The 922,746-nt window shown below is 64.3% G+C and carries 708 protein-coding genes, 13 tRNA genes, 1 other RNA gene, 17 pseudogenes and 3 riboswitches (2 of these 742 running past the window's edge); of the genes and pseudogenes, 337 read left to right on the plus strand and 402 right to left on the minus strand.

Annotation, left to right across the window (positions count from 1 at the left end; all coding sequences use genetic code 11):
* The 4 genes from RRX38_RS04160 to RRX38_RS04175 form a co-directional block, all read right to left on the minus strand.
* On the minus strand, positions 1 to 16,317 hold the 5' portion of the coding sequence (locus RRX38_RS04160; protein ID WP_315961655.1) for a non-ribosomal peptide synthase/polyketide synthase. It extends 14,448 nt beyond the left edge of the window; only the first 16,317 of its 30,765 coding nucleotides appear in the window; the start codon lies at positions 16,315 to 16,317; its stop codon lies beyond the left edge, outside the window.
* Between the two features lie 163 nt (positions 16,318 to 16,480).
* Positions 16,481 to 29,449, minus strand: coding sequence for a non-ribosomal peptide synthetase (locus tag RRX38_RS04165; protein WP_315961656.1), 12,969 nt, complete (start codon positions 29,447 to 29,449; stop codon positions 16,481 to 16,483).
* A complete protein-coding gene (locus RRX38_RS04170) occupies positions 29,446 to 58,242 on the minus strand; it encodes a non-ribosomal peptide synthase/polyketide synthase (protein WP_315961657.1) in 28,797 nt (9,598 codons plus the stop codon). Before RRX38_RS04170 ends, RRX38_RS04165 begins: the two co-directional genes overlap by 4 nt.
* A 445-nt stretch (positions 58,243 to 58,687) precedes the next feature.
* The gene (locus tag RRX38_RS04175; protein ID WP_315961658.1) at positions 58,688 to 59,290 is read right to left on the minus strand and encodes a LysE family translocator; all 603 of its coding nucleotides are present in this window, start codon (positions 59,288 to 59,290) and stop codon (positions 58,688 to 58,690) included.
* Between the two features lie 176 nt (positions 59,291 to 59,466).
* Between RRX38_RS04175 and RRX38_RS04180 the strand changes: the two genes are divergently transcribed.
* Positions 59,467 to 60,774: a diaminobutyrate--2-oxoglutarate transaminase family protein gene (locus RRX38_RS04180; protein WP_315961659.1), complete on the plus strand. Its 1,308-nt coding sequence runs from the start codon at positions 59,467 to 59,469 to the stop codon at positions 60,772 to 60,774.
* Between the two features lie 312 nt (positions 60,775 to 61,086).
* On the opposite strand, the gene RRX38_RS04185 is transcribed toward RRX38_RS04180, so the two are convergent.
* Entirely contained in the window at positions 61,087 to 62,784 is a 1,698-nt protein-coding gene (locus RRX38_RS04185) for a cyclic peptide export ABC transporter (protein ID WP_315961660.1), read from the minus strand.
* Entirely contained in the window at positions 62,781 to 63,842 is a 1,062-nt protein-coding gene (locus RRX38_RS04190; RefSeq protein WP_315961661.1) for a TauD/TfdA family dioxygenase, read from the minus strand. Before RRX38_RS04190 ends, RRX38_RS04185 begins: the two co-directional genes overlap by 4 nt.
* 275 nt (positions 63,843 to 64,117) lie before the next feature.
* Between RRX38_RS04190 and RRX38_RS04195 the strand changes: the two genes are divergently transcribed.
* From RRX38_RS04195 to RRX38_RS04205, 3 genes are all read left to right on the plus strand, one after another.
* The gene (locus tag RRX38_RS04195) at positions 64,118 to 65,992 is read left to right on the plus strand and encodes an amino acid adenylation domain-containing protein (RefSeq protein ID WP_315961662.1); all 1,875 of its coding nucleotides are present in this window, start codon (positions 64,118 to 64,120) and stop codon (positions 65,990 to 65,992) included.
* Positions 65,985 to 66,932 (plus strand): syringomycin E biosynthesis L-threonyl-[L-threonyl-carrier protein] 4-chlorinase SyrB2, encoded by a 948-nt coding sequence (gene syrB2 / locus RRX38_RS04200; protein WP_315961663.1) that lies wholly within the window; start codon positions 65,985 to 65,987, stop codon positions 66,930 to 66,932. Before RRX38_RS04195 ends, syrB2 begins: the two co-directional genes overlap by 8 nt.
* Before the next feature lie 61 nt (positions 66,933 to 66,993).
* Positions 66,994 to 68,160: an alpha/beta hydrolase gene (locus RRX38_RS04205; RefSeq protein ID WP_315961664.1), complete on the plus strand. Its 1,167-nt coding sequence runs from the start codon at positions 66,994 to 66,996 to the stop codon at positions 68,158 to 68,160.
* Positions 68,161 to 68,739: 579 nt separating this feature from the next.
* Here the strand turns inward: RRX38_RS04205 and RRX38_RS04210 are convergent.
* Positions 68,740 to 69,645 carry a LysR substrate-binding domain-containing protein gene (locus tag RRX38_RS04210; protein WP_315961665.1) on the minus strand — a complete coding sequence of 302 codons (906 nt, stop codon included), beginning with the start codon at positions 69,643 to 69,645 and terminating at the stop codon, positions 68,740 to 68,742.
* Positions 69,646 to 70,299: 654 nt separating this feature from the next.
* Between RRX38_RS04210 and RRX38_RS04215 the strand changes: the two genes are divergently transcribed.
* Entirely contained in the window at positions 70,300 to 71,595 is a 1,296-nt protein-coding gene (locus RRX38_RS04215; RefSeq protein WP_315961666.1) for a dicarboxylate/amino acid:cation symporter, read from the plus strand.
* Positions 71,596 to 71,642: 47 nt separating this feature from the next.
* Complete coding sequence (locus RRX38_RS04220; RefSeq protein WP_315961667.1) at positions 71,643 to 73,097, plus strand: aspartate/glutamate racemase family protein; 1,455 nt, start codon at positions 71,643 to 71,645, stop codon at positions 73,095 to 73,097.
* Between the two features lie 76 nt (positions 73,098 to 73,173).
* Here the strand turns inward: RRX38_RS04220 and RRX38_RS04225 are convergent, their stop codons facing one another.
* Genes RRX38_RS04225 through RRX38_RS04235 form a run of 3 tightly spaced genes read right to left on the minus strand, consistent with a single transcriptional unit; the run spans position 73,174 to position 78,778 of the window.
* On the minus strand, positions 73,174 to 76,221 hold the full coding sequence (locus tag RRX38_RS04225) for an efflux RND transporter permease subunit (RefSeq protein ID WP_315961668.1): 3,048 nt from the start codon (positions 76,219 to 76,221) through the stop codon (positions 73,174 to 73,176).
* A complete protein-coding gene (locus tag RRX38_RS04230) occupies positions 76,218 to 77,330 on the minus strand; it encodes an efflux RND transporter periplasmic adaptor subunit (RefSeq protein ID WP_315961669.1) in 1,113 nt (370 codons plus the stop codon). Before RRX38_RS04230 ends, RRX38_RS04225 begins: the two co-directional genes overlap by 4 nt.
* Positions 77,327 to 78,778, minus strand: a complete 1,452-nt coding sequence (locus RRX38_RS04235; RefSeq protein ID WP_315961670.1) for an efflux transporter outer membrane subunit — start codon at positions 78,776 to 78,778, stop codon at positions 77,327 to 77,329. Before RRX38_RS04235 ends, RRX38_RS04230 begins: the two co-directional genes overlap by 4 nt.
* A 246-nt stretch (positions 78,779 to 79,024) precedes the next feature.
* On the opposite strand from RRX38_RS04235, the gene RRX38_RS04240 reads away from it, so the two are divergent.
* A complete protein-coding gene (locus RRX38_RS04240) occupies positions 79,025 to 79,423 on the plus strand; it encodes a hypothetical protein (protein WP_315961671.1) in 399 nt (132 codons plus the stop codon).
* A 60-nt stretch (positions 79,424 to 79,483) separates the two neighbouring features.
* Here RRX38_RS04240 and RRX38_RS04245 read toward each other — a convergent pair whose 3' ends face one another.
* Genes RRX38_RS04245 through RRX38_RS04255 form a run of 3 tightly spaced genes read right to left on the minus strand, consistent with a single transcriptional unit; the run spans position 79,484 to position 82,457 of the window.
* Positions 79,484 to 80,095: an aspartyl/asparaginyl beta-hydroxylase domain-containing protein gene (locus RRX38_RS04245; RefSeq protein ID WP_315961672.1), complete on the minus strand. Its 612-nt coding sequence runs from the start codon at positions 80,093 to 80,095 to the stop codon at positions 79,484 to 79,486.
* Positions 80,096 to 80,124: 29 nt separating this feature from the next.
* Positions 80,125 to 81,474, minus strand: a complete 1,350-nt coding sequence (locus RRX38_RS04250) for an MFS transporter (protein ID WP_315961673.1) — start codon at positions 81,472 to 81,474, stop codon at positions 80,125 to 80,127.
* Positions 81,471 to 82,457 carry a cupin-like domain-containing protein gene (locus RRX38_RS04255; RefSeq protein WP_315961674.1) on the minus strand — a complete coding sequence of 329 codons (987 nt, stop codon included), beginning with the start codon at positions 82,455 to 82,457 and terminating at the stop codon, positions 81,471 to 81,473. The genes RRX38_RS04250 and RRX38_RS04255 overlap by 4 nt, the downstream gene beginning before the upstream one ends.
* A 193-nt stretch (positions 82,458 to 82,650) precedes the next feature.
* Here RRX38_RS04255 and RRX38_RS04260 point away from each other — a divergent pair, with 193 nt between their 5' ends.
* Positions 82,651 to 98,649, plus strand: a complete 15,999-nt coding sequence (locus RRX38_RS04260; protein WP_315961675.1) for a non-ribosomal peptide synthase/polyketide synthase — start codon at positions 82,651 to 82,653, stop codon at positions 98,647 to 98,649.
* 2 nt (positions 98,650 to 98,651) lie between these two features.
* Entirely contained in the window at positions 98,652 to 112,181 is a 13,530-nt protein-coding gene (locus tag RRX38_RS04265) for a non-ribosomal peptide synthetase (protein ID WP_315961676.1), read from the plus strand.
* A 111-nt stretch (positions 112,182 to 112,292) separates the two neighbouring features.
* Here RRX38_RS04265 and RRX38_RS04270 read toward each other — a convergent pair whose 3' ends face one another.
* Complete coding sequence (locus RRX38_RS04270; RefSeq protein ID WP_315961677.1) at positions 112,293 to 112,910, minus strand: dTMP kinase; 618 nt, start codon at positions 112,908 to 112,910, stop codon at positions 112,293 to 112,295.
* 441 nt (positions 112,911 to 113,351) lie between these two features.
* Between RRX38_RS04270 and RRX38_RS04275 the strand changes: the two genes are divergently transcribed.
* On the plus strand, positions 113,352 to 114,737 hold the full coding sequence (locus RRX38_RS04275) for a gluconate:H+ symporter (protein ID WP_315961678.1): 1,386 nt from the start codon (positions 113,352 to 113,354) through the stop codon (positions 114,735 to 114,737).
* A gap of 127 nt (positions 114,738 to 114,864) precedes the next feature.
* Entirely contained in the window at positions 114,865 to 115,356 is a 492-nt protein-coding gene (locus RRX38_RS04280) for a GNAT family N-acetyltransferase (RefSeq protein WP_315962633.1), read from the plus strand.
* A 169-nt stretch (positions 115,357 to 115,525) separates the two neighbouring features.
* On the opposite strand, the gene RRX38_RS04285 is transcribed toward RRX38_RS04280, so the two are convergent.
* Complete coding sequence (locus tag RRX38_RS04285) at positions 115,526 to 116,278, minus strand: SDR family NAD(P)-dependent oxidoreductase (RefSeq protein ID WP_315961679.1); 753 nt, start codon at positions 116,276 to 116,278, stop codon at positions 115,526 to 115,528.
* A 102-nt stretch (positions 116,279 to 116,380) separates the two neighbouring features.
* On the opposite strand from RRX38_RS04285, the gene RRX38_RS04290 reads away from it, so the two are divergent.
* The 3 genes from RRX38_RS04290 to RRX38_RS04300 all read left to right on the plus strand — a co-directional run bounded on the left by RRX38_RS04290 (position 116,381) and on the right by RRX38_RS04300 (position 120,263).
* Positions 116,381 to 117,298 carry a LysR family transcriptional regulator gene (locus RRX38_RS04290; protein WP_315961680.1) on the plus strand — a complete coding sequence of 306 codons (918 nt, stop codon included), beginning with the start codon at positions 116,381 to 116,383 and terminating at the stop codon, positions 117,296 to 117,298.
* Between the two features lie 210 nt (positions 117,299 to 117,508).
* Positions 117,509 to 118,717: an MFS transporter gene (locus tag RRX38_RS04295; RefSeq protein WP_315961681.1), complete on the plus strand. Its 1,209-nt coding sequence runs from the start codon at positions 117,509 to 117,511 to the stop codon at positions 118,715 to 118,717.
* Positions 118,718 to 119,201: 484 nt separating this feature from the next.
* Positions 119,202 to 120,263: an SDR family oxidoreductase gene (locus RRX38_RS04300; RefSeq protein ID WP_315961682.1), complete on the plus strand. Its 1,062-nt coding sequence runs from the start codon at positions 119,202 to 119,204 to the stop codon at positions 120,261 to 120,263.
* A gap of 64 nt (positions 120,264 to 120,327) precedes the next feature.
* Here the strand turns inward: RRX38_RS04300 and RRX38_RS04305 are convergent, their stop codons facing one another.
* The 5 genes from RRX38_RS04305 to RRX38_RS04325 all read right to left on the minus strand — a co-directional run bounded on the left by RRX38_RS04305 (position 120,328) and on the right by RRX38_RS04325 (position 128,820).
* Complete coding sequence (locus RRX38_RS04305) at positions 120,328 to 120,861, minus strand: cysteine hydrolase family protein (RefSeq protein ID WP_315961683.1); 534 nt, start codon at positions 120,859 to 120,861, stop codon at positions 120,328 to 120,330.
* 57 nt (positions 120,862 to 120,918) lie between these two features.
* A complete protein-coding gene (locus RRX38_RS04310; protein WP_315961684.1) occupies positions 120,919 to 124,026 on the minus strand; it encodes a multidrug efflux RND transporter permease subunit in 3,108 nt (1,035 codons plus the stop codon).
* Between the two features lie 12 nt (positions 124,027 to 124,038).
* On the minus strand, positions 124,039 to 125,187 hold the full coding sequence (locus tag RRX38_RS04315) for an efflux RND transporter periplasmic adaptor subunit (RefSeq protein ID WP_315961685.1): 1,149 nt from the start codon (positions 125,185 to 125,187) through the stop codon (positions 124,039 to 124,041).
* 64 nt (positions 125,188 to 125,251) lie between these two features.
* Complete coding sequence (locus RRX38_RS04320) at positions 125,252 to 126,673, minus strand: diaminobutyrate--2-oxoglutarate transaminase (protein WP_315961686.1); 1,422 nt, start codon at positions 126,671 to 126,673, stop codon at positions 125,252 to 125,254.
* An 86-nt stretch (positions 126,674 to 126,759) separates the two neighbouring features.
* On the minus strand, positions 126,760 to 128,820 hold the full coding sequence (locus tag RRX38_RS04325) for a TonB-dependent receptor (protein WP_315961687.1): 2,061 nt from the start codon (positions 128,818 to 128,820) through the stop codon (positions 126,760 to 126,762).
* A gap of 254 nt (positions 128,821 to 129,074) precedes the next feature.
* On the opposite strand from RRX38_RS04325, the gene RRX38_RS04330 reads away from it, so the two are divergent.
* The 8 genes from RRX38_RS04330 (at position 129,075) to RRX38_RS04365 (ending at position 167,439) form a co-directional block, all read left to right on the plus strand.
* The gene (locus RRX38_RS04330; RefSeq protein WP_315961688.1) at positions 129,075 to 130,052 is read left to right on the plus strand and encodes a TauD/TfdA family dioxygenase; all 978 of its coding nucleotides are present in this window, start codon (positions 129,075 to 129,077) and stop codon (positions 130,050 to 130,052) included.
* Between the two features lie 8 nt (positions 130,053 to 130,060).
* Complete coding sequence (locus RRX38_RS04335) at positions 130,061 to 133,486, plus strand: condensation domain-containing protein (protein WP_315961689.1); 3,426 nt, start codon at positions 130,061 to 130,063, stop codon at positions 133,484 to 133,486.
* 17 nt (positions 133,487 to 133,503) lie between these two features.
* On the plus strand, positions 133,504 to 134,550 hold the full coding sequence (locus tag RRX38_RS04340; protein ID WP_315961690.1) for a TauD/TfdA family dioxygenase: 1,047 nt from the start codon (positions 133,504 to 133,506) through the stop codon (positions 134,548 to 134,550).
* 85 nt (positions 134,551 to 134,635) lie between these two features.
* Entirely contained in the window at positions 134,636 to 137,698 is a 3,063-nt protein-coding gene (locus RRX38_RS04345) for an amino acid adenylation domain-containing protein (RefSeq protein ID WP_315961691.1), read from the plus strand.
* Between the two features lie 52 nt (positions 137,699 to 137,750).
* Positions 137,751 to 151,691, plus strand: coding sequence for a non-ribosomal peptide synthase/polyketide synthase (locus tag RRX38_RS04350; protein WP_315961692.1), 13,941 nt, complete (start codon positions 137,751 to 137,753; stop codon positions 151,689 to 151,691).
* A gap of 86 nt (positions 151,692 to 151,777) precedes the next feature.
* Positions 151,778 to 161,986, plus strand: a complete 10,209-nt coding sequence (locus RRX38_RS04355) for a non-ribosomal peptide synthetase (RefSeq protein WP_315961693.1) — start codon at positions 151,778 to 151,780, stop codon at positions 161,984 to 161,986.
* Complete coding sequence (locus RRX38_RS04360) at positions 161,983 to 165,780, plus strand: amino acid adenylation domain-containing protein (protein WP_315961694.1); 3,798 nt, start codon at positions 161,983 to 161,985, stop codon at positions 165,778 to 165,780. Before RRX38_RS04355 ends, RRX38_RS04360 begins: the two co-directional genes overlap by 4 nt.
* The gene (locus RRX38_RS04365; RefSeq protein ID WP_315961695.1) at positions 165,781 to 167,439 is read left to right on the plus strand and encodes a cyclic peptide export ABC transporter; all 1,659 of its coding nucleotides are present in this window, start codon (positions 165,781 to 165,783) and stop codon (positions 167,437 to 167,439) included.
* Between the two features lie 74 nt (positions 167,440 to 167,513).
* Here RRX38_RS04365 and RRX38_RS04370 read toward each other — a convergent pair whose 3' ends face one another.
* From RRX38_RS04370 to gnd, 6 genes are all read right to left on the minus strand, one after another.
* Positions 167,514 to 168,443 (minus strand): IS110 family transposase, encoded by a 930-nt coding sequence (locus RRX38_RS04370; RefSeq protein ID WP_315959592.1) that lies wholly within the window; start codon positions 168,441 to 168,443, stop codon positions 167,514 to 167,516.
* 349 nt (positions 168,444 to 168,792) lie between these two features.
* A complete protein-coding gene (locus tag RRX38_RS04375) occupies positions 168,793 to 169,128 on the minus strand; it encodes a hypothetical protein (protein WP_315961696.1) in 336 nt (111 codons plus the stop codon).
* A 161-nt stretch (positions 169,129 to 169,289) separates the two neighbouring features.
* Complete coding sequence (locus RRX38_RS04380; RefSeq protein WP_315961697.1) at positions 169,290 to 171,125, minus strand: glycoside hydrolase family 15 protein; 1,836 nt, start codon at positions 171,123 to 171,125, stop codon at positions 169,290 to 169,292.
* A 35-nt stretch (positions 171,126 to 171,160) separates the two neighbouring features.
* Complete coding sequence (locus tag RRX38_RS04385) at positions 171,161 to 171,979, minus strand: HAD family hydrolase (RefSeq protein WP_315961698.1); 819 nt, start codon at positions 171,977 to 171,979, stop codon at positions 171,161 to 171,163.
* Positions 171,972 to 173,498, minus strand: a complete 1,527-nt coding sequence (gene zwf / locus RRX38_RS04390; protein WP_295474693.1) for a glucose-6-phosphate dehydrogenase — start codon at positions 173,496 to 173,498, stop codon at positions 171,972 to 171,974. The genes RRX38_RS04385 and zwf overlap by 8 nt, the downstream gene beginning before the upstream one ends.
* Entirely contained in the window at positions 173,498 to 174,496 is a 999-nt protein-coding gene (gene gnd, locus RRX38_RS04395) for a phosphogluconate dehydrogenase (NAD(+)-dependent, decarboxylating) (RefSeq protein ID WP_315962634.1), read from the minus strand. Before gnd ends, zwf begins: the two co-directional genes overlap by 1 nt.
* A gap of 293 nt (positions 174,497 to 174,789) precedes the next feature.
* Here gnd and RRX38_RS04400 point away from each other — a divergent pair, with 293 nt between their 5' ends.
* Positions 174,790 to 174,960, plus strand: a complete 171-nt coding sequence (locus RRX38_RS04400) for a DUF6026 family protein (RefSeq protein ID WP_295474695.1) — start codon at positions 174,790 to 174,792, stop codon at positions 174,958 to 174,960.
* Positions 174,961 to 175,048: 88 nt separating this feature from the next.
* On the opposite strand, the gene RRX38_RS04405 is transcribed toward RRX38_RS04400, so the two are convergent.
* Complete coding sequence (locus RRX38_RS04405; protein WP_315961699.1) at positions 175,049 to 175,540, minus strand: GNAT family N-acetyltransferase; 492 nt, start codon at positions 175,538 to 175,540, stop codon at positions 175,049 to 175,051.
* 564 nt (positions 175,541 to 176,104) lie between these two features.
* On the opposite strand from RRX38_RS04405, the gene glgA reads away from it, so the two are divergent.
* The 10 genes from glgA to RRX38_RS04455 all read left to right on the plus strand — a co-directional run bounded on the left by glgA (position 176,105) and on the right by RRX38_RS04455 (position 190,099).
* Positions 176,105 to 177,703 carry a glycogen synthase GlgA gene (gene glgA / locus RRX38_RS04410; RefSeq protein ID WP_315961700.1) on the plus strand — a complete coding sequence of 533 codons (1,599 nt, stop codon included), beginning with the start codon at positions 176,105 to 176,107 and terminating at the stop codon, positions 177,701 to 177,703.
* Between the two features lie 17 nt (positions 177,704 to 177,720).
* Positions 177,721 to 179,535, plus strand: a complete 1,815-nt coding sequence (gene treZ / locus RRX38_RS04415; protein ID WP_315961701.1) for a malto-oligosyltrehalose trehalohydrolase — start codon at positions 177,721 to 177,723, stop codon at positions 179,533 to 179,535.
* Positions 179,525 to 181,603 (plus strand): 4-alpha-glucanotransferase, encoded by a 2,079-nt coding sequence (malQ, locus tag RRX38_RS04420; protein ID WP_315961702.1) that lies wholly within the window; start codon positions 179,525 to 179,527, stop codon positions 181,601 to 181,603. Before treZ ends, malQ begins: the two co-directional genes overlap by 11 nt.
* Positions 181,600 to 184,386, plus strand: a complete 2,787-nt coding sequence (locus tag RRX38_RS04425; protein WP_315961703.1) for a malto-oligosyltrehalose synthase — start codon at positions 181,600 to 181,602, stop codon at positions 184,384 to 184,386. The genes malQ and RRX38_RS04425 overlap by 4 nt, the downstream gene beginning before the upstream one ends.
* Positions 184,387 to 184,403: 17 nt before the next feature.
* Positions 184,404 to 184,760, plus strand: a complete 357-nt coding sequence (locus RRX38_RS04430; RefSeq protein WP_315961704.1) for a DUF2934 domain-containing protein — start codon at positions 184,404 to 184,406, stop codon at positions 184,758 to 184,760.
* A 148-nt stretch (positions 184,761 to 184,908) separates the two neighbouring features.
* Positions 184,909 to 187,080 (plus strand): glycogen debranching protein GlgX, encoded by a 2,172-nt coding sequence (gene glgX, locus RRX38_RS04435; protein WP_315961705.1) that lies wholly within the window; start codon positions 184,909 to 184,911, stop codon positions 187,078 to 187,080.
* 5 nt (positions 187,081 to 187,085) lie between these two features.
* On the plus strand, positions 187,086 to 188,087 hold the full coding sequence (locus RRX38_RS04440) for an acyl-CoA dehydrogenase (RefSeq protein ID WP_315961706.1): 1,002 nt from the start codon (positions 187,086 to 187,088) through the stop codon (positions 188,085 to 188,087).
* Entirely contained in the window at positions 188,084 to 188,854 is a 771-nt protein-coding gene (locus RRX38_RS04445) for a PIG-L family deacetylase (protein ID WP_315961707.1), read from the plus strand. The genes RRX38_RS04440 and RRX38_RS04445 overlap by 4 nt, the downstream gene beginning before the upstream one ends.
* Positions 188,851 to 189,477 carry a class I SAM-dependent methyltransferase gene (locus RRX38_RS04450; RefSeq protein WP_315961708.1) on the plus strand — a complete coding sequence of 209 codons (627 nt, stop codon included), beginning with the start codon at positions 188,851 to 188,853 and terminating at the stop codon, positions 189,475 to 189,477. The genes RRX38_RS04445 and RRX38_RS04450 overlap by 4 nt, the downstream gene beginning before the upstream one ends.
* On the plus strand, positions 189,446 to 190,099 hold the full coding sequence (locus RRX38_RS04455; protein WP_315961709.1) for a glycosyltransferase: 654 nt from the start codon (positions 189,446 to 189,448) through the stop codon (positions 190,097 to 190,099). The genes RRX38_RS04450 and RRX38_RS04455 overlap by 32 nt, the downstream gene beginning before the upstream one ends.
* A gap of 174 nt (positions 190,100 to 190,273) precedes the next feature.
* Here RRX38_RS04455 and RRX38_RS04460 read toward each other — a convergent pair whose 3' ends face one another.
* The 7 genes from RRX38_RS04460 to RRX38_RS04490 all read right to left on the minus strand — a co-directional run bounded on the left by RRX38_RS04460 (position 190,274) and on the right by RRX38_RS04490 (position 197,907).
* Complete coding sequence (locus RRX38_RS04460) at positions 190,274 to 191,314, minus strand: alpha/beta hydrolase family protein (RefSeq protein WP_295474731.1); 1,041 nt, start codon at positions 191,312 to 191,314, stop codon at positions 190,274 to 190,276.
* Positions 191,315 to 191,455: 141 nt separating this feature from the next.
* Positions 191,456 to 192,958, minus strand: a complete 1,503-nt coding sequence (locus RRX38_RS04465; RefSeq protein WP_315961710.1) for a methyl-accepting chemotaxis protein — start codon at positions 192,956 to 192,958, stop codon at positions 191,456 to 191,458.
* 47 nt (positions 192,959 to 193,005) lie between these two features.
* Positions 193,006 to 193,944 (minus strand): transporter, encoded by a 939-nt coding sequence (locus tag RRX38_RS04470; RefSeq protein WP_295474736.1) that lies wholly within the window; start codon positions 193,942 to 193,944, stop codon positions 193,006 to 193,008.
* 39 nt (positions 193,945 to 193,983) lie between these two features.
* The gene (locus tag RRX38_RS04475; RefSeq protein ID WP_295474738.1) at positions 193,984 to 194,514 is read right to left on the minus strand and encodes a flavin reductase family protein; all 531 of its coding nucleotides are present in this window, start codon (positions 194,512 to 194,514) and stop codon (positions 193,984 to 193,986) included.
* A 39-nt stretch (positions 194,515 to 194,553) separates the two neighbouring features.
* The gene (locus tag RRX38_RS04480; protein ID WP_315961711.1) at positions 194,554 to 195,792 is read right to left on the minus strand and encodes a styrene monooxygenase/indole monooxygenase family protein; all 1,239 of its coding nucleotides are present in this window, start codon (positions 195,790 to 195,792) and stop codon (positions 194,554 to 194,556) included.
* A 67-nt stretch (positions 195,793 to 195,859) separates the two neighbouring features.
* The gene (locus tag RRX38_RS04485) at positions 195,860 to 196,663 is read right to left on the minus strand and encodes an SDR family oxidoreductase (protein WP_315961712.1); all 804 of its coding nucleotides are present in this window, start codon (positions 196,661 to 196,663) and stop codon (positions 195,860 to 195,862) included.
* 2 nt (positions 196,664 to 196,665) lie between these two features.
* Positions 196,666 to 197,907 carry a dienelactone hydrolase family protein gene (locus RRX38_RS04490; RefSeq protein ID WP_315961713.1) on the minus strand — a complete coding sequence of 414 codons (1,242 nt, stop codon included), beginning with the start codon at positions 197,905 to 197,907 and terminating at the stop codon, positions 196,666 to 196,668.
* Between the two features lie 293 nt (positions 197,908 to 198,200).
* Here RRX38_RS04490 and RRX38_RS04495 point away from each other — a divergent pair, with 293 nt between their 5' ends.
* Positions 198,201 to 199,253: an AraC family transcriptional regulator gene (locus RRX38_RS04495; protein WP_315961714.1), complete on the plus strand. Its 1,053-nt coding sequence runs from the start codon at positions 198,201 to 198,203 to the stop codon at positions 199,251 to 199,253.
* Here the strand turns inward: RRX38_RS04495 and RRX38_RS04500 are convergent.
* Both RRX38_RS04500 and pcaD read right to left on the minus strand, forming a co-directional pair.
* A pseudogene (locus RRX38_RS04500) lies at positions 199,253 to 199,513 on the minus strand (LysR family transcriptional regulator); the annotation flags it as partial. The gene RRX38_RS04495 and the pseudogene RRX38_RS04500 overlap by 1 nt on opposite strands.
* A 72-nt stretch (positions 199,514 to 199,585) precedes the next feature.
* Entirely contained in the window at positions 199,586 to 200,377 is a 792-nt protein-coding gene (gene pcaD / locus RRX38_RS04505) for a 3-oxoadipate enol-lactonase (protein ID WP_315961715.1), read from the minus strand.
* A gap of 115 nt (positions 200,378 to 200,492) precedes the next feature.
* Here pcaD and RRX38_RS04510 point away from each other — a divergent pair, with 115 nt between their 5' ends.
* A complete protein-coding gene (locus RRX38_RS04510; RefSeq protein WP_315961716.1) occupies positions 200,493 to 200,837 on the plus strand; it encodes an MmcQ/YjbR family DNA-binding protein in 345 nt (114 codons plus the stop codon).
* A gap of 131 nt (positions 200,838 to 200,968) precedes the next feature.
* Here the strand turns inward: RRX38_RS04510 and RRX38_RS04515 are convergent, their stop codons facing one another.
* Together RRX38_RS04515 and RRX38_RS04520 are read right to left on the minus strand one after the other, a co-directional pair.
* A complete protein-coding gene (locus RRX38_RS04515; RefSeq protein ID WP_295474762.1) occupies positions 200,969 to 201,349 on the minus strand; it encodes a DUF1294 domain-containing protein in 381 nt (126 codons plus the stop codon).
* Between the two features lie 38 nt (positions 201,350 to 201,387).
* Positions 201,388 to 202,218, minus strand: a complete 831-nt coding sequence (locus RRX38_RS04520) for an undecaprenyl-diphosphate phosphatase (protein WP_315961717.1) — start codon at positions 202,216 to 202,218, stop codon at positions 201,388 to 201,390.
* 248 nt (positions 202,219 to 202,466) lie between these two features.
* Between RRX38_RS04520 and pnuC the strand changes: the two genes are divergently transcribed.
* Positions 202,467 to 203,030, plus strand: coding sequence for a nicotinamide riboside transporter PnuC (gene pnuC / locus RRX38_RS04525; RefSeq protein ID WP_315961718.1), 564 nt, complete (start codon positions 202,467 to 202,469; stop codon positions 203,028 to 203,030).
* Complete coding sequence (locus RRX38_RS04530; protein ID WP_315961719.1) at positions 203,027 to 203,575, plus strand: AAA family ATPase; 549 nt, start codon at positions 203,027 to 203,029, stop codon at positions 203,573 to 203,575. The genes pnuC and RRX38_RS04530 overlap by 4 nt, the downstream gene beginning before the upstream one ends.
* Here the strand turns inward: RRX38_RS04530 and RRX38_RS04535 are convergent.
* The gene (locus RRX38_RS04535; protein WP_295474773.1) at positions 203,563 to 204,888 is read right to left on the minus strand and encodes a sigma-54 dependent transcriptional regulator; all 1,326 of its coding nucleotides are present in this window, start codon (positions 204,886 to 204,888) and stop codon (positions 203,563 to 203,565) included. The two genes, RRX38_RS04530 and RRX38_RS04535, sit on opposite strands and share 13 nt — an antisense overlap.
* A 387-nt stretch (positions 204,889 to 205,275) precedes the next feature.
* Between RRX38_RS04535 and RRX38_RS04540 the strand changes: the two genes are divergently transcribed.
* Both RRX38_RS04540 and RRX38_RS04545 read left to right on the plus strand, forming a co-directional pair.
* Complete coding sequence (locus tag RRX38_RS04540) at positions 205,276 to 205,542, plus strand: hypothetical protein (protein ID WP_295474776.1); 267 nt, start codon at positions 205,276 to 205,278, stop codon at positions 205,540 to 205,542.
* A gap of 209 nt (positions 205,543 to 205,751) precedes the next feature.
* Positions 205,752 to 206,930 (plus strand): AAA family ATPase, encoded by a 1,179-nt coding sequence (locus RRX38_RS04545; RefSeq protein WP_315961720.1) that lies wholly within the window; start codon positions 205,752 to 205,754, stop codon positions 206,928 to 206,930.
* Positions 206,931 to 207,200: 270 nt separating this feature from the next.
* Here RRX38_RS04545 and RRX38_RS04550 read toward each other — a convergent pair whose 3' ends face one another.
* From RRX38_RS04550 to cobW, 4 genes are read right to left on the minus strand one after another with little or no spacing between them, the layout of a single operon-like run.
* On the minus strand, positions 207,201 to 207,818 hold the full coding sequence (locus tag RRX38_RS04550; protein ID WP_315962635.1) for a vWA domain-containing protein: 618 nt from the start codon (positions 207,816 to 207,818) through the stop codon (positions 207,201 to 207,203).
* Between the two features lie 53 nt (positions 207,819 to 207,871).
* A complete protein-coding gene (locus tag RRX38_RS04555; protein ID WP_315961721.1) occupies positions 207,872 to 208,912 on the minus strand; it encodes an ATP-binding protein in 1,041 nt (346 codons plus the stop codon).
* 3 nt (positions 208,913 to 208,915) lie between these two features.
* Entirely contained in the window at positions 208,916 to 212,680 is a 3,765-nt protein-coding gene (cobN, locus tag RRX38_RS04560; RefSeq protein WP_315961722.1) for a cobaltochelatase subunit CobN, read from the minus strand.
* Positions 212,681 to 212,683: 3 nt separating this feature from the next.
* On the minus strand, positions 212,684 to 213,745 hold the full coding sequence (gene cobW / locus RRX38_RS04565) for a cobalamin biosynthesis protein CobW (RefSeq protein ID WP_295474788.1): 1,062 nt from the start codon (positions 213,743 to 213,745) through the stop codon (positions 212,684 to 212,686).
* A 90-nt stretch (positions 213,746 to 213,835) separates the two neighbouring features.
* A riboswitch (cobalamin riboswitch) is annotated at positions 213,836 to 214,046 on the minus strand.
* Positions 214,047 to 214,102: 56 nt separating this feature from the next.
* Positions 214,103 to 214,319: riboswitch (cobalamin riboswitch) on the plus strand.
* 92 nt (positions 214,320 to 214,411) lie between these two features.
* Here cobW and RRX38_RS04570 point away from each other — a divergent pair.
* The 4 genes from RRX38_RS04570 to cobM all read left to right on the plus strand — a co-directional run bounded on the left by RRX38_RS04570 (position 214,412) and on the right by cobM (position 216,527).
* Entirely contained in the window at positions 214,412 to 214,600 is a 189-nt protein-coding gene (locus RRX38_RS04570; protein ID WP_295474791.1) for a CbtB domain-containing protein, read from the plus strand.
* Between the two features lie 11 nt (positions 214,601 to 214,611).
* Positions 214,612 to 215,310 (plus strand): CbtA family protein, encoded by a 699-nt coding sequence (locus RRX38_RS04575; RefSeq protein WP_315961723.1) that lies wholly within the window; start codon positions 214,612 to 214,614, stop codon positions 215,308 to 215,310.
* Positions 215,294 to 215,704: a cobalamin biosynthesis protein gene (locus RRX38_RS04580; protein ID WP_315961724.1), complete on the plus strand. Its 411-nt coding sequence runs from the start codon at positions 215,294 to 215,296 to the stop codon at positions 215,702 to 215,704. Before RRX38_RS04575 ends, RRX38_RS04580 begins: the two co-directional genes overlap by 17 nt.
* A gap of 76 nt (positions 215,705 to 215,780) precedes the next feature.
* Positions 215,781 to 216,527 carry a precorrin-4 C(11)-methyltransferase gene (cobM, locus tag RRX38_RS04585; RefSeq protein ID WP_315961725.1) on the plus strand — a complete coding sequence of 249 codons (747 nt, stop codon included), beginning with the start codon at positions 215,781 to 215,783 and terminating at the stop codon, positions 216,525 to 216,527.
* Positions 216,528 to 216,595: 68 nt separating this feature from the next.
* Here cobM and nfuA read toward each other — a convergent pair whose 3' ends face one another.
* From nfuA to RRX38_RS04600, 3 genes are all read right to left on the minus strand, one after another.
* Entirely contained in the window at positions 216,596 to 217,189 is a 594-nt protein-coding gene (gene nfuA / locus RRX38_RS04590) for a Fe-S biogenesis protein NfuA (RefSeq protein ID WP_295474802.1), read from the minus strand.
* Positions 217,190 to 217,258: 69 nt separating this feature from the next.
* Entirely contained in the window at positions 217,259 to 218,293 is a 1,035-nt protein-coding gene (locus RRX38_RS04595; RefSeq protein WP_315961726.1) for an acyltransferase, read from the minus strand.
* A gap of 179 nt (positions 218,294 to 218,472) precedes the next feature.
* On the minus strand, positions 218,473 to 220,770 hold the full coding sequence (locus RRX38_RS04600) for a fatty acid cis/trans isomerase (protein WP_315961727.1): 2,298 nt from the start codon (positions 220,768 to 220,770) through the stop codon (positions 218,473 to 218,475).
* Between the two features lie 174 nt (positions 220,771 to 220,944).
* Between RRX38_RS04600 and metH the strand changes: the two genes are divergently transcribed.
* The 4 genes from metH to RRX38_RS04620 all read left to right on the plus strand — a co-directional run bounded on the left by metH (position 220,945) and on the right by RRX38_RS04620 (position 227,683).
* Entirely contained in the window at positions 220,945 to 224,664 is a 3,720-nt protein-coding gene (gene metH, locus RRX38_RS04605; RefSeq protein WP_315961728.1) for a methionine synthase, read from the plus strand.
* A gap of 135 nt (positions 224,665 to 224,799) precedes the next feature.
* A complete protein-coding gene (locus RRX38_RS04610; RefSeq protein WP_295474812.1) occupies positions 224,800 to 225,030 on the plus strand; it encodes a DUF2970 domain-containing protein in 231 nt (76 codons plus the stop codon).
* Between the two features lie 516 nt (positions 225,031 to 225,546).
* Complete coding sequence (locus tag RRX38_RS04615) at positions 225,547 to 227,205, plus strand: nitrite/sulfite reductase (protein WP_315961729.1); 1,659 nt, start codon at positions 225,547 to 225,549, stop codon at positions 227,203 to 227,205.
* Positions 227,189 to 227,683, plus strand: a complete 495-nt coding sequence (locus RRX38_RS04620; protein WP_315961730.1) for a DUF934 domain-containing protein — start codon at positions 227,189 to 227,191, stop codon at positions 227,681 to 227,683. Before RRX38_RS04615 ends, RRX38_RS04620 begins: the two co-directional genes overlap by 17 nt.
* A 166-nt stretch (positions 227,684 to 227,849) precedes the next feature.
* Here the strand turns inward: RRX38_RS04620 and sohB are convergent, their stop codons facing one another.
* The gene (gene sohB, locus RRX38_RS04625; RefSeq protein WP_295474821.1) at positions 227,850 to 228,875 is read right to left on the minus strand and encodes a protease SohB; all 1,026 of its coding nucleotides are present in this window, start codon (positions 228,873 to 228,875) and stop codon (positions 227,850 to 227,852) included.
* A gap of 234 nt (positions 228,876 to 229,109) precedes the next feature.
* On the opposite strand from sohB, the gene RRX38_RS04630 reads away from it, so the two are divergent.
* From RRX38_RS04630 to RRX38_RS04640, 3 genes are all read left to right on the plus strand, one after another.
* Positions 229,110 to 229,427, plus strand: coding sequence for an SCP2 sterol-binding domain-containing protein (locus RRX38_RS04630; protein WP_295474824.1), 318 nt, complete (start codon positions 229,110 to 229,112; stop codon positions 229,425 to 229,427).
* Positions 229,428 to 229,555: 128 nt separating this feature from the next.
* Positions 229,556 to 230,323: an SDR family oxidoreductase gene (locus tag RRX38_RS04635; RefSeq protein ID WP_315961731.1), complete on the plus strand. Its 768-nt coding sequence runs from the start codon at positions 229,556 to 229,558 to the stop codon at positions 230,321 to 230,323.
* A 313-nt stretch (positions 230,324 to 230,636) separates the two neighbouring features.
* Positions 230,637 to 231,416, plus strand: a complete 780-nt coding sequence (locus RRX38_RS04640) for a TSUP family transporter (RefSeq protein ID WP_295473009.1) — start codon at positions 230,637 to 230,639, stop codon at positions 231,414 to 231,416.
* Here the strand turns inward: RRX38_RS04640 and nudC are convergent.
* Both nudC and RRX38_RS04650 read right to left on the minus strand, forming a co-directional pair.
* Positions 231,384 to 232,214, minus strand: coding sequence for an NAD(+) diphosphatase (gene nudC, locus RRX38_RS04645; protein ID WP_315961732.1), 831 nt, complete (start codon positions 232,212 to 232,214; stop codon positions 231,384 to 231,386). The genes RRX38_RS04640 and nudC overlap by 33 nt on opposite strands.
* 27 nt (positions 232,215 to 232,241) lie before the next feature.
* Positions 232,242 to 233,054, minus strand: coding sequence for a crotonase/enoyl-CoA hydratase family protein (locus RRX38_RS04650; protein WP_295473006.1), 813 nt, complete (start codon positions 233,052 to 233,054; stop codon positions 232,242 to 232,244).
* Between the two features lie 317 nt (positions 233,055 to 233,371).
* Between RRX38_RS04650 and RRX38_RS04655 the strand changes: the two genes are divergently transcribed.
* Both RRX38_RS04655 and RRX38_RS04660 read left to right on the plus strand, forming a co-directional pair.
* Positions 233,372 to 234,877, plus strand: coding sequence for an ATPase domain-containing protein (locus tag RRX38_RS04655; RefSeq protein ID WP_315961733.1), 1,506 nt, complete (start codon positions 233,372 to 233,374; stop codon positions 234,875 to 234,877).
* A 344-nt stretch (positions 234,878 to 235,221) separates the two neighbouring features.
* Complete coding sequence (locus RRX38_RS04660) at positions 235,222 to 236,898, plus strand: ATP-binding protein (RefSeq protein WP_410524895.1); 1,677 nt, start codon at positions 235,222 to 235,224, stop codon at positions 236,896 to 236,898.
* A 9-nt stretch (positions 236,899 to 236,907) separates the two neighbouring features.
* Here the strand turns inward: RRX38_RS04660 and RRX38_RS04665 are convergent, their stop codons facing one another.
* The 5 genes from RRX38_RS04665 to RRX38_RS04685 all read right to left on the minus strand — a co-directional run bounded on the left by RRX38_RS04665 (position 236,908) and on the right by RRX38_RS04685 (position 243,606).
* Positions 236,908 to 237,285, minus strand: a complete 378-nt coding sequence (locus RRX38_RS04665) for a response regulator (protein ID WP_295473000.1) — start codon at positions 237,283 to 237,285, stop codon at positions 236,908 to 236,910.
* Positions 237,286 to 237,431: 146 nt separating this feature from the next.
* Positions 237,432 to 238,631, minus strand: coding sequence for a hybrid sensor histidine kinase/response regulator (locus RRX38_RS04670; RefSeq protein WP_315961735.1), 1,200 nt, complete (start codon positions 238,629 to 238,631; stop codon positions 237,432 to 237,434).
* The gene (locus tag RRX38_RS04675) at positions 238,625 to 239,236 is read right to left on the minus strand and encodes a chemotaxis protein CheB (RefSeq protein WP_295472996.1); all 612 of its coding nucleotides are present in this window, start codon (positions 239,234 to 239,236) and stop codon (positions 238,625 to 238,627) included. The genes RRX38_RS04670 and RRX38_RS04675 overlap by 7 nt, the downstream gene beginning before the upstream one ends.
* The gene (locus RRX38_RS04680; protein ID WP_295472994.1) at positions 239,233 to 240,054 is read right to left on the minus strand and encodes a CheR family methyltransferase; all 822 of its coding nucleotides are present in this window, start codon (positions 240,052 to 240,054) and stop codon (positions 239,233 to 239,235) included. The genes RRX38_RS04675 and RRX38_RS04680 overlap by 4 nt, the downstream gene beginning before the upstream one ends.
* Before the next feature lie 48 nt (positions 240,055 to 240,102).
* Complete coding sequence (locus RRX38_RS04685) at positions 240,103 to 243,606, minus strand: response regulator (RefSeq protein WP_315961736.1); 3,504 nt, start codon at positions 243,604 to 243,606, stop codon at positions 240,103 to 240,105.
* Between the two features lie 252 nt (positions 243,607 to 243,858).
* Here RRX38_RS04685 and RRX38_RS04690 point away from each other — a divergent pair, with 252 nt between their 5' ends.
* Together RRX38_RS04690 and RRX38_RS04695 are read left to right on the plus strand one after the other, a co-directional pair.
* Positions 243,859 to 244,224: a response regulator gene (locus tag RRX38_RS04690; protein ID WP_295472990.1), complete on the plus strand. Its 366-nt coding sequence runs from the start codon at positions 243,859 to 243,861 to the stop codon at positions 244,222 to 244,224.
* Positions 244,211 to 245,515: a glycosyltransferase gene (locus tag RRX38_RS04695; RefSeq protein ID WP_315961737.1), complete on the plus strand. Its 1,305-nt coding sequence runs from the start codon at positions 244,211 to 244,213 to the stop codon at positions 245,513 to 245,515. Before RRX38_RS04690 ends, RRX38_RS04695 begins: the two co-directional genes overlap by 14 nt.
* A 55-nt stretch (positions 245,516 to 245,570) precedes the next feature.
* Here RRX38_RS04695 and RRX38_RS04700 read toward each other — a convergent pair whose 3' ends face one another.
* Together RRX38_RS04700 and RRX38_RS04705 are read right to left on the minus strand one after the other, a co-directional pair.
* Positions 245,571 to 246,110: a hypothetical protein gene (locus RRX38_RS04700; protein WP_315961738.1), complete on the minus strand. Its 540-nt coding sequence runs from the start codon at positions 246,108 to 246,110 to the stop codon at positions 245,571 to 245,573.
* Positions 246,111 to 246,276: 166 nt separating this feature from the next.
* Entirely contained in the window at positions 246,277 to 249,123 is a 2,847-nt protein-coding gene (locus RRX38_RS04705; protein ID WP_315961739.1) for an EAL domain-containing protein, read from the minus strand.
* A 338-nt stretch (positions 249,124 to 249,461) separates the two neighbouring features.
* Here RRX38_RS04705 and RRX38_RS04710 point away from each other — a divergent pair, with 338 nt between their 5' ends.
* Complete coding sequence (locus RRX38_RS04710) at positions 249,462 to 249,839, plus strand: hypothetical protein (protein WP_295473015.1); 378 nt, start codon at positions 249,462 to 249,464, stop codon at positions 249,837 to 249,839.
* A 137-nt stretch (positions 249,840 to 249,976) separates the two neighbouring features.
* The gene (locus RRX38_RS04715; protein WP_315961740.1) at positions 249,977 to 250,339 is read left to right on the plus strand and encodes an NUDIX hydrolase; all 363 of its coding nucleotides are present in this window, start codon (positions 249,977 to 249,979) and stop codon (positions 250,337 to 250,339) included.
* 102 nt (positions 250,340 to 250,441) lie between these two features.
* Here the strand turns inward: RRX38_RS04715 and RRX38_RS04720 are convergent.
* The 4 genes from RRX38_RS04720 to RRX38_RS04735 all read right to left on the minus strand — a co-directional run bounded on the left by RRX38_RS04720 (position 250,442) and on the right by RRX38_RS04735 (position 253,295).
* Positions 250,442 to 250,518 (minus strand) — tRNA-Val (locus RRX38_RS04720).
* 150 nt (positions 250,519 to 250,668) lie between these two features.
* Positions 250,669 to 252,132 (minus strand): diguanylate cyclase, encoded by a 1,464-nt coding sequence (locus RRX38_RS04725; RefSeq protein WP_315961741.1) that lies wholly within the window; start codon positions 252,130 to 252,132, stop codon positions 250,669 to 250,671.
* A 269-nt stretch (positions 252,133 to 252,401) separates the two neighbouring features.
* Positions 252,402 to 252,478, minus strand: a tRNA-Val gene (locus tag RRX38_RS04730).
* Positions 252,479 to 252,593: 115 nt separating this feature from the next.
* Complete coding sequence (locus RRX38_RS04735) at positions 252,594 to 253,295, minus strand: peptidase C39 family protein (protein WP_315961742.1); 702 nt, start codon at positions 253,293 to 253,295, stop codon at positions 252,594 to 252,596.
* Between the two features lie 227 nt (positions 253,296 to 253,522).
* On the opposite strand from RRX38_RS04735, the gene RRX38_RS04740 reads away from it, so the two are divergent.
* Positions 253,523 to 253,699 (plus strand): hypothetical protein, encoded by a 177-nt coding sequence (locus RRX38_RS04740; RefSeq protein ID WP_315961743.1) that lies wholly within the window; start codon positions 253,523 to 253,525, stop codon positions 253,697 to 253,699.
* 90 nt (positions 253,700 to 253,789) lie between these two features.
* Here the strand turns inward: RRX38_RS04740 and RRX38_RS04745 are convergent, their stop codons facing one another.
* On the minus strand, positions 253,790 to 254,536 hold the full coding sequence (locus tag RRX38_RS04745) for a TerC family protein (RefSeq protein ID WP_315961744.1): 747 nt from the start codon (positions 254,534 to 254,536) through the stop codon (positions 253,790 to 253,792).
* A 33-nt stretch (positions 254,537 to 254,569) separates the two neighbouring features.
* A complete protein-coding gene (locus tag RRX38_RS04750; protein WP_295472974.1) occupies positions 254,570 to 254,812 on the minus strand; it encodes a hypothetical protein in 243 nt (80 codons plus the stop codon).
* A 132-nt stretch (positions 254,813 to 254,944) separates the two neighbouring features.
* Between RRX38_RS04750 and nhaR the strand changes: the two genes are divergently transcribed.
* Positions 254,945 to 255,841 (plus strand): transcriptional activator NhaR, encoded by an 897-nt coding sequence (gene nhaR / locus RRX38_RS04755; protein WP_315961745.1) that lies wholly within the window; start codon positions 254,945 to 254,947, stop codon positions 255,839 to 255,841.
* Between the two features lie 7 nt (positions 255,842 to 255,848).
* Here nhaR and RRX38_RS04760 read toward each other — a convergent pair whose 3' ends face one another.
* On the minus strand, positions 255,849 to 256,994 hold the full coding sequence (locus tag RRX38_RS04760) for an MFS transporter (RefSeq protein ID WP_315961746.1): 1,146 nt from the start codon (positions 256,992 to 256,994) through the stop codon (positions 255,849 to 255,851).
* 305 nt (positions 256,995 to 257,299) lie between these two features.
* On the opposite strand from RRX38_RS04760, the gene RRX38_RS04765 reads away from it, so the two are divergent.
* Positions 257,300 to 257,584 (plus strand): hypothetical protein, encoded by a 285-nt coding sequence (locus RRX38_RS04765; RefSeq protein ID WP_295472968.1) that lies wholly within the window; start codon positions 257,300 to 257,302, stop codon positions 257,582 to 257,584.
* 233 nt (positions 257,585 to 257,817) lie between these two features.
* Positions 257,818 to 258,468 carry a YceH family protein gene (locus tag RRX38_RS04770; RefSeq protein WP_315961747.1) on the plus strand — a complete coding sequence of 217 codons (651 nt, stop codon included), beginning with the start codon at positions 257,818 to 257,820 and terminating at the stop codon, positions 258,466 to 258,468.
* 2 nt (positions 258,469 to 258,470) lie between these two features.
* Here RRX38_RS04770 and RRX38_RS04775 read toward each other — a convergent pair whose 3' ends face one another.
* Positions 258,471 to 259,283 (minus strand): shikimate 5-dehydrogenase, encoded by an 813-nt coding sequence (locus RRX38_RS04775; RefSeq protein WP_315961748.1) that lies wholly within the window; start codon positions 259,281 to 259,283, stop codon positions 258,471 to 258,473.
* A 222-nt stretch (positions 259,284 to 259,505) separates the two neighbouring features.
* Here RRX38_RS04775 and RRX38_RS04780 point away from each other — a divergent pair, with 222 nt between their 5' ends.
* Together RRX38_RS04780 and RRX38_RS04785 are read left to right on the plus strand one after the other, a co-directional pair.
* A complete protein-coding gene (locus tag RRX38_RS04780; protein ID WP_295472964.1) occupies positions 259,506 to 259,856 on the plus strand; it encodes a hypothetical protein in 351 nt (116 codons plus the stop codon).
* A gap of 218 nt (positions 259,857 to 260,074) precedes the next feature.
* Positions 260,075 to 260,257: a hypothetical protein gene (locus RRX38_RS04785; RefSeq protein ID WP_315961749.1), complete on the plus strand. Its 183-nt coding sequence runs from the start codon at positions 260,075 to 260,077 to the stop codon at positions 260,255 to 260,257.
* Between the two features lie 9 nt (positions 260,258 to 260,266).
* On the opposite strand, the gene RRX38_RS04790 is transcribed toward RRX38_RS04785, so the two are convergent.
* Positions 260,267 to 260,827 (minus strand): hypothetical protein, encoded by a 561-nt coding sequence (locus RRX38_RS04790; RefSeq protein ID WP_295472960.1) that lies wholly within the window; start codon positions 260,825 to 260,827, stop codon positions 260,267 to 260,269.
* Positions 260,828 to 261,167: 340 nt separating this feature from the next.
* Between RRX38_RS04790 and pbpG the strand changes: the two genes are divergently transcribed.
* On the plus strand, positions 261,168 to 262,109 hold the full coding sequence (gene pbpG / locus RRX38_RS04795) for a D-alanyl-D-alanine endopeptidase (protein ID WP_315961750.1): 942 nt from the start codon (positions 261,168 to 261,170) through the stop codon (positions 262,107 to 262,109).
* A 68-nt stretch (positions 262,110 to 262,177) separates the two neighbouring features.
* On the opposite strand, the gene RRX38_RS04800 is transcribed toward pbpG, so the two are convergent.
* A complete protein-coding gene (locus RRX38_RS04800; RefSeq protein WP_315961751.1) occupies positions 262,178 to 263,608 on the minus strand; it encodes an NAD-dependent succinate-semialdehyde dehydrogenase in 1,431 nt (476 codons plus the stop codon).
* Positions 263,609 to 263,689: 81 nt separating this feature from the next.
* On the minus strand, positions 263,690 to 264,547 hold the full coding sequence (locus RRX38_RS04805) for an SDR family oxidoreductase (protein WP_315961752.1): 858 nt from the start codon (positions 264,545 to 264,547) through the stop codon (positions 263,690 to 263,692).
* Positions 264,548 to 264,888: 341 nt separating this feature from the next.
* Here RRX38_RS04805 and RRX38_RS04810 point away from each other — a divergent pair, with 341 nt between their 5' ends.
* The gene (locus tag RRX38_RS04810) at positions 264,889 to 265,224 is read left to right on the plus strand and encodes a hypothetical protein (protein WP_315961753.1); all 336 of its coding nucleotides are present in this window, start codon (positions 264,889 to 264,891) and stop codon (positions 265,222 to 265,224) included.
* Between the two features lie 76 nt (positions 265,225 to 265,300).
* On the opposite strand, the gene RRX38_RS04815 is transcribed toward RRX38_RS04810, so the two are convergent.
* Positions 265,301 to 265,783: an Lrp/AsnC family transcriptional regulator gene (locus RRX38_RS04815; protein ID WP_315961754.1), complete on the minus strand. Its 483-nt coding sequence runs from the start codon at positions 265,781 to 265,783 to the stop codon at positions 265,301 to 265,303.
* Positions 265,784 to 265,922: 139 nt separating this feature from the next.
* Here RRX38_RS04815 and RRX38_RS04820 point away from each other — a divergent pair, with 139 nt between their 5' ends.
* Positions 265,923 to 266,939 carry a 1-aminocyclopropane-1-carboxylate deaminase gene (locus RRX38_RS04820; RefSeq protein WP_315961755.1) on the plus strand — a complete coding sequence of 339 codons (1,017 nt, stop codon included), beginning with the start codon at positions 265,923 to 265,925 and terminating at the stop codon, positions 266,937 to 266,939.
* Between the two features lie 44 nt (positions 266,940 to 266,983).
* Here RRX38_RS04820 and RRX38_RS04825 read toward each other — a convergent pair whose 3' ends face one another.
* Complete coding sequence (locus tag RRX38_RS04825) at positions 266,984 to 267,166, minus strand: DUF2188 domain-containing protein (RefSeq protein ID WP_295472946.1); 183 nt, start codon at positions 267,164 to 267,166, stop codon at positions 266,984 to 266,986.
* Positions 267,167 to 268,458: 1,292 nt separating this feature from the next.
* Here RRX38_RS04825 and RRX38_RS04830 point away from each other — a divergent pair.
* From RRX38_RS04830 to RRX38_RS04840, 3 genes are all read left to right on the plus strand, one after another.
* A complete protein-coding gene (locus tag RRX38_RS04830) occupies positions 268,459 to 268,995 on the plus strand; it encodes a DUF4880 domain-containing protein (RefSeq protein WP_315961756.1) in 537 nt (178 codons plus the stop codon).
* A gap of 69 nt (positions 268,996 to 269,064) precedes the next feature.
* Positions 269,065 to 270,222 (plus strand): M14-type cytosolic carboxypeptidase, encoded by a 1,158-nt coding sequence (locus tag RRX38_RS04835; protein WP_410524867.1) that lies wholly within the window; start codon positions 269,065 to 269,067, stop codon positions 270,220 to 270,222.
* 71 nt (positions 270,223 to 270,293) lie between these two features.
* Positions 270,294 to 271,589, plus strand: a complete 1,296-nt coding sequence (locus tag RRX38_RS04840; RefSeq protein WP_315961758.1) for a leucine-rich repeat-containing protein kinase family protein — start codon at positions 270,294 to 270,296, stop codon at positions 271,587 to 271,589.
* Between the two features lie 85 nt (positions 271,590 to 271,674).
* On the opposite strand, the gene RRX38_RS04845 is transcribed toward RRX38_RS04840, so the two are convergent.
* A complete protein-coding gene (locus tag RRX38_RS04845; RefSeq protein ID WP_315961759.1) occupies positions 271,675 to 272,376 on the minus strand; it encodes a YebC/PmpR family DNA-binding transcriptional regulator in 702 nt (233 codons plus the stop codon).
* 290 nt (positions 272,377 to 272,666) lie between these two features.
* On the opposite strand from RRX38_RS04845, the gene RRX38_RS04850 reads away from it, so the two are divergent.
* Positions 272,667 to 274,538 carry a type VI secretion system Vgr family protein gene (locus RRX38_RS04850; RefSeq protein ID WP_315961760.1) on the plus strand — a complete coding sequence of 624 codons (1,872 nt, stop codon included), beginning with the start codon at positions 272,667 to 272,669 and terminating at the stop codon, positions 274,536 to 274,538.
* Between the two features lie 125 nt (positions 274,539 to 274,663).
* On the opposite strand, the gene RRX38_RS04855 is transcribed toward RRX38_RS04850, so the two are convergent.
* On the minus strand, positions 274,664 to 275,437 hold the full coding sequence (locus tag RRX38_RS04855; protein ID WP_315961761.1) for an enoyl-CoA hydratase: 774 nt from the start codon (positions 275,435 to 275,437) through the stop codon (positions 274,664 to 274,666).
* A gap of 81 nt (positions 275,438 to 275,518) precedes the next feature.
* Positions 275,519 to 276,718 (minus strand): acetyl-CoA C-acyltransferase, encoded by a 1,200-nt coding sequence (locus RRX38_RS04860; RefSeq protein ID WP_315961762.1) that lies wholly within the window; start codon positions 276,716 to 276,718, stop codon positions 275,519 to 275,521.
* Between the two features lie 222 nt (positions 276,719 to 276,940).
* On the opposite strand from RRX38_RS04860, the gene RRX38_RS04865 reads away from it, so the two are divergent.
* Positions 276,941 to 277,405 (plus strand): LEA type 2 family protein, encoded by a 465-nt coding sequence (locus tag RRX38_RS04865; protein ID WP_295473011.1) that lies wholly within the window; start codon positions 276,941 to 276,943, stop codon positions 277,403 to 277,405.
* On the opposite strand, the gene RRX38_RS04870 is transcribed toward RRX38_RS04865, so the two are convergent.
* Positions 277,386 to 277,640, minus strand: coding sequence for a hypothetical protein (locus RRX38_RS04870; RefSeq protein WP_295472929.1), 255 nt, complete (start codon positions 277,638 to 277,640; stop codon positions 277,386 to 277,388). The genes RRX38_RS04865 and RRX38_RS04870 overlap by 20 nt on opposite strands.
* Positions 277,641 to 277,767: 127 nt before the next feature.
* On the opposite strand from RRX38_RS04870, the gene RRX38_RS04875 reads away from it, so the two are divergent.
* Positions 277,768 to 278,085: a YqjD family protein gene (locus tag RRX38_RS04875; protein ID WP_295472927.1), complete on the plus strand. Its 318-nt coding sequence runs from the start codon at positions 277,768 to 277,770 to the stop codon at positions 278,083 to 278,085.
* 309 nt (positions 278,086 to 278,394) lie between these two features.
* Here RRX38_RS04875 and RRX38_RS04880 read toward each other — a convergent pair whose 3' ends face one another.
* The gene (locus RRX38_RS04880; RefSeq protein ID WP_295472925.1) at positions 278,395 to 278,748 is read right to left on the minus strand and encodes a hypothetical protein; all 354 of its coding nucleotides are present in this window, start codon (positions 278,746 to 278,748) and stop codon (positions 278,395 to 278,397) included.
* Between the two features lie 264 nt (positions 278,749 to 279,012).
* Here RRX38_RS04880 and RRX38_RS04885 point away from each other — a divergent pair, with 264 nt between their 5' ends.
* From RRX38_RS04885 to RRX38_RS04915, 7 genes are all read left to right on the plus strand, one after another.
* A complete protein-coding gene (locus RRX38_RS04885) occupies positions 279,013 to 280,080 on the plus strand; it encodes a M4 family metallopeptidase (protein WP_315961763.1) in 1,068 nt (355 codons plus the stop codon).
* 20 nt (positions 280,081 to 280,100) lie between these two features.
* Positions 280,101 to 280,400 (plus strand): protealysin inhibitor emfourin, encoded by a 300-nt coding sequence (locus tag RRX38_RS04890; protein WP_315961764.1) that lies wholly within the window; start codon positions 280,101 to 280,103, stop codon positions 280,398 to 280,400.
* Between the two features lie 209 nt (positions 280,401 to 280,609).
* On the plus strand, positions 280,610 to 281,239 hold the full coding sequence (locus tag RRX38_RS04895; protein WP_315961765.1) for a paraquat-inducible protein A: 630 nt from the start codon (positions 280,610 to 280,612) through the stop codon (positions 281,237 to 281,239).
* Positions 281,236 to 281,850, plus strand: coding sequence for a paraquat-inducible protein A (locus RRX38_RS04900; protein WP_295472917.1), 615 nt, complete (start codon positions 281,236 to 281,238; stop codon positions 281,848 to 281,850). The genes RRX38_RS04895 and RRX38_RS04900 overlap by 4 nt, the downstream gene beginning before the upstream one ends.
* Positions 281,843 to 283,519, plus strand: coding sequence for an intermembrane transport protein PqiB (locus tag RRX38_RS04905; RefSeq protein WP_315961766.1), 1,677 nt, complete (start codon positions 281,843 to 281,845; stop codon positions 283,517 to 283,519). The genes RRX38_RS04900 and RRX38_RS04905 overlap by 8 nt, the downstream gene beginning before the upstream one ends.
* A complete protein-coding gene (locus RRX38_RS04910; RefSeq protein WP_315961767.1) occupies positions 283,516 to 284,130 on the plus strand; it encodes a PqiC family protein in 615 nt (204 codons plus the stop codon). The genes RRX38_RS04905 and RRX38_RS04910 overlap by 4 nt, the downstream gene beginning before the upstream one ends.
* Before the next feature lie 290 nt (positions 284,131 to 284,420).
* The gene (locus RRX38_RS04915) at positions 284,421 to 284,867 is read left to right on the plus strand and encodes a helix-turn-helix transcriptional regulator (RefSeq protein ID WP_315961768.1); all 447 of its coding nucleotides are present in this window, start codon (positions 284,421 to 284,423) and stop codon (positions 284,865 to 284,867) included.
* A gap of 212 nt (positions 284,868 to 285,079) precedes the next feature.
* Here RRX38_RS04915 and RRX38_RS04920 read toward each other — a convergent pair whose 3' ends face one another.
* Positions 285,080 to 286,036, minus strand: coding sequence for a FecR family protein (locus RRX38_RS04920; RefSeq protein ID WP_315961769.1), 957 nt, complete (start codon positions 286,034 to 286,036; stop codon positions 285,080 to 285,082).
* Complete coding sequence (locus tag RRX38_RS04925) at positions 286,033 to 286,548, minus strand: sigma-70 family RNA polymerase sigma factor (protein ID WP_295472908.1); 516 nt, start codon at positions 286,546 to 286,548, stop codon at positions 286,033 to 286,035. Before RRX38_RS04925 ends, RRX38_RS04920 begins: the two co-directional genes overlap by 4 nt.
* Positions 286,549 to 286,752: 204 nt before the next feature.
* Between RRX38_RS04925 and RRX38_RS04930 the strand changes: the two genes are divergently transcribed.
* The 3 genes from RRX38_RS04930 (at position 286,753) to RRX38_RS04940 (ending at position 289,240) form a co-directional block, all read left to right on the plus strand.
* Positions 286,753 to 287,100 carry a nuclear transport factor 2 family protein gene (locus tag RRX38_RS04930; RefSeq protein ID WP_295472906.1) on the plus strand — a complete coding sequence of 116 codons (348 nt, stop codon included), beginning with the start codon at positions 286,753 to 286,755 and terminating at the stop codon, positions 287,098 to 287,100.
* 74 nt (positions 287,101 to 287,174) lie between these two features.
* A complete protein-coding gene (locus RRX38_RS04935) occupies positions 287,175 to 288,395 on the plus strand; it encodes a putative DNA modification/repair radical SAM protein (RefSeq protein WP_315961770.1) in 1,221 nt (406 codons plus the stop codon).
* Positions 288,392 to 289,240: a TIGR03915 family putative DNA repair protein gene (locus RRX38_RS04940; RefSeq protein WP_315961771.1), complete on the plus strand. Its 849-nt coding sequence runs from the start codon at positions 288,392 to 288,394 to the stop codon at positions 289,238 to 289,240. Before RRX38_RS04935 ends, RRX38_RS04940 begins: the two co-directional genes overlap by 4 nt.
* A 199-nt stretch (positions 289,241 to 289,439) precedes the next feature.
* On the opposite strand, the gene RRX38_RS04945 is transcribed toward RRX38_RS04940, so the two are convergent.
* Positions 289,440 to 290,282, minus strand: coding sequence for a PhzF family phenazine biosynthesis protein (locus RRX38_RS04945; protein WP_315961772.1), 843 nt, complete (start codon positions 290,280 to 290,282; stop codon positions 289,440 to 289,442).
* A gap of 112 nt (positions 290,283 to 290,394) precedes the next feature.
* On the opposite strand from RRX38_RS04945, the gene RRX38_RS04950 reads away from it, so the two are divergent.
* Complete coding sequence (locus tag RRX38_RS04950) at positions 290,395 to 291,219, plus strand: NAD-dependent protein deacetylase (protein ID WP_315961773.1); 825 nt, start codon at positions 290,395 to 290,397, stop codon at positions 291,217 to 291,219.
* Between the two features lie 72 nt (positions 291,220 to 291,291).
* Here RRX38_RS04950 and RRX38_RS04955 read toward each other — a convergent pair whose 3' ends face one another.
* Positions 291,292 to 293,652 carry a DNA polymerase II gene (locus RRX38_RS04955; protein ID WP_315961774.1) on the minus strand — a complete coding sequence of 787 codons (2,361 nt, stop codon included), beginning with the start codon at positions 293,650 to 293,652 and terminating at the stop codon, positions 291,292 to 291,294.
* A 176-nt stretch (positions 293,653 to 293,828) separates the two neighbouring features.
* On the opposite strand from RRX38_RS04955, the gene RRX38_RS04960 reads away from it, so the two are divergent.
* Positions 293,829 to 296,426 (plus strand): EAL domain-containing protein, encoded by a 2,598-nt coding sequence (locus RRX38_RS04960; RefSeq protein ID WP_315961775.1) that lies wholly within the window; start codon positions 293,829 to 293,831, stop codon positions 296,424 to 296,426.
* A gap of 107 nt (positions 296,427 to 296,533) precedes the next feature.
* A complete protein-coding gene (locus RRX38_RS04965) occupies positions 296,534 to 296,974 on the plus strand; it encodes a CBS domain-containing protein (RefSeq protein ID WP_315961776.1) in 441 nt (146 codons plus the stop codon).
* 134 nt (positions 296,975 to 297,108) lie between these two features.
* On the opposite strand, the gene RRX38_RS04970 is transcribed toward RRX38_RS04965, so the two are convergent.
* Both RRX38_RS04970 and RRX38_RS04975 read right to left on the minus strand, forming a co-directional pair.
* Positions 297,109 to 297,645, minus strand: coding sequence for a DUF4174 domain-containing protein (locus RRX38_RS04970; protein ID WP_315961777.1), 537 nt, complete (start codon positions 297,643 to 297,645; stop codon positions 297,109 to 297,111).
* Between the two features lie 125 nt (positions 297,646 to 297,770).
* Complete coding sequence (locus RRX38_RS04975) at positions 297,771 to 298,940, minus strand: aspartate aminotransferase family protein (protein ID WP_295472889.1); 1,170 nt, start codon at positions 298,938 to 298,940, stop codon at positions 297,771 to 297,773.
* Positions 298,941 to 299,044: 104 nt separating this feature from the next.
* On the opposite strand from RRX38_RS04975, the gene RRX38_RS04980 reads away from it, so the two are divergent.
* Positions 299,045 to 299,959, plus strand: coding sequence for a LysR family transcriptional regulator (locus RRX38_RS04980; RefSeq protein WP_315961778.1), 915 nt, complete (start codon positions 299,045 to 299,047; stop codon positions 299,957 to 299,959).
* Here RRX38_RS04980 and cysC read toward each other — a convergent pair.
* Positions 299,923 to 300,528: an adenylyl-sulfate kinase gene (gene cysC, locus RRX38_RS04985; RefSeq protein WP_315961779.1), complete on the minus strand. Its 606-nt coding sequence runs from the start codon at positions 300,526 to 300,528 to the stop codon at positions 299,923 to 299,925. The genes RRX38_RS04980 and cysC overlap by 37 nt on opposite strands.
* A gap of 135 nt (positions 300,529 to 300,663) precedes the next feature.
* On the opposite strand from cysC, the gene RRX38_RS04990 reads away from it, so the two are divergent.
* A complete protein-coding gene (locus tag RRX38_RS04990; protein WP_315961780.1) occupies positions 300,664 to 301,230 on the plus strand; it encodes a GNAT family N-acetyltransferase in 567 nt (188 codons plus the stop codon).
* Between the two features lie 130 nt (positions 301,231 to 301,360).
* Here the strand turns inward: RRX38_RS04990 and RRX38_RS04995 are convergent, their stop codons facing one another.
* Together RRX38_RS04995 and RRX38_RS05000 are read right to left on the minus strand one after the other, a co-directional pair.
* The gene (locus RRX38_RS04995) at positions 301,361 to 301,633 is read right to left on the minus strand and encodes a hypothetical protein (RefSeq protein WP_315961781.1); all 273 of its coding nucleotides are present in this window, start codon (positions 301,631 to 301,633) and stop codon (positions 301,361 to 301,363) included.
* 149 nt (positions 301,634 to 301,782) lie between these two features.
* A complete protein-coding gene (locus tag RRX38_RS05000; protein ID WP_315961782.1) occupies positions 301,783 to 303,357 on the minus strand; it encodes a TerC family protein in 1,575 nt (524 codons plus the stop codon).
* A 607-nt stretch (positions 303,358 to 303,964) separates the two neighbouring features.
* Here RRX38_RS05000 and RRX38_RS05005 point away from each other — a divergent pair.
* The 4 genes from RRX38_RS05005 (at position 303,965) to moaA (ending at position 306,907) form a co-directional block, all read left to right on the plus strand.
* Positions 303,965 to 304,249 carry a hypothetical protein gene (locus RRX38_RS05005; RefSeq protein ID WP_295472879.1) on the plus strand — a complete coding sequence of 95 codons (285 nt, stop codon included), beginning with the start codon at positions 303,965 to 303,967 and terminating at the stop codon, positions 304,247 to 304,249.
* Positions 304,250 to 304,388: 139 nt separating this feature from the next.
* Complete coding sequence (locus tag RRX38_RS05010) at positions 304,389 to 305,363, plus strand: class I SAM-dependent methyltransferase (RefSeq protein WP_315961783.1); 975 nt, start codon at positions 304,389 to 304,391, stop codon at positions 305,361 to 305,363.
* A complete protein-coding gene (locus tag RRX38_RS05015) occupies positions 305,360 to 305,755 on the plus strand; it encodes a VOC family protein (RefSeq protein ID WP_295472875.1) in 396 nt (131 codons plus the stop codon). Before RRX38_RS05010 ends, RRX38_RS05015 begins: the two co-directional genes overlap by 4 nt.
* A 153-nt stretch (positions 305,756 to 305,908) precedes the next feature.
* A complete protein-coding gene (gene moaA, locus RRX38_RS05020; RefSeq protein ID WP_295472873.1) occupies positions 305,909 to 306,907 on the plus strand; it encodes a GTP 3',8-cyclase MoaA in 999 nt (332 codons plus the stop codon).
* Positions 306,908 to 307,181: 274 nt separating this feature from the next.
* Here the strand turns inward: moaA and RRX38_RS05025 are convergent, their stop codons facing one another.
* From RRX38_RS05025 to RRX38_RS05055, 7 genes are all read right to left on the minus strand, one after another.
* Positions 307,182 to 307,490, minus strand: coding sequence for a hypothetical protein (locus RRX38_RS05025; protein WP_315961784.1), 309 nt, complete (start codon positions 307,488 to 307,490; stop codon positions 307,182 to 307,184).
* 518 nt (positions 307,491 to 308,008) lie between these two features.
* Positions 308,009 to 308,632 (minus strand): isochorismate family cysteine hydrolase YcaC, encoded by a 624-nt coding sequence (gene ycaC / locus RRX38_RS05030; protein WP_315961785.1) that lies wholly within the window; start codon positions 308,630 to 308,632, stop codon positions 308,009 to 308,011.
* Between the two features lie 71 nt (positions 308,633 to 308,703).
* Entirely contained in the window at positions 308,704 to 310,545 is a 1,842-nt protein-coding gene (locus tag RRX38_RS05035) for an amidohydrolase (RefSeq protein ID WP_315962636.1), read from the minus strand.
* A gap of 133 nt (positions 310,546 to 310,678) precedes the next feature.
* Positions 310,679 to 311,299, minus strand: coding sequence for an antibiotic biosynthesis monooxygenase (locus RRX38_RS05040; protein WP_295478095.1), 621 nt, complete (start codon positions 311,297 to 311,299; stop codon positions 310,679 to 310,681).
* 130 nt (positions 311,300 to 311,429) lie between these two features.
* Entirely contained in the window at positions 311,430 to 312,347 is a 918-nt protein-coding gene (locus RRX38_RS05045; RefSeq protein WP_295478092.1) for a LysR substrate-binding domain-containing protein, read from the minus strand.
* A 207-nt stretch (positions 312,348 to 312,554) separates the two neighbouring features.
* Complete coding sequence (gene poxB, locus RRX38_RS05050) at positions 312,555 to 314,273, minus strand: ubiquinone-dependent pyruvate dehydrogenase (protein WP_315961786.1); 1,719 nt, start codon at positions 314,271 to 314,273, stop codon at positions 312,555 to 312,557.
* 89 nt (positions 314,274 to 314,362) lie between these two features.
* Entirely contained in the window at positions 314,363 to 314,764 is a 402-nt protein-coding gene (locus tag RRX38_RS05055; protein WP_315961787.1) for a helix-turn-helix domain-containing protein, read from the minus strand.
* A gap of 84 nt (positions 314,765 to 314,848) precedes the next feature.
* On the opposite strand from RRX38_RS05055, the gene RRX38_RS05060 reads away from it, so the two are divergent.
* Together RRX38_RS05060 and RRX38_RS05065 are read left to right on the plus strand one after the other, a co-directional pair.
* Positions 314,849 to 315,706, plus strand: a complete 858-nt coding sequence (locus RRX38_RS05060; RefSeq protein ID WP_315961788.1) for an SDR family oxidoreductase — start codon at positions 314,849 to 314,851, stop codon at positions 315,704 to 315,706.
* A gap of 109 nt (positions 315,707 to 315,815) precedes the next feature.
* Complete coding sequence (locus RRX38_RS05065) at positions 315,816 to 316,118, plus strand: RcnB family protein (RefSeq protein WP_315961789.1); 303 nt, start codon at positions 315,816 to 315,818, stop codon at positions 316,116 to 316,118.
* 54 nt (positions 316,119 to 316,172) lie between these two features.
* On the opposite strand, the gene RRX38_RS05070 is transcribed toward RRX38_RS05065, so the two are convergent.
* Complete coding sequence (locus RRX38_RS05070) at positions 316,173 to 316,850, minus strand: type 1 glutamine amidotransferase domain-containing protein (protein ID WP_295478079.1); 678 nt, start codon at positions 316,848 to 316,850, stop codon at positions 316,173 to 316,175.
* A gap of 154 nt (positions 316,851 to 317,004) precedes the next feature.
* Between RRX38_RS05070 and RRX38_RS05075 the strand changes: the two genes are divergently transcribed.
* The gene (locus RRX38_RS05075; RefSeq protein WP_315961790.1) at positions 317,005 to 317,829 is read left to right on the plus strand and encodes an AraC family transcriptional regulator; all 825 of its coding nucleotides are present in this window, start codon (positions 317,005 to 317,007) and stop codon (positions 317,827 to 317,829) included.
* Positions 317,830 to 317,836: 7 nt separating this feature from the next.
* Here the strand turns inward: RRX38_RS05075 and RRX38_RS05080 are convergent, their stop codons facing one another.
* Entirely contained in the window at positions 317,837 to 318,424 is a 588-nt protein-coding gene (locus RRX38_RS05080) for a LysE family translocator (protein WP_315961791.1), read from the minus strand.
* Positions 318,425 to 318,615: 191 nt separating this feature from the next.
* On the opposite strand from RRX38_RS05080, the gene RRX38_RS05085 reads away from it, so the two are divergent.
* The gene (locus RRX38_RS05085) at positions 318,616 to 319,110 is read left to right on the plus strand and encodes a DUF3828 domain-containing protein (protein ID WP_315961792.1); all 495 of its coding nucleotides are present in this window, start codon (positions 318,616 to 318,618) and stop codon (positions 319,108 to 319,110) included.
* A 15-nt stretch (positions 319,111 to 319,125) separates the two neighbouring features.
* On the opposite strand, the gene RRX38_RS05090 is transcribed toward RRX38_RS05085, so the two are convergent.
* The 11 genes and pseudogenes from RRX38_RS05090 to RRX38_RS05140 form a co-directional block, all read right to left on the minus strand.
* Complete coding sequence (locus RRX38_RS05090; RefSeq protein WP_295478068.1) at positions 319,126 to 319,350, minus strand: DUF6555 family protein; 225 nt, start codon at positions 319,348 to 319,350, stop codon at positions 319,126 to 319,128.
* A 292-nt stretch (positions 319,351 to 319,642) separates the two neighbouring features.
* Complete coding sequence (gene norR, locus RRX38_RS05095) at positions 319,643 to 321,193, minus strand: nitric oxide reductase transcriptional regulator NorR (RefSeq protein ID WP_315961793.1); 1,551 nt, start codon at positions 321,191 to 321,193, stop codon at positions 319,643 to 319,645.
* 72 nt (positions 321,194 to 321,265) lie between these two features.
* Positions 321,266 to 322,303: an NADP(H)-dependent aldo-keto reductase gene (locus tag RRX38_RS05100; RefSeq protein WP_315961794.1), complete on the minus strand. Its 1,038-nt coding sequence runs from the start codon at positions 322,301 to 322,303 to the stop codon at positions 321,266 to 321,268.
* A 31-nt stretch (positions 322,304 to 322,334) separates the two neighbouring features.
* Entirely contained in the window at positions 322,335 to 323,438 is a 1,104-nt protein-coding gene (locus RRX38_RS05105) for a DUF1615 domain-containing protein (RefSeq protein WP_315961795.1), read from the minus strand.
* Between the two features lie 39 nt (positions 323,439 to 323,477).
* Positions 323,478 to 324,386 (minus strand): glutaminase B, encoded by a 909-nt coding sequence (gene glsB / locus RRX38_RS05110; RefSeq protein WP_315961796.1) that lies wholly within the window; start codon positions 324,384 to 324,386, stop codon positions 323,478 to 323,480.
* Positions 324,387 to 324,527: 141 nt separating this feature from the next.
* Complete coding sequence (locus tag RRX38_RS05115) at positions 324,528 to 326,915, minus strand: TonB-dependent receptor (protein ID WP_315961797.1); 2,388 nt, start codon at positions 326,913 to 326,915, stop codon at positions 324,528 to 324,530.
* Between the two features lie 345 nt (positions 326,916 to 327,260).
* Entirely contained in the window at positions 327,261 to 327,863 is a 603-nt protein-coding gene (thpR, locus tag RRX38_RS05120) for an RNA 2',3'-cyclic phosphodiesterase (RefSeq protein WP_315961798.1), read from the minus strand.
* Positions 327,864 to 327,954: 91 nt separating this feature from the next.
* On the minus strand, positions 327,955 to 329,019 hold the full coding sequence (locus RRX38_RS05125; protein WP_315961799.1) for a nitronate monooxygenase: 1,065 nt from the start codon (positions 329,017 to 329,019) through the stop codon (positions 327,955 to 327,957).
* A 144-nt stretch (positions 329,020 to 329,163) separates the two neighbouring features.
* Positions 329,164 to 329,688, minus strand: a complete 525-nt coding sequence (locus tag RRX38_RS05130) for a glyoxalase superfamily protein (protein ID WP_315961800.1) — start codon at positions 329,686 to 329,688, stop codon at positions 329,164 to 329,166.
* 194 nt (positions 329,689 to 329,882) lie between these two features.
* A complete protein-coding gene (locus RRX38_RS05135; protein WP_315961801.1) occupies positions 329,883 to 330,749 on the minus strand; it encodes a hypothetical protein in 867 nt (288 codons plus the stop codon).
* Between the two features lie 90 nt (positions 330,750 to 330,839).
* A riboswitch (yybP-ykoY riboswitch) is annotated at positions 330,840 to 331,007 on the minus strand.
* Positions 331,008 to 331,077: 70 nt separating this feature from the next.
* Positions 331,078 to 332,148: pseudogene (locus RRX38_RS05140) on the minus strand (5-methyltetrahydropteroyltriglutamate--homocysteine S-methyltransferase); the annotation flags it as partial.
* Positions 332,149 to 332,519: 371 nt separating this feature from the next.
* On the opposite strand from RRX38_RS05140, the pseudogene RRX38_RS05145 reads away from it, so the two are divergent.
* Positions 332,520 to 333,992: pseudogene (locus tag RRX38_RS05145) on the plus strand (methylenetetrahydrofolate reductase C-terminal domain-containing protein); the annotation flags it as partial.
* Here the strand turns inward: RRX38_RS05145 and dapA are convergent.
* Entirely contained in the window at positions 333,985 to 334,851 is an 867-nt protein-coding gene (gene dapA / locus RRX38_RS05150) for a 4-hydroxy-tetrahydrodipicolinate synthase (RefSeq protein ID WP_315961802.1), read from the minus strand. The pseudogene RRX38_RS05145 and the gene dapA sit on opposite strands and share 8 nt — an antisense overlap.
* A 384-nt stretch (positions 334,852 to 335,235) precedes the next feature.
* Between dapA and RRX38_RS05155 the strand changes: the two genes are divergently transcribed.
* Positions 335,236 to 337,248 (plus strand): DUF262 domain-containing protein, encoded by a 2,013-nt coding sequence (locus RRX38_RS05155; protein ID WP_315961803.1) that lies wholly within the window; start codon positions 335,236 to 335,238, stop codon positions 337,246 to 337,248.
* A 298-nt stretch (positions 337,249 to 337,546) separates the two neighbouring features.
* Here the strand turns inward: RRX38_RS05155 and RRX38_RS05160 are convergent, their stop codons facing one another.
* Positions 337,547 to 338,455, minus strand: coding sequence for a LysR substrate-binding domain-containing protein (locus RRX38_RS05160; protein WP_315961804.1), 909 nt, complete (start codon positions 338,453 to 338,455; stop codon positions 337,547 to 337,549).
* A 113-nt stretch (positions 338,456 to 338,568) separates the two neighbouring features.
* Between RRX38_RS05160 and RRX38_RS05165 the strand changes: the two genes are divergently transcribed.
* Positions 338,569 to 338,973 carry a RidA family protein gene (locus RRX38_RS05165; protein WP_295478034.1) on the plus strand — a complete coding sequence of 135 codons (405 nt, stop codon included), beginning with the start codon at positions 338,569 to 338,571 and terminating at the stop codon, positions 338,971 to 338,973.
* Between the two features lie 63 nt (positions 338,974 to 339,036).
* Here the strand turns inward: RRX38_RS05165 and RRX38_RS05170 are convergent, their stop codons facing one another.
* Positions 339,037 to 340,473: a cytosine permease gene (locus tag RRX38_RS05170; protein WP_315961805.1), complete on the minus strand. Its 1,437-nt coding sequence runs from the start codon at positions 340,471 to 340,473 to the stop codon at positions 339,037 to 339,039.
* A gap of 614 nt (positions 340,474 to 341,087) precedes the next feature.
* On the opposite strand from RRX38_RS05170, the gene RRX38_RS05175 reads away from it, so the two are divergent.
* Together RRX38_RS05175 and RRX38_RS05180 are read left to right on the plus strand one after the other, a co-directional pair.
* Positions 341,088 to 341,573, plus strand: a complete 486-nt coding sequence (locus tag RRX38_RS05175) for a flavin reductase family protein (protein ID WP_315961806.1) — start codon at positions 341,088 to 341,090, stop codon at positions 341,571 to 341,573.
* Positions 341,574 to 341,672: 99 nt separating this feature from the next.
* Positions 341,673 to 342,710 carry an LLM class flavin-dependent oxidoreductase gene (locus tag RRX38_RS05180; RefSeq protein WP_315961807.1) on the plus strand — a complete coding sequence of 346 codons (1,038 nt, stop codon included), beginning with the start codon at positions 341,673 to 341,675 and terminating at the stop codon, positions 342,708 to 342,710.
* Between the two features lie 55 nt (positions 342,711 to 342,765).
* Here the strand turns inward: RRX38_RS05180 and RRX38_RS05185 are convergent, their stop codons facing one another.
* Positions 342,766 to 343,389 carry a LuxR C-terminal-related transcriptional regulator gene (locus RRX38_RS05185; RefSeq protein WP_295478023.1) on the minus strand — a complete coding sequence of 208 codons (624 nt, stop codon included), beginning with the start codon at positions 343,387 to 343,389 and terminating at the stop codon, positions 342,766 to 342,768.
* A gap of 215 nt (positions 343,390 to 343,604) precedes the next feature.
* Here RRX38_RS05185 and RRX38_RS05190 point away from each other — a divergent pair, with 215 nt between their 5' ends.
* The 11 genes and pseudogenes from RRX38_RS05190 to RRX38_RS05240 all read left to right on the plus strand — a co-directional run bounded on the left by RRX38_RS05190 (position 343,605) and on the right by RRX38_RS05240 (position 356,042).
* A complete protein-coding gene (locus RRX38_RS05190; RefSeq protein ID WP_315961808.1) occupies positions 343,605 to 344,129 on the plus strand; it encodes a dimethylamine monooxygenase subunit DmmA family protein in 525 nt (174 codons plus the stop codon).
* Entirely contained in the window at positions 344,126 to 345,052 is a 927-nt protein-coding gene (locus tag RRX38_RS05195) for a PDR/VanB family oxidoreductase (protein WP_315961809.1), read from the plus strand. The genes RRX38_RS05190 and RRX38_RS05195 overlap by 4 nt, the downstream gene beginning before the upstream one ends.
* Positions 345,053 to 345,066: 14 nt before the next feature.
* Positions 345,067 to 346,083 (plus strand): DUF3445 domain-containing protein, encoded by a 1,017-nt coding sequence (locus RRX38_RS05200; protein ID WP_315961810.1) that lies wholly within the window; start codon positions 345,067 to 345,069, stop codon positions 346,081 to 346,083.
* Between the two features lie 24 nt (positions 346,084 to 346,107).
* On the plus strand, positions 346,108 to 347,238 hold the full coding sequence (locus RRX38_RS05205) for an aminomethyltransferase family protein (protein ID WP_315961811.1): 1,131 nt from the start codon (positions 346,108 to 346,110) through the stop codon (positions 347,236 to 347,238).
* 73 nt (positions 347,239 to 347,311) lie between these two features.
* On the plus strand, positions 347,312 to 348,682 hold the full coding sequence (locus RRX38_RS05210) for an NAD(P)/FAD-dependent oxidoreductase (RefSeq protein ID WP_315961812.1): 1,371 nt from the start codon (positions 347,312 to 347,314) through the stop codon (positions 348,680 to 348,682).
* A gap of 8 nt (positions 348,683 to 348,690) precedes the next feature.
* Positions 348,691 to 351,036 (plus strand): DUF1989 domain-containing protein, encoded by a 2,346-nt coding sequence (locus RRX38_RS05215; RefSeq protein ID WP_315961813.1) that lies wholly within the window; start codon positions 348,691 to 348,693, stop codon positions 351,034 to 351,036.
* Between the two features lie 613 nt (positions 351,037 to 351,649).
* Positions 351,650 to 352,231: pseudogene (locus RRX38_RS24950) on the plus strand (methyl-accepting chemotaxis protein); the annotation flags it as partial.
* A 205-nt stretch (positions 352,232 to 352,436) separates the two neighbouring features.
* Positions 352,437 to 353,792, plus strand: a complete 1,356-nt coding sequence (locus RRX38_RS05225) for an ammonium transporter (RefSeq protein ID WP_315961815.1) — start codon at positions 352,437 to 352,439, stop codon at positions 353,790 to 353,792.
* Between the two features lie 48 nt (positions 353,793 to 353,840).
* Entirely contained in the window at positions 353,841 to 354,020 is a 180-nt protein-coding gene (locus tag RRX38_RS05230) for a hypothetical protein (protein WP_295477997.1), read from the plus strand.
* Between the two features lie 370 nt (positions 354,021 to 354,390).
* Complete coding sequence (locus RRX38_RS05235) at positions 354,391 to 355,692, plus strand: ammonium transporter (protein ID WP_410524896.1); 1,302 nt, start codon at positions 354,391 to 354,393, stop codon at positions 355,690 to 355,692.
* A gap of 11 nt (positions 355,693 to 355,703) precedes the next feature.
* Positions 355,704 to 356,042 carry a P-II family nitrogen regulator gene (locus tag RRX38_RS05240; protein ID WP_295477992.1) on the plus strand — a complete coding sequence of 113 codons (339 nt, stop codon included), beginning with the start codon at positions 355,704 to 355,706 and terminating at the stop codon, positions 356,040 to 356,042.
* Positions 356,043 to 356,131: 89 nt separating this feature from the next.
* Here the strand turns inward: RRX38_RS05240 and RRX38_RS05245 are convergent, their stop codons facing one another.
* The 5 genes from RRX38_RS05245 to glnT all read right to left on the minus strand — a co-directional run bounded on the left by RRX38_RS05245 (position 356,132) and on the right by glnT (position 360,946).
* Positions 356,132 to 356,467: a DMT family transporter gene (locus tag RRX38_RS05245; RefSeq protein ID WP_295477989.1), complete on the minus strand. Its 336-nt coding sequence runs from the start codon at positions 356,465 to 356,467 to the stop codon at positions 356,132 to 356,134.
* Between the two features lie 63 nt (positions 356,468 to 356,530).
* Positions 356,531 to 357,853: an FMN-binding glutamate synthase family protein gene (locus RRX38_RS05250; protein ID WP_295477987.1), complete on the minus strand. Its 1,323-nt coding sequence runs from the start codon at positions 357,851 to 357,853 to the stop codon at positions 356,531 to 356,533.
* Between the two features lie 14 nt (positions 357,854 to 357,867).
* Positions 357,868 to 358,551, minus strand: coding sequence for a protein glxC (locus tag RRX38_RS05255; RefSeq protein WP_295477984.1), 684 nt, complete (start codon positions 358,549 to 358,551; stop codon positions 357,868 to 357,870).
* A 13-nt stretch (positions 358,552 to 358,564) separates the two neighbouring features.
* On the minus strand, positions 358,565 to 359,470 hold the full coding sequence (locus RRX38_RS05260; RefSeq protein WP_315961817.1) for a glutamine amidotransferase family protein: 906 nt from the start codon (positions 359,468 to 359,470) through the stop codon (positions 358,565 to 358,567).
* A 141-nt stretch (positions 359,471 to 359,611) separates the two neighbouring features.
* Positions 359,612 to 360,946, minus strand: coding sequence for a type III glutamate--ammonia ligase (gene glnT, locus RRX38_RS05265; protein ID WP_315961818.1), 1,335 nt, complete (start codon positions 360,944 to 360,946; stop codon positions 359,612 to 359,614).
* A 276-nt stretch (positions 360,947 to 361,222) separates the two neighbouring features.
* On the opposite strand from glnT, the gene RRX38_RS05270 reads away from it, so the two are divergent.
* Positions 361,223 to 361,822, plus strand: a complete 600-nt coding sequence (locus tag RRX38_RS05270; RefSeq protein WP_315961819.1) for an XRE family transcriptional regulator — start codon at positions 361,223 to 361,225, stop codon at positions 361,820 to 361,822.
* Between the two features lie 252 nt (positions 361,823 to 362,074).
* Here the strand turns inward: RRX38_RS05270 and RRX38_RS05275 are convergent, their stop codons facing one another.
* Both RRX38_RS05275 and RRX38_RS05280 read right to left on the minus strand, forming a co-directional pair.
* Entirely contained in the window at positions 362,075 to 362,353 is a 279-nt protein-coding gene (locus tag RRX38_RS05275) for a hypothetical protein (RefSeq protein WP_315961820.1), read from the minus strand.
* Positions 362,346 to 363,812: an S-type pyocin domain-containing protein gene (locus RRX38_RS05280; RefSeq protein ID WP_315961821.1), complete on the minus strand. Its 1,467-nt coding sequence runs from the start codon at positions 363,810 to 363,812 to the stop codon at positions 362,346 to 362,348. Before RRX38_RS05280 ends, RRX38_RS05275 begins: the two co-directional genes overlap by 8 nt.
* A gap of 56 nt (positions 363,813 to 363,868) precedes the next feature.
* Between RRX38_RS05280 and RRX38_RS05285 the strand changes: the two genes are divergently transcribed.
* The gene (locus RRX38_RS05285) at positions 363,869 to 364,852 is read left to right on the plus strand and encodes an IS5 family transposase (protein WP_315959397.1); all 984 of its coding nucleotides are present in this window, start codon (positions 363,869 to 363,871) and stop codon (positions 364,850 to 364,852) included.
* Here the strand turns inward: RRX38_RS05285 and RRX38_RS05290 are convergent.
* Positions 364,820 to 365,473, minus strand: coding sequence for a hypothetical protein (locus tag RRX38_RS05290; RefSeq protein WP_315961822.1), 654 nt, complete (start codon positions 365,471 to 365,473; stop codon positions 364,820 to 364,822). The two genes, RRX38_RS05285 and RRX38_RS05290, sit on opposite strands and share 33 nt — an antisense overlap.
* A gap of 622 nt (positions 365,474 to 366,095) precedes the next feature.
* Here RRX38_RS05290 and purU point away from each other — a divergent pair.
* The 12 genes and pseudogenes from purU to RRX38_RS05340 all read left to right on the plus strand — a co-directional run bounded on the left by purU (position 366,096) and on the right by RRX38_RS05340 (position 380,970).
* On the plus strand, positions 366,096 to 366,962 hold the full coding sequence (gene purU, locus RRX38_RS05295) for a formyltetrahydrofolate deformylase (protein WP_315961823.1): 867 nt from the start codon (positions 366,096 to 366,098) through the stop codon (positions 366,960 to 366,962).
* Entirely contained in the window at positions 366,959 to 367,855 is an 897-nt protein-coding gene (gene folD, locus RRX38_RS05300) for a bifunctional methylenetetrahydrofolate dehydrogenase/methenyltetrahydrofolate cyclohydrolase FolD (protein ID WP_315961824.1), read from the plus strand. The genes purU and folD (RRX38_RS05300) overlap by 4 nt, the downstream gene beginning before the upstream one ends.
* Positions 367,846 to 369,087, plus strand: a complete 1,242-nt coding sequence (locus RRX38_RS05305; RefSeq protein ID WP_315961825.1) for an FAD-dependent oxidoreductase — start codon at positions 367,846 to 367,848, stop codon at positions 369,085 to 369,087. The genes folD (RRX38_RS05300) and RRX38_RS05305 overlap by 10 nt, the downstream gene beginning before the upstream one ends.
* 13 nt (positions 369,088 to 369,100) lie before the next feature.
* Entirely contained in the window at positions 369,101 to 369,403 is a 303-nt protein-coding gene (locus RRX38_RS05310) for a sarcosine oxidase subunit delta (RefSeq protein WP_295477963.1), read from the plus strand.
* A complete protein-coding gene (locus RRX38_RS05315) occupies positions 369,400 to 372,306 on the plus strand; it encodes a 2Fe-2S iron-sulfur cluster-binding protein (RefSeq protein WP_315961826.1) in 2,907 nt (968 codons plus the stop codon). The genes RRX38_RS05310 and RRX38_RS05315 overlap by 4 nt, the downstream gene beginning before the upstream one ends.
* 2 nt (positions 372,307 to 372,308) lie before the next feature.
* Positions 372,309 to 372,872: a sarcosine oxidase subunit gamma gene (locus RRX38_RS05320; protein WP_315961827.1), complete on the plus strand. Its 564-nt coding sequence runs from the start codon at positions 372,309 to 372,311 to the stop codon at positions 372,870 to 372,872.
* Between the two features lie 267 nt (positions 372,873 to 373,139).
* Positions 373,140 to 373,913: an IclR family transcriptional regulator gene (locus RRX38_RS05325; protein ID WP_315961828.1), complete on the plus strand. Its 774-nt coding sequence runs from the start codon at positions 373,140 to 373,142 to the stop codon at positions 373,911 to 373,913.
* Between the two features lie 173 nt (positions 373,914 to 374,086).
* Positions 374,087 to 375,175 (plus strand): annotated as a pseudogene (locus RRX38_RS24955) (cache domain-containing protein); the annotation flags it as partial.
* A 129-nt stretch (positions 375,176 to 375,304) separates the two neighbouring features.
* Positions 375,305 to 376,033 carry a methyl-accepting chemotaxis protein gene (locus tag RRX38_RS24960; protein WP_410524897.1) on the plus strand — a complete coding sequence of 243 codons (729 nt, stop codon included), beginning with the start codon at positions 375,305 to 375,307 and terminating at the stop codon, positions 376,031 to 376,033.
* Positions 376,034 to 376,441: 408 nt separating this feature from the next.
* Positions 376,442 to 377,374, plus strand: a pseudogene (locus RRX38_RS24965) (cache domain-containing protein); the annotation flags it as partial.
* 129 nt (positions 377,375 to 377,503) lie between these two features.
* Positions 377,504 to 378,232, plus strand: coding sequence for a methyl-accepting chemotaxis protein (locus RRX38_RS24970; protein ID WP_410524897.1), 729 nt, complete (start codon positions 377,504 to 377,506; stop codon positions 378,230 to 378,232).
* Positions 378,233 to 378,498: 266 nt separating this feature from the next.
* Positions 378,499 to 380,970 carry an EAL domain-containing protein gene (locus RRX38_RS05340; RefSeq protein WP_315961831.1) on the plus strand — a complete coding sequence of 824 codons (2,472 nt, stop codon included), beginning with the start codon at positions 378,499 to 378,501 and terminating at the stop codon, positions 380,968 to 380,970.
* Between the two features lie 107 nt (positions 380,971 to 381,077).
* Here RRX38_RS05340 and RRX38_RS05345 read toward each other — a convergent pair whose 3' ends face one another.
* The 8 genes from RRX38_RS05345 to RRX38_RS05380 form a co-directional block, all read right to left on the minus strand.
* A complete protein-coding gene (locus RRX38_RS05345) occupies positions 381,078 to 382,355 on the minus strand; it encodes an OprD family porin (RefSeq protein ID WP_315961832.1) in 1,278 nt (425 codons plus the stop codon).
* 56 nt (positions 382,356 to 382,411) lie between these two features.
* On the minus strand, positions 382,412 to 383,614 hold the full coding sequence (locus RRX38_RS05350; protein ID WP_315961833.1) for a benzoate/H(+) symporter BenE family transporter: 1,203 nt from the start codon (positions 383,612 to 383,614) through the stop codon (positions 382,412 to 382,414).
* Between the two features lie 105 nt (positions 383,615 to 383,719).
* Complete coding sequence (locus RRX38_RS05355; RefSeq protein ID WP_315961834.1) at positions 383,720 to 385,051, minus strand: MFS transporter; 1,332 nt, start codon at positions 385,049 to 385,051, stop codon at positions 383,720 to 383,722.
* A gap of 121 nt (positions 385,052 to 385,172) precedes the next feature.
* Positions 385,173 to 385,943 carry a 1,6-dihydroxycyclohexa-2,4-diene-1-carboxylate dehydrogenase gene (locus RRX38_RS05360; RefSeq protein ID WP_315961835.1) on the minus strand — a complete coding sequence of 257 codons (771 nt, stop codon included), beginning with the start codon at positions 385,941 to 385,943 and terminating at the stop codon, positions 385,173 to 385,175.
* A gap of 15 nt (positions 385,944 to 385,958) precedes the next feature.
* Entirely contained in the window at positions 385,959 to 386,969 is a 1,011-nt protein-coding gene (gene benC / locus RRX38_RS05365) for a benzoate 1,2-dioxygenase electron transfer component BenC (RefSeq protein WP_315961836.1), read from the minus strand.
* Positions 386,970 to 387,019: 50 nt separating this feature from the next.
* Entirely contained in the window at positions 387,020 to 387,508 is a 489-nt protein-coding gene (gene benB / locus RRX38_RS05370) for a benzoate 1,2-dioxygenase small subunit (RefSeq protein ID WP_295479419.1), read from the minus strand.
* Complete coding sequence (gene benA, locus RRX38_RS05375) at positions 387,508 to 388,863, minus strand: benzoate 1,2-dioxygenase large subunit (RefSeq protein ID WP_315961837.1); 1,356 nt, start codon at positions 388,861 to 388,863, stop codon at positions 387,508 to 387,510. The genes benB and benA overlap by 1 nt, the downstream gene beginning before the upstream one ends.
* 245 nt (positions 388,864 to 389,108) lie before the next feature.
* Complete coding sequence (locus RRX38_RS05380) at positions 389,109 to 390,068, minus strand: AraC family transcriptional regulator (protein WP_295479411.1); 960 nt, start codon at positions 390,066 to 390,068, stop codon at positions 389,109 to 389,111.
* 301 nt (positions 390,069 to 390,369) lie between these two features.
* On the opposite strand from RRX38_RS05380, the gene RRX38_RS05385 reads away from it, so the two are divergent.
* Positions 390,370 to 390,765, plus strand: coding sequence for a hypothetical protein (locus RRX38_RS05385; RefSeq protein WP_295479407.1), 396 nt, complete (start codon positions 390,370 to 390,372; stop codon positions 390,763 to 390,765).
* 76 nt (positions 390,766 to 390,841) lie between these two features.
* On the opposite strand, the gene RRX38_RS05390 is transcribed toward RRX38_RS05385, so the two are convergent.
* On the minus strand, positions 390,842 to 391,168 hold the full coding sequence (locus tag RRX38_RS05390) for a hypothetical protein (protein ID WP_315961838.1): 327 nt from the start codon (positions 391,166 to 391,168) through the stop codon (positions 390,842 to 390,844).
* Positions 391,169 to 391,381: 213 nt separating this feature from the next.
* On the opposite strand from RRX38_RS05390, the gene RRX38_RS05395 reads away from it, so the two are divergent.
* Positions 391,382 to 391,624: a hypothetical protein gene (locus tag RRX38_RS05395; RefSeq protein WP_295479401.1), complete on the plus strand. Its 243-nt coding sequence runs from the start codon at positions 391,382 to 391,384 to the stop codon at positions 391,622 to 391,624.
* 224 nt (positions 391,625 to 391,848) lie between these two features.
* On the opposite strand, the gene RRX38_RS24975 is transcribed toward RRX38_RS05395, so the two are convergent.
* From RRX38_RS24975 to RRX38_RS05410, 4 genes and pseudogenes are all read right to left on the minus strand, one after another.
* Complete coding sequence (locus tag RRX38_RS24975) at positions 391,849 to 392,712, minus strand: methyl-accepting chemotaxis protein (RefSeq protein WP_410524898.1); 864 nt, start codon at positions 392,710 to 392,712, stop codon at positions 391,849 to 391,851.
* A pseudogene (locus RRX38_RS24980) lies at positions 392,704 to 393,771 on the minus strand (methyl-accepting chemotaxis protein); the annotation flags it as partial. The pseudogene RRX38_RS24980 and the gene RRX38_RS24975, both read right to left, overlap by 9 nt.
* Before the next feature lie 547 nt (positions 393,772 to 394,318).
* Positions 394,319 to 394,576 carry a DUF1652 domain-containing protein gene (locus RRX38_RS05405; protein WP_295479395.1) on the minus strand — a complete coding sequence of 86 codons (258 nt, stop codon included), beginning with the start codon at positions 394,574 to 394,576 and terminating at the stop codon, positions 394,319 to 394,321.
* Between the two features lie 152 nt (positions 394,577 to 394,728).
* Positions 394,729 to 395,634 (minus strand): LysR substrate-binding domain-containing protein, encoded by a 906-nt coding sequence (locus RRX38_RS05410; RefSeq protein WP_315961839.1) that lies wholly within the window; start codon positions 395,632 to 395,634, stop codon positions 394,729 to 394,731.
* A 261-nt stretch (positions 395,635 to 395,895) separates the two neighbouring features.
* On the opposite strand from RRX38_RS05410, the gene RRX38_RS05415 reads away from it, so the two are divergent.
* The 4 genes from RRX38_RS05415 (at position 395,896) to RRX38_RS05430 (ending at position 400,068) form a co-directional block, all read left to right on the plus strand.
* On the plus strand, positions 395,896 to 396,858 hold the full coding sequence (locus RRX38_RS05415) for an isopenicillin N synthase family dioxygenase (RefSeq protein WP_315961840.1): 963 nt from the start codon (positions 395,896 to 395,898) through the stop codon (positions 396,856 to 396,858).
* Between the two features lie 11 nt (positions 396,859 to 396,869).
* Complete coding sequence (locus RRX38_RS05420) at positions 396,870 to 397,391, plus strand: hypothetical protein (protein WP_315961841.1); 522 nt, start codon at positions 396,870 to 396,872, stop codon at positions 397,389 to 397,391.
* A 468-nt stretch (positions 397,392 to 397,859) separates the two neighbouring features.
* Positions 397,860 to 398,942, plus strand: a complete 1,083-nt coding sequence (locus tag RRX38_RS05425; RefSeq protein ID WP_315961842.1) for a fatty acid desaturase — start codon at positions 397,860 to 397,862, stop codon at positions 398,940 to 398,942.
* A gap of 202 nt (positions 398,943 to 399,144) precedes the next feature.
* Positions 399,145 to 400,068, plus strand: a complete 924-nt coding sequence (locus tag RRX38_RS05430; protein WP_315961843.1) for a hypothetical protein — start codon at positions 399,145 to 399,147, stop codon at positions 400,066 to 400,068.
* Between the two features lie 196 nt (positions 400,069 to 400,264).
* Here RRX38_RS05430 and RRX38_RS05435 read toward each other — a convergent pair.
* From RRX38_RS05435 to thrS, 9 genes are all read right to left on the minus strand, one after another.
* A tRNA-Pro gene (locus RRX38_RS05435) sits at positions 400,265 to 400,341 on the minus strand.
* Positions 400,342 to 400,433: 92 nt separating this feature from the next.
* A complete protein-coding gene (locus RRX38_RS05440; protein ID WP_295479365.1) occupies positions 400,434 to 400,790 on the minus strand; it encodes a MerR family transcriptional regulator in 357 nt (118 codons plus the stop codon).
* Positions 400,771 to 401,073: an integration host factor subunit alpha gene (ihfA, locus tag RRX38_RS05445; RefSeq protein ID WP_009394049.1), complete on the minus strand. Its 303-nt coding sequence runs from the start codon at positions 401,071 to 401,073 to the stop codon at positions 400,771 to 400,773. Before ihfA ends, RRX38_RS05440 begins: the two co-directional genes overlap by 20 nt.
* A gap of 3 nt (positions 401,074 to 401,076) precedes the next feature.
* Positions 401,077 to 403,455 carry a phenylalanine--tRNA ligase subunit beta gene (pheT, locus tag RRX38_RS05450; RefSeq protein ID WP_315961844.1) on the minus strand — a complete coding sequence of 793 codons (2,379 nt, stop codon included), beginning with the start codon at positions 403,453 to 403,455 and terminating at the stop codon, positions 401,077 to 401,079.
* 27 nt (positions 403,456 to 403,482) lie between these two features.
* Positions 403,483 to 404,499 carry a phenylalanine--tRNA ligase subunit alpha gene (gene pheS / locus RRX38_RS05455; protein WP_295479354.1) on the minus strand — a complete coding sequence of 339 codons (1,017 nt, stop codon included), beginning with the start codon at positions 404,497 to 404,499 and terminating at the stop codon, positions 403,483 to 403,485.
* Between the two features lie 102 nt (positions 404,500 to 404,601).
* Positions 404,602 to 404,958 (minus strand): 50S ribosomal protein L20, encoded by a 357-nt coding sequence (gene rplT / locus RRX38_RS05460; protein ID WP_295479351.1) that lies wholly within the window; start codon positions 404,956 to 404,958, stop codon positions 404,602 to 404,604.
* 29 nt (positions 404,959 to 404,987) lie between these two features.
* Positions 404,988 to 405,182, minus strand: coding sequence for a 50S ribosomal protein L35 (gene rpmI, locus RRX38_RS05465; protein WP_045490380.1), 195 nt, complete (start codon positions 405,180 to 405,182; stop codon positions 404,988 to 404,990).
* A 60-nt stretch (positions 405,183 to 405,242) separates the two neighbouring features.
* The gene (gene infC, locus RRX38_RS05470) at positions 405,243 to 405,794 is read right to left on the minus strand and encodes a translation initiation factor IF-3 (protein WP_295479458.1); all 552 of its coding nucleotides are present in this window, start codon (positions 405,792 to 405,794) and stop codon (positions 405,243 to 405,245) included.
* Complete coding sequence (gene thrS, locus RRX38_RS05475; protein WP_295479346.1) at positions 405,794 to 407,716, minus strand: threonine--tRNA ligase; 1,923 nt, start codon at positions 407,714 to 407,716, stop codon at positions 405,794 to 405,796. Before thrS ends, infC begins: the two co-directional genes overlap by 1 nt.
* Positions 407,717 to 408,049: 333 nt before the next feature.
* Here thrS and RRX38_RS05480 point away from each other — a divergent pair, with 333 nt between their 5' ends.
* Entirely contained in the window at positions 408,050 to 408,358 is a 309-nt protein-coding gene (locus RRX38_RS05480; RefSeq protein ID WP_295479343.1) for a hypothetical protein, read from the plus strand.
* Between the two features lie 157 nt (positions 408,359 to 408,515).
* Positions 408,516 to 408,728 carry a cold-shock protein gene (locus tag RRX38_RS05485; protein WP_295479339.1) on the plus strand — a complete coding sequence of 71 codons (213 nt, stop codon included), beginning with the start codon at positions 408,516 to 408,518 and terminating at the stop codon, positions 408,726 to 408,728.
* Positions 408,729 to 408,800: 72 nt separating this feature from the next.
* Here RRX38_RS05485 and RRX38_RS05490 read toward each other — a convergent pair whose 3' ends face one another.
* Positions 408,801 to 409,133, minus strand: a complete 333-nt coding sequence (locus RRX38_RS05490) for an I78 family peptidase inhibitor (RefSeq protein ID WP_315961845.1) — start codon at positions 409,131 to 409,133, stop codon at positions 408,801 to 408,803.
* Between the two features lie 318 nt (positions 409,134 to 409,451).
* Between RRX38_RS05490 and RRX38_RS05495 the strand changes: the two genes are divergently transcribed.
* A complete protein-coding gene (locus RRX38_RS05495; protein ID WP_295479333.1) occupies positions 409,452 to 409,646 on the plus strand; it encodes a hypothetical protein in 195 nt (64 codons plus the stop codon).
* Between the two features lie 9 nt (positions 409,647 to 409,655).
* On the opposite strand, the gene RRX38_RS05500 is transcribed toward RRX38_RS05495, so the two are convergent.
* The 9 genes from RRX38_RS05500 to RRX38_RS05540 all read right to left on the minus strand — a co-directional run bounded on the left by RRX38_RS05500 (position 409,656) and on the right by RRX38_RS05540 (position 417,463).
* Complete coding sequence (locus tag RRX38_RS05500; RefSeq protein WP_315961846.1) at positions 409,656 to 410,681, minus strand: nucleoside hydrolase; 1,026 nt, start codon at positions 410,679 to 410,681, stop codon at positions 409,656 to 409,658.
* An 87-nt stretch (positions 410,682 to 410,768) separates the two neighbouring features.
* Entirely contained in the window at positions 410,769 to 411,173 is a 405-nt protein-coding gene (gene rbsD / locus RRX38_RS05505; RefSeq protein WP_315961847.1) for a D-ribose pyranase, read from the minus strand.
* Positions 411,170 to 412,090: a ribokinase gene (gene rbsK, locus RRX38_RS05510; RefSeq protein ID WP_315961848.1), complete on the minus strand. Its 921-nt coding sequence runs from the start codon at positions 412,088 to 412,090 to the stop codon at positions 411,170 to 411,172. Before rbsK ends, rbsD begins: the two co-directional genes overlap by 4 nt.
* 47 nt (positions 412,091 to 412,137) lie before the next feature.
* A complete protein-coding gene (locus tag RRX38_RS05515; protein WP_315961849.1) occupies positions 412,138 to 413,142 on the minus strand; it encodes a LacI family DNA-binding transcriptional regulator in 1,005 nt (334 codons plus the stop codon).
* A gap of 1 nt (position 413,143) precedes the next feature.
* Positions 413,144 to 414,139: an ABC transporter permease gene (locus RRX38_RS05520; RefSeq protein ID WP_295479315.1), complete on the minus strand. Its 996-nt coding sequence runs from the start codon at positions 414,137 to 414,139 to the stop codon at positions 413,144 to 413,146.
* On the minus strand, positions 414,136 to 415,686 hold the full coding sequence (locus RRX38_RS05525) for a sugar ABC transporter ATP-binding protein (protein WP_315961850.1): 1,551 nt from the start codon (positions 415,684 to 415,686) through the stop codon (positions 414,136 to 414,138). Before RRX38_RS05525 ends, RRX38_RS05520 begins: the two co-directional genes overlap by 4 nt.
* Before the next feature lie 14 nt (positions 415,687 to 415,700).
* Entirely contained in the window at positions 415,701 to 416,660 is a 960-nt protein-coding gene (locus RRX38_RS05530; RefSeq protein WP_295479307.1) for a sugar ABC transporter substrate-binding protein, read from the minus strand.
* Positions 416,661 to 416,751: 91 nt separating this feature from the next.
* Entirely contained in the window at positions 416,752 to 417,153 is a 402-nt protein-coding gene (locus RRX38_RS05535; RefSeq protein ID WP_315961851.1) for a hypothetical protein, read from the minus strand.
* A gap of 85 nt (positions 417,154 to 417,238) precedes the next feature.
* Positions 417,239 to 417,463, minus strand: a complete 225-nt coding sequence (locus RRX38_RS05540; protein ID WP_315961852.1) for a YgdI/YgdR family lipoprotein — start codon at positions 417,461 to 417,463, stop codon at positions 417,239 to 417,241.
* Between the two features lie 154 nt (positions 417,464 to 417,617).
* On the opposite strand from RRX38_RS05540, the gene RRX38_RS05545 reads away from it, so the two are divergent.
* Positions 417,618 to 417,869, plus strand: coding sequence for a DUF1654 domain-containing protein (locus tag RRX38_RS05545; protein ID WP_315961853.1), 252 nt, complete (start codon positions 417,618 to 417,620; stop codon positions 417,867 to 417,869).
* Between the two features lie 73 nt (positions 417,870 to 417,942).
* Here the strand turns inward: RRX38_RS05545 and map are convergent, their stop codons facing one another.
* The 3 genes from map to RRX38_RS05560 all read right to left on the minus strand — a co-directional run bounded on the left by map (position 417,943) and on the right by RRX38_RS05560 (position 419,300).
* The gene (gene map / locus RRX38_RS05550) at positions 417,943 to 418,734 is read right to left on the minus strand and encodes a type I methionyl aminopeptidase (RefSeq protein WP_315961854.1); all 792 of its coding nucleotides are present in this window, start codon (positions 418,732 to 418,734) and stop codon (positions 417,943 to 417,945) included.
* Positions 418,731 to 418,973, minus strand: a complete 243-nt coding sequence (locus tag RRX38_RS05555) for a ParD-like family protein (protein WP_315961855.1) — start codon at positions 418,971 to 418,973, stop codon at positions 418,731 to 418,733. The genes map and RRX38_RS05555 overlap by 4 nt, the downstream gene beginning before the upstream one ends.
* Positions 418,974 to 419,087: 114 nt before the next feature.
* Positions 419,088 to 419,300, minus strand: coding sequence for a hypothetical protein (locus tag RRX38_RS05560; protein WP_295479289.1), 213 nt, complete (start codon positions 419,298 to 419,300; stop codon positions 419,088 to 419,090).
* Positions 419,301 to 419,603: 303 nt separating this feature from the next.
* On the opposite strand from RRX38_RS05560, the gene RRX38_RS05565 reads away from it, so the two are divergent.
* Complete coding sequence (locus RRX38_RS05565; protein WP_315961856.1) at positions 419,604 to 419,996, plus strand: Fe2+/Zn2+ uptake regulation protein; 393 nt, start codon at positions 419,604 to 419,606, stop codon at positions 419,994 to 419,996.
* Between the two features lie 18 nt (positions 419,997 to 420,014).
* Here the strand turns inward: RRX38_RS05565 and RRX38_RS05570 are convergent, their stop codons facing one another.
* Positions 420,015 to 420,203 (minus strand): hypothetical protein, encoded by a 189-nt coding sequence (locus RRX38_RS05570; RefSeq protein ID WP_295479283.1) that lies wholly within the window; start codon positions 420,201 to 420,203, stop codon positions 420,015 to 420,017.
* Between the two features lie 198 nt (positions 420,204 to 420,401).
* On the opposite strand from RRX38_RS05570, the gene RRX38_RS05575 reads away from it, so the two are divergent.
* Entirely contained in the window at positions 420,402 to 422,213 is a 1,812-nt protein-coding gene (locus tag RRX38_RS05575) for a monovalent cation:proton antiporter-2 (CPA2) family protein (RefSeq protein ID WP_315961857.1), read from the plus strand.
* Positions 422,214 to 422,219: 6 nt separating this feature from the next.
* Here the strand turns inward: RRX38_RS05575 and RRX38_RS05580 are convergent, their stop codons facing one another.
* From RRX38_RS05580 to moaB, 6 genes are all read right to left on the minus strand, one after another.
* The gene (locus RRX38_RS05580) at positions 422,220 to 423,641 is read right to left on the minus strand and encodes an efflux transporter outer membrane subunit (protein ID WP_315961858.1); all 1,422 of its coding nucleotides are present in this window, start codon (positions 423,639 to 423,641) and stop codon (positions 422,220 to 422,222) included.
* Positions 423,638 to 424,693 (minus strand): HlyD family secretion protein, encoded by a 1,056-nt coding sequence (locus tag RRX38_RS05585; RefSeq protein ID WP_315961859.1) that lies wholly within the window; start codon positions 424,691 to 424,693, stop codon positions 423,638 to 423,640. Before RRX38_RS05585 ends, RRX38_RS05580 begins: the two co-directional genes overlap by 4 nt.
* A gap of 19 nt (positions 424,694 to 424,712) precedes the next feature.
* Positions 424,713 to 426,254, minus strand: a complete 1,542-nt coding sequence (locus tag RRX38_RS05590) for an MFS transporter (protein ID WP_315961860.1) — start codon at positions 426,252 to 426,254, stop codon at positions 424,713 to 424,715.
* A 147-nt stretch (positions 426,255 to 426,401) separates the two neighbouring features.
* On the minus strand, positions 426,402 to 427,328 hold the full coding sequence (locus RRX38_RS05595; protein ID WP_315961861.1) for a glycosyltransferase family 2 protein: 927 nt from the start codon (positions 427,326 to 427,328) through the stop codon (positions 426,402 to 426,404).
* An 85-nt stretch (positions 427,329 to 427,413) separates the two neighbouring features.
* Positions 427,414 to 428,607: a gephyrin-like molybdotransferase Glp gene (gene glp, locus RRX38_RS05600; protein WP_315961862.1), complete on the minus strand. Its 1,194-nt coding sequence runs from the start codon at positions 428,605 to 428,607 to the stop codon at positions 427,414 to 427,416.
* Positions 428,608 to 428,610: 3 nt separating this feature from the next.
* The gene (moaB, locus tag RRX38_RS05605; RefSeq protein ID WP_295479262.1) at positions 428,611 to 429,150 is read right to left on the minus strand and encodes a molybdenum cofactor biosynthesis protein B; all 540 of its coding nucleotides are present in this window, start codon (positions 429,148 to 429,150) and stop codon (positions 428,611 to 428,613) included.
* 79 nt (positions 429,151 to 429,229) lie between these two features.
* On the opposite strand from moaB, the gene mobA reads away from it, so the two are divergent.
* Together mobA and RRX38_RS05615 are read left to right on the plus strand one after the other, a co-directional pair.
* Positions 429,230 to 429,847 carry a molybdenum cofactor guanylyltransferase MobA gene (gene mobA, locus RRX38_RS05610; RefSeq protein WP_315961863.1) on the plus strand — a complete coding sequence of 206 codons (618 nt, stop codon included), beginning with the start codon at positions 429,230 to 429,232 and terminating at the stop codon, positions 429,845 to 429,847.
* A 73-nt stretch (positions 429,848 to 429,920) separates the two neighbouring features.
* Positions 429,921 to 430,145, plus strand: coding sequence for a YgdI/YgdR family lipoprotein (locus tag RRX38_RS05615; RefSeq protein WP_295479256.1), 225 nt, complete (start codon positions 429,921 to 429,923; stop codon positions 430,143 to 430,145).
* Between the two features lie 62 nt (positions 430,146 to 430,207).
* Here the strand turns inward: RRX38_RS05615 and RRX38_RS05620 are convergent, their stop codons facing one another.
* Complete coding sequence (locus tag RRX38_RS05620) at positions 430,208 to 431,101, minus strand: pseudouridine synthase (RefSeq protein WP_315961864.1); 894 nt, start codon at positions 431,099 to 431,101, stop codon at positions 430,208 to 430,210.
* A gap of 227 nt (positions 431,102 to 431,328) precedes the next feature.
* On the opposite strand from RRX38_RS05620, the gene RRX38_RS05625 reads away from it, so the two are divergent.
* On the plus strand, positions 431,329 to 432,189 hold the full coding sequence (locus RRX38_RS05625; protein ID WP_410524868.1) for a shikimate dehydrogenase: 861 nt from the start codon (positions 431,329 to 431,331) through the stop codon (positions 432,187 to 432,189).
* Positions 432,190 to 432,235: 46 nt separating this feature from the next.
* Here RRX38_RS05625 and RRX38_RS05630 read toward each other — a convergent pair whose 3' ends face one another.
* Both RRX38_RS05630 and quiC read right to left on the minus strand, forming a co-directional pair.
* On the minus strand, positions 432,236 to 432,904 hold the full coding sequence (locus RRX38_RS05630; protein ID WP_315961865.1) for a TetR/AcrR family transcriptional regulator: 669 nt from the start codon (positions 432,902 to 432,904) through the stop codon (positions 432,236 to 432,238).
* A gap of 110 nt (positions 432,905 to 433,014) precedes the next feature.
* Positions 433,015 to 434,922: a 3-dehydroshikimate dehydratase QuiC gene (gene quiC, locus RRX38_RS05635; protein WP_315961866.1), complete on the minus strand. Its 1,908-nt coding sequence runs from the start codon at positions 434,920 to 434,922 to the stop codon at positions 433,015 to 433,017.
* A 594-nt stretch (positions 434,923 to 435,516) separates the two neighbouring features.
* Here quiC and RRX38_RS05640 point away from each other — a divergent pair.
* Positions 435,517 to 436,845, plus strand: coding sequence for an MFS transporter (locus tag RRX38_RS05640; protein WP_295479244.1), 1,329 nt, complete (start codon positions 435,517 to 435,519; stop codon positions 436,843 to 436,845).
* Positions 436,846 to 436,959: 114 nt separating this feature from the next.
* On the opposite strand, the gene RRX38_RS05645 is transcribed toward RRX38_RS05640, so the two are convergent.
* Entirely contained in the window at positions 436,960 to 437,841 is an 882-nt protein-coding gene (locus RRX38_RS05645; RefSeq protein ID WP_295479241.1) for a DMT family transporter, read from the minus strand.
* Between the two features lie 263 nt (positions 437,842 to 438,104).
* On the opposite strand from RRX38_RS05645, the gene RRX38_RS05650 reads away from it, so the two are divergent.
* Positions 438,105 to 439,364 (plus strand): OprD family porin, encoded by a 1,260-nt coding sequence (locus RRX38_RS05650; RefSeq protein WP_295479238.1) that lies wholly within the window; start codon positions 438,105 to 438,107, stop codon positions 439,362 to 439,364.
* A 103-nt stretch (positions 439,365 to 439,467) separates the two neighbouring features.
* Here RRX38_RS05650 and pcaC read toward each other — a convergent pair whose 3' ends face one another.
* The 9 genes from pcaC to RRX38_RS05695 all read right to left on the minus strand — a co-directional run bounded on the left by pcaC (position 439,468) and on the right by RRX38_RS05695 (position 447,994).
* Complete coding sequence (gene pcaC / locus RRX38_RS05655) at positions 439,468 to 439,857, minus strand: 4-carboxymuconolactone decarboxylase (protein WP_295479235.1); 390 nt, start codon at positions 439,855 to 439,857, stop codon at positions 439,468 to 439,470.
* Positions 439,854 to 441,230 (minus strand): 3-carboxy-cis,cis-muconate cycloisomerase, encoded by a 1,377-nt coding sequence (locus tag RRX38_RS05660; RefSeq protein WP_315961867.1) that lies wholly within the window; start codon positions 441,228 to 441,230, stop codon positions 439,854 to 439,856. The genes pcaC and RRX38_RS05660 overlap by 4 nt, the downstream gene beginning before the upstream one ends.
* Positions 441,231 to 441,274: 44 nt before the next feature.
* Positions 441,275 to 442,624 carry an MFS transporter gene (locus RRX38_RS05665; protein ID WP_315961868.1) on the minus strand — a complete coding sequence of 450 codons (1,350 nt, stop codon included), beginning with the start codon at positions 442,622 to 442,624 and terminating at the stop codon, positions 441,275 to 441,277.
* Between the two features lie 77 nt (positions 442,625 to 442,701).
* On the minus strand, positions 442,702 to 443,304 hold the full coding sequence (gene pcaG / locus RRX38_RS05670; RefSeq protein ID WP_295479227.1) for a protocatechuate 3,4-dioxygenase subunit alpha: 603 nt from the start codon (positions 443,302 to 443,304) through the stop codon (positions 442,702 to 442,704).
* Positions 443,305 to 443,314: 10 nt separating this feature from the next.
* Complete coding sequence (pcaH, locus tag RRX38_RS05675; RefSeq protein ID WP_295479224.1) at positions 443,315 to 444,034, minus strand: protocatechuate 3,4-dioxygenase subunit beta; 720 nt, start codon at positions 444,032 to 444,034, stop codon at positions 443,315 to 443,317.
* 152 nt (positions 444,035 to 444,186) lie between these two features.
* On the minus strand, positions 444,187 to 445,116 hold the full coding sequence (pcaQ, locus tag RRX38_RS05680) for a pca operon transcription factor PcaQ (RefSeq protein WP_315961869.1): 930 nt from the start codon (positions 445,114 to 445,116) through the stop codon (positions 444,187 to 444,189).
* Positions 445,117 to 445,132: 16 nt separating this feature from the next.
* On the minus strand, positions 445,133 to 445,372 hold the full coding sequence (locus RRX38_RS05685) for a glutaredoxin family protein (RefSeq protein ID WP_295479451.1): 240 nt from the start codon (positions 445,370 to 445,372) through the stop codon (positions 445,133 to 445,135).
* An 84-nt stretch (positions 445,373 to 445,456) separates the two neighbouring features.
* Positions 445,457 to 446,542, minus strand: coding sequence for an acyltransferase (locus RRX38_RS05690; RefSeq protein ID WP_315961870.1), 1,086 nt, complete (start codon positions 446,540 to 446,542; stop codon positions 445,457 to 445,459).
* A 243-nt stretch (positions 446,543 to 446,785) separates the two neighbouring features.
* Positions 446,786 to 447,994: an ammonium transporter gene (locus tag RRX38_RS05695; RefSeq protein ID WP_295479215.1), complete on the minus strand. Its 1,209-nt coding sequence runs from the start codon at positions 447,992 to 447,994 to the stop codon at positions 446,786 to 446,788.
* A 339-nt stretch (positions 447,995 to 448,333) separates the two neighbouring features.
* On the opposite strand from RRX38_RS05695, the gene RRX38_RS05700 reads away from it, so the two are divergent.
* From RRX38_RS05700 to dacB, 10 genes are all read left to right on the plus strand, one after another.
* Entirely contained in the window at positions 448,334 to 448,648 is a 315-nt protein-coding gene (locus RRX38_RS05700; RefSeq protein WP_295479212.1) for a YqjD family protein, read from the plus strand.
* A gap of 4 nt (positions 448,649 to 448,652) precedes the next feature.
* Complete coding sequence (locus tag RRX38_RS05705; protein ID WP_295479209.1) at positions 448,653 to 449,045, plus strand: phage holin family protein; 393 nt, start codon at positions 448,653 to 448,655, stop codon at positions 449,043 to 449,045.
* Positions 449,042 to 449,398 (plus strand): hypothetical protein, encoded by a 357-nt coding sequence (locus tag RRX38_RS05710; protein WP_315961871.1) that lies wholly within the window; start codon positions 449,042 to 449,044, stop codon positions 449,396 to 449,398. The genes RRX38_RS05705 and RRX38_RS05710 overlap by 4 nt, the downstream gene beginning before the upstream one ends.
* Before the next feature lie 92 nt (positions 449,399 to 449,490).
* Positions 449,491 to 450,654: an EAL domain-containing protein gene (locus tag RRX38_RS05715; protein WP_295479204.1), complete on the plus strand. Its 1,164-nt coding sequence runs from the start codon at positions 449,491 to 449,493 to the stop codon at positions 450,652 to 450,654.
* Between the two features lie 256 nt (positions 450,655 to 450,910).
* Positions 450,911 to 452,245 carry a deoxyguanosinetriphosphate triphosphohydrolase gene (locus tag RRX38_RS05720; protein WP_315961872.1) on the plus strand — a complete coding sequence of 445 codons (1,335 nt, stop codon included), beginning with the start codon at positions 450,911 to 450,913 and terminating at the stop codon, positions 452,243 to 452,245.
* Between the two features lie 232 nt (positions 452,246 to 452,477).
* The gene (locus RRX38_RS05725) at positions 452,478 to 452,879 is read left to right on the plus strand and encodes a response regulator (RefSeq protein WP_315961873.1); all 402 of its coding nucleotides are present in this window, start codon (positions 452,478 to 452,480) and stop codon (positions 452,877 to 452,879) included.
* 291 nt (positions 452,880 to 453,170) lie between these two features.
* Positions 453,171 to 453,797 carry a response regulator transcription factor gene (locus tag RRX38_RS05730; protein ID WP_295479195.1) on the plus strand — a complete coding sequence of 209 codons (627 nt, stop codon included), beginning with the start codon at positions 453,171 to 453,173 and terminating at the stop codon, positions 453,795 to 453,797.
* A gap of 8 nt (positions 453,798 to 453,805) precedes the next feature.
* Positions 453,806 to 457,417, plus strand: a complete 3,612-nt coding sequence (locus RRX38_RS05735) for a transporter substrate-binding domain-containing protein (RefSeq protein ID WP_315961874.1) — start codon at positions 453,806 to 453,808, stop codon at positions 457,415 to 457,417.
* A gap of 78 nt (positions 457,418 to 457,495) precedes the next feature.
* Positions 457,496 to 457,840, plus strand: coding sequence for a YggL family protein (locus RRX38_RS05740; RefSeq protein WP_295479192.1), 345 nt, complete (start codon positions 457,496 to 457,498; stop codon positions 457,838 to 457,840).
* Positions 457,841 to 458,078: 238 nt separating this feature from the next.
* Positions 458,079 to 459,548: a D-alanyl-D-alanine carboxypeptidase/D-alanyl-D-alanine-endopeptidase gene (gene dacB, locus RRX38_RS05745; RefSeq protein WP_295479189.1), complete on the plus strand. Its 1,470-nt coding sequence runs from the start codon at positions 458,079 to 458,081 to the stop codon at positions 459,546 to 459,548.
* Between the two features lie 246 nt (positions 459,549 to 459,794).
* Here dacB and RRX38_RS05750 read toward each other — a convergent pair whose 3' ends face one another.
* A complete protein-coding gene (locus tag RRX38_RS05750) occupies positions 459,795 to 462,209 on the minus strand; it encodes a diguanylate cyclase (protein WP_315961875.1) in 2,415 nt (804 codons plus the stop codon).
* A gap of 227 nt (positions 462,210 to 462,436) precedes the next feature.
* Positions 462,437 to 464,656 (minus strand): bifunctional 23S rRNA (guanine(2069)-N(7))-methyltransferase RlmK/23S rRNA (guanine(2445)-N(2))-methyltransferase RlmL, encoded by a 2,220-nt coding sequence (gene rlmKL / locus RRX38_RS05755; protein ID WP_315961876.1) that lies wholly within the window; start codon positions 464,654 to 464,656, stop codon positions 462,437 to 462,439.
* 561 nt (positions 464,657 to 465,217) lie between these two features.
* Here rlmKL and rmf point away from each other — a divergent pair.
* Positions 465,218 to 465,433: a ribosome modulation factor gene (gene rmf / locus RRX38_RS05760; protein ID WP_295479445.1), complete on the plus strand. Its 216-nt coding sequence runs from the start codon at positions 465,218 to 465,220 to the stop codon at positions 465,431 to 465,433.
* 120 nt (positions 465,434 to 465,553) lie between these two features.
* Here rmf and RRX38_RS05765 read toward each other — a convergent pair whose 3' ends face one another.
* Entirely contained in the window at positions 465,554 to 466,579 is a 1,026-nt protein-coding gene (locus RRX38_RS05765; protein ID WP_315961877.1) for a quinone-dependent dihydroorotate dehydrogenase, read from the minus strand.
* A 229-nt stretch (positions 466,580 to 466,808) separates the two neighbouring features.
* Between RRX38_RS05765 and RRX38_RS05770 the strand changes: the two genes are divergently transcribed.
* Both RRX38_RS05770 and RRX38_RS05775 read left to right on the plus strand, forming a co-directional pair.
* Positions 466,809 to 468,020, plus strand: a complete 1,212-nt coding sequence (locus RRX38_RS05770; RefSeq protein WP_315961878.1) for a CmpA/NrtA family ABC transporter substrate-binding protein — start codon at positions 466,809 to 466,811, stop codon at positions 468,018 to 468,020.
* A gap of 13 nt (positions 468,021 to 468,033) precedes the next feature.
* Positions 468,034 to 468,609 (plus strand): ANTAR domain-containing response regulator, encoded by a 576-nt coding sequence (locus RRX38_RS05775; protein WP_295479171.1) that lies wholly within the window; start codon positions 468,034 to 468,036, stop codon positions 468,607 to 468,609.
* 165 nt (positions 468,610 to 468,774) lie between these two features.
* On the opposite strand, the gene RRX38_RS05780 is transcribed toward RRX38_RS05775, so the two are convergent.
* The gene (locus RRX38_RS05780) at positions 468,775 to 469,383 is read right to left on the minus strand and encodes a cysteine hydrolase family protein (protein ID WP_315961879.1); all 609 of its coding nucleotides are present in this window, start codon (positions 469,381 to 469,383) and stop codon (positions 468,775 to 468,777) included.
* Between the two features lie 120 nt (positions 469,384 to 469,503).
* Here RRX38_RS05780 and RRX38_RS05785 point away from each other — a divergent pair, with 120 nt between their 5' ends.
* From RRX38_RS05785 to cobA, 6 genes and pseudogenes are all read left to right on the plus strand, one after another.
* The gene (locus RRX38_RS05785) at positions 469,504 to 470,478 is read left to right on the plus strand and encodes a GlxA family transcriptional regulator (protein WP_315961880.1); all 975 of its coding nucleotides are present in this window, start codon (positions 469,504 to 469,506) and stop codon (positions 470,476 to 470,478) included.
* Positions 470,479 to 470,838: 360 nt separating this feature from the next.
* Complete coding sequence (locus RRX38_RS05790) at positions 470,839 to 472,050, plus strand: nitrate/nitrite transporter (protein ID WP_315961881.1); 1,212 nt, start codon at positions 470,839 to 470,841, stop codon at positions 472,048 to 472,050.
* A gap of 9 nt (positions 472,051 to 472,059) precedes the next feature.
* On the plus strand, positions 472,060 to 473,718 hold the full coding sequence (locus RRX38_RS05795) for a bifunctional protein-serine/threonine kinase/phosphatase (protein WP_315961882.1): 1,659 nt from the start codon (positions 472,060 to 472,062) through the stop codon (positions 473,716 to 473,718).
* A 433-nt stretch (positions 473,719 to 474,151) separates the two neighbouring features.
* Positions 474,152 to 475,360 (plus strand): annotated as a pseudogene (locus RRX38_RS05800) (NAD(P)/FAD-dependent oxidoreductase); the annotation flags it as partial.
* A gap of 5 nt (positions 475,361 to 475,365) precedes the next feature.
* Complete coding sequence (locus RRX38_RS05805) at positions 475,366 to 478,086, plus strand: molybdopterin-dependent oxidoreductase (protein WP_315961883.1); 2,721 nt, start codon at positions 475,366 to 475,368, stop codon at positions 478,084 to 478,086.
* Between the two features lie 10 nt (positions 478,087 to 478,096).
* Entirely contained in the window at positions 478,097 to 478,843 is a 747-nt protein-coding gene (cobA, locus tag RRX38_RS05810; RefSeq protein WP_315961884.1) for a uroporphyrinogen-III C-methyltransferase, read from the plus strand.
* A gap of 522 nt (positions 478,844 to 479,365) precedes the next feature.
* Here cobA and RRX38_RS05815 read toward each other — a convergent pair.
* The 8 genes from RRX38_RS05815 to ppsA all read right to left on the minus strand — a co-directional run bounded on the left by RRX38_RS05815 (position 479,366) and on the right by ppsA (position 487,429).
* Positions 479,366 to 480,403: an OmpA family protein gene (locus RRX38_RS05815; protein WP_315961885.1), complete on the minus strand. Its 1,038-nt coding sequence runs from the start codon at positions 480,401 to 480,403 to the stop codon at positions 479,366 to 479,368.
* A 106-nt stretch (positions 480,404 to 480,509) separates the two neighbouring features.
* Entirely contained in the window at positions 480,510 to 481,100 is a 591-nt protein-coding gene (sigX, locus tag RRX38_RS05820; protein WP_315961886.1) for an RNA polymerase sigma factor SigX, read from the minus strand.
* 92 nt (positions 481,101 to 481,192) lie between these two features.
* Positions 481,193 to 482,017 carry a mechanosensitive ion channel family protein gene (locus RRX38_RS05825; RefSeq protein WP_315961887.1) on the minus strand — a complete coding sequence of 275 codons (825 nt, stop codon included), beginning with the start codon at positions 482,015 to 482,017 and terminating at the stop codon, positions 481,193 to 481,195.
* Positions 482,018 to 482,019: 2 nt separating this feature from the next.
* Positions 482,020 to 482,268 (minus strand): CrfX protein, encoded by a 249-nt coding sequence (locus RRX38_RS05830; protein WP_315961888.1) that lies wholly within the window; start codon positions 482,266 to 482,268, stop codon positions 482,020 to 482,022.
* Between the two features lie 94 nt (positions 482,269 to 482,362).
* Entirely contained in the window at positions 482,363 to 483,358 is a 996-nt protein-coding gene (locus tag RRX38_RS05835; RefSeq protein WP_315961889.1) for a zinc transporter ZntB, read from the minus strand.
* A 13-nt stretch (positions 483,359 to 483,371) separates the two neighbouring features.
* A complete protein-coding gene (gene rraA / locus RRX38_RS05840; RefSeq protein WP_315961890.1) occupies positions 483,372 to 483,860 on the minus strand; it encodes a ribonuclease E activity regulator RraA in 489 nt (162 codons plus the stop codon).
* Between the two features lie 100 nt (positions 483,861 to 483,960).
* Positions 483,961 to 484,959 carry an alpha/beta fold hydrolase gene (locus RRX38_RS05845; RefSeq protein WP_315961891.1) on the minus strand — a complete coding sequence of 333 codons (999 nt, stop codon included), beginning with the start codon at positions 484,957 to 484,959 and terminating at the stop codon, positions 483,961 to 483,963.
* A gap of 139 nt (positions 484,960 to 485,098) precedes the next feature.
* Positions 485,099 to 487,429: a phosphoenolpyruvate synthase gene (ppsA, locus tag RRX38_RS05850; RefSeq protein ID WP_315961892.1), complete on the minus strand. Its 2,331-nt coding sequence runs from the start codon at positions 487,427 to 487,429 to the stop codon at positions 485,099 to 485,101.
* 206 nt (positions 487,430 to 487,635) lie between these two features.
* On the opposite strand from ppsA, the gene RRX38_RS05855 reads away from it, so the two are divergent.
* Both RRX38_RS05855 and yfcF read left to right on the plus strand, forming a co-directional pair.
* Positions 487,636 to 488,454, plus strand: coding sequence for a pyruvate, water dikinase regulatory protein (locus tag RRX38_RS05855; protein ID WP_315961893.1), 819 nt, complete (start codon positions 487,636 to 487,638; stop codon positions 488,452 to 488,454).
* A gap of 97 nt (positions 488,455 to 488,551) precedes the next feature.
* Complete coding sequence (gene yfcF, locus RRX38_RS05860; RefSeq protein WP_315961894.1) at positions 488,552 to 489,181, plus strand: glutathione transferase; 630 nt, start codon at positions 488,552 to 488,554, stop codon at positions 489,179 to 489,181.
* Between the two features lie 25 nt (positions 489,182 to 489,206).
* Here yfcF and prpF read toward each other — a convergent pair whose 3' ends face one another.
* The 5 genes from prpF to RRX38_RS05885 all read right to left on the minus strand — a co-directional run bounded on the left by prpF (position 489,207) and on the right by RRX38_RS05885 (position 495,929).
* Positions 489,207 to 490,397 (minus strand): 2-methylaconitate cis-trans isomerase PrpF, encoded by a 1,191-nt coding sequence (prpF, locus tag RRX38_RS05865; protein ID WP_315961895.1) that lies wholly within the window; start codon positions 490,395 to 490,397, stop codon positions 489,207 to 489,209.
* 67 nt (positions 490,398 to 490,464) lie between these two features.
* Entirely contained in the window at positions 490,465 to 493,050 is a 2,586-nt protein-coding gene (gene acnD / locus RRX38_RS05870; protein ID WP_315961896.1) for a Fe/S-dependent 2-methylisocitrate dehydratase AcnD, read from the minus strand.
* 74 nt (positions 493,051 to 493,124) lie between these two features.
* Positions 493,125 to 494,252, minus strand: coding sequence for a 2-methylcitrate synthase (prpC, locus tag RRX38_RS05875; protein WP_315961897.1), 1,128 nt, complete (start codon positions 494,250 to 494,252; stop codon positions 493,125 to 493,127).
* A gap of 79 nt (positions 494,253 to 494,331) precedes the next feature.
* Positions 494,332 to 495,225 carry a methylisocitrate lyase gene (gene prpB / locus RRX38_RS05880; RefSeq protein ID WP_315961898.1) on the minus strand — a complete coding sequence of 298 codons (894 nt, stop codon included), beginning with the start codon at positions 495,223 to 495,225 and terminating at the stop codon, positions 494,332 to 494,334.
* The gene (locus RRX38_RS05885) at positions 495,222 to 495,929 is read right to left on the minus strand and encodes a GntR family transcriptional regulator (protein WP_315961899.1); all 708 of its coding nucleotides are present in this window, start codon (positions 495,927 to 495,929) and stop codon (positions 495,222 to 495,224) included. The genes prpB and RRX38_RS05885 overlap by 4 nt, the downstream gene beginning before the upstream one ends.
* 250 nt (positions 495,930 to 496,179) lie before the next feature.
* Here RRX38_RS05885 and RRX38_RS05890 point away from each other — a divergent pair, with 250 nt between their 5' ends.
* From RRX38_RS05890 to pabB, 5 genes are all read left to right on the plus strand, one after another.
* Complete coding sequence (locus RRX38_RS05890) at positions 496,180 to 496,710, plus strand: ATP-dependent zinc protease (RefSeq protein ID WP_315961900.1); 531 nt, start codon at positions 496,180 to 496,182, stop codon at positions 496,708 to 496,710.
* A gap of 4 nt (positions 496,711 to 496,714) precedes the next feature.
* Positions 496,715 to 498,253, plus strand: a complete 1,539-nt coding sequence (locus tag RRX38_RS05895; RefSeq protein WP_315961901.1) for an inactive transglutaminase family protein — start codon at positions 496,715 to 496,717, stop codon at positions 498,251 to 498,253.
* Positions 498,253 to 499,230, plus strand: coding sequence for an alpha-L-glutamate ligase-like protein (locus tag RRX38_RS05900; RefSeq protein WP_315962637.1), 978 nt, complete (start codon positions 498,253 to 498,255; stop codon positions 499,228 to 499,230). The genes RRX38_RS05895 and RRX38_RS05900 overlap by 1 nt, the downstream gene beginning before the upstream one ends.
* 145 nt (positions 499,231 to 499,375) lie before the next feature.
* Positions 499,376 to 499,891: a hypothetical protein gene (locus tag RRX38_RS05905; RefSeq protein WP_315961902.1), complete on the plus strand. Its 516-nt coding sequence runs from the start codon at positions 499,376 to 499,378 to the stop codon at positions 499,889 to 499,891.
* Positions 499,892 to 500,114: 223 nt separating this feature from the next.
* Positions 500,115 to 501,458, plus strand: a complete 1,344-nt coding sequence (pabB, locus tag RRX38_RS05910) for an aminodeoxychorismate synthase component I (RefSeq protein ID WP_315961903.1) — start codon at positions 500,115 to 500,117, stop codon at positions 501,456 to 501,458.
* Positions 501,459 to 501,580: 122 nt separating this feature from the next.
* Here pabB and thrH read toward each other — a convergent pair whose 3' ends face one another.
* The gene (gene thrH, locus RRX38_RS05915) at positions 501,581 to 502,198 is read right to left on the minus strand and encodes a bifunctional phosphoserine phosphatase/homoserine phosphotransferase ThrH (protein WP_315961904.1); all 618 of its coding nucleotides are present in this window, start codon (positions 502,196 to 502,198) and stop codon (positions 501,581 to 501,583) included.
* A 168-nt stretch (positions 502,199 to 502,366) separates the two neighbouring features.
* Here thrH and RRX38_RS05920 point away from each other — a divergent pair, with 168 nt between their 5' ends.
* Positions 502,367 to 503,101, plus strand: coding sequence for a phosphoadenylyl-sulfate reductase (locus RRX38_RS05920; RefSeq protein WP_315961905.1), 735 nt, complete (start codon positions 502,367 to 502,369; stop codon positions 503,099 to 503,101).
* 72 nt (positions 503,102 to 503,173) lie between these two features.
* On the opposite strand, the gene cysB is transcribed toward RRX38_RS05920, so the two are convergent.
* The 4 genes from cysB to RRX38_RS05940 form a co-directional block, all read right to left on the minus strand.
* Complete coding sequence (cysB, locus tag RRX38_RS05925) at positions 503,174 to 504,148, minus strand: HTH-type transcriptional regulator CysB (RefSeq protein WP_295475046.1); 975 nt, start codon at positions 504,146 to 504,148, stop codon at positions 503,174 to 503,176.
* A gap of 134 nt (positions 504,149 to 504,282) precedes the next feature.
* A complete protein-coding gene (locus tag RRX38_RS05930; protein ID WP_295475044.1) occupies positions 504,283 to 504,771 on the minus strand; it encodes a universal stress protein in 489 nt (162 codons plus the stop codon).
* 78 nt (positions 504,772 to 504,849) lie between these two features.
* The gene (locus RRX38_RS05935) at positions 504,850 to 505,830 is read right to left on the minus strand and encodes a putative 2-dehydropantoate 2-reductase (RefSeq protein ID WP_315961906.1); all 981 of its coding nucleotides are present in this window, start codon (positions 505,828 to 505,830) and stop codon (positions 504,850 to 504,852) included.
* 30 nt (positions 505,831 to 505,860) lie between these two features.
* Positions 505,861 to 506,256 (minus strand): thioredoxin, encoded by a 396-nt coding sequence (locus RRX38_RS05940; RefSeq protein ID WP_295475038.1) that lies wholly within the window; start codon positions 506,254 to 506,256, stop codon positions 505,861 to 505,863.
* A gap of 120 nt (positions 506,257 to 506,376) precedes the next feature.
* Here RRX38_RS05940 and RRX38_RS05945 point away from each other — a divergent pair, with 120 nt between their 5' ends.
* Positions 506,377 to 507,453 (plus strand): 3-deoxy-7-phosphoheptulonate synthase, encoded by a 1,077-nt coding sequence (locus RRX38_RS05945; RefSeq protein WP_295475035.1) that lies wholly within the window; start codon positions 506,377 to 506,379, stop codon positions 507,451 to 507,453.
* A gap of 66 nt (positions 507,454 to 507,519) precedes the next feature.
* Here RRX38_RS05945 and RRX38_RS05950 read toward each other — a convergent pair whose 3' ends face one another.
* Positions 507,520 to 507,813, minus strand: coding sequence for a GNAT family N-acetyltransferase (locus tag RRX38_RS05950; protein ID WP_295475033.1), 294 nt, complete (start codon positions 507,811 to 507,813; stop codon positions 507,520 to 507,522).
* A gap of 531 nt (positions 507,814 to 508,344) precedes the next feature.
* On the opposite strand from RRX38_RS05950, the gene oprI reads away from it, so the two are divergent.
* A complete protein-coding gene (gene oprI / locus RRX38_RS05955; RefSeq protein ID WP_045491971.1) occupies positions 508,345 to 508,596 on the plus strand; it encodes an outer membrane lipoprotei OprI in 252 nt (83 codons plus the stop codon).
* Between the two features lie 103 nt (positions 508,597 to 508,699).
* Here oprI and RRX38_RS05960 read toward each other — a convergent pair whose 3' ends face one another.
* The 3 genes from RRX38_RS05960 to RRX38_RS05970 all read right to left on the minus strand — a co-directional run bounded on the left by RRX38_RS05960 (position 508,700) and on the right by RRX38_RS05970 (position 510,763).
* The gene (locus RRX38_RS05960) at positions 508,700 to 509,677 is read right to left on the minus strand and encodes a L,D-transpeptidase family protein (protein ID WP_295475028.1); all 978 of its coding nucleotides are present in this window, start codon (positions 509,675 to 509,677) and stop codon (positions 508,700 to 508,702) included.
* Between the two features lie 141 nt (positions 509,678 to 509,818).
* Entirely contained in the window at positions 509,819 to 510,100 is a 282-nt protein-coding gene (locus tag RRX38_RS05965; protein ID WP_295475023.1) for a hypothetical protein, read from the minus strand.
* 57 nt (positions 510,101 to 510,157) lie between these two features.
* Positions 510,158 to 510,763, minus strand: coding sequence for an arylesterase (locus tag RRX38_RS05970; RefSeq protein ID WP_315961907.1), 606 nt, complete (start codon positions 510,761 to 510,763; stop codon positions 510,158 to 510,160).
* Between the two features lie 10 nt (positions 510,764 to 510,773).
* Here RRX38_RS05970 and RRX38_RS05975 point away from each other — a divergent pair, with 10 nt between their 5' ends.
* Positions 510,774 to 511,457 carry an ABC transporter ATP-binding protein gene (locus RRX38_RS05975; protein WP_315961908.1) on the plus strand — a complete coding sequence of 228 codons (684 nt, stop codon included), beginning with the start codon at positions 510,774 to 510,776 and terminating at the stop codon, positions 511,455 to 511,457.
* Positions 511,457 to 513,973, plus strand: coding sequence for an ABC transporter permease (locus RRX38_RS05980; RefSeq protein WP_315961909.1), 2,517 nt, complete (start codon positions 511,457 to 511,459; stop codon positions 513,971 to 513,973). Before RRX38_RS05975 ends, RRX38_RS05980 begins: the two co-directional genes overlap by 1 nt.
* A 110-nt stretch (positions 513,974 to 514,083) precedes the next feature.
* On the opposite strand, the gene RRX38_RS05985 is transcribed toward RRX38_RS05980, so the two are convergent.
* Together RRX38_RS05985 and RRX38_RS05990 are read right to left on the minus strand one after the other, a co-directional pair.
* Positions 514,084 to 514,641, minus strand: coding sequence for a thioredoxin (locus RRX38_RS05985; protein WP_315961910.1), 558 nt, complete (start codon positions 514,639 to 514,641; stop codon positions 514,084 to 514,086).
* An 81-nt stretch (positions 514,642 to 514,722) separates the two neighbouring features.
* On the minus strand, positions 514,723 to 515,481 hold the full coding sequence (locus tag RRX38_RS05990) for an OBAP family protein (RefSeq protein WP_315961911.1): 759 nt from the start codon (positions 515,479 to 515,481) through the stop codon (positions 514,723 to 514,725).
* A 249-nt stretch (positions 515,482 to 515,730) separates the two neighbouring features.
* Here RRX38_RS05990 and RRX38_RS05995 point away from each other — a divergent pair, with 249 nt between their 5' ends.
* Positions 515,731 to 516,267: a sterol desaturase family protein gene (locus tag RRX38_RS05995; RefSeq protein WP_315961912.1), complete on the plus strand. Its 537-nt coding sequence runs from the start codon at positions 515,731 to 515,733 to the stop codon at positions 516,265 to 516,267.
* On the opposite strand, the pseudogene RRX38_RS06000 reads toward RRX38_RS05995, so the two are convergent.
* The 5 genes and pseudogenes from RRX38_RS06000 to fni all read right to left on the minus strand — a co-directional run.
* Positions 516,212 to 517,150: pseudogene (locus RRX38_RS06000) on the minus strand (phytoene/squalene synthase family protein); the annotation flags it as partial. The gene RRX38_RS05995 and the pseudogene RRX38_RS06000 sit on opposite strands and share 56 nt — an antisense overlap.
* A complete protein-coding gene (locus RRX38_RS06005; RefSeq protein ID WP_315961913.1) occupies positions 517,143 to 518,636 on the minus strand; it encodes a phytoene desaturase in 1,494 nt (497 codons plus the stop codon). The pseudogene RRX38_RS06000 and the gene RRX38_RS06005, both read right to left, overlap by 8 nt.
* Positions 518,633 to 519,799, minus strand: coding sequence for a lycopene beta-cyclase CrtY (crtY, locus tag RRX38_RS06010; protein ID WP_315961914.1), 1,167 nt, complete (start codon positions 519,797 to 519,799; stop codon positions 518,633 to 518,635). The genes RRX38_RS06005 and crtY overlap by 4 nt, the downstream gene beginning before the upstream one ends.
* Entirely contained in the window at positions 519,796 to 521,070 is a 1,275-nt protein-coding gene (locus tag RRX38_RS06015; RefSeq protein ID WP_315961915.1) for a glycosyltransferase, read from the minus strand. The genes crtY and RRX38_RS06015 overlap by 4 nt, the downstream gene beginning before the upstream one ends.
* Complete coding sequence (fni, locus tag RRX38_RS06020; protein ID WP_315961916.1) at positions 521,067 to 522,107, minus strand: type 2 isopentenyl-diphosphate Delta-isomerase; 1,041 nt, start codon at positions 522,105 to 522,107, stop codon at positions 521,067 to 521,069. The genes RRX38_RS06015 and fni overlap by 4 nt, the downstream gene beginning before the upstream one ends.
* Before the next feature lie 186 nt (positions 522,108 to 522,293).
* Between fni and RRX38_RS06025 the strand changes: the two genes are divergently transcribed.
* On the plus strand, positions 522,294 to 523,199 hold the full coding sequence (locus RRX38_RS06025; RefSeq protein ID WP_295474992.1) for a polyprenyl synthetase family protein: 906 nt from the start codon (positions 522,294 to 522,296) through the stop codon (positions 523,197 to 523,199).
* Between the two features lie 16 nt (positions 523,200 to 523,215).
* Here RRX38_RS06025 and RRX38_RS06030 read toward each other — a convergent pair whose 3' ends face one another.
* Entirely contained in the window at positions 523,216 to 523,683 is a 468-nt protein-coding gene (locus RRX38_RS06030; RefSeq protein WP_315961917.1) for a hypothetical protein, read from the minus strand.
* Between the two features lie 204 nt (positions 523,684 to 523,887).
* Between RRX38_RS06030 and greB the strand changes: the two genes are divergently transcribed.
* Complete coding sequence (gene greB / locus RRX38_RS06035; RefSeq protein WP_295474987.1) at positions 523,888 to 524,361, plus strand: transcription elongation factor GreB; 474 nt, start codon at positions 523,888 to 523,890, stop codon at positions 524,359 to 524,361.
* Between the two features lie 112 nt (positions 524,362 to 524,473).
* Here the strand turns inward: greB and RRX38_RS06040 are convergent, their stop codons facing one another.
* The 4 genes from RRX38_RS06040 to RRX38_RS06055 all read right to left on the minus strand — a co-directional run bounded on the left by RRX38_RS06040 (position 524,474) and on the right by RRX38_RS06055 (position 527,732).
* On the minus strand, positions 524,474 to 525,127 hold the full coding sequence (locus RRX38_RS06040) for a hypothetical protein (protein ID WP_315961918.1): 654 nt from the start codon (positions 525,125 to 525,127) through the stop codon (positions 524,474 to 524,476).
* Positions 525,128 to 525,231: 104 nt separating this feature from the next.
* On the minus strand, positions 525,232 to 525,543 hold the full coding sequence (locus tag RRX38_RS06045) for a class I SAM-dependent methyltransferase (RefSeq protein ID WP_295474981.1): 312 nt from the start codon (positions 525,541 to 525,543) through the stop codon (positions 525,232 to 525,234).
* A gap of 218 nt (positions 525,544 to 525,761) precedes the next feature.
* Entirely contained in the window at positions 525,762 to 526,202 is a 441-nt protein-coding gene (locus RRX38_RS06050; RefSeq protein ID WP_315961919.1) for a DoxX family protein, read from the minus strand.
* 102 nt (positions 526,203 to 526,304) lie between these two features.
* Positions 526,305 to 527,732 carry a transglycosylase SLT domain-containing protein gene (locus tag RRX38_RS06055; RefSeq protein WP_315961920.1) on the minus strand — a complete coding sequence of 476 codons (1,428 nt, stop codon included), beginning with the start codon at positions 527,730 to 527,732 and terminating at the stop codon, positions 526,305 to 526,307.
* A gap of 194 nt (positions 527,733 to 527,926) precedes the next feature.
* On the opposite strand from RRX38_RS06055, the gene RRX38_RS06060 reads away from it, so the two are divergent.
* The 4 genes from RRX38_RS06060 (at position 527,927) to RRX38_RS06075 (ending at position 532,110) form a co-directional block, all read left to right on the plus strand.
* A complete protein-coding gene (locus RRX38_RS06060) occupies positions 527,927 to 528,778 on the plus strand; it encodes a TatD family hydrolase (RefSeq protein ID WP_295474972.1) in 852 nt (283 codons plus the stop codon).
* A gap of 60 nt (positions 528,779 to 528,838) precedes the next feature.
* Entirely contained in the window at positions 528,839 to 530,314 is a 1,476-nt protein-coding gene (locus tag RRX38_RS06065) for a methyl-accepting chemotaxis protein (RefSeq protein ID WP_315961921.1), read from the plus strand.
* A 324-nt stretch (positions 530,315 to 530,638) separates the two neighbouring features.
* Positions 530,639 to 531,568 (plus strand): IS110 family transposase, encoded by a 930-nt coding sequence (locus RRX38_RS06070; RefSeq protein ID WP_315959592.1) that lies wholly within the window; start codon positions 530,639 to 530,641, stop codon positions 531,566 to 531,568.
* 179 nt (positions 531,569 to 531,747) lie between these two features.
* Entirely contained in the window at positions 531,748 to 532,110 is a 363-nt protein-coding gene (locus tag RRX38_RS06075) for an Mpo1-like protein (protein ID WP_295474966.1), read from the plus strand.
* Positions 532,111 to 532,144: 34 nt separating this feature from the next.
* Here RRX38_RS06075 and RRX38_RS06080 read toward each other — a convergent pair whose 3' ends face one another.
* From RRX38_RS06080 to RRX38_RS06105, 6 genes are all read right to left on the minus strand, one after another.
* Positions 532,145 to 532,942, minus strand: a complete 798-nt coding sequence (locus RRX38_RS06080) for a thioesterase family protein (RefSeq protein ID WP_315961922.1) — start codon at positions 532,940 to 532,942, stop codon at positions 532,145 to 532,147.
* 92 nt (positions 532,943 to 533,034) lie between these two features.
* Positions 533,035 to 533,793 carry a CHAD domain-containing protein gene (locus tag RRX38_RS06085; RefSeq protein WP_315962638.1) on the minus strand — a complete coding sequence of 253 codons (759 nt, stop codon included), beginning with the start codon at positions 533,791 to 533,793 and terminating at the stop codon, positions 533,035 to 533,037.
* A gap of 22 nt (positions 533,794 to 533,815) precedes the next feature.
* Positions 533,816 to 535,822, minus strand: coding sequence for a DUF3488 and transglutaminase-like domain-containing protein (locus RRX38_RS06090; protein ID WP_315961923.1), 2,007 nt, complete (start codon positions 535,820 to 535,822; stop codon positions 533,816 to 533,818).
* Positions 535,819 to 536,802, minus strand: coding sequence for a DUF58 domain-containing protein (locus RRX38_RS06095; protein ID WP_315961924.1), 984 nt, complete (start codon positions 536,800 to 536,802; stop codon positions 535,819 to 535,821). The genes RRX38_RS06090 and RRX38_RS06095 overlap by 4 nt, the downstream gene beginning before the upstream one ends.
* Complete coding sequence (locus RRX38_RS06100; protein ID WP_295474956.1) at positions 536,772 to 537,689, minus strand: AAA family ATPase; 918 nt, start codon at positions 537,687 to 537,689, stop codon at positions 536,772 to 536,774. Before RRX38_RS06100 ends, RRX38_RS06095 begins: the two co-directional genes overlap by 31 nt.
* 127 nt (positions 537,690 to 537,816) lie before the next feature.
* Entirely contained in the window at positions 537,817 to 538,095 is a 279-nt protein-coding gene (locus tag RRX38_RS06105) for a hypothetical protein (RefSeq protein ID WP_315961925.1), read from the minus strand.
* Between the two features lie 145 nt (positions 538,096 to 538,240).
* Between RRX38_RS06105 and RRX38_RS06110 the strand changes: the two genes are divergently transcribed.
* A complete protein-coding gene (locus tag RRX38_RS06110) occupies positions 538,241 to 539,269 on the plus strand; it encodes a patatin-like phospholipase family protein (RefSeq protein ID WP_315961926.1) in 1,029 nt (342 codons plus the stop codon).
* A gap of 48 nt (positions 539,270 to 539,317) precedes the next feature.
* Here RRX38_RS06110 and RRX38_RS06115 read toward each other — a convergent pair whose 3' ends face one another.
* The 6 genes from RRX38_RS06115 to kdpF form a co-directional block, all read right to left on the minus strand.
* On the minus strand, positions 539,318 to 540,013 hold the full coding sequence (locus RRX38_RS06115; protein ID WP_315961927.1) for a response regulator: 696 nt from the start codon (positions 540,011 to 540,013) through the stop codon (positions 539,318 to 539,320).
* Between the two features lie 32 nt (positions 540,014 to 540,045).
* Positions 540,046 to 542,694 carry a sensor histidine kinase KdpD gene (locus tag RRX38_RS06120; RefSeq protein ID WP_315961928.1) on the minus strand — a complete coding sequence of 883 codons (2,649 nt, stop codon included), beginning with the start codon at positions 542,692 to 542,694 and terminating at the stop codon, positions 540,046 to 540,048.
* A gap of 74 nt (positions 542,695 to 542,768) precedes the next feature.
* Positions 542,769 to 543,332 (minus strand): potassium-transporting ATPase subunit KdpC, encoded by a 564-nt coding sequence (gene kdpC, locus RRX38_RS06125; protein ID WP_315961929.1) that lies wholly within the window; start codon positions 543,330 to 543,332, stop codon positions 542,769 to 542,771.
* Positions 543,333 to 543,434: 102 nt separating this feature from the next.
* Positions 543,435 to 545,495 carry a potassium-transporting ATPase subunit KdpB gene (kdpB, locus tag RRX38_RS06130; RefSeq protein ID WP_315961930.1) on the minus strand — a complete coding sequence of 687 codons (2,061 nt, stop codon included), beginning with the start codon at positions 545,493 to 545,495 and terminating at the stop codon, positions 543,435 to 543,437.
* Between the two features lie 60 nt (positions 545,496 to 545,555).
* Entirely contained in the window at positions 545,556 to 547,250 is a 1,695-nt protein-coding gene (kdpA, locus tag RRX38_RS06135; protein ID WP_315961931.1) for a potassium-transporting ATPase subunit KdpA, read from the minus strand.
* 10 nt (positions 547,251 to 547,260) lie between these two features.
* Entirely contained in the window at positions 547,261 to 547,350 is a 90-nt protein-coding gene (gene kdpF, locus RRX38_RS06140; protein ID WP_253110809.1) for a K(+)-transporting ATPase subunit F, read from the minus strand.
* Positions 547,351 to 547,673: 323 nt separating this feature from the next.
* Here kdpF and RRX38_RS06145 point away from each other — a divergent pair, with 323 nt between their 5' ends.
* Complete coding sequence (locus RRX38_RS06145) at positions 547,674 to 547,934, plus strand: helix-turn-helix domain-containing protein (RefSeq protein ID WP_315961932.1); 261 nt, start codon at positions 547,674 to 547,676, stop codon at positions 547,932 to 547,934.
* Between the two features lie 37 nt (positions 547,935 to 547,971).
* Here RRX38_RS06145 and RRX38_RS06150 read toward each other — a convergent pair whose 3' ends face one another.
* The 8 genes from RRX38_RS06150 to RRX38_RS06185 form a co-directional block, all read right to left on the minus strand.
* Entirely contained in the window at positions 547,972 to 548,769 is a 798-nt protein-coding gene (locus RRX38_RS06150) for an RHS repeat-associated core domain-containing protein (RefSeq protein WP_315961933.1), read from the minus strand.
* Positions 548,766 to 549,485 (minus strand): RHS repeat-associated core domain-containing protein, encoded by a 720-nt coding sequence (locus tag RRX38_RS06155; RefSeq protein WP_315961934.1) that lies wholly within the window; start codon positions 549,483 to 549,485, stop codon positions 548,766 to 548,768. Before RRX38_RS06155 ends, RRX38_RS06150 begins: the two co-directional genes overlap by 4 nt.
* Before the next feature lie 71 nt (positions 549,486 to 549,556).
* Positions 549,557 to 554,203, minus strand: a complete 4,647-nt coding sequence (locus RRX38_RS06160; RefSeq protein WP_315961935.1) for an RHS repeat-associated core domain-containing protein — start codon at positions 554,201 to 554,203, stop codon at positions 549,557 to 549,559.
* A gap of 256 nt (positions 554,204 to 554,459) precedes the next feature.
* Positions 554,460 to 557,420 carry a hypothetical protein gene (locus RRX38_RS06165; RefSeq protein ID WP_315961936.1) on the minus strand — a complete coding sequence of 987 codons (2,961 nt, stop codon included), beginning with the start codon at positions 557,418 to 557,420 and terminating at the stop codon, positions 554,460 to 554,462.
* 47 nt (positions 557,421 to 557,467) lie between these two features.
* Positions 557,468 to 559,741, minus strand: coding sequence for a hypothetical protein (locus RRX38_RS06170; RefSeq protein ID WP_315961937.1), 2,274 nt, complete (start codon positions 559,739 to 559,741; stop codon positions 557,468 to 557,470).
* A 96-nt stretch (positions 559,742 to 559,837) separates the two neighbouring features.
* Complete coding sequence (locus RRX38_RS06175) at positions 559,838 to 562,270, minus strand: hypothetical protein (RefSeq protein ID WP_315961938.1); 2,433 nt, start codon at positions 562,268 to 562,270, stop codon at positions 559,838 to 559,840.
* Positions 562,260 to 564,677, minus strand: a complete 2,418-nt coding sequence (locus RRX38_RS06180) for a hypothetical protein (RefSeq protein WP_315961939.1) — start codon at positions 564,675 to 564,677, stop codon at positions 562,260 to 562,262. Before RRX38_RS06180 ends, RRX38_RS06175 begins: the two co-directional genes overlap by 11 nt.
* Positions 564,678 to 564,709: 32 nt before the next feature.
* Positions 564,710 to 566,497: a hypothetical protein gene (locus RRX38_RS06185; RefSeq protein WP_315961940.1), complete on the minus strand. Its 1,788-nt coding sequence runs from the start codon at positions 566,495 to 566,497 to the stop codon at positions 564,710 to 564,712.
* A 220-nt stretch (positions 566,498 to 566,717) separates the two neighbouring features.
* Here RRX38_RS06185 and RRX38_RS06190 point away from each other — a divergent pair, with 220 nt between their 5' ends.
* The 5 genes and pseudogenes from RRX38_RS06190 to RRX38_RS06210 all read left to right on the plus strand — a co-directional run bounded on the left by RRX38_RS06190 (position 566,718) and on the right by RRX38_RS06210 (position 577,059).
* On the plus strand, positions 566,718 to 571,682 hold the full coding sequence (locus RRX38_RS06190) for an RHS repeat-associated core domain-containing protein (protein WP_315961941.1): 4,965 nt from the start codon (positions 566,718 to 566,720) through the stop codon (positions 571,680 to 571,682).
* A 290-nt stretch (positions 571,683 to 571,972) separates the two neighbouring features.
* Positions 571,973 to 572,523: pseudogene (locus RRX38_RS06195) on the plus strand (fimbrial protein).
* Positions 572,524 to 572,611: 88 nt separating this feature from the next.
* A complete protein-coding gene (locus RRX38_RS06200; protein ID WP_295470454.1) occupies positions 572,612 to 573,352 on the plus strand; it encodes a molecular chaperone in 741 nt (246 codons plus the stop codon).
* A 39-nt stretch (positions 573,353 to 573,391) separates the two neighbouring features.
* Positions 573,392 to 575,902 carry a fimbria/pilus outer membrane usher protein gene (locus RRX38_RS06205; RefSeq protein ID WP_315961942.1) on the plus strand — a complete coding sequence of 837 codons (2,511 nt, stop codon included), beginning with the start codon at positions 573,392 to 573,394 and terminating at the stop codon, positions 575,900 to 575,902.
* A 44-nt stretch (positions 575,903 to 575,946) separates the two neighbouring features.
* Positions 575,947 to 577,059 carry a fimbrial protein gene (locus tag RRX38_RS06210; protein ID WP_295470450.1) on the plus strand — a complete coding sequence of 371 codons (1,113 nt, stop codon included), beginning with the start codon at positions 575,947 to 575,949 and terminating at the stop codon, positions 577,057 to 577,059.
* 33 nt (positions 577,060 to 577,092) lie between these two features.
* Here the strand turns inward: RRX38_RS06210 and RRX38_RS06215 are convergent, their stop codons facing one another.
* The 3 genes from RRX38_RS06215 to RRX38_RS06225 all read right to left on the minus strand — a co-directional run bounded on the left by RRX38_RS06215 (position 577,093) and on the right by RRX38_RS06225 (position 583,043).
* Positions 577,093 to 578,556: a hypothetical protein gene (locus tag RRX38_RS06215; protein WP_315961943.1), complete on the minus strand. Its 1,464-nt coding sequence runs from the start codon at positions 578,554 to 578,556 to the stop codon at positions 577,093 to 577,095.
* Positions 578,557 to 578,698: 142 nt separating this feature from the next.
* The gene (locus tag RRX38_RS06220; protein WP_315961944.1) at positions 578,699 to 580,891 is read right to left on the minus strand and encodes an autotransporter outer membrane beta-barrel domain-containing protein; all 2,193 of its coding nucleotides are present in this window, start codon (positions 580,889 to 580,891) and stop codon (positions 578,699 to 578,701) included.
* Positions 580,892 to 581,045: 154 nt separating this feature from the next.
* Complete coding sequence (locus RRX38_RS06225) at positions 581,046 to 583,043, minus strand: hypothetical protein (protein WP_315961945.1); 1,998 nt, start codon at positions 583,041 to 583,043, stop codon at positions 581,046 to 581,048.
* A 300-nt stretch (positions 583,044 to 583,343) separates the two neighbouring features.
* Here RRX38_RS06225 and RRX38_RS06230 point away from each other — a divergent pair, with 300 nt between their 5' ends.
* From RRX38_RS06230 to xopAW, 3 genes are all read left to right on the plus strand, one after another.
* Entirely contained in the window at positions 583,344 to 584,093 is a 750-nt protein-coding gene (locus tag RRX38_RS06230; protein WP_295470444.1) for a response regulator, read from the plus strand.
* Positions 584,090 to 585,154 carry a HAMP domain-containing sensor histidine kinase gene (locus RRX38_RS06235; RefSeq protein ID WP_315961946.1) on the plus strand — a complete coding sequence of 355 codons (1,065 nt, stop codon included), beginning with the start codon at positions 584,090 to 584,092 and terminating at the stop codon, positions 585,152 to 585,154. The genes RRX38_RS06230 and RRX38_RS06235 overlap by 4 nt, the downstream gene beginning before the upstream one ends.
* A gap of 107 nt (positions 585,155 to 585,261) precedes the next feature.
* A complete protein-coding gene (xopAW, locus tag RRX38_RS06240) occupies positions 585,262 to 586,005 on the plus strand; it encodes a XopAW family type III secretion system calcium-binding effector (protein WP_315961947.1) in 744 nt (247 codons plus the stop codon).
* A gap of 135 nt (positions 586,006 to 586,140) precedes the next feature.
* On the opposite strand, the gene RRX38_RS06245 is transcribed toward xopAW, so the two are convergent.
* The 8 genes from RRX38_RS06245 to RRX38_RS06280 form a co-directional block, all read right to left on the minus strand.
* Positions 586,141 to 587,190 carry an AI-2E family transporter gene (locus RRX38_RS06245; protein ID WP_315961948.1) on the minus strand — a complete coding sequence of 350 codons (1,050 nt, stop codon included), beginning with the start codon at positions 587,188 to 587,190 and terminating at the stop codon, positions 586,141 to 586,143.
* A gap of 106 nt (positions 587,191 to 587,296) precedes the next feature.
* Entirely contained in the window at positions 587,297 to 588,124 is an 828-nt protein-coding gene (locus RRX38_RS06250; protein ID WP_315961949.1) for a DUF4892 domain-containing protein, read from the minus strand.
* 112 nt (positions 588,125 to 588,236) lie between these two features.
* Positions 588,237 to 589,091, minus strand: coding sequence for an alpha/beta hydrolase (locus tag RRX38_RS06255; RefSeq protein WP_315961950.1), 855 nt, complete (start codon positions 589,089 to 589,091; stop codon positions 588,237 to 588,239).
* Positions 589,088 to 589,903 carry an alpha/beta hydrolase gene (locus tag RRX38_RS06260; protein ID WP_315961951.1) on the minus strand — a complete coding sequence of 272 codons (816 nt, stop codon included), beginning with the start codon at positions 589,901 to 589,903 and terminating at the stop codon, positions 589,088 to 589,090. The genes RRX38_RS06255 and RRX38_RS06260 overlap by 4 nt, the downstream gene beginning before the upstream one ends.
* A 126-nt stretch (positions 589,904 to 590,029) precedes the next feature.
* Positions 590,030 to 590,473: a hotdog fold thioesterase gene (locus tag RRX38_RS06265; RefSeq protein WP_295470434.1), complete on the minus strand. Its 444-nt coding sequence runs from the start codon at positions 590,471 to 590,473 to the stop codon at positions 590,030 to 590,032.
* A gap of 36 nt (positions 590,474 to 590,509) precedes the next feature.
* The gene (gene sixA / locus RRX38_RS06270) at positions 590,510 to 590,965 is read right to left on the minus strand and encodes a phosphohistidine phosphatase SixA (RefSeq protein WP_315961952.1); all 456 of its coding nucleotides are present in this window, start codon (positions 590,963 to 590,965) and stop codon (positions 590,510 to 590,512) included.
* Complete coding sequence (locus tag RRX38_RS06275) at positions 590,962 to 591,252, minus strand: DUF4389 domain-containing protein (protein WP_295470462.1); 291 nt, start codon at positions 591,250 to 591,252, stop codon at positions 590,962 to 590,964. Before RRX38_RS06275 ends, sixA begins: the two co-directional genes overlap by 4 nt.
* An 80-nt stretch (positions 591,253 to 591,332) precedes the next feature.
* Positions 591,333 to 592,358: an NAD(P)H-dependent glycerol-3-phosphate dehydrogenase gene (locus RRX38_RS06280; RefSeq protein ID WP_295470432.1), complete on the minus strand. Its 1,026-nt coding sequence runs from the start codon at positions 592,356 to 592,358 to the stop codon at positions 591,333 to 591,335.
* Positions 592,359 to 592,650: 292 nt separating this feature from the next.
* Between RRX38_RS06280 and RRX38_RS06285 the strand changes: the two genes are divergently transcribed.
* The 3 genes from RRX38_RS06285 to fabB all read left to right on the plus strand — a co-directional run bounded on the left by RRX38_RS06285 (position 592,651) and on the right by fabB (position 596,532).
* Positions 592,651 to 594,564 (plus strand): response regulator, encoded by a 1,914-nt coding sequence (locus RRX38_RS06285; protein ID WP_315961953.1) that lies wholly within the window; start codon positions 592,651 to 592,653, stop codon positions 594,562 to 594,564.
* 221 nt (positions 594,565 to 594,785) lie between these two features.
* Complete coding sequence (gene fabA, locus RRX38_RS06290; protein WP_295470429.1) at positions 594,786 to 595,301, plus strand: 3-hydroxyacyl-[acyl-carrier-protein] dehydratase FabA; 516 nt, start codon at positions 594,786 to 594,788, stop codon at positions 595,299 to 595,301.
* Between the two features lie 10 nt (positions 595,302 to 595,311).
* Positions 595,312 to 596,532, plus strand: a complete 1,221-nt coding sequence (fabB, locus tag RRX38_RS06295) for a beta-ketoacyl-ACP synthase I (protein ID WP_295470427.1) — start codon at positions 595,312 to 595,314, stop codon at positions 596,530 to 596,532.
* Positions 596,533 to 596,725: 193 nt separating this feature from the next.
* Here the strand turns inward: fabB and RRX38_RS06300 are convergent, their stop codons facing one another.
* The 6 genes from RRX38_RS06300 to RRX38_RS06325 form a co-directional block, all read right to left on the minus strand.
* Positions 596,726 to 597,784, minus strand: a complete 1,059-nt coding sequence (locus RRX38_RS06300; RefSeq protein WP_410524869.1) for a GlxA family transcriptional regulator — start codon at positions 597,782 to 597,784, stop codon at positions 596,726 to 596,728.
* 103 nt (positions 597,785 to 597,887) lie between these two features.
* A complete protein-coding gene (locus RRX38_RS06305) occupies positions 597,888 to 598,739 on the minus strand; it encodes an ABC transporter permease (protein WP_315961955.1) in 852 nt (283 codons plus the stop codon).
* Entirely contained in the window at positions 598,736 to 599,590 is an 855-nt protein-coding gene (locus RRX38_RS06310; RefSeq protein WP_315961956.1) for an ABC transporter permease, read from the minus strand. The genes RRX38_RS06305 and RRX38_RS06310 overlap by 4 nt, the downstream gene beginning before the upstream one ends.
* Positions 599,587 to 600,705: a betaine/proline/choline family ABC transporter ATP-binding protein gene (locus RRX38_RS06315; RefSeq protein WP_315961957.1), complete on the minus strand. Its 1,119-nt coding sequence runs from the start codon at positions 600,703 to 600,705 to the stop codon at positions 599,587 to 599,589. The genes RRX38_RS06310 and RRX38_RS06315 overlap by 4 nt, the downstream gene beginning before the upstream one ends.
* A 129-nt stretch (positions 600,706 to 600,834) precedes the next feature.
* Positions 600,835 to 601,686, minus strand: a complete 852-nt coding sequence (locus RRX38_RS06320; protein WP_315961958.1) for a glycine betaine ABC transporter substrate-binding protein — start codon at positions 601,684 to 601,686, stop codon at positions 600,835 to 600,837.
* A gap of 287 nt (positions 601,687 to 601,973) precedes the next feature.
* A complete protein-coding gene (locus RRX38_RS06325) occupies positions 601,974 to 602,126 on the minus strand; it encodes a hypothetical protein (protein ID WP_315961959.1) in 153 nt (50 codons plus the stop codon).
* 117 nt (positions 602,127 to 602,243) lie between these two features.
* Here RRX38_RS06325 and RRX38_RS06330 point away from each other — a divergent pair, with 117 nt between their 5' ends.
* Complete coding sequence (locus RRX38_RS06330) at positions 602,244 to 602,951, plus strand: GntR family transcriptional regulator (protein WP_295470415.1); 708 nt, start codon at positions 602,244 to 602,246, stop codon at positions 602,949 to 602,951.
* 34 nt (positions 602,952 to 602,985) lie between these two features.
* A complete protein-coding gene (locus RRX38_RS06335) occupies positions 602,986 to 603,840 on the plus strand; it encodes a pirin family protein (RefSeq protein ID WP_315961960.1) in 855 nt (284 codons plus the stop codon).
* Between the two features lie 257 nt (positions 603,841 to 604,097).
* Here the strand turns inward: RRX38_RS06335 and RRX38_RS06340 are convergent, their stop codons facing one another.
* Complete coding sequence (locus RRX38_RS06340) at positions 604,098 to 604,826, minus strand: dienelactone hydrolase family protein (protein ID WP_315961961.1); 729 nt, start codon at positions 604,824 to 604,826, stop codon at positions 604,098 to 604,100.
* An 84-nt stretch (positions 604,827 to 604,910) separates the two neighbouring features.
* Positions 604,911 to 606,815 carry a molecular chaperone HtpG gene (htpG, locus tag RRX38_RS06345; RefSeq protein WP_315961962.1) on the minus strand — a complete coding sequence of 635 codons (1,905 nt, stop codon included), beginning with the start codon at positions 606,813 to 606,815 and terminating at the stop codon, positions 604,911 to 604,913.
* Between the two features lie 303 nt (positions 606,816 to 607,118).
* On the opposite strand from htpG, the gene RRX38_RS06350 reads away from it, so the two are divergent.
* On the plus strand, positions 607,119 to 607,388 hold the full coding sequence (locus RRX38_RS06350; protein WP_295470403.1) for a hypothetical protein: 270 nt from the start codon (positions 607,119 to 607,121) through the stop codon (positions 607,386 to 607,388).
* Positions 607,389 to 607,499: 111 nt separating this feature from the next.
* On the opposite strand, the gene brnQ is transcribed toward RRX38_RS06350, so the two are convergent.
* From brnQ to sdhC, 10 genes are all read right to left on the minus strand, one after another.
* Entirely contained in the window at positions 607,500 to 608,813 is a 1,314-nt protein-coding gene (gene brnQ / locus RRX38_RS06355) for a branched-chain amino acid transport system II carrier protein (RefSeq protein ID WP_295470401.1), read from the minus strand.
* 427 nt (positions 608,814 to 609,240) lie between these two features.
* Positions 609,241 to 610,125 (minus strand): succinate--CoA ligase subunit alpha, encoded by an 885-nt coding sequence (gene sucD / locus RRX38_RS06360; RefSeq protein WP_295470399.1) that lies wholly within the window; start codon positions 610,123 to 610,125, stop codon positions 609,241 to 609,243.
* On the minus strand, positions 610,125 to 611,291 hold the full coding sequence (gene sucC / locus RRX38_RS06365; RefSeq protein WP_295470396.1) for an ADP-forming succinate--CoA ligase subunit beta: 1,167 nt from the start codon (positions 611,289 to 611,291) through the stop codon (positions 610,125 to 610,127). Before sucC ends, sucD begins: the two co-directional genes overlap by 1 nt.
* A 193-nt stretch (positions 611,292 to 611,484) precedes the next feature.
* A complete protein-coding gene (gene lpdA, locus RRX38_RS06370) occupies positions 611,485 to 612,921 on the minus strand; it encodes a dihydrolipoyl dehydrogenase (RefSeq protein WP_295470395.1) in 1,437 nt (478 codons plus the stop codon).
* Positions 612,922 to 613,095: 174 nt separating this feature from the next.
* Positions 613,096 to 614,319, minus strand: a complete 1,224-nt coding sequence (gene odhB, locus RRX38_RS06375; protein WP_295470392.1) for a 2-oxoglutarate dehydrogenase complex dihydrolipoyllysine-residue succinyltransferase — start codon at positions 614,317 to 614,319, stop codon at positions 613,096 to 613,098.
* A gap of 41 nt (positions 614,320 to 614,360) precedes the next feature.
* Positions 614,361 to 617,192: a 2-oxoglutarate dehydrogenase E1 component gene (locus RRX38_RS06380; protein WP_295470390.1), complete on the minus strand. Its 2,832-nt coding sequence runs from the start codon at positions 617,190 to 617,192 to the stop codon at positions 614,361 to 614,363.
* Positions 617,193 to 617,449: 257 nt separating this feature from the next.
* Positions 617,450 to 618,154, minus strand: a complete 705-nt coding sequence (locus tag RRX38_RS06385) for a succinate dehydrogenase iron-sulfur subunit (RefSeq protein WP_315961963.1) — start codon at positions 618,152 to 618,154, stop codon at positions 617,450 to 617,452.
* Between the two features lie 11 nt (positions 618,155 to 618,165).
* Positions 618,166 to 619,938: a succinate dehydrogenase flavoprotein subunit gene (sdhA, locus tag RRX38_RS06390; protein ID WP_315961964.1), complete on the minus strand. Its 1,773-nt coding sequence runs from the start codon at positions 619,936 to 619,938 to the stop codon at positions 618,166 to 618,168.
* A gap of 3 nt (positions 619,939 to 619,941) precedes the next feature.
* On the minus strand, positions 619,942 to 620,310 hold the full coding sequence (gene sdhD / locus RRX38_RS06395; RefSeq protein WP_295470383.1) for a succinate dehydrogenase, hydrophobic membrane anchor protein: 369 nt from the start codon (positions 620,308 to 620,310) through the stop codon (positions 619,942 to 619,944).
* Positions 620,304 to 620,678, minus strand: coding sequence for a succinate dehydrogenase, cytochrome b556 subunit (sdhC, locus tag RRX38_RS06400; RefSeq protein WP_056840038.1), 375 nt, complete (start codon positions 620,676 to 620,678; stop codon positions 620,304 to 620,306). Before sdhC ends, sdhD begins: the two co-directional genes overlap by 7 nt.
* Before the next feature lie 364 nt (positions 620,679 to 621,042).
* On the opposite strand from sdhC, the gene gltA reads away from it, so the two are divergent.
* Positions 621,043 to 622,332, plus strand: a complete 1,290-nt coding sequence (gltA, locus tag RRX38_RS06405) for a citrate synthase (RefSeq protein ID WP_295470377.1) — start codon at positions 621,043 to 621,045, stop codon at positions 622,330 to 622,332.
* A 95-nt stretch (positions 622,333 to 622,427) separates the two neighbouring features.
* Here gltA and RRX38_RS06410 read toward each other — a convergent pair whose 3' ends face one another.
* The 9 genes from RRX38_RS06410 to RRX38_RS06450 all read right to left on the minus strand — a co-directional run bounded on the left by RRX38_RS06410 (position 622,428) and on the right by RRX38_RS06450 (position 629,810).
* Positions 622,428 to 623,039, minus strand: a complete 612-nt coding sequence (locus RRX38_RS06410) for an START domain-containing protein (protein WP_295470375.1) — start codon at positions 623,037 to 623,039, stop codon at positions 622,428 to 622,430.
* A gap of 44 nt (positions 623,040 to 623,083) precedes the next feature.
* Positions 623,084 to 623,338, minus strand: coding sequence for a YkgJ family cysteine cluster protein (locus tag RRX38_RS06415; RefSeq protein ID WP_315961965.1), 255 nt, complete (start codon positions 623,336 to 623,338; stop codon positions 623,084 to 623,086).
* Positions 623,339 to 623,453: 115 nt separating this feature from the next.
* The gene (locus RRX38_RS06420) at positions 623,454 to 624,053 is read right to left on the minus strand and encodes a translation initiation factor 2 (protein WP_410524870.1); all 600 of its coding nucleotides are present in this window, start codon (positions 624,051 to 624,053) and stop codon (positions 623,454 to 623,456) included.
* Positions 624,054 to 624,261: 208 nt separating this feature from the next.
* Entirely contained in the window at positions 624,262 to 625,701 is a 1,440-nt protein-coding gene (locus RRX38_RS06425; RefSeq protein ID WP_315961967.1) for a PLP-dependent aminotransferase family protein, read from the minus strand.
* Between the two features lie 228 nt (positions 625,702 to 625,929).
* Complete coding sequence (locus RRX38_RS06430) at positions 625,930 to 626,763, minus strand: OmpA family protein (RefSeq protein WP_315961968.1); 834 nt, start codon at positions 626,761 to 626,763, stop codon at positions 625,930 to 625,932.
* Positions 626,760 to 627,116, minus strand: a complete 357-nt coding sequence (locus RRX38_RS06435; RefSeq protein WP_295470364.1) for a DUF4398 domain-containing protein — start codon at positions 627,114 to 627,116, stop codon at positions 626,760 to 626,762. The genes RRX38_RS06430 and RRX38_RS06435 overlap by 4 nt, the downstream gene beginning before the upstream one ends.
* Before the next feature lie 10 nt (positions 627,117 to 627,126).
* Positions 627,127 to 627,945: a substrate-binding periplasmic protein gene (locus tag RRX38_RS06440; protein WP_315961969.1), complete on the minus strand. Its 819-nt coding sequence runs from the start codon at positions 627,943 to 627,945 to the stop codon at positions 627,127 to 627,129.
* Between the two features lie 185 nt (positions 627,946 to 628,130).
* A complete protein-coding gene (locus RRX38_RS06445) occupies positions 628,131 to 629,060 on the minus strand; it encodes an electron transfer flavoprotein subunit alpha/FixB family protein (RefSeq protein WP_315961970.1) in 930 nt (309 codons plus the stop codon).
* Entirely contained in the window at positions 629,061 to 629,810 is a 750-nt protein-coding gene (locus tag RRX38_RS06450) for an electron transfer flavoprotein subunit beta/FixA family protein (protein WP_315961971.1), read from the minus strand.
* 567 nt (positions 629,811 to 630,377) lie between these two features.
* On the opposite strand from RRX38_RS06450, the gene RRX38_RS06455 reads away from it, so the two are divergent.
* Positions 630,378 to 632,033, plus strand: coding sequence for an electron transfer flavoprotein-ubiquinone oxidoreductase (locus RRX38_RS06455; protein WP_315961972.1), 1,656 nt, complete (start codon positions 630,378 to 630,380; stop codon positions 632,031 to 632,033).
* 39 nt (positions 632,034 to 632,072) lie between these two features.
* On the opposite strand, the gene RRX38_RS06460 is transcribed toward RRX38_RS06455, so the two are convergent.
* Positions 632,073 to 632,978: an AraC family transcriptional regulator gene (locus RRX38_RS06460; protein WP_315961973.1), complete on the minus strand. Its 906-nt coding sequence runs from the start codon at positions 632,976 to 632,978 to the stop codon at positions 632,073 to 632,075.
* A gap of 179 nt (positions 632,979 to 633,157) precedes the next feature.
* Here RRX38_RS06460 and RRX38_RS06465 point away from each other — a divergent pair, with 179 nt between their 5' ends.
* On the plus strand, positions 633,158 to 634,210 hold the full coding sequence (locus tag RRX38_RS06465; protein ID WP_315961974.1) for an NAD(P)-dependent alcohol dehydrogenase: 1,053 nt from the start codon (positions 633,158 to 633,160) through the stop codon (positions 634,208 to 634,210).
* On the opposite strand, the gene RRX38_RS06470 is transcribed toward RRX38_RS06465, so the two are convergent.
* The 10 genes from RRX38_RS06470 to leuC form a co-directional block, all read right to left on the minus strand.
* Positions 634,211 to 635,017, minus strand: a complete 807-nt coding sequence (locus RRX38_RS06470) for an IclR family transcriptional regulator (protein WP_295470345.1) — start codon at positions 635,015 to 635,017, stop codon at positions 634,211 to 634,213. It abuts the gene before it with no gap.
* 66 nt (positions 635,018 to 635,083) lie between these two features.
* The gene (locus tag RRX38_RS06475; protein ID WP_295470342.1) at positions 635,084 to 636,394 is read right to left on the minus strand and encodes an MFS transporter; all 1,311 of its coding nucleotides are present in this window, start codon (positions 636,392 to 636,394) and stop codon (positions 635,084 to 635,086) included.
* A 50-nt stretch (positions 636,395 to 636,444) separates the two neighbouring features.
* Positions 636,445 to 637,593, minus strand: coding sequence for a galactonate dehydratase (dgoD, locus tag RRX38_RS06480; protein WP_295470338.1), 1,149 nt, complete (start codon positions 637,591 to 637,593; stop codon positions 636,445 to 636,447).
* Positions 637,594 to 637,618: 25 nt separating this feature from the next.
* Positions 637,619 to 638,254 (minus strand): 2-dehydro-3-deoxy-6-phosphogalactonate aldolase, encoded by a 636-nt coding sequence (locus RRX38_RS06485; protein ID WP_315961975.1) that lies wholly within the window; start codon positions 638,252 to 638,254, stop codon positions 637,619 to 637,621.
* 1 nt (position 638,255) lies between these two features.
* Positions 638,256 to 639,239: a 2-dehydro-3-deoxygalactonokinase gene (locus RRX38_RS06490; protein WP_315961976.1), complete on the minus strand. Its 984-nt coding sequence runs from the start codon at positions 639,237 to 639,239 to the stop codon at positions 638,256 to 638,258.
* Between the two features lie 215 nt (positions 639,240 to 639,454).
* Positions 639,455 to 640,567, minus strand: a complete 1,113-nt coding sequence (gene asd / locus RRX38_RS06495; RefSeq protein ID WP_315961977.1) for an aspartate-semialdehyde dehydrogenase — start codon at positions 640,565 to 640,567, stop codon at positions 639,455 to 639,457.
* Between the two features lie 67 nt (positions 640,568 to 640,634).
* A complete protein-coding gene (gene leuB, locus RRX38_RS06500; RefSeq protein WP_315961978.1) occupies positions 640,635 to 641,717 on the minus strand; it encodes a 3-isopropylmalate dehydrogenase in 1,083 nt (360 codons plus the stop codon).
* 63 nt (positions 641,718 to 641,780) lie between these two features.
* Positions 641,781 to 642,545: a class I SAM-dependent methyltransferase gene (locus RRX38_RS06505; RefSeq protein ID WP_315961979.1), complete on the minus strand. Its 765-nt coding sequence runs from the start codon at positions 642,543 to 642,545 to the stop codon at positions 641,781 to 641,783.
* Between the two features lie 72 nt (positions 642,546 to 642,617).
* Entirely contained in the window at positions 642,618 to 643,259 is a 642-nt protein-coding gene (leuD, locus tag RRX38_RS06510; protein ID WP_295470323.1) for a 3-isopropylmalate dehydratase small subunit, read from the minus strand.
* A 10-nt stretch (positions 643,260 to 643,269) separates the two neighbouring features.
* Positions 643,270 to 644,694, minus strand: a complete 1,425-nt coding sequence (leuC, locus tag RRX38_RS06515) for a 3-isopropylmalate dehydratase large subunit (protein ID WP_315961980.1) — start codon at positions 644,692 to 644,694, stop codon at positions 643,270 to 643,272.
* Positions 644,695 to 644,841: 147 nt separating this feature from the next.
* Between leuC and RRX38_RS06520 the strand changes: the two genes are divergently transcribed.
* Positions 644,842 to 645,720 carry a LysR family transcriptional regulator gene (locus tag RRX38_RS06520; RefSeq protein WP_315961981.1) on the plus strand — a complete coding sequence of 293 codons (879 nt, stop codon included), beginning with the start codon at positions 644,842 to 644,844 and terminating at the stop codon, positions 645,718 to 645,720.
* A gap of 115 nt (positions 645,721 to 645,835) precedes the next feature.
* On the opposite strand, the gene RRX38_RS06525 is transcribed toward RRX38_RS06520, so the two are convergent.
* From RRX38_RS06525 to uvrB, 11 genes are all read right to left on the minus strand, one after another.
* Positions 645,836 to 646,291: an Hsp20 family protein gene (locus RRX38_RS06525; RefSeq protein ID WP_295470315.1), complete on the minus strand. Its 456-nt coding sequence runs from the start codon at positions 646,289 to 646,291 to the stop codon at positions 645,836 to 645,838.
* 118 nt (positions 646,292 to 646,409) lie between these two features.
* Positions 646,410 to 647,381, minus strand: coding sequence for a tRNA-dihydrouridine synthase family protein (locus RRX38_RS06530; protein ID WP_315961982.1), 972 nt, complete (start codon positions 647,379 to 647,381; stop codon positions 646,410 to 646,412).
* A gap of 28 nt (positions 647,382 to 647,409) precedes the next feature.
* Positions 647,410 to 647,865 (minus strand): acyl-CoA thioesterase, encoded by a 456-nt coding sequence (locus RRX38_RS06535; RefSeq protein WP_295470309.1) that lies wholly within the window; start codon positions 647,863 to 647,865, stop codon positions 647,410 to 647,412.
* Between the two features lie 141 nt (positions 647,866 to 648,006).
* Positions 648,007 to 648,082, minus strand: a tRNA-Glu gene (locus RRX38_RS06540).
* 44 nt (positions 648,083 to 648,126) lie between these two features.
* Positions 648,127 to 648,202, minus strand: a tRNA-Ala gene (locus RRX38_RS06545).
* 50 nt (positions 648,203 to 648,252) lie between these two features.
* A tRNA-Glu gene (locus RRX38_RS06550) sits at positions 648,253 to 648,328 on the minus strand.
* 69 nt (positions 648,329 to 648,397) lie between these two features.
* A tRNA-Ala gene (locus RRX38_RS06555) sits at positions 648,398 to 648,473 on the minus strand.
* A gap of 50 nt (positions 648,474 to 648,523) precedes the next feature.
* Positions 648,524 to 648,599 (minus strand) — tRNA-Glu (locus RRX38_RS06560).
* Between the two features lie 69 nt (positions 648,600 to 648,668).
* Positions 648,669 to 648,744 (minus strand) — tRNA-Ala (locus RRX38_RS06565).
* Positions 648,745 to 648,911: 167 nt separating this feature from the next.
* Entirely contained in the window at positions 648,912 to 650,393 is a 1,482-nt protein-coding gene (gene gltX / locus RRX38_RS06570; RefSeq protein ID WP_315961983.1) for a glutamate--tRNA ligase, read from the minus strand.
* 183 nt (positions 650,394 to 650,576) lie between these two features.
* On the minus strand, positions 650,577 to 652,592 hold the full coding sequence (gene uvrB / locus RRX38_RS06575; RefSeq protein WP_295470305.1) for an excinuclease ABC subunit UvrB: 2,016 nt from the start codon (positions 652,590 to 652,592) through the stop codon (positions 650,577 to 650,579).
* 330 nt (positions 652,593 to 652,922) lie between these two features.
* Here uvrB and RRX38_RS06580 point away from each other — a divergent pair, with 330 nt between their 5' ends.
* The 9 genes from RRX38_RS06580 to RRX38_RS06620 all read left to right on the plus strand — a co-directional run bounded on the left by RRX38_RS06580 (position 652,923) and on the right by RRX38_RS06620 (position 660,540).
* On the plus strand, positions 652,923 to 654,119 hold the full coding sequence (locus RRX38_RS06580; protein ID WP_315961984.1) for an amino acid aminotransferase: 1,197 nt from the start codon (positions 652,923 to 652,925) through the stop codon (positions 654,117 to 654,119).
* Between the two features lie 242 nt (positions 654,120 to 654,361).
* On the plus strand, positions 654,362 to 655,579 hold the full coding sequence (locus RRX38_RS06585; protein WP_315961985.1) for a PepSY domain-containing protein: 1,218 nt from the start codon (positions 654,362 to 654,364) through the stop codon (positions 655,577 to 655,579).
* Positions 655,576 to 656,121 (plus strand): thiamine pyrophosphate-binding protein, encoded by a 546-nt coding sequence (locus RRX38_RS06590; protein WP_315961986.1) that lies wholly within the window; start codon positions 655,576 to 655,578, stop codon positions 656,119 to 656,121. Before RRX38_RS06585 ends, RRX38_RS06590 begins: the two co-directional genes overlap by 4 nt.
* Positions 656,118 to 656,450, plus strand: a complete 333-nt coding sequence (locus RRX38_RS06595; protein WP_295470296.1) for a hypothetical protein — start codon at positions 656,118 to 656,120, stop codon at positions 656,448 to 656,450. The genes RRX38_RS06590 and RRX38_RS06595 overlap by 4 nt, the downstream gene beginning before the upstream one ends.
* Positions 656,447 to 657,025, plus strand: a complete 579-nt coding sequence (locus tag RRX38_RS06600) for a DUF6162 family protein (RefSeq protein ID WP_295470293.1) — start codon at positions 656,447 to 656,449, stop codon at positions 657,023 to 657,025. The genes RRX38_RS06595 and RRX38_RS06600 overlap by 4 nt, the downstream gene beginning before the upstream one ends.
* Positions 657,026 to 657,029: 4 nt before the next feature.
* A complete protein-coding gene (locus RRX38_RS06605; protein WP_410524871.1) occupies positions 657,030 to 657,974 on the plus strand; it encodes a metal ABC transporter substrate-binding protein in 945 nt (314 codons plus the stop codon).
* A complete protein-coding gene (locus RRX38_RS06610; RefSeq protein WP_315961988.1) occupies positions 657,971 to 658,723 on the plus strand; it encodes a metal ABC transporter ATP-binding protein in 753 nt (250 codons plus the stop codon). The genes RRX38_RS06605 and RRX38_RS06610 overlap by 4 nt, the downstream gene beginning before the upstream one ends.
* A complete protein-coding gene (locus tag RRX38_RS06615; protein WP_315961989.1) occupies positions 658,723 to 659,622 on the plus strand; it encodes a metal ABC transporter permease in 900 nt (299 codons plus the stop codon). Before RRX38_RS06610 ends, RRX38_RS06615 begins: the two co-directional genes overlap by 1 nt.
* Positions 659,623 to 660,540, plus strand: a complete 918-nt coding sequence (locus RRX38_RS06620; RefSeq protein WP_315961990.1) for a metal ABC transporter solute-binding protein, Zn/Mn family — start codon at positions 659,623 to 659,625, stop codon at positions 660,538 to 660,540.
* Positions 660,541 to 660,564: 24 nt separating this feature from the next.
* Here RRX38_RS06620 and RRX38_RS06625 read toward each other — a convergent pair whose 3' ends face one another.
* Entirely contained in the window at positions 660,565 to 661,086 is a 522-nt protein-coding gene (locus RRX38_RS06625; RefSeq protein WP_315961991.1) for an SgcJ/EcaC family oxidoreductase, read from the minus strand.
* 167 nt (positions 661,087 to 661,253) lie between these two features.
* Between RRX38_RS06625 and RRX38_RS06630 the strand changes: the two genes are divergently transcribed.
* The 4 genes from RRX38_RS06630 to RRX38_RS06645 are packed head-to-tail and all read left to right on the plus strand — an operon-like array spanning position 661,254 to position 665,906.
* Positions 661,254 to 662,441 carry a sensor histidine kinase gene (locus RRX38_RS06630; RefSeq protein WP_315961992.1) on the plus strand — a complete coding sequence of 396 codons (1,188 nt, stop codon included), beginning with the start codon at positions 661,254 to 661,256 and terminating at the stop codon, positions 662,439 to 662,441.
* Positions 662,438 to 663,103 carry a response regulator transcription factor gene (locus RRX38_RS06635; RefSeq protein WP_315961993.1) on the plus strand — a complete coding sequence of 222 codons (666 nt, stop codon included), beginning with the start codon at positions 662,438 to 662,440 and terminating at the stop codon, positions 663,101 to 663,103. The genes RRX38_RS06630 and RRX38_RS06635 overlap by 4 nt, the downstream gene beginning before the upstream one ends.
* A complete protein-coding gene (locus RRX38_RS06640; protein WP_315961994.1) occupies positions 663,100 to 665,430 on the plus strand; it encodes an ATP-binding protein in 2,331 nt (776 codons plus the stop codon). Before RRX38_RS06635 ends, RRX38_RS06640 begins: the two co-directional genes overlap by 4 nt.
* Positions 665,427 to 665,906 carry a response regulator gene (locus RRX38_RS06645; RefSeq protein WP_295470269.1) on the plus strand — a complete coding sequence of 160 codons (480 nt, stop codon included), beginning with the start codon at positions 665,427 to 665,429 and terminating at the stop codon, positions 665,904 to 665,906. Before RRX38_RS06640 ends, RRX38_RS06645 begins: the two co-directional genes overlap by 4 nt.
* On the opposite strand, the gene RRX38_RS06650 is transcribed toward RRX38_RS06645, so the two are convergent.
* From RRX38_RS06650 to RRX38_RS06665, 4 genes are all read right to left on the minus strand, one after another.
* The gene (locus tag RRX38_RS06650) at positions 665,899 to 666,330 is read right to left on the minus strand and encodes a universal stress protein (protein ID WP_295470267.1); all 432 of its coding nucleotides are present in this window, start codon (positions 666,328 to 666,330) and stop codon (positions 665,899 to 665,901) included. The two genes, RRX38_RS06645 and RRX38_RS06650, sit on opposite strands and share 8 nt — an antisense overlap.
* Before the next feature lie 268 nt (positions 666,331 to 666,598).
* Positions 666,599 to 667,606 (minus strand): tRNA dihydrouridine(20/20a) synthase DusA, encoded by a 1,008-nt coding sequence (gene dusA / locus RRX38_RS06655; RefSeq protein WP_315961995.1) that lies wholly within the window; start codon positions 667,604 to 667,606, stop codon positions 666,599 to 666,601.
* Positions 667,607 to 667,744: 138 nt separating this feature from the next.
* Positions 667,745 to 668,380, minus strand: a complete 636-nt coding sequence (locus RRX38_RS06660) for a LysE family translocator (RefSeq protein WP_315961996.1) — start codon at positions 668,378 to 668,380, stop codon at positions 667,745 to 667,747.
* 95 nt (positions 668,381 to 668,475) lie between these two features.
* Positions 668,476 to 669,012, minus strand: a complete 537-nt coding sequence (locus RRX38_RS06665; RefSeq protein WP_315961997.1) for a glycoside hydrolase family 104 protein — start codon at positions 669,010 to 669,012, stop codon at positions 668,476 to 668,478.
* A gap of 68 nt (positions 669,013 to 669,080) precedes the next feature.
* Here RRX38_RS06665 and RRX38_RS06670 point away from each other — a divergent pair, with 68 nt between their 5' ends.
* Positions 669,081 to 669,296 carry a hypothetical protein gene (locus tag RRX38_RS06670; protein ID WP_315961998.1) on the plus strand — a complete coding sequence of 72 codons (216 nt, stop codon included), beginning with the start codon at positions 669,081 to 669,083 and terminating at the stop codon, positions 669,294 to 669,296.
* A 99-nt stretch (positions 669,297 to 669,395) separates the two neighbouring features.
* Here the strand turns inward: RRX38_RS06670 and RRX38_RS06675 are convergent, their stop codons facing one another.
* Positions 669,396 to 669,692 (minus strand): DUF1654 domain-containing protein, encoded by a 297-nt coding sequence (locus tag RRX38_RS06675; protein WP_295470254.1) that lies wholly within the window; start codon positions 669,690 to 669,692, stop codon positions 669,396 to 669,398.
* A gap of 287 nt (positions 669,693 to 669,979) precedes the next feature.
* Between RRX38_RS06675 and tal the strand changes: the two genes are divergently transcribed.
* Complete coding sequence (gene tal, locus RRX38_RS06680) at positions 669,980 to 670,906, plus strand: transaldolase (RefSeq protein WP_295470251.1); 927 nt, start codon at positions 669,980 to 669,982, stop codon at positions 670,904 to 670,906.
* A 69-nt stretch (positions 670,907 to 670,975) separates the two neighbouring features.
* Here the strand turns inward: tal and rssC are convergent, their stop codons facing one another.
* Positions 670,976 to 671,461 (minus strand): anti-sigma factor antagonist RssC, encoded by a 486-nt coding sequence (rssC, locus tag RRX38_RS06685; protein WP_295470248.1) that lies wholly within the window; start codon positions 671,459 to 671,461, stop codon positions 670,976 to 670,978.
* Positions 671,461 to 672,642, minus strand: coding sequence for a two-component system response regulator RssB (rssB, locus tag RRX38_RS06690; protein WP_315961999.1), 1,182 nt, complete (start codon positions 672,640 to 672,642; stop codon positions 671,461 to 671,463). The genes rssC and rssB overlap by 1 nt, the downstream gene beginning before the upstream one ends.
* A 251-nt stretch (positions 672,643 to 672,893) precedes the next feature.
* On the opposite strand from rssB, the gene RRX38_RS06695 reads away from it, so the two are divergent.
* Complete coding sequence (locus tag RRX38_RS06695; protein WP_295470242.1) at positions 672,894 to 673,193, plus strand: PilZ domain-containing protein; 300 nt, start codon at positions 672,894 to 672,896, stop codon at positions 673,191 to 673,193.
* 14 nt (positions 673,194 to 673,207) lie between these two features.
* On the opposite strand, the gene RRX38_RS06700 is transcribed toward RRX38_RS06695, so the two are convergent.
* Positions 673,208 to 674,137 carry a LysR family transcriptional regulator gene (locus RRX38_RS06700; protein WP_315962000.1) on the minus strand — a complete coding sequence of 310 codons (930 nt, stop codon included), beginning with the start codon at positions 674,135 to 674,137 and terminating at the stop codon, positions 673,208 to 673,210.
* 89 nt (positions 674,138 to 674,226) lie between these two features.
* Between RRX38_RS06700 and RRX38_RS06705 the strand changes: the two genes are divergently transcribed.
* The gene (locus tag RRX38_RS06705) at positions 674,227 to 674,706 is read left to right on the plus strand and encodes a GNAT family N-acetyltransferase (protein ID WP_315962001.1); all 480 of its coding nucleotides are present in this window, start codon (positions 674,227 to 674,229) and stop codon (positions 674,704 to 674,706) included.
* A 57-nt stretch (positions 674,707 to 674,763) separates the two neighbouring features.
* Here RRX38_RS06705 and RRX38_RS06710 read toward each other — a convergent pair whose 3' ends face one another.
* On the minus strand, positions 674,764 to 675,465 hold the full coding sequence (locus RRX38_RS06710) for a VacJ family lipoprotein (RefSeq protein ID WP_295470235.1): 702 nt from the start codon (positions 675,463 to 675,465) through the stop codon (positions 674,764 to 674,766).
* A 176-nt stretch (positions 675,466 to 675,641) separates the two neighbouring features.
* On the opposite strand from RRX38_RS06710, the gene RRX38_RS06715 reads away from it, so the two are divergent.
* Together RRX38_RS06715 and RRX38_RS06720 are read left to right on the plus strand one after the other, a co-directional pair.
* Entirely contained in the window at positions 675,642 to 676,262 is a 621-nt protein-coding gene (locus RRX38_RS06715) for an HAD family phosphatase (RefSeq protein WP_315962002.1), read from the plus strand.
* A 109-nt stretch (positions 676,263 to 676,371) separates the two neighbouring features.
* On the plus strand, positions 676,372 to 676,641 hold the full coding sequence (locus RRX38_RS06720; protein WP_295470230.1) for a DUF4404 family protein: 270 nt from the start codon (positions 676,372 to 676,374) through the stop codon (positions 676,639 to 676,641).
* 57 nt (positions 676,642 to 676,698) lie between these two features.
* Here the strand turns inward: RRX38_RS06720 and queF are convergent, their stop codons facing one another.
* Positions 676,699 to 677,529 (minus strand): NADPH-dependent 7-cyano-7-deazaguanine reductase QueF, encoded by an 831-nt coding sequence (queF, locus tag RRX38_RS06725; RefSeq protein WP_315962003.1) that lies wholly within the window; start codon positions 677,527 to 677,529, stop codon positions 676,699 to 676,701.
* 162 nt (positions 677,530 to 677,691) lie between these two features.
* Between queF and RRX38_RS06730 the strand changes: the two genes are divergently transcribed.
* Together RRX38_RS06730 and RRX38_RS06735 are read left to right on the plus strand one after the other, a co-directional pair.
* Positions 677,692 to 678,366, plus strand: coding sequence for a heavy metal response regulator transcription factor (locus RRX38_RS06730; protein WP_315962004.1), 675 nt, complete (start codon positions 677,692 to 677,694; stop codon positions 678,364 to 678,366).
* The gene (locus tag RRX38_RS06735; RefSeq protein WP_315962005.1) at positions 678,363 to 679,715 is read left to right on the plus strand and encodes a heavy metal sensor histidine kinase; all 1,353 of its coding nucleotides are present in this window, start codon (positions 678,363 to 678,365) and stop codon (positions 679,713 to 679,715) included. Before RRX38_RS06730 ends, RRX38_RS06735 begins: the two co-directional genes overlap by 4 nt.
* On the opposite strand, the gene RRX38_RS06740 is transcribed toward RRX38_RS06735, so the two are convergent.
* The 3 genes from RRX38_RS06740 to RRX38_RS06750 are packed head-to-tail and all read right to left on the minus strand — an operon-like array spanning position 679,706 to position 682,916.
* Positions 679,706 to 680,950, minus strand: a complete 1,245-nt coding sequence (locus tag RRX38_RS06740; RefSeq protein ID WP_315962006.1) for a lipoprotein-releasing ABC transporter permease subunit — start codon at positions 680,948 to 680,950, stop codon at positions 679,706 to 679,708. The genes RRX38_RS06735 and RRX38_RS06740 overlap by 10 nt on opposite strands.
* Positions 680,951 to 680,974: 24 nt before the next feature.
* Positions 680,975 to 681,658: a lipoprotein-releasing ABC transporter ATP-binding protein LolD gene (gene lolD / locus RRX38_RS06745; protein WP_315962007.1), complete on the minus strand. Its 684-nt coding sequence runs from the start codon at positions 681,656 to 681,658 to the stop codon at positions 680,975 to 680,977.
* 7 nt (positions 681,659 to 681,665) lie between these two features.
* Positions 681,666 to 682,916: a lipoprotein-releasing ABC transporter permease subunit gene (locus tag RRX38_RS06750; protein ID WP_295470213.1), complete on the minus strand. Its 1,251-nt coding sequence runs from the start codon at positions 682,914 to 682,916 to the stop codon at positions 681,666 to 681,668.
* Positions 682,917 to 683,017: 101 nt separating this feature from the next.
* Between RRX38_RS06750 and RRX38_RS06755 the strand changes: the two genes are divergently transcribed.
* On the plus strand, positions 683,018 to 683,593 hold the full coding sequence (locus tag RRX38_RS06755) for a PilZ domain-containing protein (RefSeq protein WP_295470211.1): 576 nt from the start codon (positions 683,018 to 683,020) through the stop codon (positions 683,591 to 683,593).
* Between the two features lie 43 nt (positions 683,594 to 683,636).
* Positions 683,637 to 684,359, plus strand: a complete 723-nt coding sequence (locus tag RRX38_RS06760) for a glycerophosphodiester phosphodiesterase (RefSeq protein ID WP_295470209.1) — start codon at positions 683,637 to 683,639, stop codon at positions 684,357 to 684,359.
* Positions 684,360 to 684,401: 42 nt separating this feature from the next.
* On the opposite strand, the gene sthA is transcribed toward RRX38_RS06760, so the two are convergent.
* A complete protein-coding gene (sthA, locus tag RRX38_RS06765) occupies positions 684,402 to 685,796 on the minus strand; it encodes a Si-specific NAD(P)(+) transhydrogenase (RefSeq protein WP_295470207.1) in 1,395 nt (464 codons plus the stop codon).
* A 401-nt stretch (positions 685,797 to 686,197) separates the two neighbouring features.
* Between sthA and RRX38_RS06770 the strand changes: the two genes are divergently transcribed.
* On the plus strand, positions 686,198 to 687,484 hold the full coding sequence (locus RRX38_RS06770) for an MFS transporter (RefSeq protein ID WP_315962008.1): 1,287 nt from the start codon (positions 686,198 to 686,200) through the stop codon (positions 687,482 to 687,484).
* Positions 687,485 to 687,586: 102 nt separating this feature from the next.
* Here the strand turns inward: RRX38_RS06770 and RRX38_RS06775 are convergent, their stop codons facing one another.
* Positions 687,587 to 689,050, minus strand: a complete 1,464-nt coding sequence (locus RRX38_RS06775) for a glyceraldehyde-3-phosphate dehydrogenase (protein WP_295470200.1) — start codon at positions 689,048 to 689,050, stop codon at positions 687,587 to 687,589.
* A 190-nt stretch (positions 689,051 to 689,240) separates the two neighbouring features.
* Between RRX38_RS06775 and mfd the strand changes: the two genes are divergently transcribed.
* The 3 genes from mfd to RRX38_RS06790 all read left to right on the plus strand — a co-directional run bounded on the left by mfd (position 689,241) and on the right by RRX38_RS06790 (position 696,059).
* Complete coding sequence (mfd, locus tag RRX38_RS06780; RefSeq protein WP_315962009.1) at positions 689,241 to 692,690, plus strand: transcription-repair coupling factor; 3,450 nt, start codon at positions 689,241 to 689,243, stop codon at positions 692,688 to 692,690.
* Positions 692,691 to 692,701: 11 nt separating this feature from the next.
* Complete coding sequence (locus RRX38_RS06785) at positions 692,702 to 693,238, plus strand: CsiV family protein (protein ID WP_315962010.1); 537 nt, start codon at positions 692,702 to 692,704, stop codon at positions 693,236 to 693,238.
* 88 nt (positions 693,239 to 693,326) lie between these two features.
* A complete protein-coding gene (locus RRX38_RS06790; protein ID WP_315962011.1) occupies positions 693,327 to 696,059 on the plus strand; it encodes a DEAD/DEAH box helicase in 2,733 nt (910 codons plus the stop codon).
* Positions 696,060 to 696,218: 159 nt separating this feature from the next.
* Here the strand turns inward: RRX38_RS06790 and RRX38_RS06795 are convergent, their stop codons facing one another.
* The 3 genes from RRX38_RS06795 to RRX38_RS06805 form a co-directional block, all read right to left on the minus strand.
* Entirely contained in the window at positions 696,219 to 697,193 is a 975-nt protein-coding gene (locus RRX38_RS06795; protein ID WP_315962012.1) for an aldo/keto reductase, read from the minus strand.
* An 88-nt stretch (positions 697,194 to 697,281) separates the two neighbouring features.
* The gene (ligD, locus tag RRX38_RS06800; RefSeq protein WP_315962013.1) at positions 697,282 to 699,777 is read right to left on the minus strand and encodes a DNA ligase D; all 2,496 of its coding nucleotides are present in this window, start codon (positions 699,775 to 699,777) and stop codon (positions 697,282 to 697,284) included.
* Between the two features lie 14 nt (positions 699,778 to 699,791).
* Positions 699,792 to 700,688, minus strand: a complete 897-nt coding sequence (locus tag RRX38_RS06805) for a Ku protein (protein ID WP_315962014.1) — start codon at positions 700,686 to 700,688, stop codon at positions 699,792 to 699,794.
* Positions 700,689 to 700,943: 255 nt separating this feature from the next.
* Between RRX38_RS06805 and ssuD the strand changes: the two genes are divergently transcribed.
* Complete coding sequence (gene ssuD / locus RRX38_RS06810) at positions 700,944 to 702,089, plus strand: FMNH2-dependent alkanesulfonate monooxygenase (RefSeq protein ID WP_315962015.1); 1,146 nt, start codon at positions 700,944 to 700,946, stop codon at positions 702,087 to 702,089.
* Here ssuD and RRX38_RS06815 read toward each other — a convergent pair whose 3' ends face one another.
* Positions 702,090 to 702,407, minus strand: a complete 318-nt coding sequence (locus tag RRX38_RS06815) for an antibiotic biosynthesis monooxygenase (RefSeq protein ID WP_315962016.1) — start codon at positions 702,405 to 702,407, stop codon at positions 702,090 to 702,092.
* Positions 702,408 to 702,507: 100 nt separating this feature from the next.
* Here RRX38_RS06815 and soxR point away from each other — a divergent pair, with 100 nt between their 5' ends.
* Positions 702,508 to 702,969, plus strand: a complete 462-nt coding sequence (gene soxR / locus RRX38_RS06820) for a redox-sensitive transcriptional activator SoxR (protein WP_295470182.1) — start codon at positions 702,508 to 702,510, stop codon at positions 702,967 to 702,969.
* A gap of 363 nt (positions 702,970 to 703,332) precedes the next feature.
* On the opposite strand, the gene RRX38_RS06825 is transcribed toward soxR, so the two are convergent.
* Entirely contained in the window at positions 703,333 to 703,902 is a 570-nt protein-coding gene (locus tag RRX38_RS06825) for an XRE family transcriptional regulator (protein WP_315962017.1), read from the minus strand.
* A 101-nt stretch (positions 703,903 to 704,003) separates the two neighbouring features.
* Here RRX38_RS06825 and RRX38_RS06830 point away from each other — a divergent pair, with 101 nt between their 5' ends.
* The 7 genes from RRX38_RS06830 (at position 704,004) to RRX38_RS06860 (ending at position 711,265) form a co-directional block, all read left to right on the plus strand.
* Complete coding sequence (locus RRX38_RS06830) at positions 704,004 to 704,921, plus strand: DMT family transporter (protein WP_315962018.1); 918 nt, start codon at positions 704,004 to 704,006, stop codon at positions 704,919 to 704,921.
* Between the two features lie 253 nt (positions 704,922 to 705,174).
* A complete protein-coding gene (locus RRX38_RS06835; RefSeq protein ID WP_315962019.1) occupies positions 705,175 to 708,126 on the plus strand; it encodes a monovalent cation/H+ antiporter subunit A in 2,952 nt (983 codons plus the stop codon).
* Complete coding sequence (locus tag RRX38_RS06840) at positions 708,126 to 708,470, plus strand: Na+/H+ antiporter subunit C (RefSeq protein WP_295470175.1); 345 nt, start codon at positions 708,126 to 708,128, stop codon at positions 708,468 to 708,470. The genes RRX38_RS06835 and RRX38_RS06840 overlap by 1 nt, the downstream gene beginning before the upstream one ends.
* Positions 708,467 to 710,146 carry a monovalent cation/H+ antiporter subunit D gene (locus tag RRX38_RS06845; RefSeq protein WP_315962020.1) on the plus strand — a complete coding sequence of 560 codons (1,680 nt, stop codon included), beginning with the start codon at positions 708,467 to 708,469 and terminating at the stop codon, positions 710,144 to 710,146. Before RRX38_RS06840 ends, RRX38_RS06845 begins: the two co-directional genes overlap by 4 nt.
* Positions 710,143 to 710,631 (plus strand): Na+/H+ antiporter subunit E, encoded by a 489-nt coding sequence (locus tag RRX38_RS06850; RefSeq protein WP_315962021.1) that lies wholly within the window; start codon positions 710,143 to 710,145, stop codon positions 710,629 to 710,631. The genes RRX38_RS06845 and RRX38_RS06850 overlap by 4 nt, the downstream gene beginning before the upstream one ends.
* A complete protein-coding gene (locus RRX38_RS06855) occupies positions 710,628 to 710,906 on the plus strand; it encodes a K+/H+ antiporter subunit F (protein WP_315962022.1) in 279 nt (92 codons plus the stop codon). The genes RRX38_RS06850 and RRX38_RS06855 overlap by 4 nt, the downstream gene beginning before the upstream one ends.
* Positions 710,903 to 711,265: a Na+/H+ antiporter subunit G gene (locus RRX38_RS06860; protein WP_315962023.1), complete on the plus strand. Its 363-nt coding sequence runs from the start codon at positions 710,903 to 710,905 to the stop codon at positions 711,263 to 711,265. The genes RRX38_RS06855 and RRX38_RS06860 overlap by 4 nt, the downstream gene beginning before the upstream one ends.
* A gap of 27 nt (positions 711,266 to 711,292) precedes the next feature.
* On the opposite strand, the gene RRX38_RS06865 is transcribed toward RRX38_RS06860, so the two are convergent.
* Positions 711,293 to 711,760, minus strand: coding sequence for a hypothetical protein (locus RRX38_RS06865; protein ID WP_315962024.1), 468 nt, complete (start codon positions 711,758 to 711,760; stop codon positions 711,293 to 711,295).
* Between the two features lie 290 nt (positions 711,761 to 712,050).
* On the opposite strand from RRX38_RS06865, the gene RRX38_RS06870 reads away from it, so the two are divergent.
* Complete coding sequence (locus RRX38_RS06870) at positions 712,051 to 712,293, plus strand: DUF2789 domain-containing protein (protein WP_295470162.1); 243 nt, start codon at positions 712,051 to 712,053, stop codon at positions 712,291 to 712,293.
* Positions 712,294 to 712,334: 41 nt separating this feature from the next.
* Here RRX38_RS06870 and RRX38_RS06875 read toward each other — a convergent pair whose 3' ends face one another.
* From RRX38_RS06875 to RRX38_RS06890, 4 genes are all read right to left on the minus strand, one after another.
* The gene (locus tag RRX38_RS06875; RefSeq protein ID WP_315962025.1) at positions 712,335 to 713,816 is read right to left on the minus strand and encodes a DUF2235 domain-containing protein; all 1,482 of its coding nucleotides are present in this window, start codon (positions 713,814 to 713,816) and stop codon (positions 712,335 to 712,337) included.
* 199 nt (positions 713,817 to 714,015) lie between these two features.
* On the minus strand, positions 714,016 to 715,701 hold the full coding sequence (locus RRX38_RS06880; RefSeq protein WP_410524872.1) for a methyl-accepting chemotaxis protein: 1,686 nt from the start codon (positions 715,699 to 715,701) through the stop codon (positions 714,016 to 714,018).
* Positions 715,702 to 715,829: 128 nt separating this feature from the next.
* Entirely contained in the window at positions 715,830 to 716,234 is a 405-nt protein-coding gene (locus RRX38_RS06885; RefSeq protein ID WP_295470156.1) for a TraR/DksA family transcriptional regulator, read from the minus strand.
* Between the two features lie 239 nt (positions 716,235 to 716,473).
* On the minus strand, positions 716,474 to 717,268 hold the full coding sequence (locus tag RRX38_RS06890) for a 5-deoxy-glucuronate isomerase (protein ID WP_315962027.1): 795 nt from the start codon (positions 717,266 to 717,268) through the stop codon (positions 716,474 to 716,476).
* 496 nt (positions 717,269 to 717,764) lie between these two features.
* Between RRX38_RS06890 and RRX38_RS24985 the strand changes: the two are divergent.
* Both RRX38_RS24985 and RRX38_RS24990 read left to right on the plus strand, forming a co-directional pair.
* Positions 717,765 to 718,538, plus strand: a pseudogene (locus RRX38_RS24985) (PAS domain-containing protein); the annotation flags it as partial.
* A 108-nt stretch (positions 718,539 to 718,646) separates the two neighbouring features.
* Positions 718,647 to 719,078 (plus strand): annotated as a pseudogene (locus tag RRX38_RS24990) (methyl-accepting chemotaxis protein); the annotation flags it as partial.
* Positions 719,079 to 719,090: 12 nt separating this feature from the next.
* Here RRX38_RS24990 and RRX38_RS06900 read toward each other — a convergent pair.
* The 3 genes from RRX38_RS06900 to RRX38_RS06910 are packed head-to-tail and all read right to left on the minus strand — an operon-like array spanning position 719,091 to position 722,097.
* On the minus strand, positions 719,091 to 720,068 hold the full coding sequence (locus tag RRX38_RS06900) for a lysylphosphatidylglycerol synthase domain-containing protein (RefSeq protein WP_315962028.1): 978 nt from the start codon (positions 720,066 to 720,068) through the stop codon (positions 719,091 to 719,093).
* On the minus strand, positions 720,065 to 721,315 hold the full coding sequence (clsB, locus tag RRX38_RS06905) for a cardiolipin synthase ClsB (RefSeq protein ID WP_315962029.1): 1,251 nt from the start codon (positions 721,313 to 721,315) through the stop codon (positions 720,065 to 720,067). The genes RRX38_RS06900 and clsB overlap by 4 nt, the downstream gene beginning before the upstream one ends.
* A complete protein-coding gene (locus RRX38_RS06910; RefSeq protein WP_295470459.1) occupies positions 721,312 to 722,097 on the minus strand; it encodes an endonuclease/exonuclease/phosphatase family protein in 786 nt (261 codons plus the stop codon). Before RRX38_RS06910 ends, clsB begins: the two co-directional genes overlap by 4 nt.
* Positions 722,098 to 722,313: 216 nt before the next feature.
* Here RRX38_RS06910 and RRX38_RS06915 point away from each other — a divergent pair, with 216 nt between their 5' ends.
* The 6 genes and pseudogenes from RRX38_RS06915 (at position 722,314) to RRX38_RS06940 (ending at position 728,058) form a co-directional block, all read left to right on the plus strand.
* Positions 722,314 to 722,751 (plus strand): hypothetical protein, encoded by a 438-nt coding sequence (locus RRX38_RS06915; RefSeq protein ID WP_295470148.1) that lies wholly within the window; start codon positions 722,314 to 722,316, stop codon positions 722,749 to 722,751.
* A gap of 287 nt (positions 722,752 to 723,038) precedes the next feature.
* Positions 723,039 to 723,578, plus strand: coding sequence for a cytochrome b (locus RRX38_RS06920; protein WP_315962030.1), 540 nt, complete (start codon positions 723,039 to 723,041; stop codon positions 723,576 to 723,578).
* A gap of 97 nt (positions 723,579 to 723,675) precedes the next feature.
* Positions 723,676 to 725,847, plus strand: a complete 2,172-nt coding sequence (locus RRX38_RS06925) for an outer membrane assembly lipoprotein YfiO (protein ID WP_315962031.1) — start codon at positions 723,676 to 723,678, stop codon at positions 725,845 to 725,847.
* Positions 725,817 to 726,560, plus strand: coding sequence for a DUF3142 domain-containing protein (locus tag RRX38_RS06930; RefSeq protein WP_315962032.1), 744 nt, complete (start codon positions 725,817 to 725,819; stop codon positions 726,558 to 726,560). Before RRX38_RS06925 ends, RRX38_RS06930 begins: the two co-directional genes overlap by 31 nt.
* 119 nt (positions 726,561 to 726,679) lie before the next feature.
* Positions 726,680 to 726,769, plus strand: a tRNA-Ser gene (locus tag RRX38_RS06935).
* A 351-nt stretch (positions 726,770 to 727,120) separates the two neighbouring features.
* A pseudogene (locus tag RRX38_RS06940) lies at positions 727,121 to 728,058 on the plus strand (hypothetical protein).
* Here RRX38_RS06940 and RRX38_RS06945 read toward each other — a convergent pair.
* Complete coding sequence (locus RRX38_RS06945) at positions 728,045 to 729,292, minus strand: hypothetical protein (RefSeq protein WP_315962033.1); 1,248 nt, start codon at positions 729,290 to 729,292, stop codon at positions 728,045 to 728,047. The pseudogene RRX38_RS06940 and the gene RRX38_RS06945 sit on opposite strands and share 14 nt — an antisense overlap.
* 468 nt (positions 729,293 to 729,760) lie before the next feature.
* On the opposite strand from RRX38_RS06945, the gene RRX38_RS06950 reads away from it, so the two are divergent.
* From RRX38_RS06950 to RRX38_RS06970, 5 genes are all read left to right on the plus strand, one after another.
* The gene (locus RRX38_RS06950; RefSeq protein ID WP_315962034.1) at positions 729,761 to 731,458 is read left to right on the plus strand and encodes a HEPN domain-containing protein; all 1,698 of its coding nucleotides are present in this window, start codon (positions 729,761 to 729,763) and stop codon (positions 731,456 to 731,458) included.
* A gap of 1,098 nt (positions 731,459 to 732,556) precedes the next feature.
* Complete coding sequence (locus tag RRX38_RS06955; protein ID WP_315962035.1) at positions 732,557 to 734,371, plus strand: hypothetical protein; 1,815 nt, start codon at positions 732,557 to 732,559, stop codon at positions 734,369 to 734,371.
* Positions 734,372 to 734,450: 79 nt separating this feature from the next.
* Entirely contained in the window at positions 734,451 to 734,714 is a 264-nt protein-coding gene (locus RRX38_RS06960) for a hypothetical protein (RefSeq protein WP_315962036.1), read from the plus strand.
* Positions 734,715 to 734,827: 113 nt separating this feature from the next.
* Complete coding sequence (locus tag RRX38_RS06965; RefSeq protein WP_315962037.1) at positions 734,828 to 735,064, plus strand: hypothetical protein; 237 nt, start codon at positions 734,828 to 734,830, stop codon at positions 735,062 to 735,064.
* 77 nt (positions 735,065 to 735,141) lie between these two features.
* Positions 735,142 to 735,513, plus strand: coding sequence for a c-type cytochrome (locus tag RRX38_RS06970; RefSeq protein WP_295470132.1), 372 nt, complete (start codon positions 735,142 to 735,144; stop codon positions 735,511 to 735,513).
* A 3-nt stretch (positions 735,514 to 735,516) separates the two neighbouring features.
* Here the strand turns inward: RRX38_RS06970 and RRX38_RS06975 are convergent, their stop codons facing one another.
* A complete protein-coding gene (locus tag RRX38_RS06975; protein ID WP_295470130.1) occupies positions 735,517 to 735,681 on the minus strand; it encodes a DUF6021 family protein in 165 nt (54 codons plus the stop codon).
* Positions 735,682 to 735,820: 139 nt separating this feature from the next.
* Here RRX38_RS06975 and RRX38_RS06980 point away from each other — a divergent pair, with 139 nt between their 5' ends.
* The 4 genes from RRX38_RS06980 to RRX38_RS06995 all read left to right on the plus strand — a co-directional run bounded on the left by RRX38_RS06980 (position 735,821) and on the right by RRX38_RS06995 (position 738,488).
* On the plus strand, positions 735,821 to 736,282 hold the full coding sequence (locus RRX38_RS06980) for a DUF4124 domain-containing protein (RefSeq protein WP_315962038.1): 462 nt from the start codon (positions 735,821 to 735,823) through the stop codon (positions 736,280 to 736,282).
* 39 nt (positions 736,283 to 736,321) lie between these two features.
* On the plus strand, positions 736,322 to 736,615 hold the full coding sequence (locus RRX38_RS06985) for a DUF6388 family protein (RefSeq protein WP_315962039.1): 294 nt from the start codon (positions 736,322 to 736,324) through the stop codon (positions 736,613 to 736,615).
* A 112-nt stretch (positions 736,616 to 736,727) separates the two neighbouring features.
* Positions 736,728 to 737,417, plus strand: coding sequence for a crotonase/enoyl-CoA hydratase family protein (locus RRX38_RS06990; RefSeq protein ID WP_315962040.1), 690 nt, complete (start codon positions 736,728 to 736,730; stop codon positions 737,415 to 737,417).
* Between the two features lie 99 nt (positions 737,418 to 737,516).
* A complete protein-coding gene (locus RRX38_RS06995) occupies positions 737,517 to 738,488 on the plus strand; it encodes a magnesium and cobalt transport protein CorA (protein ID WP_295470122.1) in 972 nt (323 codons plus the stop codon).
* A gap of 239 nt (positions 738,489 to 738,727) precedes the next feature.
* Here RRX38_RS06995 and RRX38_RS07000 read toward each other — a convergent pair whose 3' ends face one another.
* Positions 738,728 to 739,441: an amidotransferase gene (locus RRX38_RS07000; RefSeq protein WP_315962041.1), complete on the minus strand. Its 714-nt coding sequence runs from the start codon at positions 739,439 to 739,441 to the stop codon at positions 738,728 to 738,730.
* A gap of 728 nt (positions 739,442 to 740,169) precedes the next feature.
* Between RRX38_RS07000 and RRX38_RS07005 the strand changes: the two genes are divergently transcribed.
* Positions 740,170 to 740,541: a rhodanese-like domain-containing protein gene (locus RRX38_RS07005; protein WP_315962042.1), complete on the plus strand. Its 372-nt coding sequence runs from the start codon at positions 740,170 to 740,172 to the stop codon at positions 740,539 to 740,541.
* Between the two features lie 45 nt (positions 740,542 to 740,586).
* On the opposite strand, the gene RRX38_RS07010 is transcribed toward RRX38_RS07005, so the two are convergent.
* The 7 genes from RRX38_RS07010 to RRX38_RS07040 form a co-directional block, all read right to left on the minus strand.
* Entirely contained in the window at positions 740,587 to 741,393 is an 807-nt protein-coding gene (locus RRX38_RS07010) for a transglutaminase family protein (RefSeq protein WP_315962043.1), read from the minus strand.
* Complete coding sequence (locus tag RRX38_RS07015; RefSeq protein WP_295470113.1) at positions 741,390 to 742,349, minus strand: alpha-E domain-containing protein; 960 nt, start codon at positions 742,347 to 742,349, stop codon at positions 741,390 to 741,392. The genes RRX38_RS07010 and RRX38_RS07015 overlap by 4 nt, the downstream gene beginning before the upstream one ends.
* Positions 742,350 to 742,361: 12 nt before the next feature.
* Complete coding sequence (locus tag RRX38_RS07020; RefSeq protein ID WP_315962044.1) at positions 742,362 to 743,771, minus strand: circularly permuted type 2 ATP-grasp protein; 1,410 nt, start codon at positions 743,769 to 743,771, stop codon at positions 742,362 to 742,364.
* Positions 743,772 to 744,204: 433 nt separating this feature from the next.
* Positions 744,205 to 744,543 (minus strand): ribonuclease E inhibitor RraB, encoded by a 339-nt coding sequence (locus RRX38_RS07025; RefSeq protein ID WP_295470109.1) that lies wholly within the window; start codon positions 744,541 to 744,543, stop codon positions 744,205 to 744,207.
* A 194-nt stretch (positions 744,544 to 744,737) separates the two neighbouring features.
* Entirely contained in the window at positions 744,738 to 744,977 is a 240-nt protein-coding gene (locus RRX38_RS07030) for a hypothetical protein (RefSeq protein WP_295470107.1), read from the minus strand.
* A gap of 243 nt (positions 744,978 to 745,220) precedes the next feature.
* Complete coding sequence (locus RRX38_RS07035; protein ID WP_315962045.1) at positions 745,221 to 747,302, minus strand: LTA synthase family protein; 2,082 nt, start codon at positions 747,300 to 747,302, stop codon at positions 745,221 to 745,223.
* A 223-nt stretch (positions 747,303 to 747,525) separates the two neighbouring features.
* Positions 747,526 to 747,717: a PLD nuclease N-terminal domain-containing protein gene (locus tag RRX38_RS07040; RefSeq protein ID WP_295470101.1), complete on the minus strand. Its 192-nt coding sequence runs from the start codon at positions 747,715 to 747,717 to the stop codon at positions 747,526 to 747,528.
* Between the two features lie 172 nt (positions 747,718 to 747,889).
* Between RRX38_RS07040 and RRX38_RS07045 the strand changes: the two genes are divergently transcribed.
* The gene (locus RRX38_RS07045; protein ID WP_295470098.1) at positions 747,890 to 748,816 is read left to right on the plus strand and encodes a ZIP family metal transporter; all 927 of its coding nucleotides are present in this window, start codon (positions 747,890 to 747,892) and stop codon (positions 748,814 to 748,816) included.
* Positions 748,817 to 748,820: 4 nt separating this feature from the next.
* On the opposite strand, the gene RRX38_RS07050 is transcribed toward RRX38_RS07045, so the two are convergent.
* Positions 748,821 to 749,345 (minus strand): hypothetical protein, encoded by a 525-nt coding sequence (locus tag RRX38_RS07050; RefSeq protein ID WP_295470096.1) that lies wholly within the window; start codon positions 749,343 to 749,345, stop codon positions 748,821 to 748,823.
* Positions 749,346 to 749,415: 70 nt separating this feature from the next.
* The gene (locus RRX38_RS07055) at positions 749,416 to 749,943 is read right to left on the minus strand and encodes an ankyrin repeat domain-containing protein (RefSeq protein ID WP_295470093.1); all 528 of its coding nucleotides are present in this window, start codon (positions 749,941 to 749,943) and stop codon (positions 749,416 to 749,418) included.
* A gap of 330 nt (positions 749,944 to 750,273) precedes the next feature.
* On the opposite strand from RRX38_RS07055, the gene RRX38_RS07060 reads away from it, so the two are divergent.
* Positions 750,274 to 750,552 carry a DUF3509 domain-containing protein gene (locus RRX38_RS07060; protein WP_295470090.1) on the plus strand — a complete coding sequence of 93 codons (279 nt, stop codon included), beginning with the start codon at positions 750,274 to 750,276 and terminating at the stop codon, positions 750,550 to 750,552.
* A gap of 101 nt (positions 750,553 to 750,653) precedes the next feature.
* Here RRX38_RS07060 and RRX38_RS07065 read toward each other — a convergent pair whose 3' ends face one another.
* The 4 genes from RRX38_RS07065 to aroC all read right to left on the minus strand — a co-directional run bounded on the left by RRX38_RS07065 (position 750,654) and on the right by aroC (position 754,502).
* The gene (locus tag RRX38_RS07065) at positions 750,654 to 751,346 is read right to left on the minus strand and encodes a helix-turn-helix transcriptional regulator (protein WP_315962046.1); all 693 of its coding nucleotides are present in this window, start codon (positions 751,344 to 751,346) and stop codon (positions 750,654 to 750,656) included.
* A 299-nt stretch (positions 751,347 to 751,645) separates the two neighbouring features.
* The gene (locus tag RRX38_RS07070; RefSeq protein ID WP_315962047.1) at positions 751,646 to 752,170 is read right to left on the minus strand and encodes an acireductone dioxygenase; all 525 of its coding nucleotides are present in this window, start codon (positions 752,168 to 752,170) and stop codon (positions 751,646 to 751,648) included.
* A 73-nt stretch (positions 752,171 to 752,243) separates the two neighbouring features.
* Positions 752,244 to 753,404, minus strand: a complete 1,161-nt coding sequence (locus RRX38_RS07075; protein WP_295470082.1) for an MFS transporter — start codon at positions 753,402 to 753,404, stop codon at positions 752,244 to 752,246.
* 6 nt (positions 753,405 to 753,410) lie between these two features.
* Positions 753,411 to 754,502 (minus strand): chorismate synthase, encoded by a 1,092-nt coding sequence (gene aroC / locus RRX38_RS07080; RefSeq protein ID WP_315962048.1) that lies wholly within the window; start codon positions 754,500 to 754,502, stop codon positions 753,411 to 753,413.
* Positions 754,503 to 754,686: 184 nt separating this feature from the next.
* Between aroC and RRX38_RS07085 the strand changes: the two genes are divergently transcribed.
* Complete coding sequence (locus tag RRX38_RS07085; RefSeq protein WP_315962049.1) at positions 754,687 to 755,676, plus strand: alpha/beta hydrolase; 990 nt, start codon at positions 754,687 to 754,689, stop codon at positions 755,674 to 755,676.
* A gap of 76 nt (positions 755,677 to 755,752) precedes the next feature.
* Entirely contained in the window at positions 755,753 to 756,544 is a 792-nt protein-coding gene (locus RRX38_RS07090; RefSeq protein WP_295470075.1) for a hypothetical protein, read from the plus strand.
* 269 nt (positions 756,545 to 756,813) lie between these two features.
* On the opposite strand, the gene prmB is transcribed toward RRX38_RS07090, so the two are convergent.
* Positions 756,814 to 757,722, minus strand: a complete 909-nt coding sequence (prmB, locus tag RRX38_RS07095; protein ID WP_295470073.1) for a 50S ribosomal protein L3 N(5)-glutamine methyltransferase — start codon at positions 757,720 to 757,722, stop codon at positions 756,814 to 756,816.
* Positions 757,723 to 758,110: 388 nt separating this feature from the next.
* On the opposite strand from prmB, the gene RRX38_RS07100 reads away from it, so the two are divergent.
* The 4 genes from RRX38_RS07100 (at position 758,111) to RRX38_RS07115 (ending at position 760,725) form a co-directional block, all read left to right on the plus strand.
* Positions 758,111 to 758,701, plus strand: a complete 591-nt coding sequence (locus RRX38_RS07100; RefSeq protein ID WP_295470070.1) for a cysteine hydrolase family protein — start codon at positions 758,111 to 758,113, stop codon at positions 758,699 to 758,701.
* Positions 758,702 to 758,786: 85 nt separating this feature from the next.
* Positions 758,787 to 759,344: a Smr/MutS family protein gene (locus RRX38_RS07105; protein WP_295470067.1), complete on the plus strand. Its 558-nt coding sequence runs from the start codon at positions 758,787 to 758,789 to the stop codon at positions 759,342 to 759,344.
* 402 nt (positions 759,345 to 759,746) lie between these two features.
* A complete protein-coding gene (gene folE / locus RRX38_RS07110; RefSeq protein WP_295470064.1) occupies positions 759,747 to 760,292 on the plus strand; it encodes a GTP cyclohydrolase I FolE in 546 nt (181 codons plus the stop codon).
* A 61-nt stretch (positions 760,293 to 760,353) separates the two neighbouring features.
* Complete coding sequence (locus tag RRX38_RS07115) at positions 760,354 to 760,725, plus strand: glutaredoxin (protein ID WP_315962050.1); 372 nt, start codon at positions 760,354 to 760,356, stop codon at positions 760,723 to 760,725.
* An 89-nt stretch (positions 760,726 to 760,814) separates the two neighbouring features.
* Here RRX38_RS07115 and RRX38_RS07120 read toward each other — a convergent pair whose 3' ends face one another.
* The gene (locus RRX38_RS07120) at positions 760,815 to 762,026 is read right to left on the minus strand and encodes a PLP-dependent aminotransferase family protein (RefSeq protein ID WP_315962051.1); all 1,212 of its coding nucleotides are present in this window, start codon (positions 762,024 to 762,026) and stop codon (positions 760,815 to 760,817) included.
* A gap of 83 nt (positions 762,027 to 762,109) precedes the next feature.
* Here RRX38_RS07120 and RRX38_RS07125 point away from each other — a divergent pair, with 83 nt between their 5' ends.
* Both RRX38_RS07125 and RRX38_RS07130 read left to right on the plus strand, forming a co-directional pair.
* Complete coding sequence (locus tag RRX38_RS07125) at positions 762,110 to 762,577, plus strand: MarR family winged helix-turn-helix transcriptional regulator (RefSeq protein WP_315962052.1); 468 nt, start codon at positions 762,110 to 762,112, stop codon at positions 762,575 to 762,577.
* Positions 762,578 to 762,675: 98 nt separating this feature from the next.
* Positions 762,676 to 763,869 carry a benzoate/H(+) symporter BenE family transporter gene (locus RRX38_RS07130; protein WP_315962053.1) on the plus strand — a complete coding sequence of 398 codons (1,194 nt, stop codon included), beginning with the start codon at positions 762,676 to 762,678 and terminating at the stop codon, positions 763,867 to 763,869.
* 342 nt (positions 763,870 to 764,211) lie between these two features.
* Here RRX38_RS07130 and RRX38_RS24995 read toward each other — a convergent pair.
* The 3 genes and pseudogenes from RRX38_RS24995 to RRX38_RS07140 all read right to left on the minus strand — a co-directional run.
* Positions 764,212 to 764,962, minus strand: a pseudogene (locus RRX38_RS24995) (methyl-accepting chemotaxis protein); the annotation flags it as partial.
* Positions 764,948 to 766,051: pseudogene (locus tag RRX38_RS25000) on the minus strand (HAMP domain-containing protein); the annotation flags it as partial. The pseudogenes RRX38_RS24995 and RRX38_RS25000, both read right to left, overlap by 15 nt.
* A gap of 137 nt (positions 766,052 to 766,188) precedes the next feature.
* Positions 766,189 to 767,124: an LD-carboxypeptidase gene (locus RRX38_RS07140; RefSeq protein ID WP_315962055.1), complete on the minus strand. Its 936-nt coding sequence runs from the start codon at positions 767,122 to 767,124 to the stop codon at positions 766,189 to 766,191.
* Between the two features lie 139 nt (positions 767,125 to 767,263).
* On the opposite strand from RRX38_RS07140, the gene RRX38_RS07145 reads away from it, so the two are divergent.
* A complete protein-coding gene (locus RRX38_RS07145; RefSeq protein ID WP_315962056.1) occupies positions 767,264 to 768,268 on the plus strand; it encodes an NADP-dependent oxidoreductase in 1,005 nt (334 codons plus the stop codon).
* Positions 768,269 to 768,284: 16 nt separating this feature from the next.
* Here RRX38_RS07145 and pyrF read toward each other — a convergent pair whose 3' ends face one another.
* On the minus strand, positions 768,285 to 768,983 hold the full coding sequence (gene pyrF / locus RRX38_RS07150) for an orotidine-5'-phosphate decarboxylase (RefSeq protein ID WP_315962057.1): 699 nt from the start codon (positions 768,981 to 768,983) through the stop codon (positions 768,285 to 768,287).
* A 142-nt stretch (positions 768,984 to 769,125) separates the two neighbouring features.
* On the opposite strand from pyrF, the gene RRX38_RS07155 reads away from it, so the two are divergent.
* The 3 genes from RRX38_RS07155 (at position 769,126) to RRX38_RS07165 (ending at position 770,428) form a co-directional block, all read left to right on the plus strand.
* Complete coding sequence (locus RRX38_RS07155; RefSeq protein ID WP_295470043.1) at positions 769,126 to 769,293, plus strand: DUF2897 family protein; 168 nt, start codon at positions 769,126 to 769,128, stop codon at positions 769,291 to 769,293.
* 240 nt (positions 769,294 to 769,533) lie between these two features.
* Complete coding sequence (locus RRX38_RS07160) at positions 769,534 to 770,076, plus strand: exonuclease domain-containing protein (protein WP_295470041.1); 543 nt, start codon at positions 769,534 to 769,536, stop codon at positions 770,074 to 770,076.
* A 70-nt stretch (positions 770,077 to 770,146) separates the two neighbouring features.
* Positions 770,147 to 770,428 (plus strand): pyrimidine/purine nucleoside phosphorylase, encoded by a 282-nt coding sequence (locus tag RRX38_RS07165; RefSeq protein ID WP_295470039.1) that lies wholly within the window; start codon positions 770,147 to 770,149, stop codon positions 770,426 to 770,428.
* A 53-nt stretch (positions 770,429 to 770,481) separates the two neighbouring features.
* Here RRX38_RS07165 and RRX38_RS07170 read toward each other — a convergent pair whose 3' ends face one another.
* Entirely contained in the window at positions 770,482 to 772,248 is a 1,767-nt protein-coding gene (locus RRX38_RS07170) for an ABC transporter transmembrane domain-containing protein (protein WP_315962058.1), read from the minus strand.
* Positions 772,249 to 772,431: 183 nt separating this feature from the next.
* Between RRX38_RS07170 and RRX38_RS07175 the strand changes: the two genes are divergently transcribed.
* The gene (locus RRX38_RS07175) at positions 772,432 to 772,620 is read left to right on the plus strand and encodes a PA1571 family protein (protein ID WP_295470034.1); all 189 of its coding nucleotides are present in this window, start codon (positions 772,432 to 772,434) and stop codon (positions 772,618 to 772,620) included.
* A 188-nt stretch (positions 772,621 to 772,808) separates the two neighbouring features.
* On the opposite strand, the gene pdxB is transcribed toward RRX38_RS07175, so the two are convergent.
* The 3 genes from pdxB to rlmM are packed head-to-tail and all read right to left on the minus strand — an operon-like array spanning position 772,809 to position 775,376.
* The gene (gene pdxB / locus RRX38_RS07180; protein WP_315962059.1) at positions 772,809 to 773,960 is read right to left on the minus strand and encodes a 4-phosphoerythronate dehydrogenase PdxB; all 1,152 of its coding nucleotides are present in this window, start codon (positions 773,958 to 773,960) and stop codon (positions 772,809 to 772,811) included.
* A 42-nt stretch (positions 773,961 to 774,002) separates the two neighbouring features.
* The gene (gene tusA, locus RRX38_RS07185) at positions 774,003 to 774,257 is read right to left on the minus strand and encodes a sulfurtransferase TusA (RefSeq protein ID WP_410524873.1); all 255 of its coding nucleotides are present in this window, start codon (positions 774,255 to 774,257) and stop codon (positions 774,003 to 774,005) included.
* A gap of 54 nt (positions 774,258 to 774,311) precedes the next feature.
* Positions 774,312 to 775,376: a 23S rRNA (cytidine(2498)-2'-O)-methyltransferase RlmM gene (gene rlmM, locus RRX38_RS07190; protein WP_315962060.1), complete on the minus strand. Its 1,065-nt coding sequence runs from the start codon at positions 775,374 to 775,376 to the stop codon at positions 774,312 to 774,314.
* Positions 775,377 to 775,578: 202 nt separating this feature from the next.
* Here rlmM and acnA point away from each other — a divergent pair, with 202 nt between their 5' ends.
* The 4 genes from acnA to RRX38_RS07210 all read left to right on the plus strand — a co-directional run bounded on the left by acnA (position 775,579) and on the right by RRX38_RS07210 (position 782,037).
* On the plus strand, positions 775,579 to 778,323 hold the full coding sequence (acnA, locus tag RRX38_RS07195; RefSeq protein ID WP_315962061.1) for an aconitate hydratase AcnA: 2,745 nt from the start codon (positions 775,579 to 775,581) through the stop codon (positions 778,321 to 778,323).
* 367 nt (positions 778,324 to 778,690) lie between these two features.
* Positions 778,691 to 779,440, plus strand: coding sequence for a CPBP family intramembrane glutamic endopeptidase (locus RRX38_RS07200; protein WP_315962640.1), 750 nt, complete (start codon positions 778,691 to 778,693; stop codon positions 779,438 to 779,440).
* A gap of 112 nt (positions 779,441 to 779,552) precedes the next feature.
* A complete protein-coding gene (locus RRX38_RS07205) occupies positions 779,553 to 781,118 on the plus strand; it encodes a methyl-accepting chemotaxis protein (protein WP_315962062.1) in 1,566 nt (521 codons plus the stop codon).
* A 463-nt stretch (positions 781,119 to 781,581) separates the two neighbouring features.
* Positions 781,582 to 782,037 (plus strand): hypothetical protein, encoded by a 456-nt coding sequence (locus RRX38_RS07210; RefSeq protein WP_295478431.1) that lies wholly within the window; start codon positions 781,582 to 781,584, stop codon positions 782,035 to 782,037.
* 54 nt (positions 782,038 to 782,091) lie between these two features.
* Here RRX38_RS07210 and RRX38_RS07215 read toward each other — a convergent pair whose 3' ends face one another.
* Positions 782,092 to 783,636, minus strand: a complete 1,545-nt coding sequence (locus tag RRX38_RS07215) for an autotransporter outer membrane beta-barrel domain-containing protein (protein ID WP_315962063.1) — start codon at positions 783,634 to 783,636, stop codon at positions 782,092 to 782,094.
* A 975-nt stretch (positions 783,637 to 784,611) separates the two neighbouring features.
* Between RRX38_RS07215 and RRX38_RS07220 the strand changes: the two genes are divergently transcribed.
* From RRX38_RS07220 to RRX38_RS07230, 3 genes are read left to right on the plus strand one after another with little or no spacing between them, the layout of a single operon-like run.
* A complete protein-coding gene (locus RRX38_RS07220; protein WP_315962064.1) occupies positions 784,612 to 786,450 on the plus strand; it encodes a hypothetical protein in 1,839 nt (612 codons plus the stop codon).
* Between the two features lie 60 nt (positions 786,451 to 786,510).
* Complete coding sequence (locus RRX38_RS07225; protein ID WP_315962065.1) at positions 786,511 to 789,453, plus strand: Ig-like domain-containing protein; 2,943 nt, start codon at positions 786,511 to 786,513, stop codon at positions 789,451 to 789,453.
* A 57-nt stretch (positions 789,454 to 789,510) separates the two neighbouring features.
* A complete protein-coding gene (locus RRX38_RS07230; RefSeq protein ID WP_315962066.1) occupies positions 789,511 to 789,939 on the plus strand; it encodes a hypothetical protein in 429 nt (142 codons plus the stop codon).
* A gap of 1 nt (position 789,940) precedes the next feature.
* Here RRX38_RS07230 and RRX38_RS07235 read toward each other — a convergent pair whose 3' ends face one another.
* Positions 789,941 to 790,630, minus strand: coding sequence for an alpha/beta family hydrolase (locus RRX38_RS07235; RefSeq protein WP_315962067.1), 690 nt, complete (start codon positions 790,628 to 790,630; stop codon positions 789,941 to 789,943).
* Positions 790,631 to 790,717: 87 nt separating this feature from the next.
* Here RRX38_RS07235 and ccoN (RRX38_RS07240) point away from each other — a divergent pair, with 87 nt between their 5' ends.
* From ccoN (RRX38_RS07240) to RRX38_RS07315, 16 genes are all read left to right on the plus strand, one after another.
* Positions 790,718 to 792,142, plus strand: coding sequence for a cytochrome-c oxidase, cbb3-type subunit I (gene ccoN, locus RRX38_RS07240; protein ID WP_315962068.1), 1,425 nt, complete (start codon positions 790,718 to 790,720; stop codon positions 792,140 to 792,142).
* Positions 792,143 to 792,152: 10 nt separating this feature from the next.
* Entirely contained in the window at positions 792,153 to 792,761 is a 609-nt protein-coding gene (gene ccoO, locus RRX38_RS07245; RefSeq protein ID WP_295478411.1) for a cytochrome-c oxidase, cbb3-type subunit II, read from the plus strand.
* Between the two features lie 3 nt (positions 792,762 to 792,764).
* Positions 792,765 to 792,953 (plus strand): cbb3-type cytochrome oxidase subunit 3, encoded by a 189-nt coding sequence (locus RRX38_RS07250; RefSeq protein WP_295478408.1) that lies wholly within the window; start codon positions 792,765 to 792,767, stop codon positions 792,951 to 792,953.
* Positions 792,950 to 793,909 carry a cytochrome-c oxidase, cbb3-type subunit III gene (gene ccoP, locus RRX38_RS07255; protein WP_295478405.1) on the plus strand — a complete coding sequence of 320 codons (960 nt, stop codon included), beginning with the start codon at positions 792,950 to 792,952 and terminating at the stop codon, positions 793,907 to 793,909. Before RRX38_RS07250 ends, ccoP (RRX38_RS07255) begins: the two co-directional genes overlap by 4 nt.
* A 321-nt stretch (positions 793,910 to 794,230) precedes the next feature.
* Positions 794,231 to 795,676: a cytochrome-c oxidase, cbb3-type subunit I gene (gene ccoN, locus RRX38_RS07260; RefSeq protein WP_315962069.1), complete on the plus strand. Its 1,446-nt coding sequence runs from the start codon at positions 794,231 to 794,233 to the stop codon at positions 795,674 to 795,676.
* Positions 795,673 to 796,281 (plus strand): cytochrome-c oxidase, cbb3-type subunit II, encoded by a 609-nt coding sequence (gene ccoO, locus RRX38_RS07265; RefSeq protein ID WP_315962070.1) that lies wholly within the window; start codon positions 795,673 to 795,675, stop codon positions 796,279 to 796,281. The genes ccoN (RRX38_RS07260) and ccoO (RRX38_RS07265) overlap by 4 nt, the downstream gene beginning before the upstream one ends.
* A gap of 5 nt (positions 796,282 to 796,286) precedes the next feature.
* Entirely contained in the window at positions 796,287 to 796,463 is a 177-nt protein-coding gene (locus RRX38_RS07270) for a cbb3-type cytochrome c oxidase subunit 3 (protein WP_315962071.1), read from the plus strand.
* Positions 796,460 to 797,467, plus strand: a complete 1,008-nt coding sequence (gene ccoP / locus RRX38_RS07275; RefSeq protein WP_315962072.1) for a cytochrome-c oxidase, cbb3-type subunit III — start codon at positions 796,460 to 796,462, stop codon at positions 797,465 to 797,467. Before RRX38_RS07270 ends, ccoP (RRX38_RS07275) begins: the two co-directional genes overlap by 4 nt.
* Positions 797,468 to 797,652: 185 nt before the next feature.
* Complete coding sequence (gene ccoG / locus RRX38_RS07280) at positions 797,653 to 799,068, plus strand: cytochrome c oxidase accessory protein CcoG (protein WP_315962073.1); 1,416 nt, start codon at positions 797,653 to 797,655, stop codon at positions 799,066 to 799,068.
* A 3-nt stretch (positions 799,069 to 799,071) separates the two neighbouring features.
* Complete coding sequence (locus tag RRX38_RS07285) at positions 799,072 to 799,599, plus strand: FixH family protein (RefSeq protein ID WP_315962641.1); 528 nt, start codon at positions 799,072 to 799,074, stop codon at positions 799,597 to 799,599.
* A gap of 26 nt (positions 799,600 to 799,625) precedes the next feature.
* Positions 799,626 to 802,073: a heavy metal translocating P-type ATPase gene (locus tag RRX38_RS07290; protein ID WP_315962074.1), complete on the plus strand. Its 2,448-nt coding sequence runs from the start codon at positions 799,626 to 799,628 to the stop codon at positions 802,071 to 802,073.
* A complete protein-coding gene (ccoS, locus tag RRX38_RS07295; RefSeq protein WP_295478385.1) occupies positions 802,052 to 802,237 on the plus strand; it encodes a cbb3-type cytochrome oxidase assembly protein CcoS in 186 nt (61 codons plus the stop codon). Before RRX38_RS07290 ends, ccoS begins: the two co-directional genes overlap by 22 nt.
* Positions 802,230 to 802,907 (plus strand): sulfite exporter TauE/SafE family protein, encoded by a 678-nt coding sequence (locus tag RRX38_RS07300; RefSeq protein ID WP_315962075.1) that lies wholly within the window; start codon positions 802,230 to 802,232, stop codon positions 802,905 to 802,907. The genes ccoS and RRX38_RS07300 overlap by 8 nt, the downstream gene beginning before the upstream one ends.
* A 99-nt stretch (positions 802,908 to 803,006) precedes the next feature.
* Positions 803,007 to 804,389: an oxygen-independent coproporphyrinogen III oxidase gene (gene hemN / locus RRX38_RS07305; RefSeq protein WP_295478380.1), complete on the plus strand. Its 1,383-nt coding sequence runs from the start codon at positions 803,007 to 803,009 to the stop codon at positions 804,387 to 804,389.
* Positions 804,390 to 804,490: 101 nt separating this feature from the next.
* Entirely contained in the window at positions 804,491 to 805,225 is a 735-nt protein-coding gene (fnr, locus tag RRX38_RS07310) for a fumarate/nitrate reduction transcriptional regulator Fnr (RefSeq protein ID WP_295478377.1), read from the plus strand.
* Between the two features lie 91 nt (positions 805,226 to 805,316).
* The gene (locus RRX38_RS07315; protein WP_315962076.1) at positions 805,317 to 805,865 is read left to right on the plus strand and encodes an adenine phosphoribosyltransferase; all 549 of its coding nucleotides are present in this window, start codon (positions 805,317 to 805,319) and stop codon (positions 805,863 to 805,865) included.
* A gap of 226 nt (positions 805,866 to 806,091) precedes the next feature.
* On the opposite strand, the gene recR is transcribed toward RRX38_RS07315, so the two are convergent.
* The 4 genes from recR to dnaX all read right to left on the minus strand — a co-directional run bounded on the left by recR (position 806,092) and on the right by dnaX (position 810,428).
* Positions 806,092 to 806,694, minus strand: coding sequence for a recombination mediator RecR (gene recR / locus RRX38_RS07320; protein WP_295475112.1), 603 nt, complete (start codon positions 806,692 to 806,694; stop codon positions 806,092 to 806,094).
* A 62-nt stretch (positions 806,695 to 806,756) separates the two neighbouring features.
* Positions 806,757 to 807,791 carry an NADP-dependent oxidoreductase gene (locus RRX38_RS07325; RefSeq protein WP_315962077.1) on the minus strand — a complete coding sequence of 345 codons (1,035 nt, stop codon included), beginning with the start codon at positions 807,789 to 807,791 and terminating at the stop codon, positions 806,757 to 806,759.
* Between the two features lie 122 nt (positions 807,792 to 807,913).
* Positions 807,914 to 808,240 (minus strand): YbaB/EbfC family nucleoid-associated protein, encoded by a 327-nt coding sequence (locus RRX38_RS07330; protein WP_295475118.1) that lies wholly within the window; start codon positions 808,238 to 808,240, stop codon positions 807,914 to 807,916.
* A gap of 61 nt (positions 808,241 to 808,301) precedes the next feature.
* Positions 808,302 to 810,428 (minus strand): DNA polymerase III subunit gamma/tau, encoded by a 2,127-nt coding sequence (gene dnaX, locus RRX38_RS07335; protein ID WP_315962078.1) that lies wholly within the window; start codon positions 810,426 to 810,428, stop codon positions 808,302 to 808,304.
* Positions 810,429 to 810,599: 171 nt separating this feature from the next.
* On the opposite strand from dnaX, the gene RRX38_RS07340 reads away from it, so the two are divergent.
* Complete coding sequence (locus RRX38_RS07340) at positions 810,600 to 811,337, plus strand: transporter substrate-binding domain-containing protein (protein WP_315962079.1); 738 nt, start codon at positions 810,600 to 810,602, stop codon at positions 811,335 to 811,337.
* A gap of 12 nt (positions 811,338 to 811,349) precedes the next feature.
* Here the strand turns inward: RRX38_RS07340 and RRX38_RS07345 are convergent, their stop codons facing one another.
* On the minus strand, positions 811,350 to 812,072 hold the full coding sequence (locus RRX38_RS07345) for a GNAT family N-acetyltransferase (protein ID WP_315962080.1): 723 nt from the start codon (positions 812,070 to 812,072) through the stop codon (positions 811,350 to 811,352).
* 318 nt (positions 812,073 to 812,390) lie between these two features.
* Here RRX38_RS07345 and RRX38_RS07350 point away from each other — a divergent pair, with 318 nt between their 5' ends.
* The 4 genes from RRX38_RS07350 to dsdA all read left to right on the plus strand — a co-directional run bounded on the left by RRX38_RS07350 (position 812,391) and on the right by dsdA (position 817,630).
* Positions 812,391 to 813,629 carry an MFS transporter gene (locus RRX38_RS07350; protein ID WP_315962081.1) on the plus strand — a complete coding sequence of 413 codons (1,239 nt, stop codon included), beginning with the start codon at positions 812,391 to 812,393 and terminating at the stop codon, positions 813,627 to 813,629.
* Positions 813,630 to 813,701: 72 nt separating this feature from the next.
* Positions 813,702 to 814,613 carry a LysR family transcriptional regulator gene (locus tag RRX38_RS07355; protein ID WP_295475133.1) on the plus strand — a complete coding sequence of 304 codons (912 nt, stop codon included), beginning with the start codon at positions 813,702 to 813,704 and terminating at the stop codon, positions 814,611 to 814,613.
* A 106-nt stretch (positions 814,614 to 814,719) separates the two neighbouring features.
* Positions 814,720 to 816,240 (plus strand): amidase, encoded by a 1,521-nt coding sequence (locus tag RRX38_RS07360; protein WP_410524874.1) that lies wholly within the window; start codon positions 814,720 to 814,722, stop codon positions 816,238 to 816,240.
* Positions 816,241 to 816,271: 31 nt separating this feature from the next.
* The gene (dsdA, locus tag RRX38_RS07365; RefSeq protein WP_315962082.1) at positions 816,272 to 817,630 is read left to right on the plus strand and encodes a D-serine ammonia-lyase; all 1,359 of its coding nucleotides are present in this window, start codon (positions 816,272 to 816,274) and stop codon (positions 817,628 to 817,630) included.
* Here the strand turns inward: dsdA and aceE are convergent, their stop codons facing one another.
* Positions 817,631 to 820,300, minus strand: coding sequence for a pyruvate dehydrogenase (acetyl-transferring), homodimeric type (gene aceE / locus RRX38_RS07370; protein ID WP_315962083.1), 2,670 nt, complete (start codon positions 820,298 to 820,300; stop codon positions 817,631 to 817,633).
* 126 nt (positions 820,301 to 820,426) lie between these two features.
* Between aceE and RRX38_RS07375 the strand changes: the two genes are divergently transcribed.
* Entirely contained in the window at positions 820,427 to 820,876 is a 450-nt protein-coding gene (locus RRX38_RS07375; protein WP_315962084.1) for a MarR family winged helix-turn-helix transcriptional regulator, read from the plus strand.
* A gap of 50 nt (positions 820,877 to 820,926) precedes the next feature.
* On the opposite strand, the gene RRX38_RS07380 is transcribed toward RRX38_RS07375, so the two are convergent.
* From RRX38_RS07380 to RRX38_RS07410, 7 genes are all read right to left on the minus strand, one after another.
* The gene (locus RRX38_RS07380) at positions 820,927 to 821,961 is read right to left on the minus strand and encodes a transketolase-like TK C-terminal-containing protein (protein WP_315962085.1); all 1,035 of its coding nucleotides are present in this window, start codon (positions 821,959 to 821,961) and stop codon (positions 820,927 to 820,929) included.
* A gap of 217 nt (positions 821,962 to 822,178) precedes the next feature.
* Positions 822,179 to 822,275, minus strand: an RNA gene (gene ffs, locus RRX38_RS07385) — signal recognition particle sRNA small type.
* A gap of 156 nt (positions 822,276 to 822,431) precedes the next feature.
* Positions 822,432 to 823,595, minus strand: coding sequence for a putative zinc-binding peptidase (locus tag RRX38_RS07390; protein WP_315962086.1), 1,164 nt, complete (start codon positions 823,593 to 823,595; stop codon positions 822,432 to 822,434).
* A 90-nt stretch (positions 823,596 to 823,685) separates the two neighbouring features.
* Positions 823,686 to 826,046, minus strand: coding sequence for an NAD-dependent DNA ligase LigA (gene ligA / locus RRX38_RS07395; RefSeq protein WP_315962087.1), 2,361 nt, complete (start codon positions 826,044 to 826,046; stop codon positions 823,686 to 823,688).
* A gap of 93 nt (positions 826,047 to 826,139) precedes the next feature.
* Positions 826,140 to 827,012: a cell division protein ZipA gene (gene zipA / locus RRX38_RS07400; RefSeq protein WP_295476969.1), complete on the minus strand. Its 873-nt coding sequence runs from the start codon at positions 827,010 to 827,012 to the stop codon at positions 826,140 to 826,142.
* 237 nt (positions 827,013 to 827,249) lie between these two features.
* A complete protein-coding gene (gene smc, locus RRX38_RS07405; protein ID WP_315962088.1) occupies positions 827,250 to 830,738 on the minus strand; it encodes a chromosome segregation protein SMC in 3,489 nt (1,162 codons plus the stop codon).
* Positions 830,739 to 830,742: 4 nt separating this feature from the next.
* Positions 830,743 to 831,399, minus strand: a complete 657-nt coding sequence (locus RRX38_RS07410) for a GntR family transcriptional regulator (protein WP_295476966.1) — start codon at positions 831,397 to 831,399, stop codon at positions 830,743 to 830,745.
* A 226-nt stretch (positions 831,400 to 831,625) separates the two neighbouring features.
* Here RRX38_RS07410 and guaD point away from each other — a divergent pair, with 226 nt between their 5' ends.
* From guaD to RRX38_RS07425, 3 genes are all read left to right on the plus strand, one after another.
* Positions 831,626 to 832,939, plus strand: a complete 1,314-nt coding sequence (gene guaD, locus RRX38_RS07415; protein WP_315962089.1) for a guanine deaminase — start codon at positions 831,626 to 831,628, stop codon at positions 832,937 to 832,939.
* Positions 832,940 to 833,160: 221 nt separating this feature from the next.
* A complete protein-coding gene (locus RRX38_RS07420; RefSeq protein ID WP_315962642.1) occupies positions 833,161 to 834,225 on the plus strand; it encodes an LLM class flavin-dependent oxidoreductase in 1,065 nt (354 codons plus the stop codon).
* 10 nt (positions 834,226 to 834,235) lie between these two features.
* Positions 834,236 to 835,189, plus strand: coding sequence for an ABC transporter substrate-binding protein (locus tag RRX38_RS07425; RefSeq protein ID WP_295476962.1), 954 nt, complete (start codon positions 834,236 to 834,238; stop codon positions 835,187 to 835,189).
* A gap of 129 nt (positions 835,190 to 835,318) precedes the next feature.
* Here RRX38_RS07425 and RRX38_RS07430 read toward each other — a convergent pair whose 3' ends face one another.
* Complete coding sequence (locus RRX38_RS07430; RefSeq protein ID WP_315962090.1) at positions 835,319 to 837,493, minus strand: TonB-dependent siderophore receptor; 2,175 nt, start codon at positions 837,491 to 837,493, stop codon at positions 835,319 to 835,321.
* A gap of 425 nt (positions 837,494 to 837,918) precedes the next feature.
* Here RRX38_RS07430 and RRX38_RS25005 point away from each other — a divergent pair.
* The 4 genes and pseudogenes from RRX38_RS25005 to RRX38_RS07445 all read left to right on the plus strand — a co-directional run.
* Positions 837,919 to 838,629 (plus strand): annotated as a pseudogene (locus tag RRX38_RS25005) (cache domain-containing protein); the annotation flags it as partial.
* A gap of 273 nt (positions 838,630 to 838,902) precedes the next feature.
* Positions 838,903 to 839,487, plus strand: a pseudogene (locus RRX38_RS25010) (methyl-accepting chemotaxis protein); the annotation flags it as partial.
* A gap of 63 nt (positions 839,488 to 839,550) precedes the next feature.
* Positions 839,551 to 840,372 (plus strand): aldo/keto reductase, encoded by an 822-nt coding sequence (locus tag RRX38_RS07440; protein ID WP_315962092.1) that lies wholly within the window; start codon positions 839,551 to 839,553, stop codon positions 840,370 to 840,372.
* Between the two features lie 143 nt (positions 840,373 to 840,515).
* Positions 840,516 to 841,082, plus strand: coding sequence for a hypothetical protein (locus RRX38_RS07445; RefSeq protein ID WP_315962093.1), 567 nt, complete (start codon positions 840,516 to 840,518; stop codon positions 841,080 to 841,082).
* Between the two features lie 29 nt (positions 841,083 to 841,111).
* On the opposite strand, the gene RRX38_RS07450 is transcribed toward RRX38_RS07445, so the two are convergent.
* Positions 841,112 to 842,086 carry an arsenic resistance protein gene (locus RRX38_RS07450; protein WP_315962094.1) on the minus strand — a complete coding sequence of 325 codons (975 nt, stop codon included), beginning with the start codon at positions 842,084 to 842,086 and terminating at the stop codon, positions 841,112 to 841,114.
* Positions 842,087 to 842,279: 193 nt separating this feature from the next.
* Here RRX38_RS07450 and RRX38_RS07455 point away from each other — a divergent pair, with 193 nt between their 5' ends.
* Positions 842,280 to 842,819 carry a hypothetical protein gene (locus tag RRX38_RS07455; RefSeq protein ID WP_295476950.1) on the plus strand — a complete coding sequence of 180 codons (540 nt, stop codon included), beginning with the start codon at positions 842,280 to 842,282 and terminating at the stop codon, positions 842,817 to 842,819.
* Positions 842,820 to 843,585: 766 nt separating this feature from the next.
* Here the strand turns inward: RRX38_RS07455 and RRX38_RS07460 are convergent.
* The 7 genes from RRX38_RS07460 to RRX38_RS07490 all read right to left on the minus strand — a co-directional run bounded on the left by RRX38_RS07460 (position 843,586) and on the right by RRX38_RS07490 (position 851,581).
* Entirely contained in the window at positions 843,586 to 844,215 is a 630-nt protein-coding gene (locus RRX38_RS07460; RefSeq protein WP_315962095.1) for a LysE family translocator, read from the minus strand.
* A gap of 143 nt (positions 844,216 to 844,358) precedes the next feature.
* Positions 844,359 to 845,750, minus strand: coding sequence for a sigma-54 dependent transcriptional regulator (locus RRX38_RS07465; RefSeq protein ID WP_315962096.1), 1,392 nt, complete (start codon positions 845,748 to 845,750; stop codon positions 844,359 to 844,361).
* Positions 845,747 to 847,501, minus strand: a complete 1,755-nt coding sequence (locus tag RRX38_RS07470) for a sensor histidine kinase (RefSeq protein ID WP_315962097.1) — start codon at positions 847,499 to 847,501, stop codon at positions 845,747 to 845,749. The genes RRX38_RS07465 and RRX38_RS07470 overlap by 4 nt, the downstream gene beginning before the upstream one ends.
* Positions 847,498 to 848,625 (minus strand): GNAT family N-acetyltransferase, encoded by a 1,128-nt coding sequence (locus RRX38_RS07475; RefSeq protein WP_315962098.1) that lies wholly within the window; start codon positions 848,623 to 848,625, stop codon positions 847,498 to 847,500. The genes RRX38_RS07470 and RRX38_RS07475 overlap by 4 nt, the downstream gene beginning before the upstream one ends.
* 4 nt (positions 848,626 to 848,629) lie before the next feature.
* Positions 848,630 to 849,499, minus strand: coding sequence for an alpha/beta hydrolase (locus RRX38_RS07480; RefSeq protein WP_315962099.1), 870 nt, complete (start codon positions 849,497 to 849,499; stop codon positions 848,630 to 848,632).
* Positions 849,496 to 850,890: an aspartate aminotransferase family protein gene (locus tag RRX38_RS07485; protein ID WP_315962100.1), complete on the minus strand. Its 1,395-nt coding sequence runs from the start codon at positions 850,888 to 850,890 to the stop codon at positions 849,496 to 849,498. The genes RRX38_RS07480 and RRX38_RS07485 overlap by 4 nt, the downstream gene beginning before the upstream one ends.
* Positions 850,883 to 851,581, minus strand: coding sequence for an HAD-IB family phosphatase (locus RRX38_RS07490; RefSeq protein WP_315962101.1), 699 nt, complete (start codon positions 851,579 to 851,581; stop codon positions 850,883 to 850,885). The genes RRX38_RS07485 and RRX38_RS07490 overlap by 8 nt, the downstream gene beginning before the upstream one ends.
* A 233-nt stretch (positions 851,582 to 851,814) precedes the next feature.
* Here RRX38_RS07490 and RRX38_RS07495 point away from each other — a divergent pair, with 233 nt between their 5' ends.
* Positions 851,815 to 852,618 carry a MipA/OmpV family protein gene (locus tag RRX38_RS07495; RefSeq protein ID WP_315962102.1) on the plus strand — a complete coding sequence of 268 codons (804 nt, stop codon included), beginning with the start codon at positions 851,815 to 851,817 and terminating at the stop codon, positions 852,616 to 852,618.
* 328 nt (positions 852,619 to 852,946) lie between these two features.
* Here RRX38_RS07495 and RRX38_RS07500 read toward each other — a convergent pair whose 3' ends face one another.
* From RRX38_RS07500 to RRX38_RS07520, 5 genes are all read right to left on the minus strand, one after another.
* Complete coding sequence (locus RRX38_RS07500; protein ID WP_315962103.1) at positions 852,947 to 853,363, minus strand: DMT family transporter; 417 nt, start codon at positions 853,361 to 853,363, stop codon at positions 852,947 to 852,949.
* 2 nt (positions 853,364 to 853,365) lie between these two features.
* Positions 853,366 to 853,740, minus strand: coding sequence for a transporter (locus RRX38_RS07505; RefSeq protein ID WP_315962104.1), 375 nt, complete (start codon positions 853,738 to 853,740; stop codon positions 853,366 to 853,368).
* Complete coding sequence (locus tag RRX38_RS07510; protein ID WP_315962105.1) at positions 853,737 to 854,657, minus strand: arginase; 921 nt, start codon at positions 854,655 to 854,657, stop codon at positions 853,737 to 853,739. The genes RRX38_RS07505 and RRX38_RS07510 overlap by 4 nt, the downstream gene beginning before the upstream one ends.
* Before the next feature lie 115 nt (positions 854,658 to 854,772).
* On the minus strand, positions 854,773 to 855,936 hold the full coding sequence (locus tag RRX38_RS07515; RefSeq protein ID WP_315962106.1) for an HlyD family secretion protein: 1,164 nt from the start codon (positions 855,934 to 855,936) through the stop codon (positions 854,773 to 854,775).
* Positions 855,933 to 857,597: an MFS transporter gene (locus RRX38_RS07520; RefSeq protein ID WP_315962107.1), complete on the minus strand. Its 1,665-nt coding sequence runs from the start codon at positions 857,595 to 857,597 to the stop codon at positions 855,933 to 855,935. The genes RRX38_RS07515 and RRX38_RS07520 overlap by 4 nt, the downstream gene beginning before the upstream one ends.
* Positions 857,598 to 857,813: 216 nt before the next feature.
* Here RRX38_RS07520 and RRX38_RS07525 point away from each other — a divergent pair, with 216 nt between their 5' ends.
* Both RRX38_RS07525 and RRX38_RS07530 read left to right on the plus strand, forming a co-directional pair.
* On the plus strand, positions 857,814 to 858,908 hold the full coding sequence (locus tag RRX38_RS07525) for an enoyl-CoA hydratase/isomerase family protein (RefSeq protein ID WP_315962108.1): 1,095 nt from the start codon (positions 857,814 to 857,816) through the stop codon (positions 858,906 to 858,908).
* 1 nt (position 858,909) lies between these two features.
* On the plus strand, positions 858,910 to 860,061 hold the full coding sequence (locus RRX38_RS07530) for an acyl-CoA dehydrogenase family protein (protein WP_315962109.1): 1,152 nt from the start codon (positions 858,910 to 858,912) through the stop codon (positions 860,059 to 860,061).
* A 73-nt stretch (positions 860,062 to 860,134) separates the two neighbouring features.
* Here RRX38_RS07530 and RRX38_RS07535 read toward each other — a convergent pair whose 3' ends face one another.
* Positions 860,135 to 865,309 carry a dermonecrotic toxin domain-containing protein gene (locus tag RRX38_RS07535; RefSeq protein ID WP_315962110.1) on the minus strand — a complete coding sequence of 1,725 codons (5,175 nt, stop codon included), beginning with the start codon at positions 865,307 to 865,309 and terminating at the stop codon, positions 860,135 to 860,137.
* A gap of 180 nt (positions 865,310 to 865,489) precedes the next feature.
* The gene (locus RRX38_RS07540; RefSeq protein ID WP_315962111.1) at positions 865,490 to 866,050 is read right to left on the minus strand and encodes an NADPH-dependent FMN reductase; all 561 of its coding nucleotides are present in this window, start codon (positions 866,048 to 866,050) and stop codon (positions 865,490 to 865,492) included.
* Between the two features lie 187 nt (positions 866,051 to 866,237).
* On the opposite strand from RRX38_RS07540, the gene RRX38_RS07545 reads away from it, so the two are divergent.
* Positions 866,238 to 866,450 (plus strand): hypothetical protein, encoded by a 213-nt coding sequence (locus tag RRX38_RS07545; protein WP_295476915.1) that lies wholly within the window; start codon positions 866,238 to 866,240, stop codon positions 866,448 to 866,450.
* A gap of 6 nt (positions 866,451 to 866,456) precedes the next feature.
* Here RRX38_RS07545 and RRX38_RS07550 read toward each other — a convergent pair whose 3' ends face one another.
* The 4 genes from RRX38_RS07550 to RRX38_RS07565 are packed head-to-tail and all read right to left on the minus strand — an operon-like array spanning position 866,457 to position 869,092.
* A complete protein-coding gene (locus tag RRX38_RS07550) occupies positions 866,457 to 867,011 on the minus strand; it encodes a GNAT family N-acetyltransferase (RefSeq protein ID WP_315962112.1) in 555 nt (184 codons plus the stop codon).
* Positions 867,012 to 867,024: 13 nt separating this feature from the next.
* Complete coding sequence (gene dnaQ / locus RRX38_RS07555) at positions 867,025 to 867,795, minus strand: DNA polymerase III subunit epsilon (RefSeq protein ID WP_295476911.1); 771 nt, start codon at positions 867,793 to 867,795, stop codon at positions 867,025 to 867,027.
* A 56-nt stretch (positions 867,796 to 867,851) separates the two neighbouring features.
* Positions 867,852 to 868,298: a ribonuclease HI gene (gene rnhA / locus RRX38_RS07560; protein WP_295476909.1), complete on the minus strand. Its 447-nt coding sequence runs from the start codon at positions 868,296 to 868,298 to the stop codon at positions 867,852 to 867,854.
* A gap of 35 nt (positions 868,299 to 868,333) precedes the next feature.
* Complete coding sequence (locus RRX38_RS07565) at positions 868,334 to 869,092, minus strand: methyltransferase domain-containing protein (RefSeq protein WP_315962113.1); 759 nt, start codon at positions 869,090 to 869,092, stop codon at positions 868,334 to 868,336.
* 127 nt (positions 869,093 to 869,219) lie between these two features.
* Between RRX38_RS07565 and gloB the strand changes: the two genes are divergently transcribed.
* From gloB to fabI, 8 genes are all read left to right on the plus strand, one after another.
* Positions 869,220 to 869,999: a hydroxyacylglutathione hydrolase gene (gene gloB / locus RRX38_RS07570; protein WP_315962114.1), complete on the plus strand. Its 780-nt coding sequence runs from the start codon at positions 869,220 to 869,222 to the stop codon at positions 869,997 to 869,999.
* Positions 870,000 to 870,096: 97 nt separating this feature from the next.
* Positions 870,097 to 871,674 carry a lytic transglycosylase domain-containing protein gene (locus RRX38_RS07575; RefSeq protein WP_315962115.1) on the plus strand — a complete coding sequence of 526 codons (1,578 nt, stop codon included), beginning with the start codon at positions 870,097 to 870,099 and terminating at the stop codon, positions 871,672 to 871,674.
* Between the two features lie 111 nt (positions 871,675 to 871,785).
* Positions 871,786 to 873,588: an extracellular solute-binding protein gene (locus RRX38_RS07580; protein WP_315962643.1), complete on the plus strand. Its 1,803-nt coding sequence runs from the start codon at positions 871,786 to 871,788 to the stop codon at positions 873,586 to 873,588.
* Positions 873,585 to 875,432: an extracellular solute-binding protein gene (locus tag RRX38_RS07585; RefSeq protein ID WP_315962116.1), complete on the plus strand. Its 1,848-nt coding sequence runs from the start codon at positions 873,585 to 873,587 to the stop codon at positions 875,430 to 875,432. Before RRX38_RS07580 ends, RRX38_RS07585 begins: the two co-directional genes overlap by 4 nt.
* 1 nt (position 875,433) lies before the next feature.
* Positions 875,434 to 876,507: a microcin C ABC transporter permease YejB gene (locus tag RRX38_RS07590; RefSeq protein ID WP_295476900.1), complete on the plus strand. Its 1,074-nt coding sequence runs from the start codon at positions 875,434 to 875,436 to the stop codon at positions 876,505 to 876,507.
* A 1-nt stretch (position 876,508) separates the two neighbouring features.
* The gene (locus RRX38_RS07595) at positions 876,509 to 877,528 is read left to right on the plus strand and encodes an ABC transporter permease (RefSeq protein ID WP_315962117.1); all 1,020 of its coding nucleotides are present in this window, start codon (positions 876,509 to 876,511) and stop codon (positions 877,526 to 877,528) included.
* Position 877,529: 1 nt separating this feature from the next.
* Positions 877,530 to 879,140, plus strand: a complete 1,611-nt coding sequence (locus RRX38_RS07600) for an ABC transporter ATP-binding protein (RefSeq protein WP_295476896.1) — start codon at positions 877,530 to 877,532, stop codon at positions 879,138 to 879,140.
* An 18-nt stretch (positions 879,141 to 879,158) separates the two neighbouring features.
* Entirely contained in the window at positions 879,159 to 879,953 is a 795-nt protein-coding gene (gene fabI / locus RRX38_RS07605) for an enoyl-ACP reductase FabI (protein WP_315962118.1), read from the plus strand.
* A gap of 159 nt (positions 879,954 to 880,112) precedes the next feature.
* On the opposite strand, the gene RRX38_RS07610 is transcribed toward fabI, so the two are convergent.
* From RRX38_RS07610 to RRX38_RS07650, 9 genes are all read right to left on the minus strand, one after another.
* Positions 880,113 to 881,996: a SurA N-terminal domain-containing protein gene (locus tag RRX38_RS07610; protein ID WP_315962119.1), complete on the minus strand. Its 1,884-nt coding sequence runs from the start codon at positions 881,994 to 881,996 to the stop codon at positions 880,113 to 880,115.
* Between the two features lie 176 nt (positions 881,997 to 882,172).
* The gene (locus RRX38_RS07615; RefSeq protein ID WP_045489741.1) at positions 882,173 to 882,445 is read right to left on the minus strand and encodes an HU family DNA-binding protein; all 273 of its coding nucleotides are present in this window, start codon (positions 882,443 to 882,445) and stop codon (positions 882,173 to 882,175) included.
* A 146-nt stretch (positions 882,446 to 882,591) separates the two neighbouring features.
* Positions 882,592 to 884,988 carry an endopeptidase La gene (lon, locus tag RRX38_RS07620; protein ID WP_295476889.1) on the minus strand — a complete coding sequence of 799 codons (2,397 nt, stop codon included), beginning with the start codon at positions 884,986 to 884,988 and terminating at the stop codon, positions 882,592 to 882,594.
* 231 nt (positions 884,989 to 885,219) lie between these two features.
* Complete coding sequence (clpX, locus tag RRX38_RS07625; RefSeq protein WP_295476887.1) at positions 885,220 to 886,503, minus strand: ATP-dependent Clp protease ATP-binding subunit ClpX; 1,284 nt, start codon at positions 886,501 to 886,503, stop codon at positions 885,220 to 885,222.
* A gap of 105 nt (positions 886,504 to 886,608) precedes the next feature.
* Positions 886,609 to 887,250, minus strand: a complete 642-nt coding sequence (gene clpP, locus RRX38_RS07630) for an ATP-dependent Clp endopeptidase proteolytic subunit ClpP (RefSeq protein ID WP_295476885.1) — start codon at positions 887,248 to 887,250, stop codon at positions 886,609 to 886,611.
* Positions 887,251 to 887,342: 92 nt separating this feature from the next.
* Entirely contained in the window at positions 887,343 to 888,653 is a 1,311-nt protein-coding gene (gene tig, locus RRX38_RS07635) for a trigger factor (protein WP_295476883.1), read from the minus strand.
* A 369-nt stretch (positions 888,654 to 889,022) separates the two neighbouring features.
* Positions 889,023 to 889,107, minus strand: a tRNA-Leu gene (locus RRX38_RS07640).
* Between the two features lie 57 nt (positions 889,108 to 889,164).
* Positions 889,165 to 889,240: transfer RNA gene (locus tag RRX38_RS07645), tRNA-His, on the minus strand.
* Positions 889,241 to 889,276: 36 nt separating this feature from the next.
* A tRNA-Arg gene (locus RRX38_RS07650) sits at positions 889,277 to 889,353 on the minus strand.
* Between the two features lie 298 nt (positions 889,354 to 889,651).
* Between RRX38_RS07650 and folD (RRX38_RS07655) the strand changes: the two genes are divergently transcribed.
* Complete coding sequence (gene folD, locus RRX38_RS07655) at positions 889,652 to 890,506, plus strand: bifunctional methylenetetrahydrofolate dehydrogenase/methenyltetrahydrofolate cyclohydrolase FolD (RefSeq protein ID WP_315962120.1); 855 nt, start codon at positions 889,652 to 889,654, stop codon at positions 890,504 to 890,506.
* A 58-nt stretch (positions 890,507 to 890,564) separates the two neighbouring features.
* On the opposite strand, the gene cysS is transcribed toward folD (RRX38_RS07655), so the two are convergent.
* Together cysS and RRX38_RS07665 are read right to left on the minus strand one after the other, a co-directional pair.
* Positions 890,565 to 891,947: a cysteine--tRNA ligase gene (gene cysS, locus RRX38_RS07660; protein WP_315962121.1), complete on the minus strand. Its 1,383-nt coding sequence runs from the start codon at positions 891,945 to 891,947 to the stop codon at positions 890,565 to 890,567.
* 34 nt (positions 891,948 to 891,981) lie between these two features.
* Complete coding sequence (locus RRX38_RS07665) at positions 891,982 to 893,676, minus strand: glutamine--tRNA ligase/YqeY domain fusion protein (RefSeq protein ID WP_295476876.1); 1,695 nt, start codon at positions 893,674 to 893,676, stop codon at positions 891,982 to 891,984.
* 218 nt (positions 893,677 to 893,894) lie between these two features.
* Here RRX38_RS07665 and RRX38_RS07670 point away from each other — a divergent pair, with 218 nt between their 5' ends.
* On the plus strand, positions 893,895 to 894,398 hold the full coding sequence (locus tag RRX38_RS07670; RefSeq protein WP_295476874.1) for a peptidylprolyl isomerase: 504 nt from the start codon (positions 893,895 to 893,897) through the stop codon (positions 894,396 to 894,398).
* On the plus strand, positions 894,395 to 895,147 hold the full coding sequence (locus tag RRX38_RS07675) for a UDP-2,3-diacylglucosamine diphosphatase (protein ID WP_315962122.1): 753 nt from the start codon (positions 894,395 to 894,397) through the stop codon (positions 895,145 to 895,147). Before RRX38_RS07670 ends, RRX38_RS07675 begins: the two co-directional genes overlap by 4 nt.
* Before the next feature lie 10 nt (positions 895,148 to 895,157).
* Here RRX38_RS07675 and fahA read toward each other — a convergent pair whose 3' ends face one another.
* Genes fahA through hppD form a run of 3 tightly spaced genes read right to left on the minus strand, consistent with a single transcriptional unit; the run spans position 895,158 to position 898,891 of the window.
* Entirely contained in the window at positions 895,158 to 896,453 is a 1,296-nt protein-coding gene (fahA, locus tag RRX38_RS07680) for a fumarylacetoacetase (protein WP_315962123.1), read from the minus strand.
* Positions 896,450 to 897,760, minus strand: a complete 1,311-nt coding sequence (hmgA, locus tag RRX38_RS07685) for a homogentisate 1,2-dioxygenase (RefSeq protein ID WP_315962124.1) — start codon at positions 897,758 to 897,760, stop codon at positions 896,450 to 896,452. Before hmgA ends, fahA begins: the two co-directional genes overlap by 4 nt.
* A 54-nt stretch (positions 897,761 to 897,814) precedes the next feature.
* Complete coding sequence (gene hppD / locus RRX38_RS07690) at positions 897,815 to 898,891, minus strand: 4-hydroxyphenylpyruvate dioxygenase (protein ID WP_295476866.1); 1,077 nt, start codon at positions 898,889 to 898,891, stop codon at positions 897,815 to 897,817.
* Positions 898,892 to 899,143: 252 nt separating this feature from the next.
* Between hppD and RRX38_RS07695 the strand changes: the two genes are divergently transcribed.
* The 4 genes from RRX38_RS07695 to RRX38_RS07710 all read left to right on the plus strand — a co-directional run bounded on the left by RRX38_RS07695 (position 899,144) and on the right by RRX38_RS07710 (position 903,585).
* Entirely contained in the window at positions 899,144 to 899,551 is a 408-nt protein-coding gene (locus tag RRX38_RS07695) for a heme-binding protein (protein ID WP_295476864.1), read from the plus strand.
* A gap of 85 nt (positions 899,552 to 899,636) precedes the next feature.
* Positions 899,637 to 901,316, plus strand: coding sequence for a malate synthase G (locus RRX38_RS07700; RefSeq protein ID WP_315962125.1), 1,680 nt, complete (start codon positions 899,637 to 899,639; stop codon positions 901,314 to 901,316).
* Between the two features lie 59 nt (positions 901,317 to 901,375).
* On the plus strand, positions 901,376 to 902,284 hold the full coding sequence (locus RRX38_RS07705) for a LysR family transcriptional regulator (RefSeq protein ID WP_315962126.1): 909 nt from the start codon (positions 901,376 to 901,378) through the stop codon (positions 902,282 to 902,284).
* Between the two features lie 104 nt (positions 902,285 to 902,388).
* Positions 902,389 to 903,585 carry an MFS transporter gene (locus tag RRX38_RS07710; protein ID WP_315962127.1) on the plus strand — a complete coding sequence of 399 codons (1,197 nt, stop codon included), beginning with the start codon at positions 902,389 to 902,391 and terminating at the stop codon, positions 903,583 to 903,585.
* 8 nt (positions 903,586 to 903,593) lie between these two features.
* Here the strand turns inward: RRX38_RS07710 and RRX38_RS07715 are convergent, their stop codons facing one another.
* Positions 903,594 to 904,610 carry a LacI family DNA-binding transcriptional regulator gene (locus RRX38_RS07715; protein WP_295476857.1) on the minus strand — a complete coding sequence of 339 codons (1,017 nt, stop codon included), beginning with the start codon at positions 904,608 to 904,610 and terminating at the stop codon, positions 903,594 to 903,596.
* Positions 904,611 to 904,866: 256 nt separating this feature from the next.
* Here RRX38_RS07715 and RRX38_RS07720 point away from each other — a divergent pair, with 256 nt between their 5' ends.
* The 6 genes from RRX38_RS07720 to RRX38_RS07745 all read left to right on the plus strand — a co-directional run bounded on the left by RRX38_RS07720 (position 904,867) and on the right by RRX38_RS07745 (position 909,150).
* On the plus strand, positions 904,867 to 905,358 hold the full coding sequence (locus RRX38_RS07720; protein WP_295476982.1) for a gluconokinase: 492 nt from the start codon (positions 904,867 to 904,869) through the stop codon (positions 905,356 to 905,358).
* A gap of 88 nt (positions 905,359 to 905,446) precedes the next feature.
* A complete protein-coding gene (locus RRX38_RS07725; protein ID WP_295476855.1) occupies positions 905,447 to 906,799 on the plus strand; it encodes a GntP family permease in 1,353 nt (450 codons plus the stop codon).
* A 529-nt stretch (positions 906,800 to 907,328) separates the two neighbouring features.
* Positions 907,329 to 907,517 (plus strand): carbon storage regulator CsrA, encoded by a 189-nt coding sequence (csrA, locus tag RRX38_RS07730; RefSeq protein ID WP_045489705.1) that lies wholly within the window; start codon positions 907,329 to 907,331, stop codon positions 907,515 to 907,517.
* Positions 907,518 to 907,718: 201 nt separating this feature from the next.
* Positions 907,719 to 908,117 (plus strand): hypothetical protein, encoded by a 399-nt coding sequence (locus RRX38_RS07735; protein WP_295476852.1) that lies wholly within the window; start codon positions 907,719 to 907,721, stop codon positions 908,115 to 908,117.
* A 2-nt stretch (positions 908,118 to 908,119) separates the two neighbouring features.
* Positions 908,120 to 908,530: a phage holin family protein gene (locus RRX38_RS07740; protein ID WP_315962128.1), complete on the plus strand. Its 411-nt coding sequence runs from the start codon at positions 908,120 to 908,122 to the stop codon at positions 908,528 to 908,530.
* The gene (locus tag RRX38_RS07745) at positions 908,527 to 909,150 is read left to right on the plus strand and encodes a DUF3618 domain-containing protein (RefSeq protein ID WP_295476848.1); all 624 of its coding nucleotides are present in this window, start codon (positions 908,527 to 908,529) and stop codon (positions 909,148 to 909,150) included. Before RRX38_RS07740 ends, RRX38_RS07745 begins: the two co-directional genes overlap by 4 nt.
* Positions 909,151 to 909,190: 40 nt before the next feature.
* Here RRX38_RS07745 and RRX38_RS07750 read toward each other — a convergent pair whose 3' ends face one another.
* The 4 genes from RRX38_RS07750 to RRX38_RS07765 all read right to left on the minus strand — a co-directional run bounded on the left by RRX38_RS07750 (position 909,191) and on the right by RRX38_RS07765 (position 912,854).
* The gene (locus tag RRX38_RS07750; protein ID WP_295476846.1) at positions 909,191 to 909,433 is read right to left on the minus strand and encodes a DUF465 domain-containing protein; all 243 of its coding nucleotides are present in this window, start codon (positions 909,431 to 909,433) and stop codon (positions 909,191 to 909,193) included.
* Positions 909,434 to 909,625: 192 nt separating this feature from the next.
* Positions 909,626 to 911,050, minus strand: coding sequence for a pyridine nucleotide-disulfide oxidoreductase (locus tag RRX38_RS07755; RefSeq protein WP_315962129.1), 1,425 nt, complete (start codon positions 911,048 to 911,050; stop codon positions 909,626 to 909,628).
* A gap of 566 nt (positions 911,051 to 911,616) precedes the next feature.
* The gene (locus tag RRX38_RS07760) at positions 911,617 to 911,883 is read right to left on the minus strand and encodes a DUF1652 domain-containing protein (protein WP_295476842.1); all 267 of its coding nucleotides are present in this window, start codon (positions 911,881 to 911,883) and stop codon (positions 911,617 to 911,619) included.
* Positions 911,884 to 912,371: 488 nt separating this feature from the next.
* Positions 912,372 to 912,854, minus strand: a complete 483-nt coding sequence (locus RRX38_RS07765; protein WP_295476840.1) for a GNAT family N-acetyltransferase — start codon at positions 912,852 to 912,854, stop codon at positions 912,372 to 912,374.
* A 329-nt stretch (positions 912,855 to 913,183) separates the two neighbouring features.
* Here RRX38_RS07765 and RRX38_RS07770 point away from each other — a divergent pair, with 329 nt between their 5' ends.
* Positions 913,184 to 914,134, plus strand: a complete 951-nt coding sequence (locus tag RRX38_RS07770; protein ID WP_410524875.1) for an alpha/beta hydrolase — start codon at positions 913,184 to 913,186, stop codon at positions 914,132 to 914,134.
* Here the strand turns inward: RRX38_RS07770 and RRX38_RS07775 are convergent.
* The 5 genes from RRX38_RS07775 to paaY all read right to left on the minus strand — a co-directional run bounded on the left by RRX38_RS07775 (position 914,122) and on the right by paaY (position 918,589).
* A complete protein-coding gene (locus RRX38_RS07775; protein ID WP_315962130.1) occupies positions 914,122 to 914,328 on the minus strand; it encodes a helix-turn-helix transcriptional regulator in 207 nt (68 codons plus the stop codon). The genes RRX38_RS07770 and RRX38_RS07775 overlap by 13 nt on opposite strands.
* Positions 914,325 to 914,696 (minus strand): hypothetical protein, encoded by a 372-nt coding sequence (locus tag RRX38_RS07780; protein WP_295476836.1) that lies wholly within the window; start codon positions 914,694 to 914,696, stop codon positions 914,325 to 914,327. Before RRX38_RS07780 ends, RRX38_RS07775 begins: the two co-directional genes overlap by 4 nt.
* 80 nt (positions 914,697 to 914,776) lie before the next feature.
* A complete protein-coding gene (locus RRX38_RS07785; RefSeq protein WP_315962644.1) occupies positions 914,777 to 916,714 on the minus strand; it encodes an ATP-binding protein in 1,938 nt (645 codons plus the stop codon).
* A 290-nt stretch (positions 916,715 to 917,004) separates the two neighbouring features.
* Positions 917,005 to 917,928 (minus strand): phenylacetic acid degradation operon negative regulatory protein PaaX, encoded by a 924-nt coding sequence (gene paaX, locus RRX38_RS07790; protein ID WP_315962131.1) that lies wholly within the window; start codon positions 917,926 to 917,928, stop codon positions 917,005 to 917,007.
* Between the two features lie 67 nt (positions 917,929 to 917,995).
* Positions 917,996 to 918,589 (minus strand): phenylacetic acid degradation protein PaaY, encoded by a 594-nt coding sequence (paaY, locus tag RRX38_RS07795; RefSeq protein ID WP_295476833.1) that lies wholly within the window; start codon positions 918,587 to 918,589, stop codon positions 917,996 to 917,998.
* 316 nt (positions 918,590 to 918,905) lie between these two features.
* Here paaY and paaF point away from each other — a divergent pair, with 316 nt between their 5' ends.
* The 5 genes in view from paaF to pcaF are tightly spaced (at most 27 nt apart) and all read left to right on the plus strand, a layout consistent with a single transcriptional unit that may run on beyond the window.
* Complete coding sequence (gene paaF / locus RRX38_RS07800) at positions 918,906 to 919,679, plus strand: 2,3-dehydroadipyl-CoA hydratase PaaF (protein WP_315962132.1); 774 nt, start codon at positions 918,906 to 918,908, stop codon at positions 919,677 to 919,679.
* A gap of 27 nt (positions 919,680 to 919,706) precedes the next feature.
* Positions 919,707 to 920,498: a 2-(1,2-epoxy-1,2-dihydrophenyl)acetyl-CoA isomerase PaaG gene (gene paaG, locus RRX38_RS07805; RefSeq protein ID WP_315962133.1), complete on the plus strand. Its 792-nt coding sequence runs from the start codon at positions 919,707 to 919,709 to the stop codon at positions 920,496 to 920,498.
* A gap of 3 nt (positions 920,499 to 920,501) precedes the next feature.
* Positions 920,502 to 922,022, plus strand: a complete 1,521-nt coding sequence (gene paaH, locus RRX38_RS07810) for a 3-hydroxyacyl-CoA dehydrogenase PaaH (RefSeq protein ID WP_315962134.1) — start codon at positions 920,502 to 920,504, stop codon at positions 922,020 to 922,022.
* Positions 922,012 to 922,455: a hydroxyphenylacetyl-CoA thioesterase PaaI gene (gene paaI / locus RRX38_RS07815; protein ID WP_295476825.1), complete on the plus strand. Its 444-nt coding sequence runs from the start codon at positions 922,012 to 922,014 to the stop codon at positions 922,453 to 922,455. The genes paaH and paaI overlap by 11 nt, the downstream gene beginning before the upstream one ends.
* A protein-coding gene (gene pcaF / locus RRX38_RS07820) for a 3-oxoadipyl-CoA thiolase (protein WP_315962135.1) crosses the window boundary here: on the plus strand, positions 922,452 to 922,746 show its 5' portion. The gene runs 911 nt beyond the window's last position; 295 of the gene's 1,206 nt are visible here — the first part of the coding sequence; the start codon lies at positions 922,452 to 922,454; the stop codon falls past the right edge of the window. The genes paaI and pcaF overlap by 4 nt, the downstream gene beginning before the upstream one ends.

Raw genomic sequence — 922,746 nt, forward strand, 5'->3', positions numbered from 1 at the left:
CGGCAGCAGGTCGGGCGTGATGTGCGTGCAACCCTCGGGGATCAGGTTGGCCGGTACGCTGAACTGCTCTTGCTCGCCGACGGCAGCCGCCAGCGCGGCCAGGGTCGGTTGGTTGAACAGCACCCGCACATCGGCACTCAGCCCCTGTTGGCGCAGGCGTTCGATGAGCTTCACCGCCAGCAGCGAGTGGCCGCCCAGTTCGAAGAAGTGATCGTGGCGGCTCACCCGCTCGACGCCCAGCAGGTCTTGCCAGATCTGCGCCAGTTTCTCTTCCATCTCGCCTTGCGGCGCCTCATAGGCGCGCCGCGCCAGGGCATCGGCGTCTGGCGCCGGCAGCGCCTTGCGGTCCAGCTTGCCGTTGGCGGTCAGTGGCCACTGCTGCATCACCACATAGGCGGCAGGCAGCAGGTGTTCGGCAAGACGCGTCTGCAACTGGCTGCGCAGGCTGGCCGCATCCAGGTCGCCCTCGCCCATCACGTAGGCGACCAGGCGCTTGTCGCCGGGCACATCCTCGCGGGCGATGACCACCGCTTCGCTCACACCTGTGCAGGCTTGCAGCTGCGCTTCGATCTCGCCCAGTTCGATGCGGAAGCCACGGATCTTCACCTGGTCGTCGTTACGCCCCAGGTACTGCAGCTCGCCGTCCAGCGACCAGCGCGCCAGGTCGCCGGTGCGGTACAGGCGGCCCAGGGTCGGGTGCTGAATGAAGCGCTCGGCATTCAGTTCAGGGCGGTTCAGGTAACCGCGTGCGACGCCGGCACCGCCGACGTACAGCTCGCCGATTACCCCTTCCGGCAGTGGCTCGCGGTTGGCGTCCAGCACGTAGATGCTCAGGTCGGCCAGCGGCTGACCGATCGGGCTCACGCCGGCCTGGGCGTCTGCAGGCGTCAAAGCCCGGTAGGTCACGTGCACGGTGGTCTCGGTGATGCCGTACATGTTCACCAGTTGCGTACCGACGTTACGTACCTGTACGTACCAGGGCTTGAGCAGCGCCGTGTCCAGCGCCTCGCCGCCGAAGATCACCTGGCGCAGCGAGTGCGACTGTTCATTGCTGGGCTGTTCATTTCTGGCCTGGGCAGCGATCAGCGAGCGGAAGGCGCTTGGCGTCTGGTTCAGCACCGTCACGCCCCGCTCGCAGAGCAGTGCGTAGAAGTCCTGTGGCGAGCGGCTGACGGCGTACGGCACGATGACCAGCTCGCCACCGTGGGCCAGGGCGCCCCAGATTTCCCATACGGAGAAGTCGAAGGCCACCGAGTGGAACAGCGTCCACACGTCGCTGGTGTCGAAGTTGAACTGTGTCTGGGTGGCGCTGAACAGGCGGCTGACGTTGCCGTGCTCGACCTGCACGCCCTTGGGCAGGCCGGTGGAGCCCGAGGTGTAGATCACATAGGCCAGGTTCGATGCAGCGACTTGCACCTCCGGGTTACTCAGCGGCTGATCGCCCAGTGAATCCATATCGATCAGTGGCGCCGTAGTGTCGAGCAGACCCACCGTCGCGCCCTGCACCAGTACGGCTTTTGGCGCGCAATCCTGCAACTGGTAGGCCAGGCGTTCAGCCGGGTAGTCCGGGTCCAGCGGCACGTAGCCGGCGCCAGCTTTCAAAACGCCCAGCAGGCCGACGATCAACTGCGGACCCCGTTCCAGGCACAGCGCCACGCGGTCGTCGGCGCCGATGCCCTGGGCCAGCAGGTAATGCGCGACTTGGTTGGCCTGAGCATTGAGTTCGCCATACGTCAGGGCCTGCGCCTCGTAGCGCAGCGCGATGGCCTGCGGTCGGGCCAGCGCCTGAGCCTCGAACTGGCGGTGCACCGCCGGGGTGTTGGCACAGGGTTGGGTATCACCGCCCAGGGCCAGCAGGCGCTGACGTTCGCCGGCATCCAACAGGCCCAGTTGCTCAAGGGTGGTGTCGGGAGCGTGTTCCAGCGCATCCACCAGTGCTGCGAGCACTTGCTGCATATAGCCGCAGACTCTGGCAGCACCGATCCGTGCATCGGCCATCACGGTCAGGGCGAAGTCCTGTCCCAGGTCGTCCACCGACAGGCTCAGCGGGTAGTTGGTGCGTTCTTCGCCACTGAGTGCCTGAATGCCCTCCCAGGCGGCCTGGTCGTCGCTTGGCTGACCCTGCAGGTGACGGAAGTTCAGCAAGGCGCTGAACAGCGGTGCCGGCGCGGCCACCCCGCTGCAACGCTGGGCCAGCACCAGCGAGGCGTGTTCGTGGGCCAGCAAGGCGCTGAGCCGCGCATGCGCCTGGCGCACGCCGTCACGCACACCCTGCCCGGTCACTGCCAGGCGCAGCGGCAAGGTATTGATGAACATGCCCAGTGCGCGGCCAGCCCCCTCGCCGGCCTGCAGTCGGCCGAGCAGCACGGTGCCGAAGACGACCTCGTCACGTCCGGCCAGAGTGCCCAGTACACGGGCCCAGGCCAGGTGATACAGGCTGGCGGCGCTGACACCCAGGTAGCGGGCCTGGGCCCGCAGGCGCCGGCCGAGGGCAGGCGCAACCGGCTCGCGGACCTCCTGAATACCCTGGCCGCTGCCCTGCACTTCACTGATACCCAGTGGCAGGGTCGGCTCGTCGATATCGCCCAGTTGTTCCCGGAAGAACGCCTCGTGGGCTTCACGACTGACGCCCAGGCGCGCCTGGGCCACGTAGTTGCGGTACGGCACCTGGGCTGGCAGGCGCTCGCCGTTGCCGGCCATCAGCGCACCGATCTCGGCGCTGAGCAGCCCCAGCGAGGTGGCGTCGTCGACCAGGTGGTGGAAACGCAGCAGGCCCAGCCAGCGGCCTTGCTCGCGGTCTTCGCAGTAGTCGATACGCAGCAGCGGTGCCTGGGTCAGGTCCAGGCGGTGCTGGCGTGGGTCCAGCGCGGCGCACAGCCACTCGGCGACGCTGCCCGGTGCGTCGGGCAAGTCCACCGGCTCCAGGGGCAGCGGCGCCTCGCGCCACACCACTTGCACCGGCTCATCCAGCCCTTCCCAAAGCACCGCCGTGCGCAGGATGTCATGCCGTGCGATGACCCCTTGCAGGGCCTCGGCGAACTGCTGCAGGCGTGCGCGGCTGTCGAAGGCGAACAGCGCGTATTGCAGGTAGGGGTCGCCCTGCTCGGCAATCAGGTAGTGATACAGGATGCCTTCCTGCAGCGGCGCCAGCGGGTAGATGTCCTGCACGTTGGCGGCGCCACCCGGTACCGCCTGGGTGATCCGGTCGATACTGGCCTGGTCCAGTTCGATCAGCGGCAGCAGATCCGGGGTGATCTGCGTGCAGCCGGCAGGAATCAGGTTGGCCGGCACCGTGACCTGCAGCTGTTCGCCGACGGCAGCGGCCAGCGCGGCCAGGGTCGGTTGGCTGAACAGCACCCGCACATCGGCGTTCAGGCCTTTCTGGCGCATGCGTTCGATGAGCTTCACCGCCAGCAGCGAGTGGCCGCCCAGCTCGAAGAAGTGATCGTGACGGCCGACCTGCTCGACACCCAGCAAGTCTTGCCAGATCTGCGCCAGTTGCTCTTCGGTCTCGCCTTGCGGCGCTTCATAGCTGCGCCGCGCCAGCGCCTCGGCGTCTGGGGCCGGCAGCGCCTTGCGGTCCAGCTTGCCGTTGGCGGTCAGCGGCCAATGCTGCATCACCACGTAGGCGGCGGGCAGCAGGTGTTCGGCCAGGCGGGTTTGCAGTTCGCCACGCAGGCTGGCCGCGTCCAGGTCACCCTCGCCCATCACGTAGGCCACCAGGCGCTTGTCGCCGGGCACATCCTCGCGGGCGATCACTACGGCTTCGCTCACCCCAGTGCAGGCTTGCAGCTGCGCTTCGATCTCGCCCAGTTCGATTCGGAAGCCACGGATCTTCACCTGGTCGTCGTTGCGACCCAGGTACTGCAGCTCGCCGTCCAGCGACCAGCGCGCCAGGTCACCGGTACGGTACAGGCGGCCCAGGGTCGGATGCTGAATGAAGCGCTCGGCGTTCAGCTCAGGACGGTTCAGGTAACCGCGCGCCACACCGGCACCACCGACGTACAGCTCGCCGATCACCCCTTCCGGCAGCGGCTCACGATTGGCATCCAGCACGTAGATGCTCAGGTCGGCCAGGGCCTGACCGATCGGGCTGACGCCTGGTTGCTGGGCATCGGCCGGAGTCAGGGCGCGATAGGTCACGTGCACAGTGGTCTCGGTGATGCCGTACATGTTCACCAGTTGCGTACCGGCGTTACGTACCTGTGCGTACCAGGGCTTAAGCAGTGCGGTATCCAGCGCCTCGCCACCGAAGATCACCTGGCGCAGCGAGTGCGACTGTTCATTGCTGGCTTGTGCAGCGATCAGCGAGCGGAAGGCGCTTGGCGTCTGGTTCAGCACTGTGACGCCCCGCTCGCAGAGCAGTGCGTAGAAGTCCTGTGGCGAGCGGCTGACGGCGTACGGCACGATGACCAGCTCGCCACCGTGGGCCAGGGCGCCCCAGATTTCCCATACGGAGAAGTCGAAGGCTACGGAGTGGAACAAGGTCCACACGTCGCTGGTGTCGAAGTTGAACTGCGCCTGGGTGGCGCTGAACAGCCGGCTGACGTTGCCATGCTCGACCTGCACGCCTTTCGGCAGGCCGGTGGAGCCGGAGGTGTAGATCACGTAGGCCAGATGCTGCGGATGGGGCGCGGCGACGCGCGGATTGTCCGTGGGCTGCTCGCCCAGCGACGCCAGGTCGATCAACGGCGCCGACGTCTGCAACAGGCCCGCAGTGCGGCCCTGCACCAGCACCGCTTTCGGCGCGCAGTCCTGCAACTGGTAGGCCAGGCGTTCAGCCGGGTAATCCGGGTCCAGCGGCACGTAGCCGGCACCGGCCTTGAGCACGCCCAGCAGGCCGACGATCAGCTGCGGCCCCCGTTCCAGGCACAGCGCCACGCGGTCGTCGGCGCCGATGCCCTGGGCCAGCAAGTAATGCGCAACCTGGTTGGCGCGGGCGTTGAGTTCGCCATACGTCAGGGCCTGCGCCTCGTAGCGCAGCGCAATGGCCTGCGGTCGGGCCAGCGCCTGGGCTTCGAACTGGCGGTGTACCGCCGGGGTATTGGCGCAGGGCTGGGTGTCGCCGCCCAGAGCCAGCAGGCGCTGACGTTCGGCGGGAGCCAGCAGGCTCAGTTGCTCAACCATCTGCTCAGGCCGGTTTGCCAGGGCATCGACCAGCACCTCAAGCACGTTCTGCAAGTAGTCGCAGACCCGCTGCGCACCGATCGTCTCGGTGGCCAGGGCAGTGATTTCAAAGCCTTCGCCCAGATCATCGACGTTCAGGGTCAATGGGTAGTTGGTGCGTTCATGGCCGCTGAGGGCCTGCATGCCGGCCCAGGCCTGTTCGGCGTGCTGGCCGCTGGCTGCGGCGCTGTGGCGGTAGTTGAGCAAGGCGCTGAACAGCGGCGCCTGGCCCTGGATCGCGCTGCAGCGCTGAGCCAATGCCAGTGGTGCATGCTCATGGGCCAGCAATTGCGTCAGGCACCGATGCGCATCCTGCACCGCCGCACTGACACTGCGGGCGCTGAGGTTCAGGCGCAACGGCAAGGTGTTGATGAACATGCCCAGCGCACGGTCACTGCCCTGCCCGGCGTTGAGGCGGCCGAGCAGTACCGTGCCGAACACCACCTGTTGGGTGCCGGACACACGGCCCAGCAGCACCGCCCAGCCCAGGTGCAGCAGGCTGGCGGCACTGACCCCGAGCTTGCGCGCCTGTTCGCGCAGGCCCGCACTCAAGCTGGCAGGCAATGAGCGTTTGGCTTCTTCGATACCCAGGCCGTCGCCCCGCACGTCGTGCTCGCCGAATGGCAGGGTCGGCTCGCTCACGTCCGCCAGTTGCTCACGGAAAAACGCTTCGTGGGCTTCGGCACTCACGCCCAGACGTGCCTGGGCCACGTAGTTGCGATACGGTGCTGCGGCGCCCAGGCTGTCGCCCTGGCCCAGCAGCAGGGCCTGCATCTCTTCCTGCACCACCGCCAGGGCGGTGTGATCCAGCACCAGGTGATGGAACAGCAGCGTCAGTACCCAACGCCCGGTATCGGCCTCCTCGGCGCAGGCCAGGTGCAGCAATGGCGCGCGGGTCAGGTCCATGCGGTAGTGGCCGGCGTCGAAACGCTGCGCCAGTTGTTCGGCCGCGCTACCGCCGGTGGCGGTCAGGCTGACCCACTCCGGCTCCAGCGGTGCCTGGCGGCACACCACCTGTACCGGTTCGGCCAGGGCCTGCCAGTGCACACTGGTGCGCAGAATGTCATGGCGTGCCACGACCTGCTGCAAGGCCTGAATGAAGGAGTCAAGGCGCGCACGGTTGTCGAAGGCGTACTGCGACTGCAGCACATAGGGGTCACCCTGCTCGGCACTGAGGTGGTGGTAAAGAATGCCCTCCTGCAGCGGTGCCAGGGGGTAGATGTCCTGGACATTCGCCGCGCCGCCGGGAATTGCCGCGACGATGCGGTCGATCTCGGCCTGTTGCAGGTCCACCAGCGGCAGCAGTTCCGGGGTGATCTGCGTGCAACCTGGCGGAATCAGGTTTTCAGGCACGCTAATGTCAGTGCTTGCTCCGACGGCGGCCGCCAAGGCTGCCAGCGTCGGCTGGCTGAACAGCACACGCACATCGGCACTCAGGCCTTGCTCGCGCATGCGCTCGACCAGGCTTACCGCCAGCAGCGAATGGCCGCCCAGTTCAAAGAAGTTATCGTGCCGGCCAACCCGCTCCACGCCCAGCAGGTTTTGCCAGATGGCCGCCAGGGTGCGTTCGGTGTCGGTCTGCGGCGCTTCATAAGTACGGCTGATCACCGCATCGGCGCCAGGCACTGGCAGCGCTTTACGGTCGAGCTTGCCGTTGGCGGTCAGCGGCAGGCTGTCCAGTTGCACATAGGCGCTCGGCACCATGTAGTCAGGCAGCTCGGCTTGCAGATGGTCGCGTAAGGCTTCGATAGCCAGCGTCTGCGTGGCCGTGAAGTAGGCCACCAGACGCTTGTCGCCAGGGCTGTCCTCGCGCAGCAGTACGGCACTGGCTTCGATGCCGCCAAACAGCGCCAGACGCGCTTCGATTTCACCGATTTCGATACGGAAACCACGCAGCTTGACCTGACTGTCGTTACGCCCCAGGTACTCCAGGTTGCCGTCCGCCAGCCAGCGCACCAGGTCGCCGGTGCGGTACAGGCGGCCCAGTTCGGCGTGCTGGATGAAACGTTCGGCAGTCAGCTCCGGCTGGTTCAGGTAGCCGATGGCCAGGCCGTCGCCACCGATGTACAGCTCACCTGCCACGCCCAATGGTGCCAGCTGCTGCTGGACATCCAGGACGTACAGCTGGGTATTGGCCAGCGGCCGACCAATCGGCACGCTGCCCTGCCCGGCTTCACGGATCTCGTTGGTGCTGGAGAAGGTGGTGGCTTCGGTCGGACCGTAGCCGTTAAGCAGGTGCTGCGGCGCACCGTTTTTAAGTACGCCGGCGATCACCGCCGGGTCCAGCACATCGCCGCCAACGATCAGGTAACGCAGGCGGCTGAACGCGCCGTACAGGCTGGCCGCGTATTGATGGAACAGGCCAGCAGTGAGCCACAACACAGTGACCGCCTGTTCAGTGAGCAGCGCGGCAAACCGGCTGCGATCCAGCAGCACATTCTGCTCGACCACCACCACGGCGCCGCCATTGAGCAGCGGTGCCCAGACTTCCAGGGTGCTGGCATCGAACGCCGGGTTGGCAGCGAAGGCCACGCGGTCCTGGGCGTTGAACTCGGCGTAGCCGTTGTTCAGCACCAGGCGGGCAACGGCGCGATGCGGCACCACCACGCCTTTGGGCTGGCCGGTGGAGCCGGAGGTGTACATCACGTAGGCCGCTGCATCCGCAGCCTGTTCAAGGTCGGGGTTGTGCGCCGGCTGACTATCGAGATCCAGCGCATCGATCGCCAGCCACTGACGGGCCTGCGGCAGTGGCTCGTCGGCATAGCCCAGTACGCAAACCGCGTCGCAGTCTTCCAGCATGAACAGCTGGCGCTCGACCGGTGCATGCACATCCAGCGGCACATAGGCTGCGGCGCACTTGAGCACCGCCAGCTGCGCGACCAGCAGGTCAGTCGAGCGTGGCAGCAGCAGTGCCACCTTCGAACCGGGTGTCACACCTTGAGCGATCAGCTCATGGGCCAGCTGATTGGCCAGGGCATTGAGTTGCGCGTAGCTCAGCCGCGCGGCCCCGTCGATTACGGCCAGGGCACTCGGGTTGGCCAGGGCCAGGGTTTCGAACAGACGCTGCAAGGTCTGCTCGCGCGGATAGTCGCTGGCTGCCGGGTTGAAACCCAGCAGATGCCTGCGTTCGGCCTGGGGCAGTGTCGCCAGGTCTTGCAACGGCGTGCCGGGGGCGCGTTCCAGCGCCTCCACCAGATTCTGCACCGCGCAGTCCAGCGCCTCGCAGACCCGCTGTGCACCGATGCTTTCCAACGCCAGGGCAGTGAAGGCAAAGCCTTCGCCCAGGTCATCCACCGAGAGGGTCAGCGGGTAGTTGCTGCGCTCCTGGTTACTGAGCAGCTCGACGCCCTCCCAGGCCGCCTGCAGCTGTGCCGGATCTGCTGCCAGGGCCGTGGCGCTGTGGCGGTAATTGAACAGGGTATTGAACAGCGGCGCCGGTGCCGCCACGCCGCTGCAACGCTGGGCAACGGCCAGTGGCGCGTGTTCGTGGGCAAGCAGCTGGCTGAGGCGCTGGTGCGTGGCCTTGACGGCCTGGCGCAGCGGGCGCTGGTCGATGTCCAGGCGCAGCGGCAAGGTGTTGATGAACATGCCCAGCGCACGGTCGGCGCCGGCGCCGCCCTGCAGGCGGCCCATCAGCACGGTGCCGAACACCACGGCGTCCTGGCCGCTGGCGGTGCGGGCCACCAGGCCCCAGGCCAGGTGCAGCAGGCTCGCGGCACTCACGCCCAGCTGGCGTGCCTGTTGGCGTATGCGCAGCGCCAGGTCGCTGTCCAACACCAGGCTGGCTTCCTCGACCTGGCCACTGGCGGCGGCACTGTACGCCAGGCTTGGCTGGTCGATGTCGCCCAGCATCTGAGTGAAGAACGCTTCATGGGCCTCTTGGCCCAGGCCGGCGCGGGCCTGCGCCACGTAATTGCGATAGGCCGTGGGTGCCGGCAAGGCCGCGCCCTGCCCCTGCAAAAACGCCTGCATTTCTTCACGCACGATTTCCAGCGCGGTGTGGTCCAGCGCCAGGTGGTGGAACCGCAGCAGCAAGGCCCAGCGGTCCTGCTCGGCGTCATGCGCGAAGGCCAGGCGCATCAGTGGCGCCTGGGCCAGGTCCAGGCGTTGCCGGGCGCTGTCGAATTGCGCACGCAATTGCTCGCTGGCCGGTCCATGGCCGGCGACTGCGCTGAAGCTTTCCAGTACCAGTTGCGCCTGGCGCCAGACCACCTGCACTGGTGCCTGCAGGCCCTGCCAGTGCACGCTGGTGCGCAGGATGTCGTGGCGGTCGATGACCTGCTGCAAGGCCTGGGCGAACGTATCGATGCGCGCGCGGCTGTCGACCTGGAACAGCGCCTGCAACACATAGGTGTCGCCCTGCTCGGCGCTCAGGTGATGGAACAGGATGCCCTCCTGCAGCGGCGCCAGCGGGTAGATGTCCTGGACATTGGCTGCACCGCCCGGAATTTCGGCCACGATACGGTCGATCTCGGCCTGTTGCAGGTTCACCAGCGGCAGCAGCTCCGGGGTGATGCGCGTGCAACCGGCGGGAATCAGGTTGTCCGGCACCTGCACGTCGTGGCTGCCGCCCACCGCAGCGGCCAGCGCCGCCAGGGTCGGCTGGCTGAACAGCACACGCACATCGGCGCTCAGGCCCTGTTCGCGCATACGCTCGACCAGGCTCACCGCCAGCAGCGAGTGGCCGCCCAGCTCGAAGAAGTTATCGTGACGACCGACCTGCTCGACACCCAGCAGGGTCTGCCAGAGGCTGGCCAGCTTATGCTCGGTGTCAGTCTGTGGCGCTTCATAGCCCCGGCTGATCAGCGCATCGGCATCCGGCACCGGCAGGGCCTTGCGATCCAGCTTGCCGTTCGGTGTCAGCGGCAGCGCCTGCAGATACACATAGGCCGCCGGAACCATGTACTCCGGCAACTGGCCTTGCAGATGTTCACGCAGGCTCTGGATATCCAGCTGTTCGGCAGCGGTGTAGTACGCCACCAGGCGCAGATCGCCCGGCACGTCTTCACGGGCCATGACCACGGCATCCTGAACACCGTCGAAAGCGGCCAGGCGCGCTTCGATCTCGCCCAGCTCGATACGGAAGCCGCGGATCTTCACCTGGTCGTCGTTACGGCCCAGGTATTCCAGGTTGCCGTCTGGCAACCAGCGCGCCAGGTCGCCGGTGCGGTATAGGCGACCGAATTCGGCATCTTCGATGAAACGCTCGGCGGTCAGGTCGTCGCGGTTCAGGTAACCCCGCGCCACACCGGCACCGCCGATGTACAGCTCACCCGGCACGCCCAGCGGCACCGGCTGGCGGTGTTCGTCGAGCAGGTAGAACTGGGTATTGCCCACCGGTTTGCCGATATGCGGCACGAAGCCATTGGCGCGGTCCATGGCCACCCAGCTGGAATAGGTGGTGGTTTCCGACGGGCCATAGAGGTTGCACAGCCGCTGCACCGAAGTCTCGGCGAAGAGTTTTTCCACCAGCGCGCCTTTCAGCGCTTCACCGGCGACGTTGACGGTATGCACGCCTTCGTTCAGGCCGCCGGATTCCAGCAGCGCCTTCAGCGCCGACGGTACGGTGTTGATCAGGCTGACATTGGCCTCGCGTGCCGCCAGGGCATTCTCGACCACATGCACGCAACCACCGCTGGTCAACGGCGCAAAGCACTCGTAGACCGCCAGGTCGAAGTTCAGCGAGGTGGAGAACAACGTGTTCTTCAGCACCTCGGCTTCAAACGCCTGCTGCGCCCAGGTGAGGAAGTTCACCGCGTTGCGGTGTTCGATCATCACTCCCTTGGGCAAGCCGGTGGAGCCGGAGGTGTAGATCAGATAAGCGAGGTTCGACGAGGTCAGGCCCGGCACCACCGGGTTGCCCGGCACCTCACGGGCCCAGTCAAAGGCATCGAGGTTTACGACCGATCGGTCGCCGAGCAGCTCAAGGGTGGTGTCCTGACCAATAACTGCCGCCGGCTCGCTGTCCTGCAGCATGTAGGCGATACGTTCCGCCGGGTAATTCGGGTCCAGCGGCACATAGGCGCCACCGGCCTTGAGCACGGCGAGCATGGCCACCAGCATCGGTGCGCCGCGTTGCAGGCAGATGCCCACCCTTGCATCCGGCACCACGCCCTGGGCAATCAGGTGCTGGGCCAGGGCATTGGCGCGGGTGTTGAGTTCGGCATAGCTGAGCACCGTGTCACCATGCGCCACTGCTGGCGCTTCTGGCGTCCTCGCTGCCTGCACTTCGAACAGGCCCTGCAGGGTCTGCTGCGCCGGGTAGCTCATCGCCGTGGCATTGAACTGCTCCAGCAGCTGTTGACGCTCAGCCGGCGGCACGATGGCCAGCGTATGCAGCGGCGCTTGCGGGCGCTGCTCCAGGGCCTGGGCCAGGCTGTACAAGGCGGTTTCCAGGTAATTCACCACCTGCTGGGCATCGATGCCCGACTGGGCCAGGATGCCCAGCAGCACGCCTTCACCCAGGTCGTCGACGTTCAGGGTCAAGGGGTAATGGGTGCGCTCCTCACCGGCTACGCCTTCGATCCCGGCCCAGGCCTGCTGGGCTTCGCTGCTGGCCTGAGCCGTCGCGCTGTGGCGGTAGTTGAGCAGCGCGCTGAACAGCGGCAGGCTGGCCGGTACACCGCTGCAACGCTGCGCCAGGGCCAGCGAGGCGTGCTCGTGGGCGAGCAACTCGGTCAGCAGCTTGTGCGTTGCCCGGGCCCGTTCGGCGACCCCGCCGCTGCCGGCATCCAGGCACAGCGGCAAGGTGTTGATGAACAGCCCGATGGCACGGTCGGCGCCTTCGCCTGCCTGCAGGCGGCCCATCAGCACGGTACCGAACACCACTTCGTCGCGCCCGGCCAGCCGCCCCAGTACCAGGCCCCAGGCCAGGTGCAACAGGCTGGCCAGGCTCACGCCCAGCTGGCGGGACTGGTTGCGCAGTTGCCGGGCCAGTGCTGCTGGCAGCAACTGCCGCGCGTGTTGCACCGGGTCGGCCTCGCTGGCTGCGCTGATCAGCCCGAACGGCAGCGTCGGCTCACTGATGTGCCCCAGCATGCGGGTAAAGAACGCTTCATGTTCGGCGTCGCCGGCACTGCGGCGCGCCTGGGCCACGTAGTTGCGATACGGCACCGAAGGCGCCAACTGCGCCTGCTGGCCGAGCAGCCAGGCCTGCATTTCGTGCTGCACGGTCTCCAGCGCCGCATGGTCCAGCACCATGTGATGGAACAGCAGAATGCCCACCCAGCGTTGCTGCAGCGGGTCGTGCGCGACCTTCAGCTGCAGCAGCGGCGCGGTGTGCAGGTCGAGGCGCAGGGTCTGCGGGTTCAGCCGCGCCTGCAACTGTGCCGCCACATCGCCCGCCGCCGGGTCTGTTTCAACCTGTTCGACCTGCAGCACTGCGTGGCGCAGCACCACCTGCACCGGGTGCTCCAGGCCTTCCCAGAACACCGCGCTGCGCAGGATGTCATGGCGCTCGATGACCGCCTGCAAGGCCTGAGCGAAGCGCGTCAGGCTGGCTTCGTCGGCCAGGCTGAACAGCGACTGCAACACATAGGGGTCGCCCTGGCTGGCGGCCAGGTGGTGGTACAGCAAACCTTCCTGCAACGGCGCCAGGGCGTAGATGTCCTGCACATTGGCCACGCCACCGGGCACCTGCGCCAACAACCGGTCCAGGCTGGCCTGGCTCAGTTGCGCCAGCGGCAGCATGTCCGGGGTGATGTGCGTGCAGCCGGCGGCAATGGCATTGGCCGGCACACTCAGGGCCTGCGCCTCGTCCAGCGGCGTGCCCACCGCCGCGGCCAGCGCCGCCAGAGTCGGCTGGCTGAACAGCACCCGCACATCGGCGCGCAGGCCGGCCTGGCGCATGCGCTCCACCAGCGTTACGGCGAGCAGCGAGTGGCCGCCCAGTTCGAAGAAATGATCGAAGCGGCCCACCGCCTCGATGCCCAGCAGTTCCTGCCAGAGCCCGGCCAGGGTCTGCTCGACCGGACCTTGTGGCGCCACATAGGCGCGGCTGGCAAAGGCCTCGGCTGCCGGGGCTGGCAAGGCCCGGCGGTCGAGCTTGCCGTTGGCGTTCAGCGGGAAGGCGTCGAGCAACACGAAGGCGGCCGGCACCATGTAGTCGGCCAGGCGGCCCAGCAGTGCCTCGCGCAGCCCTTGCGGCGTCGGCGTGGCGCCCGGGTGGGCGATGACATAGGCCACCAGGCGCTTCTGCTCGCCGGGGGCATCGCCCTGGCGCGCGACCACCACGGCATCGGCCACGCCGTCGCACTTGAGCAACTGGCTGACGATCTCACCCAGTTCAATGCGGAAACCGCGCAGCTTGATCTGCTCGTCGTTGCGCCCGTGGTATTCCAGGACTCCGTCGGCACGCCAGCAGCCCAGGTCACCGGTGCGGTACAGGCGCGCACCGGGTTCACTGCTGAACGGGTCGGCGACAAATGCCTGCTCGGTCAGATCGGGGCGGTTCAGGTAGCCCAGGGCAACGCCGTCACCGCCGATGTACAGCTCGCCGACCACTCCCACTGGCGCCAGGCGCTGGTGACGGTCCAGCACGTAGACCTGGCCGTTGCCCACCGGGCGGCCGATGGGAATGGTGCCTGGACCGGCCTTGTCGATTTTCCAGGTGGTGGAAAAGGTCGTGGCTTCGGTGGGGCCATAGCCGTTGAGCAGGTGTTCAGGGGCGCCATTGGCCAGCACGCCGGCGATCACCGCCGGATCCAGCACGTCGCCGCCGACGATCAGGTAGCGCAGCTTGGCGAACACCGGGTACAGCCCGGCGGCGTATTGATGAAACAGCCCGGCGGTCAGCCACAGCACGCTCACCGCCTGCTCCTGCAACAAGGCGGCGAAGCGCTCGCGGGCCAGCAACACCGGCTGTGGCACCAGTACCAGGCACGCGCCGTTGAGCAGCGCCGCCCAGGTTTCCAGGGTGCTGGCATCGAACGCCGGGTTGGAGGCGAAGGCCACCCGGTCGCTGCGGTGGAACTGCGCATAGCCGTTGTTGAGCACCAGGCGGGTGATGCCGCGGTGCGCCACCACCACCCCCTTGGGCGTGCCGGTGGAGCCGGAGGTGTACATCACGTAGGCGCTGCTGGCGCCATCGCCCTGCGGCGCCAGGTTGCTGTCGTCGCCCTCTTCCAGCACGGCGGCTTCCAGCACCAGGCAGCGCAGCCCCACGTAGACGGGCGCGGTGCCGACGCTGAGCAGCAGGCGCGCCTGGCAGTCAGCGAGCATCGCCTGTACACGTTCGGTGGGTGCATTGACATCCAGCGGCACGTAGGCCGCACCGCACTTGAGGATCGCCAGCTGGGCCACCAGCAGTTCGAAACTGCGCGCCAGCGCCAGCGCCACCCGCTCGCCCGGCTGTACCCCTTCGGCCAGCAGGCGCCGCGCCAGGCGGTTGGCCCGGCTGTTGAGCGCCTGATAACTCAGCACCACACCGTCGAGTACGGCAGCCGGCGCTTCGGGCTGGCGCCGTGCCCAGCCTTCGAACAGCGCCTGCACGCTGCTGTCGCGTGGGTAGGCCCGGGCGGTGTCGTTGAAGCGCTGCAGCAGCTGCTGGCGTTCCTGCTCGCCAAGGATGTCCAGTGTGCCCAGCTGCGCCTCGGGCTGCTGTTGCAGCGCGCCAGCCAGTTGCTCCAGGGCATTGAGCAGGTACTGGCCGATGCGCTGGCTGCCGATGCGCGCCAGGGCCAGCACGCTGACGATCATCGCGCTGCCCAGGTCATCCACCGACACGGTGATCGGGTAGTTGCTGCGCTCCTCACCGCCGAGCACCTGCAGGCCCTGCCAGGCTTCACGGGCCTGGGCGCTGGCACTTTGTGCGGCGCTGCCGTGGCGATAGTTGAGCAATGAGCCGAACAACGGCGTGGGCGCGGCCACCCCGCTGCAACGCTGGGCCAGGGCCAGCGAGGCCTGTTCATGGCCGAGCAGCGCGGTCAGGCGGCGGTGCGTGGTCTTGACACTGCCGGCCACGCCTTCGCCGTCCAGGCGGATACGCAGCGGCAAGGTATTGATGAACACCCCCAGCGCCTGCGCGGCGCCCTCGCCGCCTTGCAGGCGGCCCATCAGCACCGTACCGAATACCACGTCGTCGCGGCCGGTCAGGCGCCCGAGTACCTGAGCCCAGGCCAGATGCACCAGGCTGGCGCTGCTCACCCCATGGTCGCGGGCCAGCCCGCGCAGGCGCTGCACCAGGGATGCCGGCAACGGCAGTACGGCTTCTTCGATCGGCTCGTCGCTGCCCTGGGCGTCGGCCAGCCCGAACGGCAAGGTCGGTTCATCGACATCGCCGAGCATTTCGTGGAAAAACGCTTCGTGACCCTGGCGTGCGCCGCGTTGTGTCATGTGCGCGACCTGGGCCACGTAATTGCGATAAGGCACCGCCGGCGGCAGGCTGGCCTCGGCGCCCAGCAGAAACGCCTGGGCCTCGGCCTGAACGCGTTCCAGCGCCGCGTGGTCCAGCACCATGTGATGGAACGCCAGCAGCGCCACCCAGCGCCCGGCAGCCGGGTCATGGGCATAGGCCAGGCGCATCAGCGGTGCCTGTTGCAGGTTCATGCGGAAATGGCGGGTATCGAAACGTTCGCGCAGTTGCGCCTCGATCGGGCCATCCGCCGCATCCAGGGTCACGGCCTCGACGGCCAGCTCCGCGCGTTGCCACACCACTTGCATCGGTGCATCCAGGCCTTCCCAGACCAGCGCGGTGCGCAGAATGTCATGCCGGTCGGTCACCGCCTGCAAGGCGCGGGCGAACTGTTGCAGGCGCTCCAGGCTGTCGGCGGCCAGCAGCGTGTGCAGGATATAGGGGTCGCCCTGGGCAGCCGCCAGGTGGTGATAGAGCATGCCTTCCTGCAACGGCGCCAGCGGGTAGATGTCTTGCAGGTTGGCCGCACCGCCGGGCACCTGGGCCACGATCAGATCGATCTGCTCCTGGGTCAGCGCTGCCAGCGGCAGCATGTCCGGGGTGATGCGGAAGGCCGGGCTCAGCCAGTCGCCACCGTGCTCTTCGACCAACTCCAGCAAGCGCGGCTTGTGCAGGCGCAGGCCGGCCACCAGGGCATCGTCGAACCCCTGGTCATCGCCAAGGATCACCAGGTCGCCGTCCTCGTGCTGAAGGCGGATCGGGTGGCCGGAAATGGCTGCCATCAAGTCATTGAAGAGCATCGAAGTACCTGCGCTGTAAAAGTCCCTGGAAAATCGGCGGCATGCCCGATCAGTGGCGAAAAACTAAGGGAAGTGCCAGGGGGCTGTCTGTCACCATAAGCAGGGACAAAAAAGCCACGCCGGGGGTGGCGTGGCTTTTTTTCGAACGCTGCAACAGGACGGATCAGATACGGCGCTTGCGTTGCAGGCTGGGGATCCGCGACGGTGGCACCTGCAAGGCCTGGCTGGGCCGCGTGGCCGCCGCCAGTGCGGCCAGGGTGGACTGCCCGAACAACACCTGGATATCCACCTCCAGCCCCTGGCGTTCAAGCCGTTCGACCAGCGTCACCGCCAGCAGCGAATGCCCGCCCAGTTCGAAGAAGTGGTCATGGCGGCCGACCTGTTCCAGGTTCAGCAGCTCTTTCCACAGCTCCGCCAGCAGGGCCTCGGTTCCCGGTTGCGGCGCCTCGTAGTCGCGGCTTGGGTAAGCCGTGGCGTCCGGGACGGGCAAGGCCTTGCGGTCGAGCTTGCCGTTGGGCGTCAACGGCAGGCTGGCCAGCTGTACATAGGCCGCAGGCAGCATGTACTGCGGCAGCTGCCCGTGCAGATACGCACGCAGTGCTTCTGGCTGCAGCGGCTGCTCGGCGCGCAGATAGGCGACCAGGCGCAGGTCGCCTGGCGCATCCTCACGAGCCATCACCGCCACATCCGACACGCCAGGGTACTGTGCGAGCCGCGCCTCGATTTCGCCCAGTTCGATACGGAAACCACGGATCTTCACCTGGTCATCGTTACGCCCCAGGTATTCCAGGTTGCCGTCCGGCAACCAGCGCGCCAGGTCGCCGGTGCGGTACAGGCGTGCACCCGGTTCGCTGCTGAACGGATCCGCCAGGAAACGCTCGGCGGTCAGCTCGTCGCGGTTCAGATAACCCCGCGCCACACCGGCACCGCCAATGTACAGCTCACCGGCCACACCCAGCGGCACCGGCTGACGATGCGCGTCGAGCAGATAGAACTGGGTATTGCCCACCGGCTTGCCGATGTGCGCGGCAAAGCCATTGGCGCGCTCCATGGCCACCCAGCTGGAATAGGTGGTGGTTTCCGATGGGCCATAAAGGTTGCACAGCCGCTGCACCGAGGTCTCGGCGAAGAGTTTCTCGACCAGCGCGCCCTTCAGCGCTTCACCGGCGACGTTCACCGTGTGCACGCCTTCGTTCAGGCCGCCGGATTCCAGCAGGGCTTTCAGCGCCGACGGTACGGTGTTGATCAGGCTGACATTCGCTTCGCGAGCGGCCAAGGCGTTCTCGACCACATGCACACAGCCACCGGTGGTCAAAGGCGCAAAGCACTCATACACCGCCAGGTCGAAGTTCAGCGAAGTGGAGAACAGCGTGTTCTGCAGCACTTCGGCTTCGAACGCTTGCTGCGCCCAGGTGAGGAAGTTGACCGTGTTGCGGTGCTCGATCATCACCCCCTTCGGTAAGCCGGTGGAGCCGGAGGTGTAGATCAGGTAGGCCAGGTTCGACGAGGTCAGGCCCGGCACCAGCGGGTTGCCCTGATCATCACCTGCCGTCCAGTCAAAGGCATCCAGGTTTACCACCGATCGGTCGCCGAGCAGCCCGAGGGTCGCGTCCTGACCAATCACTGCGGCTGGCGCGCTGTCTTGCAGCATGTAGGCAATGCGCTCGCTCGGGTAATTCGGGTCCAGCGGCACATAGGCGCCGCCAGCCTTGAGCACGGCGAGCATCGCCACCAGCATCGGCGCGCCACGTTGCAGGCAGATGCCCACCCGGGCATCCGCCACCACGCCCTGGGCGATCAGTTGCCGTGCCAGGCGGTTGGCGCGGTCGTTGAGCTGCGCATAGGTCAGCACCAGACCGCCATGCGCCACGGCCTGGGCCGCTGGCGTACGCGCCGCCTGTGCCTCGAACAGGCCATGGATGGTCTGCTCCTGCGGCCAGGGCATGGCCGTGGCGTTGAAACTGGCCAGCCGCTGCAGCTCGGCATTGCCCGGCAGCGCCACGCTGTCCAGCGCGCGCTCCGGTTCGGCGACCATGGCGCGCAGGACGCGCTCCAGGTAATCCCGATGCCGCTCGGCAGTGGCCGGCAGGAACAACGCCGTGGCGTATTCCAGGCTGCCCTGCAGGCAACCGTCGAACTCGCCCAGTTCAAGGGTCAGGTCGAACTTGGCCGTGCCGGTGGGGGCCGGCAGGCTGCTCAGGCTCAAATCACCCAGCGCCAGTTCGCCAGACACCTGGTTCTGCCAGGCCAGCATGACTTGGAACAGCGGGCTGTAGGCCAGGCTGCGCAGCGGTTTGACGCGTTCCACCACATGCTCGAACGGCACGGCCTGGCGCGCCTGTGCCTCAAGGCTCAGGGCACGCACCTGGTGCAGCAGGGTCACGCTGTCGACGCCCTCTTCCAGCGTGACGGGCAGCGCCAGGGTGTTGGCAAACAACCCTATCAGCCCCTCGACCTGTTCGCTGGCACGGTTGGCGACCGGTGAACCGATCACCACCTGGCGCTGGTCGGCCAGGCGCCCCAGCACCACGGCCCAGGCGGCCAGCACGGTCATGTACAGGGTGGCGCCGTGGCGCTGGCTGAAGGCTTTGAGCTGCGCGGTCAGCGCGGCGTCCAGGCACACCGGCAGACGCGCCCCGGCGTAGCACTGGGTGGCCGGGCGCGGCAGGTCGGTGGGCAGGCTGAGCAGCGTGGGCGCCTGGCTCAGGGTCTCTTCCCACCACTGCACCTGGGTCTGCCAGGCGTCGCTTTCCAACAGGCGCTGTTGCCAGGTGGCGTAGTCGGCATACTGCACCGGCAACGCTGGCAGCGGATCGGCCTGGCCCTGTATGAACGCCTGGTACAGGGCGCTCAGCTCCTGGGTCAGGATGCCCAACGACACCCCGTCGGCAATCAGGTGGTGCAAGGTGACCAGCAGCACGTGCTGACGCGCTTGCAGGCGCACCAGGCAGGCGCGCAGCAGCGGCCCGCGGGCCAGGTCGAAGGGCGCGCAGGCGTATTCCTCGCCCAGCGCGGCCAGCGTCGCCTGGCTGTCGGTGCGCTCGCTCCAGTCGAGCTGCTGCAGCGCAAAGCCGCCCGGTGCCGGCACGATGCGCTGCCGGCCCTGTTCGTTGAACACCGTGCGCAACACTTCATGGCGCTCGACGATGCGCTGCAGCGCACGCTCCAGCGCCGGAACGTCCAGCACGCCCTCCAGGTGCAGCGCGACCGGCAAGTGGTAAGCCGCACTGGCCCCTTCCAGGCGCGCCAGGAACAGCAGGCGCTGCTGGGCGAAGGTGAGTGGTGCGTCACCCTGATGCCCGCTGGGCATGATCACCGGCGTCGCCACGCCATGCAGCGGCGCCAGCTGGCGGGCCATGGCCTTGAGCGTGGGCTGCTCGAACAGCGCACGCAGGCTCAGCTCCTGACCCAGCTGCTCGCGCACCCGGGCCAGCAAGCGCATGGCCAGCAGCGAGTGGCCACCCAGGGCGAAGAAGTCATGTTCGCGGCCGACCTGCGGCACTTGCAGCAATGAGGCCCACAAGGCGGCCAGGCGGGTTTCCAGTTCACCCTGCGGGGCCACGTAGTCGGCCACCGCGTCCACCTCGGGCAGCGGCAAGGCGTTGCGGTCGAGCTTGCCGTTGGGCGTCAGCGGCAGGCGGTCCAGATGCATGAAGCGCGTCGGCAGCATGAAGGCTGGCAGCACCCGGCTCAGCGCATCGCGCAGGCTGGCCTCGGCCAGCGGCTGGCCGGTGTACCAGGCCACCAGTTGCAAGTCGCCGGCCGCATCGGGCCGTGCACCGGTCACCGCCTGGCGCACGTCTGGCAGGCCGGCCAGCTGGGCTTCCACTTCACCCAGCTCGATACGGTGGCCACGGATCTTCACCTGGAAGTCGTTACGCCCCAGGAACTCCAGGCTGGCGTCGCTGCGGTAGCGCGCCAGGTCGCCGGTGCGGTACATCCGTGCGCCCGCTACGAACGGATCGTTCAGGAAGCGTTCGGCACTCAGCGCCGCGCGGTTCAGGTAACCCCGCGCCACGCCATCACCACCGATGTACAGCTCGCCCACCCCGCCTTCCGGCACCGGTTGCTGCTGCTCGTCGAGCAGATAGAAACGTGTGTTGGCCAGCGGGCGGCCGATGCTCACCGTGGCGCCCTCGAACCCACCGTCGAGCACCGCCCCGGCCGACGACCAGATGGTCGTTTCGGTCGGCCCGTAGACGTTCCACAACGCCGCCACCTTCGGTTGCAGGCGCCGCGCCAGTTCGCTCGGCAGGGCTTCACCACCGCACAAGGCCTTGAGCCCCGGCGCGCCGGCCCAGCCGCTGTCCAACAGCATGCGCCAGGTCGCCGGTGTGGCCTGCATCAGCGTCGCGGCGCTGTGCTCGATGGCTTCGGCCAGGCGCTGGGCGTCCTGCGCCTGTTCACGGGCCAGCAGCACACAGCAGGCACCGCGGATCAGCGGCAGGTACAGCTCCAGGCCGGCGATGTCGAAGCCCAGGGTGGTCAGCGCCAGCAGGCGGTCGTGGGCCTGCAGGTCGGTCAGCTCGGCCATGGCCCAGAGCAGGTTGACCAAGCCGCGCTGCTCGACCATCACCCCTTTGGGCTGGCCGGTGGAGCCGGAGGTGTAGATCACATAGGCCAGGTGCTCCGGCGCGCGTTCGCAGGCCGGCGGCGTGTCGGGTTGCTGCTGCCAGGTGGCGTCGTCGGCCAGGGCGATCAGCGGGATGCCCTCGGCGGCCAGCGGACCGGCCGTGCCGTCCAGGGTCAGCAGCGCCACCGGCGCGCTGTCCTGCAGCATGTAGTCCAGGCGCTCGGCCGGATAGGCCGGGTCCAGTGGCACGTAGCAGCCGCCGGCCTTGAGGATGCCCAGCAGGCCGACCAGCATCGGCAGCCCGCGCGACACGCACAGCGCCACCGGGGCGTTGCGCCCGTCCAGCAGCGGTTGCAGGTGGTGGGCCAGGCGGTTGGCCTGGCGCTCCAGCTCGGCGTAGCTCAACTGCTGCTCGCCGAAGCTCACCGCGACCTGGTTCGGCGTGCGCTGCGCCTGGGCCTCGAACAGGTCCTGCAGGGTGGCCTGGCGCGGGTAGTCGGCGGCGGTGGCGTTGAATTCGTAGAGCAGGCGCTGACGCGCCGCGCCAGGCAGTACCTGAACCTGCTGCAGGGCCAGTTGCGGCTGCTCTTGCAACGCGTCGATCAGGCTTTGCAGGGTGCACATCAGGTACTGCTGGATGCGTAGCGCATCCACCCCGCCGGTGGCCTGTACCGTGACCTTGAAGCCGCGGCTGCCCAGGTCGTCCACCGCCAGCGACAACGGATACGAGGTGCGTTCATGAGCCTGCAGGCCGGTGATGCCCTGCCAGGCCACATACGCCTGCTCCGAGTCGTCCACCGGGCTGTGGCGATAGTTGAGCAAGGCGCCGAACAGCGGCGCCGGCGCGGCCACGCCGCTGCAGCGCTGGGCCAGGGCCAGCGGTGCCTGCTCGTGGGCGAGCAATTCACTGAGTCGGCGATGCGCCTGCTGCAAGCCGTCGGCAACGCTGGCGCTGCCGGTGTCCAGGCGCAGGGGCAAGGTGTTGATGAACATCCCCACGGCGCGGTCGGCGCCTTCGCCACCACGCAGGCGGCCCATCAGCACGGTGCCGAACACCACATCCTGACGCCCGGCCAGGTGGCCGACCAGCACGCCCCAGGCCAGGTGCCAGAGGCTGGCGGCGCTGACGCCCAGGCACTGGGTCAACTGCCGGGCCCGTTCGGCCAGCGCCGGTTCGCAGGCGTGCTGCACCTCTTGCGGCGTGCCCACGGCAGTGTCCAAGCCAAACGGCAGGGTCGGTTCGCGGACGTCCTGCAGCAGGTCCTTGAAGAACCGCTCGTCCTGCTCGGGCGTAGCACCCTGGCACACCTGGGCGATGTAGTGCCGGTACGGCACCGGCATGGGCAGCTGGGCGGTCGGCTCCAGCATCAGGCGCTGCATTTCCTCGATGACCACGTCGAAGGCCACGTGGTCGAGGATCAGGTGATGGAACACCAGGGCCACCACGAAACGCTGCATGGCGCTATCCCAGGCGGCGTGCAGTTCCAGCAGCGGCGCATGGCGCAGGTCCATGCGGTAGCGGCTGGCGTCGTGGCGCTGGTGCATGCGCGCCACGGCATCGCCCTCGCCGGTCGGCAGTTCGATCACCTCGCAGCGCAGCCGCGCCTGGCGCAGCACCACCTGCACCGGGCGTTCCAGCCCTTGCCAGAACACCGCAGTGCGTAACGCGTCATGGCGTTCGATTACCGCCTGCAAGGCCCGTGTTACCTGCTCCAGGCGTGCCTGGCTGTCGACGCTGAACAACGACTGCAGAATGAACGGGTCACCCTCGGTGGCGGCTGCGTGGTGGTAGAGCAGGCCCTCTTGCAGCGGCGCCAGTGCATAGATGTCCTGCACGTTGGCGGCCCCGCCGGGCACCTGCGCGACGATGGCATCCAGGCTGGCCTGGTCGAGGGTCGCCATGGGCAGCATCGCCGGCGTCAGCCGCGTGCAGCCGGGTGGAATCAGGTTGGCCGGAATCGCCTGCTCCTGTACCTGGCCCAGCGCAGCGGCCAGCGCGGCCACGGTAGGCTGGCCGAACAGCACCTTGACGTCGGCACTCAGACCCTGCTGGCGCATACGCTCAATGAGGGTCACGGCCAGCAGCGAATGGCCGCCCAGGCTGAAGAAGTTGTCTTGCCGACCGACCCTGGGCACGTTGAGCACCTGCTGCCACAGCTCGGCGAGTTGCGCCTCCAGCGGACCTTGCGGCGCCTGGTAGGCCTGCCCGGCCACAGCCTGGGGATCGGGCGCCGGCAGCACCTTGCGGTCAAGCTTGCCGTTGCCATTGAGCGGCCAGTGCTCCAGGCGCATGCACACCGCCGGCACCATGTAATCGGGCAGTGCATCGCTCAACCAGCTGCGCACCGCTTCAGGGGCCAGCGCCTGCTCGGCGGTGTAATAGGCCACCAGCAGCTTGCCGCCCGGCGCGTCGTCGCGCACCACCACGGCGCCCTGGTGCAAGCCGGGGCAGGCATGCAGGCGCGCCTCGATTTCACCCGGTTCGATGCGGAAACCGCGGATTTTCACCTGGCCATCCTTGCGCCCCAGGTGTTCCAGGCGTCCGTCGGCCGACCAGCGGCCCAGATCGCCGGAACGGTACAGCCGTGCGCCCGGCTCGGCACTGAACGGGTCACGGATGAAACTGCGCGCATCCAGCTCGGGGCGGTTCAGGTAACCCTGGGCCATGCCGTCGCCGCCGATGCAGATTTCCCCCGGCAAACCCTGCGGCAGCAGTTGCTGGTGCTCGTCGAGCACGTACACCTGCGTGTTGGCCAGCGGCTTGCCGATGGGCACGAAGTCCTGGTCTGCGGGCACTTCGGTCACCCACTCGGTGGTCGCGTAGGTGGTGGTCTCGGTGGGGCCGTAGCAGTGCACCAGGCGCAGCTGCGGGGCAATCGCCAGCAGGTCGCGGAACACCTGGGCGTCGGCACGCTCACCGCCGCACAGCAGCACGCGCAGCTTGGCCAGGGCCGGGCCGATCAGCGCCACGTACTGGTTGAACACCGCCGTGGTGACGAACAGCACCGTCACTTCATTCTGCGCCAGGGCCTCGGCCAGACGCGGCGGGTCGAGCAACAGGTGGTGGTCGATGACCACGACCTGGCCGCCGTTGAGCAGCGCGCCCCAGACCTCCATGGTGCTGGCGTCGAAGGCCGGGTTGGAGGCGAAGGCGATGCGGTCCTGGCTGTCGAAATCGGCGTAGCCGTTGTTGCGCACCAGCTTGACGATACCGCGCTGCACCGCGATCACGCCCTTGGGCGTACCGGTGGAGCCGGAGGTGTACATGATGTAGGCCGGTGCCAGCGCTGCGCTGGTGCAAGGCGGGTTGTGCGGCGGGTAGCCAGCCAGCTCCAGGGTGTCCAGATCCAGCCGCGGCGCAGCCGGCGCCTCCAGGCTGCTGTAACTGAGCAGCCAGGCCGCGCCGCTGTCACCGAGCATGAAGCTCTGGCGCTCGGCAGGCGCATGGATGTCCAGCGGCACGTACACCGCTGCGCACTTGAGGATGGCCAGTTGCGCGACCAGCAGGTCGAGCGAGCGCGGCAGCAGGATCGCCACCGTGCTGCCGGCCACCACGCCCCGTTCACGCAGGCAGTGCGCCAGCTGGTTGGCCCGGCTGTTGAGCTGGGCATAACTGAGCCGCTCATCGCCATGGCTCGCTGCGGTGGCCTGCGGCCGTTCGGCCACCTGGCTTTCGAACAGCGCCTGCAGGGTCGCTTCGCGGGGGTAAGGCTGGGCAGTGGCGTTGAACGCTTCCAGCAGTTGCTGACGTTCGGCAGCATTGACCACCGGCAGCGTGCACAGCGCTGCCTGCGGTTCGCGGTCCAGCGCATCGGCCAGAGCCGCCAGCGTGGCGCACAGGCGTTGGCCAATGGCTATTGCATCCAGACCTTGCGCAGCCAGTACCGTGACACTGAAGGCTTCGCCCAGGTCATCCACCGAAACGGCCAGCGGATAGTGGGTGCGCTCCTGATTGGCCAGGGCCTCGATACCTTGCCAGGCCTGGACGCTGCTCGCCGAATGGTCCACAGCGCTATGGCGGTAATTGAACAGGCTGTTGAACAACGGCGCCGGCGCGGCAACACCACTGCAGCGCTGGGCCAGCGACAGTGACGCGTGCTCGTGGGCCAGCAGCCCGCTCAGCCGGGCATGGGTGTCGCGCAGCGCCTCGCTCAGTGGCCGGGCGTCGATGGCCAGGCGCAGTGGCAAGGTATTGATGAACATGCCCAGGGCACGGTCGGCGCCCTCGCCGGCCTGCAAGCGGCCCATTAGCACCGTGCCGAATACCACCTGCTCGCGACCGGCCAGTGCAGCCAGCACCCGGCCCCAGGCCAGGTGCATCAGGCTGGCGGCACTGACCCCGCGTTGCCGGGCCTGGGCACGCAAGCGCAGGCTGGTGGCGCTGTCGAGGGGCAGCCGCGCTTCGGCGCTGCCGTCGACCTTCGACACCGGGTGCCCATAGGCCAGGGTCGGCTCATCGATATCGCCGAGCATGTCGCGGAAGAAGGCTTCCTGCGCGGCCTGCCCGGCGCCCAGCCGAGCCTGGGCCACGTAGTTGCGGTACGGCATGGCGGGTGGCAGACGCTCGCCCTCGCCCAGCAGTACGGCCTGCATGTCCTGGCGCACCACCTCAAGGGCCGTGTGGTCGAGAATCAGGTGATGGAACAGCAACAGCATCACCCACTCGCCACTGCCCGGGCAGCGTGCACAGGACAGGCGCAGCAACGGCGGCTGGCTCAGGTCGAAGCGATAGGCACCCTCGCCCTCCTGCGCTTGCAGTCGCTCGGCCAGGGTGGCGTCAGGACCGTCCAGCACCCGGCGCTCGACCACCAGCGTGGCCTGACGCAACACCACTTGCAGCGGCTGCGACAGCTGCTTCCAGAAGACGGCGGTGCGCAGGATGTCGTGGCGGTCGATCACCCGTTGCAGCGCCTGGCAGAAATCGCCGAAACGCTGATCGTCGGCGGCCTTGAAGGTGGCCTGCAGCACATAGGGGTCACGGCCTTCGGCGCTGAGGTGGTGGTAAAGAATGCCCTCCTGCAGCGGTGCCAGCGGGTAGATGTCCTGAATGTTCGCCGCGCCGCCTGGCACCTGCGCGGTGATGCGGTCGATCTCGGCCTGTTGCAGGTCCACCAGCGGCAGCAGTTCCGGGGTGATCTGCGTGCAGCCGGCGGGAATCAGGTTGTCCGGCACCTTGATGTCGGTGCTCTCACCTACGGCAGCCGCCAGCGCGGCCAGGCTCGGCTGGCAGAACAGCACGCGCACATCGGCGCTCAGGCCCTGTTCACGCATGCGCTCGACCAGGCTCACCGCCAGCAGCGAGTGACCGCCCAGCTCGAAGAAGTTGTCATGCCGCCCTACCTGCTCCACGCCCAGCAGGTTCTGCCAGATCGTCGCCAGGGTGCGTTCGGTGTCGGTTTGCGGCGCTTCATAGGCGCGACTCAGCAGCGCGCTGGCATCCGGGGCTGGCAGGGCCTTGCGGTCCAGCTTGCCGTTGGCGGTCAGCGGCAGGCTGTCCAGCTGCACATAGGCACTGGGCACCATGTATTCCGGCAGCTCGCCTTGAAGGTGCTCACGCAGTGCCTCGATGGACACGGGCTGCATGGCGCTGAAATAGGCCACCAGGCGCTTGTCGCCGGGCGTGTCTTCACGCAGCAGGACCACGGCATCCTGAATGCCGTCGAATGCCGTCAAACCTGCTTCGATTTCGCCAAGCTCGATACGGAAACCACGGATCTTCACCTGGTCGTCGTTACGCCCCAGGTACTCCAGGTTGCCGTTCGGCAACCAGCGCACCAAGTCGCCGGTGCGATACAGGCGGCCCAACTCAGGGTGCTGGATGAAACGTTCGGCGGTCAGCTCCGGCTGGTTCAGGTAGCCCACAGCCAGACCATCACCGCCGATGTACAGCTCACCCGCCACGCCCAGCGGTGCCAGCTGCTGCTGGGCATCCAGTACGTACAGCTGGGTATTGGCCAATGGCCGACCAATCGGCACGCTGCCCTGCCCGGCTTCGCGAATTTCATAAGTGCTGGAGAAGGTGGTGGCTTCGGTCGGACCGTAGCCGTTGAGCAAATGCTGCGGTGCGCCATGCTGGAGCACCCCGGCGATCACCGCCGGATCCAGTACGTCACCACCGACGATCAGGTAGCGCAGGCGGCTGAACGCGCCGTACAGGCTGGCCGCATATTGATGGAACAGCCCCGCCGTCATCCACAGCACGCTGACCGCATGCTCGTTGAGCAAGGCCGCAAAGCGGGCGCGGTCCAGCAGCACATTCTGCTCCACCACCACCACGGCGCCGCCATTGAGCAGCGGTGCCCAGACTTCCAGGGTACTGGCGTCGAAGGCCGGGTTGGCGGCGAAGGCCACGCGGTCCTGGGCGTTGAACTCGGCATAGCCGTTGTTCAGCACCAGGCGGGCAACCGCTCGATGCGGCACCACCACGCCTTTCGGCTGACCGGTGGAGCCGGAGGTGTACATCACGTAGGCCGCTGCATCCGCTGCCTGTTCAAGGGCCGGGTTGTGTGCGGCCTGGCCGCTCAGGTCGAGGCGGTCCAGGTCCAGGCGTGGCAGATCGTGGGCAGCAGGCTCGCGGCTATGGCTGAGCAGGCACACCGCCTGGCAGTCCTGCAGCATGAACGCCTGGCGCTCCACCGGCGCATGCACGTCCAGCGGTACATAGGCCGCAGCGCACTTGAGCACCGCCAGTTGCGCGACCAGCAGGTCTGCCGAGCGCGGCAGCAGCAAGGCGACCTTCGACCCCGCTGTCACGCCCTGGCCGAGCAACTGGTGAGCCAACTGGTTGGCGCGGCTGTTGAGCTGCGCGTAGTTCAGCTCAACCTCGCCGTCGATCACGGCTCGGGCATCCGGGCGGGTCTGCGCCTGAATTTCGAACAGGCGCTGCAAGCTCTGCTCGCGTGGGTAGTCGCTGGCTGCCGGGTTGAGTGCCAGCAGTTGCGCACGCTGCGCGGCGGGCAGCACCTCAAGGTCCAGCAATGCCGCCTGGCCGCCCAGTTCCAGGGTCTTGGCCAACTGTTCCAGCACGCCGCCCATGGCAGTTGCCACGCCTGCGGCATCGATGCCGCGCAGCGCTTGCACGGTCAGGCGCAGCGATTGGCCGAAGTCATCCACCGACAGCAGCAACGGATAGTTGGTGCGCTCTTCGGCGCTCAACGTGGTGATGCCCTGCCAGGCCTGCGCGGCAGTCGCTTCGGCCACGGCGGGGGCAGCGGAGTGGCGGTAATTGAACAGGCTGTTGAACAGCGGTGTGGGAGCGGCGACCTGGCTGCAGCGTTGCGCCAGGGCCAGGGGCGCCTGCTCGTGGTTCATCAGCGCGATCAAGGTGCCATGGGTGGCCTTGAGCGCCTGGGCCACGCTCTGTTCGCGCAACACCACGCGCATCGGCAGGGTGTTGATCACCATGCCCAGCAGTTGCCCGCCACGCTGGGCGCGCGACAGGCTGCCCAGCAGCACGGTGCCGAACACCGCCTCGTCACGCCCGGCCAGCGCACCGAGCAGCCGCGCCCAGGCCAGGTGGCACAGGCTGGCGGTGCTGACGCCATGCTGGCGGGCCTGGTGATGCAGGCGCTGGCACAGGGCGGCCGGCAAGTCGTGATGCGCCTCCAGCACATCCTGACCATCGCCCAGCACGTCGTATTGGCCGAACGCCAGGGTCGGCTCGCTGACCTCGCCGAGCATTTGCGTGAAGAACGCTTCGTGGTCCTGTTGCGAGCCGGCGCGCCGTGCCTGTTCTACATAGGCGCGGTACGGCAACGCCGGTGGCAGGCTGGCCCCTTGGCCCAGCAGCAGGGCTTGCATCTCCTGTTGCACTACCGCAAGTGCGGCGTGGTCGATGGCCAGGTGATGGAACAGCAGCGTGGCCTGCCAGCGCTGTTCGGTGCGGTCTTCACCGACCAGCAGGTGCAACAACGGGGCCTGGCTCAGGTTCAGGCGGTGCTGGCGCGGGTCGACCTTGGCGGGCCATTGGCTGGCCAGCGGCTGTTGCGGGTCGAGTTCGGCGCTGATGTCGGTGATCTTCAGGTGCGCCTGGCGCCACACCACCTGCAACGGCGCCTCGAGCTGCTGCCAGTGCAGCGAGGTACGCAGGATGTCGTGGCGGTCGATCACCCCCTGCAGGGCTGCGCAGAACTGCTCCAGGCGCGCCCGGCTGGCCAGGGTGAAGCTCGACTGCAACAGGTAGGGGTCGCCCTGGCGAGCGCTGATGTGGTGGTACAGAATGCCTTCCTGCAACGGTGCCAGTGGGTAGATGTCCTGCACATTGGCGGCACCGCCCGGCACGCTGGCGGCAATGCGGTCCAGCTGCTCCTGGGTCAGCGCCAGATGCGGCAGATGCTCGGGTGCGAGGCGCTCGCAGCCCTCCGGGATGCCCACCGGTTGCAACCCGGTGTCGCCACCCTTGAGGTGCTGCAGCAGCGCCGGCTTGTGCTCCTTGATCAACGCCAGGGTGGCGGGCTCGGCCAATGATTGCTTGCGCCCGCGCACCACCAGTTGGTCTTCGTTCACCGACAGCTCGATGCCCTTGTCTTCCAGTACAGCCATCAGGTCGATCACATTCACAGCACAATCTCCGTCTTTTCCAGCGCCGCGACGTATTGCGCCAGCGTCGGTTGTTCAAACAGCAGCTTCACGTCGGCCTCAAGGCCGACCTGGCGCAGTTTTTCCATCAGGCTCACCGCCAGCAGCGAATGGCCACCCAGGGCAAAGAAGTCGTCGTGGCGGCCTACCCGTTCCACGTTCAGCACTGCGGCCCACAGCGCGGCCATGCTGCATTCGTCTTCACCTTGTGGCGCTTCATATTCGCTTTGCGCCAGGGCGCCGGCCTGCGGTGCGGGCAAGGCCTTGCGGTCGAGCTTGCCGTTGGGCGTCAGCGGCAAGGCCGGCAGATGCACGTAGGCGCTCGGCACCATCCAGGCCGGCAACTCGGCCAGCAGGTGGGCACGCAGGGTTTCCGGTTCCGGCATGCCGGCATCGGTGGTGAACCAGGCCACCAGGCGCAGTTCGCCACTGGCATCCGGCAGCGCGCCGACCACTGCCTGGCGCACCTGGGCCAGGGCAGCCAGGCGGGCTTCGATCTCGCCCAGCTCGATACGGTGGCCACGGATCTTCACCTGGAAGTCGTTACGCCCCAGGAACTCCAGGCTGGCGTCGCTGCGGTAGCGCGCCAGGTCGCCAGTGCGGTACATCCGTGCACCCGGCACGAAGGGGTCGTGCAGGAAGCGTTCGGCACTCAGCGCCGCGCGGTTCAGGTAACCCCGCGCCACGCCATCACCACCGATGTACAGCTCGCCCACCCCGCCTTCCGGCACCGGTTGCTGCTGCTCGTCGAGCAGATAGAAACGTGTGTTGGCCAGCGGGCGGCCGATGCTCACCGTGGCGCCCTCGAACCCACCGTCGAGCACCGCCCCGGCCGACGACCAGATGGTCGTTTCGGTCGGCCCGTAGACGTTCCACAACGCCGCCACCTTCGGTTGCAGGCGCCGCGCCAGTTCGCTCGGCAGGGCTTCACCACCGCACAAGGCCTTGAGCCCCGGCGCGCCGGCCCAGCCGCTGTCCAACAGCATGCGCCAGGTCGCCGGTGTGGCCTGCATCAGCGTCGCGGCGCTGTGCTCGATGGCTTCGGCCAGGCGCTGGGCGTCCTGCGCCTGTTCACGGGCCAGCAGCACACAGCAGGCACCGCGGATCAGCGGCAGGTACAGCTCCAGGCCGGCGATGTCGAAGCCCAGGGTGGTCAGCGCCAGCAGGCGGTCGTGGGCCTGCAGGTCGGTCAGCTCGGCCATGGCCCAGAGCAGGTTGACCAAGCCGCGCTGCTCGACCATCACCCCTTTGGGCTGGCCGGTGGAGCCGGAGGTGTAGATCACATAGGCCAGGTGCTCCGGCGCGCGTTCGCAGGCCGGCGGCGTGTCGGGTTGCTGCTGCCAGGTGGCGTCGTCGGCCAGGGCGATCAGCGGGATGCCCTCGGCGGCCAGCGGACCGGCCGTGCCGTCAAGGGTCAGCAAGGCCACCGGCGCGCTGTCCTGCAGCATGTAGTCCAGGCGCTCGGCCGGATAGGCCGGGTCCAGCGGCACGTAGCAGCCGCCGGCCTTGAGGATGCCCAGCAGGCCGACCAGCATCGGCAGCCCGCGTGGCACACACAGCGCCACCGGGGCGTTGCGCCCGTCCAGCAGCGGTTGCAGGTGGTGGGCCAGGCGGTTGGCCTGGCGCTCCAGCTCGGCGTAGCTCAACTGCTGCTCGCCGAAGCTCACCGCGACCTGGTTCGGCGTGCGCTGCGCCTGGGCCTCGAACAGGTCCTGCAGGGTGGCCTGGCGCGGATAGTCGGCGCTGGTGGCGTTGAACGCGTAGAGCAGGCGCTCGCGCTCGGCGGCCGGCACGATGCCCAGCTGGCTCAGCGCCGGGCTCGGCGCCGCATGCAGTGCTTCGGCCAGGCCGCGCAGGGTCTGTTCGACATAGCCGCACAGGCGCGCCGCACCGATTTCTGCCGGGGCCATGACCGAGAAGGCGAACTGGCTGCCGCCATCGTCCACCGACAGGGTCAGCGGATAGTTGGTGCGCTCCTGGCCTTCGAGCAGGCTGATGCCTTCCCAACCGGCGGTTTCGCCAGCGCTGCCATCCGTGTGACGGTAGTTGATCAAGGCACTGAACAGCGGCACGTTGCCGGCCACGCCGCTGCAGCGCTGGGCCAGTACCAGCGAAGCATGTTCGTGGGCCAGCAAGGCGCTGAGTCGTGCATGGGTGGCGGTCACGCCTTGCAGTGCCGTGTGGCCACCCAGGCTGACGCGCAGCGGCAAGGTGTTGATGAACATGCCCAGGGCTCGGTCGGAACCTTCACCGGCCTGCAGGCGACCGCTGAGTACCGTGCCGAACACCACTTCGCTCTGCCCGGTCAGCGCGCCCAGCACCTGTGCCCAGGCCAGGTGATACAGGCTCGCCAGGCTCACGCCCAGACGCCGGGCATGCTGACGCAGCGCCTCGGCCAAGGCGGCAGGCACCGGCTGGCGGACTTCTTCGATATCGCTGCCGTCGCCTTGTACATCGTGCAGGCCGAACGGCAGGGTCGGCTCGCTGATGTCGCCCAGTTGCTCGCGGAAGAACGCCTCGTGCGCTGCGTGGCTGACCCCCAGGCGTGCCTGGGCCACGTAGTTGCGGTACGGCACCTGACTCGGCAGCGCCTGGCGCCCCTGGCCGGCCAGCAGTGACTGGATGTCATCGCTCATGCGGCTCAGCGAAGTGGCATCGTCGACCAGGTGATGGAAGCGCAGCACGCCCAGCCAGCGGCCGTTTTCGGCATCTTCGGCATAGCCGATGTGGATCAGCGGTGCCTGACGCAGGTCCAGGCGATGCTGGCGCGGGTCCAGCGCGGCGCACAGGCGTTCGGCGACGCTACCCGGTGCGTCGGGCAATTCCACCGCCTCCACGGGCAGCGGTGCCTGGCGCCAGACCACTTGCACCGGCTGCGCCAGGTTCTCCCACTGCACGGCGGTACGCAGGATGTCGTGGTGATCGATGACCTGTTGCAGGGCGCCGGCGAACTGCTGCAGGCGCGCGAAGCTGTCGAAGGCCAGCAACGCATATTGCAGGTAGGGGTCGCCCTGCTCGGCAATCAGGTGGTGGTAGAGAATGCCTTCCTGCAGCGGCGCCAGCGGGTAGATGTCCTGCACGTTGGCCGCGCCGCCCGGCACGCCCTGGGTGATGTGGTCGATGCTCGCCTGGTCCAGCTCGATCAGCGGCAGCAGATCGGGGGTGATCTGCGTGCAGCCGGCAGGAATCAGGTTGGGCGGCACTTCCACCTGCCGCGCCTGATCGCCGCCCACCGCTGCCGCGAGGGCCGCGAGGGTTGGCTGGTTGAACAACACCCGTACATCGGCGCTCAGGCCCTGCTGGCGCATGCGCTCGATGAGTTTCACCGCCAGCAGCGAGTGACCACCCAGCTCGAAGAAGTGATCGTGACGGCCCACCTGCTCCAGTTGCAGCAGCTCGGCCCACAGCCGTGCCAGGGTACGTTCGGCGTCGGTTTGCGGTGCCTCGTAGGCGCGGCTGGCCAGTGCCGAAGCATCCGGGGCTGGCAGCGCCTTGCGATCCAGCTTGCCGTTGGCGGTCAGCGGCCATTGCTGCATCACCACGTAGGCGGCAGGCAGCAGGTGCTCGGCCAGGCGGGTTTGCAGTTCGCCACGCAGGCTGGCCGCGTCCAACACGCCCTCGCCCATCACATAGGCCACCAGACGCTTGTTGCCAGGCACGTCCTCGCGGGCGACGACCACCGCTTCGCTCACACCGCTGCAGGCTTGCAGCTGCGCTTCGATCTCGCCCAGTTCGATCCGGAAACCGCGGATCTTCACCTGGTCGTCGTTACGGCCCAGGTACTGCAGCTCGCCGTCCAGCGACCAGCGCGCCAGGTCACCGGTACGGTACAGGCGGCCCAGGGTCGGATGCTGAATGAAGCGCTCGGCGTTCAGCTCGGGACGGTTCAGGTAACCCCGAGCCACACCGGCACCACCGACATACAGCTCGCCGATCACCCCTTCCGGTAGCGGCTCACGATTGGCGTCCAGCACGTAGATGCTCAGGTCCGCCAAAGCCTGGCCGATCGGGCTGACGCCTGGTTGCTGGGCATCCGCCGGGGTCAGGGCGCGGTAGGTCACGTGCACCGTGGTCTCGGTAATGCCGTACATGTTCACCAGTTGCGTACCAGCGTTACGTACCTGTACGTACCAGGGCTTGAGCAGCGTGGTGTCCAGCGCTTCGCCGCCGAAGATCACCTGGCGCAAGGAATGCGACTGCTCGCTGCTTGCTTGTGCAGCGATCAACGAACGGAAGGCGCTCGGGGTCTGGTTCAGCACTGTGACGCCCCGCGCGCAGAGCAGTGCGTAGAAGTCCTGTGGCGAGCGGCTGACGGCGTACGGCACGATGACCAGCTCGCCACCGTGGGCCAGGGCGCCCCAGATTTCCCACACCGAGAAGTCGAAGGCCACCGAATGGAACAAGGTCCACACGTCGCTGGTGTCGAAGTTGAACTGCACCTGGGTGGCGCTGAACAGCCGGCTGACATTGCCGTGTTCCACCTGCACGCCTTTCGGCAGACCGGTGGAGCCGGAGGTGTAGATCACATAGGCCAGGTTCGATGCCGCGACTTGCACCTCTGGGTTACTCAACGGCTGATCGCCCAGTGAATCCATATCGATCAGTGGCGCCGTAGTGTCGAGCAGACCCACCGTCGCGCCCTGCACCAGTACGGCTTTTGGCGCGCAATCCTGCAACTGGTAGGCCAGGCGTTCAGCCGGGTAATCCGGGTCCAGCGGCACGTAGCCGGCACCAGCCTTGAGCACGCCCAGCAGGCCGACGATCAGCTGCGGGCCGCGCCCCAGGCACAGCGCCACGCGGTCGTCGGCACTGATGCCCTGGGCCAGCAGGTAATGCGCAACCTGGTTGGCCTGAGCATTGAGTTCGCCGTACGTCAGGCACTGCGCCTCGTAGCGCAGCGCGATGGCCTGCGGTCGGGCCAGCGCCTGAGCCTCGAACTGGCGGTGTACCGCCGGGGTCTTGGCACAGGGTTGGGTGTCGCCGCCCAGGGCCAGCAGGCGCTGACGTTCGGCGGATGCCAGCGGGCTCAACTGCTCAAGGGCGCTGTCGGGAGCCTGCTGCAGCGCAGCGACCAGTGCTTCAAGCACGGTCTGCAGGTAATCGCAGACCCGCTGTGCGCCGATTGTGCTGGTGGCCAGGGCAGTGATTTCGAAGCCTTCGCCCAGATCATCGACGTTCAGGGTCAGCGGATAGTTGGTGCGCTCGCGTCCATTCAGGGCCTGCATGCCGTCCCAGGCCTGGGCGCTTTGCAGGCTGTCATCCGCCGCGCTGTGGCGGTAGTTGAGCAAGGCGCTGAACAGCGGCGCCTGGCCCTGGATACCGCTGCAACGCTGCGCCAGGGCCAGCGAGGCATGCTCGTGGGCCAACAGCGCGGTGAGCTGGGCATGCGCCTGGCGTACACCCTGCGCCACGCTCAGCCCCTCGAGGTTCAGGCGCAGCGGCAAGGTGTTGATGAACATACCCAGTGCCCGCTCGGCGCCGGCACCCCCTTGCAGGCGGCCCAGCAACACGGTACCGAACACCACGTCACTGCGCCCGCTGGTGACGCCCAGCACCCGGCCCCAGGCCAGGTGCAGCAGGCTGGCGGCACTGACGCCGCACTGGCGTGCCTGATTACGCAGGGCGGCGCTCAACGCCTCGGGCAGCCGCTGCTTGACTTCCTCGATACCCTGGCCGTCGCCCTGCACGTCGTGCTCGCCGAACGGCAGGGTCGGTTCGCTCACGTCCCCCAGTTGCTCACGGAAAAACGCTTCGTGGGCTTCGGCACTCACGCCCAGGCGTGCCTGGGCCACGTAGTTGCGGTACGGCGCCGCGGTGGCCAGGCGGTCGCCCTGGCCCAGCAGTAGGGCCTGCATCTCTTCCTGCACCACCGCCAAGGCGGTGTGGTCCAGCACCAGGTGGTGGAACAGCAGGTTCAATACCCAGCGTCCGTTGCCGGCATCTTCGGCGCAGGCCAGGTGCAGCAGTGGCGCGCGGGTCAGGTCAAGGCGGTAATGAGCGGCGTCGAAGCGCTGGCTCAACTGGGCCGCGATATCACCCGCACCGGCATCCAGCGTCAGCCACTCCGGTACCAGCCGGGCTTCGCGGCAGACCACTTGCACGGGACTGTTCAGCGCCTGCCAATGCACGCTGGTACGCAGGATGTCGTGGCGCACGACCACCTGCTGCAGGGCCTGGATGAAGGCCTGCAGGTGAGCCTGGCTGGCGAAGGCGTACTGCGATTGCAGCACATAGGGGTCGCCCTGCTCGGCACTGAGGTGGTGGTACAGGATGCCCTCCTGCAACGGTGCCAGTGGGTAGATGTCCTGGACATTCGCCGCGCCGCCCGGAATCTGCGCCACGATGCGGTCGATTTCGGCCTGTTGCAGGTCCACCAGCGGCAGCAGCGCCGGGGTGATCTGTGTGCAACCTGGCGGAATCAAGTTTTCAGGCACGCTAATGTCAGTGCTTGCTCCGACGGCGGCCGCCAGGGCTGCCAGCGTCGGCTGGCTGAACAGCACACGTACATCGGCACTCAGGCCCTGTTCACGCAGGCGTTCCACAAGGCTTACGGCCAGCAGCGAGTGACCGCCCAGCTCGAAGAAGTTGTCATGCCGCCCCACTTGCGCCACGCCCAGCAGGTTCTGCCAGATCGTGGCCAGGGTGCGTTCGGTGTCGGTCTGCGGCGCTTCATAGGCGCGACTCAGCAGCGCGCTGGCATCCGGCGCTGGAAGGGCCTTGCGGTCCAGCTTGCCATTGGCGGTGAGCGGCAGGCTGTCCAGCTGCACATAGGCGCTCGGCACCATGTACTCCGGCAGCTCACCCTGCAGATGATCGCGTAAGGCTTCGATGGCCAGCGGGCTGGCTGCTGTGAAGTAGGCCACCAGGCGTTTATCACCTGGGCTGTCTTCGCGCAGCAGCACGGCATTGGCCTCGATGCCGTCGAACTTGGCCAGGGACGCTTCGATCTCGCCCAGCTCGATACGGAAACCACGCAGCTTGATCTGGCTGTCGTTACGCCCCAGGTATTCCAGGTTGCCGTCCGCCAGCCAGCGTACCAGGTCGCCGGTACGGTACAGGCGACCCAGTTCGGCGTGCTGGATGAAGCGCTCGGCGGTCAGCTCCGGCTGGTTGAGATATTCCACAGCCAGACCATCACCACCGATGTACAGCTCACCTGCCACGCCCAGCGGTGTCAGTTGCTGCTGGTTATCGAGCACATACAGCTGGGTATTGGCCAATGGCCGACCAATCGGCACGCTGCCCTGCCCGGCTTCGCGGATCTCGTAGGTGCTGGAGAAAGTCGTGGCTTCGGTCGGGCCGTAGCCATTGAGCAAATGCTGCGGTGCGCCATGCTGGAGCACCCCGGCGATCACCGCCGGATCCAGTACGTCACCCCCGACGATCAGGTAGCGCAGGCGGCTGAACGCGCCGTACAGGCTGGCCGCGTATTGATGGAACAGCCCCGCCGTCATCCACAGGACGCTGACCGCCTGCTCATCGAGCAGTGCCGCAAAGCGGGCGCGGTCCAGCAGTACATTCTGCTCCACCACTACCACGACGCCGCCATTGAGCAGCGGCGCCCAGACTTCCAGGGTGCTGGCGTCGAAGGCCGGGTTGGCGGCGAAGGCCACGCGGTCCTGGGCGTTGAACTCGGCATAGCCGTTGTTCAGCACCAGGCGGGCAACCGCTCGATGCGGCACCACCACGCCTTTCGGCTGGCCGGTGGAGCCGGAGGTGTACATCACGTAGGCCGCTGCATCCGCTGCCTGTTCAAGGGCCGGGTCGTGGGCGGCCTGGCCGCTCAGGTCGAAGCGGTCCAGGTCCAGGCGTGGCAGGTCGTGGGCAGCAGGCTCGTGGCTATGGCTGAGCAGGCACACCGCCTGGCAGTCCTGCAGCATGAACGCCTGGCGCTCCACCGGGGCATGCACGTCCAGCGGCACATAGGCCGCCGAACACTTGAGCACCGCCAGTTGCGCGACCAGCAGGTCTGCCGAGCGCGGCAGCAGCACGGCGATCTTCGAACCCGCTGTCACGCCCTGACCGATCAACTGGTGAGCCAGCTGGTTGGCACGGGTGTTGAGTTCGGCGTAGCTCCACTGAACCTCGCCGTCGATCACCGCCAGGGCGTCCGGGCGGGTCTGCGCCTGGATTTCGAACAGGCGCTGCAAACTCTGCTCGCGTGGGTAGTCGCTGGCTTCGGGGTTGAAACCCAGGACCTGTTCACGTTCATCCCCGGCCAGCACCGGCACGGCGCACAACGGGGTCTGCAGGTCCTGCTCAAGCGCCTGGGCCAGGCCCTGCAGCGCGTTGTGCATGTGCTCGGCGACCCGCTGCGCCGCTACGCCCGGCGCGGCCAGCACGCTGAGGGCGAAGGTGTCGCCAAGGTCGTCCACCGACAGGGTCAGCGGGTAATGCGTACGCTCCTGCGCTGCCAGGGCCTCGATGCCGTCCCAGGCCGGGTGGGCAGCGGCCTGTTCGGCGTCGGCGCTGTGGCGGTAGTTGAGCAGCGCACTGAACAGCGGTGCCGGCGCGGCCACGCCGCTGCAACGCTGGGCCAACGCCAGCGGTGCGTGCTCGTGGGCCAGCAGCTGGCTGAGCTTGGCGTGGGTACTGGCTACGGCCTCCACCAGCGGCAGGTCACCGAGCTTGATGCGCAATGGCAGGGTATTGATGAACATGCCCAGGGCCCGGTCACTGCCCTGCCCGCCACTCAGGCGGCCGAGCAGTACGGTGCCGAACACCACGTCATCGCGCCCGCTGGCGGCGCCCAGCACCCTGGCCCAGGCCAGGTGGTGCAGGCTCGCCGCACTCACGCCCAGGCGGCGTGCCTGGCTGCGCAAACGCTGGCTGAGGTTTTGGCTCAACGGCAAGCGATGCTCGCTTAAGGCCTGATCGTCGCTGTGCGCCAGGCAATAAGGCAGGGTGGACGCATCGACGCTGCCCAGTTGCTCACGGAAGAACGCCTCATGCGCTGCGTCGCTCACGCCCAGGCGTGCCTGGGCCACGTAGTTGCGGTACGGCACCGGGGCACCCAGGGTTTCGCCCTGGCCTTGCAGCACGGCCTGCATTTCCTGGTTCACCACTTCAAGGGCGGTGTGGTCCAGCACCAGATGGTGGAAGCGCAGCAGCGCGACCCAGCCCTGCGTGCCTGGAACCTGGCTGCACGCCAGGTGCAGCAGCGGTGCGCGAGCCAGATCAAGACGCTGATGCTCGTTGCTGTAGCGTGCCTGCAAGGCGGCAATCAGGTCGTCAGCAGGCACATCCAGCTCAAGGGTCTCCCAGGCCAGCGGCGCCTGCCGCCAGACCACTTGCAGCGGCTGCGACAGCCCTTGCCAGTGCACACTGGTGCGCAGGATGTCGTGGCGCTCGATGACCGCCTGCAGTGCCTGGGCGAAGGCCTGCAGCCGCGCCTGTTCGGCAAAGCGGAAAGTGGCCTGCAGCACGTAGGGGTCACTGCCTTCGGCGCTGAGGTGGTGGTAAAGAATGCCCTCCTGCAGCGGTGCCAGCGGGTAGATGTCCTGAATGTTCGCCGCGCCGCCCGGCACCTGGGCGGTGATGCGGTCGATCTCGACCTGTTGCAGCTCCACCAGCGGCAGCAGTTCCGGGGTGATCTGCGTGCAGCCGGCGGGAATCAGGTTCTCCGGCACCTTGATGTCGGTGTTCTCACCTACGGCGGCCGCCAACGCGGCCAGGCTCGGCTGGCTGAACAGCACACGCACATCGGCACTCAGGCCTTGCTCGCGCATGCGCTCGACCAGGCTCACCGCCAGCAGCGAATGACCGCCCAGCTCGAAGAAGTTGTCATGCCGACCCACCTGTTCCACGCCCAGCAGGTTCTGCCAGATCGTCGCCAGGGTGCGTTCGGTGTCGGTCTGCGGCGCTTCATAGACGCGGCTCAGCAGTGCGCTGGCATCCGGGGCTGGCAGGGCCTTGCGGTCCAGCTTGCCGTTGGCGGTCAGTGGCAGGCTGTCCAGCTGCACATAGGCACTGGGCACCATGTACTCCGGCAGCTCGCCCTGCAGATGATCGCGCAAAGCTTCGATGGCCAGCGGGCTGGCTGCTGTGAAGTAGGCCACCAGGCGTTTATCACCTGGGCTGTCTTCACGCAGCAGCACGGCATTGGCCTCGATGCCGTCGAACTTGGCCAGGGACGCTTCGATCTCGCCCAGCTCGATACGGAAACCGCGCAGCTTGACCTGGCTGTCGTTTCGTCCCAGGTATTCCAGGTTGCCGTCCGCCAGCCAGCGTACCAGGTCGCCGGTACGGTACAGGCGACCCAGTTCGGCGTGCTGGATGAAGCGCTCGGCGGTCAGCTCCGGCTGGTTGAGATATTCCACAGCCAGACCATCACCACCGATGTACAGCTCACCCGCCACGCCCAGCGGTGCCAGTTGCTGCTGGGCATCCAGGACGTAGAGCTGGGTATTGGCCAGCGGCCGACCAATCGGCACGCTGCCCTGCCCGGCTTCGCGAATTTCATAAGTGCTGGAGAAGGTCGTGGCTTCGGTCGGACCGTAGCCGTTGAGCAGGTGCTGCGGTGCGCCATGCTGGAGCACCCCGGCGATCACCGCCGGATCCAGTACGTCACCACCGACGATCAGATAGCGCAGGCGGCTGAACGCGCCGTACAGGCTGGCCGCATATTGATGGAACAGCCCCGCCGTCATCCACAGGACGCTGACCGCCTGCTCGTTGAGCAAGGCCGCAAAGCGGCTGCGATCCAGCAGCACATTCTGCTCCACCACTACCACGACGCCGCCATTGAGCAGCGGCGCCCAGACTTCCAGGGTGCTGGCGTCGAAGGCCGGGTTGGCGGCGAAGGCCACGCGGTCATTAGCGTTGAATTCGGCGTAGCCGTTGTTCAGCACCAAGCGGGCAACGGCGCGATGCGGCACCACCACGCCTTTGGGCTGGCCGGTGGAACCGGAGGTGTACATCACGTAGGCCGCCATATCGGCGGTCTGCCCCAGGCCGGGGTTATGGGTCGGTTGCGCCGAAAGGTCCAGCGCATCCACGGCCAGCCACTGACGCGCCAGGGACAGTCGCTGGTCGGCATAGCCCAGCACGCAGGCGGCGTCGCAGTCTTCCAGCATGAACAGCTGGCGCTCCACCGGTGCATGCACGTCCAGCGGCACATAGGCCGCCGCGCACTTGAGCACCGCCAGTTGTGCGACCAGCAGGTCTGCCGAGCGCGGCAGCAGCAGTGCAACCTTGCTGCCTGGAACGACGCCTTGGCTGATCAAGTGATGGGCCAACCGGTTGGCGCGGCTGTTGAGTTGCGCGTAGCTCAGCTGGGCCATGCCGTCGATGACCGCAAGGGCTTCCGGGTTGCTCTGCGCCTGAATCTCGAACAGGCGCTGCAAGCTCTGCTCACGTGGGTAGTCGCTGGCTTCGGGGTTGAAGCCCAGGACCTGTTCACGTTCAGCGTTTGCCAGCACCGATACACCGTGCAGCGGGGTCTTCAGGTTGTGCTCCAGCCCCTGGGCCAGGCCCTGCAGCGCGTTGCGCATGTGTTCGGCAACCCGCTGCGCCGCCACGCCCGGCGCGGCCAGCACGCTGAGGGCGAAGGTGTCGCCGAGGTCGTCGACCGACAGGGTCAACGGATAATGGGTGCGCTCTTGCGCCGCCACGGCTTCGATCCCTTCCCAGACCGGATGGGCGCCCGCCTGTGCGGCGTCGGCGCTGTGGCGGTAGTTGAGCAGCGCGCTGAACAGCGGAGTCGGAGCGGCCACGCCGCTGCAGCGCTGGGCCAGGGCCAGTGGCGCATGCTCATGGGCCAGCAGCTCGCTCAAGTTGGCATGGGTGTGCTTCACCGCTTCGGCCAACGGCCTGTCACCGACCGCGACACGCAATGGCAAGGTATTGATGAACATACCCAAGGCTCGATCACTGCCCTGCCCGCCGCTCAGACGACCAAGCAGTACGGTGCCGAACACCACGTCATCACGCCCGCTCGCCGCGCCCAGCACCCTGGCCCAGGCCAGGTGGTGCAGGCTCGCCACACTCACGCCCAGGCGCCGAGCCTGGGTGCGCAGGCGCTGGCTCAGCGCCGGGCTCAGGGCCAGGCGATGCTCGCTGAGGTCCTGGCCGTCGTGCTGCGCCAGGCCATACGGCAGGGTCGGTTCATCGACGCTGCCCAGCTGGGCCCGGAAGAATGCCTCATGTGCTTGATCACTCACGCCCAGACGTGCCTGGACCACGTAATTGCGGTACGGCACCGGCGCGCCCAGTGTGTCGCCCTGGCCTTGCAGCAGCGCCTGGATTTCCTGGGTGATGGTTTTCAGCGCCGTATGGTCCAGTGCCAGGTGATGGAATTGCAGCAGGGCCTGCCAGCGCTGGCCGCTGCCCAGCGGTGCGCACAACAGGCGCAGTTGCGGGGCCTGGCCGAGGTCGAAGCTGGCAGCAGCACACGGGATCTGACCTTGTTCGTCAGTGGCCACGGCTTGCAGTTGCAAGCTTGCCTGGCGCCAAACCACTTGCACAGGAACGGCCAGGCCCTGCCAGTGCACGCTGCTGCGCAGCATGTCGTGGCGGTCGATCACCTGTTGCAGGGCCTGGGCGAATGCATTCAGGCGTTCGTGGCTGTCGAATTCGAAGGCCGCCTGACGCGCATAGGGGTCGTCCTGCTCGGCGCTCAGGTGGTGGTAAAGGATGCCTTCCTGCAGCGGCGCCAGGGGGTAAATGTCCTGGACATTGGCTGCGCCGCCCGGAATCTCGGCCACGATACGGTCGATCTCGGCCTGTTGCAGGCTCACCAAAGGCAGCAGGTCCGGGGTGATGCGCGTGCAGCCTTCAGGAATCAGGTTGTCCGGCACCTGCACGTCGTGGCTGCCGCCCACCGCAGCGGCCAGCGCCGCCAGGGTTGGCTGGCTGAACAGCACACGCACATCGGCGCTCAGGCCCTGCTCACGCAGACGCTCCACCAGGCTCACCGCCAGCAGCGAGTGACCGCCCAGTTCGAAGAAGTTGTCGTGACGGCCAACCTGCTCGACACCCAGCAGGGTCTGCCAGATCGTCGCCAGGGTGCGTTCGGTGTCGGTCTGTGGCGCTTCATAGCCCCGGCTGACCAGCGCATCGGCACCCGGCACTGGCAGCGCCTTGCGGTCGAGTTTGCCGTTCGGCGTGAGCGGCAGCGCGTCCAGATATACATAAGCCGCCGGGACCATGTATTCCGGTAGTTGCCCTTGCAGGTTTTCACGCAGGCTCTGGATATCCAGTTGCTCGGCACCGCTGTAGTACGCCACCAGGCGCAGGTCGCCCGGCACGTCTTCACGGGCCATGACCACCGCGTCCTGAACGCCTTGGCAAGCGGCCAGGCGCGCTTCGATTTCGCCCAGCTCGATGCGGAAGCCGCGGATCTTCACCTGATCGTCGTTACGGCCCAGGTATTCCAGGTTGCCGTCCGGCAGCCAGCGCGCCAGGTCGCCGGTGCGATACAGGCGACCGAACTCGGCATCTTCGATAAAGCGTTCGGCGGTGAGGTCATCGCGATTCAAATAGCCGCGGGCCACACCGGCACCACCGATGTACAGCTCACCGGCCACACCCAGCGGCACCGGCTGGCGGTGTTCGTCGAGCAGGTAGAACTGGGTATTGCCTACGGGCTTACCAATGTGCGGCGCAAAGCCATCGGCGCGATCCATGGCCACCCAGCTGGAATAGGTGGTGGTTTCCGAAGGACCGTAGAGGTTGCACAGGCGCTGCACCGAAGTCTCGGCGAAGAGTTTCTCGACCAGCGCGCCCTTCAGCGCTTCACCGGCGACGTTCACCGTGTGCACCCCGTCGTTCAGCCCACCGGACTCCAGCAGCGCCTTCAGCGCCGACGGCACGGTGTTGATCAGGCTGACATTGGCCTCCCGCGCCGCCAGGGCGTTTTCCACCACATGCACGCAACCACCGCTGGTCAGCGGCGCAAAGCACTCGTACACCGCCAGGTCGAAGTTCAGCGAGGTGGAGAACAGCGTGTTCTTCAGCACTTCGGCTTCAAACGCCTGCTGTGCCCAGGTGAGGAAGTTCACCGCGTTGCGGTGCTCGATCATCACCCCTTTCGGCAAGCCGGTGGAGCCAGAGGTGTAGATCAGATAAGCCAAGTTGGACGAGGTCAGGCCCGGCACCACCAGGTTGCCCAGACCTTCACCTGCCGCCCAGTCGAAGGCATCCAGATTGACCACGGCACGCTCACCGAGCAGCGCCAGGGTCGCGTCCTGGCCAATCACCGCGGCTGGCTCGCTGTCCTGCAGCATGTAGGCGATACGTTCCGCCGGGTAATTCGGGTCCAGCGGCACATAGGCGCCGCCGGCCTTGAGCACGGCGAGCATCGCCACCAGCATCGAAGTACCGCGCTGCAGGCAGATGCCCACCCGTGCATCCGGCACCACGCCCTGGGCAATCAGGTGCTGGGCCAGGGCATTGGCGCGGTTGTTGAGTTCGGCATAGCTGAGTACCGTGTCGCCATGCGCCACCGCTGGCGCGTTCGGCGTCCGCGCCGCCTGGGCTTCGAACAGCCCCGGCAGGGTCTGCTGCTCGGGATAGCTCATGACCGTGGCATTGAACTGTTCGAACAGCAGGTGCCGTTGCTCGGCCGGCAGCACCGGCAGCGCCCGCAGAGGCACCTGGGTGCCCTGCTCCAATGCTTCGACCAGCGCTTCCAGTACCGTCAGTACCTGTTCCAACACGCTTTGCGCGTCGATGCGTGGCTCGACCTGTACGGTCAGCTCGAAGGACTCGCCCCGGTCATCCACCGACAGGGTCAGCGGGTAATGCGTGCGCTCGTGCGCTTGCAATACCTCGATGCCGTGCCAGGCCGACGCCAAGGCCAGGTGGTCGGTGCTGTGCCGATAGTTGAGCAGTGCGCTGAACAACGGTGCCGGGGCGGCCACGCCGCTACAGCGCTGGGCCAGGGCCAGTGGTGCATGCTCGTGAATCAGCAGTTCGCTGAGGTTGGCATGGGTGGTCTTCAATGCCGCAGCCAGTGGCATGTCGGCCACCTTGATGCGCAGCGGCAGGGTGTTGATGAACATGCCCAGGGCCCGGTCGCTGCCCTGCCCACCATTGAGGCGGCCCAGCAGTACGGTGCCGAACACCACGTCATCACGGCCGCTGGCGGCGCCCACGACCCGCGCCCAGGCCAGGTGGTGCAGGCTCGCCGCACTCACACCGAGGCGCCGTGCCTCGCGGCGCAGGCGATGGCTCAAGCCTGGCAGCAATGCCTGGCGATGTTCGCTCGGCTCCTGGTTGTCACTCTGCACCAGACCGTACGGCAAGGTCGGTTCGTCGACGTCCCCCAACTGCGCTCGGAAGAACGCCTCGTGGGTTTCGTCGCTGACACCCAGGCGGGCCTGGGCCACGTAATTGCGGTACGGCATCGGCGTAGCCAGGGTGTCGCCAAGGCCTTGCAGCAGCGCCTGCATTTCGTTGCTCACCTCCGCCAGGGCGGTGTGGTCCAGCGCCAGGTGGTGGAAGCGCAGCAGCGCGACCCAACCCTGGCGGCCTGCAGCGTCGATCCCGGCTCGGGCACAGGCCAGGTGCATCAGCGGCGCCAGGGTCAGGTCCAGGTACTGCTGCTCAGTGCTGTAACGAGCCCGCAAGGCGGCCACCGGGTCGCCGTCGGGCTGATCCAGTTCAACGATTTCCGTGGCCAGCGGCGCCTGGCGCCAGACCACTTGCACGGGTTGTGGCAGCGCCTGCCAATGCACGCTGGTGCGCAGAATGTCGTGGCGATCAATCACCGCTTGCAGCGCCTGAACAAAGGCTTCCAGCCGTGCGTGATCGTCGAAGCGGAAGGTGGCCTGCAACACATAGGGGTCGCCCGCCTTGGCGCTCAGGTGATGGTAGAGAATGCCCTCCTGCAGCGGTGCCAGCGGGTAGATGTCCTGAATGTTCGCCGCGCCGCCCGGAATCTGCGCGCTGATGTGATCGATCTCGGCCTGCTGCAGCGTTACCAGCGGCAGCAGCTGCGGAGTGATCCGGGTACAACCGGCGGGAATCAGATTCGCCGGCACCTCGAGGTCGGTGCTTTCACCCACGGCAGCGGCCAGCGCCGCCAGGGTTGGCTGGCTGAACAGCACACGCACATCGGCGCTCAGACCCTGCTCACGCAGGCGCTCGACCAGGCTCACCGCCAGCAGCGAGTGGCCGCCCAGCTCGAAGAAGTTATCGTGACGACCAACCTGCTCGACACCCAGCAGGGTCTGCCAGATGCTAGCCAGGGTGCGTTCGGTGTCGGTCTGTGGCGCCTCATAGCCCCGGCTGATCAGCGCATCGGCACCCGGCACCGGCAGGGCCTTGCGGTCCAGCTTGCCGTTAGGGGTCAGTGGCAAGGCTGCCAGGTACACATAAGCCGCCGGAACCATGTACTCCGGCAACTGGCCTTGCAAGTGTTCACGCAGGCTCTGGATATCCAGTTGCTCGGCAGCGGTGTAGTACGCCACCAGGCGCAGATCGCCCGGCACGTCTTCACGGGCCATGACCACGGCATCCTGAACACCGTCACAAGCGGCCAGGCGCGCTTCGATCTCGCCCAGCTCGATACGGAAACCACGGATCTTCACCTGGTCGTCGTTACGCCCCAGGTATTCCAGGTTGCCGTCCGGCAGCCAGCGCGCCAGGTCGCCGGTGCGATACATCCGCGCGCCCGGCTCGCTGCTGAACGGGTCGGCGAGGAAGCGTTCGGCGGTCAGGTCGTCGCGGTTCAGGTAACCCCGCGCCACACCGGCACCGCCGATATACAGCTCACCCGGCACGCCCAGCGGCACCGGCTGGCGGTGTTCGTCGAGCAGGTAGAACTGGGTATTGCCTACGGGTTTACCAATGTGCGGCGCAAAGCCATCGGCGCGGTCCATGGCCACCCAGCTGGAATAGGTGGTGGTTTCCGAAGGACCGTAGAGGTTGCACAGGCGCTGCACCGAAGTCTCGGCGAAGAGTTTCTCGACCAGCGAGCCTTTCAGAGCTTCACCGGCGACGTTGACGGTATGCACGCCTTCGTTCAGGCCGCCGGATTCCAGCAAGGCTTTAAGTGCAGAGGGTACGGTGTTGATCAGGCTGACATTCGCCTCCCGCGCCGCCAGAGCGTTTTCCACCACATGCACGCAGCCACCGCTGGTCAGCGGCGCGAAGCACTCATAGACCGCCAGGTCGAAGTTCAGCGAGGTGGAGAACAACGTGTTCTGCAGCACCTCAGGCTCGAAGGCCTGCTGTGCCCAGGTGAGGAAGTTGACCGCGTTGCGGTGCTCGATCATCACCCCCTTCGGCAAGCCGGTGGAGCCGGAGGTGTAGATCAGGTAGGCCAGGTTCGACGAAGTCAGGCCCGGTACCACCGGGTTGCCCTGCACCTTACGGGTCCAGTCAAAGGCATCGAGGTTTACGACCGATCGGTCGCCGAGCAGCTCCAGGGTGGCGTCCTGTCCAATCACTGCCGCCGGTTCGCTGTCGGCCAGCATGTAGGCAATGCGCTCGCTCGGGTAATTCGGGTCCAGCGGCACATAGGCGCCGCCGGCCTTGAGCACGGCGAGCATCGCCACCAGCATCGAAGTACCGCGCTGCAGGCAGATGCCCACCCGTGCATCCGGCACCACGCCCTGGGCAATCAGGTGCTGGGCCAGGGCATTGGCGCGGTTGTTGAGTTCGGCATAGCTGAGTACCGTGTCGCCATGCGCCACCGCTGGCGCGTTCGGCGTCCGCGCCGCCTGGGCTTCGAACAGCCCCGGCAGGGTCTGCTGCTCGGGATAGCTCATGACCGTGGCGTTGAACTGCTCGAACAGCCTGTGCCGTTGCTCGGCCGGCAGCACCGACAGCATCTGCAATGGCTGTCGCGAGCCTTGTTCCAGCGCTTCGACCAGGCCTTGCAGTGCGGTGAGCATGTGTCCGAGAACGTGCTGGGCACCCACCTGGGCCTCGACCTGAACGCTCAGCTCGAAAGCTTCGCCGAGGTCATCCACGGCCAGCGTCAGTGGGTAATGGGTGTGTTCCTCGGTGGCCAGGATCTCGATGCCTTGCCAGCCAGCGGCGTCGGCCATGGCCTCGGCCGAGCTGTGGCGATAGTTGAGCAGCGCGCTGAACAGCGGCGTCGGTGCAGCTACGCCGCTGCAGCGCTGGGCCAGGGCCAGTGGCGCATGCTCATGAGCCAGCAGCTCGCTCAAGTTGGCATGGGTGGTCTTCACCGCCTCGGCCAGAGCGACCTCGGCCACGTTGACGCGCAGTGGCAAGGTGTTGATGAACATGCCCAGGGCCCGGTCACTGCCCTGCCCGCCGCTCAGGCGACCAAGCAGTACGGTGCCGAACACCACATCATCACGCCCGCTCGCCGCGCCCAGCACCCTGGCCCAGGCCAGGTGGTGCAGGCTCGCCACACTGACGCCCAGGCGACGTGCCTGGGTCCGCAGACGCAGGCTCAAGCTCTCCGCAAGCCGGGTGCGTTGCTCATCGACAGGTTGGCCCAGGTCGCCACGCGGGACCAGGCCATACGGCAGGCTTGGCTCGGCGAGCGTACCCAGTTGCGCGCGGAAGAAGGCTTCGTGGGCGTCTGCACTCAGCCCCTGACGGGCCTGGGCCACGTAGTTGCGATACGGCACCGGCTGGCTCAAGGCCTGGCCGTGGCCCAGCAGCAGCACCTGCATCTCCTGGTTCACGACCTCAAGGGCAGCATGGTCCAGTACCACATGGTGGAAGCGCAGTACCGCCAGCCAACGCTGATTGGCCTTGTCCTCGGCGTGCACCAGGCGCAGCAACGGCGCCTGGGTCAGGTCGAGGCGTTGCTGACGCGCCAGCAGGCTGGCGGCGACATCCGTCTCGTCGGCGACCAGCGGCGCTGGCTCGACGCTCAGCGCGGCCTGGCGCCAGACCACCTGCACAGGTGCCGAGAGGCCTTCCCAGGCCAGCGAGGTACGCAGCACATCGTGGCGGTCGACGACCTGTTGCAGGGCCTGGGCGAACGCTTGCAAGCGTGCCTGCCCATCGAAAGCGAAAACCGCCTGCAGCACATAGGGGTCACCCTGTTGCGCACTGAGGTGGTGGTAAAGAATGCCCTCCTGTAGCGGCGCCAGGGGGTAGATGTCCTGGACATTGGCTGCGCCGCCCGGAATTACGGCCACGATACGGTCGATCTCGGCCTGTTGCAGGTTCACCAAAGGCAGCAGCTCCGGGGTGATACGCGTGCAGCCGGCGGGAATCAGGTTGTCCGGCACCTTGATGTCGGTGCTCTCACCTACAGCGGCCGCCAGCGCGGCCAGGCTCGGCTGGCTGAACAGCACGCGCACATCGGCACTCAGGCCCTGCTCACGCATACGCTCGACCAGGCTCACCGCCAGCAGCGAGTGGCCGCCCAGTTCGAAGAAGTTGTCGTGGCGGCCGACCTGCTCAACACCCAGCAGGGTCTGCCAGATGCTGGCCAGGGTGCGTTCAGTCTCGGTCTGTGGCGCTTCATAGCCACGGCTGATAACTGCATCGGCACCGGGCACCGGCAGGGCCTTGCGGTCCAGCTTGCCGTTGGGGGTCAGTGGCAAGGCTGTCAGGTACACATAGGCCGCCGGGACCATATACTCCGGCAGTTGCCCTTGCAGGTGCTCACGCAGGTCCTGGATATCCAGTTGCTCGGCACCGGTGTAGTACGCCACCAGGCGCAGATCGCCCGGCACGTCTTCACGGGCCATGACCACCGCATCCTGAACACCGCCGAAAGCGGCCAGGCGCGCTTCGATCTCGCCTAGCTCGATACGGAAACCACGGATCTTCACCTGGTCGTCGTTACGCCCCAGGTATTCCAGGTTGCCATCGGGCAACCAGCGCGCCAGGTCGCCGGTGCGGTACAGGCGTGCACCCGGTTCGCTGCTGAACGGGTCGGCGAGGAAACGCTCGGCGGTCAGGTCATCGCGATTCAAATAGCCACGCGCCACACCGGCACCACCGATGTACAACTCGCCCGGCACGCCCAACGGCACCGGCTGACGATGTGCGTCGAGCAGGTAGAACTGGGTATTACCTACAGGCTTGCCGATATGCGCGGCAAAGCCATCGGCACGCTCCATGGCCACCCAGCTGGAATAGGTGGTGGTTTCTGACGGGCCATAGAGGTTGCACAGCCGCTGCACCGAGGTCTCGGCGAAGAGTTTCTCGACCAGCGCGCCTTTGAGGGCTTCACCGGCGACGTTCACCGTGTGCACCCCTTCGTTCAGCCCACCGGATTCCAGCAAGGCTTTAAGTGCAGAGGGTACGGTGTTGATCAGGCTGACATTCGCCTCGCGTGCCACCAGGGCATTCTCGACCACATGCACGCAACCACCGGTGGTCAGCGGCGCAAAGCACTCATACACCGCCAGGTCGAAGTTCAGCGAGGTGGAGAACAGCGTGTTCTGCAGCACCTCAGGCTCGAAGGCCTGCTGTGCCCAGGTCAGGAAGTTGACCGCGTTGCGGTGTTCGATCATCACCCCCTTCGGCAGGCCGGTGGAGCCGGAGGTGTAGATCAGGTAGGCCAGGTTGGACGAGGTCAGACCCGCCACGACGGGGTTGCCCAGACCTTCGCCTGTAGTCCAATCGAAGCCATCCAGATTTACGACCGACCGGTCGCCGAGCAGCTCAAGAGTGGCGTCCTGGCCAAGCACTGCCGCCGGCTCGCTGTCCTGCAGCATGTAGGCGATACGTTCCGCCGGGTAATTCGGGTCCAGCGGCACATAGGCGCCGCCGGCCTTGAGCACGGCGAGCATGGCCACCAGCATCGAGGCGCCGCGTTGCAGGCAGATGCCCACGCGGGCATCCGGCACCACGCCCTGGGCAATCAGGTGCTGGGCCAGGGCATTGGCGCGGGCGTTGAGTTCGGCGTAGCTGAGCACGGTTGAGTCATGCGCCACGGCCGATGCCGTCGGTGTGCGGGCTGCCTGGGCTTCGAACAGACCGTGCAGGGTCTGCTGCGCCGGGTAGTTCATCGCCGTGGCGTTGAACGCTTCGAACAGCTGGCTACGCTCGGCTGGCGGCAGCACGGCGACGCTGTGCAGCGGCGCATCGGGGTGCTGCAGCGCCTCGGCCAGGCTGTGCAGTGCGGTGTGCATGTAGTCGGCGACACGCTGCGGCGACACTTGCGCCACGGTCTGCACCGTGAGCAGGAAGCCTTCACCCAGGTCATCGACCGAGAGCATGAACGGGTAATTGGTGCGTTCTTCGACATGCAACACCTGCACGCCGGCCCACTGCCGTGCGGCCTCTTCTGCCTGCTGCGGGCTGTGCCGGTAGTTGAGCAGCGCGCTGAACAGCGGCAAGGCCGCCGGAACGGCGCTGCAACGCTGTGCCAGCGCCAGCGGCGCGTGTTCGTGACCCAGCAAGGCGGTCAACCGCGCATGGGTGTCGGCCAGGGCCTGGCGTACCGTCACCTCACCCAGCGCCACGCGCAGTGGCAAGGTATTGATGAACATGCCCAGGGCGCGCTCGGCGCCCTGCCCGCTGTGCATACGGCCCAGCAGCACGGTGCCGAACACCACGTCGTCACGCCCGGCCAGCGCGCCCAGCACCTGGGCCCAGGCCAGGTGATGCAGGCTGGCAGGGCTTACCCCGTATTGGCGTGCCAGGTCGCGCAGGCGCAGGCTCAGCGCGGCCGGCAGCTGAAGCTGGTGCTCCAGCACGCCCTGGCCGTCTCCCTGCACCTGTTGCAGGTCCAGCGGCAAGGTGGGTGTTTCGACATCGCTGAGCATCTCGGTGAAGAACGCCTCATGGCGTGCCTGGCTGACCCCCAGGCGCGCCTGCGCCACGTACTGCCGGTACGGCACCGGCTCGGCCAGGCTGTGTGGCTGCCCGGCCAGCAGCGCCTGCATTTCTTCCTGCATCACCTCCAGTGCCACGTGGTCCATGACGATGTGGTGGAACAGCAGCACCGCCACCCAGCGCTGGTTCGCGGCATCCTCGGCGCACACCAGGCGCATCAGCGGCGCCTGGCGCAGATCCAGACGGCACTGGCGCGGGTCATACAACGCCTGCAATTGCTCGATGACCGGCCCTTGCGCGGCGTCCAGGGCCAGTGTTTCAACGCTCAGCGGTGCATCCCGCAGCACCACCTGCAGCGGCTGCGGCAGGCCCTCCCAGGCCAGTGCGGTGCGCAGGATGTCGTGGCGCTCGATGACCCTGTGCAGCGCCTCGACAAAGGCGTCGAACTGCTCGCGACTGCCTACGGCGAAACTGGCCTGCAACAGATAGGGGTCGCCCTGCCCGGCGCGCAGGTGGTGGTACAGAATGCCTTCCTGCAGCGGCGCCAGTGGGTAGATGTCCTGAATGTTCGACGCCCCGCCAGGCACCTGCCCGGCCAGCGTATCCAGGTGCTCCTGGTTCAGTTCGACCAGTGCCAGCATGTCCGGGGTGATGCGTGTGCAAACAGCAGGAATGCGATTGTCTGGTACCTGCAGTGTCGGGTCGTCACGGCCCACCGCGGCGGCCAGTGCGGCGAGGGTCGGCTGGCTGAACAGCACCCGTACGTCGGCCTGCAGGCCCATGGAACGCAGGCGCTCGATCAGGCGCACCGCCAGCAGCGAGTGGCCGCCCAGGGCGAAGAAGTGATCATGGCGGCCGACCTTGGCCACGCCAAGCAACTCGCTCCACAGTGCCGCCAGCGTAGTCTCCAGCTCGCCTTGCGGTGCCTCGTAGGCCTGGCTGGCAAAAGCGTCTTCGCCTGGCGCCGGCAGCGCGCGGCGGTCGAGCTTGCCGTTGGCCGAGACCGGCATGGCAGCCAGCGCCACCCAGGCAGCCGGGACCATGTAGTCGGGCAACTGCGCCTGCAGGTGGGCGCGCAGCTCGTCAGCGCTGGGCGCGGCAACGCCAGGCTGTGGCGTGAACCAAGCCACCAGCCGTGGGCCGGCCTCAGCGGGCAGTGCCTTGACGGCCACGTCGCGCAGCGCCGGGTGCTCGGCCAGGCGGGTTTCCACCTCGCCCAGCTCGACACGGAAGCCGCGGATCTTCACCTGGTCGTCGTTGCGGCCCAGGTACTCGATCACCCCGTTCTGGACATAGCGGCCCAGGTCGCCGGTCTTGTACAGGCGCTGCGTCGGGTCGTCACTGAACGGGTCGGCGATGAAACGTTCGGCGGTCAGTGGCTCACGGTTCAGGTAGCCGCGCGCCAGGCAGGCGCCGCCAATATGGATTTCCCCGGCGATGCCTTCCGGCACCGGCTGGCCGCTGGCATCGAGCAGGTACAGGCGGGTGTTGCCGATCGGTCGGCCAATCGGCGGCAGGCTGGGCCATTGCGCCACGTCAGCGGGCAAGGTGTAGGCGCTGGTGACGTGCGACTCGGTCGGCCCGTAGTGGTTGTGCAGGCGGCACTGCGGCAGACGCTCGAACAAGGTGCGAATCGGCGCGGTAATGCGCAGCTGCTCACCGGCGGTGATCACCTCGCGCAACTGGCACGGCAAGGCCTGCAACGCCGGGTTGGCCACGAAGGCTTCGGCCAGGGCCTGCAGCGCCAGGCACGGCAGGTAGAGCCGGGCGATCTCGGCACGGCACAGGTGTTCGAACAAAGCCGGGAAATCCAGGCGCAACTCGGCCGGAATCAGCGACAGGGCAGCGCCCTGGCTCAACGCAGTGAAAATTTCCTGGAAGGCCACGTCGAAGCCCAACGCCGCGAATTGCAGCGTGGCAGGCGCATCGCCTGCGCCCTGCCCGGCCTGCCAGTGCAGCAGGTTGACCAGGGGGGCATGGGGCATGGCCACGCCTTTCGGCTGGCCGGTGGAGCCGGAGGTGTAGATCACGTAGGCCAGCGAATCGGCACGCTGGTCCAGGCGCGGCGGATTGGCCGCGCTGTAGGCGGCGAACGCCTCCAGGTCGTCGAGCAGCAGCACCGGGCAAGTGGCCTGCGCCAGGCGCGGGCGCAGCGCCGCCTGGGTCAGCAGCACCTGGGGTGCGCTGTCGCCGAGCATGTAGGTCAGGCGCTCGTCCGGGTAGTCGGGGTCCAGCGGCACGTAACCGGCGCCGGCCTTGAGGATCGCCAGCAGCCCCACGACCATCTCCGGGCCGCGCTGGCAGCAGATCGCCACGCGCTGGTCGGCACCGGCCCCCAGCTCGCGCAAGCGGTGCGCCAGCTGGTTGGCCTGGCGGTTCAGTTGTGCATAGCTCAGGTGCTGACCCTGGAAGCTCACCGCCAGGGCGTCGGGCTGGCCTGCGACCTTCGCTTCGACCAGTTCATGAACCAACTGCCCGGTGGGGTAAGCGCTGGCCGTGGCATTGAAGTCATGCAACAGACGCTGACGGCGCGTCGCCGGCAGGCAGACCAGCTCGGGCAGCGCCACCTCTACGGGCTGGTCCAATGCCTCGATCAGCGACTGCAGCGTCGCGTGCATCATCTCGACCACCTGTTCGGCGTCGATGCCCGGCACCACCTGGGCGGTGAGTTCGAAGCGGTCGCTCAGGTCGTCGACCGACATCGACACCGGATAGTGGGTGCGCTCCTGGCCATCGACCAGCACGCAACCACCCCAGCGGCGCTCGCCCTCACCGGCGGCCACCGCACCGTGGCGGTAGTTGAGCAGCGCGCTGAACAGCGGCGTCGGCGCGGCCACCCCACTGCAGCGCTGGGCCAGGGCCAGCGGCGCATGCTCATGGGCCAGCAGAGCCGCCAGGCGCTCATGGGCCTGGCGTGCTGCGCTGCGCACGCTGCTGGCGGCAGTGTCGAGGCGCAGCGGCAAGGTATTGATGAACATGCCCAAGGCGCGTTCGGCCTGCAGGCCCGCGTGCAGCCGGCCCATCAGTACGGTGCCGAACACCACGTCGTCGCGCCCGGACAGGCGCCCTACCACGATGGCCCAGGCCAGATGATGCAGGCTGGCGGCGCTGACGCCCAGCTCGCGGGCCTGACTGCGCAGGCGTCTGGCCTGCGCAGCGTCGAGGGTCAGGCTGGCCTGTGCGACGGCCTGGCCGTCGACCGGCATCTGCTCCACGCCAAACGGCAGTGTCGGTGCGTCGACATCGCCCAGGGCCGCGTGGAAGAACGCTTCCTGGGCCTGGCGGTCACTGCCCAGCAGGGTGTGCGCCACATAGTTGCGATACGGCACCGAGGCCGGCAGCAAGGCCTGGCGACCTTCCAGGTGCGCCTCGATTTCCTGGCCCAGCAGCCCCAGCGAGGTGGCGTCGTCGATCAGGTGATGGAACAGCAGCACCGCGACCCAGCCGTGGCCGGGGTCTTCGGCCAGGTGCAGCTCCAGCATGGGCGCCTGGCGCAGGTCCAGGCGCGTGTGGCTCGGATCGAGCGCGGCCTTCAGTTGGCCGGCGATGTCACCGTCGGCGGCGGCCAGCGCGTGCTCCCGCACCCGCAGCGGCGCCTGGCGCCACACCACCTGCATGGGCGTGGTCAGCCCTTCCCAGGCAATGCCGGTACGCAGAATGTCATGTCGGTCGATGACCGCTTGCAGAGCACCGAGCAAGCCATCGACCTGCTCGCGATCGGCCAGTCGCAGGGTGCCCTGCAGCAGATAGGGGTCGCCCTGGGTGCTGGCCAGGTGGTGATAGAAAATGCCTTCCTGCAGCGGCACCAGCGGGTAGATGTCCTGAATGTTCGCCGCGCCGCCCGGCACGGCCTGGGCCACGGCATCGAGTTGTGCCTGGCTCAGTTCGGCCAGGGTCAGCATGTCTGGTTGCAGGCGCGTACAGCCGGCAGGGATGCGGTTGGCCGGCACCGCGAACGGCGCACTGTCGGCCACGCGACTGGCCAGCGCAGCCAGGCTCGGCTCGGTGAACAGCGCCCGCACCTCGACGTCCAGGCCCTCGCCACGCAGGCGTTCGGCCAGTTTGACCGCCAGCAGCGAGTCGCCACCCAGCTCGAAGAAGTGGTCGTGGCGGCTGATCGACTCGATGCCCAGCAGTTCGCTCCAAATCCGCGCCAGGGTCTGCTCCAGCGCCCCTTGCGGTGCTTCGAAACCGCCGCGCACGTAAGCCTGGTCATCAGGCTCGGGCAAGGCTTTCTGGTCCAGCTTGCCGTTGCCGGTCAGCGGCAAGGCGTCGAGGGTCACGTAGGCGACCGGCAGCATGTAGTCCGCCAGGTGCTGGGCCAGTTCGGCACGCAGTTCACCCGGCACCAGTACCACCCCCGGTTCGGCCAACAGGTAGCAGACCAGGCGCTTGCCGCCCTGGCCATCGTCGCGGGCGACCACCACGGCATCGCGCACACCCTGGCAACGCGCCGCACGGGCCTGGATTTCCCCCAGTTCGATACGGAAACCGCGCACCTTGACCTGCTGGTCGTTACGCCCCAGGTAGTCGAGCGCACCGTCGTCCAGCCAGCGCGCCAGGTCACCACTGCGGTACATCCGCGCCTGTGCATCGGCGACGAACGGGTCGGCCAGAAAACGTTCGGCGTTGAGTTCCGGGCGGTTCAGATAACCGCGCGCCACCCCCGCGCCGCCCACGTACAGTTCGCCCACCTCACCCGGCGGCACAGGCTGGCCGTGCGGGTCGAGCAGGTACAGGCGCAGGTCGTCCAGGCGCCGGCCGATCGGGCTGCCGCTGCGCAGGGTGTCGGCCTGGCTCAACGGGTAGCAGGTCACGTGCACCGTGGTTTCGGTGATGCCATAGAGGTTGTACAGGTGCGTCTGGGCATTCAGCGGGCAGGCGTACCAGGGAATCAGACTGGCCGGCTCCAGCGCTTCGCCACCGAAAATCACCTGGCGCAGTGCGTGCTCGCGCGGCTGCTGGCCCTGCGCAGCGATCAACTGGCGGAAGGCGCTGGGGGTCTGGTTCAGCACCGTCACGCCGCTGTCGCACAGCAGGTCGTAGAAGTCCGCAGGCGAACGGCTGACCCACTGTGGCACCAGCAACAGGCGCCCACCGTGCAGCAGCGCACCCCAGATTTCCCATACCGAGAAGTCGAAGGCGAAGGAATGGAACAGCGCCCAGGTGTCTTGCTCGGAAAACACCAGCCACGGCGCCGCCGCGCTGAACAGGCGGGTGACGTTGCGATGTTCAACCATCACGCCCTTGGGCAGCCCGGTAGAGCCGGAGGTGTAGATCACATAGGCCAGGTGCTGCGGTTGGACATCGGCACGCTCGGGGTCGTGCTGCGGCTGCTCGGCCAACGCCGGCGCCTGCGGACCGGCAAGCCCGGGCAGGAGCAGGGCCTGCTCCGGCAGCCTGGCATGCACGCTCGGCTCGCTGATCAGCGCCCTTGGCGCGCAATCTTCCAGCATGAAGGCCAGCCGCTCAGCCGGCGCCGCCGGGTCCATGGGCACATAGCCGGCACCGGCCTTGAGCACACCCAATAAGGCGGCGAGCATCCACGGCCCGCGCTCCACGCAGACAGCCACCCGGTCATCGGGTCCTACGCCCTGCCCGATCAGGTAATGCGCCACCTGGTTGGCCTGGGCATTGAGTTGCGCGTAGCTCAGGATGCTGCCTTCATGCAGCAGCGCCACGGCGTCGGGCCGCTCGCGCACCTGGGCCTCGAACAGGCCATGCAAGGTGTGTGGGTTGCTGACGGTCGCCAGCGGCGGATTCCAGGCCTGCAACTGGCGCAGTTCGTCCGGAGTGGCGAGTTCGAAGGCCTGCACGGCCAGCGCTGGCGTCTGTAAGCCTTGCTCAAGCACATGCATGAAGCGCTCGGCCAGCCGCTCGATGTCCTGGTCGCGGAAAAACGCATGGTTGTAGATGAAGTGCAGCCACACCTCGTCGGTGTGCGGGTTGCTGCGAATGTGCAGCGCCAGGGGCGCCTGCTCATGACCATTGCTGGCCTTGATCGAATACGGGCGCGTGTCGCCGAACGCCAGCCGGTGGTCGGTCAACTCATAGGACACCGAGACGTCGAACACCTGGCCACGGCCATCGCGCAACAGACCCAGGGAGCGGTTCAGGTCGCTCAGCGCGAAGCGTTGGGCGCGGTAGTCCTGGCGCAGGGTAAGGGTAATGCCGTCGACCAGCTCGGCAAAGCTCAGCTGCGTGCCGAAACTCAGGCGAACGGCGCTGACCTGGGTGAACAGCCCCACGGTCTCGCGGAAGGTGGCGCTGGAGCGGTTGAGGACCGGCAGGCCGATGACCAGTTCGTCGCGCTGGCGGGCGCGCAGCAGGTACACATAGACCGCCGCCAGCAGCACCTGGAAGCGCGAAGCCTGGCGCGTATTGGCCAGGCTGTCGATACGTGCCAGCAGGCTGGCCGGATAGCGGCGGATCACCTGCCCGGACGTGCTGGGGCGTGCCCCGGCCAAGGGTTCGAACAGGGGTTCGGGCACCTGCCGGTACTTGTCCAGCCAGTAGGCACGGTCGCGCTCGAAGCGTCGCGAGCCACGGTAGGCGGCGTCATCTTCGATGTAGCGCAGGTAGGATGGCGCCTCGCCGGGCAGCGGCGCATCGCTGCTGTAAAGCTCGCCCAGGTCGCGCAGCAGCAAGGCGATGCCCCAGCCATCGAGCACGATGTGATGAGCCTGGACACCGAGCAACGACCGCTGCTCGCCGACTGCCACCCACTGAAGGCGCAGCAGCGAAGAGTCGTGCATCTGGAATGGCTGGCGATGATAACCCTGCAGCCAGGCCTCGGCCGCGCCCTGCGGGTCGCTTTCAGCACGCGTGTCGTGTACCTGCACCTGCACCGGCAGGTGGTCGACGAACGTCTGCGCCGGCAGGCCGTCCTCGCCCTGTCCTTCGAGCAGCACGGTGCGCAACGCCGGGTGACGCTGCACCAGCCGGTCGACCGCCCGCTGCAGCCGCTCGGGGTCGAGCAGGCCGTCGATCTCCACGTGCCCGCAAATGTTGTAGAGCGGTACCTGCGCCTGCACCGCCTGGTCCAGCCAGATGTCTTTCTGGGCCGAGGTCAAGGAGTGAAGGTGATCGAGCGAACGGAACAGATTCATGCGTGAATTCCCATAGCATCGTGGCGGCCAGGCACGTCCTCCACGGGCGGCCCTGTCCCTGTGACGGGGACTTTAATCAGCCGCTGGTAGCGGTGTATGTCACGCAAAACCCGGACAAGCTGTCCCCGGTTCGCTGCGGTGGCTGTCCGGCTTTCCGGTGACAGACAGCCAGGGGCATCGCTGCTCGAATGCCGAAACGGACGCGCATGGGGCGCGCCCTGCAGGAGGCAGGCAGATGAATGATTTCGCAGCGGGACAGTACGTGCGCCTGCGCTCGGCGGTCGAGTCATGCGGGTGCTTGCCGCGCCGCCCTTTGCCAGTCCGCTGGTGGCGTGCGAGTACCAGGACAAACATCGGCGGGTGACTGGCCTCTACGCGGCCAGTGAATTGGTGCAAGCGCCGGCGCCGCGGCAGCGCGCGGCAATCGCAGGCGGATGAGCGTGGCTCAGGCCAGCAACGGCTTGACTGCCACGCTGTAGAGCAGGCCACTGGCGAACAGGGCGATCACCATCGATACGCCCCGGTTCATCCAGAACGTGGCGTGCGCGGAAGTCAGGCGCCCTCCGAACATGGCCCCGAAAGCAACCCAGGCGGCCCCCACCGGCAGGACCACCAGGGTGAACGCGGCCATGAATTCCAGGTAGCTGGCGCCCGTCATGAACGTGCCGGCTGGCGCCACGAACGACGCGAAGAACAGCCCCTTGGGGTTGCTCAGGGTGGCCACGAACAACCCCACCGGCGAGAGTCCCGGAGTGGTGTCTGCGGCGCCTCGGCGTGCCATACCCCACAGCTTGATGGCGATGTAGAACAGAAACCCGACCGCAAAGACTTTGCTCGCGGTGGCCACCCAAGGATGGTCACGGGCGATCCAGTCCAGGGTCAGGCCCCAGACGCTGATCTGCAGCATATAGGCTGCCCATTCCGCCACCACCCAGCGCAGGGCGCGCAGACTCAGACCGCGATTGACGCCGGTCTGGAACAACAGCGAGTTGGTTGGCCCGGGGACGGCCAACACGGCGAACAAGGTCAGGAAGATCGTTTCACTCATGCGCGGTACTCACCTGTCTTGAAATTACAGAGCCGGTATTGAAGCTTCGCTCACCGGCAGTGTCTGGCATGGAAAGCCGGGACAGCCGGGTCGGCGGAAATTGTCCGGTCGCCGGCACTGCCGGAGAATCGAGCTGCCCATGGGGCCTATCTCTTTCGCGCAACGGATGACCGAACATGCCAGAAATCAGCGATTTGTCGAAGGTGGAATCCAACGCCCGCACTTATGCGGCCAGCTTCAAGCAATTGTTCGTCAAGGGCAACGGTATGCGCCTCAAGGATGCCCAGGGCCGCGAATACCTCGACTGCCTGAGCAACGCCGGCACCCTGGCGCTGGGGCACAACCCGCCAGCGGTGCGCGACGCCGTGCTGGAATTCCTGCAGACCGACCAGTTGCAGCAGGCCCTTGACCTGGCCACACCGGCCAAGCACGCCTTCGTCAAGACGCTGTTCGCCACCCTGCCCCCGGCACTGCGCGAGCATGGCAAGGTGCTGTTCTGCGGGCCCAGCGGCTCGGATGCGGTGGAGGCAGCCATCAAGCTGGCGCGCCATTACACCCAGCGCTCGACCTTGCTGGCCTTCCAGGGCGGCTATCACGGCATGACCGCCGGGGCGCTCTCGGCGATGGGCAACCTTAAGCCGAAGTTTCACGCCGCCGCGGTGACCGCCGGTACGCATTTCATGCCCTTCCCCTACCCGCTGCGCTGCCCGTTCGGCACCGACGGCAGCCACACCGAGCAGTTGAGCATCGATTACCTGCGCACGCTGCTGGGCGACCCGGAGAGCGGCGTTCAGCAACCGGCGGCGGTCCTGGTGGAGGTGGTACAAGGCGAAGGGGGTTGCATTCCGGCCTCGGCCAACTGGATGCGCCAGTTGCGCGAGCTGACCCGGGAGCTGGGCATTCTGCTGATCGTCGACGAGGTGCAGACCGGCCTGGGCCGCACCGGCAGCCTGTTCGCCATCGAACATTCCGGCATCGTGCCGGACATTCTGGTGTTGTCCAAGGCCATCGGCGGGGGTTACCCGATGTCGCTGATCGTGTTCGCCGAGCACCTGGACACCTGGACCGCCGGCATGCATGCCGGCACCTTCCGTGGCAATCAGATCGCCATGGTGGCCGGCGCAGCGACCATCGAGCACATCCAGGCCAACGGTCTGGTGGCGCGTGCTGCGCGGGCCGGTGAGCGCTTGCGCGAGGGGCTCGACAGCCTGGCCAGGCGCTACCCGGCGCTGGCCGAGGTACGCGGGCGCGGGCTGATGCTGGGCGTGGAAATCGCCCAGCCCGGCCAGGACGGCCGCCCAGGCCCGGCAGACAAGGCTCTGGCTGCGGCGATCAAGCGTGAGTGCTTTGCCAAAGGCCTGCTGATCGAAACCGGCGGCCGGCACAGCTCGGTGCTGCGCTTGCTGCCGCCGCTGAACATCAGTGATGAGGAGATCGGCCAGGTGCTGGAGCGCTTGGACAGTGCGCTGGAGGCAGCCTGCTGAGGCAGGCTGGAGCGTTTTATCACTCAAGGGCCTTGGCCGCGGAAAGCTTCCCGGCTGAAGCCAATACCGTTCGCTTAAGCGGCATGTGGCCCGGTGGGAGCGGCTTTAGCCGCGAAAGCGCCAGGAAATTCACGGCATCTGTTGTGAACAGGCGATCGCTTCGCGGCTAAAGCCGCTCCTACCCGGCCTGACTGAACAGTATTGCGGCTAAATCCAATACTGGTGAGTTAAGAGCTCTTCGGCTTTTTTTGGAGCGACCTGATCGAAGGGTATCGGGTTCAAGCGCAATGGGCCGTCCGTGGCCCTTTGTGCCTAAGCCTGCCGCTCCTGCAGTGTGCAATCGACATCCGAGACGATCCGTCCACTGTCGAGCTTGATGATGCGGTCGGCCAGCTGGAAGTACTGGTCGTCGTGGGTGATGATCAGCACCGTCTTGCCGCGCCGCTTCAGGTCGGGCAGCAGCTCCTGATAGAAGAAGCGCTTGAACGGCGGATCCTGGTCGGCGGCCCACTCATCGAGCACGTACACCGGCCGGTCCTCCAGGTAGGCACACACCAGCGCCAGGCGTTTCTGCTGCCCGTACGACAGCGCCTTGAGCGTCGAGTAGCCGTGCCCCTGAATCTGCACCTTGTCCGCCAGCCCCAGGGTTTCCAGGTACTGTTTGGCGGTGTCCGGACAGGCGCCGTTTTCATCCGGACCGATCAGCCGGTTGAACAGCTGGAAGTCCGAGAACACCGCCGAGAACAGGTCGCGGTAGGCGCTGCGGTTGTGCTCGTCGACGACTTGGTCGCCCAGTTTGAGCTGGCCATCGCTGGGCACATAAAGCCCGCACAGGACCTTGGCCAGGGTACTTTTGCCGCACCCGTTGCCGCCCACGATGTACACCAGCTGCCCGGGTACCAGCTGCAGGTCGATGGGACCCAGGGCAAAGCCCGCGCTGGCATCGGCGCCCTGGTACTGCACCCGCACACCCTGCAACGAAATGCCCGGCATGCCTTCGCTGCCGGCGACGGCGGGCAGCGAAGGCACGTCCGGCTCGACGGTATGGCCGTGATGCGCATCGATGGAAAAGCCGAACTGCGCCAAGCGGGTACTGGCCACCCGCCCCTGGGCGAGCACCGGCATGGCCCCAACCAGCAGCGATACCGGCCCCATGATGTACAGCACTGCCAGCAGGCTGGCGGTCAGCACACTGGGCTCGAGCACCGCCAGTTGCGGCGCGACGAACAGCAGGCAGCCGATCAGCAACGACAAGGTCAGCTGACCGACGTTGTCGCCCAGGGTAAACCACACCCTTTCGACGAAATTCAGCTGCGCCACACGGGTGGACGACGCCTCGATTGCCGTACGGCTGAACCAGTTGCGGCGAATGCGGTTGAGCTTGAGTTCCTTGAGCCCGAATACCAGCGCATGGGTGTATTCATTGAAGGCGGTGTATTCGTCGCGCATGCGGCTTGACACGCCGATGCCCTTGCCGAAGCAGAAGAAATACAGCACCACGCCGAGCAGCATCAGGCCCAGGGTGAAGGCCAGCACCACCCACGACAGGTAGGCCAGGTAGCCGATACCGAAGACGAACACCGTGGCCTCGACCAGCACCGTGGGAATCACCACCAGCGTGGTGCTGAGCTGGGGAATGTCGGTGGTGAGCATGGTCAGCACATTGGCCGCGCCGCGCCGGTCGACTTCCTCCAGGGGGGTGACGAGGATCTTGCGGCACAGCGCGATGCGCAGGTGGGTCATGATGCGCCGGCTGGCGAGCGCCGGGAAGAGTGCCGCGCCGTTGCGAAACAGCAGCGCCACCACACTCAGGCCGACGAACCAGTACAGCGCCGTAGAGCGGGCGGCGTCATCGTGGATCGCCGTGTTGATTACGTTGACCACCGCGATGGAGGCCACCCCGCTGATCACCCCGGTCAGTACGGTGAACAGGGTCAGCCAGGGGTGGCTGCGCCATAGCAGGCGCAGCAGCGAACCGGGCTTGGCCGGCGTGTCGGCTGCGCTACTCATGACCGCCTCCAGACCTGGTCACGCTCGACCATCTCGCCCATGGCCACGGCGATCAGGCGAGGCTCCTGATAAGGGTCACGGGCATGCGCGGTGAGCATGTTGTCGAGCATCACCAGGTCGCCCTGCCGCCAGTCGAAGCGTACCGCGCAGGCCTCATAGGCCTGGCCGATCAATTCCATGGTGTGGTCGTCGATGGGGCTGCCATCGCCATAGCTCACCAGCCGTGGCAGGCGGCCCTCGCCGAACAGGTCGAGCAGGTCTTCCCGCATGTCTTCACCCAGGCAGTACGGGTGATGCAGTTGCACCTGATTGAAGAACGCCGCCTCGCCGGTAATCGGATGCTGCAGCACGCCAGGGCAATGGGTATGGATCTGCAGGGTGTTGTCGTCGAGCCATTCGAATGGCGTGCCCTGCGCGCGGCAGTGGGCCTCTACCTGCTCGCGCTGCTCGGTGCCGAAGAACTGCTGCCAGCTCGGCTCGACCCCCTCGATGAAGGTGCGGCTGTAACGCAGGCCCTTGCTGGCGAAGGCCTGCGCCACGTCGGCTGGCAGCCGGCGCAGTACCTGGCGGATGTCGGCCAGCGGCGTGGCACCTCCCACCTTGGACGGCAGCTCGCAGTAGAACCATTGCTTGCGCGGCCAGCTCTCCAGGTGCGAACTCTCGTTGTGGTACAGGATCATTTCCCGCTCCGGATAAGGCGTGGAGCGGTACACGTTGCGCCCGCCTTCCTTTTTCGGCAGGTCGCCATAGCCGCCATGCAGGCCTGGCGACAGCGCTTCGGCAAAGGCTTCGAAGGCCGCCACGCTGTCCAGACCAAACCCACGGAACAGCAGCGCACCGTGCTCGCACAGCAGAGCGTCCAGGGCGCAACGCTGTTCGGCGGCCCAGGCGAGAACATCCAGACCTGGCTGCGCGGGCTCTATCACCAGCGGCAAGGTGGCCTGCGGCGACAGCGGCGCAACGCGCACGCGGTCGTCCAGCGCCCCACCTGGTGGTTGCAAGGGCATCGTGCGGCCAGCGTGGCTGACGGTGGACGAGGCATGGGTGTCTGCGGTCATGGGCGGCTCCCGGGCAATGACAAAGGCTCAGGGCGCTACCGCGAAATTCCGGCATGGCGCGCCCAGCAGCCGACGATCTAAGCACCGCCCCAGAGGACTGTCTGTCACCTCAAACCGGGACAGTCGGGTAGCAAAGGTTTGTCCCGGTTTCCATCGACAGACACCCCGAACGCCTGGGTGCTCCAATTCTTCGATGTAAGCAAACCCATACACCCTGCGCCAGGCAAGGTGCCACGGCGTAATGCCCTTTGCGACCCCTACAGGAGCGTTATCGAATGCCGATTTCTCCCCCCACTGGCAGCCCAGGCCACTCCTCCAGCACCCCGTTGCCCAAGTCTGCACTGCTGCACGAGCTGTTCAGCGCCCAGGCCCGGGCCCTTCCCGAGCGTACCGCGGTCAGTGACCAGGACGGGGCCCTGAGCTATGCCGAACTGGATGCCGCGTCTTCGCGCCTGGCCGCTCACTTGCGCGCCGAGGGCGTCAAGGCCGGCACCCTGGTGGGCCTGTGCCTGCCGCGCGGTACGCAGCTGGTCAGTGCCCTGCTGGGCATTCTCAAGGCCGGCGGCGCCTACGTGCCGATCGACCCGCGCTACCCGGCCAAGCGCATTGCCCACATCATTGAGGACAGCGGCCTGCAAGTGCTGATCGGCGATGCCCAGAGCCTGGAGCAACCGCTGCCTGAAGGCATCAGGCTGCTGGGCATCGAGGCGCTGCTGCAGAGCAGCGACAAGCCACTGACGCCTGGTGATGCCCGCGACCCGGCCCAGTCGCCAGCCTATGTGATCTACACCTCCGGCTCCACCGGCACCCCCAAGGGCGTGCAGGTCACCCATGCCAACGCCAGCGCGCTGTTGGCCAGCACCCAGCGCCGCTTCGCATTCAACAGCGACGATGTGTGGTCGATGTTCCACTCCATCGGCTTCGACTTTTCGGTCTGGGAAATCTGGGGCGCCCTGGCGTATGGCGGGCATGTGGCAATCGTGCCTTACGAGGTGTCCCGCTCGCCGCAGGCCTTCCAGGCCTGGCTGGCCAAGACCGGGGTCACCGTCCTCAGCCAGACCCCCTCGGCATTCCGCGGCCTGGACCAGGCCAATCAGCAGGCCCCCGAACCACTGGCACTGCGTTACGTGGTGTTCGGTGGCGAGGCGCTGCCGTCCAGCGTGCTGAAGTCCTGGGTGGCGCGCCATGGCGACGCACAGCCGCAACTGGTGAACATGTACGGGATTACCGAGGCCACGGTGCACACCACCTACCACCGCGTATTGGCCAAGGACCTGGCGAACCACACCAGCGTACCGATCGGCGAGCCGCTGGATGGCTGGGTCCTGCACCTGCTCGACGAACATGGCGATGCCGTGGCGGACGGGCAAGTGGGTGAACTGTTCATCGAAGGCGCAGGCGTGGCACCGGGTTACCTGAACCGTCCGGACCTGACCGCCCAGCGTTTCGTGACCCTGCCCGGCAGCCAGGCGCGTGCCTACCGCAGCGGCGACCTGCTCAGCCGTGACAGCCAGGGCGTGCATCACTACAAGGGGCGCGCCGACCAGCAGCTGAAGGTGCGCGGCTTCCGTATCGAGGCCGGTGAGGTGCAGGCCTGCCTGCAGCGCGACGGACTGATCAGCGCCAGCCATGTCTGCGCCCACGATTACGGCGACGGTGACGTTCGCCTGCTGGCCTATGTGGTGCCGGCCGATGGCGGCGGACAGCTGAGCCCTGCCCTGCGCGAGCGCCTGGCCGCCCTGGCCAGCGAGCACCTGCCCGACTTCATGCGTCCTTCGGCCTACATGGCACTGGCGCAACTGCCATTGACCGACCACGGCAAGATCGACAGCGCCCGCCTGCCCTCGCCGAGCAGCGCCGATCAGCCGGCGGCGCAACCGCAAAGCGACCTTTCGGAACACCAGCGCCGCGTGCTCAAGGTGTGGTCCGAAGACATCGGCCTCAAAGGCATTGGCATCGACGACGACTTCTTCGACTTCGGCGGCACCTCGCTGGCGCTGATCCGCGCCCTGAGCGTTCTGAAAAACCACTACCGCATCGACCTCAACCCCGGTGTGCTGGCCGATGGCGCCACCGCACGGATCCTGGCCCAGAGCATTGAAATGTCACTTGCCAACGCCCAACGTTCGAAGGAGCAAGCCCATGTCTGAAGTCGCTACAGCGCAACGTTTTCACCTCACTGCCGAAGAACGCGCCCAGTTCGAGAAAAACGGTTTCATCGGTCCGTTCACCGCCTATTCCCAAGAGGAAATGAAGGAGATCTGGCGGCGCACCCGCCTGCGCCTGCTCGACCGCAGCCATGCCGCCTATCAGGACCTGGACGCTATCTCCGGGGCCACCAACATCGCCAACTACGACCGCCATCTGGACGATGACTTCCTCGCCGACCACATCTGCCGCGCGCAGATCTGCGACCGCGTGCAAAGCATCCTGGGCCCTGAGGTGATCTGCTGGCGTACCGAGTTCTTCCCCAAATACCCCGGCGACGAAGGCACCGACTGGCACCAGGCCGACACCTTCGCCAACGCCTCCGGCAAGCCACAGATCATCTGGCCGGAACATGAAGACTTCGGCGGCACCATCACGGTCTGGACCGCCTTCACCGACGTGACCATCGCCAACGGTTGCCTGCAGTTCATCCCCGGCACGCAGAACAGCATGAACTACGACGAAACCAAGCGCATGGAGTACTCGCCGGAGCTGGTCAACGCCAAGGAAAAGAACGGCGTGCGCCGCGGCTTCTTCGGCTACGACTATCGTCAGTTGCAGATCGACGAGAACTGGGAACCGGATGAAAGCCAGGCGGTGCCGATCCAGATGAAGGCCGGCCAGTTCGTGATCTTCTGGTCGACCCTGATGCACGCCTCCTACCCGCACAGCGGCGAGAGCCAGGAAATGCGCATGGGCTTTGCCTCGCGCTACGTGCCGTCGTTCGTGCATGTGTACCCGGACTCCGACCACATCGAGGAGTACGGCGGCAAGATCAGCCTGGAAAACTACGGCGCGGTACAGGTGGTCGGTGAGCACACCCCGGCCTACAACCGCCTGGTCACCCACACCACACGCGGCAAGCGCTTCGAGCGCAGCTGACCCCCTCGGCAGGGCCGGCCCCGGCCCTGCCAACTCCTTCTGTTTTTTGCGGAGCTGTCCCATGACCCTGCCAAACGACCCGACCTTGCGGGTGTGCCAGGCAGTGCGCCTGCTGCGCCACCTGGCCCCGAACCTGCCCAGCCCCTTGAGCATCGCCTTCAACCCCGTGCCTGCCAGCCATCTGGAAACCTGTGAACGCCTGGTCAGCCAGGCCTTCGCCGCCTGTGGCGTACAGCCGCTGCGCTTCTGCCATGACGCCCCCGAGCAGCTGTCATCCTTCGAGCTGTTGATCAGTCGGCGCCTGAGCAAGGCTCTGCCGAGCGGCCCCGTGGATACTGGCCCGCACAGCGAGCGACTGATCGCCGAATTCGATTTCAGCCCGCCCCCCGCCGGCCTGCAGGCCTGTGTGATCGACAGTTTCGATGGCGCGCCGCTCAACGCCTACAGCGGCGGCGAGCCCGGCCTGCCAGCCCTGCTGTTGGCCTTGCCCTGCGGCTTGCCTTTCGAACTGTGCCAGGACTGGGTCCAGGGCCTGGCACAGCAGTACCGGGTGCTCACCTGGGAAACCCGTGGCCTGTTCGGCGGCGCCGAAGATTTCGACAGCCTGGCCGTGGATACCGATGCCCAAGTGGCGGATCTGTTTGCCGTGATGGACCATTTCGACCAGCCAGACGCGCACCTGATGGGCATTTGCGGTGGCGCGATGATCGCCCTGTGCGCGGCGGCCAGCCAGCCCGCACGCGTGCGTTCGCTGAGCCTGTGGCATGGCGACTACACCCTGGGCGAGGATGACTGGCGCACCCCGCACCAGCGCAATTTCGAGTGGTTGATGGAAGCCGCAGCCGGCGACCGCGAGGAAGCCCGCGAGCTGCAGAAGCTGTTCGTCGACCCCGCCACACTGATGACCACCCCCGAGCCCATCGCCCACCTGGCGTTGTACCCCTACACCAACGCCGAGCTGTTCTACCGCTACGCACGGCTCAACCATGCTCTGAACCAGACCGACCTGCATGCCGTGCTGCCGAGTATCGAAGTGCCTGCCCTGGTGGTGGCCGGCGACAACGACCAGACCACCCATATCGGTGGCTCCAAACACGTGGCCCGTACCCTGCCCCAGGCGCGCCTGCACATTGAACAAGGCGGCAGCCATGTGGCGTTCTTCGAACATGGCCGACGCTCGCTGCCGGTGGCGTTTGGCTTCATGGAAGCGTTGCTGGCGGCGGCCTGACCCTCCTCCACACCGGGAGCCGCCTCATCCGCGAATCATTTTCGCCGCTGAAGCGGCTCCTACCTTTTTAACGCGGCTAAATCCAATACCGACCAGTTAGACACTCTTCGGATTCTGTTGGAGCTTGCTCGCGAACTCCTCCCAACTGATGTTCAAGCTGGCCCGGCCCCAGGTTTCGCCCTGGCGGGCGACCCACTTTGTTACGGCAAAGTGGGCAAACCACTGCTCCTGGTTTGGCCCCGCCTGCGGCGGGGTTCCCTCCTTCCGGCGCCATTCCAGGGGGCCGGCGCAATGGCCCGTCCCTGGCCCAGTGCGCCTAAGCCGGCATCCCTGCCGGCTTACCCCCTTCCATGACACCTCCACTCGGCCTGCACCGAAGTCGCGTTTGGCGGCGTCTGCAAGTTCTGTGCTTTAAAAAAAGCAAAAGCGACGCCAGACGAGATTCCTCTGGTCTAAAAGATCAGTATTGTGGCTAGCTTCAAGCCTCGGCAGGGCTGACCTTTCGGCGTGTATTGGCAGTCTGGCTCGCTGGAGAAATGCTGGCTGCAGGGCGCCCCTGTCTTCGCCATCATCGGCCCATCAAGGGACATCCCTCTCAAGCGACTTCCACAGCTCGATCATCGTTTGATTGGTGTTGCCGATCGAACGGAACGACCATATCTCCAACTCAGCAGCCCATTCAGGTCCTCCCGCGCGAACGAGTTTGCCGGCCGCGATTTCCTCTTCCACCGCCGACTCGGGTAACCAGGTAATTCCATAGCCCTCGCGCGCCATTCGCATCAGGTGCATGGCCATGTCGGCTTCGTAAAAACGCTGCAGGTCAGGTTGCACCGGTTGGCCATGAAGAATCAGATCGACTACCCGGCCCAGAAACGAGGTCGCGGTATAAGAGAGGTAAGGAATGGGCTGGTGAGGAGATCCAGACAATGCGAATAACGGTTTGCCATCGGCACCGGGGGCTGAAACCGGGAAAAACGCATCAGTGCCCAAGCGAAGCCCCACGAATTTGTCTGGGTCCAGAAGGATGGGCGCGCGTGGATGGCTGTAACCGATCATCAGGTCACAGCCACCTTCTGCCAATGCAATAACGGCTTCCTGAACGTTGGCTGCCAGTACACGGGCCGTGAAATAGCCATTGCGCTGTTGGAATTGAGTGAACCATTTGGGTACGAACGTCATGGACAGTGTATGACCCGCAACCACCTGAATGGATCGTCCAGGCATCCGCTCACCGCGCCGCAATGACGAGCGCAAGTCCATGAATGCAGACAAAGCTTCCCGCCCCTCGTTGCAGAATGTCTGCCCGGCCAGGGTGAGCTGCACCGGGTAGGTCCCCCGATCAACGAGTTCGACGCCCACCCACTCTTCAAGCGACTTGATCCGCCGCGACAACGCCGACTGAGTGATGCAACGCATCTCTGCCGCACGGGAAAAGTTCTTGGTTTCTGCGATCGCTAACAGGTCATCTATCCATTTGGTCTGCATGATGTTCTCGATGGATCCTCGACACGGCGAAAAAATTGCAGCAGGGCTGATTCCGAGCTTTGCACGCGCTGCGCGTCCCTTCCAACTGTCCAACCGGCCGTCGCAGCCTCCGCGCGCAGCCTTCGATGAAATATCGCCGCAGTTACGCGAATATATCGCCTCATTCCGTGAAAATCGCAAACTATGATTTTATGGCATGAAACTATGGCGCATCCTCATCAACTGCTTCATCCGCTTGGCGTAATCTGCACCCATCGCCCCTGTCGAGGTTGTCATGAATACGCTATGTAAGGTCTTTTGTTTTTGCGCCAAAAGCACCGCCCATAGACAGCATGCGCCGTTGCGCTGCGCTCTCCAGCATGCCAGTTCATTACTGACCAAGAAGTTCTGCAGGCCGACCGGATAATCCTTCTTATTTCCCTGATCGGGCTGCTTTGACAGCCATACCGGTCAGTTAGTCGTTATGGGGGCTCGCTCCCAGGGCCTAACTGTGTCGTGAACATGCGGTCGCTTCGCGGCTAAAGCCGCTCCTACCGAGCCCCATAACAACTAACTGAACTGTATTGGCTTTAACTGCGAACCCTGTCCTGGCCAGCGCCATATTTTCAAGGGCGCTGCGAGCTTCGACGCGCCATTAATAATAAAGAGGTCGAAATGAACAACAAGAAACTACCCACCTATATCGCCGTTGCGATTGTCCTTGGCATCGTCGTGGGCTGGGGTTGCAATACGTACTCGGCGTCTCCTGCCGCCGCGAAAGAAATGGCCGCGTACTTCAGCCTGGTCACCGATATTTTTCTGCGCATGATCAAAATGATCATCGCGCCCCTGGTGTTTGCGACCCTGGTCGCGGGCATCAGCAGCCTCGGCAACTCCGGCTCGGTCGGCCGAATCGGGTTGCGCTCGATGATCTGGTTCGTAAGCGCCTCGGTGTTCTCTCTTGCACTGGGCATGTTGCTGGTGAACATCTTTCAACCAGGCGCCGGCCTCAACCTGGACCTTCAGCAAGCTCAGGCCTCCGGCGCCGTCACCGTCAATGCAGGTGACTTCAGCCTCAAGACATTCATAAGCCATGTTTTCCCCCGCAGCATCGCCGAGGCCATGGCCAATAACGAGATCCTGCAAATCGTGGTGTTCTCATTGTTCTTCGGTCTGGCGCTCGCTTACGTCAAACAACAGGGCAACGAAAGGATTGGCGCCCTGGTCGATGATCTGGCCAAGGTCATGTTCCGTATCACCGACTACGTCATGATGTTCGCGCCTATTGGCGTTTTTGCAGCGCTTGCAGCAGCGGTGACCACGCAAGGTATCGGGTTGCTGTTCGACTACGGCAAGCTGATTGGCGAGTTCTATTGTGGCGTTCTACTGCTGTGGGCGGTGCTCTTCGCCGTGGGCTACTTGTTCCTTGGTCGTTCGGTGTTCCGGCTTGGCAAGTTGATCCGCGAACCCGTTCTGCTGGCGTTCTCGACCGCCAGCAGCGAGTCGGCCTATCCGAAAACGATCGATGCACTGGAAAAGTTCGGTGCTTCAAAACGCGTTTCCAGCTTCGTCCTTCCATTGGGTTACTCATTCAACCTTGACGGTTCGATGATGTATCAAGCCTTCGCGATCATGTTCATTGCCCAGGCGTACAACATTGATCTGTCATTTACTCAGCAGGCCCTGATTCTGCTGACCTTGATGGTCACCAGTAAGGGCATGGCAGGCGTAGCACGCGCATCCATCGTCGTCGTCGCCGCCACGCTGCCAATGTTCCACCTCCCCGAAGCCGGTCTGCTGCTGATATTGGCTATCGATCAGTTCCTGGACATGGGCCGTACCGCCACCAACGTGGTGGGCAACAGCATTGCCACCGCCGTCATCGCCAAGATGGAAGACAAGCACGAAAAAGGTGCCTTGCCACAGGCGTCACCGCGATCAGCCATTCAGAGCGATCCTCAGAACGCCTGAAGCGAACATTGTTGAAAGCCCCCCCTTACTGCCTCGTTGAACAGAACATGAAACAGTCGAGAAGAAAATACGCTGGACGAACGCTGGGCATCATCGGCGGCCTTGGCTCGCTTGCCGGAGGAGACCTGTTCTTGAAGTTGCTCAAGACTGAACCGGTGCTTGCTGACCAAGGCCGTTACCATCTCCTTTTCGAGCAGCACCCGTTCAAGGATTTATCCTTGCCATTGAGCGCCGACGCCAGCATGACGTCGCGCAAGCTGTACGTGTTTCAGGTGTGCCAAGGGTACGCACAGAGCGACGCCGACGCCGTGCTGATTCCGTGCTTTGCCAGTCATACCTTCATCGATGAACTCAAGGCGGAACTGGATATCCCGATCGTCGACATGATGCAGGGCTTGAAGTGCCATTTGAGCGCGCTGGCCGAGCCTGGAACGCGCTTGGGTATCCTGGCTTCGGACTATGTACGGGCCGCCGGTTTGTTCGAAAAACATCTTGGGGACGACTTCGAACTGGTCTACCCCTGCGAAGTCAGCCAGGTTGCGTTGATGCAGGCGGTCTACGGCCCGGCGGGTATAAAGGCGGGGTATCTGGATGGCGCGGCAATCGAAATGCTGCACCAGGTATGTCTTGACCTCAAAAGCCAGGGGGTCACGCTTTTACTCCCTGGGATGACAGAGATCTCGCTGGTTGTAGCCGAGCTGCTGCGTCGAGGCATCGACTGTATCGACGTAAACCAGGTCTACGCCGAGTTCGCCACTGCAACGGAGTCGCCCCGGACTGGCCCCAGTTTCAAACTGGGCATCGTCGGAGGTGTGGGACCCGCTGCTACGGTCGATTTCATGGGCAAGGTGGTAAAGAACACGCCAGCAGGACGTGACCAGGATCACATCAAGATGGTGGTCGAGCAGAATCCACAGATCCCCGATCGCACGGCCAACCTGCTGCACAACGCAACGGACCCTACGGTAGCGATGTACTCCACCTGCAAGCGCCTGGAGGACGAGGGCGCTGACGCAATCGCCATTCCCTGCAACACCGCCCACGCCTACGTCGAGCGCATCCAGGATCATCTGCGAATTCCGATCATCAACATGCTGACCGAGACGATCGACTTCATTCAACGAACTTACGGCTCATCCAGGCAAGTCGGCCTGCTCGCCACCTCAGGCACCCTCCAGAGCCGGGTATATCACTGCGCGGCAGAACGTGTGGGCCTGGACTTGCTGGTACCCGACGACGCCGCGCAAGCGCTGGTCATGCGCTCGATTTACGGCGAGCGCGGGGTCAAGGCGGGGCATACCAGTGGACCATGCAAAGATGACCTGCTGACAGCGGCGGCTCATTTGGTCGAGTGCGGTGCCACGATCCTGATCCTGGGCTGTACCGAGTTGCCACTGGTCCTTCCTCAGTCGGATGGCTTGCTTATCGGAACGACCCGTGTGGCGCTGGTCGATCCGACTACCGTCCTTGCCCAGCGCTGTGTCGCCTTGGCTCTCGCCTGATCGAGGCGCCCGGCCGAAGGCACGAAGGTGACTCAAAGCCACTCTCGACGCTGCCAGCCAGGCGCAGTCTTGGTCCCTACCCCTTGCCCAGCCGCCGCTTCAGGCACTGCAGCACGTCGTCCACCCAGGTGAAGATCACCGGTACCACCAGCAGGCTCAGCACGGTCGAGGCCAACAGACCGCCCATCACGATCACCGCCATCGGCTGGCGGAACGCCGGGTCTTCGCCGAAGCCCAGGGCGGTGGGCAGCATGCCGCCGCCCATCGCCAGGGTGGTCATGATGATCGGCCGCGCGCGCTTGTGGCAGGCATCGATCAGCGCGTCGTAACGGCTCATGCCCCTTTCACGGCGCGCGACGATGGCGTATTCCACCAGCAGGATGGAGTTCTTGGTCACGATCCCCATCAGCATCAGGAAGCCGATCACCGACGGCAGCGAAAAGCTCATGCCACACAGGATCAGCGCCAGCAGCGCGCCGCCCAGCGACAGCGGCAGCGCCGAGAGAATGGTCGCCGGTTGCAGGAAGTCGTGGAACAGCAGCACCAGCACCGCATACACGCACAACACACCGATAGCCATCGCCAGGCCGAAGCTGGCGAACAGCTCGGTCATCAGCTGCAGCTCGCCCTGCTCGACGATCTTCACCTGTTCGGGCAGATGCTGCATGGCTGGCAGTTGCCGCGCCTCGGCCATGACATCGCCCAGGTTACGGCCATTGAGTTCCACTGACAGCGTGATGTTGCGCAAGCGGTCCAGGCGGGTGATCTGCGCCGGGCCACTGCCCATGCTCAGCTCGCCCAGCGAGGCGAGCGCCACCTGGCCGTCGCGGCCAGCGACCCGTAGCTGGCCGATCAGCCCCAGGTCGTGGCGCACCGCCGGGTCCATGCGCACCCGCACATCCACCTGGCGCTGCGACAGGTTGATCTTGCCCAGTTGCGAGCTGTATTGCCCGTAGGTGGCCATGCGCAGGGTGTCGGCGATGGCCTGGCTGGTGATGCCCTGTGCCGCCGCGCGCGCCGTGTCCGGATGCATCTGGATCTCCGGGCGTTGCAAGGCGCTGCTGGAGGACACCGCGCCAATGCCGTGAATTTGCCGCAATTGCGGCTCCAGCGCCTGTGCGGTGCGCTCCAGCAGGTCGCCGTCGTCACTGGCCAGTACGATGCTGAGCTTTTCGCCGCTGCTGTCCCCCCCCACATCGACACGTGCGCCCGGGAGGCTGCGTAGCGCCTCGCGCATCTTCGACTCCACCGCGCTCTGCTTGATCGAACGCTGGTCGCGGGGCACCAGTTCGACGGTAAGGACCGCATCGCCGGCGCCGATGATGCCCGCCGCGCCTGAGGCCGAGCTTTTCGCCGAGCCCACCACGCTGAACACATGCGCGACCTCGGGAATCGCCCGCAGGCGCTGGTCGGCCTGCCGGGTGATCTGCGCGGTCTGTTCGAGCGTGGTGCCCGGCGGCAGCTCCAGCATCACCTTGCTGGTGCCACTGTCCTGCGCGGGCAGGAAGCTGGTGGACAGCCAGGGGATCAACCCCAGGGTACCGATGAAGAACAGCGTGACGGCCAGGAAAGTGGCACGGCGCCGGGTCAGGGTCAGGTGAATCCAGCCCAGGTAGCGCCGCATGAGCGGGCCGTCGCGCTCGGACTCCTGGCGGGCCTTGAGGAAATACGCGGCCATCATCGGCGTGAGCACCCGCGCCACCAGCAGCGAAAACAGCAGCGCCACCGAAGCGGTCACGCCGAACTGGCGAAACAGTTTGCCCACCACGCCGCCCATGAAGGCGGTGGGCAGGAACACCGCGACCAGCGTGAAGGTCGTGGCCAGCACCGCCAGGCCGATTTCACCCGCCGCCTCGCTGGCCGCGCGGGCCGGCGGCGTCCCCCCACGCAAGTGGCGGGCGATGTTCTCGATCTCGACGATGGCATCGTCCACCAGCACCCCGATCACCAGCGCCAGGGCCAGCAGAGAGATGGTGTTGAGGGTGAAGCCTGCCAGGTACATCACCCCGAAGGTCGGCAGGATCGACAGCGGCAACGCCGTGGCGACGATCAGCGTGGCGCGCCAGTCGCGCAGGAACAGCCCGACCACCAGCACCGCCAGCAGCATGCCCTCGTAAAGAAGGTGCATCGAGTCGTGGTAGTTGGCCAGGATCGGCCGCACGGTGTCGCTGACCTCGGTGATCTTCACCTGCGGGTGCTGGGCCTGGAAGCTGGCCATCGCTTCGCGTGCGCCCTGCGCCACCTCCACGTCGGAGAAGCCCAGCGAACGGGTCAACTGCACGCCGATCACCGGCTTGCCGTCATGAAAGGCCAGGCTGCTGCGCTCGGCATGGCCGTCGCGGACAGTACCCAGCTGGCTCAGCGGCAACAGTCGCCCGTCGGCGCTGGGAATCGCCAGCCGGGCCAGCGCTGCGGGGTCGTCGATCGCGCCCAAGGTACGCACCGCCTGCTGGCCGCTGCCCAGGTTGCCCTGGCCGCCGGAGTTGTCCTTCTGCATGGCCCTGAGCTGGGCATCGACCTCGGCCACGCTGACACCCAGCCCGGCCATCAGTGCCGGGTCCAGGTCCACCTGTACTTCCCGATCGACCCCGCCGCTACGGGCGATCTGGGCAATGCCGGGGACACTCAGGAGCTTCTTCGCCAGGTCGTTATCGACGAACCACGACAACGCCTCCTCGTCCATCCCCGGCGCTTCGACCACGTAGCTGAGCAACGGCGCGGCACTGGTGGTCAGGCGCGACACCGACGGTGTGTCGAGGTTGGCCGGCAGCCCCGGCATGGCGCTGTCGACGGCGTTGCGCACCTCCATCAGTGCTTCGTCGCCGTCCTTGTCGATCTCGAAGCTGACACTGATGGTCACCGCACCGTCGGTGATCACCGTGTTCACGTGCTTGAGCAGACGCAGCGAGGTCAGGCGGTCCTCGAGCTTGCGCGCCACCTCGGTTTCCAACTGTTCGGGCGCGGCGCCTTCCAGAGAGGCGGTGATCGTCACCACCGGCAGGTCCATGTCCGGGAAGTCCTGGATGGGCAGGCGCTCGAAGCCCAGCCAGCCGAACAGCGTCAGCACGATGAACAGCAGCACACCCGGTACCGGGTAGCGGATCGACCAGGCCGAAAGGTTCATAGGGTGGCGCCTTCGGCTGGAACCACAGTGACCTTCGCGCCGTCGGCCAGGAACGCACCGCCGCTGCGTACCACCGGGGTGTCGGCATCCAGCCCGCTGAGCACTTCAACGGCCTGCTGCTGGCGTCGGCCGAGGGTCACCAACTGCTGCTTGACGTGCTGGTCCGCCCCCACGCTGAAGACATACGAACGCCCGTCGCGCAGCACCACGGCCGAGTCCGGCAGGGTCAGCGCGTCGCGCGTCGGCAGGTCGATCCGGCCACTGGCATACATGCCGGCCTGGGCCGGGCTGCCAACCGGCAGCGCCACATAGACCAGCGCACGGCTGGTCTTGGCGTCCAGCACGGGCGACACCAGGCGCACCTGGCCGGTGACCTGCTGGCCGTCTGGCAACTGCACCCGGGCCACCTGACCGATCCGCACCTGGGACAGTTGCCGGGCATCCAGCTCGGCCTGCCACTCGATGCGATTACCGCGGATCAGGCGAAACAGCTCATCGCCAGCGGCCAGCACTTTGCCCAGCAGCGCCGTGCGCGAGGAAATCACTCCGTCGTCGACGGCCAGGATCCTGGTCTGGCCAAGGTTGATGCGGGTTGCCCGCAAATCAGCCTCGGCGCTGGCCAGCGCAGCCTTGGCCACCGCGACCTGGATGCGGTACTGCTCGCGCTGCTGGTCGGACAACGAGCCGCCCTGCCCCACGACATTCGCGCGGCGGTCGTTGGAGCGGGCTTCCTCCAGATTGGCACGCGCCTGAGCCACGGCGGCCAGCTGTTTCTGTTCCTGGGCCTGAACGGTCTCCGGGGCCAGGGTCGCCAGCACCTGGCCTTTTTTCACCTGGCTGCCGACATCGGCATTCAGGCTGGCGATACGCAAGCCGCTGGTTTCGGCGTTGATCACCGCCTCTTGCCAGGCCGCCAGCGCGCCACTGGCCTGCAACACGCCGGGCCACTGCTGGCGTTGCGGCTTGACCACTTCCACGCTGAGGCTGCTGACCGTTTCGCTCGGCGCATCGTTTTCGGGGGGCGGTGCAGGTGTACAACGACTCGACAGCACCCCCACCAGCACGACGCCGGCAGCGACCAGCAGGCTGTTACGGAGCCAAGGTTTCATGTGCCACCTCCCGGCAACGAAGATGGCTGGCGCGCCAGCGGAGCATCGGGCTGCCAACCGCCGCCCAGGGCTTTGTAGAGATTGATCCAGTCACGCACTTGGTCCTGTTGCAGGGTGATGCGCTGGATGTCGGCTTCCAGCGCCTGGCGGCGCGCCGTTTCGCGGTCCAGCAGGCTGGCATTGCCGGCCTGCCAGTTGCGGTCGGTGGCTTCGAAAGAGGCTTGGTAACCGGCGCTGGCACGCTCGGCCGAGGCTTCGCGGCGGCCACTGGCGTCCAGCCGCACCAGCGCCTGCTCCACCTCCATCACGCCGGTGCGCAGGGTCTGCCGATAGGCTGCGACGGCGGCGGCGTATACCGCTTCGGCGCCACGCTGGGTGGCCAGGCGTCGACCGCCGTCGAGTAGCGGCAGTGAAATGCTCGGCCCCAGGGTCCAGCTACGGTTGGCCTGGCCGATCTGCGCACCGGCGGTGAACGTACCCACCAGGCTCAGGCTGGGCAGGCGGTCGGCCTTGGCGACGCCGATCTCGGCATTGGCGGCGGCCATTTCCCGCTCACGCGAGGCGATGTCCGGGCGTTGCCGGACCAGGTCCGCCGGAATCTGCGTCACCTGCAGCTGTGCAGGCTGCGGCAAGCGGGCCGGTGTCGCGTCGAGCACGCTCCGCAGACGTGGCTCGTTGCCGCCGGTCAGGGCAACCAGACTCTTGACCAGCAGCTGGCACTGCGACTCTTGCTCGATCAGCGCAGACTGGCTGCTGGCGGCACTGGCGTCGGCCAATGCGGCGTCGGCGCTGGAGATCAGGCCAGCCTGCAAGGATTGTCGGGTGGCATCGGCCGTCGCCTGCTGCGAGCGCAGCTGGTCTGCGTAAAGTTGGCTGAGCAACTGGCAACCCCGGTACTGCACGTAATCATTGGCCACCTGCGCCGCCAGCGACACGCGCGCGTCGTGCCAGTCATCCACCCGCGCCTCCAGGCGTGCCTGGCCAGCCTCGTTGTTGCGCCGCAGCTTGCCGAACAGGTCCAGCTCCCAGCTGGCATCCAGGGTCTTGGCATAGCCTGAACCGCCGACCTTCTGCTCGCCCTGGCGCTGGCCGCCACGACCCACCTGGTATTGGCCGTTGACCTGGGGCCAGGCATCGGCCTCACGGCTGCCCAGCGTGGCCCGCGCCTGGGCGATGTTGGCCCAGGCCTGATCCATGCTCGGGCTGTCGGCCTCGGCCATGCGCAGCAGTTGAGTCAGCGCCGGGTCGTTGAATTGCTGCCACCAGTGCTGCAGGCCGCTGACCGAGCCGCCATGCGGCAACGGCGCTTGCCATTGCGGGTCGAGCGCAACCGGCGGACGCTGGTAGTCCGGGCCCAGCATGCAGCCGCCCAGAGCCAGCGCAGTGCAGGCCCAGGCCAATAAAGGCAGGCGTTTGAGAGGGTCGAGGCGGTACGTGAAGGTGCGCATGCGGGAAATTAGACCTGCCGTCTCGGAAGGCGTCTGTCACCAGAAACCGGGACAACCCTGGCACGGCCCGCTCGGGTCTTCTGTCCCGGGTTCAGGTGCCAGACACCTGCAATCAAGGATGATGAACTGGCAGACCTGCGATTCCCAAGACGCACCAATCCGTTGGCCAGCAGTCGAAGCCTTCTGATGCCATTGATGCCACAACGCCGCCATCGGCGCGGCGTGACCGTCCGGAGTTCAGCCCCAATGTCCCAAACCCAAGATGTAGCCCTGCGTTTATGTGAAACCGTCAGCCGCTTCCGGCACCTGGCCGAGCAGCTGCCGCCGCCGGTATGCCTGAGTTTTCTGGCCCGTGAAGGCGAACCAGACCCCGAAGAAGCCAGCCAGAGCGTGCGTGCCACCGAGCGCGCGCTGACCTCGGTGCTGGTGCAGGTGGGCGTGCGCCCGGTGTACTACGTGCACGGCCTGGCGCAGGCGCTGAGCGAAGATGAATACCTGCTCAGCACCCAGTTGTGCCAGGCACTGGATTACGCCTACGCGCACTTCGATGAGCCGGAGAGCTGCAAGACCCTGGCGCGGGTGGTCAAGGCGTTCGATTTCGCCGACGCCGCTGCCGAGCCCAAGCCTGTTCCTGTCGCAGTGTGAGGCGCCACGCCAACGGCCCCGGACAACGTCGTCACTGTCCGGGGCCTGGCAGGACCCTGCTCAGGCGACCATGTGCACGTCGCGGTAGAACTCCATGTACAGCACCGTACGGTGGCCTCGTGAGGCGTTCACGGCGAAATGGTCCAGCGAGCCGTCGAAGATCACCAAGTTGCCATTGGTGCTTTGATTGAAGCTGCCGTTCACGTTGAGGTAGGCGTAGTTCTGCTCCAGTGGCGCATCGACGGTCAGTTGCATGTGCAACAGGCCCTCTTCCCAGGTGCCGGTGTGCGCATGGGTGCCAAGAAACACATTGGGCTCCATGCGCAGCAGCGCGCACAGCTTGATGCCAGGCACCTGGGCCAGCAGATCGAGGGTGCGCGGCATGGCCTCGCGAACGTGGGGAATGGCCTTGTCGTAGGCCACCAGGCCGTACTGGGTCCACTCCGGCATGGGCTGCATGTTGTCGCCCCAGCCCCACAGCCAACCGTATTCACCGCCGGCCTGCATGTGCTGGTCGACCTCGTCGACGATTTCGGTGATCGACTTGCCGACCCGGTTGATGGTCAGTGTAGGGGCGTCAAGGGCCAGGAATTCCTGGCGTATCACTTCCCAGTTGTTGGCCAGGCGCTGCAGGTGCGGAAAGCGGCTGGCGTCATAAAACGAGGGGCGCATCGGGGGTCTCCTTCTCAATGATCAGCGTTCTAGCTGGCCAAGGGTGACTGCCCGGCTTCGGGCTGTCTGTCATGTGAAACCGGTACAGTCCGGCCGAGCCGGCGCATCGCCCGCGAAGCCAGCAGGGCGAGTACCAACAGGCCCAGCAGCGCCCCCAGGCTTACCAGCAGCAGGCCCACGCCACGCCCGACGCCAGTACCCAGCCAGGGTCCCAGGACGGCAGCATAGGCACCGCCCGGCAGCATGGCCGGTTGCAGCCAGTGGTCGACGGCAAAGCCGGCCAGCAGCGTCAGGACACTGGTCGTGGCAATGGTCAGCATGCTGATCAGGGCGAACACGCTGGCGCGACTGGCGGCGCCCAGGTTGCGCATCCACAAGGCATTCACGCAGGCATCGGCAATGCCGGCCACACAGATGGCGACGAACACCAACGGGTAGTAGGCCCAAGGCTGGGCGACCCAGCCCAGGCCCATGACACAGGCGGCCAGTACCGCATCGGCCAGGGTCGCGCTGACCAGCAGGTTGCGCGGCTCACCCAGCACGATCAGCACACCGGCTGCCGCCAGGCCACCCAGCGCCGCCCAGGTGTAGGCCATGCCCAGCGCCTGGCTGCCCAGGGTCGAGAGCAGCAAGGGCGTCATCATCAAGGTGGCCACCGCCACCACGGCACCACGGGCCATGGTGTAGACCAGCAGGCCAAGCAAGGTCCGACGGCTGGCCAGAAACCGCAGCGCCAGGCGCACATGCCCCTGGGCGCTGCCGGTTGTCGGTTCAGGCTCGGGCTTGTCAACCACGACCCGACGCAACCCGGAGAACGCCTTGACCACCAGCAGCGAGCCGGCGCAGTAAGCGATCAGGTCGACCATCAGAATGGTCACCAGCCCCGAGTGGGCCATGATCGCCCCGGCCAGCAAGGGCGCTACCAGCGCCGAAGTGTTCTTGCTCAGGCTGCTCAGCCCCGAGGCCTTGGTGAACTTGCCGGGTTTCACCAGCAGGCTGACTGCCGCCTGGTAGGCCGGCTTGCGAAAGGCACTGACCACTGACGCCAGGGCGTTGAAGGCGTACAGGTGCAAGGGTTGTAGACGATCGGTCCACAATAGCGCCATCAGGCCGAGCAACAGCGTGGCGAGAATCAGGTCGCAGCACAGAATGATCGCCCGGTGACTGAAGCGGTCGGCCAGCCCGCCGGCCAGCGGCAGGAACAGCACGGCCGGCAGGGTCGCCGCCAGCACCGCGTTGGCAAACGCCACGGTCGAGCCGGTGTGGTTGTAAACCCATACGCCCAAGGCGAATTCCATCAGTGCGGTGCCCACCACCGCCAGCGACTCGCCGCACCAGAGCCAGTAGAAGCCGCGCCCCAGGTCGAAACGCCCGCTCATGCCGCCCCCCTTCTCAAGCCGTTGGCCAGGCGCCAGGCCATGGAATAGCCCACGGCGGCGGCCACCAGCGGCGCGTAACGCGAGAACAGGTAGGTGCGCAGTACGCGCCGGGCGATGGGCGAACGGATATCGCCACTGACATGCAAGGGGGTGCGGAAAGTCGCCGCCACCGTGGCGCCATAGGCTTCGTCCAGCGACTGCACGGCGTGCCACCAATACACCGGGATGTACAACGCATCGCCCGGGCCGACCACGGTGCGCAGCGGTTGCAGCGCCTGGGTGCCGGGAAAGCGCTCGGTGTCGATGTCGTACAGCCGCCCGGTGTCTTCGATCACCGGGCGCAGGGCGCGCCAGGCCGCTTCATCGGGCGGCAGGATCAGCACCTCCTTGGCACCCACCACCTGGGCCATGAAGGTCTCGTCGGTGACGTGGAAATGCCAGTCGGTGTAGGAGTCGCGATACAGAAAGCTGCGGTGCGCCGGGTAGGCCAGCGACTTGCCCAGGGTCGGCATGAACGGCAGCCCGCCCACATCGTCCTTCATCGGCTCGATGGCCGAGCCTTCGCTGAAGCGGCAGCTGTCCGCCACCCAGGGCCCGCTGCCGGCCGTCAGGCCAGCAAGAAACTCATGAAAGGGCATGTCGCGGTACACGCTGTTGGCGTAGGCCGTGAGTTCGGCCTTGACCTGCGGGCGCGCCCAGCCGATCACCTCGGGCACCACCTGGGCGCGCACCACCACCGGTTTGTTGTGCGAATGCCGGACCAGGTAATCCAGCGCCTGCCAGCGCTCGAACGCCGGCCAGTGGCGTACCGCATTGCGCACCAGGCAGGGTCGGTTGCGGTTCACGTAATGATGAACGAAGTCGGCGCGGCTGATGCTCAGGGCGTCGATCTCGTCCACCGCGCCACAGCGGGTGTAGTTGGGAAAGCGCGACAGGCTCCAGAACTTGTTCGCCGGCTGCGCGAGCGATTGGGGCAATGACATGTTCGCCTCGTGATGGCTCAGAACGAGGCCCTAGGTATAACAGCCCGCCCGGTCCAGACCCCGGCATGGATGGCCATTGTCCCCGCTTTCCGTGACAGCCATGGCCAGGCGGATGCTCTAGTTTTTTCAGCCACTGAGAAGGGGATTGCCCCCGTCAACCTCCCCGCCTTTGGGCCTACGCAGGTGCTTTGAGATGACCGATACCCCGCGCACGCAAGACACCACTTTCCATCCGCTGGCCTCCGTTCAGCAAGGCATCTGGCTCGATCAGATCGCTCACCCCGGCCTGCCGTACTACAACATCGGCATGTCGCTGGAGATCCGCGGCAAGATCGATGTCGCGCTGTTCGAAAAAGCCCTGGAAATGGTCGCCAACCGCCACGACACACTGCGCCTGAGCTTCAGCCAGGAGGGCGGTCTGGGCCGCCAGTGCGTGCTGCCCGAGGTCAAGGTCAAGCTCAAGCTGGTGGAGTTCAGCGAGGCCGATGACGACGCCGGCCTGGCCATGGCCTACCTGCGCGATGCGTTTCGCCAGCCCTTCGAAAGCCTCACCGGGCAGTTGTGGGAGGCCCAGCTGGTGCGCTGCGGGCCGAATCGCCATTACTGGCTGGCGCGCTATCACCACCTGGTCACCGACGGTATCGGCGTGGCCCTGATCGGCCACGCCGTAGGCACGGCCTACAACGCCCTGCTGGCCGGCAGCGAAGAGGTGCCCGACGGGCATTCCTACCTGGATTTCGTCGCCGACGACCAGGCCTACCTGCAATCGAGCCGCTACGAGCGCGACCGGCAATTCTGGCAGGACACCTTCGCCGAGCTGCCACCGGCCTTGCTGCAACGCCGCGCCGACTACCGTGCCAGTACCCAGGCCGGGCAGCTGGCGCCCAGCGAACAGGTGCAGTGCATGCTGCCGCGCGCGCTGTACAACGCCCTGGGGCAGTTCGCTGGCGAGCACAAGTTGTCGCTGGCCCACGTGCTGATCAGCGTGGTGGCGATCTACTTCAGCCGCACCGAGGGCGTCGATGACCTGGTGATCGGCATGCCGGTGCACAACCGCACCACCGCCAAGGCCAAGGCCACCTCCGGAATGTTCTCGTCGGTCAGCCCCATCCGCCTGGCGGTGCAGCCAGAGGCCACGCTGCTGGAACTGATGCAGGCAGCCAACGCCCAGTTGCGCCGCTGCTACCGCCACCAGCGCTTCCCCATCGCCGACCTGAACCGCCTGCTGGGCCTGGCGCGGCTGGGGCGGCGCCAGCTGTTCGAGGTTTCGCTGTCGTTCGAAAGCCTCGACGGCGACGACCAGTTCGGCGGCACCGCGTCGCGGGTCATCACCATGGACAACGGCTACGAGCAGACGCCGATGGCCATCTTCGTGCGTGACTACCACCCCTTCGAAGACGTGCACCTGGACTTCAACTTCAACACCGCCTATTTCAGCGCCGACCAGGCCCGGCACTTCCAGCAGCGCATCGTGGCGATGCTCGAAGCCGTGCTGGAGCACGCCGAAACCCCGGTGGCGCGCTTCCCGCTGATGAGCGCGGCCGAGCAGCGTTGCGTGCTCGAAGACTTCAACCCCGCGCCACAGCCGTACCCTGCGCAATTACTGGTCCACGGCCTGTTCGAAGAGCAGGTTCGCCAACGGCCGCAAGCCTGTGCGCTGCGCGGCGACACCGGCCCGTTGCTCAGTTATGACCAGCTCAACCGCCAGGCCAACCGCCTGGCGCATCGCCTGATCGCACTGGGCGCCGGCCCCGATGCGCGGGTGGCGGTATGCCTGGAGCGCGGCCCGCAGCTGGTCGTCGCCCTGTTGGCCACCCTCAAGGCCGGCGCAGCCTACGTGCCCGTCGACCCGGCCCTGCCGGCCCAGCGTCAGGCCTACATGCTCGATGACAGCGCCCCCATGGCGTTGCTCAGCACGCAGGCCCTGGCCGACGGGCTGCCCGCCAGCAGCGCACCGCTGATGCTGATCGACACGCTGGATCTGACCAGCCAGCCTGACAGCAACCCCGACGTCGCTGGCCTGACCCCGCAGCACCTGGCCTATGTGCTGTATACCTCCGGCTCCACCGGTATGCCCAAAGGCGTGATGAACGAGCACGCCGGGGTGGTCAACCGCTTGCTCTGGGCGCGTGATTACCACGGTGTGGAGGCCAGCGAGCGGATCCTGCAGAAAACCCCGTTCGGTTTCGACGTCTCGGTGTGGGAGTTCTTCCTGCCGTTGCTGGCCGGCGCCGAGCTGGTGCTGGCGCGTCCCGGTGGTCACCAGCAGCCGGAGTACCTGGCCGACCTGCTGAACCAGGCCGGGGTGACCATGCTGCACTTCGTGCCCTCGATGCTCGAGGTGTTCCTGCAACAGCCTGGCGCCCTGCACTTCCCGGCCTTGCGCCGCGTGCTGTGCAGTGGCGAGGCCTTGCCCCGCGCCCTGCAGCAGCGCTTCGAAAGCCGTCTGCCCGGTGTGGAGCTGCACAACCTGTATGGCCCCACCGAAGCGGCCATCGACGTCACCGCCTGGCAATGCCGTCCCACCGACGCGGGCGACAGCGTGCCCATCGGCCGCCCGATCGCCAATATCCAGATGTACGTGCTCGATGCGCTGCACCAGCCCCTGCCGATTGGCGTGGCCGGTGAACTACACATCGGCGGTGTCGGCGTGGCACGGGGTTACTTCAACCGCCCTGATCTCAGCGCCGAGCGTTTCGTCGAAACGCCACTGGGCCGCTTGTACAAGACCGGCGACCTGGGCCGCTGGCGCGCCGACGGTGCCTTGGAGTACCTGGGCCGCAATGACTTCCAGGTGAAGATCCGCGGTTTCCGTATCGAGCTGGGCGAGATCGAAAGCGCCCTGCTGGCCTGCGAAGGCGTGCGTGAAGCGGTGGTGATCGCCCGTAACGACAGTCATGGCGATAGCGACGGCACGCGCCTGGTGGCCTACCTGTGCGGTGCTCCAGCCGATGCTTCGGCCCTGCGTGCCGCGCTGCTCGAGCGCCTGCCGGAGTACATGGTGCCCAGCGCGTTCGTGGTGCTGGAGCAACTGCCGCTGAACAGCAACGGCAAACTCGACCGCCGCGCCCTGCCCGCCCCCGGCGCCGAGACCCTGGCCAGCCAGGCCTACGCCGCGCCCGAAGGCGACACCGAGCAGGCCATCGCGCAGATCTGGCAAAGCCTGCTGGGCGTCGAGCAAGTCGGCCGCGACGACGGCTTCCTGGCCCTGGGCGGTCATTCGCTGCTCACCGTGCAGTTGCAGGCCCGCCTGCTGCAGGAACTGGGCGTGCAGCTCGACCTGCAGACCCTGTTCGCCCAGCGTTCGCTGCGTGAGCTGGCCACGCGCGTGGACCAGCACATGGGCGAGGCAAACGTCACCGAGCAGCAGGCGATCGTGCGCATCGCCCGTGAACAGCCGATGCCGCTGTCACTGGCCCAGCAGCGCCTGTGGTTTCTCGACCAGCTCGATCCGGCGGCCAGCCTGGCCTACCACATGCCTGCCGCCCTGCATCTGCGTGGCGAGCTGAACGTCGCCGCGCTCAAGCAGGCCCTGGACCGCATCGTCGCCCGCCACGAAAGCCTGCGCGCCCGTTTCCCGAAGGCTGGCAGCGTGCAGTTCGCTCCGGCCGACTGTGGCTTCAGCCTGGTCGAGCACGACCTGCGCGGTCAGCCGGCAGAGGCCGTGGAGCAGCAGCGCGCCGAGGAAGCCCGCACGCCGTTCGACCTCGGCCAGGGTCCTCTGGTACGTGGCCGCCTGCTGCGCATCGCCGATGACGAGCACCTGCTGCTGGTGACCCAGCACCACATCGTCTCCGATGGCTGGTCGGTGGCGGTGATGATCGGCGAGTTCAACCGCCTGTACGCCGCGTTCTGCCAGGGCCAACCGGACCCATTGCCGCCGCTGGACCTGCAATACGCCGACTACGCTGCCTGGCAACAGCAGCAGTTGCAGGGCGAACGCCTGCAACACCAGCTGGAGTTCTGGCAGCAACACCTACGCGGCGCCCCGGCGCTGCTGGAGCTGCCCGCCGACCGCCCACGCCCCGCCGAACAGAGCTACCGCGGCGCGGCCCTGGCCGTGCAACTGCCCGCCGAGCTGAGCCAGCGCCTGCGCCAGTTCAGCCAGCAACAGGGCCTGACCCCCTTCATGACCCTGCTGGGGGCCTGGTCGATCCTGCTGTCACGACTGAGCAACCAGGCGCAAGTGGTGCTCGGCACGCCGGTAGCCAACCGCACCCGCCAGGAAACCGAGGCGCTGATCGGCTTCTTCGTCAACACCCTGGCCCTGCACCTGGACCTGTCCGCACACCGCCGCGTCGACGAGCTGCTGGCGCACGTCAAGGCCACCACGCTCGACGCTTACGAGCACCAGGCGGTGCCGTTCGAACAGGTGGTCGAGGCCCTGCAACCGGAACGCAGCCTGGGTCACAGCCCGCTGTTCCAGGCCATGCTGGTGCTCGGCAACACGCCGCAGGACCAGGCCATCGCCCTGCCGGGCGTCGAACTGACGCCGCTGACGCCAGAAGCCAGCACCACCCAGTTCGACCTGACCCTGGCGCTGAACGACGATGGCGAGACCTTCAGCGGCCAGTTCGAATACGCCACCGACCTGTTCGACGCCAGCACCATCGCGCGCTGGCGCGAGCACCTGCTGTGCCTGCTCGATGCCATGCTGGCGGGCGCCGACCAGCCACTGGCGACCCTGCCATTGTTGAGCAACGCCCAGCGCCGCCAGCTGCTCAACCGCCTCAATCCGCCCGCCACCGCCTTCGTCGAAAGCCTGTGCGCACAGCAGGCCTTCGAAGCGCAGGTACGTGCCCGCCCGCAGGCAAAGGCCCTGGAAGCCGACGGCCAGACGCTCAGCTATGCCGAACTCAATGCCCGCGCCAACCGTGTGGCACACCGCCTGATCGCCCTGGGGGTACGCCCGGATGACCGCGTGGCGCTGCTCGCCGAGCGCAGCCCGGCGATGATCGTCGGCGTGCTGGGCATCCTCAAGGCCGGTGGCGCCTACGTGCCGCTGGACCCCAACTACCCCGGCGAGCGCCTGCAACACATGCTCGAAGACAGCGCACCGAAGGTGCTGCTGACCCAGGCGGCATTGGCCCAGCATCTGCCGACGCCAGCACTGGCCCAAGTGACCCTGGAAAGCTGTGACCAGGGCGACAGCCATGACCCGCAGGTCGAAGGGCTGACCAGCCGCCACCTGGCCTACGTCATCTATACCTCCGGCTCCACCGGCAAGCCCAAGGGCGTGATGATCGAACACCGCTCGTTGTGCAACCAGATCGCTGCCCTGCAGGAGCGCTATGGCCTGAACCCGCAGGACCGCGTGCTGCAATTCGCCAGCCTGGCCTTCGACATGTCGGTGGAAGAGATCTTCGGCGCCCTGTTCAGCGGCGCCACCCTGGTACTGCGCAGCGACGCCTGGATCGCCGGTAGCGCGGCGTTCGCCAGCCTGTGCGAACAACACGCGATCAGCGTGGCCAACCTGCCCACGGTGTTCTGGCAGCAACTGGCGCGTGACAGTCACGTGCCCATGCCCACCTGCATCCGCCAGCTGATGATCGGCGGCGAAGCGGTAAGCAAGCAGGCCGTGGCGCAGTGGTTCCAGCGCAGCGGCCATCGCCCGCAATTGTTCAACGCCTATGGCCCGACCGAAGCCACGGTGAATGCCTCGGTGCGCCTGATCCGCAGCGCCAGCGACGACTTCCGCAGCATCGGCGAACCGCTGCGCAACACCCAGCTGCATGTGCTGGATGCCGCCGGGCAACTGGCGCCGCTGGGCGCGGTCGGGGAAATCCATATCGGTGGCGTGGGCGTGGCCCGCGGTTATCTGAACCGCGAGGAACTGAGCGCCGAACGCTTCATCGCGGACCCGTTCAGCACCGCCCCCGATGCACGCCTGTACAAGACCGGCGACCAGGGCCGTTGGTGCGCCGACGGCACCCTGCATTACCTGGGGCGTAACGACGACCAAGTGAAGATCCGCGGCTTCCGGGTCGAACTGGGCGAAATCGAAAGTGTGCTCGCCAGTTGCCCTGGCGTGCGCGAGGCGGTAGTGGTGGCCAGACCGGCCGAGAGCGGCGGCCAACGCCTGATTGCCTACCTGTGCGGCGAACCAGTGGCCATCGAGCGCCTGCGCGAACACCTGCTGGCGCGACTGCCCGAATACATGCTGCCCAGCGCCTGGGTGCGTCTGGAAACCCTGCCACTGACCCCCAATGGCAAGCTGGACCGCAAGGCCCTGCCCGCCCCTGGCCAGGAAGCTTTTGCCAGCCGCGCCTACGAGGCGCCGCGCGGCGCTCTGGAACAGCGCTTGGCGCAGGTGTGGCAGGACGTGCTGGGTGTGGAACAGGTCGGCCGCCACGACCGCTTCTTCGAGCTGGGCGGCCACTCGCTGCTGGCGGTAAGCCTGATCGACCGGCTGCGCGAACAGGGCCTGCACGCCAGCGTACGCACGGTGTTCAGCACCCCGACCCTGTGGGAAATGGCGCAGAGCATCAATCGTGCACCGCAAACCGCCTTCAGCGCGCCAGCCAACGGCATTCCAGCCGGCTGCACCGCACTGACCCCGGACATGCTGCCGCTGGTGCAGATCAGCCAGGAACACTTGGACAAGCTGCTGGCCGACGTGCCCGGTGGCGCCGCCAACGTGCAGGACATCTACCCTCTGGCGCCGTTGCAGCAGGGCATGCTGTTCCACCATCTGCTGGGGCACCAGGGTGATGCCTACCTGGTGCGCTCGATGATCGAATTCGACAGCCGCGCGCACCTGCAGGCCTTCACCGCAGCGCTGCAGCAGGTCATCGACCGCCACGACGTATTGCGTACCGCCGTGCACTGGGCCGGCCAGGCGCAGCCGCTGCAAGTCGTGCAGCGTCAGGCCACGCTGCCGGTCACCGTCCTGGCCGACCTGGACGGTCTGAGCGCCCGCCAGGCCCTGGAACGGGCCAGCGACCCGCGCAGCCTGCGCCTGAACCTCAACCAGGCGCCGCTGATGCACGCCTGGAGCGCCGAAGAACCCGACAGCGGGCGCTGCTGGCTGGCCCTGCTGGACCACCACCTGATCAGCGACCACGTTTCGCTGGCCATCGTGCTGGAAGAAGTGCAGGCACTGATGCAGGGCCAGGCCAGCGCGCTGCCGGAACCGGTGCCATACCGCGAGTTCATCGCCCATCTGCAAACCTTGCCGGCTGACAGCCACACCGAGTATTTCCAGCGCCGCCTGGCCGATATCGACACGCCCACCGCGCCATTCGGGCAGCTCGACGTACAGGGCGATGCGGCCAGCGTACACGAGGCGCACCGGCGCCTGCCGAACGCACTGGCGCAGCGCCTGCGCAGCTGCGCCCGCCAGGCCCAGCTGACCCCGGCAGTGCTTTTCCATGTGGCCTGGGCGCAGGTGCTGGCGCGCTGCACCGGCCAGCCCGACGTGGTGTTCGGCACCGTGCTGGCCGGCCGTTCGCAGGGTTCGCTGGGCGCCGGTCGTGCCCTGGGCGTGTTCATCAACACCCTGCCGGTGCGCGTAGCCTTGCAGGGCCGTAGCACCCAGGCGTTGCTGGAAGACACCGCCGCCGACCTGGCCGAACTGCTGCGCTATGAACAGGCACCGTTGACCCAGGCGCAGCGTTGCAGCGCGGTCGCCGTCCCGCTGCCACTGTTCACCACCCTGCTGAACTACCGCCACCAGAGCGAAGGCGGCTCGCTGGCCAACGACGGTGCAGTCCTGACCTGGGACGGCGTGCAGGTGCATAGCAACGAAGCGCGCACCAACTACCCGATCGAAGTCGCGGTGGGTGATGAAGGCACAGGGTTCTCCATCAGCGCCCAGGCCGTGGCGGGCATTGACCCGACACAGGTCGCCCAGTACCTGGAGCAGGCCGTGGCTTCCCTGGTCGATGCCCTGCAGCATGACCCGGCACGTCCGGCCCAGGCCCTGGAGGTGTTGCCCGACGCCGAGCGCGAGCAACTGCTGCGCGGCTTCAACCACACCGCCGAGGATTTCGGCGCGGTTCGCCCGCTGCACCAGCAGTTCGAAGACCAGGCCCGCCAGCAGCCGGACGCCACCGCGCTGGTCCATGAGCAGCAATCGCTTAGCTACCGCCAGCTCAACCGCCGCGCCAACCACCTGACTCGCCAGTTGCTCGCCCTCGGCGTGCAGCCCGACGACCGCGTGGCGCTGTGCGCCGAGCGCAGCCTGGAGATGATCGTCGGGGTGCTCGGCGTGCTCAAGGCCGGTGCCGCCTACGTGCCGCTGGACCCGGCCAACCCCGCCGAGCGCATGGCCTTCCTGCTCGCCGACAGCCAGCCCTGCGCCGTGCTGGCCCAGGCCGCGCTGACGCTGCCGGAGGTCAACGTACCGCGCCTGGCCCTGGATACCGCCGAGTCCCTGGCCGCTGCCGACGACTCCAGCTACGACAGCAACCCGCAGGTGCCCGCCCTCACCCCGGAGCACCTGGCCTATGTGATCTACACCTCCGGCTCCACCGGCCAGGCCAAGGGCGTGATGGTCGAGCACCGCTCGCTGTTCAACTTCAGCCAGGTGCTGGCACACACCACCCACAGCCATTGCACGGCTCAGGCGCGGGTGGCCCTGAATGCCGGCTTCTACTTCGATATGTCGCTCAAGGGCATCTGCCAGCTCGGCGCCGGCCACTGCCTGGTGATCGTGCCGCAGCACCTGCGCGCCAGCGGCCAGGAGCTGCTGGACTTCCTCGAAGCCGAGCAGATCCAGGCCTTCGACTCCACCCCTTCGCAACTCGACGGCCTGCTCGCCGCCGGGCTGCTGGAGCGTGAACGCTACAAACCGCGCAGCGTGCTACTGGGTGGCGAGCCGATCAATGCCGCGACCTGGGCACGCCTGCGTGCCTGCCCGAGCATCCACTTCTACAACATGTACGGCCCCACCGAAGGTACCGTCGACGCTAGCCAGGGCTTGGTCGCCGAACTGGGCGAACAACCGAGCATCGGCCGCCCGCTGGCCAACGTGCAGCTCTATGTGCTCGATGCCCAAGGCCAGCCGGCGCCGATTGGCGTGGCCGGTGAATTGCACATCGGCGGCGCAGGTGTGGCACGCGGTTACCTCAACCGTCCGGAACTGACCGCCGAGCGCTTCATCCACACCGCGCTGGGCCGCCTGTACAAGACCGGCGACCTGGGCCGCTGGCGCGCCGACGGCACCCTGGAATACCTGGGCCGCAATGACTTCCAGGTGAAGATCCGTGGCTTCCGTATCGAGCTGGGGGAGATCGAAAGCGCCCTGCTGGCCTGCAACGGCGTGCGCGAAGCGGCGGTGATCGCCCGCGATGGCAAGCAGTTGGTCGCCTACCTGTGCGGTGCGCCAGCCGATGCTTCGGCCCTGCGTGCCGCGCTGCTTGAACGCTTGCCGGAGTACATGGTGCCCAGCGCCTACGTGGTGCTGGAGCAACTGCCGTTGACCGCCAACGGCAAGCTCGATCGCCGCGCCCTGCCCGCCCCCGGCGCCGAGACCCTGGCCAGCCAGGCCTATGCCGCGCCCGAAGGCGACACCGAGCAGGCCATCGCGCAGATCTGGCAAAGCCTGCTGGGCGTAGAACAGGTCGGCCGCGACGACGGCTTCCTGGCCCTGGGCGGTCATTCGCTGCTCACCGTGCAATTGCAGGCACGCCTGCTCCAGGAGCTGGGCGTGCAGCTCGACCTGCAGACCCTGTTCGCCCAGCGTTCGCTGCGTGAGCTGGCCGAATGTGTAGACCAGGCCAGACCGACCGACATCCAGGCCATCGAGCCGATTTCTCGCACTCAACCCGTACCGCTGTCGCTGGCGCAACAGCGCCTGTGGTTCCTCGACCAGCTCGATCCGGCGGCCAGCCTGGCCTACCACATGCCTGCCGCCCTGCACCTGCGTGGCAAGTTGAACGTTGAGGCGCTCAAGCAGGCGCTGGACCGCGTCATCGCCCGTCACGAAAGCCTGCGCGCCCGCTTCCCGCAGGCCGGCAGCGTGCAGTTCGCTCCGGCCGACTGTGGCTTCAGCCTGGTCGAGCACGACCTGCGCGGCCAGCCGGCAGAGGCCGTGGAGCAGCAGCGGGCCGAGGAAGCCCGCACGCCGTTCGACCTCGGCACGGGCCCGCTGGTACGTGGCCGCCTGCTGCGCATCGCCGATGACGAACACCTGCTGCTGGTGACCCAGCACCACATCGTTTCCGATGGCTGGTCGGTGGCGGTGATGATCGGCGAGTTCAACCGCCTGTACGCCGCGTTCTGCCAGGGCCAGGCCGACCCATTGCCGCCGCTGGCCCTGCAATACGCCGACTACGCTGCCTGGCAACAGCAGCAGTTGCAGGGCGAACGCCTGCAACACCAGCTGGAGTTCTGGCAGCAACACCTGCGCGGCGCCCCGGCGCTGCTGGAGCTGCCCACCGACCGGCCACGCCCCGCCGAACAGAGCTACCGTGGCGCCGCCCTGGCCGTGCAACTGCCCGCCGAGCTGAGCCAGCGCCTGCGCCAGTTCAGCCAGCAGCACGGCCTGACCCCCTTCATGACTCTGCTGGGGGCCTGGTCGATCCTGCTGTCGCGGCTGAGCAATCAGGCGCAAGTGGTAGTCGGCACACCGGTGGCCAACCGCACCCGCCAGGAAACCGAGGCGCTGATCGGCTTCTTCGTCAACACCCTGGCCCTGCACCTGGACCTGTCCGCGCACCGCCGCGTCGACGAGCTGCTGGCGCACATCAAGGCCACCACGCTCGACGCTTACGAGCACCAGGCGGTGCCGTTCGAACAGGTGGTCGAGGCCCTGCAACCGGAACGCAGCCTGGGCCACAGCCCGCTGTTCCAGGCCATGCTGGTGCTGGGCAACACGCCGCAAGACCAGGCCATTGCCCTTCCGGGCGTCGAACTGACGCCGCTGACGCCAGAAACCAGCACCACCCAGTTCGACCTGACCCTGGCGCTGAACGACGATGGCCAGACCTTCAGCGGCCAGTTCGAGTACGCCACCGACCTGTTCGACGCCAGCACCATCGCGCGCTGGCGCGAGCACCTGCTGTGCCTGCTCGACGCCATGCTGGCCTGTAGCGATCAGCCGTTGGCCGCGCTGCCACTGCTGACGCCCGCGCAAGCCGAACAACTGCAACAGGCCTTCAGCGGTCCGCAGGTGGCCTTGGACGAGCGCGCCGAGCGCCTGCCGCAACGGGTGTTCCAGGCCCAGGCGGCACGCACCCCCGACGCCCTGGCGGTGGCCAGCGCCACCGAGCGCTGCAGCTATGCGCAGCTCAATGCCCGCGCCAACCAGGTCGCCCACTGGCTGATCGGCCAGGGCGTGGGCCCGGACGACACCGTGGGCCTGTGCGCTGGCCGCAGCGCGCAGATGGTCGCGGGCCTGCTGGGCATTCTCAAGGCCGGTGCCGCCTACGTGCCACTGGATGCCAACTACCCCGCCGAGCGCCTGGCCTACATGCTCGCCGACAGCGCCCCGCGTGCGCTGGTCTGCGATGCCGGCCTGAGCCTGCCGGGCGCCGAGGGTCTGCCGACCCTGGAGCTGGGCAGCGCGGACCAGCAGCAGGCCGCCTGCCACGATCCGCAGGCACCGGCGCCGAGCTTCGGGCAACTGGCCTACGTGATCTACACCTCCGGTTCCACCGGCAAGCCCAAGGGCGTGATGGTCGAGCACCGCGGCCTGCGCAACCTGCTCGACTGGTACCTGCAGGACCTGGCCCTGGATGCCAGCGACGCGGTGTTGCTGGCCTCTTCCTACAACTTCGACCTGACCCAGAAGAACATCCTCGCCCCGCTGATGACCGGTGCCGCCCTGCACCTGGCCGCCGAGCCGTTCGACCCGAGGGCCATCGTGGCGCACATCCACAGTGCCGGCGTCAGCCACCTGAACCTTTCGCCCAGCGCCTTCCGTGCGCTGGTCGAAGCCGACCCCGAGCAACGCATGGCCGGCCTCAAGCGTGTGGTACTGGGCGGCGAGCCGATCCAGTTGAGCGTGCTGGAAAAGCTTGCCCAGCCGCGCCCACAGTTCATCAACAGCTACGGCCCCACCGAGTGCAGCGACGTGGTGGCCTGGCATCGCCTCGACGCCGACCTGGAACACTACCGTGAGCAGCCCATCCCGATCGGCCTGCCGATCCGCAACCTGCAGCTGCATGTGCTCGACGAGCACGGCCAGGTGCTGCCGATTGGCGTGGTGGGCGAAATCCACATCGGCGGCGCTGGTGTGGCGCGCGGTTACCTCAACCGCCCCGAGCTGACCGCCGAGCGTTTCATCGACACGCCGCAGGGTCGTCTGTACAAAACCGGTGACCTGGGCCGCTGGGCGGCCGATGGCATTCTGCACTACCTGGGCCGCAACGATGAACAGCTGAAGATTCGGGGCCTGCGCGTCGAGCCGGGCGAGATCGAAGCGGCACTTGCCAGCCTGCCCGGCGTGCGCGAGGCCGCGCTGGTGGCCCGCGACAGCGCCCAGGGCAAACAGTTGGTGGCCTACCTGTGTGGCGAGCCCGGCGAGCCTGCACAACTGCGCGAGGCGCTGGCCAGCCAGTTGCCGGCGCACATGCTGCCGGCGGCCTTCGTGACCCTGCCAGCCTTGCCGCTGACGCCCAATGGCAAGCTCGACCGCCGTGCGCTGCCCGAGCCGAGCGCCGACGCCTGGGCCAGCAGCACCTACGAGGCCCCGCAAGGGCCACTGGAACAGGCGCTGGCCGGACACTGGCAGGCCCTGCTTGGCGTGCCGCAGGTGGGTCGACACGACAACTTCTTCGCCCTCGGTGGGCACTCGATGATGGCCGTCAGCCTGATCGAGCGGCTGCGCGGCCAAGGCCTGAACGCCGACGTACGCACCCTGTTCAGCGCCCCGACCCTCAAGGCCCTGGCCCAGGCGCTGAGCGACAGCCACGGCCAGCACTTCCGTGCCCCGGCCAACGGCATCCCGGCCGGCTGCACCGCCCTCACCCCGCACATGCTGCCGCTGGTGGACCTCAGCCAGGCGCAGCTCGACCAGTTGAGCGATGCGGTAGCGGGTGGCGCGGCGAACATCCAGGACATCTACCCGCTGGCGCCGCTGCAGCAAGGCATCCTGTTCCACCACATGCTCGGCCAGCAGGGCGATGCCTACCTGGTGCGCTCGCTGCTGGAATTCGACGACCGCACCGCGCTGGACTCTTTCCTGGCGGCCTTGCAGCAGGTCATCGACCGGCATGACATCCTGCGCACCGGCGTGCATTGGGATGGCCTGCCCCAAGCGGTGCAGGTGGTGCAGCGCCAGGCCACGCTGCCGGTGCAGCTGCTGGAACTGCAGGCCGAAGGCGACGCGCTGGAGCAGCTCAAGGCCCGCACCGAGCCTTCACGTACCCGCCTGGACCTGCGCCAGGGCCCGCTGATGCGCGCCTGCATCGCCCGGCAGCCGGGCAGCCAGGGCTGGCTGCTGGCCCTGCTCAACCACCACATGGCCAGTGACCACGTGACCCTGGAAACCGTGCTGGAAGAAATCCACACGCTGCTGCACCAGGCCGACGCAGCACTGCCGCCCGCACAGCCGTTCCGCGACTTCATCGCCCAGGCCCTGGCCACCCCGGCCGAAGTGCACGAAGCCTATTTCAGCGCGCGTCTGAGCGATATCGACACACCGACCGCGCCCTTCGACGAACTCGACGTGCAGGGTGATGGCAGCCAACTGCAAGAAGCCGAGCTGGCGCTGAGCGACGCGCTGAACCAGCGCCTGCGCAGCCAGGCCCAGGCGCTGGGCGTGACCCCGGCGGCGCTGTTCCATGTGGCCTGGGCGCAAGTGCTGGCGCGCTGCACCAGCCTTGACGACGTGGTGTTCGGCACCGTGGTCAGCGGCCGCCTGCAAGGTTCGGCGGGCGCCGAGCATGCCCTGGGGGTGTTCATCAACACCTTGCCGGTGCGCGTGTCGGTGGCCGGCCAGGCTGCCCAGGCGCAGGTGTTGGCGACCCATCAGGACCTGATTGAACTGCTCGCCCACGAACAGGCGCCGCTGGCCCTGGCGCAGCGTTGCAGTGGCGTGGCCAGCGGCGTGCCGCTGTTCACCAGCCTGCTCAACTACCGCCACCAGCGTGATGATCGCCAGCTGCAATGGCCGAGGCTGCGCATTCTCGGCAGTGCCGAGCGCAGCAACTACCCGCTGGCGCTGTCGGTCAACGACCATGGCCACGCCCTGAGCCTGACCGTGCAATGCCTGCCGAGCATGTCGGCCACGACGATTGGCCAGATGATGCTGCAGGCGTTGCAGACCCTCAGCCAGGCTTTGGCCGCCCAGCCCGACCAGCCTCTGGCAGCACTCGACGTGTTGCCGGCCCAGGCCCGCGAACGGGCGCTGACCTGCAGCAACGCCGATGCCGTGGCCTTCCCCGGCGACCCGTGCATCCAGCACCTGTTCGAAGCGCAGGTGCGCCAGACGCCACAGGCCATTGCCGTACAGGCCGGCACCCACTGCCTGAGCTACGTGCAGCTCAACACCCAGGCCGACCAGCTGGCCCGCCAGTTGATCGCCGAGGGTGTGCTGCCCGGTGAGCTGGTGGCCCTCTGTGTGGCGCGCGGCGCGGCGATGATCGTCGGCCTGCTGGGCATTCTCAAGGCCGGCGCGGCCTACGTGCCGCTGGACTCGGCCTACCCTTCGGCCCGCCTGACCGCCATCGTCGAAGACGCGCGACCACGCCGTGTACTGGCCGATGCCCAGGGCCGTGAAGCCCTGGGCAGCCTGCCCGAAGGCAGCCGCTACCTGATGCTCGAACAGGCCCTGAGCAGCGCCCCGCAAAGCGGCCCGGCCGCCCCTGAGAACGGTGCGCTGAGTTCCGCCAGCCTGGCCTACGTGATCTACACCTCCGGCTCCACCGGCACGCCGAAGGGCGTGATGATCGAGCACCGCCAGCTGGTGGCCTCCACCCGGGCGCGCCTGCAGGTGTATGGCAGCTCGGCCGAGCGGCGCTTCCTGCTGCTCTCGTCGGTGGCCTTCGACAGCTCGGTGGCCGGGATCTTCGGCAGCCTGTGCAGCGGCGACACCCTGTGCATCGCCTCGGCCGAACAGGCCCGTGACCCGCTGGCCCTGGCCGAGCTGATCGAGGCCCAGTCGATCACCACGCTGCTGTGCGTACCGTCGCTGGCGCGGCCTTTGCTGGCCAGCCTGTCGCCGGCCTGCAGCCTGCGCGAAATGATCGTCGCCGGCGAGGCCTGCCCCGCCGACCTCGCCCAGGCCTGCGCGGCCCGTGAACCGGCACTGACGCTGTACAACGAATACGGCCCTACCGAAGCCACCGTATGGGCCAGCGTGCACCGCTGCGGCGCCGACGAACAAGGCACGGTGCCGATTGGCCGTGGCATCCCCAATGCCCGCCTGTACGTGCTCGACCCGCAGGGGCGCCCGGTGCCCCAGGGCGTGGCCGGTGAACTCTACGTGGGCGGTGCCGGGGTGGCCCGTGGTTACCTGGATCAGCCGGCGCTGAGCGCCGAACGCTTCCTGGACGACCCTTTCTGTACGGCGGCGCAGGCACGCATGTACCGCACCGGTGACCGGGTACGCCAGCGCCAGGATGGCGCGCTGGAGTTCCTCGGCCGGCTGGACCAGCAGATCAAGCTGCGCGGCCTGCGCATCGAGCCGGGCGAGATCGAGGCACGGATGCTCTGCGTAGCGGGTGTGCGTGAGGCGCTGGTCATCGCCCGGGAAGACACACCCGGCGTACCGCGCCTGGTGGCCTACCTGAGCCTGAGCGGCGAACTGGACGCTGCGCCGACGGCCTTGCGCGAGTACCTCGGCGAACACCTGCCGGCCTACATGGTGCCTGCGGCCTTCGTGGTGCTGGAGCGCCTGCCGCTGAGCCCCAACGGCAAGGTCGACCGCAACGCCCTGCCAGCACCTCAGGGCGGCGACTTCTCCAGCCGCGTGTTCGAGGCACCGCAAGGTGAAACCGAAACCGAACTGGCGCGCATCTGGGCCGAGTTGCTGGGCCTGGAACGCGTCGGCCGCCACGACCACTTCTTCGAGTTGGGCGGACATTCGCTGCTGGCCGTGCAGGTGACCCTGCAGGCCCGCCAGAGCTTCGGCGTGGACGTGCCGCTGCGTGAGGTGTTCGAGCACCCCACGCTCGACGCCCTGGCCGACCTGATCAACACCCTGCAACTGGCGCAGTTCAGCGCTGAACAACTGCTCGAGCTGGAGGGCCAGATGGCCTCGCTCAGCGAAAGTGAACTGCTTGCCCTCGTTTCCAAGGATGCCTGACCGTGACCGACACTACGCAAAGCCTCGACGCCCTCAAACGTGCAGCCCTGCTGCGCCTGCTCAAGCAACGCGGCGCCCAGCCCGAACAGGTCAAGGCCCAGAGCAGCATCCCGCAGGCCGACCGCACGGCGCCCCTGCCTTTGTCGTTCGCCCAGCAGCGCCTGTGGTTCCTCGACCAGCTCGACCCTACGGCGAGCGTCGCCTATCACATGCCGGCGGCCCTGGCGTTGCGTGGCGAGCTTGACCGTGACGCCCTGCAAGCCGCCCTGGACCAACTGGTGGCGCGCCATGAAAGCCTGCGCACCACCTTTGGCCGCGATGGCGAGCAGACCGTGCAGCTGATTGCCCCGGCCGACAGCGGCTTTAGCCTCTGCGAACACGACCTGCGCCACCTGCCTGCGGCCGCAGCGCGTGCCGAGGCCGAGCGTCTGGCCGAGGAAGAAGCCCGCGCCCCGCTGGTCTTGAGCGAAGGCCCGCTGGTGCGCGGGCGCCTGCTGCGCCTGGCCGACGACGAACACCGCCTGCTGCTGACCCAGCACCACATCATCTCCGATGGTTGGTCGACCGGTGTGCTGGTCCAGGAACTGGCGGCGCTGTACCAGGCCCTGAGCCGCGGCCAGGCGCCTGCCCTGCCCGAGCTGCCCCTGCAATACGCCGACTACGCGGCCTGGCAGCGCACCCAGCTCAGCGGCGAGGCGTTGGCCGAACAGGTGAATTTCTGGCGTGAGCGTCTGGCTGGCGCCCCGGCGCTGCTGAGCCTGCCGACCGACCGGCCGCGGCCGGCGGTGCAGAGTTTCCGTGGCGACACCCATGTGTTCGACCTGCCGCCGGCACTGGCCGGAGCCATCCAGCAGCACGCCCAGGCCCGCGCCGCCACGCCGTTCATGCTGCTGATGGCGGCCTGGGCAGTGTTGCTGGCCAGGGTCAGTGGCCAGCAGGACGTGGTGATCGGCACCGTCGCCGCCAACCGCGACCGCCCCGAATGGCAGAACGTGATCGGTTTCTTCGTCAACACCCTGGCGATCCGCGTGCGCCTGGAAGCCGACCCGACCCTCGCCGAGGTGCTGGAGCAGGTCAAGGCGCTGATGCTCGAAGCCGCCGATTACCAGGGCGCGCCCTTCGACCAGGTGGTCGAGGCGCTCAACCCGCCGCGCAGCGCCAGCCACAGCCCGGTGTTCCAGAGCATGCTCTACACCAATGCCGGTGGCGCCGGGGCTTCGCTGCAACTGCCCGGGCTGGAGCTGGAGTTCCTGCCCGCGCACAAGGCCAGCACCCAGCACGACCTCTCGCTGCACATCGACGAAGGCCGTGGGCAGCTGTCGTGCAGCCTGTCGTACGCCACGGCGCTGTTCGAAGCAACCAGCATCGAACGCCTGGCACAACGTTTCGAGAACCTGCTGGAACACTTCACCCAGGCCCCGGACACCCGCCTGAGCCGTCTGGAACTGGACCGCGAGACGCCGCTGCCAGCCATCCAGGCGCTGCCCGAGCATCCGGCGCAGATGCCGCTGTCGTTCCACCAGGAGCGCCTGTGGTTCATCGACACCTTCGAAGCCGGTTACCTGTACCCGGCCAACCCGGTCTACCACAACATTCCCCTGCTGCTGGCCCTGGACGGCGAAGTCGACCAGACCGCGCTCCGCCAGGCCCTGAATGGCCTGCTGGCGCGCCATCCGCTGCTGCGTTGCCGCGTGCATGGCGATGGCGCGCGTGGCTGGCAGACCTTCGAAGGCCCGGCCCAGCTGCCTCTGGCGGTGCTCCAGGCCGCACCTGATGCGCTGCTCGAACAGGCCTTGGCCGAGACGCGCAAACCCTTGCCGCTGGGTGATTCCAGCCTGGTGCGCGCCTGCCTGGTGCAGGCCGGCGAGCGCCAGGCCGTGCTGGCGCTGACGGTGCATCACCTGCTGGCCGACCGCAGCAGCATGAGCGTGCTGCGCCGCGACCTGCTGGCGCTGTACGCGGCGGCCTGTGCCGGTCGTGAAGCCGACCTGCCAGCCCTGACGCATTCGTTCGCCGACTTTGCCACCTGGCAGCGCCAGTTGCCGGCGGCGACCACGGAAAACCTGCGCGCCTGGTGGGCCTACCAGCTGCGCGGCAAGCTGCAGGCACTGGAGCTGCCGCTGATCCGGCCACGGGCGGCGGTGCATGTGTTTGCCGAAGCCACTCATGATTTCCGTGTCGAGGCGGCACTGGTACGCCGCCTGCAGGGCCTCGCCGAGCAAACGGGCTACAGCACCCGAAGCCTGGCGCTGAGCGCCTTCACCGCCCTGCTGCGCCGCTACGCCGGACATGACGAACTGGTGGTGGGCACCAGCGCCGCGTGCCGCAACGAGGCGCTGGCCGGAGTGGTCGGGCCCATCGACAACCTGCTGGTGATCCGCACCCAGTGCCCGGCCGGCACCACGCCGCAGGCCCTTTGCGCGAGCACCGCCGAGACTCTGGCCCAGGCCCTGGCGCACCGCCAGTTGCAATTCGACCAACTGGTGCTGGCGCTGAACCCGGCCAAGGACATGAGCCGCACCGCGCTGTTCGATGTGCTGTTCAACTACCAACAGGCCGAGCCGAGCGAAGTGGTCGCCGGCGTGTCCTTCACGCCGCTGGAAACCAACCTGGGCTACGGCAAGAACGATCTGCACCTGCTGATCGATGACCATGGCCTGTATTGGAACGGCCATCTGGTCTACAACGCCGAATTCTTCGAGCCGGCGTTCGCCGAGCAACTGATGCAGCATTACGTGCGCCTGCTCGAAGCCCTGGTGGACGCGGCGCAGACGCCCGTGGACGACCTGGCGCTGCTCAATGCCGAGCAGCGCCAGCAGCAGGTGCTGGCGTTCAACGACAGCGAAGCGGCCTGGCCCGAACACAGCACGATTCACCAGTTGTTCGAGGAACAGGTGCTTCAGCACCCCGAGCGCATTGCCGTGAACCTGGGCAACGAGCGCCTCAGCTATGCGCAGCTCAACGCCCGGGCCAACCAGCTGGCGCACCGCCTGCGTGCTGCTGGCGTCACCCCGCAAGCACCGGTGGCGGTTGCCTTGCAACGCTCGCAGGGCATGGTGGTGGCGACCCTGGCGGTGCTCAAGGCCGGTGGCGCCTACGTGCCGGTCGACCCCAATGCACCCGCAGAGCGCATTGCCTTCGTGCTGCAGGACAGCGGCGTGCGCCACGCCATCATCGACCCGGCACTGGCCGAGACGGCCGCCCGACTGGGCATCGAAGTGCTGGCGCCGGAAGACGACAGCGCCGGTCCCGCCAGCGTTGAGAACCTGCCCAACCTCAGCGCGCCGGAGCACCTGGCGTACGTGATCTACACCTCGGGGTCCACCGGCCAGCCCAAGGGTGCGCTGCTGGAACACCGCAACGTGGTGCGCCTGTTGCACAACAACCGCGCGCCATTCGACTTCGGCGCGAACGACGTGTGGTCGCTGTTCCATTCGCATGCCTTCGATTTCTCCGTGTGGGAGATGTTCGGCGCGCTGCTGCACGGTGGCCGCCTGGCCCTGGTCCCTGAAGCCCTGCGGCGTGATCCACAGGGGCTGCTGGATTTCCTGCAGGCCGAGCAGGTCAGCGTACTCAACCAGACCCCTTCGGCCTTCGATGCGCTGAGCAGCGTGGCCCTGGAACACCCCGCCACCCTGGCGCACCTGCGCTATGTGATCTTCGGCGGCGAAAGCCTGGAGCCGGCGCGCCTGGCGGGCTTCCATCAGCGTTTTGGCCATGTGGCGCTGGTGAACATGTACGGCATCACCGAAACCTGCGTGCACGTGACCTTCAAGGCCCTGCAACAGGCCGACATCGACGCCGGCATCTCCAACGTCGGGCGGCCGATCCCGACCACCGAGGTGTACGTGCTCGACGACCAACAGCGTCTGCTGCCGGTGGGCGTGGCCGGGGAAATCTGCGTGGGTGGCCTGGGCGTCGGGCGCGGCTACCTGAACCGTCCGGAACTGACCACCGAGCGCTTCATCGACAACCCGCTGCGCCCTGGGCAGCGCCTGTACCGCTCGGGTGACCTCGGCAAATGGCTGGCCAACGGCGAGCTGGTGCACCTGGGGCGCATGGATGCGCAGGTGAAGATCCGTGGCTTCCGTATCGAGCTGGGCGAGATCGAAGCCAAGCTGCTCGCCTGCCAGGGCGTGCGTGAAGCCCGCGTGCTGGCCCGCGACGATGCCGCCCAGAGCAAGCGCCTGGTGGCCTACCTGATCCCGCAGCCGGGCACCACGCTGGCGGTGGCGGCATTGCGCGCGCAACTGGGCGCGACACTGCCGGACTACATGATTCCCAGTGCCTTCGTGAGCCTGGCCAGCTACCCGCTGACCGTCAACGGCAAGCTCGACACCCAGGCCCTGCCGGCCACCGACCTCAACGCCATGGCCAGTGAGTCGTATGCCGAACCCGAAGGGCCGACCGAACAGGCCCTGGCTGAACTCTATGAAGCGCTGCTCGGCGTTTCGCCGGTGGGTCGCAACGACAGTTTCTTCGAACTGGGCGGGCATTCGCTGCTGGCCGCGCAGTTGGTGGTGCGGGTGCGCCAGCAACTGGGCCACGAGCTGATGCTGCGCGACCTGTTCAGCAACCCCAGCGTCGCTGCCCTGGCGCAGGTGCTCGGCGTCACCCAGGCGAGCACCCAGCAAGCCATTGTGCCGACCGATCGCAGCGCGCCGCTGCCGCTGTCGTTCGCCCAGCAGCGCCTGTGGTTCCTCGACCGCCTGGACCCTGGTGCCAGCGCCGCCTACCACATGCGCGCCACCCTGCTGCTGCGCGGCGAGCTGGACCGCGATGCGCTCAAGGCCGCACTGGACCGTCTGGTCGAGCGCCACGAAAGCCTGCGTACCACCTTCAGTTGCCCCGGCGAACAGCCAGTGCAGGTCATCGCCCCGGCCGACATCGGCTTCAGCCTGACTGAGCAGGACCTGCGTGCCCTGCCCTACGAGCAAGCCAGCCAGAGCGCCGCACGCATCGCCGACCATGAAGCGGCCAAGCCTTTCGACCTGGCCCGTGGGCCGCTGATTCGCGGTCACCTATTGCAGGTGGCCGACGATGAGCACGTGCTGCTGGTGGTGCAGCACCACATCATCTCCGACGGTTGGTCGGTGGGGGTCTGCGTGCGCGAGCTGGGGGCCTTGTACCGCGCCTTCAGCCAGCAACAGCCCGACCCGCTGCCGCCCCTGGCGATCCAGTACGCCGACTACGCCGCCTGGCAGCAGCGTACGCTGGGCCATGAGCAGTTGCAGGCCCAGGCGGCCTACTGGCGCGAACATCTGCAAGGCGCCCCGGCGGTGATCAACCTGCCCGGCGACCGGCCACGTCCGGCACGGCAGAGTTTCCGTGGCGGCGATGTACCGGTGCTGATCGAGGCGCCGCTGTACCAGCGCCTGGCGAATGTCTGCAAACAGCATCAGGTCACACCCTTCATGGCCTTGCTCAGCGCTTGGGCGGTGCTGATGGCACGCCTGGGCAACGAGCCGGACGTGGTGATCGGCGTGCCCAACGCCAACCGCAGCCGCGCCGAGACCGAAGCGCTGATCGGCTTTTTCGTCAACACCCAGGCGCTGCGCCTGAACCTGGCCGACAACCCCAGCGGTGCGCAACTGCTGGCCTTGGCCAGGCAGGCGGTACTGGGCGCTCATGAGCATCAGGACATTCCCTTCGAACAGGTGATCGAAGCGCTGCAACCACCGCGCTCGCTCAGCCACAGCCCGGTGTGCCAGGTGGCGCTGTCGCTGGACAACACCCCCGGCCAGGCCGACCTCGCGCTGCCGGGCCTGAGCCTGACGCCGGTCGAGCAGGCGCACCACACCGCGCAGTTCGAACTGATGCTGACCCTGGGGCATGCCGATGGCGGCCTGGCCGGGGTGATCGAATACGCCAGCGACCTGTTCGAGCGCGGCACGGTGGAACGCTTCGCCGAGCACTTCAAGGTGCTACTGACGGCGCTGCTGGATGACCTGCAACGGCCGGTGCTGAACCTGCCGCTGCTCAGCGCTGCGCAGCGCCAGGCCAGCCCGGCCACGGCACAACCCAAGGCCCGCTTTGCCGGTACGCCGCTGCTGCACCAGCGCTTCGAGCGCGCCGCTTCGAGCGCGCCGCACAGCATTGCCCTGAGCTTTGCCGACCAGCAGGTCAGCTACCAGGCGCTGAATCGCCGGGCCAATGCCCTGGCCGAGCAGTTGCTGAGCCACGGCGTGCAGCCTGACGAACGCGTGGCCATCCTCGCCGAGCGCGGCATTGGTCAGGTGGTGGCGATTCTCGCGGTGCTCAAGGCCGGCGCCGGCTACGTGCCAATGGACCCGGCCTATCCGGCCGAGCGCCTGGGTTACCTGCTGGACGACAGCCAGCCGACCCTGCTGCTGGCCGAGCCGGCCTGCCTGAGCGTATTGCCCGGCCACGACGTACCGGTACTGGCCCTGGACAGCAGTGCACCAGAGCCTGGCCCGGCCTACGACCGCAACACCGAACGGCCGGCCCTGCAGCCGCAGCACCTGGCCTACGTGATCTACACCTCAGGCTCCACCGGGCAGCCCAAGGGCGTGCAGGTGGAGCACCGCCAGATCGCGCGGCTGTTCGACGCTTGCGCCGGGCTGTTCGACTTCGGCGCGCAGGACGTGTGGACGCTGTTTCACTCCTTCGCCTTCGACTTCTCGGTCTGGGAGCTGTGGGGTGCGCTGAGCCATGGCGGGCGGCTAGTGATCGTGCCGGCCGAGATGGCCCGCTCCGCCGAAGACTTCCATGCCCTGGTGTGCCGCGAGGGTGTCACCGTACTGAACCAGACTCCGAGCGCCTTCCGCCGCTTCATCCAGGCCCATGAGCGCGCACCGGGCGAGCACGCCCTGCGCGAGGTGATCTTCGGCGGCGAAGCGCTGGAGTTCGCCAGCCTGCGCCCATGGACCGCACGCACGCCACTGAGCCGCACGCGGCTGGTGAACATGTACGGCATCACCGAAATCACCGTGCATGCGACCTTCTACCCGCTGGCCCAGCACGAGATCGACGACGGCGCGCCGAGCCTGATCGGCACCCCGCTGCCGGACCTGTGCCTGCGCGTACTGGATGCCAACCTGCAGCCGGTACCGGTCGGTGTGGAAGGCGAAATCTACATCGGTGGCGGCGGCGTGGCCCGCGGTTACCTGAACCGTGATGCGCTCAGCGCCGAGCGCTTCATCGACGACCCCTTTGCCCCCGGCGAGCGTCTGTATCGCACTGGTGACACCGCGCGCTACGACAACGACGGCGGCGTGGTGTACGTGGGCCGCAACGACTCCCAGATGAAGATTCGCGGCCTGCGTATCGAGCTGGGTGAAATCGAAGCGCGTCTGCTGGCCTGCCCAGGTGTCAGCCAGGCACGGGTGCTGGCCTTCGAATACGCGCCGGGCGACCAGCGCCTGGTGGCGTACCTCATCCCTCACGACGGCGCAGAGCTGGACGCCGCACGGCTGCGCGAGCAACTGGCCGAGCATTTGATGGACTACATGCTGCCCAGTGCCTTCGTGTCGCTGCAGGCCTGGCCGTTGACCACCAACGGCAAGCTGGACCGCAAGGCCCTGCCCGCCCCGGACACCGGTACGCTGGCGCGACGCGAGTACCAGGCGCCACAAGGGCCGGTGGAAACCCTGCTGGCGCAGGCCTGGCAAAGCCTGCTGCGTGTCGAGCAGGTGGGCCGCGACGACCACTTCTTCGAGCTGGGCGGCCACTCGTTCCTGGTCATCAGCCTGATCGAACGCCTGCGCCAGGAAGGCCTGGCCCTGGACGTGCGCACCGTGTTCGCCGCACCGACGCTCAAGGCCATGGCCGCGGCCACGGTGCCGGTCGACACGCAGCAGGCCGCCGCCACGCCGGCGATTCCGGCCGATTGCCAGCACATCACGCCCGACATGCTGCCGCTGACGACCTTGAACCAGGCCGAGATCGAGCAGATCGTCGAGCAGGTGCCAGGCGGGGCCGCCAACGTGCAGGACATCTACCCGTTGTCGCCACTGCAGGAAGGCATTCTGTTCCACCACCTGCTGCAGAGCGAAGGCGATGCCTACCTGATGCGCACCGTGGTGACCTTCGAGCGCCGCGAGCTGCTGGACAACTTCCTGGCCGCGGTGCAGGTGGTCATCGACCGCCACGACATTCTGCGCAGTGCCCTGCGCTGGCAAGGCCTGCCAGCCCCGGTGCAGGTGGTGCAGCGTCAGGCCAGGCTGCCACTGGTGACCCTCGACTGCCCGGCGGGCGACAGCGCCCTGGAGGTGCTGCGCGAGCACACCGACCCGCATCGCCTGCGCCTCGACCTGCAACAGGCGCCGTTGATCGCCGCCTATGCCATTTACGATGAGCCGGGCCAGCAATGGCTGCTGGCGCTGCTGGACCACCACCTGATCAGCGACAACGTGACCCTGCGCCTGATCATGCTGGAGATCCAGGCGGTGCTCGAAGGCCGTGCCGAGCAGTTGCCGCCGTCGCAGCCTTACCGTGACTTCATCGCCAAGAACGCCCAGGTGCCGATCGCCGAGCATGAGGCGTACTTCCGCCAGTTGCTGCATGACGTAGACACCACCAGCGCGCCGTTCGGGGTGCTGGATGTCCACGGCAGCGGCGCTGGCATTCAGCGCGCGGTCCGGCACCTGAACCCGGCGCTGACCCAGCGTGTGCACCAGGCGGCCAGCGCCCAGGGCGTACCGACCTCGGTGCTGTTCCATGCCGCCTGGGGTCTGGTGGTGGCCGCCACCAGCGGCAGCGACGAAGGCCTGTTCGGCACCGTGCTCTCGGGGCGCTCGCAAGGCACCGCCGGCGCCGACCATGCCCTGGGCATGTTCATCAATACCCTGCCGATGCGCCTACGGGTGCGCCAGCACAGCGTCGCGCAGCTGGTGGCCGATGCCTATCGGCAACTTGGCGAGCTGCTGGTGCATGAGCAGGCGCCCCTGGCCCTGGCCCAGCGCTGCAGCGCCGTGGAAGCTTCCGCGCCGCTGTTCACGGTGATCCTCAACTGCCGCCATGGCGAACTCATCGATGCCGACGGCCAACAGCGCGAGCAGCTGGCCGATCAACCCGGGATTCGCTTCCTGGCGTCGGAAACCCGCACCAACTACCCGCTGGAAATTGCCGTGGCCGATGTCGGAGAACAGTTCTCGCTCACGGCTCAGGCGGTCAGCGGCATCGACCCGGCACGCGTGGCCGAGTACCTGGAACAGGCCGTGGCTTCCCTGGTCGATGCTCTGCAGCATGACCCCGAGCGCCCGGCCCAGGCCCTGGAGGTGCTGCCCGACGCCGAGCGCGAGCAACTGCTGCGCGGCTTCAACCACACCGCCGAGGATTTCGGCGCGGTTCGTCCGCTGCACCAGCAGTTCGAAGACCAGGCCCGCCAGCAGCCCGACGCCACCGCGCTGGTCCATGAGCAGCAACAACTCAGCTACCAGCAGCTCAACCGCCGCGCCAACCACCTGGCCCGCCAGTTGCTCGCCCTCGGCGTGCAGCCCGACGACCGCGTGGCGCTGTGCGCCGAGCGCAGCCTGGAGATGATCGTCGGCGTGCTCGGCGTGCTCAAGGCCGGTGCCGCCTACGTGCCGCTGGACCCGGCCAACCCCGCCGAGCGCATGGCCTTCCTGCTCGCCGACAGCCAGCCCTGCGCCGTGCTGGCCCAGGCCGCGCTGAAGCTGCCGGAGGTCAACGTACCGCGCCTGGCGCTGGACACCGCCGAATCCCTGGCCGCTGCCGACGACGCCGACTTCGACAACAACCCGCAGGTGCCCGCCCTCACCCCGGAGCACCTGGCCTATGTGATCTACACCTCCGGCTCCACCGGCCAGGCCAAGGGCGTGATGGTCGAGCATCGCTCGCTGTTCAACTTCAGCCAGGTGCTGGCGCGCACCACCCACAGCCATTGCAGCGCGCAAGCGCGGGTGGCCCTGAATGCCGGGTTCTACTTCGATATGTCGCTCAAGGGCATCTGCCAGCTCGGCGCCGGCCATTGCCTGGTGATCGTGCCGCAGCACCTGCGCGCCAGCGGCCAGGAGCTGCTGGACTTCCTCGAAGCCGAGCAGATCCAGGCCTTCGACTCCACCCCCTCGCAACTCGACGGTCTGCTCGCCGCCGGGCTGCTGGAGCGTGAGCGCTACAAGCCACGCAGCGTGCTGCTGGGTGGCGAGCCGATCAACGCCGCGACCTGGGCACGCCTGCGTGCCTGCCCGAGCATCCACTTCTACAACATGTATGGGCCGACCGAAGGCACGGTGGACGCCAGCCAGGGCCTGGTTGCCGAACTGGGCGAACAACCGAGCATCGGCCGCCCGCTGGCCAACGTGCAGCTCTATGTGCTCGATGCCCACGGCCAACCGGCGCCGATTGGCGTGGCCGGTGAATTGCACATCGGCGGCGCAGGTGTGGCACGCGGTTACCTCAACCGCCCGGAACTGACCGCCGAGCGCTTCATCCACACCGCGCTGGGCCGTCTGTACAAGACCGGTGACCTGGGCCGCTGGCGCGCCGACGGCACCCTGGAGTACCTGGGCCGCAATGACTTCCAGGTGAAGATCCGTGGTTTCCGTATCGAACTGGGGGAGATCGAAAGCGCCCTGCTGGCCTGCGAGGGCGTGCGCGAAGCGGCGGTGATCGCCCGCAACGACAGCCATGGCGACGAGGCCGGTACCCGCCTGGTGGCCTACCTGTGCGGTACACCGCCGGACGCGGCGCAATTGCGTGCCGCGTTGCTCGAACGCCTGCCGGAGTACATGGTGCCCAGTGCCTACGTGGTGCTGGAGCAACTGCCGCTGACCGCCAACGGCAAGCTCGACCGCCGCGCCCTGCCCGCACCAGGCGCCGAGTCCCTGGCCAGCCAGGCCTATGTGGCACCGCAAGGCGAGACCGAACAGGCCATCGCGCAGATCTGGCAGACCCTGCTGGGTGTCGAACAGGTCGGCCGCGATGACGGTTTCCTGGAGCTGGGTGGCCACTCCCTGCTGGCGGTGCAATTGCTGTCGAGGCTGCGCCGCAAACTCGGCGCACGTCTCAGCCTGCGCGAACTGTTCGAGGCACCTACGGTGCGCGGCCTCGCGGCACTGGTCGACGGCACCTCGTCGAGTGACGCCGGCAGCATCCCGCTGGCCAACCGCAACCAGCGTCTGCCGCTGTCGTTCGCCCAGCAGCGCCTGTGGTTCCTCGACCAACTGGACCCGGCAGCCGGCGCGGCCTACCACCTGCCCCAGGCCCTGCGCCTGAGCGGCCCGCTGGACCGCCGTGCGCTGCAGGCCACGCTGGACCGCCTGGTGGCCCGCCACGAAATCCTGCGTACGCGTTTCGAGCGGGTCGACGGCGAACCGGCCCAAGCCATCGCCCCCGCCGACTGCGGCTTCAACCTGGCTTATGAAGACCTGCGCGGACTGCCCGAGGCCGAGCGCGACAGCGCCTTGCAGGCGCTGGGTGAAGCCAACGTCACGCAGCTGTTCGACATGGCGCGCGGTCCGCTGCTGCGTGGCTTGCTGGCGCAGGTGGATGAACAGGGGCACGTCCTGTTCATCACCTTGCACCACATCATTTCCGATGGCTGGTCGAACGGCATCCTCGCCCAGGAGGTCAGCCGGCTGTACGCCGCCTTCGCCCAGGGCCAGCCGGATCCGTTGCCGCCGCTGCCGCTGCAATACGCCGACTACGCCGCCTGGCAGCGCCGCGTGCTCGACGGTGCCGGCCTGGAAGCCAGCCTGGGCTTCTGGCGCCAGCACCTGGACGGTGCCCCGACGCTGTTGAACCTGCCGCTGGACCGCCCGCGTCCGGCCACCCAGAGCTACGCCGGGGGCATCGTCGAGTGCCGCTTCCCGGTGGCGCTGAGTGAACAGCTGCGGCAGTTCAGCCAGGCCCAGGGCAGCACCTTGTTCATGCTGTTGCTGGCTGGCTGGTCGACGCTGATGAGCCATCTCAGTGGTCAGCAGGATGTGGTGATCGGTACGCCGGTGGCCAACCGTTCGCGGCCGGAGCTGGAGCCACTGATCGGCTTCTTCACCAATACCCTGGCGCTGCGGGTCAAGCCGAGTGCCGACACCGCCATCCACGACCTGCTGGCGCAGGTCAAGGCGACCACGCTGGCGGCCTACCAGCACCAGGACCTGCCATTCGAGCAGGTGGTCAGCGCCCTGCAGCCGGTGCGCAACATGGGCCACAACCCGCTGTTCCAGGTGATGCTGAGCCTGAACAACACCCCTGACGCAGCGCTGCAGCTGCCAGGGCTGCAAGTGGCCGGTGTCGAGCGCCCGCACCATGCCACCCAGTTCGACCTGGCCCTGTCGCTGGTCGACCACGGCGACTACATCGGCGGCAGCCTGCAGTACGCCAGCGACCTGTTCGACACCGCCAGTGCCGAGCGCATCGCGGCGCTGTTCGGCACCTTGCTCGAGCACTGGGTCCGCGATGCCGACCAGCCACTCAGCCAGGTGCTGGCCCAGCTGCCGGCGCCGACGCGCAAAGTACACAGTGACGAACCGGCGCTACAGGCCACGGCGCAGCCCAAGCTCTTCGAGGCTCCGCAAGGTCCCGTCGAGCAGGCAGTGGCGGCCATCTGGCAGAGCCTGTTCAACAAGGAGCAGATCAGCCGCCACGACGACTTCTTCCAGTTGGGCGGGATTTCCCTGATGGCCGTGCAAATGGCCTCGCGCCTGCGCAAGGTGCTGGGCAAGCCGGTGGCGGTGCGCGATCTGTTCGTCGAACCGACCCTGGCTGGCTTCGCTCGCACGTTGAGCAGCGAGGCCGAACCCGACCAGCCGAGCAACCTGGTGCCGGTGCGCCCGCAAGGCGCGCAGCGCCCACTGTTCCTCGTGCATCCACTGGGGGGCGAAGTCCAGTACGCCTACGACCTGGCCGTTGCCTTGCCGGACAGCCTGCCGGTCTACGGCCTGGCCGCCAGCGGCTTGAAGGCCGGCGAAAGCGTGCTCAGCGACGTACCGGCCATGGCCGCGCGTTACCTGGACGCCATCGCGCGGGTGCAAGGCAGTGGACCGTACCGCATCGCGGGTTGGTCGGCGGGTGGCCTGATCGCCTATGAGATGGCGCGTCAGCTTGAGGCCAAGGGCCAGGGTGTGGAATGGCTCGGCATCATCGACGCGTCGGCCCGTACCGAAGCCGAGGCCGGGCCAGCCCCCAGCGAGGCGCAGTTCCTCATGGCCTGGCTGCCGCAAGGCATCGCGCCAGAGCTGGAGCAGCGCCTGAAACAGCTGGCCGAGAACGATGCCGTGGAACCCATGCTGGCTCTGTGCAGTGAACATGGGCTGCTGCCCGAAGAACTGCCGGCCGGCATCGACCTGGCGCTGCTGCGCAGCCACCTGGCGGTGGCCTGGGGCATTCGCAAGGCGGTGGGCGCCTACGTGACCCCGCCAAGCAGCCTGAGCGTGAAGCTGTTCCGCGCCGCCGACCAGCCACGCCAGGACCCGACCCTGGGTTGGGCGCAGGTGGTTGGCGAACAGGTGCATGGCGTGGCATTGCCAGGGACGCACAACACCCTGGTGAAGGCGCCTTACGTGCAGGCGCTGGGTGAGGCGATCAGCAAGGTCTTGAGGGAGGCATGACGCGCTGAGTGGTGCTGCCCGGGTCCATGGCGATGGGCTCGGGCAGTTCAGTTTGTGGGGGCGAGCTTGTTCGCGAAAGGGCTGTCAAGGTCGCGGCTACCGCCTGACCGATCAATCATGCCTGCGAATACCGTAGATCTCGGCAACCACCTGTGCCGTGGCTTCTTCGAGGCTGCCTTCGTTACGGCACAGCACCCAGCCGTTCTCGGTCACCGCTCGTTCGAACGCATAGGTGCTCGTCTCGTGCTCCTCTTGCCCATACAGCAAGGTACTGCCCGATCCACGGCGGCGTGCCGACAACCTTGCCCATGAAATATCAGGGTCGGTGACGACGCCGACATGCAGATCCGGAACCCGGACCTTGCGTTCGATGTTCAGTTGCAGAATTTCCGGAAATGGCACCAGCCGCCGAAAGGCGGCATCGGACGGGTACCATCGATCGATCAGGATGATGCTGTCTGCGGGTTGCGTGGCGATCGAGTGCTGGGAAATCCACGCGCGACTGTCTGCCAGGCGCTGGCAGATGCTCAGTTCAGCATCCCGACATGGATTTCTCACCAGCTGGTTCACCAGGGCCATGGTCTGCGCCCTGAAAGGATCGCTCTTCTTCTCGCAAAGCCGGATCACCTTGTGGTTGTCGGCCCTCAGGGCTTTGGTAACGGCTTCCAGTAGCGTGGTTTTCCCCGTGCCCTTGGGGCCATCTATGGAAACGAACAGCGGACGATTCATTTTTCGGGCATCAGTCGGTGGGCTTAGCAGTGTCGTGAATCCTGCCTGGATTTCAAGCGCTTTTGTGGTGGTTGCACAATCAAGACCAGCATCACGCACACTGGAAAAGTGAATCTGCCAGCCGCTTACCTTGACAGCCTCTCATCGCGCGACAAATAATTTGTAAGAATTCATGTATATGACCATATAACAAGGTGAATCGGTCGATGAATGCTCAACACCGCGATGTCCCTTCGCTTCTTTCTGCGTGTCTGCGCGCCCCGCTGCTTCGGCAGATTACCGGTGGCCTGTGGCACTTCAGCCCCTGCTCCTGCGTCCCCAACGCGTGAATACGCCGGTTTCTTGCGGCAACGATGCCGCGCCTGCCGGGCGCTGCGCCGCCCTTCCTATGCCTATGAATGCTGAGTGCCCCCCAAGCGCCAGCCCAACCGAGATCCGTCCATGACTCCGTTAGATATTCAGCTCTTGATGACCGCGCTGGTCAGTGTCCTGGTGCTGGTGGCACTCATCGTTTCGCGCCTGAAGATGCACCCGCTGCTGGCCCTGCTGGTGGTGTCCGTCGGCGTTGGCTTTGCCACCGGCATGGAGCCCGGCTCGATCGTTTCGCACCTAGTCGCCGGTGCCGGCAAGACCCTCGGTGCGGTTGGCGTGGTGATCGCGCTGGGCGCCATGCTGGGCAAGATCCTGGCAGACGCCGGGGTCACCGAGCAGATCGCCGAGGTGATCCTCAAGCGCACCCCGGATCGCATGATTCCCTGGGCGATGATGATGGTGGCCTTCGTCATTGGCATTCCGATGTTCTTCGAGGTGGGCCTGGTGATCATGCTGCCGCTGATCTTCAGCGTGGCGCGCAAGCTCGAAGGGCAGGAGCGCTTCAAGGGGTCGGCCTATGTATATGTCGGGGTTCCAGTGATTGCTGCCCTGGCGGCCATGCACGGCATGGTGCCACCGCATCCTGGTCCGTTGACCGCCATCGCCGCACTGAAGACCTCGGTTGGCCCGACCATGCTCTACGGCTTCCTTGCTGCGGTGCCAGCGATGATTCTGGGCGGCCCGCTGTATGGCCTGTTTATCGCGCCGCGCATGAGCACCCGCCCCGACCAGGCTCTGCTCGACCAGTTCACCCTCGCGGAAAAGGCTGACGACAAGGCCCTGCCCAGCGTGTGGATCGGCGTGCTGGCTGCCCTGCTGCCGGCGATTCTGATGCTGGTGCATGCGGTGGCCGAGATGGTCCTGCCCAAGGGCAATGCCATCCTGCAAATGGCGGCTTTCGTGGGCAATCCGCTGATCGCCATGCTGCTGGGCGTGCTGTTCGCCGGTGCCAGCCTGGTGCTGTTGCGCGGTGGCGACACCGACAAGCTGCGCGCGGCGCTGGGCAAGAGCCTGATGCCCATCGCCTCGATCATCATGATCATCGCTGGCGGCGGTGCCTTCCAGGAGCTGCTGACCAGCGCCAAGGTGGGTGATGCCATCGTGCACCTGACCCAGCAGTCAGCCGTACCGCCGCTGATTCTGGGCTGGCTGATCGCGATGCTGCTGTCGGTGTCGACCGGCTCGGCCACCGTCGGCATCGTCGGCGCTGCCGGGCTGCTGGCCCCGCTTGCCGGTGCCGACCCGACCCTCAACCTGCCACTGCTGGCGCTGTCCATCGGCTGCGGTTCGCTGTTCTTCAACTACGCCAACCATGCCGGCTTCTGGATGGTCAAAGAGTCGTTCGGCATGACCATGAGCGAAGCCACCAAGACCATTTCGGTGGTGCAATCCATCGTCGCGGTGGTCGGCTTGATCGTCGTGCTGGTTCTCAATGCAGTGACGTCCGTCAGCTGAACAGCGGCCACAGGGTGGAAACCGGTGTCTGTTTTCCACCCCGGAGGTCACGTTGGCTACCCTGCTTTCATCTGGGACTGCCCCATGACACGGCGGGCAGTCTGTTTCCCGAGCAGGAGTGCCCATGATGCAAAGTGTCTGTGGTCAGGAAAAAGCGCTGGTGCTGTGCCCCGCGTCGCCCGAGGATCTGGAAGACCTGGTCGCGATCCGTATCGAGGCCATGCGCGAAAGCCTTGAGCGAGTCGGGCGGTTCGACCCGGAGCGAGCGCGTGAACGCTTCGTGAGTGGCTTCGACGTCAACTGCACCCGCCGAATCGAGTTGTCCGGTGAACTGGTCGGTTTTGTCGTGGTAAAAAGCCAGCCGGCCGAGCTGCTGCTTGACCACCTGTACGTGCGACCTCATGTACAAGGCCTGGGCGTGGGTTCTGCCGTGCTTCAGCAGTTGTTCGAAGAGGCCGATGAGGTCGGACTGCCGATTCGGGTAGGAGCACTCAAGGAGAGTGATTCGAATCGCTTCTACGCACGACACGGTTTCGTGTTCGTCGAAAGTGCTGAATTTGACAACTACTATGTCCGACCCAGCTTCGCGAGCCTTGGCAACCGAGCGAGCGGTGCATGACCGCCCCCTTAAGCCGTAGATCCATGCTGTTCGATTAAGCGCTTTGCGGCTTTGTGGCTTGGTGGGAGCGGCTTTAGCCGCGAAAGCGCCGGAAAATTCACTGCATCTGTTGTGAACAGGCGATCGCTTCGCGGCTGAAGCCGCTCCTACCCGGCCATCTGTATTGGCCTTAGATCTGGACCAGGCCACCGTCGACGAACAGCTCGGCACCGTTGACGAACGAGGCGTCGCTGCTGGCCAGGAACACGGCCGCGTTGGCGATCTCCACTGGCTCACCCACGCGCCCCAGCGGCACCTGCGCGGCCAGGTAGTCGAGCAGGCCTTGCTGTTGCGCGGCATCGGGGCCGGCAAGATCAACCAGCCCAGGCGTACGGATGGGGCCAGGGCTCAGGGTGTTGATCCGCACCCCGCGATCCTTCAGATCCAGAATCCAGCTGCGGGCCAAGGCACGTACAGCGGCCTTCGAAGCGGAATACACGCTGAAGGCCGACGTACCCGAACTGCCGGCCGTGGAACCGGTGAGAATCACCGAAGCGCCTGTCGCCAGCAGTGGCAGCGCCTTCTGTACGGTAAACAGCACGCCCTTCACATTGCGGTCGAAGGTGTCGTGATAATGCGCCTCGGTAATCTCGCCCAGCGGCTGCATCGAACCGCCACCGGCATTGGCGAACAGCACATCGAGACGACCGTGGGCCTGGCGAATGCGCTCGTAAAGCGCGTCGAGTTGTTCCAGCGCAGTGGAATCCACTGCCATGCCGGTAGCATTGCCGACTTCGGAGACGGCCTTATCCAGTTCCGCCTGGCGGCGACCGGTGATGTACACGTGGGCGCCCTCTTCTGCAAAGCGTTTGGCGGTGGCCAAGCCGATACCGGTGGTGCCGCCGGTGACCAGTGCGATCTTGCCTTCAAGTTTGTGGCTCATGGTGTTTCTCCCTCAGGGATAGGTCGTGGTGTGGGAGAAGCGTATCGACGAACCGAATGGAGCAAAATAGAATCATCCGAAACTTATCGTTGCAGATTTGAAATGAGCAAACTTCCGGATTTCGAAGGGCTGGCCATGTTCGCCAAGGTCGCTGAAGAAGGTTCCTACGCAGCGGCGGCGCGCTTGATGTCGGTCTCGGTGCCCACCGTATCGCGGGCCGTGGCGCGTCTCGAAGAACGGCTGGGCGGGCGACTGTTCAATCGCACGTCACGCCAGTTGTCGTTGACCGAGTTCGGTCAGCGCATCGTCGAGCAGGCCGGCGACCTCTATCGCCAGGCAGAAGAGATGGAAAGCAGCGCCCAGGAGCTGGCCGTGCAACCCCGAGGGCTGGTACGCCTGGCGGTACCGATGTCGTTTGGCGTGCGTTGGGTCGCGCCATTACTGCCAAAGCTGATGCAGCAGTACCCGGAGCTGACGATCGATCTGCATTTGTCCGACGCCTCCACCGACCTGATTGCCGAGGGGTTCGATGCCGCCCTGCGTATAGCCGCGCTACCGGATTCGTCGCTGGTGGCCAGGCGTATCTGTTCCGTTACCCAGTACCTGGTCGCAGCGCCGGATTACCTGGCGACCCATGGGCGACCGCAACACCCTCGCGACCTGAGCGGACACCCTTGCATGAGCTACGCCTACCGTGCACGCAGTGAGCTGTGGCGCTTTACCCTGCAAGACGGCACTGAAGAGCACGTGCAACCTGCAGGCCCCCTGCGGGTGACCAATTCCGACGCCTTGATTCCACCGTTGCTGGCTGGGCTGGGGATTGCCGAACTGCCGGAGTTCATCGCTCACGAGTACCTGGCCGACGGTCGTCTCGAACATCTGCTACCTGAATGGAGCATGACCCGCGGCGGACTCTACTTCGTCACCCCCTCGGCACGCAGCCGCCCGCGCAAGGTGCAGGCGCTGTCAGACTTTTTCGTCGAGCACCTGGCCAATCCGCACTGGCGTTGGACGCCGTGAAGCCATCGCGAACCGCACAGCACACCGGTTCAGCCCGCCGTCATCGGGGCGGCGCAGGCGGCGGAAATGCACCTGCCCGCCCGCCACACAAAAATGACTGGTTACAACTATTTCAGAAATGTTAAAACCGGATCCAATAAACCGGTCCGCGCTGCTTCTTTAAACATCACCTCGATGCTTCCCACACGGATCTGACCGCAGGCTCTGCCCATGCCCGAAGACCTTTCTCTAAAGCCGTACTCGAACGCTCCCATCGACACCGAGGCAGGTCGCCGCCGATCCCTGGCAGCAGGGAGTCTCGCGCATGCCGTGCACGATGGCCTGACCGACGTCATTTATGTGCTGCTGCCGCTCTGGCAGGCCGCCTTTGGTCTCAGCTACGCGCAGATCGGGCTACTGCGCGGAGCCTACGCAGGCATGATGGCCGGTTTTCAACTACTGGCCAGCCGCGGTGCCCGCCACTGGGGGCGTGAACGGCTGCTGGTGGCCGGCACCGCCTTGGCCGGGCTGGCCTACCTGCTGGCTGCCCAGGCCAATGGCCTAATCTGGCTGGTCCTGGCGTTGATGATCGGGGGGCTGGGCGCGAGCACCCAGCATCCGCTGGCTTCGGCCCTGGTTTCGGACGCCTATGAAGGCAGTGGCCGTACCAAGCAGGCCCTGGCGCAGTACAACTTTGCCGGAGACATCGGCAAGGCCGTCATCCCCGGCATCAGCGGCCTGGCACTGATGTACATCTCCTGGCAGGCCAATGCGCTGCTGCTGGGCGTGCTCGGCCTCGCGGCGGCGGTCGGGTTGTGGCGGCTGATACCCGACGAAGCGGCGCAGGCCGGTAGAGCCAAACAGAAAGCCCTTACTGAAACGCCCGGCTCGCCCGTCGGCCTGGCCGCGCTGATCGCCACCGGAACCCTGGACAGCGGCGTGCGCATGGGCTTTCTGACCTTCCTGCCGTTCCTGCTGCAACTCAAGGGTGCGCAGCCCGAGCATATCGGCCTGGCCTTGGCGCTGCTGTTCATGGGCGGCGCGTTTGGCAAACTGTTCTGCGGTTACCTCGGTGCCCGCCTCGGCCCGGTACGCACGGTGATCTGCACGGAAGTCCTCACGGCGGTGCTGATTCTGCTGGCCATCGTGTTGCCCTACTTCTCGCTGATGCTGGTGATGCCGCTGATCGGCCTGGCCCTGAACGGCACTTCATCCGTGCTCGGCGGCCTGGTGCCGGACTTCACCTCGCGCACTAACCGCGACAAGGTGTTCGCCTGGTTCTACACCGGCACCGTCGGCGGCGGCGCCTGTGCGCCAATGCTCATCGGCGCCATCGCGGATGAAGCCGGGGTGGTCAATGGCCTGGTGACGCTGGCTGGGCTGTTGCTGCTGACCGTGCCACTGGGGCTGTGCATTGCCAGGGGGCTGCGTGGGGCTTGATCTGGGCAAGGGCCAAAACAGCTCGCTAGGCACCCTTCAATTTCTGTTGGAGCTTGCTCGCGAACAGCTCAGCAAAATCCATGCATCTGCTGCGACCATGAGGCAGCCATCGCGAGCAAGCTCGCTCCAACGGTCTGATTGATCGGTATTGGGCCAAACACTTCGTCAGATGCTCGGCCGCTTGCTCTGTCAACACGCCGACCACGACGGCAATGCCGGCGTCCTCCAGCATTCCGACTCCTGCCCCCGCGTTTCGTGGATCGGGGTCAAGCATCCCGACGATTACTTTCTCTATTCCACTGTTGCTCAGGGCTTTGGGCACTTCAGGAACATCGCGCCCGTTAACCAGCCCATGCTGGGAGCGGGTTGCCAAAAGCCACCCGCACCTGTCTAGCATGGCGGTTACAGCCAGTCCGCCCCTCACCCGACCTGAACCTTTCGCGTCTCGCGCTTTCCTAGCAACACCATATTTCTGGAGAAGCCCATGACTCATCTGGCATTGGTAGTCGGCGCCAGCGGCATCGTCGGCAGCGCAACCACGGACCTTCTGTTGGAGAACGGCTGGCAGGTCGCAGCCCTGTCCCGCCGCCCCGCGGCGCGCGTCGGCGTGACCCCGGTGGCCGCCGATCTGCAGGATCCGGCATCGGTGACAGCTGCGCTGAAGAACCTCAAGCCGACCCACGTCTTCATCACCACCTGGTCGCGGCAGGCGACTGAGGCAGAGAACATCAAGGTCAACTCGGCCATGGTGCGTAACGTGCTCGACGCCCTGCGCCCGGCGGGCAGCGTCAAGCATGTGGCATTGGTGACGGGCCTGAAACACTACCTCGGCCCGTTCGAGGCCTATGGCAAGGGCACCCTGCCACAGACGCCGTTCCGTGAAGAACAAGGCCGCCTGGACGTGGAGAACTTCTACTACGCCCAGGAAGACGAAGTCTTTGCCGCCGCCGAGAAAGACGGCTTCACCTGGAGCGTGCACCGCCCGCATACCGTCACTGGCGTCGCGGTCGGCAATGCCATGAACATGGCCACCACCCTCGCCGTCTACGCGACCATCTGCAAGCACACCGGACGTCCGTTCGTGTTCCCGGGTTCCCGCGTGCAGTGGGACAGCCTGACCGACATGACCGATGCCCGTCAGCTGGCCAAGCAGCAGCTGTGGGCGGCCACCACGCCGGCGGCGGCCAACCAGGCCTTCAACATCACCAATGGCGATATCTTCCGCTGGAAGTGGATGTGGGGGCGCATTGCCGAATACTTCGGTCTCGAAGCCGCCGACTTCCCGGCCGCGCCCGCGCCGCTGGAAACGCAGATGGCCGACGACCAGAAAGCCTGGAGCCAGATCGCCGCGGAACATGGCCTACAGGAAAGCGACATCAGCCGCCTGATTTCGCCCTGGCACACCGACGCCGACCTGGGCCGCCCCATCGAGGTGGTCACCGACATGACCAAGAGCCGCCTGATGGGCTTCGATGCCTACCAGGCCAGCGACCAGGCGTTCTTCAACGTCTTCGAAAGGCTGCGCACCCTCCGGCTGATTCCCTGAAGCCAAGCAGTGCCCTCGATCATCGAGGGCACTGTTCTGGAAATCGGGACCTGCAACATTCCTTTCAAAACGAAACTTCTGCACTTGGCTGAGCGCTGATCTGCACCCCGAAACTCTTGATACTCGGCAGCGTCGCGTTGTGATGAGCAATGATCGCAGCGGCCTCGGCATGTGCCTTGTCATGGGTCGTGTGCGCATCGCTGGCCAGCGTCACGTGATAGCCCAGCCCTGCGGCACGACGCACTGTGGTGTCGATACAAAACTCCGTGGCATAGCCGCACACCACCAGTTCCGAGACACCGGCGTGTTTCAACAGTGCATCCAGATCGGTGTTCAGGAAAGAGTCGGGTGTGGTCTTGCGCACGAACTGGTCGCCCGCCAAAACCTCGAGCCCGACATGCAGCTGCCAAGCGTCGCTGCCATGTCTGAAGTGCTGCCCGACAGTCGCTTCGTGCTGGATGAACACGACAGGTACACCCCGTTGCCGGGCCTTAGCCGTGAGCGTATTGATCCGCGCGATGACCTGCGCCGCATTGGCCGGTTGTGGCTCAGGCTCGAACAGACCTTGTTGGACGTCGATGACGATCAGTGCTTTCACTCGGTTTCAGCTCCTGCAAAAAGGCTTTGATTCAGATCTTGCCGTACGCGGCACAGCCTACTCCCCTCGCCGCACCCTCCACCACTCGGCCACGCGCATCACCGAGACGAAGAACACCGGCACGAACAGCACGCCGATCACCGTCGCCGCGAGCATGCCGCCGATCACGCCGGTGCCGATGGCGCGCTGGCTGGCCGCGCCGGCACCGCTGGCCAGGGCCAGAGGTAGCACGCCGAGGATGAAGGCCATGGAGGTCATCATGATCGGCCGCAGGCGCAGCCGTGCAGCCTGCGTGGCGGCTTCGGCCAGGCTGGCGCCCTGGGCATGCAGGGCCTTGGCGAATTCGATGATGAGAATCGCATTCTTCGCCGCCAGGCCGATGATGGTGATCAATCCGACCTTGAAGTACACGTCGTTGGGCAGCCCGAGCAAGGTCACCGCCAGCACCGCGCCGAGCATGCCGATGGGCACGATCAGCAGCACGGCGAACGGAATCGCCCAGCTTTCATAGAGGGCCACCAGCACCAGCAGCACCACGAACAGCGACAGGCCCACCAGCAGCGGCACCTGTTCACTGGCCTGCTGTTCCTGCAACGACAACCCCGACCACTCCAGGCTGAAGCCGGCCGGCAGTTGCCGGGCGATCTTGCGCAGTTCGGCCATGGCCTCGCCGGTGCTGTAGCCGGGCGCCGCTTCCCCCGAGAAACGCAGCGAGGCCGAGCCGTTGTAGCGGCCGATCTGCAACGGACCGACCTGCCATTCGAAACGGCTGAAGGCTTCCAGCGGCACCAGGCGGTTCTGCCGATTGGGCACTTGCAGGCGCAACAGCGCCTCGGGTGTCTGCCGGCTGGCACCATCGGCCTGCACGATGACCCGCTGCATGCGCCCCTGGTTGGCGAACTCGTTGACCTCTTCGGAACCCAGCGCCGCCGACAGCGCAGCGCTGATCACGTCGAAGCTCACGCCCAGGGCTTCGGCCTTGTCGCGGTCGATGCTGACCTTGATCTGCGGCGCATCGGCCAGGGCGTCCTCGCTCAGGTGGTCGATCACCGGCGATTGCTTCACGGCCTCCAGCAACTGCGTGCGGGCCTGCTGCAGCGCCTGGTAGCCCTGCCCGGCCAGGTCCTGCAAGCGCAGGTCGAAGCCGCTGGAAGTGCCCAACCCGTCCACGGCCGGCGGCACCACACTGAGCAGGGTGCCGTCTGGCGTACCTTCGAACGCCTTGTTGGCGCGCCGCGCCAGCGCTTTGCTCGACTCGCCCTCGCCGCGCTGTGACCAGTCCTTGAGGGTGACGTAAGACAGCGCCGCGTTGGCGCCCTCACCGGAGAAGCTGAAGCCCATGATCGCCAGCACATGATTGGTGGTCGGCTGCGCCAGAGCGTAGCGCTCCCAGGCCTTGACCGTGGCGTCGGTGCGCACCGCCGAGGCTGCAGGCGGCAGCTGGATGTCGGTGACGGTGTAGCCCTGGTCTTCGCTGGGTAGAAAGGCGGTGGGCAGGCGCGCGTAAGTGAAGGCCAGCACCAGCAGCAAGGCCAGGTACAGGCCCAGGCTGCGAGCGCTGCGGCGAATGCCAAGGGCGCCCAGGCGTTCATGGCGCTGCGCCAGCGCGGCGAAGCCGTCATTGAAGGCCTGCGCCCAGCGTGGCCTGCGCGCCTCGCGCGTCGGGTAGCGCGGTTTGATCAGCGTGGCGCACAGCGCCGGCGTCAGGCTCAGGGCCAGGAACCCCGAGAACAGGATGGACACCGCCAGGGTCATGGCGAACTGCTGGTAAATCACCCCGACCGAACCGCCCATGAAGCCCAGCGGCAGGAATACCGCCGCCAGCACCAGCGTGATGCCAACGATGGCGCCGCTGATCTGCTGCATGGCCTTGGCGGTCGCGGCCTTGGGTGACAGGCCCTCTTCGCGGATCAGGCGTTCGACGTTCTCGACCACGACGATGGCGTCGTCGACCAGGATGCCGATGGCCAGCACCATGCCGAACAAGGTCATCATGTTGATCGAAAAGCCCAGCGGTGCCATTACCGCGAGGGTGCCCAGCAGACACACCGGCACCACCACTGCCGGAATCAGCGTGTAGCGCAGGTTCTGCAGGAACAGCAGCATCACCAGGAACACCAGCACCATGGCCTCGATCAGGGTGTAGATGACCTGATGAATCGCCACGTCGACGAAATACGAGGTGTCATAGGGCACGCTCAGGCGCATGTTGGCCGGCAGGCTACCGGACAGCTGGTCGAGGCGCTGCCTGATCGCTTCGGCGGTCTGCAGCGCGTTGGCCCCCGGCGCCAGCTGCACCGACATGGCCGCCGCCGGCTTGCCGTCGAGCCGCGCGTCGAAGCGATAGTCCTTGCGCCCCAGCTCGACCCGCGCCACGTCGCGGACCCGCACGCTGGAGCCGTCGTCGTTGGCACGCAGCACGATGTTGCCGAAGGCCTCCACCGATTCGAGCTGCCCCTGCACGATCACCGTGGCGGTCAGTTGCTGGTCGGCAGGTCCCGGACGCTCGCCCATGCTGCCGGCCGGCACCTGCACGTTCTGCGCAGCGATGGCCTTGCTGACGTCGGCCATCGACAGGTCGTAACCGACCAGCCGCGCCGGGTCGACCCAGATACGCATGGCACGTTCGGAGGTGTACATCTGCACGCGGCCAACGCCATTGACCCGGCGGATTTCATTGTTGATGGCGCGTGCCGCGTAGTCGGCCAGGCCGATGGAGTCCTGCTGGTCATCGGTGTACGACAGCGCGTAGACCAGGAGGAAATTGGAACGCGCCTGCTCGACCTTCAGACCCTGTTCGATCACCGCCCTCGGCAACCGGCCAACCACCCGTTGCAGGCGATTCTGCACGTCGACCTGGGCCAGGTCGGTATCGATGCCCGGCTTGAACGTGACGGTGATGTCGGCCCCCCCGTTGGCACTGCTGGACTCGTGGTACAGCAGGCCCTTGAGACCGTTGAGTTCTTCTTCGATCAGGCTGGTGACGTTCTGGCTGACGATCTGTGCCGAGGCGCCGGGGTAGTTGGCGCTGACAGTGATCTGCGTCGGCGCGACGTCCGGATACTGGTTGACTGGCAGGATGCTCAGGGTCAGCAGCCCGACCAGGGAAATGAACAGCGCGATGACCCAGGCGAAATTCGGGCGTTTGATGAAAAAGTCCGGCATCGGAGGCTTCCGTCAGTTGCTGGCCTGCTGCTCGGCCAGGGTAATGGCCTTGACCTGTTGCCCGGCCGCCAGCTTGCCCACCCGTTCGACCACCACCTGCTCGCCGGCGGCCAGCCCTTCGGTAATCTGCCAGTCGGAACCGAGCATGGCGCCGGTGCGCACCACCCGCTCCTGCAGCACCTCGCCAGCGTCTACCACCAGCAGGCGCGCCTGGCCGTCGGCACCGCGCTGTACCGCCTGCTGTGGCACGAACAGCGCCTGCGGGTCGACACCAGCCGGAGCCTGCACGCGCACGTACATGCCCGGCAGCAGCAGGTGATCGGGGTTGCTGAATTCGCCGCGCAGGGTCACCTGGCCGGTGCTGCGGTCCACGGAAATGTCCGAGAACATCAGCGCGCCCTGGCGCAATTGTGGCGGGTTGCCGACTTGCAGGCTGACCTGCGCCGGGCCTTCGCGGCTCAGGCGACCGCTGGCCAGAGCCTGCTGCAGGGCCACCACCTGGTCGGCCGACTGGGTGAAATCGGCGTAGATCGGGTCGAGTTGCTGAATCCGCGCCAGTTGCGTGGCTTCATCCTGGCCAACCAGCGAGCCTTCGCTGACCATCGCCCTTCCGATACGCCCATCGATGGGTGCGCGCACCTGGCAGTAGCCGAGGTTGAGGCGTGCCGTGGTGACATCCGCCTGAGCACTCAGACGGTCGGCCTCGGCGCTCTTGAGGTCGGACAGCGCCTCGTCGAAGGCTTGCTGGCTGACCGCGTTGATCTGCACCAGCTGCTTGAGGCGCTTGACCTGTGCGCCAGCGCGGAAGGCATCCGCCTCGGCCTTGGCCAGTGCGCCTTCGGCGCGCATCAGGGCGGCCTTGAAGGGGGCCGGGTCGATGCTGAACAGCAGTTGCCCGGCCTTGACGTCGCTGCCCTCCTTGAAGTGCCGGGTCAGCACCACACCGGCGACCCGCGCGCGCACTTCGGCAATGCGCACCGGCTCGATACGCCCTGGCAGGTCGCTGGTCATGGCGAAGGCCCGTGGCTGTACCATCAGGGTCTTCACCTGCGGCAGCGCCGCCTGGCTGGCCACCGGCGCCTTTTGTTCACCACATGCGCTGCAGGCCAGCACCGTCATCAACAGCCAGAGGGGTCTCAGTGAAGTAAGAGCCTTGCGCATTATTATTCTCGTCCGATGAAAAAAGGCCTGGTGATGACGGTCAGCAGGCCTTTCGAGGCGGTGCTCAGGGTAGCGGATTCTGATCGATCGTGCTGGCTGCCTGGAAGAGAATCTGCGCGACGAAATCGATCTCCTGCTCGGTGATGATCAGCGGCGGCAGGAACCGTACGGTGGCGCCATGCCGACCGCCCAGCTCGACGATCAGCCCGTGCTTCAGGCAAGCCTGCTGGAAAGCCTTGGCGCGTGCGCTGTCGACCGGCGGATGGCCCTGCGCATCGGCGCCGCCCTGCGGATCGACGATCTCCATGCCGAGCATCAGGCCACGGCCACGCACATCGCCGATCCAGGCGAACTCCTGCTGCAGCGCCTGCAACTGCTTGCGCAGGTGCGCGCCGGCACGTTCGGCATGCGCCACCAGACCTTGCTCGCGAATGAAGCGCAAGGTCGCGGTGCCAGCCGCCATCGCCAGCTGGTTGCCGCGGAAGGTGCCGGCATGCGCGCCGGGTTCCCAGAGGTCGAGGGAATCGTTGTAGACCATTACCGATAACGGCAGGCCACCACCGATGGCCTTGGACAGGGTGATCACGTCCGGGGTGATGCCGGAATGCTCGAAACCGAACATCCGCCCGCTGCGGGCGATGCCACACTGGATCTCGTCGACGATCAGCGGGATCCCGCGCGCCTGGGTCAGCTCGCGCAGCCCCTGCAGCCAGCGATCCGGCGCGGCGATCACCCCGCCTTCACCCTGGATCGGTTCGAGGATCATCGCCGCCGGCGCGGTCACGCCGCTTTCCGGGTCGCTGAGCAGGTGCTTCAGATAATGCAGGTTAAGACTCACGCCCTGCTCGCCACCGACGCCATACGGGCAGCGATAGTCATGCGGGTATGGCAGGCGCTGCACGCCGGCCATCAGGCCGCCCAGGGCATTCTTTGGCGACAGGTTGCCACTGATCGCCAGCGTGCCCAGCGTCATGCCGTGGTAGGCCCCTTCGAACGCCAGGACCGAATGCCGGCCGGTGGCGGTACGGGTCAGTTTCAGCGCGGCTTCCACCGCATCGGCGCCGCTGGGACCACAAAACTGGATGCGCGCATTACGCGCAAAGTCGGCTGGCAGGCAGCCGAAGATTTCCTGTACGAACGCGTCCTTGACCGGAGTCATGAGGTCCAGGGTATGCATCGGCAGGCCCGAGGCCAGCACCTGGGTAATGGCCTCGACCACCACGGGGTGGTTGTGCCCCAGCGCCAGGGTGCCGGCGCCCGCCAGGCAGTCGACGAACACCTGGCCACGGCTGTCCTGCACATAGATGCCCTGGGCACGCTCCAACACCAGTGGAATGCGCCGGGGGTAACTGCGCGCATTGGACTCCTGTTGACGCTGACGCTCCAGCAGTGGCGTCGGGTCGAGGCAGTACGGGTGCGAAAGTCCGGTATGCGACAGGCGTAGCTGTGGCGTGCCGCCAGCTGCGGCATTCGAAAAAGCACTCATGATTTCCTCCAGGGAGGCTGGTTTTGGAGAGGACCGGAGCGGTCTGGACGGCGGAGCGGCGGGGAGTCCCTTCCCCGCCTCCGGTGTTACATGTCGTAGCGCAGCGCCAGGCCGAAGGTGCGTGGCGCGCCGGCATCGATGATGTCGCCGCTGCGATTGTTGGTGATGTACTGCTTGTCGAAGGCGTTCTTCACGTAGCCGGAAACACTGACATTGCGCGTGACCTTGTACTCGGCGTTGAAGTTGGTCAGCCAGAAGGCATCACTCTTGCGCTCGCCGATGTAGTTGTTGTCGTCGTCGAACTCGTACTCGGCCGGCGAGGTGCTCTGCCAGGTCAGGTCGGTGTTCAGCGTCAGGCGCTCGTTCCAGCGGTAGGTCGCGCCCAGTGAGGTCTTGTACTTGGGCGAGTAGAGGAAGTCCTTGCCGCTCATGTCACGACCGTTGCTGGTGACGAAGTCCTTGTACTTGCCGGAGGTGACCGAAGCCCCTGCATTGAGGGTCAGTTGCTCGCCAAAGTCCTTCTCGACCGACAGTTCCAGGCCCTTGATCGAGCTACGACCGGCATTGAACACGTCGTAGAACTCGGTGTTGGGGTTGACCACGGTGACCTGCTGGTCTTTCCAGTCGGTGTAGTACAGGTTGGCGCGGGTGCGCAGGGTCTGGTCCATGAACGAGCCACGGTACGACAGCTCGTAGTTGGTGGTGTATTCAGGATCGTAGGCCTGGTGGCTGCTGCCGGCGCGCACGTTCACGCCACCACCACGATAGCCGCGCTGCACCATGGCGCCGACGTACTGATTGTCGGCCAGCTCATAGTCGATGCCCAGCTTCGGCAGCACCGCATTGGCGCTTTGCTTGTCTTTGCCTGGCGCAGAGAAGTCGTCGGCCACCACATCGGTGTCGTTGGTCTCGTGGTCGAAGCGCAGGCCGGTGATCAGCGTCCAGCGCGGCGCGAAGGTCCAGTCGATCTCGCCGAACACAGCGCTGTTCTGGATGGTCGTGTCGCCCTTGACCGTACCCAACAGGCGCTGGCCGTTGAACAGCCGGTCATGGAAGTTGTTGGTGTTGTGGCCGTAGTACACACCGGCAAAGCTCTTCACCGTGTCGGAGCTGTAGTTCAGGCGCAGTTCCTGGCTGAACAGATCGCCATCCTGCTTGCGCAGCACGGCCTGGTTGCCGACCGAAGACTGGTCGAAGTCCAGGCGCGCATCGTAGTCGGAGCTGGTGTTGCTGGTCAGGCTGGTGATCGACCAGGCGTCGTTGAGGCGGTAGTCCACCTTGGCGCTGACGGTGTCCTGGCTGAGCTTGTCGTAGGCCTTGGTATTGGAGTCGATCTTGTAGTAACGCACCCGGTCGCCCTGGCGAATCACCGAGTTGTCGCCCTTGCGGCTCTCGTTGTGCGAGTAGGTGAGCAAGACATCGAGGTCTTCGTTGGGCAGGATCAGCAACTTGCCACGACCGTTCACGGCGCGGGTCGGGTTGGCATCGTTGCCGTTGTACAGATTCTTGATGTAGCCATCGCCTTCCTGGTAGTCCAGGGCGATACGGCCAGCGATCTTGTCGTCGACCAGCGCACCGCCGCCGGCCACCGCCGCACCACGTTCACCGTAGTTGCCGACATTGGTCTGCGCCGAGAAGCTGGGGGTGAAGGTCGGGTTCTTGGTCTGCACGACCACTGCACCAGCCAGGGAGTTGCGGCCCTGGGTGGTCGACTGCGGGCCGAGGAAGACTTCGACCTGCTCGACGTCCCACAGCGGCATGGGGCTGAGGGTCAGCGTCCGGTTGGGTTGTACCGCGCCATCGACGAACACCGAGACCGCGCCGTTGAGTGCCGCCGGCCCCTGGTCATCGAAGCCGGAAACCGGCACGCCACGAATACCCCAGTTCTCGTTGCCCGAGGTGTTGTACATGCCCGGTGTGCGCGAGAACACATCAACCAGATTGTGGTCTTCCTTTTCACGCAACTGCTTGTCGGTGACCACTGCCACGCTCGACTGGGTCTGCTCCAGGGAACGGTTGATCTTTTCACCCGTTACGGTGATCGCGTCGATCTCGATGGCACCTGCCTGAGTGTCTGCCCATGCACCGTTGGCCATGTAGAAGGCCGACCCCACGGCCAGTGCAATCGTTGTTTTCTTGAAGTTCACGCCCCGCTCCCCTGCGACAGAATTTTTTGGTTTTTTCTTACGGTCAGAAACGATCAATTCGCATTGCGAGGCGCAGTCTAATGCAAAATAAATTTCAAGGGAATATGATTGATAATCTATCTCATTTGTAATAAAAGTTACCCGGTTCGTAGGAGAGACTAACGTTCGACGTCAGTTTATGTAGCCATCGCTGCCCGATTTTTCCGATGGCGACGCCAGACGCTGAACTGAAAAACACAACAGGAAGCACTCGGATGACTTCAATCGAACGCCTCGGCAGCGGCTCGCCCCATCTGCCCGACGCGCCAGCCTCCGGCACCGCCCCGGCCCTGCCGGTGTTGATCGAGGGCCGCCCAGGGCAGTCCATCCATGATCTGGACGCCACACTGCGCGCCAGCCTGGATCAGGCTTTGAGTACCGTTGGCGGCGTACTGTTTCGCGGTTTCAGCGTCCCCACCCCCATCGACTTCAAGCGCTTCGCCGCCAGCTTCGGCGCACCGCTGGCCAGCTACGAGTTCGGCTCTACGCCGCGCAGCAAGGTGTTCGCCGGGGTGTACAGCTCCACCGAATACCCCGCCCATCAGTTCATCCCCCTGCACAACGAGCAGGCCTACACTCGGCCCTGGCCGTCGCGCATCTGGTTCCATTGCCTGAAAGCCAGCGAAACCGGCGGCGAAACGCCGATTGCCGACAGTCGGCTGGTCTACCAGCGCATGCCTGCCGAGATCCGCGAGCAGTTCGCCAGCCGCGAGCTGCTCTACGTGCGCAACTACAGCGGCGCGCTGGACCTGCCCTGGCAGAAGGTCTTCAACACCGAAGACCGCGCCCAAGTGGAACGCTACTGCCAGGACAACGACATCCAGTGGGAATGGAAAGCCGACGGCGAGCTGCGCACCCGCCAGCGCTGCGCCGCGGTGTTGCAACATCCGCAGACCGGCGAATGGGTGTGGTTCAACCAGGCCCACCTGTTCCACGTATCGGCCATCGAGCCGGCGGTACGCGAAAGCCTGTTGGCCGCCGTGGGTGAAGAGAACCTGCCGCGTCACGTGTACTTCGGCGATGGCTCGGCGATTCCCGACGCCATGCTCGACCGCGTGCGCGAGGTCTATCGGCAGACCGCCATCAGCTTTCCCTGGCAGCCAGGCGACATCCTGATGCTCGACAACCGGCTGGTGGCACACGGCCGCAATCCTTACACCGGTGACCGCAAGGTCATCGTGGCCATGGCGTGATAGTGCACATGTCTTCTTGCAAACACTGGATCGACGTGCTGGAAAACCATGCCCGGCACTTTGCGCAACGCGACGCCCTGCATTTTCTGCCCGATGGCGTCGAGATCGGCGAAACCCTGACCTTCGCGCAACTGCACGAACAGAGCCAATCGCTCGCCGCCGCCTTGCAGGCGCGCTGTCAGCCAGGTGATCGCGTGCTGCTGATGCTGCCCACCAGCCTCGACTACGCCCGCGCCTTCTGCGCCTGCCTGTACGCCGGGCTGATCGCCGTGCCGCTGTTCCCGCCGCCATCGCGCAAGCCGCGGCATCTGGACCGCGTGCGTAACGTAGTGACCGATGCCCAGCCGACACTGATCCTGGCCCCGGCCAGCCATGGCGACACCTTGCGTGAGCTGGTCGAAGGCCGGGTAGCCGTGGCCACGGTCGCCGATCTCGGCACGCCCTCGCCGAGCCAGTGGCAGCGCCCGGCCATCGATGGCGCCAGCGTGGCCTTTCTGCAGTACACCTCGGGTTCCACGGGCACGCCGAAAGGCGTCGAGGTGCGCCAGCGCAACCTGCTCGCCAACGTCGAGCTGATGCGCCAGGCCTACGGCTTCGACGCCGAGGGGGCCATGGTCAACTGGCTGCCGCTGTACCACGACATGGGGCTGATCGGCGGCATGCTGGCACCTTTATATAGTGGCATGCCCTGCTACTTGATCGCCTCGCAGACCTTCGTCAATGCGCCGTCCACCTGGCTGCAGGCGCTGAGCCGCTACCGCGCTACCGCCAGCTTCGCGCCGAACTTTGCCTATGCGCTGTGCAACCGGGTGGTCAGCGACAGCCTTATCGCCCAGCTCGACCTCAGCCACTGGCGCCATGCGATCAACGGCGCTGAGCCGATCCACCCGGCGACGCTGGACACCTTTGCCCGGCGCTTTGCCGCCTGCGGCCTGAATCCGCTGGCGCTCAGCCCCGGCTATGGCCAGGCCGAGGCCACGCTGTGTGTCAGCGCCACGCCGGCCGACGCCTTGCCGGTGGTGTTGCGCCTCGACAAGGCAGTGCTGGAACGCGGTCGTGTGGCCCTGGCCAGCGAGAACGCACCGGCGGTGGAGTTCGTCGCCTGTGGCTACCCCCAGGCGCTGCACAGCATTGCCATCGTCGACCCGCACAGCTTCGAACGCTGCGCCCCGGACCAGATCGGCGAAGTGTGGCTGCAAGGCCCGAGCAACGCCGAAGCCTACTGGAACAACCCCGACGCCAGCCGCGAAGCCTTCCAGGCGCAGATCCAGGGCGAAGCAGGGTATTACCTGCGCTCCGGCGACCTGGGCTTCATGCACCAGGGCCAGGTGGTCATCTGCGGGCGGGTCAAGGACCTGCTGATCCTCAATGGCCGCAACCTCTACCCTCACGATATCGAGTTCGCCATTACCGATGCCGAACCCGGCATCCGTACCGGGCGCATTGCCGCCTTCTCGGAGATGGACGAGCGTCTGGGCCGCGAGAAACTGGTGATCGTCGCCGAGCCGCAGCGCAAGTTCGTCGACCCGGCGAGCCACGCGCCACTCATCGCCTCGATGCAGGAAGCGGTGCGCGACGCCGCCGACTGCGGCATCGACCAGATCGTGCTGGTGGAAGCCGGCACCATCCCGATGACCACCAGCGGCAAGATCGCCCGCCAGGGCGCACGCAAGCAACTGGCGGCCGGCACCTTGAGCATCATTGCCCAATACGGCGGCCAGGCCGCCGCCGAAGCTCGACTGTCAGCCGAGCAATTGCTCGCCCAGGCGGCCACAGGTGGGCAAGAGGCCCTGCCCGCCTGCCGCCAATGGCTTGGCCAGACATTGCACGAGGTCAACCCTTACCTGGCGCTGGACTTCCAGCGCAGTCTGATCGGCCTGGGCCTGGATTCCATCGCCCTGGCCGACTTTGCGGCGCGGCTCCATCAGGACCTCGGCGTAGCCTTCGACACCCAGGCGCTGTTCAGCGAACGCAGCCTCGGCGAATGGGCCGAGGTGCTGCGTGACGCTCTGCAGCGAACCGCGCCCAGGGCCACCGATGACCAAGCCAGCGCCGGCACCGACCAGGCCCGGCAGTCCTTCGCACAACGCCGTCTGTGGTTCCTGCACCAGCTCGACCCCAGCGATACCCGGCACAACCTGGTGCTGCACCTGCGCCTGGAAGGCGAGCTGCACAGCGCCGAACTGGCCGCACGGCTGGCGGCGCTGGTCGAGCGACACGGCGTCCTGCGCACGGTGTATCAGGACGCCGCTGACGGTCCGCAACAGCGTGTGCTGCCCATGACCGAGTTGCCCTTGGTGGTCCACGACCTGCGCGGCCAGCCGGCTGCCCAGCAGGAACAGGCACTGGGCGAACGCCTGGCCGCCGAACAAGGCACGCCTCTGGACCTGCAAAACGGCCCGGCGCTGCGTGCGCAACTGCTGCACCGCGACGCGCAGTGTCACGACCTGCTGCTGACCCTGCACCACATCGCCTTCGATGGCCGCTCGCTGCAACTGCTGCTGGCCGAACTGGCCGGTACACCCGGCGTTGCACGCCCGCCCCAGTACCTGGACTTCGCCCGTTGGGAAGCAGCGCACTGGAGCGACGAACGCATTGCCGCCGAGCAGGACTTCTGGCGCGCGCACCTGGCAGCGCTGCCACAGACCCTGGCACTGGGCGGCAGCGGGCATACGCCTGGCGAACACAGCCTGACCTTCGACCTGCCGCAGGCGGACTGCGAGCGTCTGGCGGCTCTGGCCCGCGAGCAAGGCATGACCCTGTTCATGCTGCTACTGGCCTGCTACCAGCTGGTGATCCGCCAGCTGGGCGGGCAGCAGCAGTTCCTGCTGGGCACTGACGTCAGTGGCCGCCCCACGGCAGCGTACAACGAAGCCATCGGCTTCTTCGTCAACCAGCTGACCCTGCGCTGCGACCTGCGCGGCGCCCCCACGTTGGCCGGGTTCTTCCAGCAGGTCCGCGACCAGGCACGCCTGGCCTATGCCCACCAGGACCTGCCGTTCGACCTGGTGGTCGCTGCCCTGGCCCCGCAACGACGGGCCGGCCACGCGCCGCTGTTCCAGGTCAAGCTCAACTACCAGCCGTCGCGGGTCAGCCCGACCCGCCTGGCCGGCGCGCAGCTGGCCAGTGTCGAGGCGGCCCAGGCGCCGGGGGACTTCCATCTGGTGCTGGACCTGACCCATGGCAGCAGCGGTATCGAGGCCAACCTCAAGTTCCGCGGCGAATACTTCGACCAGGACCGTGCCCTGCGCCTGCAACAGCTGTGGACCCGTCTGCTGGACGAAAGCCCGACGTTGCTGGAACAGCCATTGCCCGCCGTTGCCGAGCGCCTGGACGCCTGGGACCAGGCCTTGCAGCGTGAGCGCGTACAGGCCCAAGCCTCGGCAGGCCGTGCGCAGATGCTCAAGACCAAGCGCCGTTCCGTGCCCCTCTAACCCGCCTGGATGCCTTTATGTCTACCCTGCCCCCCACCTCCCGCTCCTTAGGCGGCGTCAAGCGCAAAGCCATGAACGTCGCGCCCCGGCAGTTGGTCAGCGAGCGCCTGCTGAGTCCGGAACATACCCTGCCGCTGGTGATCGAGCCGGCGGTCGCCGACGTCGACCTGGTCACCTGGGCGGCCAGCGAGCGGCACAATCTGGAAGCCAAGCTGCTGCAACACGGCGCGCTGCTGTTCCGTGGCTTCGGTGTGCGCTCGGTGGAGCAGTTCGACCAGGTGATCGCCGCGCTGTCGCCCGGTGCCCTGGAGTACATGTTCCGTGCCTCGCCGCGTACCCGGGTAGGCGGCAACATCTATACCTCGACCGATTACCCGGCCGACCAGATGATCTTTCCGCACAACGAGCACTCCTACTCGCCACGCTTCCCGCTGCGGCTGTTCTTCTACTGCCAGCAGCCATCGGAAACCGGCGGCGAAACGCCGATCGGCTCGACCCGTGCGGTGAAGGCGGCGATCAGCCCGCAAATCGAAGCGCGCTTCCGCGAGAAGGGCGTGCTCTACGTGCGCAACTACGGCGACGGCTTCGGGCTGCCCTGGCAGAGCGTGTTCCAGTCCGAAGATCGCGGCGAAGTCGAGGCCTACTGCGCCAGCGTCGGTATCGAAGTGGAATGGAAGGAAAACAACCGCCTGCGCACCCGCCAGCGCGGCCCGGCCGTGGTGCGCCACCCGCGCACCGGCGAAGAGGTGTGGTTCAACCACGCGACCTTCTTCCATATCAGCACCCTGCCGCCGGCCATTCGAGGCTCGCTGCAAAGCAACTTCGCCGACCTCGACCTGCCCACCAACACCTTCTATGGCGACGGTGAGCCTATCGAGCCGCAGGTGCTGGACGCCTTGCGCACCGCCTACCTCGACTCGCTGGTGCGCTTCAGCTGGCAACCGGGCGACGTGCTGTTCATCGACAACATGCTCACCGTGCACGGCCGCGAACCTTTCACTGGCAAGCGCGCCATCCTCACCGGCATGGCCGAAGCGCTGTTGTCGAGCGACGTAGCGGTCTGATTCTTCACCGGGTGAGGCTCGCGCCTGGCACACGGATGCCGCGCTGCCTCAACCCGTTCAAGCCCAATTTTCAATCGAGTTGAACATGAGCGGACTCCAAGGTTTTCGTATTTCCCCACAGCAGGCTTCAGTCCATCAGCACAGCCAGGTCGCGGTCGAGCAGGCCCTGGGTTGCCATCTGCAGTGGTCGGTGGCTACACCGCTGAGCACGGAAATCCTCGATCAGCGCCTGCAGGCGCTGGTCGCCGAACACGAAATCCTGCGCACCCGGCTGGCGCCCGTGCCCGGCCTGCGTCTGCCCGTACAGGTGATCGACGACCACCTGGCGCTGCGGGTTGCCGTGCAGGACCTGCGTGACCTGGCCCCCGCCGCCCAGGACGCGGCACTCGCCAGCCTGGCGCAGCCGGCGCGTGACTGGAGCCAGCCGCTGGTGGTGACTCAGGTGTTGCTGGCCGAACGGCAATGGGTGCTGGACGTGGCGGGCGCCGGCAGTCATTTCGACCTGACCAGCCTCAAGCGCCTGGCCATGGCCCTGCTGCAGACCGCCAGCCCGGCGCCAGACGAACCGCTGCAGTACGCCGATTACGCCGAATGGCGCTGGAGCCTGGTGGAAGACGAACCCGACCACCCAGGGGTGAACTTCTGGAAGGCGCTGGCCGACGACCACCCACCAGCCTTGCAACTGCCCCTGGAGGGGGCGACAGGCAAAGGCTTCGCCGCGCAGCGCCTCGACCTGGTCCTGCCGCAGCCGCTGGCCAGCCAGGCAGACCTGCCGGCGAACCTGCTGCTGGCCGCCTGGGCCGCCTTGCTCGGTCGCCTGGCCGGGCAACAGCAACTGTTGCTCAGCGTGCTGCACGAAAGCCGTGGGCCGGAACTGGAGCAGGCCCTGGGTCTGTTCGAACAAAACCTGCCGCTGCGCATCGAGCTGGACCCGCAAGCCAGCCTGATGCAGCAGAGCCAGAGCATTGCCAGCAGCCTGGCACTTGCCGCTGGCTGGCAGGATTACTACAGCCACTGCATCGACACCGGTTATGGCTTCGCCTGGCGTCAGACCGAGCCCGACGAGCGCTGCGCCAGTGCCATCACCGCGCCGCTGAAAGCCTGCCTCAACGTCCAGCATGGCGCTGACGGCCTGCGCGCCCACCTGCTGTACGACAGCCAGCGCCTGAGCCGCCAGGCGGCCGAGTGCCTGGGCGAGCAGTGGCTGCAGCTGCTTCAGGGTGCGCTGGCCGAGCCACAGTGCGCCTGGGCGCAACTGCCGCTGTGCGGCCCCCGGCAGCAGGCAATCATCGACAACACCCCTGCCACGCCCAGCATCGAACCCCTGACCCTGGTCGAGCTGATCGACCGCCAGGTACGCCAACGCCCCGAAGCCATTGCCCTCAGCGATGCGCACGGCGATCTCAGCTACGCGGCCCTGGATGCCTGTGCCACCCACCTGGCGCATCAGTTGCGCGCAGCCGGTATTGTTGCCGGGGTGCCAGTAGGCATTCTGTTCCCGCGGGGCAACGCGGCCATCGTCGCCATGCTCGGCGTGCTCAAGGCCGGCGGTGCCTACGTGCCTGTCGACCCGGCCTACCCGGCCGAACGCCGCGCCTACATGCTCGAAGACAGCGCCATCGCGCACATCGTGGTCAGCCCCGAGCTGGCCGACAGCGTGCCGGCCAGCGTGCAGCGCTTCCTACTCGACCAGTTGAACGTGCCCGCCGCACCGGACCTGGCGTCGCTGCCGTTGCCACAGGCCGATGACCTGGCCTACCTGATCTACACCTCCGGCTCCACCGGCGCGCCCAAGGCCGTGGAGATCAGCCACGGCGCCTTGAGCTACTCCACCCAGGTGCGCATGGCCAGCTACGCCACCCCGGTACGCGCCTACCTGCTGCTGTCGTCGTTCGCCTTCGACAGCTCGGTGGCCGGGATCTTCTGGACCCTGGCCCAGGGCGGGCGCCTGGTGTTGCCGGCCAGCGGCGAAGAGCTGGACATGCCGCGTCTGGCCGAGCTGATCGTGCAGCATGAGGTCAGCCACGGCCTGTCGCTGCCGTCGCTGTATCAGGCGCTGCTCGAACCGCTGCAACGCAGCGCCGGTGCCGATTGCCTGGCTTGCTGGATAGTCGCCGGTGAAGCCTGCCCGCCCGCGCTGGTCAGCCAGCATGCCCAGGCCCTGCCCAACGCCCGCCTGGTCAACGAATACGGCCCCACCGAAGCCACGGTGTGGGCCAGCTACGAAGTGCTGGAGCCGGGCCGCGCGCCGAGCATTGGCCGGCCGATTCCCGGCATGGACCTGCGCGTGCTGAATGAACAGGACAACGCCTGCGGCGTGGGCGAAGCCGGAGAGATCGTTCTGGCCGGCCCGACCCTGGCGCGTGGCTACCGGGGCAAACCGCAGGACAGCGCCAAGGCCTTCGTCAACCTGGCCGACGGCACCCGCGCCTATCGCACCGGCGACCTGGCCTGCTGGCTGCCGGACGGACGCCTGGCGTTCCTCGGTCGCAAGGACCATCAGGTCAAGCTGCGCGGCTACCGCATCGAGCTGGGTGAAATCGAGCGCCAGCTGTGCGCCCACAGCGACGTGCGCGAGGCGGCGGTGATCGTCCAGGAACACGCCGCTGGCAAACGCCTGCTGGCCTACGTGCTGGCCGCGCATGGCTACGCGCCAGACTCCGAGGCGATCCGCGCGTTTCTCGGCGAGCGCCTGCCGTCGTACATGGTGCCGGCGCGGGTCCTGACCCTGCCCAGCTTCCCGCGCACGCCCAACGGCAAGCTCGACCTGCGCCAGCTGCCCGACCCGGACCAGTTCGACGCCAGTGCCCATGTGGCGCCACGCAACGACATGGAGCGCAGTCTGCAGGCCATCGTCGCCAAGGTGCTGAAGCTGGAACGGGTCAGTGTTACCGAGAACTTCTTCGCCATTGGCGGCGACTCGATCCTCAGCCTGCAAGTGGTGGCCCAGGCCCGCGAGCAAGGCATCGCGCTGTCGGCCAAACAGGTCTTCGAGAGCCAGACCATCGCCGCCATGGCCGAGGTCGCCCAGCCGCTGGCCGCCGAGAACGCCCAGCCAGAGCCTGAAAGCCGTGCCTTCAGCGCCGCCGGGCTGAGCGACGACGAGCTGCAGGCACTGATGGCCGAGCTTGACGACAACGAATTCTGACCCGCTGCCCGATTGGCTGCGCCGTCACCCCTTTTTCCGCAGGACGCTCGCGATGACCACCGAAAAGCCCAACAACCACCCCATCGAAGACATCTACCCGCTGTCGCCGCTGCAACAGGGCATGTTGTTCCATTCCCTGCTGCACGAAGATTCGGGCGTGTACCTGATGCAGGACCGCTACCGCATCAGCGGGGCCATCGACGAAGCGGTGTTTCTCGAATCCTGGAGCCGCGTGGTGGCGCTGCACCCTTCGCTGCGTGCCAGCTTTCAGTGGAAGACCCAGAAGCAGCCGGTGCAGGTGATCCACCGCGAGGTCAAGGTGCCGCTGGACACCCTCGACCTGCGCGGCCTGGCGCCCGAAGCGCAGGAGGCACGGATTCGCCGCCTGCTGGAAGACGAGCAGAAGGTCGGCTTCAACCTGTCGAAACCACCGCTGATCCGCTTCCGCCTGGTGCGCCTGGGTGAAGAGTCGTACGAGTTCATCCGCAGCTTCCACCACATCCTCATGGATGCCTGGTGCATTTCCCTGGTCACCGTGGACTTCCTCAAGGTCTACGAAGCACTGCGCCACCAGCGCGAGCCACAGCTCAGCGCCCCCCGGCCGTTCCGTGACTACATCCAGTGGCTGCAACGCCAGGACGCCAGCCAGGCCGAGCAGTTCTGGCGTGGCCAGTTGCAAGGCCTCAATGCGCCGACGCCGCTGACCGTCGACAATGGCGTGAGCCGCGATCGCTACACCGAGGCGGTGCTGGTGGATGACCAGCTGGTACGCCTCAGCGAGCAGGAAACCGAAGCCCTGGCAAGCTTCTGCCGCCAGCGACGCATCACCCCGAACACCTTCTTCCAGGGCGCGTGGTCGCTGCTGCTGTCGCGCTACAGCGGGCAGCGCGACGTGCTGTTCGGCGTCACCGTGGCCGGGCGCCCGGCGGAACTGTCCGGCGTGGCCGAGATGATCGGCCTGTTCATCAATACCCTGCCGCTGCGCGTCGCGGTCGACCCCGAGGCCCGGCTGGGCGAGTGGCTGGGTGCCCTGCAGGCACTCAATGTCGACATGCGTGACTACGAGCACACGCCGCTCACCGACATCCAGGGCTGGAGTGACTTCCCGCGCGGCGAGACGCTGTTCGACAGCATTCTGGTATTCGAGAACGCGCCGATCGACGAGCAGATCCTGCAGGGTGGCTTCCAGTTCAGCCTCGATGGCATGGACCACAGCGTGCACACCCACTACGGCCTGACCGTGGTGATCCTGCCAGAGACCGAGCTGGGCATTCGCGTGTCGTACGACCGCGAGCGTTTCGACGCCGCCACGGTGCAGCGCCTGCTTGGCCACCTGAGCAGCCTGGTTCGCGGCATGCTCGCTGCACCCGAGGCACGTCTGGGGCAGTTCCATCTGCTCGCTGAGGCCGAGCGTGAGCAGTTGCTCAACGACTGGGCGCTCAACCCGCAGGACTTCCCCCTGGATAAAAGCTATGCGCAGTTGTTCGCCGAGCAGGTCGCCCAGCGCGGCGAGCAAGTGGCTGCCGTCTGTGCTGGCGAATCGCTGACCTATGCCGAACTGGACCGCCGCGCCACTCGCCTGGCCCACGCCCTGCGTGAAGCCGGCGCTGGCGAGGACCGCCTGGTCGCCCTGCTCGCCCCGCGAGGCCTGCCGCTGCTGACCATGATGCTCGCGGTGTTCAAGGCCGGCGCGGCGATGCTGCCGCTGGAGGTCAACCACCCGCCGGAGCGCCTGCGGGAAATCCTCAGCCTGTCCCGAGCGCCACTGCTGCTCGCCAGCGAGCAAAGCAGCGCCTTGCTCGACCCGCTGCTCAGCGGCGTGGCGCAGGCGCCCCATGCGCTGTTCGCCGAAGCCTGCTGGGGCGCGGGAACCGATAGCCCGCTGCCGCTGCTGGGCGCTCCGAGCAGCCTGGCCTACGTGCTGTTCACCTCCGGCTCCACCGGTACGCCGAAGGGCGTGATGATCGAACAGCGCGGCATGCTCAACAACATCTTCGGCAAGGTCCCGGCCCTGGGCCTGGGCGCTGACGACCGCATCGCGCAGACCGCCTCGGTGGCCTTCGACATTTCCGTCTGGCAGTTCCTCGCCGCGCCGGTGCTGGGCGCCACGCTGCACATCCTGCCCGACGAAGTGGCCCACGACCCGCAGCGCCTGTTGCAGGAGCTGGTCAACCAGCGCCTCAGCGTGCTGGAAATCGTCCCCAGCCTGATGCGCACGCTGCTCGCCGTGTGCCCCTGCGACCTGCAATTGCCCGACCTGCGCTGGGTGATGCCGACCGGTGAGGCGCTGCCACCGACCGTCGCCCGCGACTGGTTCGCACGCTTCCCCGGCATCGCGCTGATGAACGCCTACGGCCCGGCCGAGTGCGCCGATGATGTGGCCTTCCAGCCGATCCATGCCGCACCGGGCGATGAGGTCAGCCACATGCCCATCGGCCGACCCACTGCCAACAACCGCCTGTATGTGCTGGACGAAGCCCTGCGCCCATTGCCGGTAGGCGTGGCCGGGGAAATCTGCGTAGGGGGTGTCGGCGTGGGGCGTGGCTACCTGCACGACCCGCAGCGCAGCGCCGAGGCGTTCATCGAGCACCCGCAGCTCGGGCGTATCTACCGCACCGGCGACCTGGGCCGCTGGCGCACCGATGGGGTGATCGAATATCTCGGGCGCCGCGACCAGCAGGTCAAGCTGCGCGGCCATCGCATCGAACTGACGGAAATCGAACACCGCCTGGCCCAGCACCCGAACGTACGCGAAGCTGCGGTACTGCTGCGCGAGAACGGCGCAGGCGAAGCCTGGCTGGTCGCCTACTTCGCCGCACATGACCCGGCATTGGGCAGTGATGGCCTGGGCCAGCACCTGCGCGAGCAGTTGCCGCCGTACATGGTGCCGGCGGCCTTCGTCAGCCTGGAGCGCCTGCCGCTCAACGCCAACGGCAAGGTCGACCGCAAGGCGCTGGCCGCCCTGGCCCTGGACTGGCAAGCGCAAACCACCGAGAGCATCGCCCCGCGCAATGACCTGGAAAGCGCCATCGCCAAGATCTGGGCCGAAGTGCTGGGGCGCGACAGCGTCGGCGTCGAAGACAACTTCTTCACCCTCGGCGGCCACTCGTTGCTGGCCACGCAGATCGTCGCGCGGCTGCGCGCGCACTTCAAACTCGATCTGCCGCTGCGCCTGCTGTTCGAACAGCCAAGCGTCGCCTTGCTGGCCGCAGCCATAGAGGCGCGCCAGGCCCAGGCCGCCGCTGCCCAGGCGCCGAGCCTGCAAGGGCCGACCGCGCGGCCACGCCCGGCCACGCTGCCGCTGTCGTTCGCCCAGCAACGCCTGTGGTTCATCGAGCAACTGACACCGGGCACCACGCTGTTCAACATCCCCTTCGCCCTGCAACTGAACGGCGACCTGAACATCGAGGCGCTGCACGCCAGCCTCAACGACCTGCTGGCCCGCCACGAGATCCTGCGTACCGGCATCCGCAGCCTCGATGGCGTGCCTTGCCAGCACATCGTCGACACCCTGCACCTGGAACTGCCTTGCGAAGATTTGTCCGCCCTGCCCGCCACCGCCCGTGAAGGCGCGCGCCTACGTGCCCTGCAAGACACCTTCGAGCAGCCGTTCGACCTCAGCCAGCCACCGCTGCTGCGTGCCCGCCTGTTGCGCCTGGCGGAACAGGAACATGTACTGGGCATCGCCCTGCACCATCTGGTGTCCGACGCCTGGTCAGCGACCATCGCCCTGCGCGAACTCGCTCTGGGCTACCAGGCCCGCTGCACCGGCCAGGCCGCCGAACTGCCGGCGCTGAGCCTGCAATACGCCGACTTCGCCCTGTGGCAACGCGAGCACCTGCAAGGTGCCGAGCTGCAACGCCAGCTCGACTACTGGACCCGCACCCTGGCCCGTGACGACAGCCAAGGCAGCCCCTTGCTGGCCCTGCCGACCGACCTGCCGCGCCCCTCGGTACAAAGCTACCGTGCCGGCCTGGTGCAGCGTGAACTCGGCGCCGACCTCAGCGCCCGCGTGCAGGCCTTCGCCAGCCGCCTGGGCACCACGCCGTTCACCGTGCTGTTCGCCGGTTTCGCCGTGCTGATGCACCGTCTGAGCGGCGACGCCACGGTGCTGATCGGCACTCCGGTGACGCACCGCGAGCAGCCTGGCACCGAAGGCCTGCTGGGTATCCTGCTCAACAACCTGGCGATCCGCACCGACTTCAGCGCCCAGTCGGACTTCACCGCGCTGGTGCAACAGGTCGCGGCGCGCCTGCGTGAAGGCCAGCAGCACCAGGACCTGCCGTTCGAGCAACTGGTCGACAGCCTGCAACTGCCACGCAGCCTCAGTCACGCCCCGCTGTACCAGGTGATGGTGGCCCAGCAATTGTCGATGGAGTCGCGCCTGCGCTTCCCTGGCCTGGCCTTCGAAGCGCTGGACACACCGCTGCAGCAGTCCGAATGCGACCTCGACCTGCACGTGCTGTGCCCGGCCGGCGCGCCGATCCAGCTGGAACTGATGTACGCCCTGGACCTGTTCGTCGCCGACAGCGCACGGCAGACCCTGGCACGCCTGGAGTTCCTGCTGGAGCAACTGCTGGCTGAACCGCAGCGCCCGGTGGCGGCGCTGCCGCTGCTGATGGCTGATGAATGGCAGCGCACCGTGGTCGAATGGAACCGCACCGACATGGCCGTGCCGCAGCAACACACCTTCGCGCAGCTGTTCGAGCAGCAGGTCGAGCGCACCCCGCAGCGCGACGCGCTGACGTTCGAAGGGCGCAGCCTGAGCTACGCCGAACTCAATGGCCGGGCCAACCAGCTCGCGCATTACCTGCGCGCCCAAGGGGTGGTCGCCAATCGCCCGGTGGCCCTGTGCGTCGAGCGCTCGCTGGACCTGCTGGTGGGCCTGCTGGGCATTCTCAAAGCCGGTGGCGCCTACGTGCCGCTGGACCCGAGCTACCCGCCGCAGCGCCTGGCCTACATGCTCGAAGACGCGCAGCCGGCGCTGCTGCTCGGCCAGCAGGGCCTGCTGCAACAGCTCGGTGCCGACCTGCCACGCCTGAACCTGGATACCGATGCCGCGCAGCTGCGCGACCTGCCGCAGGACAACCTGCCGCCGCTGGCCGGTCCTGACGACCTGGCCTACATCATGTACACCTCGGGTTCTACCGGGCAGCCCAAGGGCACCCTGGTGACCAACGCCTCGGTGGTCAACCTGGCCTGGGCGCGCATTCATGGCCTGTACCGGCGCTACACCGACCAGCCACTGCGCACCAGCTTCAACTATTCGTTCGCCTTCGACAGCTCGGTGGCCGAACTCATCCTGCTGCTCGACGGCCACAGCCTGTACCTGACCCCGGAAGAGGTGCGCTACGACCCCGAGGCCCTGGCGCGGTTCTTCCGCGACACGCGCCTGGACGCCTTCGAATGCACCCCGGCGCAGCTCAAGGCCCTGCTGGAAAGCGACGGCGTGCGCCGTGGCGAGACCTACCTGCCGCGCTTCGTGCTGTTCGGCGGCGACGCTGTGGACGCCCAGTTGTGGCAGCGCCTGCCGTCGATTACCGGCACCCGCTTCTTCAACACCTACGGCCCCACCGAGTGCACGGTGGACGCCACCGGCTGCGCAGTGGACGACTTCCCGGCGCGGCCGATCATCGGTCGGCCGATCGCCAACGTGCGCACCTATGTGCTGGATGCCTGCCTCAACCCGTTGCCGGTGGGCGTGCCGGGCGAGCTGCACATCGGTGGCGCCGGGGTGACCCGCGGCTACCTCAACCGTGCCGAACAGACCGCCAAAGTGTTCATCGACGATCCCTTCGCGCCGCAGCCCGGCGCACGCCTGTACAAGTCCGGCGACCTGGTGCGCTGGCTGCCCGACGGCCAGCTGGAATACCTGGGGCGCATGGACCATCAGGTGAAGATCCGTGGTTTCCGCGTGGAACTGGGGGAAATCGAAGCCCTGCTCGGGGCCCAGCCCGGCGTTCGCCAGGCGGTGCTGCTGGCCCGCGAAGACCAGCCCGGCAACAAGCGCCTGGTGGCTTATCTCACCTGTGATGGCCAGGCCGACATCGAGGCCTGGCGCCGCACCCTGGGCGCCGCACTGCCCGACTACATGGTGCCGTCGGCCTTCGTGGTGCTCGACGAGCTGCCACTGACCGACAACGGCAAGCTCAACCGCAAGGCCCTGCCGGCACCGGACCACCAGGCCGTAGCCGACACCCAGGACCCGCCGCGCACTTCGGCCGAACGCCAATTGGCGGTGCTGTGGGCGGAGCTGCTCGACGTACCGCTGGCGCAGATCGGCCGTGACAGCCATTTCTTCTACCTGGGCGGCCATTCATTGCTGGCAGCGGTGCTGTTTGCCCGCCTGCGCCAACAGTTCGCCACAGTCCCGGCGCTGCGCTCGCTGTTCGAACAGCCGACCCTGCAGGGCCTGGCGGCGCTGCTGGGCGAACCCTTGCAGGCGCCCGCAACCACCTGGCAGGCGCCTGTACGCCCGCCGCACCTGCCATTGTCGTTCGAACAGCAGCGCCTGTGGTTCCTCGAACAGCTCAGCACCGGCGGCGGCGAATACAACGTGGTCAGCGCCGTGAGGCTGGATGGCGAGCTGAACGTCGCCGCGCTACAGCAGGCCCTGAATGCCGTGGTGGCACGCCACGAAAGCCTGCGCAGCCGCATCGTGCGCGAGGCTGGCGGCGAACTGGCGCTGGTCATCGAACCCACGGCGCAGCTGCCTTGGCAACTGACCGGGGTGCAGGCCGACAGCGAACAGGCCTGGCAGGCCCGGATCGACGCAGCCATCCAGACCGAAACCAGTCGGCGTTTCGACCTGGCCGTTGAATTGCCGCTGCGCGCCACGCTGCTGCAACGTAGCGGTGCCGCCCAGGCGCTGCTGTTGCTCAACGTTCACCACTGCGCCATGGATGACGCTTCCAGCCAGAATCTGCTGGACGAACTGGCACGCCTGTATGCCGCTGCCTGCCAAGGCACTTCGGCGCAGCTGCCCGCGCTGGCCCTGCAATACCCCGACTACGCCCTGTGGCAACGCGAAGCGGCACAGCAGGCGCTGTTCCGCGAGCAGCTCGACTACTGGCGTACCCGGCTGGAAGACGGTGACTACCTCCTCGACCTGCCGACCCGGCAGGCGCGTCCCGAGCAATTGGACCCTGCCGCTGGCTCGGTGCAGCTGCGACTGCCGGCGCCATTGGCCGCGCGCCTGCGTGACTTTGCCCGGCAACGCGGCGCCACGCTGTACATGCTGATGCTCAGCGCCGCCCAGTTGCTGCTGGGCCGCCATGCCAACCAGCGTGACGTCCGCTTCGGCAGCCCAGTGGCACAACGACCGCTGGCCGAACTGCAGCCGCTGATCGGCTGCTTCGTCAACACCCTGGTGATCCGCAGCGACCTCGACCCGGCGCTGGATTTCGACGGCCTGCTGCGCCAGGTGCGCGAAGGCGTGCTGGACGCCCAGCAGCACCAGGCCGTGCCCTTCGACCAGGTGGTCGAAGCCCTGCAACCTTCGCGCAACCTGGCGCAGACCCCGCTGTTCCAGGTGCTGTTCGTGATGCAGAACGCCAATGCGGCGGCCAGCCAGTGGCCGGGCCTGCAGGTGCGTGAGCAAGCGGTGACCGCGCAAGCGGCCAAGTACGACCTGAACTGGGAAGTGCATGACGGTGACGAGCTGTCGGTGCTGCTGGAATACCGCACCGCGTTGTTCAGCGAAAGCACCGTGCGTGGCTGGCTGCAACAGTGGCAACAGTTGCTGGAAACCATGCTCGATGCGCCGCACACGCGGCTGGCCGACTGGTCGCCGTTGAGCGCAGCCCAGCGTCATCAGCAGCTGGTGGAGTGGAACGCCACCGAACGCCAGTACCCCGGCCCGACCGACCTGCGCAGCGCGCTCAGCCAGCAGGCGCAACGCACCCCGGACGCCCCGGCCCTGGTCTTCGAAGACCAGCGCCTCAGCTACGCCGAGCTGCACCAGCGTGCCCAGCAACTGGCCCGTGCCCTGCGTGCCCACGGCATTGGTCGCGAAAGCATCGTGCCGGTGTGCATGGAACGCTCGGTGGAGATGGTCGTCGCCCTGCTCGGCATCGTCCAGGCCGGCGCTGCCTGGCTGCCACTGGACCCGCAACTGCCCGCCGCACGCCTGGCCTTCCTCATCGAAGACGCCGATGCGCGCCTGACCCTGACCCAGCCGCAATGGCGCGCCAGCCTGCCGGCCGGGCACAGCACCTGGACCCTCGATGCGCTGCCCGCCGCCCCGGCCTTCGAGCCCTTCGAAGTCGCCGCCAGCGACCTGGCCTACGTGCTCTACACCTCCGGTTCCACCGGCCAGCCCAAGGGCGTGATGAACGAGCACGGCGCGCTGATGAACCGCCTGTACTGGATGCAGGACGCCTTCCCCATCGGCCCTGATGACCGCGTGCTGCAAAAGACCCCGTACAGCTTCGACGTCTCGGTGTGGGAGTTCTTCTGGCCGCTGATCACCGGCGCCACCCTGGTGGTCGCGCGCCCGGACGGTCACCGCGACCCGGCCTACCTCAGCCAGCTGATCCAGCAGGAGCAGGTCACCACCCTGCACTTCGTGCCCTCGATGCTGCGCGCCTTCGCCGACGAACCGACCCTGACCCGCTGCCACAGCCTGCGCCAGGTGTTCGCCAGTGGCGAAGCCCTGCCTGCCGAACTGGTGCGGCGCTTCATGAGCCGCCACCCGGCGGCGCTGATCAACCTCTACGGCCCCACCGAAGCGGCCATCGACGTCTCGGTGTGGCGCTGCTCGGCGAACGACGCCGTCGTGCCGATCGGCAAGCCGATCGCCAACCTGCGCCTGTACATCCTCGATGACGCCCGGCAACCGCTGCCCATCGGCAGCATCGGCGAGCTGTACATCGGCGGGGTCGGCGTGGCACGCGGCTACCTGAAGCGCCCGGACCTCACCGAAGAACGCTTCCTGCCCAGCCCGTTCGTGCCTGGCGAGCGCCTGTACCGCACCGGCGACCGCTGCCGCTTCCTGGCCGACGGCAACATCGAATATCTGGGGCGTCTGGACCATCAGGTGAAACTGCGTGGCCAGCGCATCGAGCTGGGCGAGATCGACGCCGCGCTGCTCAGCCAGCCCGGTGTCCGCGAGGCCGCGACCCTGCTGATCGGCCAGCGCCTGGTGGGTTTCTGGTGCGGCGATACCGAGCAGGCCGCGCTGCGCGAGGCCCTGCGCGCTCAGTTGCCGGCGCATCTGCTGCCCGGCCTGCTGGTGCAGTTGCAGCGCCTGCCGTTGACCGCCAACGGCAAGCTCGACCGCAAGGCCCTGGCCGCCACGCCACTGCCAGACAGCAGCGCCGAGCGCGCTTATGTGGCCCCGCGCAATGCCACCCAGCGAGTGCTGTGCGAACTGTTCAGCGAACTGCTCGAGTGCCCGAACGTCGGCATCGAGGACCACTTCTTCCAGCTCGGCGGCCACTCGCTGCTGGCGACCCGGCTGGTTGCCAGAGTGCGCGAGCGCCTGGGTGTGTCGTTGCCGTTGGCCCGGGTCTTTGCCGAGCCCACGGTGGTGGCTCTGGCCGAACACCTGCAAGCCGCCCCGGCCACTGAGGTGATCACCGCCCAGCCACGTCCGGCGCACCTGCCCCTTGGCCTGGCGCAACAGCGTTTCTGGACGCTCAGCCGTCTGGTGCCGGAGTCGCGCGAGTACCACATGCCGTTCGCCCTGACCCTGCGTGGCGAGCTGGACATCGAAGCCCTGCGCGACGCCTTTACCCAGCTGAGCCAGCGCCACCTGGTGCTGCGCAGCCGTATCGTCGAGCACGACGGCGAGCCGCAACTGCTGATCGATGCAGAGGGCCCGCAGCTGCAGGTCAGCCAGGTGGCCGAAGCGAACTGGCAGGCGGCCTGCCAGAGCGCGGAAATTGCGCTGATGGCGCCCTTCGACCTCACCGCTGCCGCGCCGTGGCGTGCGCAACTGCTGCAACGCCAGGGCAGCGATGAAGCCCGCCTGCTGGTGTGCCTGCACCATAGCGCCACCGACGGCTGGGCCATGCAGCTGCTGATCGACGAACTGAGCCAGGCCTACAGCGCCCTGCGCAATGGCCAGGCGCCGGCCTGGCCAGCCCTGGAAATCGACTACCTCGACTTCGCCCTCTGGCAGCGCCACCCGGACACCGAGGCGCGCCGCGCCGCCAGCCTGGACTACTGGAAAGCCCACCTGGGCGAGGACGACTACCAGCTCGACCTGCCCGTGGACCACCCGCGTGGCGCCGAAACCGAGCGCCGCGCCGGGCAACTGACCCTGGCCCTCGGCCCGCAGCGCGCCGCAGCCATCCGCCAGTTCGCCCGGCAACGCGGCACCACCGTCTACGTGGTGCTGGCCACTGCCTTGAGCGCTCTGCTGGCGCGCTACAGCGGCCAGCGCGAGATCCGCTTTGGCACGCCCGTGGACCAGCGTGAGCAACCGCAGACCCAGACCCTGCTGGCCTGTCTGGTCAACACCCTGGTGATCCGCAGCGAGATCGACCCTCAGGCGCCGGCCGAGCAGTGGCTGGCCAGCCTGGAAGCCGACCTGCGCGCCGCCCAGGCGCATGCCGACCTGCCGTTCGCCACCCTGGCGGCGAGCGTGGCGCAACGCCGCGACCTGAACCGCACGCCGCTGTTCCAGGTGCTGTTCTCCCTCAACCACGGGCGCCTGGACAGCCGCCAGTGGCCGGGGCTGCACATCGAAGAGCAACTGCTGCCGGCGCTGGAGGCCAAGTTCGAGCAAAGCTGGGAAGTCCAGGACGACGGCCACGACATGCTGCTGGCCCTGGAGTATCAGGCCGCGCTGTTCGAGCACGCCACCCTGCAGCGTTGGAGCGAACAGTGGTGCGCACTGCTCGACGCCCTGGTCGCCGCCCCGCAACGTTCGCTGGCGGCGCTGTTCCCGCAGCATCTTGACCAGGCGCAACTTGAGCGCTGGAACGCCACCGAACGCCAATACCCCGGCCCGACCGATCTGCGCAGCGCGCTCAGCCAGCAGGCGCAACGCACCCCGGACGCCCCGGCCCTGGTCTTCGAAGACCAGCGCCTCAGCTACGCCGAGCTGCACCAACGTGCCCAGCAACTGGCCCGCGCCCTGCGTGCCCACGGCATCGGCCGCGACAGCATCGTGCCGGTGTGCATGGAACGCTCGGTGGAGATGGTCGTCGCCCTGCTCGGCATCGTCCAGGCCGGCGCTGCCTGGCTGCCACTGGACCCGCAACTGCCCGCCGCACGCCTGGCCTTCCTCATCGAAGACGCCGATGCGCGCCTGACCCTGACCCAGCCGCAATGGCGCGCCAGCCTGCCGGCCGGGCACAGCACCTGGACCCTCGATGCGCTGCCCGCCGCCCCGGCCTTCGAGCCCTTCGAAGTCGCCGCCAGCGACCTGGCCTACGTGCTCTACACCTCCGGTTCCACCGGCCAGCCCAAGGGCGTGATGAACGAGCACGGCGCGCTGATGAACCGCCTGTACTGGATGCAGGACGCCTTCCCCATCGGCCCTGATGACCGCGTGCTGCAAAAGACCCCGTACAGCTTCGACGTCTCGGTGTGGGAGTTCTTCTGGCCGCTGATCACCGGCGCCACCCTGGTGGTCGCGCGCCCGGACGGTCACCGCGACCCGGCCTACCTCAGCCAGCTGATCCAGCAGGAGCAGGTCACCACCCTGCACTTCGTGCCCTCGATGCTGCGCGCCTTCGCCGACGAACCGACCCTGACCCGCTGCCACAGCCTGCGCCAGGTGTTCGCCAGTGGCGAAGCCCTGCCTGCCGAACTGGTGCGGCGCTTCATGAGCCGCCACCCGGCGGCGCTGATCAACCTCTACGGCCCCACCGAAGCGGCCATCGACGTCTCGGTGTGGCGCTGCTCGGCGAACGACGCCGTCGTGCCGATCGGCAAGCCGATCGCCAACCTGCGCCTGTACATCCTCGATGACGCCCGGCAACCGCTGCCCATCGGCAGCATCGGCGAGCTGTACATCGGCGGGGTCGGCGTGGCACGCGGCTACCTGAAGCGCCCGGACCTCACCGAAGAACGCTTCCTGCCCAGCCCGTTCGTGCCTGGCGAGCGCCTGTACCGCACCGGCGACCGTTGCCGCTTCCTGGCCGACGGCAACATCGAATACCTGGGGCGTCTGGACCATCAGGTGAAACTGCGTGGCCAGCGCATCGAACTGGGCGAGATCGATGCCGCGCTGCTCAAGCAGCCCGGCATCAGCGCCGCCTGCACCCTGGTGCTGGACAACCGCCTGGTGGCCTTCTACAGCGGTGTGGCGCAGGGCGACCTGGCCGCCCAGCTGGGCGCCGAGTTGCCGGCGCACATGGTGCCCGTGCTGTGGGTCGAAGTGCCGGCGCTGCCGCTGACCACCAACGGCAAGATCGACCGCAAGGCCCTGGCCGCCATGCCGCTGCCACAAAGCCAGGCCGTCGCCGTGGCGCCGCGCAGCGAACTGGAAGCGTTGCTGTGCCAGCTGTTCGCCGAACTGCTGGGCGAGACCCTGGGCAGCGACCGGGCGGTGGGTACGCAAGACAGCTTCTTCGCCTTGGGCGGCGATTCCATCCTGGGCCTGAAGCTGATCTCGCGTCTGCGCGAACAGGGTTATTCGCTCACCCCGAAAGCGCTGTTCCGCTCGCCTACCCCGGCAGCCCTGGCCCTGGTGACCACGCCGCTGGCCAGCCAGGCCGAACAGGGCGAGATCACGGGTGCCATGCCGCTGCTGCCGGTGCAGCAGTGGTTCTTCGACATGCAGCAACCGCAAGCCGCGTACTGGAACCAGGCGGTACTGGCCGACAGCGACCGACCGCTGCAACCGGCCTTGGTGCAAGAGGTTCTAGACCGCCTGGTTGCCCACCACGACGCCCTGCGCTTGCGCTTCCATAACGCCAATGGCCAGTGGCAGGCGCAGATCGCGGCGGTTTCGCCGGCGCGCTTCAGCGTCTGCGAGCACGCCGGGCAACTGCAACAGGTGGCTGAAAGCCTCGACCTGCAGGACGGCCCGCTGTTCGCCGCCGCCTTGCTGCAAGGCACGCCGCAGCGCCTGTATCTGGTCGCTCATCACCTGGTGGTCGACGCGGTGTCCTGGACACCCTTGCTGGAGGACTTCCAGCGGCTGTATCAGGACCTGGAGCGTGGCGAGACGCCCAGGCTGCCCGCCAAGACCACGTCCTACCGGCAGTGGGCCGAGCAATTGCGCGCCCATGGCGACAAGGCCACAGCCGAGCTGGGCTACTGGAAACTGCAGGGCGCCACCCACCCCGCGCCCCAGGCGACCTTCGCCGAGCGCCAGACCCTCTCGGCCCGCTGGGAAGCGGCACACACCCGCCAGTGGCTCACCGAGGCGCATGCCGCCTACCGCACGCAACCCGAAGAGCTGCTGATCGCCGCCCTGGCCGCGACCCTGGCCCAGGCCGAAGGCCGCAGCGAGGTCGTCGTCGACCTGGAGCGGCATGGCCGCGATGCGCCGTTCGAGGGGCTGGACGTCAGCCGTACCGTGGGCTGGTTCACCACCCTGTATCCGCTGCGGGTGAAGTCCAGCGGCACGCCGGCCGAGCGCGTGCGCGACGCCAAGGAGGCCCTGCGTGGCGTACCGGGCAATGGCCTGGGCCATGGCCTGCTGTGCCAGCGCGGCGAACTGCCGCCCAGCCGTGGCGACGTGTTGTTCAACTACCTGGGCCACGAACAGCCGCCCGAAGGCTGGCTGCGCGCCAGCCAGCTGGCGGCGCCGGCAGACGTGGCAGCCGGCAACCGGGTCAGTCATGCCCGTGAGGTGGTGGCCTGGCTGCAGGACGGTGTGCTGCATATCGAGTGGCACAGCGTAACGCCGCAGGCCGACAGCCGCTGGCCGGCGCGCCTGCTGGAACACCTGCAGGCCCTTGTCGCCCATTGCATGGACCCGCAGGCCGGCGCGCTGATGCCGTCGGACTTCCCGCTGGCCAAGGGCATCAACCAGAAATCCCTGGACACGCTGCTGAGCAAGCTCAAGAGCAAACCGAATACCAAAAGCTAGTGCGCGGTGCGGCACGCGGGTGGACATGCCCCGCGCGCCGCTGCCGATCAGCGACTTTTCAAGATTTGCCTACGGATCGTTTAAGCATGAACAACATCGAAGACATCTATTCCCTCTCGCCGACGCAGCATGGCCTGCTGTTCCACAGCGTCGTCGAGGCGGATTCGCGGGTGTACTACCAGCAACTGAGCCTGGAGATCCAGGGCCCGCTGGACACCACCGCATTTCGCAGCGCCTGGCAGGCGCTGATGCAGCGCCACGCAGTACTGCGCAGCGCGTTTCTCTGGGAAGACCTGGACGACGCCTACCAGGTGGTGCAGCAGGGCATCGAGCTGCCGCTGAGCCTGCTCGACTGGCGCGCCCGCGATGACCAGCAGGCCGCCCTCGAAGCCCTGGCGCTGGAGCAGCGCGCCCTGCCGCTGGAACTCAACGACGCGCCGCTGATGCGCGTGGCCCTGGTGCGCCTGGCCGAGCAGCGCTGGCACCTGACCTGGACCTTCCACCACATTCTCATGGACGGCTGGAGCGTCGGCATCGCCATCCAGGAATGGTTGGCCCTGTACTACGAAAGCGCCCTGGGCCGCCCCGCCCGGTTGCCAGCCACCCGCCCGTATCGCGACTACATCGCCTGGCTGGCCGAACAGGACATGGCCGCCACCGAGGCCTTCTGGCGCGAGCGCCTGCACGACCTGAACGAACCCACGCCGCTGCCAGACTTCGCCGTGCGCCTGGCACCGCCCACCGGTGCCCCCTTCGCCGAGCGCGAAACCCTGCTGCAAGCCGACGAGACCGAACAGCTGACGCGCTTCGCCCGCCAGCACGGCCTGACCCTCAACACCCTGATCCAGGGCGCCTGGGCCTTGCTGCTGGGCCAGCACGCCGGGCGTGACGACGTAGTCTACGGCGTCACTGTGGCCGGTCGCCCGGAAAGTCTGCCGGGGGTCGAGAGCAGTGTCGGCCTGTTCATCAATACCCTGCCGCTGCGCGTGCAATGGGCCGACAGCCCGGCGCTGGTGGATTGGCTGCACGCCCTGCAACAGGCCAACAGCGACCTGCGCCAGCACGCCTACCTGCCGGTGGGCAAGCTCAAGGCCATGAGCGGCATCGCCGCCGAGCGGGCGCTGTTCGACTCGATTCTGGTGTTCGAGAACTTCCCGGTCACCGACGCCCTCAACCAGGACGCCGACGGGTTGAGCTTCATCGCCCCGCAGCCGGCGCGGACGGTCGATGGCATTACCCACACCCAGGGCCGCAACCATTTCCCGCTGGCGTTGATCGTGGTCCCCGGCGAGCGTCTGAACTACCTGTTCAGCTATGAGCGCCGCCGCTTCAGCGACGCGGAAATCGCCGTGCTCTCGGCGCAACTGCGCGCCCTGCTGCTGGCCATGGCCGCCCAGCCGCACGGCCGGGTGGCCGAACTGGCGTGGGTCAGCCCAGAGGAACAGGCGCAACTGCAGGCCCATGGCCGCGGTGCGCAGCTGCCGGTGCCGACACTGGGCCTGCACCAGCGCTTCGAGCAGCAGGCGCTGACCCACCCCGAGCGAGAGGCACTGCGCGACCGCCAGGGCGCCCTGAGCTATGCCGAACTCGAGCGCCGCGCCAACCAGCTCAGCCAGCACCTGCACAGCCAGGGTATCGGCGCTGGCAGCCTGGTGGCCCTGGGCCTGGAACGCAATGCCGACTTCGTCATCGCCCTGCTGGCCACCCTCAAGGCCGGTGCGGCGTACCTGCCGCTGGACCTCAAGCAACCGGTCGGGCGCCTGGCCGATGTCCTGGCCGACAGCCGCGCCGCGCTGCTGATCGGTGCCACCGCGTCGCCAGCACTGACGCGCCTGGCCGAGCACACCCCGGCGCTGTGGCTGAACGAAGCCGCCGCGCACATTGCCGCGCAACCGGCCCACGCCCCTGATGTACAGCACCCTGCCGACGCGGCGGCCTACGTGATCTATACCTCGGGCTCCACTGGCACACCGAAGGGCGTGGTGGTCGAACACCGCGCCATCGTCGACTACCTGGGCGCCGTTCAGGCCCTGCTCGATGCGCCCGCAGCGGCCCGCTATGCCCTGCTGTCCAGCGTCGCCGCCGACCTCGGCCATACCCAGCTGTTCGGTGCCCTGTGCAGCGGCGCCAGCCTGTTGCTGGTGGATGACGACAGCGCCTTCAGCCCCCTGGCCCTGGCCGAGCTGTTCGAGCAGCAGCCGGTGGACGTGCTGAAGATCACCCCGAGCCATCTCGGCGGCCTGCTGCAGGCCCTGCCGGATGCCCGCCTGCTGCCACGCTCGCGGCTGGTGTTCGGCGGCGATGCGCTGAGCCCCGAGCTGCTCGACAAGGTCCGCAGCCTGGCGCCACACCTGCGCGTGTTCAACCATTACGGGCCCAGCGAAGCCACGGTCGGGGCGATTGCCACCGAACTGCCGGCCGGCCTGCGCAGCATTCCTCTGGGCCGTCCGCTGCCCAACCGCCAGCTGCGCGTGGTCGATGCCCATGGCCAGGCCGTGGCCACCGGGGTCAGCGGCGAGCTGCTGATCGGCGGTGCGCTGGCACGGGGTTACCTGCATCGCCCGGACCTCACCGACGAGCGCTTCAGCGTCGATGCCCAGCAGCAGCGCTGGTACCGCACCGGTGACCGCGTGCGCTGGCTGGAAGATGGCCAACTGGCGTTCCTCGGCCGCGTCGACAGCCAGGTGAAGATTCGCGGCAACCGCCTGGAACTGGGCGAAGTGGAGGCGCAGATCAGGCGCCTGTCGCCGAGCATCGAACAGGTGCTGGTGCGCGCCGTGGAACTGGACGGCAGCCTGCGCCTGGTGGCCTGGCTGGTGGCCAGCCAGAGCCTGTCGCCAGCCAAACTGCGCGACGACCTGGCCATGCGCGTGCCGGACTACATGGTGCCGGCACACTTCATCAGCCTCGACGAACTGCCGCTGAACCGCAACGGCAAGGTCGATGCAAGCCGCCTGCCGCTGCCGGCGCAGCCGGTCGACGACAGCGCCAGCCACGTGGCGCCACGCAACGAGGTGGAAGCGCTGCTGGCGGATATCTGGCAGGACGTGCTCAAGCGCGACCGAGTGGGCGTGCATGACAACTTCTTCGCCTTGGGCGGCGACTCGATCCTCAACCTGCAAATCATCGCCCGTGCCAACCAGCAAGGGCTCAAACTCACCCCGCGCCAGCTGTTCGAGAACCGCACCATCGCCGACATCGCCCGGGTACTGGGCGCCGATGCCAGCGGTGCGGTGGCCGACGCTGCCAGCCAAGGCCTGGAGTTGCCGCTGGGCGCCGGCCAGTGCGCGCGCCTGGACAGCGGCGCGCTGCAAGCCACCTGGCGCTGCGTAGCACTGACCCGGAACCTCGACAACGCCGTGCTGGCTCAGGCGCTCGGCGCCGTACAACAGCACCATCAGGCCCTGCGTCTGGCGCTGCAACGCCCCCCCGAAGGCCACTGGCACCAGCGTGTGCTGGCGCAGGCCCTGGCCCCGCAGGTGGACGTTCGGGATCTCGCCGAACTCGGCCAGGCGCCGCTGCAAGCCCTGGCCGAACAGGCTGTCGAGGGCCTGGCGCTGGACGCCGGGCAGACCCTGCATGCCAGCCTGCTGACGCACAGCGGCCAGCCGTACCTGCTGCTCGCCGCCCACCCGCTGTGCCTGGACGAAGCCTCCTGGCCACTGCTGCTCGACGACCTCAACCTGGCACTGGCGCAGCAGTTGCACCAGCGGCCACTGCGCCTGGCCTACAACGGCGGTGACTTCAGCCGCTGGACCCAGCACCAGCAGGCCTACGCCCAAGGCGATGGCCTGGACGAGGCCTGGGAACACTGGCTGCAGTTCGTCGGCATGGACCTGCTGGCCCTGCCCCCGCCCCAGGAACAGCCCGCGATCGGCGTGGCCGAGCACCGCGTATCAGCCGAGACCTCCCGCGCCCTCAAGCGCCTGCTGGAGATGCTGCAACTGGACTGGAACGCCCTGCTGGCCGCCGCCGTGGCCGAGCAATGGCGCACCCTGGCTGGCAACGGGTTGATCGCCCTGGCCTTGCAGGCAGGACGTCCGCAAGCCGAGCGCCTGGCGGTGAACGCGCCGATCAGCACCGCCGACCTGGAGCCGCAACGCATCATCGGCGCGCTGGAACAGCCCGTACCCTTCTACCTGCAGGTGCAGGGCGACAACCTGCTGCAACGCCTGCAAGCCACCGCTGCGCAGCTGCGTGCCTACCCACAGTTGGGCAGCGACTACGGCGTGCTGCGCTACCTGTCGGACAACAGCTACCTGCAAGAGCCGCTGCGCGACCTGCCGACCCCGCCGATCAGCATCCGTTGGCAAGGCGACCGCGACAGCCATCGCGAACCGCGCGCCGTCATGGGCCGGCTCACCGCTGCCAGCCAGTCGCCTGCACCGGGCAGCGCCCTGGTGCTCGATGCCTGCTGGCAGGATGATTGCCTGCACCTGCACGCCACCGGTGCGCTGGCTGCCGACTGGCTGCCACAGCTGCTGCAGCGCCTGAACGAACTGGCCGCGCTGCTCGCCCAGCCCGAGCTGCGTCCGCACAGTGCGGCGTTCCCGCTGTGCCATCAGCAAGCCGCGACCCTGGCTGCCGAGCCACTGGACTGGGAGAACATCGAAGACCTCTATCCGCTGTCGTCCATGCAACAGGGCATGCTGCTGCACACCCTGCTGCAACCGCACAGCGGCATCTACCTGATGCAGCAGCGCTACAGCTGGGACGGCGACCTGCAACGCCCGGCCATGCAAGCGGCCTGGCAGCTGTTCCTCGAACGTCACCCGATGATGCGCACCGCGTTCTGGTGGCAGGACGACCACGCGCCGCTGCAATGCGTACTGCGCCAGGCCGACCCGGCGTTCGACTGGCAGGACCTGCGCCACCTGGATGCCGACGCCCAGCGCCTGGCCATGGACCAGGCCCTCGAAGCGCAACACCAGCAGGGCTTCGACATGGCCCGTGCGCCGCTGACCCACCTGCGCATCTTCCAGCTCGACGAGCGCCGCTTCGCCGTGGTGCGCAGCTTCCACCACATCCTCACCGATGCCTGGTGCTTCGGCCTGCTGATGGAAGACCTGCTGGCCATCTACCAGGCCATGGTGCGCCACGAGCCGGTCGCACGCCCGCGCCTGCGCTCGTTCCGTGGCTACATGAGCTGGCTGGAACGCCAGGACATGGCGGCTGCGCAGGCCTTCTGGCAGGCCGACCTGGCGGGCTTCAGCGAACCGACCCCGCTGGCCGTGGACACGCCGCTGGCCGACGAGCAGCAGCCCGCTGAAGCAGTCGGCGACCAGGACTGCACCCTGAGCATCAGCCAGACCCGCCGCCTGCAGGAGCTTTGCCAGCATTACCAACTGACCCCCAACACCTGGATTCAGGGCGCCTGGGCCTTGCTGCTGTCGCGCTACAGCGGTAACCGCGACGTGCTGTTCGGCGTCACCGTGGCCGGACGCCCCACCGAGCTGGCCGGGGTCGAGGAAATGGTCGGTATCTTCATCAACAGCCTGCCCCTGCGCGTGGATGTCGACCCACAGGCACCGGTGGCCGAATGGCTGCAGGCGCTGCTGTCGCACAACGCCCGCCTGCGCGAGCATGAAAGCGCTTCGCTGGTGGACATCCAGCGTTGCAGCGACGTGCCACGCGGCCAGGCGCTGTTCGACAGCCTGGTGGTGTTCGAGAACGCGCCGCTGGATATCAGCAGCGTGCAGCTGGACAACTTCAGCATCGATATCTACGAAGACCGGGTGCACACCAACTTCCCGATGACGGTGGTGCTCTACCCCGGTGATCGCCTGGGCATCCGCCTGTCTTACGACACCCGGCGCTTCAGTGCCGACACCGTGCAACGCATGCTCGGGCACCTGGTGCAGTTGCTCGGCGGCATGCTCGAACAGCCCGAGGCGCGGCTCGACACCCTGTGGCTGCTGGCACCGACCGAGCGCCAGCAATTGCTGGTGGACTACAACCGCAGCGATGTCGACTTCCCGCTGCAGCGTGGCTATGCGGCGCTGTTCGCCGAACAGGTGAGCCGGCGCGGGCAGCAGGTGGCCGCCGTATGCCAGGGCGAGTCGCTGAGCTACGCCGAACTGGACCGCCGCAGCAACGCCGTGGCGCATGCCCTGCAAACCGCCGGCGCCGGGCCGGAAACCCTGGTGGCGCTGTTCGCCGAGCGCGGCCTGGCACTGCTGACCCTGATGATCGGCACCCTCAAGGCCGGCGCCGCATTCCAGGCCCTGGACATCCAGCAACCGCCCGCAAGGCTGGCCGAACTGCTGGCCCTCGGCGAAGCACCGCTGCTGCTGGTCTGCGACCAGGCCAGCGCCGTACTCGACCAGGTCCTGCCGAACCTGCAACGCCAGCCCACCTGCCTGGTCGCCCAGCCGCTGTGGCAAGGCGCCGCGCAGCCGGCGGTCAGCTACAACCATGACCCGGACCAGCTGGCCTACGTGATCTTCACCTCGGGTTCCACCGGCCAGCCCAAGGGCGTGATGGTCGAGCAGCGCGGCATGCTCAACAACATGTTCGGCAAGGTCCCGGCGCTGGGCCTGGGCGAGCACGACCGCATCGCCCAGACCGCCTCGCCGGCCTTCGATATCAGCGTCTGGCAGTTCCTCGCCGCGCCGCTGTTCGGCGCCACCGTGCACATCCTGCCCGACGCCCAGGCCCACGATCCGCTGGCACTGCTTGACGCGGTCGAGGCGCATGGCCTGACGCTGCTGGAAACCGTACCGGCGTTGATTCGCGGCATGCTCCAGGAAAGCTCGGCCGACCACCGCCTGGCCAGCCTGCGCTGGCTGCTGCCCACCGGCGAAGCGCTGCCACCGGCACTGGCCCGCGACTGGCTGACGCGCTTCCCCCACGTACCGATGATGAACGCCTACGGCCCGGCCGAATGCTCGGACGACGTGGCCTTCCACGCCATTACCCAAGCCGCGGACGCCGACTGCCTGCACATGCCGATCGGCCTGCCGACCGCCAACAACCAGCTGTTCGTGCTCGATGCCGAGCTGCGCCTGCTGCCGGTGGGCGTGCCGGGCGAGCTGTGCATCGGCGGCGTCGGCGTGGGCCGGGGCTACCTGCGCGACCCGCAGCGCACCCGTGAAGCCTTCGTCGAACACCCCTTCGAGCCTGGAGCACGCCTGTATCGCAGTGGCGACATCGGCCGCTTGCGCGCCGACGGCGTGTTCGAATACCTGGGCCGGCGTGACCAGCAGGTGAAGATCCGTGGCCATCGCATCGAGCTGGGCGAGATCGAAAACCGCCTGATGCAACACCCGGCGGTCAGCAGCGCCGCAGTGCTGGCGCGGCCCGACGCACGGGGTGCCTTGCAACTGGTGGCCTGGTACGTGCTGGAGGATGACGCCGCGCTGGACGCCGACGCGGCGCAGGCGGTGCTCAGCACCTACCTGGGCGAGCAACTGGCGGCCTACATGCTGCCGGCGCGCTGGGTGAACCTGGCACAGCTGCCGCTGAACGCCAACGGCAAGGTCGACCGCCGTGCCCTGGCGGCCCTCGACCTGCCGCAGGACCAGCAGCCGCAGGATCTGCCGGCGGCGCCGCGCAGTGACACCGAGAAAGTGCTGGCCGAACTGTGGCAGCAGCTGCTCGGCCTGGACAGCGTGAGCGTGCACGACGACTTCTTCGCCATTGGCGGGCACTCGTTGCTGGCGACCCAGATGCTGTCACGTATTCGCCGCCACCTGGCGGTGGACCTGCCGCTGCGCACGCTGTTCGAAGGCGGCACCCTGGAGCAACTGGCCCAGGCCGTGGAGCGCCAGCGCGAGGCACAGGGCGCCGTCGAGCCAGGCAGCGAGATGGTGCCGGTGCCGCGTGACCAGCAGTTGCCGCTGTCCTTCGCCCAGCAACGACTGTGGTTCCTCGACCGCCTGGAAGGCCCGAGCGCGGCCTACAACATGGGCTCGGTGGTACGCCTGCGCGGCGCGCTGAACGTCGCGGCGCTGCAAGCGGCCTTGCACAGCGTGCTGGAGCGCCATGAAGCGCTGCGTACTGCCTTCCAGCTGGTTGGCGAGCAGCCCTGCCAGGTCATCGCGCCCGTACCGGCCCTGGACCTGACGCCCACCGACCTCAGCCAGCTGGTAGGCGAGGCGCAGCAGCAGGCATTGCAGCGTCTGATCGACGAACAGGCCGCCCGGCCGTTCGACCTGCAACAGGCCCCGATGCTGCGTGCCAGCCTGCTGCGCCTGGGCGCTGACGACCACGTACTGCAACTGGTGCTGCACCACATCGCCACCGATGCCTGGTCGATGGGCATCCTGATGCGTGAGCTGATTACCGCTTACCTGGCCTTCAGCCAGGGCCACACGCCGGACCTCGCTCCGCTGCCGATCCAGTACGCCGACTACGCCCACTGGCAGCGCAGCCCGGCGCAGCAGCGTTTGCTGGCCCAGGCCATCGACTACTGGCGCCACCAGCTGGCCGGTGCACCGACGCTGATCCCGCTGCCGCTGGACTACCCGCGCCCGGCGCGCCCGGACTACCAGGGTGCCGCCCTGCAGCAGCGCTTCAGCGCGGCGCAGACCCAGGCCCTGAAGGCCTACGCCCAGGCGCACAAGGCCACGCTGTTCATGGTCCTGCTCAACGCCTTCAACAGCCTGATGCAGCGGGCCACCGGCGCGCAGGACTTCATCGTCGGCACCGACCTGGCCAACCGCGAACATCCGGCATTGGAAAACCTCATCGGCTTCTTCGTCAACGTACTGCCGATCCGCGCCCGACTGGACGCTGGCGAGCGCTTCGACACCCGCCTGCAACGCCTGCGTGACGACTGCCTGGCAGCCTTCCAGCATCAGCAGGTGCCGTTCGACAAGCTGGTCGAGACCCTGCAACCGCCACGTCAGCCAGGCGTCAACCCGCTGGTGCAGGTGCTGTTCGTGATGCAGAACACCCCCGGCGACCAGGCCCACCTGCCGGGCCTGGAGGTACAGGACTACCTGCAGGCGGGCCAGCAGAGCAGCAAATTCGACCTCGCGGTGTTCGTCGAAGAAGACGACGACCAAGGCCTGAGCGTGCGCTGGGTGTACCGCACCAGCGTGCTCGGCGCCGCCACCGTTCAGCGCCTGGAACAAGGCTTCGACACCCTCTTGGAGCGCATCATGACCGCACCCGAAAACGCCCTGGAAGACTGGCAGTGGCGCCTGCAGGATGGCCACGACCCGGCCGCCGCCCACCCGGCTGCAGCGCCAGCCGACGACGCCGCGGCGCGCAGCGCACGCAAGCTGTCGAAGATGAGCAAGCTCAAGCAGACTCGCGCCAGCGCCGTCAGCCAACTGGCCCATGAACAGGTGCGCACCCGCGCACTGGTCGAAGGCCAGGCATTGCCCCTGGTGATCGAACCGCTGCTGGGCGACCTCGACCCGGCACACTGGGCGCAGCAGGCCCGGCCGTGGATCAACGAGCAGCTGCGCACCCACGGTGGCCTGCTGTTCCGTGGTTTCGACCTGCCCGACGCCAGCGCCTTCGAACGCTTTGCCCAAGCCATCGAGCCGGACCTGTACGGCACCTACGGCGACCTGCCGAAGAACACCTCGGGCAAGAACATCTACCACTCCACGCCGTACCCGGAACAGCACATGATCCTGTTCCACAACGAGAGCTCGCACCTGCCGCAGTGGCCGCGCAAGCAATGGTTCTTCTGCGAGATCCCGTCGCCGGTCGGCGGCTGCACGCCGATCGTCGACTGCCGCCAGGTACTGACGCGCCTGCCCGAGACCATCGTCGACCGTCTCAAGGCCCAGGGCCTGCTGTACGTGCGGCACTTCACCGACAAGCTGGACGTACGCTGGCAGGACTTCTTCAAGACCGAGGACCGCAGCGAGGTCGAGCGCCAGTGCCGTGACAGCGGCATGCAGTGGCAATGGCTGGGAGACGACAACCTGCGCATCGCCCAGCACTGCCCGGCCATCGTCGCCCATCCGGACACCGGCGAGCTGGCGTTCTTCAACCAGGTGCAACTGCACCACCCGGCGTGCCTGGAACCGGAGGTGCGCAGCAACCTGATCAACCTGTTCGGCCTCGGCAACCTGCCACGCAATGTCTACTACGGCGATGGCAGCGTGATCGAAGACGAGGTGATGGCGGTGATCGGTGAGGCCTACGAGGCCTGCGCGGTACGCTTCAAATGGCACAAAGGCGACATGGTGATGCTCGACAACATGCTGGTGGCGCACGCCCGCGACCCGTTCGAGGGCGAACGCAAGATCTGCGTTGCCATGGGCCAGATGATGAATCGCCAGCAGTTGGAGGCCTGTCAGCCCGCGCCACAGCACACCGAGGAGCAGGCATGAACGCATTCGAATCCCGCGATGAAGCCTTCGCCCTGTCGCCGCAGCAACGTCGCCAGTGGCTGGGCGGCCTGCCGGCCCCCCGCCTGCACCTGGAGGTGACCGGCGAACTGCCATTGGCGGCGTTGCAGGCGCGCCTGGCCGCGTTGTGCGACAGCCATGAAGCCTTGCGTTTGCAGGTGCGCCCGCAGCCGGGCCTGCAAGTGCCCTTGCAGGGGGTCGCCGAGCATGCCGCAGAGGCTATCGGCATCGAGGTCGAGGCGCTGAGCGATGGCCGCCAGCGCCTGAGCCTGCAACTGCCGGCCCTGGCCGCCGATCGCGGCACCCTGCTGCGCCTGGCCGCGGCCCTGGCGGCGCACGCGCTGCCGCCGGTCGATGACGAGGCCATGACGTACACCCAGTACAGCGCCTGGCTGCAGGAACTGCAGGCCGACGAAGACGCCGAACTGGGCCGCCGCTTCTGGGCGGGTCAGGCCGTGGCCGAACAGGCCGGCAGCGAGCTGCTCTATCGCCAGGTGCGGCACGACCAGAGCGATGTACCGCAGACCACCGAATGCCTGGCCGGCCAGGCCTTGAGCACGGCGCTGGACCGCTATTGCCAACGCCATGCGGCCAACCCCGAGCAGGTGCTGATGAGCGCCTGGGGGGTGCTGCTGCAACGCCTGAGCAGCACCGACATGCCTGCCCTGACGCTCAACTGGGTGCATGACTGCCGTGACGACTACGAGGAACTGACCGACTGCTGGGGCCTGTTCGCCAAGCCCCTGCCGTTGCGCTTCGCAGCCACTGGCGAAGGCCGCTTCGCCGAGGTCCTGGCAGACCTGCAAGCGCGTTGCGAGCAGGCCGGCGAATGGCAGGAGTACGGTCATGCCGCCGAGCAGGCTCGCTACGGCTTTCAGTGGAGCCAACCGGTGGCGCCGCGTTACCCCCTCCTGGGCAGCCAGGCCTCGAGCTTCCGGGTGCTGGAATTGCACGCGCCCGTGCCAGGCATCGAATTGCTGCTGCGCGTCGAACCCACCGAGGGCGACTATCGCCTGAGCCTGCAACATGCGCCGAGCCGCTACAGCGAGCGGGCCGCACGGGTGCTGCTCGAACAATTGCAGGCGCTGCTGGCCGATGCCCTGAGCGAAGCCGACAAACCCTTGGCCGAACTGTCGCTGCATTCACCGAGTTTCGCCGCGTCCCTGGCCGAATTGCACCGCCCGGCGACACCCGCCGCCTTCGTCAGCGTACCGGCGGGCTTCAGCCGCTGCGCCGCGCTGTATCCCGACCAGCTGGCGCTGCGCGACCCGCAGCAGGCGCTCAGCTATGCCGAACTGGACGCACGCAGCAACCGGCTGGCGCACTACCTGCGCGCCCAAGGCGTGGGTCGCGAGGATCGCGTGGCGCTGTACCTGGAGCGCTCCGCGAGTATGGTCATGGCCATGCTTGCCGTGCACAAGTGCGGCGCGGCGTTCGTGCCGCTGGATGTCCAGCAGCCGGCGCAACGTGCCTTGGCCATCCTGCAACAGGCGCAACCGGCCTGGGTCATCAGCGGCGCAGCCGGCCCCGCCCCGGCGCTGGCCAGTGCCGGCAGCCTCGACCTGGGCGACACCGAGGCCTGGCACGGCTATTCGCCAGCAGCGCTGGACGTCGAGGTGCAGGCGCAGGATGCCGCCTACGTGCTGTTCACCTCTGGCAGCACCGGCACCCCCAAGGGCGTGGTCGTCGAGCACGGCCAGCTGGCCAGTTACATCGCCAGCATCACCCGGCGCCTGGACCTGCAGCCGGGCCAGCGCAGCGCCGTGGTCACCGCCCTGGCTGCCGATCTGGGCTACACCCTGCTGTTCCCGGCGCTGCTCAGCGGCGGTGAATTGCATGTGCTGGACAAGGACACCGCGATGAACGCCCAGGCCTGGGCGCAGTGGCAGGCCGACTACCCCGCCGACCACCTGAAGATCGTGCCCTCGCTGCTCGAAGCCTGGTTGCAGCACCACCACAGCGCCGCCGTGCTGCCGCGCCGGCAGCTGATTCTTGGCGGTGAACCCAGCCCACCGCGCCTGCTCAAGGCCTTGCACGCACTGGCGCCGGACCTGGTGGTGTTCAACCACTACGGCCCCACCGAGACCACCATTGGCGTGGCCATGCAGCGCCTCGACCCGGCCGTCGATTACCGGCGCCTGCCGCTCAGCGAGCGCCTGGACGGCATGCGCCTGTACCTGCTCGATGCACAAGGGCAGCAGGTGGCGCCAGGCATCGACGCCGAACTCTACATCGCCGGCCCGCAGCTGGCGCGCGGCTACCTGGATGCGCAGCAGGACCAGGGACGCTTCGTCGAGCGCGAGGGCGAACGCCTGTACCGCACGGGCGACCGGGCGCTCTATAACGTCGATGGCAGCGTGGAAATCACCGGGCGCGCCGACCGCCAGGTGAAGATCCGAGGCTTTCGCGTCGAACTGGACGAGATCCAGGCGCAGCTGGCCAGCCTGCCCGGCGTGGCCCAGGCGGCGGTGGAGTGCCTGGCCAAAGGTGAGCTGGGCCAGCAGTTGTTCGCCTTCCTGACCCTGGCGCCGGAGCATTCGCCCAGCGTTGCGCAATTGCACGGCCAGGCCCAGGACCGCCTACCGGACTACATGCTGCCGACGCTGCGCATCGTCGAAGCCCTGCCGTTGATGAGCAACGGCAAGCTCGACCGCAAGACCCTGCAGCAGTGGGCCGACAAGGTTCTCGACAGCGTCGGCAGCGCGCAGCCGCGTACGCCGCTGGAAGCGCTGCTGGCCGAGGTCTGGGCGCAGGTGCTGGGCCTGGAACGGGTCGGTATCGACGATGACTTCTTCGAACTGGGCGGCCATTCCCTCGCCGCCGTGACCCTGGCCAGCCGCCTGCAGACCGTGCTGGCGGCGCCGGTGACGGTCAACGCGGTGTTCAGCGCGCCCAGCGTCGCCGCCTTCGCCGCCCTGGTGCAGGCCGAGCTGCAGCTTTCACCGCTGGTGCGCCTGGCGGTGCACGACCCGGCAGCCCTGAACCTGTTCTGCTTCCACCCGTCCACCGGGCATGTGCAGGACTACCGCGCCCTGCGTGCGCCGCTGCCGACCTGGAACCTCTGGGGTTTGCAGGCCGCCTACCTGGGCGAGGACAGCAGCACGCTGACGGGCGACATCGACAGCCTGGCAGCGGGTTACGTCGAGCAACTGCGTGGCCAGCAACCGCACGGCCCGTATCACCTGCTGGGCTTCTCGCTGGGCGGGCTGCTGGCGATTGCGGCGGCTGCGCTGCTGGAGCGCCAGGGGGAGCGCGTGGCATTTCTTGGCATCGTCGATTCGCAGTACCAGCATCAGACTTCGCCAGACAGCGTCGACGCCCTGCTCGCCGAAGCATCGCCTGCCTTGAGCGCCGACAGCCAGGTGCGCCTGCAGCAATTGCCAACCGAGCTGCGCGCGGCGCTGGTCGCGCAGCTCGAAGCCCTGCCGGCGAGCGAGCGCCTGGCCGCACTGGTGCAATGGGCTCGCCAGCAGGGCCTGCAACTGCAGGACGACAGCTGGGAACACCTGCAAGTGCGTCTGCGTTACCAGCAGCACACGCAGCATCTGTTGGCGACCTTCCAGCCTCCCCGGTTAAGCTGTGACGTTCATGTCTGGTGGGCCAGCGCCACGCTGGCCGACAGCGACTTCGTCGACCCGCAGTGGGAGCGCCTGAGCCAAGGGCGACTGACCCGTGCGGTGCTCCAGGCACAACACCTGACCATCCTCGAACAGCCCGCCCTGCATCAGCAGCTGGGCGAGCTGCTCGAGGCTTCACGCCAACACGGAGCGGTTTGAATGGATCTTCTGATACTCATGGCCCGGCGTTCATGGCGCGCACTGCTGATCGCGACCGTGACCGGGCTGGTCTGCGGCCTGGCGGCAGCGGGCCTGATTGCCAACATCAACCACAGCCTGGAAGTGTTCGACCAGTTGCAGCCCTCGACCGGCTGGTACTTCGCCGCGCTGGTGCTGTTGGTCGCGGTGTCGCGGGTCATCTCCGACGTCAGCCTGCTGCGCCTGGGCCAGGGGGCGGTGCATGACATGCGCCTGCACCTGAGCGCCAAGCTGATCGACACCCCCTACGCGCAGTTGCAGCGCCTGGGCAAGCACCGCCTGCTGGCGATGCTCACCGACGACACGCAGACCATCAGCCAGGCCGTGGAGCTGGTGCCGATCCTGCTGGTCAATGCCGGGATCATCATCGCCTGCCTGGGCTACCTGGGCTGGTTGAGCCTGCCCCTGCTGGGCCTGACCCTGGCGCTGATCGTGCTGGGCTGCCTGAGCTTCAACTGGCCGCAGCGCTGGGCACTGGGGTCGATCACCCGGGCCCGCGAGCTGAAGGACCAGCTGTTCGATCAATACCGCCTGCTCACCGACGGCAGCAAGGAGCTGCAGCTCAACCACCCGCGCCGCCAGCACTTTTTCGAGCGCCTGCTGCTGCCGGTAAGCCGCCAGTATCGCCAGGACTTCGTGCGTGGCATGAGCATCTACGCGCTGGTGATGAACTGGGGCAACGTGGTGTTCTACCTGCTGATCGGCGTGGTGCTGTTCGTCGCGCCGCAGTTCATCGAACTGAGCGCCAGCCTGGTGACCGGCTACATCCTGGCGATTCTGTACATGATCACCCCGCTGTCGGAGCTGATGCATGCGCTGCCCACCTTGGGCCGCGCCAGCGTCGCGCTGCACAAGATCCGCGCCCTGGAAGGTGAAATGCAGGGGGCCAAGGAGAACCTCGAGACGATCCCGCCGACCCAGGTGCGCAGCCTGGTGTGCCGCCAGGTGGCGCACACCTACTACCGCGAGCGCGAAGACGGGCACTTCACCCTCGGCCCGGTCGACCTGACCCTGCATGCCGGAGAAACGGTGTTCATCACCGGCGGCAACGGCAGCGGCAAGACCACCCTGGCCATGCTGCTGACCGGCCTTTATCGCCCGGAAAGCGGCGATATCGTACTCGACCAGCAGGTGTCATCGGTGACTGACAACCACCACTACCGCCAGCACTTCTCGGCGATCTTCACCGACTTCTGCCTGTTCGAGAACCTGCTGCAGGGGGACGACCCGCAGCGCATGCAGCAGGCCCGGGAATACCTGGAACACCTGCAGCTGGACCACAAGGTGCAGATCGAGAATGGCCAGCTGACCACCCTGGCGCTGTCCACCGGCCAGCGCAAACGCCTGGCCCTGCTCGGCGCCTGGCTCGACGACCGGCCCTGCTACCTGTTCGATGAGTGGGCGGCGGACCAGGACCCGGTGTTCAAGCACTTCTTCTACCACCGCATCCTTTCGGACCTGCGCGAGCGCGGCAAGCTGGTGATCGTGATTTCCCACGACGACGCGTATTTTGGCCTGGCGGATCGTCTGATCCGCATCGAAAACGGCGCCCTCAGCGAAATCGGCGCCCGCCCCAGCACGCCGGCCAAGGCCCCTGCCGAAGCCGCTTCATTGCTGTAAGGGCAATACAGGTCAGTTAGCCGTCATGTGTCTCAGTAGGAGCCAACTGTCTTTCACCGAAGATCGACCAACGGTCAAATTGCACCCTCTCGCCATGGTGCACCATCTCGCACCATGGCGTTTAACCTCACCAGCAGGACTCGCATGCACGCCGTCAGCGCCACCTTCGCGCACTTACCTCGGGCGCGAAGTTGAGCGTATCGGTTCTTGAAGTCCTCGTTGTAACGGACCATCACCAAGGTACTCATGTACATCGCACGGCGTAGCTTCGCGCGTCCGCCGTAAATGTGCCGGTTACCGCGCTTAGTCCCACTGTCGTTGTTGTAAGGCGCCACTCCTGCCAAGGCCGCCACCTGTCCACGACTCAGATCCCCCAGCTCGGGCAGATAGCAAAACAGGCTGGAGATCGACACCGCGCCGATGCCTTTGATCGCTTGCAGGCGGTCCACCAAGGCCCCATCGACCTGTCGAGTCTGTGCAGCAATGCGTCGGTCTGCTGCCTTGATCATCTCTTGGATTTTGGCATTGAGCTCCCGATAGGCCTGCTGCACTTCAGGTTCTTGCGCTTGTTGAATACGGCGACGGTTGTCATCACGCTGCTGAACGAAGGCGTCACGCTGGTTCACCAGTTCGGTCAACTTATCGCGCGCTTCATCGGCCACCACAAACTCTTTCTTTCGCAAGGCATGGGCGAACATGGCCAGCATCTGCGCATCGATCGAGTCGGTTTTGGCTTGCTTGCCCATGGCCAGAGCGAACTGGCGAGCACGCAGCGGATTGATACGCATGACCTTGAATCTGGCCTTGGCCAGGAGTTTGACCGATAACCTTTCATAGCCGCCTGTGGCCTCAACCAGTACCTGCTCGACCCGGTTATCACTCAACCATTGGATAAGCTGGTGGATTCCTTCAGAGGTGTTGGTGGTGCAGAAGCTATTGCTCTGGGGATACAGCGCAATCTGCAGGGTATCTTTGGCGACATCGATTCCGGCGTAGGCGGTCATAAGAAAAACCTCTAGGCTTAAGGGCGAGAGGTCACTCTGAACGGGCTCACGCTTGTTGTTCGAGGTCGGACTCAGTCAACTGTTCGAGCTTGGAGTCAGAGTGAAAAGAGTGGATGGCAGTTGGGCTCCTACACGTGCTCCAGGGCACCGCGGCTTAACAGTTGCCATCCACCCCTCTCACCTCTGACTTTACCCTGTCGAAAGACACAAGCGGCTTTAGCCGCGAAGCGACCGCATGTTCACAACAGATGCAGCGAATTTCCCGGCGCTTTCGCGGCTGAAGCCGCTCCTACGCGGCCTAACTGACCAGTATTGGCGTAAGGGAGGATGCGCGGTGCATGCGCCGAATCTAAAGATCCAGGAAGTCGTCGTTGTCCTGATAATGGTTCAGCGCCTTCACGTAGTCGGCATACGTGGCATCAGGCTTCTGCTTCTGTGCCAGCATCACCACATCCACGAATGACTCGCCGGAATACAGATAACTGAGCGACTCGCGCCGAACGGATGGCGGATAGATTTCCTTATCGTCGATGACCTCGGGATATCCGGCAATAAAATAGCGAGCGCTGATCTCCAGCGCGTCACGGTCCTCGCCGTAAACACAGAAGTTATCGTCCTGTGTCCCGGACGCTTTGACAGCGTCGATGAGTTCGGCAAGGGAGTGGTACTGGTCTCGTGCAAGCATGTCATCACTCCGGCTACGAAGGCCTGCGCACGACCTTGCCGCAGGCGCCTCACGTGTTTACTGGCCCCGTACACACCGTTCGATGCCGATGAGCGAACAGGCTGTAGGGGCTTCAGAAGGCTTTTGCGCGGCTGAAGCCGCGCTTTAAGGTCGAGAGGCGGTCAGGCCGACGAGACCTCTTCGGCCCTTTCGGCACAGCTGCGGCTGCGCACCGGGCAGTCGCTCGACGCGTTGTGCAGGTTCAGCGCGGTATTGATGATGCCGATATGGCTGAACGCCTGGGGGAAGTTGCCGAGCATGCGCTTGTCCTTGACGTCGTATTGCTCGGCCAGCAGCCCGACATCGTTGCACAGCCCGCACAGCCGCTCGAACAGTGCCCGGGCTTCGTCCAGACGACCAAGCAGCACGTAGACGTCGGCCAGCCAGAACGAACAGACCAGGAAGGTCCCCTCGCCGCCCTTGACCCCATCGGCGCTGCGTTCGGCGTCGTAGCGCAGCAGCAGGCCGTCCTGCATCAGCTGGCGTTCGATCAGCGCCACGGTGCCGATCACTCGCGGATCATCGGCCGGCAGGAATCCGGTCAGGGCAATCTGCAACAGGCTGGCGTCGACTTCCTTGGCACCGTAGAACTGTACGAAGCTGTTGAGTTCATGATCGAAGCCGTTGCGGCAGACATCTGCATGGATTTCTTCGGCCACCTGGCGGCAGCGTGCCGCCAGGCGACGGTCCCGATCACTGCTGGCGTTCTGGCTCAGTTGTCGGGCATTGCGGTCGAAGGCCACCCAGGCCATGACCTTGGAGTGGGTGAAATGCCGGGGTTCGCAGCGGATCTCCCAGATACCGGCATCGGGCTGGCGCCAGACCTTTTCCAGATACGGCATCACCAGGCGGGTCATGCCGATACCTCGTGGATGCGGGGGCATGCCGCTGCGCATGGCGTGGGTCATGGCATCGGCCACTTCGCCGAACACGTCGAGCTGCACTTGCGTTGCCGCACCATTGCCGACCCGTACGGGCTGGGAGTTCTCATAGCCGGACAACCATGGCAGTTCGTACTCCTGCAAGCGCCGCTCGCCACCCAGGCCGTACATGATCTGGATCTGCTCGGGGTTACCGGCAATCGAACGCAACAGCCAGTCGTGCCAGGCGGTGGCTTCCTCCAGATAACCCAGGTTGATGAACGCCAGCAGGGTCATGGTCGCGTCACGCAGCCAGCAGTAGCGATAGTCCCAGTTGCGCTCGCCGCCCAATTCTTCGGGTAGCGAGGTGGTGACCGCCGCCACGATGCCGCCGGTGGGTGCGTAGGTCATGGCCTTGAGGGTGATCAGCGAGCGCTTGACCTGCTCGCTCCACTCGCCGACTGGCGGGCAATGCCCGGAGAAGTCACGCCAGAAGCGGGTGGTGTGCTCATAGGCCTCGTCGACGTCCAGCGCCGGACGCAGGCTTTCGTTGGAGGGCTGCCAGCCCAGGCAGAAGGTCTTGGTTTCACCGGCGGCGACAACGAAGCGGCTGCCGGTGTGGTGATCCCGGGGGTGCAGGTCGACCGGGCTGCGCAGCACCAGCATCTCCGGTCCGGCCACGGCAGTGAGGGTATGCGGCTCGCGGCGTTCCACCCAAGGTACGGTGCTGCCGTAGTCGAAGCGAATCGCCAGGTCCATGAGGAATTCCACCTGGCCTTCCAGCCCTACCACCCGGCGCACCACATCGCCCTGGGTGTCCATGGGCATGAAGTCCACCAGCATGGCGCGCCCGGTGGGCGTATGAAATTCGGTTTCCAGGGTCAGCGTGCCGTCCTGATAGCGTCGCTCGACACGCAGCACCTCGGCACTGGGGGCGATCTTCCAGCAGCCGTTGTCGCTGTCACCCAGCAGCGCGGCGAAGCAGGCCGGCGAGTCGAAACGCGGAAAGCACAACCAGTCCAGCGAACCGTCACGTGATACCAGTGCGGCGGTCTTGCAGTTGCCTAGCAGGGCATAGTCTTCAATCAGTACGGCCATGGCAGATTATCCCTCTAGCGAACCCACTTCAGATTTCAACGCGGCAACAGATAACGCTCTATCGCCTGCACCACACCCTCCTCCACATTGCTGCCGGTGACCTGGTCGGCCCGGGCGCGCACGTCTTCACGCGCCTGCCCCATGGCGATGGACAGCCCGGCCACCTGGAACATCGCCAGGTCGTTGTGCCCGTCACCGATGGCCGCAGTCTGCTGCAGCCCGATGCCCAGGTGTTCGGCCAGCGTCTGCAGCGCGGCGCCCTTGTTGGCCTGCACGGCAGTAATGTCGAGGTAATAATCCTGGGAACGCGCCGCCAGGGCACGCCCCTGCAGACGCGCCGACAAGTCACCCTCGAGGCGCTTGAGCAAGTCGAAATCCGCACTGGAGGCCACGATCTTGTCGATGCGCGACAGGTACGGTTCGAAGCTGTCTACCGGCAATGGACCGTAACCCAGTGCGCTGCGTTCATGCTCGACGTACTCGCCCTGCTCATCGAGCAGCAGCCACTGGTCATCGGCGAACACCCAGACGTCGAGGTTTCGCGCGGCGAATTCGTCCAGGCACAGGCGCGCCGCCTGCGGGTCGATGGGGTGCGCCTGCAGCAGGCTGCCGTCGGGATTGACCAGGCTGCCGCCGTTGAATCCCGCGTACGGCAGGTCGATGCCCAGGGTCTCCACGACATGGCGCATGGCCCTGGGGGGACGGCTGCTGGCGACACTGAACGCCACCCCGGCCTCGCGCAGGCGCCTTACCGCGTCGATGGTCGCCGGGCTGAGCTGATGGTCAGGTTGCAATAACGTGCCGTCGAGGTCGGACAACAGCAGGCGGATGGGGCGCTGGAAAGACTCACCCATCGATCTGCCGCCATTCCCGGCCATCGTTGCGCAGCAGCTCGTCGGCCGCTTCCGGGCCACTGCCGCCAGCGATGTACGGCTGCACTTCCGGGTGCTTGGTCCAGGCGTCCAGGAACGGCTGCACGGCGCGCCAGCCGTTCTCGATGTTGTCGGCGCGCTGGAACAGCGTCTGGTCGCCGGTCAGGCAGTCATAGATCAGGGTTTCGTACCCGGTGGACGGGTGCATTTCGAAGAAGTCCTTGTAGGCGAAGCCCAGAGCGATGTCTTCCATGTCCAGGGTTGGGCCGGGACGCTTGGCGAACAGGTCGAACCACATGCCCTCGTTGGGCTGGATCTGGATGCGCAGGAAGTTGGGCCGCAGGCGGTCCACTTCGGTGTCGCGGAACTGCGCATAGGGCGCAGGCTTGAAGCAGATGGCGATTTCCGTGCTGCGCGTGCTCAGGCGCTTGCCGGTGCGCAGGTAGAACGGCACACCCACCCAGCGCCAGTTGTCGATCATCACCTTCAGCGCCACGTAGGTCTCGGTGTTGCTGTCTGGCTCGATACGCTCTTCCTGGCGGTAGCCGGCCAGCCCGGCGCTCTTGTTCTCGGTGTACTGGCCGCGTACCGAGTTGGCCAGCGCTTCCATCTCGCTCCAGGGTCGGATGGCACCGACCACCTTGGCTTTCTCGCCACGCACCGCATCAGCCCCAAAGGCCGCTGGCGGCTCCATGGCCACCATGGCCAGCAGCTGGAACAGGTGATTGGGCACCATGTCCCGCAGGGCGCCGGTGTTCTCGTAGAAACCGGCACGGGTACCGACCCCCACGGTTTCCGCCGCAGTGATCTGCACGTGATCGATGTAGTGGTTGTTCCAGAACGACTCGAACAGGCCGTTGGAGAAGCGGCTGACCAGAATGTTCTGGACGGTCTCCTTGCCCAGGTAATGGTCGATGCGATAGATCTGTCGCTCGCTCATGACCTTGAGCAGGCACTCGTTGAGGGCCACGGCGCTGGGCAGGTCCGAACCGAACGGCTTCTCCACCACGACGCGGCGAAACACCCCGTCGTCTTCCTGCAACAGCCCGGCCTTGCCCAGGCGTTGCGCGACTTCCGCGAAGAAGCGCGGCGCGGTGGCCAGGTAGAACGCCGCATTGCCGGTCGCGGTCTGCTCGATGCGCTCGCCAATGGCCTGATAGGTCGCATCGTCGAGGAAATCGCCCTGGATGTAGCTGATGCGCTTGGCCAGGCGCCCCCACAGCCGGGGGTCGAGCACCTCGCCCCCTTCGGCGTTCTTCTTCGCCCCCTCCTCGCGGATGAAGGCCTCCAGCTTGGCGGTGTATTCCTGGTCGGTGGCGGCGTTATGGTCGACGCCGACGATATGCAGGTTGTCGTCCACCAGGCCGTCGCGGGTCAGGTTGTACAGCGCTGGCATCAGCAAGCGCTTGACCAGGTCGCCATGAGCGCCGAACAGAAACAGGGTGGTCGGTGGAGCGACCTGCGGAGACTTCTCGGATTCGGAGCTCGGCGACAGACCCATTACTTGACCTCCTTGTGCCCACCGAAACCGAAGCGCATCGCCGACAGCACCTTGTCGGCATAGGTGGCCTGCTGTCGCGAACGGAAGCGCGCGAACAATGCACTGGACAGTACCGGCGCCGGAACCGCCTGCTCGATGGCCGCCTCGATGGTCCAGCGCCCTTCGCCGCTGTCGGCGACGGAGCCAGAGTAGGCATCCAGGTTCGGGTCACTGGCCAGGGCGTCGGCGGTCAGGTCCAGCAACCACGACGACACCACGCTGCCGCGCCGCCAGACTTCGGCGATATCGGCGACGTTCAAATCGAAGCGCTGCTCCGGGGGCAGGTGCTCGGAATTCTTCTGCTTGAGAATGTCGAAGCCCTCGGCGAAGGCCTGCATCATCCCGTACTCGATGCCGTTGTGGATCATCTTCACGTAATGACCAGAACCGGCCGGGCCGGCATGAATGTAGCCCTGCTCGGCACGGGGGTCAGCGGAGTTGCGGTCGCGGGTGCGGGGAATGTCGCCGATGCCCGGTGCCAGGGTGGCGAACAGCGGGTCGAGGCGTTCGACGATGGCCGCTTCGCCGCCGATCATCATGCAGTAGCCGCGCTCCAGGCCCCACACGCCACCGGAGGTGCCGACATCGACATAGTGCAAATCCTTGAGCATCAGCTCCTGCGCACGGCGGATGTCGTCCTTATAGAAGGTGTTGCCGCCGTCGATGATCACATCGTTCGGCTCCAGCAGTTGGCTCAGGGCCTCGATGGTCTGCTCGGTAGGCTCTCCGGCGGGCAGCATGACCCACACCGCACGCGGCGCCTGGAGCGCGGCCACCAGGCCGGCCAGGTCGGCTGCGGCCGTGGCACCTTCGGCGGCCAGGGTATTGCGCGAGGATTCGTCGCGGTCATAGACCACGGTGCTGTGGCCGGCCTTCATCAAGCGTCTGGCGATATTGCCGCCCATGCGGCCCAATCCAACGATCCCGAGTTGCATGAAGTGCTGCTCCTGGTACGAAATTTCAAAAGTAGGAATGCTTCACGTTATACGAAGCTTCAAGGCATGCAACTTAGTGTTACAGCGCCGCGCCAGGGTTCCCGGCGGGTGGAAATCCGTCATCGCGCCCGATTTCAGGGGCGTTGGCGGAAAATGAAGAAAAAGTCACCTGACCATGAAAAATAAAAAAGTTCCATTGTCGGGCAAAAGAAATCAGAATCGGAGCCGATAGAGGGGACGAGCAGCGGCTGGTCGGGGATCGATAGTCATTGCCAAGAGCCTTTCTGACGTTGAAACCGCCATTTGCGAGGTAAGCAATGGGTACTTTACTGCCAGCACTTGCACCACAAACCCTGTATGTCACCATCCGCCGCGACGAGCTGCGCGCCCTCAAAGAAGAACGCGCCCAGTTGCAGCACAAGCTCACCCAGATGACCCGCCTGCTGGAACAGTCCCAGTTCGGTGGTCCGGACAAGGCCCTGGCCTGATCCCGCTGCCCGGCAGGCTCGAACAGCCTGCCACCGCCCTTCCCGGCCCGCGTCCACGGGCCGTTCGAAGCCGTCGGCTTCAGAAGCTTCAGAGCCCCTTCTGCCAGAACAGCGCCCGCCCCATCTGCGGATCCAGCTGATAATCGTCGAAACCCTGCCTGCGATACGCCGCCTGCGCCGCCTCGTTGCCTTCCAGCACCTCCAGAGTCAGCTTGCAGCAACCGCGCTGCCGGGCGATCTCCTCGACCTTGGCGAGCATCTTCTGGCTGATGCCCTGGCCGCGATGGCTGTGCAGCACGACCACGTCATGAATGTTGACCAGCGGCCGGCAGGCGAACGTGGAGAAGCCTTCGAAGCAGTTGACCAGACCCACCGGCTCGCCAGCGACGAACGCCAGTACACTGAACGCATGGGGGCGCTTGGCCAGCTCACTGGCCAGTTGCTCGCGGATATCGGCTGGCAGCGACTGCCCACCGCCCATGACATCTTCGGCATAGTGGTTCAGCATTTCACCGATCGCATCGGCATGAACCGGATTGGTGTAGCTTGCTTGCAGGACCAGCACCTCAGGGCTTTGCATTGTCTTCCTCGATTCGAATCATGTGCTTCCGAGCTTGCTCGGCCGGCGATTCTAACGCGTCCTTGATGACTGTATTCCAATCGTTACGTAGGAATTTTCGACACGTGCACAAGAATCGCGCTCGATGTGCCCTGTGAAAAGGCATAGGAAATCATCGCGCACTCAACATGCCCCGCTGACGCTCACGCCCGCCCCGGTATCGGGCACCTGCGGACCCGATCCGACGACCGGTCGTCGCCTCCATGATGGCCTCTGCCCCGGCACTCTTGGGTGCAGTTCACCGGCTGCCTACCACACAAATGCGTATGCCCGTCGACCGCCAAGGCGCATGCCAGACATTTCGGCATAAAAAAGTCGAAACTTCTGAAAAACCGCCGGGTCATCTTCTTAGACACGCCTATGCTGAGGGATGACCTCGTAATCGGTGTCATCACCCTGTCCTTGAAGCTGCGGTAGACAGCAAAACGGGTATTGATCTTGCGTGACCTAGTGCACTGGGCCATAGGACCTGGCCGGAAGCACGCACGAAGCTGCAAACACACTGAGATTCAACGGGAGAACACGATGATAAGCGCCGCTGTGAAAACCCATCAGGGAGAGAGTTTTGGTCAGCCGGCCGGCGAGCTGAATCATCTACCACTACTGGGCAGGCCCCAGATGCCAGTACTTCACCTTCCCACCACACCCCAACTGCCAGAACACAGCATCTCGCAGGTCAACCGCCGCAAGGTGCTGTTCGTGACATCGGAAATGGCCGACCTGGTGAAAACCGGCGGCCTGGGCGACGTGTCCGCTGCCCTGCCGCGGGCCATGCGCCACTTGCATGACGTACGCGTGCTGATCCCCGGCTACCCGCAGGTCATCAACAGTGGCAACCCGATCCACATCATCAGTTCCCTGGGCGGCCATGCCGCCCTGCCGCCGTGCAAGATCGGCCGCATGGACATGAAGGACGGGCTGGTCATCTATGTGCTGATCTGCCCTGAACTGTACGAGCGTGAAGGCACCCCTTATGGCGACAGCCATGGCCGCGACTGGTCGGACAACCACATCCGCTTCGCCCGCCTGGGCCTGGCCGCCGCGGAGTTCGCCGCTGGTGCGGTGAAAACCCAATGGTGCCCGGAGCTGGTGCATGCCCATGACTGGCCTGCCGGCCTGGCCCCAGCCTACATGCGCTGGCGCGGCCAGGACACGCCAAGCATCTTCACCATCCACAACCTAGCCTACCAGGGCACCGTCAGCCCCACCGTCGCGCCTGAACTGGGCATTCCCGAGCAGGCCATGACCCCCGACGGCATGGAGTTCTACGGCAAGCTGTCGTTCATCAAGGCCGGCATGGCCTACGCCAGCCACATCACCACGGTGAGCGCCACCTATGCCCGGGAGATCACCACCCCGGCCTTCGGTTGTGGCCTGGAAGGCTTCCTGCAGAGCAAGGCCGACAAAGGTCAGCTCAGCGGCATCCCCAACGGTATCGACGCCAGCTGGGATGCGGCCACCGACAAGCATCTGATCTGCCACTTCGCGCCCAATGAATGGCTGCGCAAGGAAATCAACGCCGACTACGTTCGTGAACTGTTCGAACTGGAGCCTTCCAAAGGCCCGTTGTTCGCCGTGGTCTCGCGGCTGGTCTACCAGAAGGGCCTGGACCTGACCATCGGTGTGGCCGAACACATCGTCGCCAAGGGCGGCCAGATTGCCATTATCGGTCGCGGCGAACCCGAGGAAGAACAGGCCATGCGGGACCTGGCAGCGCGCTTCCCCGGCCGCATCAGCGTGCGCGTAGGCTTCAACGAAACCGATGCACGCCGCATGTTCGCCGGCAGCGACTTCCTGCTCATGCCGTCGCGCTACGAGCCCTGCGGCCTGAGCCAGATGTACGCCCAGCGCTTCGGTTCGCTGCCCGTGGCCCGCAACACCGGCGGCCTGGCCGACACCATCGAGGATGGCGTCACCGGCTTCCTGTTCGACGAGTCCACCGTCGAGAGCTACACCGAAGCGCTGAACCGGGCCTTCAAGGTCTTCGACAACACGGCACTGCTCAACGCCATGCGCTGCCGCGCCATGGCCGCGCCGTTCAACTGGCAGCAAGCCGTGGAACCCTATGCCGAGCTGTACCGGGAGCTGCTGAAGAAAAACCTGGGTGTCGCCCTGCACTACTGAAATCGATGAGGTCACGGATGCCACTGCGTACAGAACCTGACTGGCGCCACGGCGCCGTTCTACTGGACCCGCAACACACGCGTTTCGCCCTCTGGGCACCGGATGCGAAGGAAGTTTCTCTGGTTCTGGACGACGGTCAGCGGCTGGCGATGCCGGCCCTGGCTGATGGCTGGTTCGTCCTGGAAGCCGCCTGCAGTGCCGGCACGGGTTATCGCTTCGCCATCGACCAGCGCCTCGAAGTGCCTGACCCTGCCTCCAGGGCGCAGAACGGCGACGTGCACACGTCCAGCCGGGTCGTCGACCCTGCCGCTTACGCCTGGCAGCACAGCACCTGGCAAGGCAGGCCCTGGCACGAGGCAATCATCTACGAACTGCACGTCGGCGCCCTGGGCGGCTACGCCGGCGTCGAGCGGCAACTGCCGCGCCTGGCGGCCCTGGGCATCACGGCCATCGAGCTGATGCCGCTGGCGCAGTTCCCCGGCGACCGCAACTGGGGCTACGACGGCGTGCTGCCCTATGCGCCGCAGGCCTCGTATGGCACACCCGAACAGCTCAAGCAGCTCGTCGATACCGCTCACGGCCTGGGGCTGATGGTCATTCTCGACGTGGTCTATAACCACTTCGGCCCCGACGGCAACTACCTGGGCGAGTACGCCAGGGAGTTCTTCCGCGAAGACATCCATACGCCTTGGGGCGCCGCCATCGATTTTCGTCGGCCCGAAGTGCGCCGTTACTTCATCGACAACGCACTGATGTGGCTCAACGAGTACCGCTTCGACGGCCTGCGCATGGACGCCGTGCACGCCATCAACGACCCGCAGTTTCTCAAGGACTTCGCCCGCCAGGTGCGCGCGGCCATCGAGCCGGGCCGCCATGTATGGCTGAACCTGGAGAACGAATTCAACCAGGCCGGCCTGCTGGAGGAAGGCTTCGATGCGCAGTGGAACGACGATGGCCATAACACCCTGCACGTCCTGTTGACCGGCGAAACCGACGCCTACTACCAGGACTTCGCCCAGCAACCGACACGCAAGCTGGCAAGACTGCTCAGCGAAGGCTTCGTCTACCAGGGCCAGGCCAATCGGCATGGCGAAGCGCGCGGCGAGCCCAGTGCGCACCTGCCTCCCACGGCCTTCGTGCTGTTCCTGCAGAACCACGATCAGATCGGCAACCGCGCCCTGGGCGAGCGCCTGCCACGCCTGGCACCGGCGCAGGCGCTGCAGGCGGCCACCGCGCTGCTGTTGCTGGCGCCGATGATTCCGCTGATGTTCATGGGCGATGAATGGGCCGCCAGCGAGCCCTTCCTGTTCTTCACCAGCCACCATGGCGAGCTGGCCGATGCGGTGCGCGAAGGCCGTCGCAACGAATTCGCCGACTTCGCGGCCTTCAACGATCCACAGCGCCGCGAAGCGATTCCCGACCCCAACGACCCACGCACCTTCGAGGCCTCACGCCCGGCCCTGGCGGCACTCGACCTGGAAACCGACCAAGGCCTGGAGCACCGCCAGTGGCTGGCGCTCTACCAGCAGCTGCTGCAGATCCGCCATGCCGAGATCATTCCGCGCCTGCCCGGCGCCTTCGCCCTGGGCACCGAAGTGCTCGCCGATGGCGCGGTCAGCGCACGCTGGCGCATGGGCGATGGCCAGGTGCTGCGCATCGATCTGAACCTTGGCGCACAGCCGCTCGCCCTGCCGCGCCCGGCGGCCGAACGCTGCCTGTGGCGCAGCCCGGCACATTCGACAGAACCTTCGCAACACGGTGTCCTCGAACCCTGGACGGCCATTGTCAGCCTGTCGCAGCAAGACTCAGCGGAGATTCAGGATGAGCAATGAGCAACTGGAGAAACTGGCGACCGCAGTGGGTGTGTCGGTGCATTGGGTCGACGCCAACGCCCGCCCGCAGACCGTCAGCCCCGAAGTGTTGTGCAACGTACTCGAAGCCCTCGGCTACCCGGCCGGCAGCCGCGAAGCCATCGACGCCAGCCTGCAGCGCCTGCAGACCGAACGCCACGGTGGCAGCGCCCCGCCGCTGCTGACCGTCGACGCTGACAGCCCCCTGAACCTGTCGGCCTGGTTCGCCCCGCATACGCCATTCACCCTGCATCTGGAAGACGGTGCGTCGATCAACTCGGTGCTGGATGCGCAGGCCGTGTTGCCGGCTCTGGCACCGGTGGGCTACCAACAACTGGAGATCGATGGCCAGCAGCTGACCATCGCCGTGGCACCACGCACCTGCTACAGCATGGCCATGGCCTGCAAGGACGACACCCCGCGGGCCTGGGGCCTGACCACTCAGGTCTACAGCCTGCGCCGTGAAGGTGACGGCGGGTTCGGTGATACCCAGGCCCTTGAGAACCTGGTGCGCAGCGCCGGTGAACGCGGCGCCGACGCCCTGGCGATCAGCCCGATGCACGCGATGTTCGCCGACGACCCGCAGCGCTACAGCCCCTACTCGCCTTCCAGCCGACTGTTTTTCAATGCGCTGTACGCCTCCCCCGGCACCCTGCTCGGCGAACGCGCCTGGCGCCAGGCCATCGAAGACAGTGGCGTGGCCGACGAGTTGCAGCGCCTTGAAGCGTTGCCACTGATCGACTGGCCAGCGGCGGCCGCCGCCAAATGGCGGGCCCTGCGCAAGCTCTACGAGGCGTTCAGTGCCGGCACGCATCCCTTGCAGGAGGACTTCGCCAGCTTCCGCCACGCCGGTGGCGAAGCCCTGGAGAATCACTGCCGTTTCGAAGCCATTCGCGAGTCCGCCGCCAGCCTGAACATCAGCGCCAACTGGCACGAATGGCCGGAAGATTTCAAGCAGCCGCGCAGCCAGGCGGTATCGCTGTTCGCCGCCGCCCACGCGGGGGACATCGGCTTTCACGCCTTCGTGCAATGGCTGATCGCCCGCGGCCTGGAGCGCACCCAGACCGCCGCCCGTGCCGCCGGCATGCGTATCGGCCTGATCGCTGACCTGGCCGTGGGTGCCGATGGCGCCGGCAGCCAGGCCTGGAGCCGCCAGGACGAGCTGCTTTCGGCGCTCACCGTAGGCGCGCCACCGGACGTGCTCAACCGCCAGGGGCAGAGCTGGGGCATCTCGGCGTTTTCGCCCGAAGGTCTCAAGCGCAACGGCTTTCGTGCCTTCATCGAGATGCTGCGGGCCAGCTTCGCGCATGCCGGCGGGCTGCGTATCGACCATGTGATGGGCCTGCAACGCCTGTGGGTGATCCCGGTCGGCGCGTCGCCCAAGGAAGGCGCCTACCTCAATTTCCCGCTGGACGACATGCTGCGTCTGCTGTGCCTGGAGTCCTGGCGGCACAAGGCGATCGTGCTCGGCGAAGACCTCGGCACGGTGCCCGAAGGCTTGCATGACAAGCTGTCGAGCCGCGCCATTCTGGGCATGCGCGTCTTGCTGTTCGAACAGCAGCATGGCCAGTTCAAGCCGATTCTCGACTGGTCTGCCGATGCCTTGGCCACCACCAGCACCCACGACCTGCCGACCCTGGCCGGCTGGATCAACGAGCTGGACATCGAGTGGCACAGCCGCCTGGGGCATGTCGATGCCCAGGCCGAACGCCACTGGCGTGAAGAGCGCAGCCGCGAATACGACGGCCTGCGCCATGCCTTGAGCCAGAACAACCAAGGCTTTGCGGCTGACACCGAGGACAGCGCGCTGATCATCGATGCCAGCATCCGTTACCTGGGGCACACCCGCGCGCCGCTGGTGCTGCTGCCGGTCGAAGATGCCCTGGGCGTGCTGGAGCAGGCCAACCTGCCGGGCACGGTAGACAGCCATCCCAACTGGCGGCGCCGACTGCCCGCCGCCAGCCACACCCTGCTGGACCAGGAAGACGCTGCCCGACGCCTGGAACTGCTTTCCCAGGCGCGTCAGCAAGCTGCGGAGCGTGACCGATGAACCCCCACCCCCCAATGACTCTGCGTGCCACCCAACGCCTGCAGTTCCACAAAGGCTTCACCCTCGACGACGCCGTCGAATGGGTGCCCTACTTCGCCAGCCTGGGCATCAGCCACCTCTATGCGTCGCCGCTGCTCAAGGCCAGGGCCGGCTCGATGCACGGCTACGATGTGGTCGACCCGACCCTGATCAACCCCGAACTGGGCGGCGAAGACGCCCTGCGCCGCCTGGTGGCGACCCTGCGCGAGCACGGCATGGGGCTGATTCTCGATATCGTCTCCAACCACATGGCGGTCGGCGGTGCCGACAACCCCTGGTGGCTGGACCTGCTGGAATGGGGGCGCGGCAGCCCCTATGCGAGCTTCTTCGACATCCAGTGGCACTCGCCAGACCCGCTGCTCAAGGGCCAACTGCTGCTGCCGTTCCTCGGCAGCGACTACGGTGCCGCGCTGCAGGCCGGGGAGATCCCGTTGCGCCTGGATGCCGAGGCCGGGCGCCTGTACATCGAGCATTACGAGCATCACTTCCCGATCTGCCCCACCAGCTATGGCGCCGTGTTCAAGGGCTGTGGCGACGACGGCCTGCAGACCCTGGCAGAGGCATTCGACGCGCTGGCGGAATTTCCTCAGGCCTATGAGCGAGCACGGCAACTGCGCCACAAGCTGACCGAGCGCCTGCGCGATCCGGCGGCCGCCAAGGCCGCGCAACAGGCCCTGGAACGCTTCGACTCACGCCAGCCCGAGGGTTTCCAGCGCCTGCATCGGTTGCTCGAGGACCAGCATTACCGGCTGGCCAGCTGGCGTACCGCCGGCGATGACATCAACTGGCGGCGCTTCTTCGACATCAACGAACTGGGCGGCTTGCGCGTCGAACGCCCGGCAGTGTTCGAGGCCACCCACGGCAAGATCTTCCAACTGGTCGCCGAGGGCCTGGTGGACGGCCTGCGTATCGACCACGTCGACGGTCTGGCCGACCCGCGTGGCTACTGCCGCAAACTGCGCCGTCGTGTTCAGGGCCTGCTGGCCCAGCGGCCGGAAGAGGCGCGCCTCGAACACCTGCCGATCTATGTCGAAAAGATCCTCGGCGCCGACGAAAGCCTGCGCCAGGATTGGGGCGTGGACGGCACCACCGGCTACGAATTCATGAACCAGGTGTCGCTGCTGCAACACGATCCGGACGGCGAGGCGCCACTGGCTGAACTGTGGAGCCGCATCAGCGAACGCAGCGCCTGCTTCGCCGACGAGGAACGGGTGGCCCGCGACCTGGTGTTGCATGGCAGCCTGGCCGGCGATTTCGAAAATGTCGCCCAGGCCTTGCTGCAAGTGGCACGCAGCGACCTGATGAGCCGCGACCTGACCTTGGGCGCGATCCGTCGCGCACTCTTGGCCCTGGTCTGCCATTTTCCGGTGTACCGCACCTACATCAGCGTGTGCGGCCGCAGTCGTGAAGACGAACGCGTCTTCCAGCAGGCCATGGAGGGCGCGCGCAATACCCTGAACGAAGGTGACTGGCCGGTGCTCGACTGGCTGCAGCGCTGGTTGGGCGGCACTGCCTGGCGTTCGCTGCCCAGAGGCAAGCTGCGCAAGCTTTACCGCAACGCCTGCGTGCGCTTCCAGCAGCTGACCTCGCCAGTAGCCGCCAAATCGGTGGAAGACACCTCGTTCTATCGCTCGGCGGTGCTGCTGTCGCGCAACGACGTAGGCTTCCATCCAGGGCACTTCAGCGCCTCGCCCGAGGCGTTTCACCAGGCCTGCCAGCAACGCCTGGCACAGTTCCCCGACAACCTGCTGGCCACCGCCACCCACGATCACAAGCGCGGCGAAGACACCCGTGCGCGCCTGGCGGTGCTCAGCGAGCTTGCCGGCTGGTACGGCGAGCAGGTCGAGCGCTGGCGGCAGCTGGCACAGCCGCTCAAGGACGGCGACGTGCTCATCAGTGGTGGCGACGAACTGATGCTCTACCAGGCGCTGCTGGGCAGCTGGCCGCTGGAGCTTGGAGGCGAGGCGGCGACCCGGGAATACCTGGAACGCCTGCTGCGCTGGCAGGAAAAGGCCCTGCGCGAAGCCAAGCTGCAGAGCAACTGGTCGGCGCCCAACCAGGCCTATGAAAGTGCCTGCCGCGGCTTCCTGGAACGCCTGCTGCTGGCCGACGAAGCCCAGTCGCTGCGTCAGTCGCTGGGCGCCACTGCGCAGCGCATCGCCGTGGCTGGCGCGCTGAACAGCCTGACCCAGGCGCTGCTGCGCGTGACCGTACCCGGCGTGCCCGACCTTTACCAGGGTGCCGAGTTCTGGGACTTCAGCCTGGTCGACCCGGATAATCGCCGCCCGGTGGACTACGGCCTGCGCCGCCAGGCACTGGCAGAGCAAGGCTCGGCGGCCGAGCTGCTGAGCCACTGGCGCAATGGCCAGGTCAAACAGGTGCTCATCGCCAGGGCCTTGCAGCAACGCGCCGCGCACCCCGAGCTGTTCGCCAGGGGCGACTATGTACCGCTTCAGGTCAGCGGCCAGCATGCCGCGCAGGTGCTGGCCTTCGCTCGTGTGGCTGAAGGCCAGCGGGCCATCGTGATCGTGCCGCGCACTTTCTCTGAACTATTGGGGAATGCGCCAACTCCATTCATACAGGCCGATAGCTGGGGCGACACGCGGATTGCGCTGCCCTTCGCCGAACCTGGTCGGACCTGGCAAGGCCTGTTCGGCGAACGTCTGGCCATGAGCGATAAGGAGCTGCCGCTCAGCACAGCGCTCAAGGAATTTTCCGTAAACCTGTTCATTCAAAACCAGTGATACCCGGGAGTGTCGAGATGAGTGCCGACGAAAAGAGAATCCGCGAATTTGCGTATCAGATATGGGAATCGGAGGGTCGGCCCCACGGCCAGGATGCGCGTCATTGGGAAATGGCCCGCAAGCTGGCCGAGGCCGAAGCGCTGGCCCCTGACAAGACCGCAGCACGCAGCGCCAGCAAGCCGAAGCTGCCCAAGGTCGATGGCCCCGCCGACACCAAGCCGGCGGCCAAGCCCAAGACCGCCAGCGCTGCCAAGCCAGCCGCCAAGGCCACCGCGAAACCTGCCGCCAAGCCAAAGCCGGCACCTGCCGCCGCCAGCGGCGAAACAGCCAAGCCTGCCGCGGTGAAAAAACCGCGCAAGCCCGCCGCCTCTTGACCCCGGCGGTGCCGCAGCGTCAGGCCCTGCGAGGGGCCATCGACCCTGCGGCACCCTTCAACACATTGTCCAGTTCAGCCGTGCCGCGCCCGTTGGCGATGGCATTGGTTTCGGCCGCCCGGAATTCATCTGTTTTCAGGAAATCACCATGAGCACCTCGTCCCAGAAAAATGCCCCCGACACTGCTGAGTACAAACCCTTGGGCCCGCGTATTCGCGAAGGACTGCCCTTCCCCCTGGGCGCCAACTGGGACGGCCTGGGCGTCAATTTCGCGCTGTTTTCCGCCAACGCCACCAAGGTCGAGCTATGCCTGTTCGATGCCACCGGCGAGATCGAGCTTGAGCGCATCGAGCTGCCCGAATACACCGACGAGATCTATCACGGCTACCTGCCCGACGCGCATCCGGGGCTGGTCTACGGCTATCGCGTACACGGCCCCTACGATCCGCGCAACGGCCACCGTTTCAACCCCAACAAGCTGTTGATCGACCCCTATGCCAAGCAACTGGTCGGTCAGCTGAAATGGTCCGAGTCGCTGTTCGGCTACACCATCGGCCACGCGGATGGCGACCTGAGCTTCGACGAACGCGACAGCGCGCCCTTCGTGCCCAAGAGCAAGGTCATCGACCCGGCCTACACCTGGGGCCGTGACCAGCGGGTCGGCACCCCCTGGGACAAGACCATCCTCTATGAAACCCACGTACGGGGTTACACCAAACTGCACCCAGCGGTGCCGGAAGAGCTCAAGGGCACCTTCCTCGGCCTGAAGGTGCCGGAGGTCATCGACCACGTTCGCAAGCTGGGCGTCACGTCGGTGGAGTTCCTGCCGATCCATGCCTTCGTCAACGACCAGCACCTGTTGCAGAAGGGCATGACCAACTACTGGGGCTACAACAGCATCGCCTTCTTCGCTCCGGACCCGCGCTACCTGGCCCACGGCAAGATCGCCGAGTTCAAGGAAATGGTCGCGCACTTCCACAAGGCCGGACTGGAGGTGATTCTCGACGTGGTCTACAACCACACCGCCGAAGGCAACGAACTGGGCCCGACCCTGTCGATGCGCGGTATCGACAACGCCTCCTACTACCGCCTGATGCCCGACGACAAGCGCTACTACATCAACGATTCGGGCACCGGCAACACCCTGGACCTCAGCCACCCCTGCGTGCTCCAGATGGTCACCGACTCGCTGCGCTACTGGGCCTCGGAGATGCACGTCGACGGCTTCCGCTTCGATCTGGCAACCATTCTGGGCCGCTACCACGACGGTTTCGACGAGCGCCACAGCTTCCTGGTCGCCTGCCGCCAGGACCCGGTGCTGCGCCAGGTGAAGCTGATCGCCGAACCCTGGGACTGTGGCCCCGGCGGCTATCAGGTCGGCGGCTTCCCGCCGGGTTGGATGGAATGGAACGACAAGTTCCGCGACACCGTGCGCGCCTTCTGGAAGGGCGATGAGGGTCAGCTGGCCGATTTCGCCGCACGCCTGACCGCTTCGGGGCACATGTTCAACCAGCGCGGGCGCCGGCCACAGGCCTCGGTGAACTTCATCACCGCCCACGACGGCTTCACCCTGCATGACCTAGTCTCGTACAACGACAAGCACAACGAAGCCAACGACGAGAACAACCAGGACGGCAGCAACAACAACCTGTCGTGGAACCATGGCGTCGAAGGCCCCACCGATGACGTCGAGATCAACACCCTGCGCCTGCGCCAGATGCGCAACTTCTTCGCCACCCTGCTACTGGCCCAGGGCACGCCAATGATGGTCGCCGGCGACGAGTTCGCCCGCACCCAGCACGGCAACAACAACGCCTACTGCCAGGACAGCGAGATCGGCTGGGTGAACTGGAACCTCGACAGCGACGGCGAGGCCCTGCTGAAGTTCGTCAAGCGCGTGATCAAGCTGCGCCAGAGCTACCCGATCCTGCGCCGCAGCCGCTTCCTGGTCGGCGACTACAACGAGGAGATCGGCGTCAAGGACGTGACCTGGCTGGCCCCGGACGGCAATGAGATGAGCGTCGAGCAATGGCATGACCGCAACGGCCGTTGCCTGGGCATGCTGATGGACGGCCGTGCCCAGGAAACCGGTATTCGTCGTCCCGGCTCGGACGCCACCCTGCTGCTGGTGGTCAACGCCCACCACGAAGGCGTGGACTTCACCCTGCCGGAGGTGCCGGAGGGCACGCACTACACCTGCCTGATCGACACCAACCTGGAGGACACCCCGCGTAAGCAGCGTCTGGATTTCGGCACGCGCTACACCGTCACGCCGCGGTCCCTGTTGCTGTTCGGCGTGCAGCACGAAGACCAGGAGTGACCGCCATGCTCGAGTCCTTCTTCAGCGAGCGTGACTTCACCCAGGCCGGCTGCGCCGAGCTGGGCGAGAGCCTGCGGGAGATGGTGCGCATGGGTCTGGCCGAGCTGCCGTTGCCAGCCGGTGGGCAGACGCTGGCGCGCTGGCAGGCGCTGGCCAGTGTCGCGGGCCAGGACCTGCGGCTGTGCAAGCTGTACGAAGGGCACACCGATGCGCTGGCGATCATGCACGAACTCGCCGCCCCCGCCGTGCCTCAGGGTTCCACCTGGGGCATGTGGGCCGCCGAACCACCGCAGGCCCGCCTGCGGGTCAGCGGCACGCCGCAGGCTGTGCAGCTCGATGGCCTGAAAGCCTGGTGCAGCGGCGCGGCGGTACTCAGCCATGCGCTGGTCACCGCCTGGGACGAGCAGGAGCGCCAGCAACTGGTGGCGGTACCGCTCGCCCAGGCCGGCGTAGAGGTGACGGAAAACGGCTGGTGCGCGGTGGGCATGGATGCCACTGCCAGTGTCGAGGTGCGCTTCGAACGCGCCATGGGCTGGGCGGTCGGCGAGCCGGGGGACTACCTGAACCGTCCGGGCTTCTGGCATGGCGCGGTAGGTATCGCCGCCTGCTGGTATGGCGCGGCGCGGGCATTGGCCCTGCACCTGCCAGAACAACTCGGTGGCCGCGAAGAACCCCATGCGCTGGCCCACCTGGGGGCCGTGGATGCCGCGCTGTACAGTGCCGCCCGGGTTCTGCAGGGCGCCGCCCGCCAGCTCGACGACCGCCCCGTTGATGATTGCGAACAACTGGCGCGGCGCTGCCGGGCCAGCGTCGAAGCCTGCGTCGAGGAGGTCATCGCGCATGTTGGCCGTGCCCTCGGCGCCGGCCCCTATTGCAAGAATGCCCGCTTTGCCCGCCTGGCCGCCGACCTGCCGGTGTTCCTGCGCCAGAGCCACGCCGAGCGGGACCTGGCGGTGCTGGGCAAACTGGCTATCGACCACGACTCGACGCGGGACTGGCGCCTATGACTGAAGGGTTCGTAGTAGGCAGTGAACCTGAAGCACGCGGTACTCCACTCTCGGCCTGGCAAGGCTCGGCAAAACTGGCGGCGCTACCGGCCACCAGCGCCGACCTGCTGGTGCCCGCCGGCTGCCGGGCAGTGATCGTCGCTCCGCACCCGGATGACGAAGTGCTGGGCTGTGGCGGGCTGATGAGCCAGTTGCAGCAGTTGCAGCGCCCGATCCTGCTGATTTCGGTCACCGACGGCACCGCCAGCCATCCTGGTTCGTCGTTGTGGCCGGAACAACGCCTGGCCCATGAACGCCCCCGGGAAAGCGCCGAAGCCCTGCGCCTGCTGGGCTTGCCCGATGACCTGCAGTGGCGGCGCGCCGGCTTGCCGGATGGCGCCGTGGCCGCTCACCTGACTGAGCTGGAGACGCTGCTGCTGGAGCACTTGCAAGTCACCGACGTGGTGTTCACCACCTGGAGCGGCGACGGCCACCCTGATCACGAGGCGACCGGCCGCGCCTGCGCAAGCGCCTGCCTGCACAGCGGCGCGCGCTTGGTGGAGTTTCCTTTGTGGGCCTGGCATTGGGCGACCCCGGAAGACCCGCGCGTGCCTTGGGAACGCGCGCGCAAGGTGCTGCTCGACCCCGCCTTGCTGGAGCTCAAGCGCCAGGCAGCGCACGCCTTTTTCAGCCAGCGGGTGGGTGACCCCGGTATCGGCCTGGATCCGGTGCTGCCCGACTGGGCCCTGGCGCGCCTGCTGCAACCTTTCGAAGTGGTGCTGCTATGAGCGTGACCGACGAGTATTTCGAGGCGCTGTTTCGCGATAACGACGATCCCTGGTCGTTTCGCCAGCGCTGGTATGAACGTCGCAAGCGTGCCCTGACCATGTCGTGCCTGCCACGCGCGCACTATCGCTCGGTATTCGAGCCGGGCTGCGCCAATGGTGAGCTTAGCGCGGAGCTGGCCAGCCGTTGCGGCCGCCTGCTGGGCTGTGACACCTCGCCCCGCGCCGTGGAGCTGGCCCGCAAGCGCCTGGCAGCCTTTCCACACGCCAGCGTGATGCAAGGCCGCCTGCCGCAGGACTGGCCACCGGGGCCCTTCGACCTGATCGTGCTCAGCGAGCTGTGTTACTACCTCGACGAGCACGACCTGCACGCCCTGCTCCAGCATGCCGTGGCCTCGCTCAGCGACGACGGGCAACTGCTGGCTTGCCACTGGCGGCCGCACATTGAGGGTTGCCCACTGGACGCCGAACAGGTTCACCGCATCCTTGGCGAGTACCTGCCCCTGCAACGGATCTGCACGCACCGCGAGCCGGACTTCCTGCTGGAAGTCTTCGGCCACGAGGCGGCTTCAATAGCGCAACAGGAGTTCGACCATGATCGGCGTGCTTATCCCTGTCCACAATGAAGAACGACACCTGAACCTGTGCCTGGCCAGCGTGCAGCTGGCAGCGGTGCATCCCGGCCTGCTAGGTGAGCCTGTGCAGATTCTGGTGATACTGGACAGCTGCACCGACGCTTCGGCGATGATCGCCCGCAATCGCGGAGTGATGACCTTGGAGGTCAATGCGCGCAATGTGGGCCAAGCTCGTCGCGCCGGCGCCCTGGCGTTGCTCGACCAGGGCGCACGCTGGCTCGCCTGCACTGACGGCGACAGCCGGGTGGCCGATGACTGGTTGTATGAGCAACTGGCGCTGCAGGCCGATGCGGTGTGCGGTACGGTGACTCCTGATGACTGGCATGAGGATTATCCTGCCGACGCCCGGGCCGAATACCATCGCCGCTACCAGCAGCGCGACGGGCATCGGCACATCCACGGCGCCAACCTGGGCTTCAGTGCCCAGGCCTATCGGGGCGCAGGCGGCTTTCCCGCGTTGAGCTGTCATGAGGACGTGCATCTGGTTCGCCAGTTGGAGCTTACCGGCGCGCGCATTGCCTGGAGCTGCCGCCCCAGGGTGATCACCAGCGCCCGCCTCGACCCCCGCGCGCAAGGCGGTTTCGGCGACTACCTGCGCTCGCTGCCGGCCTGAACGGCCGCCGATGACGCGACGAAAGGCCTGTAGGAGCGGCTTCAGCCGCGAAATCGCGAGGAAATTCACTGCATCTGCTGTGAACATGCGCTCAATTCGCGGCTGAAGCCGCTCCTACCCGGTCTGACCGACCATTTGCAGCGATAGCGTGTATTTTCGCCGCTGAAGCGGCTCCTACAGATGACGCGCGGTCTGCATACCGGCGCGATCGCTTTCCGGCGTGCCCAGGACCTGGCTGAAGAACTGCCCGGCCTCGGTGCTCAGGGTGCGATGGATGTCCACCCGGTCGACACCTTCCGGGTCGGTGCACAGTACCGGCATCCTGGCGCGCTGTTCATCGCTGCACGGCGCCATGAACACGAAATGCCCGGCCCCGGCCAGGCGCTTGTAATCGGGCGCCTGCGGCAGTTTGCGGGCCAGGGCCTCAGCGTTCATCTCCGGCGCCAGCAGGTGGTCGCTGTCGCCGGCGTACATCAGCACCGGAACGTGCACGCTACTGAGGGTCTGACGACCGAAGCTCAGGCTCAGGGGTGCCATCAGCAGCAGCGCCGCCACCCGCGGATCGGCCTCGGCATGCAGGTCTTCGCGGTCGGCGAGCAGCCAGCCGCGGGTCTTGCAGGCGTCCTGGTCATCAGGACGCTCCTCGCAGTAACGACGCAGGCGTTGCAGGTCCGGTTGCGCACCGGCGAGGATCAATGCCGTCTCGCCGCCGGCCGAATAGCCGATGACCCCGACCTGGCTGGCACTGAGGTAAGGCGACAGCAGCGCATCGTCCAGCGCGGCGGTGATCGCCGCCGAGATCTGCAGCGGGCGCCCGTACAGATTGCTCAGGCTGCCCAGTCGGCTGTGGTCGCGATCGTTGTCGCCAGGGTGCACCACCGCCACCACCACGAACCCCTGATGCGCTAGTGCCGTCGCCAGATCATGCATGGCCAGCGGCGTACCGGTATTGCCATGCGACAGCATCAGCAACGGGAAACGCCCCATGGCCACCGGCAGGTCGCGTCCCGCCTCGACCTGATAACCGCGCAGGTCACTGACCTCGCTTTCGGCCGTCGAGGGGTAGAAGGCGATGGCGTGCATCGTCTGCTCGTCCAGCGGATCGGGAAAATGCAGCACATGGAAGCCGACGCTCCAGTCGTCATCGGCGCTGGCCTGCACCGAAACGATGCCGTCGAGCAGACATAACAGCATTACTGCACACAGACGCAGCATGGTGGTATCCCCTCTAGGTTGCGCTTTCCAGCCGTCAGCACGGATAGACGGCGTGTCACGGTGTTGAGACACCAGACCTCATCAATTAGTGCACAACCCGGGCCACTCTGCGTCGACTTGGCGATTCTCTTCAGCGCCGGTTCAGCGGTCGAAACGTTCCGCCAGCTGACGCAGGGCCGCGATCTGCCCGTCGATGGCCTGGCTGATGCGCTGGCCCTCCACGGCCTTTGCCGCACTCAGACTCGACAGCTCGGCCATCGCCATCACCTGGCGATTCAGGTCCTGGGCAACCTGGCCCTGCTGTTCCATGGCGCTGGCGATCTGTGCGCTGGTGTCGAAAATCTGCTCCAGGGCCCTGTTCACCCCTTCGAAGCTGTCATTCACCGAGCCCACCGCGATACGGCCCTGCTCGGCGAACACCTGTCCTTCACGGGTCAGCATCACCGCGCGCTCGGTATGCTGGCGGAAGTCCTGCAGCAGCGGCTGAATATCCAGCGTGGCCTGTTGCGTGCGGCTGGCCAGCAGGCGTACTTCATCGGCCACCACGCTGAAGCCGCGCCCCGCTTCGCCAGCCCGCGCCGCCTCGATGGCCGCATTGAGCGCCAGCAGGTTGGTCTGCGCGGCGATCGAGCTGATGATGTCGGTCATGCTGCTGATCGCCTCGGTGGACGCGGCCATCTGCTCGGCGGCGCGGCTGATGTCTGCCACTGCGGTGGCCAACCGCTGCATCGCTGCCAGGCTGCGCCCGGACAATTGCTGGCCCTGGCCGGACAACTGCAGGGCCTGCCGGGTGGCATCGGTGCTGTCATGCAGGTTGCGCGACACGTCCTGGATGGTCGCGGCCATCTCGGTGAGCGCCACCACGGACTGCTCCGACTCGGCGCGCTGGTGCGCCAGCCGCTGTGCTTCGGCCGCGATCAACGCCACCAGCTCGGTCATGTGCTGCTCGATTCGCGTACTGCCCAGGCCAATGCGCGCCAGCGCGGTCTGCAGGCGGGCCTCGGCGCTGAGCAAGGCCATGTCCAGGCTGGCATCGGCACCGGGGCCGCCATAGATCTGCGCCAGGGCATGGTCGGCATGCACCTTGGGGTGACGCTCCAGCAACTGGGCAAGCTGCCGGTTTCGGTACCCGGCGTGGCCGGCCCAGCCTGCCAGCGCGGCGGCCAGGGCCAGCGACGCTTGCGGCCAGATGAATCCCAGCGCCAGCAACGCCGCCGCGCCGCTCAGCAGTGACGCGCCTCTGGCCAGCCAGGCCCCCTGCGGCCCGTGCAGGCGCCAACGGGCATACAGGCGCTGTGCGCGGCGGATCTGCTCGCTGCTGGCCGGAAGGTAAACGGCACCATAACCCTCCACGCCCGCAGCGCCATAGACCGGCTTGATGTACAGGTTCAGCCACACGGCCACGCCCTCCCGGCTGCGGTTGCATACCAGCCCCAGCCAGGGCCGCTGCTGCCCGAGGCGGCGCCACAGGCGGCTGAACAGCGCCGTCGGCATATCGGTATGCCGCAAGCGGCTGAACGGCTGCCCGGTCAATTCTTCGACCGAGTAGCCGTGCAGGCGGGCGAAGGCTTCACTGCACTGAAGGATGCAACCGGCGAGGTCGCTGCGGCAGACCAGGGCTGCCTCGATTGTGGAACCCTGCATAACCTGCACCCGCAAGAAAAGAGGCCTGCCCGCAGGCAGGCAGAAGATCAGAAGTGATGGACGTAGCGCACCTGAAGCCGGCTGCCCTCTGGACGGTTCTCGACGTCCTGTTCGAAATAGGCATTGGCGAACAGGTGGTCATGGGGCGAGAAGCTGTACATCACCCCTGGCCCGATGGCCCAGACCTTTTCCCGGCGCCCCGCGACGTCGTGACCGTCGAAGCGCGTGTCGCTGATCTGCTTGAGCCAGTAGCCGTTGATGCCCAGACGCAGGTGTTCGGTGACCGCGTATTCGGTCGTGAAGTTGGCGTGCAGCGCCTGGCCAGCCTGTACGTCGTCGATATCGCCCAGCGAACGCACCGGTTCGTCGTTCTTGCCGTTGTACAGGTAGTGCGCGCGCACCGAGGCGGTCCATTTCGGCGTGAACCAGTAGGTGGCGGCCCAGTACGGGTTGAACGACCAGGCATTGTTGCCCGGGTTGATGTCGCGATCGCGGTCATACTCGCCGGTGGGCAGGTTGACCTGCAGCTCGATGCGCTGCACGAAGCGTGGCCCGTCAGGGCCCATCACCGGGTCGAACTGGATGAACGGGCCGATCAGCAGGTCACCCACCCCGCCCTGCCCCTTGAGCGCCAGGTTGTCCAGGCCATCATCGACCTTCATGCGCGTCAGCACCGGCAGTACCATGTTCAATCCCAGGCTGCCATTGCCCAGACGCAGGTCCGACAGGTAGCTGAGCTGGGTCAGCCACAGCTGGTAGTCGATTTCATGCTTGGGCAGACCCAGGTCCTTGCCGTCCTGATCGCGCAGATGGTTGGCCGAGTAGTTCTGGAAATACTGTTGCAGGTACCAGCCACCGCCGGCTGGCAGGCCACCGTCCATGAAACTGGTCAGGCCCAGGTTGAGCGCCGGCAGATCATAGGCTCCGGCCAGCGGTGCGCCGGCCAGGCCGGCGGTGAAGAGACAAGTGGAAAGCCGCTTTTTCATGTTTCGCGTCCCCGTTGCTGCAAGAAAGTGACGGCAGGCTTACTGGGCCAGGGCCGGATGCTGGGCGGCGATCCGGTAACGGCCAGCGTGGAAGACCAGCGGTTCTGCGCCGCTGTATCGGTATTGCTCGATCTCGCCAATGAAGATCAGGTGGTCGCCGCCCTCGTACTGGGTGACGTTGCGGCACACCAGGGCGGCAACCACGTCATCGAGCACCGGCATGTCGGCCTTGCCCAGGGCATAAGGCACACCCGCGAACTTGTCCGGGGCCGGGCGGGCGAACTGCCCGGAAATCTCATGCTGATGCGCACCCAGGATGTTGATCGCGAAATGGCTGGCACCGAGGAAATCGTTGAGGCTCATGGCCGAGCGAGCCAGGCTCCAGAGCACCAGCGGCGGGTCCAGGGACACCGACGAGAAGGAGTTGGCGGTCATGCCCACGTTGCGGCCATCGGCCGTACGGGTGGTGATCACGGTGACACCGGTGGCGAACTGGCCCAGCAGGTTGCGCAGTTCACGGGCGTCACGGTCCTGGACTTCGAACAGTTCGGCAGGGGTAGCGGAATTCATGGTGTGGGGTACTCCGTCAGGCATCAGGTTGGCGTGGGGTCAGGCGGCCTGTTGGCTCATCTTCTGGATGAAGTGCTGGCACTGGCCGGCGTCGAACCACCAGGGCGCGAACTGGCGCGGGTCATCGAAACCGTTGCTGATCACGCTGGCCAGCGGCTGCGAGGCGCTGGCGGCACCCAGCAGTTGCAGCAGATGGGTCGCAGGCGGCTGCAGCAGCGTGTTGGTCCACTCCACGACATGACGGGCGTAGCTCCAGTACTGCTCGAAGGTCTGCTCCATCCACTGCGCCGTGAAAGGCCTTGCACCTTGGGCGAGGATGGCGTCGAGGTAGACCTTGCTGCACTTGGCCGCATTGTTGGCGCCCTGCCCGGTGATCGGGTCGTTGACCACCAGAGCATCGGCCATACCGAACACCGGGCGGCCCGAAGGCAGGGTCAGCACCGGCTTGCGCACCGTCGGGGTGAAGCGCCCGGAGAGGAATCCGTTGTCGTCGGTCAGGCTCAGGTCGCTGCAGCGCTCGGCTTCCCAAGGCAGGTAGCGGCGCACCAGTTCCTGGCTCTTGGCCAGATGCTCCTCGGGGCTGGTGATACCCTGCCAGCAGTCCAGCGGCCCACCCGGAATGCCTTCGAAGACCATGATTTCGCAGGGGCCATTGAGGGTCAGCGCCGGAAACACGAAATACTCGCCAACGCCTGGTATCAGGTTGAAGGCCACCCGCGAATACGGCGACATGGGTCGCATGCCCTGCACGTAGGTCAATGACAGCGCGCGTTGCGGCGCGCTGTAGACACTGCGCTGCGCATCGCGGGCGAACTGGTTGACCACCTCGCCCTTGCCGGCGGCCAGCAGCACCAGCTCATGGCTGGCCGACAAGCCCTCCAGCTCGGCGATGCCGACGTCTTCGATGCGCAGCTCGCCGCCGCGCCGGGTGAACGCTTCCATCCACACGGGCATCTTCAGGCGCTGGTCCACCGACTGCGCGTAGCGCTCCAGCCGTGCGCTCCAGCTGAACAGCGACTGGCCCGGCACCTCGGGATTGACGACATTGAGGCCGATCCCTTCCACGGCCGGACACTGTTCTTCCCAGAAATTCAGCCCCTGGTCACGCTCGGTCTGCAAGGCGCTGTGGAACATGCACTGGCTGGACATCACCTTGCCGGCGCGAATCTGCTCACCGGTGCGGTTGGTCACCAGGGTGACTTCGTAACCTTTGTCCAGCAGTCCCAAGCCCAATTGCAGACCGGCCTGGCCGGCTCCCACGATAGCGATACGACGCATTTTTATTCTCCATTGGATCGAAGGATCGGCGCAGCGGTGGCGCCGAGAGGTTGAGGCGGCAGGTGCTTCAATCGGCCAGGCGGGGAATCGCCGGTCGGTTCTGCTCCGGCCCCATCACCGAATAGCCACCGTCGACGGCATAGTCGGCGCCGGTGACGAAGCTGGCCGCCGGCGAACACAGGAAGGTCACCACGTTGGCCACTTCCTGCGGCTCGCCCAGGCGCCCCAGCAGGTGGTAATCGGCGGCTACCCGGTCAGCGCGGCCGCGGTCGCCACCGCTGGCCTCGGCGATCACCCGCGACCAGGTCCAGCCCGGCGACACCGAGTTGACCCGAATGCCGTCCGGGGCCAGGTCCATGGCCATGCTGCGAGTCAGTTGGGCGATGGCCGCCTTGGACACCGGATAGATCCAGCGCCCGGTCTGCGCGCAGCCAGCGGAAATCGAGGTGAAATTGACGATGGCTCCGCGGCGCTGCCTGAGGTCGTCGTGCAGCGCCTGGGCCAGCGCCACGGCCGACACCAGATTGACGTCCAGGGCGCGCAACCAGTCTTCCCGCGACGAGGCGAAGCCATCGTCCAGGTAGGTACAGGCCAGGTTGATCAGCAGATCGACTGGCCCGAATTGCCCGCGAATGCGCTGCAACACGGCGGCCAGTTGCTCGTCACGGGTGATGTCCAGCGCTTCGAAGCTGGCCTGGGAGCCAAGCAGCCTGGCGGCCTCTTCGCCCGCCTTGGCGTCGATGTCCAGCAGCACTACACGGGCGCCGGCGGCGATCAGGCCACTGGCTACGGCCATGCCGATCAGCGTGGCGCCGCCGCTGACCAGCGCGAGCTTGCCGTGCAGGGCCTTGTCATTGATGAACGCGCTCATGCTCAGGCCCCCGCACTGTCGGCCCAGTTGGGCATCAGGGTGTTGGACGGCAGGCTTTCGTCGCGCAGCTTGTCGGCCGTCTCGCGGCCGGCCACCGGCAACCCGGTCGGATCGAGCAAGCCAATCTGCACCAGCACACTGGCCTGGTCCCAGTAGATGTGTTCATGGCACAGCTTCGGCCCGCGGAAACGCACCACCCCCAGCATGGGGATCTCGACCTTGCGCCCCGTGGGCGGCACGCCGGGCAGCAGCCAGTCGATGACGCTGTCGTGGGTGAAGGTCATGATGAATTCATCGACGATCTGGGTTTGCCCCACGGTGCGCGAGATCGGCGTCAAAGCCATGTCGGCCGGGTTGCCGTGCACGAAGTGGTGCTGGTAGAAGCGGCTGAGTTGAGCATGGCCGACGCCGCCGGTCATGGTCGGAATGTGATTGACGTAGGGTTCGGCGACCATGGTCGCCATGGTGGCGGGTACGTCGCGGGTGTCGAACTCATGGCGAATGTGCTCTTCCCACAGCGCAGACAGGTCATAGTCGGGGCCGATGCTCAGGCGCAGCGCCGCGACACTGCGTTCATGGGCGATCTGCGCAGCGGCCTTGTCGTAGTGATGGCCGGCAGGCCGCGCAAAGGCATGGTCCACGCCGGGATAGACATGCGTGGTCAGGCCCGGCGCCTGCTGCGCGGCGCGTTCGATGGCGGCCTGGGCCTCGGGTGGGCAGAACTGGTCGTTACCGGCCAGATGCAGCACCAGGCGCCGGCCCTGCAGCCCTTCCAGTTCTTGCAGGGCATTCTCGATGCCTACACCGTAGTAGCCCACCGCGCACGCCACTTCAGGCAGACGGCAGGCAGCCAGGTAGGCCAGCTTGCCACCCAGGCAGTAACCCACCACGCCCTTGCCTCCCGGCGCGCACTCGGCCAGGCCGGTCAGGGCCGCCAGGCTGCTGGCGATGTCGGCCACGCCCAGGTTCTCATCGTAGGCCTGGTACAGCGTGAAGGCCTTGGCGAAATCGGCCTCGGTATAGCCCAGCTCGATACCCGGTGCCTGGCGCCAGTACAGGTCCGGCACCAGCACCGTATAGCCTTCTTCAGCGAGGTAGTCGGCCACCTCGCGCATCGCCGGGTTGACCCCGAAGATCTCCTGGCAAAGCACCACCCCAGGCCCCTGCCCGCCGACGGCGGTGGCCAGGTAGGCCTGGAACTGTTCGCCCGAGGCGGCGGTGACCGGGATATAGCGACCTTTCATGAGCATGTCTCCATCCTGCTGGGAAGTTGGAAACATTCTTGCGGCGCCTGGCGCCCGCTCACTATCCGCTCAGTGCAGGGTTGTCCGATCCGTGCATGAATCTGGCTATCGCGTTTTTTTCGAAAACTGGCGCAGCGATTGCTAGCTCTACAGGAAAGCCCCCTTGCAGGGGTCATAAGAAACAGCAGAGGCGCCCCACTATCCGCAGACTGCGAACGCTATCCGGATAGTGCGAAAGTCGGGTAACAGGACGGCGCACTCTGCTCGCAAACCGTGCGTGCGCGAGGTAGAACATGAACGTCGAAAACCGCCTGCCGGCCGGCAGCGACTGCTTTGCCCAGACCCGGCTGTTCACTCCCGAAAACCGCCTGTTCCTGCTCAACGATGCGGAAAGCATCCGGCACAAGGTCAGCGGCGTCTTCAAAGCCCACGAACTGCGCTCGGCGCGCGGCTCGCAGGCCATCAGTGCCTCGATGCACCACCTGCGGCGTGGCAGCCTGTCGCTGTCGCGCCTGGAGTACGGTGCAGCGGTGCTGATCGATCCCGGACGGCTGGAAGACTTCTTTCTGCTGCAGATGCCGATTCGCGGCAGCGCCGAGATCGACTGCGACGGCCAGACGTTCACTTCTTCGTCAGCCTGTGCCTCGCTGATCTCCCCGGACGCCCCGGTGCAGATGCGTTGGGCCGCCGATGCCCCACAACTGACCCTGCGCCTGGAGCGCGCCGACCTGGAGCAGCATTGCCGCCAGCATCTGGGGCATGCTCTGGACAACCCATTGCGTTTCGCCGCCGCCGTGCAACTGGACAACCCCGGCGGCCATTACATCCTGCAGCTGCTGAGCACGCTGGTCGACGCGCTGAGCTGCGAAATGCACCCGATCCAGCAGCCGCTGGTGCTTAAGCAGTTCGAGTCGACGCTGTTCAACGCCCTGATCTACGGCCAGCCAAACAACCTGCGCCATCTGGATGCCGCCGCAGACCGGCGCAAGGTCTCGCCGTGGTTCGTCAAGCGCACCGAAGAGTACATCCAGGCCCACGCCAACGAACCGCTCAGCGTCGAACAGCTGGCCGAGTACGCCGAGGTGAGCGTACGCACCCTGTTCGCCGGCTTTCGCGAGTTCACCGGCACCAGCCCGATGGCCTACCTGCGCGATGTGCGCCTGGCGCATGTGCATGAGGAACTGTGCGCCAACCCTGGCGCGTCAGTGACCGACGTGGCGCTGAAATGGGGCTTTGCCCACCTGGGGCGATTTTCCCAGGAGTATCGCAAGCGCTATGGCGAACTGCCCTCGCGGACCCTGCGTTTTCGCGCCGCTGCCTTGGCGTCTACCCAGGCGGCACGCTGAGCCCGGGCGTGCCAGACGCCTACCAGTTGCGGGCGGGCCACCAGGGTCTGGGCGCTGCGTCCAAGCACCTTGACCAGCAGGCCGTCGTCTTCCAGTGGCGGAAAATGCACGCGCAAGGCGGTATCGATGGGTTCGACCTCAAGGCCACTGACACGGCAGCTGAGCCTCGATGTGGGGATGCCCAGCTTGCGGGCGGCGGGGGTGATGCCCTGGCAATCCACCACCTGGACGAAGTAATAGAGGTCGTTGAGATCGAACACCGGGCCACCTACGGATCGAGCGAGGTGGCCAGCATGCCAGCGGGCCCGCCTTCACGGGCAGGCCCGCTACGGTCAGCGGGCGGTAAGGAAGTCCAGTACCGGCTGGGTAAAAGCGGCGCCGGCCTCGACGTTGGACAGGTGCGCGGCGTGCAGGTCGACCTGACGGGCATTGGCGATGCGCTCGACCATGAAACGCCCGTGCTCGGGGGTGGTCACCGCGTCTTCGGTGCCGCACACCACCAGCACCGGCAGCTGGATCGAGGCGATCTGCTCGCGAAAATCGGCATCGCGGACCGCTGCGCAGTTGGCCGCGTAGCCCTGTGGGGACGTCTGCGCAAGCATGCCGACGATGGGCTCTACCTGAGCGGGCGCACGTTCGGCAAAGGCCGGAGTGAACCAACGGGCGATGGATGCATCGCGCAGGGCGAGCATGGCGGCCTGGCCATCGCGCAGCACGGTTTCGATGCGCGGGTTCCACACCTCGGGGCTACCGATCTTCGCCGCGGTGTTGCACAGCACCACGCGTTCCAGACGCTGCGGCGCATGGATCGCCAACCACTGACCGATCAGGCCACCCATCGACAGACCGCAGAACGACGCCTTGGCAATGTCCAGGGCATCCAACAGCGCCAGCACGTCGCGGGCATTCTGCTCGATGCTGTAGGGCCCTTCGCTGACCAGCGAGCGGCCATGGCCACGGGTGTCGTAGCGCAGTACCCGGAAATGCTCGGTAAAGGCCGGTATCTGGGCGTCCCACATGTGCAGGTCGGTACCCAGGGAGTTGGACAGCACCAGCACCGGCTTGTCGGTCGGGCCTTCGAGCAGGTAGTTCAGTTCGCCATCGGCGAGAGGCACGCTGGACATTCGCGGCTCCTGTGTCGGGGAAAGCCTGCACACTAAGGTCTGGCAAAGCGTGAGACAATCCGCCGCTCGATTAACCGTGCGACTATCGAACACCTTTGCCCCGGAGATTCGCCCTATGCGACGCGAAACCATCGCTGCCTTTTGCCTGCAACTGCCCGGTGCACGCGAGGATTACAAATGGGGTGGCGTGCGGGTGTTCTCGGTGGCGGGCAACAAGATGTTCGCGACCATGGACCTGGCCGGAGACGGCGTGTCGTTCAAGGTGGCCGCCGAGCTGTTTCTCGGCTATGTCGACCGTCCCGGCATACGCCCGGCACCTTACCTGGCCCGGGCGCACTGGATCAGCCTGACCCGCATGGACGCCCTGGGCGACCAGGAACTGCGCGACCTGCTGACCCGCTCGCACCAGCTGGTGGTGAGCAAACTGCCCAAACGCCAGCAAATCGGCCTGCTGGTTTGAACGCATGGGCTTCTACTGGCTCGGTAGAAGCGGCTCTCGCCGCGCAAGGACCAGGAAACTCGCTGCAGCTGTTGTGAGCATGAAGGAGCTTGGTGGCTGAAGGCGCTTCTGCCGGCGCCAGGGGCAGGTCTCTACAGCAGCAGGCCTGAGAAGCGTCTGTCCAGCAGCAGCCAATCGACCCAGACCGCCTGATGCACGATGACGATCAGCCAGAACAGTGCCTGGTAACTGAGTTTGCGAGTCTTGTGACGATACAGCTGCTGGGCCAGCAAGGCGCCAGGCCAGCCACCCAGCGCCTCCACCAGGTGCAGCCGCCTCTCCGGGGTACGCTGGCCACCTTGCCCGGCCTGGCGCTTGTCATGCCGGTAGAGCCATAGGGCCAGCAGGCTCATGCACAGGTAGGCCAGGGCCACCGGCCACAGGCCCTGCACGCGCCACAGGCTGGCCGCCCCCAGCACCGGCAGGGCGCACAGGGCCAGCCACACCAGCAGCTTGAGGCGCGGCGCACGCATGGGCGGCCGCGAGGCAGCGACGCTGCGGGTGCTCGCCCTCAAGCCTGAGCCGTCGACCAGTCGACCCAGCCGAACAGCCAGGTGGCAAGGATCAGCAGGCCGAAAGCGATGCGATACCAGGCGAACAGCGCATAGCTGTGGGTGGCGATGAACTTCAACAGGCCTCGCACCGCAATCATGGCGAACACGAACGACACCACAAAGCCGACGGCGAACACGGCGAAGTCATCGGGCTGGAACAGGTGGCGGTACTTGTAGCCGGAGTACACCGCTGCACCGACCATGGTCGGCATGGCCAGGAAGAACGAGAACTCGGTGGCGGCCTTGCGTGACAGGCCGAACAACAGGCCGCCGATGATGGTCGAGCCGGAGCGCGAGGTGCCGGGAATCATCGCCAGGCACTGGGCGCAGCCCACCTTCAAAGCGTCGCTCCAGCGCATCTCATCGACATGCTCGACACGGATCACATGCTCGCGGCGTTCGGCCCAGAGCATGATGATGCCACCGACCACCAGGGCGACGGCGACGGTGATGGGATTGAACAGGTAGTGGTGGATCAGATCGGAAAACAGCACACCCAGCACCACCGCCGGCAGGAAGGCCAGCAGCAGGTTGACGGTGAAGCGTTGTGCACGCCGCTGGCTGGGCAGGCCCAGCACCACCTCGAAGATCTTTGCGCGAAACTCCCACACCACCGCAAGAATGGCACCCAGCTGGATGATGATGTTGAACGCCATGGCTCGCTCACCACCGAAGCCGATCAGGTCGGCGACGATGATCTGGTGCCCGGTGCTCGAGACCGGTATGAATTCGGTCAAACCTTCCACGATGCCCAGAATCATCGCCTGGACAGCGGCCCATACATCCATCTTTCCCCCATGAGGCGCGACCTTGCAGCGCGCCAGTCAGTCTTGTGATTGGTAAACATTGCGCTGGAGCCGTACAACCTTGCCCTTCTCCCCGCGAAGCGCGCAAATCCTAGCAGACGCCGCCGCAGCGCGCCTGTCGGCTGGCTGTCTGAGTTTCCTTGGCAGCAAGGCCAATCCGCACTCCCCCCAGGCGCGCCAAGCGCTTACAATCGCCGGCCACCCAGACCCATCCCTGCCAAGGAGCCTCCATGTCCCCCATCGAACTGTTCGCTGCCGCCCTGGGTGTGCTCGCGGTGTGGCTGACTGTCCGCCAGAACCCACTGTGCTGGCCGATCGGTCTGGTCATGGTGCTGATCTACAGCTGGATCTTCTTCGACGTGAAGCTCTACTCCGACATGCTTCTGCAACTGGTCTACGCCGTGCTGCAGGTATACGGCTGGCTGCAATGGACCCGCCACGGGCACGGCCTGCCAGTGCGCGCGGTCACCGCGCTGAACGCCGGCGCGGTGTTCACTGGCCTGGCTGCCGGCGCGGTGCTCAGTGTGGCGCTGGGCGCCGGCATGGCGCACTTCACCGATGCCGCACAACCCTGGCTGGACGCCGCGCTGACCGGTTTCAGCCTGGTCGCGCAGTTCTGGATGGCGCAGAAACGTCTGCAATGCTGGCCCCTATGGATCGTTCTCGATGTGATTTTCGTCGGCCTGTTCGTCTACAAGGCCCTGTACCTGACTGCAGCGCTGTATGCGCTGTTCACTCTGCTGGCCATCCAGGGCTGGCGGGAGTGGCGCGCCACCCTGGCACCTGCGCAATGAAGGTGCTGGTGCTCGCCGGGCCGGAATCCAGCGGCAAGAGCTGGCTGGCCGAAGAGATACAGCGCTGTTTCGGCGGTATCCAAGTCGGTGAATACGTACGCCATTTCATCGACCGTGAAGGCCGCGACACGCGGTTTTCCGACATCACCCCCATCGCCGAAGGGCAACTGGCCTGGGAAGACAGCGCCCGCAGCGGTAATCCGGAACTGCTGATTCTCGACACCCATCTGCTGAGCAATATCCTCTGGAGCCGTACCCTGTTCCACGATTGCCCGGCGTGGATCGAACCCGCACTGCTCAACCGGCGCTACGACCTGCACCTGCTGCTCAGCCCCGAAGGCGTGCCGTGGTGCGACGACGGTCAGCGCTGCCAGCCCGAAATGGCCGACCGCCAAGCGTTTTTCGAGGCGAGCCGCCAGTGGCTGCTGCTGCATCGCCAAGCGTTCCAGGTCATCGAGGGTGACTGGGCTCAGCGGCGCGACACCGCGCTGCGCTGCGTGAGCACGTTGCTGGATGCTGAACAGCCTGAACCTCAGCGGATCTGATGCTTGTGCAACAGGCGGTAGAAGGTCGGCCGGGAAATGCCCAGCACCTTGGCCGCCACACTGAGGTTGTCGCTGTGCCGGGTCAGCACATCGCATAGCGCTTGCCGCTCGGCCCGCGACTTGTATTCGTCCAGTGTGCCCATGCTGCTGGCCATCTCCTCTTCGCCCAGCAGGCCCAGGTCAGCGGCCTCGATCTGCCGCCCCTCGGCCAGCACCAGCCCGCGCCTGACCCGATTGGCCAGTTCACGGACGTTGCCGGGCCAGTCATGCTTGCCCATGGCGATCAACGCATCCTGGCTGAAGTTACGTGCCCGCCGCCCGGTTTCCTGGCTGTAGAAGTGCGCGAAGTGGTTGGCCAGCATCGCCAGGTCTCCGTGCCGTTCCCTTAGCGGCGCGGTACCGACTTGCAGGACGTTGAGCCGGTAATACAGGTCTTCGCGAAAGCGCTTCTTGCGAATTGCCGCCTCCAGGTCGACATGGGTGGCGGCGATGACCCGCACATCCACGGCGACCGGTTCGCTGCCGCCGATCCGCTCGATCTGTCGGTCCTGCAGGACACGCAGTAATTGGCCCTGAGCCTCCAGCGGCAGATCACCGATTTCGTCGAGAAACAGCGTGCCGCCATCGGCCGCCTCGATCTTGCCGATCTTGCGCTCCTGGGCACCGTTGAAGGCGCCCTTCTCATGGCCGAACAACTCGGCATGCACCAGGTGCTCAGCCATGGCCCCGCAATGCACGGCAATGAATGGCTGGTTCCGGCGCTGCGACTGGCTGTGCAGGGTCCGCGCCACCAGCTCCTTGCCGGTGCCGCGCTCGCCACGAATGAGCACCGGCGATTCGGTGGGCGCCAGTTTGCTGAGCAACCGGCGCAGCTCTCTGATCGGCCGGCTTTCGCCGAGCATTTCGTGCTCGCCGACAGAGGACTGAACACTGCCCTGGGCCCGCAGGCGCGCCATGCCATAAGCGCGTCCGAGCGTCACCTGCATGCGCGCCACGTCGAACGGCAGGGTATGGAAGTCGAAAAACCATTCGCAGACGAAATCGCCGATCTTTTCCCGGCGCAGGTCCTCGGGGGTCAGCACGGCAATCCATTGGGTCTTGCTTCGGGTAATGAGTTCGCGCACGACTTCGGGGTGCTCGAAGTGATAAGGCAACAGGCGGATCAGGCCGATGTCGCAGGCCTGATCGAGCGCCGACTCCAGCGAGCGGCTGTCGACGGCCCAGCCCGCGGCCTCCAGCACCGGAATCAATTGCTGGCAATCATCACAGGGGTCCACGATCAACAGACGTCGCGATGGGGCCGGTTCGGTCATGAGAGGTTCCTTGGCGCACGGCGTCGATGAAATTGACGAAAAGGCTTTATAAACAGTGTGTTGAGTCCACTGGATGTTACGTTAGCAAAAAATTGACACAGCCTTGTATCGTTTGCATCTAAGGCTCATAACCGAAGCTTATTTACCTGCCAGGCTCGACGAACGGTGGGGTCGATATTGAACAAGAGGTCAATAAAGGAGTCACACGACACGAATTAAAAAGATGGTGGATTTACGACATCGGCGATAAATGTAAAAAGCCTGAAAATAATTCGTTCAATGTGTGACTTGCGTCGCGGCGCGAGCTTCAACACCAATAAGCAGCCGGACGGTGAGCCCGCCGACGAGTCTGCACTGGACTGATTGGGCTATTTTGAGGAATTGACCATGAATGCCCCACTGCGCTTCAACGATGCACTGCTGATTGCTGACCAGGCCTTCCATCCCTTCAAGTGCGTGGCCTGGGCCCCACAGGATGGCAACGGCGAAGTGAGCCTCAGCGTGTTCGACCGCTTCAGCGCACGTATCGGCCGCCGGCAACTTCCACGCGGAACTTACTCCGACCCTGTGCGTTTGGCTCGTGCCTTGCGCGAAGCGCGCGAAGAACTAAGCCGCGAGGGTTACACACTTCAGCCTTGGACCATGCCCGCCTGAGGTCAAACTAAGAGACTCTTTCTCTGCGGATGCAAAGTGGCATTTCGTTATTAACGTGATGTCACTTTCGCGGGCTTTAAAGTGCCCACGAGCAACTTTCTGAAACAATATCTTTGCAGGTTTTCTTTCCCCTGCCTTACCCTGCGCTCTTTGCCATCAGCCGCTCCATTGTCGGGGGCGGCCTTTGGTCGCCAAGGGAGCCAGACCCCGTGCTGCACACACTTGCCATCGAAAACTACCGCTCACTGCACAGCTTGGAGCTGGCCCTGGGACGCCTGACAGTGGTCACCGGCGCCAATGGCAGCGGCAAGTCGAACCTGTACCGGGCCCTGCGCCTGTTAGCGGATACCGCGCACGATGGCGTGGTGCAAAGCATCGCTCAGGAAGGTGGACTGGATTCGTGTTTCTGGGCCGGGCCGGAGAAGTTCTCCCGCGCCATCCTGGAGGGTGAAGCCCCAGTGCAGGGTCTGCAGCGCAGCCGCCCGCAGCGCATGCGCCTGGGGTTCGCTGGCGAAGACTTCAGCTATGCACTGAGCCTCGGACTGCCAGAGTCCAATTCTGGCGAGGCCTTCGACCGCCCCTCGCTGTTCAGCCGCGACCCGCAGATCAAGCGCGAGATGATTTGGGCGGGACCGGTGTATCGGCCGGCCTCGGTGCTGGTAGAGCGCAAAGGCGCCGCCGTGCGCATGCGTGACGCCAGGCAATGGCGCACTCTGACCACCCAACTGCCAGACTTCTACAGCCTGTTCGATACCGGTGGAGCCGTCGATTGCCCGGAAATCCAGACCCTGCGCAACAGCCTGCGCAACTGGCGCTTCTATGATCACTTCCGAACCGACGCAGCCGCCCCGGCGCGCCAGCCACAGGTCGGCACCCGCACGCCAGTCTTGCACCACAGCGGCCGGGACCTGGCGGCCGCGCTGCAGACCATCCGTGAAATTGGCGACCCCACCGCCCTGGACGCGGCGATCGATGATGCCTTTCCCGGCTCGCGGATGCAGATCAGCGTGCGCGACGGGCTGTTTCTCCTGGCCCTGCAGCAACCGGGCATGCTCCGGCCGCTGGCGGTCAGCGAACTGTCGGACGGCACCTTACGTTATCTACTGCTGGTCGCCGCCCTGCTCACCCCTCGCCCACCGACGCTGATGGTGCTCAACGAGCCGGAAAGCAGCCTGCACCCCGATCTGCTGCCGGCACTGGCACGGCTGATTATCCAGGCTGCCCACCATGGCCAGGTGTGGGTGGTATCGCATTCCAGCCGTCTGGTGGCAGCCCTTGAACGCAGTCCCGAATGCGTCAGCCTGATTCTGGAAAAGCAACTGGGCCAGACCCGCGTGCAAGGCCAACAGGGTTTGTTGGACGGACCTGCCTGGCGCTGGCCGGACTAGGCCCAATACTGTTCGCTTAAGCGGCATGTGGCCCGGTGGGAGCGGCTTTAGCCGCAAAAGCGCCAGGAGAATCACTGCATCTGCTGTGAGCAGGCGGTCGCTTCGCGGCTGAAGCCGCTCCTACCCGGCCTAATTGACCAGTACTGGCTTTAGCCGCGAAAGCGCCAGGAATCTCACTGCATCTTTTGTGAACATGCGATCGCTTTGCGGCTGACCCCGCTCTCTCGCTCTAACAATCAGTTTCGCCTGCAGGCTGAATGCCCACCGCTCTCAAGCTGGCAACGTTGGCAGTGCCTGCACATGGCAATAGTCAAGCGCCAGCCCCTCAGCCAGCGCTCTGGCGCGGCCCAGGCGGATCGGGCCGTTTTCCAGGTCGATCAGCACACCGGCGCAGTTCAGTGCAGGCAACGTCGGCAGGCGCGCCAGGCGCCCGTCGGTGAGCAGCAGCAGGCGCTGCTGTTCCGAAGGGTGACGCCGACGGCGGTGTTCCAGCCATTGCGCCCCCAGCTGTAACGCCGCCTCCAGCGGAGTGCCGCCACCGGCCCCCAATTGCGCCAGCCAACCTTGCAGGGCCCGTGATGCCTTGAGTCCCTGGTACTGCCAACGCGGTTCCTGGCCGCTGGCGGTGAGCAGCGCCAGTCGCGCGCGACGCCGATAGGCATCATCGAAGGCCTGCGCAAGCACGCCTTTGGCCAGGCTAAGCCCCTGGTTGCGTCGGGTCGAGGCTGAGGCGTCGACAATCACCAGCCACACTTCCCTGGGGCGCTGACTGCGTGGCTGGCGCACCAGATCGATCGCCCGCCGCGGTCGCCCGCGCAACAAGGTGGGCACCCAGGCGACCGGCCCATCGCGGCCGGCCCGCGCAGCGCCCAAGCGGCCGCCGGCCAGCTTGCCAGACCTGGGGTTGGCATCCGCTGCCCTGGCCGAATGGGAGCGGATGCCTACGGCTTTTTTGGCCAGGTCGGCACCTGCCGACGCGCAGCGCCTGGCACCGGCTGCGCCGGCAGCTCACCCCAGTTGCCGTGGCCTGAATCCTGCCCTGCGCCTTGATTACCGGCGTCTGGCGCGGTAGGTGGGGAATTTTCCGCGCTCTGATTAGGGGTGGTATTACGGCGACGATGACGCAAGGCGAACTCGGCCACCGCGTCGATATCTTCCTCGCTGATCGCCTCGGCGCCGCGCCAGGCTGCATGCGCGCGCGCCGCGCGCAGCCAGACCAGATCGGCGCGCAGGCCATCGACACCCGCGGCGAAGCAGCGCTGGTTGATTCGCTCCAGGCTGTGCTCGTCCAGCTCGATGCGCACCAGACGCTGGCGGGCCTGCTCGCAGCGCTGTTGCAGGGCTTGCTGCGCCTCGCGCCACTGCGCGCAGAAACCCGCAGGATCGGCGTCGAATTGCAGGCGGCGGCGAATGATCAGGCCACGCTCGGCGGGTTCGGGCTGCCCGTCCAGCGCGACATTCAGGCCAAAGCGGTCGAGCAACTGCGGCCGCAGTTCGCCCTCCTCCGGGTTCATGGTGCCAATCAGGATGAAGCGTGCCGGGTGCCGATGGGAAATGCCGTCGCGCTCGACCAGGTTGGTGCCGCTGGCAGCGACGTCCAGCAACAGGTCGACCAGATGGTCGGCCAGCAGATTGACTTCATCGACATACAGCACCCCGCCATCGGCCTTGGCCAGCACCCCTGGCGAGAACCGCACCCTGCCCTCGCCCAGCGCGGCATCAAGGTCCAGCGTGCCCACCAGGCGTTCCTCACTGGCGCCGAGCGGCAGAGTCACGAACGGGCCGTCGGCGAGCAGGTCCGCCAGGCCGCGGGCCAGGGTCGACTTGGCCATGCCCCGCGGCCCCTCGATCAGCACCCCGCCAATTCGGGGGTCGATGGCATTCAGGCACAGCGCCAGCTTCAGCGGCTCGGCGCCCACCACCGCGGCCAGCGGAAAATGCGGCTGTGCGTCGGCGGCAAGACTAGGGGTGGTATTAGGCACGTCTCAGTTCTCTTCTATGTCCAGCAGCAGGTTTTCCAGCGCCTCGCGGTAGTCGCCCGGTGCCTGCCACAGCCCGCGCTGCTGGGCTTCGAGCAGGCGCTCGGTCATGTCACGCAAGGCATCGGGGTTGTGCTGGCGAATGAATTCACGGGTGGCGTCATCCAGCAGGTAGGCGTCGGCCAGCAAAGCGTACTGATGGTCGTCGATCAATTCGGTGGTGGCGTCGAAACCGAACAGGAAATCCACGGTCGCCGCCATCTCGAAGGCGCCTTTGTAACCGTGGCGTTTCACGCCCTCGATCCACTTGGGGTTGGCCGCCCGCGATCGCACCACGCGGTTGAGTTCTTCCTTCAGGGTGCGGATCTTCGGCAGGTCAGGCTGGCTGTGGTCGCCGTGATAACTGGCCGTCTGGCGGCCTGCCAGGGTATCGGCCGCTGCCAGCATGCCCCCCTGAAACTGGTAGTAGTCGTTGGAATCGAGCAGGTCATGTTCGCGGTTGTCCTGGTTCTGCAGCACCGCCTGCACCCTGGACAGCCGCTGCGCGAATTCCTGGCGTGCCGGCGTGCCTTCATCGCTGCCGCCATAGGCGTAGCCGCCCCAGTTGAGGTAGACCTCGGCAAGGTCCTCACGGCTGTGCCACAGGCGCCCATCGACCGCGCCCTGTACGCCGGCGCCATAGGCCCCCGGCTTGGCACCGAAGACCCTCCACCCGGCCTGGCGCCGCGCCTGTTCTTCGCTCACGCCGCTGGCTTGCAGTGCCTGGCGCTCTTCACGCACCCGGGCTGCCAGCGGGTTGAGGTCATCCGGCTCGTCCAGCCCGGCGACCGCCTGCACGGCGGCGTCGAACAACTTGATGAGGCTGGCGAAGGCATCGCGGAAGAAGCCCGAGACGCGCAGGGTCACATCCACGCGCGGACGGTCGAGCAGGCTCAACGGCAGAATCTCGAAGTCGTCGACGCGCTGGCTGCCGGTGGCCCATACGGGGCGCACCCCCATCAGCGCCATGGCCTGGGCGATGTCGTCGCCGCCGGTGCGCATGGTCGCGGTGCCCCACACCGACAGGCCCAACTGGCGCAGGTGATCGCCATGGTCTTGCAGGTGACGCTCCAGCAGCAGGCTGGCCGACTGGAAACCGATGCGCCAGGCCGTGGGGGTCGGCAGGTTGCGCACATCGACGCTGAAGAAGTTGCGCCCGGTGGGCAACACGTCAAGCCGGCCGCGGCTTGGCGCACCACTGGGACCGGCTGGCACGAAGCGACCGGCCAGGGCGTCGAGCAGGCCTTGCATTTCCGCCGGCCCGCAGGCGTCCAGGCATGGCGCGACCCGCTGGCGCAAATGTTCGAGAATCGCCTGCAGATCGTCATGAACCGGCAGCGCGTGCAGCGACTCACCCGCCAGCACCCGCTCGATCAGCTGTGCGGCATACAGCTCCAGACGCTCGCGACTGTCGCCCAGGGTCCGCCACGGCGCATCGCTGACCGCCTGCAGCGCCGCCGGGCGCTGTTCGCCACAGGGCTCTCCCAAGGCGCAGTCCAGCGGATCGAACCCCAGCGCGAAAGCCTTGGCCAGGGCGCGCAACAGGCTGGAATGCGCACCACGCCCGTCGCCACGAGGAATGCGCAGCAGCGCCAGCAAGGTGTCGATGCGCAGGCGCCCGGCCGGTGACTCGCCGAACACATGCAGGCCATCGCGAATCTGCGACTCCTTGAGGTCGCAGAGGTAGGTGTCCAGACGCGGCAGCCAGGTAGCGGCGTCCTGCTCGGCATTGGTTGCGGCGTCCAGGCCCAGCTCCTGGTCCAGATGGGTTTCGCGCACACGCTGGAGAATCTGCCGTTGCAGTTCCTGGGCACGGCGCGGGTCGAGCAGTTGCGCCTCGTAGTATTCGTCGGCCAGCAGCTCCAGGTCGCGCAGCGGGCCGTAGGTTTCGGCACGGGTCAGCGGTGGCATCAGGTGGTCGATGATCACCGCCTGGGTACGCCGCTTGGCCTGGGCGCCCTCGCCCGGGTCGTTGACGATGAACGGATAGATGTTCGGCAGCGGCCCGAGAATCGCGTCCGGCCAGCAACTGGCCGACAGGCCCACGCCCTTGCCCGGCAGCCATTCCAGATTGCCATGCTTGCCCACATGCACCAGCGCGTGGGCGCCGTACACCTGGCGCAGCCAGAAGTAGAACGCCAGGTAGCCGTGCGGCGGCACCAGGTCCGGGTCGTGATACACCGCACTGGGGTCGACCTGGTAACCGCGCGCCGGCTGGATGCCGACGAAGGTCAGGCCCAGGCGGATGCCGGCGACCATCATGCGCCCACTGCGGAACATCGGGTCCGCCTCGGGCGCGCCCCAGCGTTGCAACACCGCGTCACGGCTGGCCGCGGGCAGCGCAGCGAAGGCCTGTCGGTAGTCCTTCAGGGCCAGGCTCTGTTGGCAGGGCCGCAGGTCGACGCTGTCGAGGTCATTGGTGACGCCGCCCAGCAAGCGCTGGATCAGCGCGCTGCCGCTGTCCGGCAGGTCCTCTACCGGGTAGCCCTGAGCCTGCAGGGCACGCAGGATGTTCAGGGCGGCACCCGGGGTATCAAGCCCCACGCCGTTGCCGATGCGCCCATCGCGGGTCGGGTAGTTGGCGAGAATCAACGCCACGCGTTTGTCCGGATTGGCGCGCCGCGCCAGTTCTATCCAGCGTCGCGCCAGCTGGGCGACGAAGTCCATGCGCTCGGGCTGGGCGCGGTAGCAGACCACGTCGGACTGGCTGCGCTCGCTGCGCCAGGCCAGGTCCTTGAAGCTGATCGGCCGGCTGATGATGCGCCCGTCCAGTTCCGGCAGGGCAATGTGCATGGCCAGGTCGCGGGCGCCCAGGCCCAGGTCGCTGGCCTGCCAGCCCGGCTCGTTGTCCTGGGCGCAGATCGCCTGGATGACCGGTACATCGCGACGGAACGGCCGCAGGTGCGGCGCCTCCGGCGTCGACTGGGCGAAACCGGTGGTGTTGAGTATCAGCGCCACCCCCGCTGTGTCGAAGAGGTCTTCCACCACCTGCAGACAGCCGGGCTCCTTGAGGCTGGCCACCGCAATGGGCAGTGGATTGAGGCCCTGGGCCTGCAGGCGCTGGCAGAACACATCGATGAACGCGGTATTGGCCGCCTGCAGGTGCGAGCGGTAGAACAGCAGGCCGGCGACCGGTGCGTCAGTGCTCCAGTCGGCTTGCCAGTCGGCCAGGGTGGCGGTGCCGTGCCGGGGGTGGTAGATCGCCGTACGCGGCAAGGCGCAGGGTTCGTCCCAAGGGTACTCGACGCCCAGCCAGCGGCTGGCGATGCAGTTGAACAGATTCAGCGCGTTATCCAGGCCGCCCTGGCGCAGGAACTGCCACAGCCGGTCACGCTCGGCGGCCGGTACGCTGCTCAGCTCGGACAGCTCCGGGTCCGGGCGGTCGTCGCCGGGCACCAGGATCACCTGCACGCCACGCTCGGCCAGCTCCATCAGGCGCTGCACGCCATAGCGCCAGTAGCCAATGCCGCCGTGCAGGGACAGCAGGATCAGCCGCGCATGCTGCAACACCTCTTCGACATACAAGTCCACCGAGGCGTGGTTCTGCACCTGCATCGGGTTGGCCAGACGCAGGCTGGGGTAGTCATCCGGCAGGCGCTGGGCGGCTTCGGCGAGCAGCGCCAGGCTGGAGTCGCCACTGCAGAGAATCACCAGCTCGGCGGGGCTCTGCCCGAGGTCGGCGATGCTGTCGTCCGGCACGAAACCGCCGGGCTGGGTCCTCAACAGGTGCATCGGTCAGGCCAGCGCGGCGTGCAGGCGTGCCTGGAGTTGCGCGGCGTCCAGGTCCTGGCCGATCAGCACCAGCTGGGTGGCACGCGGCTCATCGCTGCGCCAGGCGCGGTCGAAGTGCTTGTCGAAGCGAGTGCCTACACCCTGGATCAGCAGGCGCATCGGCTTGCCGGGAATCGCTGCGAAACCCTTCACACGCAGGATGCCGTGCTCGACCACCAGGCGGTTCAGGGCTTCGAGCAGCACGCTTTCCTGGGCTTCGGGCAGCTGAATGGAAATGGAGTCGAAGGCGTCGTGGTCGTGGTCATCGTCTTCACCTTCATGATGGCTGTCGTGGTGCGTCTTGCGCCCGTCGATGTGCACTTCAGACTCGGCGCCCACGCCAAGCAGCACATTCAGCGGCAGGCGGCCGCTGCTGGCTTCCACCACCTTGACAGCTGGCGGCAGTTCCTCGGCGACTTCGGCACGCACTGCGGCCAGGCCTTCGGCGTCGATCATGTCGGCCTTGTTGAGGATCACCAGGTCGGCGCTGGCCAGTTGGTCGGCGAACAGCTCGTGCAGCGGCGATTCGTGGTCGAGGTTCGGGTCCAGCTTGCGCTGCGCATCGACCTGGTCTGGGTAGGCGGCGAAGGTGCCGGCCTTGACGGCGGGGCTGTCGACCACGGTGATCACCGCATCGACGGTGCAGGCGTTGCGGATTTCCGGCCACTGGAAGGCCTGTACCAGGGGCTTTGGCAAGGCCAGGCCGCTGGTTTCGATGAGGATGTGATCGAGGTCGCCACGCCGCGCCACCAGCTCGCGCATCACCGGGAAGAACTCTTCCTGCACGGTGCAGCACAGGCAACCGTTGGCCAGCTCGTAGACACGCCCGCTGGCCTCCTCTTCGGTGCAGCCGATGGTGCATTGCTTGAGGATTTCGCCGTCGATGCCCAGTTCGCCGAATTCGTTGACGATCACCGCGATGCGCCGGCCTTCGGCGTTGTCGAGCATGTGCCGCAGCAGGGTGGTCTTGCCCGAGCCGAGGAAGCCGGTGACGATGGTGACGGGAAGCTTGGCCAGTGATTTCATCGAGTGCCCTTTGGCGGTTCGGCGGGCAGACGGGACGCCGACCGCGCACGATGCACGACCGGATTCGCCACCGGATCACCCCGCCCGGTTTGAGTGTGAATGCTTCGAGGCAGGTCTCCTGGCTTGCGGCGAGCCCGGCCGTCGGGCCCGGGCATTCGGTGCGCCTTCCCGCGCTGGCAGTGGCGTGGCACCGAACATGACCGCTTACAGTTGCGGGGGCAGCTGCGGCTTGTGCCCTGGCGGGGCCCGCATTCCCATTTTCAGCCCGCTCGCGCAGGCAACCTCAAAGGCGCAAGGCTACGCAGTGCCCAGCGGCAGGTCAACGTCGAGATTGACGCCCCGGCACGACCATGCTCTGCTACACACCTTGTTACGGGTGCCCCTCGCGGGGTGAAACGGGAAACCGGTGCTGCGCCGCTGCTGTCCGCGCGTCGCAAAGTCCGGTGCTGCCCCCGCAACGGTAAGCGAGCGAAAGGCCTATCCACTGTGCCGTTGGCATGGGAAGGCGGCCTTTGTCACGGCGCCCTGGCGCCCCTCGCCAGCCCGGAGACCGGCCCGCCACGAACCTTTCGATGACCTGCGGTGGGCGGGTGCATTCGCTGCCTGCCGGGCGTGCCCGGCGGTGCGTCTGCGCATGGCCTGCCCCTTTTGTACGAGGCAAGCCCCATGACCACCCTGAGCAGCAGCCCCGCTACCCGGACCACCGCCATCCCCCTCGGCCAGCGCCTGGTCGCCGCCACCAGCGCCATCCTGCTGGGCGCATGCCTGGTGTATTTCGCCGGCTTCTCGCACATCGACGCCGTACACAACGCCGCTCACGATACCCGCCACAGCGCGGCCTTCCCCTGCCACTGAGAATCCAGCCGATGTTCAAGCGAATCCTGCAAACCGCTGGTTTCAGCGGCCTGTTGGCGGCCCTGCTGCTGACCCTGGTACAGAGCCTGTGGGTCAGCCCGCTGATTCTCCAGGCCGAGACCTACGAAAGCGCGCCTGCCGCCCAGGCCCACGAGCACGCCGAGGGCAGCGCCGCCCACAGCCACGAGCATGACGAAGAAGCCTGGGCGCCACAGGACGGCTGGCAGCGCGTGCTGTCGACCGCGGCAGGCAATCTGGTGGTGGCGGTGGGCTTCGCACTGATGCTCGTCGGCCTGTATTCCCTACGTATGCCGGGCAGCACGCGGCAAGGCCTGCTGTGGGGGTTGGCGGGTTTCGCGGTGTTCGTCCTGGCGCCGACGCTCGGCCTGCCCCCGGAGCTGCCCGGCACTGCCGCCGCCGAACTGGGACAGCGCCAGACCTGGTGGATCTCCACGGCGGCCGCCACCGCCGCCGGGCTGGCACTGCTGGTATTCGGTCGCGGGCTGTGGCTGAAACTGCTGGGCGCCGCCTGGCTGCTGGGTCCGCACGTGATCGGCGCGCCGCAACCCACGGCCCATGCCAGCCTGGCCCCTGAAGCACTGGAAAGCCAGTTCATCGTCGCCTCGCTGCTGACCAACGCAGTGTTCTGGGTTGCACTGGGAGCCCTGACTGCCTGGCTGTTCCGCCGCGCCCATGTCGGCGAGCAATAAAAGCCAGTTGGCCATCGGCCTGGGTTGCCAGGCCGAGTGCAGCGCCGAGGCGCTACGCGCGCTGATCGACGCCAGCCTGGCCGAACAGGGCCTGAGCCTGGCGCAGGTCGGCGGCCTGGCCTGCATCGAACGACGCCGCGACACACCGGGCCTGCATGCCCTGGCTGCCGAGCTGGGCCTGCCGCTGGTGTTTTTCACTGCCGCGCAGTTGCAGCCCTTCGACGCACAGCTGAGCCATCGTTCGGCATTGGCGTTCAAGCACACCGGCTGCCACGGGGTGGCCGAAAGCGCGGCACTGGCCCTGGCCGCTCAGCTGAACGCTGGCACAGCACGGCTGCTGATCCCCTACCGCAAGAGCCGCCAGGCGACATTCGCCTTGGCAAGTGCTGGCTGATGCCCTCCAATGACGCCTGGCATGGCACGAGCCTGCTCGCTGCCAAGGGTTTTCCTGTTTTTTCGTGGAGTGAAGCGTGACTGTCTATTTCATCGGCGCCGGGCCCGGCGATCCGGACCTGATCACCGTCAAGGGCCAACGGCTGATCCAACAGTGCCCGGTGCTCATCTACGCCGGCTCGCTGGTGCCGTCCGCGGTCCTGGAGGGCCACAGCGCCGTGCAGGTGGTCGATAGCGCAGGGCTGCACCTGGAGCAGATCATCGCGCTGATGAAATCTGCTCATGCACAAGGCCAGGATGTCGCCCGGGTCCACTCCGGCGACCCAAGCCTGTATGGCGCAATCGGCGAGCAGATCCGCCACCTGCGCGAGCTGGGCATCCCCTTCGAGATCATTCCCGGGGTCACCGCCACGGCCGCCTGCGCGGCGCTGCTGGAGACTGAACTGACCCTGCCAGACGTCGCCCAGACGGTGATACTCACCCGCTACGCCGACAGCTCGCCGATGCCGGCCGGCGAAGCGTTAGGTGATCTGGCGCGGCATGGCGCGACCCTGGCCATTCACCTGGGGGTGAAGAACCTTGGGCGCATCGTCGAAGAATTGCTGCCGCATTATGGCCAGGACTGCCCGGTGGCGGTGGTGCATCGCGCCAGCTGGCCAGACCAGGACTGGGTGCGCGGGACCCTGGCGGACATCGAGGTCCAGGTGCAGGCCAAGGGCTTCAGACGCACGGCCCTGATTCTGGTCGGGCGGGTGCTGGCAGCGGACAATTTCGCCGACTCGGCGCTGTATCGCGCCAGCCACGCCCACCTTTTCCGCCCCTGAAACGCCGCGAGCCCGGTACTCAGGTACCGGGCTCGCTGTTGGGACTGGCGAAGGCGAACACCACGCGATCAGTAGTAGGCGTTCTCTTTCTGGCTGTGGTCGGTGACGTCACGCACACCGTGCAACTCGGGAATGCGCTCCAGTAGGGTGCGCTCGATGCCTTCCTTGAGGGTCACGTCGGCCTGTCCGCAGCCCTGGCAACCGCCGCCGAACTGCAGCACGGCAATGTTCTGCTCGCCCTCTTCCACCACGTCGATCAGGCTGACCTGGCCGCCATGACTGGCCAGACCGGGGTTGATCTCGGTTTGCAGGTAGTAGTTGATGCGCTCGTTGATCGGACTGTCGGCGCTGACCATCGGCACCTTGGCGTTGGGGGCCTTGATGGTCAGCTGGCCACCCATGCGGTCGGTGGCGTAGTCGACGATGGCATCTTCCAGGAAGGCCTCGCTGAAACCGTCGATCCAGGCAGTGAAGCGCTTGAGGCCCACGGCCTTGTCGTCCGGCTTCTCTTCGCCGGGCTTGCAGTAGGCGATGCAGGTTTCGGCGTACTGGGTACCCGGCTGGGTGATGAAGATACGGATGCCGATACCTGGGGTGTTCTGCTTTTCCAGCAGGTCGGCCAGGTAATCGTGGGCAGCATCGGTAATGGTTATGGCGGTCATGAATATTCCTCGCAGACGTGGCGGCAGTTTACGCCAATCGCAGGCGTCGCACAAAACCTAGTATTTAGGTCAGGAAAGTGCTACCGCCTGACGCGCCGTGCGACGAGTGTCCAGCCAGGCCTTCATGCGCTGGTACAGACCCTTCTCGATCCATTCGTAGCTCAGCCAGGCACCCCCGGCGATGATCGGCACGCAGAAGGCGAACACCAGATACGGGTTGAGGCTGTAGCGCTGCGCCAGCAGCAGACCGCCATACAGCACCAGTACGTGCAGCAGGTACACCGAATACGAGCAATCGCCAAGCTTCTTGAGTAGCTCGCTGCCGCGAAACAGCGGCTCCAGAGACACGCAGCACAGCACGATCAGTGCGCTGGGCAGGCCCCAGTGCAGCAGGCGCTGGCTGTTATCGAGTTGCAGAATCAGCATCACCCCAAGTGCCAGGCCGGCCAGCGGCAACCACAGCGCCTCGCGAATCCAGCCGCGCTGGTGAGCCATGCCGATACCGATACCCAGGAGGAATTCATAGACGATGTCGTTGCCGTAGAAGCGGCCGGGCAGCGAACCGCTGAGCATCTTGCGCGCCAGCAGCTCGGTAACTGCCAGCAGCGCCACGGTAATGATCAGCGGGCGCACGCGTCGCTCGAAGAGAAACACCAGGGAGAACAGCAGGTAGAAGAACATCTCGTAGTTGAGCGTCCAGCCGACATTCAGCGTCGGGTACAGGCCATAGCCGCCAGGGTTCTCCGAGGGCAGGAAGAACAGCGAGAGAATGAAGTTCTGCCAGCCGATCACCTGGTGCGGCAGCCAGGGCGCGGCCCACAGTAACAGCAACCCCATGGCCAGGGTGTACAGCCAGTAGGCAGGCACGATACGGAACAGACGATGGGCGATGAACTGACTGGCGGGGATGTCGCGCTTGCAGGTGGAGAGGTAGATCACCAGCCCACTGATGACGAAAAAGATATCGACGCCGACCGCGCCTCTGGAAACGAAGAATTCGCCGATCGGCCCGCTGGCCTTGAAGTCGAAGAAGATCTGCATGAAGTGATGGCACACCACGACCCATGCGGCGATTGCCCGCAGGGCCTGAACCGAAATCAGCATTCCTGAACCTCTTGTGCTCGCTGTTCTCTCAATGATCGCCCGCACCACGCTGGTGCAAGCACGCCCTATAGGGACCGTACCCAGGCGTAAAAGATCAGAGAAAAAGCGCTTCGTTCAGGTTCGCAATAATGGCTGCAGGCCATACACCACAAGGCCTGCAGCCCGGAAAGCCCCGGTTTTCAGAGGTTTTCGTAGCGATTCATGTCCAGCACACCGGCTTCGACCGGTTCGTGTTCCTGAACGTAGCGGTTCAGGTCGTGGAACATTTTCCAGAACTGCGGATGGGTGCGTCGCACGCCCCAGCGCTCGACCAGTTTCTCGAAGCCTGGCTGGTCGGTGACCTGCTCCGTGGCCTGGACGAACGCTGGCACCTCGCCAGCTGGCACGTTGAACATGAAGTTCGGGTAACTGCTCAGCACACCGGGATAGACGGTCAGGGTGTCGTGCTTGGGCAAATAGCGATACGACTCGCCGAGCAGGAACGCCACGTTGCTGTGCGCACGGTTGCGCAGCACGCTGTAGATTTCACGATGGCCGCCGCTGTCTTCGACACGCAGCATGGTCGCCTCAGGCAGCCACTCAATCACCTTCAACCGCGAAGCCGGACGCGACGCCAGGCGACTGAGCGCCTGCTCGGCCTGACTGATCTGCGCGGGCAGGCCGGGCCTGGCGCAGCGGCCATCGGTCGGGCAACGGTTGATCGGGTCTGGCGCGACGTTCAGCGGCCCGACGCGGCGCAGCAGCTGCCCGGCAAAATCGCGCAGCGTGCGCTTTTCGTCCAGGCGCAGGCGGCTTGGCGTGTCGTCGTCGATGCTCTGGTAATCCAGCCACATCTTGATCTTGCCGGAGTCCTGGTACAGGTCGCCGAGCAGGTCTTCGCGACGGTCGGCCGGCATCAAGCGCATGAAGTTGATCTCCGCGCCATTGCGGATCAGGTCGAAATACAGGCGGGTCTGTGCCTGGTGGGCGATATTGCCGTACACGTCGAAATTGACCACCAACTGGTAATAGGTGCGTTCCAGCAGCGGGTAGTCGAACAGCCAGGTGGATTTGGGCACGTCGCCGATCAGGCCCTTGTTCACCGTGGCGCTGTCGAAATGGCGGAAAACGGTGAGCAAGGCATTGTCGTTGCCGGTCCACAGGGTCGGCCAATCGGCGGGCGGCGCCTTGGCGTAATGGTCACGACGCAGGTCTTCGTAGGCGTTGCGGCGGTCTTTGTAGGCCAGCCACAGGCCCAGCACGCTGCCCACGTCGTCATTCTGCCCCGGCATGGCCAGCAGCGGCGTGGCCTGACCCTGGTAACGCGCGTCGGTGAGGTACAGGTCGCTGGAGGGGTCCTGGAACAGCACCCAGAAATGGTCGCGAATCACATCGGTGGCGATCTGCCCTCGGCACACCGGGCCACGGATGAAGCTGCGCACGAAGTACTCGGCGTTGTCGAGCATGAACTGATAGCGCGCCCGTGCCGGAATCGCCTCGAAGGTCAGGAAGGGGTTGGCCCGGTGACCGGGACCGTAACCCGGGACCGCCTGGGCCTGCCAGTCGTTGCCATAGAACAGCTGCTGCACGCGCTTGAGCTTGTTCGGCCCCATGGCATAGGTGATGTGGGTCTTGTGAACGATGACGCCCTGTACCGGCACCAGGCGATAGAAGAACCGGTCACGACCCGGATCGTCGTTGGGCCGCCGAGTGGCGATGATGTCCACGGGCTGGCCACTGGGGGTGCGCGAACGCACCCACTGGAAGAAATGCCCCGTCTCGCCGCCTTCGAAATAGATATGCGCGAGAAACAGGTGCTCATACAGCCAGCGCGCCACCAGGACCTCACGGGCGCCCGGGCGGTTGAGCAAGGCTTCCCACTCGGCTATCTGCGCTGCCTCGGTGGCACTGGGCCGCAACGCCTGCTGGTCCACCGGCGCCCCCGCCGCCAGCCAGCGCTGCAGCGTCTGATACTCGGCGGCATCCAGGCCACTCACCGCCAGCGGCATGCCCTGGGTGGAATGCGCGGCGGCGTAGCCGTTGAACTCTTCAGGCAATGGGCAAAGGTTTTCGCGGTTGATGCCCAGCACGATGTCATCGGGCAGTTTGCTGTTGGGCGGCAACGGGTTCTGTTGCGCAAGCTCCAGCATGCGCCCCAGCAGAGCCGGCTGGCCGCCGTGCGCTTCAAGCACCGAGTAGAAGCCCTTGCGCTGCCAGGCTGCCTGGCCGCTGGCATCGTAGAACAACCGGGTGGGGTCCACCGCCTGGGTGCGTTCGCCCTGGTAAACCGGCACCTTGTTGGCACCGCGCAGCAGCCCCTCGGCGCTGCCGAGGTTGAGCTGGCAGGGCGCGTCGTTGCAGGCATGGCAAGCCACGCACTTCTCGGTGAGGATCGGCTGGATGTCACGGGTGTAAGAAACAGGCACGGGCAGATCGCCCGCCTGAAGCGTGCAGCAAGACAGCAACAAGGCAAGGCTTGCCAGCAGACGGTACGGCATATCCGGTGAATTCCCCAGGCCAAATGGCCGCAAGTTTACAGTGACAGGGCGACACCAACATGAGCGATTTTCATGAAAAAGCCCAGGCAACGCTAAATCTGTTCGGCTTTGCTATGATTTTGCCTTTCTGTTTATCCCGGCCCGTTCTGTTCCGGCCTTTTCAAGGTAGCCCCCATGTCTGACCGCAGCGCCCGCCATCACGCTCTTCTGAACGCTCTGAAAGAAAGGATTCTGATCCTCGATGGCGGCATGGGCACCATGATCCAGAGCTACCGGCTCGAAGAGCAGGACTACCGCGGCGAACGCTTCGCCGACTGGCCAAGCGACGTCAAAGGCAACAACGACCTGCTGCTTCTGACCCGCCCGGACGTGATTGGTGCCATCGAGAAGGCCTACCTGGACGCCGGTGCCGACATCCTGGAAACCAACACCTTCAACGCCACCCGGGTATCCCAGGCCGACTACGGCATGGAAGCGCTGGTCTACGAACTCAACGTCGAAGGCGCACGCATCGCCCGCCAGGTGGCCGATGCCAAGACCCTGGAAACCCCGGATCGGCCGCGCTTCGTCGCCGGCGTGCTGGGCCCGACCAGCCGCACCTGCTCGATCTCCCCGGACGTCAACGACCCCGGCTACCGCAACGTCACCTTCGACGAGCTGGTGGAGAACTACACCGAGGCCACGCGTGGCCTGATCGAGGGCGGTGCCGACCTGATCCTCATCGAGACCATCTTCGACACCCTCAACGCCAAGGCGGCGATCTTCGCCGTGCAGCAGGTCTTCGAGGAAGACGGCATCGAACTGCCGATCATGATCAGCGGCACCATTACCGACGCCTCGGGCCGTACCCTTTCCGGGCAGACCACCGAGGCCTTCTGGAACTCGGTGCGCCATGCCAAGCCGATCTCGGTGGGCCTGAACTGCGCCCTGGGCGCCAGCGACCTGCGCCCCTACCTCGAAGAGCTGTCGAACAAGGCCGACACCCACGTCTCGGCGCACCCCAACGCCGGCCTGCCGAATGCCTTCGGTGAATACGACGAAACCCCGGCGCAGATGGCCGCCGTGGTCGAGGAGTTCGCTGCCAGCGGCTTCCTGAACATCATCGGGGGTTGCTGCGGCACCACCCCGGCGCATATCCAGGCCATCGCCGAAGCCGTAGCCAAGTACTCGCCACGGACCATTCCCGAGATCCCCAAGGCCTGCCGCCTGTCGGGCCTGGAGCCGTTCACCATCGACCGCAGCTCGCTGTTCGTCAACGTCGGCGAGCGCACCAACATCACCGGCTCCGCCAAGTTCGCCCGGCTGATCCGTGAAGAGAACTACACCGAGGCGTTGGAAGTGGCGCTGCAGCAGGTCGAGGCCGGCGCCCAGGTGATCGACATCAACATGGACGAAGGGATGCTCGACTCCCAGGCCGCCATGGTCCGTTTCCTCAACCTGATCGCCGGCGAGCCGGACATTTCCCGGGTGCCGATCATGATCGACTCCTCCAAATGGGAGGTGATCGAAGCCGGCTTGAAGTGCATCCAGGGCAAGGGCATCGTCAACTCGATCTCCATGAAGGAAGGCGTCGAGGCGTTCAAGCACCACGCCCGGCTGTGCAAGCGCTACGGCGCCGCCGTGGTGGTGATGGCTTTCGACGAGGTCGGCCAGGCCGACACCGCCGCACGCAAGAAGGAAATCTGCCAGCGCAGCTACGACATCCTGGTCAATGAAGTGGGCTTCCCGCCGGAAGACATCATCTTCGACCCGAACATCTTCGCCGTGGCCACCGGCATCGAAGAGCACAACAACTACGCCGTCGACTTCATCGAGGCCTGTGCCTACATTCGCCACCACCTGCCCTACGCGCTATCCAGTGGTGGCGTGTCCAACGTGTCGTTCTCGTTCCGTGGCAACAACCCGGTGCGCGAGGCGATCCACTCGGTGTTCCTATACCACGCGATCCGCAATGGCCTGACCATGGGTATCGTCAACGCCGGCCAGCTGGAGATCTACGACGAGATCCCCGCCGCACTGCGTGAGAAGGTCGAGGACGTGGTGCTCAACCGTACCCCGGAAGGCACCGATGCGTTGCTGGCGATCGCCGACGAATACAAAGGCGATGGTGCCGCCAAGGAAGCCGAGACCGAAGAGTGGCGCAGCTGGCCGGTGAATCAGCGCCTGGAACATGCGCTGGTCAAGGGCATCACCGCGTTCATCGTCGAAGACACCGAAGAATCGCGGCTGTCGTTCAAGCGTCCCATCGAGGTCATCGAAGGCCCGCTGATGTCAGGCATGAACGTGGTTGGCGACCTGTTCGGCTCGGGCAAGATGTTCCTGCCCCAAGTGGTCAAGTCCGCACGGGTGATGAAACAGGCCGTGGCGCACCTGATCCCGTTCATCGAGGCCGAGAAGGGCGACAAACCGGAAGCCAAGGGCAAGATCCTCATGGCCACGGTCAAGGGCGACGTGCACGACATCGGCAAGAACATCGTCGGCGTGGTGCTGGGCTGCAATGGCTACGATATCGTCGACCTGGGCGTGATGGTGCCGGCGGAGAAGATCCTGCAGGTCGCCAAGGAGCAGAAATGCGACATCATCGGCCTGTCGGGATTGATCACCCCGTCGCTCGACGAGATGGTCCACGTCGCCCGCGAAATGCAGCGCCAGGACTTCCACCTGCCGCTGCTGATCGGCGGCGCCACCACCTCCAAGGCGCACACCGCGGTGAAGATCGAGCCGCGCTACAGCAATGACGCGGTGATCTACGTCACCGACGCCTCGCGTGCCGTCGGCGTGGCCACGCAACTGCTGTCCAAGGAGCTGAAACCGGCGTTCGTGGCCAAGACCCGCGAGGAATACGTACAGGTGCGCGAGCGCACTGCCGCGCGCAGCACCCGTACCGAGCGCCTGCCCTACGCCCAGGCCCTGGCCAACAAGCCGCAGTTCGACTGGTCCGGCTACACTCCGGTCAAGCCGAGCTTCACCGGCACCCGCGTGCTGGAAGACATCGACCTCAACGTGCTGGCCGAGTACATCGACTGGACACCCTTCTTCATTTCCTGGGACCTGGCGGGCAAGTACCCGCGCATCCTCACCGACGAAGTGGTCGGCGAAGCCGCCACGGTGCTGTTCGACGACGCGCAGAAGCTGCTGCGCAAGCTGATCGACGAGAAGCTCATCCGTGCCCGCGCGGTATTCGGCTTCTGGCCGGCCAACCAGGTCAACCATGACGACCTGGAAGTCTACGGCGAAGACGGCCAGACCCTGGCCACCCTGCACCACCTGCGCCAGCAGACCATCAAGCCCGACGGCAAGCCGAACCTGTCGCTGGCCGACTATGTGGCGCCCAAGGACAGCGGCGTTACCGACTACATGGGCGGTTTCATTACCACCGCCGGCATCGGCGCCGAGGAAGTGGCCAAGGCCTACCAGGACAAGGGCGACGACTATAACGCGATCATGGTCAAGGCCCTCGCCGACCGCCTCGCCGAAGCCTGTGCCGAATGGCTGCACGAGCGGGTGCGCAAGGCGTACTGGGGCTATGCGGCCGACGAGCAACTGGACAACGAGGCGCTGATTCGCGAGCAGTACAGCGGTATCCGCCCTGCCCCCGGTTACCCCGCCTGCCCTGACCACACCGAGAAGCGCACCCTGTTCAATCTGCTCGACCCATTGCCAGCGGATACGGCACCGCACACGGCAGGCCGCAGCGGTGTGTTCCTCACCGAGCACTATGCGATGTTCCCGGCCGCCGCTGTCAGCGGCTGGTACTTCGCCCACCCCGAGGCGCAGTATTTCGCCGTGGGCAAGGTCGACAAGGATCAGGTGGAAAGCTACAGCGTGCGCAAACAGCAGCCGCTGGAAGTGACCGAACGCTGGCTGGCGCCGAACCTGGGCTACGAGGAGTAAAGCCGCTCAGCGCAAGGCCGAGCGGGCTTGGTCGGGTGCCGTCCGGCACCCGACCAAGCCTCGCGTCGGCTGGTCCGTCAGTCCTGCGCCAATGGGGTTACCCTGCCTGAATACAGGCGCGTGCAGGGCCGCCCCATGGACAACAAGAACAGCCCCACCGAGAAGAAGTCGCCACCCACCTTCTGGCAGATGCTGCACAGCGTTCTGGCCGCTGCCTTCGGCGTGCAGAGCGAGCGCAATCGACAACGGGATTTCAGCCATGACAAGCCCTGGCATTTTGTGGTGCTGGGCCTTGGCTTCACCCTGGTATTCGCCCTCGGGCTGCTGTTGATCGTGCGTCTGGTGCTGTATTTCCTCGGTGCCTGAAGCGGTACGTCGGCAGGTCACTGCCAACGCACCACCCGCACCCCTCCCCTCGGACGATGGCCGGTTGCGGAGTCAGATCAGCTCACTGACCACTGACCCAGAACACCGCGCCACCCACGACGAGCAGAATCAGGAAGAAGATCGCCCAGGCATCTACAGAGCTGTCAGGCTTGGCAGTCTTGGTGTGGTTACGCATCGCATTGCCTCTTGTTGGTTTTGTGAGTGAATGCAGATGTAAAAGGGAGGGATGCAGGTAGTTAAGCCTGCGCTTAACCATACTTCAAGCAGGGACAAGACCGGCGGCGTGCTGCATATCGCTTTTAGTGATTTGCATATATATAAACATCACTTTTGCCGATATCAGCAAACTGGTATCTTCGCCACCGCTCCGCAGGGAGTGCGCGACCGTGCGCGCAGAGAATTGTCCAGATGAGGCAGGCCCCGAGGCCGGGCTGGCGTATCCGCCCTCCTCGTGGTGGCCGCGCCTCATCATCGAAGCCTGAGAACAGGACCTATATGTACGTATACGACGAGTACGATCAGCAGATCATCGAGGACCGCGTCAGGCAGTTCCGGGATCAGACCCGACGCTACCTGGCGGGAGAGCTGAGCGAAGAGGAATTCCGACCACTGCGCCTGCAGAACGGTCTGTACGTCCAGCGTTTCGCGCCCATGCTGCGCGTCGCCGTGCCTTATGGCCAGCTGAACTCGCGCCAGGCGCGCATGCTGGCGAAGATCGCCCGCGACTACGACAAGGGCTATGCCCACATCAGTACCCGTCAGAACGTGCAGTTCAACTGGCCAGCACTCGAAGACGTACCGGAAATTCTCGCCGAACTGGCCACCGTGCAGATGCACGCCATCCAGACCAGCGGCAACTGCCTGCGCAACGTGACCACCGACCAGTTCGCCGGTGTCGCCGCCGACGAGCTGGTGGACCCGCGGCCCTGGTGCGAGATCGTCCGCCAATGGACCACCTTCCACCCCGAGTTCGCCTACCTGCCGCGCAAGTTCAAGATCGCCATCAACGGCTCGACCAGCGACCGTGCGGCCATCGAAGTGCATGACATCGGCCTGGAACCGGTGCGCAACGCCGCAGGCGAACTGGGCTTCCGCGTGCTGGTGGGTGGCGGCCTGGGCCGTACCCCGGTGGTCGGTGCCTTCATCAACGAGTTCCTGCCCTGGCAGGACCTGCTCAGCTACCTGGACGCCATCCTGCGTGTGTACAACCGCTATGGCCGCCGGGACAACAAGTACAAGGCGCGGATCAAGATCCTGGTCAAGGCCCTGACCCCCGAGGTCTTCGCCGAGAAGGTCGAAGCCGAGATGGCCCACCTGCGTGGCGGCCCGACCACCCTCACCGAGGCCGAACTGCAGCGCGTGGCGCGGCACTTCGTCGACCCCGAGTACAAGGCCCTGGAAAACCTCGACGCCGAATTGGCAGCCCTGGATACCGAGCACCCCGGCTTCGCCCGCTGGCGCCAGCGCAACGTCCTGGCGCACAAGAAGCCCGGCTACGTGGCCGTGACCCTGTCGCTCAAGCCCACTGGCGTAGCGCCAGGCGATGTGACCGACAAGCAGCTCGATGCCGTGGCCGACCTGGCCGACCAGTACAGCTTCGGCTACCTGCGCACTTCCCACGAGCAGAACATCATCCTCGCCGACGTCGAGCAGGCACGCCTGTTCGAGCTGTGGAACCTGCTGCGCGAGCATGGCTTCGCCACGCCGAACATCGGCCTGCTGACCGACATCATCTGCTGCCCGGGCGGCGACTTCTGCTCACTGGCCAACGCCAAGTCGATCCCGATCGCCGAATCCATACAGCGCCGCTTCGACGACCTGGACTACCTGTTCGACATCGGCGAGCTGGACCTCAACATCTCCGGCTGCATGAACGCCTGCGGCCACCACCACGTCGGCCACATCGGCATCCTTGGCGTGGACAAGAAGGGCGAAGAGTTCTACCAGGTGTCGCTGGGTGGCAGTGCCAGCCGTGACGCCAGCCTGGGCAAGATCCTCGGCCCGTCCTTCGCCCAGGAGGCGATGCCCGACGTGATCGAGAAGCTGATCAACGTGTACGTCGAGAAACGTACCGAGGAAGAGCGCTTCATCGACACCTACAACCGTATTGGCATCGACCCTTTCAAGGAGCGCGTCTATGCAGCGAATCATTAAGAACAACGAAGTCGTCGATGAAACCTGGCACCTGCTGCCCAAGGACACGACCTTCGACAGCCTGTCCAACTGTGACGACCTGATCGTTCCACTGGCCCTGTGGCGTGAGCACGCCCACGCACTGAAGGCCCGTGACGGCGGCCTGGGCGTGTGGCTGGACAGCGACGAGGAAGCCGAGGAAATCGGCGAAGATGTCGCGCATTTCCAGGTCATCGCGCTGAACTTCCCGGCCTTCACCGACGGGCGCAGCTATTCCAATGCGCGCCTGCTGCGTGATCGCTATGGCTACAAGGGCGAGCTGCGGGCCATTGGCGATGTATTGCGCGACCAGCTGTTCTACCTGCGTCGCTGCGGCTTCGACGCCTTCGCCATTCGTGCAGACAAGGATCCGTACGAAGCACTGGAAAGCCTCCAGGACTTCTCGGTGACCTACCAGGCTGCTACCGACGAGCCGCTGCCGCTGTTCCGTCGCCGCTGATTCGGCGCGATAAACAAAAGCCCGGCCTTCACTGAAGGCCGGGCTTTTGTTTTGCGCAGGGTTATTTAGCCTGTCGGACCGGTTTCAGCCGGGAAGCCTTGCGCGGCTCAAGCCCTACCGGGCGGCAGCATCTGGCGTATGCGCCACCAAGACCCGGCAGCCGTGTTCAGGACCAGAAGCGCTGCTGGCTGAGCCGCTCCCAGACGCGCGCCAGCACGCCGTCCAGCGAGATCGCCGCCGCCATGCCGACCTTCTGTTGCAGGCTCTTGCGCTGGGCGTAATGCAGGTGGAAGACGTCCGCGTCCTTGGCCTTGTCGGCCAGATATTCGTCGCTGGTCTTCAGCTCATCGACCAGCTGCTTGTCCAGCGCCGCCATGCCCAGCCACACCTCGCCGGTGGCGACCTCCTCGATACTCAGCTGTGGCCGGTAGCTGGCCACGAAGCCCTTGAACAGCTGGTGGGTGACTTCCAGGTCCTGCTGGAACTTCTCCCGGCCCTTCTCGGTATTTTCGCCAAACACCGTCAGGGTGCGCTTGTACTCACCGGCGGTGAGTACCTCGAAATCGATATCGTGCTTCTTCAGCAGGCGATTGACGTTGGGCAGCTGCGCCACCACACCGATCGAACCGAGGATGGCGAACGGCGCGCTGATGATGCGGTTGCCGATGCAGGCCATCATGTAACCGCCACTGGCAGCGACCTTGTCGATGCAGATGGTCAACGGAATGCCCGCCTGGCGGATGCGCGCCAGCTGCGAAGAGGCCAGGCCATAGCTGTGCACCAGGCCACCGCCGCTTTCCAGGCGCAGCACCACTTCGTCCTTGTCGCTGGCCAGGCTCAACAGTGCGGTGATCTCATGGCGCAGGCTCTCGGTGGCCGAGGCCTTGATATCGCCATTGAAGTCCAGCACATAGACACGCGGCTTGTCCTGCGGCGCTTTCTTGTCCTTCTTGCGCGCCTTGGCCTGCTCCTTGCGCAGCGCTTTCAGACGCGCCTTGTCTAGCAACGAACCTTCCAGGCGGTCGCGCAGCCCCTTGTAGAAGTCGTTGAGCCGGGTCACCTGCAATTGCCCGGCGGCCTTGCCGCGCCCTTTGCTGCGGGAAGCCGCCACGGCCACCAGTACCACGACGATGGCGATCACCAGGGTCACGGTCTTGGCCAGAAAGCTTGCGTAATCGGCGAGAAAATCCACGAAGACTCCTTCAATACGGGGCGCCCTCTACCAGCGAGGACGCAACGCCCAAGCATACCGAGCGCGCCCAACGATCACCAGCCACTGCAGCGGCGGCGGATTGAAACAGGCAATTCAAACGAATGTATGATTTTAGGTTGACAGCCCTCCGCCATCCTCATAACCTCGCCTGCAGCTGCCGCTGCAGGACATGCTCCCTGAACGGCGCAGACCACCTTCAATAAGGATCGACACATGACCTCAGTAGCCGATGCAGTCCAGCAAATGCAAGCCAAGTTCAACCCCAGCGCCGCCGCCGGCCTGGATCTGGTCTTCGGCTTTCACATCACCGACGAAGACAAGCACTACGCCCTGATCGTCAAGGACGGTACCTGCCAACTGCAGGAAGGCGAGAACGCTGATGCCAACGTCACTCTGGTCATGGACGCCGAAACCCTCAAAGGCATCGTCAGCGGCGAGACCGACGGCATGCAGGCCTTCATGGGCGGCAAGCTGCGCACCGAAGGCGATATGATGCTGGCCCTGAAACTGAGTGAGCTGTTCCCTCAGTAAGCGGCAAGTGGCAGACAGATAAGAACCGAAGCCTCATGGGCTTCGGTTTTTTTTCGCCTGTACATAACGCGGCAGGCAGTTTCGCGACTAGAGTCTCCCACCGAAACAAACAAGAACAGGAGTCCAGCATGTCCAGAACCACGCTTTTCGACCTCGACGGCCAGGTCGCCCTGGTGTCCGGCGCCAGCCGTGGCATCGGTGAAGCCATCGCCCGCCTGCTGGCCAGCCAGGGTGCCCATGTGATCGTCTCCAGCCGCAAGCTCGGCGGCTGCCAGCAGGTCGCCGACGCGATCATCGCCGAGGGTGGCCAGGCCACGGCACTGGCCTGTCATATTGGCGAAACAGCGGCCATCGAGGCGCTGTTTGGCGAAATCCGCAGCCGTTTCGGGCGCCTGGACATCCTGGTCAACAATGCCGCGACCAACCCGCAGTTCTGCCATGTACTGGACACCGACCCCGGCGCCTTCCAGAAAACCGTGGACGTGAACATTCGCGGCTATTTCTTCATGTCGGTACTGGCCGGCCGGCTGATGCGTGAACAGGGTGGCGGCAGCATCATCAACGTGGCCTCGATCAATGGCGTGTCACCCGGAGAGTTCCAGGGCATCTACTCCATAACCAAGGCGGCGGTCATCAACATGACCAAGGTGTTCGCCAAGGAGTGCGCGCCCTTCGGCATTCGCTGCAATGCCTTGCTGCCAGGACTGACCGACACCCGCTTTGCTTCGGCGCTGGTCAACGACCCCGGCATCCTCAAGATGGCGCTGGCGCGCATCCCGCTCAAGCGCGTCGCCGAACCGGGCGAGATGGCCGGTGCAGTGCTGTACCTGGCCAGCCAAGCGTCGAGCTACACCACCGGAGCCATTCTCAATGTCGATGGCGGCTTCCTGTCCTGAGGCAGAAGCCAAGCCGCTTGTGCCGGCTGAACGGTATTGCGGCTAACGCCAATACCGTTCAGTTAGGCCGGGTAGGAGCGGCTTCAGCCGCGAAGCGACCGCCGGTTCACAACAGATGCAGTGAATTTCCTGGCGCTTTCGCGGCTAAAGCCGCTCCCACCGGGCCACATGCCGCAGTGAAAAGCGCATAACCGAAAGGTATTGGGGCTAACCGAACTGTGTGACCGCGAAACCGGGACAACACAGACCAAGGCAGCTAGAATGCGCGGCTTTGGGGCGCCCGTTGCGCCCTGCCTGCCGATAAGCCTTGCCCATGCCTTTTGAACTCAGTGTCGATCCCCTCACCCTGGCCGTTCTCGCGGTCGTGGCCTTCGTGGCCGGCTTCATCGATGCCATCGCCGGTGGCGGCGGCCTGCTCACCACACCGGCGCTGATGACCGCCGGGCTGCCACCGCACATGGTGCTGGGCACCAACAAGCTGTGCGCCACCTTTGGCTCGGCCACCGCGAGCTTCACCTACTACCGGCGCAAGCTGTTCGACCCGGCGCAATGGAAGCTGGCGCTGATCAGCACCGCCGTGGGTGCGGCGCTTGGCGCGGTGATCGCCCACTACCTGCCAGCACAGTGGATCAACCAGATGCTGCCGGTGATCGTCTTCGCCTGTGGGCTCTATCTGTTGTTCGGCGGTACGCCCAAGGCACCGCTGGACAGCGATGCCCCGATCAAGAAGGCACGCCAGGTGCCGCAGGGCCTGAGCCTGGGCTTCTACGATGGCGTGGCGGGCCCCGGCACCGGCGCGTTCTGGACCGTCAGCACGCTGATGGCCTACCCGGTGGACCTGGTCAAGGCCAGTGGTGTGGCGCGCAGCATGAACTTTGTCAGCAACGCGATGGCCCTGACGGTATTCGCGGTGTCCGGGCAGGTCGACGTGATCATCGGCGTGAGCATGGGCCTGGCGGTCATGCTCGGCGCCTATTTCGGCGCCGGCACGGCGATCAAGGGCGGCGCCAAGTTCATTCGCCCGGTATTCATCATCATGGTCCTGGCGCTGACCGTGCGCCTAGCCTGGCAGCACTGGTTCGGGGGCGCCTGAGCGGCGCGCCAGGTAAAGGTCGATCAGGTAGCGGGCAATCGAGCGGTTGGCCGGCAGCGGCGGCAGGTCGTGGATGCTGAACCAGCGGGCGTCCTCGATCTCTTCAGGCTGACGGATGATTTCGCCGCTTTCGTATTCGGCATGGAAGCCCAGCATCATCGAATGCGGAAACGGCCAGCACTGGCTACCGATGTACTGGATATTGCGTACCGTCAGCCGCACCTCCTCCATCACTTCGCGGCGCACACAGTCTTCGGCGGACTCGCCCGGCTCGGCAAACCCGGCCAGCACACTGTAGATACCGGTGACGAAACGCGGCGAGCGAGCCAGGAGAATCTCGTCGCCACGGGTGATGAGCACGATCATGCTCGGTGAAATGCGCGGGTAGAAACGCAGGTCGTCGGCGGCGCAATACATTGCCCGCTCGCCGGGGACCTGCACGGTCGGCTGGCCGCAGGCGCCGCAGAACCGGTGTTCGCGTGCCCAGGTGGCGATCTGCGCGGCGTAGCCAAGCTTCTGGTACACCGCGAAATCGCCCTGCAGCATGAACTGGCGCAAGCCCTGCCAGGCCAGCCCGGGAAGCTCTACGGCCTGGGGCAGCACCCACAGGTACACCGGCTCGCCATCGAAATGGCCGATACCGTGCTCACTCAACAGCGGCAGGTCGAGGCTGGCCAGCCATTGCCTGGAGAACAGCACGCCCTCCTCGCCCATCAGGAAGCCCTGGGGGCTGTGTACCACGGCACGGCCTTCGTTGCGTTGAGGGTCGAGTACGGCGGTGGTCCAACGGCGGGTCATCGAAACACACTCCTGTCTGCGCCGTGTTCAGTCGTCGAACACCGGCTTGTGCTTGTTCATGTGGGCCAGCATGGCCTGTTTGAGATCGGCTGATTGCAGCATGGCGGCGTTCCAGATGGCAACGTACTCCAGGCCATCGTCGACACGGTGGTCGCGCATGTAGTCGATCATGCGCTTACTGCCCTCCACGGCGATCGGCGACTTCTCGGCGATCTGCCGGGCCAGCGCCAGCACGCCCTCGAGCAACTGCGGCGCATCGTCGTAGACACGATTGACCAACCCGATACGCTCGGCCTCGCGGGCGTCGACCGTGCGCCCGGTGTAGGCCAGCTCACGCAACATGCCATCGCCGATGATCCGCGGCAAGCGCTGCAAGGTGCCTACGTCGGCCGTCATGCCCATGTCGATCTCGCGGATGGCGAACTGTGCATCGGCGGCGGCATAGCGCATGTCGCAGGCGGCTATCAGGTCGATGGCACCACCCAGGCAGTAGCCCTGCACGGCGGCCAGCACCGGCTTGCGGCATTCGGCGACGGCGGTGAACGATGCCTGCAACTCCTTGATGCGCCGTCGCAGGCGCCTGGCGTTACGCCCGCTGTCGGCCCCCAGCTCGCTGGCCACGCTGCTCAGCAGGGCCAGATCGATCCCCGAAGAAAAGTGTCGGCCCGCGCCACTGAGCACCACGGCGCGTATGTCGTCACGCTCGTCGATAAGGCCGAAGATGTCGATTATTTCCCGCCAGAACGGTGCATTCATGGCGTTGAGCTTGTCAGGCCGGTTGATCTGCACATGGGCGATGCGGTCGTCGATATGCACGGTAAAGGCTTGGTAGTCGGACACGGCAGGATCCTCGATATTGGCTTGCAGCAGGTGGATTCATCCTTTGAGCGGTTACAGCCGCGAAAGACATCCCGGCTCAAGTCGGTGCCACCAGCCCAGCACGTCTGCGCTCGCTTGCCAGCGGGTTTGAACGCGTGACTATAGCAACCTTGCGGCCATTCCCGTAAAGCGCAGCAACGGTCAATTGCCGGACCACCACGACCGGCTTGGCAAGCGTCGGCAGCACTGGAAGAATCTCTGAACGCACCTGCGCAGACGGGGTCAATCACTGCAGCACGGTCAGGGAACCGAGCGCCAACTGGCAGCTCCGGCCACTCATGGATTGCGAGGAACAATCATTGACTACCCCCAAGGCGCAAACCGGTATCGAAGGCCTGGACGACGTGCTGTCCGGCGGGCTTTCGCGCGGCCACGTGTTCCTCCTGGAGGGCGAGCCGGGCACCGGCAAGACCACCGTGGCCATGCAGTTTCTCCTGGCCGGTATGCAAGCGGGTGAAACCACCCTGTACATCACCCTGTCCGAAACCGAGCGTGAGCTGCGCGAAAGTGCCCACTCACATGGCTGGCAGTTCGACGAAAGCATTGCAGTTTTCGAGCTGGCGCCGCCGGAGAGCCTGCTCAGCATCGAACACCAGCAGAGCCTTCTTTATTCCTCGGACCTGGAGCTGGGCGAAACCGTCGCGCAGATCTTCAGCGCGGTGGAGCGCACAAAGCCCAGCCGGGTGGTGATCGACAGCCTTTCCGAAATCCGCCTGCTGGCGCAAAGCTCGCTGCGCTACCGGCGTCAGGTGCTGGCGATGAAGCACTATTTCGCGCGTTATGACGCCACGGTGCTGCTGCTCGACGACCTGACCACCGACGCGCTGGACAAGACCGTGCACAGCGTGGCCCATGGCGTCATCCGTCTGCAGGAATTGACGCCGTCCTACGGCGCAGAGCGGCGGCGCCTGAAGATCATCAAGTACCGCGGGCAAAAGTACCGTGGCGGCTATCACGACTTCACCATCCAGGTTGGCGGCATCAAGGTCTTCCCGCGCCTGGTCGCGGCCGAACACCGCAACCAGTTTGAACGCCGCCAGTTGAGCAGCGGTATAGCCGAACTCGACGCCCTGCTCGGCGGCGGCGTCGAGCGTGGTTCAAGCACCCTGGTACTGGGCCCGGCCGGCACCGGCAAGTCGCTGCTGGCCCTGGTCTTCGCCATGCAGGCGATTGCCCGCGGCGAGCGTGCTGCGCTGTTCGTCTTCGACGAGGAGCTGGGCCTGTTGCACGACCGCATGCAGGCATTGGGCATGGACCTGCGCGGTCTGCAGGACAACGGGCAGATCTGGATCGAACAGGTCGATGCAGCCGAACTCTCGCCCGGCGAATTCTCCCATCGGGTGCGCCGTTGCGTGGATGAACAGCGTATCGAAACGGTGATCATCGACAGCCTCAATGGCTACCAGGCGGCAATGCCCGAGGAAAACGCCCTGGTGCTGCACATGCACGAGCTGCTGCTGTACCTCAACCGTCGAGGTGCCTCGACCTTCATGACCATCGCGCAGCAGGGCCTGGTGGGCGACATGCGCGCCCCGGTAGACATTACCTACCTGGCCGACACGGTGATCCTGCTGCGCTATTTCGAAGCACTGGGTGAAGTCCGCCGGGCCATTTCAATCATCAAGAAGCGCACCGGCGCCCACGAATCGACTATCCGGGAGTACCGCATCGGTGTGGGCGGCCTGAAGATTGGTGCCCCCTTGCATGGCTTCCAGGGCGTGCTGCGCGGAGTGCCTCACTATTACGGCGACAGTCAGCCCCTGCTAGAGGACGAGTACCCTTGATACCGGCGTTCTCCGAGCGGGCCATCATCCTTGCGCCTCACGGGCGTGACAGTCAGGTGGCGAGCAGTCTCCTTGCCGAGGCTGGCCTGCGCGCCAAGGTGGTCGGCGACCTGCCCGCCCTGGTCGCGGAACTGGCAGCCGGTGCCGGGCTGGCGATCATCGCCGACGAAGCCCTGCGCGGCGTGGACCTTGCGCCGCTGCTGGCCCTGCTGGCCGACCAGCCGGCCTGGTCGGACCTGCCGGTGATCCTCCTGACCCGCCACGGTGGCCCGGAGCAGAATCCTTCGACCCGCCTGGGCAGCCAGCTGGGTAACGTGAGTTTTCTGGAGCGCCCCTTCCATCCCATGACCCTGGTCAGCCTGGTCAACACGGCAGTGCGCGGGCGGCGGCGCCAGTACGAAGCGCGAGCACGCATGGAAGACCTGATCGAAGGCGAGCAACGCTTGCACAACGCTCTCACCGCAGGGCGCCTGGGCGCCTGGCAGCTGAATGTCGACGGGCTGGTGCTCGAATGTTCGGCCATCACCCGGGCGCACTACGGGCGCAGCGAACATGAGCCGTTCGAGTACACACAATGGCTGGACACCGTGTATGCCGAGGACCAGCCGCGCATGCAGGCGGCACTTCAGCACAGCCTGGACAGCGGTGCCGACTTCATCATCGAATTCCGCAACCTGTGGCCGGACGGATCACTGAACTGGGTGGACGTACGCGCACGGACCATCCATGCCAAGAATGGGCAGATCAGCGCGCTGGTCGGCGTGACCTCAGACATCAGCGACCGCAAGCAGGCCGAAGCCCAGCTGCGGCGTCTCAACGAAAACCTGGAACAGCAGATCCAGGAGCGCACCTCGCAACTGCGGCATAACGAGGAAGTACTGCGCCAGTCACAGAAGATGGAAGCGGTGGGCCAGCTCACCGGCGGCATCGCCCATGACTTCAACAACATGCTGACCGGCATTATCGGCAGCCTGGAGCTGATGCGCCGACGCCTGGCGCGGGGCCGCACCGAAGACCTGGAGAGCCTCATCGACCTGGGCGTGACCTCGGCCAACCGCGCCGCTGCCCTCACCCACCGGCTGCTGGCCTTCTCACGGCGCCAGTCGCTGGATGCCCGGCCGGTGGAAATGAACCACCTGATCCGTGCCATGGACGAGCTGATCCAGCGCAGCCTGAGCGAAAGCATTCATTTGCAGATGGTGCTGGATGCACAGCTGTGGACCGCCGAAGCCGACGCCAACCAGCTGGAGAGCGCCCTGCTCAACTTGGTGCTCAACGCCCGCGACGCCATGCCAGACGGCGGGCGACTGCGTATCGAGACCAGCAATCGCCGCCTGGAACGCAGCTACACCGACAGCCACGATAACCTGCTGCCCGGCGAATACGTATGCCTGAGCGTCAGTGACAACGGCTGCGGCATGCCCGCCACGGTGGTCAGCCGCGCCTTCGATCCGTTCTTTACCACCAAACCGATTGGTCAGGGCACCGGCCTGGGCCTGTCGATGATCTACGGCTTCAGCAAGCAGTCACGCGGCCATGTGGCGATCGACAGCGAAGTCGGCCAGGGCACCACGGTCAACCTGTTCCTGCCGCGCTACCTGGGCACCCCGGAGGATGACCAGCAGGCCTTCCAGAGCGACGCCGGCTTTGCCAGGGAAGGCGAAACCGTGCTGATCGTGGAAGACGACCCGGCCGTGCGCCGCCTGGTCAGCGAGGTCCTGGATGAACTGGGCTACGCCTTCGAACAGGCCAGCGACGCCAGCAGTGCGATGCCGATCATGGAGTCGCCGCGGCGCATCGACCTGTTGATCAGCGACGTGGGCCTGCCAGGGATGAACGGCCGTCAACTGGCGGAGATCGCCCGCGCACTGCGGCCCGGTCTCAAGGTGCTGTTCATCACCGGCTATGCCGAACACGCCGCGGTCAGGGCGGACTTCCTGGGTGATGAAATGCAGATGATCAGCAAGCCTTTCACCTTCGACCACCTGACCGCCAAGGTGCGGGAGATGATTAGAGGCTGAAACGCCGGATCAGGCGAGCAGCCTTTCGATCTGGCTGTGCAGGGTTTCCATGGTGAACGGCTTGGCCAGAATCGGCGCGCGGGCCGCAATGGGGCTGCCGGATTCAGCGATCTCCGCCGGATAGCCGCTGATGAAGATCACCTTCAGGTCCGGACGCAGTTTGACCGCCGGTTCGGCGATCATCACCCCGGAAATTCCGCCGGGCAGACGGTAGTCGGTGATCATCAGGTCAAGGTGTGGCCGACTGGCCAGGATTTCGAAGGCCTGCTCGCCGTTCTCGGCCTGCAGTACACGATACCCCTCGCCGGACAGGTAGTCCGACAGCAGCATCATGATCAGGGGTTCGTCTTCGACGATCAGTACAACATCTTGCGCATCAACGCTCATGTAACGGCCTTCAAGTATTCAGATAGCTGCCCATACGACCACGCTGCTTCAAGGAGGTTGCGCAGGATTGTCTGGCAATTTGCAACCTCAGGCATCGGGCAGGAAAAAACCGGCGCCTCGCTCTTGCAAGACCGGCGCCGGCGCGCTCAGGCGTCTGCCTGCAAAGGCAGACAGACGCTGAACGTAGAGCCATCGCCTTCCTGGCTTTGCACCTGGATCCGTCCACCATGGGCAAGCACGATCTGTTCGGAGATGAACAGACCCAGCCCCAGCCCGGCCACCGCATGACTGGCGGTTACCCGTTCGAACTGCTGGAAGATACGCGCCTGGTTCTCGGCCGAAATGCCGATGCCATGGTCACGCACCTCGACGCGCGCCTCATTGCAGCTTGTATCGGCGTAAACCCGGACTTCTACAGGCTTTCCGGCACCGTAGCGCAAGGCATTGGTGAGCAGGTTGGCAATCACCTGCTCGATACGAAACTCATCCCACACGCCGATCACCGGGTCATCGGCATTCAGGGTCAGCGTGCAGCCGGCGGCGTCGACCTGCGCCGCGAAATTCTCCAACAGGTTGCTGACCAGTTCGGACAGGTCGAAGGCGCTGGTGCGGATTGACAGCTTGCCGGTACGGATCCGCGACACGTCGAGCATGTCTTCGATCAGGCGGATCAGGCTCTGGATCTGCCGTTCATCGCGTTCGACCATGCTGCGGATCTTATCCAGGCTGAAGGCCGACTCGTTGTTCTTTGCCAGGTGCAACTTGCGCAACTGGGTTTCCAGGATCAGGCCGTTGAGCGGCGTGCGCACCTCGTGGGAAACGATGGACATGAAATCGTCGCGCATGCGTACCGCGCGTTGCAGATCCGCCTGGGTGGCCTGCAGCTGTTCGAGCAACACCTGCTGTTCCTGGCGGCTGCGCTCCAGCTCCTCGACCTGCAGTTTCATGGCCTTGCGTTGGCGATACAGCTCGACGAACACATTGACCTTGCTCTTCACCGCATGGATGTCCAGCGGCTTGTGCAAAAAGTCCACCGCCCCGCTTTCGTAGCCTTTGAAGGCGTAGTTCATCTCGCGCCCGGCGGCGGTCACGAACACGATGGGGATATGCTTGGTCTTTTCCGTGCTACGCATCATCTCGGCCAGCTCGAAGCCATTCATGCCAGGCATCTGCACATCGAGAATGGCCAGGGCGAACTCGTGCTGCAGCAGCAACGAAAGCGCCTCGTCGGCTGAGAGAGCCTGATACACCGTGCGATCCTCGCGCTTGATCAGCGCTTCGAGGGCCAGAAGGTTTTCCGGCAGATCGTCGACGATCAGCAGTTTTGCCTTGATGTGGCTCAGCATGCGATTCGTTCCAGTTGGGTCAGCAAATCTCTGATCTCCGTCAGCGATAGCAGGTAATCGGGGGTATGCAGGCTCAGGCCGGCCTCGGGCATGGCAGACGCCACGGCCAGCTCGGGGTTCTGGATCACAGTCAGGCCGCCGAACGCCTTGATGCGGGCCAGGCCGCGCGCACCATCGGCATTGGCACCGGTCAGCAGGACACCGACCAGATGCGGGCCATAGGCATCGGCGGCCGATTCGAAAAGAATGTCGATACTGGGCCGGGAAAAGAACACCTTCTCCTCCTGGCTCAGCGACAGGCTGCGGTCATCTTCCACCGACAGGTGGTAGCCGGCCGGCGCGAAATACAGGGTGCCGGGAGTCAGGCTTTCCTTGTCGCGCGCCTCGCGTACCTCGATCGGCAGGCGGTTCTGGAAAATCTGCGCCAGTTGGCTGCAGTGCTGGTCAGGCAAGTGCAGTACCACGATCAGCGGCAACCGGAAGCCCCGGCGAATGCCCTGCGTGACCGTCAGCAACGCCTCGACGCCACCGGCCGAAGCCCCCAGAACGATGGCCTCGACCCGTGGCAAGGCAGGCACAGGGGAACCGCCAAAGGTTGTCTTCATGACTTGCGGTAGATCCGTTCAGGCTTGACCAGGGGTTCGAAGGCGTCAGTGTAGGCAGAGAAATCCAGGGTTTCCTTGCTGCCCAGAGCCAGAAAGCCCCGGTGGCAAAGCGATTCGTGGAACAGGCCGAAGGCACGGTCTTGAAGCTTCTTGTTGAAGTAGATCAGCACGTTGCGGCAGGAAATCAGGTGCGTCTCGGAGAACACGCTGTCGGTGGCCAGGCTGTGGTCGGCGAAGGTCACGTTCTCGCGCAGGCTTTTGTCGAAAATCGCGTAGTCGTAGGCCGAGGTGTAGTAATCCGACAGCGCGCCGCGTCCGCCGGCCGCCCGATAGCTGTGCTCCCAGGCGCGTACGTTGTCCATGGCGAAGATGCCCTGCTCGGCCTTCTCCAGGGAGTTGGGGTTGATGTCGGTGGCATACAGGATAGTACGCTCCAACAGCCCCTCTTCACGCAGCAGAATGGCCATCGAGTAAACCTCTTCCCCGGTGCTGCAACCGGCGATCCAGATCTTCAGCGACGGGTAGGTGCGCAGAATCGGCATCACTTCCTGGCGAATCGCCAGGAAGTGCGAGGGATCGCGGAACATCTCGCTGACCGGAATGGTGAGCCACTGCAACAGCTGGGTGAAGGCCTGGGGATCGTGCAGCACGCGCTCCTGCAGCGCCGAGATGGTGGCGCACTCGAACTGCAGCAGCGCGTGCTGCACCCGGCGCTTGATCGAGGCGCCGGAATAGTCGCGGAAATCGTAGCTGTACTTGAGGTAGATGGCCTCGATCAACAGCCGCAGCTCGATATCGGCGTTCTTGTCATGGGACATGCAAAAACCTGAACCTGTGGATCTGAGTGCCGCTTTGGCCACAGACACTCAAATACGTTCCATTTTCGGCAGCCAGACCCGGATCAGCGAGAACAGCCGGTCCAGGTCGATGGGCTTGGCCAGGTAGTCGTTGGCGCCGGCCTGCAGGCAACGCTCCTGGTCATCCTTCATGGCCTTGGCAGTCACCGCGATCACCGGCAGCTTGCGCCAGCGCGGGTCCTTGCGGATTCGTGCGGTAGCTTCGAAACCGTCCATCTCGGGCATCATCACGTCCATCAGCACCAGGTCGATGTCCTCGACCTCGTTGAGACGATCCAGGGCCTCCTGGCCGTTACGCGCCACTTCCACCACGGCGCCCTTGTGTTCCAGGGCGCTGGTCAGCGCGAAGATGTTGCGTACGTCGTCATCGACCACCAGGATGCGCCGTGCCTCGAACACCTTGTCGCGACTTCGCGCGGTCATCAGCATCTTCTGTCGCTCGTTGGACAGCTGCGATTCGACCTTGTGCAGGAACAGCGTCACTTCGTCGAGCAGCCGTTCCGGTGAACGCGCGCCCTTGATGATGATCGAGCGCGAGTACTTCATCAGCTCGGCCTCTTCATCGCGGGTCATGTTGCGCCCGGTATAGACGATCACCGGCGGGAAGGAGCGAATGCCGTCGGCGGCCATGCGCTTGAGCAACTCGTTGCCCAGCATGTCAGGCAGCTTGAGGTCGATGATCATGCAGTCGTAGATGTTCTCGCGCAGCAACTCCAGGGCTTGCTGGGCGAGGCCGACGGCGGTGATTTCGATGTCGTCGTCGCCGATGAGCAAAGCGATGCTTTCGCGCTGCAGGTCGTCGTCTTCCACCAGGAGCACGCGCTTGAGCTTCTGGGTCAGCTTGGCTTCGAGCTTGGCAAAGACATCCTTGAGCTCTTCACGGGTGGTCGGCTTGACCGCGTAGCCGATGGCCCCCATGTGCAGGGCCGCTTCCTGGCGGTCCTCGACCGAGATCACATGCACCGGGATGTGCCGGGTCGAGGCCTGCTCCTTGAGGCGCTGCAGCACGGTCAGGCCCGAGTGGTCGGGCAGGCGCATGTCGAGCAGGATAGCGTCCGGGGCGAACTGCGCCGCAAGGTCGAAGCCCTCATCGGCAGCATGGGCCACCAGGCAGCGGTAGCCCAGCTCGTGGGCCAGATCGAAAAGGATCCGTGCGAAAGTCACGTCGTCTTCGATGACCAGGATGCTGCGCGTATCGAACGGCGCCAGCTCGCGATCATCGGCGAAAGATGGCGGGCGCTCCAGGGCCTGGCCGGCAACCGGCGCCGAACGCGCCTCGACGCGCGGCGGCAATGCCTCGGGAGCGCGGAACGCCGCAGACGGCGTGGCCACCACTGGCGCCAGCAGGGCCGGCGAGCTGTCTTCGGGGGCGTGCCAGGTCTGTGGCATCGACAGGGTGAACACACTGCCCTGCCCCAACTGGCTGGAGACACTGATCGAGCCGCCCAGCAGGGCTGCCAGGTCACGGGAAATGGACAAGCCCAGACCGGTGCCGCCATAGCGGCGGTTGGTGGTGCCGTCGGCCTGGTGGAAGGCTTCGAAGATGCTCAACTGCTGATCGTCGGCGATACCGATGCCCGAATCGCGTACGGCGAAGGCGATACCTCCCTCGGCACGCCCGGACACGGTCAGGGTCACGCTCCCCTGCTCGGTGAACTTGATGGCGTTGGACAGCAGGTTCTTGAGGATCTGCTCCAGCCGCAAGCTGTCGGTGTGCAGCATTTCCGGCGCATCGGCCAGCAGCTCGACATTGAATTGCAACTGTTTGTCCATCGCCAGGGGCTGGAACACGCTCTTGAGGTTCTCTACCAGACGCACCACGCTGCAGTTCTCGGGGCGTACTTCGAGCTTGCCGGCCTCGACCTTGGCGATGTCGAGGATATCGTTGATGAGGTTGAGCAAATCGTTACCGGCCGAATAGATCGATTCGGCGAACTTGACCTGCTCGTCGGAGAGGTTGCGGCCCGGATTCTCTGCCAGCAGCTTGGCGAGGATCAGCGAACTGTTGAGCGGCGTACGCAGCTCGTGGGACATGTTGGCCAGGAACTCGGATTTGTAACGGCTGGAACGCTGCAGCTCATCGGCCCGCGCCTGCAGCTCGGCCTGCGCCGTGCTCAGCTCTTCGTTCTTCAAGTCAAGCGCATCGCGCTGCTCGGCCAGCTGTACGTTGGTCTGCTCCAGCTCGGCCTGCTGGGTTTCCAGATGGGCCTGGGACTCCTTGAGCACCCGGGATTGCTCCTCGAGTTCTTCGTTGGCGGTACGCAGCTCTTCCTGCTGCACCTGGAGCTCCTCATTGAGCTGACGGGTTTCGCTGAGCACTTCCTGCAGACGCTGGCGATAACGGGCCGCCTCGATAGAGGCGCCGACGTTATCGGCGACCAGTTCGAGGAACTCGATATCACGCTCACTGAGCGGGCGCATGAAACCCAGCTCGATCACACCGTTGACCTGTTCGTCACTGCGGGTCGAGACGATGGCCACGCTACACGGGGCGCACTCGCCCAACCCGGAACTGACCTTGAAGTAATCGCCTGGCAAGGCATCGACCGTGATCACCCGCTGCCCTTCCAGCACCTGGCCAGTAAGTCGCTCACCAGCATGAAAGGCTTCTTCCCGCTCTTCCTGCTCGCGGGAAAAGCCGTAGGTCGCCACCCGCGACAGGCCACCGTGCTCCTGGCGCACGTAAACCGCAGCGACCACGACCCCCAGGTACTGGGCGAAAAACTTCAACACATTGCGGCCCAGCAGGTTGAGCGTCAGTTGCCCAAGCACTTGCTCGGCGAGAGCGCTCTGCCCGTTGCGCAGCCACGCCACCTTTTCCAGGCGCTCGGCGTTGCTGGCCTGCAGATTGAGGTTGGTGCTGTAGGTGGTGGACAGATTGAGCAGGTCACGACGCCCCATCCAGGCCAGGATACCGCTGACGCAGACCACGAAAATCAGGTACAGGGTGACCGAAAGCACGGTGATACGCGTGACATCGGCGTTACGCTCGATGCGCAACTGCTGCTCCATGGCCACCGCCTGCTCGTACTCCGTGCGGATCTGATCGGTAATGCGCTTGCCCCGTCCGGCGATGGTCGGCGTCAGGTAGTCGCCGTTCTGGCGGCGCAGGCCGATCATCTCTTGGGCGAACTGGTCCCACTCCTCCTGCAGGGTAGACAGGCGGCGAAAGCGATCGAGCTGCACGGGGTTGTCCTCGACCAGCTTCTGCAACCCCTGCAGCTCCGCCGTCAGGACCGGGCGGGCCACCTCATAAGGGTCGAGGAAATGCTCATCGCCGGTCAGCAGGTAACCGCGCATGCCGGTTTCCATATCGATGGAAAGCTTCAGCGAGCGGTTGGTGTTGTTGATGACCCGGTCGGTGTGCTCGACCCACTGGATGGCTTCGAGCAGATAGGTGATCAGAATGATGAAAAACACCGCGCTGAGTACACCCACACCCAGCGGCAGGCTGACGTTACGTCCCAGTAGTTTGCGAAAGCGCTGTTCGTCGATGGAAGACAGACGATTCATGGATATTCCCTGATGGCCCCGTGAAATTACCGCATGCGACGCAAACTTAACAAAAAGATTCCCTTTTCGCTTCTACGGGATTGAAATTTCAAACATAAATTGGCAATAAGTCGCCCACATCACAGAATGGCGGAGTTCACGGAAAGGCCCGCACGGCGTTGAGCCATCCATGGAACTTCTGAGGGTGTTTTGTTTACAGATTCAGAAGGCAGCATAGCCGCTGCCGCCAATGCCATTTTTAGGGAGTTAACCATGCCTGCCGAAGCCAGCACCATTCTCGTGGTCGAAGATGACGACATCGTGCGCATGCTGATCGTCGATGTCCTGGAGGAGCTGGAATACCAGGTGCTCGAAGCCAGCGATGCAGAGTCCGCCCTGGCGCGCCTGAAGGATGGCAGTGCGCACATCGACCTGCTGATGACCGACCAGGGGCTGCCGGACATGAAAGGCACCGAGCTGGCCCGCCAGGCCCGCCAGCTACGCCCTGAAGTACCGGTACTGTTCGCCAGTGGCTATTCGGAGAACATCGAGGTCCCCGATGGCATGCACTCCATCGGCAAGCCCTTCTCCATCGACCAACTGCGCGACAAGGTAACCGGTATTCTTGGCCAGGCATGACCCGCATTCCCCCACTACCCGCCTGCTGTTCATCGGCTATGTCTGGCCGGAGCCACGCTCCTCGGCGGCCAGCGGCCACGTCATGCAGCTTCTGCACTGTTTCCTCGAACAAGGATGGCAGATCACCTTCGCCAGCCCGGCCAGCGAGGGTCTGCACAGGGCCGCGCTGAACGACCTGGGCATCACTGAACGACACATCGAACTGAACAGCGAAAGCTTCGACAGTTTCGTACGCGAGCTGGACCCGCATGTGGTGGTGTTCGACCAGTTCATGATCGAAGAGCAATTCGGCTGGCGGGTCGAGAAACACTGCCCCAACGCACTGCGCGTCCTGGAAACCTCCGATCTACAAAGCCTGCGGCATGCGCGCCACCAGCATCTCAAGGCCTTGCTGGCGACGCCGACGGCCGAATCGAACATGCCGAGCCTGTTCGAACAGCCCCACACCAGCCTGTTCCAGCGCATGGCCGGCAGCGACCTGGCGTTGCGCGAGGTCGCCGCACTGTACCGCTGCGACCTCAACCTGATGACTTCGGATGTCGAAATGCAGCTGCTCACCACGGCGTTCAACCTGCCGCCCGCCCTGCTGCACTGGTGCCCGCTGATGCCGGAGCCCGCGTTGCCAACGCCTCCCGGCTTCATCGAGCGCGCGCATTTCCTGAGCATCGGCAACTTTCGTCATGCGCCGAACTGGGATGCCGTGCTGTGGCTCAAGAACGCCATCTGGCCGTTGATCCGCCAGCAGCTGCCGCAGGCCCAACTGCACATCTATGGCGCCTACACGCCGCCCAAGGCCACGGCACTGCACAATCCGGCACAGGGCTTCCACATCATGGACTGGGCAGAAGACGCCCTGCAGGTCATGGCCCAGGCACGGGTGTGCCTGGCGCCGCTGCGCTTCGGCGCGGGCATCAAGGGCAAGCTGATCGACGCGATGCTCTGTGGTACGCCCTCGGTGACCACGCCGATCGGCACCGAAGCCATGCACGGCGAATTGCCCTGGCCTGGCCTGGTGGCCACCAATGCCGCCGCCATCGCCGAGGCCGCCGTGAGGCTGTACCGTGACCAGACGCGCTGGGAGCAGGCGCAGGTCGACGGCTGGCGCCTGCTTGGCGAGCGTTACCCGCGTGACCGCCACGCCGCCAGCCTGATCCAGCGCATCACCGAGCTGCGCGACAGGTTGCCCGCCCATCGCCTGGCCAATTTCACCGGGGCGATGCTGCGTCACCATCAGCACAAGAGCACCCAGTACATGGCGCAGTGGATTGAGGCCAAGAACCGCCTGGCCTGAACCGCCAGTCGGCCTCAGGAAAACGCCCGTTGCCTGTCGACAGCGGGCGCGACCATCAGGCGATCAACCCGGCCTTGAGCGCCTTGATACGGGTGTTGATGTCTTCCTTGGCCACCTCCTGCTGCTGCTTCAAGGCCTCCTGGAACTTGCGATCGACGCCTTGCTGCTCCTCGGAGGTCATGGCTTCGTACGCTTCCTTGCTGACACCGGTCAGCTGTTCACGCACCCTGTCCATCGCCGGCTGCTGCATGTAGTCGAGAAACGCCTGCCGGGCTGAAATCCGTTCCGGCTGCTCGGCCGACACGTCTGGCTGGCCGCTCACCCCGTTGTCCTTGTCGGCCACACCGGCCGCCACGGATGTCTGGGATTTGAGGCTCAACATCATCTTGGCGAAGGATTCCTTATACGCCGTATTGTCCTGGGCATTGCCTTGCGAGGCCCCGCTTCCGGAACCGGAGGTGAGCGTTGCAGCGGCAGCCTGGACAGCCGACGGCACATACGAAGGGATCGACTCCCGGGATATCTCCTCCAGCGCCCGGCGCCCGTTGACGAACCTGGAAGCCAGGTGGTCGAGCGTACTGTTGCTGACGAACATCGTTGGTCTCCTGCTGTGGCGGGGCCGTATGGCCCCGCGCAGTCAGCAGCAAGATGGGTGCCAGCCGTGGAAAAGCCGCGCGGCAGAGCGCCGCACGCCCATGGCCGTGGTTGAGGAGACACGCGCCGGCGGACAGGCCTTGCCAGACACGGCAAGGCCTTGCCGATCAGTCGAAGGCCCAGGACACCAACAGGTCCTGGGGCAACGGCCGGGAAAAATAATAGCCCTGGGCCTGCCCGGCACCGATCTGTCGCAGCCACTCCAGCGTCTGCGGGTCTTCGACCCCCTCGGCCACCACTGTCAGCCCAAGGGATTCGGCCATGCGCACGATGGCTCGCACGATGGCGCGGCTGCGCGACGAACTGCTCAGCTCGAGAATGAACGACTTGTCGATCTTCAGGCCGCTGAAATGGTATTGATGCACGTAGCTGAGCGACGAAAAACCCGCACCGAAGTCATCCAGCATCACGGAGATACCGCTTTCAGCCAGCTTTTTCATCGTCTGTCGGGCGCGCTCCGGCTCTGCCACCAAAGCCCCTTCGGTGAGTTCCAGGCAAATGCGCGAAGCGGCGACGCCCTGCTCGGCCAGCAGCGCCAGCACCTCTTGCGCGAATTCCGGCCGGGTGATGCTGTAGGCGGAACAATTGACGTGCACCGGCGGCCAGTGCGCGTTTTCCGGCTGAGCCAGGATGGTGATGACCTGCTGCAGCATGTACAGATCCAGGCGCCCGATCAGCCGCAAGCCTTCCAGGGCCGGCAGGAAGGCCCCTGGGGTCACCAGCCGACCATCAGGCTGCCGCCAGCGGATCAGCGCTTCGAACGCCAGCAGCCTGCCCGTCTCGACACAGACGATGGGCTGGAAATACGGCAGCAGCTCATCGGTGCGCTTGAGCGCATTGCGCAAGGCACCCTCCTGCTCGATCTGGTCGGATACCTCGCTGCGCAGTTGCTGGTTGAACACCGCGAAGTTGTCACGCCCGGCATTCTTGGCGCGGTACATGGCGATGTCGGCGTCGCGCAGCAGATCTGCCGGCTCGACGTGGAACTGCCGGTCGGCGCCCACGATGCCGATGCTGCACGAGGAAAACACCGTATGACCATCGATGTCGAACGGCTGGTCGAATGCCTCGATGATCCGCTCGGCGATCCGCACGCCGATGTCCAGTGACGCGCCATGGGCCAGCACGGCGAACTCATCGCCACCCAGCCGCGCCAACAGGTCGGAGCCACGCATGCAGCCAAGCAGCCGCTCGGTGGCCTGGACCAGCAGGTTGTCACCGCAATGGTGGCCCAGACTGTCGTTGACCAGCTTGAAACGATCCAGGTCGATGAACATCACCAGCAACGGACGGGCCTGCTCGCAGAACGTCTGCCAGGCGCCTTGCAGGCGCTGTTGCAGGTGGCTGCGGTTGGCCAGCCCGGTAAGGGCATCATGGCTGTTCTCGTATTGCAGCTTGGCGTTGGCGACGTCCAGCTCACGGGTGCGGTCCTGAACACGCGCCTCCAGCTGCAGGTTGGCCGCCTGCACGGCTTCGGCCGCGCTGCGCCGCGACAATGCGGTGTCGACATGCCGCGACACGAAGGTCAGAAGTTCGAGGTCGCGCTGGCTGTAGCTGACTTCTCGCGCGTAGCTCTGCACCACGAGAATGCCGCGCACGTCATCGCCCTCGTACAACGGAACGCCCAGCCAGGACCAGGAGCGCTGCGCCTCTTTCTGCCGCTCGATCTCCCCCAGGTCTTCGAGCAGCAGCGCCTGTTCGCGGTCGATCAGGCAGGCACGACGCTGGCGGATCACATATTCGGTGAAACCGCGCTGCCCGCGCCTGGAATGCGGACGCGGTGCCCGCTCGTCCACGTAATAGGGAAAGGTGACCTCGCCGGTGCGACTGTCGTGCAGGGCGATGTAGAAGTTGTGCGCTTCCAGCAGTTCGCCAACGATCAGGTGCAGGCTGTGGAACAGCGCATCCATGTCGCCTTGCTGGCTGGACAGCTCGGCAATCTTGAACAGCGCGCTCTGCAGGTGCTCGGCACGTTCGCGGTCGCTGATCTCCTGGCGCAAGGCATCGTTGGCGGCCGAGAGCTGCTGGGTGCGCAACAGCACCGTCTGCTGCAGGTCGGTGCGCTGCAACAGACGGTCAAGGGCCATGGCGACATGCCGGGCCACCGCCTGGAACAGCGCACGGTCTTCGGCACTGTAGGCCCGGCGGACATCATAGATCTGCATCCCCAGCATGCCGAACACATCGTCAGCCGCGTTGCGCAACGGCGCGCCCATCCAGAAGGCCGGTCGGGCACCGGCACACCAGAAGCGCCCTTGCGCCTCCGCCCGCTCGATACCGGCAGCATCGACGAACAATGGCGCACCAGTGGCTAGCACATGGCCGGTCAGCGAGCGCCGCTGCGGGTTGAAGTCCTCGAAACTGTCTGGGCCGGGAACCTCGCGATCAATGGTATCGGCATAGTAAGGGTAGCTGATGCGTTGCTGCTGGCTGTCGTACAAGGCCAGATAGAAGTTCTCGGCATCCATCAGCGTGCCCAACTGGTGATGGACACCCGCGATGAAGCTACCGCTGTCCCGGGAAGAACTGGCCAGGTGGCTGATTTCGTAAAGCACCCGTTGGGTCGCCTGGGCGCGCACCAGTGCGGACTCCTGCAGCAGCGAGCCCAGACGCAGCGCGGTGTCTTCGAGCCAAGGCTCGCAGGCCTGTGCCTGCGGCGCGACCAACCAACCCAGTACCTGCTCGCCTCGCCCGGCGGTCAGGCGACGCAAATCATAGGCACGGCAGAAGGATTCGAACTCCGCACCGGAAATACAGGTTGGCCAGTCCAGCGGGTGTGCATCGCAGCCCAGCAGGCGCTTGTGCTCGCCGGCGGCATAGGCTGCCCAGCGAGCCTTGGGCTGTGCGAGGCGCAAGGCATCCAGCAGACAACCAATGGCGGCAGCCACCGCTTCACGGTCGGCAGAGGACGCGTGCATTTTCTTTAGCGACGAAACGGTATGAGGCACATTCATGAGGGCATCCCATCCATCAGCCTGTCTCCGCATCGCCGTGGCTCATAGGAAAGCGGCCTATTCTATGCGACGGCACGCCTGGCGCACATAGTGGAAATGACTTCCTCGCTCTCTATCCGGCCGTTCATGCCGCGCACCTCACCCACCGCCCTGTGGCTCACCCCTGAGCCAGTCATCAATCTGCCACTCAAGCGCAACACTCGCCGCTTGCCGACATGATCACCGCAGGTTTTCGACAACTGGCCGATGAACGCTCACCCTGATCGTCCGCTGGCGATTGACAGCCCCGAACCCCGGGCGCGCAATGGTCGCTCGTTTGCAACGATGGAGAAATGAACATGGCTAAGATCAATGTTTTAGCGGGGGATTTTCTTCAGGGTGACGGGGATTATCGGGCCGATACCCTGACGCTGATCACCCCGCTCCACCCTTGGCCCGGAATCAGCTTCCGGCGCAGCGACATCCAGTCGATGGAAGTCGCCAGCCAAGGGCATAACAAGAATATCGAAGGCGCCCTCGGACTGGGCCTGGCCGGAGCCCTGATGCTGGGTCCGGTAGGTGCCGCTGCCGGGCTGATGCTGGCTGGCGAGGAAAAGGAAGTCACTTTTCTGGCCACGCTCAAGGATGGCCGCAAGCTGCTTGCCGCCACGGATGACAAGACCTACCGCAGGATGAACCAGCCTTTCGAGGCCTCGCCCGCCTCGGGGGATTTCTAAGCGTTGCAGCAGAGCCCTGAGCCGTCGGGCTCTGTCGCCACGCCCCGACAAATAAATCTGAACCTTTGCCGAGCCCGGCCGACAAACCGCTCAAGGGAGCCATTTCGCCCCAGCGCGGGCCAGGAACAGCCATACCGATGAAAGTCAGAGCCACCGTCATTTGCAAACGCGACAACCAGATTCTCTATGTGCGCAAGCCGAAGTCCCGCTGGAACCTGCCGGGGGGCAAGATCGAAGCCGGAGAAACACCGGAACAGGCCGCCCTGCGCGAACTGAGCGAGGAAACCGGACTGGAAGGCCTGCAGTTGCGCTACCTGAATGAATTCCGCGGCAACGAGGTGTTGCACCATGTATTCATCACCCAAGTACCGGATGATGACCAGCCTCGCCCACTGAACGAGATCAGTGCCTGCAAGTGGCTGGCGGAAGCGGAGATCGATGACCTCAAGGCGACCAGCGCGACGCGGAGGATCATCCGCTCTCTGGTCGGCGGTCATTGAGCCGAGGGAAATGAGCCAGCCAAGGCTGGACATGCAGCGCAATGCAAAAAGGGCGACCCTGAGGTCGCCCTTTTTGTTACCGCCAGCAGGGGCGGATTTGTCTGGTAGGCACGATTGGACTCGAACCAACGACCCCCACCATGTCAAGGTGGTGCTCTAACCAACTGAGCTACGTGCCTGCTGTGAGGCGGCATTCTACGGAGATTCCCAACCCTGTCAACGACTTTTTCTCACTAAGCCACTGAAAAAGCGGATTTTTTCACGAGTGCCTGGAAAAACCGCCAGCCGGGCTCAGCGTTCCGACATGCCAGGCGCCCCCCCATCGGCAATCAGTCTTCAAGCATCTCCACCGGCTGCCAGCTCTCGCAACGATTCCGGCCGCCGGCCTTGGCGCGGTACAAGGCCTGGTCTGCCGCCTGGACAAGCTGCGACACCTCATCTTGCAATTGCGCACCACTGAAACAGGCAATGCCGATGCTGGCCGTGACGCGCTCGTAAGGGCTGGCCGGATGCGTGATCGAGAGCCGGCGCAACTGCACGAGCACCTCCTCGGCAACGAGTCGAGCGCCGTCCAGCGAGGTGCCGGGCAGCAACAGCGCCAGTTCCTCGCCGCCATAGCGCGCCGCCAGATCGGCGGGCCGACGCAGGCATGCCCCCATCATCTCTCCCACCTTGCGCAGGCACTCGTCCCCGGCCACATGCCCCAGGGTGTCATTGAAGCGCTTGAAAAAGTCGATATCGACCAACAGCAGCGCCAACGAGCCGTTCTCTCGCCGGGCACGCCCCACCTCCATGTGCAGCGCCTCGTCGAAGCCACGCCGGTTGGCCAGGCCGGTCAGCGGGTCGCGCAACGCCAACTGTTCGAGTGTCAAGTTGGTACTCAACAGTTCCTGGCCGGCGATATGCAGGCGAGCTTCGTTGGCTATGCGCTGCCGGGTGTGTCGCCACAAGGCCCAGCCTACGGCGATGGTAAACAGAATCAGCGCAGCCAGAACGAGGAGCGACCACAGCGCATCGAGACGCCAGCCCCGCAACACCTCGCTCGTTTCACGGGCGACGGTGACGATCAGCGGCAGGTTATCGCTGCGACGAAAGGCCGCAAAGCGCTCGATGTGGTCCAGGCTCGACGCATAGACCGCCGTTCCTTCCCTGCGGTCTTCGAAATATTCCCGGAACACCGGCGAGCGTGAAAAGTCACGCCCCACATCCTGGTCGCGGAAGGGATAACGCACCAGCAGCTGGCCATTGCTGAGCGCCAGCGAAATGCTGCCTTTCTCACCGACATCGATTCGGCCGAACAGATCGAGGAAGTTCTTCACCCCCAGAGTCGCCACTGCCACACCCATGAAAGCCCCTTGGGGATCATTGATACGACGACTGATGGTCATCACCCATTCACGACCGGACCGGTCGAGAATGGGCGGCCCCAGGAAGATGTCCCGCGAAGGATTCTGCCGATGATGGATGAAGTAGGCACGCTCGGCACCGCTGACCGGCTGACGGCGCCCGACATTCGACGAAACGATCTCGTTGCCATGGTGATCCAGCAAGGTGACGCCGGTGAGCTGCGGCATGGCCCGCTGCTGTAGAAGCAGCAGCCTGTCCAGCCGCTCGAGCGGCCCGCTGCCGGCGCCTTCGGTTTCGACCCGCTCCACCACACCATTGAGCAACATCGCCCCCTGACGGACGACGCCTTCCGAGTAGGTGACTAGCGCCTGCGCCAGGTTCAGACCATTCACATTGACGTTGTTGATGATCGCCTTGCGCGCGGCGACGAGCTTCCAGCCGGTCATGAAGGTCAGCGACAGGCACACCACCAGCAACAATACGATGACGAGGTGAAGATCACGTTTCACAGGCACACCCGAAGCCGACAGGTCGATCAGGCTGCCAGTTGGCACTAGGCCCTGTCCACTGGGGAAAAGCCGCACACCGCGAAATGGCAGGACGCTTGAACGCTAGAGGAAGAGGATCATCGAAACGCTCGCCGCCTGAACGGCGCATACAAAAAGGGCGACCCTTGCGGATCGCCCCTTTCTCACAACCATAAGGTTGATGAATCTGGTAGGCACAATTGGACTCGAACCAACGACCCCCACCATGTCAAGGTGGTGCTCTAACCAACTGAGCTATGTGCCTGCTGTGGGGCGCATTCTACGGATATCCGCGACCCTGTCAACGACTTTTTTTGGCTAACTTACTGAAAACCGAAAACTTTTTAAGCCAAGCGGTGCGATGCCAGGGCCCTGCCTCATCAATTGGCCTGCCGGGCCAGAGTCTTGCGCGCTTCGGCCGCCGCCTGCTCCTGACCGGCCCTGGCCAGCTCGTCGGCGGCCCGCAACCAGCGCTGCGCATCGACCTTGGCCGGCAACTGCCGGGCATTCTGGATCAGCACCGCCCAATGACCGGCGCTTTTCCAGGCCGAGGTGAAGCTGGAGAAGCTCATCGACTGCCGCGCGCTCATGCCCGACTGCAGCACCACCGTATCGCGAAAGCGGTCATAACCGAGCAGCACGCCATAGCGAGGCTTACTGAACAGCAAGGGTCCGGCGTCGAAACGGACCAGCACCGGGTAGCCAGCTGCCACTTGGGTCATCAGGTCATGGAAGTCGTCGCCCAGCGGGTAGACCAGGAAACCATATTCCCGGGCAACCCTTTGTAGGTTCTGCTCCAGCTGGTGTTCGGCCTGCGGCAGCTGCAGGTTCTTTTCCAGCAGCCCGGGCGTGGTCGCCACCTGCTGACTGCCAAGCATGCTGGCCAGTGACGCGGGGCCGCTCTGGAAGACATTGCCACGAAACACCGGTACGGCCTTGAGCTCGACCCGGTCCGGCAGGCCTTGAGGATCGGGCGGGATCGCCGCCAGGCGGTGCGGCGATGAACACCCGGCAACCGCCGCCAACGCCAGGATAGCGAGCATCTTCAGGGCCGAACGCGATGAAATGACAACCGACTGCATGTTCCCTCACTTGCTTGACGACACCCGACACCCGTCGGCCAGGTACAGGCGCCGATCATAGAGCGCCTGTCGGCCCCGGTATAGCACTGACAGTGCAGTCCCCTGCCCCGCATAGATCAAAAGATTCGAAGCCAGGGGCCGCTGGTCAAATTGACGAAACACCGGGCGGGCTAGACTGTCATTTATCAGGACTGCAACAGATTGCAGCAACCGTGGAGGCACTTTCTATGAGCCTGGAAATGACCATCGTGATGTTGATCGCCGCCTGGCTGGCCGTGGCCTGCGCCATGCTGTGGGGCGTGTTGCGCATCGCTCGCCGCCATCAACAGTCCAACCGCCAGGCGCAGCAGGTTCGCCCACAACCTGCAAGACCGCACGCGCAACGGCCTGTGACGGCTCACTGATCCTTATCCAGCCCCCTGTAGGTAAAACGGTCGGTTCCGGTCACGGAACCGACCGTTTCTTTTTCCGCCTCGGCCTCGACAGCCTCAGGCTCAGGCTGCCTCACCTCGCTTGCGCCTGGCACGGCGGGCCATCATGTTGAGCAGTTCGATCAGCGCCGAGAAGCTCATGGCGGCGTACACGTAGCCCTTGGGCACATGGGCTCCGAAGCCCTCGGCAATCAGCGTCATGCCGATCATGATCAGGAACCCCAGGGCCAGCATCACCACCGTAGGGTTGTCATGGATGAACTTGGCCAACGGGTCGGCAGCCACCAGCATGACCACCACGGCACTGACCACGGCAATGATCATGATCGGCAAGTGTTCGGTCATGCCCACCGCCGTGATGATGCTGTCGATGGAGAACACCAGATCAAGCATGAGGATCTGTGTAATGGCCGCGCCCATGTTCAGAGTGACCTTGCCACCCACCGATGCCTCCTTCTCGGCGCTGTGTTCCATGCTGTGGTGGATCTCGGTGGTCGCCTTCCAGACCAGGAACAGGCCACCGGCGATGAGGATCATGTCCTTCCAGGAGAACATCTGACCGAACACTTCCAGTATCGGCTCGGTGAGCTGGACGATCCACGCCACGGTGCTGAGCAGGCCCAGACGCATGAACAGTGCCATGCCGATGCCCAGCCGACGCGCCTTGGCGCGCTGATGCTCGGGAAGCTTGTTGGTGAGGATCGAAATGAAGATCAGGTTATCGATGCCAAGCACGACTTCCATGACCACCAGTGTTGCCAGCGCCACCCAGGCCGCGGGACTTGTTGCAAGTTCCAACAGGTATTCCATGACTTATATCCTGCGTGTGTTCAAGTGGGTGAATCAGCTGTCCTTGCCGGCCTGCTCGGCCTTCGGCTCGGGCTTGTCTGCCGGCTCAAGCACCGACAGCTCCTGACGGGCATCTTCCAGGGCCTTGGTAGCCGCCTTGTGCGTATCGTCGACGGCCTGCCTGGCCGACTCGGCCGCCGTGTCGAGCAACTGCTTGCCGGACGACTCGACCTGATCACAACCACTGACTACGACCAGCGAGCCTGCCAACAGTGCTATGTATAGAGCGCTTTTCATGACGTCCTCGATCTCTGCTGCCGGGCGATGGATGAGTGCCGCGGCGTTGAGGCGATTCTAGTCAGCTTGAAACATCCGGAAAATTCGTATTTACAAGTTATATACTTCGGTTTTTACGAAGTGATGATCGTCATGCTCAATTATCGTCAGCTGCACTACTTCTGGGTGGTCGCCCGCACCGGCAGCATCGTGCGCGCCTGCGAGCAGTTGAACCTCACCGCACAGACCATCAGCGGGCAGATCAGCCTGCTGGAAGACAGCCTGGGCGTGGACCTTTTCCAGCGCGTTGGCCGCCAGCTGGAGCTGACCGAAGCCGGACGCCTGGCCCTGCCCTACGCCGAACAGATGTTCCAGCTGGGCCATGAACTGGAAAGCCTGCTGCGCTCGCAGCCGGGCGAGCAGCACACGCTGTTTCGCATCGGCGTGGCCGATGTGGTGCCCAAGTCCATCGTCTACCGCCTGATCGCCCCCACCATGCAGTTGAACGAGCCGATCCGCATCACCTGCCGCGAAGACAAGCTGGAAAGGCTGCTGGCCGACCTGGCCATCCAGCGCCTGGACATGGTGGTTTCCGACAGTCCCATGCCACCGCACCTGGACATCCGTGGGCACAGTCAGAAACTGGGTGAATGCGGGGTGAGCTTCTTCGCCACCGAAGCGGTCGAGCAACGCCTTGCCGGCGACTTCCCGGCGAACCTGGACAACGCTCCCCTGCTGATCCCCGGCCAGGACACGGTGGTACGCGGGCGGTTGATGCGCTGGTTCGCGGAACACAAACTCAGGCCGCGAATCATCGGCGAGTTCGACGACAGCGCGCTGATGCAAGCCTTCGGCCGCTCCGGCAGCGGCGTATTCGTGGCGCCCAGCGTGATTGCCAGCGAAGTGCAGGCGCAATACGGCGTACGGCTGATCGGCCAGACCGATGCGGTAAGCGAGTCGTTCTACGCCATCACCGTGGAGCGCAAGGTCAGCCACCCCGGCGTGGTCGCGATCACCGAGGCGGCGCGCAGCAAGCTGTTCAGCGACTGACCTGGCGTCACGCCGGCAGGCGCCCGGCGTCTTTGAGCATGGCCAGGGCAAGCAGCACCGACAGGCCGATGATCAGCGCCGCCACCATGCCGACGCTGGCCAGCCCCAGGTTGTCGATGACCCGACCACCGATCAGCGCCCCCAGGCCGATGCCCAGATTACCACCTGCCACATTCAGCGAAGCGGCAAAGGCCGGCGCCTGGGGCGCGGCCTTCATCAGCCGTACGTGGCAGACGAGAAACAGCGCAGCCTGAGTGATGCCCCACAGGGTCAGCGTCGCCGCCAGTGCCGGTAGCGAACCGATGCTGGGCACCACCGCCAGCACACCGGTGGCCAGCAGCACGCAGAAGAACAGGCTGGCCAGCAACGGGTGCCTGTCGACCATCCGCCCACCCCAGGCGTTGCCCAACAGGCCCACCGCACCGAAACCCATCAGGCACCACCCCACCAACGCACCATCGAAACCCGCCAAGCGTTCGAGGATGTCGGCCAGGTAGGTGTACGCCGTGAACATGCCGCTGAATACCAGCACCGACAACAACACGTGCCCCAGCAGTCGCGGACTGCGCAACAGCCCGAGCTGCCTGCGCATCGAGGCGGGCGCAAAAGGCTGACTGGCAGGCAGCCAGATCACCAATGAGCAGGCCTTGAGCAGCGCCAGCGCGCCCACTACCGCGAACGCTGCGCGCCAGCCGAAGGCATCGCTGATCAGCGTACCGACCGGAATGCCGAACACCATGGCCAGGATGATGCCTACGCCGAATCGCGCCACAGCGCGTCCGGCCTGGTCCGGGCCGGCCAGGTTAACGACCGTTTCGCTGGCCAGCGACCAGAACACCGGCAAGGCCAAGGCCGGCAGCAGCCGTGCCAGGGCCATGACCCCATAACTGGGGGCCAAGGACGCGAGCAGGTTGGACACCCCGAACACCAGCAGCATACCGATGAACAACCGCTTGCGTTCGAAACGGGAAAAGTAGGCGGTCAACAGCGGGCCGAGCGCTGCAACGGTGAAGGCGAACAGGGTGACTAGCAGACCGGCCTGGGAAATCGACACCTCAAGGTCCCTGGCCAGGGCCGGCAAGAGCCCAACGATGACGAACTCCGTGGTCACCACCGTGAAACCGGCGGCCGACAACAGGTAGACGGGCAACATGGAAAAACTCCAGATACAGACGCCACCCGGTTGAGGGCGTCAGGTGAAACGCCAGGCACGCAGCCCGGCGAAGAACGGCAGGTGGAACATGCGGCTGGGCGATGCTGTCGGTATGACAGCCACGCATCGACGCGCTCGGCATCCAAGAACACCCTTAACACAGACGTCGGGAACAAGCGCCCGGCAAGGAACGATGAATCAGGGTACCTGCGGTCGGGTCGGCCCTCGTACCTTGCGAAGCGCCTCTACTCGCTGTCCACTCTGTTACAATTTGCAACTTACTTACTAAAAGGAACTAAAGCACGATGAAAGTCGCTTCCCGCCTGAAAATTTCCGCCGTTCTCCTGACCTCCCTGCTTCTGGCCGCCTGCGGCAAATCCGTCGAGGGCACCTACACCGTCGCTTCCGGCCCGGTGAAGGGCGTCAAGCTGACCCTGGGCAAGGAAAAGTTCTCCTTCGAAACAGGCGCCAGCGGCACTTACGAGGTCAGCGGCGACAATGTGATTTTCACTGGCATGACCTTCAACGGCACGATGCACATTGAAGGCAAAAACCTGGTCAATGACAAATGGCGCTTTGAACGCGACTGATACCCTGACTCGCTGAGTCCGACAACAAGGGGGGGGCGATCCCATCGCGCCAAATCGCCGCCCCACTTGAGCCCAACACCCTGTAACAGGTCATTTCGCCTCATTCACGCGACCTCTGCGCGAGACTCATCTGCAGCCCCCTTATGGCGCAGCCCTTTCAGCCCCCTTTCCAAACTGCACACGACTGCGCCTTTGCAATAAACTGGCAGCCTGCCACTGTTCAGGAAGCGCCCATGTCCACGCCATCCACCCCAGCCGAAACCACCGAAGCCCTGCAGTTGGACGCCGTCCAAGTCAGGATTCTCGGCAGCCTGATCGAAAAGCAGGCCACCAGCCCGGAACACTACCCTCTTACGCTCAACGCTCTGATGCTGGCCTGTAATCAGAAGACCAGCCGCGAGCCGGTGATGAACCTGACCCAGGCGCAGGTCGGGCAGGCGCTGCGCAGCCTCGAAAACCTAGGGCTGGCGCGCCTGGTCATGGGTAGCCGCGCCGACCGCTGGGAGCACCGCGTCGATCGGCACCTGGAATTGGTGCCGGCCCAACTGATCCTCACCGGCCTGCTGTTGTTGCGCGGCCCGCAGACCGTTAACGAACTGCTGACCCGCAGCCAGCGCATGCACGACTTCGACGATGCCGGTCAGGTCGTCCACCAACTCGAACGCCTGATCGCCCGTGGCCTGGCGATTCTCCTGCCGCGCCAGGGCGGCCAGCGTGAAGACCGCTACATGCACAGCCTGGGCAGCGAAGAAGACCTGCAGGAACTGCTCAGTCAGCGGCAGAGCGCCCCGGAACGCTCTGCCTCAGCCAGCAGCGACCGCCTCGATGAGCTAGAGGCGCGCATTGCGGCGCTCGAAGAACGCCTGGCACACCTGGAAGGCTGAATTCAGCCGCGAGCGAACGCTGCCGCCCGCTGGTACTGCTCGTCACTCGGACGCACGCCGGTGTACAGAACGAACTGCTCCAGCGCCTGAATGGCCGCCACCTGGTCACCCGTGATCAGGCGCTTGCCCAGTCGCTGGCCTGCCTGGATCAGTGGCGTCAACGCTGGCGTGGCGACCACGTCAAAAAGCGTATCGGCCGCCTCGATGGCCTGCATCTCGAAGGCCAGTTCGTCGGCACAGTCCCCAGCCATCCCCAAGGGCGTGACATTCACCAGCAACGGCGGGCGCTCATCGCCCAGCGTCGGCTGCCAGCGCAGGCCGCAGGTCTCGGCCAGCTGCCGGCCAGCGCGCTCATTGCGGGCGACGATCAGACCCTCGTCGAAGCCGGCATCACGCATGGCGCAGGCCACGGCCTTGGCCATACCGCCACTGCCACGCAAGGCGAAGGGCGTACGCGGCACCGCATGGCTGTCGAGCAACTGCGCCACAGCGAGGTAATCGGTGTTGTAGGCCTTGAGATGACCAGCGGTATTGACGATGGTGTTGATCGAGTCGATGGCCGCCGCCGACGCGTCCAGTTCATCGACCAGTTCGATGCAGGCTTCCTTGAACGGCATGGACACACCACAGCCCCGGATACCCAATGCGCGCATGCCGGCCACGGCGCCAGGCAAGTCAGTGGGGGCGAAGGCCTTGTAGTAATAGTCAAGTTGCAGTTCGCGGTACAGGAAGTTGTGAAAACGCACCCCGAAGTTGCCCGGGCGAGCGGCGAGGGACATACAGAGCACGGTGTCCCTGCTGGCAGTAATGGGCATATGAATCTCCCGAACGGTATTGGATTAAAGCTGCGGCGCAGGCGTAAACTGGCAGCGACGAACGAAGCAGACAGCCGTTTGTCGCCCTGTCCCACGACCTTACACAAACTTTACTTTACGGCTTCGCAGATTGAACACTTTCGTGGTCTTAGTATTAACCCCGTGGCAGCACCAGAGCCTGGTGCCGTGCGACAACGGGTCGAAAGCCGAGGAACTACCGTCATGATTCGTCATTTACCCAAGATCGCCCTGTTAGTAGGTGCCCTCGCTCTGGCGACTCAAGCCAATGCGGGCGGCCGAGGCTGGGGAGGTCCGGCGATAGCGGGAGCGATTGTCGGCGCCGCCGTGGTAGGTGCCGCCGTGGCCAACAGCCACGACCGTACGGTCTACGTCGAGCGCGAGCCGGTCTATGTCCAGCCGCGCACCGTGTACTACGCACCGCCGCCTCCACCGGTCTATTATCAGCCGGCACCGGTATACGAGGTCGTGGAACGCTATCCGGCGCCGGTCTACTACCGTCACTACGGTCCGCCACCACCACCGGCCTACTACGGCCCTCCTCACCGCTGGTGAAGACACCCTGGAACCCCGCCCTTTGGCGGGGTTTCCTTTTTCAGCCGCACGACCCTCAATCAGGCCGGACGGCTGAAGCCGTTCCTGCGGCGTCAGACAACACTTACCGTTGACCGTCCGCGCGCCAATACATGGATCAATGACCACTATCGAGCAGGTTGATTTCTGCCTGCCGGGACCCTTGCGTAGAGTGAAGCCATCGATTGACGGAGGCATCCATGAGCAAGGTTCAAATCATGTCGGTGGTCGGCAGCGCCGTCCCCGTCTCACTGCGTGAACAGGGGCTGCTGGCCTGCTGGTACCTGATGCGTGACGGCGAGCCCGTCGACGGTCCATTCACCTCGCTGCCGGTCGCCCAGGCCCGGCACCTGCAGCTGGCCAGCCACGTGCTGAACAGCTGAACACGCCTGCTAGAGACGCTCGGCGATGACCACGATGATCTGACAACGCTGTGCCAGCTTCTGCAGACGCCGCTCCACAGCGGCGTACACGGTGCGGTCGCTACGACCGCTTTCCAGTTCGTCGATCAGGTCTCCAGCCACCTGGCGCAACTCGTGGACCACGACAATACGGTCGTCGTTGAGATCGTGCTTGTGGGACTCGAACAGACGGTGCAGATAATCCTGCAGCATGAACTTGAGATGATGCCGGTCACTGGCCCGCAGGTGCATCAGGTTAAGGTTGATGCGCCCCTGCATCTCGGTCAGCTCCGCACACAGATACTGGACCCGCCGGGCATAGCCGATTTCTCGTTCGCGCAGTTGTCGCTGCGCTTCCCTGGCCTGCTGGGCACGTTGAATCGCCGGTACCGCAACGGCCATCAGCAGCGCGACGACCACGCCCGTGGCCTGCACCCAGCCCGCCCAGTCCACCGGCTTGATGAAAAAGCCCGCTCCCAGCATGAGTACCGTCAAAGCTATCGCTGCGATGACCAGGAGCATGTAATCCTTGCCGACCAACCCTTTGGGCATTACCCGACTCCTTACTTCCAAGTTCTTCGAATGGCGTGGATGCTAATCGCTGCAGGTGCCGCGCGCCATGACTATCGAAATACCCGCGTGCTTATTGCAATACCCCGACTGTGCCGACCGCCACGGGTCTGGATCGCGGCCAGGGCCGGCGGCCCAGGTAATAAGCGGCTATCGTGAGCAAATACTTGCTGCCTACTTAACAGTGTCTGAATGAACAGGCTATTTATCCGGCAGCGCGGCAATTGCAGGCTACGCCCATCGACTTTAGTCGAAGGCTGCTTCTAGAATGCACGCCTTATGCCCCTGCCGTCGTGCATCCACGCACACTACCGAGTGAGTGTTGTTCTTGAAAATCCGTATTTGTGTATTGAGCATCCTGTTTGCCGTTACCGGACCCCTGTTCGCAAGCGCACAGGCCAGCGAGCCTGTTGCACTGAATCGCGACCCGGCCAATCTGCATCTGGCCTCGGGCAGCACCATGGTCGTCGACCTGCAGACCAACAAGGTCATCTATTCCAGCAACCCCGATGTCGTGGTACCCATCGCCTCAGTGACCAAGTTGATGACCGCCATGGTCGTGCTGGATGCCAAGCAGTCGATGGATGAAGTCATTCCCGTCGACATTTCCCAGACCAAGGAAATGAAAGGCGTATTTTCCCGCGTCAAGCTGGGCAGCCAACTGAGTCGGCGCGACATGTTGCTGATCACCCTGATGTCCTCGGAAAACCGCGCAGCAGCGAGCCTGGCGCACAGCTATCCGGGCGGTTACCCCGCCTTCATCCAGGCAATGAACGCCAAAGCCAAGGCCCTGGGCATGAAGCACACCGCCTACGTGGAGCCGACCGGGCTGTCGGTGTACAACGTGTCGACCGCACGCGACCTTACCAAACTAATCATGGAGGCGCGCAAATACCCGCTGCTCAGCGAGCTGAGCACCACCGAAGAGAAGACCGTGCGTTTCACCAAGCCCACCTACACCCTGGGTTTTCGCAATACCGACCACCTGGTGCATCGTGACAACTGGGACATTCGCCTGACCAAGACCGGCTTCACTAATCAGGCCGGCCATTGTCTGGTGTTGCTGACCAGCATGGCCAAGCGTCCGGTGTCGGTGGTGATCCTCGACGCATTCGGCAAGCAGACTCACTTCGCCGATGCAGCACGCCTGCGCCGCTGGCTGGAAACCGGGCAGAGCGGCCCGGTGCCGGCGGTGGCCCTGCAATACAAGAAGGAAAAGAACCTGTCGATCCGCCAGAACGGCCTGCAACAGGCCAAGGAATGATCCGATTCTGAAACGCCAGCGGCCCGGGGAGCCTCACTCCCCGGGCCGCTGGCGTTTTACGCTGGCGGTCAGCCGGACTGCGTGACCAGCTTGGTGTTGAGGTAGGCCTCGATGGCCTCGGTCCCCCCTTCAGAGCCATAACCGGAATCCTTGATGCCACCGAACGGCACCTCCGGCAGGCCGATACCCTGATGGTTGATGCTCAGCATACCGGCCTCGATGCCATAGCTGAGCGCCTGGGCGGTCTTGATCGAAGTGGTGAAGGCGTAGGACGCCAGCCCGTATGGCACGCGGTTGGATTCGGCAATCGCTTCCTCCACGCTGTCGAAAGGCACCAGCAAGGCCACGGGACCGAACGGCTCGTCGTTCATGATGCGCATCGCGGGAGTCAGCCCGCTGAGAACCGTCGGCTCGAAGAACCAGCCATCGCCCTCGATGGCCTTGCCGCCGGTCTCCAGCTTCGCGCCCTGGCGGACCGCATCTTCGACCAACTCGCGCAGCGCCGGCGCCCGACGCTCGTTGGCCAACGGCCCCATGGTGGTGGTGCTGTCCAAACCATCGCCCACCTGTACCTCACGGGTCAGGCCGACGAACTTCTCGACGAATTGCTCGAAAACCGGGCGCTGCACCAGTATGCGCGTTGGCGACACGCAGACCTGCCCGGCATTGCGGAACTTGGCGGTGGCCAGGGTACGTGCAGCCAGATCCAGGTCGGCATCGGCGAAGACCAGTGCCGGGGCGTGGCCCCCCAACTCCATGGTCGCGCGCTTCATGTGCTGCCCGGCCAATGCCGCCAGTTGCTTGCCCACCGGCGTGGAGCCGGTGAAGGTGACCTTGCGGATGACCGGATGAGGAATCAGGTAGCCGGAGATCTGCGCCGGGTCGCCATACACCAGACCGATCACCCCAGCCGGCACACCGGCGTCATGGAACGCACGGATCAGCTCAGCCGGCGATGCCGGGGTTTCTTCCGGAGCCTTGACGATGATCGAGCAACCGGCCGCCAGGGCCGACGACAGCTTGCGCACCACTTGGTTGATGGGGAAGTTCCAGGGCGTGAACGCCGCGACAGGGCCTACCGGCTCCTTGATGACCTTCTGCTCAACGCTGGCATTGCGCGACGGAACCAGACGGCCGTAGCTGCGCCGGCCTTCTTCGGCCAGCCAGTCGATGATATCGGCCGCCGAGAGGGTCTCGGCACGTGCTTCAGCGAGCGGCTTGCCCTGCTCCTGGGTCATGATCCTGGCGATGGCGTCGGCGCGCTCGCGCATCAGCACGGCGGCCTGGCGCATGATCTTGTAGCGTTCGAAAGCCGGCGTGGCGCGCCAGGTGGCAAAACCGCGCTCGGCAGCGGCGAGTGCGTCGTCCAGGTCGGCGATGTCGGCATGGGCGACCTGACCGATGACTTTCCCGGTGGCCGGGTTGACTACAGGCTGGGTACGGCCTTCGCGAGCGGCACGCCACTGGCCATCTATATACAGCTGTACATCAGGATACATCGCACATCTCCATTGGCAGGTTGCAAGTAGAATCGCGTGTCTTTTTCTACATGGGGACGTTGCCACGCAGATCAAGTGGACTCAGAGAATCGGCCGCCCACCGGTCACCCCGAAGCGCTCGCCAGACAAGTAACTGCCCTCGTCGCTGGCCAGCAGCACATACAACGGCGCCACTTCCACAGGCTGGCCGGGGCGCCCCAGCGGTGTATTGCTGCCGAACTGCTCGACCTCTTCGGCGGGCATGGTCGCCGGAATCAACGGCGTCCAGATCGGTCCGGGCGCCACACTGTTGACCCGGATGCCACGTTCACCCAGCAGTTGCGCCAGCCCGCCGGTGAAATTGGCGATGGCGCCCTTGGTGGTCGCGTAGGGCAACAGGGTCGGCTTGGGCATATCGGAATTCACCGAACTGGTGTTGATGATCGACGCCCCAGGCTGCATGTGTGGTACGGCTGCCTGGCAGATGCGAAACATCGCGGTGATGTTGATATCGAAAGTGCGCACCCATTCATCGTCAGGAATGTCTTCGAAGCGCTCATGGGTCATCTGGAACGCGGCGTTGTTGACCAGCACATCGAGGCGGCCGAACTGCGCAACGGTCTTGTCGACGATTTCTCGGCACACCGCCTTGTCGGCCAGGTCGCCCGGCAGCAACAGGCATTGGCGCCCTGCCCGCTCCACCCAGCGGGCGGTCTCCTGGGCATCTTCATGTTCATCCAGATAACCGATGGCGACATCGGCGCCCTCACGGGCAAAGGCGATGGCCACCGCGCGACCGATACCGCTGTCGGCACCGGTGATCAGCGCGACCTTGCCCTGCAGCTTGCCAGCGCCGACATAACGCTCTTCGCCGCAGTCGGGGTAAGGATCCATGCGGCCCTGGCTACCGGGCACCGGCTGGGTCTGTTTCGGGAAGGGGGGACGAGGATAGTCAGCCATGGGAATGCTCCTTTCAAAGGTGGGAGTGACCCTGTTTGTGGCCTTGCGCCCCCCGGCATCGTTCAGCACGTTGGCCTGCCCCCCTGACGAGCGGTCATCACCGACATGCAGGCGAGGCAATATGCCATCCATCGGAAATCGCCTCGCCACTGTAGCGCCAACGGTCCGTCGCAGATCGTCTTGCGCAGCTAACTCGCTGACTGTTCGAAGAAAAGACTCCATGGCTGCTAGTCGCTCCAAAACGCCCGCGATGGGGCCGATGAACGGTACTGCGCCCAAAGTTTTGGATCCCATATTTTCTAACCACGCACGGCGCGTCATCTCATCCGCAGGAGGCACCGATGAAAGCCCTGATTCTAACCCTGACCCTTCTTGCGCCAGGTCTGGCCGTCCAGGCGAGCGAACGCAATATCGACATTCCCCATGACCCCAATGCCCGGCATGCCCTGTTGGAGAAATCCGGCCATGCCCAGCAGCGCGTGGTGGTCACTCGTCGCGATGGGTTACTGGGGACGCTGTATTCACGCCTGGTGTACAACTGCGAGCGCCAGACCGTAGCGTTGCTGGGCATCGGCGAGAACCTGCAGGCCCTGCCCGCTGCACGCCCCTCTGCCGGCATGCTTCCGGTCATTCCCGATTCGACAGCCGCCTATATCGCCAGCGAAGCCTGCAGCTGAGCGACAGCCCGAACCTGCGCCGTGGTCTGCCGGCGCCCGATGCTGATCGCCCTGCCTCCCCCGCAAACCTGTTCGCTCAGAACGACAGCTGGGTAGTCGACAGCACTTGGCGCAAGCCCATGAACGAGCGGATCTGCCGGACACCGGGCAGGTAAAGTAATTGCTCGGCATGCAGACGGTTGAAGCTCTGGTTGTCGCGGGTGCGCAACAGCACGAAGTAATCGAACTCACCCGTTACCACGTGCACTTCCATACAGCCGGAGACCTTCTGCACGGCGGCCTCGAATTGCGCGAACGACTCAGGTGTGGAGCGATCCAGTACTACGCCGATCAGAACCACCATGCCCGCGTCCAGACGTTCACCATCGAGCAGCGCGACCGTACTGCGGATAACCCCGGTTTCCTTGAGGCGTTCGACCCGTCGTAGACAGGCAGGCGGGCTGAGATTGACCTTGGCGGCCAACGCCACGTTGGAGATCGAGGCATCGCGCTGCAGCAGCCGCAGGATGGCCTTGTCCGTGCGATCCAAAGCCAGGGCAGTTTCATTTGTTGCTTTCATTAGCCTTTCCACGAACTTCTGTTTCGTTAATTAAAGATAAGCTGACATTTGTTATTTTTTCATCGCATTTTTTGCAATCCGCTTTTTGGCGATCGTTTCTAGGCTTCAAGACATCGCAATCAAACGATGGAGCCGTGCCATGAACCTTGAGAAATTCCCGCGCTATCCCCTCACCTTCGGACCTTCGCCAATCACCCCGCTCAAGCGCCTGAGCGAACATCTGGGCGGCAAGGTCGAGCTGTATGCCAAACGCGAAGACTGCAACAGTGGACTGGCATTCGGCGGCAACAAGACGCGCAAGCTGGAATATCTGATTCCCGAGGCTCTGGCTGGCGGCTACGACACGCTGGTGTCGATCGGCGGCATCCAGTCCAACCAGACCCGGCAGGTCGCAGCGGTTGCCGCGCACCTGGGCATGAAGTGCGTACTGGTGCAGGAAAACTGGGTCAACTACTCCGACGCGGTCTATGACCGGGTGGGTAATATCGAGATGTCCAGGATCATGGGGGCTGACGTAAGGCTCGACGCCGCGGGCTTCGATATCGGTATCCGCCCCAGCTGGGAACAGGCCATGGCCGATGTCAGGGCTGCCGGTGGCAAGCCGTTCCCTATTCCGGCCGGTTGCTCGGAACACCCTTATGGCGGTCTGGGTTTTGTCGGCTTCGCCGAAGAGGTGCGTGCCCAGGAGCAGGCTCTGGGGTTCACCTTTGACTACATCGTGGTCTGCTCGGTGACCGGCAGCACCCAGGCGGGCATGGTCGCCGGCTTCGCGGCAGATGGCCGGGCCAGACGCGTGATCGGCATCGACGCTTCGGCCAAGCCCGAGAAGACCCATGCGCAGATCCTGCGCATTGCCCGACACACCGCGGAACTGGTGGAGCTGGACCAGCCCATCACCGCCGAGGACGTGATACTCGACACCCGTTATGGTGGACCGGAATACGGTTTGCCGAACGAGGGCACGCTCGAGGCGATCCGCCTGTGCGCCAGACTCGAAGGTGTATTGACCGACCCGGTGTACGAGGGCAAATCCATGCACGGGATGATCGATAAGGTACGCAACGGCGATTTCCCCGAAGGCTCGCGCGTGCTGTATGCACACCTGGGTGGCGTGCCGGCGCTCAATGCCTACAGCTTCCTGTTCCGCAACGGTTGAGCACCCGCCAGGCCCCGGCCGCTAACACGACCGGGGCCTGGCGATCAGTGATGGGTATCTGGCCGGGCTGTCCGGGTCGGCAGACAAACCGCGTAGGCCATCGCCTCATCGCGGGTATTGAAAGTGGCCAGCCGGTCATGGTCGGTGCAGACCCGCCAGGGTCCGTTGTTCACACTGATCACTTGGTAGCCGTTGACTTGCATCTTGTGCAGCATCGCAGTGCTCATGTTCACCTCCAGAAAGCGGATGTGTTGCATCACTTACCTTACACCCCCACGCCGACAAGAGGCCGACCGTTCGGCACATCTTCACCAAGCCCGGTCACCGATACACATCCGGCCCCCGGATGTCGAACGCCTCCCAGCGTTTTCCCATCACCGAAGAGCAAGCATCACCTTGACATCGCTACGCCTGTCGGGCTAGCCGTGCGACAGCTTGTCACAGGGTGTTACCCTGCATACGCATCTGCTCAGGTGTTCGGGTAGCACGGAAACATTTCAGGCAGATGAACAGGTTGATAGAGCCGATGAGAGTGGCGTGAAGCCCCGGTTTTCGGGAGTTTTAAAAAATTGGCACGGCATCTGCTTAGATACAGGCATAACAAGAACAAGAAACGCAGCAACCCAATAAAAACAAGATGCACCGGCTCTGACATAACAAGAACAACACGGACAGAGACGCAGCCAACTGATTTTTTTGAAGTCGATCGCTTCACGGGCCGCGTGCCCACGACCGGTCACAGAACAACAAGACTGCCCAAGGCAGCTACACGACAGGTTGGATCTTTCACCGAAGATCGATCAGCGCTCAAAAAAATACGTTTGCTCTTGACCCCGCATGGGGGTCGCCAAAGCAGGAACGGGCCAGGCTACCAAGAACAACAACAGGCCACCCGAAAAACAAAAAGAGCATACCAAGAAACCTTGAAGGGGAGCCCAGGCTCCCCTTCGTGCTTTCCGTCATTCCCTTTCTGCACCCCATTCCCGCCAGCCACGCGCGGCAGCAGGCAGCGCCCAGCGAAGCGCAAGGCGGTATAAGGAAAAAAGTGAAGGGGGAAGCAGTGGCATCACGCCACCTTAGACAAGACACACTCCATCGATCACGCCAGATGGATTGTATATTTCAATCAATGCGGAAAAAGCCTTGAACGAAAAATGATAATGATTATTATTTATCTCGCTGGTCGCGAGACTGGCGGGTAACCCCGGAGTCACAGGTCGACTCCAGGATTATCTCCTCATCAGGCTAATCACGGTTTTTGACCCGGCTTTTTGCCGGGTCTTTTTTTTGGTTTTTCGCTGCTTCAGGCTAATGAAGTCGGAAGGTGCTGCATATGCCGCGCAGCATAACAAAGGCTCACCCTGTCGGGTCATAGAATCTTCCTCACGACACGATGGAATAAGGCAATTGTTCATGTCTAACACTTGAGAATGCTTATCGGTTGCACTAGCCTGTTTTAATTATGGATGCCACCTCCTCGGCATGACCTTTCTTCCAGGACCCTCCACGAGCGATGCCCATGAGTAGCCAGATTTTGTCTGCATTGCCGGGCTCCAGGCCGGCCGCCTCCGACGTCAGCGCGCAGGACCTCGCACTCGCCCGCCGACTGCGCAAGCTGTCGCGACGTACTCGGCAGATCTTCCTGCTCTGTCGGCTGGAGCAGCGTTCGCATGCCGAAGTCGCCGCCTTCATACAGGTAGACGCCGCCAAGGTAGAACGCGCCATGTTGCGGGCCATGCGCCAGGCTCATCGCCATCTGGCAGATCCGGCTGCACCCTTGGCCATCCACGACAGCGCCGATGCCTGGTACATCCACCTGCAGAACCCTTCGGCCACACCCAGCCAGCGAATCGAATTCCGTCACTGGCTGGACGCCGACCCGGCCCACCTGGCCGCCTTTCAGGCCAGTGAACGGCTGTGGCAGCGCCTGCGTGCCCCAGCGGCACTGTTGGGCGCCAGCGGCTGGCATCGCCGCAAACCCAAGGGAACACTGGCCTGGTGCTTGGCCGTCACGTTCGTCTGCAGCCTTCTGACGGCCGTGGAAACCTTCAGCTGATCGTCAATGACCCATTCACGACTGAACCGCGCGGTTCAATCCCTGTAAAGTAGCCGCCATGTTCTGTGCATGCGCCTACAGGGAGACCACGTGAGTCCGATCATCCGTGCCGATTTCGACAGCGGCAACATTGAAGTCATCGACGCCGGTAACCCGGCAGCCATCGAGCTGGCTATCCGCCCGGATACCCACAGCGCGCATTACCAATGGTTCCACTTCAAGGTCGAGGCCCTGGTGCCAGGCCAGCGCTACACCTTCAGGCTCGGCAATGCCGGCGGTTCCAGCTATGGCCACGCCTGGCACGGCTACAACGCCGTCGCCTCCACCAACGGACACGACTGGTTCCGCGTGCCATCGAGCTTCGACGGCCAGGCACTGACATTCACCTACGAGGCTGAGGGGCCGCAGGTCTGGTTCGCCTATTTCGAACCCTATAGCCGCGCGCGCCATGACCGGCTGATCACCCAGGCAGAACAACAGGCCGGCTGCCAACGTCTGGCCACCGGGCAGAGCGTCGAGGGCCGCAGCATCCCGCTGTTGCGCAAAGGCGATGGCGCACCGGGCAAGCGCAAGATCTGGATCATCGCCCAGCAGCACCCTGGCGAGCACATGGCCGAGTGGTTCATGGAAGGCATCATCGAACGCCTGCAAGCGCCTGCCGACACCAGCCTGCAGCAGCTGCTGGGCGCCGCTGATCTGTATCTGGTGCCGAACATGAACCCCGATGGTGCCTTCCACGGCCACCTGCGCACCAACGCACGTGGCAAGGACCTCAACCGGGCCTGGCAGGACGCCAACGCGGAAGACACTCCCGAGGTGCACTTCGTCCAGCAGCAGATGGAAAAGTATGGTGTCGACATGTTCCTCGACGCCCACGGCGACGAAGACATTCCACATGTATTCACCGCCGCCTGCGAAGGCAACCCTGGCTACACGCCGAAGCAGGCCGAGCTGGAAGCCCAGTTCCGCAGAACCCTGGAGAGCATCACCAAGGACTTCCAGAGCGTGCACGGGTACCCGCTCAGTGCACCGGGGCAGGCCAACATGACCCTGGCCTGCAATAGCGTCGGCGAACGCTACCAATGCCTGGCACTGACCCTGGAAATGCCGTTCAAGGACCATGACGATGCGCCCAACCCGCGCACCGGCTGGTCTGGCGAGCGCTCGAAGAAGCTGGGGGATGACGTGCTCACCACACTGTCGCGCATGGTGCACGACCTGCGCTGAATCAGGCGGCGGCCGCTGACCCCGGCCGCCCCTCAGCATTCCCTGCCCTCCTTCGCTGGACGACTTGCCCGATGCACACCCTTGCAGACCTGCGCGCCGGCCGCCTGGCCGGTATCGAACGCCTCGACCTGAGCTGCGGCCTGGAGCAGTTTCCGCCGGAAATCTTCGAGCTGGCCGACACGCTTCGCGTGCTGAACCTCAGCGGCAACGCTCTGGATCAGCTACCCGATGACTTGTACCGACTGGATCGTCTCGAAGTGCTGTTCGCCTCGGAAAACCGTTTCACCGAGCTGCCATCTGCGCTGGGACGCTGCAAGCGGCTGAGCATGATCGGCTTCAAGGCCAATCGCATCGAGCATATACCTGCCCAGGCACTGCCCGCCCACCTGCGCTGGCTGATCCTCACCGACAACCACCTGGAAAGCCTGCCTGAGCAACTGGGCCACTGCAGCGACCTGCAAAAACTGATGCTGGCGGGCAACCGGCTGCGCAGCCTGCCGGCCAGCCTGGCGAACTGTGACCGCCTGGAACTGCTGCGCATCGCCTCCAATCGGCTGGACACCCTGCCCGACTGGCTGCTGAGCATGCCGGCACTGGCCTGGCTGGCCCACGCCGGCAATCCGTTCAGTACCTGCCCGGCGCCGGCGCGCATTCGCCGCATACCCTGGCGGCAGTTGACGGTCAGCCAGCAGCTGGGGGAAGGCGCATCGGGCATCATCCAGCAGGGCCAGTGGCAGAGCGAGGAAGGCTCACGGCCGGTCGCGATCAAACTGTACAAAGGGGAGCTCACCAGTGACGGCTCGCCTCTGGACGAAATGCAGGCCTGCATGGCTGCCGCCACGCATCCACAGCTGATCGACGTTCTGGGAGAAATCACCGATCACCCAGAGCAGCGCCGCGGACTGGTCATGGGGCTGATCGACCCGGAATGGAGCAACCTGGCCGGGCCGCCCAGCCTGGACTCCTGCACCCGCGACTGCTACCCGGCAGACCTGACCCTCGACCTGCCGGCGCTGATGCGCCTGGCCACGGGTATCGCCGCCGTGACGGCCCATCTGCATGCGCGCTCGCTGACCCACGGCGACCTGTATGCGCACAACATTCTCTGGCAACCAGACGGTCGGTGCCTGCTAGGTGATTTCGGTGCAGCCGCCTTCCATCCTGCGGCTGCCCAGGCACAAGCGCTGGAGCGGATCGAAGTGAGGGCTTTCGGGATTTTCTTGCAGGAATTGCTCGACCGCTGCCCGGCGGCCAGCGACGAAAGCCGCCTGCAGACACTGGCACAGGCCTGCCGACAGGACCAGGTACTGGCGCGACCGGCGATGCACGAGGTACATCGCCTTCTGCTGCAACTGTCTGAGGCATGACGCCACAGACCCTGTCTGCGCGGGGCGGCGGTTTCAACCGCAACGGTCCTGGTGAGCGAAACCGCCAAGTGTCAGTGAGCGGGCCTCAGGCCAGGCCCACGTACATGTTCTGTACGTCGTCATGGTTGTCGAGCGCTTCCAGAAACGCCTCGACCTCGGCCATCTGTTCATCATTCAGGCCATCCACGGTGTTCTTCGGCCGGTAGCCCAGTTGCGCGGATTGCACGGTGAAGCCCTGGTCAGGCAGCGCCTTGCACACAGCGTCGAGGTCAGTCGGTTCGGTGAGGAACAGCACCACCCCGTCCTCGCCCATCTCGCAATCCTGAGCGCCGGCTTCGATGGCCGCTTCCTCGGGGTCCAGGTCTTCGGTGTTGGCCACGGCCTCGATCATGCCCTGGTACAGGAAATCCCAAGACACCGAGCCGGAAGCGCCCAGCTGCCCCTTGCGAAACAGCACGCGGATTTCCGCGACGGTGCGGTTGACGTTGTCGGTAAGGCACTCGACGATCACTGGCACGCGGTGCGGGGCAAAACCTTCGTAGGTCACGCGCTCGAAGCTCACGCTCTCGCCCAGCAGGCCGGCACCCTTCTTGATCGCCCGCTCCAGGGTGTCACGCGGCATCGAAGCCTTCTTCGCCTGCTCCACCACCAAGCGCAGGCGCGAGTTCATGTCAGGATCGGCGCCGGCGCGGGCGGCGACCATGATTTCCTTGGACAGCTTGCCGAAAATCTTGCCCTTGGCATTGGCAGCCGCTTCTTTATGTTTGGCTTTCCACTGTGCGCCCATGTCTGCTCTCTTGATTCGCTGGCGTCCCGCCGCTCGGGCACCGCTTTGGCGCGCCTCGGTACAGGACGTTGAAAAGATACTGCCCGGAACACCCGGGGACAGGGCGAGCATTCTATACGCCCGCCGCGCAGATGGAACCCCTGGCAAAGCGGCCCGGGTCGTGTTGGACAATTACCCGGCACGTAACGAGACCTGTAGTCCATTTCTGAAATAACCCACCGACATGCTTTTGCCGCCCGGCATTTCGTACCCTTCGCAGCCTGAAAACCCGTGGATGCAGAGTCCCCAGCATGACCCAAGTACCCCCCTGGCCGATGACCCTGAAGATCGCCGGCTGCCTGCCCGACCTGCAGGTGGCCGGCTACACCGGCCAGGAAGCCCTCAACGAACCCTGGCGCTTCGACGTCGAGCTGATCAGCCGGGAAGCCCACATGGACCTCGCCCGCCTCACCGGACGCCAGGCCCGACTGACCCTCGCTGGCGGACACCCCGGCGTGTCAGGCGAGATCACCCGTGTCACCCAGGTCTACGCCGGCACCTGCCTGAGCCACTACCGCCTGACGCTGGGGCCTGCGCTCGGGCGCCTGAATGGCCCGCCACGCCAGCGCGCTTTCCACCATCTCAGCGCACCGCAGATCATCGAACGCCTGCTCGGCGAGCATGGTTTCACGGTGCAGGACTACCGCTTCGAGGCCCTGCAAGGGCTCTACCAGACTCGCCCATTGTGCATGCAGCATCGGGAAAGCGACCTGCATCTGCTGCAGCGGCTGTGCGAAGAGGAAGGACTCTATTTCCGCTTCGTCGACACACAACTGGTGTTCTCCGACGACCCGTGCAGCTTTGCCGAGCGCTCCAGAGCCTTGCCGCTCGGGCCCTGCCCGGCCAGCGGGCAGGCACTTGGCGATCTCGTCGAAAGCCTGACCATCCGCAGCGCCACCCCCGAGCCTGCCAGCCCTGGCGAACTGGCCTGCCCAGCGGGCGAGCGTTGCGCCCAGGCTGACAATCAGCCCTGTGAACGGCAGGGTCCCGACAGCGACCTGCAACGTCGTGCCCGGCGTCTCGAACGACTTCGCGGGCAAACCCGCCAGGTGCAGGGGTGGAGCCGCGACGCGGCGCTGACTTGCGGACAGGTGGTACGGGTGGTCGGGCACTCGCAGCCGCGCTTCAATGACCATTGGCTGGTCACCCGGCTGCGCCACGTCGGCCGCCAGCCTGAAGTCTTCGAAGGCCATGACCCCTACGACATCGCCGCAATCGTTGCCCAGCTGGCAGTACCCGATACCACGCAGGAGGACGACCTGGACAACTATGTCAATCACTTCGAAGTGATCGAGTGGACACATGCCTTCCGCCCCCAGCTCAAGCATCCCAGGCCACCGGCGAGCGGTGTGCAGCCTGCCACGCTGATGGGCGGCACGCCTGATGCGAGCGGTTGCCTGCCAGTGCGTTTCGACTGGCAGCTCTCGGCACCAATGCCGCCAACCTGGCCACGGGCACAACTGGCCGTTGAACGCATTCCTGTGGGACACCGGCTGAGCGAGGGCGACCGGGTGCTGATAGCCTGCCTGGACAACGACCCCGACCGCCCCGTGATCTGCGCCCTGCTCGCTGCAGCAGGGCAGCATGCTACGCCACGCCTGTGGCTGGATGGCCTGGAAATGAGCACGCTACCCGAGGCGCTGCAAGTGAAGGCCGGGCAGTCCCTGACGATACGGGGTAGCCAGGAGCTGGTCGTGGAGGGTCTGGCGGGAGCCCTGAAGATGACCGGCCAGGGTATCGGGGTACAGGGCAGTCATGCGCTGCGCCTGGGACAGCAGCCTCTGCAGGCCGCCCTGAAGGACCTGCGGCTCGACACAGCGGAATACGCGCCAGGCCGGCAGGTCTGGTACATCGTGCGCATGGCCGAACCGGGGCTGGAGCACCTTTCGCGACTGAATGCCGAGGATGTGCTGTTCGAGGGCCGCAGCGACGAAAATGGCTGCCTGGGGCTGACGCCCATCGATCGTCAGCGCCTGGCCGTCGAGTATGCCCGTACACCGGGGCAGTTGTGCCTGCTCCAACCGGGCCGCTGTGTGACGCTGTACGAGCACCTGCATCGCAGCGAGCAGCAGGACCTGCACGTCGCGCTTCTGGAAGTCGGGCGTTTGCAGCCTGCTCCTTAGCGGGGTGACTCACAAGTTCGGGCGATACTCTTGATGTCAGGCAGAGCGCAGCCGCAAGGCGTAGCAACGCAGCGTCGCAACGAAGATCACGGCGCACTGGTACGGCGGACTCGTGATTCACCTCGCTAGCGGCCCTTGAAAGAGGGTGGCCGCTTGTCGATGAACGCGGCCATGCCCTCCTTCTGGTCATGGCTGGCGAACACCGCGTGGAACACGCGACGTTCGAAACGTACACCCTCCGCCAGGCTGACCTCGAAGGCCCGATTCACACTTTCCTTGACCATCATCGCCACCGGCAGGGATTTCTCCGCGATCAGCCCAGCCACGCGCACGGCCTCGTCGAGCAATTGCCCGAGCGGTACCACCCGCGAAACCAGGCCGGCACGTTCCGCCTCGGCGGCGTCCATGAGCCGGCCACTGAGGCACATTTCCATAGCCTTGGCCTTGCCAACGGCGCGGGTCAGGCGCTGGGTACCGCCCATGCCCGGCAGAACACCGAGATTGATTTCCGGTTGACCGAAACGCGCGTTGTCCGCCGCAAGGATGAAATCGCACATCAGGGCCAACTCACAGCCACCGCCCAGCGCGTGGCCAGCCACCGCTGCGATGAGCGGTTTGCGACGGCTGGCGACCCGGTCGCTGGCTGCGAAAAGGTCGTCGAGGTAGATTTGCGGGTAGGTCAACTCGGCCATTTCCTTGATATCGGCCCCCGCCGCGAAGGCTTTTTCAGAACCGGTAAGGACGATACAGCCGATATGGGCATCGCGCTCGAAGGCGTCGAGGGCCTGGTTGAGCTCCTCGATCAACTGTGCGTTAAGCGCATTCAGGGCCTGGGGACGATGCAGCGTGACCACGCCGACCCTTCCTCTAATCTCTGTGAGAATAGCCTCATAACTCATTGAATTAATTCCTTATTTTTCTTTTTCAATCGCGCAGCAAATCAAACAAATCACCTGCAAAAACAACCGCAACTAATTGATTTATTGGGTTATTTCTATCGCAATTGCCGTCGCCTCTCCGCCACCAATGCAAATGGCCGCCACACCTCGCTTCAGGCCACGGCGGCGCAGTGCCGACAACAGCGTCACGAGGATCCGCGCGCCCGAGGCACCTACCGGATGCCCCAACGCACAGGCTCCACCGTGGACATTGACCTTGTGATGGGGCAACTCCAGTACGCTCATCGCCACCAGGCTCACCACCGCGAAAGCCTCGTTGATCTCGAACAGATCGACCTGTTCGGCGCTCCAGCCGGTACGCGCGAACAGCGCACGCACGGCGCCGATCGGCGCGGTGGTGAACAGCCCAGGCTGATCCGCATAGGCAGCGTGGCCATGGATCACCGCCAGGGGTGCCAGGCCGCGACGCTGCGCTTCGGAACGGCGCATCAGCAACAGCGCCGCCGCGCCATCGGAAATTGAACTGGAGTTGGCCGCAGTGACCGTTCCGTCTTCGCGAAACGCCGGCTTGAGCGTCGCGATACGTTCCGGCCGCGCCTTGGGGGGCTGCTCATCGCGGCTGATGGTGCCCGTCTGTTTGCCCTGGGGCACTTGCAACGGCACGATTTCTTCGTCGAACCAGCCGCTGTCCATCGCTTCCTGTGCCCTGCCCAACGACGACAGCGCGTAGGCATCCTGCGCTTCACGGCTGAAGCCATGACGTTGCGCACAGTCTTCGGCGTAGGTGCCCATCAGTCGACCAGGCTCGAAGGCGTCTTCGAGCCCGTCATAGAACATGTGATCGAGCACTCGACCATGGCCCATGCGATAGCCCTCACGGGCGCGGTCCAGTAGATAGGGGGCGTTGGACATGCTCTCCATGCCGCCGGCCACCACCACGCTGGCACTGCCCGCCAGCAACAGGTCATGAGCCTGGATCACGGTCTGCATGCCGGAACCGCACATTTTGTTGACCGTCGTGCAGCGTGTCGCCAGGCTCAGCCCGGCCCCCAGTGCCGCCTGGCGCGCCGGGGCCTGGCCGAGACCTGCCGGAAGCACACAACCGAACAACACCTCTTCGATGGCTCCGGCCTCGATGCCGGCCCGCTGTACCGCAGCGCGGATCGCCGCGCTGCCCAGCTGCGGCGCGCTGAGCCCCTTGAGGTCACCTTGAAAACCACCCATGGGCGTGCGCGCCGCACTGACGATGACCACCGGATCCTGCTGAGCTTGAACGGACATGCTGTACTCCTTGCGAGATGGGGCAGCGATGCCGCCGTCGGGCGACACAGCAACGCCATCGACCACTGCGATGGCCATCTCTTGAGCGTAGCGGAAGAAGACGGCCCTGAACGCCTCATCACCGGCAGCGAATCGCGCCGTCCCGTTGCGGTCAGATGCCTGACGACCATTGCGGAGAAACTCGACGTGCGCCGATTACTTTACCTGTTGCTCACCACGCTGATGCTCGGAAACGGCGGCTGTGCACTGTTGCCCGACCAGGACCCGCTGCTGATCGACGTGGCCGGGGTCGAGCCCTTGCCGGGCCAGGACCTGGAAGTGCGGATGGCGGTCACGCTGCGGGTGCAGAACCCCAATGACCGAGACATCGACTACAACGGCGTGGCGTTGCGTCTGGAGGTGAATGACCGACTGCTGGCCTCCGGGGTCAGTGATCGGTCGGGTCGGGTGCCGCGCTTTTCGGAAAGCTTGGTCGTGGTGCCGGTGAGCATCAGCGCCTTTTCCGCCCTGCGCCAGGCGCTGGGGCTGGCCCAGGGACAGCAGATCGAGCAACTGCCCTACACGCTGCACGGCAAGCTTTCCGCGGGTCCGTTCGCCACCCAGCGCTTCGAAGCCAGCGGCACCCTGGACCTGAGACCCCGCGCATCGAGCCCCGACGGCCGCTGGCTCAGCGAGCCGCAGCCATGAGCCGGTTGACCTCGCTACGCACCATGTTGGCGAACTCTGGCGGGCTCATGGCGTCGAGTTCGGCACGTACCCATTCGGCCCACTTGCCCTTGCGCTTGGATTTTTCCCCGATCAGGCGGGCCGCTTCACCCTTGGCCTTGCCCAGATTGCTCTGCCATAGCTCGAACAGGCGCGCCTTTTCGTCTTCGATCGCCGCACGTTCGGGCAGGCTGAGATTGGCGAGATTGAAACTCATGGCGGTTACCTCCTACTAAAACCGGGTGCAATCTTACACGGGGTGACGCGCAGGTTCATCGCGTTGCAACTTTTGCCTTGCCGCCCTACTCCATTGCTCAAATGCCATCCACTGAAAGGAAACCATCATGGCTCGCAAGACCAACGCGCAAAACACCGCCGACCAGATCAAGGATCAGGCATTCAGCGAACTGCAGGCGCTTATCGAAGAATCGGAGAAACTCCTCAAGGACAGTGCATCGCTGGTCGGCGAAGACGCCGAGACCCTCAAGGCACAACTGGGCCAGAAGCTCACCCAGGCCCTGGATGCAGTGACCAGCGTACGTGAGCGTACCCGCCCGGTGGTCGAAGCCACCGAGACCTACATCGGCGGCCATCCTTGGCAGACCGTGGCGGTCTCCGCCGGATTCGGCCTGGTGGTCGGCCTGCTGCTGGGCCGTCGCTGACGGTAGAAGCTTCAGCCGCCCTACCGTTCGGCCAAGCGGCATGTAGTTCGGTAGGCAGCGGCTTTGGCCGCAATACAGTTCAGTCAGGCCGGGTAGGAGCGGCTTCAGCCGCGAAGCGACCGCATGTTCATGACAGATGCAGTGCATTTCCTGGCGCTTTCGCGGCTAAAGCCGCTCCCACCGAGCCACATGCCGCTTAAGCGAACAATATTGGCTTTAGCCGCGAAGAGGCCCCGAAGTTCACTGCATCTGCCATGAACACAAGGCCGCTCCAGCCAGTACCTGAGCGGTCGGTCCGGGCCTGACGTCCTAAAGTGCGCGATGTACCAGGGTCGGCTTGGTGAAGCGGTGCGACTTGTCCACCTTGGCCTGCAGCTCGGTGAGTTGAGCCTGACCTTCCGCTTCAGTGGCGTAGGGGCCGAGTATGATCTGCTGCTTGCCTTCGATGTTGACGATTGTCGGTGCGTAGTGCCGTTCCAACAGCCAAGCGCTGGTGTCACTCACCGCCTCACGGGTATTCATCTGGATGTACCACTTCGGCTCGCTGACCGGCGCTGCCGCCGCTGGCGCATTGGCCGTGTCGGAACGAGCCGGAGCCTCGGGCTTTCCGGCATCGCACGCCGCCAATGCCAGCATCGCCATCATCATTACCATCTTGCGCACGTGGGATCGCTCCTGATTGAAGAGGCGCGAGTCTATCACCCCTGACGGGTCGCTCGACGCCCTGCGTTAAGGTGCCGCAGCCCCTGGATAGCGCACCGAGCACGCCGCGCCTCGGGAAGCCTGAGGCTGAAGCGGGAACGACAATGATGTAATCGGATGTTTCGACACGCCGGTAAAACGGCCGCACGGGCAATGCGCCGGTGACGGCGGTCTATGCTCAGCAGCGCACCTGCTTCATTCAAGCCTGTCGGCAGGAGTCCATCGATGTGCAACCATGACCCGCTTCACTGTTTCGTACCGCCCTACATTCTCGAACACATGACCCAGTCCCCCCATCGCCGGGTCAGCCAATGCGCAATCGCCAACCTGGCCGGCGGCTCGGCGTTTCTCGCCAGCCGCCTTACCGCCCAGGCCACCCCCGGCCTGCTGCCCGTCCAGCCCGGCCCAGGCGGCAGACACCGCCTGATCTACGACGCGGAAGGTACGCCAAGGCTGCCCGGACGCCTGGCGCGCAGCGAAGGCCAGCCCGACAGCGGCGATCCGGCAGTGGATGAGGCCTACGACGGGTCGGGCCTGGTCCATGACTTCTACGACAAGCTGTTCGCGCGTGACTCGCTGGACGGCCAGGGCATGGCACTGGTTTCCACCGTTCATGTGGGCGAGGTCGACCTGCAAGGCGATGCGGTGCCATTGAACAACGCCTACTGGAATGGTCGGCAGATGGCCTACGGAGATGGCGACGGCGAGGTGTTCCGGCGCTTTACCGGCAGCCTGGAAGTGATCGGCCACGAACTCAACCATGGCCTGCAGAGCTTCACCTCCAACCTCACCTACCAGGGCCAGTCCGGCGCACTGAACGAGCATTTCGCCGATGTGTTCGGCATTCTGGTGCGCCACTGGCACGAGGGCACACCGGCTCGCGAGGCCAGCTGGCTGGTGGGCCGCGAATTGCTGGTGCCGGCCACCACACGACGCGGGATCCGCGACATGGAACAACCCGGCCAGGCCTACCGCCAGGACCCCGACCTGGGCGACGACCCGCAGCCGGCCCACATGAGCGACCTCTATACCGGCCCGCGTGATCGTGGCGGCGTGCATATCAATTCCGGCATTCCCAACCGCGCCTTCGTACTGGTGGCCAAGGCGCTGGGCGGTAATGCCTGGGACGAAGCCGGGCGGATATGGTATGACACACTTCTGCAATTGCCAGCCGACAGTCAGTTTCTCGACTGCGCACGGCTCAGCATCGAGATTGCCGGGCGCAAGCCATACGGGCCTGCGGCGCGCAAGGCCGTGGCGGCCGCCTGGAGCGAGGTGGGTATCCTGGTCTGATCCCGAGGAGGAAACCGTTCATGAAAGTCTGTTTCGTCCAGTCCGGCGGATTCGTCGGTGCGGTGCGGCGTTATGAGGTCGACACGGAACAGTTGCCTGCCGAACTGGCCCAGCACCTGCGCCAACTGGTGCTGGACAGCGGCCTGCGGGCCTCGGGCCAAGTCATTGCAAGCCAGGCGCGCGATGGCCGGGAATACGAGCTGACCATCGAAGACCAGAGCAGTACCCTGTGCCTGGTGTTCGACGAGCACAACATTCCCCAAGCCGTACGTCCTCTGCTGGGCTTTCTGCAACGCCAGGCCCGTCCGGACCGTCCCTGAGCGGCCCATGCCGGGCTGGCAGTCCGCCGCCCGGCAGTTCAGAATATCCGCCCGATGCCGGGCGAACGTCGTCCTGCGGCTGCGGTCCATCATGTAGCCGCACCCGCGCGGTCATTAACCTGTGTGCATAATTACAAGCCGTCACCACGGTAACAGGGTATCTTCCCCTGCCCTGCATGACTCTCTCAGAACCAGTATTCACGGTGCCGATGAGTATCGAACCTCCCAGCCCCCCGCCAGCGGGCCTGATCATCTGCGAGCACTGCGACTCGCTGTATGAGATCCACCCCTTGCGTGCCGGCGAAGCCGCCTATTGCCTGCGCTGCGCTGCGCTGCTCAGCCGTGGCCAGCGCATGTCGCTCGAACAATGGCTGGCGCTCACCCTCACGGCGGCCATGCTGTTCATCTTGGCCAACATATTCCCGGTCATCAGCATCAGCATGCAGGGCCTGAGCAACGAAGTGACCCTGTGGCAATCGGTGCAAGCCCTGGCCCAGGGCCGCATTACGCTGATCGCCCTGGTCGCCGGGCTATCGATCATCTTCGCTCCGCTGCTGCAGATCGTCCTGCTGCTCTGGGTCTTGCTGCATGCTCAACGCGGCATCGTCGCGCCGGGCTTCAAGGCCTGCATGCGGGCACTCGAACACCTGCGACCGTGGAGCATGCTGGAAGTGTGCATGCTGGGGATCCTGGTGGCGATCATCAAGCTGGCCGGCATGCTCGATGTGCATCCCGGCGTCGGGCTCTGGGCCATGGCGATGCTCATGGTGCTCATCCTGCTGATCGCCAACCGCAACATCCGTCGCCTCTGGGACCTGCTCGAGGTACGGCCGACATGAGCCGCATCCCCTATGCCTGGCAGCATCGGCTCAACCTGTGCCACCTCTGCGGCTATGCCTGCCCTGAGCACGCCCACTGCTGCCCGCGCTGCGATGCACCGGTACACCACCGCAAGCCAAACAGCATCGCCCGTACCTGGGCATTTCTCATTGCCGGCATGATCTTCTACATACCGGCCAACGTGTTGCCGGTGATGTACACCAACATGCTCGGCAACAGCAGCGAAAGCACGATCATGAGCGGCGTGATCGATTTCTTCCATCACGGCTCCTGGGACATCGCCCTGCTGATCTTCATCGCCAGCGTACTGGTGCCGTGCCTGAAATTCGCCGTGCTCGGCATGCTGCTGGTGACCTGCCAGCGGCGCAGCCGCTGGGCGATGGTCGAGCGTACCCGCCTGTATCGCTTCATCGAGCTGATCGGCTACTGGTCGATGCTTGATGTGCTGGTCGTGGCCCTGGTGGCTTCCCTGGTGCAGTTCCGCGAACTCAGCAGTATCGAGCCGCGCATCGGCATCCTGTTCTTTGGTTTGGTCGTGGTGATGACGATGTTCGCCGCCATGAGTTTCGATCCCCGGCTCATCTGGGACGCAGAGGTTGAAGATGTCTGACAACACCCCCCCGAAAACGGCCGCTACACCACCTCAGCCGCAGATCAGGCAACGCAAGGCGCGCATCTCGCTGGTATGGCTGGTGCCCATCGTCGCCGGCCTGATCGGCCTGTCGATGGCTCTGCACGACTGGATGAACCTGGGTCCGAAGATCACCGTGAGCTTCGAGACCGCCGAGGGCCTGGAAGCCAACAAGACCCAGGTCAAGTACAAGAACGTGGTGATCGGCATGGTCACCGCCATCAGCCTCAGCGAGGATCGTACCCACGTTCTGGCCACCATCGAGCTGAACAACTCCGCAGGCCCCTTCACCCGCGTCGACAGCCAGTACTGGGTGGTACGACCGCGTATCGGCGCGCACGGCATCTCCGGGGTCGACACCCTGCTGTCGGGAGCCTTCATCAACGCCGACGCCGGCAACGCCGAGCAGACCACTCATGAGTTCGTCGGCCTGGAAACCCCGCCGCCGGTAACCTTCGGGGAAAAGGGCAAGCGCTTCATCCTGCACACCGACGACCTCGGCTCACTGGATATCGGCTCGCCGATCTATTACCGGCGCATCCAGGTCGGCCAGGTGGTGGGCTACAACCTGTCCGATGACGGCAAGGGTGTCGACGTGCAGATCTTCATCAATGCTCCCAACGACAAATACATCACCACCGACACGCGCTTCTGGAACGCCAGTGGCGTGGACGTCACGGTCGGTACCGCCGGCCTGAAGATCGACACCCAGTCACTGGCGTCCATCGTCTCGGGCGGTATCGCCTTCCGTGAACCGAACTGGAGCCCCGACGCCAAGCCCGCCGCCGAGAACGCGGAGTTCCGTATCTTCGACGACCAGGCCACCGCGCTGGCGCCGCCAGACGGCGACCCACTATATATCCGCATGCGCTTCAAGCAGTCGCTGCGTGGCCTGGCGGTCGGTGCCCCGGTGGACTTCCTGGGCGTCAACATCGGCAAGGTGCTGTCCGTTGACCTCGACTACGATGGCGATACCCGCACCTTCCCTGGGGTGGTCGGTGCGCTGATCTACCCAAAGCGCCTGGGCGCCGCCGAAGAAAAACTTCGCGACCTGGCCGGCAACGGCGATCCCGACGAGCAGTCGGCACGTATTCTCGGCTCATTCATCGGCAATGGCCTGCGCGCGCAGGTACGCACCGGCAACCTCCTCACCGGCCAGCTGTACATCGCCATGGAGTTCGATCCCAAGGCTCCCAAGGTCACCTTCAACCCCCGGGCACGACCTCTGGAAATTCCCACGGTGCCTGGCAGTTTCGACAAGCTTCAGGAGCAGTTGCAGGCCTTCGTCGACAAGCTCGGCCGGGTGCCGATCGACGAACTGGCCGCCAACCTCAACGGCAGCCTGAGCGAACTGCAAAAGACCCTCAAGACCGTCAACGGCAGCGTGCTGCCGCATGTGCGCGGTACCCTGCAGCAGGCGGAGAAGACCCTGGCCAGCGCCAACGACAGCCTGGCCGAGGACTCGCCAGGCCGCCAGCAGCTCGGCCAGATGCTTGAAGAAGTGCAACGGGCCGCACGCTCGATGCGCGTGCTCACCGACTTCCTCAGCCGCCAGCCCGAATCGCTCATCCGTGGCCGTAGCGGCGATGCCGCGCCGGCGTCGTACAAGAGTTCGTCACGCACCAAGACCCTGGAGCCGCAACAATGACCCTGCGCCTGAAACTCGCTGTCCTGGCCACGGCCCTGGGGCTGGCCGCCTGTTCCTCACCGACCATGCACTACTACACGCTGGTCGCGCCGTTGCACAGCGAAGCAACCAGCGGCGCGCCTGCGCCGTTCCAGTTCGAGATGCTACCCGTATTGCTACCCGTCCAGGTCGACCAGCCACCGCTGGTGGTGCGCCAGGGTGACGGCAGCCTGGCCATTCTCGATACCGAACGCTGGGGTGCACCGTTGGGGGATGAATTCCATGACGCCCTGACCGCACAGCTCGAACAGCGCTGGGGTCGCCGTGACATGGCCGGCCTGCCGAAGGAAGGCGACCTGCCGGTGCTGTCGCTGCGCACCGACGTGCGTCGCTTCGAGTCGGTGCCCGGCCAGTATGCACTGCTCGATGTGGTCTGGAACCTCAGCCTGCGTGGTGGCGCAGAGGGCGGCAAACGCCAGACATTGACCTGCAGCAGCGTGATTCGCGAGCAGGCCGGTAGCGGGTTGGACAGTCTGGTAATCGCGCATCAGAAGGCCATCTCGCGCCTGGCTGACAGCATCGCCCGCGGCACACAGGCGTGGGTCAGCCAGCCGGGCAAAGGCTGCCCATGAGCGTCGCAGCGTCGAGCGATACCCGGGAACAGGTGCCGCTCGAGGGGTGTAATACTTCTGTTACCCATAATTAACCGAGCCGCGTTCAAAATCGTACAAAAAAGTTCAAATCCCCCCTACTGTCCTCGCTGATTTCCGGGTAATGTTCGCGCTCTGTAACATTGTTCTGCGAACTCCCACATACGACCATCAGTTGCTGCTGTTCCAGCTAGCAGGTCTGTTCGCTTCTTCTTACGTCAATTTATACGCAAGGCTTACACCCTATGCGGCAGATTTTCGAGGACAAACGGATGACAGGGATCGGTCCCCGCCTGAAACGCGAACGCGTACGCCTGAAACTTTCCCAAAGCGCCCTGGGCGCCATAGGCGGCGTGGAGGCCAACGCCCAAGGCAACTACGAGAATGGCCTGCGCTCACCGCGCGCCGATTACCTGTCGAAGCTGTCGGAAGTCGGGATCGATGTGAACTACGTGATCACCGGCCGCAAGATGCCGGCGCCCGCCAACGACAACGCCACCGCTGAATCCGAAAGCCTGCTGGAACAGACGGTGTCGGGTCTGCATGCGAGTCTGCACGGCATGAACCAGCACCTTTATCAGCTGGCGCGGCTGCTCGAGGCCCGGCAAGGCCAGGACGAAGATCTCGACCACGAGTACGTGCAGAACCTGTGCAAGGACGCCGAGGCGATCAGCCTGGCGGCGGTAAGGCTCATCTACAACACGGCAAGAACCCGCTGAATCACCAGCAGGCTCGCTTCGACGGTCTCACTGGCCAGCATCGACTGAAACACCAATACTGTTCGCTTAAGCGGCATGTGGCCCGGTGGGAGCGGCTTTAGCCGCGAAAGCGCCAGGAAACTTACTGCATCTGTTGTGAACATGCGATCGCTTCGCGGCTGAAGCCGCTCCCACCCGGTCTAACTGATCAGTATTGGCTGAAACACACACCCTCATGCCAAGCGTGGCACCACGGTCACCCAGTAACGTGTGCGACGTTCGATGCTGACTGGCAGGCTGGCGGCCAGCAGGTCGAGGATCGCCTCGGTGTCGTCGAGGCGAAACACGCCGGTGACCTTCAGCTTCTCGACCCTCGCATTGCAGTTCAGGATGCCGGGGCGATAGCGTGAAACCTCACCGAGAAAGCTGCCTAACGCACGGTTTTCCACGCTCAGCACGCCAGAGCGCCAGTCAGGCTGCGCAGGGTCGAAGTGCTCGACAGCGCCGATGCCGCCATGACCCAGTGCTGCGCGCTGGCCCGCCAATAGAGACTGGCTGGCCCCTGCCTCGGCCAGCAACAGGGCGCTGCCCGTGTTCACCGCGACCCGGCAACGCTGCGCGTCCAGGCGAATGCACAACCGCGCCGAGTCAACGAGCACCTGGCCCTGGCGGGTGGCGATCGTCAGCGGCGTGTTACCGGGGACGACGTCCAGCGCTACCTCGCCCTCGATCAGGTTCAAGGCACGCAGCCCATCGCGAAACCTCAGGCTGACCGCCGACGCCGTGTTCAATTGCAGACGGCTGCCGTCCGGAAGGTTCAGGGTACGCCGCTCGCCGGTTGCGGTGCGCAGATCGGCCGTCCAGGCACGCCAGGGGGTTTGCGTGCCGAGCAGCCAGGCGCCTGGTATACAGGCCGCCATGACCAGGGCCTGCTTGAGCATTCGGCGGCGCCCGGCCTCGGCAGATGGACGATCGAGGCTGGCCAACGCCAGTTGCGCCGGAACCTGCGCGAAGCGCTGACGCAGCCCTTGAGCTTTCTGCCACATCTGCTCATGGCGCGGACACTGCATCCGCCATTGCTGCAAGCGGGCGTGGTCTTCGGCACTGGCACCGCCCGACTCGATGAGTGCCAACCAGTGTGCGGCAGCCTGTGCCAGCTCACGGGCCTGATCGTCGTGCGGCCGCCTCACAGGTCGGCCATCAGGCAGTGGGCGTAGGCCTGGGCCATATAGCGCTTCACGGTGCGCTCACTCACCTGGAGGCGCTCGGCGATCTGCGCGTAGCCCAGGCCTTCGAGCTGGGCCCACAGGAACGCCCGGCGCACCCCGCCCGCCAGACCGTCGAGCAGCTCGTCGAGGGCCTGCAGAGTCTGCAGGAGCATCCAGCGTTGCTCCGGCGAGGGAATCAGTTCCTGGGGCAAGGTGGCCAGTGCATCCAGGTAAGCCTGCTCCAGTTGGCGCCGGCGGTGATGGTTGAGCATCAGGCGCTTGCCCACCGTGGCCAGATAGGCACGCGGCTCGCGCAGCGCCTCCAGGGCCTGGCCTTGCGGCCCCAGCAGCACACGCAGGAAGGTTTCCTGGCTGAGGTCGGCTGCATCCCAGGCATTGCCCAGGCGGCGGCGCAACCACGACTCCAGCCAACTGCTGTGTTCTCGATAGAAAGCGTCCAGGCCAGGCTGGAGAGGATGGACTGCGTCGGTCATGCCAGCGGCACCAGGAAGTCAGCTATTGAAATGCGAATAATTCTATTTAACTTACCCGTCGCCGCCAATCTGAATTTTCTGCCAACGGCCATTGGTCGCATGGCTCTGGCAGACCGTGACCGGCAACTATGCTTAGCCGGTCGTGTACGACATCACTTTTTCAACCCACTTCCTTCCTGCCTTTCAACTTAAAGGACTATTGAAATGCTGACACCACTGGAAGACGACTACATCGAACAGGCCGTAGGCAATCTGGTTTCGGGCCTGGTGTTCGCCGATGAATCCCTGCTGCGTCGTACCATGCACCCCAACAGCCGGATCATGAGCTACAGCAATGGACAGCCGCAGTGGTACACCCTCGACGAGTTCATCGAGACCATTCACTGCGAAACCACTGCGGAAAGCGACTTCAGCCCGTTCTGGGAGGGCCAGGCGCTACAGCCGTCGACCGATCCTGGCAAGCCGGGCAACGAATACCGACGTTCGCTGAAGGTGTACGCCGATTGCGTGAGCATCAACCGCCGCTATGTGACCGCCTATCCGCAACCTTGACCAAGCCGTCCACACCCTATTGAGTGATAGCCAGAAGCCCGATACTGTACATAAAAACAGTATCGGGCTTTTTCATGCAGTTGATCGACAAGCTGAGCATTCTGGCCGACGCCGCCAAGTACGATGCCTCCTGCGCCAGCAGCGGCGCCCCCAAGCGCAGCTCACAGGGCAAGGCCGGGCTCGGCGCCACCAATGGCATGGGCATCTGCCACAGCTACACGCCGGACGGCCGCTGCGTGTCGCTGCTCAAGGTGCTGCTCACCAACTTCTGTCTCTACGACTGCCAGTATTGCGTCAACCGCCGCTCCAGCGACGTACCCAGGGCGCGTTTCAGCCCCGAGGAAGTGGTCCGCCTGACCCTGGACTTCTACCGGCGCAACTGCGTGAGCGGACTGTTTCTAAGCTCCGGCATCATTCGCTCGGCCGACTACACCATGGAGCAACTGGTCGAGGTCGCCCGCCAGTTGCGCGAAGACCACCAGTTCCGCGGCTACATTCACCTCAAGACCATCCCGGATGCCGATCCGGCGCTGATCGCCCTGGCCGGGCGCTACGCCGACCGCCTCAGCGTCAACATCGAGCTGCCCACCGACCGCAGCCTGCAGACCCTGGCACCGGAGAAGAACGTGGTCTCCATCCGCAAGGCCATGCACACCATCCACGATGGCGAGCAGCAGGTGCGCGACGAACCGCGCGCGCCGCGTTTCGCCCCCGCCGGACAGAGCACGCAGATGATCGTCGGTGCCGACGCCACCGATGACAGCACCATCCTGCGCAGCGCGCAGACCCTCTACAGCAGCTATAAACTGCGCCGGGTCTATTACTCGGCGTTCAGCCCGATCCCCAACAGCCCCGGCAGCGTGCCCCTGGCCGCCCCGCCGCTGCTGCGCGAGCATCGTCTGTACCAGGCGGATTTCCTGCTGCGCGGCTACGGCTTCAGCGCCAGCGAGCTGCTCAAGGGGCCGGGGGACCTGGCGCTGGACATCGACCCCAAGCTGGCCTGGGCGCTGGGCAATCGCGAGGTCTTCCCGCTGGACCTGAACCGCGCCGAGCCCAACCTCATCGCGCGCATTCCCGGTATCGGCCTGCGCACCGCGCAGCGGCTGGTGGAATTGCGCCGCCAGCGGCGGATCCGCTATGAAGACCTGGCGCGTATGCGCTGCGTGCTGGCCAAGGCGCGGCCGTTCATCATTACCAGCGACTACCGTCCGACCCAGGCCGAGTCGTCCAGCGACCACCTGTACCAGCAATTGCGCGACCGCCCGCAGCCCCAGCAGATGGGCCTGTGGGCATGATCCGCCTGGATTGCGACGACCTGTTCGACACCTGGCGGCAACAAGCACGCTGGTTGCTCAGCCATGGGGTAGACCCCAGCCGGGTCAGTTGGGGCGGCGAGCACGACATCGATCTGTTCGGCAGCGATGAGGCCTTGCCAGAGGGTGCCGGTCCGTTTCAGGCCAAGGTGCCCCTGGCGCTGGTCGAGCAGCTGCAGGCTGCGTCGCAGTATCGTGGCGAGCAGCGCTGGAGCCTGTTGTACGAAGTGCTGTGGCGGGTCTGCCATGGCGACCGCACCGCCATGCTGGCTGGCGACCGACTGGGCAGCGAGCTGCAACGGCGGCTCAAGCAGGTCAGCCGCGAGGCCCATCACCTGCACGCCTTCCTGCGCTTCGTGGCGCTGCCCGCCGAAGCACCGCATGCCGACGCGCTGCCGCCAGAGTACGTGGCCTGGCACGAGCCGGCCCACGACATCCTGGCCTGCGCCAGTCGGCACTTCATCGGCCGCATGGGGCGTCATCGCTGGATGATCGCCACGCCCCGCGACGGGGTGTTCTACGACGGCGAGCGCCTGCACCACGAACGGATCTGCCCACCCGCCTGGCAGGCCATGGCCCGCCAGGCGGACGATCCGGGCGGTGAGCTGTGGCTGACCTACTACCAGAACATCTTCAACCCTGCACGCCTGAACCCCAAGGTCATGCAAGGCCACCTGCCGACACGCTTCTGGAAGAACCTCCCGGAAGGCCCGCTGATTCCAGAGCTGATCAGCCAGGCGCGCACCGGCAAGCAGCGCGACGGCCAGGCCCGCGACGTTGCGGCGCGCCCCGGCAAACGGATCCGCGCAGCCGGTCCACCGCGCTAAAGGCCAGTCAGTCCGGCCTGGCAGCGAGGTGAAGCCTGCGCTGTATTGCGCTAAAGACCAAAACTTGTCAGTTAGACCGGGTAGGAGCTTCAGCCGCGAAGCGACCGCCTTTCACAACAGATGCAGTGAGTTTCCTGGCGCTTTCGCAGCTGAAGCCGCTCCCACCGCGCCACATGCCGCTTAATCGAACAGTATTGCGCTAAAGACTGATATGACCGTCGATGCACGCGACGGCATCGCCGCCCACCCAGATGTCATCGCCCATCCGCTGCACGTGCACCCGGCCATCGCGACCGATCGCCGTACCCTGGCAAACCACGTAGCGCTCCACAGCCAGCCCCTCGTCGAACAACCAGCGTGCGATGCCGGCGTTCAGGCTGCCGGTCACCGGGTCTTCCGGCATGCCGTCGCCACCGATGAAGGCGCGCACCTCGAAGTCCGCCTGCTCACCCTCTGTCGCCGGATCGCAGGCCGCGAACAGGCCCACGGCCAGGCCGTCGAGCTGGCTGAAGTCCGGTTTCACCGCCAGCACCTCAGCGCGGCTGGCCAGGCGCAAGGCCATCCAGCCGGCGCCATTGTCGACCCAGCGCGCCTCGAGCACCTGTCCGGTCGCCAATCCCAACGCCGCGCAGACTCGCGCCTGCAGCTCGGCCTGCAACGGACCGCTGCGCAGCAAGGGCGGTGCGGTAAAGGCCAGCCGGGACCCATCGCGACGAATGCGCACCAGCCCGATACCACACTGCTGGATGATTTCCTCGCCCTTGGCTACGCCACCGGCCTCCAGCCATGCCCGGCAACTGCCGAGGGTCGGATGCCCGGCGAAGGGCAGTTCCTTGACGGTGGTGAAGATCCGCACCCGATAATCGGCACGTGGATCGGTGGGCTGCAACAGGAAGCAGGTTTCACTGAGGTTGGTCCAGTTGGCCAGTGCCGCCATCTGCTGCTCGCTCAGCGTGTCGGCCTGCAGCACCACCGCCAGCGGATTGCCCAGCAAAGGGCGGTCGGTGAACACATCGAGTTGTTTGAAGGCATAGCGGCGCATCCTGAAGCTCCCGTCCATTCAGAACCCGCGAGCCTGTCACAGCCACGACAAGCGGGTAAAGCCATGTGTGAGCGGTTAAGCTCTCAGCAGCCTGATGAAGGAGTACCCATCCATGCCTGACAGCCTGACCCTCGAACGGCTTTGCGACTACCTGCAGCAACCGCTGCTGGTGATCAGCGGCGCCGGAATCAGCACCGCCTCCGGTATTCCGGACTATCGCGACCGCGACGGCGTGCGGCGCGGCAAGCAACCGATGATGTATCAGGAATTTCTCAACGACCCCGCCGCCCGCCAGCGCTACTGGGCCCGCGCCCTGCTCGGTTGGCCCCGCATCCTCGCCGCACAGCCCAATGCCGCGCATCAGGCACTGGCCAGTCTGCAACAGGCCGGACGCATCGGCGGATTGATTACTCAGAACGTCGATGCCCTGCATGCGCGCGCCGGCAGCGACGCCACCGAGCTGCACGGCAGCCTGCATCGAGTGCTGTGCCTGGATTGCGGCCGGCGCTTTCCGCGCGCCGACATCCAGGCGCGTATGCTTGCCGACAACCCCTACATGGCCGACGTCCAGGCGCGCCAGGCTCCCGATGGCGATACCCTGCTCGACCCTGTCTACGTGGCGGATTTCCAAGTACCGCCTTGCCCGGCCTGCCAAGGCTTGCGACTCAAACCCGATGTGGTGTTCTTCGGTGAAAACGTCGCCAGCGCCACGGCTGCCCGGGCGGCGGCCCAGGCCAGCGCGGCGCCGGGTCTGCTGGTGGTCGGCAGCTCGCTGATGGCCTGGTCGGCGTTTCGCCTGTGCAAGGCGATGGCCGAAGACGGCAAGCCGATTCTGGCCATCAACCAGGGCAAGACCCGCGCCGACCCACTGATCACCGCACGCACGGCACAGCCGTGCGAGCTATTGCTGCCAAGCGTCGTACAGGCCCTGGGCTGATCCCCATACTGATCGCTCGCTCCACCAGGATCAAAAGCAACCGAAGCGAACAGCCTTCGGCATTACGGCCCTTCAGAACAGGTCGAGCTGGCCGCCGACCAGCGTGGTGAAGTCATCGTCGACGAAGGGCAGGATCGCATCGGCCAGCGGCTGCAGCTGACGCGTCACGTAATGGTCGTAGTCGATGGGCGCCTGGCGAGCTTCCAGGGGTTCAGGCCCGGCAGTGGTCATCACGTAGCTGATCCAGCCGCCGTTCTGGTACTGCCGCGGGCGACCCTGGCGGTCGTTGTATTCGTCGGCCAGGCGCGCGGCGCGTACATGCGGCGGCACGTTGCGCTCGTAGTCGCCCAGCGGGCGGCGCAGGCGCTTGCGGTACACCAGCAGTTGATCATGCTCGCCGGCCAGGGTGCGTTGCACGTAGTCGCGCACGAACGCCTGGTAAGGCCGGCGCTGGAAAATCAGCAGATACAACTGCTGCTGGAACTCGCGGGCCAGCGGCGACCAGTCGGTACGCACCGACTCCAGGCCCTTGTAGACCATCTCCTGCTGACCATCGGCGCGTGTCACCAGGCCGGCGTAGCGCTTCTTGCTGCCCTCCTCCGCACCGCGGATGGTCGGCATCAGGAAGCGGCTGAAATGGGTTTCGTACTGCAGCTCCAGGGCGCTGCGCAGGCCGTGGGCCTCGCGCAGGTGGGTCTGCCACCACTGGTTGACGGCCGCCACCAGCTCGCGGCCGATCGCCTCGGCCTCCTGCTCGCCGTGCGGCCGGCCCAGCCAGACGAAGGTCGAGTCGGTGTCGCCATAGATCACTTCGTAGCCGCTGGCCTGGATCAGCTCGCGGGTCTGCTGCATGATCTGGTGCCCGCGCAGGGTGATCGACGAGGCCAGGCGCGTGTCGAAGAATCGGCAGCCGCTGGAGCCCAACACCCCGTAGAAGGCGTTCATGATGATTTTCAGCGCCTGCGAAAGCGGCGCATTGCCCTCGCGCTTGGCCGCCTCACGGCCCTGCCAGACCCGCTCGACGATACTCGGCAGGCTGTGTCGGGTGCGCGAGAAACGTGCGCCACGAAAGCCGGCCACCGAGTCCTGGTCGGTCGGATGCTGCAGGCCTTCGATCAACCCCACGGGGTCGATGAGAAAGGTCCGAATGATCGACGGGTACAGGCTCTTGTAGTCGAGCACCAGCACCGACTCGTACAGGCCAGGCCGCGAATCCATGACGAAGCCACCGGGGCTGGCCTCGGGCATGCGTTCGCCAAGGTTCGGCGCGACGAAGCCCAGGCGATGCATCTGCGGCATGTACAGGTGATAGAACGCCGCCACCGAGCCACCGCTGCGGTCTGCGGCCAGGCCGGTGACCGTGGCGCGTTCGAGCAGGAAGCTCAGCAACTCGGTCTTGGCGAAGATCCGCGTGACCAGTTCGCAGTCCTTGAGGTTGTAGTGCGCCAGGGCCGGCTTGTCTTCGGCGAACATGCGGTTGATTTCGTCCATGCGCTGGTAAGGCGTATCGATGGCCTTGCCCTCGCCCAGCAGCGTCTGCGCCACCGACTCCAGGCTGAACGACGGAAAACTCCAGGTGGCCGAGCGCAGCGCCTCGATGCCATCGATGATCAAACGGCCGGCGGCCTCGGCGAAGAAGTGCTGGCGGCTGCCGTGCTCGCGCCAGCCCAGTGGCGTGGCGCCGCGCCCGAGCATCAGCGCAATGCCCAGGCGCCGGGCATGCTCTTGCAACACGCGCAGATCGAACTGCACCAGGTTCCAGCCGATGATCGCGTCGGGGTCGTGCTGTGCCATCCAGCGGTTCAAGGCGTGCAGCAGCTCGGCGCGGCTGGCGCAGTAGTGCAGCTCGAAATCCAGGCCGCTGGCGTCACCGTTGGCCGGCCCGAGCATGTACACCACACGCTGGCCACAACCTTCCAGGCCGATGGAATACAGCTCGCCCCGCTCGGTGGTTTCGATGTCCAGCGAGACCAGCCGCAGGCGCGGGCGGTAGTCGGGCGCCGGGCGTAGCTGTGCCTGCAGCAGTACTCCACTGCCGTCGTCACGGCCACTGAACTGCACGGGGGCGTTGATGAAACGCTCCATGAGGTAGCGCTCCGGCGGACGGATGTCGGCTTCATAGACATCCAGGTTGCCTTTGCGCAATAGCTTCTCGACCGCCAGCAACTGCCGGTACTGCTTGCAGTACAGGCCCACGACCGGGCGCTGGCGGAAATCGCGCAGCGCCAGTTCCCGCCACTCGATGCCGGCCTCGTCGCGCAACAGTGCTTGCGCGCGTTCACGCTGCACGACCGGCACGAACGCCACCTGCACTTGCGGGGCCAGGCGTATCAGGCGTGGCCCCTGGTCGGTGGCCAGCCACAGCTCGACCTCGGTGCCTTCCGGCGTATCACGCCAGTGGCGGCTGAGAATGAAACCCTGTTGTAGATCCAACGCTGCCTCGCCTGCTTGAACTGGATAGGGATTCTACCTGCGGCACACGCCGGGCATTCGCAGAAAACCTCATGGACCACGCGCTGCTGCCGATAAACCGGGCAAGAGGCATGAAGTCGGCAGGGCGACGGGCAGCCGTCTATACCTGTTCATTATAAGCGCCCGGTAATAGCACTATGACTGCATCCCAATCTCCAGCCATCGCGACGCTCGGCACCGCGCCCTCGCGCAATGCCCTGCTGGTCAGACGCACATTGTTCGTGCTGCTGGGGCTGTTGGGCGCCATTTCGCTGCTGATGGTCGCGGTGGTACTGTCGATCGCCTGGCAGCTCAACCGTGAGACCAGCGCCCACAGCCAGCGCCTGGTGGACAAGCTCTGGCAAGCCACCGAGCAACGCCTGACCACCACGACCCGCGACAACGCCAACTGGGGCGACGCCTACAGTGCCCTGCACCTGCGAACCGACCTGGACTGGGCGTTCACCCGCGACAACCTCGGCCCGTCGTTATTCAACCACTTCGGTTTCGAGGGCATCTTCGTCATTGGCCCTGGCAACCGTACCACCTATGCCGTCGAGCAAGGTCAGCTCAGCGACGCCAGCCTGCAGGCCTGGCTCAAGGTCTTCCCTGAAGACCTGATCCGGGAGGCCCGCGAGGCCGACGACGAGGACGATGTCGCCCTGCGTATCGTCGAGCGCTATGGCCAACCTGTGCTGCTCAGCGCCGCCCGGCTCGGCCCTGGTAACAGGGTCTTCCTGGAAGGAACCGCCGGCGAGCAGTCGGTGCTGGTCCTGGCCTATCTGCTCAATCCAGGCAAGCTCAGGGCATTGGGTGACAGCTACGAGATCGATCAACTGCGCGCTGCCATCGACAGCACGGATACGACCGCCGAGCCACAGCTGCGGATCACCCCACAGTGGGTGCTGCGCTGGAATCCGGAGCAGCCGGGCAACCGCCTGCTCAAGGTCCTGTTGCCGACACTGCTGGTTTCACTGGTCGTGTTGCTCTTCATGGCCGTGCGCATTGCGCGCCGAACCCTCAACAACGCCCGCCTGCTCGACCATCAATACACCGTCATCCAGGCCAGCCGCACCGCCCTCGGCGACAGCGAGGCGCGTTTTCGCAATCTGGCCGAGGCCGCTTCCGACTGGTTCTGGGAAACCGACCTGGAACTGCGGTTGCTCTACCTGTCCGAGCGCTTCGAAACCATCACCGGACAGCCGGCCCAGGCTTGGCTGGGCCAGCGTCTCGACCACCTGCTGCACAGTCTGGAACAGCCATTGGGCACGTGGATCGCCAACCAGCATACCGGCGGGCCGCGGGCAGTGCTGCGCTGTACCCATGTCACGCTGCACGGCGACACCCTGACCAGCCTGCTCGCCGCCAGGCCGGTGCTCAACGCCGGCCAGGTGGTGGGCTACCAGGGCAGTGCCTCGGATATCACCCGTGAGGTGGCAGCCGAGGCACGTCTGCGTCAGTTGTCCGAGCATGACGCCCTCACCGGCCTGGCCAACCGCTCGCGCCTGCGCGAGGCGCTGCAGACGCGTCTTGAGCGTCTGCCGGGCGAGGCTGAGTCGCTGGCGTTGCTGACCCTGGACCTGGATCATTTCAAGCCGGTCAACGATCTGTACGGCCACAGTGGCGGTGACCAGGTCCTGCGTGAGGTCGCGCTGCGCCTGACGCGCTGCCAACCCGAGGGTGCACTGCTGGCACGCCAGGGAGGCGACGAGTTCGTGATGCTCTTCGACACCGTGCCTGACCAGGCAGCCACCGAAGCCTTGTGTCAGCGCCTGATCGGCGCCATCGACCAGCCGTTCGTGGTCAGCGGCCAGGAAGTGGTCATCGGTCTGAGCATCGGTATCGCCTGCGCGCCGACCCATGGCACGGTGGCCGAAGACCTGCTGCGCTTTTCCGACCTGGCGCTGTACCAGGCCAAGAAAGGCGGTCGCAATACCTGGCGCTTCTATGAGCCCGCCATGACCCAGCTCATGGAGCGCCAGCGCGAACTGGAAAAACATCTGCGCAAGGCTCTGCAGCACGGCCAGTTCAGCTTGCGCTACCAGCCCCGCTATGACATCCGCAGCGGCCGCATCAGCGGCGCTGAAGCGCTTATCCGCTGGGAACATCCGCAACTGGGCCTGTGCATGCCCGACCAGTTCATTGGCCTGGCCGAGGAAAAGGGCCTGATCGTGCCGCTCAGTGACTGGGTGCTGCTGCGTGCCTGCACCGATGCGCTGCAATGGCCAGGCGAGCTGCGTGTCTCGGTGAACATTTCCGCCGTGGAGTTTCGCACCGCCGGGCTGGTGGAGCGCATCCGCTCGGTGCTCGCCGCCACCGGCCTGCCGGCGGCGCGGCTGGAACTGGAGCTGACCGAACGGGTGGTGATCGACGATGCGCCATCCAGCCTGGAGCTGATGCTGGCACTCAAGGCCCTGGGCGTGCGCCTGTCGATGGACGACTTCGGTACCGGCTATTCGTCGCTCAGCTACCTCAAGGATTACCCGTTCGACACCCTGAAGATCGACCGCAGCTTCATCAACGAGATCGACCGCAGCGCCCAGGGCCGCTGCATCGTCCAGGCGATCATCGACCTGGGCCGGGCACTGTCCTTGAGCGTCACGGCCGAGGGGGTCGAGACCGAACAGCAGTTGCAGCAGTTGGCCGCCTTCGCCTGCGATGAAGCACAGGGCTACTTCCTGAACCGCCCCATGCCCCTGGCGGCTCTGCTGGAGGCCATTGCCCGGCAAAATGACAGCGCCTATCAACCCCATTGACGTTTTCTTCCCGGTACACGCCGCTTTCAGGCTTGCGGCCCGAACCGGCTTGCCCGATGCTTGCCCGGCAAGGTTACCGACAACAAGCCCCGTACCCGGAGAGCGCCATGAAGACCGTTGCCCAACTGCTCAAACTCAAACCCGAAGCGCACCGCCAGGTCCACAGCATTGCTCCGGATGCGCTGGTCATCGATGCACTGCGCCTGATGGCCGAGAAGAACATCGGCGCCCTGGCCGTGGTCGAGAACGGTGCCGTCATCGGCGTGGTGAGCGAACGTGACTATGCCCGCAAGATGGTGCTGCTGGGCCGCTCCTCGGTCGGTACACCGGTCAGCGCCATCATGAGCAGCAAGGTGATCACCGTGGACTCGGCGCAGAACGTCGAGACCTGCATGAACCTGATGACCGACCACCACCTGCGACACCTGCCGGTGGTCGACAACGGCGAACTGCTCGGCCTGCTGTCGATCGGTGACCTGGTCAAGGAAGCGATCGCGGAACAGGCCAGCCTGATTCAGCAGCTGGAGCAGTATATTCGCGGGGAGTGACGCCACCTAAGGCCGGCGCTTGGGGTCGTGCAGACGCTAGCGGAATCCGGCGCAGCGGCCTGGCCGCAAAAAAGGCCGGCCCAGGCACAGGTCCAGTGCGGCTGAACCTGTGCTGGCGAGGCTTGATGGAAAACTCAGTCGTCGAGGGCCGCCGCAGCGCCCTTGCCGCTCTTCGCCGCTTTCGGCGCCGGAGCTGGCGCTGGCGCTTCGGGGGCCGCAGCGGCCGGAGCCGGTGCAGCGGCTTCCTTCTCGCGCATCGGCATCTGGTCGATGGTGGCGAAGATTTCCTTGGGCTCGATGCTGTCGGCCTCGATCTTCTTCTCGCCGTCCTTGCCTACCAGAATGACGCGGGTCTTGTTGCCCGCGCCCAGTTTCAGCTCACGGATCAGCGCCATGGTCGCTTGCGCGTCCATACCCTTGCCGTTGCGCTCGCCGATGGTGTTCACCACGGTGTACAGCACCATGTTGCGCTGCGCGAACGCCTCGCGATTGGCCGGCTCTTCCAGGGCTTTCTTGAGATGTACCAGGGTCGGGTCGGTGGGGCTGGGCGCGATGATGATCAGAGGCCTGGCCTTGCCGCGCTCCTGCGCCAGCGGCGTATCGCCATCGGCGGCGAACACCGGCGCGGCGGCCAGCAACAGGGTGGCAAGGGTCAGTGACCGGATAGGCATGGGGAGCTCCTTGTAAATCCATGGGTCGGCATGTTGCGATGTGATTCGCAAATCCCATGTGGGTTTCTACCCCATGTGAGTCCTTTCGGTACAGCGCAAATTTCACCCGCCCGGCCAGTGGTGCCTCAGGCCAGCAGGCTGTGCAGTGCTTCGACGATCCTTTGCGCTTGCGCGCGCGCCAGGGTGAGCGGCGGCAGCAGACGCACCACCCGGCCACGGGTGACATTGATCAACAGCCCCTGCTCACGGGCTGCCGCCAGGGCCAGACCCGGAATGGCCGAGTGCAGCTCGATGCCGATCATCAGCCCCAGCCCGCGCACCTCGGCCACCTTCGCGCAATCCGCCAGGCGCGCCTGCAGGGCCGCCAGCAGGTACTCGCCCTGCTCGCGGGCATTATTGACCAATTGTTGCCGCTCGATGACTTCCAGCACGGTGCAGCCTGCCCGACAGGCCAGGGGGTTGCCACCGAAGGTACTGCCGTGGCTGCCGGGGGTGAACAGGCCGGCGGCCTGCCCCCTGGCCAGGCAGGCACCAATGGGCACGCCGTTGCCAAGCCCTTTGGCCAGGGTCATGACATCCGGCACGATGCCGGCGTGCTCGGTGGCGAACCACCGACCGGTACGCCCCAGCCCGGTCTGGATCTCATCGACCATGAACAGCCAGCCGCGCCGCGCGCAGCGCGCCTGCAGCGCTTGCAGATAACCTGCCGGGGCGACCCGCACCCCGGCCTCACCCTGCACCGGTTCTACCAGCACCGCCGAAATGCGTGCGCCGTGACGGGCGCAGGCCTGGTCGAAGGCCGCCAGGTCGCCGAACGGCACGCGCAGCACATCCCCCGGCAACTTCGCGAATCCCAGACGTACCGCCGGGCCGTCGCTGGCGGCAAGGGTCCCCAGGGTACGACCATGGAAGGCGTCTTCCATGACCACCACCAGGGGCTGCTCGATGCCCTTGTACCAGCCGTGCAGCCGGGCGAGCTTGAGGGCCGCCTCGTTGGCTTCGGCACCGGAATTGCAAAAGAACACCTTTTCCAGTCCGGACAGGCGTACCAGGGCACGCGCCAGACGTTGCTGCCAGTCAATGCCGTACAGGTTGGAGGTGTGCAACAGTAACCCGGCCTGCTCGCTGATCGCCTCGACCAGCGCGGGGTGTGCGTGCCCGATGTTGGTCACCGCGACCCCGGCCACCGCGTCAAGGTATTCGCGCCCGTCCTGGTCCCACAGGCGCGTATCGAGGCCACGTACGAAGTTCAGGGGCATCGGCTGGTAGGTGCTCATCAGGCAATCGGCGGTCATTACGGCGGGCTCCATGGTGGTGCGGGGTTGCCTTGCAGTATCGTTAGCCACCCTCGCTGGATAAACCCGGCAAAACTTCAATATCTTTCAAGTGTGAGTTGTCAATGGATCTATTCCAGGCCATGTCGGTGTTCGTCAAAGTGGTCGAGTCCGGCAGCATGACCGCCGCAGCCCGCGAATGTGCGATTTCCACCACCATGGTGGGTAATCACCTGCGCGCGCTGGAGCAACGCCTGGGGGTCGGCCTGCTCAAGCGCACCACGCGCCGCCAGCGTCTCACCGAGTTTGGCGAGGCCTATTACCAGCGTTGCACCGAGGTGCTGGGCCTGGTCGCCGACTCCGAGCAGCTCGCCGAGCAGACCGTCGGCGAACCCATCGGCACGCTGCGCATCACCGCGCCGCTGACCTTCGGCTCCGAGCGCCTGGCCCCGGCCCTGCATGGCTTCCACCAGCGTTATCCACGCATCCGCCTGGACGTGATGCTCAGCAACCAGCGCACCGACCTGCTGGAGTCCGGCTTCGACGCCGGCATCCGCATGGGGACGCTGCCCTCCTCGACGCGCCTGGTGGCCAGGCCGCTGCAGGACTACACCCTGACCATCTGCGCCGCGCCCGCCTACCTGGCGCGCCACGGCACCCCGCAGGTCCCCGAGGCGCTCAGCCAGCACGCTTGCCTGGCCTTCGCCTACCCGGCCGGCGACGACTGGAGCACCGTCGAACGAAAATGGCGGCTGCATGGCGTGGATGGCGAGATCGAGGTCCCGGTTTCCGGCCCCCTGACCCTCAATAACACCGCCGCGCTGTACCAGGCAGCGCGCAGTGGCATGGGTATCGTGATGCTGCCCGATGCGCTGGTCGAAGAGGACTTGGCCAGCGGCCGTCTGATCGCCCTGCTGCCCGAATACGGCCTGCCCAGCCGCCCGATGCACCTGATCTACCCGCAGGATCGCTATCGATTGCCAAAACTGCGCGCTTTCGTCGACTACGTGCTGGAACAGTGGGGCAAGCCGGCCGACTGAGCGCTGGCCGCAGCGCGTTCACACAAGGCCTCGAGCAGCGGCGCGATGGCCATGCTGTGGCTGTCGAAGCGAAACTCCGCGTCGACAGGCGCCTCGAACGGCGCGTCCCAGCCGGTGAGGTTGTGCAACTCGCCACGACGCGCCTTGGCATAAAGCCCCTTGGGGTCACGCGCCATGCACACTTCCAGGCAGGTGCTGACATGCACCTCGGTAAATTGCCCGACCGCGAACAGCCGGCGCACCCGCTGACGGTCCTCGGCGAACGGTGAGACGAACGCGCAGATCACGTGCAGCCCGGCACGCTGCAACAGCAGCGCCACTTCGCCAGCACGACGGATGTTTTCGCGGCGGTCGGCATCGCTCATGCCCAGGTCGGCGCACAGCCCACGGCGCAACTCATCGCCATCGAGCACCAGGGCACGCAGGCCCTGCGCGTCGAGACGTTGCGCCAGCGCCCTGGCCAGGGTGGTCTTGCCCGCTGCCGGCAGTCCGGTCAGCCAGAATACGTGGCCCTCGCCTGCGGCGGCGTTGGACGGTACGGAGGGGGAATCTGAAGCGTGGCTGGGCATGGTCTTCCTTGCATGACGAATGGCGCACTCCTGGCGTGACGGTAACGCCAAGCCCGAAGCTCGGCAAGCCAGGCTTGCAGGGCGGCGCCTCTGACGCATAAGGTGCGCCACACGCTTGAAACTGCAAGGACTTCCATGATCAGCATCCGCCCCATGACCCGCGAAGACTTCGCGCTGTTCTGGCCAACCTTCCAGGCCGTCATCGCCGCTCAGGAAACCTACGCCTACGACCCCGCGCTGAACGCCGAGCAGGCCGCCGCCCTGTGGCTGGACCTGCCGCTGCACACCCTGGTCGCCGAAGAGGACGGCCAACTGCTGGGCAGCTACTACCTCAAGGCCAACGCCGCCGGGCCCGGCAATCATGTGTGCAATTGCGGCTACATGGTCGCCGAGGCCGCACGAGGTCGCGGTGTGGCCAGGCTGATGTGCGAGCACTCGCAGCAGCTGGCGCGGCAGAGCGGTTTCCAGGCCATGCAGTTCAACTCCGTGGTGGCCTGCAATACGTTGGCAGTCGAGCTATGGACCCGTCTGGGCTTCGAGACCGTGGGGCGTCTGCCCAAGGCCTACCGGCATGCGCGGCAGGGGTTGGTGGACTGCCTGGTGATGTACAAGTGGCTGGGCCCTGACACTCGACCCGAACGGCCGATGCTGATCGGGCGCAAGAACATCGAGTCGGTGGTCTCCCGGCCACGGCGGCGTTGAGCGCACGGCCGTTCACGCCTCTCTTTTCGGCCCAGGGGACCTCAGTCGCAAAAAGCTTCCCGGCTGAAGCCGGTCCCACCGGGCCAGCGCGCCTGCACCCTGTGGCTATCCGGCATGAGGTGACACCCGTTCACTCCTTGACTTCGCTGAGCGCGAAACGCTGGCCCTTGGTGTCGCGCACCTCGTTGCCGACGATCCAGGCCATGGTATGGCCGTCGTGATCGACCAGGCGTTGCGGCGTGCCCAGACTCAGGGTCCCGATTTCACCGCTCCAGTCGCGGCGCGGATCGTGCTCCAGGTAGGCGTACACCTTGCGCTCGCGGATGCGCCACACAGGATGGGCCTTGCGGGTCGAGATCACGTCGTAGGTCAGGTTGGGGTTGAACAGGGCTGCGGCAGTCATGGCTGGCTCCGTGTGCGGTGAGGTGGCTGACTGCACGTTGAAGCCACGGGGAATGAGGCAGGATAGACCAGCCTCAAGGCCTCCCGTTTAAACCAGCCGACCAGCTGCACGCCCCGTCATCCGGGGCCTGCAGGCTGGGCGGCTGGCCATCATCGGGTGCTTTGCAGCGCGGCGGGCGGCTGCAGCAGTACGCGGGTGACCCGTCGCTCTTCGACAGCGGTGACCTGCAGCTTCCAGCCCTGGTGTTCAAGGCTGTCGCCGATCACCGGCAGACGGTCGAGCAGGCTCATCACCAAGCCGGCAAGGGTCTGGTAGTCCTCGGTGACACGCGCCTGAAAACCGGTGCGCTCGCGGATCAGGTTGAGGTTGAGGGCACCGGAGACCAGGAAATCATCGCCTTGCACGACGACATCCGGGCCGGCCATTTCGCTGGCGTCGGGCAACTGGCCAGCGATGGACTCAAGGATGTCGGTCATGCTGAGGATGCCGATGAAATCACCGAACTCGTTGACCACGAAGGCGATGTGCGTCGACTCCTTGCGCATCTGCTCCAGGGCGTTGAGGATCGAGAAGTTCTCCAGCAGGTTGATCGCCTTGCGCGCCATCAGGGCCATGTCCGGCTCATTGCCGGCCAACAGCTCACGCAGCAGCTCCTTCTTGTGTACGTAGCCTTGCGGTTCGTCGATGCCGCCCTCGCCCACCAGCGGCAGGCGCGACACCGAAGAATGCATCAGCTTCAGGCGGATCTTCTCGGCGTCATCCTTGAGGTCGATGTATTCCACCTCGGCGCGCGGGGTCATCACCGTACGGATCGGGCGCTCGGCCAGCTGCAGCACGCCGCTGATCATCACCCGCTCGCGGCGGTCGAACACCGCTTCTTCACTGCCCGTGGCATCTTCGACCAGGTCGCTGATCTCTTCGTCCACCGAGCCTTCCTCCAGCTTGCGCCCACCCAGCAGGCGCATCACCGCGTGGGCGGCACGCTCGCGGCGTGGCAGGCTGCCATGCGCCGAAGCCTTGCGGCGCTTGCGGGCAATCTGGTTGAACAGCTCGATGAGGATCGAGAAGCCGATGGCCGCGTACAGGTAACCTTTCGGAATGTGGAAGCCCAGGCCTTCGGCGGTGAGGCTGAAGCCGATCATCATCAGGAAGCCCAGGCACAGCATGATCACCGTCGGGTGTGCGTTGACGAACCTGGTCAGCGGCTTGCTGGCGACGATCATCACACCAATGGAGATGATCACGGCGATCATCATCACCGACAGGTGCTCGACCATGCCCACCGCGGTAATCACCGCGTCGAGCGAGAACACCGCATCAAGCACCACGATCTGCGCGACGATCGGCCAGAACAGGGCGTAGCTACCGGTGGTGGCGCGCTGGCTGACATGGCCTTCCAGGCGTTCATGCAATTCCATCGTGGCCTTGAACAGCAGGAATACACCACCGAACAGCATGATCAGGTCGCGCCCGGAGAAGCTCTGGCCGAACACTTCGAACAGCGGCGTGGTGAGGGTCACCATCCACGAGATACTGGCCAACAGGCCCAGACGCATCAACAGCGCCAGGGTCAGGCCGATGATCCGCGCCTTGTCGCGCTGGTGCGGTGGCAACTTGTCGGCGAGGATGGCGATGAACACCAGGTTATCGATACCCAGCACCAGTTCCAGCACGATGAGAGTGAGCAGGCCAAGCCATGCCGTGGGATCAGCAATCCATTCCATGAGGTCAGTTCTTCTGGCAGATATGGGGGGCAGACGTCAGCACGCGGTCAGCCAGGACCGGGCTTTGCTCGAGGACAGAGACGCTGATACAGGAAAGGCAGGCCGACTGGCCGTGCCGCAAGCTGTCGCTGCGGGCGCAGGGAGGGATCGAGAATGGCGTGGAAACGCGATTGCGGCGATTGGGAGGTTCCTGGAGGGTGTTCATGGCATCCTGAAATTCAATACGGGAGCAAATCCTATAACAGCGAGTCACATTTCGATGTTCGGATAAGTATTACAAAGCTTGACCGAGGTCTAGAGAGGATCGTGATCACGGCCGTGCTGCGACGATAAGCCACAGGCCTGCAGCGACCAGTTGTCAGACAACGGTGCTTCCGCGCTGGAGATCAAGGCCTGATTTGTTTTAAGATATTGCCAATTCGACGCATGACCCCGTGTCGCGAGCTGCCTTTGTGGCAGCGACCGCAGATCCGGTGCATCGTCAGACTAATAAGAAAGCCCGTCCCTATGACGGGCTTTTTGCGTTTTCAGGATCTGCAAATTGCGGTCGACCCGGCGTTGCCAGGCTGGCCATCCTTTTCATACGAACTCATCGAGGCCCATTTCCATGCTGCGGTATGTAGTATCCCACCTGTCCCAATGGCTTAAACGTTTCTCCTCGGAACAGGACCCACGTCACCATGCAGACAAACGCTATGCTCGCGACTTCACCCGCGAACAGGAGCGCGAGGCCAGCTGGAGCCTGTCGAGCATCCTGCTGGTGGTGGCGCTGAGTGCCTACTGCCTGGGTGGGTTGGGTTACTACGCCAAGACGCACATCTGGGACACCATGAGCGAAGCGCAGAAGGAACAGATGGCCCAGGCGATGATCGTCAGCGCGCAGAACCTTTGACGCGCGGCTCCCGCCAGGCCCACAAGGGGAAGCATGACGCTTCCCCTTTTTCTTGCGTCCCCTTTTCATCGGCCTGCGACCGACGCCCGGCGGGCCTGAGCTGTTAAGATGTGCGGCTTGTTTGTCGACGACTTCCGCCATGACTCCGCAATCCCTCGCTATCCTGCACCAGCATCTGCTCGATGCCCTGTCCCCCGCACCGACCGAAACTCGCCGCCTGTTCCATGGCCGTGGCCGGGTATGGCCGGGACTGGAGCACATCACCGTGGACTGGCTGCAGGGCGTGGTACTGGTGGCACTGTTCCGCGAGCCTGAGCCGCACGAACTGGATGCCCTGCGCCAGCAGCTGCACGAGTGGACCACCTCCGCGCCATGGCGGGACAGCCAGGCGCACAGCCTGCTGCTGCAGCACCGCTACAAACCGCAAAGCGACAGCGAATGGCTGCTCGGCGAGCCGGTCGAGCATTGGCTGATCAGCGAAGGCGGCCTGCGCTTCAAGCTGGATCTGGGCCGCAAACAGAACACCGGCCTGTTCCTCGACATGCGCCTTGGTCGCGACTGGGTGCGCCAGCAGGCGGCAGGCAAGCGCGTACTCAATCTTTTCGCCTACACCTGCGGCTTTTCCGTGGCCGCCATCGCCGGCGGCGCGCAGCAGGTGGTCAACCTGGACATGGCCAAGGCCGCGCTGAGCCGTGGCCGGGAAAACCACAAGCTCAACGACCACGACCTGGGCCGGGTGAGTTTTCTCGGCCATGACCTGTTCAATTCCTGGGGCAAGGTCAGCCGCAGCGGCCCCTACGACTTGATCATCGTTGACCCGCCGTCCTTCCAGAAAGGCAGCTTCGTGCTCGATAAGGACTACCAGCGGGTGCTGCGCCGTCTGCCGCAGCTGCTAAGCCCCGGTGGGCGGGTGCTGGCGTGCATGAACGATCCGGCCATTGGCCCGCAATTTCTCATCGAGCAGACGGCCCGCGAGGCGCCGCAGCTGCAGTTCGTCGAACGCCTGGACAACCCGCCAGAGTTTCCCGATGCCAGTGTCGATGGCAGCCTCAAGGTGCTGGTCTTCGCTCTGGACGAGAACGCACCGTCAACCGAACCGGAGTTTCAAGCATGACTCAGCTTCCCAAGCACGGCGCCGTGTTGTTCGGCAAGGACCTGCCAGGCCTGGCACAGTTCTACCGGCAGGTCGCCGGCCTGCAGGTCACTGTGCAGCAAGCGCGATTGATCGTCATGGAATCGGCCACCTATCAATTGGTCCTGCACGCGGTGCCAGCAGAGGTCGCCAAACGCCTGGAGATCACCCGTCCGCCGGCGCTGCGCCAAGACCTGCCGGTCAAGCTGGTGTTCCCCGTCGCCAGCCTGGCGGCCGCCCGGCAACAGGCCGAACAGTGCGGCGGCGGTCTTGGCACACCTGCCCAGGAGTGGGAGGCACGCAACTTCAGGGCCTGTGACGGTTTCGACCCCGAGGGCAACGTGGTGCAGCTGCGCGAAGCGGCCGGCGAATAAACCGACAACCTGCGTCCAGTACGCGGGTCAGACTCCCTGAAAGGCGGCGCTACGCCGGACATAGAGGCGGTCGATCATGCTATCGTCACAAGCGATTGGACGATTGCGCAGGCGCCCCGCAAGCTGGCGGTTGTCATGAGTGGTGAGGGTGAAATGGCTGAATCCGTCCTGATGGACCGTTTTGCACGCAAGGTCGACTATCTGCGCCTGTCGGTGACGGATCGTTGCGACTTTCGCTGCGTGTACTGCATGGCCGAAGACATGACCTTCCTGCCCCGCCAGCAGATCCTCAGCCTTGAAGAGCTCTACCAGGTTGCCGAAAGCTTCGTCGCCCTGGGCACCCGCAAGATCCGCCTGACCGGCGGCGAACCCCTGGTACGCTCCGGCATCGTCGGCCTGTGCGAGCGCATCGCCGCCCTGCCCGGCCTGCGCGAACTGTGCCTGACCACCAACGGCTCTCAACTGGGCAAACTGGCCGCGCCGCTGTATCAGGCCGGGGTACGGCGCCTGAACATCAGCCTCGACAGCCTCGACCCGCAACGCTTCCGTGAATTGACCCGTACCGGCGACCTGCAGCAGGTCATCGCCGGCATCGATGCCGCCATCGCCGCCGGTTTCACCCATACCAAGCTCAACTGCGTGGTCATGCAAGGCCGCAACGATCACGAGATCAACGACCTGGTGGCGTTTGCCGCCGAACGCCAGCTGGACATCTCCTTCATCGAAGAAATGCCCCTGGGCGCGATCAGCGAGCACAGCCGCAAGGAAGCTTTCTTTTCCAGCGAAGCGGTGCGCCAGCGTATCGCCGAGCGCTACACGCTGCTGCCCTCCACCGAGTCGACCCAGGGCCCGTCGCGCTACTGGCGCGTCGCCGAGGCACCGGCCATCCGCATCGGCTTCATCTCGCCGCACAGCCATAACTTCTGCGCCACCTGCAACCGCGTACGACTCACCGTCGAAGGCCGCCTGCTGTTGTGCCTGGGCAACGAGCATTCGGCCGACCTGAAAGCCGTGCTGCGCGCCAACCCCGGCCAGCCGCAAGTGCTGCGCGAGGCCATCGTCCAGGCCATGCAGCTCAAGCCCTGGAGCCACGATTTCCGGCTCGATGATGAAGTACAGGTCGTGCGTTTCATGAACATGACCGGCGGCTGACCGGCGTCATTTGCCACAAGGTTGTGCGGGTAGCGGTTACTGTGACAGCGACCGGGTTCGGTCGAGGGCGGGCTCGCAGGCTCGGTGGGAAAATAGACAGAAGAGCCAGCGACGTGGTCTAGACCCGTTGGTCACTTCAGCGCCGCGCGCTGGCTCCATGAGATCAACGCTATCCCAATATGGCCGGGTGATACAACCGGCACGTGCTGCATGTCCCGGTTTTGCAACAGAATGAAGACAGCGCCACCAGAACCGTGGCGCCGTCCCCTCGGGACTAGGCGACGCGGGCGCTGGGGCGCGCCTGGTGCCAAGCGTGGCGCAGGCAGCCCAGCTGCTCTTCGATGAAGTCCCGGTCGGCGGCGGCCTTCTTGCCGACATAGCCCAGACCACGCCGGTACATCGGCAATGCCGCGCACAATTGCGGCTGGGCATTGCGGAACGCCTGTTCCTCGGTATGCGGTGTCATGGGGTCCAGGCGGACTTCACCCGCGCGGGTGATCCAGAGTACGTGGCTGTCCAGGGTGTCTTTGCGGGCGGCAAACAGACGAGCCAGTTCATCAATGGTCAGGGTGTTGATAGTCATGTTGATGCTCCTTCGCTCGTTCACTGTTTCAAATCAAATGGCTTGATACATCGACTCGGCGCCGAACAGGCGGTGAACGCGACGATACGTGGCGTGCCACCGGGACCATCCGGGCTTGAAGGAGATGCAGGTAGCCTTGACGGGAAGCCACTACAGCGCGGCGTCGGATCCAGAGGAAGAACAGCGAAAGCCGATTACTCGACTGGCGATCGGGAACAGATCAGCCACAAGCGCGTCATGAGGTCGGTTCGCCAGCTCTCGCCTGTAACGACGGTCGGCCGGGTCATCTACGTCAATCTGCCTTGTGGGCAGCCTACATCCTGGAACATCCCGACGGCTTGTCGGGCCTGTTCTGTACACCTTTGCAGCACTCCCGATCGGGGAGATGGCCTCATCATGCAAAACGAAAAGGCAGACGTCAACAAGTTTTGTAGTGAATATTTCGACCCACTACAAAACTTGTCAGTCTGCCTGTGACCGCGTATTCCAGAAGCGGCGCGGGCCGCCGCCGGACGAGATCAGCGAGCGCTGAGCGCCGAGTAGCTGTTCATCAGGTTGCGGTAGTTGGGCAAGCGCTGGCTGAGCAGGTTGCCCAGGCCTTCGATGTCGTTGCGCCAGTCGCGGTGCAGCTCACAGGCCACCGAGAACCAGTTCATCAGTTGCGCACCTGCGGCGGTCATACGCGCCCAGGCGGCCTGCTGGACGGTTTCGTTGAACGTGCCGGACGCGTCGGTGACCACGAACACTTCGAAGCCTTCGGCAATGGCCGAGAGCGTCGGGAACGCCACGCAGACATCGGTGACCACACCGGCGATGATCAGTTGCTTGCGACCGGTGGCCTTGACCGCCTTGACGAAGTCTTCGTTGTCCCAGGCGTTGATCTGCCCAGGGCGTGGAATGTACGGCGCATCCGGAAACTGCTCTTTCAGCTCCGGCACCAGTGGGCCATTAGGACCTTGCTCGAAGCTGGTGGTGAGGATGGTCGGCAGGTTGAAGAACTTGGCCAGGTCACCCAGGGCCAGCACATTGTTCTTGAACTCGTTGGGCGAGAAATCCTGAACCAGGGAGATCAGGCCGGTCTGGTGATCGACCAGCAGTACGGCGGCATCATCCTTGTTCAGGCGTTTGTACGGGGTACTCATGATGGACTCCTTCTTCGGGATTGAACCGGGCCGCTGATCGGCCCGGTGGGTTTGCACGCAGGTGACGCAAATCAGAACGCGAAGCAGGAACAGCCGAACGCGCCCCAGAAGCCCTGGAAGTCGCTCACCGGAGCATTGGACAGGCGCGCCTTCTCGTGGCTGTGGGCATGTACGGTGCACGGCCCGCTGCATTGGTGAACCTGGGCCAGCACCGGCGAGGCCGGCCGCCAATGGCCCTGGACCTTGGCCACCGGCGACCAGTCCGGCAGCACCGGCAGACGCTTGGGCCCCAGGGGTTCGAAGTCGTCGGCGCCGTACACCACCTTGCCGTCGACGATGGTCAGCACCGATTCGATCCACTTGATCGCTTCGGGCTCGACACTGAAGAAGTCCGCCGACAGCGCCGTCAGGTCAGCCAGCTGGCCGACACGGATCTGGCCCTTCTTGCCCTGCTCAGAGGAGAACCACGCGCTGCCGTGGGTGAACAGCTCCAGCGCGGTTTCCCGCGGCAGACCTTCCGGATAGAGTTCCAGGCCGCCGACGGTGCGTCCGCTGACCATCCAGTACAGGGAAGTCCAGGGGTTGTAGCTCGACACCCGGGTGGCGTCGGTACCAGCCCCCACCGGCACGCCTTCGGCGAGCATGCGCTTGATCGGCGGCGTCGCCTCGGCGGCCTTGGCACCGTAGCGCTCGACGAAATACTCCCCTTGGAAGGCCATGCGGTCCTGGATGGCGATGCCGCCACCCAGCGCGCGTACCCGTTCGATATTGCGCGGGGAAATGGTCTCGCAATGGTCGAAGAACCACGGCAGGCCGTTGAACGGAATGTCGCGGTTGACCTTCTCGAACACGTCCAGCATGCGGCTGATCGACTCGTCGTAGGTGGCATGCAGGCGGAACGGCCAGCGGTGTTCGACCAGATGACGCACCACCGGCTCCAGGTCGTTCTCCATGTCGCCAGGCAGGTCCGGGCGCGGTTCACGGAAATCTTCGAAGTCGGCCGCCGAGAAGGTCAGCATCTCCCCTGCCCCGTTGTGGCGGAAGAAGTCGTTGCCCTGGTGCAGGGTCACGCTGCTGGTCCAGTTCTTGAAGTCGGCCAGTTCTTCCTTGGGCTTCTGGGTGAACAGGTTGTAGGCAATGCGCACGGTCAACTGTTTTTCGCGGTTCAACTGCTCGATCACCACGTAGTCGTCGGGGTAGTTCTGGAAACCGCCACCGGCGTCGATGCAGCTGGTAATGCCCAGGCGGTTCAGCTCGCGCATGAACTGCCGGGTGGAGTTGACCTGATAGTCCAGCGGCAGCTTCGGCCCCTTGGCCAGGGTGGCATAGAGGATCATCGCGTTGGGCTTGGCCACCAGCATGCCGGTGGGGTTGCCGTTGGCGTCGCGGACGATTTCACCGCCCGGCGGGTTCGGCGTGTCTCGGGTGTAGCCCACCACGCGCAACGCGGCACGGTTGAGCAAGGCGCGGTCGTAGAGATGCAGCAGGAACACCGGCGTGTCCGGCGCCGCCTGGTTGATTTCGTCGAGAGTCGGCATGCGCTTCTCGGCGAACTGGAATTCGTTCCAGCCGCCGACTACACGGACCCATTGCGGCGAGGGCGTGCGCGCTGCCTGATCCTTGAGCATGCGCAGGGCATCGGCCACCGAGGGCACGCCTTCCCAACGCAGCTCCAAGTTGTAGTTCAGGCCGCCGCGGATCAGGTGCAGGTGCGAGTCGTTGAGGCCCGGGATCACCGTACGCCCCTTGAGGTCGATGACCTGGGTGGCGCTGCCGCGCAGGGCCATGACCTCGGCTTCGCTGCCCACCGCGACGAAACGTCCGCCGCTGATGGCCACCGCGCTGGCCTTGGGATTCTCGCGGTCAACGGTGTGGAACTTGCCGTTGAACAGGATCAGTTCGACATTATTCATCGCAGTACCTTTGGCAGAAGATGGGGAGGTGCCGGACTGGCCGGCGAACGAGAAGGCAGGCAGGATCGCCGCCGCCGCGCTGAGCAGCGAACTGTTGGCGATGAAGCGCCGCCGCTGCAGATCGGTCTTGTCGTCACTCATGGGTCGACTTCCTGTCGTTGGCAGAAGCATTGAGCCAGCCAGCGCACAGCCGGGTGGCGGCCGGCATCATCAGGTACACCACCAGCAGGACGATGGTCAGGGTGATGAGCACGTTGCTCATGAAATAGCTCGACAACCAGGGGCGCAGCGCCAGTACGGGCTGCCACAGCAGTGGCACCAGCAGGCTGAGCGGCAGGATCACCAGGTACGACACCACGGCCTGCTTCCAGCGCGGCGGCGGTGGTTGCTCGTCGAAACCGGGGTTGAACCAGAACTCACTGTGCGGCGCGACCTGGGTCTGGTCCCCATCGGCCAGCATAGGCGCGGCCTCGCGCACCAGCTCGCGCCGCTGGTCAGAGTCCAGCCACTGCTGCATGGCCTCGGTGGAGGCGAAGCGCAACACCGAGGTGAATGCCTGCAGGCCGCCATTGCGACCGCGCATCACATCGACACCCAGGTGCCCGGGGGTCTGGCTGGCAATGGCGACGATGCGTTTGAGCCACTGTTCGTAGTGCGACTCGTGCCCTGCCTTGATCCGGTGGCGGATCACCAGGGTGACGACTTCGACGCTGGGCTCGCTCGCCTTGGCGTCGAGACGAGAGGTATCGGGCATTTCCGGCGGCTCCATGACTCATCGGTCGGGACACCAGGCCAGTCGGACGGCCTGGGTCGATTCGAGAGTGATGGTGCCGCCGATCAGCCTGCGGTAATTGGACGCATGTGCCGTGTTGGAAGTGAAACACTCACCCGATGGGCAGCGGCGCGGACATGTATTCCTGAATGCGCGCGCGCAACCAGCGTTCGGCCGGATCGTTGTCGTGCACCCCGCTCCAGACCATCGACAGCTCGGCCGGATCGATAGGGAACGGCGGGTCCTCGGCGCGCAGGCGACTGCCTTCCACCAGCGGACAGGCGGCATAGTCCGGGACGGTGGCAATCATCTCGGTGCCCGCCAGCAGCGCACGCAAGCCGTTGAACTGCGGCACCGCCAGCACCACCTTGCGCGTGCGGCCGACCTTGGCCAGGTCCAGATCGATATTGCCGCACAGGTCGCCGGAGAACGACACCATGGCATGCGGGCGCGAGCAGTAGTCGTCCAGCGTCAGCGGTTCGGGGCGCGCGTCACCACGAATCACCTTGCAGGGAATGTCGCGCAGTTTCTTGCGCTTGGCATTGGCCGGCAGGTCGACGGTCCAGCTCACGCCCACGGAAATCTCGCCACTGGCCAGCAGCGACGGCAGCAGCAGGTAGTTGGCACGGCGGATCACCACGATGATCCCCGGTGCCTCTTCACGCAGACGCGCCATGAGCGGCGGCAGCAGGCCGAACTCGGCATCGTCCGACAGACCGATGCGAAACACCTCGGTGCTGCTCGCCGGGTCGAAATCCTTGGCACGGCTCACAGCCCCGGAGATGGTATCCAGTGCCGGGCGGATTTCCTTGAGAATGTCCAGCGCCCGCGCCGTCGGCTCCATCACCCGGCCGTTGCGCAGCAGCAACTGATCGTCGAACAGGTCACGCAACCGCCCCAGTGCGGCACTCACCGCCGGCTGGCCGATGAACAGTTTTTCCGCCACGCGGGTCAGGTTGCGCTCGAACATCAGCGCTTCGAAGATCACCAGCAGGTTGAGGTCGACACGGCGCAGGTCGTTACGGTTCATGGGCGGCTTCCGGGCTCTGATGTGCGAAGGCAAGGCTTTGCATCAGTAGGCACGAAAGTCGCCGCACGGGCTTGTATGCATGTGCCTTGCAACGCCGGCACAAGCGGCTTCAGCCGTGAGACGCCGGCAGGATCAGCCTATCCGCTGTTATGAACATGCGCTCGCTTCGCGGCTGAAGCCGCTACCCCTGAATGACCAACATTGCGGCTAGCGCAGGTTGGTCTTGGCCAGCTCCAGCACCTCGCTGCCTCGCCCACTCAGCACCGCCTTGAGCATGTACAGGCTGAAGCCCTTGGCCTGGGCCAGCTTGATCTTCGGCGGCATGGCCAGCTCCTGCTTGGCCACCACCACGTCGAGCAGCACCGGGCCGGGATGGTCGAAGGCGCGGCGCAACGCCGCCGGCAGCTGCTCGGCGCTGTCCACGCGAATGCCGAGGATGCCAGCACCCAGCGCGATGCCGAAAAACTCGGTCGGATGCAGGTCGGTGCCGAACGGCACATAGCCGCCGGCTTTCATTTCCATATCGACGAACCCCAGCGAGCTGTTGTTGAACACCACCATTTTCACCGGCAGGTTCAGCTGGCGAACGCTCAGCAGGTCGCCGAGCATCATCGACAGGCCACCGTCACCGCACAGCGCCACCACCTGGCGCTGGGGAAACGCCACTTGCGCGCCCAGCGCCTGGGGCATGGCATTGGCCATGGAGCCATGGCTGAAGGAACCGAGCAGCCCGCGCTTGCCGTTCATGTGCAGATAGCGCGCCGCCCACAGGGTCGGGGTGCCGACGTCGACGGTGAACAACGCATCATCATCGGCCAGCTGGTCGACCATGCGCGTCAGGTACTGCGGATGGATCGGCTGGCCGGCCGGCGTCGGCGTGGCCAGCTCGTCCAGCTCGGCGCGGGATTTCGCGTAATGCTTGAGCGCCTTGTCCAGGAAGCGCCGATCGTCATGTGGCTTGAGGCGCGGCAACAGCGCCTCCAGGGTGTCGCGCACATTGCCGACCAGGCCGAGGTCGACCGGCACACGGCGGCCGAGCTGGGTCGGGTCGAGATCGATCTGCACCACCTTGGCCTTTTCCGGGTAGAAATTCCGGTACGGGAAGCTGCTGCCGAGAATCACCAGGGTGTCGCAGTTGAGCATGGCGTGGTAACCGGAGCTGAAGCCGATCAACCCGGTCATGCCCACGTCGAAGGGGTTGTCGTATTCGATGTACTGCTTGCCGCGCAAGGCATGCACCACCGGGGCCTTGAGCCGCTCGGCCAGGGCCACCACCTGGTCGTGGGCCTCGGCGCAACCGGCACCGCACAGCAGGGTCACTGCCTTGCTGCCATCGAGCAGTTGCGCCAGGGCCTGCAGTTCGCTTTCAGCCGGCAGCACCTGCGGGCGCAAGGCCTCGACCTTGCACAGCGGCGCCTCGGGCGCCGGCTGCAAGGCGACGTCACCGGGCAGCACGATGACTGCCACACCCTGCTGATGAACCGCCGCGCGCATGGCGCGCTCCAGAACCCTGGGGAACTGCTCGGCACTGCTGACCAGTTCGACGAAGTGACTGCACTCCTTGAACAACGCTTGCGGGTGGGTTTCCTGAAAATACTCCAGGCCGATTTCGGACGACGGAATGTGCGCGGCGATGGCCAGCACCGGCACCCGGCTGCGCTGGCAGTCGTACAGGCCGTTGATCAGGTGCAGGTTGCCCGGCCCGCAACTGCCCGCACACACCGCCAGGCGCCCGCTGGCCGCAGCCTGCGCGCCAGCGGCGAATGCTGCGGCTTCTTCGTGGCGGGTGTGCCGCCAGTTGATGGTTTTCAGGCGTCGCAAGCTATCGGACAGCCCGTTCAGGCTGTCCCCCGAAACGCCCCAGATGTCGGTGACGCCAGAAGCGGCGAGGCTAAGTGCGAGATGGTCGGCGATGGTCTTGGACATGCAGGCTTCCTGTATGAATGCGCAAGAAAGGCGTGAGCGGTATGGTTTTCTCGACCGCCCGCTGCGTCCTACAGTTCCAAAAAGCTGCGTCAGGCCATCTGGCTGGCGGCCTCGCGTGCTTCAAGGATGCGCGGCAGGTTGTCCTCGATCCAGCTGGCCAGCCCGTCGACCAGCGCAGCCACCTCCTCGCCCATCGGTGTCAGCCGGTATTCGACGTGCGGTGGTACCACCGGCAGTGCACGGCGCTCGACGAAGCCGTCCTGTTCCAGCTGCTGCAAGGTCTGGGCGAGCATTTTCTCGCTGACCCCGCCGATCTTGCGGCGCAGCTCGCTGAAGCGGTGCATGCCTTCACGCAACACCACCAGTACCAGCACGCCCCAGCGACTGCACACATGTGCCAGCGCCGAGCGCGACGGGCATTCACTGGCAAGCAACTCGCCAGGTCGGCCAAGCATGGCCTGGGCAAACAGCGACGGAGAAGAATCAGACATGGCACTAACCTTTTTGTACGTACTTACTAAAAGTTAGCACACGAATTAGTCTGCGCACATCCCCACCGAAGCAGAGGATTCACCATGATCGTCGTTACTGGAGCCACCGGCCAGCTGGGCCGCCTGGTCATCGAACAGTTGCTGGAAAAGCTCCCCGCGCAGCAGATCGTCGCCGCCGTACGCAGCCCGGACAAGGCGGCCGACCTCAAGGCGCTCGGCGTGCAGGTGCGCCAGGCCGACTACAACCAGCCGGCCACGCTGGACAGCGCCCTGCAGGGTGCCGAGAAAGTCTTGCTGGTATCGTCCAGCGAAGTCGGCAAGCGCCTGCCCCAGCACCAGGCGGTGATCGATGCCGCACAACGCGCCGGTACCGCACTGCTGGTCTACACCAGCCTGTTGCATGCCGACCGTTCACCATTGGCACTGGGCGAAGAGCACGCTGGCACCGAGCGCTACCTGCAGGCCAGTGGCGTGCCGTTCGTGGTGCTGCGCAATGGCTGGTATACCGAGAACTATGCCGCCGGTATCCCCACGGCCTTGCAACTGGGCAGTCTCTATGGCGCTGCCGGTGAAGGGCGCATCAGCTCCGCAAGCCGAGCCGACTACGCTGCCGCTGCGGCAGCTGTGCTGCTGACCGCCCAGCCCCCCATTGGCGAGCACATCGAGCTGGGTGGCGACACGAGCTACACGCTGGCCGAGTTCGCCGCCGAGGCCGCACGCCTGACCGGCCAGCCACTGCCTTATGTCGACCTGCCCCAGGCCGACTATCAGGCCGCGCTGCTCAAGGCCGGGCTGCCGGCCATTTACGCCGAGCTGCTGGCCGACTCCGACGTCGGTGCCGCGCAAGGCGGGCTGTTCGATGACAGCCGGGCCTTGAGCCGGCTGATCGGCCGTCCCACCACGCCTTGGCAGCAGACCCTGGCCAGCGCGCTGCAAGGCTGAGCCAAATCGGCAAGGCGGTGAATCGAGATGAATGATTTGAGTTGTCGCGGGTCCCACTCTGTAGGCATGGCATACAGCCGCCATTTTGCAGACTGAAGAGGGACACAGCATGAAAAGCATTCCACTGATCGCCGCCCTGACCCTGGCCGGTGCCCTGTGCGGCACCCAACTGGCCGTCGCCGCCCAGCAGACCGAAGCCGAACCCAAGGGTGGCGCGCTCCATCCCTCGGAACTGAAAGTGGGTGAAAAAGCGCCAGCGGACTCGGATCGCGAAAGCGCTGCCATCGACTGGAAGGCCAAGGGATTGCCAGAGCCCGAGAAAGAAAGCCAGTGGGTGCAGGTCAAAGACAAGTACGTACGGGTACAGATCACCAACAACCGGATCATGGAGATCGTGCCGGTCAAGAAGTGAAACGGCTGCAAAAAACAAGGGCGTGCCTGGCACGCCCTTGTCATTTCTGCGCAATCAGCGCAAGCGATTGAGCAGCGCCTTGGCCGCTGCCTCGGAGCTGGCCGGGTTCTGGCCCGTGATCAGGCGCCCGTCCTCGACCACGTAGGATGCCCAGTTCGGGCCCTTCTGGTACTGCGCGCCCTGACGCTGGAACTCGTCCTCCAGCAGGAACGGTACGACCTCGGTGAGCTGCACATCGGCCTCTTCAGCATTGCTGAAGCCGGTCACCCGGCGCCCCTTGACCAGTGGCTGGCCATCGGCGTTCTTGACATGGCGCAGCACGCCCGGCGCATGGCAGACGAAGCCAATCGGCTTGCTGGAACGGTCGAAGGCCTCGATCAGCGCAATGGACACCGGCGACTCGGCGAGGTCCCACAACGGGCCGTGGCCACCGGGGTAGAACACCGTGTCATAGTCGTCCGCCTTCACCGCATCCAGGCGCAGGGTGCTGGCCAGGGCCTGCTGCGCGGCCGGGTCGGCCTTGAAGCGGTGGGTCAGCTCGGTCTGGAACTCGGGCTGGTCGCTCTTGGGGTCCAGCGGCGGCTGGCCGCCGGCCGGTGACGCCAACACCACCTCGGCCCCCGCGTCCTTGAACACGTAGTACGGCGCAGCGAACTCTTCCAGCCAGAAGCCGGTCTTGTGGCCGGTGTCGCCCAGTTGGTCGTGGGAGGTCAGGACCATCAGTACTTTCATAACAAGCTCCATGGGCTCGGCGGTCGCCCCGATGGCAACCGAGATGCTATTGAGGCCGTTAAAAGTCCGGCAAGTTCGCCCGGCGTGTCAACCCGCGTGACCTGCATGGGCCAATCGGGCTACCCTGCGGGTTCCGTCAACCCAGGAGGCCTGCATGTCCAGCGCGACCGCTCACCTCGCAGCGCACAAGCCCTACTTCTGGCGCGACGCCGAGCTGCCATTCATCGAAGCCCGCTCGGTCGGCGACGGCCGCCAGGTCTGCTATGCACCGCATTCGCACCGGATCTTCTCGATCGGCGCGATCACCTCAGGCTGCAATCTCTACCGTCTGGAAAAAACCACCACGCGCATTCAGGCCGGCACCGTGGTACTGATGAACCCCGGCCAGGTCCACGCCTGCAATCCCATCGACGACCAGCCCTGGTCCTACATCATGCTCTACGTCGACCCGCAATGGCTGGCCGACATCCAGCCCGATGGCGAAGGCACGGCCTTCCAGCCACTGGCGCCCTCGCACAGTCAGGATCCGGTGTTGTTCAGTGCACTGCTGGCCCTGTACGACACGCTGGTAGACAGCCAGGTGGCGATCCTGCACAAGCAGTGTGCCGCTGTAGAGTTCTTCGACCTCATGTACCGCCAGCTGGGTGGCATTCGACCGGCTACCGACAAACCCGCGCCGCGCATCGAACGGGCCGCCGAGTACATCGATGCGCACTTCCGCCAGACCCTGCGTCTGCAGGACATCTGCCAGGCGGCGAGCCTGTCGCCCTCCTACCTGATCCGCGCCTTCGAGCAGCGCTACCACATGACGCCCCATGCCTACCTGCTCAACCGGCGTATCCAGCAGGCTCAACGCCAGCTGCGCGACGGCCAGCTGATCGCCGACGTGGCCTGCGACACCGGCTTCGCCGACCAGGCGCACCTGCAGCGCGAGTTCAAGAAACACCTGGCCGCGACGCCCGGGCAATACCGCCTGTAACGGGTCGTCAAGGCAACAGCAGATAACCCGCACAGCCCAGCAACGAAGCAGCCATGCAGCGGTTGAAGCCGCGAATCCGCGCCGGGCGGTCCAGGTAACGGCTCAACCTGGCGCCCGCATAGGCCCAGCAGCCCAGCGACAGGTAGCAGATCACCAGATACAGCCCGGCAAACTGCCAGATCAGCACTGCTTGCCCGTCGCCGACGAAGGCCCCCATACCGGCGATACAGGCCAGCCAGGCCTTGGGGTTGAGCCATTGCATGATGGCACCGGTCAGCATCGTCGGCCGCGCCCTGGCGTGCTCGACGCTCAAGCGGCCGTCGTCGGTGGCCAGTTTCCAGGCCATGTACAGCAAAAAGGCCACACCGGCCCATTGGATGCCACGCGTCAGGAACGGCCATTGCTGCAAGGTCTCGTGCAGACCGAAGCCGATCAGCACCAGCAGCAGCGTGAAGCCCAGGGTGGCACCCAGCACATGGCGCATGCTGGCGCCGAAGCCGAAACGCAACCCCGCGCTGAGCGCCACGATGTTCACCGGGCCGGGGGTAATGGACGACGCCAGCGCAAAGGTGGCCATGGAAATCAATACACTCATCTGTCTGCCTCACCAGGAATCGAAAACGACCCTGGCAAGGTAGCGAGCGGCCGCGCGGGGGTATTGAAAGAAATTACCCTGCAGCGCGGGACGCCCGCCCTGCTCGCCTCTTGCTTTTTTATCGTTTAGCTCTACAAATGCCAGTTATGGGCGGCATGCCGCCATCGTTGTCCTCTTACCGAGTCCACTCCATGTACAAAGCCCTCGCATTCGCTGCCGCCTTCAGCCTCTCCGCACCGGCGCTGGCCGCCTGCCCGGCGAACACACCTGCCGACACCGCACGCTGGATTTTCACCCAGCACGCCGACTTCTACGTCAAGGGCAAGGGCGGGCCGCAGTACCTGTCGGCCAATCTGCTGGATTGGTTGAAGAAGGATTGGGCCTGCCAGGCCAACGGGGACATGTGCGCCATCTCGGCTGATCCCTGGACCGATGCCCAGGACGGCGAAGTGCAACAGCCGGTGACCTGGAAACAGGTGTCCAATGCCGATGGTCAGGCGGTGGTAGAGATGAGCTACCTGCTCGGCTACAAGAATGCACCTGCACAGCAGGGGGTCGAACAGACCACCCGCCTGCTGCTGGTGAAAAGCCCCGCCAGCCAGTGCTGGGTCCTGGACAACCTGCAGGGGCCGGGTGACCGCCCCCTGCTCGACGCCCTCCAGGAGTTTCCCTACGACGGTGACTGACCGACGGGTGACAACTTACGCCTGGCTCCACTCCACATTGGTGATACCGAAGTGTTCAGCGTAAGGCTTGGAGACGCGCGGCACTCGCTCCAGGCGGTATTTGGGAATTCGCGCCAGGCCGGCGTCCACGCTTGCGTGGTGCCAGGCTTCGGCGTTGTCCATGTGCTTGGCTCGGATGTAGAAACTCTTGAAAGCGCCGTTCAACAAGTAGTCGATCCGGTAGTGTTTTTCCTGGGCCATTAATGGCATTGCCTCCCTTATCTTGATGATCCTGTGCCTGGTCACGCCCTCCCATTGGCAGGACTGATCGACAGCAGTCCACGTCGCCCCCGGCGTGAACCCGCAACGCTTGTCCATCGATGCAGTCTTTGGTTGCGTGACAGGACACTGCGAAGTAAGGGACCTGCAAGCTCCGCGAAAGATTCCTTTTTTTTTCCAGGCTGTCGATCAGCGAGCTGTCTGCATGGCCGCTTGCAGCCCGGTCGGGGCTCAGGTTTCGCAAGAGCAGTCGGCGTCCGAAGGCACGGTTCGCCTAGCGAATGCCCAGACGCCGAGCCAGCCGGCTCAGGTTGGCGCGGTCCACGCCCAGCTCGCGGGCCACCTCGGCCCACTTGCCGTGGTGGCGTTGCAGCGCTTGCTCGATGAGGCGTCGCTGGAAGGCATCCAGCGAAGCCTTCAGCCCTGCGCCCGGCTCTGGCAGCGTTACCTCGTCCTGCCCTTGCACCAGGTCGACAGCCTGTTCATCGCCTTCCAGGCCGAGCATGGCGGCTTCGATGGTCAATACCCTGGGGCGCTCGGCATGTGCCGAGAGCGCCTTGAGCACCGCGCGGCTGATCAGGTGCTCCAGCTCGCGCACATTGCCCGGCCAGCGCCAGGCCAGCAGGCGGTTCTGCGCGTCCTTGTGCAAACGCAGGCTGCGCAACCCCATGCGCACGCGATTCTCTTCGAGGAAATAGCCCGCCAGCAGCAGCACGTCGCGACCGCGCTCGCGCAGCGGCGGCACCCGCAACGGGTAGACACTCAGGCGATGGTAGAGGTCGGCACGGAAACGCCCCTGACGCACCTCCTCGGCCAGGTCACGATTGGTGGCGGCGATGATCCGCACATCGACGTGGTGCTCCTGGTCCGAGCCGAGGCGCTGCAACTGGCCGCTCTGCAGCACGCGCAAGAGCTTGGACTGCACCGGCAGGGGCAGCTCGCCCACTTCATCGAGAAACAAGGTGCCGCCGTCGGCCAGCTCGAACTTGCCGCTGCGACCGTTCAGCGCGCCCGAGAAGGCGCCCTTCACATGCCCGAACAGCTCGCTTTCCACCAGGGTTTCCGGCAACGCCGCACAGTTGAGGCTGATCAGCGGCTTGTGCGCGCGCACCGAATGCAGATGAATGGCCTCGGCGACCAGCTCCTTGCCGACCCCGGTCTCGCCGGTCACCAGCACCGTCAATGGACTCCTGGCCACCAGCTGGACCTCCTGCTCCAGGCGCTTGTGCGCCGGGCTCTGACCGATCAGCTCACGGGGCACCTGGCCACCCGCCACACGCTTGTACACCTCCACCAGCTGGCGCTGCTCTTCGACGCCGCGCACCAGCTGGGTGATGCGCTCGCTGGCCATCACCGTGGCCGCCGCCAGGCTGGCGAAAGCCTGCAAGGTTTCCAGGTCGACACTGCCGAACGTGGCAGGGTCCAGCGCGTCCAGGGTCAGCAGCCCCCACGGCGTGCCCTGGATGCTCAGTCGGCAACCCAGGCAGTCGTGTACTTCGAGCTGGCCATGGCCGTCGAGCAGACCGTCGTAAGGGTCCGGCAGTTCGCAGTCGGCAGCGAAGCGCACCGGCTGCTCGCTGGCCAGCAGCGCTTCCAGGCGCGGGTGCTCGACCACGCGAAAGCGCCGGCCGAGGGTGTCAGGACTCAGCCCCTCCACCGCCAGCGGTACCAGCACGTCGTCTTCGAGCTTGAGCAAGGCCACCGCATCGCAGGGCAGCAACTGGCGCAGGGAATGCAACAGGCGGCGGTAGCGCTCGTGGTCTGGCAGTTCACGGGAAAGGTCGGCTACCAGGGGCAGCAGCGAACGCAGTAGCGGATGAGGCATCGGGGCTCCGGTCAGCGGGGGCAGGTTGCGGTCATTATGACCGCAGCCTGCGCGCTGCACACCCGCTGCCGATCAGGGTGCCGGGTTGGGCTGGCGGATGTGGATGGCTTCGATGCCAGCAATCACCTCATCGGACAATTGCAGGTCGATGCTCGCCAGGTTGCTGCCCAGCTGCTGCAGGTTGGTCGCGCCGATGATGTTGCTGGTCACGAACGGCCGGCTGGTGACATAGGCCAGGGCCATCTGCGCCGGGTCCAGGCCATGCTCGCGAGCCAGCTTCACGTACTCGGCGGTGGCCTGTACGGCCTGCGGGTTGTTGTAGCGCTGGAAGCGCTCGAACAGGGTCAGGCGCGCCTCGGCCGGGCGTGCACCGTCGAGGTACTTGCCGGCCAGCACGCCGAACGCCAAGGGCGAATAGGCCAGCAGGCCGATCTGTTCACGGATGGCGATTTCCGCCAGGCCCACCTCGAAGCTGCGGTTGAGCAGGTTGTAGGGGTTCTGGATCGACACCGCACGCGGCCAGCCATGGGTTTCGGCCAAGTGCAGGAAGCGCTGGGTGCCCCACGGGGTTTCGTTGGACAGGCCGATGTGGCGGATCTTGCCCTCCTTCACCAGGTCGTCGAGCACGGCCAGGGTTTCCTCGATGGCGACGAACTCGTCGCTGGCGTCATGCTGGTAGCCGAGCACGCCGAAGAAGTTGGTCTTGCGGTCTGGCCAGTGCAGTTGGTACAGGTCCAGGTAATCGGTGTTCAGGCGCTTGAGGCTGCCTTCCAGCGCCGCGGTGATGTTGCGCCGGTCCAGGCGCGGATTACCGTCACGAATGTGCTCCATACGTCCCGGCCCGGCCACCTTGCTGGCCAGCACCCAATCCTGGCGGTCACCGTACTTCTTGAAGTACTCGCCAATGATGCTCTCGGTGCGGGTGTAGGTTTCGCCGCGCGGCGGCACGGGGTACATCTCGGCGGTGTCGATGAAATTGACCGAGGCATCCTTGGCCAGGCGGATCTGCTCGAAAGCCTGCTCCTGAGTGTTCTGCTCGCCCCAGGTCATGGTGCCCAGGCAGATGGCGCTGACGGAGAGATCGGTCTTGCCGAGTGGACGATATTGCATCGGTGGCTCCCTTTTCTCGAATGATGACGGCTCATGGCGCCGCCTGCGGATTACGCCGCAGGCAGCGCTGATAGCGTTCGTTGACCCGCTGGGCGAACCAGGCGGTGGTCAGGTTACGGGTAATTTTCGGGCTTTGCAGCGTGATGCCGGGCAGTATGGCACGCGGCAGCTGTTTACCGGCTGTCTGCTCGGCCATTTCGAACACGCGCCGGTACACCTGGGTGTCCTCGAAGTCTGGCCCCACGCTGCTCTTCAGCTGCTTGTAAATCGCCGGATTGCCCAGCCCCAGGCGCGGGCCGAGGCTGCGTACCGCGCGCTCGGTGGCGCTGGGGTCCAGCGAATCGTGGAGGATCAGGTCGCCGTCCAGCGCCAGGTCGATACCGGTGAGGCGGCTGAGCGCGCTCTGGAACGCCGCGTTGCGGCTGGCGTACCAGCCGGCGTTGAAGTCGGCGAAGCGGTACAGCGGCTCGGGATAATCGGCCGGGTAACCCAGCAGGTGCAAGGTGCCGAAATACACCCCCCCACGGCGGCTGAACACTTCGCGGCGCACAGTGCCGTCTACCGCGTAGGGATAGCCATCGGCGTGCTGCTCGGCGAAGGCGATGCTGACCTGCATGGGACCGCCGGTGTGTACCGGATTGAAGCGTCCGAACAGGGTCTGGCCCAGCGGCACCATGCCGATGAAGTCATCGAAGATCGCGCTCAGCTGGCCTTCGGTGCGCGCCGCGGCCAGGCGCGCCGCGTAGGTCTTGCCGTCTGGCGAGCGCAGGCCCAGCGCCGCGTCAACCAAGGCGCTGGGCAGGTGCAGGCGTGCGGCACGGCGGTCGATTTCCTGGCGCGCGATACGCGCCAGACCCGGCACCGACGGGTCGGCCTGGAAAGTCGACTCCTGCTCGGTGACCGCCAGCACGGAGCAGATGTTCTGCGGGCTGGGCTCGATGTCCTGGGTGCTCAGCGCCACCTGGATATCCGTCGCCCAGCCCTGACGGTCTTTGACGTTGGCCGGCAACAGCGCCGCGATACGCTCGCGGGCCTGCTCGGCATTCAGAGGCGGTGGCCCGCCAGGGCGACTGGCGCAACCGCCGAGCAACAAGGCCGCGACGGCCAGCAGACTGGGTAACAGGCTCGGACTCACTTCAGGCTCCTTGGCTGGTGAAGCGGACCCGCCTGGCCGTCAGAACACCGACCAGTCGATCCGCGCGCTCAACCGTTCCAGCGCCGCCATACCGACCAGCGAATTGCCGGCAGCGTTCAATTCCGGAGACCACACACACACCGAGAAGCGCCCCGGCACCACGGCGATGATGCCGCCGCCGACGCCGCTCTTGCCCGGCAGGCCAACGCGATAGGCGAAGTTGCCGGCCTCGTCGTACAGCCCGCTGGTGGCCATGATCGAGTTGAGCTGGGTGGTCTGTCGGGGGGTGAGTATCTGCGCACCACTGTGGGCGCAGAAGCCTTCGTTGGCCAGGAAGCCGAAGGCCTTGGCCAGGTCGACGCAGGTCATGCTCAGTGCACAGTGATGAAAGTAGCTGCGCAGCACGTCGTCCACATCGTTATGGAAATTGCCGAAGGACTTCATCAGCCAAGCCGCCGCGGCATTGCGTGAGCGATGCTGGTATTCGGACTCGGCGACCTTGGCATCGGAAATGATGGTGCGATTGCCGCACAGGCGCCGCACGAAGTCGCGCATCGACAGCGCCGGCGCGGCGAAGCGGCCCTGGTTGATGTCGCAGATCACCAGCGCCCCGGCATTGATGAAGGGGTTGCGCGGCTTGCCGCGCTCGAACTCCAGCTGCACCAGCGAGTTGAACGGCTGCCCGGACGGCTCGTAGCCGACGCGCTCCCAGATCGACTCGCCGGAATGCCCGATGGCCTGCACCAGGCTGAACACTTTGGAAATGCTCTGGATCGAGAACGGCGTCAGCGCATCGCCCGCCTGATACACCTCGCCACTGTTGCTGTACACGGCAATACCCAGTTGATCCGGGCGCACCAGCTCCAACGCCGGAATGTAATTGGCGACCTTGCCCTGGCCGATCAGCGGCCGCACCTCATCCAGGATTTCGTTCAACAGCTCTTGCATGCAACGCGCCCCGTGTTTTTGGGTGCGCACACTACACCAAGCGCGGAAAAATTGCGCCCGGTCCACCCGTTTTGTCCCCCGCTCGGCGGCCAGGTCGGGCGCCATCCGGCGCTCAGACCCGGCCCCAGCGCTCATGCCGCCCTACCAGCTGTAAGCCACCTGGGCGTAGTAGAAGGCGCCGCTGTAACCGTAGGGCGAGTAGGTGCTGTACGCCAGGTTTCCGCCACTGCTGGCAAAGTCATTGAGCTTCTCGGGGTACTGGTCGGTGACGTTGTCGCCGCCGACGGTGAAGGTCCAGTTGCGCCACCGGTAGTCCAGCGCCAGATCCAGCAGCCAGGCCGCACTGAACGTCTGGTCGTTGACCGGGTCGGCCTGGTAGCTGGTGAACTCGCCATGACGCACCAGGTTCGAGTGCAGCACCCAGCTGCCGTAGGTGAAGTCGTTGCCAAGACTCAGCTTGTGCCGGGGCGTGGTATCGCCCATTAGACCGACACGCTCACGACGGTCGACGCGTACCAGGTTGACCCCCAACTGATCGAGCACGCTGGGGTTGGCCTTCACATCGGTCACTCGGGTGTGGTTGTAGTTATAGCCCAGGGTACTGTTCCAACCGAGCCCGTTGTCAAAGCGGTAGCGATAGTTGGCCACCAGGTCGACGCCGTCGGTGCGGGTGTCGGTGGCGTTGGTGAAGTAGCGCACCGAGGTGTAGTTGATGTCCCCCACCCCGTTGGCCCGCAGGTAGCTGGCGGCGGCATTGTTGAGCACCAGGTTGGACGACAGCGAGATACGGTCACGGATGTCGATGCGGTAGACGTCGGCGGTTACGGTCAGGTTGTCCAGCGGCTCCAGCACCAGACCCAGGCTGTAATTGCGTGACTTCTCGGCCTGCAGGTCCTCGGCGCCGAGCAGTTGTGCCACCCGGCTGCTGGCCGGAAAGGTGCCGGCTTCCTGGATGCTGTTGCCGATCAGCTGCGACGAGGTGAAGGCAAAGTTCTGCTGGGCCAGCGACGGTGCCCTGAAGCCGGTGGACACACTGCCACGTAGCGCAACGCGCTCGGTGAAGGCATAGCGCGCCGACAACGAACCACTGAGGTTGGAACCGAAATCGCTGTAGTCCTCGTGACGCAGCGCCGCCGAAGCGCTGAGCCGGTCGGTGAAGTCGGTTTCCAGATCCAGGTACTGGGCCAGGTTGTGGCGCGAGTGGCTGCCGGCATCCGAATCCCGAAAGCCCGCCAGGCCCGAGCTGCCACTCTGGAAGTACGACTCGGGCTGCCCCGCTTCGATCTGATAGCCCTGGCGCAGGTACTCGGTGCCGACGGCCAGCGACACCGGGTTGGGCAGCCAGCTCAGCGTGAATTCCCGCGACAGATCCAGGCTCAGCTGCTTCTGGTCGTTGGTCAGTGTGCCGTTATCGAACGACCGTGGCGTGGCCAGGCCCAGCGCCGTATTGATGGTGCGCGTATGGATCTCGTAGCGGTTCCTGCCGTAATTGGCGGACAGATCGTAATGCCAGTCGTAGGCCAGTTCGCCACGCAGGCCGGCAACCAGGCTGGTGTCTTCCAGGCTGCCGCGGATCAGCGGCAGGTAGCCGTTGGGGAAGATTGCCGGGTTGTTGTTCGAGGCATTGCTGGCACGATAGAAAGCCGCTGTCTCGCCCCGGCGCTTGCTGTAGCCACCGAAGCTGTAGAACTGAGCGGCATCGTTGAACGAATATTCGCTGTTGAACTGCAGCTTACCCTCTTCGCTGGCCGGCTCGCCTTGGCGGAACACATGCTGACCATAGGTGGCGGAGCCGATGCTCGCGGCGCGAAAATCATCGCCGGCGCGGTCGGTGTAGTCGTTGTTGGCCCCCTCCCCCGTAAGGTTGATGAAGCCGTTTTCGCCCAGCGCGAAACCACTGTTGCCGGTCACCTGGCGCTGAATGCCATCACCTTTCCTGTACTGGCCGTAGCGGGTCGACACCGAGCCGCCATGGTCGTCTTGCTTGAGGATGACGTTGATTACCCCGGCGATGGCGTCCGAGCCGTAGCGCGCCGAAGCGCCATCGCGCAGGACCTCGATATGGTCGATGGCCGACAGCGGAATCGCGTTCAGATCGGCCGGCGCCGAGCCACGCCCCACCGCACCGCCGAGGTTGACGAAGGCGGAAGTGTGGCGACGTTTACCGTTGACCAGCACCAGCACTTGGTCCGGCGAAAGACCGCGCAGCTGCGCCGGGCGAGTCAGCTCGGCACCATCCACCAGGCTGGGACGGGGAAAGTTGATCGATGGGATCAGCTTGGCCAGTACCGTGCCCAGCTCTGCCGAGCCACTGCTGCGCAAGGCGTCGCCACTGATGACGTCGATGGGGGCCAGCGAGGTGCTGGCGGTGCGTTCCTGGGTGCGCGTGCCGGTGACGATCACCGTGTCGAGGCTCGAAGCCGACGACGCCTTGTCGCCGTCCTCGAACGCCGCGCTGGCTTGGCCAGCACTTAACAGATTGGCCGATACCACGGCCGTGGCCAGCCATTGACCTTTGAAACTCCTCATACCGCTCCCTCTGAATCCCTTCGGTCGGAGCGTTCCGCCCGACCGTGACGAGCGATCCGTGCGGCGGACGGTGGCGGTCATCTTCTGGTTATGGTGTGTAGCCGGTGGCCCGATGACATATATCCTAACGCGATTAATATCCCCTTTCTAAATTCCGATATTGAATATCCAAATAGCTGGCTGGTGGGGGTGTGGGCGGATGGCTCTATCCGCGCAGTCGCCGAATCGTGTTGGTACAGACGCCGGTATTCTCTGCCGGGACTCAGTCATTCGGCGTTTCAATCGCCGAGGCCAGCCGTGGCGCTGACGGGTGACGCTCGGTGAACCGCCACCCCGCTGCGACGCTCAAGGCACCTGAAACGGATGCAGCATCGGCCGTGGGCGTTCCAGCGGTGCTGGCGCCGGCTCGACCAGCGGCCACTGCGCGAGGGGTTCGTACTTGCCTTTGTATGACTCGTAAAGCACGAACTCCCGGGCGGCGATGCGAAACTCGGTATCCAGGGGCGCTTCCGGCACCGGGCCGCGGTAGTCGCGCATCAGTGTCAGGTGCGGCTGGAACTCACGCGGGTCGACGGCGAAACCCAGCGGCAGCATGGCCTGCTGCAACTCATAGACCCAGCGCAGCAAGGCCGCTTGCGGCTGCTCGGGGACCAGTACCAGGGCCTGGCTACGTCGCCATACCTCAAGCTGGTCGAGGATGATCGCCGACGGCGCCGGCAGCGGCCGCAGCCGCGCAGCGGCATCGAGAATGGCGGGCAACTGGCTGACACCCACGTCACCGAGAAACATCAGGGTCAGGTGGAAGTTGGCAGTCGGCACAGGCCGCCCATTACGCAGTTTGAGTGCCGAGCGCCAGCGGGAAATCGCCTTGCCCTGTACAGCGCTGCAAGGCAGCGCGAAGAACAGGCGCTTGAAAGGCTCGTGTGGCAAAAGATCATGGCTGTTCATTCGGCATCACTCCATCGGCTACGGCAGTCACCTTACCACCAATCAAATGGAGGGCTGCCAGCCCATCGAAGTTCACCGGCGCCGTGCAGCGTCAGGTATCCGCCGCCAGCTCACGCAGCAGCTCGGCCACCAATCGCTCAGCCGGCAACGCCCGGGCCAGCGCAGCACCCTGCCCGGCCCAGTGTGCAGCGAACTGGTGATTATCGGCCTTGGCTGCCAGCGCATTGAGCTGCTTGGCGGCATCGTAGGCCAATGGATAGGCCGCCGGCTGGGGTGCACCGGCCTGCTCGGCGTGCTTGATGAACGCGTTGACGATGCCCCGCGCCGGACGCCCGGAAAGGCTGGCGGTCAACCGCGTGGCCTGAGCGTCGGGGCTATGCAGCGCAGCCCGGTAGCCGGCATTGGCCGCCGACTCCGGGCAGAGGATGAAGGCCGTACCCAGTTGCGCGGCGCTCGCGCCCAGGGCCAGGGCGGCACGGATGCCCTGGCCGTCCATGATGCCGCCGGCGGCGATCACCGGCAGGTCGAGGCGTTCGACCAGCAGGCGCACCAGCACCGAGGTGCTCAGGCGTTCATCGCTGGCAGCGGGGTCGAACAGGCCACGATGACCACCGGCCTCGATGCCTTGGGCGACAACGGCATCGAAGCCCAGCTGCTGGATCTGCTGCGCCTCGTGCAGGTTGGTGGCGCTGGCCAGGGTATAGATACCGGCCTGGCGCAGGGCCTGCAATTGGCTGGCGCTGGGCAGGCCGAAGTGGAAGCTGGCCACTGCCGGGCGTGTGTCGAGCAGCAGGGCGAACTGCTCTTCGTCCTCGGCGAAGCTGTGGTAGATCTGCGCCAGGGTCGCTGGAGGCTCGGCACCGAACGCGGCGAACAGCGGACGCAGATGCTCCAGCCAGGTCTGTTCACGTTGGGCATCGCGCTGCGCTGGGGCATGGCAGAAGACATTGACGTTGAAGGGCCGATCGGTAAGCGCGCGGGTCTGTTCGATCATCTGCCGGGCCTGCGCCACGCTGCTGGCGCCGATACCCAGCGAACCCAGGCCGCCAGCGTTGCACACCGCCGCCGCCAGTTCCGGGGTGGCGACCCCGGCCATGGGCGCCTGGATGATCGGGTTGATGCCCAGGCGGGCCAGGAAGGCGTTGGATGAGCTCATGTACGACTCCATTGCGGGTTTACTTTCCGACGAAAAATGTAAACGCATCGTTCTTGAATGGCCAATCAGCGTAGCCCTTGCCAGCCTCTGCCTGGCTGAAGCCGCGCCCACCGGGAGCCGCTTCAGCCACGAACGGCACATCGCTCAGTCCTCGCAGAACCTCAGGCGGTTGCCGAACGGATCGTGGACTTCCAGGAGCCGACCCCAGGGCTGTTCGACGATCTGCGGGCGCCCGTAGCCATACTGTTTACCGCGCAGTTCATCGCGCAGTGCCTCGACGCCTTGCAAAGGAATGAACAAGGTCGCACCGGGGCTGGCATCGCCGTGGTGTTCCGACAAATGCAGGTGCAGGCCATCGCGAACGATGCCCAGGTACAGGGGCAGACCGGGCTCGAAGCGGTGCTCGAATTCGATGCCGAAACCCAGGAAGTCGAGATAGAACTCCCTGGCCTTGGCCTCATCGAAACTGCGCAGGATCGGAATGCAGCGCTGGAAACTCACCGCGGGCCGTGGCCGCTCGCTCGGCAAACGGGCGGCGGCGACATTCCAGTCCTTGTAGCCCAGTTGCCGGGCCACCAGTTCCAGCGCGGCAGAGTGAGACAGCTCGGCACCTGGCAGTTGCGTGCGCAGGGCCTTGGCCATGTGCTTGGCCTGTTCGAGGGTGATCATTAAAGCTCTCCGGTCGAGGCGATGCGGTGCTCGCGTTACCAGACCCCAACATTAGAAAGCCATGAATGAAGAAGGGGCGAAACCGATGCTTTCACCTTCCCGGGACCCGGGGCGAGCGGCAGGCAGCATCCGGCCTGCCGCCGATCCTACACCCCCACGAGCGGCGCTGAAAGCCTTCGCGAGTTGCCGCTCTGTCAGCGCTCTTGCGGTTTCAGCTCCAGCACCCGGTCGCGACCGCCTTCCGCCACCAGGTAGGTACCATCTTCTTTGGCAATGATCGCCTGCGGCGCCTTGAGCATCGACAACACGGTGCGCTGTCGGCCTTGGGTATCGACCAGCAGCAGCCGGGCGCGGTGCGTGGAGTCTTCCGTCACCCAAAGGCCGCGCCCGTCGCACATCACGAAGGTCGGCTGGTTGAGGCCGACCAGCACCGCCGGGTCGCTGCCGTCGGCGGTCAGTTCGCGGACCACCCCCATGCCCTTTTCGGTGTAGAGCAAACGCCCGTCTGTGCAGCGGGTGATCGACTCGGGCTCGTGCAAGCCGGTGCGCACCACGTCCAGAGCGCCGTCGCGCCAGCGATAGCGCAGGATGCGCCCCTGCGCCTTGTGGTCCTCGACGGCATACAGCTCGTCGCCGTCATCCCACAGGCCCTGAACATTCGCGCCCTGGAACAGCGTGCTGACTTGGCCATCCTTGAGAAAGCCGACCTTCGCACCCGCCACTTCCTGGCTGAACACCCAGCCGCCACGGGTAGCGACGATACCGTCGGGCTTGGACAGGCCTTCGACCACCGAGGTGCGAGTGCCATCGGCCTGGATGCGCAGGATGCTGCCCTGCCCGTCACGCAGTTCCCGGCTGACCAGCAAGGCGCCGTTCTCGGCAGGCGCCATGGACGCCGCCTTGGCCACGTCGTCATGCACCACCCGGTAATGCCAGCCGCTTGCCGCCTGGACCGGGTAGTAGGCTTGCCAGGTGAAGAACCCCAGCACCATCAGCAACAGAAGGACTACGAGGCCGCAGGCAATGCGCAAGCCGGGGGTCGGCAGCCAGGGTCGGCTCATGGCTGACCCTCCTGCCGCAAGCGGGCGCTGACGACGGTGATGAGACGTGTCTGAAAGGAAAGAGCTGAAAGGATTAAGTTCACGATGCATGCCTGACCGGGCGCTGACACAACGACAAAGTCCCATGCCCGGCCCAGAATGCGACTCTATCATCGGTCTCGCCAACCCGAAGGTGTCCGCGCCACGGCCGACTGGCCAGGCATGTTGACGCGAACGCTCCGGCATTGGCACCGGAGCAGGCTACTCCCCAACAAGTGGCGCCAGTCTAGCCACGCCCATGTGAAAAAAATATCAACGGGTCAGTCGCACGGCAGGGCGTGGCTTATGCGGCACGCAGGGTGCCGTGTGGCTCTGGCTGCCGCAGGGCCGAAGCCAGCAACGCCACCTCTTGGCACTTACGCAGCGCAACGACATGCACGCCATCGGGCACGGCGTCCTGCTGGTCAGGATGCTTCTGCTCGGGCTGCAGTGCACAGGATGGCGCCACCCAGAGCCGTTCGCCCAGGCGCTCCCGGGCCTGGCGCAGCAGCGCGTGGGCCTTGCCCAGGTCGTCGTGGCCGGCGTTGCGGCCATCGACCACGCCAAGGGACAGAATCTTGTAGGCCGGCAGACGGTCAACCACGATAGGGAGCTGTTCGGGAGCGCACACCAGGTCCACATGCAGGCCGTCCACCGGTAACCCGGCGGCCAGGCCCAGGTTGCTCGCCAGGGCGCCGAAACACGTGGCCACCAGCTTCTTCAGCGGCTCGCGTTGCAGCAGGTTGTAGACCCGTTCGTAGGCATTCTTCCAGTCCTGCGGCAGCTCCAGGCCAAGGATCGGTTCGTCGATCTGCACCCACTCCACCCCTTGGGCTGCCAGGCGCTGGAAGATCTGCCCGTATAGCGGCAGCAGCCGGTCGACCAGTTCCAGCTTGTCGAACTCGGCACCTTGGCCCTTGCCCAGCCACAGATAGGTCAAGGGGCCGATCACCACCGGCTTGACCGCATGACCCAGGGCATGAGCCTCGTCGACCTCCTCGAACAACGACTCCCAGTTCAGGGTGAAGACCTGCCCGGCAGTCAATTCGGGGACCGTGTAACGCGCAGGGCCGTCGAACCACTGCGCCTGCGGATGAGCCGCAGCGCCGTCAGCCAGGCCTGGCAAGGTGTGCCGCCCCGGGGGAATCACGCCGAAGGCCTGCGAGTGGTTCAGCACCGTGTCGCCCCAGGCGAAGTCACCCACCGGCAGCAGCTCGATGCCAGCGTCCTTCTGCAGTTGCCAATGCGCGGCACGCAGGTTGCGGCCCACCGCGTGCAGACCGGCTTCGTCGAGTTCACCAGAGCGGAACGCGGCCTTGGCCTTGTGCAGTTCAGAATCGCGCCCGATGGACGGAAATCCCAGATTATGTGCCAAGGCCATGTCGTGTGCTCCGCTGCAAAGATTCGATGGCGGCATTCTGGTCAGGCTCGAACCCTGAGGCAAACTCATAAATTTGAAGATGGTCCTCAGTTTTATTCATGTTGAATGCCGCCGAGTGAACTTCCAGGCGGGCAAACCCAATACTGTTCGCTTAAGCGGCATGTGGCCCGGCGGGAGCGGCTTTAGTCGCGAGAGCGCCGGGAAATTCAGTGCATCTGTTGTGAACAGGCGGTCGCTTCGCGGCTGAAGCCGCTACCCGGTCTAACTGACCTGTCTTGCGGGCAAACCTCGTCCCGCAACGTCGTTTCTGGACAAGGTACTGGCCCGACATTGCGGGACAATCAGCTATCCCAGCCTCAGGCAGCGACACTATGCTCACCCTCAGACAAGCCCTGCACAACGCGCCTTTCGTGTGTCTGGTGGAGTTCGTGCCCAAGCCCACGGACAAGAGCTTCGCGACGTTCGAAACGCAGATGCAGCGCACCCAGGTGTGTGGCTGGCCCCTGCTGGGTACCATCGCTGACCGAGTCGGCAGCCGCTTCGACCTGACGCCGCTGGATGCTTACCAACGACTGCGCCAGCCGGTGCCGGCACTGGTGCATTTTTCCGGCAAGGATCGCGAACGCAGCGACCTGCTCGCGCAGCTCGAGCGCATGCAACGCCTGGGCCTCGAGCAGTTGTTCATCGTCACCGGCGACCGCCTGCCCGGCCATGAACCCGGCCAGCAGCCGGTGCGTTACCTGGAGTCGGTCGCCGCCCTGCAGATCGCCCGTCAGGCGCGCCCGAACTGGCTGCTGGGCGCCGCGCTCAATCCCTTCAAGTACCGCGAAGAAGAACGCGGCGCACAGTATTTCAAGGCCGAAAAAAAGCTGGCCGCCGGTGCGGACTTTCTCAGCCTGCAACTGGGCTACGACCCCGAGTGCCATGTGCAGGCACTGCAATGGATGCGCCGCCAGCCCTCGCCCCGTCCGATGCTGGCCTGTGTCATGGCGCTCACCGCCGGGCGGGCGAAGATGCTCGAACACGTGGCCGGCACCGTGGTCAGCCCGTCGATGCTGGCTGCCGTCAGCGCCGAGGCCGAGGTGTCCAAGGCGTTCGCCCAGCAACGCAGCCTCGAGCGCCTGGGCCTGCAGATAGTCGGTCTGCAATTGATGGGCTATGCCGGCGTGGAACTCTCTGGCATTCACGACGCCGACCAACTGCAAGCGCTGGAGCAGGCCATCGAACACTGGCAGGCGCGCATCGCCACGCTGGATCAGTGGTTCCCGGCCTGGCAGGCCAGCTGGCAGCTGCCGGGCCACCCCGCCGTGACCTTCGCACCGGCACAGCCTGCCGGGCAAACCGACCTTTCGCCGGCCAGGGCCAGCCTCAAGGAGCGGCTGCGCTACCACCTGCTGCGGGGTCTGCACCATCAACTGTTCAGCCGTACCACCCTGCTCAGTCGCACCTTCGGCTGGGCGGTGCGTCGCCCCATGTGGGCGACCCCAGGGGGCGCAAGGGCTCTGGAAAAGCTCGAACGCAGCCTCAAGCGGCCGCTGCTGGGCTGTGACACCTGCGGCCGATGCCGCCTGGAAGACACCCTCTACGTCTGCCCGGAAAGCTGCCCCAAAGGCCTGGCCAACGGCCCTTGCGGTGGCACCCGGTTGAACCGCTGCGAGTTCGGTGACCGCGAGTGCATCCACAGCATCAAGTACCGCATCGCCGTGTCCGCGCGCCAGACCGACGTACTGACCCAGCGGCTGATCCCCTGCGTTGAGGCCCCCAGCCGCCATCGCAGCTCCTGGCCGGGCTGGTTCGCGCCCCCTTCCCAGGCAGGCGCCGATCCAGTAACGGCGTTCAACCCTCCCCCAGCACGGCCAACACCTCGCGCAAACGAGCCACAGCCGCTGCCGAACAGGCCTGCATCGGCGCCCGCAGCCCGGGCGCCAACCACCCCTGCAGCGCCAGCGCAGCCTTGACCGGTGCCGGATTCGGCTCGATGAAAGCCGCCTGCAGCCACGGCAGCAGGCGGTAGAAGGTCTGCCGCGCCAGCGCCAGCTCGCCGTCCTCGACCTGCCGCTGCAGCCTCACGTAGAGGTCGGCGCGCACATGTGCTGACACCGAGATCGCGCCGGCGCCACCCAGGCACAGGTTGTTGAAGATCTGCAGGTCTTCGCCGGTCAGAATCTCGGCATGGCCGTCGTAGATAAGTGCGGTGGTGGTTTCCAGGTCGCCGCCGCAGTCCTTCACCGCCGCGATGCGCGGGTGACGCACGATATGCCGCAGCGTCTCGCGCTCGAAGCGCACACCGGTGCGGTAAGGGATGTCATAGAGCACCAGCGGCACGCTGGCGGCATCGGCAACCGTCTGGAAAAAAGCCTCCAGGCCGGCCTGGGACGGACGGATGTAATACGGCGCCGGCACCAGCAGCCCGGCCAGCGGGCGGGTCTGCACCTGCTGCTGGAAAGCCAGCAGTTCGCGCAGGTTGTTGCCGGCCAGGCCCATGATCACCTGCTGGCCCGGCACCCGTTGCAACACCGCATCGAGCACCGCCAATTGCTCGGCATGGCTGAGCGCCGCCGCCTCGCCGGAAGTGCCACACACCACCAGACCCCGTACGCCGTCGTCCAGCAGTTTGCCGGCGAGGTCCTGCAACGCGGGAAAATCGATTTCACCGTCACGAAACGGTGTGACCAGGGCTACCCAGATACCACGAAATGACATGCATGTTCTCCTTGAACTGACCGTTGGGTCTCGTCAGGGAGGGAGGCGGGAGCGAGTGCTGGGAGGGGGTTACCTGGCGCCATCGTGTCCTGTCAGCCCATCTGACGGGACAGCGCGCCCCGGTCAAATGAGCGACTGTTTCTTGGATTTCTTGGCAACGGACAGGCATGCGCCAGCCTGCAGGCGGGAGCCTGGCAGCAGGGGCGTATGGTCAAGGCTCGAAAGCATTGGGAGTCCGTTGCGATGAAGGTGCCCGGCGATCATGGGGGCCACGCCCGTCGATTGTCAACTGGCATTCTGCCCACGCGCACGATGGCTTTAAGCCATTAATCTGCTTAAGCTCCACCTTCGCCACGCCAATCAACGGAAGGAAAAGGATCAGTAATGGCTTCCAGTGACATGAATCTACGCTCGTTAGGCGAGCTACTCGGTGAGTTCAGCTTTGAAATTCCCGACTACCAACGCGGTTACTCCTGGACGCAACCCCAATGGCAGGCCCTGTGGCGTGATGTACGCCACCTTGAACAGAACAACCTGCATCAGCATTTCACCGGCATGATGCTGGTGCGACGGCTCGAGCATTCAGCCAAGGCGCCGACGCTCGAACTGATCGACGGCCAACAGCGCCTGGTCACCAGCATGGTGTTCGCCAATGCCCTGCGTGCCCGGCTCGAACAGAAGGCCCAGCCCTATGCGATCAACTTCAATGACAATCCGGAGTTTCAGGACTACTTCAGCTTCTATGCCCTGAACCGGTTGTCGGTCGAGGCCCGGCTCGCCCGCGACGCTTCGAGTTACGCACTGAACCTTAAAGCCGCCGCGCACTGGTTCACCGAGCAGGCGGATCAACTGACCCCGAAGCAAGCCGATGCGATGCTCACCGCGTTGCTGGACAAGTGCTGCCTGTTCATGCTCGAAGTATCCAGCCGTTTCGATCTGCATGTTGCCTTCGAGACCCTGAACAACCGGGGTCGGCCGCTTTCGAAGATGGAACTGCTGAAAAATCGCCTGATCTACCTCACCACTGTTCTGCCCCCCCAGGAACAGGCGGCGACGTCGCTACGCGAGCAGATCCACAGCGCCTGGAAAGGCATTTATCGCGCCTTGGGGCGTAGTGCAAAAACCCAGAACCACGACGATGAATTCCTGCAAGCCCACACCACGGCCTATTTCGGTCGCTCGCGTGAGGCCGATTGGCTGGACAAGGTGCTGTTCGAGACACAGTTCTGCATCGACAACGCCGAGCTCTCGTTCGCCGCGATCAACGAGTACATCCAAAGCCTGGAAACCGCCGCAGTATGGTGGTCACACGTGCATGCGCCAGAGCAATTGCCCAAGGCGCTTCAGAAGCACCTGGACCGGCTGACCCATTGCGGATTCGGCTATTTCAAACCGCTGATCCTCGCCGCGTGCCTGCGCATCGCCAATGACCTGCCCGGGGCGACGGTTCGTCCCGCCGAGTTCGCCAAGGCGCTATCGCCTCTGGAGACCTTGTTCGAGCAAATCGAACGTTTCGTCGTCATTGTGTTTCGCTTGCTGGGCAACCGTGGTACGTACGGCAAAGCGGACGTGGACTGGGCGGCCTACGAGTTGTCGAAGGCCGGCCGCAGCGGCTTTCTCAGCGATCACTACGGCATGACCGCGACTGACGCCGCGGGCGTTATCCGCTTCGCCGCCGATTGGCTGAAGGCGTATATCTGCAATATGGACCCCGCCTCGGATGAGTATCTGGATGAGCGCTTCGATTGGGAGGGCGCGTTTTCTCAGTCAGCCTTGCAAAGCAGCATCGATAAACGCTTCCAGAAAGGCGACGGCTATTACAACTGGGATTTCACCCGCCTGGCGCTGTTCGAATACGAATCGCATTTCCAGCTGGAGGGCAACCACCCACCCAAGGTGGCATGGAGCACGTTCAGCTTCGATGAAACAGTCGAGCACATCTTCCCGCAGAATCCCTCGGGCCTGGGCCTGGCCTATTGGAACGAGCAGATTCCCATCGACGGCCGCTCCAACCGTGGTGGCAAACTGAGCAAGGCTTTGCAGAACTCCCTCGGTAACCTCCTGCTGTTATCGCGCAGCAGCAATGCAGCGGCATCCAACGAAGCCTACTGGCTCAAGTCCGGTCGTGAAGAAAGTGGCAAGCGGGTGCGCTTCCGTAACGCCAGTTATTCCGCCACCGAAGTGGCGCAGCAGTATCAGCAATGGAATACCCAGAGCATTGCGGTGCGCGGGATCAGCTTGTTGAAGTTCATCGAACAACGCTGGAGCATCTGCCTGAGCGAGACCCCAGAAGACCTGCAAAGCTACCTGCCTCTGTGCTTCGGCCCGCAGACGGAAGCGGTCAAGGACGGCAAGACCGGCAAGCTGTCATCGCGCAGCCTCAAAGCCAAACCCTGAACCGGCCGTTGCCACCTGCCAGCAGCGCTGCGTCGGCCACCGCCGCAGCCAATCAGCTGGCGAAAGGGTCAGGAAATTCAGCGTATCTGCCGTTAACATGAGGTCGCTTCGCGGCGGACGCCGCTGCGGTCCAACCGAGCGGCATGGCGTTCAAGGGCAATACTGTTCGATCAAGCGGCATGTGTCCCGGTGGGAGCGGCTTTAGCCGCGAAAGCGCCAGGAAACTCACTGTATCTGTCGTGAACAGGTGGTCGCTTCGCGGCTGAAGCCTACCCGGTCTGACTGACCCGTATGGCGTTCAAGGGGGTATCCACTCCCCCACCACCTCCGCCACCCAGTCGATGAACACCCGCAGCTTGGCGCTGACATGCCGACTTGGCGGCCAGGCGATATGCATCGGCATGGGCGCCAGGTGCCAGTCCGGGAACAGCACCTGCAGCTCATCGCGCTGCACGGCCGGCTCGGCCATGTAATCGGGCAGCCAGAGCACGCCCAGGCCCGCCAGGCCGGCGGCCAGGTAGGCATTGCCGTCGTCGACCAGCAAGGCGTGCTGCACATTCACGGTGAGATTTTCAGCCTCGCGCTGCATGGCATAGGGCAATGGCTTGCCGGTGCGCGCCCATCGGAAGCCCACAGCACGGTGGTGCGGGTTTTCCAGGTCGCGGGGATGGACAGGCGTGCCAGCACGTTGCAGGTAGGCCGGTGCCGCATAGACCCCCAGTTGCAGATCGCGCAGGCGCCGGGCCTTGAGTGACTGGTCGCTGAGTTCGCCGCCCCGTACCACGCAGTCGATGTTTTCATCGATGAGATCGACCTTGCGGTCGCTGACGCCCATCTCCAGCTGGATGTCGGGGTAACGCGCATAAAAGTCCGGCAGCGCCGGAATCAGCAGCAGGCGCGCCAGCGGGCTGGGCACATCGACACGCAGGCGCCCACGTGGCAAGGCCGTAGCGGCAGACAGCCCGGTCTCGGCGTCGTCGAGGTCGGCGAGCAGGCGCACGACCCGTTCGTAATAGGCCGCGCCATCGGCCGTGACATTGACCTTGCGCGTGGTGCGGTTGAGCAGCCGCACACGCAGGCGCGCCTCCAGTTGCTGAACCAGCTGGGTCACGCTGGTCTTGCTCAGGTGCAGGGTGGCGGCAGCCTTGGTGAAGCTGCCGGTTTCCACCACGCGAGCGAAGGCGCGCATGGCATCGAAGCGGTCCATGGAATCTCCTGATTGTTTGGCAGATGCAAACAGTGATGGGCGCGATGGCGAGTTTATCCCTCCGACGCGGCTGCCTAAAGTGCCAGGCATTCCCAGCCACTGGAGCCACTACCATGACCACCCGTGATGTGATCTTCCCCGCCGGCCGCCAGGCCCTCTATGAGCGCAATCGCTACTCCCCGGCGATCCGCAGCAATGGCTTTCTGTTCGTGTCCGGGCAGGTCGGCAGCCGCGAGGACGGCTCGCCCGAAACCGACCTGCAGGACCAGGTGCGCCGCGCCTTCAGCAACCTTGATGCGATTCTCAGCGCAGCAGGCGGCAGCTTCGCCGACGTGGTCGATGTGACGATATTCATGGTCGACCCGCAGCAGACCTTCGAGGCCATCTGGCAAGTGGTGCCGGAGTTCTGGGGCGAGGCGCCCTACCCCACGTTGACCGCCGTGGGCGTGACCTGGCTGTACGGCTTCGATTTCGAAATCAAGGTGATTGCCAGGGCACCAGAGACTGAAGAGGGCTGAGCGCCAGGCAACTGTGCAAACGCCCCGACGGGTGTGTCGGGGCGTTTTTCGTCGTGGCGAATGTCAGTCGTTGTAGCGCAGCTGCGCCGCACGACGCGCTTCACTGCGGCTGCGGGTCGCCAGGCAGTAGTACAGCGGTGCGGTCACCAGCAGGCCCACCAGCCACGACAGGTCGGCGCCTTCGATGTAGTGGGCATAAGGGCCGACGTACAGCGAGGTATTGGCGAACGGCAGTTGCACCAGGATGCCGATGGCATAGGCAACGATGGCGTGATGGTTGAAGCGCCCGTAGATGCCGCCGTCGTTGCGGAAGATCGACTCGATCTCGTAGACCCCGCGCTTGATCAGGTAGAAGTCGATGAGGTTGATCGCCGCCCAGGGCACCAGCACGATCAGCAGCGCCAGGATCAGGCCGATGAACTGGCCGATGAAGTCCTTCGACGCACTGATCGCCACCAGGCAGCAGCCGACCAGCACCAGGGTCGACAGCAGCACGCGCAGGCGTACGCTGGGCGTCCACTGGCCGGCGAAGGTCTGAATCGAGGTGACGATGGACAGCACCGCGCCATACAGATTGAGCGCGTTGTGGCTGATGATGTTGAGCAGGAACAGCACCATCAGGATCGGGCCCAGCCAGCCGGTGGATTGCTTGACAGCCGCCATGGCCTCGGTGCCCTCCGGGGTGGCCAGCGCAGCGACCATGCCGAAGCTGAACGAGGCGATGGTGCCCAGGCTGGCGCCCAGGTAGGTGGCCCAGAACGGCTTGCCGATACCGATTTCCCTGGGCAGGTAGCGCGAGTAGTCCGAGGTGTAGGGCGAGAAACTGATCTGCCAGATGATCCCCAACGACAGCGTGGCGATCCAGCCCGCCGCATCGAAGCCGCCACGGATGAAGAAGTCATTCGGCAGTTCGCCGAGGAAGATCATGCTGAAGCCGGCCAGCAGTGCCGCGCCCATCACCCAGGTGCCAATGCGGTTGAGGGTATGGATGAAGCGGTAGCCGATCACCCCGATGGCCGTGGCGCTGAGGGCACCGATGAGAATCCCGGCAGGCATCGGCACCGACGGCGCCAGCCCCTGGATCGACTTGCCCGACAGCACGATGTTGGAAATGAAGAAACCGACGTAGATCAGCGCGGTGATGAACACGATCAGCAAGGCGCCGTAGCGGCCGAACTGACCACGACTCTGCACCATCTGCGGGATGCCCAGCTGCGGGCCTTGGGCCGAGGCCAGGCCGATCACCACGCCGCCGATCAGGTTGCCCAGCACGATGGCCAGCAGTCCCCAGAAGAAGTCCAGGTAAAACACTTGCACGGCCATGGCCCCGGTGACGATGGGCAATGGCGCGATGTTGGTGCTGAACCACAGGGTGAACAGGTCACGTGCGCGGCCATGGCGTTCGGCCGGCGGCACGTAGTCGACGGTGTGATTCTCGATCAGCGGCGCGGCCGTGCCGTCTGCTGGGGTGGAGTTCGCGGGCTGTGAGGTATGGGACATGGGCGTTCTCTCGAAACCGGTTGGCCGACGCGCGCAGGCGCCGGATGACAGATCCATCAGAGCCGTAGGCATTTTCCGGGCGAGCGTCGACACGGCCTGCGTCCGCAAGCCCCCGCTGCTGTCTCATCCGTGCGTGGAAAAGCGCCAGGCTCGGGCCTTATGAGCAGCCCATGGCAGTTGAGAAATCCGTTGCGCGTCGTCCGACGCCAGGAGGTGTGGTGCCTGTCAGCACCGGGCTGGAATGAAAAAACATCGTCTCGCCTGAAATTGTTGTTGTGCAGAGCCAAACCATGCAGCGCCCCGCCACAGCGGGGCCCGGAATGAGTGTCCGGCAGTGACGGCGTCGATGCGGCCATTCACTGCGTCGATAACACCATATTATGGTATGCCATAATCCGACAACCCCTGTGATCGCCTTTCTTCGTTCACGACGCGCGCATCGACCTTCCCGACGGTCGCTTCGAGTTTCGCTCACCCCCCGCACACACAAGGGTTTGCGGTCGACTCATGAAAGCCGATGACGCAGCCCTGCAGCAAAAAATACTTGCGAATAAAGTATTACGGTATACCATCAGACAAAACATCCCAGCCCCGGCTCCGTCCAGAGGTCTGCAATGATCGACTCAGTTGTCTACAAGAACGTCATGGGCGCCTTTCCTTCCGGCGTAACCGTCATCACCACCCTGGATAAACAAGGCCAGGTGGTCGGCCTGACCGCCAGCGCCTTCAGTGCGCTGTCCCTTGAGCCGGCACTGGTGCTGTTCTGCCCCAACTACAGCTCCGATTCCTATCCGGTACTGATCGACAACAAGCGCTTCGCCATCCATCTGCTCTCGGCGGACCAACAGGCCGAAGCCTATGCTTTCGCACGTAAGGGCAAGGACAAGGCAGAGGGCCTCGAATGGACCCTCAGTGAACTGGGCAATCCCATCCTGCCCGGCGCCACGGCGGTGATCGAGTGCGAGCTGTGGCGCGAATACGAGGGCGGCGACCACGCGATCATGGTCGGCGCCGTGAAGAATCTGATTTTGCCCGAGCAGCCTGTCACGCCCATGGTGTATTGCCGAGGAAAAATGGGCGCGCTGGCATTGACGGCTTGATCTGCGTCAGCACACGATATTACGGTATACCAATAAAATTCAGGCCCAGCCCCACTTGGGGCGCTTCTGTAACCGGCCCCGACAGACCGAGGTAGCGTCATGAAATTTTCGTTGTTCGTGCACATGGAACGCTGGGATGAGCAAGTCAGCCACCGCCAGCTGTTCGAAGACCTGACCGAACTGACCCTGATGGCGGAAAAAGGCGGCTTCAGCACCGTGTGGATCGGCGAACACCACGCCATGGAATACACCATTTCCCCCAGCCCCATGCCTACCCTCGCCTACCTGGCGGCACGTACCAGCACTATCCACCTGGGCGCGGGCACCATCATCGCGCCGTTCTGGCACCCGCTGCGGGTTGCCGGCGAATGCGCGCTGCTCGACGTGATCAGCAACGGGCGCATGGAAGTGGGCCTGGCCCGGGGCGCCTACCAGGTGGAGTTCGACCGCCTGGCCAACGGCATGCCGGCCACCGAAGGCGGCAAGGCCCTGCGCGAGATGGTTCCGGTGGTCAAGGCCCTGTGGCAGGGCGACTACGCCCACGACGGCGAGCTGTGGAAATTCCCCACGTCCACCAGCGTGCCGAAGCCGATCAATACCCCGCCGATCTGGATCGCCGCTCGCGACCCGGACTCGCACAACTTCGCCGTCGCCAACGGCTGCAACGTGATGGTCACGCCGCTGATGAAAGGCGACGAAGAAGTACTGGACCTGAAGAACAAGTTCCAGGCCGCGCTGGACAACAACCCCGACGTGCCGCGTCCGCAACTGATGGTACTGCGCCACACCCACGTACACAGCGCTGACGACCCGGAAGGCTGGAAGGTCGGCGCCAAGGCGATTTCCAAGTTCTACCGCACCTTCGACGCCTGGTTCGGCAACAAGACCGTACCGGTCAATGGTTTCCTGGAGCCAAGCCCGGAATCCAAGTTCGCCGAACGGCCGGAGTTCGAGCTGGAGAACATCCGCAAGAACACCATGATCGGCACCCCGGAAGAAATCATCGCGCGCATCCGCTACTACCAGGAACTGGGCGTCGACGAATTCAGCTTCTGGTGCGACAACAGCCTCTCCCACGCCGAGAAGAAGAAATCCCTGGAGCTGTTCATCCAGCACGTGGTGCCGGCCTTCCGCTGAACGCATCGAGATCCGCAAGAGCCGGGCATGTCCCGGCTCTTTCGTGCCTGGCGACTCAGCCTGCCACTTCGAAAATGGCCCCTTCCACCCCCAACACTTCACCATTGGCCGAGTACACGCCCACACCGGTCTCGCAGACCTCCTTGATTCGCCCATCGGCGCAGCAGATGCGGTAACGCAGTTGAAACGGCTCGCGCTTGAGCAATGCGCATTGCACGCAGTACCACACGTAGTCGGCGTACTCGGCCAGAATCAGTGAGCCGAAGCTGTGCTCGGGGTCGCGGGTCAGGTACTCGGCCGGGTAGCCGGTCAGTTGCAGGCACCCTTCGCTGACATAATCCATGTACCAGGCACGGGCATTGTCACCGCGATAGACCAGCACCGGCAGGTCGTTGATCAGGCCGGCGACCGCAGCGGGATCGAGGTCGGCCTTGAGCGTCGCGGTTGTCTTGTCGGTATGCCGATGCACCCAGGTCGCCAGCTCAAGGCGCGAGTGCAGATGAAACTTGCGCAGGAGGCTGCGCACGTAGGTTTTCACGGTGCCATCACTGATTCCCAGTGTCCGGGCGATCTGCTTGTTGCTGTTGCCGGCCGCGATCAGCTGCAAGGTCTGCTCTTCGCGTTCGGTCAGCGCCGTGGACGCTGCGTCAGGTGCCGGCCCCAGAGCGGCTGCACGCATGGCCTCCTCCCCGTCTCTCTCGGTGTTGGAGCGGCTGATGCAGCAACTTCCATGCCTCCCTGACGGCCTCTATTCCTTTTGGCCTATGCCCTTTGGCGGATTGAGCCTTTACGCCTCACAGGAAATTATCTTGCCTGTAGAGAAAGCGGCAGACCCTGCACCAACACATGACCCGCCGCTTCAATCCGGGGCAACCCCCGTGCAAAAGGACCGCCATGAACCGCACAGTCGATTTGCATTCCTTCAGCGTGCCACGCTACACTGGCCAGCCCGCCCAGCGCGCCGCCGTGCACGTGCTGGTTACCCAGGATGACGGGCAGCAGGCCGTTACCCAATGGCGAACGGCCAACCGCAAGGCCCGGCTGCATCACCTCGCTCTCCCCCACTACCCCTGTGAAGCCGAGCTGCTGCAGTCCCTCGTCGAGTTGCTGGGTGAGGCGCGAGTGGGTGTGCATCTGCAGTTGCAGGGAGATGAAGCCTTCATCTGGACCTTGAACCCAGTGGCCAGGGACGCCGGGCTGGAGGCCGAAGAAATCGACCTGCAATGCAGCAACGCCAATCGACGCCTGCTGTTCTGCGTACACTGCGCCACACGGCAGGCGGGCACGGCTGCCGAGCTGCACACCTGCGAGCGCTGCGGCGTAGAGCTGGAAGTGCGCCGGCACTTCTCCGAGCGCTTGGGCGCCTATATTGGCGTCTGCGCCGATGCCGACCACCCCTATGCGCAGGCCCGCCCATGAGCGCCTTCGAGGTCAGGGTCAGCGCGGCCCGGATGATCACTCCGGTGATCCGCGAGCTGTCGCTGGAAGCGCTGAACGGTACGCTGCCATCCTTCTCGGCCGGCAGCCATGTGCAACTGCACCTGCCCAACGGCAGACGCAACGCCTACTCGCTGATCAGCGACCCCAGCGACACCCGCCATTACCGAATCGCCGTGCGCCGGCAAGCTCAATCGCGTGGCGGCTCGCGCTATGTGCACGAACAGCTGCAGGCGGGTGATCGACTGAACATCTCCCCGCCCGCCAACCTCTTTGCCCTGCACAGCACCGCACGCCTGCACATCCTGGTCGCCGCCGGCATCGGCATCACGCCCTTTCTGGCGCACAGCGCCGAGCTGCTGCGCCGCGGTGAGGCGTTCGAGCTGCATTACGCGTACCGCGCCGGGGTCAGCGATGCCTACGTCGAGACCTTGCGTGAACGCCTGGGCGAGCGCCTGCATGTCTACGAAAGCAGTCACCACCGCCTCGACCTGACGCAGTTGCTGAGCCACCGACCACTGGGCACCCACGTCTACGCCTGCGGGCCACAGGCGTTGCTCGAGGCTCTGCGCGAACAGAGCCTGGCCCTCGGCTGGCCGCCGGCACGCCTTCACTGGGAGGCCTTTACCGCGCCGCAGCCGGGTGAGCCTTTCCGCGTAGAGCTGGTGCGCAGTGGCCGACAACTGGAAGTCGCTGCCGAGCAGAGCCTGCTCGAAGCCCTGGAAGCGGCTGGTGTGGAGCTGCCCAACCTGTGCCGTGGCGGAGTGTGCGGCCAGTGCCGTACGCCCTACCTGCAAGGCGATGTGCAACACCGTGACCTGTTTCTCGCCAGCGATGAACGCGCCAGCAGCCTGATGCCCTGCGTCTCGCGCGGCTGCGGCAGCCCGATCCTGCTCGATATCTGACACGGAGACGCTCCATGACCCTGACTTTCAAGCCGGCAGAAACCTACCGGGACGACTTCAGCTTTCGCAACAGCCCCGCCGCCATCGCGCGTTTTCCCTTTCCTTTTCCGGAGGACACCTACCAGTACTCGGTAAACATCGAACCGGCGCTCTCGCGTGACCCAGGCTCGGTGTTCGAACACAGCTTCGACGTGGACGAGCACTACCTCTCGGAGATGGCCGAGCGCGCGCGGGTGCTGGAGCGCGACCCGGGGCGCTGCCTGGTCATGCCGCACATGGCCGTGGCTGCCTGGGACCTGCTGGAAATGCTCATGGAACGCCTGGCGGCTGATTACCCGCAGCATTTCCAGCTGCAGCGTGATGGCACGGCCTGGCGCTGGCAGAACCTGGCCATGGGCATCGACCAGTCGTTCACCTTTGGCGATGCCGAAAGCCTGCCGTACGAGCCTCTGGAATACATCACCCGGCAGATGCAGGGCGACTTCGCGCTGCTGGATCAACGCAATGGCGACCTGTTCATGGACGCCGGCATGGTCACCTGCCCGGCCGACTGGTCGCTGCGCTTCGATGCCGGCATGAGCTTCAAACAGTGGCATTCGCCCGTGCCGATGGCCCACCAGATGGGCATCTTCGAACGCGCCCTGAAGTTTCTGCTGAACATCCAAGTCGGCCACCCGGTACGCCGCCTGAACTGGACGCTGACCATCAACCCGCGCCTGGACACCTCACCGGAAACCTTTCACGAATGGGGCAGCGACCGGGGTTCGGTGACCGCGGATAACGTCGGCCGCCTGGTCCACCTGCGCGTGGAGCTACAACACATGGCCCGCCTGCCGCGCTCCAACGCCCTGCTGTTCAGCATCCGCACCTACCTGATCAGCATGGACGAACTGGTCGGCAACCGTGCCTGGGCGCGTCGTATGCACCGGGTGATTCGCGATTTGCCAGATGCCATCGCCGACTACAAGGGCATGACCCGCTACCGCCAGACCCTGGTGGACTGGCTGCGCCCGTTCGACCCCGAAGCCTGACAACCACCCTACGAGGATTTTTCCATGGCCAACTCTTGGCGCCTCAGCGCGCTCCGCGAACGCCACCTGGCACTTGGCTCGAACCTGGAAGACTGGAACGGCATGGGCACCGCCTGGACCTACGCCAGCGACCTGGCCGACCACCATGAAGCGATCCGCACCCGCGCCGGGCTGATGGACGTTTCGGGCCTTAAGAAGGTGCACTATGTCGGCCCGCACGCCGAAAGCCTGCTCGACTACGCCACCACCCGCGACATGGCCAAGCTGTACCCTGGCAAATCGGTATACGCCTGCCTGCTCGACGAAGACGGCACCTTCATCGACGACTGCATCGTCTACCGCACCGGGCCTAACGCGTTCATGGTGGTGCACGGCGCCGGCAGCGGCTACGAGATGCTCATCCGCTCGGCCCAGGGCCGCCAGGTCGCGGTACTGTTCGACGACGACCTGCATGACCTGTCGCTGCAAGGTCCGGTCGCCGTGGACTTCCTCGCCGAGCATGTGCCCGGGATCCGCGAGCTGGCGTACTTTCATCACCTGCAGACCCGGCTGTTCGGCCGCCCGGTGATGATTTCACGCACTGGCTACACCGGCGAACGCGGCTACGAAATCTTCTGCAAGGCCGCCGATGCGCCGCTGATCTGGGACAGCATCCTTGAGGGCGGCAAGCCTTATGGCATCATCCCCTGTGCCTTTACCGCCCTGGACTGGTTACGGGTAGAGAGCTACCTGCTGTTCTTCCCCTACGACAACTCGCAGATGTACCCCTTCGCCGACCAGAAAGCCGGCGATACCTTGTGGGAGCTGGGCCTGGACTTCACCGTGTCGCCCGGCAAGCGCGATTTCCGCGGCGCGGGTGAGCACTACCGCCACCAGGGCCGGGAGCGCTTCAAGATCTTCGGCGTGCTGCTCGACGGCCAGGTCGCTGCAGAGGCCGGCGACACCCTCTGGCATGCCGGAAGCCAGGTCGGCGTCATCACCTGCGCCATGTATTCGCGCCTCAGCGGCCGCTCCATGGCCATCGCCCGGGTGGAGCCGGATATCGCCGAGCAAGGCGTAGCACTGCAGGTGCGCGGCAGTCTGCAGGTGAGCGCCATCGCCCACCGCCTGCCCTTCGATGACCCCGAGAAAGCCAAACGCACTGCCAAAGGCTGAAGCCCTCGTCACCTTCGCTATGCCCGCCCTCCAAGTGGGCTTGATCGCACACCGGCATACAGGAGAATCCAGCATGAAACCACGCGTCGCCATCATCGGCGCCGGCCCCTGTGGGCTGGCTCAGTTGCGCGCCTTTCAGTCAGCCCAAGCCGCCGGCGCAGAGATTCCCGAACTGGTCTGTTTCGAGAAGCAGGCCGATTGGGGCGGTATGTGGAACTACACCTGGCGTACCGGAGTGGACGAACACGGCGAACCGGTGCACGGCAGCATGTACCGCTACCTGTGGTCGAACGGGCCGAAGGAATGCCTGGAGTTCGCCGACTACAGCTTCGATGAACACTTTGGCCGGCCCATGGGTTCCTATCCGCCCCGGGAGGTGCTGTGGGACTACATCAAGGGCCGCGTCGAGAAAGCCGGCGTGCGCGCCTACATTCGCTTCTCGACGGTCATTCGCGAGGTCAGCTACGACGACAGCCAGGCCCTGTTCAGGGTGACCGCCCACGACCACCTGAACGACCGCACCTACAGCGAAACCTTCGACTACGTGGTGGTCGCCAGCGGCCATTTCTCGACCCCGCAGGTTCCGGAATTTCCCGGCTTCGCAGCCTTCGCCGGGCGCGTGCTGCACGCCCATGATTTCCGCGACGCGCTGGAGTTCAAGGGCAAGGACGTGCTCATCGTCGGTGCCAGCTATTCCGCCGAAGACATCGGCTCGCAGTGCTACAAGTACGGCGCCCGGTCGATCACCAGTTGCTACCGCAGCGCGCCAATGGGCTACCGGTGGCCAACCAACTGGGAGGAAAAACCCCAGCTCAGCCACGTCCAGGGCAGCACTGCGTTTTTCGTCGACGGCAGCAGCCGGCACATCGACGCAATCATCCTGTGTACCGGCTACAAGCATCATTTCCCCTTCCTGCCCGAAACGCTGCGCCTGAAGACCGGCAACCGCCTGTGGCCGCTGAACCTGTACAAGGGCGTGTTCTGGGAGGCAAACCCGAAGCTGATCTACCTCGGCATGCAAGACCAGTGGTACAGCTTCAACATGTTCGATGCCCAGGCCTGGTACGCCCGCGACGTGATCCTGGGGCGCATCGCCCTGCCTGCCCGCGAGCACATGCGCGCCGAGAACCTGGCCTGGCGACAGGAAGAAGAGACGCTGCAAAGCGCCCAGCAGATGTTCGAATTCCAGGGCGAGTACATCCGCCAGCTGATCGAAGCCACCGACTACCCGAGCTTTGACATCGCCCAGGTCAACGCCACCTTCCTGCAATGGAAGAAGGACAAGTACGAAAACATCATGGGTTATCGCGACAAGTGCTATCGCTCGTTGATCACCGGCACCCTGGCCACGCCCCACCACACGCCCTGGCTGGAGGCGCTGGATGACTCGCTGCAGGCCTACCTGGCCGACGCACCGGCCGACCGCCTGAAGTCTGCCAGCTGAGGGTCGCCATGAACCTTCCCGTGATCAGTCGGCCACTGGAGCCGGCACTGTCCGTCATGACCCGTGACAGCGAGCAGCACCGTGTCGCCCCCGGCGGGCTAACCGTGGTGGCCCTGGAAGCCGGCGACCGCCTGGCGGTCATCGACCTGGAGGGTGACCAGCCCGCGCAGTTGCTGGCCTTCACCGAGGATGGCGGCGAAGCGCTGGGCGCCCTCGGCCTGAGCGGGCAACGCGGCGCCGATGGCATTGCCCGCCTGTTGCACGCCCCCAGCCATACGGCGCGACATGTGGCCGCCGGCCTGCGTCGACAGCACATCGACTGCCGCCATCTGCCCGATGCCGCCAGCCTGTGGCCCGCCGAAACCCCGGCAGGCTTCAGCCGGCAGTTCGTCGCCAGCACGGCGTTGACGCTGATCGTCGCCGCGCCGGACCGGCACACGGCGGTGGACAGCCAGCAACGCGCCAGCGAGTTGCTGCTGCGGATCCAGCGCGCCAACCCACGGCGCATCTGGACACCGCCCCTGCCTGTGCCCCTGGGCGAGCTGGTCGACGAGTTCACCATCAAACCGGGAAGCGCCCGCGACTACCCGGTTGCGGCGGGTCAGTTCATTCAGGTGATCGATGTCGCCGGGCGGCAATGTTCGGACTTCGTCGCCTTCGACCGACGCGCCCTGGATAGCGGCCGCGAAGTGGACCTCGACCCCACCGTCACCCGCACGCTGAACGGCAGCGCCTATCCGGGGCCGGGGCTGTTCAGTCGCTTCTATGACCGCACTATGCAACCCATGCTGGAGGTGGTGCGCGACACCGTGGGCCGCCACGACACCTTTGCCCTGGCCTGCACCGCACGCTATTACGAAGCCCAGGGTTATTTCGGCCACGCCAATTGCAGCAGCAATATCAGTCGTGTCCTGCATGCGCACGGTGTCGAGGCAAGGGCCGGCTGGCCGGCGATCAATTTTTTCTACAACACCGGCCTCGACGCGCAGCAGCAACTGACCCTGGATGAGCCCTGGTCGCGGCCCGGCGATTATGTGCTGCTCAAGGCCCTTACCGACCTGGTGTGTGCCAGCACCTCCTGCCCGGATGACATTGACCCGGCCAACGGCTGGCAGCCCAGCGACATTCATATCCGCGTGTATTCCGAGAAGGAGCATTTCAGTCTAGCCATGGCCACTCGAAAAACCCCTGACGCCGAGCCGCTGCTGACCCGCGAAAGCGCCTTTCACCCCGCGACCGCAACGCTCACCCGTCAGTTCGTCGATTACCGGGGGTTCTGGACGGCCTCGCACTTCGACGGCTACGGCGCCCTGGAGGAATACCACGGCTGCCGCGAACGCGTGGCGGTGATGGACCTGTGCGCCTTGCGCAAATTCGACGTGCTCGGTCCGGATGCCGAAGCGCTGCTCGACTACTGCCTGACCCGCGATGTACGCAAGCTCGCGATTGGCCAGGTGGTCTATTCGGCGATGTGCTACCCGCACGGCGGCATGCTCGACGACGGCACCCTGCTGCGCCTTGGCAATGACGCGTTCCGCTGGATAGGCGGTGAGGACTACGCCGGTATCTGGCTGCGCGAGCAGGCTGAGACGCTGGGCATGAAGGTCTGGGTGAAGAGCGCCTCGGAGCAGATCAGCAACCTCGCCGTGCAAGGTCCACTGAGCCGTGAGTTGCTGGCCCGGATGATCTGGACGCCCGGCACCCAGCCACGGCTGGAGGCACTGGGCTGGTTCCGTTTTCTGGTCGGCCGCCTGGATGACTACAACGGGCCGCCGGTCATGGTTTCGCGCACCGGCTACACCGGCGAACTGGGTTACGAGCTGTGGTGCCACCCCGACGACGCCGTGCAGGTGTGGCAGCGCCTGTGGCAGTTGGGCGAACCACTGGGCCTGGTGCCCATGGGCCTCGAAGCGCTGGACATACTGCGGATCGAGGCCGGCCTGGTGTTCGCCGGCCATGAATTCGACGACCACACCGACCCCTTCGAAGCCGGTATCGGCTTTTGTGTGCCACTAAAGAGCAAAACCGCCGACTTCATTGGCCGTGACGCCCTGACAAGGCGCACCGCCGCTCCCCGCCATCGGCTGGTGGGGCTGCAGCTCGAAGGCAATGAAACCGCGGCCCATGGCGACGACGTGCACAGCGGCCGGGCGCGGATCGGTGTGATCACCAGCGCAACCCGCTCGCCAGTACTGGGCAGCAATATCGCGCTGTGTCGGCTGGACGTGGGTTATTGCGAGCCGGGCACGCAGGTCGAGATCGGCAAGCTCGACGGTCAGCAAAAGCGCATCCGCGCCCGGGTCGCCAGCAGCACGGTGGCCTACGACCCGGAAAAAACCCGGGTGCGCGGCTAGGCGAAATACTGGTCAGTTAGGCCGGGTAAGCGGCTTCAGCCGCGAAGCGACCGCCTGTTCACGACAGATGTAGTGAATTTCCTGGCGCTTTCGCGGCTAAAGCCGCTCCCACCAAGCCACAAGCCGGTGGTTGGGCTTAACAACCGGGACTGCGGCGGCAGGTTGGAAAGAGAATTGCTAGATACGGGGTGATCACAATCAAGGAGGATGGCCCATGTGGTTCAACAATGCGTCCCGCAGCCTGGCCGACGAACTCAGTCAATGGCTCGAACGTCTCTTTGCAAGCCAGCCGGATACGGCCAGTGCCCAGCCTCACCTGCAGCGCAATCCCCGCTTGAACGACAGCCTGCACAGGCTGCAACGCCAGTGGGATGAACTGCAGCGCATCCGTCGGCAGGCTGAAGAGCAACCACCCTCACCCTGCACCGCAGAAGAATACGCGGCGCTCAACCAACAGCTGGCCGCAGCCACGGCGCAGATCAGCGAACTGCTCGGCGAACGCGACGTCTGCGAGCAACGCCTGCACGCCCTGCAGGCCGAACGCGAACAGTGGAACGAAGAACGGCAGGTGTGGGACCTGACCAAACGCACGCTGACCGAGGGCTGCTGGGCCATGAACGTGGTGGACGGCGATCCTGACCACGAGCAGAACGTGATTCGCTGGTCCGAGCAGTTCCGTGAATTGATCGGCTACAGCGCCGAAGAATTCCCCGACGGTTGGGACAGCTACTTCAAGGCGGTGAATGCCGACGACCTGCAACAGGTCATGCAAGCCTTCAACGCCGCGATGGTCGCCAGCGCGGGCGATGGTTGCTACGCCGTCGAATACCGCATGCGCCACAAGACGCGCGGTGAACTGTGGTTCCGCGAACGCGGGCGCTGCCTGCGCGATGCCCAAGGCCAGCTGCGCTACGTCACCGGCGCGGTGCGTGAAATCAGCGACGAAAAAATCGCCGCCACTTCGCAGCTGCGCGAGCAGGCCAGCATCCAGGCCACTTACCAGCAGATCGCCCAGGTCGCCGGCGGCATCCGCAGCGTGGCCGAACAGACCAACCTGCTGGCACTCAACGCCGCCATCGAGGCGGCCCGCGCAGGCGAGCAGGGTCGCGGCTTCGCCGTGGTGGCCGACGAGGTACGCAACCTGGCGCGACGCACCCAGGAGTCGGTGCAGCAGATCCAGGGCATGTTGCAGAAGGAAGGCTCGGGCGGACCTGTTTGAGGCACCTGCCCACACGACGCACCGGCTCGGCGCACCCCACGCTTCACCGAGCCGCCAGGCCAGCCCGGTCGGGCTGCCGCGTGGCACACCCCAATAAGAAACTCAGTCAGCAACCGTCGACCTCTTGCCCCTACCTGCCGGTGTATCTCTATTCCAATCAATCGTTTCGAGGGATCCCGTGATGGAACAACAGAAGACACCGCCTACGCTCGAAGAGCTCAAGGCCATGATCGAGATGACCAATACCCTGAACATGGAAATGTTCTACTGGTGGTGCATCGCCTTGATGATCTGCATCCACGCAGGCTTTCTTTCCTACGAGATCGGCGCCTCGCGCCTGAAGAATGCCCTGGCGGCCGGGGTGAAGAACATCCTCGCGTTCGGCTTCATCGTACCCAGTGTGTTCCTGCTGGGCTGGGCGGTTTATAACGCCTTTCCCGATGGCCTGGTGCCGCGCATGGACGCGCTGATGGCGGGCATGCCCTGGAGCCAGTCCATGGGACCCAACGTGAAAGACAACGCCACCGGTATCTTCTGGGGTGCCTTTGCGCTGTTCGCCGCCACCACCGGCTCGATCCTTTCTGGCGCGATCATCGAGCGCGCACGCATGAGCGCGTTCATCATCATGACCATCGTGCTGGGTGGGTTCCTGTGGTTGCTGGCGGCGGCCTGGGGCTGGCATCCGCAAGGCTGGCTGACCGTCCAGTGGGGCTACCATGATGTCGGCGCCGCCGGCGTCGTGCACATGATCGCCGGCTTCTTCGCCCTGGGTGTGCTGATCAACCTCGGGGCGCGCATCGGCCGCTTCAACCCGGACGGCAGCGCCAACGCCATCGTCGGCCACAGCATGCCGATGAGCGTGGTCGGCCTGATGCTGATCATCGTCGGCTTCTTCGGTTTTCTCGGCGGCTGCATCATCTACCAGTCCGGCGCCCAGTGGATCAACATCTACGGGCAGCCGACCAACCTTTCGGCGTTTTCCTTCAACACCCTGATGGGCTTCGCCGGCGGCCTGATCGGCGCTTATCTCACCACCCGCGAACCCTACTGGATGATGTCCGGTGGGCTGGTGGGCATTATCTCTGTCGCACCTGGCCTGGACCTCTACCATCCCGGCCTGGCGTACCTGATCGGCATGGGCGTCGCCGCCCTGGCGCCGCTGGTCAACAACCTGCTGCTCAAGCTGCGGCTGGACGACGCCGTCGGCGCCTTTGCGGTGCATGGCTTCGGTGGTTTCGCCGGGCTGGTCATCAGCGGCCTGTTCCTGACCGGCTACCCGAACGTCAACGGCATGCCGGAAATCAGCTTCTTCGGCCAGCTCGGTGGCGCCCTGGTGATGGCAGCGCTGGGCTTCTTCCCCGGCTACGGCATCTCCTACGCCCTCGCCAAGGCCGGCATCCTGCGGGTGCCGGCGCATGCCGAGGAACGTGGCCTGGACCTTACCGAGGTGCCAGCGCAGGCCTACCCGGAGTGGGGTGGCCTGTACGGGCAAGGCAGCACTGCCGAGCGCACCTTGAACACCGCACCCAGTCAATGATCCCGTGCCGGCCGCCATACGGCCGGTACTCTGCACAGGAGTCTCATCATGAGCATCACCACCTACGACGGCGCCAGCGCCGTGTTCACCTTCGCCGACAAGCCCGCCATCCTGGTGTTCATCAGCTTCATGGTCGCGGCGGTCAGCCTCTATGCCTTGATTGCCACCATGATTCACGAGCAGCACAGTTATGCGCTGCCTGACGAACAACTCGACAAGCTGAAATGATCCTCGTCAGCCGGTGGCCAACGCCACCGGCTGACCTGCGCATACGCCCCGCAAGTGCCCCCACGCGTGACCGTACGCAGCTTCGAGCACCAGCACGATGCAAAGGTCTGCTCCCCCGTGCCGTGCCCCTCTCCCGTCCCCCTGTAACAAATTGTTTACCGCTCAGTGAGTTAGCCGAAGCCCTGCCCGGCAGGGCATTTCTGGCAGACCTATTGCTTTACTGAAAAGGAAATTAATTACCCCTCAGGAATAAATATCAGTGCACTGGCCTGATCTTTAGAGGGGAATTCCGTCCGGCCCGCATGCCGACAGCGGCCGGATCTTTTCTCGGTCGGCTTGGAGGCAACAGCTAATGGTTCGGTTTGCATCGATGTGCCGCAGCATCTGGGTTCTACCCCTGGTATCGAGTAGCAGCGTCGCCCTCGCCGATGAAGCGGCGCCCGCCATCAACAGTGGCGACACGGCGTTCGTGGCGCTCTGCTCGCTGGTCGTGCTGCTGATGACCCTGCCGGGTCTGGCGCTGTTCTACGGCGGCATGGCACGCACCAAGAATGTTCTGTCGATCCTCATGCAGGTGTTCTGCACTGCCTCACTGATGTCGGTCCTGTTCGCGATCTACGGCTACTCCCTGACCTTTACCAGCGGCGGCTCGCTGCAAGCGGTGATCGGCGGCCTGGACAAGCTGTTCATGCTCGGCATCACCAAGGACTCGGTAGTGGGTACGATCCCGGAATACCTGTACTTCCTGTTCATGCTGCTGTTCGCCGCCATCACCCCGGCGATCATCGTCGGCGGCTTTGCCGAACGCATGAAATTCTCCGCCGTGATGGTGTTCATGGCCGTGTGGCTGACCATCAATTACATCCCCATGGCGCACATGGCCTGGGGCGGTGGCTGGGTGTTCAACCTCGGCGTGCAGGACTTCGCCGGCGGTAACGTGGTGCACCTGAACGTCGGCATCGCCGCGCTGGTCGGCGCCGGGTTGCTGGGCCGCCGCCGTGGCTTCGGCACGGCGGCACTGGCGCCGCACAACATGACCATGACCCTCACCGGCGGTTCGCTGCTGTGGGTCGGCTGGCTGGGCTTCTGTGGCGGCTGCGCACTGGCGGCCAACGGCTACGCCATGCTGGTGATGGTCAATACCATGCTCGCCAGCTGCGCCGGCGCCATGGGCTGGATGCTGGTGGAATGGAAACACCGTGGCCGCCCGAGCCTGTTCGGTGCGCTGTCCGGCGCCATCGCCGGGCTGGTGGCGATCACTCCGGCGTGCGGCTTCGTCGGCCCCATGGGCGCCATCCTGCTGGGTTTCATCGCCGGCCCGGTGTGCGTCTGGTCGGTGGAAAAACTCAAGCCCATGATCGGCCTGGACGATGCCTTCGACGTGTTCGGCGTGCATGGTGTTGCCGGCATCCTCGGCGGCCTGCTGACCCCGGTGTTCGCCCTCACCGCCATCGGTGGCCAGGGCTTTGCCGAAGGCCGCGACCTGTTCAGCCAGTTGCTGGTCAACGGCGGCGCGATCCTGTTCAGCGTGCTGTTCTCGGCCATCACCAGCCTGATCGCCTATCAGGTCGCCAGCGTGCTCTGCGGCGGCTTGCGCGTGAACGAAGAAACCGAGGTCGACGGCCTTGACCTCTCCACCCATGGTGAAGTCGGTTACAAATACTCGAGCTGAGGGCAACGCCGATGAAGTTGATCACCGCGATTATCAAGCCATTTCTGCTCGACGCCGTACGTGAGGCACTCACCGAGGTGGGCGTCAATGGCGTCACCGCCACCGAAGTCAAAGGCTTCGGACGCCAGGCAGGCCACACGGAAATCTATCGGGGCGCCGAATACGAGGTGCAGCTGTTGCCGAAGATCAAGCTCGAAGTGGTAGTAAGCGATGCCCTCTGCCAGCCGGCCGTGGAGGCCATTCTGAAAGCGGGCCACACCGGCAAGATCGGCGATGGCAAGGTGTTCGTGCAGAACGTCGAAAGCATCGTGCGGATCAGAACCGGCGAACTGGACGACAACGCCGTCTGATCAAAGCAGCCGGCCCCTCCGGGCCGGCTGACCTCCCTGCTCCCCTGCACGACGACCAAATCCCACCGCCCCAGATAACGCTCAACCGGTCAATTCACCGGGCTGAACATCTTCAAACCGGCAACCCCGCAGATAATCAGCATCAGGCACACGATCCGCGCCACGCTGGCCGGCTCGTCCAGGTAGAAGATCCCGTAGATGGCCGTACCGACCGCACCGATGCCCACCCATACGGCATAGGCCGTGCCCATCGGCAACTGGCGTGCGGCAAGCGCCAGCAGGTACATGCTCAAGGCGATGAAGGTGATGCAGTACAGGCTGGGCCAGAACCGGCTGAAGCCTTGCGTACGGGGAATGGCAGAGGCGTACATCACTTCGCAGATGCCGGCGGCGAGCAAGGCCATCCAGGCCCAGGTTGCAGTCATTTGAACTCCTTCAGATGCACGAAAGCCGGCCTCTCCTGGGGAAAGGCCGGCCACTGGGTTGAATCAGTAACCCTGGCCAGGCACCCAGTTCGTACCCGCCAGCGGCACCCGTGCCATGGCCGCCGACTCCACGGTCAGCGCCACCAGGTCCTCGGGGTCGAGGTTGTGCAGGTGGCTCTTGCCGCAGGCGCGAGCCATGGTCTGGGCTTCGAGCACAAGGACACGCAAATAGTTTGCCAACCGGCGTCCACCTTCCACCGGGTCCAGGCGCTTGGCCAGTTCCGGATCCTGGGTGGTGATGCCGGCCGGGTCGCGGCCGTTCTGCCAGTCGTCGTAGAAACCGGCCGCCGAGCCGATCTTCTTCAACTCTTCATCCAGGCGTGGATGGTTGTCGCCCAGCGCCACCAGTGCTGCCGTGCCGATGGCCACCGCGTCGGCGCCCAGGGCCATGGCCTTGGCCACGTCGGCGCCGTTGCGAATGCCGCCAGAGACGATCAGTTGCACCTTGCGGTGCATGCCCATTTCCTGCAGCGCCTGCACTGCCTGCGGAATGGCCGGCAGGATGGGAATGCCGACGTGCTCGATGAACACTTCCTGGGTCGCTGCAGTGCCGCCCTGCATGCCGTCGAGCACGATCACGTCGGCACCGGCCTTCACCGCCAGCTTCACATCGTAGTAAGGCCGGCTGGCGCCGATCTTCACGTAGATGGGTTTTTCCCAATCGGTGATTTCGCGCAGTTCGGCGATCTTGATCGCCAGGTCGTCCGGGCCGGTCCAGTCCGGATGACGGCACGCCGAACGCTGGTCGACGCCGATCGGCAGGGTGCGCATGCCGGCCACCCGCTCGGTGACCTTCATGCCCAGCAGCATGCCGCCGCCACCGGGCTTGGCGCCCTGCCCCAGGACGATCTCGATGGCATCGGCCTTGCGCAGGTCGTCGGGGTTCATGCCGTAGCGCGATGGCAGGTACTGGTACACCAGATGCTGCGACTGGCCGCGTTCTTCCGGGGTCATGCCGCCGTCGCCGGTGGTGGTGCTGGTGCCGGCGATACTCGCGCCACGACCCAGGGCCTCCTTGGCGTTGGCCGACAGCGCGCCGAAGCTCATGCCGGCGATGGTCACCGGAATCTTCAGGTGCAGCGGCTTCTTGGCGAAGCGGTTGCCGAGGATCACGTCGGTGCCGCACTTCTCGCGGTAGCCCTCCAGCGGGTAGCGCGACACGCTGGCGCCGAGCAGCAGCAGGTCATCGAAGTGCGGCAGCTTGCGCTTGGTGCCGCCGCCACGGATGTCGTAGATGCCGGTTTCGGCGGCGCGCTGGATTTCCTGGATGGTCAGGCGGTCGAAGGTGGCCGATTCGCGCAGCACGGGGGTGGGTTTGTCAGTCATGGTAAGGCTCCTGATCAGTACGCGCTGGCGTTGTCGACTTTGAAGTTGTACAGCTGGCGGGCCGAGCCATAGCGCTTGAAGTCGCTGGCCTTCTCGTTGAAGCCGGCCTTGTTCAGCAGCGCCTGCAGCTCTTCGAGGTGCTCCGGGCGCATCTCTTTCTCGATGCAGTCCGAGCCCAGCGACTCGACCTTGCCCTTGACGAAAATCTTCGTCTCGTACAGCGAGTCGCCCAACGCATCACCGGCATCGCCACACACCACCAGGCGCCCGGCCTGGCCCATGAAGCAGCTCATGTGGCCGATGCTGCCGCCGACCACGATGTCCACGCCTTTCATGGAGATGCCGCAACGCGCACCGGCGTCGCCCTCGATGACCAGCAGCCCGCCATGGGCGGTGGCGCCGGCCGCCTGGGAGGCGCTGCCTTTGACCCGCACGTAACCGCTCATCATGTTTTCGGCACAGCCCACGCCAACGTTGCCATGCACGGTGACCGAGGCCTTCTGGTTCATGCCCGCGCAGTAGTAGCCGGCATGCCCCTGGATATCGATGGAAATCGCTTCGTTGACGCCCACGGCCAGGTTATGCGCGCCGTTGGGATGGGTGACCAGCCATTCGCGCTGCTCGACGACGCCCGCCTGGTCGTGCAGAGCCTGGTTCAACTCGCGCACGCTGGACACGCTCAGATCGATGGTTTTCATACAGGTGTGCTCCTCAGGCCGACTGGCGTTCCCAGATGTACATGGTGGCGGGAACCGGTTCCCAGACCTTGGCGTTTTCGATGCCCGGCAGGCTGGACAGCGCCTGGTATTCCGAGGCCATGGCGACGTAGTCGTCGGTTTCGGCGAGGATCGCCGGCTTGCAGGCGATCGGGTCGCGGATCACCGCGAAGCCGTTGCGGGTGCCGATGGCGAAGGTGAAGAAGCCGTCGAGGTCTTCCAGCGACTTGTCCAGCGCCTGCTTGAGGCTGTCGCCCTGCTGCAGGCGCCAGGTCAGGTAGCCGGCAGCCACTTCGGTGTCGTTCTCGGTCTCGAAGGCGATGCCTTCGCGGCGCAGGTTCTGGCGCAGGCGCGAGTGGTTGGACAGCGAGCCGTTGTGCACCAGGCACAGGTCGGCGCCCGTGGAAAACGGGTGGCTGCCCTCCATGGTCACCGCGCTTTCGGTGGCCATGCGGGTGTGGCCGATGATGTGGCTGCCCTTCATGCCGGCCAGGCCGAAACGCTGGGAGATTTCCCTGGGCAGACCCATGCCCTTGAGAATCTCGATGCTCTGCCCGGCACTCATGATGCGCACGCTCGGCGCCAGCTCGGCCAGGGCGGCACGCACCTGGGCTTCAGGGGCCTTGATCTTCAGCACGATGGCACTGGCGTTCTGGAACCAGTCCAGTTCGGCGCCGAGCCGCTCCTGCACGGCACTCACCAGGGCGGTGAAGTCATAGCCCTCGGTGGTGGCCTGCAGGGTCAGCTTGACCCAGCCGTCAGCCACTTCATCGCCATAGATGGCAAAGCCGGCGCTGTCCGGGCCACGGTCGGTCATGGCTTCGAGCATCGGCTCGAACAGCTCACCGAGCCGCGACTCCAGCGCCGGGTTCTTCAGGTACAGACCCACGATTCCACACATACGGCAGTCCTCACTTTGTTCGGCAGTTATCAGCTGCAAGCTTCAAGCTGCAAGCTGAACGGGGTTGATAAAGCGATCCTTGCAACGCCACGAAACCGCGTTTGCCTGCGGCTTGTGGCTTGCAACTTGTCGCTGTACAGCTCAAAAGAATTCGGTGTAGCGCTGAATCTCCCAGTCGCTGACGTGGCGGCTGTACTCCACCCACTCCATGCGCTTGAGCTTGATGAACTCGCCGACGATCTGCGGGCCCAGCACTTCGGCGAACAAGGGGTCGGCTTCCAGCGCGTCGCAGGCTTCCTTGAGCGACTGCGGCAGGGTCTTGATGCCCCGCGCGGCGATGTCCTCCAGGCTCAGCTTGTAGAGGTTCTCGTTGCACACGGTGGGGACTTCCAATTGGCGGTCGATGCCATCCAGGCCGGCGGCGATGATCGCGGCGGTGACCAGGTAGGGATTGCAACCGGCATCCGGCAGGCGGAACTCCAGGCGCCCGTACGGGACCCGGACCATCGCCGAGCGGTTGTTGGCGCCGAAAGCGATGAATGCCGGTGCCCAGGTGGCGCCGGACAGCGAGTTGCCCACCACCAGACGCTTGTAGGAGTTGACCGTGGGCGCGGCGAAAGCGCATAGCGCCGGGCCGTGGGCCAGCAGGCCGGCGGCGAAGTGATAGGCCAGCTTCGAGAGGCCCATGCCGCTCGGGTCGCTGGCGTCATGGAACAGGTTCTTGTTGCTGGCGCTGGCCAGCGACAGGTGAAAGTGCATGCCGTTGCCGGCGCGCTTGGGATCGGGCTTGGGCATGAACGAGCAGATCATGCCCATGTCGTTGGCGATCTCGCCGGCGGCCATGCGGAAGAAGGTGAAGCGGTCGGCCGACTCCATGGCATCGCTGTAGGTGTAGTTGATCTCGAACTGGCCGTTGGCATCCTCGTGGTCGATCTGGTAGATGTCGAAGCCCACCAGCTGCAGCGCCTCGGTGAGGCGTTCGAGGAATTCCCGCGAACGCGACAGGCCCTTGTAGTCGTAGCAGGGCTTGTCCAGGCTGTCGCTGGCGTCCACCAGTTGCAGGTGTCCGGCGCCGTCGCGCTTGAACAGGCTGAACTCCGGCTCCAGCCCGGTATTCAGGGTCCAGCCACGCTGCGCCAGGCGCTCGACCTGTTGCTGCAGCACATAGCGGCTGTCGTAGGGCCAGGGCTGGCCATCGACGTGGCCGATGCACACCACGCGGCCATAGCCGGGCTGCCAGGGCACCGGGATCAACGAGGCCAGGTCGCCGCGAGCCATGAAGTCCGGGCCATGGGGCTCCATGCCCATGCCGCAGATGGCGAATCCGGCGAAACCGGCGCCCTCTTCGGCGACCATCTCCAGCCCGCTGACCGGCACCGACTTGGTCTTGGACGAACCGTGGATGTCCACGAATTGAGCCAGTACGTACTTGATGCCGTGTTCCTGGATCAGGCGCTGTGTTTCGGTTGGCAACATGGGACAGGACTCCTGGGACGAAAGCGAGGTGGATTACGCTTCACTGTCCGGCCTTGTTATTCCGAACAGGAAACTTACTTTCCCTTCAGGAATGCAACGTCCTTGCCAGTTTTGTCACTGCTCCAGCAATTTCAGCGCAACGGGCTTTTTGCGCTGTATATATGGGAAACTCGTTTTCGCACCGCAAATATTTCGCCGGTAAAATCGCTGGCCCGACAAAAAACGCACATTCACAGTGCGAAATAAAAATTACTGAACAGAAACCGTGCAGGATTTATGAATCACGAAGAACCGCCCAAGCTCAAGCTGGAGCAGTACATCGGCATCCAGATCAAGCGCCAGCGCCAGGCCCAGGAACTCAAACTGGCCGATGTGGCGCGCATCGCCGGGATCAGCCAGGGCATGCTCAGCAAGATCGAGAACGCCCAGGTGTCCACCAGCCTGGACAACCTCAGCCGCCTCTGCGACGTGCTGGGCATGCCGATGTCCAAACTGTTCAGCCAGTACGACCAGCAAGGCAGCAGTGCGCTGCTGGTCAAGGCCGGCGACGGCATGGAAGTGGTGCGTCGGGGTACGGAGAAGGGCCATACCTATCACCTGCTCAATCATACCCGGGGGCCGAAGAAGCACTTCGAGGCCTACATGGTGAGCATGGATGACGCCAGCGAGGAGTTTCCGACCTTTTCCCACCCAGGTACGGAGTTTCTGCATTTGCTTGAAGGTGAGCTGATCTACCGGCATGGCAATCAGCTGTACCACATGGAGGCTGGGGACAGCCTGACCTTCGACGGCGAGGTGCCGCATGGGCCGGAGCAACTGGTGCAGGTGCCGATCCGGTTGTTGTCGATCATGAACTATGGGGCTCAGGGCGAGTAAGCCCAATTCTTCTGTAGGAGGGAGCTTGCTCGCGATCGGCTGCGTAGCAGCCGTTATTTCTTTGAGCTTGCCCAGTATTCCCTTTCGGGTAGCAACGCTTTCAGAGCAATGGAAAATCCTTTTTCGCAGTGCCTGATCGCAATGGCCGACCCTTCAATTGCAAAAAGATGGAAAGGCCGGCCTGTTTCAAGGTACGCATGGCAACATTTGCATGCCATGCATACCTGAGTGCCAGACACTTTTACAGGTCTGTCATGGCTGCTCGAAGGTGTATTTTTTCTCCTTGATGAACTCAGGCTCTTTCCACTCAGGCCCTTTCCTGAACCCTCCTTCGTTATATTCGATACTTCCCTCTGCAATCATTGAGTCAAAAAGCTTGAGCAACTCAAGATTATTTGAAATATTTACCCAATCATGACGACAATACAACCTATCCAACATAGGATATGCTATAGAGCGGCCACCTCTAACAATAAACAATATTACATCCCTAGGACTTTCACCCCTGACCACATCACTTATATCACTCATACCTACCCTCCCGCATCTGTTTGAAATCGGCAGCTATCGCTTCAGGTGTATAAAGCAATTCCACTACATCCTTGAGCTTATAGTCCTCAAGTGTAGCGGCATGCGCATCATTCCATACACTTCCTATAACACCATCAGGAACCCCAAGTATTCGGTAACGCTCCAACTCCCTCAGTTCGTGAGTATAAAAGCGTTTATCCGTATCGGTAATCTCCAGTTCACCACGAACTATCTGCTTCAGCCGCTCAACCATTATTATGTTCGCATCCGATGGGCTGAATCTCCCAGTATGCAGCTCAACAAGCTCGATACCCTCCTGCGTCACCGACGCCGTAGTCCAGTCCAGATCCTGGGTCGGTCCTCCAGCATTTTCCGGATTGTACATTCGCCCGCTGTGCTCACCTCGGGTCGTCGCCCCCTCATAGGGAGAGTTGAACATCACATAGACTGGCGGCATGCCCGCTTGCGCCGGGAACCAGACGATCAGGTCATCGAGATCAGTCAGTACGCCAGGGTAAGCCTGGGCATCAACCGCAATCGGCTCCAGCTCGACTCCGGTATGGATCGGAGGTTGCTGAGCAATGGCAGGAGTCGTGCTGGATGGATTTTCGCCCAGCGGTACGTCTGCCGGTGTCCAGGTCAATGTAATCGCTGGCGGCCCGCCGATCATGCTGGGCAGTACGACCTCGTACAGACCCGTTTGTGGATTGAGCGTTGCAGCCCGAACCTTGACGCTCTTGGGTACAACCCTGCCATCGGTACTGATCACCGAAATGACTGAACGATTTTCCCTGACCTCGCTGACCAAGCGCATCGGCATGTCGACAGTGCTCTGAGCCGAGGCGATATCTCGAAGGTCCGCCTCAGGATCAAGCCCCAATTGCCCGGCATTAATGCCCAGCCCATAGCGGATCCTGTCTGGCGTGCGGTCATGCGAGTCGTCTGCCGTTGGGCTGGAGTACAGCGCCAGTGACAGAAAGGCAGCGACATAAACACCCGGCCCCGTGAGTAACTGTCGTGCAAGAGCTGCCAAGGCCTTCTCGATTGCCTGGGCCAATAAAGCAGTATCCTGCCCCAACTGGCCAATTCCCTGCCCGCTGATAGTAAGGGTACTGGCGTTGGCAGCCATGACCAATGTGCTGCCTGATGCGAACAGGGCTTGCCGAGCGGCCTGCTGTTGGGCCAAACGCTGGAGTTCTGCCTGTGCGGCGACACGGGCTTGCTCATCGGCAATCCGCCGGGCTTCAGCCTCGACACGAGCTCGCTCGGCAGCTTCAGCGGCCAACCGGGCATTCTCTTGAGCTTGAGCCGCCACAATGGCGCTAGCCAATACCACCGACTTTTCTTTCAGGTAGCGTATCTTTGCTTCGAGAATCTTCGCTCTGTAGGCCCCTACGACGGATGCTTCCCACTCTCTGAAAACCTCAAGGGATTCTCCGATCAAGTCAGCACAGGCCATCTGACCTGTGCTGAAATAGCCCTCCGTCCAACTGCTTTCTACAAGCCCGCCATCCCATGAGCCAGATGAGCTTTTCCGATTTCGAGTATGCCGGTAAGCGCAAGCAAACCCGTCGCGAGCGTTTCCTGGCCGAGATGGAACAGGTGGTTCCGTGGAGCGGGTTGGTAGCGTTGATCGAGCCTCACTACCCAAAGGCTGGCGGTGGCCGCAAGCCGTATCCACTGGAAACCATGCTGCGCATTCACCTGCTGCAGAATTGGTTCTCATTGAGTGATCCAGCCATGGAAGAGGCGCTGTACGAGATTACTTCGATGCGCCAGTTTGCTCGTCTGACGCTCAGCGCTCCGATTCCCGAAGACACAACGATCATGAATTTCCGGCACCTGCTGGAGAAGCATCAGTTGGCGGCGGGCATCCTGGAAACCATCAACAATTACCTGCGAGACAAGGGCTTGTCGTTGCGCCACGGCACCATTGTCGACGCCACAATCATCCACGCACCCAGTTCGACCAAGAACAAGGAAGGTAAACGCGATCCCGAGATGCATCAGACGAAGAAAGGTAACCAATATTTCTTTGGCATGAAGGCGCATATCGGTGCGGATGCCGAGTCGGGTCTGGTGCACCACGTCCACGGCACAGCGGCGAATGTGGCTGATGTAACGGAGGTCGCTCACCTGTTGCATGGCGATGAAAATTTTATCTGTGCCGACGCGGGTTATACCGGCGTGGAGAAGCGGCCGGAGCATGAAGGAAGGCCGGTGATCTGGCAGATTGCGGCTCGTCGTAGCACCTACAAGCACTTGAGCAAACGCAGCGTGCTCTACAAAGCCAGACGCAAGATCGAGAAGGTCAAAGCGCAGGCGCGAGCGAAGGTCGAACATCCATTCCGTGTGATCAAGCGCCAATTCGGCTATGTGAAAACCCGCTTCCGTGGCTTGGCCAAGAACACGGCGCAACTGACCACGCTGTTTGCCCTGTCGAATCTGTGGATGGTGCGCCGGCAATTATTGCCTGCTGCGGGAGAGGTGCACCCGTAAGGACAGAAAACCAAGGCTATGCCTTGGTTTTCCAATAATTAACGGCTGAAAATCGGGTTTTTCGGCATCCCTAAGCCGTCCATTTCCGGCTGATGGGCAACTTGTTCGGAGTTTCCCAAGGGGTGCTTTATGCCTTGCGCCATGAAAAATATTGGCGAAATGAACAGCACTTTTTACCGTTTCAACAGCCAGCGCATGCCGACCAAAAAAGGAATGTGCAGCGACGTTACTAGCAGACCATTCGGCTTCATTTTGGACAATCAGATCGTCGACAATACTTTTTTCAGCGACTGCCCGTTGCAGGCCGGAGTAACCGTAAGGTTCCAGGCCGCTCATGATTTCCGCATCGACATCGGCGGTCAATCGCGAAAGATATTCCATGAAAGACTGTTCAATACTACGTTGAGCACTGGCAACCGTCACCACTACCGACACGGCGTAATGCTCGTTTCTGACTCCTTTTTTATTAAAAAATTCGTCAATCTCACCAGCCGCAGCAACTTGTCCGTTCCAAGGCAAAGGCCTGGCAACCACGCCTCCCCCTATATTTCCTGAAGGAGACAGTAACGGGGGTTCAGGGGTAACAATTATAGGGGGTAGGGTTATACCGTTTTGAGACATGCTTCCTCCTTGATATCAAACGATCCGAAAATCGTAATTCAAGTTAGCAAGCTCTCTGACAGCCATGTGCGTTAACTATCTATCGTGCCCAGTAGAGAAAAACGTGATAGACCCTGCCAATGACCGACAACTTCTGGCTCTCAGCCTAGAGAAAGCACATGCCTTGCCCATGCGAGCAGACAATTGACACAGACCGGCCTGGTGATTGATGAAAACGACATGGCCATTGTTAGCCACGCGATTGCTGCTGGCTGCGTTCCTGCAACCAAAACGGCGGTGAATTCAGCCACCTGCCCGGCCTGCTCCATGGCGACCGAATGCACTGACTCCTTCCTGACGCCATGGCTGCCTCTGGAGGCAGCCTTCGGGCCGGCGCCCTGTAGCACCGACGCGCGGCGACGCCATCATCCAAGGCAAGCCTGTGCTGGAAGCCTGCAGCAAAAAAATTCCCCATAAGAAAAAAACTTTCCAGATTTGTCTGGACTGTGCCAACGCTTTCGCCTATAAAACCGAACCTAGGAATATTTAATTCTTAACAGGAATTTTTATCCACCTGTAAACGCTTCTTTCATCCTTGAATTTCGCTTTGCGCCGAGCTGCCGGCCCATTCCGAGGACATGCCATGCAACATGACAAGAACCATTTCATCTTGAAGATCAGCTGCCCGGCGACGTCCGGGATTGTCGCGGCGGTGACGTCGTACCTGGCCGGCAACGGTTGCTACATCGGTGAGATGGCCCAGTTCGATGACGAATTCAGCGGTCGATTCTTCATGCGTGCCGTGTTCCGGTTCAACGATGGCCATGCCGGGGATATCGAGCAGCTCAAGGCCGGGTTCTGCGATGTTGCCACCTCCTTCGATATGGACTGGGAACTGCACGACACCCGTCAGCCGATGCGCGTGCTGCTGATGGTCAGCAAGTTCGACCACTGCCTCACCGATCTGCTGTACCGCTACCACAAGGGCGAGATGGACATGACCATCACCGCCATCGTCTCCAACCACCTCGACCTTCGGCCGATGGCCGAGCGTGAGGGCATCCGCTTCATCTACCTGCCGGTCAACCGTGACAACAAGACTGCCCAGGAGGCTGCGCTGATGCAGGTAGTCGACGAGACTGGTACCGAGCTGGTGGTCCTTGCCCGCTACATGCAGATCCTCTCTGATGACCTGTGCAAGCAACTTTCGGGCCGCGCCATCAATATCCATCACTCGTTCCTGCCCGGCTTCAAGGGTGCCAAGCCGTATCACCAGGCTTACGAGCGCGGGGTGAAGCTGATCGGCGCCACGGCGCATTACGTCACCAGCGACCTGGACGAAGGCCCGATCATCGAGCAGGAAGTGCAGCGTGTGGACCACGCCTACCTGCCCGATGACCTGGTGGCGATCGGTCGCGATACCGAAACCGTGGCCTTGTCCAAGGCGGTGCGCTACCACCTGGAGCACCGGGTGTTCCTCAACACTGACAGAACGGTGATCTTCCGGTGAGCACCTCAAAACTGATCGACGGCAAGGCCGCCGCCGCCCGTGTGTTGCAGCAGGTCAAACAGGACGTGCTGGACCTCAAGGCCGAGGGTATCCAGCCGGCGCTGGCGGTAATTCTGGTCGGTGAAGACCCGGCCAGTCAGGTGTATGTGCGCAACAAGATTTTGCGCGCCGAGGAATGCGGCATTCGCTCCATCGAGTACCGCCTGGGCGCCGATTGCCCGCAAGCGCGGCTGCTGGAGCTGATTGCCGAACTCAACGACGACGCCTCGGTGAATGGCATCCTGCTGCAACTGCCGCTGCCCAGACATATCGAGGAAACCCGCGCCCTGCAGGCCATCGCACCGGGCAAGGATGTCGATGGTTTCCACAGCGAGAACGTCGGCGGCCTGAGCCAGGGCCGCGAGGTGCTGACCCCCTGCACGCCCACCGGTTGTATCTACCTGCTGGAGCAGACGCTGGGTGACTTGAGCGGCAAGCATGCGGTGGTGGTGGGTCGCTCGAACATCGTCGGCAAGCCGATGGCGGCGCTGCTGCTCAAGGCCCACTGCTCGGTCACCGTGGTGCATTCGCGTAGCCGCGATGCCCAGGCGCTGTGCCGTCTGGCCGACATCGTGGTCGCCGCCGTGGGGCGGCCGCGCATGATCGACGCCAGCTGGCTCAAGCCCGGCGCGGTGGTCATCGACGTCGGCATCAACCGCATCCAGGACGGCGAACGCAGCCGCCTGGTGGGCGATGTCGACTTTGACAGCGCCCTGCCCCAGGTCTCGGCCATCACTCCGGTGCCCGGTGGCGTCGGGCCGATGACCATTGCCTTTCTGATGAAGAACACTCTGATCGCTGCGCAGCAGCAAGCCCTCGCCAACCGCCAGCCGAAGGAGGCCGTATGCCTTTAGGTTTATTGAAATACGGGCTCAGCTCGGAGTACCCGGTGGAGGTCGACTTGCCGGCCCCCAAGGAACTCAAACCCGCCTATGACGTGGTGATCATCGGCGGTGGCGGCCACGGCCTGGCCACCGCCTACTACCTGTCGCGCTACCACGGCATCAACAATATTGCGGTGCTGGAAAAAGGCTATCTGGGCGGCGGCAATACCGCGCGCAATACGGCGGTGATCCGCTCCAACTACCTGACCAGCGAAGGGGTGCGCTTCTACGCCGAGTCGGTGCGGATGTTCGAGGGGCTGTCCAACGAGTTCGACTTCAACATCATGTATTCGCACCGCGGCCAGCTGACCCTGGCGCACACCGACGCCACGGTGCGCGCCTTTCGCCAGCGCGCCGAGGTGAACAAGCACTTCGGCGGACGTACCGAGATGATCGACCGCCAGCAGATCCGCGAGCTGGTGCCGATGCTGAACCTCGACCCTGGTCACCTGCCGGTGATCGCCGGCTTATGGCACATAGACGGTGCCACCGCGCGCCACGACGCCGTGGCCTGGGGCTACGCCAAGCAGGCGGCCAAGCGCGGCGTGGAAATCCACCAGTTGACCGAGGTGCAGGAGCTGGTGATCGACAACGGTGCCATCACGGCGGTGAAGACCAATCGTGGCACGGTGCGCTGCGGTTGCGCGGTGCAGGCGGTGGCGGGCATGAGTTCGCAACTCATGAAGAAGGCCGGCATCCGCTCGCCGATCCAGACCTTCCCGCTGCAGGCGATGGTTACCCAGCCGTTCAAGCCGTTCCTCGACCCGCTGGTGAGTTCCTCGGCACTGCACTGCTACGTGCAGCAGACCAGCCGTGGCGAGGTGGTGTTCGGTGGCGGTTCGGACCCCTACCCGCTGTTCAACACGCGCTCCACGCTGGACCTGAAAGAGAGCCTGCTGGCCCACGCCATCGAGATGTTCCCTTTCCTGGCCAACGCCAAGCTGATGCGCCAGTGGGCAGGGATCACCGACATGACCCCGGACTACAGCCCGATCATGGGCCTGTCGCCGGTGAAGAACTATTACCTGGACGCCGGCTGGGGCACCTGGGGCTTCAAGGCCACGCCGATCTGCGGCAAGACCATGGCCGAGCTGGTGGCCAGCGGCGGTCGGGTTCCGGAGCTGATCCGGCCATTCGGCCTGGAACGCTTCTCGACCTTCCAGCAAGTCAACGAAATGGGCGCCACGGCGGCCAGCCACTGACAGGGGCAGCACTATGAAAGTCATGACATGCCCGCTCAACGGGCCGCGCAACATCAGCGAGTTCACCTACGGCGGCGAATTCAAGGTCATGCCCGACCCGCAGACCTGCTCGGATGCCGAATGGGCCGACTACGTGTTCAACAGCGAAGACACCCTGGGGGTGATCCGCGAATGGTGGATGCACACGCCGTCCAGCTACTGGTTCCTCGCCGAGCGCCACACCGGCAGCGATGAAATCATCCGCACCTTCGACCCGCGTGAGCTGTTCAATCAGCGCGTGGAATTCAGCGCCGCCCCGCAGGAGATCGCCGGATGAACAGCGCCAACCGCCTGCCCGCCCCCATGGGCCTGCTGATCGACCGCGATAAACCGCTGACCTTCAGCTTCGACGGCCAGACCTACCAGGGTCTGCAGGGCGACAGCATCGCCAGCGCCCTGCTCGCCAATGGTCGCCACCTGCTGTCACGCTCGTTCAAGTACCACCGCCCGCGCGGCCCGCTGAGCATGGCCGGCCAGGACGCCAACACCCTGGTACAACTGCCCCGCGAACCCAATGTGCTGGCCGACACCTTCAACCTGGAAAACGGCCTGCGGGTCAGCGGCCAGAATTTCAACGGCTCGCTGGACAACGACCGCGACGCCTGGCTGGGCAAATTCTCCAAATTCATGCCGGTGGGTTTCTATTACCGCGCCTTCTACAAACCCAGGGGCATGTGGAAGGTCTGGGAGCCGCTGATTCGCAAGAAAGCCGGCCTGGGCGTGCTGGACCTGACCTTCCAGCCCGAGTACTACGACAAGGCCTACCTGTTCACCGACGTCGCCGTGATCGGTGCCGGCCCGGCCGGCCTGCAGGCGGCCCTGACCGCCGCCGAAGCCGGGGCGCGGGTGCTGCTGATCGAGCAGCAGCCGCTGTTGGGCGGCTCGCTGACCTACGCGCGCTTCGATATCGACGGGGTGCGTGGCGAACAGTTGCGCCAGGAGCTGGTCAGCGCGGTGCAGGCCCACGCCAATATCCAGGTGCTGACCCAGGCCACCTGCAATGCCTGGTTCGCCGACAACTACCTGCCGGTGATCCAGGGCAAGCGCCTGTACAAGGTGCGCGCCCAGCAGTGCCTGGTGTGCAGTGGCGCCTTCGACCAGCCGGTGGTGTTCCGCAACAACGACCTGCCCGGGGTGATGCTGACCAGCGCTGCCCAGCGCCTGATGAAGCTCTATGCGGTCAAGCCCGGCCAGCGCGCCGTGGTGCTCACCGGTAACGATGACGGCTATCTGGCCGCCCTCGACCTGCACGACCAAGGCATCCAGGTCGCTGCGCTGGCCGACCTGCGCGAGCAGCCGGGCGACCCGGCGCTGTCGAGTGCCCTGGCCGCACGCGGCATCGCCTGCCATGCCGGTACCACCGTCTACGAGGCACTGCACGAAGCCGGCATGCGCCATGTCAGCGGCGTGGAACTGCGCAAGATCACCGGCCAGGGCCAAGTAGCGCCACTGGGTGTGACCCTGGACTGCGACCTGCTGTGCATGTCGGGCGGTTACATGCCGGTCTACCAGCTGCTGTGCCAGGCCGGTGGCAAACTCGACTACGACGATGACAACGCCAGCTTCAGCCTCAGCGGCCTGCCCGCCCACCTGCGGGTGGCCGGCTCGGTAAACGGTTACCACCGCCTCGACAATGTGCTGGCCGATGCCCGCCGCGCCAGCGCCGCCGCCCTCGCCAGCCTGGACCTGGTGGCCGAGCAAGGTCCGGCCGTGCTGGTGCCGGAAACGCCGGTGAATGTGCCATGGCCGATCTTCAGCCACCCCAAGGGCAAGGAGTTCGTCGACTTCGATGAAGACCTGCAGGTGCAGGACATCATCAACGCCACACGCATCGGCTACCGCGACGTGCAACTGGTCAAGCGTTACTCGACGGTGGGCATGGGCCCATCCCAGGGCCGCCATTCGGCATTGACCACCGCCCGCCTGGTCGCCGCCGCCACCGGGCGCAGCGTCGGGCAGACCGGCGTGACCACCGCCCGCCCACCGTTCGAGGCCGAGAAACTGGCGCATGTCGCGGGCCGCGCCTTCGACCCCTACCGCCAGACCCCGCTGCACAAGCGGCATGTCGAGGCTGGCGCAAAAATGATGCCCGCCGGTATCTGGCAGCGCCCGGCCTATTACGGCACGGCGGCGCAGCGTGACGCCTGCATGCAGGCCGAAGCGCGCCACGTGCGCAGCAAGGTCGGGATCATCGACGTTTCCACCCTGGGCGGCCTGGACGTGCGTGGCCCGGACGCCGCCGAACTGCTGAACAGGATGTACACCTTCGCCTTTCTCAAGCAGCCGGTGGGGCGCTCGCGTTATGCGCTGATGACCAACGAACAGGGCGTGGTGATCGACGATGGCGTGTGTGCACGTTTCGCCGACAACCACTTCTACGTCACCGCCACCACCAGCGGCGTGGACCGAATCTACCAGCAGATGCTCAAGTGGAATGCACAATGGCGCCTGGACGTGGACATCGCCAACGTCACCGCGGCGATCAGCGCGGTGAACCTGGCCGGTCCTGATTCACGCAAGGTCCTGCAGAAGGTCTGCCACGACCTGGACCTGTCGGCCGAGGCCTTTCCGTACCTGGCGGTGCGCCAGGGTACGGTGGCCGGCATCCGCGCACGCCTGCTGCGGGTCGGCTTCGTCGGCGAGCTGGGCTACGAGATCCACGTGCCGGCTCGCCACGCCCTGGCGCTGTGGGACGCACTGATCGAGGCCGGCAAGGACTACGACATCAAGCCGTTCGGCGTGGAAACCCAGCGCCTGCTGCGCCTGGAAAAGGGCCACGTGATCATCAGCCAGGACACCGACGGCATGACCCACCCGGCAGAGATCGACATGGGCTGGGCGGTCAGCCGCAGCAAGCCCTTCTTCGTCGGCCGCCGCTCGCTGGACATCCTCGAAGCCCAGCCACTCAAGCGCAAGCTGGTCGGCTTCAGCCTGCCCAAAGGCAGCGCGCAGCCGCTGGAGGGTCACCTGGTGCTCAAGGGCGCGGACATCAGCGGCAACGTCACCTCTTGCGAGTACTCCGAGACCCTCGGGCAGATCATCGGCCTGGCCTATGCAGCCCCGGACCAGAGCCAGCCCGGCCAGCGCATCCCGATCCGCGTGGAAGGCGGTGAGGTGGTGCAGGCCACGGTGGTGAGCCTGCCGTTCTTCGACCCCGACAACCAGCGCCAGGAGCTTTGACCATGTCCAGCCTTGCCACCGCCAGCAACACCCTGGCCAGCACCTCACTGACCGCCTGCGCCCTGCAGGACCTCACCGACCTGCCGCGCACCGGCTTTCGCGGCGCGCACAGCGCCGAGTACCTGCAGGCCCGCGGTTTCACCCTGCCGGGCGCGCCCAACCGCGCTACGCCCCAGCAGGACGGCTGCCAAGTGGCGCGCCTGTCGCAGACCGAGTACCTGCTGCTGGGTAGCCCGCTCGACGGCGGTGAACGCATCGCCGACGAAGAAGCGCGCTGGGAGCTGGACCACCAGGCCAACTACCTGCTGCCGCGCCAGGACAGCCACGCCTGGCTGCAGCTGTCCGGCCGCCGTATCAGCGAGGTGATGGCCAAGCTCTGCGGCGTCGACCTGCACCCCCGCGCCTTCGGCCCCGGAGCCGTGGCGCAGACCTCGGCGGCGCGCATCAACGTCATCGTGATCAACACCGGCAGCGACCTGGCGCCGTGCTTCGAGCTGCTGTTCGACCGTTGCTCGCTGGACTACTTCAAGGCCGCCGTGCTCGATGCGATGAGCGAGTTCGACTGACGCCCGGAAGGGCCGCCCGGTGGGACCGGCTTCAGCCGGGAAGCTTTTCGCGGCTAAAGCCAATACGGTTCGGTTAGACCGGGTAGGAGCGGCTTCAGCCGCGAAGCGACCGCATGTTCACAACAGATGCACTGAATTTCCTAGCGCTTTCGCGGCTAAAGCCGCTCCTACCGAACCACATAACGACTAACTGAACGGCATTGTGGCTAAAGCCGCCCCCGTCCTGTCCCACAACGACCGCCGTCCGGCCATACACCTGGAGAGGCCATGCTCGACACCACGGAAAAAGACACCGACTACATCGTCCCCGCCCTGGCCCGTGGCCTGGCCGTGCTGGGCCTGTTCAACGCTCAGGTGCGCTCGCTGGGCATTCAGGACATCGCCACGCAGCTGGGGGTCAGCACCTCGGCGATCTACCGCATCCTGGTCACCCTCACCAGCACCGGCTACCTGAACAAGCGCAATGGCCAGTACGAGCTGGGCGCGCGGGTGATCAACGACGGTTTCAGCTACCTGGCCAGCCGTGACATCGTCGACGTGGCCATGCCCTACCTCAACGAACTGCGCGACCGCACCTCGCTGTCGTGCCACCTGAGCATCCGCGAGCACACCGACTGCCTGTACCTGTATCGCGCCTTCGCGGCCCAGCGCCTGTCGGTGAACATCCCCATCGGTACACGCATCGCCTGCCACTGCACCGCCATGGGGCGCATGCTGCTCACCGGTCTGGAGGCCGATGCCCTGGCCGCGCTGTACCAACACGCGCGGCTCGACGACTACCCAGCCCCCGCGCCCCGTACCCTGCCGGAACTGCAAGCGCTGATCGCCGAAGACCGCCAGCGCGGCTGGGTGCTGCACCGCTCCGATTACGCCACCGCCATCGCCGCGGCCGTGCACGACCATACCGGTCAGGTCAGCGCCGCGATCAACCTGTCCGGTCCCGACGCGGTCATGGATTGCCCACGTACACAAGAGGGTTTTCGCGCGCTGCTGCTCGATTGCAGCGCCCGCATCAGTCAGGCCCTGGGATTGCACAGATAGCTCGTTGCGACCTGAAATCCTGAACGCGACAAGGGGCCTCAAGATCCATCTCTGCGCGCCGACGATATTCAGGCATGCCCCGGACTGCGCGGCTTTGCTGAAGCCGACACAGGGAGTGCACCCGCAGTCATCAGGTATGCACAGCACAGGCTGCGCATGGCAAAGGAGCCAACATGAATATCAAACAGAAGCTCACCGGGGCCTTCGCGGTCATCGCGTGTCTGCCCGTGGTGGTGGTCGCCACCATCGTCATCGTCAATTTGCGTACCGACGCTCTGGAGAGCTTCGTCGACAACAGCGGCCGAGAGATCCGCCAGGTCGACAACGCCATGCAGCTGTTCTTCGACGGCATCAGCCAGAACGTCGAATACCTGGCTGCCAACCCGCTGCTGGCCAATGCCGGCAACGACGTGAAGAACTTCACCGGCGCCGATCCATTCAGCACGCCGCTGTCGGAAACCGACAAGCAGCTGTTCGATCTGTTTACTCGTCTGGCCAAGAGTCACCCGGCCTATTCCTACGTGTCCTACGGCCTGGCCAACGGCAGCTACGCCATGTGGCCCGAAGACAAGACCCTGAAGAACTACGACCCGCGCGTGCGGCCCTGGTACAAGACTGCACTGGCCAACCCCGGCAAGACCGTACGCAGCGATGCCTACTACTGGGCCAACGACGACGCCGTGCTGGTGAGTACCATCCGCGCCATTCCCAACGTGCTGGGCAACCCGGGCGGCGTGGTCAACATCGACGTGTCGCTCAAGCAACTGACCGGTATCGTCAAGCAGATCAAGCTCGGCGAAAGCGGCTACCTGCTGCTGGCCGAAAGCAACGGCAACGTGCTGGTCGATCCGCAAATGCCCGAGCACAACTTCAAGAAGCTCGGTGACCTGGGCGGCGGTTACGCCGAACTGGCCAAGGCTGGCAAGGGCATGACCGAAGTCGTGCTCAATGGCGAGCGCTACATGGCCAACGTCTATCCCGCCGAGAAGCTGGGCTGGACCTTCATCGGCCTGATCAAACGTGACGAGGTCATGGCCTCGGCCAACAGCCTGACCCTGCTGATCGGCATCATCGCCGTGGTGCTGGCGGTGATCTTTGCCATCGCCGGTGCCAGCTTCGCCAGCCTCATCGTGCGCCCGATCAACAGCGTGTCCAGCGGCCTGGAAGGCATCGCCCAGGGCGAAGGCGACCTGACCGTGACCCTGGCCGTGCGCGGCAAGGACGAAACCGCGCAACTGGCCGGCTGGTTCAACCAGTTCCTCGGCGCGATTCGCGGCCTGATCCAGCACATCGGCCGCGCCGCAGGCAGCATCCTGGAGGCTTCGCGCAGCTCCACCCAGGTCTCCAACGACATGGCCGATGCCGCCAACCGCCAGCGCGAAGCCGTGGACATGGTGTCCACCGCCTTCCATGAAATGGTCGCCACCGCCAACGAAGTCGCGCGCTCCTGCAGCCAGGCCGCCAGCTCCGCCGATGTCAGCCAGCAGCAGGCGCGCGATGGCCAGCGACAGATCGACGATGCGGTGCACAGCGTCGACAAGCTCAGCGAGGAAATCTCCCGTTCGGCCCAGGACATGAGCCAGCTGGAGAAGGACAGCAACGACATCCAGTCGATCCTCGACACCATCCGTTCCATCGCCGAGCAGACCAACCTGCTGGCCCTCAACGCCGCCATCGAAGCCGCCCGCGCCGGTGAACAAGGCCGTGGTTTTGCCGTGGTCGCCGACGAGGTCCGTGCGCTGGCCAAGCGCACCGCCGACTCCACCGCCGAGATCGACACCCTGCTGGGCAACCTGGCCCGGCGCACCGCTTCGGTGGCGCAGCAGATGCACGCCAGCCTGGAAGTGTCGCAGCAGTCGGTGAGCAAGATCGGCCAGGCACGCAGCAGCTTCGGGCAGATCCGCGAGTCGGTGGACGTGATCCGTGACATGAACACGCAGATCGCCACCGCCGCCGAAGAGCAGCATCAGGTAGCCGAAGACATCAACCGGCACATCAGCCAGATCCACGGCGATGCCCAGCTGGTGGTGGAGCTGGCACAGTCGGCGCGGGGCGACTCGCAAAGCCTGGCGGCGCTGTCCAGCGAACTGGACGGTCTGGTGCGCAAGTTCCGCACCTGATTACAGCCCTTCACGTATCACCCAGGCGGCCCTCCAGAGGGCCGCTTTTCATTGCCCCTCCGCTTCTCCAACTTCTCCCCTTGGCGAATGCCGGGCTGTGTCCTGGCATACCATATGACAAAAAACCTAAAGAACCTGACGAGACGGTCGAAACAGGGCTGTTAACCACCGGCATCCCGGCTGCATCGGGAGCACCAGGCTGGCGTGTAGCACGGCAGTCGGACAGGGCAAAAAAACAATCGGGGAGCCAGCATGAACATCAAGCAAAAACTGACGGGGGCGTTCGCAGTCATCGCCTGCCTTCCCGTCATCGTGGTCGCCAGTATCGTCATCCTCAACCTGCGCACCGAAGCCACCGACAGCTTCGTCGATAGCAGCGGCCGCGAGATCCGCCAGGTCGAGAACGCCATGCAGCTGTTCTTCGACAGCATCACCCAGAACGTCGAATACCTCGCCGCCAACCCGCTGCTGAGCAATGCAGGTAACGACGTGAAGAGCTATGTGAGTGCCGACGCGCCCAGCATCGCCCCGTCGGAGACCGACAAGCAGATCGTTGCCCTGTTCACCCGCCTGGCCAAGAGCCACCCGGCCTACTCCTACGTGTCCTACGGCATGAGCAATGGCAGCTATGCGCTGTGGCCGGAAGACCCCAAGCTCAACAACTATGACCCGCGCCCACGGCCCTGGTACAAGCTGGCCATGGCCAACCCCGGGCAGACCGTGCGCACCGGTGCCTACTACTGGGCCGGTGACGACGCCGTGCTGGTCAGTACAGTACGGGCCATTCCCAATGCCTTGGGCAACCCCGGCGGCGTGGTCAACATCGACGTGTCGCTCAAGCAGCTCACCGGGATCGTCAAGCAGATCAAGCTGGGCGAAAGCGGCTACCTGCTGCTGGCCGAGAGCAATGGCAACGTGCTGGTCGACCCCAAGATGCCCGAGCACAACTTCAAGAAGCTCGGTGACCTGGGCGGTGGCTACGCCGAACTGGCCAAGGCCAGCAAAGGCATGGTGGAAGTGCAGCTCAACGGCGAGCGCTACATGGCCAACGTCTACCCCGCCGAAAAACTGGGCTGGACCTTCATTGGCCTGATCAAGCGCGACGAAGTCATGGCCTCGGCCAACAGCCTGACCCTGCTGATCGGCATCATCGCCGCCGTACTGGCGGTGCTCTTTGCCATCGCCGGTGCCAGCTTCGCCAGCCTCATCGTGCGCCCGATCAACAGCGTGTCCAGCGGCCTGGAAGGCATCGCCCAGGGCGAAGGCGACCTGACCGTGACCCTGGCCGTGCGCGGCAAGGACGAAACCGCGCAACTGGCCGGCTGGTTCAACCAGTTCCTCGGCGCGATTCGCGGCCTGATCCAGCACATCGGCCGCGCCGCAGGCAGCATCCTGGAGGCTTCGCGCAGCTCCACCCAGGTCTCCAACGACATGGCCGATGCCGCCAACCGCCAGCGCGAAGCCGTGGACATGGTGTCCACCGCCTTCCATGAAATGGTCGCCACCGCCAACGAAGTCGCACGCTCCTGCAGCCAGGCCGCCAGCTCCGCCGATGTCAGCCAGCAGCAGGCGCGCGATGGTCAGCGACAGATCGACGATGCGGTGCACAGCGTCGACAAGCTCAGCGAGGAAATCTCCCGTTCGGCCCAGGACATGAGCCAGCTGGAGAAGGACAGCAACGACATCCAGTCGATCCTCGACACCATCCGTTCCATCGCCGAGCAGACCAACCTGCTGGCCCTCAACGCCGCCATCGAAGCCGCCCGCGCCGGTGAACAGGGCCGTGGTTTTGCCGTGGTCGCCGACGAGGTCCGTGCGCTGGCCAAGCGCACCGCCGACTCCACCGCCGAGATCGACACTCTGCTGGGCAACCTGGCCCGGCGCACCGCTTCGGTGGCGCAGCAGATGCACGCCAGCTTGGAAGTGTCGCAGCAGTCGGTAAGCAAGATCGGCCAGGCACGCAGCAGCTTCGGGCAGATCCGCGAGTCGGTGGACGTGATCCGTGACATGAACACGCAGATCGCCACCGCCGCCGAAGAGCAGCATCAGGTGGCCGAGGATATCAACCGGCACATCAGCCAGATCCACGGCGATGCCCAGCTGGTGGTGGAGCTGGCACAGTCGGCGCGGGGCGACTCGCAGAGCCTGGCGGCGCTGTCCAGCGAACTGGACGGTCTGGTGCGCAAGTTCCGCACCTGATATTGCCCCAAGGTGCCGTACCGCAATGGACGGCACCGCACTTCTCTTCCTGCCTTCCGGCATCCGCCCCGCTCGGCGGGTGCTGCATTCCCCGCCCCTTGCACACGCTCGCACGCCATCGCCCGCGCGATAAAAGACCGACCTAGACGTGTCCAGCCGCGCCCACGCATGAAATAATGCCAAACGGCCATGGCCGGACCGAGGCTCGATTGCCTACGGACCTGCGCCGAGAATCCGTGAGCCACCCACCAGGACGGTAGTGCCCGATGACATTGGTAGTCGAAAACCCGGATGTGATGTATCGCCTGCTGGTGCAGGGTGTAGTGGACTACGCCATCTACATGCTGACCCCGGAAGGCATTGTCGCCAACTGGAACAGCGGGGCCGAACGGGCCAAGCAATACCGGGCGCAGGAGATCGTCGGCAAGCACTTCTCGCTGTTCTACAGCGCCGAAGAACGCGCTCGCAACGTCCCCATGGCCGGCCTGGAAACGGCCCGGCGTACCGGCCGCTTCGAGGCCGAGGGCTGGCGGGTTCGCAAGGATGGCAGCACCTTCTGGGCCCACGTGGTCATCGATGCGATCCGTGGCGACCATGGCGAGCTGATCGGCTTCGCCAAGATCACCCGCGATTGCACCTTACAGCGCCAGGCGCTGCTGGCGCAGCGCGAGCAGGAACAGCGCTTCCGTCTGCTGGTGCAGGGGGCGACCGACTATGCCATCTACATGCTCGACCTCGACGGTCATGTGGTGAACTGGAACAGCGGTGCCGAACGCGCCAAGGGCTATCGGGCCGAAGAGATCGTCGGCCGGCATTTTTCCGTGTTCTATACCCCGGATGACCGTGCCCGCGGCTTGCCGCAGCATGGCCTGGACACCGCGCGCCGCGACGGACGCTTCGAGGCCGAAGGCGTGCGCCTGCGCAAGAATGGCACGCATTTCTGGACCCATGTGGTCATCACGCCGATGCATGACGACGACGGTCAGCCGATCGGCTTTTCCAAGATCACCCGCGATATCACCGAACGCCGCGAGGCTGAACTGCAGGTACTGGCGGCCAAGGACATGGCCGAGCGCTACAGCGAACAGATGGCCGCGCTGTCGCGTTTCCTGGACTCGGTGATCGGCAGCATCCCCGCCAGCGTGCTGGTTCAGGACGCACGCAGCCGCGAGATCCTGCTGGTCAACGAGCAGGCGCAACGCCTGTTCGGCGCCACCCGCCAGGGCATGCTCGGCAAGCAGGCACGAGATTGCCTGTCGGCGACCATGGCCGATTACGTTGAGGAACAGACCGAACACTGCCTGCGCAGCGCCCACGTGCGTCAGTCCGAGCAGCGCCTGCGTACCGCCATAGGCCTGCGCGTGCTGCGCACCAAGACCCTGCTGCGCAGCGATGTCGAAGCCCAGTCGAACTACGTGCTGCTGATCGCCGAGGACGTCACCGACGAGATCGCCGCCCGCGAACAGATCCACCACATGGCGCACCACGATGCGCTGACCGGTCTGGCCAACCGCACCCTGTTGCACGAACAACTGCAGCAGGCATTGGACACCTGTGCGTTGCAGCCGCGCCTGATCGCCACGCTGTGCCTGGACCTGGACAAGTTCAAGAATGTCAACGATGCATTTGGCCATGCCTTCGGCGATACGCTGTTGCGCGCCGTGGCCGAGCGCCTGCGCGGGGTGCTGGATGAGCACGATACCCTGGCGCGCCTGGGCGGTGACGAGTTCGCTATCGTGCTGTCACGCGTCGAGCGCCCGAAAGATGCCTACCGCATCGCGCAACGCATCACCGCGTGCATGGCCGCACCGTTTTTGATGGAAGGCCATAACCTGCTGATCGGCGTCAGCATCGGTATCGCGTTCAACCAGACACCGGGCGAGTCGGGCGAATTGCTGCTCGGCCACGCCGACATGGCGCTCTATGAGGCCAAGCGCAACGGGCGCAATCGCTACGAGGTGTTCCACCCGGCCATGGCCGAAGCGGCCCAGCATCGCCGGCTGATGGAGATCGAACTGCGCAAGGCCTTGCACCAGGGGCACCTGCAGCTCTACTACCAGCCCATCATCGGCCTCGACGAGCCGCGCATCACCGGCTACGAGGCGCTGATGCGCTGGCACCACCCGACTCGCGGATTGATCATGCCCCTGGATTTCATTCCCATCGCCGAGGAAACCGGGCTGATCCACGAGGTCGGCGCCCGTGCGCTCAATCTTGCCTGCCAGGAAGCCTGCAACTGGAGTGGCGAACAGAGCGTGGCGGTGAACCTGTCACCGGTGCAGTTCAAGAACTGCGAGCTGGTCGACATCGTCAGGCTGGCCTTGACCGACTCGGGCCTGGCGCCCCATCGCCTGGAGCTGGAAATCACCGAATCGGTGCTGCTGGAAAACGACGAGGAAAACCTCGCCACCCTGCGTGAGCTGAAGGCCCTGGGCGTCGCTATTGCCCTGGATGACTTCGGCACCGGCTACTCGTCACTGGGCTACCTGCGCTCATTCCCCTTCGACCGGATCAAGATCGACCGGTCGTTCGTCAACGAGATGGCCGAGAGTCGCGAAGCCATGGCCGTGATCCGCGCCATCACCGGCATCAGCACCAGCCTGCTGATCAAGACCACCGCCGAAGGCGTCGAGACCCAGGAACAGTACGAACTGCTCAAGGCCGAGGGCTGCTCGCACCTGCAGGGCTACCTGTTCGGCCGGCCGTCGCCGACTCATGAGCGCAAGGAGCGGATCTGAGCCGGACGGCGCCTTCGCAGCAGAAGCCGATACAGCTCCGTCAGGCGTTATATGAAGCCGCTCCTCAGAACCCTGCAGGTTTCGGGAAGCGACAAGGACAGGCCTGCTCAGAGCAGTTTCCAGGTGTAGCTGAAGATAAGGCGGTTCTCGTCGATGTCGCTGCGGTAGTTGGAGCGCGCGGCGACGTTGCGCACGCGCACGCCCAGCCCCTTCAGCGTCCCCTCCTGTACCACATAGCCGATGTCCAGATCGCGCTCGCGGTCCTTGCCCTCGAAGCCGGCGCCGGTGTCGACGTTGTCGCCGGTGATGTAGCGCAGCGTGGTGGTCAGGCCGGGCAGGCCCAGGGCGGCGAAGTCATAGTCGTAGCGCGCCTGCCAGGAGCGTTCATCGGTGTAGGCGAACTCGTAGGTCGGCACTTCGTTGCCCAGTGGTGAGACGTTGGCGAAGACCCTGGGAAACGGGCTGTCGCCGTACATGGCCTGGTAACCCACGTAGAAGGTGTGCCCGCCGTGCTTGGCCGAGAGCAGGGAGAAGAATGCCTGGTTGTCGATGCGACCCAGCAGTTTGTCGCCGTCCTCGCGGGCACTGTAGTAACCGAGGTTGGCGCCCAGCACCCAGTTCCCGAGCGGCTGGCTGTGCTTGAAGCCGACGAAGCCCTGCTGATAGATATCCTCCAGTTGCCCGTACCAGAGGCTCAACGAGGTGCGCTTGGCGTTGAAGGCGTAGTCGCCGCCCAGATAGTTGAAGGCATCGCTGCTGGCCTGGCGCTGCGGCACATGGCCGAGCATGGCCATCATCTTCTCGTCGCCGGCCTCGTTACGCAGGTGGGTGGAACTCAAATGCCCGGCCTGCAGGGTCAGGCCGGCGATCTCGCTGGAACTGACCGCCACGCCCTGGTAACTAGGCGGCAGCAGGCGAATGTCACTGAAGGTCAGCACCGGCAGGTTGGGCTGCAGCTCGCCGACACGCAGCTCGGTGTTCGACAGGCGCGCCTTGAAGGTCGCGCCCAGGCGGCTGTATTCGTCCGCCGCACGGCCATCGCCGTGGGTCGGCAGCAGGCCGGTATTGACCCGGTCCGGGCTGCTGTCGAGCTTGATGCCCAGGATACCGCTGAGGTCCAGACCGAAGCCGACCACACCCGGGGTATAGCCAGACTTGAAGTTGAGGATGAAGCCCTGGGCCCACTCCTCCTGCTTCGACTGGCGGTTGCTGCCGACGATGTCGGAAAAGTCGCGGCTGAAGTAATAGTTGCGGGTCTGCAAGGTGGCACTGGCGCCTTCGATGAAGCCTTCCGGCGCCGGGCTGCCGGCCGCCAGGGCGGACAACGGCAGGCCGAGGCCGACCAGGCTGATGACGTGACGCTTGGCGATCTGATGCTGGCTCATGGTTGTTCTCTTGTTGTTATGAATGAAAGGCCCTCAGCACAGCGAGGGATGCAACTTCAGCTCTTGTCGCCCAAGGCACGCAGCGCAGGTGCCGGGCGCCTGGCGTTCATCGCCAGGTGCACGACCAGCCCCGCCAACAGCCCCCAGAACGCTGCCGACAAGCCCAGGAAAGACACACCTGAGGCAGTGACCAGAAAGGTGAACAGGCCGGCGTCGCGTTCCTCGACCTGCACGGTACTGCGGCCCAACGCCTCGCTGATGGCACCGAACAGCGCCAGCCCGGCCAGCGCGGCCACCAGTTCCCTGGGAAAGGCCGCAAACAGCGACACCAGGGTGGCGCCCGCGATGCCGAACACCAGGTACAGCAGGCTGCCCGACAGCGCAGCGATGTAGCGGCGCCGGGGATTGTCGTGCGCCTCGCGACCGGTGCAGAGGCTGGCGGTAACCGCCGCCAGGTTCAGGCCATGGCAACCGAACGGCGCCAGTACCGCGCTGCCCAGGGCGGTGGCGCCGATCAACGGGCTGGCAGGCGTCTGATAGCCGGCATTGCGCAACACGGCCATGCCCGGCATGAACTGCCCGGTCAGCGCCACCAGCACCAGTGGCAGGGCCAGGTTGAAGAAGCCCTGCAGGCTGAACTGCGGCTCGATCAGCGTCGGCGTGGCCAGACCCAGCACCAGCGCGTCGGCACGAAACTCGCCGCCCAGCCAGGTCACCAGCACGCCCACCAGCAGCACCGCCATCACCGCATAGCGCGGCAACAGACGACGCATCAACACATAGGTGGCGAACATCGCCAGCACCAGCCAGGGCCGGGCCGGCAGCGACTCGAACAGCGCGACACCGAAACTGAACAGAATGCCGGCCTGCATGCCGGCGGCGATGGACCCCGGCAGCCTGGCGATGAGGCGGTCGAAGGCGCCGCTGACGCCAACCAGCCAGAGCAGCAGGCTGGCCATCAGATAGGCCCCCACGGCCTGATTGAGGCCGATCTGTGGCAGCTGCGAGACCAGCAGCGCAGAACCGGGGATCGACCAGGCCACCACCACCGGCACCCGAAAACGCAGGCTCAACCAGGCCCCCAGCAGCGCGCTGCCGATGGAGATGGCCCAGATCCACGACGACAGCTGCGCATGCGACAACTGCGCCGAGTCGGCGGCCTGGAAGATGATCACCAGCGGACCGGCGTAAGAGATGAGTGTGGCAATACACCCGGCCACCACGGCGGACAGGGAGACATCCTTGAACAGGTCGTTCATGGGACCTCGCATGATTGTCTGGTTAACACGGCCGGCGTCGCCTGCAGTGGGGCTTTTCGCGAGCACGCTCGCTTGTGCCCCACGCGTGTGGCGTCCCAGCCCGGCTCAGGATTGCAGCAGGGGCGCACCGGCCACCCGGCGCTGAGCGCTGACGGCGAACACCGTCATGGCGATGGCGGCAATGGCACCAGGAATGGCAAAGGCCATGAAGTTCAGTTGCAGCGGCAGGTTGGCAGCCATCAGTGCACCACCGAGCAACGGGCCGACGATGGCGCCATTGCGACCGATGCCCGAAGCCCAGCCCAGGCCGGTGGAACGCATCGACAGGCCGTACAACTGGGCGGCACCGGCATACAGCAAAATCTGCGTGCCGATGGTGGTGGCTCCGGCGATGAAGATCAGCAGGTAGAGCAACGGCATCGGGCTGTTGAAGCCCAGCAGGCTGATGGCCACGGCACCGAGGATGAAGAAGCCCACGGTGACCTTGGTCAGGTTCAGGCGGTCGCCCAGCCAGCCACCGAAGATCGCGCCGAACATGCCGCCGAAGTTCAGCGCCAGCAGGAACGACAGGCTAGACCCCAGGCTGTAGCCGGCACCGGCCATGAGTTTCGGCAGCCAGGAGCTGAGCGCATAGACCATCAGCAGGCAGCAGAAGAACGCCACCCACAAGGCCAGGGTGCGAACCATACGGCCTTCGCGGAACAGCTCCAGCACCGCCACGCCCTGGCCCTTGGCATCGCTGACCTGCAGGATTTCGTCACCGTCGAGCGTCTGGCTGGCGTCCAGGCGTTGCAACAGGCGCCGGGCCTCTTCGCTGCGCCCCTGACGGACCAGGAAGCCGATGGACTCGGGCAGGTAGTAGAGAATCGCCGGCAACAGCAGCAACGGCAGCGCAGCGGCGAAGAACATCGACTCCCAGCCGAAGCGCGGCAGCATCACGATGCCCACCCCCGCCGAGAGCATGCCGCCCAGCGAGTAGCCGCTGAACATCACCGCCACCAGGGTGCTGCGCATGCGCTTGGGCGCGTATTCGTTCATCAACGCCACGGCATTGGGCATCAGGCCGCCGCAGCCCAGGCCGGCGATGAAGCGGCAGATGCCGAACTCGGTGGGGCTGCTGGCAAAGCCATTGACGATGGTCGCGCCGCTGAACAGCGCGAAGCAGATGGCGATGCCCTTCTTGCGCCCGATGCGGTCGGCCAGGCTGCCGAATACCAGGGCGCCGAACATCATGCCAAACAGCGCATAGCTGCCCAGCGCGCCAGCCTGCAAGGGGGTGAGCGACCACTCTTTCATGATCACCGGCAGCACCACGCCGTAGATGAACAGGTCATAGCCGTCGAAGATCAGCAGCAGGGCGCACCAGCTCATGACCATCCAGTGGAAGCGCCCGAAGCGCGCGTTATCGATAATCGCGTGTACGTCTATGGTTCGCATGGCATGCATCTCTTGTTTTTGTTGTAGAAAGCACTGCTGTCTGTGTTGCGCTCATCCGGTAGCGGCTTGAGCCGCGAAGCGCTTGCGCGACCGGACGCCTGCGGGTCGTCGACCTCTGGGGTCAGCCCAGGTCGCCGCCGCCCACCGGCAGGGTCACGCCGGTGATGTAAGAGGCCTCGTCCGAAGCCAGGAACAGGATCGCCCCCACCTGCTCGTCGAGGGTGCCGTAGCGCTTCATCAGGCTGCTGTCGATGGTCTGCTCGACGATCTGCTGATACCAGCCCTGCTCCTGCTCGCTCTGTTCGGCGGCGTTGCGCGGGATGCGCCGCGGTGGCGCCTCGGTGCCGCCCGGAGCCGTGGCGTTGACGCGAATGCCGCGCCCGGCGTTCTCGAATGCCAGGCAGGCGGTCAACGCATTCACCCCGCCCTTGGCAGCGCCATAGGGCACGCGGTTCACGCTGCGGGTGGCGATGGACGAGACGTTGACGATGGCACCACTGCCCTGCTCCAGCATGTACGGCAGCGCCGCATGGCAGCACCACAGCGTGGGGAACAACGAACGGCGAATCTCCGCTTCGATCTCGTGCGGCTGGTAATGCTCGAACGGCTTGGCCCAGATGGTGCCGCCGACGTTGTTGATCAGCACGTCCAGACGCCCGAAGCGCTCCACGGCCGTAGCCATCACCCGGTGCGCTGCATCGAAACCCTCAAGGTCGGCGGTCAGTGCCAGGCACTGCTGGCCGAGGTTTTCCTGCAGCTCGAAAACCAGCTCCGAGCGATCCACTGCCACCAGTTGCGCACCCTCCTCGACCAGCCGTTCGGCGACCCTTCGCCCGATGCCCTGGGCAGCTCCGGTGACCAGCACCACTTTGTCTGCAAATCGCATGTGCATGACGACCTCCCTGGTTCAGGCCGCGCTGGCGGCGAATTTTTCGTAGTAGAAGTTCGCCGGGGTGATGCCCTGCTCGCGGATGTACTGGCTCACCGCCTCGACCATCGGCGGCGGGCCGCACAGGTAGACATCGACATCGCCGTCGTTGAGGTGCCCCGGTTCGATGTGATGGGTGACGAAACCTTTGTGCGGGTAGCTGCTGTCCGGGCTGGACACGCAGGCGCTGTAGGTGAAATTGGCGATGCGCTCGGCGAAGCCGGCCAGAACGTCCATTTCCACCAGGTCGCTGTCATGGGTGACGCCGTAGATCAGGTGCAACGGATGATCGCTGCCCTGCTCGGCGATTTTTTCCAGCATCGCGGTGAAGGGCGCCAACCCAGTACCACCGGCGAGCAGCAGCAAAGGCCGCTTGATCTCGCGCAGGTAGAAGCTGCCCAACGGGCCGGCCAGGGTCATGCTGTCGCCGGCCTTGGCCATGCCGGTGAGGAAGCTGCTCATCAGGCCGCCGGGCACGTTGCGGATCAGGAAGCTGACCTCGCCGTTCTTCTGCAGAGAACTGAACGAGTAGGCACGGCTCTGCTCACTGCCAGGCACCCGCAGGTTGACGTACTGGCCAGGCAGGAAGGCCAGCTGGCTGAGGGACTCGCCCTTGATCTTCAGGGCGATGGTGCTGTCCGAAAGTTTCTCGACCTGGCTGATGGTCGCTTCAAAGCTGGCCTGGCGGGTCTTGCAGACATCCGACGAAGCCGGCACGCGGATCACGCAGTCGCTGGCGGCGCGCATCTGGCAGGTCAGCACGTAGCCTTGCGCGGCCTCCTCGTCAGTGAGGGCGTCGTCGATGTATTCCTGGCCCAGATCATAGCGCCCCGCCTCGGCCAGGCACTTGCAGGTACCGCAGGCGCCGTCGCGGCAGTCCAGCGGAATGTTGATGCCTTGGCGGTAGGCCGCGTCGGCGACGGTCTCGGTGGCAGCGGAGTCGATGAAACGGGTCACGCCGTCTTCGAAATTCAGGGCGATCTTGTGCATGGCGCACCTCACGGCAGCAATCGGTACAGGCCCACAGGCGGGCCGGGAAATCAGATGTGGTAGATGTCGATGACCTGGCGCACGTAATCGTTTTTCAGCACCACTTTCTTGGCCTTGATCAGCGGCTGCTCGCCGCGCAGGTCGAGGGTGTAGAAGCTGGTCCCGAAGTAGCTGTCGACGGTCTTGTAGCGAAAGCTCAGGGTGTGCCAGTTGAAACGCACCTGGCATTGCTCGTCGCTGTGCGCCAGCACCTCGAGGTTGCTGATGTTGTGCGAGGTACGGGTGTCGGGCACGGTGGCGCTGGAGCGTTCGGTCTTGATACGGAACACCCGGTCTTCCAGGCCACCGCGGTTGCCGTACCAGATCAGCGAGATTTCCTTCTGCGGGTCTTCGGTGAGTGCGTCGTTGTCATCCCAGGCCGGCATCCAGAAGGTCGCATCGCTGGCGTACAGCTCCAGCCAGTTGTCCCATTCGGCATCGTCGAGGTAGCGCGCTTCGCGGTACAGGAAGTCACGCACGGTTTCGTAAAGGGTGCTCATCACACGGCCTCCACGGGAATCAGTGGCTGTTCGGCGGCGGCCGCCTTGAGCATGGTTTCCTGCCAGTACTTGTGCTGCAGCACGAACAACCCTTCGTCTTCGGTGCGCACACCGGAGAGCAGCGGCTTGAGCTCGATTTCCTGCGCGGCGGCATCGGCGCCTTCGATCCAGTGCGCGGCTCCCCGCGACATGTCGTTCCAGCCGCGTGCCCCCTGATAGCCCATCTGGCAGGAGCGGAACTCTTCAAGGTCGTCTGGGGTGGCCATGCCACTGACGTTGAAGAAGTCTTCGTACTGGCGGATGCGCCGGGCGCGCGCCTCGGCACTCTCACCCTTGGGCGCGATGCAGTAGATGGTGATCTCGGTCTTGTCCACGGCGATCGGCCGGGCGATGCGGATCTGTGAACTGAACTGGTCCATCAGGTACACGTTGGGGTACAGGCACAGGTTGCGCGAATGCTGGATCATCCAGTCGGCGCGGGCCTGGCCGAAGTCCCTGGCCAGTTCGTCGCGGCGCTCGAACAGCGGGCGGTCTTCGGGGTTGGCCCAGCGTGTCCAGAGCAGCAGGTGGCCCTTGTCGAAGGAGTAGAAGCCACCACCGGTCTTGCCCCAGCTGCCGGCGCTCATGGTCTTGATCTCTTCGCCAGCCTCGCGCAGCTTGCGCTGGTTCTGGGTGGCGGCGTAGTTCCAGTGCACGGCACTGACGTGGTAGCCGTCGGCACCGTTCTCGGCAGTGAGTTTCCAGTTGCCTTCGTAGATGTAGCTGCTGGAGCCACGCAGCACTTCCAGGCCTTCGGGGGACTGGTCGACGATCATGTCGATGATCTTCGCCGACTCGCCCAGGTGCTCGACCAGCGGCAGCACGTCGGAGTTGAGGCTGCCGAACAGAAAGCCCCGGTACGACTCGAAACGCGCCACGCGGGTCAGGTCGTGCGAGCCTTCGCAGTTGAAGCCCTCGGGGTAGCCGGCATCCACCGGGTCCTTGACCTTGAGCAGCTTGCCGTTTTTGTTGAAGGTCCAGCCATGGAAGGGGCAGGTGTACGAGGATTTGTTGCCACGCTTGTGTCGGCACAGCATCGCACCGCGATGGCTGCAGGCGTTGAGGAAGGCGTTGAGCTGCCCATCCTTGTTACGCGCGATGAAAATCGGCTGGCGACCCATGCTGGTGGTGAGGAAGTCGTTCGTCTCGGGGATCTGGCTCTCATGGGCCAGATAGATCCAGTTGCCCTCGAAGATGTGCTTCATCTCCAGCTCGAACAGTCGCGGATCGGTGAACATCTCCCGCTTGCAGCGATAGATGCCCTGCTCCTTATCTTCCTGGAGCAGTGAATTCAGGTAGTCGATACCCAGGGACATGACCGGGGCCTCCGTTGTTATTGTTCAGGCCGGGTCAGGTTAGGGTCGAGGGCGCGCGGGCAATAGCCGCTTTGTGCAGAGTGCTATCCGTTTCTTGCAAAGCGGCTGGCAGAGGAACGGGCGCTGTCTGGCTTGACCGCGAGCGGCCTGGATGGAAACGGCATGGGCCGTCAGCCGCGAAGAAGCTACGAAGAGGCAGTTATTGACGAACAGGCGGCGACGTCGAGCGCGCGTGGCGCCGGCGATCAGCCATGACGGCGCTTGAGGGTCTCGGACGGCAGCTCGCCGAAGCGTTGCCGGTAATGCTCGGCGAAGCGTCCCAGGTGCAGGAAGCCATGGTCCATGGCCAGTTCGGTGAGGTTGCGCACGGTGCAGCCGGGATCCTTGAGGCAGGCATGGATGCGCTCGAGCTTGCGCTGACGCACATAGAGCTTGGGCGTCACGCCCAGGTGGCGCTCGAACAGCCCGTACAGGCTGCGCAGGCTGACCCCGGCCTGCACCGCCAGCGCCTCGATGTCGATATCGTGCTTGAGGTTGCGTTCGATGTAGTCCAGTACCCGCTCGAACATCGCCGGGTGGCCCCCCAGCTGTTCGCGGCTGACGTTGGTCTTCATCAGGGTCAGCATCTTGCTGGCGACGATCTGCGCGTAATGCTCCTGCACTTTCAGCAGGCGTTCTTCCGCTTCGGCCTCCTGGCAGACCATCGCCAGCAGGTTGACGAAGCCATCGAGCCCACTCAGCTGGTAGCGGTTGGCGGTGAAGCGCACGCCTTCGCGAGGGGGCTGCCAGCGCTGCTCGGCGCACACCGACTCGATCAGGCTGACCGGCATCTTGAGGATGAATTTCTCGCAATCGTCCGAGTAGGTCAGGTCAACCGGGTCATCGGGGTTGATCAGCAGCAGCTCGCCGGGGGCGAAATAGTGTTCCTCACGATGCCCACGCCACAGGCAATGGCCGCTGAGCAGGATCTGCAGATGAAAGATGCTTTCCAGCGCCGGTGAGATGACCCGCACGCTGCCGCCGTAGCTGATGCGGCACAGGTCAAGGTTGGCAAACTGTCGGTGGTTGAGGCTGGCCTGCGGGCGCCCCGCCGATGGCATGCGGATATTGTGCGTACCGACATGCTGATTGACGTACCCCGATACCAGATGGGGGTCGGCACGGTCGAACACCCGACTGCGCTCACTGAGCAGACGACTATCCATAGGGCAAGGCACTCTTGTAATTATTCTTGTGGTTCTGCCGACCTCATCGGCCGTGCAGCTCATCAGGCGGCGGCATCTCGGGCACTGCCGGAGCCACTCGTGAACCCGGCGCACGACCGGTTTCTGGCGGCCAGGGTAAGTTCGCCGCGCGAGGAGCGTCAATCGCCTCGAAGCGCGAAGTGGGCGGTGATCGAACACCTTGAATGAAGGGACATTGACAGCAAGGCTCTGGCCTGCGGCTAAGCCGTCAGTCAGCGCTAGCGGCTATTCACATCTGGAAACGAATGGTTATGCTGAGGCCATGAGCACGATCCCGATCCGCCACCCCTGCCCTCCCGGCGCCTGCAATTGCGAGCGTGAACGCCTGCAGGTGCCGGGCGCCGACCAGCGCATCCTGCTGCTGACCCGCGAGCAGGAACAGAGGCTGATCGAACGCCTGGAAAACGTCGAGAGTCTGGAGCAATTGCAGCACCTGCAGCGGCGTATTTTCGAGCAACTGGGCGTTGAGGTGCGCATCGCACCTGGACCCAATGAAGTACGCACCATGCGCGGCATCGGCATTCAACTCGAAGAAGTCCCCGGCCTGTGCCGCAAGACACGGCAGGCGATTCCCGCAGCCATCCGCCGGGGGTTGGAGCGGCGCCCGGAAATCGCCTGGGAACTGCTCAACGCTCACGACCTGTTGCGTGACGCCTGAGCCCTCTTCAAACCTGCAACACCGGCTTCTGCCGCGAAGAGAGTTTCTGGCTGATGCCGGCCCTGCAGGCAAACGCCTAGTCGCGGTTGAGCAGTCGCTTGAGCACCAGCCCGACGCCGACGGCAATCAGCACCGACTTGCCCGGGTGCGCCCGGACGAAAGCCTTGGCCTGTTCGACCTTGGAGGGCTCCAGGCCTGGCACCAGGGGTTCGCGGGGTTTGAGCAAGGCATCGGCACGATCCAGCAGTTGCCCTAGCAAGTGGCGCGATTGCGGCCCGCGCTGGGCACCAATGGCGTTGCCACGCTCGATCAGCGCATTGGCCTGATCGAGGAAGGTGTCGAGTTCAGAGCGGGTCTTGACCTTGAGGTCGTCGGCGAGTTTGTCAGCGATGTCACGGGCCATGGGCTGTACCTGTTGCGGAGGATGGATACAGCGTTGACTGCATGCCGCAAAGCTTCGTTCCATCGCTGAGCAGGCAGCCTCGATCACCGGCTTGCAGGGGCTATGGGCTGGCTGCATGATAGCCTTGCGCCATGCTAGAGTGCGATTTTTTTCAGGGAGAAAAAGCATGCTTTTCAACGGGTTGTCATGGGGACAGGCGACAGGAGCCGGGACATGAACAAGGCTGCCAAGATCGGTATTGCTCTGGGCGTGGCTGCGGCAGCCATCGTTACGGCTGTGTTGCTGGTCGACGACTCGCCCCAGGCCAGAGTCAAGCAGCAGGCACGCAGCGCCATCCAGCAGTGCCGCGACGAACTCAACCGTTTTACCGGCGCAGCAGGCCCGCGCAACGTCATCTCCGCCGCTTGCGTGAAGATGGAAAACGACTTCGTGGTCAAGTACGGCCACGCACCGTGAAGACCAAGGTCAGCCACAATACCGACCGGTTAACCGGGTAAGGGACTTCAGCTGCGCAGCGACCACATGTTCACAACAGATGCAGTGAATTTTCTGGCACTCTCGCGGCTAAAGCCGCTCCTACCGAGCATATAACGACTACCTGAACTGTATTGCGGCTAAAGCCAATACGGTTCAGTCAGACCACGTACTGCCGACCTTGGGCAGTACGCTGGCCGCCCCGGTTACACGTGAAAGCGCTGCACATGCCCCTGCAATGTATGCCCCAGCCTGGCCAGCTCCTGGCTTGCCTGGCTGGTCTGCTCACTGGCCGTGTAGGTCTGCTCGGTGATATTGCGCACATTCACCACGCTGCGGTTGATCTCCTCGGCCACCGCGCCCTGCTGCTCGGCAGCGGCGGCGATCTGTTGGGTCATGCCCTGGATAGCCACGATACTTGAGTTGATGCTCGACAGCGCCTGACCGGCCTCGCGGGCCAGCTCCACGCTGTCGGTGGTCAGGCTCAGGCTCGACTCCATGCGCTGTACCGCGTTGCTAGTGCCCTGCTGCAACGCAGCGATGAGCCCTTCGATTTCCTGCGTGGACTGCTGGGTGCGTTGGGCCAGGCCACGAACCTCGTCGGCCACCACGGCGAAACCGCGTCCCGCCTCGCCGGCGCGCGCCGCTTCGATGGCGGCGTTCAAGGCCAGCAGGTTGGTCTGCTCGGCGACTGACTTGATGACGTCGAGCATGCTGCCGATCCGGCCACTTTCTGCCGCCAGGGTGCCAATGGCCTGGCTGGTGCGCTGCACTTCCCCGGTGAGGCTCTCGATCTGGCCGATGGCCTTCATGACGATCTGCGCTCCGCCCCTGGCATCCTGCGCCGCATGATCCACGGCACTGGCCGTTTCGACCGCATTGCGTGCCACGTCTTGCACCGAAGTGGTCATCTCATGCATCGCCGTGGCCACCTGTTCGGTTTCGAGCTTCTGGTCGCTGGCACCGTTGCGGGTCTGCAGGGTGATGGCCGACAGCTCCTCGGTGGCGCTGGCGATCAAGGTCGCGCCGTCGCCAATATGGCTGACCAGTTGTCGCAAGTTGACGGTCATCTCCGCCAGACCTTGCTCCAGCTGGCCAATTTCGTCCTGGCGCGATGAGGTGGCCTGGACGGCGAGGTCGCCGCTGGCCACCCGGCGAACGCTATCGAGCGCTGCGCGCAGGGGCGGTACGATCTGCCGGGTAATCAGCAACGCGCCGAAGAGGCCGAGAATCAAAGCCAGTGCCAGGCAACTGGTCATGGTCCAGGCCGCTGTGGCGGTGTCCTTGGCGCGCATCTGCATCTGGTTGTCGTAGAGCGCCTGGCTGGTCTGCAGCATGGTGTCGCCGTTCTTCTCTATTTCGGCGAGCTGGGTCTTGATCTGCAACAACGCCGCCTGATGCGTCTGCAGCGTCTCGCGATAGCCGGCAATCAACGTTTGCAGCTCAGAGAAGGCGGCCTGATCGCCGCCGGTCAGAGTCTGGCGCAGCACCTTCAGGCTGGCCAGGGTCTTGTCGACGGCGGCAGCAGCGGCATCGAAGTTTTTCGGGTTGTTGCTGTAGGTATAGGCTCGGGTTTCGAAACGGGCGAAGAGAAACTGCATCTGCAGGTCCTTGACCACTCGATAGACCCGGTATTGCTCGGCGACATCGGCATTGCTGTCGCTGACATACTTGTCCAGAGCATTGATCATCGTCAGCGACTTGTCACCTGTGGTGCGCCGCACCAGACGCGAGGCGTCGATCTGCTGGTAGCTACTCTTGAGCTTTTCGATACCGGCCTGGTAGGCGCCCAGCTCCTGGATCATCTCCGCCACTTTGGCCTGGTTCGCCGAGGTCTGAAAGAAGCCATTCAGCTCGTTCAAGGTCTGCCCGGTGGCCTCCATTTTCACCGCCAGCGCCTTGGCCTTTTCCTGATCGCCCTCGCTTTGCAGGTAGTCCGCTCGCGCCAGGCGCATGGTGGCCAGTTCGTTCATCAGCTCGTTCACGGCGCTCATGCGGTCCATTCGGTAGGACAACCCGGAAATGGAACTCCACCCTGCCCAGAAAATCAGCAGGCTCATCAACAGCAACAGGCCGAAGCCCATTGCCAGCTTCCTGGCGACACTCAGGTTGGCAAGCCAGCGATACATAGCGGGTACTCCTTGAGGAACTGGCCGACGCGATAGCGCAGCAGTGAAAGCAGATTAGTTGTCGTTATAAGCCGGCGCAAAGCCGCCAGGCAGCAGTGTTTTCAGTCTACGGGACAAGGTCTGAAGAACAGCGTAGAGGGGATCAGGCAGATGAGTACGGGCATGGAGAACATCTCGTTTTTCTTATTTATGTATACAGCGATACCAGTCCGGCCCTGGATGCCTGCAACACCGTGGTGGCAGCCATCGAATGAGTCATGCGGACAGGCACAAACCGCGCCCCAGACACTGCGGGCATGTTCAGCCAGACTGACAGGGGCTTATAGAACGTTCAAATGCAAATATTTACGATTTTATTGCCTTTAATGCATCAATCGTGACAGACAGCCACGCCCAGTGCCGATGTAGACACAGGCATCAACACGTGGATAGATGAGAAAAAGAGGGGCAGATGACATCGCCAGGAGAGCGATGCCAAGAGAACAGGCATACGGAAAGCAGGCCAGATCAGACCTGGCGCGGGTACAGATGGATAGGCTTTGTACTGCTAACCAAGCCGACGCATGGAAAGATCCATTTGCGCCATGAGGTCCCTTTGCTCTCTGAGTGACAGAACCAGGCGCGCAATGGAGCGACTGTTGGCGAGTTCGGACAATGGCAGGCCCGTAACATACAGCTCCATGTCGCCTGACACGGCATGGAACAGCTTGATCGAGAAGCTGTCGTTGCTGCCCATGACACATTCGCACCGACTGGGGCGGAATGCCGTTTCGAGCACGCGTTGAAGATCCGCTTTTGACTGCATGGCTTGGCCTCTGCTGGTGAGGAATTGTCTTACATAGTAGACAAACTTCCGGCTGATCGGTTGCAGACGCGAGGATTTCGTTTACCGGTCATCGACAAAGGCTGCTGTCAGAAAGCCTTGGCGTTTTCCTTGGCATAGGCAAACCTTTGTTCTTACAGGGCTCGGAACTCTTCGGACTGTTCCTCAAGCCATTCTAAAAACTCCTTCAAGGGCGATGTTCGCTCCCGCCCCGGCACTGCAACGGCCGAGTATTTCAAGCCTTCGATCTTGATATCTGGCTTGATATCTACCAATAACCCCTTGGCTACGCTATCGGCGACCAACACGGTACTGGCAAGCACCAGGCCCTGCCCTGAAATGGCCGCCTGATGCGCAAAATGCTCATCGTCATACTCCCGATAAATGGCGTTATCGATCCATTGTTCCAGACCCGCCACCCGGCACCAGTTTTCCCAACTTATGGAGAACGGAAAGGGCGTGCCCCACCGCACGTTTATAAGACTCAGGTTTTGATTGCTCCCATTCACATTGGCCGCTTTCCAGCGCGGGCATGAAAATGCGCCAAACTCTTCCTGCATGAGAAACTTCTTATATAACCCCGGGTAATCACCCGAACCACAACGAATCGCCACGTCAATGGATGAATCTCTCAGCAGGTCGACGATATCGTTACTGGTTTCGATACTGACTTGAACGTCGGGATACTTGGCGTAGAAATCAGACACTCGGGGAATCAACCACAGGGCCGCAAATGCCGGCGTGGTGGTGACACGAACTTTCCTTGGGCTGGAATCTCCGCTAAAGCCTTTAAAACTTCGGCAGATATCGGATAACGCGAGATGAATACTGGGATAGAGCAACTGGCCGCTCTCTGTCAACTTCACCCCTTGAGCCGTGCGCTCAAATAAAAGAGTACCCAGCTGACTTTCCAAGGACTTTATTTGATGAGAGATGGCCGCCGGCGTGACATATAACTCCTTCGCGGCAGACTTGAACCCGCCTAATCTGGCTGCAGACTCGAATGCTCTTAATGCGGTTAACGGCAATTTAGCAAACACATCCAGCTCCTTCCAGATCAAAAAATTTAGCCTGGCTAACTTTATCTGGTTTGCTCAAATTTTCATAGGCCGCGACCATCGTCAAGCACCCGCCGTCCGCCCCCGCCCTGCGCATGCCTTACATGCCCATCCCGGCTCTAGAATACGCAATTTCTCTGTACGAAACACAGTGATTGGCGGGGTAAAACCTGATCCATCGGACAGCTCAATACGCGTAAAACCTCAGACTGAAGAGGTGCGTTAGTCATCTTGCGAGGCCCTATGAAAGAAGAAGCTATCCCGCTCATCGACGCTGCAGCATTACGACCAGGCAGACCGATTCCACTTGAGTTGGTCGATGCGGTAGACAGCGCCTGCCGAGGAATGGGCTTCTTCACCGTTGTCAATCACGCTGTCGACACCGGTTTGATTTCTAATGTTTTTGCGCAACTGAAATCGTTATTTGATCTTCCATCTGCAGAAAAGCAGAAAATAGAAATCCATAAGTCACCGTTCATGCGGGGATATTTCAGCGAAGGCGCCGATAAATCGGACGGGGTACTGGGCGATATCAAGGAAGGCTTTGACATGGCCACCGACCTCCCGGTAACCGATCCCTATGTAAGAGCAAAACTTCCGTTCTATGGCCCCAATGCCTGGCCCGCCGCCCTTCCAGACTTTCGACACGTAATGACCGACTATCACAAGCAGACCCTGGCATTCGGAAAGGACCTGCTGCGCGTTTTTGCATTGGCACTGGATGTGCCAGCGTCCTATTTTGATGAGAAGTTCACCAAGCCTATGGCGCAGCTCAGGCTACTGAGGTACCCGTCAATTAAATACCGGCCAGGCATGCCCATCGGGGCAGGTGAGCATACCGATTTTGGCTGGATCACCATGATACTTCAGGATGACGCGGGAGGACTTGAAGTGCAAAGTACATCAGGCGCCTGGATCAAAGCGGCACCGATAGATAATGCATTCGTCGTGAACGTCGGCGACCTGATGCAGCGCTGGACCAATGACCGCTATAAAGCCACCTTGCATAGGGTTATAAATACCAGCGGCAGAGTTCGTCATTCGGCCGCCTTTTTCATGGATCCTGACTACACTGCAAAAGTAGAATGCCTGCACAGCTGTCAATCCGTCCGAACCCCATCAAAATACCCGCCGATATTAGCCGGGGAATACATGGATAAAAGGTTCCTGGAGACCACTACATTCCGTGAAACCGAAGCCGTTTAGGAGACATTAAAATGCAAGAAAAAGAATATTTTATTTTCTACGCTTCAGCCTTTACAGCCATTCTCGGAACGGTCGGCTATCACCTGCTGATGAAGAAGATTCCGGAAAATGTGAACCCGCTGGTATCCATCTTAGGCATCTACGTCGCAATTGTTATCCTCTCGTCTCTGATGCTGCCATTTTTCATCGGCAATGGCACCCTGCTGGCCAGCCTCAAGCAAATGAGCTGGATTCAGGTCGGTATCGCGGGGTGCATCCTGATGATGGAGATCGGCTTCCTGCTTATGTATCGAAGCGGCTGGGACCTCAGCACAGGTAATATCGTGACCGGCGTTGCCATCAATATCGCCTTGGGCTTCATCGGCGTGGTCTTTCTGAAAGAAGGCTTGTCGGTTTTGAACGTATGCGGCGTTCTCCTGTGCATCACAGGTGTCGCACTGATCGGCTACAAGGGCGAGGCTGGTAGCATTCAGCCCGTGGCGAGCAGCAGTTCGGAAATCGTGGAATCGACCCCGCTGGCCATGAAGAAGTAGAACCAACAGATGCGTTCGCTATGGCTACGCCTTCGCCTGGAAGCGTCCATAGCTGAACGCTACTTGTCACGCTCAGGTAGAAATGTATTCCCTCCTCTCTTGGCATTTCCCCGAAGCGCCTGTCTGCAAGCCCTGAAAATCATGCGTACAAATCCGGCGATAACATCTTAGAGCAGCCCTATAAAGCCAAATAAAAATCAAAATTATCTAACGCTAGATTAGATAAAGTAATTTGACAAATGCAGAAAGCATTTGCAACACTCGCCCTGCATAAAATTGCACATTGACATCAATCCTTGATTGTTGCTGCCTTTTATAAAAAGTGCAATGTCATCCGACCTATGCGAAACGTAAAAGCTCTTGCACACTATCGCAGCCATCAGCCGCCACGCGAAGAAGCAGGGTTCTGGCACCCGTAAAAACTCATTGAAAGAATATAAATTATAGAACCTTAAAGTAGGTAGTTCTATGTCGTCCGCCTATGCAGACCTGTATCTGAATGCTTTGAAAAACCCCGCACTCAGAAAAGACCTTATTGCCATTGCCAAGAAAAGAAACAAAACACTCTCGGTTTTAATGCCTTTACTCACTGCGCTACTGATCGTGGCAGGTATCTATTGCTCATCGGCATCCCTTGTATGGCTGCTAATAGGTATCCCACTGATCACGATGGGTAAGATCTGGGCTTGGTATTTAGGACACGAGTACGCTCATAACTGCGCTTTCAAGTCAAAGAAAACCAACGCCTTGCTGGGCGAGTTTGTCTCGTTCATCAACGGACTGAGCTTTTCATCCTTTGAGGAATACCAGCATCTCCACAACCGCCACCACGCCGACAAGGTCGACCTGGTAGGCTTCGACATCAGGCAGTTCAAAAGCGACCACCCTCGCGCCTACCAGGTCATGGAATACCTTGAGCGCATCTACGTTCCTGGCTTCTACTACCTCATCAAGTTGTATGGCATAGGCGCCACCCTAAAAAGCGGAACGCGACAGGAGAAAGGCCGTGCGGTAATCGCTACCCTCCTCTACGTCTCAGGCTACGCACTGGGCATTGTTTACTGCCTCCCGGCCCTCATTGCCTGGCAGATCGCCTCGCTCATCAGAATTCATGTAGTGCGTTTCGTCGACTGCTTTCAACACTCCTTCGAGCAAATACAACTGGATGAGCCGAGCGCCAACAAAAGCGACAAGCACTTTGAAATCCTCAACACCTTCTCCATCCCTGTAGCCCGCAAGCACACGTACCTGAATCTATTGATCTTGAATTTTGGCTATCACAACGCTCATCATTCGTTTCCCACCTGCCCCTGGTACCTATTGCCTAGGCTGGAAAATCGAATCGAGCAAGGAATGCAGTCACAAACCGATCATGCCAACGTATTGCCTGCACGGGAAAGCAATTTGAATTTTTTCGACTTGCTCAGCCTTTATCGAAAGCATCATCTGGCGCGCATCGCGAGTGATAGTGAAGGGAGTCCGTACGATAAAAGAGGTAATTTCAGCATTGAGAAATTTACCGGCGCCTATACGGATAAGCTTCTTGGCTAAGCCAGAAGCATGACAATTCCAAATTTCGCTACGAACCGTCTGCCGATGATTATCGACCAAAGGCATTCGACAAAACATCCTTAATTGAAAACCGCGTTACGGCCCTTCAATTACAACCATACGCCCGAATCGTCTCGCTAAAGAATTCACTTCCTCAAAATATTGAATGCCTCCCCAGGAGGCATTTCAGGACGCATTTAAAATGTTGAGCTTCCTGTATTGGCTTACTAAAAAGGGGCCTACTGTTCTGGCGCTGGGCTGTGGGGTCGGTATCTTTCTGCCAACCGCAGCCACCTACATGAGACCGATGATGCCCATGATGGTTTTTATCTTCGTGCTAGGAACGCTGCTACGGGTCGATAACAAGAAAATTATAGAAGCCGCCAAGAACATCCACACCTCCATCGTCTTCCCTCTCATATTTGTTGTTGCATGCCCCTATATCTTGGGTTGGACCATAAAGCTATTGAGCAGGAATGACGAGCTGGCACTGGCCGTTGCTCTTGCAGTCGCTGCGCCCCCTGCAAGTGGAAACTCTGCAGTCGCGAGAATGCTGAAGCTTGCCCCTTCCGTAGCACTAGTGTCGACACTCTGCTCAATGGTCCTGATACCAGTATCCGCACCCTTGATACTCTATTTTTTCAAAAATCATGTAGATATCGCTATCAACCCGATCGATCTGGCAATTCGCCTGGCTATTTTGATTGGCTCAGCGGAGGGTGCTGCATTATTGATACGGAGGTTCGCCTTCAATTTCGTCAGCCAACATGGGATAGCCATCGACGGCGTGGTGATATCCGCTCTGTTCATTTTCGCGGTAGGCACCATGGCGGGCATGCAGGAGCTCATCCTGCATGACCCAGGCCTGGTACTGGCTGTAATCCTGTTGGTTTATGGCATCAATCTAGTCATGCAACTCAGCTGCGGTTTCCTGTTCCCTGGGTGGCCCCAGCTCAAAGCGACCATCGGCCTTACCGCCGGCAACCGAAACGTCGGCCTTCTCTGGTCTGCTTTAGGCCTGTCGATCTCGCCAACTCTTTTGCTGGTGTTTGCCTGTTCTCAGCTACCTATCCATACGATGCCGAGAATCTTGCAGTATGTGCTACCCAGGCTGAAGATCACTTAGCCACGCGCAGAGCACCTCTGACCGACGGCTTCGGGCCAAAGGCGTAACAGAGTGCTCGGGAGGGGCTATCAAGCGACCAGCAAGGGTACATAGGCGGGCCAGCGCTGACGGCGCAGGCTGGAAAACGAGTCACGCATAAGTCACATAAATGAAAAAGGCCAATGCTGTAAGCATTGGCCTTTTTCATTGAAGATAATGGTCGGGACGGAGTGATTCGAACACTCGACCCCTTGCACCCCATGCAAGTGCGCTACCGGGCTGCGCTACGCCCCGACTCCGGTGGTGAAGCTCTTCCACTACTGTGGAAGTGGTGAGGAATATACCCTAAGCTTTTGAATTATGGAAGCATTTTGTGATTTTCCTGCTCAGGACTTGAGCAAGACCAGCACGTCTTCCAGCTCGGCAATCATCTGCCGGATCATCTGCTTGTATTCCTGGGTATCGTCCTTGGGTTCGCCGCTGGTGAGGCGCAGGCGCGCCCCCCCAATGGTGAAGCCCTGATCGTATAGCAGACCACGAATCTGCCGGATCATCAGCACGTCCTGGCGCTGATAATACCGGCGATTGCCACGCCGCTTGACGGGGTTGAGCTGAGGAAACTCCTGTTCCCAATAGCGCAGAACGTGCGGTTTTACCGCACAAAGCTCGCTGACTTCACCAATGGTGAAGTAGCGCTTGCCCGGAATGGGCGGCAGCTCATCGTTATGGCTTGGTTCCAGCATAAGCTTCAACTCGGGCTTTCAGTTTCTGCCCTGGACGAAAGGTGACTACACGGCGAGCCGTAATCGGGATTTCTTCCCCGGTTTTCGGGTTGCGGCCCGGTCTCTGGCGCTTGTCGCGCAAGTCAAAATTGCCGAAACCGGACAGTTTGACTTGCTCGTTGTCTTCCAGAGCGTGCCTGATTTCCTCGAAAAACAGCTCCACCAATTCCTTGGCTTCGCGTTTGTTCAGGCCTAGCTCTTCATAGAGACGTTCGGCCATCTCAGCTTTCGTCAGAGCCCCCATACGTCACTTCCTTAACGTGGTGTTTAACCTCTCCTCGAGCGAGGTGAGGATTGCAAGCGTCGTTGCGTTGACCTCATCGTCATTAAGAGTGCGCGATGGATGCTGCCAGGTCAAGCCGACGGCAAGGCTTTTTCTATGTGGATCAATGCCTTTACCTTGGTAGACATCGAACAGCCGAAGATCAGTGAGCCACTCGCCGGCATTTTCACGAATCACGTTCAGCACGTCGCTGGCAGGAACATCACGATCGGCCAGCAGGGCCAGGTCGCGGCGCACTTCAGGGAAGCGCGAGAGTTCGCTGAACTTCGGCAGACGGCCTTCGGCCACTTCAGCCAGGACCAGCTCGAAGACGAACACCGGGCGGTCGAGGCCGAGGGTCTTGGCCAGTTCGGGATGCAGGGCGCCGAGGTAACCCACTTCGCGACCATCACGCTCGATCACCGCGGTCTGGCCAGGATGCAGGGCCGGATGCCTGCCTGCCTTGAAGGTGAAGACCTCCAATGCACCGGCGAAGCCCAGTACCGCTTCCACATCAGCCTTGACGTCGAAAAAGTCCACCGCGTCGCGACCTTGTGCCCAGCCTTCCGGCAGGCGGCTGCCGCACACCACGCCAGCGAGCATCGGCTCCTGCTTGAGGCCATCGAGCTGACCAACGAAACGCAGGCCACTCTCGAACAGACGCACGCGATCCTGCTGACGGTTCAGGTTGTGCTGCAGTGCCTTGACCAGACCTGGCCACAGCGACGAACGCATGGCCGCCATATCGTTGGAGATCGGGTTGGCCAGCAGCAGTGGCTTGACGCCCGGACTGAACAGCTCGAACCATTTTGGATCGATGAAGCTGTAGGTGATCGCTTCCTGGAAGCCACGTGCTACCAGCAGGCGGCGCAGCTCAGGCAGGTCCCCACGCGCTTCGGCCTTGGCCTGTGGCGCCAGGCGCGCTTGCGGGTAGCGGACCGGCAAGCGGTTGTAGCCATACAGGCGAGCCAGTTCTTCGATCAGGTCGATTTCCAGGCTGATATCGAAGCGATGGCTTGGCACTTCGACGCGCCATTGGCCTTCAGCTTCACGGCTTGGCGTCAGCCCCAGGCCGCCGAGCAGGCGCTCGACCTCGGAGGACTCGATCGCCAGGCCCAGCATCTGCTCGATACGTGCAGCGCGCAATGTGATGGGCGCGACCGCAGGCAAGTGCTGCTCGCTGGCCACTTCAACGATAGGCCCCGCCTCACCGCCGGTGATTTCCAGCAGCAGGCCGGTGGCGCGCTCCATGGCTTCACGAGCCAGTTGCGAGTCGACACCGCGCTCGTAACGGTGCGAGGCATCGGTGTGCAGACCGTAGGATCGGGCCTTGCCAGCCACAGCGATGGTGTCGAAGAAAGCGCTTTCCAGGAAGATGTCCTGGGTCTTGGCGGTCACGCCACTGTGCTCACCGCCCATGACGCCAGCAATGGCCAGGGCGCGCTGGTGATCGGCGATGACCAGGGTATCGGTCCGCAGGGTGACTTCCTGGCCATCGAGCAGGACCAGCTTCTCGCCCTCCTCGGCCATGCGCACACGGATGCCGCCATTGATTTCGGCCAGATCGAAGGCATGCAGCGGCTGACCCAGCTCGAGCATCACGTAGTTGGTGATGTCTACAGCCGCATCGATGCTGCGAATATCCGAACGACGCAGACGCTCGACCATCCACAACGGGGTCGGACGCGACAGGTCGACGTTGCGGATCACTCGGCCCAGGTAGCGGGGGCAGGCATTGGGAGCCAGCACTTCGACCGGACGGACCTCATCGTGGCTGACGACAACCGCGGGCACCTGCACACGAGTGACCGGTACGTTGTACAGCGCACCGACTTCACGGGCCAGGCCGGCCACCGAGAGGCAGTCGCCGCGGTTGGGGGTCAGGTCGACTTCAATGCTGGCATCGTCCAGCTGCAGGTAGACGCGCAGGTCTTCACCTACCGGAGCGTCGGCAGCCAGTTCCAGCAGGCCGTCGTTACCCTCGCCCAGCTCCAGCTCGGCCGCCGAGCACAGCATGCCGTTGGACTCTACGCCGCGCAGCTTGGCCTTCTTGATCTTGAAATCGCCCGGCAGTTGAGCGCCGATCATGGCGAAAGGGATCTTCAGGCCGGGGCGCACGTTGGGCGCGCCACACACCACCTGAAAAGTCTCGCTGCCGCTGCTCACCTGGCAGACGCGCAGCTTGTCGGCATCGGGGTGCTGTTCGGTGCTCAACACCTCACCGACCACGACACCCGAGAAAACACCCGCGACCAGCGCCACGCTGTCGACTTCCAGACCGGCCATCGACAGACGGGCCACCAGCTCGTCACGGGAGACCTGCGGGCTTACCCAGCCACGCAGCCATTGTTCACTGAATTTCATCCTGCTCTCCTAATGATTCGTTGACGACTAGCGAAATTGCGCGAGGAAGCGCAGATCGTTGTCGAAGAACAGGCGCAGATCGTTGACGCCGTAACGCAGCATGGCCAGGCGCTCGACCCCCATGCCAAAGGCAAAGCCCTGGAACTCTTCGGGGTCGATACCGGACATGCGCAGCACGTTCGGGTGCACCATGCCGCAGCCCATCACTTCCAGCCAGCCGGTCTGCTTGCACACGCGGCAGCCCTTGCCGCTGCACATCACGCATTCCATGTCGACTTCAGCGGACGGCTCGGTGAACGGGAAGTAGGACGGACGGAAACGCACCGCCAGCTCTTTCTCGAAGAACACCCGCAGGAATTCCTCGATGGTGCCTTTCAGGTCGGCGAAATTGATGTCGCGGTCAACCAGCAGGCCTTCGATCTGGTGGAACATCGGCGAGTGGGTAATATCCGAGTCGCTGCGGTACACACGGCCCGGGCAGACAATACGGATGGGCGGACGCTGCGACTCCATGGTCCGCACCTGCACCGGCGAGGTGTGGGTGCGCAGCAGCATGCTGGCGTCGAAATAGAAGGTGTCATGCATCGACCGGGCCGGGTGATGACCAGGGATGTTGAGCGCCTCGAAATTGTGGTAGTCGTCTTCGACTTCCGGGCCTTCGGCGATGCCGTAGCCAATGTGGGTAAAGAACTGCTCGATACGTTCCAGAGTGCGGGTGATCGGATGCAGACCACCAGTGGTCTGGCCGCGGCCCGGCAGGGTCACGTCAATGCATTCGGCAGCGAGCTTGGCAGACAGTTCCGCTTCCTCGAACGACGCCTTGCGGGCATTGAGAACCTCTGTGACACGTTCCTTGGCATCGTTGATCAGGGCGCCGACCTTGGGGCGCTCTTCTGCAGGCAGGTTGCCCAGGGTCTTCATCACCTGAGTCAGCTCGCCTTTCTTGCCGAGGTAGTGAACCCGGATTTGCTCCAGGGCATTGATGTCTTCGGCGCTTTGCACAGCTTCAAGAGCTTGGGAGACCAGCGCGTCCAGGTTTTCCATGTACAGACTCCAGATACGAAATAGGGGAAGAGCTCAGGCTCTTCCCCTATTTATGACGTTCAATACCGGCCCTGGAATCCAGGGCTGGTGACTGTCGGGGACTTAGGCCAAGGAGGCTTTAGCTTTCTCGACAATCGCAGCAAACGCCGCTTTTTCGTTCACTGCCAGATCAGCCAGCACCTTGCGGTCGATCTCGATGGAGGCCTTTTTCAGACCGGCGATCAGACGGCTGTAGGACAGACCGTTGTTACGAGCACCAGCGTTGATACGGGCGATCCACAGAGCGCGGAACTGACGCTTCTTCTGACGGCGGTCGCGGTAGGCGTATTGGCCTGCCTTGATAACCGCTTGCTTGGCGACGCGGAATACGCGCGAACGCGCACCGTAGTAGCCTTTAGCAAGTTTCAGAATCTTTTTGTGACGCTTACGGGCAATGACGCCACGCTTTACACGAGCCATGAGTTACTTCCTCTTAATCTTGATCAAAATTAACGCAGGCGCAGCATGCGCTCGACTTTCTGGACGTCAGACGGGTGCAGCAGGCTGGCACCGCGCAGTTGACGCTTACGCTTGGTCGACATTTTGGTCAGGATGTGGCTCTTGAAAGCGTGTTTGTGCTTGATGCCGTTGGCGGTTTTCAGAAACCGCTTGGCTGCACCGCTTTTGGTTTTCATCTTTGGCATGTTCGGATACTCCGCATTCAATTGATAAACATAACCGCAAGGCCTGCCGTGCCCTGGTGGTTACTTCTTCTTTTTCGGGGCGATGACCATGATAAGCTGGCGTCCTTCCATCTTCGGATGCTGTTCGACGGCACCGTATTCGGCAAGGTCGGCTTCGACCCGCTTCAACAGTTCCATACCCAGCTCCTGGTGAGCCATCTCACGGCCGCGGAATCGCAAGGAAACCTTGGCCCTGTCCCCGTCACTAAGGAAACGTACCAGGTTGCGTAGTTTTACCTGGTAATCCCCTTCCTCCGTCCCTGGACGAAACTTGATTTCTTTAACCTGGATCTGCTTCTGGTTCTTCTTCGCCGCAGCAATCTGCTTCTTCTTTTCGAAGAGCGATTTGCCGTAATCCATGATCCGGCAAACCGGTGGCACAGCGTCAGCAGAAATTTCTACCAGGTCCAGTTTCGCCTCATCGGCGATACGAAGCGCTTCATCAATAGAGACGATGCCAATCTGCTCGCCATCAGCGCCAATTAACCGAACCTCGCGCGCCGAGATATTCTCATTGATCGGGGCCTTTGGTGCAGTTCGTTTATCCTGTCTCATATCACGCTTAATAATAATTACTCCGAATCTTGGCGACCACGCCGGGAAACCGCTTGCGCAAGGAATTCAGCGAATTGGGCGACCGGCATCGAACCTAGGTCGGCGCCTTCGCGGGTGCGCACAGCGACAGTTTGCGTTTCGACTTCCCGATCTCCGATGACGAGGAGATAGGGAACCTTGAGCAAAGTATGCTCGCGGATTTTAAAGCCGATTTTCTCATTTCTCAAGTCGGACTTGGCACGGAATCCGCTTTCGAGCAGGGTTTTTTCCACCTGCTGGGCAAAATCGGCCTGCTTGTCGGTGATGTTCATGATCACCGCCTGGGTCGGCGCCAGCCAGGCCGGGAACGACCCTTCGTAGTGCTCGATCAGGATGCCGATGAAGCGCTCGAACGAGCCGAGGATCGCGCGGTGCAGCATCACCGGATGCTTGCGGCCGTTGTCTTCGGAGACGTACTCGGCGCCCAGACGCACGGGCAGGTTGAAGTCCAGCTGCAGGGTCCCGCACTGCCAGACACGGCCCAGGCAGTCCTTCAGCGAGAACTCGATCTTCGGACCGTAGAAAGCGCCCTCGCCCGGCTGCAGCTGGTACGGCAGGCCGGCGCTGTCCAGCGCTGCGGCCAGCGCACCTTCGGCGCGATCCCACAGTTCGTCGGAACCCACGCGTTTTTCCGGACGAGTGGACAGCTTGAGTTCGATGTCCTTGAAGCCGAAGTCGGCATATACGTCGAGGGTCAGCTTGATGAAGTCGGCCGACTCGGACTGCATCTGCTCTTCGGTGCAGAAGATGTGCGCATCGTCCTGAGTGAAACCACGCACACGCATGATGCCGTGCAGGGCGCCGGACGGCTCGTTACGGTGGCAGGCACCGAACTCGGCCAGGCGCATCGGCAGCTCGCGGTAGCTCTTCAGGCCCTGATTGAACACCTGCACGTGGCATGGGCAGTTCATCGGCTTGATGGCGTAGTCGCGGCTTTCCGACTCGGTGGTGAACATGTTGTCGGCGTAGTTGGCCCAGTGCCCGGATTTCTCCCAGAGCGAGCGATCGACGACCTGCGGAGTCTTGATCTCCAGGTAGCCGTGGTCACGCTGCACCTTGCGCATGTACTGCTCGAGGGCCTGATACAGGGTCCAGCCCTGCGGATGCCAGAACACCATGCCCGGAGCTTCTTCCTGGGTGTGGAACAGGCCCAGGCGCTTGCCGATCTTGCGATGGTCGCGCTTCTCGGCTTCCTCGATACGCTGGATGTAGGCGGCCAGTTGCTTCTTGTCAGCCCAGGCGGTGCCGTAGACACGCTGCAGCTGCTCGTTCTTGGCATCGCCGCGCCAGTAGGCGCCGGACAGCTTGGTCAGCTTGAATGCCTTGAGGAAACGAGTGTTCGGCACGTGCGGGCCACGGCACATGTCGACGTATTCTTCGTGGTAGTACAGACCCATGGCCTGCTCGTCCGGCATGTCTTCGACCAGACGCAGCTTGTAGTCTTCCTGGCGAGCCGAGAACACTTCGATGACTTCGGCGCGCGGCGTCACCTTCTTGATGACGTCATAGTCCTTGTCGATCAGCTGCTGCATGCGCTGCTCGATCGCGGCCAGGTCATCCGGGGTGAAAGGACGCTCGTAGGCGATGTCGTAGTAGAAACCTTCGTCGATGACCGGACCGATCACCATCTTGGCAGTCGGGTACAGTTGCTTGACCGCATGACCGACCAGGTGCGCGCAGGAATGGCGGATGATCTCCAGGCCTTCCTGATCCTTGGGGGTGATGATCTGCAGGCTGGCGTCGTGGCTGATCAGGTCGCAGGCGTCGACCAGCTTGCCGTCGACCTTGCCGGCCACGGTGGCCTTGGCCAGACCGGCGCCGATGGAAGCCGCGACGTCGGCAACCGACACCGGATTATCGAAAGAGCGTTGACTGCCGTCGGGAAGAGTGATGATGGGCATGGCGCCTCCTCTCCTAGTGGTGACCCCTACCAAAGGTCACGTGGGTTGGGATGAGCCAGTAGCGATTCGGTGGTGAGCCTGCCTCACAGTGGCAGGAGCCTTCTGGCCAACCTGGACCGAACCCGATAACTGGATGGTGAACAGCATCCGTCTGCGCCGTGCCTTTCAGGGCACCGGCCGCAACAGGACGTGCATCCTAGCACAGCCAACGCTGCACACACGCGAGGCAATTGAAAATAGAGCGTTTTTTGCCCGCCAGGCTGAACCGTCACGCAAGCAGGCCGTCTGAAACTACTCCCAACCGTTAGAAATGCCTCGTTCAAGGAGAACACCATGAAGTTTCCAAGCCGGTCCGCCTTCCTTGCCTGTATCGCCTTGACCGCCCCGTTCGGTGCTCAGGCTGCCATGGACAACGCAACCCGCACCACCTTCACCCAGCAGTGCGTGGCTGCTGCCAAAGAGCAGAAGCTGGATGAAAAAGCGGCCAAGGCCCACTGCGATTGCGGCGCCCAGCAAGTGGACGGCAACTTCACCGACAAGGAGATTGCTGCCCTGAACAACGCGTCAGTGGCCCCAGACCCGGCATTGACCGAAAAGCTGCGCCAGCTCGTGGCACAGAACTGCGTCGCCAAGAAGCGCTGATTCGCCTCCCCCCCCTCCTCTATCCCCGGTCATTCGGGGGGTAGCGGAGGTGACGAACGAAATCACTTCCTTTTCACGCGTTTGGACTATCATGGGTTCGTGTGCCCAGTTGGCCTGAGCAGCACGTTATCGAAATTCATGTTCCTGGAGATTCACCATGTCCAATCGCCAAACCGGCACTGTCAAGTGGTTCAACGATGAGAAGGGCTACGGCTTCATCACCCCTCAAGGTGGCGGTGACGATCTGTTCGTACACTTCAAAGCGATCAAGGCAGAAGGCTTCAAGAGCCTGAAGGAAGGACAGACCGTATCGTTCGTTGCCGCACGCGGCCAGAAGGGCATGCAGGCAGAAGAAGTCACCCCTGTCTGACTCTGCTCAGGCATGAAAAACCCCGTGGCTCAACCACGGGGTTTTTTATTGGTGCGCCTGACGCAGCAACCATCAACCGCAGTTGACGCGAATCACCTTGCCGGTGGCGTCGGTATTGACGTTCACGCGGTCGGACCGGTACTCGAGGGTCACCATGTCATTGGGCCCGAGAATCCGCGCGTCCTGGGCGCCTGACTGGCTACGTACCTGGTTGAGCAGGTCAATGGATGCCTGCCTGCCGACTGCGGCCTGTGCACCACTGGCATCGCAACGGCCATCGCCTGCCGCAGAAGTGGCAGCCGAGGCGGAGCGCGAAGTATCAGCCGATGAGTCCGAGGTCGTGCTGCAGCCTGCCAGCAGGGATGTCACTGCGATGAAACCAAATGTTGCGATTTTCCAGGGCATTACAGCCTCCTTTACCGATGAACAGGATCAGACCTTCTGCGACCGCGCGCACGCGCATTGGTTGCAGATTGACGCCTGCGGAGCGGGAGTCTGCCTCAGCGAACAGGCCGGGAGGGCCGCTAAATGGTGACAAAAGGTTTATCGCCAGCATTGACCGATGCCTAAGTCGAAGTGCCAAACAGCCCCGGCAGTGGTTTACTGCCCACTATGAAAAAGCACCGGACGCCAGGCGTACCGGGCAAACCGCCCACATGGGCAGGCTGAATTGCACGCCAACCGCGATTCACGCCCGATGACGCACAGCACAGGACACCATATATGGCAATCGTCTCCATCGAATCGGACATCAAGGCGCGCTGGTCCGAGGGGCACTCCGCCCACAGCCCCGGCACCGCAGAAGAGCTGGCGATCATCGCCATCGACCTGCTGATCAAGGAGCTGGGCACCGAGAATGCCCAGGCGTTCATCAGCCAGGTCCTGAGCCGCTACGCAGTGCCAGCCGTAGAGGCCTGACGCCGACTTTCACTTCAGGCGTGCCAGACGTTCGGTCAGCAGGTCGAAAAAACCTTGGGCGTCACCGTTCTCGACCCAGAAAACGTTTTCCGGCTGCTTGAGGGTGCCATACCAGTCGGCGACGGTCTGCCCGAAACCCAGACCTTCACGACTGTCGATCGCCAGGTTGATGCTGCGGCCGGAAAACAGCTCAGGCTTGAGCAGCCAGGCCATCACACTGGCGTCATGCACCGGCCCGCCCGGCAGCCCGTAGTGCTCCATGTCCAGCTTGACGTACTCATCGAGAATATCCTTCACCAGCTTGCCGGCCTGATTGCCCAGGGCCGCCAGACGAGCGATGCGTTGCTCACTGGTGAGAATCTTGTACGTGACGTCCAGCGGGATATAGGTCAGCTTGACACCACTGGCCAACACCACCTGCGCAGCGTGCGGGTCGGCGAACAGGTTGAATTCGGCCACCGGGGTGATGTTGCCGCCATTGAAGTGCGCACCACCCATGACCACCACTTCCTTGATGCCACGGGTGATTTCCGGGGCCTGGGTCAATGCCAGGGCCAGGTTGGTCTGCGGCCCGAGCATGGCGATGGTGATGCTGTGCGGCTCAGCCTTGCTCAGCGTACGAATCAGGTAGTCGACCGCGTTACCCTCGGCCAGGCCCTTGGCCGGCTCGTGCACCGGCACACCCGGCAGACCTTCCTGGCCGTGCACGTTCTCGGCATAGATTGGCGGGCGCACCAGCGGCCGCGGTGCACCGGCATACACCGGCACCTCCTCACGCCCAGCCCATTCGCGAGCCAGGCGAGCATTGCGTGAAGTCTTGTCGAGACGCACATTGCCAGCAACGGTGGTGATGGCCAGCACGTTGAGTTCTTCGGGTGACGCCAGCGCCAGCAGCAGCGCCACCACGTCGTCGGCGCCCGGGTCGGTATCAATGATCAGGTCGCGCCGTTCAGCGGCCTGCACGCTACCCGCGCCCAATAGACTCATCACCAGCACTCCCCCGATCAGCTTGCCGAACCACGATTTCCCTGCCATGTGAAACTCCCTTATCAGAACCAGACTTCATCCGAAGCGTGCCGACGCCAGGCACGATGCCCCACGCCAGCCCGCTTCATGCAACCGCTAGAAAACCACACCTGCCACCAGCGCCACATTGCTGTAAGGCTGGCATTCTCCCGTGCGCACGATGGCCTTGGCCCGCGCGCTTAGTATTTTCAATTCCTCGTGACTGACCCAGGACTGGCTGCCCAGATGACCGTCACCCTGCAAGGTTTCCAGCGCATGCAAGGCCGGGGGCTTGAAATCGATCATCTCGCGAGCCAGCACGTGGCTTTCAACCTGCATTTCGCTCAGCACCACATCCAGCACAGCGACGAAGTCCGGCACCCCACGCGTCAGCGCCAGGTCGATCAGCTCGACACCCGGCGGTATCGGCATGCCGGCATCTACGATCATCAATACATCGCCATGCCCCAGAGAGGCGATCACTCGCGACAGAGCGATGTTGAGCAAAGGGGTCTTCTTCATGGCGTCATCAACCTCTCGACGTCGGCAAGCATGGGAATCGAAGGCTGCGCGCCCTGGCGGGTCACCGACAGCGCCGCAGCCGCCTGAGCCAGACGCAGCGCTTCACCAGGCGCCTGGCCACGCGCCAGCGCCGCAGCGAAGCCGCCCACCAGGGTGTCGCCGGCGGCCGTGGTATCCACGGCCTGCACCGCATAGGCCGGCCGATGCTCGACACCGTCCGGCCCCATCCACAGCACGCCCTGACTGCCCAGGGTCACGATGACGTTCTGCACGCCTGCCTCGCACAGTGCGCGGGCCGCAATCTGTGCCGTGCCGGGCGAGTCCACCGCCACCCCGGTCAGCGCCCGGGCTTCACTCTCGTTGGGAATCAGGTAGTCGACCAGCGCATACCAGTGCGCTGGCAAGGGCGCCTCGGCCGGGGCCGGGTTGAGGATCACCGTGCAGCCCAGTTCGCGCGCACGTCGCAGGCTGTACTCGACGGTCGGCAACGGCACTTCAAGCTGACAGACGACCACCTGCGCGTCCAGCAGCAGCGCATCCAGCGCTTGCACCGAAGCCGGCGAAAGCTGGCCGTTGGCGCCCGCCACGATGACGATGGCGTTCTGACTATGGTCGTCGACCAGAATCGATGCGATGCCGCTATTGATGCCCTTGACTGTCTGCACACCACTGCAGTCGATGGCCTCGTCCAACAGGCCGGCGCGCAACTGCTCGCCATAGGCATCGTCGCCAACGCAACCGATCATCGCTACCGGACTGCCCAGGCGTGCCACCGCCACTGCCTGGTTGGCGCCCTTGCCACCAGGCACGGTCACGAAGGATTCACCCACCAGGGTTTCCCCAGGGCGCGGCAGACGCGGCGCGCGAATCACCAGGTCCATGTTCAGGCTGCCTATTACCACTACCTTTGCTTGCATGATCTACGGCCTGAGCCTCTTGTCTAATGTTGGAAAACCCAGCGGCCTCAGCCCTTCGGCGGCGGGGCCGTGGATTCACGGACTACAACGCTGGGACCAACCAGCAGTTTCTCGACCGGTGTCGCGGGGTTGGCAATGCGGCGCAGCAAGCGCTCGGCCGCCGCTTCGCCAAGCTGCGTGACCGACTGGCCCACGGTGGTGAGCGCCGGGTAGACGAAGCGGCTGAGCTGGATGTCGTCGAAACCGATCACCGACAGCTCACGCGGCACCTGGATACCCCGCTCGGCGGCAGCACGCAGGACACCGATGCCGATCATGTCGTTACCGCTGAACACCGCCGTCGGCCGCTCGCCTTCCAGCAAGGCCGTGGCCACCTGATAACCAGCCGGGCTGGTGAACTCGCAATGCAGCATCCATTCGGCCCGCGGGGCGATACCCGCTTCTTGCAAGGCCCGCTGGAAGCCGGCCAGACGCAGTTTCGAGACCAGGGTCCCTGAAGGCCCGGCGATGCAGGCGATGCGCTGGTGACCCAAGGCAAGCAAATGGCGGGTCGCCAGCCAGGCGCCCTGCTCGTGGTCGATACGTACCAGGTCGGCTTCGACGCCATCCAGCTCGCGGTCGACGATCACCGTGGGCGTGCGCACTCCGGCCAGCCCACCCGCGATTCCGGCATCGCCGTCCACGGACGAGACGATCATCCCGTCGACGCGCTTTTCCAGCAGCACCCGCAGGTAACCGCGCTGCTTCTGCGGGTCGTCATCGGAGTTGCAGAGGATCACGCAGAAGCCGTTGCGCTCGCAATGATCCTCGATACCCCGCGCCAGCTCGGCGAAATAAGGGTTCATGCCATTGGGAATCAGCAGGCCGATGGTCGATGTGGCCTTGGCCTTGAGCGAGCGGGCCACGGCGCTGGGCACATAGTCGAGCTGGGCGATCGCCGCCTCGACCTTGCGCCGCACCGCGTCACTGACCGGCCGCGTGTTGTTCAGTACATGGGAAACCGTGGTGTACGAAATACCCGCAAGCGCGGCCACGTCCTTGATGGTCGCCATATCAGCCCTGCTTGCGCGCGCGATGGCTGCGATAAGTGTCCAGCACCACGGCGATGACGATCACCGCACCCGTGATGATGCGCTTGGTCGGCTCGCTGGCGCCGATCTGCGCCAGGCCGGCCGCCAGGACCGAAATGATCAGCACGCCGAAGAAGGTACTGATGATCGAACCACGTCCGCCCATCAGGCTGGTGCCGCCAATCACCACGGCGGCGATCACCTGCAGCTCCAGGCCGGCACCGGCGTTCGGATCGGCCGCTTCCAGGCGGGAAATCTGGAACAGCGCGGCGACCCCGGCAAGCAGGCCCATCAGTGCAAAGACCGCTACCTTGTACGGCTTGGGGTTGATCCCGGCCAGACGCACGGCCTCTTCGTTGGTACCAATGCCGATCAGGTAGCGACCGAACACCGTGCGAGTCAGCACCGCCTGGGCGAAGAAGATCACCAACAGGGCGATCAGGAACGACGGCGCGATGCCAAAGGCGATAGGGTCGGACAGCCAGGCGAACGAGTCGCCAATGTAGGCGGTGCGCGAATTGGTCATCTGGTAGGCCAGGCCACGAGCCATTTCCAGCACGCCCAGCGAGACGATGAACGAAGGAATGCGCCAGGCCACGGTGATGGTCCCGGTCACCGCGCCGGCCAGGGTGGCGCAGGCCATGCCCAGCAAGGCGGCCGGCACCACGCTCCAGCCCCAGCCGAGAATCGCCACGCTGACCGCCGAGGCGGCAAGCGCGAGCACCGAGCCGACCGACAGGTCGATCCCGCCGATGATCAGCACCAGGGTCATGCCCACGGCCAGGACCATCAGGTCGGGAATCTGGTTGGCCAGGGTGCTGAAGGTCTGGTAGGAGAGAAAGTGATCGCTGAGCAGGGAGAACAGCACGATCATAGCCAGCAAGGCGCCGGCGAGCCCGAGGTAGGTACCCAGGCCGAAATACTGGCCACCGCGCCGGACGGGCTGCGGCAGGGCCTTGGAGTCAGTGGAAACGTTCATTGGGCATTCCCGGATGCGGCCTGGTCGGGCCGAACAGCCTGTTGTTGATAGCCGGCGAACGCAGCCGCCAGCAGTTGATCCTGGGTCCAGCTGTCACGCTCGAAGGTGTCGATCAGGCGACCGTCAGACAGCACTGCGATTCGGTCACAGAGCAGCATCAGCTCGCGCAGGTCGCTGGACACCACCACCAGCGCCCTGCCCTGACGGGCCAGTTCGCCGAACAGCGTATAGATGTCGAACTTGGCACCGATGTCGATGCCACGCGTCGGCTCATCGAAGAGCATCACCGGGCAGTTGCGCTCCAGCCAGCGGCCGATCACCACCTTCTGCTGGTTGCCACCGGACAGTTGACCGACTTCCTGGTCTGCATCGCTGCAGCGAATGCGCATCGCGTCTACCTGACGCTGCGCCAGCGCTCGTTCACGTTGCGGACTGATGACCTGCAAGCGAGCGATCTCGGGCATGTTGCCCAGGGCCACGTTGGCACTGATGCTCTGCGACAGCAGCAGGCCCTCGCCCTTGCGATCTTCGCTGATCAAGGCGATGCCATGCTGCACCGCGTCGCTGGGCGAGCGGATGTTCGCCCGCCGCAACGGCTGGCCGACCTCCACATGGCCGCTGTCGGCACGATCGGCGCCGTAGATCAGGCGCAGCAGCTCGGTGCGTCCGGAACCTACCAGGCCGGAGATGCCCAGAATTTCTCCACTGCGCACCTGCAGCGAGACATCCTCGACCTTGCCACGCCGACCAAGGCCCTTCACCGCCAGCGCCACTTCACCAATCGACCGCACCCCCAGATCGAGATGTTCGCCCAGCTCACGACCGACCATCAGCGCCACCAGCTGCTGGCTGTTGTAGCGGCTCATTGGCTCGACGCAGACCAGACGCCCATCGCGCAGCACGGCAATACGCTGGGCCACGCGAGCCAGTTCCTCCAGACGGTGAGAGATGTAGATGATCGACACGCCCCGCGCCCGCAACCGGGAGATCTGCTCGAACAGCAGCTCCACCTCACGGGCGGTGAGCATGGCGGTGGGCTCATCGAGAATCAGCACCCGGCAATCCCCGATCAGGTTGCGGGCGATCTCCACCATCTGCTGGTGACCGATGCCCAACTCACCGACCAGGGCATCCGGGTCGATATTGTCGAGGCCGACCCGCGCCATGGCTTCGACCGCCTGGGCGCGCAGCCGCTTGCGGTCGATCCAGCCGGCCCGCCGTGGCAGATTGTCGAGAAACAGGTTCTCGGCCACGGTCAGGGTCGGCAGCAGGTTCAGCTCCTGCATGACCATACGCACGCCGAGTTTCTCGGCGTCGGTGCGACTGGTCGGCGCATAGGCCTGCCCCATGTAGGTCATCTGCCCGGCGGAAGGCACCACCAGACCACCGATGATCTTCGACAGCGTGCTCTTGCCCGCGCCATTCTCACCAGTCAGGGCCAGGACCTCGCCACGCAGCAGGCTCAGCTCGACATCCGCCAGCACCGGCTGGGCGTAGGTCTTGCCGACACCATGCACGGACAGCACGGTTTCAGGGGATGCCGACATGCGATGCTCCGGATTCACTTGGGCTGGGTAACCAGTTCGACCGGGGTCTGGATGACACCGTCGACAGCACCCAGCGGCTCACCCTTGAGCGACTTGAGGGCCGCTTCGATGCCGAACACCGCCTGCTTGGCGGCAAACTGGTCAGCAGTGGCCAGGACACGACCGTCCTTGAGCATCGGCTTGATCGCGTTGATGTTGTCGTAGCCGACGATCTTCACCTTGCCGGCCTTGCCAGCGGCGCGTACGGCGGACACCGCACCCAGGGCCATGCTGTCGTTGCCGGCCAGCAATGCCTTGAGGTTGGGGTACTCGTTCAGCATGGCCGAAGCCACCGCGTTGCCCTTGTCGATTTCCCAGTTGCCAGACTGCACGGAAACGATCTTCATTCCCGCGGCCTGCATGGCATCCTGGAAGCCAGCGGTGCGCTGCTGGGCATTGGTAGTCGTGGAAACGCCTTCGATGATGCCGACCTCGTCACCCTTCTGCAGCTGCGCGGCCAGGTATTCACCGACCAGACGCGCACCCTTGCGGTTGTCAGGCCCTACGAAGGGCACGTCGAGGTTCTTGCTCTTGAGGACCGCAGGGTCGAGCTGGTTGTCGATGTTGATGACCTTGATGCCAGCATCGGTGGCTTTCTTGATCACCGGCACCAGGGCCTTGGAGTCGGCGGGCGCGATGACCAGCGCATCGACGCGAGAAACGATCATCTGCTCGACGATACGGATCTGGCTGGCGGTGTCGGACTCGTCCTTGATGCCGTTGGAAATCAGGTCAAAATCGGCGGCGTGTTCTTTCTGGTAGGCTTTGGCGCCGTCTTCCATGGTCAGGAAGAACTCATTGGCCAGGGATTTCATGACCAGTGCGACCTTGGGTTTGTCGGCAGCCTGGGCAGGCAGGGAGGACAGCGAAGCGAGGGTGGTGGCAGAGGCGAACAGCGCGACAGCCAGCAGGCGTCCAGCGAAGGGCAGCTTCATGAACACATCTCCGATGTTGTGATTATTCTACGGGCGCAAACGTTTGCGATCGGCTCACTATCGGAAAGGTTTCAAATTTTGTCAACTACTCTCAGGCGGTGGCGCGCACGCCTGGCAGGGTCATCCTGCTCAACGTGCTGACCAACAGACCGGAAACCAGCTGGATATCACTGTTGGTCACCATGATCTGGCGTTGCAGGCTGAGGATCCGCGGGAGACGTACGATATCCGGCTGCGGCGAGCTGAGTGCAGCTTTCAGCTCCTGACGCAGACGCCGCAGTTGCTCATGCAGATCGGCGAGGCGGTCGACCAGCGTGTCGACGGCTTTGCCCAGGCCGGAACCCTTCTTGCCACCCGAAGCCGATGTCTGCTGCACGGGCGTCAGCAAGGGTGATTCACGCTCCTGCTCGCCGGAAACAGCGGAGGCCCCGCCGCTCGATGCAACGGTCCCGACATTGACTACAGGCGCTGGCAGTCCGATTGACAGCGACATGTTCACTCTCCTGTACGACTCGAATCTGTGGAGAGGTCATCGGCCGCCCAGCGCCTTTCTTCAGTACCGCCTGGCGCTCAGGCGATCAATCGGCAGGCCTGACGGTCGCCACGTCGGCAGCAGGCAGCCGCACACGCTTGCCTGAAATGTCCGTGAACTCATAGAAACCGTCCGCCGTACGGGTTTTCGGCGTGTCTTTGCTGATGTACTGGGTACCATCCTGCAACGTCACCACCGAAGGCGTAGAACAGCCAGCCAGCATGAGGGCTGGAAGGACGAGCGTCAGCAAGGTGCGGGTACGGATATTCATGAGCACTCCTGGAACATTGACGGATCACAGGAACCTTTGAAGCCAAAAGCCTGATGAGGTTCAACAGGCTCCCGCCACCGAGCCAGGATCAGGATTGCCAAAGCCAGACCATTCAAATACTGTATGCACATACAGCAAACCAGGAAGCACTCACGTGGCACAACAGAACGCAGCGACCGCCGCCCTGCCCGGCTCGTATGAACGTCTCGGCATGCGCATCCAGAAGATCATCAATTCTCCGGCTGCGCAGAAAGCACGCACCGCCCTGCTGCTGCGCCAGGCGGGCGATCTGGACGAAGACTGGGGGCGCTTGCTGGAAGAAATCGCCGAAAATGACAACGTGACCCTGGCCTGGCGAGATGATGGTGGCGTACAGCTGTTCTGGACGCTGCCAGCGGAAGACTGATCTGCCCCGCAGGCTTGCTGGGCCATAACGTCGCAAGACGCAAGGCCCAGGCTATTGGGCTGAATCCCGACGGTCAGACAGCGGGATAGTCGCCAGTGCCATCCGGCCAGGGCGTCAGCAGCTCGTAGCCGGTCTCGGTCACCGCCACCATGTGCTCCCACTGCGCCGAGAGCGAAAGGTCACGGGTCAGCACGGTCCAGCCATCATCGAGAGTGCGGGTACCGGGTTTGCCAGCATTGATCATTGGCTCGATGGTGAACACCATGCCCGGCTTGAGCCGCAATCCCTTGCCTGGCGAGCCGTAGTGCAGCACTTGGGGCTCTTCATGATAGACCCGACCAATACCATGACCACAGTACTCACGCACCACGCTGAAGCCTTCCCGGTGCGCCACCGTCTGGATTGCATGACCGATATCCCCCAGGGTCGCGCCCGGGCGCACGGCACGAATACCGGCACAGGTCGCCTCGTAGGTGGTGTCTACCAAACGCTTGGCCAGAGGACTGACCTCCCCCACCAGGTACATGCGGCTGGTATCGCCGTACCAGCCATCCTTGATGACCGCTACGTCGATATTGACGATATCGCCATCCTTGAGTATGTCGGTCGCCGAGGGAATGCCATGACACACCACGGCGTTGGGCGAAATGCAGGTGGTCTTGGTGAAGCCGTGATAACCGACGTTGGCTGGGATGACTTTCAGTTCATTGACGATGTAGCGATTGCAGATGTCGTCCAGCGCCTGCGTGCTGACGCCTGCCTTGACGTGTGGCGCGATCATCGCCAGCACATCGGCCGCCAGACGACCGGAGATGCGCAGCGCAGCCAGATCCTGCTCGGTCTTGATGGAAATACCACGGCTCATGAGGCCGCCTTGACGGCAATAGCCGCATCCAGGACCTGCACGCCCGCCGCCATACCGCCGTTACCTTCGGTATTGAGCAGCAACTGACAGATATCGCTGTAGGAAAGGGACGGATTGAGTTCGGCCAGCATGCCGACCCGCATCCAGTGCTCAGCCTGGGCATTGATCGAGCGGCTGAATGCTGCGCTGGCACAACGCACATTGGCGTGCATGTGCTCGGAAATCTTGACGAGACCCATGGGGTGCTCCTGCCGGAAAATAAATGAATCATATACGTTTCATATATTTTCGAACAAGCAGGATTACAAAGCACGCAGGGTGCCAACTCGGCACCCCGGCCCTACCTGGCCCCGTCAGGCGATGCGCCGGACCTCTTCCAACTCTGGCAAAGGACGGGACTCACCCGGATGACCCAGCGCATCGGCCATGGCCAGCTGCGACTCGAAGAGATTGAAGCGCCGCATGGCCGCTGCGAGCGCCAGGAAGTCTTCACGCTGCATCTCTTCGAAAAGGCTGCTATACCGTGACTCGCTGGAAACAGACTGGGGAAGGAACTTGGCAGACATCATCGAAACCCTCGAATACTGTATGCACGTACAGTATTCGAGTTTTCCCTGATCGGCAAGCCAGCGAGCGACGAATGGTGCGTTCTCGGCTCGCACTCACCCTGGGGCAGGGTCGAATCATCGCTCGTACACATCCTGAATAATCTTTCATGAACGGCCACAGCCCCCCGCCACAAGGGAGGAGCGGGGGTTATTGGGGTTCAGGCGAATATTTTTTGCCTGGCGCCGATGTGGTTTTCGCGCACTCATTCGTCTTATTGAATGTGAACCGAAAAAGATACGCGCCTGAAAGGGAGTTTGTGCATGCTCAACCGCCAAGGAAACACCACCCGCGCCATGCTGAGGCAGACGACGAACGCCGCACGGCACACCGCCGCTGCGCCTGACCAGGAGCGCGGCAGCAATGACCAGATCAGGGCGCTGCTCAAGGCCTTCGGGCTGCGCACCAGCCTGGTTCGGCTCAAGGTGCTGGATACACTGCTGGCCGCCAGCACCCAAGGCCAGGCACTCGGTGTGCGCGGCATTCACAGCCAGCTGGTACGCCTGGACGTGCCCCTGTCCTTCCTGAGCGTGCGTGAAGTGCTCAAGCGCCTGTGCGACGAGGGCGTGATCGTGCTGGGCGACGACAAGACCTACTCGCTGCACTCCCGCGCCCTGCACTGGCTGGACATCGACCCTGGGTCGGCAGTGCCTTGAGCACGGTTTGCGGCTGACTCAGCGCCGGACCTTGCGGCGCATGATGCCGTTGAGGACCACCACCAGCACGGCCACGCCGATGGCGATGTACTGGAAGGTTTTCTCGCTGATGACCCCAGCCGTCTGCAGATGGGTCAGGCCCAGCATGATGGCCAGTACGCCCAGGGCGATGAGGATCGAGTAGATCAGACGTTGTTTATTGCTCATGAGGATTTCCATCGGTTCGATACAGGCAGCGCAAGGCTACACCAAAGCCTGCCTATGTTACGCCGATAGGTCGTTGTCGGCACGACTCGCCGGCTCGGTGCGACGCCAACGGCGTTGCCCTGCTCCCGCCGCCTGTGTTTAATGCGCGCTCCATTCAGGCGCAAGGCCTGAGCCCGATGCCCAGCAAGGAGTTTCACCATGGCCCATGAAGGCAGCCTGCTCCAGGCCGCTGTCGTCTTTCTTCTAGCCGCCGTACTGACCGTGCCCCTGGCCAAGCGCCTGCAACTGGGTTCCGTGCTCGGTTACCTGTTCGCCGGGGTCATCATCGGTCCCTCGGTGCTGGGGCTGATCGGAAATCCGGAAAGTGTCAGTCATATTTCCGAGCTTGGGGTGGTATTGCTGCTGTTCATCATCGGCCTGGAGCTGTCGCCGAAACGTCTGTGGGTGATGCGCAAGGCGGTGTTCGGCGTTGGCATGCTGCAGGTGCTGCTGTGTGGCGTGGTGATCGGCGGCGTCGCCCTGCTGGCCTTCGACCAGCCATTGAATACGGCCATCGTGCTGGGCCTGGGCCTGGCCCTTTCATCGACCGCCTTCGGGCTGCAGAGCCTGGCCGAACGCAAGGAACTGGCCAGCCCGCACGGACGAACCGCATTCGCCATCCTGCTGTTCCAGGACATTGCCGCCATTCCACTGATTGCCCTGGTACCGGTGCTGGCCGGTGCCAGCCAGAACCTGGCCCCTGGGGAGAACCTCAACCATGCCGTGGAAGTGGTCGGCAGCATCGCCATCGTGGTGATCGGCGGCCGCTACCTGCTGCGCCCGGTTTTCCGCATCGTGGCACGCACCAAGATCCAGGAGGTGTCTACCGCCACGGCCCTGCTGGTGGTAATCGGCACCGCCTGGCTGATGGAGCTGGCAGGCGTGTCTATGGCCCTGGGTGCCTTTCTGGCCGGCCTGCTGCTGGCCGACTCCGAATACCGCCATGAACTGGAAGCACAGATCGAGCCCTTCAAGGGCCTGCTGCTGGGCCTGTTCTTCATCAGCGTGGGCATGGGCGCCAACCTCAGCCTGTTGCTGCGCGAACCGGTGATCGTGCTGGGCCTGACCCTGCTGCTGGTCGCCATCAAGCTGCCGCTGCTGTTCTTCATCGGTCGTATGGCGGCCGGCCTGCAACGCCCCAGCGCCCTGCAACTGGGCCTGGTGCTGGCAGCCGGCGGAGAGTTCGCCTTCGTGGTGTTCAAGCTCGGCAGTGCCCAGGGCCTGTTCGAAAGCCGGGTGTACGACATTCTGGTACTGACCATCACCCTGTCGATGGCCATCACGCCCCTGCTGTTCATGGTCCTGGCCCGCTGGCTCAAGCCGCGCACCAAGGCCACCCCGGTGCCGGAGGAATACCGCGACATCCATACCGACAGCCCGCGTGTGGTGATCGCCGGCATGGGCCGCATGGGGCAGATCGTGGCGCGGATCCTGCGCGCCCAGCACATCCCCTTCGTAGCGCTCGACACGGCCGTGGAAACCATCGAATTCACCCGCAGCTTCGGCAATGTGCCGGTGTTCTACGGCGACCCGCTGCGTCCGGAAATCCTCCGTGCGGCCAAGGCTCATGAAGCGGAGTTCTTCGTCATCGCCACCGATGACCCGGACACCAACATCAAGACCGCCGAACTGGTGCGCAAGCTCTATCCGCACATCAAGATCATCGCCCGGGCGCGCAACCGCCAGCACGTGCACAAGCTGATCGATGTCGGCGCCCACGCCGTGCGCGAGACCTTCCACTCCAGCCTGGAAATGGGTCGCCAGACCCTGCTCGGCCTGGGGCTGTCGCAGGCCCAGGCCAATGCCCGCATCGAGCGCTTCAAGCGCCACGACGAGGAGGTGCTGGCCGCGCAGCACGAGGTCTACGACGATGCGGCCAAGGTGCTGCAGACCGCCCTCGAGGCGCGCGCGGAACTGGAACAGCTGTTCGAGGCCGACCGCCTCGACGAACAGGCCGCCGTCAAGCCTTGAGTCGGGCTACCAGCCCCCGCCCAGCGCCGTGTACAGCGCTACCAGCGCCTGGGCCTGGGTGGTCGAGCTTTCGACCCACTGCTGCTGGGTACTGAGCAGCGCACGCTGCACCGACAGCACATTGAGAAAATCCGCCGCGCCTGCGACATACTGCCGTCTGGCGGTCTGCAAGGCCGCCTGGTTGTGATTGACGGCCTCCTGCAGCTTGCGCTGCTGCAACTGGCTGGCGTTGTACAGGCTCATGCCGTCGTCGATCTCCTGCCAGGCGCGCAACACCGTCTGCTGGTAGGCCAGTGCCGCCTCCTGCTCCTGAGCTTCACGCATTTGCAACTGGCCGCGCAGACGCCCGCCCTCAAAGATCGGCAGGCTGAGTTGCGGGCCGAAAGCGAACTGCCGGGCACCCCAACTGCCGAGGTCCGACAGCTGCAAGGTCTGCAAGCCGACATTGCCGGACAAGGTGATGCGCGGATAGAAATCCGCCTTGGCCACGCCGACGCTGGCCGTGGCGGCATGCAGGCGAGCCTCGGCGCGGCGAATGTCCGGGCGTCGCTCGGCCAGCTCTGACGGCAGGCCCACGGGAATCTGCACCGGCACCGCCGCCATCTGTACCGGTTTCTGCAATTCGTTCTGCAAGGCGCGAGGCGCCTGGGCCAACAGCAACCCCAGCGCATTGATCAGTTGTGCCTGGCGCTGCTCCAGCACCGGCAGGCGCGACTCCATGCCGGAAACTTCCGCAGCCGCTTCGGCGACGTCCAGGTCGGTGGCCACGCCGTCCTGCAGGCGCACCTGAGACAACTTCAGGCTGTTGCGTGCCAGCGCCAGGTTCTCGCGAGTCACTGCCAGGCTGTTCTGCACGCCGCGCAGGGCCAGGTACTGGCGCGCCACCTCGGCCTGCAGCGCCAGTTGCGCGGCGCGGCGATCGTGCTCGGCCATTTCTACCTGGGCGCCAGCGGCCTCGTTCTGGCGCCGCACGCGCCCCCACATATCCAGCTCCCAACTGGCGGTCACGCCGGTATCCCACTGTTCGAACGGCGCCCGCCCCTGCTCGCCGGAGGGGTCATTCAAGCCCTTGGCGCTGTTGCGCTTGCGCTGGTAACCCAATTGGCCGTCGACCTTCGGCAGCCGCTCACCGGCGGTCACCCGGTACGCCGCGCGGCTCTGCTCCAGACGCATGGCGGCCATGCGCAGGTCGAGGTTGGACGCCGTGGCGCGATCGATCAGCGAAGACAGCAGCGGGTCGTGGAAGACCTCCCACCAACGCGCATCGATCGGCGCGCTCACCGGACGGCTCACCGCCTGTTCACCCTGCTGCGGCAACCACTCCACGTACGATGCGGACGATGGGCGCTGGAAGTCCTCGCCCACCTGGCAGCCCGTGATCGTGGCGCAGACAAGCAGGGCCAGGCCGATACTCACTAGCGGCCTCATCGCGCCACCACCGGCTGGCCAGTGGGTGCGGCGGAGGTTTCGATGCTTGCCTCGACCGACATGCCGACGCGCAGCTTGCGCGCCAGGGGCTGGTCCGGCTCCAGAACGATCTTCACCGGAATACGCTGCACCACCTTGGTGAAATTACCCGTGGCGTTGTCTGGCCGAACGGCAGCGAAGGTCACGCCGGTGGCCGGGGCGATGCTGTCGACATGCGCCTTGAGCACTGCGCCGGGGTAGGTGTCGATGCGCAAGTCCACCGGCTGCCCGACGCTGACATCGGTCAATTGGGTTTCCTGGAAATTGGCTAGCACATAGGCCTGCTGCAGCGGCACCACGGACAACAGCCGGGTGCCGGGCATCACGTAGTTGCCGACACGCAGCGCACGCTCGCCAACCATGCCGTCGACAGGCGCAACGATCTGCGTATAAGACAGCTGCAGGCGCGCCTGGTCGAGCGCTGCGCCGGCACGCTGCAAGGCAGCCTCGGCGCTGTGCAATTGTGCGGTGAGAATATCCACCTGCTTGCGCTCTGCCTCCAGGCTGGCCTGCGCACTGGTGTGCTGGGCATTGGCGGTCTCGATACGAGTGCGCGCCTGCTGGGCGTTCTGCAGCGTACCGGCGCCAGCACCGGCCAGGTGCTCGTAGCGCGTGCGCTCCTGTGCGGCGAAGGTCACGGCCGCCTGGCTGGCCTTGAGCGCCGCCTGGGCACGGGCGATCACCGAATCCTGGCGTTCCAGCAAGGCACGGATTTCATCACGCCGGGCCACGGCGGCCTGTTGCTCGGCCTCGGCAGCGTCCAGCGCCGCCTGCAGGTCACGGTCATCGATGCGTGCCAGCACTTGTCCGGCCTTGACCGCCTGGTTGTCCTCCACCAGCACCTGGCTGATGAAACCGGACACCTTGGGGGCCACCACCGAGTAGTCGGCGGCGATGAATGCATCGTTGGTGCTTTGTCGGTCACCCTGGCCGGCCAGGGCATACAGGCCAAGGCCAGTGACCAGGATGGCGCCTGCGCAGACCGCCAGGGTCTGCCGGGACGTCAGTTTCATGGGGTCTCTCCGAAAAAAGTCAGTTCGATGCCCGCGGCGGATATACGCGCCGGGTCATGACCGGAATCAGCAGGATCAGGGCGACAGCCAGCCAGCCCATGCAGTAATAGAGGTCGGCACTGGTCAGCACCACAGCCTGCTCGTGCAGGCGCCGCGCCAGGGCCTGGGTGTTTTCACCGGCGGCGAGCCAGGGGGCATTGCCGAGCCGGTCGACCAGGTGGGTCGAGTGGAAATGCTCGCGTCGCGTGGTCAGCACCTCCAGCAAGCCGGTGGCCAGCGCCGTGGACAGCCCGCGCACGGTATTGAACCAGGCCGACGCAAACGGCCCGTCGGGCGGCGCGATACCGCTGGTGGACTGGATCAGCAACGGCAGCACGGCCATCGGCTGGCCGAACACCTGCAGCACTTGCAGCAGGTAGAAGTTGTCGCGGATCCACGCCGAGGTCATCTGCATCGCCAGCGCGCAATGCAGCCCCAGCAGCAACAGACCCAGGCACAGCACCCAGCGGCAGTCCACCCGGCGGATGTTGCACAACGCGGCCACCAGCGGCAGCACCAGCAACTGCGGCAAGGCCACCAGCAGGGTCAGCGGCGCCGTCTGCAAGGGCCGGTAACCATGCACCTGGGCCAGGTAGGCTGACGGTATCGAGGCCACGGCACTGAGCACCACCAGCACCCCGGCGAGGGTCAGCAAGGCGTGCGAGAGGTTCCCCCCCGCCAGCAGGCGCAAGTTGAAGAACGGCACCTCGACGAAACATTCGCTGACCAGAAACAGCCCCATCAACACCAGGCCGCCGCCGAGCAGCCAGCTGATCAGCGACGACTCGAACCAGTCCAGACGGTTGCCCTGCAACAGCCCCAGCACGGTCATGACGATCGCCGGCAGGCCGAGCAGCAGGCCGCGCCAGTTGAAACGACGCAAGCGCTCGAGGCGCGGCGGATCCTGGACGATGCCATGGGAGATCGCGAGCATCGCCACCAGACAGGGCGGGATGACCTGCCAGAACGTCCATTGCCAGTTGAAATACTCGACCCACAAGGCGGCCAGTGGCGTCCCCAGGCCCGGGCCGAAGGTGGCGGTCAATGCGTAGCCGGCCAGGCCGAAGATCTTGATCGGCGGCGGCAGAAAGCGTAGCGCCACGGTCATCAACATCGGCGGCAGGCAGCCGGCCGCCAGGCCCTGCAGCATGCGCAGCACCAGCAGGCTTTCCTGGTTCGGTGCCAACGGACACAGCAGCGCCAATGCCACGAAGACGCTGATCGCCCCCAAGGTGAAGCGCCGCAGCGAAAGCGTCACCGCGAACCAGGGCGCAAAGGCCATGGCCGCCACCGAACTGGCCGAATACCAGGCGATCAGCCAACTGGCCTCATCGGCGCCGATGAACATCGCGCCGCGGATATCGGCCATGGCGATCCGCGTGACGCCCTCGTTGATGCCCGCCACCAGCACCGCGAGCAACACGCCCAGCAGGCCGATCAGCCGCTCAAGCCCGAACGCCGGGGCGGCGGGGGCAACGGGCCGTGTCGCTTCGGCGAGGGCAGGCGTGGCAAGGGAGGTCATGTACGGACAATCCGGGTCATTGGATACCCGGGCAGTCTAAAGAGCGCTGGCGTTCAGGAAAATTGACATTCTGGCAGTTTATAAGTGCACCAGACGCAAATGTGTCGAGGCCTGGATTGCTCTTCGAGCGTGCACTGCGGACGGCGGTCAGGCGTAGGGGCTGTCCCAGAAACGCTTGTACATGCCCAGGCGCTTCTTCCAGCGGCTGGGCAGGCGCCGTTCCTGGCGGCTCAGCTTGTAGGCGACCAGCTTCAGCGCGTTGCGCAGGATCGATGCCGGCCACCACCACCAGCGCCGCACGCCGATATACGCCAGCTCCGACTTCACATAGCGCATGCCCTCGCCGGCGATGCCACCGAAGTGCTCATAGATCCAGGCCTCTCGGCACTGGAACACGCCAATGTCGAAGTAGCGCCGGAACTCTTCGGCCAGGCTGTAGTTGTGCGAATGCCGGCACACCGCCGAGCCTTCATAGGCGACCTTCCAGCCGCCGAGCAGCATCTTCGCCGCCACGTACATGTCTTCCGAGAGAATCACGTGACGCGGAAAACCGCCCACAGCCATCAGCGCATCACGCCGGTAGGCGGCGAAGGAATTGGACATGAAGGGGGTCTTGATCCCCAGTTGCGGGGCATCGTCGAGGGTCTTGATACGTGACACCGACGGGTAGTTGAACAGCCGCGCATGCTGGGCCAGCAGGTTGGCATCCTTGTGCGGCAACTGCCGGCCACAGACCGCGCCGACCCTGGGGTCGGCGAACGGCAGCAGGATGTTGGCGATGGCGTCCTGCTGCTCCAGGTAGGCGTCCTGGGTCATGTACACATACACGTCGTAATGCTCGAAACGCTCGACCATCATCTGCCGCGTGCCGCCGTGATTGAACTCGCGGCTGTCGATGACCACCACGTTGGCACAGCGTGACTGTGCCAGCTCGCGGCTGCCATCGCTGGAGCTGGAGTCGACGATCAGGGTGTCGAACGTCGCGCTCTGGCGCTGCAGCGAGTCCAGCAAGCGTTCGAGATCGCGACGTCCGTTATAGGTGGGAATGACACAGGCCACACGCAAAGACTGCATAACAATACTCCAGGGCATGATCCAGGGCCCAACTTGTCAGCCAGTGTGAGGTTAGCTCATGCGTTCCCGGCTCACCATGGCGCACTCAACCCAGCAGTTCGCTGAAGGGAATGAAAGCCACCGGGTCGCCCTCCACCAACACCGCCCCCTCGCGCACCTCGATCAATCCATCGGCCCAGGCAGCGCTGCGCAGCACCCCGGAACTCTGGTTGCCGTAAGGCACCGCACGCCCCTGTTCAAGACGGCCGCGCAGGTATTCGCGCCGAGTGCCCGGCTTGTTCCAGGCAAATCCCGCTGGCACGTGGAACTGCAGCGGCGCAACCGCCTCGACGCCCTGGCGCCGTAGCAGGTAAGGCCGGGCCAGCAAACCGAAGGTCACCAGGGTCGAGGCCGGATTACCAGGCAGGCCCAGCACCGGCACGCCCTTGTAATGGCCGAAGGTCAGGGGTTTGCCCGGCTTGATCGCCAGCTTCCACAGCGCCAGCTCGCCTTCCTCGCGCAGGACCTGGCCGAGAAAGTCCGCCTCGCCCACCGATACGCCGCCGGAAGACAGGATCAGGTCGACGTCGCCAAGACCGGCCAGCGCCTGGCGGGTCAGGTCCAGATCGTCCGGCAGGATCCCGGCATCCACTACCTCGCAGGCCAGCGCCCGCAGCCAACTGCACAGCACAGTGCGGTTACTGTTGTAGATCTGCCCCGGCCCCAGCGGCTGCCCCGGCTCGACCAACTCGTCGCCGGTAGACAGCACCGCCACCCGCGGGCGACTGATCACCGCCAGCTCGGCGATACCCAGCGAGGCCAGCAGGCCCAGCTCCACCGGCCCCAGGCGGGTACCGGCTGCCAGCACCCGGTCACCGACACGGGATTCCTGGCCCTGAGGGCGGATGTTCTGCCCGGGCTTGAGCGCCTGCAACAGGCGCACCCGACCGTCGTCGAGCAGCTCGGCGTTTTCCTGCATCTCGACGCAATCGGCGCCTTCAGGCAGCGGCGCACCGGTGAAGATGCGCGCGCAGGTGCCTGGCTGCAGCGGCTCAGGCGCCTGGCCGGCGAAGACGCGCTGGCTGACCACCAGCGGCGCACCGCCCGCGTCGGCAACCCGCAAGGCATAGCCATCCATGGCACTGTTCGGCCAGGGCGGCAGGTCCAGGCCGGCGATGACTTCATGCGCCAGCACGCGCCCCTGGGCTTGCGCCAAGGGCAGGGTTTCACAGTTTTCAATGGGCTTGGCGGCAGCGCTGGCCAGCAGGCTGGCGAGGGCCTGTTCGACAGGAATCAGCATCGCTCAGCCCCGCGTGCCACAGGGCTCGGCTTTCTTCAGGTGGGCCACGAAGTTGCACGGGCGAAAGCGCGAATCCAGTTGCTGGGCGAGGATGCCGTCCCAACCGGTACGCACCGCGTTGGTCGAGCCCGGCAGGCAGCACACCAGGGTGCCATTGGCCAGGCCGGCCAGTGCGCGGGACTGAATGGTCGAGGTGCCGATATCCGGCACCGAGATCTGCCGGAACAGCTCGCCGAAGCCATCGACCTGTTTGTCGAGCAGGCAGGCCACCGCTTCAGGGGTGCTGTCGCGACCGGTGAAGCCGGTCCCGCCCGTGATCAGTACCACCTGTACGTCATCGTCGGCGATCCAGGTGGCGACCTGGGCGCGGATCTTGTACAGATCGTCCTTGAGCAGCACGCGGGCGATCAGCCCGTGGCCAGCGGCGCTCAGGCGGTCGACGAACATCTGCCCGGAGCTGTCGGTTTCCAGGGTGCGGGTATCGCTGACGGTGAGCACGGCGATGTTGAGAGGGACGAAAGGCGTATCGGGCTTGACGCTCATGAACACGAGATCCGGTTGTGGAGTGGGCAGGCCGGTGTTATACCACAGCGCTGCTCACCACCGCCGAACCGGACGCTCCATGCCGCCCAGCACGACACCTCCCCGCCCCCTGCCACCCTGCTCGATCCTTCTGCTGGCCGGCGGCCAGGGCCAACGCATGGGCGGCCAGGACAAGGGCCTGCTGAGCTGGCGCGGCAAGCCGCTGGTGGAGACCTTGCACGCCCTGGTGCGCCCGTTGACCGACGACCTGATCATTTCCTGCAACCGCAACCAGGCGCGCTACCAGCCTTACGCCGACCGCCTGGTGGGCGATGCCGAGCCGGGCTTCCACGGTCCGCTGGCAGGCATTCGTGCTGCCCTGCCGATGGCCCGTCACGACTTCCTGCTGGTGCTGCCCTGCGACGTACCGCAGCTCGACCGCCAACTGTGCGACGATCTGCGCCGCCAGGCGGCAGAACATCCCGGACAACCGGTGATGGTCCGTGAGGGCGAGCACTGGCAGCCCCTGCTGTGCATCATTCCCACCTGCCATGCGGCGCTGCTGGAGGCTGCCTGGCAACGTGGCGAGCGCAGTCCGCGTCGCGCGCTGCAACCCCTGCGGCCAGTGGCGCTGCAATGCGCCGAAGGCGACCCGCGGCTGGCCAATCTCAATACGCCCGAGCTGCTGCGCCAGGCCGACCCTGCGCCGGACCATTGACCAACCCCGGGAACTTGCGACTAAGCTGCACGTCTTAGTCGTCTGTAACCAGCATCCATCCGGAGATACAGCCATGAAACACAAGACCCTTCCTGCCGCCTTCCTGCTTGCTCTGGGGCTTGCCTCGCTGGCCGGCTGTGCCTCGCCAACCGTGATCACCCTCAATGACGGGCGCGAGATCCAGACTGTCGACACGCCCAAGTTCGACGAAGATTCCGGTTTCTACGAGTTCCAGCAACTCGATGGCAAGAAGACCCGCGTGAACAAGGATCAGGTGCGTACCGTCAAGGACCTGTAAGCCTTACCTGCCGGGCGAAGTGTGCTTCGAACGCTTCGCCCTCCCCGCCTCGCCCGCCTCGCCTACTGAAATTCCAGCCGCAAACGGCTCTCGAACACCCTGTCCTCGCCACTGAGCGGATCCTTGAAGCGCAGCCCGCGTGCCAGCAACTGCAAGGGCCGCTGGAAGTCTTCTGCGAGCACCTTGTCGACCTGCGGATAGAACGCGTCATGCCGGATCGGCGCCCCCAGTGCCGCCATGTGCACACGCAACTGATGCTTCTTGCCGGTGACCGGGAACAGCCCGTAGCGCCACCAGGCATCCTGACGTTCCAGGACCTCCAGGCGAGTCAGGGTATTGGGCGCGCCGTCAGCCTCCTGCATGCGAAAGAACGGCTCGCCATCCACCAGACGACTGGCGTGCTCGCGAGGAAAGTCCAAGTGCGGCAAGGCAGGTGCAATGGCTTCGTAGTACTTGTCGATGTTCCGGGTACGAAACAGCGCCTGGTAGGCCGAGCGACTGCCCGGGTGGGCGGAGAACAGCACGATGCCCGCCGTGTGTCGATCGATGCGATGCAGCGGCACCAGGTGCGGATTGTCCAGGCGCTTGATCAGGCGCCGCAGAAGGGTCTGCTCGACGTACTCGCCCGACGGAATGACTGGCAGAAAATGCGGTTTGTCGGCGACCACCAGATGCTCATCGACATGCACGACGGTCTCCTGCACCGGAATCGGCATCTCGTTGGGCACTTCGCGAAAGTAATGCACCTTCATCCCCTCGCGATAGCCCAGCGCGACGCTGATCGGCTGCCCGTCGGCATCCAGCACCCGCCCCCTGGCAAAGCGATCCAGCCACTGCGCCCGGTCGATCGCCGGAAAGCGTGCGCACAGGCAGTCGAGCACGGTGTGCCATGGGCCAGGAGGCAGGCACAGGGTGCTGGCCTGATGCCGGGCGGGGTTGAACGGCGAATCGGTCATGCGTGGGCTCGGTATGCTCGAAAAGCGCCGATTATCCCTGAAGCCTGCGCGCCAGGCGACTGCCGTCGGCCAAACGCAGACTGGGCGATCAGCGAACAGATTCCGCGGCAGGCTCTGGAACGCCCCATGCGCGCCTATTAACCATCTGGTACATTCCTCGACACGCATCCTGCACCCACGCGGGCGCTCAGCCCGAGCGGTGCCGTACAACAACAAGAGAGTTTCCCATGAGCCAGATTCAACGACCTTCCGTGCTCGTCGGCCTGATCGGTGCCGGCATCCAGGCTTCGCGCACCCCGGCGCTGCATGAGCATGAGGGCGACGCACAAGGCCTGCGCTACCTGTACCGGCTGATCGACATCGATGCGCTGGGCCTGGACAGCCACGCCCTGCCCAACCTGCTCGAAGGCGCACGCACCAGCGGCTTCACTGGTCTGAACATCACCTTCCCCTGCAAGCAGGCGGTCATTCCGCTGCTCGATGAGCTATCGGCCGAGGCCCGTGGCATCGGCGCGGTCAACACCGTGGTGTTCAAGGATGGCAAGCGCATCGGCCACAACACCGATTGCCTGGGCTTCGGCGAGGGCTTCAAGCGCGGACTGGACGGCGCTGCGCGTCGCCTGGTGGTACAGATGGGTGCCGGAGGTGCCGGCGCGGCTGTAGCCCACGCACTGCTGAGCGAAGGCGTCGAACGCCTGAGTATCTTCGAAGTGGACAGCGAGCGCGCCCGCGCCCTGGTCGACAACCTCAACGCGCATTTCGGCAGCGGCCGTGCCCAGGTGGGTCATGACCTGGCCAGCACCCTGGCTGCCGCCGACGGCCTGGTCAACACTACGCCAGTGGGCATGGCCAAGCTGCCCGGCATGCCCCTGCCCGGCGAACTGCTGCACGGCGGACTCTGGGTCGCGGACATCATCTACTTCCCGCTGGAGACCGAGTTGCTGCGCCAGGCCCGTCAGTTGGGCTGCCGCACCCTCGATGGCACCACCATGGCGGTGTTCCAGGCGGTGAAGGCATTCGAACTGTTCACCGGCCAGGCCGCTGACGCCGAACGGATGATGGCGCACTTCCATTCCATGCCGGCCTGAACCGCGCCGGTCGCGCCCCGTCAAGCTGCGGGGCACGGCCTTGTACTCAACGCTGCAGGTAACGCAGCACCGAGTCGCAGATCATGGTCTTGTGGCGCTGCTTGATCTGTTCGTCAGCCAGTTCGATCTTGAAGATCGCCCCCAGGGTGTGACGATTGGACACGCGATGAAAGCAGAACGAAGTCATCAGCATGTGCAGGTCCACCGCATCCACGCCTTCGCGGAATACCCCACTGGCTTCGCCGCGCCGCAGGATGGCGTCCAGGGTGCGGATGATGTTCAGGCTCTGCGCATGGATGGCCTCGGACTGCTTGACGTTCTCGCCATTGAGGATGTTCTCGTTGCACACGATGCGCACGAAATCGACGTTGCGGTCATGGTGATCGAAAGTGAACTCCACCAGGCGACGGATCGCCGCGTGGGGCTCCAGGTCGTCGAGGTGCAGGTGCCCTTCGGTGGTACGGATGTCGCCGTAGAGCTTCTCCAGCACCTGGACGTAGAGCTCTTCCTTGCTGCCGAAGTAGTAGTAGATCATCCGCTTGGATGTGCGGGTGCGCTCGGCGATGGCATCGACCCGCGCCCCGGACAGGCCACGGGCTACGAATTCGGCGACGGCCGCCTGAAGGATGTCTTCGCGGGTCTTTTCCGGGTTGTTCTTGCGGCTCTTGCGCAGCGTGTCGGCAGGCGGCGCGGCGGAGTCGGTCATTGTATTCATTATTGGCTCACGAGCACGGTTTAGCCGGCGATTATGAAGCCCTGCGCCGGTGCGTGGAAGCCCACCGCCAACGCCCGGTACGTGCCGGGCGGCGGGGGCAGACAAGCGCCCTACAGACGGGCCTTGGGCGCGGCGCCGCTGCGGGCCTTGGCCATGGCGGCCAGGCGCACCGGTACGTTGGCCGCGCCATAGCCAGCGTAGCCGTTCTTGCGCTGGATGATTTCGAAGAAGAAGCGCCCATCGAACGCCTCGGTGTACACGTGAAACAGCTCGCCACCCTGGCTGTCGCGGTCATAAAGGACGTTGTAGTAGGCCAGTTCGCTGAGGAACTCGTCGTCGAAATCCAGGCGCGCCGCCAGGTCGTCATAGTAGTTCAGCGGAATCTCCAGCAGCGGCACACCGGCCTCCTTGGCACGCCGCACCTCGGCGAAGATGTCCTCGCACGAGAACGCGATGTGATGCACGCCAGAGCCGCGATAGGTGGACAGCGCGTGGGAGATGGCCGTGTTGCGGTTCTCCGAGATGTTCAGCGGCAGGCGCACGCTGCTGCAGCGGCTGCGCAGTGCGCGGCTCTTCACCAACCCATAGGGGTCGGGGAGTACCACCTCATCGTCGGCCTCGAAGTCCAGCAGCCCTTTGTAGAACAGCACCCAGCTGTCCAGGCTGTCGGCCGGCAGGGCCATGGCCATGTGGTCGATACGCTGCAGGCTGCCCTGGGGCAGCGCGGCGCTGTCGATGACGAAGTCGCTGTCGTAGATCGACTGCCCCGGCTCGGCGCGGTCCACCAGGTAGATGAGGCTGCCGTCCGGCGCTCGCACCGCTGGCACCTCGCGCTCGTTGGGACCGACCAGGCCGCGATACGGCTGGCCCTTGAAGGCCCGCGCTCGCTCCAGGGCCTGCGGTGCATCCGCGACGCGCAAGGCCGTGGCGCACAGCGACGGGCCATGGGCTTCGAAGAAACCGTGGGCAAAGGAATAGGGCTCGGCGTTGAGCACAATACGGATATCGCCCTGCCCCATGAGCTTCACCGCCTTCGAGCGGTGCTTACCCAACCGGGCGAAACCCAGCCGTTCCAGCCAGCCCTGCAGGCGTGCGCTGTGGTCTTCGTCGACCGCGAATTCGAGAAACTCGATACCGTCCAGCGGGCTGGCCGGCGGCGGATTGAACAGCAGTTGCGGCTCGACCGCCGCGTCCTGCTCGGCCAGCAGTTGACGGGTCTTCTCTTCCAGATAAAGCAGCGAGCGAAAGCCATCGGCGGCATTGGCGCGGGTCGGTGCGGCGCGGAAACCGTCGTTGAACACCTCCAGCGACAGCGGGCCGGTGTAGCCACTGCGCAGGATCGGTGCGAGGAAGCCCGCCAGGTCGAACTCGCCCTGCCCGGGGAAGCAACGGAAGTGCCGGCTCCACTCCAGCACATCCATGGCCAGCAGCGGTGCATCGGCCATCTGCACGAAGAAGATCTTGTCGCCGGGAATCTGCGCGATGGCGCTGGGGTCGCCCTTCAGCGACAGGGTGTGGAAGCTGTCGAGCAAGACACCCAGTGCCGGATGGTCAACGGCCTGCACCAGGTCCCAGACCTGCTGCCAGGTATTCACGTGCCGTCCCCAGGCCAGCGCCTCATAGCCGATGCGCAGGCGCCGGGCATCGGCGCGTTCGGCCAGCAGGTGCAAGTCATCGAGCAGCACGCTGCGCTCGCCCAGGGAGTCAGCGGCGACGTTGCTGCACACCAGCACCAGGTCGGTACCCAGCTCCTGCATCAGGTCGAACTTGCGCTCGGCACGGTCGAGGTTGCGCTGCAGGCGGTCGCGGCGGCAGCCCTCGAAATCGCGGAACGGCTGGAACAGGGTAATGGCCAGGCCCAGGTCGGCGCACATCTGCCGCACGTTACGCGGGCTGCCGTCGTAGTACAGAAGGTCGTTTTCGAAAATCTCGACACCGTCGAAACCGGCCGCGGCGATGGCTTCGAGCTTTTCAGGCAAGGTACCGCTCAGGCAAACGGTGGCAATGGAACGCTGCATATTATTGTACTCCTGGACGAGCGCGGCTCAGGGGCCGCCACTAGATCGCGCCGCCTGCCAGGCCAAGGGCCTGGACGCAGAACGGGCAAGTTTTCAGTATTCGCATGCCGCCTGTCACAGGCAACCTGTTATGTACGAACCGGTTAGTTTTTCGTTCGTTTATCGAACAAAACCCAAAATGCTTGATTGACGGCGATTTGCGCAACGCACAACATCTGTTTCGCAGTGTGACGAATCAGCCTGACCCTTTCGTCTCGTTCTGCCTTGTTTGTCGCTGTGCCCGATGAACCTCCATAACAATTTCAAGAACAGGATACTGCTCATGCGCGCCCTCCCCGACTCTCCCGCACGCACGCTTCCACCCACTGAGACTTCCAACAGACGAACCTGTTCGACCATTTAACTGGTCAACTCGGATCGCCTGCAGCATTCTTGCGCGCTCGCTCCTCGCGTCAGCCCCTGCGCCACGCCCCTGGGTCCAAGGCCCCCGATGGCGACGACACAGAACCGGCCTGACGGTCTGCGGTACAGCGAGTTGTTTCTCAGTCCGGCTGGCGCCCATGGCGCAGTCCTGGAACGGATGATCGAACCATCATGCTCAACACACAGACCAACCCCCTGGCCAGCGCCGCACGCGCCGGCATCGGCGACAAGATCCGCGGCGCCATGGCCGTGGGCAAGACCCGCTGGGGCATGCTCGCCCTGGTGTTTCTCGCCACCACCCTGAACTACATCGACCGCGCCGCCCTGGGTGTCATGCAGCCTATCCTGGCCAAGGAAATGAGCTGGACGACCATGGACTACGCCAACATCAACTTCTGGTTCCAGGTCGGCTATGCCGTCGGCTTCCTGCTGCAGGGTCGCTTTATCGACAAGGTCGGCGTCAAGCGCGCCTTCTTCCTCGCCGTGCTGCTATGGAGCGTCGCCACCGGCGCCCACGGCCTGGCCACCTCGGCAGTCGGTTTCATGGTCTGCCGCTTCATCCTCGGCCTGACCGAAGCGGCCAACTACCCGGCCTGCGTGAAGACCACCCGGCTGTGGTTCCCGGCCGGCGAGCGTGCGGTCGCCACCGGCATCTTCAACGCCGGCACCAACGTCGGTGCGATGATCACCCCCGCCCTGCTGCCCATCATCCTCAGCGTCTGGGGCTGGCAAGCGGCATTCCTGGCCATGGGTTTCCTGGGCCTGTTCTGGGTCGTGGCCTGGCGCCTGAAGTACTACAACCCTGAAGAGCACCCGACCGTCAGCAAGGCCGAGCTGGACTACATCAACCAGGCGAAAGAGCCCGAGCCGGTCAAGGTGCCGTTCTCGCACATTCTCAAGATGCGCGGCACCTGGGCCTTCGCCCTGGCCTACTCGATCACCGCACCGGTGTTCTGGTTCTACCTGTACTGGCTGCCGCCGTTTCTCAACCAGCAATACAGCCTGGGCATCAGCGTGACGCAAATGGGCATCCCGCTGATTCTCATCTGGCTGACCGCCGACTTCGGCAGCATTGGCGGCGGCGTGCTGTCGTCCTGGCTGATCGGTCGCGGCATGAAGCCCAGCAAGGCGCGCCTGGTGTCGATGCTGACCTTCGCCCTGACCATCTGCAGCGTGGTGTTCGCCGCCAACGCCAGCGGCCTATGGGTCGCGGTACTGGCCATCGCCCTGGCGGTCGGCGCGCACCAGGCCTGGACCGCGAACATCTGGAGCCTGGTGATGGACTACACGCCTAAGCACCTGATGAGCACGGTGTTCGGCTTCGGCGGAATGTGCGCGGCGATCGGTGGCATGTTCATGACCCAGATCGTGGGAGCGGTCCTCACCGCCACCAACAATAACTACAGCATTCTGTTCATGCTGATTCCGTCGATGTACTTCATCGCCCTGACCTGGATGTACTTCATGGCACCGCGGGAAGTGCCGGACCTGAAAGACTGATCAACCCGGCAGGCAAGGCAAAGGCCCGGTGGCGAACGTCACCGGGCCTTTGTTTTTGCAGGGCTGCGTGCTGGCCGTTACGCCAATCGAGAATGGGCCGCTCCGATCAGCGCCTCAACGCTTGCGTTGCTGCCAGGCAGCGGCCAGGCCGCTGAGGCAGATGATGGCGATGCCGACCTGCGCATCGAGGGGCGGCATGTGGGAGAACACCAGCCAGCCCAGCAGCCCGGCGAATACGATCTGGCAGTAGCTGAACGGTGCCAGCATCGCCGGCGCGGCGTAGCGGAATGCCTGGGTCAGCAGCAGGTGGGCAGCCATGCCACAGCCGCCCAGGGCGAGCAGGAACGGCCAGTGCTTGAGTTCCGGGGTCACCCAGAAGAACGGCACCAGTGCGCTCATCACCAGGGTATTGAACAGCCCGGCGAAGAAGTTGCTGGTGGTGGGGCTGTCATAGGGGCTGACCAGCCGGGTCAGCAACTGGTACAGGGCAAAGCACAACGCCGAGGACAACGGCAACAGGATCGCCGGGGTGAACAGCTCGCCACCGGGGTGGATGATGATCAGCACCCCGGAAAAGCCGACGATCACCGCGATCCACTGGCCCCGGGTGACCTGCTCGCGCAGCAGCGGCACCGACAGCGCAGTCACCAGCAAGGGCGCCAGGAAGTTGACCGCCGTAGCCTCGGCCTGGGGAATGAACAGCAGGCTGCTGGTGAACAGCAGGCTGGTGCCGAGCAGCGCCAGGGCGCGCAATATCTGGAACAGCGGACGCTTGGTACGCAGCACCCGCAGGCCGGACGACGGCATGAAAATGCAGCTCATCAGCAGGGTATGCACCAGGTAGCGCGCCCAGACCACCAACATCACCGGGTAGAACCCGGACAGGTACTTGGAAAGGGTGTCGTGACTGGCGAACAGAAAGGTCGCCAGGAGAATGAAGCTGATTCCCTTGAGAGGATGGTTGACGCCGGACAATGGCGTGCTGGTCGTGCTCATCGGTCTTCCTTAGGCAGGCATGAAACGGCAGCAGATGAAAAAAGCGGCGGGCCTGAACATTGGATGCAGCCCCCGTCGGACAAGCGTCTCAGCCCGCAGGCGCGGCGTCTCGCCCATTATGTTCTAACCAGTTAATTAACGTGCGATAATCGCCCAAAACCGTTTTCGATCAATTGCAGGCCAGACCCATGCCCCGCAGTATTTCCCCGAGTGACACCCTTCGCGACTCACTTCACCTATAACTACAAAAAAGGCTCAAGCCAATGCGCTTTCTCCAACCCCGCAAAACCCAGGGCAGCCTCTGCGCGCTGTTCGCCGCCACCACCCTGTTTCCACTGGCCAGCCAGGCCGCCGGCTTCGTCGACGACGCCAAGGTCGGTCTGAACCTACGCAACTTCTTCTTCAACCGCAACTTCGTCGACCCGGCCAACGCCCAGAATGGCGCCCAGGAATGGACCCAGAGTTTCATCCTCGATGCGCGCTCCGGGTTCACCCAGGGCACGGTCGGCTTCGGTGTCGATGTCCTGGGCATGTACTCGCTCAAGCTCGACGGCGGCAAGGGGTCGGGCGGCACCCAGCTGCTGCCGATCCACGACGATGGCCGTCCGGCCGACGACTTCGGGCGCCTGGCCGTCGCCGGCAAGATGCGTTTTTCCAAGACCGAATTGAAAGTCGGTGAATGGATGCCGGTGCTGCCGATCCTGCGCTCCGACGATGGCCGCTCGCTGCCCCAGACCTTCCAGGGCGCGCAGATCACCTCCCGGGAAATCGACGGCGTGACCCTGTACGGCGGCCAGTTCCGCGACAACAGCCCGCGCAACGATGCCAGCATGCAGGCGATGTTCATGAACGGCCGGGCCGGCTTCACCTCCGACCGCTTCAACTTCGCCGGGGGCGAATACACCTTCAACGAAAAACGCACCCAGGTCGGCGCCTGGTACGCGCAGCTGGAAGACATCTACCACCAGCAGTACTACAACCTGGTGCACAGCCAGCCGCTGGGCGACTGGACCCTTGGCGCCAACCTCGGCTACTTCATCGGCAAAGACGATGGTCAGTCGCTGGCCGGCAGCCTGGACAACAAGACCTGGTCGGCCATGCTCTCGGCTCGCTACGGTTTCAGCACCTTTTATGTCGGCCTGCAGAAAGTCAGCGGCGACAGCCTGTGGATGCGCGTAAACGGCACCAGCGGCGGCACCCTGGCCAACGACAGCTACAACTCCAGTTTCGATAACGCCAAGGAGCACTCCTGGCAGGTGCGTAACGACCTGGACTTCGGCGCCCTGGGCGTACCTGGCCTGACCCTGATGAACCGCTATATCAAGGGTGACAACGTACATACCGGCGCCATCACCGACGGCAAGGAGTGGGCGCGGGAGACCGAGCTGGCCTATGTGTTCCAGCAAGGCAGCCTGAAGAACCTGAGCGTCAAATGGCGCAACTCGACCATGCGCCGCGACTTCAGCACCAACCAGTTCGACGAGAACCGCGTGATCATCAGCTACCCGCTGTCGATCCTCTGACCGCTGTCGATACGAAAAAGCCTGCCAGTGATCCTGGCAGGCTTTTTTCATGCCTGTACGCTGGCTGCCTCACCCCGCTCGGGCGCGGCGGCAGCCACGAGACTCAGAGCGATTCCACGCCCAACTCGTCCCACACCTCCTCGGCCATGTGGAAGGTCGCGTTGGCGGCCGGAATGCCGCAATAGATCGCGCTCTGCATCAGCACTTCCTTGATTTCGTCACGGGTCACGCCATTGTTCTTTGCCGCCCGCAGGTGCAGGCGCAACTCGCCTTCGCGGTTCATGCCGATCAGCATGGCAATGGTCACCAGGCTGCGGGTGTGCCGCGGCAGGCCCGGGCGGGTCCAGATGTCGCCCCAGGCATGCCGGGTGATCATTTCCTGGAATTCTTCGTTGAATGGCGTGAGTTTCTTCAGGCTGTTGTCGACATGGGTATCGCCCAGTACCGCGCGGCGTACCTGCATGCCGGCTTCATAGCGTTCCTTTTCGTTCATGCGGATGTCCTCGAAGCATTGAAATGTTGGTGTTCGGCCACGGCACGCGCGACCCAGCGGCGCGCCTGGCCCAAGTAGTGGGCCGGGTCGAGCAGGCGGTCCAGCTCGTCGGCGGACAACTGCGCGGCGACTTCGGCATCGGCGCCCAGCACCTGGCGTAGATGCGTGCCCTGCTGCACGGCGCGTCGGCAGTTCTGCTCGACCAGATGGTGAGCGGCATCGCGGCCAATGCGTTGGGCCAGGGCGATGCTCACCGCCTCGGCGAGCACCAGCCCCTGGGTGGACTCCAGATTGGTGCGCATGCGCGCCGCGTCGACCTCCAGCCCGGGCACCACCAGCAATGCCTGCTGCAATGCGCCGGATACCAGGCAGCAGAGTTCCGGCAAGGTCTCCCATTCGGCATGCCACAGCCCCAGGCTGCGCTCGTGCTCCTGGGGCATGGCCGCAAGCATGGTCGCGACCAACCCTGGCGCGCGCGTCGCGGCGCCGATCAGCACCGCTGCGGCCACCGGGTTGCGCTTGTGCGGCATGGTCGATGACCCTCCCTTGCCCGGCGCGGCCGGCTCGAACACCTCGCCCACTTCAGTCTGCATCAGCAGGCTGAGGTCGCGGCCCAGCTTGCCCAGGCTGCCGGCAATCAGGCCCAACAGGCTGGCGAACTCCACCAGCCGGTCACGCTGGGTGTGCCAGGGCTGTTCGGGCAGTTGCAGTTGCAGCTCCTCAGCCAGTGCCTGGGCGACTTCGAACGCCGACTCGCCGAGCGCCGCCAGGCTGCCGGAAGCGCCACCAAACTGCAGGCTGAGCACGCGCGGGCGCAGCTCGGCGAGGCGCTGCCGGTGGCGGGTGACCGCTCCCAGCCAGCCGGCGATCTTCATGCCCAGGGTCACCGGCGTCGCCTGCTGCAACCAGGTACGTCCGGCCAAGGGGGTATCCGCATGGCGCTGCGCCTGGGTCGCCAGGGCATCGGCGAGGCGCTCCAGGTCCTGATCGAGCAGGCCGATGACCTGGCGCAGCTGCAGCACCAGCCCGGTGTCCATCGCATCCTGGCTGGTCGCGCCCATGTGCACGTAGCGCTCGGCTTCAGGGTTGTGCGCAGCGATGCGCTTGCCCAAGGCCTTGACCAGCGGAATCGCCGAATTGCCGGCACTGCCGATGGCCACGGCCAGGGCCTGGAAGTCGTAAAGCTCGGCCTTGCACTGCGCCTCGATATCCGCCACCAGCGCCTGGGGGATCAGCCCGGTGCGCGCCTCGGCACGCGCCAGCGCGGCCTCGAAGTCCAACATGCCCTGCAGCCGCCCGGCATCGCAGAAGATCCGACGCATCGGCGCCTGGGTGAAATAGGCGTCGAATAGTTGATTGCTCGGTGTGCTCAAATCATGGCTCCCGTTGAAGACTGTTCATGGTGCGCGCTGCACGCTCAAGTGGCATCCGCATGGCTGAAACGACCCTTGAGCAAAACGGCCAGCGCCGCCAGCGAGGCCGGTACGATCAGCGCGGTCAGCACCTGCTCGAAATTCCAGCCCAGACCCAGCAGGGTCGCCCCGGCCCAGGCACCGAGAATCGCACCGAAACGGCCGATGCCGAGCATCCAGGAAACCCCGGTGGCGCGCCCCTGGGTCGGGTAGAAACGCGCCGCCAGCGAAGGCATCGCCGACTGCGCACCGTTGACGCACATGCCGGCCACCAGCACCAGGCTGGCCAGCAGCAGCACGCTGTCCAGGCTCTTGCCCACCAACCAGGCGAATACGCCGGCCAAGGCATAGGCAATGCCGATCACCTTGTGCGGGTTGTAGCGGTCCATGGCCCAGCCCACACCCACCGCACTGAGCACCCCGCCGAGCTGGAACAGCGCGCCGATCATCGCCGACTGCTCCAGGCTCGCGCCACTGTCGCGCATCAGGGTCGGCAACCAGCTGGTCAGCAGGTAGACGATCACCAGGCCCATGAAATAGGTCAGCCACAGCAGCACGGTACCGACGCTGTAAGTACCGGAGAACACCACCTTGAGCACATTGCGACTCGACACGCTGGCCTGCTCGGGCACGCTGAACGCCGTGACCCCGGCCATGGCCTGCGGGGCGATGGGCGCCAGAACCCGGCGCACCCTGTCGGCACCGCGATTGCTGACCACCAGAAAGCGCGCCGACTCCGGCAGCCACAACGCCAGGGCCAGCACCAGGACCAGCGGCAGGATGCCGCCGAGCAGCAACAGACTGTGCCAGCCCATGGCCGGAATCAGCTTGGCCGAGACGAACCCGCCACTGGCCATACCGAGGTTGAAGCCGCAGAACATGCTGGTGACCAGCAACGACTTGAGACGCTCAGGGGTGTATTCGGACAGCAGTGTCGTCGCATTGGGCATCGCCGCCCCCAGGCCGACACCGGTGAGCAGGCGCAGCACGAGCAACTGGTCGAGGCTTGTGCTGTAGGCCGACAGCAGGCTGAACAGACCGAACAGAAACACCGCACCGACCAGCACCAGCTTGCGCCCGAAGCGGTCGGCCAAGGGGCCGGAGCCCAAGGCACCGAAGACCATGCCGATCAGTGCGGCACTCATCACCGGGCCGAGGCTGGAACGTGGAATACCCCAGTCCTGGCTCAGCGCCGGGGCGATGAAGCCCATGGCAGCGGTGTCCAGGCCGTCGAGAAAGACGATCAGAAAGCACAGCACCACGACTCGCCACTGATAGGCAGACAGCGGCTGTTCGTTGATGAAGCGCTGCACATCCAGGGTCACGCCCCCGGACTCGTTCTTGGCAAGCGTCATGGGATTTCCTTTTGTTCTTATATGACGGAAAGGCACCTGCCGCGTTCGACAGGTGCCTGGGGTGCACGCGCAATGGCTCAGAAGTCGAAGAACACCGTCTCCCCTTCTCCCTGCACACGAATGTCGAAACGGTAGGCCAGTTGGCCGTCCACCGTGCAACGCCGCGCGACCAGGGTTTCCCGACGCTGGGCCTGTTCCACCAGGTTGATCACCGGGTCGGCGGCGTTGGCAGCGGCCTCGTCGTCGAAATACAGGCGGGTATGCAGGTGGATGTTGATACCGCGGGCAAACAGCGACACGTTCAGGTGCGGCGCCATCGGCACGCCAGCGGCGTTGCGTACCACGCCCGGCTTGACGGTGTGCAGGCGCCAGACGCCGTCGTCATCGGTGGCGGTGCGCCCGAAGCCGTTGAACGGCCGCGCCGGGTCGTAGGTGGGGTCATAGTTGCCCTGATGATCGGCTTGCCAGAACTCCAGGTAGGCATCGCGGATCAGTTGGCCATTGCCATCGAACACGTTGCCCAGCAACAGGATGTGTTCGCCCGGCGCACCGGGTTTGGCCAGCTGGTTCCAGATCTCCAGTTCACGAGTCGGGTTGCCGGCCACTTCCAGGGCCAGGCCGATGTGCACATAGGGGCCGGCGGTCTGCGACGGCGTTTCCGGCAGCAATTGAACAGGCATGGCGGGCTCCTCAGCGATTCTCGAAATGGGTCTGGCGCTGGCCACGCAGCACGATGTCGAAGCGGTAGGCCAGGCAATCCATCGGGTTGGCCATGCCCATGTCCAGGCGGGCGATGAGGCTCTGCACGGCGTCAGGGTCGGCAATCGACTTGACGATCGGGCACAGCGGAATCAGCGGGTCACCTTCGAAATACAGCTGGGTGATCAACCGGGTGGCAATGGCCGGACCACTCACCGACACATGGATGTGCGCCGGGCGCCAGTCGTTGGGGCCGTTGCGCCATGGGTACGGGCCTGGCTTGACGGTGCGGAAGCTGTAATTGCCGTCACGGTCGGTCAGGGTGCGGCCCACGCCGCCGAAGTTCGGGTCGATGGGCGCCAGGTAGCTGTCGCGCTTGTGGCGATAGCGGCCACCGGCGTTGGCTTGCCAGATCTCTACCAGGGTGTTGGGCACCGGCTTGCCATACTGGTCCACCACCCGCCCGGCAACCAGAATGCGCTCACCGATGGGCAGGCCACCGTGATCGAAGTTCAGCAGCAGGTCGTTGTCGTGGCGGCCGAAGACCAGGTGCGAGAAGTCCGGGCCGGTGGTTTCGGAAATCGATTGGGGAATGCTGACCAGCGCCTGGCGCGGCGAGCGCAGCACGGAGGTCTTGTAGTCAGGCGTCAGGGCTTTGGGGTGCCAGTTCCGGTCACGAATGACGAAACGGCTGTTGTCGGCAACAGACATGGCGGGTGTCCTTGGCGTTGTTGTTATGGAATCGCTGGCGTGCCCTACGGCGACAGAGGGCGACGCTTCACGCTGGACGCAGTGTCCCGTGTGGCCAAGGTTGCGAAAACTGAAAAAACAGCGCCAATCCATAACCATTTGGTTATGGATAATCAGGCGTACGCGCCCTCGCGATAAGCGCCACCCACCTCGCGCAGTTGCTCCACGCACCACAGCGCTGCGCGCGACAGCGGCACTGCGGGGTTGCTGCATAGGCCGATGGAGCCGCCCGCTTCACGCATGCCCATGTCCAGCTCACACATGGCGCCCTCCTGAAGCTCTTGCAGCACGGCATCGCGCGGCGCGATCCAGATGGCGTCGCTGCGCTCCACGTAGCGGCGGCTCAGGGTCAGCGACAGGGTCTCCAGGCGTTGGCGCGGGGGCTGGATGGCATGCTGCACGAACAGGCTGTCGGCGAAGGCGCGAATGGTGGTGCCTGCCAGCGGCAGCACCCAGGGGTAGTCCTGCAGACACTCGCGGCGTAATGGCGTAGCCAGCAACGGGTGGCCGGGACGTACCACGAGGGTCATGGATTCGTTGTACAGGTGTTCGAAACTCAGCCCCTGGATCTGCGGGCTGTCGGTCATGCGCCCGATCACCAGGTCCAGCTCGCCGACGCGCAGCTGCGAAAGCAGGTAGGCGCTGGGCCCGGTCATCACGCTGATGACCAGCGCCGGGTGACGCGCATGCAGACGGGTCAGCACCTCGGGCATCAGCAGGCTTTCGGCGGTGGACAGCACACCGAGGCGCACCGTGGCGGTCTCATGCTCTCCGGAACGCAGGCTGTTGACGCCCTCACGCAGGGCCTGGACGCTGGGTCCGGCAAAGCGCATGAACGCCACCCCGGCCTCGGACAATTGCGCGCCCTGCTTGCCCCGCAGAAACAGCGTGGCACCGAGCAGCCCTTCCAGCTCCTTGAGCGCCTTGGACAACGCCGGCTGACTGATTGCCAACTGGTCAGCCGCCCTGGCCAGACTGCCCTGGCGGGCCACTTCGAGAAAGCACACCAGATGGCGGTACTTGATGCGGGTATCGATATTCAAGGCGGGCCTGTCCGGCTCAAGAAGTCAAAAAGCCGGCCACCTGTTCAGTGTCGAACGGCCAGTCCAATTCTGCGCCGTTATCGACGCGGCGCAATACCGGGATACGTAAACCATAGGCTTCGGCCAGATGCTCGTCTTCGGCGATATCCACCAGTTCGACCAGCAGGCCATGTTCGACCAGCGGCATCAACACCGACTCGGCCACCTCGCAAAGATGGCAACCCACGGTGCCGAACAACCGGCATTCAGGAGGCATGGGAGACACCTTGACCACCAGAGCAGACATGAACGAGTGCTCATTCTAGGTCCTGCCCGGCGCCTGGGCGAGCTGAAACTCGCATCAGGACTGCGCCAGCGCCCGACGCTGCCCGAAGTACCGCTTGCTGAAAGCGTTGGCGCGATCCAGTACCGGCTTTTCGAAGCAGCGGTAGCCAACCCAGCCATAGCACAGGACCGCCGCGAGCATCAGCAGCGCAAACAAGAAATTGTCCAGCAGGCTCAGCGGCGAGCCGCCCCACCACAGCCACACACGGCCGATCACACCGAGCACCAGCAAGTGCGAAAGGTAGACCGTGTAAGACATGTCGCCGACGGCAACCAGTGCTGGCGTAGGGCTCAGCAGGCCACGGCGCTCCAGCAGTGCCGTGGCCAGGACCAGGGTGCCGAACACCACGCCGACCACCAGCATGCGCGCCAGGCCATGACCTTCGAACAGCTGCAGGTAGCCGATCAGCGGCACGCCCAGCAGCGCTGCCAGCCCCAGCAGCGCCCACACCAGGCGGTCGGGCAGCCTGGCGCTGGCCGGGCTGTAGAAGAACAGCGCCAACGCCGCCCCAGCGATGAACTCCAGCGCATAGGGGTGCAGGATGATCTGCACCACCGGTGAATAGTCCTGCCAGTCCTGCATGGCGTTGAACGCCACCAGCACCACCGCCCACAGCGCCAGGAACATCGGCAGGCGGCGCTCCTGCCAGGGCAGCAAGGCGCTGAACACCAGGTAGAACCACAATTCGAAGACCAATGACCAGGCCACCATCACCAGCAGCACCTTGTCACTGGGCAACAGCAGGAAAGAAGCCAGCAGGTTGGACTCGCCATGGCCGCTGTTGACCATGCCCGGCTGCACCAGGTACACCGCCAGGGTGATGAAGTAGTAGAGCCAGTAGGTGGGGTAGATGCGCGACACCCGGTTATACAGGAAGCGCTGCGCCTCGCGGCCATCCTGAAAGCGCCCGCGGCTGACGATCACCATGACGAAACCGCTGATCACGAAGAACAGGTCGACGCCCAGCTGGAAGAACTCCAGCCACTGCGGCAGGAGCCGGTCACCGCCGGAATACTTGGCTTCTACCGAGGTCATGTGGAACAGCACCACGCCCAACACCGCAACGCCCCTGAGCCCTTGCAGGGAAAACAGCCGCTCCATGCCCACTCCATCGCACCCGGCCCTCGGCCGGTGTTGCCTGTCACCGGGGAAGCATTCCCCCCTCGTCATGGCGCTAGAGCATAGCCAAGGGCCAGGATTATGGAAGCCCCCACGGTGACTTGCGCTGCTCAGCCCGGAACCGGCGGCGAACCCTACGACGGCTCAGGTGAGCGTAGGACCGGCTTCAGCCGGGAAAAGCTTCAAAACAGCTTCCCGGCTAAAGCCGGTCCTACTGGCTCGGAATCAATCCTGGCTGACCGCACCGATCTTGTGGATCGACAGGTCGGCGCCGTAGTACTCCTGCTCCTGGGTCAAGCGCAGGCCCACGGTCAGCCTGAGCAGTCCATACACCGCAAAACCGCCGGCCAACGCCACCAGCACCCCCAGCAGGCTGCCGATCAGCTGGCTGGTCAGGCTGACCCCGCCCAGCCCACCCAGCGCCTCCTGACCGAAGATCCCGCAGGCGATGCCGCCCCAGACGCCACACAGGCCATGCAGCGGCCAGACACCCAGCACGTCGTCGATCTTCCAGCGCACCTGGGCGGCGGTGAAGCACCAGACGAACAAGGCACCGGCCAGTGCGCCGGTGACCATCGCACCGACCGGGTGCATCAGGTCGGAGCCGGCACATACGGCAACCAGCCCGGCCAGCGGGCCGTTGTGCAGGAAGCCCGGGTCATTGCGCCCGACCACCAGGGCCGCCACGGTACCGCCAACCATGGCCATCAGCGAGTTGACCGCCACCAGGCCACTGACCGCCGGCAGGGTCTGGGCACTCATGACGTTGAAGCCGAACCAGCCGACGATGAGGATCCATGAGCCCAGGGCCAGGAAAGGAATGCTCGATGGCGGGTAGGCCACCAGTCGGCCCTCCCGGTAACGGCCATGGCGCGAACCCAGCAGCAGCACGGCGGCCAGGGCCAGCCAGCCGCCCATGGCGTGCACCACCACGGAGCCGGCGAAGTCATGGAAGCTGGCGCCGAAACGCGCTTGCAGCCAGGCTTGCAGACCGAAGTTGCCGTTCCAGATCAGGCCCTCGAAGAACGGATAGACGAAGGCCACGATCAGCGCCGTCGCACACAGCTGCGGCACGAAGCGTGCGCGTTCGGCGATCCCCCCCGAGATGATCGCTGGAATCGCCGCAGCGAAGGTCAGCAGGAAAAAGAACTTCACCAGTGCATAGCCGTGGTCGGCGTTGATCACCGCTGCGGGCTGCATGAAATTCACGCCGTAGGCGACCCAGTAGCCGATGAAGAAATACACCACCGTCGACACGGCGAAGTCGCTGAGGATCTTCGACAGGGCGTTGACCTGATTCTTCTGCCGGACAGTGCCGACCTCAAGAAAGGCGAAGCCGGCGTGCATGGCCAGGACCATGACCGCGCCAAGCAGCAGAAACAGGGTATTGGAGCTATGGACCAGGGTGTCCACAGCGCTGTGCACATTTTCCATTGCGAAGGCAGACCTGCAAGTTCTGGAAAGCACCAAAGCGAAACACTCTTCAACCAGAGCGCACCGAACTGGAGCGCAGAGCTGGCATGCCGATCCCTAGGCGATGCCCCGACGCGGGGCATGAAGTGAAAAAAGCTCAGGACATTTCCCGGTTATTGGAGTTTTGACGTAAGGTGGCCCGGCTTCAGCGCGCTGGTTTGGCGCAGCGGGAACACCCGACGCACCACGGCGAAGCAATTCCTGTACCAGCCCTTGCGAGAGAGCCTGCCGGCAATTGGAGTGAACCTTCCGTGCCAGCGTCTACTCTCACCCCAGACACGCCATTGCATGGAGAACACCATGGCCCGACGCACCGCACAGACCGCCCAGGAAGTCCTGTTGGCTGACTTCCAGACCCTGGTGGCCGATACCGAGAAACTGCTCGAACACACCGCCTCGCTCGCCGGTGAGCAGGCGGACCAGTTGCGCGACCAGATCCACGAAAGCCTGTTGCGTGCCCGCGAGACGCTCAAGCTGACCGAAGACTCCCTGCGCCAACGCGGCGAAGCCGCCGTGCAGGCCACCGAAGACTATGTGCAGAGCAACCCCTGGCAGTCGGTGGGCATCGCTGCGGGCGTAGGTTTCCTGATCGGTTTGCTGGCCTCGAGGCGCTGAGCCCATGAAACCCGACAGCGAATCCCCCACCGGCGAAGCGCCAGGCGGCTCATCGCCGAAAAGACTGGGTGCGGCCTTCCTGGGGCTGCTGCACAGCCACGTCGAACTGTTCGGCATCGAGCTGCAGGAACAGAAAGCGCGCAGCGTCAGCCTGCTGCTGTTCGCCGGCCTGACCCTGGTATTCGCCCTGTTACTGCTCACCGGGCTCTCGGCACTGTTGCTGATCGTACTGTGGGACAGCTATCGCCTGGTCGGCATCATCGGCCTGTGCGTGTTCTATTTCCTGGCTGCGTTGTTCTTCGGCCTGCGCCTGAAAGCCGCGATTTTCGATGAATCGTCGCCATTCAGCGCTACCCTCGAAGAGCTGGCCAACGACCGTGAGCGACTGCTGCCATGAGTGAACCGAAGTCCCACCAAGGCAATACGCGGCGTGAACTGCGCAAGGCGCTCGTGCGCTTGCGCATGGAAATGCATCGCCAGGAAATCCGTCACGAATCGACGCAATTGCTGCAGCCTTTGCGGCGCGTGCGCGGCATGGCGCAGGGTCTGCCGGGCTCGCTGGGCATCCGTCATGCGCCATTGTGGGGCGTGGGCGCGGTGGCCCTGCTGGGCTTTCTCAGCGGGCGCGGCGCCGGCAAGGGCGACCGAGCCAGGACGTCCAGTGGCCTGGCACGCATAGTCCGGCTAGGGGTTGCCCTGATGCCACTGATTCGAATGGCCATCCAAAGCCGGAGGGCTGGCAAACCCTGATGGCATTTTGGCTGTAATCTTGCTATGCATATCAGCCGCGCTTCGGTCACCTCCGTCGCGCGGCTTTTTTGTGGACTTTCAAGGAGCACCATGTGATCCATGGGCAACCCATCGCCTGTTTCCAGCCGTTCATCGATACCGCGACCGGCCGGATTGCAGGTATCGAAGCGCTAGGCCGCCTGCGCGACGGGACTGGCCAGCTGCATTCGGTGGGCCCGCTGTTCAATGACCCGGACTTGCCGGCCGACGCTCTGCTGCAGCTCGACAGGCAACTGCGTGACGACGCTCTGGCGCGCCTTCACGAAGCGCCGCAAGACTGGTTCCTGAGCCTGAACATGTCGCCGCGCTGGATCAGCAGCCTGGAGCCTGGCGCGCCCCTGCCCAGCCTCGAACAGCTTCGCCAGCATGACGTGCCGCCGCAACGCGTGGTGTTCGAGATCACCGAGTTGAGTGGCGACAGCCAACGCCTGAACGAGGTGGTCGACCGCTACCGGCAGGCCGGCGCGCGTATCGCCATCGACGATTTCGGCGCCGGCTATTCGCAACTCGACCGGGTTCTGGCCCTGCAGCCGGACATTCTCAAGCTCGACATGCGCCTGTTCCAGTCGGCGGCCCGTGGCGGCCCGAGCAGCGAGGTGGTGCGGGCACTGGCACTGATGGCGGAAAAGACCGGCTGCTGGATCATCGCCGAAGGCGTGGAGACCGAAGCCGAACTGCACTTCGCCCTGGAATGCGGGGCGCGCTACGTGCAGGGGTATCTGTTCGCCCGCGCCGAACCGCAGTTCTTCGGTGCCGAGCGCTTCATCCAGGATTTCGCCGAGCTGCGTGACCGCTATGTGCTGCACAAGGTGGCCGAACGCGCGCGGTTGATGAACCTGCGCCGCCAGCTGGCGCAATTGATGAGCCTGTTGCGCCGCTGGGCGCTGAACCAGGCCCCGCTCAACGAACTACCGCAACCGCGCGACTACCCCTGGCTGCTGCGCTTCTACCAGTGCGACCGCCACGGCACGCAGATGACCCCCAACCTAGAGTGGCGCAACGGAGCCTGGCACAGCGACGCACGTTACGTGGGCCACAACTGGTCGTGGCGCCCGTACTTCTACCATTTGCTGGCCGAGGGCTGGGAAGAGCGCCGGCTGATCCTGTCCAACACCTACCGCGACGCGACCACCAACCAGTATTGCCTGACCGCCGGCCAGTTCTTCGGTGCCGACCAGCGGCTGCTGCTGATCGATGTGGACGCCGCCGGTCTTTAGCTTTGTACGAAAAGCCGGCGAGCGAAAGTCAGGCAAGGCGCAACGAGCACAGCGAGTAACGGCCGCAGGCTGGCCCGCAGGGCGAGCGTCAGCGAGTCGAAACAGGCGATTAACGCCGCATGGCCGAGCGCAGACACTTTTGCTACGAAACCTGGCGCACGAAACCCGACAGGCCGCCTGAGATCAGATTGAAACCCTTGCAGGCCGGGCGTCGAACCCGGAAGCTAGGGTTTCTCGTACTGACGGAGCGACGGCCTTGGACTGGCAGACCCTGCTTAACCGCGAACGACTCGGCAAACCGCTGCACAGCTCCGAAGAGCTGGGCCGCAGCCCATTCCACAAGGACCACGACCGGATCATCTTCTCTGGCGCCTTCCGCCGCCTGGGGCGCAAGACCCAGGTCCACCCGATGTCCAGCAATGACCACATCCACACCCGCCTGACCCACTCGCTGGAAGTCAGCTGCGTGGGCCGCTCGCTGGGCATGCGTGTCGGCGAAACCCTGCGCGACAGCCTGCCCGACTGGTGCGAGCCGAGCGACCTGGGAATGATCGTGCAGTCGGCCTGCCTGGCCCACGACATCGGTAACCCGCCCTTCGGCCATTCCGGCGAAGACGCGATCCGCAACTGGTTCAAGCAGGCTGCAGGACGCGGCTGGCTCGACGGCATGAGCGAAGCGGAGCGCCAGGATTTCCTGAGCTTCGAAGGCAATGCGCAAGGCCTGCGGGTGCTCAGCCAGCTCGAGTATCACCAGTTCGACGGTGGCATGCGCCTCACCTACGCGACCCTGGGCACCTACCTCAAGTACCCCTGGACCGCCCGCCACGCCGACGCCCAAGGCTACAAGAAACACAAGTTCGGCTGTTACCAGAGCGAGCTGCCGATTCTCGAACAGATCGCCCACAAACTCGGCATTCCTCAGGTCGAGGACCAGCGCTGGGCGCGCCATCCGCTGGTGTACCTGATGGAGGCCGCCGATGACATCTGCTACGCCCTCATCGACCTGGAAGATGGCCTGGAAATGGACCTGTTGCAGTACGCCGAGGTCGAGGCACTGCTGCTCGACCTGGTCGGTGACGACCTGCCGCACACCTATCGCCAGCTGGGCGCGGACGACTCGCGACGGCGCAAGCTGGCGATCCTGCGCGGCAAGGCCATCGAGCACCTGACCAACGCCGCCGCCCGGGCTTTCGTCGAACAACAGGACGCGCTGCTGGCCGGCCATCTGGAAGGCGACCTGGTCGAACACATGCATGGCCCGGCCAAGCGCTGCGTGCTGAATGCCAAGGACATGGCACGCAAGAAGATCTTCCAGGACAAGCGCAAGACCCTGCATGAGATCGGCGCCTACACCACGCTGGAGGTCCTGCTAAACGCCTTCTGCGGGGCCGCCGTGGAACAGTGCGGGGGCCGTACGCCGTCGTTCAAGCACCGACGCATTCTCGACCTGCTGGGCAAGAGCGCGCCGGCACCGGATGCCTCACTGCACAGCGCCTTCCTGCGCATGATCGACTTCATCGCCGGCATGACCGACAGTTACGCCAGCGAAATGGCCCTGGAAATGACCGGCGGCGCCGGCCCGCATCGCTGACCCCTGGCCGGCAACGGCGGAGCGGCCCATGGCCGCCCTGCCCCCTTATCTTCAGACAATTCCTACAGACCAGTCGGAAATACCTTATCGCCCTGCCGGCAAAGCTTTCTGAATAATCCCGCCACTCGACACCACCCCTCATCGCCCGCCGGCCTGGCTTACCGAGCATCGGCCAGGCATTTGCTCCACACAGGCCAGCGGTCGGTTTGCCTCCAAGCCTCCCGGAACCCCGATGCCCAGACAAAACCTGCGGATCCTGCTCGTGGAAGACCACCCCTTCCAGCTGATCTCCATTCAGGTCCTGCTCAACAACCAGGGCCATTTCCTGCTGACCCCAGCCTTGAACGCCGCGGAAGCCTTCAGCGCGATGCAGCGCAGCGAAGAGCCTTTCGACCTTCTGCTGTGCGACCAGGGGCTGCCCGACCTGCCGGGCCTGGAACTCATCGACCAGGCCTGGCGCAAGGCAATGGTCAGACAGGCAATCCTGCTCAGCGGCGTGGACGATGAAGCCTTGCAGGCCCTGGGCGCCAACGCCCGGCAACGGGGCATCCCGCTGCTGGGTTGCCTGAGCAAGCCATTGCATGGCCCCGACCTGGCCAGGCTGCTCGCCAACCTGCCCGAGACCGACACCTGAAGTAACGCACCAGGCTCCGTCGGCACCTCTACATGCCCCGATCGTCACCTCACCGAACTTTCCGAACGGCCGAAAAGGATCCTTCAATAGCAAAAGCCCATCCGAAAACAGGCAATAACGATTAAACCATTTAAACCAGATTTGTATAACCAGGCAGTATCTCGTACGTCGATACGCCAATTAATGTAGGAACTTTCCTATATATATCCACACCGCCCTTTCATTCATGTGACTTGTCGAACATCTGAGCTAATGTGCGCGCTTTCTTCGTTGCCTTGTATGGATTGACTTATGAACTCTGTGTTTATCATCGACGATCATCCGGTCATTCGGCTGGCCGTTCGCATGTTGCTCGAGAACGAAAACTACCAGGTGGTCGGCGAGACCGATAACGGCGTGGACGCCATGCAGATGGTGCGTGAATGCACGCCGGACCTGATCATCCTCGACATCAGCATCCCCAAGCTCGACGGCCTGGAAGTGCTGGCCCGCTTCAATGCCATGGGCCTGCCGTCCAAGATTCTGGTGCTGACCTCGCAGACACCCGCACTGTTCGCCATCCGCTGCATGCAATCCGGCGCAGCTGGTTATGTCTGCAAGCAGGAAGACCTCAGCGAACTGCTCAGTTCGGTCAAGGCGGTATTGTCCGGCTACAATTACTTTCCCAGCCAGGCATTGAATCCACCCCCTCGGGAAGATGGCCAACCCAGCGAGATCGAACTGTTCAAACTGGTCAATGATCGCGAATTGATGGTACTGCAGTTATTTGCCCAGGGACGATCGAACAAGGAAATCGCCAAGGGAATGTTCCTCAGCAACAAGACTGTCAGCACTTACAAGACCCGCCTCATGCAGAAATTGAAAACCCGCACGCTGGTGGAACTCATCGACATGGCAAAACGCAACTCACTGGTGTGAGCACATTCATGTCCAGGCATTTCGACGCCATCATCAAACTTGCCGCCTGCCTGCTGCTCGCCATGGGCCTGCTGCCCAGCGCCGCCGCCCTCGACAGCTACAAACTGCTGGGCCGCGCCAGCATCGATGCAGCCACGCCGCGTCTCGATGCCCGCCAGCGGCAATGGCTGGACAGCCGTCCGGAGTTGCTCCTGGGAACCTCGGCGCCCGACTACCCACCATTCGATATCACCCTGTCCGGCGAAGATTACGAAGGTATCACCGCCGACTACGCCGGCCTTCTGTCCCAGGCACTGCACCTGCCGGTCAGGGTGATCCGCTTCGACAGCCGCAATGCGGCCATCGAGGCCCTGAAGCAGGGCCGCATCGACCTGCTGGGCAGCGCCAACCGCTTCGAGGCGGTGGACAGCGGCATCAGCCTGTCACGCCCCTACGCGCCCGACCAGCCGGTGCTGGTCACCCACAGCGGCGACACCCGCATGCCGGACGAGACGCTGGCCGGCATGCGCCTGAGCATGGCCTATCACTACCTGCCACCGGAGCAGGTCCGCAGCCAGTATCCGGGTGCCGAGCTGCACACCTATCCCTCGTTCCAGAGTGCGATCAACGCCGTGGCCTTCGGACAGGCAGACGTATTCCTGGGCGACGCCATCTCCACCCGCTACCTCATCAACAATGGCTACCTGAACAACATCCGCATCGCCAGCCTGGGCCGCCATGAGGCCGATGGCTTTGGTTTTGCGGTACGCAGCGATGCCCCGCGCCTGCTGGAAATCGTCAACCGCGTACTGCAGGACATTCCTGCCGAGACCCGCAACGAGATCGCCAGACGCTGGAGTGCGGGCAGCGACCCGGGGCTGGGCGACCGCCAATTGCAGTTCACCGCCCGCGAACAGGCCTGGATCACCGCCCACCGCCAGGTACGCGTGGTGGTCGATGAACATGACGCACCGCTGAGCTTCTTCGACAGCGCTGGCAATCTGCGCGGCGTGACTGCCGACCTGCTGGACATGATCCGCCTGCGCACCGGCCTGCAGTTCATCATTCAGCGCAGCAGCAGCCGGGAAGACATGCTACGTCGTGTCGAGCAGGGCCAGGCCGACCTGATCGGCGCCGTGCTGCCCAGCCAGACGCTCGCCGAGCGCCTGGCCTTCAGCCGCCCCTACCTGGAAAACTCCTTCGTCCTGGTCACCCGCCAGGGCGACCGACAGCCGCGTCTGCCTCAACAGCTCGACGGTCGGCAGGTGGCCGTGGCCCGCAGCGGGATGTTGCGCACCTGGCTGAGCAGACAGCACCCACGCATCGTCCAGGTGCCGTTCGACAGTGCGACGCAGGCCCTGCAAGCCTTGTTACGCGAACAGGTCGATGCCGCCGTCCTGCCGCTGCTCAGCGCCAACTACCTGCTGTCTTCACCCGAGTTCGAACAGCACCTGCACATTACCGCCACTGCCGGGGAAGCCCCGGCACTGATCACCCTGGCCAGTCGCCGTGACACTCCGGAGCTGGCATCGATCCTCGACAAGGCGCTGCTCGCCATCGCCCCCCAGGAATTGGCCGCCGTCCACGATCGCTGGCGCACATGGACCAACAGCTCCGCCAGCGGCCACGACTACCGCCCGTGGGTCTACCGGGTGCTCGCCGGCGCCGGTCTGCTGCTGCTCGTCCTGCTCGCCTGGAACGCCTGGATGCGCCGGCAGATCCACCAGCGCAAGCTCGCCGAACGCGCGCTGAGTGACCAGCTCGAATTCATGAGCGCGCTGGTCAACGGCACGCCCCACCCGATCTACGTCCGCGACCGCGAGGGTCGCCTGCGCCTGTGCAACGACAGCTATCTGGAAACCTTCGGCGCCCGGCGCGATCAGGTGATCGGCCACACCGTCACCGACGGCGTGCTGAGCGACCCCAGTGAAGCGCGGGCCTACGCCCAGGACTATCGTCGGGTGATGGACAGCGGCACCCCCCTGGTGCTCGATCGCCCGCTGCACATTGGCGGGCGCTGCCTGACCATCTACCACTGGATCCTGCCGTTTCGCGACTCGCTCGGCGAGGTGCAGGGCATCATCGGCGGCTGGATCGACATCAGCGAACGCCGCCGCCTGATCGAAGACCTGCAGGCCGCCAAGGACCGCGCCGACAACGCCAGCCGCGCCAAGAGCACTTTCCTGGCCACCATGAGCCACGAGATCCGTACGCCGATGAACGCCGTGATCGGCATGCTCGAGCTGGCCCTGCGGCGCGCCGAACAAGGTCAGCTCGACCGCCCTGCCCTGGAGGTCGCCTACAGTTCAGCCAGGGGCATGCTCGAGTTGATCGGCGACATCCTCGACATTGCCCGCATCGAAGCCGGCCACCTGACCTTGACCCCGGAACGGGCCAGCCTGCGCCAGCTCGTCGAATCGGTGGTGCGCATGTTCGACGGCCTGGCGCGCCAGAAGCATCTGGAGCTGCGCCTGGACTTCGACGCGCAGCTCGACACCGACGTGCACATCGACCCGCTGCGCTTCAAGCAGATCCTCTCCAACCTGATCGGCAATGCCATCAAGTTCACCCCGGCTGGCCAGGTGCGCGTCGGCGCGAGCCTGGCGCCCGGCGATTCGCCCTGTCTGCACCTGACTGTGCAGGACACCGGCATCGGCATCAGTGCGGCAGATCGTGCACGGCTCTTCGAGCCCTTCGCACAGGCCGACAACACCGGACAGATGGCCCGCAGCGGCGCCGGGCTGGGGCTGGTGATCTGCCGCAGCCTGTGCCAGATGATGGGTGGCACGCTGACCCTGGACAGCGAACCGGGCCAGGGCACCTGCGTGACCCTGACGCTGCCCCTGGCGCTCCTGCATGCCGAAAGCGTCCCGTCTCCCGCAGCGTTGCCGACCATGCCCAGCGTCCGGGTGCTGAGCATACTGGTGGTCGACGACCATCCGGCCAACCGTCTGCTGCTCAGCCAGCAACTGAGCTACCTCGGGCATCGCTGCGCAACCGCCGAGCAAGGTGAGCAGGGCCTGGAATTCTGGCAGCAGGGTCGCTTCGACCTGTTGATGGTCGACTGCAACATGCCGGTAATGAACGGCTACGAACTGACCCGGGCGATACGCGTGCGGGAACAGGCCGAACAGCGTGAGCCCTGCATCATCTGGGGCTTCACCGCCAATGCGCAGCCTGAAGAGATGCAGCGCTGTCGCGCTGCCGGCATGGACGACTGCCTGTTCAAACCCATCAGCCTGGGCACTCTCAACGCCCGGCTGGCCGAGCTGGGCCCGACCACCGAAGCGCCTGCCGCACTGTTCGACACGGCCAGCCTCGAACAACTCAGCGCCGGACACCCCGAACTGAACCGCCGCCTGCTGGAACAACTGCTGCACAGCAACCGTGAAGACCACCAGGCCCTGGCCCGCCTGGACACGCAAGGACACAAGGCGGCGCTGCGCGACAAGGCCCATCACATCAAGGGCGCGGCACGAATCGTCAGCGCGACAGCACTGGTACAGGCCTGCGAAGCGCTGGAACTGGCCTGCGACCAGGATGCGCCAGACGCCGAGGTGCAACGCTGCCAGCAGCAACTGCTCGACGCCCTGGCCGCCCTGGAGCAGGCCCTGGCCGACACCCTGCAGCGTACGCAGTGAGCCGGCCCGCAACCAGGCAAGCGTCGCGCTGGCTTAGCTGATAGACTGCGCCACGAAATTACTCAAGAGGATCGCTTCATGGCCACAAACCGCTCCCGTCGTCTGCGCAAGAAACTTTGTGTGGATGAGTTTCAGGAACTGGGTTTCGAACTCAACCTGGAATTCAAGGAAGACCTGTCCGAAGAAGCAATCGACGCTTTCCTCGACGCCTTCCTGACCGAAGCCATGGATGCCAACGGCCTGGATTATGTCGGTGGCGATGACTACGGTCTGGTATGCCTGGCCAAGCGCGGCTCGGTGAGCGAAGAACAGCGCGCTGCCGTAGAAGCCTGGCTGAAAGCCCGTCCTGAACCGACCAAGGTCGAAGTCAGCCCCCTGCTCGACGCCTGGTATCCGGACAAGCCGATCAACCCGGCTGCCTGAGCCGCCTGGCGTTGACCGAGAAGCCACCCCACGGGGTGGCTTTTTCTTGCGCGGCGTCCAGCATCCGCCAGGCCATCTGCACATGAAAAAAACCGCCCCCGCGCCCGAAGCGCCCTCTACTTGGGGCATAATGCGGCGTTCTTGTCGCGCATGCTCATGTCCTCTGCGCCATCTATAGTCATCGAGGGATATCTTCACCCTCATCTGGTTTTTCATCTTGCAGTAGGGTTTTTACCTGATGATCAGATCTTTGCGCCCCTTGCTATTGGCCACTTTTCTCCTACCTCTGGCGCTGCAGGCCCAGGCTGCCACGATCAACACCACCCTCCCCCCCAAAGTCCAGCAGGCCCTGAAGGCCAGCAAGCTCAACGACGACGCGCTCTCGCTGGTGGCCGTACCGCTCAATGGTCCCGGTACTCCCACCGTGTTCAATGCCGATGTCTCGGTCAATCCGGCCTCGACCATGAAGCTGGTGACCACCTTCGCGGCCCTGGAAATTCTCGGCCCTACCCATCAGTGGAAAACCGAATTCTTCACCGACGGCACCCTGAGCAACGGCGTGTTGCGCGGCAACCTGTACCTCAAGGGTGGCGGCGACCCCAAGCTCAACATGGAAAAACTCTGGCTGCTGATGCGCGATCTGCGCGCCAACGGTGTGCAGCAGGTAACCGGCGACCTGATCCTGGACCGCAGCCACTTCGTACAACCGCAGCTGCCCGCCTTCGATGACGATGGCGGCGATCACAGCAAGCCCTTCCTGGTGCGCCCGGACTCCCTGCTGATCAACCTCAAGGCCTTGCGCTTCGTGACCCGTAACGACGACGGCCGCATCACGGTGGCCGTCGAGCCCCCCATCGCCACGATCCGCATCGACAACCAGGTCAAGAACGTCGCCAGCAAGCAATGCAGCGACGACGTACGCTACAACCCCGTATCCCAGGCCGACGGCAGTCTGCTGGTGCAGGTCACCGGGCAACTGGCCAAGGGCTGCAACTCGCAGACCTACCTGTCGCTGCTCGACCACCAGGCCTACGCGGCCGGCACCGTGCGGGCCATCTGGCAGGAGCTGGGCGGCACTATCCAGGGCAGCGACAAGGTCGGCACCGTGCCTTCCGGCGCCAAGCTGCTGGCCCGGGCGTTCTCGCCCGACCTGGTCGAGGTGATCCGCGACATCAACAAGTACAGCAATAACACCATGGCCCAGCAGCTGTTCCTGAGCCTGGGTGAAGAATTCCGCACCAGTGCCGACGGCGACGATGCCAAGGCCGCGCAGCGAGTGATCCGCCAGTGGCTGGCGAAGAAAGGCATGACCGCGCCGCATCTGGTCATGGAAAACGGTTCAGGTCTGTCGCGTGCCGAGCGGGTCAGCGCCCGCGAGATGGCCATGCTGCTGCAGGCCGCCTGGCGCAGTCCCTACGCCGCCGAGTTCATGAGTTCGCTGCCCCTGGCGGGCATGGACGGCACCATGCGCAAGCGCCTCAAGCGCACCGCACTGCTTGGCGAAGCGCATATCAAGACCGGCACCTTGAATACCGTGCGCGCGATTGCCGGGTACAGCCGTGACAGTAACGGCAACACCTGGGCGGTGGTCGCCATCCTCAACGACCCACGGCCATTCGGCGCCTCTTCGATCCTCGACGAAGTGCTGGTCGACCTGTATCGCCAGCCCAAGCTGAACAACGGCACCGCGTCGATCCTGCAGCCCTGAAACGGGTTGCAGGAGCGGCTTTACATCCAACACTGCTCAGTCAGGCCGGGTAGGTAGCGGCTTCAGCCGCGAAGCGACCGCCTGTTTACAACAGATGCAGTGAATTTCCTGGTGCTTTCGCGGCTAAAGCCGCTCCCACCGGCCACATACCGACTAACTGAACTGTGTTGGCTTTACATCCAACACGGGTCATCGGCTTTTGTTGGAGCAAGCTCGCTCCAACGGTCTGACTGAACAGTATCGGCTTCACACCCGGTCCGGCTCGGCCCGGTAGGGTTCGAGCCGCTCGGGGGCGACACGGTCGCGCCCGGCCTGCTTGGCCGCATAGACGCCCGAATCGGCGCGCAGCAGCAGCGCGTCGGCGCCCTCACCGGGGCGCCAGCAGGCAATGCCGAAACTCGCGGTCACCCGCCCTACGCCATCCATGGCCTGGCTGCGCAGGTTCTGCCACAGGCTGGTCGCCAACTGGCTGGCCTGCGCGGCATCGGTCGCCGGGCAAAGGATGATGAACTCCTCACCGCCCAGGCGGCAGAACACGTCTTCAGTGCGCAGCCGCTGGCCGATGGTACGTGACACATCTTGCAGTACGCAGTCGCCGACGCCATGCCCATACTGGTCGTTGATGCGCTTGAAGTGGTCGATGTCCAGCATGATCACTGCCAACTGCCCACCATAGCGTTCGACACGGCGCAACTCGGCCTGCAACCGCTCCTGGAAGTAGCGCCGGTTGTAGGCCCCCGTGAGCACATCCGTGATGGACAAGGCACGCAGCTCGTCCTCGACACGCTTCATGTCGGTGATGTCGCTGAGAAAGCCATGCCAGAGGATGCCGCCATCCGGCAGGCGTTCCGGGGTGGCCTCGCCGCGGATCCAGCGTACGCCACGCTTGGGCAGGTCGATACGGAACTCGTCACGCCAGGGCTTGCACTGCTCGGTACTGGCCAGCATCAGGCGCACGGTGCTCGGTCGGTCGTCGACATGGATACGGTCGAACACCGTCGAGGCGTCGGCGACGATCTGTTCTTCGGTGAGTTCATACAGCTGGCACATACCGACGCTGATGTAGTTGAAGCGCGGCTCGCCGTCGGCGGAGCGCTGGAACTGATAGATCCCACCCGGTACCTGCCTGCCCAGGCGCTGCAACAGCAGGTCACGGGCTGCCAGGGCTTCGTGGACCCGCTTGCGTTCGGTAACGTCGATGCACACCGCCAGGTAGCCCACCCACTGCTCCTGATCGTCACGCACCGCCGTGACCAGCATGTTGACGGTCAGGGTGGAGCCGTCGCGACGCCGGAAGGTCCACTCGCGCGCCGCGTGATGGCCCGGTTCGGCAGCCTCGACCAGCATGGCCTGCCCGGCCGAAACCCGGGCCTGGCCGCTATTGTGCAAGCGTTGCGCGTGGGCCTGCAGTTCGGCGGGGTCATGCAGGTCCTCGAGGGCGAACAGGCCCAGCACCTCCTCCTCGCGATAGTCGAGCATCTTCTGTGCCCCGACGTTGAAGGTGGTGATCACCCCGTTCAGGTCGGTGGCGATGATCGCCACTTCGGTGGCGGCATCCAGTACGTTGCACAACTGCCCATGGGTGACGCGCAGCTGCTGTTCACGCTGGCGCAGCTCGGAGGTACGTTGCTCGACCAGTGCCAAGGCCCGCTGACGCTGGCCGATCAGGCTGAACAGCAAGGCCGCGAGCATCAGGCTCAGCAGCGCGCCGAGCACGCCCACGCTGCCGGCCATGGACTGGTTGGTGCGCAGGAACGCCTCGGTCGGGCGGACTTCCAGCAAGTAGTCACGGTCGCCGAGATTCAGCAAGGTGCTGACACGCAGGTCACCTTCGCCGGCCTGCACATGCGACTGGTAGAGCAGCTGTGGCTCGGCGGGCGAACCGAGGTCGAGCATGGTCACCGCCAGATTGTCCTGGGTGGGCAGCCCTTCGTTCATCACATCGCCCAGGCTGATCACCGCCATGACATAGCCGCGCAGCTCCGCGCTCGACTCTTGGCGTTCGAACAGCGGCGCCACCAGCAGCACCCCGTAGGCGTATTCCTTATCCAACCCCACCAGCTCGATCCTCGGCGTCGCAGCGACGGAGCCCAGCATGCGCGCCCTCTCGAGGGTTTCCCGCCGCAAGGATTCAGAGGCGACATCGAACCCGTATGGCAGCGGCAGGACGCTCTGCGACTGGGTGTAGAGCACCGGGTAATATTCATCGCGCCGCGCCGCCACCTCCAGGCGCCCATCCGCCCCCCGCTCACGAATGACGAACCCGGCCAGCCCCTCGGCACGGGCCTTGGCCTCGAAATCCGCACGCTCGGCGTCGCTCACCCTGGGGCTCCAGGAATAGGCCTGGGTACCGTCGAGCAACGGGGCGGCGAAACCGTTGTATTCGTCGCGTGAGACCACATCCGAATAGACGAAGAAGCGCCGCAGGCTGTCCAGCCGACTGACCTGGCTGTCGAGGCGTTCCTGGATGCGGATGAAACGCTCGCTGGCCAGCAGGTCGAAACGCTGGCTCAGCTGGCGCTGATAGAGTTGATAATTGTCCAGTGCGAGAAAGGCAGTCAGCCCCAGCCCGGCGATCAGAACCGCCAAGGCGACCGACCAGGCCGAAGCCTGCTGGTTGAGGCTCCCGAATACTCGGGATCGGGTTGTTTTAGCAGCCATACTCACGACCCATGACGCCAACGAAGATCTGACGTCCGGCTGGCCGTGCTTCCCTTATAGCTATTCGCCATTAATTTGCCTAGCCCATCCAAAGACATAACCTCGGCGAATCCGGCATTCTCGCCTCGACGGCAGCGAGAATGCCCGAGCCTCCTGCTCTTGACCGTTGAATATGCCAGATTCAAGGCATGGCGGGCCTGACCTGCGACAGTTCTGGAAAGCCGCACTCAACCCCGGGCGGTGATTCTCCAGGCTCGGTGGATGCGCTCGTTACGGGCGAAATCCGGGTCGATGGTTTGCCCAGTGATTTCCTCCACCGCATAACGCTGCATCACATGCTCGTCCAGCGCGAAGCGCCGGAAGTTGTTGGAGAAATACAGCACGCCGCCGGGTGCCAGACGCGCCATCGCCAGGTCGAGCAGCTCGACCTGGTCACGCTGCACGTCGAACACCCCTTCCATACGCTTGGAGTTGGAGAAGGTCGGCGGGTCGATGAAGATCAGTTCGTACTCTTCGCGGCACTCGCGCAGCCAGCTCATCACGTCGCCCTGCTCCAAGCGGTTCTTGTCGGAAAAACCATTGAGCGACAGGTTACGCCGCGCCCAATCCAGGTAGGTGCGCGAGAGGTCGACACTGGTGGTGCTGCGCGCACCGCCCTTGGCCGCATGCACACTGGCCGTGGCGGTGTAGCAGAACAGGTTGAGGAAGCGCTTGCCAGCTGCCTCGCGCTGGATGCGCATGCGCATCGGCCGATGGTCGAGGAACAGGCCGGTGTCCAGGTAATCGGTCAGGTTGACCAGCAGGCGTACGCCGCCCTCGTTGACTTCGAGGAACTGCCCCTGGGCCGCCTGGCGCTCGTACTGGCGAGTGCCGGTCTGGCGTTCGCGACGCTTGACTACCACATGGCTCTTGTCGATGCCCAGGGTCTGCGGAATCGCTGCCAGGGCGTCGAACAGGCGCGCCGAGGCTTTCTGCGGGTCGACCGAGCGCGGCGCCGCATACTCCTGCACATGCACCCAATCGCGGTACAGGTCGACCGCCAGTGCATACTCGGGCATGTCGGCGTCATACACGCGGTAGCATTCCACGCCTTCACGACGTGCCCACTTGCCCAACTGCTTGAGATTCTTCTGCAGGCGGTTGGCGAACATCTGCCCGCCTTCGCTGAGGCGTGCCTGCTCCACGGGCGCAGCGGCCGTCGCCGGCTGGCGAGGCTCGTGGTCTGCACCGGGCTCGGCCTGTCGATGGTCGCCCTGGCGCCGCTCGCCCGTGACGAACTGGTCGGGCTGTACCTTGAGCAATAGCAGCTTGCAGGGCAAGGCGCCGTTCCAGAACGCATATTGCTTGTGGCTGCGAATGCCCATGCGCTTGCCCAGGTCCGGAGCGCCAGTGAACACCGCCGCCTCCCAGCCGAAGCAGGCCTGGCGCAGCCGCTCGCCGAGGTTCTGGTAGAGGTACAACAGGCTGGCTTCGTCGCCCAGGCGCTCGCCGTACGGCGGGTTGCAGATCACCAGGCCCTTCTGGTTCTGGTCGGTGCGTGGCTCGAAGGTGCCGACCTCGCCCTGGTAGATCTTGATCCAGTCACTCAGCCCGGCGCGTTCGATGTTGTTGCGCCCCGGCTGGATCAGCCGCGGATCGGCCTCGTAGCCGCGAATCCACAGCGGCGGCCTGGCCAGGCCGGCCTCGGCGCGCGCCAGGGCTTCGTCGTGCAGCTTGCGCCACAACGCCGGCACATGCCCCAGCCAGGCCGAGAACCCCCAGCGCTCGCGCTTGAGGTTCGGGGCGATATCGGCGGCGATCATCCCCGCTTCGACCAGGAAGGTGCCGACCCCGCACATCGGGTCGGCCAGTGCGCCGCCTTCGGCGGCGATGCGCGGCCAGCCGGCACGGATCAGCACGGCGGCGGCGAGGTTCTCCTTGAGCGGCGCCGCACCTTGCTGCAGGCGGTAACCGCGCTGGTGCAGGCTGTGCCCGGAAAGATCCAGCGAGAGGATTGCCTGACCACGGTCAAGACGCAGGTGTACGCGCAGGTCCGGGTTGATCTTGTCCACCGAGGGGCGCAGACCGTCGGCAGTGCGCAGCTTGTCGACGATGGCGTCCTTGACCTTCAGGGCACCGAAGTGGCTGTTGTCGATCCCCGAACCATGGCCGCTGAACTCCACGGCAATGCTGCCATCAGGCTCCAGGTGGTCCTGCCAATCGACGTCCAGCACACCCTGGTAGAGGTCGTCGGCATTGCTCATCGGGAAGCGTTTGAGCACCAGCAGCACCCGGTTGGCGAGCCGCGACCACAGGCACAGCCGGTAGGCGGTCTCCATGTCGGCCTGGCCACGAATGGCGCTGGTGTGTTCCCGGGTGTCTTCCAGGCCCAGCCCGGTAGCCTCCTCGGCCAGCAGTCCTTCCAGGCCCTTGGGGCAGGTGAGATAAAGTTCGTAGCGATCCGACATGTAGATTCCAGGGCCTGGGCCGTCTGTGGCGGGCAACGCATCGCCCGACCTGATTCAAGACAGGTGCTGTTCAGTCAGCACCTGCATGGCACACACATTGTGCCGGTCCATCGCGTGAAAATGTTGCATCACGGCGACAGTCGTTTCATGGATTGTTGCACTTTACGGATAGCCTTGCGCCATAACGCTGCGAACGAGCGACAAGACACATCCTGTTGCGACCCTTCGTCGAATAACAACTAAAAGCATTCAGCCATCACCGACCTCCGCCGTTTCGGCGCCGGAGAAACGCAACTCCTTGGGGGCGCAGGATTATTGACTGATTCAGTGATGAAACACAGTGTTTCTTATGGCTGGTCAGTTCTAAATGTGACGTGCTTATGACAAATCGATCATTCACAGCCATTCGCGCTTTGGTTAGAAATCGTCTCAGGTCGTCACCGCAACGGTGGCGGCACCTCGCCCGTGACGCCGGCAGCGGGCAGACAAGGCAGAAGATTTCTGCCTGACCTCGACATGAGGTCCATGGACATTACAGTCAACAAACGAGGGCAACACCCTATGAGAAGACTCAAGCGTGATCCGTTGGAAAGAGCATTTTTGCGCGGCTATCAGTACGGTGTTAATGGCAAGTCCCGCGAGCTTTGCCCATTTACCCTGCCGTCGGTACGTCAAGCCTGGATCAATGGCTGGCGGGAGGGCCGCGGCGACCACTGGGATGGCATGACCGGCACTGCGGGCATCCACAGACTCAACGAACTTCACGCGGTCGGCTGAGGTAGCTTCCGACCAGTCCATCACATTTTTGTTTGACTTCATTACTACTTGATCACCGCCCAACCAGGCGGCAGGCCACAGGCCCAGGGGCTCCTTTTCAGGAGCCCCTTTTTGCTGGCGTCAGGAGCGCGGCAGCGCGGCGATCGCGTCCACCGACTCGCGGATCAGCGCCGGACCTTTGTAGATGAATCCCGAATAGACCTGCACCAGGCTCGCGCCCGCCTGGATCTTCTCGGCAGCATGCCGCCCCTCGGTGATACCACCTGCAGCGATGATCGGCAGGCGCCCGGCCAGTTCACCCGCCAGAACCTTCACCGTGTGGGTGCTCTTCTCACGCACCGGCGCACCGGACAGGCCGCCCGCCTCGTTGGCATGCGCCAGGCCTTCGACACCTTCGCGGCTGAGGGTGGTATTGGTGGCGATGACCGCGTCCATGCCGGTTTCCAGCAGCGCGCTGGCCACCAGCACGGTTTCTTCGTCGGTCATGTCCGGCGCGATCTTGATCGCCAGGGGTACCCGCTTGCCGTACTGCTGGGTCAGCGCCTCCTGGCGCAAGCGCAGGGCTTCAAGCAGCTGCTTGAGCGAGTCGCCGAACTGCAGGCTGCGCAGGCCCGGGGTATTCGGCGAGCTGACGTTCACGGTCACATAGCTGGCATGGTCGTAGACCTTGTCCAGGCAGATCAGGTAGTCATCTACCGCACGCTCGACCGGCGTATCGAAATTCTTGCCGATATTGATGCCCAGCACGCCACGGTACTTGGCCGCCTTGACCCGCTGCAGCAGGTGATCCACGCCCAGGTTGTTGAAGCCCATGCGGTTGATGATGCCTTCGGCCTCGGGCAGGCGGAACAGCCGGGGCTTGGGGTTGCCCGGCTGCGGGCGTGGCGTCACGGTACCGATCTCGACGAAACCGAAGCCAAGCTGCGCGAAGCCGTCGATGGCCGCACCGTTCTTGTCCAGGCCCGCTGCCAGCCCCACCGGGTTGGGGAAGCGCAGGCCCATCACGGTCACCGGCAGCTGCATCGGCGCGCGGCACAGCAAGCCGTTGAGGCCCAGACGGCCACCGGCGCCGATCAGGTCCAGCGACAGGTCATGGGACGTTTCCGGGGAGAGTTTGAAGAGTAGCTGGCGGGCCAGGTTGTACATGGGCGGGCAAGGCTCGTTAGGCGGCTGGAGTCAGCCGGCGATTATAGACGCCGCTACCCTCGCTAGGCGAGCCATGACTGCGTCTGGAGCACTGGCACAGGCCTTGCTAAATCTCTTCAATAGCTCCGGCAAAGGCGCCGGTGCGAGATCGACAATGGCGTCGTCAGGGTTCATTGCCTGCAATGAAGCCTGACGACGTTTTTTTTGAATGTGTGGACAGGCAAGGCTTATGACCCTTCGAGCAAGCAATGCCCTGGACTGGGTGGCGGGCAGCGATGCCCCGGAAATGAACAGCATCGACATCGGCTTCATGCCCCTGACCGACTGCGCGTCCCTGGTGGTGGCCGCCACTCAGGGATTCGCCCAGCCCTACGGCCTGACCTTGAACCTCCGGCGCCAAAGCTCCTGGGCCAACCTGCGCGACCGACTGATCAGCGGTCAGCTGCAGGCCGCCCACAGCCTGTACGGCCTGGTGTATGCCATGCAACTGGGCATCAGCGGCACCGCGAGTACCGAAATGGCGGTGCTCATGGGCCTGAACCAGAACGGCCAGTGCATCCACCTGTCCCATGCCTTGCAACGCGCGGGCGTGACCAACCCTGCAGCACTGGAGCGCTACGCGCACCACAACAGTGCAAAGCTGACCTTTGCGCAGACCTTTCCCACCGGCAACCATGCCATGTGGCTGTATTACTGGCTGGCCAGCCAGGGCATCCATCCACTCAAGGACGTCAACAGCGTCGTAGTACCGCCGCCGCTGATGGTCGCGCACCTGCAGGCCGGGCGTATCGACGGCTGCTGCGTGGGCGAGCCCTGGGGGGCCAGTGCGGTCAACCAGCAACTGGGCTTTACCCTGGCCACCAGTCAGTCGATATGGCCCGACCATCCCGGCAAGGTGCTGGGCTGCACCCGCGAGTTCGTCGAGCAGAACCCCAACACCGCTCGCGCCCTGACCATGGCGGTACTGGAAGCCAGCCGCTTCATCGAACAGAGCGTGGAAAACCGCCGCAGCACCGCACAATTGCTCAGCGGCATCGATTACCTCGACACACCGGTGTACTGCATCGAACCGCGCCTGCTGGGCCAATACGACGACGGCCTCGGCAACCACTGGCAGGATCCGCATGCGCTGCGCCTGTTCGGCGACGGCCAGGTGACCTTTCCCTGGCTGTCCGACGGTATGTGGTTCATGACCCAGTTCCGTCGCTGGGGCCTGTTGCGCGAGGACCCGGACTACCTGGCAGTGGCCAGCCGCGTGCATCAGCTTGACCTCTACGACCAAGCGGCCCGCGCCCTGGACATCGCGATACCCGACAGCACGCTGCGCAGCAGCCAGCTGATCGATGGCCGGGTCTGGGATGGCAGCGACCCGGTCGGCTACGCACGCAGCTTCACCCTGCATTCACGTAGCGATGGCGCACCTGCCATCGCCACCCGGTGAGGAGGTCGCAAGCATGCTGCGTATCCTGCTGATCGACGACACACCCAAGAAGGTTGGCCGCCTCAAGGCGGCACTGAGCCAGGCCGGTTTCGAGGTCATTGACGAGTCGGGCCTGAGCATCGACCTGCCCGCCCGCGTGGAAGCCTTGCGCCCCGACGTGATTCTCATCGACACCGAATCGCCGGGCCGCGACGTAATGGAACAGGTGGTACTGGTCAGCCGCGACCAGCCCAGGCCGATCGTGATGTTCACTGACGAGCACGATCCCGGCGTGATGCGCCAGGCCATCCGCTCCGGAGTCAGTGCCTACATCGTCGAAGGCATCCAGACCCAGCGTCTGCAGCCGATCCTCGATGTCGCCATGGCCCGCTTCGAGAGCGACCAGGCCCTGCGCGCACAACTGTTGGCCCGAGACCAGCAGCTGGCCGAGCGCAAGCGCATCGAACTGGCCAAAGGCTTGTTGATGAAGATGAAGCACTGCAATGAGGAAGAGGCCTATACCCTGATGCGCCGCCAGGCCATGAGCCGCCAGCAGAAGCTGATCCAGGTGGCCGAGCAGATCATCGCCATGAGCGAGATGCTCGGCTAGGCGCAAGACTGGTCAGTTAGGCGCTCTTTGGCTTTTGTTGGAGCTTGCTCGCGAACAGGTCAACAAACTACCTGCATCTGCCGGGCATGTGACGCGGCCATCGCGAGCAAGCTCCAACGGTCCAATCGACCCGTATGGCGACCAACGCCGCCCAGGCTGAAGGACCTAACGGCGCGTCGAGCTGTAGATGTTGTCGCGTGGTAGCGCCTCGCCCGCCTCCACCGCCGCGATCCAGGCATCGGTACTGGCCACCGCCGCGAAGGCTGCCTGCAAGGTCACGGTCACCACGCGATGGATTTCCTCGGCCGTAGCCTGACCGGCGCGATTGGCATAGGACGGCGAGCCGCTGGCATCGCTGAGCAGCTCCGCCCCCAGACCCAGGGTCACGGCATGCTTGATGGTCGCGTCGTCACAGTTCTGGGTCATGTAGCCGACCACCGTCAGGGTATCGATCTGCTGCTCTCGCACCCATTCGCCCAGCCCGGTGCCGACGAAGGCGCTGGCCTGCCCTTTCTCGACCAGCAGCGCATGTCGGCGCCCAGCCACCGCCGGGTGCAGCGCCGCACCCTCGCTACCCCGGGCGAACAACGGCGAGTCGGCCGCCGCGAGGTGCTGCACCAGCACCACCGGAATGCCATGGGCCTCGGCGGTGTCGATCGCCCGACCGATGTTGGCCAGCGACACCTGCGGGTCCGGGTACTCGATGGGCAGCCCACCGCTGAAATATTCGTTCTGCACGTCGATGACGATCAATGCGCGTCTTGGATTGGCCATGTCATGGATTCCCTGATTGCTGAAGACCGGTCCAGTTTCGGTGATCCTCGACAAGGCCACCATTGACCCGAATGCCATATTTCATCAGGATCGGGCCATTCTCACAGAATCGGAACACCCATGCCTTCATCCATCAAGGTCGCCGTGGTGGCCTTCGACCAGATCAGCCCTTTCCACCTCTCGGTGCCCTGTCTGGTACTGGGTGAGAACCGCGTGCACCAAGGCCCCTGGTTCGATGTGCGAGTGTGCGCCGCAGAGCCGGGCCCGCTGCGCTCCACCGCCGGCTTCAGCGTGGCCTGCGATCATGACCTGCAAGGCCTCGACTGGGCGGACATCGTCATCGTACCCAGCTGGCGAACCAGCGGGGATGCACCGCCGCAGGCCCTGCTCGATGGCCTGCGGCAAGCGCATGCCCGCGGCGCCAGGGTGGTCGGCCTGTGCCTGGGCGCCTACGTGCTGGCCGAGGCCGGACTGCTGACGGGTTGTTCGGCCACCACGCACTGGGCCTGGGCAGCGGATTTCGAACGCCGTTTCCCGGACGTGCAACTGGACCCCAATGTGCTCTACGTGCAATCCGCCAGCGTGATGACCTCGGCAGGCGTCGCCGCCGGAATCGATTGCTGCCTGCATATCGTGCGTGAGCACTATGGACACGACGCCGCCAACCAGGTGGCCCGGCGTCTGGTGGTCCCGCCCCATCGCGAAGGCAACCAGGCGCAGTTCATCGAACAGCCGGTGCCGCGCCGCCTGGCCGACCGACGCATGGCCGAGCTATTGGACTGGTTGCGCGCGCATTTGCACCAGTCGCACCCCATCGATACCGTTGCCGAGCGCCTGGCCTTGAGCCGCCGCACCTTCACCCGGCAGTTCAAGCGCCTCACCGGGCACAGCTTCGGCGACTGGCTGCGCCACGAGCGCATCGCCCTGGCCCGTCAGCGCCTGGAAAGCAGCGCCCACTCCATCGAACAGATCGCCGATGAATGCGGCTTCGGCAGCAGTGCGTCGCTGCGCCAGCATTTTCTCCAGACGCTGCAGATCTCGCCCTCGGCCTACCGCCGGCTGTTTCGCAACGGCGCGCCCGCCCCGGCGGCCTGAGCCTGACTGACCCGAAACCTTTCACAATGGCCCGCCGGTGCGCCCAAATGGCGCAAGCGCGACGCGCTACGCGGCTTCGTGCCCGGCGCAACGCCTGGCTGGGTCAGCGTCACGAACAACTGGCCCAGCTCTTGCAAATGCCTGCCCACAGGTAGCCAACGGCGGTTGCCCCACCGATCACGACAAAGACGTCGCCCTCTCTTCAGCCCCCAAGGCTGTTCGAGATGCGGCGTCTTTTGCGTTTCAGGCCCCGGCGACGGGGCCGGGTGAGCCGCCAATGCCGCGTGAGCTCATCTCCTGACGACTTCCACGCCGTGGCGATGCCCGGCGAACTCTTTCTGGCAGATGACGAGGTGTGCAATGGATACAAGCTTCTGGAAGGCCGGGCATAAACCGACCCTGTTTGCAGCCTTTCTGTATTTCGACCTGAGCTTCATGGTCTGGTACCTGCTCGGCCCGTTGGCGGTACAGATCGCCAGCGACCTGCAACTGACCACCCAGCAACGCGGGTTGATGGTGGCCACGCCGATTCTGGCCGGTGCCGTGCTGCGTTTCCTGATGGGCATGCTCGCCGATCAGCTGTCGCCGAAGACCGCCGGCGTCATCGGCCAGGTCATCGTCATCGTCGCGCTGTTCTGCGCCTGGCAGTTGGGCATCCATAGCTACGAGCACGCGCTGTTGCTCGGCCTGTTTCTCGGTATGGCCGGTGCATCCTTCGCCGTGGCCCTGCCGCTGGCCTCGCAGTGGTACCCACCACAGCATCAGGGCAAGGCCATGGGCATCGCCGGCGCCGGTAACTCGGGCACCGTACTGGCCGCGCTGATCGCCCCGGTGCTGGCTGCCAGCTTCGGCTGGGGCAACGTGTTCGGCCTGGCGCTGATCCCACTGGTGCTGACCCTCGTCGCCTTCTGCCTGCTGGCCCGCAATGCTCCGCAGCGTGCCAAGGCCAAGTCCATGGCCGACTACTTCAAGGCCCTGGGCGACCGTGACAGCTGGTGGTTCATGTTCTTCTACAGCGTGACCTTCGGCGGCTTCATCGGCCTGGCCAGTGCCCTGCCCGGCTACTTCAACGACCAGTACGGCCTGAGCCCGGTAACCGCCGGCTACTACACCGCCGCCTGCGTGTTCGGTGGCAGCCTGATGCGTCCACTGGGTGGCGCGCTGGCCGACCGCTTCGGTGGCATCCGCACCCTGGCGGCGATGTACATGGTTGCTGCCATCGGTATCGCTGCAGTGGGCTTCAACCTGCCCAGTTCGGTGGCCGCCCTGGCACTGTTCGTCACCGCCATGCTCGGCCTGGGGGCCGGCAACGGTGCGGTGTTCCAGTTGGTGCCACAGCGCTTTCGCAAGGAAATCGGCGTGATGACCGGGCTGATCGGCATGGCCGGCGGCATCGGCGGCTTCCTGCTCGCAGCCGGCCTGGGCAGCATCAAGCAGCACACCGGCGACTACCAGCTGGGCCTGTGGCTGTTCGCCGGCCTGGCGGTGCTGGCCTGGTTCGGCCTGCTCAACGTCAAGCGCCGCTGGCGCACCACCTGGGGCTCGGCGGCCGTCACCGCCGCGCGCGTGTAAGCCTGCGGTATGACCTTGCAACTGAGTTGTGCGCAGTTCAGCGCCAGCGGCCCACGCAGCGAGAACCAGGACGCCCTGCGCCTGGTCACGCCGGTGCCGGCGCTGGCGGCCAGCAAGGGCCATCTGTTTGCCCTGGCCGATGGCGTCAGCCAGTGCAGCGACGGTGCCCTGGCCGCGCAATCGACCCTCCAGGCCCTGGCTCTGGATTACTACGCCACCCCGGAAACCTGGGGCATCACCCAGGCGCTGGACAAGCTGTTACTGGCGCAGAATCGCTGGCTGCTGGCCAACGGCCTGATGACCACGTTGAGTGCGCTGGTGCTGCGCGGGCGGCGCTTCACCCTGGCGCACGTCGGCGACTGCCGGGTGTACCGCTGGCAGGCCGGACAGCTGCAGCGCCTCAGCGAGGAGCATGTCTGGGAACAGCCAGACATGAACCACGTGCTCAAACGTGCCCTGGGCCTGGACCAGTATGTGGTGCTGGATTACCGGGAAGGCGAACTGCAGGAAGGCGAACACCTGCTGCTGGTCAGCGACGGTGTCTGGGCGACGCTGGGCGACCGGGGCATCGCCTCGATCCTCAACGACCAGACCGACCTGGACGACTGTGCCCGGGCACTGGTCAACACCGCGCACCTGGCCGGCAGCCAGGACAACGCCAGCGCGCTGCTGATCCGTGTCGACGCGCTGGGGCACGACGACCTGGGCGACACCTTGCGCCAGTTGCAGCAATGGCCGCTGCCTCCGGCACTCAAGGCGGGCCAGCGCTTCGAAGGCTGGCAGGTGCGCAGCGTCGTCGCCCGCTCGCAACAGTCACTGCTCTACCGGGTCGAGGACCACAGCGGCCAGCCCTGGCTGCTCAAGACTCTGCCACCCTGCCGTGCCGACGAAGCAGGCGCCGGCCAGGCGCTGCTGCTGGAAGAGTGGTTCCTGCGCCGGGTGGCGGGCCGCCACGTCCCCGAAGTGGCGCCATTGCCCGAACGCCAGCACCTGTACTACCTGATGCGCCTGTACCCCGGCCGCACCCTGGCCCAGCTGTTCGCCCTCAGCGGTCCGTTGCCACTGACGCAGTGGCAGGACATCGCGGTACGTCTGCTGCGTGCCAGCGGACTGCTGCACCGACGCAACATCATCCATCGCGACATCAAGCCGGAGAACCTGTTGCTGGATGAAGACGGCGAGTTGCGCCTGCTGGATTTCGGCCTGGCCTTCTGTCCCGGGCTGTCGACACAGGCCCCTGGCGAGTTGCCCGGCACGCCCAGCTTCCTGGCGCCGGAGGCCTTCCAGGGCGCAACGCCAGCACCGCAACAGGATCTGTATGCCGTGGGGGTGACGCTGTATTACCTGCTGACCGGGCAGTATCCGTATGGCGAGGTGGAGGCCTTCCAGCAACCGCGCTTCGCCAGCCTGGTGCCGGCCAGCCGATATCGACCCGATGTACCGGACTGGCTGGAGCGCAACCTGGCCAAGGCGCTGGTAGCCGACCCCGCGCAGCGCTACGAAACGGCGGAACAATGGCTGTTGGAACTGGAACAGGGCGAGCGGCAGGTGACGCAGGTCAGGCCCCGCCCCTGGCTGGAACGCGAGCCGCTGAAGGTCTGGCGCACCCTGGCGCTGCTGTCGCTACTGGGCAATCTGTTGGCAGCCGTAGCGCTGCTGCACCTCTAGTCCCAATAAAGATCAGTTGGACCGGTAGGAGCAGCTTCAGCCGCGAAGCGACTGCATGTTCACAACAAATGCACTGAATTTCCTGACTCTTTCGCGGCTAAAGCCGCTCCCACCGGGCCACATGACGTCTAACCGAACTGTATTGGCTCTAGCCGGAGCTGACGCCCCGCGACCGTGCATCGCGCCTCAAGCCGGTGCATGAACAGGCCTTGCCAAACGCCGCAGCTCCCGATTTCCACGCACAGCGGCAAAATGGCACAACCTCTGCATCAGGAAAACCCAACACACACATCAGGTGCCGCTTTCAATGGCGAAGGCGGCATTTCCCGGATAACGGGAACGGACAAAGGCGTCCTCGTCAGGCAACTGGCGGGGGCGCCTTTTTGTTTGCAGTGAATTTTTCCAGCGCCCAGGCGCCCGGCGGGAGGCCCCGATGAACAAACTCAGACTGGTGATGATCGGCAACGGCATGGCCGGGGTCCGCACCCTCGAAGAACTGCTCAAGCTCAGTGCCGACCTTTACGACATCACGGTATTCGGCGCCGAGCCACATCCCAACTACAACCGCATCATGCTCTCCCCCGTGCTGGCCGGGGAACAGGGCTTCGACGACATCGTCCTCAACGACCTGGACTGGTACCGCGGGCATGGCATCGACCTGCGTCTGGGTCGGCGCGTGGTGAAGATCGATCGCGTCAAGCGCCGGGTCATCGCCGATGACGGCAGCGAGGCCCACTACGATCGCCTGCTGATCGCCACCGGCTCGCGACCGTTCATTCTGCCGGTGCCCGGCAACGACCTGCAGGGGGTAATCGGCTACCGTGACATCGCCGATACCCAGCAGATGATCGACACCGCCGCGACCCACCGCCGCGCGGTAGTGATCGGCGGTGGCCTGCTGGGCCTGGAGGCGGCCAATGGCCTGGCCCAGCGCGGCATGCAGGTCACCGTGGTACACCACGGACAGAGCCTGCTGGAGCGCCAGCTGGACAAGACCAGCGGGCAACTGCTGCAGCAGGCCCTGGAACAGCGCAACCTGAGCTTCCGCCTGGAAGCCCACACCACCGCACTGCTGGGCGACGAGCAGGGCCGGGTCAGCGAGGTGTGCTTCAGGGACGGCAGCCGCATCCCTGCCGACCTGGTGGTGATGGCCGCCGGCATTCGCCCGGAAACCCGCCTGGCCGAACAAGCCGGGCTGCCCTGTGATCGCGGCATTCTGGTCAACGACACCTTGCAGACCTTCGATCCGCGCATCTACGCCATCGGCGAGTGCGTCAGCCACCGGGGCATCGCCTATGGCCTGGTCGCGCCACTGTTCGAACAGGCCCGGGTGTGCGCCAACCACCTGGCGCAACTGGGCTTCGCCCGTTACGCCGGCTCGGTGACCTCGGCCAAGCTCAAGGTTACCGGTATCGACCTGTTCTCCGTCGGCGACTTCATGGGCGGCGAAGGCACCGAAAGCATCACCTACTCCGACCCGATCAGCGGCGTGTACAAGAAACTGGTGATCAAGGACGACCTGCTGGTCGGCGCCTGCCTGTACGGCGACACCGCGGACGGCGGCTGGTACACCGAGCAAATCCGCGCCAATGCGCGCATCGACAGCATCCGCCAGCACCTGATGTTCGGCGAACAGGCGTTGCAAGCATGACCGACCTGAACCTGCCTGCACTGCAAACCACGGCTTCCACCTGCTGCTACTGCGGGGTCGGTTGCGGGGTACTGATCGAGCACGATGGCACTCGCATCCATGGTGTCAGCGGCGACCCCCAGCACCCGGCCAACTTCGGTCGTCTGTGCAGCAAGGGCTCCAGCCTGCACCTCACCGGTGACCTGAGCAGCCGCGCACTGCAGCCGGAACTGCGTCTGGGCAAGCAGCTGCCACGCACCGCCACCGACTGGGACACCGCACTGGAGCACGCCGCCGAGGTGTTCGCGCACAGCATCGCCGAACACGGCCCCGACAGCGTGGCGTTCTACATCTCCGGGCAGTTGCTGACCGAGGATTACTACGCGTTCAACAAGCTGGCCAGGGCGCTGATAGGGACCAACAACATCGACAGCAACTCGCGGCTGTGCATGTCTTCGGCGGTGGTCGGCTACAAGCGCAGCCTGGGCGCCGATGCGCCGCCCTGTAACTACGAAGACATCGAACTGGCCGATACCCTGCTGATCGTCGGCAGCAACATGGCCTACGCCCACCCGGTGCTGTTCCGCCGCCTGGAGGCCGCCAAGAGCCAGCGCCCGGACATGAAAATCATCGTCGTCGACCCACGCCGCACCGACACTTGCGAACTGGCCGACCTGCACCTGGCGATCCAGGGCGGCACCGACGTAGCGCTGTTCCACGGCCTCCTGCATCTGCTGATCGGCAACGGCTGGACCGATCGGCGCTACATCGACGAGCACACCGAGGGCTTCGCCGAACTCCAGGAGCTGGTCAGCGACTACACCCCCGAGTACGTGGCGCAGCTATGCGACATCAGCCTCGATGACCTGCACAGCTGCGCACGGCTGATCGGCGAGGCGCCGGCGTTCCTGTCGTTGTGGTGCATGGGGCTGAACCAGTCCACCGCCGGTAGCGCCAAAAACAGCGCGCTGATCAACCTGCACCTGGCCACCGGGCAGATCGGCCGCCCTGGCGCCGGTCCGTTCTCACTCACCGGCCAGCCGAATGCCATGGGCGGCCGCGAAACCGGCAGCCTGTCCAACCTGCTCCCCGGCCATCGCGAGGCCGGCAACGCCGAGCACCGCCGGGAAGTGGCTGAGTACTGGCAGGTCGACGCGCTGCCGGCAACGCCCGGACTGTCCGCCATCGAACTGTTCGAACAGATGCGCAACGGCAAGATCAAGGCGCTGTGGATCGCCTGCACCAACCCGGCACAATCGCTGCCCGACCAGACCGCAGTCGCTGAGGCGCTCAACACCTGTCCTTTCGTGGTCCTGCAGGAGGCCTTCAGAACCACCGAAACGGCCAAACATGCCGACCTGATGCTGCCAGCGGCCAGCTGGGGCGAGAAAGAAGGCACGGTGACCAACTCCGAACGCCGCCTGTCCAACGTGCGCAAGGCGGTGCCCGCCCCTGGACAGGCCCGGCCAGACTGGGCCATTACCGTGGATTTCGCCCGGCGCCTGCAGGCACGCCTGCGCCCCGGCAGTGCGCCGCTGTTCGAGTTCACTGACCCGCAAGGGCTGTTCGACGAATACAAGGGCCTGACTCAAGGTCGCGACCTGGACCTGTCGGGCCTGGACCGTGCGCTGATCGACCGCCTCGGCCCGCAGCAGTGGCCGTTCCCGCAAGGTGCCGGCAGCGGTACACCACGCTTGTACACCGATGGCCGGTTCCCCACCGACTCGGGGCGCGCCCGCTTCATCAGCGAAGCCTATCGCGCGCCGAAGGAAACTCGCGACGCGCGCTTTGCGCTGACCTTGAACACCGGGCGGCTGCGTGACCACTGGCATGGCATGAGCCGTACCGGCACTGCCGCTCGGCTGTTCGGGCATGTCAGCGAAGCACGGCTGAGTCTCAGCCCCGCCGACATGCAGCATCAGCGCTTGGAAGACGGTGAACTGGTGCAGGTGCACAGCCGGCGTGGCAGCCTGGTGGTGCCCGTCGTCAGCGACGATTCGCTGCGTCCCGGACACGCTTACCTGCCCATGCATTGGGGCGACCGCTTCCTCAAGGGCGGCGTCAACTGCCTGACCCTGTCGGCCTTCGATCCGCTGTCACGGCAACCGGAGCTCAAGCACGCCGGCGTGCGCGTCGAGAAGGCCCACCTGCCCTGGCATTTTTTTGCGCTGATCGAAGGTGACGTGCAGCAGCACCTGGAGGCCCTGCGCCCGCTGTGCGAAGCCTTCGACTACCTGAGCCTGGGCCTGACCGGCCGCGAGCGACCGGCGCTGGTGATCCGTGCTGCCCACGCCAACGCCGCAGCGGCCGAGCTGCTGGCGCAGATCGACCGCCTGCTGGGGCTGGACCAGGGTCCGGTGATGGCCTACGACGACCCGGCCCACGGCGTCGGCAAGCGGGTGCGCATCGAGGCGCAGCGCATCACCGCCCTGCGTCTGGCCGGTGAAACCCTGGCCCAGGACTGGCTGCAAGGCCTTTGGCTGGAAGGCCGGGTCGATGACTCGCTGCGCCGCTGGCTACTGGCCCCGCTGTCGCGTGAGCCGGGGCGAACCGCCAGCCAGGCCCGCGACAGGATCCTGTGCAACTGCAAGAACGTCAGCCAGAGCGCCATCGAAGCTGCCATCGGTCGTGGCCTGGACCTGGCAGAGCTGAAGAACCAGCTGGGCTGCGCAAGCCAATGTGGCTCCTGCGTTCCGGAAATCAAGCGCCTGATCAATCTGGTCGCCGTCCCTGAGTGAGGAAATCGTCATGCATGCAAAAGTCTGGCTGGTAGGTGCGGGTCCTGGCGACCCTGAGCTGTTGACCCTCAAGGCGGTGCGCGCCCTGAACAGCGCGCAGGTGGTGATGATCGACGATCTGGTCAACCCGGCCGTGCTGCAACATTGTCCCCAGGCGCGGGTGATCGGCGTCGGCAAGCGCGGCGGCTGCCGCTCCACGCCGCAAGCCTTCATCCATCGCCTGATGCTGCGCTACGTCCGGCAGGGCAAGTGCGTGGTCCGCCTCAAGGGTGGCGATCCGTGCATCTTCGGCCGTGGCGGCGAAGAAGCCGAGTGGTTACGGGGCCACGGTATCGAGGTGGAACTGGTCAACGGCATCACCGCCGGCCTGGCCGGCGCGACCCAGTGCGGTATTTCCCTGACCCTGCGTGGCATCAGCCGTGGCGTGACCCTGGTGACCGCACATACCCAGGACGACACTGAGCTGAACTGGCCAGCCCTGGCCCAGGGCGGCACCACCCTGGTGGTGTACATGGGCGTGGCACGCCTCGAAGCCATACACAGTGGCCTGCTCGCCGGGGGCATGCCGCCCGGCATGCCGGTGGCAATGATCGAGAACGCCTCCCTGCCCAACCAGCGCGAATGCCGCAGCACCCTGCAGGCCATGCAGGCGGATGCACAGGCGTTCGCGCTGAAAAGCCCGGCAGTGCTGGTGATCGGAGAGGTGGTGGGTGCCGTCTCAGGCGCCACCCTGCTGCCATTGCTGGCTGTCGGCTGACGCCGCGAAGACAGTTCACTTTGTGGGAGCGAGCTTGCTCGCGAATGGCAGGCTATCTGGACCGGGTACACCCGCCGCAGCATGAGTGCCCTTTAGTCACCTTTCCGCCTTTACGGCGGGTTACTTTTGGTTCCGGCCAAAAGTAACCAAAAGCCATTGCTCCTGGCTTGGGTCTGCCCTGCGGGCAGACTTCCCTCCTTCCGGCGCCATTCCAGGGGGCCGGCGCAATGGGCCGTCCCTGGCCCAGTGCACCTAAGCCGGCTTCCCTGCCGGCTTACCCCCTTCCATGACACCTCCACTCGGCCTGCACCGAAGTCGCGTTTTGCGGCGTCTGTGAGGGCGATGCTTGAAAAGCAAAAGCGACGCCAGATCGGATTGCTTTGGTCTAAAAGATCAGTATTGCGTTTAAGCCCGCTTAAGTTTAAGCGGGCTCAAACGAAAAATGCCCCGGACCATGCGGTCTGGGGCATTTTTCAGCGGTTCAGGCTGCCGGGGCAGCCTGCCCTGCAGAAGTCAGGCGAATTACTTGGCCTGGGCTTCTACTTCGGCTTCTACGCGACGGTTGACGGCGCGGCCAGCTTCGGTGGCGTTGTCGGCAACTGGGCGGGACTCACCGTAACCAACGGACTGAACGCGGTTAGCGCCTACACCGTACTGGTTGACCAGAACTTGCTTGACGGCGTTAGCACGACGCTCGGACAGCTTCTGGTTGTAAGCGTCAGTACCGACGGAGTCAGTGTGACCTTCAACAGTGGTGGTGGTCTGTGGGTACTGCTTCATGAAGTCAGCCAGGTTCTTGATGTCGCCGTAGCTGTCAGGCTTGACGACCGACTTGTCGAAGTCGAACTTGACGTCCAGCTCAACGCGAACGACTTCGGCAACAGCCGGGCAGCCATCAGCGTCAACGGTAACGTTGGCTGGGGTGTCTGGGCACTTGTCAACGTTGTCGCAAACGCCATCGTTGTCGCTGTCGGAGCAGACTTCAGCGACTGGAGCGGGTGCAGGAGCAGCGGCTGGCTTGCTGCCGCCACCGAAGTTCACACCGATACCGACGCTAGGTGCCCACTCGGTGTCACCCTGGTCGATGTTGTACTGGGCTTCAACGCCGGCACGGGCGTAGAAGTTGTCGGTGAAGTACAGCTTGGCACCGCCGCCGATGTTGGCGAAGGTGGAGCCGTTACGACCACCACGGCCAGTCTGGCCGATGCTCTGGTCAGAGAAACCAGCGGAAACGTACGGACGCAGCATGTCGCCTGGGTTGTTGAAGTGGTACAGAGCATCCAGGGCAGTGTTGGAGCCCTTGATGTTCTTGCCATCGTCGCCACGGACGTTGTGCACTTCGTCGTAGCCCAGACGCAGTTCGACGTCGTCGGTCAGGAAGTAACCGATCGAGCCACCGAACAGGTTGCCGTCGTTTTTGAAATCGCGAGCGCTATCGAAATATTCTTTTTTGGCGAAGCCTTCGATTTCGACTGCGCCTTGGCCTTGTGCCAGCGCGCCGAACGAAGTTGCGGCAACGATAGTACCAATGGCCAAGCCCAAGGTGTTTTTCAGTTTCATCCGTTAAATCCCCATCTGGTGATTGTAAAGCAGCCCCACAAACCGGGGACAACTTGTTGGCAAGTCTATCAGAACCTGCCGGTTCGTTAGAGGGACACGCGCCGATTTAAGTTTCGGCAATCCCAACAAATTTTTCACGAAGCTTATCCAAAGCCCGCTTGTAGCGCATTTTCGTCGCGCTCAAGCCCATGTGCATGATGTCCGCGATTTCCTGGAACTCCAGTTCTGCGACAAAACGCAGCACCAGAATCTCCCGATCGATCGGGTTCACATGCACAAGCCAGCGATCAAGCCCGCCCCGCTCTTCGGTCTTTGGCGTCTTGTCTTCCGACGCCTCCTCGACGGGGTCCAGGCTCAACGCGTCCATCAAGCGACGCTTTCGCCGTTCCTTTCGGTACTGGGTGATGCATTCGTTATAGGTAATGCTGTATAGCCAGGTCTTGAATTTCGATTTGCCCTCGAAATTTTTCAAGCCATACAACACCTTAAGCATCACCTCCTGACAGACATCGTCCGCGTCTCGATCGTTCCCGAGATATCGTGCGCAGACGTTGAAAAGTGTCCGCTGGTAACGGCGCATGAGTTCTTCATAGGCGCGCGTCACGTGAAACAGCTCGTCATGCGCGCGCGCGACCAGCTCCTCATCGGAGAGATCGCGGGGTTCGTAGCGCAGCGATAGCGGTAAGGGTTTGTTCAAAACGAGTCGTGCCGACAGTGTCAGGTCAATGGCCGCCAACGCCTGTGGCGAACAGACGGTTTCGGGGCGGCATAGCTTAACAAATTAGCCGCTTAACGGCTGCTTACTCGTTGTTCGAGAAGAATGCGGTTGGAGAACGACACCAGTTCACCATCGTCGGTGAGCAAGGTGGTCTTCACGGTACCGATTTCCTCGATCTGCCCTTCGATATCGCCGACCTGAACGAACTGGCCGACCTGATAGAGCTCCCGCACATAAATACCCGCCAGGATCTGCCCGGCAATTTCCCGGCTGCCCAGGCCCAAGGCCAGGGCGACCGCCAGACCGACTGTGATCAGCACGATGACGATCACGTGGTTGAGCAGGTCGGTCTTCACTTCAAGCTGGCTGATGGCCACGGAAATACTGATGATGATGACCAGGCCCTGGGCGATGCGGCCCAGGCCCGCAGCATAGTCGACGCCCACACCTTCTGCCGCGCCACGTACCAGGCCATTGGCCAGTTGCGCCAGCAGGACACCGACCAGCAGCACCAGCGCGGCGCCGAATACCTTGGGCAGGTAAAGCGCGAGCATGTCCAGGGTCGAGGAGACACGCTGCAGCCCCAGGGACTCGGCAGCGGAAACCAGGAAAATCAGCAATACGAACCAGTAGACGATCTTGCCGATCAGCGTGGAGATCGGCACCTTGACCCCGGCGCGACCGATCAACTTGGTCAGCCCGGTGCCGCCCATCAGGCGATCCAGGCCCAGCTTGGCGAGCAGCCGCGAGAGCAGCGCATCGAGCAGCTTGGCAACCACGAAGCCCAACAGTACGACCACCAGCGCGCCGAACAGGTTGGGGATGAAGTTAGCGATTTTGGTCCACAACGCGGTCATTGCGGTCACGAGGCTCTGGGTCCAGAGATCCAATTCCATGTTCAATCAGCCTTATCGCCAGGGCGAGCAGTAGGTTTGGCGCGACGCGAAACCGGGGAAACGTGAGCGCTGCCGCTGTTCACGGCAATCATCATCGCCTGCGTCCAGCGGCCCAGCAGGCCGAACAGCACACCGGCACCGACCTGACGGTTAGCGGTCTTCAGGACACGGCCCAGGCAGGCATCGTCATCCCGTGCGCTGGACGAGGCCTTGAGCATGTCACGCAGTGATTCTTCGAACGGGTCGTGCATCGGATACCTCTCGCAATTCACAGGGAGACGAGACCTCGCGCAAACGAGTCACAAGCCGGGCGTCGCGGAAAAATGAAATTTTCTACATGAATGCTCATAGCCAGCGCAAGCGCCGGTACAGCCACCACTGCCCCACGGCCAGCGCGACGATCAGGCCGCACGCCACCAGGAAGCCGTCAGGATTGGCCGCCCCGGGAATCCCGCCGACGTTGATACCCAGCAGGCCAGTGAGAAAGCTCATGGGCAGGAAGATGCCGGTAATCACCCCGAAACGGTACATGGTGCGGTTCATCCGTTCGCTCAGGCGCCGGTCTTCGGCATCGAGCAGCAGCCCCACCCGTTCGCGGGTCAACTCCAGCTCTTCGAGGTAGCGGGTCATGCTGTTGTTCAGCTCGTTCCAGTAGTCGGTGTCGTCGTCGACGAACCACGGCAGGCGGCTGCGCGACAGCTGGCCGAAAATGTCCCGCTGCGGCGCGAGAAAGCGCCGCAGGCTGGCAGCGCGACGGCGGATCTGCAGCAACCGGCCATGGTCGGGGTTGTAGCACTCGTCGGCGTCGTTGCGCTCTTCTTCTTCGTCGGTGGCTTCGCTGAGGTCAGTCACTAGGTCCTGGATCTTGTCGGTAAGAAACTGCGACAGCCACAGGATCAGCTCGGAAGCGGTGCGCGGGCCATGCCCGTCGAGCAGTTGCTGAACCAACTCGTCGGTGGCCCGCAAGGGCCGCAGGCGCAGGGAAATAACCCGCTGCGCGGCGGCGAAGATGCGCACCGAGACCATGTCCTCGGGCTCGGCGCCAGGGTTGAGGTTGACGCCGCGCAGGAATAGCAGCAATTCATGGTCCGGCAACGACAGCAATCGTGGCCGGGTGTTTTCTTCCAGCAGCAGGTTGCAGCTGAACTCGGAAAGGCCGCTGTCATTGCGCAACCAGGCATGGGTCTGCGGGTGCCCGCGGTCCCAATGCAGCCAGAGGCTTTCCTGCGCTTGCAGTTGCAGCTCGGTCAGTTCATGGCGCGCCACGGGGCGCGCGCCACCCTTGCCATCCAGAACCAGGGCGTGAACCAGCCCCCACTGCGCGTTGGCTTCATCGAACATTCGTGCGTTTCACTTACTCGGGCATGCTCAGGGCCGAGGCCGAAATGATGATGCCGTTGTTGTCGGCATACAGATAATGACCGGGCTGGAAGGTGACACCGGCAAAGGTCACCGGCACATCGACATCGCCCACCCCGCGACGCACGGACCTCATCGGGTGGCTGGCCAGCGCCTGCACGCCAACGTCGGTCTGTGCGATGACATCCACGTCGCGAATGCAGCCGTAGATCACCAGCCCTTCCCAACCGCTCTTGGCCGCCTGCTCGGCAAGCATGTCACCCAGCAGCGCACAGCGCAGCGAGCCGCCGCCATCGACGACCATGACCTTGCCCTTGCCGTCCTGGGCGACCAGTTCCTTGACGCGGGAGTTGTCCTCGAAGCACTTGACGGTGACGATCTGCCCGCCAAAGGAGTCGCGCCCACCGAAATTGCTGAACATCGGCTCCAGGGCGGTGACCGCATCGGGGTAGGTATCGCACAAGTCAGGGGTGATGTAGTGCATGGGCAACTCCTGTCGTTAGCACATTCGGTCATGGGCAGGGCTCAGCGAGCCCAGCCATGACCGTAACCAGCCGCCGCCCTTTAAGCAAGGCCCAGACGCTTCAGCCCTGTACGACCAAAGCCTCTTGACCGGTGCTCGGCAAGGCTTCGCCCACCGGACGGTGCTGCAGCCAGTCGCTGACCAATGGCCAGACCTCGGCCTGGGCCGACTGGCTGACCAGCATGCGCAAATGGTCGAAATCCTCGCTGAAGCCCTGCTTGCGCCCCAGGCACAGAAAGCGCCTTTGCGCTGAACCGAAACGTTCCAGCAGAAGCCGGCAGGCCCATGGAGGGTCCTGATGATCGCCCTCGGCGGCCACCGCCAGCACCGGCACCTCGGTGTCGGCAAGGCCGGTCCACCAGTTGCGCTCGCGGTCACCGAAACGCCCGAACAGCCCATGCCAGCGCAAGCTTTCCAGGGCCACGCCAATCGGCTCATCTTCGGGGCCGCGCTTGAAACGCGCACCGGAAACATGTTCGAACGACCTGAGCAGCAGGCGCCCGGACCACTGCACCGGCGGCAGCTTCAACGGCCAGTAGATACGGCTGACCTGACTGCCGAACAACGCGACCGAGGCAGCCTCGTCACTGCCCAGGTAGTGCCCGCCCAGCGCGGCTGCCAGGGTCGTGCCGCCTAGAGAGTGACCGAGCCAATGCGGCACCGTGCCGCTTTGCTCCTTGACGAAAGCGGCGATGGCCGGCAGGTCGTAGCGCGCATAGTCGGCCACGGTGTTGTCACGATAACGCTGGTTACGCGCCGACAGGCCATGCCCGCGCATCTCGGCGATCCATACATCGAAGCCGGCGCGCGCCAGATACGGCCCCAGGCCGATGCCTTTGGGTGAATACCAGAAGCGTCGATTGGAAAAGCTGCCGTGTACGAGGACCACCGGCTGGCCGCGTACCTCTGGCGCGTCGACGCGCCCCAGACGAGTGAGCGCCAGTTCGACGCTGGGGTCGGGGCTGTTGCCCGGCTTGAGGCGGTAGACATCCTCGACCAGATCGCCGCGACGCTCGGCGCTCATCAGGGCAACGGGAAAAATAGAGCTGCTGCTTTGCATATAGGTACTTGATCTGAATCCAGGGGCGTCCGGCCCCGCGTAACGAAAAACGTCCAATAAAAAAGGCGGCTTCCCGGGAAACCGCCTTTTTGCAGAGGGCCATGGCCGTATAGACGGCCCGGCCCGCCAATCCATCACATCAGGCCGACGCCTGGCCTTCGGCGAGGAAGAACCAGGTTTCCAGCACCGAGTCCGGGTTCAGCGAAACGCTTTCGATGCCCTGCTCCATCAGCCAGCGCGCCAGGTCCGGGTGGTCCGAAGGGCCCTGGCCACAGATGCCGATGTACTTGCCGGCCTTGTTACAGGCCTGGATGGCATTGGACAGCAGCTTCTTGACCGCCGGATTGCGCTCGTCGAACAGGTGGGCGATCACTCCGGAGTCGCGGTCCAGCCCCAGGGTCAGCTGGGTCAGGTCGTTGGAACCGATGGAGAAGCCGTCGAAATACTCGAGGAACTCCTCGGCCAGCAACGCGTTGGATGGCAGCTCGCACATCATGATGATGCGCAGCCCGTTCTCACCGCGCTTCAGGCCATTGGCGGCCAGCAGCTCGATGACCTGGCTCGCCTCGCCCAGGGTACGCACGAAGGGCACCATGATCTCGACGTTGGTCAGGCCCATGTCTTCACGCACACGCTTGAGGGCACGGCATTCCAGCTCGAAGCAATCACGGAAGTTCTCGCTGATGTAGCGCGATGCGCCACGGAAGCCGAGCATCGGGTTCTCTTCTTCCGGCTCGTAGAGCTTGCCGCCGATCAGGTTGGCGTACTCGTTGGACTTGAAGTCCGACAGGCGCACGATGACCTTCTTCGGCGTGAACGCGGCGGCCAGTGTGCTGATGCCCTCGACCAGCTTGTCGACGTAGAAGCTCACCGGGTCGCTGTAGCCGGACACGCGCTTGTCGACACTGTCCTTGATATCTGCCGGCAGGTCGGCGTAGTTGAGCAGCGCCTTGGGGTGCACGCCGATCATGCGGTTGATGATGAATTCCAGACGCGCCAGGCCCACCCCTTCGTTGGGCAACTGGGCGAAATCGAAAGCGCGGTCGGGGTTGCCGACGTTCATCATGATCTTGAACGGCAGCTCCGGCATGGCATCGACCGAGTTGGTCTTGATGTCGAAGCCCAGTTCGCCTTCGAAGATGAAACCGGTGTCGCCCTCGGCACAGGACACCGTCACGCCCTGACCATCCTTGAGCAGCTCGGTGGCGTGGCCGCAGCCGACGACCGCCGGGATGCCCAGCTCGCGAGCGATGATCGCCGCGTGACAGGTACGCCCGCCACGGTTGGTGACGATGGCGCTGGCGCGTTTCATCACCGGTTCCCAATCCGGGTCAGTCATGTCGGAAACCAGCACGTCGCCCGCCTGGACCTTGTCCATCTCCGACACGTCACGGATGATCCGCACCTTGCCCGCGCCGATGCGCTGGCCGATGGCGCGGCCTTCCACCAGCACGTTGCCCTTCTCCTTGAGCAGGTAGCGTTCCATGACGTTGCCGTTGCTGCGGCTCTTAACGGTTTCCGGGCGGGCCTGCACGATGTACAGCTTGCCGTCGTCACCGTCCTTGGCCCATTCGATGTCCATCGGCGCCTTGTAGTGCTTTTCGATGATCACCGCCTGCTTGGCCAGCTCGGTGACCTCTGCCTCGGTGAGGCAGAAGCGTGCGCGGTCGGCGGCGTCGACATCGACGGTCTTGACCGAACGACCGGCCTTGGCCTCGTCGCCGTAGATCATCTTGATGGCCTTGCTGCCCAGGTTGCGGCGCAGGATCGCCGGGCGGCCGGCGGCCAGCGTGTCCTTGTGCACGTAGAATTCGTCAGGGTTGACTGCACCCTGCACCACGGTCTCGCCCAGGCCATAGGCGCCGGTGATGAACACCACGTCGCGGAAGCCCGACTCGGTGTCCAGGGTGAACATCACCCCAGCGGTGCCGGTTTCCGAACGCACCATGCGCTGCACGCCGGCGGACAGGGCAACCAGCTTGTGGTCGAAGCCCTGATGCACGCGGTAGGAAATGGCGCGGTCGTTGAACAGCGAGGCGAAGACTTCCTTGGCGGCGCGGATCACGTTGTCGACGCCACGGATGTTGAGGAAGGTTTCCTGCTGGCCGGCGAAGGAGGCGTCCGGCAGGTCTTCGGCGGTCGCCGAGGAGCGCACGGCCACGGCCAGGTTCGGGTTGCCGGCCGACAGTTTGTCGAAGGCCTGGCGAATCTCGGTGTCGAGGCGCTCGGGGAATTCGGCATCCATGATCCACTGGCGGATCTGCGCGCCGGTCTTGGCCAGGGCGTTGACGTCATCGACGTCCAGGGCGTCCAGGGCTGCGTGGATCTGATCGTTCAGACCGCTCAGCTCAAGGAAATCACGATAGGCCTGGGCCGTTGTAGCGAAACCACCGGGCACCGAAACGCCAGCACCTGCGAGGTTGCTGATCATTTCGCCGAGGGATGCGTTCTTGCCTCCCACGTGCTCCACATCATGGACGCCGAGCTTATCGAGGGAAACTACGTACTCTACCAAGGTGATCTCTCCACTAACTAGTTGTTCGTTGTCTGGGAAAAGCTCATGTGCGCGGACGCTTGTGGCCCGAACCTGGAAAAAGCGAGAATGCAGGCCTTCAGGGCCCGCAAGCGCGCCTATCATATCCAAGAATCGTCATCAGCTTAAGGCCAGAGTCGCAAATGAAACGATCCGCGTTCTTTATCTCCGATGGCACCGGCATCACCGCCGAAACGCTTGGTCAAAGCTTGCTGGCACAGTTTGAAAACACGACCTTCAACAAGTTCACCCGCCCCTACATCGACAGCGTCGAGAAGGCCCGGGCCATGGTCATGCAGATCAACCTGGCTGCCGAACGCGACGAGGCCCGGCCGATCATCTTCGATACCATCGTCAACCAGGAAATCCGCGAGATCCTGGCCACTTCCAATGGCTTCATGATCGACATCTTCTCGACCTTCCTGGCCCCGCTGGAACAGGAGCTTAGTTCACACTCCTCGTATTCGGTGGGCAAGTCGCATTCCATTGGTCACAACTCCAACTACATGGAACGCATCGAGGCGGTGAACTTCGCCCTGGACAACGACGACGGCGCGCGCACCCACTACTACGACAAGGCCGACATCATCCTGGTCGGCGTGTCGCGCTGCGGCAAGACCCCGACCTGCCTGTACATGGCCATGCAGTTCGGCATTCGCGCCGCCAACTACCCGCTGACTGAAGAAGACATGGAACGCCTGCAACTGCCGGCGGCGCTGAAGAACCATCGCGACAAGCTGTTCGGCCTGACCATCGACCCCGACCGCCTGACCGCCATCCGCCACGAGCGCAAGCCCAACAGCCGCTACGCCAGTTATGCGCAGTGCGAGTTCGAAGTCCGTGAGGTAGAGAACCTGTTCCGCCGCGAGAACATCCCGCACCTCAACTCCACGCATTTCTCGGTGGAAGAAATCTCGGCCAAGGTGCTGGTGGAAAAAGGCGTGGAGCGACGTTTCAAGTAGGTACGCATTCCGCATGGGAATGCCGGCATAGCAAGACGGAATTTCCCAGCCTGCCGACGGCCCTCTACATTGGGCACTCCATCATAAGGAGATGCCCATGCACCCTGAGCCGCTGCGCCTTTACGTCGACGCCCGCTTTGTCAGCCCTTACGCCCTTTCGGCCTTCGTCGCCCTGTGCGAAAAGGGTCTGGCCTTCGAGACCGTGCAGGTGGACCTCAACAACGCCGCCCAGCACCAGGCGCACTATGCCGGCCTGTCGCTGACGCACCGGGTGCCGACCCTGGTGCAAGGCGATTTCGCGCTCTCCGAATCCTCGGCCATTACCGAATACCTGGACGAAAGCTTCCCTGGCCAGCGCCTTTATCCTCAGGCTGTGCAGGCGCGGGCCAAGGCCCGCCAGGTGCAGGCCTGGCTACGCAGCGACCTGCTGCCGATCCGCAGTGAGCGCAATACCCTGGTGGTGTTCTGCGGGCACCAGGTCGCCGCGCCCCTGTCCGCCGATGCCCAGCGGGCAGCGGACAAGCTGTTCAAGGCCGCACTGGCCCTGCTGCCGGACGACCGTGAATACCTGTTCGGCGAATGGTCGATCGCCGACGTGGAACTGGCGGTAATGCTCAACCGCCTGGTGCTCAACGGCGACCCGGTTCCCGCCAGGCTCGCAGACTACGCCGCGCACCAGTGGCAACGGCCTTCGGTGCAGCAATGGCTGGACCTGCCACGCGCTTGATACACCGGCGCTTCGCGGCCGACGCCTACAGACCAGGATCGGGCACTCTCACCCAACCTTCCATCAGCACCCGCGCACTGCGGCTCATGATTGCCCTGGTGACCTGCCACTGGCCGTTCACCTGCACCGCCTCGGCACCGACCCGCAAGGTGCCGGACGGATGGCCGAAGCGGACCGCGTTGCGGGCCCCACCCCCTGCTGCAAGGTTGACCAGGGTGCCCGGGATGGCAGCGGCGGTGCCAATAGCCACAGCCGCGGTCCCCATCATCGCGTGATGCAGCTTGCCCATGGACACGGCACGCACCAGCAGGTCGATATCCTCGGCCTGCACCGCCTTGCCGCTGGACGCGGTATAGCTGGCCGGCGGCGCGACGAAGGCCACCTTGGGGGTATGCTGACGGCGCTGCGCCTCATCGACATGGGCGATCAGCCCCATGCGCACCGCGCCGATGGCGCGAATGCTTTCCAGCAAGGCCAGAGCCTTGGGGTCACCATTGATATCCGGCTGCAACTCGCTGCCGCTGTAACCGATGTCACGGGCATTGATGAACACCGTAGGAATGCCGGCATTGATCAGCGTGGCCTGCAGCGTGCCCAGCCCGGGAACCTGCAGCTCGTCGACCAGCCGCCCGGTGGGGAACATCGAACCGCCCTCGCCCTCCTCGTCCGCCGCCGGGTCGAGAAACTCCAGTTGCACCTCCGCCGCCGGGAACGTCACCCCGTCCAGCTCGAAGTCACCGGTTTCCTGTACCTGACCGTCACGCATCGGCACATGGGCGAGGATGGTCTTACCGATATTGGCCTGCCACACGCGGATCACCGCCACGCCATCGGCGGGCAAGCGCGCGGCATCCACCAGGCCGCTGTGGATGGCGAAGGCCCCCACCGCCGCCGAAAGGTTGCCGCAGTTGCCGCTCCAGTCCACGAACGCTTTGTCGATGGCCACCTGGCCGAACAGGTAGTCGACGTCATGCTCGGGCCGCGTGCTGCGCGCCAGGATCACCGTCTTGCTGGTGCTCGACGTGGCGCCGCCCATGCCGTCGATCTGCTTCTCGTAGGGGTCGGGGCTGCCGATCACCCGTAGCATCAGCGCGTCGCGGGCCGGCCCCGGAAGCTGCGCCGCCTCCGGCAGATCCTGGAGGCTGAAAAACACTCCCTTGCTGGTACCGCCGCGCATGTAGGTAGCGGGAATCCGCAGTTGCGGTGAATGGTTCATGAACGGGCTCCGTCATAACAGGTTGGAATGGCATCGGCGCGGCGGCCTGCGCGCCGTAAGGCCGACATCAGGCCACGTCCCCGGCGAGGAAGTCCTGGGCAAAGCGCTGCAGCACACCGCCAGCCTCGTAGATGGACGACTCCTCGGCGGTGTCCAGGCGACAGGTCACCGGTACCTCCATGCGTTCGCCGTTGCGCCGGGTGATGACCAGGGTCAGGGTCGCACGCGGGGTACGCTCGCCGATCACATCGAAGACCTCACTGCCGTCGAGACCCAGGGTCAGGCGGCTGGTGCCGGGCAGGAACTCCAGCGGCAGCACACCCATACCCACTAGGTTGGTGCGGTGAATACGCTCGAAGCCCTCGGCAACGATGGCCTCCACCCCGGCCAGGCGCACGCCCTTGGCCGCCCAGTCGCGGGACGAGCCCTGGCCGTAGTCGGCGCCCGCGACGATGATCAATGGCTGCTTGCGCGCCATGTAGGTTTCGATCGCCTCCCACATGCGCGTCACCTGGCCCTCCGGCTCGATACGAGTGAGGGAGCCCTTCTTCACCTGACCGTCGACCACGGCCATTTCGTTGACCAGTTGCGGATTGGCGAAGGTGGCGCGCTGTGCGGTCAGGTGGTCGCCACGGTGCGTGGCGTAAGAGTTGAAGTCCTCTTCCGGCAGACCCATCTTCGCCAGGTATTCACCCGCCGCACTGCTGGCCAGAATGGCGTTGGACGGTGACAGGTGATCGGTGGTGATGTTGTCGGGCAGCACCGCCAGCGGGCGCATGCCCTTGAGCGTACGTTCGCCGGCCAGGGCACCCTCCCAGTACGGCGGGCGACGGATGTAAGTGCTTTGCGGGCGCCATTCATAGAGCGGCGCCACCTGGGCGTGCTCAGCCTCGATGGCGAACATCGGGATGTACACCTTGCGAAACTGCTCGGGCTTGACCGCCGCACGCACCACCGCGTCGATTTCTTCATCGCTGGGCCAGATGTCCTTGAGACGAATCTCCCGACCATCGACCACACCCAGCACGTCCTTCTCGATGTCGAAGCGGATGGTGCCGGCAATGGCATAGGCCACCACCAGCGGCGGCGAGGCCAGGAACGCCTGGCGCGCGTAGGGGTGAATACGTCCGTCGAAGTTGCGGTTGCCGGAGAGCACCGCCGTGGCATACAGGTCGCGGTCGATGATTTCCTGCTGGATCTTCGGGTCCAGGGCGCCGGACATGCCGTTGCAGGTGGTACAGGCGAAGGCCACGACGCCGAAGCCCAGGCGTTCCAGTTCGGTATCCAGGCCGGCTTCTTCCAGGTACAGGGCCACCGCCTTGGAACCCGGCGCCAACGATGACTTGACCCACGGTTTACGGGTCAGCCCCAGGCGATTGGCGTTGCGGGCCAGCAGGCCGGCAGCGATCACGTTGCGCGGGTTGCTGGTATTGGTGCAACTGGTGATCGCGGCGATGATCACCGCGCCATCGGGCATCTGTCCCGGCACCTCCTGCCACGCCCCGGCGATGCCCCGCGCCGCCAGGTCGCTGGTCGCCACCCGGGCATGCGGGTTGGACGGGCCAGCCATGTTGCGCACTACGGTGGACAGGTCGAAATGCAGCACACGCTCATACTGCACCTCGGCCAGGCTCGCCGACCACAGGCCGGCGGTTTTCGCGTAGTGCTCGACCAGCTGCACCTGCTGCTCCTCACGCCCGGTCAGGCGCAGGTAGTCCAGGGTCTGTTCGTCGATGGCGAACATCGCCGCCGTGGCCCCATACTCCGGCGCCATGTTGGAAATCGTCGCACGGTCGCCCAGGGTGAGGCTCGCCGCGCCACGGCCATAAAACTCCAGGTAGGCCCCCACGACCTTCTGCTGGCGCAGAAACTCGGTGAGCGCCAGCACCACATCGGTGGCGGTGATGCCCGGCCCGACCCGTCCGCTCAGCTCCACCCCGACGATATCCGGCAGGCGCATCCACGAGGCGCGGCCCAGCATCACGTTCTCGGCCTCCAGCCCACCGACACCGATGGCGATCACCCCCAGGGCGTCGACATGCGGGGTGTGGCTGTCGGTGCCCACCAGGGTATCGGGAAAGGCCACGCCGTCACGCACCTGCACCACCGGCGACATCTTCTCCAGGTTGATCTGGTGCATGATGCCGTTGCCCGGCGGGATCACCTCAACGTTCTTGAACGCCTTGCGGGTCCAGTCGATGAAATGGAAACGGTCTTCGTTGCGGCGGTCTTCGATGGCGCGGTTCTTCTCGAAGGCCTGCGGATCGTCACCACCGCACTCCACTGCCAGGGAGTGGTCGACAATCAATTGCACCGGCACCACCGGGTTGACCTGCGCCGGGTCGCCCCCCTGGGCGGCGATGGCGTCGCGCAGGCCGGCCAGGTCGACCAGCGCGGTCTGGCCAAGAATGTCGTGGCACACCACCCGCGCCGGAAACCACGGAAAGTCCAGCTCGCGGCGCCGTTCGATCAACTGGCGCAAAGAGGCCTGCAGGGTCTCGGGCGCACAGCGGCGCACCAGATTCTCGGCCAGCACGCGAGAGGTATAAGGCAGCCCTGCCCAGGCACCGGGAGTAATGGCTTCCACCGCCTCGCGGGCATCGAAATAATCCAGCCCGGTGCCGGGCAGCGCTTTGCGGTATTGAACATTCATGGTCGACGGACTCGGTCACGGTAATCGTTGAAAAGGCGGGAGGCTCATGGTCGGCCTCCCTGCCCCGACGGCAATCAGCGCTGGGCGATGGGCACGAAGGCACGCTGCTCCACCCCGATGTACTCGGCGCTGGGGCGGATGATGCGGTTGTTGGCACGCTGCTCGAACACATGCGCAGCCCAGCCGGTGACCCGCGAACAGACGAAGATCGGCGTGAACAGCGGCGTGGGAATGCCCATGAAGTGGTACGCCGAGGCGTGGTAGAAATCGGCGTTGGGGAACAGCTTCTTCTCGTCCCACATCACCTTGTCGATGGCCTCGGACACCGGGAACAGCACGGTATCGCCCACTTCCCGGGCCAACTGCCGCGCCCACTCCTTGATGACCTCGTTGCGTGGGTCGGAATCACGGTAGATGGCATGCCCGAAGCCCATGATCTTCTCTTTGCGCGTCAGCATGTCCAAGGTGCCCTGGCGCGCCTCTTCGGCCGAGCCGAAGCGCTGGATCATCTCCATCGCCGCCTCGTTGGCGCCGCCGTGCAGCGGGCCACGCAGACTGCCGATCGCCGCCGTGATGCAGGAGAACAGGTCCGACAGCGTCGAGGCGCACACCCGTGCGGTGAAGGTGGAGGCGTTGAACTCATGCTCGGCGTAGAGAATCAGCGACACGTTCATCACTTTGCGGTGCAGTTCGCTGGGGCGCTTGTCTAGCAGCAGGTGCAGGAAGTGGCTGGCCAGATCCGGCTCGTCGGTCCTGCAGTCGATACGTTGGCCATCGTGGCTGAAGCGGTACCAGTAGCACATGATCGCCGGAAAAGCGGCCAGCAGGCGGTCGGTGGCGTCACGCTGCTGGTCGAAGCTGTGCTCCGGCTCCAGGGTGCCGAGCATCGACGCGCCGGTGCGCATCACATCCATCGGGTGGGTGGCGGCGGGAATGCGCTCCAGCACATCCTTGAGCGCCTCGGGCAGATCGCGCAGACCATGCAGACGCTGCAGGTAGCCGTCCAGCTGCGCCTGGGTCGGCAGCTCGCCGTACAGCAGCAGGTAGGCGACCTCTTCGAAACTGGCACCGGCGGCCAGGTCACGTACGTCGTAACCGCGATAGGTCAGCCCGGCGCCGGCCTGGCCGACGGTGGACAGTGCTGTCTGGCCGGCCACCTGGCCACGCAGGCCGGCACCACTCAATACTTTTGCTTCAGCCATGACGTTCTCCATTTGTCTGTCTTGTTTGTACGCCCGAGCGAACAGGCACTCGCCCATTAAAGGCAGATCTGGCCTTCGCCTACGGCTTCTTTTGCGCGAACAGCTCATCTAGCTTCTGTTCGAAGCGGTGATAGTCGATGGCGTCGTACAGCTCCATGCGTGTCTGCATGGTGTCGATGACGTTCTTCTGCGTACCGTCGCGGCGAATCGCGTTGAACACGTTTTCCGCCGCCTTGTTCATGGCGCGGAACGCCGACAAGGGATACAGCACCAGGCCGACACCCACCTCACGCAGCTCATCGACGCTGAACAGTGGCGTGGCACCGAACTCGGTGATGTTGGCCAGGATTGGCACCCCCACGCGGCTGGCGAACTGCTGATACATGCCCAGCTCGGTGATCGCCTCCGGGAAGACCATGTCGGCGCCGGCCTCGATGCAGGCGGCGGCGCGCTCCAGCGCCGAGTCCAGCCCCTCGACCGCCAGGGCGTCGGTACGCGCCATGATCACGAATGCCGGATCGGTGCGCGCGTCGGCAGCGGCCTTGATGCGGTCGACCATTTCCTGCCGCGAGACGATCTCCTTGTTCGGCCGATGGCCGCAGCGCTTGGCGCCCACCTGATCCTCGATATGGATACCCGCCGCACCGGCCTTGATCATCGAGCGCACGGTACGCGCCACGTTGAACGCCGACGAGCCGAATCCGGTGTCGGCATCCACCAGCAGCGGGAGGTCGCAGACATCGGTGATGCGCCGCACATCGGTGAGCACGTCGTCCAGGCCGGAAATACCCAGGTCCGGCAGCCCCAGGGAGCCGGCGGCGACACCGCCTCCGGACAGGTAGATGGCCTTGAAACCCGCCCGCTGGGCGAGCAGCGCATGGTTGGCGTTGATGGTGCCGACCACCTGCAGCGGACGCTCGCTGGCCACGGCTTCGCGCAGGCGCTGGCCGGGCGTTGAAGAGACTTGACTCATGCTTCACCTCGTTCTGGAGCCGCCTGGTAATGGCGCTCGATGTTGCGTCGGGACGCGCCGATATGGCGGCGCATCAGAAGTTCGGCCAGCTCGCCATCGCGGTCGGCGATAGCGTCCAGGATCCGGTGGTGTTCGGCGAAAGCCTGGCGCGGGCGATTGGGGGTGGTGGAAAACTGGATGCGGTACATGCGCACCAGCTGGTAAAGCTCACCACACAACATGCGATACAGGGTCTGGTTGCCACTGCCCTGGATGATCCGGTAATGGAAGTCGAAATCGCCCTCCTGCTGGTAGTAACCCACCCCAGCCTGAAAGGCTTCGTCACGCTCATGGGTGTCGAGCACCTGACGTAACTCGTCGATCTGCGCCTGGCTCATGCGCTCGGCCGCCAGGCGACAGGCCAGGCCTTCCAACGATTCGCGAATTTCATAGAGCTCGATCATCTGCGCCGGGTCAAGGGACACCACCCGGGCGCCGACATGGGGAATGCGCACCACCAGGCGCTGGCCTTCGAGGCGGTGGATGGCTTCGCGTAACGGGCCACGGCTGATGCCGTAGGTGCGCGCCAGTTCAGGCTCGGAAATCTTGCTGCCCGGCGCAATCTCACCCTTGACGATGGCCGCCTGGATACGCCGAAAAACGTTCTCCGCAAGTGTTTCGGCATCCTGCATGGCAGGCACGGATGACTCCAGCACTTCCAGCATATTGTCGACACCCTTTATCGTTGAATAGCGTCAATTTAGCCTCTGAAGATCATATCGTCAAAGATCGCGCACAGATTGTCGACAATCGTCTAATAAGCGCGACATTGCAATCTGCACGATGGGCGCCTGACGACAGTCGGCACGCATGCTAGAATGCGCCGGTTTTTTCACCCCCTTTTCAGTTGACCGGCGAACCCAAGGCCCCTCTGCGGGTCTGAGGCTGTCACCTTTCGTTGCTTGCCAGGATCCAATGACTCGTTTCACACCGCTGTTCGCTCTGTTGCTCTCCCTGTCCGCCTGGGCCGACGACCGATCGGTCTATGGCCTCCATGAATACGTGCGCCTGCCCGAGATCGACCTCGAAGTTCCCGCCAAGCTCGACACCGGCGCCCATACGGCCTCGCTCAGTGCCCGCGACATCGAGTACTTCACCCGTAACGGGCAGCGCTGGGTGCGTTTCTACCTGGCCATCGACAAGGCCCATGGTCACCCCATCGAGCGTCCGCTGCTGCGCGTCGGCCAGATCAAGCGCCGCGCCGACGACCTGGGAGCCAATGCCAAGCAGCAGTACAGCGCGCGTCCGGTCATCGACCTGGATGTCTGCCTCGGCGAAGAATTACTGCGCCTGGAAGTGAACTTGACCGACCGCAGCGCTTTCCAATTTCCGCTCCTGATTGGTGCAGACGCCCTCAAGCGCTTCAACGCGATGGTCGACCCCAGTCTGAAATACGCCGCCGGCAAGCCTGCCTGCACGGCCAAAATCGCTCAAAACGCAGAGTAATCCCATGCGCGCTCTTACCCTTCACCTGAAAGTCCTGATCGGTGTCCTGGTCACCCTGGGCCTGGCGATCACGGCGTATCAGGTACTGGTACTCGGCATCCCGATGACCGAAGACGAAACCGACGACCTGTGGAACATCGATGCCAAGATCGAATTCGTCGCCAACCCCAAGGAATCGGTCAAGGTGCAGATGTTCGTGCCGCCCCTGGCGCAGGACTACATCAGCCTCAATGAGAGCTTCATCGCCAACAACTATGGGGTCAGCGTCAACCGGGTCGACGGCAACCGCAAAGCCACCTGGTCCTCACGCCGGGCCACGGGCAACCAGACCCTCTACTACCGCCTGGTGCTGACCAAGCGCTACAGCGCCGACAAACCCAAGCCCAAGGGTCCGGTGTTCCGCGACAGCCTGCCGGTGGAAGGTGCCGAGAAAGTCGCTGCCGAGGCGCTGCTGGCACCGATCCGCCAACACTCGGCCGACGTCGAGACCTTCGTCAGCGAGGCCATCAAGCGGGTCAACAACCCCAAGGACGACAACGCCAAGCTGCTGCTCGGGGGCGACCCGTCGGTGGCGCGCAAGGCGCAGGTCACCGACCTACTGCTGTCCATTGCCCACGTGCCGATGGAAAAGGTCCACACCATCCGTCTGGAGGCGGGCACGCCGCAGACACCGGAACTGTGGCTGCGCAGTTTCAATGGCAAGGAATGGCTGTACTTCAACCCCGAGACCGGTGAATCCGGCCTGCCCGCCGACCGCCTGCTGTGGTGGACCGGCGACGAGCCGCTGGTGAGCATCGACGGCGCACGCAAACCCTTGGTGACCTTCACCCTGAGCAACAGCGAGATGAACGCCATCCGCCTGGCACAGCTCACCGACGAGAACACCGACGCCGACTTCCTCTCCTACTCGCTGTACGGGCTGCCACTGCAGACCCAGCAAAGCTTCATGGTCATGGTGATGATCCCCATCGGCGTACTGGTGATCCTGGTGCTGCGCAACCTGATCGGCCTGCAGACCCTGGGCACCTTCACCCCGGTGCTGATCGCCCTGGCGTTCCGCGAGACCCAGCTGGACTTCGGCATTCTGCTGTTCACCCTCATCACGGCCCTGGGCCTGTCGCTGCGTTCATACCTGGAGCACCTCAAGCTGCAGATGCTGCCGCGCCTGTCGGTGGTACTGACCTTCGTGGTGGTGCTGATCGCCGCCATCAGCCTGTTCAGCCACAAGCTGGGCCTGGAGCGCGGCCTGTCGGTGTCGCTGTTCCCGATGGTGATCCTGACCATGACCATCGAGCGCCTGTCCATCACCTGGGAAGAGCGCGGCGCCAGCCACGCCATGAAGGTCGCCATCGGCACGCTGTTCGCGGCGTCGCTGGCCTACCTGATCATGACCGTGAAGGAACTGACCTATTTCGTGTTCACCTTCCCGGCCATCCTGCTGGTGCTGGTCGGCTTCATGCTCGCGATGGGCCGCTACCGTGGCTATCGCCTGACCGAGCTGGTGCGTTTCCGCGCCTTCCTCAAACAGGACGAGCCGCAATGATCGGCTGGTGGAAGACCTGGAAGGCCCTGGAAGCGCGGGGCATCATGGGCATCAACCGGCGTAACGCCGACTTCGTGCTCAAGTACAACAAGCGCAGCCTGTACCCGGTGGTGGACGACAAGATCCTCACCAAGGAGCGCGCCCTGGCGGCTGGTATCCACGTGCCGCAGATGTATGGGGTGATTTCCACGGAGAAGGAAATCGACCGCCTGGACGAGATCATCGGTGGTCATGACGACTTCGTCATCAAGCCGGCCCAGGGCGCCGGCGGCGACGGCATCATGGTCATCGCCGACCGTTTCGAAGACAGCTTCCGCAGCGTATCCGGAAGGCTGGTCAGCCGTTCGGAAATCGAGCACCAGATTTCCAGCATCCTCACCGGCCTGTATTCGCTGGGCGGCCACCGTGACCGCGCACTGATCGAGTACCGGGTGATCCCCGATGCGATCTTCAAGAGCATCAGTTACGAAGGCGTGCCGGACATCCGCATCATCGTGCTGATGGGTTACCCGATCATGGCCATGCTGCGCCTGCCGACCCGTCAGTCGGGCGGCAAGGCCAACCTGCACCAGGGCGCCATCGGCGTGGGCGTCGACCTGGCCACCGGCATCACCCTCAAGGGCACCTGGCTCAACCGCATCATCAGCAAGCACCCGGACACTGCCAATGCCGTCGACGGCGTGCAGCTGCCCTACTGGGACGGTTTCATGAAGCTGGCCGCCGAATGCCATGAGCTGTGCGGCCTGGGTTATATCGGTGTGGACATGGTGCTGGACCAGGAAAAAGGCCCCTTGATCCTCGAACTCAACGCGCGCCCCGGCCTGAACATCCAGATCGCCAACGACTGCGGCCTGACCCTGCGCACCCAGGCGGTGGAGGCCCACCTGGAGAAACTCGCCCTGAATGACGAGCGCGAGACGCCGGAGCAGCGTGTGCGGTTCGTGCAGGAGCTGTTTGGGCACGTGCCGGCAAGCTGAGTTCAGGTGCTTGAGCTGGCATTGCTGATAGTTGGCGGCACCATGCTTAACGATTAGCGTGCTGCCCACAGGCCCTGATGCCTGTCCGGCCTCTGACTGCAGGTCGACGCCGGCCACCCGCTCGTCGCTCACGGAGGAGCCGATCATGCTGCTCACCCCCCTCAAATCCTTATCCTTGTGTCTGGCACTGCTCGCTGGCAGCGCGATAGCCGCCGATGCCGTGACCAGCCCTGCAGCCGCTAACACAGTCCTCACTGGGAAGGTTCATCTGTACAAGCAGAAAAAAGACACCGGTGAGTGGCCTCATGACTGCACCATCACGTTCGAGGCAGGAGGCGCCGAGCAGGAGATCGATCTCCATGACGACAGCTACGGCTGCACGAATGATGACGACTATGGGTTCAAGATCGAAAACGCACCCTCTGCCGCGCTGATTTCTTTCCACTCTGCCGATAACTGTGGCAATGGAGGGGACTTCTATGTGGGCGTCAAGACGATAAAAAACCCGACCACCATGGTAGAGCCGATGGGGTTCTCCCAGGCCTTGAGCTACTCTCCCGGCGAAATCCTGGTGCCAGGCGTGCAACTGACCCATAGCGGGGGATCGAAACCCAACGGGACTTTGAGCTGCGTATGGATCCGGCCGTCTCCCCTGCCCTAGGTTTTGTACGAGAAGTGCCTGCGCTCGGCCATGCTGCGTTAGAAACAGGCTGGAGCGCCAGCCCGGTGGGGCGCCACCCGGTGGGGCGCCACCCGGTGGGACGCCACCCGGTGGAGCGCCACCCGGTGGAGCGCCCGTTCCGAGCGACTGACAGACTAAGCCTGTTACCCCGTGGCTCTCGTGATTACAATCGGCGCCTTTCCGCCATTGATCGTAGTCACCGATGCCCATCTGCACCCTGCACTCCCTTGCGTATCACGCCGATCCTGCACCGTACTTCGCCAGGATTCGCCACGAGCCCGGTGCGGTGCTGCTCGACAGCGGCCGCCCGCAGGCCGAACGAGGGCGCTTCGACCTGCTCAGCGCCTGGCCGATGCAGCAGCTTGTCGGCCAACCAGGCGAAACCGGGAGGAGTTTCCTGCAGCGGCTGCGGGCAGGCCTGGCGCAACTGGGCGAGGCCCGCTTGCCCCCAGAGTGCGAATTGCCCTTCGCCGGCGGCCTGATCGGCTACCTGGCCTACGACTTCGGCCGGCGCCTGGAGCACCTGCCCGAACAGTCCATCGACGACCTGCAGCTGCCGGATGCTCAACTGGGCCTTTACGCCTGGGCGCTGATCACCGATCACCAGGCCAGCACCACGCAGCTGGTCTTTCACCCCTCACTTGCAGCGGCAGAGCGCGAGCGCCTGATCAGCCTGTTCAGCGGGCCGATCGCCGAGACTTCTGGCGAGTTCCACTTGAGCGGCCCTTTCCAGGCCAATCTGGACGCAGGCCAGTATGCCGAGGCGTTCAATCGCCTGAAAAACTACATCCAGGCCGGCGACTGTTACCAGGTCAACCTGACCCAGCGTTTCCAGGCCAAGTGCGCCGGCGACCCATGGGTGGCTTATCAGGCGTTACGCAAGGCCTGCCCTACGCCCTTTTCCGGCTACCTTCCGCTACCCGAGGGCGGCGCGATCCTCAGCGTCTCGCCGGAGCGCTTCGTGCGCATCAGCCAGGGCCAGGTGGAAACCCGCCCGATCAAAGGCACCCGGCCCCGTGGCCGCGACGCCCGCGAAGACCGGGAGTTGGCCGACGAACTGCTGGCCAGCCCCAAGGACCGCGCGGAAAACCTGATGATCGTCGACCTGCTGCGCAACGACATGGGCCGCAACTGCCGCATCGGTTCGGTGCGCGTGCCCGAGCTGTTCAGCATCGAGAGCTACCCCAACGTCCATCACCTGGTCAGCAGCATCACCGGCGAACTGGCGGCGCAACGTGACGCTCTCGACCTGATCGCCGGCAGCTTTCCCGGCGGTTCGATCACCGGAGCGCCGAAGATCCGCGCCATGCAGATCATCGACGAGCTGGAACCGCAACGTCGCGCGCTGTATTGCGGCTCGTTGCTGTACCTCGACGTGCGCGGCGAAATGGACAGCTCCATCGCCATCCGCAGCCTGCTGATCAAGGATGGCCAAGTGTCGTGCTGGGCCGGCGGCGGTGTCGTCGCCGACTCGGACTGTGAAGCCGAATACCAGGAGTGCTTCACCAAGGTCGGCGTGCTGCTGCGCACCCTGGAGGCTCTATAGGGCTTGAGCCGCGCAAGCCGCGACCACACTCAAGGCCGATGCACTGAGCGGGCCGACCACATCGCGGCTCAAGCCCCTCCTACCCGGTGACCTGCGGCAATCCGGCGGGTATCGTCGGCCTGTCAGAGACTCAGGGGGCGATTCGAGGCCTGGATGAACGCCTTCCTGAGTTCTGCGAAACTGTGCACCGCCGGGAACTGCGGGAATTCGCGAATCACGTTGTCCGGTGCATGGAACAGAATGCCCGCGTCGGCTTCGCCGAGCATGCTGGTGTCGTTGTACGAATCGCCGGCGGCAATCACCCGGTAATACAGACTCTTGAAGGCCAGCACCGACTGGCGCTTGGGGTCCTTCTGGCGCAACTGATAGCTGACCACACGGTCGTTTTCGTCGGTGACCAAGCGGTGGCACAGCAGTGTAGGGAAACCCAGCTGGCGCATCAGCGGCTGGGAGAATTCGTAGAAAGTGTCGGAAAGAATCACCACCTGGAAACGTTCCCGCAGCCAGTCGACGAACTCCACCGCGCCATCGAGCGGCTTGAGCGTGGCGATCACTGCCTGGATGTCCGAAAGTTTCAGCCCATGCTCATCGAGGATGCGCAGGCGCTGCTGCATCAGCACGTCGTAGTCGGGCACATCCCGGGTCGTGGCCCGCAGGGCCTGGATACCGGTTTTTTCAGCGAAGGCGATCCAGATTTCCGGCACCAGCACCCCTTCCAGATCGAGACAGGCAATTTCCACGGCACACTCCATGAGCACTTGTAAGGAAGGCGGCACTGTAGGGGCAGGCACCGGCAAAGTGCAACCTCGCAGCCAGTCAGCGGGCACGCTCACAGCAGGAAGGTTTTTGTTACCATGGCCGTCATTTCGAGCGCTTAAGCGCCATTTCCAGACCTAGGACCACGCCTGATGAACCAACCATTCGACGTTGCCGAACTGGCAGCGACGTACGCCAACAAATCGCCGCAAGACATTCTCAAACTGGCGTTCAGCCACTTCGGCGACGATCTGTGGATCTCGTTCAGCGGCGCTGAAGACGTGGTGCTGCTGGACATGGCCTGGAAGATCAACAAAAACGTCAAGGTCTTCAGCCTCGACACCGGCCGCCTGCATCCCGAAACCTATCGCTTCATCGACCAGGTGCGCGAGACCTATGGCATCGCCATCGAAATCGTCTCGCCGGATCACACCCAACTGGAGCCCTTCGTCAAGGAAAAGGGCCTGTTCAGCTTCTACAAGGATGGGCATGGCGAATGCTGCGGTATCCGCAAGATCGCACCGTTGCGTCGCAAGCTGAGCGACGTCCGTGCCTGGGCTACCGGCCAGCGCCGCGACCAGAGCCCCGGCACACGCAGCCAGGTGGCCGCCCTGGAGATCGACAGCGCCTTCTCAACCGCCGAGCGAACCCTGTACAAGTTCAACCCGCTGGCGCAGATGAGCAGTGAAGAAGTCTGGGGTTACATCCGTATGCTGGAACTGCCGTACAACAGCCTGCACGAGCGCGGCTTCATCAGCATCGGCTGCGAGCCCTGCACTCGCCCGGTGCTGCCGAACCAGCACGAGCGCGAAGGTCGCTGGTGGTGGGAAGAGGCCACGCAGAAGGAATGCGGGCTGCACGCCGGCAATCTGATTACCAAAGCCTGAGCAGAGCACAGAGCCGCAGGATCAGCCCGAAGGCTTTTCTTGCGGCTCTTCACGTGAGGCGTGCAATGCGCCTCAATGCACGGGCAGGTCGACGTCGGCGAACAGCTCTTCGAGTTCCTGACGGTTATGGCAGTGAATCGCCTTGGCCATGACCTCACGGGTCAGGTGGGGGGCGAACTTCTCGATGAAGTCGCACATGAAGCCGCGCAGGAAAGTGCCGCGACGGAAGGCGATCTTGGTCACGCTGGACTCGAACAGGTGACTGGCATCCAGGGTCACCAGATCGCTGTCCTGCTCTTCATCCACGGCCATGTGCGCAACGATGCCCACCCCCAAGTTGAGTCGCACGTAGGTCTTGATGACGTCGGCGTCGGCGGCGGTGAACACCACCTTGGGCACCAGGCCACGGTTGCTGAAGGCTTCGTCCAGCTTGGAGCGGCCGGTGAAACCGAAAACGTAGGTGACGATGGGGTATTCGGCCAACAGTTCCAGGGTCAGCTTGGGCACCTTGGTCAGCGGGTGACCCTGTGGCACGACCACGCAGCGGTTCCAGCGGTAGCACGGCATCATGATCAGGTCGCCGAACTGATCCAGCGCCTCGGTGGCGATGGCGAAGTCGACGGTGCCATCGGCGGCCATCTCGGCGATCTGCGTCGGCGAGCCCTGATGCATGTGCAATGCGACGTCCGGATACTGCTTGATGAAGCCACTGATCACCGAAGGCAGGGCATAGCGTGCCTGGGTATGGGTGGTGGCGATGGACAGCGTGCCCTTCTTCTCGTTGGAGAACTCCTGGGCGATCTGCTTGATGCTCTCGACCTTGCGCAGGATTTCGCCGGCCGTGGTGATGATACGCTCGCCCGCTGGCGTGACGCGGGTCAGGTGCTTGCCACTGCGGGCGAAGACCTCGACACCCAGTTCGTCCTCGAGCAGGCGGATCTGCTTGCTGATACCCGGTTGCGAGGTATAGAGACTCTGAGCCGTCGCGGAGACGTTGAGGTCGTGGTGCGCCACTTCCCAGATGTAGCGCAATTGTTGGAGCTTCATAAGTATCCCTCAAAGCAGATGGGCATCAGCGAAGGTATATAACCGCATCGATGGTCTAAGGCGGAAAGATAGAACTTTTTATCACCTTTATGCGCCGATGGCACGCACGATTTCACCGCCGCCCGCAATTGCGCCTACTGCCTGCCTTGCATCATGGGCACCATGTACACCGGGACATCCGCACGCTGCAGCACTCTGGCCGCGGTGCGGCCGATAGGCGCACCGTCACCCACCATGCGGCTATGGCTACCGACAACCAGCAGGTCCACGGCCAGTTCACGAGCCTGCTCGAGTATCACCATCGAGGGGTCACCCTGGACGACCCGCACCGTGCGAATGAACGAAAGATCCGCGTGGCCGGCACCGAACTCTTCGCGAAAACCGTCGAGCATCCGTTGCTCGATGCCTTCCATGAACGTACTCACGCCCCGACCGTGCAGCTCCCTGACTGCTTCCTCACCCAGATAACTCTGCAGCACCGATTCAGCGAACAGGCCCAGTGGCTCGACCACATGGATCACGTAGAGTCCCGCGTTGAAGGTCCGTGCCAATGCCAGCGCGTGTTGTGTCACGTAGGGCGCGTACAGGCCGAGGTCTGTGGCATAGAGCATCGAACGGATCATACGGCCTCCCGGACTGCCAGAATGACGGCGATTGATTGAGCTTAGCAGCGCACCCGGCAATAGTCGGGCGGCTGCGGATCAATCGCCCGCAAGGCCCGGGCCTGCATCCGCACGGCGCCGGTCGATGAAGGCCAGCGACTGGTAAAGGGTGCGAATACGCGGCAACTCGCAACCGGCGGCCTGGGCCGCACGCAGTGGCCGCTGGTAGATGACCTCCAGCTCCATGGGGCGCTGGCCGGCAAAGTCGTGGTACATACTCGGCCAGTAGTCGGGCAATGCATCGGTGAACGCCAACAGCGTCTGGGCGTAATTATCCGGCATTTGCACGCCACAGGCTGCCGCACCGCCAATCACTTCCTCCATCAACGCCTCGATCAGCGCGCGACTGTGCGGGTCGGCCATCAAGGCTTGAGTGCCAGCCCGCAACAGCACGGAAAGACCGTTATAAGGCACGTTCCACACCAGCTTCTGCCAGCGAGCCTGGCGCAGGTCAGGCATCGCCTTGCCGTCGATACCTGCCGCCGCGAACAGCGCGGCGCCCTCCTCGACCAGCGCCATACGCGCCGCCTGATCGACCGCAGGCCCACTGTGATAGCCCAGGTTCACCGTACCGCCCGCCTGATGAACGACCACACCGGGCGCCTGACGATGCAGGCATACGAAACACAGCCCGCCGAGCAGATGCAGGCTCTCGGGCAACAGTGGCCGCAACTGTTCCTCGACATCCAGGCCATTCTGCAGCAACACGACCCTCGCTCCCGGCGCAGCCGCCTGAGTGATCAAGGGCGCCAGGGCGGCATTACTGGTGGTCTTGGCGCCCACCAGCAGCCAGTCGCAAGGCGGCATGTCGGCGGCCTGGCGATGCGCGTTGACTGAAGCCAGGTGCAACGCGCCGTGGACCTGGCTGTCCACCTGCAGCCCCTTGCGCGACACGGCATCGAACTCGCTGCGCAGCAGGAAATGCACGTCGAAACCGGCACGGGCCAGCAGCAATCCGTAGAAGCCGCCAATGGAGCCGGTGCCGATGATGCCGATACGCAGTGGTTGGGTCAGGGTCATGGGTATTCCTCGTGATTCCGTGGTGCAGGTTCATGGCAATTCGTCAGGCTCGCCCGCAAAGGCCGATTCCAGCGCCTGACACAGCGAAGCAGGATCCAGTGGCGAGCGTAGCGCACCGAGAAAATCACCGTCGCGGACGACGAACAGTGCCGGCAGATGAAAAACCTCATAACGCTGCACCGCGCCGCCATTGCGCTCGGCATCGATCCAGCACAGGCGCTCCAGGGGCAGGTTCATCGATGGCAGGCGCTGCCGCGCCCAGCGGCAACTGCTGCAGCCCTCGCCAGTGAACAGCAGCAGTGAACGCCCCGGCAGGCTGAGAAGCTGCTGGTCGATATCCAGGTCGGTGAGTTGCAATTGTTCCAGCACGGCGGTTTTCCAGGCCAAAGGCCGCACGATTCTAGCGCCTAACGCCAGCCGCTTCATCGCCTGCTTTGCCGGGCCGGCCCGGGAACGCCACGAAGCAATGCCAGCTTGTGGAAACACGCGGTAACGCGCTAAGGTTCGGCACCCGCAACGCTTCACCGTGACCTGATGAGTAGCCCGATGGCCGATTTACCGATTGACGACCTCAACGTTGCCTCCAACGAGACGCTGATCACCCCGGATCAGCTCAAGCGCGAGATTCCCCTGACTGCCGCCGCGCTCAAGACCGTGAGTGAAGGCCGCGAAGTCATCCGCAACATTCTCGATGGCAAGGATCACCGCCTGTTCATCGTGATCGGCCCCTGCTCGATCCACGACCTCAAGGCCGCCAAGGAGTACGCCGAGCGCCTCAAGGCCCTGGCCGCCGAGGTATCGGACACGCTGTATCTGGTCATGCGGGTGTACTTCGAGAAGCCACGCACCACGGTGGGCTGGAAAGGCCTGATCAACGACCCCTATCTGGACGACTCGTTCAAGATCCAGGACGGCCTGCACATCGGTCGCCAGCTGCTGCTGGACCTGGCGGAAATGGGCCTGCCCACCGCCACCGAGGCCCTGGACCCGATTTCCCCGCAGTATCTGCAGGACCTGATCAGTTGGTCGGCCATCGGCGCACGCACCACCGAGTCCCAGACCCACCGGGAAATGGCCTCGGGCCTGTCTTCGGCCGTGGGCTTCAAGAACGGAACCGATGGCGGCCTGACCGTGGCCATCAATGCCCTGCAGTCGGTGTCCAAACCGCACCGCTTCCTGGGCATCAACCAGGAAGGCGGCGTCTCCATCGTGACCACCAAGGGCAATGCCTACGGCCACGTAGTGCTGCGCGGCGGCAACGGCAAACCCAACTACGACTCGGTCAGCGTGGCCTTGTGCGAGCAGGACCTGAACAAGGCCGGCATCCGCCCGAACATCATGGTCGACTGCAGCCACGCCAACTCCAACAAGGATCCTGGGCTGCAGCCACTGGTCATGGAGAACGTGGCCAACCAGATTCTCGAAGGCAACCAGTCGATCATCGGCCTGATGGTCGAGAGCCACCTGAACTGGGGTTGCCAGGCGATTCCCAAGGATCTGTCGGAACTGAAGTACGGTGTATCGATCACCGATGCCTGCATCGACTGGGAAGCCACCGAGAAGACCCTGCGCAGCATGCACGCCAAGCTCAAGAACGTGCTGCCCGCCCGCCAGCGCGGCTGAGTTTCCAGGCAGTAACGAAAACGCCGGGCTGATGCCCGGCGTTTTTGTATGCGTCTTTTCGCAAACTTATCCGATAACGTCTTCGGTGCCACTGCGGCGCTGGTGGCGCTCCATGTAGCGTTCCACATATGAACATGAGGCGATCACGCTGTAACCGCCTTGTTCGGCAAAAGCCAGCGCCTGTTCGGTAAGCGCCGCTGCGATACCTCGCCCGCGCAGTGCATCGGGCACGAAGGTACGATAGAAATCAAGGGTCTGCTTGCCCAGGTCCATATAGGTCAGATAGGCGCGATAGCCGTCGACGTCGACGACGAACTGGTGGGCAGCCTGATCATGTTGAATGGACAACGCCTCGCTCATCATTACTCCTAGCGGGTCTTGGAATTTGACCCCTACCTTACCGATCTTTTCCCGGCAACGAAACCTTTGGACCACCTGGATAACCGGCGGCCTGACCAGCGCACCGCAAGACAGCCTGATTAGATACTAGGCGCCTCACCCCACTTTGCTCAAGTGACAGCTGTGTTAAAAGCACGGCGCCCGCCAGTGCGCCCGACCAGTGAACCGAGTGACGGCGCAAGTTGTCATAGAGACGCCGGTTAGCGGATTCAAGTCACCGTGACATCACTGCACAACGGAACGTTGATCCTTCAGGGAAAAACACCGGAGTGTGAGAGAGGGGCGGCTACTTGATTAGCGTCACCGGCCAGGTGGATAGTTTTCATACAATCTGCCTGATAAGTATGACGGAAGACTTTCATGCCAAAGAATTTTGTTGGATCTTGCGCTTCCTCCGTTTACTTACTACAAACAATGAGTACTATGTACGCCGGTCATTCTCTCCATTTCGAGAGATGACGAATTCGAATTAAGTCCTTGAAGGGGAACACGATGAACAACGTTCTGAAATTCTCTGCTCTGGCTCTGGCCGCCGTTCTGGCCACCGGTTGCAGCAGCGTCTCCAAAGAAACCGAAGCTCGCCTGACTGCTACCGAAGACGCAGCAGCTCGCGCTCAGGCTCGTGCTGACGAAGCCTACCGCAAAGCTGACGAAGCTCTGGCTGCCGCTCAGAAAGCTCAGCAGACCGCTGACGAAGCCAACGAGCGTGCTCTGCGCATGCTGGACAAGGCTAGCCGCAAGTAATAATCCCTTCGGGATTGAAAAAGGCCGACCCGCTCGCGGGTCGGCCTTTTTTATGCCCGGTTACCAGGCTGACGGAGGCGCATGACGCGCCCCCGACGCAGGTTCAGTGGAACACCGCCTGGGGATCGGCGCCGGCCGGAACGGCAGCCTGGCCGACCATAGGCTCGGCGATCTCGGTAGGAATGCCGTCACCGGCGGCCACCACGTCACGCACGGTATCCCAATTGGTGCGCATGTTGCTGGCCAGGTCATCATGCTTGAGCAGCGCGTTGATCACCGCCGTGTGCTTGTCGACCACCGACGGGTTGCCCTGCTCGTCCAGCGGCGTATGCGCCTCGAGGAACACCTTGCCGCCGCTCAGGCCGAACTTGTAGGGCTCGTTGATGATGCGCACGGGGGTGCCCACCGGCGCCATGTCGGCCAGCTCCAGCACGTTATTGTTGTACATGCGGAAGCAACCGTGGCTGGTGCGCATGCCAATGCCGAACTTCTTGTTCGAGCCGTGGATCAGGTAACCGGACATGCCCAGGCCGAACTTGAACGGGCCCAACGGATTGTCCGGCCCTGCCGGTACCACCGCCGGCAGGATGTCGCCGTCAGCGGCGTGCTCGGCGCGGATCGACGCCGGTGGCGTCCAGGTCGGGTTCGGGGTCTTGGCGATGACGCGAGTGCTGCCGATCGGCGAGCCCCAGCCCTCGCGACCGATACCCAGGGCGTAGGTGTACACCACGTTCTTGCCCTTGGGGTAGTAGTACATCCGGTACTCGGCCAGGTTGATGACGATACCTTCACGCGGCCCCGGCGGCAGGATGAAGCGGGTCGGCAACACGATCTTGGTGCCGGCGCCGGGCAGCCAGGCATCGACCCCGGGGTTGGCGTCGAGCATTTCCTGGTAACCCAGACCGTAGCGGGTACCCAGGTCGGCGAAGGTGTCTTCGTATTTCGCCTCGATGACCTGCACCTGGCCGACGACGTCTTCACCGGGTGGCGGCAATGGATATTCCGTGGCCTGCACGGAACTGGCGGCCCACAGGGCGGCGAATGACAGACAGCGGGCAACGACAGGAATGCGCGACAACATCCGGTGAAATCCTTCGGCTAGATACGGCGGGGTCAAAATGGGCCTGTGCGCGGTGCCCGGCAGTTGCCGCAGTCCTCGACAGGCCAGGTGCCAGTGTACACCCGGCTTGACGCCTTCGGGAGCCTCGGCGCTTCGTGAAACTTACAGTTCCGGCCAGATCGGGTGCATGCCACGGCGCTGGGCATCAAGGATGGCCTTGCACAGCGGGCACAAGCGCTCCTCCTGGAGCATTTGTGTCTCAACCTGTGACAGCCGCGGCTGGGCAGGCAGCAAGGTGCCGCACAGGGTGCGGTCGGCGGAACCGCCCAGCACCAACTGACGGGCGATCAGATGGACCCTGGCTTCCTGGCAAGCGAACAGGTCGAGCTGCTCGTCAGGCTCGATCATTTGGTAGGCGAACAGGGACCAGGCAGGGCGCGGCATGAAGGGCTCCAGTGAGGGGGGCGCAACATTAGCCGAAAGCCCCCGCCGAGAAAAGCCTCAAAGCAGCGGTTTCAGGGCCGGCCAGACATTTTCCAGCAACTTGCCCTGGGCGGCGGTCGCCGGGTGGATGCCATCGGCCTGCATCATCTGCGGCACACCCCCCACGCCTTCGAGGAAAAACGGCACCCAGGGCAGTTGATGCTCCTTGGCCAGGTCGGCGTAAACCGCCTCGAACGCCCGGGTGTAGCGCGGGCCATAATTGGGTGGAATCCTCATGCCCAGCAGCAGGACCTTGGCACCGGCCTTTTTCGACTGCTCGATCATCGATGCAAGGTTTTGTTGCAATTGCGCCGGAGGCTGCCCACGCAGCCCATCGTTACCGCCCAGCTCGAGCACCACCAGCTCCGGCCGATGCTCTGCAAGCAGCGCCGGCAGCCGCGCCAGGCCTCCGGCGCTGGTGTCGCCGCTGATCGACGCGTTGACCACCTTGTCGTCGAAACCCTGCTGCTGCAGGCGCTGTTGCAGCAGGTTGACCCAGCCTTGCCGGGTATCCAGGCCGAAAGCGGCGCTGATACTATCGCCGACGACCAGTACCGTGCCCGCCACCGCGCCCTGAGACAGCAGCAACAGGCCCAAGGCGCTACTCAATAACCACGCACGCATCGGATTCTCCATGAGTGAAAGCATTCTCAGTGCCCAGAGCCTCAGCAAAGTGGTGCCCAGCACCGAAGGTGAGCTGACTATCCTGCACGAACTCTCCCTTGAACTGAACAAGGGCGACACTTTGGCCATCGTCGGCTCATCCGGTTCCGGAAAATCCACTCTGCTGGGCTTGCTCGCCGGGCTGGACCTGCCCAGTGCCGGCAGCGTCATGCTCTCCGGGCGCAACCTCAGCCAGCTCGACGAAGACGAGCGCGCCAGGGTCCGTGCCGAGCACGTCGGGTTCGTGTTCCAGTCGTTCCAGTTGCTCGACAGCCTCAATGCCCTGGAGAACGTCATGCTGCCCATGGAACTGGAGGGCCGCCAGGACGCCCGTGAGCGCGCACGCAGCCTGCTGGAGCGCGTCGGCCTGGGCCAGCGCCTGAGCCACACGCCCCGCCAGCTCTCCGGCGGCGAACAACAACGTGTGGCCATTGCCCGCGCGTTTGCCGCCGACCCGGATGTTCTGTTCGCCGACGAGCCCACCGGCAACCTCGACAGCCATACCGGCGAGCGCATCAGCGACCTGCTGTTCGAGCTGAACAAGGAACGCGGCACCACCCTGGTGCTGGTCACTCATGATGAGCGGCTGGCGCATCGCTGCCGTCGCCTGATCCGCCTCGCAGCCGGGCGCCAGGTCGCCCCCCTGGAGCCTTGATGGCACGCATGCCCCTTCCCCGCCTGTTCAGCCTCGCGGTGCGTCAGCTGCAGCGCGACGCCCGCGCCGGCGAACTGCGCGTGCTGTTCTTCGCCTTGCTGGTCGCCGTGGCGGCCAGCACCGCCATCGGTTATTTCGGCGCGCGCCTGAATGCCGCCATGCTGCTGCGCGCCACCGAGTTCCTCGGTGCCGATCTGATCCTCGACGGCTCCAGCCCGGCCAGCGCCGAGCAGCGCGAAGCCGGGCAGCGCCTGGGCCTGAAGCACGCACAGATCGTGATCTTCTCCAGCGTCATCGCCACCGACGACGGCATCCAGCTGTCGAGCATCAAGGCAGTGGACGATGCCTACCCGCTGCGTGGCGAACTCAAGAGCGCGCCGGCCCCCTACCAGCCTGACCAGCCCGGCAACGGTCCGCCGCCTGGCGAAGCCTGGGTCGAGGCGCGGCTGCTGCCAGCGGTCAATCTCAAGGTCGGTGACACTCTCGACGTCGGCGCCAAACCGCTCAAGCTGACCCGCATCCTGACCTACGAGCCGGACCGCGCCGGCAACTTCTACAGCCTCACGCCACGGGTGATGATCAACCTCCAGGACCTGCAGGCCACTGGCGTGGTGCAGCCCGGCAGCCGGGTGACCTATCGCGAAATGTGGACCGGCACGCCACAGGCCCTGGCAGCCTACCGCCAGGCCATCGAACCGGGCCTGCAACCGCACCAGGAAATCAAGGACGCCCGCGACGGCAGCCAGCAGATCGGCGGTGCACTGGGCAAGGCCGAACGCTACCTGAACATGGCCAGTCTGGTCGCCGTGCTGCTGGCCGGTGTAGCGGTGGCGATGTCGGCGGCCCGCTTCGCCGCGCGGCGCTTCGACGCCAGCGCCCTGCTGCGCTGCCTGGGCCTGTCGCGGGGCGAGGCGCTGCAGCTGTTCGGCCTGCAACTGGCGCTGCTCGGCCTGTTCGCCAGCCTCGGCGGTGCGTTGCTGGGCTGGCTGGCGCAACTGGGGCTATTCGCCTTGCTGCATAACCTGCTGCCCGCCACGGTACCGCCCGGCGGCCTCATGCCCGCCCTGGCCGGCATCGGCACCGGGCTGGTCGCCCTGGCCGGCTTCGCCCTGCCACCACTGGCCGCGCTGGGCCGAGTGCCGCCATTGCGGGTGTTGCGCCGCGACATGCTGCCGGTGCCGGCCAGCTCCTGGCTGGTGTACGGTGCCGCCATCCTGGCCCTGGGCCTGATCATGTGGCGTCTGAGCCTGGACCTGGTGCTGACCTTCGCCCTGCTCGGCGGAGGCGTCGTCGCCGCCCTGCTGTTCGGCGCCCTGCTACTGGCCGGCCTGAACAGCCTGCGCCGCCTGCTGGCCGGTGCCCCACTGGCCTGGCGTCTGGGCCTGGGCCAACTGCTACGCCACCCGTTGGCCGCTGCCGGCCAGGCGCTGGCCTTCGGCCTGATCCTGCTGGCCATGGGGTTGATCGCGTTGCTGCGCGGCGAACTGCTCGACACCTGGCAGAATCAGTTGCCCAAAGACGCACCGAACTACTTCGTGCTCAACGTGCTGCCTGCTGACAAGAACCGTTTCGCCCAGACTCTGGGCGGGCTGTCCAGCCATGCTGCACCGCTGTACCCGGTGGTGCCGGGGCGCCTGATGACCATCAACGGCGAACCGGTCGCCCAGTTCGTGACCAAGGATTCGCGGGGCGAAAACGCCACGCGCCGCGACCTCAACCTGACCTGGGCTGCCGCCCTGCCGGAGGGCAACCGCATCACTGCCGGGCAGTGGTGGTCGACACCGGATCAGCCTCCCGCCGCCGATCAGCCGCCCGGCGTCTCGGTGGAAGCCAAGCTGGCCGACAGCCTGAGCATCAAGCTGGACGACCGGCTGGGCTTCAACGTCGGCGGACTGACCCGCGAGACCGTGGTTACCAGCCTGCGCGACGTGAACTGGGATACCTTTCAGCCCAACTTCTTCATCATCTTCCAGCCCGGCACACTGGCCGACCTGCCGACCACCTACATGACCAGCTTCTACCTGCCACCGCAGCACGACCGGCAGATCGTCGAGCTGTCGCGCAACTACCCGTCGATCAGCATCCTCGGCGTAGAAGCACTGCTGGCCCAGGTGCGCAGTATTCTCGACCAGGTGACCCTGGCAGTGCAGTTCGTGCTGCTGTTCGTGCTGGCCGCCGGGGTGGCAGTGCTGTTCTCCGGCCTGCAGGCCACCCTGGACGAGCGTATTCGCCAAGGCGCGCTGCTGCGTGCGCTAGGCGCCAGCCGCTACCTGCTGGTCCGCGCCCGGCGCATCGAGTTCGGCCTGCTGGGCGCAGCCAGCGGCCTGCTGGCGGCACTGGGCTGCGAACTGGTGAGCTTCGTGCTGTATCGCTTCGCGTTCAGCCTGCAGTGGTCGCCACACCCCTGGCTGCTGGTGCTGCCTCTGATCGGCGCCGTACTGGTAGGCGGTGCAGGCATCTACGGCACGCGCCGGGCCTTGAACGCCAGCCCGCTCAACGTCTTGCGCGAAGGTTGAGCCTTTGATCGACAGGTCGGGTTTCAGCCGCGCAGCGGCCTCATGTTCACAGCGGACGCGCCGAATGTGTTGGCCTCTTCGCGGCTGAAGCTGTCCAAGAAGCGCGCGACTCAGAGCCGGGCCTTGTCGATCCACTCCTGCACCGAGTCGCCACTGCCGATATCCGCCTGTACCAGACCGTCGACCATGAAAGTCGGCGAGACATGGATGCCATTCTGGCGGGCGTACTTGCAGTGCCATTTGATCGCGTGCTCCAGCTGCGGCTGGGCGAAGGCTTCGACCAGCGACACGCCGCTGTACTTCTCCAGGCGGGCAATGAGCTGGTTCGGCGTGGTGTCCATGTTCGGGCCACCAGCGTGCTGGTCGAACTCGAATTTCGAGCGGTTCGCGGCAATCGCCGCCATGACCTTTTTCGCCGTGTCCTTGCCACCGGGCAAGGTCGAGGCCGCCAGGATGCAGCGCACCAGTACCCCGGAATACAGGTGCCAGGGTTGCGACTGCAGGCGAATTTTCACGGTAACCCGGTCCTCCCCAGCCGTGGCCAGGAATTCATCGAGCTTGCCGAAGGCCTTCACCGAGAACGGACAGGTCGGTTCGAGAAACATCTCGAAGGTACGCGGGCCGTGGCCCCAGGTCAGAGGGTCGGCATTCCACACGGACGTTTCCATAAAAGGCTCCTGAAGCGCCAGGCAGCAAGCCGGCGACGATGATGAACGTGCCGGTTTCGACCATCATCGCCCTGCCCTCGTTCAGCGTGGGGCAAGCCGATGCGGCATGGGTGCCGGCTCGGGTATCTGGATCACCTGCCCACGCTGCCAGGCATCGGCGGCGGGGTCCACCCCGGGCGCCGGGATGTCCGCACGGCTGCGTCGGCGCTCGCTGCTGTCGATACCCAGCCGTCGGTCACGCTCGCCAACCATCGCCGGGTCGACCTGGCCTTCGGCGGTGAAACCCATCATCAGTTGGGGCATGCCCAGTGGCAGCCCCTTGTGCATGTCCGTGTGCCAGGTGTGCCAGGTCTTGCCATAGGTGCCTACCAGCTTCTCCATCAGCGCGTGTTCGGCGGCCTCGGGAATACCTGGGGCGAGCAACTGTCCGGATTTCACCTCGTGCACATGGCTGTGCCACAGCGCCTTCTCCGCCTCCGGCAGGCCGGCAAACAGCCTGGCGCTGATGATGTACTCCACGCCCATCAGCTTCGCATCACGGCCGTTACCATCGAAGATCGTGCACTGGATCACTTCGTCGTTGAGGATCGCGCAATAGTGGTGGGCCTCCATCTGCTGGTGCGGGCGTCCGTTGTAGAAATGAAAACCGTCGAGATAGGCGTTCAACGCCTCGACCGGCGGACGACCCTGCAGCAACGCAGCCCCCGCCTCGAGTACCTGGGTCGACATCCGTTTGTCAGCACCAGGCGCCTGCACCGCCGAAGGCGTATCATGACCGGCACAACCGCCGAGCAAGGTGCCGGCCAGCACCACCTGCACTGTCCGCTTCGCTGTGTTCATGCTGTTGCCTCCCTCCTGTGGTCGAGCGCAGGCAAGGCTCTGCCAGGCGCCCCGGAGCCTCATGCTCAAGGTGGATGACCTGACGTTGCAGCGCAGGGTTCAATGCTACGAGCCAAGCCGGCGACAGAGGGGCACGTGCTGGCGGCCAGGATTGACGGAGGTCAACGCGGGAGGGATTTTCTGTCCGCCTAATCGAACATTCATACCTGGCCAGCAGTCCCATGGCCAGGACATTCACAGGTCAGGTCGATGATCGTCAACACGCTGGTTTTTCTCGCGACCCTGGTGGGCATGGAAGGCTTTGCCTGGTTCGCGCACAAGTACATCATGCATGGCTGGGGCTGGGGCTGGCATCGCTCGCATCATGAGCCGCGTCACGGCTGGTTCGAAAAAAACGACCTGTATGCCGTGGTGTTTGCCGGGGTGGCCATCGTGCTGATCGCCCTGGGCAGCATCGGCCTGCACCCGCTGGAATGGATCGGTGCCGGCATGACCGGTTACGGCCTGCTGTATTTCATTGCCCACGACGGCCTGGTGCACCAGCGCTGGCCGTTTCGCTATGTACCGCGCAAGGGCTACTTCAAGCGTCTGTACCAGGCGCACCTGATGCATCACGCCGTGCAGGGCCGCGAGCGCTGCGTATCGTTCGGCTTCCTCATCGCTCCTTCGACGGCAACCCTGCGGGCCCAGCTGAGAGCACTGCATGATGGCCCGCTGCAACGCCCGCCGGCGGACGCCGCCAAAGCTCCGGATCACGCGGCGGCCAGCGCCGACCCCGGGAACTGATCGCGCGCCAGGCGCCCAGCGCCACGAGGCGCAGCTTGTCAGCCTTGCTGGTCGACACGCGGCTGTCCCAAGCCTGGGCTCCGGCTTCACGCACCTTGACGCCAATCTCGCGGTACACCGCCCCGGCGGTCGCCACGGCCCAGGCCGAACGCCATGGCAAGGCCGTGACGCCGGCCTGGGCACTTTCGTAGAAGGGCTCGGCCATGTCCACCAGGCGCTGCCCCAGCACCGCCAGGCGCTCGCGGTACTCCGGGGCTGCCAGCCGCTCACGCGCGATACCCTGTTCGTCCAGCCATTGCTGCGGCAGGTAGCAACGTCCGACCTCAGCGTCTTCGACGATGTCCCGGGCGATATTGGTGAGCTGGAACGCCATGCCCAGGTCGCAGGCCCGCTCCAGGGTTGCCTCGTCACTGACGCCCATCACCTGGGCCATCATCAGCCCCACGACCCCGGCCACGTGGTAGCAGTACTCCAGGGTGTCTTCGATGCTGCAGTACTCGCGGCCATCGACATCCATGGCGAAGCCGGCCAAGTGATCCAGCGCATAGGCGCGGCGCAATCCATGCCGCGCCACCACCTCGCGCAGCGCGGCGAAAGCCGGCTCGACCACCGGCTGCAACGCATACACCGCCTCGGTCTGGGCCAGCAGCCCGGCCAGGCGCTGTTGCACTTCGCCGTCGGCCAGCGGGCGCGCCTGATGACCGGCCTGCTGGCCATCGATCACGTCATCGCAATGCCGGCACCAGGCATACAGCATCACCGCACTGCTGCGCGTGGCCGGATCGAACAGCCGTGAGGCGGCGGCGAAGCTCTTGGAACCGACTGCGATGCTGCGCGTGGCATGCGCCAGCAACTGGCGCTGCTCGTCAGGCGTGTCATGCATGGGCGATTCCTTCGAGCATCAGCCCGGCGGTGGCCTTGGCCGAGCCGATCACCCCTGGCACGCCAGCGCCCGGATGCGTACCAGCCCCGACCAGGTACAGGTTGCTCAGGTGCGCATCGCGATTGTGCGGGCGGAACCAGGCACTTTGCTGTAACACCGGCTCCAGGGAAAACGCCGACCCCAGATGGGCATTGAGTTCGTCGCGGAAATCATGTGGGGTGAAGATCCGGCTGGTCACCAGGTCTTCGCGCAGCCCCGGCATGTAGTGCTTCTCCAGGTAGGCGAAGATCCGCTCGCGATAGCGCGGCCCCTCCACTTCCCAATCGATAGGCGCGTTACCCAGGTGCGGCACCGGCGACAGCACATAGTGGCTGGAACAGCCGGGCGGCGCGAGGTCCGGGTCGGTGACGCAGGGCGCGTGCAAGTACAGGGAAAAGTCCTCGGCCAGGCCCGGCCCCTTGAAGATCTCGTCGATCAGGCCGCGATAGCGCGGGCCAAAGCACACCGTATGGTGCTGCAGCTGCGGCTGCGGCCGCTTGAGGCCGAAGTGGATGACGAACAGCGAATTGCTGAAGCGCTTGCCCGCCAGGCGCCGCCCTTCGTCGCGGCCACGCGCCTCATGGCCCAGCAGGTCGGCATAGGTGTGCATGACGTCAGCGTTGGAGGCCACGCAATCGGCCGCCCAAAAGCGCCCATCCTGGCAACGCACCCCGGACACCTTGCCCTCGCTGACCTCAATGCGGGCGACGTCGGCGTTCAGCGCCAGCTCCCCGCCCAGGTCTTCGAACAGGCGCACCAGGCCACGCACCAGGGCACCGGTGCCACCCTTGGGAAACCACACCCCCCACTGACGCTCCAGGGCGTGGATCAGGGTATAGATGGAAGAAGTCGCGAACGGGTTGCCACCCACCAGCAGCGAATGGAAGGAAAAGGCCTGGCGCAGCTTTTCGTTTTCGATGAAGCGCGACACCTTGCCGTACACACTGCGCCAGGCCTGCAGGCGAGCCAGTTGCGGGCCGGCCTGGATCATGTCGCGAAACGACAGGAACGGCACCGCGCCGAGCTTCAGGTAGCCTTCCTCGAACACCGCCTTGGAGTAGGCCAGAAAGCGCTGGTAACCGGCCACGTCGCGCGGATTGAGGGCGTGGATCTGCCGGTCGAGGGCGGCCTGGTCGTTGGCGTAGTCGAACTGCGTACCGTCCTCCCAGCACAAGCGGTAGAACGGCGCCACGGGCAGCAATTGCACGTAGTCGTCCATGCGCCGTCCAGCCAGGGTGAACAGCTCTTCGATGGCGCTGGGGTCGGTGATCACCGTCGGTCCGGCGTCGAAGACGAAGCCCTGGTCTTCATAGACATACGCGCGCCCGCCCGGTTTGTCGCGGCGCTCCAGCAGCGTGGTGGCCACGCCTGCCGCCTGCAGGCGAATCGCCAGGGCCAGGCCTCCGAAGCCTGCGCCGATCACCACTGCTTTTCTAGCCTGGGTCATAAGGTGTTCTCGAAATGTCGCGGCGAATGGCGCAACAAGGCGCGCAAGGCTTCGCCGACGGGGACGGGAGGTTTACCGAAGAGTATGCGCAGCTTGTCCAGCGCGTGCGTGTCTCCGGCGTAGAAGCGGCCGATCAGCCCCTCGGGCAATCGGTAGAAACGTTGCATCACCTGCCAGCGATCCTCGGCACGCCCGGCCAGGAACAGCATGCGGTTGAGCAGGCGATAGAAACCCTGGCGTTGCCACTGGCGCCGCGCATGCTCACGAATGCCGCTGGCCAGCACCTCGGCGTCGAGTACGCTCTGTCCGGCCAGCCAGTCGGCCAGGCGCAGGGCTTCGGGCAGCGAATAGCCGGTGGTGCAGTGGAACAGGCCGGCGCGCAGTCCAGACAGCGGCTGGTCGCCGACCTGCCCCCAGAAGGCATCGAAATCCCCGGCCAGGGTAATCGGCAGCACACCGGTCTCCTCGCGCAGCACTTCGGCGATCTGCCAGCCGTGTTGAGTCGCATAGTCGATGATGTGCTGGCGCAGGCGCTCGGCAGAGGCCAGTGGCCGGTCGACATAGTGGGTGTCTTCGATCAGCAGCGTATCGCTGGAAAACGGCAGTACATATACGAAGCGGTAGCCGCCCTCCTGGGCGACGCGGGCATCCATGATGATCGGCGCCTCCAGGCCATGGGGCGCCTGCAACCGCAGGACCTGGCCGAGAAAGGCCTGGCGCCCCAGCACCAGGTGCGGGTCGGGCTGCAGGCCACGGCCATCGATGACCGCGCGCGCCTGCAGGCGCTCGCCGCCTTCCAGGATGACGCTGTGCGGCGTGACCTGCTCGATGCGCCGACCGGTCCACAGGGCGTCGCCCATGACCCGCTGCAACACACTGGCGAAGCGCTCCGAGGTGATGCTCGCGTAACCGCTGTGCAGGCGCCGCGACAACTGCGGGAAATGTACGTCGTAGGCGGGCCAGGACTTGACGATCAACGGCTCGATCCAGTGGCGCTGGCGTCGGCTGAGGTCATGTTCATGGAACGACCAGGTATGGTTGCCGCCCGCCTCGGGCTGTTGCTCCACGCAGAGAATGCGCAGCTCCGGGCGCAGGCGCTTGAGACGCAGGGCAATCAGGCCATTGGCCAAGCCGGCACCGGCGAGAATCAGGTCATAGCTCATGGCGTCGCCTCGGCCAGCACCGGACGCCCGCTGCGCAGCACCTGCTCGACGATGTCCGCCGCGCGCCGGGTGCCGCCGGCCTGCTGCAACTGCGCTGCCAGTTGCGCCAGACGCGGCAGCGGGCGGGCCAGCAGCGCGTCCAGCGCCTCGGCGATGCGCGGCGCCCGCGCCCGGCGGTTGAGCTGCAGCCCAGCCCCGCTGTAGCTGACCCGCGCGGCCACACCGTGCTGGTCGAAGGCGATGGGCATCACCAACATCGGCGTCTGGGTGGCGATGGCGTCCATCACCGTGTTCAGCCCGCCGTGGGTGATCACCGCATCGGCCTGTTGCAGCACCTGGCGTTGCGCCACGAAGGCCGTGACCCAGCTGGCGCCTTCGTCGAGCAGCAAGGCTTCGCGGGTCTTGTCCAGCGCACCGCAATGGGCGATGAGCAACTGCAGGTTCATCTGCCGACAGGCCCGCGCCATCTGGCGGAACATGCCCAGGCGCTCGCCCTGCAGGGTGCCCAGGCTGGCGAATACCAGCGGGCGCAACGGGTCCACCGGCCAGCCGCCACAGGGTTCGGGCAGCGTGGGCCGCAGCGGTCCGACGTGATGCAGGTGCGCCGGTGCGGCGCGGCGCGGAAAGTCCAACGCGGCAATGGTCTGGCTGATCTGCGCCAGGGGCGACAAGCCTTCGTGAACACCGTCGCGCGGCGCCACGTGCAACTGCCGGGCGGCCTCATGCAGCACTTGGCGCAACGGGCGCATCAGCCAGTCGTGCACCTTGCGGCTGCCTTCATAGAGGCGCAGGCTGCGTTCGTCCTCGGCATAGGCGAATGGCATGACCGACAGCGGCAAGTGCGGCTCGCGGTTGACCGGCAAGGCACAGGCCACCGAGATATACGGCAGGCCGCTGGCCTCGGCGACCAACGCGCCGGCGGCCTCCATTTCGTCGCACAGCACGGCGTCGATGCCCTGCCGGGCCAGCGCGGCGGGCAGTTCGGCGCACAGCATGGCGGTGCTGGAAACCAGCTGGTCGATCAGCCGCTTCAAGCCCAGCGGATGACAGGGCTGCCCGGCGCGCCTCAGGCTGTCGGCCAGGCAACCAGGCCCATGAGTGCTGCGCCCCAAAGCGTGAAAGCCGATGCGCGCGTCGCTGAGCCAGACGCGTGCATCGGCCTGTTGGAAAAAGGTCACGCGGTGGCCGCGCTCTATCAGCTCCACGGCCAGCGCCTGGAAGGCCTGGAAATGGCTGTAGTACGCCGGGGCGACGACCGCGAAATGACTCATGACGGCTCGCCTGCGAGCAAGCGGGCCTGACGCAGCGCCGCCAGGTCGGCCGAGCCGGTGCAGAAGCAGGCGACGCGCAGTTGGCGGATGAAAATCTGGAAATGCTCGATCACCGCCTCGGTAGACAACGTCGCCTCACGCAGCACCCCGGCCGCCTGGCCGACCAGATCGGCACCCAGGCGAATCGCCTTGGCGGCGTCCACCCCGTCACGGATCCCGCCAGAGGCAATCAGCGGCACCTCGGGCAGCACCCGGCGCACGCCCACCAGGCTTTCGGGAGTCGGAATGCCCCAGTCGGCGAAGGCCATGGCCACCGCGCGATCGGCTTCGCTGCGCGCCCGCCCTGCCTCCACGGCGGCCCAACTGGTGCCCCCCTGGCCAGCCACATCCAGCACCTGCACCCCGGCCTGGACCAGCGCCTGGGCCACTGCCGGGCTCAGGCCGGCGCCGACCTCCTTGGCAATCAACGGCACTTCCAGCTGCGCGGCGACCCTGGCGATGCCATCCAGCACGCCGCGCCAGTCGCGGTCGCCTTCAGGTTGTACAGCTTCCTGCAAGGGGTTGAGGTGAATGATCAGCGCATCGGCCTGCAGGCTGTCCACCGCGCGCCGCGCCAGGTCCAGGCCAGCAGGCCCGAGCAGCTGTGCGGCACCGATATTGCCCAGCAGCGCGATGTCCGGCGCCAGGCGACGCAGCTCACGGGTCAGGCCCTGGTCGCTGCCGCCTTGCAGGCCGACACGTTGCGAGCCGACGCCCATGGCGATGCCCAGCGCCTGAGCGGCCTCGGCCAGGTGCCGGTTGATGGCGGTGGAGCGCTGCGCCCCGCCGGTCATGGAGCTGATCAGCAGCGGCGCACGCAACGGACGGCCGAGCAACTGGCAGGACAGGTCGATATCGTCCATGCTCAGTTCCGGCAAGGCACAATGCTCGAAGCGCAGCCGCTGCCAGGCAGAAGCCGTACGTGCGCCAGCATCAAGCCCGGCCAGCACGATATCCAGATGGTCATCCTTGCGCCGACTCAAATCATGTTCGCTCATGACATTACATATCCCTGGAATCATTCACTGCCGGATGTTGTCCCTTGTACTGGCAAAAGCTATACAAGACCTCAGCTTCGCACAACTTGCGTATAAGATGCTCCTCAGGCATCCCGGCGCGCCAGTCGTTCCCTTACGATACGCAAGCGGACGACAATACTTTCGCCCATCACCACGGACGCAGCCATGTTGACAGTAAAGACCTGCGGCACCAGCGAATCGACCTTCGCCGATCACCTCGCCGAACTGCGGGTCAGCATCGACCGGCGCCTGGACGAACTGCTGCCGGAAAGCGGCAACGAACGCGACCTGATCGCCCTGGCCATGCGCGATAGCACACTGGCGCCGGGCAAGCGCATGCGCCCCATTCTGCTGGTACTGGCCGCCAACAGCCTCGGTCATCGCGGGGCTCAGGCCCTGGAACTGGGTTGCGCGGTGGAAATGATCCATGCCGCTTCACTGGTGCTGGACGACATGCCGTGCATGGACAACGCGCAATTGCGCCGTGGCCGCCCGACGGTACACCTGAAATTCGGCGAGGACGTGGCGATTCTCACCGCCATTGCCCTGCTGAGCCGGGCCTTTGGCGTAGTAGCGGGCATTGCCGAGCTGCCAGCGGCAACGCGCACCCAACTGGTCGAAGTGCTGGCCAATACCGTCGGCATGCAAGGCCTGGTACGCGGCCAGTTCCAGGACCTGCGCGATGGTCAGCAGGCACGCTCTGCCGAGCAGATCGCCCTGACCAACACCCTGAAGACCGGCGTGCTGTTCGGCGCCATCATGGACATGGCCTGGCTGGTCAGCGGTGCGACCCCCTGCAAGCGCTCGCCGCTACAGAACTTCGCGCTGGAGCTGGGCCAGGCCTTCCAGCTCTACGACGACCTTCACGACAGCAGCCCGGACACCGCCAAGGACCAGGGCAAGGACGCTGGCAAGTCGACATTGATGGCGCTGTATGGCCCGGAAGGCGTCACCCTGCGCCTGTACGAGCACCTGCGCAAGGCACAGGCCTGCCTGGACGAAGCCTTGGGCCGAGACCACCAGTTGGGCGACTTCCTGCAACTGATCTTCGCCAAGGTCGCGATCCGCTGAGCGCGACCCGCCTTCATCAAGGCGCAGGTAACGCTGCGATGGCCCGCACCAGTTGCGCGCCGTCGTCGAAGCGCTGCTCCTTCACCACCCTGCCCTTGTCCAGCTGCAGCCACTGCAGCGTGTCGCGGTCGCCGTTGTAGCGGCCCGCCACGCGACCGTCGCGGTCCAGCAGGATGCGATAGTTCGCCGAGCGCATCGCCGGAACGATCACCGGCTTCATCACTGCGGGCAGCATCTCGATATCGGCGACATAGATGACCCGACGGGCCTCCAGGTAACCCGGCGGCTGATCTTCGATGGCGGCATTCAGCATGCGCGCAGCCGACATGCTGCGTGCCACCAGCAGCACCTGGGCCTGATCGTCGAGGGTGTAGGACTTGTCATGCTGATCCAGCAGAGTCCAGCGCGTGACGGTCGGTTCGGAGGTCTCGGCGACGGCCGTCCACGAAAGAGTCATTGCAAGAGCGGCAGCTGCCAGGCGCATGGGCCGGTTCCTCCAGGCGAAAAAAGCGTACCGGAACCTACCGGCACGACAAGGTGCATGATGGATCCTGCCACAGACCAGAGGTTCCCGCGCCCCCGGTCCGTGTCGAACACCCCTCTCCCGCCACCGGCGCAAGCCCGTTATAGTCAGCGCCGGCGTCCGGCCAGGGCGACGTGCATCGGTAAAACCATTCAAGGAGGCGGCTTGGCTACCAACATCATTACCCGGGAAGGCCACGACAAGCTCAAGGCAGAGCTGGACCACCTGTGGCGCGTGTATCGCCCGGAGATCACCCAGAAAGTCTCATGGGCCGCCTCGCTGGGCGACCGCAGCGAGAATGCCGACTATCAATACAACAAGAAGCTGCTGCGCGAGATCGACCGCCGCGTACGCTACCTGCGCAAGCGCCTGGAAGACGTGAAGGTGGTGGACTACTCCCCGGAACAGGAAGGCCGGGTGTTCTTCGGTGCCTGGGTAGAAGTCGAGAACGACGAAGGCCAGGTGATGAAATTCCGCATCGTTGGCCACGACGAAATCTATGGCCGCAACGACTACATCTCCATCGACTCGCCAATGGCTCGCGCCTTGCTGAAGAAGCAGCGCGACGATGAAGTGGTGGTGAAGATTCCGGATGGCGAGGCCACCTGGTATGTCAACCAGATTACCTACCAACCGTGATCCGCCCCCCGAAAGAGGCCGAGCAGACCTTCACTGGCCACCAGGCCTCGCCCAAGGTCCGTGCAGCCAGTGCAAATGTGCATGAAGTACGCCCACACAGGCTCGGGGGCACTCAGGTTGCTGGCGCAGCCACTTCGAGCAAGTGAATCCCGGGCGTGTCGGACAGACTTCCCCCGCTGTATCCACCAAGCCGGCCAACCCGGGTGCGCAACTCGACCTGCTCCCCCCTGATCATCATGCGAATGCGATGGGTGCCGATAAAGTCGCCATCGAAGCCCATCGAATATTCATCCACCGCAAGCTTCTCGCCTGGGGAAAGAGTTGCAGACGCCGCGATTCCGTCTGCGAAGGCGCTCCCTGCAGCATTGTAGTCGACGATGTCATCACCATCGCTGGCGAAAGCATGCAGCCGCCTGCCGATATAGATGACCTCCTCGGCGGTGCGGTTGACGAGATAGACGGGCTGTTTGTCACTGCAGGTGTACATATAGGGGATGGCCAGATAAATACCCTCCCCCACCTGTTGCAGACGCGCTTCCAGATCGGCCAAAGCCAGAACGTCAGCGAGTTCTGCGAGCCTGGCCCGAAGCTCGCTGCGCAGATCATCTTCTTCAGAGGTCCGCAGTGATTCTAAGGCGCTGTAGGCCACGTCGAGATGGGTATGGCGCTCGATGGTGCGTTGGTGAGCCTCCACGACCGAGGCTGGAAAATCAGCATGCCTACGTGTCGTTGTCGCGTGAATGAGTTCCTCGATTTGACGGATCATGGTCGTACCTTCTGACTGCCTGGCAGGCTGGGGTAAAGCCATAGGATGGCCGCAAGCCTTTTTCGTTCGCTGGTCAACATACCATCCAAGTCCGAGAAAGCCGCTCAACCCAGTGTGATCAACCCCTGGCGGGCAATGCGGGTCAGGTCGTGGATCACCACGGCGGCGTTGTCGGCATCCGGGGCATGGATCACTGCCAGGTCGAACTGGTCGTTGGCGTAGCCCGACAGGGGTTGCGCGGTGTCGACGAACTGCAGCAGGAAGGCACTGGCCTTGCCGCCTTTGCGCGGCCAGCCGTCGAGATAACGCAGCAAAGTAGGCTGGTGAGCGCCGCCGAGCAGGATGCGCGGATTCTTGCGACCGATGTAGGCAGTGATGGGGGAAATACGCAGGGGACGATGCTGGGTCTGGCTCATGACAGTGTTCTCCGCCTCACAGTTTCCGCTGGGCAGCGGTGGGAGGCGACACCGAACCAACGTTTTAGCGGTATTTGGCCTAGGCCGGCGCCCCGCAAGTAGTTGTTAAATCGGCGCTGGTGGCCATCTTAGGGCCAGCAATCACGGCAATGCAAGCACTGCTTGTGGCCGGTCCCGGAAAGCCGGGCCAGCCACTGGTCCAGGAACGGCTGCAGGGTTCAGACCCGCGCGGCGATGGCGCGGTCCACCGACAACTTGCCGGCGCCTTCGAACAGTATCGCGACCGCACCGCCCAGCAGGGCCAGGGCGAACTCGTAGCCGTTGTTGGCCATGAACAGGCCGTTGGCCAGGTGCACGCTGACGATCGCCACCAGCAGCAGGAAGATCAGCACCGCCGCAGCCGGGCGCGCCAGCAGGCCGATGAGCACAGCCAGGCCGCCGAAGAACTCGGCACTGCCAGACAGCAGCGCCATCAGGTAGCCCGGGGTCAGGCCGATGCTTGCCATCCACTGTGCGGTGCCTTCCAGGCCGTAGCCACCGAATGCGCCAAACAGCTTCTGGCTGCCGTGGGCGATGAAGATGATCCCGACGACCAGGCGGATGGCGGTGAGGCCCAGGCCGGCGCGGGTGGAGACAACAGTGTTGAGGAGCTTTTTCATAGTGGCGATTCCAAGGAGTGATGAGCGGGAATGGCGCCATCATAATCGAATCAACCAATATGAATACCGCAATTAATGCGACGTAATTATCTAATTTATAGATCAGTTTCGCGTGACGTACTTGCGCCCCGCCGGAGCCTGCTCCAGGGATTCGCGCTGGCGATCGAAGGCCAGGTAGTACTTGTTCACGCTGTTGACGAAGGTCACCACACCGGTGCCTTTCTTCTCCATGGCCACCCGCTCGGTCTGGAAGAACCACTGGTCTGCGTTCAGGCCACGGCGGCGTGCCTCCTGGCGCAGTGCCTGGACCTGCTCCGGCCCGAGGTTGTAGGCGGCCAGGACGAAAGCCATGCGCTCGCGCTCATTGATTCTCGGGCTGGCGAAGAACTTGCGCTGAATCAGCGCCATGTAGCGCGCGGCGGCCTGTACGTTGCCTTCGGCGCTATTGATGTTGTCGACCCCGACGCGGCGCGCCGCCGACGGCGTAATCTGCAGCAGGCCAGTCGCCCCGCCACTGCCCTTGGCCGACGGGTCGAGCTTGGATTCCTTGAAGGCCAGCGCCGCCAAGTCCAGCCAATCGATGCCTTGAGCCTCGCCGTGGCGTTGCAGGAGCGGTCGCAACTCCTTGAGGCGCTGCAGGTTGGCGCGAGCCAGCGGATTGTTGACCCGGTAAAGCGGCTTGTAGGCGGCGGCCAGCACCGCGTCCTGATTACCGGGCGCACGGTAGGAGGCCAGGAAGCGGTCCATGCTTTCGCGCAGCAGCGGGGCGTCCTGGCGCACGAACCAGCCGATATTGCCTTCGGTATGGAGTTTCAGGTTGCGCTCCACGCGCAGCTTGGGCATCACCCGCGCCCAGCGTTCGGCGATCGGCTGCTCTACCAGGGTCATGGGGTAGATCCCGGCCTCGACCATTTCCAGCACGTCTTCTACCGCCAGGCTCGGGTCGACCCATTCGATATGCACCGGGGCCAGCTTGCGCTGCGCCAGGCCCTGGTTGAGGCGGTGCAGGGCTTCGTCGGCCACGCTGCCGGTGGGCAGGGTCAGGGTCCGCCCGGACAGCTGGTCGAGCTGGCGGAAGCTGCGCTGCCCCCGGCTACCGACCACCACCAGCGGCACATCGGCGACGATGGGCCGGCTGGCCACCACGGCCTTGTCGCTGGTGTAGAGCAGTTCGCCCGGCGCGATCAGGTCGCCTTCACCGCGCAGCAAGGCCGCCACCAGCTGGTTCTTGGCCTTGGGAATGATCTTGAAGGTCAGCTTGCCGCCGTTCTGGGCATTGAGAAATTTTTCGAAGGCCTGCAGGCGGGCATATTCGATGCCGACTTCCTGGCCCTTGACGTCGCCGGAGCTGTTGCGGCTCTGGTTGACCAGCACGCGCAGTACCTTGCTGCTGCGGATGATCGGCAGGTCCCTGGCCTGAGTGCGCTTGTGTACCGCCTGCGGGCCGTTATGCACGGGCTTGCGCGGGTCGGCCAGCAGCGGAGCGGCGACCGACAGGCAGACGATGGACAATAGCGCGGCTCGGATCATTCGCTCTCCGTGGATCAAACCAGACAGATAGACAGACAAGTAGGGACCGCTATGACCGGCAAAAACGCCGTTCGATCCCCTGGGTTGTTGCCAAAAGCGTTGAACCGACCGGTTCAAGGTATTGAATGCAAAGCACTTTCAGTTGAAGCGAGAGGCTCTGGTATGCTCCCGGGCATATGGCCAGAGGTGAAACCATGCAATTGATCGATATCGGCGTCAACCTGACCAACGCCAGCTTTGCCACCGACCGACAGGCGGTCCTGCAGCGAGCCCTCGCTGCCGGGGTCGCGCAACTGGTGCTGACCGGCACCGACCTGGCCTGCAGCGAAGAGAGTCTGGCCCTGTGTCTCGAACTCGATGAGTCCGCTCAGCGACTGTTCTGCACCGCCGGTTTCCACCCGCATCACGCCAGCGACTGGAACGCCGACAGCGAAGGCCAGCTCAAGGCCCTGCTGCAGCACGACAGGGTGCGCGCGGTCGGCGAATGCGGGCTGGATTTCAACCGCGACTTCTCGCCCCGCCCCCAGCAGGAAAGCGCCCTGCATGCCCAACTGGCCCTGGCGGCGCAGCTGCAGCGCCCGGTATTCCTGCATGAGCGCGATGCCAGCGAACGTCTGCTGGGGATCCTGCGTGACTACCGCGACCACTTGCCTGCCGCCGTGGTGCATTGCTTCACCGGTGACAAGCAGGCCCTGTATCGCTACCTCGACCTCGACCTGCATATCGGCATCACCGGCTGGATCTGCGACGAGCGCCGTGGCACTCATTTGCATCCGCTGATGCGCGACATTCCCGAAGGCCGGCTGATGCTGGAAAGCGATGCGCCCTGGCTGCTGCCGCGCAGCCTGCGCCCGAAGCCGAAGAATGGCCGCAACGAGCCGGCATTTCTGCCCGAAGTGCTGCGTGAAGTGGCCCTGCATCGCGGCGAAAGTCCAGAGGCGCTGGCCCGCCATACCACGGCCTGTGCCCGGCGCTTTTTCGGACTGCCGTTGGCCACAGATGAAAGCTGCAGCTTCATTGATGCAGATCAAGCCTCCAAGGACTGACTGAGGCAAGGTGCTATTACCTTGCGATCACCTCTCACGACGAGCAGAAGAAGACCAATCATGGGCTCATGGCTTAGCAACCTCTCATTGAAGTACAAGTTCTGGGCCGTCAACACGGTGGCCTTTTTCACGACCCTGATGCTGGTGCTCTACGCCTTGCACCTGGAGCAGCAGACCCGCCAGGAACTGGCGCAGCAGGCTGCGCAAGGCCAGGCCCGTCTGCTGGCAGCCTGGCCCGTCGGCCAGCCGCTGCCAGGCGGCAGCGAGGTCCTCAGCTACACGGCCGGCCAGACCCCGAGCCTGAACGGCCAGCCGCTGCAGGCGCTGACTTCGGCCACCGGCTGGGTCGAGCTGAACCAGCCCCTCAAGGACCACACTCTCTACGGTGCCCAGGTGGTAGCGCGCAGCGATGGCCAGCGCCTGGCGGTCCCGGCCTATGCGCCGAGCATCGAACAATTGCTGTTCGAACGCTTCGTGCAGTATGCGGTGGCGGTGTTCCTGCTCATGGTGCTGATGCTCTGCGCTTCGCAGTTGCTGATCCGCTTCCTGCTCAGCCAGCTCAACGCTCTCAAGGATGTGATGCTGCATGTCGAACGCAGCGGTGACCTGTCGGCGCGGGCGCCGGGCGGCAGCGAAGATGAAGTGGGCCAGATGACCAAGGCCTTCAATGCCATGCAGGCCGGCTACCAGCGCGTGGTCAACACCGTGTCGCAGACCGCCGCGCGGCTCGACCAGGGCGCTGCCAACCTGGCCAGTGGCATGAGCGACGTACGCCGGGGCATGCTCGGCCAGCAGAGCGAAACCGATCAGGTCGCTACCGCGATCAACGAGATGTCGGCGACCGTCCACCACATTGCCCAGCATGCCACCACCACCCGTGACCAGTCGCAGACCGCCGACCGCCTTGCGGGCAGCGGCAAGGAAGTGGTCGACCGCGTTCAGCTGTCCATCTCTGGACTGTCCAGTGGCGTGCAACAGACCGCCGAGATGATCCAGCGCCTGGCCGAAGACAGCCAGAAGATCAGTGGCGTGGTCAGCGTGATCCACAGCATCGCCGAGCAGACCAACCTGCTGGCCCTCAACGCCGCCATCGAGGCGGCACGGGCTGGCGAAATGGGCCGGGGCTTCGCCGTGGTGGCCGATGAAGTGCGTAACCTGGCCAAGCGCGTGCAGACCTCCACCGATGAAATCACCAGCATGATCGGCGACTTGCAGGCCGGTACACGGGACGCCGTGGATTTCATGCAGGACAGCTCGCACAAGGCCGACGACTGCGTCCAGCAGGCGCGCGAAGCGGGCGAAGCCCTGGCCGCGATTGCCGACGCGGTGGCGCAGATGCGCGAAAGCAATACCCAGATCGCGGTGGCCGCCCAGCAGCAGAGCCAGGTGGCCGAAGACATGAACCGAGCAGTGGTGAGCATCCGCGACGTCACTGACCGCACCGTGTCGCAGACCGTCGACTCGGCCAGCACCAGCAGCGACCTGGCGACCCTGGCCGGCGAGCTGAACAAGTCCATTGGCCGCCTGAAACTGTAGAGCGCAGCAAGGCTAAAGCCGCAGCCGCCCGGTGGGAGCGGCTTTAGCCGCGAAAGCGCCGGTAAATTCACTGCATTTGCTGTGAAAATGCGGTGGCTTCGCGGCTGAAGCCGCTTGTGTCTTTCGACAGGGTAAAGTCAGAGGTGAGAGGGGTGGATGGCAACTGTTAAGCCGCAGTGCCCTGGAGCACGTGTAGGAGCCCAACTGCCATCCACTCTTTTCACTCTGACCCCAAGCTCGAACAGTTGACTGAGTCCGACCTCGAACAACAAGCGTGAGCCCGTTCAGAGTGACCTCTCGCCCTTAAGCCTAGAGGTTTTTCTTATGACCGCCTACGCCGGAATCGATGTCGCCAAAGATACCCTGCAGATTGCGCTGTATCCCCAGAGCAATAGCTTCTGCACCACCAACACCTCTGAAGGAATCCACCAGCTTATCCAATGGTTGAGTGATAACCGGGTCGAGCAGGTACTGGTTGAGGCCACAGGCGGCTATGAAAGGTTATCGGTCAAACTCCTGGCCAAGGCCAGATTCAAGGTCATGCGTATCAATCCGCTGCGTGCTCGCCAGTTCGCTCTGGCCATGGGCAAGCAAGCCAAAACCGACTCGATCGATGCGCAGATGCTGGCCATGTTCGCCCATGCCTTGCGAAAGAAAGAGTTTGTGGTGGCCGATGAAGCGCGCGATAAGTTGACCGAACTGGTGAACCAGCGTGACGCCTTCGTTCAGCAGCGTGATGACAACCGTCGCCGTATTCAACAAGCGCAAGAACCTGAAGTGCAGCAGGCCTATCGGGAGCTCAATGCCAAAATCCAAGAGATGATCAAGGCAGCAGACCGACGCATTGCTGCACAGACTCGACAGGTCGATGGGGCCTTGGTGGACCGCCTGCAAGCGATCAAAGGCATCGGCGCGGTGTCGATCTCCAGCCTGTTTTGCTATCTGCCCGAGCTGGGGGATCTGAGTCGTGGACAGGTGGCGGCCTTGGCAGGAGTGGCGCCTTACAACAACGACAGTGGGACTAAGCGCGGTAACCGGCACATTTACGGCGGACGCGCGAAGCTACGCCGTGCGATGTACATGAGTACCTTGGTGATGGTCCGTTACAACGAGGACTTCAAGAACCGATACGCTCAACTTCGCGCCCGAGGTAAGTGCGCGAAGGTGGCGCTGACGGCGTGCATGCGAGTCCTGCTGGTGAGGTTAAACGCCATGGTGCGAGATGGTGCACCATGGCGAGAGGGTGCAATTTGACCGTTGGTCGATCTTCGGTGAAAGACAGTTGGCTCCTACCCGGCCACAAGGCGCTTAACCGAACAGGATTGCTATAAGTCCTATAGCCAACCTCGATTCGCCAGCCACTTGCAGTCGACCTAGACTTCACACATCCGACCGCACACGGTACGCGGTCATGTCTTGAAGAGGACTGCAGTATGGCCAAGCGACTTCCCAACCTCCACACCTGGCAATGGCGCGGCTATGCCGCCAACCACCGCAACTCCACCAATCTGGCCTTGCACCTGCTCGCAGTCCCGCTGTTCATTCTGGCAGCCCTGCTGCTGCTCGACGGTGTGTGGTCCTTTAGCCTGACCTCGATCGCCGTAGGCGTCATCGGGCTGATTGCCGCCCTGGGCCTGCAAGGCCATGGGCATCGACTGGAGCGCCAGCCACCCGAACCGTTCGCCAACCGCAAAGACGCGGTCAGTCGCCTGCTGATGGAACAATTCGTGACCTTTCCGCGCTTTCTGCTCAGCGGTGCCTGGTGGCGCGCCTGGAAGGAACGCCACCGGCATTGACGTCGGGCGCCACAGTCAGTGGCGCCCGCAAGGCTCAGCCGAATACCGTGACGGTCTGCCGGCTGATGGCGATGAGTTCCCCTTCCGGACTGTGCAGCGTGGCAGCGGTGTGTCCGTAGCCGTTATTGGCGTGCTCGACCTCGGCATGGTAGATACACCAGTCATGCGTGGTCAGTGACAGCTGCGGGTGGATGAACTCGATGGTCCAGGTCAGTGAGCTGTGCGGCGCCGGCTTCTTCAGCCAGCCCAGCAGGCCGGGTGGCCAGGCGTCGACCAGTGCCAGCACATGGGCTTCGTTCAGCGGGCCGGGTTGGCAGTCTCGCAGGCGTACATAGCCACCGATGGCCGGCGCCGGAACACCGCTGTAGGGCAAGCTGCCCAGCCCCCAGTGAATCTCCAGATGCTGCAGGAAGTCTGGCATCACACCTTTTACGAATGGCAGCGCGGGACTCTGCTCTCGCGGCTTGACACCCTCGTAGCACGGCGGCTGGCCGTACAGCACCACCGAATCCCGTGAAACGCCGAAGCTGCCCTGCACCAGGGTCGTTACCTGGCCATTCTGAGAGGCACGCCCCAGCACCTGGGTTACCGACGAGCCCTCACGCAGAATCTCCACGTCGAAGGTGACCGGCACCTCGGGCGCGACCGGCGCGACGAAGGTAATGGCCAGTGAACGCACCTGGCGCGCGGCATCCACCCGGCGGCGCATCGCTTGGTATTGCAAGGCAGCCACCAGGCCGCCGAAGCTGGCCCGTCCTTGGGCCCACTCGGTGGGAATGGTCACGGCTGCCGGATTGTCAGCGGCTGCAGCCAACAGGTCGGTGAAATTCATGCAAGGCTCCGCTTCGTTGTGGTCTGAGGACCGCCACAGCTTAGCCAGCTCGCCTGCAACTGCAAAAAGGCATTTACGCCATTGATGCCGCCTCAGGCCTCGAAACAGGCTTGCCCGAGGCGTTGCAAGGCGATATCCGAGTGCCGCTGCGCCTCTTCGATACCGGACCGCCACAGCGCGACACAGGGCGCCAGGTCTGCATGGTGCTCGGCCAGGGCCAGCCATTGCAGACGGTCGTGCCAGTCGCCCAGGGCACCTTGCGCGCGCTTGAGATGAGCCGCCATGCCGGACGGTTGATGGCTGAGCCGTGGATAGACTTCGGCGGCATAGCGTACCCGCTTGATCAGCAGGCGCAGGTGATGCCGATCATGCTCGGGATCGGCCATCGCCTCGCGCAGCTTGTCCCATTGCTTGTCCAGGCGCTTTTCGATGCGTCTGCGCAGGCCGCGCAAATGCCCTTCGCGCTGCTGCTCGCGCAGCCGTTCAGGGAACTTGCCCAGCCGTTCGAACAGACGCTTGAGTTCCGGGCTCAGGGCCACTTTCGGACAGGTCTGCTGCAGATGCTGGTCACGTGGCCTGGCCAGGCTCTGCCAGCCGTGCGCATTGAGGTATTCGCACAGCACCTGCTGGTCACGCAACGGTGTGGTCACGCGCCCGACCTCCCGCGCCGCGTCTTCCAGTTCGTCGACCCCGTCAACTCCCCGCAAGGGTCGCAACACGCTGCGCAGACGACGTACCGTGGTACGCAGGTCGTGCAAGGCCTCGCTGTCAGTGGAAACCGCCAGGCGTGCCTGGCAGGCAAACAGGCGCACTTCCAGCGCCAGGACTTCGGCAATCAGATGCCCCACCATCGATGTCATGATCTACCCCCGCTCAGGATTCTGTGGTCTTGCCAGCAGCCCGTCGCCATGGCAATTGACGACGCACATCCTTGAGCGCGCGGCGCAGGCCGTGCAACGAGCTGGCAGGCGCGGCGTAGCGCAACGCCACGAATTGTCCGGTGAACGCCGTTATGGCGCCGGCCTGCCTTGGAAAATGACGAGCCGCACGCTCGCCGAATGCCTGGGCCCCCTCGCCCGGCAGGCGTTGCAGTCCGTGCTGCGCCAACAAGCGTTCGAACGTGTTGAACAGCCGAAGTTGCGCGTCGCTTTCACGCAGCCACGGTTTGAACAGCCACAGCGCGGCCAGCCCCAGGCTCAGCAGCAAGCCGCCCAGAAAGGCCAGCGCCTGCCAACCGGAAAACCAGCGGTCGAGTATCTGCAACTGCTGCTGCCCCTGGTAGCCCAGCACCCAGCGCTGCCAGCTGTAGTTGAGATTGTCCCAGCTCAGACGCAGCGCGTTGACCCACGGCACGTGGCGATAGCGCAGCACCGACATCGGGGCATCGGCCAGGAAGGCTTCGTCGGCGGCCAGGGCCTGCTCCAGGCCTTGCTCGATGCGCAACGGCGCTACGGCGGCAGTCGGATCGACGCTCAGCCAGCCACGCCCCGGCTGCCAGTATTCGACCCAGGCATGCGCATCGAACTGGCGTATGGTCAGATACTCGCCTTCGGGATTGAGTTCGCCGCCCTGGTAGCCGGCTACTACACGCGCCGGGATACCGGCGGCGCGCAGCACGAAGACCATGGCACCGGCATAGTGGGCGCAGAAGCCCTGGCGGCTGTTGAACAGAAAATCATCGACACTGTCCGGCCCCAGCACCGGCGGTTTGAGGGTATAGCGGTAAGGCGGCTGGCGGAAGGTGTCGAGCAGCGCCCCGACCAGTCGGTCGGCTTGCGGGTAGCGTCGATGCAGGTCAGCCGCCCACTGGCGCGCCTGCGGGTTGCCCCGCGCCGGCAGTTGCAGCGCCTGACGCTGCACGCCCTCCCCCGGCTGCAGGTCGCGCACGGCTTCAGGCCAGGACTTCACGTTGTACATCAGAGACTGACTCACCGGGCGGCGGCGCTGCAGACGAAAGTCGCCCATCAGGCGTACGTCAGGCTGATCGGTCTGGGCCACGTCGAGGCTCGGCAGCCAGGGCTTGCCACTGGGCTCCATGACAATGCTGTAGGCCAGCGGCGCGCCGTCCTTTTGCCAGTCGGGAAACTGCACACTCTGCGTCTGCGGTGACTGCGACCAGCGCCGGCCATCGAACAGGTCGAGGGTCAGGCTACGCCAGTACAGACGCTCGCGTGGCGGCAGGTCGCCCTCGAAGCTGGCACGGAACACCAGCGCCGAGGAACGTCCCAGCTCGGCGATATCCCCCGGCGACATGCTGTCGGAAAGCCCGGTGAGGCCCTTGTTGCTGGGCTGCGGCAACGACCACAGCGGGTCCAGGCGCGGAAAGAACAGAAACAGCACCAGCATCAGCGGCACCGCCTGCACCACCAGTTTCACCGCCAGGCGCAGCGAGGCGGCCGGGTGGCCGCTGGGATCGCTGCGCTGCAGGCCGATCATCGCCGCCAGCAGCGTAGTCACCGGCAGCAGGGTGAACAGCGCCCAGCCCAGGGCACTCTCGAACAGGTAGCCCACCAGCACGCAGAAAAAGCCCAGGAAGATCAGCACCTGGGCATCACGGTGGCTGTGCATCTCCAGCATCTTCAGTACGAAGGCGGCGATCAGCAGCGCCGCGCCGGCTTCCAGCCCCACCAGGCTGCCCCGCGCCAGGTACACTCCGCCGGCGGTGCCGACCATCAGGGCGGCCTTGACCCAGGTGCCCGGGATGCGTGCACGCATGCGAAAAATCTGGATGCGCCACAGCGTGCAGACCAGCCACAGGCCCACCAGCGGCACGGGAATGTGCGGGATGAAAGGGACGATGATCAGCGCCTGGGCCAGCAACAGCCAGGTCAGTGCGGTGCGCGTGATGGGCCGGCCCAGCTCGGCAGCGCTGCCGTTCATGGGCGCACGCCGTACAGCGCCAGGGCACGCAGGCAAGTGTCGCGGTGGCCCTCGCCGCTGTCGGCGGCCACCTCGTAGCCCGGCAGGCGCAGGGCAAAGGGTTGCTGGCGCTGGGAAAGCTCCAGCACCCAGTAGCACAGGCGCGACAGGCGCTCTTCGATATCACCGGCCATGGCCATGAAGTCCAGGCACAGGTCATGGCCGCTCAGGTCACTGAATTCCTTGACCAGCAACCCCTGCCCCCGCGACCAGGCCTTCCAGTGCAGGCGCCGCAGGTTGTCACCCGGCACGTAATTACGCAAACCCTGGTAGTCGTCCACCCCCTGGCCACGGGTCAGCTGCCCATCGTCTTCGGCGTGCGGCTGCACCCCGGCCAACAACGGTATGCGCCCGGCCACCGGTTGCGGATAGATGAGCACGCTTTGCTCCAGGTCCAGCCAGGTCCAGGCGCGCAGCAGGCCCAGCGGGAACACGCTTTCGACACGGATACGCGGCGCCTTCAGCCAACCACGGGCTTGTGATGGCAGCGCCAGCTCCAGCTCGCTGTGACCGTTGCTGGCCACGTCGCGGCACTGCAGTTGCTCGCGGCTCCAGCCCACACCAATGGCCTGGTGCGACTGGCCGGTGCTGTCCAGACGCAGGCGCAGCAGCACGGTCTCACCGACGAACACCGCGCGTGTCGCGCTGGCACTGAGCACCAGCGCACTGAGATTACGGTAGGTGTGCAGGATGGCAAGCACGCCCAGCGACAGCAGCAGAAAGGTCAATGCATAGGCCAGGCTGTTCTGGTAGTTGATCGAGGCCAGCAGCATCAGCACCAACACCAGGGCGAACGCTGCGCCGCTGCGCGTAGGCAGGATGAAGATGCGCCGGTGGTCGAGCACCACCCGGGGCGCCGCCGGAATGCGGCGGGCCAGCCAGCGATGCCAGAACGGCTTGAAGGGGCCGATCACAGCACCGGCACCTCGCGCAGCAACCACTGCACCAGGGCGTTGCCACCATGCCCGGTGGGGTCGCTGCGCTCACGCAGGCGATGGCCGACCACCGCAGGCAGAATGGCCTGGACGTCTTCGGGAATGACATAGTCGCGATTGAGCAGCAGCGCCCAGGCCCTGGCCGCCGCCAGGATCGCCAGGCTGGCGCGGGGCGACAGGCCGAAGGCGAACTGCGGCTGGCTGCGGGTGGCCTCGACCAGACGCAGCACGTAGTCGACCAGCGCATCGCTGGCCCGCACCTGACGTGCCTGGGCCTGCAGCAGGCCCAGCTCGGCATGGTTGAGCAGCGCCTGCACCTGGGGCAGCAAGACGCGGCGTGACTGGCCAAGCAGCAAGGCGCGCTCCGCCGAACGCGACGGGTAACCCATGGAGATGCGCATCAGGAAGCGGTCGAGTTGCGATTCCGGCAAGGCGAACGTACCGCCGGAGCTGAACGGGTTCTGAGTGGCAATGACGAAGAACGGATCGGGCAGCAGACGCGTGGCGCCCTCGATCGACACCTGCCCTTCTTCCATGGCTTCGAGCAGCGCGCTCTGGCTCTTGGGCGTGGCGCGGTTGATTTCATCAGCCAGCACCAGCTCGGTGAAGATCGGCCCCGGGTGGAAGGTGAACTGCCCGGTTTCGCGATCGAATACCGAAGTGCCGAGGATGTCCCCCGGCAACAGGTCGGAAGTGAATTGAATGCGCTGGTAACTCAGGCCCAGTACCCGGGCCAGGGTATGGCTGAGCGTGGTCTTGCCCATGCCGGGCAAGTCCTCGATCAACAGATGACCGCCGGCCAGCAGGCAGGTCATGGCCAGGCGTACCTGCGCTTCCTTGCCCAGCACGATTTCGTTGATCGCACTGAGGCATGCATCCAGTGTTCTGCCCATTACCCAGCCTCTCTCGACATCTGCTCGTGGCCATTACAATGCCACAGGTGAGCACGCTATAGAGTTAGCGTAGGCGCTTTCCTCGCAGAACGGGGCTCGCTGGCCAAGCTTTTGCGTGACGCACCGATCAACGACCGGCGCGCGACTCGCGAATGTAGAAGCGGGCCTTCTCGGCTTTCTGGGTGCAGCCTTCGAAACCTTCGAACTGCTGCTGGGTCTTCGCCGCGGTGAGCAGCGACAGCGCCTTGGAGTAACTGACCGTGCCGGCGAAGCCTTCGGCCTTGGCCAGGTCGAGTTCATGCCAGGCTGCATCGAGTTCGGTGCCGCAGCTGGCCCGATAGTTGGTCTTGCCGGCACAGCCCGCAAGCGCCACGATGACCAGGGGCAGACAGATCCAGGCTTTCATGGGAATGGTTCCTCGAAGAGAATTGGGGTAACGGCTTTGACGGTGCATGGCCGCGAAAGTGCCATGACGACCGGCGTTTCACCCCAGTTTTTTCTCGCCCTCGGCTTGCGATGCCCTCACATCAATCCGCACAAGGAACCTGGCAATGAGCAAACGAATAGCACTGGTCCTGGGCTCGGGCGGTGCACGGGGTTATGCGCACATCGGCGTGATCGAAGAACTGGAACGGCGCGGCTACCAGATCGCCTGCATCGCCGGCTGCTCGATGGGCGCAGTGGTCGGCGGCATCTACGCCGCGGGGCGCTTGCCGCACTACCGCCAGTGGATCGAGAGCCTGGACTACCTCGACGTGCTGCGCCTGGTGGATGTGAGCTTTCGCCTGGGAGCGATCCGTGGCGAAAAGGTGTTCGGCCAGATCCGCGAAATCGTCGGCGAGATCAACATCGAGGACCTGGCGATTCCCTACACGGCGGTGGCCACCGACCTCACCAACCAGCAGGAAATCTGGTTCCAGGAAGGCTGCCTGCACCAGGCCATGCGGGCCTCGGCGGCCATCCCCAGTCTGTTCACCCCAGTGCTGCAAGGCTCGCGCATGCTGGTCGACGGCGGGCTGCTCAACCCGCTGCCCATCGTGCCGGTGGTGTCCAGCCATTGCGACCTGATCGTCGCCGTCAACCTCAACGCCTCGCACCAGCAGCACTACAGCCTGCCGGTGATCGAACGCCCGCCGGCGGTGAAGAAGCGCTTCGACCTGCTGCTCGACTCGCTGGGCTCGCGCCTGCCGTTCCGGCGCAAGCTGGCCGGTGAAGACGACACGCTGTTGCCTCCCCCGCAGCCGCCCAACCCCTGGCTGACCGAAGCCAGTGCCGACCCGCAGGGCCAGCAGCCCGCCGCCGCGCCCGAAGCGCCGGGCGCGCCGAAGTCCGCCACCGGCGCGGTGATCGTCGACAACGTCGGCCCGGCCTCGCTGCTGGACCTGATCAACCAGAGTTTCGAGGTGATGCAGACCTCCCTGGCGCAGTACAAGATCGCCGGTTACCCGCCGGATATCCTTATCAACGTGCCCAAGCGGGTGTGCCGCTTCTTCGAGTTCTACAAAGCCCCGGAACTGATCGCCCTGGGCCGCGAAATCGCCCGCGACACCCTGGACCGTTATGAAGGCGAAGGGCGCTGAGCCGCGCGGCACAGCAAGGCTGGGTGACAGTGGTTTGAGCCGCGCCTTTCAGGCCTCGGCGGCGGCCAGGCGGTAGCCGACGCCCGCCTCGGTGATGATGTAGCGCGGCGCAGTCGGGTCGTCGGCCAGCTTCTGGCGCAAATGGCCGATGACGATGCGCAGGTAGTGGGTGTCCTGGATGTGGGTCGGCCCCCAGACCTCACGCAACAGGTGCTGCTGAGTAATCACCCGCCCAGGGTGGCGAGCCAGTTCGGCCAGCACCGCGTATTCCTTGCGGGTCAGGGCCACATCCTGCGTATTGAGTTGCACCCGGCGGCTGGCCAGGTCGATGTGCAGGGCGCCCAGCTGCAGGGCCGCCGGGGCTGGCTGGCCCTCGGGCCGCTGGCGCAGCAGGGCGCGGACCCTGGCGAGGAACTCCTGGATACCGAAGGGCTTGGTCACGTAGTCGTTGGCGCCGCCGTCCAGGGCCTGGACCTTCTGCGCCTCGCTGGCGCGCACCGAGAGCACCATCACCGGCACATGCAGCCATTCGCGCAGTTCCACCAGCAACTGCTGGCCGTCCATGTCCGGCAGGCCCAGGTCGAGCACCACCAGGTCGGGGCGATTCAGCGCCGCCTGGTTCAGACCCTCGGCGCCATTGGCCGCCTCCAGCACCTTATAGCCCTGGGAGGCCAGGCTGATGCGCAGGAACTTGCGGATCTGCGGTTCGTCATCGATGACGAGAATGGTCGAAGTCTGGCTCATGATTGCCCTGCGCAAATGTGCATTACCCTACCTCATTCCACCTCACCTTGCGGCTGCGTCGGCAATGGCAGGTGCAAGGTCATGCAGGTGCCCTGCCCGTCCAGCCCCTCGCCGACGCTGACCCGCCCGCCATGCGCACCGACCATGCCCTGGCAGATCGCCAGACCCAGGCCGGTGCCCTGCCCGCCCCGGTCGCCGCGTGCAGCGGTGTAGAACATGTCGAAGATCTTGCTGCGCTCGGCCTCGGGAATGCCCGGCCCCTGGTCGCTCACCGCCAGGCGCAGTTCACTGTCCTGCGCCTCGGCCTGCATTAGCAACCGCCCGCCGGGCGGCGAGAAGCGCGCGGCGTTCTCCAGCACGTTGACCAGCGCCTGCTCGATCAACGCCGCGTGCACGTACAGCAAGGGCAATCCATCGGCGACCTGCACCTCCACCTGCAGCGGTGCAAGCACCGCACGCAGGCGGTTCAGCGCACTGCCGACGATGTCCGCCGGCGCCACCCAGTCGCGTGCCAGCTTCAGCGAACCGTGGCCCAGACGGGTCATGTCCAGCAGGTTCTGGATGTAGCGGTCCAGGCGCTCGGCCTCATCGCGAGTGCCTTCCAGCAGCTCGCGACGGTCGTCCACGCCGATCGCCTCGCCCAGCGCCAGCAGGCTGTCGATGCTGCCACGCATGGCGGTCAGCGGTGTGCGCAGGTCGTGGGACACCGAGGCCAGCAAGGCGCTGCGCAACTGCTCGGTCTCGCCATGCAGGCGCGCCGACTCCAGGTCCTGGGCCAGCTGCGCGCGAGCCAGGGCCTGGGCCAGCGGCTGACACAGGGCGCTCAGCAAGCGCCGCTGCTCGGCACTGACACCCTGGCCGTTGCGCGGGCATACGCCGAGCAGTGCCAGCGGGCCTTCCTCGGCCGACACCGGGCACCACCACCAGCGTCCTGACGGCAAGGTCCCGGTGCCGCGCCCGGCCGGCTGGTCATGCTCCCAGGCCCAGTCCGCCGCCACGCGCTCGGCGTCGGAAAACGCCAGCGGCCCGCCCACCTCCACCGTCCAGGCCCCCTCGGCGTCGCGTCCGAGCAGGCACATCTGCTGGTGCGGCGAGCCGCCCAGGTGCTGCCCGGCGGCGTTGAGCACGGCCTGACGGTCCGTGGCTGCGGTGAGCTTGCGCGACAGGTCGAGCAAGGTGCTGGTTTCTTCCTGCGTGGCACGCAACGCCTTGAACTGGCGGCGCTGACGGCTGGCGAGCTGGCCGGTGAGCGCTGCCATGAACAGGAAGAACGCCAGGGTCAGCACGTCTTCTTCGCGCTGGATGCTCAGGGAGAAGTTCGGCGGTATGAACAGAAAATCGTAGGCCAGGAACGACAACGCGGCGCAGGCCAGCGCCGGCCCTACGCTGCTGCGCACCGCCACCAGCAGCACCGCCATGAGGAAGATCAGCGAGATGTTCGGCAACGCCAACCAGCCGGAAATCGCCCAGGCTGCCGCGCTGGCCAGAACGGTGGCAAGCACCGCCAAGGCATAGTCGAACCCCCGTGACGGCAGCCCGACGCGGCGGCGCGGGCGGGTTGGCGAGGTGTCGCTGTCGAGCACGCTGATCTCCAGGCCATGGGCCTCGCGCAACAGCCGTTCGGCCACCCCGCCACCGCTCAGCCGGCGCCGCCAGCGGTGCCGCGACTGGCCGACCAGCACCACGCTGGCGCGGCGCTCCTCGGCATGCTGCAACAGCGTACGCGCCACTTCCCCGGCACGCAGGGTCACCACTTCGCCGCCCAGGCGCTCGGCCGATTGCTGGGCGCTTTGCAGGTAGGCCCGGCCCTGCTCGTCCAGCGGCCGGTCGGCATCCACATGCACCAGGCTCCAGGGCAGATGACGACGCTGCGCGACGCGGCTGGCATGGCGCACCAGCAGGTCGGCCTGGGCATCTCCATCCACCCCCACCAGCAGGCGACCCCGCAGCGCCGGGGCGGTCTGCCCCAACTGCCGGTAGCCCTGGGCCAAGTCGTTGTCCACCTGCGCCGCGGCGGTCTGCATCGCCAGCTCGCGCAGTGCGGTGAGGTTGGTCTGGCTGAAAAACGCGTCGATGGCGGCGCGGGCCTGCTCCGGCACGTAGACCTTGCCGTCGCGCAGGCGCTCCAGCAGCTCGCGGGGTGGCAGGTCGATCAGTACCAGCTCGAAGGCTTCCTGCAGCACCCAGTCGGGCAGGGTTTCACGCACCTGCACGCCGGTGATGGCACGAACCTGGTCGTTGAGGCTCTCCAGGTGCTGAACGTTGACCGTGGTGTACACGTCGATGCCGGCGGCCAGCAGTTCCTGGACGTCCTGCCAGCGCTTGGCGTGGCGGCTGCCGGGCGCGTTGCTGTGCGCCAGTTCGTCGACCAGCGCCAGATCGGGCGCGGCCTGCAGCAGGCCATCGAGGTCCATTTCCTCCAGGGTCATGCCCCGGTACTGGCTGCGCAACAATGGCCACTGTGGCAGGCCACCCAGCAAGGCTTCGGTTTCCGCCCGGCCATGGGTTTCCACCACGGCGGCGAGCACCTTCACACCCTGGCGCAACTGGCCGTGGGCGGCCTGCAGCATGGCGTAGGTCTTGCCAACCCCCGGCGCGGCGCCAAGGAAGACTTTCAGGCGCCCACGGCCTTCGCGGGGCAATTGGGCCAGGATGGCATCGGCTCGGCCGGAATCACTCACAGGATGCTCGCTCGATCAGGGAGAAATGGACAGTCGCGGCGCAAACCGCTCCCAGCGGAAGCGGCCAGCCGAGATTACCGGTTTGCTGCTGTGGTTTCAGCTTCCAGGCTGCGGTTCAGGGCCAGGACGTTGACCACCGGCGGGCCGAACAGCGGCCGTTCGGTGTTCGTCTCGATCAGGCTGCGCACCTGCCCTTCCGGCAGTTGCCGGGCGGCGGCGACGCGTTTGGCCTGCCAATAGGCGGCCTCCGGCGGCAGGTGCGGGTCCAGGCCGCTGCCAGAGGTGGTCAGCAGGGCCAGCGGCACATCGCCCGACCCTTGCGCCTTGAGGCGCGCGCTATCCGCTGCGATGCGGCTGGCCAGTGCCGGGTTACCCGGCGACAGGTTGCTGGCGCTGCTGGACACGGTGGCGAAGGCGCCGGCCGACGGGCGTGGCTGGAACCACTGTGCGCCGTCGAAGCCTTGGGCAATCAGTTGTGAGCCACGTACCCGGCCCTGGGCATCACGCACCAGGCTGCCGTCGGCCTGTTCGGCGAACGCCAGTTGTGCCACGCCGGTCACGGCCAGCGGATAGGCCACGCCGGTGGCCAGGGTCATCAACACCAGCATGCTCAGGGCGGGACGAAGGATTGCGTTCATGGGTGATCCTCTTGATTCGATTGATTCGCGCTGATAGGGAGCGGTGTGCGCCATGCGCGGCTGCAGCCGCTCGTGCCCGGTTCGCCGGGCTGAACCCTTGCCCTACACCAGCTTCAGGGCGACCAGCAGCAGGTCGATCAGCTTGATGCCAATGAACGGCACCACCAGCCCGCCCAGGCCGTAGATCAGCAGGTTGCGGCGCAGCAGGTGCGCGGCACTCGCGGCCTGCACCCGCACCCCACGCAGGGCCAGGGGGATCAGCACGACGATGATCAGCGCGTTGAACACGATGGCCGAGACAATGGCGCTCTGCGGGCTGGCCAGGTGCATCACGTTGAGCACCGCCAGTTGCGGGTAGATGGCGGCGAACAGCGCCGGCAGCACGGCGAAGTATTTGGCCACGTCGTTGGCGATGGAAAAGGTGGTCAGCGCGCCACGGGTCACCAGCAGTTCCTTGCCGACCTGCACCACATCCAGCAACTTGGTCGGGTCGCTGTCCAGGTCGACCATGTTGGCGGCCTCGCGAGCGGCCTGGGTGCCGTCGTTCATGGCCACGCCCACGTCAGCCTGGGCCAGCGCCGGGGCATCGTTGGCACCGTCGCCGCACATCGCCACCAGGCGTCCCTGAGCCTGCTCGTAGCGGATGCGTTCGAGTTTCTTCTCCGGCGTGGCTTCGGCGATCACGTCATCCACCCCGGCCTCGGCGGCGATGGCCGCGGCGGTCAGCGGGTTGTCGCCGGTGACCATCACGGTGCGGATGCCCAGCTTGCGCAGCTCTTCGAAGCGCTCGCGAATGCCCGGCTTGACCACGTCCTTGAGGTGAATGGCGCCCAACAGGCGGCCTTCGCCACACAGCAGCAGCGGCGTGCCGCCCGACTTGGCGATGCGCTCGACCTCGCGGGCCAGGGGCACGGGCAGGTCTTCGCGGGTCTGGCCGAGGAACATCAGCAGCGAGTCCACCGCGCCCTTGCGATACACCTTGCCCTGGTAGTCGACACCCGACAGGCGCGTCTCGGCGCTGAACGGCACGCCGACGATCTCGTGCGCGGCCGGCTCCTGCAGCGGGTGCAGGTTGCGCAGGTAGTCGACGATCGACTTGCCTTCGGCGGTGTCGTCGCTCAGCGAGGCCAGCAGGCCGGCCTGGGCCAGTTGCTGGGCGGTCACGCCCGGTGCCGCGTACAGGCCGGCACAACGACGGTTGCCGAAGGTGATGGTGCCGGTCTTGTCGAGCAGCAGCACGTGCACGTCACCGGCCGCCTCCACCGCCCGCCCGGAGCGGGCGATGACGTTGAGGCGCACCAGGCGGTCCATGCCGGCGATGCCGATGGCCGACAGCAGGCCGCCGATGGTGGTGGGAATCAAGGTGACCAGCAGCGCCACCAGAAACACCAGCGGCAGGCTGCCGCCGGCGAAATGCGCGAACGGCTGCAGGGTCATGACCACCAGCAGGAAAATCAGGGTCAGGCCGATCAGCAGGATGTCCAGGGCAATCTCGTTGGGCGTTTTCTGGCGCTTGGCGCCTTCGACCAGGGCGATCATGCGGTCCAGGGTCGACTCGCCAGGGTTGGCGCCGATGCGGATCAGCAGCCAGTCGGAAACCAGCCGGGTATTGCCGGTGACCGCCGAGCGGTCGCCGCCGGACTCGCGGATCACCGGTGCCGATTCACCGGTGATCGCCGCCTCGTTGACCGCCGCGATGCCCTCGATGACCTCGCCGTCGCCGGGGATCATCTCGCCGGCCTCGACGCGCACCACGTCGCCCTTGCGCAGGCTCTGCGCATCGACCATGCGGAACTGGCCCTGCTCGTCGCACAGACGCGCCTTGAGCCCTTCGCTGCCGGCCTTGAGGCTGTCGGCCCGCGCCTTGCCCCGCCCCTCGGCCAGGGCTTCGGCGAAGTTGGCGAACAGCACGGTGAACCACAGCCACAGGGCGATCTGCAGCGCCACGCTGGTCGGCACACCCGCCTCGGGCAGCAGACACAGCACTGTGGTAAGGATGGCGGTCAGCTCTACCACCAGCATCACCGGCGAGCGCACCAGCTGGCGCGGATCGAGCTTGACGAAGGCCTGCACCAGCGCCGGGCGCCACAGTGCTGCCAGGCCGGTGGCGGCCGGTTCGGCAGGCGCACGCGCCTGCTGGGTTTTATCGGCGAGCATGTTCATGTCAGTGCTACCTGATTCGGATTCGATGAGTGAACGGTCTTGGCTGCGCATACATCGCCTCTAAGGCATCAGGGTCAGTTGATCGGCGATGGGACCCAGCGCCAGGGTCGGCAGGAAGGTCAGCCCGCCCACCAGCAGGATGGTCACGGTCAGCAGCACCACGAACAGCGGGCCATGGGTCGGGAAGCTGTCGCTGCCCTGCGGCGCGGTGTTCTTGGCCGCCAGGCTGCCGGCCAGGGCCAGCACCGGCAGGATGTAGCCGAAACGCCCGAGGAACATCGCCAGCGACAGCATCAGGTTGTGGAACGCTGTGTTGGCGGAAAAGCCACCGAATGCCGAGCCGTTGTTCGCGGTGGCCGAGGTGTAGGCGTACAACAGCTGGCTGAAGCCATGTGCGCCCGGATTGCTCACCGCACCTGCCGGGCCGGGCAGGCTGGCGGCGATGGCACCCAGCACCAGCACGCCCAGGGGCATCACCAGCAAGGTGGCGACCAGCAGCTTGACCTCGTGGGCCTGGAGCTTCTTGCCCAGGTATTCCGGGGTGCGGCCGATCATCAGCCCGGCCAGGAACACGGCGATCAGCACGTTGAGCAGCATGCCGTTGAGGCCCACGCCGACTCCGCCGAAGATCACCTCGCCGACCATCATGTTGGCCAGGGCCACCAGACCGGTGAGCGGGTTGAGGCTGTCATGCATGCCGTTCACCGAGCCATTGGAGGCCGCCGTGGTTGCCACTGCCCACAACGTGGTGCCGGTGACGCCAAAGCGCGCCTCCTTGCCTTCCAGCGGTGCGGCCTGCTCGACGCCCGCCATGGCCAGGGTCGGGTTGGGCTGGTATTCGGCCCACAGCGCCACGGCACCGCCGATCAGCAGCAGCACCAGCATGCAGGCGAGAATCGCGCGGCTCTGGCGCATGTCCTTCACGTAATGACCGAAGGTGAACACCAGCGCGGCCGGGATCAGCAGGATCGACACCAGCTCCAGCAGGTTGCTCAGCGCCGTGGGGTTCTCGAACGGGTGCGCCGAGTTGACGCCGAAGAAGCCACCGCCGTTGGTGCCCAGTTGCTTGATGGCGATCTGGCTGGCCGCCGGCCCCATCGGCAGGCTCTGGTCGGCGCCTTGCAGGGTCAGGGCATCGACGTAGTGGGCGAAGTTCTGCGGCACACCCTGCCACACCAGCAGCAGCGCCAGCAGCAGGCTGATCGGCAGCAGGCCATAGAGGGTGGCACGGGTCAGGTCGGCCCAGAAGTTGCCCAGGTCACGGGTTGAGCGCCGCGCGATACCCCGGCACAGCACCGCCAGCACGGCAATGCCGGTAGAGGCACTGACGAAGTTCTGCACGGTCAGGCCGAGCATCTGGCTCAGGTAGCTCAACGAAGCTTCACCGCTGTAGGCCTGCCAGTTGGTGTTGGTGACGAAGCTCATCGCGGTGTTGAACGCCAGGGTCCACTCCAGGCCCGGCAGCTGCTGCGGATTGAGCGGCAGCTCGCCCTGCAGCATCAGCAGGGCGAACAGCAGCACGAAGCCCGCCAGGTTGAAGGCCGCCAGGGCCAGCGCGTAGGTCTTCCAATCCTGACCGGCAGCCGGGTCGACCCCGGACAGTCGATAGCAGCCCTTTTCCACCGGTCCGAGCAGCGGCGTCAGCCAGGTGCGCTGGCCCTCCATGACCCGGAACCAGAAGCGCCCCAGCAGCGGCGCGCTGCCCAGCAGCAACAGCAGAAAGGCGCCGATCAGCAGATAGTCATAGCTGTGCATGGCCGTTCCCTCACTGGCGGTCGGCGCGCAGCAGCGCGACGAGCAGGTAGACGATCAGCCCGATGCCGAGCAACAGTGAAACCCCATCCAGAACGCTCATTGAATTCCCCTTGTACGGCGACGGCCGTGTAGGGAAATTGTCCGCAAAGGGGGCGTAAAGGAACGAGATCGAAGGCCGCCTGGCGGCATAAAGAATGCGTAAAGATGCAGGCGGGCCGGGCGTTAGGCGCAGTACTGGTCAGTTAGGCCGGGTAAGCGGCTTCAGCCGCGAAGCGACCGCCTGTTCACGACAGATGCAATGAATTTCCCGACGCCTTGGCGAGCAAGCGCCAACAACCGTCTGCCGGGCCGCCCGGTGCCGAAGTGTCATTTCTGTCAGGTTCGCCGCCGCCGTATCAGCGCTATGCTGGCCGGCAAGTTTCCATGGATGAGGAACTTGTCATGAACCACCATAACGCAACTGCCTGCGACACCCCCTGCCCGGTCAGGCTGACCCACAAGGAACTGGAAACCCTGCACTGGGTGGCGATGGGCAAGACCGCCTGGGAAATCTCGCGCATTCTTGGCCGCAGCGAAGCCGTGATCAACTTCCACCAGAGCAACATCCGCCGCAAGTTCGGCGTATGCACCATGCGCCTGGCGCTGGTGCGCGCCATCGAGCAGGGGATCATTCGTCTGGATTGACGCCACACTGCCTGCCACGCGCTGGCAGGCAGTGTCGTCAGCGGCGAATGCCGCGGGATTGGCGATGCTGTGCCAGCGCGGCAAGCTGCGCTTCATAGCTGTCGTCGCGGTGCTTGCGAATCGCTGTTGCGCGAGCATTGATCGCCGCCCGCGCATGCCGCGTGATACCGGCTCGGCCCAGGTTTTCCTGGGTGTAGAGCAGCGCCGCTTGCGCGCTTTGCAACAGCTCCACACTGGCGTTATGAGCACTGCGCGCACCTTCAAGTAGCGGCCGATGCACGTCCAGCTCTTGAGCAAAGCGGCCAGGGTTGGCCTGGTACTTCTTCATCGCCTGCTCAGCACCGAGCAAGCGGCGTCCAAGCTCGGCCGCACGACTTTCACGCTCGGCCACGATCAGTTCGAGCGCGCCCTGATCGTCTCCCGTCAACGACCACAGACGACTGCGCTGTCTGCCAGGCCCAAGCGCCTCGAGCATCGGTGGCCTGTCGGAGGCGCTGCCTGGTGAAGTGCGCATCCGCTTGAAGCCCAGCGCCGTAAGCCAGCCATGGCCCGAGGGGTCAGTCCGGTTGAGCGGATCGCCCTGGCAATAGGCATAGGCGTTCAACCCGCCCTCGGCAAGCGGGCTCTGGTTGTCCGGGCTGTGAAAACGCATCAGCACCGGGTTGTAGGCACGATAGCCATTGCCCAGAAGCTGCCAGGCAAGGCTCGCTTCATGAAACCCTCCGGCAAATCCTGGCACGCTGCGCTGGCAGGGTGGATGGGGCCAGCCATAAAGGGTGTAGGCGAACAGCGACGGCTGGGTGAAACGCGCATGCATGCTCGAGTGGGCTGTCATGGAAATCTTGCTCCTGCCGGCCGTCCCTGTGCGACACGAATCTGCTCGGCAAGCTGCGAAATCTGCGCCCGTGAGTGTCGGGTGATGCCGGGGTTGCCGACATTGACCAAGGCAAAAGAGTAGGCCTGTTGAATATCGGTGTGGGTCAACTTGGCAGGAGTCAGCGACGGCGCGGGCACTGAGTTGGGCACAGCCCCAACACCGCTGCTGGCGATCAACGCTTTCGGGGTGTCGGGCAGTTTTCGCTGCACCGCCAATTGCTGATCGAAGAGCTGCTTGAGGGTCCTGAGGTCGTTGATGTCCTGTCCGGTGATATCCCTGAAACGACTGGCAGCAGGCTTGTCGCCTTTCGATTTTCGCGGACTGACCTTCCTCAGCAGCTTAGGCACCTTCCCGGCCTTGCTGGACGCGGTAGTGAAATGCCGCAGCAAGGGATCGAACAACGAACCGTGCCCGCTGGGATCGGTCCTGTTCAGCGGATCCCCACGACAGTAGGCATACGCATTTAACCCGCCCTGAGCAAACGGGCTCTGGTTGTCCGGGCTGTGAAAGCGCATCAAGGCCGGGTTGTAGGCGCGATAACCGTGGCCGAGCAGTTGCCAGGCAAGGCCGGGTTCGTGCAGCCAGCCGTTGAACCCAAGCCCGCCTTTGGCTCGGCACAACCAAGGGTGACCTGCGCCAGCGATTGAATCGGCTCTACAAGTGCGTAGTTTCATATCGTTCTCCAGATGCTCTGACATCCTGTGTACTTGTCAGACCTATCTTGAGCGTCTTGTCCCGGCATCACTTAATCGAACCTTCCATGCTGATTCCGACGTCCAAAAAGCCGGTCGACGCCGCTACCAGCCGACTGCCCAAATCGCCGTCTGAAATCGGCTGTCATTTTGGCTCTGATCTCGTTTGCCTCATGCTCCAATATTCTTCGCGCTTCTTTGGTGATACCGGGCTTACCTACATGCTTAAAGGCGTAGTCGTAGGCGGCTGCTATCGGTAGATGCTGATCGCTTATCTGCTGGTAATCGAACTCGGCCACTTTCTGAATATCGCCGTGTTGTCGTTTCATTTCGCGTAAGAGCGTCGGATCACTCTTATATTTCGGGGGTAGATAATGGGGGTTTTGCTTGAATCTCTGCATCGCCAGGAACTCGCCCTGGGTGCTTTTGTTGATCAACTCAAGATTCCTGACATCGACCACCTTCAATTTTTCGAGATTGCTAATGGATCTGCCTGGTTTATGCACTTTGAGCCGCGACGGCACTGTTTCCGCCACAGGTGAAGCGGTGGTCACCCGCCCACCGCGAAACCAGCTGAAAAACCCGTGCCCACTCGGATCCTCCACATTCACCGGGTCCCCCTCGCAATAGGCATAGGCATTCAACCCGCCCTCGTCGAACGGGCTCAGGCTGTCCGGTGCATGAAAGCGCAACAGCGCCGGGTTGTAGGCCCGGTAGCCGTTGCCCAGCAGTTGCCAACCAATGGCGGGCTCGGCGTACTGACCGTTGAACGCCGGACCGCCATCAGGCTTTGGGGAGTCACCCTCTTGCCCATGGGGCAGGTAGGCCCTCGATTCATCGCCCGTGGCGCGAAGCTCATGCAGCACGCTGTTGTGCTGGTCAGTGCCCAGCAGGGTCTGCCCGACCTCGGCCAGCAACAGGTCGCCGCCGCGCAGGTAGCGGCTGCTGCCCTGGGCGCCCTGGCGGGTCGCCAGCTGGTCGCCCTGATAGAAGCGCTGCTCGTCGTCCTGCCCGCCCACCCGGTCCAGCGGGTCATAGTGATAACTACCGCCCGCGCCAGGGCCGCTGACCGTCAGCAGGCGGTTGAGCGCGTCGTAGGTCAGGGTGCGACCCGCCTCGTCGCGCAGCAGGTTGCCGTTGTCGTCGTAATCCAGATGGATGACCGTCGGGTAATCGGCGTGGTTGTTCTCGATACGGGTCAATTGCGCCGGGTCCGGACCATCGTGGAAATACCGCGCGCGGTTGGTACCGGCGTCGGAATAGGTCATCACGGTGGTGATGTTGTCCAGTGCATCGTAGATGTACACCTGGCGCTGCACCCGCTTGCCGTAGGGATCGACCGGCGGCTGGCTGCCACTGCACTCATAGTTGCTCAGGCGCCCACGCGCATCATAGGCATAGGTCTCATCACGCAGCAGCTCGGTGCCCTCTTTCAGGGTTCGCCGGGTCAGCTCGTCGTCCTCGTTCCAATGCTGCTCCAGGGTCTGGAGCGTGCCGTTGAGGTCGAAGGTGCGCAAGGTTTCGCGGTCGAAGTCGTCATAGGCCAGCTCGGTGCCCAGTTGCTGGCCACTCTGGTCATCCCGGGTCACGACCGACTGCACGCGTCCCAGCGCGTCGTACTCCAGGTGCGCATGGGTGCTGCCCAGGTCGGTGTCCGTCAAACGGCCCTGGTCATCGTAGGCGCAGGTCTGCTCCTGGCCGAGTACGTCGGTGTAGCCCAGCAGGCGGCCCAGGCGGCTGTAGCGGTAGTGCATCTGGTACTCGGTGCCGTCGCCGGAACGCCGGGTCTCGCGCTTGAGCTGCTGGGTGCTGAAGTATTCCCGGGCGAGGAACTCGCCCTGCTCCTGACAATCGAGCAGCAAGGCGTTCTTCACGTCGTAACCGTACTCCGCCTGCACACTGCCGGGCAGTCGGCGACGTACCGGCTCGGTGCCCAGTTGCGGCTGGTATTCGTACTCCACCAACTCGCCGCTGGCGGTGGTCATGTCCTTGGGCTGGAACAAGCCCGGCTCGTAGGTGAACACCTGGCGACGCCCGCCGGTGATGGCTTCCCTGCGCCGGTCGAGGCCGTCGAACACCTGCTCGCCCAGCAGCTTGTCAGCGCCGTTGTGCTCGACACTGATGCGCACCGGCAGATCCTCCGCGCTGTGCGCGGCATAGCCACGATGCACCATCGCATCGTCGGCCAGGGTGGTTTCGGTCTCACGGTCGAAAGCGTCGTAGCGGTAAGCGGTGACACGCTCGCCCTGGTCCACGGTCTGGCGTTCTGCAATCTTGCGGCCCAGCCCGTCGTAGTCGTACGACAGCAGGCTTAGCGACTGTCCACTGCGGTCGAAGCGCTCGACCCGCGTCGGCTGCTCGAACAGGCTCAGCCAGGTCTCGGTGACGCCGGTGCGCAGGCCGGAGCCCCCCGCCTCTTCACGCCAGCTGCGACGAATCGGCCCGGCACTGGCCGGGGTGCCGATGGGGTCGGTCTCTTCGATGCTGCGCACCCCGTCGGGGCCGGTCACGCAGCGCTGCTCACCCCAGTCGTCATAGTCGTACTGGCTGCTCAGGGCCAACTGCCGGCTTTCCAGCCAGTCGAGCTCGGTTTCTTCGCGCAGTTGCCCCCAGGCGTCGTAGCGGGCCGCATAGATCGGCCGCTGTTGGTCCTGCCGGCCGAGGGTGTCGGCGTCTGCCCGGGTTTCGCGCACCACCCGGTTGAGGCCATCGAAGAACGAGACGGTCTGCACGTCCTTGACATCCACCTGGCTCTGCCAAGCCTGTTCGCCAGGGTTCGCACACAGCTGGTAGTTGTAGGTGCGCGACGCTTCCCAAGGCGTGCCTGGCGCTACGGTTTCCTCCACCACCCGGCGCAGGGCGTCGTAGTGGTAGCGGATTTCCACGTCGTTGTCATCGCGATTGAGCAAGGGCTCGCCGGTGAACAGCGAATGCTCCAGGGTGATGACTTTCTGCTCGCCATCGAAGCCGCTCAGGGTCTGCACCGTGCGCAGGATGCTCTGGCCGAACAGTGGGCTGCTTTCCCGGCTGTACAGCGAATCGGTCACGGTGTCATGGCCATTGATCGACAGCGTCTGGCGCTGGGTACGACCATGCAGGAAGGCATCGCCTGGCGTGTCCAGGTACTCGAAGGAGGTTTGCTGCAGGGTCTGTTCCTGCTCACCCAGTACTTGCACCAGGGTTTCGCTGTGGGTGGCCAGCCAATCGGGCTGACCACTACCGTCCAGGGCAGGCAGGCCCAAGTAGCGGTAGCGCGTGCGCAGCAGCGGTGCGTCGCCTTCGGCAGGGGCTGGGGTCACGGTCTTGTCCTTCAGCCAGCGCACGAAGCCTTCCGGGTCTGGCGGGCAGTCGTCGCCTTCACCCGCAGCGGAATACCAGGTACTTGCCTCGGTGACACCCGTGGCCTGCACTTCGCGAGTCAGGTTGCCGTGGTCGTCATAAGCCGTGGTCACCTTCTCGCTGCGAAAGCGCGTGGCGTCATCGGTCAGGCCCCAGCTGGTGGTGGTCTCGCTGGGCAGCTGACACTGCCGGGGCTGCTGCTCGAACGGCACACCGTCATGGTCGTGATAAAGGGTCTTGACGCTCTTGCGCGCCTTGCCCTGGGTGGTGATCTCCTCGGTGACCAGGTGAAAGCGGTTGAAGGTGCGCTGGATGCTGCGCACCGGCTGCTCATCGACATGCAGGGTCTCGGTGCACTGATACTCATAGGTGCCGCCATGCCGGTACAGATTGTCCAGGCCATCCTCTGCCCAGCCGATGTTCAGGCCGCCCCCCAGGAAGTTGTGCACCCCAGGCCCGTAGCTGTAATGCACGTCCACCGAAGCCTGGTCGAAACCGGGTTCGACCCGATGCCGGGTCACCCGAGGCAGCGGCGTGCGCCCGGCATTGGCCGGCAGTTGGTGCCCGCCGTCCTGATAGAACAGCTGCTCCTGGGCACCGGTAGGGGTTTCGACGCTGCTCAGGCACAGATGCTCGTTGACCCGCTGGTAACCGAAGCGCCAGCTGGCCTGCTCCTCAGTGGGCAGGGTAATGCGGATGACATGGTGGTCGCTGCCCACCAGGCTCATGATGAAAGAGGCCAGGGGCTCGCCCGCCTCACCCGCCCCCGGATTCATCAGGATCCGCACTTCACTGCTGGTCCGCTCGACGCTCAGCAGCACCTGCCCGGCCTGGTCGGTGACGCTGTTCAGCAGCGGGTAGGTGCCGTTGAAGGTCGTGTAGTCGAGATTCAGGACGTGGCCTTCCGGTGCCTGCACTTGTACCGGTACCGCCACCAGATGCGAAGCGCTGCCGCGGACTTCCAGCCACTCGGTGAGGCCGGATTTGTGGGCGATGCGATAACGATCCTGGGCAACCTGATAGAAGTGAAAGCTGTCGATCTTCTGCTCGCGCATCAGCAGCCGACCGGCGTCACCGCTCTCAGTAACCTTGAACGACTCGCCACTGGCCAGCGACACCACCTGGTTGCCGGGCATGTACTGCGACAGGCGCAGGCTCCAGCCCAGGCCGAAACCGCTGTCGGTGCCGTTGAGCGGGTTATAGCCCAAGCTCAGCGGCAGGCTGGGGCCGCGCAGGTCGTTGGCTTGCAGGGCGGGCAACTCGATGGCCAGGGTGTACTGACCGGTGCGCGGGTCCACCCCGCCCTTGACGAAGCTCATGAAGTTGAAGGCATTGGAATGCACGGAAGTGGAAACGGTCATGTCGATGTTCCTGTGGCAAAGAGGCCCGTGAACGGCAACAGGTCTGTAGCGGATGATGGGGGTGCAAGGTTGATGCTGTTCGGTCTGGCTGACTTCTCGCCCGCAGAAACGGCTTCAGCCGCGAAGCGACCGCATGTTCACAACAGATGCAGCGAATTTACTGGCGCTTTCGCGGCTGAAGCCGCTCCCACCGAGTCACATGACGGCTGGCCGAATAGTGTTGGCTTCGAGGCCAACACCGTCCGGTGTGCGCCGCTCAACTGCGCGGCACGCCCAGGCTGTCCACGTATCGGTCGAATTCCACGTGGTTCAAACGATTGCGGTGCCCCAGGTTGGCGGGCGCATCGAAGCTGATCCTGCGCTTGTGCACGTTGCCCTGCCGGTCACGCAGCACCACCATCAAGGGCCTGGAGAGCTTGTCGCGTACCGGGCTAAGCGGCACGCTTTGCTCGCTGGAACTGGCAGGCACGTAGGCGACCCGGTCGGAACGGTGCAAGGTGATCACCAGAGAGCCCGGCTGGAAGAAGCTCCGGTCGACGTCGATCGGGAAGTTGCGCTCGTCATTCGACTCTTCCGAACCCTTCACGAGTTTTTCCAGGTCATCGTCGAACTGCACATGAGCACTGTCGTCCGCCGCACTTTGTGGGTCGTCGAAGATGTAGCCGGTCCAGCTGAACATCTCTTCCCACAAGGCTTCGCTCTCCCAGGCCACCATCGACCGGTTGATCTCATCCTCCGGATTCTCCGCGCCGAACTCCAGCGTCTCGAAACGCACCGTGCTCATGCTGGGCGGGCTGTAGCTCAGGGTCCAGTAATCCACCGTGCGCAGGTGGTAGTCGAAATCGTCCTCTTCGGGGGCTCCGGGGCCGGCGCTGCCACCATCCACCCTTTTTCGCTCGAACTTGTAGTAATCCGGGTGGAACGCGGGAGTCGATTGCGACGTGATGGTAACCGCGCCATGCAGCTCGTCATTTTCGTTAGAGCGCCAGAAGCTCTGGTCGCTGGAGCGCTGTAACTGGGCATAGAAACTCACCGAGGCATTTCCGCCCAATCGGCTATGCAAATAGCGCGAAACGGTCCTGACCGCTGGGTTTGGCGCGCGGCCCCCGTCACTCAGCGCCTGGCCCAGGGTGGCCATATCGAAACGGTTTCTCTGATAGTGAGTTCGCCAGGACAGCTCATCGCTCTCCGGCATCCCCCCCAGGAGCGGGTTGATGCTATCCACCTCCTGATCGGTACGGTTTTCCACCAGTTGAATGGAGTTCAACTCCAGTGCGCTGAGCGGTATCGGTCGGCCATCGACCAGGGCGGTTTCGACCAGGATCTCGATTTCCAGTTGCTGGTAGCCGTTGGCGTACAGATTTCCACGCATGCCGTCGTCGGCCCCGCCCAGGACCCGCACCGAGAATTGATTGAGGGATTTCCAGCTTTCCTCCTGCTCCAGCTCATTGAGTTCAAGCACGCTGTAACCGCTGGCGAGCACGATGCCGTTGCTGACGATCTCGCAACACACCACGCTGCTACCGGTCACTGCGTCGACCGGAGCACTGTACAACCCCGCAGCGCTGACAGTGCCGCTGCCAGCAATCAGGCTCCAGCGTCGTGGCACATCAGGCAGTATCTGCGTGTCGGCAATGAGCTGCACAGCGGTCGAATGCCTGATACCTACTGCCAGCGGCGGATCGACGCCCAGCAGTTGCTGACCACTGGCCAACAACAACGCGGCCGGTCGCCCCTCTTCGCCCTGAGCCCAAACCTGCTGGGCCGTCAGACATTTGCGTTGCGGGCGTTGCGCGGGAGAAAACAACGCGTGGCGGCCATCGATGACCGCCAAATCGCCCTGGGTCGCCCCCTGCAGCGACCAATCCAGCGGCCCGGCGTCCAGCGCACCTGCCGCCAGCAGGATCGCCGGAGGCTCATCTGCCAAGGCTGAAAGCCCCACCCGCGGCGAAACCTGCATGCTGTCGAAGACCACCAGTAGCAAGGCCGAGGCGCTGTAGTTCACTCCATCCTGCTCGTATTCGGCTGTCACCACGACATGCAGCAACTCATACCCGATGGCATCCCGAGCTACCGCCTCGTAGAGGCCGCCGTAGATGCTTCCATGCCCGGCACTTGCATGACTTTCCAGGCTCACGGCCTGCCAGGCACTGGCGGTTACGGCCTCACCGCGCCCGTTGAGCAGTGTGAAGCGCTGGTTTGCTCCGGCCTTGATCGTAGCGAACCTCGGCTCGAGGGTGTAAAGGGTCTGCCGAGGGCTGATGTTACCGAACAGCGCCAGGTCCGCCGGGGTATGGCGATCCCGTTCTTCGAAGACATTGGCCCCTGGAAACAGCAGGTTGCCCAGTAAGTCCAGCGGATGATCGGCCAGATAATCACGCATGGACTCGGCCAGCACCACGGTTGCCGAGTAGCGGTCGCTGCCGTCGCTCTCCTGATCATCGGGAATCAGGTATGGAAACGTCTCATCCGGTGGAAAAGCCCCATCCGTGTCGTTGGCACGCAGGCGGATGAACACTACGACCGCTCCGTCACCGTAATTGAGCGCGCTCCTGATCCTCGCTCCCGGCGCCGCCTGCGTCAGAATACGAAAACCGGCCGGCGCCAGAACCCCATACGCCTTCAGCCCCAGCCTGCCTAGCTGGAAGACGCTGCGCTGCACCGGCAAGTCATGGAACTTCTGCCGGAAGATCGCGGCCAGGCCGGCATTGGTCGCCGAGTCATTGCCGGCCAGGTTGCAGCTGAAATCCATTGCCTTGGACAGATCCAGCGTCACCATCCCCTGGCGGTCGACTTCTCCCAGGACCACCGACAGGTCGACGACCATCTCTATCCAGAAACCCTGGTCTTCGGTGATAGACAGACTGGTCACCAGCCCCGGCGGCCCACTGTAGTCACGGCGCATGGCCGTATAGCGGCCAGAAACGATGTTCATGCGTACGCGGGCCCGTGAGTTGCTCAGCGACGCGTTGTCGAAGGACACCTGCGGGGGGCCAAGCTGCATGTCGCTCAGTTGTGCCTCCACGGACGGTGCTGCGACGATGGTTCCCCTGCCATTCACCATGGGCATCAGCCCCAGGTGACGGAAGTTTTCGATGTACTGCTGTTCGAGCAGGCGGTTGATCCGGCGGCGACTGAAGACGGTGATCGCTCCCCAGCCCTGGGTGACGCTGCCTTCGCCCATGCGTTGCAGAAGGCTTTCCAGTGAGTTGGACATTTGCTCCTCTCCTGATGGAAGGTGGAAACGACGTGGCAGCTCGCCCGTCATCCGGCCAGCGCGGCCATGACCGTGGGGAACTGGCTCAACGGCAGCGGCAGGATGCTGTATCCCTCCAGCCGCAGCCCGCTGGCGCTGACCGCAGCGGCGACCACCACGAACGATTCCTGGCTCAACGGGTCGGCCAGATACAGCCCGTCGGCATCGATGCTGCCAGGACCGCCTTGGGGCAAACTCCACTCGGCGGCTACCACATTGCCGCTGATGCTGGCCTGCAGGCGCACGCTCTGCGCCCGCTGCTGAGGCTCCAGCACAGGACGGATCGCCACGGGAGAAACCCGATGCAGCGCCAGTACCGTGGCGACCCGACGCTGTCCGGTCTGTCGTTCGGCAACCTCGATGCGATCAATCACGTACACCTTGGCGGCGCTCAAGGGGCCGGCCTGATAGGTACAGCGAGCACCGTCGGGTTGCAGCGTGCCGCTTTCACCCTCGACCGGTTCGAGGATCGACCAGTCAAAGGGACCTTCTCCCAGTGCGTGGCAGATCAGCTCGACCTGCTCGCTGTAATTGCACACTTGCAACAAAGGGTCGACCGCCAGCCCTTGGCGCAGGATAGTGAGTGGGGCGAAGTCCGTTTCGCCAGACGCTGGATCGCTGGCAATGACCAGTACACGGCCTAACGGACCATTCAAGGCATGGGCCGGCGGCGCCTGATAGAGCCCCTGGGCGTCGACGCTTCCCGGCGCTCCGGGGTAGCCTGGCAGCCCCTGCACCGTCCAGTTCAACTCACCGCGTGGCGGCTGCACAGACAATTGCTGGCTACTGCCGGCGACCATCAGGTTCTGTGAAGCGACCACCCGAAAGCGTGCATCCGCACTGGCCAGGCTGCCGAATACAGCCAAGTCCGCTGGGAGCACGCTGAGCCCGACCTGCAACGTCTGATCGTCGCCAAGCCGCGAGGCTCGAAGGACATCCTGGCAGCTGGTGGCCGTCAACGTTATGGCCAACTGCTCCAGGAGGGCACGCTTGTAGACGAAGGCAACGAACCCCTCGATCTGGGCTCGCTCATCGTCGGGCAAGGCTGGCAGACCTTGCACGTGGGTGGCCTGCGGCGTCAGCTCGTAAGGCACGAACAACTGTCCTTCTACCCCGTCTGGCGAAGATGGCTCAGCATTCAGATAGAAGTTGTATTGCAGGTTCACTTCGAACTGCGCCGTGTGCTCCATCCACTGCGGCCCCTGATGTGGGCGATAGCGAAACGTCATCGTGCAGGGGAAGCGCCACACCTTGGCGGCAGCATCCGGTTCGAACACCAGTGTCAATGGCTGTTGCTCGCTGACGACCTCGACACTGAATGCTGCGTATTCGAACTCCAGGCCTGGACCGCGATACCGGCCGGGCGGAATTTGCAGGACACCCTGCCTGGCGACCATGCGCTCCAGTGCCCCCCTAGCGTCCGGCAAGTAGTCGAACTGCGGGTTTTCGAGAGTTTTCAGCAAGGCATTACCCAGTGCCGCACGGTGCTGCAGGTGGCTGGAAAACAAGGCCGTCCAGGTGAAGTCCTGCTCTGGATCATCAGGAATCAGGTAGCGAAAGTCGGCCCCCTCACCGGGGTAACCGCCCGGCTGGCCGTGTTGCATGTTGACGAAGGCCAGTACTGCGCCCTGCGCACCATCGGCGGCCCCGGTACTGGCATTGACCTGGCTGCGCACCACGATCCGCTCGCCGTGGGTCAGCGGATTGTCAGTCTCGCCCAAGGTGCCGATCTGCCAACGCCTGCGTTCATCGTCCAGCCCCTGCCACCAGGCTTGCAGGTAGTGGCCCGCTTCGCGCTGTTCAGCAGCCGAAGACCAGATATCCAGAACCCCGTTCTCTGCGCGCCCCACGTCCAGCGCGATGGCGCACTGTTCGGTATCCGGCTGAACATCCAGAGACAGGCCGGGCGCATTCAGCGGGTCGAAGGTGCCCAAGCGAACCACCTGCGCCAACCCTGCGGTATGGCCGACCCGCAAGACCGTGCCCATCAGCAGGGGCACGCGCAATTGCAAGTCGGCACTTTGCAGGGACGGACGCTGGAATGTCAGACGTGGTGCCGCGAACGTCAGGCCGTTGAGATGCAGCGTCAGGTTGCTGTCCGGCAGGGAGAGCATCACGTCAGGCACTCGCCATTCCAGGCCCTGGCTGCTGCGCAGCCCATGGGTTCTGGTCAGCGCGTCGTTGATAGACTGGCCGGAAAGCGCGATGAGCGCGTCCCAGCCATAAAGTCGCGAACCACCGCGCATCCATTGCAGCAAGCTGTGTAGCGAGTTATCGCTCATGGGATAGCCTCCTTGGCATTTGTGCGGTCGTCTGCGACGGGCTGCTTGCCTGCTTCGACCGAAGACAGACTGGCCATACGTGCGTTCTTTGACAGGTCATGGCGAGCTGTCCGGCCCCTCGCCGAGCAGGGCCATTTCGCTCGGGTAGCTGGCCAGCGGCAGCGGCAAAATGATGAAGTTTTCGAAACTCAGTCCCGACGCCTCGATCCGCGCGAAAACCAGCGCGAACCCCGGCGAGGCGTCCTCGTCGGCGCTGTACCACCCCTGATCGTCTATCTGCCCCGGCCCTGCCAGGGGCAGCCGCCACTGCACGGTGTCCAGCACCTGGCCATTGAGCAGCGCCTGCAACTGCACACGCCCATGCTCCAACGTACTCTGGGCCGCAACCCTGACCAGCAAGGGCGACGTATTGAACTGGGCCAACACATGGATGGAGCGTGTCTGACCGCTGGCGACGTGGCGCACCTGAACCTCGTCGAGCACAAAGGTTTTTCCAGGCACCGGGCCGACAGCACGCCGATAGGCATGATCACCGTCAGGCTGCGTGCTGGCTTCCAGCTGGCCGCTTTCACCCGCGACCGGGTTCAGGATCTGCCACTCCAGCTGCCCATTGTCCAGATGAGCGGCCTGCAGCTCCACCGGGTCGCTGGAGTCGCAGACCACGATCAGTGGGTCGACGCTGATGGCATGGGTCATCACCGTGATCAGCGCCGAGCTGCGTTCACCACTGGCGTGGGTGGCAGTGACACGCACCCGTGTAGAAGCAGCTTGCAAGTGCCCTGCCGCAGGGGCCTGGTAGCGGCCGCTGGCGTCAATCTGCCCGGCCTCGTCGCCCTGCAGGGCCGTCAGGCTCCAGGTGAGCCCGGCGACCGCAGGCTCGCTCACGAAGTCCAGATGCCCCCCGGCACCGACCACGGCCTGCTGGGGACTGACCGAGAAAGCAGTGAGTACCGGGTTGACGTGCCCGACACACAGGTAATCACGAGGTGCGCTGATCGACTCGGGTACGATGGCCTGCCTGAACCCGAACTGCAGCAGATCATTGATCACCACCTCGACTAATGGCCCCGGGTCGAAGGACTCCTCGAAGGCTCGTGCCACTCTTGCCCTCAAACCTGCTTTCACAAGGGGCGGCAACAGGCTCATCGCGACTATCAGCACCAGGTTCCAGTTGACCTCTGACACCCCCCCGCCAACGGACTCCGGCGACTGACCAATATGCGCGAAGGGCGTCACGACAAGTTCGGAGCGCTCGACCATGCAGCTGCAGTTTGCCGTCGAACCCAGCTGATAACGGGCCGACAAGCTCGCGCCAGCGGTATAGACCGTGCGCATGGTTGCGTTACCGACCCTGAAGGTGACCGTGGTGGTATCTGCCGTATGCCATTCCACAGCCAGCGTCTCCTGCTGAACGCTCAGGCTCAGGGGCTGGGCCGATGCAACGGGCAATCGAAGCTCGCCCACCTCAGCGTTCACCTCCACTTCTCCCGACGTCAAGACATGCGTGGCTCCCGGAATGACCAGGTATCCAGCCGCTCCCTCCATGCAGGCCAGGCGACCGTCCAGGTAGCGGAGGTTCATCTGTAGTTCTGAAAAGCCAGCGCACAAGCCACCTAACAGTGTCGATGAAAGGATTTCCGACTGGCCTAGCAACAGGGCTGCCGAATACTGCTTCTCGGGGTCGTCAGGTATCAGGTACCGCCAGTTGCTACCGATGTTCTGTCCTTCCTCGCTTCCGCTCATTCGTAAAAAGACCAGCAAGGCACCTTCTGCACCCGCGCTACCATCACCTTGCGTTCGCAAGCGGAACGACTGCGGCTGCAACAACGGTAGGTTGCCTTGTTCGATGCGCCCCAGGACAAAGACCCGCTGCTGCTCGGGCAGCGCATTGAATTGCTGTCTGAAAAATTCCCCACCCAACAACTGATCCGCATCTTGGCGTACAAAGGTCAAGGTGAAACGATCGCTGTGTTGCAGGTCGAGCTTGACCCGGCCATCGGTATCCACTTCACCGGGCACCCGATCCAGCTCCAACTCCAGATACAGCGTCGGCCCCTGCAAGGCATTGACCTCGGCCACTCGCGAGGTTTGCCAGACGTTGGCTGTCTTCAGCATGCTGACCTGCATACCACTGATCACGGGCATCGCCAGGCGCGCCAGGGAGCTCTGCAACTGCGCGTTCTCGAATGACAGGCGCGGCGCATCCAGGACGAAGTCGTGGATAAGCTCCTTGTACTCCTTGCGACTCAGGGTAATCTCGCCGCTGATGGGCGGCAGACTGCTGTTGGAATCGAAACGCTCGATATAGTCCTGAGCAAGAATCTGGTTGGCCTTGTCCCGCGACATGGCCACGATGGCGCCCCAACCACGCATCACGTCCGAAGCCGGATCACGCATCCACTGCAGCAGTTGCTCCAATGAGTTACCGCTCATGGCAAAACCTCCCTGGCTTGCCCAGACCGCCACGCCGCTGGCATCAGCATGTTCGCCGGCACCTCGACGCGTCGCTGTAGAGATCTCAGTCGACATCCTCGCCGCTTATTCGCCGCGCCGGTGCCTTGCGCAGCCTTTGCACTTCATCGGGGTAGCGCGTCAACGGCAAAGGCAAAATGATGTGCCCCTCCAGGACGAAACCGAATATTTCTACCTTGGCAAAGATCAGGGCAAAGCGAACGGAAGCGTCGTTTTCGGGCGTGAACAGTCCCTCGGGGGAGATACTTCCGGCCCCGGGCGGCACCACCTGCCACATCACGTTTTCGGCCACTTGTCCCTGGGCCGTGGCCTGCAGCTGCACCGCCGCGCCAGGCGCCGGACCATCCTCCACGATGCTGACCAGCAACCCCGGCAGCCCCAGCCGGGCCAGTACATAGATGATCCGGTTTACACCCGTCAGGCTGTTGCGAACCTCAACCTCATCGAGCACGTAGGTCTGGCCAGGCTGCGCCTTGTCCGCAGCCCAATAGGCATGATCACCGTCTGGTCGCTCGCTGGGCTGCAGCCGACCACTCTGCGGGCCGGGATTCCTGATCGACCACTGCAACGGAGCGATACCCCATTGACCGGCATTCAACTCCACGTGCCCACCGGCCTCACAAACCACGATCAGCGGGTTGACCGTCAGTCTGTTGGCCAGGACGGTGACCAGCGCAACGCTGTGGTAACCGCTAGCAACCTCGGTCGCCTGCACCCGCACGCGCAGGAAACGGCCTTCGAAAGCAATGGCCGGCGGAGCCCGATAGAGTCCATTGGCATCGATGGTGCCAGGGGACGCCGTGTCGCCTTCCAGGCTCTGTACGCTCCACTGCAACTTGTCTACCGCAGGCTGCACAGAGAACTGTTGGGTCGTACCCGCCAGCACCAGGGGTTGCAGAGGACTGATGCCAAACTGCGAACGTTTCGGGTTGATACGACCAAATGCCACGACGTCATTGGGTAACTGGAACTGATCGACCTCTATGGCATGGCCAAAATTAAGCTTGATGCTTTCGTCGATGAACGGTGTGATGGAATTGGAAACCTGTAATGACCGCTCTAATTCGGCTTGGATCTGCTCTTCAATATCGAGCCATGTCAGGCGGGCTATCTCGGCGGTGATCCAGAGCAACTTGATCGCCCAGGCCGGGTCGTCCCAGAACTCGAATGCACCTGGATGCTCGGCAGACGGGCTCTCGAGATCGGTTACCTGCGAAGTCACGTCCAGTTTCCAGTCCACGGGAGCGCACTTGATATCCCCTGCTTCGCCTTTCAGGTCATAGCGTGCCGACAGACTCACGCTGTAGTCGGTACGTTGATAGAGTGGTCGCTCTTCGTTCGACCCCACTACGTAGATGAACGTGGACACGTACTTGTACCCTGAGGTGGCCCAGGTCACCGAAGGTCGGCCGTCTTGCACGGACAATGTCAGGGGTGAGCTGCCGTCGGCAGGCAATTCCAGATCGGTTGCAGCCCCATCAACCTTGATCCAGAAATCATCGAACTGAATCGGCTGCAGGGAAATCTCCGTGCCTGAGAACCACATCTGCCCAGATGTCGCCACAGCGCCTGTCAGCTTCCCGTCCGTGTGAGTCAGCTCGAAGTTCGCCAACGGAACCAGACTCCTGAGACAGGCTAGCAAGTCAACGCCCAGGTCGAGCTGCTTCCAGACGTGATCCTTGGGCAACATGACAGTCGCCGAGAATGCTTCCTGCTCATCATCCGGGATCAAATAGCGATAATCGGTACCCGGCACGTCACCTTCGCTGCCACCCGCCATGCGAATCAGGATCAGGATCGCGCCATCAGCAGCTTGCGCAGGGTTCTGCTGGGTCCGCAGCTTGAACGATTGCGGCCGTAATACGGAACTGTCACCGCGCTGGATAGCGCCCAACGTAAATATCCGCTGTTCGTCGGGCAGGGTATTGAACAACTGCCGGAAGAAGTCGCCACCCAGGCTTCGGCCGTACTCGGTATCGGCATACGTCAGGCTGAAGTTGTCGCTGTCTTTCAGATCGAGCATTACCCGCCCTTCTTCATCGACGATACCTGGCACCCGGTCCAGCTTGAGGTCCAAATGCAGTTGCGGTCCCTGCAAGGGATCGATCTCGCTGACGCGGCTCACGTACCAAGCGTCCAGCACATGCTCCATGGACAATTGCGTCCCCCCCACCACCGACATCGTCAGACGCGCAGCGGAGTTCTCGACATCGGCGTTCTCGAATGACAGACGCGGTACGTCGAGCCTGAAGTCATGCAGATACTGTCGGCTGCTGGTCCGTGTTTCATCCACGACCCCGCTGATCGGCGGCAGGTAGCTGGCAGTGTCGAATCGAGCCACGTACTCCTGCTGCAGGATTCGGTTAGCCTTGTCGCGCGAAAGCGCCGCGATACAGTCCCAACCCATCATCGGATCAGCCGTTTTCATCCATTCCAGCAGGCTTTCGATCGTATTGGCGGACATGTGCGGTTCTCCTTGAGAAGGTCGTCTGGACCTCAGCCGACCAGTTGGATCGAAACGTCAGGAAAGCTGATGTAGTGGGTACCATCATCGAAGCTGGTACCCACCGAGAGTATGAAGGGCTGCCCCAGCGCCAGCCCTTGCAGAAAGGGCCTGGACAGAATCACCAGTAGCTCGCCAGCCTGGTACTCGTCCTCCGTCACCGGCTCGTCGTCATCCCAGCGCAGCAGCTCCTGTACCTGTTGGCCGGCAGCGGTCACGCCTTGCACAGACACCCTGACGAGCTGCCGGACCGCCATGTACGGCCAGGCACTCAAGGCCAGCAGGGCTCCCGCTTCGGGGACCTGCGCGAGCGATAACGGCCTGGATTGCGCCGGGCTGCGCACCTGGATGGCAGGCCAGCCCGAGGTCATGCCACAGATCTTCAGGTCGAACACACTGGACTGCGCAGGCTCCTGCCCGGCGGGCGTCACCCGGTAGAACACGTCCAGACGCTGCCCCATGTTGGCGGGTATCGCCGCTGGCGGTACGAAGAACCGCCGGGGCGTGCCGATCATGGGTTCGGTCACCACCACGCTGCCCGTACTGCCATGCCCCTGCCAATGCATCTCCAGGTCATCGTCGGGTCCGACCTGAGCATCGTCTGGTACCCGGATGAACACCCCCCCGGTGATATTGATCGCAAACAGGTAGCCTCTTGGCACACCATCGACCGGGTCCTCGGGCTCAGCGCCCTCGACCACCGGCGATGGCAGGTCGAGTGGCTTGCGTATCATCACGGCCAGCGGCTCGCCGCTACCGGAGGCGCCCCCCCGAGCGTATTGCCAACTGAACGTCACTGGCTTGCCGTTGTTGGAAACCAGCCAGGAATGCCCGACCCTGAAGGCCAGCAAGCCGCTGTCCACCACAGAGGCGTCGACCCGCACCGACCGGTCCAGCGCCTCGCTCCCGGAGGCATGCAGCAGCACATCATCGCCAGGTTGCATACCGATATAGGGTTCGACCAACAGGGTAATGCCGTCTGGGTATCGCTCCGGGTCGAGAGAGCCACCGCCGAACCCCTCGATGGTGACAGCCGGTAGCCGCGCGATGGCCTTGGACACGACGTCAAGACGCTGCATCGGCCCCTGGGTCGGGATGGTGGGCGTGGCATAGTCGATCTGGTAACGGGCTTCCAGATAACCGTCCTCGATCACTTCCAGCTCATTGCGCGGCACCGACCAGGTCAGGGGTAGCCTCAGCTCCGCCGCCGTCAAGGTCTTTTTCAGCACCAGATCGTCGAAGGGATCGTTTTCGCCAAAGTACAGCGCCAGGGTCAGGGTGACCTGATCACCGACCGACATCGCGACATAGGGCGGCACCACCACCGTGGCCGAGTTGCCGGTGATCCATTCGAGGACCACCTGCAGGTCATGAGACTCACGGAACTGGGGTACGCCGAGCCCCGGTAGTCCTGCCGGCCGGTCACGCTGGCCAACGTAGAAGAACCGGCGCAGCGACTCTTCGCCCGGCTGCCCCGGCTGCACCAGGTCGGCGATGAAGTACGAGTAGAACACCCAACCCTGGTCCAGCTCGTGCAACAGCGCATTGGGTATGTGGTAGGCGAAGCCTTCAGGCTCCAGCCCCACTACCGGCGTAGAGGACATCAACAGGTCACGGACACTGCCATCGGCACCGCAGCCGCGCCAGTTGGGAAAGATCTCGTCCCCCTCGGCAATGCCGGGGTAATCGATCCAGGTCAGCAGGTCATCACTGCCCAATTGGTCCAGATCGATCCAGTTTTCCGGTTGCAGGTCGGGCACCTTGGGGGCGGGCAATGCCATGTTGGTCTCCTTGCTCAGGTCGATGCCTTCAATGGCAACGGCCGTTCTGTTCACTGGCGCCTTTTTTACCCTTGCCCCTGGCCGCAGCACAGCTGGCAGCGCTGCTAGGTCCGCGGCTCGGCACAGGCTGTTAGGGTCTGAACACAATCCCCCCTGCCTGGACCGCGCCAGTCGTCATGCCACTCAGCCAGGCGTCAGACCCCACAGCGAGGCTCAGAGGATGACCGCTTCCACTTCAGTGCACTCCAATGCACTCAACTTCATGGGTTACATGAAAAACGGCGTCGACCCGCGGACCGGGCAATACACCCTGTCGATCGACCTGCCGACACTGGCCGCCAACGAGCTGCGCGGCCCGGACCTGCCACTGACCCTGGCTTACAACCCGCTCAATACTCTGGACAGCGGCTTCGGCCTGGGCTGGAACCTGCAACTTTCGCAGTACCAGCTGAGCAACCAGGTGATCGCCGTGAGCGGCGGCGAGAGTTTCAAGGTCACCGGCACCGGCGACAACGGCCGGCTGCTGATGAAAGAACAGAAGATCGAGGGGTTTCGTCTCTACGACCTGGGCAACGAGCGTTACCGGCTGACGCACAAATCCGGGCTGGTGGAAATGCTCGAGGTTCGCGGTGCGAGTCATTCACGCGCGGCTGTACCGGTTCAAGTGCTGTCTCCTGCCGGCCATGCCATTGCTCTGGACTACGACACCTTCAACGGCCACGCCCTGTTGAAGACCATTACCGACACGTGCGGCGAAACGCTGCTGAGCATCATCCGCCGCAGCCATGAAGTCGAAATTCTCCTGCGCCCCTACGCAGGCCCGGACGGCGCGCTGGCGCGCTTCGTCATGACCCTGGAAGGCAGCGACTATCATGTCGCGCGGATCAGCCTGCCCACCGAGGACCCCGCCTCGTGGCGCCTGAACTACAGCGAGATCAACGGCCAGCTGCGCCTGAGCACGGTCCATACCCCCACCGGAGCCCAGGAAGACATCTACTACCGCGACGCCGGGCATGCCTTTCCGGCCCAGAGCGGGCGGGCGCCCCTGCCCCGCGTGACCCGCCATGTGATTCACCCGGGCCGTGGCCAGCCCGAAATGGACGTGCGCTACACCTACAACAGCAACCAGCACAATTTCCTGGGTGCCGGGCTGCCCATCGCCTGGCTGGACGATGGCCTGGACAACCTCTATCGCTACAACCAGCCCTACCAATACCAGACCACCGAGACCCTGCACGTCGCCGGGCAGCCGGTGCGCGCCATCCAGCGCACCTTCAACCGTTTCCACCTGCTCACCGAAGAAGTCACCACCCAGGGCAATACCCGCAAGACGCTGACCACTACCTACCATGACCGCGACGGCCTGCCCTTCGATCAACAGCCCCGCCAGTGCCAACTGCCCAGCGAGGTCAAGACCAGCTGGAGCCTGACCGACGATGCCACACGCATCCGCAGCGAGCGCCTGCTCAGCCGCTTCGACGACCACGGCAACGTGGTTTACCAGCAACAGGCCAATGGCATCGCCGAGAGCCTGGAATGGTATCCGGCCGATGGTTCCGAAGACGGCTGCCCGGCGGACCCGGAGGGTTTCGTACGGCACCTCAAAAGCAGGACCCGCCATCCGGCACCTGGCCAAGGGGATGCGCCGCAGACCTGCACACGCCACCGCTACCTGAGCCTGGCGGCCCTGGATGACAGCGGCCAACCCGACTGGATAGCGCCGCAAAGTGAAACACTGGTGCAGTGGCGGGACGACGGAACCCCGGAGGTCGAACTCCAGCACAGCGCATTCGAATACCTGCACCTTCCCCAGGACGCCTTCGCCCACGTTCGCAGGCATCGGGAAAGCGTGACGCTCAACGGCCTGACGACCGTGACCGAACATGCCTGGAGCAAACCGGACGACCCGCCCTCCGGGCAGCCGGTGGTCGAAGTGAGCGACACCACGATCGGCTTCGACGACGCCCGCCGCACCGTATTGCGCCAGGACGCGCTGTACAGCGGACAAACCCTGCTGACCCGGATCGATGACGTGGAGTGCCACTACCGCTACGACGCGCTCGACCGATTGGTGCAGGAGACCCTATCCCCCGGCACGGCCTTCGAAGCGGCCCGGCACTACAGCTATGTATTGAGCGACAGGCCCGGCATCCTCGCCGAACAGACGGTCGTCGACGCCCGCCAGGTGACTACCCGCACCCTGCTCGACGGTGTGGGCCGGGCCGTTGAAGAACAGCGCGACCACCTCGATGAGCACGATCCGTGGGCCACCCTGACCCTCTATGAAGCCCGCTATGACGCCTGGAACCGTATCAGCGAGGAGGTTCACCATGACCAGCTGGAAGGCCAGCTTCTCACGCTTGCCCAGCGCTACGAATACGACATCTGGGGCGAGCAGCGCTGCGTGGTCGGTCCTGATGGGGTCGCCCAGCATCGCCAGACCGACCCCATCGGCACCCCGGAGTCCGCTGGCCCCATCGTGCGCAGCTGGACTCAGGCAGCGGGCGACGATGGCGCGATCAGCGGCCTGAGCGAGACCTGGATGAACCTGTTCGACAAACCCACGCGAGAAGCCCGCCTGGACGCAAAGGGTCTTGAAGTCAGCCATCTGGGCTACGCCTACGACGGGCTGGGCCGTTGTATCGAATCGACCGACGAGTACGGCGAACGGACCGTTTACGCCTACGACGCCTGGTCGCGCCTGACTGAGAACACCTTGCCTGACAACAGCGTGATCATTCGCCATTACGCGCCCCATAGCAGCGAGGCACTGGCCACCGCGATCGAAGTTCGCGACGCCGCCGGTGCGATCACTCTGATGGGCGAACAGGGCTTCGACGGGCTTTCGCGCCTGAGCCACGTCAGCGTCGGGCAGCGCACCGAGCACTTCAGCTATCAGGGCGGACATCTGCAGGTGCAGCAGCGCACCACCGGGGCCGGCGCCCAGATGGACTATCAATACAACCTGCAACTGACCGACACCCCCACCACCGTGACGGTGGCTACGGCGAACGACACGGCCAGCTTCGACTATGACCCGGTGAGTGCGCGCCTGACCTCCGCCGGCAACGCCTTGGGCTGCCGCCGCTATGGCTACGACGAGCACAATCGCTTGCTCAGCCAGGATTGGATCGACGCCCAGGGTCGCGAATGGCAGACCCTGTATGAACAGTCCTGGCAAGAGCGCCTGATCAAGACCACCGAACCGGCCGCCGACGGCGGCGCAGGCCTGGCAACCCGGCGGACCTATGACCAGGCCGGGAAGCTCAAGACCCTGGAACAGGGCAAGCTGCGCGGCACCTTCGACTACGACGCCCTCGGCCGCCCACGGACGATCACCAGCCATGACCAAGGCAGCGGCAACCAGGTGCAGACACTGATCGACTACGACGACCAGGGCCGCGAAACCCTCCGCACCCTCAGCCCGGCCGGCCAGCCCGAGCAGATCATCGAGCAGCGCTGGCGCCTCGACGGGCTGCTGGAGAACCGTCACTGGCAGCAGGCAGGCAGCACGCTGCTCAACGAAGACTTCGAGTACGACGCACGCGGGCGCCTGAGCAAGCACCTGTGCAGCGGCACCCTGCTGCCCCGCGATGAACTGGGCCGAAGCATCACCAGCCAGTTGTTCATCTTCGATGCGCTGGACAACATCACCACCCTGCTGAGCCGTTTCGACGATGGCCAGAGCGAACGCGCACGCTTCACCTATGACCCCGCCTCACCCTGCCAGTTGACCGGCGTCAGCTACACGCCGGCCAGGGTCAGCGGCAACCTGAGCTTCAGCTACGACGCCGATGGCAACCAGCTCAACGACGAACAGGGGCGACAACTGGCTTACGACCCCCTGAGCCGCCTGCAACGGGTCAGCGATAGCGCAGGCCAGGCGCTGGGCGAGTATCGCTATGACAGCCACGATCAGTTGGTCAATACCCAGCAGGCCGGCCAGGCCGAGTCCCTGCATTTCTACGAAGGCGACAGGATCAGCAGCCAGGTGCAAAACGGCGTGCAGACCCACTGGCTGCAAGCAGCCGCGGGCGAGCAACCCCTGGGCCAGCAGCAACCCGGCAATGACCGGCAGACGCTACTGCTCTGCGATGCCAACCACAGCGTACGCGGCGCCGCGACACCCGACTCCCTGCGTCAGGCCGTGTACAGCGCCTACGGTCAGCGCTCCAGCGAGCAACCGCTCGGCGCAGCCCTGGGCTTCAACGGCGAGCCGCTCGACGAAGCCAGCGGCTGGTACCTGCTGGGCAAGGGCTACCGGGCCTACAACCCGGCGCTGATGCGCTTCCACAGCCCGGACAGCCTCAGCCCGTTCGAGGCTGGCGGGCTGAACCCCTACACCTATTGTCTGGGCAACCCCATCGCCCTGCGCGACCCCACCGGTCATGCTGCGATCGGCTTCAGTGGGCGGCTGCGGACCAACCATGAGAACGAGAGCTGGGGGGGCAGTGGCGGTAGCGGCGGTAGCATCCTGGGTTGGGTGTTCGTGGCGCTGGGCGTGATCGGCACCGTAGCCGCCGTGGCGGCGGCTATCGCCACCTATGGCTTACTGACACCGGTCGCCGTTGGCGCGGCGGAAGGCACGGCGGCGGCGACGGCGGCAGCCGCCGGTGCCACAGCGGCCACTTCTGCGGCGGCTGGCGGCGCCGCCAGCGCAGGCGGCGTTTCGCTTTCCGGCGCCGTCGCCTTCGGCGCGCTCTCGACCTCTGCCGCTCTGAGCGCCGGTTCCACCGTCGCCAGCGCCATCGGGACGGCAACGGGTGACGAACAGGCCAATCAATGGGCGCAATACCTGGGAATCGGCGCGGCCGTGACCGGTCTCGTCGGTGGCGCGGCCTATTCGATGGCCGCCAGTGCAGCCAAGGCCGCCAGGGCCGCTGGGCAGGCGTCTGCGGCCATCGGCAGGGGATCGGTCAGTACCGGCATGGCGTCAGTCGCAAGAAATAGCCTGGATGACATCGATTTCACTCTGTTCCAGCCTCGATCCGCTTTGCCTACTCCCCGGACGACGCTTACAACTGCTTCCCAACCCGCCCGATACAGCGCCAGCGGCCCCAGCGGGTTAGCCCGCAATGGGGGAACGCTGATACCGGACATGCCTAGGGGGGCGCCGCATGTTTACCTGCCCAGGATTACCGTGCGCAACTTGTACCCTGTTCGCGGGATGACGGTGCATCGTTAGAACGATAGAGCAAGGGACTTGGCGAAGTCGCCAGGTCCCTTGCTCGCCATCGCTACGTCATTGGACCTTAGTCCGTCGCACTCATATGAAAATGCGTCGATAAGTTACATTCAATAACGCAGAAAATTCTTACAGAAACCGCTGTAAGACAGGACCTGCCGTCCTCTATCCGTTCAAGGCATCTGTGCTTAGCATGCCGCCCCGTCATGACGAAGCATAAAACTTCACCCTTAACTCCATAATTATTTGTTTGGGCCATTAGTGAGCCGCCGAACGATAAGGACATTTACGTGAAACAGACTTTCCTCGCACTTTCCCTGGGCGTTTTATCGGCACTGGCCGGCACTTCGGCCATGGCCACTACCGGCACTATCAACTTCGAAGGCAAGATCACCAGCAGCACCTGCCCGATCGAGGTGGTCAACCCCGGTGACGGTTCGGTGGGCAACCTGGTGAAGATGGGCAGTATAGAAGCTTCGCGCTTCACCGCCGTGGGCCAGGAATACAGCGGCAAAAGCTTCGCCCTGCGTCTCACCGACGACGGCAACTGCGGCCTGACCGGCACCGACGACGTCGCCACCGTGACCTTCAATGGCAGCGCGGACACGAGCGGCCAGTATTTCGCGGTGACCCCACCACAGACGGTGCCAAGGGCGTAGCCATCGTCATCAAGGACAAGACCGGCAGCGTCGTGGCCCCTGGTGCCGAATCGGCCCCCTATGACCTGATCCAGAACGGCAGCACCGACATGGTCTTCAACGCCTACTACCGCTCGCTGGCCGCCACGGTCAGCGCCGGTGCCGCCTCCGCCGACGTGCAGTTCGTCGTCGCCGTCAACTGATAATCCCGTGCCCGCCGCCTGGCTGCCTCCCCCGCGTGGCAGCCAGGCCACGCCCGACACCTCGGTGTCGGGCCTGAGGAAGACACCCATGCCAGGCTTTTTCAAACCCGCTACCGTGCTGCAAGGCGCCTGCCTTGCCATGGCGCTGGCGTTCGCACCGGCCAGCCAGGCCGCCCTGACCCTCAGCACCACCCGTGTCGTCTTCGACGGCGAACGCCGCAGCGCGTCGTTGATCGTCAGCAATCCCAGCAACCGGCCGTTCGCCGTGCAGACCTGGGTCAACACCGCCGCCGATGATGCGGTCACACCGGTGCCTTTCATGCCCTCGCCGGCGCTGTTTCGCCTCGACCCGGGCAAGGAGCAGCAAGTGCAGATCAACGGCCTGCCCCATGACCTGCCAGGCGATCACGAGTCGCTGTTCTACTTCAACGTGCAGGAAATTCCCCAGGCCAGCGGCGACCAGGGCAACCTGCTGAACATCGCCCTGCGCACCCGTATCAAGCTGTTCTATCGGCCCGCCGGATTGCGCGACAACCCGGTCAAGCGCCTGCCAGAGCTGCGCTGGTCTGTCGAGCAGCAGGCCGGCAAAACCCTGCTGGTAGCCCACAACCCTACGCCTTTTCATGTGTCGTTCTCGCGCCTGGAAGTCAGCCAGGGCCAGCAAAACGAACGCGTGAAGAACCCTCGAATGCTGGCGCCACTGCACAGCCAGTCTTACCCGTTGGGCACCCTGAGGCCCGCTGCGGGCCTGAAGGTCACCTGGTCGGCCATCAACGACTATGGCGGGCAGACCAGCCCATTGAGCCAGGACGTTCACGTCTCCCCCTGACGCGGTAACCGCCGCGCTTCACACGCAGGACTCTTCATCATGAAGCTTTTACCCGGATGCGGGCACAGGCGCGTACCCGCGTGCCTGCCTGTCGTTCATCCATTCATTCTGGGCAGCAGCGCGCTGCTGCTGGCGACACCCTGCAGCGCCGCGCCGCCCACCGTCGAGTTCCAGTCGTCGTTCATGCGTCAGGCACCTGGCCAGGCCCATGACGCAGGCCTGCAGGCCCTGCAGGCGCTGGCGGCAGGCCAGGACCTGGCGCCGGGCGACTACAAGGTGCAGATCTCCATCAACCGTCGCTACTTCGGCATCCGCGAACTGCGTTTCGATCTCGACCCCAGCGACCAATCGTTGCGCCCCTGCCTGTCCGCCGAACTGCTGGAACAGCTGGGCGTACGGTTGCAAGGCCTGGAACCGCCAGCACTCCAGGGTTGCGTGGACCTGCCCAAGCTGTTGCCGGGCGCCACACTGGACTTCGATACCCGGCAGCTGCAACTGGCCGTGTCGGTGCCCCAGATCGCCATGCGCCGCAGCGCCATCGGCGAAGTCGACCCGGCCTTGTGGGACCACGGCATCAACGCCGCCTTCGTCAACTATCAGGTCTCCGCCCAGCAAAGCAGCCACCGGCAGACTGGCCAGCGCAACTCGGACGACCTGTACTTGAATGCCGGCCTCAACCTCGGTGCCTGGCGCCTGCGCAGCAACCACTCGATGCGTCACGACGAACAGGGGCGTCGGGACTGGACCCGGGCCTACACCTACCTGCAGCGCGACCTACCGGGCACCCGGGCGACCATGACCCTGGGCGAGACCTTCACCGGCGGCGAGGTGTTCCGCAGCGTACCGATCCGTGGCCTGCTGATACGCTCGGACCTGGAGATGCTTTCCGACAGCCTGCAAGGCTACGCGCCGGTGATTCGCGGCGTGGCGCAGAGCCGCGCCAAACTGGAGGTGCTGCAGAACGGCTACCCCATCTACTCCACCTACGTGAGCGCCGGCCCGTACGCGATCGATGACTTGACCACCGCCGGCAGCGGCGAACTGGAAATCGTACTCACTGAAGAAGATGGCCAGGTACGCCGCTTCACCCAGCCCTACTCGACCATCAACAACCTGCTGCGCGAAGGGGTATGGCAGTACAGCGGCGCGATTGGCCGTTACCACACGCTCTACGACAGCGAAACGCCGCTGCTCTGGCAAGGCACGCTGAGCGTCGGCCTGGGCTGGAACGCCACGCTCTATGGCGGGTTGCTGGCCAGCGACGGCTACCGTGCAACCGCCCTGGGGCTGGCCAGGGACCTGGGGGCCCTGGGCGGGGCGGCCTTCGACGTGACGCGTTCCGAGGCGGATATCCTCACCGCAGACACCCGCGCCATGCAGGGGCTCAGCTATGCATTGAAGTACGGTAAGGCGTTCACCAGCGGCACCCATCTGCGTTTTGCCGGCTACCGCTACTCCACCGAGGGCTACCGCGACTTCGACGAAGCCATCAGCCAGCGCAGCACTCGCACCCGCTGGCGGGGTAGCCGCCGTAGCCGCCTGGAAGCCTCCGTACACCAGAAGATCGGCAACCACAGCAGCCTGAGCCTGACCTTTTCGCACCAGGACTACTGGGGCAGCGACCATGAGCAACGCCAGTACCAGCTCAATTTCAGCACCCGCCACGCCAACGTGACCTACAACCTGCATGCCTCGCAGTCACTGAGCAACGCGCGCAACAGGGCCGACCGCCAGCTCGGGCTGAGCATCTCGATGCCGCTGGACTGGAAGCACGCGAGCAACGCCACCTTCGACCTGCTGCATCAGGGCGACCGCCAGAGCCAACGGGTGAGCCTGGGCGGCAGCCTGGACCGCAACCGCCTGAGCTACCGGGTAGGCGTGAACCACGAATCCGAGCAGGGCCAGGTCGGCAGCCTGTCGGTGGGCTATCAGGCCCCCTTTGCCAGTGTCGGCGCAGGGGTCGCGCAAGGTCACGATTACCGCAGCGTCTCGCTCAACGCCAGCGGCGCCGTGCTGCTGCACGCTGGCGGTGTCGAGCTGGGCACCAGCCTGGGCGAAACCAATGCCCTGGTCGAGGTGCCGGGGATCGAAGGCGTCGGCGTGCAGAACGCCATCGGTGCACGCACCAGCCAGCACGGCTATGCCCTGGTGCCTTACCTGCGGCCCTACCGCTTCAATGCCGTGACGCTGGAAACCGACGACCTGGGCCCGGAAGTCGAAATCGACAACGGTACCACCCAGGTCGTGCCCAGCCGCGGTGCGGTGGTCAAGGCGCGCTTCGCCGCCCGCAAGGTCAGCCGCCTGATGCTCACCGCGCGCAGCGTGGACGGTCGTCCATTGCCCTTCGGAGCCCAGGTGACCGACCGCCATGGCGAGGTGCTGGGGACCGTGGGCCAGGCCGGCCAGGTGTTGCTGGCCACCCGGCCTGAAGCCCAGACGCTGCAGGTCAGCTGGGGCGAGAGCAGCGCCCCGCAGTGCCGGCTGTCCATCGACCCGTCGACCATGCCACAGCGCCAGGGCTACCGAATGCAGGAGGTCACGTGCGACTGACCCGCCGGCCTCCTTCCCACCCGCCGTCATCCGGAAACGACACCATGACCCCCTTCCGTCCTCGCGCCTTGCCCTGGCTGGCCGCCGCGGTCTGCCTGCAGGCCAGCTCGGCACTGGCCGACAACTATTGCTACTGGCAAATGCCCGCCGGGCCAACCATGCTCTCCTTCGTGCAGAATATCGGGACCCTGTACGTGCCCCGCGACGCACCGGTCGGCACCGTGATCGGCCAGCCCCTGCGCCCCGCGTTCATCCAGCACCCCGGCCCGCACCGGCCCATGTGTTTCTACAAGGACATGAACGGCGGCAATCTGTGGTTCCATGCCCAGGCGTCGGTGCCCATCCATCCGTCACCCTTGCCACCGATCGGCGGCGAGGACACCACGGGCAAGATTCTGCAAACGTCCATCCCTGGCGTCGGCGCGATGATCAGGCTGGGTACCCCCCACCACAGCACCCTGGCCATCAATGCCTTCGTAGCCGATGACGGACGCCCGTTCGTGCCCTTCACGGGCACCCGCCGACCGCACCGCAACCCACTCGAACTCGACATCGAGCTGTACTACATTCGCCCCACGGTGACCCTGGTCAAGACCGGCACGATCCCGACCGGGCCGAACACGCTGACCGGCAGCGAACTGTTTGGCGGCTATGTGCAGGACCTGGGCAAAGTGTTCCAGTACGGAATGACGGGCACGGTGATCCAGGCGCAGTGCAGTGTCAGCGCCAACCCGGTCAGCGCCGACCCGGTGATGCTCGGGGAATGGGACAGTGCGGACTTCACCGGGCCTGGCCACACCACCCCGGTGGTGCCGTTCAGCATCAACCTGAGCAATTGTGAAACCGACCCTGGCGGCCCCGTCACCACCGCGCACCTGCGCCTCGACGGCCTCAACGGCTCGCAGCCGGTGGGCCCGACCAGCAATGGCGTGTTCAGCCTGACCACCGACTCTGGCGCACAAGGCGTGGGCATCCAGATTCTCAAGGCCGATGGCATCACCCCCATGGAACTGGCTACCGAGGTGCCGATGACCACGCTCACCCCCGGTGACATGGCGCTGCACTTCAATGCCCGCTTCTACCAGACCGAAGCCAGCCGGGACGTAAGGCCCGGCCTGGCCAAGGGTGCGCTGAGTTTCACCCTCACTTACCAGTGAGGCCACGGCCTGCCGGTGCGACCCGGCAGGCCGTCAGGCGCGCAGCGTCGCATTGGCGGTGCCAAAAGCCTGCCAAGTCGTCCCGTTGTCAAAGCTCACCGAAGCCTTGATCTCCAGCGGGCTGCCAACCTTGAAACGCCGCAGTTCCGTGCTGGACAGCTTGCCGGCGGGAAACACCTCGACCGCTGCGTCGACCGGCTGCCTCACCAAGACCTCGATGCTGAGCATCTGCCCGGCTTGATCCAGCCCATTGACCTGGAGGTTGACGAGCTGCCCGCTGGCCATGAACGACCAGCGCTGCAGCGAGAAATGCGCCTGGCCACCGCTGGCATCCACGGCCGCGATACTGATCTCGCCAGCGCGGATGGCGTCGCACTGCACCGTCGGCAGGCCATTCAGGCCGCCAACCTTGAGGTTGGATTCGCTCGAAGCCTGCGGGTCGTCCACACCTGCTTCGACCACCTCGTAATACACAGGCACGTTGGTGTGGCCGATATGTGGCGAAACATGCGCGACAGGCACCCGATACTCGCGCGAGCCAGGCGCGGTCTCGGTGTCGCCGCGCCAACTGCCCAATTCGCCGGGCTGCGCCCACTGCATGAACACCTGATCGGTCTCGTAGAGCACGGCATCGGGGGGAATCACCAGCGTCACACCGTTGATCCCATTGAGCGGGTCAAGGAGCCAATTGCTGCCGCTGCCGGCCGCTTCCTTGATTCGCGGGGCGGGAAGTCTACGCGGTGGCTTGTGCGCGGCAACCATCAGGGCTGTGGCTTGAGCCTGCCGGCTGGCGTTGCCGGCGCGATCCTCGATCTTGTAGCTGGCGTAGCGCTGGCCATCGCCACGATCACGAATCAGCTGGCCCTCGAACACCACCTTGATAGGCTGGCCGATGTCGTTGCGGGTCAGGGTGCAGCAACCGGCCAGATCAGCCGAGGTAGCCCCTGCCCCCCAGTACCAGCTCAGCACATCACCGGGGGCGGCTACCTGATACGCAGGGAGCGTGCTCTGCAAGCGGTCGTCATGGCCAAGCAGGTACTGCCAGTCGACGGTCGCCGTATCGAACACCAGGCGCTCGTTGACATTGAGCACCGGCGGGGTCAGGTCGATGGTCACGGGCGTCCTGCCCGACTGCGCCACACTGCCGCTGGGCTGGGTCAGCTCGTACCAGACCTGATGCTCGCCCTGCACCAGATGGAGCACCGGCACGGTGAAGTAGCGATCCTGGTCAGGTATGGCATCGGGATGATCGTCGCTGTGCCATTCGCGCTGCTCGACCAGCTGAGTGGTGACACCGGAGGTCCAGAACAACTTGAGGAGGGTCTTCTGCCCCGGAATGGGCAAGTGTTCCCACGCCGGTACTTCGACCGGCAATGGGACATAGGTCGCGGCGGTTGGCAACAGGTGGGTCTGGTCCCACTGGGGGTCGTCGGGCAGCAAGCCCTCGACCACGGGACCGGGCAGCTCGCGGGGTTGTATCGCAGGGGCGTTGCTCATGCTGGACTCTCCCTGAACAGGGTGTCGAGCGCCAGGCTCGACACCGGTGGTCTGGGTCCATTTAACTCAACGCCCGCCGGGGGCGACACTGGTAGAACTGAGCGGCCCGCGATGAGCGCCGCCGCTTGGCGGTGCGAACCCGCTACCAGTTGTAACGAGCACCCAGGCTGGCCCCCCAAGGCTGTTCGATTCGCTCGCCGTGGCTGAAGGCGAAGTCGGCGTAGACCTGCCAGGTGCCGGACAACGAGGCCGCCGCGCCGAAACCCAGTTCGCCGCGTGACCCGGACAGGTCGTTGTTGAAACGGTTGTCGTTGACCCGCACCTGGTTGCCATCGGCGAACTCGTGAACCCACGCCGCTCTGACATAAGGCTGCAGCACCCGCCCCTGACCCAGGTCGAAGTTGCGCCCGGCGGTTGCCCCTAGCTTGCCTAGCAGGGAACGGGTCTGTTCGCCCTCGGCGTGCATGCCGTTATCCAGGCGATAGTCCTTGCTGCCCATGACCAGACCCGACAGTTGGGCGAAGGGTTCGAGAAAATAACCGTTATCCAACTTCAGGTGCCGACCCAGTTCCAGCGAGGCGCCCAGGCCGTTATTGCTGTAGTCGCCGTTGCTCCGTTGCCCATCGCTCAGGGCCACCTCGGCCTTGTTACGCATGCGGTTGAACTTCAGTACGCCATCGAAATACCAGCCACTGGCCTCGTCCAGCCAGGTGGCATAGGCACCGGCGTAGTAGCTGTCGACCTTGCCGTTGGTTGCCCGTCCCAGGTCGAGGTCGGAGTGGCTGTAGCCGGCCATCACCCCGGCCAACCACTGCCCGTCGCCGTAGGCCAGCGGCGTATCGACGCCCAGGCTCAGGCCCTGCATCGACTGGCGATAGCCAAGGCCGGCGCTGTGCTCGACGTCGTAGCGGCTGCCATAGCCACGCATCCAGCCGCCGGCATTGCCAGGATTCAGACGCAGCTCGCCCATCCGCGTGCGCAGGCTGGCCAGTTCGCCATACCAGACCGTCGGCGCGGCATTGAACAAGGCCAGGACGGTTCGAGTGCCCGGGCTGATGGTTTTGGATTCGGTGTCCAGATACCAGTCGTTGTCGCCGCGCTTGACCAGGTCGTACGACCAGGTGCCGAGATCCACCGGCCCCCCCAGCAAGCTGAACTGCGCGTCCCCACCACCGATATGCACCATGTGCAGGCTGGCTTCGCCCGAGAGATCCTGGCCACTGGCAGTGACTGCCAACTGGTGGCTGCCGCTGGCGTTGCCGGTGACCTCGAGGAAATCGTGCAGGCCGTCGGTGAAGTCGGCCTTCATGGCGAAGGTGCCATTGCCGGAGAGCTGGCCCACCGAGAGCGTATAGAAGGACCGCGGCTGGCCCTGTTCGCCGAAACGCACCGTGCCGTTGTCCAGGCTCAGATTGGCCACCTGACCATCACCCGCCATGATCCATTGCGCCTGGCTGTTGACCGTCAGGCGCTCGACATTCTTGAGGTTACCGGTGAGGCTGGCGTTGTTCTGCAGCGTCAAGTGAGCCACGGCGCCTGGCTCGGCCACGACATCCCCGCGCAACTGGCTGTTGTCTACGCTCATGTCGGCCTGTGCAGTGCCGATCACTTCCAGCAGCACCCCATTGGCGCCCTTCAGGGTGGAACCGTTGTTGACCAGGATCTCGGCCGTCCTGTCGGGCAGCCCGTAGTCACCCACCAGAATGGCTGAGCCGTGGGTGCCTTCTACGCTGGAGCCGTCGAGGATCAGCCGGTTGGGGGATGCCAGGTCGCTGCCGGGGTTGATGCCCACGCCAACGCCACCGCTGACCGTGGTGTTCTGCAGGCGGGCCTGGCCATTGCCCATTTGCAGGCCCTGGGTGCCACCGCTGATCTGGCTGTCACGTGCGCTGAAGTCGGCCCCGGTTCCCACCTGAACGCCGATGACACCCCCTTCGATGCGGCTGCCCTGCACGCTGGCCGTCGAACCACCGGGAATCCCGGCGATGCTGCCCAGGCTCAGACCCAGCGTAGCGCCGTAAATACGGCTGCCAGTCACGTTCGCGTTAGCGTTACGCAGCTGTACGCCAGTGCCGTCGGCGGAAGCGACATCGGAGCCCTCCAGCACCAGGCCGCTGGTGGGATCAACGACGATCGCCAGGGTGCTGGCCCCCTGGGCCGTCAAGGTGGCGCCGTTGATGACGCGATAATCCTGAACAGGGTCGCTTTGAGTGATGGTTCTATCGGCGGGAACAAACTCGGCACGTACCTGGTGCCCGATCAACAGCAAAGGCAACAATGCAACGGGTCTTAGCCTGTAAAGCGGACGATACAAGTTGCCAGGCAAGTCATACATACGGGCGTCTCCAGCCACTCAACGAAAGGGCGGCAAGACTAAGAAGATGCCCTTTCATTATCCATAAGACTATTCAACATTTCCCGTAGGAATCCTCCTACAACAACCTGGCAACTTGAAGTGCATTTCATCGGCTGCGCTTTTTATATAACGTTCAGGGTATTTCCGGGATCGCAGTCAGATCGCAAGTTTGTCCCGGCGCATCCAGATCCTGCAAGCCAACGATCTTCAATTCGAACTTCGACTCCTCCTCTTTGTTATTAACGGTCAACTTGTAAGTCACTTTGGCATAGCCCCAGCCATTGGCGGTGTCTGTATGCGCGGGCAGGATGTAATCGGCGTAGGGCTGCACGAACCATGGCAGGCCGTTGGTCTCGGCACCTGCAGGAATGGTCAGGGTCGCGGCCAGTTCGCTGCCCGACACCTCGGTGGTCTGATCGGCCTCCAACAGCACCCAACGCAGTTTGGCCGACTCGCCCGGCACCAGATAGGCGGATGCCGGCACCGCGACCCGATAGCCGATGGCAGCGTCTGCCGCGCGCTTGCGCAAGGACTGGCAGTTCAGCAACAGGTTGCCGCTGCCTGGGTCAGACAGGTCCGGGAAGGTCGGCGCTGGCAGCTCCACCGGCACAGCCTCGACCTGCACCAGAGTTTCCTTCGAGCGCTGCTCATTGACAAAGTCCGCATGGCTGATGCTGTAGAACACCGGCACTACGCCCGATTGACCGGCCTCGATTTCACTCCACAGTACGTTGAATTCGACAAGGTCGCCTGCTGTCTCGCTGCCGTCGAGAGTACGCGAATCAGCCAGTGGCACACCGTTCCAGTACACCGTGATGACCTCTCCCGCGCCAGGGGGATCGTAGAGCGTGAGGCTGGCCGTGGCGTTCTTGCCGGCATCGGCTGGCGTCAGGTGGTTGGGCGTGCCCGAGTCGCCGGTCACCACCAGCGGTGGCAGCCTCCCGTTGATCGGGTCAGGCTCATCCGGGTTGACCGGACCGGGATAGGCCAGGTTCACATCGACCGTGATGCCGTCACCAGCAGGTAACGGAAACGGCGTGGTGCCACGCCTGACCAGGTAAGTCACCGGCACCGACTGGGTGTCTGGGGCGTTGGTGTATTCGTCACGCAGGTGCGCCCAGCTTAACGGGACAACCACCGGAAACGGCGGAAAGCCCTCGCCCACTCGCTTGGGTGTCAACAGCGCACTACCCCAGCGCACGATCACATCATCATCCGGATGGTAGGCGTCAAAGGCGGGAATCTCCACGGTCACCCCAAGGCGGGCATCGGCCAGGTCGATCAGCCCATCGCTGGCCAGGGGCACCACCGGCGAGCGCAGATTGACGGGTAATGGCCCCCTGGCCACCTGGACAGTCTGCACACGCGAGGGGCGGCTGCGGTTGCCGGCCTTGTCGAACAGTTCATAGGCCACGTAATGATCGCCCGACGCGAAGCGCTCGATCAGTGCGCGCCCGATGAACACCCGGTTATCGAGCGCAAGCAACTGAACGATATCAGGCACGATGGGCTGGTCGGCCGGCGGTACGGTATCGGACCAGACCACAGCCACCTTGACGAACTCACGCTTGTCTTCGACGAAGTCCGGCACGCTCAGCCAAATGCCGCCGTCCGCGTCCAGCTGCGTATCGACAACCGGTGGGATCGGCACCACGGCCGGGGGATCCTCGGCGCCGTAAGGTGGGGTACGGTCCAGGGTGACCGGCTGGTCAGGGGAGTAGTCGAACTGCCCGGAGTTCCAGCTGCGTACGCCATAACGAAACTGGAAAGTACCTTCCCGGCCATTGAAGTAGCGTGGATCGATACTTTGCAGCAGAGGAAAGGCCTCACTGATGGGGTGGGTGAATTGCTGGCTCCATAGAGGCGAATAGACGGGGTCATCGGGCAGCCGCCACTCCAGAACCAGCTCATCGCTAAGGCCGGGAGGTGGATTGTTGATTCGCCAGTCCGGGACCTTGACCTTGATAGGCGCCGACAACGCCGAAACCGGCAACAGTCCGTCTGCGTCACCGGCAATCGCATCGGGAAATTCCGCCAGCGCCAAGTCATTTCTAGCGCCTTGACGCTCGGCCCGCTGCCGGATGTAAGCCTGTCTTGCCTGGTCCGCATTCTGCTTGCGGTTCGGGTCCATGGCGGAGTCCTCCCTGTCTGTGCCATTGGATTCACGGCTGACCGGCGAGCCGGCACCGCGCTGTACGCCAGTTAACCGCCCAGGCCTGCGCCCGGCCACTGCCAGACTTGCCAGCTTGACAAGCCGACCAGGCCCGACCGGCAGCGCACCGGGCAATTTGTGTCAAACCTGATACATTGGCGACATGCCCACGACATTCACCGCCCGCAAGCTTGCGCAGCGCTTACTGGCGATATGACAGCCAGCGACTCGTTCACGATTCGCCGCCCGCCCTGGCGGCCCCTCAGGCAACAAAGGCCCATGCAAGCATTCACCGACAGCCCCGCCGACGACTCGACCCCAGAACAACGCTGGATCACCCGCGCCTTGATCGTCGATGACGACGTGGCGATCCGTGAACTGCTCTGCGATTACCTGGCGCGCTTCAATATCCAGGCGCGTGGCGTAACCGACGGCGTGCAGATGCGCCAGGCCCTGGCCGAGGGCAACTTCGACGTGGTGGTGCTCGACCTCATGCTGCCCGGCGAGGACGGCCTGTCGCTGTGCCGCTGGCTGCGCAGCACCTCGGACGTGCCGATCCTGATGCTCACCGCGCGCTGCGAGCCCACCGACCGCATCATCGGCCTGGAACTGGGCGCCGATGACTACATGGCCAAGCCCTTCGAGCCTCGCGAACTGGTCGCACGCATCCAGACCGTGCTGCGCCGGGTACGCGACGACCGCAGCGACCAACGCACCACCATCCGCTTCGATGCCTGGCGGCTGAACAGCGTGCTGCGCCAGCTGATCGCCCCGGATGGCCTGGTGGTGCCGCTGTCCAACGCCGAATTCCGCCTGCTGCGGGTGTTCCTCGAGCGCCCGCATCGAGTGCTCAGCCGCGAACAGTTGCTCGACGCCGCCCGCGGACGCTCCATCGAGGCCTTCGACCGCAGCATCGACCTGCTGGTCTCGCGCCTGCGCCAGAAGCTCGGCGACGACCCGAAGAATCCGCAACTGATCAAGACCGTGCGCGGCGAAGGCTACCTGTTCGATGCACGGGAGCTGGCGTGATCCGCGCCGCCGACACCCTCTTCGCACGGCTGTTCGGCGGGGCGCTGGCGGCCATCGTGCTGGCCCACCTGTTGGCCTTTGCCTGGTTCACCTACTACGGACAGCAGCCACCCCCTCGCCACGAGCCGCCGCCCCATTTCCAGGCTCAAGAAGCGCACGGGCCGCCGTTTGACCACCGGCCGCCGGCCCCAGGCGAACGCCCCAGGCCGCCGCTGCTCGGGGGGCCGATCGTGCCGCTGGTCTTCCAGTTGATCACCCTGGTCGTCGCCGCCTGGTACGGCGCCAAGGCGCTGGCCAACCCGGTGCAGCGTCTCAGCGAAGCCGCCGAGAGACTCTCGGAGAACCTCGACAGCCCGCCGCTGACCATCACCGGTCCGCGCGAAGCCCGCCAGGCCGCACAGACCTTCAACCTGATGCAGCAGAAGATCCGCGATCAGTTGCAGCAGCGCGGGCGCATGCTCGCGGCTGTTTCCCACGACCTGCGCACTCCGTTGGCACGCCTGAAGCTGCGCGTCGAACAGATCGACGATACCCGCTTGCACGACCAGATGAGCCAGGACCTCAACGACATGATCGGCATGATCGACGCGACCCTGAGCTACTTCAACCAGAACCGCCAGAGCGAGGCCATGCAGCAGTTCGACGTGCAGGCCCTGATCGAGTCGCTCGCCGAAAACGCCCAGGACAACGGCGACGACGTGACCTACCAGGGGATCTGCCGCCCGCTCAAGACCCAGCCCATGGCCCTGCGTTCCTGCCTGCACAACCTGATCGACAATGCCTTGCGCTACGCCGGCAGCGCCCATGTGGACATTCTGGAAGAGGCTGAACAGGTGCGTATCGCGGTGATCGATCATGGGCCTGGTATCACCGCGCACTTCCACGAGGCGGTGTTCGAGCCCTTCTACCGCCTGGAAGGCTCGCGCAATCGCAACTCGGGAGGGGTCGGCATGGGCATGACCATCGCCCGCGACGCGGCACGACGGATGGGCGGCGACCTGAAACTCGCTGAAACGCCAGGCGGCGGCCTGACCGCGATCCTGCACTTGCCCCGGGCCTGATGTAACACCGCCGATACACAGGCCACATCCCGGCGACAACTGAACCGCTGAAGCTGGCAGCGCCGATGGAAAACCGTCGGCGTCCAACCCTTCAGGGAGTCAGCCCGATGATCAATGGAATCAGTAGCGGTTATTCCAGCTATACCAGCAGCAGCACCCTCGCCAGCACTCAGAGCAAGCGCTTCCAGGAAACGCTGTTGAGCAAACTGGATGCCGATGAAGATGGCAGTGTCAGCCAGGAAGAGCTCAGCTCTGCACTGAGCAGCGACAGCAAGGACGGTATCACCGTCAGCCTGAGCCAGGCGTTCAGTTCGCTGGACAGCGACGATGACGATAACCTGAGCGCCGAGGAACTCGCCGCCTTCGCCCCACCGGCGCCACCGAAGGAAGGCTTCGACGCCTCGGCGCTGGCTGAAGGTCTGCTGGGTGCGCTGGACAGCGATAGCGACGGCGCGATCAGCAGCGACGAGCTGACCACCGGCCTGAGCGCCGCCGGCAGCAGCGCGGACAGCAGTAAAGTGTTCGATGCGCTGGACACCAATAAGGATGGCAGTGTCAGCATCGAAGAACTCACTGCTGCACTGCAGCCGCAGCAACCGCCTGGCGGCATGCCACCTGCCACTCCACAAGGCCAGGCAAGCAGCAACTTGGACAGCGAAGGCCTGTTCAGTGCCCTGGACACTGACGATGAAAGCAGCGCCAGCGAGTTGAGCCAGGCTGATAACACTCAGACCAGCAACGCCAACCCGATGAGCGCACAAGCCCTGAACCGGATGATCGCCGCCCTGGGCGAGCGCTATGACACCGAGGGTTCGCAGAAGGCCGGCCGCTACCTGAATACCGCGGCCTGAGCCGCGGCATTCGAAGCTTGCCTTCCCCCTGTAGAAGCGGCTTTAGCCGCGAAAGCGCCAGGAAATTCACCGCAACTGCTGTGAACATCAGGAGCTTCGCGGCTGAAGCCGCTCCTACTGAAAGCCTAAAGAAGCTCAGACGCGAGACGGACGCCGTGCCTCCTCCACCCAGTTGGTCAGCAGGCTGTAGGCCACCGCCAGCAAGGTCGGGCCGATGAACAGGCCAATGAAGCCGAAGGCCAGCAGGCCACCAAACACTCCGAGCAGCACGATGACCAGTGGCAGGTTGCCGCCGCGGCTGATCAGGTAAGGCTTGAGCACGTTGTCCACGCCACTGATGACGAACGTCCCCCACAGGCCCATAAACACCGCCATGCCGTACTCGCCCTGCCAGACCAGCCAGGCGGTGGCGGGAATCCACACCAGCGGCGGCCCCATGGGGATCAGGCTGAACAGGAAAGTCAGAATGCCCAGTACCAGCGCACCGGGAATGCCGGCGATGAGAAAGCCGATCAGCGCCAGCAGCGCTTGGGCCGCTGCGGTACCGATCACCCCATTGACGACCCGCTGTACCGTGCCGGCCACCAGGTCGAGGTATTCCTGGGCACGATCGCCGATCAAGCGCTCCAGCAGGCGCAGTACGAAGGCTGCCAGGCGCGGCCCGTCGCGGTAGAAGAAGAACGCGAAGACAATGCTCAGGCTCAGTTCGAGAATGCCGCCGCCAATCTGCGCGCTGCGCGCCAGCAGCCAGTTGCCGACCTGGCCCAGGTAAGGCTTGACCGCCGCCATCATCGCCGCGCCCTGCTCGTCGATGGTGTTCCAGAAACCCACCAGGCGCTCACCCACCAGCGGCAGACCGGCCAGCCACGCGGGCGGGTCCGGCAGGCCGTCGACCTGCACGTCACGAATGAAATTGGTGGCATCACGAACGTGATCGGCGAGGTTGAAACCCAACCACACCAAGGGGGCGGCCACCAGGATCAGCCAGCCCAGGCACATCAGCGTCGCCGCCACGCTTTCCCGGCCCCGGCACAAGCGGGTCAACAGGCGCATCAGCGGCCAACTGGCGAAGGCCAGCACCGCGCCCCAGACCAGTGCCGACCAGAACGGCGCCATCACCCAGAAGCACGCCCCCAGCAAGGCCAGCAGCAGAATCTGCACCAGCAGACGGTCGTTATTGAGCATCAAGGCACCCGTTTACGAGTAGGGAAAGACTGAAGGCCCGAGCATAGCGGGCCGGCAGTATCGCCGTCTGCACTGACGTGCGGTCGAGGCAGGTTCAGGGGCAAGGCTAGCGGATTACCTCAAGGCGCAGGCCAGGCTTCTGTGCCTCGGCCACTTCGAGGCGAGCGGCACGCACGCCCTTGGCGATCAGGGCCTCGCGCCAGGCCTCGGCGTGAGCGCCCGCAAGCGTGACCCGCAACGAGCTGTCGAGGTTGAGTCCGCGGGCCAGGGCCATCACCCAGTTATCCTGCGGATCGCCCTTGAGCCGCGCCAGTTCCAGACTGCCGCTGCTACGCAGTTGGCGCATCAGGGTCGCGGCGGTCGGCAGCAGGTCACCCAGCGGTGCCTGCGCGGCCAGCTGCTCGACATGCAGGTAAGCCCGCCGGTTGCCACGGGTGATGGCGTATAACGCGACCAAGGTGTCCTGCTCAGGCTCGGCCAGGCGCAGCAGCAGATAAGCTTGGCGCTCGTCGGCGCCATACAGCCGCGCGTTGCCGAATACCTGATTGGCCCACAGGCTGCTTTCACCACAGTCGCGGGCCTGGCACCAGAACAGCAATTCGGCACTGCGTGCCTGCAGCGCCTGGCGAGCGGCCTCGAACGCATCATTGGAGGTGTGGCCGGGAGGCAGTTCGTAGGTCACCGACTGCAGTTGCCCGCGTGCCAGAACCTGGCCGTCGTAGCGCACCTGCCCGCTGATCTTGCGGATCGAACCCAACGGATAGGTACGCTCCTGCTCGGCCGGTGCGCGGTAGTCGACGATCTCGGTATCCAGGGGCCGGGGCACGATATCCAGGTCGCGGCTGCCGGCAACGTCAACGGCCTGCAGCGTGGTCGGCAGCGACAGGCACAAAGGCAGAAGAAAGGCGCTGAACCTGCGCACTGCGCTCTTCATGGGCAGGCCCGCACAAGAGCGATATGGAGGCGGAGGGTCGGCGAAGCGGGTTGGTCCATCATGTCTGGCTCCTTTGCAAACCCGCTCAGCCTCGGCAGTTGCCCGGCGCAAGTCAAGAATCGGCGAACAAACGATTGAAACAGTGTGCGACAGCGCAGGCACCGACCTCGTCATCCAGATGCAGGTGATGGCCGCCTGGTAGTTGGCAGACCTCCAGGGGCAGGCCGTCGAGTTGCTCCAGGCGCGGCGCCAGCAGGCCACCCTCGGCCACCACCAGCAGGCCCGGGCACGACAGGCGCCGCACGAAGGCCATGGCCTGCGGCAGGGTGAAACGCACCGGGGTGGGCAGGGTCAGCCGACTGTCGCTACGCCAGGTGTAACCGCCTGGCACCGGCATCAATCCGCGCTGGGCCAGCAGCTCGGCGGCTTCGCGGCTGACCGCCAGCCGCCCGCTCATGCGCGCCAGCACAGCCCGTTCGCAATCACCGTAGACGGGCTTTTTCTTGTCGGCCAGGGCCAGTTGCGCCAGCAACGCCTCACCCAGCCGGGCGGGCGCATCGGTGGCCTCGTCGGTAAGCGGTAGCAGCCCGTCGATGAGCGCCAGGCGTGTGACTTTGTCTGGCACAGCCCCGGCCAGCAGCACGGCAATGATGGCGCCCAGCGAATGGCCGAGCAGGGAGAAGCGCTGCCAACCCAGTTGCCTGGCCACCTGCAATACGTCTTGCACGTAGTCGGGCAGGCTGTAGCCCGTACCGGGTGGACGGTGCCCGGAATGACCATGTCCGGCCAGGTCCAGGGCCACGATGCGCAGGCCCTGCAGTTGCGGAGCCAATCGCGCAAAGCTGTTGGCGTTGTCCAGCCAGCCATGCAGGGCGATCACCGGCTGGCCGTGTTCAGGACCATACAGATGCGCCGCCAGCTCGATATGCCCCAGGTCGATGCGCACCTCTTCCACGCGGGTGTTCATGGACGACGCTCTGCATGCATGCCCGCCCCCTGGCTCCAACGCTCGAACAGCGTCTTGAGCAGGGCGGCGGTCTCCAGCGGGTGTTCGAGTGGAAACATGTGTCCTCCCGGCATCGACAGGTACTCGCCACGTCGCAGACGCCTGGCCTGCAGGCCATGATGCGGCATCACCACCCTGCTCTGCCGGCCACGGACCATGGCCAGCGGCACGTCCAGAAGCCTGGCGGGCCTTGGGCTGGCGTGGGGAATGCTGCGATAGATGCTGATTTCCGTGGCCGGGTCGAAACGCAGCCTGAAGGTTTCGCCCTCCTGGCGCAGGCCGTGCTGCAAGTAGGCTTCCAGGCACTCGGGATCGAAGCGCCGGAACAGCTGCTTGCTGGCGAAATAGGCCCTGGCCGCATCCAGGCTTTCGAAGGCTTCGCGACGCCCCAGGGTGCGCCCGGCCGGGGTGATGCGATCGATGAACCCCAGGCGCTTGGCCAGGCGGATCAGCCACTGGTCAGTGAGGCCCAACACCGGAGAGTCGAGCATCACCACCCCGCGATACAACTCGGGGCACCGCAGCGCGGCATGCAGATGCAGCAGGCCGCCCAGCGAATGGCCCACGCCCCACACCGGCTGGCCCCGTTCGCGCAGGTGGTGGAGCAGTTCGTCGACCAGGTTCAACCAGTTGTCGTTGACCGGAAATCGCGGGTCGTGGGCGTGCTGCTCCAGGTGCTCGACGCTGAACTCCGGCGCCAGCGCCGCGAACAGCTTGCCGTAGGTGCCCGAGGGAAAGCCGTTGGCGTGGGCGAAGAACACCGGTTGCGACATGTCTGCGCGCTCTATGGCAATACGATGGTCGTGATTCTGCGCAGCGGCCCCAGCGCGGGCAATGACCGGAACCGCCATCACACACGACACTCCGGCCATGCCTGTCGCGCAGAACACGGCGCCGGTTCAGCGCGCAGGTGGTTCCTGGCCATGCGGCACGACGGCGACGGTCAGCCGCGAAATGCAGCACAGCTTGCCCTCGTCGTTGCTGATGCGGATATCCCAGACATGGGTGGTGCGGCCGATGTGTACCGGGCGCACCACACCCGTGACACGTCCGCTGCGCACGCCGCGCACATGGTTGGCGTTGACTTCCAGCCCCACGCAGAAAAACTTCGTGGGGTCGATGACCAGGTAGCTGGCCATCGACCCCAGGGACTCGGCCAACACCACCGAAGCCCCACCATGCAACAGGCCGAACGGCTGGTGGGTGCGCGGGTCGACCACCATGCTCGCGGTCAGCGTGTCGTCGTCGAAGGATTCGAAACGGATGTCCAGCATGGCGGCGATGGTCTTGGCACCGGCGGCGTTGATTGCATCGATCTGCGGAGTTTCACGCCATAGGGTCATGGTCGGTCCTTGATAGTGTTATTGGCGGTTTTGCCGTTATACGTGGCGAATGCCCTGCAGGCGCAGGCTGCCGGCCAGCAGGAAATCGCCCTCCAGCTCTGCCAGGCTGGCCGTGCCCATGGGCGCCGCATCCTGCACGCTGCCATGCGCGAGCAGGCCCACCAGACAGCCCACCAACGGCTGGTGGCTGACCAGCAGCACCTCGTCCAGACCCAGCGCTTCGAGCTGGGCCAGTGCCTCGGCCGGTGGGCTGTCCGGGGTCAACCAGTTCACCGTGAGCCGGGGGATATCGACAGCCAGTACCTGCTGGACTTCGTCGGCGGTCTGCTGTGCACGCACATAAGGGCTGACCAGGATGCGCTGCAGCGACCGGCCCTGCAGGTGCAGGGCGCTGCTGCGCGCCTGCTCGCGGCCTTCGGTGGTCAGCTCACGCTCGGCGTCGCTACGTGCCTGGTTCTGCGCCTGCCCGTGGCGCAAGATCCACAGCTTCATAGCTTGGGTTCCTCGTCACGCACCGGGTGGGCGGCGGGCGGCACCTCATGCGGCGCCTCGCCTTGCGGGGCGCGCGGCGTCGGCCAGTCGGCGAACGGCCAGGGCTTCTGGTCGGTATGGAAGGTGCCGAAACGACCGATATGGGCGAGGAACTGGCTCAGGCTGTCGCCGAAGCTCATCAGACTGGCGCTGGGGGCGCCGTAGAACAGCCGGTAGCCCAGTTGCAGCAGGACTACGCCGGCAAGGACGATTTCCGCCAGTTGCCAGACCACCAGGAACACCAGCATCCAGAGGATGCGCAGGACGATGGATTCGTGCCGTTTGAGATTGGAGTCGCTCAAGACCTTCTCCCTGATCAATGAGGGCTTCAGTTGAAGCCGGTGGTAGAAATGAAATCGACGTCGGTCTTGGGTTCGCCACGCATCAGCGCCTCGATGACCTGCGCCAGGGTGCGCCCCTCAAAGAGGATCGCATGCAGACCGGCCACCAGCGGCATGTAGACCTTGACCTCCTGCGACTTGGCCTTGAGCACCTTGAGGGTATTGACCCCTTCGGCCACTTCACCCAGGCGGCTGACAGCTTCGTCGAGACTCAGGCCCTGCCCCAGAGCGTAGCCCACCTGGTAGTTACGGCTCTTGGGCGATGAGCAGGTGACGATCAGGTCACCGACTCCGGCCAGGCCCAGGAACGTCATGGGGTTGGCCCCCTGACTGACCGCGAAGCGGGTCATTTCCGCCAGGGCGCGGGTGATCAGCATGCTTTTGGTGTTCTCGCCCATGCCCAAGGCCACCGCCATGCCGGCGACGATGGCGTAGACGTTCTTCAAGGCGCCGCCCAACTCCACGCCGAAACGGTCGTTGCTGGCATAGACTCGGAACGTCGGGCCATGCAGCGCGGCCTGGACCTTCTGGCACAGCGCCTCGTCCTCGCTGGCGACCACGGTGGCGGTCAGCGCGTGCTCGGCGATCTCGCGGGCCAGGTTCGGCCCGGACAACACACCGATGCGGGCTTTGGGGGCAATTTCTTCGAGGATCTGGCTCATCAGCTTGAAGCTCTGCGCCTCGATACCTTTGGTGAGGCTGACCAGCATCTTGCCTGCCAGGCGCTCGACATGCTCGGCCAGTACGGCGCGCAGCGCACTGGAAGGCAAGGCGACGAAAAGCAGTTCACAATCGTCGAGGGTCGCGGTGAGGTCGGTGACCGGCTCGACCCCCGGCAGCACCTTGATGCCCTTGAGGTAGCGCGGATTCTCGCGATTCACGCGGATCGCCTCGGCCTGCTCGGGATCACGCATCCACTGGCGTACCGGGTGGCCGTTGGCGGCCAGCAGATTTGCGATGGCGGTGCCGAAGCTGCCGCCACCAAGGACCGCTACAGGTTGCAGTGTGCTCATATACCCATCCATCCGGGGCCATTCGTTCTGGCGACGAGGCATTATACGGTCATGGCAAGGCTCTGTAATGCCGCCTTGCGGCAAGGCATGGCAGTCTGCCCATGAAATGCCAGGCAATCTTGGTTAACATGCGCCGCAAAACATGGACAGGCCGCCACCGCGCCCCATGCTCCCGGACGCACATCGACAGGCCTGGCCAAGATCGTCCCGCCCGGGTTCACAGGTCGGTGCCGACAAGGCAAGGGTAGATGTACGCTTCAGAGGCTTTACAGACGCAGCAGGGGTTCATGCCATGAGGCTGCGCCATTGGGACATTCATACACGCACCCAGTTCATCAGCCTCGGCCCGGCGCTGTTGCTGACGCTGGCGCTGACCGCATTCTTTACCTTCGTGCGCCTGCAGGACCTGCGCGAGGAAATCAACCACACCGGCCAGCTCATCGCCAACCAGCTGGCGCCTGCCGCCGAACGCGGCGTGATCACCGATGACGAGGAATCCCTCAAGGCGCTGATGCGCGCGACCCTGTCGATGCCCAGCGTGCAGTACGTGGAGATCCAGGACAGCAGCAACATGCCGCTGACCTACGTCGAGCAGCCGCCCGACCGGACCCAGCCCGGCCGCCAGCTGGATATTTTCCAGGCGCCCATCCAGGCCAGCGCGCACAGCGCCGGAGCCATGGACCCGCGCCGCTATTCAGCCAACGGTGCGGGCTACCTGGGCCGCGTACTGGTCGGCATGTCCAGCGACACCTTCAACCAGCGCCAGCAGGAAATCCTCCTCAAGGCCGGCCTGCTGGCGTTCATCGCCCTGCTGTTCACCTTCCTGTTGGCCCGGCGCCTGGCGCGCAGCCTGTCGCGACCGGTGAGCGAAATGGGCGAGGCGCTCAAGGCCATGCAGAAAGGTGACTACCACACGCCCCTGCCGGTCATCGACGATGCCGAGCTGGGCGCCCTGGCCCGGCACATCAACAACCTGGCGGCCAATCTGGAAAAGGCCAGCCAGGAACAGCAGCACTCCATGGCGCAATTGATTCAGACCCGCGAGCAGGCCGAGCAGGCCAGCAAGGCGAAATCGGACTTCCTGGCGATGATGAGCCATGAACTGCGCACCCCCATGAACGGTGTGCTGGGCATGCTGCAACTGATGGGCACCACCTCGATGACCGTCGAGCAGGCCGAATACGCCGCCCTGGCCACCGAATCCACCGAGCACCTGCTCAAGGTCATCAACGACATCCTCGATTTCTCGCGTATCGAACGCGACGCCTTGCAGCTCGAGGGCATTGCCTTCAACCTCGCCGAACTCATCGTCGCCTCGACCCAGGCCTTCAACCCCACCGCCCAGCAGCGCAAGCTGTCACTGGAACTCGACCTGCAGGAAGGCCTGGAACGTCTGGACGTGATCGGTGATCCGACGCGGATCCGGCAGATCCTGGTCAACCTGATCGGCAACGCGCTGAAGTTCACCGAAGTCGGCGGCGTCAACGTGCGTGCCGGCTGGGTCGCGACGGACGATGAGCAGGTCATGCTCACCTGCGCGGTGCAGGACACCGGCATCGGCATCCGTGCCGAGTGCCTGGAGTCGATGTTCGAAGCCTTCCAGCAGGCTGACAGTTCGATTTCGCGGCGTTATGGCGGCACCGGCCTGGGCCTGCCGATCGCCAGGACCCTGGCCGAGCGCATGGGCGGCAACCTGCAGGCGCGTAGCGAGGAAGGCGTGGGCTCGGTGTTCACCCTCACCCTGCCGTTGCGCCGTGCCTTGCCAGCGGTGGCGGACAATGCAGTGGCCGATACCGACAGCGAAGAGGCCGTCGGCGAGCGCTGCGTGCTGTTGGTCGAGGACAACCCGGTCAACAGCACCGTGGTCAAGGCCATGCTCAAATCGCTGGGCCTGCGTGTCGAAGTCGCCGTCAACGGTGCCGAAGCCGTGCAGATGGCGCGCTCAGGCCACTATGCGCTGATTCTCATGGACTGCCGACTGCCGGTGCTGGACGGCTACGAGGCCACTCGCCAGATTCGCCAGATCGAGGGCCTGGAACGCCTGCCGATCATCGCCCTGACCGCCAACGCCCTGCAGGGTGACCGTGATGCCTGCCTGCAGGCCGGCATGACCGATTACCTGGCAAAGCCCTTCAAGCAGGCCGATCTGCAGCAGGTTTTACGCCGTTGGCTGGCCTTTCGGGCACCTGTGACTGGCGAGAAATGAGAATTTCCGGCAGTCTTGGCAGTCTGTTCATGAACGGGTCACGGTCGGACGACGAATTTCAGTGTACAGGTGTACATTCATTTCACCGCCACTGTGACTTTCATTACAACGCAACAGTCTATGACTAGGCTGCCGGACATCGTCCTGGCGAAACCGTCCGCCAGGACTGGCGCGTGGCCCCGCTCGGCCAGCGTCGCTAGAGAACATTTTGAGGAGCTCGCATGACCAAACAACACGCCTTTACCCGGGAAGACCTGCTGCGCTGCAGTCGCGGCGAGCTGTTCGGCCCAGGTAATGCGCAATTGCCCGCCCCGAACATGCTGATGGTCGATCGCATCACTCACATCAGCGAAGAAGGCGGCAAGTACGGCAAGGGTGAATTGGTCGCCGAGCTGGATATCAACCCCGACCTGTGGTTCTTCGCCTGCCACTTCGAAGGCGACCCCGTCATGCCGGGCTGCCTGGGCCTCGACGCCATGTGGCAGCTGGTCGGTTTCTACCTGGGCTGGCAGGGCAACCCCGGCCGCGGCCGTGCACTCGGCTCGGGCGAAGTGAAGTTCTTCGGCCAGGTCCTGCCGTCGGCGAAGAAGGTCACCTATAACATCCATATCAAGCGCACCATGCGCGGCAAGCTGGTCCTGGCAATCGCCGACGGCACCGTGAGCGTCGATGGTCGCGAAATCTACAGCGCCGAAGGTCTGCGCGTCGGCCTGTTCACTTCTACTGACAACTTCTAAGGGTACCCGCATGCGCCGCGTCGTTATCACTGGTCTGGGCATCGTTTCGTGCTTGGGCAATGACAAAGACACCGTCTCCGCCAACCTGCGTGCTAGCCGCCCTGGCATCCGTTACAACCCGGAATATGCCGAAATGGGTCTGCGTAGCCAGGTTTCCGGCTCCATCGACCTCAACCTCGAAGAACTGATCGACCGCAAGGTGTTCCGCTTCGTCGGCCACGCGGCAGCCTACGCCTACCTGGCCATGGCCGATGCCATCAAGGACTCGGGTCTCACCGAAGAGCAGATCTCCAACCCGCGTACCGGCCTGATCGCCGGCTCCGGCGGCGCCTCGACCCTGAACCAGATGGAAGCGCTGGATATCCTGCGCGAGAAAGGCGTCAAGCGTGTCGGCCCGTACCGCGTCACCCGCACCATGAGCAGCACCGTGTCGGCGTGCCTGGCCACTCCGTTCAAGATCAAGGGCCTGAACTACTCCATCGCTTCGGCCTGCGCCACCAGCGCGCACTGCATCGGCACCGCGATGGAACAGATCCAGATGGGCAAGCAGGACATCGTCTTCGCCGGTGGCGGTGAAGAAGAGCACTGGAGCCAGTCGTTCCTGTTCGACGCCATGGGCGCCCTGTCCAGCAAGCGTAACGACACCCCCGAGAAAGCCTCGCGCGCCTACGACGCCGACCGTGACGGTTTCGTCATCGCTGGCGGTGGTGGCATGGTGGTGGTCGAGGAGCTGGAGCACGCCCTGGCACGTGGTGCGAAGATCTACGCGGAAGTGGTCGGCTACGGCGCGACCTCCGACGGCTACGACATGGTCGCACCAAGCGGCGAAGGTGCCATTCGTTGCATGCAACAGGCGCTGTCCACCGTCGACACCCCTATCGACTACCTCAACACCCACGGCACTTCCACGCCGGTCGGTGACGTGGCAGAGATGAAGGGCGTGCGCGAAGTGTTCGGCGACAAGGCTCCGGCGATCAGCTCCACCAAGAGCCTCTCCGGCCACTCGCTGGGCGCCGCTGGCGTTCACGAAGCCATCTACTGCATGCTGATGATGGAAGGCAACTTCATCGCCGGCTCGGCCAACATCGACGAGCTGGACCCAGAAGTCGCCGACCTGCCGATCGTGCGTCAGACCCAGGAAAACGCCAAGATCGATACCGTGATGAGCAACAGCTTCGGTTTCGGCGGCACCAACGCCACGCTGGTGCTCAAGCGCTGGCAGGGCAAGTGATCGACTGCTGATCGCTGAAAAGAAAAAGGCCAGTCTGCGGACTGGCCTTTTTTTTGCCACTACTGTTCGATCAAGCGCTTTGCTCTGTGGGAGCGAGCCTACCTGGCCCGCATTGTTTTTATGCCCATCTGCTAGGCATCGAGCGCAACCACCTGGCGCATTCAGCCGCAAAGAGGCAGGCCTGGCCCCACGGTCATACCTCTTTCAGCGCCGCCTTCTGTCGCGCCGAGCGCTGGCCGCTGACATTGCCGAAGCGCACCTCCCGGGACGGTGAATAGCCGTAGAACGAGGCGTAGCATTTGCTGAAATGGCTGGGCGAAACGAAGCCGCAGGCCACCCCTACTTCGACTATCGGCAGATCCGAGTGCTGCAGCAAACGGCGGCTCTCGGTGATGCGCAGCTCCAGGTAGTAGCGCACGGGAGTGGTGCCCAGTTGTTCCTTGAACAATCGCTCGATCTGCCGCTTGGAGCGGCCCACGTAGCTGGAAAGCTGGTCCTGACTCAACGGCTCTTCGATATTGGCGCTCATCAGGTTGATCGCCTCGCGCAACGGCTCGCTCATTTTCTCGTGCAACGATGGCTTGGCGCGCCGGTAGCGCGACTCCTCGAAGGCCAGGATGTCGACGATGGCATCGACCAGCCCGCGGCCGTGCAGGGTGTTGATCCACTCCAGCACCATGTTGAACGCGCCGGTCGGACTCGCCGCCGTCAGCCGGTCTCGATCGACCCGGTAGCTTTCACTGGTCACCCGGGCCTCCCGCGCCGTCTCGGCCAATACCGCCCGCTGTTCGGGATGCACGGCGCACTGGTAGCCATCCAGCAGGCCGGCCTGGCCAAGGAACCACGCGCCACTCCATAGCCCGGCCAGCGCCACGCCTCTTTCGGCGGCCAGGTGCAGCAACGCATTGAGCGCCGGGTGGGCCCGCAGAGGCGTACGCAACCCGGAACACAGCACCAGCAGGTCCAGGCCCTGCAAGGCCATGGGCTCGAGACAGGCATCCGGGCAGATCACCAGCCCCAGATCACTGACCACCGAATCGCCGTTCAGGCTGAAGGTTCGGGTGACGAACAACCCCGAGCGGATCAGGTTGGCGGTGACCAGGGTATCCAGGGCCTGAGTGAAGGCCGGCAACGAAAAATGCTCGAGCAGCAGAAAGCCGACCCGAGCCTGACGTGGCGTATCGCCCTTATCCCCTACATAACGAAGGTTCTGCCCTTGCAGACCTTCGCTGAATTGTCTTCTCTCGACCAATCGCGGCCTCTTAGCGAAATACTTGTTGTTCATTCCGACGGGTTGTCGGCCTGACCGTAGCAGCAAGCGAGAGAGGGCATCATACCCCCTCCCCCAGGCCACACTAGCCAGCCAGCGACACCCGGCTACGCTGCAACGCCCCACGGGACAGCCGATCAAGCAGCAAGGCTACCGCCACGATCGCCAGGCCGGCGCGCAGGCCCAACCCCATCTCCATGCGTGTCAGGCCACGGGTGACTTCAGCGCCCAGGCCACCGGCACCGACCAGCCCGGCCAGGACGACCATGGCCAGCGACAGCAGGATGCATTGGTTGAGCCCCACCAGCAGCGTCGGCATCGCGGCAGGAATCTCGATCTTGAACAGAATCGCCCGCGGCGGAGCGCCCAGGGCCTGGCCCAGTTCCAGCAGATCCTTGGGCAGCTGCTTGAAGGCCAGGGTGGTCAGCCGCATCATCGGTGGCACGCCGTAGATGATGGTGGCAATGATTGCCGGGACCTTGCCCAGGCTGAAGACCATCACCGCCGGGATCAGATACACCCACGGCGGCACGGTCTGCATGACATTCAGCAAAGGGCCTACGGCGGCATCCATACGCTTGTAGCGAGCCGCCAGGATACCCAGCGGAAAAGCGATGCTGACGGATATCAGCACTGACACGCTGACCAGCGCCATGGTCTGCATCGAAGCCACCCACAGCCCGGACAGCAGGCAGAAGCCCAGCATGGCCACGGCCAGCAGCGCCGCCCGCAGGTTGATGAAGAAATACGCCAGGGCGGTTACCGCGGCGATGAGCAGCCAGGCAGGAATGGACAGCAGGGCCATCTCACAGCCCCCCAGAACCCACTCGATCAGCCGGCTGATGGCGGCGAACAGCGGGTGCAGGTTGGCGTTGAGCCAATCCACTGCCGGAGCCAGGTATTCACCCGGCGAAAATCGAATGTCGGCAAGGCTCATGAACGGCCTCCAGTTTCGTTGCCCGGGACCAGCCCCTGGGTCATCCGGTCGAGAATCAGGGTGAGGATGACGATGGCGATGGACGCGTTGATCGACTTGGCGATGTCCAGGGTGCGGATCGCGCCATAGATCGACTCGCCCAGACCGCCGGAGCCGACGATGCCCGCGATGACCACCATGCCGAAAGCCATCATCAGGCTCTGGTTGACACCCGCCATGATGCTCGGCAAGGCGAACGGCAGGCGGATCTTGAAGAACAGCTGCCAGCCAGTGGTGCCATTGGACTCCCCCAGCTCCAGGAACGGCTTGGGTGTCATGCGTACACCCAGCGCGGTCAGGCGCAGCACCGGCGGTACGGCGACGATGAAGGTGGCGACCAGAGCGGTTCCCGCACCGTAACCGAGCAAGGCAATGGCCGGCAGCAGATAGATGTACGGCGGCAACGTCTGCAGCAGATCGAGCACGGGCCCGGTAAGCCGATCGAGTGCCGGTATCAGGCCGGCGGCGACCCCCACCGGAATGCCGACTGCCAGCGCCAGGCTGGTGGCGGCCAGTACCAGCGCCAGAGTGCTCATGGTTTCCGGCCACAGGCCCATCAGCTCGCAGAAGCACAAGGCCAGGGCGGTGCCCACCGCGAAGCGCGCACTGCGCGACAGTCGCCAGGCCAGCAGTGCGATCAGTACGGCAACGACATAGAACGGCGCCGCGCTGAACAGCCAGTAGGTCACCTGGTAAAGCGTCTTGAGTCCGGCGTTGAAGGCATCGAAGGCCGTCGACCAGTTATCTGCCATCCAGCCGAGGACTGCATCGACGCGCTCGTCGAACGCAGCGGCAAAATCGGCCGGATTCATGACAGATTCTCCAGCGCAGCATCGTGGTGTGCCTCCTGGAACTCATTGGCCACACCCTGCACACCGCGCAGCAGGTCGCGTTGAGTCACCACCCCTACCCGGCGGCCATGCTCGACCACCGCCAGCGCGTCGCGGTCACTGCGGATCAGCAGGTTGATCAGTTCGTCCAGATCGGCACTGGCATCCGCCGTCGGGAGCGTGTCGACATCGCGTTGCGGTTGTGCCGCCCGCCAGACGTCGAGCGGCGTCATCACCGCCGCCGCCTTGACCAGATGCAAGCGCGAGATGCCCGCGACGAAATCGGCTACGTAATCATCGGCCGGGTGCAGGACGATTTCTTCCGCCGTGCCCTCCTGGATGATCATCCCGTCTTTCATGATCGCGATACGGTCACCGATGCGGATCGCCTCTTCCAGGTCGTGGGTGATGAACACCGCCGATTTGCCCAGCGACTTGGCCAGGTCACGGAATTCATCCTGCAGCTGGCGACGAATCAAGGGGTCCAAGGCACTGAACGGCTCGTCCATGAGGATGACTTCGGGGTCGGAGGTGATCGCCCGGGCCAGGCCCACGCGCTGCTGCATGCCCCCCGACAGTTCGGACGGGTAACGATTGACCCAGTCGGACAGACCGACCTTGGCCAGTGCCTGCTCGGCCACGCGATGCCGCTCGGCCTTCGACACACCACGCACCTCCAGACCGAAGGCGGCGTTCTCCAGTACGGTGCGGTGCGGCAGCAGGGCCACGCCCTGGAACACCATGCCGATATGCCGGGCGCGAATTTCGCGCAGCTCGGCCCCCTCGAGCTTGGCGAGGTCCTTGCCCTTGATGAGAATCTGCCCGGAAGTGGACGCAATGAGTTTGTTGAACATGCGAATCAAGGTGGACTTGCCGCTGCCGGACAACCCCATGATGCAAAAGATCTCGCCGCGTCGCAGCTGGATATTCACATCGGAAACACCTACCACACAGCCGAAATCCTGCAGGATCTGCTTCTTGCTCAAGCCGCGTTCGATATACGCCTGCATGGCGGCCGAGGCGTTCTCGCCGAACACCTTCCAGACCGACTGACAGCTGACCAACACTTCATCAGTGTCATGTTTGACTGTATTCATTTCACCCCCGTCGAACCAGAAGCTTCTGGTCTGATTATTGATATCAAGTTCGGCAGATAAGGGCCGCCTGACATCCCGGCGACAGTGATGCCGGGAATTGACGAGACGGCCGCGGGGCGAGTCAGCGCCTCAGTATTTCTTCATGTTTTCCCAGCGCTTGACGAGGTCGGCATTGTTGTCGGTCCAGTCCTTGACTGCCTGGTCCATGGTCTTGCCGTCTTTCACTTCGCCATTGATGGAGGTGATCACCGACAGCGGTACATAGATGCCCGCGATGGTCTCGCGCGCTTGCGGGTTTTCCGCCGAAAAGCCCTTGCGACCGATCCAGTAGTAGCTCTGTGGCGGAGCGAAGATACCCTTGGGGTCCTTGAGGAACTTGACGTCGTATTTCTGCGTCATCCAGGACGGTTCCCAGACCGTCACGGCGATCCATTCCTTGCGGTCCACGGCAGACTTGAGCGCCGCGCTCATGGCCGCGCTGCTGCCTTCGATGAGGTTGAGCTTGATGCCGTACATCTTGACTGCCGCACTGGCTTCGTTCATCAGCCCCGAACCCGGCTCGATACCGACGATGCGATTGTTGAATTTGTCGGCGCTGTCGTTGAGCTGCTCCAGCGAGTCGACCGGTACATATTTGGGTACCGCGACACCTTGGTAGAGGCCATGGGAGACCGGCGAGATTTTCTCCAGGCGGTTCTTGTTCTTGTTCCAGTAGTCCTGGGTGACGTAGTCGATCTGCGAGGCAAGAATCTGGATATCGCCCTTGCTCAAGGCGGCGTAGGCGATGCCCCATTCGGAGAAGGTGGTGACCTTGACGGTATAGCCGGAGTCTTCCAGTACCTTCTTGGTGATACCGGTGATGGGGGTGACATCTTCATAGGAAATGGTCCCCATGTTGATGACTTTCTCTTCTGCGTGAACTGGTGCGGCGGCCATGGCGACAACCGACAATGCACAAAGCGCCTTAAACAAACGTTTCATGGTTCATTCCCCTGGTACACGAGTGTTCGGGCCTCTGATGGGAAGCCCCGCTCTTCAAACAGCCGTGTCACAGAAACACGGCTGGTTATTCTTTTTGTTCTGCTTGAGAGCTCACACCCGACATCGACTTGCTGGCAGGACGAGGCGTTGCGCTCTTCGCGCATGCAAGGCAGGGATCAGCCTGAACGGTGTCCAGCCCCCGCATGCGCTAGTTGATGAGGCGAGACTCGCATGCGCAAGAACGGCGGTCAACGGAAATGTATTCTTTGTGTATACCTAAATAAAACTCAAAAAATACAGCTAAACGCCAGGTTTTTCTTGGCTTTCAAGCGATTAGCGAGTGAATTCAAGGTTGTGCGCTTGTCGCTTTCGAGCAGTACCCTGTCGTTTTTACGAATGGGCGACGAGCGCTTTTCTGGATGGGTGGTCGGCAGCGGCATCAGAAGGATTCCGGCGCGCGGAGCCAGGCGAAAAACCGGTGGACAGGCGCAGGGCCAGCTTTCAATATCCGTAATACAAATAGCAGACAATCCATCATGACGACCCGAAAACCCACGATGAAAGCCGCCCCCGAACCTGATATTTCTCCCGATCGCAAGGTCGTGCTCGGCGACACCTTGCGTCGGCGCATCCTCAGCATGGAGCTGGCACCGGGCGCGGTGGTCGATGAGCTGGCGCTGTGCGACGAATTCGGTCTTTCTCGTCCGCCGGTGCGCGAACTCCTGCGCCAGATCGCCGCAGAAGGCTATATCGAACTGGAAGCCAACCGCGCCCCACGGGTCGCGGCCATGAGCCACGAATCGCTGCACAGCTTCTTCCTCGCTGCCCCTCTGGTGTACATCGCGACCACCCAGCTGGCAGCCCTGCACGCCAGCGCAGCGGAAATCGAAAAACTGCGCGCCATCCAGGCGCAGTTCCGCCAGGCCATCGAAGCCAAGGACGTCGAGAACCGCATCATCTACAACGATGAGTTCCATCTGGAAATCGGCAAGATGGCCCATAACGACTATCTGATGCCCAGCCTGCGTCGGCTGCTGATCGATCATGCACGCTTGGGCAAAACCTTCTACCGGCATCCGACCAGCCCCGACATGCAGCAGGACCTGGAGCTGGCCTGTGCCCAGCACGATCAGATGATCGAAGCCATCGAGCGCCGCGATCCGCAAGCGGCAGCGGAAATCGTCCGTGAGCATTTCGAGCTGTCGCGCCGGCGCATGGCCGAATATGCCGCGCCCGTAGGGGTAGAAGTCATGCTGGTGTACTGATAGCGCTGGCGTAGACACTCACTGGAGGGCAGCCATGCTGACCATCACCCCACGGCCCGAAACCGTCGAGGGCCATCCGATCCTGCGCCCCCTGCCTTCGGCTCGCTGTCGCAGCGTTGGGCCATTCGTGTTCTTCGATCACATGCTGCCGCATACCTACGCTCCCGGCAGCGGCATGGACATCCAGCAGCATCCGCACATCGGTCTGTCGACCCTCACCTATCTCTTCGAAGGTCAGCTGCAGCACAAAGACAGCCTGGGCAGCGATCAACAGGTCAGCCCCGGCGAGGTCAGCTGGATGAACGCCGGCAAAGGCATTGCGCATGTCGAGAGAACCCCGCTGGCGCTTCGGCAAAGCGGCTCGCGGCTGCATGGCCTGCAAGTGTGGCTGGCGTCGCCGCGGGACCACGAACAGGGCCAGAGCGCCTACAGCCATCATCCGGCATCGCAATTGCCGCAGACTGACAACCTGGGTATTCGCATCCGCCTGATCGCCGGCGAAGGCTTTGGCCTGCGCTCGCCAGTTCCTGTGCTGTCAGCGACGCTGTACGCCGAGTTGCACATGGCGACCGCCACCACGCTGGCGATTCCCAGCGAGCACCAACAGCGCGCGCTGTATCTGCTCGATGGCGATGCCAGCCTGGATGGCGAGCCGCTGCAGCGTCGCACGCTGGTGGTACTGGAGCCGGGCGAAACGCCGAACCTGTGCGCCGACTCAGACTGCCACGCGGTGCTGCTCGGCGGAGCCCCGCTGGATGGTCCACGACGCATGAGATGGAATTTCGTGGCCAGTGACCTGGCGCTGATTGAGCAGGCCCAGCAGCGCTGGGTAGACGGAGACTGGCCTGTGGTGCCAGGAGAGAACGGCAGGATCGAATGGCCGACCTGACGCCGGACACTCGACTCTGCCGCCGGCAAGCGGCTTTAGCCGCAAGACAGTTCAGGCCATGGGAGCGGCTTTAGCCGCGAAAGCGCCAGGAAATTCACTGCATTTGTTGTGAACATGCGGTCGCTTCGCGGCTGAAGCCGCTCCTACCCGGCCTAACTGAACAGTATTGCTTTAGCCGCGACAGAACCAGGACATTCACTGCATCTGCTGCGAATGTGAAGCCGCTGCTACCGAGGCCTGCCTGACTTGTATCCGTGTCAGGCGAAGACTTCACCCAGCAGGTTGTACATGCTGGTGAACGCCCGCTTGGAGACCTTGGCGTCGTACATCATCTTGCCCGGCACGTTGGCCGCCGGGTCGGTAAAGGAATGCGCGGCGCCGCCATAGCTGGTGAGCTGCCAGTCGACACCGGCCGCTTCCATCTCTGCCTCGAACGCTGGCAGCTGCTCGTTAGGCACCAACGGATCGATGGCGCCATGCAACACCAGCACCGAACCCTTGATGTTCCTGGCATCGGCCGGATCAGGCGTATCCAGGGTGCCATGGAAGGACACCGCGGCCTTCAGGTCGGCACCGGCACGCGCCAGTTCCAAGGCACAGCAGCCACCGAAGCAGAAACCGAAGCTGGCGATACGCTGCGGGTCGAGGCCGACGTCGCTCTGCGCCAGCAGCTGCGTCAGGGCCACCTGCATGCGCTGGCGCAGCAACGCCCGGTCGTCCTTCAGCGGCATCATCGCTGCCCCGGCTTCGTCACCGTTCGCCGGACGCACGGATTGGCCGTACAGGTCGGCGAGCAATACCACATACCCCTGCCCCGCCACTTCACGAGCGATGGCTTCGGCGCCCTGGCTGACGCCCATCCAGTTCGGCGCCATGAGCAGGCCCGGACGCGCAGGACCAGGCTCGGCCGGATAGGCCAGGCGCCCTTCGAAGACTTGCCCGTCGATCTGCCAGGTCAGGGTACGAACGGTCACATTGTTGTTCATCAATGACTCCTTAACGAACGGTGGGAATATCATTCATTGCAGAAACAGAAAACCCGCCGAAGCGGGTTTTCATTCAGGCGTTCATCACACCGACAACTCGACCAGCAGCTTGTTCAGACGGCGCACGTAGGCGGCGGGGTCCTTCAGGCTGTCGCCAGCGGCCAGGGCCGCCTGATCGAAGAGAATGTGCGACAGCTCGACGAAGCGGTCTTCGTCCGGCTCGCCGTCGAGCTTGTTGATCAACGGGTGGGCCGGGTTGAATTCGAAGATCGGCTTGGAGTCCGGAACCTTCTGGCCGCTGGCCTCGAGGATCTGACGCATCTGCAGGCCGAGGTCCTGCTCGCCGATGGCCAGGATCGCCGGAGAGTCGGTCAGACGGTGCGAGACGCGCACTTCGCTCACCGATTCACCCAGGGCGGTCTTCAGGCGTTCGACCAGACCTTCCTTCTCCTTGGCGACTTCTTCCTGGGCCTTCTTGTCCTCTTCGGAGTCCAGCTTGCCCAGGTCCAGGTCACCCCGCGCCACATCGACGAAGCCCTTGCCGTCGAAGTCGGTCAGGTAGCTCATCAGCCACTCGTCGATACGATCGGTGAGCAGCAGCACCTCGATGCCTTTCTTGCGGAATACTTCCAGGTGCGGGCTGTTACGCACCTGCGCATAGGATTCGCCGGTGAGGTAGTAGATCTTGTCCTGACCTTCCTTGGCGCGAGCCAGGTAGTCGGCCAGGGACACGCTCTGCTCGCCGCTCTCGTCGGAGGTCGAGGCGAAACGCAGCAGGCCGGCGATCTTCTCCTTGTTGGCGAAGTCTTCGGCGGGACCTTCCTTGAGCACCTGACCGAAATTCTTCCAGAAGCTCTTGTACTGTTCGGGCTCGTTCTTGGCCAGCTTCTCCAGCATGTCCAGGACGCGCTTGGTGAGTGCCGACTTCATCGAGTCGATGATCGGATCCTTCTGCAGGATCTCGCGGGAAACGTTCAGCGACAGGTCGTTGGAGTCCACGACACCCTTGATGAAGCGCAGGTACAGCGGCAGGAACGACTCGGCCTGGTCCATGATGAACACGCGCTGCACGTAGAGCTTCAGGCCACGAGGTGCTTCACGCTGATACAGGTCGAACTGTGCACGAGCCGGTACGTACAGCAGCGAGTTGTACTCCAGCTTGCCTTCGACCTTGTTGTGGCTCCAGCTCAGCGGATTCTCGAAGTCATGACCGATGTGCTTGTAGAACTCCTGGTATTCCTCATCCTTGATCTCGGTACGCGGACGGGTCCACAGGGCGCTGGCACGGTTGACGGTTTCCCACTCTTCGGCCGGCGCTTCTTCACCCTCTGCTGCAGCCTGCTGTTTGGGCAGCTCGATGGGCAAGGCGATGTGATCGGAATACTTCTTGACGATGTTGCGCAGACGCCAGCCGTCGGCGAACTCTTCTTCGCCGCTCTTGAGGTGCAGCACGATACGGGTACCGCGCTCGTCCTTCTCGACGTTGGCCACCTCGAACTCGCCCTCGCCTTTCGACGACCAATGCACGCCCTCGCTGGCTGGCAGGCCGGCACGACGGGTGAACACGTCGACCTGGTCGGCGACGATGAACGCCGAATAGAAGCCCACACCAAATTGGCCGATGAGGTGCGAGTCTTTCTTCTGGTCGCCGGTGAGGTTCTTCATGAAGTCGGCAGTGCCCGACTTGGCGATGGTGCCCAGGTGAGCGATCACATCGTCGCGGCTCATACCGATGCCGTTGTCTTCGATGGTGACGGTCTTGGAGTCCTTATCGAAGCTGACGCGAATCTTCAGCTCGGCACCACCTTCGAGCAGCTCAGGCTTGGCCAGCGCCTCGAAGCGCAGCTTATCGACGGCATCCGAAGCGTTGGAGATCAACTCGCGCAGGAAAATTTCCTTGTTGGAATACAGCGAGTGGATCATGAGGTGCAGCAGTTGCTTTACCTCGGTCTGGAAGCCCAGGGTTTCCTTTTGAGTTTCCACACTCATGGTCATCAAACTCCAATCAGATGGCACAAGCTGCCGAGGGCGCGGTGGCCGGCAGCGGGTTGTCATCTAGGTGGGGACGCCGTCGAGGATTTCAAGAGCCCCGTGCATAAAGAACCGCCGCTTGAACCTGCCGCGCGGGAATCAGTGCATTGTGTTGCAACTTTGCAACAACACGAAGCAAGTTTCACAGCCGTCTGAAAGTTCCCCATTCATATCACTTTAATATTCTGACGAATCGCTGGAACTTACGATGAAGTGTCAGGCTCTTAGGCACGTTAGGTATTCAATAAGGAGAAACACCCCATGCGTAAATCTTTTGCCTATGCCTTGATGCTTGCTGCTGCCGTCGGCCTGACCGCCTGCGACAAGAAATCCGAGAACACCCAGCAAGAGGCCAATAAAGCGGCCCAGCAGTCCCAGGAGTCCATGGAGAAGGCCCAGGAAAAAGTGAACGACGCGGCCAAGGAAAGCCAGGAAGCGGCGCAGAAGAATGCAGAAGCCGCCCAACAACGCGCCCAGGAAAACGCCAGCCAGGCACCGGCCACTACGCCGGAAACCGCGCCGAAGCAATAAGTTCCCCGATATAAATAATAAGGCCCGCTTAGTGCGGGCCTTATTATTTTCAAACGCAGCTCGATGTTTATATGGCTTAACGCCATTCATTGTTTCCGACCGCTGTACTGCTTAGGCCAGCGACTCGCGCGGCGCGCCCAGCCAGCGATCCACGGCCACCATGAAGGCGAGCGTGATAACCGAAGGCACCAGCCAGGCCAGACCTTGCGCACTCAGCGGCAGGTTTGCCAGCGCCTGCGGCAGATACTCGGTCAGGCCTGCCGTCTTGATGGCATCCACTGCACCGAACAACAGCGACACCAGCATCACCGGCGCAACGACACGGCTTGGGTGGCGCCACAGGCCATGGCAGAAGCTCAGGGCGACCAGCACGATGCAAGGCGGGTAGATGCCGGTCAGCACGGGTACCGACACTTCGATCAGGCGGGTCAGGCCGAGGTTGGAAACCAGCAGCGAGAACCCGGCCAAGCCTATCACCAGCGTACGATACGAAAGTGGCAGCAGGCGGCTGAAATACTCGGCGCAAGCACAGGTCAGACCGACGGCTGTCACCAGACAGGCCAGGGCGATCAGCGCGGCCAGGAAGCCACTGCCCAGCGTGCCGAAACTGTATTGCACATAGGCATGCAGCACCGCCGCACCGTTACTGGCACCTGCGGCAATCGCGTGGCTGCCCGACCCCAGACGGAACAGGCTGATGTACACCAGAGCAAGCCCTACTCCGGCGATCACGCCAGCGATCACGGCATAACGGGTAATCAGCTTTGGCGACTCCACGCCCCGCGAACGGATGGCGTTGACGATCACGATGCCGAACACCAGCGCACCCAGGGTATCCATGGTCAGATAGCCTTCGGTGAAACCCTTGGAAAATGCTCCATTGCTGTAGGCCGGCAGCGCCGCACCAATATCACCGGCGGGCATCACGAAGGCCGCCACGCCCAGCACGCCCAGGGCAATGATCTTCAACGGGCCCAGGAAACGACCAACGGTGTCCAGCAGGCGGCCGGGATACAACGACACCACCAGCACGATCAGGAAGTACACCAGGCTGTAGAGAAACAGCGCCAGGGGCGTATCACCGGTCAGCGGGGCGACGCCCACTTCAAAGGACACCGTGGCGGTGCGCGGGGTGGCGAAGAACGGCCCCACGGCCAGGTAACAGACGGTGGCGAGGATCAGGCCAGCGACGCGGCCGATTGGGGTGCTGAGGCTGTCCATGGCGCCACCGACACGCGCCAGGGCGATGACGGTCAGGACCGGAAGGCCCACGGCGGTGACCAGGAAACCCAAGGCCGCGGCCCACACGTTAGGACCGGCCTGCAGGCCGACGATGGGCGGAAAAATAATGTTGCCCGCCCCTACGAACAGGGCGAACGTCATGAAGCCCAGTGCCAGGATGTCCCGGCCTTTCAATACTTTCATCTAGGAAAACCACACTGCCGAATCAGGAACGATAAAGAAGACTCCCGCATGGCCGGATAGGGACAGGGGAAATTTGCCGCTCTCGTGAAGCAGGCGTGCAGCGCCTCGGGTCCTTGTGGGAGCCGGGCCGCACCGCGAAGCGTGCAAGGCTATCGAAATAACGCACAAAACGCACTAGTAAAGGGCGTAATACCGATGATCTGCACGGTTTCAAGGCTTTCAATGACGCATGAACGACAGTATTTGCCGGCTGCATGCACGATATGCTTGCAAAGCCAATGATGGAAGGAGCGGCTCGGCCGCGAAGAAACCCGAACGTCAGCGAGAATGCGTCGCAGCCCTCGCGGCTGAAGCCCTTGTAGAGGGTCAGACGTGCAGAAAAGACAAAGGCCACCCGAAGGTGGCCTTTGTACGAAGCAAGTATGACTTACTTCTTCATTTCCCAACCGGTCAGCTCGGCCAGAGCCTTACCGATGTCAGCCAGGGAACGAACGGTCTTCACGCCAGCGTCTTGCAGAGCGGCGAATTTCTCGTCCGCAGTGCCTTTGCCGCCAGAGATGATCGCGCCTGCGTGGCCCATGCGCTTGCCCGGAGGAGCAGTCACACCAGCGATGTAGGAAACCACTGGCTTGGTCACGTTGGCCTTGATGTAGGCAGCAGCTTCTTCTTCAGCGGAACCGCCGATCTCACCGATCATGACGATCGCTTCGGTCTTCGGGTCTTCCTGGAACAGCTTCAGGATGTCGATGAAGTTGGAGCCTGGAATCGGGTCACCACCGATACCGACGCAGGTGGACTGACCGAAACCGGCGTCAGTGGTCTGCTTGACGGCTTCGTAGGTCAGGGTGCCGGAACGCGAAACGATACCGACCTTGCCTGGCAGGTGGATGTGACCTGGCATGATGCCGATCTTGCACTCGCCTGGAGTGATGACACCCGGGCAGTTAGGGCCGATCAGGCGTACGCCCAGCTCGTCGCACTTGACCTTGGCATCCAGCATGTCCAGGGTAGGAATGCCTTCGGTGATGCACACGATCAGCTTGATGCCGGCGAATGCGGCTTCCAGAATCGAGTCCTTGCAGAAAGGAGCCGGAACGTAGATCACCGAAGCATCGGCGCCGGTGGCTTCAACGGCTTCCTTGACAGTGTTGAACACTGGCAGGCCCAGGTGAGTGGTGCCGCCTTTGCCCGGAGTCACGCCGCCAACCATCTGGGTGCCGTAGGCGATGGCTTGTTCGGAGTGGAAGGTACCTTGCGAGCCGGTGAAGCCCTGGCAGATAACCTTGGTGTCTTTATTGATCAGAACGCTCATTACTTGCCCTCCGCAGCTTTGACAACTTGTTGAGCAGCATCGGTCAGGCTGGTAGCTGCGATGATGTTCAAGCCACTTTCTGCCAGTACTTTAGCGCCCAGTTCAGCGTTGTTGCCTTCGAGGCGAACAACGACCGGGATTTTCACGCCGACTTCTTTCACGGCGCCGATGATGCCTTCGGCAATCATGTCGCAGCGAACGATGCCACCGAAAATGTTGACCAGCACTGCCGCCACGTTGCTGTCGGACAGGATGATCTTGAAGGCTTCGGTCACGCGCTCTTTGGTCGCGCCGCCGCCTACGTCAAGGAAGTTGGCTGGCTTGCCGCCGTGCAGGTTGACGATGTCCATGGTACCCATGGCCAGACCGGCACCGTTGACCATGCAGCCGATGTTGCCTTCCAGGGCCACGTAGTTCAGTTCGAACTTGGCAGCGTGAGCTTCGCGAGGGTCGTCCTGCGAAGGATCGTGGAAAGCCTTCAGCTTGGGCTGACGGTAGACAGCGTTGCTGTCGATGTTGATCTTGGCATCCAGGCAGTGCAGGTTGCCGTCGGCCTTGATCACCAGCGGGTTGATTTCCAGCAGGGCCAGGTCGTAGTCCTGGAACAGCTTGGCCAGGCCAACGAAGATGTTGGTGAACTGCTTGATCTGGTCGCCTTGCAGGCCCAGTTGGAAAGCCAGCTCGCGGCCCTGGTAAGGCTGAGCGCCAACCAGCGGGTCAACGGTGGCCTTGAGAATCTTCTCGGGAGTGTCGTGAGCGATCTTCTCGATGTCCACGCCGCCTTCGGTGGAGGCCATGAACACGATACGACGGCTGGAACGGTCTACTACAGCGCCCAGGTACAGTTCCTTGGCGATGTCAGTGCAGGATTCGACCAGGATCTTGGTCACTGGCTGACCATTGGCGTCGGTCTGGTAGGTCACCAGACGCTTGCCCAGCCACTGCTGAGCGAAAGCAGCTGCGTCTTCCTTGCTGCGAACCAGCTTGACGCCGCCCGCTTTACCGCGGCCACCAGCGTGAACCTGAGCTTTTACGACCCACTCGTTGCCGCCGATCTTATCGCAAGCTTCTGCGGCTGCTTCCGGGGTGTCTACTGCAAAGCCCTTGGATACTGGCAGGCCGTACTCAGCGAACAGCTGCTTACCCTGATACTCGTGAAGATTCATGCTTATTACCGTCTTTGTTTAGGCATTGCGCATTCGGTGCTGCACATCGGGTGTGCCGCACCACCTGTGACCGCTACTCCGGGTCGACTGCGGGAAATTCCGCAGCCGCCTGAGAGGTCGAGTCCGACGGGCTTTCCGCGGTGAGCCCTGAGAACAGGACTCACGACGGGCACCCCGCCGAGGTTTCCGTGTCTTAGCGCTTCTTGCGGTTCTGGATGTGGATGGCGCCGCCATTCACTGCCAGTGCCGCTTCGTGCATCGCTTCGGACAGAGTCGGGTGGGAGAAGACCATCATGCCCAGGTCTTCGGCGCTGGAGCCGAATTCCATGGCGATCGCACCCTGTTGAACCAGTTCTGCAGCGCTCGGGCCGATCACGTGTACACCCAGTACGCGGTCGGTCTTGGCGTCGGCGATGATCTTGACGAAACCGCCGGTGTCGTTGGCAGCCAGGGCACGGCCGCTGGCAGCGAACGGGAAGGTCCCGACGTTGACTTCGACGCCTTCACCCTTGAGGGTCTGCTCGGTCTTGCCGACCCACGCGATTTCCGGGTGGGTGTAGATAACCGACGGGATCAGGTTGTAGTTCATCTGGGCCTTGTGGCCCTTGATGCGCTCGACGACCATGATGCCCTCTTCCGAGGCCTTGTGGGCCAGCATCAGACCACGTACCACGTCACCGATGGCGTAGACGCCTGGAACGCTGGTAGCGCAGTAGTCGTCGACGTAGATGTAGCCACGCTCGTCCAGGGTCACGCCACTGTCGGCGGCCAGCAGGTCGGTGGTGACTGGGCGACGGCCGACGGCCACGATCAGGCGGTCGAAGGTGATCTTCTGCTCGCCGTTGGCATCGGTGTAGGTCACTTCGACTTCTTCGCCGTTGACCTGGGAACCGGTCACGCGAGCGCCCAGCTTGATGTCCAGACCCTGGTTGGTGAAGGTCTTCAGCGCTTCCTTGGCCACGGCTTCGTCAGCGGCTGGCAGGAACTTGTCCAGCGCTTCCAGGACGGTGACCTGAGCACCCAGGCGAGCCCACACGGAGCCCAGCTCCAGGCCGATCACGCCAGCACCGATCACGCCCAGGCGCTTAGGAACCTGTTGGAATTCCAGCGCGCCGGTGGAGTCGACGATGACCTTCTGGTCGACCGGAGCCGGCGGAATGTCGATCGGACGGGAGCCGGAAGCCAGGATAACGTGTTCGGCTTCGATGACTTCGACAGTGCCGTCGACCTTGGTCAGCTCGACCTTCTTGCCGGCCAGCAGCTTGCCGTGACCTTGCAGGGAGGTGACGCCATTGGCCTTGAACAGGCTGGCGACGCCGCCGGTCAGACCCTTGACGATGGTTGCCTTGCGGCCAACCATGGTCGGAACGTCGATGGAGACGTCACCGGTGCTGATACCGTGGACGTTGAAGCTCTTCTTGGCTTCGTAGTATTTCCAGGAGCTGTCCAGCAGAGCCTTGGAAGGAATGCAACCGACGTTCAGGCAGGTACCGCCCAGCGCCAGCTTGCCGTCCTTGTCCTGGTACTTCTCGATGCACGCGGTCTTGAAACCGAGTTGTGCGGCCTTGATGGCCGCCACATAGCCGCCTGGGCCCGCGCCGATCACTACGACGTCGAATTTCTGAGACATATAAAAGGATTCCTTTTTTAGCTTCGAGCTATCAGCTGCAAGCTGCAAGCTGAGCTGCGGAAAACCGCAGGCCAGCATTACAACACGATAATGACATTTGGGTTACAGCCTCAAGCGCACTGTCTTGCCGCATTCAGCTGCGGCTCGCCGACTGCTGCCTGAGGCGGCCCTACATCAGATATCCAGCAGCAGGCGAGCCGGATCTTCCAGCAGGTTCTTGATGGTCACCAGGAACGTCACCGCTTCCTTGCCATCGATCAGACGGTGGTCATAGGACAGCGCCAGGTACATCATCGGGCGAATCACGACCTGGCCGTTGACGGCCATCGGGCGCTGCAGAATGTTGTGCATGCCCAGGATAGCGGCCTGTGGCGGGTTGACGATCGGGGTCGACATCATCGAGCCGAAGGTACCGCCATTGGTGATGGTGAAGGTGCCGCCAGTCATTTCGTCGATGGACAGCTTGCCGTCGCGAGCCTTCTTGCCGAAGGTGGCGATGCCGCCTTCGATTTCGGCCAGGCTCATGTGCTCGGCATTACGCAGTACCGGTACCACCAGGCCACGGTCGCTGGAAACGGCTACGCCAATGTCCGCATAACCGTGATAGACGATGTCGTTACCATCGATTGAAGCGTTGACCGCCGGGAAGCGCTTCAGGGCTTCGGTAGCGGCCTTGACGAAGAACGACATGAAGCCCAGGCGTACGCCGTTGTGGGACTTCTCGAACTGGTCCTTGTACTTGGCACGCAGCGCCATGATCTCGGTCATGTCGACTTCGTTGAAGGTGGTCAACATGGCCATGTTCGACTGGGCTTCAACCAGGCGACGGGCCACGGTGGCACGCACGCGGGTCATCGGCACACGCTTCTCGGTGCGGTCGCCAGCGGCAACCACAGGCGCGGCAGCGGCGGCAGCCGGCTGGGCAGCCGGTGCAGCGGCGCCGGACTTCTTGGCTTCAACGGCAGCGACAACGTCTTCCTTGGTGATACGACCGTCTTTGCCGGTGCCTTTCACGTTGGCCAGGTTGATGCCGTTTTCTTCGGCCAGCTTGCGCGCGGCAGGCGCGGCAATGGCGTCTTCATCGGCAGCAGCGGCAGGTGCAGCGGCGGCAGGTGCAGCAGCAGGAGCCGCGGCGGCAGCAGGCGCGGCAGCAGCGGTGGCGCCCGCGTCCAGGGTCGCGATCACTTCGTTGGACAGGACGATGTCGCCCTCGCCTTTCACGATCGACGCCAGCACGCCGTCGGCTTCGGCCAGCACTTCCAGGACGACCTTGTCGGTCTCGATATCGACCAGCAGTTCGTCACGCTTGACCGCTTCGCCCGGCTGCTTGTGCCACTTGGAAATCGTGCCATCGGCAACGGATTCCGGGAAAGAAGGGGCTTTGATCTCGATAGCCATTATCTGTAATTCCTTAATTCGATTACTAATGCGCGAAGGCGTTAAACAGTGAAGGCATCTTGCAGCAGTTTTTCCTGCTGCTCGGCGTGCATCGAAGCGTAGCCACAAGCTGGCGCGGCGGAGGCGTCACGACCGGCATACTCGAGCACGAGGTTGCGGTTGTGGTTACCCATGCTGCGACGCAGATGGTGCTGGCTGCTGTACCAGGCGCCCTGGTTCATCGGTTCTTCCTGGCACCAGACCACATGCTTGAGGTTGGTATAAGGCGCGATGGCCTCCATCAGGTCGTCCTCGGGGAACGGATACAGCTGTTCGATACGCACGATGGCGATGTCTTCGCGGCCTTCGGCACGGCGCTTCTCGAGCAGGTCGTAGTAGACCTTGCCGCTGCACAGTACCAGGCGCTCTACCTTGGCCGGATCGAGGCTGTCGATTTCCGGGATCACGGTCTGGAAGGAGCCTTCGGCCAGGTCTTCCAGGGTCGAGATCGCCAGCTTGTGACGCAGCAGCGACTTCGGCGACAGGACCACCAGCGGCTTGCGCAGCGGACGGATGACCTGACGACGCAGCAGGTGGTAGATCTGAGCCGGGGTGGTCGGCACGCAGACCTGGATGTTGTGCTCGGCGCACAGCTGCAGGTAACGCTCCAGACGCGCAGAGGAGTGCTCCGGACCCTGGCCTTCGTAGCCGTGCGGCAGCAGCATCGTCAAGCCGCACAGGCGACCCCACTTGTGCTCGCCACTGGTGATGAACTGGTCGATCACGACCTGGGCACCGTTGGCGAAGTCGCCGAACTGGGCTTCCCAGATGACCAGCGCGTTCGGCTGGGTGGTCGAATAGCCATATTCGAACGCCAGCACGGCCTCTTCGGACAGGAAGGAGTCGTACAGTTCGAAGCTCGGCTGGTTGGGCGCCAGATTTTTCAGCGGCACGTAGGCGCTGGCATCTTTCTGGTTGTGCAGTACCGCATGGCGGTGCGAGAACGTACCGCGACCCACGTCCTGGCCGGTGATGCGCACGGGGTGACCTTCGTGCAGCAACGTGGCGTAGGCCATGGTTTCGGCGTAGCCCCAGTTGATCGGCAAGCCACCGGCCTGCATCTTCTGGCGGTCTTCGTAGATCTTCTGCACCTGGCGCTGAACGACCAGACCTTCAGGCAGCTCCAGCAGCTTGGCGGACAGCTCCTGCAACGTCTTGAGGTCGAAGCGGGTGTCGTGACGCGCGGTCCAGACGTGACCCAGGTAGGGACGCCAGTCGACGAACAGATCGCGGTTCGGCTCCTTGACCAGGCTCTTGACCACGTGCTGGCCGTTGTCCAGCGCGGTACGGTATTCGTCGACCTTGGCCTGTACACCAGCCTCGTCGAAGGCCCCGGACTTGACCAGTTGCTCGGCGTACAGCTCACGGGTCGTGCGCTGCTTGCTGATCTGCTGGTACATCAGCGGCTGGGTGCCGCTTGGCTCGTCGGCCTCGTTGTGGCCGCGACGACGGTAGCAGACCAGGTCGATGACGATGTCACGCTTGAACTGCATGCGGTAGTCGATCGCCAGCTGGGTGACGAACACCACGGCTTCAGGATCGTCGCCATTCACGTGCAGGATCGGCGCCTGGATCATCTTGGCAACGTCGGTGGCGTACTCGGTGGAGCGCGAGTCCAGCGGGTTGCTGATGGTGAAGCCGACCTGGTTGTTGATGACGATGTGCACGGTACCGCCGGTCTTGAAACCGCGGGTCTGCGACATCTGGAAGGTTTCCAGGACCACGCCCTGCCCCGCGAACGCGGCATCACCGTGGATGGAAATGGGCAGGACCTTCTCACCGGTCGAATCGTTGCGGCGATCCTGACGGGCACGAACGGAACCTTCGACCACCGGAGAGACGATCTCCAGGTGCGAGGGGTTGAACGCCATGGCCAGGTGGACTTCACCGCCTGCGGTCATGACGTTGGACGAGAAGCCCTGGTGATACTTGACGTCACCGGAACCCAGCTCGACCATCTTCTTGCCTTCGAACTCGTCGAACAGCTCGCGCGGGTTCTTGCCGAAGGTGTTGACCAGCACGTTCAGACGGCCACGGTGGGCCATGCCGATCACGACTTCCTTCACGCCATAGGAACCGGAGCGCTGGATGAGTTCGTCCAGCATCGGGATGAGGCTCTCGCCACCTTCCAGACCGAAACGCTTGGTGCCCGGGTACTTGGTGCCCAGGTACTTTTCCAGGCCTTCGGCGGCGGTAACGCGCTCAAGCAGGTGACCCTGGTTCTCGGCAGAGAACACCGGACGGCCACGGACGCTTTCCAGACGCTGCATGAACCAGTTGCGCTGCTCGGAATCCACGATGTGGGCGAACTCGGCGCCGATGGTGCGACAATATGTCTGCTGCAACGCCTCGAGGATTTCGCGTAGGCTCGCCTCCTCCTTGCCGATGAACAGGTCGCCGGCACGGAACACGGTATCCAGGTCCGCATTGGTCAGGCCGTAATGGTTGATCGACAGATCAGCCGGCACGGGACGTTGCCACAACCCCAGCGGGTCGAGCTGGGCCGCTTGATGGCCACGTACACGGTAAGCCTGGATCAACCGCAACACTTCAACCTGCTTCTTCTCGTGCTCGCTGCTCACACTGCCGGCGGACACCGGTTGAGCACGGCGCTGGTTCTTGGCCAGCAGCACGAAATGATCGCGAATCGTCGAGTGCGATACATCTGTGGCGGCGCTGCCATCGATCGGCAACGTCTGGAAAAAGGTGCGCCACTCTTCTGGCACAGCGTTAGGGTCGTGCAGGTAGAGCTCATAAAGCTCTTCCACATAGGCAGCGTTACCACCGGAAAGGTGGGCGCTGTTCCACATGCGCTGCATCACGCTTTCTTGCATGCTTGGTCACCCTCGGTAAGGGGACACCACCGGCGAAGACACAGAGCAATCTTGAGACGGTCGTGTGCAGCGACCGCAACAAGCCACTAAGGATCACGCAGATAGTCCGGGCACCAGCCCGGATGCCCCTGCTGGTCTCATTTCTTCAAAAGTTAGAGCGATAGCCCACGGGCCACACCCTGGTTAAGACTGCGGCGCCGACAATCGCCTGCGCCGCAGAGATTACAGTTACAGCGGTGCTACGGTACAGCGGTGTATCAGACGCCACTGCCCAGCAGCATGTTGCGCACGTGACCGATGGCCTTGGTAGGGTTCAGGCCTTTCGGACAGACGTTGACGCAGTTCATGATGCCGCGGCAGCGGAATACGCTGAACGGATCGTCCAGGGACGCCAGACGCTCGGCGGTGCGAGTGTCACGACTGTCGGCCAGGAAGCGATAAGCCTGCAGCAGAGCGGCTGGGCCCAGGAACTTGTCTGGGTTCCACCAGAAGGATGGGCAGGAGGTCGAGCAGCAAGCGCACAGGATGCACTCGTACAGACCATCGAGCTTCTCGCGATCTTCCGGGGTCTGCAGACGCTCGATGGCCGGAGCCGGTGTGTCGTTCTGCAGGAAAGGCCTAACCTTCTCGTACTGCTTGTAGAAGATGCTCATATCGACGACCAGGTCACGAATAACCGGCAGGCCTGGCAGCGGACGCAGGACCAGCTTGTTGTTCTTGACCACGGCAGACAGCGGTGTGATACACGCCAGGCCGTTCTTGCCGTTGATGTTCATGCCGTCGGAGCCACACACGCCTTCGCGGCAGGAGCGACGATACGAGAAACCTTCATCCTGTTCTTTGATCAGTGCCAATACATCCAGCACCATCAGATCCTTACCGCCGGTATCGACCTGGAAGACCTGGGTCGATGGCGCCGAGTCGGTATCTGGGTTGTAGCGATAAACTTCGACTTGCAACATAGCGGCCACCCTTAGTAAGTACGGACTTTAGGCTCGAACGCCGGTACGGTCTTCGGCGCAAAGTTGACTGAGCGCTTGGCAACCCGCTTCTCGCCCGGGAAGTACAGGGTATGGCACAGCCAGTTTTCATCATCACGATCTTCAAAGTCTTCACGCGCGTGTGCACCGCGGGACTCCTTGCGGGCCTCGGCAGCGACGGCGGTGGCTTCGGCGACTTCCAGCAGGTTCTGCAGCTCCAGCGCTTCGATACGCGCGGTGTTGAAGGCCTGGGACTTGTCGTTGATCTTGACGTTGGCGATACGCTCACGCAGACCAGCCAGTTGCTCGATACCCTTGAGCATGTACTCGCCGGTACGGAACACACCGAAGTAGTTCTGCATGCAGTTCTGCAGCTCGCGACGCAGGGTTGCCACGTCTTCACCGGTGGTGCGCTCGTTCAGAGCGGTCAGGCGGCCCAGCGCGACGTCGATGTCGGTATCGCTGGCATCGCGGTATTCGACGCCTTCGGACAGCGCCTTCTCCAGGTGCAGGCCGGCAGCGCGGCCGAAGACCACCAGGTCGAGCAGCGAGTTGCCGCCCAGACGGTTGGCGCCGTGAACCGATACGCAGGCCACTTCACCGACCGCGAACAGACCGTGGATGACCTGGTCGACGCCGTTGGCGTCCTGGGTGATGGCCTGGCCATGAATGTTGGTGGCGATACCACCCATCATGTAGTGGCAGGTCGGTACGACCGGAACCGGGGCCAGCACTGGGTCGACGTGAGCGAAGGTCTTGGACAGCTCGCAGATGCCTGGCAGACGTGCATGCAGCACTTCCTCACCCAGGTGGTCGAGCTTGAGCATCACGTGGTCGCCATTCGGGCCACAGCCGTTGCCGGCGATGATTTCCTTGACCATGGAACGGGCCACGACGTCACGACCGGCAAGGTCCTTGGCGTTGGGCGCGTAACGCTCCATGAAACGCTCGCCGTGCTTGTTGATCAGGTAACCACCCTCACCACGGCAGCCTTCGGTGACCAGTACACCTGCGCCGGCGATACCGGTCGGGTGGAACTGCCACATCTCGATGTCCTGGACCGGTACGCCAGCACGCAGGGCCATGCCCACGCCGTCGCCGGTGTTGATCAGGGCGTTGGTGGTCGACGCGTAGATACGACCCGCGCCGCCGGTGGCCAGTACGGTAGCCTTGGAGCGGATGTACATGGTCTCGCCGGTTTCGATGCAGATGGCGATGATGCCGACGAAGGCGCCATCCTGGTTCTTCACCAGATCCACTGCATAGTACTCGTTGAGGAACACGGTACCGGCCTTCAGGTTGGCCTGGTACAGGGTGTGCAGCAGGGCGTGACCGGTACGGTCGGCCGCCGCGCAGGTACGTGCCGCCTGGCCGCCCTTGCCGAAGTCCTTGGACTGACCACCGAACGGACGCTGATAGATACGACCGGTCTCGGTACGCGAGAACGGCAGACCCATGTGGTCCAGCTCGAAGACCGCTTCCGGACCCACCTGGCACATGTATTCGATTGCGTCCTGGTCACCGATGTAGTCCGACCCCTTGACGGTGTCGTACATGTGCCAGCGCCAGTCGTCGTTCGGGTCGGCAGAAGCGATGGCACAGGTGATGCCACCCTGGGCCGATACGGTGTGGGAACGGGTCGGGAACACCTTGGTGACCACGGCAGTCTTGTGACCGCCCTGAGCCAGCTGCAGGGCCGCGCGCATGCCCGCGCCGCCGCCACCGACGATGATGGCGTCGAAAGAAAGAGTTTTAGTGCTAGCCATTGATCAGATACCCCAAAGAATCTGCACGCCCCAGACGAAGTAAGCGAACATCGCAACGCCGCAAACGGTCTGGAAGAGGAAACGAATCGCAGTCGCCGACTTGCCCAGCGCCATCGGCGTCAGGTAGTCGGTGGAAATGGTCCACATGCCGACCCAGGCGTGGGCGCCCAGGGCAACCATGGCCAGCAGACTGAAGATACGCATCCAGTTGCTCGAGAACAGCGCATGCCATTCGGCGAAGCCGATGCCGGGGTGAGTGACGAGGTAGCCAATCAGGAAGATGAAATAAGCCGCGAGCACGACCGCAGAGACGCGCTGCGCCATCCAGTCATACAGGCCGGAGCGAGAAAGGTTAGTGACGTTGGTTACCATATCCAGACTCCCGCCAGCACGATCAGTACCACAGAAACGACGATTACGATTTTGGAGCCCAGCTTGCCGCCTTCCAGCGTCTCGCCGACTCCTGCGTCCATGATCAGGTGGCGCACGCCAGCCACCAGGTGATACAGAAGGGCAGACAGCAAGCCCCAGATGACAAGCTTCGCCAGCGGGCTGGTCAGACACGCTTTCACCTCACCGAAGCCTTCCTCGGACGCCAGGGATTTGTCCAATGCATAAAGCATGATGGCAATACCGACGAAGAGAATGACACCGGAGATACGGTGAAGAATGGACGTGTAAGCAGTGACTGGGAGCTTGATTGTCCTTAGGTCTAGATTTACAGGTCGTTGGCTTTTCACGGCTTTTTTTCACACTGAAGAGCCCCTAAACAACAGGGCAAGTTGTTGGGAAGTGCACTGGTCAGGTACCCACTACCCACGAAGTGACGACTGCCTGAAACTGGCTGGAAAGCCCGTGGCGGTCGGACGCCGAGTATAGACAGTTAGGCCACTAATGACAACGCGCAGACCAACCGCCAAAGGTGCATTGCGGCAGTTGGATAAAAGGCGTAAAGGAGTAGGAATAATACGAAAATTCTTATGGCCGGAGCCGCTTTGGAACACGACTTTAGGCAAATTGACTTTAGAATTTATCTCACTATAGTGATGCGGGCCCTGCGTGGGGGGCCTGTCTGATGATTCGAGGCATAAAACAGGAGGCCATATGGCTGACAAAAAAGCGCAGTTGATCATCGAGGGCACAGCCCCCGTCGAGCTGCCCATTCTGACCGGAAGCGTTGGTCCAGACGTGATCGATGTCCGCGGTCTTACCGCCACCGGCCGCTTCACGTTCGACCCCGGCTTCATGTCGACCGCCTCTTGCGAGTCGAAGATCACTTACATCGATGGCGATCAGGGTATCCTGCTGCACCGTGGCTATCCCATCGAGCAACTGGCCAGCCAGTCCGACTACCTGGAAACCTGCTACCTGCTGCTCAACGGCGAACTGCCGACCGCCGAGCAGAAGGCCCAGTTCGTCGCCGTGGTGAAAAATCACACCATGGTCCACGAACAGCTCAAGACCTTCTTCAACGGCTTCCGCCGTGACGCCCACCCGATGGCCGTGATGTGCGGCGTGGTCGGCGCCCTGTCGGCGTTCTACCACGACTCGCTGGACATCAATAACCCGCAGCACCGCGAAATCTCCGCGATCCGCCTGGTCGCCAAGATGCCGACCCTGGCAGCGATGGTCTACAAGTACTCCATGGGCCAACCCATGATGTACCCGCGCAACGACCTGAGCTACGCGGAAAACTTCCTGCACATGATGTTCAACACCCCGTGCGAGATCAAACCGATCAGCCCGGTACTGGCCAAGGCGATGGATCGCATCTTCATCCTGCACGCCGACCACGAACAGAACGCCTCCACCTCCACCGTGCGCATGGCCGGCTCCTCGGGCGCCAACCCGTTCGCCTGTATCGCTGCCGGCATCGCCGCCCTGTGGGGTCCCGCCCACGGCGGTGCCAACGAAGCGGTACTGACCATGCTGGACGAGATCGGCGACGTATCGAACATCGACAAGTTCATTGCCAAGGCCAAGGACAAGAACGATCCGTTCAAGCTCATGGGCTTCGGTCATCGCGTCTACAAGAACCGCGACCCGCGCGCCACCGTGATGAAGCAGACCTGCGACGAAGTTCTCAAGGAACTGGGCATCAACAACGATCCTCAGCTGGAACTGGCCATGCGCCTGGAAGAGATCGCCCTGACCGATCCTTACTTCATCGAGCGCTCGCTGTACCCGAACGTCGATTTCTACTCGGGGATCATCCTCAAGGCCATTGGCATTCCGACCAGCATGTTCACCGTGATCTTCGCCCTCGCCCGCACCGTCGGCTGGATCTCGCACTGGAAGGAAATGCTCTCCGGTCCGTACAAGATCGGCCGTCCGCGCCAGCTGTACACCGGCGAAACCCAGCGCGACCTGGTCGCCCTGCAAGACCGCAAGTAAGCGATACGCGAACGACAAAGGGCTGCCATTGGCAGCCCTTTGTATTTCCAGCCAGGGTTATTCGAAAGCCCAGGCGTCCAGCAACGCAGCCTGGATCAGGGCTTGGCCGCTGCCCTCTCCTTCAATGCCTTTAGCGTGTTGAACGGCGCATCGACCACGAACTTGTTGCTCAACCAAGACGGCACACTGCCACCCGGGTCGGTGTGCACCTGATAGGTCACTTCGGTGCGGTTCGGCCCTTTCGGGGTCAGCTGCCAGAAGCCCTCGACCTCGGCCACCCGTACATAGCCCTTCTCTTCCGGAACATAGGTAGGCTTCTCTACCAACGTACGCCGCAGGCTTCCGTCGGCTTCCTGGCGAGTCGTGACCTCCAGCACCGAGTCACGCGGCGTCACCGGCCACGGCGTCTTGAAGCGGGTGTAGGTCCAGGCCTTGTCGCCTTCATGCTTGAGCAGCTTCTGCGACTCGCATTCGTGGATCCATGCACAGGCTCCGACCACATCTTCCTGCAGAGCACGCAAGCGCTCGACGCTGGCATCGATCACGGTGACGCCGCGGTAGGCCTTGTATTTCGAGCCCGCCACATCACTGAGCCAGACCTTGATCCCCTGCTCATCCTTGGCCAGCTGCCAGTCCTCGGCATAGGCGCCGCTGCTGACCAGTACAGTGACCCCACATACAGCAATCAGGCGGTACAGCGACTTCATTGCCCTACTCCTCTTCTCATGAAAGCGCCCACGCCGGATGGCGCTCAGGCAGCGGTAGCCTTCTCCCACCAGCCGATCAGGCGAATCGCATCAGCCTGATCGACACCACAGATATCCGGCGCCGCAGCGAACCGGCCGCACACCTCAGGACGCTCCGGCCGACCGAACAGGCCACAGAGCAGATCGAGCGTCAGGTGCAGACAGCGCACACCTGCCGGCTTGCCATCAGGCATGCCAGGAATGGGAGAAGTGATCGAGGGTGCTATACAGCACGCACCGCAACCGGAACGGCAGTCCATGACGCGTTATACCTTAAGGACATGAGAAAAAGAGTAGCGATAATAGCCGCAGCCACAAACGTTTGAAAACGCCATAGCAGACGGCAAAACGGGCGCCAGGCAGGCGCGGCGGGCGTTATTGCTTGAACTTGAAGTCCAGCGCTGCACCTTCGACGTCGCGACGGCTTTCGTTACGCATCTGCAGCTGCATTTCATTGCTCAGCAGACGACCGTTGAGCTCGAAATTGCTCGCGTCGCGTTCGGCAGACTTGTCGGAGAACATCGGCGGCAGCAGCGGCTTGCGCTTGCCCGTAATGACATTGGCCGGAGGCTCCAGCTCACGCACCAGGTCCGGCGGCAGGCTCAAGTCGAGCTTGGCCTTGCCGACGCGCACATCCTTGACGGGGGTCTTGTCCAGCTTGCCCTTCTGCGCCTTGGCATCGCCCTTGGCAGCCACCTTGGCGGAAGTCTTGGGCGAGGCCTTGTCAGCGCCCTGCCGGGTTGCAGCGATCTTGCCAGCAGGCTTCAGCGCATCCGCTTGGCCGTGTGGTTGCAGCGGCTTGGCGGCAACACCGAAATCTTCCTTGTGCAGCTTCACCGGCACCACCGGAACACTGGGCGCCAGTTCATGCACCGACGGTGCAGGCTTTTGCGAACCCCCACCGGTCACTGCCTGGGCGACCGGCTGCTCGACAGTGGAAGGCGGAATGACGGGCGCCGGCGGCGCAGCAGACACCGACGCCTGAGACTTCGCCGTATCGACTGTCGATTTGGGCGCAGGCGCTTCCCGGCCATCACAGGCAGCCAACGCAACGACGACCAACAAGCCGAGACAGCGAAACACAGTCATAAGCGAACAGACAAATAGGCAGAAAGCCACATGCTGGCCTGTTAAGAAGCCAATGACAAGCCAGCATGCCGATATCGGACGAAAAACCTACGCATCAGGCACCAGCCGCCTCCTGACAGAGCTGCCGGGCGAGCATTCCCAGAGTCATCAGGGCACGCTCCGCTTCACGGTTCCACGGCATTCCGCAGTTGATGCGGATGCAATGGTTGAATTGCTCGGTATTACTGAAGATCAACCCTGGCGCGATGCTGATGCCCTGCTCCAGCGCCCGCACGTGCAGTTCCTGAGTATTGACCCGCCCCGGCAGGCTCACCCACAGAATGAAGCCCCCCACGGGTCGGCTCATCTGCGTCCCCTCAGGAAAATACTGCTGCACGGCGAGCTGGTAGGCACTCAGATTCTTTCGGTACTCGACGCGGATGTGCCGCAGGTGACGATCATAGCCGCCGTTCTCCAGATAAGCCGCCACCCCCATCTGCGTCACACTGCAGGCCGAATGGGTACTGAAAGTCTGCAGGCGCTGGATCTCGGCGTGGTACTTGCCACCCGGCACCATCCAGCCGATACGCACACCCGGCGACAGGGTCTTGGAAAAGCTCGAGCAGTAGATGACCCGGTCCTGGCGATCAAAAGCCTTGAGCGCCTTGGTGCGGCCGATCTCGAACATCAGCTCGCCGTAGATATCGTCTTCGATGATCTGGATGTCGAAATCCGTCGCCAGGCGCAACAGGCTTTTCTGCCGCTCCTCCGGCATGGTCGCCCCCAGCGGGTTGCTCATACGCGCAGTCAGCACCAGCGCCTTGATCGACCACTGGTTGGCGGCCAGCTGCAAGGCTTCCAGGCTGATCCCGGTGACCGGATCGCTGGGAATCTCGATGACCTTGAGCCCCAGCAGGTCCGCCAGCTGCAGCAACCCGTAATAGGCCGGCGACTCGGCGGCGATCAGATCGCCCGGCGCGGTGACCACCCGCAAGGCCATCTGCAAAGCATCCACGCAACCGTGAGTGATGATCACCTCCGAAGGGTCGACCAGCGCTCCGGCATCGCGCATGCGAATGGCCACCTGACGGCGCAATGGCTCGTAGCCGGGGCTGAACATGTAGCTGAAGGCGCGCGGACTATGAAAGCGGGTGACCTTGGCCAGTTGCTGGTGCAAGGCACGCACAGGCAGATAGTCGACATGCGGCACCGCGGCGCCAAGGGCGAATACCCCTTCGCGCCGCGACTCGACCAGGACCTGCTGGATGATACTGCTCCGGGTGACCAGGCTGGGACGCTCTACCCTGGCGATTTCCGGGGTAGGCGCGGTCAGCGCCGGAGTCTGGTGCACGTAGTAACCAGACTGTGGGCGGGCACGGATGAGCCCCTGGTCTTCGAGGTTGGCGTAAGCCTGCAAGACCGTGGCATGGCTGACGTTGAGCTGCAGGCTCATCTTGCGCACCGAAGGCACGCGCTCGCCAGGCTGGTAGACACCGCGGCGGATGTCTTCGGCGAGTTGGCGAGCGATACGTTGGTACAACAGCAGATTGGTCATGACACGGCCTCGCACCCACTGACTTGTTCTTGTGAAGGAACAACCGTAACAGTTGAAAAGTGTACGGGGACAGTTTCCCCAGTTGCCGGACATTGTGCACGCTGCCAGTAGGATTTGGCAGCCACAGACACCAAAAACCACGCAGCCCCCGCCAAAAAAGCCGGGCAAAAAGAAGCCCGAGACCATTCATGGCCCCGGGCTACGGAATACTACGAACGCTGCACTAACTCACTCGGCTCGCCGAGCCTCTTCGCCAACCTCACGAGGCACCCCAAGACGTCCTTTGTCGTCCGAAAAGACGATCTCAACGCGGCGATTCCGTGCACGCCCGCGCTCGGTGGCATTCACGTCCACCGGGAAACGCTCGCCATATCCCCGGACTTGAATGCGCTTTTCATCCACGCCCAGATCAGCCAGCAGATCGGCGACGGCCTGGGCGCGATCCTGGGAAAGCTTGAGGTTGCTCTGCCGGTCACCGGTGTTATCGGTATAGCCTTCGACACGCACCACCCGACGCGGATTGAGCTGCAGGTACTGGACGATCTTCAACATGGTGCGATTCGCCGAACCTTTGAGCTGCGCATCGCCCTGATCGAACAATACGTCGCCCAAGGTCATCACCAGCCCACGATCACTCTGGGTCGTCGCCAGCTGGATCTGGTCCTCGACCCATTTGCCCTGCTGCTGAACCACCGCCAGCTTGGCCTCGCGCAACGCCAGCTGCAGGCGTTGGCGCTCGAGATCCATCGTGGCCATCTGCTCTTGCAACAAGGTCAGGTTGCTGTGCTCACGAGCAATCTCGCTGTAGCGGCTGCTCAGGTAGGCATAGTGCGAAACGTCGCTACCACTGCCCAGGTAGCTGGACAAGCGCTCGGCCCGCGCCAGCGATTCACCCGCACGGATAACGTCCTTGGGGGCGCTGCGCAACACATCCGGATCTTCCTTGACCTTCTGGAAATCACTGGCCGCCTGCTGCAAGGCCTGCCCACTGCCCTGCTGAGCGGCGCAGCCAGCCAAGCTCAGCAACGCGATACTGCCCAGGAGGCGATAGACACCGTTCATTGGGCCTCCTTGAGCTGCTTGCGCAGACGATCCAGGCGCGTTTCAAGCAGGGCGCGCTGCTCTTCACTCTTGAGCGTCAGCGTGCGCGCTTCGGCCAATCGAGCATCCAGCTCCGCCTGTTCGGCCTGCATGCGCGCCTGCTTATAGGACTGCCGAAGCATGTCGGCCCGTGCCTGGGCGAAGCGCTCCTGCGCCTGCTGCATCTCCGGCTGCTCCTGGGCGTCGGCACCGACGGCCTTGGCCTGGGCGATGGCTTGCTCGGTCAGCTTCATCTGTTCGATAGGCGCGGGGTCATTGGCGCACCCGGCCAGCATGATGGCCGCGACTCCGGCGACCAGAAAGCGAGTACTCACAAAAACATTCCTACTGATTGGCGGCGGGCTGTTGCAACTGGCTCTTCCAGACGTCCAGATTACGCTTGACGGCTTCATCGGCCCGGCCCGAGGCGGCTGATTCTGTCATCTTTTTCTCCAGCTGTCCGCGCAACAGCGGATCGTTGCATACCGAATTGGTTGAAAGCGCCAGATGAAAAGCCGGTCGGTCAACCACCATTGGCATGGCTTTCACCTCGGCGGACAGTCCCAGGGTCTGCGCCATGACCATCGCCGAGTAACGCCCGGCCAGGACGTAGTCCACTTCTCCCAGCATCAGCTTCTGCAAAGCCTGGGTCAGGCTGGAAACCGACTGCAACTGCAAGCGAGGCGCCGTCTGCGCGTCGAAGCCGGGCGTGAAACGTGTACGCTGCGAGCGGGCACCGGTGCGGGCCGCCAGCTCCTCCAGTGTTGTAACATCAGGCTCCACTGCGCTGCGGGTCCAGACCACGATTTCGTTATGGCTCACCGGCGGCTCGATGAAATCGAAGGCCTGCGCGCTGGCACCGCCCGAGGCCGCGTCGGCCAGCAAATCCATCCGCCCACTGCGGACCTCTTCAAGCGCCTGGCTGCGCTTGCCGGCGTAGAGAAACTCGACACTGATACCCAACTCCTGAACGGCCTGCTTGAGCAGGTCAGCATTGGCGCCCATCAAGTGCCTGGGGTCCTGCGGATCGCGCCACAGGTAAGGCGGGGCATCCGGGCTGCCGCTCACGATCAGGCGTTCACAGCGATCGGCCAACGCGACTTGAGCAGCCCCCAGACAGACCACCGCCAACAGAACAGCGCCGAGGTTTAGCGATGCGCGCATGCATGATCCTTCTTGAATGAAAAAACCCGTTCGACCGCTCGCGACCTGGAAGCTCGCAATCGGTGAAACGGGTTTTTCTGTCAGCGTGACTTCAGCCGCGAAACAGCCTCACATTCAACAGGAATACCGTGAATATGCCGGACTTTTCACGGCTGGAGCCGCTCCACCAAGGCCTGACCGATCGGTCAGACCGCCTTCTCCAGCTCGGGAACGGCCTCGAACAGGTCCGCCACCAGGCCGTAGTCGGCCACCTGGAAGATCGGCGCCTCTTCGTCCTTGTTGATCGCCACGATCACCTTGGAGTCCTTCATGCCCGCCAGGTGCTGGATCGCGCCAGAGATACCGACGGCGATGTACAGCTGCGGAGCGACGATCTTGCCGGTCTGGCCGACCTGCATGTCGTTGGGCACGAAGCCGGCGTCCACGGCGGCACGCGAAGCACCTACGGCGGCGCCCAGCTTGTCGGCCAGCGCGTAGAGGTGCTTGAAGTTGTCACCGTTGCCCATGCCACGACCACCGGAGACCACCACGCGGGCTTCGGTCAGCTCGGGACGGTCAGAGGTGGCCAGTTCTTCACCGACGAAGCTGGACTTGCCAGCATCGTGTACGGCGCCGACCGCTTCGACAGCGGCCGAACCGCCTTCGGCGGCAACCGGATCGAAACCGGTGGCACGTACGGTGATGACCTTGATGGATGCCGACGACTGAACGGTCGCGATGGCGTTACCGGCATAGATCGGGCGCTTGAAGGTATCAGCCGACTCGACAGCGACGATTTCGGAGATCTGGTCGACATCCAGCTGCGCAGCGACGCGCGGCAGGATGTTCTTGCCATTGGAAGTGGCAACGGCCAGCACGTGGCTGTAGCCCTTGGCCAGTTCAGCCACCAGCGGCGCGACGTTTTCCGGCAGTTGATGAGCGTAGGCAGCGTTGTCGGCAGCCAGTACCTTGCTGACGCCGGCGATCTTCGCGGCGGCCTCGGCCACGGCCGAGACACCTGCACCGGCGACCAGCATATGAATGTCGCCGCCAATCTTCTGGGCAGCCGCAACGGCGTTCAGCGTGGCGGGAACCAGAGCACCCTTGTCGTGCTCAGCGATAACCAAAATAGTCATTCAGATTACCTTCGCTTCGTTCTTCAGTTTTTCGACCAGTTCGGCCACCGACTTGACCTTGATACCCGCACTGCGCACCGCAGGGGCTTCGACCTTGACGGTCTTGTTGGTCGACACGGTGGAAACGCCCAGACCTTCGGGGGTCAGGGTTTCCAATGGCTTCTTCTTGGCCTTCATGATGTTCGGCAGGGAGGCGTAGCGCGGCTCGTTGAGGCGCAGGTCGGTGGTGACGATTGCCGGCAGGCTCAGCGAGACGGTCTGCAGGCCGCCGTCGATTTCACGGGTTACGGCAACCTTGTCGCCGCTGACCTCGACCTTGGAGGCGAAGGTGCCCTGGGGGTAGCCACTCAGCGCAGCCAGCATCTGGCCGGTCTGGTTGTTGTCGCTGTCGATGGCCTGTTTACCGAGGATCACCAGTTGTGGCTGCTCCTTGTCGACAACGGCCTTGAGCAGCTTGGCGATGGCCAGGGACGTGAGTTCCTCTGCGGACTCGACCAGCACGGCACGGTCAGCGCCCAGTGCCAGGGCGGTGCGCAGTTGTTCCTGAGCGGCGGATGGACCGACACTGACCACGACGATCTCGCTGGCCACGCCCTTCTCTTTCAGACGCACGGCCTCTTCCACGGCAATTTCGCAGAAGGGGTTCATGGACATCTTGACGTTGGCCAGGTCGACGCCGGAGTTGTCCGCCTTGACGCGAACCTTGACGTTGTAGTCGACCACTCTTTTGACAGCTACAAGAACCTTCATGGATTCCTCGTTACTCTCCGGTGAATAGAAGTCGCCCGGCCGTGGCCCGGCGATGGAATGCGTCCTCAGCAAGCTATCTGGGGAGTGCAGGCCCGATGCAACAGCGTACGCACTTTGGCTTGGTATCGATCTAAAGCCGACCAACGACCGGCCGGGTGTGTAAAATGCGCCCTGCCCCATACACGGCTCGGAAAGCCTGCACGGCACCCGCCTTACGCCCGTTACAGGGCTGACCGAATCTTCGCCGGCCTGTGGCGAGTGCGAAACCGCCCGTATCTTGACCGCTCGCCACCAGCCGGTCAATACGACATATCGGCCAGTGATGGGGCGCGCCTCTAGGATTTACAAGGGTTTCGGCCATTTCAAACAAACGTTTGTATTGGACCTGGGAACTGGTGTAGATATAATGCCGTCCATTCAAAAGAGCCTCGAATTCGACGCCCGGCAAGGCGCTTAAGACGCTTTCGCCATCACCACACGATCCAGCTCTGGCCGGGTCGCCTGTTCGGACGTCGTTTATCGCCAGCGTTCATAACAACACCGTGAGCCATTTGTAGGAGATAGCCTGTGGAACGCGAATACATGGAATTCGACGTGGTCATCGTCGGAGCCGGTCCCTCCGGGCTGTCCGCCGCCTGCCGCCTGAAGCAGAAGGCCGCCGAAGCCGGCCAGGAGATCAGTGTCTGCGTGGTCGAGAAAGGCTCCGAGGTAGGCGCCCACATCCTCTCTGGCGCCGTGTTCGAACCCCGCGCGCTGGAAGAACTCTTCCCTGACTGGAAAGCACTCGGCGCACCGTTGAACACGCCGGTGCTGCGCGACGACATCTATGTGCTGCGCAGCGAGAGCACCTCGTTCAAAGTGCCCGACTTCTTCGTGCCCAAGGCCATGCACAACGAAGGCAACTACATCATCTCCCTGGGCAATCTGTGCCGCTGGCTGGCCCAGCAGGCCGAGAACCTCGGGGTGGAGATCTACCCAGGCTTCACTGCCCAGGAAGTGCTGTTCGACGAAGCGGGCGTGGTGCGCGGCATCATCACCGGCGACCTGGGCGTGGACCGCGAGGGCCAGCCCAAGGACGGCCTGTACACCCCCGGCATGGAGCTGCGCGGCAAGTACACGCTGTTCGCCGAAGGCTGCCGCGGCCATCTGGGCAAGCAACTGATGAAGCGCTTCAATCTCGACAGCGAGGCCGACGTCCAGCACTACGGTATCGGCATCAAGGAACTGTGGGAAATCGACCCGGCCAAGCATGTACCAGGCCTGGTGGTACACACCGCCGGCTGGCCGCTGGACAACGACAACATGGGCGGATCGTTCCTCTACCACCTGGAAAACAACCAGGTAGTGGTCGGCCTGATCATCGATCTGTCGTACAGCAATCCCTACCTGTCGCCCTTCGACGAATTCCAGCGCTACAAGCACCACCCGGTGGCCAGCCAGTACCTGGAAGGCGGCAAGCGCATCAGTTATGGCGCCCGCGCCATCGCCAAGGGCGGCTACAACTCGCTGCCCAAGATGGTCTTCCCCGGCGGCGCACTGATCGGCTGCGACCTGGGCACCCTGAACTTCGCCAAGATCAAGGGCAGCCACACCGCAATGAAGTCCGGCATGCTCGCTGCCGAGGCGGTCGCCACGGCACTGCTGGCCGGCCAGCAAGGCGGTGACGAACTGACCGGTTATGTCGAAGGCTTCAAGGCCAGCTGGCTGCACGACGAGCTGTTCGCCTCGCGCAACTTCGGCCCGGCCATGCACAAGTTCGGCTCGATCGCCGGCGCTGGCTTCGCCTTCCTCGACCAGAACATCTTCGGCGGCAAGCTGCCCTTCACCCTGCATGACACCAAACCGGACTACGCCTGCATGAAGCTGGCTTCGGAGTCGAAGAAAATCGACTATCCGAAGCCGGACGGCAAGCTCAGCTTCGACAAGCTCAGTTCGGTGTTCCTCTCCAGCACCAACCATGAAGAGGAACAGCCCTGCCACCTCAAGCTCAGCGACCCGAGCATCCCGATCGCTCGCAACCTGCCGCTCTACGACGAACCGGCGCAGCGTTACTGCCCAGCCGGCGTGTACGAGGTAGTCACCCAGGAAGACGGCGAGAAGCGCTTCCAGATCAACGCCCAGAACTGCGTGCACTGCAAGACCTGCGACATCAAGGACCCTTCGCAGAACATCACCTGGGTCGCTCCGGAAGGCGCTGGCGGCCCTAACTACCCCAACATGTAACCCCCCCCCGACACCCCGCAGCCGCTCAGGCTGCGGGGTTCATGCACCGATGCCCAGCCAGCTTGACTCCTGCCCCGGGCTGCGCTCGAAGTAACGCTTGTACTCGCGACTGAACTGCGAGGCACTCTGATAGCCCACCCTCAAGGCCACCTGAGCCACCCCCATGCCCTCCACCACCAGCAATTGCTGAGCCTTGAGCAGCCGCAAACGCTTGAGGTACTGCACCGGGCTGAGCAGCGTCGTACGCTTGAAGTGCTCATGGAAGCTCGACACGCTCATGTTCGCGCAACGCGCCAGGGTTTCCACGTGCAAGGGCTCGGCGAAATGTTCATGCTGGTAATGGATCGAAGCAGCCACGCGCGCGAAATGCCCCTGCTGCTCGACCAACGCACGCAGCACGCCTGCCTGCGGCCCGCGCAAGGCACTGTAAAGCACGTCACGCACCCTGGCCTGCCCCATGACCCGACACTCCACAGGATCGTGCAGACAGCGCAGCAGACGCTCGACGCTTTCGCGCATGCCCACATCGAACTGCACCGAGGTCATCGACTCCGGCGTCTGCAGGTGGCTTTCACCTTCGGCCAGCGGCCCCATGGCCTGCACCAGTTCAGCCAGCAGGTTGCGCTCGATGGTCACCGATACGCCGTACAGCGGCATCTCCGGGGCAGCGAAGGTCTCGCACTTGAAAGGCACCGACAACGCCTGGATCAGGTAATGCCCAGCGCCGTACTCGAAAGAGCGCTGCCCCAGGAACGCCACCTTGCTGCCTTGAGCGACGATCATCAGGCTCGGCTCGTAGATCTGCGGGCTGCTGCCCATATAGCTGAATGCACTGATCAGCCGTACTTCCGGCAACAGGGTATCGACCCAGCCCGGGCGATGCGCCAGAGAGCGGATCAGCGACACCAGGGTGGCGTTTTCATCGAGATGACGGGTCAATTGCATAAGGTGCGCCAGTAGAGGATCAGACAGGGCAATCATCGCAGATCCAAGCCTGGAAAGCCCACTCACGCATCCACCGCTGGAGGATCAGGCATGAATCATGGAGAAATCACTATAGCCCGAGATCCCCCTGACGAGGACAATGCGTCGCCTCAACACGCTGTCAATTTGCGAGGTTCCTCATGTACACCGCCATCGGTTACGCCGCTCAGTCGCCCACCACCCCACTGGCGCCGATGACCTTCGAGCGCCGCAGCCTGCGCCCCGACGATGTCGCCATCGAGATCCTCTACTGTGGCGTCTGCCACTCGGACATCCACCAGGCCCGTAATGAATGGGGCATCGCTGTCTATCCGCTGATGCCTGGCCACGAGATCATCGGCCGGGTCACCGCCACCGGTCCGCAAGCCACGCGCTACAAGGCCGGCGACCTGGTCGGTGTCGGCTGCATGGTCGACTCCTGCCGCACCTGCGCCGCCTGCCAGTCGAACCTGGAGCAGTATTGCCTGGAAGGCCCGACCATGACCTACGCCACCCCCGACCGGGTGGACGGCAGCAACACCATGGGCGGCTACTCCAGCAGCATCGTGGTCAGCGAGCACTTCGTGGTGCGCATTCCGGACACCCTCGACCCGGCTGCCGCCGCGCCGATCCTCTGCGCCGGGATCACCACCTACTCGCCACTCAAGCATCATGGCGTGCGCGCCGGCCATAAGGTCGGGGTGCTGGGCATGGGCGGCCTGGGCCATATGGGTATCAAGCTGGCCAAGGCCATGGGCGCCGAAGTCACGCTGTTCACCCGTTCGGCCAGCAAGGCCGCCGAAGCCCGTCGCCAGGGCGCCGATCACGTGATCGTCTCCACCGACACCGAGCAGATGAAGGCGGCCGCCGGACGCTTCGACTTCCTGCTCGACACCATTCCGGTGCAGCACGACCTGAATCCCTACCTGGAAACCCTGCGCTTCGATGGCGTGCACATTCTGGTCGGTCTGATCGAACCCATCGACCCGCCCGTGCATGCCGCCAACCTGGTACTGCAACGTCGCGTGCTGGCCGGCTCGCTGATCGGCGGCATTGCCGAGACCCAGGAAGTGCTGGATTTCTGCGCCGAGCACCAGATCAGTTGCGACATCGAGATGCTCGACATCCGCAACATCAACCAGGCCTACGAGCGCATGCTGGCCGGTGACGTGAAATACCGCTTCGTCATCGACATGGCGACCCTCAAGGCCTGATCAGCCCGCCCCCAGTTCGGCCGAGAGCTGCGCCGCGATGTCCTTGATCAGCGGCACCAGCTCGGCCATCTTTTCCAGCGGCATGTAAGGCACGGTACTGGCGATGCTGATGCCGGCGACGATCTGCCGGCTGGCATCGCGCACCGGTGCGGCCACGCAACGGATAGACGGCTCGTTGTCTTCAAGGTCGAAGGCATAGCCGCCCTGCACATACTCCTCGCGACGCTGACGCAACTGCTCCCAGGTCTGTGGCTCGTGCGCCGGCACGGCGGCCCGTCCAACGGCAGGCAGGCTGACAGCGAACAGGCGTTGCCACTCATGCTCCGGGCTGTCGAGCAACAGCGCCTTGCCGATACCGGTGCGCACCAGCGGCATGCGATGGCCCACCCGCGAACGCATTTCCGGTCCATTGCGGCCCGGATTCTTGTGCAGGTAAAGCACTTCGTCAGCTTCGCGCACCGCCAGGTGCACGGTGTCCCCAGTCAACTCGGAGAGGCGGTCCAGGTAGGGCCTGGCCAATATGGCCAGAGGCAGCTCCTCCCTGGCCTGAAAGCCCAGCTCGATGAGCTTGGGCCCCAGTAGATAGCCCACCTGTGGCATGACCCGCAGATAACGCTCCTGAACCAGGCAACTGGCAAGGCGGTGAGTGGTACTGCGCGTGGTGCCGATGGCGCGGGCGATTTCCTTGAGATCCCGAGCACCAGCGGCCACGGCCTGGACCACGGCCAAGCCACGCACCAGGGTCTGGGTGCCGGCCAAGGCCGGCTCTTTGTCGGGACCTGGGGCCACCGCTGAAACCTTGTCCATATTGCATCTGATCCCATCGAGAAAGCTGGCGGCATTATGGGCGCCCGCCCGGCACAGGACCAGCCATCACAGCTCGATACGTTCCACCTTGCCCACCAGCAGGATGTAGGACAGCGCTCCAAGCAGCGCCAGGCAGGCAATGTAGGTAATGGCCGGCGCGAACGAATCGCCCGAAGCCAGGAAGCCGATCACGATAGGCGTGGCGATGGCCGACAGATTGCCGATGAAGTTGAATGTCCCGCCGGTCAGGCCCAGCAGGCGCGCCGGGGCGATGGTCGAGACCAGCGACCAGGTGATCGAAGCCAGCCCGTTGCCGAAGAACGCCACGGCCATGCAGGCGATCACCAGACCGGTGGAGTCGGCATAGTTGGCACCGATGATGGTCGTGGAGATCAGCAGGCCGGTAATGATCGGCAGCTTGCGCGCCAGCCCGACGCTATGGCCACGGCGGATCAGCCAGTCGGAAAAGAACCCTGAACACAGCACACCGATGAACGCCGCGAGAAACGGCAGCGAAGCCAGCAGGCCGGACTTGATGAAATCCATGCCGCGGTACTTCACCAGGTAGGTAGGGAACCAGGTCAGGAAGAACCACAGCGTCGAGTTGAGGCAGAACTGGCCCAGATAGATGCCCCACAGCTTGCGCCGACTGAGCACGATCCCCAGGTCTGCCCAGGCGAAGCCGGTCTTGCGCTGCGCGGTATCGGCCTGGATATCCACCAACCCGCCACCCTCGCGGATCAGCTCGACTTCGGCGGCATTGGCGCCCTTGAAATCACGGGGCTCGCGATACACCAGGTACCAGATGACACCCCAGAGGATGCCGGCTGCCCCCGTGACCACGAACACCATGTGCCAGCCGTAGCGTGCCTGCAGCCAGGCCAGCAGCGGCGTCAGGAAGGCCAGGCCAACGAACTGGCCGGAGGTGTAGAAGCCGATGGCCGTGGCCCGCTCCCGCTCCGGAAACCAGGAGGTCACCACCCGACTGTTGATCGGATAGGCCGGCGCTTCCAGTGCGCCCACGGCCATGCGCAAGACGAACAGCGCGATGAAGCTGGCGGCAAAACCCAGCAACACAGTGGCCAGCGACCAGGCGATCAGTGCCACGGCATAGAGGATGCGCGGCGGCACCCGATCCACCAGCCAGCCACCAGGCAGTTGCATGGCCGCGTAGGTCCAGCCGAACGCGGAAAAGATCAGCCCGACCTCCACCGGGCTCAAACCCAGCTCGCTGGTCAGCGCCGGCGCGGCGATGGACAGGTTGCTGCGGTCGAGGTAGTTGATGACCACGGTAATGAACAGCAGCACCATGATGAAGTAGCGCTTGCGGGTCGGCGTGGCCAGGCCAGCGGCCGAGTCCAGAGTCCGAGTGTGCATGGGGTTCGCCTCTTGTTGGAGTTATCGGAAGGCAGTTGGCGGTCAGCGAGTTACCACTCGGCGAAACTGCCGTCGGCGTGACGCCAGATCGGATTGCGCCAGCGGTGGCCGATGGCGGCTCGCTCACGGACATACTCTTCGTTGATTTCGATACCCAGGCCCGGCCCGTTGGGGATGCGCACCATGCCGTTGTCGTAGTCGAACACCTCGGGATGGCGCACGTAATCGAGCAGGTCATTGCTTTCGTTGTAATGGATACCCAGGCTCTGCTCCTGAATGAAGGCGTTGTAGCAGGCGGCATCGAGCTGCAGGCAGGCCGCCAGGGCGATAGGCCCCAACGGACAATGCAGGGCCAGGGCCACGTCATAGGCTTCGGCCATGTTGGCGATCTTGCGCGTCTCGGTAATGCCGCCAGCGTGCGAGGCGTCCGGCTGGATAATGTCGACGTACCCTTCACTGAGCACACGCTTGAAGTCCCAGCGCGAGAACAGGCGCTCGCCCAGGGCGATCGGCGTACTGGTCAGCGGCGCCAGCTCCTTGAGCGCTTCGTAGTGTTCGCTGAGCACTGGCTCTTCGATGAACATCAGCTTGAACGGGTCGAGTTCCTTCATCAGCACCTTGGCCATCGGTTTGTGGACCCGGCCATGGAAATCCACGCCGATGCCGACATTGGGCCCGACTGCGTCACGCACGGCAGCAACGCTGGCCAGGGCGCGGTCGACCTTGTCGAAGGTGTCGAGAAACTGCAGTTCTTCGGTACCGTTCATCTTCACTGCGGTAAAGCCACGCGCCACCGCCTCCTGGGCCGCGCGCGCGGTATCGGCCGGCCGGTCGCCGCCGATCCAGGAATACACGCGGATCTTGTCCCGCACCTGACCGCCAAGCAGGTCGCTGACCGACACCCCCAGGGCCTTGCCCTTGATGTCCCACAAGGCCTGGTCGATTCCGGCCAGGGCACTCATGTGAATCGAGCCGCCGCGGTAGAAGCCGCCGCGGTACAGCACGGTCCAGATATCTTCGATATTGCGCGGATCCTTGCCGATCAGATAATCGGCCAGTTCCTCGACGGCCGCAGCGACAGTGTGCGCACGACCTTCGACCACAGGCTCACCCCATCCGGTCACGCCCTGGTCGGTCTCGACTTTCAGAAAACACCAGCGTGGCGGAACGATGAAGGTGGTCAGTCGGGTGATTTTCATGGTTGCGTCTCTCTTGTTCTGTGTTTTAGCGACTGCGATGGGTGTGGCCTTGCGTCCAGGCACGGACGTAGGCGCTGGCGCGTCGGGCGACCTCGTCGCGTGTCAGGCCTGGCTTGAACAGGCCCGAGCCGAGACCGAAGCCACGCGCACCGGCGTCCAGCCAGGGCTGCATGTTGTCTGGCGTGATGCCGCCCACCGGCAGCAGCACGGTGCCAGCCGGCAGTACAGCCAGCCAGGCCTTGGCCACCGCCGGGTTGAGCTGCTCGGCCGGGAACATCTTGAGCACATCGGCCCCCTCATCCAGAGCGGCGAAGGCCTCTCCCGGTGTGGCCACACCAGGCGACAGGTACAGGCCTTCAGCCTTGGCTGCGCGCAGCACTTGCGGATCGCTATGGGGCATGACGATCAACTGACCACCGGCCTCCTTGACCTGGCGAGCCTGTGCGGGGTGCAGCACGGTCCCCGCACCGATCAGGCAGTCGGCAGGCAGCAGCCGACGCAGCAGCGTGATGCTATCCAGCGGCGAGGGTGAATTGAGCGGCACTTCGATAACTCGCAAACCGGCCTCATACAGCACCTCTCCGATGCCAGGTGCCTCTTCGGGACGCAGGCCGCGCAGGATGGCCACCAGACCGTTGCGTTCGAGTGTTTCGACAAGCATGTCAGAGCTCCTTGAGCAGATCGGCAGGTCGCATGGTCAGCAGGCCTGCCTGCCGGGCGACCTGCCACAAGCCGCGCTCGGTGGCCTGTTCGACCAGCGTCACGGCGGGAAACTGGAAGACCTGCAGGGCACGCTGGTAGCGCTTGCACAATGCATCGCTGCCCACCAGCACGACCTCAGGCAGCGGCACGTCGGGTGCCCGCAGCAGCGCACAGAGGCCGGCCAGCTCATGCCCGATCAGCAGGCCGGAAAGGTAATCGACCTGAGCGCTGCCACTCAGTTGGCCGGTGAGGCCCAGCGTGCGAGTACTGAATATGGTCGCCAGCGGCCCGGCCACGCCCTCGGCAGCGCGTGCCACCGCCACGCCACGGTCGAAGGCGACTTCATCGAAGCCCGTGGTCGGAGCCATGGTGCGTCCCAGCAGGGTATGCGCGCAGAGCGCCGCGTAGACTTCGCCGGTCATGAAGGTGTCGAAATGCACGATACGTCCCTGCTCCACCCGCACCCACTTGCTGTGGCTGCCGGGCAAGCCGATCAACAGCGGGCCGGCATGCTGGCCCCAGGCTTCGAGGACACCGAGCACCTGGGTTTCTTCGCCGCGCATGACGTTGGGCAGCACCGAAGCCTGGATGACCCCAGGAATGATATGCACGTCGTGGCCACGCCGACTGCGAACCACGGTCAGCGCGGCGCTGAGTGCATGGAGGCTGGCTGGGGTCGACTGGTAGGCGGCTTCACGCCAGCCCTGGGCACTGCCAACCATGCCACAGGCGATCACTGGCAGTTGTGGATCGGCCTGCAGCCAATCGCCAATGGCCTGCTCCAACGCCAGATCAAAACCACTGACCGAAGACGAGCCGGTCGTAGGCAATTGCATGATCCCGGCGCTCAGCGAGCGACCCTCCAGAACCCGGCCTTCGGCGCCCAACCGATAAGCCCGCAGTGAGGTCGTCCCCCAGTCGAGGGCGATGAGTTGCGCTTGCATCGCGACACCTGTTGTTTTTTTCAGTGAGTGCGAGGCGGACTATAAACCTGCGCGCGCGAATATCTCAATATATAAATTTCAATCCCATATATTGGGACATAGAGAGTTATCTCCATTCGATGTTCCGTTGGCGGAATCACTGAAAAGCGCGCATAAAAAAACCCGCGTCCTGGGAAGGACGCGGGTTTGTCTCAGGCCGCTGGTGCAGCGAGCGATCAGCGCTCCAGCAGAATCCGCAGCATGCGACGCAGCGGCTCGGCAGCGCCCCACAGCAGTTGGTCGCCTACAGTGAAGGCGCCCAGGTACTGCGAACCCATGTTCAGCTTGCGCAGACGGCCAACCGGAACGCTCATGGTACCGGTGACCGCAGTCGGGCTGAGTTCCTTGATGCTGGCTTCACGATGGTTCGGCACCAGCTTGACCCAAGGGTTGTGCTGGCTGATCAACGCCTCGATGTCGGCGATCGGCACGTCCTTGTTCAGCTTGATGGTCAGCGCCTGGCTGTGGCAGCGCATGGCACCGATACGCACACAGATACCGTCGACCGGGATCGGGTTCTTGAAGCGCCCGAGGATCTTGTTGGTCTCGGCCTGGCCTTTCCACTCTTCACGGCTCTGGCCGTTGGGCAGTTCCTTGTCGATCCAGGGAATCAGGCTGCCGGCCAGTGGCGCACCGAAGTTTTCAGTCGGGAAGGCTTCGCTGCGCATCGCTTCGGCGACCTTGCGGTCGATGTCGAGGATGGCGCTGGCCGGATTGGCCAGGTCGTCGGCCACCGCGCCATTGATGGCACCCATCTGGCGGATCAGCTCGCGCATGTTCTGGGCACCGGCGCCCGAGGCCGCCTGGTAGGTCATGGCGGTCATCCAGTCGACCAGGCCGGCTTCGAACAAACCACCCAGCCCCATCAGCATCAGGCTGACGGTGCAGTTGCCGCCGATGTAGTTCTTGGTACCGGCGTCGAGCTGCTGGTCGATGACCTTGCGGTTGACCGGGTCCAGCACGATCACGGCGTCATCCTGCATGCGCAGGCTGGAGGCCGCGTCGATCCAGTAGCCTTGCCAGCCGGCTTCACGCAGCTTGGGGAATACCTCGTTGGTGTAGTCGCCGCCCTGGCAGGTCAGGATGACATCGAGGGTTTTCAGTTCGTCGATGCTGTACGCATCCTTCAGGGGCGCCACATCCTTGCCTACTGCCGGGGCCTGGCCGCCAACATTGGAGGTGGTGAAGAACACCGGCTCAATGAGGTCGAAGTCCTGTTCTTCAAGCATCCGCTGCATGAGCACGGAACCGACCATGCCACGCCACCCGATCAGACCTACACGTTTCATCGCAACACCTTAGCTAAAAGTGGGACCGCCGCCTTACCCCCTGGCAAACGACGGCGGGCCAGAGAGATTACAGATTTCGCAGCGCCGCGACTACCGCATCGCCCATTTCACGGGTACCAACCTTCTGCTTGCCTTGCGACCAGATGTCGCCGGTGCGCAGGCCCTGGTCCAGCACCAGGCTGACGGCTTTCTCGATGGCAGCGGCTGCGTCGCCCAGGTTGAAGCTGTAGCGCAGCATCATCGACACCGAGAGGATGGTCGCCAGCGGGTTGGCGATGCCCTGGCCGGCGATGTCCGGCGCCGAACCGTGGCAAGGCTCGTACATGCCCTTGTTGTTGGCGTCCAGCGAGGCCGACGGCAGCATGCCGATCGAGCCGGTGAGCATCGAAGCCTCGTCGGAAAGGATGTCGCCGAACATGTTGTCGGTGACGATCACGTCGAACTGCTTGGGCGCGCGCACCAGTTGCATGGCGGCGTTATCGACGTACATGTGGCTCAGCTCGACATCCGGGTAGTCCTTGGCGACCTGCTCGACCACTTCGCGCCACAACTGGCTGGAAGCCAGGACATTGGCCTTGTCTACCGAGCACAGCTTCTTGCCGCGTACACGAGCCATGTCGAAACCGACGCGGGCGATGCGGCGGATCTCGCTTTCGCTGTACGGCAGGGTGTCATAGGACTGGCGCTCGCCGTTCTCCAGCTCGCGGGTGCCACGTGGCGCGCCGAAATAGATGCCGCCGGTCAGCTCACGAACGATGAGAATGTCCAGGCCGGAGACGATTTCCGGCTTGAGGCTGGAAGCCTCGGCCAGTTGCGGGTAGAGAATGGCCGGACGCAGGTTGCCGAACAGGCCCAGTTGCGAACGGATCTTCAGCAGGCCGCGCTCAGGACGGATGTCACGCTCGATGGTGTCCCATTTCGGGCCGCCCACGGCGCCCAGCAGCACGGCATCGGCGGCACGCGCACGTTCCAGGGTCTCGTCGGCCAGCGGCACACCGTGCTTGTCGATGGCCGCGCCACCGATCACGTCGAAGGCCAGCTCGAAGCCCAGGCTGTACTTGTCGTTGGCCAGCTCCAGCACCTTGACCGCCTCGGCCATGATTTCCGGACCGATACCATCACCTGGGAGAATCAGAATCTGCTTGCTCATAACATCCTCGATTGTGTGCGCTGCACGGCGCGCCTCCTGAGGACGCCGCCGGCAGCCAGAAACTTATCGTTCGGCCCACAGCACCAGAACATCGGTGCTGAACGAGCCGTCTTGCCTGATCTCGAAGTATTCGCGCACTTCCGCGCCCATGGCCTGCTGCAATTCGCGAATTGCCGTGCGCAACGCCTCGGGTGTGCGCATGCGCTCGACCCAGGAGCCGAACTCCAGATGCAGGCGCTGGCGGCTGTGACTGCGGGCGAACAGCCCCGCTTCGCTGATCTGCTGCAGCCATTCGGCGGCCGAGTAGTCGCGTACGTGGCTGGTGTCACGCAACACCTCGACGCTCTGCAGATAGGTATCCAGCAATGGACTGCCTGGCGACATCACGTCGATGAAAGCCGCCACGCCACCCGGCTTGAGCACCCGACGCACTTCGCGCAGGGCCAACCCCAGGTCGCTCCAGTGGTGCGCCGAGTAGCGGCTGAACACGAAATCGAACTCGGCGTCGGCGAACGGCAGCCGCTCGGCGGCGCCGCACTGCGTCCGCACGTTGTGCAGGCCACGCTCCTGGGCGGCAGCGGCGACCACGTCGAGCATCGCCTGCGAGAGATCATACGCCACCACCTCGCCTACCGACGCGGCAACGTTGAAGCTGACATGCCCGGCACCACAACCCAGGTCCAGCACCCGCGCATCGGTGCGGCCAGCCACTTCGGCCTGCAGCAGGGCGAATTCGCGGCCTTGCGCGTGCACGGAGCTGTTGAGGTAAGCACTGGCCTGTTCACCGAACTGGCGCTGAACGACCTGGGTATGGGCGGAGCCTGTCATCTTGGAGATCCTTGAAAAGAGTCACATCAGGAGCGGCCTCGATTGCGAAGCCGCTCTGCGATCAAGCCTGGATCAGTCGCGAAACAGCCACGGCTGAGTGGCGCGGTGCTTGGCCTCGAAAGCCTGGATCGCCTCGGCGTCGACCAGGGTCAGGCCGATGTCGTCCAGCCCGTTGAGCAGGCAGTGCTTGCGGAAGGCGTCGACTTCGAAGCTGTAGGTCTTGCCGTCAGGACGAGTCACGGTCTGCGCCTGCAGGTCGATGCTCAGCTGGTAGCCCGGTTCGGCCTCGACCTGCTTGAACAGTTCGTCGACCTCCGCGTCGCTGAGGATGATCGGCAACATGCCGTTCTTGAAGCTGTTGTTGAAGAAGATGTCGGCGTAGCTCGGCGCGATGATCGCGCGAAAGCCGTACTCTTCCAGTGCCCATGGTGCGTGCTCGCGGCTGGAGCCGCATCCGAAGTTCTCACGGGCCAACAGGATGCTAGCGCCCTGATAGCGGGCATGGTTGAGCACGAAGTCCGGGTTCACCGGCCGCTTGGAGTTGTCCTGGTAAGGCTGGCCGACATCCAGGTAGCGCCACTCGTCGAACAGGTTCGGACCGAACCCGGTGCGCTTGATCGACTTGAGAAACTGCTTGGGGATGATCTGGTCGGTATCGACATTGGCACGGTCCAGCGGCGCCACAAGGCCGTTGAGCTGGGTAAAGGCTTTCATGCTGGGCTCCTTATTGCTGGATCAGTTCGCGAACGTCGATGAAGCGACCGGTAACCGCGGCGGCGGCAGCCATGGCCGGGCTGACCAGGTGGGTCCGGCCACCGGCACCCTGGCGCCCTTCGAAGTTGCGGTTGGAGGTCGACGCGCAGTGCTCGCCGGAACCCAGGCGGTCGGGGTTCATCGCCAGGCACATCGAGCAGCCAGGCTCGCGCCATTCGAAGCCTGCATCGATGAAGATCTTGTCCAGCCCTTCACGCTCGGCCTGTTCCTTGATCAGGCCCGAGCCTGGCACGACGATGGCCTGCTTGACAGTCCCGGCCACCTTGCGGCCTTTGGCGATCTCTGCCGCAGCACGCAGGTCTTCGATGCGCGAGTTGGTGCAGGAACCGATGAATACGCGGTCCAGCTGGATGTCGGTGATCGGCTGGTTGGCTTTCAGGCCCATGTACTTCAGCGCCCGCTCGATGGAACCACGCTTGACCAGATCCTGCTCCTTGGCCGGGTCCGGCACGTTCTGGTCGACCGCCAGAACCATTTCCGGGGAAGTACCCCAGCTGACCTGCGGCTTGATCTGCGCAGCGTCCAGTTCGACCACGGTGTCGAACACCGCATCCGGGTCGGAGACCAGGTCCTTCCAGGCCTCGACAGCCTTGTTCCAGTCTTCGCCCTGAGGCGCGAACGGACGACCCTTGACGTATTCGAGGGTCTTTTCGTCAGTGGCCACCATGCCGACACGGGCGCCCGCCTCGATGGACATGTTGCAGATGGTCATGCGCCCTTCGATGGACAGGTCGCGGATCGCGCTGCCAGCGAACTCGATGGCGTGGCCGTTACCGCCAGCGGTGCCGATCTTGCCGATCACGGCCAGGACGATGTCCTTGGCGGTGACGCCGAACGGCAGCTTGCCTTCGACACGCACCAGCATGTTCTTCATTTTCTTGGCCACCAGGCACTGGGTCGCCAGCACGTGCTCGACCTCGGAGGTGCCGATACCGTGGGCCAGCGCGCCGAATGCACCGTGTGTGGAGGTGTGCGAGTCGCCGCAGACCACGCTCATGCCCGGCAGGGTCGCGCCCTGCTCCGGACCGACGACGTGGACGATGCCCTGGCGCGGGTCGTTCATCTTGAATTCGGTGATGCCGTATTCGTCGCAGTTGTCATCCAGGGTCTGCACCTGCAGGCGTGACACCTGGTCGGCGATGGCTTCGACACCGCCCTTGCGCTCGGCCGTGGTCGGCACGTTGTGGTCTGGCGTGGCGACGATGGAGTCCACGCGCCATGGCTTGCGGCCGGCCAGGCGCAGGCCTTCGAAGGCCTGTGGCGAAGTCACTTCATGGATGATGTGACGGTCGATGTAGATCAGCGACGAACCATCGTCGCGTTCCTTGACCACATGGGAATCCCACAACTTGTCGTAAAGCGTTTTGCCAGCCATCAGACGGTTCCTCATCAGCGTCTTTCTATGCCTTGGGTAATCGCACTGGATGACCCCTTGGCTTGTGAGGAGAATGCTAGGGTTTGTGGTTAAATAACTCAAATTCATAATTTTTATGCTTTGGATAACCAACTGGAATCCACCGCCATGGACCTCGCCAACCTCAACGCCTTCCTCACCGTAGCCGAAACCGGCAGCTTCTCCGGAGCCGGTGAACGCTTGCACCTCACCCAGCCGGCCATCAGCAAGCGCATCGCCGGCCTGGAACAACAGCTCGACGTACGCCTGTTCGATCGCCTGGGGCGCGAAGTCAGCCTCACCGAAGCTGGTCGCGCCTTGCTACCTCGCGCCTACCAGATTCTCAACGTGCTGGATGACACCCGCCGGGCACTGACCAACCTGACCGGGCAGATCGGCGGTCGCCTGACTCTGGCCACCAGCCATCACATCGGCCTGCATCGCCTCCCCCCGGTGCTGCGCACCTTCACTCGCCTCTACCCACAGGTGGCGCTGGATATTCAGTTTCTCGATTCGGAAATCGCCTACGACGAGATTCTGCACGGGCGCGCAGAACTGGCGGTCATTACCCTGGCGCCGGAGCCGCACGGCCTGGTGCGCGCCGTAGCGGTCTGGGACGACCCGCTGGATTTCGTCGCAGCGCCAGAACACCCATTGGCCAACAGCGGGCCGATGAACCTGGAAGACATCGTCCGCTACCCGGCGGTGTTTCCCGGTGGCAACACCTTCACTCATCACATCGTCAGCGGCCTGTGCGAAGCGCGCGGACTCAAGCCCGATATCGCGATGAGCACCAACTACCTGGAGACCATCAAGATGATGGTCTCCATCGGCCTGGCCTGGAGCGTGCTGCCGCGCACCATGCTCGACGACCAAGTGGCACGCATCCCACTCCCCGGCATCCAGCTCAGCCGTCAGCTCGGCTACATCCTGCACACCGAACGCACCCTGTCCAACGCCGCACGGGCGTTCATGGCGCTGCTCGACGCGCAGCGCACCGACAGCTGAGCAACGCCTGCGCCTGACAGGCACAAAAAAGCCCGAGTACGCGGCGCTCGCGCTACTCGGGCCCTGTCACTCACAGCTTGCGTACATCGTCAGCCTTGTCCAGGCAGGCCAGCGTTCACGCCTTGCCGCCTTCGATGACGTCCTGGCGCGGGCTGATGGGAATGCGCCGGGGCTTGGCCTCTTCAGGCACATGACGCGCCAGGTCGATGCTCAGCAGGCCATGGGACAGATTGGCGCCACTGACCTCGATATGGTCCGCCAGGCGGAAGAACAGCTGGAACTCGCGACGGGCAATGCCCTGGTGCAGGTAGGTGATGCTCTGGTCGGACACCGTACGGGCCTTGCCGGTGACGGTGAGCACGCCGTTCTCGACCTGGACGTCGAGGTCCTGCTCCTGCATGCCGGCGGCGGCAATGACGATGCGGTAATGGTCTTCGCCGTGACGCTCGACGTTATAGGGTGGGTAGCTGCCAGTCGCCTCGTTGCCGTCGAGGGATTCGAACAGGTCATTGAAACGGTCGAAACCCACCGAACGACGCAGCAGTGGAGCCCACGAGAATGCAGTCGACATGATGACTTCTCCTGTATTCAGTCAGTGATGACAACCTGGTGTGGTGAATCACCACACTCGCGATCAGTGATCGCATGTCTCCCAAACTGTGGACGGCCGCTGCAATTTCAAGAGCCATTTAACCTGCGACAGCGCGCCGTTGGTCCGGCACGTATCCCAATAGCTCGCTGATACGCTGGCAGTCGGTTTCACGGCGCAACAGATCGAACATCGTGGTGGCCTCGGGATAGCTTTTGGTCAGCAGCACCAACCACTGCTTGAGCCGGCCCGGTGCCTGCAGCGGTGTCAGCTTGGCCTGGCAGGCCTCCCAGAACACCCGCAGCATGGGCTGCAGGTCGGCCCAGCCCAACGGACGAACCTCCTCGCCCTGCGCCGCCGCAGCGATCTGCAGGGCCAGGTCAGGCCGGGCCACCAGGCCACGCCCGAGCATGTAGTCCTGCGCGCCGCATACCGAGCGGCAGCGTTGCCAGTCTTCCACGGTCCAGATTTCACCGTTGGCCACCACTGGCACCTTGACCACTTCCTGGATGCGCGCAATCCACTCCCAATGGGCCGGCGGCTTGTAGCCATCGACCTTGGTGCGCGCATGCACCACGATGCGCGCCGCGCCGCCATCGGCCAGCGCACGGGCGCAGTCCAGCGCCTGATCGGTGTCGGCGTAGCCCAGACGCATCTTGGCGGTCACCGGAATCGGCTGCGGCACCGCACGGCGCACCTCACTGACGATGGCATGCAGCAGCTCGGGTTCGCGCAACAGGATGGCCCCACCCCGCGAGCGATTGACGGTCTTGGCCGGGCAGCCGAAGTTCAGGTCCAGCACTGGCGCCCCCAGCTCACAGGCAAAAGCGGCATTTTCCGCCAGGCATACCGGGTCGGAACCCAGCAGTTGCACATGCATGGGCACGCCGGCAGCGGTGCGTGCGCCGTTGTGCAGTTCTGGCGCCAGCTTATGGAAGTAGGCAGCCGGCATCAGCCGGTCGGTGATGCGGATGAACTCGGTCACGCACCAGTCGATGCCGCCGACGTGGGTCAGCACATGGCGCAGAATGTCATCGACCAGCCCCTCCATGGGCGCCAGGGCAATTTGCATGGATCACGCTCGGAAAAAGTGCGGCAGTTTACTGGGCGCCGCCGGGATTGGGAATCGGCTGGATCGCCGCGCCGTAGCCACTGATGAACGACTCCGGCATGCGCCGTGGACGGCCAGTCGACAACTCGATACACACGAAGGTGGTCTGCGCACGCAAAAGGGTCACGCCATCGGCCGGGCGGCGCAGTTGAAAGCGGCGGGTCATCTTCAGTCGACGGTCCCAGTCGACGATCCAGGTGGCCAGTTGCAGCGCGTCATGCTCGTAGGCACTGGCCAGGTAGTCGATTTCGTGCCGCACCACCGCCATGGCGCGGTCCAGGCGTCGGTATTCGCTAAGGTCCAGGCCCAACTGCTGAGAGTGACGCCAGGCGCAACGCTCCAGCCAGGTGACGTATACGGCGTTGTTGGCGTGCCCCAGACCGTCGATGTCCTCGGCGGCGACGCTCAGATCGATGATGAATGGATCGGCCAGGTCCCAGACCATGCGTGCTCCTGCTGTGAAGGCGAGATGAGCGGCAGTTTAGCAAGGCTGGGGTTGCCGCGGAGGCGGGAATATAAACGGCAGAAAAACAAAAGGGCCATTCAACAATCGAATGACCCTTGGGCCCGCATAAGCGGAAAATCGTGGCGTCCCCTAGGGGACTCGAACCCCTGTTACCGCCGTGAAAGGGCGGTGTCCTAGGCCACTAGACGAAGGGGACGCAAAACCTTCAGTCAGATTCGCCGGCTGGCGAATCCTGGAAATTGGTGGAGCTAAACGGGATCGAACCGTTGACCTCTTGCATGCCATGCAAGCGCTCTCCCAGCTGAGCTATAGCCCCGAATTTAACGCCCTGCGGCGGAGCTTGGCTTGCGCCTTACTCGGTGAAACTGGCGTCCCCTAGGGGACTCGAACCCCTGTTACCGCCGTGAAAGGGCGGTGTCCTAGGCCACTAGACGAAGGGGACAAAACCTTCATTGATCGACTTGCACCGATCGATTCAAAGTCATTGCTGGATGACTCTGAACCTCTAAGTTGGTGGAGCTAAACGGGATCGAACCGTTGACCTCTTGCATGCCATGCAAGCGCTCTCCCAGCTGAGCTATAGCCCCGAATTTAACGCCCTGCGGCGGAGCTTGGCTTGCGCCTTACTCGGTGAAACTGGCGTCCCCTAGGGGACTCGAACCCCTGTTACCGCCGTGAAAGGGCGGTGTCCTAGGCCACTAGACGAAGGGGACAAAACCTTCTTTGATCGGCTTTCGCCGATCGATTCACAGTCATTGCTGGATGACTCTGAACCTCTAATTTGGTGGAGCTAAACGGGATCGAACCGTTGACCTCTTGCATGCCATGCAAGCGCTCTCCCAGCTGAGCTATAGCCCCACATCAGTGGACGGGGCGCATATTAAGAGCGATTCGAAGTCCTGTCAAACTTATTTTCGAGAATTTCTAAAAATTTTTTCCAACAGAACAAACACTTACCGCCCGCGTCCCGGTAAACCGGACCCGCAAGGGCCGCCGGACGGTCGTCCGGCGGCCTGACCGCTTCTTCAGCCGATGGCTGCCAGCAGCTTTTCCCATTCCTTGTTTTCTTTCTTCGACACCCCACCCAGCAGATCAATGGCCTGGCGCAGACGGAAGCGCGTCAGGTCCGGACCCAGGATCTCCATGGCGTCGAGCACCGACACCGAGCTGGCCTGGCCGGTGATCGCAGCGAACATCAGCGGCATGGCATCACGCAGCTTGAGCTGCAGATGATCGACGACCGCCTGGATGCACCCGGTGATCCTGTCCTTTTCCCACTGGCGCAGCGACTCGAGTTTCCAGAGGATCAGCTGCAGCAACTGGCGCACCTGCTCAGGCGACAGCTTCTTGTGTTCGAACAGCGCCGTGTCTGGCGTCACGCCGCCGGCGAAGAAGAATCCGGCCAAGGGTGCAATCTGACTGAAGGTCTCTACCCTACCCTGCACGTGCGGCGCGATCTTCATCAGGTATTCGGGGTTCAGTGCCCATTGCCGGACCCGCGCGGCGAACTCTTCGACCGGCAGCTCGCGCAGCCACTGGCCATTGAGCCACGACAGCTTCTCGATATCGAAGATCGGCCCCCCCAGGGAGATACGCGACAGGTCGAAGTTGTCGACCATTTCCTGCAGGGTGAACTTCTCGCGCTCGTCGGGCATCGACCAGCCCATGCGGCCCAGGTAGTTGAGCATCGCCTCAGGCATGAAACCCATGCGCTCGTAGAAAGTTACCGAGGTCGGGTTCTTGCGCTTGGACAGTTTGCTCTTGTCCGGGTTACGCAGCAGCGGCATGTAGCACAACTGAGGCTTCTCCCAACCGAAGTATTCGTAGAGCAGAATCAGCTTCGGTGCCGATGGCAGCCACTCTTCGCCACGCAGGACATGGGTGATGCCCATCAGGTGGTCGTCCACCACGTTGGCCAGGAAGTAGGTGGGCAGGCCATCAGCCTTCATCAGCACCTGCATGTCCATGCGGTCCCATGGGATCTCCACGTCGCCGCGCAGCAGGTCAGGCACCACGCAGACACCTTCGCTGGGCACCTTCATGCGGATCACGTGAGGCTCGCCAGCAGCCAGGCGGCGCTGCACCTCCTCGGGCGGCAGCAGCAGTGCTCGACCATCGTAGCGCGGGGTTTCGCCACGGGCCTGCTGCTCTGCGCGCATCTGCTCCAGCTCTTCGGCCGTGCAGAAGCACGGAAACGCATGCCCCATGTCGACCAGTTGCTGGGCATATTGGCGATAGATATCGCCACGCTCGCTCTGCCGGTACGGACCATGCGGGCCGCCGACATCCGGGCCTTCGTTCCACTCGATGCCCAGCCAGCGCAGCGCGTCGAAGATCTGCTGCTCGGACTCACGGGTCGAACGCAGCTGGTCGGTGTCCTCGATGCGCAGGATGAACTCGCCGCCATGCTGTTTGGCGAAGCAGTAGTTGAACAGCGCAATGTAGGCGGTGCCGACATGAGGATCGCCGGTCGGCGACGGTGCGATACGGGTACGAACGGTGGTCATGAAAAATCCCGGTTGAGGTCGATCAAACCGCGGATATTAGCAGGCAGCCCACCCACCGCTCCACCGTGGGAGCGGCTTTAGCCGCGAAGAGGCCTACAGACTCCAGGCCCGCGCCTTGAACCTGGCGCATTCTTCGCGGGCAAGCTCGCCCCCACCGCCTGAACGTCCCTCCTGTCTGGGGCGCTAGACCTGCAGCAGGCGATCACGCAGCTTGGTGATCTCGTCGCGCAACTGCGCAGCGGCCTCGAATTCCAGATCGCGAGCCAAGTCGTACATCTTCTCTTCGAGCTGGCGGATGCGCTTGGTGATCTCGCTTGGTGAACGCAGCTCGCCCTCAGCCCTCGCCTGCTCCTCGGCAGCCTTGGCCGCGCCCTTGCGTTTCTTGCTGCGCGCCCCCGGAACGGTGGCGCCTTCGAGGATGTCGGCCACATCGCGGGACACGCCCTTGGGCACGATGCCGTGGGCCTCGTTGAAGGCCACCTGCTTTTCCCGCCGCCGCTCGGTCTCGCCGATGGCCCGCTCCATGGAGCCGGTCATCTGGTCGGCATACAGAATCGCCCGGCCATTGAGGTTACGCGCCGCCCGGCCGATGGTCTGGATCAGCGAACGCTCGGAGCGCAGGAAGCCTTCCTTATCCGCATCGAGGATGGCCACCAGCGACACCTCCGGCATGTCCAGGCCTTCACGCAGCAGGTTGATGCCCACCAGCACATCGAAAGTGCCCAGGCGCAGGTCGCGGATGATCTCCACCCGCTCCACGGTGTCGATATCCGAGTGCAGGTAACGCACCTTCACCCCGTGGTCGCCCAGGTAATCGGTGAGGTCCTCGGCCATGCGCTTGGTCAGCGTGGTGACCAGCACCCGCTCTTCGGCCGCCACGCATTTGTGGATCTCCGACAACAGGTCGTCGACCTGGGTCAGCGCCGGGCGCACCTCCACCTGGGGGTCGACCAGCCCGGTAGGGCGCACCACCTGTTCCACCACCCGCCCCGCATGCTCGGCCTCGTAGGGGCCAGGGGTCGCGGAAACGAAAATGGTCTGCGGTGTCACCGCCTCCCACTCGTCGAAACGCATGGGCCGGTTATCCAGCGCCGACGGCAGGCGGAAGCCGTACTCCACCAGCGTTTCCTTGCGCGAGCGGTCCCCCTTGTACATTGCCCCCACTTGCGGAACGCTGACGTGGGATTCGTCGATCACCAGCAGTGCATCCGGCGGCAGGTAGTCGTAGAGGGTCGGCGGTGGCGCACCCGCAGGCCGGCCAGACAGATAGCGCGAGTAGTTCTCGATACCGTTGCAGTAGCCCAGCTCCAGCATCATCTCCAGGTCGAAGCGCGTGCGCTGCTCCAGACGCTGGGCCTCCAGCAGCTTGCCAGCCCCGCGCAGATACTCCAGGCGCTCCTGCAGCTCGACCTTGATGCCCTCGATGGCCTCCAGCAGGGTTTCCCGGGGCGTCACATAGTGGCTCTTGGGGTAGAAGGTGAAACGCGGCAGCTTGCTGATGACTTCGCCCGTGAGCGGGTCGAAGGCCGAGAGGCTCTCGACCTCGTCGTCGAACAGCTCGACGCGGATCGCTTCCAGGTCCGATTCCGCCGGGTAGATGTCGATGACATCGCCCCGTACACGGAAGGTGGCGCGGGCGAAATCCATGTCGTTGCGGGTGTACTGCAGGTCGGCCAAGCGCCGCAGCAGTGCGCGCTGGTCGAGTTTGTCGCCACGGTCGATGTGCAGGACCATGCGCAAGTAGGTTTCCGGGCTACCCAGGCCATAGATGCACGACACCGTGGTGACGATGATCGCGTCCTTGCGCTCCAGCAGTGCCTTGGTGGCGGAAAGCCGCATCTGCTCGATATGGTCGTTGATCGACGCGTCCTTTTCGATGAAGGTGTCCGACGACGGCACATAGGCTTCGGGCTGGTAGTAGTCGTAATAGGAAACGAAATACTCCACCGCGTTATTCGGGAAGAACGCCTTGAACTCGCCATACAACTGCGCGGCGAGGGTCTTGTTCGGTGCCAGTACCAGGGTCGGGCGCTGCACCTGGGCAATGACATTGGCGATGCTGAAGGTCTTGCCGGAGCCAGTGACCCCCAGCAGGGTCTGGTGCGACAACCCGGCCTCGATGCCTTCGACCATCAGGCGGATGGCTTCTGGCTGGTCGCCGGCGGGAGCAAAACGGGTGACGAGCTGGAACTCGGACATGACCGGCCTCTCGGTGATGATGCCTGGAAAACGACGAACCCGGCGGGCACCACCAGGGTGCCGTCAGGTCGGACTGTGCGGGCGTAGACAACCAAGATGGAGCCGCCGGGGCGGTCTTTCAAGTCGGTGCCTGCCGGCCCTCTGTATAGATGGAGGCTACAACGCGGGCGGGGTTCGCTAAAAAAATCGAAATATCCTGAAAAAACTGCCCCGCCAGCGTCGCCCTGCCGCGCGATGCTCACTATACTCGGACCCCGCTATGCACTGCTCTGGGGCATCGGGTCCGGAGCGTGCCTTTCACTCACTCCCAACTCAGAGCCGCCGCAAACAATGAGCCTGTTCTCCGCTGTCGAAATGGCACCACGCGATCCTATCCTGGGCCTCAACGAAGCATTCAACGCCGACACCCGCACCGACAAGATCAACCTGGGCGTGGGCGTCTACTGTGATGAAGACGGGCGCATTCCGTTGCTGCGCGCGGTGGCCAAGGCCGAAGAAATCCGTGTGGCCCAGCACGCCCCACGTGGCTACCTGCCGATCGACGGTATCGCCGCCTACGACCAGGCCGTCCAGAAGCTGCTGCTGGGCGTCGACTCGCCACTGATCGCCTCGGGCCGCGTGCTCACCACCCAGTCGGTGGGCGGCACCGGCGCGCTGAAGATCGGCGCCGACTTCCTCAAGCAACTGCTGCCCGGCGCCACCGTGGCCATCAGCGACCCAAGCTGGGAAAACCACCGTGCGCTGTTCGAGACCGCCGGTTTTCCGGTGCAGACCTATCGCTACTACGACGCCGCCAGCCATGACGTGAATCGTGCCGGCATGCTCGAAGACCTGCAGAACCTGCCCGAGCGTTCGATCATCGTCCTGCACGCTTGCTGCCACAACCCGACCGGCGTCGACCTGAGCCTGGACGACTGGAAAAAGGTCCTGGAAGTGGTCAAGACCAAGAACCATGTACCGTTCCTCGACATGGCCTACCAGGGCTTCGGCCAGGGCATCGCCGAAGACGCCGCCGCCGTGCGCCTGTTCGCCGACTCCGGCCTGACCTTCTTCGCCTCCAGCTCGTTCTCCAAGTCGCTGTCGCTGTACGGCGAGCGTGTCGGCGCCCTGTCGATCATCACCGACTCCAAGGAAGAAACCGGCCGCGTGCTGTCGCAGGTCAAGCGCGTGATCCGCACCAACTACTCCAACCCGCCGACCCACGGGGCGATCATCTCGGCCGCCGTGCTCAATGACCCGGCACTGCGCAGCATGTGGGAAGAAGAGCTGGGCGAAATGCGCGTGCGCATCCACGGCATGCGCAAGGCCATGGTCGAGCGCCTGGCGGGCAACCCGGCCGGCCAGGACTTCAGCTTCGTCGCGCGCCAGCAGGGCATGTTCTCCTACTCCGGACTGACCGCCGCCCAGTCCCAGCGCCTGCGCAACGAATTCGGCATCTACGCCCTGGATACCGGACGCATCTGCGTGGCGGCACTGAATCAGAAGAACATCGATCAGGTGTGCCAGGCCATCATCCAGGTACTGTAATTCCCCGCACCTGAACGACCCGCCGCTACGCCGGTAACGGCGGGTATCTCCTCTTCCGGCCGCCTTCTCCGCCCGCCTCAGAAATATTTTTTTACACTTTATCGCTACTGGTTATTACGGGTATTTAGTTCTCATTCGTCTTTATCTGCATAGTCGGCCACCTTTCCATGCACCCACGGCCGGAGTACAGATGCCGACGCGGCCCAGCCGCGGCGCCACCCGCGAAACGAGACACGCCTGCAATGTCCAAGAAATCCCGCTCCAAACTCTGGTTCCTGGTGCACAGCTGGGTAGCCCTGCCGATCTGGTTCTTCGTGCTGATCGTCTGCGTCACTGGCACCCTGGCGGTGGTCAGCAAGGAAATCCTCTGGCTGACCTACCCGGAAATGCGCCACAACCCGCCATCGGACGAGGCCGAACGCCTGCCGTTCGAGCAGGTGCGGCAACGCCTGGAAAAGAACGAACCAAGCCTGGACATCAGTTCGATTGCCCAACCGGATGGTGACTACTTTGCCCTGAACGTGCGCGCCACCTACCCCGATGGCCGCTCGACGACCCTCTACGTCAACCCCTACACGGGGGCAGTCCAGGGCTCGGCACCGTCCTTCGACTTCCGCCAGTTCACCCGCGCCCTGCACGGCTGGTGGCTGGTGCCGTTCACCAATGGTTTCTCCTGGGGCTGGTACATGGTCTCGCTGCTGGGCATCCCGCTGCTGGTTTCGCTGGTCACCGGCCTGGTGGTGTACAAGAAGTTCTGGAAAGGCTTCTTCAAGCCGACACTGCGCGTCAGCCAGGGTGCGCGGATCTTCTGGGGCGACTTCCATCGCCTCAGCGGCATCTGGTCGATCTGGTTCATCCTGGTCATCTCGGTGACCGGCACCTGGTTCCTGATCCAGGCAATCCTTTATGACAACCAGATCAGTATCTCCAGCTATGTGCCCGCCGCATCGATCATCCCCCACAAGGAAGTGCCACTGACCGCCGACGGCGCGCCCGCACCACGCATCAGCCTGGACCGTGCCGTGGCCACCGCGCAGGCCCGCATCCCCGGCCTGGAGGCCAGCCACGTCAGCTTTCCGGCCAACGCCTACAGCAACCTGTTCATCGAGGGCCGCAGCTGGTACCCGCTGATGTTCCAGACCGCCGAAATCAACCCCTACACCGGCGAGGTCGCCTCGACGCACCTGCTGTCGGACCGCAGCAAGCTCGAGTTCGTCACCGAGTCGATGCGGCCATTGCATACCGGTGACTTCGGCGGCATCTGGATCAAGCTGATCTGGGCGTTCTTCGGCCTGGTGCTGAGCATGATGGTGCTCAGCGGCCTGCTGATCTGGAGCAAGCGCACCGTCCAGGCCACCCTCGCCGCCCTCAAGCGCGAAGCCAGGACTGCCAACACACGCCCGGCCGCACCGGCCTCCAAGCCGGTCATGAACAACGAGCGCGCGGAGGCCTCTCTGTGAACAAGACTGCAACCGTCAAACCGTCCCCCTCGCCCCTGAGCCGCCTGTGGCACAAATGGCGCTTTCACATCAACGTGCTGCTGGTGCTCATCCCATTGGGCTTCATGCCCAAGTACTTCGCCGACGCGGCGCTGTTTCGCGGCGACATGGGGCTGGGCCAGCGCGAGATTGGCGAAGTGCCGGTCGGCCCGTGGCGTATCACCCTGGCCGAGCAACGCAACGAAGCGCCGATGCCCAATGGCAACCTGGGCTACACGAAGAATTTCAACGCCGCGCTGTGCACCGCGTGCAAGGACCAGGTCAAGGCCACCTACCTGCGCATCGGCAAGCCGCGCAGCCTGCGCACCGCCGGGGTGATCTTCTTCGGCTCGGGCTACCGCATGGGCGCGCAGATGATCATCCCCGCCGACACCGACCCCAAGGCCGACCTGTGGATCACCATGGAAGGCTGGGACGGCAGCGTGCACCAGGCCTCGATCCCGCTGGAACAGGCATCGCCCCTTACCGTTGCCTGGTTGAACAAGCAAGGAGTCAAACCATGAGCAGAACCGCCCTTCCCCGCCGCCTGGCACCGCTGCTGCTGATCGCCCTGGGCCTGAGCGGCACGGCCCTGGCACACAACCCGATCTGCCAGTGCGAGCAGGTCGACGCCGAGAACATCCGCTGCACCGGGGGCTTTTCCGACGGCAGTGCAGCCCCGGGCGTGACCCTGGACGTCATCGGCTACGACGAAACCATTCTGGTGCCCGGCAAGCTCGGCGCCGATTCGACCCTGACCTTCAAGAAACCCGATACCGAGTTCTACGTACTGTTCGATGCCGGCCCCGGCCACGTCGTGGAAATCGACCAGGCGGACATTGCCTCCCGATGAGCACCTCGACCCGCCAGATCATTCGCCCGGCTGGCGCCGGGCATGAAACCCTCCAGGTGCTGCTCGCCTGCCTGCTGATCCTGCTGGTCGCGGCTGGCGTGATCGGCCTGCGCGGCGAAAGCCACGAGCCCGACGCCCTGGCGAATCATCAGCTCGACGCTCGCCGCGACCTGACCGCCGCCGAACAGGGCCTGTACGCCGATCTGCGCGTGGCACTGGACGAGATTCGTCTGCTGGCCGAGGAGCAAACCGCCCCGGTCAGCGTCGAGCAACTGGCCGAGGAAGGCCTGCCACCGTTCACGGCGGACCCGAGCGCCATCACCCGCGGTGCCCACCAATGGCAGATGAGCGGTGACAGCTACCTGGGCATCAGCCAGTCGCTGCCAGTCGCCGGCTCCTTCCTGCTGCGCCACCCCCGGCAAGACGACGACGCCGAGCAGCCCGACATCTGGGTCAACCGCAGCACCGCCACAGGCGCGCCCGCCGAACTGAGCGACCAGGCGCTGATCGCCGCCGGCTGGAAACAGGTCGTCACCCGTTTCGACGCCGGCGTCACCCGCCAGCACCGCCACTGACCCCATGCCCTCACGCACAGAAGATCGCCAGACCATGTCCATTCCCCTGTTCCGCCACCTGCTGCTCGGGCTGTTCGCCGCCCTGCTGCCGACCCTGGCCAGCGCCGCCGACGGCCAGCCGCTGCGTATCGGCATCACCCTGCACCCGTACTACAGCTATGTCAGCAACATCGTCGGTGACAAGGCCGAGGTGGTGCCGCTGATTCCTGCCGGCTTCAACCCGCATGCCTACGAACCACGGTCCGAAGACATCAAGCGCATCGGCACGCTGGACGTCATCGTGCTCAACGGCGTCGGCCATGACGACTTCGCCGACCGCATGATCCAGGCCAGCGAAAAGCCCGATGTCCCGGTGATCGAAGCCAACGCCGACGTGCCCCTGCTGGCCGCCACCGGCATCGCTGCACGCGGCGCCGGCAAGGTGGTCAACCCGCATACCTTCCTGTCGATCAGCGCCAGCATCGCCCAGGTGAACAATATCGCCCGCGAACTGGGCAAGCTCGACCCCGCCAATGCCAAGACCTACAGCAGCAACGCCCGCGCCTACGCCAAGCGCCTGCGGCAGATGCGCGCCGATGCCCTGGCCAAGCTGACCCAGGCCCCCAACGCCGAGCTGCGGGTCGCCACCGTGCATGCCGCCTACGACTACCTGCTGCGCGAGTTCGGCCTGGAGGTCACCGCCGTGGTCGAACCGGCACACGGTATCGAGCCCAGCCCCAGCCAGTTGAAGAAAACCATCGACCAGCTGCGCGAGCTGGACGTGAAGGTGATCTTCTCGGAAATGGACTTTCCGTCTACCTACGTCGAGACCATCCAGCGTGAGTCGGGGGTTCGCCTCTACCCGCTGTCGCACATCTCCTATGGCGAATACAGCGCCGACAAATACGAGAAGGACATGACCGGCAACCTCGACACCGTGGTGCGGGCCATCCAGGAGAACGGCGCATGACCGCTGCCCAGTCCCTGCACAGTGTCGCCAGCGGCCCCGCCGTGAGCTTTGCCGAGGTCAGCCTGGTCCTGGGCCGCACGACCATTCTTGACCGCGTGAGCTTCAGCGTCCGCCCCGGCAGCGTCCACGCCCTGGTCGGCCCCAACGGCGGTGGCAAGAGCTCGCTGATCAAGACCCTGCTGGGGCAGATGCCGCACCAGGGCGAACTGAGCCTGCTGTGGCCAGCCGCCCCCGGCGTGGTCGGCTATGTGCCACAAGCCCTGGAATTCGACCGCGGCCTGCCGATGACCGTCGAAGACTTCATGGCCGCCATGTGCCAGCGCCGCCCGGCCTTCCTCGGCCTGTCACGGCACTACGCCGCCGCCATTGGCGACGCGCTGGAGCGGGTCGGTATGCAAGACAAACGCAAGCGGCGCATGGGCGCGCTGTCCGGTGGCGAGCGGCAGCGTGTGCTGCTGGCCCAGGGGCTGATTCCCGCACCGCAGCTGCTGGTGCTCGACGAACCGATGTCAGCCCTCGACGAACCGGGTATTCAGGTCTTCGAGCGCCTGCTCGGCCAGTGGCGCGCCAGCGGCATTACCGTACTGTGGGTCGAGCACGACCTGGACGCGGTCAAGCGCCTCGCCGACCAGGTCACCGGCCTGAGCCGCCGCGTGCTGTTCGACGAGTCCGCCGCCACCGCCCTGACCCCGGAACGCCTGCTCACGCTGTTCTCCGCCCACCCTCGCCCGACAGGAGAAACGGCCTGATGTCCTACGATAGTTTTCGCCAGTTCATCCAGGACCTGGCCAGCACCGGCTACCTCCCCGAAGCGCTGGCCTACGGCTTCGTGGTCAACGCGCTGCTGGCCGGCCTGCTGATCGGCCCGGTACTGGGCGGCCTGGGCACCCTGGTCGTGGTCAAGCGCTTCGCCTTCTTTTCCGAGGCCGTGGGGCATGCCGCGCTGACCGGCGTGGCCATCGGCATCCTGCTCGGCGAACCCTACACGGGTCCTTATGGCAGCCTGTTCGCCTACTGCCTGCTGTTCGGCATCCTGCTCAACTACCTGCGCAACCGCACCGGCCTGACGCCTGACACCCTGATCGGCGTGTTTCTGTCAGTGTCGCTGGCGCTGGGCGCCAGCCTGCTGCTGGTGCTGGCCGGCAAGATCAACGTACACATTCTGGAAAACGTGCTGTTCGGCTCGGTGCTGACCGTAAACGGCGATGACCTGCTGGTCCTCACCGTGGTCGGGGCGTTGGTCATGGGCCTGAGCCTGCCGTTGTACAACCGCATCATGCTGGCCAGCTTCAACCCGCAACTGGCGGCCGTACGCGGCGTGGCGGTCAAGGCCCTGGACTACCTGTTCGTGGTTCTGGTGACACTGATTACCGTGGCCGCCGTCAAGGTCATCGGCGCGATTCTGGTCGGTGCCCTGCTGGTCATCCCCGCTGCCGCGGCCCGGCTGCTCAGCCAGTCGCTCAAGGGCTTCTTCTGGATCTCGGTGCTGATCGCCACCGTCAGTACGCTGTGCGGCATCCTGCTGCCGATCCTCTTCGACCTGCCGGTGCCTTCCGGTGCGGCCATCATCCTGGTCTGCGGTCTCGCCTTCGCCCTCGCCGCCATCGCACGCGGCCTGTTGCCCAGCCTCAAAGGGAATATCGGATAAATGACTCTCTCCAAACTGCGCGGCCTGACCCTCGCCCTGACCCTGGCGTTGCCGCTGACAAGCCTGCCAGCGACCCACGTACTGGCCGCCGAAGCCAAGCCGGTGGTGATCCTGGCCAGCCTGCCGATCACCTACTGCCTGGGACAGATCCTGCTGAAAGACAGCGGCGTGGTGCTGGAACGCGCGGCGGCTGCCAACCTCCCCGGCTCACGGCAGACCGCCTACTTTACCGGTCGTGGCGCCGAGCCCTTGCGCAAGCTGGCGCAGAATGCCGATGCGGTGATCGGCCTGCGTTCGATCTGGAGCGAGGACCCGCTTTACCCCAACGCCCGGCGCAGCAATATCCGCATCGTCGAGATCGACGCCGCGCGGCCGGTGGACGGCGCGCTCCCGGGTGTCGCTTTGCAGCCTGGGCAAAGTGTCGATGGTCTGAGTGCCCAGCCGTGGCTGGCCAGCCACAACCTGGGGCGCATGGCTGACGTGCTGGCCGCCGACCTGGTACGCCTGGCACCGACCGCCAAACCGCGCATCGAAGCCAACCTGGCGGCGCTCAAACAACAGTTGCTCAAGCTCAGTGCGCAAAGCGAACAACGCCTGGCCCAGGCCGACAGCGTCGCGGTGGTCAGCCTTTCGCCGCGTCTGGACTACCTGATCGCCGGCCTGAACCTGGAGCGCGTGCCCCAGGAATTGCCCAGCGACGAACAGTGGAGCAACGAAGCCCTTGCCCGCTTGACCGAGAACCTCAAGGACAACCAGGTTGGTGTAGTGCTCGACCATCGCGAACCCGCAGCCCCGGTCAAGGCCGCCATCGAGGCGGCCGGCAGCCGGGTGCTGGTGGTGGGTACGGAAAGCGACGATCCGCTGGCTGACCTGCAGAACGACGCGGCCAAACTGGTGGACGCCCTGCTCCAGGGCTGAGCGAGCCCACCAGGCGAAGCTCGATCAGTGGCTGGCATGCATGACCGGCTGCACTTCCGGCATTGCCGAGGAGTGGTGATTGAGGATTTTCCACTGACCATCGACCTTCTCGTAAAGGAAGGTGTAGCGGGCCTGGACATCCCGGGTCTTGCCGTCGGCGTCGATCAGGGTAAAGGTGTAGACACCACTGTCCATGGCCGCGTCAGGGCCCAGTTGGCGAATCTCCCGATAGTTGATGCGGCCCACGGGCTTGAGCGCCAGAAAATGCTGGAAGTAATCGGTGATCTGCGCAGGCGTGGCGCGTACCTGGTTCGACACCGTAGGCTGGAGCACCGCATCGGCGGCGTACAACTGGGTGACCGCCGCCGCGTCGCCGGTTTGCAGCGCAGCGTTCCAGCGCTCGAACAAACTGGCGATCTCGCGCTGTTTCGCGTCGCTGGGCAGTGACGCTACGGTGCGATACACATAGGGCGCTTCCGGGGCGGCCGTTACCAGGGGGGCGGCGACGGCCAGGGTCAATGCCAGTAAGGTACGTTTGAGGTTCATGGTTCACTCCTGCGGGTTGGTCTGGCAGCGACTTTGCCGTATCGCCCCGCCGCGGCCATCGGCCGATCGGAGTCATTTGTGTATGCCATCTGGCAGATAGGCAGCCACGCCATCGTCGGGTTTTAATAACGACCTGGCGCCCTCAAGGCGACCTCCAGGAGCCTTCCATGCACGACCCTGCCCAAGACCCTGCCAGTGCCCTGGCCATCCGTACTCAATATCGCCAGTCACAAAGCCGTGCGGCACGCCTGCGCCTGCTGGTCGACACCGGTCGCGAGCTGACCCGCCTGACGCCGGATGCCATGCGCCAGCAGGTCCTGCGGCGTGCCTGTGCATTCGTAGCTATGGACCATGGCCTGCTACTAGAATGGGAAAGCGATGCCCCGGTGCACGCCACCGCAGGCCTGGGCAGCCAGGACCGCCTCGACGAGCTGGCCGCACTGGCCAATACCAGCATCCAGGAGCCGGCTTGGGCTGAAAACGTCGAGGGCCGCTGGGCCCAGGTGCTGAGTCTGCCCTTGCGCGGTTCTGAAGAGCGTCCCTTTGGCCTGCTGCTGTTGGCCAACAGCAGCGTCGGCAGTGCGCCGGACAACGAGGACGTCGAATCGCTGAACCTGCTGGCTACGCTGCTGGCCGCACACCTGCAGAACAACCGCTTGTTGCAGACGCTGCTGCACCGCGAGCGAAGCATGTCGGAGCTGGTTCACCGCTTGTTGAGCGCACAGGAGGATGAGCGCAAACGAGTGGCCTACGATCTGCACGACGGCCTGGCCCAGACCCTCGCTGGCCTGCACCAGCGCCTGCAGGGCTTCGCCGGTCGCTGTCCGCCGCTGCCCGAGCGGCTGGATCACGACCTGCAGGCCATTCTCGATCTGGCGCAGCACTGCGTCGGTGAAGGGCGGCGGCTGATCGGCGGGCTGCGCCCCAGCGTGCTGGACGACTTCGGGCTGTTCCAGGCCGTCGACAAGGAGGTCGATCGATTACGCGAAGCCGGCATTCAGGTCAACTGGTTTTCCCGCTCCTTGTCGCGCTTGCCCGGCCACGTGGAAATCGCCCTGTTCCGTATTGCCCAGGAAGGCATCAACAACATCCTCAAGCATGCGCGCGCCAGCAGCGTGAAGCTTGAACTGGAATTGCACGAAAGCCATGTCGCACTGCTGCTCGAAGACGACGGCTGTGGTTTCGACAGTGCCTGCCTGCCCGCCGCTGCGGCAGGCCAGTCCCTGGGGCTGGTGGCGATGCAGGAACGCGCCAGCCTGCTCGGCGGCCGCTTCAGTTGCATCAGCCGTCCCGGAGGCGGCACCCAGTTACGCGCTATCGTTCCGCTGTATTCCCACGACAAGGCTTGCTCATGAATGATCCGTTGCGCCTGGTCATCGCCGATGATCATGAAGTCACCCGCACCGGCTTCGTCGCGCTGTTGGCTGACCATCCCGAGTTCGCGGTAGTCGGCCAGGCCTGTAATGGCCAAGAGGCAGTGACTCTGTGCGAAACGCTGCACCCGGACATCGCCATACTCGACATTCGCATGCCGGTGCTCAACGGCCTGGGCGCCGCGCGGCTGATGCAGCAACGGCTGCCAGCGGTGAAGGTGGTGATTTTCACCATGGACGACAGCACCGACCATCTGGAAGCGGCGATCAGCGCCGGCGCCGTCGGCTACCTGCTCAAGGACGCCCGTCGTAATGAAGTCATCGACAGCCTGCGACGCGTGGCCCGTGGCGAGGAAGCCTTGAACGGTGCGGTCAGCGCGCGCCTGCTGCGGCGCATGGCCGACCGCAACGCGGGCGCAGCGACGCTGCCCGCCCTGGAGATACTCACGGCTCGAGAACGCCAGGTTCTGCAACTGGTGGCCAGTGGTTGCAGCAACCGTGAGATTGGCCTGCGCCTGGGCATCACCACCGGCACCGCCAAGGCCCACGTAGAACGGGTGATCGCCAAACTCAATGCCGCCGACCGTACCCAGGCGGCCGTGCGCGGCGTGGCTCTGGGCCTGGTGCCGGGCCAGTGGTCGTGAGCGCCCCCTGCCTGGCCAGTCGCTGGGCCGACCTGCCGTTGCGCGGCAAGGCACTGGTGGCCATTGCCTTGCCCTTGGTCCTGCTGCTGGGCTCGCTGGTCCTGATCTACATCAGCGAGCGCCAGGCCGCACGGGCCGAGGAAGATGTGCGCCGCGTGCTTCGCGTACAAGGTGATATACAGACCGTGCACACCCAACTGGCCGAGGCGGCCGCAAGTGTACGCGGCTACCTGCTGACCCGTCGCGAAGACTTCCTGCCCGCCTACCTGCAGGCCCGCACCCAGATAGCCGCCGCCCTGCAGCGCCTCGATGGCCACGTACGCGACCAGCAAATGCGCGATCATCTCAAGGCCATCGCCCCCCTGATCCAGACCAAGCTTGAAGGCCTGGACGCCCTGCGCACGCTGAAGAACAGCGACGGCGATACGATCGCCCTGATCCTGACCGAGAACAAACACACCCTCGACCACCTGCGCGACTACATCGGCGTGATGCGAACCCGGGAAGACACCCTGCTGGCCGAACGCAGCGCGGCCGCCGCCGCAACCCGCCAACGCCTGCTGCTGTCCACCCTGCTGGCCGCCGGCAGCGGCCTGATGGGCGCCATCGTCGCCGTGCTGCTGCTCTCCAAGGGCATCGTGGCCCGGGTCCAGCGGGTGCAGGGCAATGCGCAGCGCCTGGCCATGGGACAACCCTTGCAGCCGCAACCACCGGAAAACGACGAAGTCGGCCTGCTGGGTCAGCGCCTGGTGGAAGCCGGGCAGCTTCTGGCCGAGCGCGAGCGGGCCCTGCGTGACAACGAGGAGCGCCTGCGGCTGATCATCGATGGCGTGAAGGACTACGGCATCTTCGCCCTTGACACCCAAGGCCATGTCACCAGCTGGAATGCCGGGGCCGAACGTATCAAGGGCTACACCGAACAGGAAATCATCGGGCGCCACTTTTCGCTGTTCTACCTGCCCCAGGAGTGCCCGGAGCATCCTGCGCTGGCCATGAGCGAGGCCACCCGCGACGGCCATTACACCGAAGAAGGCTGGCGCTGTCGCAAGGACGGCAGTCGCTTCTGGGCCAGTGTGGTACTGACCGCCCAGTACGACGCCAGAGGGGAGCTGCGCGGCTTCTCCAAGATCACGCGTGACATCAGCGACCGCCGTGCGGCAGACATTGCGCTGCGCACCGCGCGGGAGGAGGCAGAACGGGCCAGCCGGGCGAAGAGCGAGTTTCTCTCGCGGATGAGCCACGAACTGCGGACGCCGCTCAACGCCATCCTGGGGTTCGCCCAACTCATCGACATGGAGGCGAGCCCTCCCCACAAGCCCCAGGTCGGCCACATCCTGCGCGCCGGTCAGCATCTGCTGACCTTGATCAACGAGGTGCTGGACATCGCGCGGATCGAGGCCGGCCGGCTGGCATTGAACCTTGAGGCGGTACCGGTCAGCGATGCCCTGCAAGAGGCCGTGGCGCTGGTCGGCCCGTTGGCCAGCGAGGTCGGGGTCGAACTGACAGAGCTGCCCCCTCTTCCCACCGACTGCGGTGTCAACGCCGACCGCCAGCGTCTGACGCAGGTGCTGCTCAACCTGTTGTCCAATGCGATCAAGTACAACCGCCCTGGCGGTCGGGTGTGGCTGGAGGTGGAAGTGCGTGGCAAGACGCTGGCCATCGCCGTCAACGACACCGGCCAGGGCATCGCTGAAGAGCAGATGGACAGGCTCTTCAAACCCTTCGAACGGCTCGACCCCGACCCCGGCGTAGAAGGCACCGGTCTGGGCCTGGCGCTGAGCAAGAGCCTGTTGCTGGCCATGCATGGCAGCCTGAAGGTGCAAAGCGTCGTTGGCCAAGGCAGCCGCTTCACCCTCGAGTTGCCCGCCGTTGACGTGCCCCCCACCCACCGACCCACGCTGGCGGCCCCGATCAGCGAGCCACGGCCGGTCAGAAACGAAATATTGGGACAACGCGGCACCGTGCTGTGCATCGAGGACAACCTGTCGAGCATGGCACTGATCGAAACCCTGCTGCAGCGCCGTCCCGGCATTCGCCTGTTGTCGAGCATGCAAGGCCAACTGGGACTCGACCTGGCCCGGCGCCACGCACCGCAGCTCATTCTCCTGGACGTCAACCTGCCGGACCTGCAAGGCCTGGAAGTGCTGCGGCGCGCACGCCAGTGCCCGCGCACGCAGAACATACCCGTGCTGATGATGACCGCCGATGCCAGCGAGGCGACCCATCAGGCGCTTCGCGATGCAGGCGCTACGGCGATTCTGACCAAACCCCTGAACATCCCGGCCTTTCTGACTTATCTGGACCAGCACCTACCGGAGCGAACATGAATCAAGACCTGCGCGTTCTGATCATTGATGACCAGCGCCCCAATCTGGAGCTGATGGAACAACTGCTGGCTCGCGAGGGCCTGACAAACGTGCTGGGCAGCACCGAGCCGCTGCGGACTCTGGACCTGTTCAACAGTTTTCAGCCCGACCTGGTGATTCTCGACTTGCACATGCCGGAGTTCGACGGCTTCGCCGTACTGGAACAGCTGGGCCGACGCATTCCAGCCAACGACTACCTGCCCATCCTGGTGCTGACCGCCGATGCGACACGCGAAACCCGCCTGCGCGCCTTGGCACTCGGTGCCCGCGACTTCATCAGTAAGCCGTTGGATGCACTGGAAACCATGCTGCGCATCTGGAATCTGCTGGAGACCCGACTGCTCTACAAGCGTCTGCGCGAGCTGTTGCCCGCTGGAGGTATCGAGCTGCTGCGCCAGCCATCAGGCCCGGCGCAGCAAGAGGGTAAGGTCACTTGATGAGGATGACCGGAACCTTCACATCATGGATCACCCGGTTGGCCACCGAACCCAGCAGCAGACCACCAAAACTGCCCAGTCCGCGTGTGCCCATCACCACGGTGTCGCATTCCAGCTTCTTGACCGCCACGGCGATCTGCTCGGCGACATGACCCAAATCGACATGGGTCTCATGCACGATGCCACCGGCCTTGAGCTGATCGCTGGCCGACTGCAACACATCACGCGCCTCGTTGAGCAACCCCGCGCGCACCCCCTCGATCATGTCCGGGGCCAGGTAATCACCGTAGGCCATGGGGCTGGACTGCACGTTCAGCACATGCACCTCCAGCGGGCGGGCCATCTGACCGGCGAGACCGATGACATATTCCAGCGCATGGCGGGCGTGGACCGAACCGTCGAATGGAACCAGAACCTTGTGCATGGCTGCTCTCCTGCAAGTGGGTATGCCTGCAACATAGCCTCCTGCAAACCCGCCAACCAGCACGATCCGTCGCCCCTTTGACCCAGGGCAAGCCTGGCTGAAATAAACCACGCGTGACCGCCCCGCCCGTTGATTACCCGACTGTCGGATGCTCATGGACGGTACGGTCTGAGACACTCTTTAGGGGTGGTATTAAAGCGATGCCAAATGATAGGTAAAACGCGGCCCCCGTTCACGAGAGCCGGTATCGGCGAACAGCCTGCGGCGCTCAGCGTCCTTCGAGGATCTGCGCGGCCTGGTCGAACAGCGCCAGCGGCTGCTCGGCTTTCTGAATGTCGGTGGAAAGAATCTGGCGGAAACGCCGCGCCCCCGGAAAGCCCTGGGCCAGGCCAAGGATGTGCCGGGTGATGTGATGCATGTTGCCACCGCGCGAGGTGTAATCCACCACATAGGGACGCAACGCCGCCATGGCCTCGGCGCGACCAATGGGCGCGTGGGTGGCGCCGAACAGCCGCTGATCCACTTCGGCGAGCAGATACGGATTGTGGTACGCCTCGCGGCCGAGCATCACCCCATCGAAGGTCTGCAAGTGTTCTTCACAGGCGTCCAGGGTCTTGATGCCGCCATTGAGGACGATCTCCAGGTCCGGGAAATCGGTCTTCAACTGTGCGGCCACGTCGTAGCGCAACGGCGGGATCTCGCGGTTCTCCTTCGGCGACAAGCCTTCGAGAATGGCGATACGCGCATGCACGGTGAAACTTCGGCACCCTGCCTCGCGCACCTGGCCGACGAAATCGCACAGCTGCTCGTAGCTGTCACGACCGTTGATGCCGATCCGGTGCTTGACCGTTACCGCAATGCCCACCGCATCCTGCATGGCCTTCACACAGTCACTCACCAATCCCGGATGCCCCATCAGGCAGGCGCCGATCATGTTGTTCTGCACTCGGTCGCTGGGGCAGCCCACATTGAGGTTGACCTCGTCATACCCCGCCGCCTCGGCCAGCCTCGCACAGGCCGCCAGGTCCGCCGGGTTGCTGCCACCCAACTGCAACGCCAACGGGTGCTCCGCCTCGTGATGCCCCAGAAAACGCTCACGATCACCGAACAGCACCGCGCCGGTGGTGACCATTTCCGTGTACAGCAGCGCGTTCTTCGACAACAGGCGCAGGAAGTAACGGCAATGGCGGTCGGTCCAATCCATCATCGGCGCCACGGAGAAGCGGCGAGAAGGCACGGATTGGGCAGTAGAAAGGGGAACGGTATCGGCTTGCATGGTCACGGTCTGGCTTCGACATCTGGGGAGACAGGCCAAGGGCGGCAAGGCCGACTCGGCGCGGGTCGCGTAGTCTATCAGGAAGTGGCCAGGGACATGGCGGCCCAGCGTCGAGTCATCCTCAGCCTCATCATCGTTTCAGCGCCGGCTTTCCGCGAGCATCCGCACCGCCAGCCCAGCCAGCACCGTGCCCATCAACCAACGCTGCAGCACCTGCCACACAGGCCTGCCGGCGAGGAACACTGCGATGGAGCCGGCCATCACCGCGATCAGGGCGTTGACGCTGACACTGATGACGATCTGCGTGGCGCCGAGCGCCAGCGATTGCAGCAGCACGCTGCCGTGGCCTGTCGGTTCGATGAACTGCGGTAGCAGGGACAGGTACATTACGGCGATCTTGGGATTCAGCAGACTGGTCAGCAGGCCCATGCTGAACAGCTTGCGCGGGCTGTCCACCGGCAGGTCACGCACCTGGAACGGCGAGCGTCCGCCCGGCCTGAGCGCCTGCCAGGCCAGGTACAGCAGGTACAAGGCCCCGCCCAGGCGCAGAGCATCGTAGGCGTAAGGCACGGCCATCACCAGCGCGGTGATGCCCAGCGCTGCGCACAGCATGTAACAGACAAACCCCAACGCCACGCCGCCGAGGGATATCAACCCGGCCGTGCGCCCCTGGCAGATTGAGCGGGATATCAGGTAGATCATATTGGGCCCGGGGGTGAGCACCATGCCCAGGCAGATAAGGGCAAACGCCAACAGGCTGGAGAGTTCGGGCATGAGGTCAACATCCTGTCATGAGGGGCGGTGGCTGGCACTATAACGTCACCAGCCGCCAGACGGCGAGGTCGGGCAACCTTTATTGGCAACTGTCTTCACGCCAGTTCACCTCCGCACGCGGTATACATCGCCAGCAGGTCTGCCGCGGGTTTCTGTGCTTCCATACGCTGCTCACTGTAGACCTCCAGCAAGCTTGCCAGGCGATGCTCGCGCTGCCCGTAGCCAGCACCCGGCAGGCTTGCCCAGATGGGCGCGGCGGCGGCAATCGCCCGTTCGATCCGCCCGGCCTGTATATAGGGCAACGCGCCGCATTCAGTCAGCAGCTTTACCGCTGCCAGGTCCTGGGCTTCAGGGATGAAACGCCCGATGAAGCCATACCGGCGGACGATGGCGTCCCACGTACGCGCCAGAAACTGATAACGCCCTGCGGCAGTGCTGCTGATGCCGTAACGCGCAAGCGCGACCAGTACGCGCGGATGGGTTGCGTAGTCGGTGAAGAGTTTGCCGCCCACCAGCACGTTGTAACCGTCGTCCGAGGCCTTGATCGTGGAAGTCCCCTCCGACCAGGCCAGCATGTCGAGAAAGGCCAGCACATTACTGCCGCCAGCCTGTGATGAATCGATACGAGCCATGAAAGCCTCCAAAAAACCAACACATCCTTAAGCACGTGCCAGGGCTGCTTGTGCCTGCGGAGATGAAAATGAATATGAAATACCTGCTGCCGCTGCTGTTGCTCAGCGCTTGCGCGGCGTACAGCGAACGCGGCACCGGCGAAGGCGGCCGCGAAATCGGTGAAAAGGGCTATACCGTGCGCTGCGATGCCAGCCCGGCTAACCAGCCGGGCTGCTACCAGCCAGCGCTATCGTTCGATTGGTGGCCTTCGGACAGGATCAAGCTGCGTCTTGGGGCACAGTAGAGCGGCGGCGAGCACACTGTCTCCAACGTCAAGAGGCACCGTAGTCAAGCCTTAGCGTCGATGAACTTCTGGTGTGGAACGCCCAGAAGCTCTGAGCATTCAGAACGGCGCCGGCCCCTCGACACTGAACACATCCCTTTCCTCTGCCACGCGGTCGTCGTCCGTGTGGTGGTCCCATGCCAGCAGCACGGCGCCGTCGCTGGTCGTGGTGACCTCCAGCCCCTCGGTTTCGGCCAGCATTTCCAGTACCTGATGCCAGTCCTGGTCTGCGTCGGTATCCAGACGATGCACCAGTACCCGCCGCTGCAACTGGGCAGCAGGAGAATTGATCATGCTCGCCACTCGCAGCCCCAGCCGCTCCAGCCCGCTCAAGGTTTCTCGCTCCTGTTGGTTCACTTCACGTCGCCTTATCCATGAAAACGGAAAACTGTATATTCATACAGTATTTGTACGAATCATATCCAAGCACGTGAGAAAAGCCAATTTCCTCATGCAAGACATTTCTACAAGGTGAGCAAGATTCAGTGGTGAGAACCTGGCTGCCAGGCATCCGCGGGAACAAGCCGGGCGAACAACGCTCCAATTCAGTCAACGTCACGCATTCGCGCCCTTGTCCGCCACGCCCTTGAGTGGTCGGCGGCGCTCGGGTAATGTCACTTCACCGCACAGGACAGAGCACGCTCATGACTTCCAAGCTGGAACAACTCAAAGCCATCACTACCGTAGTAGCCGACACCGGCGACTTCGACGCCATTGCCCGCCTCAAGCCGGTGGATGCCACCACCAACCCTTCCCTGCTGCTCAAGGCCGCTTCCAGCGAAAGCAACGCCGCCCTGCTCCAGGAAGCCTTCAGCGGCAGCCAGGGTGATATCGGCCTGGCCTGCGACCGCTTTGCCGTCGCTATCGGCCGCAAGATCCTCGACGTGGTACCCGGCCGCGTCTCCACCGAGGTGGACGCCCGCCTGTCCTTCGACACCCAGGCCATGATCGAACGCGGTCAACGCCTGATCGGCCTCTATGAAGAAGCCGGCGTCGGCCGCGAGCGCATCCTGGTCAAGCTGGCCTCGACCTGGGAAGGCATCCGCGCTGCCGAGAAGCTCGAGAAGGAAGGTATCCAGACCAACCTGACCCTGCTGTTCTCCTTCGCCCAGGCAGTGGCCTGCGCCGAGGCTGGCGTGTTCCTGATCTCGCCGTTCGTGGGCCGTATCTATGACTGGTACAAGAAGTCCACCGGCCAGGAATACACCGGCGCGCAAGATCCGGGCGTCCAGTCGGTCACCCGCATCTACAACTACTACAAGGCCAACGGCTACAACACCGTGGTCATGGGCGCCAGCTTCCGCAACATCGGTCAGATCGAACAACTGGCCGGCTGCGACCGCCTGACCATCAGCCCCGAGCTGCTCAAGCAGCTGGCCGAAGACCAGGGTAGTCTGGAGCGCAAGCTCAACCCTGGCCAGGGCGGCGAAGCACGGCAAAGCCTGAGCGAGAAGGAATTCCGCTGGCTGTCCAATGAAGATGCCATGGCCACCGAGAAGCTGGCCGAAGGTATTCGTCAGTTCGCCCGCGATCAGGAAAAGCTCGAGGCCCTGCTGTCAGCCAAGGCCTGATGTGAAAAAGGGCGATACTCTTGCGAGATCGCCCTTTTCATTCATGTGTGCCCCGTCGGCTCGCGCTGCTCAGCGCTGCCCTTCTAGCGCGTTTACCAGGTCATGAAACGCCTCGCGATTGGACTCGTTGAGCCCCATCAGGATCTTGTGCGCTTCCAGCACCTTGGCCTTGACCACTTCTTCCCCCTGATCCTGCGATGGCAGGTCAGTCAGGCATTCCGGGCAAGGCACCGGATGGTCGACGATATTGAACACCTGATCGAAACCCATCGACTGCAGCAAGCGCGTGATGTCTTCGTGGGTCGTGACCAGAGTCGGCAACAGCCCGACCTTCTGGCGCGACAAGATGGAGAGCTTGGCCAGAAGACCAAGGGTGGTGCTGTCAATGCTGCGCGTTTCGGTCAGATCGATCACCACTGCCGAAAAATTCAGCGCCGTGAAGATCCGCTCGATAGTCGCATCCAAGGCCGAGCACAGGGTCAGTCGCACTTCGCCCACGAACTTCAGAACGAATGTGCCTTCCTGCTCGGCGAACTGGATTCTACCGGTACTCATCAAAGATTCCTGCTCAACACTAACAAGGCGATATCATCCGGCATCTCCCCTAGCGTAGCCAATTCGAAAACCCGACGCAGACCATCCAGGCTGCCGCCCGCTGTCTTGACCAGTTCAGGCAAGGCAGCTTCCTTTTCCTTGAGTGTATCACCGGGTAGCAAATCCAGTATGCCATCAGACAACAGGGTCAGGCTGAAGGAGTCTGGCAACTCGCAGACATAGTCCTGATAGGTCGCTTCCTGAAAAAGGCCGACCGGCAGGCCGCGTCCTTCCAGGTAACTGCCCTTGCCCTCGCTGAACAACACCGGCAATGGCAGGTGACCGCCAACGGCATAGGTCAACGTCCCTGCCTGCTCATCGATCACCCCGCCAACCATGGTCACGTGCTTGCCGAGCTTGCAACTGATCAGGCCACGGTTTATGTGGCCCAGTACATCAGACGGCTTGAACTCGGGCAACGTCCCGCTGCGCTTGTATTCGAACAGCAGACGCGTGGTCATGAACTTCAGCAATACGGTGATGAACGCCGAAGACGCCCCGTGCCCGGACACATCCGCCAGGTAGAATGCCACCCGGCGCTCGTCGACGCGAAAGTAGTCGACGAAATCACCCGACAGATACAGCGACGGAATGATCTGATGCGCGAAGCTGAACTGCTCGGTGGCCCAAGGGCTGGTCGGCAGCATGTTCATCTGCACCTGACGACCGGCGTCCTGATCCTCTTGCAGCAGGTGCAGGCTGGCTTCGAGTTCGCGATTGGCGGCCTCGAGTTTTTCACGGTAAAGCTCGTTCTCGCGCTCCAGCCGCGCACGATCAAGGGCACGGCGAACCGAATGTTCGAGTACCGCGAGATCTTCCAGAGGTTTGATCAGGTAGTCGGCAGCGCCCAGGCGCAGGGCCTCGACGACATCGCTCATGACACCCGCGCCAGACACCACGATCACCGGCATCTGCGGCGAGATCGCGGCCACCTGGCGGATCAGCTCCAGGCCGCCCATCTGGGGCATGCGCAGGTCACAGATCACCAGATCGGGCTTTTCCTGTTCGAAAATCTCTATACCTTGCTGGCCATTGGTAGCCTGCAGGACATCGAAGCCACTGTCTTCCAGGTAGGCGGCGATACTCGCGCGCACGACCTCGTCGTCATCGATAATCAGCAGCGTTGCACTGGTTTTAGGCATGTGGGCAAACGGCGCCAGATCAGGTTGGGGTAGACGGACCGGTGCGTGCCGGGCCCTGCTTACCGGATTCGCTTTCTAGCCACTCTGCACGACTTTTGCCGTATCTCCAGAGGTGCCCTTCAAGGCGCAGACGGTACTCCCATCCGCCGGGCGTTTCAAGCGAACTTCCACCCTTGAATTGCGTCTTTACATCGCAAATCACCCAGAGTTATAAGAACAACAAATTCAGCAACCAAAACAAAGGAAGTCGCATGAGCCGAATTGATCAGGGATATGCCGAAAAGCGCGATTTCATTCGCATGCGCGTCGATGCTGATATCAGCATCATCCATGCCGGGCAAGTGATTCCGGCTGTATGTCTGGATTTGTCCAGCACCGGGATGCAGGTTCAGGCGCCACGAGCCTTCGCCATCGGCGATCGGCTCAGTATTCGCATCGATTCCGATCACCCGGCGCTCAAGGGCCTGGAAGCCGAGACCGAAGTGGTCTGGCTGGCCGACCAGGACGGTGGCGGGCAGAAGCTTGGGCTCTCGATCATTTCCATGAGCTGATGGGCGCCAGGCACTTATAAAAGTGTCGACTGCTCGAACAACGCTCTTAATTGCCCAATCATCCAGGTGTGCGCGTCACTGCGCGCGTACTTGCGGTGGCTGTAGAGCCTCAGCGCGTAGGGCTCGATCTCGAACGGCACTTCATGCAGCACGATGTCGGCCGCCGGTGCCAGACGCTCGGCCGCAGGTTGCGGAATGGTCATGATCAGGTCGCTGCTGGCGATAATGAATGGGCAGGCCAGCACCGACGGAATCTGCAGCGCCACGTCGCGGTGCAGACCCATGCGCCGCAGCACCAGGTCCACGACCCCGGTCGCCTCGCCCCAAGGCGTCACCACCACATGCCGCTCGGCCAGATAGGCTTCGAGATCAAGCGACTTGTGGATTCGCGGATGCCCGCGCCGCACAATCACCACATAACGCCCTGAAGTCCATTCCAGGCTGTCGATACCCATGGGCAGGCTGTCGCGCTCCTCGCCGTAACCCAGGGCGAAATCGACCTGCCCACTGGCCAGCTCATCCACGCAGACCTTGCGCCCGGCCTGCACCACCTTCAATTGCAGGCGCGGCGCGCAGTCCTGCAGGCGTGCAACCAGATTTGGCAGCAACTGCAAGGCAGTGAAATCGGTGGCCGCGAAGGTGAAGACTCGCTCGCTGGTCAGCGCATCGAAAGGTGCCCAACCGCCCAACTCGTCGCTCAACCCGCCCAGGCTGGCCGCCACCGCCGTTGCCAGGCGTTCGGCACGTTGCGTCGGGTACATGCGGTTACCCTGGCGAACGAACAGTTCATCGCCTAGCGTATCGCGCAGACGCCCCAAGGCGTGGCTGAATGCCGAGGCGCTGAGCGACAGTTCGTGCGCAGCACCGGCCACGCTGCGGTGGCGATGCAGGGCATCGAAAACCAGCAGCAGATTGAGATCCAGACGGCGCAAGAGAGGATGCATGGTGTTCATGAGAACCTGTATGAATTGCACTACATGCAGTCTACCTGCTGCACTAGGCTGAACGCCTGTCCAAATCAGGAGCTTTTCCCTTGAACCTGCACATCCGCCCTGCTCGCCGTGACGACGCCGCACAGATTCTGACCTTCATCACCGACCTGGCCGACTACGAAAAGGCTCGCCACGAAGTGCAGGCCAGCATCGAAGATATCGAGCGCAGCCTGTTCGACGAGGCGTCCACGACCCATGCACTGATCTGCAGCCGGGATGAGCAACCGATTGGCTTCGCCGTGTATTTCTACAGCTACTCCACCTGGCTCGGCCGGCACGGGCTGTATCTTGAGGACCTGTACATCGCGCCACAGCACCGGGGTACCGGCGCTGGCAAGCTGATGCTCAGGCATTTGGCGCGCGAAGCCGTAGCGCGCCAGTGCGGCCGCTTCGAATGGAGTGTGCTGGATTGGAATGAGCCGGCGATCCGCTTCTACGAATCGATCGGCGCGCAGCGCCAAGGCGAATGGGTGCGCTACAGGCTGGAAGGCGAAGCGCTGAGTGCCTTCGCCGCCGGCTGAACGACTGCCGCCGCAGAGTCCGGGCGAATGCCCGGCGCAGCCTGCGACCAGCCAGGATCAGAAGTCGTCTTCGACCTGACCATCCTTGACCTTGAACTCGCGGTTCTGCAGGAAGGCATTGCGCACGAAGGTGTACTTGTCGCCAGTAACCAGGCGCTCGGCCGACAGCAGGCTGGCGCGGGTATCGACCAGGCTCACGCCCAGGGCAGTATTGCGGGTCGGTACGTGGTCGATATAACGCCACGGCGCGGTGTAGGTGTCCGGGTACTTGGCGAACGCATCGCGCACGGTGCTGGGGCCGAGTAACGGCAGCACCACGTAGGGGCCACTGCCCACGCCCCAGTAGCCGAGCGTCTGGCCGAAATCTTCGTCGTTGCGCTGCAGGCCCATGCGCGTACCGACGTCGATGAAGCCGAGCAGGCCGAAGGTGGTGTTGACCAGCAGGCGCGCCGTGTCGACACCGGCTGCCTGTGGCTTGGCCTGCAGCACGTTGTTGGCCAGGTTGCCCACGTCACCGATGTTGTTGAAGAAGTTGTGTACGCCGTCCTCGACGAACTGCGGAGTCACGTACTGGTAACCCTGGGCGAGCGGCTTGAAGGTATAGCGGTCGACCGTGTCGTTGAAACGGAAGATGACCCGGTTGACGCCCTCCCATGGGTCCTCTTCGGCGGCCTGGGCTGCCACCGGGAGCAACGCGGCACTGGCACACAGAGACAAGCCGGCCAGTCGCCGGATAAAGCCGGTACGCGGTACGGGCATGACGCAAACTCCTGATTGAGGGTGGCAGCCGGGCACACGCGCCCTGGCAAAGGCGAGCAGTATAAAGCCTTCACGCACGATGAGGCAGACCTGCTCGAATCTGTCGCGGTCACCCGCCATTCATATTTCTGTCATACCCATCGGGTAGCGTTCTGGCTATTTCAGAGACTTGCGCCATGCTCGCTCCGGTCAATACGCCATTACCTGCCTTCTCCGCCCTGCTCTTCGGCCTGAGCGGCTGCCTGGTGGACTTCGGCGGTCAGGCGTCCAGCCAAGCCCTGGCGGCAGGCACTGGCCTCGATAAACATGCCCGCCTCACTCCTGGAGCACTGGAAAGCCTGCAGAGCCTGCGCCAGCAAGGCATTCCGTGCGCCTGGCTGGACGACCTGCCCGACGCGCACAGCCAGACACTCTGCGCCCCGCTGGGCGAGCTGGTCGTCGCCACCGCGCGCAGCCCGGTGAGTTGGCCGGCGCCCGATGCCTGCTGGCTGGCGCTGATGACCCTGAAGGTCAGCCAGCTTGAAGGCTGCGTGCTGGTCAGCGGCAACCCTCTGCTGCTGGAGTCGGGCCTCAATGCCGGACTGTGGACCATCGGCCTGGCCTCATGTGGATCGCTATGCGGGCTGGGGCCCGAACAGTGGGAGGCGCTTGACGTCACTGAGCGCGAACGCCGCCGGGCACAGGCCACGCTGCATCTCTACAATATCGGCGCCCACTCGGTGATCGACCATCTCGGCGAACTGGAATCCTGCCTGGCCGACATCAGTCTGCGCCGCCGCAAAGGCGAAAAGCCCTGACGCACGTCAGAGGCGAAGCCAGCTCTCCTGGATTACTCTTGATAGCACCACGGACCTTTCGTCCCCTGACGCAGTCCATGGGAAAGACCTATCGAAGAAGGAGCACGCCATGCCTGCCCGCGACCTGCAAGAACAACTCGATGCCCTGCGCGAGCAACTGGACCGCAACCCGCCACTGTCGGAAACCGAGCGTGTGCACCTGCACGAGCTGATGCAACAAATTGAAACCAAAATCCAGCTGGAACAGGCCACTCACGAACAGGACAGCAGCCTGGTCGATGGCGTGAACCTGGCGGTCGAGCGCTTCGAACTGGAACATCCCGGCATCGCAGCGACCTTGCGCAACATCGTCCAGACGCTGGGCAACATTGGCATCTGAGACACAGCCGCTACGCAAAAGGCCCGTCACTCGACGGGCCTTTTCATTCGCTGGCGATCACTGGCGGGCCAGGCGCCCATTGCTCGGCTGCAGCGCTTCGGTGCTGCGGTACGGGTTGATGTCCAGGCCGCCGCGGCGCACGTAGCGCGCATACACTGTGAGCTTTTCCGGGCGCAGTAGGCGCTGCAGGTCGAGGAACATGCGCTCCACGCACTGCTCGTGGAAGTCCGAGTGCTGGCGGAAGCTGACGATGTAGGCCAGGAGACTGGCGTGATCGAGCGCCGCGCCACGATACTCCACCACCACGCTGCCCCAGTCCGGCTGGCTGGTCACCGGGCAGTTGGACTTGAGCAGATGGCTGTGCAGGCTTTCCTCCACGCTCCGCGAGGCATCGCAACGCAGCAGTTCGGGACGCGGGTGGTCATAGCTGTGTACCTCGATATCCAGCTCGTCGATGCACGGCCCCGGCAGGTCGGCAACGCCTTCAGCGCTGATCTGCGCCAGGCTGCGGATACGCACGCCGACCGGCTTGCCGGCGGCAGCGGAAAGATCCTTGACCAACACCGCCTGCAGCTCGCCCTGGGTGGCGAACACGCTCTGGTTCAGCGAATTGAGATACAGCTTGAACGACTTGGACTCGATGATGTTCGGCGAGTCGGCCGGCACGCTGAACTCGGCAATGGCCACCACGGGCTTGCCGGACGGCAGCAGCCACGACAGCTCGTAGCAGTTCCACACATCGACCCCCTGATACGGCAGGCTCTCGGCGCTCAGGCCCAGCTCGGCCCATTTCGCGGCACGCGGGATGGGATAAAGCAGCTCGGGGGTGTAGGTGGCGACGTACTCACTGGACTTGCCCAGTGGCGAGTGTTCGGCGGCGGGATGCATGGCAGTATCGGAACCTCAGAAAATAACCCGCGCAGTCTATCCGTTTTGCGTGCAGCTTTCAGCGCCGCCTGGCTCGCGCCCCGATTACAACCTTGTAAGCTTGGCCCTTTGCGCCGCCCGGCAGGTTATAAAGCACGCATTGCCTCAGCCGGACGCGCCACCATGAAACTACTGATCGTCGAAGACCAGCCCAAGACCGGCCAGTACCTGAACCAGGGGCTCAGCGAGGCCGGCTTCGACAGCGAACTGGTCGATGAGGGCCAGGCTGGCCTGCAACGTGCGCTGAGCGGCGACCATGCGTTGCTGATCCTCGACGTGATGCTGCCCGGCCTCGACGGCTGGACGATCCTGCAGCGCCTGCGTCAGGCCGGCCTGCACACGCCGGTGCTGTTGCTCACCGCACGCGACGCCGTCGAAGACCGGGTGCGCGGCCTGGAACTGGGCGCCGACGACTACCTGATCAAGCCCTTCGCCTTTTCCGAACTGCTGGCCCGGGTGCGCACCCTGCTGCGCCGCGGCACACCCCTGGACACCCGCCTGCAGGCCGGCGACCTGCACCTGGACCTGCTGCAACGCCGGGTCGAGCGTGCCGGCAGGCGCCTGGACCTGACCGTGAAGGAGTTCGCCCTGCTGGAGCTGTTGTTGCGCCGCCAGGGCGAAGTGCTGTCCAAATCCCTTATCGCCGCGCAGGTCTGGGACATGCATTTCGACAGCGACACCAACGTCATCGAGGTCGCCATCCGCCGCCTGCGCATGAAAGTCGACGATGAGTTCGACACACGGCTGATCCACACCGTGCGCGGCATGGGCTACGTGCTGCAGGAACAGGCTCCATGAAACTGTCACTGCGCAGTCGCCTGGCCCTGCTGTTCGCTGCCTGCACCGCGTCGGTGTCGCTGATTGCCGGGTTGCTGTTCGACCAGGCCAGCGCCCGGCACTTCATGGAACTCGACCAGCACCTGTTCGACAGTCGCCTGGCCAACCTGCGCGCAACACTGGGCGAGGTCACCGAGCGTGCCGCCTTCGAGGCCCGAAGACCTGCCCTGCACGGCATGACTGAACACGCCGAGCTGCACCTGCGCATCACCGACAGCCATGGGCAGGTATGGCTGGACGACACGCCGGCATTGCGAGCCCTGCCCGCCAGCGAAGGGCTGCATACCCTGAACGAAGGCGACGTCGCCTATCGGGTGTTGAACACGCGACTACAGCCGCAGCGCGCCGATTCTCCGCGTGTGAGCCTGCTGCTGGATATCACCCACCACCAGCAATTCCTGCAGGGCATGCAGCGGCTGATCTGGCTGACCGTCGGTCTCTGCGCACTGGCTACCGCCCTGCTCGGCGCGTGGGCCGCGCGCCGTGCCCTGCAACCGCTGCAACGCATGGGCGAGGTGGCCAGCGGCGTGTCGGCCAGCTCGTTGGCCATGCGCCTGCCGGAGCAGGCCATGCCGCCGGAGCTGGCGCAGCTGGCGGTGACTTTCAACGCCATGCTCGACCGCCTGGAGCAAGGTTTTCAGCGCCTTTCGGCGTTCAGCGCCGACATCGCCCACGAGTTGCGCTCGCCGCTGTCCAACCTGCTGACCCAGACCCAGGTGGTGCTCAGCCAGCCACGCGCGCTGGATGACTATCGCCAGGCGCTGCTGGGCAATCTTGAGGAATTGCAGGGGCTGACTCAGCTGGTCAACGACATGCTGCTGCTCGCCAAGGCTGACCAGGGGCTGCTGACGCCAGGGCGTGATGCGCTGCGCCTGGAAGATGAAGTGGACAGCGTACTGGAATACTTCATGCCACTCGCCGAGGACGCCGGCGTTGGCCTGAGTCGCCAGGGACAGGCCACGCTCCAGGGCGACCGCATGCTGCTACGTCGAGTGCTGGCGAATCTGCTGGGCAATGCGCTGCGCTTCACCGCCCCCGGCAAGCGCGTCGAGGTGAAGCTGCAAGGTGTCGATGAGGCGGTGGAACTGAGCGTCGAAAACCCCGGCCCTGACATGCCACCCGAGGTACTGGGACGGCTGTTCGACCGTTTCTATCGCGCCGACCCGGCGCGCAGCGGTGGCCATGAACATGCCGGGCTGGGCCTGGCGATCAGCCGCTCGATCGTCGAGGCACACGGCGGCACCCTGCGTTGCGAGTCAGCCCTGGGGCTGACCCGCTTCGTCGTGCGGCTGCCGCTGGGTCACTCGTAACGCAGCGCCTGGGCCGGCTCGACCTTGGCCGCGCGCCAGGCCGGATAGATAGTCGCCAGGAAACTGAGGATGAAGCCGGCACTGCAGATCAGCAGCACGTCACCGCCTTGCAGCTCCGATGGCAGGTTGCTGATGAAGTACACGTCGGAGCTGAAGATGTGCTGCCCGCTGATGCGTTCGACCCAGCCGACCAGGGCGCTGACGTTGAGCGCGGCGATGACTCCGAGCACGCCACCGATCAAGGTGCCGACCACGCCGATCAACGAACCCTGGACGATGAAGATGCCCATGATCTGCCGCGGCGTTGCGCCGATGGTGCGCAGGATGGCGATGTCGGCGCCCTTGTCGTTCACCACCATGATCAGCGTGGCGATGATGTTGAACGCCGCCACGGCGACGATCATCAGCAGCAGCAGGCCGATCATGGTCTTTTCCATCTTCATGGCGCTGAACAGGCTGCCCTGGGTATGGGTCCAGTCATCGGCGCGGTAGCCGTCGCCCAGCCCGGCGGCGATGGCGGCGGAGACCTTGGGCGCCTGGTACAGGTCCTTGAGCGCCAGGCGCACGCCCTGTACCTGGCCCGGTTGCCAGCGCTGAATCTGCCCGGCGTCGGCGATGTTCATCAACGCCATGGAGCCATCCAGCTCGGCACCCACCTTGAACAGCCCGACCACGGTCAGGCGCTGCAGGCGCGGTGTGATGCCACCCGGCGCGTTGCTGATTTCCGGAACGATCAGGGTCAGGGTATCGCCGACATTCACACGAAAGCGGCGTGCGGTAATCTCGCCGAGGACCACGCCGAACTCACCGGGCTTGAGGTTATCCAGGCTGCCGCGGGTGATGTGCTGGGTGACGATGGACACCTCATGCTCACGGGCCGGGTCGATGCCACTGATCTGGATCGGCTGCATCGCGCCGCGGTAGGAAAGCATGCCTTCCATCTCGGTCAGTGGCGCGGCGGCCACGACCTCGGGGTTGTGGCGCGCGGCGTCGGCGACCTTCTGCCAGTCGTCCAGCGGCTTGGCGCCGAGGATCGAGGCATGCGGGACCATGCCGAGGATGCGTGAACTCATCTCGCGCTGAAAGCCGTTCATCACCGACAGCACGACGATCATGGCCAGCACGCCGAGCGCCAGGCCGATCATCGACGTCATGGAGATGAACGAGATGAAATTCTTGCGCCGCTTGGCCCGCGTGTAGCGGGCACCGATGAAGATGGATAAGGGTCTGAACATTCGCAGGGCACCAAGTGGGCTGAATCAGACGGCGACCAGCTGGCCGTCTTCCAGGCGCAGGACACGGTCCATCTGCCTGGCCAGGTTCATGTCGTGGGTCACCACCAGGAACGCGGTACGCGACGCTGTGCTCAGCTCGCGCATCAGGTCCTGAATACCCTGTGCGGTGTGATAGTCGAGGTTGCCGGTGGGCTCGTCGAGCATCACCAGGCCCGGCTCGTTGACCAGCGCCCGGGCAATCGCCACGCGCTGGCGTTCGCCGCCAGACAGCTCGGCCGGCTTGTGCGCCAGGCGATGGCTCAGACCGACGCGCTTGAGCAGTGCGGTGGCGCGCTCGCGAGCGGCCGGAATGGGCGTCTTGCCGATCAGTAGCGGCATGCAGACGTTCTCCAGCGCGGTGAACTCCGGCAGCAGGTGATGGAACTGGTAGACGAAGCCCAGTGCGCGATTGCGCAGCAGGCCACGGGCCTTCTCGCCCAGCGCCGAGAGTTCTTCGCCGGCCAGCCATACGCTGCCCTGGGAGGGGGTATCCAGGCCGCCCAGCAGGTTGAGCAAGGTGCTCTTGCCCGAACCGGAGCTGCCGACGATGGCCACGCGCTCACCGGGGAACAGCTCCAGCTGCAGGCCGGACAACACCACCACCGACTCAGGGCCCTCCTCGTAGGATTTACCCAGGTTGCGGCAACTCAATACGGCTTTTTCAGACATGCCCGACTCACTCATAACGTAGCGCCTCTGCCGGCTGGGTGCGCGCTGCGCGCCAGGCCGGGTACAGGGTGGCGAGGAAACTCAGGAGCAATGCGGCGCCACAGACCTGGAGCACGTCCTGGGTCATCAGCTGCGACGGCAGGTAGTCGATGAAGTAGACGTCCGCATTGAGAAACTTGTGGCCGATCAGCTTTTCCAGCCCGGCGATGGCGCTGCTCACGTTGAGCGCGGCCAGGATGCCGACACCGGCGCCGATCAGCGTGCCGACCACGCCGATCACCGTGCCCTGGACCATGAAGATCGCCATGATCTGCCCCGGTGTGGCGCCCAGGGTGCGCAGGATGGCGATGTCGCCTTTCTTGTCGTTGACCACCATCACCAGGGTGGAAATGATGTTGAACGCCGCCACCGCGACGATCAGCAGCAACAGCAGACCGATCATGGATTTTTCCATGCGGATGGCCTGGTAGAGGTTGCCGTGGGTGCGCGTCCAGTCACGCGAGTAATAGTGGTCACCCCCCAACTGCTGAGCGATCTGCCAGGCACCGCGGGGTGCCTGGAACAGGTCGTCGAACTTCAGGCGCAAGCCCTGCACCTGATCCGGCTGCCAGCGGCGCAGGCGGCCGAGGTCCTCGATATTGGTCAGGCCCAGGAAGCCATCGATCTCGCCGGCGCCAACGTGGAAGATACCCGCCACCGTGAAGCGCTTCATGCGCGGGAACATGCCTGCCGGGGTCACCGCCACTTCAGGGGCGACGAAGGTCAGTTTGTCGCCCACCGCGACACCCAGCCTGGCCGCCGCACGGTCGCCGATGATGATGCCGAACTCGCCGGGGGCCAGCGCGCTCAAGGCCCCCTGGCGAATGAACTGGCCGATGATGGAAACCTTGTCTTCCTGGCTGGGGTCGATACCGTTGAGCAGGACTTTCTGCACGGTGCCTTCATGGCTGAGCAGGCCCTGCATCTGGGTGAACGGCGCAACGGCCAGCACACCGGGATTGGCCGCGACCTTCTCGGCGAGCTTCGGCCAGTCGCGGATCGGCTCGTCGCCCTCCACGGTGGCGTGGGGCACCATGCCAAGAACACGGGTACGCATCTCATGATCGAAACCGTTCATGACCGACAGTACGACGATCATCACCACAACGCCCAGGGCCAGGCCGATGATCGAAGTCAGGGAGATGAAGGAGACAAAATGGTTACGTCGCTTGGCGCGTGTGTAGCGTGTGCCGATGAAGGCAAAAAGAGGTCTGAACATTTAAGGAATTGTTCGCTGGAATGGGACATCCGTGTGGCGGGCCGGCAGACGCGGCCTTACACTCGAGACTCTCTGACCACAGCCGCAGGCACGGGTTCGCCATGTCGACACTAGACGAAGAAAGACGCCGCGAATACTACCGTATCGAAGACAGCGTCGCACTGGAAATTAACCCCCTCACCGAGGCGGCGAGCTGCACCATGCCGCGTATCACCGCGCTGTTCCAGCTGCTCAGTGAGCTGCATGTGAGCGAGTTCGAATCCCAGCATCTGTTGCGCCAGCTCGACGACCGCGACCGCGTGCTCAATGGTTTCCTCAAGGCGCTGAGCAAACGCATCGACCTGCTCGGCCAGGTGGTGGCGCATACCGCGCTTGGCGAACTGGGCACCCCGCAGGCGGTGCTGCTCTCCGAGGGTGGCATCCAGTTCGACTCTGCACAGATGTACGGCCCCGGCTCGCGGCTGTCGATCAAGATGGTGCTCATGCCCCAGGCCGCCGGCATGATGCTCGAAGCCCGAGTCCTCACCTGCAAGGCCAAGGGCTCCGACACCTTCGAAATCGACACCGAATTCGTCGACCTGCCCGACGCCCAGCGTCAGCTGCTGGCCCGCCACGTTCTGCAGCGCCAGGCCCAGCAGCGCCGGCAGGCACGTGAACAGGGCGAGCGCCCCGATTGATCCCCTTCGACAGCCATGGCGTTTCCCGCCTACAGGAGTATCTGTGACACTCATCTACGGCCACCGCGGCGCCAAGGGCGAAGCACCGGAGAACACCCTCGCCAGTTTCCGCCAGTGCCTCGACCACGGTGTGCGCCGTTGCGAACTGGACCTGCACCTGTCGCGCGACGGTGAACTGATGGTCATCCACGACCCGACCCTGAAGCGCACCACCGACCGGCGTGGCAAGGTCAACGAACACCTGGCCGCCGACCTGGTGACCTACGATGCGCGCAAGGGCGGCCCGGGCTGGAACCAGCCCTGCCCTATCCCGCGCCTGGAAACGCTGTTCGAGCAATGCGATTTCGAGCACTGGCAGCTTGAGGTCAAGAGCGCTTCACGCACCCGCGCAGCCAACACCGTGCTGGCGATCCGTGAACTGGTGCAGCGTTTCGGCCTGCTGGACAAGGTCACCATCACCTCCAGCTCCCGCGAAGTACTGCGCGCCGCCATCGAGCTGACTCCGGACATCTCCCGCGGCCTGGTGGCCGAGTATGCCTGGCTGGACCCATTGAAAGTGGCGCAGAGCTACGGTTGCGAGATTCTCGCGCTGAACTGGACGCTGTGCACCCCTGAGCGCCTGCTCAAGGCGCAGCGCCAGGGTTTGCACGTGTCGGTATGGACGGTCAACGAACCGGCGCTGATGCACCGGCTCGCGGACTTCGGCGTAGACAGCCTGATCACAGACTTTCCCGGTTTGGCCACCGCCACCCTCGGGAGTCGCTGAAGCAGGTCTCTCCGGCCGGCTCAGGCCACCGGCCGGAGCCGCTTAAAAAAGCCGGTTGAGACCGTCGTAGGCAGCTACCCGATAGGCTTCGGCCATGGTCGGGTAGTTGAAGGTGGTATTGACGAAGTACTTCAGGGTATTGGCTTCACCCGGCTGGTTCATGATCGCCTGGCCGATGTGCACGATCTCCGAGGCCTGGTCGCCGAAGCAATGCACGCCCAGAACCTGCAAGGTTTCGCGGTGGAAGAGGATCTTCAGCATGCCGACGCGCTCGTCGGAGATCTGCGCCCGGGCCATGCCCTTGAAGAACGCCTTGCCCACCTCGTAAGGCACCTTGGCCTCGGTCAGCTCGGCCTCGGTCTTGCCGATCGAGCTGATCTCCGGAATGGTGTAGATGCCGGTCGGCACGTCGTTGACATAGCGCCAGCTGCCATTGTCCACCACGCTGCCAGCGGCCGAACGGCCTTGGTCATAAGCAGCACTGGCCAGGCTTGGCCAGCCGATCACGTCGCCGGCACCATAGATGTTGCTGACCGCCGTGCGATAGTTCTCGTCGACCTCGATCTGGCCGCGGCCGTTGGCCTGCAGGCCGATGTTTTCCAGGCCCAGACGGTCGGTGTTGCCAGTCCGGCCGTTGCACCACAGCAAGGCGTCGGCCTTGATCTTCTTGCCCGACTTCAGGTGCAGGATCACGCCGTTGTCGATCCCCTCGACTCGCTCGTACTCCTCGTTGTGACGAACCATCACGTTGTTGTTGCTGAAGTGATAGCTCAGGCCCTGGGAGATTTCCTTGTCGAGGAAGCTCAGCAACTGGTCGCGGTTGTCCACCAGCTCCACCAGCACGCCGAGGCCGCTGAAGATCGATGCATATTCGCAACCGATGACCCCGGCACCGTAGATGATCAACTTGCGAGGGGTGTGGCTGAGGCTGAGGATGGTGTCGCTGTCGTAGATGCGCTTGTGGCTGAAGTCGATATCGGCCGGGCGATAGGGCCGCGAGCCGGTGGCGATGATGATCTGGTTGGCGACCAGCTTGTCGACCACGCCATTGGTGCAGACCACGTTGACGCTGTTCTCGTCGGCGAAACTGCCAGTACCGAAGAACACATCGACCCGATTGCGTGCGTAGTAGCTGGTGCGCGAGGCCACCTGCTTGGCGATCACCACTTCGGCGCTCTTGAGCACGTCGGGAAAGGAGAACCAGCGCGGCTCGCCGATGGCGCGGAACATGGAGTTGGTGTTGAACTGGATGATCTGCTTGACCGCGTGACGCAACGCCTTGGAAGGGATGGTGCCGAGGTGGGTGCAGTTACCGCCGACCTGGCGACGGCTGTCGACCATCGCCACCTTGCGGCCCGCCTTGGCGGCGTTCATCGCCGCCCCTTCACCGGCGGGGCCGGACCCCAGAACCACTACATCGTAGTTGTAGACAGCCATGCGTACTCCTTCAGAACGGGCCGGGCGCCACCTGGCGGCCTCGGCTAAATCACGCGGTGCAGTCTAGCGCTGCGCTCAAGCCGGGAACATTAACCCTTGGTCGTGACGAAGGCCACTTTTTCCTTGGCAATGGCGCATTTGCGTGAAATCGATCATCGCCCGTGCACCGCCTTGCAGCATTGGCCGGCCGCAGCACGCGCTTCAGTCAGGCGCCGGCACCAAGCTGAACGAAGGCTGAACGAGAGAACCAAGGGCTCAGCAAAGGCTCGGCAGCGGTTGTGAGAGGGCATTTTTACAAATATTGTTACAAATAGCCCTCAACCGGACGCAGATCCGGTGCGCTGCCCGGCAGCGTGCAGACTGACCAACAACCCCAATATCCAGCCTGAAGAGTCAGAGCCATGACCTCCACACAAAACAAAGGCAAAGCGATCTTTCGCGTTGTCAGCGGCAACTTCCTCGAGATGTACGACTTCATGGTCTATGGCTTCTATGCCACGGCCATCGCCAAGACCTTCTTCCCTGCCGACAGTGCATTCGCGTCCCTGATGCTATCGCTGGCCACCTTCGGCGCCGGCTTCCTCATGCGTCCGCTGGGCGCGATATTCCTCGGTGCCTACATCGACCGCCATGGCCGCCGCCAGGGGCTGCTCATCACCCTGGGCCTGATGGCCATCGGCACCCTATTGATCGCCTGTGTGCCCGGCTATAACAGCATCGGCCTGGCCGCGCCGTTGCTGGTGCTGCTCGGCCGCCTGCTGCAAGGCTTCTCGGCCGGCGTGGAACTGGGCGGCGTGTCGGTTTACCTCGCGGAAATCTCCACCCCTGGCCGCAAGGGCTTCTTCGTCAGCTGGCAATCGGCAAGCCAACAGGCTGCCGTGGTCTTTGCCGGCTTGCTGGGTGTGGCCCTCAACCATTGGCTGAGCCCCGAAGAAATGGGTGACTGGGGCTGGCGCGTGCCGTTCTTCGTCGGCTGCCTGATCGTACCGGCGCTGTTCATCATCCGCCGCTCGCTGGAAGAATCGCCCGAGTTCGAAGCCCGCAAGCACCGCCCAAGCCTGGGCGAAGTGATGCGCTCGATCCGCCAGAACTTCGGCCTGGTACTGGCCGGCATGGCACTGGTGGTGATGACCACCGTGTCCTTCTACCTGATCACCGCCTACACCCCGACCTTCGGCAAGAGCGAGCTGCACCTGACCGACCTGCAAAGCCTGCTGGTGACCATGTGCGTGGGCGTGTCCAACTTCATCTGGCTGCCGGTGATGGGCTCGGTGTCCGACCGTATCGGTCGCAAGCCGCTGTTGGTCGGCGCCACGGTACTGGCCATTATTACCGCCTACCCTGCCCTGTCGTGGCTGGTGGCGCATCCAAGCTTCGGCAACCTGCTGATCGTCGAGCTGTGGCTGTCGTTCCTCTATGGCAGCTACAACGGCGCCATGGTCGTGGCCCTGACGGAAATCATGCCCGCCGAAGTGCGCACCACCGGCTTCTCGCTGGCCTATAGTCTGGCCACCGCCACCTTCGGCGGCTTCACCCCGGCAGCCTGCACCTGGCTGATCCACGCCCTGGACAACCGCGCTGCACCAGGCATCTGGCTGACCGGTGCCGCCATTCTGGGCCTGATCGCCACGCTGAACCTGTTCAAGGCCAAGGGCGCGGCCAGCGGTCGACTGCAGACCGCCAGCTAAACACATAAATCGCGGACAAAAAAACGGGTCGAACATTCGACCCGTTTTTTTATGCCGCCCGGTCAGACCGGGCGACCTGTAGATCGCTGCGCTACGCCGCGATTACTTTGGAAAGGCTGGTGGGTTGACGCCCGCCATGTCTTCCATCACGCGGACCACCTGGCAGCTGTAACCGAATTCGTTGTCGTACCAGACGTACAGAACCACACGGTTATCGTTGGCGATGGTCGCTTCGGCATCGACGACACCGGCATGACGCGAGCCGACGAAGTCGGTGGAAACCACTTCCTGGGAGCTGACGTAGTCGATCTGCTTGTGCAGATCGGAATACAGCGCGGTATGGCGCAGGTATTCGTTGATCTCGTCGCGGGTGGTGGCCTTTTCCAGGTTCAGGTTGAGAATGGCCATCGAGACGTTCGGCGTCGGCACGCGAATCGCGTTGCCGGTCAACTTGCCAGCCAGCTCGGGCAGAGCCTTGGCAGCGGCGGTGGCAGCACCGGTCTCGGTGATGACCATGTTCAGCGCGGCGCTACGGCCACGGCGCGAACCCTTGTGGAAGTTGTCGATCAGGTTCTGGTCGTTGGTGTACGAGTGAACGGTCTCGACGTGGCCGTTGACGATGCCGAACTTGTCGTTGACTGCCTTGAGCACCGGCACGATGGCGTTGGTGGTGCAGGACGCCGCCGAGATGATCTTGTCTTCCGGGGTGATTTCACCGTGGTTGATGCCATGCACGATGTTCTTCAGCTTGCCCTTGCCAGGCGCGGTGAGAATCACGCGGTCGACACCCGGGCAGGCCAGGTGCTGGCCCAGGCCTTCGGCATCACGCCATACACCGGTGTTGTCGACGACCAGAGCATTCTCGATGCCGTACTGGGTGTAGTCGACTTCGCTCGGGTTCTTGGCGTAGATCACCTGGATCAGGTTGCCGTTGGCGGTCAGGGTGCTGTTTTCTTCGTCGATGGTGATGGTGCCATCGAACGAACCGTGTACCGAGTCACGACGCAGCAGGCTGGCGCGCTTGACCAGATCGTTGCTGGCACCCTTGCGCACCACGATGGCACGCAGACGCAGGCCGTCGCCGCCACCGGTCTTCTCGATCAGGATGCGCGCCAGCAGGCGGCCGATGCGGCCGAAGCCGTACAGGACCACGTCCTTGCCCTTGCGCGGGCTGTTGCTCTGCTGACCTACCACGCTGGCCAGTTCTTCACGCACGAACTGCTCGGCGCTGCGGCCGTTGCCTTCGGCCTTGAACTTGACGGCCAGACGGCCCAGGTCCACCGAGGCGGCACCCAGCTTGAGCTCGCTCATGGCCTTGAGCAGGGGGAAAGTCTCGTGTACGGACAACTCGCTCGCATCGGACTGGCGATGGCGGGCAAAGCGGTGGGCTTTGAGAATCGCGATGACTGAACGGTTGATCAGGCTGCGGCCATAGATCGAAGTGACCACATTGTTATTGCGGTACAGCTGGCCAAGGAGCGGGATCATCGCCTCGGCGAGGGCTTCACGGTCGATCCATTCACCAAGACACTGGTCGGGCTTCTGAGTCACGGGAACCTTCCACATGTAGGGGCTGAAAAAAGGGGCTACATTATGACCGCGCCAGTGTTTATGAGCAATGCGCGGCCATCAGATGTTCTGACACTACATAAACGAAAAAGATCAAAAGGCGCTCGATGCGCTGGAAAACTGACAGCCACCGCCCTCGCCCGTTACAATCGCGCCCCCTGTCGCATCGCCTGGAGCCAGACCGTCCGTGCCCGTCCTGCGTCTACCGCAACAGCCTGCCACCGCCGGCAAACAACACTGGGGCAACCTGCAAGGTGCCGCCCTGAGCCTGGCCATCGCCGAGGCCGCCAGTGCCGCGCGGCGTTTCACCCTGCTGCTGACCGCCGACAGCCAGGGCGCCGAACGCCTTGAACAGGAACTGAAATTCTTCGCCCCGGAACTGCCGGTGCTGCATTTCCCGGACTGGGAAACCCTGCCCTACGACCTGTTCTCGCCCCACCAGGACATCATCTCGCAGCGTATTGCCAGCCTGTACCGCCTGCCGGAGCTGGAGCATGGCGTGCTGGTGGTGCCGATCACCACCGCCCTGCACCGCCTGGCGCCGACCAAGTTCCTGCTCGGCAGCAGCCTGGTGCTGGACGTCGGCCAGAAGCTCGACGTCGAAGCCATGCGCACGCGCCTGGAAGCCAGCGGCTACCGCTATGTCGACACGGTCTACGAGCACGGCGAGTTCACCGTGCGCGGTGCGCTGTTCGACCTGTTCCCGATGGGCAGCAAGACGCCCTACCGCATCGACCTGTTCGATGACGAGATCGAAACCCTGCGCACCTTCGACCCGGAAACCCAGCGTTCCATCGACAAGGTCGACTCGGTGCGCCTGCTGCCGGCGCGGGAGTTCCCGCTGCACAAGGACGAGGTGGTGCGTTTCAAGGCCCGCTTTCGCGAGCGTTTCGACGTCGACTTCCGGCGCAGCCCGATCTTCCAGGACCTCAACAGCGGCATCATCCCCGCCGGTATCGAGTACTACATTCCGCTGTTCTTCGAAGAAACCTCGACCCTGTTCGATTACCTGCCCCAGGACACCCAGGTGTTCTCGCTGCCCGGCATTGAGCAGGCGGCGGAAAACTTCTGGAACGACGTGCGCAATCGCTACGAAGACCGGCGCATCGACCCCGACCGGCCGCTGCTGCCGCCGGCCGAGCTGTTCCTGCCGGTGGAGGACTGTTTCGCACGCCTGAAGCAATGGCCGCGGGTGGTGGCCAGCCAGCAGGACATCGAGGCCGGAGCCGGTCGCGAGCGCTTTGCGTCCCAGCCACTGCCGGACCTGGCCATCGAGGCCAAGGCCAGCCAGCCGCTGGCGGCGCTCTCGGGCTTTCTCGACAGTTTCCCGGGCCGGGTGCTGTTCACCGCCGAGTCGGCCGGCCGCCGCGAAGTGCTGCTGGAACTGCTCGAACGCCTGAAGCTGCGCCCCAAGACGGTGGAAGGCTGGGAAGACTTCGTCACCGGCGACGAGCGCCTGGCGATCACCATCGCGCCCCTCGACGAAGGCCTGGTGTTGGACCAGCCGTCCCTGGCGCTGATCGCCGAAAGCCCGCTGTTCGGCCAGCGCGTCATGCAGCGCCGACGCCGCGAGAAACGCGCCGAACATGGCAACGATGCGGTCATCAAGAACCTCACCGAGCTGCGCGAAGGCGCGCCGGTGGTGCACATCGACCACGGCGTGGGCCGCTACCAGGGCCTGGCGACCATCGAGGTCGACAACCAGGTCGCCGAATTCCTCACCCTGGTCTATGCCGACGACGCCAAGCTCTACGTGCCTGTGGCCAACCTGCACCTGATCGCCCGCTACACCGGCAGCGACGACGAACTGGCACCGCTGCATCGCCTGGGCTCGGAAACCTGGCAGAAGGCCAAGCGCAAGGCTGCTGAGCAGGTGCGCGACGTCGCCGCCGAGCTGCTGGACATCTATGCCCGTCGTGCGGCGCGCAAGGGCTATGCCTTCGAAGACCCGAAGGCCGACTACGCCACTTTCAGTGCCGGTTTCCCTTTCGAGGAAACGCCCGACCAACAGGCCAGCATCGACGCGGTACGCGCCGACATGCTTGCCGCCAAGCCCATGGATCGCCTGGTATGCGGCGACGTCGGCTTCGGCAAGACCGAGGTGGCCATGCGCGCGGCGTTCATCGCCGTGCACGGCGGCCGCCAGGTGGCGGTGCTGGTACCCACCACCCTGCTCGCCCAGCAGCACTACAACAGCTTCCGCGATCGCTTCGCCGACTGGCCGGTGAAGGTCGAGGTGATGAGCCGCTTCAAGTCGGCCAAGGAAGTCAGCCAGGCCGTCAGCGACCTGGCCGAAGGAAAGATCGACATCGTCATCGGCACCCACAAGCTGCTCTCCGACGACGTGAAGTTCAAGGACCTGGGCCTGGTGATCATCGACGAGGAGCACCGTTTCGGCGTGCGCCAGAAGGAGCAGCTCAAGGCGCTGCGCAGCGAGGTGGACATCCTCACCCTCACGGCCACGCCGATCCCGCGCACCTTGAACATGGCGGTGTCGGGCATGCGCGACCTGTCGATCATCGCCACCCCGCCGGCACGCCGCCTCTCGGTGCGCACCTTCGTAATGGAACAGAACAAGCCGACGGTCAAGGAAGCGCTGCTGCGCGAACTGCTGCGCGGCGGCCAGGTGTACTACCTGCACAACGATGTGAAGACCATCGAGAAGTGCGCCGCCGACCTCGCCGAACTGGTGCCCGAGGCACGCATCGGCGTCGGCCACGGGCAGATGCGCGAGCGCGAGCTGGAACAGGTGATGAGCGACTTCTACCACAAGCGCTTCAACGTGCTGGTGGCCTCGACCATCATCGAGACGGGTATCGACGTGCCCAGCGCCAACACCATCATCATCGAACGCGCCGACAAGTTCGGCCTGGCCCAGTTGCACCAGTTGCGCGGCCGGGTCGGGCGCAGTCATCACCAGGCCTACGCCTACCTGTTGACGCCGCCGCGCAAGCAGGTCACCGCCGATGCGGAAAAACGCCTGGAGGCCATCGCCAATACCCAGGACCTGGGCGCCGGCTTCGTGCTGGCCACCAACGACCTGGAGATCCGCGGTGCCGGTGAACTGCTCGGCGATGGCCAGAGCGGGCAGATCCAGGCGGTAGGGTTCACCCTGTACATGGAAATGCTCGAACGCGCGGTCAAGGCGATCCGCAAGGGCGAGCAGCCGAACCTCGACCAGCCTCTGGGCGGCGGACCGGAGATCAACCTGCGCGTACCGGCCCTGATCCCCGAAGATTACCTGCCCGATGTGCATACGCGGCTGATCCTCTACAAGCGCATCGCCAACGCCACCGACGAAGAAGGTCTCAAGGACCTGCAGGTGGAAATGATCGATCGCTTCGGCCTGCTGCCCGAACCGACCAAGAGCCTGATGCGCATCACCCATCTGAAACTGGTCGCCGAACAGCTGGGCATCACCAAGATCGATGCCGGCCCGCAAGGCGGGCGCCTGGAGTTCGGTGCCGAAACGCCGGTCGACCCGCTGACCCTGATCAAGCTGATTCAGGGCCAGCCCAATCGCTACAAGTTCGAAGGCGCCACCGTGTTCAAGTTCATGGTGCCCATGGAACGCCCCGAGGAGCGTTTCAATACCATCGAAGCGCTGCTTGAGCGCCTGACCCCGAAATCTGCCTGAAGGATGCGTGCATGCGCCTGTACCGTTCATTGATCCTGCTGTTCACCGTGCTGCTGGCCTGCGCTGCAGCACCGGCCTTCGCCGCCGACCACTACCAGGTCGAGGCCATTCTGTTCCGCCAGATCGGCGAACCGGCGGCGACCCCGCAACCGGCTCCCGAGCACTGGGATCGCGGCGCGCCACGGGTCGGCCAGGCCGAGCAGCGTGCCACCGCCCTCGACGCCACGGCGCAGAAGCTCGAAGCCAGCGGCAAGTACCAGGTGCTGCTGCATAAGGCCTGGCAGCAAACCATCGGCAGCGAGCCCAGCGTGATGGCGGTGACCGAGGGCGACGAGCGCTTCGGCCACTTCGCGGTGGAGGGCACCCTGAGCGTGGCCATCGATCGCTTCACCGACTTCGACGCTGAATTCTGGGTCAACCAGCTCGACAGCCACGGCATCCTGCTGGGCAGCGAACGCCTGAAGCAGAACGCCCGGGTCAAGAACGGCGAGCTGACCTTCCTCGACTACGGCAGCCTCGCCCTGCTGATCAAGGTATCGTCGCTCTGAGGCCTGGGCGGCGACGCCCGCTCACCTCCGCAGCAAAAGGCGGGTACACTGCCCGCCTCGTTAAAAGACCGCAGGGCCTCACACACCGGTGTCATCGATTTTCGAAAAAGTCCTGGCCAGCGCCTGGACGCAATTCTTCAAAGCCCAGACTCTGGAGCGCGGACGCACCTATGCCCGGCAGAATCGCGTCAGCCTGGAGCAGGTCGGCGACCAGGTGGTGCGTACCCGTTGCCTGGGCAGCGCTGGCGAGCGCTACAGCCAGTCACTGATCTTCAAGGACCCGGCACAGACCCGCCACTACCTGGTCTGCACCTGCACCTGCCCGGTACGCCGGGACTGCAAGCATTGCGTTGCCGCGCTGGAATTTCTCAGCAGCCCGGCCAACCGCCAGGCGCTCGCCCTCGCCCGCCCGGCCGCAGTCGAAGACAGCCCGCCTGCGTTGCCAGAGCGACTGATCGACGACCTGCAGCCGCGCCCACGGCTGATCCTCGCCAGCCTTGAGTTCACCGCCTTCGAACCGCGCAACGGTCGCATGCAGCGGCAGATTCAGCACCGTGCCGCGCTGGCCTTCGCCTACGGCAAGCACTACGCCACCGGCACCACGCACGTGAGCATTCTGACCAGCACGCTGGGCAGTGACCTGGTGAACCAGAAGAGCGACATCCTCGAAACCACCGCCACGGAAATCCTGCGCATCCGTCGCCAGGGCGAGCGCGAACGACAGTACCGCCAGCGCCTGACCGACCTGGGCTTCAAGGTCGCCACCCGGCAGAGCAAGGCCCTGCCCGACAGCGCCGGGGAAATGTACGAGCTGCCAGGCGACAAGGCCTGGTTGCATTTCGTGCTCGACGACCTGCCGAAACTGCGTGACGAAGGCTGGGAAATCGACATCCGCGATGGCTTCGGCTTCGACGTCACGCCGGTGGACGACTGGTACGCGGTGATCGACGAGCAGGATGATCGCAACTGGTTCGACCTGGAACTGGGCATCATCGTCAACGGCGAACGCCTGAGTCTGCTGCCGATCCTCGTCAACCTGCTGCGCAGCCACCCGGAGTTGATCAACCCGGCCGACGTGGCACGCCGCGGTGACGAAGAACAACTGCTGGTGCAACTGCACCATTTCGCCCAGCAAGGCGGTGGCCCGGTGCAAGTGGCATTGCCCTATGGCCGTCTCAAGCCGGTGCTGGCGACCCTGGGGGAATTCTTCTGGCGCGAAGCGGGCAACACCAGCGTGCGCCTGAATGCCGCCGATGCCGCCCGCCTCAACGAGCTGGACGACCTGCCGCTGTCCTGGGAAGGCGGCGAGCGCATGCGCCACTTCGCCGAGCGCCTGGCACGCATCAAGGATGCGCCGGTCAGCCTGCCCGACGGCCTCAACGCGCAGTTGCGGCCTTACCAGCTGGAAGGCTTGAGCTGGATGCAGGCGCTGCGCGAACTGGAAGTGGGCGGCATCCTGGCCGACGACATGGGCCTGGGCAAGACCTTGCAGACCCTCAGCCACCTGCTGCTGGAAAAGCAGCAGGGGCGCCTCGACCGCCCGGCGCTGGCGGTGATGCCCACCAGCCTGATCGGCAACTGGCTGGATGAAGCGGCGCATTTCACCCCGCAGCTCAAGGTCCTGGCGCTGTACGGCGCGCAGCGTCACCAGGAGCTGGACGATCTGCAGGGCTACGATCTGATCCTCACCACCTACGCGCTGTTGCCGCGGGATGTCGAGCACCTGGAAAAGCTGGCGCTGCATGTGCTGATCCTCGACGAAGCACAGTACATCAAGAATCCCAAGAGCAAGGCCGCCCAGGCCGCGCGGCAACTCAACGCACGCCAGCGCCTGTGCCTGTCCGGCACACCGCTGGAAAACCACCTGGGTGAACTCTGGTCGCTGTTCCACTTCCTGATGCCCGGCTGGCTGGGCAGCAGCAAGGAATTCAACAGCAACTACCGCACCGCCATCGAGAAACATGGCAATGCTGCACGCCTGCAGCATCTCAACGCGCGAATCAAGCCGTTCCTGCTGCGCCGCACCAAGGAACAGGTGGCCACCGAGCTGCCGCCCAAGACCGAGATCATCCAATGGGTGGAACTCAACGACAGCCAGCGTGACGTGTACGAAACCGTGCGCCTGGCCATGGACAAGAAAGTCCGCGACGAGATCGATCGCAAGGGCATGGCGCGCAGCCAGATCGTCATCCTTGAAGCACTGTTGAAGCTGCGCCAGGTGTGCTGCGACCTGCGCCTGGTCAACGACATGCCGGTCAACCCGCGCCATGGCAGCTCGGCCAAGCTGGCCGGATTGATGGAGATGTTCGAAGAGCTGCTGGCCGAAGGGCGGCGCATCCTGCTGTTCTCGCAGTTCACCTCGATGCTGGAACTGATCGAGCAGGAACTGCAGGGGCGCGGCATCGACTATGCCCTGCTGACCGGCTCGACCCGCGACCGGCGCACGCCGATCCGCGAATTCCAGGAAGGCCGCCTGCCGGTGTTCCTGATCAGCCTCAAGGCCGGCGGTACGGGTCTGAACCTCACCGCCGCCGACACCGTGATCCACTACGACCCGTGGTGGAACCCGGCCGCCGAGAACCAGGCCACCGACCGCGCCTATCGCATCGGCCAGGACAAACCGGTGTTCGTCTATAAGATGATCGCCAGGGGCACGGTGGAAGAGAAGATCCAGCGCCTGCAGCAGGAAAAATCGGCGCTTGCCGCCGGCGTTCTGGAAGGCCGCAGCCAGGGTGACTGGAAACTTGGCGAGGACGACCTCAAGGCCCTCTTCGCCCCCCTGCCCCCCGCCCCGAAAAAAGCGCGGCGCCAAGCGGGGTAGGCGCGGCCTCAACCACAGCAATCGTCAGTCAGGCCGGCAGAGCTTGCGCGCGATGATCGCGGCAGGCTCGCAACAGATGAGTCGGGCTTACCAGCCTTTTCGCGAACACGCTCGCTCCAGCAAAAGCCGGAGTGCGTCTGACCGACCTGTCGTGGCGGGTCAGCCTTTGACCAGGGCGATCAGTTGCTGGCGCTGGGCATCGCTCAGGGTCGGACCAAAACCCGCGCCAGCGTTCTCCGCCATGTACTTCGGGTTGCCCGTCCCAGGAATCACGCAGGTCACGGCCGGGTGCGCCAGGATGAACTTCAGCGCCAGTTGCGCCCAACTGTTGACCTCGACCTGCGCCGCCCAACCCGGCAGCGGCTTGTCTTTCAGGCTGCGCAACAACCCTCCGCCGCCAAACGGGCGATTGCAGATCACCGCGACACCGCGCTCGCGGCATAACGGCAAGATGCGCGCTTCGGCGGCGCGATCATCCAGCGCGTAGTTGATCTGCAGGAAGTCCAGCTGCTCGGCCCTGAGCACCGCCTCGACCTGATCGTAGGCCGACGCCGTGTAATGACTGATACCCAGGTAACGAATTCGTCCCTCGGCTTTCCATTCACGCAATACCGGCAGATGGGCCTGCCAGTCGACCAGGTTGTGAATCTGCATCAGGTCGATGCGATCGGTGCGCAACAGGCGCAACGACTCTTCCATCTGCGCGATGCCCTCCTGGCGCCCGCGGGTCCAGACCTTGGTGGCGAGGAAGGCCGGTGAGCGCGGCTCATGGATCGACAGCAGCTCACCGGTGGTCTGCTCGGCACGGCCATACATCGGCGAACTGTCGATGACACTGCCACCGGCGGCGAACAGTGCGTCGAGCACTTCGCGCAACTGCTTGTACGCCGGGCTGGAGGTGGCCACATCGAAGCCGCGGTAGGTGCCCAGGCCCACCACCGGCAAGGGCTCATTGCTGGAAGGGATGACACGGGTCTGCATGGCGCGGCCTCCTGGAAGACGCGAGGAAGGGTTAGGCGCAGGCAAGGTCGCCGGACGTTCGCCACCGCTGGCCGAATCGATACCCAGGACGGCGGCGGCGCCGGCAGCCAGGGTCAGCAGGCGGCGGCGCGTGAGGCTCGAGCAATGGCGCATGCGGAACTCCTTGCGGGTCTGACGGCAACGGCTTTACACAGACCCTAGCCGCTGTGGGCGGATTCGCAACGCAAGATGTCCTCACCGTTCAGGCTCCGGCGCCCAGACGCTGCCACATCGCCTGGGTGATGCGCTGGCGGTTGTGATAACCCGCCCAAGGGTCTTCATGCAGTTGGCGCAGGTGCTCGCCGAGATTGCCGATGTGCCATTGGCCGGCGGACGTCAGCGTTGTCAGCTCGTCACGACGAATGGGCACCGATACGGGCAGGCCTGGCCGTGCGCGTACCGACCAGGCCGCGACCGTGGTGCCGCCACGGGTATTGCGCAGGTAATCGATGAAAATCCGCCCCACCCGGTTACGTGGGCCCGCCGTTGCCGTGAAACGTTCGGGCAGCTGGCGGGCCATGAACTCGGCCAGCGCCTTGGCGAAGCCTTTCACCTCGTCCCATCCGGCGCGGCGGGACAGCGGCACGACGACGTGCATGCCCTTGCCGCCGCTGGTCTTGATGAAGGCCTGAAGCCCCAGTTCATCGAGCACCGCCAGCAGCATCTGGGTGGCCTCGATCATCTGCTGCCAGGGCAGTGTCGGGTCGGGGTCCAGGTCGAGGATCAGGCGGTCCGGGGTCTCGATACGATCACTGGTGGCACCCCAGGTGTGCAACTCGATGACACCCATCTGTGCCACGCCAGCCAGCGCCTGGACACTATCGATCTGCAGCAGTGCCGCGTGCCCCGGGTCCAGGGTGGGGTCCAGGCGGGTGATGTGCGGGATTCGCAGGCCCTGGGCATGCTTCTGGAAGAATTGCTCGCCTGCGATGCCTTCAGGACAACGCAGAAACGCCACCGGGCGCCTGGCCAATTCTGGCAGCAGCCAATCGGCGACCGCTTCGTAGTACTGCGCCAGTTCGATCTTGCGGGTGCCACTACGCGTATCGACGACCCGCTCCGGGTGGCTGATCGCCACAGCGGCCACCCGACTACCGCCCTTGCTGGGTGCCTGAGCGTTGGGCGCGGCGGGCGGACGCGGGTGTTCACGGACAATCTCGTGTGCCGACTTGTCAGTGCGCAGGCCGATGAACGAGGCCTGGCGCAGGACACCCTCGCGGGTCCACTCGGCGAACTGCACCTCGGCCACCAGCCGTGGCTCGACCCAATGCGCCTGGCGCACGCTGCTGGCGGAGGGTTCGCGTATCAGCGGGCAACGGCTGCAGCGCAACGGGTCGAGGTGCTCCTTGAGTTGTCTGAGTGCCAGGGCACTGAAGCCGGTGCCGACCCGCCCGGCATACACCAGGCCACCGGCCTCGGCGTCGTTGACCGCCAGCAACAGCGCGCCGAAGCTGCCGCGGCTGCCCTGTGGCGGGGTGTAGCCGACGATGACGAACTCCTGGCCCATGCGGCATTTGAGCTTGACCCAGTCGCCATTGCGACGGCTTGCATACAAACTGCCACTGCGCTTGCCGATCACTCCTTCAAGGCCCATGGCGCTGGCGCTTTCGATGATTTCCTGCGGGCGGGCGGCAAACGCCTGGGAAAACCGCAACAGCTCGCCGCGGCGTCCTGCAAGTTTCTTTTCCAGCGCGGCACGCCGCTGCTCCACCGGCTGCTCGCGCAGGTCCTTACCGTCCAGCCAGGGCGCATCGAACAGGTAATAGAGAATGTCCTGGTCACTGTGTTGGTCGAAGGCCTGTTGCAAGGCCTGGAAGTCCGGCAAACCGTCGCGGTTCAGTACCACCACCTCGCCGTCGAGCCAGCTGTCGCCCAGCCCCAGCGCCGCGATGGCCTTGGCTTGCCGGGGCATGCGCGCGGTCCAGTCATGGCCGTTGCGGCTGAACAGGCGCACCTCGCCGTCGCGGACACGAGCGAGGATGCGATAACCGTCGAACTTGATCTCGTACAGCCAGGCCCCACTTGGCGGGGTGTCCATCAAGCTGGCCAATTGCGGTGCCAGCGTATCAGGCAAGGCCGCCTTTCGGCGCTGCGGCTTGGCAGGAGCGGCGCGTTGGGGTCGGTCTTCCAGGCGTCGGTCGCTGAGCACGCTGTCTGGACGCTCGGCGGTAATGTCACCCTCGCCCGCCGAGCGTGCCACGGCATCATGGCGCTTGATCAGCAGCCACTGCTGGCGCTTGCCACTGCCCTTCAGCCGGGTGCGCACCAGAGCCCAGTCGCCGCCCAGTTTCTCGCCCTCCAGGGTGAACTCCAGCTTGCCGGCTTCATAGCCCTGCCGTGGGTCGCCATGGGGTTGCCAGGTGCCGCGGTCCCAGACGATCACCTCACCGGCGCCATACTGCCCTTCAGGAATACGGCCTTCGAAACGCGCATAGGCCAGCGGATGATCCTCCACCTCGACAGCCAGCCGCTTCTGGCTCGGGTCCAGGCTTGGCCCCTTGGGCACCGCCCAGCTCTTCAGGGTGCCGTCCAGTTCAAGGCGAAAATCATAGTGCAGGTGGCTGGCGTCATGCTTCTGGATCACGAAGCTCAGCGCCTGCCCACGCCCGCTGCGCTTGGGGCGGCTGGCAGGCTCTGGCGGTTCGCGGGTGATATCGAAGCGGCGTTTGCGGGTGTATTCGCTGATCGGCCTGGGCATGCTCGACTCCTTGCTCAACTGGCCCGGCGGCGACGCTGGCCCTTGGCGCCACCGCCCGCGCCAGTCGTGCTCTGCGCTTTGCCACCCGCCTTGCCGGCGGGGCTCTTGCGTGTGGCTTTCTTGCCTGACAGGCTCTGGCGCAGCAGTTCGGTCAGGTCGACCACATCGGCCTGGCGACGCTCATCGGGCGCTTCTTCGTCACTGACCGTATGCAGCTTGCCGTGCTTGGCCTTGGTCTCCACCAGGGCCATGATCTTTTCCTGGAAGGTGTCGCGGTAATCCTGTGGCTGCCAGTCAACACTCATGTCCTTGACCAGCTTGCGGGCCATGTCGCGTTCGGCCTTGCTCAGGCTGACATCGGTGACCGCCTCGCTGAGTTCCAGGGTGTCATCCATATCGCGCACCTCGGCCGGCCAGCGCAGCAGCACCAGTACCAGCGCGGAGGCCAACGGCATCACCGCTGCCAGGTGTTCACGGGTGTGCAGCACCACATTGGCCAGTGCGACGCGCTTGCTGTCGTGCAAGGTTTCACGCAACAGGGCATAGACCTTCTCGCCGCGTTGCGTGGGGGCGAGGAAGTAAGGCCGGTCGATGTGCTGCAGGGGAATCTGCTGGCTGTCGACGAAGCCGAAGATATCGATGGTCTGGGTGGCCTTGGGGTGCGCCGCACGAATCTCCTCCTCGCTGAGCACCACATAGCGGTCTTTCTCGTACTCCACGCCCTTGACGATATTCTCGGCGCTGACCTCCTTGCCGGTGGCCTTGTTGACCCGCTTGTAGCCCACCGGGTCCATGCTGCGCTTGTCGAGCCAGTCGAAGTCCACGCCCTGCGCGGAAGTGGCCGAGATGAGTGCCACCGGGATATGCACCAGCCCGAAGCTGATTGCGCCTTTCCAGATTGCCCTTGCCATGTCCAGCAGCTCCCTGTTGTCTGCCTGGTGGATGACTGCCAAGGGCGACGCAAAGTTTCAGCGAGGAGACGACCGTGCCTTGAGCGAGTGTCGCAAAGGTGAGCGCAAGGCAGTGACCTGCCGCGACAGAGACCGTGACGCCGATATATTCGATAAAAATCTAAAAGTATTAATTTAAGTTCTTTTACGGAATAAATATCAGCTCTTATAACAGGGCTGACATTTTCCCAGCCGCCCCGCCTGCAAGGACCTGTAATGAACGTTTTCTGGTTTCTACCCACCCACGGCGATGGCCACTACCTGGGCACCACCCAAGGTGCCCGGCCGGTGACCCTCAACTACCTCAAGCAGGTCGCACAGGCGGCTGACGATCTGGGTTACTACGGCGTACTGATCCCCACTGGTCGCTCCTGCGAGGACTCCTGGGTGGTGGCCTCGGCCCTGGCGCCCCTGACCCAGCGCCTGCGCTACCTGGTAGCGATACGGCCTGGGATCATCTCTCCGACCGTATCGGCACGCATGGCCGCGACGCTGGACAGGCTGTCGGGCGGGCGGTTGTTGATCAACGTGGTGACCGGCGGTGACCCGGACGAGAACCGTGGCGACGGCGTACACCTCAGCCACAGCGAGCGTTACGAGGTGACCGACGAATTCCTGCGCATCTGGCGTCGGGTACTGCAGGGTGAAGCCGTGGACTTCAAGGGCAAGCACTTGCACGTCGAAAATGCCAAGGCGCTGTATCCGCCACTGCAAAAACCCTACCCGCCACTTTACTTCGGCGGCTCGTCCGAGGCTGCCCACGACCTGGCCGCCGAGCAGGTCGACGTCTACCTGACCTGGGGCGAACCCCCTGCCGCCGTCGCCGCCAAACTCGCCGACGTGCGCGAACGCGCGGCGCGCAACGGGCGTACGGTGAAGTTCGGCATTCGCCTGCATGTGATCGTCCGCGAAACCAGTGAACAGGCTTGGGATGCTGCGGCGCGGCTGATCGAACCGATCAGTGACGAAACCATCGCCGCCGCACAGAAGTCCTTTGCCCGCTTCGACTCCGAAGGCCAGCGGCGCATGGCCGCGCTGCACGCTGGCCGACGCGACAACCTGGAAATCGCCCCCAACCTGTGGGCCGGGGTCGGCCTGGTGCGCGGTGGCGCGGGAACCGCGCTGGTGGGCAACCCTCAGGAAGTGGCGGCGCGGATCAAGGAATATGCCGACCTGGGTATCGAGAGTTTCATCTTTTCCGGCTACCCGCACCTGGAAGAAGCCTACCGCTTCGCCGAACTGGTCTTTCCGTTGCTGCCCGAGCCTTACGCCAGCCTCGCCGGTCGCGGGCTGACCAACCTGACCGGCCCGTTCGGCGAGATGGTCGCCAACGACCTGCCCCCGCAGCAGGCCACACGTTGATCAACCGTTGCTGGCGATCTGGCTGAGCACCTGGTAGCTGCCGAACACCGCTGCCTTGACCCGATGCTGGCGGATCAACTGCTGCAGATCGGCCACCCCCGGCTCCAGATTGCGCAACGCGACTTCGCAGGCCTCACGCGATTGCCACAGCACCTGATGCAGGACCCGCAGGCCATCTTCGCTGGCCTGCACGCTGGCAGTGATGAAACCGGGGCAGGTACGGGTGAAACGCTGGTCCACTGCAGCCAGCGCAGCTACCAGGCCCGACTGCTGACGTGGCTCGATGCTGAATTCGACGACTTGACTGTAGACGGGCATGAAAATCTCCATGAATGATGCGGCCATGCAAGATGTTGCAAGGGACAGGCGCGCAGGTTAAAACCTCGAGTTAACTAGAGGTCAAGAGGCGGGTTGCAACATGGATCAATCAGCGGTCGGCAAGCCCCGGCCTTACCTGAGCGTCGGCCAGCTGGCCGCACGCAGCGGCGTGGCGGTCACCGCCCTGCACTTCTACGAAAGCAAGGGATTGATCAGCAGCCAGCGCAACGCTGGCAATCAGCGCCGCTATCCCCGCGAAGTGCTACGCCGCGTGGCGCTGATCAAGGTGGCCCAGCGCCTGGGCATTCCACTGGCCAGCATTCACGCCGCCTTGCAGGCGCTGCCGGAGGGGCGTAACCCCACTGCTGCCGACTGGCAGAAGCTTTCCGGGCAGTGGCGCAGCGAACTGGATGAACGCATCAGCCAACTGACCGCCTTGCGCGATCAACTGACCGGCTGCATCGGTTGCGGTTGCCTGTCGATGGAAGCCTGCCCGCTGCGCAACCAGGGCGACACACTGGGCCGGCAGGGCAGCGGGCCGCAGTTGCTGGAGCAGTCTTGAGACAACGACATATGGGTCGGTAGGCTTCAGCCGCGGAAGATTTCGCTCGGCCCCTGCAGATAAGCAGAGGTTGCCCGCCCTTCGCGGCTAAAGCCAATACGGGTCAGTTCGTCGTTATGGGGCTCGGTGGGAGCGGCTTTAGCCGCGAAAGCGCCAGGAAAATCACTGTATTTGTTGTGAACATGCGGTCGCTTCGCGGCTGAAGCCGCTCCTACCCGGCCTAACTGATCATTACTGCGGCTAAAGCCAATACTGCTCAGTTAGACCGTGCGAGCTTGCTCGCGAAGGCGGCGTCACGTTCACAGCAGATTCATGGGGTTTGCTGACCTGTTCGCGAGCAAGCTCGCTCCCACAGGGCTTGGACTACAGCACCACGGTGCGAACGAAACGCAGCAGCGCGGCACCTCGGTTGTGAAATGCGTGGGTCTGGTGACTGGAGAACATGAAGAATTCGCCAGCCTCGATCCGTTGGGGCTGCTCGCCGCCGCCCAGTTGCAACGTCAGCTGACCTTCGATGACATAGACCTGCTGGCTCCAGCCCTCGGGGTCCGACTCCGCCTGGTAACAGTCGCCCGGCTCCAGACTGAACTCCCACAATTCCACCTCACGCCGGGCCAGTGCCTTGGACAGCAGCACGGCCTTGCTGCCCGGCCGACCGCCAGCCCAGGCCAGCTCGTTAATGCGGCTGTGGTCCTGGACGTCAGGCGCCTGGATCAGATCGCTGAAGGCGACATCCAGGGCCTCTGCCACACGATCCAGGGTCGCCAGGCTGACATTGTTCTCACCCGCCTCGATGGCTACCAGCATGCGCCGGCTGACGCCCGAGGCATCGGCCAACGCGCTCTGGCTGAGACCCGCAGCATTGCGCAGGCGGCGCACGTTGTGCCCCACGTGCTGCAGCACCGGCGCACGGTGCGAATTTACTTTGTGCATCATATTGCTCACTCGAAGCGGTTGCGCATTATACTGCTCATCTTGCGGCGCATTGTGCGGCGCAGCGTTCCCGTCCTGCAAGACTTCACACCGGTACTGTCATGAAATCGCCCACCCGCCTGCCGCACATCAGTAAGGCAGAAGCTGTCCTGATCTTCATCACCATGCTCTGGGGCGGCACTTTCCTGCTCGTCCAGCACGCCATGAGCCTCAGCGGCCCGATGTTCTTCGTCGGCCTGCGCTTCGCCGCCGCTGCACTGTTCGTCGCTCTGGTGTCGGGTAAGGCCCTGCGTGGCCTGACCCTGCTGGAACTGCGTGCCGGCCTGTTCATCGGCACCGCGATCATGCTCGGCTACGGCTTGCAGACCGTCGGCCTGCAGAGCATTCCCAGCAGCCAGTCGGCGTTCATCACGGCCCTCTATGTGCCCTTCGTACCGCTATTGCAGTGGCTGGTGCTGGGGCGTCGCCCTGGGCTGATGCCCAGCCTGGGTATCATGCTGGCATTCACTGGCCTGATCCTGCTGTCAGGCCCGCAGGGCGCAGCGCTGAACTTCAGCCCCGGCGAGATCGCCACCATCATCAGCGCCGTGGCCATCGCCGCGGAAATCATCCTGATCAGCGCCTACGCCGGGCAGGTCGACGTGCGCCGCATCTCCGTGGTGCAACTGGCCACGGCCTCGGCCCTGGCGTTCCTGATGGTGGTCCCCACTGGCGAGCGCCTGCCGACGTTCTCCTGGCAACTGCTGGGCATCGTCCTCGGCCTGGGCGCCATGAGTGCGGTCATCCAAGTGGCGATGAACTGGGCGCAGAAAAGCGTCTCGCCCACTCGTGCCACGGTCATCTACGCCGGCGAACCGGTCTGGGCCGGCATCGCCGGGCGCCTGGCCGGTGAGCGCCTGCCTGGCCTGGCCTTGCTTGGGGGTGCGCTGATCGTCGTCGGCGTGATTGTCAGCGAAATGAAAAAACGCCAGGCTGCCAGCACGCCGCAGACCGATGCCGTCATTCACAAGGCCGAGTGACATTCGCCGGGCGCGAGCCTGTCGCGCCCCTTCCCCCCGGCCACTGACGCGGCCGCACGGACTTTCGCTGCACCGCGACGGTCACAGTTGCTGTAACCCCCTCCTGCCAAACTGACCAACCGGGATGATGCCAAGCGAGCTGATGCTGTTATGGCATCAGACATTTTTTGTAGGAAATTACCCGGGGTGCGAGTTTGGCGATGAACATACTGGCACGTATGATGCTTAACATTTCTTCGCAGAATAGAAGCCTATGTCCCTGATAGTTCTACTGCTTCTGCCTTTCATCGGCAGCTGTCTGGCGGCCTTTCTGCCGCACAACGCGCGTAACGCCGAGTCTCTGCTCGCCGGGCTGATCGCCGTCACCGGCGCCTTGCAGGTGGCGCTGTGGTATCCACAGATCGCCGATGGTGGGGTCATTCGCGAGGAATACCTGTGGCTGCCCAGCCTGGGCCTGAACTTCGTCCTGCGCATGGACGGCTTCGCCTGGCTGTTCGCCATGCTGGTGCTGGGCATCGGCACCCTGGTTTCGCTGTACGCGCGCTACTACATGTCACCGGATGATCCGGTGCCACGCTTCTTCGCCTTCTTCCTGGCCTTCATGGGCGCCATGCTAGGCCTGGTGATCTCCGGCAACCTGATCCAGATCGTGTTCTTCTGGGAGCTGACCAGCGTTTTCTCCTTCCTGCTGATCGGCTACTGGCACCATCGCAACGACGCCCGCCGCGGCGCCTACATGGCCCTGCTGGTCACCGGTGCTGGTGGCCTGGCCTTGCTGGCCGGCGTTCTGGTGCTGGGCCATGTGGTGGGCAGCTACGATCTGGACCGGGTCCTCGCCGCAGGAGACCTGATTCGCGCCCATGCCCTGTACCCGGTGCTGCTGACGCTGATCCTGATCGGTGCGCTGAGCAAGAGCGCGCAATTCCCCTTCCACTTCTGGCTGCCCCACGCCATGGCCGCGCCGACGCCGGTATCGGCCTATCTGCACTCGGCCACCATGGTCAAGGCCGGCGTATTCCTGCTGGCACGGCTGTGGCCGGCACTCTCCGGCTCCGAGCAGTGGTTCTGGATCGTCAGCGGCGCCGGCGCCTGCACCCTGGTGCTCGGCGCCTTCGCGGCGATCTTCCAAAACGACCTCAAGGGCCTGCTGGCCTACTCGACCATCAGCCATCTGGGCCTGATTACCCTGCTGCTCGGCCTCAACAGTCCGCTGGCTGCGGTAGCGGCGGTGTTCCACATCCTCAACCACGCCACCTTCAAGGCCTCGTTGTTCATGGCGGCCGGGATCATCGACCACGAAAGCGGCACCCGCGACATTCGCCGCCTCAGCGGGCTGGTGAAGATGATTCCCTACACCGCCACCCTGGCCATGGTCGCCAGCGCCGCGATGGCCGGGGTGCCGTTGATGAATGGCTTCCTGTCCAAGGAAATGTTCTTCGCCGAGACGGTGTTCATTTCGTCCTCGGCCTGGGTGGAAATGGCCCTGCCCGTGGTGGCGACCGTGGCCGGTGCGTTCAGCGTGGCCTACTCGTTGCGCTTTACCGTAGACGTATTCTTCGGTCCGCCAGCCAAGGACCTGCCGCTGCTGCCCCATGAGCCACCGCGCTGGATGCGCATGCCCGTGGAGTTGCTGGTACTGGCCTGCCTGGTGGTCGGCATCTTCCCGGCGCAATCGGTAGGCCCGCTGCTGGCTGCCGCCGCCAGACCAGTGGTCGGTGGTGAACTGCCCGAGTACAGCCTGGCGATCTGGCACGGCTGGAACGCCCCGATGATCATGAGCCTGATCGCCATGGCCGGCGGCATCGCGCTCTACCTGCTATTGCGCAACCCGCTGCGCAGCGAGCGCTTCGCCGGGCCGCCGCTGATCGGTCGCCTGAATGGCAAGCGCTCGTTCGAACGCCTGCTGGTGGCGCTGATGCACTGGGCGCGGCGCTTCGAGCGGCTGATGACCACGCGCCGCCTGCAGGCACAGCTTTTTGCGCTGGTACTGGCCGCCGTGGTGCTGGGGTTCATTCCCATGTACTTCAGTGGCCTGACCTGGGGAGACCGCCCCAAGATCCCCGGTTCGGGGGTCTTCGTGACCCTTTGGCTGATCGCCATTGCCTGTGCCCTGGGTGCGGCCTGGCAGGGCAAATACCACCGTCTTGCGGCATTGATCATGGTCAGCGTCTGCGGACTGATGACCTGCATCACCTTCGTCTGGTTCTCGGCACCCGACCTGGCCCTCACCCAGCTGGTGGTCGAGGTGGTCACCACGGTACTGATCCTGCTCGGCCTGCGCTGGCTGCCACGCCGTAACGAAGCGGTGGCGGCGACCAGTACGCGATTCAAGGCACGCGCCCGCCGGGTTCGCGATTTCACCCTGGCGGTAGTGGTCGGCGGCGGCATGGCGGCACTGTCCTACGCCATGCTCACCCGGCAGACACCGAACATGATCTCGTCCTATTACCTGAGCCGCGCACTGCCCGAGGGCGGTGGCACCAACGTGGTCAACGTGATGCTGGTGGACTTCCGCGGCTTCGATACCTTCGGTGAAATCACTGTACTGAGCGTGGTGGCCCTCACCGTATTCGCCCTGTTGCGACGCTTCCGCCCCCCCAAGGAGAGCATCCCGCTGCCAGCCCAGCAGCGTCTGCTGGCTCGCGACGTGGCCACCGACCTGGTCAACCCGCGCAGTGCCAGCGACACCGCGCTGGGCTTCATGATGGTGCCGGCGGCGCTGGTGCGCCTGTTGCTGCCGATCGCCTTCCTGGTGTCGATGTACCTGTTCATGCGTGGCCATAACCAACCGGGCGGCGGTTTCGTCGCCGGCCTGGTGATGTCGGTGGCGTTCATCTTGCAGTACATGGTCGCCGGCACTCAGTGGGTCGAAGCGCACATGAGCCTGCGCCCGCAGCGCTGGATCGGCACCGGGCTGATCTGCGCGGTGCTCACCGGCCTGGGCGCCATGGCGTTGGGCTACCCGTTCATGACCACCCACACCGCCCACCTGCACCTGCCGATTCTCGGCGACCTGCACGTGGCCAGCGCGCTGTTCTTCGACATCGGCGTGTATGCCGTGGTGGTCGGTTCGACCCTGCTGATCCTCACTGCACTGGGCCACCAGGCGGTGCGCAGCCATCGACCCACCTCGCTGCCCAAGCCGTTAGGGGCGCCGACCCCGGCACCGGCGGTCGTCGTTCATTCACAAGAAGGAGCTCTGTGATGGAAGAAGTCATCGCCATTGCCATTGGCGTACTGGCCGCCTCGGGCGTCTGGCTGATCCTGCGGCCACGAACCTTCCAGGTCATCATGGGCCTGTGCCTGCTGTCATACGGCGTCAACCTGTTCATCTTCAGCATGGGCAGCCTGTTCATCGGCAAGGAGCCGATCATCAAGGACGGCGTGCCGCATGACCTGCTGCACTACACCGACCCGTTGCCCCAGGCGCTGGTACTCACCGCCATCGTCATCAGCTTCGCCATGACCGCGCTGTTCCTGGTAGTGCTGCTGGCCTCGCGCGGGCTGACCGGCACCGACCACGTGGACGGTCGGGAGCCCAAGGCATGAGTGGCATCAACCAGTTGATCATCGTGCCCATCCTGCTGCCCCTGCTGACTGCCGGGCTGATGCTCTGGCTGGGCGAGAAACATCGTCCGCTCAAGGCACGCATCAATCTGTTCTCCACCATGATCGGCCTGGCCGTGGCCATACGCCTGCTGATGTGGGTGCAGGAAAGCGGCGGCATGGGCTCGATCGGCGTCTACATGCCAGGCAACTGGGAAGTGCCCTTTGGCATCGTGCTGGTGGTCGACCACCTCTCGGCGCTGATGCTGGTGCTGACCGGGATCATCGCCGTGTGTGCGCTGCTGTTCGCCCTGGCGCGCTGGGACAAGGCTGGAGCAAGCTTCCATGCGCTGTTCCAGATCCAGCTGATGGGCCTGTATGGCGCCTTCCTCACCGCCGATCTGTTCAACCTCTTCGTGTTCTTCGAGGTGCTGCTGGCGGCCTCTTACGGCCTGATGCTGCACGGTTCCGGACGCGCGCGGGTGTCGTCGGGGCTGCACTACATCGCGATCAACCTGCTGGCCTCGTCACTGTTCCTGATCGGTGCGGCACTGATCTATGGCGTGACCGGTACCCTGAACATGGCCGACCTGGCGGTGAAGATCCCCCAGGTCAGTGAAGCCGACCGGGGCCTGCTGCATGCGGGCGCGGCGATCCTGGCCACGGCGTTTCTGGCCAAGGCCGGCATGTGGCCGCTGAATTTCTGGCTGGTGCCGGCCTACTCGGCGGCCAGTGCGCCGGTGGCCGCGATGTTCGCGATCATGACCAAGGTCGGCATCTACACCCTGCTGCGTCTGTGGACCCTGTTGTTCTCCGAGCATGCCGAAGCCTCGGCATTCTTCGGTGGCGAATGGCTGATCATCGGCGGCATGCTGACCATCGCCACGGCAGCGGTAGCGATCATCGCCGCCCAGCGCCTGGAGCGCATGGCCAGCCTGAGCATTCTGGTCTCGGCGGGCATCCTGCTGTCGGCAATCGGCTTCGCACAACCGGGCCTCACCGCCGGTGCGCTGTTCTACCTGGTCAGCTCGACCCTGGCACTGAGCGCGCTATTTCTGCTCGGCGAGCTGATCGAGCGCACGCGCTCGGCCAACCAGTACGGCGAAGACGAAGACGCCGATCAGTTGCCGCACAATCTGGAGTCTCTGCACCCACCGCGCGGCAGCAACCTCGACGAAGAAGAGAACATCGTTGTCGGCCAGGTCATTCCCATGACCATGGCCTTCCTGGGCTTGTGCTTCGTCGCCTGCGCCCTTCTGGTCATCGGCATGCCGCCGCTTTCCGGGTTCATTGGCAAGCTGACCCTGCTCAATGCCTTGCTCAACCCCGAGGGTCTGGGCAGCACCAGCAATCCGCCGGTCTCGCTGGAAGCCTGGCTGCTCATCGCACTGCTGGTGTTTTCTGGCCTGGCGGCACTGATGTCGTTCGTGCGCCTGGGCATCCAGCGCTTCTGGACACCCCGGGAAACGCCATCGCCGCTACTGCGCCACAGCGAGTACCTGCCCATCGTGCTGTTGCTGGGCCTGTGCATCACCCTGACCTTCAAGGCCGAGCCGCTGCTGCTCTATACCCAGCAGACCGCCGCGACCCTGCATGAGCCCCAACAATACATCCAGTCGGTAATGGCCACTCGCCCACTGCCGGGTACCACCCTCAACACCTCGCAGGTGCAGCCATGAAACGACTGTTCCCCGCTCCGCTGTTGTCACTGGCGCTCTGGGGCCTGTGGCTGGTCCTGAATCTCTCCCTGAGCGCCGGGCACATCCTGCTGGGCGCCCTGCTGGGCTTTCTCGCCCCACTGATGTTCGCCTCGCTGCGGCCGATGCCGGTGCGCGTCCGCAAACCAGGCACCATCGTGCGCCTCATCTTCAATGTCGGTATCGATGTGGTGGCCTCGAACCTGCAGGTGGCGCGCTCGGTATGGACGCTCAAGCGTCGCCCGCCACGCTCGGCCTTCGTGCGTATTCCACTGGATATGCGTGATGCCCATGGCCTGGCAGCTCTGGCGATGGTCTGTACGGTGGTCCCCGGCACGGTCTGGTCGGAACTGGCCCTGGACCGCAGCATCCTGCTGATGCACGTGTTCGACCTGGAGGATGAAGCGCGCTTCATCGAACACTTCAAGAGCACCTACGAGCGCCCCTTGATGGAGATCTTCCAATGAGTGACCTGCTCAGCCTGGCGATACTGGCCAGCCTTTCGATATTCGCCTTGGCGATGGTCCTGACCCTGTTGCGTCTGTTTCGCGGCCCTTCTGCCCAGGACCGGGTGCTGGCCCTGGACTACCTGTACATCATCGGCATGCTGATGATGCTGGTGCTGGGCATTCGTTATGCCAGCGACACCTATTTCGAGGCGGCGCTGCTGATCGCACTGTTCGGCTTCGTGGGCTCATTCGCCCTGGCCAAATTCCTGCTGCGCGGTGAGGTGATCGAATGACCAGCGACGTGCCGTACTGGATCGAGGTGCTGACCGCGATTCTGCTGCTGACCAGCAGCCTGTTCACGCTGACCGGTGCGATTGGCGTGTTGCGCCTGAAGGACTTTTTCCAGCGCATGCACCCGACTGCGCTGGCCTCGACCATCGGCACCTGGTGCGTGGCCCTGGCGTCGATCATCTATTTCTCAGCCCTCAAACAGGCACCGGTGATGCACGCGTGGCTGATCCCGATCCTGCTGGCGATCACGGTGCCGGTCACGACTCTGCTGCTGGCCCGCACCAGTCTGTTCCGCAAGCGCATGGCTGGCGAGGACGTACCGCCAGAGGTCAGCGGCGACCGCCCGGCCCAGGAAGGCTGAAGCCCGAAGATTCGACCGGCAGGCAGGTCATTCGCTGGCGCGGAAGTTCAGCTCGCCCTTGCGCCACTTGGCCGCCTTGGCGATGGCGGCCTTCAGGGTCGGGGTCAGCCCGGTCTGCAAGGCCTCACGGGCCGCGAACACCATCATTACCGCATGACCCTGCTTGAAGACGATCCCCTGGCCTGCGTCGGTCTCGACGAAGGCGTACTCGCCCAGGCCATGAATGGTCGCCTTGAGGTCACGAAAGCGCAGCTCGAACTTGCCCCCTTCACGGCTGGGCAGCACCGCAGCGCGAAAATGGTCGCCTACCTTGAGTTCCAGGCGGGACTTGTCATCGACCACCAGGTTGTTTTCGGTGTCGATCTCGGCCATGTACAGGCCCTCAGGCGACTGTTCGGCGATATAGACGAAACGTGATTGAAACTGCTTAACCAACTTTGCACGTAGATCACCGAGCACGAACAAGGCATGCGTATCCAGGTTACTTACAGCCAAAGTAAAAACTCCCGAAAAACTGAAAAATGAACCGCCCGGTTAATACCGCGCAGTGGACCGATCCTGTTATCACTCCTGAAAGGGCCGAGAGAAGCCCGGAAATCCCCGAGACGCTCTGCATCCGCTGATGCAGGCAGGCGGTGATTCTACCGGCTCTCACCGTCTATGGCACCCGGCGCGTGATTACAGTTCATATTAATTGTCGAAGTACAGTGAATATCGATCGAACTCTGAAGTGCGAACACACTCCGATTGATAAGAATGGATCCAACTATTTGAAGGAGATGATCATGGAATTGCCCACTCATACACTCAATGATCTATTTGAACAGCTTGGCCTGGAATTTGATGATGCCAGTATCGAAGCATTCATTGCCGAGCATAGACTGCCCGATGGCGTGAAACTGATCGATGCCGAGTTCTGGACCCCGCAGCAGGCCGGATTTCTCAAGGAAGAACTGCGTGAAGACGCCGACTGGGCGCCGGTGGTCGATGAGTTGAACGTGCGCCTGCATGAGAAACCTGCTTCATAGCCCCACAGGCTATAGCTACGCAGGCTGCACGCTCCATCGCGTCAATGCGGGTACCCCGGTTGCGCCACGTTGGGATGAATGACCCGACCGCCCGTCTGCGGCGCATGGACGAACAGCGCATCGCCCAGCCCGCCCAGGGTGCCGATGACCGGTCGCCAGTGCGCCGAATGGTGGATGTAGCGACGGCTCAACAGAAGCTCCTCGGCGGTGCTGAGCGCCACCTCATCGCCCCTGGCCTGTGCGATGAGGCGCTGTGCCACGCCCTGCAGTTCGTCGGGCAAGGCCAGTTCCGCGCGGTCTGTGATGGCTTCGAACGGCACCCCTTCATCACAGGCCAAGGCGTGCATGACCCGCAGGTGAACGCGCGACAGGTGCCCCAGCACCTCGCGGCGCAGGCAGACCGAGGCCATGACCAGTTGCTTGCCCAACGAGGTGTCACAGCCACGACTGGCTACTTTCGAACACTGCACCTGCAAGGATGCCGACGGGTCGGCCGGATCGATCCAGCGCTGGCCATCGAGTGCCTCCAGGTCGGCCTGTGCCTGCTGCCAGAGCGAGCTGTGCTCGAGAGGCGCGCGGCAGTCGACCACCGCCGTGCGCGGCCGGGTCAACAGGACGTCCTCGAACATGCAAGGCAGGTAGCCACCGCCGATGTCCGAGTGCGCCCCCGGTAACACGATCTCGCGCGACCAGCCAGGCTGGATGCTGTTCAGCGCGAAGTTGCGCCGCTGTTCATCGCGCGCCACCAGATGCAGAACCTGTCGTGCGCAGCCAGCCGGCAAGTAGAGATTGACCCGCCGGTTACTGGCATCACGCACGTTGCCCAGGTCACGCCAGCTGCCTATCGCCGCGACGGTGTCGAACAACCCCACGACCATGACCTGGATGGAGCCCCGCGCCCAGCCGACCTCCTCGGCCCAGGCGATCTGCCCATCATGCAGCAGCGCTTGCAGCACACCGCGCTCACGCTTGAGCACCTCGTTGACCAGATGCCTGGCCGACGCCGCCCCCCGGCTGAAACCAAACAGATCCAGTTCCAGGGCCTGGATCACGCAGCCGGGATTGTGCACGGCGAAACTGGCCAGCGCGGCATTCAACTTCTTCATGGCCACTTCCACTTTGGCCAATACACCGGTCGTACCGCGCCCGAAACTCTGCCCCGACCACAACGCGTCACGACCCCCGGACTTGGTCCCCACACCACCAATATAAACAGCGTAATAAACTCGCCATTCATTGTTTTCCAGCACGGCACGAGGCGATTGCCGATAAAGTTCGGCCAGTCGCGCAATATTGGTCAGGTCATTACTGTAACTGCTCGAAGACTTTTCATGGCGACCGGCACACGCGGCCGTGTGATGGCGTTCGCCCGCCTGCATCGCCGCCCGACAATCGGCGCCAATTCGCGTATTTACACGGTTATTTCCGGTGCCATCGAAGAAAATGCCGACCCTGGCGGTCACCCGCCGTGGCGCCCGCCTGTCATCCTCGACTGCGGCACGCCCATATATATGATTGTTCATCGTGTATCCATCCTTAGATGCGAGCGACTACAAACTTGTCACTAACGCGTTATAAGCATTAATGAACAGCTTGCTCAGCACTCCACGACAGTCAAGCATTCATATGTATTTCAGAACTTTCCTACATCAATAGTTTTATTTAAGCGGCGCCGTTGTGTCCCCCAGCTGACCGCCCCGACACGCTGGCGCTACTCGTGGTTCAGCCCCCGAGATGCTGCTCGGGCCGATAGCCCAGGCGCAGCCCACCCCAATGCCGACCACGGACCATGATCGGCACCGACAGGTCATGCATCAGTTCACCGATGTCACGGGTATAGGTCTGCAACAGCACGGCCTGTTGATGGCTGCCGCAGCGAATGCCCGTGCGGTCGTCGAACTTGCGCTTGCTGCGGTTGCGCGCGGTGTCCAACACCGGATCGCCGGTCAGCGGCTGATTGAAGGCGGCGTTGTGGGTCGGGACATAGCCCTGCTGGGTACAGGCGATGGCGAACACCAGCCCCTCGTGGCGCTTGAGCAGCGGCTCCTGTACCTCGGGCAGTACCTGGTCGGTGTAGCGGTCGAAGCGGGTATGAAAACGTGGCGGAACGGTGCCTGGAATCGGCTGATAGTGGCGGTCGAACAGGTCATCCAGGCTGACCACGCCTTGCGTGATGTCGGCCTCGAAGCGCGCCGCGATCTGCTGCGCGCCTTCGCGGGCCAGGTCGTAGATGCGCTGGTGATAATCGTCCAGGCCCACCTGTGCCAGACGCTGGCTGATGGTTTCGGCCTGCTGCTCCATCTGCACGGCCGCTTCGGCCAGCCGGGTGGTCTGCTGGTCACTGACAGCCAGGTCGCTGCGCATCTGGTCGACGGCGACGAACAGATGGCTCAGTTGCTCCTGATTGGTCTGGGCGCCCTGGGCGATTTCCGCCACCTGGCTTTCGACGCCCGCTGCCAGGTCGGCCATGCGCCCAAGGTGTCGACCAGTGTCCTCGACCTGGCTGACGCCGCTGCCCAGGTCGGCAGACAACTGCTGGATCTGCGCCACCACCTGGGCGGTACGCTGCTGGATATCGGCGACCATCTGCCCGACCTCCTCGGTAGCCGTCGCGGTACGCCCGGCCAGGCCCCGCACTTCGTCGGCGACCACGGCGAAACCACGGCCATGCTCGCCGGCCCGAGCCGCCTCGATGGCGGCATTGAGGGCCAGCAGGTTGGTCTGGCTGGCAATCGACTGGATGACCTGGGCCACGCGCTGGATCTCTTCACTGCGCTGGCTGAGGGCACCGATGACTTCCCGGCTGTCCAGCGCCAGCTGGCTCAGGCGATGCATGCGCTCGATGGATTCGGCCAGTACGCTACGCCCGGCCTCGCTGCTGTGCCGCACTTCGCTGGCCGCGCCCAGGGCCTGCTGGCTCAACTGGGCAGTCTGTTGCTCGGTGGCGATCATCACATGCGCACTCTCGCTCACCTGTTCGGCGGCCTTGAGCTGCGACTGCACCCTGTCAGCCAATTGCCGCACGGCAAAGGACACGCTGGCTGCCGACAGCGCATTGTGACTGGTGGTGTGGGAAAGATCACGGGTCAGCCGGGTGATATCGCTATCGGCCTGCGCCACGCTACCCGCCTGCACGCTGGGCCGACGTAGCCAGGGCAGCCAGATCAGCGCCACGCCCAGGGGCAGACTCGCCCACAGTGGCAGAAGGCTCGAACCGGCGGCCAGCAGCAACAGACACACCCCCAGGCTCTGGGCGGCGCCGAGCAACCAGGCGGGTAAAGAACGAGGTTTCTGCGCGGCGGGTTCTGCCAGCTTCCCTGCAAACGAAAGGTTTTCGGCCATGGTGTTCATCCCTGCGTTTCTTCTTTTTAGAAGTCGATTAAACGCCAGACAACGGCCATTAGCCATGATCCGTTAGTGGTAGCTGGCCCTCATGAAGTGAATGCGGCCGGAAAAACGACGAACGGCGGCCACAACGAAACCGGGAGGCAATCGCTTGCCTCCCGGTCGGTGTCGCCCAACGCTGCCAGGTCGAATCAGTACTGGCGCTGATGCTTGTCGATGGACTCGTGACGCTCTTGCGCTTCGATGCAGTAGCGAGTGGTCGGGCTGATCAGCAAGCGCTTCAGGCCGATCGGCTCGCCGCTGTCATCGCACCAGCCAAAGGTGTCGTCAGCGATGCGCGTAAGGGCCATTTCCAGTTGTGGCAGCATGCGTTGGTCGCGCTCGATGGCGTTCACCAGCCAATGACGCTCTTCTTCCACGGAAGCGGCATCGGCAGGGTCTGCCGGGCTATCCAGGCTCTCGATGGCGGCACGACTCTTCTCGATGCGCTCATGGATTTCAACTTTCATGGACTGCAACAGCTCGACGAAGAAAGCGTGCTGCTCGGCATTCATGTAGTCATCGGCCGGCATGGCCAGCAACTGTTCCTTTGTCATTGATTTCTCTAATAAAAAACGTGCATTTAGCCGATCTGCAGAGGATCCGTGCGAGCCCCTGAAAGCGCCCGGCTTTCACGGCGAGGCCTCGGACTCCGGTCACGAGGGGCGGCAGTCTAAGGCCGCCTTGCGCACTCGGCAACCCACCTGCCCTGCGAATGACCAACAATTAGGGCAAAGACCTGTAAAAAAGCAGGGGCATGCACCCTGAGGCTGGCCCCTCGAGTCAGCAGCAGCCATCACAGGTCGTGCCAGTCGGCGTCGCGACGCCCTGGCAGTGGCGAGGCGGCCTTCACGCTCAGGCAATAGCTTTCACAACCCAGGGGCACACTCAGCGGATGCAGCCCCTTGGGCAGGCTGACCAGGTCATGATTTTCCACCGCCATGGCCTGGTCGATATGCCGGTCGAAGGTGTATACCCGCTGGAACACGAAGCGGTCGACCGGGCTGACCTGGTGGTAGCAGAGCTCTTCGACGGTGTCTGCCAACGCGTCGCCTTCAGGCGCTTGCACGGGCGGCAGGCAGCCGGACGAATAACCTGGCGGCGCATGCACTTCGATCACCAGCAGTGAATGAATCAACTGGGCATCGGACAGCACTTCGTAGACCAGACAGGTGCCGGTGCCCTTGCCGCGCATGCTGCGGCGCATACTGTCAGGCGTGATCAGCCGCGCGGGAAAAGGCCCACCCTCAGCGCCTGGCGCCGAGCAGACCGCCAGGCTGGCCGGCCCCAAGGCGAGGAACTGCGCCTGGCTATTGGGCGGCAGATAGATCGCATAAGGGGGCCGGCGCTCGAACACCGAATGCCGCGCACCGATATTGGCCCAGCCAAAGGCGCCCTGCCCCTGTGCCTCGCCATTGACGCTGACGCGCCCTCCCAGCAGCACCACACACTGTTCGCGGTCTTGTGCTGCCAACGGCAGAACCTCCCCGGCCTCCAGACGGTACGCCGCGAAGCCCAGATGCTTCGGCCCTGCGACAGGCAAGGTGACAATGCAGGTGCCAGTCGCCTTGCTTTTGGTCAATAGACTCATGCGGGCAGCTCCTTGCGACGATGGGCGGGCGGGCGAGCGCCTCAGGATACGGGGCGGCCAAAGCCGCTGCCAGCGAACCACATGCGCCTGACCGAACGGTATTGGCTTAAAGCTGGAGGATAGGTCCGAGTGGGAATGCCCGGTCGAACGGCTCCGACCTCATGTCGGAAAATCCGGTTGAACGCACCGGCATAAGCGCCGGGAAGGCAAAAAAATAGCTAAAAGCTATCGACCCAAGCCCCCCTGAGAACCTGGTATCAATGAGGTGTTTCGCGCAGCTGTCGCATAACGGTCAATGAATAGGGGCAAAAGCCCGTACTTCACGGGCTGCAGCCCGGGATGCGGCGTATTCGCATAACGCTTTCAGTTTGAAAGAATGAATTGTACAAAGAGGCAAAACGCCATCTATATTTTCGTCAACGCGCCAGGAACGGGTGCGTGCCGCACCGCACACCCAGGGAAATGACTCGTGCTCACCTTCTCTGAGTCTGCCGCCATGTTCTTCAAATCCAACAGTAAAGAAATCGCTGCCCTGCAACAGGTCATCGAACAGCAGGCCAGCCTGCTCAAGGCCATCGACCGGTCGATGGCCAGTATCGAGTTCGACCTCAATGGCGTGGTGCTGAGCGCCAATGACAATTTCCTCAAGACCATGGGCTATCGCCGCGAAGACATCGTCGGCAAACAGCACCGCATGTTCTGCACCCCGGAAGACGGGCGCAGCAGCGAATACGACCGCTTCTGGTCGCGCCTGCGCAGTGGCGAGTTCGTTTCCTCGACCTTCCGGCGCCTGGCCAGCGATGGGCATACCGTGTGGCTGGAAGCCAGCTACAACCCGGTGCGCGATGCTCAGGGCAAGGTGGTGAAAGTCATCAAGTATGCCGCCGACGTCACCCAGCAGGTCGAGCAAGCCAACGAAGCACGCAGCAAGCTGGAGGCGATCGACCGTGCCATGGCGGTGATCGAGTTCAGCCCTGATGGGCATATCCTCAAGGCCAACGCCAACCTGACCCGCACCATGGGCTACAGCGAGGCCGAGCTGGTCGGCAAGCACCATCGCATGCTGTGCCCGCGGGAAGTGGCCGAAAGTGCCGAATACGCTGACTTCTGGCGGCGTCTGAACAAAGGTGAGTTCTTCAGTGGCCAGTTCCACCGCAGCGGCCGCAACGGCCAGCCGATCTGGCTGGAAGCGACCTACAACCCGATCTATGACGCCAGTGGCAAGCTGTGGAAAGTCATCAAGTTCGCCTCCGACATCACGCCACGGGTCGAACAGCACGAACGTGACGCCAGCAGCGCCGCGCAGGCGTATCACATCTCGGTGGAAACTCGCAAAGTCACCGAACACGGCACCGAAGTGATCCAGCAGGCGGCCGAGGAAATGCGTCAGATCTCGCTGAACATCGAGGACTCGTCGCGGATCATTACCCAGCTGGGCGCGCGTTCAGAGCAGATCACCGCCATCGTCAACACCATCCGCAGCATCGCCGAGCAGACCAACCTGCTGGCCCTTAACGCGGCCATCGAGGCCGCCCGTGCTGGCGATCAGGGTCGTGGCTTCGCCGTGGTGGCCGATGAAGTGCGCCAGCTGGCAGGCCGCACCAGCCGCTCGACAGCGGAGATCTCCGAGATGATCGACATGATCCAGAGCGAAACCCGCCAGGCCATCGACAGCATGGACAACACGCGCACCACAGCGGTCAAGGGTGTCGACCTGGCCGACCAGGCCGGCTCGGTGATCGTCAAGATCAGCGAAGGCACCAATAACGCCGTGGACGCGGTGAAGATGTTCGCCAAGCTGGGCCACTGACCCACGGCCGGCTCAGCCGGCCGCGCGGTTCTTCTCGCTGAGGGCCTTGGCACGTTTCTCCAGCACCAGGTACACCACCACCGCCAGCAGCAACGGCAGCAGGAAATAGATCGCCCGGTAGCCGATCAGCGCGGCCAGCAGTGTGCTCTTGGAGAACTGATGGGCCAGCAGGGTGATGAACACGGTTTCCAGCACCCCGAGGCCTGCCGGGATGTGGGTGATGACCCCGGCGATGCTGCTGATCAGCAGCACGCCGAGAATCGCCGGATAAAACGCCTTTTCCGGTAGCAAGGTGAAGATCACCAGGGCCATCAGCGACCAGTTCAACGCGCCCAGGCCGGCCTGCAGCAGGGCCTGCCCCAACGAAGGCAGAACGATCTCCTGATCCCGCACCGTCCATGAGCGCCGCCTGGAGAAGCGGCAAGCCAGCAGGTAGGCCGCGCACAGGGCCAGCAATCCGAGACCGATCAGGCGTAGAGTCGTCGAGCCGATCGACCACTCAGGCGGCAGTTCCAGAAAACCTGCGGAAAACACCACCCCGGCCAGCAGCATGTAGCCCAACCAGTTGGTGATCAGGCTCAGGCTGAGAACACGAGTGATGGTCGGCACATCCAGACCCAGCCGTGAGTACAGCCGGTAGCGCAAGGCGATGCCGCCGACCCAGGAACTGAGGTTGAGGTTGAAGGCGTAGCAGACGAAGGTCACCGGGATCACCTGGGCGATGCTCAGCCGGTGGCGAGTGTAGAAACGCGCGAGGATATCGAAGCCGCAGTACACCAGGTAACTGGTGGCGGCCACCCCAGCCGCCAGTGCCAGGGTGCTGGCCTTGTAGGAACGCAGGGCCTGCAGTACTTCCTGCCAGTCGAGGTTCTTGACCAGCAGGAACAGCAACACCGGCACAGCGATGAAGAAGAACAGCTTCAGGCCCCGCTTGGCCCACGTCCAAGAGGGCGAATGCCCGTTGCGCTCCGCGGTGCCGGCCTGGCTCATGAGGTCTTCTCCTGATTTGACAGCTCGGCAGCCGCCTGCTGTTGATCCTTGATGACGCGGGCTTCAGGCATCACGTCCTTGGCCCGCAGCGGCTTGAGGCGCATGCCATGTACCGGGAACAGGCCGGCGATGGCCGGGAAATGCCGCAGGAAGTGGAAGCACAGAAAGATCATCGGTGCCCGCCACCACTGGCCACGTGCCGCGCCCTTGAGGGTGATCGGTACGCTATGGGCGGCGGCCAGACCCAACAGGTGCTCTTGCAGGTGCTGGTTCAGGCGCGCATCGCGGATGAACAGGTTGGCCTCCAGGTTCAACGCCAGGCTCAGCGGGTCGAGATTGCTGGAACCGACCGTGGACCACTCATGATCGATCAGCGCCACCTTGCCGTGCAGCGCGCGCTGCTTGTACTCGTGGATCACCACACCGTCGCGCAGCAGGTAGGTGTAGGTCAGCCGCGAGCAGACGCGCACGAAGGGCATGTCCGGCTTGCCCTGCAGAATCAGCGTGACCTTCACCCCGCGTCGCGAGGCGTTGCGCAATTCGCGCAGGAAGCGGTAGCTGGGAAAGAAGTAGGCATTGGCCAGGGTAATCCGCGTATTGGCCTTGCGGATCGCCGCCAGGTACTGCTCTTCGATATCGGTGGTGTGCTGCTGGTTGTCACGCTCGGCCAGCAGCATGCGCGCACTGCCGGCATGCTCAAGGCGCAACGGCACCGGTTCCAGGCGCCTGCGCACCGCCGGGCTGAGCATGTGCAGGGCGCTGTGATGGATATCGGCGATGATCGGCCCACGCACCCGCACCGCGTAGTCCTGCTTGGCAGTCAGGCCGGTGTCGGTCATGTGATCGACGCTGTAGTTGATGCCGCCGATGAACGCCTGTTCGCCGTCGATCACCACCACCTTGCGATGCAGGCGGCGGAACAGGTTGGTGCGCATGCCCATGAAGCGCGGCTGCGGATCGAACAGCTGGATCTGTACGCCGGCGTCGATCATCTGCTTGACGAACACCGAGCTGAGATCGCAGGTGCCGTAGTCGTCGACAGTGACCACCACTTGCGCTCCATTGCCGGCCGCTTCGATCACCGCCTGCTGCAGCCCCTCACCAATGCGATCCTCGAAAATGATGAAGGTCTCGATCAGCACCTGCCGACGGGCGCTGCGGATCGCTTCGAACACCGCCGCATAGAAGTCTTCGCCATTGATCAGCAACTCCACCGAGTTGCCATCACGCCATATGCCTTGGGTCACAGGCTCACCTCCACGGCCAGGGGCGCATGGTCGGACAGATGCGACCAGGGCCGATTGGACAACACACGCGGGCGGCGGCTCTGCGCATTGGCCACGTAGATGCGGTCCAGGCGCAGCAGCGGCCAGCGCGCCGGAAAACTGCGCGCCGCAGCGCCGGTGTGATGCACGAAGACTTCATGCAGGCCGGTGCCTTCGAGCAGCGCATCGGCGCGCAGGCGCCAGTCGTTGAAGTCGCCGGCGACGATCACCGGCTCCCCCTCGGGCAGACGCCGGACCAGTTGCGCCAGCAGGCGGATCTGCTGTTCGCGGTGCTTCTCGCGCAGGCCCAGGTGTACACACACGGCATGTACTTCGCCGAACTGCGGCACCTCCAGCACGCAGTGCAGCAGGCCCCGCTCTTCGGTGCCATGAATCGACACATCGAGGTTCTCGTGACGCACGATGGGGTATTTGGAGAGCAGCGCGTTGCCGTGGTCGCCTTCCGGATAAACCGCATTGCGGCCATAAGCGAAGCTGCTCCACATGCTGTCGGCGAGGAACTCGTACTGGGAGATGGTCGGCCAACCCTCGACCCGGCTGGCATGGCGCTGGTGCTCACCATGCACCTCCTGGAGAAACACCACGTCAGCCGACACGCTGCGCACCGCTTCGCGCAGCTCCGGCAGGATGAAACGGCGATTGAAGAAGCCAAAGCCCATATGCATGTTCATGGTCAGTACGTTCAGTGAGAGGCTGGCCGATACCGGCTGCCGGGCGCCGACGGGCGGATGGGCACGGGTCAACAACGCTTGCTCCTTCTGGGACCGGCGGCGGGCCAGGGACAACCTGCCGTTCAGAGCATATGAAGCCTGCCGGGCCAGGGGGTTCCGTCGCTTGTCGGGCAGCGCCGGTCGCGCCCTGGCGCGGCTGCCGGTGGTCGTTGCGCACGGAACTTTGCCGTCGCGCAACGATTCACCCGTTGACGGCAAGCCCCATGCTGGACGGCCAGGAGGCCCACCATGAAACCTGTCATTGCACTGCTTCTGCTGTGCGCCTGCCCACTGGCCCGTGGCGAGGCCTGCGATGTGACGACCCGGCCGGCCAGCGGCCAGGTGCCGGTGGTCCAACCCCACCAGTGCTACGAGTATCAGGGCATGCCCGAAGGCTCGATCGACTGGTCGTGCAGCAATCAGGACCAGGGCGCCAGCCCCAGCAGCAAACGCAAGGTCGCGCGCTGCCCACAGGGTGCCGTGGCGTCCTGCTCGGCGACCCTGACCCAGGAGTCGCTGGCCAGTGAACGCTCGGCCAGCCGCGAGCCAGGCCAGGACAGCCCGAACATTCCTGATGGCGCGCGGGTGATCACCTGGTACTACGAGGTGCAGCCGCAAGGCCAGACCCAACGTGACTGCGAGCACAATGGCGGGACCTTCACCTTTCCGGTGCAACCCGGTCCTTAGTCCGCGCCCCTGCTCAACAGTCAGCGCCCCCAGGCGCGGGCGGCCAGGGAACGATCTCCCAGGTCTGCGCTCTATCGGCCTGACAGCGCCGTCCTCGCTGGTCGGCAGCATGGCGCTACGCGCTGATGAATATTGCCTAGACTCAGCTGAAGCCGTTTGCCCCCTGCGGTAGGCACAAGCCTTGCTTGGCCTGTGCAACCGCGCGACAAGCGGCTGAAATCCGTCGCATCAGGCAACCTGGTGAAGGATGTCTCGCCGTTCGATCAACCCTGGTTTGGAATCCTGCTGTGGCCATTCTTTCTGCGCATCGCTACACCCTGAAAGCCCGCTGGTTGCACTGGGTCATGGCTGCTCTGGTCGTGCTCGCCTACTGCCTGATCCTCAGCCGGACCCAGTTCGAGCGGTTCTCGCCTTATCGCGCGATGGTCGTCCAGGGACATTTCATGGTCGGCCTGTTGCTGCTCGGCCTGGCGTTCTTCCGGGTCGCCGAGCGACGCCGCCACAGCCCCCCACCCATCAACCCGCCATTGCAAGGCAGCTTGCAACGCCTGGCGACCCTGACCCATTACCTGATGTACGCCTTTCTGTTCGTCCAGCCGGTACTCGGCCTGCTCACCGTCATGGTGGAAAAAGGCGCCTTGCCGATCGTCTTCACCGGCTGGTCGATCCCCTGGCCGCTGCCGACCTCAGGACGGGTCGCCGAACGCTTCGAAGATTTGCACAAGCTGTTCGGCTCGCTGTTCTACTTCGTCGCCGGTGTGCACATGATCGCGGCGCTCTGGCATCACTTCATCCGCAAGGACAACACCCTCAAGCGCATGCTGTGAACGGCGTCGAATTCTGCTCGACAAGCCTCCGTGCAGGCAGAAGGACAGGCTATGATCTGCGCCTGTTTATTTTGCCTACATGATTGAAGGACTTTTCATGCGCACGCGGCTATTGACTACCCTGGCGGTGATCCTGGGTTCGGTTTCCTCCTTCCAGGCCCAGGCCAGCAGTGACGACTCCTGCTATCCGCGCTGGTCGCTGATCAAGGAAAACCTCGAGGGGTGCAACAACCTGCCGTTCCTCAGCCCCGGCAACGACTCCCAGGTCAACCTGCGCTTGCTGCTCGCCGACAAGGGCGCGTTGCCGCTCAATCCGCAACCGCTGCAAGCCGTAGACCTGGACTCGGGCTACGGACCTGTGCCCTTCCCGACCTATCGACTGCGCCCAACCGACCAGCCGAGCGCCCCTGAATCCTCCACGCCGGAAAACGCCAGCCTGGCGCGCCTGCAAGCCATGGGCCTGGCGCTGCCCGAGCACAGCGCCGGTGACGACTTCCTGCAGGGCGAAGGCAGCCGCTGCCGCAGCAACGACGTCTCCAGCGCCCAGGACTTCATCGACCAAGTGCTGGACAGCCCGGACCTGGCAGACAATGAGCGCAAGACCCTGGCCGAGGCGCGCCTGCAGATGCTCGGTGCCTGCAGTTGGGAGCCCGCGCAGCAGGCCAGCCTGATCCCCGCCAGCCTGCCCTCGCCCGCCGCCCAGGCATTCGCGACCTACCTGCGCGCCGCCGCCGACTTCTATAGCGGTCGCTTCGACGAAGCCAGCCAGGGTTTCACTGCACTGGCCGGCAGCTCCCAACCCTGGCTCAAGGAAACCGCGGCATACATGAGCGCGCGCACGCTGCTCAACCAGGCGCAGCAGGACGCTTTCGACGAATACGGCCAGCTCACCGAAGAAATCGCCGACAAGGCCCTGGCGCAACAGGCCGCTCAGGGGCTGCAGGCCTACCTGTCTGCCTGGCCACAAGGGACCTATGCAGCTTCGGCCAGGGGCCTGCTGCGCCGGGTTTACTGGCTCAGCGGCGAGGATGAACAACTGACCACCGAGTACATCTGGCAATTGACCCAGGCCCGCGAAGAACAGCGCAACGTCGACCTCGACGAACTGGTCAACGAGATCGACCTCAAGCTGTTGGGCGCCGGGACTGGCATTCTTCCCGACCCCATGCTGATGGCCGTCAGCGACCTGCTGATGATGCGTGAACAGAACCAAACGCGCCTGTCGCTGGACGATCTGCAGGCCCAGAAGGCGGTGTTCGACAGCCAGCCGGCGCTGTTCGACTACTTGCAGGCGGCGCATGCCCTGTACGTGCAGGACGACCCGGCCAAGGCCCTGACCTTGCTGCCCGCGGCCCCGGCGGCCAACCTCGACTACCTGGGCTTCAGCCAGCAGATGCTGCGTGGCCTGGCCCTGCAGGCCCGGCAGGACTGGAAAGGCGCGCAGCAGACCTGGCTGGCAATCCTGCCCCAGGCCAATGCGCCCTTGCAGCGCGAACAACTGGAGCTGGCCCTGGCGATGAGCTACGAGCGCGACGAGCAACTGGCGCGGGTGTTCGCCAGCGACTCGCCGATCCGCTCGCAGCAGGTGCGCAACATCCTCCTCAGCCATGTGGCCGATGCCGAGCTGCTGCGCCAGCAAACTACCCAGGGCATGGATGAACAGGAACGCCAGCTGGCGCTGTTCGTGCTGCTGTACAAGGATCTGCTGCGCAGCCGCTACGCGGATTTTGCCGAAGACTTCAAACGCCTGCCCAGCCCGATGGCCGGCGAGAACCTCGGCCGTGCGCTGGACTACTTCTACTTCAACCAGCAGGCGCCTACCCTGGCGATGTTCCAGTGGCAGGGCGACAAGGCCGAATCCGGCTATGCCTGCCCCACCATCGCGCAGACCGCCGCCGCACTGCAGGCCGACAGCAAGGATCCCAAGGGGCTGAACTGCCTGGGCGAGTTCATCCTGCGCAATCGCCTGGACAGCATGTCCCTGGATCAACGCCGCGACGCCGACACCCTGGGCGGCACCGCGCCAGGCTTTACCGGCGAGGTGTATTCACGCCTGGACGGCTATCGCCAGGTCATCGACAACCCCAAGGCCGGTCGCGACGAGAAAGCCTACGCACTGTTCCGCGCGATCAACTGCTACGCGCCCTCCGGCTATAACAGCTGCGGCGGCCAGGAGGTCGAGCCGCCGGTACGCAAGGCCTGGTTCCGCCAACTCAAGACCACCTACGCCAGCACCCAATGGGGCCAGACCCTGCAGTACTACTGGTGAAATCCGTGAGGGCATGGCGCTGGCTGGCGCTGTTCGGCCTGCTCGGCGCCTTGCCGGCAGCCGCAGCGGTAGACGCCCGCCACTACGATGCCTTCTGGCTCTGGGCCGGCGTCGAGGGGCAACCGGTGCTCGCCGAGGCCAGGACCCTGTACTTGCTGCAGGGCCAGGTCAGCCAATCGCGACGCAGCGGCCAGGTCAACTTCATCGCCCAGGGCCCGGCGGTCAGCCGCCTGCCGCAGCCGGAACTGTGGATCGTCTACCGCGCCCACACGTTGCGTTGGCCAGATTCGGTGTATCGCCAGTTGTTCGCCCAGGTGCGACGCTGGCGGGCCGCTGGCAACCCGGTTATCGGCATCCAGATCGACTTCGACGCGCGCACCCGCTACCTGGACGAATACGTCAGCTTCCTGCGCGACCTGCGCCAGCGCCTGCCCGCCGACTACCGCCTGAGCATCACCGGCCTGCTGGACTGGAGCAGCCACGCCGACGCCAACGCCATCGCCGACCTCAAGGGCGTGGTCGACGAAGTGGTGGTACAGACCTACCAGGGCCGCCACAGCATCCCCGACTACGGCGCCTACCTACCCCGCCTGAGCCGCCTGGGCCTGCCATTCAAGGTGGGCCTGATTCAGGACGGCCATTGGCAGGCCCCCGACTTTCTGAGCGACAGCCCCTGGTTCCGCGGCTACGTGGTGTTCCTGCAGAACCGCTGAGCGCCGCCGAGCGCTTTTTTCGCTTAAGCGCATGAAAAATCTGAAAAAACATTTGCATAAGAAAAAGCGTTCGACTACATTAGCGCACCTCGACGGACGCAACGTCCGAAACGAGCTACGGTGAGATGTCCGAGTGGTTTAAGGAGCACGCCTGGAAAGTGTGTATACGAGAAATCGTATCGAGGGTTCGAATCCCTCTTTCACCGCCAAATTGAAAAAACGCGAAGCCCCTGATTTCATTGAATGAATCAGGGGCTTCGTGGTTTTCGGCGTCTTAAAAAGTCCCCCATGGGAACGCCCATGAGAACATTTTGGGAATGGACCTACATCTGTAGGGCGTTTTCCAGCATGCCGATCACGTCCGGACCGTCCTCGTTGACCCAGATGCCGTAGTGCTTTCGGATCATCTTGCCGTCGGCGAGCCGCTGCAGTTGCCGGTCAAACTCTTCGGCGGCTACTCGGGCATCTGGAGCGCCATGATTTCCTCGCTGCCAGTCATGCGCCCGGCGTAGCGATCAAATGGACGAAATAATCAAGCCTGCTGCGTCAATTCCCCTGAACTGAGCGGCGGTTACCACCTGCCGCGCTTCGGCCGCGTGGTGGCCATCGCGGACGCCCCGGCCGAGGCCGGCCTGTGCGATGACTTCCGGCCGCGCTACGCGGTCGACATCGAGGTGCTGCTGCCGTCCGGCGAACCGGATCCGGCGCTGCCCCTGCTCGCCGGCGTGCCGTTACCGCTGCCTTCGGGCGGCGAGGAAATGGGCATGTTTGCCCTCCCCCAGGAGGGCACCCGAGTGGTGGTGTGGTTCGCGTATGGCTCGCCCAGCCACCCCCACATCCAGTCGATCCTGCCGCACGGCCTGAGCCTGCCCAAGGTCCTCAACGGCGACCAGGTCTGGCAGCACAGCGACGGCGTGCAGCAGCGCGTCACGGGCGACGGCGACTGGCTGCGCCAGACTGATGGCAAGATCCATGACCAGGCGATCACCCGCGAGGTCGAGGCCCTGGGCAACAAGGAGCGCTACCAGAGCCACACTCAGCACGTGCAGCACCATTCCACCGAGACGGTAGAGGGATCAAGAAGGTCGAGGTGCCGGGCGCGCTCAAGATGGCCAGCGCCGGCACTGCCAGTCTGGCAGCCCTGGACGACCTGCACCAGGCCAGCGGCCGCGATTACAACCTGGTGGTGGACAAGAAGCACAACGCCGCCGTGGGTGGCGACATGGCCGAGCGGATCGCAGGCCTGCGCGAGAGCATCACCCAAAAGAGCCAGCGGCTGCAGGCGCCGAAAAGCTGGGTCGGGTCCGAGGCGGTCAACATCTTCCAGATGCTGGTGGACACCCTGGACCTGCTCCAGGAGATGAACACGCAGATCGCCGCGCACGTACACCCTGGCCCGAACACGCCGCCGACCAATGCGGCAGCGTTTGCGGCAAATGCGGCGAAGGCGGGGGTGATGTCGGCGACGTTAGGATCTGTGACGTTTAAGGTTCAATAGCTTCGTCGATTTGATTTTTTATGAGTGTTACTAATGAGTTTGCAGACACTGATGCCGAGTGCCTAAACATTTTGTGGCCCGGTATGTATTGCAGTTTCTGTACATTCAAACATATGGAAAGCCCGCCGCTAAGGATTCTAAAGGCATCTTTATGCGCAGGGAGCTCAGGTGATTCACCACTATAAACCTCTGCATTTGATTGCTCGTAAAATTCACGGCTCCAAATTTCTTCTCCGTCCTCATCTAACACGGCACCCTTTTGAACTTTATAATTTTTGCCAATATCCAGCAGTGGATCGTCTCCAATCGGCTCAATTGGCTCTGAGAACAAGTATATCAATGGTGAGGCTGAGTTGGTGAGCGCGGTGATGTAGATTACAAGCCCTGAAAACTTGAATAGGTACCCACATTCGTTATCGTTTGCATAGAGAACACTATGCCCGTCCTGAGATATAGAAATAATCTGTGTATGCCCAGAGCAGTGCCCGTTCACCACATCAGATGAGAATCTGAGACCACCTTGTTTTTCCATGTGCTGTAGGACGATGTTAGCCTTCTCAGGATCAGTGATTAGGACCACGTCAGGCACCGAAGCATTGATCTTCGCTGCTTGCAAGGCAGCTATGAGTCCCTCGACCGCTTGAGCCTTCACTTTGTTCTCAAGTTCCCCATGAGCAGCTTTCGTTAGATTGTATGCCCGCTCCAAGTCTACCCTACCTTGGGCGCGCGTATACGTTTCCCCAAGTATCGGTGCCAATAAGTGATCTAGAGTAAATAGCACTTTTAGAAGCGTTTTTGCGATGTCTTGCTCTAAGATTATGACTGCGCTATGCGTAATCTTGTTGCGCCACGTCTCGACCTTTAAAAATAACGCTCTCGCATCATCGCTCATTGATATGTTCAGGATGTCTCTAAGCCTATCTATAGACTCCTTGAAAGTTATGGTGTGAACACCATCCGCCTCGTATAGCTCAGATATTTCATTTTTGTTCTTGCTTTTGTAAGCGCCCTTGAGCTTGCTGATATCAGAGTACAAAAGCAGCTCATTCCTCTCTCTGAGTATGTGTTTAAACAATATTTCCATTCCGTGCTGAATGCTCAATATTGAATCTTTCAAAGCGGAGAATCGCTCTATCTCAGGGGCTCCGGAGATTTCAAGATCCTCATGTTTGGTTAAGTGGGTGTAGCCTTTCCTCAGGGAGTCAAATCCGTTCTCGATTAGGGATATCTGCACTTCAAGATTCCTTCTAAAAATGTCCGTACTAGATAATCTTTAAGGATAACTTAGCTTGCTTGAAAAAATCCTATTGTCCCAAAAAAAAACAGCTCGAAAAATCACTTATCCCCCTCCCGCCGACGGGCTTTGCGTCCCGTTCTTGTGCAAACCAGGCAGGTGATGCAAACCATGCTCCAGGCCACGCCGTCCGTGCGCCCTCACATGGCACGAGCCATTACACACAGTGCAAAGCTTTGCAGAAAAATGTCACGGGGTTGCACGACGTGCTGCAGGCCGTCCAAGACGATCGATCTGGCGATAGGCCCGGCCCGCTTGGACGAAAAATTGGAAAACAGGCGAAAATGGGGATTTTCAAAATCTGCACTGCTCCAGAATTGGCATGTGTACAGTTTAAAGCCGAGGTGACATAAATCACTACACGCCTTTAAAATCGTGGCTTTCAGAGTGAGGAGATGCTGCAATCCCTTGCAAAAATCGGCATCTGCATCTGCATCTGCATCTGCATCTGCAGTGCAGAGTCTCCTCCCGTCTGGCGAACTCGTCCCCCACCATGCCTGCCTGCTAAACCTATGGCGAACCCGGCCCCTCACATCTGCGTGCAGCGCCAGCTCGGCCATGGTGCTTGGCAGGATCGCGCACACGGCGCCACTCTTCACATTTCTTCACTCCCTCTCTCTTCTGCTACGATCACAGCACACATATGGAATAGGAACAGACAGTCTCTTCGGCAAGCCAGTTTATCGGACTGTGAGATTGCTCTGCTTTATAAAAGTTCATGAGAAAGAAATGAATAAGATTGAAGAGTTGACTCTTGGTGAATCGTATAGCTTTCAGGTGGTATTCATCCAAAATGGAAATGCTTTCGCAGCAAAGATAGAAGCCAACCCAGACAAAATAACGCTTACGATAATGACGGAGCATACGAACCTAAAGGAATTACAACCACTTGAACCACACATTGACGAGATCATATGTCAACACCGGCACGATAAATTTATTCTTGGGGAGCTTGAGATGCTTACCTCTTCGACCCGAGAGATCTGCGCCGTTACGAAAACATGGTTCCAAGAATACAGCTATAGTGCAAAATACTTACTCTACTGCACGAACCCCGAAGAAGACGAGCTAAAGTTTGACAGCCTAAAAATAAGCTCACCAGCCATCGGCAAGTGGGTAGGATACACATCAACATCACAGCGAATATTAGAGGCATATCATACTAGCAGTGAAAGCCTGTTTGATATAGATCACGACTTAAACATCGAATTGCAAAACAATCGATCAGTTTCAGTATCTTATAATATCGAGATAAGTGACCGACACGACATCTTTCAAAGCAGCTTAAGCTTTCCACCTTCACTAATATTTAATTTTGACAACGCGACGGCCGCCCAAGCCGTTTCAGAATTCAATAAATCCTCAACTTTTATCTCCTTCTTTTTGGGGTTCAGCCCTGACATAAAATCAATCGAATTCTATGGAAATTTTTACCGCTGCACCATGTACTATCCTGGCAATATAAAGCACCCAAAGAAAAAAATGGACGAATGGGTATTATATCCACTAGGCTGGGACCTTGTTCCATTGTTTAATCATAGTGGTCTCCCCGCCATCCCGCCAGAAGCATTTAAAAACTATTTCGACGGTGATGACAACCTGCAAGACACTATATCAAAGTTCGTAACCTATCGAGAAATGCACAATATCGAAGATAGATTTCTCGGATTCTTTAGACTGCTTGAAAGGATATGCCTTCAAAAAAAATCCCACATAAACGAACAACAACTAGATAAACTTTTAGCCCACTCCAAAGAACTATTAGCCTCTTTCGGCCTAACATCCAGAAAAAGAAAAGACTTTGAAAGCTCCATCAGAAGAGCAAACAGCTCAAAATATAATACCGAAAAATGCATTAGTGACTTTATCGAAAAACTACCAACTGAAGTAACAGAAAAGCTTGAAACAAAAAAATCAGAACTCACAAACATATGCAAACTTCGGAACGATATCACCCATGCCAATCCCTACTCAATAGGCCGCTATGAAATTTATCACTACACAAACTTTATTCAATCCCTACTTTTTTGTGGCCTGCTCAAAAAGTTGGGAGTAGTGATAACCACATGTCCGGCACTCGGAAATAGGCTAAAGTTCATGCGCTGAGCTTGAGCACCCAAGTAATACCAGCTTACTGGCATATGAGTCGCCACACGAATCTCAACGGAGAAAGCCGAACTCTGCGCGGCAGAACCCGCGCAGCAGCCGGTCGCCTGTCAATCACGCGCCCGGAAATGCACAGCGATACAAATGCAAAACTGACCTCTATCTGCTAAGGATTTCTGGCATAGCCCTGAGCATCCAGAAAAAGTCCACATAACGTTCACACCCAGCGGGGACATCTGTAACAAGTATCCGTAAACACTCCATAAATTCATATGGACAAAAGACAAAAACAATACCCACGGGCGACTTTTACCGGCTTAGAATCCTTTGATTGACGGTTGAAAGCTGCGAGGGGTCAATAGCTGTCAGTATTTGCACAACGCCCCAGCAATCTCGACATGCCCCCCAGACGCCCCAGCATCGTGTCGATTCTCTACGAGTAGCTAACTTCCAGCCTTCCCCTCAAAAAAGGTAATTCCGGTAATTGCATACTGGAACGAGCCTGCACGCCTTGATTTACGTGGTCTGCGGTAATTACCACGAAGGGTAACTAGAGGTAAGGCAAAAGGTAATCCAAGCGTAAGACTCTGTTTTATAAGGTTTTTTATTTTTATAGATGTCACGTCAGGATAGGTAATCGACTTACTAACTTATTACCAATTTATTTCCTTCTTCTATCCCTCCGTATCCCTTGAGCTGTAAGGTATGTAGACCTTTGTCAAAACACAATTACCAAAATTACCTTTTTTTGAGGGGTCAACATAAAACGCCGGAAATGCCCGTTTCGGCCGTTCTCCCTACCTCACGCATGCACATCCATGGGAACACGCTGGGAACACTCACACGCCCGCCCTACCCCGCCAAAGCCCCGTAAATACAGGACTTGCGCGCCTGGGCGACGCGGCTTACAACGTTCGAATCCCTCTTTCACCGCCAAATTCGATGTAGACAAAAGCCCCGGCCTGCAAAGTCCGGGGCTTTTTGTTCATGCCTATGCAGCCCGCCGCTTCCGCCTCTGCCCCGCTCGCGGCTATGATCCGCGAATCATGCATCCCTTGATGAGGATGCACCCGCCCTGGGCACAAGGTCCCCTGCACCATGCTCGAACGCCCCTATAAGGATGACGACTCGCTGCTCGTCCTGATCGCCAAACTGCTGTTCAACCTGGCGCTGCTGGTGGTGCCGTTCATCATTCCGTTTTTCCTGCCGCCGCTGCTGGTGCTCGCCTACTGGCTGGGCGCGCACTTGGCCGAGTGGCTGGAGAACCGCATCACCGGCGAGGTGAACGGCACTTTCGTGTGGGTGCTGGGTAGCTGCCTGGGGTTGAGTGCGCTGGTTGCCAACCTGGTGTCGCCGGGGCTGGCCGGGGTGCTGTGCTTCGTGGTCCTGCTGCTGGTGCATGAAGGCTGGAAGCGGCTGGCGGGGCTGACCTTCAAGACACCGCCGCAAGGCCCGGGCCTGACCCGCACGCGCTCCACCGCCAGGCCGGGCACCAGCGCCTGGAGTGGGCCAGCGCCGGTGACACCGCAAGGTGAAGCGGTGCGCGTACTGCAGTGCAGCGAGTTCGTCATGGGCGGGCCGGCGGTGTGCGACTACCTGCTGCCGGACGGCAGCGTGATCAACGGCGGCGGAGCCTCCACCGCCTTCTCCCCGGACGGGCGCTACTTCGTGACCCCTGCGCCGTCGCGCACGGACTGGCCGCTGCTGATTCTCGACCGGCAGCTCGGCCTGCTGCATGTCTGCGACGTACAGAGTCGCTTCTGGGAGATCGACGAAGTCAGCGACACCACCATTATCGGACGGCAGAGCCCGCTGACCGACGACAGCGCCTGGGCGGCGCAGATCGACGAGCTTATCGCCCACGGCCAGACCCACCAGATGCATGAAGTGGCGGGCCTGAAAATCGCCAACGACCAGTGGCAATACCTGCAGCAGCGCCAGGAACAGGCCTTTCCTGCACCACCGCAGGCTGGTGGCCCGTCGTTCACCTGGCGCCCATGCATACCGGATGACCTCACCGTGCTGGAGAATCCGCTGGATCCGTTGTGGTACCCGGAGGCGCAGATCAGCGTCGACGGGCAGCCCAGTGGTCTGCGCCTGTCCATGCAGTTCCCCAAGGTGGCCTGGCGCGCCGACGGCCTTGCCCTGGCCTGCCTGGCCAGCCAGGGCGATGATCGGCAGAGCCACTGGTGGGTCTGGGACCGCGAGTGGAGACGCCTGCCGCCACTGACCGATCTTGCCGACTACATGCCACGCGCGCTGGCACAGGGCGACGCCCAGCTGGACAGCGACCACCTCGGCGTTGCATGGGAACTCATGCAACCCTACCTCGCCGATGATGAGCACGGCACGCTGAGCGGCCTGACTGCCAGCGCCTTGGAAATCGACGGCAAGGTGTTCGAACAACCGCGAATCATTCAGCGCGCCTCGCTGCACGAGCCGACTCAGGAACGAGTGCAGAGCGCGCCCCTGGCGGGCGGACAACGCCTGGAGTGGCAGCGTCTCTACGTGGACGAAGCCCTGTCCTGGCCGGTGTATCGCTGTTATCTGGGGAGCCAGGCGCTGCCCGGTGAATGGCTGCTCGACCATCGGATCAGCCCCAAAGGCCAACAGATCGCCCTGGTGGCCTATGCCCCGCCGCCAGCAGCGCCCCACCGGCTGGCGTTGCTGGATGCCGCCAGCGGCGAGGTGACCTGGCTGCCAGGCGAGTTCCTGGCCGCGCAACTGCAGGGGCTGAGCGATGAACACCTGTACCTGCTGCATATAACAGGTCGCCTGCAGGTCGCCGCGCCGCCCTCTCTGGAGCAGACCCTGCTGCCGGGTCTGCCGGACATGCAGAACGCCGCAGCTTTTCTGGAACCCGGGGAAAACCAGCGTCTTTATTACTCCAGAGCCCGCATTCCGACGAAATGACCGTTCGGTTTAGAAATCTGTTCTAGGGTGAATTCGGAGCGGCCCGCGACGGGCCGGCAGTCGAGACAAGGAGTAGATCATGCGCAGATCGGTCATATCCCTGCTGGCGGTGTTCGTATTGGCCGCCGCGCTGCCCTCGGTGGCCATTGCCGAAAACGAACTGGAAAAAGGCGTGCGCCACGATAACCGCGAGCTGGACAAGGGCGTGGATCATGACGCCAAGGAAGTCGACAAGGGCGTGAAGCACGATGCCAGCGAAGTGGACAAAGCTGCCAGGCACGCCGATGACGAGCGTCACAAGGCCGACAAGCATGTCGACAAAGAGGTCAAGAAGGACCTCTGATCGCCGCAGGTCGTGCTGGCGTGGCCGGGCGGCAGGCGCTTTGTTAACCTGTGCGGCTCCGCTTGGTTCGGGGCGAGTGCGCGACTGGCGCGCTCCAGCACCTGGAAACCGCCATGAGCCGAAGCCTGCGCCACACGCCGATCTTTCCCATCACCTCTGCGACTTCCGAAGCCTGGGACAAGGCCCGCTGGCATCGAGCCTGGCGCCGTGCCGAGCGTCAGCGCCTGGGCTGTCGCCCGTTCAGCGAACCCCTGCCGGAGCGAGCGTTCTTCAACCCATGGACGATGAACAAGGACGGTAAGCACTGGCGACCCGCAACGCCTCTCGGCCACCCGGTCATGCGCAAGTAAGCGGCATCACCGAAGTTTTCCTGATGCTGCGCCTGGGGTAGCATCCTCGGCCTGATGCCAAGGGCTGTCCGGATGCCATGATCAAGAATTGCTTACTCATCCTGCTGATGCTGCTGCCTGTGGGCCTTGCCCAGGCTGCCGGCGATGCCGAAGCCGGCAAGGCAGTATTCACCAAGCTGTGCTCGGGCTGCCACAAGATCGGCCCCTACGCACGGGCGGCGTTCGGCCCCCAGCTCAATGGGGTCATTGGCCGCCAGGCGGGGCACACCGACGACTACAAGTACACCGAGGCGATGCTTAACTCCGGGATCGTCTGGACCCGTGAGAACATCGCCCGTTTCGTCAAGGACCCCAGCGGCATGGTGCCCGACACGCGCATGAAACTCTGGTGGCTGGGCAATGACCAGCGCATGGAGGACCTGCTGGAGTACCTGCAGGCCAACCCCTGACCCTCAGCGTTCTGGCGTGTCGTAGGGCGGATAGTCGTCCTTGGGCTGGCGATCGTTCGGCGCATCGGCAGGTGCCGGCGGGTCGACCTGCGGGTCTTCGAGGTCGGGCGACTCATGATCGAAATCCAGGTCGTCAGGCTTGTGGGTATCAGGGGTTCGAGCAGACATGCAACCTCCGCAACATGATGGGCGTTGTAAGACTGTGAGCCGCCCGGGTCATGAAGGTGCACCCCGGATGGACGAACGGTAGGCCGTTGTCTGGCACTTGCGCCCAGTGCTAGCCTTGCGCCATCCACGGAGGGAATTCATGTCACGTCATTCGTTTCTGGCCATCTGGCTGCTGGCCACCGCCCTGCCCGCCTGCGCCGATATCTACAAATGCACCTCTGCCGAAGGTCATGTGAGCTTCGCCGCGGTCCCCTGCGAACCCGGCAAGGGCGAAACCACCGTGCAGCGCGGCGGCCCGCCATTGGCGACGCCGGATATCCCGCGCGAGCATATCCAGGAGGTCTATCAGCGGGCGATCAAGAACCTGCAGATTCCTGGCAAGGCCAACGTCAAGGTCATCGAAGGCGAGAACTACAAGAAGCTGCAGGTCAGCCGCCTGCCGCCTCCTACGGTCGCCTCGCAATGCGTCAGCCCTTTCTACGAAAGTGGCTGCTTCGACCCCTCGGCCGGCCAGTCATCCTTTGCCGAAGCGCTGCGCAGGGCCGCCGCAACCGGTGCGGCGATCCCGCCGGGCTTGCCAGGCAGCCTGCGAAACCCATAATGGCGCCTTTGCCCAGCCAATAGCCGAAGGACGCCTGGAATGAACCTCAACGACTGGCAACAAGCCGCCCTGGCCCGCTACCTCGCCGACCACCCGACCCTCAAGGATGAAATCGCCGCGCTGAGCGAACGCGAGCAGGCGCAGCAGGTGCAATGGGCCTTCGAGGACACCGCCGAGGAACAGGGTATCGAGCCCTGGGAACTGGCCATCGAACTGATCGCCGAGTCTCCCGAGCAACGTCAGGCCATGCGCCTGGAGGCACACCGACAGGTTGCCGAAGCACTGGGCATGGACTGGGAAGAATATTGCTCGTTCAACGATATCCAGCCGTGACCCACGGCTGCAGGCGTGGCCGACCGGGCCTTCGGTGACCCGTGAGTCAGTTCTTTACCTGCGCGCGGGGTATGCGTAACGTCTGCCCATCACGCCCAGAAGGAACCGTTCCATGAGTGACCTGCTCTCCTATCAGTTCGACGACGGCATCGCCACGCTGACCCTCAGCAACGGCAAGGTCAACGCCATCTCACCGGCGCTGATCGACGCGCTCAATGCCGCGCTGGATCAGGCCGAGAAAGACCGAGCCGTAGTGATCCTCACCGGCCAGCCGGGCATCCTCTCCGGCGGCTACGACCTCAAGGTGATGACCGCCGGCCCCGAGGCCGCCATCGCCCTGGTCGCCCAGGGTTCGACCCTGGCCCGCCGCCTGTTGTCGCACCCCTTCCCGGTCATCGTCGCCTGTCCCGGTCATGCGGTGGCCAAGGGCGCCTTCCTGCTGCTGTCGGCGGACTACCGCATCGGTGCCGCCGGCCCCTTCCAGATCGGCCTCAACGAAGTGCAGATCGGCATGACCATGCACCATGCGGGCATCGAGCTGGCCCGCGACCGGCTGCGCAAGTCAGCCTTCCACCGCGCGGTGATCAACGCCGAGATGTTCAGCCCGGAAGCGGCGCGGGAGGCCGGCTTCTTCGATCAGGTCGTGGCCGCGGAGCAGTTGCTGGAGACCGCTCGCCAGGTGGCCGGCAACCTCAAGAAGCTCAACATGAATGCCCATCGGCAGACCAAGCTCAAGGCCCGCCGCGCCTTCCTCGAAACCCTGGACGCCGCCATCGAGCAGGACCGCCAGCATCTGGCCTGAAACGAACTCCTGGCCCCAGCCATACTCTGAACAACCGGCGCGCGGCCACGCCCCGCGCCGCCTCCTCTCCAGCATCCTTGCGAAAGAAGCGATACCGACATGGGCCGAGTAGTTGCAGCAGCGGTTTACAGCGCAGGCAGGAAAGTCAGCGACATCACCCTTGAAGAAGGTGCAGCCTGGGCCGCCAAGCCGGGCCACTTCGTCTGGATCGGCCTGGAACAGCCCGACCCGCATGAACTGGCCAGCCTCAAGAAGCAGTTCAACCTGCACGAGCTGGCCATCGAGGATGCCCTTGAGGTACACAGCCGGCCCAAGCTGGAAACCTTCGGCGACGCGCTGTTCATCGTCACCTATGCACCGGTGCGCGAGGCCGGCAAGCTGGTGTTCATCGAAACCCATATCTTCGCCGGCAAGGGCTATGTGATCACTTCGCGCAATGGCCATTCCAAGTCCTACAGCGCCGTACGCCAACGCTGCGAAGCCCGGCCGCTGCTGCTGTCGCACGGCGAGGACTTCGTCCTGTACGCACTGCTGGACTTCGTCACCGAGAACTACCAGCCGGTGGCCGAGGCCATTCATTGCGAACTCGAAGAGCTGGAGCAGAGCGTGCTGGCCGGTGCCATGAGCGATGCGCACATCCAGCGCATCCATGGCCTGCGTCGTGACCTGCTGCGCCTATGGCGCTACCTGGCGCCCATGGTGGAAGTGGGCGAAGAACTGCAGAAGCTCAGCTTCCCGTTCATCGACAAGAACATGCGGCCATACTTCCGCGACGTGGAAATCCACGTCAAGCGGCAGATGGAAGACCTGGCCAACCTGCGTGACTTGGCCAGCCAGACCATCGAGATCGGCCTTTTGCTGGAGTCTTCACGGCAGGGTTTCATCCAGCGCAAGTTCGCCGCCTGGGCAGCGATCCTGGCCTTCCCCACGGCCATCGCGGGCATCTACGGAATGAACTTCGAGAACATGCCGGAGCTGAGCTGGCACTACGGCTACTTCATCGTGCTGGGGGTCATCGTCGGCGGTTGTGCCGGGCTGTTTGCCAGCTTCAAGCGTTCGGGCTGGCTGTAGAGCGCTTTGCGGCTTTGTGGGGGCGAGCTTGCTCGCGAAAAGCTGTCGAAGGCGCTGAGTTTGCTGTGAACGTGACGCAGCCTTCGCGAGCAAGCTCGCTCCCACGGCCGGAACTGACCAGTATTGGCTTTAGCCGCAAAACGACCGCATGTTCACAGCAGATGCGCTGAGCTTCCTGGCAATTTCGCGGCTAAAGCCGCTCCTACCGAGCTGCCTGAGGCAGCCCCGGCGCAGGGTCGTCAGGCCGATTGCGCCACGAAACGCAGCATCCACTCGCCCACCACGCGACCGTGATGGTCGTGACCCAGGCCCGACAGGGCCCTTTCATAGAGTTCCTTGCCCAGCGACTCCTGGCGAATGTGCATCAGCGCCTTGGAGTAGTCGTGAATGAACTCCGGATGCCCCTGGAAGCACAGCACCTGGTCGTCGATGTGGTAGGCCGCGAACGGGCAGAAATCGCTGGAGGCGATGACCGTGGCGTTTTCCGGCAGGCGGGTCACCTGGTCCTGATGGCTGATCAACAGGGTCATGGTTTCCAGGCCTGGTGACATCCAGGGTGCGGAGCGCTCGATCCGGTAATGGTGAATGCCTACGCCCCAGCCCTGCGTCGCACGCTCGGTCTTGCCGCCCAGCAGCAAGGCCAGCAGTTGATGACCAAAACAGATGCCCAGCAGTTTCTCACCACGCTGGTAGAGGCCCAGCAGGTAGGTCTTGAGCACCTGGATCCACGGATCACTGCCAAACGAGTCGGCCTTGCTGCCGGTGACCAGGTAGGCATCGAAGCGCTCCGAGTCGTCCGGGTAGTCGCCCTGCATGACGTTATGGATGACGAACTGCGCCTCGATGGGTTGCCCCGAGAACAGCACTTCGAACATGTGCCCGTAGCCGCGGTAGGGGTCGACCAGTTCGGGGCGCAGAATGTCGGTTTCCAGAATGCAGATGCGTAACGACATGAAAAGTAACCTGAAACGGTAAAGGGAAATGATTCAGCGCGCCCAGCCTGCCCGCATACCCATGGCAACGCAAGGGCCATTGCGCACGCCCATTGCGGCGACAGGTATTGCAGAGTCGCTTCCAGCCCCTGTCAGACGGCTGGATTTCTGCCAACCTGATTCCATCGAGCGACAACCCGGCTCAGCAGACGAACGGTATGGCCAATGGCGAGGCGTCTAGCCAAAGCATCGGCTGCGGTCCCGACAATCTTTGATAATTTTTGAAGCTTAAAACATGAGCCGAAAGATCAAAGCATTCTAAATCTCATGAAACCCGGGCTCTAAGGTTAAATCAGTCATTACATGGCCTTTCGGGGCCGGGGTGGGCAGATTCGCAGATCAACAACGATTTTCGGAGCTTCCCACCGGGCAGGGCGCAACAACATCGCTTAGTGCGCCGGCGGATCGCGGACAGGAAAACGCGCCCCACCTGCCCATCGCAGCACTCTTCCCCTGGTGGGCCAAAAGCTCGGCTTCTCGGCCCTTCGGGTTGTGCAGGAATAACAACAAAAGGCAGTCAGCCATGTTCAAGTATTCGAAACTTCGTCAGGCGGGGCTCATTCTGTTCGGAACCATCCTGGTGCTCATCGTACCGAATCTCTCGCGCCTGTTCGGCTGAAACGGCAAACCCCTGTCGGTCGGCAACCGTCTGTGCCACCCTGTCTGGAAGGACCAACGGAGACAGACTCATGCACAGATGGATAGCCCTCGCCGTGTTGACCTGGAGCATCAGCGCTCATGCGGGGGACGTGACCCAGGCCGCGGCTGTGGCCGCGCTGAAGGAAGGTCGGCTGGCCGTGGACGTGCGCAGCCAGATCGAGTACGACGCCGGCACCGTCCTCAATGCCGTGCGGGTCGACCCGGTACGACTGGTCAATCAGATGAAGCAGGTGCTGACCGATCGCAATACGGTATTCGTGATCTTCGCCAGCACCAACGAAAAAGCCGACAAGTACCAGGATCGCCTGAACAAGGCCGGCTATCTGAGCGTGATCAACGGCGGTAACTACGAAGAGCTGCACAACGCGCTCTACGACATCACCGACGACCCTGCCGAATGATCGCAGACAGGCCCGGGCCGCCTTGCTGGCGACCGGGCCTGTTGTTCACTGATGCTGTGTCTGGCCCATGGGCGGTGCCGGCTCGACCAGCACCTTGGCGTGCATCTGCTCGAAGCCACCGCCACGGCGCATGCCGCGTACCGGACAGGCGTCCAGGTAATCCAGCCCCACCGCCACCTTGAGGTGCCGCTCCGGCACCGACAGCTGATTGGTCACATCGAAGCTGTACCAGGCGTCATCCAGCCAGGCTTCGGCCCAGGCATGGCTGGACAGGTGCTCACTGTCCTGGGTGCACAGGTAACCCGACACATAGCGCGCCGCAATGCCCAGGCTGCGGGCACAGGCCAGAAACGCATGGGTATGGTCCTGACACACCCCGGTGCGCCCAGCAAAGGCCTGGGCCGCGGGAGTATCGACCTCCGTCGCGCCAGGGGTGTAGACCATGTGCTGGTGCAACGCCTGCATCAAACCGCTCAGTGCCTGCCGGTCGCGGCGCGCCGCACAATGTTCGGCGGCGAACGCCCGCAGGGCTTCGTCGGCCTCGGTCAAGCGCGTGTAACGCAGGAATGGCAACGGTGACTGGTCGTCGTGCTCGGCTTCGCGGCTGGGATCGATCTCCACCTGGCCCCGCGCGGTGATGACGATCGACTCATGGGGCTCATCGAGGGTCAGCACGTGCAGGATGTTGCCATAGGGGTCGATCTGCGCGCGCACCGCGCGCGGCAGGTCCAGTTGCCAGCTGAGGATCTTCTGCCGCTCGCTGTCGTGCGGGGTCAGGCGCAGGTACTGGATGCTGGCGCGCACCTGAGCTTCATAGCGATAGCAGGTCTCGTGGCTGATCGAGAGTCTCATGCGGCCTCCAGATAGGACGTGTGAATGGCGTCGCCCAGCTCGGCGATCAGGGGAATGAAGTCGTTCAGCCAGGCATGCAGGCCAGCCTCGAGCACTTCGTCGATGCCGGTGTAACGCAGCCGGGCATGCAGCTCGGCGACCATGCGCTGAGCGGGACGACCGTTGACGCCGGGCAGGCTGGTAAGCACTTCTTCGAGTTCCTCCAGGCAGGCCAGCAGCGAACGCGGGGTGTCGGCACGCAGCAGCAGCAACTCGGCCACGTGACGGGCGCCCGGCGCCTCACGGTACAGCTCGGTATAGGCCTCGAAGCACGACAGCGCACGCAGCAAGGCGCTCCACTGATAGTAGCCAGCGGCCGAGCTGTCGGCGGCGGCCTTCACGTGGGAGCCGCGCAACTCGAGCATTTCATAGCGTGCGTCGAGCATGCGCAGGGTGTTGTCGGCGCGCTCGATGAAGGTCCCCAGGCGAATGAAGCGGAAGGCGTCGTTCCGCATGATGGTGCCGTAGGTGGCGCCACGGAACAGGTGCGCGCGCTCCTTGACCCACTCGCAGAAACGGCTCATGCCGTAGCGGTTCAGGCCCTGCTGCGCAATGCCGCGGATCTCCAGCCAGGTGGAGTTGATGTTCTCCCACATGTCGGCGGTGATGCGCCCGCGCACCGCATGGGCACAGGCACGCGCCGCGCCCAGGCAGCTGTAGATGCTGGCCGGGTTGCTGGCATCGAGGGCGAAGAAATGCAGCATGCGTTCGGCGTGCAAGGCGCCGTGGCGCTCCTTGTAGGTGTCCAGCGTGCCGGTGATCAGCAGCGGCATGGCGATTTCGTCCAGCCCGTCGCCGCGCCCGTCCTGAGGCATGAGCGACAGGGAATAACTGACGTCGAGCATGCGGGCGAGGTTTTCCGCCCGCTCCAGGTAACGCGACATCCAGAACAGATCTGAGGCAGTTCTACTCAACATAGGCAGGCATCCTTAATCCTCGACCACCCAGGTGTCCTTGGTGCCGCCACCCTGGGACGAGTTCACCACCAGCGAGCCTTCACGCAAGGCCACCCGGGTGAGCCCGCCGGGCACCACGCGGGTTTCGCGGCCAGACAGGACAAAGGGACGAAGATCGATGTGTCGCGGGGCGATGCCGTTCTCGACGAAGGTCGGACAGGTCGACAGGGACAGGGTGGGTTGGGCGATATAAGCATGTGGCCGGGCGATCAGACGGGCACGGAAGGCTTCGATCTCGGCACTGGTGGCTGCCGGGCCGACCAGCATGCCGTAGCCACCGGAGCCCTGGGTCTCCTTGACCACCAGGTCCTTGAGGTTGGCCAGCACATGGGACAGCTCATCGGGCTTGCGGCACTGCCAGGTCGGCACGTTCATCAGGATCGGCTCCTCGTCGAGGTAGAAGCGGATCATGTCGGTGACGTAGGGGTAGATGGACTTGTCGTCGGCCACGCCGGTGCCGATGGCATTGGCCAGTACCACGTTGCCGCTGCGGTAGGCCGACAGCAAGCCCGGCACGCCCAGCACCGAGTCGGGCCTGAAGGCCAGCGGATCGAGGAACGCGTCATCCAGGCGCCGGTAGATGACATCCACCGGTTGCGGTCCTGAAGTGGTACGCATGAAGACCCGTTCGTCACGCACGAACAGGTCTGCCCCTTCCACCAGTTCCACGCCCATCTCTCGCGCCAGGAAGGCATGTTCGAAGAACGCACTGTTGAAGCGCCCGGGCGTCAGCACCACGACGCGCGGATTATCCAGCGGGCTGGAGCTTTTCAGGGTGTCGAGCAGCAGGTTCGGGTAGTGATCGATGGGTGCGATGCGCTGCGCGGCGAACAGCTCGGGGAACAGACGCATCATCATCTTGCGGTCTTCGAGCATGTAGCTCACGCCGCTGGGCGTGCGCAGGTTGTCTTCCAGGACGTAATAGGTACCGTCGGCATCACGCACCAGGTCGACCCCGGAAATGTGCGAGTACAGGTCGCGGTGCAGATCCAGGCCCTGCATCGCCAGCTGGTACTGGTCATTGGCCAATACCTGGTCAGCCGGCACCACGCCCGCCTTGATGATGCGCTGTTGGTGATACAGGTCGGCAAGGAACATGTTCAGCGCCCTGACGCGCTGGATGCAGCCACGCTCCACCAACTGCCATTCGCTGGCAGGAATGCTGCGCGGAATGGTGTCGAACGGGATCAACCGCTCGGTGCCCTGCTCATCCCCATAGAGCGTGAAGGTGATACCTGCACGGTGAAACAGCAGATCGGCCTCGCGCCGGCGCTGGGCCAGCAGTTCAGGAGGGGCATTTTCCAGCCACCGGGCGAACTCCCGGTAATGCGGACGGACCAACCCGCCCGCGTCATACATCTCATCGTAAAAGTTACGGGTCATGCCGAACTCCTTGTCACCCTGGACACAAAGGCCATCGCAAAGCCCGTGCCACTGGCATAAACCGTTATTTTTCAAATACTTGAATATTCGAAAGTGTTACCTGGCACCATTTCCGTGCAACCAGACGCACAATTTCACACCCCACGCCTCATTCTCAGGCAGCCGTGGCTAAAAACTATAGGCCATATAGAGAGCATTGATTATTCATGGAGCCAGCAATTAGCCACAATTCCTCTCGCAGCCACCGCGAAGTCCCGGCAGCACGGTGGTGCAACGAATCACTGACAATCTTCCCGTTTAAGCCACTGCTCGCAGTGGTTTTTTTTGCCCCGCCGGAACCGGAGTGCAGCCCTTGCACCGCCATGAAACAACGAAGGCCCGAGCGGAGTGATTTGCGCTCGGGCCTTCACGGCTGCGGCATTGCCTGGGAGGTTCAGTTCAGGCGACGGATCTCATGCTTGACGCCCCAACCCTCGACCTCGCCATCCAGCGGCGAAATGGCCGCCTGCAGGTCCTGCTCGAAATCACCGATGCCGTGGTAAGTGGCATACATCACTTTGCTGACCTGCAGGTGCCAGGCGCCATCCTCCCGCTCATTGACCTGGGCGTTGAGCGACTCGCCGCGAAACTGCCGGGCAGCCTGCCTGGCCCTTCGCTCATCCGGAAATACCGCGTAGAACTCGATGGGATGGATACGGGCGAAATCGAATCCGCCCTCTTTCATGCAGCGCAGTACGTGGCTGCTGATGTCTTCGTGATTGGCTGTGCTCATGAAACGTCCTCCTATGCAACGATAGATAGAGTTTCAATGCCCGCCGAACAGAGCTCGCGCCCGGATACGGCAAGGCGATCAAGCATGGAGCTGGGCGGTAGCGGCCCGCAGCAGACGCGCTACCGACAGGGACAGGCCCTCACGGACCTGAAGTGCAGATTAGCTCCGCGATCCCCGGACCGCCAGACGGCACGTCAACCGGAGACCTCAGTGATGGAAATGATCTGGACACTGTTGTAGTCCTTCAGCGTCTTGACCGTCGGCTCGACGCTGCGTCCTTCCAGATCGTTCAGGTCCAGTTCCGTCGCCAGCGGGTACAGCTTGGGGCGCAACAGGCGGGCAACCTCCTCATGCGTCGGCTGCTGCAACGAATCCATCGTCAGGCGTTGTTGCACGCCATCCTTATCCAGATACGAAACGGCCCACTGTTTCATCAAAACCTCCGCAAAACAGCCAGACAATCGGCTTACGTGATCTTGACCGGTACAGCAGCAGGTTCGTTCAGAGGATTTTCGACGGATGTTGCCGAGTGGGACGCGATTGGCAATACCTGCATGCCAGGCGCCGCCGATGTGTCGGGCGAGATGGGCTGGAAGGTCACGACCAGGGCTGGCCGCAAGTGCCCCACAGGCCGACTGCCGGGGCTGGCAGCGACCTGCGGGGGTCAGGGGCGGGTGTCAGTTCTTGCTGGCTTCCACCCCGGCGGTGTTGTCCAACAGGCTCTTGGTCGCGGTCTGGATGAAGCTATCCAGGCGACGCTTGAGCTCGTCGGTCTCCGGTGCATCCGGAATGACCTCGGCCGAAGGCTGGGCCCCGAGCTGGTACTCCAGCACCTTGGCCGGCATGTCCACCGGCTCGATGAGGATGCGATTGCCACTGAGGATGCCGACCACCTGCTCGCTGCCGGAAGGCTTGATCACGCCGAAGCCCTTGTCGCCCTCAGGCAGGTTCAGCAGGTCGCGACCCCAGCACTGGTGGCGGGTTTCGCCGCCCAGGCGGCCCATGATGGTCGGCACCACGTCGACCTGGGTGCCGACTATGCTGCTGCGCTTGCCGAACTTCTCCTGGATGCCGGGGGCGATCATCAGCAGCGGGACGTTGAAACGCCCCAGATCCATTTCGGTGAGCTGGCGATTGTTGCCGAAGCCATGGTCGCCCAGCACCACGAACAGGGTTTCCTTGTAGTAAGGCTCCTTCTTGGCCTTCTCGAAGAACTGCCCCAGCGCCCAGTCGGAATAGCGCATAGCGGTCAGGTGCTCATCCAGCGAGCCGTGGCCGGTGACCCGCTCCACCGGCAGGTCCTTGGGCAGCGCGTAAGGCGTGTGGTTGGACAGGCTCTGCAACAGGGCGTAGAACGGCTTGCCCTGGCCCTGACGGGCCTTCAGCTCCTGCGCGCCACGGTCGAACATGTCCTGGTCGGAGACACCCCAGGTGGGGTCCGAGAACACCGGGTTGACGAAGTCGTTGCGGCCAACGAAGTTGGTCATGCCCTGGTTGCTGAAGAACCCGGACTGGTTGTCCCAGGCGAAATCGCCGTTGTAGACGTACACGTCGTCGTAGTTACGCCCGGTGCTCAGCAACTGCGGCAGGCCAGACAGCTTGTGGCTGCCTTCCGGGGTCTGCATCAGGTATTCGAAGCCCGGCAGGTTGGGGAAGCAGGCCATGGTGGCGAACATGCCCTGGTGGGTGTGGGTGCCGTTGGAGAAGAAGTGGTCGAACAGCAGCCCTTCCTCGGCCAGCTTGTCGAAGTACGGGGTGATCTTGGCATCGCTGCCCAGCGCACCCACCGAATGGCCGGCAAAGCTTTCCAGCAGGATGACCACCACGTTGCGGATCGGCAGAGTGTTCTGCGCCGGCGGGGTGAAGTCACGGCGAATCGCGGCCTTGTCGGCCTCGACCAGCTTGTCGTTGGCGGTCAGCAGCATGTCGCGAACGGTCTGCTGCGCCTGGTCCTGCGGCAAGGTGGCCTTCCAGATATTGTCACGGTCCTCGGACATGCGACTCTTGGCGGCGGCGATCAGCGTCAGGGTGCCGTTCAGGCCCAGCTGGTTGGCGAAATTCGACTCGGTGGTGTAGGCATCACCCCAACGCAATGGCGGACCTTGGCGCAGGGTGCCACGCGCAGCGACCACAGCGACCAGCAGGATCACCACGAACACACCGGCACGCAGGTACCAGGGCGCCCCTGCCGAGGCGCCGACGCTCGACGCCAGCGCCTGACGCGGCCGGGCGAGACGATCGAAACCCTTGAACACCAGGCTCAGCAGCCAGGTCACCAGCGCCCAGGCCAGCAGGTAACGCACCACCGGGAAGCCATACCAGAGCATGCTCAGCACGGTCTTGGGGTCTTCCTTGACGTACTGGAAGACCAGGCCGTTGAGGCGCTGGTGGAACTCCCGGTAGAAGTCCATCTCCATCAGGCCGAAGAACAGCGTGAGGCTGCCGACCAAGGTCAGCCAGAAACGGAACACCCCTCGCGCACGCATGGCACGCAGGCTGAACACCGCGAAGAACAGCGGAATCAGCAGGTAGACGGTCAAGCGCAGGTCGAAGCGCATGCCATTGGCCAGCGCTTCGAGGAAGGTGGACATCGGCGTGTCGCCGATCATCTCGCGGTTGTACACCAGCAGGCCGATGCGCAGCAGGGTGTACATCACCATCAGGGCCAGGCCGCTGAGCAGGGTATAGAGCAGGTGATGCTTGAGCGTGGGTTCAGGCAGGCGGGACAGGGCGTGCCGAGAGGCGTCCGTTTTGGCCATGGATAGGAGGTCCGCAGGATTCGAGGTTGTAGTGGAAGGCCCTGGCGGCGTGACGGGACGCACACGTGAGGATCACGAATGCGCGTACCGCCGGTCCGCAGGGGAACCGCCGACTTCAGGAAGACGGCGGCCGATGATCGCCGCGCATGATGATCCAGGCAATGTGAAAATTATGTGGGAACACAATTGCTTAGGTCTTGTACGAGAAACCGGCGAGCGACGGTCAGACCCGCAGGTTGCCACGCGGTCCGGCCAACGCCCAGATGATCAGGCCAAGCACCGGCAACAGGGCGATGAGCAGTACCCAGAGAATTTTGATGCCCACCTCGGCGCTGCTCTTGAGCACGTGCAGGATGGCCCAGATATCCAGGGCCAGAATGATCAGGCCGATGAGGCTGTTGAAAGTCGATCCCATGATGGTACTCCCCGAACAAAGGTGGTAAGGCTGTGGCAGACCCCTGTCCGGTATATCGGGCCAGGAGCGTTCCACTACAGAACCTGCCGGCGATGAAAGGTTTCCATTGAACCAAGCGCTCGCCGCAACGCTCGCAAACCAGAACTGCATCGTTTTACAAGAGGTCACTGCCATGCCCGCCCCTGCTCCACTACGCTCGCTGCGCTCGACCTGGTCCGCACAGGTCCAGGCCGCTCCCCTGCTCAGCCTGGGTTTCCTGCTGGCCATCCTGATCGTGCTGGGCCTGGGCGTCGCCAGCCTCTACAACGCCTTCAATGGCGCCAACCAGGCCAACCTCGACCACGCGCTGCTGGGCGGCAGTGCCGGTTTCCTGGCCACCGCGCTGGGCGCGGTCATGGCCGTGGTACTGCGCGACATCAGCCAGCGCACCCAGGACATCATGCTCGGTTTCGCAGCAGGCATGATGCTCGCCGCCAGTTCCTTTTCGCTGATCCTGCCGGGGCTGGATGCCGCGCGGGAGATCACCGGCACCGGGCCGCTGGCGGCGGCTACGGTGGTCACCGGCCTGGGCCTTGGCGTGCTGCTGATGCTCGGCCTGGACAAGTTCACCCCCCACGAACACGAGAGCGTCGGACGCCAGGGACCGGAATCCGAGCGCATCAACCGGGTCTGGCTGTTCGTACTGGCGATCACCCTGCACAACCTGCCCGAGGGCATGGCCATCGGCGTCAGTTTCGCCGGTGGCGACATGAACGTCGGCTTGCCGCTGACCAGTGCCATCGCCATCCAGGACATTCCTGAAGGCCTGGCAGTGGCCCTTGCCCTGCGTGCCACCGGGCTGTCGCCGCTCAAGGCCATGCTGGTCGCGGTCGGTTCGGGCCTCATGGAGCCCCTGGGCTCGGTGGTCGGGCTGGGCATTTCCAGCGGTTTTGCCATCGCCTACCCGCTGAGCCTGGGCCTGGCTGCCGGAGCGATGCTGTTCGTGGTGTCCCACGAGGTGATTCCGGAAACCCACCGCAATGGCCACCAGACCTCGGCCACCCTGGGCCTGATGGGCGGCTTTGCGGTGATGATGTTCCTCGATACCGCGCTGGGCTGACGGATCAGGCCTCGCCTTGGCGCGCCTTGAGCGCCGGGGCGGCATGAATGCCGACCTCGGCGGCCAGTTCCAGCACCCGCTGTTCGTCACAGCCGTACACCAGCACCGCCTGCAGTTCGTCATCCAGCGGCTGGCTGAAGTCCATCAGTACATAGCCGCCCATCTCCTTGTTCATGCTGCCAAGCTGGATCTGGATGCGATTCAGGGCGGTCAGCGGCTCGGTCTTGGCCAACTGCTTGGGCTTGATGTTGAACGGCACGCTGGGCCCGAATGAGGCGACGATCTGCGCGAACAGGTCCATGTAACTGTCGGCCTGGAACAACACGGTGTCCGGCAGGCTGCCCACCACCACCCATTCACCCAGGGGGATCGGAAAGCTGTCGTCGTAGTTGATGTCGGGATTGGCCGCCAGGAAACCTGCCGGGTCGGCGTAGGCCTGCGCGGCTTCGTCGGCAATGCGCTCGATATCCGGCTCGCTCATGCAGCCGGAGCTGATCTTGCTGATGAGTTCGAGCAGTGAAGCTTTCATGGGGGATCCTCGGCCGGCGAAAAGAGGCGCGCAGGATAACGGGAAAACCCGCCCGCCTCCATCGTCAGGGTCAGCCGAAGCGGGCCAGTTGCTCGGCGGTCTCCGGAGCGCCCATGGCCTGCGCAGCACCCAGCGCGGTCACGCCACGCGCATCACGCGCCAGTGGGTCGGCGCCTTGCGCCAGCAGATAGTCAACAATCGCCGTGCGATTGAACATCGCTGCCATCATCAGGGCGGTGCGGCCGTCGGCCGAGGCCCCCTCGACGCTGGCACCGGCCTCGATCAACGCCTTGACCACCGCCAGGTCGCCCTTGAAGGCTGCGCCAGCGATCGGGCTCTGGCCGTTGTCGTTACGAATCTCGGGGTCAGCCTTATGACGCAGCAGCACCTGCACCGCTGGCAGATGCCCGTGATAACTGGCCAGCATCAGCAGCGTGTCGCCCTTGTGATTGCGCAGGTTGACCGGCAGGCCCTTCTCCAGCAGGCGCTCGAGCATCAGGGCATCACCCTGGCGAGCGACATCGAAGACCTGCTCAGCGAACTCGGCGGCTTCTTCATCGGTCATTACCTGGGCGGCGTTGGGGTGTGCATCGGTCATGTGGCGCTCCTTGTGGCGAATCCGGCATCTATGTCTTGCAACAGATGACCGCCAGTCTTACCGGCGGTTCGTTCTACGTCAAAACCGTCGCGTCTATCAGATTGATAGAGAAGATTGCGGAACTCTACCGGCCTTTCGCGGTTGTGGGACGACCGGCAAAATGCAGGATGCCCGACGGGCATTCATGCAAATTGCACGACGCACGATTTGAGCTGATTTTTTAAGCTATTGATTTTAAAGGATTTAATTATTTATCAAGTCTGGCACAGACACTGCAATCCATTAGGTCAGAACGTTTTCCCATTGCTTGGACTAATGGAGCTGCCAGACATGACTTTCATTCAGGAAAAATTCGCTTCGGTCTTCTCCGACTACCAGGTCACCACCCAGGCTCGCCCAGACGGCGGCGTGTTGCTGACCCTGCGTGACCAGCAAGGCAAGGAGACTCGTCGCTGTGTGTCTTACGCTCAGCTTCATACCCCCGTGCAACTGGAATGGGTCATCAGTGCCATCCGTCGCGACCTCGCCGCACAAGCCAGCGAGCTGCCAGCCATTTCGATGCTGCAAAGCCAGCACCGTTTCGACCTGCCGACCTATCACAGCCGCTGAGTCGATGGCGCCATTCGGCGCCGCCCACTGCATTTCCACACCCTCGTTTGTACCGCAGCCTTGGCGCTGCGGTTTTTTTTGCCCGTGGGTAATGCCCCCGCTCAGTGAATGAGTCCGCGGCACAACGCCTCGCCCACCGCCTGGGCGCGGTTGGCCACTCCCAACTTGCCGTAGATGGCCTTGAAGTGATACTTCACCGTCGACTCGGAAACCGCCCGGATACGTGAAATCTCATGGTTGGTCTTGCCCTCCCGCGCCCAGCGCAGAATCTCCAGTTCGCGCTCGCTGAGCGCCTGGGAGCGCAGCGGCACACCCCGCCCGACCAGATGCAGCACCGGTACCAGGCTGCTGACCAGGTACTTGTCTTCGTTATCCAGATGGCGTTGCAAACCGCCCAGCGTGCACACCGAGATGACCCCGGTACTGGCCGAGCAATGACTGGCATAACCGTAGGACTGCGCAGGCAGCAGCCCAGCTCGGCGCAACGCCTGCAGATAATTCGGGGGCGCCGGGTACAGCCGCAGTGCGTCGCGCCAGTCGACGAAGCCGAGCTGGTTGCGACAATGACGCACCACGGGGTCATCGGCCAACGGGTAATCCTTGAGGAAGAAGTCCGCCTGGGCGGGCGGCAGGTTGGCCCCCACACAGGTCAGCAACAGGGGCCCCTTGAACTGATAGAACAGCGCCAGCGTGCAGTGGCACTCCTGACACAGCCAGTGCAAGGCGTTTTCGATGGCCAGACGGCCATCCGGTTCAGCGATACTGCTCAGCATCTGTCTTACGAGTAAGTTCATGATCGTGCGGCGGGTCCTGGCACGGCGTCACGCCGCTGCAAGGCGGCGCGGACGACACGGGTTGATCCAGCCGGCGAACTTACATGAAGCGAAAAGCCGTTTATCCCCCAGGTGAACAATCAGCACTTGCTGACGTTCAGACGACGCAAGTCCTACCCGAAGCTCGGACTCGCCCGACGTTTACTGCAAAGACCAAGACACCCTGAAAGGGACCGGCCCGGATCACGCCTGCTGACCTGTATTGCGGCTAACGCGGCCGGCACAGGCGGAAACACACCCGGCCCAGGGCAGTGACGGGTTCAGTAATCCAGGCGCGGGAAACGCCGGGCGATGTCGTCACCGGTGGCCTGGTCGGCCTGCTCATCGGCCGCGGCAGCCAGCCTGGCCACAACCAGGCAAGGGTTGTCGCCGCTATCGACCCAGTGCGCGGTGCCGGCCGGCAGCTGGAGCAGGTCATGCTTTTCGCAGACCAGTACCTGCACGCAATCACCCTGGCGCAGATAGACCATGGCCCGCCCGGCCAGGAACCAACGCAGTTCGTCGGTGCGCGTGCGATGTTCTTCGGTCCAGCCAGCCGGGAGTGGATCTTGCGGCCCGCCCTGGCTGACCACCTGGCGAACGCTCAGACCGTATTCGGCACAAGCGGCCTGCAACTGGGCCTGGGCAGCGGCGTCCAGTTCACCCGGCGCCACCCGCCCCTGCACCGTGCGCCGGGCAAAACCGATGCCCTGCCCGGCCAGGGTCGCGGCGATGTCCTCAAGGTGGTTGAGGACCTTCAGGGGGACCTCGGGGCTGGACAGTGAGTAAACGAACAGGCTGCTCATCGAAGGACTCCTTGGCCGGCACAGCGAAGGCGTCGCCGCCGGCTCGAAACGAAACACGGGTTGCCGGCGACCATCAGACGGCCCGGCGCGGTAGATACAGGATCAGCAGGCTGGCACCCAGTGCCGCCAGGCTGGCGATGGCGAAGGTCCAGGCAGGCCCCAGACTGGTCCAGGCATAGCCGGAATACAGCGCACCCAGCGCCCCACCGATGCCCGACAGCGCCGCATAGAACGCCTGGCCCTGGCCCTGCTGGCGCGCGCCGAAGCTGTGGCGCACGAAATGAACCGCCGCGGCGTGAAAACTGCCGAAGGTGGCGGCGTGCAACAGTTGCACCGGCAGCAGCACCAGCAGATGGTCGGCCCACTGGCCCAGCAGCAGCCAACGCAGCGCGGCGAACAGGAAACTGAGCATCAGGACCTGGCGTACCGCAAAACGCTGCAGGATCCGCCCCATGGCCATGAACATCAACACTTCGGCGACCACGCCCAGCGCCCAGAGCAGGCCGATCATTCCGCGGCTGTAGCCGAGGGCTTCGAGGTGCAGAGTCAGGAAGGTGTAGTAAGGCCCGTGGCTGAGCTGCATCAGGGCCACGCTGCCATAGAACGCCAGCACGCCTGGACGCAGCAACTGAGCCAGGAAACCGCTGGCGCCATGTGTCTCGGCATCGACGGCGGGCTGGGCATTGGGCACCTGCCAGCTGGCCAGCGCGATACCGGCCATGATCGTCATGACGATCCACGGATAGAGCGCCAGGCTGAACCACTCCAGGGCCAGCCCCAGCACCACGACGGCGAGCATGAAGCCCACCGAGCCCCAAAGACGCACCTGGCTGTAGCGCCAGGGCTGATCCTTCAGGTGTGCCAGGGTGATGACCTCGAACTGCGGCAGAATCGCGTGCCAGAAGAACGCGTGCAAGGCCATGACCATGGCCAGCCAGAGGTAGCTCTTGTCCACCAGGATCAGCGAAAAGGCCAGCAGGGTACAGGCTGCGCCAGCGCGCACGATGACCAGCCGCTGGCCGGTGCGGTCGCCCAGCCAGCCCCACAGGTTGGGAGCGATGCAGCGCATCAGCATGGGAATGGCCAGCAACTCGCCAATGCGCGCGCTGGGGAACCCCAGATAATGCAGATAGAGCGCCAGGAACGGCGCCGAGGCGCCGAGCAACGCGAAATAGAACAGGTAGAAGCCGGACAGCCGCCAGTACGGCAGGCTGCCCGAGGACGGCTCGGCCAAGGCGCCTTACAACTGGCCGAGCACTGGCGTGGCGACACGCACGTCGGCGTTCTGTGCCCGATGGCGCATCAGATGGTCGAGCAGCACGATGGCCATCATCGCCTCGGCGATGGGTGTGGCGCGAATGCCGACACAGGGGTCGTGCCGGCCCTTGGTGATGACATCCACCGAGTTGCCATGCACATCGATGGAACGCCCGGGGGTGGTGATGCTCGAGGTCGGCTTGAGCGCCAGGTGCGCGATGATCGGCTGGCCGGAGGAAATACCGCCGAGGATGCCGCCGGCCTGGTTGGACAGGAAACCCTCCGGGGTCAGCTCGTCACGGTGCTCCGTACCGCGTTGCGCGACACTGGCGAAACCGGCACCGATCTCCACGCCCTTGACTGCATTGATGCTCATCAGCGCATGGGCCAGGTCGGCATCCAGGCGGTCGAAGATCGGCTCGCCCAGGCCAGGCATCACGCCTTCGGCGACCACGGTGATCTTCGCGCCCACCGAATCCTGATCACGACGCAACTGGTCCATGTAGGCTTCCAGCTCGGGCACCTTGTCCGGATCGGGCGAGAAGAAGGCGTTCTGCTCGACGCAGTCCCAGGTCTTGAATTCGATGGGGATCGGCCCGAGCTGGCTCATGTAGCCACGCACGCGGATGCCCTGGCTGGCCAGGTACTTCTTGGCGATGGCGCCGGCCGCCACGCGCATGGCGGTCTCGCGCGCCGAGCTGCGGCCACCGCCACGGTAGTCGCGCTCGCCGTACTTGTGGTGGTAGGTGTAGTCGGCGTGGGCCGGGCGGAACAGGTCCTTGATCGCCGAATAGTCCTTGGACTTCTGGTCGGTGTTGCGGATCAGCAGGCCGATGGAGGTGCCGGTGGTGCGACCCTCGAATACGCCGGAGAGGATCTCGACCTCGTCGGCCTCCTGGCGCTGCGTGGTGTGACGGCTGGTACCCGGCTTGCGACGATCCAGGTCTCGCTGCAGGTCTTCGACGCACAGCTCGACGCCGGGCGGGCAGCCATCGACGATAGCGACCAGCGCCGGGCCATGGCTTTCGCCGGCGGTGGTGACAGTGAACAGCTTGCCGAAAGTGTTGCCGGACATGCAGAGGCTCCGAGAAAGACCAGTTCGATCAGGTTGTGTACGAAACATCGCTGAGCACGATCATCGACCTTTCGTACAGACCCTGGGCAGGCGCGCAGTATACGCAGGCTGGCCGTGCAGTTCACCCTCGAACCTTCAGGCAGGCCACGCGTCCAAGGCTCAACTCCTCAATAATGGCCATCTGATGCATCTCGCAAGATTCCTGCGGCAAGCCCTGACCGTGCTCTGCCTGTCCAATGTCCTGAGCGCCGCCCAGGCCGCCCCCAGCGTGTTGCAACGACCGATCAGCGTGCAGACCGACCGCGGCACCCTGTACGGCACCCTGCTGCTGCCGCGCGCCACCACACCGGTGCCGGTGGTGCTGATCGTGGCGGGCTCCGGCCCGACCGACCGCAACGGCAACAACCCCGAGGGCGGGCGTAACGACAGCCTCAAGCAACTGGCCGTGACCCTGGCCCGGCATAACATCGCCAGCGTGCGCTATGACAAGCGCGGTGTGGCGGCCAGCAAGGCGGCCACACCCAACGAGCGAGATCTCAGCGTCGAGCGCTACGTGGCCGACGTACTGGCCTGGAGCCGTCAGCTCAAGAGCGACAGTCGCCTCGGCCCGCTGGTTCTGCTCGGCCACAGCGAAGGCGCGCTGATCGCCTCGCTGGCAGCCCGCCAGGCGGGGGCCAGCGCGTTGATCAGCGTGGCCGGCACCGGCCGCCCGGTCGACCAGGTGCTGCGCGAACAACTGCGCGAGCGCCTGCCGGCCCCCTTGCAGCAGCGCAGCCAGGAGCTGCTCGATGAACTCAAGGCCGGTCGTACCGACGACCAGGTGCCGCCCGATCTGCAGGTGGTGTTTCGCCCCAGCGTGCAGCCCTACCTGATTTCCCTGCTGCGCCAGGACCCGGCGCAAGCCTTCGCCGACAGCCGCGTCCCGGCGCTGATCATCCAGGGACGGCATGACATCCAGGTCAACGTCGAAGACGCCGAACGGCTGCACAAGGCGCGGCCCGACGCCCGCCTGGTACTGATCGATGGCATGAACCACGTGCTGCGCATCGTGCCGCAGGACCTGCAGCAGCAGTTGCGCTCGTACCGCAACCCGAACCTGCCGCTGGCCAGTGAACTGACCGAGCAGATCGTGCAGTTCATCGACCAGTTGCCGACCATTTCGCCGAAAACTTAAGAAATCGGCCGACAGGCCGATACGCAGACAATTGGCAGGATGTCTGCCACCAGGGCTCTGGACAGGATCGTCACGCATGACCGAAAGCACCGAGGCTGTCGAAAAGACCGCCGAAACCGATGACAACGCCGCACCGCCACAGCCGTGGGACGATGTTGTACCCGAACACTTCCAGATGCTGCGCCTGGCCCCGCTGCCCACCGATCGCGCCACCGGCGGGCGGCCACTGCGCTTCGTGCAGCTCGGCAAGGCCGAGCGACACAGCAAGGAGCTCAGCCTGCTGCGCCTGAACATCCAGCTGCCCGGCCAGCGCGTGCGTCGCGAACAGAACCACCTGGACGTCTGGGCCGACCATCAGACCCGCACCGTGCGCTTCGCACCGGATTCAGGGCTGCAGGTCGAACCCTGGAACCGTGGCCTGGGCCGCTTCATCATGGCCCACGCCATCCACTGGGCACAGAAACACTGGTCCGGCTACAAGATCGACAGCTTCCCGCTGGCCAGCAAAGACGGGCTGAACGAAGACACCCGCCTGCGCCGCGATCACTTCCTGCGCACCCAGGGCTTCCAGGTCGGCTATGCCGATGCCCAGCACATGAAGGGCAGCATCAACGAAGTACAGGTCGGTAACCTGAACAACACCTGGAACAACGAAAAGGTGCAGATCGTCGAGATTCTCGACGCCGCGCAGATGCTGGAAAAGGCCGAGCAGCGGCTGCAGGAACAGGAAGTGACCATCCGCAAGCACGAGGAACGGGTCAACCAGTACCGCCGCGACGACGCCGGCCTGCGCTTCACCATCGCCTGCCTGGTGACTTTTGCGGTGTTTCAGGCGGGGTTGCTGATCTGGATTGCCACCCACCGCTGAGGCGCCTCACCCGGAAGGCGCGGCCTAGATGCAATACCGTTCGGCTAAGCGCTTCCCGGCTTTTGTTGGAGCGAGCTTGCTCGAGAGATGTTCGCTTAAGCGGAATGTGGCCGGTGGGAGCGGCTTTAGCCGCGAAAGCATCAGGAAATTCACTGCATCCGTTGCGAACAGGCAGTCGCTTCGCGGCTGAAGCCGCTCCTACCCGGTCTAACCGAACAGTATTGGCTTAAGCCGCGAACCTGGGGCGCAGTTCATTCACAGGGCAGGTTCTAGCGGCGCGACTCGAACAGGGCGCGGTGCTCGCGGCACTGTTCGGCGGTGAGCATGAACACCCCATGGCCGCCGCGCTTGAAGTCCAGCCAGGCGAAGTCCACTTCCGGGTACAGCGCCTGCACGTGAACCTGGCTGTTGCCGACCTCGACGATCAGCAGGCCCTTGTCGGTGAGGTGGTCGGCGGCTTCGCAGAGCATCCTCCGCACCAGGTTCAACCCGTCATCGCCGCAGGCCAGGGCCAGCTCGGGCTCATGCTGGAATTCTTCGGGCATGTCAGCGAAGTCTTCGGCGTCGACATACGGCGGGTTGGACACGATCAGGTCGAAGCGTTGCCCCGGCAAGCCGTCGAAACCATCGCCCTGCACCGTGTACACGCGTTCTTCCAGGCCATGGCGTTCGATGTTCTGGTTGGCCACCTCGAGGGCATCGAAGGACAGGTCGGCCAGCACCACTTCGGCGTCGGGGAACACATCGGCACAGGCGATACCGATGCAACCGGACCCGGTGCACAGGTCGAGAATGCGCGCCGGATCCTGGGCGAGCCAGGGTTCGAAACGCTCTTCGATGAGTTCGGCGATCGGCGAGCGCGGAATCAGTACGCGGTCATCGACGATGAATGACATGCCGCAGAACCAGGCCTCGCCCAACAGGTAAGGCGTCGGCACACGCTCGTCGATACGCCGACGGATCAGGCGCTGCACCTCGGAAATCTCGTCGACCTCAAGGCGGCAGTCCAGGTAGCTGTCGGCGATTTCCCAAGGCAGGCTCAGTGCGCCCAGGACCAGCTGCCGTGCCTCGTCCCAGGCATTGTCGGTGCCGTGGCCAAAAAACACGTCTTCCTCATGAAAGCGGCTGACAGCCCAACGGATATGATCGCGCACGGTGCGCAAACGGGAAGTGATCATGGGCAAGCTCCTTGAGAAAAACGGCGAACGATTCTATCAGCACTGGCCAGCCGGTGAGTGACGGCAGGCAAAGGAGTGTCTACCATTGCGCCACGTCCAGCAAGGCAAACAGCCACCACCACGCCCCCGTTTTTTGCATCCGGCACGCTGCTAAATCCGGGGGCATGCGATTGTCAAGATTCACATCGGCGCTCGCTCGGAGGACAATGTGACAAAACAGGCCATGCACGAACGTCACCCAAGAGGGTCGCGCACCACGCGCAGATACGGCGGACAACCGCCGCGAACCACCCCTCTCGCGGATGTGCCAGCCCGCCCACGAGGTGCCCGCAACACCACCCGGCGTCGCTTGCACAAGGCCTGAAAGCCTCATTTGAAGGAGCCCCAGATGTCTTCTCCCAAGACCATGTTTCAACTCAGCGGTCGGGTCCACGCCCGTGCCAGCCTGAACAACGCCACGCTGATCGTCATCGACGCCCAGAAAGAGTACCTCAGCGGCCCGCTGGCGCTGACCGGTGTGCATGAAGCGCTGGCCAACATCGGCCTGCTGGTGGAAAAGGCCCGCGCCGCCAAATGCCCTATCGTGCATATCCGCCACCTGGGCACCGTGGGTGGCCTGTTCGACCCGCAGGGCGAGCGCGGCGAGCTGGTTCCGGAACTGCTGCCCCAGGAAGGCGAGCACCTGGTCGAGAAGCGTCTGCCGAACGCCTTCAACGGCACCGGCCTGCATGAACTGCTGCAGAGCCTGGGGCGCCTGGACCTGATCGTCTGCGGCTTCATGAGCCATTCGAGCATCAGCACCACGGTACGCGCCACCAAGGACTACGGCTACCGCTGCACCCTGGTCGACGACGCCTGCGCCACCCGTGACCTGCCGACTCCCGACGGCGTGGTCAGCGCCGAGGTCGTGCATCGCACCGAGATGGCGATCATGGCCGACAACTTCGCCACCGTTGCCCTGACCCGCGACCTGATCTGAGCCCCTCCGGGCTGTCCGATACAGCCCGCGGCCACGCGCGTGCGCCGCCCTCACCCGCACCGGGCCTGGCGCCACGAGGTTTTACATGCAAGACGATGACTTTTCCCTGTTCCAGAGTGAAATGCGCGGCGTGAAGCGCATCGAACAGGTCTTCGCCGACACCGGCAAGCCCAAGGCCGACCGCCGCCAGCTCAATCGCCTGCGGCAGTCCGCCACCGCCAGCAGCGAATCGATCACGGTCGACGGGCTGTCCGACCAGTTCGTCATCGACGTAGGCCCGGAAGATCCCCTGCACTGGGCACGCGATGGCGTGCAGGAAGGCCAGATGCGCAAGCTCAAGCTGGGCCAGATCAGCTTCGAAGGCAGTCTGGACCTGCATGGCATGAACGTGGAGGTGGCCCGCGAAACCCTCTGGGAATTTCTGGCCGAAGCCACCAAGCTGGAAATCCGCTGCGTGCGGGTGACCCACGGCAAGGCGGTGCGCCTGGACGGCAAGCGGCCGATGATCAAGAGCCACGTCAACACCTGGCTGCGCCAGCACCCGCAGGTGCTGGGCTTCTGCTCATGCCAGCCAAGACACGGCGGCACCGGTGCGGTCTACGTCATGCTGCGGCGCACCATGCTCGAAGGGCGCGACGAGTAACGCCGCACCCGTCACTGACCGGCTCAGCGCCCGCCAGGACCGGGGCCACCGGGGCCTGGTCCCGGTCCTCCCTGGTGATGACCGCCCCCACCGGGCCCACCAGGGGCCGGCCCCCAGAACGGCCAACAGCCGGACACCGACGCCAATACGGCGATGAACATCGCGATTTTCACTACTCGAATAACCATGGATCTCACACTCTCGGACAAAGGTCAGGAATGACCTGCACGCATGAGACCGCGGCCGGACCGCGAAGTGGGTAGCCATTGGGTAGTCGCTTGGTCAGCGTATTGATACACAAGCCCTGCCCTGCCGGCGTAATTACGCCTCAGCCATACACCTGAGCGCAGCGCTCGGGTAGTATGTGCGCCCTGATCGCCATCCATACGGAAACACACTCCTGTGACACTGGAACAGAACTACACCGCCATCCTGGGCCAATTGGGTGAGGACGTCAGCCGCGAAGGCCTCCTCGACACCCCGAAACGCGCCGCCAAGGCCATGCAGTACCTGTGCCGCGGCTATCAGCAGACCCTCGAAGAAGTCACCAACGGTGCATTGTTCAGCTCCGATGCCAGTGAAATGGTGATGGTCAAGGACATCGAGCTGTACTCGCTGTGCGAACACCACCTGCTGCCGTTCATCGGCAAGGCCCATGTGGCCTACATTCCCAGCGGCAAGGTTCTGGGCCTGTCCAAGGTGGCGCGCATCGTCGACATGTACGCCCGCCGCCTGCAGATCCAGGAGAATCTCAGCCGCCAGATCGCCGAAGCCATTCAGCAGGTCACGGGCGCGCTGGGCGTGGCCGTGGTCATCGAAGCCAAGCACATGTGCATGATGATGCGCGGTGTCGAGAAGCAGAATTCGGCGATGATCACCTCGGTGATGCTCGGCGAGTTCCGTGAAAATGCTGCCACACGCAGCGAATTCCTCAGCCTGATCAAGTAAACACGCCGAACGGCCGGCCTCGCCCAGGGTGCCGGCCGGTTCACCTGCGGAGGCTCCCCCCATGCTCATGAAAGCCCTGCGAGTCGGCCTCGGCCAGCTCATCGTGCTTGGCGACAAACTGACCCGCCCGGCCCCACTCAAGCGCAGCACCGAGGCCCAGGCCAAGGTCGAACAGGCTGCCCGTGACCTGGCGCTGTACCAGTTCCACGCCTGCCCGTTCTGCGTCAAGACCCGTCGCACGCTGCACAAGCTCAATGTGCCGGTGGCCCTGCGCGACGCCAAGAATGACCCGGTCGAGCGTCAGACCCTGCTGGAACAGGGCGGCCGGATCAAGGTGCCGTGCCTGCGCATTCAGGACGGCGACCAGGTGACCTGGATGTACGAATCCAAGGTCATCATCGACTACCTGAACCAGCGCTTCGCCAACGCCTGAGTCGCCTGGCGCGGCTGACTCCAACATGCCGCCTTCGTCTGGCTGCGCAGCCATCTCCGCCAGCCAGCGACGGCTGGCCGGATAGGCCGTCAGGTCGAAACCGCGCCGCTGCGCGGCAGGGCTGTCGACGCACAAGTAGAAGACGACTTGAGCAACCCCTGACGCAGCACCTCGGCCAGCCGCCCCAGCCCTTCGTCGAGGCGGGACGGGTCGATGTGGCTGAAATTGAGTCGCAGATGACCCGGGTTGGCATCCGGATCGACAAAGAATGGCTCACCCGGCATGAACGCCACATCTTGGGCCAGCGCGGCGTCCAGCAAGGTGCGGGTGTCCAGCGGCTGCTTCAGGGTCAGCCAGAAGAACAGCCCGCCCTGCGGAGTGTGCCAGTCAGCCAGCCCGGTGAAATGCCGCTGCAGGGCCACATCGAATGCGTCGCGACGCTCGCGATAGAACTCGCGCAGTTCGGCCAGATGGCTACGGTACTGCTCGCTGCCGACCCACTGCAACGCCTGCCACTGGCCGAAACGGTTGGTGTGCAGGTCGGCGGACTGTTTCAGGCGCAGCAGGTGCGGGAACAGGTCGGGACTGGCGATCAAGTAACCGACGCGCAGCCCCGGCAGCAGGGTCTTGGATACCGTGCCGGTGTAGATCCAGCTGGCCTTGCGCAGACGGCTCACGATCGGTCGCGACTGCACAGCGTCGAAGGTCAGCTCGCGATACGGTTCGTCTTCGATCAGGGTGACCTCGAATTCGTCGAGCAGGCCCGCCACCGTGTCGCGGCTGGCTTCGCTATAGCGCACCCCGGACGGATTCTGGAAAGTCGGGATCAGGTAGGCGAAGGCTGGGGCGTGATGCTCCAGGCGCTGGCGCAAGGCGACCAGGTCCGGCCCTTCGGCGCCTACCGGCACGCTCAGGCAGTCAGCGCCGAACAACTGGAAGATCTGCAGAGCGGCCAGGTAGGTCGGCCCTTCGACGATGATCTCGGTACCGCGGTCGACATACAGTTTGGCGGCCAGATCCAGAGCCTGTTGCGAGCCACTGATCACCAGCACCTGGCTGGCCTGACAGTCGATGCCCAGGGCACGGGCCTCGGCGGCCAGCGCCTCGCGCAGGGCCGGTTCGCCCTCGCTCATGCCGTACTGACCCAGGCCCGCAGGCATGTCGGCCCACTGCACGGTCGGCAGCATCGACTCGGCCGGCAGGCCGCCTGCAAAGGACATCACCTCCGGGCGCTGGGCCGCTGCGAGGATCTCACGGATCAGGGAACTCTTGAGGCGCGCAACACGTTCGGAAAAAGCCATGGACATTCACCGCTAGCCGGAGGAAAGGGAAATACGTCAAACTTGTTGACCAACCCTACGACGCCTTCCGTGGATACGTCAACATGCTTGACCTTAAAAACTGCATCGACCAGCAACGGGCTATGGAAGACTTCTTCTTCGGCTACCAGGCCTTCACCGCCAAGCCCGATGAAATGCTCGAACGCCGAGGCTTCAGCCGAGTGCATCAACGCATCCTGTTCTTCATCGCCCGCTATCCGGGGCTGAGCGTCAAGCAACTGCTGGCGCTGCTGGGTGTGACCAAACAGGCGCTGAACATGCCGCTGCGCCAGCTGATCGGCATGGACATGGTGGTCAGCAGCACGCCGCCAACCGACAAGCGCAAGCGCCTGCTGGCGCTGAGCGACCAGGGACGCCAGTTCGAACAGGCATTGCGTCGCGAGCAGGTGCGCCTGCTGCAGCGGGTGTTCGATGAAGCCGGTCCGGAGGCCGTGGCAGGCTGGTTGAAGGTTAACCAGATGCTCGGCACGACCACCGCCGCCTCGCGCAGCGACGCGCCGGGCCAGCACTGAACTGTACGGCCCAATACGCCAGTCGCTGTATCGTGAAAGCCCTGCCTGCGGCGTTTAGGCTTGGCGCCTCGTTTTTACGCGTCATGAAGGAATAACGCATGTCAGCCACCGCCCTGAAGACCCCGTTGCGACCGCTGGCGGACTCTTCACCCTCTTCGCTGGTCGCCGGTTTCATCGCCATGATGACCGGCTGCACCAGCTCACTGGTGCTGATGTTCCAGGCCGGCCAGGCGGCCGGACTGAGCAGCGGGCAGATTTCTTCGTGGCTGTGGGCACTGTTCATGGGCATGGCGCTGTGCAGCATCGGCCTGTCGCTGCGCTATCGCACACCCATTACCGTGGCCTGGTCGACCCCTGGCGCGGCGTTGCTGATCACCAGCCTGGGCGGGGTCAGCTACCCGGAAGCGATCGGTGCATTCATCACCTGTGCAGCCATGATCACCCTGTGCGGCATGACCGGCACCTTCGAGCGCCTGGTCAAGCGCCTGCCCGCCTCTCTTGCCGCTGCACTGCTGGCCGGCATCCTGTTCAAGATCGGCAGCGAAATCTTCATCGCCGCCCAGCACCGGACCGGGCTGGTACTGACGATGTTCTTCACCTATCTGCTGGTCAAGCGCGTTTCGCCGCGCTATTCAGTTCTCGCCGCCTTGCTGGCCGGGGTGGTGATGGCCGGTGCACAGGGCCTGCTCAACTTCAGCGGTTTCAACCTGGAACTGGCCGTGCCGGTCTGGACCACACCAAGCTTTTCCCTGGCCGCGACCATCAGTATCGGCATTCCGCTGTTCGTCGTCGCCATGGCTTCGCAGAACATGCCTGGCATCGCGGTGCTACGCGCCGACGGCTACGACACACCCTCCTCGCCATTGATCACCGTGACCGGCCTGGCGTCGTTGCTGACCGCACCGTTCGGCGCCCACGGCATCAATCTGGCGGCGATCAGTGCCGCCATCTGCACCGGCCCCACAGCCCATGAAGACCCGCACAAGCGCTATACCGCAGCAGTGTGGTGCGGGGTGTTCTACGGCATCGCCGGGCTGTATGGCGCCACGCTGGCAGCGTTGTTCGCGGCCTTCCCCAAGGAACTGGTGCTGTCCATCGCCGCGCTGGCGCTGTTCGGCTCGATCATCAACGGCCTGAGCGTGGCGATGAGCGAGCCCAGCGAGCGTGAAGCAGCGTTGATCACCTTCATGGTCACCGCCTCGGGCCTGACGCTGTTCTCGGTGGGGTCGGCATTCTGGGGCATCGTCGCCGGCGTACTGACCCTGCTGATTCTCAACACGCGTGCGCGCTGAGTCAGCGAGTCAAATCAGGCCGGCTCGCGGCTCAAGCCAATACAGTTCGATTAAGCGCTTTGCGGCTTTGTGGGAGCGGCTTTAGCCGCGAAGATGCCAGGAAACCCACTGCATCTGTTGTGAACATGCAGTCACTTCGCGGCTGAAGCCGCTCCTACCCAGCCTAACTGACCAGTATTGCGGCTAAAAAGCCGCGCCTACCAGGTGACATGACGCCTACCTAGAGGCGGAAGTGCCCGACCATGCCTTTCAGTTGCGCGCCCAGGTTGGCCAACTGGGTACTGGATGCCGCGTTGCCCTGCATCGCCTGCGCCGACTGATCGGCACTGCTGCGGATGCTGGTGACGCTGCGGTTGATTTCCTCGGCGACCGAGCTTTGCTGCTCAGCCGCGGCGGCAATCTGCTGGTTCATCTGCTGGATGGTCGACACGGCGCTGGCGATGCTGCCCAGCGCGCTTTCAGTCTGCAACGCATCTTCCACTGCCAGCCGCACCAACTCGCCACTGCCCTGGATCTGCTCCACCGAGGCGCGGGCGCCGCTGCGCAAGCTGACCACCAGGTTTTCGATCTCTTCGGTCGAATGCTGGGTGCGCCGCGCCAGGGCACGCACCTCGTCGGCCACCACCGCGAAGCCGCGCCCCTGTTCTCCGGCGCGCGCCGCTTCGATGGCGGCATTGAGAGCCAGCAGGTTGGTCTGTTCGGCGACACTCTTGATCACCCCCAGCACCTGATCGATGTTCTGCACTTTCGCGCTGAGGTCCTCGATGCTCTGGCTGGCCGAGGTCGACGAACGCGCCAGCGCCTCGATGCGCTGCATGCTCTGGCGCACCACCGCCTGACCACTGACCACCTTGTCGTCGGCACTCTGCGCCGCCAGCGCGGCCTCTTCGGCATTGCGCGCCACATCGTGAACAGTGGCGGTCATCTGGTTCATGGCCGTGGCCACCTGCTCGGTCTCTTCGCGCTGGCTGTTGACCTCAAGGTTGGTCTGCTCGGTGACTGCCGACAGATCCTGGGCTGAGCTGGCCAGTTGCTCGATGCCCGATTGCAGACCGCTGACGATCTGGCTGAGGCCGGCGCTCATCTGTTGCATGGCCTCGAGCAGTTGACCGATCTCGTCGCGACGCTGCGCGTCGATGCGCCCGCTCAGATCGCCGGCGGCAATACGCCGCGCCTGGTCGATGACCTGGCGCAACGGCGCGACGATCAGGCGGGTGATGAGCAGCGATGCGACCAGCCCTACCAGCAGGGCCGCCACCGAAGAAACGATGATGTACAGCGTGCCTGTGCCGATCTGCGCCTGCATCGACTGGTCTTCGGCCGAATACAAATGACGTACGCGGTCGGTCACCTGACGGGCGTTCTCCGCCAGTTGCCGGTCGATCAGCGCCTGGCGTTCCAGCAGCCCGGCGTATTCCTGGAGCTTTTCGTTGAAGTTGCCGATATGCCCGGTGACCTCACCCATCACTGACTGGTAACCGGGGTCGTTGATCGCGGCCTTTAGCGTTTCGGCCAGGGCCCTGGCCTGCTCGGCCTCTTCGATATTGCCCTTGGGCACCTCGTCGCCGGCCGTGGCGCGGCGGCTCTTTTCCAGGCGGGTACGGGCCTGGTCGAGGGCCACCAGCATCAGGCGCCCGACCTGGCTGATACTGGCGGCCTGCTCGATGAACTGCGCGCCGTCCTTGCCCTGGGAATCCTTGAGCGTCCAGGTGCCGTCATCGGTCAGGCCCGCGCGCAGCAGTTCAAGGCTGTTGGACACGCTGTCCACCGACCAGCTGGCCATCTCCAGGGCCAGGTCCTTGCTCTGGTTGATATCAACGACGGCATCGAACGACTGGCGATAGGCGGCCAGCGCCTGGCGCACCTGGCTCATTACCTCGGCACTGGCTGGCGAACGGTCGCCCAGCAGCTTGGCCTGCTCATCGAGACCCTGCAGGCGGGTGTGCACCTGCTCAACCAGCTTGGGGTTGCTGGTCACCGCGTACGCCTGCTCCAGCAGGCGCACGTCGAGCAGTTCATCGTTGAGCGCGGACATCTGCTTGAGGCCGGTGAAATCCTGGCTGATGTGCTGCAACGACCAGACGCCTACCCCAGCGACCAGTGCGGTCAGCAGCAATACCAGACCAAAGCCCAGACCAAGTTTGCGGGCCATCCCCAGGTTGGCGAATCCGGTCGACACCATAGCCTCTCACTCCCCAGCAGAACTCCGTCCAGCATGCAGGTTCGCAATGCCAACAGCGAAGCACAAGACGCCAGTCGCGCAACAGTGGCAAAAAGCTATGCGCAGGTCGTTTTCAGAATGCCTGCACCGATGACCGCCTAGCTGCGGAACAGCGTAGCGACTTGCAGGGTACCGGCATCGGCGTCCAACACCGCTTCGGTACCCAGCGGCACGGCCTGGTTGACCTGACCATGCCCCACCGGCAGGCCACCCAGCACCGGAATGCCCAGCCCGCCCAGGCGCTCCTGCAGCACGTGGGCGGGGGTAATGGCGCCCCCGGCACCGGCTGGCACGCTGAAGTCGCCCACGGCCACACCGGCCAGGCGCTGCAACAGACCGCAGTTACCCAGGTGGGTCAGCATGCGGTCGATGCGGTAGGCCGCTTCCCCAACATCCTCAAGCAGCAGAATGGCGCCTTCAAGATCCGGCATGAACGGCGTGCCGACGCAGGTGCCGAGTATCGCCAGATTGCCCCCCAGCAAACGCCCCGACGCGCGCCCTGACGTGCGCACGCTGCCAGTCGCAGCCTCGCGGTCGGCGAGCAGACGCACCGGCTCACGACTCATCAATACCTGGCGCAGGCCGTCGCCGTAGGGATTACCGGGTTGCAATTGGTTGGCCACCGGGCCATGCACGGTCGCCAGGCGGGCCTGGGCCCAGAGCAGGCCATGCAAGGCGGTGATGTCGGAAAAACCGACAACCAGCTTGGGGTCACGGTGCACTGCCGCCAGGTCGAGCTGGCCGAGAATACGCTGCACGCCATAACCGCCGCGATTGCAGATCACCGCGCGGATCTGCGGGTCCGCCAGGGCGTGGTTGAGATCGGCGAGCCGGTCGGCGTCAGTGCCGGCGTAGAAGGAGTGCCGCTCGAAGGCATGCGGGTACACCTTCGGCCGCAACCCCCAGTTTTCCAGCTCTGCGGCGGCCGCCTCGATGCGCGCGGGCTCCACCGGCCCGGCAGGCGAAACCAGCGCCACCGCATCACCGGGGCTTAATACAGAAGGGTGAAGGACAGGCGCAGGGGCAAGTGACATCGAAAACTTCCGGGCAGGCGGCAAAACTGCAATTTAGGGCAACCATCCCGCCAACTCAAGCCGGCTTCGGAGAACATGGCTTGCTGCGTAATCGATGAGCGACTTCAATGACGACTCACGCCAATACCGAGGAACCGCCATGAGCCCATTACCCAATCGCCGCTTCGTCCTGAACAGACGCCCTTCCGGGCTGGTGAGCCGGGACGACTTCGGCTTCGAAGAGGTACCCGTGGGCGAACCCGAAGACGGTCAGATCCTGGTGCGCAACCTGTACCTGTCGCTGGACCCGGCCATGCGCGGCTGGATGAATGAAGGCAAATCGTATATCGAGCCGGTCGGCCTGGGCGAGGTCATGCGGGCGCTGGGCATCGGCGAAGTGATCGCCTCCCGGCACCCGCGCTTTGCGGTGGGCGACCATGTGCAGGGCGCACTGGGTGTGCAGGATTACTTCCTTGGCGCCCCCAAGGGCTTCTACCCGGTAGACCCGCAAGCTGCGCCGTTACCGCGCTATCTGTCAGCCCTGGGCATGACCGGCATGACGGCCTACTTCGCCTTGCTGGAAGTCGGTCAGCCCCGCGAAGGCGAAACGGTGGTGATTTCCGGCGCAGCCGGCGCGGTGGGCAGCATCGCTGGGCAAATCGCCAAGCTCAAGGGCTGCCGAGTGGTGGGTATCGCCGGCGGTCCGGCCAAATGCCGCTCGCTGATCGAGGAACTGGGCTTCGATGCGGCCATCGACTACAAGAACGAAGACGTCGCCGCGGCATTGAAACGCGACTGCCCCAAAGGCGTAGATGTCTTCTTCGACAACGTTGGTGGGGAGATTCTCGACACGGTGCTGGCGCGCCTGGCGCCCAAGGCGCGGGTAGTGATCTGCGGCGCTATCAGCCAGTACAACAACAGCACACCTGTCAAAGGACCCGCCAACTATCTGTCGCTGCTGGTCAATCGCGCACGCATGGAAGGCTTCGTGGTACTCGACTACGCCGCCCGCTACGCCGAAGCGGCCCGGGAAATGGCCGGCTGGATCGCCGAGGGCCGCTTGCACAGCCGCGAAGATGTGGTCGAGGGCCTGGAAACCTTCCCCGAGACCCTGCTCAAGCTGTTCAACGGCGAGAACTTCGGCAAGCTGGTGCTCAAGGTCTGAGCACGCGCGGCAGGTTTCAGGCCAGTTCGGCGACCACCGCCGCCAGGGCCTGGGCCGGGTCGGCGGCCTGGCTGATCGGCCGACCGATCACCAGATAGTCGGAACCGGCCTCCAGGGCCTGGCGCGGGGTCAGGATACGGCGCTGGTCGTCTTGGGCGCTGCCGGCCGGGCGAATGCCAGGCGTGACCAGCTGCAGCGACGGGTGCGCGGTCTTCAGCGCCCGGGCTTCCTGGGCCGAACACACCAGGCCATCCATGCCGGCCTTCTCGGCCAGGGCCGCCAGGCGCAGCACCTGCTCCTGCGGCTCGATATCCAGGCCGATACCGGCCAGGTCTTCGCGCTCCATGCTGGTCAGCACGGTCACGCCGATCAGCAGGGGCTGCGGACCACTGCGCTGCGCCAGCACCTCGCGGCACGCCTGCATCATGCGCAGGCCGCCGGAGCAATGCACGTTGACCATCCATACGCCCATCTCGGCAGCCGCGCGCACGGCCATGGCGGTGGTGTTGGGAATGTCGTGAAACTTGAGGTCGAGGAATACCTCGAAACCGCGCTCGCAGAGGGTCGCCACGATGCCCGAGGCGCTGCTGGTGAACAGCTCCTTGCCGACCTTGACCCTGCACAGCTTCGGATCGAGCTGATCGGCCAGCTTCAGGGCGGCTTCTCGGGTCGGGAAATCCAGGGCGACGATGACAGGGGTCTGGCAAGCGGACATGAGCGGGTTCTCAGCAAGTCGAAATCGGCGCGCATTGTAGCCGATCTGGCCGTATGGCGGTGCACAACCTGTACCACCGGCATACACTTGAACCATCGGGCGCTGTCGTGGCTCAAAATGTCATCACCACAAGGAGTGCGCTATGCCCTGGTATGCCTGGTTGATTCTCATCGTGGCGATCGGCTCCATCGTCGGCGGCTTGCTGCTGTTGCGTGACACCGCGCAAAAGCTGCCGCTGACCGAGGAGCAGCTCAAGCGGGTCCATGAACGCAACGCAGAAATGGACGCGAAGGAAGCCAAGGATCGCTGACCCTCCCACCGGGCGGCCCTCGGCCGCCCGTCTTCGAATACTCCTCTGCAGCGCGTCATCGCGCTTCCTATGGCCTCGGCACTGTCGGCACCCGCCGCCCGGCGTGCCAACCGGCGGGGAAAAGGCACCTTTGCCCACCCCTAGGGTCAATCCGGGAACGCAGCCAGGCACAAGGCGGCGAACATGGCTACGCTGGAGGCTGTCGCCTGTATATCGAAACCGTTGGATGGGAGCTTTGAAATGCCGCATTGGCTGGTGATTGACCTGGAAGCCACCACCGAGGAAGGCGGTTGGCCGGTCACCGAGATGGAAATCATCGAAATAGGCGCGACGCTGGTGAACCAGGACGGCCGTGAGCTGGACCATTTCGAGCGCTTCGTGCGTCCGGCACGGCGCCCGCTGCTGACCCAGTTCTGCAAGGACCTGACCCACATCGCTCAGCACAACATCGACACGGCCGAGCCCCTGGAGAGCGTCTGGCCCCAGTTCGAACGCTGGCTGGGCCATCACCGCGCACGAGTGGTGGGCTGGGCCAGCTGGGGCGACTACGACCATCATCAACTGCAGGAGGAATGGCGCAGCCATCGCCTCGACAGCTCGCTGCGCCAGATGCCCTACGTCAACCTCAAGCACCGCTTCGCCCAGGCGCGCCAGCTGCAGCGACCGGTAGGACTCAACAGCGCCCTGCAACTGGCCGGCATGCACTTCACCGGCCAGCAGCACCGGGCCCTGGTCGACGCCCGCAACACCGCACGCCTGCTGCCGCTGATCCTGCCGGCCTGACAGGCGTGACGTCGACCAGAGCCTTGTGCATACTGGCCGGCCCTATTTTCAGCCTCTGCAAGGAACCCGCATGTTCAAGGTCAACGAATATTTCGACGGCACCGTCAAATCCATCGCCTTCAGCCAGGCCGAAGGCCAGGCCACCATCGGTGTGATGGCTGCCGGTGAATATGAATTCGGCACTGCCCAGGCCGAGATCATGCACGTCATCTCCGGTGAGCTGGTGGTCAAGCTGCCGGGCAGCGACGCCTGGGAAACCTTCGCCAGCGGCAGCCGTTTCAACGTGCCCGCCAACAGCAAGTTCCAGCTCAAGGTCAGCGTCGATACCGCCTATCTGTGCGAATACCGCTGAACCCACACCCTGGCAGGGCCGTTCGGCCCTGCCGCATGCGCCACTGACCGGCGTTACCCTTCGAGATTGAATTGCAGCGCCGCCAGCCGTGCGTAGAGCGGGCTGCTGTCGATCAGTTGCCGATGGCTGCCGATGGCCACCAGCCGCCCATGCTCCAGCACGGCGATACGGTCGGCGTTCTGGACGGAGGCCAGGCGGTGCGCGATGACCAGCGTGGTACGCCCCTGCATCAGGCTCGGCAAGGCCTGCTGGATCAGGTGCTCGCTCTGTGCATCCAGCGCGCTGGTGGCTTCGTCGAGCAACAGGATCGGTGCGTCCACCAGCACCGCCCGGGCGATGGCCAGGCGTTGCTTCTGGCCGCCAGACAGACCCAGCCCGCCCTCCCCCAGCCGCGTGTGGTAGCCGTCCGGCATCTGGCTGATGAACTCGTCGGCATGGGCGACACGTGCAGCGGCGCGCACCTGCTCGTCACTGGCATCCGGCCGCCCGTAACGGATGTTGTCGGCGATGCTGCCGAAAAACAGCGCCGGGTTCTGCGACACCAGGGCGAAGTGCCGACGCAGCTCAAGCGGATCGAGTTGCCGCAACGCCACGCCCTCAAGGCTGATCTGCCCCTGCTGCGGGTCGTAGAAACGCAGCAGCAGGTCGAACAGCGTCGACTTGCCCGCCCCCGAAGGGCCGACCAGCGCCAGGGTTTCGCCCGGTTCGACGTTCAGGTTCAGGTCATCGATCACCATGCGCTCGGGCCGCGACGGATAGGCGAAGCTCACACCCTGCAGCGCCAGACGCCCGACAATGCGCTCTGACAAGGCCTCAGGGACCGGCTGCGGCGCGCGCACTTCGCTGCGTGCCTGGAGCAGTTCACCGATACGCTGCGCCGCGCCGGCCGCGCGTTGCAGCTCGCCGATCACTTCGCTGATGGTGCCGAACGAGGTGCCGACCACCAGGGCGTAGAACACGAAGGCTGCCAGCTCGCCATTGCTGATCCGCCCTTCGATGACATCCATGCCACCGACGCGCAGCATGACCGCCACGGCGCCCAGCACCAGGACGATGACCAGGGTGATCAGCCAGGCACGCTGCAGGATGTGCCGCCGCGCGGTAGCAAACGCCTGCTCCACGGTGCTGGAAAACTGCTGGCGGTCCAGCGCCTGATGGTTGTAGGCCTGTACGGTCTTGATCTGCCCCAGGGTCTCGGCGACGTAGCTGCCGACCTCAGCGACGCGGTCCTGGTTCTGTCGTGACAGGCGCCGTACCCGGCGCCCGAAGATCAGGATCGGCGCCAGCACCAGCGGCAGCGAGATCACCACGATGCTGGTCAACCGCGGGTTGGTAACGAACAGCAGCACGATGCCCCCGGCCACCATCAGGGCACTGCGCAGGAACATCGATAACGACGAACCCACCACCGACTGCAACAGCGCGGTGTCGGCGGTCAGCCGGGACTGGATTTCCGAGCCGCGGTTGTGCTCGAAGAAACCAGGATGCAGGTCCAGCAGATGGGCGAACACCGCCCGTCGCACGTCGGCCACCACCCGCTCGCCGATCCACGACACCAGATAGAAACGGATGAAGGTGCCGGCAGCCAGCCCCAGGGTCAGCACGCCGAACACGGCGATGGAACGATTGAGCAGTTCGGGAGAGCGGGTCATGAAACCCTGGTCGACCAACAGGCGAATGCCCTGCCCCATGGACAGGGTAATGCCGGCAGTGACGATCAGCGCCAGCAGGGCGGCGCCGACCCGCCAGCGATAAGGTGACACGAAGCGCCAGGCCAGGCCGAGGGCCTGGCGCCGGCTGTCGTACGATGCTGAAACCATGAACTCTGACCGCCTGTGGTACTCACATGAAAGGCCAAGGCTACACTGGCCTTGCCCAAGCGTCTGCCGCAAGACGGGAAGTCGACCGGTGGAGCCGGAACCAGGCCAACGACCGTGGGCTGTCATGGCACGGTCATCCTGGGTGATTAAGTTTGAATGCAACACCTGATGAGGAGACGGACCATGAGCTTGCAAACGCACGGCAACCGAGTCGAGGTCATCCGCACCCAACCCGGCCAACCGGTCGGCGGTGCAATCCTGGATGAAAACGGTCAGGAAACCCCGATCACCGAGGCGATGGTGCAGCAGGCCTGCCAGGAATGCGACCAGCACTGGGTGACCCCGGAGCACGCCGCAGAACATACGGACTGAAGCGTCCGGCCCTCGAAGACCCGGCCCTGTGCCGGGTTTTTCATGCCCGGCGCTAGCGAATACCGTGGGAGCGAGCTTGCTCGCGAAGGCGGCGTCACGTTCACAGCCAACTCAGCGACCTTGCCAGCTTTTCGCGAACAAGCTCGTTCCCACAAAGCCGTAAAGCGCTTGATCGAACAGTATTGGACCTAACCGAGCTGAGTGCCCAGCGCGGTCATCCATTGGCGCAACTGAGCCAGCGCCTCGCCATCGCCTTCCAGCCGCACCCGCAACGCGTCGATCTCGCGGCGCGGCGGGTAATGCTTGCGCAGCGCGTCGAAGGCCTGACGCTGGCTGTGCACATCGCCTTCCAGCGTGCGTCGGAAATCGGCATCGTCACGGCGCGGGTCATAGACACCCCGGCAGACCATCGCCAGGGCCCAGGCCGGGTCGCTGGCGCCGTCCAGGGTCACCTGGGCCAGCCAGGGACGCGGCAGCAGGTCGTGCAGACGAATGCTCGGCGCCACACCGAGGAAGCGGCACAGGGCCTGGTAGATCTGCTCGGTACCGCGCTGCCGGCCATCCAGGCTGTAGCCGGCAATGTGTGGCGTGGCCAGGGTGCAGAGTTCGGCCAGCGGCACATGCACCTGTGGCTCGCCCTCCCAGACATCCAGCACCGCCTGCAGGTCGTCACGCTCCAGCATCACCTCGTAGAGCGCCTGGTTGTTCACCACCGCGCCACGGCTGGCATTGATCAGCCAGGCCCCTTGGCGCAGGCGCTGCAAGCGTTCACGGTCGAGCAAATGCCAGCTGGGGTGCTCGCCGCTGCGCTGCAGCGGGGTGTGCAGGCTGATCACATCACATTGCTCGATGATCTGCTCCAGGCTCACGTAGTCGCCGCCCTCGGTCTGCTGACGCGGCGGGTCGCAGACCAGCACCGTCCAGCCCAGGCCGCGCAGCACCTCGACCAGACGGCCACCCACCTGACCGGCGCCCACCACACCGTAGGTGCGGCTGTCCAGCTTCACGCCTTCCAGCTCGGCCAGGGTCAACAGGCTGCCCAGCACGTAATCGACCACGCCACGGGCATTGCAACCCGGCGCGCTGGACCAGCCAATAGCGGCTTCGGCGAAATAGTCCAGGTCGAGGTGGTCGGTGCCGATGGTGCAGGTGCCAACGAAACGCACCGGGCTGCCAGCGAGCAGCTCAAGGGTCACCGGGGTGATCGAACGCACCAGCAGGATGTCGGCGTCGGCCACCGCCGCACGGTCGATGGCGCGCCCCGGCAAGCGGCGGATGGAACCGAAGCCGGCGAAGAACGCGTCGAGCAGCGGGATATTTTCATCAGCGACGATCTGCATGGTGTGCTCCGCAGAAAAGGTCAGGTACAGGGCACGACGCGGTCAGTCGGCTTTCTTGCGGATCCAGTACAGGTAGGTGTCGGCTTCGGCGCGTTGCGCGACCAGCTCATGACCCAGAAATACGCAGAACTTGGGGATGTCGCGCTGCGTGGAGGGGTCGGTGGCGATGACCTTGAGCAGGCCGCTGGCCGGCAGGTCGCGGACTTTCTGGTGCAGCATCATCACCGGCTCCGGGCAATTCAGGCCGGTGGCGTCCAGGGTCGCGTCGACGGTGAGGTGTTCGATGGGTTCAGGCATGGGGCACTCCGGAAACAGGCGGGCATTGTCGCTCAAAAGAACCTGCGCGACCAATCAGGCCCGCGTCAGGTCCAGGCGGCGCAGGTGGCAGGTCACTTCCTCGCGGTCGTGATACAGCTGCTTGCAGCCGATCGACACTTTCACGCCACGGGTCTTGAAGCCCTCCTCGATACGCTCGAGCAGGCGCCGTACTTCAGCGTAGCGCTGCTTCATCGGCAGCTTGAGGTTGACCACGGCCTCGCGGCACAGGCCCTCGCCCAGCCAGGTTTCCAGCAGTGCGGCGCTGCGCGCGGGCTTCTCGACAATGTCACAGACCATCCAGTCGACGGTCTGCCGTGGCTTCCAGGTGAAACCGTCGGTCATCAGGTGCTGCACCAGCCCGGTTTCCATCAGGCTTTCGGCCATCGGCCCGTTGTCGATGGCGGTCACCAGCATGCCGCGACGCACCAGCTGATAGGTCCAGCCGCCGGGTGAGGCGCCCAGATCGACGCCGGTCATGTCATCGGACAACCGCGTGTCCCACTGCTCACGGGGAATGAAATGGTGCCAGGCCTCCTCCAGCTTGAGGGTCGAACGGCTGGGTGCCTCGCGGGGAAACTTCAGACGCGCAATGCCCATCGGCCACATGGCATGGTTACCGGCCTCGGCGAGACCGAGGAACACCTCGCGACCACTCTTGAAGGTCAGCAACAGGCGCGGCAGCCGTGGGTCGTCGCGCAGGCGCCCGGCCTGGGTCAGGGCCTTGCGCAGCGGCACCTCGAACTTGCGGCAGAAGGTCGAGAGTTCCTTGCCGTCATTGGTGTCCAGCACCTCCAACCACAGGCTGCCGCACACCGGGTAGTCCTGCAGCTGCGCCAGCAACACGCTGATGCGGTCGCTTTCCGGCAGTTCGACAAAGGCCCCGCGGGCCCATTGCCGGGGGAAGATCAACTGCTCGAAACGCTGGCCCTGCATCAACCGTTGCGCACCGCCGGGCTCCAGGCAGATGAACTGCGCACAGGCGCTGTCCGGCTTGGCCTTGGCGTAGCCGGCCACGTCAAGACGTGCAGCGATATCGGCGATTTCCGAGCAGACTTCGCCTTCGAAGCCGGGTCGGCAGTGCATAAACAGCGTATTCATGGGCGAGAATGCAGCCTGCAAAGATCAAAGCCGCGCATGATAGCCGAAAGCGGAACCTCTGACTCGGCCCGAAGGTCCACACCAACAGTATGGGTACCGGCGGCGTGTGCCGCGCTGACCGTTACCAGGTCCGAACCAGGCAGTCTCGTGGCCCCGCCCTGAGGCTTGCAGGACGTCAGAATACCGTTCAAGGAGCCGTTCCATGCCCTCCCTCGATAGCCTGAAAAGCCAGAAGACACTGGCCATCCAAGACAAGACCTACCATTACTTCAGCCTGCCGGAGGCCGCCCGCAGCCTTGGCGAGCTGGACCGCCTGCCGATGTCGCTCAAGGTGCTGCTGGAAAACCTGCTGCGCTGGGAAGACGGCCAGACCGTCACCGGTGACGACCTCAAGGCCCTGGCCGGCTGGCTCAAGGAGCGCCGCTCGGACCGCGAGATTCAGTACCGCCCGGCGCGGGTGCTGATGCAGGACTTCACTGGCGTGCCGGCGGTGGTTGACCTGGCCGCCATGCGCGACGCGGTGGCCAAGGCCGGCGGCGATCCGCAGCGCATCAATCCCCTGTCACCGGTGGACCTGGTGATCGACCACTCGGTGATGGTCGACACCTATGGCAGCGATGACGCCTTCGCCGAAAACGTGGCCATTGAAATGCAGCGCAACGGCGAGCGCTACGCCTTCCTGCGCTGGGGCCAGAGCGCCTTCGACAACTTCAGCGTGGTGCCGCCGGGCACCGGCATCTGTCACCAGGTGAACCTGGAATACCTGGGCCGCACGGTGTGGACCAAAGAGGAAGACGGCCGCACCTACGCCTTCCCGGACACCCTGGTGGGCACCGACTCGCACACCACCATGATCAACGGCCTGGGTGTGCTGGGCTGGGGCGTCGGCGGCATCGAGGCGGAAGCGGCGATGCTCGGCCAGCCGGTGTCGATGCTGATTCCCGAAGTGATCGGCTTCAAGCTCACCGGCAAGCTCAAGGAAGGCATCACCGCCACCGACCTGGTGCTGACCGTGACCCAGATGTTGCGCAAGAAGGGTGTGGTGGGCAAATTCGTCGAATTCTATGGCGACGGCCTGGCCGAGCTGCCCCTGGCCGACCGCGCCACCATCGCCAACATGGCGCCGGAATATGGCGCCACCTGCGGTTTCTTCCCGGTGGACGACGTGACCCTGGACTACCTGCGCCTGTCCGGCCGCCCCGCCGAAACCGTCGAGCTGGTCGAGGCCTACTGCAAGGCCCAGGGCCTGTGGCGCCTGCCGGGCCAGGAGCCGGTGTTCACCGACACCTTGGAACTGGACATGGGTGAAGTACAGGCCAGCCTGGCCGGCCCCAAGCGTCCGCAAGACCGCGTCCCCCTGCCCCAGGTCGCCAAGGCCTTCGAAGATTTCCTGGGCCTGCAGGTCAAGCCGGCGCAGGTCGAAGAAGGTCGCCTGGAGAGCGAAGGCGGTGGCGGTGTGGCAGTGGGTAATGCCGAGCTGGTATCGGGTGAAGCCGAATATGAATACAACGGCCAGAGCTACCGGTTGAAGAACGGTGCGGTGGTCATCGCGGCCATCACTTCCTGCACCAACACCTCCAACCCCAGCGTGATGATGGCTGCTGGCCTGCTGGCCAAGAAAGCGGTGGAAAAGGGCCTGCAACGCAAGCCCTGGGTGAAGAGTTCGCTGGCACCCGGCTCCAAGGTGGTCACCGACTACTACCGCGCCGCCGGGCTGACCCCTTACCTCGACAAGCTCGGCTTCGACCTGGTCGGCTACGGCTGCACCACCTGCATCGGCAACTCCGGCCCGCTGCTGGAGCCCATCGAGAAGGCCATCCAGCGCTCGGACCTGACCGTCGCCTCGGTGCTGTCGGGCAACCGCAACTTCGAAGGCCGCGTGCATCCGCTGGTCAAGACCAACTGGCTGGCCTCCCCGCCCCTGGTGGTCGCCTACGCCCTGGCCGGCAATGTACGGGTCGACCTGAGCCGCGATCCCCTCGGTGAAGGCAGCGACGGCCAGCCGGTGTACCTGCGCGATATCTGGCCGAGCCAACAGGAGATCGCCGAGGCGGTCAGCCAGGTCGACACCGCGATGTTCCGCAAGGAGTATGCGGAGGTCTTCGCCGGCGACGAGCAATGGCAGGCCATCGAAGTACCGCAAGCCGCCACTTATGTCTGGCAGGACGACTCCACCTACATCCAGAACCCGCCGTTCTTCGCAGACGTGGCCGGCCCGCTGCCGGTGATCGAGGACATCCGCGAGGCGCGCATTCTCGCCCTGCTCGGCGACTCGGTGACCACCGACCACATTTCCCCGGCTGGCAACATCAAGGCCGACAGCCCGGCGGGCCGCTACCTGCGCGAGAAGGGTGTGGAGCCCAAGGACTTCAACTCCTATGGGTCGCGACGCGGCAACCACGAGGTGATGATGCGCGGTACCTTCGCCAACATCCGCATTCGCAACGAAATGCTCGGCGGCGAGGAAGGCGGCTACACCCTGCATGTGCCCAGCGACGAAAAACTGCCGATCTTCGATGCCTCGATGCGCTACCAGCAGGAAGGCACGCCCCTGGTGATCGTCGCCGGGCAGGAGTACGGCACCGGTTCCAGCCGCGACTGGGCGGCCAAGGGCACCAACCTGTTGGGGGTCAAGGCGGTGATCGCCGAGAGCTTCGAGCGTATCCACCGCTCCAATCTGGTGGGCATGGGCGTGCTGCCGTTGCAGTTCAAGGCGCCGCATGACCGCAAGAGCCTGGGGCTGACCGGGCGCGAAATCCTGAGCATCAAGGGGCTGACCCAGGCCGAGCTGCGCCCCGGTATGGACCTGACCCTGAACATTCGCTTCGAGGACGGCCGCCAGCAGGACATCGAACTGCTGTGCCGCATCGACACCCTCAATGAAGTGGAGTACTTCAAGGCCGGTGGCATCCTGCACTACGTGCTGCGCCAGCTGATCGCCGCCTGACGGCGCGATGGCTGGCAGGGCTTTAGCCGCAATACTGTTCGCTTAAGCGGTATGTGGCCGGTGGGAGCGGCTTTAGCCGCGAAAGCGCCAGGAAATTCAGTGCATCTGTTGTGAACAGGCGGTCGCTTCGCGGCTGAAGCCGCTCCTACCCGGCCTAACTGACCAGTATTGGCTTTAGCCGCAATACTGTTCGCTCCAACAAAAGCCGATGGGGGTGTGCAACGCGGTCCGTGATCTGAGCGGACTGGAAAATCTCCGTGCCGACGCCGGGCCTGCCTCGTAAGATGCAGGCCCGCGCCGTCGCCAGGAGACCACCTTGAATTCACCCCGCTGGAGCGCCCTGGCCCTTCTACTGCTTGGCTATGCCATGGCCCTGCATGCGGGGCAGCCGAGTCTGGCGACACTCTTTCCCATGGCATTGCTGGCAGTGGCCGGTGCGGCCGTGCGGGCACATCGGCCAGGCCTCGTTCGCAGGCTGGGCCATGGCCTGTTCGTGGTCACCGCCCTGGGGCTGGCGTTGCACCTGTGGCCGGGCTTCAACAGCGCGTCGATCATGCCCGAGGGCGCTTCCAGCCCCGGCGCGCAGCCTTTCATCACGCACCTGAACCTCGACAAGCCGCTCATCGGTCTGTGGCTGCTGCTGGCCTGCCCGTGGCTCTTCCAGCGCGCCATCGACTCGTCCTGGCGGCGCTCGCTGTCGATCGCTCTGGGCACCTCCACGCTGTGCCTGACCCTGGCCTGCGTCATGGGCGTAACGGCCTGGGCCCCGAAATGGCCGGACTACGCCTGGTTGTGGTTGGCCAACAACCTGCTGCTGGTGGTCATCACCGAAGAGCTGCTGTTTCGCGGCTATCTTCAGGGCGCCTTGCAAAGCGCGCTGCAACATCGCTGTCACAATCGAGCCCTGGGGCGCATACTGCCCATCGCCATCACGGCCCTGCTGTTCGGCCTGGCCCATGCCGGAGGGGGCTGGGCCTGGGTAATGCTGGCGGGGCTGGCCGGCGTGGGCTACGGATTGGCCTGGAACCAGGGCGGGCCATGGGCTGCCATCGGTGCGCATTTCCTGCTCAACCTGGTGCATTTCAGCCTGTTCGCCTACCCCATGCTGAATCGATAAGTCTTGACCCACGGCAACGTTTGCGTGACAAGACCGTGATCGACCGCTCAATTTTTCCGGCAGGATGCCGATAACGCAGCCAAGCCTATCTGGATCGAAGGACCGAAAAGCCATGCGCAACAACCAGCCCGTCACTCAACGTGAGCGAACCGTCGCCGCCGATCAGCGGCTGATCTCCACCACCGACACCAAGGGCGTGATCACCTATTGCAACGAAGCCTTCCAGGAAATCAGCGGCTTCACCCAGCAGGAACTGCTCAAGTCCCCGCACAACCTGGTACGCCACCCCGACGTACCGGCCGCGGTGTTCGAGCACATGTGGAGCACGTTGAAGGCCGGTCAGCCGTGGATGGGCATCGTCAAGAACCGCTGCAAGAACGGCGACCATTACTGGGTCAACGCCTACGTCACGCCGATCCTGGAAAGCGGCAAGGTGGTGGGCTACGAGTCGGTGCGGGTCAAGCCAACCAGCGAACAGGTGCGCCGCGCCCAGGCGCTGTATGCGCGCATCAACGCCGGCAAGCCCGCCGTGCCAAGGCGCGACAAATGGCTGCCGGTGCTGCAGGACTGGCTGCCGTTCATCCTGGTCAGCCAGGTCGGTTTCCTGATCGGCGCCTGGCTCGACTCGCATTGGGGCTTCATCTGCGCCGCCGCTCTCTCGGTACCACTGGGCTTGCTGGGCTTGAGCTGGCAGCAACGCGGCATCAAGCGCTTGCTGCGCCTGGCCGAGCAGACCACCTCCGACGCGCTGATCGCGCAGATGTACACCGACAGCCGCGGCCCCCAGGCGCGCCTGGAGATGTCGATCCTCAGCCAGGATGCGCGCCTTAAGACCTGTCTGACCCGCCTGCAGGACACCGCCGAGCACCTCAACATCCAAGCTCGCCAGTCCAACGACCTGGCCAATGCCAGCTCTGCGGGCCTGGAGCGTCAGCGTGTGGAAACCGAGCAGGTGGCCGCCGCGATCAACCAGATGGCCGCCACCACTCAACAGGTGGCCAGCCACGTGCAGAGCGCCGCCAGTGCCACCCAGCAGGCCAACGAGCTGACCCGTCGGGGTCGCGACATTGCCGGGGAGACCCGCGACGCGATCCAGCGGCTGTCCACCGCCGTTGGTGAAACCGGCCTGACCGTGACCCAGCTGGCCAAGGACAGCGACGAGATCGGCGGCGTGGTGGATGTGATCAAGGGCATCGCCGACCAGACCAACCTGCTGGCCCTCAACGCCGCCATCGAAGCCGCCCGCGCCGGTGAAATGGGCCGCGGTTTTGCCGTGGTGGCCGACGAAGTACGCCAGCTGGCACAACGCACCAGCGAATCGACCGGGCAGATCCACGGGCTGATCGCCAAGCTGCAGCAGACCGCCAACAACGCCGTGCAGACCATGGATGCCGGCCATCGCCAGGCCGAAGAAGGCGTGGCCCGGGTGCTGGAAGCGGACCAGGCGTTGGTGGGCATCAGCGAGGCGGTGGCCAACATCACCGACATGGCCACGCAGATCGCCGCCGCCACCGACCAACAGACCTCGGTCGCCGATGAAATCAGCCAGAACATCGCCAACATCGCCCAGCTCGCGGACCAGACCGCCGACGGCGCCCAGCGCTCGGCTCAGCTCAGTGCCGAGCTGACCCATACGGCCAATTCGCAATACTCGCTGGTGGAGCGGTTCAACCGCTGAAAGACTGGCTCATGAAGAACCCCGCCTGGCGGGGTTTTTTATTGGGCGAATGACATACCGAACTCAACAAGTAGGAACATTCCTTACTTTCACCCTTCACCGAAGAATTTCCTTCACGATCATTGACAACCTCACCACCCCCCTATTACTTGCAGCGCATTGAACGTCAAATGAGCTGGCACTTCCATGCACCTTCACCAACAGCAACTAACAAGCCTTCAACTGAATAGTGTGAACAGCCCCCATCATCCATGTGCGTGACAGACAATATGTCAATGGACGCGTGATCTTTCTCATTTTCGGAAAAATGCCGAACAGCCTTCACCGAACACACGGCCTCGATAGTAAAACACCCTAGTGGCGTTGAAAGCTCCCGAACCGACGCAGGACCAACTTGAATAAACCAGCCGGTGCCAGCCAAAACTTGCACTGAAAGTACCCCTGCTTAACCACAAGAGTCGATATGGAAGATAAACCGCAACCTGGCGATGCCTCCTCGGCATTGCGTCCTGAACCCACGCCTCACGAAGCGGCCGAGCGCCTCGCCGGCATCCCCTCGCACTGGCTGGGCCTGCCGGACATTTCGGGCAGTCTCAAGGCACCTCAGGTCTGTCACGTCGCGCCGCAGGCAATCACTGCACAACAGGCCAACGTCGGGGTCACGGTCGAGATTCCGGGCTCGCCGCAACTGCGCCCCGAAGACGTCCTGGTGTTCTGCTGGGGCGGCCATGAAAGCTCCAGCACCTTGCACCATGTCACGGGCGATCACACGGTGGTGCGGCGCCTGTGCCTGGCCTACCCGTTGATCGAAACGCCCGAGTACGGGCCCTTGCAGCTGTATTACCGGATCTACCGCGCCGGGCAGTTGATTGGCACCTCACCCACGCTGAATGTCTGCGTACTTCCCCCGGACGCCTGAAACAGCAAAGCCCCCGCCGCGTGGACGGCAAGGGCTGCGTTGCAGTAAACGGCCTCAGAACGCCAGGCGCAGGCCCAGGTTGGCGCCCCAGGGCTGCTCGATGCGCTTGCCGTTCATGTAGTCGAAGTCGGCCTGCAGTTGCAGGCGTTCGGACAGCGACACCGAGACCCCGGCACCGGCTTCCAGCCGCGAGCCAAACAGGTCGTTGTCGAAGCGGTGGCCATTGACCTCGACCGGATTGCGCCGCGAAAACTCCTGCGCAGCGGCCAGGCGTACATACGGCTGCAGCACACCGCCATCCTTGAGGGCAATGTCACGACCCAGCGAGGCACCGACCTTGCCCAGTACCGAACGGGTATGGTCGTTGCTGGCGCGCAAGCCGTTGTCCAGCTGGTAGCGGTCACCACTGACATTGACCGCCGCCAGTTGCGTGAACGGCTCGACGAACCAGCCATCGGCCAGCTTCACATGGCGCCCCAACTCCACCGAGGCGCCAGCGGCCAGGGTGTCGTAGCTGCCCTTGGCGCGGCCGCTGTCGCTCATTGCCACTTTGGACTTGTTGCGCAGGTGGTTGAGCTTGAGCACGGCATCCACGTAGTAGCCCTGCTCGGACAACCAGGTGCCGTAGCCCCCCAGGTACACGCTGTCGACGCTGCCGGTGGTGCCGTGGTTGAGGTCCAGGTCGGAGCGGCTGTGACCCACCAGCACGCCCAGCGACAGTTGCCCGTTGGCGACCGGCACCGGCGCGTCGGCGCCCAGGCTGAAACCACGCTGCTTCTGCCGGTAGTCGACGCCATCACCGGTGGTGGCCTCCAGGCGGCTGCCGTAGCTGCGCATCCAGCCGCCCGCCGCGCCAGCGCCACGTACCTCGCCGATGCGGCTGCGCAAGCTGTTCAGCTCGCTCATCCAGATGCTCGGCGCCGCGTTGAACAGCGCCAGGGCGCTGGCCGTAGACGGGCTGATACGCCGGTCATCACCGACGATGAACCAGTCGTTACCCTGCTGTTGCAACTGGTAGGAGAAAGCGCCCAGGTCGACCCGCTCACCCGTCAGGCTGAACTGCGCATCACCGCCTTCGGTATGCACGAGCAGCAGCGGTTCCAGCTCCGGGGTCACCGCTTCGCTGCCGGTGTTGCGCACGTGCAGACCGAACTGGCCGGTGGCCGGCCCCTCGACCCAGAGCAGGTCGCCGTCGCCCTGGTCCAGGTCGACGCGCATGGCGAAATGACCGTTGCCAGAGAGTGAGCTCATCACCAGTTCCTTGAACGACCCGGTGCCGAAGTCCACGCCACCGCCGTCGAGTGTCAGGGTGCCGATTTCATTGTCGCCGGTCAGCGTCCAGCGCGCACCGGACGCCACGGCGACCTGGTCACCGCCGACGATGTCGCCGGTCAGCCGGGCGTTGTTCTGCAATACCAGGTTGATGGTGCTGGTGTCGTCGGCGAGCAGGTCACCGCTGAGCACGCTGTCGTCGACGGTGAGGTTGAGGGTGGACTCCCTGCGCGCTTCGGCCAGCACATTGATACTCGACAGCAGGCGGGAGCCGTTGCGTACTTCGATGTCGGCCGTTGTGGGCAGGACACCCCAACTGTCGACCATCAGCGCTGCGCCTGCCAACCCCTGGAAAGTCGAATCGTCAATGACCACCTGGCTGTAGCCCGGATCTACCGGCCCAGGTGTCAATGACCGGGCGTATGAAACGAGCAAGCCATAGGAAGCACCAATCGCCTCGCTGCCAGACGTGACGAAGGCCCGAGATCCCAGAACCCCCAACCCCCAGCTCAACCCGGAGTCGTGTGCCTGGGTGCCTATCATTCGCGTGCCCTGGGCAGAGAACGTACTGGAAACGACACTGATCCCCGCCCTCACCCCCGTAAAGATGCTATCGACGACCTCAGCCCGGTGATTGTCCTGCACGATCATGGCGATGTTGCGATCCACGCTGACCGTCGAGTTGGAAATTGAGGTTTGGCCGAGACCCGCCCCGCGGACCTCACCCTGAATATGCGCATGATCTTTCACGATCAGCACGGAATTGCGGTTAGTGATCGACCCCAGGCGTGCACCCTGGACGGTCAACTGGGCACCATCCTTAAGGCGGTAGCTGTTGAACGGTGCATCAGGTCCCAAGGTCAAACTCTGCCCGACCAGATCGATCGGCCTGCTTGGCTCTTCAGCCCATCCCGGCAGACTGCCCAGACCCGACATCACGCCCAGCCCACAACAGGCCATGAACTTTCCATTCAATTTATAACGCACCATAAGTTCCTCCCTTTTCCAGGCTTCATGGTGCCGTTCGGAAAAGGATGAAGGTGCGCCCTACATTTATCTTTGCTGTCAGGCACTTCTGAAAGAACACCCTGCGACTTCCTACAACGCCTTATACAAATAAACTTCAACCTGAAAGATTCGACACTTCAACAAGACGTTAACTATTGACAGCGTCCAATACCTCCGATTACGTGATTTTCCAGTGGCTCGACAATGCTCCTGCCGCTACTGATTCTGCTCTGCGTACTTAACGCACATTAACCGCTGCACTTGCCGCACAACTTTTCGAAGGAATCGAATACCATGAAAAACACCACGGAGCTTTACCACGCGCATCGTCCGCAAGCCGACCAGAACGAGGAATACGATCCGCCGCTGGTGCCGATTGCCGATCCCGAAGACGGTCTGATCAGAACCGTGGACTTGCAGAACGATATCGTCGTCAACTTTCCGCTCTGGAATCTTCCCCAACTCAACGATGAATACTGGCTGATCCTCAACGGTGAAGCGGTTGGAGAACCGAGCGTTCTTAACCCTATCCCGCCCAACGGTACGCAGATGGAGCTGACCATTCCGGTGGCTACCCACCTGCTCGAAGATGGGATTTATAGCCTGCAATATCAGACCAGCTCGAATCCCGGCTCCAATGACACGGTTTCCAAGCCCACCTACCTCATCGTCGACCGCACCGCACCCGGCTCGCACCAGCTGGGCTACATGGACTTCCCCGACGAAGCCAAGGACGGCCTGACCCTGGAAGAACTCAGCGCCATGGGCGATGTACTGCCGGGCAGGATCTTCGGTTACTCGGGGCTGAACCGTGGCGACGTGATCAACACCTACTGGGGCGGCGTGGCTGGCCCGACACTCACCCTGAATGGCGATGAAGATGAAGACACGCCGCTGGAAGTCGGTTTTACCAAGGACTTCCTGACCAGCCTGCCGAACCCGGCCGGCGCCACCTACTACACGGTGACCGACCGCGCCGGCAACGTTTCGGTGGAATCGCGCCGGGTCACCATCCCGCTGTTTCTCACCGAAATCACCCCGGACCTGCCGGCGCCGGTGATCGAGGGCGACGACGGCCTGATCGACTACGCCGACGCCGCTGCTGGCGTGGAGGTAAAGATTCCGACCTCCACACTGCTCGAGGCCGGAGACCAGATCCAGCTGTACTGGGGCAATCAGAAGCTGGGCCCGGCGGCCATCGACCCCGATGACCTGGGTATGCCTTTCGTGCTGATCTTCGACGTCGCGCTGCCGGTGATCGAGGCGGCCGGCGACGGCCTGCGCGTACTCAAGTACGAGGTGTTGCGCAGCGGCCAGGTGGTCGGTGTATCCACCGAATTGCCCACCCAGGTGCTGATCGAGCGCCCCGTCCCGCAGACCCCGGCCAAGCCGACAGTACGCGGCGGCAGCGGCACGCCGAGCAACGAAGACAATTTCATCGATGAGAACGACTTCGAGCTCAATGCCACGGTGATCATCGACTGGAACCCCAACTTCAAGGCGTCCCAGGTCATCGAAGTGTACTGGGGCGGCCAGGCGGTGCTGCAGCAGCCCTACACCATCACCAACTCCGACGTGGTGGCGGGCCGGCCGCTGCTGCTGACCGCGCTGAACAGCCTGTTCGTACCGGTGGGCACCGGCAGTGACATCCGCGTGTACTACAGCGTATCGATGGCGGGTAATCCGAATATCTCTATCTCCGAAGAGCAATCGATCGTGGTGCGCTCCAAGGACGAGCTGCCCGGCGGCCCCGACGGCCCGATCGCGCCGCTGTTCACCGACCTCAACGAGAACGGCGCGATCAACGTGACCAACGGCGCCCACGGTGCCCCGGTGTACATCGAGCCCTACATCAACATCGCCGAAGGCCAGGTGATCGTCTTCACCTACGAGGCCTACGACAGCCTGGTAGGCGGCACCAAGAAGTTCGAGTGGGTGCACACCTCTGCAGCGCTGACCCAGGCAGAAGTCGACGGCGGTTACCACTTCCTGGTGCCGCGCACGATCCTCAACCAGCACTGCTACGGCCATGCCGAGGCGACCTTCGCCGTGCGCAGCGCGCAAGGCCAGGGCAATTCGCGTCGTGCCAGCGTGCTGGTGGACATGCGCGTCGCCGGCAGCTGCGGCATCTGACTCCACGGGGCGAGGCCGCCGCCTCGCCCTCCTCTTCAGATTCATGGATGGACCAAGACAATGAACGCTTCACGCGCCAAACAACCCCTGACTGCGCCGCTGGTGCTCAGCCACTACCCCCACGGCATCGGCGATGTGGATGTCGCCGACCCGAGCAAACCCCTGGAAGTGCTGGTCGGCCCCATCGACCTCAGCCAGCGCGACCGCATCGACCTGTACTGGGGCGCCAGACCGGAACCGGTGGCCAGCTACACACATTCCCCGGACGCCCCGGACACCAACGGCATCTTTTCGCTGTATGTCGACACGCGCTGGATCGAGCCTGGCGTCACGACGGTGCGCTACACCTACACCCCCTACCCGTCGGCAACCCCCGAGCTTTCGCCGACCCGGGAGGTCATCGTCAAACTGTCGATTCCCGGCGGCCGCGATCCAGACCCGGAAAGCCCCTACGAAAACGAACGACTCACGGCGCCCGACGTGGTCCCACCCGGTGTCATTACCACCCCCGACGGTGTCTCGGTCACCGTGCGCCCCTGGGACAACATGAGCGTCGGCGACCAGCTGAGCATCTACTGGCACGGCCTGCTGATCAGGAGCGAGCCGTTGCTGGCCGGCCAGATCGGCCATCCGGTGGTGGTCCCCATACCCCGCGAGGTGGTCATCGAGGCCGGTGATTCGGACATGATCGTGGTGCGCTACGACATCCGCGACGTCGTACACAACTGGTCACGCTTCTCGCCGCCGACCTACGTCGAAGTGGAGGCCGGCAACGCCACCCTGCCCGCGCCCATCGCACCCCAGGCACCGCAGATGGAACTGGACCTCGACAAGCTGGCCGGTGCCGACGTCCAGGCGCTGGTGCTGACGCACCCGCAAATCGCCATCGGTGACACGCTGCAATTCATCGTCGAGCGCAACAACGCCGATGGGCTGCCCTTGCAACCCTATGTGCTGGAACAGGTCATCCAGGCACCGGCCAGCTTCTTCGAGTTCCTGATTCCCAACGCGCAGTTCCAACCCATCGCCCAGGGCCGGGCGCGCTTCAGGTACAGGGTGAACAAGGCCTCGGGTGAGAGCCTGCGCTCCAAGAGCCTGTCGCTGAGCATACTCGGCCAGGCTCGGGAGCTGGCCTTGCCACAGGTGCCCGCTGCAGTGGATGGTGTGCTCGACCCGACCCTGCACAATCTCATCGCCCAGGTGCCGGCCTATTCGTTCATGGCTGACGGCCAGGATGTGACCCTGGTATGGATGGGCCGCACCGGCGACGGCATGACCCTGCTGCATCAGGAAACCAAGAACCTCAATCAGGACGATGTGGGCCAGGCCCTGGAATTCCTGATTCCCGATGACAAGCTCGCCCCGCTGGCCGGTGGCGCGGTGGAGCTGTACTACACCATCACCACCTTCGAGCGTGACTTCTTCAAGTCGCCGACCCTGCATCTGACCGTCGATGTCGACGCCAGCCGCCCGCTGCCAGCACCGCAGGTGGATCAGGTGGACGCGCAAGGCGTACTGGACCCCGACGATCTGGTCCTGGAAGCCGTAGTGCGCATCCAGCCCTATCCGGCCATGGCCATAGGCGACCGGGTCACGCTGCAGTGGCAGGGCGAACGCCCCGGCGGCACCTACAGCACCTACACGGTGCTCAACAGCGGCACGGTGAACAAGGAGGTGATCTTCCGGGTGCCGAAGAACTTCGTGACCGCCAACCTCGATGCCGGTGTGGATGTCTGGTACGAGGTGCTGCGCAACGGGCGCACCTTCGTTTCGCTGCGCACCCGCATCAGCGTCCGTCAGAACGTGACGACTCCGCTGCCGCGCCCGACGGTGAAGGAAGCCGAGGGCGACCGCCTCGACCCGGCCAACGCCCGGCTTGGCGCAACCGTGCAGGTCGACGCCAGCGCCGCATTGCAGGTTGCAGACCGTGTCACCCTCCGTTGGCAAGGCCCCAAGGGTAGCGACCAGAAGGAAAAGACCATCGCCGCAGGCGATGCCGGCAAGCCGCTGGAGATACTCTTCGCGGCGGCGCTGGTCATCGCCAATCTCGGCGAGACGGTTGCCGTTGACTACCGCGTCGAGCGCGCTACCGGTGAGGTGCAGACTTCCGAAACCCTGCACCTGCAGATCACTCACGGATTACAGACACTGCCCGCACCCAGCATGGACAGCGTGGGTTCCACCGGACTGGTGATTCCCTCACGGATTCCACAAACCGGCGCCACCGTACGCGTACGCTATCCAGGCATGCAGGCCGGTGACCGGGTGCAGGTCAGTTGGCACGGTGCAACCGAACATGACACGGCTGAGCAGGTTGCAGGCAACCTTCCGGAGCTGGTGTTCAATATCCCCAAGGCGCTGATCAACGAAAGTGGCGGCGGGACCGCCAGCCTGGACTACCGGGTAACCCGCGCAAGCCATGTCGAGGCGTCCCTGCCGCTGCGACTGACCGTGCTCAAGCCTCTGGAACTGGACACCCAGCCGGTTACCCTGGCCGGCAAGGTGTACCTGCTACCCGGTTACCCTGATCTGCTGCCGGCGTTCCCCGATGGAACCTCCGTCCAGCGACACCCGAGCGGGGGCCTGCCGCCGTATCGCTATGCCAGTAGCCAACCGACCGTGGCCCACGTCGACGCCAATGGCCTGGTTACCGTGCGCGGCAGAGGGACTGCGCAGATCAAGGTCACGGACAGCGCCGGCCAGACCATGGACTACCAGGTGACCGTCACCGGTGTCATCCACTGCCTCAACGTAGGGGGTGGCAATTACAAGGACATGTCGGCTGCCGCCGCCGGCCAGGGGGGGCGCATTCCGCGCCTGCAGGAGTTGAGGGAAATTCACGCCCTCTACGCGGGCCGTTGGCCGATGGGCAATGTGCCTTGCTGGTCGTCGGACGTCGCATTGGTCATCGGCTGGTCGTGGTACTCGGTCAAGGACATGATGAGCGGTGCGGAAAACAAGCTGAAAGAGGTCTACGGTGCGCGTGGCGTGGCACTGCGCTGAACATCCGCGCAGCACGGCCAGACTCCAGCCAGGCAGCCCCGCGCTGATGCGGCGCGGATGAGCGACAGACCCCTGCCGTGCCAGCTTTTCCAGGCCAGGGTCAACGGCCGTGCGCTGCAGGTCGCCTCGGTTCTGGGTGGCCTGAGCTTGCGCCCGGAACTGCGTGGCCCCAGTCGTCACTGGCAATGGAAGGTGATCGCCAGCGGCAGGGCCGGTCGCAAGCGCGCCGGCATCGGCCTGTACTTCGACCCTGACCTGCCGCTGGGGCGCCACGAACTGGTCGGCCACCCGCAGATCCGCGTGGTCTACTACGACACGCCCCATGGGCGCGGCACCCTCTACCACTCGCAGCACCTGCAAAGCGGTGTGCTGACCCTGCTGGCCGCCGACGCGCGACGCCGATGCCTGCAGGGTTGCTTCGAGTTCGGCATTTCGGCCATGGGCTTTCAGGTCAGCGAGGGCCGCTTCGACCTCTGGCCGGGCTGATTCAGCCGTGCAGAAACGCCGCGACGCGCTGCGCCGCGGCGCGCAGGTGGCCCTCATGGGTATGGCCCGAAGCCTTGAGGGGCTTGAGGTCGTGGTCGGCAGCCGCCAGCCATTGCAGCTCGATGGCACTGGACAGCGCATAGTCTTGCACCGTCTCACGGTTGCCCAGGGCATCGCGCTCGCCCTGGACGATCAGCGTCGGCGTGCGCAGGTCGGCCAGGTGCGCCACCCGTGGCTTGTCCGGCTTGCCCGCCGCATAGAAGGGATAGCCCAGGCACACCAGGGCATCGGCCTTTAGCTCGTCGACCAGCAGGCTGGCCATACGCCCGCCCATGGACTTGCCGCCGACCGCCAGGCGCCCAGCGACATGAGGTCGCACCTGGGCGAACAGGTCGCGCCAATGGTCGAGCAACTGCCCTTGCGGATCGGGCGGTCGCTTGCCGCCGCCGGTGCGCCGCTGAGCCATGTAGGGGAACTCGAATCGCAGCACGTTCACCCCTTGTTGGCCCAGGAACGCCGCCATTTCGTTCATGAAATCGCTCTCCATCGGTGCCCCTGCACCATGCGCAAGGAGCAGGGTCGGTGCCTCGCCCGGCGCGTCGAGCTGGCCCGGCGTCCACAGCCAGCCCTGCTCACGGGCGTGCCCGGCCCATTGATCCCTGTCAATACAGGCATTTAGCCCATTAACCATGCTTGCCTCGCTTCTGATGAGTCCGCCGACGCCTTTCGACCCTTGGGGGTGCAGGCTCCGACCACGCTGAAAGGGATACAGCCCAAAATGAATACAACACACAGCACCGCCTATCACTATCAGGTGGTCCGCCAGTTCGCCATTATGACGGTGGTCTGGGGGATTGTCGGGATGGGGCTAGGGGTTTTTCTGGCCGCGCAACTGGTCTGGCCACAACTCAATTTCGACCTGCCCTGGACCAGCTTCGGCCGCCTGCGCCCGCTGCACACCAACGCAGTGATCTTCGCCTTCGGCGGCTGCGCGCTGTTCGCCAGCTCCTACTACTCGGTGCAGCGCACCTGCCAGACCCCGCTGTTCATGCCACGCCTGGCGGCCTTCACGTTCTGGGGCTGGCAACTGGTGATCGTGCTGGCGGCCATCAGCCTACCGCTGGGCTACACCTCATCGAAGGAATACGCCGAGCTGGAATGGCCCATCGATATCCTTATCACCATCGTCTGGGTGGCCTATGCGGTGGTGTTCTTCGGCACCCTGGCGACGCGCAAGACCAAGCACATCTATGTGGGCAACTGGTTCTTCGGTGCCTTCATCCTCACCGTGGCCATGCTCCATGTGGTCAACAACCTGGAACTGCCGGTCAGCCTGACCAAGTCGTACTCGATCTACGCCGGTGCCACCGACGCCATGGTGCAGTGGTGGTACGGGCATAACGCGGTGGGCTTTTTCCTCACCGCAGGCTTTCTGGGCATGATGTATTACTTCGTGCCCAAGCAGGCCGAACGCCCGGTGTACTCGTACCGGCTGTCGATCGTGCACTTCTGGGCGCTGATCACCCTGTACATCTGGGCCGGCCCCCACCACCTGCACTACACCGCCCTGCCCGACTGGGCGCAGTCGCTGGGCATGATCATGTCCCTGGTGCTGCTGGCGCCGAGCTGGGGCGGCATGATCAACGGCATGATGACCCTCTCCGGCGCCTGGCATAAGTTGCGCAGCGACCCGATCCTGCGCTTTCTGGTGCTGTCGCTGGCCTTCTACGGCATGTCGACCTTCGAAGGGCCGATGATGGCGATCAAGACGGTCAACGCCCTGTCGCACTACACCGACTGGACCATCGGCCATGTGCATGCCGGCGCTTTGGGCTGGGTGGCGATGATTTCCATCGGCGCGGTGTACCACATGATCCCGCGCCTGTTCGGCCGCCCGGCGATGCACAGCATCGGCCTGATAAATGCGCACTTCTGGCTGGCGACCATCGGCACCGTGCTCTACATCGCCTCGATGTGGGTCAACGGCATCGCCCAGGGCCTGATGTGGCGAGCGATCAACGACGACGGCACGCTCACCTATTCCTTCATCGAGACCCTGGTGGCCAGCCACCCAGGCTTCATCGTGCGCCTGGTCGGTGGTGCAGTGTTCTTCACCGGCATGCTGCTGATGGCCTGGAACACCTGGCGCACCGTGCGCGCCGCCGAACCTGCACAGGTCCAGTCCGCCGCGCAGATGGCTTGAGGAGAGCGCCATGAGACATGAAGTGATCGAAAAGAATGTCACCCTGCTGATGCTCCTGATGGTGCTGGCGGTGAGCGTCGGCGGCCTGACGCAGATCGTGCCGCTGTTCTTCCAGGACACGGTGAATACCCCGGTCGAAGGCATGAAGCCCTACACCGCCCTGCAGCTCGAAGGCCGCGACATCTATATCCGCGAAGGCTGCGTAGGCTGTCACTCGCAGATGATCCGCCCGTTCCGCGCCGAGACCGAGCGCTACGGCCACTATTCGGTGGCCGGCGAAAGCGTCTGGGACCACCCCTTCCTGTGGGGCTCCAAGCGCACCGGCCCGGACCTGGCGCGGGTCGGCGGGCGCTACTCGGACGACTGGCACCGCACGCACCTGTACAACCCGCGCAACGTGGTGCCGGAGTCGAAGATGCCCGCCTACCCCTGGCTGGTGGAAACCCCGCTGGACAGCCGCGACACCGTCGCCAAGCTCAAGGCCATGCGCACCCTCGGCGTGCCCTACAGCGACGCCGACATCGACGGTGCGGTGGCGAGCCTCAAGGGCAAGACCGAAATGGACGCGCTGGTCGCCTATCTGCAGGTGCTGGGCACCGCCATCAAGAGCAAGAGGTAACGCATGGACATCGCAGACCTGCGCGGGCTCGGCACCCTGATCGTCGCCATCGCCTTCATCGGCCTTTCGCTGTGGGTGTCCAGCAGCCGCCGCAACGAAGACTTCGCCCAGGCACGCATGGCGCCGTTCGCCGACGAACCCCTGCCAGCCAATGACCCCGACCAACCTGCCGAGCGGAGCGAGCAGCCATGAGCACCTTCTGGAGTATCTATATCAGCGTGCTGACCCTGGGCAGCCTGGCCGGGCTGGCCTGGCTGCTGTTCGGCACCCGTCGCAGCCAGCCGGGCGGCAGCCAGGACCAGACCCTGGGGCACAGTTTCGATGGCATCGAGGAGTACGACAATCCGCTGCCACGCTGGTGGTTCCTGCTGTTCGTCGCCACCCTGGTGTTCTCCCTGGTGTACCTGGTGCTCTACCCCGGCCTGGGTAACTGGAAAGGCGTGCTGCCCGGCTACCAGGACGGCTGGACCAGCGACGCCGAGTGGCAGAAGGAGATGCAGCAGGCCGACGCCCGCTTCGGGCCGATCTTCGCCCGCTACGCAGCCATGCCCATCGAAGCAGTGGCGCAGGACCCGCAGGCGCTGCGCATGGGGGGCCGGCTGTTCGCCTCCAACTGCGCCGTGTGCCATGGCGCGGATGCCAAGGGCGCCTTCGGCTTTCCCAACCTCACCGACGACCACTGGCGCTGGGGCGGCAGCCCGGAGACCATCAAGGCCAGCATCATGGGCGGACGTGTGGCGGCGATGCCAGCCTGGGGCCCGGTACTGGGTGAGGAAGGCGTGAAGAATGTCGCCGCCTACGTGCGCCAGTCGCTGGCCGGCCTGCCACTGCCGGAAGGCACCCAGGCGGATCTGGCCGCCGGACAGCAAGCGTTCAGCAGCACCTGCGTAGCCTGTCACGGTGCGACGGGCCAGGGCATTTCTCTGATGGGTGCCCCGGACCTCACACAACCGGGTGGTTTCATCTACGGCACCAGCCTGGCACAACTGCAACAGACCATTCGTCTGGGGCGCCAGGGTCATATGCCTGCTCAGGCCAATCTGCTGGGCAATGACAAGGTGCAGTTGCTGGCCGCGTATGTGTACAGCCTGTCACGGCCGACCGCCTCCCCCGCGGTCGCCGCGCCGGTACAGGCCGCCGCCCGGTAGCATGTAGTTCTGCGACGCATGGATTTACGCCTCCCGCTTGGGGGGCGTTTTTTTTGCCTGCAAAACGAGTGGCCGCGGCTACCGGCCTAACCGAACGGTATGGCGGCTCAAGTCATTGCACCGACCTTCATTGCGAGTAAAGCGCTCCCCTACGAACAACCGCCAGGCTGCCAACAGACGCCGTCTAGCCTGCAGCTTCCCTCTGCCGGTGCCAGGCATTAAGCTGCGCGGCGTTGAATCTTTGCGCTTTCCACTCGTCCAGTACACGACCGCCTCGTTTGCAGGCCCCGCCGTATGCCCCCAGGAGCCTCGACCCCGGCAATGAGTACCGCAATCTCTCCGGCTGCCTACAACTACAAAGTGGTGCGCCAGTTCGCCGTGATGACGGTGGTCTGGGGCATCGTGGGCATGTTCGTCGGCGTGTTCATCGCCGCGCAGCTGGTCTGGCCGGAACTGAACTTCGGTCTGGAATGGACCACCTTCGGGCGCCTGCGACCACTGCACACTAACCTGGTGATCTTCGCCTTCGGTGGCTGCGCGCTGTTCGGCACCTCCTATTACGTGGTGCAACGCACCTGCCAGGTGCGCCTGCTCAGCGACCGCCTGGCGGCCTTCACCTTCTGGGGCGGGCAGGCGGTGATCCTCGGCGCGCTGGTCAGCCTGCCACTGGGCTACACCACCACCAAGGAATATGCCGAACTGGAGTGGCCCATCGCGATCCTCCTGGCCATCGTCTGGGTGGCCTACGCCTGGGTGTTCTTTGGCACCCTGGCGCGGCGGCGCACGCCGCATATCTATGTCGCCAACTGGTTCTACGGCGCCTTCATCCTCGTCACCCTGATGCTGCACGTGGTCAACCACCTGGCTGTGCCGGTGAGCCTGACCAAGTCGTACTCGATCTACGCCGGGGCTACCGACGCGATGATCCAGTGGTGGTACGGCCACAACGCGGTGGGCTTTTTCCTCACCACCGGCTTTCTCGGCATCATGTATTACTTCGTGCCCAAGCAGGCCGAACGCCCGGTGTACTCGTACCGGCTGTCGATCGTGCACTTCTGGGCGCTGATTACCCTGTACATCTGGGCAGGCCCCCACCACCTGCACTACACCGCCCTGCCCGACTGGGCGCAGTCGCTGGGCATGGTGATGTCGATCATTCTGCTGGTGCCCAGCTGGGGCGGCATGATCAACGGCATGATGACCCTCTCCGGCGCCTGGCATAAGTTGCGCAGCGACCCGGTCCTGCGCTTTCTGGTGCTGTCGCTGGCCTTCTACGGCATGTCGACCTTCGAAGGGCCGATGATGGCGATCAAGACGGTCAACGCCCTGTCGCACTACACCGACTGGACCATCGGCCATGTGCATGCCGGCGCTTTGGGCTGGGTGGCGATGATTACCATCGGCGCCACCTACCACATGCTTCCGCGGCTGTTCGGGCGCCCGGCGATGCACAGTATCGGCCTGATCCACGCGCACTTCTGGCTGGCGACCATCGGCACCGTGCTGTACATCGCCGCCATGTGGGTCAACGGCATCACCCAGGGCCTGATGTGGCGGGCGGTGAATGCCGACGGCACCCTGACCTTTTCCTTCGTCGAATCGGTGGTGGCCAGCCACCCCGGCTACGTGGTGCGCATGCTCGGCGGCGCGCTGTTCGCCAGCGGCATGCTGCTGATGGCCTGGAACACCTGGCAGACCATCCGTGGCGGCGACCCGCAAGCCGCGGATGACGCGGCGCGCATTCCGCTGGCGGGAGCCCGCCCATGAAGCACGAAAAGGTCGAGAAGCACGTTGGCCTGCTGGCGTTGCTGATGGTCCTGGCCGTGAGTATCGGTGGCCTGACGCAGATCGTGCCGCTGTTCTTCCAGGACACGGTGAACACCCCGGTCGAAGGCATGCAGCCCTACACTGCCCTGCAGCTCGAAGGCCGCGACGTATACATCGCCAACGGCTGCGTGGGCTGCCACTCGCAGATGATCCGCCCGTTCCGCGCCGAGACCGAGCGCTACGGCCACTATTCGGTGGCCGGCGAAAGCGTCTGGGACCACCCCTTCCTGTGGGGTTCCAAGCGCACCGGCCCGGACCTGGCGCGCATCGGCGGGCGCTACTCGGACGCCTGGCATCGCATCCACCTGATCAACCCGCGTGACGTAGTGCCGGAATCGAAGATGCCCGCCTACCCCTTCCTCGCCCACAAGACCGTCGACGCCAGCCAGACGCCGAAGAAGATGCAGGCCCTGCGCAGCCTCGGCGTGCCCTACAGCGATGCAGACATCGCCGGCGCCAGCGAGGCGGTACAGGGCAAGACCGAACTGGACGCGCTGGTCGCCTACCTGCAGGGGCTGGGCGTGCAGATCAAGAGCAAGAGGTGAAGCCGATGGACATCGGAACCCTGCGTGGCCTGGGCACCCTGCTGGTGTTGCTGGCCTTCGTCGGCCTGGCCCTGTGGGTGTTCAGCCCCAGGCGCCAGAAAGACTTCGATGAAGCCAGCCGCCTGCCGTTCGCCGACGAGCCAGAAAGCCTGGATGTACAGCGCCGGAAGCCCGACGCATGAGCAGCGCCTGGAGCCTGTTCGTCAGCCTGCTGACCCTCGGCACCCTGGCCGGGCTGCTCTGGCTGCTGCTGGCCACCCGCAAGGGCGAGCGCCAGAAGCCAGGCGAGGAAACCCTCAAGCACAGCTTCGACGGCATCGAGGAATACGACAATCCGCTGCCGCGCTGGTGGTTCTGGCTGTTCATCGCCACCCTGGTGTTCGCCGTGCTGTACCTGCTGCTCTATCCGGGGCTGGGCAACTGGCGCGGTCTGCTGCCCGGCTATGATTGGTTGGACAGCGAGCGCCAGGTGCGTTTCGCCGACGGCCAGCGCGGCTGGAGTGGCGTGCACGAGTGGGAAAAGGAAATGGCCCAGGCCGAAGCACGCTACGGGCCGATCTTTGCACGCTTCGCCAGCATGCCGCTGGAACAGGTGGCCAAAGAGCCGCAAGCCTTGCAGATCGGCGCCCGGCTGTTCGCCGCCAACTGTGCGGTGTGCCACGGCTCGGACGCCAAGGGCGCCTATGGCTTCCCAAACCTCACCGACGCGTACTGGCGTTGGGGCGGCGACCCGCAGTCGATCAAGACCAGCATCCTCAACGGCCGTCAGGCGGTGATGCCCGCCTGGGGCGCCGTACTCGGCGAACAGGGCGTCAGGGACGTGGCCGCCTATGTACTGGCCGGCATGGGCCGTGAGCTGCCCGCCGACGCCCAGGCCGACCCGCAGGCCGGGGAGAAACTCTACGCCACCACCTGCATCGCCTGCCACGGCCCGCAGCGCCAGGGCAACCCGCTGCTCGGCGCGCCCGACCTGAGCCAGCCGGGCGCATACATCTACGGCACGCGCTTCGACCAGGTGCAGCAGAGTATCCACCAGGGACGCCAGGGGCAGATGCCGGCCCAGCAGGCCAGCCAGGGTGACGACCGCGTGCACATTCTGGCAGCCTACATCTACAGCCTGTCGCAGCCGCCCGCCCCGACGCCGGCACCCCCTGCGCAAGCAGTCAGCAGCCCCACGCCGCCATGACCCTGGGAGCCGCCGGGCTATCGAGCCGTCCGTTGATCCAGATCAGTCGCACAGGCCCTCCCGGCCCGCAAAGGCGACCAAGTGTCGCAGGGTGACAGAAAGGTGCGGGGGTATCATCGAGGTACAAGGAAGCCCCCCCGTCCCGGCCTGAACCGGGCACTCTGCTACTGCCGTGGGACGTTGCGATGAGTCATCGGATACCGCTACAAGACATCACCCCGCCGCCCGCCCCGAACAGCGAAGGCGTCGACCTGTACGCCGCCCGGGAAAAGATCCACACCCGCGCCTTCAGCGGTTTCTTCCGCAACCTGCGGATGGCCGGTGGCGCACTGCTGATGCTGATCTACTTCGGCACCGTATGGCTGAGCTGGAACGGCCGCCAGGCGGTGTGGTGGAACCTGCCGGAACGCAAGTTCTACATCTTCGGCTCGACCTTCTGGCCACAGGATTTCATCCTGCTTTCGGGCATTCTCATCGTTGCCGCTTTCGGGCTGTTCTTCATCACGGTCTACGCCGGTCGAGTGTGGTGCGGCTACACCTGCCCGCAAAGCGTCTGGACCTGGATGTTCATGTGGTGCGAGAAGCTCACCGAAGGCGACCGCAACCAGCGCATCAAGCTCGACAAGGCGCCGGCCAGCGCCAGCAAGCTGCTGCGCAAGAGCGCCAAACACGGCCTGTGGCTGCTGATCGGCTTTGTCACCGGGCTGACCTTCGTCGGCTACTTCGCGCCGATTCGCGAACTGTGCATCGAGCTGTTCACCGGCCAGGCCGACGGCTGGGCGTATTTCTGGGTCGGCTTCTTCACCCTGGCCACCTACGGCAACGCCGGCTGGCTGCGCGAACAGGTATGCGTGCACATGTGTCCCTATTCGCGCTTCCAGAGTGTGATGTTCGACAAGGACACGCTGATCGTCTCCTACGACCCGCGTCGCGGCGAACCACGCGGCCCAAGGCGTCGTCAGGCAGACTTCAAGAGCCAGGGCCTGGGCGAGTGCATCGACTGCACGTTGTGCGTGCAGGTCTGCCCCACCGGCATCGACATCCGCGACGGCCTGCAGATCGCCTGCATCGGCTGCGCGGCCTGCATCGACGCCTGCGACACGGTGATGGACAAGATGGGCTACCCGCGCGGACTGGTTAGCTACACCACCGAACACAACCTTTCCGGCCAGCAAACCCGTACCTTGCGGCCACGACTGATCGGCTACGCGCTGGTGCTGCTGAGCATGCTCGGCCTGCTGGCCAGCGCTTTCGCCATGCGCCCGTTGACCGGCCTGGATGTCGCCAAGGACCGCATGCTTTATCGTGAGAACGCCGAAGGGCGGATCGAGAACGTCTACAGCCTGAAGATCCTCAACAAGGACCAGCACCCGCACACCTACCTGTTGCAGGCTGCAGGCTTGCCCGACCTGCGCCTGCAGGGTCAGCGCGAGATCCGCGTGGCGGCCGGCGACAGCCTGAGCCTGGCGGTGCAGCTGTCCAGCGCTGCCGAACAGATGCCATCGAGCAGCAATGAGGTGACCTTCACCTTGCAAGACATCGACGACAGCGATAACCGGGTTGTCGCGAAAAGCCGCTTCATCGGTCCGCAGGTCCGTTAGGAGATTCTCTTGAACACAAGCGCCGTCCCCTGGTACCGGCACCGCTGGCCGTGGTTCATCATCGGCCTGCTGGGCTGTTCGGTGACCCTCAGCCTGACCATGGTGGTGATCGCCGTGCAGCATCCGGTCAACTTGGTCAGCGACAACTATTACGAGGCCGGCAAGGGCATCAACCGCTCGCTGGACCGCGAACAGCTGGCCCTGGCCCTGAAGCTGCGCGCCAGCCTGAACCTCGACGAGCTGACCGGCGAAGCCGAACTGCGCCTGGCAGGTGACAGCCTGCCCGACACCCTGCAACTCAACCTGCTGTCGCCGACCCAGCCGGACAAGGATCGCCACATCCTGCTGCGGCGCAGCCCCGGCGAAACCGGACGCTACATCGGCCAGCTCGATGACCGGGTCGATGGCCGGCGCTTCGTCGAACTGCTGGGCCAGGCACAGGCCGGCACCTGGCGCCTGTTCGAAGAAGAATTCGTGCGTCCGGGCCGCACCCTGGTGCTGGGCGACGAGCCGCTGCAGGCCGCGCCTTGACTGCGCCTCGGCCCGCCCCTTCAGCCGTGCATCCAGCGACCTGCTATCACTGCGCCCTGCCCGTTCCACCCGGCAGCCCCTTCATCGCCCAAGTGCTGGGCGAACCCCGCGCCTTCTGCTGCCCCGGTTGCCAGGCGGTGGCCGAAGCCATCGTCAGCGGTGGACTGGACGCTTACTACCGGCATCGCAGCACGGCGGCCGGCAACCCTCAGGAACTGCCGACACCGCCGCCCGATGAGCTGCGCCTGTACGACCGACCCGACGTGCGACAGGGCTTCGGGCGCGAAGACGGTCAGGCCTGCGAAGCGACGCTGCTGGTTGAAGGCATCACGTGCGCCGCCTGTGGCTGGCTGATCGAGCGCTACCTGCTGGCGGTACCGGGGGTCAGCGAGGCCCGCCTGAACCTCACCAGCCACCGCCTGCAGCTGCGCTGGGACACCGCGCAGCGCCCGCTGAGCGAGCTGCTGCAGGGGCTGCGCGAACTCGGCTACCTGGCCCACCCCTGGCAGCCCGACCAGGCCAGCGAGCGCCTGGCCGCAGACAACCGCCAGGCATTGCGCCGCCTGGGGGTGGCCGGGCTGCTGTGGTTCCAGGCGATGATGGCGACCATGGCCACCTGGCCGGAATTCAACATCGACCTCAGCCCCGAGATGCACAGCATCCTGCGCTGGGCGGCGATGTTCCTCACCACACCGATCGTCTTCTACAGCTGCGCAGCGCTGTTCAAGGGCGCGGCCCGCGACCTGCGCAACCGCCAGCTGAGCATGGACGTCTCGGTGTCGCTGGCCATCGGCACCGCCTATGGCGCCGGGGTGTGGAGCGCAATCAGCGGCCAGGGCGAGCTGTATTTCGATGCGGTGGGCATGTTCGCTCTGTTCCTGCTCAGTGGCCGCTACCTGGAACGCCGCGCCCGACAACGCACCGCTGCAGCCACCACGCAGCTGGTGCGACTGCTGCCGCCGTCCTGCCTGCGCCTGGACGCCCAGGGCCAACAGCAACGCGTGCTACTCAGCGAACTGCGCCTGGGCGACCGGGTGCTGGTGCTGCCCGGTGCGCTGGTGCCGGCCGACGGGCGTATCGTCGAGGGGTTGTCCAGCCTCGACGAATCACTGCTTACCGGCGAATACCTGCCGCAGCCACGCCAGCCGGGTGACCGGGTCACCGCCGGCACCCTGAACGTCGACAGTCCGCTCAGCGTGGAGGTCCAGGCCCTGGGCCAGGACACGCGGCTGTCGGCCATCGTGCGCCTGCTCGAACGCGCACAGACCGACAAGCCGCGCCTGGCGCGCCTGGCCGACCGTGCGGCACAGTGGTTCCTGCTGGGCTCGCTGCTGGCCTGCGTGGCAGTCGGTGCCCTGTGGTGGCAACTGGATCCCTCGCGGGCCTTCTGGATCGTCCTGGCCATGCTCATCGCCACCTGCCCCTGCGCCCTGTCGCTGGCCACTCCGACGGCGCTGACCGCCGCCACCGGCAGCCTGCATCGCCTGGGCCTGCTGCTGACCCGCGGGCACGTGCTCGAAGCCTTGGAGCAGGTCGACACGGTGGTGTTCGACAAGACCGGCACCCTCACCGAAGGTCGCCTGCAATTGCGCCGGGTGCTGCCCCTGGCGGAGCTGGACGGCGAAACCTGCCTGAGCCTCGCTGCCGCGTTGGAAAACCGCACGCAACACCCGATCGCCCGCGCCTTCGGCCCCAGCACGCAGGTGGCCGAAGCCCTGCAGGTGCATGCCGGCCTGGGTCTGCAGGGCGTGGTAGACGGGCAGTGCCTGCGCATCGGCCAGCCGGCGTTCGTCTGTGCCCTGAGCGGTACGACGCCGCTGACGGTGCCCGAAGATTCCGGCCAGTGGCTGCTGCTGGGTAACCAGCAGGGGGCGCTGGCCTGGCTGGTGCTGGACGACCGCCTGCGCGACGACGCCCCTGATCTGCTCCAGGCCTGCCGCGCACGCGGCTGGCGGACCCTGCTGCTGTCCGGCGACAGCTCACCGATGGTCACCCAGGTGGCGGCGCAGCTGGGTATCGACGACGCGCGTGGCGGCCTGCGCCCCGACGACAAGCTGCAGGTCCTGCACGGCCTGCACCGCGAGGGACGCAAGGTGCTGATGCTCGGTGACGGCATCAATGACGTGCCGGTGCTGGCTGCCGCCGACATCAGCGTGGCCATGGGTTCGGCCACCGACCTGGCCAAGACCAGCGCCGACGCCGTGCTGCTGTGCAACCGCCTGGGCACTCTGGTGCAGGCCTTCGAGCTGGCACGCCGCACACGCCGGGTGATCCGCCAGAACCTGCTGTGGGCCGGGCTGTACAATGGCCTGGTGTTGCCGTTCGCCGCCCTCGGCTGGGTGACGCCGATGTGGGCGGCCATCGGCATGTCGCTCAGTTCGCTGATCGTAGTGCTCAATGCCCTGCGCCTGAGCCGTGTCACACCCCCTCTGCCGATGACCCCGGAGTCCGCATGCCTGCGCTCTACATCATGATCCCCGCCGCCCTGCTGCTGGTCGGCGTCGCCATCCGGGTGTTCTTCTGGGCCGTGGACAGCGGCCAGTACGACGACCTGGACAGCCCGGCACACAGCATCCTGTTCGACGACGAAGACCCGGCCCACAAGGCTGCGGCGCAGTCGCGTGAGCGGCATGACTGAGCTGCTCGGCCTGCTCGGCACGGCGCTGCTGTTCGGCGTGCTCGGCGGCGGCCACTGCATCGGCATGTGCGGCGGGCTGATGGGCGCCCTGACCCTGGCGGTCCCTGAGCGCCAGCGCCGCTGGCGCCTGCTGCTGGCCTACAACCTCGGGCGGGTTGCCAGCTACGCGGTGGCCGGGCTGCTCACCGGCCTGCTCGGCCACGCCGTGGCCAACGGGCCGGGTGCCCTGATACTGCGGGTCATCGCTGCGCTGCTGTTGATCGCCATGGGCCTGTACCTGGCCGGCTGGTGGCAAGGGCTGACTTACATCGAACGCCTCGGCCGTGGCCTGTGGCGCCACCTGCAACCTGTGGCCCGCCGCCTGCTGCCGATGAACAGCGTGCCCCGCGCGGCCCTGGTCGGTGCCCTGTGGGGCTGGCTGCCATGCGGGCTGGTGTACAGCGTGCTGCTGTGGGCAGCCTTGCAGGGCAATGCGCTGACCAGCGCGACGCTGATGCTGGCCTTCGGCCTGGGCACCTGGCCGGTTCTGCTCGCCGCCGGCCTGGCCGCCGAACGTACCCGGGCCCTGCTGCGCCGTCGCGGGCTGCGTACTGTCGGGGGCCTGCTGGTCATCGCCTTCGGCCTCTGGAGCCTGCCGGGTCCGCACCAGCGCCTGTTGATGGGTCACTGAACGATGACCCCTTTGGCAAACCCTTGATGCATATCAACAGGCCTGGCAAGTGGCTCGCCTAGACTCGGGCATCGCCAGCCTAACCAGGGGAATGCCCGCATGCTCGACGCCATTCGTTGGGATTCTGACCTGATCCGTCGCTACGATCTGGCAGGACCGCGTTACACCTCCTACCCCACCGCCGTGCAGTTCAATACCCAGGTCGGCGCCTTCGACCTGCTGCACGCCCTGCGTGAAAGTCGCAAGGCCTCGCGCCCACTGTCGCTGTACGCGCACATCCCGTTCTGCGCCAACATCTGCTACTACTGCGCGTGCAACAAAGTGGTCACCAAGGACCGCAGCCGCGCTCAGGCCTACCTGCAACGCCTGGAACATGAAATCAAGATGCTGGCCTGCCACCTCGCGCCAGACCAGGTGGTAGAGCAACTGCATCTGGGCGGCGGCACGCCGACCTTCCTCAATCATGGCGAGCTGCGTCAACTGATGGCCCAGCTGCGTACGCACTTCAATCTGCTGGACGACGACTCCGGCGACTACGGCATCGAGATCGACCCGCGCGAGGCCGACTGGTCGTCCATGGGCCTGCTCCGCGAACTGGGCTTCAACCGGGTCAGCCTCGGCGTGCAGGATCTCGATCCGGCGGTGCAGCGTGCGGTCAACCGCCTGCAGAGCCTGGAGCAGACCCGCGCTATCGTCGAAGCGGCGCGTACCCTGCAGTTCCGCTCGGTGAACATCGACCTGATCTACGGCCTGCCGTTGCAAACCCCCGAGGGCTTCGCCCGCACGGTGGAGGAAATCATCGCCCTGCAGCCCGACCGTCTGTCGGTGTTCAACTATGCGCACCTGCCCGAACGCTTCATGCCGCAGCGGCGCATCGACACCCAGGCCTTGCCGCGCCCGGAGCAGAAACTGCAGATGCTCGAACGCACCATCGAGCAACTGACCGGCGCCGGCTACCGCTACATCGGCATGGACCACTTCGCCCTGCCCGACGACGAACTGGCCATTGCCCAGGAAGAAGGCACGCTGCAACGCAACTTCCAGGGCTACACCACGCATGGGCATTGCGACCTGCTCGGGCTGGGGGTCTCGGCAATCAGCCAGATCGGCGACCTGTACTGCCAGAACAGCAGCGATCTCAACGACTATCAGAGCCTGCTGGGCAGCGACCAGCTGGCCACCAAGCGCGGCCTGCTGTGCAATGACGACGACCGTATCCGCCGGGCAGTCATCCAGCAGCTGATCTGCCATTTCGAGCTGGATTTCACCCGCATCGAGCAGGCGTTCGGCATCGACTTCGCGCATTACTTCCGGGACCTCCAAGCGCCCCTGCACGCCATGGCCAGTGATGGCCTGATCGCCCTGGACGCGCATGGGATCCGCGTGCTGCCCGCCGGGCGCCTGCTGGTGCGCGGGGTGTGCATGCTGTTCGACGCCTACCTCAACCCGCAGAACAGCCAACGCTTTTCACGAGTCATATGAAGCCCATGAGAACCCTGGCAAGCGCCGCGCGGCTGGCTCAAGCCGCCCCGAGTGAGTTAACCTTACGTCCTATGTGTGCTTATCCCACAAGGAATCTAGTGATGTCTGAGCCAGTCAAAATGCGTGCTCACAACCAGGCTCATTGCAAGGACTGCAGTCTCGCCCCGCTTTGCCTGCCCCTCTCCCTCAATCTGGAGGACATGGACGCGCTCGACCAGATCGTCAAGCGCGGCCGCCCGCTGAAAAAGGGCGAATTCCTGTTCCGCCAGGGCGATACCTTCGAGTCGGTCTATGCCGTGCGCTCCGGCGCGCTGAAGACCTTCAGCATCAGCGACGGCGGTGCCGAGCAGCTCACCGGTTTCCACCTGCCCAGCGAGCTGGTGGGCATGTCCGGTATGGATGCCGAGGCCTATCCGGTCTCGGCCCAGGCGCTGGAGACCACATCGGTATGCGAGATTCCCTTCGAACGTCTCGATGAGCTTTCGGTGCAGCTGCCACAACTGCGTCGCCAACTGATGCGGGTGATGAGCCGCGAGATCCGCGACGACCAACAGATGATGCTGCTGCTGTCGAAGAAGACCGCCGACGAACGCATCGCCACCTTCCTGGTGAACCTCTCGGCCCGCTTCCGCGCCCGGGGGTTCTCGGCCAATCATTTCCGCCTGAGCATGTCGCGCAACGAGATCGGCAACCATCTGGGCCTGGCGGTGGAAACCGTGTCGCGGGTGTTCACGCGCTTCCAGCAGAACCAGCTGATCGCCGCCGAAGGCAAGGAAATCCACATTCTCGACCCGATCCAGCTGTGCGCGCTGGCCGGTGGCGCGATGGAAAGCTGAGCGTGCAGCCAGGCTGCCGGGTGCATCGACGGTCGCGGTCGAGCCCCGACAGCCCCTATACTACCGGGCACTCTTGCACCGGACAGTACGCATGACTTTCGACGATTCCCTCATCAAATCCCTGATCCGCCCCGTGGTGGACTTCCCCAAGCCTGGCGTGGTGTTCCGTGACATCACCCCACTGTTCCAGTCGCCCAAGGCCACGCGCCAGGTCGTCGACCAGTTCGTGCAGCGCTATATCGACGCCGACTTCAACCACATCGGCGTAATGGACGCCCGGGGCTTCCTGATCGGTTCGGTGGTCGCCTACGAACTGAACAAGCCGCTGGTGCTGTTCCGCAAGCAGGGCAAGCTGCCGGCCGACGTGCTGGCCGAGGGTTACCAGACCGAGTACGGCCAGGCGTTCCTGGAAGTGCACGCCGACAGCCTGTGCGACGGCGACAGCGTGGTGCTGTTCGATGACCTGATCGCCACCGGCGGCACCCTGCTCGCCGCCGTCAACCTGATCCGCCGCATGGGCGCCAAGGTCCACGAGGCCGCGGCGATCATCGACCTGCCGCAACTGGGCGGCTCGCAACGCCTCAACGACCAGCAGGTACCGACCTTCTGCCTGACCCGCTACAGCCTCGACGAGATGTAACACAGGAGGTCGTGGCCGCTTTCACCTGGCTGGACCGGCTTTAGCCGCCATACGGGTCAGTTAGACCGGGTAGGAGCGGCTTCAGCCGCGAAGCGAACGCATGTTCACAACAGATGCAGTGAATTTCCTCGCACTTTCGCGGCTAAAGCCGCTCCTACCGAGCCAAATAACGGCTAACTGAACTGTATTGGCTTTAGCCGGGATTTCTTCGCGGCTCAAGCCGTTCCTACAGGGTGATGGGTTTGCGGCCCGCGAACGAGTGGGCCAGAGTGCCGCCGTCGACCAGGTCCAGCTCGCCACCCAGCGGCACGCCATGGGCGATGCGCGAGGCGGTCAGACCTTTCTCGTGAAGCAGCTGGGCGATGTAATGCGCGGTGGCTTCACCTTCCACCGTCGGGTTGGTGGCCAGAATCACCTCGGTGAACGAGCCCTGGCTGTCGATGCGCTCCATCAACTGGGGAATGCCGATGGCCTCCGGCCCCAGGCCATCGAGGGGCGAAAGGTGCCCCTTGAGCACGAAGTAGCGCCCCCGGTAGCCGGTCTGCTCGACGGCGTACACGTCGGTTGGCCCTTCCACCACGCACAGCAGCGTGTCGTCACGACGCGGGTCGGCGCACTGCAGGCACAGTTCTTCCTCGGTGAGGGTACGGCAACGCTGGCAATGCCCCACGCCGTCCATGGCCTGCTGCAACGCCAGGGCCAGGCGCGAGCCACCGCTGCGGTCACGCTCCAGCAGTTGCAAGGCCATGCGCTGGGCGGTCTTCTGACCCACGCCGGGCAGTACGCGGAAGGCGTCGATCAGTTGGCGGATCAGGGGGCTGAAGCTCATGGAAAAGGGTCCCGGGCAATCGAAAGACGCGGTTTATAACCGCGCCTTGTCACCAGCGTCAATCACAGCTGGGAAACCTCGACCACCAGCTTGCCGAAGTTGCGCCCTTCGAGCAGGCCGATCAGCGCCTCGGGCGCGGCCTCCAGCCCCTGGACCACGTCTTCGCGGAACTTGACCTTGCCGGAGGTGACCAGCGGGGTCATGGCTTCGATGAACTCCTGGCGCCGATGCCCGTAGGCCTCGAAGACGATGAAGCCCTGCACATGCACGCGCTTGGTCAGCAAGGTGCGCATCATCAGCGGCAGCTGGTCGGGGCCCTCGAAGTCGCCATCGGCGTTGTACTGGGCGATCACCCCGCACAACGGAATGCGAGCATGGGCATTGAGCAGCGGCAATACGGCTTCGAGCACCTTGCCACCGACCAGTTCGTAGTAGACGTCGATGCCCTGCGGGCAGGCCTCGGCCAGTTGCGCGGCAAAGTCATCGCTGCGATGGTCGATGCAGGCGTCGAAGCCCAGCTCTTCGACCACGTAGCGGCACTTGTCCGGGCCGCCGGCGATACCCACCGCCCGCAGACCGTTGAGCTTGGCCACCTGGCCGACCACCGAACCGACGGCGCCGGATGCGGCGGCGACCACCAGGGTCTCGCCCGCCTTGGGCTTGCCGATGTCCATCAGCCCCATGTAGGCGGTCATCCCCGGCATGCCCAAGGCGCCCAGCGCCAGGGAAGGACGCGGCAGGTCCTTGGGCAGCTTGAACAGCGCCGAGCCATCGCTGACGCTGTGGGTCTGCCAGCCGGTCTGACCGACCACCAGGTCACCGGGCTGGAAGTGCGAGTTGAGCGATTGCTCCACGACACTGACTGCGCCGCCCTCCATCACCGCGCCGATCTGCACCGGTTCGGCATAGGACGGCGCGTCACTCATGCGCCCCCGCATGTAGGGGTCCAGCGACAGGTACAGGGTACGCAGTTGCACCTGGCCGCCCTGCAGCTCCGGCAGGGTCTCGCGCTCCATGCGAAAGTTCTCTAGCGTGGGGCGGCCCTTGGGTCGGGACGCCAGGACGAAACGCTGGTTGAGCACGCTGTCTTGAGTCATGGAACACTCCTCTGCTGGCTTTCAGAAACACGTAGAGGGCAGACCATGCTCAGCCGCCAGCGTTCGATCGACATGAAAATGCCAGGACAAGCCTGGCATTGGTCACGGCAGGAAAAGCACCGTCAGAACGGCAGCTTCATGCCCGGCGGCAGTTGCAGACCGGCGGTCATGCTGGCGGTCTTCTCGGCGCTGGACTGCTCGATCTTGCGCACTGCGTCGTTGACGGCAGCGGCGATCAGGTCTTCCAGCACTTCCTTGTCTTCCTGCATCAGGCTGTCGTCCAGGGTGATGCGCTTGACGTCGTGACGACCGGTCATCACCACGCTCACCAGGCCGGCGCCGGACTGGCCGGTGACTTCGGCATTGGCCAGTTCTTCCTGCATCTTGGCCATTTTTTCCTGCATCTGCTGGGCCTGCTTCATCAGGCCAGCCATGCCACCTTTCATCATGGGATATCTCCTCGAAAATGCATGGTTGCTTTGCACGCCGCCACTGGCGCCGTGCGTTCGTTCATTGCGCCGGCACGGCATCCACCGGCTTGATCGTATCCTCCCGAACCACCGCGCCAAACTGTTGCATCATGTGCTGGACGAACGGATCGGCATGGATCGACGCGATGGCCTGGCGCTGACGTTCGGCACGTTGCCGGGCAGCGGCCTGCGCCGGGGTTTCCTGCTCGGGGCGCACCAGCTCGATATGCAGTTGGATGGCGCTGCCATGATACTGGTTCAACGCGTCGTTGAGGCGCCGCTGCTGGGTGGCGTTGAACAGCGCGCTGTGCGCCGGGTCCAGGTGCAACAGCCAGCGGTCGCCCTCGATGCTGATCAGGGTGCAGTTGGCGGCGATGCTGCCGGTCATGCCGGAAATCGCCAGCTTGGGAAACATCTGCAGCCATTCCAAGGCCAGCCCCGTGGCCGGCATGGCGGCCGGTTCAGGCTCGGGCTCCGGCTCGTCTTCGTCATGCACGTGGTCGTGGGCCAGCTCATCGAGCAGGCTCACCGACGCCGGGTCGATGTCGACCTCTGGCTCGCTGTAGTCGTCGTCCTGGGCGCCCTCGTCGTCCATTTGCGGTGGCATCGACAAGTAGGCGCTGTCGGGAATGTCTTCCAGGCCACCGGTGCTGCGATCCGGTGCAGGCGCCTGTTCGGCCTGCGGTGCATCCGGCACCGGGCTGGCGGGTACAGGTGCCGGCATGGCGGGCAGCTCGGGCGGCTCGGCGCGGGTTTCCAGGACCGGTTCGGCGCTGACTGGCGCAGCCGGCACCGGTTCGGGTCGCGCGCTCGCCGGCTGCGTATCCCAGGGCACATCCACGACTTGTGGCTCGGGGTCGGGTGCTGGCCGGGATTCAGCTTGCGGCGCTGGCTGGGCAGCGGCGACTGCGGGCACCACCGGGGCTGGCGCGGCCGCCGGTGATGCCACCTGGGGCGTCGGCTCGGGTGCTGGCGTGGCGGTTGGCGCGACGCTGGCCGGCTGGGCCAGGGCGGGCTGGGAGTCAACTCTGGCCTGGCTGACTCCCACTGGCTTTAGCGGTTGACTCGGCGCACCGTCGCTATCGGCGGGGCGGAACGCCAGCATGCGCAGCAGGACCATTTCGAAACCGCTGCGCGGGTCTGGTGCCAGCGGCAGGTCACGACGGCCAATCAGGCCCATCTGGTAATAGAACTGTACGTCTTCGCCGGGCAGGGCCTGGGCCAGGGCCAGAACCCGCTCGCGGTCGCCATGGCCGTTGTCCACCGCTTCAGGCAAGGCCTGGGCGATGGCCACGCGGTGCAGCACGTTGAGCATTTCCGCCAGCACGCCGTTCCAGTCCGGGCCTTGTTCAGCCAGGTGCCGGACGGCTTCGAGCAGCGCCCGGGCATCACCCTGCAGCAGCGCGCCCAGCACGTCGAACACCTGCCCGTGGTCCAGGGTACCCAGCATGGCGCGCACATCGGCGGCCATGACCTTGCCTTCGCCGAAGGCGATGGCCTGGTCGGTAAGGCTCATGGCATCGCGCATCGAGCCATCGGCGGCGCGGCCCAGCAGCCACAGGGCATCGTCCTCGAACGGCACGTTCTCGGCGCCCAGGACATGGCTGAGGTGCTCGACCACCCGCTCGGGGGTCATGTTCTTCAGCGAGAACTGCAGGCAGCGCGACAGGATGGTGGCCGGCAGTTTCTGCGGGTCGGTGGTGGCGAGGATGAACTTGACGTAGGGCGGCGGCTCCTCCAGCGTCTTGAGCAAGGCGTTGAAGGAGTGGCTGGAAAGCATGTGCACTTCGTCGATCAGGTAGACCTTGAAGCGCCCGCGGCTCGGCGCGTACTGCACGTTGTCGAGCAGCTCGCGGGTATCCTCGACCTTGGTGCGGCTGGCGGCGTCGATCTCGATCAGGTCGACGAAGCGGCCATCGTCGATCTCCTGGCACACCGAGCAGGTGCCGCACGGGCTGGAGGTGATGCCGGTTTCGCAGTTGAGGCACTTGGCGATGATCCGCGCGATGGTGGTCTTGCCCACCCCGCGGGTACCGGTGAACAGATAGGCATGGTGCAGACGCTGGCTGTCCAGGGCGTTGATCAGAGCCTTGAGCACATGGGTCTGGCCGACCATTTCGCGGAACGAGCGCGGACGCCATTTACGTGCAAGAACCTGATAACTCATCGAAAACCGTCGCGAAGGGTAAGCGGAAGACCGCTAATCCTAGCGGAGCAAGGCTAAAATTGCATCTGGTGTCACACCCCTTCACTCACTCGACAGCAACGGATAAAAGACAAAGATGTCAGAGTGTCATGCCTCAACCTTCCTCTATCAGGCCGCAGGCCGGGAATTTCCATGCGCAAGTTACTGCTGAGCCTGTCGCTGCTGCTGAGCCAGGAAGGCATCGCCGAACCGGCTGCGCTGCGCTTCTCGGTGTCGGAAAGCTGGTCGATGCCGCTGATGCACCTGGAAAACCACCAGCCGACCAGCGGCATCCTCCTGGAAATCTTCGACAGCCTGGCGCGCCAGGTCGGTCGCCAGGCCGAGTACCACGTCATGCCCCGCCTGCGCATCCAGGGTGCGCTGGAGAGCGCGGACATCGACGTGCGCTGCTACATCGCCAAGTCCTGGCTGGGCGACCTGCGCGGTGACTACGCCTGGAGCGTGCCGATCCTGGTGCAGCGCGACCTGCTGGTGGCGGCACCGCTGACCGTCGGCCCCTACCCCGAGCAGTTCGACAACGAGGTGATCGGCACCGTCACCGGTTACAACTACCCTGCCTTGCAGCACCTGTTCGATAGCCACCGCCTGGTACGCGAAGACGCCCGCAACCAGGAGCAGGTGCTGCGCATGCTGGTGGCGGGCCGCTACAACTATGCAATCAGCAACCAGCTGGCGATGGACTGGATCAACCGGGAGCTGCCACCCGAACAGCGCCTCAAGGTAGTCGCCACGGTCAGTGAACAGGACGCCGCGTGTCTGGTGCGCAAGGACCCTGCCCTGCCGGTGCAGCAGATTCTCGACACCCTGCAGGCCATGCGCAAATCAGGCGAGATCCAGCGCATCGTCGAGCGCTACGCTCCCCGCCGCTGACAGGCCGCCGCTTCAGACCAGGCGCAGCGGGCGCCGCTCGGGGTTGAGCACTCCATCGCCCAGACGGTCGACCACCAGCGCGTCGGCCTGCCGGGCCAGGCGGTCCATGTGCCGGTCACGGCTCTTCTCGGCATCAACCATGGCCCGCCGCCCGTGGCGGTTGAGCAGGTAGGCGTGGATCTGCCGTACTTCCTCGCTGCGGTAGATGGGTTCCACATCGAGCACCGCCAGGCGCCCGTTGGAGGCATGGTCGCGGGTGTTCATCAGCACCTGCGGCCCGCGTGCGCCGAGCACCTGAAAGCCCAGGGCTTCGAAACACGGCACCTTGCTGGCGAAGCAGGCCAGTTCCGCGTGCGGGTAGCGCTGCAACATGACAGCGAGCATGCCGCGCGCCACACCATGCCGACGCCAGCCGGCGCGCACGGCCATGTAGGCCACGGCGCAGGCCTGCGGGTCGTCTTCATAGGGCAGGTAAAGCAGAAAGCCGATCACCTGCGTCGGGTCTTCGCCGTCCAGGGCCACGATCAGTTCCACGGCCAGCCCCAGCGAGCCGTCCATGGCCTCCTGGTAGCGGTTGACCTCGAAGCCGACGCCGTACTGGTACAGCGGGTACAGGGGATTGCTGGGCAGGATGCCGACCATGCCGATATCGGTCACGTAGTCGATGACCATCTGCATGATCTGGTTCTTGATCGACTCGGGCGGCGGGTTTTCCAGGCGGGTGATGGTGAACATGGAAGCAATGACGGGCTCGCGGTTGACTGGGCCGCATGATAACCCAGGCCAGCGGCAGGGTGCCGAACCGATCGCCAGGGACTTTTCCGGTTTTTTTCGACCGACCGGACAACCGGTCCAAGCGCCATGACCGGCACACCCTTGGTGCACGCCTGCCGACATCCGGCGCTCTCCAGCGCCCCAAAACCGGGGCCTGCGCACCATCGCCGTGCTGTGCATTTTTGGCACGACTCGGCTCTAAATTCGTCACTTGTGACCCTCGCGAACGCGCTCCTAGGATGCCAGGACCCGCTGGCCAACCGACAGGTGCGCAGAATCATGAAAACCAATAACGCGTTGCACAAGTCTCTCTTCGTCTTTGCCCTGCTGTACCTGGGCTACGTCATTTCCTATATCGACCGCGCCGCCATCTCCCTGGCCCTGTCGCACATCGGCGAAGACTTCCACCTGGGCGCCGGGGAGCTGGGCGTGGTGCTCAGCGCGTTCTACCTGGGTTATGCCGTGATGCAGATTCCTGGCGGCTGGCTGGCCGACCGCTTCGGCGCCAAATGGGTGGTGGTGGTCTCCATCGCGCTGTGGTCGGTGTTCACACTGATGACCGGCCTGGCCTGGTCACTGGCCTCGTTACTGGTGATCCGCTTCCTGTTCGGCCTGGGCGAAGGCAGCTATCCGTCGGCAGCGGTCAAGGGTGTGGCCGAGCTGTACACCCGCGCCGACCGGCCGAAGATGACCAGCCTGCTCATCTCTTCCAACTACACCGGCAGTTTCGCCGCACCGCTGATCATCACCCCGCTGCTGGTCTGGCTGGGCTGGCGTGACGTGTTCCTGGCCATCGGTGTGGCCGGCATCCTGTTTGCCCTCGGCTTCGCCTGGCTGGTCAAGCGCCCCGAGGCCTATGGCAACTACCAGTCGCACGTGGCCAGCGGCAGCGCCGGCAAGGTCGACGCCAAGGTGCTGCTGCGCATGCCACTGCTGTGGAAGATCGTACTGGTGTGGTTCTCCCTCGGCCTGGTCAACAAGGGGCTGGACGCCTGGATGCCGATGTACCTGCTCACCGCCCGCGGCCTGGACCTGAAGACCGTCGGCATGCTGGTGCCTCTGCCCTTCATCACCGCGAGCATCGCCTCGGCGATGGGCGGCTGGCTGATGACCCGCTACTTCGATGGTCGGGAAAAACTGCTGATGACCGCCAGTTGCGCGCTCACCGGCCTGTTTCTCTACGGCATGTACCAGTCGCAGAGCACCACCGAGGTCATCACTTATCAAGCCATCGTGTACTTCTTCAAATCCTTCGTGTTCGCCACCGCCTTCGCCCTGCCCACCAAGATACTCGCCCAGCGCCTGGTCGGTACCGGCATCGGCATGGTCAACTTCGGCGGCCAGGTGGCGGGCTTCGTCTCGCCGATGGTCATCGGTTTTCTGGTGGCACACTACGGCACCTACGAATCCGCCTTCCTGTTCCTGCTCTGCGCCACGGTGGCGGCCACCCTGATCAGCCTGTCGATCAGCGACCGCAAGGTGTTGGCTGTACAGCAGGCCAACATGCATGAAGCATGAGGCCCGGCGACCGGGTGGCGAATGCGTTAGGCTCTGGGCTCCAGCCTTGCAAGACCGGAGCAACCCGCCACCATGAGCGCCCGAACCCTCAGTGAAACCGCGATCCGCTACTTCCTCCAGGTGGTCAACAGCGGCTCGATCAGCGAGGCCGCCAGCCGCCTGCATGTGGTGCCTTCGGCGGTCAGCCGGCAGATCAGTCGCCTGGAAAATGAACTGGGCTCGCCCTTGCTCGAACGTCAGTCGCGCGGCGTTGCCCTGAGCCCGGCGGGTGAGCTGCTGGCCGCCTACGCACGCCGCACCCTGCTGGATGCCGAACAGGTCAGCCAGGAAATCGCCGCGTTGCGTGACCAGTCTGAAGCGCTGATCAGCATCGCTTGCACCGAGGGCTTTGCGTCGCACTGCCTGCCACGGGCCATCGCTGGGTTTCGTCAGCGCGGTGCCAACAGCTGTTTTCGCATCGACGTGGCCACGGCCGCAGAGGTGACGCGCAGGGTCCGCGAGGGCGAAGTGGATATCGGCTTTTCCTTCAGCCTGGGCGCAGCCAAGGGCATCAGCGTGGCGTACAGCCAGCCGGCGCCGGTGCTGGCCCTGGTCGCGCCACAGCATGAATTGGCAGGACAAGGCAGCCTGGCACTGCATGAGGTGGTCAGGCACCCCCTTGCACTGCCCGGCCCGCACACCACCATCCGCCAGTTGCTCGACCTGTACAGCAGCCGTGAAGGCATCAACTACCGCAGCATCCTCGACACCGACCACCTGGAGAGCCTGCTCAACTTCTGCATGGCTGGCCACGCCATCACCTTCTGCGGTGAGCTGTTCGCCCGTGAACGCCTGCAGACCGGCCAACTGATCGCCCTGGAAGTCCCCGAGCTGCGCGGCAGTGAACGTTCCATCGAAATCCAGACCCTGGCCCGGCGCCCGCTGAGCGGGCCGCTGCAGTCGTTCATCGACTACATCCAGGGCGTGTTGCCCGGCGACACCTGAGCGCCCCGGCCATCTGCAAACGGCAAGGCAGCCTTCTGAAAAAGTCGGTTGTTGGCAGCCTCCGGCGCTTCTTAGTATTTCCTCGAACCCGACTCAGGAAGCCCTCATGCGCAATGCCCAAGACCTGCTGGAAAACAGCGCCGTCGAACTCAAGCGACTGATCGACACGCGGGAGCTGTCGCCGGTCGAACTGCTCGAGGCCTGCATCGACCGCATCGAAAGCCTCAACCCGAAGATCAACGCCTTTTGCGCCACCTCGTTCGACCGTGCCCGCGACGAAGCCGTGGCCAGCGAGCGAGCCATCGCCAAGGGCCAGCAGCGCGGCCTGCTCGATGGCCTGCCGATCGGCATCAAGGACCTGGAAGAGACCGCTGGCCTGCTGACCACCTACGGCTCGCCGCTGTATCGCGGCAACGTGCCCGAGCAGGACAACGAACTGGTGCGCCGCCTGCGCGCCGCCGGGGCCATAGTGGTGGGCAAGACCAACGTGCCGGAGATGGGCGCCGGGGCCAACACCCGCAACCCGGTCTGGGGCGCCACCGGCAACCCCTTCGACCCGGCCCTGAATGCCGGCGGTTCGTCCGGCGGCTCGGCGGCGGCCCTGGCGGTGGACATGGTGCCGCTGTGCAGCGGCTCGGACACCGGTGGCTCGCTGCGCATTCCCGCTGCCAAATGCGGCGTGGTGGGCCTGCGCACCTCCCCCGGCCTGGTACCCAGCGAGCGCAAGCTGCTGGGCTGGACACCGATCTCGGTGGTCGGCCCGATGGGCCGTAATGTCGAGGACACCTGGCTGCAGCTGGCGGCCACCACCGGGTTGGCACAGGGTGACCCATTGAGCTACGCCTGCGAAATGCCGGCCCGGTTGACCGGCCAGGCCGACCTCTCGCAACTGCGGGTCGGCTACACCGAAGACTTCGGCGTGTGCGAGGTCGACGACGGCATCCGCCAGGTGTTCCGCGACAAGATCGCCGCGCTGAAATCGGTGTTCGCCGTCTGCGAGCCGGTGGACATCGACATGCCCGAGGCGCACCGCTGCTTCGACGTACTGCGCGCTGAAGCCTTCGTCGGCAGCCTGCAGGCCGCCTACGAGAAAGACCCGGACGCGCTCGGCCCCAACCCCCGCGCCAACTACGAGATGGGCGCCAAACTGACTCTGAAGGACTGCGTGTGGGCCGGTGCCGAGCAGACGCGCATCTTCCGCCGCTTCCAGCAGCTGTTCAGCCGCTACGACCTGATCCTTTCGCCGACCACGCCGGTCTCGCCCTTCCCTTGGGCCGAGCCTTATCTCAGCGCAGTCAACGGCGTGGCGCTGGAGAACTATTACCGCTGGCTGGCCCTGACCTACGTGGTGACCCTGGCCACCAACCCGGCGCTGTCGATGCCCATGGGCCGCGACCATCGCGGCATGCCATTCGGCATGCAGGTGATCGGGCGCTTCCGGGGCGACCTGGAACTGCTGATCGCCGCCCGTGCCCTGGAGGCGCATTGCGAACAGGACCCCGCCCTGCGCCGCCCCCGGCCAGATCTGGAAGCCCTGCGCGCCACCCAGGTCGACCTGCGCAGCCCAGTCACCCACCCGCCGCTGGACACGCCGGTAGCGAGCAGCGCCGGCCTGTCGGCGGTCTGATCCTCATTCACACGCCTTCACGGAGCGCCCCATGGACACCACAGTGCACGGTAAACCGCTGCAAGACTGGCTGGCCGCCTACCCGCTGCTGGCGCCGCTGCTGCGCCTGGAACCACTGAGCTGGTTCAACCCGGCCATCGCGCCACTGGCCGAGGCCCTGCACGACATTCCTCTGGGCGCGACCGACGTGGACCAGGCCAGCGCCCGCCTGCAACGCTTCGCACCGTTCCTGGCCGCAGCCTTCCCGGAAGTCGCCGCCAGCGGCGGCATCATCGAATCCGAGCTGCGCGAGATACCCGCCTTTGCCAGTGTGCTGAGCGAGCGTTACAGCCTGCGCACAGCACCGCGCCTGCTGCTGAAGATGGACAGCCACCTGCCAATCTCAGGTTCCGTGAAAGCCCGTGGCGGCATCTACGAGGTGCTGTTCCACGCCGAGCAACTGGCCCTGCAAGCCGGCCTGCTGAGCCTGGATGACGACTACCGCAAGCTCGCCGAGCCCGAACTGCAGGCGCTGTTCGCCCGGCACAAGATCGCCGTCGGCTCCACCGGCAACCTCGGCCTGTCGATCGGTATCGCCAGCGCACGCCTGGGCTTCGAAACCACGGTGCACATGTCGGCCGATGCCCGGCAATGGAAGAAAGACAAACTGCGCGCCCATGGGGTCAGGGTCGTCGAATACGCTGGCGACTACGGCCAGGCCGTGGAACAGGGCCGCCGTGAAGCGGCCGCCGACCCGAGCTGCCACTTCGTCGATGACGAGAACTCCACGACGCTGTTCCTCGGCTATTCGGTGGCCGGCGCACGCCTCAAGGCACAGTTCGAGGCACAAGGCCTCCAGGTGGATGCCAAGCACCCGCTGTTCGTCTACCTGCCTTGTGGCGTGGGCGGCGGCCCCGGCGGCATTGCCTTCGGCCTCAAGCTAGCGTTCGGTGACGATGTGCATTGCATCTTCGCCGAACCCACCGAATCACCCTGCATGCTGATGGGCGTCTACACCGGCCTGCACGAGCAGCTGGCGGTGCAGGATTTCGGTATCAGCAACCGGACCGTCGCCGACGGCCTGGCCGTGGGCCGCCCCTCCGGCTTCGTCGGGCGCAGCCTGCAACGCATGCTCGATGGCTACTACACGGTCAGCGACGACGAACTGATGCGCCTGCTGGCGCTCATGCAACAGAGCGAAGGCATCGCCCTGGAGCCCTCGGCCCTGGCCGGTGCGCCCGGCACCTGGCATGTGCTGCAGGAGCACCAGGGCTACCGCCAGCGCCTCGGCCTGGACGAACGCAGCATGGCCCAGGCCACCCACCTGATCTGGGCCACCGGCGGCGGCATGGTGCCAGCTGAGGAAATGGACCGTTACCTGAGCCGGGGCGCAGCCCTGCTGCAAGGCTGATCAGACACTGGCCGGGTCGGTCTTGCCGGCGTCGATGCCCAGGTCGGTCAAGGCCTGGGCCACCACTGCGCGCTCGATCACGCCGTCGTCGGCCAGCGCCTTGAGCGCCGCCAGCACGATGAACTGGCGGTCCACCTCGAAATGCCGGCGCAACGCCTCGCGGGTGTCGGACTGGCCGAAGCCGTCGGTGCCCAGCGCCACGAAGCGGCGGTCGCCCAGCCAGGGGCGGATCTGGTCGGCGTGAATCTTCATGTAGTCGGTGGCCACCACCACTGGCCCGGGATGCCCGTCGAGCACCTGGCGCACATACGGCACCTGCGGTTCTTCCAGCGGGTGCAGCAGGTTCCAGCGCTCCACGGCCTGGGCCTCGCGGCGCACTTCAGTGAGGCTGGTGGCGCTCCACACCTCGCTGCTGACGCCATAGTCGCGTTCGAGAATATCGCCCGCCGCCAGCACCTCGGGCAGGATCGACCCGCTGCCCATCAGTTGCACATGCCGCGTGCCCTGCGCGGCGCGCTCCACCGGCAGACGGTACAGCCCTTTGAGAATCCCCTGCTCTGAGCCCTCGGGCATGTCCGGGTGCTGATAGTTCTCGTTGAGCACGGTGACGTAGTAGTAGACGTCCTGCTGTTCGACGAACATGCGCCGCATGCCGTCGTGGATGATCACCGCCAGCTCGTAGGAATAGGTCGGGTCGTAGGAGATGCAGCACGGCACCGTGGCGGACATCACATGGCTGTGCCCGTCGTCATGCTGCAGGCCCTCGCCCATCAGCGTGGTACGCCCCGAGGTGGCGCCAAGCAGAAAGCCCCTGGCGCGGGCATCCCCGGCCGCCCACAGCAGGTCGCCGACGCGCTGGAAGCCGAACATCGAATAGAAGATGTAGAACGGCAACGTCATCACGCCGTGGTTGGCGTACGAGGTGCTGGCGGCGATCCACGAGGACGTCGCGCCGGACTCGTTGAGACCCTCCTGCATGATCTGCCCGTCGCGGCTCTCCTTGTAGTACGACAGCGTGCCGGCGTCCTGCGGGGTGTAGAGCTGGCCGACATGGGAATGAATACCCACCTGACGGAACAGGTTCTCCATGCCGAAGGTGCGCGATTCGTCCGGCACGATGGGCACCACCAGGCGCCCGACGTTAGGGTCTTTGAGCAGGGTGCTGAGAATGCGCACGAACGCCATGGTGGTGGAAATGGTGCGTTCGCCGGTGCCCTTGAGCTGCGCCTCCAGCGCCGACAGCGGCGGTATTGCCAACGGCTCGACCTGCGCATGGCGGGCCGGCACCTGGCCCCCGAGGCTGTCACGGCGCGATTGCAGGTAACGGGCTTCCGGGCTGTCCATTGCCGGACGCAGGTAGGGCATGTCGCCCAGTTGCGCGTCGTCGATCTGCAGGCCGAAGCGGTCACGGAAGGCCTTCACCGCCTCGGCCCCCATTTTCTTCAGCTGGTGGTTGATATTCTGCCCCTCGCCGGCCTCGCCCATGCCGAAGCCCTTGACGGTCTTGGCGAGGATCACGGTCGGCCGGCCTTTGTGGCGCATCGCCGCCGCATAGGCGTTGTAGACCTTCAGTGGGTCGTGCCCGCCGCGCGACAGCTTCCAGATCTGCTCGTCGCTCAGGTCGGCGACCAGCTCCAGCAGCTCCGGGTACTTGCCGAAGAAGTGCTCACGCACATAGGCGCCGTTCTGCGCCTTGTAGGTCTGGTAGTCGCCGTCGACGCACTCCATCATGCGCTGGCGCAACAGACCGCTCTTGTCCTTCTCCAGCAATGCGTCCCAGCCGCTGCCCCAGACCACCTTGATGACGTTCCAGCCGGCGGCGCGGTACAGGCTCTCGAACTCCTGGATCACCTTGGCATTGCCGCGCACCGGCCCGTCGAGGCGCTGCAGGTTGCAGTTGACCACGAAGATGATGTTGTCGAGCTTTTCGCGCCCGGCCAGGGAAATGGCTGCCAGCGACTCGGGCTGGTCCATCTCGCCGTCACCGAGGAAAGCCCACACCTTGCGGCCCTGATGTTCCTTCAGGCCACGGTTCTCCAAGTAGCGCATGAAGCGCGCCTGATACGCGGCAGTGATCGGCCCCAGCCCCATGGACACGGTGGGAAACTGCCAGAAGTCCGGCATCAGGCGTGGGTGCGGATAGGAGGAAATGCCGTCGCGGTCGGTCTCGCGGCGGAAGTTGTCGAGCTGCTCTTCACTCAGCCGACCCTCCACGTAGGCGCGGCCATAGATGCCCGGCGAGGAATGCCCCTGGATGTAGACCATGTCGCCGGCGAAGCGCTCGGTGCGGCCACGGAAGAAATGATCGAAGCCGACGTCGTAGAGCACCGCCGCCGAGGCGTAGGTGGCGATATGCCCGCCGACGCCAGAGTGCTTGCCAGCCCGCAGCACCATGGCCAGGGCGTTCCAGCGAATGTAGGCGTTCAGGCGCGCTTCCATGTCCAGGTCGCCGGGGTAAGGCAATTGTCGATCCGGAGTGATGGTATTGACATAGGGCGTGGTCACCCGACCATGAAAATCACCGTGCAGCGAGACATCGAAATCCAGCAGCTGGTCGATCAGAAAATGCGCGCGCGGACGGCCCTCGGCCTCGACCACCGAGGCGATCGAGTCGAGCCATTCGCGGGTTTCCTGGGGGTCGGCATCGAGGTGTGGGGAGCGTTGCGCCATCGGAAAAATCCTCCTGAACAGGCATTGGCCAGTGCAGGAGCGCCGACCATTTGATTGCAGTTGCAATTGAATCTATCGCCAACCCGCCTATGATTGCAACTGCAATTACCAATCCCTGGAGCCGCAATGGCCACGCCGCCCCCTGATCTCTGGTTCAACTTCATTCGCGCCCACCGCAGCCTCATCCGCGAAATCGAACGCCGCCTGGCCGACGAAAAACTGCCGCCCTACGCCTGGTACGACGCGCTGTGGGGTATCGAAAGTGGCCCGGATGGCACCCGGCGCATGCACGAACTGGCCGACGTACTGGCCATCGAACGATACAACCTCACTCGCCTGGTCGACCGCCTGGAGAAGGAACATCTGGTCCAGCGGGTCAAGGTGGCCGATGACGGCCGTGCCGCCCTGGCGTGCATCACCGACAGTGGCCGGGCACTGCGCCAGCGCATGTGGAAGGTCTACAAGCAGGCGGTGGACGAGCTGTTCCTCGCCGAATTCGATGAGGCGCAGCAGCGGGTGTTCGCCGAAGCGCTGGAAAACGCCATGCACAATGCCCGCCGGGGTGCGCACGAATAGACATCGGCCGCTGCTGACCTGCCGGCGCGGCTGAAGCCAATACGGGTAAGTCAGTTGAGGCGGTAGCACTGCAGCGCCTCGGCCAGGCAACTGACCGGCAAGTGCCCGCTATCGACCAGCATCTGCAGGGCGCTGTAGGCCACCCAGTGTCGATCCAGGCGCTGCCCCGGCGCGAGACTGTCCGCCCCCAGTGCCCGGAACGGCCCCGGCAGGTGCGCGCCAATCTGCGCCGCAACGAACTGCGCATACCCCGTCACCGCCAGCACTGGCCTGTCGCCCTGTCCCAGACAGCCGAGCAGATGGCTGCGCTGCCCTGCCCTCTCGGCATCCCGGGCCAGGCGCGTATAGCTCGGGCAGCTCCACAGTTCACAGGCCACGCCCCAATCCTCTGCCAGCAGCCGCGCCGCCTCACGCACCTCATCCAGCATGCGCCCGGCACCGAGCAGGCGCAGCGGCGCGCTGGGCGCTGGCGGATTCACACGGTAAAGCCCCAGCCAGGCTCCGTGCAGGTCTACATACGGGCCGGCGACGCTTGGGATCTGGTCATGCAAGGTCAGGTAACAGAAACCCGGCCGCCCCTCCACGTACAACGATCGCAAGGCGCCGACCACGATTGCCAGCGCCTCTGCGCCACAGGCCGGGTCGAACGGCAAACACTGCCGGTTGCCCGCCAGCCACAGCGGCAACCACGGGTGTGCCCCCTTGGCCCAGCGCGACGGCGAAGACTCGATGTCATTGAACACGATGCCCCGCTCACCGATCTGCCGACTCAACATCGACAGATGCGCGGAGGTCGGCGAACGGGTCAGGTAGAACAACGGCCGCTCGGCCTCTTGCGCCTCGGCGAACCACAACGGCCAGGCACTGATCGGCACCTGGCTTTGCAAGTCGGCGGGATGGTCGTTGATCACCCTCGGCCCGTGCCGAGCGGACACCCCCTGGAAACTTCGCAGCACCTCGCCGACTGCCGCCAACGGCGAACAGCGTTGCCCGGCGCCGCTGGCCAGGGCCTTGTCGAAACGCTGGAGACACGTTTCGACCAACTGACCGGTGGCCGGAACGGGCTGTTGAGGGTGCGTCTTCATTCCTTCGAACTCCTGTGGCGATGGGCGCGGGAGGGTCAGGAATAAAGCAATCTGATTGCATATGCAATCAAATTTCCTCATCAGGAAAGTGTCGGGCACAAGATGACCGCGCCAATACGGATGGCGGTGAATGACAGGCGAACGAGTACCAGAGGGCGACGCGAAGAATGTTCGATTAAGAGATTCAGCAGCTCGGACGAGCTTGAGAGGGTGGCAACCCCACCAGCCACACCCCGGCACACGATGTTCCCGCTATGGCTGCTTCCTTCCGGACCTGACCAGGTTGACGGGTAATCATTGCGAGGGGACCGATGGGGTCACCATAAAGACGCCCGCTGCTAGCGGGCCGCGCTATTGTACCGGTCTGCGGCGAAGATACAACCTCTGATTGCGATTAAAAAATCAGGTCGCTCAAGGACTTGGCTCCAATGCCGGGTCAGCCGGGGCTGAGCCCCTGCCCTCGATACCGCTCAGACCTGCACCACCTCATCAGCCTTGCCGCCGGCGTCTTGGATCACCAGGTGGATGAAGTGCAGCTTGGCGATCACCGCCGGGGTGAGCACGAAGGGGTAGAAATCCGGCTGGCCCATGCTGCGTGACAGTTCGTTGAGCATACCGGCCAGTTCGATCCAGGCGTTGACGAAGGCCAGGAACGACGGCCCGCCGGGGTGCTGTGGGTCGAACAGTGCTTCTAGCGGAAACGGCTGGAACTCCAGGCCCTTGTCGCGGGCGCTCATGCCGAAGCCCAGTGCGGTGTCGACGGCATCTACCATGTGCAGGTAATGCGCCCAGGTTTCCGCCCAATCTTCCCAAGGGTGCATGGTGGCGTAGGCGCTCACGTAATGCGTCTGCCAGTCGGCGGGGGCGCCTTGCTGGTAGTGGCGCTCCAGCGCCTCGGCGTAGCTCGCCTGCTCGTCACCGAACAGCTGGCGGAACGACCACAGCCAGTGGCTGTTGGCAATCAGTTGGTCCCAGTAGTAGTGCCCCACTTCATGGCGGAAGTGGCCGAGCAAGGTTCGGTATGGCTCGCCCATCTGCACGCGTATCGCTTCGCGGTGGGCATCGTCGGCTTCGCGGATGTCGAGGGTGATCAGGCCGTTGGCATGCCCGGTGGTCGGCCTGCGGCCCTCCTGGTCCACGCCGATGAAATCGAAGGCCAGGCCGCGCTGCTCGTCGACACTCTTGGGAATGACCCGCAGTCCCAGACCGACCAGTTGGGCCACCAGGCGGCGCTTGGCGGTTTCTACCTTGCACCAGCGCTCGGGGTTCTCGGCAATGTTCAGGTCGGGAATGGTGCGATTCAGCGCGCAGGCCACACAGAAGTCACCCATTTCATACACCGGCAGCAGCCAGTTGCACGCCGCCGCCGTGCCCAGGTTGGCGCAGCGCCGGTACAGGGCATCGCCCGGTTCGCCGCTGACGCGCCAGGTGTCGGGCTGGCCGGCCGGCTCCAGCGCCACCACACGCCCCTGCTCCGGCAGATAACCCAGCGCCGCCTCGCAGGCCAGGCACTGGGTATTGGGGAAAAATACCGGCTGCCCGCAGCGGCACTGCCAGACCTTGCTGGCCCGGCGGCTGTCGCTGATGAAGGGCGCGGAGATACGCGAACTCAACTGTTCGAAGAAACGAAGCATGGTGGATTTCCCCCGCTGATGTGCATGACTAGATCATGCCCTTCAGCGCGGGTTCCGTTTATCAGCCGGCTGGCGTGCGCCCGGCGTGCGTCAGGCACTGATGCCATGGCCGGCAAGGAAATCCACGAAGGCGTCTTCGTCCATCACCCGGACACCCAGCTCGTTGGCCTTGGTCAGCTTGGAGCCGGCACCGGGTCCTGCGACCACCGTGTGGGTCTTGCCCGACACCGAGCCGGAGACCTTGGCGCCGAGGCTTTCCAGCTTGTCCTTGGCGATGTCGCGGCTCATGCGTTCCAGGGTCCCGGTGAGCACCCAGGTCTGGCCGGCCAGCGGCAGGCCTTCGGCGGTCTTGCGCTCGCTGTGCCAGTGCATACCGAAATCCTTGAGCTGCGCCTCGATGGCGCGGGCGCGGGCGGCGTTGTCCGGGCTGGCGAAGAACTCGCGCACGGCGTTGGCCTGCTTCTCCGGCAGCGCCTGGCGCATGTCCAACCAGTCGGCCTCGATCACTTTGTCCAGCGCACCAAAACGTTCGGCAAGCTTCAGCGCACCGCCCGGGCCGACGAAGGGAATGTGCAGTTTGTCGAGCAGCCCGTCGAGGGTGGCGCTGGCGGCGAACTCGGCGCTCACCTCGCCTTCGTCCTGCAGGACCAGACCGCGCTCACCGAGCAGGGCATCGATGACCTGGCGGTTGTGCTCGTCTTCGAAGAAGTTGTGGATCTCGTGCGCCACTTCCAGACCGATGTCCGGCAGGTAGGTTAGCACCTCGGGCAAGGCCCGCTGCACGCGCTGCAAGGCGCCCAGTGAGCGGGCCAGGACCTTGGCGGTTTCCTCGCCCACGTCGGGAATGCCCAGGGCGTAGATGAAGCGCGCCAGGCTCGGCTGGCGGCTGTCGGCGATGGCCTTGAGCAGCTTGTTGGTGGACACCTCGGCAAAGCCTTCCAGGTCGATGATCTGCTCGTACTGCAGGCCATAGAGGTCGGCCGGCGAGCCGATCAGTTGTTCGTCCACCAGTTGCTCGATGGTCTTGTCACCCAGGCCTTCGATGTCCATCGCGCGCCGCGACACATAGTGGATGATCGCCTGCTTGAGCTGCGCGGCACAGGCCAGGCGGCCGATGCAACGGTACACGGCTCCCTCGCTGAGGGTTTCCTTGCCCTTGCTGCGCTTGACCAGCTGGGTACGCTCGACGTGCGAGCCGCACACCGGGCATTGCTCGGGCACCTGCACCGGGCGCGCATTCTCGGGTCGGCGCTCGGTAACCACCTGGACAACCTGAGGAATCACGTCACCCGCGCGGCGGATGATCACCGTATCGCCGATCATCACGCCCAGGCGCGCCACCTCGTCCATGTTGTGCAGGGTGGCGTTGGACACCGTCACGCCGGCCACCTTGACCGGTTTAAGGCGCGCCACGGGAGTCACCGCGCCGGTACGCCCGACCTGGAACTCGACGTCGAGCAGTTCGGTGAGTTCTTCCAGGGCCGGGAACTTGTGGGCAATGGCCCAGCGCGGCTCGCGGGCGCGGAAACCAAGCTCGCGCTGGGAGGCCAGGCTATTGACCTTGAACACCACGCCGTCGATTTCGTAAGGCAGACTCAAGCGCCGCTCACCGATATCACGGTAATAGTCCAGGCATTGCTCAACGCCATCAGCGAGTTTCAGTTCGCGGCTGATCGGCAAACCCCAGGTCTTGAGTTTTTCCAACACGCCTACATGCGTGTCGGAAATTTCTTCAGTTACTTGCCCCAAACCGTAACAGCAGAATTCCAGCGGACGGCTGGCGGTGATTTTCGAATCCAGCTGGCGCAGGCTGCCGGCGGCGGCATTGCGCGGGTTGGCGAAGGTCTTGCCGCCGATTTCGGCCTGACTGGCGTTGAGCTTCTCGAAGCCGGCCTTGGACATGAACACCTCACCGCGTACCTCCAGGGTCGCCGGCCAGCCCTTGCCCTGCAGCTTGAGCGGCACATTACGGATGGTGCGCACGTTGACGCTGATGTCTTCGCCGGTGGTGCCATCACCGCGCGTAGCACCGCGCACCAGGGCGCCGTCGCGGTACAGCAGGCTCACCGCCAGCCCGTCGAGCTTGGGTTCACAGCTGTACTGCACCTTGGCGCCCGCGCCGAACAGGTCACCAGCCGGCAGGTCGAGCCCCTCGCCGACGCGGCGGTCGAAATCACGCAGGTCACTTTCCTCGAAGGCGTTGCCCAGGCTGAGCATCGGCAGCTCGTGGCGTACCTGGGTAAAGGCAGTCAAGGCTGCGCTGCCGACCCGCTGGGTGGGCGAGTCCGGGGTCACCAGGTGCGGGTTGTCGGCTTCCAGGGCCTTGAGTTCGTGGAACAGGCGGTCGTATTCGGCATCCGGGATACTGGGTTCATCCAGCACGTGATAACGATAGTTGTGCTGGTCCAGCTCGGTGCGCAATTCCAGGATTCGGGTTTCGACAGCCTTCATGGTGTTCTCTCAAGACAAAAAGCAAGAAAGCAGCCGAAGCTGCTCTCTACGAACAAGTTGATCCGGGCGGGCCGAGACATCACCCGCCCCCGCTCAGCGGCGCTGGGTCAGCGCGCGGCGCTCGAACTCGACGATGCGCTGGCGGTAGTGCTCGATGGTCTGGGCGGTCAGCACGCTGCGCTGGTCGTCCTTGAGCTCGCCGTTGAGTTCGTGGGCCAGCTTGCGTGCGGCAGCGACCATCACGTCGAACGCCTGCTTCGGATGCCGTGGACCTGGCAGGCCGAGGAAGAAGCTCACCGCACGGGTGCTGAAGTGGTCGATGTCGTCGAGGTCGAACACCCCCGGCTTGACCGCGTTGGCCATGGAGAACAGCACCTCGCCGTTGCCGGCCATGCTCTCGTGGCGGTGGAAGATGTCCATCTCGCCGAAACGCAGGCCGCTTTCCAGGATGTTCTGCAGCAGCGCCGGGCCCTTGAAGCCGCTCTCGTCGCGGGAAATCACGCTGATCACCAGCACTTCTTCCAGCGGCGCCTGCTCCTTGTCCTCGGCGACGTTGCCATAGCCGGACGAAGAGGTGCCACGCGCAGCCGGCTTGTCTTCGACCTCGTGCTCTTCGCGGGCCGACAGCGGTGCCGGGCTTTCGTCCAGATCCAGGTCGCCCTGCTGCGGCTCGTCCTTGCGCTTCTTGTCGTTGTGGCGACGGCGCGGCTCACGCGCCTCGGCACTGACCGACGGCAAGTCATGCTCGTCGAGTTGCGGTTCTTTCTGGGTTTCCAGCACGCGGGAGGGGCCGAGCAGCTCGGCGGACGACGCTTCGTCGTCGTCCGGCAGGTTGGAATAGCTGCGATCAAGCCTGAATTTCAATTTGCCCTTGCCGCCGCGCATGCGCCGCCAGCCATCAAAGAGAATACCGGCGATGACGATAATGCCGATGACGATCAGCCATTCACGCAGACCGATTTCCATGTAATCCAGTGCCTCGAATGAGAAATTCTAAAAACAGGGGAGCAAACCCCTTTAAAACGTGGAGCCAAGTCTATGTTCTAACTGGCATTTTGCCCACGTCGAAATAAAAAAGTGGTCATTAAACTAGCACGACCTTCGGCAACTTAACACCGTCTGTACCACCTGTTGTGTTCTGAATCGTTATCTTGAGCACAACCGCACTAGCAAAAAGCCATTTCCGGCATCGGCCGACGGCCCTCAGGCGTCCACCATCGCCATGGCTTCCTCCACATCCACCGCCACCAGCCGCGAGCACCCCGGCTCGTGCATGGTCACGCCCATCAGTTGATCGGCCATTTCCATGGCGATCTTGTTGTGGGTGATGTAGATGAACTGCACGGTCTGCGACATCTCTTTCACCAGACGTGCATAGCGGCCCACGTTGGCGTCGTCCAGCGGCGCGTCGACTTCGTCGAGCATGCAGAACGGCGCCGGGTTGAGCTGGAAGATGGCGAACACCAGCGACAGGGCTGTCAGGGCTTTCTCGCCGCCAGACAGCAAATGAATGGTGCTGTTCTTCTTCCCGGGGGGGCGCGCCATGATCGTCACCCCTGTATCGAGTAGATCTTCGCCCGTCAGTTCCAAATAAGCCGAGCCACCACCGAAAACTTTTGGAAAAAGGGCCTGGATACCGCTGTTGATCTGATCGAAGGTGTCCTTGAAGCGGTTGCGGGTTTCCTTGTCGATCTTGCGGATGACGTTCTCCAGGGTATCCAGAGCCTCGACCAGGTCGGCGTTCTGGGCATCCAGGTAACGCTTGCGCTCCGACTGCTGCTGGAACTCGTCGATGGCCGCCAGGTTGATCGCCCCCAGGCGCTGGATACGCGCAGCGATGTTCTCCAGCTCATCCTCGGCCTGGCGCTCGGTGGCGCCGGGCTCCAGGGTCGCCAGCACACCGGCGAGGTCATAGCCGTCCTCGTGCAACTGATCCTGCAAGGCTTTGCGCCGCACGCTCAACGACTGCCAGTCCAGGCGCTGCTGCTCCAGCTGGCCCCGTAACAGGGCAGCCTGCTGCTCGGCCTGGCTGCGGCGCTTCTCGACCTCGCGCAGTTCGCGGTCGGCGTCTTCCAGGGCGTTCTTGGCGGTGCGCATTTCGTCATCCACCACCATGCGCCGCTCCAGCAGCTCTTCGAGCTTCAGGCGCAGTTCTTCGAGGGGCGCGGCGCCCTCCTCCAGGTTCAGGCTCAACTGCTCACGGCGCTCGCTGAGGCGCTCGGACTGCATGCGCAGACGCTCCAGTGCCTGATGGGTGGAACTGTGCTGCGCCTTCAGCGAGCCCAGACGCACAGCCAGCTGGTGGCTGCGATCCTTGTGCTGGCGCGCCTCCTGACGGACCCGGTCGAGGCGCTCACGCAACTGGTCACGCTGGCCCTGCAGCACTTCGCGCTGCTCGGTGTCCTGGGCCATGGCATCCAGGGCGTCCTGCAATTGCAGGCGCGACTCGCCGAGGTTCTCGTGCTCGACGCTGCGCTGTTCGGCCAGTTCGGCCAACTCTTCTTCCAGGCGCGTGCGACGCAGGGTCAACTGCTCGGCCTTGGCACGTGCCGCCGACAGGCGCGCCTTGAGTTCACCCTGCTGGCGGTTTTCGTCCTGCAGGCGGCGGCGCAATTCCTCACGCTGTTGTTCGTGGCTGGACTGTTGCTCACGCAACACCTGCAGACGCTCCTCCAGCTCGGCCAGCGCCGACTCGCGTTCGTCGCGTTGCATGCCCAACTGCTGGATTTCCTGACCCCGCGCCAAGACGCCACTCTGCGCCTCGGCGGCGCGGCGCACACGCAGGAAGTCGCGCCCCAGCCAATAGCCGTCACGGCTGATCAGACTCTGCCCTGGCTGCAGCGAAGCACGGCGTGCCAGCGCCTGGTCGAGGTCGTCGACGGGCACGACCTGACCCAGCCAGGCCGACAGGTCGACCGCGCTGCGCACCTTGTCCAGCAGGCTGCCGGGCGCACCGGACGTGGCGTTGCCAGGGCTGACCAGACGCAGGTCGCCCTGGCTGAAACCGGCCAGATCGAGGCGGGCGAAATCATCCACCAGCACCGCCTGCAGGTCGGCGCCCAGCACGGTTTCCACCGCCAGTTCCCAACCCGGCTCCACCTCCAGCCCCTCGGCCAGTCGCGGACGTTGTACCAGCTGCTGCTCGCGCAACCAGTCGGCGGTGCCGCTGTCCGGGTCCAGGGCGGCCTGCTGCAAGGCTTCGAGGGAAGCCAGGCGACCATTGAGGCGTTGCAGTTCACCCTGCGCCTGCTGCTGCGCCTGCACGCTGCGCTGCAAGTCGTCGCGCAGCTGCTCCAGGCGCTCGCCGGCCTGCTCTTCGTTGATCTGCAGGTCTTCGAGGGTCAGCTCGCGAGCCGCCAGTTCCTCGTCCAGGGCCTGGATGGCCGCGTCTTCGGGGTCGGCGGCAAGCAGCTGCAGCTCTTCAGCCAGGCGCCGCTGGCGCTCGGCCAGGCGTTCCAGGCTCTGCTCCAGCTGCTGGATGCGCGCCTGCTGCACCTGCGCCTGGCGCTGCGGCTCGGCCGACTGCTGGTTGAAGCGGTCCCACTGTTCCTGCCAGGCATGCATCGCCGCCTCGGCGTCTTCCAGGGCGATGGCCGATTCCTCGGCAGCGGCGGCGGTGATTTCCTGCTCGGGTTCGAGCATCTGCAGCTCTTCGTCCAGGGTCGCCAGCAGCGTGGTGTCGTGCCCCAGGTGCGACTCGGTTTCCTGGCGCGCGCGCTCGGCTTCGCGCAAATCGTCCTGCAACTGGCGCAGCCGTTGCTGGCCGTGCTGGATACTCTGTTCGACCCGGGCGATGTCACCGCCCACCGAATAGAAGCGCCCCTGTACCAGGTTGAAACGCTCCGACAGTTCATGATGGCCGTCGCGCAGGCGCTCGATGCCAGCGTCAGCGTTGCGTTGCTCGGCCACCAATGCCTCGTAGGCCACTTCCTGGTCGCCGATCACCGCTTCGCGCTGGCGCACCTGGTCGTTGAGGGTCTGCCAGCGCAACGCCGAGAGCTGGGCTTTCAACTGCCGTTCCTCGCCTTTGTACTGCTGGTACTTCTCGGCAGCCTGGGCCTGGCGGTGCAGGCGTTCGAGCTGGCGTTCGAGCTCTTCGCGCAGGTCGGTGAGGCGCGCCAGGTTCTCCTGGGTGCGGCGGATACGGTTCTCGGTCTCGCGGCGACGCTCCTTGTACTTGGAGATACCCGCGGCTTCCTCGATGAAGTTACGCAACTCCTCGGGCTTGGCCTCGATGAGCTTGGAAATCATTCCCTGCTCGATGATCGAGTAGCTGCGCGGCCCCAGGCCGGTGCCGAGGAAGATGTCGGTGATGTCCTTGCGCCGGCACTTCACGCCGTTGAGGTAATAGGTGTTCTGGCTTTCGCGGGTCACCTTGCGGCGGATGGAAATCTCCGCATACGCGGCGTACTCCCCCACCAGGGTGCCGGCGGAGTTGTCGAACACCAGTTCGATGCTCGCCTGGCTGACCGGCTTGCGGCTGGTCGAGCCGTTGAAGATGACGTCGGTCATCGATTCGCCGCGCAGGTTCTTCGCCGAGCTTTCGCCCATGACCCAGCGCACCGCGTCGATGATGTTGGATTTGCCGCAACCGTTGGGGCCGACCACGGCCGCCATGTTGCTGGGGAAGTTCACCGTGGTCGGGTCGACGAAGGACTTGAAGCCCGCCAGCTTGATGCACTTCAGGCGCATGGATTCAGACCGCCTGCAAGGCGGCCAGCACCAGCTGGCAGCTGCGCTGGCCGTATTCGGACAACACCTCGCGCACGCGCACCGGGTCGCGGTCGAGTACGGCCTGCAGCAGTTGCTCGAACAGCCGCAGGTAGTCGCTCATTTCGGCCTTGCGCTGCTCCAAAGCCAGGAAATAGTTGCGGCTCATGGCGGGCTGCAGATTCTCGACGGTTTCCTGCAGGTAAGGGTTGTCGGCGAACGGAAAGGCCGCACGCATGACGTTGAAGCTGTCTTCGACGAAGGCCTGCACGTTCTGGCTTTCGAAGCTGGCCTGCAGACGCTGCTGGATGACCAGGAAAGGCTGCAGGTCGGCGGGACTCTGCCAGCGTTCGGACACTGCGATACCCAGCAGGATGTACAACTCGCTCATCAGCTTGCACAGGCTGGTCACGTGGTGCGCGTTGAGCGCGGTGACCTGGGCGCCACGCCGGGGCAGAATCACCACCAGGTGGCGGCGCTGCAGAATCAGCAGCGCCTCGCGCACCGAACCGCGGCTGACGTTCAGGGCCTGGGTGACTTTCTGTTCCTGGATGCGCTCACCAGGCTTGAGTTCGCCGCGGATGATCCGCTCGGCCAAATGTTGGGCAATCTGCTCTGCCAGACTATCCAGCGCCTTGAACATCGTTTAATTCCTTGAGAATCCGGACCAGACCCCTGGGCTGAATGCCGGGGGAGCCGCCAGGCGTCGCCTGGAGCGGGCTTGACGTGCCCTGTCGTGCGAAGTTTCGATACAAGCGGCGCAGTGTATATCAAGCGCCAGGGTGTGGATGAACAAAACATCAGGAAACGCCCACACGAATCGCTGTCCGATCACTTGTATGCCTGTGCGCACCATTCATGAGGTTTCAATGCCGTCTGCCAACCCCCTTCGTACCGCCCATCGTGGCGCCCTGCTACACAGCCTGGCCGACCCGGCCGAGGTCGGTGTCGAGGCCAGCTTCGAATATGTCGAGGACGGCCTGCTGCTGGTCGAAAACGGGCAGATCCAGGCCATGGGGCCGGCCAGCGAGCTGTTGCCGCAACTGGGCCGCGAAGTCACCCTGATCGAACACCCCGACGCACTGCTCACCCCCGGGTTCATCGACACCCACATTCATCTGCCCCAGGCCGGGATGATCGGCGCCTATGGCGAACAGCTGCTGGACTGGCTGCAGACCTACACTTTCCCCTGCGAACGCCAGTTCGCCGAACCCGCCCATGCCGCTACGGCGGCCAGCCAGTTCATCGACGAACTGCTGCGCAACGGCACCACCACCGCCATGGTATTCGGCAGCGTGCACCGGACTTCGGTCGAGGCCTTCTTCGCCGAGGCCGAACGCCGTGACCTGCGGATGATCGCCGGCAAGGTGATGATGGACCGCAACGCGCCGCCCGATCTGCTCGACACCCCGCAGTGTGCCTACACCGACAGCAAGGCGCTGATCGAGCGCTGGCATGGCCGGGGCCGCTTGAGCTATGCGATCACGCCGCGTTTCGCGCCGACCAGCTCGCCCGAACAGCTGGCCATGGCCGGGCGACTGCTGGCCGAACACCCCGGCGTGTATCTGCAGACCCACCTGAGCGAGAACCGTCAGGAAATCGACTGGGTGCGCTCGCTGCACCCCGAGCGCAGCAGCTACCTGGACGTCTACGATCATCACCAGTTGCTCGGCGAGCGCTCGGTGTTCGCCCATGGCGTACACCTGTGCGACACCGACTGCGCGCGCCTGGCACAAGCCGGCTCGGCCATCGCTTTCTGCCCGACCTCCAACCTGTTTCTGGGCAGCGGCCTGTTCAACCTGCCGATGGCCGAACGGCACAAGGTCAAGGTGGGCCTGGGCACGGATGTCGGCGCCGGCACCAGCTTCTCGATCCTGCAGACCCTCAACGAGGCCTACAAAGTGATGCAGCTGCAGGGCGCACGGCTGCATCCGTTCAAGTCGCTGTACCTGGCCACCCTCGGCGGCGCCCGGGCCCTGCACCTGGACGACCGCATCGGCAGCTTCAGGCCCGGCAACGAAGCGGACTTCGTGGTACTGGACTACCACGCCACGCCGCTGATCACCCAGCGTCTTAAGCACTGCCGCAGCCTGGAAGAAAGGCTTTTCGTGCTCATGACCCTGGGCGACGACCGAGCGATCAGGCAGACCTGGGCGGCGGGAAGGCGGGTACACCAGCGCTAGCAATCAGCGCCCAATAAATGCATTTATTGCAACTTACAAAACAAACTTAATACAGGATTAAAATATTAGCTTATAGCCATTACGAATTTCACTTCGCCATGACTTGCCCCTTACTCTTATAAGCAAGCGATAGGTCAGTACCTACTGCTTATAAGAAATCCCTTTATTGGCAAGCCAGCATCCCAGGCGAAGGAGCTTCCATGAGCGTCGAAATCATCGGCATGATCACCGCCACTCCCAGCGCCGAGGTGGACCAGCCGCTGGGCGACGCCGTAGACGCGGACTTCGTGCGCCGCTTCGCGCAGGCGCATGAAAACGCCGGCTTCGACAAGGCGCTGGTCGGCTACTTCTCCAATGGCGCCGAGGGCGCGGTGGTCAGCTCGTTCATCGCCGCCGCCACCCAGCACCTCGGCATCCTGCTCGCCTACCGCCCCGGCGTGATCGCCCCGCCCCTGGCGGCCCGGCAGCTGGCCACGCTCGACCAGTTCAGCAACGGCCGCCTGGCCCTCAATGTGATCAGCGGTGGCAGCGACACGGATCAGCAACGCGACGGCGACTGGCTCGACCATGACCAGCGCTACGCGCGTACCGATGAATACCTGCACGCGCTCAAGGCGATCTGGACGGCTGCGGGTCCGGTGGACCACCAGGGCGAGTTCTATCGCTTCAAGGGCGCCTTGCCCAACGTACGCCCGCGGCAAAAGCCACACATCCCCATTTACTTCAGCGGCTCCTCGCCCGCCGCGCTGGAGGTTGCCGCGCGCCATGCCGACACCTACATGCTGTGGGGCGAACCGTTGGCGGACTTCAGCGAGCACGTACGCCACCTGCAGCGGCTGGCTCAGGCCCAGGGTCGCAACCCGCGCATCTCGGTGTCGTTCCGGCCCATCGTCGCCGACAGCGAAGAAGCCGCCTGGCGCCGCGCCGCCGAGATCCTCGAACGCATCCGCGCCAACCGTGAACGCCTGGGCCTGCCCGTGCATGGCCACACACCGGACAACGCGGGTTCACAACGCCTGTTGGCAGCGGCGCAGCGCGGCGAAGTGCTCGACGAACGGCTGTGGACCGGTGTCGCGCGGTTGACCGGCGCGCAATGGAACTCCACCGCCCTGGTCGGCACCCCGGAACAGGTCGCCAAAGCCCTGGGCCGCTACTGGCAGGCCGGCGCCAGCACCTTCCTGATTCGCGGCTTCGATCCTCTGGACGACGCCGAAGCCTACGGCCGGGGCTTGATACCGGCAATTCGTGAACAGATCGCCGCCCTGCAACCGCGCCTGGCCGGCTGAGGAGACCTGCATGAACCTGCTTCAAGCCCTGCGCAACAGTCTGGCAGCCCTGGCCATCGTCCTTCCCGCCGCCCAGGCGGCTGAGCAGACGGTGCTGCGCATCGGCGACCAGAACTACTACAACGTGCGTGCGTCGGTGGAAGCCTCCGGCGTGCTGGAGGGCGCGCCTTACACGGTCGAGTGGAAACATTTCCAGTCTGCCGCACCGGTGGCCGAAGGCCTGGAAGTCGGCGCCCTGGACCTGGGTTTTCTCGGCGATTCGGGCTTTCTGTTCCTGGCCGCCAAGGGCGCGCCGGTGAAGCTGATCGGCGTGTCGCGGCAAAACCCGGACACCATTGCCCTGCTGGTGGGCAAGGACTCGCCGATCCAGCGCATCGAAGACCTCAAGGGCAAGAAAGTCGCCTACTGGCCCGGCGCCTGGAGCCAGCAGCTGACCTTGCGGGCACTGGACAAGGCCGGCCTGCCGCATGACTACGTACAGTTCGTCAAACTGATGCCCATCGACGCGGCAGCGGCCTTTCCCCAGGGCAGCATCGACGCCTTTCCGGTATGGGAGCCGTACATTTCCCAGCAGGTGGTGCACTCTGGCGCCCGGCCGATCATCACCGCACGCGGCCTGATGCCCGGTCTGTCGAGCATTGCCGCCAACGCCAGTGCCATCGAGCCCAAGCGCGCAGCCATCAGCGACTTCCTCGGGCGCCTGCAGAAGGCACGGGAGTGGGTCGAGGCCAACAAGGACAGCTACGCCGACACCTGGGCGAAGAAAGCCAACCTCGACCCGACTGTGTCGCGCCACTGGATCGGCCAGGCCGACATGAGCGTCGGCCCGGTGGACGAACAGGCCGCCCACGATTACCAGGGCACCGCCGACTTCCTGGTACAGACCGGTGCCCTGCCCAAGGCCTTCGACACCCGGGCGGTGATCGACACCTCGTTCAGCCAGGCCTTCAAGCCCCGTCAGTGAGGGGCATGACAACGGCATTGAGCCGCGACGGCGGGGCCTGTTTCGCGGCTGAAGCCACTCCTGTCCTGTAGGACCGGCTTCAGCCGGGAAGCAATCGCGACCGAAGCCGCTGCGCAGCCTTCCCTCGGGTCAGAAATCGATGGTCCCGGAGAACTTCACCAGCCGCGGCTCGCCCTGGGTCAGGTAGCCGCCATTGGCCGAGGCCCAGTAGTTCTTGTCGGTGATGTTCTCCACGTTGACGCGCAGGGTCAGGTCTTTCCAGGCCTTGAGCTTGTAGCGCGCGCCGGCGTCGAAGCGGTTCCAGGTCGGCAGGCTCAGGTTGTTCGCCGCGTCGGCGTACTGGCCGCCGGTGCGCAGGGCGCGCGCGTTGAGGGCCAGGCCTTCGACACCGGGTACGTCCCAGTCGACGCTGGCGTTGAGCTGGAAGGTCGGCACACCGATGGCGTGGTTACCGTCATTGGTGCCCCCCGAGGTGTTCTTCAGTTCGGAGGTCATGCGCGTGCCGCCGGCCATCAGGCGCAGACCTTCGACAGGCTCGCCGAACAGGCTCAGCTCCAGGCCCTTGTTGACCTGCTCGCCGTCGCGCACATAGAGGTTCTGGCGGCTATCCACGTAGCCATCAGACGGCTTTTCGATGCGGAACACCGCCAGATTGGCGCCGTAGCTCTGCCGGTCCAGCTTGATACCGGCTTCCAGCTGCTTGGTGCGCCCCGGCGGGAAGGCCTGGCCGAGGTTGGTGATATTGCTGCCCGACGCCACCGGCCCGGCGGCCAGGCCTTCGATGCGGTTGGCATACAGCGACACGCTCTGCACCGGCTTGTAGACGATGCCGTACACCGGGGTGGTGATGGATTGGTCGTAGAGCGAAGTACGGCTGCCATCGGCGACCGGGCCATCGTAGCTGTAGTTTTCTACACGCAATTGCTGCCGACGCAGGCCATAGGTAAGCAGCAGGCTGTCGTCGAACAGCCCGACGGTGTCGGAAATGGCCAGGCTGCGGTTACGAGTCTTGCCGGTCACCCCTGGATCCCCCATTTCTCCACCGGCAAACGATACATTGGTGGGCTTGGGCAAGGTGACCTTGTCATAGATATTGGTGTTGCCCGCAGTCGAGCGATAGAAGGTGTAGGCATTCTCCTGCTGGGTCCAGATGGTCGACGCGCCAATCGCGATCTGATGACTGACCGGCCCGGTCTGCATCCGGCCATTGAGGCCGGCAGCGAACGAGGTGTTGTCCTCGTTATGGGGAATTTCCGAGCCGCCGATGGTCGCCGTGCCGCTGTTGCCGACCAGGGTCGGGGTGCCGTACACGCCGGTCTCACGGCTGTGCTTGGCGCCGCCGGCCAGGTAGGCGGTCCAGTTCTCGCTCAGGTCCCAGTCGCCGCGCAGCATGCCGAAGGTGTCTTCGGTCTCGCTGTAGGTCCAGTCCTGGCCATAGTTATGGCTGGCGCTCGGCGCGGTCGGCACCCGGGTGGCGGTGCCGATCTGCACGGTGTTGCGCAGGTGGTTGATGCGCTCTTTCTGGTAACCGAAATCGCCGGACACCCGGAAGTTGTCGCCACGGTAGTCCAGCCCGGCGACGAACAGCTTGGAGCGCTGGTCCTGGTCGTCGATGGCGGTTTCGCCTTCGCGCTGGCTGAGGTTGACCCGCGCACCGAAACGGTTGTCGGCGCCGAAGCGCTGACCCAGGTCAAGGTGTTCGCCGATGCGTCCGTCGCTGCTGATGTCCTGGGTATAGCGGCGGGTCGGCGTGTCGCCAGCGCGCTTGGGCTGCAGGTTCACACCGCCACCCAGGCCGCTGCCGGTGGGTGTCACGCCATTGATGAAGGCATTGGGCCCCTTGAACACCTCGACCCGCTCCAGCGCGTCGATGGAGAGGATCTGCCGAGGCAGCACGCCATACAGGCCGTTGTACGAAATATCGTCGCCGTTCAGGGGCATGCCACGGATCACGAACACTTGGGACTGGTTGCCGAAACCGAACGACTGGCGCACCGAGGGGTCGTTGAGCAGCACGTCGCCGACGTCTTCGGCCTGCTGGTCCTCGATCAGTTTCGAGGTATAGCTGGTCAGGGTGAACGGCACGTCCATGTTGTCCTGGTTGCCCAGCACACCCATCTGCCCGCCCCTGGCGACCTGGCCGCCGGCATAGGCGTCCGGCAGGGTGTTGGAGTTGGCCTTGACGGCCGCAGCATTGACATCGATGGCACCCAGTTCGATCACCGGGTCGGCGGCATTCACCGCGAAACTGGCAGAGCAACACAGCGCGAGCAGGGTCGGGCGAGACGGAAAGCGAAGAGCCATGGGGCGGGATACCTGAAAGTGATGGCCCCTCCTTGGCCGAACGAAGTCCTTCTGGAACGCGAAGCATCTGCTAACGTTCTTGAGAATCGTTACTAGTAAATCACAAATTTTTCACAACCTGTAACTACCTTTACAAGATTTAACAGCGCCCCTGACGAACAGCGCATCACCGCTCTACCCCGCACCTCCTGCCTGACAAGCCCTCCCATCTACGACGATGGCCGTAAGCCATGAAAAAAATCGTGACCCCCTGCTCAGTTTTGGTCACGATACGCCGACACGCAGATAAAAGGCGTCGACCCGCCCGCTGGGTCCGAGCCCGACACCCTGCGTGAATAACAATAATCATCGAGGGCTGTGCCATGCACATGCGCAATCTTTCCATCAGCCGCCGCCTGTGGCTGATTCTCGTGGTCTGTGTGGTCATGCTGTGCATTCTGGCCGGCGCCCTGCTCAAGCAGATCCACGACGACCTGTATCAGGCCAAGACCCTCAAGACCATCCATGTGGTGCAGACCGCCAGCGGTATTCTCAAGTACTACAACGGCCTGGAAAGCGCTGGCACCCTCACTCGCGAAGCCGCCCAGCAACAAGCGTTGTCGGCGATCCGCGGGCTGCGCTACGACCAGAACGATTACTTCTGGATCAACGACCTGCGCCCGGTGATGATCATGCATCCCATGAATGCCAAGCTCGAAGGCCAGGATCTCTCGGGGATCAAGGACCCTGACGGTTTCGCCCTGTTCAACGAGATGGTCGTCATCGCCAAGCGCCAGGGTTCCGGCGTGGTGAATTACCGCTGGCCCCAGCCGGGCGCCAGCGAACCGGTGCCCAAGACGTCCTATGTGCAACTCTTCGAACCCTGGGGCTGGATCATCGGCTCGGGCGTTTACGTCGACGACGTCGCGGCGGAGTTCAAGGCCCAGATCATCAAGGCCGCCCTGGTGTGCCTGGCCATCGGCGTGATCATGGCCCTGCTGGTCATCGTCATCCTGCGCAGCATCGTCGTGCCGTTACGCGCAGCCGTACAGGCCATGGCCAACGTGGCCAGTGGCGAAAGCGACCTGACGCGCACCCTGGAAACCCATGGCAAGGATGAAATCACCCAGCTCGGCCAGCATTTCAATACCTTCATCGCTCAGTTGCGCGGGGTGATCGGCCAGCTCCAGCAGTCGGCGGTGGCCCTGGGCAACGCCTCGCAGGAGCTGGGCAGCAGCGCCGAGCAGGCCCAGGCGCGCAGCCAGCGGCAATCGCAACAGATGGAACTGGTGGCCACGGCGGTCAACCAGGTCACCTATGGCGTGCAGGACGTGGCGCGCAACGCCGAACATGCCGCCAGCGAAATGCGCAACGCCGAGTCCGAAGCGCAGCAGGGCCTGGTCAATATCGACGGCAGCCTGCGGCAGATCCAGCAGCTGTCGGCCACCATCGAGCAGGCCGTGGCGGTGATCCGCACCCTGTCCAGCGAGACCACCCAGATCGGCAGCGTACTGGAAGTGATCAGCGGCATCGCCGAACAGACCAACCTGCTGGCCCTCAACGCCGCCATCGAGGCGGCACGCGCGGGCGAACAGGGCCGCGGCTTCGCCGTGGTCGCCGACGAGGTGCGCCTGCTGGCCCAGCGTACGCAGAAGTCCACGGCGGAAATCCAGGGCATGATCGAGAGCCTGCAAGGACATTCCGATGCGGCAGTCAAGGTCATCGGCGACAGCAGCCGCGCCTCCCAGGCGACCATCGAGCAAGCCAATCTGGCTGGCCAGAGTCTCAGCTCGATCAGCCAGGCACTGCGCAACCTCAACGGCCTCAATGCCTCGATCGCCAGCGCCACGCTGCAGCAATCCCATGTGGTGGATGACATCAACCAGAACGTCACCCAGACCGCGCAGCTGTCGCAGAGCACTACCCTGGCCGCCGAACAGTCCAGCGCCGCGAGCCTGAATCTGGCGCGGCTCAGCCAGCAACTCAACGATTGGCTGAGGCCTTTCCGGGTCTGAGGTTGAACCCGCACAGCGTTTTTCCATCAAAGCCCCTTATCCGAACTGGCGGGAGCAGACGAAATGCGCACTTTGAAATTGGCGGGCAAGAGCGTCCCGGTCCTTGGCCAGGGCACTTGGCACATGGGTGAGAAAAGCCACCGACGCTCGGAAGAAATCGCGGCCCTGTGCCTGGGCATCGACCTGGGCCTGACCCTCATCGACACCGCCGAGATGTACGCCGACGGCGGCGCCGAAGAGGTCGTCGCCCAGGCGATACGCGGCCAGCGCGACCGCGTGTGCCTGGTCAGCAAGGTCTACCCCTTCAACGCCAGCACCCAGGGCGTGCCGCGTGCCTGCGAGGCCAGCCTGCGGCGCCTGGGCACCGACTACATCGACCTGTACCTACTGCACTGGCGCGGCCAGTACCCCCTGGAAGAAACCGTCGAAGCCTTCGAGCACCTGCGCGAGCAAGGCAAGATCGGCGCCTGGGGCGTGTCTAACTTCGACGTCCCCGACCTGGTGGAACTGCACGACTCGCGGTGTGCGGCCAATCAGGTGCTGTACAACCCCTCGCAGCGGGGCATCGAGTTCGACCTGCTGCCCTGGTCCGCCGAACGCCAGCTGCCGACCATGGCCTACTGCCCCATCGGCCAGGGCGGCGACCTGCTCTGGCACCCCGCCCTGCAGACCGTGGCCCGCCGCCACAACGCCAGCCCGGCGCAGATCAGCCTGGCCTGGGTGCTGCGCCAGCAGCAACTGGTCGCCATTCCCAAGGCCGTGGAACCCGGGCACATCCGCGAAAACCTCGCGGCGCTGGACCTGCGTCTCAGCGACCAGGACCTGCTCGACATCGACCGCGCCTGGCAGCCGCCGACGCGCAAGATGCCGTTGGAAATGGTCTGAGGCTCAACGCGGGGCGGCACGGGCAGCGCCGCCTCCTTTTTTCTCCCCTGCAACACCCAGCCCGACACAGCCGTAACAAATAGAGATGGCAAGTCTCGGATGACTTGACGCAGGGACAGGCGTGTATTTGAAGGAAGCAATCGATGTACAGGATGCAAAAAACGCTCGGCATGGGTCTGTCTTTCGCCCTGGTCAGCTCGCTGAGCGCCTGCAGCTGGTCCCCCTCTGGCAAACCCTATGACTTTCCAAAGCCCGGAGAACCCTCGGCGAACATTCGCATGAAGCAATCCTCCGACACGAATCTGGCCCTGCTGAACATCGATGACCGGGGTTGCTATCAAGGAGTTTCATCCATGCCTTACGCCGATGGCTACCTTAGCGCCGACGTCAGGCCGGACAAGCCATTGGTCCTCAGATATGACGATACCTATGGCAGCCAATACTGCGTGATACATGTCTCCTTCACCCCCGAGAAGGATGCCTCGTATCTCTTTCAGTCCGATACGTACAACAAGAAGGTGTCCGGTCTGATACCAGGCCTTGAGCGTGACCAGGCATTTTGTGCCATCGGCGCATTGAAAAAGCAGGGTGACGAATGGGTCGCTCAGCCGTTGGAAAAAGTGCGACCTATGCCAACCAGCCCCATGTGCATACGTTTTCGTAAAACCGATGCAACGCCCCGCCCTTCTCTGTTCCCATTTGCAAACTGAGCCACGTACTGAACGCTTAAGCGAGTCGATCAGTTGGCCTGAGACCTGCCCTGGCGACCGAGGCGCGGCGCCAGGCGCACATAGACCAGCTCGGCGCACAATTCCACCAGGGTCTGGGTGATGATCACCGCCGGCAGCACCGGAATCGCTCCCGGCACCGCCAGGGCCAGCGGCAGCACCACCAGGGAATTACGTGTCGCGGCACTGAACAGCACCGCCCTGCCCGCTGCCGCGTCGAGGCGCCAGGCCCGTGCCACACAGGCGCCGAGCAACGGGGTGATGAGCGCGAACGCCAGGTACACCGGCAACACCGCCAGCGCGCTGGGCAGTGCGGCTTCGATACGCGGCCCGGTTGCGGCGATCACGATGAGCAGCACCAGCGCCGTGGCGGGTACCGGGCACAGCCCCAGGCCGAGATTGACGCCCGCCATCGCACGGCTGCGCCGGCCCAGCCATTGCAGGGCGGCGGCCAGCAGCAACGGCAGTGCGATCAGCCAGGCGAAGGCCTGCAGGAACGGCCCGGCATGAATGACTCCGGTGGCCATCTCGCCCAGCAGGGCCTCCAGGTACAGCGGCAGTGCCAGCATCTGCACCACCAGCAGCACTGGGGTGGCGGCCAGCAGCAGCCGTGCGTCGCCGCGTCCCAGTTGGGTGAAAGTCACCACATAGTCGATGCACGGTGCCAGTAACACCAGCAGCACACCCAGGCGCACCAGAGGGTCGGCCGGCACCAGCGGCAGCAGCGCCCACACCAGCAACGGCACGACGATGAAATTGGCGGTCAGCAGCGCGCCGATGAAGCGCAGCCGAGTAAAGGCCTGGCGCAGTTCGACCAGTGGCACCTGCAGAAAGGTCACCAGCAGCATGAAGGCCAGTGCCGGCTCGACAGCCGCCTCCAGCGCCTCGGTGCCCGGCAGTTGCCAGGCCAGCACAGCCGCCAGCAGCACGGCGACGAAGTAAATGGTGACCTGACGGTTTTCCAGAGCATCCCGGACAGCTTGCATGCAGCGACTCCTCGTTGCGGACGAAGGCTGGCCAGCCTTCTGGATCAGGCTGCCGAACCTACAGGGATTTGCTCGTCACTTGAAGCCTGCGGCAGCCCTGCCAGCGGATTGATGGACCTTTTGCCATTACCGGCCACTCCAACCTGCAGGACGTGCCTCGGCACCTGTATCGCTGTATTGGAGAGGTAAAGCGATGGTCATTGCCTGCCTGGGATGGGGTTCACTGATATGGAAACCGGGCGATCTGCCTTTGCGCTGCGAGTGGTTCTTCGATGGCCCGAGGCTGCCGGTGGAATTCTGCCGGGTCGGCGACGGCGGCGAACTGGCCACGGCCTTGTGCATGAACGCGACGCCCAGCCAGGTGCTGTGGTCGGTACTGGATGTGCCTGACCTGGATACGGCCTGCCAGGCGTTGCGCGTGCGCGAGCAGATTCCCGAGCAGCGCGACGATGGCGTCGGCCTGTACGTGCCGGCGCGTAACGACCAGGGGGTCCTGGCCGACTGGGCCCTGGAGCGCGGTGTCGACGCCCTGGTGTGGACGGCACTGCCGCCAAGGATCGACAACCAGGAAGGTCGCCTGCCCAGCCGCAAGCAGGCCATCGATTACTTGCAGGGCCTGCAGGGCGAAACCCGCGAGCACGCCCGCGACTACCTGGCCCGCGTGCCGGAACAGATCGCCACGCCCTGGCGGCGTGAGGTCATGCGTGCGCTGGACCTGAACTCAGGCGCCTAGCCGCACGCTGCCGCTCGCGAACGCAGCATCACGCTTACAGCCACTACTATTCAGTCAGGCCGGGTAGGAGCGGCTTCAGCCGCGAAACGACCGCCTATTCACGACAGATGCAGGGAGTTTCCTGACGCTTTCGCGGCTAAAGCCGCTCCCACCGGCCACGTAACGACTAACTGAACTGTATTGCGCTTACAGCCAATACTCTTCAGTCAGGCCGGGTAGGAGCGGCTTCAGCCGTGAAACGACCGCCTATTCACGACAGATGCAGTGAATTTCCTGGCGCTTTCGCGGCTAAAGCCGCTCCCACCGGCCACATGCCGTTTAGGCGAACAGTATTGCCCCTAGCCGCAATACTGATCTTTTAGACCAGAGTAATCTGATTGGCGTCGCTTTTGCTTTTCAAGCACCGCCCTCACAGACGCCGCAAAACGCGACTTCGGTGCAGGCCGAGTGGAGGTGTCATGGAAGGGGGTAAGCCGGCAGGGATGCCGGCTTAGGCGCACTGGGCCAGGGACGGCCCATTGCGCCGCCCCCCTGGAATGGCGCCGGAAGGAGGGAAGTCTGCCCGCAGGGCAGACCCAAGCCAGGAGCAATGCCTTTTGGTTACTTTTGGCGCGCAGGGCACCTGGAAACCAAAAGTAACCCGCCGTCAGGGCGGAAAGGTGACTCAAAGGCACTGGTGCTGCGGCGGGTGTACCCGGTCTAGATAGCCTGCCATTCGCGAGCAAGCTCGCTCCCACGGTCTGAACTGTATTGCCCCTGGCCGTGTTCAGGCCGAGCGTTCGAAGAACACCAGGCGTATGGCCAGGGCCGCCATGACCCCGGCGAAGCCGTAGTTGGCCAGCCGTGCGCGGCGCGAACCGCCGACCAGGCGGCGCTTGAGCAGCAGCGCGGCGGCGGCCAGCAGCGCATTGAACAGCAACGCCATGAGCGACAGCAACGCGCCGAGGACCAGCAGTTGCAGAGCGACGTGGCCATTGCCGAGGGTGACGAACTGCGGCAGGAACACCATGAAGAACAGCAGTGCCTTGGGGTTGAGCAGGCTGTTGAGCGCGGCGCGCAGCAGCACCCGGGGCCAGGCGGCCAGTTGTGCCGGTTGCCCGGTTGGCGCCTTGGCGTCTTTGACCGCCTGCCAGGCCATCCACAGCAGGTAGGCGGCACCGAGCATGCGCAGGATCTCGAACGCTGGCGCCCAGCTCATCACCAGCGCTCCGACACCGGCGCTGACCAGCAGGGTCAGTACCAGATCAGCCAGCGCATTACCCAAGGCAGCGGCAAACCCGGCCCGCCAACCATAGGCCAGCGCATGGCTGGTAACGAACGCCATGTTCGGGCCGGGCACGACCAGCAGCACAAGTGCGGCGAGGCTGAAGAGGTAGAGGCTGTTCAAGTCCGGCATGGGCAACACTCCCTGAGGTCGAAGCCACACAGTAGAGGCTCGGCGCAGCCGACCATAGATACAGACCGGGGCATTTTCGACCAGACAGTCGCCGCCAGGCTCGATGCCGCGTCTTCGCTGAAGCCAGCCTGACCGACCGTTTTCTAGCGCACGATCCGCTCGACATGGATCTCCAACTTCTTGATCCGGTACCACAGGCTGCGTTCGGAAATGCCCAGCAGTTGCGCGGCGGCGGCCTGGACGCCCTGGGTGCGCTGCAGGGCAGCGAGGATGCAGGTCTTTTCCACTTGCGCCAGGGCAGCGTCGAGGTCCGAGGGAATGTCGCTCACGGCGTCGAGCGGTGCCGCATCCTGGGCCGCGGGAGCGTTGAACAGATAGCCCGGCAGGTCGCTGTCCTGGATCACCGGCCCGCTCGCCACGATGGTGGCGCGTTCGACGCAGTTCTGCAGTTCGCGGATATTGCCCGGCCAGGCATAGCGACTCATGGCCAGCAGCGCTTCGGGGCTGAAACCGGTGATGCGCTTGCCGGCCTCGGCGCCCAGGCTGTGGGCGAAATGACGCGCCAGCGGGGCGATGTCTTCGACCCGCTCACGCAGCGGCGGCAGCGGAATCGGGAAGACGTTGAGGCGGTAGTAGAGGTCTTCGCGAAACTCCTTGTTCGCCACCGCTTCGAGCAGGTCCTTGTTGGTGGCTGCGATGACCCGCACATCCACCTTGCGCTCGCGCGGATCACCCACCGGCTCGATGATGCGCTCCTGCAGGGCACGCAGGATCTTGGCCTGCAGCGCCAGGGGCATTTCACCGATTTCGTCGAGAAACAGCGTGCCCTTGTCGGCTTGCTGGAAGCGCCCTACCCGGTCTGCCACCGCCCCGGTGAAGGCGCCCTTGCGGTGGCCGAACATCTCGCTCTCCAGCAGGCCTTCGGGAATCGCCGCACAGTTGACCGCCACGAACGGCTGGTCGGCGCGATTACCGTGGCGGTGGATGGCGCGGGCGACCATTTCCTTGCCGGTGCCGCTCTCCCCGGTCAGCAGAATGGTGGCGCTGCTTTCGCGCACCGATTCCACGGCCTGGATCACCCGGCGGAAGGCCGGGCTCTCGCCCACCAGGCTGTCGATCTGCCGGTGCTCGTCGAGTTCGGCGCGCAGGCGATGGTTGTCGCGCAGGATGTCACGGAATTGCAGGGCCTTGCTGACGGTGATGTCCAGCTCGTCGATGTCGAACGGCTTGGCGATGTAGTCGAAGGCACCGTTGCGCATCGACTGCACGGCGTTCTTCACCGTGCTGTAGGCGGTCATGACGATCACCGGCACCTGCGGGTAGCGCGTGCGGATTTCCGCCAGCAGTTGCGGACCATCCATGCCAGGCATGCGCCAGTCACTGATCACCAGGTCGATGTCTTCGCGCTCCATGACCGTCAGGCCATGCAGACCGTTACCGGCGGTGAACACCTGCAGGTTGCTGTGGCTCAGGGCCGAGGCCAGCAGGTCGCAGAGCTTGGGTTCGTCGTCGACCACCAGCACGTTGTGGCTCATGGCTGCTTTCCTTGATCGCTGTGTTCATGGCTGGGCAGGTACAGGTTGAAGGTCGCCCCGGCGCCTGGTTCGCTGATGCACTCGATGTGCCCGTCGTGGTTTTCCATGATCGAGTAGACCTTGGCCAGGCCCAGGCCGGTCCCCGAAGCCTTGGTGGTGACGAACGGCGTGAAGATGCGTTCGAGCATGTCGGCCTCGATACCCTGCCCGGTGTCGCTGACGCTGATCAGCGTCCAAGGCCCTTCGCTGGACAGGCTGAGGGTCAGGGTGCCGCCGTCGGGCATCGCGTCGATGGCGTTGAGCACCAGGTTCAGGCACGCCTGGGTCAGTTGGCGGCCATCGGCATAGATACGCGTTTCGGCGTCGCGCTCTTCGATGTGCGCTTCGATATGCCGGGTCGCCAGCTCCGGCGCGCAGAAACCCAGCAGGTCCTCCAGCAGCGGGCGGGCCGGCTGCAGCGAGCGCAGCGGCGCGCTGGGCCGGGCGAAATCGAGAAACTCGGTGATCAGGTCGTTGATGCGCGTCACCTCGCTGATCACGTATTCGAGGTGGCGCATGTCGGCTTCCGGCAAGGCCGCGCGGCGGTGCAGCAACTGCGTGGCGGTCTTGATGATGCCCAGCGGGTTGCGAATCTCGTGGGCCAGGCCCATGGCCACTTCACCCAGGGTGTGCAGGCGGTCGCGACGGCGCAACTGGGCTTCGAGGTCCTGCAGCTCGCGCAGGCGCTCGGTCATGTGGTTGAAGGTCACGCTCAGGTCGGCCAGCTCATCGCTGCCGATCACCTCGACATGCTGCTGATAATCGCCGGCGGTCACCGCCTGCACCCCTGCGGCCAGCCCACGCAGCGGGCGGGTCAGGCGCTGCGAGATGAACCAGCCGACGCTCAGCGACAGCGCCGAGCCGAACAGCAGGATCAACAGGAACAGGTTGGTCTGGTTGACCAGCCCGACCAGCGTCGAATGGCGCAGCAGGCCGCTGAACACCACCCCTTGCATGTCGCCGCCGTCGTTGAAGATCGGCGAATACACGCCGCTGTAGCGCGAATTGGACTGTTCGCTGGGCTCACGGGTCTGGCGCAGCAGCGTCTCGATACCCGGCGGTACGCGCAACGGGTGGTTCTCGAAGCGCTGAGTGGAAAAGACTTCGGCAAAGCCCTCCTGGTCCTTAAGGTACAGGCGCAGGTCGAGGGAATGCACGTCGGCGACGCTGGTCAGGAAGCTGCTGTCCAGGTAGGTGGCGATCATCAACTGGCAATCGACCCCGCCCTGGATGGTGTGATAGGTGGAAACCACCGCCCCCACCGGCGCGCCGCCGTAGCGCACGGTCTGCAGCACTTCATCGGCGCCCAGGCTGATCTGCCCGACCACTGCATCCGGCGCGGTGGAATACAGCACCTGGTGGTCGCTGCTGCGCACCAGCGCCACCACGTCGATGCCCATGGCATCGGCAATGTCGGCGATGCGCCGGTCAGGCACCTTGCCCGGTTGCGCGCCGTTGTCCAGGTAGCCGAGGAACAACTGCGCGGCGCGCGCGTTGTCGCGCAGGATCTCGCTGATCTCGTCGTTGACGATGCGCGTCGACTCCTGCAGCCAGATACGCACGTTGCTGTCGAAGATCTGCGACAGCGTGGTAGCGGCCAGCTCGGCGGCGATCATGGTAGGGATCACACTGACCAACCAGAACGCCAGCACCAGCTTGCGCTGCACGGTCCAGCGCGACAGGGAAAACAACCGGGGTTTGGCCTGGGTCATGAATGTTCGCTTATAGCGGCCGCCATGGCGGGATCGTGTCGGTCGGGGCGGATGAGCCGTTTCACCAGGCGCAGCAAGGTGTCGATCAACCAGTTGCGATGGCGAAAGAACAGCATATTGCCCTGGAATCGGCAACCGAAACGCATCTTGCTGGCGTAGCCGGCCTGCCCGCACTCGTAAGTGCTGATGCCCTGACGGATGCAGTATTCGACGTTGGCCAGCCAGCTGCGGGCGTAAAGGCTGTGCTCGCGGGTGCGTTGCAGGTCATGGGCGAAGAATTTGTCGAGCAGGCGGTGTTCGTCGACCAGCAGCAGATTGAAGGCCGCCAGTTGCCCGTCGACCCAATACAGCACGCAGGCTGCCCGGCCTGGCAGGCGCTGCAGGACACCGGTGAAGTAATCCGGCCCCAGGCGCTCGAACTGCAGGTCGCTACGTGCCAGGGTGGCTTCATACAGGCGCATCATTTCCGGCAGCACGTCGTCGACCTGCTGGCGCCACTCGATCTGCGGCGCCGGGCTGCGCAACAGGCGTCGCAGGTCCTTGCGGGTGGACTTGCCCAAGGTGCCGACGTAGTCATCCAGGCAGGCGAAGCCCACCGGCAGGCTGGCGCCGGGCAAGCTCGGCAGCGCATGCAACCCGGCCTGCTCGCAGGCCTGCACCCATTCGCCAGCGGCCAGCGGCGCGTCCTTGACCGCCAGCAGGCCAATCTCGAAACGCTGCGCATCCTCGCGGGCCAGCGCCAGCAGGCGTTGCAGCAGGTCGGCGCGCTGTACCTGCGGCAGGTGGCGGGCCACCCCCGCTTCACAGCGCTCGGCCACGGGCGAGCCCAGGGCATACAGCCCCAGTTGCAAGGCACCCGGCCACAGGCGTGCCAGCGCCTGGCTCAGGCGCCTTGCCAGGCCCTGCACCGTGGTGTCCAGGCTGTAGCGGGTGATGAACGCCGGCACCGCCGCCACGAGTTGCTGGTCTTCATACAGCGCCAGGTAGCGCCATTCGAAACCCTCGATACCGGCTTTCTCCACGGCCAGGTAGTAGTCCCAGTCTTCCAGCGTGTCGGGGAAACAGGCGTTCCACTGTTCACGCTCGATACGTTCGATGCTGGCGAATGCATGGGCGGTGATCATCGCGTCAGGCCCTGCGTGGCAAGGCAGCCACTGCCGGGGCGATGAGCCCTTCGACACGGGCATCGATGAAGTTGGCACTCAGGTTCACCACCTCGCGGTATTGCAGGTCGACGGTGATCATGTGGTAGCAGTTGTCGAGCAGCACCTTGAACACCGGGCCGCCGATGTGCCGTTCGATGTAGTCAGCGTTCCAGCGGCTGGTGATGTCGTCTTCCCGGGAATGCAGCACCAGCGCCGGTGTTCGGATCGACGGCATCCCGCGCTTGGTCCTGGCGATCAGCCGATGCAGCTCGCGCACACTGATGCCCGACATGGTCAACAACCCGGCATTGCTGCTTTCGCCGTCTTTCATCTGCCGCTCGACGATGGCTCGCAGGCGCGGATTCTTGATGCCGTAGGGCGGCTTTTCGTTGAAGCGGCAGATGTGCACGCCAAACGGAATGGCCATGAAAATCCGCGTGAAGCGTGCGGCGAACGGCATGTTCCAGCCGTCGTAGCGCAAGGTCGTGGAATACAGCAGCAGGCCGGCGACCTGGCCGGGGTGTTCGGCGGCCAGGTGCATGGCCATCACCGCGCCCATTGACAGCCCGCCGACGAACACCTGCGCGTGGCGGGCGCGGATGCCGGCGAACGCGCGCCGGGCGCTTTCATACCAGTCAGTCCAGACCGTGCGACGCAGGTCGTCGTTGTTGCCACAATGGCCGGCCAGGGTCGGCACGTAGACCGTGCAGCCCCGGTCCGCCAGGCCCTGGGCCACGCGGCGCAGCTCGGCCGGCGTACCGGTCAGGCCGTGGATGAGCAGCACCGCGACCTCACCGGTGCCGACTGCGAAGCCGGCATCCCCCTCACCCATCTCCACCGCGACGGCGTTCATCGTTTCATGGCCCGATGCAGCAGGCGGTCGAGCAGGGCCAGGCCCAGGTCGATCTCCTCGTAGGTGATCTCCAGCGACGGTGCCAGGGTGATGACGTTCTTGTAGTAGCCACCCACGTCCAGCACCAGGCCCAGACGCCGACCATCGACTTCCAGGTCGCCCTTCATGCCTTCTTCGACCATGAAGTCCAGGGTCGCCTTGTCCGGGGTGAAGCCGTCGGCCGCGCAGATTTCCGCACGCAAGGCCAGACCCAGGCCGTCGACGTCGCCGATGATCGGATAGCGCTTCTGCAGCTCCTGCAGGCCGGCGAGGAAATACTTGCCCTTGGCCATGACCATGGCGCCGTAGTCGACTTCCGAGGTCATCTTCAGCACTTCAACCCCGACGGCCGTGCCTAGCGGGTTGGAGGCGAAGGTCGAGTGGGTCGAACCTGGCGGGAAGATCCCGGGGTTGATCAGCTCCTCACGGGCCCAGAGGCCGCCCAGCGGGTTGAGGCCGTTGGTCAGTGCCTTGCCGAACACGATGACGTCCGGCTTGACGTCGAAGTGTTCGATGGACCACAGCTTGCCGGTACGGAAGAAGCCCATCTGGATCTCGTCGACCACCATCAGGATGCCGTGCTGGTCAAGGACCTTCTTCAGCTCGCTGTAGAAGTTCATCGGCGGGATCACATAGCCGCCGGTGCCCTGGATCGGCTCCACATAGAACGCCGCGTACTCGCTCTGGCCGACCTTGGGGTCCCAGACACCGTTGTATTCGGTCTCGAACAGCCGGGCGAACTGCTGCACGCAGAGACTGCCGTACTCTTCCTTGCTCATGCCTTTCGGGCCACGGAAGTGGTACGGGAACGGGATGAACTGCGCACGCTCGCCGAAATGCCCGTAACGGCGGCGGTAGCGGTAACTGGAGGTGATCGACGAGGCGCCCAGGGTGCGGCCGTGGTAGCCACCTTCGAAGGCGAACATCAGGCTCTTGCCCTGGGTGGCGTTGCGCACCACTTTCAGCGAGTCCTCGATGGACTGCGAACCGCCGACGTTGAAATGCACGCGGCCATCGAGGCCGAACTTGTTGCGGGCATCCACGGCGATGCGTTCGGCCAGCTCGATCTTGCCCTTGTGCAGGTACTGGCTGGCGATCTGCGGCAGGGTGTCGATCTGCTGCTTGAGGGCGTTGTTCAGGCGCGGGTTGGCATAGCCGAAGTTGACCGCCGAGTACCACATCTGCAGGTCGAGGTAGGCCTGGTCGCTGGTGTCGAAGACGTAGGAGCCTTCGCAGCGGCTGAAGATGCGCGGGGGTTCGATGTAGTGAACGGTGTCACCGTAGGAGCAGTACTTGGCTTCCTTGTCGAGAAGGATGCGGTCTTCGGCGGTAGCGATGCGGATATCAGACATGATGGAAACGTTCCTGCAGTTCGGGAGTAAGGGTCGGGACGATCGGGGTCAGCAGCTGCGGCAGGTTGGCCAGCAGCGCGGGGATTTCGGCAAAGGTGTCGAAGCGTGCATGGGGCAGCCCGAGGCGCACGCAGTGGTCGGCGAGGCTGCCGCGGGCCAGGACGAAGTCGGCGGTCTCGGCCACGCACATGTCCGAGCGCCCGTCGCCGATCACCAGCACGTGGCGGCCCGCCGGCACCGAGCGGCACTTGCAGTTGCCGGCAGCGGCGCGGCAGGTGTCACGGGCATAGGGAAAGACGATGCGCCAGCGGTCGTGGTCGACCTGGCGCAGGCCGTTGGCAACGATCGGCAGCAGCGGGCAGTCGTTGCGCGACAGGATCCGCGCGATGGCCTGCTCCAGGCCGTCGCTGACGATATCCAGGGTCGCGCCGAGGCTGGTGGCCAGGTCGACGAAGGCCGGGAAGTCCGGGTCGATGGCCACGCTGTCGAAGTAGCCCAGCAGTTGCGCCGGGGTGGCCCGTACCAGGGCCAGTTGGCGGGTCAGGCACTCCCGCGAGCCGATCTGGCCGTCGAGCCATTGTTGTTCGATCGCTTCCCAGCCGGGTTCGGCGAAGCGTTCCAGGATGCTGTCGATGACGTCGGTCCGGGTCACGGTACCGTCGAAGTCACACACGATATGCCAGTGCATCATCTGCGTTTGCCCATGTTGAGTGAAGCGCGCTCGGCGCAGTCGCAAGGGGCTTGAGCAGCAAGCGTGCCAACGCACCACAAGCCCGCAGGACGTGGCCTGCAGCCTGTGCGGGGGTAAAAGGCGGCGGGTGGAGCTACAAATTTTGTAGCTCGCTACAAACAACATGAGTGCTTGCCGAGCGGCGGCGCGATGGTGATTGATAGCGCCATGTCAATCTGCCCGAGGAATCGCCCATGCCACCGATGCGCAATTTGCTCTGCGGCGTCGCGCTCTGCGCCACGCTGGTCAGCCCGCCCGGGCGCGCCGCCGAGCCGGACGCCAGCGCCGCCAAGCCGCTGTGGGGCTTGCAGGGCATGGCCGGAGCGCTGTGGTCGTATCGCCCCTACGACCCCACGGCGAGCAGCTACGAGTTCAAGGCCGTGCCGTACCTGGACCTGAGCCTGGGCGATGTCGACCTGGACTCCGAAGACGGGCTGTCGTGGAACGCCTTCAAGACCGAAAACGGCTGGAGCGCCGGGCCGTATCTCAACTACCTGCCAGGACGCGACGGCCAGGGCTCGCTGCGCGGCCTGCGGGATGTCTCGGGCATGGGCGTGGCCGGTGGCTTCGTGGCCTACAGCCCGGTGCAATGGCTGAGCCTGTTCGCTCGCGCCGGGCGCACCTTCGGCACCGCCGAGAGCCAGGGCGGCGTGTTGGGCCAGGTGGGCGCGGAGGCTGATTATCCATTGGGCGCCGGAGTATTCGGCAGCACCCGGCTGGTGGCGCACCTGGCCAACCGAGAGCTGAACCAGACGTTCTTCGGGGTCAGTGCGGACGAGTCGCAGGCCTCGGGCATTCGCCCGTACAACGCTGGCGGTGGCCTGCGTGACCTGACCCTGAGCCAGAGCCTGGCGGTGCCGCTGTCGCCACACTGGTCGCTGCTGGGCAACCTGAGCTGGACCCACCTGACCGGCTCGGCCGCCGACAGCAGCATCGTCCAGCAACGCGGCCACGCCGAGCAGGGTGAAGTGGACATCGGCGTGGCCTATCACTTCTGAGAGTCCCCCGCTCAAGCCGACTTGCAGAAACGACTACAGCCGCGAAGCGACCGTATGTTCACGACAGATGCACTGATTTTCCTGGCGCTTTCGCCGCTAAAGCCAATACGGCTCAGTTAGACCGGGTAGGAGCGGCTTCAGCCGCGAAGCGATCGCATGTTCACGACAGATGCAGTGAGCTTCCTGGCGCTTTCGCGGCTAAAGCCGCTCCCACCGGGCCACATGCCGCTTAAGCGGACAGTAGTGTGGCTATAGCCGCCTAGCCGACCCCATCGGCGAAATCAGGGGCCGGTAAAGCCCATACCATTTGCGGCTCTTGATACGCGGTTCAACCCTCCCCCTCGGCCATGACCGCGATGCCGCTGATGATGATCGCCACGCCCACCCAGCGCAGCCAGTCGATTTGCTCACCCAGCCCCAGCCAGGAACCCAGCAGCACGCCGACGAACACCAGCGAGCTCAAGGGAAAGGCCACGCTCACCGGGGCACTGCGCAGAATCAGCATCCACACGAAGAACGACCCCGCATAGCAGGCCAGCGCCAGCAGCACTGCGGGCGTCAGCAGCGCAGTGCCCAACCAGGCCAGGCCGAATGGCAGATGGGTAAGCGCATCGCCGCCCACCTTCATGGCGATCTGCGCCGTGCTTTCACTGCCGATCAGCAACAGCCACAGCACCACGGCGGTGACGCGATGCTGCAGCCAGCCAGGCGTGCTGGAAAGACTCGAAGACGATGTCGTGTTCATGCTCAACCTCCACTGGCGATGACCAGCATCACCCCACCGGTAATGATCAGCGTGCCGAGCCAGCGGCGGCGGCTCACCGCCTCGCCCAGCACCAGGCGCCCGGCCAGCACCACCCCGCAATAGGCCAGGCTGGCGGCAGGAAAGGCCAGGCTCAAGGGGGCCAGCGACAGCACCGCCAGCCACACCAGGAACTCCAGGGCATAGGCCAGGATGCCGGCCCACAGCAACGGCGCGCCCAGCAGCTGCCACCAGAAGCCGGCCAGGCGAAAGCCGCCGTCCATTTCCGGCAGGCGGTCCAGACCCAGCTTGAAGGCGATCTGTCCGGCGACATCGAGACCGATGGACAGCGCGATCAGCGCAATCACCGAGGGACTCATGGGAACACCTCGTCGAACAGCGCCAGCAAGGCCGCGTTGGTCTGCGCATTGCGCTGGATATCCGCAGCGCTCCAGCGTTCGGCGGGTGGCTGGTCGCTGCGCGCCTCCCAGCGCTTGAACGGGTTGCGATGCGCCGGTGCTGAAAACTCGCCGCATACGTCGATACCCAGCACCCGCTTGCGCGTGGCCAGCAGGCGCAACGCCTCGAGCAGGTGGCTCAGGCGCATGCCGCCCTGGTCCCAGTTGGTGGCCGCGTCTTCACTGGCCAGCACGTCCTTGTCGATGGTGATCCACACCGCTTCGGTGGGCAGCGTCGCCGCCAACTGGGCAAGAAACCGCGACCAGTCCAGCTCGGCCAGGTTGGTCCAGTGCAGGTAGTGGCCGCGCTGCTGGTGGCCAGGGCCGTCGCCCACATGCCCCCACACCCGCGACGGCGCGTGCTGCCAGGGGAACAGCTGCAGCTGCCCGCTGCGCAGGGCGGCGAAGTTGGCCCCGCGCAACTGCGGGTTATGCAGGTCGTCGCTGCACGGCCCGAGGGTGATCACGCGGCGAACCAGCGGCAACTGCAACGCCCGGTTGACCCACGAGCCGCAATGCCGGCGCGGCGCCAGGCGTACCCAGTCGGGGTGGTTGTCGAAGTGGATCAGGCTGACCGGCTCGGTCAGCCCGGCGAGAAACGCCGGGGTCAGGTGGTGGTAATCGCCGGAGCCGACGAAATAGATCTGCGGCCGGCGCCCCCTGGGCCGGCTGCTCTGCTGCAGGCGCTGGCTGAAGGTCCGGTAGCGGGCTTCGGTGGTCCACAGCCGCAGGTGCGGCCCGAGGTCGAGCAGGTCGATATGCGTGGCGCGGCCTTCGGTCAGGCGCCGGGCGATGGGTTCCTGGGCGGTAAGGCTGTGGTCGAGGTCGAGGATGTTCAAGGCGCGAATTCACCTGTTCACCCCGCCCTGACACCGCCGGTACTGGATGTACGAGGCGGCCGGGCGGGCCTGAAGGGGGTGAATGCAAGGGGTGGGCCAGCTGTCGGCCGCGCGCTCAATCGACGGCGTTGGCCTGGTGCTCGGTGTCTACCGAGGTGTCGATGCTCACCACCACCGACATGCCTGGCCGCAGCCGCGCGGCCAGCGGCTGGTCGGGGTCGACGCTGATGCGCACCGGGATGCGCTGGGCGATCTTGACGAAGTTGCCGGTGGCGTTGTCGGCCGGCAACAGGCTGAACTCCGAACCGGTGGCTGGCGAGATGCGCTCGACCCGACCATTGAGCTTCTGATGGTCCAGGGCATCGACGCTGAAGCTCACCGGCTGGCCGAGGCGCACCTGGGCCATCTGGGTTTCCTTCAGGTTGGCGATGATCCACAGGTTATCGGGAACCAGGGCCATGAGCTGGGCACCGGAATTCACGTAGGCACCGAGGCGCACGCCGATCTGCCCCAACTGGCCGTCGCGTGGCGCGGTAATGCGGGTGTTGTCCAGGTCGATACGCGCCAGTTCCACCGCGGCTTTGGCGTTCTCCACCTGGGCCTGCAGCGAGTCACGGTTGACGATCACCGTCTGCAGGTCTTCCCTGGCGATCTGCAAGGCGGCACGCGCCTCGGCTTCGGCGGCCTGGGCCTGGGCGTCGGCCGCGCGGGCGACGTCCAGCTCGCTGCGCGACACCGAGCCGTCGGTGACCAGCGCCTGGTTGCGCTTGAGATCGGCCGCGCTCTTGCGCACCTGTGCCGAGCTGCTCTGCAAGGCGGCCTGGCGCTGGGCGATGGTCGCCTCGGCACTGCGCCGCTGCTGCAGGTTGTTGGCCAGGGCCGCCTGCTGCACGCCCAGTTGCGCCTCGGCCTGCTCCAGGCGCTGACGGTAAATGCGGTCGTCCAGGCGCACCAGCAGTTGCCCGGCCTTCACATGCTCGAAGTCCTGCACCGTGACCTCATGCACGTAACCGCTCAGCTGCGGGCCGATCAGCGTGGTCTGGCCATGCACCTGGGCGTTCTCGGTACTCTGGATGGGGCTGGTGAACGGCGGCAGTTGCCAGGCGTAGAGCACGATGAGGATGCCGCCCAGGGCAATCAAGGCGAACAGCGTGGTGGAAATCACCCGTGCGCGCAGCGGCCGTGGCTTGCTGGTGGCCGGTGAGGTGAGCGGCGCCGGCGGCGGGTTGCTGGCGACCGGGGCCGCATCGGTGGAATCTTTACGGGTGGTGTCGTTCATCGAGTCTGCGCACTGCTGGTGGATGGGGAGGCCGCAGACAGCGGCTGGGTGGGCTCGGTGGTCATCTTCAGCCAGATCATCCGCAGGGTGATCCACAGCATGGTCAGCACGGCGATCAGGGCGATGAGCATGAACACGTCGTTATAGGCCAGCACATTGGCCTCGCGGGTAGCGGTGCTGGCCAGGGCGCGCATGCCCTGGGCGGTGCGTGCGGCGGGGTCGGCGATCACCCCCCCATAGGCCGCCGCCCCGCTTTGCAGGCGGGCCTGCACCAGCGGGTCGAAGGCGGTGATGTGTTCCATGAGCTGGCTGGAGTGAAATTTCTCGCGCACGATCTGGAAGGTGCCCAGCGCCGCCGAACCGATCAGCCCGCCGATGTTCTGGGTGATGCCGAACAGCACCGAGAAGCTGACCATATTACGCGGGTTGGCCAATACGCCGCTGATGCCCAGCACCAGCGTCGGGCCAAGGAAGAAGGTGCCACCGAAGGCCAGCAGGAACTGGCTGAGGTACATGTTTTCCGGGCGGGTCTGGTAGGTCGAGCCGCTGTCCATCCAGGCCCCGGCGGCCATCATTGCCAGGGAAATCAGCAGCGGTTTGATCAGGTGCGCCGGGTCGATGGTCAGGGCACTGACCAGCAGGCCTGCGATGCTGCCGAGCAGCATCACCAGGTACAGGCTGTGCAACTGCTCGCTGCCCAGGTTCAGCGCCTGCAAGAACGCTACCGCGCCCACCGACTGTTCGGACAGCACCACCCGAAACAGAATCACCGCCAGCCCCAGGCGCAGGATCGCCCCGCTGCCCAGCCAGCGGGTGATCAGCAAAGGGTTGCGGCGGTTGTGCTCGATCGCCAGCCCCGCGCAGATCAGCGCGATGGAGGCCGCCGAGGCGATGCCGATCCAGGGCTCTTCCAGCCACCATTCGATGCGCCCCAGTGACAGCACCGCACACAACAAGGCAAAGCCGCTGGCCAGCAGGCCGAAGGTCAGGAAGTCGAGCTTCTCGAAGGCCTTGAAGCGGTCGCCCGGCGGCAGCTTGAGCATCAGCACGCAGCCCAGCGAGAGCATCGCCATGCCCAGCTCGAACAGGTACAGGCCGCGCCATTCGGCGATCTGCAACAAGTCTTCGGAAATCAGTCGCGCCATGGGCGTGGCCAGTTGCGCGGTGCCCAGCCCCAGCACCAGGGCCTTGAGCCGCCACTTCTGTGGAAAAGCCTGGATCATGTAGTAAAGGCCCAGGGTGCTCAGCGCCGCGCCAACCATGCCGTGGGCCGCACGCACGGCCACCGCGGAATCGATATCGTTGACGAACAGATGGGCCAGGGTCACCAGCGCGTAAAGCACCAGGAACAGTTCGGTGAACGCGCGCAATCCATACTGCTGGCGGAACTTCACCAGCAGCAGGTTCATCGAAACGTTGGTCATCACGTACGCGGCCGGCAGCCAGGCGATGTCCTCCGTGGTGGCGCCCAGAGCGCCTTGCAGATACGGCAGGTTGGCGACCACCAGGGCATTGCCCAGGCCACCGGTCAAGGCCACGATCACTCCGACCAGGGCGAAGGCCAGGCGCTTGGGTGTCGGATGCAGGGGCGTGGACGGCGAACCCGGCATGGTCGGGCGCTCATGGGGCTGCCACTGGCGCGGGGCGTACTTGTCGGTCATGGATGCAGGTTCATGAGCAGGCCTTGAAAGTCCCTTGTGTGACATTGGCGGTCGCCGGAATGCTCAGTGCGCCCTGCAATTAACCGGCAACATCGCCAGTGAAGCGCAAAGGACGGTAAAGCTCCAGAGCCGCCTCGCAGCAAAAGGCTATGCTCTTGGGAAGTGGCGGAACCTTGGCCAGGCCGGCCGCCGGACAAAAACGACAAGGAGTTCGAAATGAGTTCATCGGCTTCACTCCAGCGCCAGGCTAAGCAAAGCGGCGACAAAGCCATTCTCAGCGACGTGCGCAACCACATCGGCCACTTGATCCTCAACCGCCCCGCCGGACTCAATGCCCTGGACCTGGACATGGTCCGCCACCTGCAATGGCAGCTCGACGCCTGGGCCAACGACGACGACATTTATGCCGTGGTACTGCGCGGTGCCGGCGACAAAGCCTTCTGTGCCGGCGGTGACATCCGCGCCCTGTACGACAGCTATCGCGCCGGCCAGGGCCTGCACCTGCGCTTCTTCGAAGAGGAATACGCCCTCGACCAGACCATCCACGACTACCGCAAGCCGATCCTCGCGCTGATGGACGGGCTGGTGCTGGGCGGGGGCATGGGCCTGGTGCAGAGCGCCGACCTGCGGGTGGTCACCGAGCGCAGTTCGCTGGGCATGCCGGAAGTGGCCATCGGCTACTTCCCCGATGTCGGCGCCAGTTACTTCCTGTCGCGCCTGCCCGGCGAGCTGGGCATCTACCTGGGCGTGACCGGCAACCGTATCGGCGCTGCCGACGCCTTGTACTGCGGGCTGGCCGACTGGCACATGCCCAGCCAGGCCCTGCCCCGCCTGGACCACATGCTCGACCACCTGAAGTGGAAGATCACCCCGCTCAAGGACCTGCAGGGTGTGATGGCGCGCCTGGGCAGCCAGTGCCTGCCAGAGCCACCGCTGCAGGCCCTGCGCCCGGCCATCGATCACTTCTTTTCCCTGCCGGATGTGCCGAGCATCCTTGAACAGCTGCAGCAGGTCTCGGTGGCCGACAGTCGCGAATGGGCGCTGGATACCGCTGCCGCGATGCACAACCGCTCGCCCCTGGCCATGGCGGTGACCCTGGAACTGCTGCGTCGTGGCCGACACCTGTCGCTGCCGGAATGCTTCGCCATGGAATTGCAGCTGGACCGCCAATGGTTCGAGCAGGGCGACCTGATCGAAGGCGTGCGCGCCCTGATCATCGACAAGGACAAACGCCCGCGCTGGAAGCACAGCAAGGCCGCAGGCGTCAGCCAAGAGGATGTGCAGCGTTTCTTCACCCGCCAGGAGAGTTGATATGCACGACATCGAACTGAGCGGAGAACAGGTGATGATCCGTGATATGGCCCGGGATTTCGCCCGCCATGAAATCGCCCCGCATGCCAGGCGCTGGGAGCAGGAAGGCTGGATTGACGACGCGCTGGTGGCGCGCATGGGCGAACTCGGCCTGCTGGGCATGATCGTCCCCGAACAATGGGGCGGTTCGTACCTCGACTACGTGGCCTACGCCCTGGCCGTGGAAGAGATTTCCGCCGCCGACGCGGCCACCGGCACCTTGATGAGCGTGCACAGCTCTGTGGGCTGCGGCCCGCTGCTCAACTACGGCAGCGAACAGCAGAAGAACACCTGGCTGGCGCGGCTGGCCAGCGGCCAGGCCATCGGTTGCTTCTGCCTCACCGAACCCCATGCCGGTTCCGAAGCGCACAATCTGCGCACCCGCGCCGAGCTGCACGGCGACCAGTGGGTGCTCAACGGCGCCAAGCAGTTCGTCAGCAATGGCCAGCGCGCGCAACTGGCGATCGTTTTCGCCGTGACCGACCCGCAGCTGGGCAAGAAAGGTCTTTCGGCCTTCCTGGTGCCCACCGACACCCCCGGTTTCACGGTCGAACGTCGCGAGCACAAGATGGGCATCAAGGCTTCGGACACTTGCGCCATCAGCCTCGATGACTGCCGCATCCCCGCCGCCAACCTGCTGGGTGAACGCGGCAAGGGCCTGGCCATCGCCCTGTCGAACCTGGAGGGCGGACGTATCGGCATCGCGGCCCAGGCCCTGGGCATCGCCCGCGCCGCCTTCGAAGCCGCGCTGGCCTACGCCCGCGAGCGGGTGCAGTTTGACAAGCCGATCATCGAGCACCCCAGCGTCGCCAACCTGCTGGCTGACATGCACACGCGCATCAACGCCGCACGGCTGCTGGTGCTGCATGCGGCGCGTCTGCGCAGCGCCGCCCTGCCCTGCCTGTCCGAGGCATCGCAGGCCAAGCTGTTCGCCTCGGAAATGGCCGAGCAGGTGTGCTCCAGCGCCGTACAGATCCACGGCGGCTACGGTTACCTGGAAGACTACCCGGTGGAGCGGCTGTACCGTGATGCGCGTATCACCCAGATCTACGAAGGCACCAGTGAGATCCAGCGCCTGCTGATCGCCCGTGAGCTGCGCCACTACTCGCTCTAGGCGCGTGGCCTGGCCGAACGACCAGCTGCCCGGTACGAACGAAGACAAGGCACTACAGGCTGGGCCATGGTGATCATGCCGGCACCAGCCTGCGGCGGCCCAGCTGCGTGACCAGCAAGGCGACGGTGTCGGCGTTGGCCAGCATCACATCACTGCGTATCTCGGCATTGGCATAGAACTCGACCCGTGCCCCGGCCAAGGTCTTCTGCCCTGTGATGTCGAGGATCTTGCGCAGCGCCTTGCCTTCGCTACGCCCCAGGTCCTGCCAGCTGCCGTCTTCGTTGTGGCGATGAAACAGGCGGTCGCTGGGCGTGCGATGCGACAGACCGTTCTGATGCACCAGCATGTCGTCACGCAGGCCGCGCCGGTAAGCCGAGTTGTCATCGAGCAGGTCGACGAAAGGCATGTGCGACTCCACGTAGGCGATGTCTTCGGTAGCGCAGTACAGGTGCGACAGCTCATGCAAGAGTATCGCCGCGCGGAAATGCGCACCCAGATTGAACTGACCGTGGCTCTGCACCCTGGGCTTGAGGCGGCACACCGGGTCCATGAAGAAGCGCTCGGTCAGGTAAAGGCGCTTCTGCTCCTCGCCGGGGAAGGTGAACGCCAGGGTGTTCTCGCCAGCGTGGCGACGAGTGCCCACCACGTAGCGCGACGAATTCCACGGCGAGAGCGTGCTGTCCATCAATTCCTGATACAGCACACCGACCCTCTGCTCGACCTTTGCGTACAACCCGGCATCGGGCTCGGCCACGCCGAAGAAGTCGGCCACCCACGCCTTGACGGCCGGGTGGCGGGCACCCGCAGCGTCGCGGAAGGCAAGGTTGTCCAGGCAGGTTTCCAGGTACTGGCGGGCCTGGGCATGGGCATCGACGATGTTCTGGGCGCGGTTGCGAAATCGCTGGCGGATCTCTTGCATGCCACGCGCCTCGACAATCATCGAGCGGTTGACGCCGGCCGCGATAAGGCCGTTGCTGACCCGCGTCAGCACCCCGCCGCCGCCCTTGAGCCCGGCGCGCAGATCGACCTGCCACTGCTGCTGGTTGTCGAGTACGATCCGTGGGCCGAGACTGTCGTCCCTGAAGATGTACCAGCTGTTTTCGTCGCGGGCCACCTCGTAGACCGCTCCGGCCAGGCGTACGTACCGCCGATCATCGTCACCCTGGTAGACATTCAGCAGTTCGTCATGCTGCAGGTTCTCGAGCACCACGTCATGGATCTGGAAGGGGCGTAAGCGCCCCCACAGTTCCGGGGTCATTCGCCCGTTTCCCCAGCCAAACTCGGGGAAACCGATAACCCGCGGCAGCTCACTCGCCACCTCACCACCGTTCTGCTCCGGCTCCGGCTCGGGATCGATCGGCTCCTCCTCCCTGGCGCGCCTGACGGCGATCAACAGCCCCAGCCCGGCCAGCAGCTCAGACGCGGCCTTGCCCCAGCGTTGGCTGATGACGTCAAGGGCCGACTCATGCAGCAAATGCTGACTCTGCCAGACCCCCACCAGCGCCCCCAGTCGTCCGGGCAGCAGGGCCAGCACCTGTTCGGCGCCCAGGCTCCACAGAAAGCGGGTACTGGCGCGATCCGCTTCGGCATTGGTCACGCTCGACTGGTCGAACCACCAGCGCAGAACTTCACCCGTACTGTCGAAGAGCGTGCGCAGCGCATTGCCCAGCACCGGTTCGACCACCAGGGTCACCGGCCCTGGCACTTGCCAGGGCACGTCCTGATCGGACTCCGTACTGAAGGGTATGTGAGGCTCGAGAAAGCCCCCATGGTCATAAAGGCGCCGGCCTCTGGAGTCCAGGCGCTCGAGAATGAATTTCTGCAGCTGTGCGTTGCCCCGGATATCGTCCAGCAACGCCTGCTCGTCGGCGTATTCCTGAAGCACGAAGTCGGCGTTGAACAGCATGTACAGCAGCCACGGACCAGGCTGTGCGGCACCCGGGGCAATGATGAAGGCACCGGGTACTCGATCAGGCTGCATGCCGGGGCCGGCGCTGATCTGCAACGGGCTGAAGATCACCTGCCGATCAAGGACCGCCAGGCGGCTGCGGCCGTCGGGCATGTCCAGTACGCCTTCGATGAACCGGTAACCCTCCTCGCTCAAGCGCCCGGTCACCCGCATCGAGTAGCCACGCAGCAGTTCCAGCGGCGGCACCTGTTCGGCATAGAGCCGCAAGCGCTCGGCGTACTCGGGGCCTGACGGCGAGAAGTGGGCTTCAAGCAGTTGGCGGTACGTGGCGGCGATGTCCAGTTCGCGCACCATTTCACTGAAATAGTCGATCGTCAGACGCTCGTCGACGGGATCACCCTCGCCGGCCAGGACCGATACCAGCGCGCCCTGGGTCGCCGCGAAGCGCTCGATGGCGTAATCGGTCAGGCTGGCCTGAACCTGGCTGGTGGCGGCCGGCACGCTTGGCGGAATCTCCCCCAGCGTCACCGGCGCTGGCGTGTAGCGGGTGAGGGTCACGACGATCCGGTCCGGGTCGAGGTCAAGGTCGGGAAAATCACCCTTGAGCCGCGCCAGCAGCCTGGCATGGGCGAACACCTTGGGCTCCGGAATATCGTGAAGAAAGTCCTGGTCGGAATGACAGGCCAGGTACCAGCGCAGAACGATGCTCCTGAGGTCTTTCAGTTGCGCGTACGAGGCCTGCTTGACCCATTCGGGAAGCCGGGTGTCGGCCAGAATCACCTGCATGGTGATGCCGATACGATCGAGCAACTGGCGATTGGCGTCGTCATGCTCGTACGGCTGCAACGCCTCGCGCAGCACGGGCGCCGCCGCTTGCCAGGCCTGCGCCCGGTGCAAGGCACGCAAGGCACCCGCACACTGAAGCTCGAGCGCATCGCGCTGCAGTGCCTCGATGAAATGGCCACTGACCGGTTGTAGCGTGAGTACCAGCTCGGCTGGCCCCGGCACCGTGTCCAGATACGCCTGGAACCGCTGGCGGCTTTCGCCGCCCAGTTGCGCCATCCACGCGGCCCTGGCCTCGGCCAGGCTCAGGCGTTTAGCCAGGCCTTGTTGCAAGTCCGACAGCGAGGCGTATTCGCTGAATCCTTCGCACAGCGACCAGAGGACCAGGCCACTGGCCGGGTTTTCACCGCGCAGGACGATGGCCTCATCGAGCTTAAGGGCTGGCTGCCCTGGGTCATACATCACATGCAGGCGACAGACCTCGACACGCTCCGCCCCCAACGACCGCCGTACGGCATCCAGGGGACGCTCCAGCACCTGCCCGGCCATGCTCAGGCTGGCGGGCTTGAGAGCGCCGAGGCGTGTGGCCATGGCCAGGTCGAGACGCAGCGCACATTCGCGTATCCAGCCGCCCAGCGCCGGCAGCCGCAGTCGCGTGTCGAGCCAGCGCCGGGAACGGCTGAAGAACTGGCGCAGCGCCTGCAGGTAATGTCCGGCGAACCCTGCGCTGGTCTGCGCCACGATCAGCTCGATCAGCGCCACCGGCAGGCCGCCGACAGGTTCGACGAAGCGTTCCGAGCCGCCGTGCAACACGCTGACATCGCTGGACAGCGCCCGCGGCGCATGACCGGTGAAATGCTCCAGCGCCCAGTCGATCAGCCGTACGTTGCCCTCGCCTGGTATCTGAAGCCAGAGATCACGAGCGTCCAGGGCCGGGTTGTCGAACACCGCGAGGTAACGATTCAACGCCAGGCGCATCGCGCCATAGGCGCCCTCGCCCAGATCGGCCTGGCGCTGCAGCAGCAGATCCAGCCGCTTCATCTGCCCCCCCCAGGTCGGCGGCGTCAGCAACTCGGCAATCGACAGGCGTTCACCCCGCGGCAGCCCGGCGCCCCCCGTCCAGCGTGTTTCGAAACGGCCCTTGTCGTTACTCCAGCGCCAGCCGTCATGCAGCGCCAGCAGACGCCGATCGACCAGATGACGGATATCCAGGGCATCATCCACCCGCACGGCTGCGCGTTCGCTGGCTATCACCGGTAGCCCCAGCACGTGCTGCAGATTACGAAACTGAAGGGCGATGAGTGACTCGCACTGCCGCTCGAACAGCGGGTCCTCGACCAGATCCAGACGCAGGCTGCCAACCCTGCCGCGACTCAGCGCACCATGCTCGTTGAGCGAGCTGTGCAACAGCAGCTCGTCGCTGCCCTGCGCACTCTGGAAGTGCGCCTGGAGCTGCTGGCGGTTGACGAAGCGACGCACGCCGTGTGGGGGCGACACCAGGTAGAGTCCCGCCAGTTCGGTGCTGACGGGCTCCAGCAGGAAAATGCCCGACAGTTTGACGACCAGCGAATCCTCTAGCTGCACGGCGATTTGCCAGGCCTGCCCGGTGGCGTGGCCAGGCTGCAAGGCAAGGTCACGCAGCCGACGAAATTCCAGTTCACTCAAGTGCTGCTCGGTTCTTGCAGTGATCAAAAGCTGGCGAAATGCATCGGCCAGCGCGCGTTGCAGCCGCTGGCGCCGGGAAACACCGCTCGCCGGCACATCGTCCCAGAACGCCCCCAACAAGTTGCCGAAGTGCTGCTCCAAGTGGGAGGCGGCGCCTGTCAGGGCCGTGTCCCAGGCCCGAGCCTCTTGCTCGCTGACCGTCCAGCCTTGTCCGTTGAGAAACCGCCGGCGCACCGACGCATTGTCCAGAGGCTCGAAAGCCGCCTCAGCGAGCGTCTGGGTCCCAAGCACCCGGGGGCCCTCGCCTGGCGAGTCGGTAATGAGCTGAAGCGGATGCCGGGACACATCGACATTCACCAGGTCCAGACGTCGCGCCAGCTCGTCGCGAAGTTTGTGCGAAATGGCAGCCTGCAGGTCCGGCAAGTCGTCGAAACACTCCGCCAGCACCTGCAGGCGCGCCGCCTCCTGTTCAAGGATGGCTTTGGATCGTTGCGCGAAGACATTGCCCTCGACACGCTCCAGTTCGAGCGCCGCAGCGCGCCCGCCCAGGAATCGCCAGGTGATGGCCTGTTCAAGCGCCCGACGATCAGCGAAGACTTCGGTGCCGAACAGCAGGGTATTGAGAAACAGCGGCGCCTTGGGGTCGAGCGAGTCGCTGATGACCCAGGCCGCGTCGAGTTCGCTTCCCAGGTCGATGCCCGCGTCGCTGGACAACCGATCGATACGCGGCAAGGGCGTTTCGTGCGTAACGGGGTCCGTCTCCAGCAGCCGCTGGAGCCAGGCGTGTTGTTCGGTGGTGATACGCGTGGCGCCCAAGGCTTCCTTGAGATGCTGGGCAAAGCGCGCTCTGAGCGCTTGCTCATGGAGGTAGGGTGTTGCAAGGGTCGTCATGTCAGCTTCCTTTTGCATGGTCGCACCCAGGCGTGCAGCGCCTGGGTTGGCGAAAGATGAAAAGGGCAGCTAAAGGCAGTCCGGGCTGGCGCCTGCCGTACATATGGCTATAGGGCTATAAACGACGCGGCGCCGGACATGTAGCCGCTCCCGGTTGCGACCGGCAGCGGCTGGGCCGGGTCAGAACTTGCGAGTGGTCTGCACCCAGACAGCGAAGGTGTCGATGAAGGTCTGCAGGAACGCTTTGGTGCGCTCGTTCACTTGGCCGTTCTCGTCGAAACTGGCGCTGATGTTGCCCAAGTACGACTCTGGCTGCTGCAGGCAGGCGACGTCGAGGAACACCAGCGACTGGCGCAAGTGATGGTTGGCGCCGAAACCGCCAATGGCACCGGGGGAGGCGCTGATCACCGCACCGGGCTTGCCGCTCATCTTGCTCTGCCCGTAGGGACGCGAACCAACGTCGATGGCGTTCTTCAGCGCACCGGGCACCGAGCGGTTGTATTCAGGGGTGACGAACAGCAGGCCATCGGCAGCGGCCAGTTCCTGGCGAAAACGCGTGTAGGCCGCCGGAGCGTCGTCGCCGTCGATGTCCTCGTTGTACAGCGGCAGGTCGCCGATCTCGACGATTTTCAAATTCAGGCTTGGCGGCGCCAGTTCTGCGAGGGTGTGCGCGATCTTGCGGTTGATCGAGGCTTTTCTCAAGCTGCCGACCAGAACGGCAATCGTATGGACCTTGCTCATGAAGACTCCTGCTGCTCATTGAAGAAAGTGCAGTTATAGACCAGAGGTGGCGCCGGTTGTATGAGGCCTGTGCCTTTTATTGCGCCAGATCGGCTGCCCGACCTGGCGAACCAGTCACCGCTTTGATGGTCTACCTGTGCGATTGACAGCAATTCCGCGGTTTATTTGCAAAGGTTCAAGGTAAAAAATGGCTTCAGTTCTGGTCGGGCAGTTTCAAACAAGGGATGCAGAGGGTCGTGTCTACCCGGTACAAGAGTTTCAGGAAGCACAACTCGATGGTGAGGGCGGCGCCACGGTGGTGACCACCTACCGGCTGGTGATCGGCGACCGCGTCAACCACCTGGGCGGTGATGAATTCGAGCTGGTGCAGACCGGCGTGAAGATGACCCGGATCCCCTGAACAGGCTCAGGCGACGGGAAAGATTAGGTACCAGAAAATGGCCACTTCCCGCGTCTGCGGGTCGATGCCGCGGTAGCACAGGTGATCGACTCCACCGACCACGAAACCGAAATCCTCGTAGAGCCGACAGGCGTCCAGGTTGTTGTTCTGGGTTTCCAGCATGATGCCTGCCAGCCTGCGCGACTGGCTCCAGCGACAGGCACTTTCCAGCAGTGACCGGGCTACCCCGTTGCGCCTGGCCGGGATGTCCACGGCCAGCTCATCGATATGCGCGAAACCGTTGCCATGCGCGCGCAGCACCACATGGCCCACCGCCTCCTCGCCCAACCAGGCGACCAGCACCGTGCTGTCGCCGCTCATGCGCCGTTCGCTGAACTCCAGCGAGTCGACCCCGTAGTTCTTTTCGTACGGAATCACTTCCGTCACCGGCCAGGCCGCGACCGGCTCGCCCACCCTGACGCTGGCGTAGCCGCGTACCGTGAAGGTGAATTCGCCGTTGAGGATGTAGTCCTCGAACTGCTCGTCGGCGACACGGATGCTCAGCACAGGACGCGGCGACATGGTCGTGGCTGGCTCAGGAACTGGCCGGCTGCCCGGCTTCCTGCAACTGCACCCACAACGCCGGGGCACCGGCGGCCTTGGCGATGATCGCCATGCGTGCTTCGTGCTCGGCCAGCTCTGCCTCGCTGGCGCGGATGATCCGCCCGGCAGCACGGTCGGCCGCCAGGCGACGGATCTCGCTGGGGCGGCTGGCATCACCGTCGCCGCCGTCGGCGCCCTGGCCGGACAGCGACAAGGTGGTCTGCCCACCGGTCATCGCCAGGTAGACGTCGGCGAGGATCTCGGAGTCGAGCAAGGCGCCGTGCAGCTCACGGCCGGAGTTGTCGACCCCGTAGCGTTTGCACAGCGCGTCGAGGCTGTTGCGCTGCCCCGGGTGCCGCTCACGCGCCATCAACAGGGTGTCGAGGACCGTGCAGTACTGGGTGACGTCGGCGCGATCCTGCTGGCCCAGAAGGGCGAATTCGTTATTGATGAAGCCGACGTCGAACGCCGCGTTGTGGATGATCAACTGCGCGCCGCGGATGAATTCGAAGAACTCGTCGGCCACCTCGGCGAAGCGCGGCTTGCCGACCAGGAATTCGTTGGTGATGCCGTGGACGCCAATGGCGCCCTCGTCGCTTTCGCGATCAGGCTGCAGGTAGACATGGAAATGGCGGCCGGTCAGGCGCCGGCCGATCAGCTCGACACAACCGATCTCGATGATCCGGTGACCTTCGGTCACCGGCATGCCAGTGGTTTCGGTATCGAGGACGATCGAACGATTATCGGGATTTTGCAGTGACATGGACGCTTGCCTCTTGTGCAGGCGCGCATGTTAACACGCCTGCCGCAGGCGTCGCGTCAGGCCTTGCGGCGCACTTCGTCGACACCGCGGTTGGCCAGCTGGTCGGCACGCTCGTTGCCCGCATGGCCGATATGCCCGCGCACCCACTTCCACTCCACCTTGTGACGGCTGACCTGTTCGTCGAGCTGCTGCCAGAGGTCGGCATTCTTTACCGGCTCCTTCGCGGCGGTTTTCCAGCCGCGCTTCTTCCAGTTCGCCATCCACTCGGTGATGCCTTTCATCACGTACTGCGAGTCGGTGACCAGAGTCACCTCGCAAGGACGGGTGAGGGCCTCCAGGCCACGAATCGCGCCGAGCAGCTCCATGCGATTGTTGGTGGTGTTGGCTTCGCCCCCCCAGAGTTCCTTCTCCTGGCCCTTGTACACCAGCAACGCGCCCCAACCGCCAGGCCCGGGATTTCCCTTGCAGGCACCGTCGGTAAAAAGTTCTACGCGTTCACTCATGGTCGCTTTCCCGGATCAAAGAAACTGCTGACGGCTCACGGCTCGCAACCGTCACGGTTGACCTTGGCCAGCGGCAGGGGAATCAGCTTGCCGATAGGCTCGCGCCGCGGCTGGCGCAGCGGCCGCAGCCCCACCACCAGCTTGCGCGCAACCAGCAGGTAGAAGCCGCCGCCGACCAGGCCCTGGCCACCGGCCCAGGTTTCGAGCCCCAGCAGGCGTGCCTGCCACTTGGCCGATGCAAGCGGCGGACGATAACACCCGAAGCGACGCTTCTCCAGCGCGAAGCCCAACAGGTTGAGCCAGTCGGCCACCCGCGACGGCGAAATGCAGCGCGCCTTGCGCAGCGCATCGCGGGCGAACACGCGGCGTGCACCCCAGAAGCTCCACGGATTGATACCCACGATCAGCAGATGTCCGCCAGGGCGCACGCTGCTGGCGGCCTCGCGCAACAGCCCATGGGGCGACACACAGAAATCCAGGCCATGCTGCAGCACCACCACGTCGGCAGCATGCTCGCACAGCGGCCAGGCCTGCTCCTCGCAGGCGATTTCCATGCCCGGCAGTGGCGCACCGAGGCGCACGCTGCGCTGGATCTGCGGCGCCTGTGGCAGCGCCTGCGCAGATGGCCCGTAGTGCACCAGAAAGCTACCGAACAGACGCGCCAACTCTTCTTCCAGCAAGCGCCGTTCCTCATCCTGCAGCAGTTGCCCCAGCGGCCCCGAGAGCCACTCGCGGGCGGCGCAGGTCAACGCCAGCCATTGGGGATCGGCCTGGGCGAAGGCTTCATCGGTCATTGCTGGTTACCTCCAGGACTCAGGGGCGGATCGACGCCCCAGAGGGACACGGGACAGACATGGCGGTCGACGAGTATGCCGACAGTGCCTAAGATGCACTATCGTTTCTCGCCAGGCGAACTGCGCAATGATACAGATCCACGCCCTCCCCGCTTTCAGTGACAACTACATCTGGTTGTTACAAGACCTTTCGACCCGCCACTGCGCCGTGGTCGATCCGGGCGACTCGGCGCCGGTACTGGCCTGGTTGCAGGACAACCCCGACTGGCAATTGACCGACATCCTCATCACCCACCATCACAACGACCATGTCGGCGGCGTGGTGGCGATCAAACAGGCCACCGGCGCCCGGGTGCTGGGCCCGGCCAGGGAGTCGATTCCGGCCCGCGACGTCGCTCTGCAGGACGACGAATGCATCGAAGTGCTGGACCGCCGCTGGCAGGTCATCGATGTGCCCGGACACACCGCCGGGCACATTGCTTTCTATCATGATGACGCTCAAAGGCCACTGCTGTTCAGCGGCGATACGCTGTTCGCGGCCGGCTGCGGACGCCTGTTCGAAGGCACGCCACAGCAGATGCACGACTCGCTCAGCCGCCTGGCGGCACTGCCCGACCATACCGCCGTCTACTGCGCCCACGAATACACCCTGAGCAACCTGCGCTTCGCCCAGGCCGTTGAACCGCAAAACGCCGATATCGCCCGGCGCCTGGCCGAAGTCAGCCAATGGCGGGCCGAGAACCGGATCAGCCTGCCTACCGACCTGGCGCTGGAGCGCCGGACCAACCCCTTCCTGCGGGTTCATGAAACATCCGTTAAAGAAAAAGCGGATGAATGGAATGGTCGCGACAACCGCTCGCCAGCGGAGATTTTTGCCAGCCTGCGCGACTGGAAAAACAACTTCTGATACAGCCGTCCATCTGCGGAAAAAACCTCAAAGGTTGACCATCGCCGGGTCCCTTCCTAGAATCGCCCGACATTTTTTCCTGGAAACACCCCAGACAATGTCGTCATCTACTGGAAACCCCGCGAATTCCGAGACTTTGACGCGTCTGGCCCAAGCCATCGCGGTGACGGCCAGCGCACTGCTAGCAGGTTGCCAGACCGGCGGTCACGTCCAGCCGGAAAGCACGTATCGCAGCAAACCCAGCCTGGCTTCCGGCATCAAGCAAAAGCCTCTGTTCGTCACCCCGGCGGCGCAGAGTCAGCCCCAGGATGTCTGGGAGCGCATGCGCCAGGGTTTCCAGCTGCAGCAGGGCAATGACCTGAACCCGCGCATCGACCAGCAGCGCCTGTGGTTCGCCAACAACCCCACGTTCCTGGAGAGCGCCGGGGAACGCGGCAGCCTCTATATGCACTACATCGTCGAACGCCTCGAAGAACGCAACATGCCGCTGGAGCTGGCCCTGCTGCCGGTGATCGAGAGCGCCTACAACCCGATGGCCATCTCCCGTGCCCAGGCCGTCGGCCTGTGGCAGTTCATCCCGTCCACCGGTCGCTACTACAACCTGCGCCAGACCAGCTTCTACGACGGGCGCCGCGACATCCAGGCTTCGACCAATGCGGCGCTGGATTACCTGAGCCGCCTGCACGACATGTTCAACGGCGACTGGCTGCTGGCCCTGGCCGCCTACAACGCCGGCGAAGGCACGGTCAGCCGCGCCATCGAACGCAACGACAAGCTCAACCTGCCGACCGACTACTGGAACCTGCCGCTGCCGCAGGAAACCCGTGACTACGTACCCAAGCTGCTGGCCCTGGCCCAGGTGGTACAGACGCCAGCGGCCTACGGGGTGAACCTCACGCCGATCGCCAACGAGCCCTACTTCGAAGTGGTGGAGCTGAACAAGCGCGTCGATCTGTCCAAGGTCGCCAGCCTGGCCGACATCGACGAAGACGAACTGATCCAGCTCAACCCGGCATTCAAGAAGCGCCTGACCGTCGATGGTCCGCAGCACCTGCTGGTACCGACCTCCAAGGCGCAACTGCTGGCGGCCAACCTGCCGAACCTGCAGCCGGCCGAGCTGATGCAATGGCAGCACTACCGGGTTCGCCGCGGCGATACCCTGGAAAGCCTGGCCAAGCGTTACCAGGTGTCGGTCAGCACCCTCAAGGGCAACAACCAGTTGTCGGGCAACCTGCTGAAGGTCGGCCAGTCGCTGAGCATCCCGGTGCGACCGGGCGGCGTCGCCCAACCGGCCTTCGAGCTGGTGGCCAGCGAGGACAAACCGGTGCGCTCGCGCACCTACCGGGTCAAGAGCGGCGACAACCTGTCCAGCATCGCCCAGGCCAACAAGGTCAACGTCGACGAACTGCAGCGCTGGAACAAGCTCTCCGGCAACCGCCTGAGCATCGGCCAGACACTGGTCATTCAGGCGCCTGCCAAGGTCAGCAGCAGCGCCGTGGCCAGTAGCACAAACAGCGAAGGCAAGCCGGTGCAGTACAAGATCCAGAAAGGCGATTCCATGTATGCGGTCGCCAAGCGCTTCAACGTCGAGATGAAACATCTCAAGCGTTGGAACCCGCGCACCGGCCAGGCCCTCAAGCCCGGCCAGACCCTGACCGTCTACCTGCCCCGTTGAGCGAGCGGTTTACCGCTCTGCCACGGTCTTTTGTGGTAGCCATCAAGCTGCTACTGTTAGCGGCCCGATAAAGCCGTGCGGATCGTGATACGTCCCTTCCTGTCAGCCCTCATGCTGGGCCTGAGCCTGAACGCCAGCGCAGCCATCAGCGAAAGCCATGGCTATGCGCAGTTCGGCACGCTCAAGTACCCGCCCAGCTTCACGCATTTCGACTGGGTCAATCCCGAGGCGCCGAAGGCTGGCACCCTGCGGATCATGGGCTTCGGCACCTTCGACACGCTCAACCCCTACACCCTCAAGGGCAGCAGCCCGGTGGCGACGGGCAATTTCCTGCAGTACGGGGTCAATGAGCTGAACGAGCCGCTGATGGTCGGCACCGGTCCCTATGACCCGTCGGGTGACGAACCGGCTTCCAGCTACGGCCTGATCGCGCGCAGCGTCGAGTACAGCGAAGACCGCAGCTGGGTGGTCTACAACCTGCGCCCCGAGGCCAGGTTCCATGACGGCCAGCCCATCACCGCCTACGACGTGGCGTTTTCCTATCGGACCCTGCTCAAGGACGGCCACCCGCAATACCGCACGGCGCTGCAGGAAGTGCAGCGCGTCGACATCCTTGGCCGTCATCGTGTGCGCTTCGTCCTCAAGCGCGTCGGCAACCCGCTGCTGATCCTGCGCCTGGGCGAGATGCCGGTGCTGCCCCAGCACTATTGGAAAGACCGTGACTTCAAGGCCACGACCTTCGAACCACCTCTGGGCAGCGGCCCGTATCGCATCACGCGGGTGCAACCGGGCCGCCAGCTGGTGTTCGAGCGGGTCAAGGACTACTGGGGCAAGGACCTGCCGGTCAATCGCGGCAAGTACAACTTCGACCGGGTCGAGGTGGAGTTCTACCGCGACAGCGAAGTGGCTTTCGAAGCCTTCAAGGCCGGTGAATTCGACATCTATATCGAGCACCAGGCAAAGAACTGGGCCAACGGCTACACCTTCGCCGCCGTACAGCGCGGCGAGGTGATCAAGGCCGAGATTGCCCACCAGATTCCGACCCAGACCCAGGGCCTGTTCATGAACAGCCGACGCGCGACCTTCGCCGATGCGCGGGTGCGTGAAGCCCTGGGCCTGATGTTCAATTTCGAGTGGACCAACCGGGCGCTGTTCAACGACGCCTACCAGCGCTCGAACAGCTATTACCCCAATAGCGAGTTCGCGGCCAGCGGCCTGCCCTCCGGCGCCGAATGGCTGTTGCTCAGCCACTATCGCGACCAGTTGCCGGCGAGCCTGTTCACCCAGCCACCCAGCCTGCCGCGCAGCGACGGCGGCGGCATTCCCCGGGAAACCCTGCGCCAGGCCCTCGGGTTGCTCAAGGACGCCGGCTGGCGCTTCGCCGGCCAGCGCCTGGTCGATGCGCAGCAGCAGCCGCTGCGCCTGGAGGTCCTGCTGGTCAACCCCGGGCTGGAGCGTATCCTGCAGCCTTACGTCGAGGACCTGCGGCGCATCGGTATCGATGCAGGCCTGCGTACCGTGGACCGCGCGCAGTACCGCCAGCGCCTGGAGCATTTCGATTTCGACATGATCCTCATGACCCTGCCGCAGACCCTGAGCCCTGGCCTGGAGCAATGGCAGTACTTCCACTCCAGCCAGGCGGCGATCAGCGGCAGCAAGAATTACGCCGGGGTCAGTAACCCGGTGGTCGACGGCCTGCTCAATCGCCTGCTGGCCGCCCAGAGCCGTGAAGATCAGGTGGCCGCCGCCCGAGCACTTGACCGGGTCCTGCTGTCAGAGCACTACATGATTCCCAACTGGTACCTGAACAACCACCGCCTGGCCTGGCGCAACCGCTTCGCCATGGTCACCACGCCGCCCTATACCCTGGGCTTGCGCGCGTGGTGGCTCAAGCCTCTGGAGACATCCCGATGACCCCCATGCGTTCGCTGCTCGCCGGCGCCTGCGGCCTGATGCTCGCCGCCCTGGCCGGCACCCTGCAGGCCCAGCCGCAACACGCCGTGACCCTGTATGACGAAGCCCCCAAGTACCCTGCCAACTTCAAGCACTTCGACTACGTGAATCCCGACGCCCCGAAGGGCGGCACCCTACGCCAGGCCGGCTTCGGCAGTTTCGACAGCCTCAACCCCTTCATCAACAAGGGCACGCCGGCCGAAGACGTGGGCATGATCTACGACACCCTGGCACGCGCCAGTCTCGACGAGCCGTTCACTGAATACGGCCTGATCGCCGGCAAGATCGAGAAGGCCCCGGACAACACCTGGGTGCGCTTCTATCTGCGCCCCGAAGCGCGCTTCCACGACGGCCACCCGATTCGCGCCGAAGACGTCGAGTTCACCTTCAACACCCTGATCAAGGACGGCACGCCCATGTACCGGGCCTACTACGCCGGTGTCGACAAGGTGGTGGTCGAGGACCCGCTGCGGGTCAAGTTCGTGTTCAAGGACAACCACAGCCGCGAACTGCCGCTGATCCTCGGTCAGCTGCCGGTGCTGCCCAAGCACTTCTGGGCCAGCCGCGACTTCACCAAGAGCAACCTGGAATTCCCGCTGGGCAGCGGCCCCTACAAGGTGGCGGAGGTCAAGGCCGGGCGCTCGGTGCGCTACGAGCGGGTGAAGGACTACTGGGCCAAGGACCTGGCGGTCAACCGTGGGCAGTACAACTTCGACGTCATGGCCTACGACTACTACCGCGACAGCGACGTGGCCCTCGAAGCCCTCAAGGCCGGCCAATACGATTACCGCGAAGAGAACACCGCGAAGGCCTGGGCCACGGCCTATGACATCCCGGCGGTGCGCGACGGCCGGCTGATCAAGGAAGAACTGCCCAATGGCAACCCGCAGGGCATGCAGGGTTTCATCTTCAACCTGCGCAAGCCGGTGTTCCAGGACCCCAGGGTGCGCGAGGCGCTGAGCCTGCTGTTCGACTTCGAATGGACCAACAAGCAGCTGTTCAATGGTTCCTACACGCGCACCAAGAGCTACTTCGACAATTCGGAAATGGCCTCCAGCGGCCTGCCCTCGCCTGCCGAGCTGAAGCTCCTCGAACCGCTGCGCGGCAAGGTGCCCGAGCGCGTGTTCACCGAGCCCTTCACACTGCCGGTCACCGATGGCAGCGGCATGATCCGCCCGCAGCTGCGCCGTGCGTACCAACTGCTGCAGGAAGCCGGCTGGCGCATCAAGGACGACCAGATGACCGATGCCCAGGGCAACCCGGTGAAACTGGAGTTCCTCATGGTGCAGACGGCCTTCGAACGGGTCATGCTGCCCTACAAGCGCAACCTCAAGGACCTGGGCATCGACCTGTCGATTCGCCGGGTGGACGTGGCCGAATACATCAACCGCCTGCGTTCGCGGGACTTCGACCTGATCGTCAGCAGCTTTCCGCAATCCGCCTCGCCGGGCAACGAACAGCGCGAATACTTCCACTCGGTCAGCGCCGATCGCGCGGGCAGCCGCAACCTGATGGGCCTCAAGGACCCAGCGGTGGACGCGCTGGTCGACGGCCTGATCCGTGCCGACTCCCGCGAAGAACTGGTCACTTATGCCCGCGCCCTGGATCGGGTGCTGCTGTGGGGCTTCTACGTGGTGCCCAACTGGCACATCAAGAGCTGGCGCATCGTCTACTGGGATCACCTGGCTCACCCACAGGCCAAGGCCCTCACCGATATCGGCCTGAGCAGCTGGTGGGCCAAACCGGGCGTGCAGCCCGCCGCACCGACGCCGCTGCCAGAACCCCAGACCGAGGAGGAGCGCTGAGATGCTGGCCTACATCCTGCGGCGCCTGCTGCTGATCATTCCGACCCTGTTCGGCATCCTCATCATCAACTTCATCATCATCCAGGCTGCGCCCGGCGGCCCGGTGGAACAGACGATCGCCAAGCTCGAAGGCTTCGACGGCGCCACCAGCCGCATCGCCGGCGGTGGCTCGGAGGTCGGCGTGGCCGGCTCCAGCTACCGGGGTGCGCAGGGCCTGGACCCGGCGCTGGTGCAGGAAATCGAGCGTATGTACGGCTTCGACAAGCCCGCTCCGGAACGCCTGTGGATCATGATCAAGAACTATGCGCAGCTGGACTTCGGCACCAGCTTCTTCCGTGATGCCAAGGTCACCGACCTGATCATGGAGAAGATGCCGGTTTCCATCTCTCTGGGGTTGTGGAGCACCCTGATCATGTACCTGGTGTCCATTCCACTGGGCATTGCCAAGGCCACCCGGCATGGCAGCCAGTTCGACGTCTGGACCAGCTCGGCGATCATCGTCGGTTATGCCATTCCGGCCTTCCTGTTCGCCATCCTGCTGATCGTGCTGTTCGCCGGCGGCAGCTACTTCGACTGGTTCCCGCTGCGCGGCCTGACCTCGAACAACTTCGACGAGCTGAGCACCACCGGCAAGCTGCTGGACTATTTCTGGCACCTGGTGCTGCCGATCACCGCCCTGGTGATCGGCAACTTCGCCACCCTGACCCTGCTGACCAAGAACAGCTTCCTCGACGAGATCAGCAAGCAGTACGTGATCACCGCCAAGGCCAAGGGCCTGTCGAACAACCGCGTGCTGTACGGCCATGTGTTCCGCAACGCCATGCTGCTGGTGATCGCCGGCTTCCCTTCGGCGTTCATTGGCATCTTCTTCACCGGCTCGCTGCTGGTGGAAGTGATCTTCTCCCTGGACGGCCTGGGCCTGATGAGCTTCGAATCGGCCATCAACCGCGACTACCCGGTGGTGTTCGGCACCCTGTTCATCTTCACCTTGCTGGGCCTGGTGGTGAAACTGATCGGCGACCTGACCTACACCCTGGTCGACCCGCGTATCGACTTCGAAAGCAGGGAGCATTGATATGACGCTGTCTCCAATCAATCGCCGCCGCTTCGAGCGCTTCAAGGCCAACCGCCGAGGCTGGTGGTCGCTGTGGATCTTTCTGGTGCTGTTCGTGCTCAGTCTGGGCGCGGAACTGATCGCCAACGACAAGCCTCTGGCCCTGCGCTACGACGGCCAGTGGTACTTCCCGGTGTTCGAGCGCTACCCGGAAACCACCTTCGGCGGCGAATTCCCGCTGGAAGCCAACTACAAGAGCCCGTATATCCAGGACCTGCTGGCGGCCAAGAACGGCTGGGTGCTGTGGGCGCCCATTCCCTTCAGCTACCAGAGCATCAACTACGACCTGAAGGTCCCGGCCCCCGCCCCGCCGTCGCGGGACAACCTGCTGGGCACCGACGACCAGGGTCGCGACGTGCTGGCCAGGGTCATCTACGGCTTCCGCATCTCGGTACTGTTCGCCCTGACCCTGACCCTGCTCAGTTCGGTGATCGGCGTCGTCGCCGGCGCCCTGCAAGGCTTCTATGGGGGCTGGGTCGACCTGCTCGGCCAGCGCTTCCTTGAGGTATGGTCCGGGCTGCCGGTGCTGTACCTGCTGATCATCCTGGCCAGTTTCGTGCAGCCCAACTTCTGGTGGCTGCTGGGCATCATGCTGCTGTTCTCGTGGATGAGCCTGGTGGACGTGGTGCGTGCCGAGTTCCTGCGTGGCCGCAACCTGGAATATGTGCGCGCCGCCCGGGCACTGGGCATGCGCAACGGCGAGATCATGTTCCGCCACATCCTGCCCAACGCCATGATCTCGACCCTGACCTTCATGCCGTTTATCCTCACCGGCGCCATCGGCACCCTCACCGCCCTGGACTTCCTCGGCTTCGGCCTGCCGGCCGGCGCCCCCTCGCTGGGCGAGCTGGTCGCCCAGGGCAAGGCCAACCTGCAGGCGCCCTGGCTGGGCATCAGTGCCTTCGCGGTACTGGCGATCATGCTGAGCCTGCTGGTGTTCATCGGTGAAGCGGCGCGCGACGCCTTCGACCCAAGGAAATGACATGAACCAGGACAATCTGATCGAAATCCGCGATCTGGCGGTCGAGTTCGTCAGCGGCGACAAGCGCCAGCGGGTGGTCGAGGGTGTGAGTTTCGATATCCGCCGTGGCGAAACCCTGGCCCTGGTCGGCGAAAGCGGCTCCGGCAAGTCGGTGACCGCGCATTCGATCCTGCGCTTGCTGCCCTACCCTTTGGCCAGCCACCCGCACGGCACCATCCGCTATGCCGGCGAAGACCTGCTGCATCTCAATGAACGACGCATGCGCAGCCTGCGCGGCAATCGCATCGCGATGATCTTCCAGGAGCCGATGACCTCGCTCAACCCGCTGCACAGCGTGGAAAAGCAGATCAACGAAGTGCTGGCCCTGCACAAGGGCCTGAGCGGCCAGGCGGCCACTGCGCGCACGCTGGAACTGCTGGAGCTGGTGGGTATCCCCGAGCCGCGCAAGCGCCTCAAGGCCCTGCCCCATGAGCTCTCCGGCGGCCAGCGGCAGCGGGTGATGATCGCCATGGCCCTGGCCAACGAGCCGGAGCTGCTGATCGCCGACGAACCAACCACCGCGCTGGACGTCACCGTACAGCTGAAGATCCTCGAACTGCTCAAGCAACTGCAGGCCCGCCTGGGCATGGCCCTGCTGCTGATCAGCCATGATTTGAACGTGGTCCGGCAAATCGCGCATCGCGTATGTGTCATGCAGCGCGGTTCCATCGTCGAACAGGCATCGTGCGATGAATTGTTCCGTTCGCCCCGGCATCCGTACACGCGGATGCTGATCAACGCCGAGCCCAGTGGCGCCCCTGCGGGCAACCCGCCAGGCCCGGCCTTGCTGGAGGTGCAAGACCTGCGCGTGTGGTTCCCGATCAAAAAGGGCCTGTTCAAGCGCACGGTCGACCACGTCAGGGCGGTGGATGGCGTAGACTTCAGCCTGCCCCGCGGGCAGACGCTGGGTATCGTCGGTGAAAGCGGGTCGGGCAAGTCGACCTTGGGCCTGGCGATTTTGCGTCTGCTGAGCAGCCAGGGCGAGATCCGCTTCCAGGGGCAGTCGCTGCAGGGCCTGGGGCAGCAGCAGGTGCGCCCGCTGCGTCGGCAGATGCAGGTGGTATTCCAGGATCCGTTCGGCAGTCTCAGCCCGCGCATGTCGGTGGCGGAGATCGTCGGTGAAGGCCTGCGCATCCATGGCATCGGCACCCCGGCCGAGCAACAGGCCGCGATTATCGCGGCGCTCGAGGAAGTAGGCCTGGACCCGGAAACCCGGCATCGTTACCCTCACGAGTTTTCCGGGGGACAACGGCAACGTATCGCCATCGCCCGAGCGCTGGTGTTGAAGCCGGCGCTGATTCTGCTGGACGAGCCCACTTCGGCGCTCGACCGGACGGTACAGCGCCAGGTAGTCGAGCTGCTACGCTCGCTGCAAGCCAAGTACAACCTGACGTATCTGTTCATCAGCCATGACCTGGCTGTCGTCAAGGCGCTGAGTCACCAGTTGATGGTGATCAAGCAAGGCAAAGTGGTCGAACAGGGTGCGGCCGAGGCTGTTTTCGCCGCACCGCAACATCCTTACACACAGCAGCTGCTGGAAGCCGCCTTCATGGCACCAGTGGCTGTCGATTAACCTGAAGAGGAACAACACATGGGTTTTCTCGCCGGTAAGCGCGTCCTGATCGTCGGTGTCGCCAGTAAACTGTCCATCGCATCCGGCATCGCTGCCGCCATGCACCGCGAGGGTGCTGAGCTTGCCTTCACCTATCAGAACGACAAGCTCAAGGGCCGTGTCGAAGAGTTCGCGGCAGGCTGGGGTTCGAGCCCGGAGCTGTGCTTCCCTTGCGACGTGGCCAGTGATGAAGAAATCGCCAAGGTCTTCGAAGCGCTGAGCAAGAAGTGGGACGGCCTGGACGTGATCGTCCACTCGGTAGGCTACGCACCGGGCGACCAGCTCGACGGCGACTTCACCGACGCCACCACCCGCGACGGTTTCCGCATCGCTCACGACATCAGCGCCTACAGCTTCGTAGCCCTGGCCAAGGCCGGTCGCGACATGATGAAAGGCCGCAACGGCAGCCTGCTGACCCTGTCGTACCTGGGCGCCGAGCGCACCATGCCGAACTACAACGTGATGGGCATGGCCAAGGCCAGCCTGGAAGCCGGTGTACGTTACCTGGCCGGCAGCCTCGGCCCGGAAGGCACCCGCGTCAACGCCGTATCGGCCGGTCCGATCCGTACCCTGGCGGCTTCCGGTATCAAGAACTTCCGCAAGATGCTCTCCGCCAACGAGGCCCAGACCCCACTGCGCCGCAACGTGACCATCGAAGAAGTCGGCAACGCCGCCGCCTTCCTGTGCTCCGACCTGGCTTCGGGTATCAGCGGTGAAATCATGTACGTCGACGGCGGCTTCAACACCACCGCGATGGGTAACATCGAGGAATAAGCCCAGGCTTTTTCCAGACGCAAAAAAAAGGCCGCCCCCAGGGGACGGCCTTTTTTTTGGCTTCAAGCCATTAGCTGTAAGTGGATCGCGTTGCCGGGAGAAAGTCTTTCAGGCAACGCGATCAGCTTTCCACTTTTAGCTTACGGTTTGTAGCGGTTCTCAGTACTTCTCGATCTTGGCCTTGTGCTCAAGCTCCGCACGGTAAGCCGCGAAGTCCTGCTGCCCGGCACGCGAAGCCAGGAAGCGACGATACTGCGCCTTCTCCTCATCGCTCGGTGCAGCGGCCTCGTTGACACCCTTCAGGCGCACGATCACGAAGCTGCCGTCGCGCGCGCTCAGGCTGGCGTACTCGGGCTTGTCCTTGCCAGCCGGCTTGGGCATGCGGAACAGGGTCTGCAGCACCGCCGGGTCGACACCGTCCTGGGCGCGGCTGACCGCCTCCAGCACCTTCCACTCGACGCCATCCTGACGAGCGGCCAGCGGCACGCTGCCATCGCGCAGGCCGGCGAGCAGCTTCTCACCCTTGTCCTTGGCCGCAGCACTGGCCTTGTCTTTGACCAGTTGGGTGCGAATCGCGGCAGCGACCTGCTCCAGCGGCAGCTGCTCTGGCTGGCGGTGCTCTTTCACACGCACCACGACGACCGTGTCAGGGTCCAGTTCCAGGGTGCTGCTGTTGGCGCCCTCTTCCAGCACTTCAGGGCTGAACGCGGCCTGGATCACCGAACGGTTGGCCGTCAGGCCTTCGCCACCTTCACGCCCGAATGGCGCGGTGGTCTGCACCTTCAAACCGAGCTCCTGGGCTGGCTGGGCCAGATCGGACGATTCGAAAGCCGAGTCCTGCAGCTGTTTGGTGGCCTCGACGAACTTCTGCTCGACCTGCTGCGACTTGAGGTCGGCGGTCAGCTTGTCCTTGAGACTGGCGAAGCTGGGCACCGAGGGTGCTTCGACGCCGAGCAGCTTGATCAGGTGCCAGCCGTAATCGCTGCGTACCGGCTGCGAGACCTGGTCCTTGTTCAACGAGTACAGCGCGGTTTCGAACGCCGGGTCGTAGACACCCTTACCGGCATAGCCCAGGTCACCACCTTTGGCCGAGGAGCCTGGGTCCTGGGAAAACTCCTTGGCCAGCTTGGCGAAGTCCTCGCCCTTGGCCAGACGCTGCTGGACTTCTTCCAGCTTGGCCTTGGCCTGCTGATCGCTGACCTTGTCGTTCACCTCGATGAGGATATGCGCGGCGCGACGCTGCTCGGTGAGGTTGGCGATTTCGTGCTCGTACGCTGCCTGCAGGTCGGCGTCCTTGACCTGGACCTTGTCGAAGAACGACGACTTCTTCAGTTCCACGTAGTCCAGCACCACTTCCTCGGGGCTCATGAACTCCTTGGCGTGCTGATCGTAGTGGGCCTTGACTTCATCGTCGCTGACCGACACGCCAGCGGTGCTGGCGGGAATGGTCAAGGTCGCGGAATCACGGGTCTGCTTCTCCAGGCGGGCGAATGCCTCGACCTGAGCGTCAGTGACGAATGCACTGCCCGCAATACCGGCACGAGTCTGGGCGATGAGCATTTCCTGGGTCAGCATCTGCCGGAATTGCAGGCGGTTATAGCCCAGCTGGCGGATGACCTGGTCGAAGCGATCGGCATTGAACTTGCCGTCGACCTGGAATTCAGGTGTGGCCAGCAGTTGCTGGTCGATCGCCTGCTCGGAGAAAGCGAACTTGTCGTCGGCAGCAGCCTGAAGCAGCAGCTTGCGATCGATCAGGCCCTTGAGCGCCGACTCACGCAGCAGCTTCTCGTCCAGCAGCGCGGGATCGAAGTCCCGACCCAGTTGCTGGACCAGTTGCTGGGCCAACTGGCGACGTTGCATGTCGACTGCCTGGCTCAGTTCGTTCTGGGTCACCTCTTCGCCGTTCACCTCGGCAGCATTCTGCTTGCTGCCATTGTGGGTGAACATCGCTTCGATGCCCGTCAGGGCCATCAGCGCAACGATGATCCCGATAATTGTCTTGGCAATCCAGCCTTGTGAATTGTCCCTGATGTTCTGCAGCATGCGTCCCCCAGAACGGTTGAACTCACGAACCAACCGCGGAGCGTGGGTAGATAGCGGATAGAAGAAAGGCGCATCAGAGGATGCGCCTTCCCGTAAATCGCGGAGCGGAAGGTCTCGAACCTTCCGCTACCGGCTCGCGTCTGACGCGAACCGGCGCGCCAAGGCCGAAGAGAAGCTTAGTTGACTGCTTCTTTCAGAGCCTTGCCAGCCTTGAATACTGGCTTCTTGGCGGCAGGGATTTCCAGGGTCTTGCCAGTCTGTGGGTTACGACCTACGCGAGCAGGACGGTCAGTAACGGAGAACGTACCAAAGCCAACCAACACAACCGAGTCGCCAGCCTTCAGAGCGCCAGTGACGGATTCGATCACTGCGTCCAGCGCGCGGCCAGCAGCAGCTTTCGGGATATCAGCAGATGCAGCGATAGCATCAATCAGTTCCGACTTGTTCACTCTAAGTCCCCTTATCTCTATATGGAGTATGTTTCTAAGTTTTTGGTGTTAAGCAAAACGAGCGCTGAATGGACGGCTATGGCTTGCCTTAAAGAGCCGCTTTATAACAAGCGGCCCAAAAAGCTGTCAAGAAAGCCCATTCAGACTTAATGCGTGCTAATTCTTTCCTTAGAGTCAGACTCGCGTTTTTCATCCTTCGCCACTCTGTCCGGAGCCACATCCGGCAAGGGCTCAGGGGCGTATTGCAGCGCAATTTGCAGGACCTCGTCAATCCATTTAACGGGTTTGATCTGCAAGTCTTGCTTGATGTTGTCAGGAATTTCCTTCAAATCCCGTACATTTTCTTCAGGGATGATTACTGTCTTGATTCCGCCACGATGAGCGGCCAGTAATTTCTCCTTCAGGCCACCGATGGCCAGCACCTGACCTCGCAAGGTGATCTCACCCGTCATGGCCACATCGGCACGTACCGGAATCTGCGTGAGTGCCGAAACCAGAGCGGTGCACATGCCGATACCGGCACTCGGACCATCCTTGGGGGTCGCCCCTTCAGGCATGTGGATATGCGTGTCGTGCTTCTCGTGGAAGTCCGAAGCGATGCCCAGGCTGCGCGCGCGGCTGCGCACCACGGTCTGCGCTGCAGTGATCGACTCGACCATCACATCGCCCAGCGAACCGGTCTTGATCAACTGGCCCTTGCCAGGAACCACGGCCGACTCGATGGTCAGCAGCTCGCCGCCTACCTGGGTCCAGGCCAGGCCGGTGACCTGGCCGATCTGGTCCTGTTGCTCGGCCAGGCCGTAGCGGAACTTGCGCACGCCCAGGTAATGCTCGAGGTTGTCGGCAGTGACCTTGATGGCGAATTTCTTGTCCTTGGCGTGCTCCTTGACCACCTTGCGGCACACCTTGGCGATCTGCCGCTCCAGGCCACGCACACCGGCTTCACGGGTGTAGTAGCGGATGATGTCGCGGATGGCCTTCTCGTCGAATTCCAGTTCGCCCTTCTTCAGGCCGTTGGCCTGGGTCTGCTTGGGCGACAGGTACTTGACCGCGATGTTGATCTTCTCGTCCTCGGTGTAGCCCGGCAGACGGATGACTTCCATACGGTCGAGCAGCGCCGGCGGGATGTTCATCGAGTTGGAGGTGCACAGGAACATCACGTCCGAGAGGTCGTAGTCGACTTCCAGATAATGGTCGTTGAAGTTGTGGTTCTGCTCGGGGTCGAGGACCTCCAGCAGCGCCGACGCCGGGTCGCCACGCATGTCGCTGCCCATCTTGTCGATCTCGTCGAGCAGGAACAGCGGGTTGCGCACACCGACCTTGGTCATCTTCTGGATCAACCGGCCCGGCATCGAGCCGATGTAGGTGCGGCGGTGGCCACGGATCTCGGCTTCGTCACGCACGCCCCCCAGGGCCATGCGTACGAACTTGCGGTTGGTGGCACTGGCAATGGACTCGGCCAGCGAGGTTTTGCCGACGCCGGGAGGGCCGACCAGGCACAGCACAGGGCCACGGATTTTCTTGACCCGTTTCTGCACGGCGAGGTATTCGAGAATCCGTTCCTTGACCTCTTCCAGGCCATAGTGATCGGAGTCGAGGATTTCTTCGGCGCGGGCCAGGTCAAGGCGGACCTTGCTCTGGGCCTTCCACGGCACCTGGACCAGCCAGTCGATGTAGGAGCGCACCACAGTGGCCTCGGCAGACATCGGCGACATCTGCTTGAGCTTGTTCAGCTCGGCCGTGGCCTTGGCCAGCGCGTCCTTGGGCAGGCCGGCGGCATCGATGCGCTTCTTCAGCTCTTCGATCTCGTTGTGGCCTTCGTCGCCATCGCCGAGTTCCTTCTGAATGGCCTTCATCTGCTCATTCAGGTAGTACTCGCGCTGACTGCGCTCCATCTGTTTCTTGACTCGCCCACGGATGCGCTTTTCGACCTGCAGCAGGTCGATCTCGGCATCCAGCAGCGCCAGCACGTGCTCGACACGCGCAGACAGGTCGATGATTTCGAGGATTTCCTGCTTCTGTTCGATCTTCAGCGCCATGTGCGCAGCCATGGTGTCGACCAGGCGGCCAGGCTCTTCGATGCTGTTGAGCGAAGACAGGACTTCGGAGGGCACTTTCTTGCCCAATTGGACGTACTGCTCGAATTGTGACAGCAGGCTACGGACGAAGACTTCGGACTCGCGGTCTGGCGCTTCGACCTCGTCGATCAGTGCCACTTCGGCACGACAATGACCGTCGACCTCCATGAATCGCTCGACGCTGCCGCGCTGCTCGCCCTCGACCAACACCTTGACGGTGCCATCGGGCAGCTTGAGCAGTTGCAGGACGGTTGCGACGGTGCCGACACCATACAGGGCCTTTTCGCCCGGGTCGTCGTCCGCCGGATTTCTCTGCGCGAGCAGAAGGATCTGTTTGTCACCCGTCATCGCCGCCTCAAGGGCTTCGATGGACTTCTCGCGCCCCACGAACAGCGGGATGACCATGTGCGGATAGACCACAACATCACGCAATGGCAAGAGAGGCAGTTCGATGGTGGCTTTCATGATTTCGCCTCTACAGCGGCCAGACGGCCGTGGACAGATGGAATGAGCTTGAAACCAAGATGGGGGCTGCGCCGCAAAAATACAAGCCTTGGTGTCTCGTTCCGGTAATAGTAACGGTTTAATTTACCGGGCCGGCTTGCTGAAGCAGATGCCACGAACGGGCACTTCTGAAAAGCGAAAGGGGCCAAGCAGGCCCCTTCGCGTCGACGCACAGGTACTTACCCACCCGACTCAGGCGTCGGGTGCCGCCTTGGCGGTTGGCTCACTGTTCTCATAGATGAGCAGCGGCTTGGACGAACCTTCGATGACACTTTCGTCGATCACCACCTTGCTCACGTCGGTCTGCGACGGAATTTCGTACATGGTGTCGAGCAGTACGCCTTCGAGAATCGAACGCAGGCCACGAGCACCGGTCTTGCGCTCCAGGGCGCGGCGAGCCACGGCCTTGAGTGCATCGGTACGGAACTCGAGGTCCACACCCTCCATTTCGAACAGCTTGCCGTATTGCTTGGTCAAGGCGTTCTTAGGCTCGGTGAGGATCTGGATCAGCGCCGCTTCATCCAGCTCGTCCAAGGTCGCCAGTACAGGCAGACGGCCGACGAACTCGGGAATCAGGCCGAACTTGACCAGATCGTCCGGCTCGACCTCACGCAGCGACTCGCCCACTTTCTTGCCCTCTTCCTTGCTGCGCACTTCGGCATTGAAGCCGATGCCGCCGCGGGTCGAGCGGTTCTGGATGACTTTTTCCAGCCCCGAGAAAGCACCACCGCAGATGAACAGGATGTTGCGGGTGTCGACCTGCAGGAACTCCTGTTGCGGATGCTTGCGACCACCTTGCGGCGGAACCGATGCAACCGTGCCTTCGATGAGCTTCAGCAAGGCCTGCTGAACGCCTTCGCCGGAGACATCCCGAGTGATCGAAGGGTTGTCGGATTTGCGCGAGATCTTGTCGATTTCGTCGATATAGACAATGCCCATCTGGGCCTTTTCTACGTCGTAATCACATTTCTGCAACAGCTTCTGAATAATGTTCTCCACGTCCTCGCCCACATAACCGGCTTCGGTCAGGGTGGTGGCGTCGGCAATGGTGAACGGCACGTTCAGCAGGCGTGCCAGGGTTTCGGCGAGCAGGGTCTTGCCCGAGCCGGTAGGCCCGATCAGCAGGATGTTGCTCTTGCCCAGTTCGACGTCGTCGTTCTTCTTGTCGCGCTGGTTCAGACGCTTGTAGTGGTTGTAAACCGCTACCGCGAGCACCTTCTTGGCTCGCTCCTGACCAATCACGTACTGGTCGAGGATACCGCTGATTTCTTTAGGCGAAGGCAGTTTATGCGCGCTGCTCTCGGCCTGGGCTTCCTGCACCTCCTCACGGATGATGTCATTGCACAGGTCGACGCACTCGTCGCAGATGAAGACCGAGGGGCCGGCAATCAATTTGCGCACTTCATGCTGGCTTTTGCCGCAGAAGGAGCAATAGAGCAATTTACCGTTGTCCTCGCCGTTGCGGGTGTCAGTCATTCGATCGATCCAATCCGATAGGCTTGCAACACAAGATGAAGGCTCTTGCGGGCTTTTTCAAGTCCGCAGGCGGTCAGTTCCCGGACCGCCCACATCCCATGCTGCTCAGGCAGGCATTTCACGCTTGGTGATGACGGAGTCGATCAGGCCGTATTCGGCTGCGCGCTCCGCACTCATGAAGTTGTCGCGCTCGGTGTCGCGCTCGATGGTTTCCAGGCTCTGACCGGTGTGCTCGGCCAGCAGGGTGTTCAGGCGGTGACGAATGTGCAGGATCTCGCGGGCGTGGATATCGATGTCCGACGCCTGGCCCTGGAAACCGCCCAGGGGCTGGTGAATCATCATCCGCGAGTTCGGCAGGCAGTGACGCTTGCCCTTGGCACCACCGGCGAGCAGGAAGGCGCCCATGCTGCAGGCCTGGCCGATGCAGATGGTCGACACGTCCGGCTTGATGAACTGCATGGTGTCGTAGATCGACATGCCCGCAGTCACCGACCCGCCAGGGGAGTTGATGTACAGATGGATATCCTTGTCCGGGTTTTCCGCTTCCAGGAACAGCAGCTGAGCAGCGATCAGGTTGGCCATGTAGTCTTCGACCGGCCCGACCATGAAGATCACCCGCTCCTTCAGAAGGCGCGAGTAGATGTCATATGCACGCTCGCCACGGGCGGACTGCTCGATAACCATCGGGACCAGGCCGCCAGCGGCCTGGATGTCAGAGTTGTGCTGAAAATAAGAATTGCGGGACATGTCCTGCATTCACTCCCAAATAGTCGAGTCTTGAATACGCACAAGCCAGCGCGAAGGCTGGCTTGTGAGTGTGTTCGCACGAAAGAGAGAAATCAGTCGGCTTTTGGAGCTTCCACCGGCTTGACCGCTTCTTCGTAGGAGACCGCTTTGTCGGTCACGCTAGCTTTCTGCAAAACAGTATCTACAACTTGCTCTTCCAGCACAACCGAACGAACTTCGTTCATCTGCTGTTCGTTCTTCTGGTACCAGGCGACGACCTGCTCTGGCTCCTGGTAGGCCGAAGCCATTTCCTGGATCATTTCCTGTACGCGGGCTTCGTCAGGCTTGAGGTCGAACTGCTTGACCACTTCAGCAACGATCAGGCCCAGCTCGACGCGGCGCTTGGCCTGCTCTTCGAACAGCTCGGCTGGCAGTTGGTCCGGCTTGATGTTGCCGCCGAACTGCTGAACGGCCTGCACGCGCAGACGGTTGACTTCGTTGTCCAGCAGCGCCTTTGGCACTTCGATCGGGTTGGCGGCCAGCAGACCGTCCATGACCTGGTTCTTGACCTTGGACTTGATCGCCTGACGCAGCTCGCGCTCCATGTTCTTGCGAACTTCGGCGCGGAAGCCTTCCAGACCGGTTTCCTTGATACCGAACAGCTTGAAGAACTCTTCGTTCAGTTCAGGCAGCTTGGGCTCGGAAACGCTGTTGACCTTGACGGTGAACTCGGCAGCCTTGCCGGCCAGCTCGAGGTTCTGATAGTCCTCTGGGAAGGTCACGTTCAGAACGCGCTCTTCACCGGCCTTGGCGCCTACCAGGCCGTCTTCGAAACCTGGGATCATGCGGCCGGAACCCAGAACCAGCTGGGTACCGTTGGCCGAACCGCCGGCGAAGGCTTCGCCGTCGATCTTGCCGACGAAGTCGATGTTGACCTGATCGTCGTTCTGCGCAGCGCGCTCGACTTCTTCGAAACGGACGTTCTGCTTGCGCAGGATGTCCAGCATGTTGTCCAGGTCGCTATCAGCGACTTCAGCCGACAGGCGCTCTACGGCGATGGAATCGAAGCCCGACACGGTGAACTCGGGGAAAACCTCGAAAGTGGCGACGTATTCCAGGTCCTTGCCCTTCTCGAAGGACTTGGGCTCTACGGACGGCGCACCCGCCGGGTTCAGCTTCTGCTCGACGACAGCTTCATAGAAGGTGGCCTGGATCAGGTCGCCCAGCGCTTCCTGGCGAGCGCCATCTTCGAAGCGCTGACGGATCACGCTCATTGGCACCTTGCCTGGGCGGAAGCCCGGGATCTTGGCCCTGCGTGCAGTCTGTTGCAGACGCTTGTTGACTTCGGTCTCGACGCGCTCGGCAGGCACGCCAATGGTCATGCGACGCTCGAGAGCAGAAGTGTTTTCAACAGAAACTTGCATGGATATTCCTCGTTGCACAGACGTTAGCCGGCGTTTCCGACCCCAGAATCAAGGGCATGCATTCTAGTGGGTCGAACTCAAGAAGTCACCCTAGTGAAAAAGGGCAATTGAAGAGGATCGAAATCGGTTGCCAGGCAGGAAAAGCCAAATAGCGGCCACCTCCCCCGGCAACCTGTCTACCTCGGCCCCCATGGCAAAGGGGGCAACGACACCCGGGCACCATCGATTCCATCGGATGGCCCGCCCTCCGTGACCGACGGCATCGGCACGGGAAGCAGAAACCCGTCTCCTGAAACAAAAAAAGCCGCTCCAGGGCGACTTAGTTTGCTTGCAGGCAGAACCCAATAGGATTCCGGACTGCATGTATCGTGGTGCGGAAGAAGAGACTCGAACTCTTACGCCTCGCGGCGCTGGAACCTAAATCCAGTGCGTCTACCAATTTCGCCACTTCCGCGCGACCGGTCTTAAAGCAAAGGCGCCAGACCATTTGATCTGGCGCCTTTTCTGAATATGGGGTGGACGATGGGGATCGAACCCACGACAACAGGAGTCACAATCCTGTGCTCTACCAACTGAGCTACGCCCACCATATTGCATTTACTTGTGCCAAAGCTGCCTTCATATGGCGCACCCGGCAGGACTCGAACCTGCGACCATCCGCTTAGAAGGCGGATGCTCTATCCAGCTGAGCTACGGGCACTTATATAATCTGCATCTTGAACGACGACAAATTAAAGGCTTCAAGCCATCTCGGTCCAGCATCTAACTTGACCGATCTGACCAGCATTAACCAGTTCCGATCTTCATCAGCGCTGGGCTCTGCCCGACAAGTGCGACGAATCTTATAGACGCCCCTGAGACCCGTCAACTCTTTTTTAAAAAAAATTCAGTCAGATAAAGGAGTTAGCTGAATATGCCAGCCGAGCGCCTTTGCCCTGACGCGATGGCGTGAGAGAATGCGCGCTCATTTTTTCCCCTACGATGGTTAATCACCCGTCATGACTGCAAAACTAATCGACGGCAAAGCGATCGCCGCCGGCCTGCGCCAGCAGATCGCCCAACGTGTCGCCGAACGCCGCCAGCAGGGCCTGCGCACGCCGGGCCTTGCGGTGATCCTGGTGGGCAGCGATCCCGCCTCCCAGGTCTACGTCTCGCACAAGCGCAAGGACTGTGAAGAAGTAGGCTTCCTCTCCCAGGCTTATGACCTGCCCGCCAGCACCAGCCAGGCCGAGCTGAGCGACCTGATCGACCGTCTGAACGACGACGCTGCGGTCGACGGCATTCTGCTTCAGTTGCCGCTGCCCGCCCACCTGGACGCTTCGCTGCTGCTCGAGCGCATCCGCCCGGACAAGGACGTCGATGGCTTCCATCCTTATAACATCGGCCGCCTGGCACAGCGCATCCCACTGCTGCGCCCCTGCACGCCAAAGGGCATCATGACCCTGCTGGAAAGCACCGGTGTCGATCTCTACGGTCTGGATGCCGTGGTGGTAGGTGCGTCGAACATCGTCGGTCGGCCGATGGCCATGGAACTGCTGCTCGGCGGCTGCACCGTGACCGTGACCCACCGCTTCACCCAGGACCTGGCCAGCCACGTGGCGCGAGCCGACCTGGTGGTGGTGGCCGCCGGCAAGCCAGGCCTGGTCAAGGGCGAATGGATCAAGCCAGGTGCCATCGTCATCGACGTCGGCATCAACCGCCAGGAAGATGGCAAGCTGGTCGGCGACGTGGTCTACGAGACCGCCCTGCCCCGCGCCGGCTGGATCACTCCGGTACCCGGCGGCGTTGGCCCGATGACCCGCGCCTGCCTGCTGGAGAACACTCTGTACGCGGCGGAAACCCTGCACGACTGAGTGTTACAGGCATAAAAAACGGCACCTTCGGGTGCCGTTTTTCGTTCATGCCGCTGCGTCAGTCAGCCAGACGCCAAGTCGTACCGCCCTTGCCATCTTCCAGCACCACGCCCATGGCCGTCAGCTGGTCGCGGATACGGTCGGACTCGGCCCAGTTCTTCTCTGCACGTGCTGTCAGGCGTGCCTGGATCAGCGCTTCCACCTGCGTCGCATCCACCTTGCCTTCGGCACCGGCACGCAGGAACTCGTCGGCATCCAGCTGCAGCACACCCAGTACGCTGGCCAGCTGCTTCAGGCGCGCCGCCAGCCCCGCCGCCGCAGCCGGATCGCTATCACGCAGGCGGTTGATCTCACGCACCAGGTCGAACAGCACGGCACAGGCCTCGGGAGTACCGAAGTCGTCGTCCATCGCCGCCTTGAAGCGCTCGACGAAGGCTTCGCCGCCAGCCGGCTCGGCACTCGGTAATCCTTTGAGGGCGTGATAGAAACGCTCCAGCGCACCCTTGGACTCGCGCAGGCTGTCTTCGGAATAGTTGATGGCGCTGCGGTAGTGGCTGGATACCAGCAGGTAGCGCACCACCTCGGGGTGGTATTTTTCCAGCACGTCGCGGATGGTGAAGAAGTTGTTCAATGACTTGGACATCTTTTCGCCATTGATACGGATCATCCCGCAGTGCATCCAGGCATTGGCGTAGGTCTTGCCGGTCGCCGCCTCGCTCTGCGCGATCTCGTTCTCGTGGTGCGGAAACTCCAGGTCGCTGCCACCACCGTGAATGTCGAAGGTCTCGCCCAGGCAGCAGGTCGACATCACCGAGCATTCGATATGCCAGCCCGGCCGACCCGCGCCCCAGGGCGAATCCCAACTCGGCTCGCCCGGCTTGGCGCCCTTCCAGAGCACGAAGTCCAGCGGATCTTCCTTGGATTCGTCGACCTCGATCCGCGCACCGATACGCAGGTCTTCGATCTTCTTGCGCGACAGCTTGCCGTAGCCCTGGAATTTGCCGACCCGGTAGTACACGTCGCCGTTGCCCGGGGCGTAGGCGAAGCCCTTGTCGATCAGGGTCTGGATCATCGCGTGCATGCCGGGAATATGCTCGGTGGCACGCGGCTCCATGTCCGGTTTGAGGATATTCAGGCGCGCCTCGTCCTCGTGCATCGCGGCAATCATGCGCTCGGTCAGCTGGTCGAACGCCTCGCCATTGTCACGCGCCCGACGGATGATCTTGTCGTCGATGTCGGTGATGTTGCGCACATAGGTCAGGTCGTAGCCGCTGAAACGCAGCCAGCGGGTGACCAGGTCGAAGGCCACCATACTACGGCCATGCCCGAGGTGGCAGTAGTCGTACACGGTCATACCGCAGACATACATGCGCACCTTGTTGCCATCCAGCGGCTTGAAGACTTCTTTGCTCTTGGTGAGCGTGTTGTAGATCGAAAGCACGTTGTTCCTACCTCAAGTGGCGTAAAGCCGTACCTCAGTTCCAGGAGTCGCGGAGCGTCACGGTACGGTTGAAGACGGGACGGCCCGGTTTCGAATCCTTGATGTCGGCGCAGAAATAGCCTTCGCGCTCGAACTGGAAACGATCCTCCGGCTGCGCCTGGGCGAGCGAAGGTTCGGCACGACAACCGGTCAGCACTTGCAGGGAGTCGGGATTGATGTTGTCCAGGAAGCTTGCGCCCTCCTCGGCCTTTTCTGGCGTCGGGGAGCGGAACAGACGGTCATAGAGACGGACTTCGCACTCGACGCTCTCGGCGGCCGGCACCCAGTGGATCACGCCCTTGACCTTGCGACCCTCGGGGTTCTTGCCCAGGGTGTCAGGGTCGTAGGAGCAGCGCAGCTCGACGATATTGCCGTCAGCGTCCTTGATCGCCTCGTCGGCGCGGATCACATAGCTGCCGCGCAGGCGCACTTCGCCGTTGGGTTCCAGGCGCTTGTAGCCCTTGGGCGGCTCTTCCATGTAGTCGTCGCGGTCGATGTACAGCTCGCGGGAAAACGGCAGCTCGCGCATGCCCATGTCTTCCTTGGGGTGACGCGGCAGCTCCAGCGTCTCGACCTGCCCCTCGGGGTAGTTGGTGATCACCACCTTGAGCGGGCGCAGCACGCACATGGCACGCGGTGCGTTGCGGTCCAGATCGTCACGGATACTGAATTCGAGCATGGCGAAGTCGACCACACCGTCGGAACGGTTGGTGCCGATCATCTCGCAGAAGTTGCGGATCGACGCCGGCGTGTAGCCGCGGCGGCGGAAGCCCGAGAGCGTCGACATGCGCGGGTCGTCCCAGCCGTTGACGTGCTTCTCGTCCACCAGTTGCTTGAGCTTGCGCTTGCTGGTCACGGTGTAGCTGAGGTTCAGGCGCGAGAATTCGTACTGACGTGGCTTGCACGGCACCGGCAGGTTGTTCAGGAACCAGTCGTACAGCGGACGATGGCCTTCGAATTCCAGGGTGCAGATCGAATGGGTGATGCCTTCGATGGCATCCGACTGCCCGTGGGTGAAGTCGTAGTTGGGGTAGATGCACCACTTGTCACCGGTCTGGTGGTGGTGGGCATGGCGGATGCGGTAGAGGATCGGGTCGCGCAGGTTCATGTTCGGCGAGGCCATGTCGATCTTGGCGCGCAATACCCGGGCGCCATCCTCGAACTCACCGGCCTTCATGCGCGCGAACAGGTCGAGGTTCTCTTCGACGCTGCGCTCGCGAAACGGGCTGTTGCGTCCTGGCTCGGTCAGGGTGCCGCGGTATTCGCGGGCCTGCTCGGGGGTCAGGTCATCGACATAGGCCTTGCCGGCCTTGATCAGCTCCACCGCCCAGTCGTGCAACTGGTCGAAGTACTGCGACGCATAGCGAACTTCGCCGGCCCACTCGAAGCCCAGCCACTTGACGTCGCTCATGATGGCATCGATGTACTCCTGGTCTTCCTTGGCCGGGTTGGTGTCATCGAAGCGCAGGTGGGTCACGCCGCCGAATTCCTGGGCCAGACCGAAGTTCACGCAGATCGACTTGGCATGGCCGATGTGCAGGTAACCATTGGGCTCTGGCGGGAAACGCGTCACGATCTGACTGTGCTTGCCCGAATCCAGGTCGGCCTGCACGATCGGGCGCAGGAAATTGGTGGGAGCGACAGGGGCTGCCTTGGCGTTCGCGGCGGACTCGGGGGTGGGCTTGCTCATAGGATCCTTGGACTTCAGGCGCACGGCCAGGAGGGGCCGGCAAATCAAAGCGTCTATCATAGCCGATGCTGTCAAGCCCCTGACAACAGGCAGTGCGAAAACACGACGCACAAGGATCGATGCGCATTAAAAACCCTGAAATATGTAACCAGCACGTTAAACTGCGCGTCAGGGTGGAATCGCACCTGTCCATGCATACACCAAGAGAGCGACTTTTTATGTCCAAAGTGAAACTGACCACCAACCACGGCGAGATCGTCCTGCAGCTCAACGCCGAAAAGGCGCCGCTGACCGTAGCGAACTTCCTGGAATACGTGAGTGCCGGTCACTACAGCAATGTCATCTTCCACCGCGTCATCGGCAACTTCATGATCCAGGGCGGCGGTTTCGAACCTGGCATGAAAGAGAAGAAAGACAAGCGCCCAAGCATCCAGAACGAAGCCGACAACGGCCTGCCGAACAAGAAGTACAGCATCGCCATGGCCCGTACCATGGACCCGCATTCGGCCTCGGCACAGTTCTTCATCAACGTGGCCGACAACAGCTTCCTCAACCACACCGGCAAGACCACCCAGGGCTGGGGCTACGCAGTATTCGGTGAAGTGATCGAAGGCCAGGACGTCGTCGACAAGATCAAAGGCGTGGCCACCACCAGCAAGGCCGGCCACCAGGACGTACCGGTCGATGACGTGATCATCGAAAAAGCCGAGACCGTTGAGTGATTCTGCTGATCTCCGATCTGCATCTGGAAGAAGAGCGCCCGGACATCACCCGGGCGTTTCTGGATCTGCTGGCCGGCCCGGCTCGCCAGGCCCAGGCACTGTATATCCTCGGGGATTTCTTCGAAGTCTGGATAGGCGACGATGCCATGTCGCCCTTCCAGGCGTCGATCTGTGCAGCACTGCGCCAGCTCAGCGACGCCGGCACGCGGATCTTCCTGATGCACGGCAACCGCGACTTCATGATCGGCCGACGATTCTGCAAGGCCGCCGGCTGCACCCTGCTCAATGACCCCACGGTGGTGGCCCTCAATGGCCAGCCCGTGCTGCTGATGCACGGCGACAGCCTGTGCACCCGCGACGTCGGCTACCAGAAGATGCGTCGCCTGCTGCGCAACCCGCTGAGCCTGTTCATCCTCCGTCACCTGCCACTCAAGACCCGCCAGAAGCTGGCCCGCCGGCTGCGCAACGAAAGCCAGGCCAAAACGCGCATGAAGGCCAATGACATCGTCGATGTCACGCCCGAAGAAGTGCCACGCATCATGCGTGCCTTCGGAGTCCGTACGCTGATCCACGGCCACACTCACCGCCCGGCGATCCACAAGCTGCAGATCGACGAGCACACCGGCCAGCGCATCGTGCTGGGCGACTGGGATCGCCAGGGTTGGGTCCTGCAGGCCGATGGCCAGGAATTTGCCCTGCACACCCTGGACTTCAGCGCCCAAACCCCGCTGCGTCTCGCCTGCCAATAGCCGCGCTGGCTCACGGCAGGCTGTCCACGACCCGTCCGCGACACTCACCAAAGCCGATCGATACCACTCCCGGTGCGCGACAGCGCGCGCGCAAGATCACCTCATCGCCGTGTTCGAGAAACAGCCGTTGCTCGCCATTGCCCAGCACCAGCGGCACCTTGCCGCCCTGGGTCATCTCCAGCAGGCTGCCATGCTGGCCCACCTGTGGCCCGGACAGCGTACCGGTGCCGAACAGGTCGCCAGGCCGCAGGCTGCAACCGTTTACCGTGTGGTGCGCAACCATCTGCGCCAGCGTCCAGTACATGTACAGGGTATTGCTCAGTGCAACGCGCTGCGCGGCCAGCCCATCGCGGCGCATCCGTTCGGTGTGCAGCAGCACCTCCAGTTCGATATCCAGTGCTCCCGTGCGCTGGTCCGCCGGGTCGTCAAGGTACGCCAACAGTGGCGGGTCGCCCTCAGGGCGGGACGGCTGTGGGCGCCGGAAGGGCTCCAGCGCCTGCGGGCTGACCACCCAGGGCGACAGGCTGGTGGTGAAGCTTTTCGACAGAAACGGCCCCAGCGGCTGGTACTCCCAGGCCTGGATATCACGCGCCGACCAATCGTTGAGCAGGCACAGCCCGGCGATGTGTCGGCCGGCATCGGCCAGCGCAATGGGCTGGCCGGTGGCATTGCCAGGGCCGATCCAGACCCCGGCCTCCAGTTCGAAATCCAGGCGTCGCGAGGGGCCGAACAGCGGGGCCTGGCCTTCGCCGTTGGGCAACTGACCACAGGGCCGCCGCACCTCGGTGCCGGACACGCAGAGGGTCGAAGCGCGGCCATGGTAGGCGACCGGCAGGTACTTGTAGTTGGGCAGCAACGGGTTGTCGGGGCGAAACAGCCGACCGACGTTCAGGGCGTGATGGATACCGGCATAGAAGTCGGTGTAGTCGCCGACCCGGGCTGGCAGATGCATCCGGCACTGGCTCATTGGCAGCAACAGCGGCTCCAGCCTGGAACGCTGCGGGCTGGCCTCGTCCAGCAATTGCATGAGTGCAGTGCGCAAGGCCTGGTGCGCATCGGCCCCCAGGGCGAAATAGGCATTGAGCGATTCGCCTGCGGCGGCCTCGGCGGCCTGACCTGCCAAGCCGGCGAACAGACCGGCGGCGAGTACCGCTTGCAGGTCGAGGACCCAGTCACCGATCGCCACGCCGCCCCGGCGCCTGTCGTCACCGTGACTGAAGATGCCCAGGGGCAGGTTCTGCAAGGGAAAGTCCGGATGACCGTTGGCCGACTCCACCCAACTCAGGCGGCAGGATGCTGCGTTCATGAAGCGGCCTCCGGTTTGAAGGTACGGGCCATGCCCTCCCAGCAACGGTCGTAGTCCATCTGCCGCTGCGGGCACTGCAGCGCCTCGCCGGTGGGCCGTAGCACCTGCCCGGTCTCGAACATGAAGGCCAGGGTACCGTCGATCTTGTGCGGCTGCAGGTGCGCGGCCATGGCCACCTGCACCGTGGCGTTGTCCGGCCCATGGGCGCTCATGCGGTTGTGCAGGGACGCACCGCCGGGCAGGAAGCCGTCGGCCTTGGCATCGTAGACCCCTTCGATCAGGCCCATGAACTCGTTCATCAGGTTGCGGTGGAACCACGGCGGGCGAAAAGTGTGTTCCGCCACCATCCAACGGGGTGGAAAGATCACGAAGTCCACATTGGCCTGCCCCGTCACGCTGCCCGGCGAGGTCAGAACCGTGAAGATCGACGGATCCGGATGATCGAAGCTCACCGTACCCAAGGTGTTGAAACGCCGCAGGTCGTACAGGTACGGCACCAGATTGCCATGCCAGCCCACCACATCGAACGGCGAGTGATCCAGCTCGGTGGCCCACAGCTGGCCCATGAACTTCTGCACCAGTTGCATGGGTTGCTGGCAATCCTCGAACCAGGCGCAGGGCGCGAGGAAATCACGCGGACTGGCCAGGCCATTGCTGCCGATGGGGCCGAGATCCGGCAGACGCAGCGGGCTGCCGTGATTTTCGCAGAGGTAACCGCGAGCGCTGCCGTCGGGCAGCTCGATGCGAAACTTCAGCCCTCTGGGCAACAGCACAATCTGCCAGGGCGCGGCTTCCAGCACGCCCAGTTCGGTGATGATGCGCAAGCGGCCTTGCTGCGGCACCAGCAGCCACTCACCGTCGGCATCGAAGAATGCCCTGTCCATGCTGCGGTTGGCGGCGTATAGGTAAACCGTCACGCCTTCGGCCTGTGCGGCAGGCGCCGTGCGTGCCATGGCCACCAACCCGTCGAGCAGGTCGACGGATTCGCTGGGCATCGGCAGTGGACGCCAGCGCAGGCGGTTGGGGTCGGCCGGGCCATCTTCCTGGCCACGCAGCTGGCGCTTCAGCAGCTCGAAGCGGCCATGCGCCGCCGACGGCAGAATGCGATACATCCAGGTACGTCGCGCTTCGCTGCGCGGCACGGTGAACGCGGTGCCGGACAACTGCTCGGCGTACAGGCCCAGCGGGTGGCGCTGGGGCGAATTCTGCAGTCGCGCAACGGCGCCTGGCAAAGCCTCGCTGGTGAAATGATTGCCGAATCCCGACTGGTAGTCCGGCACGGCAGGGACATCGGTAGCCGCAGGCATGCGGGCCTCCTGGAAAGCATTGTTATTGTGGTGGTTCCAACATGCGGACCGCGTTCAGTCCTGAGCCAGCACGCCCCGGCGGATCTGATCGCGCTCGATGGACTCGAACAGTGCCTTGAAGTTGCCTTCGCCGAAGCCCTCGTCGCCCTTGCGCTGGATGAATTCGAAGAACACCGGCCCCAGCAGCGTCTCGGAGAATATCTGCAATAGCAGGCGGCGCTGCCCGCCCTCGCTGGAGCCATCGAGAAGAATGCCGCGCGCCTTGAGTTCATCGGCCGGCTCGCCATGCCCCGGCAGGCGCTCTTCGAGCATTTCGTAGTAGGTGTCCGGCGGTGGCGACATGAAGCGCATGCCCAGCGCCTTGAGGGCGTCCCAGGTGCGCAGCAGGTCGTCGGTAAAGAACGCGACGTGCTGGATGCCTTCGCCGTTGAACTGCATGAGGAACTCTTCGATCTGCCCGGCGCCTCGGGAAGACTCCTCGTTCAGCGGAATGCGGATCAGGCCATCCGGAGCGGTCATGGCCCGGGAGGTCAGGCCGGTGTACTCGCCCTTGATGTCGAAGTAGCGCAGTTCGCGGAAGTTGAACAGTTTCTCGTAGAAACCGGCCCAGTAGGCCATGCGCCCGCGGTACACGTTGTGGGTGAGGTGGTCGATGAACTTCAGCCCGGCGCCGACCGGGTGGCGGTCGACCCCTTCGATGAAGTTGAAGTCGATGTCGTAGATGGACGTGCCCTCGCCGAAGCGGTCGATGAGGTACAGCGGCGCCCCGCCGATTCCACGGATCGCCGGCAGGCGCAGCTCCATGGGGCCAGTGGGAATTTCCAGCGGCTGGGCACCCAGTTCCAGGGCGCGCCGGTAGGCATGGTGGGCATCCTTGACGCGGAACGCCATGCCACACACCGACGGGCCGTGCTCGGCGGCGAAGTACCAGGCCAGGCTGTGGGGTTCGTGGTTGACGATCAGGTTGATGTCACCCTGGCGATACAGGGTCACGGCCTTGGAACGGTGGGTGGCCACCTGGGTGAAGCCCAGGCAGTGCAGCACCGGCTCGAGCACGCCTGGAGTGGGAGCGGCAAGCTCGATGAATTCGAAGCCCATCAGCCCCATCGGGTTGTCGTACAGATCAGCCATGGTCTGGCTCCTTGCAGAAAAGTGAGAACGGCGGGTAACCGGAATCAGCTTTCCAGCGGCGGCGCACAGGAAATCCCGCGCACGCTACGCGCGAGAAAATCCCCGATGAGCAACTGCAAGGCACCTGTCTTCATGCCTCCAGACTAGCCCGGCTTGTCCGGGCGTGCATGAAAAATGCTGGCCCAGCCGCTATGCTGCCAGACCCGGAGGCGCTCCCCCGGCCTTCTACCCCCGCCGAAACAAGGACCCCGCATGAAAAGCAAAGCCGTGCTGACCCAGACCGAAACCAGTCAGATCCTCGCTGCCGCCCGGCAGGAAGCCCTGGCCAACGCCTGGGCGGTGTCCATCGCCATCGTCGATGATGGCGGCCACCTGCTGGCCTTCGAACGCCTGGACGGTGCCAGCCCGATCAGCAGCTACATCAGCATGGAAAAGGCGCGCACTTCGGCACTCGGCCGTCGCGAGTCCAAGGGTTACGAAGAAATGGTCAACGGCGGCCGCACCGCCTTCCTCAGCGCCCCGCTGCTCACCTCGCTGGAAGGCGGCGTGCCAGTGATCGTCGATGGCCAGGTGATCGCCGCCGTGGGGGTGTCCGGGGTGCGTTCAGACCAGGACGCGCAGGTCGCCAAGGTGGGTATCGCCGCGCTGAACACCGACTGACAGGCCCTGACGCGCACCGCAGCAAGGCTGTGGCGGATGCCGCCTTCAGGATTGCCATCCACGGACAACCCTCAAGGATCCGCCCATGACGGACTACATCACCCGGCACCGTCTCAAGGTCGCCACAGCACTGCAACGTTTCATTGACGACCAGGTCTTGCCGGGCACCGGACTGCACGCCGAGGCCTTCTGGGAAGGCTTCGCCGATCTGGTCCATGAACTGGCCCCGCTTAGCCGCGACCTGCTCGCCGAGCGCGAACGCCTGGCGGCGCTCTTGAATGACTGGACAGCGGCCAACCCGGCACCACGCGACCCCGGTGCATGGCGCGACTGGCTCATCGAGTGCGGCTACCTGCACTCGCCCCCTGCGCAGGTACGCGTCAGTTCGGCGAATCTGGACCTGGAAATCAGCGACCTGGCCGGTCCCCAGCTGCTGGTAGAAGGCACCGACCGCGCGGCGCTGCTCGACGCCCAGCAGGCACGCTGGGGCTCGCTTTACGATGCGCTGTACCAAAGCGACGCCGACCAACACAGAGCGCCCGCGACCTCTGCGCATGACCCCCAGCGCCTGGCCCGCGTGGTGGTGCAGGTGCGCGAATTGCTCGACCGCTTCGTGCCCCTGGCGGTGGGCAGCCATATCGATGCCCGGCGCTACCGGGTGCGTCAGGGCCAATTGAGCGTCAGGCTGGCACGCGGCGAAGAAACCGCGCTGCGCTCCCCGGAGCACTACCTGGGCCACCGGGGCAACCCGGACCAGCCCGACGCAGTGCTGCTCCGGCACCACGGTCTGCACCTGGAACTGCGCTTCGACCCACAGAGCCCGGCCGGCGGTGGCGACATCGCGACCCTCGCCGACGTGCGCCTGGAAACGGCGCTGACCGCCCTGGTGGACATCACTGACCCGCTGCCGACTGTCGATGCGGCCGGCCCGCTCAAGACCTACGGCAACTGGCTGGCACTGATGACCGATACCCTTGCCAGCGAGCCATCGACCAAGGACAGGGCCAGGCCGATGCCGGCCCATGACCTGCGCTACCAGGGCAGCGCCGGTGGCGAGCTGCTACTGCCAGCCCGGCCGCTGCTGGCGCTGCACGTCAATGCCCTGCAGGTGAATGGCCCGGCGCTGCTCGATGTGCAGGGCAACCCGGTCAGCCAGCTGATCGTCGACGCAACGCTGGGCAGCCTGATCGGCCTGCATGACCGACAACGCCGGGGCAATTCACGTACCGGCAGCCTCTACCTCAGCGTTCCGAACCTGCAAGGTTGCCAGGAAGCGGCCTTCGTCCAGCTGTTGTGCCAGCGCATCGAGACCCTCCTTGAGCTGCCGGAGTACACGCTCAAGCTGGGCCTGGTCGACGAGCACTGGCGCACCAGCCTCAACCTCGAAGCCTGCCTGCAGGCCATCGCGCCGCGCCTGGCCCTGCTGCGCGGCCCACTGGAGCACGCCCGGCCCTCGGCGCAATGCCCGGCCTGGCAGGCGACGGCCACCCAACGTCGCCGCGCCGTGGCAATGGCCTGCGGACTGCGTGGACGTGTGCAGCTCGGGGTCGGGCCGTGGTCGCCGTTGCAGCTCGACGAACGCCGCCAGGCGCTGCACGACGGCATCGGCACGGGACTGGTCGACACGCCACTGGCGGCGACCCTGCATGCCCTGGACTACCACGAGGTCGATGTACGCGAGCGGCAGGCCGGCCTGGAATCGCAAGCGTGGGCAGAACGCTGCACACACCTGCTGCAGAATCTGCTCGACCAGCCTCCGGAATGAACCCGCACGCCGGCGGCTGCCGGTAGAATCGCCGCGACGATCACGCGACAGGAGCGGCGATGGACAAGTTGCTGGCGATACGGATGTTCATCGAGACGGTGGACGCCCAGGGGTTTTCTGCTGCGGCGCGCAAGCTGGGCCTGGCCACGTCCTCGGTCAGCCGCGCCGTCGATGCCCTGGAGCATGACCTGGGGGCCACCCTGCTCAACCGCTCGACGCGGCAGATCTCGGTCACCGAAGCCGGTGCGCGCTATTACCAGAAAGCCCGCCGGGTCCTGGACGACCTGGCCGACGCCGATGCCCAGGTTTCCGATCGGGGCAGCGAGCCGGTGGGCCGTTTGCGGGTCTGCGTACCCGTGGAGTTCGGGCGCCAGCGCATTGCGCCGCATCTGGGGCGCTGGTTGGCGCGCTACCCGGCACTGGAGCTGGACCTGAGCCTCAGTGACCGCCTGGACGATCTGCTCGACGGACGCTTCGACGTGGCCATTCGCCTCGGCGCTGCGGCATCCGATGCCGATATGGTGTGCCGCCCGCTGGGGGAGTTTCGCCGCTGGGTGGTGGCCAGCCCCGCCTACCTGGCCAGTCGGGGGATACCGCAGGCACCACAAGAGCTGGCCGGCCATGAGTGCCTGCGCTTCAACTACGCCTCGACGCGCCCGCTGTGGCGCTTCAACCAGCCCGGCGGTCAGGTGGAGGTGGCGGTACAGGGGCGACTGTGCAGCGACAATGCCGATGTGCTGCGCCAAGCCGTTCTGGATGGCCTGGGCCTCGCGCTGCTGGCTGACTGGCTGGTGGCAGCGGACGTTGCCGCCGGACGGCTGGTGCGCGTACTCGACGACTGGGAATGCGGACCTGAGCATGCCCGGAGCCAGATCAACGCGCTGTACCTGCCGAATCATCGCGGCTCACGGCGAGTCGGCGCCTTCATGGAATTCCTCGAAGGACTGCTCAACGAGGCACCGCGCTGAGCAGTTTTGCGTTTTTCACAACGATGCATTGCCTGGAAAGATAATTCTCTAAAAATTTCGCAAAACTTAATCTGAGCCGGTTCCTTACCCTGCGGAGAACCGCCATGAGCCTTACCCTCGCCCATTCACCCGCGCCGGCACTGTCGCGCTGGCTGGTGACCCTGTTCGCCTTCTGCTGCGGCGCCATCGTCGCCAATATCTACTATGCACAACCCATCGTTGGCCTGATCGCCGCGCAACTGGGCCTGGGCCCGTCCAGCGCCAGCCTGATCGTCTCGCTGACCCAGATCGGCTACGCCGCCGGCCTGCTGCTGCTCGTCCCTCTGGCCGATCTGCTGGAAAATCGTCGCCTGATGATCGGCGCGTCACTGGCCGCCGCGCTGTGCCTGTTGCTGGCCGGCACCACCGAGCACGGTAGCGTGTTCCTGGCCCTGTCCCTGGCGCTGGGATTCAGTTCCGTAGCGGTACAGATGCTGGTACCAATGGCCGCGCACATGGCCCCCGAAGAAAGCCGCGGGCAGGTGGTCGGCACCATCATGGGCGGTCTGTTGCTCGGCATTCTGCTGGCCCGCCCTCTCTCCAGCCTGGTGGCCGATCACCTGGGCTGGCGCATGGTGTTCATCGGCGCCGCCGCGCTGATGCTGGGCATCGTCGTGCTGCTGGCGGCGCTGGTGCCACCGAGAATGCCGAGCCACCGTGCCAGCTATGCACAGCTGATGAGTTCGCTACTGGGCCTGCTGCGCCGCCACCCACGGCTGCGTCAGCGTTCGGTGTACCAGGCGCTGATGTTTGCGGCCTTCAGCCTGTTCTGGACCGCCGTCCCGCTGGAGCTGATGCACAGCCATGGACTGAGCCAGAGCCAGATCGCCCTCTTCGCCCTCGTCGGTGCGATAGGTGCCATCGCAGCGCCTATCGCTGGGCGTCTGGCCGACGCCGGGCATACCCGGCGTGCCTCGCAACTGGCCATGGGCCTGGCGCCCCTGGCCCTGCTGCTGGGCCTCTGGCAGCCCGGCACCAGCGTCATTGGCCTGGCGCTGACCGGGATCCTGCTGGACTTTGCCGTGCAGATGAACATGGTCCTGGGACAACGCGAGGTCTACGGCCTGGATGCGGCCAGTCGCGGGCGCCTCAACGCTCTGTACATGACCAGCATTTTCATCGGCGGCGCCGGTGGCTCGGCGCTGGCCGGCCTGCTGTATCAACAATTCGCCTGGAGCGGCATCGCCGCCGTCGGCGCTGTCCTTCCTGCCCTGGCGCTGCTGCTGTTCAACCGCGACCTGCGCGGTGCTGCAAGTTGCTGAACGATCGCTCAGGAGCTTTCCCGCACCACCAGTTCGAACCCCAGATCCACTTGGCTCTGGGTCGGCTGCTCGTCGAGCAGCGCCAGGAGCATCTGCGCCGCGCGCTGGCCGACCGACTCGCGCGGGGTACGGATCGAGGTCAGGCGCGGGATCATGTGCGCCGACCCGGGCAGGTCGTTGAAGCCGACCAGCGACACCTGCTGCGGCACGCTGATACCCAGGCGCAATGCCTCGAGTGCCGCGCCCTGGGCCAGGTCGTCGTTGCAGAAGAACACGCCATCCACGTCCGGATGCTGCGCCAGCAAGCGGGCGAACAGCTCGCAACCCAGGCCGATGGAAGACGGTCGAGGCGACATCAGGTGCAGGGCCGGATCGTCCAGCCCCGCGTCGGCGAGCACCTGGCGAAAACCGCTGCCGCGCTGCAGCACACGCGGATCGAGCTGCGCGGCGATGTAAGCCAGGCGCCTGCGGCCACGGCCCAGCAGATGGCGCGCCGCTGCGGCACCGGCCTGCTGCTGCGAAAAGCCCACGCAATGCGCCTGCTCGCTGGCATCGAGTTCCATCATGTGTACACAGGGAATCGCGCTGTCGGTCAGCAGCTGGCGTGACACCGAGGTGTGATCCAGGCCAGTGAGCAGGATGCCGCGCGGCCGGTTGACCATGTAATTGCGCAGCAGCTTCTCTTCTTCCTGCGGATCGTAGTGGTAGTTGCCGATCACCACTTCCAGGCCGCGAGGGCGCAAGACGTTCTGGATGGCTTCCAGCGTCTCGATGAACAACTGGTTGGACAGTGACGGCACCAGCACCACCACCGTCGGGCTGCTCGACGAAGCCAGCGCACGGGCTGCGGGATTGGCCACATAGCCCAGTCGCTGTGCGGCGGCGCGAACCTTGTCGACCAGCTCCGGGGCCACCGTGGCGATACCGCGTAATGCCCTGGAAGCCGTGATGGGGGAAACGCCGGCCTGTTGTGCCACTTCATTGAGGGTCGGGCGGCCGGTAGAGCGGGAACCAATACGTGCCATGCGTTGCCAACTGAACGGAGGGGGTTGCCAGGGAAATGGGCCAAGCACTAAGGTAGCGCTGTCCCATTCCTGCTGGCAATGTCTGCCTGACCCGGCTTGCCACGCCCATCGAGTGATGGCGACCCGCGACCCCAATACAACGACAAGAGCTGAAGCACCGCAGCAGACTTTGTTCAAACCGGCAAAGACAGCGCTGTCTTCAGAAAAGGTGGCAACAGTGAACAAGGCTTCAACGAACATATCCGCCCTGGTGGTGATGGGCGTCTCCGGCTGCGGCAAGAGCGAAGTCGGCAGCCAGATCGCCCGTCATACCGGCAGCCGCCTGATCGAAGGCGACGCATTCCACCCACCGGCCAATATCGAAAAGATGAGCGCCGGCATTCCCCTCGACGACACCGACCGCGCCGGCTGGCTGACCCGCCTGGGTGAAGAACTGGCCGCCGCCGTGGCGCGCGGTGAACGACCGATACTGGCCTGCTCGGCGCTCAAACGCAGTTATCGACAACTCCTGCGCGACGCGGTACCCGAGCTGGGTTTCGTGTTCCTTGAACTGCCGGTGGAGGTCGCCCGGCAACGTTGCGCCAGCCGCCAGGGGCATTTCATGCCGGCCAGCCTGGTGGACAGCCAGTTCGCCACCCTGGAGCCGCCTCATGATGAACCGCGAACGCTGTGCGTGGACGCCACCCTGACTCTCGATACGCTTGGCCGCAAGGCGGTCGAGTGGTGGCGGGCGCACTGGCCGCAGTAAAGCGCTGCCCGTGAAAGACAGCGCTATCTTTTAGTGAACATCCGCTTCGGCGGTCGCTCCATAGAACAATGACAATTGGAGAATACCCATGTTCGGTTTGACCCATGAGACCTACCTGCTGCTCGACGCCCTGGTCACTGTCGTCGGCCTGGTTCTGCTGATCACCCAATTCAAGGTGCACCCTTTCATCGCCCTGACCGTGGCAGCCGGCTTCCTTGGCCTGACCTCCGGCATGCCGGTGGAAAAAGTCATGAAGTCCTTCCAGGACGGCTTCGGCGGCGTGCTGGGCTTCGTCGGCATCATCCTCGGGCTGGGCACCATGCTCGGCAAGCTGATGGCCGACTCCGGCGGCGCCGACCAGATCGCCCAGACCCTGATCCGTACCTTCGGTAAACAGAGGGTGCACTGGGCGATGATGTTTTCCGCCTTTCTGGTGGGCATCCCGCTGTTCTTCGAAATCGGCTTCGTGCTGCTGATTCCGCTGGTCTACATCGTCGCCCGACGCACCGGTATTTCCATCATCCGCATCGGCATCCCACTGTTGGCGGGCCTCTCGGCGGTACATGGCCTGGTCCCTCCGCATCCAGGCCCGCTGCTGGCCATTGGCGTGTTCGGTGCCGACATCGGCAAGACCATCTTCTACGGTCTTCTGGTCGCCCTGCCGACGGCGATCATCGCCGGGCCGCTGTACGGCATGTGGATCTCCAAGCGCATTCCCGGCAGTCCTTCGGCCGAGCTGATGGCGCAGATCGGCAAGGAGTCCACGGCGCAGAACCTGCCCGGTTTCGGCATCACCCTGGTGACCATCCTGCTGCCCGTGGTGCTGATGCTGCTCAAGACCTTCGCCGACGTAGTGCTGCCTGAAGGTAGCCTGTTCCGAACCTGGATGGACTTCATCGGCCACCCGATCACCGCGCTGCTCGCGGCCCTGCTCCTGGCGTTCTACACCTTTGGTGCAGCCCGCGGCTTCGATCGTGGGCAGATCATGAAACTGCTCGACCAGAGCCTGACCCCGGTCGCAGCCATCGTGCTGATCGTCGGTGCCGGCGGCGGCTTCAAGCAGATGCTGGTGGCCAGCGGCGTGGGTGACGTGATCGGCCATATGGCCGTACAGGCGCAGCTCAACCCCATCCTGCTGGCCTGGCTGGTCGCCGCAGTGATCCGCATCGCCACCGGCTCGGCCACCGTGGCGACCATCACCGGCGCCGGCATCGTCGCCCCGGTGGTGGGGCTGATTCCGGGGGTCAATCGCGAACTGCTGGTACTGGCGACGGGTGCCGGCTCGCTGATTCTTTCTCATGTCAACGACGCCGGGTTCTGGCTGGTCAAGCAGTACTTCAACATGACTGTCACCGAAACCTTCAAGACCTGGACCGTGATGGAAACCATCCTGTCGGTGGTCGGCATCATCTTCATCATGCTGCTGTCGATCGTGGTCTGAGCGCATCCCCCTCTCGTGCGGTCTGACACGCCGCACGAGCCTGCCGCGCCAGGTTGATTCGCCCCAGCCTCGCCAGACAGCGCGCCTGCGCCTTCCAGCCAATCCCCCGCCCTTCTTGCCCCACGCTTTCCTACAGCGCCTTACTCGCTTTCATTTGAAATATGAGAAAGCTAAGGCAATGCTTCCAGAATCCGCCTACTCTCTGGATCAGCAAGGGACTACTTTTTGAAGCAGAACGTCCTACACGCAACTAAAACGGGTTTATCAGGTCAATGAGGATCCAATCGAGTCTTTTTCAGCCTTTTGCCAGTAAATACGGGCATTTGCGCGACAAAACGGGCAGAATTGGCAAGCTCGTCACGTGTTGATGCAAATCAAGGTGACAGAAACATGAACCGAGGGAATTAAATTCACCGCTGCAACGTCGTATCGATGGAAGCATTTTGATGCACTCGGCAACAATCACCACGCAAAGGCACATGCCAGCCTCTTGAAAGAGGCGTCAAGAGAGGCCATCAAGGAAAAGATTATGTTGATACTCACCCGCAAAGTAGGCGAAAGCATAAACATCGGTGACGACATCACCGTCACCATTCTTGGTGTTCAAGGGCTGCAAGTCCGCCTGGGCATCAACGCCCCAAAGAATGTTTCCGTGCATCGCGAAGAAATCTACAAGCGTATCCAGGCAGAACTGGCGCCCAACCAGAACTCCCAATAATTCCTGCTGCCCCTCGATTCGTGCGGCCCCACCTTTGCCCAGGGCCGTCCCACGGCGCCCTTCGCGGCGCCGTTTTCATTGTCGCCTCCATTGGTCATTCCACCTGAACGCCAAGCCGCGCGGTTCAGTCCACTTCCCGTGCCCGCCCCGAAATAAGCAGTGAGCCGAGCATTCCATCCGCCAAGAACACGGAGAATGACCATGGCAACTCCACAATACGGGGCGTCGGGCGGTGATGACCGCACCACCGGCGCGCCTCTCGAAGATCATTTCGACGATACCCCCTCTACTGGCAGCGAGGCCGACGGCCTGGCCCAGTATGTCGATGAACTGGCCCAAAGCATCGCGCAGCTGGCCGACGACCTGCGCGGGCAGAACGCCGACCAGGCGCTGCAGCAGGCGGGCAACCTGGCCAGAGACAACCCGGCCAAACTGCTGCTGGCCAGCCTGGCGCTGGGCTTCGGGCTTTCCCGGGTCTTCGCCGGCGACCGTCAGGCCGACCCGTTCGCCCAAGCCGAGCCGAGCAACTTCGGCGTAGCACCCGCGCCAGGTCTGAACGGACACCCCGATGAAGCCGCGCAAGGCATGCAAGGAGCCTGACCATGAGCGATATTCCACAAAAGCCCGGCACCGACGGCGATGCCTCGGTCATCGGGCTGGTCGGGCAGTTGTTCCACGAGGTGCCGCTGCTGGTCGCCAAGGAGATCGCGCTGGCCAAGGCCGAGTTGCGCGAGTCGCTGCAGTCGGCGCGTCAAGGGGCCAGGACCATGGCCGCCGGCCTGATGTTCATGCAGGCCAGTCTGGTCATCCTGCTGTTGGTGATCGTGCAGATTCTCGCCTGGTTCGTGGCGGTCTGGCTGGCCGCCCTGATTGTCGGGGTCGCTGCGCTGATCGCCGGCATGCTCATGCTCAAGGCCGGCAACCGTCGCCTGGATGCCGCCAACCTGACGCCTGAGCGCACCGCCCAGGCACTCAACAAGGACAAGGACGTGATCAGGAGAAAAGCATCATGACTAGCAATGACCGCTCCGACAGCCCTGAGCAATTGCAGCGCGAAGTCGACGAGCAGCGCTCCAGCATCGACCAGATAGTCGATGCTCTGGAGAAGAAGATGTCCCCTGGACAATGGGTGGATCAGACCCTCGCCTATGTACGCGACAACGGCGGAGAGTTCGCCGGCAACCTGGGCAGCAGCGTACGCCGCAACCCCTTGCCAGCCGTACTGATGTCGGTGAGCCTGGCCTGGTTGATGCTGGGCCAGCAACGCAGTGGCGCCACTACGCCGCAGTCGGGCGACGGGGCGTCCGGCGGCCTGGACGGCCTGAAGGACAAGCTGCAGGACACCGCCTCGACCCTGAAGGACAAGGCCGGTCGCCTGGGCGACCTGAAGCTGGGCGAACAAGGCCAGCGCCTGCAGCTCGGGCTTTCCAGCCTGGTGCACCAGCAGCCTCTGGTGCTGGCGGGCGTAGCCCTGGCCCTGGGCGCGGCCATCGGCCAGAACCTGCCGCCGGTGGAACGGCAATGGTCCAGGCCGGCGCAGGGACATTCGGCGCCGGGCAGCGTACCTTCGGCATCGGGTACGGCACCTTCAACCTCGGGCACCGCACCTTCAACCTCGGGCACCACCCTCTGAGCGAAGCAGCGGCCTTGCCGGCAAGGCCGCTGCCGACCGGTCACTGCAGCCCGTGCAGTCGCTCGACGATCCGGTCCTTGACCAGCAGACGATGCTCCTTGAGCTTTTTCAGGGCTTCATCACCTATGCCACCCGCCACGCCCTTCTCGGCCTCCAGCACCTCGGAATCGGCCTGCTGGTAATCATCGAGCAACTGCTGCAGACGCGTATCGCTCCTGCCATGTGCCAGCACTTCTTCCTTGCTCAGGTGCAAGTCCGCGAACAGATCATGTTTGACAGGCATGGATCGGGCCTCCATCGGGAATAGGAAACAGCTAAGGCGCTGCTCGAATGGCGAGCAACGCCGGGTGTACTGCACCCTAATGGTAGCAGCGCCCCACCAATAGGCTGTTTGTGCCCAGCCAGCGCGACGCCCGAACAAAAAAACGCACGGGCCAGCCGTGCGTAAAGGAGGGGACTGCCGGGAGAAATGGCCTCAGGCTTCGCGGCTCAAACCGGGCAACAGCAGCCGCATGTTTTCATCCAGGGTCTGTACCAGCGAATGGCGCGCCGACACCGGCTGGCGGGTGAAGCGCTGCAGGCGCGCCTGCACGGCCTGGATCACCGCCAGGCTGGCATCATGGTGAAATTGCCATACGCCATAGATGCGTCCTTCGAAGGACGCCTCGCTGCCCAGTTTGGGGTCCGCCGCCAGGCCTGCGCCGATACCGAACAAGTACAGTCCATCGAGCCGCCGCCCATCCTGGTCCAGCGGGCAGCCTTGGGCGTCCGAATCCAGCCCGCCATGCGCCTGACGCAAATGGATCGGCGTAGCGTCTTCGTGCCGCAGGGTCGGCAGCACCGGCTGGTAACCCGTGCACTGGATCACCGCACCTGATTCGGCCAGCCATTGTGCAGCGTGGTTGCCCGCCTCGACGCCGCCATCCTGCAGCTGTACGCGGCAGATCTTCACACCGGTCTTGCCGACCCGCTGGTTGAGCAGCACTTCGCGACCGATCTCCTGGGCCCGGTAGCGCAACCCGCCAGAGCGATTGATACGCCCCGACACCGGACATACATCCTGCTGCGGGTCGAAACGATAGTTCGCATCGCGAGCCTGCTCGGCGCTCTCATAGAACAGGCGGATCGGCGTGCGATGGATCAGCGTCAGTTCCTGCAAACCGCCGAACTCCAGGGCATCGGCAAGGTTCTCCAACACCGAAAAGGCACTGTGCGAACCGCCCACCACCGTGACACGCTGCCCGGCATCGACGACCGGCATCAATTGCTCACGAATCTGCACCGCGCTCATGCGCAACAGGTCGTCAGAGCCAATGACACGAGCGCCGGGCGGCACTTGCAGGCGGTATTGCGCCAGCGCGTCGAACAGCTGCCCGGGTTCCTGGCGGCCTCCCAGGTTGAGCACCAGGGCACGGCAATGGATACGCCGCTCGAAGCCCGCGGTGTCGACCTGCAAGCACAAGCCGCCCGGTTGCCAGGTGACGGCGGTGAGCGTCGTGCTGTGCCAGATCCTCACCCCGTAGCGCTGGACGATATGGCGCAGCACCAGGCGATGGGCCTCGCTCATCAACTCACCGACCTCCGCCAGCGGTGGCGCGCTGTCCGCCTGCCGACGGATGCGCCAATAGGCCGGCGAATACTCCAGAGGCTCGAAAATTGCCGCCAGGCGGGGGTCGCGCAGGCAATCGATGAACACATCGCCCACCGAATTGGCGGTGATGCGGTACTGCCCCAGGCTGCCGATGCCCGCTTCGGGCGCTGCATCGATGACCATCAGCCCCTGGCTGGCCATCTGTTCGAGGGCGCCGGTCTTCAGGGCATTGAACAGGAAACCCATGCCTGCCAAGCCGGCGCCGCCCACCACGCAGCCACACTCAATGTGTAAATGATCTTCGAACATGATTTGGCTTCCTTGACCTGCTGTTGGAACGGCATGTGGCAACGCCTGCCTCGATTATTGAAATAAGCGGACATATTCAGGCGTGCAGGAAAGTGCAAGTTGAATAAGCGAATGAATGCGTTTGTTCATTAAAAACAACAGCGCATGAAACGCGCACCTGAGCGGAGCACCACGTTGATTGAAAGGCCGCGAGCGGCACACCCTTGAATAAGGCCGGGCGACAAAAAAGCTGATGATCGGACAGGCTACCGCCCGCTTCTGACAAGAAGCCGACGCGGAGGATCAAAGAATAGGTAAAGGCGTGTTACGAAGGGAATAAGCGCACTGACAGCAATAATGTTTGCAAAGGTTTTCAACGCTGTCAAACCCGCTCGGCAGGCACTGAAAAGCGCGTTGAAACGCCATAAAAGGCAGAACGTCGGCAAACCCCGCAGAACACCTGCAATTGGGGCAATTTTCTTCCAGCGATGGACGCTGCTTGATTCTTTCAATCGGCCTGGCACGAGGTGTCGGCTATTTGACGATCCGCAGCCGACACCGCTGTGCCGGCCGCTTCAGTTGGCGTATCAGGCCAGGCGGGAGTAAACCTGAGGCTGCGCGACACTGACCAGTTCGTCCCGCAGTTCAGCAACCAGATTGGAGATGTCCCGGCTGGAATTCAGACGCTCCAGGGAAATACCGGTGACCAACAGGTCGACCCGGCCAGTGCGAGGCTCGGCGATCTGTACGGTCATGGATTGGTCCGGGGCGATGGTACAGGTGCAATTGAGAGGCAGGAACGCCCCTTCTACGATGCTGCGTAGTTCGAGCGTAGAAAGTCCACAAGCGATCATTGGCTATCTCCTTATTTGCAAGCGCAACTATGCGATCCCGCGTGCGCCCACGCTTATTGGTGACTTGAGTAATTAAGCAAGCACTCCGCCTGCTCAAGGAATACCACCAGAAAACCGGTGATCTCCACCCCTTATACGCGTGACAACTACAGCAGGCAATCGACTTCAGACGTAACGGGCCGCTCGTCACCCGTTATCCGACGCAGGGCAATGAAAAAACGATTCACTGAATATTTAAAACAATTGATCTCGATCAAATGAATAACGTTTGTTAATTATTGAACCTACTTTGTGAGGTTTTGTACGTACAGTTGACGGGCAAAGCCCAGGCCTGGCAAAAACCGGCAAGCAGGCCCCGTCGCCTGTGTGTCAATGAGCATTCGGACCCAGTTGGTGATCCGGCCTGTCCTCGCAGCACGGCCGAGCGCAGACACTTTTCGCACACTGCCTGATGTCATGCGGCACTGCCAGAGCAGGCCGCCTACGCCTCAGCTTTCGGGACGCTCCAGGCGCAGGTGAATCAGCGCCACAGCCTGGCCCTGTTTGTCACGCCGCTCCTCGATAGCGAAGGGGCGCAGGCCGATGCGTGAGTAGAACAGCAGGCCGGTGACGTTGTGGTTGAAGCACGACGCGGTCAGTTCGCGGGCTTCGTGCTTGTCGAAGGCGATCTCGGCCATGCAGCCGATCAGGTAGCGACCCACACCCTTGCTGCGCGAGTCGGCGGAAATGATCACGTTGCCCAAGGTGCAGCGCCCACGGAAATCGCACCGGACGAAATTCGCATAGCCCACCACTTCGCCCTGCATTTCGATCACCGTAGGATCGGAGCGCTGCTCCAGCGACTCGGCCAGTTGCGCCGGGGTGAAGGGATAACTCGCCCGTGGAAACATGTGGAACAGTTCATCCGGGGTGCGCGGCAACGCGCAGACAGCGGCAAAGTCTTTCTCTTCCAGGGGGCGGTAAAGCAGCATCGGGCATTGACCTCTTGAGAAGTGGAGAGCACACAATAGCCTGCAAGCAACGTACCAGCTGGCATCATGACCTTCCGCCCTGCCACATCGAGCCTCGTGCCCTGCTTGACTTCAGTACAGCAGGCCCCCACCGCGCGGACACGACGCGTCATCGGATCGCCCTGCCCGGCTGTCGATGCCCGGCGACAGGACCAGCCCATGCCGCGAGCGACCATTCAGACGTAGGCGAACTGGCCGCCGAGCAATATCCTGTAACCGAACTGTCTGGCAGCGTCTGTAATGCCGGGGTATGAACGGCGTCTATGTCATTTTGGTTACCGGATTTCCCAATGTCTTCTCCCAAACCTGCGCGCCGCGGCCTGCGTCGGCTGACCTGGACGCTGATGGCGATGTTCGCCGTGGGCCTGCCGGTCGGCTGCTCGGTGCTGGAGCGCAAGGAACGCGAACTGGTGTTCCGCATCGAACCGGGCACCGCCAGCTGGTACGGCGGCCTGCCGGCAGGTGTCCAGGAACTCGACCTCAAGCCACCCAGCCTGGCCGCCGGACAGAATATCCACGCCTGGTGGTGGCCGGCACCGCGCAAGGACGCCCCCGCGGTGCTGTATCTGCACGGCTCACGCTGGAACCTTACCGGCCAGCTGTTCCGTATCGAGCAACTGCGCAGCCTGGGCTTTTCGGTACTGGCCATCGACTACCGGGGTTTCGGCCAGAGCAAGGGCGAGCTGCCGTCGGAGAAAAGCGTCTATGAAGATGCGCGTATCGCCTGGGAACGCCTCAAGCTGCTGCAACCCGACCCTGCCCGGCGGCTGATCTACGGTCACTCCCTGGGCGGCGCGGTGGCCGTGGACCTGGCCGCCGAGCTGGGCCGCGACGCCGATGGCGACCCGCAGCAACTGCAGGCGCGCGGGCTGGTGATCGAGTCGACCTTCACCAACCTCGCCGATGTGGCCAGTTCCATCGCCAGCAGCTACACCTCGCTGCCGGTACGCTGGCTGCTGTCGCAGAAGTTCGACTCCGAAGGCAAGATCGCCGACATCGGCATGCCCGTGCTGATCGTGCATGGCACCGACGACCGCTACGTCCCGCCGCGCTTCAGCGAAGCGCTGTACCAGGCCGCCGCCGAACCCAAGACCCTGTTGCTGGTGCCCGGCGGCACGCACAACAACAGCATGCGCCTGGGCCGCCAGGCTTATAGCCAGGCCCTGCAGACACTGCTCAAGACACCAGCGCCCAGCGAACAGGCCCGCCAGGCGGCGCACAAATCCGCTCAGCCGGGTTGATCAGGCTCATACTGGAAAATCGCCTCGATGGGCAGGTCGAACAGCCTGGACATCTGGAAGGCCAGCGGCAGGCTGGGGTCGTAGCGGCCGTTCTCGATGGCATTGATGGTTTGTCGGGAGACCGCCAGGCGGCTGGCGAGATCCTCCTGGGACCACTGGCGCTCGGCCCGCAACGCCTTGAGCCGGTTGTTCAACGGTAGCGCCTTGCGGCGATCAGCAAGCCCAGCATCCACATCACCGCCATCAATGGCCAGACCACGAAGAGCGACAGTTTCGGCAGCCCGGCGATTTCCAGAAAGCCGTAGCTGAAAGTCAGCAGCGCGCTGGCCGCGAAGGCGAAGCCCAGCGCTTCGAACTGAATGCGCAGCTGCAGTTCATCCAGGCGGCGCAGCTGGCGGACCACTGCCCAACACAACAGCAGGCCAGGCAACATCGGCGCCAGGCTGATTGCCGCTCGTGCTGCCGCTGACAGGTCAGCCCGCGCCAACGCCGCCAGGCTCAGGATCAACACGGCGACATAAGCCACCAAGGCAGCGGCGAATTCACGCAGATAGCGATTCATGGGACCTCTCTCGAAATGGAAAGCATGCTTTACATGTTGCAACGAAGCCCGCCGGCATGTAAAGCAAACTTTCCTTCTGCTCAGTTGCGTTCGAGCATTTCGTAGATCCGGCTGGCAAACGCTTCCATGGCGAACGGCTTGGTCATGATCCACATACCCGGCTCAAGATGACCGTTGCCAATCACCGCGTTCTCGGCATAGCCGGTGATGAACAGCACTTTCAGCTCAGGGCGCAGGCGTCGCGCGGCATCGGCCAGCTGCCGACCGTTCATGCCACCGGGCAAGCCCACGTCGGTGACCAGCAGGTCGACCGGCTTGTCGCCCTCGAGAATGCGCAGCGCGCTGGCGCCATCCACCGCTTCGATCACCGCGTAGCCACGCTCTTCGAGCACTTCGCTGACCAGCATGCGGATGGTCGGCTCATCGTCGACGATCATCACCCGGCACACGGCCGGCGCGCAGGCGCCCGGACTCTCGGCATCCAGTACCTGCGGCTCTTCGGCAGCCTGGTAATGGCGCGGCAGGTACAGGCACAGCGTGGTGCCCTGCTCGAGTTCCGAATAGATACGCACCTGGCCACCGGACTGGCGCACGAAGCCATACACCATCGATAGCCCCAGCCCGGTGCCCTGCCCCAGCGGCTTGGTGGTGAAGAAGGGATCGAAGGCCCGGGACATGACCTCCGGGGTCATGCCGGTGCCGGTATCGGTCACGCACAGCGACAGGTACTGACCCGGCGACAGGTCGCGCACCCGCGCCTCGCGCTCATCGATCCACTTGTTGGCCGTCTCGATGGTGATCCGTCCGCCCAGTGGCATGGCATCGCGGGCGTTGACGCACAGGTTGAGCAAGGCGCTTTCCAACTGCGGTGCGTCGATGAACGTCGACCACAGGCCGATGGCGGTGACCACCTCGACGGTGATGTGCGGGCCGACCGAACGGCGAATCAATTCTTCCATGCCGGCCACCAGGCGGTTGACGTCCACCGGCTTGGGGTCCAGGGTCTGGCGGCGCGAGAACGCCAGCAGGCGGTGCGTCAGGGAAGCGGCTCGCCGCGAAGCATCCTGGGCCGCTGCGGCATAGCGATCAATGCCGTCGAAACGCCCCTGGCTCAGACGCGCGCGCAGCAGCTCCAGCGAGCCGTTGATACCGGTCAGCAGGTTGTTGAAGTCATGCGCGATGCCCCCGGTCAGCTGCCCGACGGCTTCCATCTTCTGCGCCTGACGCAGGGCCTCCTCGGCCTGCTTGAGTCGTTCCTGCTCACGCAGTCGGTCGCTGATGTCGTAGGCGAACATGTAGGCGCCGATCACCTGGCCATCGGTCCCGCGCAAGGTGCGGTAGCGGATCTCGTAGAAGCGCGATGGCGCGCCGCTGGTCTGGAAATCGGTAACCTCGATGAATTCCTCGCCGCCCAAGGCGCGATCCCACAACCTGCGGACGTGCTCGCGGGTATCGGGCAAGTGATCCAGGGCATCGAGCACACTCTGCCCGACCCGCGGTTGCACACCGAACAGTTGTTCGCACTCGGTGATCGCCATGACGTTGAACGCCAGCCAGCGGTACTGGGGGTCGATGACATGAATACGAGCATCGGTTCCATCGACCACGTCAGCCAGCACGTTGCGTTCAGCCACGGCCTCACGCACACGGCTTTCCAGAGTCTCGTTGAGCTGCTGCAGGGCCAGTTCGGCACGCTTGCGCTGGGTGATGTCCTGGAACAGCACCGCCACCTGCTTGCGGCTGGCCGGCTCGATGCGAAAGGCCGCCAGGGCCAGGTAACGCCCGGTGGCCACCAGCTCGCGCTCGAACCGGATCGGTACGCCGCTGCGCAGCACCTCGCCGTACAGCTCGATCCAGCCATCGGCCTCGGCACCGACCATCTCGCGAACCTTCTTGCCGACCACGTTGGGAATCCCGGCATGGTTGGCGTAGGCAGCATTGGCCTCGACATGCACATAGTCGCTCAGCGGACCATGCGGACCATCGAAGAACTCGATGATGCAGAAGCCTTCGTCCATGGTGTCGAACAGGAAGCGGTAGCGCTCCTGGGACAGCGCCAGGGCCGTCTCGGCCTGCAGGTCACGCACCGCCAGCTGCTGGCGCAAGCATGCATTCTCGGCCTCAAGGCGCTGCAGTTGGTCATGCAAGGGGTTCATCTGATGATCGGTCACGGCTCGAAGTCCCGATAGGAAGGGGCGCTGTGGCGACACGTACGACGGCCACGGCACGCAGCGAGAATATCCCTGCGCAGCCACAGACCATGCGGCCGCAAAAGGGTTTTATCGCAGCAGCAATGCTCGCCGTTTTTTTAACGCAGGCCACCGAAACGCTGCCAGAAGCTTTCGCCTACATCGGGTAGAGGTCCGTCGGCGGTCTCCATCGCGCCGGCCAGCCATTGCTCGGCCTTGGCACACACCAGCCGGTAGATATTGCGACACAGCTGGCGGGCCGCACGCCCCTCCCAGTCGCCGGGCAGCAGTTCGTCGGGCAGTTGCGGGTCGCGCAGCAGCAGGCGGCGGTACTCATGGACCAACAGGGTACGCGCCAGAAAGCAATCCTCGCCGCGCAGTTCGTCCTGTTCACGCAGCGCCTGCCAAAGCGGGCGGAACAGCTGGATGAATTCACTGTAGTGCTGGCCCAGCTCGTCGATGTTCCAGCTCTCGCGCGCCTGCGCACGCAGCGCCTTGGACGCCAGAACATCCTGGCCGCGGGTTTCGAAGACGATGCTGTCGTCCAGTGCGTCGAGTTCCTGCAGGGTGGCGCTGACATCTGCCTTGTCGCCGCGCGGGTTGGCCAGCACGGTCGGAGCGATCGCGCCAAAACCCTGCCACTCCAGTTCTTCGCGCACCTGCTTGCGTTTGTCTGCTGGCAGTTGCGAGAGCACCACAAGGCACCAGGCACCATCCCAGGCTGGCACGCTGGTGCTGTACACGCGCTTGAAGGCCTTTTCGAAACGCCGTCGTCCGGTGCCGGTCAGGCTGTAGTAGCTGCGTCGGCCGACTTTCTCGGACGTCAGCCAGCCCTCCTTGGTAAGACGAAAGATCGAGGTGCGGATCAGCCGCTCGTTGATGCCCATGGGCTCCAGCAGCTGGATCAGGCTGCCCAGCCAGACCGTGCCGCCGTGGGGCTCGATGGCATCGCCATACAAGGTGATGATCAGTGAACTGGCGCGGATCGGCGTGCGCTCCTGAAAGCGCTGGATGAGCTGGGCGAGCGGAGCAAGGGACGTCATGGGCGTACCGGACAGCGAAAAAGATGCCGAATATAACCGCCCGGCGGGATGCCTGCGAGCCTGCCCATCAATCCCCGGCCTTGGGCCGCAAGGCGCTGTCGCTGATTCGCGGCCGTCCGGCTTCCACTTCGCTCAGCGGCTCACAGGCCACCAGGCCGTGCCGACAGCGTTGCGCCAACTGCTGGTATTCACGGGTGCCAGCCTGCTTCCAGGCCACTTCGTCATCGCTCAGGCGGCGTTTGACCGTCGCTGGCGAACCGAGCACCAGCGACTGCTCGGCGCAACTGAAGCGTGCCTTGACGAAAGTGGTGGCGGCAACGAACGACCGCGCGCCGATCTCGGCGTAGTCCATCACCACTGCGTTCATGCCCACCAGCACATCCTCACCGATACGGCAGCCGTGCAACACCGCGCCATGGCCGATATGGCCGTTGCGTCCCACCACCGTATCGCTGTCGGGAAAACCGTGCATCACGCAGGTGTCCTGCAGGTTGGCGCCCTCCTCCAGGACGATGCGCCCGAAGTCGCCGCGCAGGCTGGCCAGCGGACCGACATAGCAGCCAGGACCGATGATCACGTCACCGATCAGCACCGCCGTGGGGTGCACGAAAGCCGTGGGATGCACCACGGGGGTCAGGCCATCGAGGCTGTAACAGGTCATTCATGAGTCTCCTCGTATCACGTGGGTCGGCGCAGGCGAGGATCATGCTCTACCGCACGACCCATATCTATAAAATCATGCGTATCACGTTCAGATCTTTCCAAACGCCATGAAAGGCTTTAACTCATTGGGCCAACCACCAATGCTGGTAATTGCCGCGCCTTCTCAAACACATATTAGACACACAAATAAAATAAAACATATGTTGTTTTGTATCGCATCAAGCCTATACTCGGTCCAGCACTGCCCCGAGGGCATCTGCCCATTCCAATAATCAGCGGCCCCAAGGTCGCGCGTGCCATCCGAGGACCTGACGATGCCTCACACCCTAGCCGTAACCACAGCCGCCACTGGCGTACGGCTCATCACCCTGCAGCGCCCGCAGGCACTCAATGCGCTGAACACCGAACTGCTCGCCGAACTGGCCGACCAGCTGGACCTGGCCGCAGCCGACCACGCGGTGCGCGCCGTGGTCATCACCGGCAGCCGCAAAGCCTTCGCCGCCGGTGCCGACATCAATGAAATGGCCGAACGTGACCTGGTGGGCATCCTCGACGACCCGAGGGTGGCCTGCTGGCAGCGCATCAGCGCCTTTGCCAAGCCGCTGGTGGCAGCCGTCAACGGCTTCTGCCTGGGCGGCGGCTGCGAACTGGCCATGCATGCCGACATCCTCGTTGCCGGGGAAGATGCACGCTTCGGCCAGCCGGAAATCAACCTGGGGATCATGCCCGGCGCCGGTGGCACCCAACGTCTGTTGCGCGCCGTGGGCAAGTCCCTGGCCATGCAGATGGTGCTCACCGGGCAACCCATTGACGCACGTCATGCCCTGCGCGCCGGGCTGGTCAGCGAAGTCACCCAGCCGGAACTGACCGTCGAGCGCGCCGTGGCCATCGCCAGGCTCATCGCCGAAAAGGCCCCGCTGGCCGTGCGCCTGGCCAAGGAAGCGCTACTCAAGGCCCAGGACACCGACCTGGCCAGTGGCCTGCGCTTCGAGCGCCATGCCTTCACCCTGCTGGCCGGCACCGCCGACCGCGACGAGGGCATCCGCGCCTTCCAGGACAAACGCACGCCGACCTTCAAGGGCCGGTGATCCAAGCCATTCATCGAGAGCGCCATCATGGACTTCCAGCACATCCTGTTTGCCATTGAGGACGGCGTGGCCTTCCTCAGCCTCAACCGTCCCGAGCAACTGAACAGTTTCAACACCGCCATGCACCTGGAAGTACGCGAGGCCCTCAAGCGCGTGCGCCAGGACGGCGCGGCGCGGGTGCTGCTGATTACCGGCGAAGGCCGCGGCTTCTGCGCCGGCCAGGACCTCTCCGACCGCAACGTCGCACCCGGCGCGCAGATGCCCGACCTGGGCGAGTCCATCGAGCAGTTCTACAACCCGCTGATCCGTACCCTGCGTGACCTGCCAATGCCAGTGATCTGCGCGGTCAATGGCGTGGCTGCCGGTGCCGGGGCGAATATCCCGCTGGCCTGCGACCTGGTGCTGGCAGCGCGCTCGGCCAGTTTCATCCAGGCGTTCTGCAAGATCGGTCTGGTGCCGGATTCTGGCGGTACCTGGAGCCTGCCGCGCCTGGTCGGCATGGCGCGGGCCAAGGCCCTGGCCCTGCTCGGTGAGCGGCTCAGTGCCGAACAGGCCGAGCAATGGGGCTTGATCTACCGGGTGGTGGACGACGCCGATCTGCGCGATGAAGCCCTGAAACTGGCCCGCCACCTCGCCACCCAGCCCACCTACGGCCTGGCGCTGATCAAACGCGCCTTCAATGCCAGCGCCCACAACAGTTTCGACGAACAACTGGAGCTGGAGCGTGACCTGCAGCGCCTGGCCGGGCGCAGCGACGACTACCGCGAGGGCGTCTCGGCCTTCATGAACAAACGCACCCCCACCTTCAAGGGACACTGAGCCATGGCAGCCCTGGATAAAAACACGCAGGTGGCGGTCATCGGCGCGGGCGCCATGGGCGCCGGCATCGCCCAGGTCGCCGCTCAGGCCGGCCACTCGGTTCTCCTGTTCGACACCCGTGACGGCGCGGCCGCCCAGGCCATCGTCGGCATCGACCGACAGCTGGGTCGGCTGGTCGAAAAGGGCCGGCTGGCGGCCAGCGAACACAGCGCCATCCGCGCACGCCTGCACGCAGCCGACAGTCTCGCCGGGCTGGCTGACGCCGGCCTGGTGATCGAAGCCATCGTCGAGAACCTGGAGGTCAAGCGGGGCCTGCTGCGCGAGCTGGAGAGCGTCTGCACCGCCAGCTGCATCCTGGCCAGCAACACCTCGTCCCTGTCGATCACCAGCCTGGCCGCCGGCCTGCAACACCCCGAGCGCGTCATCGGCCTGCACTTCTTCAACCCGGCGCCGCTGATGGCGCTGGTCGAGGTGGTGTCGGGTCTGGCCACCGCCCCGGCACTGGCCGACGCCCTGTATGCCACCGCCCGGGCCTGGGGCAAGCAGCCAGTGCATACGCGCTCTACGCCGGGCTTCATCGTCAACCGCGTGGCGCGACCGTTCTATGCCGAGAGCCTGCGCCTGCTGCAGGAAGGCGCGGCGGATTGCGCCACCCTCGACGCCCTGCTGCGCGAAGCCGGCGGCTTTCGCATGGGTGCGTTCGAACTCACCGACCTGATCGGCCATGACGTCAATTACGCGGTGACCTGCTCGGTGTTCGAGGCCTATTACGGCGACATGCGTTTCCAGCCGTCGCTGATCCAGAAGGAACTGGTGGACGCCGGGCACCTGGGCCGCAAGAGCGGCCGCGGCTTCTATGACTACAGCGATGGAGCACTGCGCCCGACCGCGAGCCAGGCACCTGCCGCACCATCCATCGAAGGCTGTGTGGTGGAAGGCGAGCTGGGTATCGCCGAGCCGCTGGTCGAACGCCTGCATCAGGCCGGGGTGGTGGTAACCCGGCGTGCCGGAACCGGGCTGATCCGCGTCGGTGACGCGGTACTGGCGCTCAGCGATGGCCGCCTGGCCAGCCAGCGCGCCCGCCAGGACGGCATCAGCGGTCTGGTGCTGTTCGACCTGGCCCTGGATTATGCCAAGGCCGAGCGCCTGGCCATCAGCCGCGCAGCCCGCACCTCGGAAGCGGCGTTGCAACAGGCGATCGGCCTGTTACAGCGCGCCGGCCTGAAGGTCAGCCTGATCGAGGACACCCCGGCGCTGGTGGTGCTGCGCACCGTGGCGATGCTCGCCAACGAAGGCGCCGACGCGCTGCTGCACGGCGTGGCCAGCGCCGCCGACATCGACCTGGCCATGTGCGCCGGCGTCAACTACCCACGCGGCCCGCTGGCCTGGGCCGACGCCATCGGCCCGGCGCAGGTTCTCGGAACCCTGGAAAACCTGCAGGCCGCCTACGGCGAAACCCGCTACCGCCCCTCGCTGCTGCTGCGGCGACGCACCGAACAAGGGAGCACCCTGCATGCCGCTTGATGCCCAGCAGCTGGCCGAAGCCTGTGCCAGCACCCTCTACGAACGCGATGCCGCCAGCCAGGCCATGGGCATGCAACTGCTGGAGGTCGGTCCCGGCCGCGCCAGTGTCGGCATGCACGTGCGCGCCGACATGCTGCAGGGCGTTGGCACCTGCCATGGCGGGCACCTGTTCGCCCTGGCCGACTCGGCCTTCGCCTTCGCCTGCAACACCTACAACGCAGTGACCGTGGCCATCGGCTGCAGCATCGACTACGTCGCCCCTGCGCAGCTGGACGACCGGCTTGTCGCCAGGGCCGTCGAGCAGAGCCGCAGCGGTCGTACCGGCAACTACGACGTGCGCATCGAAAACCAGCGTGGCGAGCTGATCGCCCTGTTCCATGGCAAATCCTACAAAGTGCGCGGCACCCTGCTCGACCTGGAGAACCTGCAATGACTGACGCCCTGATCATCGACGCCATCCGCACGCCCATCGGGCGCTACGCCGGGGCCCTGGCCAGCGTGCGCGCTGACGACCTGGGCGCCGTACCGATCCGCGCCCTCATGCAGCGCCATCCCGAGCTGGACTGGAGCCAGGTGGAGGATGTGTTCTACGGCTGCGCCAACCAGGCCGGCGAAGACAACCGCAACGTGGCGCGCATGGCCGCCCTGCTCGCCGGCCTGCCGGTAAACGTGCCAGGCGTCACCCTCAACCGCCTGTGCGGGTCCGGGCTGGACGCCGTGGGCA

This window comes from Pseudomonas sp. DTU_2021_1001937_2_SI_NGA_ILE_001, assembly GCF_032463525.1.
GTDB lineage: Bacteria > Pseudomonadota > Gammaproteobacteria > Pseudomonadales > Pseudomonadaceae > Aquipseudomonas.

Coding starts and splice junctions, on each gene's coding strand:
- RRX38_RS04170 (WP_315961657.1), bottom strand. CDS start 58,242: ATGAATCTGTTCCGTTCGCTCGATCACCTTCACTCCTTGACCTCGGCC.
- RRX38_RS04175 (WP_315961658.1), bottom strand. CDS start 59,290: ATGAGTGAAACGATCTTCCTGACCTTGTTCGCCGTGTTGGCCGTCCCC.
- RRX38_RS04180 (WP_315961659.1), top strand. CDS start 59,467: ATGCCAGAAATCAGCGATTTGTCGAAGGTGGAATCCAACGCCCGCACT.
- RRX38_RS04185 (WP_315961660.1), bottom strand. CDS start 62,784: ATGAGTAGCGCAGCCGACACGCCGGCCAAGCCCGGTTCGCTGCTGCGC.
- RRX38_RS04190 (WP_315961661.1), bottom strand. CDS start 63,842: ATGACCGCAGACACCCATGCCTCGTCCACCGTCAGCCACGCTGGCCGC.
- RRX38_RS04195 (WP_315961662.1), top strand. CDS start 64,118: ATGCCGATTTCTCCCCCCACTGGCAGCCCAGGCCACTCCTCCAGCACC.
- syrB2 (WP_315961663.1), top strand. CDS start 65,985: ATGTCTGAAGTCGCTACAGCGCAACGTTTTCACCTCACTGCCGAAGAA.
- RRX38_RS04205 (WP_315961664.1), top strand. CDS start 66,994: ATGACCCTGCCAAACGACCCGACCTTGCGGGTGTGCCAGGCAGTGCGC.
- RRX38_RS04210 (WP_315961665.1), bottom strand. CDS start 69,645: ATGCAGACCAAATGGATAGATGACCTGTTAGCGATCGCAGAAACCAAG.
- RRX38_RS04215 (WP_315961666.1), top strand. CDS start 70,300: ATGAACAACAAGAAACTACCCACCTATATCGCCGTTGCGATTGTCCTT.
- RRX38_RS04220 (WP_315961667.1), top strand. CDS start 71,643: ATGAAACAGTCGAGAAGAAAATACGCTGGACGAACGCTGGGCATCATC.
- RRX38_RS04225 (WP_315961668.1), bottom strand. CDS start 76,221: ATGAACCTTTCGGCCTGGTCGATCCGCTACCCGGTACCGGGTGTGCTG.
- RRX38_RS04230 (WP_315961669.1), bottom strand. CDS start 77,330: ATGAAACCTTGGCTCCGTAACAGCCTGCTGGTCGCTGCCGGCGTCGTG.
- RRX38_RS04235 (WP_315961670.1), bottom strand. CDS start 78,778: ATGCGCACCTTCACGTACCGCCTCGACCCTCTCAAACGCCTGCCTTTA.
- RRX38_RS04240 (WP_315961671.1), top strand. CDS start 79,025: ATGTCCCAAACCCAAGATGTAGCCCTGCGTTTATGTGAAACCGTCAGC.
- RRX38_RS04245 (WP_315961672.1), bottom strand. CDS start 80,095: ATGCGCCCCTCGTTTTATGACGCCAGCCGCTTTCCGCACCTGCAGCGC.
- RRX38_RS04250 (WP_315961673.1), bottom strand. CDS start 81,474: ATGAGCGGGCGTTTCGACCTGGGGCGCGGCTTCTACTGGCTCTGGTGC.
- RRX38_RS04255 (WP_315961674.1), bottom strand. CDS start 82,457: ATGTCATTGCCCCAATCGCTCGCGCAGCCGGCGAACAAGTTCTGGAGC.
- RRX38_RS04260 (WP_315961675.1), top strand. CDS start 82,651: ATGACCGATACCCCGCGCACGCAAGACACCACTTTCCATCCGCTGGCC.
- RRX38_RS04270 (WP_315961677.1), bottom strand. CDS start 112,910: ATGAATCGTCCGCTGTTCGTTTCCATAGATGGCCCCAAGGGCACGGGG.
- RRX38_RS04275 (WP_315961678.1), top strand. CDS start 113,352: ATGACTCCGTTAGATATTCAGCTCTTGATGACCGCGCTGGTCAGTGTC.
- RRX38_RS04280 (WP_315962633.1), top strand. CDS start 114,865: ATGCAAAGTGTCTGTGGTCAGGAAAAAGCGCTGGTGCTGTGCCCCGCG.
- RRX38_RS04285 (WP_315961679.1), bottom strand. CDS start 116,278: ATGAGCCACAAACTTGAAGGCAAGATCGCACTGGTCACCGGCGGCACC.
- RRX38_RS04290 (WP_315961680.1), top strand. CDS start 116,381: ATGAGCAAACTTCCGGATTTCGAAGGGCTGGCCATGTTCGCCAAGGTC.
- RRX38_RS04295 (WP_315961681.1), top strand. CDS start 117,509: ATGCCCGAAGACCTTTCTCTAAAGCCGTACTCGAACGCTCCCATCGAC.
- RRX38_RS04300 (WP_315961682.1), top strand. CDS start 119,202: ATGACTCATCTGGCATTGGTAGTCGGCGCCAGCGGCATCGTCGGCAGC.
- RRX38_RS04310 (WP_315961684.1), bottom strand. CDS start 124,026: ATGCCGGACTTTTTCATCAAACGCCCGAATTTCGCCTGGGTCATCGCG.
- RRX38_RS04315 (WP_315961685.1), bottom strand. CDS start 125,187: ATGCGCAAGGCTCTTACTTCACTGAGACCCCTCTGGCTGTTGATGACG.
- RRX38_RS04320 (WP_315961686.1), bottom strand. CDS start 126,673: ATGAGTGCTTTTTCGAATGCCGCAGCTGGCGGCACGCCACAGCTACGC.
- RRX38_RS04330 (WP_315961688.1), top strand. CDS start 129,075: ATGACTTCAATCGAACGCCTCGGCAGCGGCTCGCCCCATCTGCCCGAC.
- RRX38_RS04335 (WP_315961689.1), top strand. CDS start 130,061: ATGTCTTCTTGCAAACACTGGATCGACGTGCTGGAAAACCATGCCCGG.
- RRX38_RS04340 (WP_315961690.1), top strand. CDS start 133,504: ATGTCTACCCTGCCCCCCACCTCCCGCTCCTTAGGCGGCGTCAAGCGC.
- RRX38_RS04345 (WP_315961691.1), top strand. CDS start 134,636: ATGAGCGGACTCCAAGGTTTTCGTATTTCCCCACAGCAGGCTTCAGTC.
- RRX38_RS04350 (WP_315961692.1), top strand. CDS start 137,751: ATGACCACCGAAAAGCCCAACAACCACCCCATCGAAGACATCTACCCG.
- RRX38_RS04355 (WP_315961693.1), top strand. CDS start 151,778: ATGAACAACATCGAAGACATCTATTCCCTCTCGCCGACGCAGCATGGC.
- RRX38_RS04360 (WP_315961694.1), top strand. CDS start 161,983: ATGAACGCATTCGAATCCCGCGATGAAGCCTTCGCCCTGTCGCCGCAG.
- RRX38_RS04365 (WP_315961695.1), top strand. CDS start 165,781: ATGGATCTTCTGATACTCATGGCCCGGCGTTCATGGCGCGCACTGCTG.
- RRX38_RS04370 (WP_315959592.1), bottom strand. CDS start 168,443: ATGACCGCCTACGCCGGAATCGATGTCGCCAAAGATACCCTGCAGATT.
- RRX38_RS04375 (WP_315961696.1), bottom strand. CDS start 169,128: ATGCTTGCACGAGACCAGTACCACTCCCTTGCCGAACTCATCGACGCT.
- RRX38_RS04380 (WP_315961697.1), bottom strand. CDS start 171,125: ATGGCCGTACTGATTGAAGACTATGCCCTGCTAGGCAACTGCAAGACC.
- RRX38_RS04385 (WP_315961698.1), bottom strand. CDS start 171,979: ATGGGTGAGTCTTTCCAGCGCCCCATCCGCCTGCTGTTGTCCGACCTC.
- zwf (WP_295474693.1), bottom strand. CDS start 173,498: ATGGGTCTGTCGCCGAGCTCCGAATCCGAGAAGTCTCCGCAGGTCGCT.
- RRX38_RS04400 (WP_295474695.1), top strand. CDS start 174,790: ATGGGTACTTTACTGCCAGCACTTGCACCACAAACCCTGTATGTCACC.
- RRX38_RS04405 (WP_315961699.1), bottom strand. CDS start 175,540: ATGCAAAGCCCTGAGGTGCTGGTCCTGCAAGCAAGCTACACCAATCCG.
- glgA (WP_315961700.1), top strand. CDS start 176,105: ATGATAAGCGCCGCTGTGAAAACCCATCAGGGAGAGAGTTTTGGTCAG.
- treZ (WP_315961701.1), top strand. CDS start 177,721: ATGCCACTGCGTACAGAACCTGACTGGCGCCACGGCGCCGTTCTACTG.
- malQ (WP_315961702.1), top strand. CDS start 179,525: ATGAGCAATGAGCAACTGGAGAAACTGGCGACCGCAGTGGGTGTGTCG.
- RRX38_RS04425 (WP_315961703.1), top strand. CDS start 181,600: ATGAACCCCCACCCCCCAATGACTCTGCGTGCCACCCAACGCCTGCAG.
- RRX38_RS04430 (WP_315961704.1), top strand. CDS start 184,404: ATGAGTGCCGACGAAAAGAGAATCCGCGAATTTGCGTATCAGATATGG.
- glgX (WP_315961705.1), top strand. CDS start 184,909: ATGAGCACCTCGTCCCAGAAAAATGCCCCCGACACTGCTGAGTACAAA.
- RRX38_RS04440 (WP_315961706.1), top strand. CDS start 187,086: ATGCTCGAGTCCTTCTTCAGCGAGCGTGACTTCACCCAGGCCGGCTGC.
- RRX38_RS04445 (WP_315961707.1), top strand. CDS start 188,084: ATGACTGAAGGGTTCGTAGTAGGCAGTGAACCTGAAGCACGCGGTACT.
- RRX38_RS04450 (WP_315961708.1), top strand. CDS start 188,851: ATGAGCGTGACCGACGAGTATTTCGAGGCGCTGTTTCGCGATAACGAC.
- RRX38_RS04455 (WP_315961709.1), top strand. CDS start 189,446: ATGATCGGCGTGCTTATCCCTGTCCACAATGAAGAACGACACCTGAAC.
- RRX38_RS04460 (WP_295474731.1), bottom strand. CDS start 191,314: ATGCTGCGTCTGTGTGCAGTAATGCTGTTATGTCTGCTCGACGGCATC.
- RRX38_RS04465 (WP_315961710.1), bottom strand. CDS start 192,958: ATGCAGGGTTCCACAATCGAGGCAGCCCTGGTCTGCCGCAGCGACCTC.
- RRX38_RS04470 (WP_295474736.1), bottom strand. CDS start 193,944: ATGAAAAAGCGGCTTTCCACTTGTCTCTTCACCGCCGGCCTGGCCGGC.
- RRX38_RS04475 (WP_295474738.1), bottom strand. CDS start 194,514: ATGAATTCCGCTACCCCTGCCGAACTGTTCGAAGTCCAGGACCGTGAC.
- RRX38_RS04480 (WP_315961711.1), bottom strand. CDS start 195,792: ATGCGTCGTATCGCTATCGTGGGAGCCGGCCAGGCCGGTCTGCAATTG.
- RRX38_RS04485 (WP_315961712.1), bottom strand. CDS start 196,663: ATGAGCGCGTTCATCAATGACAAGGCCCTGCACGGCAAGCTCGCGCTG.
- RRX38_RS04490 (WP_315961713.1), bottom strand. CDS start 197,907: ATGAAAGGTCGCTATATCCCGGTCACCGCCGCCTCGGGCGAACAGTTC.
- RRX38_RS04495 (WP_315961714.1), top strand. CDS start 198,201: ATGAACGTCGAAAACCGCCTGCCGGCCGGCAGCGACTGCTTTGCCCAG.
- pcaD (WP_315961715.1), bottom strand. CDS start 200,377: ATGTCCAGCGTGCCTCTCGCCGATGGCGAACTGAACTACCTGCTCGAA.
- RRX38_RS04510 (WP_315961716.1), top strand. CDS start 200,493: ATGCGACGCGAAACCATCGCTGCCTTTTGCCTGCAACTGCCCGGTGCA.
- RRX38_RS04515 (WP_295474762.1), bottom strand. CDS start 201,349: ATGCGTGCGCCGCGCCTCAAGCTGCTGGTGTGGCTGGCCCTGTGCGCC.
- RRX38_RS04520 (WP_315961717.1), bottom strand. CDS start 202,218: ATGGATGTATGGGCCGCTGTCCAGGCGATGATTCTGGGCATCGTGGAA.
- pnuC (WP_315961718.1), top strand. CDS start 202,467: ATGTCCCCCATCGAACTGTTCGCTGCCGCCCTGGGTGTGCTCGCGGTG.
- RRX38_RS04530 (WP_315961719.1), top strand. CDS start 203,027: ATGAAGGTGCTGGTGCTCGCCGGGCCGGAATCCAGCGGCAAGAGCTGG.
- RRX38_RS04535 (WP_295474773.1), bottom strand. CDS start 204,888: ATGACCGAACCGGCCCCATCGCGACGTCTGTTGATCGTGGACCCCTGT.
- RRX38_RS04540 (WP_295474776.1), top strand. CDS start 205,276: ATGAATGCCCCACTGCGCTTCAACGATGCACTGCTGATTGCTGACCAG.
- cobN (WP_315961722.1), bottom strand. CDS start 212,680: ATGCACCTGTTGAGGACCCAGCCCGGCGGTTTCGTGCCGGACGACAGC.
- cobW (WP_295474788.1), bottom strand. CDS start 213,745: ATGAAATCACTGGCCAAGCTTCCCGTCACCATCGTCACCGGCTTCCTC.
- RRX38_RS04570 (WP_295474791.1), top strand. CDS start 214,412: ATGACCACCCTGAGCAGCAGCCCCGCTACCCGGACCACCGCCATCCCC.
- RRX38_RS04575 (WP_315961723.1), top strand. CDS start 214,612: ATGTTCAAGCGAATCCTGCAAACCGCTGGTTTCAGCGGCCTGTTGGCG.
- RRX38_RS04580 (WP_315961724.1), top strand. CDS start 215,294: ATGTCGGCGAGCAATAAAAGCCAGTTGGCCATCGGCCTGGGTTGCCAG.
- nfuA (WP_295474802.1), bottom strand. CDS start 217,189: ATGACCGCCATAACCATTACCGATGCTGCCCACGATTACCTGGCCGAC.
- RRX38_RS04595 (WP_315961726.1), bottom strand. CDS start 218,293: ATGCTGATTTCGGTTCAGGCCCTGCGGGCAATCGCCGCATGGGTCGTG.
- RRX38_RS04600 (WP_315961727.1), bottom strand. CDS start 220,770: ATGCCGTACCGTCTGCTGGCAAGCCTTGCCTTGTTGCTGTCTTGCTGC.
- metH (WP_315961728.1), top strand. CDS start 220,945: ATGTCTGACCGCAGCGCCCGCCATCACGCTCTTCTGAACGCTCTGAAA.
- RRX38_RS04610 (WP_295474812.1), top strand. CDS start 224,800: ATGGACAACAAGAACAGCCCCACCGAGAAGAAGTCGCCACCCACCTTC.
- RRX38_RS04615 (WP_315961729.1), top strand. CDS start 225,547: ATGTACGTATACGACGAGTACGATCAGCAGATCATCGAGGACCGCGTC.
- RRX38_RS04620 (WP_315961730.1), top strand. CDS start 227,189: ATGCAGCGAATCATTAAGAACAACGAAGTCGTCGATGAAACCTGGCAC.
- RRX38_RS04630 (WP_295474824.1), top strand. CDS start 229,110: ATGACCTCAGTAGCCGATGCAGTCCAGCAAATGCAAGCCAAGTTCAAC.
- RRX38_RS04635 (WP_315961731.1), top strand. CDS start 229,556: ATGTCCAGAACCACGCTTTTCGACCTCGACGGCCAGGTCGCCCTGGTG.
- RRX38_RS04640 (WP_295473009.1), top strand. CDS start 230,637: ATGCCTTTTGAACTCAGTGTCGATCCCCTCACCCTGGCCGTTCTCGCG.
- nudC (WP_315961732.1), bottom strand. CDS start 232,214: ATGACCCGCCGTTGGACCACCGCCGTACTCGACCCTCAACGCAACGAA.
- RRX38_RS04655 (WP_315961733.1), top strand. CDS start 233,372: ATGGATTGCGAGGAACAATCATTGACTACCCCCAAGGCGCAAACCGGT.
- RRX38_RS04660 (WP_410524895.1), top strand. CDS start 235,222: ATGACCCTGGTCAGCCTGGTCAACACGGCAGTGCGCGGGCGGCGGCGC.
- RRX38_RS04665 (WP_295473000.1), bottom strand. CDS start 237,285: ATGAGCGTTGATGCGCAAGATGTTGTACTGATCGTCGAAGACGAACCC.
- RRX38_RS04670 (WP_315961735.1), bottom strand. CDS start 238,631: ATGCTGAGCCACATCAAGGCAAAACTGCTGATCGTCGACGATCTGCCG.
- RRX38_RS04675 (WP_295472996.1), bottom strand. CDS start 239,236: ATGAAGACAACCTTTGGCGGTTCCCCTGTGCCTGCCTTGCCACGGGTC.
- RRX38_RS04680 (WP_295472994.1), bottom strand. CDS start 240,054: ATGTCCCATGACAAGAACGCCGATATCGAGCTGCGGCTGTTGATCGAG.
- RRX38_RS04685 (WP_315961736.1), bottom strand. CDS start 243,606: ATGAATCGTCTGTCTTCCATCGACGAACAGCGCTTTCGCAAACTACTG.
- RRX38_RS04690 (WP_295472990.1), top strand. CDS start 243,859: ATGCCTGCCGAAGCCAGCACCATTCTCGTGGTCGAAGATGACGACATC.
- RRX38_RS04700 (WP_315961738.1), bottom strand. CDS start 246,110: ATGTTCGTCAGCAACAGTACGCTCGACCACCTGGCTTCCAGGTTCGTC.
- RRX38_RS04705 (WP_315961739.1), bottom strand. CDS start 249,123: ATGAATGTGCCTCATACCGTTTCGTCGCTAAAGAAAATGCACGCGTCC.
- RRX38_RS04710 (WP_295473015.1), top strand. CDS start 249,462: ATGGCTAAGATCAATGTTTTAGCGGGGGATTTTCTTCAGGGTGACGGG.
- RRX38_RS04715 (WP_315961740.1), top strand. CDS start 249,977: ATGAAAGTCAGAGCCACCGTCATTTGCAAACGCGACAACCAGATTCTC.
- RRX38_RS04725 (WP_315961741.1), bottom strand. CDS start 252,132: ATGACCGGCTGGAAGCTCGTCGCCGCGCGCAAGGCGATCATCAACAAC.
- RRX38_RS04735 (WP_315961742.1), bottom strand. CDS start 253,295: ATGCAGTCGGTTGTCATTTCATCGCGTTCGGCCCTGAAGATGCTCGCT.
- RRX38_RS04740 (WP_315961743.1), top strand. CDS start 253,523: ATGAGCCTGGAAATGACCATCGTGATGTTGATCGCCGCCTGGCTGGCC.
- RRX38_RS04745 (WP_315961744.1), bottom strand. CDS start 254,536: ATGGAATACCTGTTGGAACTTGCAACAAGTCCCGCGGCCTGGGTGGCG.
- RRX38_RS04750 (WP_295472974.1), bottom strand. CDS start 254,812: ATGAAAAGCGCTCTATACATAGCACTGTTGGCAGGCTCGCTGGTCGTA.
- nhaR (WP_315961745.1), top strand. CDS start 254,945: ATGCTCAATTATCGTCAGCTGCACTACTTCTGGGTGGTCGCCCGCACC.
- RRX38_RS04760 (WP_315961746.1), bottom strand. CDS start 256,994: ATGTTGCCCGTCTACCTGTTGTCGGCCGCCGGTTTCACGGTGGTGACC.
- RRX38_RS04765 (WP_295472968.1), top strand. CDS start 257,300: ATGAAAGTCGCTTCCCGCCTGAAAATTTCCGCCGTTCTCCTGACCTCC.
- RRX38_RS04770 (WP_315961747.1), top strand. CDS start 257,818: ATGTCCACGCCATCCACCCCAGCCGAAACCACCGAAGCCCTGCAGTTG.
- RRX38_RS04775 (WP_315961748.1), bottom strand. CDS start 259,283: ATGCCCATTACTGCCAGCAGGGACACCGTGCTCTGTATGTCCCTCGCC.
- RRX38_RS04780 (WP_295472964.1), top strand. CDS start 259,506: ATGATTCGTCATTTACCCAAGATCGCCCTGTTAGTAGGTGCCCTCGCT.
- RRX38_RS04785 (WP_315961749.1), top strand. CDS start 260,075: ATGAGCAAGGTTCAAATCATGTCGGTGGTCGGCAGCGCCGTCCCCGTC.
- RRX38_RS04790 (WP_295472960.1), bottom strand. CDS start 260,827: ATGCCCAAAGGGTTGGTCGGCAAGGATTACATGCTCCTGGTCATCGCA.
- RRX38_RS04800 (WP_315961751.1), bottom strand. CDS start 263,608: ATGTATCCTGATGTACAGCTGTATATAGATGGCCAGTGGCGTGCCGCT.
- RRX38_RS04805 (WP_315961752.1), bottom strand. CDS start 264,547: ATGGCTGACTATCCTCGTCCCCCCTTCCCGAAACAGACCCAGCCGGTG.
- RRX38_RS04810 (WP_315961753.1), top strand. CDS start 264,889: ATGAAAGCCCTGATTCTAACCCTGACCCTTCTTGCGCCAGGTCTGGCC.
- RRX38_RS04815 (WP_315961754.1), bottom strand. CDS start 265,783: ATGAAAGCAACAAATGAAACTGCCCTGGCTTTGGATCGCACGGACAAG.
- RRX38_RS04820 (WP_315961755.1), top strand. CDS start 265,923: ATGAACCTTGAGAAATTCCCGCGCTATCCCCTCACCTTCGGACCTTCG.
- RRX38_RS04825 (WP_295472946.1), bottom strand. CDS start 267,166: ATGAGCACTGCGATGCTGCACAAGATGCAAGTCAACGGCTACCAAGTG.
- RRX38_RS04830 (WP_315961756.1), top strand. CDS start 268,459: ATGAGTAGCCAGATTTTGTCTGCATTGCCGGGCTCCAGGCCGGCCGCC.
- RRX38_RS04835 (WP_410524867.1), top strand. CDS start 269,065: ATGCGCCTACAGGGAGACCACGTGAGTCCGATCATCCGTGCCGATTTC.
- RRX38_RS04840 (WP_315961758.1), top strand. CDS start 270,294: ATGCACACCCTTGCAGACCTGCGCGCCGGCCGCCTGGCCGGTATCGAA.
- RRX38_RS04845 (WP_315961759.1), bottom strand. CDS start 272,376: ATGGGCGCACAGTGGAAAGCCAAACATAAAGAAGCGGCTGCCAATGCC.
- RRX38_RS04850 (WP_315961760.1), top strand. CDS start 272,667: ATGACCCAAGTACCCCCCTGGCCGATGACCCTGAAGATCGCCGGCTGC.
- RRX38_RS04855 (WP_315961761.1), bottom strand. CDS start 275,437: ATGAGTTATGAGGCTATTCTCACAGAGATTAGAGGAAGGGTCGGCGTG.
- RRX38_RS04860 (WP_315961762.1), bottom strand. CDS start 276,718: ATGTCCGTTCAAGCTCAGCAGGATCCGGTGGTCATCGTCAGTGCGGCG.
- RRX38_RS04865 (WP_295473011.1), top strand. CDS start 276,941: ATGCTCGGAAACGGCGGCTGTGCACTGTTGCCCGACCAGGACCCGCTG.
- RRX38_RS04870 (WP_295472929.1), bottom strand. CDS start 277,640: ATGAGTTTCAATCTCGCCAATCTCAGCCTGCCCGAACGTGCGGCGATC.
- RRX38_RS04875 (WP_295472927.1), top strand. CDS start 277,768: ATGGCTCGCAAGACCAACGCGCAAAACACCGCCGACCAGATCAAGGAT.
- RRX38_RS04885 (WP_315961763.1), top strand. CDS start 279,013: ATGTGCAACCATGACCCGCTTCACTGTTTCGTACCGCCCTACATTCTC.
- RRX38_RS04890 (WP_315961764.1), top strand. CDS start 280,101: ATGAAAGTCTGTTTCGTCCAGTCCGGCGGATTCGTCGGTGCGGTGCGG.
- RRX38_RS04895 (WP_315961765.1), top strand. CDS start 280,610: ATGAGTATCGAACCTCCCAGCCCCCCGCCAGCGGGCCTGATCATCTGC.
- RRX38_RS04900 (WP_295472917.1), top strand. CDS start 281,236: ATGAGCCGCATCCCCTATGCCTGGCAGCATCGGCTCAACCTGTGCCAC.
- RRX38_RS04905 (WP_315961766.1), top strand. CDS start 281,843: ATGTCTGACAACACCCCCCCGAAAACGGCCGCTACACCACCTCAGCCG.
- RRX38_RS04910 (WP_315961767.1), top strand. CDS start 283,516: ATGACCCTGCGCCTGAAACTCGCTGTCCTGGCCACGGCCCTGGGGCTG.
- RRX38_RS04915 (WP_315961768.1), top strand. CDS start 284,421: ATGACAGGGATCGGTCCCCGCCTGAAACGCGAACGCGTACGCCTGAAA.
- RRX38_RS04925 (WP_295472908.1), bottom strand. CDS start 286,548: ATGACCGACGCAGTCCATCCTCTCCAGCCTGGCCTGGACGCTTTCTAT.
- RRX38_RS04930 (WP_295472906.1), top strand. CDS start 286,753: ATGCTGACACCACTGGAAGACGACTACATCGAACAGGCCGTAGGCAAT.
- RRX38_RS04935 (WP_315961770.1), top strand. CDS start 287,175: ATGCAGTTGATCGACAAGCTGAGCATTCTGGCCGACGCCGCCAAGTAC.
- RRX38_RS04940 (WP_315961771.1), top strand. CDS start 288,392: ATGATCCGCCTGGATTGCGACGACCTGTTCGACACCTGGCGGCAACAA.
- RRX38_RS04945 (WP_315961772.1), bottom strand. CDS start 290,282: ATGCGCCGCTATGCCTTCAAACAACTCGATGTGTTCACCGACCGCCCT.
- RRX38_RS04950 (WP_315961773.1), top strand. CDS start 290,395: ATGCCTGACAGCCTGACCCTCGAACGGCTTTGCGACTACCTGCAGCAA.
- RRX38_RS04960 (WP_315961775.1), top strand. CDS start 293,829: ATGACTGCATCCCAATCTCCAGCCATCGCGACGCTCGGCACCGCGCCC.
- RRX38_RS04965 (WP_315961776.1), top strand. CDS start 296,534: ATGAAGACCGTTGCCCAACTGCTCAAACTCAAACCCGAAGCGCACCGC.
- RRX38_RS04970 (WP_315961777.1), bottom strand. CDS start 297,645: ATGCCTATCCGGTCACTGACCCTTGCCACCCTGTTGCTGGCCGCCGCG.
- RRX38_RS04975 (WP_295472889.1), bottom strand. CDS start 298,940: ATGACCGCCGATTGCCTGATGAGCACCTACCAGCCGATGCCCCTGAAC.
- RRX38_RS04980 (WP_315961778.1), top strand. CDS start 299,045: ATGGATCTATTCCAGGCCATGTCGGTGTTCGTCAAAGTGGTCGAGTCC.
- cysC (WP_315961779.1), bottom strand. CDS start 300,528: ATGCCCAGCCACGCTTCAGATTCCCCCTCCGTACCGTCCAACGCCGCC.
- RRX38_RS04990 (WP_315961780.1), top strand. CDS start 300,664: ATGATCAGCATCCGCCCCATGACCCGCGAAGACTTCGCGCTGTTCTGG.
- RRX38_RS04995 (WP_315961781.1), bottom strand. CDS start 301,633: ATGACTGCCGCAGCCCTGTTCAACCCCAACCTGACCTACGACGTGATC.
- RRX38_RS05000 (WP_315961782.1), bottom strand. CDS start 303,357: ATGGAATGGATTGCTGATCCCACGGCATGGCTTGGCCTGCTCACTCTC.
- RRX38_RS05005 (WP_295472879.1), top strand. CDS start 303,965: ATGCTGCGGTATGTAGTATCCCACCTGTCCCAATGGCTTAAACGTTTC.
- RRX38_RS05010 (WP_315961783.1), top strand. CDS start 304,389: ATGACTCCGCAATCCCTCGCTATCCTGCACCAGCATCTGCTCGATGCC.
- RRX38_RS05015 (WP_295472875.1), top strand. CDS start 305,360: ATGACTCAGCTTCCCAAGCACGGCGCCGTGTTGTTCGGCAAGGACCTG.
- moaA (WP_295472873.1), top strand. CDS start 305,909: ATGGCTGAATCCGTCCTGATGGACCGTTTTGCACGCAAGGTCGACTAT.
- RRX38_RS05025 (WP_315961784.1), bottom strand. CDS start 307,490: ATGACTATCAACACCCTGACCATTGATGAACTGGCTCGTCTGTTTGCC.
- ycaC (WP_315961785.1), bottom strand. CDS start 308,632: ATGAGTACCCCGTACAAACGCCTGAACAAGGATGATGCCGCCGTACTG.
- RRX38_RS05035 (WP_315962636.1), bottom strand. CDS start 310,545: ATGAATAATGTCGAACTGATCCTGTTCAACGGCAAGTTCCACACCGTT.
- RRX38_RS05040 (WP_295478095.1), bottom strand. CDS start 311,299: ATGCCCGATACCTCTCGTCTCGACGCCAAGGCGAGCGAGCCCAGCGTC.
- RRX38_RS05045 (WP_295478092.1), bottom strand. CDS start 312,347: ATGAACCGTAACGACCTGCGCCGTGTCGACCTCAACCTGCTGGTGATC.
- poxB (WP_315961786.1), bottom strand. CDS start 314,273: ATGTCCAAGACCATCGCCGACCATCTCGCACTTAGCCTCGCCGCTTCT.
- RRX38_RS05055 (WP_315961787.1), bottom strand. CDS start 314,764: ATGTCTGATTCTTCTCCGTCGCTGTTTGCCCAGGCCATGCTTGGCCGA.
- RRX38_RS05060 (WP_315961788.1), top strand. CDS start 314,849: ATGATCGTCGTTACTGGAGCCACCGGCCAGCTGGGCCGCCTGGTCATC.
- RRX38_RS05065 (WP_315961789.1), top strand. CDS start 315,816: ATGAAAAGCATTCCACTGATCGCCGCCCTGACCCTGGCCGGTGCCCTG.
- RRX38_RS05070 (WP_295478079.1), bottom strand. CDS start 316,850: ATGAAAGTACTGATGGTCCTGACCTCCCACGACCAACTGGGCGACACC.
- RRX38_RS05075 (WP_315961790.1), top strand. CDS start 317,005: ATGTCCAGCGCGACCGCTCACCTCGCAGCGCACAAGCCCTACTTCTGG.
- RRX38_RS05080 (WP_315961791.1), bottom strand. CDS start 318,424: ATGAGTGTATTGATTTCCATGGCCACCTTTGCGCTGGCGTCGTCCATT.
- RRX38_RS05085 (WP_315961792.1), top strand. CDS start 318,616: ATGTACAAAGCCCTCGCATTCGCTGCCGCCTTCAGCCTCTCCGCACCG.
- RRX38_RS05090 (WP_295478068.1), bottom strand. CDS start 319,350: ATGGCCCAGGAAAAACACTACCGGATCGACTACTTGTTGAACGGCGCT.
- norR (WP_315961793.1), bottom strand. CDS start 321,193: ATGCCTCATCCGCTACTGCGTTCGCTGCTGCCCCTGGTAGCCGACCTT.
- RRX38_RS05100 (WP_315961794.1), bottom strand. CDS start 322,303: ATGCAATATCGTCCACTCGGCAAGACCGATCTCTCCGTCAGCGCCATC.
- glsB (WP_315961796.1), bottom strand. CDS start 324,386: ATGCAAGAGCTGTTGAACGAAATCCTGGATGAGGTGCGGCCGCTGATC.
- RRX38_RS05115 (WP_315961797.1), bottom strand. CDS start 326,915: ATGAGGAGTTTCAAAGGTCAATGGCTGGCCACGGCCGTGGTATCGGCC.
- thpR (WP_315961798.1), bottom strand. CDS start 327,863: ATGAACAGCCATGATCTTTTGCCACACGAGCCTTTCAAGCGCCTGTTC.
- RRX38_RS05125 (WP_315961799.1), bottom strand. CDS start 329,019: ATGAGCTCATCCAACGCCTTCCTGGCCCGCCTGGGCATCAACCCGATC.
- RRX38_RS05130 (WP_315961800.1), bottom strand. CDS start 329,688: ATGATCACCCTCGAACAGGCCAAGCACATGGCCAAGGCCCTGCGCACG.
- RRX38_RS05135 (WP_315961801.1), bottom strand. CDS start 330,749: ATGAGCCGACCCTGGCTGCCGACCCCCGGCTTGCGCATTGCCTGCGGC.
- dapA (WP_315961802.1), bottom strand. CDS start 334,851: ATGTCATTTCGTGGTATCTGGGTAGCCCTGGTCACACCGTTTCGTGAC.
- RRX38_RS05155 (WP_315961803.1), top strand. CDS start 335,236: ATGGCTTCCAGTGACATGAATCTACGCTCGTTAGGCGAGCTACTCGGT.
- RRX38_RS05160 (WP_315961804.1), bottom strand. CDS start 338,455: ATGGACCGCTTCGATGCCATGCGCGCCTTCGCTCGCGTGGTGGAAACC.
- RRX38_RS05165 (WP_295478034.1), top strand. CDS start 338,569: ATGACCACCCGTGATGTGATCTTCCCCGCCGGCCGCCAGGCCCTCTAT.
- RRX38_RS05170 (WP_315961805.1), bottom strand. CDS start 340,473: ATGTCCCATACCTCACAGCCCGCGAACTCCACCCCAGCAGACGGCACG.
- RRX38_RS05175 (WP_315961806.1), top strand. CDS start 341,088: ATGATCGACTCAGTTGTCTACAAGAACGTCATGGGCGCCTTTCCTTCC.
- RRX38_RS05180 (WP_315961807.1), top strand. CDS start 341,673: ATGAAATTTTCGTTGTTCGTGCACATGGAACGCTGGGATGAGCAAGTC.
- RRX38_RS05185 (WP_295478023.1), bottom strand. CDS start 343,389: ATGCGTGCAGCCGCTCTGGGGCCGGCACCTGACGCAGCGTCCACGGCG.
- RRX38_RS05190 (WP_315961808.1), top strand. CDS start 343,605: ATGAACCGCACAGTCGATTTGCATTCCTTCAGCGTGCCACGCTACACT.
- RRX38_RS05195 (WP_315961809.1), top strand. CDS start 344,126: ATGAGCGCCTTCGAGGTCAGGGTCAGCGCGGCCCGGATGATCACTCCG.
- RRX38_RS05200 (WP_315961810.1), top strand. CDS start 345,067: ATGACCCTGACTTTCAAGCCGGCAGAAACCTACCGGGACGACTTCAGC.
- RRX38_RS05205 (WP_315961811.1), top strand. CDS start 346,108: ATGGCCAACTCTTGGCGCCTCAGCGCGCTCCGCGAACGCCACCTGGCA.
- RRX38_RS05210 (WP_315961812.1), top strand. CDS start 347,312: ATGAAACCACGCGTCGCCATCATCGGCGCCGGCCCCTGTGGGCTGGCT.
- RRX38_RS05215 (WP_315961813.1), top strand. CDS start 348,691: ATGAACCTTCCCGTGATCAGTCGGCCACTGGAGCCGGCACTGTCCGTC.
- RRX38_RS05225 (WP_315961815.1), top strand. CDS start 352,437: ATGGAACAACAGAAGACACCGCCTACGCTCGAAGAGCTCAAGGCCATG.
- RRX38_RS05230 (WP_295477997.1), top strand. CDS start 353,841: ATGAGCATCACCACCTACGACGGCGCCAGCGCCGTGTTCACCTTCGCC.
- RRX38_RS05235 (WP_410524896.1), top strand. CDS start 354,391: ATGTGCCGCAGCATCTGGGTTCTACCCCTGGTATCGAGTAGCAGCGTC.
- RRX38_RS05240 (WP_295477992.1), top strand. CDS start 355,704: ATGAAGTTGATCACCGCGATTATCAAGCCATTTCTGCTCGACGCCGTA.
- RRX38_RS05245 (WP_295477989.1), bottom strand. CDS start 356,467: ATGACTGCAACCTGGGCCTGGATGGCCTTGCTCGCCGCCGGCATCTGC.
- RRX38_RS05250 (WP_295477987.1), bottom strand. CDS start 357,853: ATGACTGACAAACCCACCCCCGTGCTGCGCGAATCGGCCACCTTCGAC.
- RRX38_RS05255 (WP_295477984.1), bottom strand. CDS start 358,551: ATGAAAACCATCGATCTGAGCGTGTCCAGCGTGCGCGAGTTGAACCAG.
- RRX38_RS05260 (WP_315961817.1), bottom strand. CDS start 359,470: ATGTGTGGAATCGTGGGTCTGTACCTGAAGAACCCGGCGCTGGAGTCG.
- glnT (WP_315961818.1), bottom strand. CDS start 360,946: ATGTTGCCAACCGAAACACAGCGCCTGATCCAGGAACACGGCATCAAG.
- RRX38_RS05270 (WP_315961819.1), top strand. CDS start 361,223: ATGAATCACGAAGAACCGCCCAAGCTCAAGCTGGAGCAGTACATCGGC.
- RRX38_RS05275 (WP_315961820.1), bottom strand. CDS start 362,353: ATGAGTGATATAAGTGATGTGGTCAGGGGTGAAAGTCCTAGGGATGTA.
- RRX38_RS05280 (WP_315961821.1), bottom strand. CDS start 363,812: ATGGCCTGTGCTGACTTGATCGGAGAATCCCTTGAGGTTTTCAGAGAG.
- RRX38_RS05285 (WP_315959397.1), top strand. CDS start 363,869: ATGAGCCAGATGAGCTTTTCCGATTTCGAGTATGCCGGTAAGCGCAAG.
- RRX38_RS05290 (WP_315961822.1), bottom strand. CDS start 365,473: ATGTCTCAAAACGGTATAACCCTACCCCCTATAATTGTTACCCCTGAA.
- purU (WP_315961823.1), top strand. CDS start 366,096: ATGCAACATGACAAGAACCATTTCATCTTGAAGATCAGCTGCCCGGCG.
- RRX38_RS05305 (WP_315961825.1), top strand. CDS start 367,846: ATGCCTTTAGGTTTATTGAAATACGGGCTCAGCTCGGAGTACCCGGTG.
- RRX38_RS05310 (WP_295477963.1), top strand. CDS start 369,101: ATGAAAGTCATGACATGCCCGCTCAACGGGCCGCGCAACATCAGCGAG.
- RRX38_RS05315 (WP_315961826.1), top strand. CDS start 369,400: ATGAACAGCGCCAACCGCCTGCCCGCCCCCATGGGCCTGCTGATCGAC.
- RRX38_RS05320 (WP_315961827.1), top strand. CDS start 372,309: ATGTCCAGCCTTGCCACCGCCAGCAACACCCTGGCCAGCACCTCACTG.
- RRX38_RS05325 (WP_315961828.1), top strand. CDS start 373,140: ATGCTCGACACCACGGAAAAAGACACCGACTACATCGTCCCCGCCCTG.
- RRX38_RS24960 (WP_410524897.1), top strand. CDS start 375,305: ATGGTGTCCACCGCCTTCCATGAAATGGTCGCCACCGCCAACGAAGTC.
- RRX38_RS24970 (WP_410524897.1), top strand. CDS start 377,504: ATGGTGTCCACCGCCTTCCATGAAATGGTCGCCACCGCCAACGAAGTC.
- RRX38_RS05340 (WP_315961831.1), top strand. CDS start 378,499: ATGACATTGGTAGTCGAAAACCCGGATGTGATGTATCGCCTGCTGGTG.
- RRX38_RS05345 (WP_315961832.1), bottom strand. CDS start 382,355: ATGAGCCAGCATCAGATCGCCAAGCGTCACGTCATCAGCCTGGTCGGC.
- RRX38_RS05350 (WP_315961833.1), bottom strand. CDS start 383,614: ATGAACGACCTGTTCAAGGATGTCTCCCTGTCCGCCGTGGTGGCCGGG.
- RRX38_RS05355 (WP_315961834.1), bottom strand. CDS start 385,051: ATGCGAACCATAGACGTACACGCGATTATCGATAACGCGCGCTTCGGG.
- RRX38_RS05360 (WP_315961835.1), bottom strand. CDS start 385,943: ATGCACATGCGATTTGCAGACAAAGTGGTGCTGGTCACCGGAGCTGCC.
- benC (WP_315961836.1), bottom strand. CDS start 386,969: ATGCACAAGATCGCCCTGAATTTCGAAGACGGCGTGACCCGTTTCATC.
- benB (WP_295479419.1), bottom strand. CDS start 387,508: ATGAGCACCCTTTACGAAACCGTGCGTGACTTCCTGTACCGCGAAGCG.
- benA (WP_315961837.1), bottom strand. CDS start 388,863: ATGTCCCTGGGTATCGACTACCTGAATTCACTGCTCCAGGAAGATAAG.
- RRX38_RS05380 (WP_295479411.1), bottom strand. CDS start 390,068: ATGGATAGTCGTCTGCTCAGTGAGCGCAGTCGGGTGTTCGACCGTGCC.
- RRX38_RS05385 (WP_295479407.1), top strand. CDS start 390,370: ATGAGCACGATCCCGATCCGCCACCCCTGCCCTCCCGGCGCCTGCAAT.
- RRX38_RS05390 (WP_315961838.1), bottom strand. CDS start 391,168: ATGGCCCGTGACATCGCTGACAAACTCGCCGACGACCTCAAGGTCAAG.
- RRX38_RS05395 (WP_295479401.1), top strand. CDS start 391,382: ATGAACAAGGCTGCCAAGATCGGTATTGCTCTGGGCGTGGCTGCGGCA.
- RRX38_RS24975 (WP_410524898.1), bottom strand. CDS start 392,712: ATGACCGTCAACTTGCGACAACTGGTCAGCCATATTGGCGACGGCGCG.
- RRX38_RS05405 (WP_295479395.1), bottom strand. CDS start 394,576: ATGCAGTCAAAAGCGGATCTTCAACGCGTGCTCGAAACGGCATTCCGC.
- RRX38_RS05415 (WP_315961840.1), top strand. CDS start 395,896: ATGAAAGAAGAAGCTATCCCGCTCATCGACGCTGCAGCATTACGACCA.
- RRX38_RS05420 (WP_315961841.1), top strand. CDS start 396,870: ATGCAAGAAAAAGAATATTTTATTTTCTACGCTTCAGCCTTTACAGCC.
- RRX38_RS05425 (WP_315961842.1), top strand. CDS start 397,860: ATGTCGTCCGCCTATGCAGACCTGTATCTGAATGCTTTGAAAAACCCC.
- RRX38_RS05430 (WP_315961843.1), top strand. CDS start 399,145: ATGTTGAGCTTCCTGTATTGGCTTACTAAAAAGGGGCCTACTGTTCTG.
- RRX38_RS05440 (WP_295479365.1), bottom strand. CDS start 400,790: ATGCTGGAACCAAGCCATAACGATGAGCTGCCGCCCATTCCGGGCAAG.
- ihfA (WP_009394049.1), bottom strand. CDS start 401,073: ATGGGGGCTCTGACGAAAGCTGAGATGGCCGAACGTCTCTATGAAGAG.
- pheT (WP_315961844.1), bottom strand. CDS start 403,455: ATGAAATTCAGTGAACAATGGCTGCGTGGCTGGGTAAGCCCGCAGGTC.
- pheS (WP_295479354.1), bottom strand. CDS start 404,499: ATGGAAAACCTGGACGCGCTGGTCTCCCAAGCTCTTGAAGCTGTGCAA.
- rplT (WP_295479351.1), bottom strand. CDS start 404,958: ATGGCTCGTGTAAAGCGTGGCGTCATTGCCCGTAAGCGTCACAAAAAG.
- rpmI (WP_045490380.1), bottom strand. CDS start 405,182: ATGCCAAAGATGAAAACCAAAAGCGGTGCAGCCAAGCGGTTTCTGAAA.
- thrS (WP_295479346.1), bottom strand. CDS start 407,716: ATGCCCATCATCACTCTTCCCGACGGCAGTCAACGCTCTTTCGATAAT.
- RRX38_RS05480 (WP_295479343.1), top strand. CDS start 408,050: ATGAAGTTTCCAAGCCGGTCCGCCTTCCTTGCCTGTATCGCCTTGACC.
- RRX38_RS05485 (WP_295479339.1), top strand. CDS start 408,516: ATGTCCAATCGCCAAACCGGCACTGTCAAGTGGTTCAACGATGAGAAG.
- RRX38_RS05490 (WP_315961845.1), bottom strand. CDS start 409,133: ATGCCCTGGAAAATCGCAACATTTGGTTTCATCGCAGTGACATCCCTG.
- RRX38_RS05495 (WP_295479333.1), top strand. CDS start 409,452: ATGGCAATCGTCTCCATCGAATCGGACATCAAGGCGCGCTGGTCCGAG.
- RRX38_RS05500 (WP_315961846.1), bottom strand. CDS start 410,681: ATGGCAGGGAAATCGTGGTTCGGCAAGCTGATCGGGGGAGTGCTGGTG.
- rbsD (WP_315961847.1), bottom strand. CDS start 411,173: ATGAAGAAGACCCCTTTGCTCAACATCGCTCTGTCGCGAGTGATCGCC.
- rbsK (WP_315961848.1), bottom strand. CDS start 412,090: ATGCAAGCAAAGGTAGTGGTAATAGGCAGCCTGAACATGGACCTGGTG.
- RRX38_RS05515 (WP_315961849.1), bottom strand. CDS start 413,142: ATGGCGACCATCAAGGACGTGGCCGCGCTTGCGGGTATTTCGTACACC.
- RRX38_RS05520 (WP_295479315.1), bottom strand. CDS start 414,139: ATGAACGTTTCCACTGACTCCAAGGCCCTGCCGCAGCCCGTCCGGCGC.
- RRX38_RS05525 (WP_315961850.1), bottom strand. CDS start 415,686: ATGTCGGCATCCCCTGAAACCGTGCTGTCCGTGCATGGTGTCGGCAAG.
- RRX38_RS05530 (WP_295479307.1), bottom strand. CDS start 416,660: ATGAAGCTGCCCTTCGCTGGACGCCTGCTGGCTGTCGCGCTGTTCGCC.
- RRX38_RS05535 (WP_315961851.1), bottom strand. CDS start 417,153: ATGTCGCTGTCAATCGGACTGCCAGCGCCTGTAGTCAATGTCGGGACC.
- RRX38_RS05540 (WP_315961852.1), bottom strand. CDS start 417,463: ATGAATATCCGTACCCGCACCTTGCTGACGCTCGTCCTTCCAGCCCTC.
- map (WP_315961854.1), bottom strand. CDS start 418,734: ATGAGCCGTGGTATTTCCATCAAGACCGAGCAGGATCTGGCTGCGCTG.
- RRX38_RS05555 (WP_315961855.1), bottom strand. CDS start 418,973: ATGGGTCTCGTCAAGATTTCCGAGCACATGCACGCCAATGTGCGTTGT.
- RRX38_RS05560 (WP_295479289.1), bottom strand. CDS start 419,300: ATGTCTGCCAAGTTCCTTCCCCAGTCTGTTTCCAGCGAGTCACGGTAT.
- RRX38_RS05565 (WP_315961856.1), top strand. CDS start 419,604: ATGCTCAACCGCCAAGGAAACACCACCCGCGCCATGCTGAGGCAGACG.
- RRX38_RS05570 (WP_295479283.1), bottom strand. CDS start 420,203: ATGAGCAATAAACAACGTCTGATCTACTCGATCCTCATCGCCCTGGGC.
- RRX38_RS05575 (WP_315961857.1), top strand. CDS start 420,402: ATGGCCCATGAAGGCAGCCTGCTCCAGGCCGCTGTCGTCTTTCTTCTA.
- RRX38_RS05580 (WP_315961858.1), bottom strand. CDS start 423,641: ATGAGGCCGCTAGTGAGTATCGGCCTGGCCCTGCTTGTCTGCGCCACG.
- RRX38_RS05585 (WP_315961859.1), bottom strand. CDS start 424,693: ATGAAACTGACGTCCCGGCAGACCCTGGCGGTCTGCGCAGGCGCCATC.
- RRX38_RS05590 (WP_315961860.1), bottom strand. CDS start 426,254: ATGACCTCCCTTGCCACGCCTGCCCTCGCCGAAGCGACACGGCCCGTT.
- RRX38_RS05595 (WP_315961861.1), bottom strand. CDS start 427,328: ATGCAGTCTTTGCGTGTGGCCTGTGTCATTCCCACCTATAACGGACGT.
- glp (WP_315961862.1), bottom strand. CDS start 428,607: ATGCTGATTCCTGTCGAACAGGCCCTCGCCAGCCTGCTGGCCAGCGCT.
- moaB (WP_295479262.1), bottom strand. CDS start 429,150: ATGAGCGTCAAGCCCGATACGCCTTTCGTCCCTCTCAACATCGCCGTG.
- mobA (WP_315961863.1), top strand. CDS start 429,230: ATGCCGCCCAGCACGACACCTCCCCGCCCCCTGCCACCCTGCTCGATC.
- RRX38_RS05615 (WP_295479256.1), top strand. CDS start 429,921: ATGAAACACAAGACCCTTCCTGCCGCCTTCCTGCTTGCTCTGGGGCTT.
- RRX38_RS05620 (WP_315961864.1), bottom strand. CDS start 431,101: ATGACCGATTCGCCGTTCAACCCCGCCCGGCATCAGGCCAGCACCCTG.
- RRX38_RS05625 (WP_410524868.1), top strand. CDS start 431,329: ATGAGCCAGATTCAACGACCTTCCGTGCTCGTCGGCCTGATCGGTGCC.
- RRX38_RS05630 (WP_315961865.1), bottom strand. CDS start 432,904: ATGAATACAATGACCGACTCCGCCGCGCCGCCTGCCGACACGCTGCGC.
- quiC (WP_315961866.1), bottom strand. CDS start 434,922: ATGCAGCGTTCCATTGCCACCGTTTGCCTGAGCGGTACCTTGCCTGAA.
- RRX38_RS05640 (WP_295479244.1), top strand. CDS start 435,517: ATGCTCAACACACAGACCAACCCCCTGGCCAGCGCCGCACGCGCCGGC.
- RRX38_RS05645 (WP_295479241.1), bottom strand. CDS start 437,841: ATGAGCACGACCAGCACGCCATTGTCCGGCGTCAACCATCCTCTCAAG.
- RRX38_RS05650 (WP_295479238.1), top strand. CDS start 438,105: ATGCGCTTTCTCCAACCCCGCAAAACCCAGGGCAGCCTCTGCGCGCTG.
- pcaC (WP_295479235.1), bottom strand. CDS start 439,857: ATGAACGAAAAGGAACGCTATGAAGCCGGCATGCAGGTACGCCGCGCG.
- RRX38_RS05665 (WP_315961868.1), bottom strand. CDS start 442,624: ATGACGCTTGCCAAGAACGAGTCCGGGGGCGTGACCCTGGATGTGCAG.
- pcaG (WP_295479227.1), bottom strand. CDS start 443,304: ATGCCTGTTCAATTGCTGCCGGAAACGCCGTCGCAGACCGCCGGCCCC.
- pcaH (WP_295479224.1), bottom strand. CDS start 444,034: ATGTCTGTTGCCGACAACAGCCGTTTCGTCATTCGTGACCGGAACTGG.
- RRX38_RS05685 (WP_295479451.1), bottom strand. CDS start 445,372: ATGCCTCCTGAATGCCGGTTGTTCGGCACCGTGGGTTGCCATCTTTGC.
- RRX38_RS05690 (WP_315961870.1), bottom strand. CDS start 446,542: ATGGAGCGGCTGTTTTCCCTGCAAGGGCTCAGGGGCGTTGCGGTGTTG.
- RRX38_RS05695 (WP_295479215.1), bottom strand. CDS start 447,994: ATGGAAAATGTGCACAGCGCTGTGGACACCCTGGTCCATAGCTCCAAT.
- RRX38_RS05700 (WP_295479212.1), top strand. CDS start 448,334: ATGGCCCGACGCACCGCACAGACCGCCCAGGAAGTCCTGTTGGCTGAC.
- RRX38_RS05705 (WP_295479209.1), top strand. CDS start 448,653: ATGAAACCCGACAGCGAATCCCCCACCGGCGAAGCGCCAGGCGGCTCA.
- RRX38_RS05710 (WP_315961871.1), top strand. CDS start 449,042: ATGAGTGAACCGAAGTCCCACCAAGGCAATACGCGGCGTGAACTGCGC.
- RRX38_RS05725 (WP_315961873.1), top strand. CDS start 452,478: ATGCCCAGACAAAACCTGCGGATCCTGCTCGTGGAAGACCACCCCTTC.
- RRX38_RS05730 (WP_295479195.1), top strand. CDS start 453,171: ATGAACTCTGTGTTTATCATCGACGATCATCCGGTCATTCGGCTGGCC.
- RRX38_RS05735 (WP_315961874.1), top strand. CDS start 453,806: ATGTCCAGGCATTTCGACGCCATCATCAAACTTGCCGCCTGCCTGCTG.
- RRX38_RS05740 (WP_295479192.1), top strand. CDS start 457,496: ATGGCCACAAACCGCTCCCGTCGTCTGCGCAAGAAACTTTGTGTGGAT.
- dacB (WP_295479189.1), top strand. CDS start 458,079: ATGATCAGATCTTTGCGCCCCTTGCTATTGGCCACTTTTCTCCTACCT.
- RRX38_RS05750 (WP_315961875.1), bottom strand. CDS start 462,209: ATGGCTGCTAAAACAACCCGATCCCGAGTATTCGGGAGCCTCAACCAG.
- rlmKL (WP_315961876.1), bottom strand. CDS start 464,656: ATGTCGGATCGCTACGAACTTTATCTCACCTGCCCCAAGGGCCTGGAA.
- rmf (WP_295479445.1), top strand. CDS start 465,218: ATGAGAAGACTCAAGCGTGATCCGTTGGAAAGAGCATTTTTGCGCGGC.
- RRX38_RS05765 (WP_315961877.1), bottom strand. CDS start 466,579: ATGTACAACCTGGCCCGCCAGCTACTCTTCAAACTCTCCCCGGAAACG.
- RRX38_RS05770 (WP_315961878.1), top strand. CDS start 466,809: ATGACCCTTCGAGCAAGCAATGCCCTGGACTGGGTGGCGGGCAGCGAT.
- RRX38_RS05775 (WP_295479171.1), top strand. CDS start 468,034: ATGCTGCGTATCCTGCTGATCGACGACACACCCAAGAAGGTTGGCCGC.
- RRX38_RS05780 (WP_315961879.1), bottom strand. CDS start 469,383: ATGGCCAATCCAAGACGCGCATTGATCGTCATCGACGTGCAGAACGAA.
- RRX38_RS05785 (WP_315961880.1), top strand. CDS start 469,504: ATGCCTTCATCCATCAAGGTCGCCGTGGTGGCCTTCGACCAGATCAGC.
- RRX38_RS05790 (WP_315961881.1), top strand. CDS start 470,839: ATGGATACAAGCTTCTGGAAGGCCGGGCATAAACCGACCCTGTTTGCA.
- RRX38_RS05795 (WP_315961882.1), top strand. CDS start 472,060: ATGACCTTGCAACTGAGTTGTGCGCAGTTCAGCGCCAGCGGCCCACGC.
- RRX38_RS05805 (WP_315961883.1), top strand. CDS start 475,366: ATGACCGACCTGAACCTGCCTGCACTGCAAACCACGGCTTCCACCTGC.
- cobA (WP_315961884.1), top strand. CDS start 478,097: ATGCATGCAAAAGTCTGGCTGGTAGGTGCGGGTCCTGGCGACCCTGAG.
- RRX38_RS05815 (WP_315961885.1), bottom strand. CDS start 480,403: ATGAAACTGAAAAACACCTTGGGCTTGGCCATTGGTACTATCGTTGCC.
- RRX38_RS05825 (WP_315961887.1), bottom strand. CDS start 482,017: ATGGAATTGGATCTCTGGACCCAGAGCCTCGTGACCGCAATGACCGCG.
- RRX38_RS05830 (WP_315961888.1), bottom strand. CDS start 482,268: ATGCACGACCCGTTCGAAGAATCACTGCGTGACATGCTCAAGGCCTCG.
- RRX38_RS05835 (WP_315961889.1), bottom strand. CDS start 483,358: ATGTTCGATGAAGCCAACGCGCAGTGGGGGCTGGTTCACGCCCTGGTT.
- rraA (WP_315961890.1), bottom strand. CDS start 483,860: ATGCACTACATCACCCCTGACTTGTGCGATACCTACCCCGATGCGGTC.
- RRX38_RS05845 (WP_315961891.1), bottom strand. CDS start 484,959: ATGCAAAGCAGCAGCTCTATTTTTCCCGTTGCCCTGATGAGCGCCGAG.
- RRX38_RS05855 (WP_315961893.1), top strand. CDS start 487,636: ATGAAACGATCCGCGTTCTTTATCTCCGATGGCACCGGCATCACCGCC.
- yfcF (WP_315961894.1), top strand. CDS start 488,552: ATGCACCCTGAGCCGCTGCGCCTTTACGTCGACGCCCGCTTTGTCAGC.
- prpF (WP_315961895.1), bottom strand. CDS start 490,397: ATGAACCATTCACCGCAACTGCGGATTCCCGCTACCTACATGCGCGGC.
- acnD (WP_315961896.1), bottom strand. CDS start 493,050: ATGAATGTTCAATACCGCAAAGCGCTGCCCGGCACCGGGCTGGATTAT.
- prpC (WP_315961897.1), bottom strand. CDS start 494,252: ATGGCTGAAGCAAAAGTATTGAGTGGTGCCGGCCTGCGTGGCCAGGTG.
- prpB (WP_315961898.1), bottom strand. CDS start 495,225: ATGAGTCAAGTCTCTTCAACGCCCGGCCAGCGCCTGCGCGAAGCCGTG.
- RRX38_RS05885 (WP_315961899.1), bottom strand. CDS start 495,929: ATGCTGGAAGTGCTGGAGTCATCCGTGCCTGCCATGCAGGATGCCGAA.
- RRX38_RS05890 (WP_315961900.1), top strand. CDS start 496,180: ATGACTCGTTTCACACCGCTGTTCGCTCTGTTGCTCTCCCTGTCCGCC.
- RRX38_RS05895 (WP_315961901.1), top strand. CDS start 496,715: ATGCGCGCTCTTACCCTTCACCTGAAAGTCCTGATCGGTGTCCTGGTC.
- RRX38_RS05905 (WP_315961902.1), top strand. CDS start 499,376: ATGCTGCTCACCCCCCTCAAATCCTTATCCTTGTGTCTGGCACTGCTC.
- pabB (WP_315961903.1), top strand. CDS start 500,115: ATGCCCATCTGCACCCTGCACTCCCTTGCGTATCACGCCGATCCTGCA.
- RRX38_RS05920 (WP_315961905.1), top strand. CDS start 502,367: ATGAACCAACCATTCGACGTTGCCGAACTGGCAGCGACGTACGCCAAC.
- cysB (WP_295475046.1), bottom strand. CDS start 504,148: ATGAAGCTCCAACAATTGCGCTACATCTGGGAAGTGGCGCACCACGAC.
- RRX38_RS05930 (WP_295475044.1), bottom strand. CDS start 504,771: ATGATCCGTTCGATGCTCTATGCCACAGACCTCGGCCTGTACGCGCCC.
- RRX38_RS05935 (WP_315961906.1), bottom strand. CDS start 505,830: ATGACCCTGACCCAACCACTGCGTATCGGCATCATCGGCACCGGCTCC.
- RRX38_RS05940 (WP_295475038.1), bottom strand. CDS start 506,256: ATGAAGCGGCTGGCGTTAGGCGCTAGAATCGTGCGGCCTTTGGCCTGG.
- RRX38_RS05945 (WP_295475035.1), top strand. CDS start 506,377: ATGGCCGATTTACCGATTGACGACCTCAACGTTGCCTCCAACGAGACG.
- RRX38_RS05950 (WP_295475033.1), bottom strand. CDS start 507,813: ATGAGCGAGGCGTTGTCCATTCAACATGATCAGGCTGCCCACCAGTTC.
- oprI (WP_045491971.1), top strand. CDS start 508,345: ATGAACAACGTTCTGAAATTCTCTGCTCTGGCTCTGGCCGCCGTTCTG.
- RRX38_RS05960 (WP_295475028.1), bottom strand. CDS start 509,677: ATGTTGTCGCGCATTCCTGTCGTTGCCCGCTGTCTGTCATTCGCCGCC.
- RRX38_RS05965 (WP_295475023.1), bottom strand. CDS start 510,100: ATGCCGCGCCCTGCCTGGTCCCTGTTCGCCTACCAAATGATCGAGCCT.
- RRX38_RS05970 (WP_315961907.1), bottom strand. CDS start 510,763: ATGCGTGCGTGGTTATTGAGTAGCGCCTTGGGCCTGTTGCTGCTGTCT.
- RRX38_RS05975 (WP_315961908.1), top strand. CDS start 510,774: ATGAGTGAAAGCATTCTCAGTGCCCAGAGCCTCAGCAAAGTGGTGCCC.
- RRX38_RS05980 (WP_315961909.1), top strand. CDS start 511,457: ATGGCACGCATGCCCCTTCCCCGCCTGTTCAGCCTCGCGGTGCGTCAG.
- RRX38_RS05985 (WP_315961910.1), bottom strand. CDS start 514,641: ATGGAAACGTCCGTGTGGAATGCCGACCCTCTGACCTGGGGCCACGGC.
- RRX38_RS05990 (WP_315961911.1), bottom strand. CDS start 515,481: ATGAACACAGCGAAGCGGACAGTGCAGGTGGTGCTGGCCGGCACCTTG.
- RRX38_RS05995 (WP_315961912.1), top strand. CDS start 515,731: ATGATCGTCAACACGCTGGTTTTTCTCGCGACCCTGGTGGGCATGGAA.
- RRX38_RS06005 (WP_315961913.1), bottom strand. CDS start 518,636: ATGACCCAGGCTAGAAAAGCAGTGGTGATCGGCGCAGGCTTCGGAGGC.
- crtY (WP_315961914.1), bottom strand. CDS start 519,799: ATGAGCTATGACCTGATTCTCGCCGGTGCCGGCTTGGCCAATGGCCTG.
- RRX38_RS06015 (WP_315961915.1), bottom strand. CDS start 521,070: ATGAGTCATTTCGCGGTCGTCGCCCCGGCGTACTACAGCCATTTCCAG.
- fni (WP_315961916.1), bottom strand. CDS start 522,107: ATGAGCGAACATGATTTGAGTCGGCGCAAGGATGACCATCTGGATATC.
- RRX38_RS06025 (WP_295474992.1), top strand. CDS start 522,294: ATGTTGACAGTAAAGACCTGCGGCACCAGCGAATCGACCTTCGCCGAT.
- RRX38_RS06030 (WP_315961917.1), bottom strand. CDS start 523,683: ATGCGCCTGGCAGCTGCCGCTCTTGCAATGACTCTTTCGTGGACGGCC.
- RRX38_RS06040 (WP_315961918.1), bottom strand. CDS start 525,127: ATGATCCGTCAAATCGAGGAACTCATTCACGCGACAACGACACGTAGG.
- RRX38_RS06045 (WP_295474981.1), bottom strand. CDS start 525,543: ATGAGCCAGACCCAGCATCGTCCCCTGCGTATTTCCCCCATCACTGCC.
- RRX38_RS06050 (WP_315961919.1), bottom strand. CDS start 526,202: ATGAAAAAGCTCCTCAACACTGTTGTCTCCACCCGCGCCGGCCTGGGC.
- RRX38_RS06055 (WP_315961920.1), bottom strand. CDS start 527,732: ATGATCCGAGCCGCGCTATTGTCCATCGTCTGCCTGTCGGTCGCCGCT.
- RRX38_RS06060 (WP_295474972.1), top strand. CDS start 527,927: ATGCAATTGATCGATATCGGCGTCAACCTGACCAACGCCAGCTTTGCC.
- RRX38_RS06065 (WP_315961921.1), top strand. CDS start 528,839: ATGGGCTCATGGCTTAGCAACCTCTCATTGAAGTACAAGTTCTGGGCC.
- RRX38_RS06070 (WP_315959592.1), top strand. CDS start 530,639: ATGACCGCCTACGCCGGAATCGATGTCGCCAAAGATACCCTGCAGATT.
- RRX38_RS06075 (WP_295474966.1), top strand. CDS start 531,748: ATGGCCAAGCGACTTCCCAACCTCCACACCTGGCAATGGCGCGGCTAT.
- RRX38_RS06080 (WP_315961922.1), bottom strand. CDS start 532,942: ATGAATTTCACCGACCTGTTGGCTGCAGCCGCTGACAATCCGGCAGCC.
- RRX38_RS06085 (WP_315962638.1), bottom strand. CDS start 533,793: ATGGTGGGGCATCTGATTGCCGAAGTCCTGGCGCTGGAAGTGCGCCTG.
- RRX38_RS06090 (WP_315961923.1), bottom strand. CDS start 535,822: ATGAACGGCAGCGCTGCCGAGCTGGGCCGGCCCATCACGCGCACCGCA.
- RRX38_RS06100 (WP_295474956.1), bottom strand. CDS start 537,689: ATGGGCAGAACACTGGATGCATGCCTCAGTGCGATCAACGAAATCGTG.
- RRX38_RS06105 (WP_315961925.1), bottom strand. CDS start 538,095: ATGAAAGCCTGGATCTGTCTGCCCCTGGTCATCGTGGCGCTTGCGGGC.
- RRX38_RS06110 (WP_315961926.1), top strand. CDS start 538,241: ATGAGCAAACGAATAGCACTGGTCCTGGGCTCGGGCGGTGCACGGGGT.
- RRX38_RS06115 (WP_315961927.1), bottom strand. CDS start 540,013: ATGAGCCAGACTTCGACCATTCTCGTCATCGATGACGAACCGCAGATC.
- kdpC (WP_315961929.1), bottom strand. CDS start 543,332: ATGAACGCAATCCTTCGTCCCGCCCTGAGCATGCTGGTGTTGATGACC.
- kdpB (WP_315961930.1), bottom strand. CDS start 545,495: ATGAACATGCTCGCCGATAAAACCCAGCAGGCGCGTGCGCCTGCCGAA.
- kdpA (WP_315961931.1), bottom strand. CDS start 547,250: ATGCACAGCTATGACTATCTGCTGATCGGCGCCTTTCTGCTGTTGCTG.
- kdpF (WP_253110809.1), bottom strand. CDS start 547,350: ATGAGCGTTCTGGATGGGGTTTCACTGTTGCTCGGCATCGGGCTGATC.
- RRX38_RS06145 (WP_315961932.1), top strand. CDS start 547,674: ATGGATGAGGAACTTGTCATGAACCACCATAACGCAACTGCCTGCGAC.
- RRX38_RS06150 (WP_315961933.1), bottom strand. CDS start 548,769: ATGACAGCCCACTCGAGCATGCATGCGCGTTTCACCCAGCCGTCGCTG.
- RRX38_RS06155 (WP_315961934.1), bottom strand. CDS start 549,485: ATGAAACTACGCACTTGTAGAGCCGATTCAATCGCTGGCGCAGGTCAC.
- RRX38_RS06160 (WP_315961935.1), bottom strand. CDS start 554,203: ATGACCGTTTCCACTTCCGTGCATTCCAATGCCTTCAACTTCATGAGC.
- RRX38_RS06165 (WP_315961936.1), bottom strand. CDS start 557,420: ATGTCCAACTCACTGGAAAGCCTTCTGCAACGCATGGGCGAAGGCAGC.
- RRX38_RS06170 (WP_315961937.1), bottom strand. CDS start 559,741: ATGAGCGATAACTCGCTACACAGCTTGCTGCAATGGATGCGCGGTGGT.
- RRX38_RS06175 (WP_315961938.1), bottom strand. CDS start 562,270: ATGTCGACTGAGATCTCTACAGCGACGCGTCGAGGTGCCGGCGAACAT.
- RRX38_RS06180 (WP_315961939.1), bottom strand. CDS start 564,677: ATGTCCGCCAATACGATCGAAAGCCTGCTGGAATGGATGAAAACGGCT.
- RRX38_RS06185 (WP_315961940.1), bottom strand. CDS start 566,497: ATGGCATTGCCCGCCCCCAAGGTGCCCGACCTGCAACCGGAAAACTGG.
- RRX38_RS06190 (WP_315961941.1), top strand. CDS start 566,718: ATGACCGCTTCCACTTCAGTGCACTCCAATGCACTCAACTTCATGGGT.
- RRX38_RS06200 (WP_295470454.1), top strand. CDS start 572,612: ATGCCAGGCTTTTTCAAACCCGCTACCGTGCTGCAAGGCGCCTGCCTT.
- RRX38_RS06205 (WP_315961942.1), top strand. CDS start 573,392: ATGAAGCTTTTACCCGGATGCGGGCACAGGCGCGTACCCGCGTGCCTG.
- RRX38_RS06210 (WP_295470450.1), top strand. CDS start 575,947: ATGACCCCCTTCCGTCCTCGCGCCTTGCCCTGGCTGGCCGCCGCGGTC.
- RRX38_RS06215 (WP_315961943.1), bottom strand. CDS start 578,556: ATGAGCAACGCCCCTGCGATACAACCCCGCGAGCTGCCCGGTCCCGTG.
- RRX38_RS06220 (WP_315961944.1), bottom strand. CDS start 580,891: ATGTATGACTTGCCTGGCAACTTGTATCGTCCGCTTTACAGGCTAAGA.
- RRX38_RS06225 (WP_315961945.1), bottom strand. CDS start 583,043: ATGGACCCGAACCGCAAGCAGAATGCGGACCAGGCAAGACAGGCTTAC.
- RRX38_RS06230 (WP_295470444.1), top strand. CDS start 583,344: ATGCAAGCATTCACCGACAGCCCCGCCGACGACTCGACCCCAGAACAA.
- xopAW (WP_315961947.1), top strand. CDS start 585,262: ATGATCAATGGAATCAGTAGCGGTTATTCCAGCTATACCAGCAGCAGC.
- RRX38_RS06245 (WP_315961948.1), bottom strand. CDS start 587,190: ATGCTCAATAACGACCGTCTGCTGGTGCAGATTCTGCTGCTGGCCTTG.
- RRX38_RS06250 (WP_315961949.1), bottom strand. CDS start 588,124: ATGAAGAGCGCAGTGCGCAGGTTCAGCGCCTTTCTTCTGCCTTTGTGC.
- RRX38_RS06255 (WP_315961950.1), bottom strand. CDS start 589,091: ATGAACACCCGCGTGGAAGAGGTGCGCATCGACCTGGGGCATATCGAG.
- RRX38_RS06260 (WP_315961951.1), bottom strand. CDS start 589,903: ATGTCGCAACCGGTGTTCTTCGCCCACGCCAACGGCTTTCCCTCGGGC.
- RRX38_RS06265 (WP_295470434.1), bottom strand. CDS start 590,473: ATGACCCTATGGCGTGAAACTCCGCAGATCGATGCAATCAACGCCGCC.
- sixA (WP_315961952.1), bottom strand. CDS start 590,965: ATGAAGCTGTGGATCTTGCGCCACGGGCAGGCGCAGAACCAGGCACGT.
- RRX38_RS06275 (WP_295470462.1), bottom strand. CDS start 591,252: ATGCTGGTGTTCCTGGTGGTCTGGCAACTGGCGGAAATCGTCCTTGCC.
- RRX38_RS06280 (WP_295470432.1), bottom strand. CDS start 592,358: ATGAGCACACTGCAACCTGTAGCGGTCCTTGGTGGCGGCAGCTTCGGC.
- RRX38_RS06285 (WP_315961953.1), top strand. CDS start 592,651: ATGAGGCTGCGCCATTGGGACATTCATACACGCACCCAGTTCATCAGC.
- fabA (WP_295470429.1), top strand. CDS start 594,786: ATGACCAAACAACACGCCTTTACCCGGGAAGACCTGCTGCGCTGCAGT.
- fabB (WP_295470427.1), top strand. CDS start 595,312: ATGCGCCGCGTCGTTATCACTGGTCTGGGCATCGTTTCGTGCTTGGGC.
- RRX38_RS06305 (WP_315961955.1), bottom strand. CDS start 598,739: ATGAGCCTTGCCGACATTCGATTTTCGCCGGGTGAATACCTGGCTCCG.
- RRX38_RS06310 (WP_315961956.1), bottom strand. CDS start 599,590: ATGAATCCGGCCGATTTTGCCGCTGCGTTCGACGAGCGCGTCGATGCA.
- RRX38_RS06315 (WP_315961957.1), bottom strand. CDS start 600,705: ATGAATACAGTCAAACATGACACTGATGAAGTGTTGGTCAGCTGTCAG.
- RRX38_RS06320 (WP_315961958.1), bottom strand. CDS start 601,686: ATGAAACGTTTGTTTAAGGCGCTTTGTGCATTGTCGGTTGTCGCCATG.
- RRX38_RS06325 (WP_315961959.1), bottom strand. CDS start 602,126: ATGCCGCTGCCGACCACCCATCCAGAAAAGCGCTCGTCGCCCATTCGT.
- RRX38_RS06330 (WP_295470415.1), top strand. CDS start 602,244: ATGAAAGCCGCCCCCGAACCTGATATTTCTCCCGATCGCAAGGTCGTG.
- RRX38_RS06335 (WP_315961960.1), top strand. CDS start 602,986: ATGCTGACCATCACCCCACGGCCCGAAACCGTCGAGGGCCATCCGATC.
- RRX38_RS06340 (WP_315961961.1), bottom strand. CDS start 604,826: ATGAACAACAATGTGACCGTTCGTACCCTGACCTGGCAGATCGACGGG.
- htpG (WP_315961962.1), bottom strand. CDS start 606,815: ATGAGTGTGGAAACTCAAAAGGAAACCCTGGGCTTCCAGACCGAGGTA.
- RRX38_RS06350 (WP_295470403.1), top strand. CDS start 607,119: ATGCGTAAATCTTTTGCCTATGCCTTGATGCTTGCTGCTGCCGTCGGC.
- brnQ (WP_295470401.1), bottom strand. CDS start 608,813: ATGAAAGTATTGAAAGGCCGGGACATCCTGGCACTGGGCTTCATGACG.
- sucD (WP_295470399.1), bottom strand. CDS start 610,125: ATGAGCGTTCTGATCAATAAAGACACCAAGGTTATCTGCCAGGGCTTC.
- sucC (WP_295470396.1), bottom strand. CDS start 611,291: ATGAATCTTCACGAGTATCAGGGTAAGCAGCTGTTCGCTGAGTACGGC.
- lpdA (WP_295470395.1), bottom strand. CDS start 612,921: ATGTCTCAGAAATTCGACGTCGTAGTGATCGGCGCGGGCCCAGGCGGC.
- odhB (WP_295470392.1), bottom strand. CDS start 614,319: ATGGCTATCGAGATCAAAGCCCCTTCTTTCCCGGAATCCGTTGCCGAT.
- RRX38_RS06380 (WP_295470390.1), bottom strand. CDS start 617,192: ATGCAAGAAAGCGTGATGCAGCGCATGTGGAACAGCGCCCACCTTTCC.
- RRX38_RS06385 (WP_315961963.1), bottom strand. CDS start 618,154: ATGTTGCAAGTCGAAGTTTATCGCTACAACCCAGATACCGACTCGGCG.
- sdhA (WP_315961964.1), bottom strand. CDS start 619,938: ATGGCTAGCACTAAAACTCTTTCTTTCGACGCCATCATCGTCGGTGGC.
- sdhD (WP_295470383.1), bottom strand. CDS start 620,310: ATGGTAACCAACGTCACTAACCTTTCTCGCTCCGGCCTGTATGACTGG.
- gltA (WP_295470377.1), top strand. CDS start 621,043: ATGGCTGACAAAAAAGCGCAGTTGATCATCGAGGGCACAGCCCCCGTC.
- RRX38_RS06410 (WP_295470375.1), bottom strand. CDS start 623,039: ATGAAGTCGCTGTACCGCCTGATTGCTGTATGTGGGGTCACTGTACTG.
- RRX38_RS06415 (WP_315961965.1), bottom strand. CDS start 623,338: ATGGACTGCCGTTCCGGTTGCGGTGCGTGCTGTATAGCACCCTCGATC.
- RRX38_RS06425 (WP_315961967.1), bottom strand. CDS start 625,701: ATGACCAATCTGCTGTTGTACCAACGTATCGCTCGCCAACTCGCCGAA.
- RRX38_RS06430 (WP_315961968.1), bottom strand. CDS start 626,763: ATGAACGGTGTCTATCGCCTCCTGGGCAGTATCGCGTTGCTGAGCTTG.
- RRX38_RS06440 (WP_315961969.1), bottom strand. CDS start 627,945: ATGCGCGCATCGCTAAACCTCGGCGCTGTTCTGTTGGCGGTGGTCTGT.
- RRX38_RS06445 (WP_315961970.1), bottom strand. CDS start 629,060: ATGACTATTTTGGTTATCGCTGAGCACGACAAGGGTGCTCTGGTTCCC.
- RRX38_RS06450 (WP_315961971.1), bottom strand. CDS start 629,810: ATGAAGGTTCTTGTAGCTGTCAAAAGAGTGGTCGACTACAACGTCAAG.
- RRX38_RS06460 (WP_315961973.1), bottom strand. CDS start 632,978: ATGCAATTGACCCGTCATCTCGATGAAAACGCCACCCTGGTGTCGCTG.
- RRX38_RS06465 (WP_315961974.1), top strand. CDS start 633,158: ATGTACACCGCCATCGGTTACGCCGCTCAGTCGCCCACCACCCCACTG.
- RRX38_RS06470 (WP_295470345.1), bottom strand. CDS start 635,017: ATGGACAAGGTTTCAGCGGTGGCCCCAGGTCCCGACAAAGAGCCGGCC.
- RRX38_RS06475 (WP_295470342.1), bottom strand. CDS start 636,394: ATGCACACTCGGACTCTGGACTCGGCCGCTGGCCTGGCCACGCCGACC.
- dgoD (WP_295470338.1), bottom strand. CDS start 637,593: ATGAAAATCACCCGACTGACCACCTTCATCGTTCCGCCACGCTGGTGT.
- RRX38_RS06485 (WP_315961975.1), bottom strand. CDS start 638,254: ATGCTTGTCGAAACACTCGAACGCAACGGTCTGGTGGCCATCCTGCGC.
- RRX38_RS06490 (WP_315961976.1), bottom strand. CDS start 639,239: ATGCAAGCGCAACTCATCGCCCTCGACTGGGGGACGACCTCACTGCGG.
- asd (WP_315961977.1), bottom strand. CDS start 640,567: ATGAAACGTGTAGGTCTGATCGGGTGGCGTGGCATGGTCGGTTCCGTG.
- leuB (WP_315961978.1), bottom strand. CDS start 641,717: ATGAGCAAGCAGATTCTGATTCTCCCAGGTGATGGTATCGGTCCGGAA.
- RRX38_RS06505 (WP_315961979.1), bottom strand. CDS start 642,545: ATGACAGGCTCCGCCCATACCCAGGTCGTTCAGCGCCAGTTCGGTGAA.
- leuD (WP_295470323.1), bottom strand. CDS start 643,259: ATGAAAGCCTTTACCCAGCTCAACGGCCTTGTGGCGCCGCTGGACCGT.
- leuC (WP_315961980.1), bottom strand. CDS start 644,694: ATGGCTGGCAAAACGCTTTACGACAAGTTGTGGGATTCCCATGTGGTC.
- RRX38_RS06520 (WP_315961981.1), top strand. CDS start 644,842: ATGGACCTCGCCAACCTCAACGCCTTCCTCACCGTAGCCGAAACCGGC.
- RRX38_RS06525 (WP_295470315.1), bottom strand. CDS start 646,291: ATGTCGACTGCATTCTCGTGGGCTCCACTGCTGCGTCGTTCGGTGGGT.
- RRX38_RS06530 (WP_315961982.1), bottom strand. CDS start 647,381: ATGCAAATTGCCCTGGCGCCCATGGAGGGGCTGGTCGATGACATTCTG.
- RRX38_RS06535 (WP_295470309.1), bottom strand. CDS start 647,865: ATGGTCTGGGACCTGGCCGATCCATTCATCATCGATCTGAGCGTCGCC.
- gltX (WP_315961983.1), bottom strand. CDS start 650,393: ATGACCACCGTTCGTACCCGTATCGCACCGTCGCCGACCGGCGATCCT.
- uvrB (WP_295470305.1), bottom strand. CDS start 652,592: ATGTCCGAGTTCCAGCTCGTCACCCGTTTTGCTCCCGCCGGCGACCAG.
- RRX38_RS06580 (WP_315961984.1), top strand. CDS start 652,923: ATGAGCCTGTTCTCCGCTGTCGAAATGGCACCACGCGATCCTATCCTG.
- RRX38_RS06585 (WP_315961985.1), top strand. CDS start 654,362: ATGTCCAAGAAATCCCGCTCCAAACTCTGGTTCCTGGTGCACAGCTGG.
- RRX38_RS06595 (WP_295470296.1), top strand. CDS start 656,118: ATGAGCAGAACCGCCCTTCCCCGCCGCCTGGCACCGCTGCTGCTGATC.
- RRX38_RS06600 (WP_295470293.1), top strand. CDS start 656,447: ATGAGCACCTCGACCCGCCAGATCATTCGCCCGGCTGGCGCCGGGCAT.
- RRX38_RS06605 (WP_410524871.1), top strand. CDS start 657,030: ATGCCCTCACGCACAGAAGATCGCCAGACCATGTCCATTCCCCTGTTC.
- RRX38_RS06610 (WP_315961988.1), top strand. CDS start 657,971: ATGACCGCTGCCCAGTCCCTGCACAGTGTCGCCAGCGGCCCCGCCGTG.
- RRX38_RS06615 (WP_315961989.1), top strand. CDS start 658,723: ATGTCCTACGATAGTTTTCGCCAGTTCATCCAGGACCTGGCCAGCACC.
- RRX38_RS06620 (WP_315961990.1), top strand. CDS start 659,623: ATGACTCTCTCCAAACTGCGCGGCCTGACCCTCGCCCTGACCCTGGCG.
- RRX38_RS06625 (WP_315961991.1), bottom strand. CDS start 661,086: ATGAACCTCAAACGTACCTTACTGGCATTGACCCTGGCCGTCGCCGCC.
- RRX38_RS06630 (WP_315961992.1), top strand. CDS start 661,254: ATGCACGACCCTGCCCAAGACCCTGCCAGTGCCCTGGCCATCCGTACT.
- RRX38_RS06635 (WP_315961993.1), top strand. CDS start 662,438: ATGAATGATCCGTTGCGCCTGGTCATCGCCGATGATCATGAAGTCACC.
- RRX38_RS06645 (WP_295470269.1), top strand. CDS start 665,427: ATGAATCAAGACCTGCGCGTTCTGATCATTGATGACCAGCGCCCCAAT.
- RRX38_RS06650 (WP_295470267.1), bottom strand. CDS start 666,330: ATGCACAAGGTTCTGGTTCCATTCGACGGTTCGGTCCACGCCCGCCAT.
- dusA (WP_315961995.1), bottom strand. CDS start 667,606: ATGCAAGCCGATACCGTTCCCCTTTCTACTGCCCAATCCGTGCCTTCT.
- RRX38_RS06660 (WP_315961996.1), bottom strand. CDS start 668,380: ATGCCCGAACTCTCCAGCCTGTTGGCGTTTGCCCTTATCTGCCTGGGC.
- RRX38_RS06665 (WP_315961997.1), bottom strand. CDS start 669,012: ATGGCTCGTATCGATTCATCACAGGCTGGCGGCAGTAATGTGCTGGCC.
- RRX38_RS06670 (WP_315961998.1), top strand. CDS start 669,081: ATGAATATGAAATACCTGCTGCCGCTGCTGTTGCTCAGCGCTTGCGCG.
- tal (WP_295470251.1), top strand. CDS start 669,980: ATGACTTCCAAGCTGGAACAACTCAAAGCCATCACTACCGTAGTAGCC.
- rssC (WP_295470248.1), bottom strand. CDS start 671,461: ATGAGTACCGGTAGAATCCAGTTCGCCGAGCAGGAAGGCACATTCGTT.
- rssB (WP_315961999.1), bottom strand. CDS start 672,642: ATGCCTAAAACCAGTGCAACGCTGCTGATTATCGATGACGACGAGGTC.
- RRX38_RS06695 (WP_295470242.1), top strand. CDS start 672,894: ATGAGCCGAATTGATCAGGGATATGCCGAAAAGCGCGATTTCATTCGC.
- RRX38_RS06700 (WP_315962000.1), bottom strand. CDS start 674,137: ATGCATCCTCTCTTGCGCCGTCTGGATCTCAATCTGCTGCTGGTTTTC.
- RRX38_RS06710 (WP_295470235.1), bottom strand. CDS start 675,465: ATGCCCGTACCGCGTACCGGCTTTATCCGGCGACTGGCCGGCTTGTCT.
- RRX38_RS06715 (WP_315962002.1), top strand. CDS start 675,642: ATGCTCGCTCCGGTCAATACGCCATTACCTGCCTTCTCCGCCCTGCTC.
- RRX38_RS06720 (WP_295470230.1), top strand. CDS start 676,372: ATGCCTGCCCGCGACCTGCAAGAACAACTCGATGCCCTGCGCGAGCAA.
- queF (WP_315962003.1), bottom strand. CDS start 677,529: ATGCATCCCGCCGCCGAACACTCGCCACTGGGCAAGTCCAGTGAGTAC.
- RRX38_RS06730 (WP_315962004.1), top strand. CDS start 677,692: ATGAAACTACTGATCGTCGAAGACCAGCCCAAGACCGGCCAGTACCTG.
- RRX38_RS06735 (WP_315962005.1), top strand. CDS start 678,363: ATGAAACTGTCACTGCGCAGTCGCCTGGCCCTGCTGTTCGCTGCCTGC.
- RRX38_RS06740 (WP_315962006.1), bottom strand. CDS start 680,950: ATGTTCAGACCCTTATCCATCTTCATCGGTGCCCGCTACACGCGGGCC.
- lolD (WP_315962007.1), bottom strand. CDS start 681,658: ATGTCTGAAAAAGCCGTATTGAGTTGCCGCAACCTGGGTAAATCCTAC.
- RRX38_RS06750 (WP_295470213.1), bottom strand. CDS start 682,916: ATGTTCAGACCTCTTTTTGCCTTCATCGGCACACGCTACACACGCGCC.
- RRX38_RS06755 (WP_295470211.1), top strand. CDS start 683,018: ATGTCGACACTAGACGAAGAAAGACGCCGCGAATACTACCGTATCGAA.
- sthA (WP_295470207.1), bottom strand. CDS start 685,796: ATGGCTGTCTACAACTACGATGTAGTGGTTCTGGGGTCCGGCCCCGCC.
- RRX38_RS06770 (WP_315962008.1), top strand. CDS start 686,198: ATGACCTCCACACAAAACAAAGGCAAAGCGATCTTTCGCGTTGTCAGC.
- RRX38_RS06775 (WP_295470200.1), bottom strand. CDS start 689,050: ATGTGGAAGGTTCCCGTGACTCAGAAGCCCGACCAGTGTCTTGGTGAA.
- RRX38_RS06785 (WP_315962010.1), top strand. CDS start 692,702: ATGCGCCTGTACCGTTCATTGATCCTGCTGTTCACCGTGCTGCTGGCC.
- RRX38_RS06795 (WP_315962012.1), bottom strand. CDS start 697,193: ATGCGCCATTGCTCGAGCCTCACGCGCCGCCGCCTGCTGACCCTGGCT.
- ligD (WP_315962013.1), bottom strand. CDS start 699,777: ATGCCCAGGCCGATCAGCGAATACACCCGCAAACGCCGCTTCGATATC.
- RRX38_RS06805 (WP_315962014.1), bottom strand. CDS start 700,688: ATGGCAAGGGCAATCTGGAAAGGCGCAATCAGCTTCGGGCTGGTGCAT.
- ssuD (WP_315962015.1), top strand. CDS start 700,944: ATGAACGTTTTCTGGTTTCTACCCACCCACGGCGATGGCCACTACCTG.
- RRX38_RS06815 (WP_315962016.1), bottom strand. CDS start 702,407: ATGCCCGTCTACAGTCAAGTCGTCGAATTCAGCATCGAGCCACGTCAG.
- soxR (WP_295470182.1), top strand. CDS start 702,508: ATGGATCAATCAGCGGTCGGCAAGCCCCGGCCTTACCTGAGCGTCGGC.
- RRX38_RS06825 (WP_315962017.1), bottom strand. CDS start 703,902: ATGCACAAAGTAAATTCGCACCGTGCGCCGGTGCTGCAGCACGTGGGG.
- RRX38_RS06830 (WP_315962018.1), top strand. CDS start 704,004: ATGAAATCGCCCACCCGCCTGCCGCACATCAGTAAGGCAGAAGCTGTC.
- RRX38_RS06835 (WP_315962019.1), top strand. CDS start 705,175: ATGTCCCTGATAGTTCTACTGCTTCTGCCTTTCATCGGCAGCTGTCTG.
- RRX38_RS06840 (WP_295470175.1), top strand. CDS start 708,126: ATGGAAGAAGTCATCGCCATTGCCATTGGCGTACTGGCCGCCTCGGGC.
- RRX38_RS06845 (WP_315962020.1), top strand. CDS start 708,467: ATGAGTGGCATCAACCAGTTGATCATCGTGCCCATCCTGCTGCCCCTG.
- RRX38_RS06850 (WP_315962021.1), top strand. CDS start 710,143: ATGAAACGACTGTTCCCCGCTCCGCTGTTGTCACTGGCGCTCTGGGGC.
- RRX38_RS06855 (WP_315962022.1), top strand. CDS start 710,628: ATGAGTGACCTGCTCAGCCTGGCGATACTGGCCAGCCTTTCGATATTC.
- RRX38_RS06860 (WP_315962023.1), top strand. CDS start 710,903: ATGACCAGCGACGTGCCGTACTGGATCGAGGTGCTGACCGCGATTCTG.
- RRX38_RS06870 (WP_295470162.1), top strand. CDS start 712,051: ATGGAATTGCCCACTCATACACTCAATGATCTATTTGAACAGCTTGGC.
- RRX38_RS06875 (WP_315962025.1), bottom strand. CDS start 713,816: ATGAACAATCATATATATGGGCGTGCCGCAGTCGAGGATGACAGGCGG.
- RRX38_RS06880 (WP_410524872.1), bottom strand. CDS start 715,701: ATGGCTAATGGCCGTTGTCTGGCGTTTAATCGACTTCTAAAAAGAAGA.
- RRX38_RS06885 (WP_295470156.1), bottom strand. CDS start 716,234: ATGACAAAGGAACAGTTGCTGGCCATGCCGGCCGATGACTACATGAAT.
- RRX38_RS06890 (WP_315962027.1), bottom strand. CDS start 717,268: ATGAGTCTATTGACCAAAAGCAAGGCGACTGGCACCTGCATTGTCACC.
- RRX38_RS06900 (WP_315962028.1), bottom strand. CDS start 720,068: ATGAGCCAGGCCGGCACCGCGGAGCGCAACGGGCATTCGCCCTCTTGG.
- RRX38_RS06915 (WP_295470148.1), top strand. CDS start 722,314: ATGAAACCTGTCATTGCACTGCTTCTGCTGTGCGCCTGCCCACTGGCC.
- RRX38_RS06925 (WP_315962031.1), top strand. CDS start 723,676: ATGCGCACGCGGCTATTGACTACCCTGGCGGTGATCCTGGGTTCGGTT.
- RRX38_RS06930 (WP_315962032.1), top strand. CDS start 725,817: ATGGGGCCAGACCCTGCAGTACTACTGGTGAAATCCGTGAGGGCATGG.
- RRX38_RS06955 (WP_315962035.1), top strand. CDS start 732,557: ATGCTCGAACGCCCCTATAAGGATGACGACTCGCTGCTCGTCCTGATC.
- RRX38_RS06960 (WP_315962036.1), top strand. CDS start 734,451: ATGCGCAGATCGGTCATATCCCTGCTGGCGGTGTTCGTATTGGCCGCC.
- RRX38_RS06965 (WP_315962037.1), top strand. CDS start 734,828: ATGAGCCGAAGCCTGCGCCACACGCCGATCTTTCCCATCACCTCTGCG.
- RRX38_RS06970 (WP_295470132.1), top strand. CDS start 735,142: ATGATCAAGAATTGCTTACTCATCCTGCTGATGCTGCTGCCTGTGGGC.
- RRX38_RS06975 (WP_295470130.1), bottom strand. CDS start 735,681: ATGTCTGCTCGAACCCCTGATACCCACAAGCCTGACGACCTGGATTTC.
- RRX38_RS06980 (WP_315962038.1), top strand. CDS start 735,821: ATGTCACGTCATTCGTTTCTGGCCATCTGGCTGCTGGCCACCGCCCTG.
- RRX38_RS06985 (WP_315962039.1), top strand. CDS start 736,322: ATGAACCTCAACGACTGGCAACAAGCCGCCCTGGCCCGCTACCTCGCC.
- RRX38_RS06990 (WP_315962040.1), top strand. CDS start 736,728: ATGAGTGACCTGCTCTCCTATCAGTTCGACGACGGCATCGCCACGCTG.
- RRX38_RS06995 (WP_295470122.1), top strand. CDS start 737,517: ATGGGCCGAGTAGTTGCAGCAGCGGTTTACAGCGCAGGCAGGAAAGTC.
- RRX38_RS07000 (WP_315962041.1), bottom strand. CDS start 739,441: ATGTCGTTACGCATCTGCATTCTGGAAACCGACATTCTGCGCCCCGAA.
- RRX38_RS07005 (WP_315962042.1), top strand. CDS start 740,170: ATGCACAGATGGATAGCCCTCGCCGTGTTGACCTGGAGCATCAGCGCT.
- RRX38_RS07010 (WP_315962043.1), bottom strand. CDS start 741,393: ATGAGACTCTCGATCAGCCACGAGACCTGCTATCGCTATGAAGCTCAG.
- RRX38_RS07015 (WP_295470113.1), bottom strand. CDS start 742,349: ATGTTGAGTAGAACTGCCTCAGATCTGTTCTGGATGTCGCGTTACCTG.
- RRX38_RS07020 (WP_315962044.1), bottom strand. CDS start 743,771: ATGACCCGTAACTTTTACGATGAGATGTATGACGCGGGCGGGTTGGTC.
- RRX38_RS07025 (WP_295470109.1), bottom strand. CDS start 744,543: ATGAGCACAGCCAATCACGAAGACATCAGCAGCCACGTACTGCGCTGC.
- RRX38_RS07030 (WP_295470107.1), bottom strand. CDS start 744,977: ATGAAACAGTGGGCCGTTTCGTATCTGGATAAGGATGGCGTGCAACAA.
- RRX38_RS07035 (WP_315962045.1), bottom strand. CDS start 747,302: ATGGCCAAAACGGACGCCTCTCGGCACGCCCTGTCCCGCCTGCCTGAA.
- RRX38_RS07040 (WP_295470101.1), bottom strand. CDS start 747,717: ATGGGATCGACTTTCAACAGCCTCATCGGCCTGATCATTCTGGCCCTG.
- RRX38_RS07045 (WP_295470098.1), top strand. CDS start 747,890: ATGCCCGCCCCTGCTCCACTACGCTCGCTGCGCTCGACCTGGTCCGCA.
- RRX38_RS07050 (WP_295470096.1), bottom strand. CDS start 749,345: ATGAAAGCTTCACTGCTCGAACTCATCAGCAAGATCAGCTCCGGCTGC.
- RRX38_RS07055 (WP_295470093.1), bottom strand. CDS start 749,943: ATGACCGATGCACACCCCAACGCCGCCCAGGTAATGACCGATGAAGAA.
- RRX38_RS07060 (WP_295470090.1), top strand. CDS start 750,274: ATGACTTTCATTCAGGAAAAATTCGCTTCGGTCTTCTCCGACTACCAG.
- RRX38_RS07065 (WP_315962046.1), bottom strand. CDS start 751,346: ATGAACTTACTCGTAAGACAGATGCTGAGCAGTATCGCTGAACCGGAT.
- RRX38_RS07070 (WP_315962047.1), bottom strand. CDS start 752,170: ATGAGCAGCCTGTTCGTTTACTCACTGTCCAGCCCCGAGGTCCCCCTG.
- aroC (WP_315962048.1), bottom strand. CDS start 754,502: ATGTCCGGCAACACTTTCGGCAAGCTGTTCACTGTCACCACCGCCGGC.
- RRX38_RS07085 (WP_315962049.1), top strand. CDS start 754,687: ATGCATCTCGCAAGATTCCTGCGGCAAGCCCTGACCGTGCTCTGCCTG.
- RRX38_RS07090 (WP_295470075.1), top strand. CDS start 755,753: ATGACCGAAAGCACCGAGGCTGTCGAAAAGACCGCCGAAACCGATGAC.
- prmB (WP_295470073.1), bottom strand. CDS start 757,722: ATGATCACTTCCCGTTTGCGCACCGTGCGCGATCATATCCGTTGGGCT.
- RRX38_RS07100 (WP_295470070.1), top strand. CDS start 758,111: ATGTCTTCTCCCAAGACCATGTTTCAACTCAGCGGTCGGGTCCACGCC.
- RRX38_RS07105 (WP_295470067.1), top strand. CDS start 758,787: ATGCAAGACGATGACTTTTCCCTGTTCCAGAGTGAAATGCGCGGCGTG.
- RRX38_RS07115 (WP_315962050.1), top strand. CDS start 760,354: ATGCTCATGAAAGCCCTGCGAGTCGGCCTCGGCCAGCTCATCGTGCTT.
- RRX38_RS07120 (WP_315962051.1), bottom strand. CDS start 762,026: ATGGCTTTTTCCGAACGTGTTGCGCGCCTCAAGAGTTCCCTGATCCGT.
- RRX38_RS07125 (WP_315962052.1), top strand. CDS start 762,110: ATGCTTGACCTTAAAAACTGCATCGACCAGCAACGGGCTATGGAAGAC.
- RRX38_RS07130 (WP_315962053.1), top strand. CDS start 762,676: ATGTCAGCCACCGCCCTGAAGACCCCGTTGCGACCGCTGGCGGACTCT.
- RRX38_RS07140 (WP_315962055.1), bottom strand. CDS start 767,124: ATGTCACTTGCCCCTGCGCCTGTCCTTCACCCTTCTGTATTAAGCCCC.
- RRX38_RS07145 (WP_315962056.1), top strand. CDS start 767,264: ATGAGCCCATTACCCAATCGCCGCTTCGTCCTGAACAGACGCCCTTCC.
- pyrF (WP_315962057.1), bottom strand. CDS start 768,983: ATGTCCGCTTGCCAGACCCCTGTCATCGTCGCCCTGGATTTCCCGACC.
- RRX38_RS07155 (WP_295470043.1), top strand. CDS start 769,126: ATGCCCTGGTATGCCTGGTTGATTCTCATCGTGGCGATCGGCTCCATC.
- RRX38_RS07160 (WP_295470041.1), top strand. CDS start 769,534: ATGCCGCATTGGCTGGTGATTGACCTGGAAGCCACCACCGAGGAAGGC.
- RRX38_RS07165 (WP_295470039.1), top strand. CDS start 770,147: ATGTTCAAGGTCAACGAATATTTCGACGGCACCGTCAAATCCATCGCC.
- RRX38_RS07170 (WP_315962058.1), bottom strand. CDS start 772,248: ATGGTTTCAGCATCGTACGACAGCCGGCGCCAGGCCCTCGGCCTGGCC.
- RRX38_RS07175 (WP_295470034.1), top strand. CDS start 772,432: ATGAGCTTGCAAACGCACGGCAACCGAGTCGAGGTCATCCGCACCCAA.
- pdxB (WP_315962059.1), bottom strand. CDS start 773,960: ATGCAGATCGTCGCTGATGAAAATATCCCGCTGCTCGACGCGTTCTTC.
- tusA (WP_410524873.1), bottom strand. CDS start 774,257: ATGCCTGAACCCATCGAACACCTCACCGTCGACGCGACCCTGGACGCC.
- rlmM (WP_315962060.1), bottom strand. CDS start 775,376: ATGAATACGCTGTTTATGCACTGCCGACCCGGCTTCGAAGGCGAAGTC.
- acnA (WP_315962061.1), top strand. CDS start 775,579: ATGCCCTCCCTCGATAGCCTGAAAAGCCAGAAGACACTGGCCATCCAA.
- RRX38_RS07200 (WP_315962640.1), top strand. CDS start 778,691: ATGGCCCTGCATGCGGGGCAGCCGAGTCTGGCGACACTCTTTCCCATG.
- RRX38_RS07205 (WP_315962062.1), top strand. CDS start 779,553: ATGCGCAACAACCAGCCCGTCACTCAACGTGAGCGAACCGTCGCCGCC.
- RRX38_RS07210 (WP_295478431.1), top strand. CDS start 781,582: ATGGAAGATAAACCGCAACCTGGCGATGCCTCCTCGGCATTGCGTCCT.
- RRX38_RS07215 (WP_315962063.1), bottom strand. CDS start 783,636: ATGGTCGACAGTTGGGGTGTCCTGCCCACAACGGCCGACATCGAAGTA.
- RRX38_RS07220 (WP_315962064.1), top strand. CDS start 784,612: ATGAAAAACACCACGGAGCTTTACCACGCGCATCGTCCGCAAGCCGAC.
- RRX38_RS07225 (WP_315962065.1), top strand. CDS start 786,511: ATGAACGCTTCACGCGCCAAACAACCCCTGACTGCGCCGCTGGTGCTC.
- RRX38_RS07230 (WP_315962066.1), top strand. CDS start 789,511: ATGAGCGACAGACCCCTGCCGTGCCAGCTTTTCCAGGCCAGGGTCAAC.
- RRX38_RS07235 (WP_315962067.1), bottom strand. CDS start 790,630: ATGGTTAATGGGCTAAATGCCTGTATTGACAGGGATCAATGGGCCGGG.
- ccoN (WP_315962068.1), top strand. CDS start 790,718: ATGAATACAACACACAGCACCGCCTATCACTATCAGGTGGTCCGCCAG.
- ccoO (WP_295478411.1), top strand. CDS start 792,153: ATGAGACATGAAGTGATCGAAAAGAATGTCACCCTGCTGATGCTCCTG.
- RRX38_RS07250 (WP_295478408.1), top strand. CDS start 792,765: ATGGACATCGCAGACCTGCGCGGGCTCGGCACCCTGATCGTCGCCATC.
- ccoP (WP_295478405.1), top strand. CDS start 792,950: ATGAGCACCTTCTGGAGTATCTATATCAGCGTGCTGACCCTGGGCAGC.
- ccoN (WP_315962069.1), top strand. CDS start 794,231: ATGAGTACCGCAATCTCTCCGGCTGCCTACAACTACAAAGTGGTGCGC.
- ccoO (WP_315962070.1), top strand. CDS start 795,673: ATGAAGCACGAAAAGGTCGAGAAGCACGTTGGCCTGCTGGCGTTGCTG.
- RRX38_RS07270 (WP_315962071.1), top strand. CDS start 796,287: ATGGACATCGGAACCCTGCGTGGCCTGGGCACCCTGCTGGTGTTGCTG.
- ccoP (WP_315962072.1), top strand. CDS start 796,460: ATGAGCAGCGCCTGGAGCCTGTTCGTCAGCCTGCTGACCCTCGGCACC.
- ccoG (WP_315962073.1), top strand. CDS start 797,653: ATGAGTCATCGGATACCGCTACAAGACATCACCCCGCCGCCCGCCCCG.
- ccoS (WP_295478385.1), top strand. CDS start 802,052: ATGCCTGCGCTCTACATCATGATCCCCGCCGCCCTGCTGCTGGTCGGC.
- RRX38_RS07300 (WP_315962075.1), top strand. CDS start 802,230: ATGACTGAGCTGCTCGGCCTGCTCGGCACGGCGCTGCTGTTCGGCGTG.
- hemN (WP_295478380.1), top strand. CDS start 803,007: ATGCTCGACGCCATTCGTTGGGATTCTGACCTGATCCGTCGCTACGAT.
- fnr (WP_295478377.1), top strand. CDS start 804,491: ATGTCTGAGCCAGTCAAAATGCGTGCTCACAACCAGGCTCATTGCAAG.
- RRX38_RS07315 (WP_315962076.1), top strand. CDS start 805,317: ATGACTTTCGACGATTCCCTCATCAAATCCCTGATCCGCCCCGTGGTG.
- recR (WP_295475112.1), bottom strand. CDS start 806,694: ATGAGCTTCAGCCCCCTGATCCGCCAACTGATCGACGCCTTCCGCGTA.
- RRX38_RS07325 (WP_315962077.1), bottom strand. CDS start 807,791: ATGACTCAAGACAGCGTGCTCAACCAGCGTTTCGTCCTGGCGTCCCGA.
- RRX38_RS07330 (WP_295475118.1), bottom strand. CDS start 808,240: ATGATGAAAGGTGGCATGGCTGGCCTGATGAAGCAGGCCCAGCAGATG.
- dnaX (WP_315962078.1), bottom strand. CDS start 810,428: ATGAGTTATCAGGTTCTTGCACGTAAATGGCGTCCGCGCTCGTTCCGC.
- RRX38_RS07340 (WP_315962079.1), top strand. CDS start 810,600: ATGCGCAAGTTACTGCTGAGCCTGTCGCTGCTGCTGAGCCAGGAAGGC.
- RRX38_RS07345 (WP_315962080.1), bottom strand. CDS start 812,072: ATGTTCACCATCACCCGCCTGGAAAACCCGCCGCCCGAGTCGATCAAG.
- RRX38_RS07350 (WP_315962081.1), top strand. CDS start 812,391: ATGAAAACCAATAACGCGTTGCACAAGTCTCTCTTCGTCTTTGCCCTG.
- RRX38_RS07355 (WP_295475133.1), top strand. CDS start 813,702: ATGAGCGCCCGAACCCTCAGTGAAACCGCGATCCGCTACTTCCTCCAG.
- RRX38_RS07360 (WP_410524874.1), top strand. CDS start 814,720: ATGCGCAATGCCCAAGACCTGCTGGAAAACAGCGCCGTCGAACTCAAG.
- dsdA (WP_315962082.1), top strand. CDS start 816,272: ATGGACACCACAGTGCACGGTAAACCGCTGCAAGACTGGCTGGCCGCC.
- aceE (WP_315962083.1), bottom strand. CDS start 820,300: ATGGCGCAACGCTCCCCACACCTCGATGCCGACCCCCAGGAAACCCGC.
- RRX38_RS07375 (WP_315962084.1), top strand. CDS start 820,427: ATGGCCACGCCGCCCCCTGATCTCTGGTTCAACTTCATTCGCGCCCAC.
- RRX38_RS07380 (WP_315962085.1), bottom strand. CDS start 821,961: ATGAAGACGCACCCTCAACAGCCCGTTCCGGCCACCGGTCAGTTGGTC.
- RRX38_RS07390 (WP_315962086.1), bottom strand. CDS start 823,595: ATGCTTCGTTTCTTCGAACAGTTGAGTTCGCGTATCTCCGCGCCCTTC.
- ligA (WP_315962087.1), bottom strand. CDS start 826,046: ATGAAGGCTGTCGAAACCCGAATCCTGGAATTGCGCACCGAGCTGGAC.
- zipA (WP_295476969.1), bottom strand. CDS start 827,012: ATGGAAATCGGTCTGCGTGAATGGCTGATCGTCATCGGCATTATCGTC.
- smc (WP_315962088.1), bottom strand. CDS start 830,738: ATGCGCCTGAAGTGCATCAAGCTGGCGGGCTTCAAGTCCTTCGTCGAC.
- RRX38_RS07410 (WP_295476966.1), bottom strand. CDS start 831,399: ATGTTCAAGGCGCTGGATAGTCTGGCAGAGCAGATTGCCCAACATTTG.
- guaD (WP_315962089.1), top strand. CDS start 831,626: ATGCCGTCTGCCAACCCCCTTCGTACCGCCCATCGTGGCGCCCTGCTA.
- RRX38_RS07420 (WP_315962642.1), top strand. CDS start 833,161: ATGATCACCGCCACTCCCAGCGCCGAGGTGGACCAGCCGCTGGGCGAC.
- RRX38_RS07425 (WP_295476962.1), top strand. CDS start 834,236: ATGAACCTGCTTCAAGCCCTGCGCAACAGTCTGGCAGCCCTGGCCATC.
- RRX38_RS07430 (WP_315962090.1), bottom strand. CDS start 837,493: ATGGCTCTTCGCTTTCCGTCTCGCCCGACCCTGCTCGCGCTGTGTTGC.
- RRX38_RS07440 (WP_315962092.1), top strand. CDS start 839,551: ATGCGCACTTTGAAATTGGCGGGCAAGAGCGTCCCGGTCCTTGGCCAG.
- RRX38_RS07445 (WP_315962093.1), top strand. CDS start 840,516: ATGTACAGGATGCAAAAAACGCTCGGCATGGGTCTGTCTTTCGCCCTG.
- RRX38_RS07450 (WP_315962094.1), bottom strand. CDS start 842,086: ATGCAAGCTGTCCGGGATGCTCTGGAAAACCGTCAGGTCACCATTTAC.
- RRX38_RS07455 (WP_295476950.1), top strand. CDS start 842,280: ATGGTCATTGCCTGCCTGGGATGGGGTTCACTGATATGGAAACCGGGC.
- RRX38_RS07460 (WP_315962095.1), bottom strand. CDS start 844,215: ATGCCGGACTTGAACAGCCTCTACCTCTTCAGCCTCGCCGCACTTGTG.
- RRX38_RS07465 (WP_315962096.1), bottom strand. CDS start 845,750: ATGAGCCACAACGTGCTGGTGGTCGACGACGAACCCAAGCTCTGCGAC.
- RRX38_RS07470 (WP_315962097.1), bottom strand. CDS start 847,501: ATGACCCAGGCCAAACCCCGGTTGTTTTCCCTGTCGCGCTGGACCGTG.
- RRX38_RS07475 (WP_315962098.1), bottom strand. CDS start 848,625: ATGATCACCGCCCATGCATTCGCCAGCATCGAACGTATCGAGCGTGAA.
- RRX38_RS07480 (WP_315962099.1), bottom strand. CDS start 849,499: ATGAACGCCGTCGCGGTGGAGATGGGTGAGGGGGATGCCGGCTTCGCA.
- RRX38_RS07485 (WP_315962100.1), bottom strand. CDS start 850,890: ATGTCTGATATCCGCATCGCTACCGCCGAAGACCGCATCCTTCTCGAC.
- RRX38_RS07490 (WP_315962101.1), bottom strand. CDS start 851,581: ATGATGCACTGGCATATCGTGTGTGACTTCGACGGTACCGTGACCCGG.
- RRX38_RS07495 (WP_315962102.1), top strand. CDS start 851,815: ATGCCACCGATGCGCAATTTGCTCTGCGGCGTCGCGCTCTGCGCCACG.
- RRX38_RS07500 (WP_315962103.1), bottom strand. CDS start 853,363: ATGAACACGACATCGTCTTCGAGTCTTTCCAGCACGCCTGGCTGGCTG.
- RRX38_RS07505 (WP_315962104.1), bottom strand. CDS start 853,740: ATGAGTCCCTCGGTGATTGCGCTGATCGCGCTGTCCATCGGTCTCGAT.
- RRX38_RS07515 (WP_315962106.1), bottom strand. CDS start 855,936: ATGAACGACACCACCCGTAAAGATTCCACCGATGCGGCCCCGGTCGCC.
- RRX38_RS07520 (WP_315962107.1), bottom strand. CDS start 857,597: ATGACCGACAAGTACGCCCCGCGCCAGTGGCAGCCCCATGAGCGCCCG.
- RRX38_RS07525 (WP_315962108.1), top strand. CDS start 857,814: ATGAGTTCATCGGCTTCACTCCAGCGCCAGGCTAAGCAAAGCGGCGAC.
- RRX38_RS07530 (WP_315962109.1), top strand. CDS start 858,910: ATGCACGACATCGAACTGAGCGGAGAACAGGTGATGATCCGTGATATG.
- RRX38_RS07535 (WP_315962110.1), bottom strand. CDS start 865,309: ATGACGACCCTTGCAACACCCTACCTCCATGAGCAAGCGCTCAGAGCG.
- RRX38_RS07540 (WP_315962111.1), bottom strand. CDS start 866,050: ATGAGCAAGGTCCATACGATTGCCGTTCTGGTCGGCAGCTTGAGAAAA.
- RRX38_RS07545 (WP_295476915.1), top strand. CDS start 866,238: ATGGCTTCAGTTCTGGTCGGGCAGTTTCAAACAAGGGATGCAGAGGGT.
- RRX38_RS07550 (WP_315962112.1), bottom strand. CDS start 867,011: ATGTCGCCGCGTCCTGTGCTGAGCATCCGTGTCGCCGACGAGCAGTTC.
- dnaQ (WP_295476911.1), bottom strand. CDS start 867,795: ATGTCACTGCAAAATCCCGATAATCGTTCGATCGTCCTCGATACCGAA.
- rnhA (WP_295476909.1), bottom strand. CDS start 868,298: ATGAGTGAACGCGTAGAACTTTTTACCGACGGTGCCTGCAAGGGAAAT.
- RRX38_RS07565 (WP_315962113.1), bottom strand. CDS start 869,092: ATGACCGATGAAGCCTTCGCCCAGGCCGATCCCCAATGGCTGGCGTTG.
- gloB (WP_315962114.1), top strand. CDS start 869,220: ATGATACAGATCCACGCCCTCCCCGCTTTCAGTGACAACTACATCTGG.
- RRX38_RS07575 (WP_315962115.1), top strand. CDS start 870,097: ATGTCGTCATCTACTGGAAACCCCGCGAATTCCGAGACTTTGACGCGT.
- RRX38_RS07580 (WP_315962643.1), top strand. CDS start 871,786: ATGCTGGGCCTGAGCCTGAACGCCAGCGCAGCCATCAGCGAAAGCCAT.
- RRX38_RS07585 (WP_315962116.1), top strand. CDS start 873,585: ATGACCCCCATGCGTTCGCTGCTCGCCGGCGCCTGCGGCCTGATGCTC.
- RRX38_RS07590 (WP_295476900.1), top strand. CDS start 875,434: ATGCTGGCCTACATCCTGCGGCGCCTGCTGCTGATCATTCCGACCCTG.
- RRX38_RS07595 (WP_315962117.1), top strand. CDS start 876,509: ATGACGCTGTCTCCAATCAATCGCCGCCGCTTCGAGCGCTTCAAGGCC.
- RRX38_RS07600 (WP_295476896.1), top strand. CDS start 877,530: ATGAACCAGGACAATCTGATCGAAATCCGCGATCTGGCGGTCGAGTTC.
- fabI (WP_315962118.1), top strand. CDS start 879,159: ATGGGTTTTCTCGCCGGTAAGCGCGTCCTGATCGTCGGTGTCGCCAGT.
- RRX38_RS07610 (WP_315962119.1), bottom strand. CDS start 881,996: ATGCTGCAGAACATCAGGGACAATTCACAAGGCTGGATTGCCAAGACA.
- lon (WP_295476889.1), bottom strand. CDS start 884,988: ATGAAAGCCACCATCGAACTGCCTCTCTTGCCATTGCGTGATGTTGTG.
- clpX (WP_295476887.1), bottom strand. CDS start 886,503: ATGACTGACACCCGCAACGGCGAGGACAACGGTAAATTGCTCTATTGC.
- clpP (WP_295476885.1), bottom strand. CDS start 887,250: ATGTCCCGCAATTCTTATTTTCAGCACAACTCTGACATCCAGGCCGCT.
- tig (WP_295476883.1), bottom strand. CDS start 888,653: ATGCAAGTTTCTGTTGAAAACACTTCTGCTCTCGAGCGTCGCATGACC.
- folD (WP_315962120.1), top strand. CDS start 889,652: ATGACTGCAAAACTAATCGACGGCAAAGCGATCGCCGCCGGCCTGCGC.
- RRX38_RS07665 (WP_295476876.1), bottom strand. CDS start 893,676: ATGAGCAAGCCCACCCCCGAGTCCGCCGCGAACGCCAAGGCAGCCCCT.
- RRX38_RS07670 (WP_295476874.1), top strand. CDS start 893,895: ATGTCCAAAGTGAAACTGACCACCAACCACGGCGAGATCGTCCTGCAG.
- fahA (WP_315962123.1), bottom strand. CDS start 896,453: ATGAACGCAGCATCCTGCCGCCTGAGTTGGGTGGAGTCGGCCAACGGT.
- hmgA (WP_315962124.1), bottom strand. CDS start 897,760: ATGCCTGCGGCTACCGATGTCCCTGCCGTGCCGGACTACCAGTCGGGA.
- hppD (WP_295476866.1), bottom strand. CDS start 898,891: ATGGCTGATCTGTACGACAACCCGATGGGGCTGATGGGCTTCGAATTC.
- RRX38_RS07695 (WP_295476864.1), top strand. CDS start 899,144: ATGAAAAGCAAAGCCGTGCTGACCCAGACCGAAACCAGTCAGATCCTC.
- RRX38_RS07700 (WP_315962125.1), top strand. CDS start 899,637: ATGACGGACTACATCACCCGGCACCGTCTCAAGGTCGCCACAGCACTG.
- RRX38_RS07705 (WP_315962126.1), top strand. CDS start 901,376: ATGGACAAGTTGCTGGCGATACGGATGTTCATCGAGACGGTGGACGCC.
- RRX38_RS07710 (WP_315962127.1), top strand. CDS start 902,389: ATGAGCCTTACCCTCGCCCATTCACCCGCGCCGGCACTGTCGCGCTGG.
- RRX38_RS07715 (WP_295476857.1), bottom strand. CDS start 904,610: ATGGCACGTATTGGTTCCCGCTCTACCGGCCGCCCGACCCTCAATGAA.
- RRX38_RS07720 (WP_295476982.1), top strand. CDS start 904,867: ATGGGCGTCTCCGGCTGCGGCAAGAGCGAAGTCGGCAGCCAGATCGCC.
- RRX38_RS07725 (WP_295476855.1), top strand. CDS start 905,447: ATGTTCGGTTTGACCCATGAGACCTACCTGCTGCTCGACGCCCTGGTC.
- csrA (WP_045489705.1), top strand. CDS start 907,329: ATGTTGATACTCACCCGCAAAGTAGGCGAAAGCATAAACATCGGTGAC.
- RRX38_RS07735 (WP_295476852.1), top strand. CDS start 907,719: ATGGCAACTCCACAATACGGGGCGTCGGGCGGTGATGACCGCACCACC.
- RRX38_RS07740 (WP_315962128.1), top strand. CDS start 908,120: ATGAGCGATATTCCACAAAAGCCCGGCACCGACGGCGATGCCTCGGTC.
- RRX38_RS07745 (WP_295476848.1), top strand. CDS start 908,527: ATGACTAGCAATGACCGCTCCGACAGCCCTGAGCAATTGCAGCGCGAA.
- RRX38_RS07750 (WP_295476846.1), bottom strand. CDS start 909,433: ATGCCTGTCAAACATGATCTGTTCGCGGACTTGCACCTGAGCAAGGAA.
- RRX38_RS07755 (WP_315962129.1), bottom strand. CDS start 911,050: ATGTTCGAAGATCATTTACACATTGAGTGTGGCTGCGTGGTGGGCGGC.
- RRX38_RS07760 (WP_295476842.1), bottom strand. CDS start 911,883: ATGATCGCTTGTGGACTTTCTACGCTCGAACTACGCAGCATCGTAGAA.
- RRX38_RS07765 (WP_295476840.1), bottom strand. CDS start 912,854: ATGCTGCTTTACCGCCCCCTGGAAGAGAAAGACTTTGCCGCTGTCTGC.
- RRX38_RS07770 (WP_410524875.1), top strand. CDS start 913,184: ATGTCTTCTCCCAAACCTGCGCGCCGCGGCCTGCGTCGGCTGACCTGG.
- RRX38_RS07780 (WP_295476836.1), bottom strand. CDS start 914,696: ATGAATCGCTATCTGCGTGAATTCGCCGCTGCCTTGGTGGCTTATGTC.
- RRX38_RS07785 (WP_315962644.1), bottom strand. CDS start 916,714: ATGGACGAAGGCTTCTGCATCATCGAGTTCTTCGATGGTCCGCATGGT.
- paaX (WP_315962131.1), bottom strand. CDS start 917,928: ATGACGTCCCTTGCTCCGCTCGCCCAGCTCATCCAGCGCTTTCAGGAG.
- paaY (WP_295476833.1), bottom strand. CDS start 918,589: ATGACCTGTTACAGCCTCGATGGCCTGACCCCCGTGGTGCATCCCACG.
- paaF (WP_315962132.1), top strand. CDS start 918,906: ATGCCTCACACCCTAGCCGTAACCACAGCCGCCACTGGCGTACGGCTC.
- paaG (WP_315962133.1), top strand. CDS start 919,707: ATGGACTTCCAGCACATCCTGTTTGCCATTGAGGACGGCGTGGCCTTC.
- paaH (WP_315962134.1), top strand. CDS start 920,502: ATGGCAGCCCTGGATAAAAACACGCAGGTGGCGGTCATCGGCGCGGGC.
- paaI (WP_295476825.1), top strand. CDS start 922,012: ATGCCGCTTGATGCCCAGCAGCTGGCCGAAGCCTGTGCCAGCACCCTC.